The organism is Streptomyces viridosporus T7A (genome assembly GCF_008704515.1).
Classification (GTDB): domain Bacteria; phylum Actinomycetota; class Actinomycetes; order Streptomycetales; family Streptomycetaceae; genus Streptomyces; species Streptomyces viridosporus.
Genome location: NZ_CP023700.1, coordinates 4,674,307 through 5,594,488 on the forward strand (window position 1 = coordinate 4,674,307; position 920,182 = coordinate 5,594,488).

The window sequence follows — 920,182 nt, forward strand, 5'->3', positions numbered from 1 at the left end:
AGTCCCTCTCCGTCTGGGACGACCCGCACAACGCGGACCCGGCCTACACCCGCTCCCGGCTGCGCCACGAGGGCCTGCCCGCCCTGGAGAAGGCCCTCGGCAAGGGCGTCGTCGGGGCCCTCGCCCGCACGGCCCAGCTCTCCCGCGACGACGCCGACGCCCTCGACGCCTGGGCCGGCCGGGCCGCGGCCGGCGTCCGCGACGCCGACGGCAACCTGGAGTGCGCCGGGCTCCGCGCCCTGCCGCCCGCCGTACGCCGCCGCGTGCTGCGCCGCGCCGCCATCGAGGCGGGCGCCCCGGCCGGTTCGCTGTTCGCCCGCCACATCGAGGAAGTGGACCGGCTGATCACCGGCTGGCGCGGGCAGGGGGCCATCAACCTCCCCGGCAGGGTCGTCGCCCGGCGGCAGGGTGGCAGACTGGTGATTCGGCAAGGCTGAATCCTTACCTCCGGCAGCGCCGCGGGCGGTACGGAGCAGCCGGTGGGACGACCGAAAGTGATGCGGGTGGACGCGAAAGACATGGGTGCCGACCTCGAGAAGGTGCTCATCACCAAGGAAGAGATCGACGCCAAGCTGGTGGAGCTGGCCGCGAAGATCGACGCGGAGTACGCGGGCAAGGACCTGCTGCTCGTCGGCGTCCTGAAGGGCGCGGTGATGGTCATGGCCGACCTCGCCCGGGCGCTGTCCACCCCCGTCACCATGGACTGGATGGCCGTATCCTCGTACGGGGCGGGCACCCAGTCCTCCGGTGTGGTGCGGATCCTCAAGGACCTCGACACCGACATCAAGGGCAAGCACGTCCTCATCGTCGAGGACATCATCGACTCCGGCCTGACCCTGTCCTGGCTGATCTCCAACCTCGGCTCGCGCGAGCCCGCCTCCCTCAAGGTGTGCACGCTGCTGCGCAAGCCCGAGGCCGCCAAGGTCGCCATCGACGTGGAATGGGCCGGATTCGACATCCCCAACGAATTCGTCGTCGGCTACGGCCTCGACTACGCCGAGAAGTACCGCAACCTCCCGTTCGTCGGTACGCTCGCGCCCCACGTCTACGGCGGTTGAGTCCTTAAGGGCCCGTCCGCCGTACGGTGATCGGGAACCCCGGCGGACCCGGCGGCGTTGGAGCATCCGTAGACGCGTTTGCCGGCCGTCCCTCGCAGCTTCGGGGGACAATGCTGGGGTACCGTCCGAAGAACAGCCTTTATCAAACTCACTATGGCAGGAGGGACGGGGCGGCACCGCTCCGTATGGATGGACGTGAAGCGATACTTCCGTGGGCCGGTCATGTGGATCGTGCTGGCCGTCCTTGCCGTGGTCGTGTTGATGCAGGTCGTCGGCTCGTCCGGCGGCTACAAGACGGTGGACACGGGCCAGGTCGTCCAGGCGATCAATGAGAACAAGGTCGAGTCGGCCAAGCTGACCACCGGCGACGAGCAGACCATCAAGGTCGAGCTCAAGGACGGCGTCAAGATCAAGGACAGCTCGAAGATCCAGGCGAGCTACATCGGCGATCAGGGCGTCACCATCGCCAACACGCTGCAGGACAAGTTCCAGAACAAGCAGATCCCGGACGGCTACACGGTCTCACCGTCCAAGCAGAACCCGTTCGTGAGCATTCTGCTGTCCCTGCTGCCCTTCGTCCTCATCGTGGTCGTCTTCCTGTTCCTGATGAATCAGATGCAGGGCGGCGGCTCCCGCGTCATGAACTTCGGCAAGTCCAAGGCGAAGCTCATCACCAAGGACACCCCGAAGACGACGTTCGCCGACGTGGCGGGCTCGGAAGAGGCCGTCGAGGAACTCCACGAGATCAAGGAGTTCCTGCAGGAACCGGCGAAGTTCCAGGCCGTCGGCGCCAAGATCCCCAAGGGCGTGCTGCTCTACGGCCCGCCCGGCACCGGAAAGACCCTGCTCGCGCGTGCCGTCGCGGGCGAGGCCGGTGTCCCGTTCTACTCGATCTCCGGTTCCGACTTCGTCGAGATGTTCGTCGGTGTCGGTGCCTCCCGGGTCCGCGACCTGTTCGAGCAGGCCAAGGCCAACGCGCCCGCGATCGTCTTCGTCGACGAGATCGACGCGGTCGGCCGCCACCGCGGCGCCGGCCTCGGCGGCGGTCACGACGAGCGCGAGCAGACCCTGAACCAGCTCCTCGTCGAGATGGACGGTTTCGACGTCAAGGGCGGTGTGATCCTCATCGCCGCCACGAACCGCCCGGACATCCTCGACCCGGCCCTCCTGCGCCCCGGCCGCTTCGACCGCCAGATCGCGGTCGACCGCCCGGACATGCAGGGCCGGCTGGAGATCCTCAAGGTCCACCAGAAGGGCAAGCCGGTCGCCCCGGACGTCGACCTCGGCGCCGTCGCCCGCCGCACCCCCGGCATGACCGGTGCCGATCTCGCCAACGTGCTGAACGAGGCCGCGCTGCTCACGGCCCGCAGCGACCAGAAGCTGATCGACAACAAGATGCTGGACGAGGCGATCGACCGCGTGGTCGCGGGCCCGCAGAAGCGGACCCGGATCATGTCGGACAAGGAGAAGAAGATCACCGCGTACCACGAGGGCGGTCACGCCCTGGTCGCGGCGGCCTCCCCGAACTCCGACCCCGTCCACAAGATCACCATCCTGTCCAGGGGCCGCGCCCTCGGCTACACGATGGTGCTGCCGGACGAGGACAAGTACTCCACGACCCGCAACGAGATGCTGGACCAGCTGGCCTACATGCTGGGCGGCCGCGCGGCCGAGGAGCTCGTCTTCCACGACCCGACCACCGGCGCCGCCAACGACATCGAGAAGGCCACCGGTCTGGCCCGCGCGATGGTCACGCAGTACGGCATGACCGAGCGGCTCGGCGCGATCAAGTTCGGCGGCGACAACACCGAGCCGTTCCTCGGCCGTGAGATGGCTCACCAGCGCGACTACTCGGAAGAGGTCGCCGCGCTGGTCGACGAAGAGGTCAAGAAGCTCATCGAGACCGCGCACAACGAGGCGTGGGAGATCCTCGTCGAGAACCGCGACGTCCTCGACAACCTGGTCCTCGCCCTCCTGGAGAAGGAGACGCTGGGCAAGGAGGAGATCGCCGAGATCTTCGCGCCGATCGTCAAGCGCCCGCCCAGGCCCGCCTGGACCGGTTCCTCCCGCCGTACGCCGTCCACCCGCCCGCCGGTCCTCTCCCCCAAGGAGCTGGCCCTGACCAACGGGTCGAACGGCGCGACACCGGCGATCAGCACCGCCAAGAGCACCGCGGCGGACCCCGCCCCGGCGCCCGAGCGGACCCCGGAGGAACGCCCCGAGAGCTGACCCGAGCTCCCGCCGGCCCCCTCCCGGGCCCGGAATGATTGCCGCGCCCCCCAGGTTCTAGCCTGGGGGGCGCGGGCATGTGCGCGCCCGCAGCTCAGAGGGCGTGCCCCTCATCCACGCAGGCACAGGAACGAGGCACCAGATGACCAACCCGGTGACGCTGGACGACGGGACCGTCCCGATCGGCGAGTTCGACGAGAAGCGGGCCGAGAACGCCGTGCGCGAACTCCTGATCGCCATCGGCGAGGACCCCGACCGCGAGGGCCTGCTGGAGACGCCGGCACGGGTGGCGCGGGCGTACCGGGAACTCCTGGCGGGGCTCCGGCAGGAGCCCGAGGACGTGCTGACGACGACGTTCGACCTGGGGCACGACGAGATGGTCCTGGTGAAGGACATCGAGATCGTGTCCCTGTGCGAGCACCACATGCTGCCGTTCCACGGGGTGGCCCACGTCGGGTACATCCCGGCGGAGACCGGCAAGATCACGGGTCTGTCGAAGCTGGCCCGGCTGGTCGAGGTCTTCGCCCGCCGCCTGCAGGTGCAGGAACGACTCACCACGCAGGTCGCCGACTCCCTCATGCGGATCCTCGAGGCCCGGGGCGTGATCGTCGTCATCGAGGCCGAGCACATGTGCATGTCCGTGCGCGGTGTCCGCAAGCCCGGTGCCAAGACCACGACGTCGGCGGTGCGGGGCCAGCTGCGGGACGCCACGACCCGGGCCGAGGCGATGAGCCTGATACTGGCGCGCTGACCGCGCCCGGCCGTCTCAGGCCGCCGGGGTGGCACCCGCCCCGTTGTTCTCGTCGTCCTCCGGGAGCTTGCAGACCCGCTCCAGGAAGATGGCCGCCGCTATCACGCCGATGCCCGCCAGGACCGAGAAGCCGGCGTAGATGGCCTGATCGCGGCGGGCGGGGATGTCCAGGGACTCCAGCAGGAAGACGCCCGTGCCGCCGTACATGCCGCAGACGAGGGCGGCGACCAGGGCACTGGCCTGACCGAAGACGACCGCGCGAGCCGCCATCAGGGGGTCGACGCCCTTGGCCTCGGGCCGGCGCTCGCGCTGGGCCTTGAGACGGGCGCGCAGCGAGAGTGCCGTGGCCGCGAGAACCACGGCGATCAGGGCGAGGACGACGGGCGCGGCCACGGGCACGCTCGGCAGGGTCCCGAAGGAGCTCCAGAGGCGGGCGCCGGCCCAGGACAGGACCCCGGCGACGACGAAGACGCCCGCCAGCACCCTGATGCGCAGCTCTTTCACGGTGTCCCCTCGGATTCCCCCGGTGCCCCGGAATGTGATCGTGTCGACCTTAACGGCTACTCGGGCGGCCGGAGTTCCAGGTCCTCGCGGAGCACGACGCCCTCGCGGGTGACCGCGTCGAGGAGCTCGCCGACCGGCCCGCGGCCGGGGAGTTCCGCCCCGGGGTCGATGTCGTGCCAGGGCGCGAGCACGAAGGCGCGTTCGTGGGCGCGGGGGTGGGGGAGCGTGAGGTGCGGGTCGTCGGAGCGGACGTCCGCGTAGGAGACGATGTCCACGTCCAGGGTGCGCGGGCCCCAGCGCTCGTCCCGGACCCGGCGGAAGGCCTCCTCGACGGCGTGGGCCCGCTCCAGCAGGGAGGACGGGGGCAGGGTGGTCCTCAGGACCACGACCGCGTTGAAGTACGAGGGCTGGCTGCCGGGCTCGACGCCCCACGGCTCCGTCTCGTACACCGGCGAGACGGCCTTGACCCGGACGCCGGGGGTGTCCGCCAGGGCGTCGACGGCCCCCTGGAGGGTCTCCAGGCGGTTGCCGAGGTTGGCGCCGAGGGAGAGCACGGCGCGTTTCGGGTTGTGCAGGGTGGTGTCGGCGGCGTCGACCCGCTCGACCACCGAGGCGGGGACGGGCTGGACGGTCGGGTCGGTGGGGCCCTGGGCGGACGGCCTGGTCATACGCGGCTCCGGGTGATGGTGACGGTCACGTCGTCGAAGGGCACGGTGATCGGTGCGTCCGGCTTGTGGACGCAGACCTCGACCTCCCGCACCACCTCGTGCTTCAGACAGACCCGGGCGATCTGCTCGGCCAGGGTCTCGACGAGGTTGACGGGCTCGCCCTCGACGACCGCCACGACCTCCTCCGCCACGATGCCGTAGTGCACGGTCCTGGTCAGGTCGTCGTCGGCCGCGGCCGGCCTGGTGTCCAGGCCGAGGACGAGGTCCACGATGAAGGTCTGGCCCTCCTCGCGTTCCTTGGGGAACACACCGTGGTACCCGCGGGCCTTCAGGCCGCGCAGCGCGACACGATCCACACGAATCACTCCTGCAGTCGTCGGTCCGGCCGGTCGGCGCCGTGTGCGGACGGCACACCGGCCCGGGGTCGAATCTACCCGCGGGCACCGGCGGGGCCGGACCGCCGGGTGCGCCTTGTCCTGGTGGTGTCTCGTGCTCCCCCTACCCGTTCAGGCGGGGGTGTCGTCGTCCTCCGCCTCCTCGGTCTCGGCGAGGACCGGGGAGGCGTGGTGGGACCAGAGCTTCCAGCCGCCGGGGGTGCGCCGGAACACGTTGGTGGCGACGACGAGCTGGCCGACCAGGGGGCCCAGCTCCTCGCCGGCCTCGGGGGCGGGACCGCCGCTGAGGATGTTCTCGGTGCAGGTGACCAGGGCGGTGTCGCCGGTGACCGAGACGTGCACGTCGGTGAGGAAGAACTGGATGTAGTCGGTGTTCGCCATGATCAGGGCGTACGACCTCAGGACCTCGCCGCGTCCGGTGAGCACGGGCCAGCCGGGGTGCACGCAGGAGACCACACCGGCGTCCGCCGGGTCGTGGTACGTCTCGTCGACGCCGAGGTCGGCCGGGGTGAGCCAGAGTGACGCCACCTCCTCGAAGTCGCCCCGCTCGAGCGCCTCGTAGAAGGCGGTGTTGGCGGCCTCGACCTGCTCGACATCGGTGTGGGGTGCGGTCACCGGGCTCCTTCTGCGCCGGACGCGTCGGATTCGGGGGACACGCCGTCCGGTGTGCGCGCCTGCTCGACGGCGCGCACGACGCGCACGGCGTCGGCGGTCGCGCGGACCTCGTGCACGCGGACCGCCCACGCGCCGGCCTGCGCGGAGAGGGCGGAGACCGCGGCGGTGGCGGCGTCGCGTTCGCGGGCGGGCGGGAGCGAGCCGTCCGGGCCGGCCAGGACGCGGCCGAGGAACCGCTTGCGGGAGGCGGCGACGAGCAGCGGGTGGCCGAGGTCCAGGAGCCGGTCGAGGCGGGCCAGGAGGGCGAGGTCGTGGTCGGCGTCCTTGGAGAACCCCAGGCCGGGGTCGACGATCACGCGGTCGGCGGCGATGCCGCCCTCCAGGACGGCCGCCACCCGTGCGCGCAACTCGTCCACGACCTCGGTGACGACGTCCTCGTAGACGCCCCGGACGTTGCCGCCCTCCAGGAAGCCGCGCCAGTGCATCACGACGAAGGGGGCGCCGGCGGCGGCCACCACGCCGATCATGGCGGGGTCGGAGAGGCCGCCGCTGACGTCGTTGACGAGGGCGGCACCGGCCGCGAGGGACTGTTCGGCGACGGAGGCGCGCATGGTGTCGACGGAGACGGTGACGCCCTCGGCGGCGAGGCCGCGGACCACGGGGATGACGCGCCTGAGTTCCTCGGCCTCGTCGACGCGGGTGGCGCCGGGGCGGGTGGACTCGCCGCCGACGTCGATCAGGTCCGCGCCCTGGGCGACCAGGTCGAGGCCGTGCTTGACGGCGGTCGTCGTGTCGAACCAGCGGCCGCCGTCGGAGAAGGAGTCGGGGGTCACGTTCACGACCCCCATGACCGCGCAGCGGTCCCAGTGGGGGAGGCCCGCGACCTGGGGGCGTCCGCTGTGGTTGCTCATACGTTCAGCGTAGGCCCAGGGGGGCGCGCGGGTGTGCTCAGGCCGCGCGGACGGCGGTGCCGTCCGCCGTGGCGCGGGGAGGCGGAGCCGCCCCGTGACCGGTCCGCGGGCCGTGGGCCCCGGCCCGGCATTTCCCCGTCCGCCCCGACGGACACCGCATCCCGTGGTTCCGTGAAAGACCTCGAAGTCGGTGTCGGTTCGGGCATCCGGCGTCATCACGTCCTTGAGGACGGTTTCTTCGGGGAAGAGGTTGACTGCGTGCGTCCCGCAGTGCGCCGGGCACTTCCCGCACTTCCCTTCCGCCGCCGGCAACAGGTCGGGCGATTCCCGCTGCGCGGACACGGTGAAGTCCGTCACGGGGACGAAGGGAAGTCGCGGGACGAAGGGAACCGGAGGCGCGCGGATCCCGTCGGTCGTCCCGGAAAGTGGCGGATACGCCTTCGGCGCCCCGCGGCGGGGGGGGGCACAGCAGCGCGGGAGGGGGCCGCCGGGCGCCCGGCGGCGGGGCGGGACCGCCCCGGACCACCCCGGAACGCCGCGGAACGCCGCGGGGGAGACTCCGCCGGTGAAGAAAATGATCTTGGCAATTCCGGCGGTGTGTCCATTCACGCTCGGCGCGCGTTCGCTGATGCCCTGTGAAACACCCGGCGTCGCTTTGTTTTTACGGGGTGGGGCACCATCATTCGCCTACGCGCGGTAAGTTTCTGGCCATGCCACGTGGACGTCATCGTCATTCCCCGCCCCTGCACAGGATGTTGCCCCCGTCGGCGATCGCCGGCGTTTCCGTCGTCTGCGCCCTGGGGCCCTGGGTGTTCACACAACCGATGGTGCTTCGTTTGCTGGCTGCGGCCGCCGCGGTCACGGCGATCGCCGGCGCGGTCGTCATGCGGCACTGGGACGTCCAGGCGGGCAAACGCGTCGCCGACCTGACGCGCGCGCGTGCGGGCGACGAGTGGCGCTTCGAGGAGCGGGTCGCGGAACTGGAGTCCGACCTCGAGGAGTCGCGCGAGCTGCGCGTGAAGCTGGAGCAGCGGCTGCGCGCCAAGCGCGCGGAACTCGCCGGTCTGCGCAACGAGCACGCGGCGCTGCTGCGGCGGTACGCCGCGGCGGAGGTCGAGCGGGCGAGCGTCCTGGAGGACCGCCGGGTGCTCGAGATCGAGGCCGCGGTTCCGGCCCGTGCGCTGCCGGCGGGGACGTCGGAGACCGGGGCCGGCGCGGAGTCCGTGGGACCGGCCGGGCAGGAGCGGCCGCGGGAGACGCCCGCGGAGGCGGCGTCCGCGCGTGGGGACGCCGACGCGGAGCCGACGGCTCCGGCGGTCTTCTCGTCGGAGGGGTCCCAGCTGTTCCTGCGGGCCGAGGCGGCACTGGCGCGGTTCGACACGGACGGCGGCGAAGCCGCTGACGAGGCCGCCGGGACCGGCGGGAGTGCCGGGACCGGCGGGACCACCGAGGCCGCCCGGGCGGCCGGTGACGCCGGAACCTTCGAGTCCGCCGAGAACGCCGAGAACACCGAGTCCGCCGAGAACATCGAGAACGCCGGGTCCGCCGAAACCCCGGAGCCCTCCGGAGGCACCGGTTCCGCCGGTGCCGCCTTCCGGGCCGCCGGTGCGCCGGAGGCCGGCGACGCCCCGCAGCGGGGCGGTTCCCCGCAGGGGACCCGGGCCCCCGAGGACGACGGTCCCGAGCCCCCGCGGAAGCGGAAGCCGGCGCAGGAGGACGAGGCCCGGGAGCAGCCCGGGGCGGTCGGCGAGCACGGGCACGAGGCTGCCGCCCCCGGTCCGGCCACCCCCGGGGACCGGTCCGCGCGGCAGCCCTCCGGGCACTTCACCGTGCCGACCGCGGTGGCGGTCGCACCGCCGACGGCGCCCGTGCGGCGTCCGGTGTCCGAGGGCGGGTTCGACTTCTTCGGCACGAAGAAGGGCGCCGAAGGGTCCGCCATGGAGGCCGTGCAGAACGAGGACCTGGCCGATGTCGTCGGGCAGGAGGCGCTCGCGCTGCACAAGGCCGAGACCGAGGCGCGGTTCAAGCCCGCCGACGAGGACGCGCGGGGCGTCGGGCAGGTCATCGACCTGACGGCGCACGACGAGACGGAGCGGATCGACGTCCAGGGGCTGCGCAGCGCGGCCTCCTGAGGCACCGGTCACACCGACGGGCCCCGCACGGACGACGTGCGGGGCCCGTCGCCGTACCGCGCCGCCCCGCACGCTTTCCCCGCCCCGCCCCGCCCCGCCCCGCCCGCGCGGGCCGGGGCGGCAGTCGGCCTTACGCCATCCAGCGGTCCGGGCGGGCGTCCCTGCGGCCCGTGCGGGACCTCTCCGCCTGGGCCCGCAGCAGGTCCGCCGCCTCGTCGGCGTCCCTCAGGCGGGCCGTCACCGACTTGTTCGCCCCGGTGTCCACATGGACGTCGGCGACGCCCCGCGCCCGCTGCCAGGGCCCCTGGGTCAGCCGCACGCTCTGCACCTTGGCGTGCGGCACCAGGGCCAGGCTCCGTCGCAGCAGCCCGTGGCGTGAGGCGAACACCGCGTCGGTGACGGCGAGCCCGTAACCGCGCCACCAGACCGGCCTGCACCACCGCGCGCGCCTCGGCGGCCGGACGAGCGCCTCGTCCGGCGGCACGCTCACCCCGGGCAGCACCCGCGCGACGACCGCCTCGGCGATCTCGCGCGGGGCGACCGGCAGCAGCAGGGAGTTGGACGAACCCGCCACGTCCAGTTCCACGCGCACCCACCCCCGGCGCCGCCACAGCAGCGGTTCGACGATGCGCACGGTCTGCACGCGCCCCGGCGGCACCGTCTCGTGCGCCCGGTCCAGCAGCCCGTGGTCGATGCGCAGCCCGTCGGGCGACTCGCCCACGGTCCAGTCGTACTCGGTGACGAACCGGCCCACGCTGCTCGCGCCCGCCGCGCCGAGCAGCGGCACGGCGGTGGCGAGCAGCGTCCACGGGCTGTGGGTGGCCATCCACAGCGGCGGCAGCGCGACGGCGGCGGCGACCAGCCAGCCCCAGGTCGCGCCGGTCAGCACGAGGGAGACGGCCAGCACGCCCGGCGGCACCCGCAGCATCTGCCGGGACGGCGCCTCGCCGACCTCGTGCGCGGTCTCGGGCGCGAAACCGGCCGCCCGGGCGAGCAGCTCGGCGCGCAGCGCACGCGCCTCGTCGGCGCCCAGGAAGGCGAGTTCGTCCTTCTTGTCGGTGCCTATGACGTCGAGTTTGAGTTTCGCCACGCCCGCGACCCGCGCGAGCAGCGGCTGGGTGACGTCAATGGCCTGGATCCGCTCCAGCCGGATGTGCGCGGTGCGCCGGAACAGCAGCCCGGTACGGATGCGCAGTTCGCTGTCGGTCACCGCGAAGTGGGTGAACCACCACGTCAGGAAGCCGTAGAGGGCGGCGGCCGGGAGGAGCACGGCGAGACCGATCAACAGGGTGGTGGGCGTCAGCCGGGTCAGCTGGCGCTGTGCCCCGTCGGGGTCGTGCAGCGCCCACCCGATCAGCACCGCGACGGGCGCCCACGCCCGTCTGAGCGGCGTGACGGGGTGCAGCCGCCGCTCGATCACGGGGCGCCGCTCCCGTACGCCCTCGTGGACGCCGGGGGTCGTCACAGCCCCGCCGATCGGGCCTCGCCCAGCTCGGTGAGCCGGTCGCGCAGCCGTTCCGCCTCGGCCGGGTCGAGGCCGGGGATGGTCGCGTCGGTCGCCGCGGCGGCCGTGTGCAGTTGCACGCTGGCCAGGCCGAAGTACCGTTCGACGGGCCCGGAGGTGACCTCGACCAGTTGCATCCGCCCGTACGGCACGACCGTCTCCCGGCGCCACAGGACACCCCGGCTGATCAGCAGGTCGTCGGCGCGCTCGGCGTACCGCCAGGAGCGCCAGTTGCGCTCCAGCAGCGTCCAGCCCCAGACCGCCAGGGCCGGCGGCAGCGCCGCGAAGGCGGCCCAGCCGGGCCCGGCCAGCAGCCCCGGGACCAGGGCGGTGGCCAGGGTCAGCAACCCCAGCCACACCACCAGCATCAGCCTCCGCATCCGCAGCAGCCCCGGGGGCAGCGCGATCCACACCGGCTCGTCCTCCCCGGCCACCGGCCCCGCGACTTCCGCCGGATCCGCCACTTCCACCGGCCTCTTCGCTTCCGCCGGGCGGCTTCCGCCGGCCGCGGCTTCCGCCGGGCCCGCGGCTTCCGCCGGGCCCGCGGCTTCCGCCGGGCCCGCGGCTTCCGCCGGGCCCGCGGCTTCCGCCGGGCCCGCGGCTTCCGCCGGGCCCGCGGCTTCCGCCGGGCCCGCGGCTTCCGCCGGCCCCGCGGCTTCCGCCGGCCCCGCGGCGCTCCCCGCCGGATCCGTCGGCCCCACCTGCGCCGGCCCGCCCGTTCCCACGGTCCCGGCGTCGTGCCCGCTCCCCGTCTCCATGGGGCCAGCGTACGTAGGGGAGACTGTGTCCATGACTCCTACGACGGAGACCGTGGTCGGTATCGGCGGCGCCGCGGAGAGCACCGACATGGTGCTCAACATCGGACCCCAGCACCCGTCCACGCACGGAGTGCTGCGCCTGAAGCTCGTCCTGGACGGCGAGCGCATCGTCCGCGCGGAGCCGGTGATCGGCTACATGCACCGGGGCGCGGAGAAGCTGTTCGAGGCACGCGACTACCGGCAGATCATCATGCTGGCCAACCGCCACGACTGGCTGTCGGCCTTCTCCAACGAGCTGGGCGTGGTCCTCGCCGTGGAGCGGATGCTCGGCATGGAGGTCCCCGAGCGCGCGGTGTGGCTGCGCACGCTGCTCGCGGAGCTGAACCGGGTGCTCAACCACCTGATGTTCCTCGGCTCCTATCCGCTGGAGCTCGGCGGCATCACCCCGATGTTCTACGCCTTCCACGAGCGCGAGGAGCTCCAGCACGTCATGGAGGAGGTCTCCGGCGGGCGCATGCACTACATGTTCAACCGCGTGGGCGGCCTCAAGGAGGACATCCCGGCGGGGTGGACGGCACGCGCGCGTGCCGCCGTCGCCGACGTGCGCTCCCGCATGGACCGCTTCGACGACCTGGTGCTCGGCAACGAGATCTTCCGGGGCCGCACGCGCGGCGTCGGCGTCCTGTCCCCGCGGGCGGTGCACGCGTACGGGGTGAGCGGGCCGCTCGGCCGGGCCTCGGGCGTCGACTTCGACCTGCGCCGCGACGAGCCGTACCTCGCCTACGGCGAGCTGGCGGACGTCCTGAAGGTGGTGACCCGCCGGGAGGGCGACTGCCTCGCCCGCTTCGAGTGCCTGCTGGAGCAGACGTACAACTCCCTCGACCTCGCCGACGCCTGCCTCGACCGGCTCGCCGAGCTGCCCCCGGGGCCGGTCAACCAGCGGCTCCCGAAGGTCCTCAGGGCGCCCGAGGGGCACACGTACGCGTGGACCGAGAACCCGCTCGGCATCAACGGCTACTACCTGGTCAGCAAGGGCGAGAAGACGCCGTACCGGCTGAAGCTGCGCTCGGCGTCCTACAACAACATCCAGGCGCTCACCGAGCTGCTGCCGGGGACGCTGGTCGCCGACATGGTGGCGATCCTGGGGTCGATGTTCTTCGTGGTGGGCGACATCGACAAGTAGACCCGCGCAGGTAGACCCGTGCAGGTGGGTCCGTGCAGGTCGGCCCGGGCGAGGAGGCCCGGGCCCGTCCCCGGGCCCGGCGGGGCGTCAGCCGGTGAGCACGTCCCCGATCCCCACGGGCTGCACCAGCCACCCGAAGTCGCCGAACCCGCCCGGCGCGGTGAGCTCGGCGGCCTGGGAGGCGGTCGCGAGGGCGCGGACGTACCCGGCGGGGTCGGTGGACGCCCGCGCGAGCGGCGGGCGGTCACCGGTGAGGCCCAGGGAGCGCAGGGCGTCCCGCTGGGACAGCAGGCGGGCGCCGGGGAGCGCGCAGGCGGCGGCACAGGCGTCCAGGGCGACGTGCGCGGTGATGTCGCACGACCCGTCCGGCACGGGCGACGTCTCCCGCCCCTCCCGGAAGCCGGTGAGCGTCCCGAACGGCGGCCGCGCGCCGGCCGTGTGCGCGTAGTCGACGGCGACGGCGAGCCCCCGCGCGAGCGTCCCGGCCACGGCGGCCCAGGCCCGGTCGCGGGGCAGCCCGATCTCCGCCCGCAGCCCTTCCTCGCCCCCCAGCGGCCACCACCGGGCCAGCCACCGCGCCTCGGCGCCCGCGACCGGCTCCCCGAGCCGTTCCGTCCCGTCCGCCCGGACCAGGACCAGCCGGGGCACACCCGCCGGGTCCACCTCCACGACCTCCACGGGGACGTTGTCCAGCCACTCGTTGGCGAAGAGCAGCCCCGTGACGCGCTCCGGGGGGTCGGCCCGCCACTCGATCCGGTGATCGAGCCCGGCGGGACGGTCGGCCAGCTCGACGGCGTACGCCCGCACGCGTGCCGCCACGTCGGCGGGCAGCGCGGTGAGCACACCGGTGACCAGTTCCCCCCGCCCGGCGGCCATGTCCACGAAGTCGAGCACCGCCGGCCGCCCCAGCGCCTCGTCGACCCGGCACAGCAGACGCGCCACGGCCCCGGCGAACAGCGGCGAGGCGTGCACGGACGTACGGAAGTGCCCGGCCGGGCCCTCGGGTCTGCGGTAGAAGCCGCCGGGCCCGTACAGCGCGGCCCCGGCCGCCGCACGCCAACCGCGCCAGCCGTCCCGCTCGCCCCGCCCGTCCTGTTCGTCCCGGTCACTCCGGTCACCCCGGCCGTCCTGCTCGCCCCGGTGGTCCCACCCGTCCCGGTCACCGTCCGCGGCCCCTGCCGTCACCGGTGCCACCCGCCTTCCGTCGCCGCCGTCACCGGTGTCCCTCACCTGTCGTGCCGTTGTCACCGGCCCACATTAGGGGCACGTGTGTACCGGGCCTCCACCTTGCGGAGTACACGTACCGACCGGGGATCGGCCCTCCGGTTGACCCCTGCACGCATTTCGCTTCCCTACGCTGGGTTACGTGCAGCGCCTCTATGACTTCCTCCGCAGGCACCCGGCATGGGTCGACGGCTCCTGGGCCGCGGTCCTGTTCGGGATCTCGGTGCTGAGCGCGGCGCCCGCGGAGGCGTCCCGGGGAGCCGAACTGCCGGCCCTGACCGTGCCGGTCACCCTGCTGCTCTGCCTGGTCGTCGCGCTGCGCCGCCGGATGCCGGAACACATGCTGGTCCTCGCCCTCGTCACGGGCTTGGCGCAGCTGGTCCTGGACGTGTCGACGGTGCCCGCCGACTTCGCCCTGCTGGTGATCGTCTACACGGTCGCGGTGATCGGCGCCCGCTGGGCCTCCCGCCTCGCGCTGTCCGCCGGCCTGTGCGCCGCCCCGCTGGCGCAGATGCGCTGGCCGAACGAGGGCGTGGGCACGGCGGGCAACCTCGCCGTGGTGATCTTCCTGACCGTGCCCTTCGCCCTCGCCTGGGTGCTCGGCGACTCCATCCGCACCCGCCGCGCCTACTTCGCGCAGCTGGAGGAGCGCGCCGCCCGGCTGGAGAAGGAGCGCGAGGCACAGGCCAAGGTGGCGGTCGCCGCCGAACGCGCCCGGATAGCGCGTGAGCTGCACGACGTCGTCGCGCACAACGTGTCGGTGATGGTGGTGCAGGCCGACGGCGCCGCCTACGTCCTGGACGCGGCGCCCGACCAGGCGAAGAAGGCCCTGGAGACCATCTCCTCCACCGGCCGGCAGGCCCTCGCCGAGATGCGCCGCCTGCTCGGCGTGCTGCGCACCGGCGAGCACCAGGAGGCCGGGGAGTACGTGCCGCAGCCCGACGTGCGGCAGATCGAGGACCTCGTCGAGCAGTGCCGGGAGGCCGGACTGCCCGTGGACTTCAGGATCGAGGGCACCCCGCGCCCGCTGCCCAGCGGCGTCGAGCTCACCGCGTACCGCATCGTGCAGGAGGCGCTCACCAACACCCGCAAGCACGGCGGACCCAACGCGGGCGCCAGCGTGCGCCTGGTGTACTTCGACGACGGGCTGGGCCTGCTCGTCGAGGACGACGGCAAGGGCGCCCCGCACGAGCTGTACGAGGAGGGCGGCTTCGACGGCCAGGGCCACGGCCTGATCGGCATGCGCGAGCGGGTCGGCATGGTCGGCGGCACCCTGGACGCGGGCCCGCGCCCCGGCGGAGGATTCCGCATCAGCGCCCTGCTGCCGCTCAAACCCGCGCATTGACGCCCGCGCATGCCCTGTGTTGACACCTGTAACGACGGAAGAGGACTTGATGACGATCCGCGTGATGCTCGTCGACGACCAGGTGCTGCTGCGCACCGGGTTCCGGATGGTGCTCGCCGCCCAGCCGGACATGGAGGTCGTGGCCGAGGCGGGCGACGGTGTCGAGGCCCTCGAGGTGCTGCGGTCCACCGCCGTCGACGTGGTGCTGATGGACGTCCGCATGCCGAAGCTCGACGGGGTGGAGACGACCCGCCGGATCTGCGCGGACACCGACCCGCCGAAGGTGCTGATCCTGACCACCTTCGACCTCGACGAGTACGCCTTCTCCGGGCTCAAGGCGGGCGCTTCCGGCTTCATGCTCAAGGACGTGCCGCCGGGCGAGCTGCTCGCCGCGATCCGCGCGGTGCACAGCGGCGACGCCGTGGTCGCCCCGTCCACCACCCGCCGGCTCCTGGACCGCTTCGCGCCGATGCTGCCGGGCACCGGCAAGCAGCCCGCGCACAAGGAACTGGAGCGGCTCACCGAGCGCGAGCGGGAGGTCATGGTGCTGGTCGCGCAGGGCCTGTCCAACGGTGAGATCGCGGCCCGGCTGGTGCTGTCCGAGGCGACGGTGAAGACGCACGTGGGCCGCATCCTGACCAAGCTGGGCCTGCGGGACCGGGTGCAGGTGGTGGTCCTCGCCTACGAGACGGGACTGGTGCGGGCGGGCGGCGGACACGGCTGAACGGCTGACCGCCCGCCCCCGCGTCGGTAGGGTCCTCTGCCATGCTCCTGTGGATCAACGGCCCCTTCGGGGGCGGCAAGACACAGACCGCACACGAGATACGGCGTCGGCTGCCCGGCAGCGTCGTCTGCGATCCCGAGCACGTCGGCTTCGGCCTGCACCGCACGCTCCCGCCGGAACTCCGGGAAGACTTCCGGGACCTGGCCTCCTGGCGGCAGGGGGTCGTCGAGGTCCTCGACCTCGCCCTGAGCGAGCACGACGGCGTGGTGATCGTGCCCATGACCGTCACCGACTCCGGCCACTTCGCGGAGACCGTCGGCCGCCTGCGCGAACTCGGTCACGACGTACGCCACTTCACCCTCCTCGCCGAACGCGCAACGGTGCTGCGGCGGCTGCGCGAACGCGGCTTCGGACGCCTCCTGGGACACGTCGGGGGGAAGAACGCGGGCCTGCGGCGGGAGAGCTGGGCCGTGCGGCAGCTCGACCACTGCCTGGAGCGGCTCGCCGAGCCGGAGTTCGCCGAGCACCTGTGGACCGACCGCACGAGCGTCCCGAAGACGGCAGACCGCATCGCCGTCCTGGCCGGACTGACCCTGCGCCCCAACGACGAGGGTCCGCTGCGGACCCGGCTGCGGCAGGCGGGCGTCGGCATCCGCCACATCCGCTTCGACTGAGGACCGCGTGCGGGCGCGGACGCCCCTCAGCGCAGGATCCCCTCCAGGAAGTCGCTGCCGAGCCGGGCCACGACCGTCACGTCCAACTGGTGCAGCACGTACCGCCCGCGGCGGCGCGTGGTGATCAGGCCGGCCCTCTTGAGCACCCCCAGGTGCCGGGATATCTCCGGCGCCGTCATGCCGTGCACCTGCGCCAGCTCACCGGTGGTGTACGCGCTGCGGGCCAGATGGCGGCACAGGCGCATGCGCACCGGATGGGACAGCGCCGTCATCCTCAGGGCCAGCTGCTCGACCGTCGGCGGGGCGGCGAGCTCGGGGGAGCCGACCGGGTAGTGCAGCACCGGCTGCCAGCCGTACCGGTGCAGGACCATCAGGTGCGGCCAGCCCAGGCTGGTGGGGATCAGCAGCAGTCCGCCGTCGGCCGTGGCCGTCCGGCCGTCGCCCAGCTTGTCGACGGTGATCCGGCCGGCCGCCTCGTCGAACGTCACCGCCGGGGACACCGCGGCCAGCGCCTCGGCCAGCCCCTTGCGCCGCAGCAGTTCGGTCTTGTGGCGGGTGTCCGCGGCGAGCTGGTGGCGCAGCCGGGACCAGGTCTCGGCGAAGAACGCCTCGTCGCAGTCCTGGAGGAACTGCCGCAGCCAGGCACGGATCCGCGGCGGGTCGGCCAGCAGCCGCTCGGTGAACCGGACCTGGCGCGGCCCCCGCGCGGCGGCCAGTTCCAGCGAACGCCGGCGCAGCCCCCCGTCGGTCAGTGGCCCCGGGCCCGGCGTGCCGTAGGGGAGCGCGCAGGTGAACTCCAGGGCGGCGTCCACGAACTGCTCGTCCGACAGCTTGTCCAGCAGGTCCAGCTCCTCGGCCAGGTCGGCGCCCGGGAGCGTCCGGCCGCCCGGGACGCCCGCACACGGCAGGAACAGGTCCGAGAACGTCGTGCGCCACAGGAAGTCCGCCTCGCACATCCGGTCCGCCAGGTGCGGGTCCAGCCGCGCGGTCACTCCGGTCACCCAGCCCTGCAGGCCCGGATGGTGCCCCGGTTCGGACAGGGCGTGCAGCGCCATGCCGAGCTCGGCCAGGGGGGAGGGCACGGCGACGGCCCCCTCCGGCCGCAGCCCCGCGATGTCGATGCGCACGCTCATGCCCACATGGTGCACCCCGCCACCGACAACGCCGGCCACGATTGACGGCCGCCGTCAATCGACGGGACTTCCCGGCGGGGACGGCGCGCGGAAGGGCACGGGCCGCCCACCGGTCCGACGCGCGGCGGTCTAGCGCGCGTCGGTCTCGCGCACCAGCCGCCGCGCGAACTCCGCCGCCGCCGTCCGCACGTCGTCGGCCGTCCACTCCAGGCCCGCGGCCCGCACATACACCTCCGTGAAGGCCAGACCCGGCCCCTTCGGCTCCCAGTGGTTGGCGAACAGCACGCTGCCCGTCTCCTCGGCCGACCGGATCGCCGCCTCCACGACGGCCTCGGCGTCGTACGGGAGCCACACCTGGAAGTCGTGCGTGTGCGGCACTTCGGGCTGGACGCGGAACCAGGGCAGTCCGGCCGCCGCGAGGCCCTCGCGCAGCGCGGCGGCCACCACGCGCGCGTGCGCGACGTACTCCGGCAGCCGGGGCAGCTCCCGCTCCAGGCCGATGAGGGCCGACAGAACGGTGGGGAACTGCTGGAAGACGTTGCCGCCGTACCGGTGCCGCCAGGCCTTCGCCTCCTCCACCAGGGTCGCCGGACCGGCGAGGGCCGCGCCGCCGAAGGCGCCGAGGGACTTGTAGAACGACACGTAGACGCTGTCCGCGAGCCCCGCCACCTCCCCCAGGGACCGGCCGAAGTGCGCGGTGCACTCCCACAGGCGGGCCCCGTCGAAGTGCACGACCGCCTCGCGCTCCCGCGCCGCCTCCACCACCTCGGTCAGCTCCTCCCAGGTGGGCAGCACGAAACCGGCGTCCCTGAGCGGCAGCTCCAACATCAGCGCCCCGAAGGGTTCCTCGAAGTCGCGCACCTCCGCGGCCGTGGGCAGCCGCGGCTCGCCCGTCACCCGCACCGGCCGCAACCCGCTGACCTGACTGAGCGCGTTCCGCTCGTGCACCTCGGGATGGCTCAGCGCGTGCAGGGCGACGACCGGGTTCCCGGTGCGGCCCGCCCAGCAGCGCAGGGCCACCTGCTGGGCCATGGTGCCGGTCGGGAAGAACGCGGCGGCCTCGGTGCCGAGCAGCCCGGCGACCCGCCCCTCCAGGGCCTCGACGACGCCGTTGCCGTAGATGTCGGACATCTCGTCGAGGTCGTACACGCTCCCCGCCGCATCCAACAGGGCCAGCCGCTCCCTGAGCGGGGCGACGAAGCCCAGGCGCGCGAGCACGCGCGGGGCGCTGCGCCAGGCGGCGATCCTCCGTTCGCGCGGCGTCGGGTGCGCCGCGTCGCCGGTCTCCGGCCCGAGTGGCCGCTCGTCCCGTACCGTCGTGTCGCCCGTGCCCTCCGCCGTATCACTCATGCCCGCGATCATCCCCCGTCCCCGTCCGCACGGGCACCCGCATTTCCGCACCGGCGCACGGCGCACCGGCGTACGGAAACCCACAGCCTGTGGACGACCGGCCGTTCCCCGGAACCGATCGCGTTAACATGACGAGAAATCGTCCGGTACCCCGAGCGGACTGGAACGGGAAGGCCGCCGTCGCGTGAACACAACCCCACAGCCAGATCCCAGGGACCGCCCCGCGCGGCTCGCCGTCGGCGTCGTCGGCGCCGGACGCGTGGGTCCCGTGCTGGCCGCGTCCCTCCAGCTCGCCGGGCACCGCCCGGTGGCCGTCTCCGCGGTCTCCGACGCCTCCCGCAGGCGCGCGGAGCAGATGCTCCCCGACGTGCCGGTGGTGCCGCCCGCCGAGGTCCTGGAGCGGTCCGAGCTGGTCCTGCTGACCGTCCCGGACGACGCCCTGCCCGGCCTCGTCTCCGGCCTCGCCGACACCGGCGCGGTGCGGCCGGGGCAGCTGCTCGTGCACACCTCCGGGCGGTACGGAGCGAAGGTGCTCGACCCCGCCCTGCGGGCCGGTGCGCTGCCGCTGGCCCTGCATCCCGCGATGACCTTCACCGGCACCCCCGTCGACGTGCAGCGCCTCGCCGGGTGCTCCTTCGGCGTCACCGCGCCCGAGGAACTGAGGCTGGCCGCCGAGGCCCTGGTGATCGAGATGGGCGGCGAGCCGGAGTGGATCGCCGAGGAGAACCGCCCGCTGTACCACGCGGCCCTCGCGCTGGGCGCCAACCACCTGGTCACCCTCGTCGCCCAGTCCCTGGAGCTGCTGCGCACCGCCGGCGTCGGGGCCCCCGACCGGATGCTCGGCCCGCTGCTCGGCGCCGCCCTGGACAACGCCCTGCGCTCCGGCGACGCGGCCCTCACCGGCCCGGTCGCGCGCGGCGACGCGGGCACGGTCCGCGCGCACGTCGCCGAGTTGCGCAGGCACGCCCCGCAGACCGTCGCCGGCTACCTGGCGATGGCCCGCGCGACCGCCGACCGGGCGCTCGCCCACGGACTGCTGAAGCCGGAGCTCGCCGAGGACCTCCTCGGGGTACTCGCCGACGGAGCCACCGGCACCGACGGCACCACCGGCACCGGCGGCCCGGGGGAGACCCGATGAGCAGCACCGGCCGCCCCGCCCCCCACACCAGCCGCACCACGACGCGCGCGTCCCGGAACGGAGCCGCCCGATGACCACCACCCTGCTGCGCACCGCCGGCGAACTGCACGCCCGCACGCGTACGGGCCGCCGCGCCGTCGTGATGACCATGGGCGCCCTGCACGAGGGCCACGCCACGCTGATCCGCACCGCGCGCCGGATCGCGGGCCCCGAGGGCGAGGTCGTGGTCACCGTCTTCGTCAACCCGCTCCAGTTCGGCGCGGGCGAGGACCTCGACCGCTACCCGCGCACCCTGGACGCCGACCTCGGGCTCGCCGGGCGGGCGGGCGCCGACGTCGTCCTCGCCCCCGCCGTCGACGAGGTCTACCCGGGCGGCGAACCCCAGGTCCGGATCAGCGCCGGGCCCATGGGCGAGCGCCTGGAGGGCGCCGCACGCCCCGGGCACTTCGACGGCATGCTCACCGTCGTCGCCAAGCTGCTGCACCTCACCCGGCCCGACGTCGCCCTCTACGGCCAGAAGGACGCCCAGCAGCTCGCCCTGATCCGGCGCATGGTGCGGGACCTGAACTTCGGCGTCGAGATCGTCGGCGTGCCCACCGTCCGCGAGGAGGACGGGCTCGCCCTGTCCAGCCGCAACCGCTACCTCTCGCCCCTGGAGCGGCACACCGCGCTCGCCCTGTCCCGGGCGCTGTTCGCGGGCCGCGACCGGCACGCCGCCCAGGAGGCGCTGCGCGCGCGTGCCCGCGAGGTGCCCGCCTCGCACGGACGGGCGGAGGCGCTCAGCGCCATGGGGGAGTCCCGCGCGGCGGCCGACGCGCACGCCGTCGCCACGACCACCGGCGGCCCGGCGGCCGTCCTCGCCGCCACCCGCCTGGTCCTCGACGAGGCCGCCCGCCTCGACCCGCCCCTCGTCCTGGACTACCTGGCCCTGGTCGACCCGTCCGACTTCACCGAGATCGGCGAGGACTTCACCGGGGAGGCCGTCCTGGCCGTGGCCGCCCGGGTGGGCGGCACCCGCCTGATCGACAACATCCCGCTGACCTTCGGAACCCTCGGAGCCGCCGCGTGACCAGCACAGGCATACGACTGCACGCGCCCGCGCCCGGGTGGTCCATCGCCGCGGACGTGGTGGTCGTCGGCTCCGGCGTCGCCGGCCTCACCGCGGCCCTGCGCTGCGAGGCCGCCGGTCTGGCCACCGTCGTCGTCACCAAGGCCCGGCTCGACGACGGCTCCACCCGCTGGGCCCAGGGCGGCATCGCCGCGGCCCTCGGCGAGGGCGACACCCCCGAGCAGCACCGGGACGACACCCTGGTCGCGGGCGCGGGCCTGTGCGACGAGGAGGCGGTCCGCCTCCTGGTCACCGAGGGCCCCGACGCCGTGCGCCGGCTGATCGCCACCGGCGCGCGGTTCGACGAGTCCGCCGAGGGCGGGCTGGAACTCACCCGCGAGGGCGGCCACCACCGCCGCCGCATCGCCCACGCGGGCGGCGACGCCACCGGCGCGGAGATCTCCCGCGCCCTGGTCGAGGCGGTCCGCGCACGCGGAGTGCGCACCGTCGAGAACGCGCTCGTCCTGGACCTCCTCACGGACGCCGACGGCCGCACCGCCGGGGTCACCCTGCACGTCATGGGCGAGGGCCAGCACGACGGCGTGGGCGCCGTCCACGCCCCCGCGGTGGTCCTGGCCACCGGAGGGATGGGCCAGGTCTTCTCCGCCACCACCAACCCCGCCGTCTCCACGGGCGACGGCGTGGCCCTCGCCCTGCGCGCGGGCGCCGAGGTGAGCGACCTGGAGTTCGTCCAGTTCCACCCCACGGTCCTCTTCCTCGGACCCGAGGCGGAGGGCCAGCAGCCCCTGGTCTCCGAGGCGGTCCGCGGCGAGGGCGCCCACCTGGTGGACGCCGACGGCGTGCGCTTCATGGTCGGGCAGCACGAGCTGGCCGAACTCGCGCCCCGGGACATCGTCGCCAAGGGCATCATGCGCCGCATGCGGGAGCAGGACGCCGAGCACATGTACCTGGACGCCCGCCACTTCGGCGCCGAGATGTGGGAGCGCCGCTTCCCCACGATCCTCGCCGCCTGCCGCGCCCACGGCATCGACCCGGTCACCGAGCCCGTCCCGGTCGCCCCGGCCGCCCACTACGCCTCCGGCGGCGTCCGCACCGACTCCCACGGCCGCACCACCGTCCCCGGCCTGTACGCGTGCGGCGAGGTCGCCTGCACCGGCGTGCACGGCGCCAACCGCCTGGCCTCCAACTCCCTCCTGGAGGGCCTGGTCTACGCCGAGCGCATCGCCGCCGACATCGCGCGCGGCGACCTGCCCGCGCGGGTGCCGCAGCCCCTGCCGCACTCCGACCGCCCCACGCACCCCCTCCTCCCCCCGGAGGCCCGCTTCACCATCCAGCGGATCATGACCCGGGGGGCCGGCGTGCTGCGGTCCGCCGCCTCCCTCTCCCGGGCCGCCGACGGGCTCCACCGCCTGCACGCCGACGCGCGCGAGGCCCTCGACGAGAACGGCAAGACCGCCGAGCCCGGCGTCGACACCTGGGAGGCCACCAACCTCTTGTGCGTGGCCCGCGTCCTGGTCGCCGCCGCGCGGCGGCGCGAGGAGACCCGCGGCTGCCACTGGCGCGAGGACCGCCCCGAGCGCGACGACACGGCCTGGCGCCGCCACATCGTCGTACGGCTGAATCCGGACCGCTCGCTGGCGGTGCGCACCACCGACACCACAGACTTCCCCCCGACCCTCCCTCCCCAGGCCCAGGAGCAGTGACAGCAGTGACCACCCCCGACCTTCCCCTCGTCCCGTCCGGTGGCTGCGGCGACGGCTGCGCCTGCGGCGCGGACGACGAGACGTACCTGGAGTGCGGCCTCGACCCCGCGCTCGCCCAGCTCCTGGCCGACGCGGGCCTCGACCCGGTCGAGGTCGAGGACATCGCCCACGTGGCCCTCCAGGAGGACCTGGCCCACGGCGTGGACGTGACCACGGTCGCCACCATCCCGGAGGACGCCACCGCCACCGCCGACTTCACCGCCCGGGAGGCGGGCACCGTGGCGGGCCTCAGGATCGCCGAGGCGGTCATGTCGGTCGTCTGCACGGAGGAGTTCGAGGTCGAACGCCACGTGGAGGACGGCGACCGCGTCGGGGCGGGCCAGAAGCTCCTCTCCGTCACCGCCCGCACCCGCGACCTGCTCACCGCCGAGCGCAGCGCCCTCAACCTCCTGTGCCGCCTGTCGGGCATCGCGACGGCCACGCGCGCGTGGGCGGACGCCCTCGACGGCACCGGGGCCAAGGTCCGCGACACCCGCAAGACCACTCCCGGCCTGCGCAGCCTCGAGAAGTTCGCGGTGCGCTGCGGCGGCGGCGTCAACCACCGCATGTCCCTCTCGGACGCGGCCCTGGTCAAGGACAACCACGTGGTGGCCGCCGGCGGCGTCGCCCAGGCCTTCCGCGCGGTCCGCGAACGCTTCCCCGACGTCCCGATCGAGGTCGAGGTGGACACCCTCCACCAGCTCCGCGAGGTCGTGGACGCCGGCGCCGACCTGATCCTGCTGGACAACTTCACGCCCGGCGAGTGCGAGGAGGCCGTGGCGATCGTCGGGGGCCGCGCCGCCCTGGAGGCCTCCGGCCGCCTCACCCTCGACAACGCCGAGGCGTACGCCGGCACGGGCGTCGACTACCTCGCCGTGGGAGCCCTCACCCATTCCTCGCCGATCCTCGACATCGGCCTCGACCTGCGTGCCGCGGAGTAGGGCCATGCTGCTGACGATCGACGTGGGCAACACCCAGACCGTCCTGGGCCTCTTCGACGGCGACGACATCGTCGAGCACTGGCGCATCTCCACGGACCCGCGCCGCACCGCCGACGAGCTCGCGGTCCTCTTCCAGGGCCTGATGGGCACGCACCCGCTGCTCGGCGAGGAACTGGGCGACGGCATCGACGGCATCGCCATCTGCGCCACCGTCCCCTCCGTCCTGCACGAGCTGCGCGAGGTGACCCGCCGCTACTACGGCGACGTCCCCGCGATCCTGGTCGAACCGGGCGTCAAGACCGGGGTGCCCATCCTCACCGACAACCCCAAGGAGGTCGGCGCCGACCGCATCATCAACGCGGTCGCCGCGGTCGACCTCTACGGCGGCCCGGCGATCGTCGTCGACTTCGGCACGGCGACGACGTTCGACGCGGTCAGCGCCCGCGGGGAGTACATCGGCGGCGTCATCGCCCCCGGCATCGAGATCTCCGTGGAGGCGCTCGGCGTCCGCGGCGCCCAGCTGCGCAAGATCGAGGTGGCGCGGCCCCGCAGTGTGATCGGCAAGAACACGGTCGAGGCGATGCAGTCCGGCATCGTCTACGGCTTCGCCGGCCAGGTCGACGGCGTCGTCCACCGCATGGCCCGGGAACTCGCCGCCGACCCCGACGACGTGACGGTGATCGCCACGGGCGGTCTGGCCCCGATGGTCCTGGGCGAGTCCTCGGTCATCGACGAGCACGAGCCCTGGCTGACCCTGATCGGCCTGCGCCTGGTGTACGAGCGGAACGTGTCGCGGATGTAGCGGGCGCCCGGCGCGTGCCCGCAGCCGCGTGCGGCGGCGGGCCGGGGACGACGGCGGGCGCCCGCCCACCCGGGTGGTGCCTTCACGCCACACCCATCCCTTATGCGCTGTTTGTCTGATTAGCGCGTATCGTCGCCGCATGCCCACGCCCTACGGATCCCGCGGCGGCATGGCGTTCGGCGTGGAGGAGCTGCGCGTGCTCCGCCGCGCCCTCGCCCTCGCCCTCCACCCCGCCACCGCCTCGGCCGACGACGTCCAGGACTGCCGCCGCCTCGCCGACTCCCTCGACGAGGCGACGCGGGAGAGCGCCCGCCTGCGCGCCTTCCTCGTGGCCGACCTCGGCCGCTACCGCGCCGCCCTCCCCGGTACCGCCGCCGGCTACCTCACCCTCCTGGAGGAGGTGCTGGGCGCCGGGTACCGCCCCCGGCCGGACGACCTCGCGGCCCTCCGCGCCCTGCGCGGCAATCCCACCGCCGCCGCCCTCCTGCACCGCTGCCGGCTCCTGGCCGAACAGGACGTGCGCGCCCGCCTCGCCCGCCGCACGGCGACCGTTCCCGCCGACTTCGCCGCTCCCGCCCCCCTGCCCACCGTCCCCGCCTCCCGCACCCGCCTCCTCGCCCTCCCCGGCGGCCTGGCCGCCGCCACCGAGGGCCCCCGGAAGGAGCCCGCGCAGCGGCCGGCCGCGCCCCGGCCCCGCCCCGCGCCCGCCCCCGACGCGCCGAAGCCCACCCGGCCCATTCCCACCCCGGGCGAGGTCTTCCCCCGGCGCAAGCCTTCCCCGCCCCCGTCCGGCCGCCGGCTGGCCGCGGGCTGACGCGGGGGCCGCCCCCACGCCCCCCGCGCCCCCGTCTCGCCCTCGCGCCGTCGCGCCGCCCGCCCCACCCCCGCCCGTCCGCCTCCCCCTGGCTACTCTGGATCCATGGACTACGTCTCCGCGCTTGTGCCCCCGGTCGTCATGGCCGCTCTCTTCATCGGCGTGATCCGGGTGATCGTGAAGACCCAGGGCGGCGCCAACAAGACCAAGGAGGACGCGGCCGTCGACGCGGCCTACGCGCGCGTGGAGGGCACCCAGCCCTCCCCCAGGACCGACGGCTGACCCCACCCCACGGCACCGGCGGCCGACGGCACCGACCGCGCCGCCACCCCGGCGTACGACTCCGGCGCACCCCGCCGCACGCGAGTCGTACGCCCTTTTTGTGCCCGTTCGTGGGTGCTGGTGACCGTCCGGCACGCCATTGCCGGGATCTCCCACTATTGTTCTGAGATGTGCCTCGCCCCTTGGGAGAACTCGAAGACGCGGTCATGACGCGGGTGTGGAAGTGGAACCGCCCGGTGACCGTTCGGGAAGTCCTGGAAGATCTTCAGAGGGAACGGTCCATCGCGTACACCACGGTGATGACCGTTTTGGACAATCTCCATCAGAAGGGCTGGGTGCGCCGAGAGGCGGAAGGCCGGGCCTATCGATATGAGGCGGTCTCCACGCGCGCCGCATACGCCGCCGCGCTGATGAACGAAGCGTGGTCGCGGAGTGACAACGCCGCCGCCGCTCTCGTCGCCTTCTTCGGCATGATGAGCGAGGAACAGCGCCGGGCCCTGACGGATGCAGTGCGCATCGTCGGACTTCCGGAAACCGCGCGACAACCGCAACCGCTGGCCGAACCCCCCCGAGAAGCACAACCCGCCGAACCCCCGGAAGCCCGCGACGAGAACCCCGGCTCCACAGAGGGCCGGGACGGGCGATAGCGTCCGTTCATGTCAGCAGACAGCTCAGCAGACGGCCCCGAAGTCACCGCTAAAGCCCTCACGGTCCGACGGGCCCGCACCAGCGACGTCCCGGCCGTACGCCGCCTCCTCGACGCCTACGTGCGCGACGGCATCCTGCTCGACAAAGCGATGGTGACCCTTTACGAGGACATCCAGGAGTTCTGGGTGGCGGAACGGGACGACAACGCCGAGGTCGTCGGCTGCGGCGCCCTGCACGTGATGTGGGAAGATCTCGCGGAAGTCCGCACGCTGGCGGTGAAGCCCGGTCTGAAGGGCGCCGGTGTCGGACACCAGTTGCTGGAGAAGTTGCTGCAGACCGCCCGCTGGCTCGGTGTTCGCCGTGTTTTCTGCCTGACCTTCGAAGTCGACTTCTTCTGCAAGCACGGCTTCGTGGAGATCGGCGAGACGCCCGTCGACACCGATGTGTACGCGGAGCTGCTGCGTTCCTATGACGAGGGCGTCGCGGAGTTCCTCGGGCTCGAACGAGTGAAACCGAACACCCTGGGCAACAGCCGGATGCTTCTGCATCTGTGATCGTCGGCGATTCCCCGTCGCGCCCTTGACCGGGTTCCCTATGTCCGAAACGCGCACGTTTCCGGGCCGGAGCGGGCAGCGGGCCTCCGCCAGGGGTTTGTGTTTTTCCGGCAAAAGCGGTTTGCTTTCCGACGTACTGCAGTAGTGCATATAACAGGGGACGGCGATACGGCGGACGCCGGCACACCCCGGCCCTGAAGTTATCGATGAAAGGAAATCCGGTGGCACAGAAGGTTCAGGTCCTTCTTGTCGACGACCTCGACGGCGGCGAGGCGGACGAGACGGTGACGTTCGCGTTGGACGGCAAGACGTACGAGATCGATCTCACCACCGCCAATGCGGACAAGCTCCGCGGCCTTCTCGAGCCTTACGTGAAGGGCGGTCGCCGCACCGGAGGCCGCGCTGCGGGCGGGCGTGGAAAGGCGCGTGCTTCTTCCGGCGGCAGCCAGGACACCGCGGCCATCCGCGCCTGGGCGAAGGAGAACGGTTACGAGGTCAACGACCGCGGCCGTGTTCCCGCGTCCATCCGCGAGGCCTATGAGAAGGCCAACGGCTGACGGCGGGTCCGGCCGGCCCCACGAGGGCGGACGGAGGACGGTGGACATCGTGCACGTACCGTCGCGGAGCCCGTGGCGCAGCCGGCGGCTACGCGCACGAGCGCCGCAGCCGGATCCGGTGGACCTGCGTCACCACCGTGTTCACCAGCCGTACGAGATCGGGGGCGTCACCACGCCCCCCCATCGCCGACAGCGTCGGCAGCGAGGCCTCGACCTCGCACCCCGGCTCGGGGGGCCGCAGCCACACGGCGGCCCCCTGCGTACCGCCGTGGCCGCGCCCCGGGGGAAGCGGCGGGGCGGGGACGGCGTGGCCGGGGGGCCGGGGAGCGTCCATGAGACCGCCCGCGCCGATCGCGGCCAGGTCCAGCTCCAGCGAGCCCCACTCGAGCCAGTCCAGCAGCCCCGGCAGCTCCTCCGCGCTGCCCGCGGCCACCAGCAGCCGCATCCGGCCGCCCTGCGCCGCCACCGGGAACCCCCGGCCGGCGCGCCCCAGGCGCTCCAGCGCCGCGTGCCCCGCCTCGGCCGGCAGGTCCAGGACGTCGAAGCGTTCCCCCACCGCCAGGCGCACCGGGCGACCGGGCACCGTCGGCCAGCCCAGTGCGTTCTCGTACCAGAGCCGGACCTCGTCGCCCGGCTCGAGCGGCGGGCGGGCGGCCGGACGGCGGACGGGCGGGGGCGGGTCGGGGACGGTGCCAACCATGTCCGACGCAACCGCCGGGAGACGCCCCGGGTTACGCTGAGTGGCGCTACGTGTCCGCAGAGTGTCGAACAGGGGGGCGTGCGGGGGTTGTGCGGAGGCGCAAGGTTGTTCGCCCGTAGCGGAGGGAACCCGTGCACTCGGCATGGACCGTCCGTAGCAGCGGGTAAGACATCCCTAGTGGGAGGGGTCGACACGCAGGACGGCGGGCTTTCCGTTCGCCATGGGCGTACTGGCGAAGGGGCTAACTGCCTGGCCTGCGGGAACATCGTCTCGCACCATCGGGTTGGAGCAGATGTCGGCGTTCGGGGTCAGGAGGCCATCGAGGGTGTCGGCAGTTGGAATGAGCGGTCCCCGCTTGCGGGACTAAGCTGCGGAAGGACAGGGAGGGGAAGTTCCCCTTACTGCCTGACCGCTCTGAGGAGCGATTAACGATGTTCGAGAGGTTCACCGACCGCGCGCGGCGGGTTGTCGTCCTGGCTCAGGAAGAAGCCCGGATGCTCAACCACAACTACATCGGCACCGAGCACATCCTCCTGGGCCTGATCCACGAGGGTGAGGGTGTCGCCGCCAAGGCCCTTGAGAGCCTCGGGATTTCGCTCGAGGCGGTCCGCCAGCAGGTGGAGGAGATCATCGGCCAGGGGCAGCAGGCGCCGTCCGGCCACATCCCCTTCACCCCCCGTGCCAAGAAGGTCCTGGAGCTGTCGCTCCGCGAGGCCCTTCAGCTGGGTCACAACTACATCGGCACGGAGCACATCCTGCTCGGCCTGATCCGCGAGGGCGAGGGTGTCGCCGCCCAGGTCCTGGTCAAGCTGGGCGCAGATCTGAACCGCGTGCGGCAGCAGGTGATCCAGCTGCTCTCCGGTTACCAGGGCAAGGAGACCGCCACCGCCGGCGGTCCTGCCGAGGGCACCCCCTCCACGTCCCTGGTCCTCGACCAGTTCGGCCGGAACCTCACCCAGGCCGCCCGTGAATCCAAGCTCGACCCGGTCATCGGGCGCGAGAAGGAGATCGAGCGGGTCATGCAGGTGCTGTCCCGCCGCACCAAGAACAACCCGGTGCTGATCGGTGAGCCCGGCGTCGGCAAGACCGCCGTCGTCGAGGGCCTCGCCCAGGCCATCGTCAAGGGCGAGGTGCCCGAGACCCTCAAGGACAAGCACCTCTACACCCTGGACCTCGGTGCCCTGGTGGCCGGCTCCCGCTACCGCGGTGACTTCGAGGAGCGCCTGAAGAAGGTGCTCAAGGAGATCCGCACCCGCGGCGACATCATCCTGTTCATCGACGAGCTGCACACGCTGGTCGGTGCGGGTGCCGCCGAGGGCGCCATCGACGCGGCGAGCATCCTCAAGCCGATGCTGGCCCGCGGTGAGCTGCAGACCATCGGTGCCACCACGCTGGACGAGTACCGCAAGCACCTGGAGAAGGACGCGGCCCTGGAGCGCCGCTTCCAGCCGATCCAGGTCGCGGAGCCGTCCCTGCCGCACACCATCGAGATCCTCAAGGGCCTGCGCGACCGGTACGAGGCGCACCACCGCGTCTCCATCACCGACGAGGCCCTCGTCCAGGCCGCCACCCTGGCCGACCGGTACATCTCGGACCGCTTCCTGCCGGACAAGGCGATCGACCTGATCGACGAGGCCGGCTCCCGGATGCGCATCCGCCGGATGACCGCGCCGCCGGACCTGCGCGAGTTCGACGAGAAGATCGCCGGCGTCCGCCGGGACAAGGAGTCCGCGATCGACTCGCAGGACTTCGAGAAGGCCGCCTCCCTGCGCGACAAGGAGAAGCAGCTCCTGGCCGCCAAGGCGAAGCGGGAGAAGGAGTGGAAGGCCGGCGACATGGACGTCGTCGCCGAGGTCGACGGCGAGCTGATCGCCGAGGTCCTCGCCACGGCGACGGGCATCCCGGTCTTCAAGCTCACGGAGGAGGAGTCCAGCCGTCTGCTCCGCATGGAGGACGAGCTGCACAAGCGGGTCATCGGCCAGGACGACGCCGTCAAGGCGCTGTCCAAGGCGATCCGCCGTACCCGTGCGGGTCTGAAGGACCCGAAGCGTCCGGGTGGCTCGTTCATCTTCGCCGGCCCGTCCGGTGTCGGTAAGACCGAGCTGTCCAAGGCGCTCGCGGAGTTCCTCTTCGGTGACGAGGACGCGCTGATCTCCCTCGACATGTCGGAGTTCAGCGAGAAGCACACGGTCTCCCGTCTCTTCGGTTCGCCCCCCGGCTACGTGGGCTACGAGGAGGGCGGTCAGCTGACGGAGAAGGTGCGCCGCAAGCCGTTCTCGGTCGTCCTCTTCGACGAGGTCGAGAAGGCCCACCCGGACATCTTCAACTCGCTGCTGCAGATCCTGGAGGACGGTCGCCTGACCGACTCCCAGGGCCGGGTCGTGGACTTCAAGAACACGGTCATCATCATGACGACCAACCTCGGCACCCGGGACATCTCCAAGGGCTTCAACCTGGGCTTCGCCGCCGCGGGTGACACGAAGACCAACTACGAGCGCATGAAGAACAAGGTCTCGGACGAGCTCAAGCAGCACTTCCGGCCCGAGTTCCTCAACCGCGTCGACGACGTGGTGGTCTTCCCGCAGCTCACGCAGAACGACATCCTGCGGATCGTCGACCTGATGATCGACAAGGTGGACGAGCGCCTGAAGGACCGGGACATGGGTATCGAGCTCTCCCAGTCCGCCAAGGAGCTGCTGTCCCGGAAGGGCTACGACCCCGTGCTGGGCGCCCGGCCGCTGCGCCGGACCATCCAGCGCGAGATCGAGGACTCGCTGTCGGAGAAGATCCTCTTCGGCGAGCTGCGTCCCGGTCACATCGTGGTCGTGGACACCGAGGGCGAGGGCGAGTCCCAGACCTTCACCTTCCGCGGCGAGGAGAAGTCGGCCCTGCCCGACGTCCCGCCGATCGAGCAGGCGGCCGGCGGAACCGGCCCGAACCTGAGCAAGGACGTGTAAGCGCCACGGCAACCGCGAGGGGGCCGGTGCCCGAGAGGCACCGGCCCCCTCGGCGTGTTCAGGACAGGGCGTAGGGGCGGCTGTGGAAGACGGTGATCTCGGCGCCGGTGAAATCGCGTGCGTACCGGGCCGCGTCCACCGGGGCGGAGAACGGGGCGGGGATCAGCCGCACGGTGCGCAGTCCCGGGCACATCCGACCCAGCGGTGACAGGTCCATGCCTTCCTTGAGGTCGAACACGTAGAGCTCCTCCGGCAGGGGGAGCTCCGGGGCTCCGAGGGCCGAGGCCGCGATCCGGGCGTCGACGGACAGCCGGGCGAGCGCGGGCAGCGCGGCCAGTTCGCGCCAGTCCTCGACGGCGAGGGGGAGGTCGCCGGTGAGGTTGACGTCGGTCAGCGTCCGCCAGTGGCTCAGGCCGCTCAGGCCCGTGGCCCGTGCCGTCGCGCCCAGGTGGAGGCGGGTCAGCGGCGCGCTGCGGGGCAGTGCCGCCAGGCCGTCCGGCAGGGAGGTCGCCAGGGCGAGGCGGCGCAGGGAGGGGAGGCGGTCGAGTCCGGACACCTCTCCCAGATCGCCCAGCACCAGGCTCTCCGGCTCCAGCTCCGCCAGCGGGGCCAGATCGCGGACCGCGGGGCAGTTCCCGAGGGTCAGCTGGTGCAGCGAGCCCAGGTCCCGCAGCGGGCGCAGGTCGTCGAGCAGGGAGTTGTTCGTCAGGCCCAGCTCCTCCACGCCGTCGGGAAGGGCGCGCAGGACGTCCCGGAGCGCGTGGTCGCCCTCCACGGACACCCGGGTGCGACGGCCGAGCAGGCGCAGGGCCCGCAGGGCCTCGGGCGAGGAGGCGCGCACGAAGAAGTCGTCGGAGCCGACGCGGGAGAGCACCTCGTCGGCGTACAGCTCCGCGTCGAAACGGTTCCAGGCGAGCATGAGGCTGATCCGGACCCGGTCCGCGGGATGCTCCGCGTACCGGGCGAGCACCGCGACCGCCGCGTCGGAGCCGGCCAGGGCGGCGGTCGCCGTCACCGCCTCGGCCTCCTCGTCCGACAGGCCGTCCGGGCCGGGCAGCAGTTCCAGCACCAGCGGGCCCACCTCGGCCAGTTCCCGGGCCTCCTCGGAGGTGCGGGGCGGCAGGAGCGAGGACGCCAGGTCCTCGACGCGGCGGCGCACCGCCGGGTCGAGTTCCGTGGCGTGCTCCAGGCAGGCCATGGCCAGCAGCCGGGCCCGTTTGCCGGGACGGGAGGTCAGCAGGTCGAGCAGCTCGGCCCGCTCCCGGGGCCTGGCCTGGGCCACCGCCATGCGGATCACGTCCGACCACTGGTCGTCGTCGGCGTGCTCGGCGAGCAGGCCCAGGTCTCCCGCCTCCACGGCGGCCCGGGCGCCGAGGAAGTCCTGGAAGGTGCGGTGGACGAAGTGCAGGGTGTCCGCGGTGGGCGCGAGCAGCAGGCCGGTGCGGATCAGGAAGTGGTCGAGCACCGCGGCCGCGTCGCCGAGGAGGGCGGCCGCGGGGACCGCCGGGAGGATCTCCGCGACGATGCGCTCCGCACGGGAGCGGTCCATCTCGGTGCGGCCGTTGCGGATGAGCCAGTACGCCAGCCGCTGGAGGAGCTGCAGCTGGGGCTCCTCGCTCAGCTCGGGACCGGCCATGTCGCGCTCGCGGTCGCGCCGGACGAGCAGCATCGACAGGGCGGCCTCGTACAGCTCCTTGCGCCCGTGCGGGAGGTAGCCGCGCCGATCGCGGTGCAGGGCGCAGATCAGCCCGCACATCAGCGGGTTGGTGGCCAGTCTGCCGAGGTCCGGCTTGGTGCGCAGGGCCTGGAGCAGCTGTGTCCCGTACGACGCGAGCCGCGCGTCCTCCTGAGGGTTCCCGGTCGCGGCGGCGCGGTGCCACCGCCGGACGAAGGAGGTGACGTCCGCCGTGCTCATCGCGGTGAGGGTCAGCTCGGTGAACCCGTCGGCGGCCAGCCAGTCGTCCCGGACGGCCGAGGGCCGGGAGGTGACGAGCCAGCCGTTGCCGGGGTACGCCGTCACGAGGTCGGTCAGCCAGCTCCGTGCGCGCTCGCGCTCGGCCTCCGGCACCTCGTCGAGGCCGTCCACCAGTACCAGTCCCCGTCCGGCGGCCAGCACGCGGTCCTCCCAGCCCTCCGGCTGCGCGCCGGCCAGCGGGCTGCCGGTCGCGGAGAGGAAGGACGCGGGGGCCGGGAGCCGTTCGCCGTGCCGGGTGAGGGTGCGCAGCGGCAGGACGAAGGGCACCTTGCCGGTGAGGTGGGCCATCGTCTCCGTGGCACCGGTCGCGGCCGAGACGGCGAGCCACTGGATCAGGGTCGTCTTGCCCGACCCGGCGACTCCCCGCAGCAGCACCCGTTCGTGGTCGGCCAGCGCCCGGTCGGCGGGCCGGGAGGCCCGGGCGGAGGGGGCCATGCCGAAGAGGAGGGGGTCCCGGTCGCCTCCGTGTCCGGTCGCCTCCAGGCTCAGGTAGGCGGCGTCGAGCGGCCACCGGCGGGGGGAGTCGGCGAGGTCGATGCCGTAGATGGTGAGGGTGCCGTGCTTCTGCGCGAGGTGGGCGAGGTAGCGGCGTTCGAAGGCCGCGTCCCTGGCGTCGGGTCGGGGGACGCGCGCGAGCAGTTCGTTGACCTGGGTGATCAGTTGGGCCTGGGTGCGGGTCTGCTGCACCAGGGTGCGGGCCACGAAGGTGGAGCGGCGGGTGAAGAACTCCAGGATGTGCAGGCAGGCCCACTGCGTCGCCGAGTCGAGGAAGACACAGGCGTCCGCGGTCAGGCCGTCCGGCGGCGGGGCCCGGTGGTGCAGCCGACGGGCGAGTTCGTGACTGCCCAGCCGTACGGCCTGGGCGTCGTCCATGTCCAGGTCGCCGAGGGCGAGCAGCCGACGGGCCAGGGCGTCGGTCACGGCGATCTCCTCGTCGGGCGGGAACGGCCGCTCGCCCGGGGAGGCCACGGCCTCCGCCACCAGCCGGCCGGCGAGCCGGTGGACCTCCTTCTCGCCCAGCGTGCGCTTCTCGCCCCGGAAGGACACCAGGTCCGTCAAGCGGACGGGCCTGTCCACGAGCCCCGCGCCGGGGCCGTCCGGCACGAACAGCCTGCGCACCAGCGGGCGGACCAGGCCGGACGCCAGCCTGCCGCCCAGGACCGCGGGTTCCAACCGCCTCACCCCCGTGAACGCGTGTGAGCGTGAACGGGGGTGAGACTACCGGGGGTTGATCGTTCCGGTCAGGACAGCCGTCCGTCGTAGTCCGGCAGCTTGAAGGTCTTCTCGGCGTGGCCGCCCGACAGGTCGGTGGGGCTGTTGCCGATGTTGGCGATGATCGTGTAGCCCTTCGCCTCGATGGCGACGCGCTGGGCCGTCTTGTAGTCGGCCACGTTCTTGAAGAGGTCGAGGAACCCGCGCACGTGGAGCCCGGAGGACTCGTAGCCGGCGTGGTCGAGGTTGTACGCGGTGGGCGCGTGGATGATGCCCGGGCGGGCGGTCACGAAGAACAGGGCGACGCCGCGCTCCTGGGCGTACTCGGCGGCCTCCAGGACGGGCGCGTTGGCGGGCTGCGGGAAGCGGAAGCCGAAGTCCGTCTCCAGCGCGGTGTTGTCGATGTCGAGGACGATCGCCTGCTTCTCGCCCGGCCTCGGGTTCGCGATCCGCTGCTTCAGATAGGGCAGTGCCTGGTCCATGACCGCCCGGCAGTCCTTCTGCCAGGTGTCGTAGTCGACGTCTGCGGCGACGGCCGCGGCCGCCGTGGCCGCGGGGGCGGTCGCGGGGGCGCCGGAGGGGGCGGTGGCCTCTGCGGGAGCGGCCAGGGCCACCAGGGCCGCGGCCGTGACGGCGGTCACCGATGCGCGGCGCGACCAGGGGCGTCGGCTTCTCATGTGGGGGGTCCTCTCACGTCCGGAACGCGATCAACATGTCGTGTGCATGCTCGTCTGCGAGGGTGACGTGAGGTGAACCGTAGGGTTACCGGGCGGTAGGCGCCTAGAGGCCTGCGCCACATTTCTGAAACGGCCGAACCCGGTTCCCAGTGACATGGTGCACAGGCGGTGCGACCGGTACTACCCGGAATAGTGGCCGAACCCTCGAATGAAAACGGACATTTAACCCATAGATCTGATCGATCAGCTCTAAATGGCGGGTTTTGTCTGATAAGGGGCCTCTGTCAAGAGACGTGCATCTCACTCCCGGAGTACGGCCTTCCTTCGTAGGTCACACCTTTGCGGCTTTTCGGGCGAAAGGGTTACCACTGAATGGCCACCGCGGCACGGACCCGTTCCGCCGGTGGTTTTCCTCTGCTCCCTCCCCCATGAGGTTTCGATGTCCCAGCGCGTCACGTCCCGTTCCTCCCGCACGTCCCTGATCCGCACCCGCGCGGCCGTGCTGGCCGCCGGCCTGGGCGCCTCGGCCGTGCTGGGAGCCGGGATCGCGGCCGCCGCCGACACCACGGCGGCGTCCGGTGCCGCCGGTGCCGTCCAGGCACAGGCCGCCGCCCAGGCCCAGGCCGCGAAGGCCCAGGCCGCCCAGGTCGAGAAGGCCGCCGAGGCGAAGAAGGCGGCTCAGGCCGCGAAGGCCGCCCAGGCCGAGAAGGCCGCTCAGGCCGCGGCCAAGAAGCAGGCCTCCTGGGTCGACCCGGTGAAGAACTACCAGCTCACCGCGAGCTTCGCCCAGAACGGCGGCATGTGGGCCTCCAAGCACAGCGGCCAGGACTACGCCGTGCCCACCGGCACCCCGGTCCACGCCACCCACGGCGGCACCGTCGTCAAGGCCGGCCCCAACGGCGCCGGCGACGGCCCCGCCTACGGCAACGCCGTCGTGATCAACCACGGCAACGGCGTGTACTCCCAGTACGCCCACCTGTCGCAGGTCAACGTCAAGGTCGGCCAGATCGTCAAGACCGACCAGAAGATCGCCCTGTCCGGCAACACCGGCAACTCCAGCGGCCCGCACCTGCACTTCGAGATCCGCACCACCCCGAACTACGGCTCGGCGATCAACCCGATGCAGTTCCTGAACTCCCACCGCTGACACACCTGGGACCACGGAGGTCCGGGACACGCGTCCCCGACCCCCCTCCGACACCCCGGTGCGCCCGGGTGACCGGAACGACGGCGACCCCGGGGACGGCCCCGCGCCCGTCCCCGGGGTCGCCGTCGTTCCGGAGGGACCACGGTCCGTCGGCCGCTTCCCCTACTGCGGCGGCAGCGGGTAGCTCCCGGTGTTCGTCGGCGCGTGCTCCGGCAGCCAGAGCACGGCGGCCGCGCCCTCGGCCGGTGCGTCCCGCGGCGCCCCCGCCGGCCGGACGTTGCGGAAGGTCAGCCGGGCGCCCAGCACCCGTGCCTGTCCCGCCGCGATGGTCAGGCCCAGGCCGTGGCCGCGGCCGGCCCGGTCCCTGCTGCCGGTGCGGAAGCGGCTCGGCCCTTCGGCGAGCAGGTCCGCGGGGAAGCCGGGCCCGTGGTCGCGGACCCGGATCACCCGGCCCTCGACGGTGACCTCGATGGGCGGCCTGCCGTGCCGGGCGGCGTTGGCGAGCAGGTTGAACAGCACGCGTTCCAGCCGCCGGGGGTCGGTGGTGACCTCCGACTCGTGCACCACCAGGACCGTGACGTCCGGGTCCTTCGCCGCCACCCGCCGGGAGACGAACTCGCCCAGCAGGATGTCCTGCAGTTCGGCGCGCTCGGAGGCGCCGTCCAGCCGGGCCACCTCCAGGACGTCCTCGACGAGGGTGCGCATGGCCTTGGCCCGGTCCAGCACCAGTTCCGTCGGCCGGCCCGGCGGCAGCAGCTCGGCGGCGGTCAGCAGCCCGGTCACCGGGGTGCGCAGCTCGTGCGCGATGTCGGCGGTGACCCGGCGCTCGGCCTCCAGCCGCTGCCGCAGCGCGTCCGCCATGGCGTCCACCGCGCTGGCCAGGTCGTCGGTCTCGTCCCGGACCACCCCGCCGATGGCCTCCCGCACCCGGACGTCCGTCTCGCCCCCCGCGACCCGGTTGGCGGCGGCGGCCGCCTTGCGCAGCCGGCGCGACAGATGGCCGCCGATGAGCACCCCGAGCGCGCTGCCGCCCAGGACGGCCGCGATCGAGCCGATCACCAGGGCCCGGTCGAGATCCTTGAGGATGTCCGAGCTGCGGTCGGTGAAACCGGAGTGCAGCGACATCACCTGCCCGTTCTTCAGCGGCACCGCCGCCCAGATGTCCGGCGACCCGCCCGGCCGGTCGGCCACGTAGGTCGCCCGGCGGCCCTCCCCGACCTTCTCCCGGAGCTCTTCGGGCAGCTCCGGGTCGTTGATCTTGGTGTTGGGGAAGTTCAGCCGCCCGGACAGCTCGTAGTTGCGCTGGGCGATCATGAGGCGCTCGTCGGCGAGGCTGCGCGCGTTGTCCAGCATCGACACCCGGGCCGCGTTGTGCACCACCAGGCTCAGCGCGACCGCCACCAGCGCGCCGACCAGCGCGATGGCCGCGCTCAGCTTCCAGCGCAGCCCCGTGCCGATGCCCACCCGGTCGACGCAGGCCGCCACCAGGCGCCGGAAGTACCCCCGCATCCGTTCGCTCAGGCCTTCAGCTTGTAGCCGAAGCCGCGGACCGTCTCGATCCGGTCCTGGCCTATCTTCGTCCGCAGCCGCTGCACATGGACGTCCACGACCCGGGTGTCACCGCCCCAGCCGTACTCCCACACGCGTTCGAGCAGCTTGTCGCGGGAGAGGACGGTGCCCGGCGCGGAGGAGAACTCCAGCAGCAGCCGCATCTCGGTCGGCGTCAGCGCCACCGGCTCCCCCGCCCTGCGCACCTCCATGCCCCCGGTGTCGATCTCCAGTTCGCCGAAGGCCAGCACCCCTGCGCCGGCCGCGTCGGCCGACTCGTCCCGGCCGCCGTTCGCCCGCCCGAAGCGGCGCAGCACCGCGCGGATCCGGGCGACCAGGACCGCACCGTCGAACGGCTTGGTCACATAGTCGTCGGCGCCCGCCTCCAGACCCAGCACGACGTCGATGGAGTCGGCGCGCGCCGACAGCATGATCACCGGGACCGTCGACTCGTCGCGGATGCGGCGGCACAGGCTGACCCCGTCGAGGCCGGGGACCATGACGTCGAGGAGCGCGATGTCCGGCCGGTCGGAGCGGAACGCCTCCAGGCCGGACAGGCCGTCGGGCATCGCGGTGACCGCGAAGCCGTCCCGCTCCAGGGCGAGCTGGGTGGCCTCGCGGATGACGTCGTCGTCCTCGACGAACAGGACGTGGGTCTGGTCTGCCATCCCGGTGCTCTCAGTTCTCGTTTCGGTCTCGGGCCGGTGCGGGCGCTTCCTCCCCGCCCACCCGAAGGACGCGGGGGCCGTGCGGAGGGTTCACCCGTTCATCGGTCCGGGCGGCCCCGGCGGTTCACGGCGTGGGCCGGCTCTCAGCCGTCGGGCACCGGCATCGGCTCGGTGCCGCCCACCTTGCCGTAGTCGTTGTGCGTGCGGTACTCCTCGGTGAACCGGCCCGCGGTCCAGCGGTAGGTGATCACGTCCTCGCCGGACGGACTCGACACCGGGTCGCCCCGGTCGTACACCTGCTTGGTCACCACCAGGTCCCCGCGGTCGATCTCCGCGTACACCGGGGGCTCCTCGGCCGCGAACACGTTGGTGTACGCACCGCCCTCGTCGCGGTACACGTACGAGCCGATCCCCACGGCGTCCCCGCAGGTCAGCACGTTGACGACGACGTCGTCGGCGGTCCCTCCGGTGAGGTTGCCGTAGCTCACGTCGACGGGGTACTCATCGGCGACGCACGGCTCGAGCCCCCGCTTGACCTCGGCCGAGACCGCCGGGTCGGCCTTGACCAGCCGGACCGCGTTCACCCGGGCGGGGTCCGTGGCCGGCACGGGCGAGGGGGCGGAGCTCGCCACCGCCTGCGCGTGCGCCGGGCCCTCGTCCCGCGCGCCGGTGCCGCCCGTGCCGCAGCCGGCGACGAAGAGGCCCGCGGCGCCGAGCACGGCCGTCGCCGTGGTCGCCGCCCGGGCCATGGTGCCCCTCGCGCCGGTCAGGCCGCGCAACGCTCCCGCTCCTCACGCTCCAGCGCGCGTGCGTCCAGATCGCGCGCCTGAAGCTCCTCGCGGAGCCGGGTCAGCGCCCGGTGCAGCGTGCTCTTGACCGTTCCGGTCGACATGCCGAGGGCGGCGGCGGTCTCCTCCGTGGACATCTGCTCCCAGTGTCGCAGCACCACGACACCGCGCTGTTTCGGGGCGAGCACCTTCAGGACGTCCATCAGCAGGGCGCGGTCCGCGTGCTGCTCGGTGGCGTCGTCCACGCAGGCCTCCGGGAGCTGCTCGGTCGGCACCTCCTCCAGCTTGCGGGCGCGCCACCACTCGGTCCGTGTGTTGATCATGACGCGGCGCAGATAGGCGTCGGCCAGCCGCTTGTCCTCGATGGTCTCCCAGCGGCCGTACGTCCGGGCCAGCGCGGTCTGCAGCAGGTCCTGCGCCTCGACGGGGTCCGGGACCAGACGGCGGGCGCTGCGCAGCAGCGCGTCCTGCCGGGTACGGACGTACTCCTCGAACTCGAGCACCTCGCCCTGCGCCATCGTGAACCGCCTTCCGCTCCCCGTTCCGGCCCGCCCGCGCGGGCCGGCCGCACTGCCTGTGATCCGTGGCCGTCGTGCCGTTGCCGGGCACGCGAACGAAGGTACGGAGGCCTTGTCACGGCGCTGTGCGAAGAAGCCTGCGGGCAGCCTGCGGCTGTCCGGCGGTTGTGTAACAGAAGGAGGAACGAGGGGGAACGGTGCGAAACCAGAGGAAACGCTGCGGAACGCGGCGAAGCGGTGCGGCGGCGGACGAGGTCGTGGGGCGGCCCGGCCGGTCGGCGCCGTGACCGCGGACGCGCGTACCCGGACGCGCCGGCCGCGCGTCAGCTCAGCGGCAGCCGGTACAGGCCGCCCGGCAACGGCTCCACCAGGCCGTCGGCGACGAGACCGTCCAGGGCGCGGGCGCGCTGCACCGGCTCGTGCCACACCCGGTCCAACGCGGCCTGCGGCACCGGTCCGTGCGTCTCCCGCAGGACGGCCAGCAGCCGTCCGCGGACCTGGCGGTCCGTGCCCGCGTACGTCTGGCCCCGACGCGGCGGCCCCTCGTGGGCCGGCTTGCCCGCCAGGCGCCAGGCGCACTGCGCGGCGATCGGGCAGCGGTGGCACTCCTCGTTCTTCGCCGTGCACACCAGCGCCCCGAGCTCCATGGAGGCGGCGGCCCACCGCGCGGCGGTCGACGCCTCCTCGGGCAGCAGCGCGCGGGCGAGCCTGCGCTCGGCGGCGGTGGTGGCGTTCGGCGGGTACTGCACCCCGGTGACGGCGCGGGCGAACACCCGGCGGACGTTGGTGTCCAGCACCGCGTGCCGCTGCCCGTACGCGAACGAGGCCACGGCCGCGGCCGTGTACTCGCCGATGCCGGGCAGCGCCAGCAACTGGGCGTGATCGGTCGGCACGTCGCCGCCGTGCCGTTCCGTTATGGCGACGGCGGCGCCGTGCAGGCGCAGGGCGCGGCGCGGGTAGCCGAGCCGGCCCCAGGCGCGGACGGCCTCACCGGGCGCCTCGGCGGCGAGGTCGGCGGGGCGCGGCCAGCGGGCCAGCCACTGTTCGTAGACGGGCAGGACCCGGTTGACCGGGGTCTGCTGGAGCATGAACTCGCTGACCATCACCCCCCACGCACCGGCCTCCGGGCGCCGCCAGGGCAGGTCCCGGGCGTGCTCGTCGAACCATTCGATGACGGGGGAGTGCAGCGGCTCACCGAGAGCACGCTCGGACGCGGAATCGGCGGTGCCGCCGTACGGGGGCTTCGTAGGAGCAGTCATGTCCACTCAATCCTGCCATGCCGGGCCACCCCTGCGGGGGGACCGCCACGGTGCGGGGAGGGGAACGGGGTCCCGGAGGGTGACGGGCACCTGACGATCGGCAGCAGTGGCGGTCCCACGGCCGCTTGTAGCGTCGGCGGCATGGAACGTGCCCGTTTCGCCGCGCTCGGCAGGGGCTGCCTGCTCTGGGCGGCCCTCGCCGCCCCGGTGCTCACCGCGGACCGGCTCGGGCTGAACGAGCCGCGCCCCCTCGGGCAGCGGGCGGCCGACCTGGTCCTGCTCGCCGCCGCCACCGCCGTGTCCCGGCGCCGTCCCCCGGTCGCCTTCGGCCTGGTGGCCGCCCTGAGCCTGGCCCGGGCGCCCGCGCTGTTCAGCCTCTCCTACGGTCCGGCGCTCGGCGTGTTCGCGCTGCTGCTCGGACTGCGGGCGGGTCGCGCCGCCCCCGCGGCGCTGTGCTTCGCCGCCGTCGGCTGTGCCGGCACCGTGCGGATCGCGCTCGCCGGGACCGATCCGGTCTCCGAGTGGCTGGTCCTGACCGGCACCCTCCTGTTCGGCTGCGTCTTCCCCTGGCTCGGCGGGCGCTACGGGCGGCAGAGCCGCCGGCTGGCCGAGGAGGGCTGGCTGCGGGCGGCCCGCCTCGAGGAGGAGCAGCGCCTGACCGAGGAGCGCGCCCGGTTGCGGGAGCGGGCCCGGATCGCCCAGGACATGCACGACTGCCTGGGGCACGAGCTGAGTCTGATCGCCCTGCGCGCGGGCGCCCTCCAGGTCGCCCCCGACCTCGCCGGCCACCACCGGGCCGCCGCGGCCGACCTGCGCGCGGCGGCCGCCGACGCCACCGACCGGCTGCACCGCATCATCGGGGTCCTGCGGGAGGACGACGACGAGCCCGCGCCCCTGGCCCCCGCCGGCGAGAGTGTCGAGCAACTCGTCGCCCGCGCCGCCGAGTCCGGGCTGCCGGTGCGCTGGGAACCCGGCGGGCGGAACACCGCCGTACGGCTCGGTGGGCTCGCCGAGCGGCTGCTGCACCGGGTGACCAGGGAGGCGCTGACCAACGCGGCACGGCACGCACCGGGCGCGCCCGTCGTCGTGGCGGTGACGGGGGACGACGTGCGGGGAGCGACGGTCACCGTCACCAACGGGCGTTCTCCGCAGGGCAGTTCCCCGTCCCCGGGGAGCGGCTCGGGCCTGACCGGGCTGCGCGCCGCCGTGACCGCGGTCGGCGGCGCCTTCGAGGCGGGCCCGTACGCCGACGGCTACCGGGTCCGGGCCCACGTCCCCGCGCAGCCGTCCGCGCCGTCCCCGCGCCCGCCCTCCGCCCCCTTCGCCCGGGCCCGGCGGCGCACCACGGCCGGTCTCGGCGCCGCCGCCGGCGCGGGCGTCGTCCTGGTCGGTTCGGCCTTCGGCTGGTACGCGTACACCGAGACGCACTCGGTCCTGGAGCCCGCCGCGTACGCGGGGCTGCGTCCGGGCGCCCCGGCCGACGAGGTGGCGCGGGTGCTGCCGGAACGGGACGTCCGGGACCCGCCCGCGGAACGCGCGCCCGCGCCGCCCGGGGGCGCGGACTGCCGCTACTACCGGGCGAGCGGCGAACTCTTCGTCTCCGTCGACCACTTCCGGCTCTGCTTCGACGAAGGGCGGCTGGTCGCCAAGGACGTGATCCCGCGCGTCGGCCTGTCCGGCGGGGAGCGGGGAGGCCGTGGGGGAGACGAGGGACGTGAACGGCACGGGGAACACGAACGACACGAGGAGTCCGCACGGTGATCCGGGTCCTGCTGGCCGACGACGAGGCGATGGTGCGCGCCGGGGTGCGCGCCATCCTGGGGAGCAGCGGCGAGACGGAGGTCGTCGCCGAGGCGGGGGACGGGCGCGAGGCCGTCGAACTGGCCCGGGCGCACCGCCCCGACGTGGCCCTGCTCGACATCCGCATGCCCCGCCTGGACGGGCTCGCGGCGGCCGAGGAGATCGTCCGCGCCGTCCCCGGCACGGCCGTCGCGATGCTCACCACCTTCTCCGAACGCACTTACGTGGCCCGTGCGCTGGGCGGCGGCGCCACCGGCTTCCTGCTCAAGTCCGGTGACCCGTACGAACTCATCGCCGGGGTGCGGGCGGTGGCAGGGGGCGCGGCCTTCCTGTCGCCCACGGTGGCCCGGTACGTCATCGAGGGCCTCGGCGGCGCCCACGGCACCGGCCGGCTGACCCGGGAGGCGGAGGCACGCGCGCGGGTGGCGGTGCTCAGTCCGCGCGAGCGCGAGGTGCTCGGCCTGGTCGGGGCCGGGCTGTCCAACCCGGAGATCGCCGCCCGGCTGCACCTCGTCGAGGGCACGGTGAAGGCGTACGTCAGCGCGGTCCTGGACCGGCTCGGGGTACGCAATCGCGTCCAGGCGGCGATCGTCGCCCACGAGGCGGGGCTGGTCACGGCATGAACCCGCTCAGCGGCGCCGGTGCGTCGCGTACGGCGGCACGCGGTGGGCGGCCGTTCCCGGTCCCGGCCCGGTGAACCACCGCACGGCGGGCGACGACGAGGCGCGCAGCGCTCCCGCGAGCCGGACCGCCGGGCGCGCGGCCAGGCGTACGGCCGCGAGGGCGACGACCGTGCCGAGGAGCAGCCCCGCCACCACGTCGTGCGGGTAGTGCACCCCGACGAACACCCGGGAGAAGGCCGTGAGCAGGGCCAACGGGGCGGTCAGCCACACGAGTGCGCGCCGGACCAGGACCAGGGCGAGGGCCGAAGCACCCGCGATCGTGGCGTGGTTGCTGGGGAACGACCAGTCGCCGTGCGGCGGGCACGCGGCCAGGGAGGGGGCGGCGCCGGTGACCGCCCGGCACGGGCGTTCCTCCGTGACGACGGACTTCAGCGCTTCGCTGCACCCGTACGCCACAGCCGTGGCCAGAGGTGCAAGGGCCGCGATCGCGAACGCTCGTGGGTCGGCGTGCCGGGCCCGCCACCAGCCGAGGACGAACAGCGCGACGAAGACCAGGAGTCCGGCCTCGGTCCCGATCTCGGCGGTGTGCCGTACCCACGGCGGGGTGTCGTGTGCGAAGCCGGTGATGTCGCGGTAGAGCCCGCTGTCCACGAAGTCCATGGTCACGGACCGTAGGCGGAAGACCGGAACGGTCACACCCCGCGATCGTCATGTGCCGTACCCGACGAACGGCAGGGGCAGCAGGGCGGTTTCCGGAATGATGATCCGGAAAAGATGTGGTCTTGGCGGCGGGTGGGACGGGCGAACGCGCCGATCTCTCGTACAGTTTGCGCCGTGGGATCTCTGCGCAATCCGGTCGGGCCGCTTCCCTCCTCCATCTACTGGCGAAGGAGGGTCGTACTGCTGTCCGTACTGGCCTTGTTGGCATTGGTGATCACCTGGGTGGTCACCGCGGGCGGCGGGGGCGGCGACGGCCGGGACAACGGGGCCAACGGCAAGAATCCCGCGCCGTCCATCACTCCGGGACCGTCGGGTTCGGGACCGGCGATCAGCCAGGCGCCGGGTGGACGTGACGAGCCGGGGTCCGGCGGATCCGGTGGGTCCGGCGGCGCGTCGTCCGGGAGCGGGGACGACGGGGCGGACGGCGACCCCGCGGACTCCGGTGGCGCCGACGGCGCGGACGGTGCGGACGACGGTGCGGGGGGCAGCGCGGGCGGCGGCTCCGAGGGCGGTACGTCGTCCGGGGTCGGCGCGGGTGACGCGCTGCCGTCCGGATCCGGTTCCGGACTGCCCAACTGCACGGCGGTCGCGGTCAAGTTGAACCTGCGCAGCGCCCGCAACGCCTACGAACCCGATCGGACGCCCACGTTCCTGCTGACCGCGCGGAACGTCTCCGACAGTGACTGCAAGATCGATCTCGGGCCGGAGAACACGGTGTTGACGATCGCCCAGGCGAGCGCCGACGACACGTACTGGGCGTCGGACCACTGCCCCGAGGGCGCTCGGAGCCTGGTGTTCCGGGTGCCGGCCGGCGAGAGCATCACCTACACCGTGAAGTGGGACCGCAAGCCGAGCGCCGCCGAGCGGTGCGCGACCCCGCCGGCGGGATCGGCCGGTGCGGGGACGTACCTGGTGGAGGCCAAGGCGCCGGGGTTCGCGAAGCTGCAGACGTCGTTCGTGCTGGAGAAGGACTGAGGCACCCCGCCGCTCCCGGCGCCGGGAGCGGCGGAACGCGCGCGGCGGTGATCCGCGCGAGGGGACTCAGACGTACCGCTCGAGGATCGAGCTCTCCGCCAGCCTCGACAGGCCCTCGCGGACGCTGCGCGCCCGGGCCTCGCCGACGCCGTCCACCGTCTGGAGGTCGTCCACGCTCGCGGCGAGCAGCTTCTGCAGTCCGCCGAAGTGCTCCACCAGGCGGTCGATGATCGCGCCGGGCAGCCGCGGCACCTTCGCCAGCAGCCGGAAGCCGCGCGGCGACACCGCCGAGTCCAGGGTCTCGGGGGAACCGGTGTAGCCCAGGGCGCGGGCCACGGTCGAGAGCTCCAGCAGCTCCGCGTGGGTGAGCACGTTCAGCTCGTGCAGGGCCTCGTCGACCGTGCGGGAGCGCTTGGCGGTGGGCTCGGGGACGTAGTCCCGCACGACGAGCTCGCGCTCCGGCTCCACACCCGCGATCAACTCGTCCAGCTGGAGGGCGAGAAGACGGCCGTCGGTGCCCAGTTCGACCACGTACTCGGCGATCTCGGTGGCGATGCGGCGCACCATCTCCAGCCGCTGCGCGACCGCCGAGACGTCCCGGACGGTCACCAGGTCCTCGATCTCCAGCGCCGACAGCGTGCCCGCGACCTCGTCGAGGCGGAGCTTGTAGCGCTCCAGGGTGGCGAGCGCCTGGTTGGCGCGGGACAGGATCGCCGCCGAGTCCTCCAGGACCCGGCGGTGGCCGTCGACGTAGAGCGCGATCAGGCGCATCGACTGGGAGACCGAGACGACCGGGAAGCCGACCTGCTTGGAGACCCGGTCGGCGGTGCGGTGCCGGGTGCCGGTCTCCTCGGTCGGGATCGTCGGGTCCGGCACCAGCTGGACGCCCGCCCGCAGGATCTTGGACAGGTCGGACGACAGGACGATGCCGCCGTCCAGCTTGCACAGCTCGCGCAGCCGGGTCGCGGTGAACTCGACGTCCAGGACGAAGCCGCCGCTGCACAGGGCTTCGACGGTCTTGTCGGAACCGAGCACGATCAGCCCGCCGGTGTTGCCGCGGAGCACGCGCTCCAGGCCGTCACGCAGGGCGGTGCCGGGCGCCACGGCGCTCAGCGAGGCGCGCATCAGGCCATCGGAACCGGCACTCCCACCGGACTTTCCGGGAGCTGCTGCCCGGTCGTTGGCTGCCACTGCACTCCTCCGGTCGCAGGTTCTGGGGCGCCCCCGTTCAGGGTCTCTCGCTCGGGTCGTGCCGGGCTCGCGCGCCCTGGCACACACCTCTGCGGCGTTGTCGCAGCTCGCCGACTCCCCCGAGCTCTCGACGAGCTCGAGCAGGGGGGAACCCCCATCGCGTCGACTCCCTCCTCCGCCGTGCAGCAGCGCGCACCAGGCCCCGCTCCCCGATCCGGCCTGTTCCGAACGAGAGGCCCTCACCGCACTCGGTTCGTACGGACGGGCGAGACCTGGGCAAAGTCTACCGGCGGTCCTCCTCCTCCCGTGGGGCCTCTCGGCGACGGGAGCGCGGAAGGACGCGCAGCGCGTCCCCTATGTCCGCGACTTCCAGGACCTTCATGCCCGGGGGGACCTTGCCCGGGTCACCCGGCACCAGGGCGTGCGTGAAGCCCAGGCGGTGCGCCTCGGAGAGCCTGCGCTGGACGCCCGTGACGCGTCTCACCTCACCGGCCAGACCGACCTCGCCGATCGCGACCAGGTTCTTCGGCAACGGGGTGTCGCTCGCCGCCGAGGCGAGGGCGAGCGCGACGGCCAGGTCCGCGGCGGGCTCCGAGAGCTTCACCCCGCCGACCGTCGCGGAGTAGATGTCCCGCTTGCCCAGGGCGCTGATGCGGCCGCGCTGCTCCAGCACCGCCAGCATCATCGACACGCGCGAGGTCTCCAGGCCGGACGTGGTGCGCCGGGGGGAGGGGATCTGCGAGTCGACCGTGAGCGCCTGGACCTCGGCGACCAGGGGGCGGCGGCCCTCCAGGGTGACCGTCAGGCAGGTGCCGGGGACCGGCTCGTCACGACGGGTCAGGAAGAGCCCGCTCGGGTCCGCGAGGCCCGTGATGCCCTCGTCGTGCAGCTCGAAGCAGCCGACCTCGTCGGTGGTGCCGTAGCGGTTCTTCACGCCCCGGACCAGGCGCAGACGGGCGTGCCGGTCGCCCTCGAAGTGCAGGACGACGTCCACCAGGTGCTCCAGCAGGCGCGGACCGGCGATCGCGCCGTCCTTGGTGACGTGTCCCACGAGGAGCGTGGACATGCCGCGCTCCTTGGAGGCCCGGATCAGCGCGCCGGCCACCTCGCGGACCTGGGCCATGCCGCCCGGGGCGCCGTCGATCTCCGGGGACGCCACCGTCTGCACCGAGTCCATGATCAGCAGGGACGGCTTGACCGCGTCCAGGTGGCCGAGGACGGCGGCCAGGTCCGTCTCGGCGGCGAGGTACAGGTGGTCGTCGATGGCGTGGATGCGGTCGGCCCGCAGCCGGACCTGGCTCGCCGACTCCTCGCCGGTGACGTAGAGCGTGCGGTGCTCGTCGCTCGCCGACTTGGCCGCCACGTCGAGCAGCAGGGTGGACTTGCCGACGCCGGGCTCGCCCGCGACGAGCACCACGGCCCCGGGGACCAGTCCGCCGCCGAGCACCCGGTCCAGCTCGGGCACGCCGGTGGAGCGGGCGGTGGCCTGGCGGCCGTCGACCTGGCCGATGGGCAGCGCGGAGGTGGTGACCCGCCCCGGGGCCGTCGTACGGACCGCGGGCGCGCCGTACTCCTCGACCGTCCCCCAGGCCTGGCACTCGGGGCAGCGGCCGAGCCACTTGGCCGTCTGCCAGCCGCACTCGGTGCAGCGGTAGGACGGGCGGTCCTTGGTGGTCTTGGTACGGGCAGCCATGCGAAAAAGGTAGCGGTCGGGACTGACAACGCGGCCGGGAGCACCCCCGCCCCCCGGTCGCCCCGCCCCCGCGCCCCCGGTCGCCCCGTCCCCGCGCCCCGCGGTTCCGGCGCCCGCCGGGGCCCGGACGGCCGCGTCCGGGCGTCCGGACCGGGCGGTTTCCGCGCCCGGCCCGACGGGCGGGAGGCACGTGTCCCCGATTTGAGGGATCGTTTCACCCGTACGGATTAAAACTGCGCAGGGCTCCGGAAGGGGCCGCCCCGGGCCGCCTACGGTCGCCGGATGACGAGCAGCGGCCCCGAGACCCCGACCCGCACGACCGGAACGCACCGGGCGCACCGGGAGGTGCGTGACCGCGGGGCCGCGCGCACGCTGGCGCAGCGACCGCCCACGCGCTACGAGCCGTACCTGGACGGCCTGTTCACCTACTGCCTGTCCGTGCTGTGCGACCACGACGCGGCGACCGCCGCACTGGCCGACGTCCTCGTGCTCGCGGAGCGCCGCGGCCGGCACGTCCCGGACGCGTCCGGGGACCGCCGGGCCTGGCTGTACGCGCTGGCCCGCTGGGCGTGTCTGCGCAAGCTGGCGGAGGCCGGGCGGGAACGCCGGGCCGCCCACGCCGGGGACCGCGCCGACCGGCGGCGCAAGGCCCGGACCGCCACCGTCCCGGCCGTCTCCGAGGAGGTCCGGGAGCAGCGCCGGAGCGAACTGGCCCTGCTGGCCTGGCCGGAGGCCGCCGGCACCGCCCCGGAGCAGCGCGAGGCGCTGGAGCTCGCCGTCCGCCACCGTCTTGCCGCCCACGAGGTCGCCGCCGTGCTCGGCATGGAGCCGGCCGCCGCCCGCGAGCTGCTCGCCTCCGCGGCCTGCGAGGTCGAACGCACCCGCGCGGCGCTCGCCGTCGTCGAGACCGGCGCCTGCTCCGGCGTGGCGCACCTCACCGGCGACCGCCTGCTCGTGCTCAGCGCCGCCCTGCGCCGGGAACTCGTCCGGCACGTCGACGACTGCCCGCGCTGCCGCCGCACCGCCGAACGGGCCGTCCCCGGCCGCTGGCCCGGCACCAGCGTCACGCCGGACGCGCTGCCCGTCCTGCCGGCGCCGGGCGCGGCCCTGCACGCCGCCCTGGCCCACCATCCGCGCGGGCGCGCCGCCGCGCCCCGCTTCGACCGGCGCGGCTTCCCGATGGACCCCAAGCACCGCATCGCCCGCAGGGACCGCCTGCGCGCGCGTGCCGTCACGACGACGGTCGTCGCCACCGTGGTCGCCGCGCCCGTGTTCGCGCTGTGGGCCGCCTACCGCGGCACCCCCGTGGGTGAGGCCCAGGACGGCCGCTCGGCCTCCGCGCGGGAGGACGGCGGTCCCGTCGACCTCGACGGCGAGGGAGCGGGCGTGGGCTACGAGAACACCGGCAACGCCAGCACCCGGCCGGGCCCCCGGTTCGGCAAGGACGGCAAGGCGGACGTGTCCGTGGAGGTCGCCGGTGTCCCCGGTGCCGGACGCGCGGGCGCCGCCGCGCTGGGCGTCACGGCCGGCCACAGCGGCGACACCACGCTGATCACCCTCACCGCGACGGGCTCCGAGCCGGTCCGCTGGTCCGTGTCCACGGGGGCCTCCTGGCTCTACCCGAGCCGGACCTCGGGAACGCTCGCCCCCGGCGAGTCGGTGACGGTCAAGGTGTACGTCGACCAGCTCCGCGAGCCGTCGGGGCCCTGGAGCGCGGCCGTGGCGGTCTCACCCGCCGGCGCGGTCGTCACCATCGACGGCTACGGCACCGCCCCCGGCCCGCGCCCCGGTCACCCCGGCGGCCCGGGCACCGCGCACCCCGGCACCCCGGGCGACCCTCCCCCGTCGACCCACCCGGACCCGGCGCCCCCGGAGCCCACGCCGAGCGATCCTCCCCCGGGCCCGGGCGAGCAGGAGTCCCCCTCGCCCGACCCGGAGCCCACGCCCGGCGGGACCGCTCCGGCCGACCCGCCGGGGTCGACGCCGGTGTCCGCGGACGGCGGCCCGGCCCCCTCGTAGACCGCGGCCGGGATCAGGCGGGGTCCGCCGGATGCGGTGCCAGCAGGGGCAGCTGCGCGGCCAGCCGTTCCTCGCACAGCTCGACCAGGCGGTCGTAGCCGGCCTTGCCCATCAGCTCGGTCAGCTCCGCCCGGTAGGAGACGTACACCGGCTCCCCGGCGCCGTGCGCCGAGGTCGCCGAGGTGCACCACCAGTGCAGGTCGTGCCCGCCCGGGCCCCAGCCGCGACGGTCGTACTCACCGATCGACACCTGCAGCACGCGCGTGTCGTCGGGCCGGTCGATCCAGTCGTAGGTCCGCCGGATCGGCAGCTGCCAGCACACGTCCGGCTTGGTCTCCAGCGGCTCGCGGCCCTCCTTGAGGGCGAGGATGTGCAGCGAGCAGCCCATGCCGCCCGGGAAGCCCGGACGGTTCTGGAAGATGCACGAGCCCTGGAACGGGCGGGTCTGGCGGTCGCCGTCCTCGTCCTCCACGACCCAGCCGTCGCGGGTGCCCTCCTCGTGGTGCTGCCAGATGTCCGGTGTGAGCCTCGCCACATGCTCGGCGACCCGCTTCTCGTCGTCCTCGTCCGAGAAGTGGGCACCCAGGGTGCAGCACCCGTCGTCCGCGCGGCCCGCCTGGATGCCCTGGCAGCCGCTGCCGAAAATGCAGTTCCAGCGAGAGGTCAGCCATGTCAGATCGCAGCGGAAGACCTGCTCGTCGTCCGCCGGATCAGGAAACTCCACCCACGCACGGGCGAAGTCGAGGCCCTTCTCGTCGTCCGCCGGCGGCTTCGGGGCGGTCACCCGCGAAGGACCCGCGTCCGGTTCGACCATCTTGGTCTTCTTGCCCGGCTTCTCGGCCTTCGCCTTTTTCGTCTTTGGCACCCGTCCAGGGTAAGACGCCCGTGTCCCCGTCCGGGAGCGGCCCGGGTGTCGCACGGGATGTGCCGGGGACGGCCACGCGCCGTGGGAGGGGCAGTAGCGTTCCGTACATGAGACTCGGTGTCCTCGACGTGGGTTCGAACACGGTGCACCTGCTGGTGGTCGACGCCCACCCCGGCGCGTGCCCGCTGCCCGCGCACTCGCACAAGGTCGACCTGCGCCTCGCCCAGCTCCTGGGCGACGGCGGGGCCATCGGCCCGGAGGGGGTCGACCGGCTGGTCGCGGTCGTCCACGAGGCGCTGCGGGCCGCCGAGGACAAAGGGGTCGAGGAGCTGCTGCCGTTCGCGACCTCCGCGGTGCGCGACGCGGACAACGCCGACGACGTCCTCGCACGGGTGCGCGAGGAGACCGGGGTCGAGCTGCAGGTCCTCAGCGGCGCGGAGGAGGCCCGGCTCACCTTCCTCGCCGCCCGCCGCTGGTTCGGCTGGTCGGCCGGGAGACTGCTCGTCATCGACATCGGCGGCGGCTCCCTGGAGATCGCCTACGGCATGGACGAGGAGCCCGACGCCGCCGTGTCGCTGCCACTGGGCGCCGGCCGCCTCACCGCCGCCCGGCTGCCCGGCGACCCGCCCGAGTCGGACGACGTCCGCGCGCTGCGCCGCCATGTGCGCACCGAGATCGCCCGCACGGTCGGCGAGTTCAGCCGCCTCGGCGCCCCCGATCACGTGGTGGCCACCTCCAAGACCTTCAAGCAGCTCGCCCGCATCGCCGGCGCCCCCGGCTCCGCCGAGGGCCCGTACGTCCAGCGCGAGCTGAAGCGGGAGTCCCTGGAGAGCTGGGTGCCCCGGCTCGCCGGCATGACCGTCGCCGAGCGCGCCGAACTGCCCGGCGTCTCCGAGGGCCGCGCGGGCCAGCTCCTCGCCGGGGCCCTGGTCGCGGAGGGCGCGATGGACCTGTTCGGCGTGGAGCGGCTGGAGATCTGCCCGTGGGCGCTCCGTGAGGGCGTCATCCTGCGCCGCCTGGACCACATGGGTCCGGCGTAGCCGTACGCGCGGCACGCGCCGCCGGGTGCCGCGCGCGGGGCGCCGGCGGGGACGGCCGGACGGTTGCCTCGATCACACCCCGGCCGGGCGGGCGGACCGCCCCGGAGGCGGACGAGCGGGCCCTGCCCTGCGGACATGCGGTTCCGGCGGCGGTGAGGAGCCCTGGCCGAAGCCGATCGTCCGGTACCCGGCCGCCCCCCGTCCGCCGATCGCACCCCGTACCCTGTCCCTCGTGGCAGAACCAGCGGTGCGCATCCCGGATGCGAAGGTCGCCCTGTCGACGGCCTCCGTCTACCCGGAGTCGACGGCGACGGCCTTCGAGATCGCCGCGCGCCTCGGATACGACGGCGTCGAGGTCATGGTGTGGACCGACCCGGTCAGCCAGGACGTCGAGGCGCTGCGCAGACTCAGCGACTACCACCGCATCCCCGTCCTGGCCGTGCACGCCCCCTGCCTGCTCATCACGCAGCGCGTGTGGTCCACCGACCCCTGGACCAAGCTCCAGCGGGCCCGCGCCGCCGCCGAGAAGCTCGGCGCCGGCACCGTCGTCGTCCACCCGCCCTTCCGCTGGCAGCGGCAGTACGCCCGCGACTTCGTGGACGGGGTCTGGCGGATGGCGGACGAGACGGATGTGCGGTTCGCCGTCGAGAACATGTACCCCTGGCGCTACCGCGACCGCGAGATGCTGGCGTACGCCCCCGACTGGGACGTCACCAAGGAGGACTACCGCCACTTCACGATCGACCTCAGCCACGCCTCGACCGCCCGCACCGACGCCCTGCAGATGATCGACCGCATGGGCGAGCGCCTGGGCCACGTCCACCTCGCCGACGGCCGGGGCTCGGCCAAGGACGAGCACCTCGTGCCCGGCCGCGGTGATCAGCCCTGCGCCGAGGTGCTGGAGCGCCTCGCGCTCGGCGGTTTCGACGGCCACGTCGTCATCGAGGTCAACACCCGCCGCGCCCTGTCCGGCGCGGAGCGCGAGGCCGACCTGGCCGAGGCGCTGGCGTTCGCCCGCCGGCACCTGGCAGTCGCCTCCTCCGCCTCGTCCGCGGGCCGGGTGCCGCGGCGATGACCGGCGTCACCGCGAGCGACGGACCGGACGCGTCCGCGCGGCCGAACGGCGCCTCCCGGCGCCGCGGCCGCCCCCCGCGCACGGAGTCGGCCGACACCCGCGACCGCATCCTCACCGCGGCCCGCGAGGAGTTCTCCGAGCGCGGGTACGAGAAGACGTCGGTACGGGGCATCGCCAAGGCGGCCGGGGTCGACTCCGCGCTGGTGCACCACTACTTCGGCACCAAGGAGCAGGTGTTCGAGGCGGCCGTCGAGGTCGCCTTCGCGCCCGCGCTCCAGGGCCGGGACACGGTCCTGGAGGGCCCCCTCGACGAGGTGGGCGAACGGATGACCCGGATGATCATCGGCCTCTGGGAGAACCCGGTGACCCGGACCCCGCTGCTCGCGATCGTCCGCTCCGCGGTGAACAACGAGACCGCGGCGGCCGTCTTCCGCCGGCTGGTCGTCACCCAGCTGCTGCGCCGCATCGCGGGGCAGCTCGACTTGCCGGACGCGGAGCTGCGCGCGGAGCTCGCCGCCGCGCAGCTGGTCGGGATCGCGATGGTCCGGTACGTCATCCGGGTGGAGCCGCTGGCCTCCGCGGACCCGGAGCAGATCATCCGGCGCGTGGCGCCCGTGGTGCAGGGACACCTCACGGGCCACTGAGACATTCATCCCGTATTTCGGACACCTCGTCCCGCTCCCTGGATGACCGGCGTACGCTCGATGCAGTCAGAACTCTCTGACCGGCACTCTTCGAAGAAGGTCTGAAGGAGCGAGCGACGATGCCCGAGCTGAGGTCCCGCACAGTCACCCACGGCCGCAACATGGCGGGCGCCCGCGCCCTGATGCGCGCCTCCGGTGTACCGGGTGCGGACATCGGCCGCAAGCCGATCATCGCCGTCGCCAACAGCTTCACGGAGTTCGTCCCCGGCCACACCCACCTCGCGCCGGTCGGCCGGATCGTCAGCGAGGCGGTCGTCGAGGCCGGCGGCATCCCGCGCGAGTTCAACACGATCGCCGTCGACGACGGCATCGCGATGGGCCACGGCGGCATGCTCTACTCCCTCCCCTCCCGCGACCTGATCGCGGACAGCGTGGAGTACATGGTCGAGGCGCACCGGGCGGACGCCCTGATCTGCATCTCCAACTGCGACAAGATCACCCCGGGCATGCTGAACGCGGCCCTGCGCCTGAACATCCCCACGGTCTTCGTCTCCGGCGGCCCGATGGAGGCCGGCCGGGCCACCCTGGTCGACGGCACGGTCCGCACGCTGGACCTGATCGACGCGATGGTGGAGGCGGCCAACGACAAGGTCTCCGACGCGGACGTCCTGCGCATCGAGGAGAACGCCTGTCCGACCTGCGGCTCCTGCTCCGGCATGTTCACCGCCAACTCGATGAACTGCCTCACCGAGGCGATCGGCCTGTCCCTCCCCGGCAACGGCTCGGTGCTGGCCACCCACACGGCCCGCAAGCGGCTCTACGTCGACGCGGCCCGCACGGTCATGGACATCACCCGCCGCTACTACGAGCAGGACGACGACTCGGTCCTGCCGCGCTCCGTCGCCACCTTCCAGGCCTTCGAGAACGCGATGGCGCTGGACATCGCCATGGGCGGCTCCACCAACACGATCCTCCACCTGCTGGCCGCCGCCCAGGAGGCCGAGGTCCCCTTCGGCCTGACCGAGATCGACGCCCTGTCGCGCCGCGTGCCCTGCCTGGCCAAGGTGGCGCCCAACGTCGCCAAGGACCGCACGTACTACATGGAGGACGTGCACCGCGCGGGCGGCATCCCGGCCCTCCTCGGCGAACTGCACCGCGCGGGCCTGCTCAACGAGGACGTCCACGCGGTCCACAGCCCGTCCCTGACCGACTGGCTGAAGACCTGGGACATCCGCGCCGGCTCCCCGTCGAAGGAGGCGGTGGAGCTGTGGCACGCGGCCCCGGGCTGCAAGCGCTCCGCCGAGGCCTTCTCCCAGTCCGAGCGCTGGGAGACCCTGGACGAGGACGCCGAGGGCGGCTGCATCCGCTCCGCCGAGCACGCCTACTCCAAGGACGGCGGCCTGGCGGTGCTGCGGGGCAACCTCGCGGTCGACGGCTGCGTGGTCAAGACGGCCGGCGTCGACGAGTCCATCTGGACCTTCGAGGGCCCGGCGGTGGTCTGCGAGTCGCAGGACGAGGCCGTCGAGAAGATCCTCACCAAGCAGGTCACGGAGGGCGACGTCGTCGTCATCCGCTACGAGGGCCCCAAGGGCGGCCCCGGCATGCAGGAGATGCTCTACCCGACGTCGTACCTGAAGAGCCGCGGCCTCGGAAAGGCCTGCGCCCTGATCACCGACGGCCGCTTCTCCGGCGGCACGTCCGGCCTGTCCATCGGCCACGCCTCCCCGGAGGCGGCCTCCGGCGGCACCATCGCCCTGGTCGAGGACGGCGACCGCATCCGCATCGACATCCCGAACCGCTCGGTCGAGCTCCTGGTCGACGAGGCGGAACTGGCCCGCCGCGAACAGGCGCTGAACGGCCGGTACGCCCCGAAGAACCGCGACCGCAAGGTCTCCGCGGCCCTGAAGGCCTACGCGGCGATGGCGACCAGCGCGGACAAGGGCGCGGTGCGGGACGTGACCAAGCTGGGCTGAGGCCCCGCGGTGCCCACGGCCCGGTCCCGGGGCCGCTCCCGCTCGCGGGGGCGGCCCTTCGCCGGTCCGGTGCCCCGCTACCAGCCGGCCGGGTCCCGCGCGTCCACGGCGAACACGGTCCCGTCGGGCGCGGACGCGTGGACGCGCCCGTCCGCGACCACCGGCTCGGGCAGCGCGGCGGCGACCCGGTCGGCGTCCCCGAGCCGGGGCGCGGTCTGCCCGACCAGCCGCCCCGCGCGCGCGTCCACGGCGAGCAGCCGCCCGTCGGACGCGGTGACGTACACGTGCCGCCCGTCGGCGACCGGCGAGGAACTCCGGGCGGCGCCGGTCTCCAGGCTCCACCGCCGGCGCAGCGCGCCCATGTCGACGGCCACCAGCCGGCCGCCGGACCCCACCAGGTAGGCGACGCCCCCGTGCACCGTCCCGTGACTTTGCTCCAGGGGGACGGACAGCGCCACCCGTCGCACCTCCCGGGTGCCCGGCGTGTAGCGGACCAGGGCCTCGGTGTCGCGGTAGACCGCGTCCAGCGAGGCGAGGACGGCCGACCCGCCCGTCGTGCCGACCGGCTTCAGCGTTCCGGCCAGCCGCGCGTCCCAGCGCACCTCGCCGGTCCGCGGGTCGACCGCCGTGATCCGCGTGCTCGCACCGTCCTCGGACGTGCTCGTCGCGTACGCCAGCGGATCCCCCGGGAACGAGTCGAAGGACGGCACGGCGTGTCCCGGTATCCGGCGGCTCCACACCGTGCCGCCCGAGGCGCCGTCCACGCCGGTGACCGTGCCGTCGTCCCGGACGAGCAGGAGCGTGTCCCCGGCCCTGTCCAGGCGGCTGTACTCGACCGTCTCCTGCTGCCACACCGACTTCCCCGAGGCGGGGTCGAGGGCCTCCAGACCGCGGCTCCGGTTCAGCCAGGGCTGCACGAGGCCGCCCGACACGACCGGCGGCCCGCTCCGCGCCGTCCGCGCGACGGCGCGCTGCCACACCAGGTCGCCGTCGTCCGCGTCGAGGGCGAAGACCCGCCCGGTCAGGGCGCAGAGCAGCCGGCCGGCTCCGAACGAGCACTGCGGGGTGCCCGCCTCCTCGAACGGAGCCGCCTCCCACGCCCCGGCCCCGGCCGACGAGGGCCGCGCGGCGGAGCCGCCCGGTGCCGGCGTCCCGTCGCCGGGCGGGCGGACCCAGAGGAGCGTGCCGAGGACGGCGAGCCCGAGGGCTCCGGCTCCGAGCAGCGTCCGTCCGCTCCGACGGCGCGCGGCCGGCCGCCCGGCCCCCTCGGCACCGCGCTCGGGCTCCGGCCCCGGCGGGGAGTCGTGGCCGCGGTCCGGGCCGGGGCCGGACCGCGGGCCGGACCCGGAGTCCGGTCCGGTGCCGGAGTCCGCCGGGCCAGGTCCGGTGCCGGGGTGCGCGTGGGGTGAGCCGTCCGTCCCCGTCCGCTGCGCCGGTATGAACGCCCGGGTGTCGTACGAGGCCGCCACGGACCGCAGCTCCCGCATCAACTCGTCGGGGGAGGGCCGGTCGTCCGGCTCCTTGGCCAGACAGCGCCGCACCAACGGAGCGAGGTCGTCCGGCACGCCGGTCAGGTCCGGCTCGTCGTGCACCACCTGGTAGGCGACGACGTACGGGCTCTCGGAGTCGAACGGCCCGCGTCCGGTCGCGGCGTGCACCAGGACGGACCCGAGCGCGAAGATGTCGGCGGAGGGCCCCACCTCGCGCGGGCGCCGGAACTGCTCGGGCGCCATGAAGGGCGGGGTACCGATCAACTTCCCGGTCTCGGTGCGCAGTTCACTGTCCTTCGGCCGGGAGATGCCGAAGTCGATGACCTTCGGTCCGTCCTCGGCGAGCAGCACGTTGCTGGGTTTCAGGTCACGGTGCACGACCCCGACCCGGTGGATGTCCCGCAGCGCCTCCGCCAGTCCGGCCGTCAGCCTGCGCAACTGGACCGAATCCATGGGCCCGTTCCGCTTCACGTGCTCGGCGAGCGTCGGGCCCGGAATGAACAGCGTGGCCATCCAGGGCCGTTCGGCCTCCGGGTCGGCGTCGACCACCGGCGCGGTGAAGGCGCCGCTCACCTTCCGCGCCGCCCGCACCTCCTGCCGGAACCGGCCCCTGAACTCGGGATCCCGGGCGAACTCGGCGTGCACGACCTTCACCGCGAGCCTCAGCCCGGAGGTGCTGCGGGCCAGATGCACCACCCCCATGCCGCCGGAGCCGAGTGGCGACTCGAGCCGGTAGTGACCGGCGTACTCAGGAAGTTCCGCTTCCGCGTTCGCTCCGGCGTTCCGCTGTGGCGCCATGGGACCCCCCGTGCTGTCCGTCGCTGTTCGTCCGCGCGCGCGACGCCCGGAGCCTAGTCGATGACACGTACGAGACCGAGGCGGCTTGCTAGCGTCTGTGTTCCGCGAACGCACGGGTGTGCAAGGTGCGTTCACGGGGAATCAACGGGGCCCCACGACAGACGTGGGGCGAACAACGGGGGAGGTTCCACATGTCGATCGACCACGTCGGACAGGCAGAGGACGGCAACGAGGCGGAAACCGTCGGCACCGCGGCCCTGCGCTACTACTCGGTCGCGCCGGGCGTCCGGCTGAACGTCCGCAGCGGTCCGGGCACCGGCTACACCGTCGTCCGCGTCCTGCCCGAGGGGGCCAAGGTCCCCGTCTTCTGCCAGACCCAGGGGACCACGGTCACCGGCCCGTACGGCACGTCGAAGGTCTGGGACAACATCGACAACGGCGAGTACGTCTCGGACGCCTACGTGTACACCGGCAGCGACGGCTACATCGCCCCGCGCTGCTCCTGATCCCGTCCGGAGCCCGCGGCGCGTCCGGCGTGATAATCGATGCGTGAGCGCAGAGAACGACACCCCGGACAGCACCGCGGGCTCCCCGGGCGCCCCCGGCGGGCCCCGCCCCGAACCCCTCCGCTTCTTCGGCACCACCTGGGTCGACCACGGCAACGGCTACACCGCCCGCCGCGTCGGCGTCGCCGTCGGCTCCCTCGCCGCCGCGGCCGCTTCCTGCCTCGTCCTGCGCGTCGCCTACCAGGGCCTCCAGATCGCCGCCGTGGGCGGCTTCGTCACGCTCCTCCTGATCGTGATGTTCGCGGTCTGCAGCGCCCTCGCCTTCGGCCACACCTGGGAGGGCTTCACCCGGCGCCCCGACCCGGACCGCCAGGCCTCCCTCCGCGGCCTGCTGGCCGTCGGCTTCGTCGGCTCCCTCCTCGCCTACTTCTTCCGCTCCCTGACCGAGGCCCCCGGGGAGAAACTGCACCGCGAGGAGTACGAAACGGCCCGCGCGCAGCACGAGAAGCGGACCTCCCGCCGTTCGGGCAACCCCAGGAAGCGCCGCGGCGCCTAGGCCCGGCGCGGGGGAGCGCCCCGCCCGCCCGGGAGAAGTCCCCTCCTCGGCCTCCTCCACCTCCTCCGCTTCCTTCCTCCCCCTCCTCGGGCTCCTCGGGCACGGTCGTCGCGGCCTCCATGGCCGTATGACGTCCGAAGCGTTCGAGCCGTCCGCCGCCGCGGCCCCCGCCCCGCCCGGCCGCTCCGCCCGGGCCCGCTCCTTCGACTCCGCCGCGGCCCGGTACGCCGCTCACCGCCCCTCCTACCCGCCCGCCCTCTTCGACGCCCTCGAGGAACTCGCCGGCCGCCCCCTCGCCGGCTCCCGCGTCGCGGACATCGGGGCCGGGACCGGTATCGCGACCGCGCTGCTGCACGCCCGCGGCGCCGCCGTGCTCGCCGTGGAGCCCGGCGACGGCATGGCGGCGCAGTTCCGCCGCCTCCACCCCGGCCTCCCGGTCGTCCGCGGCGACGGCAACGCCCTGCCCCTCGCCGACCACTGCGCCGACCTCCTCACCTACGCCCAGGCCTGGCACTGGACCGACCCCGCCCGGGCCGTGCCGGAAGCGCTCCGCGTCCTGCGCCCGGGCGGCGCGCTCGCCCTGTGGTGGAACATCAACGCGCTCGACGTGCCCTGGATCGCCGAGGAGTCCGCGCGCGTCGCGCGTCACTTCGGCGTGGACACCGCCGCCGAGCGGCGCGACGTCGATGCCCTCGGCGCCGATCCCGGCGGCCTCCCGCGCCTCACCCGCCGCGAGGTCCGCTGGTCCCGCCGCGTCCCGATCGACACCCACCTGGCCAACCTCGCCAGCCGCTCGGTCTTCCTGGTCAGCGACGAGGAACGCACCGCCGCCTTCCTCACCGAGCAGCGCGACCATCTGAGGAACGCCTTCCCGGACGGCACCGTCGAGGAGACCTACGACGTCGTCCTGCTCGTCGCCACCGCCCCTTCGTAGCCCGCGAGCAGCCCACGGCCCGCGCCCCGCCACCGCTTGACGGGACCTGCCCCGGAGAGGATTATTCATCACATGATGAATTACTCCTCCGAGCCGCCACGCCCGGACACCCCGCACGGCGACGAAGGGCGGGCCGACGGCACCCCGGCCGTCCGTGCCCGGGACCTCACCGTCGTCCGCGGCCCCCGCACGGTCCTGCGCGGCCTCGACTTCACCGTCCCGCGCGGCCAGGTCACCGGCCTCCTCGGCCCGTCCGGCTGCGGCAAGTCGACCCTGATGCGCGCCGTCGTCGGCACCCAGGCCAAGGTCACCGGCACCCTGGACGTTCTCGGCCTCCCCGCCGGCCACCCCACCCTGCGCACCCGCATCGGCTACGTCACCCAGGCGCCCTCGATCTACGACGACCTGACCGCCCGCCAGAACCTCGACTACTTCGCCGCGATCCTCCACCCCGGCCGCGCGAGCGCCGACCGCCGCCAGGACGTGGAGCGCGTCCTCGCCGAGGTCGACCTCACCACCCACGCCGACGCCCTCGCCGGCAACCTCTCCGGCGGCCAGCGCAGCCGCGTCTCCCTGGCCGTGGCCCTCCTCGGCACCCCCGAACTCCTGGTCCTCGACGAACCCACGGTCGGCCTCGACCCGGTCCTGCGCCGCGACCTCTGGCAGCTCTTCCACACCCTCGCCGCCGAACGCGGCACCACCCTGCTGATCTCCTCCCACGTCATGGACGAGGCCGAGCGCTGCCACCGCCTCCTGCTCATGCGCGCGGGCGAGATCCTCGCCGACGACACCCCCGACGCCCTCCGCACCCGCACCGGCTCCGAGACCGTCGAGGCGGCCTTCCTGCACCTGGTGGACGCGGCGACCGCGGCGGGCCGCACGAAGGAGACCACCCGATGAGCACCACCCACCCGGCGACGACCACGCCGACCCCCACCGGCGCCCTGAACCTCTCCCGCACCACCGCCACCGCGGCCCGGGTCCTGCGCCAACTGCGCCACGACCCCCGCACCATCGCGCTGATGCTGCTCATCCCCTGCCTGATGCTGCTGCTGCTCCGCTACGTCTTCGACGGCAGCCCGCGCACCTTCGACAACATCGGCGCCTCACTGCTCGGGATTTTCCCCCTGATCACGATGTTCCTGGTCACCTCGATCGCCACCCTGCGCGAACGCACCTCGGGCACCCTCGAACGCCTCCTCGCCATGCCCCTCGGCAAGGGCGACCTCATCGCCGGCTACGCCCTCGCCTTCGGCGCCCTCGCGATCGTCCAGTCCGCCCTGGCCACGGGCCTCGCCGTCTGGTTCCTGGGCCTCGACGTCACCGGCAGCCCCTGGCTGCTCCTCCTCGTGGCCCTGCTCGACGCCCTCCTCGGCACGGCCCTCGGCCTGTTCGTCTCGGCCTTCGCGGCCTCGGAGTTCCAGGCGGTCCAGTTCATGCCGGCCGTGATCTTCCCCCAGCTCCTCCTCTGCGGTCTGTTCACCGCGCGCGAGAACATGCACCCCGTCCTGGAGGCCGTCTCCGACGCCCTCCCCATGTCCTACGCCGTCGACGGCATGAACGAGGTCCTCCGGCACACCGACATGACCGCTGCCTTCGTCCGAGACGCCCTGATCGTCGCCGGCTGCGCCCTGCTGGTGCTCGGCCTCGGCGCGGCGACCCTGCGACGCAGGACGGCGTGACGGCCGAGGCGGCCGAGGGACACCACCATTCCGCCCACCGGACAATCACCCCGCCCCCGCGGCCCCGAGTGCGAGGATGAACAAGGACGACGCACCCCCCGGAGGGCACCCCAGCCATGACGCAGAAAGTCGCGGTCCTCGGCACCGGCAAGATCGGCGAAGCCCTGCTCAGCGGAATGATCCGCGGGGGCTGGGCTCCCGCCGATCTCCTGGTCACCGCCCGCCGCCAGGAACGAGCCGAAGAACTCCGCACCCGCTACGGAGTCACCCCGGTCTCCAACCAGGAGGCCGCCAAGACCGCCGACACCCTGATCCTCACGGTCAAACCGCAGGACATGGGCGTCCTCCTCGACGAACTCGCCCCGCACGTCCCCGCCGACCGCCTGGTCATCAGTGGCGCCGCCGGCATCCCGATTGCCTTCTTCGAGGACCGCCTCGCCGCCGGCACCCCCGTGGTCCGCGTCATGACCAACACCCCCGCCCTCGTCGACGAGGCCATGTCGGTCATCTCCGCCGGCAGCCACGCCACCGCCGACCACCTCGCCCACGCCGAGGAGATCTTCGGCGCCGTCGGCAAGACCCTCCGCGTCCCCGAGTCCCAGCAGGACGCCTGCACCGCCCTCTCCGGCTCCGGCCCGGCGTACTTCTTCTACCTGGTCGAAGCCATGACCGACGCCGGCATCCTCCTCGGCCTGCCCCGCGACAAGGCCCACGACCTGATCGTCCAGTCCGCGATCGGCGCCGCCACCATGCTCCGCGACAGCGGCGAGCACCCGGTGAGGCTCCGCGAGAACGTCACCTCCCCCGCCGGTACCACCATCAACGCCATCCGCGAACTCGAGAACCACGGTGTACGAGCGGCCCTCATCGCCGCCCTGGAAGCCGCCCGCGACCGCAGCCGCGAACTGGCCTCCGGCACCAAGGACTGACCGCGCCGACCCGTCCGGGGGCGGATCACCCCGCCGCGTCCACCACCTCCTCCGTGGTCACCACACGCGCGAAACCGCCCCCGTGCAGGGACACCGCCGACGCCCGCGCCACCTCGTCCGCACCGCATCGCCAGCCGAACGGCCCCTCCAGGTCGAAGGTGTACGTCGCGTCGAACGCCACCACCACGTCGTACCCCAGGTTCCCGCCCATCCGGGCCGTCGTCTCCACGCACATGTTGGTCTGGATCCCGGCCAGCACGACCTGCGAAATGCCGGCCCCCTTCAACCAGGCGTCGAGATCGGGCGAGCCGTAGAACGCCGAGTTCACGTCCTTCGTCACCAGCAGCTCCGCGCCTCCCTTCCCACGCCGCTCCTCCACGTACCCCTTGAAGCCGTTCCCCTCGTGACCCGCCCGCAGCGGCGACCCCGGCTGCGTCGAGTCGTGCCGTACGAAGACGACCGGCCGGCCCGACGCCTGCCACACGTCGATCAGCGACGCGATGTTGTCGTCCGCTCCCGGGTTGTTCCGCGGCCCCCAGAAGTCCAGTTCCTCGAAGCCCTGCTGCACATCCACGACGACCAGCGCCGCGTTCTCCGCGATCTCCATGCCCACGATCCTGCCGCCGGGCCCCTCCCGCCCCCAGGGGTCCGAAAGACATCGATCGATGGATTACCGCCGATGGTTTACTGCCGACGTGGAGCAGCCCTACCGCGTCGCCCTGATCGCCTTCCCCGGCATCCGCGCCTTCGACGTCTCCGTCATCACCGAGGTCTACGGCGCCGACCGCACCGACCGCGGCGTCCCCGCCTTCGACCTGCGCCGCGTCGCCACCGGCACCACCCCCATCCCCATGCGCGGCGGCCTCTCCCTCCACCCCGACCGCACCCTCGACTGGCTGGCCGAAGCCGACCTCGTCGTCGTCCCGGGCCTCGACGACCACCTCACCCCCGCACCACCACCCGTCCTCGACGCCCTCCGCCACGCCCACGCCCGCGGCACCACCCTCGCCGCGCTCTGCGGCGGAGCCTTCACCCTCGCCCAGGCCGGCCTCCTCGACGGCCGCCGCGCCATCACCCACTGGAACCTCGTCGAGCTGTTCCGCACGCACCACCCCCACGTCACCGTCGTCCCCGACGCCCTGTTCATCGAGGACGACCACATCTGGACCGCGGCCGGCACCGCCGCCGGCATCGACCTCTGCCTCCACCTGGTCCGCACCGCCCACGGCGCCGAAGCCGCCGCCACCATCGCCCGCTCCATGGTCACGGCCCCCTTCCGCACCGGAACCCAGGCACAGTTCATCGAGCACCCCGCCCCCCGCGCCGACCGCGACGCCGACGCCCTTGCCGCCGTACGCGAGCACGCCCTGCGCCACCTCCACGAATCACTCACGGTCGCCGACCTGGCCGCCCACGCCGGCATGTCCCCGCGCACCTTCGCCCGCCACTTCACCGCGGCGACCGGCACCACCCCACTGCGCTGGCTCCTCGACCAGCGCGTCGCCGCAGCCCAGCGGCTCCTGGAACGCACCGACCTCCCCATGCCCGAGGTCGCCCGCAGAGCCGGCTTCGGCAGCGAGGTCACGATGCGCCAGCACTTCGCATCGCGCCTCGCCACCAGCCCCCGCGCCTACCGAGCGGCGTTCAGCGCGGCCGCCCCGGTATCCGAGCCCGCAGGCAGCAGCCCGATCGCCCGGTAAGCGGCATCCACGGTCGGCCGGGACATGGCCCGCGCCCGCTCCGCACCATCCCGCAGCACCCCCTCCACATGGCCCGGATCCGCGCACAACTCCTTGTGCCTCTCCTGCACGGGCCTCAGGACCTCGACCACAGCCTCCGCGGTGTCCTTCTTCAAAGCGCCGTACGACTCATATACACCGGCCAACGCCTCCGGGTTCCCACCCGAGCACGCCGCGAGGATCTCCAGCAGATTGGTCACCCCCGGCCGCGCCTCCCGGTCGTACACGACGTCCCGCCCGCTGTCGGTCACCGCCCGCATGACCTTCTTCCGCACCACGTCCGGCTCGTCCAGCAGATAGACGATCCCCGGCCCCGTGTCGTCGCTCTTGCCCATCTTCGCCGTCGGGTCCTGCAGGTTCATCACCCGCGCCGCCACCTTCGGGTGCGTGGCCCTCGGCACCACGAAGGTGTGCCCGTACCGCTGGTTGAACCGCACCGCGAGATCGCGCGTCAGCTCCACGTGCTGCGCCTGGTCGTCCCCGACCGGCACCTCGTCGGCCCCGTACGCCAGGATGTCCGCCGCCATCAGCACCGGATAGGTCAGCAGCGAGAGCCGCACGCTCCCGCCCCGCCGCTGCTCCCGCGCGGCCTTCTCCTTGTACTGGATCATCCGCCGCATCTCGCCGTCCGTCGCCACGCACTCGAGCAGGTACGACAGCCGCGCGTGCTCGTCCACCTGACTCTGCACGAACACCGTGCACACCTGTGGGTCCAGCCCGGAGGCCAGCAACAGCGTCGCCGCCTGCCGACTCAGCCTGCGCACCCGAGCGGGGTCGTGGTCCACGGTCAGCGCGTGCAGGTCGACGATGCAGAACAGCGCTTCCGCCCGGTGCTGGTCGACGGCGGCCCACCGCCGCATGGCCCCCAGGTAGTTCCCCAGCGTCAGGTGCCCGGTCGGCTTGATCCCGCTGAAGACCCGTGTCATCTCTTCTCCGTCTCCTGGTCGAGGCCGCCGTCCCGGCCGACCGCCCCTCGGAGCTCCGGAGGAGAAACAAGAACGGCCGCCGGGTCGGCGGCCGCTCGGGTGCGTACGTGAGCAGGGCCGCCGTCAGGCGGCCCACCAGAACTGGCGGTACGTACGCGTGGTCACAGGGGTCAGCGTAGCTCTCCGGGGTGACTCGAGGGCGAGGGTTGACACGGCCCGGTCGGATCCGTAGTGTTCTCCGGGTTGCCCGACGTGAGCGCCGACTCCGGTCGGTCCCCGGACAACCATTCCGCAATACCACTCCTTCCCGACAGCGGGCATCTGTCTGCGCGTCGTGTCATTGGCGTGCGTATTCGCGAAATGAGGAATCCGCGTTCGAAAGGACGCAGGCCCCCGATTAGCTCGGGAGCCGGGAATCCGCTAAGGTCTCACTCGTCGGAACGGCCCAACGGCCGGGAAGACACCCCCTCCTGGCGGGGAGTCAGGCCCGAAAGGGTCTGCTAGAGTCGGAAACGCCGGAAAGGGAAACGCGGACGCGGGACCCCGGAAAGCACCGAGGAAATCGGATCGGAAAGATCTGATAGAGTCGGAAACGCAAGACCGAAGGGAAGCGCCCGGAGGAAAGCCCGGAGGGGTGAGTACGAAGGAAGCGTCCGTTCCTTGAGAACTCAACAGCGTGCCAAAAGTCAACGCCAGATATGTTGATACCCCGTCCATCGGGTACACCGATGGTCGAGGTTCCTTTGAAGAAACACAGCGAGGACGCTGTGTGCGAGGGGACTATTCCTCCCCTCGCACCGCTCTCGTGGTGTTGCACCGGATCACCGGTAAACATTCACGGAGAGTTTGATCCTGGCTCAGGACGAACGCTGGCGGCGTGCTTAACACATGCAAGTCGAACGATGAACCATCTTCGGGTGGGGATTAGTGGCGAACGGGTGAGTAACACGTGGGCAATCTGCCCTGCACTTCGGGACAAGCCCTGGAAACGGGGTCTAATACCGGATACGACACCGGGAGGCATCTCCTCGGTGTGGAAAGCTCCGGCGGTGCAGGATGGGCCCGCGGCCTATCAGCTGGTTGGTGAGGTAACGGCTCACCAAGGCGACGACGGGTAGCCGGCCTGAGAGGGCGACCGGCCACACTGGGACTGAGACACGGCCCAGACTCCTACGGGAGGCAGCAGTGGGGAATATTGCACAATGGGCGCAAGCCTGATGCAGCGACGCCGCGTGAGGGATGACGGCCTTCGGGTTGTAAACCTCTTTCAGCAGGGAAGAAGCGCAAGTGACGGTACCTGCAGAAGAAGCGCCGGCTAACTACGTGCCAGCAGCCGCGGTAATACGTAGGGCGCGAGCGTTGTCCGGAATTATTGGGCGTAAAGAGCTCGTAGGCGGCCTGTCGCGTCGGTTGTGAAAGCCCGGGGCTCAACCCCGGGTCTGCAGTCGATACGGGCAGGCTAGAGTTCGGTAGGGGAGATCGGAATTCCTGGTGTAGCGGTGAAATGCGCAGATATCAGGAGGAACACCGGTGGCGAAGGCGGATCTCTGGGCCGACACTGACGCTGAGGAGCGAAAGCGTGGGGAGCGAACAGGATTAGATACCCTGGTAGTCCACGCCGTAAACGGTGGGCACTAGGTGTGGGCGACATTCCACGTCGTCCGTGCCGCAGCTAACGCATTAAGTGCCCCGCCTGGGGAGTACGGCCGCAAGGCTAAAACTCAAAGGAATTGACGGGGGCCCGCACAAGCGGCGGAGCATGTGGCTTAATTCGACGCAACGCGAAGAACCTTACCAAGGCTTGACATACGCCGGAAAACCGTGGAGACACGGTCCCCCTTGTGGCCGGTGTACAGGTGGTGCATGGCTGTCGTCAGCTCGTGTCGTGAGATGTTGGGTTAAGTCCCGCAACGAGCGCAACCCTTGTCCCGTGTTGCCAGCAGGCCCCTTCGGGGGTGCTGGGGACTCACGGGAGACCGCCGGGGTCAACTCGGAGGAAGGTGGGGACGACGTCAAGTCATCATGCCCCTTATGTCTTGGGCTGCACACGTGCTACAATGGCCGGTACAATGAGCTGCGATACCGCGAGGTGGAGCGAATCTCAAAAAGCCGGTCTCAGTTCGGATTGGGGTCTGCAACTCGACCCCATGAAGTCGGAGTCGCTAGTAATCGCAGATCAGCACTGCTGCGGTGAATACGTTCCCGGGCCTTGTACACACCGCCCGTCACGTCACGAAAGTCGGTAACACCCGAAGCCGGTGGCCCAACCCCCCTGGGGAGGGAGCCGTCGAAGGTGGGACTGGCGATTGGGACGAAGTCGTAACAAGGTAGCCGTACCGGAAGGTGCGGCTGGATCACCTCCTTTCTAAGGAGCACTTCTCACCGCGTCCCTTAGGGATCGCGGTCAGAGGCCAGTCCATCGGCGCACGTCCGATGCTGGTGGCTCATGGGTGGAACGTTGACTACTCGGTCGGACCTCGGGTCGGAGACTGCCAGTACTGCTCGCAAGGGCGTGGAACGCATGATCTTCGGACGGGTCCGGTCCGGGCACGCTGTTGGGTGTCTGAGGGCACGGCCGCCAGGCCGGGTCTTCGGTCGCCGGCCCCGGTGCAGCACCGCGTGAGCGGTGTGTGACGGGTGGCTGGTCGTTGTTTGAGAACTGCACAGTGGACGCGAGCATCTGTGGCCAAGTTTTTAAGGGCGCACGGTGGATGCCTTGGCACCAGGAACCGATGAAGGACGTGGGAGGCCACGATAGGCCCCGGGGAGCCGTCAACCAGGCTGTGATCCGGGGGTGTCCGAATGGGGAAACCCGGCAGTCGTCATGGGCTGTCACCCGCTGCTGAACACATAGGCAGTGCGGAGGGAACGCGGGGAAGTGAAACATCTCAGTACCCGCAGGAAGAGAAAACAACCGTGATTCCGGGAGTAGTGGCGAGCGAAACCGGATGAGGCCAAACCGCAGGCGTGTGAGACCCGGCAGGGGTTGCGCATGCGGGGTTGTGGGATCTCTCTTCCACGGTCTGCCGGCCGTGGGACGAGTCAGAAACCGTTGGCGTAGGCGAAGGACATGCGAAAGGTCCGGCGCAGAGGGTAAGACCCCCGTAGCCGAAACGTCAGCGGCTCGTTGGAGAGACACCCAAGTAGCACGGGGCCCGAGAAATCCCGTGTGAATCCGGCGGGACCACCCGCCAAGCCTAAATATTCCCTGGTGACCGATAGCGGAGAGTACCGTGAGGGAATGGTGAAAAGTACCCCGGGAGGGGAGTGAAATAGTACCTGAAACCGTGTGCCTACAAGCCGTGGGAGCGTCGCGTTGAGTGCTTGCGCTCAACGTCGTGACTGCGTGCCTTTTGAAGAATGAGCCTGCGAGTTTGCGGTGTGTTGCGAGGTTAACCCGGGTGGGGAAGCCGTAGCGAAAGCGAGTCCGAACAGGGCGGTTTCAGTAGCACGCTCAAGACCCGAAGCGGAGTGATCTAGCCATGGGCAGGTTGAAGCGGAGGTAAGACTTCGTGGAGGACCGAACCCACCAGGGTTGAAAACCTGGGGGATGACCTGTGGTTAGGGGTGAAAGGCCAATCAAACTCCGTGATAGCTGGTTCTCCCCGAAATGCATTTAGGTGCAGCGTCGTGTGTTTCTTGCCGGAGGTAGAGCACTGGATAGGCGATGGGCCCTACCGGGTTACTGACCTTAGCCAAACTCCGAATGCCGGCAAGTGAGAGCGCGGCAGTGAGACCGTGGGGGATAAGCTCCATGGTCGAGAGGGAAACAGCCCAGAGCATCGACTAAGGCCCCCAAGCGTACGCTAAGTGGGAAAGGATGTGGAGTCGCAGAGACAACCAGGAGGTTGGCTTAGAAGCAGCCACCCTTGAAAGAGTGCGTAATAGCTCACTGGTCTAGTGATTCCGCGCCGACAATGTAGCGGGGCTCAAGCGTACCGCCGAAGTCGTGTCATTGCGATATGTACCCCCAACGGGGATCGTGATGGGTAGGGGAGCGTCGTGTGCCGGGTGAAGCAGCCGCGGAAGCGAGTTGTGGACGGTTCACGAGTGAGAATGCAGGCATGAGTAGCGATTCACACGTGAGAAACGTGTGCGCCGATTGACTAAGGGTTCCTGGGTCAAGCTGATCTGCCCAGGGTAAGTCGGGACCTAAGGCGAGGCCGACAGGCGTAGTCGATGGATAACCGGTTGATATTCCGGTACCCGCGGTGCAGCGCCAGACACCGAATCCAGTGATGCTAAGCCCGTGAAGCCGCCGGCCGAGTCTTCGGACGAGGCCGGAGTGGTGGAGCCGGTGACCCGAGCTGGTAGTAGGTGAGTGATGGGGTGACGCAGGAAGGCAGTCCAGCCCGGGCGGTGGTTGTCCCGGGGTAAGGGTGTAGGACGTCAGGTAGGCAAATCCGCCTGGCACATCGTCTGAGACCCGATGCCGAGCCGATTGCGGCGAAGTGGATGATCCTATGCTGTCGAGAAAAGCCTCTAGCGAGTTGCACGGCGGCCCGTACCCGAAACCGACTCAGGTGGTCAGGTAGAGAATACCGAGGCGTTCGGGTGAACTATGGTTAAGGAACTCGGCAAAATGCCCCCGTAACTTCGGGAGAAGGGGGGCCATCACTGGTGATCCGGCTTTGCCCGGTGAGCTGGGGGTGGCCGCAGAGACCAGCGAGAAGCGACTGTTTACTAAAAACACAGGTCCGTGCGAAGCCGTAAGGCGAGGTATACGGACTGACGCCTGCCCGGTGCTGGAACGTTAAGGGGACCGGTCAGCTCCACTTCGGTGGGGCGAAGCTGAGAACTTAAGCGCCAGTAAACGGCGGTGGTAACTATAACCATCCTAAGGTAGCGAAATTCCTTGTCGGGTAAGTTCCGACCTGCACGAATGGCGTAACGACTTCTCGACTGTCTCAACCATAGGCCCGGTGAAATTGCACTACGAGTAAAGATGCTCGTTTCGCGCAGCAGGACGGAAAGACCCCGGGACCTTTACTACAGTTTGATATTGGTGTTCGGTTCGGCTTGTGTAGGATAGCTGGGAGACTGTGAAGCGGCCACGCCAGTGGTCGTGGAGTCGTCGTTGAAATACCAGTCTGGTCGTGCTGGATGTCTAACCTGGGTCCGTGATCCGGATCAGGGACAGTGTCTGATGGGTAGTTTAACTGGGGCGGTTGCCTCCTAAAGGGTAACGGAGGCGCCCAAAGGTTCCCTCAGCCTGGTTGGCAATCAGGTGGTGAGTGTAAGTGCACAAGGGAGCTTGACTGTGAGACCGACGGGTCGAGCAGGGACGAAAGTCGGGACTAGTGATCCGGCGGTGGCTTGTGGAAGCGCCGTCGCTCAACGGATAAAAGGTACCCCGGGGATAACAGGCTGATCTTCCCCAAGAGTCCATATCGACGGGATGGTTTGGCACCTCGATGTCGGCTCGTCGCATCCTGGGGCTGGAGTCGGTCCCAAGGGTTGGGCTGTTCGCCCATTAAAGCGGTACGCGAGCTGGGTTTAGAACGTCGTGAGACAGTTCGGTCCCTATCCGCTGTGCGCGCAGGAGTCTTGAGAAGGGCTGTCCCTAGTACGAGAGGACCGGGACGGACGAACCTCTGGTGTGCCAGTTGTCCTGCCAAGGGCATGGCTGGTTGGCTACGTTCGGGAGGGATAACCGCTGAAAGCATCTAAGCGGGAAGCCTGCTTCGAGATGAGGACTCCCACCCACTTGATGGGGTAAGGCTCCCAGCAGACGACTGGGTTGATAGGCCGGATCTGGAAGCACGGTAACGTGTGGAGGTGACCGGTACTAATAGGCCGAGGGCTTGTCCTCAGCTGCTCGCGTCCACTGTGTTGGTTCTGAAACCACGAACAGCCAACGGTTGTTGATTGTTTCATAGTGTTTCGGTGGTCATAGCGTAGGGGAAACGCCCGGTTACATTCCGAACCCGGAAGCTAAGCCCTACCGCGCCGATGGTACTGCAGGGGGACCCTGTGGGAGAGTAGGACGCCGCCGAACAATTCTTATGGAAATCCCCCGTGCCATTCGGCACGGGGGATTTCTGCGTTTAGGGTCGGGTCATGCGCTATGATCTCGTCATCTTCGACAACGACGGTGTTCTCGTCGACAGCGAACCCCTTTCCAACCGGCTTCTCGCCGCTTATCTCACCGAGCTCGGGCACCCCACGTCGTACGAGGACTCCATCCGCGACTACATGGGTTCCGCCATGCATCGTGTGCACGACCTCGTCGCGGAGCGGACCGGGCGGCGGTTGCCGGCGGACTTCGACGACGTGTTCCACGCTCGGGTCTTCGCGGCCTTCGAGCGGGAGTTGAAGCCGGTGACGGGTGCCGTGGACGTGCTCGAGAGGCTGACCGAGGACGCGGTGCCGTACTGCGTGGCCTCGTCCGGGAGTCATGAGCGGATCCGGGTGGGGCACCGGGCGACGGGGCTCGACCGGTGGTTCGACGATGCGCGGATCTTCAGTTCGCAGGACGTGGGACGCGGGAAGCCGGCGCCGGATCTGTTCCTGTACGCGGCCGAGCGGATGGGGGTCGCACCCGACCGGTGCGTGGTCGTCGAGGACAGTCCACTGGGCGTCCGGGCGGCGGTCGCGGCCGGGATGGACGTGTACGGGTTCACCGCGATGACGCCCGCGGAGAAGCTCGTCGGGACCACTCGACTCTTCGGGAGCATGCGGGAGTTGGCCGAGCTGCTCGACGGAGACCGGAGCGGGCACCGGGGCAGGGACCGACGCGGAAACTGAACCCGATTCACCTTTGGCCGGATCTACCCACGGGTACGCCGGAGCCCTACGCTCGCCGCCATGACTGATGTGCTGCGGCGCGGCAGGCTCTCGCTGGCGTTCGGCTTCCTCGTCCAGGGCGTCGCCTTCGCTCTGCTCGTGACGCGGATTCCGGCCGTCCAGGACCGGTACGGGGTCTCCGACGCGCTGCTGCCCGCCTTCCTCGCCGCCGTGCCGATCCTGGCCGGCATCGGGAGCGTCGCGACGGAGCGGCTGGTGAGGCGGGTGCCGCCGAGCCGGGTGCTGCGGTGGTCGCAGCCGGTGGTGCTGCTGGCGCTGCTGGGAGTCGGGGCGGGGGAGCACCTGGCCGGACTGGGCGTGGCGCTGGCCGCCTTCGGACTGGCCGTGGGGGCGCTGGACGCCTCGATGAACATGCTCGGGGTGGGTCTGCAGCGGGCGTACGGACGCAGCATCATGCTCGGGTTCCACGCCGCGTACAGCCTGGGCGGGATCGCAGGGGCGTCGCTCGCCTGGGTGGGGGCGCACGAGGGGCTGGCGCTGTGGGTGTCGTACCTGCCGGTGGTGCTGGTGCTGCTGCCGGCCGCGCTGGTCGGGAGCCGGTGGTACGTCGACGGGGGCGGCGAACCCGGGGCGGAGGGCGCGGCGCCCGGAGGCGGGGCGGGGAAGGGTGCGGCCGTCGGGCTCGGATGGCTGGTGCCGTTGTGCCTGGTGATGACGGTGGCGTACATCGGGGACTCGACGGTGTCCAACTGGAGCGCGAAGTACCTCCAGGACGTGCTGGGCGGCTCGGAGCAGCTGGCGACCGTTCCGTACAACGTCTACATGGTCACCACGCTGCTGGGGCGGACGGTCGGGGACGTCGGGGTGCGGCGGTTCGGGGCGGTGGCGGTCGTGCGGGCCGGGGCGCTGGTGGCGGCGGTGGGGTTCGCCGTGGTGGCCGGGGCGCCCGGGGCGTGGGTGGGGATGCTGGGGTTCACACTGCTGGGGCTGGGGCTCTGCGTGCTGGTGCCGCAGACGTTCGCGGCGGCGGGGCGGCGCGCCTTCGAACTGCACGGCCCGGGGGCTTCGGACGCGGCCGTGGCGCGTCTCAACGTCTTCAATTACGTGGGTTTCCTGATCGGTTCGCCGCTGGTCGGAGTGCTCGGCGACGTCTGGAGCTACCGCGGGGCGATGCTCGTTCCGATGGTGCTGGTCCTGGTGACACTCGTGTACGCCAAGTCGTTCGCGCCTCAACCGGACCGATACGGTGGCGGGCATGAGCGGCCGCGCACAGCTGATGTGGGACGAGGCAGTAACGGGCTATGACTTCGGCCGGGACCATCCGATGGACCCGGTCCGGCTCGCCCTGACCCGGAGTCTGGTCGGGGCCCTCGGGCTCGACCGCGAGGTGGAGGTGGTCGCGGCGAAGGCGGCCGGGGAGTCGACGCTGCGGCTCGTCCACCGGGAGGACTACATCGACGCGGTGAAGGCCGCGTCGGCGGACCCGGCGACCGCGGACCAGGCGTACGGGCTGGGCACGCTCGACGATCCCGCGTTCGCCGGGATGCACGAGGTGTCGGCGCTGATCGCCGGGCAGTCGGTGGGGGCGGCGGAGGCCGTGTGGCGGGGGGACGCGCTGCACGCGGTGAACTTCGCGGGCGGGCTGCACCACGCGATGCCGGGGGCCGCCTCCGGCTTCTGCGTGTACAACGACGCCTCGCTGGCCATCGCCCGGCTGCTGGAGCTGGGGGCCGAGCGGGTCGCGTACATCGATGTCGACGTGCACCACGGGGACGGGGTGCAGGCGGCGTTCTGGGAGGACCCGCGGGTGCTGACGATCTCGCTGCACGAGCATCCGCGGACGTTGTTCCCGCAGACCGGGTGGCCGGAGGAGACGGGGGCGGAGAACGCGGAGGGCAGCGCGGTCAACGTGGCCCTGCCGGCCGGGACCGGGGACGCCGGATGGCTGCGGGCGTTCCACGCCGTGGTGCCGGAGCTGCTGGCCCAGTTCCGGCCGCAGGTGTTGGTGACGCAGCACGGCGCCGACACGCACTTCGAGGATCCGCTGGCGCACCTGGCGGTGTCGCTGGACGCCCAGCGCGCGGTGCAGATGGCCTGCCACGAGCTGGCGCACACCCACGCCGACGGGCGGTGGGTGGCGCTGGGCGGCGGCGGGTACGCGGTGGTGGAGGTCGTGCCGCGGTCCTGGACCCATCTGGTGGGCATCGCGGCCGGACGGCCCGTGGATCCCACGACGATGATCCCCGAGGCCTGGCGGCAGGAGGTCTATGCCCGGACCCGGCAGCCGGCGCCGCGGCGGATGACCGACGGGCGGTGGCCGGTCTCCTGGTCCGCGTGGGACGAGGGGTACGACCCGGCGGACCGCCTGGACCAGGCGATCCTGGCGGTGCGGCGCGCGGTGTTCCCGCTGCGCGGGCTGCTGGCGTAGGCCCGGCACGGGTCCCGGGGACCCCGGGACCGTTACGCCGACCGTGCGGTGTTCGCCGGTTCCGGGCGCGGCCGGCCCCCGTGTCCCGCACCATCGTGTCCGTGCCGTCCTCCGCCGACCTCCGCGCCCATCTCCTGGCGGCCCGGCTCGCCGGTGTCGTGGGTACCACGCGGGAGGAGAGCCTGCGGAGCTATCGGCTGTTCGCCGCCCGGGACCCCCGGATGCTGATCGGTCTGGATCCCGAAGGGGCGTGGGAGGAGCGGGAACTGCTCGCGTTGATGGCGGACAGGTGCGGGGTTTCGGCCGATCCCGGTCGCACCTCCGGCCACGAGGTGATCGACCCCGAGCGGACCCTGGCCGCCCTGGACGCCTGTGCGGGACGGTTGGCGGTGGCCGCCCGTCGTGGTGCGCCCGTGCTGCTCGGCACCGGTCACCCGCACCGGCTGCTCGGCTTCTACGCCGCTCTGGCAGACGCGCTGTCGGCGGCGGGATGTGCCGTCCTCACTCCGGCGAAGGGTCGCTCTGTCGACATAACGACCCGGTTCGGCCTACGCACGTACAACCTCGACTACGTACGGGGAGTCGGACTCGTCCGCCAAGCCGCCCCGCGACGCCCCGGTCGTGAGCCCGGCGCGCACACGCACTCCCCCCTCCCGGTTCGGACCGCGCTCGACGCGGCCGCGGCGGCCGGCGGGCCGCTTCCGGAGCTGGTGATCGGGGACCACGGCTGGGCCTGCGGGGCAGGTCAGCTGGGGTTCGAGGCCGTCGCGCTGGCCGATGTGAACGACCCGGCCCCGTTCGTCGGGGAGGCCGAGGGCGCGGTGTCCGTCGTCGTTCCACTTGATGACGGCGTGCGGTCCGGTTACTACCTGCCGCTGACCCGCTACATACTCAAACGGGCGTGTCTGTCGCAGTAGGCCGCTGATGGGTGCACCTCTTCCCCACTCGCATCACCCGCCCCTACATTGGGGAGTGAGCACGCAGCGACGAAGAGTCACCGGAAGGGGAAGCCGGTGGCCGTCGAGTGCGGAAGGTTCAGGTGTGTCATGGCTGCAGCTGGCGAGAGGCCTCTGAACGAGGTTCAGTTCCTTACCGTGGCGGAAGTCGCCTCGGTGATGCGAGTGTCGAAGATGACCGTGTACCGGCTGGTGCACAGCGGTCATCTGCCCGCGATTCGGGTGGGGCGGTCCTTCCGCGTCCCCGAGCAAGCGGTTCACGAGTACCTCCGCGAGAGCTACGTGGGGGTGGAAACCGCCTGACGGCGCGTCGGGGAGTCCTGTTCCGAGCACTCACGGGACTCCCCGGCCTCCTCGATTACGACCTCAGCGCTCGGGCGGGTAGGCTAGCCCCTCGTAGGTCGTGTGGGCCCATGGCGCCCAAACACCGAGTGATGAGAAGTGAGCGAGGGTAGTCGTGGGCTCTGTTATCAAGAAGCGGCGCAAGCGGATGGCCAAGAAGAAGCACCGCAAGCTGCTCAAGCGCACGCGCGTTCAGCGTCGCAACAAGAAGTAAGCGACGACGCGGAAGCGTGTCCAGTGGCCCTCCACCGCACTCCGGTGGGGGGCCGCTGTCGTCTCGCGGGCGTTCCCCGTGTTTCCCGGACGTCTCCGTGTTTTCCCGGACGTCCCCTGGGTTCCCGGGCGGTGGGGAGTCCGGCCGGGTTCGTTCGTACGTCCGGGGCTGTCGTCACTTCGTGCATCGGGTGGGCACCACAGAGCGACGGCGACCCGCTAAGTTGACCGTCGGGGGCAGGGCGAGAGAAAGGCGCTGATCTTGGGAAAGGTCGTGCTCGTGACCGGAGTGGCCCGTCAGCTGGGAGGCCGCTTCGTCCGGCGGATCCAGCGTGACCCCGAGGTGGAACGGGTCGTCGCGGTGGACGCGGTCGCGCCCGAGCACCACCTGGGCGGCGCCGACTTCGTCCAGGCCGACATCCGCCAGCCCACCATCGCGCGGGTGCTCGCCGAGACGGGGGCCGACACGGTCGTCCACCTCGACGTCACGGGCACGCCGCTCGGCAGCGGCGGCCGGGCCGCGCTCAAGGAGACCAACGTCATCGGCACCATGCAACTGCTCGGTGCCTGCCAGAAGTCCCCGCACGTCAAACGGCTGGTCGTGAAGTCCAGTACGAACGTCTACGGTTCCGCGCCCCGCGACCCGGCGGTCTTCACCGAGACGACCCCGCCCAAGTCCCTGCCCAGCGGCGGTTTCGCGAAGGACACGGTCGAGGTGGAGGGCTACGTGCGCGGGTTCGCGCGCCGCCGCCCGGACGTCGCGGTGTGCGTGCTGAGGTTCGCCAACATCCTGGGCCCCACCGCGGACAGCCCGCTCGCCGCGTACTTCTCGCTGCCGGTCCTGCCGACCGTGCTCGGATACGACCCGCGGCTGCAGTTCGTGCACGAGGACGACGTGATCGAGGTGCTGCGGATCGGCTCGCACGAACCGAGGCGCTCCACGCTCAACAGCGGCACCTTCAACATCGCCGGCGACGGCGTCCTGCTGCTCTCCCAGTGCTCCCGGCGGCTCGGGCGGCCCACCGTGCCCCTGCTGCTTCCCGCGGTCACCTGGGCGGGTTCGCTGGTGCGTACGCTGGGAATGACGGATTTCTCGCCCGAGCAGATCCGGCTGCTCACGCACGGGCGGGTGGTGGCGACGGACCAGATGCGCGAGACGTTGGGCTTCACCCCGAAGTACACGACTGCGGAAACGTTTGGGGACTTCGTGCGCAGCCGCGGCCCCGGTCTGCTTCCGCCCGAGGCCCTCGCGAGGGCCGTCGACCGGATCGCCGCGCTGCCCCTGCCGGGCAGCGGTCACTCCCCGACGCAGAGCGCCAACTGAGGAGCGCAGCAACGATGGCGGACGCCAAGGTCATTCCGTTCGACGACGACCGCTCCCGTGGGGGCGCCGCGCAGCGCCCGCCGCGCCGCCGGGGTGGTGCGGGGAGCCGGCGCCCGGGCGCGCAGCCCGCGGCGGTGGGGGAGGTGCAGCCCCTGCCGGGTGTGGAGTCCGCGCGGGAGGACGCTCCCGTGCCCCGGGGAGAGGAATCGTCCCCGCAGTCGGCCGAAGAATCGTCCCCGCAGCCGTCCGGTGACGGCGTCGGCGAACTGGAACGGCGGGTCGCGAGCGGTCTGGCCTTCCTGCGCCGCCGCCTCACCGGGGACTACGAGGTCGACGACTTCGGCTACGACGAGGAGCTCACCTCCCAGGTCCTGATGTCCCTGCTGCGCCCGGTGTACGAGAAGTACTTCCGGGTGGAGGTGAAGGGCATCGAGAACATCCCGTCGAAGGGCGGCGCCCTGATCGTCGCCAACCACTCCGGGACGCTGCCGCTGGACGGCCTGATGATGCAGGTCGCCGTGCACGACCACCATCCGGCCGACCGCCACCTGCGGCTGCTCGCGGCCGACCTGGTGTTCGTGCTGCCGGTGGTGAACGAACTGGCCCGCAAGCTCGGTCACACCCTGGCCTGCGCGGAGGACGCCGAACGCCTCCTCGGCCAGGGCGAGCTGGTGGGGGTGATGCCGGAGGGCTTCAAGGGCATCGGCAAGCCCTTCGGGGAGCGGTACAAGCTCCAGCGGTTCGGCCGGGGCGGGTTCGTGTCCACCGCGCTGCGCCAGGGCGTCCCGATCGTCCCGTGCTCGATCGTCGGGGCGGAGGAGATCTACCCGATGATCGGCAACGCGAAGACGCTCGCGAGGCTGCTGGGTTTCCCGTACTTCCCGCTGACGCCGACCTTCCCGTGGCTGGGGCCGCTCGGGGCGATCCCGCTGCCCACGAAGTGGACCATCCAGTTCGGGGAGGCGATCCCGACGGACGGGTACCCGCCGGAGGCGGCGGAGGACCCGATGCTGATGTTCAACCTGACCGACCAGGTGCGGGAGCAGATCCAGCACACGCTGTACAAGCTGCTGGTCCAGCGGCGGTCGGTGTTCTTCTGAGGCGGTTTCAGTGGGGGTGTTCTCCCGAGGCGGGTCCCGCAGGACACGCGTACGGGGCCGGGGGCGCTCCTCGAAGGGAACGCCCCCGGCCCCCGTACGGCGGGGTCCCGCTGCCGTGCGGTCCCTACTCCGCGTCCTGGCCGTTGATGCCCAGTCCCGGGAGCAGACCGGGCAGGAGCGGCGGGAGGGTGACGTCGGGCGGGGAGGGCGGGGTGACGCCTCCCGGGGCCTGCGGTGGCGTGTCGGTGCCGCTCTCCCGGGGCGGGTCGAGCAGGTCGCCGGTGTTGCCGCCGAGCAGGCCGTCGTTCTCGGCGTCGGTGCCGGCGGAGCTGCTGGGCCCCTGGTTGCCGGTGCCGCTCCCGTCGGAGGCGCCGCTGTCGCTGCCGGTGCTGGGCGCCGGTGAGGGGCCCGTGGCGGACGGGGTGCCGGGCGTCGGGTCGGAGCCGCGCTGCCGCTCGCTGTCGCCGTCCTTCCGGGACGGGGGCGCGGGGAGCAGGGACTGCAGCGGGGCGACGTCCTGCTCTATGGCGTCGAACACCGACGACACCTGCTCACTGACGTCCCCCAACTGCACCGGCAGTTGGTCGCGCAGGGTGCCCCAGGTCTCGCGGTGCGCGTGGGAGAAGGAGGAGAGCGTCCGCATGGGGTCCAGGGAGTCCGGGTCGCGCTCGTAGGCCTCGCGCAGCAGCCGGTGGCCCTCGGAGGCGTCGTGCCGCATGCCGGACAGGGTGCGGCGGATCTCGCCGAGGGATTCGTGGTCGAGCGGGCCGCTGCGTCCGCGCTCCATCAGCCGACGGGCCTCGCTGAGGCGGGTGGAGGCGTGGTCGAGGTGGATCCGGCCGCGCTCGGTGTTGTCGTCGGCGAGGCCGAGCCTGACGTCCTCGATGCCGCGCTTGAGGCCGTAGAGGGATTCGCCGGGCAGGGCGTCGGAACTGGCGGCGGCGGCTCCGCCGAGGGCGCCGGCGGCGACACCGACGCTGAGTCCGCCCGCGGTGAGCCCTTTGGCCAGCCGTGAGCGCGGTCGCAGTCTGCCCAGGGGGGTCGCCCGGTGGGTGCCCCGGGCCCGGCGCGAGCGCTGTTCGGGCACGGACCGGTCCGTCGCCTCGCCCGCCGCGGTGCCCTCTTGGAGCATGGCCTCGAACGCGGCCACCAACTGGGCCCGCTGGACGACCTTGACCTCGGGGTCCAGCTCCGGCTTGGGCAGTGCGCCGAGACCGGAGGCGAGCGTGAGCAGCCGTGCCCGCTCGCTCTCCCCGGTGGCCGGGGCCGGTCCTTCGGACTGCTCGGCCGCCGGGTCCCGGTCGGACTGCTCCTCCAGGGCCTGGGCGAAGGCGTTCGCCCGCCGGTGCGCCGATACGTTCGCGATCACTGGCGGCACCTCCTCTCGTCATGACGGTCGACTCCCCGGGGGGCCTGAGGGTTCCACACCCCGGCCGTGTCCACACGATCGGGTGATCGGAGCCGGTCAGGGGTGGCCGCAGGGAGCCTGTATCCCGCACAACGAGCGGCGCGGCACTTGGGTTACGGACACCGGACGACCGAATGGGGAAGCCAACTGGGTTTCACGGAGCGTGAGTTGGCTGTTCCGGAGAGTGCTCCGGCCGCTCCGGTCAGCGCGCGTCGTCCGGGAGGAGCCGGGCGAGGGTGCGGACGGCCCGGTACTGGAGGGTCTTGATGGCGCCCTCGTTCTTGCCCATCACGCGGGCGGTCTCGGCGACGGAGAGGCCCTGGAGGAATCGGAGCGTGACGCACTCCTGCTGTTGGGGGTTGAGTCGTCGTACGGCATCGAGGAGGGCGGCGTTGGACAGCGATTCGAGGACGGAGTCCTCGGGGGAGCGCTCGACCTCGTTGGCGTCGAGCATCTCCCCGGTGGTGACCTCGAGCCGGAAGCGGCTGGACTTGAAGTGGTCGGCGACCAGGTTGCGGGCGATGGTCACGAGCCAGGCGCCGAAGTCGCGCCCCTGCCAGGTGAAGGTGCCGATGCGGCGCAGCGCCCGCAGAAAGGTCTCGCTGGTGAGGTCCTCGGCGGTCGCCTTGCCGCCCACCCGGTAGTAGATGTACCGGTACACGGTGTCGCTGTACTGGTCGTAGAGCCGTCCGAAGGCCTCGGCCTCGCCGGCCTGGGCGCGCTCCACGAGGTCCATCATCCGGGCGCTGTCGCTGTCGGCGGCGGGACGGCGCGCGGCGGCCGGGCCGGAGGGGCGTCCCCGCCGGCCGACCGTCCGTCCGTCACCCGACCGCCGCCCCTCGACGACGGCGCTGCGCGCCGGCACCTGCTCGAGGCCGTCGGCGAGGGCGTAGCACGGACCGACGGGGGCGATGGCGAAAGCGGGGACGGTGTACGCGGTGGGGACGATGCCGCGCAACGTGTCCCGGGCCCTCACGACTGTCGCGCGCAGCGCAGCCAGGCCCGAGGCGTCAACCCCGACGTGTGGATACACGGGACTCCCAGAGGCAGAGCTTCCATCACGTGCAGTACGGAACCTTTCACCCGTCGTGGCGACGGAGGGGTACCGGTTTGCGTCTGAGGAGAATAACGCTTCGTACAGGTGCTGCTACGCCCAGTTGCTCAAATCGTCGATTACGTCGCTTCCGTAACCGGTTGACGTCCTTTCGCCCATCGGAGGGTGACCGATTGGTGACCGGAATTCTTCGTGTTCCGGTGCGGTACGGGACGAGTTGTGGCCGTGTGCAGCCAACAGGACTGGGCAGAGGGGTTGCGGGGTAGAGCGGTCGGATTGGCCGGGTTCCCCGGCGGGGCGGTGCTCCTGCCCCCGGACGATCGGGACGATCGTTTCAGCGGCGCTTGCGGTGCAGGGCGATGGCCGCCGCTGTGCCGCCCGCCACCGCACCCACGCCCGCCGCCGCGGGGATGCCGACCTTCGCCGCCTTGCGGCCGGTGCGGTAGTCGCGCAGCCGCCAGTCCATCCGGCGCGCGTGCTTGCGGAGCTTGGCGTCCGGGTTGATCGCGTACGGGTGGCCCACCAGCGACAGCATCGGGATGTCGTTGTGCGAATCGCTGTACGCCGCGCAGCGGCTCAGGTCCAGTTCCTCCGCGAGCGCCAGCGCGCGCACCGCCTCCGCCTTGGCCGGCCCGTGCAGCGGCTCGCCCACCAGCTTGCCCGTGTACACGCCGTCGATCGACTCCGCCACCGTGCCCAGCGCCCCGGTCAGCCCCAGTCGGCGCGCGATCACCTGGGCGATCTCCACCGGAGCCGCCGTGACCAGCCACACCCGCTGTCCGGCGTCCAGGTGCGCCTGGGCGAGCGCCCGCGTCCCCGGCCAGATCCGCTCGGCCATGTACTCGTCGTAGATCTCCTCGCCGATGGACTGCAGCTCGGAGACGCGGTGGCCCTGGACGATCGACAGGGCCGAGTCGCGGGCCTCCTGCATGTGCTCGGGGTCCTCGACGCCCGCCAGCCGGAACCACGCCTGCTGCCAGGCGAACCGCATCAGCTCGCGCGTCTCGAAGAACTTCCGCTTGTACAGGCCCCGCCCGAAGTGGAACAGGGCCGCGCCCTGCATCACCGTGTTGTCCAGGTCGAAGAACGCGGCGGCCCGGTCGTCGCCGTGAACCGGGAACTCCGGTTCGCGGTCGGAAACGTCCTGGGTGGATTTGCGTGCTGCCTCCGCAGAGGCCTCGCCTGCCAACACGCTCCGCGCCGTGGCGGGGCGCCTACGGGGAGTGAGCCATCCTAGAGCGGCCATGGCGTGAGCATAGCCAGTCCGGACGGTGGTTCCGGACCCGAGACGTTCGCACGTCGTGAACTCTTCGCGTCCGTGTCGTTAAGGCCGCGCGCGACAATGGCCGGTATGAGCCCTCTTTTCCGCCGCAACACCCCGGCCGCCCCGCGGGACCGGCTCGTCACCCTCGTCCGCAAGCCCGGCTGCCATCTGTGCGACGAAGCGCAGGTGGTGGTGGAGAAGGTGTGCGGTGAGCTCGGCGTCCGCTGGGAGCAGAAGGACATCACCCGGGACCCGGAGCTGCACGAGCAGTACTGGGAGCAGATCCCCGTCGTGCTCGTCGACGGCCGGCAGCACACCTTCTGGCGCGTGAACGAGGACCGCCTGCGCGGCGCCCTCACCGGTCCCTGAGGCGTTCGGGCCCCCGGACGATCAACTGACCGATCAGTCCAAACGGACCGGAAAGTCGCTTAGGATCGATGGTGACTTGGTCTCGGGGGCGGGATTCACAGAGGAAGGTGTGCGGTTTTGCCCCCAGAAGTCAAGGAGCGGCGGTGCGGGTGCGCCGGTTCCACGCAACGGCCCCGGGGTTTCGTGACCCCGGTCACGTTGGCCGGGCAAATCGGACACCATCTTTGTGCACGCGTTCACAAAGACATAGCCTGCATTCGACGGGGCGGTCCGGGGACGTATGACCGCCCGAAGCCCCGCTCTACCCGCAGGAGCACCGTGGCAACTGGCCGAACTCACCGACCGGCGACCCGTAGCCGAGGGATTCCCGAGGCCACCGTCGCCAGGCTTCCGCTGTACCTCCGCGCCCTCACCGCGCTCTCCGAGCGCTCGGTGCCCACGGTCTCCTCGGAGGAGCTGGCGGCCGCCGCGGGCGTCAACTCCGCGAAGCTGCGCAAAGACTTCTCCTACCTCGGTTCCTACGGGACCAGGGGCGTCGGCTACGACGTCGAGTATCTCGTGTACCAGATCTCCCGTGAACTCGGCCTGACCCAGGACTGGCCGGTTGTGATCGTAGGAATCGGCAACCTCGGTGCCGCGCTCGCCAACTACGGCGGGTTCGCCTCCCGTGGTTTCCGGGTCGCCGCGCTCATCGACGCCGACCCCGGGATGGCCGGAAAGCCCGTCGCCGGGATCCCGGTGCAGCACACCGACGAGCTGGAATCGATCATTCGGGACAACGGCGTCTCGATCGGCGTGATCGCGACCCCCGCGGGCGCCGCCCAGCAGGTCTGCGACCGGCTCGTGGCCGCCGGCGTCACCTCCATCCTGAACTTCGCGCCGACCGTGCTGTCCGTCCCGGACGGCGTCGACGTGCGCAAGGTGGACCTCTCCATCGAGCTGCAGATCCTCGCCTTCCACGAGCAGCGCAAGGCCGGCGAGGAGGCCACGACCGGAGTCGCCGCCGAGACCGCCGTCCCGGCCGCCGCCCGCGAGGAGTCCGGCACCGACCAGGGACCCGACGGGGACGTGCCCGCCGTGATGCCGGCATGAGTCTCCTCGTCGTCGGACTGAGCCACCGCAGCGCCCCGGTCAGCGTGCTGGAGCGGGCCTCGCTGCACCCGGACGCGCGGGCCAAGCTCGCGCAGGACACGGTCGCCGCCGAACCGGCCGCCGAGGCCGCGGTGCTCGCCACCTGCAACCGCATCGAGCTCTACGCCGACGTGGACAAGTTCCACGCCGGTGTCGCCGAGCTGTCCACGCTGCTGGCCCAGCACAGCGGGGTCGGCCTGGAGGAGCTCACTCCTTATCTTTATGTGCACTACGAGGACCGGGCCGTCCACCACCTGTTCTCGGTGGCCTGCGGACTGGACTCGATGGTCGTGGGCGAGGGCCAGATCCTCGGCCAGATCAAGGACTCGCTCGCCCGGTCCCAGGAGCTGCACACCGCCGGCCGGCTGCTGAACGACCTGTTCCAGCAGGCGCTCAGGGTCGGCAAGCGCGCCCACTCCGAGACCGGCATCGACCGCGCCGGGCAGTCCCTGGTCACCTTCGGCCTGGAGCAGCTCGCCGCCGGCACGGACGTCGGGAGCTGGGCCCGGGGCAAGAAGGCCCTGGTCATCGGCGCCGGTTCGATGTCCTCGCTGGCCGCGGCCACCCTCGCGCGGGCCGGTGTCGCCGAGATAGTCGTCGCCAACCGCACGCACGAGCGCGCCGAGCGCCTCACACAGATATTGACCGAGGACGACGACACGGACGTCCTGGCCCGCGCGGTACCGATGGGATCGGTGCCGGACGAGTTGACACGTGCCGACGTCGTCGTCTCCTGCACCGGCGCGACCGGGCTCGTCCTGACGGCCGACGCCGTCGCCGCCGCGGTGCGGGGCCGTACCGGCGAGCAGCCGGCCGTCGCCCCCGACGAGCGTTCCCCGGACGCACCGGCCCCGTCGGCGTCTCCCTCCGTCGGCGCCGAGGAAGGCTGCCCGCTGGACCTGTCCGCCGTGCAGCCCGGCTTCTCCGTGATGGGCGAGGCGGCCGTCGCCGGCATGGACGCGGCGACGCTGGAGCAGCACGCCGCATGGGTCGCCGGCGGCACGGTCGACCGCAGGGAGGCCGGGAAGCGCGGCCCCGAGGCCGACGCCGAGCTGATCGGCGCGCTGGCCGCCACCGCGACGAGCGCCGGCCGGATCCCCGAGCTGCGCCGCCCGGAGCCGGTGGCCGAGCCGCCGCGTCCGGAGCCCGTGCTGTTCCTGCTCGACCTCGCGATGCCGCGCGACGTCGACGCGGCCGTGCACCGCCTCGCCGGGGTGCGGCTGGTCGACATCGAATCGCTCGCGGAGGCCTCCGCGGACGCTCCGATGGCTGCCGATGTGGACCAGGTCAGGCGTATCGTCTCCGATGAGGTCGCGGCCTTCGGGGCGGCGCAGCGGGCGGCGCACATCACGCCGACCGTGGTCGCCCTGCGCACCATGGCCGCGGACGTGGTCGCCGGTGAGATCGCCCGCCTGGAGGGGCGACTGCCCGGCCTCGACGACAAGCACCGCGCGGAGATCACACAGACCGTACGGCGGGTGGTCGACAAGCTGTTGCACGCGCCGACCGTACGGGTCAAGCAGCTCGCCGCCGAGCCCGGCGGCGCCGGGTACGCCGACGCACTGCGCACCCTGTTCAACCTCGACCCCGAGACGGTGGCAGCCGTCTCCCGGGCCGGGGAAAGCACCGAGAAGAACCCAGAGAACCGAGGGCCGGCATGACTGAGAAGGCACTGAGGCTGGGGACCAGGCGCAGCAAGCTCGCCATGGCCCAGTCCGGCCAGGTGGCGGAAGCCGTGCGCCAGGTGACCGGACGGCCCGTCGAACTCGTCCCCATCACCACGTACGGCGACACCTCGCGCGAGCACCTCGCGCAGATCGGCGGCACGGGCGTGTTCGTGGCCGCGCTGAGGGAGGCGCTGGCACGCGGCGAGGTGGACTTCGCGGTGCACTCCCTGAAGGACATTCCGACCACGCAGCCCGACGAGCTGGTCGTGGCCGCCATTCCGGTGCGCGAGGACCCGCGGGACGTGATGGTGGGGCGCGACGTGCCCAAGTTCACCGACCTGCCGCGCGGCGCCCGCATCGGCACCGGTTCGCCGCGCCGCATGGCGCAGCTGAACGCGTACGCCCGCGCCCACGGCATGGAGATCGAGACGGTGCCGATCCGCGGGAACGTCGACACCCGGATCGGATACGTGCGCAGCGGTGAACTGGACGCCGTCGTGCTGGCCGCCGCCGGCATGAACCGGGTCGGCCGCAGCGAGGAGGTGACCGACTTCCTGTCGGTCGACACGGTTCTGCCCGCCCCCGGCCAGGGGGCCCTGGCGGTCGAGTGCACCGCGGACAACGCGCCACTGATCGCCGCGCTCGCCGAGCTCGACGACCCGCTCACCCGGGCCGCCGTGACGGCCGAGAGGTCACTGCTCGCCGCCCTGGAGGCCGGTTGCAGCGCCCCCGTGGGCGCGCTCGCCGACCTTTTGGGCGACGGGCAGACTGTCAAGGAAATGCGCCTGCGCGGCGTCGTCGGTACGACCGACGGCACCAAGCTGGTGCAGCTGTCCACCACCGGTCCCGTGCCCGAGACGCACGAGGCGGCGATGGCGCTCGGTAGCGAACTCGCCACCGAGATGCTGGCGCAGGGCGCGGCCGGTCTGATGGGGGAGCGAGCACATTGAGCCCCACCACCCTTCCCGCCCCTCCGGAACACGGGCACGTCACCTTCCTCGGTGCCGGACCCGGGGATCCGGGACTGCTGACTCTGCGCGCCGTGGAGGCGCTGGCGAACGCGGACGTCCTCGTCGCCGAGCACGAGGTGCTCGACGTCGTGCGTCCGCACGCCAAGCAGGGCGTCGCCGAGGTGCACACGGACACGGACGCGGCGGGTTCCTCCGCGTCGTCCGCTCCGGGCACGGGCACGCCCCAGTTGACGGTTATTGATGGTGCATCAACAACCGTCGCCGTCCCCGCGGCGAGGGATGCCGCACATCTTGTCATGGAGGCCGCGCGGGGCGGCAGGCGGGTCGTGCGTGCGGTGACCGGTGACCCCGGGCTCGACGTGTACGCCGCCGAGGAGATGCTGGCGTGCGCCGCGGCCGGGGTGCCCTTCGAGGTCGTCCCCGGCATCGCGACGGCGGTCGGCGTGCCCGCGTACGCCGGTGTGCCGCTGCGGGACGCCGAGGGCGCGGACGTGCGGTTCGTGGACGCGCGCACGGCGTCCGACCGCTGCTGGACGGAGGTCGGGGCGTCGGACGCCACGGTGGTCGTCTCCAGCACGCTCGACTCGGTCGCCGCCACGGCGGGCGAACTGGTGTCCGCCGGGCGCAAGCCCGACACCCCGATGACGGTGACCGTCGCCGGTACGACGACCCGGCAGCGCACCTGGACGGCGACGCTCGGCACGATCGCGCAGACGCTGAAGCAGGCGAAGGTGCTGCCGTCCCCGGACGGCGGCCGACCGGTGATAGCCGTGGTCGGTGAGCGCAGTGCCGCCGCCCAGCGCGACCGGCTGTCGTGGTTCGAGTCCAAGCCGCTGTTCGGCTGGAAGGTCCTCGTCCCGCGCACCAAGGAGCAGGCGGCGTCGCTCTCCGACCAGCTGCGGTCGTACGGGGCCGTGCCGCACGAGGTGCCGACCATCGCGGTCGAGCCGCCGCGCACGCCCCAGCAGATGGAGCGGGCGGTCAAGGGCCTGGTGACGGGCCGCTACGAGTGGATCGCGTTCACGTCCGTCAACGCGGTCAAGGCGGTCCGCGAGAAGTTCGAGGAGTACGGCCTCGACGCCCGTGCCTTCGCCGGGATCAAGGTCGCGGCGGTGGGCGACCAGACGGCCAAGGCCCTGATCGACTTCGGGGTGCGGCCGGACCTGGTGCCGAGCGGCGAGCAGTCGGCCCGCGGGCTCGTGGAGGACTGGCCTCCCTACGACCCGGTCTTCGACCCGATCGACCGGGTGTTCCTGCCGCGGGCCGACATCGCCACGGAGACGCTGGTCGCCGGTCTCATCGAGCTGGGCTGGGAGGTCGACGACGTCACGGCCTACCGGACCGTGCGCGCCTCGCCGCCGCCGGCGGAGACCCGTGAGGCGATCAAGGGCGGCGGCTTCGACGCGGTGATGTTCACGTCGTCGTCGACGGTGCGGAACCTGGTGGGCATCGCGGGCAAGCCGCACAACGTGACGGTCATCGCGTGCATCGGCCCGGCCACGGCCAAGACGGCCGAGGAGCACGGGCTGAGGGTCGACGTCATGGCCCCCGAGCCGTCGGTGCACAAGCTGGCGGAGGCGCTGGCGGACTTCGGCGCCCGGCGCCGCGCCGCCGCGATCGAGGCCGGCGACCCGGTGACCCGGCCGAGCGAGCGGCGGCCGGGGTCGCGCAGGCGGCGGTCGACGACCACCTGAGGCCGTCCGGCGGTGTGAACGACGCGGCGGAGCGCCCCCTCGCGGGGCGCTCCGCCGCGTTCGCGTCCGTTCCGCGTCAGTGGCCGGAGGCGTACGGGAGGAAAGCCGTCCAGGTGGCGGGGGCGAGGGCGAGGCGGGGGCCGTCCGGGTTCTTGGAGTCGCGGACGAGGATGCGGTCGGAGGCGGGGGCCATCTCGACGCAGTCGGGGCCCTCGTCCGTGCTGTAACTGCTCTTCGTCCACACAGTGTCGGGATCGGCTCCGGCGTAGGGCTCGAGGGTCATGTCTCTCCAAGCACTGTCTCGATGAGGGCCATCGACTCTCGTGGGCTGAGAGCCTGCGCCCGGATGGTCCCATAACGCATGTCGAGGAGCTGCACTTCCTTCGGATCGGCGATCACGCGGCTGATGTGCTGCACTTCGACGTGCCCGACCGTGCTGCCGTCCTTGAGCCTGAGCAGTCTGAAGGACCCGGCGAGACCCGAGTTCTCCTCGCGGCCCAGTGGAAGTACCTGAAGGTCGACATGCGGGAACTCGGCCACCTCCAACAGCCGTTCGAGTTGCCCACGCATGACCATCCTGCCCCCGATGGGCCGACGGAGCGTCGACTCGCACTGGACGAAACTGAAGAGGGGGCGGGCCGTCGTATCGCTGATGATCTCTTGACGTGCCACGCGGGCTGACAGCCGCTGTTCGAGTTCGTCCGTCGTGAAGGGAGGCCGACGAACGCTGAACACCGCCCGCGCGTACTCCGTGGTCTGCAACAGCCCATGGACGACGGAGTTGTTGTAGGCCCCCAGCTCGACGGCCTCCGCCTCCAGCTTCTTCAAGTCCCGCACCTTCTTCGGGTACCGAACCTCCGCCACGTCCTTCTTCATCGCGGCGATCTTGCCGCCCGCGCCCAGGACCTCGTCCGCCGCGTCCAAGTACTCAGGACGGGGAATCCGTCGTCCCCGCTCCACCGAGGAGACCAGCTCCTCCCCGTACTTGATCGCCGCCCCGAGCTCCGCCTGGGTGAGACCGGCCGCCTCGCGCCACAGCTTCAACTGCCGTGTGACCGTGCGCATCACGGCCCCGGCCTCTTCGTCGTCCAGCCCCGCTTCCCACCCGCTCATGCTCGCCGCCCTCCCGTCACGCGCCCTTCTCCGGCCCAACCCCGACCGTCCGTACCCGGTCACGCCGGGCAGCCCGTACAGAAACGGACGCCTCACGGACAGCCGCCGGACGTACGAGCCGCCCGCCTTAACGTGGTACGCACGCGTGAACACACTGGGTGACGCGAATCGGGAGAACACCGCATCGCAGAGAGAAGGGACAACCGCATGACGACGCTCACCCCCGAGGCCCCCTGGGCGCTGCGCCTGGTCACCGACCGGCTGCCGGTCGGGTCGCCGCCGTACGCGACGGTGACGCTCGACCCCGTCACGCAGACCGCCCGTTACACCGACGCGGCCGGGCGGCCGGTGGAGATGGGCAAGCACGGCACGTCGAGGACGACGAGCACCGCGTCGGTGTCCGGGGGCGGTGACGGGAGCGGCCCGCAGTCCCAGACGCAGGACGACAGCACCACCGACTACGAGTCGGACTGACCGGGTGGCCTCCACCGTCCTGGTCGTCACCGCGCTGGAGGACGTCACCGCGGACCGGGTCGTCGCCGCGCTGAACGCGCGCGGGGTGCCCGTCGTCCGCGTCGACCCCGCCGACATCGGGCCCGGCCTGACGTTCGGCTTCCGCATCGACGGGGACCGACCGGTGTGGGGTGGGCGGCTGCGTACGGCGAGCCGGGAGGTGGAGCCGGGGGAGGTGGCGGCGGTGTACTACCGTCGCCCCACTCCGTACGGCGCCCGGTTCGCGCATCTTCCCCGACAGCAGAGGGATTTCGCCGCCGCCGAGGCGAGGCACGGGCTCGGCGGCGTCCTGAACGACCTGCCCGGCGCCCGGTACGTCAACCACCCGGCCGCGGTGGCCCGTGCGGAGTTCAAGCCCGCCCAGCTCCGGAGGTTCGCCCGGCTCGGGCTGAGGATCCCCCCGACGCTGATCACCAACGACGTGAAGGCCGCGGAGGAGTTCGCCGCCGGGCACGGGCCCGTCGTCTGCAAGACGTTTCGCGGCCTGCCCGCTGGCGACGACGGATGCGCCGGAGCGATCTGGACCCAGCGGGTCGATCCGAAAGACTTCGACGACGCACTCGCCGTGACCGCGCACCTGTTCCAGGCCGAGATCCCGAAGACCGGGGACGTGCGGGTGACCGTGGTCGGCCGCCGGGTCTTCGCCCAGCAGGTCACCGCGCCGGACGGCGCGCTGGACTGGCGCCGGGGCGACTGGAACGCCCTGCTCCACGCGCCCCTCACCGTGCCGCCGCCCGTCGAGGCGGCGCTGCACGCCTACCTGGCCTCGTCCGGTCTGGTCTTCGGCTGCTTCGACTTCGCGCTCACCGGTGACGGGGACGCCCCGGACCACTGGACGGCGATCGAGTGCAACCCGAACGGCCAGTGGGGCTGGCTTCCCGACGCCGCCGACATCACCGAGGCGTTCGCCGACCTCCTCACCGTGGAAAGGAAGGGCTGTTCATGACGATGCCCGTCGACCTCGAGACCGATGCCGCGCGGCTGCGCGCGGTCATGGCGGAAGACCTCGCCGCACGCGGGTACCTCGACGATCCGGGCTGGCGGGCGGCGGTGGAGGCGGTGCCCCGGCACCGGTTCGTGCCCGGTTTCTACCTGCCCACCGACGAGCGCGACGGACGGGGGCTGACCCGGTGGCAGCCCGTCACCGCCGACCTCGACCACGGGCGCTGGCTGGCCGCCGCGTACTCCGACACCACGCTCATCACCCAGTTCGACGGCGACGAACCCGACTGGAAGCACCCGGCCGCGCGGTACGGAGGGGCCCCGACCTCGTCCTCCACCCTGCCGTCGCTCGTGCTGCGGATGTGGGCCGACGCCGAGGTGCGGGAGGGGCACACGGTGCTGGAGATCGGCACGGGGACGGGCTACTCGACCGCGCTCGCCTGCGAACGCCTCGGTTCCGCCGGTGTCACGAGCATCGAGGTGGACGCGCGCCGGCTGGAGCGGGCCGCGAGCGCGCTGCACGACTGCGGTCACACGCCGACCCTCGCGGTCGCGGACGGACAGTACGGGTACTGGCCCGAGGCACCGTTCGACCGGATCGTGGCGGCCTGCTCCTTCCGGGCCGTGCCCCCGGCCCTGGTCGCCCAGACCCGGCCGGGCGGGAAGATCCTGCTGACACTCTCGGGCTGGCTCTACGGATACGCCCGCGTCCTGCTCACGGTCGCCGGGGACGGCACCGCCGAGGGCCGTCTGCTGGGCGGCACGGTTTCCTTCATGCCGGCCCGTGCGCACGCGGCGCCCGCCTTCGGCAACCCCGCCCACTGGGCTGCCGGGCCGCCGGGGAAGGCGCGGGTCGCCCGGCACGGTCCCGAGCGGATCACCGCCGCGACCGAGGAGAGCTTCCACCTGCGTTTCCTCGTGCAGAGCACGGTGCCCGACACACAACTGGCCACCGTCGGCGAGGTCGTGCACCTGGTCGACGTGGTGAGTGGGTCGACCGCCACGCTGACCCCGGGCGGCGGTGTCGGCGGTGGCTGGCAGGTCCGGGAGGGAGGACCGGTGCGCCTGTGGGAGTGCGTCGAGCGTGTCCTCGACGCCTACGACGCGGCCGGGCGGCCGGGGCCGGAGACCTTCACCTTGTGCGTCCACGAGGACGGGCAGCACCTGCGGCACCCGCAGCTCCCTTGTCTGCCGCTGCCGTCACCCTGACGGGGGCCTGCCGTCCGCCGCGCCCGGGATGCTGCGGATCGAGGTCACCGACGCCTGGGGTGAGAGCCTGCCGGTGTGCCGGAGCATCTCCTCGGAGCCCACCGAGTCCGGCTACGGCCTTTGCCGGTCGATGAGTTGGCCGACCGCTGGGGTGTCAGCAGTGGGCCGGCGCCGGTCAAGACCGTATGGGCCGAGGTGGAGCTCCGCCCCCGCCGGTGCCCTCGGTACCGGCGGAGGCTCAGCGGCAGAGTCCGTCGATGTCCTCGGCGAAGGTCGGGAACTCGGCCCGGGCCTCGGCGATGATGTCGCGGGCCGGTCGGCGGGGGGTGGTGGCGTGGCGTTCGGCGAGGGCGGTGAGGGCCGCGTCGGGGCGCGGCTCGCGGTCCTCGTACAGCACGGCCTCCAGGGGGCCGCATCCGTCGGCCAGCACCCACAGGAAGTCGAACAGGTTCCCGGCCACCACGCCGCACTCGCCCTCCGATCCCATGAAGACCACGGGCTGTTCGACGAGGGGCCGACCTGGCCGCCCGTACCAGAAGGCCGCGAGACCGCCGGTTCCGTCCTGCCCGAACACTCGGTAGGCGTCGCCGTCGAGTTCGGGGTTTCCCGTCCACTGACGCAGCCAGTCGGTGGTTTCCTCGGCCGAGTCGAAGGCGTCGTAGGGCTCGAAGTCGATCCCCTCGCCGTCGGCGTAGTCGAACTCCGCGCGGGCCACGTCGGCGAGGGCGGGCGGAAGGCTGCGGTCATCAGCGGCTGTCTGGTTCACCCGGGCACCGTAATCGCTGCCGCCGACAAAGGGGCCCGGAGGCGGGTGCTGCGGCTCACCCTGTTCGCGCCGGAGCTCTGACTGCTTCCGCGCTCCGCCGGTTCCGGACCGGGGCGAGGGTCCGTGCGGGACTCGCCGCGAGGCGGCCCGCTCCGACGTGCGGGCGGGCCGGGGTGCGGCGATCCTGGGGGCACGGGGCGATGGCGACCGGTCGGACGGAGGGTGGTTGCGGGGCATGGCCGAGCTGACCCTGCGGGCCGTCGGCCGCGCGCATCCGGACACGGTGTGGTTCCGCTACACCTCCTTCCGGCAGTGGCCCGCCTGGTCGCCGCAGATCGTCCGGGTGGAGACGCGCGACGAGCGCATCGAGCCCGGGGCGCGGGGGACGATCCGTTCCTTCCTCGGGGTCCGCGCCGCGTTCCTCGTGGAGTCCGTGGACGACGAACGACGCACCTGGACCTGGCGGGTGCGGCTCGGGCCGCTGCGGATGCGTCTGACGCACGAGGTCCGGCCCCACCGGGACGGGACCGAGACCCGGCTCGGCATGCAGGGGCCGGCGCCCGTCCTGGCCGCCTACGCCCCGCTGGCACGTCTGGCGCTGCGCCGGCTCCTCACTCCCTGACCGTTTTCCTCGGGCCCTGACCGTTCCCCCGGGACGGCGGTGCACCGGAGCCGGGAGGCGCGGGACGCGGAGGTGCGAGGGGCGGGGCTGCGGGCGGTAAAAGACCCAAGAACCAAGGGTAAAAACCAACCAACCTCACCAAACCTCGCGTTGATCACTCGAGCGGGTGAAACGCGTCGAACGGGCTGGCGCGGCGGTGGTGCGGGCGGGCAGTCTCGGCACGAGAGCGGCCGAAGCAACTCGGCCTCCCCACAAGCCCCTACATGCATCGGCCCCCGCCGGGACTGCCATCCCAGGGCGAGGGCCTGACCAACGAGGAAGCAGGACCTTCCCCATGGCTGAGACGAAGCCTAGCCCTGCCCCGCGCCCGAATCAGGGCGTTCGGCGATCCGCCACCCCCTCCGGGGTCACGCACGTACGCACGTACCAGTCCGGCCAGTACGTGGTGGTGGGCAACCACCTCGCCCAGCACCGCGAGTTGTCGCTGACCGCGATCGGACTGGCCACCCACATGCTGTCGGTGCCCGAGGGCACCCCGGTCGACATCCGCAGCCTCGCGGAGCGCTTCCCCGAGGGACGCGACCGGATCGCCTTCGCCTTGCGGGAGTTGGAGGCGCACGGGTACCTGGAGCGGGTCCGTGAGCACACGGAGGCGGGGCGGCTGGTGACGCGTACCTACCTCCACCACACGCCGTCGCCGGGCCGGGCGGCCGCGTCGTCCGTGCCCGCCCCCGTCCGGGCGGCCGGCCGGGCGGCGGTGAACCGCGCCCGCTCGCGGACCCGTGACTCCGCTGCGGGCACGGGCACGGGCGCGCGGGAGACGCTCCAGGAGGACGACCAAGCCCCCGGTGAGCCGGTGGTTCCCGTCCTTCCGGTCGCCCCGGTCCTCCCGTCCGCTTCGGTCGCCCCTGTCACCCCGTCCGCTTCGGTCGCCCCGGCCTTCCCGGTCGCCCCGGACATGCCGGTGGACGTCTCCGACACCCCCGTGCCCGTGGTCCCGTCGCGCGACTCCGTCCGTTCCGGCCGGTGGCACGAGGAGGCGGTCACCCTCCTCGCGGGACTGCGCCGTACCGACGAGCGCCTCACCCTGTCCCTGAGGGACGTGAACAGACTGGCCCCGAGCGTCGTCGAATGGCTCGAACGAGGGGTCACCTCCGCCGCCGTCCACCGCACGCTGACCGCCGACCTCCCCGTCGTCATGAAGCACCCGGCAGGCGTGATCGCCTACCGCCTCCGCGCGCTGCTGCCCCCGCCCCTCCCCGCGGCCCCGGCGCCTTCGCCGAGCACGGCGGCGCACACGGGCGGGACGGCCCACCGGCCGCACCGCCACCCCTTCCAGGACTGCGACGGCTGCGAACGGGTCTTCCGCGCACCGGAACCGGGCCGCTGCCGCGACTGCCGGACCGATCCGACGGCGGCGGGAGAGGGCGGCGCATGCGCGGCCTGAGCCCTTGCCCGCACATACCCCCTGCCCGCACATCCCCCTGCACCGCGTCAGGTGCCGGTCTTCCCGAGGCGGACGGTACGGGTGCGGGCCACGAACGGCCGGGAGAGGACCGTGAGGGTGAGGGAGACCGCGGCCAGGACGGTGATCGTCGTGCCGGGGGTGAGGTACTGGGCGATGCCGCCGGCGAGCGCGGCCCCGATGCCCTGCCAGGTCATGCGCCCGGCGGACTCGACGCCCTGGACCTGGCCGCGGATCGGGTCGGGGGTCAGTGCCAGGAGCCGCTCCTGCAGGGGCAGGGTGGCGGCGAACCCGGCACCGGAGACGAACACGGCGGCCGTCGCCACCGGCAGGGAAGGGTGGAGGGCGAACAGCAGGTAGGGGGCGGCGAGCAGCAGGCGCAGGGCGAACGCGCAGCGGCGTCGCCACTCGGCGGTGAGCAGCCGTCCGACGGTCAGGTCCCCGAGGAGCATGCCCGCCGACCCGGCCGCCAGGAGGACGCCGGCGTGGTCCGGGGCGTAGGAGATGAACAGGGCCTCGCAGCCGACGATCAGACCGTTGGGGACCCACAGGTTCAGCAGCAGCGCGCGGGGGCCGGAGCGGGAGAGGAGCGCGGTGTTCGCCGTCCAGGTCTCGCGCAGTCCGGGGCGGCGGGGCGGGCGGACCGAGTGTTCCCGGACGGTCGTCGCCACCGCGACCAGCCCGGCCGCGGTCAGGACCGCCGCCGTGACGAAGAGGCCCTGCGGACTCAGGTACCGCAGCAGTACGGCGCCGAGCGCGAAGCCGAGGATGGCCGTGCCGCCCGCGGTGATGTTCATCAGTGAGCGCGCCGGGACGTACGCGGAGGCCGGCACCACCTCGGCGAGCAGTCCCATCCGCGTGCCGGTCGCCAGGGACTGGAAGAAGCCCAGCACCAGCAGGAGACCGAACCGGGCGGCCAGCGGCAGCCCCGGGACCGCCTGCGCGGCGACACCCGCCAGGGAGACGCACTGGAGCGTGACCAGGGTGCGGCGGGGGCGGTCGCCGTCCGCGACCGACATCAGCGTCAGGGCGCCGAGCACGGTCGCGAAGGTGGCGCCGTACATGCTCACGGCCGTCAGGAACGGGGACCCGGTCCGGCGGTCGACCAGCGTGCCGAGCGCGAAGCCCGAGAGGGTGCTCGCGGCCACCGTCAGCGTGAAGCCGGCGTACAGGCCGGCGAACTCGCGGTTGCGGAGCAGGGCGCGGTAGCCGATGGGGGAGGGCGCGGTGGGTGAGGGAGTGTCGGAAGGCATGAAAAAAGCCTCCGGACGCTCCCGTGGGGGCGCCGAAGGCCGACCTGCAGATCATAGCAATCGGTCCGGCCCGCCCGCCTGAGCTTCGGGCTTCTCCTGGGTCACCGTGCGCACGATTGTCAGCGAGGTCCCGGTGGGAACGGGCCACAGGACGAAGCGCGGGGGAAGCTACTCCTGGTCGGGAAGACCTCGGGTTCCCACAGGACGGGGACGGTGGCGATCGCTGTGAATTTCAGATTGCGCTTCACTTTGTCCGCGCCGGTGAAAGAGTCGAGTCGACCGCGGCTCTCCTAAGTCGTGGCGGATCGGCTGTGGTGCCGACCCGCCACTTTCCGATTACCCGGAGATTGCGTCGGAAACGATTTTCCCCGTGTAGAAGCCCACACCGGCGCATACCGCCGGCGCAGCCGCTGCCAGGACCGCGGTGCCCGCCGTAGCGGCTGCGCACCCGGTTCCGGTGGCCGGAGGCGTAGGTGTGGGTGCGCCTGCCGGTGGCGTCGGTGATGGTGGTAGGCGGGTTCGTGCAGCAACGCGGCACGAACCCGCCCGAGGAACCTCGGCTATGTCAGGAGGATCCCTGCGATGCCGAGCACGATGAAAGGCGCGATGATGAGCACGGCTTTTCGTGCCGATCGGTGACGCGCCGATTCCGCGTCACTGGTGACCATCGCGCCGGTGGCGACAGCCATCGCGATCAGCGATACCGCAAGCAGGCCGTAAGCGGCGATCTTCATTTCTAACACCCGTCCGAGAACATGCAGGCCACCCCACCGACACCGCCTGCTATACCGGTGGTGAGGCTGATACCGCCAAGCACCTGCGCCGTGACGGCTCCTGCGGCCAAGGCTCCGCCCACCCCCGTCGCCATGCTGACGACGCCCAGGGTCACCACGGTGATTTCTCCAGCAGAGGGAGCCAGTCCAGTGGGGTCGGTGTTGTTGACGGGGTCACCGCCCGCGTAGAGGTAGGGGTTGGTTTCCTGTCCCGACGGGTCGGGTTGGGTGAAGCGGCCGAGGGCGGGGTCGTAGTGGCGGGCGCCCATCTTGTACAGGCCGGTCGGGTCGAGGTAGGTGCCGGCGTAGCGGTACGGCTGGGGGACGGCCTCGGTCGGCGTGGTGCGGGGCAGGCCGGTGGGGCCGTAGGCGTAGGTGTGGGTGCGCCTGCCGGTGGCGTCGACGAGGCCGAGGACGTTGCCGGTGGCGTCGGTGAGGTAGTAGTAGGACTTCCCCCCGGTCGTCATGGAGTTCAGGGTGCCCGCCGGTTCGCGGATGAATCCGGTGTCGACGCCGTTCGTGGTGGTGGACGCCAGGCCGAGCGCGGTGTGGTGGAACCAGGTCGAACCCAGCTTGGTGCGCTCGGAGTTGTCGGTGCCGGCGTGGACCAGGTCGTACGTCGTGCCACCCGTGGTGATGCCGGAGAGCTGGCTGTGGTCGGTCCAGGTCTCGCCGGTGCGGGGGGTGTTGCCGGCTGCGGCGGTTTCGTTGCCGAGCTTGTCGTAGGACCAGCCGGTGGTGGAGCCGTTCTTGCCGGTGAGCTGGGAGGCGTCGTTGTAGGTGTACGTCGTGGAGCCGGGGCAGGTGTTCTTGCCGCCGTCCTGGGAGGTGAGGTTGCCGGCCTGATCCCAGCAGTACAGCCAGGAGGCCTTCCGCGCACCTGCGGAGTCGGCCTCCAGGGCGTAGGACAGCCGGTCCTGGGTGTCGTAGGTGTAGGTGGTCGTGAGCTGGGTGAGGTTGTCGGTGCGGGTGCGGATCTTCGATGTGTCCTTGCCCGCGTCGGTGTAGGAGTAGGTGAGGTCGACCAGGGTGGTCGTGCCCGCGGTGGTCCTGACGGCCTTCGGGCGGCCGTTGTCGTCGAGGGTGACCGACTGGGTGGTGCCGCCGGGGTAGACGGTCTCGGTCCGCCGGTCGTTGGCGTCGTAGTCGAAGTCGGTCTTCTTGCCGTCCGGGGCGATCAGGTAGTCCAGGCGGCCGGCGGCGTCCCAGGTGTAGTCGGTCCTGCCGGTCGAGTCGGTGTAGTGGTCGACCTCGCCGCCCGGGGTGTAGGCCAGGGCGGTCTGCGCGCCGTTCTGCAGGGTGCGGACCTTCTCGCGGTTGAGCTCGTCGTAGTCCCAGCCGGTGGTGCCGGAGGCGTCTGTGCGGGACTTGAGGTTGCCGTCACCGTCGTAGTCGAACGTGACGGTCGCGTTCGTCGAGGAGACCTTCTTGACCCGGTCGCGGGTGTCGTAGGTGTAGACGGTCCTGATGCCGCGGCCGTCGGTGACGGTCTCCACGCGACCGAGCGCGTCGTGGGTGTACTCCGTCCTGCCCAGCGGAGCGGGCGGGGTCACCGTCTTCAGGTTGCCCTCGCCGTCGTAGGTGAAGGACGTGGTCGACGACTTGGTGCCGGACATCTTCACCGTGGCCGTACAGCGCTGGCCCTCGAACCCGCCGCAGGTAGGGGTGGCCTTGTTGTAGGTGTAGGTGCGCTCGCCGCCGGCGGTGCCCGAGGTGGTCACCGACAGGGTGTTGCCGTTGGCGTCGTAGGTGAAGGAGTCCTCGCGGCCGTCGGCGGAGGTGAAGTCGTTGGGCAGGTCGGTGCCCGCGATCGTCCGGTACGCCGTCACCGATGCCGTCGCGCCCATCGGCAGTTCCACCGAGGTGGCGTTGTTGCGGTCGTCCCAGCCGTAGGTGGTGGTGTTGCCGCCGGTGCCGTCCGCGCCCGTGCCCATCGCGTCGGTCGCCGTCCGGAGGAGGTGGTTGGTGTACTTGGCGTGCCGGGAGTGGTTCAGCGGGTCGGTGACCTTGGTGACCTCGCCGTCGGCGTTGTGGACGTACGCGGTCTCGTCGCCGTCCGGGTCGGTGACCGTCGTCGTCCCCGCGTCGGAGGGGGTGGCGGCGGTGTAGTCGTAGCGCCAGGTCGGCCCGGTGTGGCCGCTGCCGGAGGAGGCGGTGGCGCGCTGCATCGAGGTGACGCGGTTGTGGCCGTCGTAGGTGAACAGGGTGACCGTGCCCTCGGGGGTGGTCACCTTCGTCAGGCGGCGCGAGGAGTCGTACGCGTACCCCGTCGCCCTGCCCGCGGTGTCGGTGACCTTGGCCAGGTTGCCGGCCGGGTCCAGATCGAGGACGGCGGTGCGGCCGGTGTGGTCCTTGGCCTGCCACTGGTCGCCGTACGTCTTGACCAGGTCGATCCAGCGGCCGGAGCGGGTCTCGGTCAGCTTGAAGCCCTGGTGCTCGCCGGTCTCGTCGTGCTGGTCGACGGTGATCGTGCCGTGGTTCTTGTCCGTGACCTTCGTCAGCGTGCCGTGCTCGTCGTAGGTGTCGCGGGTGCCGGACTTGCGGTCGGTCAGGGTGTAGGTGCCGTCCGTGTTCCTCCTCAGGTCCTTGGAGTAGCCGGCCGGGGTGGTGTAGCCGCCCGTGCTCGTCTCCTCGAAGCGCAGGGCGTCGCCGGTGGCGTCGAGGACGACGACCTCGCCGTCGTTCACCTGGAGGTAGCGCTCGTAGGCCTGCCACCAGCGCTGCGAGACCTTCCCCCAGGGGGCTTCGAGGGAGTTGTAGGTGCGCGTGAGCTGGAGTTTCCGCCCGACGCCGGCGATGTCGAAGTCGGTGGCCGCCAGCATGAGGTTGCCGTTGGAGAGGTTCACCCGGGCCACGAGGGCGTCGTTCAGGCGGGTGTCGAGGATGCGGTGCCAGGGCACCTCGCCCTGCCCCTCGGGCAGGTACGGCGTCTCGGCGGCTTCAGTGGCAGCGGCCGAGCGGGCGGCGGAGCCCTTTCCGGTCGCACGGGTCTTCTGCGCCGCCCGCCAGGCGGCGACCTCCGCGGACGGCTCCGCCTCCGCCTCGGATGCCGGTGGCTTCGTGGAGCCCGCCGGCGTGGCCGGGGCCTCGACCTTGGTCGGCTTGGTCCACGGGCTCTCCGGCTCCGGCAGCTCCGGCTTTCCAGTCGCGGCCAGGCCGGGCGCCGCGGCCATCACGACGGCGGCGGTGGTGACCGCCGCGACGAGAGCGGTTCCGTGTGTTCTCCGGGCACGCCACAAGGACGTACGCGCAGCACGCGAGTGCATCGGCTTCCCCCGCAGGATGTCAGGAGTACGACAGACAGTCGGAACCGGTGACCTCCTCGGTCACCGGTGTTGCACAAGTTGTCACGAGTCGCACACAAAGTGACGTGCCGTGCCCTCGAACGCCCTCCGCATGCGGGCCGGAACAAGCCCCACCACTTGTCGGGGGCGAAAGGGAGGATTATGGAGCGAGTCGGTCCGTGCGGCGTGTGAAGTGGTCCGATTCCCGGCCGTTCTTCGTGGCGGCATTGACCGAAAACCTTCGGAGCGGGCTCGATTCGTGATGCCCGCCGTCCTCAGCGGTGTTTTTTCGGCCAAGTTCGGTCCCTGGCGGCATGTGCGCAGACAGCGCTTACCGAGGTCTCGCGGGTGCGGACGCGGGAAACGGCCTGGTGGGAACTTGTCTCAGAGGGCGTGTCCGTCCCGTGGGACTCCTGTGGGTGCTGCTTCATGGCATGCACACTGAGCGCGTTCGGCCGGTTCCGTGCCGCATCCACGCCTGCTGCCGTGAAGGACCCTCCCACCATGAGCGAACCGGGCAGAGCCCTGCCCTCCTGCCGTTCCCGCGCTCGTCACCGCACCGGTCCGCACCGGCTGACCCGCGCCGTCCGGCACGCCGGCCGCCTGCTGTGCGGGAGCCTCGCCGCCGGCATGGCCACGGCCGCCACCGACCTCCTCCTGGAACCGTCCGCCCGCTGGTGGCCCGTCCTCTGGCCGCTGCCCTGGTGGCTCACCTGCGCGTCCCTCCTCGCCTGGGCCGTCCTGCGGGCCCGTGAGAAGGCCGCGCGGCGGCCGCCGGACGAGGAGGAGGACCTGCGCGGCACATGGGACACGGCGGCCTGAGCGGAAGCGGCTCCGCGCCGGTGGCGTCCGCGGCGCGCAGGGGCGGGGCCGTGCCGTTCACCCGTACGGCCGAACCGTGCCCACGGCCGAACCGCGTCCGCGGCCGGGGCGCGCGACGCGGAGGATCCCGGGCGGGGCCAGGGCCCGCCCGGGGCCGACTCCGCGTCGGCAAAGGCACGGGAGCGGCGGGCGTAGCGTAGGTGGTATGACGACGTACGGATCTTTTCCCGGCACGCGGCCGCGGCGTCTGCGGACCACCCCCGCCATGCGTCGGATGGTCGCCGAGACCCGGCTGCACCCCGCCGACTTCATCCTTCCGGCCTTCGTGCGCGAGGGCGTGAGCGAACCGGTGCCGATCGCGGCGATGCCGGGCGTCGTGCAGCACACGCGGGACAGCCTGAAGAAGGCGGCGGCGGAGGCCGTGGCGGCCGGGATCTCCGGGATCATGCTGTTCGGGGTGCCGGAGGAGTCGAAGAAGGACGCCGTGGGCACGCCGGGGACCGACCCGGACGGGATCCTCCAGGTGGCCCTGAGGGACGTGCGGGCCGAGGTCGGGGACGAGCTGCTCGTCATGTCCGACCTGTGCCTCGACGAGACGACGGACCACGGGCACTGCGGGGTGCTGGACGAGCAGGGGCGGGTCGACAACGACGCGACGCTCGAGCGGTACGCCGAGATGGCGCAGGTGCAGGCCGACGCGGGCGCCCACGTGGTCGGCCCCAGCGGAATGATGGACGGGCAGATCGGCGTCATCCGCGACGCCCTCGACCAGATCGGGCGGGAGGACGTCGCGATCCTCGCCTACACCGCCAAGTACGCCTCCGCCTTCTACGGGCCGTTCCGGGAGGCCGTCGGCTCCTCGCTGCAGGGCGACCGCAAGACGTACCAGCAGGACCCGGCGAACCTCCGCGAGTCGATGCGCGAGCTGGCGCTCGACCTGGAGGAGGGCGCCGACATGGTGATGGTGAAGCCGGCGGGCCCCTACCTGGACGTCCTGGCGCGGGTCGCGGACGCGGTGGACGTGCCGGTGGCCGCGTACCAGATCTCCGGTGAGTACTCGATGATCGAGGCCGCCGCCGAGAAGGGCTGGATCGACCGGGACCGGGCGATCCTGGAGGCGCTGACCGGCATCAAGCGGGCCGGTGCGCAGAACATCCTCACCTACTGGGCCGTCGAGGTGGCCCGCACCCTGCGCTGACCGGTACCGATACCCCTCTCTCCCGCTCCGCCCGCCCCTCGAGGGGCGGGCGGAGCGTTTCGTGTCGGCCGCCGTGCCGGGGCCGGGGGGCCGGGCGGCGCGGTGTGCCGCTCCCCTGCCGCTTCACGCCGCTCCCCCTGCCGCTGCACGCCGCCTGTGCGCCGGGCGGCCGAGTGCCGTGATCACTCCGGGGCCCGCATGGTGTGGAGATGCATATCGCCGATAAGGCGCATATCTTCACTCTAGGTGGCGTTCGGTCACCGATCCCGTACGGGTGACGGACGCCTCCGCCCCTGTTCGGCCCGCGCACCGGCGGTCTCTTCCCGGACGGCCGTGACGGGCGCCGCGCGGCGCTCCGTGGAGAAGGATCCCGCGACTCCGCGGACCCATCGGATCGCCCCTTCCCGCACCTTCACATTTCTCTTCGGCCATGTACTCGGGTGAATACCGGATGGTTCAGCTCTTTCCGGCATAGGAGGACCGATGGCACAAAGCGCTGTTCGTCGACGAGGCTATCGAGAAGGCCTCGGCGGCGAGATGATCGCCGAGTTCCTGGGAACGTTCGTCCTGCTCCTGCTGGGTGTCGGGTCGGTGGCCGTCGCGGTGGTCGGTCTGCCCGGGTCGGGCCGACAGGTCGTGGAGTTCGGGCCCGCCAACTGGCTCATCATCGGGTGGGGCTGGGGCCTCGCCGTCGTGTTCGGCGTGTACGTCGCCGGCGGTGTCAGCGGCGCCCACATCAACCCCGCGGTGACCCTCGCCTTCGCGGTCCGGCGGGATTTCCCCTGGCGGAAGGTCCTGCCCTACTGGCTGGCGCAGCTCGCGGGCGCCTTCGTCGGCGCCGCACTCGTCTACGCGTGCTACCGGTGGGCGATCGACGCGGCCAACGCGCAGGCGGGGGTACCGCGGGACCAGTCGCTGGCGACGTACTCGATCTTCGCCACGTTCCCCGCCGAGTACTTCGGGAATTCGTGGTGGGGCCCCCTGCTCGACCAGATCGTGGGCACCGGGATCCTGCTCCTGCTGATCTGCGCGCTCATCGACACCCGCAACACGGCTCCGATGTCCAACCTCGGCCCGTTCCTCATCGGCCTGGTGGTCGTCGCGATCGGCTTCACGTTCGGCACCAACGCCGGGTACGCGATCAATCCCGCACGCGACTTCGGCCCCCGATTGTTCACCTTCTTCGAAGGCTGGGGCCCCATCGCCCTCCCCGGCACGTTCGGGTGGTTCAGCGGTTACTGGTGGATCCCCATCGTGGGCCCGCTCATCGGCGCAGTCGCCGGTGTCCTCGTGTACGACCTGCTCATCACCCCGGTGCTCAAGGCCAGGCGCAAGGAGGCCGAGGAGGCCGAGGAAGGCCCCGCCACCCAGGAGCCCTAGGGCGCTCCACGCCTCCCCCGATGCTTCGGAGCAGCGAGGACACCACCCGGTCAGGACCGTCGCCCCCGGAGCGCAACGACACCAGGAACACGAGAAGAGGCGGCAACGATGCCCGAATTCGTCGGCGCGGTGGATCAGGGAACCACCAGTACGCGCTTCATGATTTTCGACCACTCAGGCAACGAGGTGGCCAAGCACCAGCTCGAGCACCAGCAGATCCTGCCGCGGTCCGGCTGGGTCGAGCACGATCCGGTGGAGATCTGGGAGCGCACCAACACGGTGATCCAGAACGGCCTGCGCGAAGGCGGACTGACCGCCGCCGACCTGAAGGCGATCGGCATCACCAACCAGCGGGAGACGACCGTGGTGTGGGACCCCCGCACCGGCCGTCCCTACTACAACGCCATCGTCTGGCAGGACACCCGCACCGACAGCATCGCCGCCGCCCTCGAACGCGACGGTCACGGCGACACCATCCGCCACCGGGCGGGCCTGCCGCCGGCCACCTACTTCTCCGCCGGCAAGATCAAGTGGCTGCTGGAGAACGTGGACGGGCTGCGCGAGGCCGCCGAGGCGGGCCACGCCCTCTTCGGCAACACGGACGCCTGGGTGCTGTGGAACCTCACCGGCGGCCCCAACGGCGGTGTGCACGCCACCGACGTCACCAACGCCAGCCGCACCATGCTGATGAACCTGGAGACCCTGGACTGGGACGACGAACTGCTGGGGATCTTCGGCATTCCGCGCGCCATGCTGCCGGTCATCAACCCCTCGTCCGATCCCGAGGCCTTCGGCCAGGCCCGCAAGTCCCGGCCGCTGGGCGCCGCGGTCCCGATCACCGGCGTCCTCGGCGACCAGCACGCGGCGACCGTCGGCCAGGTCTGCTTCGCCCCCGGCGAGGCCAAGAACACCTACGGCACCGGCAACTTCCTGGTCCTCAACACCGGTACGGAGCTGGTGCGCTCGCAGCACGGCCTGCTGACCACCGTGGCGTACCAGTTCGCGGGCAGCCCCGCCGTCTACGCGCTGGAGGGGTCCATCGCCGTCACCGGCGCCGCCGTGCAGTGGCTGCGCGACCAGCTGAAGATCATCAGGACCGCGGCGGAGAGCGAGCACCTGGCCCGCCTGGTGGAGGACAACGGCGGCATGTACTTCGTCCCGGCCTTCTCCGGCCTGTTCGCCCCGTACTGGCGCTCGGACGCCCGCGGCGCGATGGTCGGCCTCGCCCGTTACAACACCAACGCGCACGTGGCCCGCGCCACGCTGGAGGCCATCTGCTACCAGAGCCGCGACGTGGTCGACGCCATGGAGCAGGATTCGGGCGTCCACCTGGACGTGCTCAAGGTCGACGGCGGGGTGACCGCGAACGACCTGTGCATGCAGATCCAGGCGGACGTGCTGGGCGTGCCCGTCAGCCGGCCGGTGGTCGCCGAGACCACCGCGCTGGGCGCCGCCTACGCGGCCGGACTCGCCACCGGCTTCTGGAGCGACACCGACGAGCTGCGCTCCCACTGGCAGGAGTCGAAGCGCTGGAGCCCCCAGTGGAGCGAGGAGCAGCGGCAGGAGGGCTACGCGGGCTGGAAGCTCGCCGTGGAGCGCACCCTGGACTGGGTCAAGGTCACCTGACGGCCGGGACGCCCGCTCTTCGGGGCGGGGTCTCCCGGTCGGCCACGGACCGCGCGGGGGCCTCAGCGGTCGGCGATGTCCTCGCGCAGGCCGTCGGAGAACTCCCACCACGCCAGGGGGAGCCAGTCGCCGTCGACGAAGGCGTCGACGGTAGCGCCCCGGCCACGGACGGTCACGGTCGTCCCCGGCGGATAGGTGGTGCCGGACAGACCCGGCACGGGGACCAGCAGGGTCCCCAGGCGTTGTGCTGGCACTTCTCTCTCACCTTCATGAGGTGCCGGTGCGGCATGGAGCGTTCCTTTCATCGCGAGATTACCGACTTGCCCGATTGTGTGGCCCGGAGAATCATGAGAGATGGGTCACGCGGAGAAAGCGGAGACGGACGCGTGACCGGACGCCTGCACTGCCGAGCGGAGGTCACGAGCATGAAGGCCGTCGTTTACAAGGAGCCGTTCACCGTTGCGGTCGAAGAGGTCGACAAGCCCCGGATCCAGCACCCGAACGATGTGGTCGTACGGGTCACCTCCACCGCGATCTGTGGTTCCGACCTGCACATGTACGAGGGCCGTACCGGCGCCGAGCCCGGCATCGTCTTCGGACACGAGAACATGGGAATCATCGAGGAGGTCGGCGAGGGCGTCACCCTGCTCAAGGAGGGCGACCGCGTGGTCATGCCCTTCAACGTCGCCTGCGGATTCTGTCCCAACTGCGCCGCGGGATTCACCGGGTACTGCACGACCGTCAATCCCGGATTCGCCGGCGGTGCCTACGGCTATGTCGCCATGGGTCCCTGGCAGGGCGGGCAGGCCGAATACCTGCGCGTCCCCTACGCCGACTTCAACTGCCTGAAACTTCCCGAGGGGAAGGAACACGAGACCGATTTCATCCTGCTCGCCGACATCTTCCCCACCGGCTACCACGGCTGCGAACTCGCCGACGTCCGTCCCGGCGAGAGCGTCGCGGTGTACGGGGCGGGACCGGTCGGGCTCATGGCCGCCTACTCGGCCCTGCTGCGCGGCGCGAAGAAGGTGTTCTCCGTGGACCGGGTCCCCGAGCGCCTGCAGAAGGCCGAGGAGATCGGCGCGGTCCCGATCAACTTCGCCGAGGGAGACCCGGTCGAGCAGATCAAGGAGCAGACCGAGGGCGTCGGCACCGACAAGGGCGTGGACGCCGTCGGTTACCAGGCGATGGCGCAGGGGGCCGGCCACGAGGAACCGGCGGTCGTGCTGAACTCGCTCGTCGGCACGGTCAGGCCCACCGGAGCGCTCGGCGTGCCCGGCCTCTACGTCCCGTCCGACCCGGGAGGCCCGGACGAGCAGGCCAAGCAGGGCATGCTCCTCGTCGCGATCGGCAAGCTCTTCGAGAAGGGCCTGCGGATGGGGACGGGCCAGTGCAACGTGAAGCGCTACAACCGGCAACTGCGCGACATGATCATCGAGGGCAGGGCGAAGCCCAGCTTCGTCGTCTCCCACGAACTGGGCCTGGACCAGGCGCCGTCGGCCTACGACAAGTTCGACAAGCGGATCGAGGGCTACACGAAGGTCGTGCTGCACCCCTGACCGACCGCGCCGACCCCGGACCCGCCTGATCGGGCCGGGGGCCGGCGCCCGGTCGTCCGGAACGCGCCGCGGCCCGTCTTCTCCCCGAAGGGAGGACGGGCCGCGGCGCGTGCGTGCGGGGGCCGGGAGCGGCGGCCGCTCAGAGCCGCTCGGGCGTCCGGATGCCCAGCAGCGCCATGCCCCGGTGCAGCGTGGCGGCCGTGACGTCGCACAGGAACAGGCGGTTGGCCACCTGCTCGGGCGACTCGGCCTTCAGCACCGGGCACTTGTCGTAGAACGACGTGTACAGGGACGCCAGTTGGTAGAGGTACGCCGCCAGCTTGTGCGGGGCGTACTCCCGCGCCGCCTCCGCCACCGTCTCCGCGAACGCGTCCACGTGCAGGCCCAGCGCCCGCTCCGCCTCGTGCAGGGACAGCTCCGGGTGCGCCGCCGGGCAGACACCCTCGGGGGCCTTGCGCAGGATCGAGCGGATACGGGCGTAGGCGTACTGGAGGTAGACGGACGTGTCGCCGTTCAGCGAGACCATCTGGTCCAGGTCGAACTTGTAGTCCCGGTTCGCCGACGTCGACAGGTCCGCGTACTTCACCGCGCCGATGCCCACCTGGGTGCCCCGCTCGGCGATCTCCTCCTCGGACAGGTCCTGCGCCTTCTCCCGGACGACGGCGGACGCACGCTCGATCGCCTCGTCCAGCAGGTCGACCAGGCGGACCGTCTCGCCCGCACGGGTCTTGAACGGCTTGCCGTCCTTGCCGAGGACCGTGCCGAAGGCGAGCTGGACCGCCTTCACGTCGTCGTTCAGCCAGCCGGCCCGGCGCGCGGTCTCGAAGACCATCCTGAAGTGCAGCGCCTGGCGGGCGTCCACCACGTACAGCAGCGTGTCCGCCTTCAGGTGGAAGACGCGGTCGCGGATCGCCGACAGGTCGGTCGCCGCGTAGCCGAAGCCGCCGTCCGACTTCTGCACGATCAACGGGACCGGCTTGCCGTCCGGGCCCTTGATGTCGTCGAAGAACACGCACAGCGCGCCCTCGGAGCGGACCGCGACACCCGACTCCTCCAGCAGGCGGCAGGTCTCGGCGAGCATGTCGTTGTAGCCGGACTCGCCGACGATGTCGGGGTCGCGGATCTCCATGTCCAGCTTCTCGAAGACGGAGAAGAAGTAGATCTTCGACTCGTCGACGAACCTCTGCCACATGGCGAGCGTGGCCGGGTCGCCCGCCTGCAGGTCGACCACCCGGCGCCGGGCGCGCGTCTTGAACTCCTCGTCGGAGTCGAAGAGCTTCCGGGCCGCCTTGTAGAGGCGGTCGAGGTTCGACATCGCCTCCTCGCCGGAGACCGCGCCGTCCTCGGCGGACTTGTGGTCCAGCTCGTGCGGGTGCTCGTCCAGGTACTGGATGAGCATGCCGAACTGGGTGCCCCAGTCGCCGATGTGGTGGCGGCGGATCACGTTCTCGCCGGTGAACTCCAGGAGCTGGACCACCGAGTCGCCGATCACCGCGGACCGCAGGTGCCCGACGTGCATCTCCTTCGCCACGTTCGGCTGGGCGTAGTCGATCACCGTGGTGCCGGGCCGCTCGGCGAACGGTACGCCGAGGCGGCCGGTGTCGTCCGCGTACCGCGCGGCCAGGTTCTCGATGATCGCCCGGTCCGTGATCGTGATGTTGAGGAAGCCCGGTCCGGACACCTCGACGTCCTTGATCACGTCACCGGTGACCACGTGCGCGACGACCTCGGCGGCCAGCTCCCGCGGGTTCGCCTTCGCCTTCTTGGCCAGCGCGAGGATGCCGTTGGCCTGGAAGTCCGCCCGGTCGCTTCGTCGCAGCAGCGGGTCCGCGCCGGCTGCCTCCGGCCGGGTGGCCGAAAGGGCGGACGCGAGCTGCTGCTGGACGGAGTCGTTGAGGGACGTGACCGAGGCCATGGAGTGGCTGCCGTTCTCTCGGGTTCGTGGACTGCTACGGAAACCGAGTATCCCACGCGGTGAAAAGCGGTTTTCGCGGATGCGGCCCAGCCTGGGAGAATGGAGCGGTCAGCCGTGCGACCGTAGTGGCTGCCCCAGCAGAAAGAAGGACGTGCCGATCGTGGCTCAGAGCACCGAGACCACCGACTGGGTCTCCCGTTTCGCGGATGAGGTCATCGAGGAGTCGGAGCGTCGGGCCCCGGGCAAACCGGTCGTCGTCGCGTCCGGGCTGTCGCCGTCCGGCCCGATCCACCTGGGCAACCTCCGCGAGGTCATGACCCCGCACCTCGTCGCCGACGAGATCCGGCGCCGCGGCCACCGGGTCCGGCACCTGATCTCCTGGGACGACTACGACCGGTACCGCAAGGTCCCGGCCGGCATCGCCGGCGTCGACGAGTCCTGGTCCGAGCACATCGGCAAGCCGCTGACCTCCGTCCCGGCGCCCGAAGGTTCCCCGCACCCGAACTGGGCGGAGCACTTCAAGGCCGCGATGACCGAGTCGCTGGCCGAGCTGGGCGTGGAGTTCGACGGGATCAGCCAGACCGAGCAGTACACCTCCGGCGCCTACCGCGAGCAGATCCTGCACGCCATGAAGCACCGGCACGACATCGACGCGGTCCTCGCCCAGTACCGGACCAAGCCGAAGCCGGCCGACGCCGCCCGCAAGAAGCAGCAGCAGAAGCCGGTCGACGAGGCCGAGCTGGAGGCCGCCGAGGGCTCGGGCGCCGCCGCCGAGGACGACGGCAGCTCCGGCTCCGCCGGGTACTTCCCGTACAAGCCGTACTGCGGCAACTGCGAGAAGGACCTCACCACCGTCACCTCCTACGACGACGACTCCACCGAGCTGACGTACGCCTGCACCTCGTGCGGCTTCTCCGAGACCGTCCGGCTCAGCGAGTTCAACCGCGGCAAGCTGGTCTGGAAGGTCGACTGGCCCATGCGGTGGGCCTACGAGGGCGTGGTCTTCGAGCCGAGCGGCGTGGACCACTCCTCGCCCGGGTCGTCGTTCCAGGTCGGCGGGCAGATCGTCGGGATCTTCGGCGGCAAGCAGCCCATCGGCCCCATGTACGCCTTCGTCGGCATCAGCGGCATGGCCAAGATGTCGTCCTCGCGCGGCGGCGTGCCCACGCCCGCCGACGCGCTGAGGATCATGGAGCCCCAGCTGCTGCGCTGGCTGTACGCCCGCCGCAAGCCCAACCAGTCCTTCAAGATCGCCTTCGACCAGGAGATCCAGCGCCTCTACGACGAGTGGGACCGGCTCGACGCCAAGGTCGCCGACGGCTCCGCGCTGCCCGCCGACGTCGCCGCGCACTCCCGCGCGGTGCGCACGGCGAGCGGCGAGCTGCCGCGGACGCCCCGGCCGCTGCCGTACCGCACCCTCGCCTCGGTGGCCGACATCACCGCCGGCCACGAGGACCAGGCGCTGCGCATCCTCAGCGAGCTCGACCCGGCCGACCCGCTCGCCTCGCTCGACGAGGCCCGGCCGCGCTACGACAAGGCCGAGGCGTGGATCAACACCCACGTCCCCGCCGACCAGCGCACCATCGTCCGCACCGAGCCCGACGCCGAGCTGCTGAAGTCGCTCGACGAGGAGGACCGCAAGGCCCTGCGGCTGCTGCTCGACGGGCTCGCCGACCACTGGTCGCTGGACGGGCTCACCCACCTCGTCTACGGCGTGCCCAAGGTCCGGGCCGGCTTCTCCGCCGACGCCACGCCCAAGGAGCTGCCGCCGGAGATCAAGACCGCCCAGCGGTCGTTCTTCGCGCTGCTCTACCACCTGCTGGTCGGGCGGGACACCGGCCCGCGCCTGCCCACGCTGCTGCTCGCGGTGGGGCAGGACCGGGTGCGGACGCTGCTCGGGGAGTAGGCGGCCCGCGGTCCGACGTCGAGAAGGACGACGACGAGGCCGACGAGGCCGACGAGGGTGACGAAAAAGGGGGCGCCCGGTGAAATCACCGGGCGCCCCCTTTTCGGCTTTCGTCCCGTCCTTCGTTCCGTCCCGCGTCGCGGCTAGGCGATGTGGTCCTCCTCCAGCTCCGCCGAGTGGCGCTTCTGGAAGCGTTCCGCGAGGACCTTCAGGGCGCTGGGGCTCAGCGTCGTGCCGTAGGTCGCCTGGATGTTGTCGCCGAGGACCCGGGGCGTGGGGTAGCTGCCGTCTATCGACTGGCGGAACACCTGGTAGTACGCCTCCTCGTCCGGCTCGGCGACCGGGGTGCCGCCGCCCTCGCCGAGCTCGCGCGTGCGGCCCGGGCTCACCGGGATCGGAAAGCTGCCGGTCTCCTCCGGAGAGGGCTCCTGGACGGGGGGCTCCTCCTGGTACTGGTCCTGGTACTGCTCGGCCTGCTGCTGCTCCGCGTACCACTGGGCGTACGCGGCGTCCGGGTCGTACGTGGGGTCGTAGCCCCCGTGGTACTCGACGGACTGCGGGTTCCGGGCGTGCAGCCAGGGGTTCTGCTGGTCGGGGGCGGGCTCGTCCCGCGCGGGCTCCGCGTCCGGCTCCGGCTCGGCGTTTTGCACCGGCTCCGGTTCGGCGTCCCGTAGCGGCTCCGGCTCCGGGCTCCGGTCGGCGACCAGCTCGGGGCGCTGCTCGGCGGGCGGTGCCGCCTTCCGCAGGACGGGCGCCGTCCGGTCGTCCCGCGTGACCTCGGCCCGGTCGGGCTGCGGCGCCGGCGGGATCAGCGCCGGTTCTATGCCCGCCGCCGCCAGGCCCGCCGGGGCGGTCTCGGCGAGGGGGACGCCGTACTTGGCCAGGCGCAGCGGCATCAGGGCCTCCACCGGGGCCTTGCGGCGCCAGGCGCGGCCGAAGCGGGAACGCAGCCGGGCCTGGTAGACCAGACGCTCCTGCTCCAGCTTGATCACCTGCTCGTAGGAGCGCAGCTCCCACAGCTTCATCCGCCGCCAGAGCAGGAACGTGGGGACCGGAGAGAGCAGCCACCGGGTGAGGCGGACGCCCTCCATGTGCTTGTCGGCGGTGATGTCGGCGATCCGGCCGATCGCGTGCCGGGCCGCCTCCACCGAGACCACGAACAGCACCGGGATCACCCCGTGCATGCCCACGCCGAGCGGATCCGGCCACGCCGCCGCACCGTTGAAGGCGATCGTCGCCGCCGTCAGCAGCCACGCCGTCTGCCGCAGCAGCGGGAAGGGGATGCGGATCCACGTCAGCAGCAGGTCCAGGGCCAGCAGGACGCAGATACCGGCGTCGATGCCGATCGGGAAGACGTAGCTGAAGTCCCCGAAGCCCTTCTTCAGGGCCAGTTCCCGGACGGCCGCGTACGAACCCGCGAAGCCGATTCCGGCGATGATCACGGCACCGGTGACGACCACGCCGATGAGAACCCGGTGCATCCGTGTCAGCTGCAGTGGCGCGGCCACCCGTACTCCCCTCCGGTTGCGTGTTGTTGCGCGCAACAGAGTGGCACATGTGTGCGGAGGACGGGTGGCCGGTTCTGGTTCAACGCCCGGTCAGCCCTTGGCCGACGCCTTGGAGGCGGACTCCGTCTCCGAGTCCGCGCCCGACGCCGACGGCGAGCCCGCTTCCGACGGCGAGCCGCTCGACTCACCGGCCCCGGTGCCCTCGTCGTTCGCCTTGGTCACCGCGGCCACCGCCTCCTTGGCCGCCTTCTGCGCGTCCTTCATCAGGTCGTCGGCGCTGGGGGTCTTGTCACCGGCGAGACCGGCACCGTTGTAGTCGAGGGTGACGACCACGTTCTCCACGCGCACCACCACCGTCTGCTGCTTGAAGGTGCCTTCCTTCTTCTTCAGGTCGTACCGCACGGCCGTCGCCTCGTCGCCGGTCTCGGCGAGCGGCTCCGCCTCGGTCTTCTGGGCGCCCTCGACCGCCTGCGCGTCCCGCACCTGCTTGTCGTAGTACTCCTTGGCCAGCTCGTCCCCCGGGCCCCGCGTCACGTCCGACTCGAAGCGCAGCAGCGACACGTTCAGCCAGCGGAACTGCGAGCCCTTCACGCCGTTGTTGTCGAGGCTGCTCCAGGAGCAACTGGCGCGCGTCGCCACGTCGTCCGACGCGCCCTCCTTGCCGGACTTCGCCTTCGGGACGAGGTCCTCCAAGGTCTTCTTCGGCAGGACCTTGCACGACTCCGGGAGCGTCCCGTACGCGGCCGCCCGCACCGTCGGGGACGGACTCGCCGAGGCCGACGCCGACGCCTTTGCCGCCTTGTCCTTGCCGTCGTCGGAGCCGGAGTCCGAGGAGCAGCCGGCGGCGACCAGCATCACGGGGACGACAGCCGCGCAGACAAGGACGCGGGCAAGGCGCTTCACTCGCTGGTCTTCACGCTGGTCTCGCTGTGCTCGTCGCTGCATGGTTCCTTCACTCATGACGCTCGTGTTCCCTGCGGTCAGAACGGGGTCCGAGGGGTCACGGTACGCGGTGAGTCGTCCGTGCGGTCCTCCTTCGCGCGCTGTGCGCACGGGCGCGGAGCAGCCGTGAAGGGTGCTCAGCCGCTCAGCGAATCGGCCAGCCGGGAGGCCAGTTTCCGTGCCCTGTCCTGCATTTCCTTGCTGTCCGGGGCGACGCCGACGACCGCCGGCTGCTCCGCGTACTCGACGGTCACGATGACGTTGGACGTGCGGAACGCCACAGTCACCGTGCGCTGCTGGGCGGTCGAACCGGAGCTGTCCAGCGCGTCGTCGAGGAAGGCCTCGTCGCCGAGACCCTCCAGGAGCCGGGGCTGGAGGTCGGCGGGCGAATCGGACGCCGAGGAGGAACCGGACGAGGGGGGAGGAGAGGAGGAACCGGACGGGGAGTCGGACGAGGACGGCGACGAACTCGGGTCCGCGGAAGGGCTGCTGTCGGTGCCGGTCGAACCGGAGCGCGTGGCCTGCGGCTCCGGGAGGTGCGCCGCGGCCCGCTTCCTCGCGAAGAGCTGCTCGGCCTGGCTGTCGTCGCTGACGGCGTTGTCGTAGGAGACGATCCGCTCGAAGTCGACCAGCAGGTGGTCGGTCGCCTCCGCGGACTCCACCTTCCAACGGCAGCCCACCTTGCGGTCGGTGTCGTAGGTGAGGGTCGCCTCGCCCGCGTACGCCTTCTCGCGCTGCGTCTCGTCGGTCAACTCCCGGAGGCCGGGCAGGAGTTCCTCGAGCGTCCGGTCGCCGACCACGCCGCAGGGCTCGGGGAGCGTGGCGTACCTGCCGGGCTGGGCCGCCTGCGTCGCGGTGCCGGCGCTCCCCGGGTTGGAGTTGTCCGCCGTGCCGCCGTCGCCCGAGCCACCGGTGCAGCCGGCCAGCACGGCCGCCAGAAGTGCGGCGACGCCGGGTACGTACACCCTCCGCTGCACGGCCGGGCTCCTCTCGACGGTGTGGGTGCGGGCCGGCGGGCCCGCGGGGTTCCCAGCGTCCTCACTGGTGTTCCCCCAGTGTCCCCGCTGGTTATTCGCTTGCCGCAGGGGGGCGCCCCCCGCAGACAATGTGTATCGCACGCACTGCCGTGGACGCCGGTCCGTCATCCCTTTTCACCGACCTCGGCGCCGGTTTTGCGATTCTGGATCTTTCGATACTTCTGTTCGTGTGCCGGGGGAAAGAAGGCGTTATGTCGTACGTGGAACTGCCGGGTGCGAAGGTGCCGATCCGTCTGTGGACGGACCCGGCGACGGTCGAGGAGGGCGCCCTCCAGCAGCTGCGGAACGTGGCGACCCTGCCGTGGATCAAGGGCCTGGCCGTGATGCCGGACGTGCACTACGGAAAGGGCGCGACGGTCGGGTCGGTCATCGCGATGCAGGGTGCGGTGTGCCCGGCGGCGGTGGGCGTCGACATCGGCTGCGGCATGTCGGCGGTGCGGACGTCCCTGACGGCGAACGACCTTCCCGGTGATCTCTCCCGGCTGCGGTCGAGGATCGAGCAGGTGATCCCGGTGGGGCGGGGGATGCACGACGACCCGGTCGACCCGGGCCGGCTGCACGGTTTCGCGGCCGGCGGCTGGGACGACTTCTGGGGGCGGTTCGGCGGGGTGGCGGACGCGGTGAGGTTCCGCGAGGAGCGGGCCGCGAAGCAGATGGGGACGCTGGGCGGCGGAAACCACTTCGTGGAGGTCTGCGTGGACACCTCCGGTGCGGTCTGGCTGATGCTGCACTCCGGTTCCCGCAACATCGGCAAGGAACTCGCCGAGCACCACATCGGTGTCGCCCGGCAACTCCCGCACAACCAGGGCCTGGTCGACCGCGACCTCGCCGTCTTCGTCGCGGACACCCCGCAGATGGCGGCGTACCGCAACGACCTGTTCTGGGCGCAGGAGTACGCGAAGTACAACCGCTCGATCATGATGGCGCTCCTGAAGGACGTGATCCGCAAGGAGTTCAAGAAGGCGAAGCCGGCCTTCGAACCGGAGATCAGCGCGCACCACAACTACGTGGCCGAGGAGCGCTACGACGGCATGGACCTGCTGGTGACCCGCAAGGGCGCGATCCGCGCGGGCTCCGGCGAGTACGGGATCATCCCGGGTTCCATGGGCACGGGCTCGTACATCGTCAAGGGCCTCGGAAACCCCGCCTCCTTCAACTCGGCCTCGCACGGCGCCGGTCGGCGCATGAGCCGCAACGCGGCGAAGCGGCGCTTCTCGACGAAGGACCTGGAGGAGCAGACGCGGGGCGTGGAGTGCCGCAAGGACTCCGGCGTCGTGGACGAGATCCCGGGTGCCTACAAGCCGATCGAGCAGGTCATCGACCAGCAGCGGGACCTCGTGGAGGTCGTGGCGAAGCTGAAGCAGGTCGTCTGCGTGAAGGGCTGACGACCCGCTTCCCCTCCGGGCCCCGGGCGCCGCTTCCCGGGGCCCGTCACCGCGGCTCCCGGTGGACCTTGGTGTTCGACGCCTGGGCGCGCGGGCGGACGACGAGCAGGTCGATGTTGACGTGGCTCGGGCGGGTCACCGCCCAGGTGATGGTGTCGGCGACGTCGTCGGCCGTCAGGGGCTCGGCGACGCCCTCGTAGACCTTGGCTGCCTTCTCCGCGTCGCCGCCGAAGCGGGTGAGCGCGAACTCCTCCGTCCTGACCATGCCGGGCGCGATCTCGACGACGCGCACCGGCCGGCCGACGATCTCCAGGCGCAGGGTCTCGGCGAGGACGTGTTCGGCGTGCTTGGCGGCGACGTAGCCCGCGCCGCCCTCGTAGGTGGCGTGGCCGGCGGTGGAGGACACGACGACGACCGTGCCGTCGCCGCTCGCCTCCAGCTTGGGCAGCAGGGCCTGGGTGAGGTTGAGGGTGCCGATGACGTTCGTCTCGTACATCGTGCGCCAGTCGTCCGGGTCGCCGGTCGCGACGGGGTCGGCGCCGAGCGCGCCGCCGGCGTTGTTGACGAGGACGCCGACGGTCCTGAAGGCGGTGGCGAACTCGTCGACGGCCGCCCGGTCGGTGACGTCGAGCGGGTACGCCGTCGCGGAGTGGCCGGCCGCGGTGAGTTCCTCGGCGAGTGCTTCGATGCGGTCCTTGCGGCGGGCGGTGAGGACGACGCGGTAGCCGGCCTCGGCGAGCCGGCGTGCCGTGGCGGCGCCGATCCCGCTGCTCGCACCGGTGACGACGGCGATACGGGACGCGGCGGGCGGGACGGCGGTGGCCATGGGCTGCTCCTCGGACGGCGCGGGCGCGCGGCTGCGGTGTGCGGTGCGGTGGTCTGCCGTGGTGCGGCGGGCCCGGCCAGCATAAGGCGGGCGGGAGGGCCTTTGGCGGGGCGGTGTTCCGGCACGGGGATGTCCCCCGGTACCGAGGTGCCCCGGCGGGCCGGGGTGCCCGTCCGTCAGCCGTTGCGCGGTGCCCACATGATCAGGGCCATGCCGGCGAGGCACACCAGCGCGCCGGCGATGTCCCAGCGGTCCGGGCGGTAGCCGTCCGCGACCACGCCCCACAGGATCGAGCCGGCGACGAAGATGCCGCCGTAGGCGGCGAGGACGCGGCCGAAGTGGGCGTCGGGCTGGAAGGTGGCGACGAAGCCGTAGGCGCCGAGGGCGAGGACGCCGCCGGCCGCCCACATCCAGCCGCGGTGCTCGCGCACGCCCTGCCAGACCAGCCAGGCACCGCCGATCTCGAACAGGGCGGCGAGGACGAACAGGGCGGCGGAGCGGAGGATCAGCATGCGGGCAGCTTCGCACGCCCGTTCCGGTCACCGGCGCGTCACCTGATGGACGGCGCCTGGTGCGGACCGCGCGGGGGATACATCCGCTGGACGGGCACAGAAGGAGTAGAGGGCGCGGAAGCCGCAGAGGGTGCAGAGGGTGAGGAGCGGGAGATGCCGGAGAGCAGGCGGTCGGGCCTGATGGCGGAGCTGACCGTGGTCTCCCGGCGCTCCATGGCGTCCCAGGCCCTGTTCAACCAGGCCCTCGCCGACCATCTGGGCCTGCACCCCACCGATCTGCAGTGCCTGAACCTGCTCACGCTGGAGGGCGGCCCGGTGACGACCGGCCGGATCGCGGAGCTGACCGGGCTGACGACCGGGTCGGCGACGCGGCTGGTGGACCGGCTGGAGCGGGCGGGCTACGTGGTCCGGGAGCGGGACGAGGGCGACCGGCGGCGGGTGCTGGTGGCGACGGTGCCGGAGCGGGCCGCCGAGTTCGGGCGGGTGTGGGAGCGCCTCGGCGGCGACTGGGCCGCGCTCTTCGAGGACCTGGACGACTCCGAGCTGGCCCTGTTCATCGACCGGATGAGGCGGACGACGGACTTCGGCGCGCGGCAGGCCGCGCGTCTGCGGGCGGGGGAGGGCCGGGAGGTCTCGCCCGCCCCGGCGCCGTAGCGCTCCCGGGTGCGGTGCACCGCGTCGGCGCGGGGTTCCGACCGGTCCTGCACGGCGGTCGGGAGCGGGTCCGGGCCGTGGTCGGGCGGGGTGCTGCGGCGTCCGGTGCCGGTGCCGTGGCCGCGGCGTCCGGAGGGAGGGGGCCGGGGTGGGAATAGGGGGCGAGGGGGAGCCGTTCACGGGTATAGTTGAAGCGTAAACAACCTGGAGGATGAGCGGCCATGCAGTTCGGGATCTTCACCGTCGGGGACGTCACCCCCGACCCGACCACGGGGCGTACGCCGACCGAGCGCGAGCGCATCAAGGCCATGGTCGCCATCGCCCTGAAGGCCGAAGAGGTGGGCCTGGACGTCTTCGCGACCGGGGAGCACCACAACCCGCCGTTCGTGCCGTCCTCGCCGACCACCATGCTCGGCTACATCGCGGCCCGCACCGAGCGGCTGATCCTCTCCACCTCCACCACCCTGATCACCACCAACGACCCGGTGAAGATCGCCGAGGACTACGCGATGCTCCAGCACCTGGCCGACGGCCGGGTCGACCTGATGATGGGACGCGGCAACACCGGACCGGTGTACCCCTGGTTCGGGCAGGACATCCGGCAGGGCATCAACCTCGCCGTCGAGAACTACGCCCTGCTGCACCGGCTGTGGCGCGAGGACGTCGTCGACTGGGAGGGGAAGTTCCGCACCCCGCTGCAGGGCTTCACCTCCACGCCCCGCCCGCTGGACGGCGTACCGCCGTTCGTCTGGCACGGCTCGATCCGCTCGCCGCAGATCGCCGAGCAGGCCGCGTACTACGGCGACGGCTTCTTCCACAACAACATCTTCTGGCCGGCCCACCACACCAAGCAGATGGTCGAGCTGTACCGGAACCGGTACGCCCACTACGGGCACGGCACGCCCGAGCAGGCCATCGTCGGTCTCGGCGGTCAGGTGTTCATGCGGAAGAACTCGCAGGACGCCGTGCGCGAGTTCCGGCCGTACTTCGACGTCGCGCCGGTCTACGGCCACGGGCCCTCGCTGGAGGAGTTCACCGAGCAGACCCCGCTGACCGTGGGGTCCCCGCAGCAGGTGATCGAGAAGACGCTGTCCTTCCGCGAGTACGCCGGCGACTACCAGCGCCAGCTGTTCCTGATGGACCACGCCGGTCTGCCGCTGAAGACCGTGCTGGAGCAGCTCGACCTGCTGGGCGAGGAGGTCGTGCCGGTGCTGCGTGAGGAGTTCGCCAAGGGCCGGCCGGCCGAGGTGCCGGACGCGCCCACCCACGGTTCGCTGCTGGCCGGCGCGAAGGAAGCCGCCGCCCAGAAGAAGGACCAGAAGAAGGAAGAGGAAGGGGCCCGGGCATGAAGCTCGTCGTCGTATCGGCGGGACTGAGCGTGCCGTCGTCCACCCGGCTGCTCGGCGACCGGCTGGCCGCCGCGGCCGCCGGACCGACCTCGGCCGAGGTGCGGGTGATCGAGCTGCGCGACCTCGCCGTGGCGATCGCGCACAACTTCACCAGCGGTTTCCCGGAGCGGGCGCTGGCCGACGCGTTCGACGCGGTGGCGGCGGCCGACGGGCTGGTCGTGGTCACTCCGGTGTTCTCGGCGTCGTACAGCGGACTGTTCAAGTCGTTCTTCGACACGCTGAGCGTCCACGACGAGGAGGCCCTCGCCGGGAAGCCGGTGCTGATCGCCGCCACCGGCGGCACCGCCCGGCACTCGCTCGTCCTGGACCACGCGCTGCGTCCGCTCTTCGCCCACCTCAAGGCCGTCGTCGTCCCGACCGGCGTGTACGCCGCCTCCGAGGACTGGGGCGCCGAGGGCCTGGACGGGCGCATCACGCGGGCGGCCGGCGAGCTGGCCGCGCTGATGGGAGCCCCCTCCGCCGCCCGGCCGACGGGCGGGGACACGGCCGGGGAGGACACGGCCGGGGGACTGACGGTGGTGCCGTTCGAGGAGCAGCTGGCCGCGCTGCGGCCCACCGGGTGAGACCCGGGTAAGAAGCGGGCCCCGGCGGAGGACGCCGGGGCCGGGGGACGGGAACGGTTGGCACACTGGGCCCGTGCCGCACACCGTTCTGCTCGCCGAAGACGACCGCGCCATCCGCAACGCCCTGGAACGCGCCCTGACCCTGGAGGGCTACCGGGTCACGGCGGTCGCCGACGGCGTCGAGGCCCTGGCGCAGGTCCACCGCAGCCGGCCCGACGTGCTGGTGCTGGACGTGATGATGCCCGGCATCGACGGACTCCAGGTGTGCCGGGTGCTGCGCGCCGAGGGCGACCGCACGCCCGTGCTGATGCTGACGGCGCTGGTGGAGACCGCCGACCGGATCGCGGGACTGGACGCGGGCGCCGACGACTACGTCGTCAAGCCGTTCGACGTGGAGGAGGTCTTCGCCCGGCTGCGCGCCCTGCTGCGCCGGGCCCGGCCCGACCCGGAGAACGGCGGCAGGGCCCCCGCCGCCGGGCCCCCGGAGCCGGCGGCCCCCGGGCGCGTCGTCGAGGCGGCCGGGGTGCGCCTGGACCCGCAGGCCCGCCGGGCCTGGCGGGGCGGGCGGGAGCTGGAGCTGACCCGCACCGAGTTCGAGCTGCTGGAACTGCTGATCCGCAACGCGGGCGTGGTCCTGGACCACTCCACCATCTACGACCGCATCTGGGGCTACGACTTCGGCCCCGGATCCAAGAACCTCGCCGTCTACGTCGGCTACCTGCGCCGCAAGCTCGACGAGCCGCAGCTGATCCACACGGTGCGCGGGGTGGGTTACGTGCTGCGGGAGGACTGACGTGCCCGCGGGCGCGGGAGGCACCCCGGGCGCTGTGGGCACGGTGGGCGCCCCGGGCCGTGCGCGCCGGCCGGCGGCCGCCCGGCGGGGGCTGCTGTCGCTGGGCACCACCTTCGCGGTGGCGTTCGCGGTGATCACCGCCACGGTGACCGTCCTGGTCGGCATCCTCTCCTACAACGCGGCCGCCCGGCTGGTGCGGGTGGACCAGCAGTCCGTGTTCGACGAGGTCGTGCAGGACCTGCGCGGCGAGGTGCGGGAGAACCGGATGACACCGGTCGACTTCTCCTCCACCGCCCCCGGCCACGACCTGGTGCGGCCCGCCCGGACCGACGTGCAGGTGCTCGGACCGGACGGCAGCGTCTTCGACCCGGGCAGCCCGGGGCTGCCGGTGGTCGCCGCCGACCGCCGGATCGCGGGTGCCGCCCCGGCCGGCGAGGTGGTGGTGCACGCGGAGGTCGACGTCGGGAACGACATCTACCGGGTCGCGACCGTCTCCCTGGGCGGCGGCCGGGGCGCGGTGCAGGTCGCGCAGGAGTTCAGCGACACGGAGGACCTGCTGCGGACCCTCCAGCGGCGCACCCTGGTCCTGATGGCGGCGGTGGTGGTCGCCGCCGGGCTGTTCGGCTGGTGGCTGGCCCGGCGCATCACCCGCCGGCTCGTCGTCCTCACCCAGGCCGCCGAGGTCGTCGCCCGCACCCGCCGGCTCGGCATCCAGGTGCCCGTCGCCGGCCACGACGAGGTGGGCCGCCTCGGCCGCGCCTTCGACCGGATGCTGGGCCGGCTCGCCCAGTCCGAGGAGGACCAGCGCCGGCTGGTCCAGGACGCCGGGCACGAACTGCGCACCCCGCTCACCTCGCTGCGCACCAACATCTCCCTGCTGCGCCGCATCGACGAACTGCCGCCCGGCACCCGGGAGGAACTCGTCGCCGACCTCACCCAGGAGGCCCGCGAGCTGACCGACCTGGTCAACGAGCTCGTCGACCTCGCGGCCGGGCAGTCCGACACCGAGCCGCCGCAGCGGGTCGACCTCGCCGACATCGCCGAGGACGTGGCGGGACTGGCCCGGCGCCGCAGCGGGCGGAAGGTCGTGGTCCGGGCGAGCGGCGACACCACCACCGACGGGCGGCCCGGGATGCTCACGCGGGCGCTGTCCAACCTGGTCGAGAACGCCGTCAAGTTCGACCGGGACGGCAGGTCGCCCGTGGAGATCCACGTCGCCGGCCCCGCCCGGCCGGGCACGGTGCGGGTGGAGGTGCGCGACCGGGGGCCCGGGATCGCCGACGACGACCTGATCCGGGTCTTCGACCGCTTCTACCGCGCCGCCGACGCCCGCTCCCTCCCCGGGTCGGGCCTCGGCCTGTCCATCGTCCGCGAGGTGTCCCTCGCGCACGGAGGGGCACCGTACGCCTTCCGCCGGGAGGGCGGCGGGACGGTGATCGGGTTCACGGTGGGCGGCGGCGCGCCGGACCGGACGGACGCCCCGCGCTGACGGACGCCCCGCGCTGAGAGCGGGCGGCCCCGCCCCGGGGTGGGGCCGTCACCGCATGGGGGCGGACCGGGGTGAGCATGTATGCGTTCGGGGCCGCGTACGTCGCCGCCCCGCGGGACGAGGGGAGGGACGGCGGCATGCCGACGGACGAGGAGGCCGCCGCGCTGGCGGCGATCGACGAAGCGGCTCTGGGGCGGACCCTGCTGGAGCTGATCGCGGTGCCGAGCGTGACCGGGAGCGCCGCCGAGTCGGAGCTCCAGCACCTGCTGGCCGGACGGCTGGAGCGGCTCGGCCTGGAGACCGACCTGTGGTCGATGGACCTGCCCGCGCTGCGCGCGCACCCGGACTTCCCGGGCACGGAGGCGCCCCGCGAGGAGGCCTGGGGCCTGGTCGGCACCACCCCCGACGGCGGCGACGGGCCGACCCTGATCCTCCAGGGCCACGTCGACGTCGTACCGCCCGGGGATCCCGCGGCCTGGGACGGCGACCCGTTCGTGCCCCGGGTGACCGGGGACCTCGTGCACGGGCGCGGGGCCTGCGACATGAAGGCCGGCCTCGCGGCGCAGCTCGCCGCGCTCGCCGCGATACGGGCGGCCGGGATACGGCTGCGCGGCCGGGTGGCCGTGCACTGCGTCGTCGGCGAGGAGGACGGCGGCCTCGGCGCGTTCGGCACCCTGCGGCGCGGCCACCGCGGCGACGCCTGCGTCATCGCCGAGCCCACCGCCGCCACGCTGATCACCGCCAACGCGGGCGCGCTGACGTTCCGCATCACCGTGCCCGGCAAGGCGGCGCACGGCAGTTCACGGGAGCTGGGGGTGAGCGCCGTCGATGCCTACCTGCCCCTGCACCGGGCGCTGGCCGCCCTGGAGGCCGAGCGCAACCGCGACCCGTCCGCGCTGCTGGCCGAGTACCCGATCCCGTACGGCCTGTCGGTGGGCACGGTGCGCGCCGGGGACTGGGCGAGCAGCGTGCCCGACCTGCTGGTCGCCGAGGGCCGGCTCGGCGTGCGGCTCGGCGAGGATCCGGCCGACGCGCGCGCCGAGCTGGAGCGGTGCGTGGCCGAGACCTGTGCCGCCGACCCCTGGCTGCGGGACCATCCGGCCACCGTGAGCTGGCCGGGCGGGCAGTTCGCGAGCGGCCGGCTGCCCGAGGGGCACCCCCTCGCGGACGTGGTCGGGGCCGCGCACGCCGACGCGACGGGCGGCCCGCGACCGCGGGAGCGCGGGGCGACGTACGGCAGTGACCTGCGCCTCTACACCGGCGCCGGCGTCCCGACGCTGCAGTACGGCCCGGGGGACATCGCGGTGGCGCACAGCGAGCGGGAACACGTGTCGCTGCGCGAGACGACGACGGTGGCACGGACGCTGGTGCTCACGGTGCTGCGGACGGTGGGGACGAAGTGAGGCGAGCGGCGGGCGGGGAGGGGAGGCGGCCGACGGGAGGGGAGTAACGCGGGGAGCGGTGGGCGGGGAGCGAGGGGGAGCGGCGGGCGGGGAGCGAGGGGAGCGGTGCACCGCTCACCCGTCGCCCGGCCCCTGTGCGAAACTCGACCGGTGATCATCGAACGCGCGTACGCACACGGGGGTCCGTACGACGCGGGGGAGTGGCCCTGGTCGCTTCCCTGTGTCCGTGAACTCCTGCGTGACGGACTGCGGTTCACCGCGCCGGTGACCTTCGTCGTCGGCGAGAACGGCTCGGGGAAGTCGACCCTCGTCGAGGCCCTGGCGGAGGGGTTCGGACTGGACCCCTGGGGCGGCTCGCACGAGTGGCGCTACGCGAGCCACCGGGCCAAGTCCCTTCTGGGCGAACGCATCCGCTTCGACGCGGCTCCGCACGGCCGCCGCATGCTCGGCTCCTGGTCCGCCCGCCAGGGCTTCTTCCTGCGCGCCGAGACGGCACTGGACGCGCTCGACCGGGAGGGGCTCGCACCCGACGCCCGCAGTCACGGCGAGGGCTTCCTCGCCGCGTTCCGGGACAAGTTCCTGCGCCCCGGCCTCTACGTCCTGGACGAGCCGGAGGCGGCCCTCTCCTTCTCCTCCTGCCTCGAACTGATCGGCCACCTCGACCGGTTGACCCGCGAGGGCGCGCAGGTCGTCTGCGCCACCCACTCCCCGCTGCTGACCGCGCTGCCCGGCGCGGACATCGTCGAGGTCGGCGACCACGGCATGCGCAGGACCACCTGGCAGGACCTGGCCCTGGTCGACCACTGGCGCCGCTACCTCGCCGACCCGCGGGCGTATCTGCGGCACGTACTGGAATGACTCCCGCGCTTTTCGTTATCCGGCCCCGGGCGGCGGCTCTCCTGCTGTGACGGGACAGAACGGTCCGGGACCGAGAAGGAGCGTGGACGAGCGTGGCAGCGAGCAGCGAACCCGGCAGGGAGACGGTCGAGGCGGCACGGCGTGGGGACATGCGGGCCCAGGACGAACTCGTCTCCGCCTACCTCCCGTTGGTCTACAACATCGTGGGCCGGGCCCTGAACGGCCACCCCGACGTGGACGACGTGGTGCAGGAGACCATGCTCCGCGCCCTCGGCGCGCTCGGCTCGCTGAACGACCCCGCCCGCTTCCGGTCCTGGCTGGTCGCCATCACCATGAACCAGCTCCGCCACCACTGGCGCAGTGAGCGGGGCGACCGGTTGGTGCCGGTCCCCTCGGGCCTGCACGACGCGTACGACGTCGCCGACCCGGGCGCCGACTTCGTGGACCTGACGATCGTGCGGCTCGGGCTGGAGGGCCAGCGGCGCGAGGCCGCCGAGGCCACCCGCTGGCTGGACCCCGACGACCAGGCGCTGCTGTCGCTGTGGTGGCTGGAGGCGGCGGGCGAGCTGACGCGGGCGGAGGTGGCGACCGCGCTGGAGCTGTCGCCGCAGCACACGGCGGTGCGCGTGCAGCGGATGAAGGCGCAACTGGAGACGGCCCGGCTGGTGGTGCGGGCGCTGTCCGCGCAGCCGCGCTGCGTGCTGCTGGACGACGTGGTCGCGGCCTGGGACGGCGCCCCCTCGGCCCTGTGGCGCAAGCGCATCGCACGTCACGCCCGGGACTGCACGGTCTGCGCGGGTTTCCAGTCGGGGCTGGTGCCGGCGGAGGGCCTGCTGGTCGGACTGGGGCTGGTGCCGGTGGGGGCCGGCCTGCTCGGCGCGGCCGGCTTGTTCAGCGGCCTCGGCGCCGGGACGGCGGACGCGACGCCGCTGTCCTCCGCCGGGACCTTCGCCGAGAGCACGGCGGCCCCGGGGGACCTGCCGACGGAGCCGGGAACGGCGACGGCGTACGGGGAGTCGGGCCCGGCGCCCGTCGACCCCCCGACCGAGGCCCTCGGGACGGTGGCGGTGGACGGGGCCCGTACGAGCCGCGCGAGCCGTCGCGGCCAGAGCCGTGCGCAGAAGCGGCGGGGCAGGAACATCGCGGCTGTGGCCGCGGCGCTGCTGGTCACCGGCGGCACGATATCCGGGATAACCCTCCTGACGCCGGACGACGGAGGGGGCAGGACCCGGGCGGCCGCCACGGTCCGCCCCGAGCCCACCGCCTCCACGCCCTCGTCGCCGACCCCCTCCGACGCGGCCTCCGCCTCTGCCTCGGCCTCCTCCTCACCCTCGGCCTCCGCCTCCACCTCCACCTCCGCCGAGCCGTCGCGGGAGCCGAGCGCCTCGGCCACACCGAGCCCCGGCAGGACCCGCACGACCTCCGCCGCCGCACGCCCCGCCCAGCCCGGGAAGACGCCGGCGCGCCCGGCGGCGCCGCCCACCGCGCCCGCGGCCGCTCCGGGCGGCACCCCGGCCGCCCAGGTCCTGGCCCTCACCAACACCGAGCGGGCCGAGGCGGGTTGCGGACCCGTGACGTTCGACGACCGCCTGGCCAGAGCGGCCCAGCTGCACAGCGAGGACATGTCCGCCAACGACTACTTCTCCCACACCGGGCAGAACGGCAGCAGCTTCGTCGACCGGGCCAAGGCCCAGGGACACCCGAGCCCGGGCGCCGAGAACATAGCCCGCGGCCAGAGCTCCGCCGCGAGCGTCATGGAGGCCTGGATGAACTCCCCGGGCCACCGCGCGAACATCCTCAACTGCTCGCTCAGGACCCTGGGCGTCGGCGTGGTCACCAGTGACTGGACGTGGATCCAGGTGTTCGGCTACTGAGACGACCGCGGGCCGGGCGGCTGAACACCCTCCCGGGGCGCGGTGCCGGGACCTTCGACCGTCCCGTTCGGTCCGGTTCGGCAGCGGCCCCGCGGGGCCGGGAAGAACCGACGATGCCGTGCCGAGCGGGCCGCCGAGGGGCTTCCACGGCCGGGCGAAGCCCCCGCCCCGACACGGCCCCCGGCCGTACGACCCGACCGGGGACCGTTCTCGCTGCTCCCCGCGCGGAGGCGGTTCGCCGCCACCGCGTCGGCGCGCGTCACATGCGGGCGAGGATCTCCGCCTTCTTGGCCGTGAACTCCTCCTCCGAGAGGATGCCCGCGTCCCGCAGTTCCGCCAGCTGCCGCAACTGCTCGACCGGCGTGCTCGCCTGCGGCGCGGGGGCCGCGGCCCGCGCGGGGGGAGCGGCGGGAGGGGCCTGGTCGGGGGCGGGGACCTTGCCGAGCACCAGGTCGGTGAGCAGCGCCTTGATGCCCGGGGCCGAGTCGTGCGGCACCCGGAAGTCGATCGTGTTGCCCGAGGCCACCACCACCACCTTGGTGTACATCAGGCCGTCCCGCTTGGTCACCACGCTGGAGATGTTCTTGACCGGGATCATCTCGGTGCCCGCGTCGGAGCTGCGGACCCCCGTGGCCAGGAGCGACGCGCCGCCGGTCAGGAAGCCCGCCGTGAGCTTCTTGGCGCTCATGCCACGGCCCCGGGACCACTCGACCCGGTCGTGGTAGATGGCCACGTCGGCGTTCTTGCCCTCGATGTGGCTCTTGAAGGTCATCAGCGCGTTGCTGGACATAAGGGTGCTCCTGACTTCCATGCGGCGTGGTACGTGCCGCCCGCAAGAGGACACACACCGGGACACAAAGGTTGTACGGACGCCGGCGGCCCCGTTCAGCCCTCCTTCCCCGTCGCGGCGAAGAGCCGGGCGGGGCCGGGGCCGAGGGGGACGCGGAGGGCGAGGACGGCCATGTCGTCGTGGCCGTCGCCCGGGTGGTGGTCGGCCAGTGCCTGCACGAATTCCTGCAGGGGCCGTGCGACATGGGCGGCGGCGAGGCCGGCGAGCGCGGTCAGGCCCTCGTCGAGGGAGCGGGCGGGGTGCTCGACGAGCCCGTCGGTGAAGAAGACCAGGGTGGATCCCGCGGGCAGGGGGCGGCGGTGGTCGGGCCGTCGCTCGCCGGTGTTCACCCCGAGCGGCAGGCCCGGCTCGGCGTCCAGGTACCTCGTCTCCGGTCCGGGGCCGACCAGCAGGGGCGGGAAGTGCCCGGCGGTGCTCCAGTGCAGCGCCCACCCGGACTCCCCGGGTTCGATGCGCGCCAGGCAGGCCGTGGTGACCGGGATGCCCGCGGTGACGTGCAGGGTGCGGTCCAGCTGGGTGAGGACCTCGCTGGGCGGGGTGCGGCGGTCGTAGAGCAGCGCGCGGAGCATGCTGTGGGTCCGGGCCATGGCGGCGGCCGCGTGCAGGTCGTGGCCGCCGACGTCGCCGATCACGACGCCGACCGCGTCGTCGGGCAGCACGAGGGCGTCGTACCAGTCCCCGCCGAGCCGGTTGGGCTCGGCGGCGGGCCGGTAGACGGCGGCGGCGGTGAAGGGGCGCAGGTCGGGCAGCGTGGGCAGCAGCAGCCGCTGGAAGGTCTCGGCACTGTCGCGGACCCGACCGAACAGGCGGGCGTTCTCGATCGCGATACCGGCGGCGCCGGCGAGGGCGACGAGGATGTCCTCGTCGTCCCGGTCGAAGGGCTGCCCGTCGCGGCGTTCGGACAGGTAGAGGTCCCCGTAGATCTTGCCGCGGACGCTGATGGCGACTCCCAGCAGGGTGCGCATGTGCGGATGGCCGGGCGGGAACCCGACCGAGGCGGGATGGGAGGGGATGTCGTCGACGCGCAGCGGCTCGGGGTCGCGGATCAGGAGTCCGAGCACGCCGCGGCCGTGGGGGAACGCCACCCCGGCCAGGTCGGCGCGTTCGTCCTCGCTCAGCCCCGCCGTGATGAGGTCCTCGAGGTGCTCACCGGACTCGTGCAGCACGCCCAGGGCTCCATAGCGGGCGCCGACCAGTTCCGTGGCGGTGCTGACGACGCGCCGCAGCACCGCCGGCAGATCCAGTTCACTGCTGATGGCCAGCACCGCGCCCAGCAGACCCCGCAGCCGGTCCCTGGCATCGGTCAGGGCCCGCAACCGCGCGCCGATCCGGTCCAGCTCGGTGTTCAGGCGCAGCCCGGCGCCGGGAGGCTCCGGCTGCTCGGGCCGGCCCTCGCCGCTCACCGCGCACACCCCTGACGCCGGGGTGCGGCGGAGGCCGTGTCCCGTGCGCCGCACCGGGCGCCGGGGACCACGGCGGCGGCCGTCGCCCGCGCCGGGACCGCCGGACCCACCCGGCGGTCACGACGGATCCGCTCATCCAGCCACTCACACGGTCGGTACACCCGGCCTCCCGACACGACCGTGATCGAACAGGATCACAGCGTGACACGGCGAACAGTTCCCTCCGGTCATCACTTCGAATTATCACTCGGAAAGGGGCATATCCGGCTTGAACAGAAGCGAGCGGCTCTTTCCGGCCCGGTGGGGCGTGGCCGCGGGGGCCGCCGGTGTGGGCGAGGGCGGCGGGGTCCGGCAGCCGACGGTCGCCGGGGCCTCCCGGGGGACGACCAGGATCACCATGACGCCGACGGGCATGCGGGTGCTGAGATACCGCACGGTGGCGCCGGTCCGCCTCGGACCGTCGCGGCCGGCTGTCCCGGCTCGAGTGAGAACGGCGGCCGGTGCCGGCCGGGCGGGGCCCGGGGCGCATCGACGCCCCCGAGCCCCCGACCAAACCCAAGCGTCCTCACTGTGCCCCGGCGGCCTGACGGCCCTTTCCGGCACATGACGAGGGCCGGGGCCCGAAAGTCCCCGCCCGAACGCCGCGAAAACCCGGCTCAGGGCCACACCAGCCGCCCGCGCCGCGATGGCCCGGGCGGTCCGGGCGGACAACACCAGCCAGGCGGAACAGATCCTCGTCGAGACCGGGAGCGGGCGCGGTTCGTCGGACTGACGGGCCGTCGCTGGGCGGGTCCGGCGGAACGGTGCCGGACGACAGGGGGGGAGGTCAGCCGCGCCACTCCACCATGAGCAGCGTCGCGTCATCGCTGGTCTGTCCGCCCCGCGCCCGCTTGAGCGTGTGGGACAGGGAACGCGTCACCGCCCGGATGCCGCGGCCGGTCCTCTCCAGATGGTTCACACAGTCGATCAGCTGGTCCTCCCCGAACTCCTCCCCACCGCTCTTGTGCTCCTCGACCAGTCCGTCGGTGAAGCAGAGGACGCGGTCCCCGCGCACCAGCCCCAGCTCGCTGATCCGAGGCACCGAACCCCCCAGGCCGACGGGGAGGGTCGTCGGGGCGACCAGGCGCTGCGCGACGCGGTGGTCGCGGACGAGGATCGGTGACGGGTGCCCGGCGTTGACCCACTGCAACCGCCCCGTCGTCGTGTCCAGCTGCATCATCTGCGCGGTGACGAAGTGCTCGGGACCGAACTGCTCGGCCACGGCGCGGTCCATGAAGTCGTAGATCTCCGACAGCCCGATGCCGGAGCGGCGGGCGTGACGGTAGGCGCCGATGGCCACGGTGGCCATCGTGGCCGCGTCCAGTCCGTGGCCCATCGCGTCGATCATGACCACATGGAGGACGTCGCCGTTGAGCGCGTAGTCGAAGCTGTCGCCGGCCACGTCGTAGGCGGGTTCCAGGACACCGGCCACGGCCACCCGCGGCATGATCATCGCCAAGGGCGGCAGCAGGGACCACTGGATCTCCGCGGCGACGCTCATCGACTCACCACGTCGGACGCCGAAGAACAGGTCGGAGTAGCCGTGCTTGGTCACCAGCAGGTCGGCCACCAGGCCGGAGATCCTGTGCAGCAGGCGACGGTCGTCGTCGTCGACGTTGTCCAGCGTCACCGCCATGACCCCCACCTGGTCACCGCCGTCCAGCAGGGGCAGATGGACCCGGACGCCGTTCTCCTGGGGCAGCTCGACGGGGACGGCGTCGAGAAAGCAGCGGCCCGCCTCGGAATCGTCGATCACCTGTGGTTCCCCGCCCGTGAGGCCCTCACCGGGCAGGGGCACGAGCAGCAGCTGCCCGTAGTCCTGCAGCAGCACCTGCGGCCGGCGGCCCCCCAACCGCTCCACCACATCGGCGACCAACGGCCCGATCAAATGGGGCGGCAGCTCATGCGCGCGATCGAGAACCGCGCCCAGCAGCGCCTCCCCGAGGCTTTCGGAACGGTCCGCGCGCCGTCCGTGCGTCACCGCCTCACCCGCCGTACTCCGCACGGAGCGGTTGCGGTGGGAGGGGACGACGAAGAGACAGCTCGTGCCATGGGCTCCACCGGGAACGTCGACGACCGGAGCGGCCGGCCGGTCACCTGGGCCCGACGGACGTCGGGCCCTCACCTGGGTCCGGGACCTCCCTCCGACTCCCCTGCGGCCTCTGCGCCGAGCTCGTTCTCGGCGAGTGCCAGGATGCGTGGAGCCGACAACGGGTTCTCGGGGTCGGCGGCGGCGGTCAGCAGCCGGGCGGCCGCTCCGGCCGGCTCGTCGGGTGGGATCACCAGCAGCTCCCAGCGACCCACCGTGCCGCAGTCCACGGTGATGGCGTGCGCCTCGGCGGCGAGGTCGGTCCGGACCACCTCGATCACGTGGTCGGGCGCCATCACCGTCCGCGGGACATCGGGCCAGGACGCGGTGTCCACGGTGACCCGGGTGACCGTGCCGACGGCCGGATCCAATGAGCCGATCAGTGCGGGCAACTCCAGTTCCAGCGCGTTGCAGCGAGGCCACCAGGCTCCGTCCAACGGGCCGTGGCTGACGCCCGGCGTGAGGCGCAACCGGGGCAGGGGCATCCGATAGGTGCCGGCGTCACCGGATGACGCGGCTTCGTCGGGCCTTGTGATGGCATCCGTCATGCGATCCCCTCCCGGACGGCCTGCGGCTGTCCGCGTCTGTCACTCGCCGGGGCGGTACCGCCGGGGGACGGGGGCCCGAAATGCTCCCGGTACGTGCCAGGCTACTCCCGGCCCTGACGGACGGCGCGGCGCGCAGTCGCCGCGCGGACACAGGTTCGTACGGCGGACGACAGGCCGCGACGTGACCGCCTCGAAGCGGCAGGGCCGCCGGCTCGTCGCCCCCCACTGCTTGATCACCGGGCTGTCGGGGACGGCGCTCCCGTGCTCAGGACGAACAGACAGGGGGCGACACGTCCGGGCAATCCGATGACCTCGCCCATGTTCTCCCAGCCCCAGCACGAAAACGCGGCCTGTCCCGCCCGGTCGGCCGGATGGAGGAGGGTGACTCCGAGGGAGGAGTGCCGGTCGGTAAGCAGATGCTGCTGCAGGCGGCGGGCGATGTCGCGGTGTTGAGGGTGCGGATGGGCCACGACCTGGGTGAGGACGACGAACCGCGCGCGGGAGGTCAGCCGTTGGACGGTTTCCTGGAGCGTTCCGGCGATCCCCTGGCGGCCGGAGCCGTCAGGGCCCACGGGAAAGCCGAAGACACAGCCGACCAACACCGTCGTTTCGGCGACCAGCAGCGCGAAGCCGGGACGCCGGGCACTGACCGCCAAGCGGCGCAGGAAGTCCGCACGGTCGTGGTACGCCTCACCGGAGGTACCTGCGACAGACTCCCCGGCGAGGTCCGCGATGTCTTCCCGCACCCCTTCGGCCTGCCACCGGGTCAGTCGGCGGACGCGGATCCCTTCCTCGGGGATCGGCTGATCCGATCGGTGTCCCGGGCTCTCGCTCCCCATGAGGTTGCCGGACGCCGTGGGCGACACGGGACTCACGGGGGCCTCAGGGAGCAGCGACGTCGATCCGGTGACCGTGAGGAGCTGAGCGATCTGCGCGCACGGGTGGTGCAACCGCAGTGAGGCGTGTACGAGGTCGGCACGCCGTGACGCCGACAGGAGGACGTCCAAGCCCTTCACGTCGCAGCATCCGACCGCCGCCAGATCGACGTCGATGAGGGTGACGCCGTCGCGCAGGCACTGCTCCAGTGCGGCCCGCAGCAGGGGCGTGGTTGCCGGTCCGATGTCACCGGCGAGCGTGACGAGGGTCTGTTCCCCCCGGTTCCGCCGGTGGACGTCCAGCCGGGAAAGGGCCGTCACGCCTCCGCTCGGCCGGGCCCGGGGCCCGGTACGAGGCGCTGCCACAGCCGTGGAGAGGTCGGGCGGTGTTGCTTCGACCGCGGTGGACATGATGCCGACCCGTCTCCGCACCGGCCACAGGGACGGCCCGGGGTTCGTTCCTCGCCGAGGACGACCCGGCGTGGTGGCCGGAGTACGTGATGCCCTCGGTATCTCAACAGTACGTCGCCCGCAACCGGCGGAGACCGTGACGAGTCCCAGGAGTACCGTGGGAGACGTCGAGGGTACTTCGTACACCGGTGACAGGGCCGGTCTCGTCCTCGGCGCGTGGCACGGTCCGAGCCGCGCGACACCACACGAGCCGCTTTCCACGGCCCGGGGCAGGTTCCGCCCCATGACCACCGAGTTCCCGCACCGACCCGCGGACGTTCCGAACGGTGCCCCCGCCGAGGGCAGGGGCGGGGTACGCATCGTTTCCACGGACGTCGAGGTGGCCCGGCACGTCGCGGATGCTCTCCGGCCGCTGTGCGCAGGGGGCGAGCAGCGCAGCTGTCCGGCCTTCCCGTCGGGGCGGGGGACGCGTCCTCACCTCACGCTCGACCCCGCCCCGGGCGCCGGCCCGCTCCTTCCCCGGCCGGAGGCCGGCAGACCACCGGCCGACCGGACACGTGCAGGCGGGACCGCGCCCCAGCGGCGGACGCCGGGCCGGCCGACGCCTGCCGGACTCCCGACCGCGCCGAGCCCGCCGTCCCTACGGCTCCAGGAGCTCTCATGACTTCGCCCTTCCTCCCTCCGTCCTCCGCCCGGCTGCGGCTGGGAGAGCACTCCGGCCCGCGTGGCTCGGCCCGGCACATCGACGGGGCCTGGTGGCCGAGGTCGTACGACCTGACCACCGAACTCCCCGGACTCCTCGCCGCGTTGCCGCACCGCTGGGGACACATCACCAGCGTCCTCGTGAACGGGGCCGTGTGGTCGCTGTCCGGGGACGGCATGCTCATCGAGGACCAGTGGGTGCACGCGCGCGGGACGGACTCGCCGCGAGCCGGACACACCGCCTGCCTCCTCGCTCCTGGACAGGGCCGCTGGGACCTGCTCGTCGTGCCACCCGCCGCGACGGAGGCGGAAGCCGAACGGCTCATGGAGACGGCCGCGGCTGACGACCCGTTCGTGGGGTGGACTGCCTGACCCCGGCGGCCCGGGCTGGGCCGGTGCGCCGACGGGCCGCCCGGCGGCCCCTCCTGGCACATGACGGGGGCGGGGCCCGAAAGCCCCGCCCGAACGCCGCGAAAACCCCGGTCAGGGCCACACCAGGCAGTACGGCTGGTGCCCCGCCTCGTGCAGCCGGTGGCTGAAGTCCTGCCACTCGTGCAGCAGTCGGTACACGTTGAAGGCGTCCCGCGGTCCGCCCCGGTCCGGGACCGTCGACCAGATGAACGCCGCCGCGCCCACCGCCTCCTCGCCTATGTCCCGCAGGGGGTCGACGACCGTCATGGGGAGTTTCACGACCGCGTAGTCGGGGTGCAGGACGACCAGTTCCAGGGGCGGGACCTTGTGCAGGGGGACGCCCTCGATGCCGGTGAGGACCATGGCGGCCATGGTCTCCGGCTTGATCTTGGTGAACATGCCGTTCATGCCGAGCTCGTCGCCGCCGAGTTCCTCGGGACGCATCGAGATCGGGACGCGGGCCGCGGTGGCGCCGTCCGGGGCGCCGAAGTACTTGTACGTCACCCCCACCCGACCACCATTCCTGCTCCCCGCCCTCAGCGGGTCGACCCGTCCGTCGATCCGCCCGAGCTCGCTCGGTACACCGTGTGCCTGACGCGTTTCGTCCGTGCTCTCCGCGTTCTCCGCGTGCTCCGCCTCGCGTCGGTGCCTTCCCCGCCGGGCACGTCGAGGACCCAGGCCGTCGGTCCCCTCGCCCAGTCCGCCACCGCGATGCATATCTCCACCCGACTGCTTTTCTAAGGCGCGCGGCCCCCGGCGCGCAACCCGATCATCGTGTCAGTGACCTCCCCCACGGCCGCCCGCCGAAACGTGCGGTGAGACATCTGTCCGCGGGGACCTCGCAGCCTTCGGCCGTCACGGGCTGTGTGAGCTGCGTGTATCGGACGCCAGTTTCGCAGATCACGGCGGATCGGGGGGCCGGAAGCCGCAGGGTGTGGCCTGATGTGCCGGGGAGGCCGCCCCGGGTCCCGGCCCCCGGCCGCCCCGTCCGCCCCTGGCCTACCCTGAACAGGTCACGCGCTCCCGGAGCCCGGGAAGCCCGAGAAGTCGGAGAAGGTCGGAGAAGTCGCAGGCCATGAGCGAACTGCCATACCCGTACGAAGCCCAAGCCTCGCAGGCGCTGTTCGATCGTGCCGCGGCCGTCACACCCGGTGGCGTGAACTCGCCGGTGCGTGCCTTCCGCGCCGTCGGCGGCACTCCCCGGTTCATGGTGTCCGGCAGCGGGCCGTACCTGACCGACGCCGACGGGCGGGAGTACGTCGACCTCGTGTGCTCCTGGGGACCGATGATCCTCGGGCACGCGCACCCTGAGGTGATCGCCGCCGTGCAGGAGGCCGTCGCACGCGGTACGTCCTTCGGCACGCCCGGTGAGGGCGAGGTCGCGCTCGCCGAGGAGATGGTCGCCCGGATCGAGCCCCTGGAGCAGGTGCGGCTCGTCTCCAGCGGGACCGAGGCCACCATGTCGGCGATCCGGCTCGCCCGCGGTTTCACGCGGCGCTCCAAGGTGGTCAAGTTCGCCGGCTGCTACCACGGCCACGTCGACTCGCTGCTCGCCTCCGCCGGGTCGGGGGTGGCCACGTTCGCGCTGCCGGACACCCCGGGCGTCACCGGTGCCCAGGCCGGCGACACCATCGTGCTGCCGTACAACGACCTCGACGCCGTGCACGCCGCCTTCGCCGCGCACCCCGGCGAGATCGCCTGTGTGATCACCGAGGCGTCGCCGGGCAACATGGGCGTCGTACCGCCGCTGCCCGGGTTCAACCAGGGGCTGAAGGACGCGTGCGCCGCGAACGGCGCGCTGTACATCTCCGACGAGGTGATGACCGGGTTCCGGACCAGCCGTGCCGGGTGGTTCGGCGTGGACGGGGTCCGGCCGGACCTGATGACCTTCGGCAAGGTGATGGGCGGCGGCTTCCCGGCCGCGGCCTTCGGCGGGCGGGCCGACGTCATGGCGCACCTCGCCCCCGCCGGGCCCGTCTACCAGGCCGGCACCCTCTCCGGGAACCCGGTCGCCACCGCCGCGGGCCTCGCCCAGCTGCGGCTGCTCGACGACGCCGCCTACGAGAAGGTGGACGCAGTCTCCGCGCAGATCCAGTCCCTGGTCACCGAGGCGCTGACCAAGGAGGGCGTGGCGCACACGCTGCAGAACGCCTCCAACATGTTCTCCGTGTTCTTCACCGACCGCCCGGTGCGGAACTACGAGGACGCCAAGGCGCAGGAGTCGTTCCGCTTCACCGCCTTCTTCCACTCCCTCCTCGGACACGGCGTCTACCTGCCGCCGTCCTCCTTCGAGTCCTGGTTCGTGTCCACCGCGCACGACGAGCGGGCCGTGCAGCGGATCGCCGACGCCCTGCCGGCGGCGGCCCGGGCGGCGGCGGAGGCGACGGCGTGAGCACCCCGAAGAAGGACGACGACGTCACCGTCGTCCACCTCATGCGGCACGGCGAGGTAGAGAACCCCGAGGGCGTCCTCTACGGCCGCCTGCCCGGCTACCACCTCTCCGGGCTGGGCCGGCGCATGGCCGACCGGGTCGGGGAGCACCTCGCCTCCCGCGACATCACCCACGTCGTCGCCTCCCCGCTGGAGCGGGCGCAGGAGACGGCCGAGCCCATCGCCAAGGCGCACGGCCTGGACATCGTCACCGACGAGCGGCTGATCGAGGCCGAGAACGTCTTCCAGGGCAAGACCTTCGGCATCGGTGACGGCGCGCTGCGCCGCCCGGCCAACTGGAAGCACGTCGTCAACCCGTTCAAGCCGTCCTGGGGCGAGCCGTACCTCGACCAGGTCGTCCGCATGATGGGTGCGCTGAACGCGGCCAAGGACGCGGCGCGCGGCCACGAGGCGGTGCTCGTCAGCCACCAGCTGCCGATCTGGATCGTGCGGTCCTACGTCGAGAAGCGGCGGCTGTGGCACGACCCGCGCAGGCGGCAGTGCACGCTCGCCTCGCTGACCACCTTCACCTACCAGGGCGACCGGATCGTCTCCGTCGGCTACAGCGAGCCGGCCCGCGATCTCGTCCCGGCCCACCTGCTCGCCGGCGCCAAGCCGGTGAAGGGGAAGGGGAAGGCCTACGGGGCCTGAGCCCCGGCAGGGACGGGCGCGCCGCGCCGTCCGGGCACCGTCGCCGCGTTCGTTGCGAAACCTCCGCATATGGCGGGAACCTCCGCCTCCGTCACGTCCTCTGACTGAGTGACCACCTTCAGGACGTGACGATCGGGGAGGCCATGCGCACTCTCACTCGCAGGGGAATGCTCGGGCTCGGCGCGGGCGCCGCGGCCGCCGTCCCGCTGGCCGGCTGCGGCGGCCACACAGGGTCGGACGGCGCCGCCCCCGCCGGCGGTTCCCGTTCCGGCGGGGGCGGCGACCGGTCCGGGACGCCGGAGCCGGAGCCGACGCAGACGGTCCGCCCGATCGGCGACGGCTCCACCGCCTACACCGGCAGGCAGCCCCACCAGCCCGCCCGGCCCGTGCCGCTGGAGCCGGGTCAGACCCCGCCGCAGTTCGTCGTCTTCTCCTGGGACGGGGCCGGCGAGGTCGGCAACGGGCTCTTCCCGCGCTTCCTGGACCTCGCCCAGGAGCACGGCGCGCACATGACCTTCTTCCTCTCGGGCCTGTATCTGCTCCCCGAGTCGAAGAAGCGGCTCTACGACCCGCCGAACAACCCGCGCGGCGCCTCCGACATCGGCTACCTCACCGACGAGCACATCAGGGACACCCTGCGGAACCTGCGCCGGGCCTGGCTCGAGGGGCACGAGATCGGCACCCACTTCAACGGCCACTTCTGCGCCGGCTCCGGCAGCGTCGGCACCTGGACGCCGCGGCAGTGGCGCAGCGAGATCGAGCAGGCCAAGTCGTTCGTGAAGGAGTGGCGGACCAACTCCGGCTGGACCGACCTGGAGCCGCTGCCCTTCGACTACGACAAGGAACTCGTCGGCGGCCGTACGCCCTGTCTGCTCGGCCAGGACAACCTGCTGCCCACCGCCCGCGCGCTCGGCTGGCGCTACGACGCCTCCTCGCCGGGCGGGCGCCAGGTCTGGCCGGCGAAGAAGAAGGGCATATGGGACCTTCCGCTCCAGCAGATACCTTTCCCCGGACGTTCCTTCGAGGTCCTGTCGATGGACTACAACATGCTCGCCAACCAGTCGCTCCACTCGACCAACGCGCCCGCCCGCCACCACCCGGGCTGGCGGGAGCAGGCGGCCCAGGCGTACATATCGGGCTTCAAGCGGGCGTACGAGACGAACCGGGCACCCTTCTTCGTCGGCAACCACTTCGAGCAGTGGAACGGCGGCATCTACATGGACGCCGTGGAGGAGGCGCTCCGGCACATCGCGCGCGAGAAGGAGAAGGGCGGCGATGTGCGCCTGGTCTCCTTCCGGCAGTTCGTCGACTGGCTGGACGTGCAGAAGCCGGAGGTGCTCGACCGGCTCCGCACCCTGGACGTCGGCCAGGAGCCGGCCGGCGGCTGGAAGGGCTTCCTGCGGGAGACGGGTGGCTCCGGTACGGGCAGCTCCGGTACGGGGACGGGTGGCTCCGGTACGGGGACGGGTGGCTCCGGTACGGGTACGGGTGGCTCCGATGCGGGTACGGGTGGCGCCGACGCCGGAACGGGTGACCGGAACGCCGCCTGATACGCGGGTTCCTCCCCCGTACGGGGGGTGCGCAAGATCCCCAGAACGGGCATGCGAAACTTTTCACATGAGTGCCGCCAGCCGTGCCCCCCAGCGCGCGAACCGCGCCACCCGCGTCCGCCGCCGCGCCGTCCTGACCGTCGGTGCCGCCGCGGCCGCGCTGCTCGTCTCCGCCTGCAGCTCCGGCGGGACGTCCGGTGGGGGCGGCAACACCAACTTCGTCACCGGCACCGACGGCATCGCCACGGTCGCCAAGGGCGAGCGCGCCACCGCGCCCGACCTGTCCGGCAAGACCCTCGAGGGCGAGCAGCTCGACGTCGCCGACTACCGGGGCAAGGTCGTCGTCCTCAACGTCTGGGGCTCCTGGTGCAACCCGTGCCGCGCGGAGGCCAAGCACTTCGCCAAGGTGTCCGAGGACTACGCCGACCGGGGCGTGCAGTTCGTCGGCATCAACACCCGGGACACCAACACCCGCTCCGCCCTCGCGTTCGAGGAGGAGTTCGGCATCGCCTACCCGAGCCTGTACGACCCGGCGGGCAAGCTGATGCTCCGTTTCGAGAAGGGCACGCTCAACCCGCAGGCGATCCCCTCCACCCTGATCCTGGACCGGGACGGGAAGGTCGCGGCCCGCTCCCTGTCCGCGCTCAGCGAGGAACGGCTGCTGAAGATGCTCGAGCCGGTCGTCGCGGAGAAGTGACGTGACGGTCCTGCACACGCTCGCCGCCGACCCCGGCTACAACGGCACGGTGCTCAACGGCGCCCTGCTGGTGGCCCTGCCCATCGCCCTGCTCGCCGGGCTCGTCTCCTTCTTCTCGCCCTGCGTGCTGCCGCTGGTCCCCGGCTACCTCTCCTACGTCACCGGCGTCTCCGGCACCGACCTGGCCGAGGCCCGGCGCGGCCGGATGATCGCCGGCGCCTCCCTGTTCGTGCTCGGCTTCACCGTGGTCTTCGTCTCCGGCGGCGCCTTCTTCGGCTACTTCGGGCAGACGCTGCAGGAACAGTCCGGCGTCCTGTCCAAGGTGCTCGGCGTCTTCATGATCCTCATGGGCGCCTTCTTCATGGGCCTGATGCCCCGGCTCACCCAGCGCGAGTTCCGCTTCCACCGGCGTCCGGCGACCGGGCTGGTCGGCGCCCCCGTCCTCGGCGCCCTGTTCGGCATCGGCTGGACCCCCTGCATCGGCCCCACCCTCGCCTCCGTCCTGACCCTCTCCGCCCAGCAGGAGAGCGCCGGACGCGGCGCCGTCCTGACCGTCGCGTACTGTCTGGGACTGGGCGTGCCCTTCGTGCTCGCCGCCGTCGCCTTCCGCAAGGCGCTCGGTGCCTTCGGCTGGGTCAAGCGGCACTACGCCTGGGTGATGCGCATCGGCGGCACGATGATGATCGTGACCGGTGTGCTGCTGCTGACCGGTGCGTGGGACAGCATCGTGACGCAGATGCAGACCTGGTCCAACGGCTTCACTGTGGGGATCTGACGCGATGAGCACGACTTCGAAGACCGGCTCCGGGAAGACCGGGACCGCCCCCGGGACCCCCGAACAGGAACAGGGCCTGGAGGCCGCCGGTTCCCGGCTCTCCACCGCTCCCACGGAGGAACCGGCGAACCTGCCCTCCCTGGGCGTCATCGGCTGGGCCCGCTGGTTCTGGCGGCAGCTCACCTCCATGCGGGTCGCCCTGCTGCTGCTCCTGCTGCTGTCGCTCGCCGCGATCCCCGGCTCGCTCATCCCGCAGACCGGCATCGACCAGACGAAGGTCGCCGACTTCCGCGAGCGGCACGAGACCCTCGCGCCGATCTACGACAAGCTCGGCCTGTTCAACGTCTACAGCTCGGTGTGGTTCTCGGCCATCTACCTCCTGCTGTTCATCTCCCTCATCGGCTGCATCGTGCCCCGCACCTGGCAGTTCGTGGGACAGCTGCGCGGCCGTCCGCCGGGCGCGCCCCGGCGGCTGACCCGGCTGCCCGCCCACACCACCTGGCGCACCGGGGCCGAGCCCGAGCAGATCCACCGGGCCGCGCTCGCCCTGCTGAAGAAGCGCCGGTTCCGCGTCCACCTCGTCGGGGACGCCGTCGCCGCCGAGAAGGGCTATCTGCGCGAGGCCGGCAACCTGGTCTTCCACCTCGCGCTGATCGTGATGCTGATCGCCTTCGGCTGGGGCCAGCTGTTCAAGTCCGAGGGCAACAAGCTGATCGTCGAGGGCAGCGGCTTCTCCAACACGCTCCCGCAGTACGACGACTTCAAGTCCGGCAACCTCTTCTCCGCCGACGACCTCGAACCCTTCAGCTTCCACCTGGAGGACTTCCGGGGCACCTACGAGCGCAGCGGCCCCAACAAGGGGACGCCGCGCACCTACGAGGCCGACCTCACCTACAGCCAGGGCGCCTACGGCGAGGAGGAGAAGACCACCGTCAAGGTCAACGAGCCGCTGGAGCTCGGTGACGCCAAGGTCTACCTCACCAGCCACGGCTACGCGCCCGTGGTCACCGTCCGCGACGGCGGGGGAGAGATCGTCTTCCAGGACGCGGTGGCGCTGCTGCCGCTCGACGGCAACGTGACCTCCTCCGGCGTGGTCAAGGTCCTCGACGGCTACCGCAACCCCGAGGGCAAGAGGGAGCAGCTCGGCTTCCAGGCGTTCTTCGTGCCCACCTTCGGCGGCTCGGCCAGCGGCACGATGATCTCCCAGTTCCCCGCGCTGGACTACCCGGTGCTCGCGCTGAACGCCTACCACGGCGACCTGAAGGCCGACTCCGGCATTCCGCAGAGCGTGTACCAGATGGACAAGACCAAGATGAAGGAGTTCAAGGACGCCGACGGCGAGCTGTTCAAGAAGCTGCTCATGCCCGGCGAGACCATGGAACTCCCGAACGGCGCCGGCTCGGTCACCTTCGAGAAGGAGATCAAGGAGTGGGCCCAGTTCCAGGTCGTCCAGGAGCCGGGTGCCGGCTGGGCCCTGGGCGGTTCCGTCGCCGCGATCGGCGGCCTCGCCGCCTCCCTGTTCATCCAGCGCCGCCGCGTCTGGGTGCGCGCGACCGAGGGCGCCGACGGCGTCACCGTCGTGGAGATGGCGGGCCTCGGCCGCAGCGAGTCCGCCAAGGTGCCCGAGGAACTCGGCGACCTCGCCGCGATCCTCTACGAGCAGGCACCCGGCGCGCCCGACCCGGAGCCCGGCCCCGATCCCGGCCCGGACGACGGCCCGGACGACGGCCCGGACGACGGCCCGGACAACGACCCGGACGACGGCCCGGACAACGACCCGGACGACGGCCCGGAGGCATCCTCCGGGCCCACCGACACCGACTCCCGTGTCACACCCGCTGAAGGGGCTGAGAAGCAGTGACTCCCGCCGCCGTGACCGAGCTGGCCGCCTCGACGAGCCTGGCCGCCGCGTCCAACGAGAGCCTCGCGGAGATGAGCAACGTGCTCATCTACTCCGCGATGGCCGTCTACACCCTGGCGTTCTTCGCGTACATCGCCGAGTGGATCTTCGGCAGCCGCAGCAAGGTCGCCCGCACCGCCGCCGCGCTCACCCCCCGCACCCAGGTGAAGAAGGCCCCCGCCGTCACCGTGCGGCAGGAGGGCGGCACCGCCGTACTGGAGCGGCCGAAGGTCGTCGTGCGGGCCGCGTCCGGCACGCGGGACGTGCCCGACGGGCCCGGGGCGCACGGCGGGGACGAGCAGGGCGACCTCTTCGGGCGGGTCGCCGTCTCCCTCACCGTGCTCGCGTTCCTGCTCGCGTTCGGCGGGGTGCTCACCCGCGCGCTCTCCGTGGAGCGGGCGCCGTGGGGCAACATGTACGAGTTCAACATCACCATCTCCACCACCGTGGTCGGTGTGTACCTCCTGCTGCTGGCGCTGAAGAAGAACGTGCGCTGGCTCGGACTGTTCCTGACCACGACGGTCCTCCTCGACCTCGGCCTCGCCGTCACCGTCCTGTACACCGAGAGCGACCAGCTGGTCCCCGCGCTCCACTCGTACTGGCTGTACATCCACGTCTCCACGGCGATCCTGTGCGGCGCGGTGTTCTACGTCGGCGCGTTCGGCGTGATCATGTACCTCTTCAAGGACTCCTACGAGAACAAGCTGGCGAACGGCGGCAAGCCCAGCGCCTTCGCGTCCTCGGTCCTGGAGCGGCTGCCCGCCGCCGCCTCGCTGGACAAGTTCGCCTACCGGATCAACGCGGCCGTCTTCCCGCTGTGGACGTTCACGATCATCGCGGGCGCCATCTGGGCCGGTGACGCCTGGGGCCGCTACTGGGGCTGGGACCCCAAGGAGACCTGGTCCTTCATCACCTGGGTCGCCTACGCCGGCTACCTGCACGCCCGCGCCACCGCCGGCTGGAAGGGCCGCAAGGCCGCCTACCTGGCGCTGGCCGCCTTCGGCTGCTGGCTGTTCAACTACTACGGCGTGAACATCTTCGTCTCCGGCAAGCACTCCTACGCCGACGTCGGCCTGGGCGTGCTGCAGGCCGCCGGTTTCTGATCCGCGTACCGCCGAGGCCGGTTCCCGTGACCCAGGTCGCGGGAACCGGCCTTCGTCGTCCGGACGGGCGAGGGGCGTGGCCACGAATCCGCGCAGGCGCGTCCGCGCGGGGGTGACGAGAAGGGCGAGTGCCCCCGGGGGCGGCCGAACGGGGCGCCGGTGGGCGCCTCCCGGGCGGCGGATAGCCTGTGCCGATCATCGCCGCACGGACGGCGGTCGGGCCCCGGGTGGGAGGAAGTCATGGGTGCCGCACCGGTACTTGAGGAGCTGCGGGAGGTCTGCCAGCCGCAGGCCAAGCTGGCGAGCCGCAACGGCGAGCACTGGGCCGGCCGCCTCTACATGCGCAAGATATCCCTGCGTACGACCCGGCAGCTGGTGCGCACCCTGGTCACCCCGGACCAGCTGACCTGGACCATGGTCGTCTGCGGGGTCGCCGCCGGTGCCGCGCTGATGATCCCCGGCCTGACCGGCGCGGTCCTCGCCGTGCTCCTCATGCAGTTGTTCCTGCTCTTCGACTGCGTGGACGGCGAGGTCGCCCGCTGGAAGGGCCAGAACAGCGCGACCGGCATCTACGTCGACCGGCTCGGCGCGTACCTCGCCGACGCCGCGCTGCTGGCGGGCGCCGGCTACCGGGCGGCCGAGTCGGGCGTCGGCGGCTGGCTGTCGGTCGGCATCGCGACCGCCCTCGGCGTCGTCCTGCTCAAGGCGTCCACCGACCTGGTGGACGTGGCCCGCGCCCGGCGCGGCCTGGCCGTCGCCGACGACGAGTCGACCCGCCCGCGCTCGCAGGGCGTGGCCACCGTGCGCCGGATCGCCGCCGCGTTCAAGATCCACCGGGTGACCAACGGCATCGAGGCCTCCCTCGTCCTGCTGGTCGCGGCCGTCGCCGACGCGGTGACCGGCGGCATCGAGCCGACCCGCTGGGCGCTGGGCGCGCTGGCCGTCATCACCTGGGTGATGGTCCCGGCCCACCTGCTGTCGATCCTGTCGTCGTCCCGGCTGCGCTGAGGCGCTCCCGGTCCCCCAGGTAGGCGTGCAGGGCGCCCGCGCCCTCCAGCATGGCCCGGGTGCGGGCGGTGAGCGCCTCGTCCCGCGCGTCGAGCGCCGCCCGCAGGGCTTCGCCGCTGCCCTCCCGGCGCAGACCGTCCAGCACCGGGCGGATCCGGTCGAAGAGGTGGTGGCCGCGGCGCAGGGTGTGGACGAGGCGGGCGTCGCGCACGTCGGCGGGGCCGAACACGCGGTACCCGGTGCCGCGTTCCCGCCGCGGGGTCAGCAGCCCGGCCGCCTCCCACACCCGCAGCGCCGACGTCCGCACGCCCAGCAGCGCGGCCACCTCGCCGATCCGCAGGTCCGGAGAAGCGGGCGGGGGCGCGGGGTCCTCCCCGGCCAGGGAATCCAGCGCCTCCCGCGCGGCCCGCAGCGCGTTCCGCTCCTCGTGCAGCGCCGCGTGCGCGGCGTCCACCAGCGCGAGCGCGCCCGGTACGTCCCCGTCGTGCACGCACCGCATCACCGGGGTCGCCGTCACCGGCCCGTACCCCTTCAGCAGGGCCCGGTACGCCAGCAGCGCCCGCCGGTGCACCTCCCCGAAGACCCGGTAGCCGGACGCGGTCCGCGCGGCCGGCGGCAGCACACCGGCGTCCTCGTAGTTGCGGATCTGCTGCGTCGAGAGCCCGGCCAGCCGGGCCAGATCGACGGAGCGGAGCCGGCGGTCGTCCCTCACCGGTCGGAGTGTACGGCCGCCACCCCGCGTGGTGCGGCGCCCGCGGGCACCGCGGGCGGGGCCGTGCGGAGGGAGCGGGGCGGCCCGGGACCCAGCAGCCACTCGTCTCGGCGCGCGAGTCCGGGGACGGCGAGCGCGACGGTTCCTGACGGGCCCTCATCCGGACCGGCGGTCGACGGCCTTCGGCGCATTCACCCCGGCTCTGCGCTGACCGACCGCCAGATGCGGTCCGGCAGGAGGCGTGCCGCCTCGTCGAGGTCGATGTCTCCGACGGTCAGCCAGCGGCGGCTGGCCCCGACGACGGGGCCGAGGACGAGGGACTCCAGCAGGGACGGCGGGAGCGGGGCCAGTTCGCCGGCGGCGATGCGGGGCTCGAGCCACAGCGCGAACGCCGACACCCTGGCCTCCTGGGTGTCGCGCAGTTCCCCGGCCCGTTCCATGCCGACCCGGTCCGCGCGGGAGGAGTGCAGGAGCAGCGCGGCGTCCCGGTGCTCCCGGACGAAGGCCAGGTACGCCCGGACCAGGGCCCCGATGCCCTCCCGGGCGGTGTCCGCCCCCCGCAGGGCCGCGGCCGTCTCGTCCAGCAGCCGTTCCAGCCAGCGCATCAGCAGGGCGTCGACGAGCCCGTCGATGCTGCCGAAGTGGTGGTAGAGGCTGCCCAGGCTGACCCCGCTGGCCCGGGTGACCGCGTTGACGGTGAGCCCCTGCTCGCCCGACTCACCGTAGACGCGCAGGGCCGCGTCCAGCAGGATTCCGGCGGTGACCTGGCCACGGTGCTGCTTGGGGCTCATCGCAGGGCCGCCGTACCTTTCTGGAGTGAATTTCTAGAATTCTCTTCCGATCCCAGTCCGCGCTGGTTCAGACTGGCCCCTGTCGGCGTGCGCGTCCGCCCGTCTGCAGCGGGGGAACGGGCGGGCCGTCGTCGGCCGGACGACGCGGCCCGGGCTCCGGCCCGGGCGGCTCCGTCCCGAAGTGCCTCCCCGACGGCAGCGGCACGGCCGTCTCCCGGCCGTGCGACGGCTCGGCGCCCGGCGCCGGGCCGGGACCCGATCGCCTCCGGACCCGGCCGGTGCGGGTGAGGGTCCGTCAGGACCCGTCGCGCCCGCCGTCACCGGGCTTGTCCCCGGGCTTGTCGTCGTCCTTGCGCTCGTCGTCCAGCGACTTCAGGAAGTCGGGGTTGTCGTCCGGCGCGACCCACTGACGGTTCGGGCGCCCGTTGCGCACACCGGACCAGCCGTCGGCGGCCGGGCTGCGCCGCTTGCCGGCGATGATCCAGGAGATCGAGCCGACCAGCGGGAACAGCAGCACGAGGATCGCCCACAGCGGCTTGGGCATGTGGCGGATGTCCTCGTCCTTCGTGCTGATGCAGTCGATGAACGCGTAGATGCTCAGCGCCAGCGGCACGAGGAACATCAGCACCCGGAGCATGGGGCCTCTCCAGACTGTCGGGGGGCGTCGGGGCCGTCGGCACAGCCCCCAGGTACAGGGTCAGGGTAGCCGCTCGGGGATACTTGACCCCATGGCTTACGACGATCTTCGCTCCCTGCTCAGGGCGCTGGAGCGCGAGGGTGACCTCAAGCGCATCAAGGCCGAGGTCGACCCGCACCTGGAGGTCGGTGAGATCGTCGACCGGGTGCAGAAGGCCGGCGGTCCCGCCCTGCTCTTCGAGAACGTGCGCGGCTCGAGCATGCCCCTCGCGATGAACGTGTACGGCACCGACCGCCGCCTGCTGAAGGCGCTCGGCCTGAAGTCGTACGCGGAGATCGGCGAGAAGATCGGCGGCCTGCTCAAACCCGAGCTGCCGCACGGCTTCGTCGGTGTGCGCGAGGCGTTCGGGAAGCTCGGCTCGATGACCCACGTCCCGCCGAAGAAGGTGAAGGACGGCCCCGTGCAGGAGGTCGTCCTGCAGGGCGACGACGTGGACCTCGACCTGCTCCCCGCCCTGTTCACCTGGCCCAAGGACGGCGGCTCCTTCTTCAACCTGGGCCTGACCCACACCAAGGACCCCGAGTCGGGCGTCCGCAACCTCGGCCTGTACCGCCTCCAGCGGCACGACAAGCGCACCATCGGCATGCACTGGCAGATCCACAAGGACAGCCGCAACCACTACCAGGTGGCCGCCCGGCGCGGCGAGCGGCTGCCGGTCGCCATCGCCTTCGGCTGCCCGCCGGCCGTGACGTACGCCTCCACCGCCCCGCTCCCCGGCGACATCGACGAGTACCTCTTCGCCGGGTTCCTCCAGGGCAAGCGGATCGAGATGGTCGACTGCAAGACGGTCCCGCTCCAGGTCCCGGCCCAGGCGGAGGTGGTCCTGGAGGGCTGGCTGGAGCCGGGCGAGATGCTGCCCGAGGGCCCCTTCGGCGACCACACCGGTTTCTACACCCCGCAGGAGCCGTTCCCGGCGCTGACGATCGACTGCGTGACGATGCGCAGGCGCCCGCTGCTCCAGTCGATCGTGGTCGGCCGGCCGCCGACGGAGGACGGCCCCCTGGGCCGCGCGACGGAACGCTTCTTCCTGCCCCTCCTGAAGATCATCGTCCCGGACATCGTGGACTACCACCTCCCCGAGGCCGGCGGCTTCCACAACTGCGCGATCGTCTCGATCGACAAGAAGTACCCCAAGCACGCGCAGAAGGTCATGCACGCCATCTGGGGCGCCCACATGATGTCGCTGACCAAGCTGATCGTGGTCGTCGACTCCGACTGCGACGTGCACGACCTGCACGAGGTCGCCTGGCGGGCCCTCGGCAACACCGACTACGCCCGCGACCTCAGCGTGGTCGAGGGCCCCGTCGACCACCTCGACCACTCCTCCTACCAGCAGTTCTGGGGCGGCAAGGCGGGCATCGACGCGACGAAGAAGTGGCCCGAGGAGGGATACACGCGCGACGGCGGCTGGCCCGACATGGTCGAGTCCGACCCGGAGACGGCCGCGAAGGTGGACCGCCGCTGGAAGGAGTACGGACTGTGACGTCGGCCTCCGCCGCGCTACCGCGGCAACCGGGGCGCACGAAGGCCTTCCTGCGCCTGGTGATGATCGAGCACTCGGTCTTCGCGCTGCCCTTCGCCTACATCGCCGCGCTCACCGCGATGTACGAGTGGGACGGGAACATCCACTGGGGCCGGCTGCTCCTGGTCACCCTCGCCATGGTCGGCCTGCGCACCTTCGCGATGGCGGCCAACCGGATCATCGACCGCGAGATCGACGCCCGCAACCCGCGCACCGCCCACCGCGAGCTGGTCACCGGCGCGGTGTCGGTGAAGCACGCCTGGACCGGCGCGCTGATCGCGCTCGCGGTGTTCCTCGGCGCGGCGGCCCTGCTCAACCCCCTCTGCCTGATCCTCGCCCCCGTCGCGGTGGTCCCGATGGTGGTCTACCCCTACGGCAAGCGGTTCACGGACTTCCCGCAGGCCATCCTGGGTCTCGCCCAGGCCATGGGACCGATCGGCGGCTGGCTGGCGATCACCGGCGCGTGGTCCTGGGACGCGGTCGTGCTCGGCCTGGCGGTGGGCATCTGGATCGGCGGCTTCGACCTGATCTACGCCTGCCAGGACGTCGACGCGGACCGCGAGATCGGCGTGCGGTCGGTCCCCGCCCGCTTCGGCGTCCCGGCCGCCATCTGGGGCGCCCGTGCCTGCCACACCGTGACGACGGCGCTGTTCGTCTGGTACGCGGTCCTCACCGACGCCGGCGCGTTCTTCTGGCTGGGCCTGCTGATCGTCGCCGCGGCCTTCGTCTACGAGCACACCATCGTCCGCCCGCACGACCTGTCCCGTCTGAACCGGGCGTTCTTCTCGACGAACGGCTTCATCGGCATCAGCCTCTTCGTCTGCGCCCTGATCGACCTCCTGGTGCGCGGGCTCACCCTGTAGCCCTGCGCCCGTCCCCGCACCCGCGGGGACGGCCCTTCGGGGCCGCCGGCCCGGGCAGGCACACGCACCGGGGACCGGCCTCACCCCGCGGGCACGCCCCGGCGGTCGGGGCGGCGGAACAGGAAGGCCGCGGCCACGCCCGCCAGCAGGCCGATGAGGTGGCCCTGCCAGCTGACACCGGCCTGGCCGGGGGCGATGCCCGCGAGGATCGAGCCGCCCCACACGGCGCCGACCAGCACACCGACGACCACGCCCATCGGCCGGCGCTCCACGAAGCCGCTGCACAGCAGGAAGCCGAAGAGGCCGAAGATCAGGCCGGAGGCGCCCGCGGTGTTGGTGTGCGCCGGGGCGATGAGCCACACCCCCAGACCGTCGCAGACGATGATCAGCGCGCACACGGCGGCGAACCGGCGCAGACCGCCGAGGGCCGCCAGGAAACCGAGCACCAGCAGCGGCACGCTGTTCGCCGCGACGTGGGCGAAGCCGAAGTGGACGAAGGCGGAGGGGACGACGTCGACCAGCTCACCGGCCGTGCGCGGCTGGACGCCGAAGCCGTCCAGGGCGTGGCCGGAGACCACGTCGACCACTTCCAGCAGCCACAGCAGGGCCACCCAGAGCGCCATCACCACGGCCGCGGTCCTCGCCCGCTCACGCCCCGACCACTGCGGACCGGTGTCGGACATGGCAACCCCCTACGGCGTGCTCGCTCGCTTGAGGAACGGAACAACCCCCTGAACCGGTTCCCGCCCCACGATTCCGGATAGGCTCGGTGTCGTGAACCATCTCAAGCCAGGAGAGACGACGCGAACACCTTGGATCCTAGGGGTGTCCGGCGCTTCCGGCACGCCCTATGCGGCAGCCGTGCTGCGCGCGCTCCTCCAAGCGGGGGAGAGCGTCGACCTGGTGGTCAGCCGGGCCTCGCGGCTCACCCTGCTCGACGAGACCGGCATCTCCTTCCGGGACGCCCACTGGCGGGACGACCTGCGCCAATGGCTGTCCCGGGGTGCGGACGGCAAGCCGGACACCTTCACCGTGGACCTCGACGGCGTACGGCACTGGACCGCCGGTGACCTCGCGGCCGGACCGTCCTCGGGGTCGTATCCGAGCAAGGGCATGCTGATCGTGCCCGCCTCCACGGCCTGTGTGGCCGGAGTGGCGCTCGGACTGTCCAAGGACCTGCTGCAGCGGGCGGCGAGCGTGACCCTGAAGGAGGGGCGCAGGCTGGTCGTGGCCGTGCGGGAGACCCCGCTGAACGGCCAGACCCTGCGGCACATGGTCGCCCTCGACGACGCGGGCGCGATCGTGGTGCCCGCCTCACCGGCCTTCTACGCGGGGGCGACGCACATCCAGGACCTGGTGGACTTCGTCGCCGGACGGGTGCTCGACGCGGCGGGTGTCGAGCACCGGCTCTACCACCGCTGGGAGGGCGAACTCGGCGGCGCGCGGACGGACTGAGCGCGACGGCGCCCCCACCGGTCACCCTCCCTCCGGGAACCTCCCGACCCGATTTCCCCGATTTCCAGGACCCCTGGAACCTTCAGCACCTCCGGAACTCTCAGACCTCTTCAGCGGAAGGCTTCGAATCGATGGACGCGGTGGACAGGCAGCTCATCCAGGCCCTGAGGGAGAACGGCCGGGCCTCCTACGCGGAGCTGGGGCGCCTCGTCGGCCTGTCGGGACCCAGCGTCACCGACCGCATCAACCGGCTGGAGGCGGCCGGGGTCATCACCGGTTACCGCGCCACGGTGGACTCCGCCTCGCTCGGCCTCGGGGTGACCGCCCTGATCGGCGTCTCGCTCTCGGACGCCGCCGACCACGAGGACGTGGCGCGGCGGTTGAAGGACCTGAAGGAGATCGAGGACTGCTGGTTCATCGCCGGCGAGGACTCCTTCATGCTCAAGGTGCGGGCGAGCGACGTGGACGGGCTGGAGAAGACCATCCGCCGGCTGACCGGGACCAAGGGCGTCTCCCGGACCCGTACCACCATCGTGCTCTCCACGAAGTGGGAGAACCGCGTCGGCGAACTGCCCGAAGAAGAGGTGCGGGAAGGACGGTAGGGGCGGCAGGGGCGCGGTGGGGGCGGCCCCCGGCCGGGGCGTACGGTGGACGGAGTCTGCCTGGAGAAAAGAGGGATCGGCATGGACGTCGGGCTCAAGCGCGAGCTGGAGGAGAAGGTCAGGGCGGGTGTCCGCCTGACCCGTGAGGACGGCATCGCGCTGTACGAGTCGGACGACCTGGCCTGGCTGGGCGGGTTGGCGCACGAGGTGCGCACGCGGCTGAACGGTGACGTCGTGCACTTCAACGTCAACCGCCACCTCAACATGACGAACGTGTGCACCGCCTCCTGCGCGTACTGCTCCTTCCAGCGCAAGCCCGGGGAGAAGGACGCGTACACGATGCGCATCGAGGAGGCGGTGAAGCTCGCCCGGGAGATGGAGAAGGAGAACCTGACCGAGCTGCACATCGTCAACGGGCTCCACCCCAACCTGCCGTGGCGCTACTACCCGCGCTCCCTGCGCGAGTTGAAGGCCGCCCTGCCGGACGTCTCCCTGAAGGCGTTCACCGCCACCGAGATCCACCACTTCGAGACGATCTCCGGCCTGTCCGCCTCCGAGATCCTCGACGAGCTGATCGACGCCGGCCTGGAGTCCCTCACCGGCGGCGGTGCGGAGATCTTCGACTGGGAGGTGCGGCAGCACATCGTCGACCACCGCACCCACTGGGAGGACTGGTCCCGGATCCACCGCCTGGCGCACGAGAAGGGGCTGAAGACCCCGTGCACCATGCTCTACGGCCACATCGAGGAGCCCCGCCACCGCGTGGACCACGTGCTGCGGCTGCGTGAGCTGCAGGACGAGACCGGCGGCTTCCAGGTCTTCATCCCGCTGCGCTACCAGCACGACTTCGTGGACATGAAGGACGGCAAGATCCGCAACCGGCTCCAGGCCCGGACGCAGATGGCCACCGGCGCGGAGGCGCTGAAGACCTTCGCCGTCTCCCGGCTGCTCTTCGACAACGTCCCGCACGTCAAGGTCTTCTGGGTGATGCACGGCGTCCAGACCGCGCAACTGGCGCTCCAGCACGGCGCGGACGACATGGACGGCTCGGTCGTCGAGTACAAGATCACGCACGACGCCGACAACTACGGCACCCCGAACAAGCTGACCCGCGAGGACCTCCTCGACCTGATCCGCGACGCCGGCTTCCGCCCGGTGGAGCGCAACACCCGGTACGAGGTCATCCGCGAGTACGACGGCCCGGACCCGGCGCGCCGGGAGTCCCCGCAGCCGATGCGGGTGTGAGTCCTTCCGGGCCCGGGGACGCGGCGGGGGCCGGTCGCGGGCGATCGCGACCGGTCACGGGACCGAAAATCACGGCGCAAGCGCTTCGGTAATGGTTACGATCGCTTCATGCCCCTTACCTTCACCCTCGACCCCGCCGTCACCCCCGATCTCCGCGACGGCGTCCTCGACCTGTGGGCCGACGTCTCCAACGCGGGAGGAGCCGTCGGCTTCGTGCCGCCGGTGACGCGTGAGGAGATCCGCCCGGAACTGGTGCGGCAGTTCGCGTCGATGGCGGAGGGCCGCTCCCGGCTGCTCGTGGGCCACGACGAGGAGGGGCGGGTGGCCGCCACCGCGTTCCTCACCTTCAACACCCACCGCCTGATGACCCACTGGATCTGGCTGTACACGGTGATGGTCCACCCGCGCCACCAGGGCCGGGGGTACGGCCGCGACCTGCTGGCCGCCGCCGAGCGCGCCGCCCGCGGCTTCGAGGGCATCGAGGCGATACGCCTCACCTGCCGCGGCGGCCTCGGCCTGGAGCGCTTCTACGCCTCCTGCGGCTACAAGGAGGTCGGCCGGATCCCCGACGCGATCCGGGTGGCCCCCGGCGACGAGCGGGACGACGTCGTGCTGCTGCTGACGCTGACCTGAGGCCGGCACCCCCCTGGAGGGCCGTCGGCCCGGGCGTGCTTCACTGGGAGTGCCCCTTTGTCCCTTTGGGACGCTCTGGGGGATGTTCCGACCGGACGTAGGAAGAGTGGATGAGATGCTCCGCTACACGCTGATGCGCCTCGGGATCTTCGTGGGCTGCCTCGTGGCCGTCTGGGGTCTCGTCTACTCCGGTCTCGCCCCGCGCGGCCTCGGCGACTCCAACGGCCTGTGGATCGTGCTGCTCGCGCTGCTGCTGTCGGCCCCGATCAGCTTCGTCGTGCTGCGCAAGGAGCGGGACCGCGCCTCCGAGCGGATCGTGCAGCGGGTGGACCGGGTCAAGGCGAACCTGGAGGCCAACCGCAACCAGGAGGACGTCGCCGACGACGCCGCCCGTGCGCAGGGTCAGGCGCAGGGCCAGACCTCGTAAGCTCCGTCACACCCGCGCGGCACCCGCGCAGCGCCCCGGTCTCCGAAACCCCCGGATACCAGGGCGCTTTGTGTTGTACGGGTGCTTATTCCCCCACGCCTGTCAAAGCAAGGCTTTGAGGATCTCAAAGTTCAGGTGTTACGGTCTTCGGGTGAAGTCAGCAGCCGTGTTCCCCACGCCCCGGAGAGTTCCGCTCGTGGCGCGCCTGCACGTGGACCTCTGCCGGGTCGCCTCCGCGAACTGTCCTCTCTGAGGTTCCCGTGAACCGTCGTCCCTGACGCCTCGCGACCCGAGCACCACGTCACCTTCCTCACGCGTCCCCTTCATCGGAGCATGTCCGTGTCCACGAACACGAAGTCGTTCAAGCTGCCCTTCCGGGCACCCTTCTGGGCCCAGATACTCGCCGGCCTCGTCCTGGGCGTCCTGCTCGGCTGGCTCGCCCGCAGCCAGGACGTCTCCTGGCTGGTCACCACCCTGGAGAAGGTCGGCGGCACCTTCGTCGGCCTGCTGAAGCTGGCCGTCGCCCCGCTCGTCTTCTTCGCGATCCTGGTCTCCATCACCAACCTGCGGAAGGTCAACAACGCGGCCCGCCTGGCCTCGCGGACCCTCCTCTGGTTCATGATCACCTCGCTGATCGCGGTGGCCATCGGCCTCGTCATCGGCCTGGTCACCAACCCCGGCGCGGGCACCGGCCTCACCCCGGCGGACGGGGCCGCGCCCGAGCGGACCGGCTCCTGGATCGACTTCCTCACCGGCATCGTGCCGACCGACGTGATCACACCGTTCACCGAGCTGAACGTGCTGCAGATCGTCTTCATGGCCGCCGTCGCCGGTATCGCCGCCCTCCAGCTCGGCGAGAAGGCCCAGCCGATCCTCACCCTGAGCGAGTCCGTCCTCACGCTCCTCCAGAAGGCCCTGTGGTGGGTCATCCGCCTCGCCCCGCTCGGCACCGTCGGCCTCATCGGCAACGCGATCGCCACCTACGGCTGGGACCTCATCGGCCAGTACGCCACCTTCACCGCCGACGTCTACATCGGCTGCCTGATCGTCCTCTTCGGCGTCTACCCGGCGCTGCTCGCGACCGTCGCCAAGGTCAACCCGCTGCAGTTCTTCAAGGGCGCCTGGCCCGCGATCCAGCTGGCCTTCGTCTCCCGCTCCTCCGTCGGCACCATGCCGCTGACCCAGAAGGTCACCGAGCGCCTGGGCGTGCCCAGGGAGTACGCGTCCTTCGCCGTGCCGTTCGGCGCGACCACGAAGATGGACGGCTGCGCCGCGATCTACCCCGCCATCGCCGCGATCTTCGTCGCCCAGATCTTCGGCATCCAGCTCGGCGTCGGCGACTACCTGCTGATCGCGTTCGTCTCGGTGGTGGGCTCCGCCGCCACGGCCGGACTCACCGGCGCGACGGTCATGCTGACCCTCACCCTCTCCACGCTCGGCCTGCCCATGGAGGGCGTCGGCCTGCTGCTCGCCATCGACCCGATCGTGGACATGATCCGCACCGCCACCAACGTCGCCGGACAGGCCCTGGTCCCGGTCGTCGTCTCCGCCCGCGAGGGCCTGCTGGACCGCGACGCCTACGACAAGGTCCACTCCTCCCCGGTGGACGAGACCCCGGCCGACGAGGTCCCGGCCGACGATCCCCGACGGGTCCCCGCGGCGGCCTGACCGCCCCGGTCCCACCCCACGGCCACCCCCCTCGTGCGGCGCCCCGGCGCCCGCCCGCGGCAGCCCGGCGCACGGCTGCCGCGGGCGGGCGCCGACCCGTGCGGCGGCCCCGCGAGCGGCGGGCGCGGCACTCCCGCGGGTGTCCGACGAGCGCCGCCACCGGCCGAACCGGCCGCCGCGGGCCCGTACGCTACTTCGCATGGGTGCCGTGAAGACCAAGCGGATGCCGCGTGCGGTCCGCGAACAGCAGATGCTGGACGCCGCCGTACGGACCTTCGGCCAGCGGGGGTACACGACCGCGTCGATGGACGAGATCGCCGAACTGGCGGGTGTGTCCAAGCCGTTGGTCTACCTGTACCTGAACTCCAAGGAAGACCTGTTCACCGCCTGCATCCGCCGTGAGGCGAAGGCCCTCACCGAGGCGGTGCGCGCCGGCGCCCGGCCGGGCCTGCCCGCGGACCGCCAGCTCTGGTCCGGTCTGACGGCGTTCTTCACGCACACCGCGCGGCACCCCGACGGCTGGGCGGTGCTGCACCTCCAGGCCCGCACGCACGGCGAGGTCTTCGCCGCCGAGGTCGCCGCGATGCGCGCGGAGATCGTGGCGTTCGTGACGCAGCTCATCCTCGCCGCCGCCCGCGAGGCCCTCCCCCGCACTCTCGGCTGCGCTCGGGCAGGGGGCACCCCCGCCGACCCCGACCTCCCCGAACACGAGGTCTCCGGGCTCGCGGAGGCCCTGGTGGGCGCCGCCGAGTCGCTCGCCGACTGGGCCAACGCCACCCCCGGTGTCACGGCCCGGCAGTCCGCGGCCACGCTGATGAACTTCGCCTGGACGGGGCTGGGCGACCTGATGGCGGGACGCCGCTGGTCACCGCCCGACGACGACCCGGGCGGCGGGGCGGGCGACGACTTGGACGACGGCGGGAACGACGGCACGGGCGGCAGGCAGGACACGGACGACGGCGGCACGGGCGGGGCCCGGGCCCCCGCGGCTCACGCCGGGCGGACCTCCCCCGTCAGGTGAACCCGGTCACCATCGCCCCGTAGCGCGAAGCGCCCGTCCCGCGCCGCGTACGTCACCGTCCCCGGCAGCAGGACCGGCGCCCTGAAGTCCGCCCGCACCACGGCCGCGTCCGGGACGCCGTGCGCGGCGAGGCAGCGGGCCACGGTCCACATGCCGTGCGCGATGGCGCGGGGGAAGCCGAAGAGGCGGGCGGTGAGCGGGTGCAGGTGGATCGGGTTGCGGTCGCCGGACGCGGCGCCGTACCGCCGTCCGAGGTCCCCGGCCAGTCGCCACTCCGCCACGGCGGGCGGCGGCGCGGGCTCCTCCCGCGCCGGGTGGGCGGCGTCCTGCCCGGAGGTCCGGTGCCGGGCCAGGTACGTGCTCCGGGACTCCCAGACGACGTCCCCGCCGGCCCGCACCTCGGTGACCACGGCGGCCTCGGTGCCGCGCCGGTGCGGCACCAGGCCCTCGACGCGCACCGCCAGGTCGTACGTCCCCGCGGCCGGCAGCGGCCGGTGACGGGTGATCCCGATCGACGTGTGGACCAGCCCGAGCAGCGGCAGCGGGAAGTCAGGGCCGCTCATCAGCCGCATGGCCAGGGGGAAGCCCAGCACGTGCGGATAGGTCGGCGGCAGCGCGTCCGCCCCGGCCGGGAAGCCGCACACCTCCTCGTACGCGGCCAGGCGCGCGCGGTCGATCCGCAGCCCGGGCAGCACCAGCCGGGTGCGCGGGAAGGCGGCGCCCGGGCGGGGCCGCCTGAAGGGGGACGCCAGGGCGCCCCGGGCGAGCAGCGGGGCCAGGGCGGGGGGTGCGGTGAGCACCACGGAGGACGCGGAAGGGGCGGAGGGGGTGGGGTCCGCGGGTGTCGTCACGGTCACGCCCCCAGCAGGCTCTGGCCGCAGACCCGCACGACCTGCCCGTTCACCGCGCCCGAGGCCGGGTGGGCGAGCCAGGCGGTGGTCTCGGCGACGTCGACCGGCAGACCGCCCTGCGCGAGGGAGTTCATCCGGCGGCCCGCCTCCCGGATGAGCAGCGGGACGGCGGCCGTCATCCTCGTCTCGATGAACCCGGGCGCGACCGCGTTCACCGTCACCCCGTGCTCGGCGAGCGCGCGCGGCGCGAGGGACCGGACCAGGCCGACGACGCCCGCCTTGCTCGCCCCGTAGTTGGTCTGCCCGGCGTTCCCGGCGATCCCCGCGATGGACGCCGTGGCGACGATCCGGCCGCCGCGCCTCAGCGCCCCGGCGGCGAGCAGCGCGTCGGTGGTGCGCAGCACGCTCGCCAGGTTCACCTCCAGCACCGGACCCCAGCGCTCGGCGGGCATGTTGACCAGGCGCCGGTCACGGGTGATGCCCGCGTTGTGGACGAGCACGTCGAGGCCGTCGGGGAGGGCGTCGGCGATCCGGGCGCCCGCGTCGGCGGCGGTGATGTCGAGCGGGAGCGCGGTGCCGCCGAGCCGTTCGGCGACGCGCCGTGCGTCCTGTTCGGCCCGCGGCACGTCGAGGACGACCACCCGGGCGCCGTCCCGGGCCAGCGTCTCGGCGACCGCCTCGCCGATGCCGCGCGCGGCACCGGTGACCAGGGCGGTGCGGCCGGCGAGCGGGCGGTCCCCGTCCTCGGGGGCGACGGGCTGGTGCGCGCCGACCTCGATCACCTGGCCGCTGACGTAGGCCGATCTGGGCGAGAGCAGGAAACGGAGGGTGGACTCGGCGGCGGGGGCGTCGGTGAGGCGGACCAGGTTCACGGTCCTGCCCCGGCCGATCTCCTTGCCGAGGGAGCGGACGAAGCCCTCCAACGCCTGCTGGGCGGCGGCCTGGTGGTGGTCGGCGGGGTCGAGCGGGGCGCCCAGCACCACGATCCGGCCGCTCGCGGCGACCGACCGGACGACCGGGTGCAGGGCCGCGTGCACCTCGGCGAGTCCCTCCACGTCCCGTATCCCGGCGGCGTCCAGGACGACGGCGGCGGGCCGGCCCGTGGCGTCGTCCGTGCCGAGCCCGGTACGGGCGAGGACGGGGGCGAGGTCGAGATCAGGCGTGCCCGCGGTGAGGTGGAGCAGGCCGCCGTCCAGGCCCGGCGCCCCGGGCGACCAGCGCCGCAGCGCCGCGGGCTGGGGGAGGCCGAGGCGGCGCGTCAGGAAGCGGCCGGACGCGGTGCCGGTGAAGCTCAGATAGCGGTCGGCCATGAAGGGACTCCCAGCGGGTGTGAGGAGGCTCGCCCCGGACGCACCACGGTGCTTACCCTGTTGCTTACTCCGGAGTAAGGTTACCGGAGGTAATCCTATGTCACCGGTGAGGAGCAGGTCGAGATGAGCCCCCTGGAGCCGCCCACCGCGCGGCGCGTCGCGGTCATCGGCGGCAGCCGTGTCCCGTTCGCCCGCTCCGACGGCCCGTACGCCACCGCCTCCAACCGGGAGATGCTCACCGCGGCCCTGGACGGCCTCGTCGAGCGGTACGACCTGCAGGCCCCGGGCGCCGTCGGCGAGTTCGTCGCCGGCGCGGTCCTCAAGCACAGCCGCGACTTCAACCTCGCCCGGGAGACGGTCCTCGGCTCGCGCCTGGACGCCCGCACCCCCGCGTACGACGTCCAACAGGCCTGCGGCACCGGCCTCCAGGCCGTCGTCGCCGCCGCCAACAAGATCGCCCTGGGCCAGACGGAGTCCGCCGTCGCGGGCGGCGCGGACACCGCGAGCGACGCGCCCCTCGGCGTCAACGACGCCCTGCGCAAGGTGCTGTTGGAGGCGCGGCGCGCGAAGTCGCCCGGCGCCCGCCTCAGGGCCCTGGCGAAGGTGCGCCCCGGCCACCTCGTCCCCGACGTCCCGCGCAACGCCGAACCGCGCACCCACCTCTCCATGGGCGAGCACGCCGCCGCCACCGCCCGCGCCTGGAGCTCCGCCCGGCTCTCCACCTCGGTCACGCCGGGGGCGCCCCTGTCCCGCGAGGCCCAGGACGACCTCGCGGCGACCAGCCACCGGCGGCTGGCCGCGGCGTACGAACGCGGCCTGTTCCAGGACCTGGTGGTGCCCTTCCGCGGCCTGGTCCGCGACCAGAACCTGCGCCCGGACTCGACGGTGGAGAAACTCGCCGCGCTGAAGCCGGTGTTCGGCCTCGACCACCCCGACCCGACCATGACGGCGGGCAATTCGACACCGCTCACGGACGGCGCCGCGGTGGTGCTGCTGGCGAGCGAGGAGTGGGCGGCGGCACGCGGCCTGGAGCCCCTGGCGTACCTGGCCGCCTCGGAGACGGCCGCCGTGGACTTCGTGCACGGCGACGTGGCGGGCGGCGAGGACGGCCTGCTGATGGCCCCGGCGTACGCGGTCCCGCGCATGCTGGAGCGCGCCGGGCTGGGCGTGGAGGACTTCGACCTGATCGAGATCCACGAGGCGTTCGCCTCCCAGGTGCTGGCCACGCTGGCGGCCTGGGAGAAGCGCGGACTGGCCCCCGTCGACCGCGCCCGCCTGAACGTGGCGGGCTCGTCCCTGGCGACCGGCCACCCCTTCGCCGCCACCGGCGCCCGCATCGTGGCGACCCTGGCGAAGCTCCTCGCCGAACGGGACGCCCCCGGCCGGGGGTTGATCTCGATCTGCGCGGCGGGCGGGCAGGGCGTGACGGCGATCCTCGAACGCCCGTGACCGCCCCGGGCGGACCCGGCGCGGGGGCGAACGCGAGCCGCCCCCACACGATCCCCGACACTGCACACGCCCGGTTCCGGACCCTCCCCGTATCCGCACGAACCCCTCACGCGAGAGCCGTACGATCCCGAGTCCGACCCGCGGTGACCCCTCCGTCCGGGCGCCGCAGGTGAGCGCCTCGGCGTGCGAGGCCCGTACGTCATGGCAGTAAGCAGTTCCACTGCACGCCCCAGGAGCCGCCCGTGTCCACCGCGCATTCCTCCGCCGCGCATCCCTCCGTCGCGTATTCCTCCGCCCTCGACGACGACTACGGGGCGCCCGTCCTGGTCGAACCCGAGATCCGGAGGCTGGACGGAGTCGTCCGGGAAGCGTCCGTCCCGCCGTTCGCCAAGCCGGTGCGGCACGGGTCGCTCGCCGACCTGCCGTTCGACAACGCGAGCGCGGCTCCGGACGCGGTGGTCCTCAGCCGGAAGACGCCGGACGGCGGCTGGCAGGACGTGACGGCCGCCGACTTCGCCGCGGAGGTCATGGCCGTGGCGAAGGGACTGATCGCCGAGGGCCTGATGCCGGGCGACCGGATCGCCGTCATGGCCCGCACGATCTACGAGTGGACCGTCCTCGACTTCGCCGCGTGGGCGGCCGGACTGGTCACGGTCCCCCTCTACCCCACCTCCTCCGTCTTCCAGGCGCGCTGGATCCTGCACGACTCGGGCGCGGTCGCCCTGATCACGGAGACCACGGCCCAGGCCGCCGCCCTCGGCCCGGAGTTCCCCCACCTGCCCGACCTGCGGCACGTGTGGATCGTCGAGAAGGGCCACGTCGAGCGGCTCGCGGAGGCCGGCGCGCACCTCCCGGACCAGGAGGTGGACGTACGCCGCGGCGTCCTGGGCCCCGAGACCCTCGCCACCCTCGTCCACACCTCGGGCACGACGGGCCGCCCCAAGGGCTGCGCGCTCACCCACGGCAACTTCTTCGCCGGGGTGGACAACGCCATCGAGCTGCTCTACCCCGTCTTCCGGGCGCGGACGAGCGAAGAGGCCTCCGTCCTCCTCTTCCTGCCGATGTCCCACATCTTCGGCCGCATGGTCGCCGTCGCCTGCGTACGCGCCCGGGTGCGTCTCGGGCACGCGCCGAGCCTGAAGACCGAGGACCTGCTGCCGGACCTGGCGAGTTTCCGGCCCACCTGCCTGCTGACCATCCCCTACATGCTGGAGAAGGTCTTCAACGCCGCCCGGGCCAAGGCGGAGGCGGGCGGACGGGTGTCCACCTTCGACCGCGCGGCGGCGGTCGCCCGCCGCTACGGCGAGGCCCTGGAGGCCCGGCAGGCCGACACGGGCCCCGGCCCGTCCCGCTCCCTGAGAACGGCCCGCGCCTTCTACGACCTCCTGGTCCACCGCCGCCTCCGCAACGCCATGGGCGGCAGGGTCCGCTACGCCATCTGCGGCGGCTCCCCGCTCGGCCGCCCCCTCGCCGCGTTCTACGCCGGTGCCGGCATCGAGGTCTTCGAGGGCTACGGCCTGACGGAGACGACCGGCGCCACGACGGTGACGCCCCCGCTCCAACCCCGCCTGGGCACGGTGGGCTGGCCGCTGCCCGGCACGCGGATCCGCATCGCGGCGGACGGCGAGATCCTGGTCGGGGGCGAGCACGTGCTCCGCGGCTACTGGGACCCCCAGGCGGGCGGCGTGGTCCCCGCGGCGCCCGACGGCTGGCTGCCCACGGGGGACCTCGGCGAACTGGACGACGAGGGCCACCTGACGATCACGGGCCGCAAGAAGGAGCTGATCCTCACCGCGGGCGGCAAGAGCATCGCCCCGGCCCCGCTGGAGAACTGGCTCCGCTCCCACCCCCTGATCTCCCAGGTCATGGTGCTCGGCGAGAACCGCCCCTACGTCTGTGCCCTGATCACCCTGGACCCCGACGGCATCACCCACTGGCGCCGGATGAACGGCAGGCACCCGGTCCCGCCGGAACTCGCCGCCGACGACGAGGAACTGCGCGCCGTCCTCCAGCGCGCGATCGACGAGGCCAACAAGACCCTCTCCCGCCCGGAGTCGATCCGCCGCTTCGCGGTCCTCCCGGTGGACTTCACGGAGGAGGCGGGCCACCTGACCCCCTCGATGAAACTACGACGCGAGGCGATCCTGCGGGACTTCGCGCAGGAGGTGGAGGGGCTGTACCGGGGATAGGGGGACGGGGGAGCGGGTTGCGCCGGACCCGGCCGGGCCCGGCAGCGGCGCGGTGCCCCGGCCGGCCACGCCCGCGCCGAAGGGGAGGCGGACCCCGGACGCCGCGCGGGCGGCGTCCGGGCGGGCGGCCCGGGCCGGGCGGGGCCGCCCCGGGACTATGCGGAGGTCTGCGGCGGCCTGCGGGCGATCAGGATCGCCTGCGGGGTGAGCTCGCCGAGTTCCTCGTCCGCCGCCCGTACGGAGTGCAGCACGATCGTGAACCCGGCCTCCTCCAGGAGCTCGGCGATCCGTTCCGGTCGGCGGCGCTGGAAGTCGACGGGGACCGGGTGGCCGAAGGGCCGCTCGTGGCGCCGGGGCGCGTCGCCGACCTGGAAGGCGATCAGCAGATGGCCCCCGGGGGCCAGCACCCGGCGGAACTCGGTGAAGAGGGCGGGGAACTCCTCGTGCGGGGTGTGGACGGTCGAGTACCAGGAGACGGCGCCGGCCAGGCTGCCGTCGGGGAGGTCCAGGTCCAGCATCGAGCCCTGCTCGAAGCGCAGGTCCGGGTTCTCGCGGCGGGCGATCCCGACCATCGCCGCGGACAGGTCGAGGCCGAAGACGGAGAGGCCGAGGGAGGCGAGATGCGCGGTCACCCCGCCCGGACCGCACCCCAGGTCGGCCACCCGGCCGCCCTTCCCGACCAGCTCGGCGAAGCCGGCCAGGACCCCCCGGTCCAGGGGCTGGGCCGCGTGCACGTCACGGAAGTGGGCGGCGTACTGCTCGGCGACGGCGTCGTAGAAGGCGCGGGTGGCGGCCACGTGGCCGGCGTCGGTGTCGGTGTCGGTCATGGTGGGGCACCCTATCCGCGTTCACCGACATCCACGGGCGGTCGCCGACATCGCCTGCCCCCACCCCTTTCTCCCGGGCCCCGATCGGCAGCCCTCGAGGGCGGTGATCGGCTCGGAGGACGCCCCGGCACCCCGACGCCCCGGCACCCCGACAATGCCGACGACCGGGCGGGCGGACCCCGGCGCGGCACATACGGGAAGGGCGGGAACCGGGGGCCGTGTTCCCTTCGGAGGGGGCATTCCCGGAACGCGGGAGTACGGCGTGACGAGGGCCGGGCGGGTGACGGCGGGACCCGGTGGGGAGGGGGGCCGCGGAGGAGAATTCACGCCGATCGCGGGGCCCGTACGAGAGGAATTCCCCGGGAATTCATCACGGCTCGCGGGGCTTCCCGCCGACCGTCCCGGGAGAAAGGCAGGAGCCCCGTCGCCGGACGGCGTGGGGCTCCTTGGGTACTGCTAGTCGTTCCCGGATCGGAGGATCAGACCGGGGTGACGTTCTCCGCCTGCGGGCCCTTCGGACCCTGCGTGACGTCGAAGGACACCTGCTGGTTCTCCTCGAGGGACCGGAAGCCGGTCGCGTTGATCGCGGAGTAGTGGACGAAGACGTCGGGGCCGCCGCCTTCCTGGGCGATGAAACCAAAGCCCTTTTCGGCGTTGAACCACTTCACGGTTCCGGTAGCCATAAGCCCTCCTTGGGCCCAAAGGGTTGCCCTGCTCCAGAACCAGCAAGTGTGAAGACGAGTTCCGCACAATCGCTTATGTCTGAGAACGACGAGAGCCCGCGGTCACATGCTCCGCAGGCTCTGTACTGCAAGGGAAACCAAACTGCAACTTGCGACGAGCCTAGCACGCGAAGGCCTCAATGCAATAGAGGTCAAGATCACTTCACCCGAATGTTTGAACGTCCCGTCCGTCACGGTCCTCCGGTCGAACGCAAGAGCGAATGCAGGGGTGGGCGTTCGTGTAGCCCGGACGGGGGCTAGCCTCGCGATGTGGACATTCCTCGCACCCGGCCGCGCGTCGGCCACATCCAGTTCCTGAACTGCATGCCCCTGTACTGGGGGCTCGCGAGAACGGGCACGCTCCTCGACTTCGAGCTGACCAAGGACACCCCGGAGAAGCTCAGCGAGATGCTGGTGCAGGGAGAACTCGACATCGGGCCGATCACCCTCGTCGAGTTCCTCAAGCACGCGGACCGGCTGGTCGCCTTTCCCGACATCGCCGTCGGCTGCGACGGCGATGTCATGTCCTGCGTGATCGTCTCGCAGGTCCCGCTGGACCGGCTGGACGGTGCCCGCGTCGCCCTCGGCTCGACCTCGCGCACCTCCGTACGCCTCGCCCAGCTCCTCCTCGCCGAGCGGTACGGCGTGCAGCCCGACTACTACACCTGCCCGCCCGACCTGAGCCTGATGATGCAGGAGGCCGAGGCGGCCGTCCTCATCGGGGACGCGGCCCTGCGCGCGAACATGCTCGACGCGCCGCGCTACGGCCTGGACGTGCACGACCTGGGTGCCCTGTGGAAGGAGTGGACGGGGCTGCCCTTCGTGTTCGCGGTGTGGGCGGCGCGCCGGGACTACCTGGAGCGGGAGCCGGTCATCACCCGCCAGGTGCACGAGGCCTTCCTCGCCTCCCGCAACCTGTCCCTGGAGGAGGTCGACAAGGTCGCCGAGCAGGCGGCCCGCTGGGAGGCGTTCGACGAGGCGACCCTGGCGCAGTACTTCACCACCCTCGACTTCAGCTTCGGGCCCCCGCAGCTGGAGGCGGTCGCGGAGTTCGCCCGCCGGGTCGGACCGACGACGGGGTTCGCGGCGGACGTGACGGTGGACCTGCTGCACCCCTGAGGGCGACGGGCCCGGCCACCACCCTGCTGGAAGGTTCCGGCACTACGGGGGAGGGGCGGACGGATGCGGCCGCTCGAAGGGGACGAGCCCACGGCCGTGGGGCCCCACCGGCTGCTCGGCCGGCCCGTCCCTGGCGGCGGCCGTCGCGGACACCGGCCCGCTGCCCGCCGCCACCGTGCGAGGACTGGGCGCGGGCCCGGCCGAGGCGCCGGCGGCGGTGCACGAACGGGGACGGGTGCACCGGGACGTGAAGCCCTCGAACGTCCTCCTCACCCTCGACGGCCCGCTGCTCATCGACTTCGGCATCGCCCGCGCCCCGGACGGCACGGCGTCCCTGACGACGACGGGCGTGTCGATCGGCTCCCCCGGCTGCATGCCCCCGAGCAGGTCCTCGGCGAGGGCGTCACGGGCGCGGCGGACGTCTTCTCCCCGGGCGCGGTGCCGGCGTACGCGGCGACGGGCCGGCCACCCTTCTCCGGCGACACCTCGGCGGCGCTGCTGTACAAGGTCGTCCACGAGGAGCCGGAACCGGAGGGGCTGGACGGCGAGGTGCGCGCTGGCGGAGGCGTGCCTGAACAAGGACCCGGCCGCACGGCCGACCCCGGCCGAGGTGTCCCGGCGGCTTGCCCCCGAGGGCGCCGCCCGGATGATGGCCGGCGGGTGGCTGCCGGGGGCGCTGGCGGAGCGGGTGAGCCGGGCCGCGGTGCAACTGCTGAACCTGGAGGCGGGGGAGGGCTCACCGGGGCCGGCGTCCGGGCCGGTGGACTTCAGCCGTCGGTCGGGGAGGCCCCGACGGCGGATGCGGCGACCGGCGCGGCGGCCGAAGGCGCGGCTGTCGAAGGTCGGCCGAGGGCTCCACCGCCCCCGGTCGCCCGTGCCGCCGCCCGCCGGGCGGACGCGTACCGCCCTGCCCGGCGACGGTGTTCGCGGAGTCCGCCCCCGCGGGCGTCCGGACGAGGGGCCGGTCGCGAACGGGCCGGGGCCGCCGGTGGTTTCGGAAGATCCCGGGAACCTGCACACCGTTCACGGTGAGACCCCGGGGGAGGGCGGAAACCCGCTCCGGCGGCCCCGCGTCCGTCCCCCCCGGACGTCGGCGGGGCGGTCGTGGGGCGGCCGCGGGGCGGCCGCGGGGCGGTTCGGGTGAAGAAGCCCGGGGTGCCGACGCCCTCCGTCTCCACACTCGTGAACTCCCCGGTCCGCCGAAGCGGCACCGCGTCCTCGCGCAGGTGGCCGCCTTGTCCCCCGTGTGCTCTGATCGGGTGGCGCGGACCGCCGGCCGATCGTCCCGGCCTCCGCGCCTCAGGCGAACTCCGCCGTTCCGCACCGTTCTCACGAAGGGAAACGCGCGCCATGAACACCACTCCCCAGGTCGACACCACCGAGCTGTCCGACGCCGATCTGGAGCTCGTCTCCGGCGGCCAGGCGGGCGGCCCGGCCGCGGGCCTCGACCTCGGCGTCCACGCCGGAGCGGGCGCCCTGGGCGTGCACGGGGAGGCCGGGAACCTCGCCGTCACCGCCGGCGGGGGCGCGTCCCTCTCCGCCGAGGGCCTCGCCGTGAACGGCCACCTGCACGCCGCCCTGTACTGAGGGGACCCGGCTCGTCGCGGGCCCCGGATCCGACCCGGATCCGGGGCCCGCGGCACGTTCGTGTGGGGTGACCTTCTCCCGGCGTGACGCGTTGAGCACGTCGCTCAGGAAGGAGACGGTCACGCCCCGCGCGGTCCCGGACGTGCCGAGCGGGAGGGGGCCGAGCGCGAAGGGGTGACCGCGTCCCCTCGACGGTCCCCGCCCGAGTCAATAAGGTCTCCCCGCAGGCCCCGTACTCCCTCCGTCGGTCCCCCCGCCCCGCCCCGGCCCCTCCCGCCCACGACCCAGGACACCCGCCATGCCGCGACGCTGCACCTCCGGCTCGTCCAGCGCGTCGGGGAACCCGCCCGGGGGCCCGGTCACCGCCCCGGCGGCGGGATGAGCGACCCCCTGTACGCCTCGCTGGTCGTCGTCGCCGCGCTGTGGGGCGCGGCGGCGGGCGCGGTGCTGCCGCGCGCGGCCTACCGGTTCTCCGTCCCGTCGGGGGAGGAGTGGCGGAGGGCGTGCCCGGCGGGGCATCCGGTGGCGGGCTGGCTCGGACGGGCCCGGTGCGGGCGGTGCGCGGGGCCGTCGTACGGGCCGGGCACGGCTTCCGCCGTCGTCACCGCCCTCGTCTGCGCCGCCCTCGCCGCCGCCACCGGGACCCGGCCCGAACTGGCGGTGTGGCTGCTGCTCGCGCCGGTGGGCGTGCTGCTCGCGGTCGTCGACTTCCGGGTGCAGCGGCTGCCCGACCCGCTCACCCTCCCCTTCGCCGGGGCCGCCCTCGTCCTGCTGGGTCCGGTCGCCCTCACCCCCGGGCACGCGGGGGAGTGGACGACGGCCCTGCTGGGCGCGCTCGCGCTCGGCGCCGGCTACCTCGTCCTGTTCCTGCTCAACCCCGCCGGCATGGGCTTCGGCGACGTGAAGCTCGCCCTGGGCGCGGGCGCCGTCCTCGGCTGGTACGGCTGGCCGACCGTGATGCTCGGCACCTTCGCCGGGTTCCTGTTCGGGGCCCTGTACGGCGGTGCCCTCGTCGTCGCGCGGCGGGCGGGGCGCAGGACGACCATCCCGTTCGGCCCGTTCCTGATCGCCGGTGCCCTCGCCGGACTGTTGATCGGAGCCCACGCGGCCTGACGTCGGCCCCGTGAAGGCCCTGACGTACGCTGGATCGGTCCGTCCACAACCCTTACGAAAGGGACGCCCGGTGACCGAGAAGGCCGACCTTCAGCCCATCCTCGACCGTGCCGCCGCCGGTGGGCGGATCACCTCCGAAGAGGCCGTCGTCCTCTACCGCGACGCCCCGCTGCACGCCCTGGGCGCCGCCGCCGACGCCGTGCGCAGGCGGAAGTACGCCGGGACCGAGCACATCGCGACGTACATCATCGAGCGGAACATCAACTACACCAACGTGTGCGTCACGGCGTGCAGGTTCTGCGCCTTCTACGCCGCGCCCAAGGACACGGCCAAGGGCTGGACCCGCGACCTCGACGACATCCTGCGGCGCTGCGCCGAGACCGTCGAACTCGGCGGCACCCAGATCATGTTCCAGGGCGGACACCACCCGGACTACGGCGTCGAGTACTACGAGAGGCACTTCGCCGCCATCAAGAAGGAGTTCCCGCAGCTCGTCATCCACAGCCTGGGGGCGAGCGAGGTCGAGCACATGGCGCGGATCTCGGGGGTGAGCGTCGAGGAGGCGATCACCCGGATCCACGCGGCCGGGCTCGACTCCTTCGCCGGCGCCGGCGCCGAACTGCTCCCGGAGCGGCCGCGCAAGGCCATCGCCCCGCTGAAGGAGTCCGGCGAGCGCTGGCTGGAGATCATGGAGATCGCGCACCGGCTCGGCGTCGAGTCCACCTCCACCATGCTCATGGGCACCGGCGAGACCAACGCCGAGCGGATCGAGCACCTGCGGATGATCCGGGACGTGCAGGACCGCACCGGCGGCTTCCGCGCCTTCATCCCGTACACCTACCAGCCCGAGAACAACCACCTGAAGGGCCGCACCCAGGCCACGATCTTCGAGTACCTGCGGATGATCGCCATCGCCCGGCTGTTCCTCGACAACGTGGCCCACATCCAGGGCTCCTGGCTGACCACCGGCAAGGAGGTCGGCCAGCTCTCCCTGCACTACGGCGCGGACGACCTCGGCTCGATCATGCTCGAGGAGAACGTCGTGTCGTCGGCCGGCGCCAAGCACCGCTCCAACCGGCTGGAGATCATCGACCTGATCCGGAAGGCGGGACGGGTGCCGGCCCAGCGGTCGACGACGTACGAGCACCTCGTGGTGCACGACGACCCGGCGAACGACCCCGTCGACGACCGGGTGGTCTCCCACATCTCCTCCACGGCCATCGAGGGCGGCACGGCCCACCCGGAGCTGAAGCTCCTGGCCTCCAACTGACCCGTCCGTGCTGACGATCCACGCGGCGGACCTGCTGGTCCCCGGAGACCTGCGGCCCGCCCTGCCGGACGGCGCCGTGCTCGTGAACGGCCGGGAGCTGGCCGCCGTCGGCCCGTACGGGAAACTGGCGGCCGCCCACCCGGCCGCGCGCACCCGGCGCTGGCCGGGGGTGCTCACGCCGGGGCTGCTCAACCCGTACGGCCCCGAACTGCTGGAGCACGCCTACCACCCGGACCCGCGCGAGGCCGACGACCTGGGCACCGAGCCGCTCACCGGCGAAGCCCTCGCGGGGCTCGCCATGACCGGGACCCGCTGGGGCGCGAGCGCGCGGCGCGGCGTGCAGCGGCTGCTGGCGCACGGGGTCGTCGCCGTGGCGGGCGACCTGGGGCGGCCCGCCGTCGTGGACGCCGTGCACCGGGCGGGGATGGGCGTGGAGCGGCGCTTCACGGACCCCGCCGGCCCGGCGACGCTCGACCCCCTCGCGGGGCGGAGCCTGCGGGAGGCGATCCGGCTGCCCCTGCCGCCGGACGGCGCGGACGGCACGCCGGCGACGTTCGCCGTCTTCGACGTCCCCGACGAGGCCGCGCTCGCCGCACGCGGGGCCGGGACCTGCGTGGCGACGGTCGTCGCCGGACGCCTGGTGCACCGCCGGCGCTGACCGGCCCGCGCACGCCCCGCCCGCGGACGAGGCCGGGACGCCGCTGGGGGCGGGCCGGCGGGGGCTGCAAGAATGGGCCCGTGACCCGCGCATCCCTGGACAAGCAGCCGCACGAAGTCGCCTCGATGTTCGACGGCGTGGCGGAACGGTACGACCTGACCAACGACGTGTTGTCCCTCGGCCAGGACCGGCGATGGCGCAAGGAGGTCGCGAAGGCGGTCGACGCCCGGCCGGCCCAGAAGGTCCTGGACCTGGCGGCCGGCACGGGCACGTCGTCGATGCCGTTCGCCCGCACCGGCGCGTACGTCGTCCCCTGCGACTTCTCCCTCGGCATGCTCCGGGTCGGCAAGCGGCGGAACGCCTGGCTGCCGTTCACGGCCGGCGACGCGACGCGGCTGCCGTTCAAGGACGACACGTTCGACGCCGTCACCATCTCCTTCGGGCTGCGCAACGTGCAGGACTTCGACGCCGCGCTGCGCGAGATGCACCGGGTGACCCGGCCCGGCGGGCGGATCGTCATCTGCGAGTTCTCCCACCCGACGTGGGCGCCGTTCCGCACCGTCTACACCGAGTACCTGATGCGCGCCCTGCCGCCGACCGCCCGCGCGGTCTCCTCCAACCCGGACGCGTACGTCTACCTCGCCGAGTCCATCCGGGCCTGGCCCGACCAGCCCGCCCTCGCCGCCCGGCTGCAGAAGGCAGGCTGGACCCGGGTGGCCTGGCGCAACCTCAGCGGCGGCATCGTCGCCGTGCACCGGGGCTTCAAGAAGGGCTGAGGACCGCCGTGCGGGGACCGCGCGGCTCCTCCAGTTCCCGCCGGAGGCCGCCGGCGGGCGGCACGGGCCCGCGCGGCTCGCGCACCCCTCCGCCGCCCTCCCCGTCGGTGAAGTCGAACCACACGTGGACCGGGGAGTCCCGCGGCACCTCGGTACCGGGCTGCGGGTACTGGCGCACGACGTGGTCGACGACGGTGCGCGGGAAGTCCGGCCGGTCCGGCGCGACGAGGAACAGGCCCCGCGCCCGGGCCGCCTCGCGGGCGTCCACGGCCATCAGACCGACCAGGCGCGGCACGCGCACTTCGGGTGTCCTGGGTGTCATACGCACGGACGTCACCCCCCAGCGGTACCGGCAGGGTAGACCCGCGCGGTCGGCCGCCGGAAGCATCCTGTGGCGTTCCGTGACAATCGACTACCCGGCGTGACGGCCGGTCTCCGGGGCGGACCGGGCGGAGGCCGAGCCGGTGGCGGTCGCGCTTCAGAGGCCGAGCCGGTGGCGGTCGCGCTTCAGAGGCCGAGCCGGTGGCGGTCGCGCTTCAGAGGCCGAGCCGGTAGCAGTGGCACTCCCGCCGCGAGTCCGGCGTCGTGAACGTCCCGGCCAGGCGCATCCCCAGCCACCGGGCGACCGCTGTCGAGCGGGTGTTGCGGGCGTCCACCATCGCCACCACGCTCCGCGTGCCCGCCGCGCGCACGCGCTCCAGCGTCTGCAGCGCCGCCGCGGTGACGTACCCCTTGCCCCAGTGCTCCCGCGCGAGCCGCCAGCCGATCTCGATCTCGCCCGTGGGGCCCCACTCCCGCTCCCACGGCTGGGCGCCCGTGAAGCCGACGGCCTCGCCGGACGCGTCGAGCACGGTCCACAGGCAGAAGCCGAGCTCGGCGTCGTGCCGGCGCTGGCGGGCGGTGAGCTCCTCGTAGACCGACAGCTCCGCCGACGTGCCTCCGTGGAACTCCATGACCTCCGGGTCGTCGAAGATCCGGTGCCAGGCGACGGCGTCCTCGTGGGTGGGGACACGGAGCCGTACGGCGGGGAGCGTTCGGTTCACGGGGGCAGCCCTTCAGCCGGGTGATCGATGCCGCTGCATAGACTGCCCGTGTCCAGTGCCGGTCGGCACGCAGATTTCGAACCCTGGGGAGAACCCGCCGTGACCGAGCCCCTCTCCGACAACACCGCCGACGTGATCGTCGTGGGCGCGGGGCCAGCCGGCTCCACCACCGCGTACCACCTGGCCAGGGCCGGACTCGACGTGCTCCTGCTGGAGAAGACCGAGTTCCCGCGGGAGAAGGTCTGCGGCGACGGTCTCACCCCGCGCGCGGTGAAGCAGCTGGTGTCGATGGGCATCGACATCTCCGAGGAGGCCGGCTGGCTGCGCAACAAGGGCCTGCGCATCATCGGCGGCGGTGTCCGCCTCCAGCTGGACTGGCCGGATCTCGCCTCCTTCCCCGACTACGGCCTGGTCCGCAAGCGCGACGACTTCGACGAGCAGCTCGCCCGGCAGGCCCAGAAGGCGGGCGCGCGGCTGTACGAGCGCTGCAACGTGGGCGCGCCGATCATCGACGACCGCACCGGCCGCATCACCGGCGTGAAGGCCAAGCTCGGCGAGGAGAAGCGCGAAGTCACCTTCCGCGCCCCGCTGGTGGTGGCCGCCGACGGCAACTCCACCCGGCTGTCCCTGGCGATGGGCCTGCACCGCCGCGAGGACCGACCGATGGGCGTCGCGGTGCGCACGTACTTCACCTCGCCGCGCCACGACGACGACTACCTGGAGTCCTGGCTGGAGCTGTGGGACCGCCGCGGCCCGCAGGACCGCCTGCTGCCCGGCTACGGCTGGATCTTCGGCATGGGCGACGGGACGAGCAACGTCGGCCTCGGCGTCCTCAACACCTCGGAGTCCTTCAAGGAGCTGGACTGGCGCGAGGTCCTCAAGGCCTGGTGCGCCTCAATGCCGGAGGACTGGGGCTACACGCCGGACAACATGACCGGCCCGATCCGCGGTGCCGCGCTCCCCATGGCCTTCAACCGCCAGCCGCACTACACGCGCGGGCTGCTGCTCGTCGGCGACGCGGGCGGCCTGGTGAACCCGTTCAACGGCGAGGGCATCGCCTACGCCATGGAGTCCGGGCAGATCGCCGCCGACGTCATCGTGCAGGCGCACGCGCGGACCACGCCGGCCCAGCGGGAGGTCGCCCTCCAGCGCTACCCGCGCGTCCTGAAGGACACCTACGGCGGCTACTACACCCTCGGCCGCGCCTTCGTGAAGCTCATCGGCAACCCGAAGATCATGCAGATCGCCGCCCAGCGCGGTCTGACGCACCCGCTGCTGATGAAGTTCACCCTCAAGCTGCTCGCCAACCTGACGGACCCGACGGGCGGCGACGCGATGGACCGCATCATCAACGGTCTGAGCAAGGTGGCGCCGAAGGCGTGACGCGCGCCCCGCGCGGGCGGGGCCGTGAGCGGTGCCGTGGGCGGCCGGAGCCGGAGGAGCGGCTTTCCCGGCCGCCCACGTCCGTACGGGCGCCGGGAGGGGCCGTCACGGCGTCCTGCGCCGTGCCGTCGGGGCGCACTCGGCCCGTCAACACGCGCCGAGTGCGGGACGATTCGGGCAATCGGGCGATCTTGCCCGGGGTGTGCGGATGCCGGCGCGGGGGAGTGCGAGGCGCGGGGCGTCGCGGACGGGACCCGAGGGGAGCGGAACGCCCCGAGTGTGCCGGAGATGCCCGAAGTGCCCCAAAGGGACCCGGACATGGACCGGGGAGGCCCGGAGGCGGGTCGGGGAGGCCCGGACACGGGCCGCGAGCCCCGGACACGGGCCGCGATCGGGCCGTGAACCGGGGAGGGCCGCTGCCCCCGAGCGGCAGCGGCCCTTCGGTCCGTGTGGACGCGGCTCAGAGCACGCGCACGGCACCCGACGCGGGGTAGCCGGAGAGGTCCTGGATGACGACGCCCTTGGAGGGGTTGGCGGCGTCCAGGTACTGGCCGTTACCGATGTAGACACCCGTGTGGTACGCGGAGCCCTTGCCGCCCCAGTACAGGATGTCGCCGACCTGGATCTGGGACAGCGGGATGTCGGTGCCGACCGTCGACTGGTCCTGCGAGACGCGCGGCAGGTCCACGCCGACCTGCTTGAACGCGGCCTGCACCAGGCTCGAGCAGTCCCAGGCGTTGGGGCCCGTGGCGCCCATGACGTAGGCGTCGCCCACCTGCGCCTTGAGGAAGGCGATGACCGTCGCGACGCTGCCGCCGGTCGGCGCGGAGGCCGTCGTCGTGGTGGAGGCGGAGGCGGAGGCGGAGAGGACGCCGCGGTCGGCGTTGCGCTCGGCGCGCTCGGCGGCGGCCTTGCGGGCCTCCTCCGCGGCCTTCTTCTTCGCCTCGGCCTTCTTCTTGGCCTCGGCGAGGTCCGCCTTGGCCTCCTTGGCGGCCTGGGCGGCGGCCGCGTCGCGCTCGGCCTGCAGCTGGTAGTTCGCGGCGGCCTGCTGGGTGGCCTCCGCGGACTGGGCGACCTGGGCGGCCAGGTCGGCCGTCAGGGTGGGCAGTTCGAGGGTCTGCGTCACCGGTTCGGCGGCGTTCGCCGAACCCGACGCCCCGGCCACTGCCAGGGTGCTGAGGACGCCACCGGCAACTCCGGCCCGCACGGCGAGCGCGGACTGCGCGGTACGGCGGGGTTTCCGGTGGCTGCGTATGTGAGCGGTGTGGGACATGGGAACAACCGGTACCAGGGGCTCCTTCATGTCTTCAAGGAACGTGTGCTGCGCCACAGTTGTTCAATCGGGCCCCGAAACCCGGGCGTGTCGCCCCTCATTGGCGCCGTAACGGACATTGCGGGCGGTCCGTGACCGGCCTGTGATCACGGTCTTTCATCATTACGCCCGAATTGCCCTTCACCTACCATCGGTTGGACCGATTGGCCAAGCCCTCTTCTCCTCGACCTCCCGCCCACGTGACGGAGGTCACGGAACGGTCGGCCCCGTCGCCGCGTCGGGCGGGGTCGATCACGGCCGGATCACGACGCCGGGACTTCGTGAACGCGTGCACGTGTCCACCTCGCGCACCGCGCTTCCCTCGAAGGGGGAGCGAGCCCCCTATCAAGGGATCGGGTCCGGCGCCAATTTGCATGCAAGGGAAGACTCTTGATATGGAGACGACCCTTCTGACCTGCGTGAACGAAACAAATTGTCACGTTTGGTGACCGCGCGAACGCTTCGCGTATGAAGATCGACGCTCATCCGACTTCATGATCGTTCGTCAGGTGGTGGAGATCACAAAGGTTGTGCGATACCCCGTGTCGCAGATCACAGACCCACGGGCATAAGATGCGGAGCGGTTGGGCTTGTGACCTGCTTCACATGTTCTCGATCTTCGCCGGGGCGGGCGTGGTTCGCGGGACCGGTGAGGCGGTGGTGAGCCCCCGTACAACCGCCAGCAGTCAGTGCCGACTGAGAGGAGCGAGGAGCGGTGAACGCGTATGCGCCCATCCTCGTACTGGGAGCCCTCGGGGCAGGCTTTGCGATCTTCTCCGTGGTCATGGCCACGCTGATCGGTCCGAAGCGGTACAACCGCGCCAAACTCGAAGCCTACGAGTGCGGCATCGAGCCGACCCCCACGCCGGCCGGCGGCGGGCGCTTCCCCATCAAGTACTACCTGACGGCGATGCTCTTCATCATCTTCGATATCGAGATCGTCTTCCTCTACCCCTGGGCCGTCACCTTCGACGCCCTGGGGATCTTCGGGCTCGTGGAGATGCTGCTCTTCGTGCTCACCGTCTTCGTCGCGTACGCGTACGTATGGCGGCGCGGCGGCCTGGAATGGGACTGAGGGGTCTTTAAGCCATGGGACTCGAGGAAAAGCTGCCGAGCGGCTTCCTGCTGACCACCGTCGAGCAGGCCGCGGGCTGGGTGCGCAAGTCGTCCGTCTTCCCCGCCACGTTCGGCCTCGCCTGCTGTGCCATCGAGATGATGACCACCGGCGCCGGCCGCTACGACCTGGCGCGCTTCGGCATGGAGGTCTTCCGGGGCTCACCGCGGCAGGCGGACCTGATGATCGTCGCCGGCCGGGTCAGCCAGAAGATGGCGCCGGTGCTGCGGCAGGTCTACGACCAGATGCCGAACCCCAAGTGGGTGATCTCCATGGGGGTCTGCGCCTCCTCGGGCGGCATGTTCAACAACTACGCGATCGTCCAGGGCGTGGACCACGTCGTGCCGGTCGACATCTACCTGCCCGGCTGCCCGCCCCGGCCCGAGATGCTGCTGGACGCCATTCTCAAGCTCCACCAGAAGATCCAGAACTCCAAGCTCGGCGTGAACGCCGAGGAGGCGGCCCGCGAGGCGGAGGAGGCGGCGCTCAAGGCCCTGCCCACGATCGAGATGAAGGGGCTGCTGCGATGAGCGACGCGAACGGCAACGGGGTCAACCCGGAGAAGGACCTCTCCGCCCAGAACCTCCCCGGCCAGCGCGGTCAGGGCGGTGAGGAGGTCCGCGTCCAGCGCGGCATGTTCGGCGCCGACAACGGCGGCGACACCTCCGGCTACGGCGGCCTGGTCCGCTCGGTCCGGCTCCCGGGACCGGCGAGCCGCCCCTACGGCGGCTGGTTCGACGAGGTCGCCGACGAGCTCGAGGGCGCGCTGGAGGAGCAGGGACTGCTCCCCGGCAACGCCATCGAGAAGACGGTCGTCGACCGCGGCGAACTCACCTTCCACATCGAACGCGAGCACCTGGTCCGGGTCGCCCGCACCCTGCGCGACGACCCGGCGCTGCGCTTCGAGCTGTGCACCGGCGTCAGCGGCGTGCACTACCCGAACGACAAGGGCCGCGAGCTGCACGCCGTCTACCACCTGCGCTCGATCACCCACAACCGGCTGATCCGCCTCGAGGTCAGCGCGCCCGACAGCGACCCGCACATCCCGTCGCTGTTCCCGGTCTATCCGACGAACGACTGGCACGAACGCGAGACGTACGACTTCTTCGGCATCGTCTTCGACGGTCACCCGGCCCTGACGCGGATCATGATGCCGGACGACTGGCAGGGCCACCCGCAGCGCAAGGACTACCCCCTCGGCGGCATCCCCGTCGAGTACAAGGGCGCCCAGATCCCGGCTCCGGACCAGCGGAGGTCGTACTCGTGAGCACTCCCCACCCGTCGCCCGGCCCCCACTCCTCGTCGAGTCCCTCCGGGACCGCCTCCTCGGTGGCACCTCCTCGCGAAACGACCGAGGGCACCGTCTACACCGTCACCGGCGGCGACTGGGACGAGGTCGTCCAGTCCGCGGCCCGGACCGACGACGAGCGCATCGTCGTCAACATGGGCCCGCAGCACCCGTCCACCCACGGCGTGCTCCGCCTGATCCTGGAGATCGACGGCGAGACCGTCACCGAGGCCCGCTGCGGCATCGGCTACCTCCACACCGGCATCGAGAAGAACCTCGAGTACCGGACGTGGACGCAGGGCACCACGTTCGTGACGCGCATGGACTACCTGACGTCCTTCTTCAACGAGACGGCGTACTGCCTCTCGGTCGAGAAGCTCCTCGGCATCGAGGACCAGGTACCCGACCGCGCCTCGATCATCCGTGTGCTCCTGATGGAGCTCAACCGCCTCTCCTCCCACCTGGTGTGCATCGCCACCGGCGGCATGGAGCTCGGCGCCACCACGATCATGATCTACGGCTTCCGCGACCGCGAGCTCATCCTCGACATCTACGAGCTCATCACCGGCCTGCGGATGAACCACGCGTACATCCGCCCCGGCGGACTCGCCCAGGACCTGCCGCCCGGCGCGGTGGACCAGATCCGCGCGTTCGTGAAGACGATGAAGAAGAACCTCCCGGAGTACGACAAGCTCGCCACCGGGAACCCCATCTTCAAGGCCCGCATGCAGGACGTCGGCTACCTGGACCTGGCCGGCTGCATGGCCCTCGGCGCCACCGGCCCGATCCTGCGCTCCACCGGTCTGCCGCACGACCTGCGCAAGGCCCAGCCGTACTGCGGGTACGAGACCTACGACTTCGAGATCCCGACCGCCGACACCTGCGACGCCTACGGCCGCTTCCTGATCCGGCTCGAGGAGATGCGCCAGTCGCTGCACATCGTCGAGCAGTGCCTGGACCGGCTCCAGCCCGGACCGGTCATGGTCGCCGACAAGAAGATCGCCTGGCCCGCCCAGCTCGCCCTGGGACCGGACGGACTGGGCAACTCCCTCGACCACATCAAGAAGATCATGGGCACCTCCATGGAGGCCCTGATCCACCACTTCAAGCTGGTCACCGAGGGCTTCCGCGTCCCGCCGGGACAGGCGTACACGGCGGTCGAGTCGCCCAAGGGCGAGCTCGGGGCGCACGTCGTCTCCGACGGCGGCACCCGCCCCTACCGGGTCCACTTCCGCGACCCGTCCTTCACCAACCTGCAGGCCATGGCGGCGATGTGCGAGGGCGGCCAGGTGGCCGACGTCATCGTCGCCGTGGCGTCCATCGACCCCGTGATGGGAGGCGTCGACCGGTGACCACCTCTTCTTCGGAGCGGGGCGTCAGCCTGGGCATGCCCGAACTGCCCGCACCCGCCTACCCGGACGACGTCCGGGCCCGGCTGGAGACCGACGCGCGCGAGGTCATCGCCCGCTACCCGGACTCCCGGTCCGCCCTCCTGCCGCTGCTGCACCTCGTGCAGTCGGAGGAGGGCCACGTCACGCGCACCGGGATGCAGTTCTGCGCGGACGTGCTCGGCCTGACCACGGCCGAGGTGACCGCGGTCGCCACCTTCTACACCATGTACCGGCGCAGGCCGAGCGGCGACTACCAGGTCGGGGTGTGCACCAACACCCTGTGCGCCGTCATGGGCGGTGACGCGATCTTCGAGGAGCTCCAGGAGCACCTGGGGGTCGGCAACGGCGAGACCACCGACGACGGCAAGGTCACCCTGGAGCACATCGAGTGCAACGCGGCCTGCGACTACGCGCCCGTGGTGATGGTGAACTGGGAGTTCTTCGACAACCAGACCCCCGAGAGCGCCAAGCGCATGGTCGACGACCTGCGCGCCGGCCGCCCGGTCGCGCCCACCCGCGGGGCGCCCCTGTGCACCTTCAAGGAGACCGCCCGCATCCTGGCCGGCTTCCCCGACGAGCGGGAGGGCGCCACCGAGGCCACGGGCAGCGCGGGACCCGCCTCCCTGGTCGGCCTGAAGCTGGCCAAGGGGGAGGCCGCACCCGCGCGCGTGGTGCACCCGCGCGGTGAACCGCCCCGGGACACCCCACCGCACGAGCCGTCGCCCACCGAGCACCTCAGCTCGCACGACGCGCCGCAGGACACATCGGCCTCCGACCCGTCCCACCCCGCTGGGCCCACCGCCGAGGAGGGGGAGTGATGACCTTGGCAGCCGAACTCAAGGACATGAGCCCGGAGAAGCTGCTCGCACCCGTGCTCTCGGCCTTCTGGGACGAGGACAGGTCCTGGACGCTGGACGTCTACCGCAGGCACGGGGGGTACGAGGGGCTGCGCAAGGCGCTCGCCATGTCGCCCGACGACGTCATCGCGTACGTCAAGGACTCCGGTCTGCGCGGACGCGGCGGCGCCGGCTTCCCGACGGGGATGAAGTGGCAGTTCATCCCCCAGGGGGACGGCAAGCCCCACTACCTCGTGGTCAACGCCGACGAGTCGGAGCCCGGGACCTGCAAGGACATCCCGCTCCTCTTCGCGAACCCGCACAGCCTCATCGAGGGCATCGTGATCGCCTGCTACGCGATCAGGTCGTCGCACGCCTTCATCTACCTGCGGGGCGAGGTCGTCCCCGTCCTGCGGCGGCTGCACGCGGCCGTGCGCGAGGCCTACGCGGCGGGCCTGCTCGGCGAGAACGTCCTGGGCAGCGGACTCGACCTCGAACTCACCGTGCACGCGGGCGCGGGCGCGTACATCTGCGGTGAGGAGACCGCGCTGCTCGACTCGCTCGAAGGTCGCCGCGGCCAGCCGCGGCTGCGTCCCCCCTTCCCCGCCGTCGCGGGCCTCTACGCGTGCCCGACCGTGGTGAACAACGTCGAGTCGATCGCGTCGGTCCCCTCGATCCTGCACCGGGGCAAGGAGTGGTTCCGCTCGATGGGCAGCGAGAAGTCCCCGGGCTTCACGCTCTACTCGCTCAGCGGCCACGTCGCCAACCCCGGCCAGTACGAGGCGCCGCTCGGCATCACGCTGCGCCAGCTGCTCGAGATGAGCGGCGGCATGCGGCCCGGACACCGCCTGAAGTTCTGGACCCCGGGCGGCTCCTCGACGCCGATGTTCACCGACGAGCACCTCGACGTCCCGCTCGACTACGAGGGAGTGGGCGCCGCGGGCTCCATGCTCGGCACCAAGGCCCTGCAGTGCTTCGACGAGACGACCTGCGTCGTCCGCGCCGTCACCCGCTGGACCGAGTTCTACGCCCACGAGTCCTGCGGCAAGTGCACGCCCTGCCGCGAGGGGACGTACTGGCTCGTCCAGCTGCTGCGCGACATCGAGGCCGGCAAGGGCCGGATGTCCGACCTCGACAAGCTGAACGACATCGCCGACAACATCAACGGCAAATCCTTCTGCGCCCTCGGCGACGGTGCCGCCTCGCCGATCTTCTCCTCGCTCAAGTACTTCCGCGAGGAGTACGAGCAGCACATCACGGGCCGCGGCTGCCCCTTCGACCCGGCCAAGTCGACGGCCTGGGCCGACCGTACGGAGGTGCACGCATGACTGTGACCACCAACGCTCCTTCCGGTGGAGGAGAGGCGGCGGTCCCGCCCGAGGACCTCGTCACGCTGACGATCGACGGCATCGAGATCAGCGTGCCCAAGGGCACCCTGGTCATCCGGGCCGCCGAGCAGCTCGGCATCGAGATCCCCCGGTTCTGCGACCACCCCCTCCTCGACCCGGCCGGCGCCTGCCGCCAGTGCATCGTCGAGGTGGAGGGCCAGCGCAAGCCGATGGCCTCCTGCACCATCACCTGCACCGACGGCATGGTGGTGAAGACCCACCTCACCTCGCCGGTCGCCGAGAAGGCCCAGAAGGGTGTGATGGAGCTCCTGCTCATCAACCACCCGCTGGACTGCCCGGTCTGCGACAAGGGCGGCGAGTGCCCGCTGCAGAACCAGGCGATGTCGCACGGCAACGCCGAGTCCCGCTTCGAGGGCACGAAGCGGACCTACGAGAAGCCCGTGCCGATCTCCACGCAGGTGCTGCTCGACCGCGAGCGGTGCGTGCTGTGCGCCCGCTGCACCCGGTTCTCCAACCAGATCGCCGGCGACCCGATGATCGAGCTGGTCGAGCGGGGCGCGCTGCAGCAGGTCGGCACCGGCGAGGGCGACCCCTTCGAGTCGTACTTCTCCGGCAACACCATCCAGATCTGCCCGGTCGGCGCGCTCACCTCGGCGGCCTACCGGTTCCGCTCCCGCCCCTTCGACCTGATCTCCTCGCCGTCGGTGTGCGAGCACTGCTCCGGCGGCTGCGCCACGCGCACCGACCACCGGCGCGGCAAGGTCATGCGGCGGCTCGCCGCCGAGGACCCCGAGGTCAACGAGGAGTGGATCTGCGACAAGGGGCGCTTCGCGTTCCGGTACGCGCAGCTGCGGGACCGGCTCCAGACCCCGCTCGTGCGCAACCCCGAGGGCGAACTGGAGCCGGCCTCCTGGCCCGACGCGCTGCAGATCGCCGCCCAGGGGCTGCTCGCCTCACGGGGCCGCACCGGTGTCCTCACCGGCGGCCGGCTCACCGTCGAGGACGCCTACGCCTACAGCAAGTTCGCGCGCGTGGCGCTCGACAGCAACGACATCGACTTCCGCGCGCGCGTGCACAGCAGCGAGGAGGCCGACTTCCTCGCCGCGCGGGTCGCGGGCCGCGGACACGACCTCGCGGGAGGCGCGCACGTCACGTACACGTCGCTGGAGAAGGCGCCCGCCGTCCTGCTGGTCGGGTTCGAGTCCGAGGAGGAGGCGCCCGGCGTCTTCCTGCGGCTGCGCAAGGCCTGGCGCAAGCACGGGCAGCGGACGTTCGCCCTGGCCACGCACGCCACGCGCGGACTGCGGAAGGCCGGCGGCACACTGCTGCCGGCGGCTCCCGGCACCGAGACCGAATGGCTGGACGCGCTCGCGAGCGGCGTCGGCCTGGAGGGCGACGGGGCCCGGGCCGCCGAGGCGCTGCGCGGCGACGGCGCGGTGATCGTCGTCGGCGAGCGGCTGGCGGGCGTGCGGGGCGGCCTGACCGCGGCGGCCCGGGTCGCCTCCGCGACCGGTGCCCGGCTGGTGTGGATCCCGCGCCGGGCCGGGGAGCGGGGCGCCGTCGAGGTGGGCGCGCTGCCGTCGCTGCTGCCGGGCGGGCGCCCGGCGACCGACCCGCGCGCGCGGGAGGAGGTCGCCGCCGTCTGGGGCGTCGCCGAACTGCCGCACCGCTACGGCCGCGACACCGGCCAGATCGTCGAGGCGGCGGTACGCGGTGAGCTCCAGGCGCTGCTGGTCGCGGGCGTGGAGGTCGCCGACCTGCCCGACCCGGCACGCGCGCGTGCGGCACTCGCCGAGGCCGGGTTCGTGGTCTCGCTGGAGCTGCGGCCCAGCGAGGTCACCGAGCTCGCCGACGTCGTCCTGCCCGTCGCCGCGGTCGCCGAGAAGGCCGGCACCTTCCTCAACTGGGAAGGCAGGGTCCGCATGTTCGAGGCGGCGCTCAAGCCCGACCAGATGACCCGGCGTCTCGCGCCCACCGACGCGCGCGTGCTGCAGATGCTGGCCGACGCCATGGACGTCCACCTGGGGCTGCCGGACCTGCGCACGATCCGCGCGGAGCTCGACCGGCTCGGCGCCTGGGACGGGCCGCGGGCCACCGAACCGCTGGAGACCGCGGGCGCCCTGCCCCGGCCGGCCGTCGGGGAGGCGGTGCTCGCCGGGCACCGGCTGCTGCTCGACCGGGGCGTCCTGCAGCAGGGCGACGAGGCGCTCGCCGGCACCCGGCACGCCGCCCACGCGCGCATGTCGGCCGCCACGGCCGCCGAGGTCGGCGTCAAGGACGGCGACCTGCTGGCGGTGACCGGCACCGCCGGAACGACCGAACTGCCCCTGGCGGTCACCGAGATGCCCGACCGCGTGGTGTGGCTCCCGCTGAACTCCGCCGGCGGCGGCGTCGCCTCCGACACCGGGGAACAGCCCGGCGCCCTCGTCCGCATCGGCCCGGCGACGCTCGTCGACGAGGCCCCCAAGGAGGTGGAGGGATGAGCCCGTACCTCGCTGCTGAAGACCTCTCGATGTTCGGCCGCGACCCCTGGTGGCTGGTCGTCATCAAGGCGGTGTTCTGCTTCGCCTTCCTCATGGTGACCGTGCTCGTCGCGATCGTGATGGAGCGCAAGGTCGTCGCCTGGATGCAGCGGCGCATCGGCCCCAACCGGCACGGCCCCTGGGGCATGCTCCAGTCGCTCGCCGACGGCGTGAAGCTGATGCTCAAGGAGGACGTCGTCGTCAAGCGCGCGGACAAGGTGGTCTACGTCCTCGCGCCGATCGTCGCGGCCGTCCCGGCCTTCATGGCGATCGCGGTGATCCCCTTCGGCCCGGCCGGCAACGAGATCTCGATCTTCGGCCAGCGCACCACGATGCAGCTCACCGACCTGCCGATCGCGCTCCTCTACATCCTGGCGGTCGCCTCGATCGGCATCTACGGCATCGTCCTGGCGGGCTGGAGCTCCGGGTCCACCTATCCGCTGCTGGGGGGCCTGCGCTCCTGCGCGCAGATGATCTCCTACGAGATCGCCATGGGCGCCGCGTTCGCCTCGGTCTTCCTCTACTCGGGGTCGATGTCGACGTCGGAGATCGTCGCGCAGCAGACCGACCGCTGGTACGTCCTGCTGCTGCCGGTCTCCTTCCTCCTCTACATCGTGACGATGGTCGGCGAGGTCAACCGCGCCCCCTTCGACATGCCGGAGTCCGAGGGCGACCTGGTCGGCGGCTTCAACACCGAGTACTCGTCGATCAAGTTCGCGATGTTCATGCTCGCCGAGTACATCAACATGGTCACCGTCTCGGCCGTCGCGGTGACCCTCTTCCTGGGCGGCTGGCGGGCCCCGTGGCCGGTCAGCACCTTCTGGGAGGGCGCGAACCACGGCTGGTGGCCGCTGCTCTGGTTCGTCCTCAAGGTCCAGCTGCTGCTGTTCATGTTCGTCTGGCTGCGCGGCACGCTCCCGCGGGTCCGCTACGACCAGCTGATGAAGCTCGGCTGGAAGGTCCTCATCCCGGTCTCGCTGGTGTGGCTGATGCTCGTCGCCACCGTGCGGGCCCTGCGGAACGAGGGCTACGACTTCGCCGACATCGCGCTCTACGTCGCCGCCGCCGTGCTCGCCCTGCTGTTGCTGTCCTTCGTCGCCGACCTGTTCCGCGACAAGGCGAAGCGGGCCGAGCAGCCCGCCGAGGCCCCGGCCGCCTTCGACCCGATGGCGGGCGGGTTCCCCGTACCGCCGCTGCCGGGGCAGGAGCTGCCGCCGGTGCCGCGCCGCCGGTCGCGCGGGGGAGAACAGGAACTCATTGTCAGTGGCGGACCCGATACTCGGAGTGACGGACCTCTGGGCGGATCCACGGATGGAAAGGAGACGTCCGATGGCTGAGGAGCCCAAGGAGACCAAGCCCGGTTTCCTGAACCCCGTGGCCGGCTTCGGCGTGACCTTCAAGGCCATGTTCAAGAAGCGGCTGACCGAGCAGTACCCGGAGCAGCCGAAGACCACCGCCCCGCGCTTCCACGGACGGCACCAGCTCAACCGCCATCCGGACGGCCTGGAGAAGTGCGTCGGCTGCGAACTGTGCGCCTGGGCCTGCCCCGCCGACGCCATCTACGTCGAGGGCGCGGACAACACCGACGAGGAGCGCTACTCGCCCGGCGAGCGCTACGGCCGCGTCTACCAGATCAACTACGCCCGCTGCATCCTGTGCGGACTGTGCATCGAGGCGTGCCCCACGCGCGCGCTCACGATGACCAACGAGTTCGAGCTGGCCGACTCCAGCCGCGCGAACCTCATCTACACCAAGGAACAGCTCCTCGCCGGGCTGGAGGAGGGCATGGTCGACAGCCCGCACGCCATGTACCCCGGCACCGACGAGCAGGACTACTACCGGGGCCTGGTGACCGAGGCCGCGCCCGGCACGGAGCGGCAGGCCGTCCGCTCCGAGGGCGAGGTCGTGCAGGAGGCCGACTCGACCTTCGGCGCGGAGGAACCGGCGTCCGGGAAGGTGATCGGGCGATGACCGAGCAGCTCGCCGCCTACTCCACCTCCACCGGAGAGGCCGTCCAGTTCTGGGTCCTCGGCACGATCGCGGTGATCGGCGCCCTGTGCACCGTCTTCATGCGGCGGGCCGTGCACAGCGCGCTCTGCCTCGCCGGGACCATGATCGTCCTCGCGGTGTTCTACCTGGCCAACGGCGCCTACTTCCTGGGGATCGTGCAGATCGTCGTCTACACCGGCGCGATCATGATGCTGTTCCTGTTCGTGGTGATGCTGGTCGGCGTCACCGCGGCGGACTCCCTGAAGGAGACCATCAAGGGCCAGCGCTGGCTGGCCCTGCTGTGCGGGCTCGGCTTCGGCACCCTGCTGATCACGGGCATCGGCCACGCCTCGCTCGGCGAGTTCAACGGCATCGGCCAGGCGAACGCGAACGGCAACGTGGAGGGCATCGCGTCCCTCATCTTCACCCGGTACGTCTTCGCCTTCGAGATCACCGGCATCCTGCTCATCACGGCCGCCGTCGGCGCCATGGTGCTCACCCACCGCGAGCGCACCGAGCGCGCCCGGACCCAGCGCGAGCTGGCCGAGCAGCGCGTCCGCGAGGGGAAGTACCTGCCGCCGCTGCCGGCGCCCGGTGTGTACGCGCGGCACAACGCCGTCGACATCGCGGGCCTGCTGCCCGACGGCACCCCGTCCGAACTCACCGTCAGCAAGACGCTGCGGGAGCGCGGCCAGATCCGTGACGTGTCGCAGGAGGCGCTCAACGACCTGCGGGCGCTGGAGCAGCGCGCCGAGGAGCGGCTGGAGCGCACGGCGGTCGAGCCGACGTTCAAGTCGGCGTACGAGCGGTCCGAGGAGGCGTCGAAGTGAATCCGGTCAACTACCTCTACCTCGCCGCCCTGTTGTTCACCATCGGCGCCACCGGCGTGCTGATCAGGCGCAACGCGATCGTCGTCTTCATGTGCATCGAGCTCATGCTCAACGCCTGCAACCTCGCGTTCGTCGCCTTCTCCCGGATGCACGGCAACCTCGACGGCCAGATCATCGCCTTCTTCACGATGGTCGTCGCCGCCGCGGAGGTCGTGGTGGGGCTGGCGATCATCGTCTCCCTGTTCCGTTCCCGCCACTCGGCCTCGGTCGACGACGCCAGCCTGATGAAGCTGTGAGGGGTCGCTAGAACCGTGACTAACGCAGAGAACCTGATTGCGCTGCTGGTGGCGGCGCCCCTGCTCGGAGCGGTGGTCCTGTTGTGCGGCGGACGCCGGCTGGACGCCGTCGGCCACTGGATCGGCACGGCCCTCGCCGCCGTCTCCTTCGCGCTCGGCCTGGTGCTCTTCACCGACCTGCTGGGCAGGGGCGCCGAGGACCGCATCCTCACGCAGCACCTGTTCAGCTGGATCCCGGTGGAGGGGTTCCAGGCCGACGTCGCCTTCCGGCTCGACCAGCTGTCGATGACGTTCGTCCTGCTGATCACCGGCGTCGGCTCGCTGATCCACCTGTACTCCGTCGGGTACATGGAGCACGACGAGCGGCGCCGCCGCTTCTTCGGCTACCTCAACCTGTTCCTCGCGGCGATGCTGCTGCTCGTCCTCGCCGACAACTACCTGCTGCTGTACTTCGGCTGGGAGGGCGTCGGTCTCGCCTCCTACCTGCTGATCGGCTTCTGGCAGCACAAGCCCAGCGCCGCGACGGCCGCGAAGAAGGCCTTCCTGGTCAACCGGGTCGGCGACATGGGCCTGTCGATCGCGATCATGCTGATGTTCCTGTGGTTCGGCACCTTCGCCTTCGGGCCGGTGCTCGGCACCCAGGGAGAGGCGGGCCTCGCCGGCGCCGCCGGTGAGGACAAGCTCACCGCGATCGCCCTGCTGCTGCTCCTCGCCGCCTGCGGCAAGTCCGCCCAGGTGCCGCTGCAGTCCTGGCTCGGGGACGCGATGGAGGGCCCGACCCCCGTCTCGGCCCTGATCCACGCGGCCACCATGGTGACGGCGGGCGTGTACCTCATCGTCCGCTCCGGGGCCGTCTTCAACGGCGCGCCCGACGCCCAGCTCGTGGTCACCATCGTCGGCGCGGTCACGCTGCTGTTCGGTGCGATCGTCGGTTGCGCGAAGGACGACATCAAGAAGGCGCTGGCCGGCTCGACCATGTCGCAGATCGGCTACATGGTGCTGGCCGCGGGCCTGGGCCCCATCGGCTACGTCTTCGCGATCATGCACCTGGTGACGCACGGCTTCTTCAAGGCCGGGCTGTTCCTCGGCGCCGGTTCGGTGATGCACGGCATGAACGACGAGGTCGACATGCGGCGCTACGGCGGACTGCGCAAGTACATGCCGATCACGTTCGTCACCTTCGGCCTCGGCTACCTCGCCATCATCGGATTCCCGGGCCTGTCCGGCTTCTTCTCCAAGGACAAGATCATCGAGTCGGCGTTCGCCAAGGGCGGCACCGAGGGCTGGATCCTCGGCGCCTGCGCCCTGCTGGGCGCGGCCCTCACCGCGTACTACATGACGCGCGTGATGCTGATGACGTTCTTCGGCGAGGAGCGGTGGCGCAACGCCCCGACGCCGTCCCCGGCCGCGCCCGACGTGGAGCCCGCCGCCGAGACGCGCGGCGCGCACACCCCGCCGCACCCGCACGAGTCGCCGAAGATCATGACGGTCCCGATGATCGTGCTGGCCGTCGGTTCGGTGTTCGGCGGCGCGTTCTTCAGCATCGGCGACCGCTTCGTGCACTGGCTGGAGCCGATCACCGGGTACGACCACGGGAACCCGCCGATCAGCGCCCTGGCGGTGACGCTCTCCACGGTCGCGGTGATGGTCGTCGGCGTGGCGGTCGCCTGGGCCCAGTACGGGCGCCGCCCGGTTCCGGCCGTCGCCCCGCGCGGGTCGCTGCTCACCCGGGCCGCCCGGCGCGACCTGCTCCAGGACGACTTCAACCACGTGGTCCTGGTGCGCGGCGGCGAGCACCTCACGCGCTCGCTGGTCTACGTCGACCACACCCTGGTCGACGGGGTCGTCAACGGCACGGCGGCCTCGTTCGGCGGCCTGTCCGGGCGGATGCGCAAGCTGCAGAACGGCTTCGCGCGGTCCTACGCGGTCTCGATGTTCGGCGGCGCGGCGGTCCTGGTCGCCGCGACCCTGCTGATGAGGGCGGTCTGATACCGATGTCCTTTCCTCTGCTGACAGCCACGGCGGCGCTCCCGGCCATCGGGGCGATCGCCACGGCCGCCGTACCGGCCGCCCGGCGCACGGCCGCCAAGTGGCTGGCCCTGCTCTTCTCGCTCGCCACGCTGGTGCTCGCGATCGTCGTCCTGGTGCGGTTCGACCCGGGCGGCGACCGCTACCAGCTCACCGAGTCCCACGCCTGGATCGCGGACTTCGGGGTGCGCTACGAACTGGGCGTGGACGGCATCGCGGTGGCGCTGATCGCGCTGACCGCCCTGCTGATCCCGTTCATCGTCCTCGCGGGCTGGCACGACGCCGACCCCGTGGAGACGGGCAGCAGGCGGTGGCGGCCGACGCAGGGCTTCTTCGCCCTGATCCTGGCCGTCGAGGCGATGGTGATCCTCTCCTTCGAGGCCACCGACGTCTTCCTCTTCTACATCTTCTTCGAAGCCATGCTGATCCCGATGTACTTCCTCATCGGGGGCTTCGGGGACCGGGCCCACGAGCACGGCGAGAAGGTGGCGGCCACCCAGCGGTCGTACGCGGCCGTGAAGTTCCTGCTCTACAACCTGGCCGGCGGTCTGGTGATGCTGGCCGCGGTGATCGGACTGTACGTGGTCGCCGGCAACTTCTCGCTCACCGAGATCGCCGAGGCGCGGGCCAACGGCTCGCTGGAGATGGCGACCGGCACCGAGCGCTGGCTGTTCCTCGGCTTCTTCTTCGCCTTCGCGGTGAAGGCGCCGCTGTGGCCGCTGCACACCTGGCTGCCCAACGCGATGCAGGAGTCCACCGCCCCGGTCGCCGTGCTCATCACGGCGGTCGTCGACAAGGTGGGCACCTTCGCGATGCTGCGCTTCTGCCTCCAGCTGTTCCCGGAGGCGAGCAAGTGGGCGACCCCCGTCGTCCTCGTCCTGGCGGTCATCAGCATCATCTACGGCGCGCTGCTCGCGGTCGGCCAGCGCGACATCAAGCGGCTGATCGCGTACGCGTCGATCTCGCACTTCGGCTTCATCGTCATGGGCATCTTCGCGATGACCAGCCAGGGCCAGTCCGGCGCGACGCTCTACATGGTCAACCACGGGATCTCGACCGCCGTGCTGATGCTGATCGCCGGCTTCCTGATCTCGCGGCGCGGCTCGCGGCTCATCGCCGACTACGGCGGGGTGCAGAAGGTGGCCCCGGTGCTCGCCGGCACCTTCCTGATCGGCGGCCTGGCGACCCTCTCCCTGCCGGGGCTCGCGCCCTTCGTCAGTGAGTTCCTGGTCCTGGTCGGCACGTTCACGCGCTACCCGGTGATCGGCATCATCGCCACCTTCGGCATCGTCCTCGCCGCGCTCTACGTCCTCGTCCTCTACCAGCGGACGATGACGGGCCCGGTGAAGCCCGAGGTCGCCGCGATGCCCGATCTGCGGGTGCGGGAGATCGCGGTGGTGGCACCGCTGGTCGTGCTGCTGGTCTTCCTGGGCGTCTACCCGAAGCCCGTCACGGACGTCGTGAACCCGGCGGTGAAGCAGACCATGTCCGACGTACAGAAGAAGGACCCCCAGCCCGAGGTGGAGGCGGCCAAGTGAGTGCAACAGCCGTCCACAACCTGTGGACAACGGCGGCCGACCCGATCTCGAAGATCGACGCGCCGAAGATCGAGTACGGGCAGCTCGCCCCCGTCCTGATCGTCGTCGGCGCGGCGATCGTCGGCATGCTGATCGAGGCGTTCGTCCCGCGCAGGTCCCGCTACTACGCGCAGATGTTCGTCTCCGTGGTCGCCCTCGCCGCCGCCTTCGCCGCGATCGTGGCGCTCGCGGTCGGTGATCACGGCACCACCAAGGCGGGCATCGCGGCGATGGGAGCCATCGCCGTCGACGGACCGGCCCTGTTCCTGCAGGGCACGATCCTGCTGACGGCCCTGGTCGGCCTCTTCACCTTCGCCGAGCGCCGGCTCGACCCGGCGGCGCACGGCAACCGGGTCGACTCCTTCGCCGCGCAGGCCGCCGCCGTACCGGGCAGCGACAGCGAGAAGAAGGCGGTCAAGGCCGGGTTCACCACCACCGAGGTGTTCCCGCTGCTGCTCTTCGCGGTCGCCGGCATGCTGGTCTTCCCGGCGGCCAACGACCTGCTGACGCTCTTCGTGGCGCTCGAGGTCTTCTCGCTCCCGCTGTACCTGCTGTGCGCGCTGGCCCGCCGCAAGCGGCTGATGTCGCAGGAGGCGGCGGTCAAGTACTTCCTGCTCGGCGCGTTCGCCTCCGCGTTCATGCTGTTCGGCATCGCGCTGCTGTACGGCTACGCGGGCTCGATGTCGTACGCGACGATCGCCCAGGTCGTCGACGGCACGGTCCAGGACGTCAACCCGGCGCTCGCCGACACCATGGGCAACGACGCGCTGCTGCTGGTGGGTGCCGCGCTGCTGGTGATGGGCCTGCTGTTCAAGGTCGGCGCCGTGCCCTTCCACATGTGGACGCCGGACGTGTACCAGGGCGCGCCCACGCCGGTGACCGGTTTCATGGCGGCGGCGACCAAGGTGGCGGCCTTCGGCGCGCTGCTGCGGGTGCTGTACGTCCTGCTGCCGGGCCTGCGCTGGGACTGGCGGCCGGTGATGTGGGCGGTCGCGATCGTCACCATGGTGGGCGGCGCGATCGTCGCGATCACGCAGACCGACGTCAAGCGGCTGCTGGCGTACTCGTCGATCGCGCACGCGGGCTTCATCCTCGCCGGTGTCATCGCCGCCACGCCGAGCGGTGTGTCGTCCGTCCTGTTCTACCTGGCGGCGTACTCGTTCGTGACGATCGGCGCGTTCGCGGTGGTCACCCTGGTGCGGGACGCCGGCGGTGAGGCGACGCACCTGTCCAAGTGGGCGGGGCTGGGCCGCCGGTCCCCGCTGGTGGCGGCGGTGTTCGCGGTGTTCCTGCTGGCCTTCGCGGGCATTCCGCTGACCTCCGGCTTCGCCGGGAAGTTCGCCGTGTTCAAGGCGGCGGCGGAGGGCGGAGCGGTCCCGCTGGTCGTGGTCGGCGTGATCTCGTCGGCCATCGCGGCGTTCTTCTACATCCGCGTCATCGTCCTGATGTTCTTCAGCGAGCCGCGCCCCGAGGGCCCGACCGTCGCGGTGCCGTCACCGCTGACGATGACGGCGATCGGGGTGGGCGTGGTGGTCACGGTGGTGCTCGGTGTGGCACCGCAGTACTTCCTGGAGCTGGCGGGCGACGCGGGGGTGTTCGTGCGCTGACTCCGCGCCCGCCGACGGACCGCGGCGGCCCGGCGCTCCTGGGGGGTGCCGGGCCGCCGTCGTCCGCGTGCGGGGCCCTTCCGCGCCGGTGGCGGGCCGCGCCTGTGGACAACTCCTGGGGCTGTCGGTGCGGCCCCCTATCGTGGGGGCAGTGGTCGAGGGACGGCTCACGGGTGCACGGTGACGGGCGGTAGTGGCGGGATGACAGTGATGCGGGGAGAGGCGCTGGCCGCGCTGCACCGGGTGTTCGGGTACGAGGCCTTCCGCGGTGAGCAGGAAGCGGTCATCGAGCACGTGATCGCGGGCGGCGACGCGGTCGTGCTCATGCCGACCGGGGGCGGCAAGTCGCTGTGCTACCAGATCCCGGCCCTGGTCAGACCGGGGACGGGCGTGGTCGTCTCCCCGCTCATCGCGCTGATGCAGGACCAGGTGGACGCGCTGCGGGCGCTGGGCGTGCGGGCCGGGTTCGTGAACTCCACGCAGGACTTCGACGAGCGGCGGGTCGTCGAGGCGGAGTTCCTCGCCGGCGAGCTGGACCTGCTGTACCTCGCGCCGGAGCGGCTGCGGCTGGAGGGCACCCTGGACCTGCTCTCGCGCGGCAAGATCTCCGTCTTCGCGATCGACGAGGCGCACTGCGTCTCCCAGTGGGGGCACGACTTCCGGCCCGACTACCTCGCGCTGTCGCTGCTCGGCGAGCGCTGGCCGGAGGTGCCCCGGATCGCGCTCACGGCGACGGCCACGCACGCCACGCACCGGGAGATCACCGAGCGGCTGCACATGCCGCAGGCCCGCCACTTCGTGGCGAGCTTCGACCGCCCCAACATCCAGTACCGGATCGTGCCGAAGGCGGACCCGAAGAAGCAGTTGCTGGCCTTCCTGCGCGAGGAGCACGCCGGGGACGCGGGCATCGTGTACTGCCTGTCGCGCAACTCCGTGGAGAAGACCGCCGAGTTCCTCACCCGCAACGGCATCGAGGCGGTGCCGTACCACGCGGGCCTCGACGCGGGGACGCGTGCCGCGCACCAGGCGCGGTTCCTGCGGGAGGACGGCCTGGTCGTGGTGGCGACCATCGCGTTCGGGATGGGGATCGACAAGCCGGACGTCCGGTTCGTCGCCCACCTGGACCTGCCCAAGTCGGTCGAGGGCTACTACCAGGAGACGGGCCGCGCCGGCCGCGACGGGCTGCCGTCCACGGCGTGGATGGCCTACGGGCTGGGCGACGTCATCCAGCAGCGCAAGCTGATCCAGTCCGGCGAGGGCGACGAGTCCTTCCGGCGGCGGGCCCACCAGCACCTGGACGCGATGCTCGCCCTGTGCGAGACCGTCCGGTGCCGGCGCGGTCAGCTCCTCGCCTACTTCGGCCAGGACCCCGACCCGGCGGGCTGCGGCAACTGCGACACCTGCCTCACCCCGCCGGAGACCTGGGACGGGACCGTCGCGGCGCAGAAGGTGCTGTCCACGGTGGTGCGGCTGCAGCGGGAACGCGGGCAGAAGTTCGGCGCGGTGCAGATCGTGGACATCCTGCTGGGGCGGCGCACGGCCAAGGTCATCCAGTTCGACCACGACCAGCTCTCCGTGTTCGGGATCGGCGAGGAGCTGACCGAGGTCGAATGGCGCGGTGTCGTCCGGCAGTTGCTCGCCCAGGGGCTGCTCGCGGTCGAGGGCGAGTACGGCACGCTGGTGCTCACCGAGGCCAGCGGGGCGGTGCTGCGGCGGGAGCGGGAGGTGCCCCTGCGCAAGGAGCCGAAGAAGCCGGTGACCTCCCGGTCGGGCGGGTCGGGGGCGTCGGGTTCGGGGCGGGGCGAGCGCAAGGCCGCCGTCGCCGAGCTGCCCGAAGCCCTGCTGCCGGCCTTCGAGGCCCTGCGCGCCTGGCGTGCCGAGCAGGCCCGCGAACAGGGCGTCCCGGCGTACGTCATCTTCCACGACGCCACGCTCAGGGAGATCGTCACGGTCTGGCCCACCTCGGTGGCCGAACTCGGCGGGATCAGCGGAGTGGGGGAGAAGAAGCTGGCCACGTACGGGGAGGGCGTGGTGGCGGTGCTGGGGTCGCTGGGCGGCCCGTCCGGCGCGGCGGGGGGAGACGGAGCCGAGCCGGATCCGGGCCCCGAGGAGGAGCCCGGGTTCGAGCCCGAACCCGAACCGGACTGGGCGTAGGCGTTCCGTCCCCGGGCCTCGCGGCAAGATCCGAACGTCACCCCTAGGGCAGGGCCGTCAGCCCCGGTGCGAAGGTGATCAGCAGGGGGAGCAGCGGCACCAGCGCCGCCACGGTCGTCGTCAGGGCGCGGTGGCGGCGGTCGAGGCGGGGCGGGGGTGCCAGGAGCCGGTCGACGCGCTCGCCGAGCAGGCGGCGGCCGGAACCGCAGGACAGGACCCCGCGGTGCTGGTTGAGCTCGATCAGCGCCAGGGCCGTGGTCAGGTGGCCGCAGCGGCGGGAGGCCGTGTCGTCGGCGGCCAGTTCGACCAGGCGGTGGGTCTGGTCGCAGAAGTGGGCGAACAGCGGAACGCGGGGGAAACCGGTGGCCAGGGCCGTGGAGAGGTGCAGCAGCCAGTCGTGACGGGCGCGGGCGTGGCCCCGCTCGTGGGTGAGGACGGCGTCGAGCTGGTGGTCGGTGAGGCGGTGCAGGGCGCCGGTGGTGACGATCAGTTGGGGCGGGCTGCCCGGCATCCACCAGGCGTCCGGGTACTCGTCCTCCAGGACCAGCAGGGGGCCACGGGCCGAGGGGAGGCCGGCGGGCAGATCGGGGGCGCGCTCGCGCAGATGGGCCCGGGCCCGGGCGCGTCGCCGGCGGGCCTCGACCAGCTCGCGCCCGAGCATGGCCGTCGTCCAGGCGGCCCCGCAGGCCAGCAGCGCGGTGAGGACGGCGGCCCAGGGCGGCGCGGCGGACAGGTCGTAGGCCGCGGTCACCGCGGGCGGGGCCGGGGCGAAGAGCTGGGCGCGGACGGTGCCGAAGACGGCCGCGGCGCCCAGGGCGAGGGCCGTCACACAGCACAGCAGGACGGTGGCGACCAGGCACTGCCACACCCACAGGGCGACCACCGGTTCCCGTTCCGGCCACTTCGCCCGGGTCAGCGCCCGGGGGACGGGCACGGCGGCCGTCACGGCGACGACGCTCAGCAGGAGCAGGCAGACGGTCATGCCACGGACTCCGGGTCCTGTCGGAAGAGGGCGGCTTCGGGTCGTGCGGGGTCGTGCGGGGGGGGCGTACATGAGAGGGGACGGCGGAGCGCGCGTGCGTACCCGCGCACCGCCCGACGCCCAGTATGACGGCGAGGGGCGGTGCGAGTCAGCGGCCGGCCGGGATCCGGGTGCCGACCGGGGCCGGGGTACCGGCCGGGCCGTGGCCCCCGCGGGGGTCGGTCAGGCCGTGGGGACCACCCGTCCCGTGACCTCGCCGAGGCCCACACGGGCGCCGTCCGGGCCCGGTGCCCAGGCCGACAGGGTCACGGTGTCGCCGTCCTCCAGGAACGTCCGCTTGCCGTCGGGGAGTTCGAGGGGGTCGCGGCCGTTCCAGGTCAGTTCGAGGAGCGAGCCGCGCTCCCGCTCGGTGGGACCGCTCACCGTGCCGGAGCCGTACAGGTCGCCGGTGCGCAGGGAGGCGCCGTTGACGGTCATGTGGGCGAGTTGCTGGGCGGCCGTCCAGTACATGGTGGAGAAGGGGGGCTCGGAGACGACGTGGCCGTTGACGGCCACGGAGATCCGCAGGTCGTAGCCGCCGGGCTCCTCGTCCGCGTCGTCCAGGTACGGCAGCAGCGCGTGGGTGCGCTCCGGCGGCGCGGTGCGGGCCTGCTCCAGGGCGTCCAGCGGGGTGATCCAGGCCGACACCGAGGTGGCGAAGGACTTCCCGAGGAACGGGCCGAGCGGGACGTACTCCCAGGCCTGGATGTCGCGTGCGGACCAGTCGTTGAGCAGGCAGAGGCCGAAGACGTGGTCGCGGAAGTCGCCGAGCGGCACCGGCCGGCCGTGCTCGGACGGCACGCCGACCACGAAGCCGACCTCGGCCTCGATGTCCAGCCGGACGGACGGGCCGAAGACCGGGGCGGGGTCCGCGGGCGCCTTGCGCTGGCCCGAGGGACGCACGACGTCGGTGCCGGACACCACGACCGTGCCGGAGCGGCCGTGGTAACCGATCGGCAGGTGCTTCCAGTTGGGGGTCAGGGAGTCGGCGGCGTCGGGGCGGAAGATCCGGCCGACGTTCCGGGCGTGGTTCTCGGAGGCGTAGAAGTCGACGTAGTCCGCGACCTCGAAGGGGAGGTGCAGGGTCACCTCGGACAGCGGGTGGAACAGGGGCTCGACGGCCTCCCGGTGCGCCGGGACGGTCACCCACGCGGTGAGCGCCCGCCGTACGTCCGACCAGGCCGTACGGCCCGCCGCCAGCAGCGGGTTCAGGGTCGGGCGGGCGAGCAGGGAGGCGTAGGGGGAGCCGAGGGCGTGGGCCGCCGCACCGGCGTCGAGGACGTGGTCGCCGAGCCGGACGCCCACGGTCCGCTCCGACGAGCCGGGGGGCGAGAACACGCCGTACGGCAGGTTGTGCGGGCCGAAGGGGTCGCCCTCGGGGACATCGAAGGGGGGCATCGAGTGCTGCCTCTCTTTCGTGTGCGCAGGTGCTCGCAGGTATTCCACGTGTTCGTGGCCGTGCCACACGTTACGGGTGAGACGGCGGTCTTGGGCAGAGCCCGCACGGTGGTGCGGGGGCCGAAGGGGCAGGTGGGGCCGGTACGCGCGCTCCGAAGGGCTCGGACACCGGTTCCCCTTGCGTACCGGAAGTCATCCACGAAACGGGACGCAATCTTGACGGAGCGGTGCGAACGGGGCGACTCTGGGCGGGTGCCGGAAGGCCTCGGGGAGGGGGTTTTCCGACGGCACATAGGGGGGCGGATGGCCATTGGGGAGGCCGGCCCGGGTTCGGCGCGCTCCGGCTCGCAGTCGAAACGGCTGGAAGAGACCATGCGCGGCCGGCTCGGTCGGGAATGCGTGTACGTGCCGTCGTGCAGGCTGGGGCTGTACGTGGCGCTGCGCCACTGGTGCCCGCCGGGCGGCCGGGTGCTGATGTCGCCGGTCAACGACGACGTCATCTTCTTCGTCGTGCTGGCGGCCGGACTGCGGCCGGTGCAGGCGCCGTTGAACCCGTTCGACGCGTCCATCGACACCGATGCCGTGCCGGAGGAGGTCTGGGGTTCGCTCTCCGCCGTGCTCACCACCAACCTGTACGGCAACCCCGACCCGGCGCCGGAACTGCGGGCGCGCTGCGACGCGTTGGGCATCCCGCTGTTCGAGGACGGGGCGCACGCCATCGGCAGCGAGGTCGGCGGACGGCCGGTCGGGGCGTGGGGGGACGCATCCGTTTTCAGCCTTTCCAAGCATGTCGGGGCCCAGGCGGGAGGCATGCTCTCCCTCGCCGACCCGAGCCTGCGCGAGGTGCTGCGCGAGGCCGGTGACGAACTGCTCGCCCCGCCCCGGACGTCGTCCGAACTCGCCTACTGGGCGAGGCCGTACGCGGAGGCCGCCGTGCGGGGCCTCGGACTGCGGCGGGCCGCCTGGGCCGTGCTCCGGTTGCTGGGCCTGACGGAGCGCGACGGGATCAGGATGCCCCTGCGCCCGGACGCGCTGGCCCGCGCCGCGGGCTCGGCCCCGGACCTGGACGCGCACGATCCGTGGGTGCGCGTCGACATGCACGACTACCGCCTGCGGTCCGGCCCGCTGCGCCTGCGGCGCGTCCGCCGCGGGCTCGAGCGGCTGGACGAGGTGCTGGCGGCCTCCAGGGCGGGCACGGAGCTGCTGCTGTCGACGCGGTGGGCCCGGCCGCGCGAGGGGAGCGCGGTGCAGCCGCTGTTCCGGGTGCCGCTGCTGGTGGCGGACCGGGACGCGGCGGCGGCGGCGCTGGCACGGCGCGGCATCGTCGTCGGCTACCTCTACGATCCGCCGCTGGACGACTACGCGGGCGCGGAGTTCACTGACCCGTCGCCCGCGCCCGGGGCGGCCCGCTGGTTCGCGCGGCACGCGCTGCCCGTGGACCCGCTGCGGGCACGGGAGGCCGTCGAGGTGCTGGAACGGTCCGGTGTGCGGCCCGCGGAGCCGCCGCGGGCACCGGCGCGGCGGGGAGCGGCGAGAGGGCTGGGGCCGTCCCGTGGCTGACACCCGGGTGCAGGAGCCCGCCGCGGTGCGCGGCTCCGGGGGCGGGCCCGAGCCCGCCGGGAGCGGGTCCGCCTCCGACTCCCTGTTCAAGAACGCCTACTTCCTGATGCTCAGCACCGGCGTGTCCGCCGTTCTGGGACTGGGCTTCTGGCTCGTGGCGGCGCGCTACTACTCCGAGGACGCCGTCGGCCAGGGGTCCGCCGCGATCGCCGCCATGCGCCTGCTCGCCAGCATCACCGCGACCACGATGATCGGCGCCGTGGTCCGCTTCGTCCCGCGGGCCGGCCGCGAGACCGGACGTCTGGTGTGGGGCGTGTACGGGGCGAGTTCGCTGGTCGTCGCCCTGGCGGCCGGCGTCTTCCTGCTCACGCTCGACCAGTGGGGCGCGTCCTACGCGCCCCTCGGCACCCCGGTGGCAGGGGCGCTGTTCGTCGCCGCGTGCGTGGCCTGGGCGCTGCTCACGCTGCAGGACGGGGTGCTGACGGGGCTGCGCAAGGCCGCGTGGGTGCCGGCCGGGAACGCCGTGTTCTCCGTCGGGAAACTGGTCCTGCTGGTCGTCTTCGCGAGCGCGCTGCCCGTGCTCGGCATCTTCGTGTCCTGGGCCGTGGCCATCGCGTTCTCCACCCTGCCGCTCGGCTGGCTCGTCTTCCGCCGGCTCATCCCGCGCCAGGCCGCCGCCGACCGGGACGTGGAACCGCCGCGGCTGCGGGTCATGGGCCGCTTCCTGGCCGGGGACTCGCTCGGCGCGCTGTTCAGCCTGGCGATGATCAACCTGCTGCCGGTGATGGTCGCGGTCCGCTTCAGCGCCGCGGAGAACGGCTACTTCTACGTGGCGTACACCGTCGGCGGCACGATGGAGTTCATGGCCATCAACATGGCCTCCTCGCTCACCGCCCACGCCTCGCACGACCCGCGTCAGCTCGCGGACGGGGTGCGCGGGGCGCTGCGCCGGATGACGCTGCTGCTGGTGCCGGTGGTGCTGGTGCTGGTGGCCTTCGCACCGCAGATCCTCACCCCGTTCAGCCCGGACTACGCCGAGCACGGTTCGACCGTGCTCAGGCTGCTCGCGCTCGGGGCGCTGCCCCGGGTGGTCGTGGAGCTGTACATCGGGGTGCTGCGGGTGCAGGGGCGCACCGGCGTGCTCGCCGCGCTCCAGGGGGCCATGTGCGTCCTGGTCCTGGGCAGCGCGGCCGCGTTGTTCACCCCGGCGGGGATCGCGGGCGCCGGGTGGGCGGTGCTGATCGGCATGACGCTGATCGCGGCCGTCTCGGTGTTCGGGCTGCGCTCGGCGCTGCGCGGCCACGGCGCCCCGCCCGCCGCCCGGACCCCCGCCCCGGCCTACGGCACCCGCTGGGCGCGGCTGAACGCCACCGCCGGGTACGGCACGACCTGGGCGCGCCGGGCGGCGTACGAGGACGGGGACGCCGACGGGTCCGGTGAGGACACGGTCACGTTGTTCATCGGCAGCCCCGGGTACGAACGGGAGGCTTTCCAGGCGGACACGCTGGCGCTCATCGTGCGGCCGCACCCTCCGGAGCCGCCGCGCCCCACGGAGGCCGGGACCGGCGCGCCGGGGGCGGCCCGGCGGGCGGGAGGGAGCGGCGGGGACGGCGCCGGCGAGGCGGTCGAGGACGGTGCGGGACGCGGGGAGGCGGCCGGGCGGGACGCACCCGAGCGGGACGAACGGCCGCTGCGGGACCGGGCGGAGGAGACGCACCGGGAGCACCGGGCGTACCGGGAGCACCGGGGATCACGGGAGCGGGAGTCGGCCGCGCAGGACGGGCCGCGGGACCGGGAGGAACCGTGCGACCGGGAGGAGCTGCGGGCCCGGGACGAGCCGCGGGACCGGGGCGAGGCGGACCGGCCCGCGGGTGCGGTCGGCCCTCGCGCGCCCCGGGACGCGACACCGCGCCCCGGCCGGCCCGCCTGGTCCGCCGACGCGCCGCCGGACGGGCTCTCGGGGGAGGGCCGCTCGTGGGAAGGCCGCTCGTGGGAGGGGCGGGAGCCGGGGGAGGCGAGCAGCACGCCCTGGGCGCGCCGGGCGCACGCCCCCGCGGACGGGCAGCCGGACTCCCGCACGGACTCCCGCACGGCACCGCGGACCGGCGAGCCGGACCCCGCCCCCGCAGCGTCGTCCGACGACGTGGTGGAGCGGCGTCTGCGAGGCGGCCTCTGGGCCCTGCTCGGTCTTACCGGCCTCGTCTTCTGGGCGTCGGTCCGCGCACTGCCCCGGCCCGGCGCAGCCCGCGGCGACGAGCTCACCGGCCGTCAACTGCTGGAGGGGCTGCCGCTCACGGCGCTCGCGGCGGGGGGCACGCTCCTCCTCGTCTTCGTCGCCGCGGTGACGCTGTGCACCCGGCCCGACCCCTGGCTGCCCGGTGCCGCGCTGGGATCCGTCCTGGCCGCCCTGCACGCCGCGCCGGCCGTCCTCGGCCGGGAACCGAGGGCGGCCGGCGGGGCGTGGTACGCGGAGACGGCCGGTCTCCTCGCGGACGCGGTCGGCCTCGACGGGCCCGGTCCGCTGCTGCGCTGGGGGCCGCCGGTCTGCCAGGTGCTGTGCCTCGTCCCCCTGTGGCTGCTGCTCGCGCACGCGGGTGGACGGCTGTCGTGGCCGGGGCGCTGGGGGGTCCTGTACCTCGTCGCGGTGGGCGGCTGGGTGGGGCGGGACGCGCTCGCGTCGGTCGCCCCCCTGCTGCTCGTCGCCCTCGCCGCAGCCGTCCCGCTCGTGCCGCTCGTCCTGCTTCCACCGCTCCGCCGTGCCGCGTCGGCGGTGGCGTCGTACCGCCGTGGACGGCCGGACGGCCGCACCAAGGACTGATCAAGCTTCGGAGCCGAATCGCCAGGGGGAACCACCGTGCGTCCGCCAACCACTCCACGGGAGAGATCCGCGCCCGAGCCCGCGCCGGGGAGCACACCGGCGCCGACCGTTCCCGACGAAGCCCCGCCGAAGGCGCCGGGTCCTTCCCACGAGCGCCACGAGTCCCACGAGCCCATGACGGATCTCTCCGACCTCCCGCCCGTCCGGCTCGGGCGCCGTGGCCGCGCCGTCCGGCCCGCCGTTCCGCTGCTCGCCGCGCTCGCCCTGTGGGGGTACGCGGTGCGGCACACCGATGTGTCGCGGCTCGACGACTTCGGGCTCGTCACCGCGCTCCACCCGGCCTTCTGGGCCGGTCTCGCCGTCCTCACCGCCGGTTTCTGGTGGACGGTCCGCGATCCGCGGCGGCCCGGCGGCTGGCCGGCGGCGTACGTGCTCGGCCTGCTGCTGATGGAGCGGGCCACGCAGGCGCTGCTCTACCCGACCCCGCTGTACGCCTGGGCGTGGAAGCACGACGGCGTCGTCGAGCACCTGCTGACGGCCGGCGGGCTCCAGACCGCCGACCAGGTCGGCGACATGGCGGTGTACGACCAGTGGCCCGGCTTCTTCGCCGCCCAGGCCGCGCTGGTGCGGCTGCTGGGCGTGGAGTCGGCGGCGATGTACATGGCCTGGTGGCCGCTGGTCTCCAGCCTGATGCTGCTGCTCCCGCTGCTGCTGATCTACCGCACCTTCACCGAGGACCGCCGGCTGATCTGGACCGCGGTCTGGCTCTTCTACGCCGCCAACTGGGTGGGCCAGGACTACTTCTCGCCCCAGTCCGTGGCCTTCGCGCTGCACCTCGGGGTGCTGGCCGTCGTCCTGCGCCGGTACGGCCGGGCCGGCGAGGCCCCGGGGCGGCAGGGGCAGGCCGTCTGGACGGCGGTGGCCGGCGCGCTGGTGGTGGCGATCGTCATCTCGCACCAGCTCACCCCCGGCATGCTGGTCGTCTCGCTGCTCGCCCTGTGCCTGGTCCGCCGCCACCGGGACTGGGTCCCGGCCCTCACCACGGTCGTGATCTTCCTGGCCTGGTGTCTGACGGCCGCGCTGCCCTTCCTGTCCGCCGCGCTGCCGGACATGATCCGCTCCGTCGGCGACATCGGCGGCAACGTCGCCACCGGGTACGGCACCACCCCGACCGGTACGGGCGCGGTGGCGACCTCGTGGGCGGCCCGGCTGCTGTCGGGCTCGGTCCTGCTGCTGGCGGTGGCCGGGATCGTGCGGCAGCGGGTGCTGCGGCACCGGGCGATGCCCCTGCTGCTGGTCGCGGCGGCCCCGCTGCCGATGCTCGTGGCGAGCAGCTACGGCAGCGAGATGATCTTCCGGGTGCTGATGTTCCTGCTGCCCGGCGCCGCCTTCTTCGCCGCCGCCGCGCTGCTGCCCGAGGTGCGCACGCTCACCGCCGAGGCCCGGGCCGTCGAGGCGCGCGGGGCGGGCGGGGCGGGCGCGGATTCCGCGGCGGCCGCCCGGCGGCGCCCGGCGCGCGCCGCCGTCCGCGGGGGCCTGCGCGCCGAGGGCCCGCTGCTCGTGCTCCTCGCCGGGACGCTGGCCTTCGTGCCGAGCTACTCGGGCAAGGACCGGATCAACTACTTCCCGCCGGAGGAGGTCGCCCTGGTGCGGCAGCTCTTCGACCGGGCCGCCGAGGGGTCGACGATCGTCGCGGCCAACCGCAACTACCCGCTCGCCTACGCCTCGTACGGGACCATCGACCACTACTGGTTCCTCGAGGACGACCGGCGCCACATCGACGAGATCGTGAAGGACCCGGCCGCCACCCTCGCCCGCGACATGGCCGGGGTGGAGCGTCCGGGCCGGGCCTACTTCCTGCTGACCCGGGGCCAGCGGGCCGACTCCGAGATGAACGGACAGCTCACCGGGGCCCAACTGGACCGCATCCAGGAGTCCGTCGCGCGCTCCGAGCTCTTCCGGCCGGTGGCGGAGAACAGCGCCGGAGTGGTCTACGAACTGAGGACCGAAGGGGGAGCGGGGCGATGACACCGCAGGAACTCGTGGTGCGGATGCTTCCGCCGTTCGGCGGCTGGCTGGCGCTCGCCGCGCTCGCCCTGCCCGGCGGATCACCGGTGCGCGGCGCGGCGGTCGCCGTGTTCCTGGCGGCGGGCCCCGGCGCGGCGCTGGTCGGCCTCTGCGGTCCGGCGCTGCGCGCCAGACCCGCGCGGGGACCGGTCGAGCGGCGCGACCCCGACTTCGCCCGCCGGTCCGACCTGCTGGAACGCCTGATGCTGGCCGTCCTGCTCAGCATCTGCGCGGTGATGACCGTCGCGACGGTGCTGATCGCCACCCGCACCTTCAGCGCACAGCGCGTGCTGCTGGCCCTGACGCTGCTGACCACGCTCGCCGCGTTCTGCCCGCGGCTGCGGGGCGCCTCTTTGCCGACACCGAGGACACAGAAGGGTTCTGCTCCGTGAGGTTCACCCGTCCCTTTCGCCGTGACACCGGCACGCGCACCGACACCGGACGGCACCGCGGGCCGGGGCAGCAGCCGGCGCCGAAGCGGCGCCGGCTGCTGGTCACGTCCGCCACGGTCGCCGGCGCCGTCCTGGTCGCCGCGCTCGCCCTGCGGGACGCGTCCGGCCCGCAGCCCTCCGCGATGGGCGAGAAGTGCCGGCCCACCGCCCTGCTCGAACCGCCCTGCGGCGCCTGGTTCGGCGCGTTCGTCCCGCACGAGCGGGCCGACCTGGAGGAGAAGGTGGAGGCTTACGAGAAGCGCGTGGGCCGCAGGCTCGACATCGTCTACACGTACCACGACATGTCCGTGCCCGAAGGCGCCCGCAGGGAGGGGCAGTTGCTCACCCCGGAGGAGCAGCGCGTCGGCGAGGACCGCATGCTGCTGCTGTCCTGGGAGAGCAAGTGGTGGGGCGGCAGGAAGGAGCAGCAGCCGACGTGGAAGGAGATCGCGGCCGGTGAGCTGGACGCGTCCGTCATCGACGTCCAGGCACGGCGCATCAAGGACTACGGGGAGCGCACCGGGAAGAAGGTCTTCCTCTCCTTCGACCTGGAGATGGACACGCGCACCCCGGACAACGGCACACCGGCGGAGTACGTGAAGGCGTACCGGCACATCCACGACCGGTTCCGGGAGCTGGGCGTCGACAACGTGGTGTGGACCTGGATCATCACCGGGTACCTGAACCACGCCGACCTGTTCGAGCGGATGTACCCGGGGGACGCGTACGTCGACTGGATCGGCTACAACCAGTACAACTACTACCGGTGCCACGACACGGACTGGCTCACCTTCGCGCAGACCCAGAGGGCGACGCACGACTGGATCCGGAAGAACCTCTCCGACGACAAGCCGCTGATGCTCTCCGAGTTCGGGACGGCGGCCGACGCGAGGCGTCCGGAGCGGCAGGCCGAGTGGTACGCGCAGGTGCCGGGGGTGCTGAAGGACCTGGAGGGGGTCGGGGCCGCGCTCCAGTGGAACCACCGCGACCCCGGACCGCACTGCGACCTCGCCCTGGCGAACGAGGCGGCGTGGGCGAGCCTGCGCGAGGCGGTGTCCGACCCGTATCTGAACCAGCCGCTGAAGTGAGCGACCGGGCGGTGCGCCGCGGCACCCCCGCCCGGGCCCGCCACGCCACGGGTCTCCGTTCCGCCATGGACCTGCGTCCCGCCACGGGTCTCCGCACCGTCACGGGCTTCCGTCCCGTCACGAGCCTCCGCACCGCCATGGGCTTCCGTCCCGCCACGGGCCCCGTCATGTCGGGGACCCGGCCCCCTCACCCCGCGAACTCCGGCCCGTTGACGGCCGCCCGGACCCGGCGGTACCAGCGCCAGGCGATCGTCTTCGGGCCGTCGCGGTAGGGGGCGACCCGCGCGCCGCTGCCCGCCAGCCAGTTCCGCACGTCCGCGACGGTGTGGCCGCGGCGGACGATGAGGCGGGCGATGCGGTAGCGCTCGTCCCGGTCCGAGCTGAGCGCGTGCCGGACGGCGGTCGCCGTCTCGTACCCGGCGCGGGCGGCCATGGCCCGTACCCGGGGGCTGTTGTAGCCGTGCGGATAGGCGAGGTGGGGGACGGGGTGGCCGAGGGCGTCCTCCAGCACGGCCTTGGAGTCGCGCAGTTCGGTGCGCAGCCGCTCGGCGGTCAGCGTGTCCAGTTGGGCGTGGGTGACGGTGTGGCTGCCGATCTCCATGCCGGAACGTTCCAGCTCGGCCACCCGGTCCAGGGTCATCATCGGGGCGGGCGGCAGCAGGCTGCGGCCGCCCGGGGCGATGGCGCCGGTGGTGAGGTACGCGGTGGCCGGCAGCGCGCGCTCGGCCAGCGCCTCGGCGGTGGGGCCGGGCAGGTCGGCGAAGCCGTCGTCGAAGGTGAGCAGCACCGGCCGGGGCGGCAGGGGCGCGCGCCCGGCGAGGTGGTCGGCGAGGGCGCCGATGGTGACGGGTGTGCGCCCGCTGTCCACGACGGCGTCGAGATGGGCCGCGAACTGACCGGGCGTGACGGTGAACTCGGCGATCCAGTCGGGCGGTTCCTCCATCACGGCGTGGTAGAGGAACACCGGGACGACCGTGTCCCCGGTTCCCTCCGCGGGCCGCGCTCCGCCCGGCACCGGTCCCTGCGACGACGTGGTCATCCCGTCCCCCTGCCCGGAACGTCCCGCAGCGCCCGCCGTGCCCGCAGATAGCCGACCGGTCCGTACACCATCCCCCTGCGCTGCAGCCGGGACAGCCGGCGCGGCCACGGATGGGTGCGGGTGCCGTGGTCGCCCGGAGCGCCGCCCCCGTCCGTCTCGCGCACGGCCGTCAGGGCGCGGGCACGGGACAGCCCGCGCGGCAGCCGGGCGAGGAGGGCCGGCAGCAGGGCGGGGCGGTTGACCAGGACGGCGGTGAGGTAGGCGGTGAGGCCGGCGCCGTAGCCGTAGGCCTGGGTCTCCAGGTCGGCCCAGGTCTCCCGGTGGTGGTGCCAGACCAGCGCGTGCGGGGTGTAGTGCAGCCGGTGCCCCTGCGCGAGGACGCGCACGAACCCGTAGAGGTCGTCGCCGCCCCGGGCGGGCGTTCCCGCGCCGGTGGCCGGGTCGAAGCCGCCGACGGAGCGCAGCACGCCGGTGCGGAAGGCCATGTTCGCGCCGGAGCCGAACCGGCCCGCGGTGAAGGGGAACAGCGGCTCGTCGCGGGGCGGGTCCTGCGGGTCGTACGTCGTCGGCGCGAAGCCCTTGGCGAAGCCGCCGTGGCTCTCCAGCAGGACCTGGGCCGGGGTGCGCAGCCGGGCGGGCAGGATGAGGCCGGTGGCGCAGCCGAGCCGGGGGTCGGCGGCGAAGGGCGCGGTCAGCTCGGTGAGCCAGCGGGGGTCGGCGACCACGTCGTCGTCGGTGAACGCGACCACCTCGCCCCGGACCGCGGCGAGCCCCGTGTTGTGCGCGACGGCCAGCCCGGGGACCGGCTCGCGCACGTACCGCACGCGCTCCGCGTACTTCCGCTCCACCAGCTCGCGCGTCGCGTCCGTGACGGGCGCGTTGTCGACGACGACGATCTCGAAGTCCGGGTGGTCCTGGGCGAGGAGCGAGTCCAGCGCGCGGGCGAGCTGCCCGGACCGCTCCCGGGTGGCCACGACGACACCGGTGGACGGCGGCGCTCCGGCGGGCAGGTCCCGCCCGGGCGCCTCGTCCGCCGTGCTCCGGGCCGCCTCCGTCAGCACCGTCTGCGGGTCCGCCCCCTCCGGCACCCGGGCCAGCAGCGTGCCCACCGGCCGGCCTTCCCGTCTGACCAGGAGGAACACCTCGCCGTGGGTCACCGGGGGACTGCCCGGCCCGGGTCTCAGGACGGCCTCGTCACCGGCCAGGTCCAGCTCGGCGACCTGCACCGCGCCGATGGCCAGGAACCGTCGTATCTCCTCCTGCGTACGCGCCTGCGCACCTGCTCCTCGGGACACGCGTCCTCCCCCTCCTCACGACCGGCGCAGCCGTGCCGCGCCCTTCAGGGTCCGCGACGCCAGCGACGCGAGGCGCGGGCGGTCGCGGACGAAGCTGTGCGCGCGGCGCGCGGGCTCGCGGCTCAGCCAGTGCAGTGCGGCACCCGTCCCCGGACGCGTGGCCGCTCCTTCGTAGACGGCGAGTTCGCCGGTCTTCAGCGAGTCCTTGTACTCGGCCGGGCCGCGCCCCATGTCGAGCAGGCCGATGCCCTCGGCCGCCGCCGCCTCGGCCATCCGCAGGTGCAGCACCAGGCCGGGCGAGTACTTCGCGAACCGCGGGTCGTACGCCGGGAACCAGCAGGCCAGGACGGAGGCCGAGCGCAGGCCGAAGTGCGCGGCGACGGGGCGGCCGCCGGCGTACAGGACCGACAGCGTGCCCGCGCACTGCGGGGCCCGGGTCTCGGCGAGGCGGCCCACGAGCCGGGCGATCCACTCCCGCGCGAACCGGTCCCGCCGCCCGGTCCTGCGGTACTGCGCCGACTTCCAGTCCATCAGCGTGCGCAGCGCGGCCGGGTCGCGCTCGTCGAAGACGAACCGCAGGGGCCCGACCTGGCGGCCGAGCCGGCGCTCCTTGGCGAGGGTGGTCTTCAGGAACTTCGGCGACCGGGCGCGCAGCACCGACGCGTAGGTCTCGTAGCCCTTCTCCACGTCGATGACGTAGGTGGCGTGCTCCTCGGCCGCGTACGGCACGAACAGGGCCTGGCCGGCCTCCAGGTTGTCGAAGACGAAGCTCGACACCGAGCAGGCCCGCAGCAGTTCGCCCGTCTCCAGGCCGTGGCCGGGGCCGAGGACCGCGCCCTGGCAGTCCGACACCCCGAACCCGATGGCCCGGCCCTGCCCCCACGCGCCCCGCTCGTACGGCAGGAAGCCCGCCGGTTCCGCTCCGTCGTACAGCACCGCGACCCCGGCCCGCGGCCGCAACCGGCCCACGGCGACGGTGAACTCCGGTTCCATGAAAGGGCTGCGCGGTGCGTCCGTCGCGGCGCGCAGTTCCCGCCAGCGCTCCCGCTCCCCCTCGCCGAGCTCCTCGGGCCTCAGCACGCGCACGCGTCCACTGCTCACCTGACCCCCCGATCAAGTCCCCCCGGACACTTGGAAGGTACCGCCCGGGACCACGCGGACGGTAGAGAGCGGAGCATGTTGTCGCCAAACGGTGCAGAGGCCTTCAACCGGACGCCACCCGGCACCGGCGGGGCGGGGGCGGCCGCGGGCGTGGTGAATCGAGTAGGCGCGCGGTCCGTATTCTCTGATCATGGCCGCACCCACCGCATTCTCACTCGTCGCCACCGACCTGGACGGGACGCTGCTGCGCAGTGACGACACCCTCTCCGACCGGTCCCTCGCCGCGCTCGCGCGGGTGGCGCAGGCCGGCGCCCGGCACCTCGTGGTGACGGGGCGCCCGGCCCCCCGGGTGCGGTCGCTCCTGGAGGACCTCGGCGGCACGGGGCTCGCGGTGTGCGGACAGGGCGCACAGGTGTACGACGCCGACGCGGACCGGCTGCTGTGGTCCGTCACGCTGGACCGGGAGCTGGCGGAGACCGCGCTCGGCAAGATCGAGGCCGAGCTGGGCGAGGTGTACGCCGCGGTCGACCAGGACGGCGTCGACGGGCTGACCCTGATCGAGCCCGGCTACGTGATGCCGCACCCCACGCTCCCCGCCGTGCGGGTCGAGCGGCGCAGCGAGCTGTGGGACCGGCCGATCAGCAAGGTGCTGCTGCGCCACCCCGACCTGTCCGACGACGCGCTGGCGGCGGCGGCGCGCGCGGTGGTCGGTTCCCTGGCCACCGTCACCATGTCGGGGCCGGGGACCGTGGAGCTCCAGCCGTGCGGGGTCACCAAGGCGACCGGGCTGGCGCTGGCCGCCGACCACCTGGGGCTGGGTCCGGAGCGGACCGTCGCGTTCGGCGACATGCCGAACGACGTCCCCATGTTCGGCTGGGCGGCCCACGGCGTCGCCATGGCCAACGCCCATCCCGAGCTGAAGGCGGTGGCCGACGAGGTCACCACGTCGAACGAGGACGACGGCGTGGCCGTCGTCCTCGAGCGACTGTTCGGTGGGGCGGCCGTGCTCGGCCGTCAGCGGACGGCTCAGTACGCGCCGAAGACGTTGTCGATCGAGCCGTAGCGGTCGGCGGCGTAGTTGCAGGCCGCCGTGATGTTCGCGACCGGGTCGTACGGGTCGAAGGTGGTGCCGGGCACGTGGTACGCCCGGAAGGTCGGGTCGATGACCTGCAGCAGGCCCTTCGACGGGGTGCCCTTGGCCGCGTTGGAGTCCCAGAGGTTGACGGCGTTGGGGTTGCCGGAGGACTCGCGCATGACGTTGCGGTGGATGCCCTCGTAGGAGCCCGGGATGCCGTGCTGCGCCATGATCGACAGCGACTCGCGGATCCAGCCGTCGAGGTTGTTCGCGTACGTCGTCGTGGAGGCGGCGGTCGTGGCTGCGGCGGGCGCGGCGGACGGCGTGGTGGCCGCGGAGGCGTTGGTCGCGCCGAACAGCGGGAGGGCGATCGCGGCGATGCCGGTGACGGCGAGGGAGCGGGCGAGGCGGCGGCTGCCGAAGCGGCGGAGCTGACCGGATGCAGGCATGTCTGGGTTCCTCTCCTACGCCTGCGAGGTGAGCTGTCGGGTTCGGGCGGGAGAGTGCCCGGCCGTGCCCCTGCGGGCATGGCTTCACCCCTAGCCGTTCCGGCGTGTGGCCGGCCCGGCGACTTACCTGGGTCCCCCGCTCCTGCCGTGCGTGAGTGAGTTCGTCGTCGGTGGGTGCGGGCGGTGGCAGGATTCGGCGTCCGCCCGACAGGCCGGGAACGTATGCGAGAGCACATGCCGGGAACAAGTGCGGACGCCACAGAACGAGCCGTTTGATCTTGTGTGGGGCGTTTTGGTGCGGTTGATCCTTTGCGGGCGCCAAGGCTCAACTCGGTTGCGGGCAAAGGGAGGACGCCGGTGCCGCCGGAGGGGCGGACGGGTGCGCGGCGCGTGACCGACCTCACGGGCCGGACGGCCGAGCCGCATTTCGCGCAAAGGGGAATTCGCTTGCCGATTACGGCAAATCGGGCACCGGGGGCGGCAGGATGGGGGAGTGGCGGACAGGACGGGGCGCGGCCCGGAATGCGGCCCGGAATGTGGCCCGGAGCACGGTCCGGGGCGTGGACGACTCTGCCCGGGAAAGACGATGAATGTCCGTGGTGATCAAACGATCAAAAATCCGTCGGTTTCGATCTCGTACCGCCCGTCCTGTAACGCCGGGCGCTGGCGGTGATCGAAACATGACCGGATACGCTGACTCGAGTGAGGGCAGCGACCTATCGACAAACCGTGTAACCGCCACCAGACACCAGCAGACAGGAGACCCCTCGTGACCGTCGTCGGGCCGTTCGGGCTGAGCGTGCGGGACCAGGCTCTGGAAGCCGATGTCCAGGCCGGATTGACGGCTGTCGAGGAGGGGCTGCTCGAGGCCACCAAGAGTGAGGTGCCCTTCATCACGGAGGCCGCCCAGCACCTGGTGCGGGCCGGTGGCAAGCGCTTCCGCCCGCTGCTCGTGATGCTCTCCGCCCAGTTCGGCGACCCCTACGCGCCCGGCGTCGTGCCGTCGGCCGTGGTCGTGGAGCTGACCCACCTGGCCACGCTGTACCACGACGACGTCATGGACGAGGCCGAGGTGCGGCGCGGCGTGGCCAGCGCGAACGCCCGCTGGGACAACTCCGTCGCGGTCCTCACCGGCGACTTCCTCTTCTCGCGGGCCTCGCACATCCTGGCCGACCTCGGCCCGGAGGCGGTGCGGGTGCAGGCCGAGGCGTTCGAGCGGCTGGTCACCGGGCAGATCCTGGAGACCGCGGGACCGCAGGACGGCCGGGACCCGGTCGACCACTACCTGGACGTGCTCGGCGGCAAGACCGGCTCGCTGGTCGCGGTCTCCTGCCGGTTCGGCGCGATGATGTCCGGCACCGACGAGACGGTCGTGGACGTGCTCACCCAGTACGGTGAGCGGCTCGGCGTCGCCTTCCAGCTCGCCGACGACGTCCTGGACATCGCCTCCGACTCCCACGAGTCCGGCAAGACCCCCGGCACGGACCTGCGCGAGGGCATCGCCACGCTGCCCGTGCTGCGGCTGCGCGAGCGGGCGGCCCGGCTGGGGCTGGCCGAGGACGTCGCCCTGTGCGAGCTGCTCGACTCCGACCTCACCGACGACGCCCGGCACGCCGAGGCGCTGCGGCTGCTGCGCGCCCACCCGGCCCTGGAGCAGGCCCGCCGGGACACCGTGCGCTACGCCGAGGAGGCCCGCGCGGCGCTGGCCCCGCTGCCGGAGTGCGACGCGAAGGCGGCGCTGGTGGAGCTGTGCGACGCGGTGGTGCACCGGGCGGGCTGAGCCGCCGGCGACGGCACGACCGGGCCCGGTCCGCCGTCGCTCCCGGGGTCGCCCCCTACTGGTCGGGGGAGGGGACCGCCCGCCGTGTCATACCGCAGCAGTACACGGAGTTGAGCCCGCGGTCTGACGCATCCGCCCGCCGGATTTGGTCGGATGGACCACGACGGACATCACCACTCCTCACCGATTCGGGTGAGAATGGCGGCTCAGGGGGAGACTGGTGCGAGGACACGAGACGGAAGCCGCCGCCGACCACGGAGGTAGGGCACACATGGCACCGTACGCATCCGACGACATGACGACCGCGGGGGAGGCCGGCGAACCGCGCACGGGGCGGCGCAGGGCCGCGCGGTACGCCGTTCCGGTCACGGTGATGGGCGTGGCGGCCGCGACCATCGGGCTCGTCCCCGCGCTCGCCGACTCCGGCGACCCCGACCTGCCGGAGATCACCGCCGCACAGCTCATCGAGAAGATCGCGCAGTCGGACGTCGAGCGGCTCTCCGGCACCGTGAAGATCACCACGGACCTCGGCCTGCCGGACCTCGGCGGCCTGCAGGACGGCTTCGCCCCCGGCGCCCCGGAGCGGGGCGAGGGCGGCTCCTCGGCCGACCCGTCCACCCGGCTCACCGAACTGGCCACCGGCACGCACACCCTGCGCGTCGCCGCCGACGGCCCGGACCGGCAGAAGGTGTCGCTGCTGGAGGACGCCGCCGAGTACAGCCTGATCCACAACGGCAAGGACGTCTGGGGCTACGACAGCAGGTCCAACGAGGTCTACCACGCCACCGTCGACGACTCCGGCGAGGACCGCGGGCAGCGGCCCCCGGCCACCCCGAAGGACTTCGCCGAGGAGGCTCTGAAGGCGGTCGACGACACCACGTCCGTGACCGTCGACGGCACCGCCCAGGTGGCCGGCCGGGACGCCTACCGGCTGGTCGTCAAGCCCAGGCAGTCCGACTCCACGGTCGGCGCGATCAGCATCGCGGTCGACCACAGGACGGGGATGCCGCTGAAGTTCACGCTGACCCCGGCGAGCGGCGGCGCCGCCGTCGTGGACGTCGGCTTCACCCGGGTCAGCTTCGACCGGCCGGCCGCGTCGACCTTCGACTTCACCCCGCCCCGGGGCGCCAAGGTGACCGAGGACGGCGAACTCGACCGGGACCGGGGGCACTCCGGGAAGCCCGGGAACCCCCCGAAGTCCGAGGAGGACCTGGCCAAGGGCCTCGACGGGCTGACGGTGCTCGGCGAGGGCTGGAACTCCGTCGCCGTCCTCGACACCGGCGGCCCGGGCCTGCCGGCCGCCGGCGCCGGGGGCGACCTCGGCGGCTTCCTCGGCTCGTTCGGCGACCGGGTCGAGGGCGGCTTCGGCACGGGTACGGTGTTCAGCACCCGCCTGGTCAACGCCCTGGTCACCGAGGACGGCAAGGTCTACGTGGGCGCCGTCACCGAGGAAGCGCTCGTGAAGGCGGCCGACCGGGGGAAGTAGGGCCTCGGGACCTTACGGCACAGCGGGAGACGGGGGAACCGATGGGCGAGGCGTCCGCCACCGGGCCGGACACGGCGGGCGCGCGTCCGGATCCGGTGGACGCGGGGGACGGCGTCGTCGTCACCCGGGCGCTCACCAAGCGCTACCGCGGCGGACAGCTCGCCGTCGACGGCCTCGACCTGACCGTCCCGGCGGGCAGCGTCTTCGGTTTCCTCGGCCCCAACGGCTCCGGCAAGACCACCACCATCCGCATGCTGATGGGGCTGATCGAGCCGACCTCGGGCACGGCGCACGTCCTGGGGCGCCCCATGCCGCGCTCCGCACGCGCCGTGCTGCCCCGGGTCGGCGCCCTCATCGAGGGCCCGGCCCCGTACGGCTTCCTCTCCGGCCGCGACAACCTGCTCCGCTACGACGCCGCCGACCCGACCGCCGATCCGCGCACCCGGCGCGCCCGCGTCGCCGCCGCCCTGGACCGGGTGGGCCTCACGGCCGCCGCCGGCAAGAAGGCCAAGGCGTACTCCCTGGGCATGAAGCAGCGCCTCGGCCTCGCGGCCGCCCTGCTCCGGCCCCGCCGGCTGCTCGTCCTGGACGAGCCGACCAACGGCCTCGACCCGCAGGGCATGCGGGAGATCCGCACCCTCGTCCGGGAGCTGGCCTCCGACGGCACCACCGTCTTCCTCTCCTCCCACCTGCTCGACGAGATCGAGCAGGTGTGCACCCATGCCGCCGTGATGGCCCGGGGCCGGCTGATCACCCAGGGCGCGGTGGCCGACCTGGCCGCGGGCGCGCGCGGCCGGCTGGTGGTGACCACGCCGGACACCGGGGACGCGGCCCGGGTGCTGAAGGAGCAGGGGGTCGCCGATGTCGTCGTGGCGGAGGACCGGGTGACCGGCGAGGTGCCCGGACGGGACCTCGCGGAGGTGAACGCGGCGCTGGTGACGGCCGGGGTCCGGGTGCGCGGCCTCGGGGTCGAACGGGCTTCGCTGGAGGACGCGTTCGTGGCGCTGACCGGGGAGGGGTTCGATGTCGCGGGCTGAGACGTCGTCACGGGCCGAGGATTCCTCACGAACTGAGGAAGCGTCACGGATCGAGGAGGCGCGGAGGGCGAACCCGCTGTGGACCCTCGGCCTGTTCCGCAGCGAACTGCTCACCACCTTCCGGCGCTGGCGCACCCTCGCCCTGCTCGGGGTGCTGGCCGCCGTACCGGTCCTGGTCGGGATCGCCGTGAAGATCGAGACCGGCGACGGCTCCACGGCCGGCGGCCCGGGCGGCGGAGGACCGGCGTTCATCTCGCAGATCACCAACAACGGCCTGTTCCTCGTCTTCACGGCGCTGGCCGCCACGCTGCCGTTCTTCCTGCCCATGGCGGTCGGAGTGGTCGCGGGCGACGCCCTCGCCGGCGAGGCGAACGCCGGCACCCTGCGCTACCTCCTGGTCGCCCCCGCCGGGCGAAGCCGGCTGCTGCTCACCAAGTACGCGACCGTCCTCGCCTTCTGCCTGGCCGCCACCCTGGTGGTCGCCGTCTCGGCCCTGGCCGTCGGCGCGCTGCTGTTCCCGCTCGGCGACCTCACGACCATCTCCGGCACCCGGATCGGCTTCGGCGAGGGCCTGGTCCGAGCCCTGCTGATCGCCTTCGTCGTCGCCGCGTCACTGATCGGGGTGGCGGCGCTCGGCCTGTTCGTCTCGACGCTGACCAACAGCGGCATCGCGGCGATGGCGACGACGGTGGGACTGCTGACCACCGTTCAGATCCTGGACCAGATCCCCCAGCTGAGCGCCCTGCACCCCTACTTCTTCTCCCACTACTGGCTCTCCTTCGCCGACCTCATGCGCGAACCCGTCCACTGGGAGGACCTGACGAGGAACCTCGGCCTGCAGGCCCTGTACGCGGCCGTGTTCGGCTCGGCGGCCTGGGCGAGGTTCACGGCGAAGGACATCACCGCCTAGGAGACGCGGTGGCGCGGTGCGGCCCCGCGCCGCTCCGCCTCCCGGGCCGCGGCGAGCAGCAGCGCCTCCCGGCCGTGCGGTGCCACCCACTGGAGCCCGGCCGGGCAGCCGTCGGTGCCGAACCCGGCCGGAAGGCTCAGCGCGGGGTGCCCGCTCACGTTGAACGCCCAGGTGAGGGCGGTGGAGTAGACGTCACCGGGGCCTTCGTGCCCGTGCGGTGCGGTGGGGGCCGTGGGGGTGAGCAGCAGGTCGGCGCCGCCGAAGAGGCGGGTCAGGCGCCGGTCGTTCTCCGCCCGGACGCGGTGGGCGTCGGCGAGGTCGGCCCCGGGGGTGCGCAGGGCGAGCCAGGCCGGCGCGGGGTCGAGGAGCCGCACGGGCTCCGGCGGCCGTACGAGCCGTACGACACCGGCGTCGACGAGCCGGCCCACGGCCGCGCGGGCGAGCGCGACGGGCTCCGGGTCCGGGGCCGCGAAGCCCAGGTCGGGGGACCAGAGGGCGGGGAGGGGGAACGACGCGGGAGTCCCGGAGGGAGCGGGCGGCCGGGCCACCGTCCGCCACCAGAGCGCCGCGTCCGCCGCCGTGCGGGCGAGGACCCCGGGGGCGGCGAGACCCGTGCGATCGGAGGACGGGAGACGGCCGCCCGTGGCCTTCAGGCCGACCACCCCGCACCACGCCGCCGGGATCCGCACCGACCCCGCGCCGTCGCCGCCCGTCGCCAGCGGGACCAGCCCGGCCGCCACCGCGACCGCCGCCCCCGCCGAGGAGCCGCCCGGCGTGCGGTCGGCCCGCCAGGGGTTGACGGTACGGCCGTGCGCCCCGAGCCCCCAGGTCTGCCAGGGCGTCCCGGGCCCGGGCACCGAGGTGGCGCCCACGGCGACACCACCGGCCGCGAGCAGCGGGCCCGCCGCACGCAGCCCGTGCCGCCCCTTCACCGCGATCGGCACCCCGGCCAGCGGCAGCCGTGCCCCGGCGGCGAGCCGCGCGTCCACCGCACGCGCCCGCCGCAGCGCCTCCTCGCCCCACACCTCGGTGAACGCGCACAGCACCGGGTCGGCCCGTTCGATCCGCTCCAGTGCCTCGGCGACCACGTCCACGGCCCGCAGCGCCCCCGCGCGCACGGCGGAGGCGATCCGCTCCACCGGGGCGCACGCACGGGGTCCGGACTCCTGGCCGTTCAGCGCACCGCTCCCCTCGTACGGGCCCCCTCGACCCAGGGGCGCGGGACGGGCCGGTCCGCCCGGGCCACCACGCTACGCGGTGGGGCGGCGGTCACCCGGTGCGGCCGATACGCTTGGCCCGCGATGCGTAAGGACGACGAGACCGAGGCCGCCGCCGACGGCGACAGCGTGGACGAGATGCTGGCCGAGTGGCGGAGCGAGTGGACCGAACTGGACGTGTCGTCCAGCGCGGTGATCGCCCGTCTGCTGCGGACGGCCCAGCTGCTGGAGGAACTGTTCGCGACGCATCTGCGCCGCTCGGGCGGCATGACCGTCGCCAACGTCGGGGACTTCGACGTGCTGCACGCGCTGCGCCGCAGCGGCCCTCCCTACGCGCTGACGCCGGGCCAGCTGCGCCGGGCGCTGGTCGTCTCCTCCGCCGGCCTCACGGGGAGGTTCAACCGGCTGGAACGCGAGGGCTGGATCACGCGCGGCCCTTCCCCCGTCGACGGCAGAAGCACTCTGGTCAGCCTGACGGAGGAGGGCCGGGCGAGCCTGGACCGCGTGCTGGAACAGCACTACGACCTGGAACGGAAGGTGCTCTCCGTCCTGGAGCCGGAGGAACGCGCGACGGTCGCGGACGCGCTGCGCAAGCTCCTGGCGTCCCTGGAGGGGGACGCCCGCTGAGCGGCCGTCCGGCCTCAGGCCGCGCCCTCGGGCGTTCCGGGGGTCACCGTGCCGCGGAGCCCGCCGACATCCCGAGGATCACCGCGATGCAGAGCCCGATCAGCCCCAGGGTGACCACGCCCATGGCGATGGCCATCTCCCGCGTGCGGCGGCGGTGGCGGGCCGCGTACTGGGCCTCGACCTGCTGGATGCGTTCCGCGATCCGGCGGGTGACCTGGCGGGCGTTCTCCTCCTGCTCGTGGGCGTACGCCTGCTCGATCACCAGGCGCTGGTCCGTGGTCAGGCCGGGCAGCTCCCAGGCGAAGTCCCGCGCCTTGCGGTGCGCCTCCAGGCGGCTGGCCTCCTGGTAGAGGTAGCCCTCGAGCTGGTGCAGGCCGAGGGCGGCTTCATGGCTGGCGTCCATGGACGGCTCCTGACTGTTCGGGAGAAGGGTGGGCGGTCCGCTCAGCGCCGATCGGCGGCGGTCGTCCGCTCCGCCTCGTGGTCCTCGGCGGCGACCTCCGGGTGGTTCAGGTCGAAGGCGGGCGAGTCGCTCCGGACCCGCGGCAGGGTCTCGAAGTTGTGCCGCGGCGGCGGGCACGAGGTCGCCCACTCCAGCGAACGGCCCCAGCCCCAGGGGTCGTCGACCTCGACCTTCTTGCCGTACTTGGCCGTCTTCCAGACGTTGTAGAAGAACGGCAGGAGCGACAGGCCGAGCAGGAACGAGGCGATCGTGGAGACCGTGTTCAGGGCGGTGAAGCCGTCGGCGGCCAGGTAGTCCGAGTACCGGCGCGGCATGCCCTCGGCACCCAGCCAGTGCTGGACCAGGAACGTGCCGTGGAAGCCGACGAACAGCGTCCAGAAGGTGATCTTGCCCAGGCGCTCGTCGAGCATCTTGCCGGTGAACTTCGGCCACCAGAAGTGGAAGCCGGCGAACATCGCGAAGACGACGGTGCCGAACACCACGTAGTGGAAGTGCGCCACCACGAAGTACGAGTCGGTCACGTGGAAGTCCAGCGGCGGCGAGGCCAGGATCACGCCGGTCAGCCCGCCGAACAGGAAGGTGACCATGAAGCCCATGGCCCACAGCATCGGCGTCTCGAAGCTCAGCGAGCCCTTCCACATGGTGCCGATCCAGTTGAAGAACTTCACCCCGGTCGGGATCGCGATGAGGAAGGTCATGAAGGAGAAGAACGGCAGCAGCACGCCGCCGGTGGCGTACATGTGGTGCGCCCACACCGTGACCGACAGACCCGCGATCGCGATGGTCGCGCCGATCAGTCCCATGTAGCCGAAGATCGGCTTGCGGGAGAAGACCGGGACCACCTCGCTGATGATGCCGAAGAACGGCAGGGCCAGGATGTAGACCTCGGGGTGACCGAAGAACCAGAACAGGTGCTGCCACAGCAGCGCCCCGCCGTTGGTGGGGTCGAAGATGTGGCCCCCGAACTTGCGGTCGTACTCGAGCGCGAAGAGCGCCGCGGCCAGCACCGGGAAGGCCAGCAGGATCAGCACGCTGGTGAGCAGCACGTTCCAGGTGAAGATCCCCATCCGGAACATCGTCATACCGGGTGCCCGCATGCAGATGATCGTGGTGATGAAGTTGACCGCGCCCAGGATCGAGCCGAAGCCCTGCAGGATCAGACCCATGATCCACAGGTCCGCGCCGGACCCCGGTGAGCGGACGGTGTCCGACAGCGGGGTGTAGGCGGTCCAGCCGAAGCTGGCCGTGCCGTCCGGGGTGAGGAACCCGGCGAGCGCGATCAGCGAGCCGAAGAGGTACAGCCAGTAGGCGAACATGTTCAGCCGCGGGAACGCCACGTCGGGCGCGCCGATCTGCAGCGGCATGATCCAGTTCGCGAAGCCGGAGAAGAGCGGCGTCGCGAACATGAACAGCATGACCGTGCCGTGCATGGTGAACGCCTGGTTGAACTGCTCGTTCGACATGATCTGCAGGCCCGGACGGGCCAGCTCGGCGCGCATGACCAGCGCCATCAGACCGCCGATGCAGAAGAACGCGAACGACGTGACCAGGTAGAGGGAGCCGATCCGTTTGTGGTCGGTCGTGGTCAGGTAGCCGATGACGGCTCCGCCCGGCCTGCGGCGTCGCGCCGGATCGGTCGCCCGGGGTGAGGCGGCGGGCGGTGACGGTGCGGGCAGGGTCACGGCGATCCTCCATGCGTGCGAGACCTCCGGGCTTACGGATGCCTGTGCACCTGGGCCCGGCCTCCACCACGGTATCTCGCTCGCGAGAGAAATAAATATCGGGGTGTCGATCCCGGGCGCCGACCCTTCGGCGCGCCGGTCCCGCCGGGCGGGACCGGAGGCTCCGGTTCGTGGGGCCGCGCCGCACCGGAATGACCTCCCGGCCGCCGTCGTTCCCGCGCCCGCCGCTCCGGCCTTCATGCCGTCCGGCGGGCGGCGAACCGCGGGGGCGTCCCTTGGGACGAGCCTGTGACAGCGCGGTGACGTGAGAGAAGCGGCCGGGCGGACAGACTGGTCGGTAGGTGTACGACCCGAATGAGGGAACGATGGCTCGACTCAGCCGCGAGAAGAAGCGGGAACAGGAACAGGCCGCACACGCGGCGGACCGTGCGGCGGTGCCGATCGACGTCCGTGTCCCCGCCGCCGGGGCGGGTCAGGGCGGGGCGTCGGTCGGCGGGGTGCCGGTGGCCGCCGCGCCCGGCGAGGAGATCCAGCAGGCGGTGCTGAACCACCTCCACCGGGTCGCCCGCGCCTCCGGTCGCGCCGTTCTCGCCACCGTCCACGACGAACGCATCGGCTACGTCCTCCCGCTCCGGGTCGACCCCGACGGCTCCAGCCACTTCACGGCACAGCCCGTGCCGACGCCGCGGGAGCAGCGGGACGGTGCTCCCGCGCGGGAACCCGCTCCCGTGCGGGACGCCGTTCCCGTGCGGGACGCCGCTCCCACCTTCCCGCTGCTCCCGCTGCGGGGCGTGCCCGAGTCGGCGGGGGCCGTGCCGCCCGGCACGGTGGCGCCGCCGACGGGTGTGTTCGGCCCGCCCCCCGTCATGGGCGCGCGGCCCGAGCCCGCCCCGGACGCCGGGCGCCCCGAGGTGCCGGCGTCCCGTCCCGGGCCCACCGGCAGGATCGCCGTCACCGACCCGGTCCCGGTCCCCGGTTCCGCTTCGGACGCCGGGCGCCCCGAGGTGCCGGCGTCCCGTCCCGGACCCACCGGCCGGGCCGCCGGTGCCGACCCGGTCCCCGGTCCCACTCCGCCCCGCGGCTTCGACGCCGTGGCGGAGGCGGTGCTCGGGGACGAGCCGCTGACCGCCCCCGGTGACGCCACGACCCCCGCCCTGCTGGCGGAGCCGATGGCCCGCGTCAACGACGCCGTCCGGACGGGCCGGATCGACACGGCCGCGCGACTGGCCCGGCGGACCGTGGCGGAGGCCTCGGAAACGCTGGGACCGGAGCACCCGGAGGTGCTCCGGCTGCGCGAGCTCACCGCGTACATCGCCTACCTGGCCGGAGAACCGCTGAACGCCTTCCGGCTCTCCCTCGACCTCGCCGTGATCCACCGCCGCGCCGGGGACGCGGAGGCCGCCTACGGCAACGTCCGCAGCGCGGCCACCGCGTGGCGCGCGGTGCGCGACGCCGAGCTCGGGCTGGAACTCGGGCACGAACTGATCGGGCTGTGGACCGAGCTCACCGCCGAGGGCGGCCCGGCCGCCGACGAGATCGAGGAACTGGAGTCCGCCCGCGCCCGCATGGGTCGGCTGACCGCCCGCGCCCGGCAGGGCTGAGGGGGCGCCCCCGCACTCGGGGCCGCCCCGGCCGAGTCGGCGGACGCCGTGCCCGTCTCAGTGGACGCAGTACTCGTTGCCCTCCGGATCCGCCATCACGACCCACGCCCCGGAGGGCTCGTCCACCCGCCGCAGCACCTTCGCGCCGAGCCGCTCCAGCCGCGCGACCTCCTCCTCGCGGCGCCCCTGACCGGGGTGCAGGTCGAGGTGGAGCCTGTTCTTGGCCGTCTTCGCCTCGGGCACGCGCTGGAACAGCAGCCGCCGCCCGAGTCCGGTCCCGCTCTCCTCCTCGTAGGGGTCGTCGGGGTGCCGTACCGCGGTCAGGTCGCGCCAGGCGCGGCGGCCGTGGGCCTCGGTGGTGAGGCCGTCCGGTACGGCGCCCGCGCCGAGCAGCCGCTCGATGAGCGCGCCGTGGTCCTCCCGCGTGTACCCGAGGGCGGCGGCCCAGAAGTCGGCCTGCGCGTGCGGGTCCGCGGCGTCGACGACGAGCTTCCAGTGCACGGGGGTGGGGGATGCCGGTGTCTGCGTCATGTAACCAGTTATATTGGTTACATGAGTGGGAGTGCAACGGAGACACCGGACGACCGGCCCGGTCTGACCCTGTTCTCGCACGAGGGGAAGCCCTACCGCTTCGACCCCGGTGCCCTGTGCCTGGAGCTGCTGCCGACCGGCGGTCCCGGCGCCTTCGCGCGGTACGAGGTGCTGCACGAACCCGCGGACCTCGTGGTCTGGGCCGGGCGCAGCCGCCTCGCGGACGGACTGCGCCTCACCGTCGACGCGGCCGAGCTGGAGCGGGCGCGCACCCTGCGGAACGCCCTCTTCCTGCTCACCGCCGACCGCGCCCACGGCCGCCCGCCCCGGCCGGAGCACCTCGACGCGGTCAACGCGGCCGCCGCCGAACCCCCGCTGGTCTCCCGCCTCGAGCCGGACGGCACCCGGTCCTGGGCACCCGGCGCCACGGGCACCCACCTGCTGTCGACCGTCGCCCGCGACGCGATCGACCTGTTCACCGGTCCGTACGCCCACCGCATCCGCGAGTGCGGCGCCCACGACTGCCGGCTGCTCTTCGTCGACACCTCGCGCCCGGGACGCCGCCGCTGGTGCGCGATGGAGCACTGCGGGAACCTGGCGAAGGTGCGGGCGCACCGGGCGCGCCGGGCCCCGGACGGCGGGTGAGTCAGCGGCCCGCGGGCTCCGCCTCCGCCACGTCCGCCTGCCGCCCCGCGGCGGTCCCGGCCCCGGCCGTCGTGCCGGCGAGCGCGCGGGCGGCCCGGCGGGCGGTGCGCAGCGCGTCCCAGGTGAGCAGCGCGAGCGCCAGCCAGACCAGCGCGAAACCGGCCCAGCGCTCGGGCGGCATGGCCTCCTTGAAGTAGAGGACGCCCAGCAGGAACTGGAAGACCGGGGTCATGTACTGGAGCAGCCCCAGGGTGGACAGGGGCACGCGGATCGCGGCGGTGCCGAAGCAGACCAGGGGGAGCGCGGTGACGATGCCGGTGGAGGCGAGCAGGGCCACGTGCCCGGCGCCCTCGGTGGTGAAGGTGGAGCCGCCCCGCGCGCCCAGCCACAGCAGGTAACCGAGCGCGGGCAGGAACTGGACGGCGGTCTCGGCGGCCAGCGACTCGACGCCGCCGAGGTCGACCTTCTTCTTGACCAGCCCGTAGGTCGCGAAGGAGAGGGCGAGGCAGAGGGAGATCCACGGCGGGTGGCCGTAGCCGACGGTGAGGACGAGCACCGCCGAGGCGCCGACCCCGACCGCGGCCCACTGGGCGGGCCGCAGCCGTTCCTTCAGCAGCAGCACGCCCATCGCGATGGTGACCAGCGGGTTGATGAAGTAGCCGAGGGAGGCCTCGACGACGTGCCCGGAGTTCACGGCCCAGATGTAGACGCCCCAGTTGACGGTGATGACCGTCGCGGCGACCGCGATCAGGGCGAGCCGGCGCGGCTGTCGCAGCAGCTCGCCGAGCCAGGCCCAGCGGCGCACGACGAGCAGGGCGGCGCCCACGAAGAACAGGGACCAGACCATCCGGTGGGCGAGGATCTCCACGGCGCCCGCGGGCTCGAGGAGCGGCCAGAACAGCGGGACGAGCCCCCACATCCCGTACGCCGCGAAGCCGTTCAGCAGTCCTATGCGCCGCTCGGCGGCCGACTTCTCGGTCACGGGTCCTCCTTCGTCCCTGCGCGTGCCCTGTTGTCGCGCGGCGCTGAGCCGTGGACGCGCGATGCCCGTCGACGACGGTAACGCCGGACACCCCCGCATGTCATACCCGTACCGGAATACGGTCATGACGGACGGGGGTGTCCGGCCGAGGGCGATCGGCCGGGGTCAGCCCTTGAGCGCGGCGGAGACGGCCTCGGCGAGCGGGGTGGTGGGGCGCCCGATCAGGCGGGACAGATCGCCGCTGTCGACGACCAGTTCGCCCTTCTCGATGGAGGCGTCCACGCCCGCGAACACCGCGGCCACCGGTCCGGGCAGACCGGCGCCGGTCAGGATGCCGGTGAGCGCCTCGACCGTGACCTGCCGGTAGGAGATCTCCTCGCCGGTCTGCCGGCTCAGCTCGGCCGCGTACTCGGTGAGGCTCCACGCCTCGTCGCCGCCCAGCTCGTACGTCGCGTTCTCGTGCCCCTCGCCGGTCAGTACGGCGACGGCGGCGGCCGCGTAGTCGGCGCGCGAGGCGGAGGAGATCCGGCCCTCGCCGGCGGCGCCGACGACCGCGTGGTGCTCCAGCACCGGAGCGAGGTTCTCGGTGTAGTTCTCGTGGTACCAGCCGTTGCGCAGCAGGACGTACGGCACGCCCGAGGCCAGCAGGGCCTCCTCGGTGCCGCGGTGGTCGTCGGCGAGGGCGGCGGTCAGGGTGCCGGGGGCGCTGGTGTAGGCGAGCAGGGCGACACCGGCGGCCTTCGCGGCGTCGATGACGGCCCTGTGCTGCCCCACCCGGTCTCCCCCGACCTCGTTGCCGGAGATCAGCAGCACCCGGTCGCCGGCCGCGAACACGCCTTGGAGGCTCCCGGGGGCGCTGTAGTCGGCGACCGCGACGCGCACACCGCGGGCCGCGAGACCGGCCGCCTTCTCCGCGCTGCGGACCACGGCGGTGACCTGCTCGGCCGGGACCTTCTCCAGCAACTGCTCCACGACGTGACGGCCGAGCTTTCCGGTGGCTCCGGTGACGACGATGCTCATGATGCGAGAACTCCTTGGGGGGTGCGTATGTACTAACCCTAGGTTCTGCGCTAACCAGAGGAAAGTACCCACTTTGAAGTAAGGTACTGGCATGGCGGTAAGTGAGTGTGGCCGGGGGAGCGGCGGCGAGGCGATGTGTCCGCACCGGCTGGTCCTGGAGCACGTGACCAGTCGTTGGGGCGTGCTGGTGCTGATCCGGCTCCTCGAGCGGTCGTACCGCTTCAGCGAGCTGCGCCGGGCGGTCGGCGGGGTCAGCGAGAAGATGCTCGCCCAGACCCTCCAGACCCTGGAGCGCGACGGCCTGGTGCACCGCGACGCCAAGCCGGTCATCCCGCCCCGCGTCGACTACTCCCTCACCGGCCTGGGCCGTGAGGCGGCCGAGCAGGTGCGCGATCTGGCCCGGTGGACCGAGAAGCGGATGGACGACGTGCAACGGGCGCGGGCGGCATATGACACCGCACGCAGGCGGGCTGAGCAGGGCTGACGGCGGCGCGGGGGGCGCGGACGGCGCTCGCCGGGCACACGTGCGCCAGGGCGCCGGCCGCCAGTACGGCGCGATCCTGCTGGGCCGCCGCGTCGGCGGCTACGACTGGGACGTGCTGATCGGGCATCTGCGGGTGCTGTGCCGGAACCAAGTGTTCAAGGAGTACTGGGAGATGACCGTGGAGCACCGGCTGAGCCTGCCCTCCCGGTCGCTCGAAGCCAGGGTGGGGAAGGCCGTCGACGCGATCATGGACGACCTCGCGGACGACCCCGACGAGTGGTGGGTCGTCGGTCCACCGCCCGACGGGGACGGGGGCCGGCGTCCGGCCGGCACATACGGAAGCGAGCCCGCGTGCACGGCGAACTCCCTGCCGTCAGCATCGTCCGGCGCCTCGGCGACTCCCCGCGTCAGCGGGGGAGCGTGACGGGCGAGACCTGCCCCGACCTCTTCGAACTGAGTGACGGCGATTTCGCGGTCATCGGAACCGACCGGACCGAAGAATTGGATGCGCTGCTTCCGGAAAGTGCCGCGAGAGCGGACTGCGAGCGCATTGTCGTGATTACCCGTGACACGCTTCTCCGTGCCGAGCGGGATATTCCTGACGCCTGACGCGGCAGACGTCCGACGCGCCGTTCGGAGAGGGCCCCGGCGTCCCTGGACGCCGGGGCCCTCTCCGTCCGTTCCCGTGCGCTCAGCCGACGACGGTCCAGGTGTCGTTGCCGGCCAGGAGGGCGGCGAGGTCGCCCTTGCCGTGCTGTTCGACGGCGGTGTCGAGCTGGTCGCCCATCAAGGTGTCGTAGACCGGCCGGTCGACGGAGCGGAACACGCCGATGGGGGTGTGGTGCAGGGTGTCCGGGTCGGCGAGGCGGGACAGCGCGAAGGCGGTGGTCGGGGACGCGGAGCGGGCGTCGTGGACCAGGATGTCGGCCTCGTTCTCCGGCGTCACCGCGACCACCTTCAGATCACCGGTGGCCCGGTCCCGTACGACGCCCTTGGACTGCTCGTGGCCGAAGCGGATCGGCTCGCCGTGCTCCAGGCGGATCACCGCCTCCTCGGCCTGCTGCCGGTCCTTGAGGACCTCGAAGGCGCCGTCGTTGAAGATGTTGCAGTTCTGGTAGATCTCGACCAGGGCCGTGCCCGGGTGGGCGGAGGCCTGCCGCAGCACCTCGGTGAGGTGCTTGCGGTCGGAGTCGACCGTGCGGGCCACGAAGGACGCCTCCGCGCCGATCGCCAGCGACACCGGGTTGAAGGGGGCGTCCAGCGAGCCCATCGGGGTCGACTTGGTGATCTTCCCGACCTCGGAGGTCGGGCTGTACTGGCCCTTGGTCAGACCGTAGATCCGGTTGTTGAACAGCAGGATCTTGAGGTTGACGTTGCGGCGCAGGGCGTGGATCAGGTGGTTGCCGCCGATGGACAGCGCGTCGCCGTCGCCGGTGACGACCCAGACGGACAGGTCGCGGCGGGAGGCCGCCAGGCCGGTGGCGATGGCGGGGGCGCGGCCGTGGATGGAGTGCATCCCGTAGGTGTTCATGTAGTACGGGAAGCGGGAGGAGCAGCCGATGCCGGAGACGAAGACGATGTTCTCCTTCGCCAGCCCGAGTTCGGGCATGAAGCCCTGGACGGCGGCGAGGATGGCGTAGTCACCGCAGCCGGGGCACCAGCGCACTTCCTGGTCGGACTTGAAGTCCTTCATGGACTGCTTGCCCTCGGCCCTGGGGACCAGCTTCAGTGCCTCAGTCATCGATGGCCTCCTTCAGCGCCGTCGCGAGCTGTTCCGCCTTGAACGGCATTCCGTTGACCTGGTTGTACGACGTGGCGTCGACCAGGTACTTCGCCCGGATGAGGGTGGCGAGCTGGCCGAGGTTCATCTCGGGGACCACCACCTTGTCGTACCCCCGCAGCACCTCGCCGAGGTTGTGCGGGAAGGGGTTGAGGTGCCGCAGGTGCGCCTGCGCCACCGACTCCCCGGCCGCGCGCAGCCGCCGCACGGCCGCCGTGATCGGCCCGTACGTCGAGCCCCAGCCCAGCACCAGCGTCCTCGCGCCGTGGGGGTCGTCGACCTCGACGTCCGGGACCTCGATGCCGTCGACCTTGGCCTGGCGGGTGCGGACCATGAAGTCGTGGTTGGCCGGGTCGTAGGAGATGTTGCCGGTGCCGTCCTGCTTCTCGATGCCGCCGATCCGGTGCTCCAGACCCGGCGTGCCCGGGATCGCCCACGGCCGCGCCAGCGTCCGCGGGTCGCGCTTGTACGGCCAGAACACCTCGGTGCCGTCGTCCAGGGTGTGGTTGGGGCCCTGGGCGAACCGCACGCGCAGGTCGGGCAGCTCCTCCAGGTCCGGGACGCGCCAGGGCTCGGAGCCGTTGGCGAGGTAGCCGTCGGAGAGCAGGAAGACCGGGGTGCGGTAGGCCAGCGCGATCCGCGCCGCCTCCAGGGCCGCGTCGAAGCAGTCGGCCGGGGTGCGCGGGGCGACCACCGGCACCGGCGCCTCGCCGTTGCGCCCGTACATCGCCTGCAGCAGGTCCGCCTGCTCGGTCTTGGTCGGCAGGCCGGTGGAGGGGCCGCCGCGCTGGATGTCCACGATCAGCAGCGGCAGCTCCAGGGAGACGGCCAGACCGATCGTCTCGCTCTTGAGGGCCACACCGGGGCCGGAGGTGGTGGTGACGGCCAGCGAGCCGCCGAAGGCCGCGCCGAGTGCGGCCCCGATCCCGGCGATCTCGTCCTCGGCCTGGAAGGTCCGCACGCCGAAGTTCTTGTGCCGGCTCAGTTCGTGCAGGATGTCCGAGGCCGGGGTGATCGGGTAGGAGCCGAGGAACAGCGGCAGGTCGGCCTGGCGGGAGGCGGCGACCAGGCCGTAGGCCAGGGCCAGGTTGCCGGAGATGTTGCGGTAGGTGCCGGGCGGGAACGCCTTCACCGCCGGGGCGACCTCGTAGGAGACGGCGAAGTCCTCGGTCGTCTCGCCGAAGTTCCAGCCCGCGCGGAACGCGGCGATGTTGGCCGCCGCGATGTCCGGCTTCTTGGCGAACTTCGAGGTCAGGAACTTCTCGGTGCCCTCGGTCGGCCGGTGGTACATCCACGACAGCAGGCCCAGCGCGAACATGTTCTTGCTGCGCTCGGCCTCCTTGCGGGTGAGGTCGAACTCCTTCAGCGCCTCGACCGTCAGGGTCGTCAGCGGCACCGGGTGCAGGTGGTAGCCGTCCAGCGAGCCGTCCTCCAACGGGTTGCTGCCGTAACCGACCTTCTGCAGCGCCCGCTTGGTGAACTCGTCCGTGTTCACGATGATCTCCGCCCCGCGCGGCATGTCGGCGATGTTCGCCTTCAGCGCCGCCGGGTTCATCGCGACCAGCACGTTCGGCGCGTCACCGGGGGTGAGGATGTCGTGGTCGGCGAAGTGCAGCTGGAAGGACGAGACCCCGGGCAGGGTGCCGGCGGGCGCGCGGATCTCGGCCGGGAAGTTCGGCAGCGTGGAGAGGTCGTTGCCGAAGGACGCGGTCTCCGAGGTGAAACGGTCACCGGTGAGCTGCATGCCGTCACCGGAGTCCCCCGCGAACCTGATGATCACCCGGTCCAGGCGGCGGACGTCCTTCGCTCCCGCCGCTTTGCGCTGCTCTCCCACGACTGCTTCGTCGGCCTGCTCCGCTGGGCTGCTGACCTGGCTGGTCACTGAACTGGACCTCCCTCGAGGCGGCTGTCCGGGACGGCCTTCCCGTGGGCCTTCCCTGGATCAACCCTACGTCCGCAGGGGGCGCTCACCTTGGGTCATTCGCATATTGGACAGTAAGCCGAGACGCCCGGGCGCCCGGACATGTCCCACCTTCTCCTTCGATTACCACTGGTAACGACTCCTCGGTCCTTGCCTTCGAAGACGCCGGCCGGGCCCCTTCCGGTGCGGAGGCGCCACCACCGGACCCTCCGTACGGCGCGGCGAGGGCGCACGCGCGGTGGACGGTCCCGGTCTCAGGAGTTGAGATACGTGAGCACGGCCAGCACCCGCCGGTGGTCGCCGTCGCTCGGGGACAGCCCCAGCTTCAGGAAGATGTTGCTGACGTGCTTCTCGACGGCGCCGTCGCTCACCACCAGCTGCCGGGCGATCGCCGAGTTCGTCCGCCCCTCGGCCATCAGCCCCAGGACCTCCCGTTCGCGCGGAGTGAGTCCCGCGAGCACGTGCTGCTTGCGGCTGCGCCCCAGCAGCTGCGCGACCACCTCCGGGTCCAGGGCCGTACCGCCCCGGGCCACGCGCACCACCGCGTCCACGAACTCACGCACGTCGGCCACCCGGTCCTTGAGCAGATAGCCGACGCCGCGGCTGGAACCGGCGAGCAGCTCCGTGGCGTAGCGCTCCTCCACGTACTGCGACAGCACCAGCACCCCGATGCCCGGGTGGTCCTTGCGCAGCCGCACCGCGGCCCGCACGCCCTCGTCGGTGTGCGTCGGCGGCATCCGCACGTCGGCCACCACCACGTCCGGAAGCAGGTCCTGCCCGTCCAGCTCGGCGATGGTCTTGATCAGCGCGTCGCCGTCACCGACACCGGCCACGACCTCGTGCCCCCGGTCGGTCAGCAGCCGGGTCAGGCCCTCCCGCAGCAGCACCGAATCCTCGGCGATGACCACCCGCACCCTGTCCTCCACGATCCTCGGCCCCCCACAGCCCCGCGCCGCATCCGCCCCCGTGGCGGTCCGGCTGTCGGGTCCAGCATCTCAGCATCCGGTGAGGGGTGCTGCGGGGCAATGCGATTGGCGGGTGTGCGGTGGGGAGGGCTGCGGGGCGACGCGATCGGGAGCGCCGTCGTGGCGCGCCGGCCGGCCCGCGGTCGCCGCACACGGGACCGGTGCGCAGGGAGCGGGTGCGGGCCCGCCGCCCGCACCCGTCGCCCGCACCCGTCGCCTTGCCGACCGCCGGTCTCAGCCCGCGCTCACCGCGTCCGCTCCGCCCGCCACGGCAGCTCCGCCGTCACCCGGGTCGGCCCGCCGACCGGGGAGTCCACCACCAGGATCCCGTCCACCGCGTCCAGCCGCTCCGCCAGACCGGCCAGTCCGGAGCCCCGGGACACGTCGGCACCGCCCACGCCGTTGTCCACGACCTGCAGCATCAGCCGGTTCTCCGTCCGCCACACCTCCACGGCCGCCCATGTCGCCCGTGCGTGCTTGCTGATGTTCTGCAGCAGCTCCGAGACGGTGAAGTAGGCGATGCCCTCGATGGCCGGCGCGGGCCGCTCCGCCAGATCCACCTCCACCTGCACCGGGACCGTGCAGCGTGAGGCGACCGAGGACAGGGCCGCGTCCAGGCCCCGGTCGGTCAGCACCGCCGGGTGGATGCCGCGCGCCAGGTCCCGCAGCTCCTGCAGGGCCGTCTTCACCTCGCCGTGCGCCTCGTCCACCATCTGCGCCGCGACCTGCGGGTCCTCCCGCAGCTTCTCCTTCGCCAGCCCCAGATCCATGGCGAGGTTCACCAGCCGGGCCTGCGCCCCGTCGTGCAGGTCGCGCTCGATGCGCCGCAGGTCGGCGGCGGCCGTGTCCACCACGACCCCCCGGTCCGACTCCAGCTCCACCACCCGCGTGGCCAGCCGGGACGGCCCGAGCAGCCCGTGCACCATCACCCGGTCCACCGTCGTCAGCGCCCGGACGATCCACGGCGTGGCGATGGTGAACAGCAGGCCCACCAGCGCCGTCACCGTGATCTCGAACGGGTTGTCCAGGTAGATCCGGTGCTGCTCGTCGCCGTACAGCTGTATCCCGCCCTGACCGGTGTACACCGGGAAGACCCAGAACCACAGCGGGTACGTCAGCAGCGACCAGCCGACCGACCAGACGGTCACCACGACGGCGAAGGAGAACACCGCCCACGGCAGCTGCAGCACCGCGTACAGCAGGGACCGCCACGAGCTGCCGCTCTTGAGCACGGCACCGATCCACGCCATGAACCCCTGCCGCTTCATCCGCAGCGGCTCCGGCTCGTCCACCTCCAGGCCCAGCAGCCCCCGGGCCCGCGCCCGCTCCACCGCGCCGAACCCCCGGCAGCCGGCGAGCGCCGCCGCCAGCACCGGGACGCCGAGGAACGTCACCAGCAGACCGGCCCCCAGCGACACCATCGTGACCGCGTACGTGAACAGCAGCACGCTGATCGGCAGGCTCAGCAGCACATGGCCCAGTTCCCGCCAGGTGCGCCCCTCGACCGGCGCCCGCAGCGCGGCCGGCAGCCGGTGACGCCGTTCCCCGGGACGCCCGGGCCCCGTGTCGAGCCCGTAGCCCTGTCCGTCATAGGTGGCCATCGACGTGGTCCTCCTCCTCGTCCCGCGGCTGTGCTGTCGTACCTCCAGCCTGCTGTGCCGCAGGTCGGCGGACCATGGAGTCCGTCGCAGTCCTGGACCGGGGGTTATCCCCACCTCCGGCCGCGGACGGGCGCCCCTGCGGGTGCGTCGCGGCCGCGTCCGCGGTCGCCCTTCCGCCCCCTCCCGGGTCCCTTTCGGCCCCCTTCCGGGCCTCCTGCCCGGTTCCCTCCAGGGGCGGCCCTTCGGCCGTCCTCCGGTCCGTCCGCGCGTCCTAGGCGGGGACGCCGGAACGGTCCCGCCAGGGCAGCTCCGCCGTGACGGTCGTCGGGCCGCCCTCGGGCGACTCCACGACGAACAGACCGTCCACCGCGCCCAGCCGGTCGGCGAGGCCCCGCATCCCCGTACCGCCGTCCAGGCTCGCGCCCCCGCGTCCGTCGTCCCACACCTGTATGAGCAGCCGGTCCTCCGACCGCCACACGTCGACCGCCGCCGCCCGGGCCCCGCTGTGCTTGCTGACGTTCTGCAGCAGCTCCGAGACGGTGAAGTAGGCGATGCCCTCGATGGCGGCGGCCGGCCGTTCGGCGAGGTCGACCGTCACCTTCACCGGGACCGTGCAGCGCGAGGCGACCGAGGACAGGGCCGCGTCCAGGCCCCGGTCGGTCAGCACCGCCGGATGGATGCCGCGCGCCAGGTCCCGCAGCTCCTGCAGGGCCAGCTTCACCTCGCCGTGCGCCTCCTCGACCATCGCCGCCGCCGAGTCGGGGTCCTCCAGCAGCTTCTCCTTGGCCAGTCCCAGCCCCATGGCGAGGTTCACCAGCCGGGCCTGCGCCCCGTCGTGCAGATCCCGTTCGATGCGCCGCAGGTCCGCCGCCGCCGTGTCGAACACCACGCCCCGGTCGGACTCCAGCTCGGCGATGCGCCGCTCCAGTTCGTCGGAGGGCGACAGCAGGCCGCGCACCATCATCCGGTCCACGTCGGCCAGGCCCCGCACGACGAACGGCAGCACCGGCCACAGCACGAACAGGCCGACCAGCGTGACGGTGAAGGTCAGAACGCCCCAGGGCAGGCGTATGAACTCGTACAGCACCGTGCGCCAGCCGACCGGGTCCTTCACCGCCATCCACAACTGCGGCCAGAACCCCCGGGCGCCGCGCCACGGCAGCCGGCTCGGCTCCTCCACCCGCACCCCGAGCAGCTTCCTCGCCCGCGCCCGCTCCATCCTGCCCAGCAGCCGCGCACCCATCAGCCCGGCCGCGAGCACCGGGAACCCGATCACCGTGACGGTCAGCCCGACACCCGTGAAGAGCGCGGTCGCCACGTAGACGAAGCCGATCAGCGACACCGGCAGGTTCGCCAGGAGGTGGGCGATCTCCTTCCAGGTGTGCGCGCCGTAGGCGAAACGGGGCGGTGGCGGGCGGTCGCCGTGCCCGGCCGTGTCCGGGACCGCCGTCACCGGGGTACCCAGGGAAGGGTGTCGTTCGGTCATGCGCATCAGCGTGCCCGGAGCCGGGGATCCGCGCCATGAGGTGGACCGCCACGTCGCCCTGAGGAAAACCCCACCCCCCGCATGCCGAGGCACGACGGGCTGCTTACCGTGCCTTTATCAGGGCCTAGACTCCCCTGCGTACAGATCGTCGAACCGCGACGTTCACAGGTACGGACCCAAGGCGCGGACCGAGGCGCGGTTCACAGCACGGATCAGGCACGGATCAGGGCACGGACCAGGGACACCAGCCAGGGAGTGAGGGGCGGACGTGCGGGAACCGACCGTCGTCGAGACGACCGTCGTCGCGGCGGACTACTTCCAGTCCTACTCGGTCGTCGGACTGCTGGCCGTCGTCGGCCTGCTGTTCGTCGCGGTCGCCTTCGGGGCCGGACGCCTGCTGCGCCCCGTGGTGCCCACCCCCGAGAAGCTCCTGACGTACGAGTGCGGGGTCGACCCCGTCGGTGAGGGCTGGGCCCACACCCAGGTCCGCTACTACGTCTACGCCTTCCTCTACGTGATCTTCGCGGTCGACTCGATCTTCCTCTTCCCCTGGGCGACCGTCTTCGCCGCCGACGGCTACGGCGCGACCACCCTCGTGGAGATGTTCATCTTCCTCGGCTTCCTCGCCGTGGGCCTGCTGTACGCATACAAGAAGGGCGTCCTGACATGGACGTGACCCCCTCGACCTCCTCGAACCCTTCGGCCCCCTCCGCCTCGTCGGCCCCGTCGGCCGCCGAGCCGGTCCTGCTGCCGGAACCGAAGCGGCTCGGCGCGCTCGCCCGCCTGGCGCCCGAGCCGATGAAGGTGGTCCTCAACTGGGGCCGTCGCTACTCGCTGTGGGTCTTCAACTTCGGCCTCGCCTGTTGCGCGATCGAGTTCATCGCCGCGTCGATGGCCCGCCACGACTTCATCCGCCTCGGCGTCATCCCCTTCGCGCCGGGACCGCGCCAGGCCGACCTGATGGTCGTCTCCGGGACGGTCACGGACAAGATGGCGCCCGCGGTGAAACGCCTGTACGAGCAGATGCCCGAGCCGAAGTACGTCATCTCCTTCGGCGCGTGCAGCAACTGCGGCGGCCCGTACTGGGACTCCTACTCCGTCACCAAGGGCGTGGACCAGATCATCCCGGTCGACGTCTACGTCCCGGGCTGCCCGCCCCGGCCCGAGGCACTGCTCCAGGGGATCCTCAAGCTCCAGGAGAAGATCGCACGGGAGTCGCTGGGGGAGCGGTACGGAACCGGCCCCGGGACCGCTCCCGGCGCGGGACGCCCGTCGGCGGCGGCGCTGCAGAGCGGGTTGGTCGCACCGCCGGCGGCCGGTGAGCCCGGTGGCGGGACGCCGGACACGGGGGAGGAGCGATGACCGCGGTCGGCTGGCTCCCCGCCGGCGCCGAGGAGCTGTTCGGCACGGACGCCACGGCGGAGGAGTCGTACGGCGTCCTGACCGTCGACGTGCCCCCCGCCTCCTGGATCTCCGCCCTGGAGACCGCGCGCGACCGCGTCGGCTGCACCTTCTTCGACTGGCTGAGCGCGGTCGACGAACCCGGCACCGGATTCCGCGTCACGGCGCACGTCGTGGCCCTGTCGCCGGTGCGGCGCCTGCTGCTGCGCACCACGGTCCCGCACGAGGCGCCGACGCTGCCCTCCGCCGTGGACGTCTACGCGGGCGCGGCCTGGCACGAACGCGAGACGCACGAGATGTTCGGCATCGACTTCACGGGCCACCCCGCCCTGGAGCACCTCCTCCTGCCGGACGGTTTCGAGGGCCACCCCCTGCGCAAGGACTTCGTCCTCGCGGCCCGCGTCGCCAAGGCCTGGCCCGGCGCCAAGGAACCCGGGGAGCCCGCGGCGGGTGCGGAGCACGGCGGCCCGAGGCGCCGCCAGATGCTGCCGCCCGGTGTCCCCGACCCCAACGAATGGGGCCCGCTGAAGGGCCAGCTCCCGCCTGCCCCGACCCGTTCGGCCCGCGGCGCCGGCCGGGCGGCCGCAGGGGCGGGGCGAGCGGCCGGGGAACGCCCCGCCCCTGCGGCCCGGGCGGCGGGCGACCGCCCCGTGCGCCGCACCCGCACGGCGGCGGAGGGCTCGGCGAGCCAGGTCGCCGGGGGAGCGGCGGGCCGGGCCGCGCAGGCGCGTCCCGGTGAACCGGGCACGGACAGCGGTGCCTCCACGGAACCGACCCGTCCGTCAGAGCCCGCCGCGCCCCCCGCGCGACGTGCCCGGAGTGCGAGCGAGGGGTCGGCGTCCCAGCGTGCCGGGGCCCGTGGCGCCGGCGGTCCCCGGCGGGCGCGCAGCGCGTCCGAGGGGTCCGCGAGCCAGCGCGCCGCGTCGGACCGGGCGGCGTCGCCGGGCGGAACCGGACCGGCGGACGGTGCCCCCGCGCCCGGACCCGCCGGAGGCCGGCCGGAACGGGAGCCCTCCGGCGCACCGCGCAGCCCGGACGCCCCCTGGCACCACGCCCGCCCGGCCTTCGACCGGCCCGAAGCCGAGGACGGCACCGGGGCCGGGCCCGAAACGGCATCCGAGGCCGCACGGGAAACCGCGGGCCCGGACGTGTCCCCGGGCACCGCCCCCGACACCACCCCGGAGACCGCGGGCGGCTCCGAGGACCCGGCCCGCGAGCCGAAACCGGCCTCGAAGGGGCGCGGCACCCCCGACCGTCCGAGCCCCGACAGCCCCGACAGCCCGAGCGACGGCGGTCCGAGCGACGGCGGTCCGAGCGACGACAGCCCGAGGGCTCCCGGTGGGCCCGCCACCCCCGGTGATCCCGACGCCCCCGCCCCCGACGACCCCTCAGGAGGCCCGCGGTGAACGACGCGCTCGACGTCGCCCTGCGACTCCTGGTCGTCTTCGTCGTCTTCCTCACCTTCCCCCTGATCGTGGGTCAGACCGAGCACAAGGTGATGGCCCACATGCAGGGCCGCCTCGGCCCCATGTACGCCGGTGGTTTCCACGGCTGGGCCCAGCTCATCGCCGACGGAGTGAAGTTCGCGCAGAAGGAGGACGTGGTCCCGGCCGGCGCGGACCGCCGTATCTTCCAGCTCGCCCCGGCCGTCTCCCTGCTGCCGTACCTCCTCGTCCTGCTCGCCATCCCGATCGGCCCGGGCGAGGGCGCGGTCGGGCAAGTACTGGACGCGGGCGTGTTCTTCGTCCTGGCGGTCATGGGCGTGGGAGTCCTCGGCTCGCTCATGGCCGGCTGGTCCTCCGCCAACAAGTTCTCCCTCCTCGGCGGCCTGCGCACCGCCGCGCAGCTCCTCGCCTACGAACTGCCGATGCTGCTCACCGCCGCCTCGGTGGCGATGGCGGCCGGCACCGTCTCGCTCGTCGGCATCCTCGACGCCTTCGAGTGGTGGTGGCTGCCCTGGCAGATCACCGGCGCGCTCGTCTTCTTCGTCGCCGGCCTCGCCGAGCTCCAGCGCCCGCCGTTCGACATGCCCGTCGCCGACTCGGAGATCATCTTCGGCGCGTACACCGAGTACACCGGTCTGCGCTTCGCCCTCTTCCTCCTCGCCGAGTACGCCGGGATCGTCGTCCTGTGCGGCCTGACCACCGTCCTCTTCCTGGGCGGCTGGCACGGTCCCTGGGGCGCCGACGGACTCGGCTGGGTCTGGACCCTGCTGAAGACCGCGGTCCTCGCCTTCGTGGTCATCTGGCTGCGCGTCACCTATCCCCGCCTGCGCGAGGACCAGTTGCAGAAGCTCTCCTGGACCCTCCTCGTCCCCCTCTCCCTCGCTCAGATCGCCTTCACCGGCGTCGTCAAGGTGGTGTTCCTCTGATGGCCCCGATCCCCGGCTCCGGCCTGGCCAAGGGCCTGGCCGTCACCCTGCGGACGATGACGAAGAAGCCCGTCACCGACCAGTACCCGGACACCCAGCCCGCACTGCCGCCCCGCACCCGCGGGGTGATCGGCCTGTTCGAGGAGAACTGCACGGTCTGCATGCTGTGCGCCCGCGAGTGCCCGGACTGGTGCATCTACATCGACTCCCACAAGGAGACGATCCCGGCGACGACCCCCGGCGGACGCGAACGCAGCCGCAACGTCCTCGACCGCTTCGCCATCGACTTCTCCCTGTGCATGTACTGCGGTATCTGCATCGAGGTGTGTCCGTTCGACGCACTGTTCTGGTCCCCCGAGTTCGAGTACGCCGAGACCGACATCCGCGACCTCACCCACGAGCGGGACAAGCTGCGCGAGTGGATGTGGACGGTCCCGGCCCCGCCCGCCCTCGACCCCGGTGCCGAGGAGCCCAAGGAACTCGCCGCCGCCCGCAAGACCGCCGAGAAGCTGGCCGCCGCCCAGGCCGCGGAGGCGGCCCCGCCTCCGGCGCCCCCGGCCGGCACCGAGTCGCACGCCGACGAACAGGCCCGCGCCGCCGAGTCTCCCGCGCGCCCGGCGGGCGAATCGCAGCAGCAGACGGACCGGCCACGGCAGGAGGGCGGGGAATGACCCTCGCAGCGACCCTCGCCGGCCTCGCGGCCGGCACCACGGACCTGGCGGCCGAGTCCCGGGGTTTCCTCTCCCCGACCGGAGTGGAGATCGCCTTCCTCCTCGTCGGCCTGGTCACCTTCGGCGCCGCCGTCGTCACCGTCACCACGAAACAGCTGGTGCACGCCGCCCTGTGGCTGGTGGTGACCCTCGGGGGCCTCGCCGTCGAATACCTCCTGCTCACAGCCGAGTTCATCGCCTGGGTACAGGTGCTCATCTACGTCGGTTCCGTGATCGTGCTCCTCCTGTTCGGTCTGATGCTCACCCGGGCCCCCATCGGCCGCTCCCCGGACGCCGACTCCGGCAACCGCTGGGTCGCCCTCGCCGTGGCGGTCGCCGCCGCGGCGGCCCTGGTCTGGGTCGTCGTCGACGCCTTCCGCACCACCTGGATCGACCTGGACGGCGCGCCCGCCGGCTCCACCGACGTGACCGGCGCGAGCCTCTTCCAGCACTGGGTCCTCCCCTTCGAGGCCCTCTCCGTCCTCCTCCTCGCCGCCCTCGTCGGCGCGATCGTCCTGTCCCGCAAGGCGACGGCCGACGCCGCGGCCGCAGCAGCGACAGGCACCCCGCCGGCCGGGTCCCCGCCGGCCGTCGCTCCGCCGGCCACCGGTCCGGCCACCGCCCCGGTCACCGATCCGGCCTCCGGTCCGGCCACCGCCCCGGTCACCGATCCGGCCTCCGCCCCGGTCACCGACCCGAGCGCGTCCGGAGCGACCGACGCCGGGCGCGACACGGAAGGGAGCCGCTGATGCACCTCGCCTATCCCGCCGTGCTGTCCGCCCTCCTGTTCTGCACCGGGCTGTACGGCGTCCTCGCCCGCCGCAACGCGATCCTGGTCCTGATGTCGGTCGAGCTGATGCTCAACGCCGTCAACCTGAACCTGGTCGCCTTCGACGTCTGGCTCAGCCGGGCCGCCGAGGAGACGCTGCACTCCGGCCAGGCCCTGACCCTGTTCACCATCGCCATCGCCGCCGCCGAGATCGGCATCGGCCTGGCGATCGTCCTCGCCGTGTACCGCAACCGCGGCACCTCGGACATCGACCGGCTCCGCGACACCGCCGAGGGCCACGAACCCGACGGCCCGGACGCCCCCGACCACGACGCCTCCGCGCCCAGGGCGGCAGCCGAGAATGCCGAGGCCACCGCGTGACCACCACCACTCTCGCCGTCCTCGTCCCCCTCCTTCCGTTCCTCGGCGCTCTCGCCGGGCTGCTCCTGGGCCGCACGGCCCCCGGCTTCGTCCGCCCGCTCGCCGTCCTGCCGACGCTCGCCTCCCTGGTGCTGGCCGCCGTGGTCGCCGCGCGCCAGGGCGGCGGCCGGGCCGTCGACGCCGCCACCGAGCTCACCCCCACCGGCTCGGTCCCCATCGAACTCGCCCTGTACATCGACGGCTTCGCCGCCCTCACCGCCGTCCTGGTCACCGTCGTCGCCGCCTGCGTGCAGATCTACTCGACGGGCTACCTGCGCGACGACCCGCGCTACCCCTCCTACGCCGCCCTCGTCTCGCTGTTCACCTCCGCGATGCTCCTGGTCGTCTACTCCGGCGACCTGATGGTGCTGCTGGTCGGCTGGGAAGTCATGGGCATCTGCTCCTACTTCCTCGTCGGCCACTACTGGGAGACCCCTCAGGCCCGCGCCGCCTCCCTCAAGGCCTTCCTGGTCACCAAGCTCGGCGACGTCCCCTTCCTCATCGGCCTGTTCGCCCTCGCCACCGAAGCCGGGTCCTTCCGCATCACCCGGATCCTCGACGCCGTCGCGGGCGGCGGCATCGAGCACCCCACGCTGATCGCCCTGCTGCTCCTGGCGGGCGTGGCCGGCAAGTCGGCGCAGTTCCCGCTGCACACCTGGCTCCCCGACGCGATGGCCGGCCCGACGCCCGTCTCCGCGCTGATCCACGCCGCGACGATGGTCGCCGCCGGTGTCTACTTCGTCGCCCGTCTCCTCCCGCTCTTCGAGGCCTCCCGGGCCGCGATGACCGTCCTCGCCGTCATGGCCGCCGTGACCATGGCCGGCTCCGCGCTCGCCGCGCTCGCCCAGGACGACATCAAGCGCGTCCTCGCCTACTCGACGATCGGCCAGCTCGGCTACATGACCGGTGCCCTCGCCGTCGCCGACCGCGGGGCCGCCGTCTTCCACCTCCTGTCCCACGGCGCCTTCAAGGCGCTGCTGTTCCTCGCCGCCGGCGTGATCATCCACGCCGCCGGCACCAACTCGCTGGCCGCCATGTCCCGCACGAGCCACCTGCGCGACCGCGTTCCCGACGCCTACTGGACGATGACCGTGGCGCTGCTCGCGCTCGCCGCGATCCCGCCGTTCAGCGGCTTCTTCTCCAAGGAGGCCGTCCTCGGGGTCGCCGAACACGTCGTCACCGGCCACACCGAGCACGCTCCCGCCGCGGCGGGCTGGATCGTCCTCCTCGCCGGCCTGCTCACGGCCCTGCTCACCGCGGCGTACGCGACGCGCCTGTGGCTGCTGGCCTTCCGCGGCCACGGCCCCGAGGCCCCCGACCACGGCAGGCAGCCGCTGGCGATGACCGCGGTGCTGTGGGTGCTCGCCGTCCCGTCCCTGGCCTTCGGCGGATTCGCGTTCCGCGTCCTGCCCGACTGGTTCGACGGCCACGACCTGACCCCGACGCTCACCACCTCCGTGCTCGGCACGGGCGTGGCCCTGGTCGGCGGCATCGTCACCTACGCCACCTGGCGGCACACCACCGCGTACGCCGCGCGCACCCCCCTCGGCGCCGTCGCCGCCCACCCCGAGGGCGGTGCCGGGCGGGTCGAGGCGGAGGCCATCGCCGGCCACGAACCCGCCTACGGAGACATCGCGTACGCGCCCGACCCGTCGGACCCGGGGCGGCTGCTGCTCGGCCCCCTGCACCGCCACGCGGCCGCCGGCTTCCACCTCGACGCCGTGTACACGGCCCTCTTCGTCCGCCCGGTCCGGGCCGGCGCGCGTCTCGTCCGGTTCCTCGACCGCGAGGTCGTCGACACCTACGTACGCGGCGCGGGAACGCTGCCCCGCTGGCTGGGCGCCGCCGTCCGACGGGCCCAGACCGGCAATCTGCAGACCTATGTGAGCGTGCTGCTCGCCGGCACCGTCGTCCTCGCGGTCGCCGCCGTCCTCGTCGCCACGGGAGCGTGAGCAGGCGTGATCGATATCAACGAGTCCGTGATGCAGTTCCTTCTGGCGTTCCTCGTCGTCGGCCCGCTCCTCGGCGCCGCCACCGCCCTCCTGCCGGCCCCGCCCGGACTGAAGGGGAAGTCACCCGAGCAGGCCGTGCTCCGGCACGGCGTGACCGTCACCGGCGCGGTCCTCCTCGCGGCGCTCGTCCTCGTGCTCGGCTTCGACCACGACCAGCCGTCGAAGATGCAGGCCACGACCGACATCAGCTGGATCCCCGCACTCGACGTGCGGATCCACCTCGGCACCGACGGCATCTCCCTCCCCCTTCTGGTCCTGACCGCACTGCTGACCTTCCTCAGCGCGCTCCACTCGTACTTCAAGCCGCCCGCGGGCCCCTCCCCGAAGGCCTTCGTGGCCCTGCTGCTCGTCCTCGAGTCCGGCACCCTCGCGACCTTCGCCGTCCTCGACCTGGTCCTGTTCTTCCTCGCCTTCGAGACGGTCCTCATCCCGATGTACTTCCTCATCGCCCGCTGGGGCGGCGAGGGCCGGGCCGAGGCCGCCTGGAAGTTCATCCTCTACACGCTGCTCGGCTCCGTGGTCATGCTGCTCGGCCTGCTCCTGATCGGTCTCGGGGCGGGCACGTTCGACATGGTGGCACTCGCCACTGACAACGGCCGGGCGCTGACCACAACCGTGCAGGTCACCGCCGTTCTGGCGATCGGGCTCGGGCTCGCGGTCAAGACCCCGATGTGGCCGCTGCACAGCTGGCTGCCCGACGCCCACACCGCCGCGCCGACCGTCGGCTCGGTGCTGCTGGCCGGCGTCCTGCTGAAGATGGGCACCTACGGGTTCGTCCGCATCCTGCTCCCCGCCGCACCGGACGGGTTCCGCACCTTCGCGCCCTACCTCGCCGCCTTCGCCGTCGTCGGCATCATCTACGGCTCCCTCGCCTGCCTGGCCCTCGCCAGGCGGGGCGCGAAGGGCGACCTCAAGCGCCTCATCGCCTACTCCTCCGTCGGCCACATGGGCTTCGTCCTCCTCGGCGTGGCGACCATGACCCCGACCGGCGTCAACGGCGCCCTGTTCGCCAACATCGCCCACGGCCTCATCACCGGCCTGCTGTTCTTCCTGGTCGGAGCCCTCAAGGACCGCACCGGCAGCACCGACCTCGACACCCTGGCCCAGGAGACGGGCGCCGCCCTGTACGGGAAGGCCCCGCGCCTCGGCGGACTGCTCGCCTTCGGCGCCGTCGCCTCCCTGGGCCTGCCCGGCCTGGCCGGGTTCTGGGGCGAGATGCTCGCGCTGTTCGGCGCCTTCGACCCCGCCGAGGGCCTCAGCCGCCCCGCCTTCCTCACCTTCATGGCGATCGGCGCCTTCGGCACCCTGCTGACCGCCGCCTACCTGCTGATCGTGGTCCGCCGGGTCTGCATGGGCGCCGCCCCGCGGGAAGCCCCGGAACTCACCGACGTACGCGGTCACGAGTTCGCGGCCTGGACCCCGCTCGTCGTCCTCACCGTCGTCGCCGGGCTGTGGCCCAGGACCCTCCTCGGACTCACCGACCCGGCCGTGCAGCAGCTCCTCGCAGGAGGCACCCGATGAGCTCCCTCGTGCAGTCCGTCGACTGGCTGGCCATCGCGCCGCCCACCATCGCGGCGGTCGTCGGAGTCGTCGTCCTCGTCGCCGACCTGTTCGTCGGTGAGACCAGGAAACCCCTGCTGGGCTGGTTCTCGGTGGCCGGACTCGCCGTCGCCGCGCTCATGCTGCTGCCCCTCCTCGACGCCGACCGCAGCACCTTCTGCCTGGTCGGCGACACCGGCGTGTGCAGCTACACCGCCGACCGCTTCACCCTCGTCATCCAGTTCCTGGTGCTCGGCGGGGCCCTCCTGGCCGCCCTGCTGTCCGTCACCGCCCTGAAGGACGCCGGCAAGCGGCTCCCCGAGGGGGAGTACTGGTTCCTGTTCCTCTCCTCCACGGCCGGCGCCGCCCTCCTGCCCGCCTCCCGCGACCTCGCGACCCTCGTCGTCGCCCTGGAGGTCGCCTCCCTGCCCGCCTTCGCCCTGGTCGGCCTCCGCCGGGGCGACCGCAGGTCCTCCGAAGCGGCCCTGAAGTTCTTCCTGTCCTCGGTCACCGCCACCGCGGTCAGCCTGCTGGGCATCAGCTTCGTCTACGCCGCCACCGGCACCCTCCACCTCACCCGGGTCGCCGAGCGCATCCAGAACGTCGACGGACAGCTCCACATCCTCGCCCAGACCGGAGTCGTCCTCACCCTCGTCGGCTTCGCCTTCAAGACGGCCGCCGTCCCCTTCCACTTCTGGGTGCCCGACACCTACGTGGGCGCCCCCCTGCCGATCGCCGCCTACCTGTCCGTCATCGGCAAGGCGGTCGGCTTCTCCGGCCTGATCCTCGTCACGGTCGTCGCCCTCCCGTCGTACGCCGACGTCTGGGGCCCCGCACTCGCCGTGCTGGCCGCCCTCACCATGACCGTCGGCAACGTCGGCGCCCTCAGGCAGCAGGCCGCGCGCGCGTACAGCGCGGTACGCCTGCTCGCCTGGTCCTCCGTCGGCCAGGCCGGCTACCTCCTCGTCCCGATCGCCGCCGCCGCGTACACCGACGACGCCGAGAAGGCGATCGGCTCCACCCTGGCCTACGCGCTCATGTACGCCGCCGTGAACCTGGGCGCCTTCGCCGTGGCCGCCCTCGTGGGCCGCACCCACCGCCTCAACCGCGTCGCCGACTACCGGGGCCTGTACGCCGCCAGTCCGCTCACCGCGCTCCTCCTGGGCTTCTTCCTGCTCTGCCTCGCCGGACTCCCGCCGGGCATCATCGGCCTCTTCGCCAAGGTCACCGTCTTCTCCGCGGCAGTCGACGCCGGACTCGGCTGGCTCGCCGTCGTCATGGCCGTCAACGTCGTCATCGCGCTGGTCTACTACCTCCAGTGGACGGCCCTGCTGTTCCGCGCCCCCGAGGGCGAACCGGTGAAGCACCGTCTCCCCGCCCCCCTCACCGCCGCGATCGCCCTGACCGGCGTCCTGGGCGTCGTCCTGTCCGGCGCGCCGCAGCTGGTCCTCCGCTTCACCGACACCGGACTGTTCTGAGCGCCGGGCCGCATCCGCACGTGCGCACGGGGCACCCGGGCCCCCGTGCGCGTGCCGCCCGGGGCCGCCGTCACCCGGACGGTTGACACGCGCCACCGCACGCACAAGGGAACTAGCACCTCTCGCCTGGCGTTGACCGGTACGGGAGGGTCCACTGGACGTGACACCACGACGCCAGTGGCAACGCAGGTCAGAAGGAAGATCAGCAAGCAAGGGTTCCCCTGCCGCACGACTTGGAGGGCGTACCGTGCACCGCCGGCACAACGGGCTCAGGACCGCAATCCTCCTCGGGGGGCTGTCCGCACTCATCATCGTCATCGGCAGCTTCTTCGGCCGCACGGGGCTCGTCATCGCCGTCCTGGTCGCCCTCGGCACCAACGCGTACGCGTACTGGAACAGCGACAAGCTGGCCCTGCGCGCGATGCGTGCCCGCCCGGTGAGCGAGTTCGAGGCCCCGGGGCTGTACCGCATGGTCCGGGAGCTCTCCAACCAGGCCCGCCAGCCCATGCCCCGCCTGTACATCTCCCCGACGGAGGCACCCAACGCCTTCGCCACCGGCCGCAACCCGCGCAACGCCGCCGTGTGCTGCACCGAGGGCATCCTGCGCCTGCTGGACGAGCGCGAGCTGCGCGGCGTCATCGGCCACGAGCTCAGCCACGTCTACAACCGCGACATCCTGATCTCCTCGGTCGCCGGCGCCCTCGCCTCCGTGATCATGTTCCTGGTCAACTTCGCCTGGCTGATCCCGATCGGCCGCTCCGACGACGACGACGGCCCCGGCCTCCTCGGCATGCTGATGATCATGATCCTCGGCCCGATCGCCGCGTCCCTCATCCAGCTGGCCATCAGCCGCTCCCGGGAGTACGAGGCGGACGCCTCCGGCGCCCAGCTCACCGGCGACCCGCTCGCCCTCGCGAGCGCCCTGCACAAGTTGGAACGGGGGACCAAGCAGCTCCCGCTGCCCCCCGAGCCCCGCCTCGAAACGGCCAGCCACATGATGATCGCCAACCCCTTTCGGCCCGGACAGGGGTTCTCGAAGATGTTCTCCACACACCCGCCGATGGCGGAACGCATTGCCCGACTCGAGAAGATGGCAGGTCGCCTTCCGTGAAGACCATCCTGAACGTCATATGGCTCGTCCTCAGCGGCTTCTGGCTGTTCCTCGGCTACCTGCTCGCGGGTGTGCTGCTGTGCGTCACGATCATCGGCATCCCCTTCGGCATCGCCGCCTTCCGCATCGGCGTCTACGCCCTGTGGCCCTTCGGGTACACCGCGGTCGAGCGCCGCGACGCGGGTGCCGCCTCCTTCATCGGCAACGTGCTGTGGCTGATCCTCGCGGGCTGGTGGCTGGCGATCGGCCACATCGTCACCGGCCTCGCCCTGTGCGTGACCATCATCGGAATCCCGCTCGGCATCGCGAACTTCAAGCTGATCCCGGTCTCCCTGCTCCCGATGGGCCGCGAGATCGTACGGACGGACCAGCAGTTCGCGGCGCGCTGGTGAGAACCGGGGCGCGACCCCGTCGAGAGCGCGCCGCGCCCCGCACGTTGTCCACAGTCCAGGGGTTGTCCACAGGCCCGCCCGATTGTCGGTGGTGGCCCGCATGCTGAATCCATGACCGAACACGAGCAGTTGCTGGCACGGGTGGCGGACAAGGCCCGCACCGTCCGCCCCTGGGGACGGCCGTCCCTGCCCGAGCCCGTCGACGCGGCCGCACCGGCCCGCGCCGAAGACGCCCTGGGTTTCGGGTTGCCGCCGCTGCTCGCCGAGCTCTACCTGCGGATAGCGGACGGCGGCTTCGGCCCCGAGTACGGTCTGCTGCCCCTCCTGGACAGCCCGTCCTCGGGTGAACCCGCCGCCGTGGCCCAGTACCTCGCCCGCCGCGAGAGCGGCCGCGAGGACCCCGACCGGCCGTGGCCCGAGGGCGTCCTCCCGATATCCGGCTGGGGCTGCGGGATGTACGCCTGTGTGGACTGCCACTCCCCCCGGGCCACCGTCGTCCTCTTCGAACCCAACCCGGGCGACCCGGCCCTCGCGTGGTACGTCGACGCGCCGAGCCTCGAGGACTGGCTGCGCTCCTGGGTCGAGGGCACGGGCTGGTACGAGGAGGGCAACGAGGACGTGGACCTGGTCCCGTGGACCGACGCCCGCGTACGGGTGAAGCCGTCGCGGGCGTCCTGAGCGGAACCGGCCGCCGTCGGGCGGGACGCACCGCGACGGCCCCGAGCGGATTCCGGTACGGTCCGCCGGCGCGGGGCCGGAGGACAGGGCCGCCGGGCGTCCGGCACGGCTAGCGGCCGGCCCTCGACCGGCGCACCCCGTAGGCCAGCACGCCCACCGCCAGCACGCCCGCGCCCATCGCCACCGAGAGCCCCGGCAGCGAGAACGCCAGCACCAGGCACCCGGCGAGTCCCAGCGCCGGCACCACCCGCGCCGCCGGCCCCGAACGGAGGGTCCAGGCCGACGCGTTGGCCACCGCGTAATACGTCAGCACCCCGAAGGAGGAGAAGCCGATCGCGCCCCGTACGTCCACCGTGGCGGCCAGCACGGCGACCACTGCGCCCACGACCAGCTCCGCCCGGTGCGGCACCTGGAACCGCGGGTGCACGGCGGCCAGACCACCCGGAAGATGCCGGTCCCGGGCCATGGCCAGCGTCGTCCGGGAGACCCCCAGGATCAGGGCGAGCAGCGAGCCCAGCGCGGCGACGGCCGCACCCACCCGCACCACGGGCGCCAGCCCGGGAACCCCGGCGGCCCGCACCGCATCGGCGAGCGGCGCGGTGGCGTCGCCCAGCCCCTGCGCCCCCAATACCGAAAGGACAGCCACGACGACAGCCGCGTACACGACCAGTGCGATGCCCAGGGCCAGCGGGATCGCGCGGGGAATGGTGCGCGCCGGATCCCGGACCTCCTCGCCGAGGGTCGCGATCCGGGCGTACCCGGCGAAGGCGAAGAACAGCAGACCGGCTGCCTGCAGCACCCCGCCGGCCCCGTTCGGCACCTCGATGCCCAGGCGCCCGGGATCGGCCTCCCCGGAAGCCAGGGACACGACCACCACGGAAGCGAGGACGGCCAGGACCACGGCCACGATCACCCGCGTCAGCCACGCGGACTTCCGGACACCGCCGTAGTTCACCGCGGTCAGCGCCACGACGGCGGCGACCGCCACGGCGTGCGCCTGTTCCGGCCAGACGTACGCGCCCACGGTGAGGGCCATCGCCGCGCAGGAGGCCGTCTTCCCGACCACGAACGCCCAGCCCGCGAGATACCCCCAGAACTCCCCGAGCCGCTCACGCCCGTAGACGTACGTGCCGCCCGAGGCCGGGTACCGGGCGGCGAGACGGGCCGACGACATGGCGTTGCAGTAGGCGACCACGGCGGCGACCGCGAGCCCGAGGAGCAGCCCGGAACCGGCTGTCTGCGCGGCGGGAGCCGGCGCGGCGAAGACGCCGGCTCCCACCATCGAGCCGAGACCGATGACCACGGCGTCGCCGACACCGAGCGTGCGGCGGAGTTCAGAACCGGAGGGCGTTGCCACGAGCCGCACCTTACTGAGCGGTGAAACCGCCGTCCGTGTTCCGGGTGTCCTCCACACCAAGACAGGGAGAACAACAGGGTCCGGCGGCGAAGGACCGGACGACGGACGACAGCGCGGCGAACGACAGCGCGGCGAACGGCCGGGCGACGGGCGGCCGGGGCGGCGAAGCACGGGAAAGTCGCATCCCACGGCGCGCGGCGCCGGAACGGTCCGCCGGGCCGGGCCCGGAGCGATGTGCACCGCATCGTGGACGGTGCGGGGGCGGTACGAAGGGGCAGGGTCAGAGCATGACGATCATCAGCTGGATCATCCTGGGACTGTTGGCCGGAGCGATCGCGAAGTTCCTGCTGCCGGGCCGCGATCCGGGCGGGCTCATCGGCACGACCCTGATCGGTATCACCGGCGCGTTCATCGGGGGCTGGATATCGGCCCGTTGGCTCGACCATCCGGTCACCAAGGACTTCTACGACGGCACCACCTGGATCGCCGCGATCGGCGGCTCGCTGGTCCTGCTGATCGCCTACCGCCTCCTGTTCGGCCACTCGCGCGACTGACCGCGCCCCGCGACCGCAGCCGACGGGCGGGAAGGGTGGGCGCCCCGGGGCGCCCACCCTTCCCGCCCTTCCCGTGTCCGTGAGGTTCGCGGACGTCACCGGCCCTCGGCCGTGCGGGTCCTACCGGTAGTTCACGAACTGCAGGGCGAAGTCGAAGTCCTTGCCCTTCAACAGGGCGATGACGGCCTGCAGGTCGTCACGGCTCTTGGAGCTGACCCGCAGCTCCTCGCCCTGCACCTGGGCCTTCACGCCCTTCGGGCCCTCATCCCGGATGATCTTCGCCACCTTCTTCGCGTTCTCCTGGGAGATGCCCTCCTGGATCGACGCGAAGATCTTGTACTCCTTGCCCGAGAGCTGAGGTTCGCCCGCGTCCAGGGCCTTCAGGGAGATACCGCGCTTGATCAGCTTGGACTGGAAGACATCGAGGACGGCCTTCACCCGGTCCTCGGAGTTCGCCTCCATGAGGATCTTCTCCCCGGACCACGAGATCGAGGCGCCCACGCCCTTGAAGTCGTAGCGCTGCGAAATCTCCTTGGCGGCCTGGTTGAGGGCGTTGTCGACCTCCTGCCGCTCGACCTTCGAGACGATGTCGAAACTGGAGTCGGCCATGTCCTGTGGCTCCTTGTATCGGGGGCACGTATCGGGCTGCGAACCGGATGCGTACCGGCGTACGTGGGGCGGCCACCGAGCCCGGCATCGGTCCCGGGCCGCATCCGGACAAGCCTAGCCACCCCCCGGAGTCCGGGCGGCGATCAATATGGGTGGCGAAGCATCCCTGTCCATCGGGTATTGTTTACGTCGTTGCCAGGGAGCGCAGCCGAGAAGGCGGCTCCGGGCAGCTACCCCGGCGGTGTGCCCGAGCGGCCAAAGGGAGCAGACTGTAAATCTGCCGGCTCAGCCTTCCCAGGTTCGAATCCTGGCGCCGCCACACTGGGGAAAGCCCCCTCCCTCCTGCGGAAACGCAGGGCGGAGGGGGCTTCTTCGTGCGTGCCCTCTCCTCGTGGCCGTTTGGTGGCCGCCCGGTGGCCGCTTCGTGTCCGCGGGCACGGCCCCGGGGCACACTGGCCCCATGTCGCCCCGCCGCAGACCCTGCCCCGAGTGCCGCCGCGAGATCGCCGTCGTCGCCGGGCGGTACGCGCGCCACGACCCGCCCGGCGCGCGGGGGAGCGGCGAGCTGACCTCGTGCCCGGGGTCACGACGGCGGGCCCTGCCGGGTGCGGAGCAGCCCTCGCTGGACGGCTACGCGGTACCGGAGTTCCCGGGGCAGATGCCCCTCTTCTGACGCCGTTGCGGCCGGCCCGCCGAAGTCCCCCTCAGTTGCCCGCCACCGACTTCACCGCCACCGACACCGGCGCGGGTCCGCTGATCAGTTCCAGGGTCAGGCCGGCCGTCGCGGGGGTGTCCACCAGCTCCGCCAGGACGGCGGCCACGTCGTCGCGCGGGATCGGACCGCGGCCCGTGTGGGCCTCCAGACGGACCAGGCCGGTGCCGGCGTCGTCGGTGAGCCGGCCGGGGCGCAGGATCGTCCAGTCCAGCGCGTCCAGGCCGCGGACGTACGCGTCCGCCTCGCCCTTGGCGCGCAGGTAGACGTCGAAGACCTCGTCCCCCTCGTGCGCCGGGTCCGCGCCCATGGAGGACACGACCACGAAGCGCCGTACGCCCGCGCGGACCGCCGCGTCGGCGAAGAGGATCGCCGCCGCCTTGTCCACCGTCTCCTTGCGTTCCGCCCCGCTGCCCGGACCCGCTCCCGCGGCGAACACCGCCGCGTCCGCGCCCGCCAGCCGCTCCGCTACCTCCTCCACCGAGGCCGACTCCAGATCGAGCACGATCGGTTCGGCGCCCAGCTGCCGCAGCTCGTCGGCCTGTTCGGGCTTGCGGATGATCCCCGCCACCTCGTCCCCGCGCGCCGCGAGCAGCCGTTCGAGGCGCAGCGCGATCTGACCATGACCACCAGCGATGACAATGCGCATGCCTTCGACCGTACGCCGGGACGGCCGCATCCGCCGCACGACTCCCATGACTCCCACGACCCCGGCGGTTCGCCCGACGCCCTTCCCCGGTTCCGCACGCTCCCCGCACACCGGCGCCCCCGCCCCGGCCGACCGGCCGGCGGCCGCCTCAGGGTGCCTCGCTCCGCCCCTGCCGCGGCAACCCCAGCTCCTCCGCCGCCAGACCGCAGTACTCCCGCACCGCACTCGTCCGCGCCACCACACGCCCCCGATGCACCACGACACGGCTGTACGCCAGCGACAGCGCCGCGGAGAGCCGATCGCCGCGCACGGCCAGCAGTTCGGCCGGGAAACCCGCCTCCACGCGCACCTCGGGCAGTCCCAGGACGGCCCGCGCGGACGCGCTCACCGCGTCGTAGGCGTCCTCGGCGGGCAGCCCGTGGAGTGAGGCCAGCAGGTACGCCGCCTCCAGCGGATCGCCGCGGCCCACGGGGTTCGACACGTCCCGCAGGGCACCGCTCCCGGCGGCCACCCGCACGCCCGCCGAGCGCAGCAGCCGCACCGGAGGCGTGCCCCGGCGATCGGCGTCGCCGCAGCCGCCCTGCGGAAGGCACACCACCGTCACCCCGTTCGCCGCGAGCCGGTCCGCGGTCCGTGCGGCGACCTCGGCGGGAAACCGGGCGAGACCGCCGCACGGACCCAGGGCCACTCCCGGCCGCAGCCCGCCGGCCATCGCCGCGAACCGGGCCAGGCGGGCGGGGTCGGTGGCGTCCGTGTGCAGGTCGACGGGGCAGCCGTGCTCGGAGGCGACCTCCAGGACCGCCTCCACGTACCCCGTGGGGTCGGGGTCGAGATCCGGACAGCCGCCCACCACGGAGGCGCCCATCTTCATCGCGTCCCGCAGCACCGCCAGGTCGTCCGCCCCGGCCACCCCGGTCAGCACCCGGGGCATGGCCACCGTCGTCAGTTCGGCCAGTCCGCGCAGCGAACGCCGCGCCCGCAGTACGGCGTTCAGCGCGCCGAGCCCGGCCACGCCGCCCACCCGCACGTGGGCCCGCAGCACCGTCGCCCCGTGCCCGAGCTGGAGCAGCGCGGCCTCCGCCGTCCGGCGCTGGACGTCCTGGGGGTCGTAGGAGACGGGACCGCCGGCGTCGGCGGACAGGGCCGTGTCGGCGTGGGCGTGGGGCTCGGCCGGGGCCGGCAGGAGCAGGTAACCGGTGAGGTCGACCCGGGTGCCGTCCGCGCCCGTGCCGTCCGACGCCAGGCTGCCGGCCGTACCGACCGCCTCGATGCGCCCGCCGCCCAGCCGTACGTCCACGGTCCGCCCGTCGGTGAGCCGCGCGCCGCACAGCAGGAGCGGAGCCGGGTCGGCCGAATCCGGGAACGGCGCCGAGGACGGCGGGCGGGGCGGCGGCTGCGGACGGCTGTCGGGCATTGCGCTCCTGGGGCTCGGACTGCGCGCAGGGGGCGCACATCACGCTGAGACAAGATCACGCAGAGTGATTCGAGCCTAGGACGGTGGCCTGTCCCCCGCCGGGAGGAGCGCAATAGTCGTACCGGTGTGGTCCGCCGTGTGCGCGGTGTGTGCCGGGCGCGGGCCGTGCGGCCGGTGGGTGGGGCGGGGAAGGGACGGTAGAGGCAGGGGGAAGGGGCGGGGAAGGGATGAAAGAGGCAGGGGGCAGCGCGCGACAAGGGGCCGAAACGGATTTGGGTGAACGGCCGCGGACCGTGTAATGTCTTCATCGCTCGCCCCAATAGCTCAGTCGGCAGAGCGTCTCCATGGTAAGGAGAAGGTCAACGGTTCGATTCCGTTTTGGGGCTCTGGTGCGAGAGGTACCCGCTGCGAGGCGGGGCCCGATCGCATCGCAGCGGTGTAGCTCAGTCGGTAGAGCAAGCGGCTCATAATCGCTGTGTCACCGGTTCAAGTCCGGTCACCGCTACAGTCAGTAGCCGATTGCGGGGTCGGTCCTTCGATCGGCTACTCTTTCTGCGTTAAACAGTCCATCCGTTCGTCAAGGAGCACTCACGTGGCTGCCACCGACGTCCGCCCGAAGATCACGCTGGCCTGCGTGGAGTGCAAGGAGCGGAACTACATCACCAAGAAGAACCGGCGCAACAACCCGGATCGTCTTGAAATGAAGAAGCACTGCCCGCGTTGCAACGCGCACACCGCGCACCGCGAAACGCGATAAAACAGGCTCGCACACGAGGCCGTCCCCGCAGTCGGGGGGCGGCCTCGTGTCGTTTCCCTCACCGGTCGACCCGCGGCCGTCGTGTTCGCCGTAGGGTCATGACACCAGACACAGGAGGTGCCGCGCGCATGGCGCTCGACCAGTCCTTCGTGGGGCGGACCTACCCGCCCACCGAGCCCTACGAGGTGGGCCGGGAGAAGATCCGTGAGTTCGCCGAGGCAGTGGGGGACGCCAACCCGGCGTACACGGACGCGGAGGCCGCCAAGGCGCTCGGCCACCCCGATGTGATCGCCCCGCCGACCTTCGTGTTCGCGATCACCTTCAAGGCGGCCGGTCAGGTCATCGCCGACCCCGGGCTCGGCCTGGACTACAGCCGTGTGGTGCACGGCGACCAGAAGTTCGCCTACGTCCGTCCGGTGCGGGCCGGGGACCGGCTCACGGTCACCTCGACCATCGAGTCGGTCAAGTCGATGGCCGGCAACGACATACTGGACATCCGCGGCGAGGTGCGCGACGAGGCCGGCGAGCACGTCGTGACCGCCTGGACCAAGCTGGTGGCCCGCGCGGCCGAGGAGGCGTGAGCAACACCATGACGGCGAAGATCTCCTACGCCGACGTCGAAGTCGGCACCGAGCTGCCCGCGCAGACGTTCCCCGTGACCCGGGCGACCCTCGTCCGGTACGCGGGCGCCTCCGGCGACTTCAACCCCATCCACTGGAACGAGAAGTTCGCCAGGGAGGTCGGTCTGCCCGACGTCATCGCGCACGGCATGTTCACCATGGCCGAGGCGATCCGCGTGGTGACCGACTGGACCGGGGACCCGGGCGCGGTCGTGGAGTACGGCGTCCGCTTCACCAGGCCGGTCGTCGTCCCGAACGACGAGCAGGGCGCCGTCATCGAGGTCAGCGGCAAGGTCGCGGCCAAGCTCGACGACAACACGGTCCGCGTGGACCTCACGGCGACCAGCGCCGGGCAGAAGGTGCTGGGGATGTCGCGGGCGGTCGTACGACTGGCCTGACGCGGGGCCGGAAGAAACGCGAGAAGACGACGTGAGGGGTGTCCTCCGCCACCAGGGCGGAGGACACCCCTCACGCCTTTCGGCCGGGCCTCGCTTCTCCCGTCGAGAGGGGAGGCGGGATTCCCCTTGACGTGGTTAGTGATTGAGCACTAACTTGCTGGCATGGTCAGGATGAGCGCAGAGGAGAGGCGCGAGAGCGTCGTCCGCGCGGCGACCGCCGAGTTCGCGCGCGGCGGCTATCACGGCACGTCGACCGAGGCGATCGCGAAGCGGGTCGGCGTCTCGCAGCCGTACCTCTTCCGGCTCTTCCCGGGCAAGAAGGCCATCTTCCTGGCGGCGGCGGAGCGCTGCTCGCAGGACATCATCCGCATGTTCACGGAGGCCGCCGAAGGGCTGGAGGGCGAAGAGGCCCTGCACGCGATGGCGAACGCCTACACCAGGACCATCGCGGAGCGGCCCGAACTGCTGATGATGCAGATGCAGATGTACCTCGCCGTGGCGGCCGCGGAGCAGGAGGGCGACCACGAGTTCGGCGCGTCGGTGCGCGCCGGCTGGCTGCGGCTGTGGGACACCGTCCACCTCGCGCTGGGGGCCGACGTCGGCGAGACGACGACCTTCATGGCGTACGGGATGCTCATCAACTGCGTGGCGGCCATGGGGTTCCCGCCGGAGCACCGCATCTGGGAGGGGCTCTCCCCGTCGGCGCGGTCCGAGTGCCCGTCGAGGGAGTGACGGAAGGGGGCGGGGCGAGGCCGCCTTTTTTCGGCGCAGAGAAGTTAGTCATCAATAACTAACCAAAGGGACCATCTCCTGGGGGAGCGATGTCACAGCAGACCACCGGCCGCGGATCGGCCGCCTGGGCACTCGTCATCACCAGCGTCGCCGGATTCATGGCGGCCCTCGACAACCTCGTCGTCACCACCGCCCTGCCCTCCATCCGCGAGGACCTGGGCGGGGCGCTGCACGACCTCGAATGGACCGTGAGCGCCTACACGCTCACCTTCGCCGTCCTGCTGATGTTCGGCGCGGCCCTCGGCGACCGCTTCGGCCGCCGCCGGCTCTTCGTCGCCGGTCTGGCCGTCTTCACCGGGGCGTCCGCCGCCGCGGCCATGGCGCCCGGCATCGACTCCCTCATCGCCGCCCGCGCGGTCCAGGGCGCCGGAGCCGCGGTCATGATGCCCCTCACCCTCACCCTGCTGACGGCCGCCGTGCCCGAGGCGCGGCGCGGGACGGCCTACGGCATCTGGGGCGCCGTCAACGGACTCGCCGTGGCCTCCGGACCACTCGTCGGCGGCAGTCTCACCGAACACATCTCCTGGCAGTGGATCTTCTGGCTGAACGTCCCGCTGGGCCTGCTCCTCATCCCGCTCGCGCGCCTGCGCCTCGCCGAGTCCCACGGCACCGGAGCCCCGCTCGACCTGCCCGGCACCCTGCTCGCCAGCGGCGGCCTGTTCGGCATCGTCTACGGCCTGGTCCGCGGCCCCGTCGACGGCTGGACCGGAGCCGTCGTCCTCACCGGCCTGTTCGCCGGGACGGCACTGCTCGTCGGCTTCGTCCACTACAGCATCCGCGCCAGGAACCCCATGCTGCCGATGCGGCTGTTCCGCTCCCGGGCCTTCTCCGGCATCAACGCGGCGAGCCTGCTGATGTTCCTCGGCATGTTCGGCTCGATCTTCCTGCTCAGCCAGTACCTGCAGGGCGTGCTCGGCTACTCGCCCACCGAGGCCGGCCTGCGGATGCTGCCCTGGACCGGGATGCCGATGCTCGTCGCCCCGATCGCCGGCCTCCTCTCCGACCGCGTCGGCGGCCGTCCGGTCGTCGCCACCGGGCTCTTCCTGCAGGCCCTCGGCCTCGGCCACCTGGCCTGGGTGGCGACCGCCGAAGCCTCCTACACCGCCCAGCTGCCCGCCCTGGTCGTCAGCGGCGTCGGCATGGCCCTGTTCTTCGCCCCGGCCTCCAACCTGGTGATGTCCAGCGTCCGGCCGAAGGAGCAGGGCATCGCCTCCGGAGCCAACAACGCCCTGCGCGAGGTGGGCGGCGCCCTCGGCATCGCGATCATGGCGTCGATCTTCTCGGCCCGGGGCGGCTACGCGTCCGCCCAGTCGTTCGTCGACGGACTGCGGCCGGCCCTGGTCACGGGGGCCGCGGCGGTCGCCCTCGCGGGATTCGCCGTCCTGCTCGTACCGGCCCGCGGGCCCGCCCGCCCCGAGGGGCCGCCGGCCGCCCGGCCGGCCGAGCCGGTTCTGGAAAGCGCCTCCTGAACGTCTCCCGGACATCCCGGTCAGCCCGCCCGAAAGGAAGGAGCCCGGTCGTGCCGATCCTCCCCTGGACCGTTCCGAACACCCCGCCGCCCCACGCCGAGGTGCACGTCTTCGCCTCCCGCTTCGAGACCCGCACCCTCTGGGGAGCCCTGCGGTTCTTCTTCAAGACGCCCGGAGTGTGGTGGCAGGTGAGCAGGGCCCCCGGCGCGTACGGGGCGACCCTGAAGGCAGAGCCGCTGCGGCGGACCTTCTGGACCCTCTCCGCCTGGGAGTCCCCGCAGGCCCTCGGCGCCTTCGCCCGCTCCGGCCCGCACGCACCGACGGCCCGGCGCCTCGCCCGGCAGATGCGGGACGCGAAGTTCGCCCGCTGGACGGCGACGAGCGACGACCTCCCCGTCGACTGGTCCGAGGTCGCACGGCGCCTCACCTGAGCGCACGCGCGCGTACGAGCCCCACCGCCCCCGCCGGCCGCAGCCGGCGGGGGCCTTAGTCTTGAGCGCGTGCAGGAACTCCACGACGCCCCCCTCGCCCCGCTGACCACCTTCCGGCTGGGCGGCCCCGCCACCCGGCTGGTCACCGCGACGACCGACGACGAGGTGATCGCCGTCGTCCGCGAGGCCGACGACAGCGGCACGCCCCTGCTGATCATCGGCGGCGGCTCCAACCTGGTCATCGGCGACAAGGGCTTCGACGGCACGGCACTCGTCATCGCCACCCGGGGGTTCGCCCTGGACGGCACGCGTCTGGAACTCGCGGCCGGAGAGGTGTGGACCGACGCCGTCGCCCGCACCGTGGAGGCGGGACTGGCCGGCATCGAGTGCCTGGCCGGCATCCCCGGCTCGGCGGGCGCGACCCCCATCCAGAACGTCGGCGCGTACGGGCAGGAGGTCTCCGCCACCCTCACCGAGGTCGTCGCCTACGACCGCCGGGCCCGCGAGACGGTCACCCTCACCAACGAGGAGTGCGCCTTCTCCTACCGCCACAGCCGCTTCAAGTCCGACCCCGAGCGCTACGTCGTCCTGCGCGTCCGCTTCGCGCTGGAGGACGCCGACGGCCTCTCCGGCCCCCTCCGGTACGCCGAGACGGCCCGCGCCCTCGGCGTCGAGCCGGGCGATCGGGTCCCCCTGTCCACGGCCCGCGAGACGGTCCTGAAGCTCCGCGCCGGAAAGGGCATGGTCCTGGACCCCGAGGACCACGACACCTGGTCGGCCGGCTCCTTCTTCACCAACCCGATCCTCACCGACGAGGAGTTCGCGGCCTTCCGCGCCCGCGTGGAGCAGCGCCTGGGCGCCGGCGCCGAGCCTCCCGCGTACCCGGCGGGGGAGGGCCGCACCAAGACCTCCGCGGCCTGGCTGATCGACAAGGCGGGCTTCACCAAGGGGTACGGCGACGGTCCGGCCCGCATCTCCACCAAGCACACCCTCGCCCTCACCAACCGCGGTGACGCGACCACCGAGGACCTGCTGGCGCTCGCCCGCGAGGTCGTCGCCGGCGTGCGCGAGGCCTTCGGCGTCACGCTGGTCAACGAGCCGGTGACGGTGGGCGTGAGCCTCTGAGCGGGCTCACCCCGCCGGCGCCGCCAACCACTCGTCCACACCCGCCAGCAGCTTCGCCTTCACGTCCTGCGGCGCCGCCGACCCCCGCACCGACTGCCGGGCCAGCTCCGCCAGCTCGGCGTCCGTGAAGCCGTGGTGGAGCCGCGCGATCTCGTACTGCGCCGCCAGCCGCGAGCCGAACAGCAGCGGGTCGTCCGCGCCCAGCGCCAACGGCACACCCGCCTCGAACAGCGTCCGCAGCGGCACGTCCTCCGGCTTGTCGTACACGCCCAGCGCCACGTTCGACGCCGGGCACACCTCGCACGTCACCTGGCGGTCCGCGAGCCGCTGCAGCAGCCACGGATCCTCCGCCGCCCGCACCCCGTGCCCGATCCGGTCCGCCTCCAGGTCGTCCAGGCAGTCCCGCACCGAAGCCGGCCCCGTCAGCTCCCCGCCGTGCGGCGCCGACAGCAGACCGCCCTCGCGCGCGATCGCGAACGCCCGGTCGAAGTCACGGGCCATCCCGCGCCGCTCGTCGTTGGACAGCCCGAACCCGACGACCCCCCGGTCCGCGTACCGCACCGCCAGCCGGGCCAGCGTGCGCGCGTCCAGCGGGTGCTTCACCCGGTTGGCGGCCACCAGCACCCGCATCCCGATCCCGGTGTCCCGCACCGCCGCGTCCACCGAGTCCAGGATGATCTCCAGCGCCGGGATCAGCCCGCCCAGCCGGGGCGCGTACGACGTCGGGTCCACCTGGATCTCCAGCCAGCGCGAACCGTCCCGCACCTCCTCCTCCGCGGCCTCCCGCACCAGCCGCCGGATGTCCTCCGGCTCCCGCAGGCACGAGCGCGCCGCGTCGTACAGCCGCTGGAAACGGAACCAGCCCCGCTCGTCCGTGGCCCGCAGTCTCGGCGGCTCCCCGCCGGTCAGCGCGTCGGTCAGCGCCTCGGGCAGGCGCACCCCGTACTTGTCGGCCAGTTCCAGCAGGGTGGCGGGCCGCATCGACCCGGTGAAGTGCAGGTGCAGATGGGCCTTCGGCAGCTCAGAGACATCACGTACACGCTCCATTCCTGGATCCTGCCGTACATCCCGGCCACCCCGGTAGCGGGTTCCCCTTTCGTGGTCTTGCTCGCACATATGAACAGGGGTGCCCGGGAGGAACCCGGGCACCCCTGTCGCGGACGAGTGGGCGGAACGTCAGTCCCGCGCCTCCGCCAGCAGCTTCTGGATCCGGCTCACGCCCTCCACCAGGTCCTCGTCACCCAGCGCGTACGACAGCCGCAGGTACCCCGGCGTGCCGAACGCCTCACCGGGCACCACCGCGACCTCGGCCTCCTCCAGGATGAGCGCGGCCAGCTCCACGGAGTTCTGCGGCCGCTTGCCCCGGATCTCCTTGCCGATCAGCGCCTTCACGGACGGGTAGGCGTAGAAGGCGCCCTCGGGCTCCGGGCAGAGGACGCCGTCGATCTCGTTCAGCATCCGCACGATGGTCTTCCGGCGCCGGTCGAAGGCCTCCCGCATCTTCGCCACCGCGTCCAGGTCGCCGGAGACCGCGGCCAGCGCCGCCGCCTGCGCGACGTTCGACACGTTGGACGTGGCGTGCGACTGGAGGTTGGTCGCGGCCTTGACCACGTCCTTCGGGCCGATGAGCCACCCCACGCGCCAGCCGGTCATCGCGTACGTCTTCGCCACCCCGTTGACCACGATGCACTTGTCGCGCAGCTCGGGCAGGAGCGCCGGGAGCGAGGTGAACTCCGCGTCGCCGTAGACCAGGTGCTCGTAGATCTCGTCGGTCAGCACCCACAGCCCGTGCTCGACGGCCCAGCGGCCGATCGCCTCGGCGTCCTCGGCGCCGTAGACCGCGCCGGTCGGGTTGGAGGGCGAGACGAAGAGGACCACCTTCGTCCGCTCCGTGCGGGCGGCCTCGAGCTGCTCCACGCTCACGCGGTAGCCGGTCGTCTCGTCGGCGACGACCTCGACCGGGACACCGCCGGCCAGCCGGATCGACTCCGGGTACGTCGTCCAGTACGGCGCGGGCACGATGACCTCGTCGCCCGGGTCGAGGATCGCGGCGAAGGCCTCGTAGATGGCCTGCTTGCCGCCGTTGGTGACCAGGATCTGGGAGGGGTCCACCTCGTAGCCGGAGTCGCGCAGCGTCTTCGCGGCGATCGCGGCCTTCAGCTCGGGCAGGCCGCCGGCCGGCGTGTATCGGTGGAACTTGGGGTTCTTGCAGGCCTCGATCGCGGCTTCGACGATGTAGTCCGGCGTCGGGAAGTCGGGCTCACCGGCGCCGAAGCCGATCACCGGTCGCCCGGCGGCCTTGAGGGCCTTGGCCTTGGCGTCCACGGCGAGGGTGGCGGACTCGGAGATCGCGCCGACTCGGGCGGAGACCCGGCGGTCGGTGGGAGGGGTTGCAGCGCTCATGGACCCATCGTTCCAGACCGGAAACACATGTGACACGGGGGTTTCACCGACTGAACAGGATCGGGCCCACCCCTGAACACCAGTCCGGATCGACCCGCGGGGGAGCCACCGGGCAGGGCGATCACCCGCCGATCTCCCGCCGATCTTCCGGTGGCGGGACCCTCCGCGGCCACTTTCTGTTCGACGCCCGGCCCAGGACCACGTACACTCTCACCTCGTTGGCCTTCAACGGCCCGTGTTCATCCGGTGCACACCGAGCACTCGGCGGGATGCGGTACGTTGGTGGCGCACAAAGGGTCGTAGCTCAATTGGTAGAGCACTGGTCTCCAAAACCAGCGGTTGGGGGTTCGAGTCCCTCCGGCCCTGCTACACACACCTTCGCCAGGATGTGTGCGCATGTACGTACAGCAATGCACCGCCGTGCGGCTCAGACCGGGCGCGGCACGGCCACGACCCGGAATCAGGTGAGGACGAGTGACGGACGCCGTGGGCTCCATCGACATGCCTGATGCCCAGGACGAGGCGCCGGACTCCAAGAAGAGGAACCGCAAAGGCGGCAAGCGCGCCAAGAAGGGCCCGCTGAAGCGCCTCGCGCTCTTCTACCGCCAGATCGTGGCGGAGCTCCGCAAGGTCGTCTGGCCCACCCGCAACCAACTGACGTCGTACACGACGGCCGTGATCATCTTCGTGGTCATCATGATCGGTCTGGTCACCTTGTTCGACTATGGTCTCGGTCACGCCGCCAAGTACGTCTTCGGCTGAGCCGGGAGCGAAGAGCGCCGAGGTACCCGGCGCTCCTTTCGCATGTTCCACCCCTATGTATCCAGGAAGAAGCAGCCACCGTGTCTGACCCGAACGTGAACGACGCCGTTGAGCCTCGCGGCGAGGGGGCCGAGTCCGTCGAGGACGCGCTCGACGCCGTCGCGGGCGCGGACATCGAGGACACCGAGGCCTCCGCCGAGGCCGAGGCTGCCGACACCGCGGACGAGTCCGCCGAGGCCGAGGACGTCGCCGAGGGCGAGGAGACGGCCGAGGAGGACGACCGCGACCCGGTCGAGAAGCTCCGCGAGGAACTGCGGACGCTGCCCGGCGAGTGGTACGTCATCCACACGTACGCCGGATACGAGAACCGGGTGAAGACCAACCTGGAGCAGCGCGCCGTCTCGCTGAACGTCGAGGAGTACATCTTCCAGGCCGAGGTGCCGCAGGAAGAGGTCGTCCAGATCAAGAACGGCGACCGCAAGACGATCAAGCAGAACAAGCTCCCGGGCTACGTCCTGGTCCGCATGGACCTGACGAACGAGTCCTGGGGCGTCGTCCGCAACACCCCCGGTGTCACCGGCTTCGTGGGCAACGCCTACGACCCGTACCCGCTGACGCTGGACGAGATCGTCAAGATGCTCGCCCCGGAGGCCGAGGAGAAGGCCGCCCGCGAGGCCGCCGAGGCCGAGGGCAAGCCGGCTCCGCAGCGCAAGGTCGAGGTCCAGGTGCTGGACTTCGAGGTCGGCGACTCGGTCACCGTCACCGACGGCCCGTTCGCCACGCTCCAGGCGACCATCAACGAGATCAACCCCGACTCCAAGAAGGTCAAGGGCCTGGTGGAGATCTTCGGCCGCGAGACGCCGGTCGAGCTCTCCTTCGACCAGATCCAGAAGAACTGACCCCTCGGGCCGGATCCTCTGGACCCACGCTTCCGCGCAGGTCAGGCGAGCGCTCGCGCGTCCGTCTGACCTGCTCGGTTTTTGGCCGCACATTCATACCCGCTATCGTTGTGCGGTATGCCTGCGTCCGGGTTGTCCCCATGACGCGGGCAGGACCCGAATCGAAAGGACCCGGAGAGCCATGCCTCCCAAGAAGAAGAAGGTCACGGGGCTCATCAAGCTCCAGATCCAGGCCGGTGCCGCCAACCCGGCTCCGCCGGTCGGCCCCGCGCTGGGCCAGCACGGCGTCAACATCATGGAGTTCTGCAAGGCCTACAACGCCGCGACCGAGTCGCAGCGCGGTTGGGTCATCCCGGTGGAGATCACGGTCTACGAGGACCGTTCCTTCACCTTCATCACCAAGACCCCCCCGGCCGCCAAGATGATCCTCAAGGCCGCGGGCGTGGAGAAGGGCTCCGGCGAGCCGCACAAGACCAAGGTCGCGAAGATCACCCGCGACCAGGTCCGCGAGATCGCCACCACCAAGCTGCCCGACCTCAACGCCAACGACCTGGACGCCGCCGAGAAGATCATCGCCGGCACCGCCCGTTCCATGGGCGTCACGGTCGAGGGCTGACCCCCACCCGCAAGCCAAGCAGAAGTGGAAGGGCCTGCTCGGCCCGGACCACGACTCCTCGACAATCCACAGGAGCTTTTAGTGAGCAAGCGCAGCAAGTCTCTCCGCGCTGCGGACGCCAAGATCGACCGGGAGAAGCTGTACGCCCCGCTCGAGGCCGTCCGTCTGGCCAAGGAGACCTCCACGACCAAGTTCGACGGCACCGTCGAGGTCGCCTTCCGCCTGGGTGTCGACCCGCGCAAGGCCGACCAGATGGTCCGTGGCACCGTGAACCTCCCGCACGGCACCGGCAAGACCGCCCGGGTCCTGGTCTTCGCGACCGGTGACCGTGCCGAGGCCGCGCGTGCCGCGGGCGCCGACATCGTCGGCGCCGACGAGCTGATCGACGAGGTGTCGAAGGGCCGTCTGGACTTCGACGCCGTCGTCGCCACCCCGGACCTCATGGGCAAGGTCGGCCGCCTCGGCCGCGTGCTCGGTCCCCGTGGTCTGATGCCGAACCCCAAGACCGGCACCGTGACCCCGGACGTCGCCAAGGCCGTCAACGACATCAAGGGCGGCAAGATCGAGTTCCGCGTCGACAAGCACTCGAACCTGCACTTCATCATCGGCAAGACGTCGTTCGACGACACCAAGCTGGTGGAGAACTACGGCGCCGCGCTGGAGGAGATCCTCCGTCTGAAGCCGTCCGCCGCCAAGGGCCGCTACATCAAGAAGGCCGCCATCACCACCACGATGGGCCCCGGCATCCCGCTCGACCCGAACCGCACCCGCAACCTCCTCGTCGAGGAGGACCCGGCCGCGGTCTGAGCCGGTCGGGCCGGTCCGACCGGCCCGTGACGCAGTGAACCCGTCCCCGCGCCTCCCGAAGGCGCGGGGACGGGTTTTTTCGTACCCCAGTGTCAGTGAGGTGCGTTACGGTTCGCTTGATTCACAGGTGAAGCAACAGCGAAACAACCAGGGGTGGGATTCATGGGCATGGCCGCATGGAAGCGCGCGGGTGTCTCTCTGACGGCCGTGGCCGTCGTCGTGGGTGTCGCGGGCTGTCAGGACGGTGACGGGGGCGGGAAGAAGGCCGCCGGCGCGACGGAGTCCCAGACCCAGAACGAGATGACCAAGGTCCTCCAGGCCGCCTTCGAGAAGACCTCGGAGGCCAAGTCCTCCAAGGTCCGGATGACCATGTCGATGCCGGCCGGCGCGGGGGGCGGCGGCACCGTGGAGCTCTCCGGGGTCCAGGGCTGGGACCCCGCCGTCATGGACGTGACCATGACGGGTTCCGCGCTCACGGAGGGCGGCCCCGACGCCCCCGACGAGGTTCGCATGATCATGCTGAACAACGTCATGTACATGGACATGGGGGAGAAGCAGGCCGCCGAGATGGACGGCAAGCGCTGGATGAAGATGGACTTCGCCGCCATCGCCGAGGCGTCCGGCGACGCGGAAGTGCAGCAGCAGATGACCAGCGGCCTGGAGAACATGAACCAGGACCCGTCGAAGCAGCTCGCCATGCTGCTGGAGTCGCCGAACCTGAAGCACGTCGGCCCGGAGAAGGTCGACGGCGTCCAGGCGCAGCACTACAAGGGCACGCTGAGCTTCGAGGAGATGGTCGACGCCAACGAGTCCTTCGACATGCTCTCCGCCGAGCAGCGCGAGGACCTGCTCGCCAACGTCGAGAAGACGGGCCTGAAGGGCTACGACACCCAGATCTGGGTCAACGAGGACAACTACCCGGTCAAGATGGTCGTCGGGATGAAGATGGCCCAGGGCACGATGAACATGACGGCCCACTACTCCGACTACGGCGCCGAGGCCGAGGTCCAGGCGCCGCCGGCGAAGGACACCTTCGACCTCATGGGGATGATGCAGGAGCTGGAGGGCCTGGAGGAGGACCCCGAGGCCGGTCTCGACTCCTGACGCTCCCGGGGCACCCGCTCGGCCGATTTGCCTGACGCCGATCCGTTCCCGTACTCTTCCACGGAAGCCAAAGACCGCTGGTCGTTGCCGTGCGCTCGCAAGAGGGCGCGGTGGCCGAAGGATCCGCTGAACTGCGGGCGACCCGCGCAGGTGACTGTGGAAGAGCTCCCGGAATTCGCCGCCGAGCGCGTGCGAGAAACCGGTCGAGCCTCGCCCCGTGCGCCTGCGCCCGGGGCGTTTCGTTTTCCCCAGTCCTCCTTCGGGTCCGCGCGGTCCGAATCACCCGGAAGGAGGCCGAGGCTCTATGGCGAGGCCCGACAAGGCTGCCGCGGTTGCCGAGCTGACGGACAAGTTCCGCAGCTCCAACGCCGCCGTGCTGACCGAGTACCGCGGTCTCACCGTGGCGCAGCTCAAGACGCTGCGTCGTTCGCTCGGTGAGAACGCCCAGTACGCCGTGGTGAAGAACACGCTGACCAAGATTGCGGCCAACGAGGCCGGGATCACGCTGGACGACCAGCTCTTCGCTGGTCCGACGGCGGTCGCCTTCGTCACCGGTGACCCGGTGGAGTCGGCGAAGGGTCTTCGTGACTTCGCCAAGGAGAACCCGAATCTCGTCATCAAGGGCGGTGTCCTTGACGGCAAGGCGCTCTCCGCCGACGAGATCAAGAAGCTCGCGGACCTCGAGTCCCGCGAGGTTCTGCTGTCCAAGCTGGCCGGTGCCTTCAAGGGGAAGCAGTCCCAGGCTGCCTCCGTCTTCCAGGCGCTGCCGTCGAAGCTCGTCCGCACCGTGGACGCGCTCCGCGCCAAGCAGGACGAGCAGGGCGGTGCCGAGTAATTCGGCTCGCTTCCTGACCCCGGCCGCCTAGCGGCAAGGGTCGCAGCGGGCCCGACGTACGCCCGCCTCACCCAGTACATCCGGCACCTGCCGATTTAGTGGAAGGACCGCCATCATGGCGAAGCTCACCCAGGACGAGCTGCTGGCCCAGTTCGAGGAGATGACCCTCATCGAGCTCTCCGAGTTCGTGAAGGCCTTCGAGGAGAAGTTCGACGTCACCGCCGCCGCGGCCGCCCCGGTCGTCGTCGCCGGTGGTGCCGCCGGTGGCGCCGCCGCCGAGGCCGAGCCGGAGAAGGACGAGTTCGACGTCATCCTCGCCGGCGCCGGCGACAAGAAGATCCAGGTCATCAAGGTCGTGCGCGAGCTCACCTCCCTGGGCCTCAAGGAGGCCAAGGACCTGGTCGACGGCGCCCCGAAGCCGGTTCTCGAGAAGGTCAACAAGGAGGCCGCGGACAAGGCCAAGGAGGCCCTCGAGGGCGCCGGCGCCTCCGTCGAGGTCAAGTAAGACCTTCCGGGTCCGTCAGGATCCTCACACGGCCCTCCGGGCGTGTAACGCGTAAGCGCCGAGGAGCGATCATCCATCCGGGTGGTCGCTCTTCGGTGTATCCGGGGGCCCGGTGGCGGCTGCCTTGCGCCCGGGACGGCGGGGGGTATGGTGATCTTCGTTGTGCCTCCACGGGCCGTGAGAATCCGCCTGGTGGCGGACGGTCCGGGCAAGGGGGGCCTTGACGAACCGCACGCGGCGCGCGATTCTCGGGACGCGTCGTCACAAGGATCCGAATCCGAGGCATGGATCGACGGCAAAGAGGGCAGTATCACCGTGCGTTGAGGGCAGCGCCTTGTCGCAGGAGTTGAGAGCAACGAGGGCCTACACCGGTCTCGTACAACCGCACTGGACATCAGTGTGCCAAGTGGCTACACTGACCCTTTGCGCTGCCTGTTAGCTGTCCCCTGCCCGTCACCAGGGGCATGCCCTCGCTCGAGCACCGACGACCAGATCATCTCCGACCTGGGATGTCTGTCTCTGTGCACGGTGGGGGGCCGGTACGCGCGTAGTGAGTCCGAGCCCTCGGAAGGACCCCCTCTTGGCCGCCTCGCGCAACGCCTCGACCGCGAATACGAACAACGGCGCCAGCACCGCCCCGCTGCGCATCTCCTTTGCAAAGATCAAGGAGCCCCTCGAGGTTCCGAACCTTCTCGCGCTGCAAACCGAGAGCTTCGACTGGCTGCTCGGCAACGACGCGTGGAAGGCTCGCGTCGAGGAGGCTCTGGAGAACGGTCAGGACGTCCCCACCAAGTCCGGTCTGGAGGAGATCTTCGAGGAGATCTCCCCGATCGAGGACTTTTCCGGGTCGATGTCGCTGACCTTCCGTGACCACCGCTTCGAGCCGCCGAAGAACTCCATCGACGAGTGCAAGGAGCGCGACTTCACGTACGCCGCCCCGCTCTTCGTCACCGCCGAGTTCACCAACAACGAGACCGGCGAGATCAAGTCCCAGACCGTCTTCATGGGCGACTTCCCGCTCATGACGAACAAGGGCACCTTCGTCATCAACGGCACCGAGCGTGTCGTGGTGTCGCAGCTGGTCCGTTCGCCGGGTGTCTACTTCGACTCCAGCATCGACAAGACGTCCGACAAGGACATCTTCTCCGCCAAGATCATCCCGTCCCGGGGTGCCTGGCTGGAGATGGAGATCGACAAGCGCGACATGGTCGGCGTCCGCATCGACCGCAAGCGCAAGCAGTCCGTCACCGTCCTCCTGAAGGCGCTCGGCTGGACCACCGAGCAGATCCTCGAGGAGTTCGGCGAGTACGAGTCCATGCGCGCCACCCTGGAGAAGGACCACACCCAGGGCCAGGACGACGCGCTGCTCGACATCTACCGCAAGCTGCGCCCGGGCGAGCCCCCCACGCGTGAGGCCGCGCAGACGCTGCTCGAGAACCTCTACTTCAACCCCAAGCGCTACGACCTGGCCAAGGTCGGCCGCTACAAGGTCAACAAGAAGCTGGGTGCGGACGCTCCGCTGGACGCGGGTGTCCTGACCGTCGAGGACGTCATCTCGACGATCAAGTACCTGGTGAAGCTGCACGCGGGCGAGATCGAGACGGTCGGCGACAGCGGTCAGACGATCGTCGTCGAGACCGACGACATCGACCACTTCGGCAACCGCCGTCTGCGCAGCGTCGGCGAGCTCATCCAGAACCAGGTCCGCACGGGTCTGGCGCGGATGGAGCGCGTCGTGCGCGAGCGCATGACCACGCAGGACGTCGAGGCGATCACGCCGCAGACCCTGATCAACATCCGGCCGGTCGTCGCCTCCATCAAGGAGTTCTTCGGCACCAGCCAGCTGTCCCAGTTCATGGACCAGAACAACCCGCTGTCCGGGCTGACGCACAAGCGTCGTCTGTCCGCGCTCGGCCCGGGTGGTCTCTCCCGTGAGCGGGCCGGCTTCGAGGTCCGTGACGTGCACCCCTCGCACTACGGCCGCATGTGCCCGATCGAGACGCCGGAAGGCCCGAACATCGGTCTGATCGGCTCGCTCGCCACCTACGGCCGGGTCAACGCGTTCGGTTTCGTCGAGACCCCGTACCGCAAGGTCAACGACGGCCAGGTCACCGACACCGTCGACTACCTGACCGCCGACGAGGAGGACCGCTTCGTCATCGCGCAGGCCAACGCGCCGCTGACGGACGACCTCCGCTTCGCCGAGGCCCGCGTGCTGGTCCGCCGCAAGGGCGGCGAGGTCGACTACGTCGGCCCCGAGGACGTGGACTACATGGACGTCTCGCCGCGCCAGATGGTGTCGGTCGCGACCGCCATGATCCCCTTCCTCGAGCACGACGACGCCAACCGTGCCCTCATGGGCGCGAACATGATGCGCCAGGCCGTGCCGCTGATTAAGTCCGAGGCCCCGCTCGTCGGCACCGGCATGGAGTACCGCTCCGCCGTCGACGCCGGCGACGTCGTCAAGGCCGAGAAGGCCGGTGTGGTCCAGGAGGTCTCCGCGGACTACATCACCACCGCCAACGACGACGGCACGTACATCACGTACCGCCTGCACAAGTTCGCCCGTTCCAACCAGGGCACCTCGGTCAACCAGAAGGTCATCGTCAACGAGGGCGACCGGATCATCGAGGGCCAGGTCCTGGCCGACGGTCCGGCCACCGAGAACGGCGAGATGGCGCTCGGCAAGAACCTGCTGGTCGCGTTCATGCCGTGGGAGGGTCACAACTACGAGGACGCGATCATCCTGTCGCAGCGCCTCGTGCAGGACGACGTCCTCTCCTCGATCCACATCGAGGAGCACGAGGTCGACGCCCGTGACACCAAGCTCGGCCCCGAGGAGATCACCCGGGACATCCCGAACGTCTCCGAGGAGGTCCTCGCCGACCTCGACGAGCGCGGCATCATCCGCATCGGTGCCGAGGTCATCGCCGGTGACATCCTCGTCGGCAAGGTCACCCCGAAGGGTGAGACCGAGCTGACGCCCGAGGAGCGCCTGCTGCGCGCGATCTTCGGTGAGAAGGCCCGTGAGGTCCGTGACACCTCGCTGAAGGTGCCGCACGGCGAGACCGGCAAGGTCATCGGCGTCCGCGTCTTCGACCGCGAGGAGGGCGACGAGCTTCCCCCCGGTGTGAACCAGCTGGTGCGCGTCTACGTCGCGCAGAAGCGCAAGATCACCGACGGTGACAAGCTCGCCGGCCGGCACGGCAACAAGGGTGTCATCTCCAAGATCCTGCCCATCGAGGACATGCCGTTCCTCGAGGACGGGACCCCGGTCGACATCATCCTCAACCCGCTGGGCGTGCCGTCCCGAATGAACCCGGGACAGGTCCTGGAGATCCACCTCGGCTGGCTCGCCAGCCAGGGCTGGGACGTCTCCGGCCTCGCGGACGAGTGGGCCCAGCGCCTCCAGGACATCAGCGCCGACCGGGTCGAGCCGCGCACCAACGTGGCCACCCCGGTCTTCGACGGTGCCCGCGAGGACGAGCTCACCGGTCTGCTGGAGCACACCATCCCGAACCGCGACGGCGACCGCATGGTCCTCCCGTCCGGCAAGGCGCGGCTGTTCGACGGCCGTTCGGGTGAGCCGTTCCCGGACCCGATCTCGGTCGGCTACATGTACATCCTGAAGCTGCACCACCTGGTCGACGACAAGCTGCACGCCCGCTCGACCGGCCCGTACTCCATGATCACCCAGCAGCCGCTGGGTGGTAAGGCTCAGTTCGGTGGCCAGCGGTTCGGCGAGATGGAGGTGTGGGCACTCGAGGCGTACGGCGCCGCCTACGCGCTCCAGGAGCTGCTGACCATCAAGTCCGACGACGTCACCGGCCGCGTGAAGGTCTACGAGGCCATCGTCAAGGGCGAGAACATCCCCGAGCCCGGCATCCCCGAGTCCTTCAAGGTGCTCATCAAGGAGATGCAGTCCCTGTGCCTGAACGTGGAGGTGCTGTCCAGCGACGGTATGTCCATCGAGATGCGTGACACCGACGAGGACGTCTTCCGCGCTGCGGAGGAGCTCGGCATCGACCTGTCCCGGCGCGAGCCGAGCAGCGTCGAAGAGGTCTGACGGGAGTGCGGCGGGCCTCCTGTCCCAGGAGGCCCGCCGGCCCCAGGACCCCCGTTTCAGACCCCAAGACTCACGACCCTGAGAGGGATTGACGCATAGTGCTCGACGTCAACTTCTTCGACGAGCTCCGGATCGGCCTGGCCACCGCTGACGACATCCGTCAGTGGAGCCACGGCGAGGTCAAGAAGCCCGAGACCATCAACTACCGCACCCTCAAGCCCGAGAAGGACGGACTCTTCTGCGAGAAGATCTTCGGTCCGACCCGGGACTGGGAGTGCTACTGCGGCAAGTACAAGCGCGTCCGCTTCAAGGGCATCATCTGCGAGCGCTGTGGCGTCGAGGTCACGCGCGCCAAGGTGCGCCGTGAGCGGATGGGCCACATCGAGCTCGCCGCGCCCGTCACGCACATCTGGTACTTCAAGGGCGTCCCGTCGCGCCTCGGTTACCTGCTCGACCTCGCCCCGAAGGACCTGGAGAAGGTCATCTACTTCGCGGCGTACATGATCACGTACGTCGACGAGGAGCGCCGCACCCGCGACCTGCCCTCGCTGGAGGCCCACGTCTCCGTCGAGCGCCAGCAGATCGAGAACCGCCGCGACGCCGACCTCGAGGCCCGCGCCAAGAAGCTCGAGACCGACCTGGCCGAGCTCGAGGCCGAGGGCGCCAAGGCCGACGTGCGCCGCAAGGTGCGCGAGGGCGCCGAGCGCGAGATGAAGCAGCTGCGCGACCGCGCGCAGCGCGAGATCGACCGCCTCGACGAGGTGTGGAACCGGTTCAAGAACCTCAAGGTCCAGGACCTCGAGGGCGACGAGCTGCTCTACCGCGAGCTGCGCGACCGCTTCGGCACGTACTTCGACGGCTCGATGGGTGCCGCGGCGCTGCAGAAGCGCCTGGAGTCCTTCGACCTCGAGGAGGAGGCCGAGAAGCTCCGCGAGATCATCCGTACCGGCAAGGGCCAGAAGAAGACCCGTGCGCTCAAGCGCCTGAAGGTCGTCTCCGCCTTCCTGCAGACGTCCAACAGCCCCAAGGGCATGGTGCTCGACTGCGTGCCGGTCATCCCGCCGGACCTGCGTCCGATGGTGCAGCTGGACGGTGGCCGCTTCGCGACCTCCGACCTGAACGACCTGTACCGCCGCGTGATCAACCGCAACAACCGCCTGAAGCGGCTTCTCGACCTCGGCGCGCCCGAGATCATCGTGAACAACGAGAAGCGCATGCTCCAGGAGGCCGTCGACGCGCTCTTCGACAACGGCCGTCGCGGACGCCCGGTGACGGGCCCCGGCAACCGTCCGCTGAAGTCGCTGTCCGACATGCTCAAGGGCAAGCAGGGCCGCTTCCGCCAGAACCTGCTCGGCAAGCGCGTGGACTACTCCGCGCGTTCCGTGATCGTCGTCGGTCCGCAGCTGAAGCTGCACCAGTGCGGTCTGCCGAAGGCGATGGCGCTGGAGCTGTTCAAGCCGTTCGTGATGAAGCGCCTGGTCGACCTGAACCACGCGCAGAACATCAAGTCGGCCAAGCGCATGGTCGAGCGCGGCCGCACGGTCGTGTACGACGTGCTGGAAGAGGTCATCGCGGAGCACCCGGTCCTGCTGAACCGTGCGCCCACGCTGCACCGCCTCGGCATCCAGGCCTTCGAGCCGCAGCTGGTCGAGGGCAAGGCCATCCAGATCCACCCGCTCGTCTGCACCGCGTTCAACGCGGACTTCGACGGTGACCAGATGGCCGTGCACCTGCCGCTGTCCGCGGAGGCGCAGGCCGAGGCCCGCATCCTGATGCTGTCCTCGAACAACATCCTCAAGCCGGCCGACGGCCGTCCGGTGACGATGCCGACCCAGGACATGGTCCTCGGTCTGTTCTTCCTCACCACCGACGGCGAGATGCGCGACCTCAAGGGCGAGGGCCGTTCCTTCGCCTCGGTCGCCGAGGCGATCATGGCCTTCGACGCGGGCGAGCTGTCGCTCCAGTCGAGGATCGACGTCCGCTTCCCGGTCGGCACCATCCCGCCGCGCGGCTGGACCCCGCCGGCGCGCGAGGAGGGCGAGCCCGAGTGGCAGCAGGGTGACAGCTTCCGGCTGAACACCACCCTGGGCCGCGCGCTCTTCAACGAGCTGCTGCCCGAGGACTACCCGTTCGTCGACTACGAGGTCGGCAAGAAGCAGCTCTCCGAGATCGTCAACGACCTCGCCGAGCGCTACCCGAAGGTCATCGTGGCGGCGACGCTCGACAACCTGAAGGCGGCCGGCTTCTACTGGGCCACCCGTTCCGGCGTCACCGTCGCCATCTCCGACGTCGTCGTCCCCGAGGCGAAGAAGGAGATCGTCCACGGCTACGAGGCGCAGGACGAGAAGGTCCAGAAGCAGTACGAGCGCGGTCTGATCACCAAGGACGAGCGCACGCAGGAGCTCATCGCGATCTGGACCAAGGCGACCAACGAGGTCGCCGAGGCGATGAACGACAACTTCCCGAAGACCAACCCGATCTTCATGATGGTGAACTCGGGTGCACGAGGCAACATGATGCAGATGCGTCAGATTGCCGGTATGCGCGGTCTGGTGTCGAACGCGAAGAACGAGACGATCCCGCGGCCCATCAAGGCCTCGTTCCGTGAGGGTCTGTCCGTGCTGGAGTACTTCATCTCCACGCACGGTGCCCGTAAGGGTCTGGCGGACACCGCCCTGCGGACCGCCGACTCGGGTTACCTCACCCGTCGTCTGGTCGACGTCTCCCAGGACGTCATCATCCGCGAGGAGGACTGCGGCACCGACCGCGGTCTGCGCCTCAAGATCGCCGACCGTGGCGCCGACGGCGTGCTGCGCAAGGCGAACGACGTCGAGACGTCCGTGTACGCGCGCTGCCTCGCCGAGGACATCGTGGTCGACGGCCAGGTGCTGGCCCCGGCCGGCACCGACCTGGGCGACGTGCTCATCGAGGAGCTCGTGTCCCGCGGCGTCGAGGAGGTCAAGACCCGCTCGGTCCTGACCTGCGAGTCCGCCGTCGGCACCTGCGCGATGTGCTACGGCCGCTCGCTGGCCACCGGCAAGCTGGTCGACATCGGTGAGGCGGTCGGCATCATCGCCGCCCAGTCCATCGGTGAGCCCGGCACCCAGCTGACGATGCGTACCTTCCACACCGGTGGTGTGGCCGGTGACGACATCACCCAGGGTCTGCCGCGTGTCGTCGAGCTCTTCGAGGCCCGTACCCCGAAGGGTGTCGCCCCGATCTCCGAGGCCTCCGGCCGCGTGCGCATCGAGGAGACCGAGAAGACCAAGAAGATCGTCATCACCCCGGACGACGGCAGCGACGAGACGGCCTACCCGATCTCGAAGCGCGCCCGGCTCCTGGTCAGCGAGGGCGAGCACGTCGAGGTGGGCCAGAAGCTCACCGTGGGTGCCACCAACCCGCACGACGTGCTGCGCATCCTGGGCCAGCGCGCCGTCCAGGTCCACCTGGTCGGCGAGGTCCAGAAGGTGTACAACTCGCAGGGTGTGTCGATCCACGACAAGCACATCGAGATCATCATCCGGCAGATGCTCCGCCGTGTGACGATCATCGAGTCCGGCGACGCCGAGCTGCTGCCCGGTGAGCTGGTCGAGCGCTCGAAGTTCGAGACCGAGAACCGTCGTGTGGTCCAGGAGGGCGGTCACCCGGCCTCCGGTCGTCCGCAGCTCATGGGCATCACCAAGGCCTCGCTGGCGACCGAGTCCTGGCTGTCGGCGGCGTCCTTCCAGGAGACGACCAGGGTCCTCACGGACGCGGCGATCAACGCCAAGTCCGACTCCCTGATCGGCCTCAAGGAGAACGTCATCATCGGTAAGCTCATCCCGGCCGGTACGGGTCTGTCCCGCTACCGCAACATCCGGGTCGAGCCGACCGAGGAGGCCAAGGCCGCGATGTACTCGGCCGTCGGCTACGACGACATCGACTACTCGCCGTTCGGCACGGGCTCCGGCCAGGCCGTTCCGCTGGAGGACTACGACTACGGTCCGTACAACCAGTAAGCGAGCCGCTTGATCCGAGGGGCGGTCACTCCGTACGGGGTGGCCGCCCCTCGGCGTTCCCCGGGAACCGGCACGAGGGCCGTTCTCGTCTGTAGCGGTGCCGGAACGTCCGCTCCGGCGCATCATGGAGGGACCCGGCGTGACGGGGGAGGTGGTGTTCGGTGTCGCATTCGCCGTATCCGCAGTGGCAGCCCTGGCAGCAGGGGCACGGTGTACCCCAGCCGTGGAGCGGGCAGACCGCTCCCTCGATGCTGGCCTCGCACGCCGACCGGGAGCGGGCCGTGGACGTCCTCAGAGCCGGGTACGGCGAGGGGCGGCTGGAGCGGCCCGAGTTCGACCGGCGGGTCGCACGGGCGTACGCGGCGCGCACGGTGGGGGAGCTGGCGCTGCTGGTGGCGGACCTGCCCCAGGGGCCCGCCCCGCATCCCGGGCCCGTGACGGCCGTACCGCCGGTGTTCCTGGCGGCGCCCCGGCCGCGGACGAACGGGAAGGCGGTGGGTGCCGCCGTCTGCGGCGGGCTCTGCCTGGTCACCGCCGGCCTCACCGGCATCCCGGCGGTCGTCCTGGGTCACGCGGCGCGTGCCGAGATCGCGCGCACCGGCGAGGACGGGGACGCACTGGCGATGGTCGGACTGGTGCTCGGCTGGCTGTCGGTCGCCGGATGGGCGACACTGCTGGCTTTGTCGTTCTTCCTGGCGCTCGCGTACGGTTGACGGCCGGTACGCGCCCCATTTGTTTTGACCGCAGCGAATGCGATAGGTACGCTCAGACCTTGTGCCTGGGGTGTGCCCTGGCCTTCGTGCGTGCCTTTTACACCGCACTGAGGGCTGAGAACGGCCACCGCAATCTGCGCTTCTTTCTGCCTTGCGGCGGGAGTCCGCGTGATTCGACACACCCGACCGCGTGGGTCGGTGACGTTCCAGGTTAGCTGTACCCATCGGCACACAGAAACCGGAGAAGTAGTGCCTACGATCCAGCAGCTGGTCCGCAAGGGCCGGCAGGACAAGGTCGAAAAGAACAAGACGCCCGCACTCGAGGGCTCTCCTCAGCGCCGCGGCGTCTGCACGCGTGTGTTCACGACTACCCCGAAGAAGCCGAACTCGGCCCTGCGTAAGGTCGCGCGTGTGCGTCTGACCAGTGGTATCGAGGTCACCGCTTACATCCCGGGTGAGGGACACAACCTGCAGGAGCACTCCATCGTGCTCGTGCGAGGCGGCCGTGTGAAGGACCTGCCGGGTGTTCGCTACAAGATCATCCGCGGTTCGCTCGACACCCAGGGTGTCAAGAACCGCAAGCAGGCTCGCAGCCGTTACGGCGCCAAGAAGGAGAAGTAAGAATGCCTCGTAAGGGCCCCGCCCCGAAGCGCCCGGTCATCATCGACCCGGTTTACGGCTCCCCTCTGGTGACCTCCCTGATCAACAAGGTGCTGCTGAACGGCAAGCGCTCCACCGCCGAGCGCATCGTCTACGGCGCCATGGAGGGTCTGCGCGAGAAGACCGGCAACGACCCGGTCATCACGCTCAAGCGCGCTCTCGAGAACATCAAGCCGACCCTCGAGGTCAAGTCCCGCCGTGTCGGTGGCGCCACCTACCAGGTTCCGGTCGAGGTCAAGCCCGGCCGTGCCAACACGCTGGCGCTGCGCTGGCTGGTCGGTTACTCGCGTGCCCGTCGCGAGAAGACCATGACCGAGCGTCTGCTCAACGAGCTCCTCGACGCCAGCAACGGCCTCGGTGCCGCTGTGAAGAAGCGCGAGGACACGCACAAGATGGCCGAGTCCAACAAGGCCTTCGCGCACTACCGCTGGTAGTCGCAGACCCCATCGAGACCGAGAGAAGACTGAAGCCTTATGGCTACCACTTCGCTTGACCTGGCCAGGGTCCGCAACATCGGGATCATGGCCCACATCGACGCGGGCAAGACGACCACCACCGAGCGGATTCTGTTCTACACGGGCGTCTCCTACAAGATCGGTGAGACGCACGAGGGCTCCGCGACCATGGACTGGATGGAGCAGGAGCAGGAGCGTGGCATCACGATCACCTCTGCTGCGACCACCTGTCACTGGCCGCTCGAGAACATCGACCACACCATCAACATCATCGACACCCCGGGGCACGTCGACTTCACCGTCGAGGTGGAGCGCTCGCTGCGCGTACTCGACGGTGCCGTGACGGTGTTCGACGGCGTCGCCGGTGTCGAGCCGCAGTCCGAGACGGTGTGGCGTCAGGCGGACCGCTACGGCGTTCCGCGCATCTGCTTCGTGAACAAGCTCGACCGCACCGGTGCCGAGTTCCACCGCTGCGTCGACATGATCTCCGACCGTCTGGGCGCGCAGCCGCTGGTCATGCAGCTGCCGATCGGTGCCGAGGCCGACTTCCGGGGCGTCATCGACCTCGTGAAGATGAAGGCCCTGGTCTGGTCCGCCGAGGCGACCAAGGGCGAGATGTACGACACCGTCGACATCCCGGACACCCACGCCGAGGCCGCCGAGGAGTACCGCGGCAAGCTGCTCGAGGCCGTCGCGGAGAACGACGAGGAGCTGATGGAGCTGTACCTCGAGGGCACCGAGCCCTCCGAGGAGCAGCTGTACGCGGCGATCCGCCGCATCACCATCGCGTCCGGCAAGAGCGAGAACACCACCATCACCCCGGTGTTCTGCGGCACCGCGTTCAAGAACAAGGGCGTGCAGCCCCTGCTCGACGCGGTCGTGCGCTACCTGCCCTCCCCGCTGGACGTCGAGGCCATCGAGGGCCACGACGTCAAGGACGCGGAGAAGGTCATCGAGCGCAAGCCGTCGGACGAGGAGCCCCTCGCCGCGCTCGCGTTCAAGATCATGAGCGACCCGCACCTCGGCAAGCTCACCTTCGTCCGCGTGTACTCCGGCCGTCTGGAGTCCGGCACCCAGGTGCTGAACTCCGTGAAGGGCAAGAAGGAGCGCATCGGCAAGATCTACCGCATGCACGCCAACAAGCGTGAGGAGATCGAGTCGGTGGGCGCCGGCGACATCGTCGCCGTCATGGGCCTGAAGCAGACCACCACCGGTGAGACGCTGTCCGACGACAAGAACCCGGTCATCCTGGAGTCCATGGACTTCCCGGCGCCGGTCATCCAGGTCGCCATCGAGCCCAAGTCGAAGGGCGACCAGGAGAAGCTGGGCGTCGCGATCCAGCGCCTGGCCGAGGAGGACCCGTCCTTCCAGGTCCACTCGGACGAGGAGACCGGCCAGACCATCATCGGCGGCATGGGCGAGCTGCACCTCGAGGTGCTGGTCGACCGCATGCGCCGTGAGTTCAAGGTCGAGGCCAACGTCGGCAAGCCGCAGGTCGCGTACCGCGAGACCATCCGCAAGTCGGTCGAGAAGGTCGAGTTCACCCACAAGAAGCAGACGGGTGGTACCGGCCAGTTCGCCCGCGTCATCATCGCGATCGAGCCGATCGAGAGCGGCGACGCCTCGTACGAGTTCGTCAACAAGGTGACCGGTGGCCGCGTCCCGAAGGAGTACATCCCTTCGGTCGACGCCGGTGCGCAGGAGGCCATGCAGTTCGGCATCCTCGCCGGCTACGAGATGACCGGCGTCCGCGTGACGCTGCTCGACGGTGCCTACCACGAGGTGGACTCCTCCGAGCTCGCGTTCAAGATCGCCGGCTCGCAGGCCTTCAAGGAGGCCGCGCGCAAGGCTTCGCCCGTGCTCCTCGAGCCGATGATGGCCGTCGAGGTCACCACGCCCGAGGACTACATGGGTGAAGTCATCGGCGACATCAACTCTCGCCGTGGCCAGATCCAGGCCATGGAGGAGCGGGCGGGTGCCCGCGTCGTGAAGGGCCTCGTGCCTCTGTCGGAGATGTTCGGCTACGTCGGAGACCTCCGCAGCAAGACGTCGGGTCGCGCAAGCTACTCGATGCAGTTCGACTCCTACGCCGAGGTTCCGCGGAACGTCGCCGAGGAGATCATCGCGAAGGCCAAGGGCGAGTAAGGGACTCCGTTCAACGGACTCCGTTCACACGCTTTAGGCTTGACTCCGGAGCCTGCAACGGGCATTCCGCCACCACCGTGGTGGAATGCCCCGGGCCCGGGTTTCCCAGCAAAGATCACCTGGCGCCGATGAGTAAGGCGTACAGAACCACTCCACAGGAGGACCCCAGTGGCGAAGGCGAAGTTCGAGCGGACTAAGCCGCACGTCAACATCGGCACCATCGGTCACATCGACCACGGTAAGACGACCCTCACGGCCGCCATTACCAAGGTGCTGCACGACGCGTACCCGGACCTGAACGAGGCCTCGGCGTTCGACCAGATCGACAAGGCTCCCGAAGAGCGCCAGCGCGGTATCACCATCTCGATCTCGCACGTCGAGTACCAGACCGAGCAGCGTCACTACGCCCACGTCGACTGCCCCGGTCACGCGGACTACATCAAGAACATGATCACCGGTGCCGCCCAGATGGACGGCGCGATCCTGGTGGTCGCCGCCACGGACGGCCCGATGCCGCAGACCAAGGAGCACGTGCTCCTGGCCCGCCAGGTCGGCGTCCCGTACATCGTCGTCGCCCTGAACAAGGCCGACATGGTGGACGACGAGGAGATCCTGGAGCTCGTCGAGCTCGAGGTCCGTGAGCTCCTCTCCGAGTACGAGTTCCCGGGCGACGAGGTTCCGGTCGTCAAGGTCTCGGCTCTGAAGGCCCTCGAGGGCGACAAGGAGTGGGGCAACTCCGTCCTCGAGCTGATGAAGGCCGTGGACGAGTCGATCCCGTCGCCCGAGCGTGACGTCGACAAGCCGTTCCTGATGCCGATCGAGGACGTCTTCACCATCACCGGTCGCGGTACGGTCGTCACCGGCCGCATCGAGCGTGGTGTCCTCAAGGTCAACGAGACCGTCGACATCATCGGCATCAAGCCGGAGAAGACCACCACCACGGTCACCGGCATCGAGATGTTCCGGAAGCTCCTCGACGAGGGCCAGGCCGGTGAGAACGTCGGTCTGCTGCTCCGCGGCATCAAGCGCGAGGACGTCGAGCGCGGCCAGGTCATCATCAAGCCGGGCTCGGTCACCCCGCACACCGAGTTCGAGGCCCAGGCCTACATCCTGTCGAAGGACGAGGGTGGCCGCCACACCCCGTTCTTCAACAACTACCGCCCGCAGTTCTACTTCCGTACGACGGACGTGACCGGCGTCGTGACCCTCCCCGAGGGCACCGAGATGGTCATGCCGGGTGACAACACCGAGATGAAGGTGGAGCTCATCCAGCCCGTCGCCATGGAGGAGGGCCTGAAGTTCGCCATCCGCGAGGGTGGTCGGACCGTGGGCGCCGGCCAGGTCACCAAGATCAACAAGTGAGCTTGCTGATCTGACCCGGTAGCTCCACCGCGAGCACCTGAAGGGGCCCGCACGACTTCGGTCGTGCGGGCCCTTTCGCCGTCCGGATCCTGCCGGCCTCGCGTCCTCCCGGTCGTTCTCCCGGCCCCGGACGGCTCCGAGGACTCCGGGCGGAGGCCGTTCTCCGGTCGTCGGACGGGCGACGGGCCCGGGGCGCGGTGTCCGGCGTCGCACAAGGCCCTGCCCCGGGCGCGCACAGCTGCGCGCCCGGGGCAGGGCCGTTCCCCCCCGTCGGGGTGGTCAGTGGCGGCTCACACGCGCTGCCACAGCGCCGGGACGTTCGGCGGCTCCCAGCCGGCCTGGGCCTGGTGGCTCTGGAGGCAGCGGTAGGTGGCGCCGCCGTAGGTCACCGTGTCGCCCGGCTGGTAGACGGTGCCGGCCGACCAGGTGCCGCCACCGGGCGGGGGCTCCTCGCCGCCGCCGTCGCCGTTCGTCTTCAGGGTGAGGCCGTAGGTCTGGAGCAGCGGGTTGATCGGCTGGAAGTACGTCGTGCCGCCGCTGCTGCAGTTGCCCGAGCCGCCCGAGGTCACGCCCTGGGCCTGGCTGCCGGAGATGTAGGAGCCGCCCGAGTCGCCGGGTTCGGCGCACACCGAGGTGCGGGTGACGCCGGTGATGGTGCCCTCGGGGTAGGTCACGCTGGTGTTCAGCTGCTGGATGACCCCGCAGTGCCAGCCGGTGGTGGAGCCGGAGCGGCAGACGGAGGAGCCGACCGGAGCCTGCGTCGACCCGGTCACCTGGACGTTCTGGCCGCCCGCGCCCTTGACGTACGGCGTCGCCGTCCAGTTGGTGTTGGTGGCCACCCAGGCCATGTCGCGGCCCGGGAAGGTGGAGCCCTGGAAGGTGCCCTGGGCGACCCGGTTGTGGCCGCTGGTGCTCGCCCCGGCCCGGCCGCAGTGGCCGGCGGTGGCGTAGCCCTGCTGGGTGCCCTTGGTGACGGGGAAGCCGATCGAACAGCGGCCGCTGTTGTTGATGTAGTAGGCCTCGCCGCCGCGCAGGTCGTAGAACGGGCGGGGGCGCTCGGCCGACTTCTCGATGCGCAGGAGGGACGCGTCGACCCCGGCGGCCGAGACGAGGGCGCGGGCCGCGGACGTCCGTACCGCCTGCACGACGACCTTGTTCGTGCGGACGTCGACGTACCGGACGGGGGCGTCGGTGGTGCCGGTACGGGCCGCCGCCCGGTCCAGGCGGGCCCTGGCGGCGTCCAGGTCGGCCAGGGAGTGGCGGACGACGTCGGCCTCGGCGCCCTGCGCCTCGATGGTCCGCACGTCGCGGGCGTCCGTCGTGGCCACGGTCAGCGTGCCGGACTCGGCCCCGCGCACCCAGGCGCCCGCGAAGTCGGAGCCCAGGGCGGCGCGCAGGCGGCCCGCCGTGGCACCTGCCTCCGCCTCGTTCGCCAGGCGGCGCTCCGCCTGCTGCCGGTCCAGACCCAGGTCGCGCTCCATGGACTTGAGCAGGGCGGGCGGGACGGCGTCGGTGCGCAGCGTCTCGGCGGCCGAGGCAGGGGTGGGGGACGTGGCGGCGGCCGGCCCGGCGCTCGCGGAGCCGCTGAGCCCGGCCACGAGCAGGCCGGCCGTCGCCACGAGCGCGGCGCCCGCGGCTCTGGCCCTGGTGTGTCGTCGGAGCATGGGGGACATGCGGGATCTCCTCGGTTTCGGTGGGGAGGTGCCGAAACCGTAGGAAGGGCCGACCGACAGCCGTAAGACGTCGGCCGGCCCCCTGCCCGGCGTTATGGAACGTGCGGAGCCACCGGTGGGTGCGGGGCCGGGGAGCGGTGGGCCGAGAGCCACAGCGTGTAGCTTTCGCTGCCCGCCGCCACGCCCGCGTGCGCCAGCCGGGCCTGGGCCAGCACGGTGGCGGCGGCCTCCTCGCGCTGTGTCGTCGCGTGCCAGCCCAGCAGGTGCCGCCAGGTCAGCGGGGTGCCCGTGAGCGGCAGGGTGGTGATCCCGGGCGTGGTCGGGAAGGTCGCCCGGCACGTCCCGACCGCCCGGCCCACCTGCACCAGATGGACCAGGGACGCGGTGTCGGTCTCGTACATGCGGCGCGGGGTGAAGCCGGCGCGGGTGCAGGCGGCGGTGAAGCAGTCGCCGAAGCAGCCGTCGCCGGGCACGCAGGCCCACTCCTCGTCGGCCAGTTCGGCCAGGTCCAGTTCCGTCCGGTGGGCCAGTGGATGCGCGTCCGGCACCATGACGAAGACCGGGTCCACCGCGACCTCCCGCCAGACCAGTGTCCCGGCGCCGGGAGGGGGAGCGGAGCCGCAGGTGCCGGCGAGCGCGAAGTCCAGCCGCCCCTCGGTCAGCAGGTCCGCCAGCTCCCGCTCGGACCAGGACGTGCACGTCGTCACCCGCGCGTCGGGCACCGCGTCCGCCAGCCGGTCCACCAGCGCGCCCAGCAGCGGACCGTGGGTGCCGCCCAGCCGGAGGGCGGAGGTCGCGTGCGGGGTGCGGGCGAACCGCGTGGCCTCCCGCTGCAGCTCGGTGACCGCGGGCAGCACGATCCGGGTGCGTTCCAGTACGAGTTCACCGAGCGCCGTGACCCGTACGCCGTGCCGGCCGCGCTCGAACAGCTCACCGCCCAGGGCGCGTTCGATCCGCTTGAGCTGTGCGCTCAGCGCGGGCTGCGCCAGGCCCAGGTCGGTCGCCGCCCTGGTGAGGCTGCCCGCGTCCGCGATCGCCCGGATCGTTTTCAGATGCCGCAACTCCAGCTCCATGAGGGGAGCTTGCGGCGTGGAGGGGGCGGGGGCAAGGGGTTGGTACGGACCTGATGAGGGGAGGGCCGGCCGGACGGACCGCAGCCACGACCGCCGGGCCGGGCGGACCGCAGCCACGACCACCCGGCCGGGGAGGATCACCCCTTGCGCGCCACCGCCGCGTAGGCCCCGCTGAGGACGCCCTCCTGGCCGGGGACCGGCTCCCCGAGTTCCGGGTGCCAGTCCTCGGCCGCCACGATGCCGGGGGCCACGGGCCCCAGGCCGTCGAAGAAGCGGGCGAACCGGTCCCGGCTGCGCATGTCCATGGTGAGCCCGCCCGCCCGGTACAGGTCGACGACCTTTTGCGAGGCCTCCTCCGGGTGGAAGTCGGGGGTGAGGTGGGACATGATCAGGAAACTGCCGGGAGCCAGTTCCCTCTTGAGGCCTTCCACCAGTTCGTAGGCCCCGTCCTCGTCGCCGATGAAGTGCAGCAGTGCGATCAGGGAGAGCGCGACCGGCCGGTCGAAGTCCAGTGTCCCGCGGGCGCGTTCGAGGATGGCGGCGGTGTCGCGGGCGTCCGCCTGCACATAGTCGACGGCCCCTTCGGGGGTGCCCCGCAGCAGCGCTCCCGCGTGGGCCAGCACGATCGGGTCGTTGTCGCAGTACACGACCCGTGCCTCGGGGGCGACCTCCTGGGCCACTTGGTGCAGGTTCGGCTCCGTCGGGATGCCGGTCCCGATGTCGAGGAACTGGCGCACCCCCCGGCCGGCCACCCAGCGGGTGGCGCGGTGCATGAAGGCCCGGTTCATCCGGGCCATGACCGGGATGACCGGCGCGAAGGACACGAGCTGCCGGCCCAGTTCCTCGTCCACCGGGTAGTTGTCCTTGCCGCCGAGGAACCAGTCGTACATCCGCGCGGGATGCGGCTTGCCGGTGTCGATCCGTAGGGGGGCGTCCACGCCCGCGTCCTGCTGATCCATCGTGATTCCCCTTGTCGCGCTCGGGAGTTGGCCGGTGATCGCGCTCGTCACGATAGCCAGCCCCGGGTCGGCGCGGTGCGCCGGACGCCCTTCGCGCGGGCGGAACTCCGCACGGGTATTGACGCGCCGCTCGGTCGGACCTTAGCGTCCGCCCCATCCCTAATGTTTCGTCTCCGTATTCGAAACATTCGAGAACGGATGGAGTGAGACTCCCCGCATGAGATCCCTTCGCCTCGCCACCGTGACACTCGCCACCGCCGCCCTGTGCCTGCCGCTCGCGACGGGCGCGGCCACGGCCGCCCCGCCGGCCGACCGGAAGGCTCCGCCGCACTCCCACGCCGCGCCCGACCGGCTGCGCTCGGCCGCTCCCGAGGGCTTCTTCGTGGGCACCGCCGTGGCGGGCGGCGGCCACCACCTCTCGCAGGACTACCCGGACCCGTTCACGCACGACAAGGAGTACCGGAAGATCCTGGCGCGCCAGTTCGGCTCGGTCTCCCCCGAGAACCAGATGAAGTGGGACTTCATCCACCCCGAGCGGGACCGCTACGACTTCGGGCAGGCCGACGCCATCGTCAGGTTCGCCGAGCGCAACCGCCAGGTCGTGCGCGGCCACACCCTGCTGTGGCACAGCCAGAACCCGGAGTGGCTGGAGAAGGGCGACTTCTCCGCGGAGGAACTGCGCGCCCTCCTGCGCGAGCACATCACCACCGTCGTCGGCCGCTACGCCGGCCGGATCCAGCAGTGGGACGTCGCGAACGAAATTTTCGACGACCAGGGCAGGCTGCGCACCCAGGACAACATCTGGATCCGCGAACTGGGCCCGGGCATCGTCGCCGACGCCTTCCGGTGGGCCCACGAGGCCGACCCTGAGGCGAAGTTGTTCTTCAACGACTACAACGTCGAGAGCGTCAACGCGAAGAGCGACGCCTACCACGCCCTCGTCCAGGACCTGCTCGCGCAGGGCGTGCCCGTGCACGGCTTCTCCGTCCAGGCCCACCTGAGCACGCGTTACGGCTTCCCGGGCGACCTGGAGGACAACCTGCGCCGGTTCGACGCGCTCGGCCTGGAGACGGCCGTCACCGAGCTGGACGTCCGCATGGACCTGCCGGAGAGCGGCGTGCCCACCAAGGCGCAGGAGCGCAAGCAGGCCGACTACTACCGGCGCGTGCTCCAGGCGTGCCTGGCCGTCGACGGCTGCAACTCGTTCACCATCTGGGGCTTCACCGACAAGTACTCGTGGGTGCCGGTGTTCTTCGAGGGCGAGGGCTTCGCGAACGTCATGACCGAGGACTTCGTCCGCAAGCCCGCCTTCTACGCCCTGCGGGACACCCTGAAGGAGGCGGCGCGGAAGGACCGCGGGCACCGGCGGGGGTGAGGCGCGCCGGTTGCGCCCGGCCGCTCCCCGTCTCCTCCCCGACGGGGGGGTGCCCCGTACCGGTCCGAGCCGGGCCGGTACGGGGGCACGCGGGGCGATCGACTCCTCCTGGCCGACGCCGGCCTTCGACGCGAAGTGCACGTCGTCCGGGAGGCCGACCCCGCTGAGGAGGTCCGCCGTGCGGACGTCGAGGCGGTTGCCCGGGGCCGGTCGCCCCGGTGGCGATCTGCTCGCGGCCCGCGTCGTCGAGGTACTCGAAGGCGGCGGAGAACGGGAAGTGGAGGGTGTGGCGCACGTCGTCGAGCACCCGGGGCCACCAGTTCTCCCGCTCCGCGAACGCCGCCGCGTCGTTCCTGTGCAGTTCCTCGTCCGGTTCCCGGAACGCGGCGGCGGCCTCCGACGGATCCGAGGACGCGGCGATGACCGGAAACATGTGGTCGAGGGCGGCCAGGCCGGCGCTCAGCGCGGCGAGGCTCCTGTTCGCGAACGTGTCGTGCTCGTCGGTCCCCGGGAGCACCGCCTGCACCGCACCATCCGGCCGCGCGCACAGATGCGCCGGACCGTCGTCCCCGAGCCGTACCCCGTACGCGCCGGCCCTGCCGAACCGGCGCAGGTCGTCCCGGCTGACGTGTGCAAGAGCCTTGTCCGGAACGGGAGTTGGCACGGAAGTGCCGCACAGGGCTGACAGGCGGACGACGCCTATGACGAGACGATGGGCCGCGGGGGCCTCGGACCGACGGGAACCGGACCGGACGGGCGGCGGGGCACCGGGGTGCGGCCGTCGCCCGCGGTGCCGTCCCCGGCCGTCCCGTCGTACCGGGGACCCGCCCGTCGTCGTACCGGGGACCCGCCCGTCGTCGTACCGGGGACCCGCCTGCCGTCGTGCCCCGCCCCGCCCCGATCGGCGCCCGACCGCACCCCGGAGCCTCGGCGCCCCGGAGCCCCGGCAGCACCGTCGGGGAAGCGGAAGGGACGATGTGTGGATATGGTCGGGTATGGCGGGTCAGGGTCGGACCTGGTCCCGTCGTCCCGCGTTCCGTACAGTAGGTCTCAGATAGCGGACCGTCGTGCGGCCTCTTGCCGTTCCGGTTTACACAGGGGTAACACTGGAAAGCCGGCCGTCCCTCGTGCAGTCACTCCGAGCGGCCGCTGTCCTGCGCGCGGCAATGGCGCCGAGCGCCCATCACCGGACCCATTGCCCGGTGTCAGCCGCGCCAGAAAGGGACCCTGTGGCCACACGACCCGACCCCAAAAACTCGCTCGACCAACTGCGCGCCGAGATCGAGCGCCGCAATCCGGCGGAGCCCGAGTTCCACCAGGCCGCGCGCGAGGTGCTGGACACGCTCGCCCCGGTGCTCACGGCCCGTCCCGAGTACGCCGAGCCCGGCCTGGTGGAGCGGCTCGTCGAGCCGGAGCGGCAGATCATCTTCCGGGTGCCGTGGCAGGACGACAACGGCCGGGTCCACGTCAACCGCGGCTTCCGGATCGAGTTCAACAGCGCCCTCGGCCCGTACAAGGGCGGCCTGCGCTTCCACCCCTCCGTGAACCTCGGGATCATCAAGTTCCTCGGCTTCGAGCAGATCTTCAAGAACGCGCTGACCGGTCTCGGCATCGGCGGCGGCAAGGGCGGCAGCGACTTCGACCCGCAGGGGCGCAGCGACGCGGAGGTCATGCGCTTCTGCCAGTCCTTCATGACCGAGCTGTACCGGCACATCGGTGAGTACACCGACATCCCGGCCGGTGACATCGGCGTGGGCGCCCGTGAGATCGGCTACCTGTTCGGCCAGTACCGGCGGATCACCAACCGCTGGGAGGGCGGCGTGCTGACCGGCAAGAGCGCCGGCTGGGGCGGCTCGCTGATCCGCCCGGAGGCGACCGGGTACGGCAACGTGCTGTTCGCGGAGGCGATGCTGCGCGGGCGCGGCGAGGACCTGGAGGGCCAGACGGCGGTCGTCTCCGGCTCCGGGAACGTCGCGATCTACACCATCCAGAAGCTGGCGGCCCTCGGCGCCCACCCGGTGACCTGCTCCGACTCCAGCGGCTACGTCGTCGACGAGAAGGGCATCGACCTGGACCTGCTGCGCCAGGTCAAGGAGGTCGAGCGCGGCCGGGTGAGCGACTACGCGGAGCGCCGGGGCGCCTCCGCCCGGTTCGTGCCCGGCGGGCGGGTCTGGGAGGTCCCGGCCGACGTCGCCCTGCCGTCCGCGACCCAGAACGAGCTGAACGCCGCCGACGCCGCCCTCCTCATCCGCAACGGCGTGAAGGCGGTCTCCGAGGGCGCGAACATGCCCACGACGCCGGAGGCCGTGCAGCTGCTCCAGCAGGCCGGCGTCGCCTTCGGCCCCGGCAAGGCGGCCAACGCGGGCGGGGTCGCGGTCAGCGCCCTGGAGATGACGCAGAACGCCTCGCGCACCTCGTGGAAGGCCGACCAGGTCGAGAACGAGCTGGCCTGCATCATGACCGACATCCACACCACCTGTGCCGAGACCGCCGAGCGCTACGGCTCCCCCGGCGACTACGTGACCGGCGCGAACATCGCCGGTTTCGAGCGGGTGGCGGACGCGATGCTGGCGCAGGGCGTCATCTGACGAGAGCCGGTGGGGGAGGCCGGGAGGGACCCGCGGGGCAGGGTCCCTCCCGGCCTCCCGTCGGGTCAGGGGGTGCGCGGGCCGCCCGGGCGGGCCGGGAGGCCGAAGCGGGCGGGAACGCCCGGCGAGTACAGCACGCTCACCGGCTCCCCGGCGGGCTCGGGCAGCCCCGCCGCCGCCACCAGGTCCTCCTCGCACTCGACCAGCTCGGCGCGGTGCAGGGGCCACCGCGGATGGGCGTTGGGCAGGTACGTCGACCGGCCGAGGAAGGTGCCGTGCATGCCCCAGCGGGCGGTCAGGAAGTGCTCCAGCCCGGTGGGCTGCGTGATCCGCTCGCCCTTCCGCACGGTGAGGCGGCTCCGGGCGCCGCGCGGACCGGGCCAACGCCGGGAACCGGTGTACGTCACGGTGTCGCCGTCGTGACGGATGTCCATGCGGGACCAGAGGTACGGCATCCGGAACCCGAGGCGGCCGACCGCGACGGGAACCAGCCGGGAGGCGTCGAGGGACAGGAAGACGACGCCGCGCCTCCCGTGCGCGTCCACGGAGTAGAGGCGGACATTGGTCTCGGGAAAGGTGCCGAGGTAGGGCACGCCCGGGAGGCGGAGCCATCCCGCACGGTGCATCCGGAACGCGACGAGCCCGACGTACGTGACGCCGTCCAGCGTGTCGGGCACGGTGCCCGACGGCAGCAGCCCGGCCACGTCGGCCGGGTCCGCCGCCCAGTGGACGAAGGTCAGGTCGAGCCAGGACTGGGTGAGCAGCGGGCGCGCGATGGCCTCGGGCGCGTCGGCGGTGACGGGGGCCGGGGGCCGCGAGGGCCACGGCTGCGGTGTCGGCGGCACGACGCCAGTATCCCGCGGGCGGGGACCGCGGTGCGGCCCCGCGGGTGGACGTGGTGGACGCCGCGGCGTACCCCGTACGGCCCTGTGACCGCGCGGCGCCGGCGGCGAGACTGACGCCATGCAGAAGCTCTCCCTCGACGCCCTCGCCCGCGAACACCTCGAACGGGCCGCCGCCGCGTCCAGCGGCCGCAGCGCCGCCACGGTCCACGGCGGCCACGAACACGTCCTGCGCCAGACCCTGCTCGCGCTGACCACCGGCACCTCCCTCGCCGAACACGAGAACCCCGGCGAGGCGACCCTCCAGGTGCTGCGCGGCCGCGTCCGGCTCACCAGCGGCGACACCTCCTGGGAGGGCCGCACCGGCGACCTGATCGCGATCCCCCCGGCCCGCCACGCCCTGGAGGCGCTGGAGGACTCGGCGGTGCTCCTCACGGTCGCCGGGCGCGGGTAGCCGCCCGCCGGGGCGGTGCGGCGGAGGGGTGCGCCGGACGGAGGGGGGCGTACCGGCGGGACGCGCACGGCGTCTGCGCGGGCCCGGCCGGGTGGACCCGGGCGCCGGCGCGGCGAACCGCCGCTTCGGCGTCGTGCGCGAGCAGTTCCGACACGCCCGGACCGGGCGGGCCGCCGTTCCACGCCGTGCGTGCCGCTGGAGGGGGGATTCCGGCCCGTGACACCCGCCGGACCACTCGAGGACTTCCCGCGCGCCCGCTTCGCCGCCACCGCGAAGACGCTGAACTGCCGCGGAACCTTCCGGACCGGTCGGCGGGTGGGTTTGACCCGCGCCACCTCCGGGGTAATCTTTTCCGCTCGATTGGCCAGCCCCCCGCCCGCTGTGGCAGACTGTCCGAGTTGCTCGGTCGAGTGTTGATGCTGCGCGCCTCCCGCCGGGAGGACCGGAAGCGAGTCCCACAGTACTCGTCGTCCCTGATCAGGGGCGGACGTACGGGAATCTTCCGGGAAGCGTGAGTGCGGCGCCGACCAGGCGCCCGGTGGGCCTTTCGCCCCCGGCCCGCGGTTCTGGTAGGACCGTGTCCAATCCCGCAGGGGTGTTCGAACAAGGGACATTCATGTCAGCGGGACCGCGACACGCCCGACCGCGTGGGTCGGAGAACGAGGGGAGCCGCTCCGGGTTCCAGAGCGTTATGAGAGACAGGACTACGAAGTAGCCATGGCGGGACAGAAGATCCGCATCCGGCTCAAGGCCTACGACCACGAGGTCATCGACTCCTCGGCGAAGAAGATCGTCGAGACGGTGACCCGCACTGGTGCGTCGGTCGCGGGCCCGGTGCCGCTGCCCACTGAGAAGAACGTGTACTGCGTCATCAAGTCGCCGCACAAGTACAAGGACTCGCGCGAGCACTTCGAGATGCGCACGCACAAGCGCCTGATCGACATCCTCGACCCGACCCCCAAGACCGTTGACTCTCTGATGCGACTCGACCTCCCGGCCGGTGTCGACATCGAGATCAAGCTCTGAGGCCGGTGATCTGAAGAGATGGCTAAGCAGATCAAGGGCATCCTGGGCGAGAAGCTCGGTATGACGCAGGTGTGGGACGAGAACAACCGTGTCGTCCCGGTCACCGTCGTCAAGGCCGGGCCGAACGTCGTCACCCAGGTCCGCACGAACGACGTCGACGGCTACGAGTCCGTCCAGATCGCCTTCGGCGAGATCGACCCGCGCAAGGTGAACAAGCCCCTCAAGGGCCACTTCGCCAAGGCCGACGTCACCCCCCGTCGTCACCTCGTCGAGATCCGCACGTCGGACGCCTCCGAGTACACGCTCGGCCAGGAAGTCACTGCCGAGGTGTTCGAGGCCGGCGTGAAGGTCGACGTGACCGGCAAGAGCAAGGGCAAGGGCTTCGCCGGTGTCATGAAGCGCCACAACTTCGGTGGCCTCGGCGCCGGGCACGGTACCCAGCGCAAGCACCGCTCTCCCGGCTCCATCGGTGGCTGCGCCACCCCGGGCCGTGTGTTCAAGGGCCTGCGCATGGCGGGTCGCATGGGCAACGAGCGGGTCACCACCCAGAACCTGACCGTCCACGCCGTTGACGCGGAGAAGGGTCTGCTGCTCATCAAGGGCGCGGTTCCCGGTCCGAACGGCGGCCTCGTCCTGGTCCGCACCGCGGCCAAGGGGGCCTGAGGTAACCGATGAGCACTGTTGACATCCTTTCGCCGGCGGGCGACAAGGCCGGTACCGTCGAGCTCCCCGCGGAGATCTTCGGCGTTGAGAAGGTCAGCGTTCCGCTGATCCACCAGGTCGTCGTCGCGCAGCTGGCCGCCGCCCGCCAGGGCACCCACAAGACCAAGACGCGCGGTGAAGTCCGTGGTGGCGGCAAGAAGCCGTACCGCCAGAAGGGCACCGGTCGCGCCCGCCAGGGTTCGACCCGCGCGCCGCAGTTCGCCGGCGGTGGCATCGTCCACGGCCCCCAGCCGCGCGACTACTCGCAGCGGACCCCGAAGAAGATGAAGGCCGCGGCCCTGCGCCACGCCCTCACCGACCGGGCCCGCCACAACCGCATCCACGTCGTCACCGGCGTGGTCGAGGGCGAGACCCCCTCCACGAAGGCCGCCAAGAGCCTGTTCGGCAAGATCAGCGAGCGCAAGAACCTGCTCCTGGTCGTCGACCGCGCCGACGAGGCCGCGTGGCTGTCCGCCCGCAACCTGCCCCAGGTCCACATCCTGGAGCCGGGCCAGCTGAACACGTACGACGTTCTCGTCTCGGACGACGTGGTCTTCACCAAGGCCGCTTTCGAGTCCTTCGTCGCCGGCCCGAACAAGGCCAACGACAACGAAGGGAGCGAGGCCTGATGGCTGCCCGTCACCCCTCCATCGCCTCCAAGGCGGCCAAGAAGGCGAAGGAGGCGCGCGTAGCCAAGGCGCGCCGCCACGCCACCGAGGGCAAGAACACCGTCGTCACCCCGGCGAGCAAGGCGTACACGGACCCCCGTGACGTGCTGCTCAAGCCGGTCGTGTCCGAGAAGAGCTACGCGCTCATCGACGAGAACAAGTACACGTTCCTCGTCGACCCGCGTGCCAACAAGACCCAGATCAAGGAGGCCGTGCAGTCGGTCTTCTCGGTCAAGGTCACCGGGGTCAACACGATCAACCGCATCGGCAAGCGCAAGCGGACCCGCACCGGCTTCGGCCAGCGCGCGGCCACCAAGCGCGCGATCGTGACCCTCGCCGAGGGCGACCGTATCGACATCTTCGGCGGTCCGACCGCGTAAGCGGTCAGGATCGTTCGATATCGGACGAGGACTGAGAAATGGGTATCCGCAAGTACAAGCCGACGACTCCGGGCCGTCGTGGCTCCAGCGTCGCCGACTTCGTCGAGGTCACGCGGTCCACGCCGGAGAAGTCGCTGGTCCGTCCCCTGCACAGCAAGGGCGGCCGTAACAATTCCGGTCGTGTGACCGTCCGCCACCAGGGCGGTGGCCACAAGCGCGCCTACCGCGTGATCGACTTCCGTCGTCACGACAAGGACGGCGTGCCGGCGAAGGTCGCGCACATCGAGTACGACCCCAACCGCACCGCGCGCATCGCGCTCCTGCACTACGCGGACGGCGAGAAGCGCTACATCCTCGCGCCGCGCGACCTGAAGCAGGGCGACCGCGTCGAGAACGGCCCCGGGGCCGACATCAAGCCGGGCAACAACCTCGCCCTGCGCAACATCCCGGTCGGTACGACGCTGCACGCCATCGAGCTGCGTCCCGGCGGCGGCGCCAAGTTCGCCCGCTCCGCCGGCGCCTCGGTGCAGCTGCTCGCGAAGGAGGGCACCATGGCTCACCTCCGCATGCCGTCCGGTGAGATCCGCCTGGTCGACGTCCGCTGCCGCGCCACCGTCGGCGAGGTCGGCAACGCCGAGCAGAGCAACATCAACTGGGGCAAGGCCGGCCGCAAGCGCTGGCTGGGTGTCCGCCCGAGCGTGCGTGGTGTGGTCATGAACCCGGTGGACCACCCGCACGGTGGTGGTGAGGGCCGTACCTCCGGTGGTCGCCACCCGGTGTCCCCGTGGGGCCAGAAGGAAGGCCGTACTCGTTCGCCCAAGAAGGCGTCGAACAAGTACATCGTCCGCCGCCGCAAGACGAACAAGAAGCGCTAAGGACGGGTTGAGATGCCTCGTAGCTTGAAGAAGGGACCCTTCGTCGACGACCACCTGATCAAGAAGGTGGACGCCCAGAACGAAGCCGGTACCAAGAACGTCATCAAGACCTGGTCCCGCCGCTCGATGATCGTCCCGGCCATGCTCGGCCACACGATCGCGGTGCACAACGGCAAGACCCACATCCCGGTGTTTGTCACCGAGTCGATGGTCGGCCACAAGCTCGGCGAGTTCTCGCCGACCCGCACCTTCCGGGGCCACGTCAAGGAAGACCGGAAGTCGAAGCGCCGCTGACAGGCGGGGTGCAAACGACCAATGACAAACACTGAAGGGACAACCATGGAAGCCAGGGCCCAGGCGCGGTACATCCGCGTCACGCCCATGAAGGCCCGCCGTGTGGTGGACCTCATCCGTGGCATGGACGCCACGGAGGCTCAGGCGGTCCTGCGTTTCGCCCCGCAGGCCGCGAGCGTGCCGGTCGGCAAGGTGCTGGACAGCGCCATCGCCAACGCCGCGCACAACTACGACCACACCGATGTCGACAGCCTCTTCATCTCCGAGGCCTACGTCGACGAGGGCCCGACCCTGAAGCGGTTCCGTCCGCGCGCCCAGGGCCGTGCCTACCGGATCCGCAAGCGGACCAGCCACATCACCGTGGTCGTCAGCAGCAAGGAAGGAACCCGGTAATGGGCCAGAAGGTAAACCCGCACGGGTTCCGGCTCGGTGTCACGACCGACTTCAAGTCGCGTTGGTACGCCGACAAGCTGTACAAGGACTACGTCAAGGAAGACGTCGCCATCCGTCGGATGATGACGTCCGGCATGGAGCGCGCCGGCATCTCCAAGGTCGAGATCGAGCGCACCCGTGACCGTGTGCGGGTGGACATCCACACCGCGCGTCCGGGCATCGTCATCGGCCGCCGCGGCGCCGAGGCCGACCGCATCCGCGGCGACCTCGAGAAGCTCACCGGCAAGCAGGTCCAGCTGAACATCCTCGAGGTCAAGAACCCCGAGACCGACGCTCAGCTCGTGGCCCAGGCCGTCGCCGAGCAGCTCTCCTCCCGCGTCTCCTTCCGCCGCGCCATGCGCAAGAGCATGCAGTCGGCGATGAAGGCGGGCGCCAAGGGCATCAAGATCCAGTGCGGTGGCCGCCTCGGCGGCGCCGAGATGTCCCGCTCGGAGTTCTACCGCGAGGGCCGTGTGCCCCTGCACACGCTCCGCGCGAACGTGGACTACGGCTTCTTCGAGGCCAAGACGACCTTCGGCCGCATCGGTGTGAAGGTCTGGATCTACAAGGGCGACGTCAAGAACATCGCCGAGGTCCGCGCCGAGAACGCCGCCGCCCGTGCGGGCAACCGCCCGGCCCGCGGTGGCGCCGACCGCCCGGCCCGTGGTGGCCGCGGTGGCGAGCGGCGCGGTCGCAAGCCGCAGCAGCAGGCTCCGGCTGCCGAGGCCCCCAAGGCCGACGCGCCCGCCGCCGCTCCGGCTGAGAGCACCGGAACGGAGGCCTGACCACCATGCTGATCCCCCGTAGGGTCAAGCACCGCAAGCAGCACCACCCCAAGCGCAACGGCATGTCCAAGGGTGGCACGCAGGTTGCGTTCGGCGAGTACGGCATCCAGGCGCTGACCCCGGCGTACGTGACGAACCGCCAGATCGAGGCGGCTCGTATCGCCATGACCCGCCACATCAAGCGTGGTGGCAAGGTCTGGATCAACATCTACCCGGACCGCCCGCTGACGAAGAAGCCGGCCGAGACCCGCATGGGTTCCGGTAAGGGTTCTCCGGAGTGGTGGGTGGCCAACGTCAAGCCCGGACGCGTGATGTTCGAGCTGTCGTACCCCAACGAGAAGATCGCGCGCGAGGCCCTGACCCGTGCGGCCCACAAGCTGCCGATGAAGTGCAAGATCGTCAAGCGCGAGGCAGGTGAAGCGTGATGTCGGCCGGTACCAAGGCGTCCGAGCTGCGCGAGCTGGGCAACGAGGAGCTTCTGACGAAGCTTCGCGAGGCCAAGGAAGAGCTGTTCAACCTCCGCTTCCAGGCGGCCACGGGACAGCTCGAGAACCACGGCCGTCTCAAGGCGGTCCGCAAGGACATCGCGCGGATCTACACCCTGATGCGCGAGCGTGAGCTGGGCATCGAAACGGTGGAGAACGCCTGATGAGCGAGAACAACGTGACTGAGAACACCGAAGCGCGCGGCTTCCGCAAGACCCGTGAGGGCCTTGTCGTCAGCGACAAGATGGACAAGACCGTCGTCGTCGCCGTCGAGGACCGCGTCAAGCACGCTCTGTACGGCAAGGTCATCCGCCGTACGAACAAGCTCAAGGCCCACGACGAGCAGAACGCCGCGGGTGTCGGCGACCGCGTCCTCCTGATGGAGACCCGGCCGCTGTCCGCGACGAAGCGCTGGCGCGTCGTCGAGATCCTCGAGAAGGCCAAGTAATTCTCCTGCGGGGCAGACCCCGCAGGGTAGTTCCGCCAGGCTCCAACGGGGCTGATCCATCAGCCCCGTTGGGGAACCGGCAGACGATCAGGAGATAGACGTGATCCAGCAGGAGTCGCGACTGCGCGTCGCCGACAACACGGGAGCGAAGGAGATCCTTTGCATCCGTGTACTCGGTGGCTCCGGTCGCCGCTACGCGGGCATCGGTGACGTCATCGTCGCCACCGTCAAGGACGCGATCCCCGGTGGCAACGTGAAGAAGGGTGACGTCGTCAAGGCGGTCATCGTTCGCACCGTCAAGGAGCGCCGCCGTCCGGACGGCTCGTACATCCGCTTCGACGAGAACGCCGCCGTCATTCTCAAGAACGACGGCGACCCTCGTGGCACCCGTATCTTCGGCCCGGTCGGCCGTGAGCTGCGCGAGAAGAAGTTCATGAAGATCATCTCCCTCGCGCCGGAGGTGCTGTGAGCATGAAGATCAAGAAGGGCGACCTGGTCCAGGTCATCACCGGCAAGGACAAGGGCAAGCAGGGCAAGGTCATCGCCGCTTACCCGCGCGAGGAGCGTGTCCTGGTCGAGGGTGTCAACCGGGTCAAGAAGCACACCAAGGCCGGTCCGACCGCTCGCGGTTCGCAGGCCGGCGGGATCGTGACCACCGAGGCCCCGATCCACGTCAGCAACGTTCAGCTGGTCGTGGAGAAGGACGGCAAGAAGGTCGTGACCCGCGTCGGCTACCGCTTCGACGACGAGGGCAACAAGATCCGCGTTGCCAAGCGGACGGGTGAGGACATCTGATGGCTACCACCACCACTCCGCGTCTCAAGACGAAGTACCGCGAGGAGATCGCGGGCAAGCTGCGTGAGGAGTTCTCGTACGAGAACGTCATGCAGGTTCCCGGCCTCGTCAAGATCGTGGTCAACATGGGTGTGGGCGACGCCGCCCGCGACTCCAAGCTGATCGAGGGCGCCATCCGCGACCTCACCACGATCACCGGTCAGAAGCCGGCCGTCACCAAGGCCCGCAAGTCCATCGCGCAGTTCAAGCTGCGCGAGGGGCAGCCGATCGGTGCCCACGTCACGCTCCGCGGCGACCGCATGTGGGAGTTCCTGGACCGCACCCTGTCGCTCGCGCTGCCGCGCATCCGCGACTTCCGCGGCCTGTCCCCCAAGCAGTTCGACGGCCGTGGCAACTACACCTTCGGTCTCACGGAGCAGGTCATGTTCCACGAGATCGACCAGGACAAGATCGACCGTGTCCGGGGTATGGACATCACCGTGGTCACCACGGCGACCAACGACGAAGAGGGCCGCGCCCTTCTCCGTCACCTCGGCTTCCCGTTCAAGGAGGCGTGAGCGAGATGGCGAAGAAGGCTCTCATCGCGAAGGCTGCTCGCAAGCCCAAGTTCGGTGTGCGTGGCTACACCCGCTGCCAGCGCTGCGGCCGTCCGCACTCCGTGTACCGCAAGTTCGGCCTCTGCCGCGTGTGCCTTCGTGAGATGGCTCACCGTGGCGAGCTGCCGGGCGTGACCAAGAGCTCCTGGTAGTCCCCTTAATCAGGGATTCACAGGGCTCTCGGTAAGCAACTGGGTCGGCAGGGGCCCGGCCCCCCATGCCTTAGGCTTGTGGGGTTGGGCGCCTGCCGCGCCCGCACGACTTACTACGCCGCAGGTCCACCGCGCCGCACCCGTCCCGTCTCGGATCGGGGAGAGGGATGGCGCACCAGGAAACCCCGGCGAGAGAGGCCGAAGGCCAATTCATGACCATGACTGATCCGATCGCAGACATGCTTACGCGTCTGCGGAACGCGAACTCGGCGTACCACGACTCCGTGGCGATGCCGCACTCGAAGATCAAGTCGCACATCGCGGAGATCCTCCAGCAGGAGGGCTTCATCACGGGCTGGAAGGTCGAGGACGCCGAGGTCGGCAAGAACCTCGTCCTGGAGCTGAAGTTCGGCCCCAACCGTGAGCGCTCCATCGCGGGCATCAAGCGGATCTCCAAGCCCGGTCTCCGGGTGTACGCGAAGTCCACCAACCTGCCGAAGGTGCTCGGCGGCCTCGGCGTGGCGATCATCTCCACGTCGCACGGGCTCCTCACCGACAAGCAGGCCGGCAAGAAGGGCGTGGGTGGGGAAGTCCTCGCCTACGTCTGGTAGCGGAAGGGAACGGAGGAAACAGCTATGTCGCGCATCGGCAAGCTCCCCATCGCGGTTCCCGCCGGCGTGGACGTCACCATCGACGGCCGTACGGTCTCGGTCAAGGGTCCCAAGGGCTCGCTGACCCACACCGTCGTGGCGCCGATCGAGATCGCCAAGGGTGAGGACGGCGTGCTGAACGTCACCCGCCCCAACGACGAGCGTCAGAACAAGGCCCTGCACGGCCTGTCCCGCACGCTGGTGGCGAACATGATCACCGGCGTGACCCAGGGTTACGTGAAGAAGCTCGAGATCAGCGGTGTCGGTTACCGCGTTGTCGCCAAGGGTTCGAACCTGGAGTTCTCCCTCGGCTACAGCCACCCGATCACGGTCGAGGCCCCCGAGGGCATCACCTTCAAGGTGGAGACCCCGACCCGTTTCTCGGTCGAGGGCATCGACAAGCAGAAGGTCGGCGAGGTTGCGGCCAACATCCGCAAGCTGCGCAAGCCCGACCCGTACAAGGCCAAGGGCGTCAAGTACGAGGGCGAAGTCATCCGCCGCAAGGTCGGAAAGGCGGGTAAGTAAGCCATGGCATACGGGCAGAAGATCCTCAAGGGCGACGCCTACAAGCGTGCCGCTATCAAGCGTCGCCACATCCGGATCCGCAAGAAGGTCGCCGGCACCGCCGAGCGTCCTCGCCTGGTCGTGACTCGTTCCAACCGCCACATCGTGGCGCAGGTGATCGACGACCTGAAGGGCCACACCCTGGCGTCGGCGTCCACCCTGGACGCGTCGATCCGCGGTGGCGAGGGCGACAAGTCCGCGCAGGCCAAGCAGGTCGGTGCCCTGGTCGCCGAGCGCGCCAAGGCCGCCGGTGTCGAGGCCGTCGTGTTCGACCGTGGTGGCAACCAGTACGCCGGGCGCATCGCCGCCCTGGCGGACGCCGCCCGCGAAGCCGGACTGAAGTTCTGAGCCGGTTCCGTAGCTAGCGGAAACAGAGAGAGGTAATTCCAATGGCTGGACCCCAGCGCCGCGGTGGCGGTGCCGGTGGCGGCGAGCGGCGGGACCGGAAGGGCCGTGACGGCGGCGCAGCTGCCGCCGAGAAGACCGCATACGTTGAGCGCGTCGTCGCGATCAACCGTGTCGCCAAGGTTGTGAAGGGTGGTCGTCGCTTCAGCTTCACCGCGCTGGTCGTGGTGGGCGACGGTGACGGCACCGTGGGTGTCGGGTACGGCAAGGCCAAGGAGGTGCCGGCCGCCATCGCCAAGGGCGTTGAGGAGGCCAAGAAGCACTTCTTCAAGGTCCCCCGGATCCAGGGCACCATCCCGCACCCGATCCAGGGTGAGAAGGCTGCCGGCGTCGTGCTGCTCAAGCCCGCGTCGCCCGGTACCGGTGTGATCGCCGGTGGTCCGGTGCGTGCCGTGCTCGAGTGCGCCGGTATCCACGACGTGCTGTCGAAGTCGCTCGGCTCCGACAACGCCATCAACATCGTGCACGCGACCGTGGAGGCCCTGAAGGGCCTGCAGCGTCCCGAGGAGATCGCGGCCCGCCGCGGTCTGCCGCTCGAGGACGTCGCCCCCGCGGCCCTGCTGCGTGCGCGTGCCGGGGCGGGTGTGTGATCATGGCGCAGCTCAAGATCACGCAGGTCAAGTCCTACATCGGCAGCAAGCAGAACCACCGTGACACCCTGCGTTCGCTTGGCCTGAAGAAGGTCAACGACGTGGTCGTCAAGGAGGACCGTCCCGAGTTCCGCGGCATGGTGCACACCGTCCGCCACCTCGTGACGGTCGAGGAGGTCGACTGATCATGGCGGAGCAGAACCCGCTCAAGATCCACAACCTCCGTCCCGCCCCGGGCGCCAAGACCGCCAAGACCCGTGTCGGTCGTGGTGAGGCGTCCAAGGGTAAGACGGCCGGTCGTGGTACGAAGGGCACCAAGGCCCGTTACCAGGTTCCGGAGAGCTTCGAGGGGGGCCAGATGCCGCTCCACATGCGTCTCCCGAAGCTGAAGGGCTTCAAGAACCCGTTCAAGACCGAGTACCAGGTCGTGAACCTCGACAAGCTGGCCGCGCTCTACCCCGAGGGTGGCGAGGTCACGGTCGAGGGCCTCGTGGCCAAGGGTGCCGTGCGCAAGAACAGCCTCGTCAAGGTCCTCGGCCAGGGCGAGATCTCCGTGGCGCTGCAGGTGACGGTCGACGCCGTCTCCGGCTCCGCCAAGGAGAAGATCACCGCCGCCGGCGGTACCGTCACCGAGCTCGTCTGAACCCTTCAGGCGTCTTGATGACTTGAGCGAACCCGACCGGGGGTGCCCCACAAAATGGGGCATCCCCGGTTGGTCGTTCCTAGGGCGGCAGTCTCGCCGGTAAGGTGACCTGCGCTGCCCATTTCTCCCGGGAGTCCCGTGCGGGCACTCGGGGCGGCAGTTGACCGTTACGTATTCGTCCTTTATCGGAATCTCAGACCGTCACCCTTGACGCACTGGCGCGGGGGTCGCAGGAGGCACCGTGCTCACCGCGTTCGCCCGGGCGTTCAAGACGCCCGACCTGCGCAAGAAGCTGCTCTTCACGCTCGGCATCATCGTCGTGTACCGGATCGGTACGAACATTCCGATTCCGGGTGTCGACTACCGGAACGTCCAGGCGTGCATCGACAACGCCGAGGCGAACCAGGGCCTGTTCGGTCTCGTCAACATGTTCAGCGGCGGCGCGCTGCTCCAGATCACGATCTTCGCGCTGGGCATCATGCCGTACATCACGGCGAGCATCATCCTGCAACTGCTGACCGTGGTGATCCCGCGTCTGGAAGCCCTGAAGAAGGAGGGGCAGGCCGGCACGGCGAAGATCACGCAGTACACCCGTTACCTGACGGTCGCGCTCGCCGTCCTCCAGGGCACCGGCCTGGTGGCCACCGCCCGCAGCGGCGCCCTCTTCCAGGGCTGCCCGGTCGCCAGCCAGATCGTCCCGGACCAGTCGATCTTCGTGACCGTCACCATGGTCATCACCATGACCGCCGGCACGGCCGTCGTGATGTGGCTCGGCGAGCTCATCACCGACCGCGGCATCGGCAACGGCATGTCGATCCTGATGTTCATCTCGATCGCCGCGACCTTCCCCTCCGCCCTGTGGGCCATCAAGGAGCAGGGCAGCCTGGCGGACGGCTGGATCGAGTTCGGCACCGTCATGCTCGTCGGGTTCGTCATGGTCGCCCTGGTCGTCTTCGTCGAGCAGGCCCAGCGCCGGATCCCGGTGCAGTACGCCAAGCGCATGATCGGCCGCCGCTCCTACGGCGGCACGTCCACCTACATCCCGCTCAAGGTGAACCAGGCGGGCGTGATCCCCGTCATCTTCGCCTCGTCGCTGCTCTACATCCCCGCCCTGATCGTCCAGTTCTCCAACTCCAACGCGGGCTGGGCGACCTGGATCACGAAGAACCTGGCGGACACGGGCGCCACGCCGCACATCATCCTGTACTTCCTGCTGATCGTGTTCTTCGCGTTCTTCTACGTGGCCATCACGTTCAACCCCGAGGAAGTCGCGGACAACATGAAGAAGTATGGTGGCTTCATCCCGGGCATCCGGGCTGGCCGACCGACCGCTGAGTACCTCAGCTACGTACTCAACCGGATCACCTGGCCGGGCTCGCTGTATCTGGGTCTGATCTCTCTCGTGCCGACAATGGCGTTGGCTGGTTTCGGGGCGAACCAGAACTTCCCGTTCGGCGGGACCAGCATCCTGATCATCGTGGGTGTCGGTCTCGAGACCGTGAAGCAGATCGAGAGCCAGCTCCAGCAGCGCAATTACGAAGGGTTCCTCCGCTGATGCGAATCGTCCTCGTCGGGCCGCCGGGTGCTGGGAAAGGGACACAGGCCACCCGCCTTGCCGAGAAGCTACGCATCCCGCACATCTCCACGGGCGATCTGTTCCGCGCCAACATCAGCCGGCAGACCGAACTAGGGAAGCTCGCGAAGTCCTACATGGACGCGGGCAACCTCGTGCCGGACGAGGTCACCATCGCCATGGCCAAGGACCGCATGGAGCAGCCCGACGCCGAGGGCGGCTTCCTGCTGGACGGCTTCCCGCGCAACGTCTCCCAGGCCCAGGCGCTGGACGAGCTGCTCGAGACCGAGGGCATCGAGCTGGACGCGGTCCTCGACCTGGAGGCCCCCGAGGACGAGGTGGTCAAGCGGATCGCCGGTCGGCGCATCTGCCGCAAAGACTCCAGCCACGTCTTCCACCTGACGTACAGCCCGCCGGCCAAAGAGGGCGTCTGCGACGTCTGCGGCGGCGAGCTGTACCAGCGCGACGACGACTCCGAGGAGACCGTCCGCAAGCGCCTGGAGGTCTACCACACGCAGACCGAGCCGATCATCGACTACTACAAGGCCCAGGGCCTCGTGGTGACGATCACGGCGACGGGGCGGGTCGAAGAGGTCACCGGGCGCGCGCTGGAAGCGCTCAAGCGCGACAAGTAGCGCGTCCGCCCGGCCGCGGTTCCCTGCGGGGGCCGCGGCCGTCGCGTGCGCCGGGGGAGGCGGGAGCCGGCCCCCGTATCGTTGGTGGTGTCCGTTCTTCCCCGGTCCAGAAAGGCCGTCGTCCCCATGGTGCAGATCAAGACCCCCGAGCAGATCGCCAAGATGCGTGAGGCGGGGCTGGTCGTCGCCGCCATCCACGCGGCCACCCGGGAGGCCGCCGTGCCCGGGGCCACGACGAAGGACCTGGACCAGGTCGCCCGCAAGGTGCTCGCCGAGCACAACGCCAAGCCGAACTTCCTCGGCTACGGCGGTTTCCCCGCGACGATCTGCACCTCGGTGAACGAGGTCGTCGTCCACGGCATCCCCTCCGACGACGTCGTCCTCAAGGACGGGGACGTCATCTCCATCGACTGCGGCGCGATCATCGACGGCTGGCACGGCGACGCGGCCTACACCGCCTTCGTGGGGTCCGGTCACTCCCCGGAGCTGATCGAGCTGTCCCGGGTGACCGAGGAGTCGATGTGGGCCGGCATCGCGGCCATGAAGCAGGGCAACCGGCTCGTCGACGTCTCCCGCGCCATCGAGACGTACATCCGCCGCCAGCCGAAGCCGGGCGGCGGCCGGTACGGGATCATCGAGGACTACGGCGGCCACGGCATCGGCACCGAGATGCACATGGACCCGCACCTGCTGAACTACGTCGACCGCCGCCGCGGCAAGGGCCCCAAGCTGGTCCCGGGCTTCTGCCTCGCCATCGAGCCGATGGTCTCCCTGGGCACCCCGAAGACCCGGGTGCTCGAGGACGACTGGACGGTCGTCACCACCGACGGCACCTGGTCCTCCCACTGGGAGCACTCGGTCGCCCTCACCGAGCAGGGCCCCCTGGTCCTGACCGCCCCCGACGGCGGCCGGGCGAAGCTGGCGGAGCACGGCATCACGGCCGCTCCCGACCCGCTCGCCTGACGACGGCCCCGCCCCGGCCGCCGGCCGGGACCGGTGCCGGGAACCCGCTCGGTTAAAGATGTCGTCCCCTGGGCAGACTTCTGCGATTCGTTTTTCCGGGTGTGCTGACGTAGACTGACTCGTCGGCTCTTGTGCACCCGCATGTCCGCATGCACATCGAAACCCTCGATACGGTGCACGCCGGAGTCGATCAAGGTAGTCGATTCGAAGGGCGAAGCGTGGCCAAGAAGCAAGGTGCCATCGAGATCGAGGGCACTGTCGTCGAGTCTCTGCCGAACGCCATGTTCAAGGTCGAGCTCCAGAACGGCCACCAGGTCCTGGCACACATCAGCGGCAAGATGCGCATGCACTACATCCGCATCCTCCCTGACGACCGGGTCGTGGTGGAGCTGTCTCCGTACGACCTGACGCGTGGCCGGATCGTTTACCGCTACAAGTAGATCTTGCCCGCGCCCCGGCTCGCCGGGGTGGTGGCACTGACCCGGAGAACCTCACATCCCATGAAGGTCAAGCCGAGCGTCAAGAAGATCTGCGACAAGTGCAGGGTGATCCGCCGTCACGGCCGGGTCATGATCATTTGCGAGAACCCGCGCCACAAGCAGCGCCAGGGCTGACCGCAGCACGATCGACCCTCTGCGACTTCCGCAGAACTTCGCGCGACGCGAGCAACACACGTTCATACGCAGGGCCCGAGCCGCACGGCTCGACACCCCCGGTTCGGAGGCCGGGGACCCAGTTCGTACCTGGTACGGCGGCTGGGATCCGGTCCTGTGGAAGACCTCCGAGAATCAAACTGGAGCCATTGAATGGCACGCGTTTCCGGTGTTGACATCCCGCGCGAAAAGCGCGTGGAGATCGCCCTCACCTACGTGTTCGGCATCGGCCGGACCCTTTCGCAGCAGACGCTGGCCGCCACCGGCGTCGACCCGAACACCCGCGTTCGCGACCTCTCCGAGGAGCAGCTCGTCGCGATCCGCGAGTACGTCGACAACAACATCAAGACCGAGGGTGACCTCCGTCGCGAGATCCAGGCCGACATCCGCCGCAAGGTCGAGATCGGCACCTACCAGGGTCTGCGTCACCGTCGTGGTCTGCCCGTCCGCGGCCAGCGCACCAGCACCAACGCGCGTACCCGCAAGGGCCCGCGTCGCGCCATCGCCGGCAAGAAGAAGCCGGGCAAGAAGTAGTCCGCAGCGGACCTCAGTCCACGGTCTTCGCTGTAGGACCGACCACCTCCCGTAGGAGTTAAGAGATGCCCCCCAAGGGACGTCAGGGCGCTGCCAAGAAGGTGCGCCGCAAGGAAAAGAAGAACGTCGCTCACGGCCACGCCCACATCAAGAGCACGTTCAACAACACGATCGTCTCGATCACGGACCCGTCCGGCAACGTGATCTCCTGGGCCTCCGCCGGCCACGTCGGCTTCAAGGGCTCCAGGAAGTCCACGCCGTTCGCCGCGCAGATGGCCGCCGAGTCGGCCGCCCGCCGCGCCCAGGAGCACGGCATGCGCAAGGTCGACGTGTTCGTCAAGGGCCCGGGTTCCGGTCGTGAGACCGCGATCCGCTCCCTGCAGGCCACGGGCCTCGAGGTCGGCTCCATCCAGGACGTCACCCCGACCCCGCACAACGGCTGCCGTCCGCCGAAGCGCCGTCGCGTCTGATCGTTCCGGCCGGGCCGGTCGGCCTCCTGCCGGGGTGCGGGGGTCGCCCCCCGCACCGTCGCAGCACGGCTGCCGTCCGCCGAAGCGCCGTCGCGTCCGACGCACGTCTCACGGACACGGGTCCTCGGGCGGTACGTTCCCCTGCGGGTCGTACCGCCCGTACCCTTGCAGTACCCGCACCGGTCACCGGGTGCGGTTCCCGTCGGGCGTCATATAGCGGGCGTCCACGACTGAAGGATCTGATCCACACATGCTGATCGCTCAGCGTCCCTCGTTGACCGAAGAGGTCGTCGACGAATTCCGCTCCCGGTTCGTGATCGAGCCGCTGGAGCCGGGCTTCGGCTACACCCTCGGCAACTCCCTCCGCCGCACCCTCCTGTCGTCGATCCCCGGTGCCGCCGTCACCAGCATCCGCATCGACGGCGTCCTGCACGAGTTCACCACCGTGCCGGGCGTCAAGGAGGACGTCACCGACCTGATCCTCAACATCAAGCAGCTGGTCGTCTCCTCGGAGCACGACGAGCCGGTCGTGATGTACCTGCGCAAGCAGGGCCCGGGTCTGGTCACCGCCGCCGACATCGCGCCGCCGGCCGGTGTCGAGGTGCACAACCCCGACCTCGTCCTCGCCACGCTCAACGGCAAGGGCAAGCTGGAGATGGAGCTGACCGTGGAGCGCGGTCGCGGCTACGTCTCCGCCGTGCAGAACAAGCAGGTGGGTCAGGAGATCGGCCGGATCCCGGTCGACTCGATCTACTCGCCGGTTCTCAAGGTCACCTACAAGGTCGAGGCGACCCGTGTCGAGCAGCGCACCGACTTCGACAAGCTGATCGTCGACGTCGAGACCAAGCAGGCCATGCGTCCGCGCGACGCCATGGCGTCGGCCGGCAAGACGCTGGTCGAGCTGTTCGGTCTGGCCCGCGAGCTCAACATCGACGCCGAGGGCATCGACATGGGCCCGTCCCCGACGGACGCCGCCCTCGCCGCCGACCTGGCGCTGCCGATCGAGGAGCTGGAGCTCACCGTTCGGTCGTACAACTGCCTCAAGCGCGAGGGCATCCACTCCGTGGGTGAGCTCGTCGCCCGCTCCGAGGCCGACCTCCTCGACATCCGCAACTTCGGTGCGAAGTCGATCGACGAGGTCAAGGCGAAGCTGGCCGGCATGGGCCTCGCCCTCAAAGACAGCCCGCCCGGTTTCGACCCGACGGCCGCCGCGGACGCCTTCGGCGCCGACGACGACGCGGACGCCGGGTTCGTCGAGACCGAGCAGTACTGACAGCTCGGGACCGACGATCGGATCCTAGGAAGCGGGCGCGCCGTGCGCGCCCGCTCCCCTTCCGGGAGCTCCCCCACGGGGTGGCTCCCGGATCTCCGACAGACAACCGTCTGCTCGGATACTGACTCCGGTACCTGATACGGCCGGGGCAGACACACAGGAGAAGAACCATGCCGAAGCCCACCAAGGGTGCCCGTATGGGCGGCAGCGCCGCGCACGAGAAGCTGATGCTCGCGAACCTCGCGAAGTCGCTCTTCGAGCACGGCCGCATCACCACCACCGAGGCGAAGGCGCGCAAGCTGCGCCCGTACGCCGAGCGTCTGATCACCAAGGCGAAGAAGGGCGACCTTCACAACCGCCGTCAGGTGCTCCAGGTCATCACGGACAAGGGCATCGTCCACACGCTCTTCACCGAGATCGGCCCGCGGTACGAGAACCGTCCGGGCGGCTACACCCGCATCACCAAGATCGGTAACCGCCGTGGCGACAACGCGCCCATGGCCGTCATCGAGCTGGTCGAGGCGCTGACGGTGCAGCAGACGGCGGTCGGCGAGGCCGAGGCCGCGACCAAGCGCGCGGTCAAGGAGGACGCCCTCAAGAAGGACGAGGCCGCCGAGGCCCCGGCCGAGGACGCCAAGGCCGACCTGACCAAGGACGAGGCCGCCGAGGCCCCGGCCGAGGACGCCAAGGCCGACCTGACCAAGGACGAGGCCGCCGAGGCCCCGGCCGAGGACGCCAAGGACGCCTGAGGCACCACTGCCTCGCGCCGAGCGGGTCCGCCCTTCGCGGGGCGGGCCCGCTTTCGCGTACCTGAGAGGATCCGTACGTGAGTGACGAAGTACAACCAGGGTCCGTACGTGTCCGCCTCGACCTGTCCTACGACGGCGCCGGCTTCCACGGCTGGGCCAAGCAGGCCGGGGGCAGGCGGACCGTGCAGGAGGAGGTCGAGGACGCCCTGCGGACCGTGACGCGGTCCGGGACGACGTACGAGCTGACCGTGGCCGGCCGCACCGACGCCGGGGTGCACGCGCGGGGCCAGGTGGCCCACGTGGACCTGCCCGCCGGGGTGTGGGCGGAGCACAAGGGGAAGCTGCTGAAGCGGCTCGCCGGGCGGCTGCCGAAGGACGTGCGGGTGTGGGCCCTGCGGGAGGCGCCGGCCGGTTTCGACGCCCGGTTCTCGGCGGTCTGGCGGCGCTACGCCTACCGCGTCACCGACAACCCGGGCGGGGTGGACCCGCTGCTGCGCGGGCACGTGCTGTGGCACGACTGGCCGCTCGACGTCGACGCGATGAACGAGGCCGCGCGGGGGCTGCTGGGGGAGCACGACTTCGCCGCGTACTGCAAGCGGCGGGAGGGCGCGACCACGATCCGCACGCTCCAGGAGCTGAGCCTGGTGCGCGACGAGGACGGGATCGTCACGGCGACCGTCCGGGCCGACGCCTTCTGCCACAACATGGTGCGCTCGCTGATCGGCGCGCTGCTGTTCGTCGGCGACGGCCACCGCCCGCCCGACTGGCCGGGGAAGGTGCTGGCGGCGGGGGTGCGGGACTCGGCCGTGCACGTCGTGCGCCCGCACGGGCTGACCCTGGAGGAGGTCGGCTACCCGGCGGACGAACTGCTGGCGGCCCGCAGCAAGGAGGCCCGCAACAGGCGGTCGCTGCCCGCGGCGAGGTGCTGCTGAGCCGGGCCGTCGTGCCCGTCAGTCCTCCGCCCAGGTGGTGAGCAGGCCCGACAGGCCCCGGGCCGCCTCGTCCGCGTCGGGTCCGTCGCCCCGGGCGTCCGACGTGAGCTCGACGTGGACGAAGGTCGCGTGCCGGCGCTGTGCGGCCTTGCCCTGGACGTTGGTCGTGCCTTCCAGCCGGCAGCGGGCGGACCAGCCCCGGCAGACCCGCAGGCCGTCCGCCTCCAGGCGGTCGGCCAGGGCGGCCACCTCGCCGGGAGCGCTCTGCGCGGCGCCGGTGGACAGCACGGCGTCGTAGCGCTCCTCGGTGGACTCGGCGAATCCGTGCAGCTGGACGCCGGGCACGCCGCGCTTGTGCAGTTCCAGGACGGTGACGTGGAACGCGCTGTCCTCGCGGTGGGCGACGTCGGCGGCATCCGTGCGGCCGGCCCGGCGGTGGGCGCCGGCCAGCACGAGCGCGCCGCCCGGGGTGTCCTCCAGCAGGCGCACGCCGAGCTCCTCGGTGTTCCGGTCGGAGACGGGGTGGGGGACCTGCACGTTCCAGCGGATCCTGGAGTCGGCGTTCAGGTAGAGCCTGCCCCAGTGGGCGCTCGCACCGTCGCCGGTGGCCGCGATCTCGTCGTAGCGGCGACCGGAGGACGTGTCGGTGAGCCGGGTGACGCCGAGGCCGATCGGGGCGAGGGACCGCTCCGCCGCCCGCGCGTCTCCGTCCAGCAGGTGCCCGACGCCCCGGGCCAGCCGGTCGCGCTCCTCGTCGTCGGGGGGCGTGTAGGGGCCCTCGGGCCGGAACTCCGCCGTGTACGACAGGATGCGGCTGTCCAGGTCCACCAGCTCCCGGGCCGCCGGATCGCTGCGCTCCAACGGAGGATCCGATTCCGATTGGCATGCGGAGAGCGGCACGATCAGTCCGAACAAACCGATCAGCGTCAACATGCGAGGAAAACGTGACTGTCTTGTAATGGCTGCACCTCTGTGGCGTGTGTGCTCCGTGTGAGTATGACCCGGTGACATTTCGTAAACCTCTCCGCATGGGTCGGGTGGTCTCCATTCTGGTGGCGGCCGGGCTGACCGCCTCGTGTGCCTCCGGGAGCGAGGAGCCGCAGGCGAAGCCGGGTGGCCGTTCGTTCACCGTGGCGGCCGCGGGTGACGTGCTCATCCACCCGGAGCTGGTCGAGCAGGCGGCCAAGGACGCCGAGGAGACCGGCGAGGGGGAGGCCGGGCTCGACTTCGGGCCCATGTTTGCCGGGGTGAAGCCGGTCATCAGCAAGGCCGACCTGGCGATCTGTCACATGGAGACACCGGTCGGGGAGCCCGAGGGTCCCTTCGAGGGGTATCCGGAGTTCCTGGTCCCGCCGCAGGTCCTGACGGCCCTGAAGGACGTGGGGTACGACACCTGCTCGACGGCCTCGAACCACACGTACGACCACGGGATGAAGGGCGTCCGGCGCACCCTGGACGCCATGGACGAGCTGGAGCTCGGGCACACCGGGTCCTCGCGCTCGGCCGAGGAGGCGGAGCGGATCAACATCCGCGAGGTCAACGGCGTCAAGGTCGCACATCTCGCCTACTCCTGGGAGTCCTTCCTCAACCCGACGCCCGAGAAGCAGAAGTGGGCGTTCAACCGGCTCAGCACCGACGAGATCAAGAAGGCCGAGACCCGGGCCCGGGACAAGGGCGCCGAGGTGGTCATCCTCTCGGTCCACTGGGGGCTGGAGCACTACAACGAGCCGAGCGTGCCGCAGTTGCAGCTGGCGCAGCGGCTCACCGAGGAGACCGGTGTCGACCTCGTGATCGGCCACCACGCCCACGTGGTGCAGCCGATCCAGAAGGTGAACGGCACCTGGATCGCCTACAGCCTCGGCAACCAGATCGCCCGGCACTCCTCGCCCAAGGGGACCACCGAGGAGGGGGCCATCGGCTGGTTCGAGTTCCGGGAGACGGCCGAGGGCTGGGACGTCACCGCCCGCTACCGCACCACCCTGGTGGACATCCCGCCCGAGGTGGAGACCGGGGAGAAGGTCCCGGACGGGGCGGTCGTGGACCACCGGCTCGTGGACGTGCAGCAGGTGATCGACGAGCCGGGCGACCTGTCCGAGGAGCGGCTCGCCCGCTACCGCCTCGCGGAGGACCGCACGCGCGGCTTCCTCTACAACCGGGGGACGCCCGGCGGCGACGGCCTGAAGCAGCTCTCGTTGGATGAGTGACGAGACCTAAAGCACATTCTCTGCCAGGAGTACAACCTTGGCAGCATTTACCAGTCCTTTGAGTGACGGCGTCGCACGGCCGCGGCAGCGGTGTGTCCGGCAGGCGCTGGACACCTCCGTAGCGACCAAGGATGAACCCCGTGACAACGAGCCACGTCCCGCCTCCCGCGCAGGGGCGGCGGCGCAGCCGCAGACGGGCGGACATGCCGCTCCTGGGCGGCATCCGACCCCCGATCGCGGTGCTGTGCGTGCTGATCCTCGCCCTGGCCGGGCTCACCGCCAAGGTGCTCGGCCCCAGCGGCGAGCCGGTCGTGCCGAAGGCGGTGCTGTCCTCGCAGAAGCACTTCGCCGAGGACGGCGCCATCGCGCTGCGCGCCTCGATCGACGAGCGGATCACGGACCTGCGTCGCACCGTCGCCGCGCTGAACGCGGGCAAGCCGGCCGAGCCCGAGCAGGTGCTGTCCGACCTGGGCAGGACCTACCAGAAGTGGACCGGCACCACGATCCTGGACCTCAAGAGCGGGGATGTGCTCGCCGCCCGGGGAGAAAGGATTCCTCTCGCCTGGCTGGACAAGGAGGTCCTCACCGGGAAGCATGCGCTGGCCCCACGCATGGTCCGGCTGGAGACCGGTGACGTCCGGCTGATGACGATGGCCGTCCTCGACTTCGAGGACCGGCCGCAGCAACTGCTGATCGCTTCCAACAGCCTGTCCGTGCCCGCGATCAACCTGGGCCCGTTCCGCACCATGGCGGTCGTGGCCCAGGACGGAGAGGTCCTCGCCACGGCGGGCTTCGAACAGAACGAAGCGCTCAACTCCGACCAGGAGCGCAAGGAACTGACCTTCCTGCAGAAGCAGATGTCCCGGATGGCCGAGCAGGCGGCCGAGCACACCGCCGAGCACCCCGTCAGCGCCAAGGAGCCCGGCTCCCGCGGCTACCCCGGCGTCAGCGGCACCCTGCTCGGCGACGACTACAACGGCCGTGTCGCCACCGCCGGGTACGCCTCCCTCGCCTCCTCCGACCCGGAGGAGAAGAAGAGCGTCGCGGCCGGTCTCGGGCTCACGGTCGTGGCCATGCTGCCCGTGGTCCAGCAGCAGGGCGGCGTGGGACCGGACCGGGAGCTGTTCGGGCTGATCGCGGCCGGCGCCCTGGTGGTGCTCGGCCTGCTGGCGGCCGCCGTGCTGTGGATGAGCGTCCAGCGCCCGCTGCTGCGGCTGTTCCTGGAGTCCCGCCGGCTGGCCCGGGGCGACCTGACCCGTCCCGTCTCCGTGCCCCGCTGGGGTGAGGCCGCCCGGGTCGGCACGGCCCTGGAACGCCTGCGCGGGCAGCTCGGCGGCCCGGGCGGGACCGACGGCGCGCCCGGCGGCAAGGTCCGGCTGGGTCTGCGGGTGCCGCTCGCGGTGACCGCCGTCCTGCTCCTGCTGTGGTGCGTGCCCGTCGGCCTGCTGCTGAACCGCACCGACGGCTCGGTCAGCGTGCCCGCCACCATGGTCAACGACCAGCGCGACCGCACCGACCTGGTCGCCGACCGGGTCCGCCGGGCGCTGAACGAGGCCCAGGCCGACCTGGTCTCCACCTCCCGCCTGATCGACGTCGGCGACCCCGACGCCACCGCCGCCCGGCTGAAGGACGCCCTGCGCGAGCACACCCGCTACCAGGCGCTGTACGTCGTGGACCACACCGGCGAGGTCGTCGCCCGGGCCGGCGGCGACCCGCACGACTGGAGCGACGGCAAGGACCTGCCCCTGATCCGCGTGTCCGGCAAGGGTGAGAAGAAGCCCGTGATCCAGGCCGCCGCGCCGGTGCCCGAGCACAAGGGCACCACGCTCGTCGGCGAGGTGCGCGTGGAGTTCCTGAACTCGCTGCTGAAGCGGCCCGGCCTCGGCGAGGTCCGGGTGGTGAACGCCGACGCCGAGACGCTCGCCGCCAGCGGCGGCTTCCTCGCCTTCGAGGACCTGCCGAACAACGCCCTGCCCGACCTGGTGCGCGCGGGCAACGTGCCGGTCGGCGCCGGGCCGGTCGAGAACGGCCTGCTGCTGCGCGACGGCGGCGTCACCGTCGCCGCCGCGGCCCCCTTCTCCGGCGGCGGCGTCGCCTCCGACATCGGCTGGACCGTCGTCAGCTGGCAGGACGCCGAGCACTTCCAGATCACCCCCTACGAGCGCGAGGACCGCAGCGTGCTCGCCGGCCTGCTCGGTCTCGCCGCGATCGTCGTCTGCCTGGGCTGGGTGTACCTGGTGGTCGCCCGGCCGCTGCGGGCGCTGGCCGCCGGCGCCGAGAAGCTGGCCGACGGCGACCTGAAGACCGTGCACTACCCCCGCTACCAGGACGAGGTGGGTGCGATCGTGCGCAGCCTCGAACTGATCCGCCAGCAGTTGCAGGCCCGCCGTCAGAACCAGGCCCGCCGGGCCGCCGAGCCCCGGCTCGGCGCCGGAGGAAGGTGACCCGCCGTGCTCTACCTCTACTTCGTCCTGCTGGCCGGCAGCGCGTTCCTGCTCGTCGCGGGCATCGTGGAGCAGCGCCGGCACTACGCCGCCCTGCACTCCATCCCCTCCCGGGTACTGGTCAACGGCATCCGCGGCAAGTCCTCCATCACCCGGCTGTGCGCCGGGGCGCTGCGCGGCGGTGACCTGGTCACCGTGGCCAAGACGACCGGTACGGCGGCGCGCTTCATCCACCCGGACGCCACCGAGGAGCCGGTCTACCGCAAGTTCGGCATCGCCAACGTCGTCGAGCAGATCGGCATCGTCCGCCGGGCCGCCACCTACCGCCCCGACGCCCTCGTCATCGAGTGCATGGCGGTCATGCCGGCCCTGCAGGAGGTCAACCAGAGCAAGCTGATCCGCTCCACGATCGGCGTGCTGTGCAACGTCCGCGAGGACCACCTCGCCGAGATGGGCCCCACCCTCGACGACGTGGCCCGCTCGCTGTGCCGCTCGATGCCCGAGGGCGGCATCTGCGTCACCGCCGAGAAGGAGCGCTTCCACATCCTCCAGGAGGAGGCGGACGCCCGTAACTGCAAGCTGGTCTACGCGGACCCCGAGATGGTCACCGACGAGGAGCTGCGCGGCTTCAGCTGGTTCACCTTCAAGGAGAACGTGGCGATCGCCCTGGTCGTCGCCGAGCTGCTCGGCGTGGAGCGCGAGGTCGCCCTCCAGGGCATGTACGACGCCCCGCCGGACCCGGGTGTGCTCTCCGTGGAGCGCTACGTGGCCCCCGACGGCAAGCGGCTCGCCTTCGCCAACGTCTTCGCGGCCAACGACCCCGAGTCGACGCTGATGAACATCAACCAGCTGCTCGACCTCGGCGCCATCCGCCGCCCGCTGAACGTCGTGATCAACTGCCGCCCGGACCGCGTCGAGCGCAACGGGCAGATGGGCGAGATCATCCCCGACCTCCAGCCGGACAACGTCTTCGTCATCGGCCACCCCGCCAAGAGCGCCATCGACGCCATCCCCGCGCAGTGGCGGGACCGGGCGGTCGACCTGGGCGGGGACCGCCGCGCCGCCGACGAGTTCATGCCGACCCTGCTCGGCCGCATGGCCGACGGCTCCTCGCTGGTCGCCATCGGCAACATCCACGGCCAGGGCGAGGAGCTCCTGGAGTACCTGGCCGAGCTCCCGGCGGACGACAGCGACGCCGCCCCCGCGGCCCCGACGCCGGCCGCCGCCCCGGCGGCCCAGCCGCCGCGCCTGGACCCGTTCGCCTCGTACCCGACGGCGTACGAGGAGCGCTACCAGGCCTCCCGGACCCAGGAGATCCCGGTCGTCCGCCTCCCTGCCCAGCCTGCGGGGCCGTACCAGCAGCAGTACGGGCAGCAGCACGAGCGGCAGCAGTACGAGCAGCAGTACGAGCAGCAGTACGCCCCCGGCCGGCAGGCCGCCCGGCAGGCCTGGCCGAACGGCGACGAGTCGTACGACGACCCGTACGGCCCCCACGGCGGGCACCGGTACCCGACCACCGAGGGCGGCGGACCGCCCGCCCGCCACTGACCCGCGGGCCGACCGCCTCGCCCACCCCCGCCCACCTGCCCGGAGACCCCGTTGACCACCGCCGCCCTGACCCCCGAGATGGCCGCCCTGGGCATCGCCATAGGCCTGTTCTTCTCGCTGCTGTGCTACCTCACCACCAACCTGTCGCCCGGCGGCATGATCACGCCCGGCTGGATCGCCCTGACCCTCATCGAGGACCTCCAGCGCGCGGCCATGATGGTCGGCGTCACCGCCCTGACCTACGCGGGCACCAAGCTCATGCAGCGGCTGGTGATCCTCTACGGCAAGCGGCTGTTCGCCGCGGTGGTGCTGCTGGGCGTGCTGCTCCAGTCCACGGTGATGATCGTGCTCTCGCTGGAGTTCCCGCTGCTGTACGGCAACCAGACCCTCGGGTTCATCGTGCCCGGTCTGATCGCCTACCAGCTGGTGCGCCAGCCCAAGGGCGCCACCCTGCTGGCCACCGGCACGGTCTCGCTGATGGCCTACATCGTCGTCGCCGCCGGCCTGCTGCTCGGCGTCATGCCCACCGTCTGATCCGCCGTACCGGAACAATCGAGGAGTAACCGATGGCAGGGAAGAAGAAGGCGCGGCCCGTCGTCTCGGGCCTCGCGGTGCTGGCACTCGTCGGGACCTCCGGCTACCTCACCGTGGAGCTGCGCAAGCAGGAGGTCCCCGGTGTCACGGAGGTCCGCGACATCGGCGTCCTGGAGGGCGGCCGAGGCTCCGGCGGCGGCTCCGGCGACAAGGGCGAGGCGACCTGGTCCCGGCTGGAGAACCCCGCGCGCTCGGTGCTGCGCGGCGCCGACGGCCAGATCCAGGCCGTCTTCACGGACGGCGCGCGCACCGCGACGCTGACCGGTCCGGCCCGCACCTTCGAGGAGCCGACGTCCACCTCCTCCAAGGTCTCCACCACGGACTGGGTCCGCCTCATGCCCGAGACCTGGGAGAAGGGCGCCGAGAAGGAGAAGTGGTTCAAGGAGTGGTACGCCGAGTACCGGGACAGCAAGGAGGACGACCTGTTCGCCATCGCCTTCCAGTACGTGGCGGGTGCTCCGCAGAAGAAGGACGAACAGGGCACCGTCTACGCCGGTGACGCGCACTTCGGCCCGCTGAACACCACCGGCGCCGAGGGCGGCGACCTGCGCCTGGAGCAGTCCGACTTCTACGACTACCTCGGCGTTCCGTACCCGTTCCGGGACGGCGTGACCGGGACCCCGGAGGCCATGCGCGCCAACTCCCTGGACTGCTCGGGCTTCATCCGCATGGTGCTCGGCTACCGGGCCCGCTACCCGTTGATGTCCTCGGACGCCTCCGGCGACGGCCTGCCCCGCACCGCCAACGGCATGGCCCGCTCCGACGAGGGCGCCGACATCCTCCCGCTGACCGGGGTGTCGGCGGACGACCGGCCGTCCGCCATCGACCAGCTCCAGCCCGGCGACCTGGTCTTCTTCAAGCTCGACGCGCGCACCAAGGAGCGGCTGGACCACGTGGGCATGGTGCTCGGCTACGACACCGAGGGGCACCTGATCTTCGTGTCCAGCCGGGAGGAGGTCAACGGCCCCACCATCGGCGACATCGGCGGCGTCTCCCGACTGGACGGCAACGGCTACTACGCCAAGACGCTGCGCAGCGCCAAGCGGCTGTGAGGCGCCGGCGCCGCGCTTCCCCGGCGGCGGCCGGCTACTGGTTCGCCGCCGCCGAGGCCTGGGCCTCGCCCCTGCGGCGGATCTGACGGAACGTGAACTCCTGGAGGTCGTCGCCCGTGGCGAAGACGGCCGTGTCCTTCTCCGTCACGTCCTTGCCGTCGGTGAAGCCGGCCAGGGTGAAGTAGGCGTAGCGGCCGTAGGCGTTGGTGGTCGAGCGGCAGACCGCGCCGTCGCAGAACTCCTTGACACCGCCGCCCGCCAGGGACTTGACGATGCTCTTGTTGTCGGCCTGCTGCTTGGCCCTGGTCGCCTGGGCCTCGGTGTCGAAGACGGCCACGCCGACCGTCACCGCCATGCCGTCCTTGGTGTAGGTGACGCGGATCAGGCGGGTGCAGTCGTTGTCGTTCAGGACCTTGGGGAGCGTGGCCTTCGCCGCCGAGGCGCAGTCCCGGGTGTCGGCCGTCGGGCCCTTCCGGTACACCGTCTCGCCCATGGTCAGCTGCGTGCCCGGGAAGAGGATGTCCGGGCTCAGCGGCGCCTTGTCCTTCTGCGCGCTGGCGACGAACTCCTTCGGGTCCAGCGGGGGCGGCGCGCTCGTCGGGGCGAACGAGGGCGCCGTGGCCGTGGCGCTCGGGATGTCGGCGGTCCCGGGCAGCTGGGAGGACGGGCCGCCCGCGGCCCGGTCGTCGCCGTTCGCCGAGACGACGGCCACCGCGACGGCCGTGCCTATCGCGACGGTGGCGAGTGCGCCGCCGCCTATGAGCAGCAGCCGGCGCCGCTTGTGGCGGGCCTCGGAGGCCTCGGCGAGCGCGGCCCAGTCCGGGGACTGGCCGGCGCCGCCACCGCCGCCGTTCCAGGGCTGCTGGGAATGCGGTTTCCAGGGATCCCACTGCTGCGGAGGTCCCCCCTGCCCAAAACTCATGGGGCGCATCTTAGACGGGCCGCGGGGCGTGCTGGTCCGCCTCAACGCGCCCCGCAGGCCCTAGCGTTGCGGCCATGGTTACGGGCAAAGGCGACATCTCCGGGTGGTTGGTGCGACCCGCGGGCAGACATCTGTGGGCGGCACTCGTCCTGCTGCTGGGGGCGCTGACGGCGCACACGGTGCGGGTGACCTCGGACGGAGGCATGGACAACGCGATCGTCGTGGACGCCGCGCGGACCTGGCTGGCCGGTGGTTCGCCGTATGACGATCCGCACTTCCTCTATCTGCCGAGCGCGGTCCTGGCCGCCGCCCCGCAGGCGCTGCTGCCGCGGTCCGTGCTCGACGTGCTGGTGCCGGTGGCGGTGACCACCGCCCTCGCACTGGGCTGGGTCTGCGCCCTGCGGCTGCACCGCGTACCGCTGCACAGCAGGCTCGCCGCCCTCGGGCTGCTGGGCCTCGCGGCCGGCTTCGCGCCGTTCGGGCAGCTGGTGCGGCTGGGCAACTGGACGGCGACGGCCGCGCTCGCGCTGCCGCTGTGCCTGCTGCTGGCGAGCCGCGGCCGGTGGGTCGCGGCGGGCGCGGTCGTCGGGGCGGCCGTGGCGCTGAAGCCGCTGCTCGCGCCGATGGTCCTGCTGTTCCTGTTCGCGCGCCGGTGGCGGGCGCTGGCCGTGCTGCTGCTGGTGCCGTCGGCGGCCTCGGTCGCGGCGGGGCTGCTGCTGCCCGACCCGACGGGCTTCTTCACCCGCACCCTGCCCTTCCTGCTGCACGGCGACGACGCCTTCCTGAGGCTCTACGAGGCGTCGCCGGCGGCGGTGCTGCCCCGGCTGGGCGTGCCCGGGGCGGTGGCCGGGGCGCTGGCGCTGCTCGCGGCCGCGGTGGGGGTGGGGTGCGCGTACCGGCGCTGGTGCGGCCCCGGGCCGGTGCCGCTGCGGCTGGCGGAGACGTCCGCGGGGCTGATGCTCTCGGCGTTCCTCGTCTCGCGGCCCTCCTACAACCACTACCTCCTGGTCGTCCTGCCGCTGCTGCTCGCCGGCCTGCCGTACGCCGGCGCGGTGGCCCGGCGGCCCTGGTTCTGGCTCGCCCTGGTGCCGCAGCTGCCGGGGGTGACCTGGCCGTGGCTGGAGTCGGGGCGGCGCCGGGCCTTCCGGGACGCGTTCACGCTGTGCGCGCTGGCGGTGACGGTCGGACGCCACTGCGTACGGGGGACGGGTGAGGCGGACGGGCCGCGTGAGGCGTCCGTGGAGCGGCGTACGGCTTTAGGGTCGGCGTAGCCCACCGACGGCGGTCCCGTTTTGACCCGTCCGGCCGAGCATGGGTATCCTGCCTGTTCGTTATGTGTATTGGCTTGCTCATTCTCACGTGAGGGGCCCTTACACCGGTCCACCGGGCCGATGACCAGCGACCAGCACGCGGTTTGCGTCACCGCGGTGCGGTCAGGGCTGTCGTGATCGTCTTCGGTGACCTTGTCAGGACCTATTCACTGAAGAAGCGAAGGCTACGAACCGTGCGTACGTACAGCCCCAAGCCCGGCGATGTGACGCGCCAGTGGCACGTCATCGACGCTCAGGACGTCGTCCTGGGTCGTCTGGCCTCCACTGCGGCCTCCATCCTGCGCGGCAAGCACAAGCCCATCTACGCCCCGCATGTCGACACCGGTGACTTCGTCATCATCATCAACGCCGACAAGGTGCACCTCTCCGGCAACAAGCGGACCCAGAAGATGGCGTACCGCCACTCGGGTTACCCGGGTGGTCTCCGCTCCGTCCGGTACGACGAGCTGCTCGAGAAGAGCCCCGAGAAGGCCATCGAGAAGGCCGTCAAGGGCATGCTCCCCAAGAACACCCTGGGCCGTCAGATGCTCTCGAAGCTGAAGGTCTACTCGGGCGACCAGCACCCGCACGCCGCCCAGCAGCCGGTGCCGTTCGAGATCACCCAGGTCGCGCAGTAAGTCCGGCCACCCCCTAAGCGAAGAGAACTGAGGAGAATCGTGGCCGAGACCACTGCCGAGCAGCCGCTCGAAGAGCTTGACATCGACAGCTACACCACCGAGTCCGAGGTCCCCGTCGAGGGCGAGTACACCTCGGAGTCCCTGGCCTCCCGCTTCGGCGAGCCGCAGCCGGCCGCCGGCCTGGGCCGCCGCAAGAACGCCATCGCCCGCGTCCGGATCGTCCCGGGCACCGGCAAGTGGAAGATCAACGGTCGCACCCTCGAGGACTACTTCCCGAACAAGGTGCACCAGCAGGAAGTCAACGAGCCCTTCAAGGTGCTCGAGCTCGAGGACCGTTACGACGTCATCGCCCGCATCGCGGGTGGCGGTGTCTCCGGTCAGGCCGGTGCGCTCCGTCTCGGTGTCGCCCGTGCGCTGAACGAGGCCGACGTCGACAACAACCGCGGCCCGCTGAAGAAGGCCGGCTTCCTGCGCCGCGACGACCGCGCGGTCGAGCGGAAGAAGGCCGGTCTGAAGAAGGCCCGCAAGGCCCCGCAGTACAGCAAGCGCTGATCACAGGGCGCTCGCGCGTACTCCGAACGCCCCGGCGGCACGCCACTGTGCCGCCGGGGCGTTCGTTTATTCAGGGTCCTGGGCGTATAACGGCACAAGGCGCTCGAAGGCTAATGTGATCGGGTGGTCGTGCTCTCCCGCGCGGAGACGCGGAGCCGCTCCCGCGTCGCGACCCTCGAACACATCACACGTTTCGTCAGCGGTACAACCGTCGACCGCGCGGACGGGCCCGACGCCTCGGCACGGTCTCGCCACGGCTCTCGACACTGACGTTTCCTCAGGAGGACAAGTGGGACGACTCTTCGGCACGGACGGCGTGCGCGGTGTCGCCAACGCGGACCTGACGGCGGAGATGGCGCTCGGCCTGTCCGTCGCCGCCGCGCACGTACTGGCCGAGGCGGGCACGTTCGAAGGGCACCGGCCCACCGCCGTGGTCGGGCGTGATCCCCGTGCGTCCGGGGAGTTCCTGGAGGCCGCCGTGGTCGCGGGCCTGGCGAGCGCGGGCGTGGACGTCCTGCGGGTCGGGGTCCTGCCGACGCCCGCGGTGGCGTACCTCACCGGAGCACTCGGCGCCGACCTCGGCGTGATGCTCTCCGCCAGCCACAACGCCATGCCGGACAACGGCATCAAGTTCTTCGCCCGCGGCGGCCACAAGCTCGCCGACGAGCTGGAGGACCGGATCGAGTCCGTGTACGAGGAGCACCGCACCGGTGCCCCCTGGGACCGCCCGACCGGTGCCGGCGTCGGCCGGGTGCGGGACCACGAGGAGGGGCTCGACCAGTACGTCGCCCACCTCGTCGGCGTCCTCCCGAACCGGCTGGACGGCCTGCGGATCGTCCTCGACGAGGCGCACGGCGCCGCCGCCAAAGTATCGCCGGAGGCGTTCGCGCGGGCCGGGGCCGAGGTCGTCACCATCGGCGCCGAACCCGACGGGCTCAACATCAACGACGGCTGCGGCTCGACCCACCTGGACCGTCTGAAGGCCGCCGTCGTCGAGCACGGGGCCGACTTCGGCATCGCGCACGACGGCGACGCCGACCGGTGCCTGGCCGTGGACCACACCGGCGAGGAGGTCGACGGGGACCAGATCCTCGCCGTGCTCGCGCTGGCCATGCGGGAGCGTTCCGCGCTGCGCTCGGACACCGTCGTCGCGACCGTGATGTCCAATCTGGGCTTCAAGCTCGCCATGGAGCGCGAGGGCATCCGGCTCGTGCAGACCGCGGTCGGCGACCGGTACGTGCTGGAGGAGATGAAGCAGAAGGACTACGCCCTCGGCGGCGAGCAGTCCGGCCACGTCATCGTCCTCGACCACGCCACGACGGGCGACGGCACGCTGACCGGCCTGCTGCTCGCGGCGCGGGTCGCCGAGACCGGGCGTCCGCTGCGGGAGCTGGCGTCGGTGATGGAGCGGCTGCCGCAGGTGCTCGTCAACGTGCCGGACGTGGACAAGTCCCGGGTGAAGACCTCCGCCGACCTCGCGACGGCCGTCACCGAGGCCGAGCGGGAACTGGGGGAGACCGGACGCGTCCTGCTCCGCCCCTCGGGCACGGAACCGCTGGTGCGGGTGATGGTGGAGGCCGCGGACCTCGACCAGGCCCGCACGGTGGCGGGGCGGCTGGCGGACGTGGTGAAGTCGGCGCTGGGATAACCGCCGAGGGCTCTGTACGACGAAGGGCCCGCACCTCTGTGGACAGGGGGCACGGGCCGTGCGGAATCCGGTGGGCCCTGTCCTCGGCGGCCCGGGCCGGCCGGACTCGACCGTGCGGCCCGGCCGGACTCGACCGTGCGGGCCGGTGGGGCGGCGGCCCCGGCGCGGCGAGGGACTGCGCGACGGCGGCCTGTGCCTGCGTGTGCCCGGCGTGCGCGGCGGCGACGGCCGTCCGCTGCTCGGCGGTCGGCTTCGACGCCTGCCCGGTCAGCACGACCGGGGGAGGCCGCCGAGCCGGTGCCGACGTACGGCGCGCCGGTCCGGACGGCGTCGTCGCCGGCTCGGCGACCCGAGCGGCGACAGGCCGGAGGGACCCGCGCCTGCCGGGCGCCGGCTCCGCTCAGCCCCCGGAGCGTTCGTGCAGACGCTCGTGCTGTCCGGCCCAGAAGTGTTTCTGGGCCAGCAGCGTGAGGGTGCCCGCGAGGGTGATGCCGAGCAGGTTGAGCAGCAGCTGACGGGTGGAGCCCCAGGTCTGGACGGCGTCCCCGTAGCTCAGCGCCACGGCGGCGTTCGCGGCCGCCGGGATCGTCGTCACCGAGATGGCGACGCCGACCAGGGCGCCGGACTTGGCGGAGGTCAGCGAGAGCGTGCCGGCCGCGCCCGCCAGGACCGCCACCACGAAGGAGAGCCAGTCGGGGGCGTAGACGAACCCGGTCTGCGGGCGGTCGGCCTCCAGCCGCCCCTCGGAGAACAGCCCGACCGCGTCCATGAAGAAGCTGAAGCCCACCGTCACCGCCATCGCCACCGCGAAGCCGGTGAGCAGGGCGACCACCGAACGCAGCGCGAGGCGGGGCCGTCGCCGCACGACCGCGGTGGAGACGCCGGCCAGCGGGCCGAACTCCGGACCCACCGCCATCGCGCCCACGATGAGGACCGCGTTGTCCAGCACCACGCCGCAGGCCGCGATCATGGTGGCCAGTGTGATGAACGCCAGGTAGGTGACGGACAGCGTCGACTCCTCGTGGGTCGCCTCGATCAGGCGCTCCCACAGCACCGCGTCCGCGCTCTCGCCCGGCGCCCGGGCCTCCGCCTCGTCGGCCCGCCGGGACAGCGACAGGTCGACGTTCTCCACGGCGATGGAGCCGGACGCGTCCAGCCCGATCCCCTTCAGCTCACCGAGGAGTTCGTCGCCCGCCTCCCGGGCCACGTCGCACAGCACGACGTCCCCGGCGGGATCGCGCGCGGCGCCCGGGAACACGCACAGGTGCGCGGTGCCGATCGTCCCCTCGATCAGCCGGACCACGTCGTCCGTCTTCTCGGCCGGCGTGATCAGGCGCAGGTGCAGCATGGCGGCAGCGTAGCCGTGCGGGGCCGGGCGGCGGCGGCCGCGGCGCGGCAGGCGGCCGGGCGGGGACCGGCGCTCAGAGCTTGCGCAGGCTGAGGCGCTGCACCTTGTGGTCCGGGCCCTTGCGCACGACGAGGGTGGCCCGGCCCCGGGTGGGGGCGATGTTCTCCACCAGGTTGGGCCGGTTGATGGTGCGCCACATCGTGCGGGCGTAGTCGAGGGCCTCCTCCTCGGAGACCTGGGTGTACCTGCGGAAGTACGAGGACGGGTCCTGGAAGGCGGTCTCGCGCAGCCGCTTGAAGCGGTTGAGGTACCAGCGCTCGATGTCCTCGGTGCGGGCGTCGACGTACACGCTGAAGTCGAAGTAGTCGGCGAGTCCCACGCGGGTGCGGCCGTCCTTGCCGGGCAGGGCGGGCTGGAGGACGTTGAGCCCCTCGACGATCAGGATGTCCGGCCGGCGCACGGTGAGCTTCTCGCCGGGGACGATGTCGTAGATGAGGTGGGAGTAGACGGGGGCGGTGACCTCGTCCTTGCCGGCCTTGATGTCGGCGACGAAACGGGTGAGCGCGCGGCGGTCGTACGACTCGGGGAAACCTTTCCGCGACATCAGGCCGCGGGCCTGGAGCTCTTCGGTGGGCAGCAGGAAGCCGTCCGTGGTCACCAGCTCCACGCGCGGGTGCTCCGGCCAGCGGGACAGCAGGGCGCGGAGCAGCCGGGCGACCGTGGACTTGCCGACGGCGACGCTGCCGGCGACCCCTATGACGAAGGGGGTGCCGGACTGGGAGCCCTGCTCGCCGAGGAAGGTGTTCAGCGCGCTCCGGAGCCCGTCGGTGGCGCCGACGTAGAGGTTGAGCAGCCGCGACAGCGGGAGGTAGATGTCCCGCACCTCGTCGAGGTCGATGACGTCGCCGAGACCGCGCAGCCGCTCCACCTCGTCGGCCGTGAGCGGCTGCGGCGTCTTGTCGCGCAGCGCGCTCCACTCGGCACGGGTGAGGTCGACGTAGGGAGTCGCCTCCGGCCGCTGCCGGTGGGCGCTCTGGGACATCGAGGAGACCGGTGAGATCACAGTCCATTGTTAACGGAGTTCGAACGGGATGGCGGGTGGGGTGGGTCACGCCCGTCCCGCGGCGGGGCCGGGTGCGCGAAGGGCCCGGCCGGCGCGGCCACCGGGCGAGATCACACAGGCGTCACGGTCGTATACCGGCTGATCACCTGATGATCACTTGTGTACGGGCTGTGCGTACAGTGCGCGCATAGCGTCGCGGAGTCCTCCGCGAAAGCGTCGCGGAGTCCTCCGCAGAACTGAAGAGAGAGCCCATCGTGAAGTCCACCGCCGTCCGCCGTACCGCGCTCGCCGCCTCCGCCGCCGCACTCGCCCTTCTCGCCACCGCCTGCGGCGGTTCCGGTGACGGGGACAAGAAGGACGAGGGCAAGGGCAAGGCCGACGCCTCCGCCTCGGCAGCGCCGGCGGCCGAGGCGCTCACCGCCGCCGAGCTGGAGAAGGCGGCGCTGGCCCAGGCGGACGTCAAGAGCGGCAAGGTCGCCACCAAGCTCGAGGCGACGGAAGACCTCACCAAGGACCAGGTGAAGCCGGACGACGAGGCCTGCCTCCCGCTGGTCCGCGCCCAGGCCGCGGTGGCGCAGGGCGAGCCCGCGGCGACCGTGAAGCGGTCGTGGACGGACGAGCCGAAGAAGCCCGCCGAGGACCTGCCCGTCGAGGAGGCCATGATGGCCTCCCTCGACGTGGACAAGATGCTGATCAACCTCGCCTCCTACGAGGACGGCGGGGCCGAGGAGGCGATGAAGGGCCTGACCACCGCCGCCGAGAAGTGCGCCGGCGGCTTCACGGCCACCGTGGCCGGCGAGAAGCTGGAGTTCGTCAAGGCCGCCACGACCGCCGCGCCCGAGGGGGGCGACGAGGGGAGCGCCGTCACCCTGACCATGGCCGTGGAGGAGGACGTGGAGGCGCCGAGCAAGATCGTCGTCGTCCGCAAGGGCGCCACCCTGGTGTCCTTCAGCGCCGTCAACCTCGCCTCCGTGGCCACCGGCGAGGACTTCGAGGTCCCCGCGGAGGTCGTCGACGCGCAGGTCGCCAAGCTCGGCTGACCCGGCCACCGGTCCGCGCCCGGCCGTCGGTACCGGCCGGCGGGGCGCGCGGTGGGCGGGTGCGGAGGGGCCCGGGTTTCCGCCCGGGCCCCTCCGCCGTTGCCGGGACCGGGGCCGCGGGACGCGTGCGGACGGGTTCGTACGACGGTGGGAATTTCCGATTTCGGGCAGGCGGAGGCCGTTTTCGGCGGCTGACGGACCGTAGGCTGCCGCACATGTGCGGAATCGTGGGATACGTGGGGTCGCAGTCGGCGCTGGACGTCGTGACGGCGGGCCTGAAGCGACTGGAGTACCGGGGATACGACTCGGCGGGTGTCGCCGTGCTGGCGGACGGCGGCCTGGCCACGGCCAAGCGGGCCGGGAAACTCGTCAACCTGGACAAGGAGTTGGCCGAACGCCCCCTGCCGACCGGTACGGTCGGCATCGGCCACACCCGCTGGGCCACCCACGGCGGCCCGACGGACGCCAACGCCCACCCGCACCTCGACAACGCGGGCCGGGTCGCCGTCGTCCACAACGGCATCATCGAGAACTTCGCCGCCCTGCGCGCCGAGTTGGCCGAGCGCGGACACGACCTCGTCTCCGAGACGGACACCGAGGTCGTCGCCCACCTGCTCGCCGAGGAGTTCTCCTCCTGCGCCGACCTCGCCGAGGCGATGCGGCTGGTGTGCCGGCGGCTGGAGGGCGCCTTCACCCTGGTCGCCGTGCACGCCGACGCGCCGGACGTCGTCGTCGGCGCGCGGCGCAACTCGCCGCTGGTGGTGGGGGTGGGGGAGGGCGAGGCCTTCCTCGCCTCGGACGTCGCCGCGTTCATCGCGCACACGCGGTCCGCGGTCGAACTGGGCCAGGACCAGGTGGTCGAACTGCGCCGGGACACGGTGACGGTGACCGGTTTCGACGGCAGTCCGGCCGACGTCCGCTCCTACCACGTCGACTGGGACGCCTCCGCCGCGGAGAAGGGCGGCTACGCCTCCTTCATGCTCAAGGAGATCGCCGAGCAGCCGAAGGCGGTCACGGACACCCTGCTCGGGCGCGTCGACGAGGCGGGTTCGCTGACGCTGGACGAGGTGCGGATCCCGGCGGGCGTCCTGCGCGAGGTCGACAAGATCGTCGTCGTCGCCTGCGGTACGGCCTTCCACGCCGGCCTGATCGCCAAGTACGCCATCGAGCACTGGACGCGGATCCCGTGCGAGGTGGAACTGGCGAGCGAGTTCCGCTACCGGGACCCGATCCTCGACCAGCAGACCCTGGTCATCGCCATCTCCCAGTCCGGCGAGACCATGGACACGCTGATGGCCCTGCGGCACGCCCGCGAGCAGGGCGCCAAGGTCCTCGCGATCTGCAACACCAACGGCTCGACGATCCCGCGCGAGTCCGACGCGGTGCTGTACACGCACGCCGGTCCGGAGGTCGCGGTCGCCTCGACCAAGGCGTTCCTGACGCAACTCGTCGCCTGCTACCTGGTCGCGCTGTACCTGGGGCAGGTGCGGGGCACCAAGTGGGGCGACGAGATCCGCGCGGTGGTGCGGGACCTGGCGTCGATCCCCGGGGCGGTGGAACGCGTCCTGGGGACGATGGAGCCGGTACGGGAGCTGGCACGCTCCCTCGCGGACAAGGACACGGTGCTGTTCCTCGGGCGGCACGTGGGCTACCCGGTGGCCCTCGAGGGCGCGCTCAAGCTCAAGGAACTCGCCTACATGCACGCGGAGGGCTTCGCCGCGGGCGAGCTGAAGCACGGGCCGATCGCCCTGATCGAGGACGACGTGCCGGTCGTCGTGGTCGCCCCGTCGCCCCGGGGGCGGTCCGTCCTCCACGACAAGATCGTCTCCAACATCCAGGAGATCCGGGCGCGCGGTGCCCGGACGATCGTCGTCGCGGAGGAGGGCGACGAGGCGGTCGCCCCGTACGCCGACCACCTGATCCGCGTCCCGGCCACGCCCACGCTGCTGCAGCCGTTGGTGACGACGGTGCCGTTGCAGGTGTTCGCCTGCGAGCTGGCGACGGCGCGGGGCAACGAGGTCGACCAGCCGCGCAACCTCGCCAAGTCGGTGACGGTGGAGTAGGTCCCCGGGACGCCGGCCGCCCTGTGGCGCCGGTCACTCGGGAGGGTCCGCGGAGGGGGCGTGCACGGGCCCGGGCCGGGGTGGTGAAGGATTGGGGTGCGCGAAGTCCGCGTCGTCCCGGTCCGTACCGGGCGCCCCTCACGGTCACGGTAGTCATGGATCACGATGAAGAAGTCGAAGAACCGCGTCGGCGGACCCTGCGCGGGGTTCTCACCCCGGCGCGGGTGGTGGTCGCCGTCGTCGCCGTCGCGGTGATCGCGACCGCCCTGCTGGTGGTCGACTCCCGCACGGTCGACTCCGCCCCTCGCGGTGGGGACGCGCGGTGCTCCGAAGTCGTCGACCGGCTTCCCGACGAGGTCGGCGCGCAGTCGCGCGACTGGGTCATCGGGGACGGTGTCGCCGCGTGGGGCGACCGTTCCCTGGTGCTCCGCTGCGGGGTCGGCGAACCGGAGCCCACCACCAGCCTCTGCCTCACGGCCGAGGGGGTCGACTGGGTCCTGGACGAACGGACCCTGAAGGCCGAGGGGGTGAGCGTGCTCACCACCTACGGGCGTTCCCCGGCGGTGGAGATCACCTATGACGGCCCGCGCGAGGACGTCGGCGGAATCCTCGTGGAGCTCAAGGAGGCCGTCGCCCGGATTCCCCAGGGGGCGAAGTGCATCGGGGCCGGCGACACCCTGTAGCGCACCGCTCTCCGGGGCTCCCGGCCACCGGGCGAACATGTGCGGATTCCCTCAAAAATGTGAAACGAACGTGGAGTTGAGGGGCGTGTGCGGAGGACACCGGGGCACTCGCAGGGCCGGAGGTTGATACAGATGGTTCCCCTTCTTCTGGTTCTGCTGCTGGCGCTGGTCCTGTTCGGCGCGGGTTTCGCGATGAAGGCCCTGTGGTGGGTCGCGGTCATCGTGCTCGCGGTGTGGCTGCTGGGCTTCCTCGTCCGTCCGGCGGGCACGGGCGGCCGACGGGGCCGCTGGTACCGCTGGTAGGACGGCGGAATGCGGGCGGAGGGCTCCGGCGGAACGGCCGGGGCCCTTCGCGCGTCGGCGGGAAGGACGCCCCGGGCACGGGTGGGAGGGCGGAGGACACCCCTCCCCCTGTCGGGTGCCGGTGCGCGGGGAACCGGCACCTCCCCCGGGCGCCCGACGCCTCACCGGGGCACGGGCTCGTAAGGTGCTGCGCATGAGCATCATCGGAGTCGGGATCGACGTGGCCGAGATCGAGCGGTTCGCGGCGTCGCTGGAGCGGACGCCCGGGCTGGCCCGGCGGCTCTTCGTGGAGGGCGAGCTGCTGCTGCCCAGCGGGGAGCGGCGGGGTGTCGCCTCGCTGGCCGCGCGGTTCGCCGCCAAGGAGGCGCTGGCCAAGGCGCTCGGGGCGCCCAGCGGCCTGTACTGGACCGACGCCGAGGTGTGGTGCGAGGACAGCGGGCAGCCGCGGTTGCGGGTCAAGGGGACGGTCGCGGCCCGGGCCGCCGAGCTGGGCGTGCGGTCCTGGCACGTGTCGCTCAGCCACGACGCCGGGGTGGCGTCGGCGGTCGTCATCGCGGAAGGGTGAGAAGCGAGGCGCCGGACACGGAACGGAAGTGGGTGAGGTGATGGTGTCCTTCCCGGGAGTGGGGATCGACCTGCCGGTCTGGGGCGAGGCGTTCCTCGTCGTCGCCGCCGTGCTCACCGTGGTCTTCGCCTTCGTACGGCTGCTGCGCAACCGGCGCCGATGACGGCACTCGGACAAGTCGGCGGACCGGTGGGCGTGCTTTGCTCCGACCGGGGTAAGCGGGGGAAACCGGTGCCCGAGCGGGGCCGACCGAACAGGAGGCGAACAGTGACGTCGACGATGGCGGGGACCGACCGAGCTCAGACCGTGGGCGAGCTGCCGGAGGTCGTGGATCCCGGCCAGGTCGCCCCGAAGGACGCCCGTGAGCTGTCCCGGCTGTTCTTCCGGCAGCTGGCGGTGCTGGAGGAGGGCACGCCCGAGTACCAGTACGCGCGCAACACGCTGATCGAGATGAACATGTCCCTGGTCCGCTTCGCGGCCGGCCGGTTCCGCAGCCGCGGGCCGGAGGAGATGGAGGACATCGTCCAGGTCGGCATGATCGGGCTGATCAAGGCCATCGACCGGTTCGAGCTGTCCCGCGAGGTGGAGTTCACCTCCTTCGCGATCCCCTACATCGTCGGCGAGATGAAGCGGTTCTTCCGCGACACCTCCTGGTCGGTGCACGTGCCGCGCCGGCTGCAGGAGGCCCGGGTGCAGCTGGCCCGGGCCACCGAGGAGCTGCGCACCCGGCTGGGCCGCACCCCCACCACCCGGGAGCTCGCCCAGCTGATGAGCCTGACCGAGGAGGAGGTCAACGAGGCGCGGATCGCCGCCAACGGCTACAACTCCGCCTCGCTGGACGCCGCCATCGGCAGTGAGCCGGACGGCGAGAGCGTGCTGGCGGACTTCATCGGCTCCGAGGACGCCGCCCTGGAGCTGGTCGAGGACTTCCACGCCCTGGCCCCGATGATCGCCGAGCTCGACGAGCGCGAACGCAAGATCATCCACTGGCGGTTCGTCGAGGAACTGACGCAGGCGGAGATCGGCGAACGCCTGGGCTGCTCCCAGATGCACGTCTCGCGCCTGATCTCCCGCATCCTGAAGCGGCTGCGCGCCGGCCTGCTCACCACGGGCTGAGACGACGGACGTCCCCGCGCGGGGTGCGGCACCTGGTGCCGCACCCCGCGCGGCGTCGTGCTAGCAGATCGACTGACTGCTGTTCACCAGGCGGTTGTTGCGGAACGTCGTGTTCTCGCCGCAGGGGCTCTCCCGGATCGACGAGTTCGTCACCGTGAGGTTCTGGACGGTGATGTCCCGGTTGTTCGGGAACTCCGAGCGGGCCGCCAGGCGGATCTCGCCGCCGCCCGTGACCGTGCCGCTCTGGGCGGCGAGGTTCACGTTGTAGCAGTTCTCGATCAGGACCGCGTTGTTGCCGGTGTTCGAGAGCGTCACCCGGTCGATCGTCGCGCCGCCGCTCTCGGAGACGCAGAACACGCCGCGTCCGCCGCCGCGCGCGACGACCTCGCCGACGCGGATGTTGGTGGCGTAGGAACTGCCGATCCGCCCGTTGCGGTTGGCCATGCGGAAGGCGGCGTAACCGGTGCCGGTGCCCGCGTTCTCCGCGTCGACCCTGGAGACCGTGGCGTTGACGGTCTGGTTCAGCAGCAGTCCCGACTCGCCCACGTTGCGGGCGGTCACCGTGCCGACGGTGAGGCCGTCGACGCCGTACGTCTCCACGGCGTGGCTGGAGGCGCCGGAGACGTAGACGTCGTCGATGCGGACGTTGCGCGTCCACTGGCTGGTGTCGCCGCGGTTGTCGATGCGGACCCCGAGGCCGGAGGACAGGCGCATGTCGATCCGGCCGAGGACCACGTTCTGCACGTTGCGCAGGAAGACGCCGTACAGCGGGGTGCCGGTGACGTTCAGGTTCTGGACCTCGATGTCCCGGGTGCCGCGGGAGTAGACCGGGGCCTGGTCGCCGGAGCCGCTGCCGGTGACGTCGATGGTGCCGCAGACGTCGAGCACGGTGTAGCTGGGCAGCGAGATGCGCGAACCGGCGGAGATCGAGCCCGAGCCGCGGACCACCACCCGCTCCTTGCCGGTGCGGCCGGAGGTCAGGCTGTTGATCGCCGCCTGGACGGCCGCGCGCATGTCGGTGCCGGTGTACACGGTGCTGCCACCGCGCCGGGCGGTCCAGGTGCTGCCGCTCTGCACGGCTTCGGCCTGGTAGGAGCCGTCACCGCAGGCGGCGGCCCGGGCGGGGGCCGGGGCGGCGGTGTCCGCGCCGGTGGCGGCGGTGGCGGGGGCCGTCATGGTGCCGGCCGCGGTGAGGAGCGCGGTGGCGCCGGCTGCGGCGAGGAGTGCGGCTCTGCGTCCCATGGGTCCTCTGCTTCCGTCGTCGAACCGATTCGACTGAATCGATTCATCCTGTGGGGGGCGGAGAGTTTGGCAAGGGCGTGCCAGGGGCGTCAATGGCCGCGACGGCTCGCGACCGGCCGCCTGCCCGACCGCGAGCCCGGCCGCGAGCCCGGCCGCAAGACCGGCCGCAAGCCTGACCGGTCGGCTCGCGGTCGGCTCCGGCGTACGGGAGACGACCGGCTTCGGCGGTACGGGAGTTGAGCGGCCGTCTGCGGGAGACTCGGACGCATGCGGACTGCGTACGGCGTGAAGACGGTCAGGGCGGCGGAACGGGAACTGATGGCACGGCTGCCGGAGGGGGCGCTGATGCAACGCGCCGCCGCCGGGCTCGCCGCGGCCTGTGCGGAACTGCTCGGGCGGGTGTACGGCAGCCGGGTCGTCCTGCTCGTCGGCAGCGGGGACAACGGCGGTGACGCCCTGTACGCCGGCGCCCGGCTGGCCCGGCGCGGCGCGGGGGTGAGCGCGGTGCTGCTCGCACCGGAGCGCGCCCACGCCGCCGGGCTCGCGGCGCTGCGCCGGGCAGGCGGACGGGCGGTGGACACGGGGGCGGCCGAGGAGCTGATCGAGCGGGCCGATCTCGTCGTCGACGGCATCGTCGGGATCGGCGGCACGGGCGGGCTGCGGCCGGAGGCGGCACCGCTGGCCGAGGCCGCCGCACGGGCGCGGGCCGCGGTGGTCGCGGTGGACCTGCCGAGCGGGGTCGACGCCGACACCGGAGAGGTGCGGGGGGCGGCGGTCCGGGCCGATCTCACGGTGACGTTCGGGACGCACAAGCCGGGCCTGCTGGTCGATCCGGCGCGGGAGCACGCGGGGTCGGTGCGGCTGGTCGGCCTCGGCCTCGACCTGCCGGCGGAGCCCGAGCTGGAGGCGTTGCAGCACGCGGACGTGGCCCGGCTGCTGCCGGTGCCGGCCGCCGAGAGCGACAAGTACCGGCGGGGCGTCGTCGGCATCGCGGCCGGGTCCGACCGCTATCCGGGGGCCGCGGTGCTCGCGGTGGCGGGGGCGCTGCGCGGCGGCGCGGGGGCCGTGCGGTACGTCGGTCCCGCCGGGCGGGCCGTGATCGCCCGCTTCCCCGAGACGCTGGTGTCGGACCGGGGACCGAAGCACGCGGGGCGGGTGCAGGCCTGGGTGGTGGGGCCGGGGGCCGGGGACGACGCGGCGACCGTCGCGGAGGTGCTGGCGGCGGACGTGCCGGTGCTGATCGACGCGGACGGGCTGCGGCTGGCCGAGCGGTCGGCGGTACGGGCACGCCGGGCGCCGACCCTGATGACCCCGCACGCCGGGGAGGCCGCCGCGCTGCTCGGCGTCGAACGGGGCGAGGTGGAGGGCGGCCGGCTGTCCGCGGTGCGGGAGCTGGCGGCGCGGTACGGGGCGACCGTGCTGCTCAAGGGCTCGACGACCCTGGTCGCCGACGCGGGCGGCGGGCCCGTACGGGTGAACCCGACCGGGACGTCCTGGCTGGCCACGGCGGGGAGCGGGGACGTGCTGTCGGGCCTCGCGGGGTCGCTGCTGGCGGCGGGCCTGTCGGCGGTGGACGCGGGGAGCGCGGCGGCGTACCTGCACGGCCTGGCGGGCCGCTTCGCGGCGGACGGGGCGCCGGTGGGGGCGCACGACGTGGCGGAGGAGATCGCGGCGGCCTGGCGGGACGTCGTGCGGGGGTGAGGAGGGGGCCCGGCGGAAGGGGCCCCGAGGCGCCGTGAGGGCCGGGGGAGTGCGCCGTGGTCCTCGGCCGGTGTTCCGGTGGGCGGGACGCGCCGGCCCGTTGTGGTGCGTTGTCCGAGGTCGGGGCGGTGCGGGGGGCCTGGGGCCCGGTCCCGGTCCGGCGCGTGCCGCTCCGTGTCCCCGCCCCGCCGGGCGCACGGGACGCGGCCGCCGGAGCGCCCCCCCGGTGGGCCGGGGGCGTCGCACCGCTCTGCGACACTGGGCGGAATGAACGAGACAGTTGCCCAGCGGACCGCTCCCCTGCGGGCCCGTGCCGAGATCGACCTGGCCGCCGTCCGGGCCAATGTGCGCACCCTGCGCAAGCGCGCGCCCGGCGCCGCTCTCATGGCCGTGGTCAAGGCCGACGGATACGGGCACGGCGCGGTCGCGTGCGCACGGGCGGCTGTCGAGGCCGGGGCGACCTGGCTGGGCACGGCCACGCCGCAGGAGGCGCTCGCGCTGCGCGCGCCCGGCGCCGGGGTGCCCGCCGACGTGCGGATCATGTGCTGGCTGTGGACGCCCGGCGGACCGTGGCGGGAGGCGATCGAGGCCGACCTCGACGTGTCCGTCGGCGGGATGTGGGCGCTGGAGGAGGTCCGGCAGGCCGCCCGCCTCGCGGGACGGGCCGCGCGGGTGCAGCTCAAGGCCGACACCGGGCTCGGGCGCGGCGGCTGCCAGCCCGGCGACTGGGCGGAGCTGGTCGCCGGGGCACTGCGCGCCGAGGCCGAGGGGCTGCTGCGCGTCACCGGCCTGTGGTCCCACTTCGCCTGCGCCGACGAGCCGGGGCACCCCTCCATCGCCGCCCAGCTCGCCCGCTTCCGGGAGATGGTGGCGTACGCCGAGGGGCAGGGGGTGCGCCCCGAGGTGCGGCACATCGCCAACTCGCCCGCCACCCTCACCCTCCCCGAGACCCACTTCGACCTCGTCCGCCCCGGCATCGCGCTGTACGGCGTCTCGCCCAGCCCCGAGATCGGCACCCCGGCCGACCTCGGACTGCGCCCGGCGATGACCCTGTCGGCCTCCCTGGCCCTGGTGAAGCACGTCCCGGGCGGCCACGGCATCAGCTACGGCCACCACTACGTCACCCCGGGGGCGACCACCCTGGGCCTCGTCCCCCTCGGCTACGCGGACGGCGTCCCGCGCCACGCCTCCTCCACCGGCCCCGTCCTGGTCGAGGGCAAGTGGCGCACGGTCGCGGGGCGGGTCGCGATGGACCAGTTCGTCGTCGACCTGGGCGGGGACGAGCCGGAACCGGGCGCCGAGGTGGTCCTCTTCGGACCCGGCGATCGCGGCGAGCCCACCGCCGAGGACTGGGCGCAGGCCGCGGGCACCATCGCGTACGAGATCGTCACCCGGATCGGGGGCCGCGTGCCGCGCGTCCATGTGAATGCGGCGACGTGAGCCCGCCGGCGTGGACCGGTCACCCGTCGGCACCGGCGGGAACCGGTCGGCGTGAGCCCGCCGGCGCGCACGCGCCCACGGGAAAGCCCAGGTGAGAACCCGGGTGAGAATCCGGGTGAAAGCCTGGGTGAAAGAGGAACAGGTCGGGTGACCCGCGCAGGGGCGCGGGCGTGCGCCCCGGCCGGCGGCCCGGCGAGGAGGAGCGGTACGTGAGCGAGAGCAGTACGGAGGTCGTCACGACCGCGGCCACGACGGCCGCCGCCTCCGCCGGGGCGTTCGGGGGCTGGCGCCGGGCGACCGGCATCGCCGGTGCGGCGATAGGCGTGATCGCCACCGGAGCGGCCGCCGGCGTGGCGATAGAGCGGATGACGGTCGGCCGGGGCATGCGCCGCAAGGCCCGGCTCGTCCTCGACTCCGCGGGACCGTACGGCGCGCTGCGCGGCACGCCCGGCAAGGCGTACGCCGACGACGGCACCGAGCTGTACTACGAGGTCGACGACCCCGACCCGGACCCCGACGCCACCACGCCCGCGCGTCGCCGCCGGCTGTTCGGCCGCAGGCCCCCGGCGCCGGTCACCGTCGTCTTCAGCCACGGCTACTGCCTCAACCAGGACTCCTGGCACTTCCAGCGGGCCGCGCTGCGGGGCGTGGTGCGGACCGTGCACTGGGACCAGCGCAGCCACGGCCGCTCGGGGCGGGGCGCGGCCCAGACGGAGCGGGGCGAGCCGGTCACCATCGAGCAGCTGGGGCGGGACCTGAAGGCCGTCCTCGACGCGGCGGCGCCCGAGGGGCCGATCGTGCTGGTCGGGCACTCCATGGGCGGGATGACCGTGATGGCCTTCGCCGACCTGTACCCCGAGCTGGTCCGCGAGCGGGTCGTCGCCGTGGCCCTGGTGGGCACGTCGTCGGGGCGGCTCGGCGAGGTCAACTTCGGACTGCCGGTGGCCGGGGTCAACGCGGTGCGGCGGGTGCTGCCGGGGGTGCTGAAGGCGCTCGGGCAGCGGGCCGAGCTGGTGGAGAGGGGGCGCCGGGCCACCGCGGACCTGTTCGCCGGGATCATCAAGCGGTACTCGTTCGCCTCCCGGGACGTGGACCCGGCCGTCGCCCGGTTCGCCGAGCGGATGATCGAGAGCACCCCGATCGACGTGGTCGCCGAGTACTACCCGGCGTTCAACGACCACGACAAGACCGAGGCCCTCGCCCACTTCGCCGGCCTGCCGGTGCTGGTGCTGGCCGGGGTGCAGGACCTGGTGACGCCCAGCGAGCACAGCGAGGCGATCGCCGATCTGCTGCCGGACGCGGAGCTGGTGCTGGTGCCGGACGCCGGGCACCTGGTGATCCTGGAACACCCGGAAGCGGTCACCGACCGCCTGGCCGACCTGCTCGTCCGCGCGGGCGCGGTGCCGGCAGGCACTACCGTGAACGGTTATGGAAGCACCAGCGACACCGCACGGCCCGGCTGAGCCGCAGCCGTCCCGGCAGCCCGTGAACGCCGTCGAGCTGACCGTCACCTCGCCCGAGCAGATGCGCGAGCTCGGCCGCCGGCTCGCCGAGCTGCTGCGCGCGGGCGACCTCGTGATGCTCTCGGGCGAGCTCGGCGCGGGCAAGACGACCCTGACCCGGGGGCTCGGCGAGGGGCTCGGCGTCCGGGGGGCGGTCACCTCCCCGACGTTCGTGATCGCCCGGGTGCACCCGTCCCTGGGCGACGGCCCGCCGCTGGTCCACGTCGACGCCTACCGGCTGTCCGGCGGGCTCGACGAGATGGAGGACCTCGACCTCGACGTCTCGCTGCCCGAGTCGGTGATCGTCGTGGAGTGGGGCGAGGGCAAGGTGGAGGAGCTGACCGAGGACCGCCTCCAGCTCGTCATCCACCGTGCGGTCGGCGACACCACGGACGAGGTGCGGCACGTCACGCTCACCGGACTGGGCGAGCGCTGGAAGGGCACCGACCTGGGCGTGCTGTCGTTCTGACGCGTACGCCGAGGCACACACGCGCGTCCGGGACCGCTCCCGGACCGCTCGGGGGCCCGGCACGGGTGAACATTCCGACAAGACGTCGGCAAAATGTTGCATTCGGTGTCCCGGGCGTGGTCACATGGTATCCAGCTCGTAGTTAGGTGTACCTAACTACGCCCGCCCCCGATCCCCAGGAGGCGCCCATGTCGGCCGACCGGAGCACCCGCCGGCCCGCGGGGCAGGAGCAGCCGCAGTCGCTTTCCGGGGTGCCGGTGCGCGATCTGCTGGCCGCCTGCGCCGCGGCCGCCGCGATCTCCACCCCGCCCCGTGCCCCCGAGCCCCGGTACGCCGAGCCGGCGGAGGGCCGCGACCACCACGACCACCGCGAGGCCGCGTAGTCGGCCCGGGTCGCCCGGGCCGACCCCGGCGGTCACGGCGGTCACGACGGTCGCGGCGGTCAGGGGATGACGACGATCTTGCGGCCGATCGTCGCGAACCCCCACATCGCCGCGCCGTCGGCACGGCTCTGGCGGACGCCGCCCGTCCGCTTCTTCGGGTCGAGGACCGGGGGCGAGCCGTCGACCGCCGCGCTGAAGCCGATCGTCGTGCCGTCGACGGAGGCGAAGCGGACGACGTGTTCGACCGGGACGCCGTCCGACCCGGTGACGCGCTTGGAGCGGGACGTGACCCGGTAGGCGCCCGGCGCGGGGTCCACCGTGCCGGGGCTGACCCGGAAGGTGCGCCTGACCCCGCCGTCGCCCCCGACCAGCCACACCCGGTCGTCGTCGAGGGAGTACACGACCCGGGTGCCCTCGCCGGACCGGCCGGGCAGGGCCGTGGGGTGGTCCTTGTCCCGCGGCGCCTTGAGGGCGGCAGGCGCGTCGCCGGCGCTCGGGCGGTGCAGCTCGGCCGGGACGTTCGCCGCCGCCCGGTGGCCGAGGAAGCCGACCGTCGCGAGGGCCGCCGCGGTCAGCCCCGCCACGATCGCCGAGCTGGTGCCTGTCACCGTCGCCACCTCTGTCCTGATCTGTCCCGTCCTGTGCGCATGTGGACGCGACCGTAGCAGCAAGCGACCGGTCGGCCGGCACGGCCGTGGCCGGGGCGCGGGAGCCGTAGGCTGTTTGCGTGCTCTTGCTCGCTCTGGATACCGCCACCCCCGCCGTCACCGTCGCGCTGCACGACGGCCGCGACGTCATCGCCTCGTCGAGCCAGGTGGACGCCCGCCGCCACGGCGAGCTGCTGCTGCCGGCGATCGACCGGGTGCTCGCCGAGGCCGGTCTGAAGCTGGACGCCGTCACCGGGATCGTCGTCGGCACCGGTCCGGGCCCGTACACCGGGCTGCGCGTCGGCCTGATGACCGCGGACACCTTCGGGCTCGCGCTCGGCGTCCCCGTGCACGGCGTGTGCACGCTGGACGGTCTCGCCTACGCGGCCGACCTGGCGGACCCCTTCGTCGTGGCGACCGACGCCCGCCGCAAGGAGGTCTACTGGGCGCGTTACGCCGACTCCCGCACCCGCCTCACCGACCCGGCCGTCGACCGGCCCGCCGACATCGCGGCGCAGGTCGAGGGCCTGCCCGCGGTCGGCGCGGGCGCGCTGCTGTACCCCGGCACCTTCCCCCGGGCGCACGAGCCCGAGCACGTGTCGGCCGCCGCCCTGGCCCGGCTGGCCGCTGAGAGGCTCGCGGCGGGCGAGGAACTGCCCGCGCCCCGGCCGCTGTACCTGCGCCGGCCCGACGCCCAGGTCCCCAAGAACTACAAGGTGGTCACCCCCAAGTGACCGGACCCGAGACTGCCGTGCTGCGCGAGATGCGCTGGTGGGACATCGAAGCCGTGCTGGCGCTGGAACGGGAGCTGTTCCCCGACGACGCCTGGTCGCGCGGGATGTTCTGGTCCGAGCTGGCCCATGCGCGCGGGCCCGGGGCGACCCGGCACTACGTCGTCGCCCGGGAGGACGACCGGATCGTCGGGTACGCGGGCCTCGCCGTCTCCGGGACGGCGTCCGACGACGGCTCCGACGCCCCGGTGGCCGACGTCCAGACCATCGCCGTCGCCCGCGACCACTGGGGCACCGGCCTCGGCTCGCGGCTGCTGACCGACCTGCTGCGGGCGGCGACCTCCTTCGAGTGCGGCGAGGTCCTGCTGGAGTGCCGGATCGACAACGTCCGCGCCCAGAAGCTCTACGAGCGCTTCGGCTTCGAGACCATCGGGGTCAGGCGCGGCTACTACCAGCCGGGGAACGTGGACGCCCTGGTGATGCGGCTGACCGACCCGTCCGCCCCCACGACCCCGTGAACCCCCCGAATCCCGTGAACGGCGTACAAGGAACCGAGACCCATGGCTGACGAACCCCTGGTGCTGGGGATCGAGACCTCCTGCGACGAGACCGGCGTCGGCATCGTCCGCGGCACCACCCTGCTGGCGGACGCCGTCGCCTCCAGCGTCGACGAGCACGCCCGCTTCGGCGGCGTCGTCCCGGAGGTCGCCTCCCGGGCGCACCTGGAGGCGATGGTGCCGACGATCGACCGTGCGCTGCGGGAGGCGGGGGTGAGCGCGCGCGACCTGGACGGCATCGCCGTCACCGCCGGTCCCGGCCTCGCCGGCGCGCTGCTGGTCGGCGTCTCGGCGGCCAAGGCGTACGCCTACGCCCTCGGCAAGCCCCTGTACGGCGTCAACCACCTCGCCTCGCACATCTGCGTCGACCAGCTGGAGCACGGGGCGCTTCCGGAGCCGACGATGGCGCTGCTGGTGTCCGGCGGGCACTCCTCGCTGCTGCTGTCCTCGGACATCACCTCCGACGTCCGCCCGATGGGCGCCACCATCGACGACGCGGCCGGCGAGGCCTTCGACAAGATCGCCCGCGTGCTGAACCTCGGCTTCCCCGGCGGCCCGGTCATCGACCGGTACGCGAAGGAGGGCGACCCGGCCGCGATCGCCTTCCCGCGCGGTCTGACCGGGCCGCGCGACCCGGCGTACGACTTCTCCTTCTCCGGTCTGAAGACGGCCGTGGCCCGCTGGATCGAGGCGAAGCGGGCGGCGGGGGAGGAGGTGCCGGTGCGCGACGTGGCGGCCTCCTTCCAGGAGGCGGTCGTCGACGTGCTCACCCGCAAGGCCGTGCGCGCCTGCCGGGACGAGGGCGTCGACCACCTGATGATCGGCGGCGGTGTGGCCGCCAACTCCCGGCTGCGGTTCCTCGCCCAGGAGCGCTGCGAGGCGGCCGGCATCCGGCTGCGCGTGCCGCGGCCCAAGCTGTGCACGGACAACGGCGCGATGGTGGCGGCGCTGGGCGCGGAGATGGTCGCCCGGAACCGCCCGGCCTCCGGCTGGGACCTGTCGGCGGACTCCTCGCTGCCGGTGACGGACCCGCACGTGCCCGGCGGCGCCCCCGCGCACGACCACGTGCACGAGGTGAGCGGGGAGAACCTGTACCCGTGACGGTCGCGCTGATGTGGGAGGCCCGGGCCGCGGAAGGCCGGGGCGAGGAGCTGCTGGCCTGGGCGCGGGCGCAGGAACTCGCCGGTGAGCCGCTGCGCCGGGAGACCTTCCGCGCCCCGGGGGACCGGGTCCTGGTCATCACCTGGTGGGACGCCCCGTACGACGCGGAGCTCCCCGAACTGCCGGAGCCGGCCGGGGAGCTGGTCACCCGGGCGGTGCACCGGTGGCGGTTCGAGTCGGTGGCGGCGGAACAGGGCCCCATGCGGAACGCGGAACAGGGCCCCAGGCGGAGCAAGGCCCCGTAAGGCCCACCGCGGGGCGGGTCCGGTCGCCCTGCCGCGCGGGCCCCGGAGGGGAGGGCGCGGGCGTCCACCGTCCGGACGGCGGACGCCCACCTCCGCCGCGGCGGTCGTGCCGCGGGCGGGGTCGAGCGGTGTTCCGCCGGGGCGGAGAAGGCGCACCCGCGGTGCCGCTCGACCGCCTTCCGCACCGACGGCGGTGCGGACCCTCGCGCCGGATCGGGAGCAGGAGGAGGCGGCTCCGGTGGCCGAGGGGGGCCCGATCTCCCGCCGGGTCGCCGCACCGGAGCGGGCGGGCCGGAAGGGACGGCACCGCCCGTCGTTCCGCACCGGCCGCACGGGCCGGACGGCCGCATGTTTCGACGTACTCGCCGAATGTTCCGGGAATTCATGGCGCCCGGAACTCTTCGTCGAGGGGGTTCGCAGAGATACGATCGCCGCCATGACTTCCCCGCAGCCCGCTGAAACCAGGACGCGAGGGCGCGGCACGCAGACCGCCACCCTCGCCGAAATCGCCCGCGAGGCCGGCGTCTCCGCGCCGACTGTTTCGAAGGTGCTGAACGGGCGTGCCGACGTCGCCCCCGCCACCCGCAGCCGGGTGGAGGAACTGCTGCGCTCCCACGGCTACCGGCGCCGCCGCGCCGAGGCGTCCCGCTCGCCCCTGATCGACCTGGTCTTCCACGAGCTGGAGAGCGCCTGGGCGATGGAGGTCATCCGGGGTGTGGAGAACGTGGCCCGGGACGCGGGCCTCAGCGTCGTGCTCTCCGAGAGCGCGGGGCGGCTCACGCCGGGGCGCACCTGGGCCGACCAGGTCGCCGCGCGCCGCCCGCACGGCGTCATCCTCGTCCTGTCCGGCCTCGACGAGTCCGGGCGGGCGCTGCTGACCAGCCGCTCCATCCCGTTCGTGGTGATGGACCCGGCCGGGGACCCGGGCACCGACGTGCCCTCCATCGGCGCGACCAACTGGCAGGGCGGGCTCGCCGCCACCCGGCACCTGATCGATCTGGGCCACACCAGGATCGGGGCGATCAGCGGGCCCTCGCGGATGATGTGCAGCCGTGCCCGCATCGACGGCTACCGCGCCGCCCTGGAGACCGCCGGACTCCCGGTGGACCCCGGTCTGATCGTGACGGGCGACTTCCACCACGAGGCCGGCTACCGGCAGGGCCTCGCCCTGCTGCGCCGGGAGGACCGGCCCACCGCCGTCTTCGCCGGCAACGACCTCCAGGCCCTCGGGCTGTACGAGGCCGCGCGCGAGCTGGGGCTGCGGATCCCCGAGGACCTGAGCGTGGTCGGGTTCGACGACCTGCCGGTGGCCCGCTGGGTGGGGCCGCCGCTGACGACCGTGCGGCAGCCGCTGACGGAGATGGCGGAGGCGGCGGCCAAGCTGGTCCTCGACCTCGGCCGGGGCGAGGACCCGGTGGCGGCGACCCGGGTGGAGCTGGCGACGAGCCTGGTGGTGCGCAGCAGCACGGGAGCGCCGGCGGGGACGTGAGCCCGCCCGGCGGGGCCGGTCACGGAGAGCCGAAACTTTCGGGGAAGCCCGGGGAGGGGCGCGCCCGGGGCTCCCCGAAGTCTGAGAATTTCCCGAGAAAACCGCTCCGGGGGTCGTTGCCCGCAATAATTCGGACTTATGTTCCTGCTCGTGACGGGACATCAGGGGAGCGGCGGAACCGGTGACGACGGGGCCGGTGACGGGGACGGATCGGAAAGCGCGTCCGGGGACATCCTCGAGGACGCGTCCGGGGGCGCGGACATACCGGCGGACGTATCGACGCACGCGCGGGCGGCCCGGCGGGTGCGGGGGCGGGTGCTGAAGGCCACCGGACTCGTGCTGGCGGGCGCACTCGTCCTGGGGGCCGGAGCGGCGGGCTGGGCGTACTGGCGGCTGAACGACAACATACGGAGCGTCGACATCAACAGCGCCCTGGGCGACGACCGCCCCGCCAAGGCCCCGGACACCCCGTCCTCGGACGCCTCCGCCCCGGCCCCGACCCTGCCGGCCGGGCCCCTGAACATCCTGGTCCTCGGCTCGGACTCGCGCGGTGGCGCGGAGAACCGGGAACTCGGTGGCGGCGACGGCACCGGCGCCCGCGCCGACACCGCCATGGTCGTCCACCTCGACGCCGGCCGGACCGGTGCGACGGTGGTCAGCATCCCCCGCGACACCCTCGTCGACCGGCCCGCGTGCCCGCTGCCGGACGGGGGAGCGACCCGGCCGGTGCGGGGCGCGATGTTCAACAGCGCGTACGCGGTGGGTGGGCCGGTGTGCGCGGTGAAGACCGTGGAGTCGCTCACGGAGGTCCGCATGGACCACTACGTCGAGATCGACTTCGCCGGCTTCCGGGACCTGGTCGACGCGCTCGGCGGGGTCACCGTCACCACGGACGAGGACATCGACGACGAGCGGAGCCGTCTGCGGCTGGAGGCGGGCACCCACCACCTCGACGGCACGGACGCCCTGGCACTGGCCCGCACCCGGTACGGCGTCGGCGACGGCAGCGACTTGGGCCGCATAGGGCTCCAGCACCGGCTGGTGAAGGCCCTGCTGGAGCGGATCGCGGAGCAGGACCTGCTGACCGACCCGGTGAAGCTGTACGAGGCGGCCGACGCGCTCACCGGCGGCCTCACGACCGACACGGGGCTGGACTCGCTGAGCGAACTGGTGGGATTCGGCCGGAGCCTGAAGGACCTGACGCCGGCCGGCGTCAGGACGCTCACCCTGCCGGTGCGGCCGGCGCCGTGGGACGGCAACCGGGTGGTGCCGGACGAGCCGGAGGCGGGGGAGCTGTGGGCGTCGCTGAGGTGATCCCCCGAAGGGCGCCCCGACCCGCGTGAGGGCGCGGTCCGGAAGGGCCTGCGAGGAAGACCCGAGGAAGCCCGAGGAAAACCCGAGGAAACCGGAGGAGGGCGTCGGTTCCGCGGGCCGTTCACCGGGTCCGAGGAGGTCATCGGCGGCTACGCCCCGGGGAGGGCTGGGCGGAGCCCCCGGCAGGTGCTCCCCCGTCCGGCCGACCGGCACCGGCCGCGGCGGGTTGCGCGCCGCCGTTCCGCCTCCGCGGGCCTCACCGCACCGGATGCCCGAGCAGCATCGTCGGGGCGCCGTCGACGCGGGTCAGGAACACCGTGACCGACCCGGTGCCGTGCGGCTTGGGCAGGACCTTGCGCCGCAGCTCCTCCGGTTCCACCGCCGAGCCGCGCTTCTTGACGGTCAGGGTGCCGACCTGCCGCTCCCGCAGCAGCGCCTTCAGCTTCTTGACGTTGAAGGGGAGACGGTCGGTGATCTCGTAGGCGGTGGCGTACGGCGTCGGACGGTGCTCGTCCGCGGTGACGTACGCGATGGTCGCGTCGATCAGCCCGCCGCCGAGGTCCTGCGCGACCTCGGCGACGAGGTGCGCGCGGATGACGGCGCCGTCGGGCTCGTACAGGTACCGGCCGGGCGGCCGGACCGCGGGGTCGGGCAGGCCGCGGGAGAGCAGGGTGCGGGGGCCGGGCAGCAGGGTCGCCCGGACCGCTCCCGGACCGGTCGCCTCCCCGGTGCCGAACCACAGCACCGCCTCCTTCACGTCCCCGCCGTCCGAGATCCACTCGGCCTCCGCGTCCTCGGGCACGGCCTCGTGCGGGATGCCGGGCGCGACCTTGAGCGCGGCGGCGCGGGAGGCCGCGCGGGCCGCCCCGACCGCCCAGGACAGCGGGGGCGAGTACGCCTCGGGGTCGAAGATGCGGCCCCGGCCGCCGCGCCGGGCCGGGTCGACGAAGACGGCGTCGCAGGCGGCCGTGTCCACCTCCGTCACGTCCGCCTCCCGCACCTCGATCAGGTCCGCGAGCCCCAGCGCTTCGGCGTTGGCCCGGGCCACCGCCGCGGTGAGCGGATCCCGGTCCACCGCCAGCACCCGGATGCCGGCGCGGGCCAGGGCGATCGCGTCCCCGCCGATCCCGCAGCACAGGTCGGCCACGGACGTCACGCCCCGTTCCCCGAACCGCCGCGCCCGGTACGCGGCCACGCTCGCCCGGGTCGACTGCTCCACCCCGTTCGGCGTGAAGAACATCCGCCGGGCGTCCTCGGCCCCGAACTTCGCCACCGCCCGCTGCCGCAGCCGCGCCTGGCCGAGCGCCGCCGACACCAGCTCGGCGGGGTGCTCGCGGCGCAGCCGGGTGGCGACGGCGAGTTCGTGCGCGGGATCGGTGTCGCGCACCTCGTCGAGGAGGGCGCGGCCTTCGGGGGTGAGGAGCGGGGCGAGGTCGTTCACCGGCTCATTGTGAGCCAGTCGGTGGACCGTGCGCCTCCGGCCGCGGTGTCGGACCGGATCCCGGTGGGTGGACTGCGAGGATCCGGCCCCATGCGAGTAGTAGGACAAAATGACAAAAAGAGGACCGGTGGCCGGTCGTCGGGCGGTGCGCGGATCGGCCTCGTCGTGCTCGCGCTCGCCGTCCTCGCCTCGGGCTGCGGGCGGGACGAGGACGGCACCGGGGTCCCGCCGGCGGGCGGTCGGCAGCGCCTCGAGGCGCCCCCGGCCCGCGCCCTCGACTCCTACGCCGCCAAGCTGCGCGCGGCGCACGCCGCGCGGGTCGCCGCCGCGAAGCGCTGGGGACTGAAGAAGGTGCCCCTGATTGCCCCTCCAGCTCCGAAGAAGAAGCCGCGGATCACCACCCGCGAGGGCTTCGAGGTCGACGGCCACCGCCGACTGGGCCTCCCCCCGGTCTTCACCACCGTCCCCACCGAGGAGAAGGTCGTCTTCCTCACCATCGACGACGGCGCCGAGAAGGACCCCGAGTTCCTGCGGATGATGAGCGAGCTGAGGATCCCGTACAGCGCCTTCCTCAGCGACTACCTCGTCAGGGAGGACTACGGCTACTTCGGGAGGATGCGGGACCGGGGCGTCGCCCTGCACAACCACACCCTGCGCCACCCCGCCCTGCGCGGCCTGCCCTACGCCCGCCAGAAGCGCGAGATCTGCGGGATGCAGGACGTCATCGAGGAGCGCTACGGCGTCCGCCCGGTCCTCTTCCGCCCGCCCTTCGGCACCTACGACAAGGCCACCCTGCACGCCGCGAAGGCCTGCGGCATCACCCACGTCCCCCTCTGGAACCAGGAGGTCTTCGTCGACCGCTGGGAGTACCGCGAGTGGGACCGCGCCCTGCGCCCCGGCGACATCGTCCTCAGTCACTTCCGGGGCCGCGGGGAGTGGAAGGGCACGATGCCGGACATGATCCGCCGCTTCCTGGACAAGGTCACGGCCGAGGGGTACGCGGTGGGGCGGCTGGAGGACTACCTGTGAGGCGCCGGGGGGCACCGGCCGCCCTCCTCACGGCCGCCGTCCTGCTGGCCGCGCCCGCCGGGTGCGGCCCGTCGGCGGGGCAGGGGGACGGGACGGCCGTGCACCGGGCCGGGGAGAGGGCCGGGGAGAGGAGCGCGCAGGACGGCGCGAACCAGTCGCCCGGCGACGGTCCCGCACCGGGCGGCGGCGGACCGCCCGTCGTCGACCACGTCCCGACCGACGACGGGGTCGTCTTCCTCACCTACGACGACGGCGCCGAACGCGACCCCCGCTTCGTCGAGCTGGTGCGCGAACGCCGCCTCCCCGTCAGCATGTTCCTCACGGACAGTGTGGTGGGCCCCGGATACGCCCACTTCGCCCGCCTGCGCGCGGTCGGCGCGAGCCTGCAGAACCACACCCTCGACCACCCCGCCCTGCGCGGCCTGCCCTACGCCGGCCAGCGCGCCGAGATCTGCGGGCAGCAGCGCAAGCTCGAGTCCCGCTTCGGCGTCCGCCCGCACCTCTTCCGCCCGCCCTACGGCACGTACGACGCCACGACCCTGCGCGCCGCCGCCGACTGCGGCATCGCGGCGGTCGTGCTCTGGCGGGTGACGCTGGACGGCGACGGCGACCTCGCGTACACCCGCGGCGCGCACCGCCTGACCCGCGGCGACATCGTCTCCGTGCCGTCGGTCGACACCCCGTCCCTGTCCCTGGCGGACCGGACGGCACGGCTGCTGCGCGAGCTGGAGGAGCGGGGGCTGCGGGTGGGGAGGCTGGAGGACCACCTCCGGCGGACCGGCCCGTCCGCCGTTCGAGGACGGGGCCGTTCGGGTCGAAGCGGGGCCCGGAGCGGCAGTCCCCGGGACGGTCGCCGCAGCGCCGGCGGGCCGCACACACCCGTGCGAACGTCACCCCCGTACCGCCGACGCGCCGCGGGCCATTGGCACTCCGCTTGACCGAGTGCTAATCGCGGTCATAGTCTCGGGTCTGGCACTCCCCCCTGGAGAGTGCCAACTACGCGACGGGCAGGTCCGGCACCCGCGACGACGGATCGACCTGGTCGCCACCTCAGACAGTTAACCCCGTGAGATCTCCGAAGGGGGAGGTCGGATCGTGACGACCGCCAGCTCCAAGGTTGCCATCAAGCCGCTCGAGGACCGCATCGTGGTCCAGCCGCTCGACGCCGAGCAGACCACGGCTTCGGGCCTGGTCATTCCGGACACCGCCAAGGAGAAGCCCCAGGAGGGCGTCGTCCTGGCCATCGGCCCGGGCCGCGTCGAGGACGGCAAGCGCGTCGAGCTCGACGTGAAGGTCGGCGATGTCGTGCTGTACAGCAAGTACGGCGGCACCGAGGTGAAGTACAACGGCGAGGAGTACCTCGTCCTCTCGGCCCGCGACGTCCTCGCGATCATCGAGAAGTAAGTCACCTCGAAGCACTTTTGCTCGAACTGCGCCCCTGGCCCCCGCATCCGATAAGGAGCCGGGCGCCCGGGGCGCAGTGATGTCACCCAGATTTCCGAGAGGGCTCCCGCTGCCATGGCGAAGATCCTGAAGTTCGACGAGGACGCCCGTCGCGCCCTCGAGCGCGGCGTCAACAAGCTTGCCGACACGGTCAAGGTGACGATCGGCCCGAAGGGCCGCAACGTCGTCATCGACAAGAAGTTCGGCGCCCCCACCATCACCAACGACGGTGTCACGATCGCCCGCGAGGTCGAGATCGAGGACCCGTACGAGAACCTCGGCGCCCAGCTGGTGAAGGAGGTGGCGACCAAGACCAACGACATCGCGGGTGACGGCACCACCACCGCCACCGTGCTGGCCCAGGCGCTGGTCCGCGAGGGCCTGAAGAACGTCGCCGCCGGTGCCTCCCCGGCCGCCCTGAAGAAGGGCATCGACGCCGCCGTCGCCGCGGTCTCCGAGGACCTGCTCGCCTCGGCCCGCCCGATCGACGAGAAGTCCGACATCGCCGCCGTCGCCGCGCTGTCCGCCCAGGACCAGCAGGTCGGCGAGCTCATCGCCGAGGCGATGGACAAGGTCGGCAAGGACGGTGTCATCACCGTCGAGGAGTCCAACACCTTCGGTCTGGAGCTGGACTTCACCGAGGGCATGGCCTTCGACAAGGGCTACCTGTCGCCGTACTTCGTGACGGACCAGGAGCGCATGGAGGCCGTCCTCGACGACCCCTACATCCTCATCACGCAGGGCAAGGTCTCCGCCATCGCGGACCTGCTGCCGCTGCTGGAGAAGGTCATCCAGGCCAACTCCTCCAAGCCGCTGCTGATCATCGCCGAGGACGTCGAGGGCGAGGCCCTGTCGACCCTGGTCGTCAACAAGATCCGAGGCACCTTCAACGCCGTCGCCGTCAAGGCCCCCGGCTTCGGCGACCGCCGCAAGGCGATGCTGCAGGACATGGCCGTCCTCACCGGCGCCACGGTCGTCTCCGAGGAGGTCGGCCTCAAGCTCGACCAGGTCGGCCTGGACGTGCTCGGCTCCGCCCGCCGCGTCACCGTCACCAAGGACGACACCACGATCGTCGACGGCGCCGGCAAGAAGGAGGACGTCGAGGGTCGCGTCGGCCAGATCAAGGCCGAGATCGAGACCACCGACTCCGACTGGGACCGCGAGAAGCTCCAGGAGCGCCTCGCGAAGCTGGCCGGCGGCGTGTGCGTGATCAAGGTCGGCGCCGCCACCGAGGTGGAGCTGAAGGAGAAGAAGCACCGGCTGGAGGACGCCATCTCCGCGACCCGCGCCGCGGTCGAGGAGGGCATCGTCTCCGGTGGTGGCTCCTCGCTGGTCCACGCCTCCAAGGTCCTCGAGGGCAACCTCGACAAGTCCGGCGACGAGGCCACCGGTGTCGCGGTCGTCCGCAACGCCGTCGTCGAGCCGCTGCGCTGGATCGCGGAGAACGCGGGCGTCGAGGGCTACGTCATCGTCTCCAAGGTCAAGGAGCTCGAGAAGGGCAGCGGCTACAACGCCGCCACCGGCGAGTACGGCGACCTGGTCAAGGCCGGCGTCATCGACCCGGTCAAGGTGACCCGCTCCGCCCTGGAGAACGCCGCCTCCATCGCCTCCCTCCTGCTGACGACCGAGACCCTGGTCGTCGAGAAGAAGGAAGAGGAAGAGCCGGCCGCCGCGGGCCACGGCCACGGCCACGCCCACTGAGCGACACGCTCGTAGCCGGAGGCCCGGCACCCCTGACGGGGGTGCCGGGCCTCCGCCGTTGTGTGCCCGCCGCGTGCCCGCCGCGCGGGGAACCGCGCCCGCTCCGCCGGGACCGCGGGCTCCCTCCTCGTCACCCTGCCGGCCCTCCTCCTCGCCCTGCAGGGCCGGTGCCGGACACCGGCAGGAGCGGGAGGAACGGGAGGCGGAAGGGCGAGGGGCGGTTGACGCGTCCGGGCCCCCGCCAGGAAAGGCGGGGGCCCGGACGCGGAGTGCGCGAGCGCCGGTCAGCCGCGGGCCAGCCGGACCGCCGTGGTCTCCGTGACCGTCACCGGCTTGCCGTAGTCCGGGTCCGTGGCCGTCGCACGTGCCTCGACCTCCACGTCGCCCTGCTGGAACGGGACGGATCCGGTGGGCGTGGCCGTCGCGGTCCAGTCGACCGGTGCGCCCGGAACACAGGACACCGACGTGGAGTACGAGCCGCGGATGAGGTCCCGCCTCTTCACCTGGGTGATGTCACCGGACACGTCCACCCGGACGGGCTTGTTGCAGCTCACCGTGCCGTGCACGGTGGCCTTGCCGTTGAGGGCGCTCGCGGTGCCCTTCAGTGCGACGGCGAGGCCGAGGTCGAGCTCGGCCGGCGGGGGCGGGTTGTCGATGTGCACCTCACCGCGGGCGGCGGAGGAGCCTCCCTCACAGTGCTGCACGAAGGTGGCGTCGAGTTTCCTCACGTATCCCTGCGGACCGAACTCCACCGCGGTGATGGTGAATTCACCGGTGAGGGTGTTGCAACCGCGGCCGTTGCCGCTGAGGGAGAGACCGGGCTCGGTCGGCTCGTTGAAGGGGTGGCGGGTGGCTCCGGTGTACGTGCCCGGCGCGAGAGCCGTGCCGGAGGGGGCGGCGAGGTCGAGGTACCACCAGTCGCCGTTGGCTCCGTCCACGGAGAGGGAGACGACGTTGTTCCCGGTGTCGGCCGAAACGTTCAGGCGGTCCCGGGACGAGGTCGAGTAGGCGTAGGACTGGCCGCCACTGACCCAGTCGTCCGCGTCGCCGCTGAAGCCGAAGGAGCCCTCGGCGACCGGCTGCGCGTGCGCCTCGGTCCCGGGCAGCAGTCCGGTGGAGCCGGTGGCGAGGCCCAGGGCCAGTGCGAGGACCACGGCGGCGCGGCCGAGGACGCGTCTGGGAGCGGTGAGTTTCACGGACGTACCCCCTGCAGAGATGGAGTTTCCTCGTGCCGACATGAACCGTTCATCGGCGGGGCGAGTCTGCCAAGCGCGCGGGAGCGCTACAACTGGGTTTCCTGAGGCTTTAGTTGTGTTCAGGCCGCACTCGGACGCCCCGGCGGCCAGTCGAGCGTGTGCTGGGTCAGGGCCTGTTCGCCGAGAACCTCGTTGCACAGGCAGACCCCGTACGCCTCGTCGCCGTCGTCCCCCGATGCCGTGGCGCGCATCCTGCCCGGCGTCACCGACTTCGGTATCGGTCCAGGACGTCCTGGCGGAGCAGGTGACCGAAGCCGGCGGACTCCAGCCGCAGGCCCAACTGGGCCTCGGTGACGCCGAGGCCGGCCGCGGTGTCCGCCAGGTGCCAGTCGTGGGCGGCGAGCCGGTCGAGGAGGTGACCGCGGCGGACCTGGCTCTCCGACAGCCGGAACGTCTTGAGGTAGACGATCCGGCCCCTCTCGTCGGTGATGGCCTCGCCGATGTGGTTCTCCTCCTTGGGGCGGAACACCGGCAGGAAGCGGGAGAGGGTGAAGCGTCCCGTCCGGTGGACCGTCCGCCAGGTGTACGCGTGGTCCAGCAGGCCGCCGGCCATGGTCGTGTCGTGGAAACGCGCCCAGGCGTCCTCCTGGTCGGCGACCGCCGTGCGCAGCTCGGCCAGGGAGCGGATCCGCGCGTCGTCGACGCGGGCCCGGAAGTCCGGCACCGGCGGCATCAGCGTGGCGTAGTGGTGGATCAGCTCGCCGAACAGGTCCTGCAGGAGGGTCGGGTGGAGGGCGCGGTAGTCGTCGGGGTGCGGGACCGCGAACACGGCGGCGAGCGCGTCGGCGACGTAGAGCAGCACGCCGCACTGACCGGGGTGGATCTCGAAGACCCGCAGCGCGTCGGCGAGCCCGCGCACCTCGGTACCCAGGTACGCCTCCTCCGTGCGCGGGGAGAGCCCCCGGCGGACCGCGTGCTGCGACCACTCCTCCCAGGCGATCGAGGGACCGCCGAAGTGCAGTGCCAGGTAGCCCTCCAGCGCCAGGTGCAGGGGGAGGAACCGCAACCGGTGCTTGGCCTCGCGGCGGGCCGTCCTGCGGTGGAAACGCAGGCCCGTCGTGGCGATGGGGGCCGAGTCGCCGTCGGTGGGCATCTGGGTGCCGTAGGCGGCTGCCGGCGTGCCGTCGCCGGTCCAGGTGGCGACGAATCCGTGCGGGACGTAGGAGACGTAGGCGCGGCGCGGGCGGACCTCGACCGGAATCGTCGCGTCGCCGTACAGCCGCGCGTGCAGACGGAGGTCCTCGACGGGTTCGTCGCGCACGAGCGGCACCAAGCGGACGGCTCCCCAGACCTGGGAGGGACGGGCCTCCAGCCCGACCAGGTCCAGTCGGGCCGGATCCGGTCGGGTCGGGTCCGGTCGGGTCATCGCGCACGCTCCCGGTCGTGGTCGCTCAGCATCCGGGCCGCGCGGGCGTCCAGATAGGCGGTCAGTTCGGCCAGGCCGGTCCGGCCCTCCGCGAACTGGGCCAGTTCCACCAGCGCGGGAAGGTCCTCGGCGTCGCGGATGCCCACGGTGGGCACCGTCGGGGACAGCCGGCGCACGTCGAGGCCGGCCGCGTCGTAGACGGGGTTGACGTGCACGACGCCGGTGCGGCGCCCGGGGTCGAGCCGGGTCCGCCAGACCCGCAGCACCTCGGCGGCCAGGCCGGGGGGCGCGTTGTCCCAGCCGTCGGAGACGATCACCAGCCGGGACGGGGCGGTGTCCAGCGCGTCGAGGATCCGCCGGCCCAGCGGCGTCGGCCCGTACGGGCGGGCGAGCAGCGCGTCGGTCCGCCCGGACGTCCACAGCCCGGTGTAGCGGCCGGCGAGGGCCGCGAGCAGGTAGTGGCAGGCCAGCGCCACGGCCAGCGGCCGGCGGCGCTTGTGCGCCGAGCCGGAGGCGGAGAAGCTGTCGTCCAGGACGGCGGTGACCTCGCCCCAGCTCCCCCGGTGGGGGCCTGCCACCCGCCCGGCGGCCGACTCCAGGGCACGGGTCAGCTCGGCGCGCCGGCGCAGGCGGTCCTCGACCGGCAGCGAGAGCACGTAGGCCGCCAGCCGGGTCAGCGGCATCCCGGCCAGGTCCGCCCGTACCCGCGCGGCCCCGTGCCGGTGCGCGGAGTCCTGCAGCCGCAGGGTCTCCAGGCGGGTCATCCGCGGGGCGATGCGTTCCAGGAACACCTCCCGGGGGATGCCGTGCCGGGCGGCGAAGCCCTCGGCGACCGTGTAGGGCAGCTCGTACAGGGCGGCCTGCTCGTGGTGCGCCCGGCGCCACGTCTCCAGGAGGGGCGTCGCGTAGCGCTTGCGGGTCGCCGGCGCGAACAGGAACGCCCCCAGCTCCTCGTCGGCGGGGGCCAGGTGCGCGTGGCGCAGGGCCCGCTTGAGGCCGCTGCGGTACTTCACGGCGTCGAACGCCGGGTCCGGCCGGGCGGACAGCCAGTCGCGCATGATCGCGCGGCAGCGGCGGTTGTTCACCCCGGCCCGGCGCAGGGCGTCGAACAGCCCGTACACGCGGTGCGGCGGCAGCGTCGCCAGACGGCACGCGATCAGACGGCCTTCGCCGCGGCGCTGCTCGGCGGTGGCCTCACCGGCGGTCTCCAGCAGCCGCCGGATGACGAGGACCGCGTTGTGGTCGTTGATGTCGAGCGCGAGGACCCCGGCGTACAGGTCGCGGTAGTTCCCCAGCACGTACGCGTGGAGGAAGTCCAGGGAGAGCCGCTGCTCGTCCGCGTCGCCGTGGAATTCGCGCTGTCCGGTCGAGGTGATCGCCGCGTTGACGAAGAGCAGGACGTCCTCGGCCGCGACGAGGTCCCCGTACGCATCCATGCGGTTCTTCCCCCTGGGTGTGGACGCCGGCCGGGGAATGGGGGCGCGAGCTGCGAATCATTGCTTCATAGGCAGGTTCCGGAAGTCGCACCGGAGTCCCGCGGCCGGCCACCGGACCGTAACAGGGCGGGCCGCGGATCCTCCACCGCTTTCCGCTGCCCCGCCGCCCGGGCCCCGCGGCCGGGGCCCGGGCACGGTGTGTGAAGGTGGGGCCCGCAGTACGGACGGCAGGAAGCAGGAGGGGGCGGCGATGAGTCGGGTGCTCTACGCGGAGAAGTCGTGGAACCCGCTGGCGCGGACCGTGGAACTCACCGAGGAGCGGTTGCGCAGGGGCGGCCGGACGACACCGCTGGACGAGCTGAACCTCGCCGCCATGGCCGAGGCGTTCCTGCGGGGGCGCTGGCTCGGCGGCGGCGGCACGGAACGCCCCCTGGAATGGCTGGCGGAGGGCCGCGGGGCCGTCCCGGTCACCCGGGTGACCGGGACCACCACGCCCCTGAAGGTGCACCGGGCCGCCGAGTTCGCCCGCGCCCTGGGCGAGTTGGCGGTCCGCGGGTGCGGTGGCCCGGACGCGGTGGCCGCCCTCGTCGAGCGGGCCCGGGCGGAGGGCGTGCCGCTGTGGATCGCGCGCCGGTACGCGCCGGGCCCCGCCGGACCGGTCGCCGTCGCCGTGGACCGGCACCTGGTCCGCGTGGACGTCTGGGGACCGCACGCCCCCGCCGTACGGCTCAGGGCGCCGCACGGCTTCGACGACGACGCGGACGACCCGAGCGGCGGTCTGCTCCTGACCGTCGGCGACGCCCCCGCGCGGCTCGTCCTGAAGAGGAAACGCCGCAAGTCCAAGAGCCGCGTCGAGATCCACCTGCCCGACCGGCGGTGGACGCTGCGGCGCGAGGACGCGAGGAGTTCGTGGCTGCTGCGCGACGACCGGCGCGTCGCGCTGCTGACCCGCCCCTCACGCTGGCCGGACCCCGCACCCGGCACGGTGCTGCTGCCGCTGGCCACCGTGCACCACGAGAGCCCCGACCCCCTGGACGCCGTCATGGCCCACGCGGTCGCCGTGTCCTTCGGCCTCGGGGACACCACGGGCCTGGCCCGGTTCCGCACCGTGCACCGCTCCCGCGAGGAGGGCGAGGACGTGGGCGACGAGGCGTGGGACCGCCCCTGGTTCAGCAACCTCGGCAAGGGCCGGGACGACAACGAACCCGGCGGCGGCGACGGCTGGGGCAGCGACGGGGGAGACGGCGGCGACGGCGGAGGCAGCGGCGGTGACGGCGGCGGTGACGGCGGAGGGGGAGGCGATTAGGCGGGCGGCGGACGGGTCCCGGGAGGCGGGTCCGGGGCCTCGACGGACACGGCCCCGCCGACCCGACGGAGTGTCAGCCCGCCCGGACCTCGGCCTCGTCGGCCGGGAGGGTGGTGACCGGACCCAGTTCCGTACGGACGGCGACCGACTCGGCGGAGGCCCGCACCTCATCGGGGCGCCTCCGACTCACGACGGGCCGCGAAGGTCGTGGGCGGTGGACCGCTCCGGGCACCGGCCGCGTACCGAGGGGCGCGAACGACGGCGGAGCCCACGGAGATGCCCCGGTCGTCCCCACCTGCCGCGTCGGCCGCGACCCGGACCTGCCGGAGCGGACGCTCCCGGGTGCGCGGGTGCCGGTGAGTCGAGGCCGTGGCGGCACAGTGTCTCCTCACCGACCGGCCGGAAGAGCGTCACGTCACCTGGACGTGGTCGCCCTCGCATTCACGGAGGGCGGTGAGTCGGCTGGACAGGCGGAGGGGGCCGGAGCGGCCGGAGGGGGCCGGAAGGTTCGGAGACGGAGCGCGAGGCCGTGGTTCCGGGCATGCTGCCGGGGTCGGGCGCCGACGGGACGTCGCGGAGCAGGTAGCGCAGGAGACCGCCGGGGCGGTGGACCGGGGCGCCGTCGTCGGGCAGGCCGCGCAGGACGTGCAGGTGGACGGCGGCGGGGGTGTGGTCCGCCGCCGGCCAGGCGGAGACGAGGCGGGCGAGTTCGTCCTGCATGCCGCGGGGGACGCGGTGGAGCTCGGGGGAGAGGCGGGGGAGGGCGGCGACGAGGGCACGGGCCGCTCCGGGAACCCCGGCCGCCTCCGGGGCGGGAGCGGGAGCGTCCGGCTCGGCGGCCGGACGGTGGGAGGTGTTCTCCCGGGGTCTTTCCTTGGACGGCCGCCGGTGGGTGAAGGGGGCGGGTCACCGACCGCCGGAACCCGGGGACGCGGAGCGACCTGCGGCGACACGGGCGTGGAGGGCGCTCCCACGGACGTCCGGGCGAGGAGCTCGGCGGCCTCGGCGGCGCTCAACGGGGTGTTGCACACGAACTGTCGGGTCACCCAGTGACCGCCGGGTCCCTGGACCCGCCGCTCGTGCACGAACCCCTCCTCCTTGAGCTGCCGCTTGGCCCGCGTGAAGGCGCACGCCCCGGTGCGGGCGCGCTCGGCGGTGCGCGACAACGACTCGCGCGCTCCCTCCGGGAGCGAGAGCTGCCAGGTCAGCGACCGCACGGTGTCGGAGGGCAGGCGGGGATGCCGGATGAGGTCGTGGGAGAACTGCGTGAAGGCGCGCGGGGGCGCGATGAAGTGCCGGTACATCGCGGTGGGAGCCCTTACTTCCACTGGTGGTTCAGGCTCTCGCCGACGGCTGCAACCGTCGCGGGGGCCGCCTTCGTTCGTGCCCGGCGCGGCACACGGAAGACGTGTTGACGAGAGCGACGGTACTGCGCGGAACGTGCACGTGTGGACGCGTTGAGTGAAGAAAGCTTTCGCGAAGGGCGCTCACGCGTACGTCGCAATGTGGTCCGGTTCCGGGGTGGTCGAGCGCCTGCTCGTCCTGCCGTGGGAGCACGGGTGGCGAGGGCTGGACGTACCGAGGGGGTGAGCGGGACGGGGCCGGGCGCGGAGGGCGCGGGCTCGAACGGGGAGTTCCCGCGTTCCTTCTGCCGACGGATGAAGCTGTCGCGGGAGAGCGCGGGACTGACCCGGGCGAGGCCCGAGGGGCGCACGAGCTCGACAGCTCGTGCGCCCCTCGCGTTCGGACTGCGGGGCCCGCAGGGCTCGATCCCCGGTCCCCGGTGCTGCTCCGACGGCCCTCGGCCGGAACGTCAGAAGACGACGACCGGCTTGATCGCCACCCCACTGGCCGAGTCGGCGAACGCCTCGTTGATCTCCTTGAACTCGTAGGTCCGGACGAGTTCGTCGAGGGGGAAGCGGCCCTGCTGCCACAGCTCGACGAGGCGGGGGATGAAGACCTGCGGGACCGAGCTGCCCTCGATGACGGTCTTGAACGTCCAGCCCTTCAGGAGGGACTCGCCGATCTCGAAGGGAACCGTCGTACCGGCCGCCGCGGCTCCGACGAGAACGATGGTTCCCCGGATCGCCAGTGCGTCCAGCGCCTGGGTCAACAGGGCCGGTACGGCAGTGGTGTCCACGGCGTAGTCCACGCCCTTGCCGCCGGTGATCTTCTTCAGCTCGGACACGACATCGGCGCTGCCGGAGTTGATGGTGTGGGTGGCGCCGATCCGCAGGGCCAGCTCCAGCCGGGAGTCGTGCAGGTCCACGGCGACGATCGTGGTGCAGCCGGCGACCTTGGCCGCCATGATGGCCGCCGAACCCACCGCGCCGGCCCCGAAGACCACCAGGGACGTGCCCGCGGCGGGCTGCAGCTCGTTGAGCACCGCTCCGGCGCCGGTCTGCAGGCCGCAGCCCAGCGGGCCGAGCTTCTCCAGCGGTACGTCGGCCGGGACCTTGACCACGCTGCGTTCCACGACGTTGGCGTGGGTCGCGAAGGAGGACTGGCCGAAGAAGTGGGAGGACACCTGTTCCCCGTTCGAGGACAGGGAGGTGGTGCCGTCCGTGCGCCGGCCGCCGAAGCACTGTTCGTAGGCGTTCTCGCAGTAGGTCGGGCTCCCGCTCATGCACTGCGAGCAGACCCCGCAGGAGGCAGCCGACAGGACCACGTGATCCCCGGGCACCACGCTGGTGACCCCGCTGCCGACCGCTTCCACGACGCCGGATCCCTCGTGGCCGAGGACGGCGGGCAGCGGGGTCGGGTACACCTGGTCCCGCACGATCGCGTCCGTGTGGCACACGCCGGTGGCGACCATGCGGACCCGGACCTCGTCCGGCCGGAGGTCGTCCAGTTCGAGTTCCTCGATCGTCAGCGGTTCCGACTTGCTCCGGGCGACAGCGGCGGTGATGTTCATGGCGCAAATCATCCTTTCGCTTCTGCAATGTGGCGGTAGTTGAACCGTAAACCACTTTATGGATGAAAGCCAGCCCGGATTCGGGGATGTTCGGGGGGAGGTGACCGCTATGGTGTTCGGTTCCCTGGGCGGGTGAGGTGATGCCGGAGGGGCGGGAGGTTGCTGTTGCCACGATCGTTGCTATGGCCGTGACCATGGCCGTGGCCGTGGCCGTGGCCGTGGCCGGTCAGTCGGGCCGGCTCCTCGCGCACCCTCGTTCCCCTTGCGCCTCGGGCAGGCCCGCTCCCTGCCTCGACTGCGACACCGGGTCCGTCGCCCGACCCCCGCCCATGACGCTGCGGAGGCGTTCCCGTAGGGGGTGGTTGATCTCGCCGTGGCTCGGCGAATCGGCTGTGCGACGGGTGTTCCCTCGTACGTCGCAACTCGTGGTGATTCCGGTGTGGTTGATACCTGCCCGTCCTGCCGTGCGAGCACGGGTGACAAGGGCTGGACGTGCCGAGGGGCGAGCGGAATGGTGCAAGGGCGCTGATTCGGCCTCGGTCGGGCGTCGGAGCAGGAGATGAACCGCTCCTTGGGCACGTCGAGCTTGCCGCAGTTCGCGACCAGTAAGAGTGTTTGAGAAGTCGGCACTGCTGCTCCCAGACCTGCTCCCACTGGGGCCGCTTGCGCAGCCAGGAGTTCTTGTGACGGAGAGCGGCGAGGTACGGCACATGCTCGGCCTCGATGACGGCGGCGAGCACGGTGGCGAGGGAGGCATCCCGCTTGCCGAGGTGATCGGTGGCATAGAGCCGGGCGACGGCCTGCACGTCCTGGTCGTGCCGCAGTGCGGCGGTCTCATGCTTCCCCAGGACCCGGTGGAGCAGCGATGCTTGTACTCGGGCCGTTCGATGAGCCGGATGTCCTTGTTGGCCTCGATGAGATCTCCCATGAACCTGCCCGTGGACAAGATGAAGGCGGACGTTCCCGCCTTCAAGTCGTACGTCGACGACATCGTCCGGCTGAACCAAGACGACTGGCGCAAGCAGGCCCTCGAGGAGTTCAGGAAGAACGGCAGGAAGCCGGTTGCCTTCCCGGTCGAGGCCAAGCAGCCCGAGGGCTCCTACTTCACCCAGCAGGCCGATCCCAACTGGTTCTACGCGGATTGAGCATTCCGTCGGCGACCACAGCACATGCCGTCGGCTCGCCACCGACGGCACCGGGTTCCGCGGGGAGCCGAACGACGCTTCCCAGGACAGGACGCGGGCCGGAAAGGAACTGCGGGAAGCCAACCAGCGGCAACCGTCCCTTCGGCCCGGAGAACCTGAGCTGTCTTCCCTGGCGAGCCGCGCCCCTGACGACGGATCGATGAGCGATCACCAGAGCGGACGCGTCCGCGCGGACGTCAGTTCCGCAGATGAGCCGGGACGATCTCCCGGACTAGTCGCCACATCCCGGTCGACGGGTTCTTCTTTGTGCTCCTCACCCGGCCTCGCCAGCGCCCGTGCCCGTTCCACGGCCTGCGGCCACGTCTCCCGGTAGAGGTCGAAGGTGAATCTGTCCGCAGCCTTGCTGTAACCGCGGTGATGGGGGAGAAGATGCCGCTCGGCCTGCCGGAAGCCGTCGACGGGGGCGCTGTGGGTGCGGAAGTGGAGCAGGAGCCACAGTTCGAAACACGGGTTCGACAGGGCGATGTCGATGCGCTCGGCACGGGCCAGCCGCAGTGCCTCGTCCAGGTGTGCGAAATCGTCCACGTCGAGGACGCACCACGTGCGGTCGTAGTGATCGCGGGCCCGTGTGCGCTCACCGGCCGCGTGCCGGACCACGGAGACCGGGTCCTGCGGACAGACCTTGACCCGTACATCGACGGCGCGGTTGTCCACCACCCTCAACAGACCCCTGATGTACGCCGGTTCGGTGTTCCTCGCCCCGCACACCACCAGGATCGTCGGTAACGCGTCCCGGTACGCCGGCCTGCGGCGCAGCGTGGACTCACGCCGTGGATTCCTCCGGCCGTCTTGCTTCGGATCCCTCGCCACCCGTCTCCCCCCGCCTGGCGATCGCCAGCGTGAACGTGTCATCGACCATGGGCACCGCGCCGTAGCTCCCGCTCAGGTAGCGCCGCTCTCGGTTCTCGTCCTGGCGCGGCCGGAAGTCGGACAGCGGATACAGCGAGCTCTCCCCGAACTCGTTCTTCGTCACGAACCAGACCTGGTCCCGCTTCAGGATGTCCTCGCCGGCCCTGCGGCCCAGCAGGCTCACGTCATGGCTGGTGAACAGCAACTGGGCGCCGTGCGGATTGCGCTCGGGGTCCTGGAAGAGACCGACGAGGAAGGCACTGAGCCGCGGGTGCAGGCTGCTGCCCAACTCGTCCACGACCAGGGTGCCGCCGCGACGGGCCACCCCCTCCAGCGTGAACGCGTACTCCACCAGCGCCTGCGTACCGGCGGACTCCGCGTTCAGCGGCACCTCGAACGGGCCGTTCCTGCCGGTGTGCCTCAGGAGCAGTTCGTGGCGTGTCCGCCGGTATGTCCTCGGCATGTCGAAGAGCGCCTCCGTCTCGGAACCCCGGGAGGCGGACCGCGGAGAGTAGAGCTCCTCCTCGACCGTCTCCACACGGAAGTCCTCGATCCCGAGGTCCGCGACGCGCAGCAGGTCCCGCAGATGGGTCGGCTCTCCCCGCTGGTCCAGACGGCGTGCGAGATTCCTGAGCATCAGCGCGCGGTGCGTCGGGCCGTTCGTCAGGGGGCCGCCGAACACCAGGTCACTCCGGAACCACCGGTATACCGGGTGAACCACGTCCGTGGCCGTCTTCGACCGGGCGGCCATGGACAGGAACAGTGCGTTGGGAGCCGTCACATCGGCGACCGTGTGTAATTCCCTGGGGCGGTCCTGCGAACTGCCGACGCGGAAGTCGTCTCCGTTCCGCTCGAACACCACCCGCTTGCGACCCTCCGGGTAGGCGTACAGCCACTCGCCGACGACGTGCTCGTCGTCCACCTCGAAGCCGTAGACGTACCTGACCCCGCGCACGAGGAGGTCGGCGACGTACCAGGAGGAGTCCGTCTCCCGGACGTCCGAGAGGAAGGGCTGCCTGCTCACGCCCTCGCCGTCCTCCGCCAGGAGGTGCGACCGGGTCACCATCTCCGCCATGTAGCGCAGCGCGTCGACGACGTTGGACTTGCCGGCCGCGTTCGAGCCGAAGATCCCCGCGACCGGTACCGCCTCCCACGCGGTACCCGGCGGCCGGTCCCCTTCGTACACCGGCTGAAGCTGCCACTCCAGCTCGTCGCGGATCGAGCGATGATTGGCCACCCTGAAGTTCAAGAGCATGTGTACCCCCTCCCGCAGGCTAGCTTCACCCGGTTTTGTGCAAGTGAATCGCCGGTGATGGGGTCTGGCAAGCAGAATCGGGAAGTCGGGCGCCAGATCGAGCCCTACGGGTGTACGCCGACGCCGTCAGGGCCGTGCCGGCGCGGACCGGAGGACCTTGAGGAACGGCCCGCCCAGCACCTCCCACTCGCTGGCCCGGTTCACCACCTCCACCGTCCGCCCGTCCGGCGTGGGCGTGGCGCGCGGGTCCTCCGCCGGCAGCAGCCACAGGCCGTGCGGGACGTCGGCCGGGTGCCGCGCCGCCTGCTGGAGGCCCGCCCGCAGCTCCCGGCCGCCCGCCTCCCCGTAGCGGGTGACCAGCCCGGCCTCGTGCAGCAGCACGACCGAGCGGGGACCCGCGACCTCGGCGACGTCCACCACCCGCTGCCGGACCCGCTCCGCCGCCAGCCGCGTGTACGAGGCGAGCACCGCGTCCAGCGTGCCCGTCGCCGTGAACCTGACACCCGCCTTCAGCAGCGCCTGCCGGCGCACCGACTGCTCCTCGGCCAGCTCCCGCAGGGCGTCCAGGAACACGGAATTCAGCGACACCGACGCCGGCTCCACCAGCCAGGTGTCGGCGAGTGGCGCCATGCCGTCCGGAGCCGGGACGGCGCGCAGCTCGCGCGGCGCCGTCGTCCGGCCGGGCAGCGGCTCCCGGTGGGGTCGTGTCCGACAGGGGGACGCGCCGTTGTCCTGCCTGTGGGACCGGGGCCGCTGCCGAGCGCGCCTCAGAGATCCGTCGGCTCCACCACTCCCAGCTGTGTCATCAGCCCGAGCCGGTCGTACTGCCACCAGCCCTCGACGATCTTTCCGTTCCCGCCGAAGCGGAAGATCGTCGTGCCCGTCATGGACACCTTCTTCCCGGTGGCCGGGATCCCGAGGAAGTCGCCCCGGTGGGTCCCCTCCCAGCTCCACCGCGTGCACACCCGGTCCTCCTGGGCGATCTGGTCCTCGATCCGGAACGAGAAGTCGAAGCCGCCGCGCCACACGTCCATCTCGCGCCGGAAGTGGTCGAGGCCGATGATGTCCTGCTCGTTCGCCGGATCGTGGTCGTGGTAGTGCTCCTCGACCAGGCCCGTCACCGGTGACAGATCGCTCCCGGTGGCCACCACCTCGAAGAACCGCCGCGCGGAGTCCGTGTTCAGCTGCGCGTCCCGCACCACGTCCAGGTCCGTGAACGTGGGCGTCCCGTCGCAGAGCGCCACCATCTCCCGGAAGATCCGGTCGGTCTCCGGGAGCTGCGAGTTCCGCACCGCCTCCTCGTACGATGGGAACTCCACGATCTCGACGACGTGCTCCGCGTCCGAGCGGTCCTTGCCGACCACCGTGTGCGTCGCCGTCCGCCTTCCCCTGGTCTGCTCGACCCACTGGTCCATGAGCCGGTCCATCTCCTCGAACCGGTTCGTCCTGCAGTCGATGAGCTGTACGAAGGTCATCCCGCTCGCCTCCGGCGCCCCCCTGGTCCGGGTCCTGTCAGCCCCATTTTCCTCCCGGGCACGGGCTCCGGCCCGCCGTGGCCGCGGTACGACCCCTACCGGGGCCCGTACTTCCGTCCCGTCCGCGAGGAGATCCCGCCCAGCACGCTCCGCGGGACCAGCTTCGCCGCTCCCATCAGCGCCTTGTACCGGGGATCGGGGATCGACAGTGTCTTGCCGCGGGCCAGGTCCGCGAGGGCCTCCGCGGCGACCTTGTCCGCGTCCAGCCACATCCAGTTCGGGATGTTGTCCGTCCCCATCCCGGCCCGCTCGTGGAACTCGGTGCGCACGAACCCCGGGCACAGCGCCATCAGGCGTACGCCGTTGCCCGCCAGGTCCAGCGCCGCGCCCTGGGTGAACTGCACGACCCACGCCTTGGACGCCCCATAGGTCCCGCGCGGCAGGAACGCCGCGGTCGAGGCGACGTTCACGACACCCCCGCGCCCGCGCTCCCGCATCACCTCCGTCGCCGCCGAGGTCAGCCGGAGCACCGCCTCGCAGTGCACCTTGAGCATCCTCAGCTCGTCGGCCATGGGGACGTCGAGGTACCGGCCCTTGTTGCCGAAGCCGGCGTTGTTGACCAGCAGGTCCACGGGGTTCTTGCGGTCGCCGAGCCGGGCCGCCACCGCCTCGATGCCCCGGTCCTCCGCCAGGTCGGCCGTCAGCACCTCCGCCTCGATGCCGTGGCGGTCGTGCAGTTCGGTCGCCTGTTCCCGCAGTCGGCCGGTGTTCCGGGCCACCAGCACCAGGTCGTGTCCGTCGGCCGCCAGCCGCCGCGCGAACGCGGCACCGATCCCCGCCGTCGATCCCGTAATCAGAGCCGTTGTCATGCCGCAAGAGTAGTTACCCGGAGCGGAGGCGTCCGCTCTGCGGCTCCGCCGTACGGGGAGGCGCCGTGGACCGGCCGGTTCAGTCGCCCCCGTGTCCGCGTCCCTGACCACCATGACCCCCATGGCCTCCCTGGGCCGCACGGTCCGTATGACCCGAGTGTCCCGGCGGTTTCCCGGCCGGCTGTCCCTTCTCGACCACCACGAACTGGCCCATCATCCCCTCGTCTTCGTGATACAGCAGATGGCAGTGGTACATGTACGGAGTGTCCGGATCGGCCGGTCCCGTGAAGCGCAGCGCCAGCTTCATCGTCGTACCGTGCGGCACGAACACCGTGTCCTTCGGCCCCCGCAGGGCCGGCGGCGGAGCCGCACCGTTCACCTCCACCACGCGGAACTGCACGTCGTGCACATGGAAGTTGTGCGGCATGCCGTTCGTGTTGCGTATCGTCCACACCTCCGTCGTGCCGCGTGTGACCGTCTCGTCGATGCGTCCCATGTCCATCGCCCGGCCGTTGATCCCGGACCGTTTCAGGTCGAAGTGCCGGCCGCGCACGGCCTCCTCCTCGCGCGGCACCTCCGGCTCGACGAGCTCGGCGGGAAGCCCGGGGGAGGGTCGCAGCCGCTCGGCCGCACGCAACTCCAGTACGTCGAACGAGTCGTCGCCCCCGCCGAACCGCCGCTGCCAGGCGTCCCCGTAGTTGTCCTGCGGGAAGCTGCGGAGCATCACCCGCTCACCCGCCTCCACCCGCACGACGATCTCGGCGCGCTCTCCCGGTGACAGCTGCACCCGGTCCATGACCGCGGGCCGTGCCGACAGACCGCCGTCCGTGCCCACCAGGGAGAAGCCGCGGTCGTCGGGGAAACCGAAGGCATAGGTGCGCGCGGTGGAGGCGTTGAGCAGCCGCAGCCGTATCAGCTCGTCGTGCACCTGCCGATAGGGGCGCAGGGTGCCGTTGACCATCGTCCGGTCGCCCAGGAAGCCCACGTTCTGCATCAGCCCGCGGTCGCCGGCCAGCTGCGAGCCGTCGAAACGGACGTCCTGTACGACGACGGGCAGGTCGTCGACGCCGTACCGCTTCGGCAGGGGGAGGCGCGCGGACTTCTCGTCGTCGAGGAGGAACAGGCCCGCCAGGCCGCGCCGGACGTGCGCCTCGGTCCTGCCGTGCGGATGCGGGTGGTACCAGAGCGTCGCCGCGGGCTGGTCCACCGTCCAGTGCGGTGTCCAGGTGGCCCCCGGGGCGATCATCTGGTGCGGGCCGCCGTCCATGCGCGCCGGCAGGTGCATGCCGTGCCAGTGCACGGAGGACGCCTCCTCCAGGCCGTTGGCGACCCGTACGCGCACCTTCTCACCGCGCTGTGCCCGCAGCGTCGGGCCGAGGTAGGAGCCGTTGAACCCCCAGGTGGGGGTCTTCACCCCGTCCCGGAACTCCGTCTCGCCCGCCTGCATGCGCAGCTCGAAGACCCGGGTGCCGTCCTTCTCGACGGTCGACTCGGCCACCGGCGGTATCACCAGCGGGTTGTCGAACGGCGCCTCGCCCACCGTGCTGACCTTCGCGTCGGTCCACAGCCGGGCGAACAGGCCGCCGACGGCCAGGGCGGCCGCGACGACCAGCGAACCGAGCACGAGGACGAGCCGCTTCCGGCGGAAGGCGCGACGGGGGCCGTCGGACGGGTCTCCCCCGCCCGGCGCCGCGTTTCGAGACGTGTGACGGGACATGCCTCGAGCGTCCTCGCCCACGACGCACCGGACATCGGGGAACCGCCCCGACCCGCCCCTGAGCCGACCCCGGCCCGCAGTCCGGGGTTTCCCCCCAGGAGCCGCTCGGCGCCCGGCGTGCGAGCGCCCGCAGCGGCGGCCGGGCACGCCGTGTCACCACGGCGGACCGGACGGGCCGTCAGGCCTGCGCACCCGCCCCGTACTTCTCCACGTACGTCCGCGCCGCCGCCCGGGCCTCCGGATGCAGCGCCTCGCCCGCCGCCAGCAGCCGGGGAAGCAGCGCGCGGTCGGTCGTGACCGCCCGGAACTGCAGCGCGACCGTCACCTCGTGGTCCGGCCGGTGCACGATCCGCACCGCGTCGCCCGCCCGTATCTCACCGGGGCGGACCACCCGCAGATACGCGCCCGGGGCGCCCCGCCGGGTGAACCGCTTCACCCAGCCCTTCTCACCCAGATGGCCCTGGAAGGTCCGGCAGGGAATGCGCCCGGAGGTGATCTCCAGCACCGCCTCGGCCCCGACGGCCCAGCGCTCACCGATCAGGGCGCCGGACACGTCGATGCCCTCGGTGGTGAGGTTCTCGCCGAAGGAGCCGTTCCGCAGCGTGCGCCCCAGCGTGCGCTCCCACTCGTCGAGGTCCTCGCGGGCCATGGCGTACACGGCCTGGTCGTCTCCGCCGTGGTGCCGCCTCTCGCACACGGCGTCCCCGGCCAGCCCGCTCGCGCCGACCCCCTTCGGCCCCGGCGCCGCCACCCGCACCGGCCCGTCCACGGGCCGCTTGTCGATGCCGGTCAGGCCCTCGGGCTGGTCCGTGTACGGCACGCTCCGGGGGTGTCCCAGGTTCACAGACAGAAGCTTCATGGACGCACGGTAGGCGACGACGATCAAAGCGTCGACGCAGTATTCGCCGTCCTGTCAAAGGGCGGCTTATCCTTGAGGGGTGATCGAAGCCCGTCACCTGCGTGTGCTGCGCGCCGTGGCCACCACCGGTTCCTTCTCCGCCGCGGCCCGGGAACTGGGCTGCACCCAGCCCGCCGTCAGTCAGCAGATGAAGGCACTGGAGGCGTCCGTCGGCACGCCCCTGCTCGTCCGCAACGGCCGTGAGATGCGCCTGACCCAGGCCGGCGAGGCGCTGGTGCGGCACGCGGCAGGGATCCTCGCCGGGCTCACCGCCGCCGAGGAGGAGGTCGCCGCCATCGCCGGGCTGCGCGCGGGCCGGGTCCGGCTGGTCTCCTTCCCCAGCGGCAGCTCCACGCTCGTCCCGACGGCCCTCGCCGCCCTGCGCGACGCCCACCCCGGCACCCGGGTCTCCCTGGAGGAGGCCGAGCCGCCCCGCTCCGTCGAGATGCTGCGCGAGGGGGACTGCGACGTGGCGCTCGCCTTCCGCTACGCGGGGGCGGCGGGCGCGGAGGAGTGGGACGACCTCGTCGTGCGGCCGCTGCTGACGGACCGGCTCGTGGGGCTCGTGCCCGAGCGGCACCGGCTCGCGCACGCGGAGTCCGTCGCCATCGGCGAACTCGCCGAGGAGCCGTGGATCGCCGGCTGTCCCCGCTGCCGGGGACAGTTGGTCGAGGTGTGCGAGGCGGCCGGATTCACCCCGCGCATCGACTTCGCGACCGACGACTATCCGGCGGTCGCCGGCCTGGTCGGCGCCGGGCTCGGGGTCGCGGTCCTGCCCCAGCTGGCCGTCGAGTCCGTACGGCCCAGGAGGGTGCGCACCGTCGTGCTGGAGCCCGCCGTGCGGCGGGAGATCGTCGCGCTCACCCTTCCCGACCTCGCGCAGGTGCCGGCGGTCGCCGCGACGCTGGACCAGTTGGCGCGGGCGGCGACCCGGTAGCCCGGGCCGGACCGCGGACCGCGGCGGGTCCGCTCCCGGGTGACGGTCGGTGACCGCGCCGGAAAAGATCAGGGGCACGCGTACGTGCCCCGGGTTCTACGGATCAGTCTTTACAGAAACGTTCCTTCAGGTGCTCGAAGCGGCGTGCCCGCCGGCCGCCGACGCCGACACCAGCCTGTTGCGCGCCCGTCCCATCAGTTCCTCGCGCTCGTCCTCGGTCAGTCCGCCCCATACGCCGTACGGTTCGCGTACCGCCAGCGCGTGGGCGGCGCACTCGGCGCGCACCGGGCACCTCATGCAGACTTCTTTGGCCGAGTTCTCACGAGCGCTTCGAGCAGCGCCCCGCTCGCCCTCCGGGTGGAAGAAGAGCGAGCTGTCCACCCCGCGGCACGCAGCCAGGAGCTGCCAGTCCCACAGGTCCGCGTTCGGTCCGGGAAGGCGGGAGAAATCTGCCATTGCGTGACCCCTTGTAGCCGTTCTGGGCGGATCCGGTGTCCACGACCGTACAACTACGATCCAAGGAGATGAAAATATGACTCATTGCGAATCTAGCCTCAGACACCAATGAAAGGGAAGAAAAGGGGCTGAATGGGGCACGGTTGTGGTGAAAGTTCGAGGGTCCGTGGTGCATGTCCGCTTCGTGTCCGACTCCTCACGTAGAGTGCCGAAGATGGCAGACGGCCCCGTAACTCTTTCGAGTGACCGTCGTTGAGAGTGCGAGGCGGTTGAAGGAACAAGCGCTCGGGCAGGCGTCCGAGACGGTCGACCGCACAGGTGACGATTTCGTACCAGCCTGGAGGCTCAAGGTGACGCGCATCAGCTGCGGAGGGCGGCCATGACTTCCGTCCTCGTCTGCGACGACTCCCCGCTCGCCCGAGAGGCGCTCCGCCGCGCGGTCGCGACCGTGCCCGGCGTCGAGCGTGTGACGACGGCCGCCAACGGCGAGGAAGTCCTCCGCCGCTGGGGGGCCGATCGCTCGGATCTGATTCTGATGGATGTGCGCATGCCCGGTCTGGGCGGCGTGGAGACCGTCCGGCGGCTGCTGTCCGCCGACCCCGGAGCGCGCATCATCATGCTCACCGTCGCCGAGGACCTCGACGGTGTGGCGCTCGCGGTGGCCGCCGGTGCCCGCGGCTACCTGCACAAGGACGCGTCCCGCGCGGAACTGCGCGCCACGGTCACGCAGGCGCTCGCCGACCCGACCTGGCGGCTCGCCCCGCGCCGGCTGCGCTCCGCCGAGATGGGCGCCGCGCCCACGCTCACCGCGCGTGAGATCCAGGTCCTCGAAGGCATGAGCCACGGCCGCTCCAACGCCGAGATCGGCCGGGAACTGTTCCTCTCCGAGGACACCGTCAAGACGCACGCGCGGCGGCTCTTCAAGAAGCTCGGCGCCTCGGACCGGGCCCACGCGGTGGCGCTCGGCTTCCGGTGGGGCCTCGTGCGCTAGGGCCTGTCCTCCGGATCGGACCGGCTTCGGCGTGCGGCGCCGGGCGGCGGCCGACGAGCGGGGGCACGCGGATGCCCCCGCCCGGGCCGGACACGCGCAGGACGGTGCCCCCGGCCGGGGCGCCCACGCGTGGGACGACGCCGACCGGCGAGGACCGCTCCCCGTCCGGACGGGAGCCGCGGCTCGGCGGGGCGGGCCCCCGGCGGCGCGGCCCCGGACCGATCCGGACGACAGGCCCCGGGGCCGGCCGCGCACGCCGCGGAAAGGGCGCCGGGAACCCGGTTCACCAGGGCATCGGCGGCGGCCGAAGGGTGCCCTCTGCTTGTTTCGCCGCGGATGACGCATCCTTGAGGTGTGGAGTTCCTCGGGGACGAGTCGGTCGAGCGGAAGGGGAGGGCGCAGGGGATGAGTTCCGCCGCACCTGCTCATAACGCTTCGGTGCACAACAAGGGACGCGGTGCCGCGGACCCGGGGCCCGCAGGGCACCATGGACCGATGCGCGACGACGAGGCGGGCACTGCCCAGGGGGCGATCGGTGCGCTCGTCCACCGCGCCGTCGACGGGGACGAGCAGGCCACGCACGATCTGTTGGCCCGTGTCCACCCCTTGGCGCTGCGCTACTGCCGCACCCGGCTGTCCCGGCTTCCGGGCGACGCCCGGCACTTCGTCGAGGACCTCGCCCAGGAGGTCTGCGTCGCGGTGCTCCTCGCGCTGCCCCGTTACAAGGACACCGGGCGGCCCTTCGAGGCGTTCGTCTTCGCCATCGCCGCGCACAAGGTCGCCGACCTGCAGCGCGCGGCGATGCGGCACCCCGGCTCGACGGCGGTGCCCTCCGACGAGATGCCCGAGCGCCCCGACGACTCGCTCGGCCCGGAGGAGCGCGCCCTGCTCAGCAGCGATGCCGAGTGGGCCAAGAAACTGCTGGCCAACCTGCCCGAGAACCAGCGGGAGCTGCTGCTGCTGCGCATCGCCGTGGGCCTCACGGCGGAGGAGACCGGACAGATGTTGGGAATGTCACCCGGCGCGGTCCGGGTGGCCCAGCACCGTGCGCTGAGCCGGCTGCGCGCGCTGGCGGAGCAGTAACCGCCGTCGGCGCTTCGCCCCTTCGGCGCGTGAACGGGCCCGCAGCGGTGCCCGTACGAACATACGAAGCCCGGAGCCGTGCATGATCGTGGAATGGGACACCATCGCTTCCCGTTAGCATGGACATCCGCACCGATCAAGGCCATTTGGGGAAGGTGTCATGACTGCCAACGTCGACGGAGTGCCCGGTAAATTCGCGACACTCGGGCTGACCTACGACGACGTGCTGCTGCTGCCGGGCGCATCGGAAGTGCTCCCCAACGCGGTCGACACCTCGTCCCGCATCTCCCGCAACGTGCGGGTCAACATCCCGCTGCTGTCCGCCGCCATGGACAAGGTCACCGAGTCGCGCATGGCGATCGCGATGGCCCGCCAGGGCGGCGTCGGCGTCCTGCACCGCAACCTCTCGATCGAGGACCAGGTCAACCAGGTCGATCTGGTGAAGCGGTCCGAGTCCGGGATGGTCACGGACCCGATCACGGTGCACCCGGACGCGACGCTCGCCGAGGCCGACGCGCTGTGCGCCAAGTTCCGCATCAGCGGTGTCCCCGTCACCGACGGCAACGGCAAGCTGCTCGGCATCGTCACCAACCGCGACATGGCCTTCGAGACCGACCGCTCCCGTCAGGTGCGCGAGGTCATGACCCCCATGCCGTTGGTGACCGGCACGGTCGGCATCTCCGGTACCGACGCCATGGGACTGCTGCGCCGCCACAAGATCGAGAAGCTTCCGCTGGTCGACGACGAGGGCGTCCTCAAGGGCCTGATCACCGTCAAGGACTTCGTGAAGGCGGAGCAGTACCCGAACGCCGCCAAGGACGCCGAGGGCCGTCTGCTCGTCGGTGCCGCGGTGGGCGCCAGCCCGGAGGCCCTGGAGCGGGCCCAGGCACTGGCCGAGGCCGGTGTGGACTTCCTGGTCGTCGACACCTCGCACGGCCACAACCGCAACGCCCTCAACTGGATGTCCAAGATCAAGTCGAGCGTGGGCGTCGACGTGATCGGCGGCAACGTCGCCACCCGCGACGGGGCGCAGGCGCTGATCGACGCCGGTGTGGACGGCATCAAGGTGGGTGTCGGCCCGGGTTCCATCTGCACCACGCGCGTGGTCGCCGGCATCGGCGTCCCGCAGGTCACGGCCATCTACGAGGCGTCCCTCGCGGCCCGTCCGGCCGGCATCCCGCTGATCGGCGACGGCGGTCTGCAGTACTCCGGCGACATCGGCAAGGCCCTCGCCGCCGGCGCCGACACGGTGATGCTGGGCAGCCTGCTGGCGGGCTGCGAGGAGTCGCCGGGCGAGCTGCTGTTCATCAACGGCAAGCAGTTCAAGTCGTACCGCGGCATGGGCTCCCTGGGCGCCATGCAGTCGCGCGGCCAGGGCAGGTCGTACTCGAAGGACCGCTACTTCCAGGCGGACGTGGCGTCCGACGACAAGCTCGTCCCCGAGGGCGTCGAGGGCCAGGTGCCCTACCGCGGCCCGCTGTCCAACGTGCTGCACCAGCTCGTCGGCGGTCTGCGGCAGACCATGGGCTACGTGGGGGCCGCCACCATCGACGAGATGGAGTCCAAGGGCCGCTTCGTGCGGATCACCTCGGCGGGTCTGAAGGAGAGCCACCCCCACGACATCCAGATGACGGTCGAGGCGCCGAACTACAGCAAGCAGTAGCGGGCAGTGGCGCACGCGCGCGGGGAGCACGTCTGAGCGTGCCGAGCCCCGCCGAGGGCGGTCCCGGGCGTTTTGGGGCCGCCCTCGCCGTCCGTCCGGGGCGGTGACCGCCGCGGCCGTCGGGGATACTGGAAGGTGCTGCAACGCATCAGGGAAAGGCCACAGACGTGACTGAGATCGAGATCGGGCGCGGCAAGCGCGGCCGCCGGGCGTACGCCTTCGACGACATCGCGGTCGTCCCCAGCCGCCGTACGCGGGACCCGAAGGAGGTCTCGATCGCCTGGCAGATCGACGCCTACCGGTTCGAGCTGCCGTTCCTGGCCGCTCCCATGGACTCGGTGGTCTCGCCGGCCACGGCGATCCGCATCGGCGAACTCGGCGGCCTCGGCGTGCTGAACCTCGAGGGCCTGTGGACGCGCTACGAGGACCCGCAGCCGCTGCTGGACGAGATCGTCGCACTGCCCGCCGAGGCGGCCACCCGCCGCCTCCAGGAGATCTACACCGCCCCCATCAAGGAGGAGCTGATCGGGCAGCGGATCAAGGAGGTGCGCGACTCGGGGGTGGTCACCGCCGCCGCGCTCTCCCCGCAGCGCACCGCCCAGTTCTCCAAGGCCGTCGTCGACGCGGGCGTGGACATCTTCGTCATCCGCGGTACGACGGTCTCGGCGGAGCACGTCTCGTCCTCGCACGAGCCGCTGAACCTGAAGCAGTTCATCTACGAACTCGACGTCCCGGTGATCGTCGGCGGCTGCGCCACCTACACGGCGGCCCTGCACCTGATGCGCACCGGCGCGGCCGGCGTGCTGGTCGGCTTCGGCGGCGGCGCCGCGCACACCACGCGCAACGTGCTCGGCATCCAGGTCCCGATGGCCACCGCGGTCGCCGACGTGGCCGCCGCCCGCCGCGACTACATGGACGAGTCCGGCGGCCGGTACGTGCACGTGATCGCGGACGGCGGCGTCGGCTGGTCCGGCGACCTGCCCAAGGCGATCGCCTGCGGCGCCGACGCGGTGATGATGGGCTCCCCGCTCGCCCGCGCGACCGACGGCCCGGGGCGGGGCAACCACTGGGGCATGGAAGCCGTCAACGAGGAACTGCCGCGCGGCAAGAAGGTCGACCTCGGCACGGTCGGCACCCTGGAGGAGATCCTCACCGGCCCGTCCCACACGCCCGACGGCTCGATGAACCTCTTCGGCGCCCTGCGCCGCGCGATGGCCACCACGGGCTACAGCGAGCTGAAGGAGTTCCAGCGCGTCGAGGTGACGGTGGCGGACTCGCAGCACCGGCGGTGATCCTTCCCGCGCCACGCCGAGGGGCCGGCCACCCGGACGGGGTGACCGGCCCCTTCGCATGGGGGGAAGAGGAGCGCCCATGGGACGCCGCCGCACGCGCGCCCGCCGGGACCGGATCCGTCCTCGGGCGGTGGGGTGCCGGAGGAGGCGGCTCCTGCGAAGCCCCGGAAGGGGGCGCTCGCCCCTCTCACAACCGGTGCGCCGCCCCCGTGGGAGTCGCCCCCCGCGTGTCCAGCAGCAGCTGGGCCTTCACCGACAGGCCCTGCAGGTCGTAGGTGCGGTGCTGCTGGAGCAGGATCGTCAGGTCGGCGTCGGCGGCGGCCTCGTAGAGGGAGTCGGCGCGGGGGAGCGGGCGGTCGAGGACGCTCCAGGACGGCACGTGCGGATCGTGGTAGCTGACGGACGCGCCGAGCTCCATCAGCCGGATCGCGATCTCCTGGGCGGGGGAGCCCTGCAGGTCGGCGAGGTCGGCCTTGTAGGTAACGCCGAGGAGGAGCACGCGGGCGCCCCGCGCGGACTTGCCGTGCTCGTTGAGGAGCGCGGCGGCGCGCTGGACGACGTAGTGCGGCATCCGGCCGTTGACCTGCTGGGCGAGTTCCGCCATGCGCAGGGTGCGGCCCGCGTGGGCGGTCAGGTCCTGGGGCACGGTGTGGCCGCCGACGCCGGGACCGGGGCGGAAGGGGAGGAAGCCGAAGGGCTTGGTCTCCGCGCAGCGGATGACGTCCCACAGGTCGACGCCCAGGTCGTGGCAGAGCACGGCCATCTCGTTGACCAGGGCGATGTTGACGTGCCGGAAATTGGTCTCCAGCAGCTGCACGGTCTCCGCCTCGCGGGGGCCGCGCGCGCGGACCACCTTGTCGGTGAGCCGTCCGTAGAAGGCGGCGGCCGACTCGGTGCAGGCCGGGGTGAGGCCGCCGATGACCTTGGGGGTGTTGGCGGGGGTGAAGTCGCGGTTGCCGGGGTCGACGCGGCTGGGGGAGTAGGCGAGGTGGAAGTCGCGGCCGGCGCGGAGCCCCGATCCCGACTCGAGCAGGCGCAGGAGGGGGCCCTCCGTCGTCCCGGGGAGCGCGGGGGACTCGAGGATCACCGTGGTGTGCGGGCGCAGCCGGGCGGCGAGCGTGCGGGCGGCCGTCTCGACCTGGCTCAGGTCCGGCCCGCCGTCCGTGCCGCGCGGGGTCGGCGCGCAGATGACCGCGGTGCGCACCCGGCCGAGCTCGGCGGCGTTGGTCGTCGTGCGGAAGCCCTGGGCGAGCATGCGGCGCTGTTCGGCGGGGGTGAGGGAGCCCGCCTCGGGGCCGGTCCGGTAACCGATGGTGGGGATGCCGGCGGCGACGGCGGCCTGGGCCAGGGGCAGGCCGTACGGTCCGAGTCCGATGACGGCGAGATCTGCGGGCATGGCGTGGCCCGTCCTTCCCAGTAGCCGAAGCGGGACAGGTGCGCAAGCCCTGTGGACAGGACGGGCGAGCGCAATGTCAGACTAGGAGTAAATATGACCGATATGTGGGATTGGTCGGCCGAGTTTCGGTGAGTCGTCCCGCGGGGCTGTCCACAGGCCGCGGGTGCGTGGTGGCTGAAGCGGGGCAAGACGGTCAGAATTTGGGCATGAGGGAGGGGGACCGGGCTTCGCCCGACGGGTGCGGCCTACGCGATCGAAGAGCGGGAGGCAGCGGTGAGGACAGCGATACTGGGGCCGACGCAGCGTGCCGAGTCACTCGCATCCATGGCCGAGCGCGAGCTGGACGTGCTGGTGGTGGGCGGCGGCGTGGTCGGCGCGGGCACCGCGCTCGACGCCGCGACCCGCGGCCTGTCCACGGGCCTGGTCGAGGCGCGTGACTGGGCGTCGGGCACCTCCAGCCGGTCCAGCAAGCTGATCCACGGCGGCCTGCGGTATCTGGAGATGCTCGACTTCGCGCTGGTGCGGGAGGCGTTGAAGGAGCGCGGTCTGCTGCTGGAGCGGCTCGCCCCGCACCTGGTGAGGCCGGTGCCGTTCCTGTACCCGTTGCAGCACAAGGGCTGGGAGCGGCTGTACGCCGGGGCGGGCGTCGCGCTCTACGACGCCATGTCGATGGCCCGCGGCTACGGACGGGGCCTGCCCCTGCACCGCCACCTGAGCCGACGTCACGCACTGCGGGTCGCCCCCTGTTTGAAGAAGGAGGCGCTGGTCGGGGCGTTGCAGTACTACGACGCCCAGATGGACGACGCCCGGTTCGTGGCGACGCTCGTCCGCACGGCCGCGGCGTACGGCGCGAAGGTCGCCAACCGGGCGCGGGTGACCGGTTTCCTGCGTGAGGGCGAACGGGTCGTCGGCGCCCGGGTGCGGGACGTCGAGGGCGGCGGCGAGTACGAGGTCCGCGCCCAGCAGGTCGTCAACGCCACCGGGGTGTGGACCGACGACACCCAGGCGATGGTCGGGGAGCGGGGGCAGTTCCACGTCCGGGCCTCCAAGGGCATCCACCTGGTCGTCCCCAAGGACCGCATCCACTCCACGACCGGGCTCATCCTGCGCACCGAGAAGTCCGTGCTGTTCGTCATCCCCTGGGGCCGGCACTGGATCGTCGGGACCACGGACACCGACTGGGACCTCGACAAGGCGCACCCGGCCGCGTCCAGCGCGGACATCGACTACCTGCTGGAACACGTCAACTCGGTGCTCGCGGTCCCGCTCACGCGGGACGACGTCGAGGGCGTGTACGCCGGCCTGAGGCCGCTGCTCGCGGGGGAGTCGGACGCCACCAGCAAACTGTCGCGCGAGCACACCGTGGCCCACCCCGTGCCGGGGCTCGTCGTGGTGGCGGGCGGCAAGTACACGACGTACCGGGTCATGGCCAAGGACGCGGTGGACGAGGCGGTGCACGGACTCGACCTGCGCGTCGCCGACTGCGTCACCGAGGACACGCCGCTGGTGGGCGCCGAGGGGTACCGGGCGCTGTGGAACGCGCGGGCGCGGATCGCCGCGCGCACCGGACTGCACACGGTGCGGGTGGAGCACCTGCTGCACCGGTACGGATCGATGGCGGAGGAGGTCCTGGAGCTCATCGCCTCGGACCCCTCGCTGGGCGAGCCGCTGCAGGCGGCCGACGACTACCTGCGCGCCGAGATCACCTATGCCGCCTCGCACGAGGGGGCGCGGCACCTGGACGACGTGCTGACGCGGCGCACCCGCATCTCGATCGAGACGTTCGACCGGGGGACGCGCAGCGCACGTGAGGCCGCCGAACTGATGGCCCCGGTGCTGGGCTGGGACGAGGACCGGATCGAGCGCGAGGTGGAGCACTACGAGAAGCGGGTGGAGGCCGAACGGGAGTCGCAGCGGCAGCCCGACGACCTGACGGCGGACGCGGCACGGCTGGGGGCCCCGGACATCGTGCCGTTGTAGGGAGCCGGCCCGAACCGCTCCTCGTATCACTCGAACGAGTGGCGCAAACCGGGATCCTCGTTCGGAACCCGGTCGTTCTACGAGGTGCGGGGGCAGAACTCGGCCGCGAGCACCGCGGGTTCGAGACCGGGGTCCGTCATCGTGTCCGTGTTGACCCGGAAGGTCAGGACGTGTCGGCCGTCGACGGTGGCCGCGGTGCGCACATAGCTGCCGGAGATGCGTCCGTTGTGCCCCCACACGGTGGTGCCGCACGGGAGCTCCACGGGGAACAGGCCCAAGCCGTACGAGCCGTGTGTGGCACGGGTGTCGAGCATCTCGCGCAGTCGGAGAGGGGGCAGCAACTCACCGCCGAGCAGGGCCGCGTAGAAGCGGTCCAGGTCGGCCAGCGTGGTCACCAACTCGCCCGCGGCGCCGGCCACCCGCGGGTCGAGCAGGGTGACGTCGGTTCCGTCGGCGGCGTAGGCGCGGCCGTACGGCCGGGGCAGTGACCTGCGGGAACCCGGGAAGGAGGTGCCCGTCAGACGCAGGGGAGTGATGATGCGGCGCTCGGCCTCGACGGCGTAGGAGCGGCCGGTGACCTGTTCGACGACCAGGCCGAGCAGGACGTAGTTGGTGTTCGAGTAGGAGAAGCGGCCGCGGCCGGCCGGGGAGTGGGTGAGCGCGATGCGTACGGCCTGAAGGGGCGTGACCGGGACGGCGCCCGCCGTGTCCGCGGAGAAGTCGTGCAGGCCGCTGGTGTGGTTGAGCAGGGAACGCAGGGTCAGCGCGCGGCCGTTGTTGCCCGCTCCCCGTACCAGGCCGGGCAGATGCTCCTCCACGGTGTCGGACAGCGACAGCCTCCGCTCGTCGGCCAGTTGCAGCACGACGGTCGCGATGAACGTCTTCGTGACGCTTCCGCCGCGGAAGTGGTCGGCCCGCGCTATGCCCTCTCCGGCGTGGGCGTAGCGGGAGCCGCTCCCGTCCAGGGACAGCAGGGCCGCGGCCGGGGCCCCGCCCGGTGCGACCCAGGACGGAAGGAGCGCGTCCGCGGGCGAGGCCGCCGGGGCCGACGAAGCGGTCGGGGCCAGAGCGAGCAGAGCGAGGGCCACGGGAACGGCCAGGAGTGTCCGAAACGGCGGCATCCCGGCTCCTCCCTCGTCGGAGGTTCATCATGCAAGGTGGCGGAACGAGGCCTTCAGCCGGGCTCCGCACACCCGGCCCCGGCACACCGCCAGAGGCACCCTGGGCGTCGGCCACTTGTCGGGTGAGGGACAATGAAGGCTCTGTCAGGGCGGGTTGCATGAGGGGACGCATGTCGGAGGCGGAGCGGGCGGGGACATCTCGTCAGAACAAGGACGCACGTCTCCTCGCCGGGCGGTACCGGCTGGGAGACGTGCTCGGCCGCGGCGGCATGGGGACGGTGTGGCGGGCCGAGGACGAGACCCTGGGACGTACCGTCGCCGTCAAGGAACTCCGCTTCCCGTCGAACATCGACGAGGAGGAGAAGCGGCGGCTGATCACGCGGACGCTGCGCGAGGCCAAGGCGATCGCACGGATCCGCAACAACAGCGCCGTGACCGTCTTCGACGTGGTCCAGGAGGACGACCGGCCCTGGATCGTGATGGAACTCGTCGAGGGCAAGTCGCTCGCCGAGGCCATCCGGGAGGACGGCCTGCTGGAGCCGAAGCGCGCCGCCGAGGTCGGGCTGGCCGTGCTCGACGTGCTGCGCTCCGCGCACCGCGAGGGCATCCTGCACCGTGACGTGAAGCCGTCGAACGTACTGATCGCCGATGACGGCCGGGTGGTGCTCACCGACTTCGGCATCGCCCAGGTCGAGGGCGACCCGTCCATCACCTCGACCGGCATGCTGGTCGGCGCGCCCTCCTACATCTCCCCGGAGCGGGCCCGCGGGCACAAGCCCGGGCCGGCGGCCGACCTGTGGTCGCTCGGCGGGCTGCTGTACGCGGCGGTGGAGGGTTCGCCGCCGTACGACAAGGGGTCCGCGATCGCGACGCTCACGGCGGTGATGACCGAGCCGCTCGAGGAGCCGAAGAACGCGGGACCGCTTCGGGACGTCATCCACGGGCTGCTCACCAAGGACCCCGCCCAGCGACTCGACGACGCCGGCGCCCGGGCGATGCTGAACGCGGTCATCCACGCGCCGGAGACCAGGACGGCCGGGTCGGAGCCCGCGGACGCGACCAAGGTCGTGCCGCTGCCCGGGCAGTCCGGCGGGCGGAACGACTCCGGGAGCGGGCAGGGCGAGGAGTCCGGGGAGAAGCTGCGGGGCGCGTTGCGTTCCGTGCGGAAGGCGGCGGCGGTCGCCGGTTCGGCCGGAGCGGCGGCCGCGGCACGCGCCAAGTCCGGCGGCCCGGAGGCGTCTTCGAGGGCCGGCGGAGCCGCCGGGACCCGGGCGGCGGGGGCGCCCGGAGCACGGACGGGTGCGGCGCCGTCCGCTTCCGCCCCGGCCGCGGGACAGGCGACCGCGCAGGACACGCCGGCCTCGGGCGGGCGGAGTTCGGGCTGGCCGGTGATGACGCCGCCGGACCTGCCGGCGAGGCCCGCGCCGAAGGCGTCGCTCACCGACGTCGTGCCGCGGCGGACCCTGGTGATCATCGCGGTGGCCGTGGTGCTCGCCGTCCTCGGCGCCGTGCTGCTCTTCGCGCTCGACGGCGACGACGGGAACGGCCAGGGGGCGAAGGGAAGCGGCGTCGGCGAGGTCCTCGACGACGGGACGCCGAGCGCGGACACCAGGAGCGACGAGGGCGACGGCACCCGCACCGACGGCACGGCGACCGGACCGGCGGACGGGGAAACCGGTGCGTCGGCGGACACCCCGGGGGCCGGCGGCGACGGAGCGGGCAATTCCGACGACTCCGACGACTCCGAGGAATCGAACGGCTCCGACGACCCGGACGACTCCGCCGAGGACGGCGGCGGTGCCCCGGTGAAGGAGACGTACGAGGGGAAGCAGGGGTACTCGATCGGGCTGCCCGCGGGCTGGAAGTACCGGTCGACGGGGAGCGCCGGGGACCGGTTCACCGGACCCGACGGGCAGAAGCTGCTCATCGCCTGGACGTCCACGCCGAAGGGCGACCCCGTGGCGGACTGGAAGAACCAGGAACGCTACATGGTGCGTTCGCAGTACCAGAGGATCCGCATCGAGGGGGTGGACTACCGGGGGTGGAACACGGCCGACTGGGAGTTCACCTACGTGGAGAGCGGGACGAAGTACCGCACCATCGACCGGGGGTTCGTCGTCGAGGACCGGGTCGGCTACGCGCTGATGTACACGGCCAGGGCCGACCGGTGGGACGGCGAGCAGCGCAAGGACACCTGGAAGACGCTGACGAAGTCGTTCGAACCCAAGTCCTGAGCATGAGCGGGCCCCGGAACGGGAAATGAGATGTGGCATCCCCTCTCTGCGGGTTGCCTCCGGCACGTATCGTGAATGCTTGCGGACCGTACGAAGCCGGAACGGCCCGCTGGGCGAGCGGAACTGACCGACCGTACGGCCGGGGGAGGCAACGTGGAGGACTACGCGGGACGGGTGCTCGCCGACCGCTACCGCCTGCCGCTGCCGCCCTCCGACGAGTACGAACTCACCGAGACCCGCGCCTTCGACACCTACAGCGGTCAGGAAGTCCTGGTCCGGCAGATCCCGTTGCCGGAGGTCGTCGAGGCCGAGGTGCTCGACGCGGAGGGACTGCCCGACGGCTTCACGGCCCGTGACGGGGGCGCGCGACGCGGCCCCGGGCCCGCGTCCGCGGGTGTGCGGCGGCCCACCGATCCGGTCGTGCGGCGCGCCGTCGAGGCCGCGCAGGCGGCGGCCGCCCTCCCCGACCATCCGCGGCTGGACCAGGTCTTCGACGTGTTCGCGGAGGGCGGTTCGCTGTGGATCGTCAGTGAGCTGGTGGCCGCGCGTCCGCTGGCGGCCCTGCTCGCCGAGAAGCCGCTGTCCCCGTACCGGGCCGCGGAGGTCGCCTCCGACGTCCTGATGGCCCTGCGGGTGCTGCACTCCCACGGCTGGGTGCACCGCAACATCACCGTCCGCACCGTGCTCGTCTGCGACGACGGCCGGGTGGTGCTGACCGGTCTCGCGGTCGGCGCGGCGGAGGAGGCGCTGTGCGGCTACGACCCGGTACCGGCTCCGGACGAGGAACCGGAAGGAGGGGCCGGAGAGCGGGCGGGGGCGGTCGAGGCCCTGACTCCGGTGGCGCCCGCGGGGACACCGGACCCGGGACGCGGCCCGTCCTGGCCCTCCGGGTTCGCCGCCCCGGCTCCCGCCCCGCCCCACGACCCCGACGCCGCGCGACGGGCCGCCATCGAGGCCCGGGCCGGCCGGCTGCCCTCGGGCGGGGCGGACACGGTGGGCGGCGTCCCCGCCGCGACGGCCCCGCAGGCCCTGGACAGCGCGGGGGACGTGCGGGCGGCACGTGCGGGCGCGATCGCCGCGTACCGGGCGGGCGCCCGCGCCGCCGCCCGGGTGCAGGAGGCCCGGCAGAGCGGCCGCGCCGCCCTGCCCGGAGCCCGACCCGCCCCCGAGGACGGCGCACCGGTCCCCGCCCCGCACGACGCCGCGCAGCCGCCGTACGTCCCGGAGCAGGGCGGCGGCACGGACACGGCGGCCGGGGCGGTTCCGCCGGGACGGATAGCCGACCCCTACGGCGTGGGTGCCGCCGGCCGGTACGGCGCCGCACCCCGCACCGGCGGCGCACCGGCGGTCGGCGACGAGCGGCACGGGCAGCCGCCTACGTCCCTTCCGGCCGGCGGCGCCCCCGCCGCGGGGGACGGCCGCGCCCTCGGCCCGGCGGCCGACGCGCCGGGACCCGGCGGAGCCGCCCCGCCCGCCCGGTGGGACGACCTGGTGGCACGCACGCCCGCGCGCCGCGGCCCGACCACCGCGCTGGCCGCCGAGCGGGCGCGGCAGACCCGGATGGCCGTCGTCGGACCCGTGACGGAGCGGTGGGCGCCGGAGCAGGCCGGTCCGGTGCACGAGAACTGGCAGCTGGCCGCACCGATCGGGCCCGCGACCGACCTGTGGGCGCTGGGCGCGCTGCTGTTCCGGGCCGTCCAGGGGCACGCGCCGTACCCGGAGGAGTCGACGGCCGAGCTGGTGCAGATGGTGTGCGCCGAGCCGCCCGCGTTCGCCGAGGAGTGCGGGCCGCTGAGGCCGGTCGTGGAGTCGCTGCTGCGTCAGGACCCCACCGAGCGGCCCGACTTCGAGGAGCTGCGCGGCTGGCTGCGTTCGCTGGTGCGGTCGGCGCCCGAGCCGGAGGCCGGCGTGCACGTCATCACGGCGCCGCCCGTCGACGCGAGCCGGCTGCCGGTCGTACGGCGGCGAGGCGAGCTGGTGCGCAGGCGGCGCGCCGCACTGCCCGCGCACCACGGACGGCACAAACGGGCCAAGCAGCGGAACCGTTCGCCGCGCCGGCTGGGCCGCACCCTGCTCCTGCTGGTGCTGCTCGCCATGGCCGCGGCGATCGCGTACGCCGTGCTGTTCATGCCGAAGGCCGGTGAGGGGACCTCGGGTGCGGGCACGGCCGATCGCACCGGAGCGACCGGCGAGGCGCCGCGCTCCCCGGACGCGGGGGGCGGCCGGACCTCGCCGGAGCCGGAGGACGGCTCCGGGGACGGCTCGGCGGAGCCCCCCGGGGCGGACCCCGGGAAGTCGGCCGCCTCCACCGGGGCGCAGACCACCGGCCCCGAGGTCGCCGACGGCTTCACCCTGCGCAAGGACCCCGAGGGTTTCCGGGTCGCCGTCGCCGAGGGCTGGGCGCGCACCGCGAAGAACGGCAGCGGCCAGGTCGTCTACTCCCGGGGCGACTTCGAGCTCATCGTCGTACCCGGCCGGGACAGCGCGGCGACGTACGGCAGCGACCCCATGGCCTACCAGCGGGACGACGAGCGCGAACTCCAGCCGTACCGCGACTCCAGCTGGGCCACCTCCACCGGTCTGAAGACCATCGAGGTGGGCGGACGGACCATGGCCGAGGGGCAGTTCACCTGGACCGGCGGCGACGGGAGCGAGCTGTACGTCCGCAACCTCGCGGCGCTGATCGACGGCCGCTACCACGTGGTGCAGGTGCGCGGGCCCGAGGCCGAACGGGACGAGGTGACCCGGCTGTTCGACCAGGCGGCGGCGACCTACCGGTTCACCGGCTGACGGGTCCGTACCGCAGGTCCCCGCGGGTTCCCGCAGGTCCCCGGGGGGTTCCGCAGGCCTCCGCGCACGCTCCGGCCGCCTTCCGTCCCCACGGCGGCGACCATCACAGTGCGGTCTCCATGGCACCCCTTCGGTTCCCCGGAGGGAACCGGGTCCTTACCCTGGCCCTTGTCAAGAACATTGCGGGGCAACGTGAATCAGATGCAGGGCCTGCTCGTCGCGGGCCGCTACCGGCTCGGTGACGCCATCGGCACCGGTGGCATGGGGCGGGTGTGGCGTGCGCACGACGAGGTGCTGCACCGGGCCGTCGCGGTCAAGGAACTGACCGCCGCGCTCTACGTCTCCGACAGCGAGCGGGCCGTGCTGCTGGCGCGCACCCGCGCGGAGGCGCGGGCGGCCGCGCGGATCAACCACTCCGCCGTCGTCACGGTGCACGACGTGCTGGAGCACGACGGCCGGCCGTGGATCGTGATGGAGCTGGTCGAGGGCCGTTCGCTGGCCGACGCGGTGGAGGAGCGGGAACGCGTCGAGCCCCGCGAGGCCGCGCGCATCGGCCTGTGGGTGCTGCGCGCGCTGCGCGCCGCGCACACCGCCGGCGTCCTGCACCGCGACGTCAAGCCCGGCAACGTCCTCCTCGGCCGGGACGGCCGCGTACTGCTCACCGACTTCGGCATCGCGCAGATCGACGGCGACACGGCCATCACCCGCACCGGGGAGGTCGTCGGATCGGTCGACTACCTCGCACCCGAGAGGGTGCGCGGCCAGGACCCCGGCCCCTCCTCCGACCTGTGGGCGCTCGGCGCGACGCTGTACACGGCGGTGGAGGGCCGGTCGCCGTTCCGCCGCACCTCGCCGCTGACCACCATGCAGGCGGTCGTCGAGGAGGAGGCCTCCGAGCCGCTCCACGCCGGCCCGCTCGCGCCCGTCATCAGCGCACTCCTGCGCAAGGATCCGGCCATCCGGCCCGACGCGGCCGAGGCCGAGCGGATGCTCGCCGAGGCGGCGGAAGGGCGCCGTCCGGACGCGCCGACGCGGGTCGTCACCGCCCATGTGCCGGCGCCGCACGGGACCCGGCCGAACACCGTCCTGCCCCCACAGGTCCCGTCGGCGGCCGACTTCGCGGCCGTGCGTCCGCCGCACGCGCCCGCCGCCGCGCCCCGCCGCCGAGGGCGCCTGGTCGCGCTGGTCGTCGCCCTGGCCGCGATCGTCGGCGGGGGGACCGCGGTGGTGCTGCAGCAGGGAGACGAGGACCCGGGCACGGGCGGTGCCGCGACCGCTTCCGGCACCGCGGGGACCGGGTCCCCGGGCGGCCTCCCGGCGGGCTGGGTGCGCCGCACCGACCCCTACGGCTTCGGCATCGTCCTGCCCGGCGAGGACTGGGAACGCGTCGTCTTCGACGAGGAGACCCGGCAGGTCGACTACACGCCCGACGGCGGAAAGCACTTCATCCGCATCGCCGCCGACGACTCGCCCGACTTCGACGACCCGTACGAGCACCTGAGCGACCTGGACCAGCAGATAGGGCGGCGCCTGGTCGACTACCGGCGGGTGGGTCTGGAACGCCGCGTCTACCGGGACCGCGAGAGCGCCCGGCTGGAGTACACCTGGACCGCGCTGGCCAAGGACACCGACTTCCCGGGGCCGTACCGGGCGGTGGACCAGATGTACCTCTCGCGGGACGGGGTCGAGTACGCGATCTACATGGCGGGGCCGGCCGAGGACTGGGACACGACCGGCCGGCAGTTCGAGACGGTGCTGCGGGGCTGGCGCGAGCCCTGAGCCCTCCGGCGTGCGCGAGCCCTGGACCCCCGGCGCGCGAGCCCTGAGCCCCCGACGCGCGCGCACGCGCGCCGCTTGGCCGAATCACCGACCGGAGGGGACACATCCGGTGGGGCATGATGGGCCCATGGGGACCGAGGGGGACACCGAGAACGGGACCGCGCGGCCCAACGCCCGTGTCATCGCGGGCCGTTACCGTTTGGAGGAAAGGCTCGGACGCGGCGGCATGGGGGTGGTCTGGCGGGCCACCGACCAACTGCTCGGCCGCGGCGTCGCCGTCAAGGAACTGCCCCTGGACGAGACGCTCTCCGCGGCGGAGTCGCGGCGGCAGCGGGAGCGCACCCTGCGCGAGGCGCGGGCCCTCGCCCAGTTGAGCCACCCGCACATCATCGTCGTCCACGACGTGGTGGAGGACGACGAACGTCCTTACATCGTCCTGGAGCTGATCGACGGCGGTTCGCTCGCCGACCGGATCGCCGCACACGGCCCGGTCGACGCCGCAGAGGCCGCACGGATCGGCGTCGACCTGCTCGGCGCGCTGCGGGCGGCCCACGCGGCCGGTGTCCTGCACCGCGACCTCAAGCCCGCCAACGTCCTGCTGGAGAACGGCACCGGCCGGGTCGTCCTCACCGACTTCGGCATCGCCCGGGTCACGGGCTCCACGACGCTCACCGAGACCGGCTCCTTCGTCGGCTCGCCCGAGTACACCGCCCCCGAGCGGATGTCCGGCGCCAGGACGGGACCGGAGTCCGACCTGTGGTCGCTGGGCGCGCTGCTGTGCACGGCGCTCAGCGGCGAGTCGCCGTTCCGGCGCGACTCGCTCGGCGGTGTGCTCCACGCGGTCGTGGTCGACGAGATACGGCCACCCGCCCAGGCCGGGCCGATCCTTCCCGTCGTCCGCGGCCTGCTGGAGCGCGATCCCGACCGGCGGCTGGACGCGGACCGGGCCGAACGGATGCTGCGGGCCTTCCGCGAGACCGGCCGCACGCCCGAGTCCGCCCCGTCCGGACTGCTGCCGTCCGAGCGGGGCCCGTCCCTCCGGCGGTCCCCGGCGCGACGGGCGGAAGGGGACGGGCGGTCACCGGCCCTCCCCGCGGAGCACGCCGTACGGCGGCCGCCCACCCGGAGCGCGCTCGTGGCCGCGATGGCGGTCGCCGCGATGGCGGGAGCGGGCATCTCCGCGGCGGCGCTGCTCGTGCAGGACCGGGGCGGCGACGGAGGCGGCACACCCGCCAGCACGGCACCCGGGACCCCCGCGAGCCCGTCGCCCTCCGTGTCCCCGACCCCGTCGTCGCCCCCCTCGCCCACCCCCACGGCGACCGGTTCTCCGCCCCCGGCCGCGTAGTCCCGCGACCGCATAGCACCGTAAAAGGGAGATAAGTCCCGGTGCGCGTCACGGGTCTGTGACCGGTGCGGACCCTGGGTGGATACGCGACGGCATGGCGCGATAGGGATGGGTCATGAGCAACGATGGGGGAGCCCGCCACGGGGCCGACGAGCCCACCAGTTTTGGTCTGCAACCGCCGAACCCGAACCCGCCCGTCGCCGTGCCGCACCCCGGCAACCCGTACGCGGCGCCCACGCAGGTGGTTCCGCAGCAGGGGCAGAACCAGGGGTCCGCGCCGGACCGGGGCGAGTCCCGGCCCGACGCTCCGGCACAGCCGCCCCGGCCTCCGTCCCAGGCCCAGCCCTCGTCCCGGCCGTCCCCCGAACCCGGCACCGGGCGGATCATCGCCGGCCGCTACCGGCTGCTCGCCAAGCTCGGGCACGGCGGCATGGGCACGGTGTGGCGGGCCAAGGACGAGACGGTGGACCGCGAGGTCGCCGTCAAGGAGCCCCGCGTCCCGGACCACCTTCCTGAACGTGAACGGTCCAACGCCTTCGAGCGGATGCGCCGCGAGGCCCGTGCCGCCGCCCGGCTCGACCACCCGGCGGTGGTCAACGTGCACGACGTCGCGGTCGTGGACGGCCGGCCGTGGATCGTGATGGAACTGGTCCAGGGCCGTTCGCTGGGCGCCGTCCTGCAGGAGGAGGGCACCCTCTCCGCGCGCGAGGCCGCCCGGGTCGGCCTCGAGGTGCTCGGCGCGCTGGAGGCCGCGCACGCGGCGGGCGTCCTGCACCGTGACGTGAAGCCGGACAACGTGCTGCTCGGCCGGTACGACCGGGTCGTCCTCACCGACTTCGGCATCGCCCAGATCGAGGGCGAGACCAACCTGACCGACACCGGCGGCTTCGTCGGCTCCCCCGAGTACATCGCGCCCGAGCGGGTGCTGGGCCAGCGTCCCGGCCCCGCCTCCGACCTGTGGTCGCTCGGAGTGGTGCTGTACGCGGCCACGGAGGGCGTCTCGCCGTTCCGCCGCAGCAACACCCCCGCCACGCTCCAGTCGGTCCTCAACGCCACGCCCGCGCCGCCCGCCTCCGCTCAGGGACCGCTGGCCGAGGTCATCAACGGCCTGCTGCAGAAGGACCCGGCGCACCGTCCGAACGCCGCCCGGGTCCGTGCCCTGCTGGAGGCGGCCGCGAACCCGCCCGAGCCGCGGCCCACGCAGGTCGTCCGGGCCCCCGCCCCCGGCGGCAAGGGCGTCCGGATCGGCCGCGGAACGCTGATCGGGCTCGGCGCGGCGCTCGTGGCCGGCGCGGTGGCCGCGTACCTGGTGGTCGCCGACCCCTTCGCGGGCCCGCTGCCGGAGGGCTGGAAGACCCACAAGGAGAAGGACGTCGCGGCGACCGTCGCGGTGCCGCAGGACTACCAGCGGTCCGTGCCCGACCGGGAGTCGGACCGGGGGCACTGGGTCCGCTACACCGACTGGAGCGGCAGCATCTGGATCGGCCTGACGCTCGACAAGAAGGGCGAGGACACCGGCAACACCATCGCGGGTTCCGCCGACGCCGAGATGTACGACGACGACGCCGAGTTCAAGGAGAGGGGCAACTACACCCTCGACATGCCGGCGGACCCGAAGACCGAGCCGAGACCGAACCTGACCTACCGGGGGGAGAAGGCCGCCGAGAACACCGTCGTCTACACCACCGACGACAGCCAGAACCCCCGCCCCCGCGAGATGCGGATCTTCTACTACAGGACCGGTGAGGGCGACATGTACAAACTCACCGTCAGCTACCCGGGCAAGGGCGACTTCACGGAGCGCGGGCGCGAGGTGGCCAGGACGGTGATCGGGAACCTGGACGTCGACAAGCTCTGAACCGGCCGGCCCGGACCCGGGTCCCGCTCGACACCGACCACGTCACGGAGGCGCTCCGCGCGCACTGCCGGGACAAGACGCCGGTCCTCGTCGCCCACCGGCTGCCCACCACGGCCCCAGGCGACCGCGTCGCGGTCCTGGACCAGGGCCGGGTCGAGGAGACCGGCTCCCACCTGGAACTCGCCACGGCGCATGTCGTAGTGGGGGTGGGGTCGGGGCCTTGAAGGCGGAGAGGGCGGAGAGGGGCACGGCCCGTCCGAGCTGCCGGTTTCCGGTCCGCGGGGCGCGTCCGCCGTGCACCGAGGTCCCCGAGGGCCTCGTGACCGGCTCGAGATCGGAAAGTAGTAATCCGGGAGCCCGCTCACCGTCAACGCCCTGATCAGGGGGTTTGTTGCCAGCGTTCACTGGCGGGGTGTGAGCGGTCGGTGAATCTGTTACCGACGGGTACACAAAGTGTGCGCCCGGGCATACCCTGCGGCTCATGACGGACGCGCAGACCCGGGAAACGACCGGCACCAATCCCCTCGCCCCCGCCCCGGAGGGCGCCCGCACCGCCGCCGACGTGGTGACCCCCGAGCTGGTGGCCCGGCTCACCAAGGGAGTGATCGGTTCCGGACGCACCGCCAACCACACGCCGTTCACTGGCGAGAAGCTGGCCGATCTGCCCGAGTCCACGCCCGAGGACGTGGAGAAGGCGTTCGAGGCGGCCCGCGCCGCCCAGGCCGTGTGGGCGCGGATCCCGGTGCGCCGGCGCGCGGCCGTCCTCCTGCGTTTCCACGACCTCCTGCTCGAGCGCCAGGCCGAGGTGCTCGACCTGATCCAGCTGGAGACCGGCAAGGCCCGCCTGCACGCCCACGAGGAGGTGCAGGCCGTCGCCGTCGCCGCCCGCCACTACGGCCGCCGGGCCGCCGCGTACCTGGGGCCCCGGCGGCACGCGGGTGCCGTACCGGTGCTGACCAGGACCGTCGAACTGCGCCACCCCCGCGGGGTGATCGGGCAGATCGTCCCCTGGAACTACCCCCTCGAACTGTCCGTCGGCGACGCGCTGCCCGCCCTGGTCGCCGGCAACGCGGTCGTCATGAAGCCCGACACCGAGTCCTGCCTGACCGCCCTGTGGGCCCGTGACCTGCTGATCGAGGCCGGACTGCCCGCCGACGTCCTGCAGGCCGTCATCGGCCTCGGCCCCGTCGTCGGCCCCGAGGTCGTCAAGCGCGGCGACTACGTCTCCTTCACCGGCTCCACGCGCACCGGCCGCGAGGTCGCCACGGTCGCCGCCGACCGCCTGGTCGGCGTCTCCCTCGAACTGGGCGGCAAGAACGCCATGGTGGTCCTGGAGGACGCCGACCTCGAGAAGGCGGCGGCCGGTGCCGTGCGCGCCTGCTTCTCCTCCGCCGGTCAGCTGTGCATCTCCATCGAGCGGCTGTACGTCCACGAGTCGATCGCCGACGCCTTCCTGGACCGCTTCGCGGCCCGCACGCGCGCGATGCGGCTGGGCGGCTCACTGACCTACGGCGCGGACATGGGATCGCTGGTCAGCGGGCACCAGCTGGAGACCGTGAAGCGGCACGTGGAGGACGCCGTCGCCAAGGGCGCGCGCATCGTCGCCGGCGGCGTGGCCCGCCCGGACATCGGCCCGTTCTTCTACGAGCCGACCATCCTCGAGGGCGTCACGGACACCATGACCCTGTGCTGCGAGGAGACCTTCGGCCCGGTCGTCTCCGTCTACCGCTTCACCACCGACGACGAAGCGGTCGAGCGCGTCAACTCCACCTCGTACGGCCTGAACTCCTCGGTCTGGACGAAGAACGCCCGGCGCGGTCACGAGGTCGCCGCCCGGCTGCGCACCGGCACCGTGAACATCAACGAGGGGTACGCCTCCGCGTACGGCAGCGTCCAGTCGCCCATGGGCGGCATGAAGGAATCCGGACTGGGCCGCCGGCACGGCGCCGAGGGCATCCTCAAGTACACCGAGGCCCAGACCGTCGCCCACCAGCGGCTGCTGCCGATGGCCCCCTCGCTCGGCATGGACGACGAGAGGTACGCGGCGTTCATGAGCCGGAGCCTGCGCCTGATGAAGGCATTCCGTTTCCGCTAGGCCACCGGACCGCCCGGCCGCCCCCGCACCGAGGCTTCGACGAGGAGAGCACGTGTCACAGGAGAACCCCGTCCACGAACCGGACGACGACGCCGCGTACGACTACGACGTCATCGTCGTCGGCTCCGGCTTCGGCGGCTCGGTCTCGGCACTCCGTCTGACCGAGAAGGGCTACCGTGTCGGCGTCCTGGAGGCGGGCCGCCGCTTCACCCGCGAGTCCCTGCCGAAGAACTCCTGGGACCTGAAGAACTACCTGTGGGCCCCCGGGCTCGGCATGTACGGCATCCAGCGCATCCATCTGCTGGGCAACGTCATGGTCCTGGCCGGCGCGGGTGTCGGCGGCGGCTCCCTCAACTACGCCAACACCCTGTACGTACCGCCCAAGCCCTTCTTCGACGACCCGCAGTGGCGGGACATCACCGACTGGCAGGAGGAGCTGAAGCCGTACTACGACCAGGCGCGGCGGATGCTCGGCGTCCGGCTCAACCCGACGACGACCCCGTCGGACGTGCACCTGAGGGCGGCGGCCGAGCGGATGGGCGTGGGCGACACCTTCCACATGGCCCCGGTCGGCGTCTTCTTCGGCGACGGCGAGGACGCGGACGGGAAGGTGAGGGCCGAGCCCGGGCAGGAGGTGCCCGACCCCTACTTCGGCGGGGCGGGGCCGTCGCGGCGGGCCTGCGCCGAGTGCGGCGAGTGCATGACCGGCTGCCGGCACGGTGCGAAGAACACCCTCAACGAGAACTACCTCCACCTCGCCGAGAAGGCGGGCGCGGTCGTCCACCCGATGACGACGGCCGTGTCGGTGACCGAGGACCCGCGGGGCGGCTACGCCGTCGTCACGCTCCCGACCGACGACCGCCGCAAGGGGAAGGACCGCACCTTCCGGGCCCGCCGGGTCGTCCTGGCCGCCGGCACGTACGGCACCCAGACGCTGCTGCACCGCATGAAGGCGGCCGGCCGGCTGCCCCACCTGTCGGACAGGCTGGGCGAGCTGACCCGCACCAACTCCGAAGCGCTCGTCGGCGCCCAGACCGACGACCGCCGCTACCGCAGGGCGACCGGCGCGCCGAAGGTGGACTTCACCCGCGGGGTGGCCATCACGTCCTCGATCCACCCGGACGAGAACACCCACATCGAGCCGGTCCGCTACGGCCGCGGCTCCAACTCGATGGGCAGTCTGTCCATCCTCCAGGTCCCGTACGCGGGCAGCGGTTCGGGCGCGGCCAGGGTGCTCGGCTGGCTGGGCAACGCGGCCAGGCACCCCTGGCTGATGCTCCGGTCCCTCTCCAACCGGCGCTGGTCGGAGCGGACCATCATCGGTCTGGTGATGCAGTCGCTGGACAACTCCCTGACGACGTACCTGAAGCCGTCCGGGATCGGCCGCGGCCTGCTCACCGCCCGGCAGGGCCACGGCGCGCCCAACCCCAAGCAGATCAAGGCGGCCACGGACGGCGCGTCCGCGCTGGCGGCCGAGATCAACGGCTTCGCGGGCTCCAACATCGGGGAGCTGACGGGGATGCCGCTGACCGCCCACTTCCTGGGCGGCTGCCCGATCGGCGCCTCCCGCGAGACCGGCGTGATCGACCCGTACCACCGCCTCTACGGCCACCCCGGGATCTCGGTCGTGGACGGGGCCGCGGTCTCGGCGAACCTGGGGGTGAACCCGTCCCTGACCATCACGGCGCAGGCCGAGCGGGCGATGTCGTACTGGCCCAACAAGGGCGAGGCCGATCCGCGTCCGGAGCAGGGCGCCGCCTACCGGCGCCTCCAGCCGGTCGAGCCGAAGTCCCCGGCGGTCCCGGCGGACGCGTTCGGCGCGCTGAAGCTGCCGTTCCTGGGCATGCCGACGGTGCCGCCGAAGAAGTAGCCGGAAGCGGGGGAGGACGGAAGAAGAAGGAAGAACGCGGGAGAAGGGGAAAGGGGGGAAGGACCTGGGCTCCCCTCCGAGCCCAGGTCCTTCCCCCTCGTCCTGCGCGACACCTCGCGCGGCACGCGGTCAGGCGTCGTTACGCCTCCACACCGGCCTTGCGCCGGCGCACCACGAACACCGCCCCGGCACCGGCCACGACGGCGGCACCGCCGACCAGGCCGATCATCGGCAGGGCGGAGCTGGAACCGGTCTCGGCGAGGCTGCCGGTGACCTTCGGCGTGTCGGCGCTCGGCTTCTTGTCCGTGACGGGCGCCTTGCCGCCTTCCTGCGGCTTGGTGCCGTCGGTGTTCGTGCCGGAGGACACGATCTGGAACCGGTAGGACACGCCGCCGAAGCCGGTGCACTCTCCGTCGGCGTCGCCGTAGACGGTCATGCCGATCGTGAAGCCGGCGCCGACCGGGGCGGAGGCCTTCACGTTGAGGCGCATCGGGATGTTGACCTGGTAGTCCGGCTCGAGCTCGTCGGTGTAGCCGATGTAGCCCACCGCGTAGCCCTCCTCGTCGAGGTTCTCCCAGACCTTGGCGTCGGGGTTCCAGGCCTGGAGCTGGACCTGCTTGCTCCTGAACAGGTCCATGCCGTCCGCGTCGGAGGAGGCACCGGCGAGGAAGTCCAGGTCCTGGAGGGTGGAGTCGGAGTTGTTCACCACGTTCAGCGAGAACTTGTGCCAGCCGCTGCCCGCAGCGATCTTGCCGGGCAGGCCGGTGATGCTGACGTCGACCTTGGTGTCCTCGCAGATGGACGGCTCGGGCTCCGGGGACTCCGACTCCTCCGGCGCGGAGGTGCTGGGCGCGGGGCTGGTCGGCGACGGGGAGGTGCCCGTCTCCGGGGCCGACTCGGTCGCGGAGGCGGTGGGCGTGGCCTCGCCGGCCGGCTCGGTCGGCTCAGCCGGCTCGGTCGACTCGGTCGCGGTCGGCGAGGGGGACGTCTCGTCCTGCTCCCCCTCCTCGCCGGCCGGGGACTCGGTCGCGGAGAGGCTCGGAGCGGGCTCGGAGTCGCTCGCGTACGCGGCCGGGGCCGCGAGGAGGGCGACCGGGGCTATCACTGCCGTCGCGGCCGCTACGGCCATGGCGCGGCGAAGCTTCATGAAGACCTCGGGAAGTCCGGTGTGCCGCAGGGTGCGGCACGAGGTGGGCGGCGCCTCCGTGTGGGGCGCACTTGTGTGGTCCGTGAGGATTCGGTGAGTTCGATCAACGGCGCGTTCGAATGGTTGTCCTGTACCTCACAGAATTCTTATGTGAGGTGGATCACTGCTGAGGGGTGATCACCGCCGGCGTACGCTCGGCCGCCGACAACCGCCGAGAGAAAGTCCGCGACCCCGTGGCCGAGCAGCCGTCCGAAGAGCCCAGACCGGAATCCTCCTCCCTGCCCGACGACGTGTGGGAGAAGTTCGTCCGGGACAGCGAGCGCGACATCCGTTCCTCCGCCCCCAAGGAACCCTCCGCCCGGGCCCGCATGGTGACCGAGCGGCTGCGGGCCATGGACGAGGCGCAGGCCGGAGCGAACGGCGGTGGCGGCAGGCGCAGTTGGGGCAGGAAGAAGGGCGCCCCCGCGCCCGCCCGGCCCGAGGGCTGGCGCACCGGCCCCGCCTGGCGGGAGGGGGACGGCAGGGCCTCGCGCCGTCGCAAGGGCTGGAGCGTCGTGGGCGTGCTGGCCGCCGCCGCACTGGCCGTCGTCGCCGTCGACCCGTCCGCCGCGCTGTCCTGGCTGCCCGGTGGACCCGGCGACGACCCCGGCGGTACGGACGCGACCGGCACGGCGTCCCCGGCACCGCTCGCCCCCGAGACCGCCCGCCCCGACGGCGCGCCCTCCGCAGCCCCCGCCGGCACACCCACCCGTGAGCGGCCCTTCGCCGGATCCCCGGCCGACCGCTGGGAGTCGGGAGCGGACGCCATCCGGCCGCCGGAGGCGAAGGCGGTCAACGGGGTTCCCGCCGACCGGGTCGAGGGGGCCCTGCGGCGGACGAAGGAGTTCCTGGTCGCCTCCAACCTCGACCCCGAGGTGCTGAAGGGCGGTGCACCGGGGAAGGCGCTGGCCCTCGTGGACCCCTTGGAGGAGGAGTACCTCTCCGACCTGCGCGCCGCGCTGCGCGGGCCCACCGAGGAGAACGACCCGGTGTGGACGTTCACCCGCTTCGATCCCGAGGAGGTCGACCTCGTCGGTGACGCGCGGGTCCGCGGCCGCATGACGGTGAAGCCCGAGCGGGGAGCCGCGGGGAAGGCCGTGATCGAGGCCGACTACACCTTCGTGTACGCGGTGGCCCGCGCCGACGGCGGTGACGAGGTGACCCGGGCCGTCGTGCGCCGGGTGGTCGAGGTGAGCGTCGCGGACCTCACCAGGTACCGGGGCACCGAGGGGCACCTCTGGATCACCGCCGTCGACGGCGAGATATCCAACGACGACTGCCGGGACGGCGACGGCGTGATCCGTCCGCAGTTCCTCGCCGACCTGCAGTCCGGCCCCGAGCCGACCGGAGAGGCGCTCGACCCGTACGACCGCAGCAGGGAGGTGGTCGGGGACGACGGGGGGTGCGGCGTCGTCACCCGCACCTGAGGCCGACGGCCGCGGGACGGGCGAAGGGCCCCGCGGGGTGGAGCCGCGGGGCCCTTCCTTCTCGTCAGCACCGACGTCGGGGGCGGCGTCGGTGCCCGGGAGCGGCGCCCGGGGGGCGACGCCGCTGGTCTCGTGTGCGGGCGCAGGGCGACGCGGTGGCCCGCGGGGGGCCGGACCGCTGCGGGGTCCTGCGGGTGCGTCGTGCTCGGCGGGCGCGTCCTCCGCGGCCGCCGGGGCCGGACGTGCACGGTTCCCGCCGGCCGGCCCCGGGCGTCCCCGGAGCCGGCCGTTCTCTCGGTGACCGGGCTGCTGTCCCCTGCCGTCCGGTCACTCCTCCGGAGCGAGGTCCCACGACGTACGGCAGATCCGTACGTCTCATCGCTCCGGCGAGCCACGCGTGGTTCTCTTCGGGCCCGCCCCTGGCTGGCACGGACACCGGTACCAACGAAGCGGTTCCGGCACCGGTCACGCACCGTACGGGTGAGAGGCGATGCGTACGTCTGTGCCGGGAACGGGGGTGCGGCCGCGGGCCGTCCGCCGGCTCAGACCTTGCCCCGGCACAGCTCCAGCAGGGTCATCGCGAGCGTGGTGCCCGGCTTGCCCAGCGCGTCCCGGTAGCGGGCGAGGATCTCCATCTCGCGGGAGAGGTTCACGCGCCGGCCGCCGGAGGCGATCCGTTCCTGCTGGATGACGGCCGACACGGCCATCCGTTCCTGCACGAGACCGATGATCCGGTCGTCGAGCGCGTCGATCCGCTCGCGGGCGCCGGTGATCGTCTCGGCGGCCTCGGCGGTGCGGGCGCCGGTCTTCTCGGTGGGCTGGGTCGCGGTGGTCATTTCGGGGCTCCTCGACGGTGGGTGCGGAGTGCCTCGGAACGACAGGATCCGGAAAACGCCAGGCGCCCCGGACCTTGTCGGCCCGGGGCGCCTGGGAAGTCGCTTGTCAGTTGCTCAAGCAGCACGACCACGGCAGCCGGCGGGCCGGTTGCCATAGGTAAAGAGGAAGGTCGAGTGGGTGAGCATGGAGCCAGTATGCCGTGCTTCCCCGGGGCGTCCAACACGGGCCGCATGGTGAGACGGGCCTTCCCGCACATCCGTACGGAGCGAGGGCGGGGCTCCGCGCCCGCCCCGGTAGAATCGGGAGGCACAAGACCCCCGCCCCACCGCCGGAAGGCACCTCGTGTCATCAGCGACTCCCGCTGCCAACGCGCCCGACACCGTCCTGGTCGTCGACTTCGGCGCGCAGTACGCCCAGCTCATCGCCCGTCGCGTCCGCGAGGCGCGGGTCTACAGCGAGATCGTGCCGAGCACCATGCCGGTCGAGGAGATCCTCGCCAAGAACCCCGCGGCGATCATCCTGTCCGGCGGCCCCTCGTCTGTGTACGAGGCGGGCGCCCCCACCCTCGACCGCACGCTCTTCGAGGCCGGCGTCCCCGTCTTCGGCATGTGCTACGGCTTCCAGCTCATGGCCCAGGTCCTGGGCGGCCAGGTGGACAACACCGGGGCCCGCGAGTACGGCCGCACGGACCTGCACGTCTCCAGGACGTCCTCCACCCTCTTCGAGGGCACCCCGGACGAGCAGGACGTCTGGATGTCGCACGGCGACGCCTGCTCGGCCGCTCCCGAGGGCTTCACCGTCACCGCCTCCACGGACGTCGTGCCCGTGGCCGCGTTCGAGAACGACGAGAAGAAGCTCTACGGCGTCCAGTACCACCCCGAGGTGATGCACTCCACGCACGGGCAGCAGGTGCTGGAGCACTTCCTGTACCGGGGCGCGGGCCTGAAGCCGGACTGGACCACCGGCAACGTCATCGACGAGCAGGTCACCGCCATCCGTGAACTGGTCGGCGACAAGCGCGCCATCTGCGGCCTGTCCGGCGGTGTGGACTCCGCCGTCGCCGCGGCCCTCGTCCAGAAGGCCATCGGCTCCCAGCTGACCTGCGTGTACGTCGACCACGGGCTGATGCGCAAGGGCGAGACCGAGCAGGTCGAGAAGGACTTCGTGGCCGCGACCGGCGTTCAGCTGAAGGTCGTGGACGCGTCGGAGCGGTTCCTGGCCGCGCTCAAGGGTGTCTCGGACCCCGAGGAGAAGCGGAAGATCATCGGCCGGGAGTTCATCCGGGTCTTCGAGCAGGCCCAGGCCGAGATCGTCGCGGACGAGGGCCCGGCGGTGGAGTTCCTGGTCCAGGGCACGCTCTACCCGGACGTCGTCGAGTCCGGCGGTGGTACCGGCACCGCCAACATCAAGTCCCACCACAACGTCGGCGGTCTCCCCGAGGACCTCGAGTTCAAGCTGATCGAGCCGCTGCGCCAGCTGTTCAAGGACGAGGTCCGGATGGTCGGCCAGGAGCTCGGCCTGCCCGACGAGATCGTCCACCGCCAGCCGTTCCCCGGCCCGGGCCTCGGCATCCGGATCGTCGGCGAGGTCACCAAGGAGCGGCTCGACCTGCTCCGGGAGGCCGACGCCATCGCCCGTGAGGAGCTGACCGCGGCCGGTCTCGACCGGGACATCTGGCAGTGCCCGGTGGTCCTGCTCGCGGACGTGCGGTCCGTCGGCGTCCAGGGCGACGGCCGGACCTACGGCCACCCGATCGTCCTGCGCCCGGTCTCCAGCGAGGACGCCATGACCGCCGACTGGTCCCGGCTGCCGTACGACGTCCTCGCGAAGATCTCGACCCGCATCACCAACGAGGTGCGGGACGTCAACCGCGTCGTCCTCGACGTGACCTCCAAGCCGCCGGGGACCATCGAGTGGGAGTAGTCCCGACGGTCAGGTCCGTTTGAGCGTGCGCACCGGCTCTCCGGGCTTCCAGACCTGGACGACCAGGTACGTGTCGTCCTCGACGTAGGTCCGTACGACCTCCGTCAACTCGGTGCGGAAGAGGTGGAACGGCTCCGGCGGTTCCACCTCTTCGGCGTACCTGCCCCTGGTCTCCGCGTCCTCGACCTCGACCGCCCGGCCGCAGATCCGGACGTCGCCGCCGCCCATGCCCGTGCCCTCCCCGGGGTTCGCCTGGAGCGCGAAGCGCGGATCGCGGCGCAGGTCCAGGGCCTTGAGCGAGTCCGGCATCATGCCGAACCAGAGCTCTCCGTCCAGGAAGCGGACCTCCAGGCCGGTGGTACGCGGTGAGCCGTCCCTGCGCAGGGTGGCGAGGACGTGGTGGGTGTACGCGCCGAAGCGGGCCTCGACGGTCTTCGCGAGAGCGGGCTCGGCCGCGGCGAAGGCCTCCCAGTTCGTGTTCATGGGGCGAGTGTGGCGCGGATACCGGACATCTTGTGTCGGGTATCCACGACCGGGTCGGCACGGCGTGCCGAAGTTCACCCGTCCGGTGGGACCTGCCGAACGGGGGAGGCCTGGTGTGCGGCACAATTCGCTCTCGTCGCGGGGGAGTTGTCGGTGTGCGGGTGTGCGTCCTGCGGGCGTGCACCGGGTTGTGGTCCTGGTCGGGTGCGCGGGGAAGGCGGGCTTCGGACGTGGCGGTGCAGGAGACGGGACGGGGCGGCGCGGACGCGGCCCCGCACGAGGGTGGCTGCACCTGCGGGGACTGCCCGCACGGGGCACGGGAGGGGCATCGGCGCGCGGTCGCCGCGTTCCTGCTGAAGCGGGACGAGTTCGCGGCCGGACAGGGGCTTCCGGCCGCGGTGGCCCACTCGGCCTCCGCCTCCCGGCAGTGGGTCTCGGAGGAGTTGGCGCAGGCCGCGGGGGCCGTCGCCGAACGCGGGCGGGCCGAGGGCGCGGCCCGGCTGGCCCGCCTGTGGTACCGGACCGCGGTGGTCGTGTGGGCCGGGGTCGTGCTGCTGCTCCTGGGGCAGGCGCTCACGGCGGTCGGTACGGGATGGACCGCCGCGCGCACCGCGGGACTGGTGGCCGCGCTGGTCGTCGCGGGCGCGCTGACCGCGGCGTCGTGGTTCCACCGGGCGCGCGGCGGGGTGCTCGCGCCGGTGATCGGGGAGGACAACCGCCTCTCCACGTCCCGTGCGGTGGCCGCCGCCTGGGTGCTGTTCCTGGCGTACGCCGTGCTGGTGCTGGCGGGGCGGCTGGCGGCGGCCTCCGGGCCCCGTGAGCGTGACGCGCTGATCGCCGGGCTCGAACTCGCCCGTGGCGCGGGCGTGGTGACCGTCCTCGCCGTGGTGTGCGGGATCGCCGTGCTGGTGCGACGGGTGGTCGGACTGCGGGTGCTGGGGCAGCGGCTGCAGAAGGTGCGCGCGGACCGGCCGCGGGCGGCGGACCTGCTGACCGACGACGCCGGACGGGGGACCTTCGCCGACATCCAGTACGTCGTGATCTGCGCCGTCGCCCTGGCGTTCGCGGCGGTGCGGCTGGCCCGGCGACCGGACCAGTTGCCGGATCTGCCGTGGGGACTCGCGGTGGTGGTGCTCGTGTCGGCGGCGACGTACCTCGCGGGGAAGTACGCGGAGGGCGGGCGGCCGGTGATCCTGTCGGTGGTGCGGTCGCGGGAGGCCGGCGATCTGGACGCGCCGATCCGGACCGGCGACGACATCGAGATCCGCGGGGCGGGGTTCGTCCCGGCGGGCGCGCAGGAGGCCGACCGGCTGGCGCGGATGGTCGTCCGGGTGGGGGCGGTGAACGTGCACGTGCCGCTGGTGCCGGTGACGGGTGGGTTCGACAACCCGACGGACACGTTGCTGACGGTTCCGGTACCGGCGGAGGTGGAGCCGGGCCGGGTGGAGGTGCAGGTCGTGACGGCCGCGGGGGTGGAGACGAACCGGTACGCGATCGACGTGACGGAGTAGGCGGGCCGCGGGCGTCCACCGTTCCACGGGGGCTTTCCTCCGTGCGCGAGGGCCGCAGGATCCGGGGAAAAACCGTTCGTCAGGGTTGATCCGGGACCGAATGCCGTACGTATGGTCTGGTGAGGCGGTCTCGGTACGGCGGTGAGGAGCGGCAGGCGACGATGACTCAGAGCATGCGGACGGGTACGTACGGCCGCCACGTCGACGGCGACGGCGACGGGGACTGGCGGGACGCCGCGACCCGCTACGCCCTGGTGCCCCTGCGGATCTTCCTCGGGATCACCTTCGTCTACGCCGGCCTGGACAAACTCACCGACAGCGCGTTCATGAAGGAGGCCGGGAGCGGATCCATCGGCGACATGATGCGGGCCGTCCGGGATTCCTCCGCCGTCCCCGCGCTGGTGGACCTGGCGTTGGAGAGCCCCGTCGCGTTCGGTTACGCCATTGCCTTCGGGGAACTGGCGGTCGGGATCGGGACCCTGCTCGGACTGCTCACCCGCCTGGCCGCCCTGGGCGGTGCGCTGATCTCCCTCAGCCTGTGGCTGACGGTGAGCTGGGCCGCCGATCCCTATTACTACGGGAACGACCTTCCGTACCTCATGGCCTGGACCCCGCTCGTGCTGGCGGGCGCCCCCCTGCTGTCCGTGGACGCGGCCCTTCGGGCGCGGCGTCGGCGGACGGGGGAGTACGGGTAGGGGGTCAGGCCGGCGTGTCCGGGCCGGGAGCACTCGATACGCGGCGTCGGCGTATGCGGCCGGCCAGGGAGGCCACCGCACCGGCCAGGCACAGACCGCCCGTGACGACGGGGATCATGACGAACCACGGGGTCTCCCAGGCGCCGCCCGCGTCGCCGGCGTAGAGCACGGCGGCGAGGGTGAGGACGGCACCCGCGACCAGCCTGCCCGGCTGGAACTCATGACGCAGCACGGCTCACCTCCACCTGTCCCATGCCGACCTGGAGGTCCAGGTCGAGCGTGCCCGCCTTCTCGACGCCCGCGGGCGGATCCAGGGTCAGTTCCTTGTGCTTGCCCGGTGCCACGTCCACGTCCTTCTCGTCGTCGCCGGGCAACCGGAAGTCGCCGACTCCCACCTCGATGCTCAGCTTCACGGTCACGCCCTCGGGGACGATCACATGGATCCGGCCCAGGCCGACGTCCGCGCGGGTGGACACGGTCTCTCCCGCGGGCACCCGTATGCCGGACAGATCCAGGGTGCCGGTACCGGTGCCCAGGTCGTAGGCCGGACGCACCTGCGCCACCGAGGCGGGCTCCCAGGTCGTGCGTATCCACTCGGTGCCGATGTCCTTGGGGATCGCCGCCGAGCCGGCCAGCAGGCCCGCCGTGATGACCGCCAGGACGAGGGATCCGGCCCCGGTGCGGCCCAGGAACGAGCTGACCGCCACGCCGACGCCGAACACGGCGAGCGCACAGGCCAGGCCGATCTGCAGGCTGGTGCCGAGGGGATGTCCGTCCCAGGCCAGGCGGGTGCCGAGGCCGGCGGCGAGGAGGGCGAACAGGAAGATCCAGCTGCCGATCCAGCGGGGGCCGCGCGGCTTGGGCGGCCGGCGGTACGGAACGTGCGTGTCGTCGCGGGCGCGGGCGCCCAGCCCGATGGTGACGGCGGCCGCCACGTCCCGCTCGTAGGAGTCCCGGGGACCCCACAGGTACCCCGTGCCGCCGACGTGGGTGCCGTCCTTGACGATGGGGTCGCGCCACCAGGAGGGGAAGGCGGTGGGCGCCGGTGGGGCCTGGGGCTCCGGCGGTGCGTCCGCGGCGGCCTGGGCGGCGATGGGGTCGGGGTCGGGGGCGCCGCGCCGCCGGGACCAGTAGCCCGCGCCGGCGAGCAGCAGGGAGAGTATGACGGCGAAGCTCAGCACGCCGCTGTTGTTCAGCATCGTGAGGAAGACACCGCAGCCGACCAGCGCGAACAGCACGGCCGCCAGCGTGTGGCCGTCGACCCGGCCGGTCAGCAGCCTGCGGATCTCGTTCTCCTCCTCCTCGTCGTCGTAGGGGACGAGGAGCCAGGCGAAGCCGTAGAAGATGAGGCCGATGCCGCCGGTGGCGGAGAGCACCGCGAGGGTGATCCGGAAGATCACCGGGTCCATGTCGCACTGCCGGCCGAGTCCGGCGCAGACCCCGCCGAGCAGCTTGTGCCGGCGGTCGCGCCGGAAGCGGTGGACGGGCTCGGCCGCGGGCTCCTGGGCCGGGGACTCCCCGGTCGCGGCCCCCTCGGCGGGGTCCCGCGGTGCGGTTCCCCCCTCTTCCTCGCGCGCGCCCGCGTGCTCGTGCGCACGCGCGTGGGGCGCGGCGCCGCGTGCCGGATCCGCGGCCGGCGCGGCGTCCTCCGGCCCGGCGCCCGGAGCCGGGCGCGGGCCGGAGCCGGGCCCCGGACCCGTCGCGGCGTGCTGGTGATCTGTCATGTGTCCATGGTGACGGGCGGGCCGCCGCGGCGGCAGTCGGGACGACCCTGGCCGGACCCTGATATCGCCCCTGAGGTCTGACCGGGACCGGGGCCGGGACCGGGTCGGGACCGGTGCCGGGAGGGGGAGCGAGGCCGGGAACGGGAGACGGGTGCCGGGGCCGGCCCTTGGAGATCAGGGGAGAGCAGGGGAGATCAGGGGAGTCTCCGGGGCCGACCCTGATGTTCCGGCGGTCCCGGGCGTGTGACCATCGTTGACATGTCGGAAGCCGCAACAGCGCCCCTCGCCGAGCCGCGGCCTCCGCGCAAGCTCTACCGCAGCAGTGACGGACGCTGGCTCGGTGGTGTGGCGCGGGGGCTCGCCGGACACCTCGGGCTGCCCGTGATCTGGGTACGGCTCGTCTTCGTCGGTCTGTTCATGGCCGACGGCCTGGGCGCGCTGCTGTACGCCGCGTTCTGGTTCTTCGTGCCGCTCGGCGTCGGCGGCGTGGACGCGCAGCGGCCGCCCTCGCTGGTCACCACCGAGACCTCGCCGGACGGCCGGCGCAGACTCGTCACCCGCAGACCGGACAAGGGGCAGATCGTCGCCCTGCTGCTCATGGTCGTCGTGGCCATGATCTTCGTGGGCAGTGTGGACATCAGCAACGGCACCCGGGCCTACCTCTGGCCGACCGTGCTGGTCGGCGCGGGCGTGGCCCTGGTCTGGCGGCAGGCGGACAACGCCCGGCGGGCCCGCTGGGTCGAGGTCGGCCGGCGCCGACGCACGGTCACCCTGCTGCGGGCCGGTGCCGGCGTGCTGCTGGTGACCGCGGGCGTCTCGGGCATCTTCGTCCTGCAGGGCTCCGGAGCCCACCTCGGCTCCGTGCTGCAGGCGGCCCTGGCGGTCCTCGTCGGTGTCACGCTCCTCGCCGGTCCCTACCTCGTGCGCATGACCCAGGACCTGTCCGAGGAGCGCCTGATGCGCATCCGCGCCCAGGAGCGGGCGGAGGTCGCCGCCCACGTCCACGACTCGGTGCTGCACACCCTCACCCTGATCCAGCGCAACGCGGACAACGCGGGCGAGGTGCGCCGCCTCGCCCGCGCCCAGGAGCGCGACCTGCGCGCCTGGCTCTACAAGCCCGAGGGCACCGGCAAGGACGAGGACGACGAGCCCACCACCCTCGCCGACGCCGTGCGGCGCAACGCCGCCGAGGTGGAGGACAAGCACGGTGTCCCCCTCGAGGTCGTCGTCGTCGGGGACTGCCCGCTCGACGAGCGGATCGCCGCGCAGATGCAGGCCGCGCGTGAGGCGATGGTCAACGCCGCCAAGTACGGTGGCGAGGGGGGTGCCGTTCAGGTCTACGCCGAGGTCGAGGGGAAGACGGTCTTCGTGTCCGTCCGGGACCGCGGCCCGGGCTTCGACCTCGACTCGATACCCGCCGACCGTATGGGCGTCAGAGAATCGATCATCGGCCGCATGGAGCGCAACGGCGGCACGGCGCGGCTGCGCGCGGTGCCGGACGGCGGTACGGAGGTCGAGCTGGAGATGGAGAGGGCGGAGAAGACGTCATGAGCGAGCCGACCGAGGCGAACGGAGCGGCACAGGCCGCGGAGGCGGCCGGTGGCACCGGCGGACGTCGGGTGCGCGTCGTCCTCGTCGACGACCACCGCATGTTCCGCACGGGGGTCCAGGCCGAGATCGGACGGACCGAGGAGACGGGCGTCGAGGTGGTCGGCGAGGCGGCGGACGTCGACCAGGCGGTCACCGTCATCACCGCGACCCGGCCCGAGGTCGTCCTCCTCGACGTGCACCTGCCCGGTGGCGGCGGCGTCGAAGTGCTGCGCCGGTGTGCGCCGTTGATGGGCGACGCCGAGCGGCCGGTGCGTTTCCTGGCCCTGTCGGTGTCGGACGCGGCGGAGGACGTGATCGGGGTGATCCGGGGCGGTGCCCGCGGGTACGTGACCAAGACGATCACCGGGGCCGATCTGATCGACTCGGTCTTCCGGGTCCAGGAGGGGGACGCCGTCTTCTCCCCGCGCCTGGCCGGCTTCGTCCTCGACGCCTTCGCCTCGACCGACGCCCCTCCGGTCGACGAGGACCTGGACCGCCTCACCCAGCGCGAGCGCGAGGTACTGCGGCTGATCGCCCGGGGATACGCCTACAAGGAGATCGCCAAGCAGTTGTTCATCTCCGTGAAGACGGTCGAGTCCCACGTCTCGGCGGTGCTGCGCAAGCTCCAGCTCTCCAACCGGCACGAACTCACCCGCTGGGCGACGGCGCGCCGGCTGGTGTGACGGCCGGCATGACGGGCGGACCGCCTCAGGCCACCCGCGTCGCCCCCGCGAACGGCATGTGGTCGACGGGGGCCAGGCGTACCGGGGCCGACGGGTTCGGGGCGTGGATCATGCGGCCGTCGCCGACGTAGAGGCCGACATGGCTGATGCCGGAGTAGAAGAACACCAGGTCACCGGGGAGGAGTTCGGCACGGGAGACGCGGCGGCCCGCGCCGATCTGCGCGTAGGTCGTGCGCGGCAGGGAGACGCCGGCGGAGCGGTAGGCGGCCTGGACGAGGCCCGAGCAGTCGAAGGCGTTCGGACCGGCCGCGCCCCAGACGTAAGGGCTGCCGATCTTCCGGTAGGCGTAGGAGACGGCCTTCGCCGCGCGGGGACCGGGTGCCCGGGAGGTGAGGGAGCCGGGAGCCGCCAGGCCGTTCCCGGGGTCCGCCGGAGCGTGTGCGGCGCGGTCCGTCCCGTCGGCGAGCGCCGCGCGTTGTCCGGGCGTCAGCCGGGACAGCAGAGCGCGTGCGGCATCCAGCTTTCCGGTGATCGTCCTCCTGTGCCGTTTCAGTTCGGCCTGCCGGGAGGCCAGGGACGCCAGCTCGACGCGTGCGGCCCCGCGCAGCCGCTCGATCTCCCGGAGCTGGGCGCGGACGCGCCCCACCGCCGCCTTCTGACGGCTGCCCGCGCGCTCGGCGAGCGCGGCGCGGTCCAGGTGACCGTCGGGGGCCGGGGAGAGGACGAGTTGCAGGACCGGGTCGAGGCCGCCGCCGCGGTACTGCGCCGCCGCGGCCGACCCCAGCGCTTCGCGGGCCGCGTTGAGCCGGGCCTGCCTGCGGGCCGCCTCGTCCTGCAGAGCGCGCAGCCGCCGCCCGGCCGACCGGGCCTCCTCCCGCGCGCCGTTGTACTGCTCGGTGGCGACCTCCGCCTCCCGGTACAGCTCGGCCACCTCGGCCCGGACCCGGTCCGGCGCCGGCCGCGGCTCGGCGTGTGCCGGCCCCTCGAAGCCGGCCGCGGCGGCCGCGCCGGCCAGAACGAGGGCGGCGGCCGTCCGGGCCGCGGTGCCGCCCGCCGGGCGCGGTCTTTCCATGCGGTGCGCTGCCACCCGGGGTCCCGTCCTCTCCGACGACCGCCTGGTCCGTGCGTACGGCCACCGTGCGCGGGACGGGGCCGGCCCGGCGGGTCCGGCGGCGGGGCGGCGCGCTGGGGGAGCAGCCCGCCGCCGGACCCTTTCGGCGCGGGTGTCCGGCCGCCGTCCCTGGTCCGGACGGCGTGGGAGCCGGTCACCTGGTCGAGGACGCTAGACCCGCCCGCGCGGCCCCGGTGACGGGTTGTGCGGAAGTGGCGCGAGCGGACCGGCAGGTGACCGTAAGTGACCGCGTTCCCCTCCCGGCGCCGTCCTCTTCACGCAGAGCGATGACCGATGTGCCGAATGCGGGAAGGGGAGGAGGACCGTGGTGCTATGCGGTGCGTGCGTGGGGCGGGCCACCGTCCTGACCTGGCACGCCGCGTCGTGCCGGTGCCGGTCGGGCCGGTGTCGGACGGTGCCGCGGGCCTGACTAGGCTCCGGACTCATGGACGTACTCATCCACCTCTTCGTCGGTCTGCACATCATCGGCATCGCGTCGCTGCTCGGCGGCTTCCTCACCCAGATGAAGGCGATGGGCGAGGGCACCGCCCGCTTCACTCCGGCAATGCTGCACGGCGCGCTGACGATGCTGGTCACCGGTGTCGCCCTGGTCGGCCTCAACGAGGCCCAGGACCACTCGGTGAACCACATGAAGATCGGGGTGAAGCTGGCCCTGCTGATCGTGATCCTCGGCCTGGTCTACGTGAAGCGGGACGAGGAGAAGGTGGACAAGGGCATGTTCGGCCTCGTCGGGCTGCTGACCACGGCGAACATCTTCATCGCCGTGCTGTGGACCTGACGCCGTCCCGTACGGGCGCGGACGTGATCGCGGACCGCGCGGCGGCGACCGCTCCGACGCCGACCGCCAGCCAGGCGGCGACCGCGACCCACACCAGCACGTGCCCCAGGCCCTCGAGCCACGGCAGGCCGACCGCGGTGGCCGCCGACAGCGTCGCCGCCGCGGTCATGCCCAGGGGGAACACGGTCGCCCAGCGCCGCGTGTCGTAGCGCGGCCGCGGCCACACGATCTCGGCGATCAGCAGCACGGCGTACCAGGCCAGGTCGAGCAGGACCAGGGCCACGGTCGTGAAGCGCAGGACGCCGCTGTCGTCCTCGTTCCACAGGTACAGCCGCGCGCTGTCGGCCGCGAGCAGCTTCGCGCCGGCGAGCGCCGAGATGGCGAGCGCCCCGCCCGCGACCCAGTGGTCGCCCGCTCCCCCGGCCACCTGCCACGGGTCGAAGAGGAACAGGGCGAGGACGTAGAGCACCAGCCCGAACCAGAACAGCACCAGCGCCACGCGCGCGAGCCAGGCCGCCGACTCGGCCGCGGCGAGCGCCGCGCCCAGCACGGCGAGCCCCTGGGTGGCCACGCAGCCCAGGAACACCGATCCCGGCATACGGGGCCGCCGGCGCCGTGCGACCAGGACGAGCAGCACCGGCCAGAGCACCGCCGCCAGGACCAGCAGCGCCCCGGCGAGGGCGAGCCGGCCCAGCGCGGCGAAGCCGGTGCCCAGCACGGCCGTGGCCGCGACGGCGGTCAGCGCACCGGGTGTCCCCGCCTCCGACACCCACCGCGCCCGGTCCCGCAGCAGTCGCAGGACGAACTCCGCGGCCAGTCCGAGCCAGGCGGCGCAGGCGAGCACCAGGACGATCCGGGAGAGGAGCCCGCGCCCCGCCAGGTGCAGGGCCACCGACACGGTGCCGGTCGCCATCACGGCGGCACCGGCCGCCGGCGGACGCTGCGCCCACCAGGCGCGGAGGGAGGAGAGACCGGGCATGCGCAGATGCTAGAAGCCCACCGGGCGGCCACCGCACCGCCATGCGCGTGGAGCGGCGCGGAAGAACACCGCGCGGCGCCGCCGGTCAGGCCGGGCGCACGACGCTGTGGATCGAGGACTCGCCGTCGTAGTAGATCGACTCCTCCCGGACGTACGTGCCGGGCTTGGGGGCGTGGATCATCTTGCCGTTGCCGACGTAGAGGCCCACGTGGGTGACGTCGTCGTAGAAGAAGACGAGGTCACCGGGGCGCGCCTGGGACACGGGGACCCTCGTGCCGGCGTTCACCTGGTCGTAGGTGGTGCGGGGGAGGGTGACGCCGGCGGCCTTCCAGGCGGCCTGGGTGAGGCCGGAGCAGTCGTAGGAGCCCGGGCCGGTGGCGCCCCAGACGTACGGCTTGCCGATCTGCGCGCGGGCGAAGGAGAGGGCCTTCTCTGCCTCGGCGGTGTACGAGGAGCCGGCCGACGACGAGGGCGAGGCGGTCGAACCGGAGGACCCGGACGCGTCCGGGGTGCCGCTCTCCCGCTGAGCCGCCGCCTCCCGGGCCTCCTCCTGGGCCCTCTGCTGCTCCGCCTGCTGCCGGGCCAGCTCGGCGGCCTTGCGGGTGGCCTCCTCCTGCTTCCTCCTCTCGATCTCCGCGAGCCGCGCCTTCTCCTCGGCGGTCAGCTTCGACAGCAGTTCGCGCGCGTCCGCGAGCTTCTTCTGGACGGTCGCCTTGGCCGTCTTCAGCTCGTTCTGCGACTCGGTGAGCGTCTCGAGGCTCTCGGCGGCCTCCCGGCGCTTCTTCATCGTCTCGGACTGCTGCGTGACGTAGGCGTCGACCGCTTCCTTCTGGCGGCCGGTCATCCGGTCCATCAGCTGGTTCTGGTCGAAGAAGTCCTGCGGCGAGTCCGCGAGCAGGAAGGTCGCGGTGTCGGGGACGCCGGCGCCGGTCCGGTACTGGGCGGCGGCGTAGGACCCCAGCTCCTCCCGCGCCTCGTTGAGCTTCTGGGCGCGCTGGGCCACGTCGTCGAGGAGGGTGTCGACGCGCTTGCGCTGCTTCGCGGTCTTCTCCTTGGCCGCGTTGTACTTCTCGGTCGCCGACTCCGCCTGGCGGTAGAGGGCGTCGACCTTCTTCTCGACCTCCTCCAGACTCGGCTTCCCGTCGTCCGAGGGGGCGGCGTTCGCCGTCTGGGACAACAGGGCCACGGAGGTCAGGGCCGCCGTGGCGAGGGCGGGGGTCCGTATGCCTGCCACGCGCGTGCCGGGGGTGCGCGACTTGCGGTGCGACGCCAAGGGAGGCGACTCCTTCCAGTGCTCCGCCTACCGGGTTAGCTGTCGGGTTCGGGCGGGTGCTTCGGAAGGGTTGCCCTACGGCCGCTCCGCGAGGGAGTGGGCCGATTCACCCCAAGGTCTCGGTTGGGTCCCCGGCTCCGGCCGCCGCGGGGGCGGTGCCGGACTCGGCGGAGGCCGCGCGGCCCGGCGAGGTTCGCCGGTGGGGGTCGAGCGGCCTGCCCGCACCGTAGCCAACTCGTGTGGCGCCTGTGAAGGTTGACGGGTGATATGCCCGATACGTTTTCGTGACCTTGCGCGCCGTGTGACCCAGGGTGAGACGGCGGTTCTGAAGCGTGCGCGGGGCGCGGCGGCCGGGACGGCGTGCCGGCGGTCCCGGGAACCTCGGGGATGTTCCCCGGGTGGCCGCGGGCTACCGGTGAGGCGGCCTAGACTCGGAGAGCGATGAGCAGCCTCTTTGACGAAAGCTTCCTGGCCGACCTCCAGGCCCAGCAGGGCCCCGAGGACGAGCCCCCGCCGCCGCCCGAGGACGAGCACGTACCGGAGCCCGTTCCGGACGACCTGTTCGGCGGGAGGTTCGACGTGCCTCCGGAGCGGGAGGCGTACTACCGCGACGGCGCCCCGCGCCCGGCGCTGGACTCCGCCGCCCTCCTGGAGGGGCTGAACGACAACCAGCGCGCCGCCGTCGTGCACTCCGGCTCGCCGCTGCTCATCGTGGCCGGCGCCGGCTCCGGCAAGACCCGTGTGCTCACGCACCGCATCGCGTACCTGCTCGCCGAGCGGGGCGTCCATCCCGGCCAGATCCTCGCGATCACCTTCACCAACAAGGCCGCCGGCGAGATGAAGGAGCGCGTCGAGCAGCTCGTCGGGCCGCGCGCGAACGCGATGTGGGTGATGACCTTCCACAGCGCGTGCGTGCGCATCCTGCGCCGCGAGAGCAAGAAGCTCGGCTTCACCTCGTCGTTCTCGATCTACGACGCCGCCGACTCCAAGCGCCTGATGGCCCTGGTCTGCCGCGACCTGGACCTCGACCCCAAGCGCTTCCCGCCCAAGTCCTTCAGCGCCAAGATCAGCAACCTGAAGAACGAGCTGGTCGACGAGGAGGACTTCGCCGCCCGGGCCGCGGACGGCTTCGAGAAGACCCTCGCCCAGGCCTACGCCCTGTACCAGTCGCGGCTGCGCGAGGCGAACGCCCTGGACTTCGACGACCTGATCATGACGACGGTCAACCTGCTCCGCGCCTTCCCGGACGTCGCCGAGCACTACCGCCGCCGCTTCCGTCATGTTCTCGTCGACGAGTACCAGGACACCAACCACGCCCAGTACGCCCTGGTCAGGGAACTCGTCGGGTCCTCCGAGCAGCCCGTCGACGCACCGGGGAACGCGGGCGAGACGGCGCCCGCCGAGCTGTGCGTGGTGGGCGACGCCGACCAGTCGATCTACGCCTTCCGCGGCGCGACGATCCGCAACATCCTCCAGTTCGAGGAGGACTACCCGGACGCGACGACGATCCTGCTCGAGCAGAACTACCGCTCCACGCAGACCATCCTGGGCGCGGCCAACGCCGTCATCGAGCGCAACGAGTCCCGCCGCCCCAAGAACCTGTGGACCAACGCCGGCGCCGGCGCGCGGATCACCGGATACGTGGCCGACACCGAGCACGACGAGGCCCAGTTCGTCGCCGACGAGATAGACCGCCTCACGGACGCGGGGCAGGCCAAGGCGGGCGACGTCGCCGTCTTCTACCGCACCAACGCCCAGTCCCGTGTCTTCGAGGAGGTCTTCATCCGCGTCGGCCTCCCCTACAAGGTCGTCGGCGGCGTCCGCTTCTACGAGCGCAAGGAGGTCCGGGACGTCCTGGCCTACCTGCGGGTGCTCGCCAACCCCGAGGACTCGGTGCCGCTGCGACGCATCCTCAACGTCCCCAAGCGGGGCATCGGCGACCGGGCGGAAGCCATGATCGACGCCCTCGCCCAGCGCGAGCGGATCAGCTTCCCGCAGGCCCTCGGCCGCGTCGACGAGGCGTACGGCATGGCCGCGCGGTCGGTGAACGCGGTGAAGCGGTTCAACACGCTGATGGAGGACCTCCGGACGATCGCCGAGTCCGGCGCGGGCCCGGCCACCGTCCTGGAGGCGGTCCTCGAACGCACCGGCTACCTCGCCGAGTTGCAGGCCTCCACCGACCCGCAGGACGAGACCCGGATCGAGAACCTCCAGGAACTCGCGGCCGTCGCCCTGGAGTTCGAGCAGGGGCGCGGCGAGGGCGCGGTGCCGCCCGGGGCCACCGCTCCGGGGGGCACCCTGGCCGACTTCCTGGAGCAGGTCGCGCTGGTCGCCGACTCCGACCAGATCCCCGACGAGGACGAGGACGGCTCCGGCGTCATCACGCTGATGACCCTGCACACCGCCAAGGGCCTGGAGTTCCCGGTCGTCTTCCTGACCGGCATGGAGGACGGCGTCTTCCCGCACCTGCGTGCCCTCGGCCAGACCAAGGAGCTGGAGGAGGAGCGGCGCCTGGCGTACGTCGGCATCACCCGCGCGCGGGAGCGGCTGTACCTCACCCGGTCGACGATGCGCAGCGCGTGGGGGCAGCCGTCGTACAACCCGCCCTCGCGCTTCCTGGAGGAGATCCCGGCGACGCACCTGGAGTGGAAGCGGACGGGGGGCGGCTCACCCGCGGCCTCCGGGCCGGTCTCCGGGGTGGCGGCCTCGCTGTCGTCGTCCCGCTCCCGCTCGTCGGCGGCGGGCGCCTCCGGTTTCGCCACCCGCCGGGCCGCGGAGCAGCCCGCCGCGTCGCTGGCGGTCGGGGACCGGGTCACGCACGACCAGTTCGGCCTCGGCACCGTGGTCGCGGTGAAGGGCACGGGCGCGAGCGCGGAGGCGACCATCGACTTCGGGGACGCCAAGCCGAAGCGGCTGCTGCTGCGGTACGCGCCGGTGGAGAAGCTGTGACCGGACGGGTCTGACGCCGCACGGGAGGGCCCCGCGCGGCGGGGTCCTCCCAGTCGGATTCAGTCCGTCACGTCGGGTCCAGTCCGTGGCTGCGCAGCCAGGCGAGCGGGTCGATCGCCGAGCCGCCGCTCGGGCGGACCTCGAAGTGCAGGTGCGGGCCGGTCGAGTTGCCCGAGTTGCCGGAGAGCGCGATCCGGTCGCCGGCCTTCACGGTCGTACCGGAGGGGACCTGGTAGCTGGAGAGGTGGCAGTACCACGTCTCCGTGCCGTCCATCGCGGTCAGGATCACCATGTTGCCGTACGCGCTGTTGTACTGCGTACGGACCGTGCCGTCGGTCGCGGCCAGCACCGGTGTGCCGTAGGACACGGGGAAGTCGATGCCGCTGTGCACCGACATCCAGTTGATGCCGGACTGGCCGTAGTAGGCGCTGAGACCGGGCTGGAGGACCGGGAGCGCGAACTTCGGGCGCAGCCGCTCCTTGCGGGCCGCCTCCTCCGCCGCCTGCTTCCGCTCGGCCTCCTGCTGGGCCCTGAGGTCGATGCGTTCCTGGGTGCGGCTGACCCGGTCGGCGAAGTCGTCCGCTCCGGCGGCGACGCCCTCGAGCTGGGTGTTCAGCTTGACGTTGACGACGGACGGCTTCACCGGCTGCGCGTCCGCCGCGGTCGTCGTCGTCTCCTGCCCGCCCTCGTCGGTCAGATCGCTGACGGAGGCGGCGGCGATCCCGGCGACGCCCATCACGCACGCGGAGGGCACGGCCACCGTCAGCAGCGCGGAGCGCTTGGGGGGCGTACGGCGGCGGGAACGGGATCCGCCGCGCGAGGCCGCGCGCGGCGACGGGACGGGAAGGGCTTCCTGCTGCTCGTCGAGCAGGTGCACCACCGGCAGTTCACCCGTGTCGCCCGAGCCGTCGTGGGCGGGGCCGTCGTAGGGGTCCTGCTCCTCCGGGGCCGGGGAGTCGGAGTCCTGGGCGCGCGGGGGCGCGGGCGCCTGCGGGTCCTCGAACCGCTCGAACGTGGCGGTGGCCTGCTGGTCGAAGGAGTCGGCCCGCGGCTCGTAGGCGTCGGACGCCGACGCGGCGGCGTCACCGTCGGGGTTCCACTGCGTGGCGTCGTAGGCGCCGGTGTCGAAGGCCTGGGTGCCCCAGTCCCACTGCTGGGTCTGATCGGCGGGGTTCCCGGACTGGTCGGGCTGGAGCCAGGCGCCCGCGTCCCACTGGCCGCCGGCGTCGGGCGCGGCGCCCTGCGCCGGGATCAGCGGCACGTGCTGCTGACCGGTGGTCCAGGCCGTCGCGTCGTAGGCGTCGGTGTCGTAGCCGGCGTACTGCTGGGCCTGCGGGGTTCGTTGGGCCGCGTACGCGTCGTACTGCCCGGTGTCGTGGCCGCCCGTGGACCAGGGGGTGCCGCTGTCGTACGCGCCCGTGTCGTGGCCGCCGTCCTGGAGACCGCCGAAGAGGGGGTCGGAGGCGAAGTCCGCGAGGGTCTGACTGCCGGTGCCGAAACCGGTGGGGGCGAAACCGGCGGTGTCGTGTCCGCCGTACGGGGTGAAGTCGCCGTACGGGGCTTCCTGGGTGCCGTACGACGCGTAGGGCGCCGAGGCGGCGTCGGAAGCCGGGGCCGGGGCCATGGTCCCCGACGGGTGACGGTCGTTCACCAACTTCTCTTTCGCCTCGACGACAGGGGCTGGCAGAGCAGTGCGGCGACTGTACCCGGCGGTATGCGGGCGCGACAATCTTCGGCAGGTTTCACGCGCGCAGGAAACGGGCAATCGGTTGCGTTTTGGCGGCCTGCACACGTGTCCTTGGCTCTGTGTTCGATGCCTGTTCGAGGCGATGTGCGGGGTGACGGCTCAAGGGGGCCGTGCCGCAAGGCCGTTGTTCGGGTGAGGGGACCGGCTCTCCCCGGTCGTGGGCGTGTCGCCGGCTCCCGGGTGTGTCGCCCGCCGCCCGCCGCCGGACGGCCAGCCGGGGCCGTCACCTCCGACCCGGACCGCCGCCGGGCCGCCGTCAGGCGACCGTCAGTCCCTCCGCGCGGCCCGTGGCGGGCTCTCCGGGGTGCGCCGTGTCCAGGGCCTGGCGTATGCGGGTCGCCACGGCGGGGTGCACGGGCAGGGCGAGGTGGCCGACGCCGCTCACCCGTACGTTCTGCACGGTCAGGTCCGGGTGCTCGATGCAGGCGGTCTCCAGTGGCTCCATGATGTGGTCGAGGTCGCTCCAGAAGGAGACGAAGTGCGTACGGCAGCCGGGCGCGGGCAGGGCGAGCTCCTCGAGCACCGGTGACCCGGGGCGCATCTGGCGGACGATGGGGTGCGCGTTGGCCAGCGGCGCGACGCGGGTGCCCGAGTGCGGGGTGCCGAGCGTGACGAGCGTCCGCACACGGGCGTCACCGCCCAGCCGCTGCACGTAGTACCGCGCGATCAGCCCTCCGAGGCTGTGTCCGACCACGTCGACCCGCTCGCTGCCCGTGCGCTCGCACACCTGCTCTATGTGCCGGCCGAGCAGTTCGGCCGCGATGCGGATGTCACAGGTCAGCGGCGAGTAGTTGAGCGACTCGATCTGCTGTCTGCCGTGCTGGACGAGGCTGCGGCGCAGCAGGAGGAAGACGGAGCGGTTGTCGATGAAGCCGTGCAGCAGCACGACCGGGGGTTTGGCCTCGGCCGGCAGGCGCGCGGCGCCCGGTGCGAGCGGCACGGTGGCCGGGCCCCGCCGCTCCTGGACGATGCCGGCGGGATAGAGCAGGAGGTGGCCCGCCAGGATCGCGAGCTCCAGGGCGGTGGCCTTCAGCAAGGTCAGGGAGAGATCCGCCAACCGGTCCGGCAGAAGACGCCGGCAGAGCGGCAGAAGGGGAAGAGCTGCCTGGGTGACCTTCATGGCCGACCTCCTGTCGGCACGCGGAGGGACGGCCCTGTCCCCCGTGCGCCCTCCTGGGGAATCGCGACGAGAGCGGTCGACGGTGCGCGCGTGCGAGGCGCGGAGGTGGTGCGGTGGTGCGGAGGCCTCGTAGCGGATTCCCTGTACGCATGGTCCCACCGTTGCCCGTGTGTCGCACGGGCAAGCGGTACGGGGGCCGCGGGGCCCCGGGACGCTGCGTGGCGAACGTGTCCCACCGTGTGATTTCCCCCTCGCTCCGCACCGTGAAACTGCCGGTTGCGGGATGCTGGGGATAACGTTCGTTCACTTCCCCGGCCGATCCGGGCCGGGGTGTCCGCGCCGCGGTGGCACACCCGGGGCGGTGGGTGGCGGAACGTGCGGTACACGCGGTGTGCGCGACGTGTGCGGCACGGTGGATGTGTGCGGTACTTGTCGGTACGGATGGATGTAGTCGCTTCATGGAGGCAGTGATGGGTGTGGCAGCCGGTCCGATCCGCGTGGTGGTGGCCAAGCCGGGGCTCGACGGCCACGATCGCGGGGCCAAGGTGATCGCGCGGGCGCTGCGCGACGCCGGTATGGAGGTCATCTACACCGGGCTCCACCAGACCCCCGAGCAGATCGTCGACACCGCGATCCAGGAGGACGCCGACGCGATCGGCCTGTCCATCCTCTCCGGCGCGCACAACACGCTCTTCGCGGCGGTGATCGACCTGCTCCGGGAGCGGGACGCGGCGGACATCCTGGTCTTCGGCGGCGGGATCATCCCCGAGGCGGACATCGCCCCGCTGAAGGAGAAGGGCGTCGCGGAGATCTTCACCCCGGGCGCGACCACGGCGTCCATCGTGGACTGGGTGCGCGCCAACGTGCGCCAGCCCGCGCAGGCGTAGGCGGCGGTTTCCGGCGGCGGGACCGGGGAGGGCGGCGGTGCCTCCCGGTGAGGGAGGACCGGGGGCGCGGCGGACCCGGCCCGTCGGGGCCTCTGGTTCCCGGCCCGCGCTCCGCGCAACCTCGGTGCCGGGGCCCGCGGTGTCCGGGGCCGCGGTGTTCAGGCTCCCGCCGGGGTCAGCTCCTCCAGCATGACCGCGCGCAGGCGCAGCGTCGTGACCAGGCGCTGGAATGCCTCCGACCAGTAGCTCCCGGCTCCCGGTGACGCGTTCTCCGGCTCGTCCGGTACCGCCAGGAGCGCGTCGAGGCGGCCTGCTTCGCAGGGGTCGAGGCAGCGTTCGGCCAGGCCCATGACTCCGCTGAAACTCCATGGATAACTCCCTGCGTCCCGCGCGATGTTGAGCGCGTCGACCACGGCCCGTCCGAGCGGCGCGGCCCACGGCACCGCGCACACTCCGAGCAGCTGGAAGGCCTCGGACAGGCCGTGTGTCTCGATGAACCCCGCCACCCATGCGGCCCGTTCGGCGGCGCCCAGCGTGCCGAGCAGCTTGGCGCGCTCGGCCAGGGACACCGCCCCCGGGCCGCCGGCCTCCGGCGCGGAGGGCTCACCGAGCAGCGCCCGGGACCACGGGGCGTTCCGCTGCCGCACCGCCGCCCGGCACCATGCCGCGTGCAGTTCGCTCCGCCAGCCGTCCGCCACCGGCAGGGCCATGATCTCCCGGGGCGTGCGCCCGCCGAGCCGCCGCGGCCAGCCGTCGAGCGGTGCCGCCTCCACCAACTGGCCCAGCCACCAGGCCCGCTCCCCCCGGCCCGCCGGGGCCTTGGCCACCACGCCGTCGCGCTCCATGCCCGCGTCGCACTCGTGCGGCGCCTCGACGGTGATCGTCGGCACGTCCCCCGTGTGGTCCACGGCCACACACGTCCCGGCCCTGACCGCCATCCGTGCCGCGAGCGCCGAACCGGGCAGCGCCGACAGCAGCTCCGCGGCCGTCGCCCGCACATTGCGGCTGCGGTCGGCCAGGGCCTGCTCCAGGAAGGGCTCGTCGGCCGGACCGAGACCGCTGCGCAGGGAGTCCAGGAACAGGAGCCGGTCCTGCGCGCGCTCCGTCGCCCAGGTCGCCGCGAGGAGGTCGCGCGCGGCGCCCGGGTCGCGGGAACGCAGGGCGGTGAGGAGCGCGACCCGTTCCGCGAAGAGGCCCTCCTGCCAGAGCCGCTCGACTCCCTCGGGGTCGCCGGCACCGGGCACGGAGGTGCCCCCGCCCGGTGTCGAGCGCAGGGCGAACCGCCAGTCCGGATTGAGCCGGGCCAGCCACAGGGCGCGCGGCCCCGCGAACCGCAGGGTCGCCGGGCGCAGGTCCGTACGCCCCCGCGCGGCGTCGAGCAGGGCGGGCAACGCGGCGGGGGGCGCGGCGAACCCGCGGGCGTTCGCCGCCGCCAGCCACTGGGGCAGCAGCTCCATGAGATCCGGTGCGGAGCCCCGGCGGCCACCGCCGGAGGTGCCGGGACGGTCGGAGAGCAGCAGCGCGAGCCGGCGGGCGGCGGCGGGCGGCAGCGGTGGACGCGGATCCTGCGGGGCGGGCCGCGGACGCCGGGCCGCCCGGGCCGGCCGCAGTCCGGCGCGTCGCCGCACGGTCGCCGCGGCCGCCGCGTCCAGCAGCGCCACCGGTGCCCCGGGGCCGGGCGTGCAGCCCGCCGGTGTGCGCCGGTCGGTGCCCAGCAGGGCCGTGGTGACCAGGTCCTCCCAGGCGTCCGGGAGGGACGGGCCCGCGGCGGCGGTGGTCCTGCTCATGAGCTTCCTTTCCGTCGGGCGTCCCGGAGCGGTCGAAGACTCACGTGCACCGAGTGTCCAGTGATGCCCGAAAAATTCATGAGGCCGGTGGGGACGGGGGCCGAGGCCCTGCTCAGCACAGCGACACCACCTCATCGGCCCCCTCCGGCCATGCCGCCAAAGGGGTGAATCCCCGGTGGCCGCACTCGCCGAAGACCGTGACCGGGGCGCCGCCCGACAGGGCGACCAGGCGCCACAGGCCGGGGCGGGACCGCGCGGCCGGGGCGACCGGCAGGGCCGTGTCCCCGTCGGCGTCCGCCAACTGCCAGCCGTCACCGTCCGGGACCGGTACCACCCGGTCCAGGGTCACCGGGACCGAGTCCAGCCAGGGGTCGTCGCACAGCGCCTCGCCGTAGCGGGCGACCGCCCGGGCCGTCGTCGTCCCCGGTGGCCGCGCCGCCGTGGGCGCGGGCGGCGCGAACCGCTCGCCCAGGGCCGCCCGCGGCTGCCCCGCGCCCGGATACGCGGACAGCTCCGCGTCCAGGGCCAGCCCGACCGGCAGGGCGATCTCGGGGGCGCGGCCCGCGGCGCCGTAGGAGAGGAGCAGTGCCGTGCGCCGCGAGTCCGTGCCGTACAGCCAGATGCGGCGGGTGGTCAGGCGGGCGTCCGCCGTGTCGTACTGGGCGAGGACCAGCCAGCGGTCCCGTACCGGCGGGCCGTCCGCCGAGGCGGGCAGGCCGATGCGGGAGCGGACCGTCGCGGCGAGGCCCTCCGGCAGCCGCTCGCGGTGCAGCCAGCCCCGGCCGAGGAGGTGGAGCAGCGCGCACTCCTCCAGCAGCCGCACCGGCCAGTCCGGCCCGGTGCCCGGCAGCGCCCCCAACTCCCGCACCCGGGCGGCCAGCCCCGGTGCCTGGGCGTCGACCATGCGGGCCGCCGTCTCCTCCCACAGGCCGTCCCCGGATCGCTCCGCCGCCGCCAGTCCGCCGCGGAGCAGATCCGCCAGGCGCTGCTCCAGTTCCGCCGCGCCCGCGGTGACCCGCTCGGCCCGGCGCTCCGCCCTGCGCCGCGCCGCCTCCGGGTCGGCGGACCCGGACGGGGGCCCCGGGGAGTCCGCGGTCCGTTCCCGCTCCGCGCTCCCGCGCCGGCCCGCGAGCCACCGCTCCGCCCACTCCGGAGCCTCCGCCCGCGGCACCGCCCCGTCTCCGCCCGCCCAGAGCAGCAGCAGGCCGAGCGCGTGCTTGCACGGGGACCTACGACTCGGGCAACTGCACCGGTACGCGGGCCCGGAGGGGTCCGCGACGTCGACGACCGTCCGGTACGGCTCGCTGCCGCTGCCCCCGCACAGCCCCCACACCGCCCCCTCGTCGGACCGGCCGGCCCCGGACCACGGGCCGGCCGCACCGAGTCTGCCTCCCGCTTCGCGCGACGCGGTGTCGGGTGCCAGTGCCAGCACCCGGTCCGCGGTCCAGCGCACCCCCTGCTGAGTCATGCCGCCGACGTTATGTCCCGCCACTGACAATCGCTCCGGTGAGCGGATCTTCGCAGGTCAGCGCGATTGTCAGTGGCGTGGTGCACGGTGGGTGGCAGATCCGAACCGGCCGAGCTGGAGGGGGACTCAGCCATGCCTGCGCCCGTTGAACAGACGTCCGTCGACCCGAGCCGGAACGGCTCCGCGCCCGCGAACCCGGGCACGGACGCCACCCGTCCCGCCCCGGGGCCACAGGCGCTGCGGCCGCACGCGGAGGACGCCTTCGCCGCCGAACTCGCCGCGCTGGCGGCCCAGGACGACCGCCCGCGCCCGGTCCGCTGGCGGCTCTCGCCGTGGGCCGTCGCGACCTACCTGCTCGGCGGCACCCTGCCGGACGGCACGGTGATCACACCGAAGTACGTCGGCCCGCGCCGCATCGTCGAGGTCGCCGTGTCCACGCTCGCCACCGACCGCGCCCTGCTGCTGCTCGGTGTGCCCGGCACCGCGAAGACATGGGTGTCCGAGCACCTGGCCGCGGCGGTCAGCGGCGACTCGACCCTGCTGGTGCAGGGCACGGCGGGCACACCGGAGGAGGCCGTCCGCTACGGCTGGAACTACGCCCGGCTGCTCGCCCAGGGCCCCAGCCGCGACGCCCTGGTGCCCAGCCCGGTGATGCGGGCCATGGCGGAGGGGACGACGGCCCGCGTCGAGGAGCTGACCCGCATGCCGGCCGACGTCCAGGACACGCTCATCACCATCCTGTCGGAGAAGACCCTGCCCATACCGGAGCTGGGCGAGGAGGTGCAGGCGGTCCGCGGCTTCAACCTGATCGCCACGGCCAACGACCGCGACCGCGGGGTCAACGACCTGTCCAGCGCCCTGCGCCGCCGCTTCAACACCGTGGTGCTGCCGCTGCCGGAGACACCCGAGGCGGAGGTCGACATCGTCTCGCGCCGGGTGGACCAGATCGGCCGCTCCCTCGACCTGCCGGCCGTGCCCGACGGCATCGACGAGATCCGCCGTGTCGTCACCGTCTTCCGCGAGCTGCGCGACGGGATCACCACCGACGGCCGGACGAAGCTGAAGTCGCCCAGCGGCACGCTGTCGACCGCCGAGGCGATCTCCGTCGTCACCCACGGACTGGCCCTCGCCGCCCACTTCGGCGACGGCGTACTGCGGGCCGGGGACGTCGCCGCGGGCATCCTCGGCGCGGTCGTCCGCGACCCGGCGGCGGACCGCGTCGTCTGGCAGGAGTACCTGGAGACCGTCGTCCGTGAGCGCGACGGCTGGAAGGACTTCTACCGGGCCTGCCGGGAGGCCGGCGCGTGAGCGAGGGGGCGAGGGGCACGGACCGGGGGCCGGCCGGGCCGCTGCTGCTCGGGGTGCGGCACCACGGGCCGGGGTCGGCGCGGGCGGTGCGTGCGGCGCTGGACGAGGCCCGGCCGGGGATCGTGCTGATCGAGGGGCCGCCCGAGGCCGATCCGCTGATCCCGCTCGCCGCGGAGGAGGACATGCGGCCGCCGGTCGCCCTGCTCGCCCACGCCGTGGACGAGCCCGGCCGCTCGGCCTTCTGGCCGCTGGCCGAGTTCTCCCCGGAGTGGGTCGCGATCCGCTGGGCGCTGGAGCACGCGGTCCCGGCCCGCTTCATCGACCTGCCGGCCGCCCACACGCTGGCGTGGGGGAAGGACACGGGGGCGGACGGGACGGACGGACCGGGACCCGGCTCCGGCCCCGGTGACGAGCCCGGCGCCGCGGAGGAGCCCGGCACCGGGGACGGCGCCGGGCCGGGTGCCGAGGCGCGGGTCGATCCGCTGGGGGCGCTCGCCGGTGCCGCCGGGTACGACGACCCCGAGCGGTGGTGGGAGGACGTCGTCGAGCACCGGGGCGTGGGAAAGGGCGACGCGCTCGCGCCGTTCACCGCGCTGGAGGAGGCCATGACGGCCCTGCGGGAGACGTACGGCGGCGGGGGACACGACCGGGACCCGGTGCGCGAGGCGTACATGCGCCTCCAGGTCCGGGCCGCGCGGCGGGAGTTCGAGGACGGCGTGGCCGTGGTGTGCGGGGCCTGGCACGTGCCCGCGTTGCGGCGGCGCACCACCGTCGCCGCCGACCGGGCCGTGCTGAAGGGACTGCCCAAGGTCAGGACGGACATGACCTGGGTGCCCTGGACCCACCGCAGGCTGTCCCGGGCGAGCGGATACGGCGCGGGCATCGACTCCCCGGGCTGGTACGGGCACCTGTTCGAGGCCCCGGACCGGCCGGTCGAGCGGTGGATGACCAAGGTGGCGGGACTGCTGCGGGACGAGGACCGGATCGTGTCGTCCGCGCACGTCATCGAGGCCGTACGACTGGCGGGGACACTGGCCGCGGTGCGGGGCCGGCCGCTGCCCGGGCTGGGCGAGACGACCGACGCGGTGCGGGCGGTGATGTGCGAGGGCTCCGACGTTCCGCTGGCGCTGGTGCACGACCGGCTGGTCGTCGGGGACGTCCTGGGGGAGGTGCCGGCGACGGCGCCCGCCGTGCCGTTGCAGCGGGACCTCGCGCGGGCCCGGCGCAGGCTGCGGCTGAAGCCGGAGGCCGCGGAGCGGGAGCTGGAGCTCGACCTGCGCAAGGAGATCGACGCCGGACGCAGCAGGCTGCTGCACCGGCTGCGGCTGCTCGGCATCGCATGGGGCGAGCCGGCCGCCTCGCGCGGGAGCACGGGCACCTTCCGGGAGGCGTGGCGGCTGCGCTGGGAGCCGGAGCTGTCCGTGCGGGTCGCCGAGGCCGGGGTGTGGGGGACGACCGTGCTCGCCGCCGCGACGGCCAGGACCGAGGCGGACGCCGCCGCCGCGCAGGGCCTCGCCGAGGTCACCGGGCTCGCCGAGCGCTGCCTGCTGGCCGACCTGCCCGACGCGCTGCCCACGGTGATGCGGATCCTCGCCGACCGGGCCGCCCTGGACACCGACGTCGGTCACCTCGCCCGGGCCCTGCCCGCCCTGGTGCGCTCGCTGCGGTACGGCGATGTGCGCGGCACGGACACCGCGGCGCTGGCCGAGGTCGCCGCCGGGCTCGCCGAGCGGATCTTCGTCGGGCTGCCCCCGGCCTGTGCCGGACTGGACGCGGACGCCGCCGAGGAGATGCGGCACCGTCTCGACGCGGTGCACGGGGCGGTGGGCCTCCTCGGCGACACCCCCGCGCCCGGCCACGGGGACCTGCGCGCCCGCTGGCGGTCGGTGCTGCGGAGGCTCACCGCACGGGACACCGTGCCCGGCGTCATCCGGGGGCGGTCCGTGCGGCTGCTGCTGGACGACGGGGAGCTGGCGCAGGACGAGGCGGCGCGGCTGATGGGCCTGGTGCTGTCGCCGGGCACGCCGCCGGCGGACGCGGCCGCGTGGATCGAGGGCTTCGTCGTCGGCGGCGGCTCCGGGGGCGGGATGCTCCTGGTCCACGACGAACGGCTGCTCGGGCTGGTCGACGCGTGGCTGACGGGGGTGCCGGCGGAGGCGTTCACGGACGTACTGCCGTTGCTGCGGCGGACGTTCTCGGCGTACGAGCCGGGGGTGCGGCGCACCCTCGGCGAACTGGTCCGGCGCGGACCGGGGGCCCGGGGGAGCACGGTGACCGCCGGTTCCGGCGCACCCGGCTTCGCGCCCGACCTCGACACCGCGCGCGCGGACGCCGTACTGCCGGTCGTGCGGCTGCTGCTGGGGCAGGGCGGGGACGAGGGAGGCGACGGGGGCGAGGGGGAAGCGCGTGCCGGCCCGGCGGGGGCGGTGCGATGAGGGCCCCACGACCACAGCGACACCACGACACCGGCGGCCACAGGGGGAGAGGCGCATGACGACCACGACGACGGATCCGGCACCGGAGCGGCTGCGGCGGTGGCGGCTGGTGCTCGGCGGGGACGGGGCCGACGGGACCGGGTGCGCGCTGTCCGGGCGGGACGCCGCGATGGACGGCGCCCTCTCCGCGCTCTACGGCAAGGGGGGCGAGCCGCAGACGGGACGGGAGCGTGCGGCGGGCCTCGGGGCGTCGGCGCCCTCGGTGGCGCGCTGGCTCAGGGACATCCGGACCTACTTCCCCTCCTCCGTCGTCCGGGTCATGCAGCGCGACGCCATCGACCGGCTCGGACTGGCCACCCTGCTGCTGGAACCGGAGATGCTCGAGGCGGTCGAGGCCGACGTCCACCTCGTCGGCACGCTGCTGTCGCTCGGCAAGGCGATGCCGGAGACGACGAAGGAGACGGCACGGGCGGTCGTGCGCAAGGTCGTCGAGGACCTGGAGGAGCGGCTCGCCACCCGCACCCGGGCCGCCCTCACCGGCGCCCTCGACCGCAGTGCCCGCACCGACCGGCCGCGCCACCACGACATCGACTGGAACCGCACGATCGCGGCCAACCTCAAGCACTACCTCCCGGAGTACCGGACGGTCGTGCCGGAGCGGCTCGTCGGCCACGGGCGTGCCGCGCGGTCGGTGAAGAAGGAGATCGTCCTCTGCATCGACCAGTCCGGGTCGATGGCGGCGTCCGTCGTCCACGCGTCGGTGTTCGGGGCGGTGCTCGCGTCCATGCGGTCGATCAGCACGCGGCTCGTCGTCTTCGACACGGCGGTCGTCGACCTCACCGACCGGCTCGACGACCCCGTCGACGTGCTCTTCGGCGTCCGGCTCGGCGGCGGTACGGACATCAACCGGGCGCTGGCGTACTGCCAGTCGCGGATCACCCGGCCCGCGGAGACGGTGGTCGTGCTGATCAGCGACCTCTACGAAGGGGGGATCCGCGACGAGATGCTCAAACGGGTCGCGGCGATGAAGGCGTCGGGGGTGCAGTTCGTGGCGCTGCTCGCGCTCTCCGACGAGGGGGCGCCCGCGTACGACCGCGAGCACGCGGCGGCGCTGGCCGGGCTGGGCGCGCCGGCGTTCGCCTGTACGCCCGACCTGTTCCCGGAGGTGATGGCGGCGGCGATCGAGAAGCGGCCGTTGCCGATACCGGATACGGCGTGAGCCGGGGCGGCGGGACGGGCCGGAGGGGCGGGTCGGAGGGACGGGGCGGTGGCGCTCTGCCACCCGTCGTCGTCCGTCGCGCACCGGCCGAAACGGACATGACCGGCCATCGGTGACGGAGGGCTTGCGTTCCCTCGGGAGGCGCGTGCGAAGATCGGCGCCGTTCGATTCCGAATGCGTGAGGCGTCCCCCTCACCGTTCGACCACTCGACGTCTCACGCGACGCGCGACGCGTCTCTCCCCGCCCCGCCGCTCGGGAGGAACCGCCCCTCTTGTCCTGGTCAGCAGCGTTGTTCGGTGCCGCTTCGCGCGTGCTGCGCGCCGCGGCCGGGCGGCGCGCGCTCGAAGCGGTGCTGCTGGTGGGCGCGGTGTTCGTGTTCGGGGTGTTGTGCGGGGAGCGGGCGCAGGCGGCGGACGGCGTGCCGAGGGAGCCCTCGTCGCCCTCCCTTTCCGCCGACACCGTCGAGGCCGTGGTGTCCCCTCCGGTGAACGGCGTCCGGGCGGCGCGACTGAGCGGTGAGGCCCGGCGGGCCGTCACATCGGTCACCTTGACCACACCCGCCACTCTGACCGCGCCGGACACCCCCGACACCCCGGACACCCCGGACACCCCGGATGTCCCGGCCGCACCGGCCGACTCCCGGAAGCGCGGGGCGGCCGACCCGGCCCGTCCGCTGGCCGGGCCCCTGACCGGAGCCGTGGGTGAGCGGGCCGTGCGGCCGGTCGGGGAACTGGTGGGCGCGGTGACGGGCCGGCTGGCCACGTCCCCGGGGAAATCGACCCTGCTGCCCGTGCTGCCTGAGCTGCCTGAGCTGCCCGTGCTGCCTGAGCTGCCCGTGCTGCCTGAGCCGCCCGAGCTGACGCGGCCCGCTCCGCTGCCGGGCCTTCCGGAGGCGCCCACGGTTCCTGGGCACACCCTCCCCGCGCCGCTCACGCCCGACCCGGAGCCGGGGGCGCCCGCTCCGCGGCCGGAAAGCCCGACCACCTCGACGCCACCGACACCGCCGACACCACCGGCACCTCCGTCGGCCGGCCCGTCCGTCCCGGACGGACGGGCCGGAACCGCGGTGCCCGTCGCGTCCGTCCCGGAAGCCGCCGACGCAGGCGGTGCGACGCGCGGCGGCGACGGACACGGGCACGGGCACGGCACCCTACGGGACGCCGTGCACACCGACCCGGCACCGGAACCCCATGCCCCCGGCGTTCCCGGCGACCGGCCGGACGGGACGGTGGGCAACGGCACGCCGCGGCACGGCGACACACCCGCCGTGACCCCGTGCCCCCACCCGTCGCCCCGGCTCGTCCCCGGAGCCGTCGAGCGCACCGAGGTGACCGGGACACAGGACCGGTACCGGGACGTCCCCGTCTCACCCGCTTAGGGGCGACCGCTTCTCCCGCCGTGCGCGCGTCCGTGCGAGGACATGACGGACCAGTCCGTCCGGACGCCCGCCCGTGGCCGGCCGAACGTCCTCCGTGTCCGACTCCGTGCCCCGACGGCCGGACCCCGCGGTCCCCGGCCTCCGGGCGCGTCCGGGCCGACGAGGGCGTACCCGCCGGTCACGCGATCACGCGGTCACACGATCAGGTCACGCGGTCACACGATCACGCGGTCGCCGGAGCCGAGGGCCTCGCCGAGTCGGCCACCCCGCGTGCGACCCGTACCTGACTCACGAGTAATAAATGACTCCGCGGGGCATCAGACCTCGGACGACCGAAAGCCGACGGCGCGTCCGGTCGAAACCCCGCGGACGGGGTGATCGGCCTCCATTGGGGTGGAGGCGGAGCGCCCGCACCCCGGGAGAGTGTGGCGTTCGCCGCTCCTCCGGGCTGTTCCACGGGCCTCACCGGGTCAACCCCAGCCCGGTGAGGCCCTTTACCGTCGGCACGCCGTGCCAGGGAGGACGGCATCATGTGACAGGTATCACCGCTCACGTGTGACCCGCGATTTAGAGAGGCCCGCCGTGCGGCGATAACCTGCGAGATGGACATGCCGCGCGCTCGGACACCGTGTGCGCCTCCCTTGTGACAACAGCGGACGTCACGTTGCCCTTCGCGGCACGCCCACGCATCCAACGAACCGCGAGATCACTGATAGGGACGGAAGCGCGTGGACCTGTTCGAGTACCAGGCGAGGGACCTCTTCGCCAAGCACGGTGTACCGGTGCTGGCCGGTGAAGTCATCGACACGCCTGAGGCGGCGCGCGAGATCACCGAGCGCCTGGGCGGCAAGTCGGTCGTCAAGGCCCAGGTGAAGGTCGGTGGTCGCGGCAAGGCCGGTGGTGTCAAGCTGGCCGCCACCCCGGACGAGGCCGTCGCCCGCGCGACGGACATCCTCGGCATGGACATCAAGGGCCACACGGTCCACAAGGTGATGATCGCCGAGACCGCTCCGGAGATCGTCGAGGAGTACTACGTCTCCTTCCTCCTCGACCGCGCCAACCGCACCTTCCTCTCCATCGCCTCCGTCGAGGGCGGCATGGACATCGAGGAGGTCGCGGCCACCCGCCCCGAGGCCGTCGCCAAGATCGCGATCGACGCCATCGACGGCGTGGACAAGGCCAAGGCCCAGGAGATCGCGGCCGCCGCGAAGTTCCCGGCCGAGGTCGCCGACCAGGTCGCCGACGTCCTCGTCAAGCTGTGGGAGGTCTTCGTCAAGGAGGACGCCCTCCTGGTCGAGGTCAACCCGCTCGCCAAGGTCGCCTCCGGTGACGTCCTCGCCCTCGACGGCAAGGTGTCCCTGGACGACAACGCCGAGTTCCGTCACCCCGAGTTCGAGGAGCTCCAGGACAAGGCCGCGGCGAACCCGCTCGAGGCCGCCGCCAAGGAGAAGAACCTCAACTATGTCAAGCTCGACGGCGAGGTCGGCATCATCGGCAACGGCGCCGGTCTCGTCATGAGCACCCTGGACGTCGTCGCCTACGCCGGCGAGGCCCACAAGGGCGTCAAGCCCGCCAACTTCCTGGACATCGGCGGCGGCGCCTCCGCCGAGGTCATGGCGAACGGCCTCGAGATCATCCTCGGCGACCCGGACGTCAAGTCCGTCTTCGTCAACGTCTTCGGCGGCATCACCGCCTGCGACGCCGTCGCCAACGGCATCGTGCAGGCCCTGGAGCTGCTCAAGAGCAAGGGCGAAGAGGTCGACAAGCCGCTGGTCGTGCGCCTCGACGGCAACAACGCCGAGCTGGGCCGCAAGATCCTCACCGACGCCAACCACCCGCTCGTTCAGCAGGTGGACACCATGGACGGCGCGGCCGACAAGGCCGCCGAGCTGGCTGCTGCCGCGAAGTAAGGGACGAGGTCACACAACACCATGGCTATCTTCCTCACCAAGGAATCCAAGGTCATCGTCCAGGGCATGACCGGCTCCGAGGGCCAGAAGCACACCCGGCGCATGCTGGCCTCCGGCACCAACATCGTCGGTGGCGTGAACCCGCGCAAGGCGGGCACCAGCGTCGACTTCGACGGCACCGAGGTACCGGTCTTCGGCACCGTCAAGGAGGCCATCGAGAAGACCGGCGCCGACGTCACGGTCATCTTCGTCCCGGAGAAGTTCACCAAGGACGCGGTCATCGAGGCCATCGACGCCGAGATCCCGCTCGCGGTCGTCATCACCGAGGGCATCGCGGTGCACGACACCGCCTCCTTCTGGGCGTACGCCGGCAAGAAGGGCAACAAGACCCGCATCATCGGCCCGAACTGCCCCGGTCTGATCACCCCGGGTCAGTCGAACGCCGGCATCATCCCGGCCGACATCACCAAGCCTGGCCGCATCGGCCTGGTCTCCAAGTCCGGCACGCTGACGTACCAGATGATGTACGAGCTGCGCGACATCGGCTTCTCCACCTGCATCGGCATCGGCGGTGACCCGATCATCGGCACCACCCACATCGACGCCCTGAAGGCCTTCCAGGACGACCCCGACACCGACCTGATCGTCATGATCGGCGAGATCGGCGGCGACGCCGAGGAGCGGGCCGCGGCCTTCATCAAGGAGAACGTGACCAAGCCGGTCGTCGGCTACGTCGCGGGCTTCACCGCGCCCGAGGGCAAGACCATGGGCCACGCCGGCGCCATCGTCTCCGGCTCCTCCGGCACGGCCCAGGCGAAGAAGGAGGCCCTCGAGGCCGCCGGCGTCAAGGTCGGCAAGACGCCGACCGAGACGGCGAAGCTGGCGCGCGCCGTCCTCGGAGGCTGAGCACGGCCGCGCGGGCCGGGACCCGCACGGCGCGGACGGGCCCGTTCCCCCAGGGGGACGGGCCCGTCCGCGTTCCCCGGTCCGGCGCGGAGCCTCACCGCGGCTGCGGCGCCAGCCGCTCCGGTCCGTGCAGCAGTTCCTCCCGGAGCTTGGCGCGCAGCTTCCGCTGCTTTTCCGACAGCGGGCCGGGAGCCACCCTCGGCGGTACGTCCCGGACCGTCTCTCCGGGCGGCACCGACGGCTCGTGGCCGGCCGGAGGGGTGCGCAGGGAGAGCGCCGTGGTGCCGAGCAGGACGGCCACGAAGGCGAGGGCGAACCGGGTCCAGAAGCGGGCCCGGCGCTCGCAGCCGTCGCGCGCCGCCGGCGGTCCGGCCGTCCGCAGCGGCTCGGTGGAGGCCAGCTCGGCCAGCCGCCGGTGCAGCACCCGCGGCTCCGACAGTTCCGGCAGCCGGGCGGCGATGGCCCGGCGTGCGTGCAGCAGCCGGCCGGCGGTCGCCGGGGTGCTGGCCTCCGTCTCCGCGGCCGTGTCGGGCAGACCGAGGCCGACCCCGTCGTGCAGCAGGAGCGCGCGGCGGTACGACGGCGGGAGCCGCAGCACGACCTTCAGCAGGGCGCGGTCGGACGCGTCGGAGAGCGGCGGTTCGGGACGCCGGTGGCGGGGACGGAACCGGTGCCAGGGGGAGAGCGCCCACTCGTGCGCCGCCGCGCGCACCCAGCCGGCCGGGTCCGGGTCGCGGGCCACCTCGGGCCAGCGCTCCCAGGCCAGCTGGAAGGCCCGCTCCACGGACTCGCGCGCCAGGCCGCGACGGCCGGTCAGCAGATACGCCTGCCGGACGAGGGAGGGGGCGCAGAACGAGTACAGCGCGTCGAAGGCCTGAACGGGTGTCAGATCGGACACCGGCCCGAGGGGGTCCTCCTCCTCGGGCGGAGCCCACGAGGGAACCCTCGGCGAGAACGGCGAGAACGGCGAGAACGGCGGGGGCGTCTGGGTGAACGCCGAGGGCTTCGCCGCGGCCCGGCCGCGGCGTCCGCCGGAGACGGTCTTCGCCGGGCCCACCGCCACCACGGCCGCGTCCGGCTCCTCCGGGCCACCGGCCGGGGCGGACCCCGGGGCCCCCGTACGCGTCGGGGACTCCGCCAAGGCGGCCAGCAGCTTCGCGTACGCCTCCCGGTTCCGGCCGCGCGGCGTGGTGCGGCCGGACTCCCACGCGCGCACCGTCCCGATGGCGACGCCCAGGCGCGCGGCGAGCTGATCGGGTGTCAGCGAGCCCGCCTCCCGCAGGCGCCGGCGTTCCTCGAGCGGGGGAAGGGGGGTGGCAGGCCTCCGTGTCACCGGTCACCCCTCCGGGCAAGAAAGTACATAAACGTATATTGAGCGACACAGCGGGGCTTGGCCCGTTACACGGAGAAGGCGCGTGTCGTTGGGAGCATGGCGGACGTGATCCAGACGACCGTTCGCCGATCGACACCGGCCCTCCTGCTCACCCGGGTGCGCGGCCGCTCGCCCGGACTGGCCGCCGGCCTCCTCGGCGGCGTCCTCGCGGCCGGGCTGGGGCTCGCGGCGTTCGCCGTGCTCGTGATCCTGCTGTGGATCAGCTCGCCCTACCCCGACAGCGGAGCGGACGGCGCGCTGCGCATCGCGGCGGCGCTGTGGCTGCTGGCGCACGGCGCCGAACTCGTCCGCGCCGACACGCTCTCCGGCCTCCCCGCACCCGTGGGCGTCCCGCCGTTGCTGCTGCTCGCGCTGCCGGTGTGGCTGCTGCACCGGGCGGCCCGCGACGCCGCGGACGGGGACGCGACGGGCGGTGCCCCGCTCACCCCCGGCCGGACGGTGTGGGCGGGCGTCGTCCTCGGCTACCTCGCCGTCGGCGCGTCCGCCGCGCTCTACGCCGCGGGCGGGGTGCTGCGGCCCGCGTGGGCGTCGGCCGGGGTGTGGGTGCCGCTGGTCGCCGCGGTGGCCGCCGGGGCCGGGGTGCGGACGGCGTACGGCGGTCCGAACGGACCGCTGGAGCGGGCGCTGGGCAGGGTGCTGCCGAGGGAGGCGCGCCACCTGGTCCTCGGCCCGGACGGCCGCCCCGGCGTCGCGGCCAGGGCGGCGGTGGCCGGCACGGCGGTCCTGGTCGGGGGCGGGGCGCTGCTGCTGGCGGTGTCGCTGGGCTGGCACGGCGGGGAGGCCCAGAGGACCTTCCTGCAGCTCACCGAGGACTGGTCGGGGCGGCTGGCGGTGCTGCTGCTCGGCATCGCGCTGGTGCCGAACGCCGCGGTGTGGGCGGCGGCGTACGCCCTCGGACCCGGTTTCCTCCTCGGCACCGGCACCCTCGTGACCCCGCTCTCCTCCGCCCCCACCCCGCTGTTGCCGCCGTTCCCGCTGCTCGCGGCGGTACCGGACGCGGGGGCGGGCACACCGGTGAACTGGGCGGCCGGGGCGGTGCCGGTGCTGGCCGGGGCGGTCACGGGATGGTGCGTGGGACGGGGCGCGACGAGGAGCGGGGACGGCAGGGGACCGGAGGGGAGGGGGCCGGACGGGAGGGAACCGCGGGGCGAGCGGTCCGGGCGGTCGCCCGGCGCGTCCTGGTCGCGCGGCCGGACCGCCCGTGCGGCGGTCCTGGCGGCCGTGCTGTGCGCGGTCCTGCTGGCGGTGCTCGCGGCGCTCGCGGGCGGGCCGCTGGGCGTGGCCGCGCTCTCCCGGTTCGGGCCGGTGTGGTGGCAGGTGGGGGGCGCGACGCTGGTCTGGGTCGCACTGGTGGCGGTCGTGACGGCGCTGGTGGTGCGGGCCTGGCGGTGCCGCACCACCAGCGACGGGCGGGCGGAACGGGCGGAACGGACGCCGGGGATCGTCGGGCCGCGCGGAGAGCCGCACGGGGGCGGACCGAAGGGCGGCGGTCCCGCGGCCGGCCGACGGCCCCGGGTGTCGTGGCGCCGGGCTCGGGCCGCAGGGGCCCGCGCCGCAGAGGCCCCGGAGGACGACCGGGCGGTCACGGACGAGCGGGGGCCGCGGGCGGCATGGCGCTCGCTACGGACCGGGGGCGCCCGTTTCACGCGGGCCCCGAAGGCCCCACCGGCCACGGACAGGGGTGCGGACGGGGGCGGCGGTGACTGCGGCCCCTACGACTTCCTGCACGACGATTTCCCGCACGACGACTTCCCGCCCGCCGGCCCCCCTCCCGCCCCGCCCGGACCGGTCCGCGAACCGTGACCCGGCGGCCCGTCCAGAGCCCCGGGCCGCCCGTCCCCGGGCCGCCCGCCGGGCGGCCCCGACCTGACGACCGGGCGCTCGCGGCGTCACCGCGAGCGTCAGTCGGCCGGCCCCAGGAAGTCGCGCAGCTCCTTCGGCAGGAGGGTGCTGCAGGAGTCTCGCGCCTCCTGGGTGAGCGCGTCGTTCGTGCAGGTGTAGTAGTCGCGGTAGACCAGCTGGGCCGCGAAGGACGCGGCGACCAGGGCGAGCGCCAGGGAGGCCGTCACCAGGCCGCTCACCGCGGCCGTGGTCTGCGGGCGGCCCGCCGGCCGGGGCGCCGGGGAGTCCGGGTCGGGCGTGCGCGGCTTGGTCCGCAGGGCGCTGATGCCCCAGTACAGGGCGAACGCGCCCAGCGGCAGCGCGACGTAGGGCCAGCCGAAGAGGGCGAAGAAGAAGGCCCACATGCCGCCCAGCAGGGCGTAGCGCGCCCGGCGCTGAGCGGGGTCCGTGGGGTCCCAGCGCGGGCCGGGGACCGGGCCGCCGCCCGGGCCCTCGGGGCCGCGCGGGCGCTCGCCGAAGCCGCCGGGGGAGCGGCCGGGCTGCCGGTCGCTCCAGTTGCGGCCCCAGGGGGAGCGGTCGCCGTTCCCCCGGGAGTCGTCGCCGCCCTCGTCGCCGGACGGGTGCCTCGGCTGCCAGGGCCGGTCGGGCGTGCCCTCCGGCGGCGGTGCGAACGGATTGTCGTCCTGGGAGTCGCGGCGCCGGTCGTCGCCGCCCTCGCCCCGGGACGCGTCGGGCGGCGAGGTGGGGCGCTCCCGCAGCAGCACGGCGCCCCGCTCCCCTCCCCGGGCCGACTGCTGGGGGAACGTGAGGAATCGCAGGCTGCGGTCCGACATCAAGTGAGCGTCTTCCCCTTTTAATGAAGCACGGCGTGGTCCGGCGCTGCCGCCTCGCACGACGTATCGACTACGACTGGGCTGGTGAGCCGGCGCGTTCCCGTCGGCTCTGGGGCCCGGGTCCGTCCTCGTGTGAACGTCTGGCGCGCGGGTGACGTTCCCCCGTACCCCGAACGATCCCGAACCGGCTCTTCCCAGACGCTACCTTCCGGCCACGCCCCCGTCCCGTGGGGGCCGCCCGGTGTGCCGGTATCGTTGCTGACGGTCGGCCGCTTCGTAGGCTTCCCCGTATCCGGGGACGCGAAGCATTCGGACGAAGACACAAAGCGCTGTGCCGCCGACCGCACGGACGCTCCCCGAGAAAGGGCCCCACCGTGGCCGCCAAGCCCGTGGCCGAGCGCGCCAGGCGTCTCGTCGTGCTGGTCTCCGGATCCGGCACCAATCTGCAGGCGCTCCTCGACGAGATCGCCGCCACCGGCGCCGAGGCGTACGGGGCCGAGGTCGTCGCCGTCGGTGCCGACCGCGAGGGCATCGAGGGGCTGGCCCGTGCCGAGCGCGCGGGGCTGGCGACCTTCGTCTGCAAGGTCGGGGACCACGCGACCCGGGAGGAGTGGGACGCCGCGCTCACCGACGCCGTGGCCGCCCACGAGCCGGACCTCGTGGTGTCCGCCGGGTTCATGAAGATCGTGGGGGAGAGGTTCCTCGCGCGCTTCGGCGGGCGGTTCGTCAACACCCACCCCGCCCTGCTGCCCAGTTTCCCCGGAGCCCACGGTGTGCGGGACGCGCTCGCGTACGGCGCCAAGGTCACCGGCTGCACCGTCCACTTCGTCGACGACGGCGTCGACACCGGGCCGATCATCGCGCAGGGCGTGGTGGAGGTCCGGGACGAGGACGACGAGAGCGCTCTGCACGAGCGCATCAAGGAAGTCGAGCGAAGGCTGCTCGTCGAGGTCGTGGGGCGGCTCGCCCGCAACGGCTATCGCATCGAGGGACGAAAGGTAGTTATCCAGTGACCGCCGAGAGCAACAAGCGGGCCATCCGACGGGCGCTCGTCAGCGTCTACGACAAGACCGGCCTCGAGGACCTCGCGCGGGGCCTGCACGAGGCCGGCGTGGAACTCGTCTCCACCGGGTCCACCGCCGCCAGGATCGCCGCCGCCGGCGTCCCGGTCACCGGGGTCGAGGAGCTCACCGGCTTCCCCGAGTGCCTGGACGGCCGGGTCAAGACCCTGCACCCGAAGGTCCACGCCGGCATCCTCGCCGACCTGCGCCTGGAGGACCACCGGCGGCAGCTCGCCGAGCTGGGCGTCGAGCCGTTCGACCTCGTCGTCGTGAACCTCTACCCGTTCCGCGAGACCGTCGCCTCCGGCGCGACGCCCGACGAGTGCGTGGAGCAGATCGACATCGGCGGCCCGTCCATGGTGCGCGCCGCCGCCAAGAACCACCCCTCGGTCGCCGTGGTCACCAGCCCCGGCCGCTACGCCGACGTCCTCGACGCCGCGAAGAACGGCGGCTTCGACCTCGCCGCCCGCAAGCGGCTCGCCGCCGAGGCCTTCCGGCACACGGCGGCCTACGACGTGGCCGTCGCCTCCTGGTTCGCCTCCGCGTACGCCCCCGTCGACGACTCGCAGTTCCCCGACTTCCTGGGCGCCACCTGGGAGCGCGCGCACACCCTGCGCTACGGCGAGAACCCGCACCAGCCCGCCGCCCTCTACGTCGACGGCACCGGCGGCCTCGCCGAGGCGGAGCAGTTGCACGGCAAGGAGATGTCGTACAACAACTACACGGACACGGACGCCGCGCTGCGCGCCGCCTACGACCACGACGCGCCCGCCGTCGCGATCATCAAGCACGCCAACCCGTGCGGCATCGCCGTCGGCGCGGACGTCGCCGAGGCGCACCGCAAGGCGCACGCCTGCGACCCGCTGTCCGCGTTCGGCGGTGTGATCGCGGTCAACCGCCCGGTCTCCCGGGAGATGGCCGAGCAGGTCGCCGAGATCTTCACCGAGGTCGTCGTCGCGCCCGGCTACGAGGACGGCGCGCTCGAAGCCCTCACCAAGAAGAAGAACATCCGCGTCCTGCGCTGCCCGGACCGCCCGTCCCGCCCGGTCGAGGTCAAGCCCGTCGACGGCGGCGCGCTGCTCCAGGTCACCGACCGGCTCCAGGCCGAGGGCGACGACCCGGCGCACTGGACGCTCGCGACCGGCGAGGCGCTCGACGCGCAGGAGCTGGAGCAGCTCGCCTTCGCGTGGCGGGCCTGCCGCGCGGTGAAGTCCAACGCGATCCTGCTCGCCAAGGACGGCGCCTCCGTCGGCGTCGGCATGGGCCAGGTCAACCGCGTCGACTCCGCGAAGCTGGCGGTCGAGCGGGCCGGCGCCGAGCGCGCGGCCGGTTCCTACGCCGCCTCCGACGCCTTCTTCCCCTTCCCCGACGGCCTGGAGATCCTCGTCGAGGCCGGGGTGAAGGCCGTGGTCCAGCCCGGCGGTTCGGTCCGCGACGAGCAGGTCGTCGAGGCGGCGCGGAAGGCCGGCGTCACGATGTACTTCACGGGGACGCGGCACTTCTTCCACTGAGCGAGGACGCCGGAACGTGCGGCCCCCGCCCCCGTGCGAGGGGGCCGGGGGCCGCACGTCCGTGCCGCGCCGGTCAGCAGGCGGGCAGGCCCGGGATGGGCTGGTAGTTGCCGCCGCCGGACACCTTCGTGGCGGGGAACCAGCCCCAGCCGCCGTTCGCGTAGGCCTTGTCGCCCTGCGTCCACAGCCACCAGTTGTTGCGGGCGCTGCCGACCGGCGGGTTCTCGTTGGCGAACTTCTGCTGGCAGACGAACCAGTTGTCGCCGGCGTAGAGGTGACCCGTCCTGGTGTCACCCACGCCGATGTCGGACGCCTGGTAGTTGTGACAGTAACGCGCCGTGTACGTCGCGCCGTTCGGGCCCTTCTTCGGTCCGGCGTTCCCCCAGCAGCCGTCCGCGGCCGACGCGCTCGCCGGTGTGAGGGCGACGGCGCCCGCCGCGAGGAGCGCCGCGGCGCCGAGCGAGGCGAGTGTGCGCTTCATGGTGTGTGTCCCTCCGGTCGTGCCACCCCCGTTGGTGGACACCCCCACGGTGGCCCGGACGCCCGCCGGCCGGTACCTCGCACGTCCCAGGGTCAGGAGGCGCCCGGCGGGGTGTACTCCTGGAGGTAGTGGGCGACGCGGTCGGCGTAGGGGCGGTACTTCGGGGGGACACCGCCCGCGTCGTTCACTTTCCGGTACGACGTCCGGTAGGCGGCGGCGAGCAGCACCCGGCGGTCGTCCGGGAGACCGGATTCCAGGCGGGGCGCGATCCAGCAGAGGTAGCGGCCCATGGCGGGGACGGACTCCGCGGGCGGGAAGGGCGGTTCGGGGACGGTCTCGCCGGGCGTGCCGTCCTCGTTCATCCACCAGCGCAGCACCTTCGGCGTCCAGCGGGCGATGCCGTACTCGTCCTTGGCCGGGTCGGCGAGGTCGGGGTCGAAGTCGCTCTCCACCTTCAGCATGGCGGCGATCAGCGCCGGGGTGACGCCCGCGCGCCCGCAGTCGTGCGCCGTCTCCACGATCAGCAGCCGGTAGGCGGGCGGCACGCCCCGGTCGGTGCGGAGTTCGTCCGCGCCGTAGGAGGCGGCGTCGGCGCCGGCGGTCCCTGCCGCGCCCCTGCCGCCGCCGTCGGAGGTGTCCCCGGTCCAGGCGGCGATGCCGTACCCGAGGACGGCCACGGCGGCGGTGGCGGCGGCCGAGGCGACGACCGTCCGCCGCGGGCGGCGGCGCGCGGGCCGCGGGCGGGGCAGCCGGAACGGACGCCCCGCACCGGCCGCCGTCCGCACCCGCCGCAGCAGCTCCTCGCCGTCGATGCGGTCCTCGTGGGTCCGGGTCAGACAGGCCCGCACGACGTCCCGCCAGGCGTCCGGCAGCGCGGGGGAGAGCCGCAGCTCGTCGGTGCCGCGCGCGTAGGCCGCGGCCGCGTCGCGACGGACCGTCGGGGTGGCGCCGGGCAGCGGGAGGGAGCCGGTGAGGACGAGGTGGGCGAGCACGCCGAAGGCCCACACGTCGGCGGACGGGCGGATCCGGCGGCCCCGTTCACCGATCTCGGACCACAGCAGCTCGGGTGGGGTGTAGTCCGGGGTGGAGAAGGCGGGCGTGTAGGCGTGGGTGCCCTCGAGCTCGGCGGCCATGTTGAAGTCGGCGAGGCGGATCGAACCGTCCGCCATCAGCAGTACGTTGGCCGGTTTCAGGTCCCCGTGCACCCAGCCCGCCCGGTGCAGCTGGGCCAGCCCCTCGCAGATCTGGGCGAGCAGTCCGGGGCCCGCCGCGGGCCGGGGCGAGGCGGTGAGCAGGGCGGACAGGGAGCCCTCCGCCTTCTCCAGGACGAGGACCGTGGCGCCGTCCAGCTCCGGGCGGCCGGGGTCGTCGACGGTGAGCGTCTCGTACATCCGGATCAGCCGCGGCTGCCGCAGCCGGCGCAGCACGTCGACCTCCCGCTCGACCAGTTCGCGCAGGTGGCTCAGCCGTCGGGGCGTACTCGTGCCGGTGGGCAGGAACTTCAGGGCGACCACCCGCGGCCGGCCGTCCCCGCCCCCGGCGCGCCGGCCGGCGTACACGCTGCCGAAGGCGCCGGTCGCGATCGGCTCGCGCACCTCCCACTCGCCCACCCGGTACCCCTTGGGGACCGGCACGGCGTAGGCCTCGGTCACCGGACCCCCTGGCGGGACGGCGCCGCCAGGACCACCAGGTCGTCCTCGCGGACCAGGTCGAAGCGGAGCGCCAGGGAGACCAGCGACTCCTTCTTGCCGTTCAGCCGCGGCCCCGGATCCGCGGTCTCGGGGCCCGGTTTGAGGCGCAGTTTCACGGCGAGGTAGTCGATGTTCCACTGCACCGAGGCGCGGGACGCGGCGGGCCAGGCCGGCCGCAGCCGCTCCACGACCTGCTCGACCGTGGGCAGCGGGGCGTGCGGGGCGCCGCGCAGCCGGGGTTCGCACAGGGCGGCCAGCACCGCGAAGTAGCGCTTGGTGCGGTCCAGGGAGAAGGCGGGCACGGTGGCGGTGCCGTCGGGGTCGTCGGCGAAGCGCACGTGGTCGTGGCGCGGCGCCCAGACCTCCAGCGGCAGCAGCTCGCCGGAGGCCGGCAGCACGATCCGCGAGAACTCGAACGGCACCGGCGCGTCCAGCCGCCCCGGCCCGACCTTGATGTGCTCTCCCGCGCCCTCCGGGTTCTCCACGACGTACGTCTGCTCCCGGCTGAGATTGCTCAGCAGCCAGAAGGCGCCCTGGGCGGTGATCTCACCGGCCCTCCGGGAGACGCCGTCGTGCGCGATGCGCAGGCCGTTGCCGTGCGCCGAGCGGCCGAAGGCGAGGCGTTCGCCGGGGGCGAGGTGGATACGGGTGCGGTGTTCCGCGTCCTGAGTGGTCGGCGGAGGTACGACGATGAGGCTGTACAAGGTGCGTCTCCCCGTGCCTGACGGCTGTTCGGCCAGAGTAGGGCGACGCACCGGGGCCGTGTCCTCCCTCGTTCGGGTGAGACACGGCCCCGTGACGTGTTTGGCGAGAAAGCTGCGCGAGCGGGAACGGGCTCAGTACTGCGGCCGGTTGAACCAGTATCCGCCGTTCTTGTTGGCGCAGAACACGATGATCAGGATGCCGAGCACCAGGCTGAGCAACGCGAACACGTTGGCGCCGACCAGGCTGATCAGGCTGAACAGCACGACCAGCGAGGCGTAGACGATCGCGGAGACGCGCACGCCGCCGCGGCCCGTGGCGAACTTGGCGGCCGTGAAGATCGCCCAGAAAGCGAACGCCAGCACGATCAGCCCGAAGAAGATCATGACGCCCGCGCCGATGCTCGCGGCGGCGTCCGCGTCCTCCACGGAGATGCTCGGGTCGGAGGAGACGGCGTCCTCGAAGTACTCCGCGAACCAGGCGCTGGCGACCATCATCAGCACGCCGCCGAGCACCTGGAAGCCGCCGAGCACGAACAGCATCACGCGCGCGGCCTTGACGCTGCCGGGCATGACGGCCGGAGCCCCGGGGTGACCGTAGGGCTGGAGCGGCGGGGCCGAGGGGTAGCCGTAGCCGGGCTGACCGGGCTGGCCGGGCTGCTGCGGGTAGCCGTAGCCGGGCGGCTGGCCCTGCGGGGCGCCGTAGGGGTTGTTCGGGTCGCCGAAACTCATGGCGGTTCTTCCTCCGTTGTCATTCAACGCGTGCGGGGACGACGCGAGGCACGGCGCGGAGGAAGTTCTACAGATGCGGTCCGTCCCCCCGGTTCTGCCCGCGGCACTGTACGACTCATCGTTCTTGACCGGTCTCTTCCCTGTCCAGACGCATCCCGTATGTGTTGTGCAAGTGCAACATCGCTGATCTTGACCGGAAACGGACGATCCGCGGTCGGGGACGTCGCGCCCGCCCGTCATGCGGGCGGATTGGAACCCGGGGCCGGTCATCCGCGAGGATGGGTCCATGACCGCCCAGATTCTCGATGGCAAGGCCACCGCAGCCGAGATCAAGTCCGATCTGACCGCCCGCGTGGCGGCGCTGAAGGAGAAGGGCGTCACGCCCGGCCTCGGCACGATCCTCGTCGGGGAGGATCCCGGCAGCCAGAAGTACGTCGCCGGAAAGCACCGGGACTGCGCCCAGGTCGGCATCGCCTCCATCCAGCGCGAGCTGCCGGGCACGGCCACGCAGGAGGAGATCGAGGCGGTCGTCCGCGAGCTGAACGAGGACCCCGCCTGCACCGGCTACATCGTCCAGCTGCCCCTCCCCAAGGGCATCGACGAGAACCGCATCCTCGAACTGATGGACCCGGGCAAGGACGCCGACGGTCTGCACCCGATGAACCTCGGCCGCCTCGTCCTCAACGAGCCGGCCCCCCTGCCCTGCACCCCCAACGGCATCCTGACCCTGCTGCGCCGCTTCGGCGTGGAGATCAAGGGCGCCGAGGTCGTGGTCGTCGGCCGCGGCGTGACCATCGGCCGTCCGATGCCGCTGCTGCTGACCCGGCGCAGCGAGAACGCCACCGTGACCCAGTGCCACACCGGCACCCGTGACCTGTCGGCCCACCTCAGGCGCGCGGACATCATCGTGGCCGCCGCCGGTTCGGCCCACCTGATCCGCCCGGAGGACGTCAAGCCCGGCGCGGCCGTCCTCGACGTCGGCGTCTCCCGCAGCGCCGAGGGCAAGATCGTGGGCGACGTCCACCCGGGCGTGGCCGAGGTGGCCGGCTGGGTCGCCCCCAACCCCGGCGGTGTCGGCCCGATGACCCGGGCCCAGCTGCTGGTCAACGTGGTCGAGGCGGCGGAGCGCAGTGTCGGCTGAGCGCAACGAGGAGGCCGGCGAGGAGATCACCGTCCGCGACCCGGTCAGCGCCCCGGACGCCTCGGGCCGGCCGCGCCGCGCCACCCGCCGGTTCCCGCTGTTCACCCGGGACACCGCGCGCCCCGAGGGCGGCGGCCGGGCCGCCCCCGGCGACGCCCCCGCGCCCGCCCGCCAGTGGCCGATCCTCGCCGTGCTGTTCACGGTCGGACTGGGGCTGCTGCTGACCGCGTTCGACCTGTTCCGGCTCGGCACGCTGCTGATCGGCGCGGCGCTGCTGGCCGGGGCCGCGCTGCGGTGGCTGGTGCCGGACGTCGGCATGCTCGCGGTGCGCTCCCGCTTCACGGACATCGTCACGTACGGCGTGCTGGGCCTGGTGATCGCGCTGCTGGCGCTGATGGTGCAGCCGAAGCCGTGGCTGGAGATCCCGTTCCTGAAGGACACGCTGCACTTCACGGTCAGCGGGTAGCGCCCGGCGGAGCGGAGGGCCGCGTACGGCGGCCCGTCCTCACCCCCGTGAGAGGACGGGCCGCCGCCGGAAACCACCTTCCTGCACGGCGAAGTGCCTGTTCAACGGCTGTCCTGCCGCTGTGGCACGGAAGTGACCATTCCGCTACGTGCTCCGGAATCCCCCGACCGTTCCGGAACCTCCCTCCGGCGGGCGAAGGGCCCGACGAAGGGGACCGGCGGGGCCCGTGGGTCGTCCTCGTGGGTGCGGTGTGTCGATGTATTGACAAGTTCGCGCAACTGCGGACAAGTGGGGGACGGCGGGGCCGGCATGGGCGATCGTGGTGACCCGGGACGTTGCCGGGGCCGGGGCGGGGGTGCGAGGGGCTCGGCCGGGCTTGTGCGGGGTTCCGTTCGGTCGAGGGGGTGGCCGGTGGGACACTGGAGCGCAAGCGAGTACGAGCGGGCGTGCGACGGCGTGCGCCCGGAGCCCGACGCTCCCGTGCGCCCCCACCCCGGGAACTGAGACCCTGGCTGGCGGCATCCCTGTGGGTAGCCAGAACGGGACTCGGCAGAGGGCACCATGCGCGAGGGAAACACCAGCACGGACGCGGGGGAAGAGGGGGGAAGCAATGCCTCGTTGGAAGGCCTTGCCGGATGAGCTCGATCCGCAGATCAGGGAATTCACGAGCCAGCTCAGGCGGGTGGTGGACCGCAGCGGTCTGAGTGTCGCGTCGGTCGCCGACCGCACGGGCTACAGCAAGACGTCCTGGGAGCGGTACCTGAACGGCCGGCTGCTCGCGCCCAAGCGCGCGATCGTGGCCCTGGCCGAGGTCACCGGGACCAACCCGGTGCACCTGACCACCATGTGGGAGCTCGCCGAGCGCGCCTGGAGCCGCTCGGAGATGCGCCACGACATGACGATGGAGGCGATCCGGATCTCGCAGGCGCGCGCCGCGCTCAGCGAGCTCGCCGGTCCGCCGGCGGGTGCGGACGGCAGGAGCCGCAAGGGCGGCACCGCGGTCCGTCCGGGGGTCGCGGGACCGGCCGGGGTCTCCCCGAGCGTGCCGCCGCAGCCGACCGCCACCGACGTCCGCGACGCCTCCGGGACGGACGCGTGGGGCGTCGGCGGACGTGCCGGGGCACCGCAGCCGGACCGCCGCGACGCCGTGGCCGCGCCGCCCGCCGGGTACGGACGGACGCCGGGAGTGCACGGCGCACCGCCCCGGGGCACGGCCGACCGCGGCCGCTCCGGCGGCCCCGGGGGCAAGCGGCGCACGTCGACGTTCGTCGTCGGTGCCGTGGGGGCGCTGGTGGTGGTCGCCGCCGCGTTCTACGTCACCGGGATGGAGAACGACAAGAAGGAGAACGCGGCCGCCAAGTCCCCCTCGCCCACCGCCACCGCCGACGCGAACCTGCCCGCCGGCGTGAAGTGCAGCGGTGACGGCTGCACGGGCAAGGACGCGGAGAGCATGGGGTGCAGCGGTGATCTCGTGATCACCGCCGGGACCGCGACCGTCGGCACCACCACCGTGGAGGTCCGCTACAGCGAGACCTGCGGCGCCGCGTGGGGACGCATCACCCAGGCCGCGCAGGGCGACAAGGTGGAGATCGCCGCGGGCGGGTCGAAGCAGAGCGACACCGTCACCGAGACCGGTGACACGGTCGCCTACACCGCGATGGTGGCGGTCGAGAGCGCGGCCCGGGCCAAGGCCTGCGCGGTGCTCGCCTCCGGCGAGGAAGGCTGCACGGAGTAAAAGGCTGCAGAAAGTAAACCGGACGAGCTGGGTATTCACCCGGTCAGGGGAGGCTCCCCGCCTCCTTGCGGGGCTCTCCGGGGGAATGTGTGCGGAATATGTGACGAACCGGCATGACTCGGCGAAAGACGGGCAGGCGGAACCTACCCCCACGGGAGTCCGGCACGGTCGGTCCCCGACGGCGGCCGCTTCAGTCCTCCACCTCTCCCGGACGGGCGGCCGCCCCTTTCCCGTCCGCCCGGGTGCCGGAGGGGGCGCTCTGTGGGACGGGCCACAGGGAGCCCTGCCCTCCGCGACCGGGGATGCCGCGATAGCCTGACCGCTGGATCTCTCTTGACGCCAAGAGATCGATCATTCGTATCCGTGATCGATCATCGCGGCGGACGGCGCCGGGCCACCCGCTCCGGCGACCGGTCACCGCGAACCGGCCGCGGGGATCCCGCACCCCGGGGCAGGGACCGCCCCACCGCCAGCTGTCATACGGAGAACGCCATGACCCGCACTCCCGTGAACGTCACCGTCACCGGCGCGGCCGGCCAGATCGGTTACGCCCTGCTCTTCCGCATCGCCTCCGGCCAGCTGCTCGGCGCGGACGTGCCGGTCAGGCTGCGCCTGCTGGAGATCACCCCGGCGCTCAAGGCCGCCGAGGGCACGGCCATGGAGCTGGACGACTGCGCGTTCCCGCTCCTGCAGGGCATCGACATCACGGACGACCCGAACGTGGCCTTCGACGGCGCCAACGTCGCCCTCCTCGTCGGCGCCCGCCCGCGCACCAAGGGCATGGAGCGCGGTGACCTGCTGGAGGCCAACGGCGGCATCTTCAAGCCGCAGGGCCAGGCCATCAACGCCCACGCCGCGGACGACATCCGCGTCCTGGTCGTCGGCAACCCGGCCAACACCAACGCGCTGATCGCCCAGGCCGCCGCGCCGGACGTCCCCGCCGAGCGGTTCACCGCCATGACCCGCCTGGACCACAACCGCGCGCTGACCCAGCTCTCGAAGAAGACCGGCGTCCCGGTCTCCGAGATCAAGAAGCTGACGATCTGGGGCAACCACTCCGCCACCCAGTACCCGGACATCTTCCACGCCACCGTCGCCGGCAAGAACGCCGCCGAGGTCGTGAACGACGAGAAGTGGCTGGCCGAGGACTTCATCCCGACCGTCGCCAAGCGCGGTGCCGCGATCATCGAGGCCCGCGGCGCCTCGTCGGCCGCCTCCGCCGCCAACGCCGCCGTCGACCACGTCTACTCCTGGGTCAACGGCACCCCGGAGGGCGACTGGGTCTCCATGGGCATCCCGTCGGACGGCTCCTACGGCGTCCCCGAGGGCCTGATCTCCTCCTTCCCGGTCACCGTCAAGGACGGCGCGTACGAGATCGTCCAGGGCCTGGAGATCAACGACTTCTCCCGCGCCCGCATCGACGCCTCCGTCAAGGAGCTCGAGGAGGAGCGCGAGGCGGTCCGCGGCCTCGGCCTCATCTGACGCACCCCGCTCCACCGGTGATCCCCGGGCCGCGCGCGCGGCCCGGGGATCACCGCGTTCCGGCGCCGGCGGCGGCCCCGGCGGGACCCGTGCACGCGTGCGGCCGGACGCCCTCCGGGGCGGTCGGCCGAAGCCGGAGGAGCGGGGTGCCCACGCCCGCCCGGCCCGGCCTTCCGCCCCGGATTTTCATCCCGAAGCCAAGGCCAAAGCTTGGCGCACATCACGCGGTCGAGCCCTTGACAATCCGGTTTCCCTCGCTCTGACGCATCCCTTATGCTGACGGCCCTTCAACTCGACGGTCACCACTGACCCATCCGCACGGGGGATCGGCATGAGCACCGCACACGTGCCGCGGCAACAGCACCACGCGAACGCCCCGGCGCCCCCGGCGCTCCCGGAGCCACCGCCCGTCCCGCCGTACGCCAGCGAGGCCACCCGGCTGCTGTGCGCGGGGACCTACCAGGACGCGGAGTACCGGGACCGCGTGATCGAGCAGCTGTACCTCAACGAACAGCGGATCGTCGCCCCGTCGTCCGGCTTCGACGCGGCCCGCGTCCTCGCGCACGCGCTGCGGGCCCGGCGGCAGGAACTGCTGTGGTCCGCGGCCGTCCTCGGGCTCTGGGCGGTGGGCCTGGCGGTCGGCGGCCTGCTGCTGGGCCTGCCGCTCCTGGCCGGTCTGCTGCTCGCCCTCGCCCCTCGGCTCCGGGGCAGTGCCGAACAGCCGCCCGCGTACCGCCTGTTCGCCGCCTTCGTCGTGCGCTGGTACGGGCGCCTCCTCTTCGCGGCCGGCCTGGCCCTCATGGTCACCGCCGCGTTCGGCGCCGGCTCCGACGGCGGCTCCGGATCCGGCTCGTCGTACGACTCCTACGACTCCTACGACCCGTGGTACGGCTCGGCCTCCGGGAATTCGGGGGGCTCGGGCTCCTTCGACGGGACGCCGCTGGAGTCGACCGAACCGTGGCAGGCCTGGTTCGGGATCGCCGTGCTCGTGCTCATCGCGCTGTGCGCCGCCGCCCGGCGCGACCGGTTCGCCCGGGTGTTCGCCGCGGAGCTGTCCGCGAAGCGCTTCCCGGGCCTCGCGAACGACCCCGCCGAGCAGGCCGAGGGGGAGCGCTTCTCCCGCCTGGTGCGGCGCATCCGGCGGGAACAGCACGCCCCGCTGGTCATGTACGACGAGGCCCGCCCGTTCTGCGGCGCCGGCACGGCGTACGACACCTGGGTGCTCGCCGTCGAACTCCGGCCGGACGAGGACGCCGCGCCGCAGCCGCTCAGCAACCGGGCGATCCTCGAGAGGATCCGCCCCCTGCTCGAACAGCTGCGGACGCCCGCCGAGTACGCGGGGACCGCGGTGCGCGACCGGCTGCGCCGGCTCGAGATCGACGAGTGCGTGTTCCTTCCCGTCGAGGGGCTGACCGACCGCGACCAGGCCCCCTACTCGGCGGAGGAGTTCGAGCGGCACCGGGTGCGGGCCGTCGAGGAGGGCGGCGAGAAGCGGCGGCACTTCCTGCGCATCCGCGTCGGCGGCTGGGACGAGGAACTGGTCGTCACGGTCTTCGTGCGCGTCCACACCCAGGGCCGCATGCTCATGCTGGAGGTCGCCCCGCACGTCCTGAACCCGGTGCGGGCCGAGTTCAAGGAGGGCGACCGCGTCTCCCACCGGCTGCTCCACGGCAACGTGGTCGGCAGGGCCGCCGGGGCCCTCGCCCTGGTGCCCGGCTCGGCGGGCCGTTCCCTGGCCGCCCTCGCCCACGGCGCCGTCTTCGCGTGGCGGCTGCTGACCGGCGGTCACGCGGTCGCGCTGCCCGACGGGCCCGCCCTCTCCGTGCGGGAACTGGCCGCGGTGGACGTCGGATCCACGTTCCAGCGGATGGATGTGGACCGCTACCTGCGGAGCATCCAGGACCGCATCGGGCGCGGGGTCCGGCAGGCCCTGGCCGACGCCGGTTACGAGACCGGCGAGTTCGTGCAGAAGATCGTGAACATCAGCAACGGCGCCGTGCACATCGACCGGGTCGAGGGCTCGACCTTCGCCATCGGCGAGCACGCGAGCGCCTCCGGCGGTGCCGCACCGCAGAAGGGATGAACCCCGCCATGACGCACGAGGAACCGAACGTCCGGATCGGTGACGTCTCGCACAGCACCTTCGCGATCGGCCGCCACGCGCGGGCCGAGGCCCACCACGGGGTCCCGGCGCAGCGCGACGCGGCCGCCGAGGAACTGCTGGAGGCGGTCCGCGCACTGCGGGCGGACCTGTCCCGGGTGCGGCAGAGCGAACAGACGGCCCGGCTGGACGAGGCGCTCGCGGACACCGAGGACGAGATCGGCCGGACCGGCGCGGCCGGTGAGAGCCGCCTCGGGCGGGTGCGGGAACTGCTCGCGGACGCCCAGGCCCTCACCTCGGTGCTCGCCTCGGCCGGGACGGTGGCGGGGCTGCTCGGCGTGTGAGGCCGGCGGTGGCCGACGACGGCCGGGACGGACCGGGAGCAAGCCCGGAAGCTGGGAAGCCGGGAGGACAGGGGGATGCGATGACCGGAGGACCGCGCTACTGGAACGAGGAGCTCCAGCGCTGGGAGGAGGGCGAGGAGGACACGGCCGACGCGGTCGCCGCGCTTCCGGCCCCCGCCGCCTGGGGGCCGCCGGGCGGCACCGTTCCGGCGCAGGCGGACACCGTTCCGGACCCGGCGGACGCCGCTCCGGCTCCGGCCGGGACCGCTGCGGACGTTTCGGCCGGGACCGCTGCGGACGCTCCGGCCGGGACCGCTGCGGTCGCTCCGCCGGCCGCGGAAGGGGGCGGTCCGGCAGCCTCACCGGCGGCGACCGGACCGGGTGGCCCTCCGGCCGCGGGCGGGGACCCGGCGGCCGGCGGACCCGGCCCGGGGACCCCCTCGCCCGTCGACGGGGCCCTCCCGGCCGCCCCCGTGCACCCGGCGCACCCCGGTGTCTCGCCCTCCGCGCCGACCCTCACGGGAATGCGCCCGCCGAGAGCCGGGCCGGCGCCCGCGCAGCCGCCCTCGGCCGTGCCCTGGTCCGTCCCCCCGCCCCTCCCCGAGCCGCTCCCCGGCGCCCCCGCGCCCCGAGGGGACGACCCGCGCGGGGCGGGCCGCCGGCGTGTCTGGGCCGTGGTGGGCGGGGCCACCGCCGTGGGAGCGGTCGCGGGGCTCGTCCTGACCCTGGTGCCGGGGGGCGGTGAGGGGCCGGACGGCCGTGCGGACGGCAAGGCGGCCTCGGCGGACGTGTCGCGGACGTCCGGGCCGTCGGCCCCCGGCCCGCGGGAACCCTCCGGCGGGGGGAGCCCCGCCGGGAAGTCCCCGGCCGAGGGGACCGGTCCGGCGGAGGACCTCCCCGCCGGCTACGAGCCGTACACCGACCCCGAGGGCTTCACCCTCGCCCGCCCCGCGGGGTGGACGCGCACCACGGTGCCCTCCACGTACGGCATCGACGTGGTCCACTACCGCAGCCCGGACGGGGAGCGCCGGCTGCAGGTCTTCGAGGTGTCGGAGACGTCCCCCGGCGAGTCGCACGGGCTGTTCCTCTCCGACGCCGTCGCGAAGCCCCCGGGGTTCACGGAGCTCTCCCTGGAGAGCCTGGACGACGGCGACTTCACCGGCTCCCGGCTGGAGTACCTCGTCGACTCCATCAAGGGGGAACCGGACGTCGGCACCTGGCACGTCGTCGACCAGCGGTTCGCGGCCGCCGACGGCAGGCTCTACGCGATCGCCGCCTACGGAGCCGAGGCGGACGGCCGCGAGGACGAGCGCGCACTGCTGCGGACGGCCCTCGGCCACTTCTGCCCGCCCCGCACGACCTGCGGCACGGGCCCCGGCGCGGGGACCGACTGAGTCCGCGGTCCGGTGACGCCGACCGCGCTCCCCCTGTGACGGACCGCTCACAGGGGGAGCGAATTGTCCCTTTTCACCCCCGCGTTCAGTGGTATGGCGCACTTCCGGCCGTGGATCGCGCATGCATTCGGGGCGCGGGGGCAGGTGCACCCGGTCTCCTGGGTGACGCCTGTGTGACCCGGGGACGTGGCACAGGAACGGAAGGTCGGTAACCGATCATGGCGGACAGTACGGAACTACGGGCGCGCGACACCATCCACGCGGGGGGAGCATGGCGGGCGGCCGTCTCGGGGGCCACACGCGAGATCCTCGACCCCGCGGACGCCCTGCCGTTCGCCGTGGTCGCCGAGGGTGACGAGAAGGACGTCGACCTGGCGGTGGCCGCCGCCCGGCAGGCTTTTGACGAGGGCCCGTGGCCGCGCACCTCCGCCGCCGAGCGGGCCGCGCTGCTGCGCCGCGTCGCCGAACTGCTCGTGCGGGACCGGGAGGAGCTCGGTCTGCTGGAGAGCCGGGACGCGGGCAAGACCCTCGAGGAGGGGCGCGTCGACATCGACTGCGTCGCCGACGCCTTCCGCTACTTCGCCGACCTGGTCGCCGCCGAGGCGCCCGGCCGGGTCGTCGACGCGGGCTCGCCCGACGTCCACAGCGTCGTCGTGCACGAGCCGGTCGGCGTGTGCGCGATGATCACTCCCTGGAACTACCCGCTGCTCCAGGCCAGTTGGAAGATCGCCCCGGCTCTGGCGGCCGGCAACACCTTCGTCGTCAAGCCCAGCGAGATCACCCCGATGACCACCGTCGCGCTCATCGAGCTGCTCGTCGAGGCGGGGCTGCCGACCGGGGTCGCCAACGTTGTCACCGGGCCGGGCCACACCGTCGGCGCCCGGCTCGCCGAGCACCCCGACGTCGATCTGGTCTCCTTCACCGGCGGGCTGGCCAGCGGCACCAAGGTCGCCCAGGCCGCCGCCCCGGGCGTGAAGAAGGTCGCCCTCGAACTCGGCGGCAAGAACCCCAACGTCGTCTTCGCCGACGCCTGCGCCACCGCGGAGGGTTTCGACACCGCCGTCGACCAGGCCCTCAACGCGGCCTTCATCCACAGCGGTCAGGTCTGCTCGGCCGGTGCCCGGCTCATCGTCGAGGAGTCGGTCCGGGACCGCTTCGTCGCCGAACTCGCCCGCCGCGCCGAGAGGATCAGGCTCGGCCGGGGCACCGAGGAGGGCGTCGAGTGCGGGCCGCTGGTCTCCGAGCAGCAGCGCGCGAAGGTCGAGGCGTACGTCGAGTCCGCGCTCGCCGAGGGCGCGGTGCTGCGCTGCGGCGGCAAGCGGCCCGAGCCGTCCGCCGAGCGTCCCGAGGCCGGTTACTTCTACGAGCCCACCGTCCTCGACCGCTGCCACCGCGAGATGCGGGTCGTGCGCGAGGAGGTCTTCGGCCCGGTCCTCACCGTCGAGACCTTCCGCACCGAGGACGAGGCCGTCGCCCTCGCCAACGACACCGAGTACGGGCTGGCCGGCGCCGTCTGGACCGCCGACGCCGGCCGCGCCCGCCGCGTGGCCGGGCGGCTGCGCCACGGCACCGTGTGGATCAACGACTTCCACCCCTACCTCCCGCAGGCGGAGTGGGGCGGCTTCGGCAAGAGCGGAGTGGGCCGCGAACTCGGCCCGGCCGGCCTCGCCGAGTACCGCGAGACCAAGCACGTCTACCAGAACCTGGCACCGAAGCCGGTGCGCTGGTTCGCGGGCTGAGCCGCAACCACCGGACCGGCGCCGCGGCCCCCACGGGCGCGAGGACGCCCCCGTGACTTCCCGGGCGGCGCGCAGGACGAACGCAAGGGCGCGACCGGGCACCTCCCGTGCCCGCGCCCCGCATCGTCCTGCGCCGCCCCTGCCCGCGTCATCCGGAACGCCACCCGAAGCGCACCCGCAGCCACTCTTCGCACACTTGTCCCGAGTCCCGGAGGAGTACCCCTTCCATGTCCGACCACACCCGCGCACAGGAATACGACTACGTCGTCATCGGCGGTGGAACCGCCGGCTCCGTCATCGCCTCCCGGCTGACCGAGAACCCGGACGTCACCGTCGCCGTCATCGAGGGCGGTCCCACCGACGTCGGCCGCGACGACGTGCTGACCCTGCGCCGCTGGATGGGCCTGCTCGGCGGCGAACTGGACTACGACTACCCCACCACCGAGCAGCCGCGCGGCAATTCGCACATCCGGCACAGCCGCGCCCGCGTCCTGGGCGGCTGCTCCTCGCACAACACGCTCATCGCGTTCAAGCCGCTGCCGTCCGACTGGGACGAGTGGGAGGCGGCCGGCGCCGAGGGCTGGGGCGCGGTGCAGATGGAGGCGTACTACGCCCGGCTCAAGAACAACATCGTCCCGGTCGACGAGAAGGACCGGAACGCCATCGCCCGTGACTTCGTCGACGCCGCCCGGGCCGCGCTCGGCGTACCGCGCGTGGAGGGCTTCAACAAGAAGCCGTTCGCCGAGGGCGTCGGCTTCTTCGACCTGGCCTACCACCCGGAGGACAACAAGCGTTCCTCGGCGTCGGTGGCGTATCTGCACCCGGTGATGGACGAACGCCCCAACCTCACGATCCTGCTGGAGACCTGGGCGTACCGGCTGGAGCTGAACGGCACCCGCGCCGAGGGCGTCCACGTCCGCACCAAGGACGGCGAGGAGATCCTGGTCAAGGCCCGCAGCGAGGTCGTCCTCTGCGCCGGGGCCGTCGACTCGCCCCGGCTGCTGCTGCACTCCGGCATCGGCCCGAAGGCCGACCTGGAGGCGCTCGGCATACCCGTGGCGCACGACCTGCCCGGCGTCGGCGAGAACCTGCTCGACCACCCCGAGTCGGTGATCGTCTGGGAGACGAACGGACCCATCCCGGACAACTCCGCGATGGACTCCGACGCCGGCCTGTTCGTGCGCCGCGACCCCGAACACGCGGGCCCCGACCTGATGTTCCACTTCTACCAGATCCCGTTCACCGACAACCCGGAGCGACTGGGCTACGAGCGGCCGGAGTTCGGCGTCTCCATGACCCCGAACATCCCCAAGCCCAGGTCCCGCGGCCGGCTCTACCTCACCAGCGCCGACCCGGAGGTCAAGCCCGCCCTCGACTTCCGCTACTTCACCGACGAGGACGACTACGACGGCCGCACCCTCGTCGACGGGATCAGGATCGCCCGGGAGATCGCGAAGACCGAGCCGCTGGCCGGCTGGCTCAAGCGCGAGGTGTGCCCCGGCCCGGACGTCACCGGCGACGAGGAGCTGAGCGAGTACGCCCGCAAGGTCGCCCACACCGTCTACCACCCGGCGGGCACCTGCCGGATGGGCGCCGCGGACGACGAGAACGCCGTGGTCGACCCCGAGCTGCGGATCAGGGGCCTGGAGGGCATCCGGATCGCCGACGCCTCCGTCTTCCCGACCATGACCGCCGTGAACCCGATGATCGGGGTGCTGATGGTCGGTGAGCGGGCCGTCGACCTGATCGGGGGTGGTGCGTGATGAGCACCACCGCCGACACCGCGGACCATACCCCCGTCTTCTCCGTCGACGGCCTGTGGAAGGTCTTCGGACCGAAGGCCGACCGCATCCCCGGCGACCCGGAGCTCGCCGCCCTCGGCCCGGCCGAGCTGCGCGCCCGCACCGGCTGCACGGCCGCCGTCCGGGACGTGGGCTTCGACGTCCGCAAGGGCGAGGTCTTCGTCGTCATGGGCCTGTCCGGCTCCGGCAAGTCCACCCTGGTGCGCTGCCTGACCCGGCTGATCGAGCCGACCGCGGGCAGCATCGCCATCGACGGCGAGGACGTCCGCGCCATGGACAAGGCACGGCTGCGCGCCCTGCGCCGCCACCGCGCCGCCATGGTCTTCCAGCACTTCGGCCTGCTGCCGCACCGCAGCGTCCTCGACAACGTGGCCTACGGCCTTCAGATCCAGGGCGTCGGCAGGGACGAACGCCGTGAGCGGGCCGCCGAGGTGGTCGCCAAGGTCGGCCTGGCGGGCCTGGAGCAGCGCAGACCCGCGCAGCTCTCCGGCGGCCAGCGGCAGCGCGTGGGGCTGGCCCGCGCGCTCGTCGTCGACCCCGAAGTGCTGCTGTTCGACGAGCCGTTCAGCGCGCTCGACCCGCTCATCCGGCGCGACATGCAGGAGGAGGTGGTCCGGCTGCACCGCGAGGAGGGCCGTACGATGGTCTTCATCACCCACGACCTCGGCGAGGCGCTCAAGCTGGGCGACCGCATCGCCCTGATGCGCGACGGCCGCGTGGTCCAGCTCGGCACCCCCGAGGAGATCGTGGGCTCGCCCGCCGACGACTACGTCCGCGCGTTCGTCCGGGACGTCCCGCGCGAGCAGGTCATGACCGTCCGCACGGCCATGCGCCCCGCCGCCTCCGCCGAGGAGGCCGGCAGCGGCCCGGCGGTGCGGCCCGACGCCACGGTGTCGGAGGCCATCGAGGCCGTCGCCCGCGCGGGCGGCCCGGCCCGTGTCCTGGACGGGGGCCGCTGCCTGGGCGTGGTCGACTCGGAGGCGCTGCTGGACGTGGTGGCCGGTGTGACCGGCGCGCCCGCGGGCGGTCGTGCCGCCGGAGGCGCCCCCGGCTCGAAGGACCCGGGGGCGGCACCGGCCGGGCTCCGTGCGCCGGCCGCCCTCGCCACCACCGGTGAGGAGCCGGTGTGATGGCGGCGATCACGGCAACGGCCCGGAAGGCCTCGGCGCCGGGCGTCCTGACCCGCCCGGCCGTGCGCAAGCTCCTCGCGCTGGCGCTCGTCGCCGCGGTCCTCGTCCCGCTCGCCACCGCACGCTGGGCGAGCGGGAGCTGGCCCGAGGCACTGACCGTGGACGCCTCCGGACCGCTGGCCGGAGCCAGCGACTGGATCATCGACAACCGGGACTCCCACCCCCTCTTCCTGTACTTCTTCGGCCACGTCAGCAACGTCGTCGTCGTCACCGTACGGGCCGTCTACCTCGCCCTCCTCGCGGTCGGATGGGCGGGGGTGACCGCTCTCGCCGGACTCGTCGCCTGGCGGGTCGCGGGCATCCGCCTCGCACTCGGCACCGCCGTCGCGTTCCTCGCCTGCGGACTGCTCGGCATGTGGGTGCCCACCATGCAGACGCTCGCCCTGATGGTGGTCGCGGTCACCGCGTCCGTCGTCGTCGGCGCGCTGCTCGGGCTCGCCGCCGGGCTCTCCGACCGGATGGACCGCGTCCTGCGCCCGGTCCTGGACACCATGCAGGTGCTCCCCGCCTTCGCCTACCTCCTGCCGGTCGTGCTGATCTTCGGCATCGGCGTCCCGGCCGCCGTCCTCGCCACGGTCGTCTACGCCGCGCCGCCCATGGCCCGGCTGACCGCGCTCGGTCTGCGCGGCGCCGACAAGGAGGTGCTGGAGGCGGTCGAGTCGCTCGGCACCACCGCCCGCCAGCGCCTGCTGACCGCCCGCATCCCGCTGGCCCGCAGGGAACTCCTCCTGGGGCTCAACCAGACGATCATGATGGCGCTGTCCATGGCCGTCATCGCCTCGGTGATCGGCGCGGGCGGTCTCGGCGACCGCGTCTACCAGGCGCTGGCCTCCGTCGACGTGGGCGCGGCCCTCGCCGCCGGCATCCCGATCGTGCTGCTCGCCGTCGTCCTCGACCGGGTGACCGGCGCGGCCGGGGCGAACCTCGGCCAGGCGCCCAGGCCCCGCACGCACTGGCTGTACGTCGTGGCCGGCGCCGCGGTCGTGGCCGTCGCCGGACGGCTGACGGCACGCCTGGAGTGGCCCGACGGATGGGTCGTGTCCCTCGTCGAGCCGGTCAACCGGGCCGTCGGCTGGATGACCGACCACCTGTACTCGGGCGTCCCCGTCATCGGCGGCACCGCCGACTGGGCCGCACGCTTCACCACCTGGGTCCTCGATCCGATCCGCGACGGACTGCAGTGGCTGCCCTGGTGGTCGGTGCTGCTCCTCGTCGCCACCCTGGCCTGGCTGATCGGCACCTGGCGCACCGCGCTCACCGCCGTCCTCGCCATGGCCGCCATCGGGGTGCTCGGCGTGTGGAACCCGTCCCTCGACACGCTCTCCCAGGTCCTCGCGGCCGTCGCCGTCACCCTGGTCGTCGGCTTCGCGACGGGCATCGCCGCGGCACGCAGCGACCGCGTCGACCGCCTGCTGCGGCCCGTGCTGGACGTGTTCCAGACGATGCCGCAGTTCGTGTACCTGATCCCGGTCGTCGCCCTGTTCGGCGTCGGCCGCGCCCCCGCCGTCGCCGCGGCCGTCGTCTACGCGCTGCCGGCCGTCGTCCGCATCACCGCGCAGGGGCTGCGCCAGGTCGACCCGGCGGCCCTGGAGTCGGCCCGCTCGCTCGGCGCGACCGGTGCCCAGCAGCTGCGCCAGGTCCAGCTCCCGCTGGCCCGCCCGGCGCTGCTCCTCGCCGTCAACCAGGGCGTGGTCCTGGTGCTCGCCGTCGTCATCATCGGCGGCATGGTCGGCGGTGGCGCACTCGGCTACGACGTCGTCTTCGGCCTCGCCCAGGGCGACCTGGCGACCGGCCTGGTCGCCGGTGCCGCGATCGTCTGCCTGGGCCTGATGCTCGACCGGGTGACCCAGCCCACCGAACGCCGCGCGAAGAAGGGAGCCTGACGTGCGACGCCGTACGACCTCCGCGGTGGCCGGAGCCTTCGCGCTCGCGCTGCTCACCGGCTGCGGTGCCGCCGACATGACCAAGCAGGCCTCGCCGTACGCCAACGCCCAGGGCGCCCGGACGGTGACCCTGGCGGTGCAGTCCTGGGTGGGGTCCCTGGCCAACGTGGCCGTCGCCCAGCACCTGCTGGAGCACGAGCTCGGCTACCGCGTCGACATCGTCCAGGTCGACGAGGTGCCCGCCTGGGACGCGCTCAGCCAGGGCCGGGTCGACGCGATCCTGGAGGACTGGGGCCACCCCGAGCAGGAACAGCTGTACGTCGAGGACAAGAAGACGATCGCGCGCGGCGGCGACCTCGGGGTCACCGGGCACATCGGCTGGTTCATCCCGACCTACTTCGCCGAGCAGCATCCCGACCTGAAGAGCTGGAAGGACCTCAACCGGTACGCCGACCGGTTCCGCACCGCGGAGAGCGGCGGCAAGGGCCAGCTGATGGACGGCTCACCGGCCTACCTCACCCACGACAAGGCGCTGGTGAAGAACCTGAAGCTGGACTTCAAGGTGGTGTTCGCCGGCTCCGAGGCCGCGCTGCTCACCCAGATCAAGCAGTTCGCCAAGGAGAAGAAGCCCTTCCTCACCTACTGGAACACCCCCCACTGGCTGTTCGAGAAGGTGCCGATGACCGAGGTGGAGCTGCCCCCGTACGAGGAGGGCTGCGACGCCGACCCGGCGAAGGTCGCCTGCGCCTACCCGCACACCCCGCTGCAGAAGTACCTCAACGCGGACTTCGCGAGGGACGGGGGAGAAGCGGCGGACTTCCTGAAGAAGTTCGCATGGTCGACGGAGGACCAGAACGAGGTCTCCCTGATGATCGCCGACCAGAAGCTGTCCCCCGCGGAGGCGGCGGAGAAGTGGGTGGACGGCCACGAGTCCACCTGGAAGAAGTGGCTGTCCTGACGTTCGTGCGACGCGGGCGGCTCCGGGTCCACCGGTCACGGCGGACCCGGAGCCGCCCGCGCTCACGCGCGGGCCCCGCTCACCACTCGGCGCTCCCCCGGGGGATCCGCCGGGCGACCATCAGCCGGTTCCAGCCGTTGATGACGGTGATCAGCCTGATCAGACGGGCGAGCCGGACGTCGTCGAAGTGCTTCGCGGCCCGTGCGTGGACCTCGTCGGGCACGAAGCCTCCCCCGGAGCCGAAGACCTGGGGGGTGCCCCCCGTGAGGACCGTGACCGCCTCGGCCAGCGCCGGCGCGGCCCGCTCCCGCTCGTCGAAGGCGTCCCCGGTCTCCTCCCGGGCGTCCAGCAGACCGAGCTGCCGCTCGCTCACCCCCTGCTCGCGGGCGATCGCGAGATGCCTGTCCAGCGCGAGCTGCCTGTCCAGGCAGAACGCGCACCGGTTGAGCTACGAGGCGCGGATCTGGACCGGCTCGGCGAGCGCGGGATCGCCCGGCCCCTTCTTGGCGGTGGCGCTCAACGCCAGGAGGGCGGCACGGACCCCGGCGTCGAGGTGCGTCGTCCGTGCCGTCACGTGTACTGCCCCGGCCGGTAGTGGCCCGGCACCCGGCGCGTGGCCACGCCGAACCGGTTCCACGCGTTGATCACCGAGATCGCGGCGATCAACTGGGCCAGCTCCGCCTCCTCGAAGTGCCCGGCCGCCTTCTCGTACACCTCGTCCGGCACGAAGCCGTCGGTCAGGACGGTCACGGCGTCCGTCAGCTCCAGCGCCGCCAGCTCCTTCTCCGTGTAGAAGTGCCGGGACTCCTCCCAGGCGCTCAGCTGGACGATCCGCTCGACGCTCTCGCCCGCCGCGAGCGCGTCCTTGGTGTGCATGTCCAGGCAGAAGGCACAGTGGTTGAGCTGGGAGGCGCGGATCTTCACCAGCTCGCGCAGCTTGGCGTCGAGCCCGCGCCCGGCCGCCGCGTCGAGCCGGAGCATCGCCTTGAAGACGTCGGGGGCCAGCGCGGCCCAGTCCATCCGGGGTGCGGGTTCGGCGGCGTACACGGTGGCCGCCGTGGTGTCGTCGGTCGTCATGCCTCGACCCTAGGGACGAAGCAGCCCGGTTGTATGGTCCATTTCCATGGCGGAACACCGGGCCACTTTGGGCATCGACCTGCACCTCGCACCGACCGGCCCGGGCCTGCGCCGCGGCCTGACCGACGCCCTGCGCGAGGCCGTCCGCACCGGCCGGCTCACCCCGGGCACCCGGCTGCCCTCCTCCCGCTCCCTCGCCGCCGACCTGGGCATCGCCCGCAACACCGTCGCCGACGCCTACGCCGACCTGGTCGCCGAGGGGTGGCTCACCGCACGGCAGGGCTCCGGCACCCGGGTCGCCGACCGCGCGGTGCCCCGGCCGCCGGCCCGTCCCGCCGCCCCGCGCCGCGTCCCCGGCCGACCCCGGTACGACCTCCTCCCGGGCACCCCCGACCTCGCCTCCTTCCCCCGCGCCGCCTGGCTCAAGGCCACCCGCCGCGCCCTGGCCGCCGCCCCCAACGACGCCTTCGGCTACGGCGACCCGCGCGGCCGGCCCGAGCTGCGCACGGCGCTCGCGGACTACCTGGCGCGGGTACGGGGCGTGCGCGCCGACCCCGAACGCCTCGTCGTCTGCTCCGGGTTCGCCCACGGCCTCCACCTGGTCTGCGCGGCCCTGCACGCCCGCGGCGCCCGCACGCTGGCCGTGGAGTCCTACGGTCTGGACATCCACTGGGACCTGGTCGAACGCACCGGACTGCGTACCGTCCCCCTCCCCTTCGACGACCTCGGTACGCGCGCGCAGTCCCCCGGTGACGCCGACGCGGTGCTGCTCAACCCGGCGCACCAGTTCCCGCTGGGCGGCGCCCTGGTCCCCGAGCGCCGCGCCGCGGCGGTCGACTGGGCGCGCCGCACCGGCGGGCTGGTCCTGGAGGACGACTACGACGGCGAGTTCCGCTACGACCGCCAGGCCGTCGGCGCGCTCCAGGACCTCGACCCGGACCACGTGGTGTACCTCGGCACGGCCAGCAAGTCCCTCGCCCCCGGGCTGCGCCTCGGCTGGATGGTCCTCCCGCCGTCGCTGGTGCCGGAGGTCGTCGCGCACGGCGGCGGCCGGTCCGTCGGCGTCCTCGATCAGCTCACCCTCGCCGAGTTCCTCACCTCCGGCGCCTACGACCGTCATGTCCGCGCCGCCCGCCTGCGCTACCGGCGCCGCCGCGACACCCTGGTCGAGGCGCTCGCCACCCGGGCCCCCGACGTACGGGTCACCGGGATCGCGGCGGGACTGCACGCGGTGCTCCGGCTCCCGCCGGGCACCGAGCCGTCGGTGGTCCGTGCGGCCGCCTGGCACGGCCTCGCCGTGCACGGCCTCGCGCGCTACCGCCACCCCGCCGCCGGGGGCGCCCGCGAGGACGCCCTGGTCGTCGGCTACGCGACCCCACCGGACCACGCCTGGGCGAGCACGCTGGAGGCGCTGTGCCGGGCACTGCCCTGACCGGTGTCCGGACCAAAGGTGCACGCGGTGCCAAACGCCGCCGAACGGCGGCACGGGCGGACCCGGGGACAGGGGGCTCCTGCACGCGCCGTCCGGCCGGTCCCTAGGCTGTCCGCCGCAAGCCGGGGAACGGAGGCCCGGCGGCGGACACCGGCGGCACACGGGGGAGTGAAGGGCATGGCGGAGACACGGCGACGGCTGAGGTCCAGCACGGTGGTGCTGGGCGGCATGGGCGTCCTCGCGACGGCCCTGTCCGCGTGCGGGTCGGACCCGGACCGGCGCTGCGTGGACCGGAACAGCTACGACTACCTCAACGGCTACCGGGTCGTCGCCGACAAGAACTGCAAGACCTCCGGATCTTCCGGGTCCTCCGGGTCCACCGGGTCCATCGGCAAGGGCCGCAAGAGCGGCACCGTCGACGCCGACTGGTACTACGACGCCGAGGTCGACCGCGGCTACGCCGACCACGGCACCTTCAGCCGCAGCGAGGCCGTCGACCGGGGAGGCTTCGGCTGCTCCGGGAGCGGCAGCGGCGGCGGCTGAGCGCCCCGCCGACCGAAGGACAGGCCCGTGGAACGCCGCACCGTCGAGCCCCGCCCCGGCTGGCAGCAGACCGTCGAGGAACAGGGGCTCATCTACCCCCTCACCCGCCACCCGGACGGCTCCCTGCACCCCTACTGGGACGAGAGCGCCCACTACGTCTTCACCCTGGAGGAGGTCGAGGCGCTGGAGGAGGTCGTCGAGGAACTGCACCGCATGTGCCTCGAGGCCGCCGACCACATCGTCGCCGCCGACCGCTTCGCCGACCTGGGCATCACCGACCCGCGCATCGCCCGCGCGGTCGCCGAGGCCTGGCACCGCCGCGCCGAACTCCCCTCCCTCTACGGCCGTTTCGACCTCCACTACGACGGCACCGGACCCGCGAAGCTCCTGGAGTACAACGCCGACACCCCGACCTCCCTGGTGGAGGCCGCCTCGCCCCAGTGGTTCTGGATGGAGGAACGCTTCCCCGGCGCCGACCAGTGGAACTCCCTGCACGAACGCCTCGTCGACGCCTGGCGCGAGCAGGCCGCCCTCCTCCCGCCGGGCAGCCCCCTGTACTTCGCCCACTCCTCCGCCGACGAACTCGGCGAGGACCTCATGACCGTCGCCTACCTCAAGGAGACCGCCGAGCAGGCCGGCCTCGACACCGACTGGATCTCCATGGAGGAGATCGGCTGGGACCGCCTCTCCGGCCGCTTCGTCGACAACAAACTGCGCTTCATCCGCAGCATCTTCAAGCTCTACCCCTGGGAATGGCTCACCACCGACCGCTTCGCCGGCCACGTCCTCGACACCCTCGACAACGGCGGCGGCACCGGAAGCACCCTGTGGATCGAACCCGCATGGAAGATGCTGCTCAGCAACAAGGCCCTGCTGGCGATCCTCTGGGAGCTCCACCCCGGCCACCCCAACCTCCTCCCCGCCCACCTCGACGGCCCCCGCGACCTGGCCGGCACCACCGGCTACGTCGCCAAGCCCCTGCTGGGCCGCGAGGGAGCCGGCGTGACCCTCCACGAGCCCGGCGCCGCCCCCGTCGTCCGCGACGAACCCTGCTGCTACCAGCAACTCGCCCCCCTGCCCGCCTTCGACGGCAACCACGTCGTCCTGGGCGCCTGGGTCGTCGGGAACGAGGCCGCCGGCCTCGGCATCCGCGAGTCCTCCGGCCTGGTGACCGACGAGTACGCCCGCTTCCTGCCCCATGTGATCCTGTGAATCCGTGACCCCGCGAACCCCGGCCCCGGAGCCGGGGCCCGGCCGGGCGACCCGCATGGTGGACGCGCGGAACCTCCTGCCGGCCGCTCCCGGTAGGCTGACCCGCGGGCCGTGACTGGCGCGCTGGGATGGGACCGACCATCGGGGAGCGGCCCCTGGGCACCGCCCAGCACCGAGTGCCGTGCGCCTGGGCCGTACCGTGAACGCCGACGCCACGTCCGGAGGTCCCTCATGTCAGCCGAGCCCCTCTCCACCGCTTCCACCGCCTTCCGCTCCGCCCTCGACGTGATCCGCGCCGTCGAGCCGCGCGTCGCCGACGCCATCGGCCAGGAGGTCGCCGACCAGCGCGAGATGCTCAAGCTGATCGCCTCCGAGAACTACGCCTCCCCGGCCACCCTCCTGGCGATGGGCAACTGGTTCAGCGACAAGTACGCCGAGGGCACCGTCGGCCGCCGCTTCTACGCCGGCTGCCGCAACGTCGACACCGTCGAGTCGCTCGCCGCCGAACACGCCAAGGAGCTGTTCGGCGCCCGCCACGCCTACGTCCAGCCGCACTCCGGCATCGACGCCAACCTCGTCGCCTTCTGGGCCGTGCTCGCCGACCGAGTGGAGGCCCCCTTCCTCGAGAAGACCGGCGTCCGCCAGATCAACGACCTCTCCGACGCCGACTGGGCCGAACTGCGGCAGGCCTTCGGCAACCAGCGCATGCTCGGCATGTCCCTGGACGCCGGCGGCCACCTCACCCACGGCTTCCGCCCGAACATCTCCGGCAAGATGTTCGACCAGCGCTCCTACGGCACCGACCCGGCCACCGGACTCATCGACTACGACGCCCTGCGCACCCAGGCCCGCGAGTTCAAGCCGCTGATCATCGTCGCCGGCTACTCCGCCTACCCCCGTCTGGTGAACTTCCGGATCATGCGCGAGATCGCCGACGAGGTCGGCGCCACGCTCATGGTCGACATGGCCCACTTCGCGGGCCTGGTCGCCGGCAAGGTCCTCACCGGAGACTTCGACCCGGTCCCGCACGCCCAGATCGTCACCACCACCACCCACAAGTCGCTGCGCGGCCCGCGCGGCGGCATGGTGCTGTGCGACGACTCCCTCAAGGACCAGGTCGACCGCGGCTGCCCGATGGTCCTCGGCGGACCGCTCCCGCACGTCATGGCCGCCAAGGCGGTCGCCCTGGCCGAGGCCCGCCAGGAGTCCTTCCGCGACTACGCCCGGCGCATCGTCGACAACTCCCGCGCCCTCGCCGAGGGCCTGATGAGCCGCGGCGCCACCCTGGTCACCGGCGGCACCGACAACCACCTCAACCTGATCGACGTCACCACCTCCTACGGCCTCACCGGCCGCCAGGCCGAGGTCGCCCTGCTCGAGTCGGGCATCGTCACCAACCGCAACGCCATCCCGGCCGACCCCAACGGCGCCTGGTACACCTCCGGCATCCGCGTCGGCACCCCCGCGCTGACCACGCGCGGCCTGGGCACCGCGGAGATGGACGAGGTCGCCGGCCTCATCGACCGCGTCCTCACCACCACGGAGCCCGGCACCACGAGCAAGGGCGCCCCGTCCAAGGCCCAGCACATCCTCGACCCGAAGATCGCGGACGAGATCTCCCGCCGCGCCACCGACCTCGTGGCCGGCTTCCCGCTCTACCCGGAGATCGACCTCGGCTGACGCCCCCGGCGACCGACCTCGCCCCGGCCCCTCCTACCCCTGGCGGCCCGGCAGCACGCCGGCCGTCGTGGGCGGGTCCGGGGGAGGGGGAGCCGAACCCCCTCCCGTCCCCCTCACACGTCCAGCAGCTCCTGCCGCGGCCCCGGCTCCCCGCGCCGGCGTATCAGCGGCAGCCGCAGGGCGTAGGGGCGCAGCACCAGGGCCAGCACCGCCCCGGCCGCCGCGCCCGGCACCGCCCACCACCAGTCGGCACCGCCGCCGTCGCCCGCTGCCGGTGCGGCCTTCCGCGCCGTGCCCGCGGCCGTACCCGCATCCGGACCCGGCCCCCGACCCGACCCGGTGGAACCGGCGGATCCGGCGGCCTCCGTCTCCCGGGGCGCCGGGTGGGTCCCGGACGGCGCGCCCCGGTCCGGCGCCTCACCCATCACGCCCAGCCTTCCCAGCAGCGCGCGCAGCTCGGACGGGTGCTCGGCGCGGTGCCAACGGCCGTCCGACGCGTCCGTCAGGCGCTCCGCCGTGTGGATCCACACGGCCCCGCCGTCATGCGCCGGGTAGACCTGGTCGACCCGCCAGGGCTGCACATCGTGCACCATCCACGTCATGGTGATCAGTCGGGCCGAGATCAGGTCGGCCTCCGGCGGCTTCCCACGGGTGCCGGCGCCGAGAGGACCGAGCAGCCGCTCCAGCTCCCCATACTCCTCGTCCTCGTAGTGGAGCGACGCCGTCTCCCCGCTCCCCGGCGAGACCACCAGCACACTCGTCGGTCCGCCCGCCGAGGCGGGCGACGCCCCCCACACCGTCAGGGCCGCTGCCGCCGCCCACGCTCCCAGGCCCGCCGCGATACGCCGCACCCTGCCCGTCCATCCGTGCATCCGAACCCCCACTCGGCCGACCGATCCCTGTGCGGCCCGCCCGGCGAGCCGCCCGTCACTTCTGGTACACCGCCCGGCCCGCCGGGGTTCCCACCCGGCTCCGCCCTCTTCCGCGGCCCCGCCGCAGCCCCGGCCGGCTACCCGCCCGCCTCCGCGACCGCCCTCGCGATCTCCAGCGCCCGCGCCTTCGACGCCACGCCCTCCAGCCGCAGCGTCACCTCGTCCACGCCCTGCTCGCCGACCGGGACCCGCTCCGTCCACAGCAGCGTCGGCCCGGCCGTGCGCTCCTCCCGGGTGAACCGGTGGCCGTCCGCGTCCACCAGCCAGAAGCCCAGGAGGTGCGGCCGCGCGAACCACAGCGCCGGCCCCGGCGCACCGTCCGCACCGCCGCCCCCGCCCGGCGACAGCCACTCCGGCTGCTCGCGCACGGCCTTGGCGAAGGAGGGGTCCAGCCGGGCCGGGAACTGGTCCAGCCGTATCGTCCGCCCCCCGTCCCGCCAGCACAGGCTCACCAGGAACCGGCCCCGCGGCAGCCCGCTCACCGCCACCGCGTCCGGAGAGCCCAGCGCCCTCGGCACCAGCGGCGCGAACCCGGCCCGCCGCTCCGCCTCGCCGAGCGGCACCGACCGCCCGCAGTCCGGCACCCTCGCGCCCGGCGAGGGCACCGCCGACGGGTCGTACCGCACCTCGACCCCGCCGAAGCCGAACCAGTCGGACACCGTCGCCCGCACCGGGGGCGTCAGCACCAGCACCGTCAGCAGGCCGCACACCGCGGCGGTCAGCGCCCGCCACCGCGCCCGCGTCCAGCGCCGCACCGCCCGCCACCGCGCCCCGGCCGCGGGAACCGGTGCCTCCTCCCGCTGCCCCGAGGGCACGGGCGTCGCCTGCGCGGCCAGTATCTGCTCCAGCACCCGCTCGACCATCGACTCGGACCCCGCCGGGTCCGCCGCCCCGCCCGGCCCGTCCAGGGACCGTCCCAGCGCCCGCAGCTCCTCCCGCAGCCGGGCGGCCCTCGCGCGCCGGTGCTCCGCGCCGCCGGGGCGGTCGCCGTCGTACGCCCCGCTCACGCCCTCTTCCCTTCTTCCCGGGGTTCCCGGGGTTCCCGGGGCCGGAAGTCCGGCAGCAGGCGCTCCAGCTTGCGCAGGGCGCGGTTCAGCCGCGACTTCACCGTGCCCCGGGGCCAGCCCAGGGCCTGGGCGGTCTCCCGCTCGTCCATCTCCAGCAGATAGCGGTAGGTGACGACCAGGCGGTGCTCCTCGCCCAGCTTCTCCAGGGCGGCCACCAGCGCTCCGCGCCGCTCCGCGTCGAGCGTCGCGACCGCCGGATCCGCCGACTCCGGTATCACCGGCTCCGCCTGGGCGAACGCCGCCTCGCGGCCGGCGAGGGTGTGCCGGCGGGCCGCCGCACGCACGGTGTTCCTCGTCTCGTTGGCCACGATCGACAGCAGCCACGGCCGGAACGCCGTGCCGTCCCGGAACCGGCCCAGCGCGCAGTACGCCTTGACGAAGGCCTGCTGCACCACGTCCTCCGCGTCCGCCCCCGCCCCGAGCGCGGCGGCCGCCCTGAGCGCGATGCCCGTATGGGCCCGCACCAGCTCCGCGTACGCCTCCGCCTCCCCGGCGCGTACGCGTGCGATCACCGCGGCCTCATCGACGATGCGGCCCCCCTCCCGCGTCCTCACACTCTTGTTACACCGCCGGGTCCGGTTCGGTTCCCCCCTGTTTCCGGTCCGCTCCCGACCGCCCCGCGGGACCTGAGAGAATGAGGGCATGGCCTCCGAACGTCCCCGCGTGCTCTCCGGTATCCAGCCGACCTCCGGCTCGTTCCACCTCGGCAACTACCTCGGCGCCGTCCGCCAGTGGGTCGACATGCAGAACACCCACGACGCGTTCTACATGGTCGTCGACCTGCACGCGGTCACGGTCCCGCAGGACCCGAAGGAACTCCGCGAGAACACCCGCGTCGCCGCCGCCCAGCTGCTCGCGGCCGGCCTCGACCCGGACCGCTGCACGCTGTTCGTCCAGAGCCACGTCCCCGAGCACGCCCAGCTCGGCTGGCTGATGAACTGCATCACCGGCTTCGGCGAGGCCTCGCGCATGACGCAGTTCAAGGACAAGTCCGCCAGGCAGGGCAGCGACCGCACGACCGTCGGCCTGTTCACGTACCCGATGCTGATGGTCGCCGACATCCTGCTGTACCAGGCCGACCAGGTTCCCGTCGGCGAGGACCAGCGCCAGCACCTGGAGCTGACCCGGGACCTCGCGGACCGCTTCAACCAGACCTACGGCGACACCTTCACCGTCCCGAGCGCGTACATCCTCAAGGAGACGGCGAAGATCTACGACCTGCAGGACCCGACGATCAAGATGAGCAAGTCGGCGTCCACGCCGAAGGGCCTCATCAACCTCCTGGACGAGCCGAAGACCACGGCGAAGAAGGTCAAGAGCGCGGTCACCGACACCGACACCGTGATCCGCTACGACGCCGAGAACAAGCCGGGGGTGAGCAACCTCCTCACGATCTACTCGACCCTCACCGGGACGGGCGTCACCGAACTGGAGGAGAGGTACGCCGGCAAGGGCTACGGCGCGCTCAAGACGGACCTCGCCGAGGTCATGGTCGAGTTCGTGACCCCGTTCAAGGAGCGCACCCAGCAGTACCTGGACGACCCCGAGACGCTGGACTCGCTCCTGGCCAAGGGCGCGGAGAAGGCGCGCGCCGTCGCCGCGGAGACCCTCGCCCGGGCGTACGACCGGATGGGCTTCCTGCCCGCCAAGCACTGAGCCGGCGCACCGAACCGGCCCACGGCGCGGATCCGTACCACCGCACAGCGCTGCACATCACTCCGGTTGCGCCTGCCCGCATCCGGGCCGTGGTCGTACAGTCGATAACCGGGTGACCGTTTGGGCGGTCACCCGGCGCGTACCGGAGCCACCGCACCGCGCTCCACCACCGCGCTTCACCACCACAACGACAGGAGACGACGTGGGGACCGTAACGATCGGTGTGTCGATCGCGGTCCCGGAGCCCCACGGCAGCCGGCTTCAGCAGCTGCGCGCGGGCTTCGGCGACGCCGCGGCGCACGGCATCCCCACCCACGTCACCCTGCTGCCGCCGACGGAGGTCGACGACGCCGACCTGCCGGCCATCGAGGCGCACCTGAGCGAGGTCGCCGCGGCCGGGCGGCCCTTCCCCATGCGGCTGTCGGGCACCGGCACCTTCCGGCCGCTGTCGCCGGTGGTGTTCGTCCGGGTCGTCGAGGGCGCCGAGGCCTGCACCTGGCTGCAGAAGCAGGTCCGCGACGCCTCCGGCCCCGTCGCCCGCGAGCTGCAGTTCCCGTACCACCCGCACGTCACCGTGGCGCACGGCATCGAGGAAGCGGCCATGGACCGCGCCTTCGAGGAACTCGCCGACTACGAGGCCGAGTGGCCCTGCACCGGCTTCGCGCTCTACGAGCAGGGCGCCGACGGGGTGTGGCGCAAGCTGCGGGAGTTCCCCTTCGGCACCGCCGTGGTGCCGCCGCAGGCCGGGCCGGTGGACCGGGGATCGGTCTCCGCCCACTGAACCCCGCACCCGTGCGGACCCCCGCCGTGTCCCGCCGGGCCTCAGAACGGCAGCCGCCGGAACACCCCCCGCGGCAGATGCCGCAGCACCGACATCACCACGCGCAGCGCGCCCGGCACCCACACCGTCTCCGAGCGGCGCCGCAGCCCCAGCTCCACGGCCGCCGCGACCGCCTCGGGAACGGTGGCGAGCGGCGCCTCGGGCAGACCGGCGGTCATCCGCGTGCGGACGAAGCCGGGGCGTACGACCATGACGTGCACGCCGGTGCCGTGGAGCGCGTCGCCCAGGCCCTGCGCGAAGGCGTCCAGGCCGGCCTTGCTGGAGCCGTAGATGAAGTTCGCGCGGCGGGCCCGCTCGCCCGCGACGGAGGACAGCACCACCAGGGAGCCGTGGCCCTGCGACTGGAGCGCCCTCGCGCACACCAGGCCCGCCGAGACCGCACCGGTGTAGTTGGTCTGCGCGACCCGCACCGCGGCCCGCGGGTCCCGCTCGTCGCGGGCCTGGTCGCCGAGGGTGCCGAAGGCGAGCAGCACCATGTCGACGTCGCCCTCGGCGAAGACCTTGCCGAGCGCGTCCTCGTGGCCGGCGGGGTCGAGCGCGTCGAAGGCGACGGTGCGCACCTCGGCGCCGAGGGCGCGCAGGTGCGCGGCGGCCTCGTCCAGACCGGGGGAGGGACGGCCGGCCAGCCACACCGTGCGGGTGCGGCGGGCGATCAGCCGGCGGGCGGTGGCCAGCGCGATCTCGGACGTACCGCCGAGGACGAGCAGGGTCTGGGGGAGGCCGAAGGCGTCCTTCACGACAGCTCCTAGGTCTTTCGTTCGGATCGGGCCGGATCGAGGAGCGGTGCCGGGGCCCGCGGGCCCCGGCACGGTCCGCACGACGGGCCCCGGCGGTGGGGCGGTGGTCTCAGAGGCGGAGCCGGCGGGCCAGGTCGGAGGTGAACACCCCGCGCGGGTCCAACTCCGCGCGCAGCGCGCGGAAGTCGTCCAGGCGCGGGTACATGGCCGCGAGCAGCTCCGGGCGCAGCCGGGAGTCCTTGGCGAGGTAGACGCGCCCGCCGGCCGCGGCGACCTCCTCGTCGAGCCCGTCGAGGAAGGCGCCGAGGCCGGGCAGGGACGCCGGGACGTCCAGGGCCAGGGTCCAGCCCGGCACGGGGAAGGACAGCCAGCCGGGGTCGGCCTCGCCGAAGCGCTTGAGGACGGCCAGGAAGGACGGGCAGCGGCGCTCGGAGATGCGGCGCACGATCCGGCGCAGGACGTCCTCCCGGCCGTGACCGACGACGAACTGGTACTGCACGAAGCCGCTCCGGCCGTAGACCCGGTTCCAGTGGGGCACGCCGTCCAGGGGGTGGAAGAAGGTGGGGATCCGCTGGAGCTGCCCCGTCCGCGCGCGGGGCGCCCTGCGGTACCACAGCGCGTTGAACACCCCCACGGTGGTGCGGTTGAGCAGGCCCTCGGGGACGAAGGACGGGGCGGCCGGGAGCCGGGAGGTGCGGAAGGCCAGCGGCTGCCGACGCGCCCGCGTGCCCCCGGGCAGCGCGTCCAGGGGAGCGTGGTCGCCGCGGGTGAGCACCGCGCGGCCGGTGGCCGCGCCGCGGGCCAGCAGGTCGATCCAGGCGACCGAGTAGCGGTAGCGGTGGTCGTCGGCGGACAGGCGGGCCATCAGGTCGTCGAGGTCGCCCGCGCGCTCGGTGTCGACCGACATCAGCGAGGTCTCGACCGGCTGGAGCCGGAGCGTCGCCTTCAGGACCACCCCGGTCAGGCCCATGCCGCCCGCGGTCGCGTCGAACAGCGGCGTGCCCGGCGCGACGGTACGGACCTGTCCGTCGGCGGTGAGCAGGTCCAGGGACAGCACATGGCGGGAGAAGGAGCCCGACACGTGGTGGTTCTTGCCGTGGATGTCGGCGCCGATCGCCCCGCCGACGGTCACGTAGCGCGTGCCCGGCGTGACCGGCACGAACCAGCCGAGCGGCAGCAGCACCTCCATCAGCCGGTGCAGGGAGACGCCCGCGTCGCACAGCACGGTGCCGCCGTCGGCGTCGATCGCGTGGACGCGGTCCAGGCCCGTCATGTCGAGCACGGCACCGCCCGCGTTCTGCGCCGCGTCCCCGTACGCCCGTCCCAGCCCCCGCGCGATGCCCCCGCGGGCCCCGCAGGCCCGGACGGCCCGGGCGGCCTCCTCGTACGTCCGCGGGCGGATCAGCCGGGCGGCGGTGGGAGCGGTGCGCCCCCATCCCGTGACGGGAACGGTGTCGGCAGGCATGAGGGCGACCGTATCGCCCCCGGGTGAGCGATTGGTTGTGAAACGTCAATTCCATCCCTGAAACGGGTGATTAATGGTATGTCGCTCCTTCAGGGGGGAATTCCGGCCCGACGGGAGTGAACAGTAAGTCCCCATGGACGACCTCCACGACCTCCACCGCCCCGCCCCCCACCCCCTCGGCCTCCACGGCGCGGACCGCCGGATCGGCGCGGCCCTCAGAGCGTGCGGTGCGGATCCGCGCGTGGCCGACGCCGTGCGCGTCCTGTCCTGGGCGGGGGAGCACGGGGCGCTGTGGCTCGTGGCGGGGCTGGCCGGAGCCGCCGCGGACCGCCCGCGGCGCGGCGCCTGGCTGCGCGGCACCGTGCTCACCGCGGGCGCCCACGCCGTCAGCATGGGCGTGAAACGGGTCGTGCGCCGCCCGCGCCCGGCGCACGTCGAACCCCTGGTCGGCACGGTCGGCCGGCACTCCTTCCCCAGCTCGCACGCCACCTCCGCCGCGGCCGCCGCCGTCGCCTTCGGAGCGCTGGGGTCGCACGCGGTGCCCCCGCTCGCCGCCGCCGTCTGCCTCTCCCGCCTGGTGGCCGGTGTGCACCACCCCTCGGACGTGGCGGCCGGCGCCGCCCTGGGCGCGCTCACGGCCCGGCTCGGCGCCCGCTGGATGCGGGGAGGCGCGGCGTGACCGACACCGCCCTCCTGCACCGGGACCGGCGGCAGGCGCCGTCCCCTTCCGGGGGCGGCCTCCTCAGGGGCCTGCTGCGCACCGCGCGGCCCAAGCAGTGGGTCAAGAACGTCCTGGTGATCGCCGCTCCCGCCGCCGCCGGCGAACTCTTCTCCCGGTCCGCGCTGGTCCGGCTCGCGCTGGTGTTCGTCCTGTTCACCCTCTGCGCCGCCGCCGTCTACCTGGTCAACGACGCCCGCGACGCCGAGGCCGACCGGGCCCACCCCACCAAGTGCCACCGTCCGGTCGCCGCCGGCCAGGTGCCGGTCCCGGTCGCCTACGCCGTCGGCGTCGCCCTCGGCGTCCTCGCGCCCGTCGCCGCGGCCCGGCTGTGCCCGCCGCAGGTCGCCGTGCTGCTGACCGCGTACCTCGGCATGCAACTGGCGTACTGCGTCAGCCTCAAGCACGTCCTCGTCGTCGACCTCGTCGTCGTCACCACCGGCTTCCTGATGCGGGCGGTGGTCGGCGGGCTCGCGCTCGGCCTCCCGCTGTCGCGCTGGTTCCTGATCACCACCGGGTTCGGCGCGCTGTTCATGGTCGCGGCCAAGCGCTACTCCGAGGCCGTGCAGATGGCCGGCACGGCGGGCGCCACGCGCGCGCTGCTCACCGAGTACACCACCGGGTACCTCCGCTTCGTCTGGCAGCTCGCGGCCGGCGTCGCCGTCCTCGGCTACTGCCTGTGGGCCCTGGAGGAGGGCGGGGCGCCGCACACCGGCGTGCTGCCCTGGCGGGAGCTGTCCGTGGTCGCCTTCGTCCTCGCCGTCCTCAGGTACGCCGTCTTCGCCGACCGCGGCACCGCCGGCGAACCCGAGGAGGTGGTCCTGCGCGACCGCGCGCTCGCCCTCATCGGCCTGGTGTGGGCGGCGATGTACGCCCTGGCGGTGGCGGACTGGTGAGGCACCCCCGGCCCGGGAGCGGGGCCGGGGGTACCGCCCCGTACGGGTGCGCGCCGCGCACCCGCACGCCGTGTCCCCTGCGGCGCCCCGCCGGCGGTGCCGCGCGGTTCCGGGGGCCGGGACATGGGGCTTCCGCGGCGGGGGCAGAGTCGGGTCATGGACTGGCTGAAGAGGCTCCCGGGCGTGGGGCCGTGGATGGCGCGGCTGATGCTCACGCACGCGTGGCGGTCGTACGAGCGCCTGGACCGCGTGCACTGGACGCGGCTGGCCGCCGCGATGACGTTCACCAGCTTCGTCGCGCTGTTCCCGCTGCTCACCGTGGCCGCCGCGATCGGCGCCGCCACGCTCGGCCAGGACCGGCAGGAAACCCTCCAGGACGCGATCACCGACCAGGTGCCCGGCATCTCCGACGAGCTGAACGTCGGCGACCTGGTGCAGAACGCCGGCACCGTCGGCCTCATCGCCGGCACCGTCCTGCTGTTCACCGGCATCCGGTGGGCCGGTTCCACGCGCGAGTGCCTGCGCGCGGTGTGGGAGCTGCCCGACGAGGAGGAGAACCCCTTCCTGCGCAGGGGCAAGGACGCGGGCGTCCTCGTCGGGCTCGGCGGCGCGCTCCTGGTCACCCTGGCCGCCTCCACCGTCGCCTCCGCGCTGGTCGGCCGGATCAGCGACGCCATCGGGCTGGAGAAGGGCGGCTGGGGCGGGGTCGTCCTGCGGATCGCGGCGTTCGCCGTCGCCGTGGGCGCCGACTTCCTGCTCCTGCTGTACGTCCTGACCCTGCTGCCCGGCGTCGAGCCCACCCGGCACCGCCTGTTGGTCGCCGCGATCACCGGCGCGGTCGGCTTCGAACTGCTGAAGCTGCTGCTGAGCGGTTACATGCAGGGCGTCGCCGCGAAGAGCATGTACGGCGCCTTCGGCGTGCCGGTCGCCCTGCTGCTGTGGATCAACTTCACCGCGAAACTGGTCCTGTTCTGCGCCGCCTGGACGGCGACGCCGAGCAAGGGGGCCGGGCTCACGGACGGGAGTGGCGACGCACCAGGTCCGGCAGCGGCCAGCGGCGGTTGACCAGGAACGCGCCGCCCGCGAGCAGCACCAGCACCCCGCCGGTGATGCCCAGGGCCACCCCGATGCCGCTGGAGCCGTTCCCGGTCGTGGCACTCGCCACCGGCTTCGCCCCCGCCACGACCGTGCCGTCCCCGGCGCCCCCGGCCTCACCGGGGGAGGCGGTCGCACCCGGCCGGGCGCCCGTCCGCGCGGCGCTCCTCGGCGGTACCAGCTCGCCCACCGGTTCGACCTTGCCGGCCGCCGCGAAACCCCAGTCGAGGAGCTTCGCGGTCTCCTTGTAGACCGCGTTGCCCTTGTCCTTCTCCGGGTTCATCACGGTGACCAGCAGCACCTTGCCGTCGCGCTCGGCGACCCCGGTGAAGGTGGCGCCCGCGTTGGTGGTGTTGCCGTTCTTCACGCCCGCTATGCCCTCGTAGACGGGCACGTCGTAGGCCCCGACCAGCAGCCGGTTGGTGTTCTGGATCTCGAAGGACCCGCGGACCTCCTTGCCCTTCTTGTTCTTCTTCGTCTCGCCGGGGAACTTCACGGAGACCGTCGAGCAGTACTCCCGGAAGTCCTTCTTCTGCAGCCCGGACCGGGCGATCAGCGTCAGGTCGTACGCGGAGGACACCTGGCCCTCGGCGTCGTAGCCGTCGGGGCTGACCACGTGCGTGTCGAGGGCCTGGAGCTCCTCGGCGTGCTCGTTCATCTCCTCGACGGTCTTCTCGACGCCGCCGTTCATCGCCGACAGCACGTGCACGGCGTCGTTGCCGGACCGCAGGAAGACCCCGAGCCACAGGTCGTGGACGGTGTAGGTCTCCTCCTCCTTGATCCCGACCATGCTGGAGCCGGGGCCGACGCCGGCCATGTCGGAGACCTCCACCCGGTGCTCCGTCGACTTGGGCCACTTCGGCAGCAGCGTGTCGGCGAACAGCATCTTCAGCGTGCTCGCCGGGGCCAGCCGCCAGTGCGCGTTGTGCGCGGCCAGCACCTCGCCGGACTCGGCGTCGGCGACGATCCAGGAGCGGGCGGACAGGTCCTTCGGCAGCACCGGTGCCCCGCCCGCGAGGTCGACCTGGGTCCCCGGCAGGCCGAGCCGGGCGCCGCCCACGGTCGACATCTTCGCCGGGGGCGTGGCCGAGGGGGTGGTCGACGGCTTCGGGGCCGCGAGGGCGGCGGGCGCGGTCAGCGCGGTGGACAACAGGACGGCGGAGGCGACCAGAAGGGATCGCCGGACGGTGTTCTCGGGTGCGGGCACGGTCGGAAAGGTACATGCCACACCCGGGGGCGTCCCCTCCCGGTGCCCACCCCGGGCAAGGAACCGGACAGGTCCCGGTGATACTGGACCCATGCCGTGCTCCTCCGGGGGACATCCTCCGGACACCCGGCCGGCCGAGGGGGACCGGCGCCGCGATGAAAGGTCTGTTCTGGTGAAACTCAGCCGCCCCGTCTCCTGGTTCCTGCTCGCCTTCGGGGTGTGGAGCTGGGTCATCTGGATCACTTTCGTCAAGAACCTGGTCAAGGACGGCAGCGGGCTCGCGTTCGAGAACGGGGACCCGACGGCGTACTTCTGGGTGCACCTGCTGCTCGCCGTCGTCTCCTTCGTATTGGGGACGGTCATCGGGGGCATCGGGTTGCGCGGTCTGCGCGCACTGAGCCGGACGTCACGGACGTCCTGACCGGAAACAGGGGAACTCCGCACCGTGGCCATCGTTTTCGTACTCGTCGCGCTGCTCGTCCTGGCCGTCCTGGTGACGGGCAACTGGTACGTGTGGCGCCGACTGTTCCGGGACACCACCCGGGGTCCGGGCCCGGTGCGCCGCGCGGGCGCGGCGGTGATCGCCGGCGGCTGGGCGCTGACGGTGGCCGCCTTCGTCGTCGGGCGCAGCGACGCCCCCTTCCGGCTCCAGCAGATCCTGGCCTGGCCCGGTTACCTGTGGCTGGCCGTCTCCCTCTACCTGCTGCTGGCCGTGCTCGCGGGCGAGCTCGTACGGCCCGTGCTGCGGCGGGTCCTCGAACGGCGGGCGGGGGCGGCGCGGACGGCGGCCGAAGAGCCGGAACCGGTGCCGATACCGGCGGGAGCGGCGGCCGCCGCACCGGGTGCGCACCCGGCCGCCGCGGACCCCGCCGCCCCGGCCGGCCCCGCGACCGGGTCACCGGAGCCCGGCCGCCCCGAGGACGGGACCGGAACGCCGGACGCCGGCGTCCCGGGCGCCGAGACCTCTTCCGAGATCCCTTCCGGGCCCTCCCGCCGCCTGTTCGTCTCCCGGGTCGTCGGCGGGGCCGCCGCCGCGGCGGCCCTGGGGACCGTCGGGTACGGGACGTACGGCGTGCTGCGCGGACCGCGGGTGAAGCGGGTCACCGTGCCGCTCGCCAAGCTGCCCCGGGCCGCGCACGGTTACCGCATCGCGGTGGTCAGCGACATCCACCTGGGACCGGTCCTCGGCCGCGGCTTCGCGCAGAAGGTCGTCGACACGATCAACTCCACCCAGCCCGACCTGATCGCGGTCGTCGGCGACCTGGTGGACGGCAGCGTGAAGGACCTCGGCCCGGCCGCGGCCCCGCTGGCACAGCTGACGGCGCGTCACGGCTCCTTCTTCGTCACCGGCAACCACGAGTACTTCTCCGGTGCCGAGGAGTGGGTCGAGGAGGTGCGCCGCCTCGGCCTGCGCCCGCTGGAGAACGCCCGCACGGAACTCCCGCACTTCGACCTGGCGGGGGTGAACGACGTGGCCGGCGAGAACGAGGGACAGGGACCGGACTTCGCGCGGGCGCTCGGCGACCGGGACCGGGCCCGCGCGTGCGTGCTGCTCGCCCACCAGCCGGTGCAGATCCACGAGGCCGTCGACCACGGCGTCGACCTCCAGCTCTCCGGCCACACCCACGGCGGCCAGCTCTGGCCCGCCAACCTCCTGGCCGGCGCCGCCAACCCCACCCTCGACGGCCTGGACCGCTACGGCGACACCCAGCTCTACGTCTCCCGCGGCGCCGGCGCCTGGGGCCCGCCCACCCGGGTCGGCGCGCCGTCGGACATCACGGTGATCGAGCTGGCGTCGGCCCGGACCTGAGGGCCCGCAGGGGCGCCGCGCCCGGGACGCCCCGCCCGGTTCCGGCCCGGCGCCCCGCGCGGTCCCGGCCCGGCGGGGGCCGCGGTCAGCCGGGGTCCCCGGGGCGCTCGTCGTCGGCGGGCGCCCCCTTCTTCGCGGGGCCCTTCGCCGGGTCCGGCAGCGCCCGCGTCATCCCCGGCAGGAACTCCGTGAACAGCTCGTGGACCTCGCGCACCAGCGGCCGCAGGACCCGGAAGCGGGCCAGGGCGACGCCGCGCGCGGTGAGCCGGGCGCCCCGCTCGGCGAGCCGGTAGCTGCGTTCGCGGCCCTCGGTGCGGTCGAAGATCCAGTACAGGACGAGTCCCATCTGGGACAGCCACATCAACTCGGGCAGGACGTCCCGCAGTTCCTCGGGCACCTTGGTCTTCGTGCCGGCCAGCACCGCCCGGTGCACGCTGATCGCCTCCACCCGCGCGTGCTCCGACTCGGGGGAGAACGGGCTGAGCGGGCTGTCCGGGTCGGCGGCGTTCTTGAAGAACTGCACCGCGAACTCGTGGTACGGCGTGGCGATGTCCAGCCACGCCTTCAGCACGCCGGCCAGCCGGGCCTCCAGGTCGGTCTCCCGCTCCAGGACCTCCCGGACCGCCACCTGGTGCTCGGCGGCGATCCGGTCGTAGAAGCCCTGGATCAGGTGCTCCTTGCCCTCGAAGTAGTAGTACGCGTTGCCGACGGAGACCCCGGCCTCCTGGGCGATGGCCCGCATGGTCGTCCTGTCGTACCCGCGCTCCTGGAACAACCGCATGGCCGTCTCGAGGATCAGGGCGCGGGTCTGCTCGGACTTGCTGCGTGCGGCGCCGTCGTCGGGGCCGTCGTTCTTCACGGGCACGGAAAGAGAGCCTAACGCCAGGCGGGAGGCGTCCTACCGGGTGGCGCAGGAACCGTCCGCGCAGCCCGGCGGGGTGCGGCTCCAGCCGTGCCGCGGGTCGTAGGCCCAGCCGTCGACCCGGTGGTACGCCCGTCCGCCCCAGTCCGGCCCCCGCGCGCCGCCCTGCCGCGCCCCGCGCCACTTGGCGGCGGCCAGGACCGCGCCCCGGGCGAGCCGGGCGCCGGACGGGGTGGCCAGCCGGTGGGCCAGCGGCCGGTGCTCGCGCAGCGCCCACAGGACGGCGATCCAGGCGGCGGCGCCCCGGTAGACCTGCCCGGCGTCACCGACCACGGTGATCTCCTCCAGGGTGGCGCCGTGGTCGAGGCCGGGGAAGCGGGCCCGTGCCGCCGGTGAGCCCGCCGGGACCGGCTCCAGGGGCACCAGTTGCGGCCGGCGGACCAGCCAGTCCCGGACGAAGGTGCACAGGGAGCACTCGGCGTCGTAGAGCACGGTGAGCCGGCGGACCGGGACGCGTCGGGCGTCCCGGTCCGCGCGCGGGGCCGTCACGCCGCTCACGCCCCGGCCGAGGGGGCCACCCAGCCCTGCGGCGCGACCGGCGGCACCTGCTCCCGCTCCATCACCCCGCGCCGCCGGATCCGGTTGAGCACGTACACGTTGCCCAGGTGCATGACACCCAGCACCAGCAGGACCACGCCGAGCTTGGTCGACAGCGCCTCGAAGACGCCACGGGTGTCGGCGATCGTGTCGTCGTCGCTCAGGTACAGCGCGACGAACCCGAGGTTGACCAGGTAGAAGCCGACCACCAGCAGGCGGTTGACGGCGTCGGCGAGCTTCTCGTCGCCGCGCAGCACGTCGGCGAGGAAGACCCGCCCGTTGCTGCTGAGCGTGCGGGCCACCCAGATGGTCAGCGCGATGCTGACCAGCAGGTAGATGACGTAGGCGATGACCGTGCGGTCCATGTCCCCCAGCCTTTCTTGAACGCGTTCAAAACGCTGACAGGAAGACTGTAGGGCTTTCTTTTGAACATGTTCAACTCCATGGCGAGTGGGCCGCGTCACGGTCGGCGCCCCGACCCGGCCGAGCGCCGTCGGTGCCGTCCCGCACCGTCCTCGCCACGGGAACCGTGACCGGCGTCGACCGGTTCGTCGGTGGGGCGAGCGTCGGCGACGACCCCACCCGGCAGGACGGCGGCCCCGCAGGCCGGTCACCTGCCCCACGAGGGCGACCGGGCGCCGGCGGTGATCCCGATCCGGCCGGAGGAGCCCGCGCCCCTCAGCCGCCCGTCCGGGGCTGCCCGGCCCGGAGGACCTCGGTCACGTCCAGGGTGACCTTGGCGCCGATGGAGTCGGGGAGGGTGACGAACTGGCCGGGGGAGTGGAAACGGTGGGTGACGTACTCGTCCCCGACCGGGTCGGTCAGGACGTGGACACGCTGCTGCTTGCGGTCGACGACGACGTGGACGGGGACCTTCGCCGCGGCGTAGGCGGCGACCTTGGTCTTCAGGTCGTTCTTCCAGTTGCTGGAGGTGACCTCCGGGACGAGGCGGAAGCAGACCGGGTCGTAGCAGTTGTTCTCGACGAGGTGGTCGTCGACGTCGGAGTCCACGACCACCGGATCGGGGATCGCGTAGTCCTCGGGGTCGGTGGGCAGCCGGAGGCCGACGCCCTGGAGCACCTCGGTTCCCCCGCCGTGCGGTCCGGCCGTGACGAAGGGGAGCATCAGTGTCGTCAGGGCGCGGGCGTGGGGGCCGTCCGGTGGCGGGGACGCGAGGATCCGGCCTCCGATGATCTCGACGCGATAGCCCGGAAGGCGGTCCATGAGACGGTTCGCCTCCGCGATCAGCGGACGCTCGTCGTGGGGCCGCTCGACGGACGCTGCGGACATCGCGTGCCTCCCGGGGGCTGATGTCGAGACCATCGTCGTAGGGCGGAGGGCGCCCTCACGTCCGTCTCGGGCGCGGTCACCCGAGGGTGTGGCACACGCCAGAGGGCCCCGTCTCCGGCGGAGACGGGGCCCTCACGGACGTACGGCGACGTGCCTCAGTAGCGGCGCGTGATCAGCGCGCGCTTCACTTCCGCGATCGCCTTGGTGACCTCGATGCCGCGCGGGCAGGCGTCCGTGCAGTTGAAGGTCGTGCGGCAGCGCCACACGCCGTCACGGTCGTTGAGGATCTCCAGGCGCTGCTCGCCGGCCTCGTCACGCGAGTCGAAGATGAAGCGGTGCGCGTTGACGATCGCGGCCGGGCCGAAGTACTGGCCGTCGTTCCAGAACACCGGGCACGAGGTCGTGCAGGCGGCGCACAGGATGCACTTGGTCGTGTCGTCGAAGCGCTCGCGGTCCTCGGCGGACTGCAGCCGCTCGCGCGTCGGCTCGTTGGTGTCCTTCGTGATCAGGAAGGGCATCACGTCCCGGTACGCCTGGAAGAACGGCTCCATGTCCACGACCAGGTCCTTCAGGACCGTCAGGCCCTTTATGGCCTCGATCGTGATCGGCTTCTCGGGGTTGATGTCCTTGATCAGCGTCTTGCACGCCAGGCGGTTCTTGCCGTTGATCCGCATGGCGTCGGAGCCGCAGATGCCGTGGGCGCAGGAGCGGCGGAAGGTCAGCGTGCCGTCCAGCTCCCACTTGATCTTGTGCAGACCGTCGAGGACGCGCTCCTTGGGGTCGATCTCCAGCTGGAAGTCTTCCCAGGTCGCCTCCGCCGAGACCTCCGGGTTGAACCGGCGGATCCGGAAGGTGACGGTGATGTAGGGGGAGTCGGCGAAGCCGGGCTCGGGCGATCCGGCCGCGTCCGCCTTGTCCAGAACAGGGGTAGCCATCAGTACTTACGCTCCATCGGCTGGTAGCGGGTCTGGACGACCGGCTTGTAGTCCAGACGGACGGTCTCGGAGCCGTCGGCGCCGACCTCGCGGTACGCCATGGTGTGGCGCATGAAGTTGACGTCGTCGCGGTTCGGGTAGTCCTCGCGGTAGTGACCGCCGCGGGACTCCTTGCGGGCCAGCGCGGAGACGGCCATGACCTCGGCCAGGTCGAGCAGGTTGCCCAGCTCGATGGCCTCCAGCAGGTCGGTGTTGAACCGCTTGCCCTTGTCCTGGATGGCGACGTTCTTGTAGCGCTCGCGCAGCTCGGCGATCTTCTCGACCGCCGTCTTGATCGTCTGCTCGGTGCGGAACACCATGACGTTGGCGTCCATGGTGTCCTGCAGCTCCTTGCGGAGCTGGGCCACCCGCTCGCCGCCGGTGGAGGTGCGCAGCCGCTCGATCTGCTCGACGACGAAGGACTCCGGGGCCTCCGGCAGCTCGACGAAGTCGGCGGTCTGCGAGTACTCCGCCGCCGCGATGCCCGCGCGCTTGCCGAAGACGTTGATGTCCAGCAGCGAGTTGGTGCCCAGGCGGTTGGCGCCGTGCACGGACACGCAGGCGACCTCGCCGGCCGCGTACAGGCCCGGCACGACGGTGGTGTTGTCCGCCAGGACCTCGCCCATCACGTTGGTCGGGATGCCGCCCATGGCGTAGTGCGCGGTCGGCTGGATCGGGATCGGGTCCGTGTAGGGCTCGATGCCGAGGTAGGTCCGCGCGAACTCCGTGATGTCGGGCAGCTTGGCGTCCAGCTGCTCCGGCGGGAGGTGGGTCAGGTCCAGGTAGACGTGGTCGCCCTCGGGGCCGCAGCCGCGGCCCTCGCGGATCTCCGTGTAGATGGAGCGCGAGACGACGTCGCGGGAGGCGAGGTCCTTCATGACCGGCGCGTACTTCTCCATGAAGCGCTCGCCGTCCTTGTTGCGCAGGATGCCGCCCTCACCGCGGGCACCCTCGGTGAGCAGGATGCCCATGCGCCAGATGCCGGTCGGGTGGAACTGGAAGAACTCCATGTCCTCCAGCGGCAGGCCCCGGCGGTACACGGCGGCCTGGCCGTCACCGGTCAGGGTGTGCGCGTTGGACGTCACCTTGAAGAACTTGCCGCAGCCGCCGGAGGCGTAGATCACGGCCTTCGCCTGGAAGACGTGGATCTCGCCGGTGGCCAGCTCGTAGGCCACCACACCGGCCGACTTCTTGACGCCGTCGACCTCGGTGATGAGCTGGTCCAGGACGTAGAACTCGTTGAAGAACTCCACGCCCTCCTTGACGCAGTTCTGGTACAGCGTCTGGAGGATCATGTGACCGGTGCGGTCGGCCGCGTAGCAGGAGCGGCGGACCGGGGCCTCGCCGTGGTTGCGGCTGTGGCCGCCGAAGCGGCGCTGGTCGATGGTGCCGTCCGGGGTCCGGTTGAACGGCAGGCCCATCTTCTCCAGGTCGAGGACGGAGTCGATGGCCTCCTTCGCCAGGATCTCGGCGGCGTCCTGGTCGACCAGGTAGTCACCGCCCTTGACCGTGTCGAAGGTGTGCCACTCCCAGTTGTCCTCCTCCACGTTGGCCAGCGCGGCGGCCATGCCGCCCTGCGCGGCGCCCGTGTGGGAGCGGGTGGGGTAGAGCTTGGTCAGGACGGCGGTGCGGCTGCGCTTCGTCGACTCGATGGCCGCGCGCATGCCCGCGCCGCCGGCGCCGACGATGACGGTGTCGTACTTGTGGATCTTCATGATTCTCGCAGCCCCGTGCCTAGCGGATGTTCGGGTCGAAGGTGAAGATCACCAGCGTGCCCAGCAGGATGGTGAACACCGTGGCGGTGTAGAGCAGGCCCTTGAGCCACAGCCGGGTGTTCGGCCGTTCCGCGTAGTCGTTGATGACGGTACGCAGGCCGTTCGCGCCGTGCAGCATCGCGAGCCACAGCATCAGCAGGTCCCAGACCTGCCAGAACGGCGAGGCCCAGCGGCCCGCCACGAAGGCGAAGCCGATCTTGGAGACACCGCCGTCCAGGACGAGCTGGATCAGCAGGTGGCCGATGACCAGCACGACCAGCACGACGCCGGACAGGCGCATGAACAGCCAGGCGGCCAGCTCGAAGTTGCCCCGGGTGGTCTTCGGGGTCTTCTTGGTGCGCTTGCGCGGGGGCTCGATGACCGGCGCCGGGTTGTCCACGGAGTGGAGGGAGGCGCCCTCGACGGGGCCGATGCCCGAGGCGGAGGTTTCAGTGGTGGACATGGGCGTCAGCTCCCGAACACTTCACGAGCGGCGTGACCGAGGACGGGGTAGATCGCCCCGAGCATCAGCACGACCCATACGGCGACGACGGTCCAGAGCATCTGCTTCTGGTAACGCGCGCCCTTGATCCAGAAGTCGACGGCGATGACACGCAGGCCGTTGAGCGCATGGAAGAGGATGGCGGCGACGAGGCCGTACTCCAGCAGCGCGACGATCGGCGTCTTGTACGTGGCCACGACCTGGTCGTAGGCCTCCGGGGACACCCGCACGAGGGCGGTGTCCAGCACGTGAACGAACAGGAAGAAGAAAATGAGGACGCCGGTGACTCGGTGAGCCACCCAGGACCACATTCCTTCCCGGCCGCGGTACAGCGTTCCAGCCGGCACGGAAGTTTCCTCCGGGAGCGGTGATTGGGGCCGCGCCGGCTTTCCTTGTCGGCCGGGCCCGGCCGGGTACGGTCCACCGGCCCCCAGCATCGTAGCCAGGTGCGTCTGCGGCGCTCACAGCGGGGCTACCGGTGCGAGCGAACTTGCACTCGAAGGGGTGCGGACACGGCTCTTCCCGCGGTTCTCACGGGGAGGGGCGCGGGTATTCGCCCTGGTTGTCGGGTTCGTCGGGTGGGGAGAGCCGGTGATCGGCCGCCCCGTCCGACAGGAGGGCGGTCAGCCGGCCCCTCGCCAGGCGCCGGAGTTCCTCCGCCGCCACCGGGCGCTCCTCCTCCGGATCGTTGGCCAATCGTGACCGGATGCCTTCGAGTACGTGGTCCAGGACGGCGTCCGGCTTCAGGCCGTCGAGGCAGATGACGAACACATGTCCGAACTTGGCCTCGTAGGCGGCGTACGCCGCGTTCAGGGCCGTGTGGGCGGCCGCGTACGTGTCCGCCGGCAGGGCGGGCAGGGCTTCCGCCGTCAGGGCCCGGGCCAGTTCCGCCGCGGTCAGGTCGTACGCCGCCTCGTCGGAGGCGGCCAGCAGGGACGTCAGGTCGGGATAGGGGCGGTGGCCGGCCATGAGCAGGGCCCAGTGGGGGCTGTCCAGGCAGGTCAGCAGGGTGCGCCGGGCCTCCTCGGCGGGGGCGGCGTTGAAGTGCTCCAGCGGGGACGGGGGGCCGGGTCTACCGCGGGACTGTCCGGGTATGACGAATCGGCCGGGGAGGTCGGGGAGGCGGTGCGCAGGCAGCGTGAGTCCTCAGTGGGCGTCGCGTGTGTGTTCGGTGGCAGAAGGTGTGAGAGATGTGACGACACGTTACCGAGTGAGTCCATGACATGTCCGGGCGATGCCCCCGATTCACTCGGACGGCAGAGTTTCGGAACGGCCTGTCGACGCCCCTCACTCGTTCGGGTCGTAGGTTGGCGGGGTGAGTCGGCACAGGCAGCACAGGCAGTACGGGAGTCGGGCAGCGGCGCGGGCGGCGAGGCGGCGGCGGAACGCGCTGGTCGCGGCGGTCGCCGCGGGCACGCTGGTGACCGGGGCCGGGGTGGGCCTCGGGCTCTGGGCGGCCTCGGACGGCGACGGCCCGGCGGACTCGACGACGGCACCGGAGGCGAGCCCGAGCCCCAGCCGGTCCTACCCCCTGTCCCGGGCGCCGCGCACCATCCCCGCCGTCCGCGAGCACACCGCCGAGCGCGGCCCCGGCTGGCGCCCCGAGCGGACCCACCGGGTGGTCGTGAGCGACGGCGCGCTGGCCGACGAGGGGCGCCTGATAGCCGGCGAGCTGGGGCTGGCGTACGCCGGTGAGAAGGACGACGAGCGGGACGGGGACCTGCGGCTGGTGCTGAACCGCGACGCGGGCGCGAACCCCGAGTCGTACACGATGACCGTGCGGGGCGGACGGGTGACCGTCAGCGGCCCCGGCGAGGCGGGCGTGTTCTACGGCACCCGCACGCTCAAGCAGGAGATACGCGGCGCCGGGGCCGCCCCCGAGGGCGTGGTGCGCGACGAGCCCGCCAAGCAGCGGCGCGGGCTGATGCTGGACACCGCGCGCAAGCACTTCACCGCCGACTGGATCGAGGACCGGATCCGCGAACTCGGCGACCTGAAGTTCAACGAGCTCGGCCTGCACTTCTCCGACGACCAGGGCTTCCGCATCGAGTCCGACTCGCACCCGGAGATCGTGTCGCGGGAGCACCTGACCAAGGCCCAGGTCAAGAAGATCGTCGACCTGGCGGCGAGCCGGCACATCACCGTCGTCCCCGAGATCGACTCGCCCGGACACCTCGGCGCGGTCATCGCCGCCCACCCGGACCTCCAGCTGCGCGACGTGAACGGCCGCGTCGTGCGCGGCGCGATCGACATCTCCAAGGCCGAGTCCGCCGAGATCGTGGACGACCTGCTGAACGAGTACGCCGGTCTCTTCCCCGGCGGACGGTGGCACCTCGGCGGCGACGAGTACCAGGCGCTGGTGGTGTCCGACCCCGAGGCGTCGTTCCCGGGCCTCGCCGCCGCCGCGCGGAAGAAGCACGGCCCCGGCGCGACCGTGGCGGACCTGGCCACCGGCTGGCTCAACGACCGGGCCGTCACCGTCCGCGCCCACGACCGCACGCCCCGCGCCTGGAACGACGGCTTCTTCCGGGACACGTCGGTGCGGGTCGCGAAGGACGTCGAGGTCGCCTACTGGACCGGCAAGGAGATCGGGGCCCGGCAGCCCGTCGAGTACCTGGAGGAGGGCCGCGAGGTCGTCAACTACAACGACGAGTTCCTCTACTACGTGCTCGGGGAGCCGCAGACCTTCGTCTATCCGACGGGGGAGCGGATCTACGAGCAGTGGACGCCGCGGGTGCTGCGCGGCACCACCGCCGTCCCGTCCCGGTACGACGACCGGATCCTCGGCGGCTCCTTCGCCGTCTGGTGCGACCTGGCCGGCTCCCAGACCGCGGAGCAGGTCGCGTCCGGGATCCGGCTGCCGCTGCGGGCGACCGTCCAGAAGCTGTGGGACCCGAGGGAGCCGGAACTGACCTGGGAGGAGTTCCGGAACCTGGCGGACGAGCTGGACTGACCCGCGGGTCCCCCGCCGGGGCACGGGGGCGGATTGCCGCATACGCCTGCGCACCGCCGTGCCGCTGTGGTGGTGTTCCGGTGGGACGGGCCGGGACACCGGCGAGCAGCGGAACCGGGGGAGCAGCGGCACATGGGCTACTGGGGCTATTTCGTCGTGGGCCGTGGGGAGCGGCCGCTCGCCGGGCTGGACGCGCTGGCCGGGGCCGCCCCGGGCATGACCCCGCGCACCTCGGCACCGGGCGGATGGCAGGTCTGGGAGTACCCGGGCGGCGAGGGCGACGTCGGGAACATGAACGACCTCGCCCGGGAGACCGGCGCGCCCGCGCTGTTCGGATACGTCATGGGCAGCGACTGCGCGGTGGTGGAGGCGGCCGCGCCGGAGAGCGGGGCGTGGACGACCTGCCTGGCCCGGACCGCGATGGCCGGGTACCTCGGTGGGCAGCAGGAGGGGCTCACCCTGGAGGACTACTTCCTGGAGCCCGCTGACGCCGCCGACCGCGCCGTCCTCTGGGCCGGGGAGGCCGGGCACACCGTGTCCGCCGAGGAGCTGCTCGAGGTGCTGACCGCCGACCCCGACCCCTTGGCCGAAAACCTCTTCTTCCGCTTGCTGGACCGGCTCGGCGTGGTGCCCCTGTGACATTCCCGGGCCGTCGCACGCAGTAAGGGGAAATGCGGGTTCCGTGAGGGAAGTGGCCGGTGAAGGGCCTCTTCGGGGCCTGCGGGACCCGCCGAGGGAGGCGTGGATGAGCCTGGTGGAACTGATCGCACAGGCCGACGAGCGCGGTCTGGCCGTGAGCGGGTTGGCTTGTTTGGATCGGTGCGTGCCCTTGCTGGGCGGTGACGACGAGGTGCTGCGGCCCCTGTGGGCGAGCCTCGCGGAGGGCGCCGGCCCCGATGACTGGGCCGGGCGGCTGGAGGAGGTGCGCGGCAAGCTGGGCGCGGCGGCGGACGGAGACGGGGACGGGGACGAGGCCGTGGCGCTCGCGCGCCGGATGCTCACCACCGCGCCCGCCCGGCGGTCCGCCGCCGAGCTGCGGCCGTGGGCCGACGCCTGCTCCGTCGCCGCGCTGCGCATCCACCGGCTCCTGGACGGCGCCGCGGCCCGGGACGACGACGCGGACCAGGTCGGGGGCCTTCCCCGGGCCCTCCACGCGGCCCGGGCGGGGGAGAGCCCGGCCGGGGGCCGTACGGAGGGCGTGTCGCCGCTCGTCGCGGCGGAACTGCGCCGCCAGGTCGCGGTCCTGGAGCGGCTGTCCGCCCACGGCCCGACGGGCCTGCGCGGGGCGCTGGAGGTGGCGACGGAGGGGCGGCGGGTGCTGCGCGCCGCGGTGTCCCGGCGCAGCCGCAGGAAGGACTGAGGCCGTCCCGCCCCGCGGCGGCGCCCCGTCGCACGGCGGCGCCCCGCCGCTGTGACGGTCCCGGGGTGGAGCCGGGGCGGAGTCGGGGCGGTTCTGCACCGGTTGCGGGAAGCCGCGGGAACCGGGTGACGAAACGCTTCACCGGCACGCTCTTGAAGGTGTGACGACTGCGACGACTGTGACGACACAGCAGGGAACCAGGCCCTCGGCCGCGGCGAAGCCGGTGCGGTGGGCGGCGGACGCGGTGGCGGCGATGCGCGAAGGGGCACGGCTGCGCCTCGACTACTCGGCGCGCAGTCTGTGGAGCGTCGACCGCATGATCGAGGAGATACGCCGGGAGGGGGCCCCGTACGCCGCCGTGAAAGTGGTGCTGCGCGGATTCGGCGCCTACACCGGTGAGGTGATCGTCCGCCAGACCGGCGGCGAGTGGTGGACCACGGGCGGCGACCACTGGATCCGCACCCCCGACGGCCGCCTCTGGGACCCGATCGAGGAAGCGGTCCGCTGCTACACGGGCGACGGGTCCCTGCGGCTGCTGTGCCGGGACGCGTCGGGCGGAGGGCCGTACCCCCGGGACGGTGCCTGACGGCGCGTCACGGCGCCGGTGCCCCGCCCCGCGCGCGTCGCACGGGCCGCTGACGAGCTGTGACATTTTCGTGGGGCCCGACGCTGATGACCGTGGGAGGCGTGGGCATCACCGGACGCGCTCACGCCGAGCGGAGGCGCTACGCGCTCGGTACGGACGAGGACGGTTCTTGGGCCACGGAGGGGAACCCCGCCGCGCACAGGCGTACGACGGGGAACTGGGCGCGGCCGTCGCGCGGGCCCAGGAAGGGGACGAGGCCGCCTTCGCCGTGGCCTACCGGCTGGTGCACCCCGCACTGCTCGCCTACGTGCGCGGGCTGGTCGGGGACGACGCCGAGGACGTGATGTCCGACGCCTGGCTGGAGATAGCCCGTGACCTGGGTCGGTTCAAGGGCGAGGGAGCCGGGTTCCGGGGCTGGACGGCGACCATCGCCCGGCACCGGGCACTGGACCACCTGCGCCGGCAGCGGGTACGGCCCCGGCCGTCGGCCCTGGAGCAGGACGTGCTGGAGCTGCCCGGTCCGCAGAGCACCCACGACCAGGCCATGGAGGCCCTGTCCACCGAACACGCCCTGGCGCTGGTCGGCGAGCTGCCGCGGGACCAGGCCGAGGCCGTGCTGCTGCGGGTGGTCGTCGGCCTCGACGGCCCCGCCGCCGCCCGTGTCCTCGGCAAGCGGCCCGGGGCGGTCCGGACGGCCGCGTACCGGGGGCTGAAACGCCTGGCCGAACGGCTGAGCGCCGAGAGTGTGACGGAAGAGGCGCCGCGGACGCTGGGTGAGTCGACATGAACGGCGGCCGGGACGGCGGACACGGCGCGCGGGGCGACGACGCCCCGCGCGGGCGGGCCGGCCCGGTGGCCCGCGCCGGACCGTCCGGACCGGCGGACTGAACGGGCCGGCGGACTGAACGGGCCAGCGGACTGAACGGGCCGGACGCGCGGCACGTATGCCTCGGTCCGGGCAGGACCGCCCGCCCGGGTGGACCGCACGGGCCCGGTGGGCCGGCGGGGTGGAGCGAGCAGGGACGGGAACGGACATGGGTGAACGGCAGAGCGACGGCGGGCCGGCCGGCCGCCGGCGTGGGCACCCTGGGGGCGCGCCGCCCGGACACAGGACGGCCGGGCGGCGTGACCCCGCCACCGGCCGGAGCCCCGTCGTGGACGCCCCCGCCCTCGAGTCGCTGCTCGCCGCCGCGCTGGTCCGGGACTCCGTCGACGCCGGCGCCGAGCAACGGGCCGTCGCCGCGTTCCGGGCCGCCCGGGAGGCGGGCGGGCACGGTGCGCGCACCCGGCGCCGGGACGACTGGCGGCCCCGCCGCCGGGGTCTCGGGAGCCGCCCCGTGAAGGCCGTGCTCTCCGTCCTGCTCGGCGGCCTCGCCCTCGGCGGGGTCGCGGTCGCCGGGATCGGCGTGCCGGGACCGGTCACGGACCGCCCCGCGCAGGACCACGGGCGCACCTCCGCCCCGCCCGCCACGCCCCGTCCGTCCACCGGGGGACCCATCGGGGAACCTGCCGGGGGGTCCCCCGGTCCGGGGTCCGCCTCCGTCTCCGCCTCCGCCGTCCCGGACCGCCCTGCCGCGGCCGGGGACACCGAGGCGCACTGCCGCGCCTACGAGCGGGTCGCGGGGCGCGGCGCGGCGCTGGACGCGACGGCCTGGAAGCGGCTCACGGCGGCCGCGGGCGGCGAGGCGAAGGTCGACGCGTACTGCGCCGGGCAGCGGGAACGAGCCACGGCCGGGACACGGCCCGGCGGCTCCCCGGCACCGGGGAAGGGCACCGGTGGGGCCGGCCGGGCCGGGAACGGCTCCTCCGGCGACGCGCGCGACGGCACCCCGGGCGGCGCCCGGGGCGACGGCACCTCCGGTGCGGGTGGGTCCGCCGGCGCCCCCGGCGGCTCCGGTGCGGCGGAGAGCGGCTCGGGCAGCCGTCGGGGCGAGCCCGCCCAGCCGGGCGCCGACCGTTCGTGACGTTCTGACGTGCCCCTGTGAACAGGGGGAACACGGGATTCCGCGCCGACCGGCGCCCTCGTGCCGCAAAGGTCCGCGGGGACGGCCTCGCGACGCTGCCGCCAAGGCAACGGCCGGGGCCGCCACCCCCCACAGGAGAGGCCCCGGCCGTCGCGCGGCACGGGCCGCGCGGCGACCCGTACTCCCTACAGCGCCGAGCGGGCTTTTTCTGTCACACCTTGCTGTGTCACGGGTTAGTTGCATCTTGGACGGACGTGGACGGAGACAGGTTTCAGGTCGTAACGTGCCTTTCGCGCCAGGCCGTGGAGGACAAACGACCACAACAACCACCGGCGGCCTAGAGACGGCAACGACCAACCGAGGAACCACGACGGCGAGGGCCCGGTCCGCGAGAGCGGCGCCGGCCGAGGCCGCAGAAGGGCGCACGCGGTGCTGGGGGACGACGCGGAGCTGACCGCCGCGGTGCGTGCGGCACAGGACGGGGACGAGACCGCGTTCCGGACTGTGTACCGCGCCGTGCACCCGCGGCTGCTGGGATACGTACGGACACTCGTCGGCGAGCCCGACGCCGAGGACGTGACGTCCGAGGCGTGGCTGCAGATCGCCCGTGACCTGGGGCGGTTCACCGGTGACGCGGACCGGTTCCGCGGCTGGGCCGCCCGGATCGCCCGCAACCGCGCGCTGGACCACATACGCATGCGGGGGCGCCGCCCCGCGATCGGCGGCGACGAGACCGAGCTCACCGGGCGGGCCGCCGAGTCCGACACCGCGGGCGAGGCCATCGAGGCACTGGCCACCGACGGCGCCTTCTCCCTCATCGGCCGGCTGCCGCAGGACCAGGCCGAGGCCGTCGTGCTGCGCGTGGTCGTGGGGCTCGACGCGAAGACCGCCGCCGAGACGCTGGGCAAACGCCCGGGCGCCGTGCGGACGGCCGCGCACCGCGGCCTGAAACGGCTGGCCGAGCTGCTCGGTGACGATCCGGAGGGTCATCCGGAATCCGCCGGGGTGCTCGACGCTCTTCCGCCCCAGAGAGAACCACGCCGTCGTACGGTGACGTCCGCGAGTGTGACGCAGATGCGAGCGAGGACGCAGAAGGACATGTGATGGCCGACGAGCAGGACAGGTGGCTGGACCGCGAGACGGCGGAGCGTCTGCTGAGCGGAGAACCACCCGGAACTGCCGATCCCGCCGCTCGCGCACGGGCCGAACGGCTCGCCAGGACGCTCGGCGCGCTTTCCGCCCCCCTCCCGTCGACCGGCGGGGAACTCCCCGGCGAGGCCGCCGCCCTGGCCGCCTTCCGGGCCGCGCGCGAAGGACGCGCAGAGGGGGCCGCTCCGGACGCGGACACCGGCCGCCCCACCGGAAGCCGGCCCTCCGACGTCGGGCTGATCCGGCTCGGCTCCCCGCACGGCGATCGTTCCGGAACCACCGGCGGGTCCCGCTGGACGCGCCCCCTGCGCTTCGGGCTGGCCGCCGCGCTGGCGGCCGGCGTGGTCGGCGGCGCCGCGACCCTGGCCGGAACCGGAGTCCTGCCGACCTCGTCCGGCGGCTCCGGGGCCGATCCGGACGCCTCCGTCACCGCCGCCGACCTGCCTTCCGGACACCCCCTGCCGTCACCCCCGCCGAAGACGGCCACGTCCGGTGGGACCGTGCCCGAGAGCGGCACGGGCCGGGGCTCCCGGGGTGCCGCTCAGGACGGGCCGGGCGCGCGGGAGGACGAGGACGCGTCCGGGTCGGGGAAGCCGGGCCCGGACGCCGGTGACTTCGCGGCCCGCTCCGGGCGCGGCTGGAAGCAGATCGCCTCGGCCTGCCGGGACCTCCGGGACGGCAAAGGGCTGGGCGGCGACCGCAAGCGCCTCGTCGAGGGCGCGGCGGGCGGCTCCTCCCGCGTCGACACGTACTGCGCGGACGTCCTGGCCGCCATCGGCACCGGTCCCACGGCCGGGAAGCGCGCCGACGGCGAGGCCCACCGGGGCAAGGGCGACGGCAACGGTGGCGGCAAGGGCAACGGCGACAGTGGTGGGGACAAGGGCAAGGGCAAGGGCAACGGCAGCACCGGCGGCCACGGCGAAACGAAGGGCGAGGCCGGCGGGAGCGGCGGGCAGACCGGGAAGAGCGACAAGAGCGACAAGAACGACAAGGGCGACAAGGGCGGGGAGAAAGGCCGGAAGGGCAAGGGCGGCGCGGGCGGAGGCAACGGAAAAGCCGCGGAGGGCGGCGGGAACGGCAAGGACCGCGAGGGGTGAGGACGGCGGTGACGGTGGTGACGGCGGTCGTGCCGCCACCCCGGGACACCGGCCGGATCCGCTCTCCGAGCGCCCCTGACCTGCGATGTTGTCGTCCCGTGGATTTTCCTCGCCGCCGGGTGTGACGTTTTCGGCCCTCGTGACGCAGTAATGAGTGAGCCGACTGGTCATCGGCTGTCGCACGGAGCCGGGGTTCCCCCCGTACCCACGGCTCGTGCACTCCGGCGCGGGCGGGACACGTTCCCCCGGTCCCGCCCGCGCCCCCACACCCCTCCCCGTGCCGGGACCCCGTCCCGTCCCCGCGCGTCTCACCAGTGCACGACGACCTTGTCGCCGTCGCGCACCTGCGCGTACAGCCGGGCGATCGCCGCCTCGTCCCGCACGTTGACGCAGCCGTGCGAGGAACCGGCGTAACCGCGTGCGGCGAAGTCGGCCGAGAAGTGCACGGCCTGTCCGCCGCTGAAGAACATGGCGTACGGCATGGGCGAGTCGTAGAGCGTGGACACGTGGTGCCGGGACTTCCAGTAGATGCGGAAGACACCCTCCCGGGTCGGGGTGTACTCCGAGCCGAAGCGGACGGGCATCGTCGACACCGTCCGCCCGTCCACCATCCAGCGGAGGGTGCGGCTCGACTTGCTGATGCACAGCACGCGCCCGGTCCTGCAGCGCGCGTCCGGGGCGTCGGCCGGCTGGCCGCCCATCAGGTAGAGCTCCCACCGGCCCGGTTCGCGGGTCATCCCGAGCAGCCGCTGCCAGGTGACGGTGTCGGTCCTGCCGGTCCGCGGCAGCCCGCGCTTGCCCTGGAAGCCCTTCACCGCCTCCTCCGTCGGCCCGTCGTACGTCCCGGTGGGCCCGTGGAAGAGCCAGGCGGCCTGGCGCAGCCGCGCCTGGAGTTCGCGGACGTCGCGGCCGGAGTCGCCGGGGGACCACAGCACGCGCGGCGGTTGCCGCGCCGGGGCGGTGCCGGGCCGGTCGTCACCGGCACCGGGTGAACCCCTGCCGTCGCCGTCCGGGGCACGGGACGCCGTCGGCGTCCCGCCCGGCAGCTCGATGCGCACCGGCGGCCCGCCGCTGCCGTCCCCGTCGGCGGGCTGCACCGTGCAGCCCGCCGCACAGCCCGCCAGGACGGTCAGTGCCGCCAGGGCGACGCGTGACCTCCCCCCGCCCGCCCCGCGCCCGCAAGCCCTCATGCCCCTGCTCCGCACGCGAACCCCCCTCGTCCCACCGGACGCCGCCCCCGGTCGCCCACCGGAATGTTCCCCGGACGTGACCGCGGCCGAACCACGGGGCATGGTGGTGAGTGACCGGAAGACGACCGCCGGTGCGGACGCTGTGAGCGGGGTCCCACCGCGGTTGTGAGGAAGGTCCCAGCGTGCGCCCCTCCACCGGGCCGTACGCGCACCGCTACCCTCCGTCGGAGGGTCGGTCTGTACTGGCGGGTAACCGGCGAACAACGGCGAGCAGGCCGAGCAGCACTGCTCAGCGGGAGGCATCACACATGGCGCGCGAGTCGGAGTCGGGACTGCCCATCGAACCGGTCTACGGGCCGGAGGCCCTCGAGGGCTGGGACCCGGCGGAGAAGCTGGGCGCGCCCGGGTCGTACCCCTTCACCCGGGGCGTGTACCCGACGATGTACACCGGTCGTCCCTGGACGATGCGGCAGTACGCCGGTTTCGGCACCGCGACGGAGTCCAACGCCCGCTACCAGCAGCTCATCGCCAACGGCACGATGGGCCTGTCGGTCGCCTTCGACCTGCCCACCCAGATGGGCCACGACTCCGACGCCCCGATCGCGCACGGCGAGGTCGGCAAGGTGGGCGTGGCCATCGACTCGATCGACGACATGCGGGTGCTGTTCGACGGGATCCCGCTGGACAAGGTCTCCACGTCGATGACGATCAACGCCCCGGCCGCGCTGCTGCTCCTGCTCTACCAACTGGTCGCCGAGGAGCAGGGCGTGCGCGCCGACCAGCTCACCGGCACGATCCAGAACGACGTGCTGAAGGAGTACATCGCGCGCGGGACGTACATCTTCCCGCCCAAGCCCTCCCTCCGGCTGATCGCCGACATCTTCAAGTACTGCCGGGCCGAGATCCCCAAGTGGAACACGATCTCGATCTCCGGCTACCACATGGCCGAGGCCGGGGCCTCCCCGGCGCAGGAGATCGCGTTCACCCTCGCGGACGGCATCGAGTACGTGCGCACCGCGGTCGCGGCCGGCATGGACGTGGACGACTTCGCGCCCCGGCTGTCGTTCTTCTTCGTCGCCCGCACCACCCTCCTGGAGGAGGTCGCCAAGTTCCGCGCCGCGCGCCGGATCTGGGCGCGGGTGATGAAGGAGGAGTTCGGGGCCAGGAACCCCAAGTCGCTGATGCTGCGCTTCCACACCCAGACCGCGGGCGTGCAGCTGACCGCGCAGCAGCCGGAGGTGAACCTGGTGCGCGTCGCCGTCCAGGGCCTGGCGGCGGTCCTCGGCGGCACCCAGTCGCTGCACACCAACTCCTTCGACGAGGCCATCGCCCTGCCGACCGACAAGAGCGCGCGGCTCGCCCTGCGCACCCAGCAGGTCCTCGCCCACGAGACGGACGTGACCGCGACCGTCGACCCCTTCGCCGGCTCCTACGTCATCGAGCGGATGACCGACGAGGTCGAGGCCGCGGCGCTGGAGCTGATGGAGAAGGTCGAGGAGCTCGGCGGCGCGGTCAACGCCATCGAGCGCGGCTTCCAGAAGAGCGAGATCGAGCGCTCCGCGTACCGCATCGCCCAGGAGACCGACTCCGGCGAGCGGGTCGTGGTCGGCGTCAACCGCTTCCAGCTCGACGAGGAGGAGCCCTACGAGCCCCTCCGGGTCGACCCCGCCATCGAGGCCCAGCAGGCCGAACGCCTCGCCAAGCTGCGCGCGGAGCGCGACCAGCGGGCGGTGGACACCGCGCTGGCGGCCCTGAAGAAGGCCGCCGAGGGCGAGGACAACGTCCTGTACCCGATGAAGGACGCCCTCAGGGCGCGGGCGACGGTGGGCGAGGTCTGCAACGCGCTGCGGGAGGTGTGGGGGACCCACGTGCCGAGCGACGCGTTCTGAGCACCTCCGCGGGTGCCCCTCCCGGCAGCCGGACCACCGGAGCGGAGTGCCGCGCCCCCGTGCGACACTCCCGTCATGCTCGGCGTCACTGACCTGCCCGCCTACCTGGCGGGCCTCATCCTCATCGTGCTGCTCCCCGGCCCCAACTCCCTGTACGTCCTCTCCGTCGCCGCCCGGCGCGGCGTGCGTGCCGGGTACACGGCCGCGGCCGGCGTCTGGTGCGGGGACGCCGTGCTGATGACGCTGTCGGCCGCCGGAGCCGCCTCGCTGCTCCAGGCGAACGCCTTCCTGTTCGGGATCGTGAAGTTCCTGGGCGCCGGGTACCTGGCCTGGCTCGCCGTCGGCATGCTCCGGACCGCCTGGGGGATGTGGCGGACGCGCCGGGAGGACGACGCGGCCGGCGCCCCCGCGGCCGCCTCCACGGAGCAGCCCTTCCGCCAGGCCCTGGTCATCAGCCTCTTCAACCCGAAGGCGATCCTGTTCTGCGTCGCCTTCCTCGTGCAGTTCGTCGACCCGGCCTACGCCCACCCCGCGCTGTCCTTCGTGTTCCTCGGCGCCCTCCTCCAGCTCGCCAGCGCCCTCTACCTCAGCGCGCTGATCTTCGGCGGCACCCGGCTCGCCGCCGCGTTCCGCCGCCGGCGGCGGCTGTCGGCGACGGCCACCTCGGCGGCGGGCGCGCTGTTCCTGGGGTTCGCGGTGAAGCTGTCGCTGGCGAGCGCGTAGCGCCCTTTGGGGCCGCGGCGGCCGCGCGGGGCCGACGGCTGCCTCCGCCGCCCGTGTGCCTCCGCGCCGCCGGGGGAGACGGCGCGTCCGGACGTCAGGAGGCCCGCAGGAACGCCGAGAGCGCCGCCTTGCCGAGGTAGGAGAAACGGGTGTCGCCCGTGAGGTGCTTGTCCAGGGCCTCCTCGATGCCCGGCCACTTGGGGTCGCCGAAGTCGTCGAGGACGACGATCGCGCCCGGGGCGGCGATCTCCTCCGCCCACCGGAGGTCCTCGGCGACGCCCTCGGCCGAGTGGTCGCCGTCGACGACGATCACGCCGTAGCGGCGGTCGGAGACGGCCGCGCGGGTGCCGGGGTCCTCGGAGAAGCCCCGCTGGATCCGGGCGGCCGTGCCGGCCGGACCGGCCAGGGCGAGGTTGGTGCGGACGGCGCGCTCGTCGACCGGGGTGCCGGAGGGGTCGGCGCGCCGCGGGTTGCCGGGCTGGAGCTGCACGCCGGCGAACGGGTCGACGATCGTCACGCTCGGGTTGCGGCCGTCGCGCTCCATCATCCGGATCAGCCCGGCGGAGAACATGCCGTAGAGCGTGCCGATCTCCAGGATCTCGTCGTTCGGCGGGTCGAGCAGGGGGATCGTGCCGAGCTTGCCGCAGATGTTCATGGTCCCGCCGGCGATCCGGCCGACCCCGAGCGACTCCAGCGCGACCAGCAGCCGGTACGCGGCGGCGACGTTGCGGACGGCGGCGTCCCGGTCCCCGGCCAGCTCCGCCACCTCGGAGTGCAGGCGGTTCAGCGGGCCGGGGCTCACGCTCCGGGAAAGACCGCGACCGGAGGGGCCGAGCAGCAGGTCGAGGGTGAGCTGCTGGTGCTTCAGCACCTCGACGGCGTCCCCGAGGCGCTCCCTGTCCGCCGCGTCCGCGGCGGCCGCCGAGCGGAGGCGCCGCTCGATGCGCTGGTCGATGAGGTCGGCGACCGGACGCAGCAGACGCCGGGCCGCCGAACTGGTGAGCAGGGAGCGGCTGTTCATGAACCGGAGACCTCGATCCGTCGGAAGCTCGGGGGGAGTGGTGCGGCTCGCGGGACGAAGCCAGGCTAGGCGGGCGCCGGCGGCGGGAAGGGAGGTCGGGTCGAGCGGAGGGCGAACAGGTGGCGAACTCCGCGTGACGCCGGGTCAGCCGAGCAGACGCCGCAGGTTCAGCCTGCCCCACAGCAGGCTGCAGGCGAACGACAGGGCCATGACCGTGATCAGCAGACCGACCAGGAGCAGCCCCGCCACCGGTCCGCTCAGGTCCGGCGACACCAGCGGGGCGACGATCTCCTCGACGAACAGCACGTGCACCAGGTACGCGCCGAGCGCGGCACCGGCCAGCTTCCGCAGGCGCGGCCGCCACGCCCCGGGGACCCGGACCCTGCTGACCAGGAGCAGCACGCAGATGCTCATGGCGGCGACGAACAGGTGCGCGTTGGGCATCACGTAGTGGATCTGCGTGTTGTACCAGAGGGCGCCGGCCATGGTGAGCGGCAGCAGCACGAACAGCGGCCACCGCCGGCGCACGGCCCCGGCCGGGAGGGCGAACAGCAGCGCGCCGCCGACCGCGTACACCAGCGAATAGGTGCCGAAGCCCCAGGCCACGGGCGGCATGTCGCGCCCCGTGACCTCGGCGGCCGTGGTCAGCGCGCTCGGCAGGACCGCGATGCCGAGCAGCGCGGCGCCCAGCCCCCAGGGCCGCTTCCCGGCCCTGAGCAGCACCGCGAAGGCGAGCAGCGCGATGAGCGGGATGTAGGTGTACATGAACCACAGGTGGTAGGCGGGCTGCACGGAGCCGAACAGGGAGTGGGCCGCCAGCTCGGTCACGGGCCGCTCGTTGCGGTCCCGCAGCCAGGCCCAGACCAGGTAGATCGCCGTCCACACGAAGAGCGGAACGACGTTGCGGACGATCCTCTGCCACATCCGGGCGCCGTCCCGCGGCGGTGCGCCGACCAGCACGGCCCAGCCGGCCATGGCGAAGTACAGGGGAACGGCGTACGGGTTGACCGCCTCGGCCACGTGTCCCGCCCAGTACGCCCCGGAGCCGCCCGCCGGGTCGTTCCCGGTGGAGTGGATGAACTGGGCACCCACGTGCCCCAGCATGATGGTGGCGGAACAGATCAGCCGCATCAGGTCGATGTCGGGGCGGTGCTCCCGCGGTGCGGCGGTCTGCTCGGAGGGAGAGCTGCTCTGCTGCTGCGGCAGGCGTACGGCGATGTCGTTCGGCACCGCGCAACTCTCGGGGCGTCCGGTGTACGGGAGTTGAAGAGCGGATGGCCCCGCCGTGGCGGGTGGGACTCGGTTGGCCGCCCGTGGCGGGTGGGGCGCCGCCGCCCGCTCCGGCCCCCGCCCGTGTCACTCCTTCCGGACGCCGCGCCGTACCGCCCTGCGCACCACGCGCTTCGCACGGCTCGCCCGGAGCTTCGCGCGCGACCGCGGGCGGCTGCCGGGCAGGCCGAGCTCGGCCAGCCGCAGTTCGGGGAAGTAGTGGCCGGGGCTGTCGGCCAGGTGCTCGCGCAGCCAGTTCTCCGTCGGCTCCCGCAGCTCCGGGTACGTCTTGGGCTGCATGCAGAAACCGATCGCCCGGACCAGTGGGGACAGCGTCCCGGGGGCCGGGCCGACGAGAGCCGGGGCCTGCCCGCGCTCCAGGTCGGGCACCAGGTGGTCGACCACGGCCAGCGGCACGCGGTTGCTGTTCGGGTAGGGCTTCAGACGCCGCATCACCAGCGCGGTCCCGACCCGGGCGACGGGCACGTCGTAGTAGGCGGAGGCGGTCACCATCGCCGTCGAGAAGCAGCCGACCACGAGTGCGGGGCGGCAGTGGTGGTACAGCGTCTCGGCCAGCAGCGGCGCGTCCAGCACGGTGAGGCGGACGCCCGCCTCCGCCGCCGCCTTGCCCAGCGCCGCCGAGTAGCCGGCGGGGGCCGTCGGATGGGGCTTGAAGACCACGGACCGGTGCCCGGCGCGCACGGCCCCGGTGAGCATGCGGACGTGGAGTTCCTCCTCCTCCTGCGCGCTCAGGATGTTGATCGCCGCCAGGTACTGGCCGAGCAGCACGGCCGTCGGCGCCTCCCGCAGGACGGGCGCGAGCCGCGGGTCGTCCGCCGCGTCCCGGGAGATCTCGTCGAGCACGCCGCGGAACGCCCCGTCCGGGACGATCTCGGGCCCGACGCCGTACTCGGACAGCAGCAGCGGCTTCAGACCGGGGATCAGGTCCAGGTGGAGCAGCCGCCGGATGCGGCGCGCGACGGTCAGCGGCAGCTTCTCCCGGGTCGGGCCGTAGCTCATCAGGCCGTCGGCGTACACGTGGACGACGGCCTCGGAGAAGATCGCCGCCAGCGCGCGGGCCGGATTGACCTGGATCGACTCGACGGCGAGCTCGACCGGGTCCCGCTCGTCGATGCCCCACAGGAGGCGGAACGCCCGCTGCCACAGCGTCGTGTCGTTCCCGCGCGGACCCCAGGTGCTGGGGTGGTACGGGCTGATCGCCTCGTTCCAGCTGACCACCGAGTCGAACCGGCCGGATATCGGCTCGTAGCCGTGCATCTCGTCCAGGCGCAGGGCGGTCTCCGGCACGGCGGCGTTGTTGGAGACCAGCAGGATGCGCCGGGCCGCGTCGCGCGGTCCGAACAGGCCCGCGTCCAGCGCCGCGGCGAGGGTGGCCGCTCCGTAGAGGGTCGAGACCTGGAAGATCTGGGTCGTGTGGGGCATGGATCAGGCAGCCTTCCGCCCGTTGCGCAGGCGGCCGAGCAACCTGCTCCGAGTGCTGTCGATGGTCTTAAGGGTCTCCTCGAGCGCGTGCTCGGGCATGCGCTGGAGCGCGGCCCTCGCCTCACGCCGCAGCCGCTGGGCCGCCGAGGGCTCGTACTCGTTCACCTTGCCGAGGTGGAAGGCGATCATGGCGCAGTAGGTGCGCACGGCCTTGAGGAGGAAACGGTCGCTCTCCGGGTCCTGCTGCACGTCCCGCAGCAGCGCGTCGTACGCCGGGATGAAGTCCAGCTGGCGGGAGTCCTTGACCTGGGTGAGCGAGGTCGCCACGCCCCGCCGGTAGAACACACCGTGCAGCCCCAGGGACGCGTACGTCCTGGCCCTCAGGTGCAGGCGCCAGATCCACAACCGGTCCTCGGCCGTGCGGAGTTCCGTCGCGAAGCGCATGCCGCCGTCGTCGAAGAGGTGCCGGCGGTAGATCCCCGCCCAGACGAAGGGGTAGTCGACCATCGTCTCCGTGTCGACCGGGGTGATCCCGTCGCGCGGATCCATCACGGCGTTGCGCACCGGAGCCGGGGGGCGCCGGACGATCCGCTCGGTGCCGGTGGCCTGGACGTGGTCGGTGCGGGCGAAGTCGCAGCCCAGCTCCTCCATGGCGGACACCAGTGCGGCGAGGTGGCCCGGTCCGTACCAGTCGTCGCCGTCGAGGAACGTGAGGAACTCGCCGCCGGCCGCGTCGATACCGCTGTTGCGCGCCTGGGCGATGCCCAGGTTCCTCTCGTGCCGGATCACCTTGGCGCCCGGGAGCTTCTCCGCCCAGCGGTCGATCACCCAGGGGGTGGAGTCCGTGGAGCAGTCGTCGACGAGCAGGAACTCGACGTCGGGGCCCGCGTTGTTGGCGAGGCTTCGCAGCGCGCTCTCGGCGAACGCTCCCACGTTGTGCATGGGGACGACGACGGACAGTTTCGGCACGTGGGCCTCTCACACTCGAGAACGGGGGTCGGAACAGGCTGGCGATGTTCCCGGACGGGGCGGTGTCGACCGGAGCGCGCAGAAGTGAACTCCCTCCGAAGGGGCGGTGAATTCCGGTGTCCCACGCCGGACGGAAGGTGTCCCGGAGCGCGTCGGGGTTCGACCGGGTGGTCTCCCACAGGGGTCTCCCGCAGGAGTTTCTGTGCGCCGTGCGCGTCCGCCACGGCGGCCGCGTGGTCGTCGAGGACGGCGCCCGGCCCGCTTTGCGAGCCGGGCGCCCGGCTCCCGGTCGTGCACGGACTTCTCGTCGGCGGGCATGCGGGCCGCGTCAGCCCCGTGCGGCCCTCTTCAGCGCCCGCGCCCGCCGCACCACCCGGCGCGCGGTGGGGTTGCGGGACAGGAGCGCGAGCCGCGCCGGGACGCCGCCGGGCAGTCCCAGCGAGGCGAGCCGCCCGCGCCTGAAGTAGCGCCGGGTGCGCGGGCCGAGGTGCCGGGAGAGGTAACGCTCCGCGGCCGGGCGCAGGGACGGGTGGATCTGCGGCTGCAGGGTGAAGCCGAGCGCGGTGACCAGGTCGCCCAGCTCGTCGGCGGGAACGGCGTCCTCGCCCTCCTCCCGCTCCAGGTCCGGCAGCACCGCGTCGGCCAGGACGACCGGGACCCGGTTGCCGTTCTGGTACGGCGTCAGCCGCTCCAGGATCCGCTCGGTGCCGACCCGTGCGGCCGGCAGGCCGTACAACGCGGACGCGGTGAACAGCGCGGTCGAGAAGCAGCCGACGACCAGCGCGGTCCGGGTCCGCTCGAAGAGCACCTCGGCGGGGACGGGCGTGTCCAGGACGGTGAGGTCCACGCCGAGCCTGCCGGCCTCGGTCTCCAGGACACGGCCGTGCTGGGGCGGCGCGGCCGGGTGCGGCTTGAAGGCGATCGTGCGGTGGCCGCGCCGGACCGCCCCGCGCACCATCCGCACGTGCAGGTCGTCCTCCTCCTCGGGGGAGAGGACGCCGAGCGCGGACAGGTGCTGGCCGAGCAGCAGCGCCGCGCCGTCCGGCAGCGCGGGCGGCGCGCCGGCGGACCCGGACACCTCGCTCACCGCCTTCCGGAAGGCGCGCGTCGGCACCGTGCGCACCGGCACGCCGAACTCGGTCAGCAGCATCGGCGTGAGGCCCGGCACCAGGTCCAGGTGCAACAGCTGCCGCACGCGCGTGCCCACCAGCGGGTCGATCTTGTGGGGTGTGGGGCCGTAGCTCACGGGGCCGCCGGCGTAGACGTGGATCGGGGCCCCGGTGAACAGCCGGGCCACCGTGAGGGCCGGGGGCACCTGGAGGGACTCCAGGACCAGCTCCACGCGGTCGTCGCCGAGCCCCCACAACAGCCGCAGATGGCGCTCCAGGAGCGGGACGTCGTCGGAGCGCGGCGTCCAGGCCCCGGGGTGGAAGGGGCGGATGGCCTCGTTCCAGGACAGCACGTCGTCGAAGTGCTCGCGCAGCGGCGCGAAACCCGGCAGCTCGTCCAGGGAGGGCGTGGTCTCCGGGATCGCGGAGTCGTCGAGGACCAGCAGCGTCCGCCGCTCCGCCTCCGTGAAGCAGCCGGACTCGATCGCGGCCGCCAGCGTGACGGCGCCGTGCGGCGTCGAGGCGCAGAAGATCTGGGCGGTACGGGACATCAGCCGGCCGCCTTCGCCGTGGTGATCCGGCGCCGCAGCCGCCGCAGTGCGGAGGAACGTCGCATGTCCATGCTCTCCAGTACGTCGTCGAGCGCGTCCTGCGGCATGCGCCTGAGTGCCGCCGCGCTCATCGCCCGCAGCCGCTTGGCCACGGCCGGTTCGAACTTGTCCTCGTCGAAGAGGTGGTGGGCGATGATCGCGCAGTACGTCCGCACCGCCTTGGGCAGCAGCCGGTCGGCGTCGCGGTCCGCCGCCGTCTCCTCGATCACCTGGTCGAAGGCGCGGATGAAGTCGAGTTGGCGGACGTCCCCGATCTGGGTGAGGGAGGAGGCGACCCCGCGCCGGTAGAACACCCCCAGCAGGCCGACCACGGCGAACGACTCCGCCTCGCGGTGCAGCTTCCAGATCCACGGCCTGTCCTCGGCCGTGCGCAGCCCGTCGGTGAAGTGCAGCAACCCCCGCTCCAGCAGCCGGCGGTGATAGGCACCGGCCCAGGCGTACGCGTAGTCCACCGAGGTCGTCCGGTCGGCGGGCAGGATCGCCTCCCGCGGGTTCAGCACCTCGTCGCGCAACCCGACCGGCACCCGGTGCACGGACCGGGCGCGGGCGGTGACCCGCACATGGTCGGTGCGGACGAAGTCGCAGCCCAACCGCTCGACGGCCGCGACCAGTTCGGACAGGTAGCCGGGAGCGAACCAGTCGTCGCCGTCCAGGAAGGTCACGTAGTCGCCCCGGGCCGCGTCCAGTCCGGTGTTGCGCGCGGTGGCGAGCCCGCCGTTCCTGTCGTGGCGGATGTGGCGCACCCGGGCGACGTCCGCGAGGGACTCGGCCGCACGCTCGAGAATCGCCGGGGTTCCGTCCTCGGAATGGTCGTCGACCAGAACGAACTCGAAGTCCGGCCGGGCGTTCGTGCGCAGACTGGTGAGGGCGTCCTGGGCGTATTGCTGAACGTTGTAGAACGGGACAATCACGGAGAGCTTCGGCACCCGAAAAACCCTAGGAGGCCGCCCGGATCGGTGAATTTCCGGTGGCCGTACGGCGGGTGAACTCGATGTGTCGGTACGGTGCACCCCACGTATTTCCCCGGTTTCCGCAGGCCGGTTCGGCTCTCGGTGGGGTGTTGTTAACGCTTCGTTGATTCACGGTTGGGCCATACCTAGAATTCGCTTCCTAGCGTCTTCGGCGTGCCAGCAAGTGCAACGAAGCCCCTCAGAGTGGCGGTCCTCGCGGATTCCGACACCCGGTGGAAATGGGGCGCTCTCACCGCGAACCGCGTCGCGCCGACGGGACCCGGACATCCGGGGGACCCGGCCGACGCCGGCCTCCGCCTGGACGGATACCTGCTGCGGGGCCGCGCCACCCCCACCGCCCGCCAGCTCGGCGAGGTCGGCGTCCGCGCCGACTCGCTGCGCGAGGTGACCGCCGCCGAGTTCCTGCGCGCGATGCGCGAGGAGCCGTACGACGTCCTCGTGCTCGCCCTGGTCGGCGGCGGTGTGCAGGCGATGCTGCACGGACTGCGGCGGGTGTGGGAGGACCGGCCGCGGCGGCCCGTCGTCGTCACCGGGTACGTCGGCGTCGTCTACGAGAAGCTCGCCGACGGCCTGCTGCTGCGCCACGGCGCCGACCTCGTGCTGGCCAACTCCCGCCAGGACGCGGACCGCTTCCGCGCCGTGTACGAGGGCGTGGGCGCCGACGCCTCCTCGGTGACCGAGGTCGCGCTGCCCTTCCTCGGCGGGGCCCCCCACGCCGGCGCACACGAGCTCCGCACGGTCGTCTTCGCCGCCCAGCCCTCCGTCCCGGAGAGCCGCCGAGACCGCGCGTACCTGCTGGACCGGCTGGTGCGGCACGCCCGCCGGCACCCTGGGCGCGAGGTGCTGCTGAAGCTGCGCTCCAAGCCCGGCGAACACACCACGCACCTCGAGGAACTGCCCTACCAGAAACTCGCCCAGCGGCTGGACCTGCCGTCCAACCTCCGCCTGGTCTACGGGCACATGGGCGAGGTCCTCGACCGGACCGACCTGCTGGTCACCGTCAGCTCCACCGCCGCCCTGGAGTCGCTGCACCGCCGCATCCCGACCGCGGTCCTCACCGACCTCGGGGTGCGCGAGGCGCTCGGCAACCACCACTTCATCGGCTCCGGCTGCCTCGCCTCCTGGGACCAGCTCGACGCCGGACACCGCCCGGTGCCCGACGCGGAGTGGGTGGCCCGGCAGGGCGTCGCCGCCGAAGGGGACTCCTACGCCACGGCCTTCGACGCCGCCCGCGCACGCATCGCCGAGCTGCTCGGCCGCCCCGGCGGACTGCCGCCGCTGACCCCCTACTACACGCCCGTCACCGCGCCCGGCTACCTGCCCGGCGTCCTCGCCCGCCACCACCTCGGCCCGGACGGCACCCCGCTGCCCGGCGCGCCCACCGCCGACCGGGAGCCCGGACCGGTCCGGCAGATCGTGCGCCGGGCGGCGCGCGGCGCCTACCGGCACGGCGTGCAGCGCGTGGCCCCGGTGATCCGCCGGATGGGCGAGCTGTGACCGCCCCGTTCTCCGCCCCGACACCCGCCCGAGGAGCTGATCCCATGTCCCACCCGCCGACGGGCCAGGACGCCGGTGGGGACACCCCCCGCCCGAGCGCGGCCGAGAGCCCAAAGGAGCGCCGGGTGCTCGCGGTGATCCCCGCACGCGGCGGCTCCAAGGGCGTGCCCGCGAAGAACCTCGCCCCCGTCGGCGGCGTGCCCCTGGTGGCGCGGGCCGTGCGCGCGTGCCGCGCCGCCCGGTACGTCACCGACGTGGTGGTCTCCACCGACGACCAGGCCATCGCCGCCGTCGCCCGGCAGGCCGGCGCCGAGGTCGTGCTGCGGCCCGCCGCCATCGCCGGCGACACCGCCACCTCCGAGGCCGCCGTCCTGCACGCCCTGGAGGCCCACGAGGCCCTGCACGGCGCCCCGGTGGACGTCGTCCTGCTCGTGCAGTGCACCAGCCCCTTCCTGCTGGGCGAGGACGTCGACGGCGTGGCCGGCGCGGTCGTCGACCGGGGCGCGGACACCGCGGTCACCGTCGCCCCCTTCCACGGCTTCCTCTGGCGGGACGCCTCCGCGGAGGCCGCCGACGCCGGACCGGACGCCCCCGGCGGCGGTCACGGCGTCAACCACGACAAGTCCTTCCGCCCCCGCCGCCAGGACCGCCCCCAGGACCTGCTGGAGACCGGCGCCGCCTACGCCATGGACGCGGCCGGCTTCCGCGAGCACCGGCACCGCTTCTTCGGCCGCACCGAACTCGTGCGCACCGACCCCGCCCGCGTGCTGGAGGTCGACGACCCGCACGACCTCGCCCGGGCCCGCGCCCTCGCCCCGCTCCTCGACGCGGCGCGGCCCGGCACCCTCCCCGCCGATCCCCCCGCCCGCCTCGCCGCCGATTCCCCCGCCCGCCTCCCCGCGGCCGAGGACATCGACGCGGTCGTCCTCGACTTCGACGGCACCCAGACCGACGACCGGGTGCTGATCGACTCCACCGGACAGGAGTTCGTCGCCGTGCACCGCGGCGACGGCCTCGGCATCGCCGCCCTGCGCAGGAGCGGCCTGAAGCTGCTGATCCTGTCCACGGAGCAGAACCCGGTCGTCGCCGCCCGCGCACGCAAGCTGAAGCTCCCCGTGCTGCACGGCGTCGACCGCAAGGACCTCGCCCTCAAGCAGTGGTGCGAGGAGCAGGGCATCGCGCCGGAGCGCGTGCTCTACGTCGGCAACGACGTCAACGACCTCCCGTGCTTCGCCCTCGTCGGCTGGCCCGTGGCGGTCGCGAGCGCCCACGACGTCGTACGCGGCGCCGCACGCGCGGTCACCGCCCTCCCCGGCGGCGACGGCGCGATCCGGGAGATCGCCGGCTGGATCCTCGGTCCCTCTCTCGATTCCCTCCCCAAGTAAGGAAACCCCTGTCATGAGCAACTCCCGCATCCGCACCCTCGGTCCCCGCGAGGCCGGCCCCGGCCGTCCCGTCTACGTGACCGGCGAGATCGGCATCAACCACAACGGCGACATCGAGAACGCCTTCAAGCTGATCGACGCCGCCGCCGAGGCCGGCTGCGACGCGGTCAAGTTCCAGAAGCGCACGCCCGAGATCTGCACCCCGCGCGACCAGTGGGACATCGAGCGCGACACCCCCTGGGGCCGGATGACGTACATCGACTACCGCCACCGCGTGGAGTTCGGCGAGGAGGAGTACCGCCAGATCGACGCCTACTGCAAGAAGAAGGGCATCGACTGGTTCGCCTCCCCGTGGGACACCGAGGCCGTCGCCTTCCTGGAGAAGTTCGACGTCCCGGCCCACAAGGTCGCCTCGGCCTCGCTCACCGACGACGAGCTGCTGCGCGCCCTGCGCGCCACCGGCCGCACGGTCATCCTCTCCACCGGCATGTCCACCCCGAAGCAGATCCGCCACGCGGTCGAGGTCCTGGGCAGCGAGAACATCCTGCTCTGCCACGCCACCTCCACCTACCCGGCGAAGGCCGAGGAGCTGAACCTGCGGGTCATCAACACCCTCCAGCAGGAGTACCCGAACGTCCCGATCGGCTACTCCGGCCACGAGACCGGCCTGCAGACCACCCTGGCCGCCGTCGCCCTCGGCGCCGTCTTCGTCGAGCGCCACATCACCCTGGACCGCGCCATGTGGGGCTCCGACCAGGCCGCCTCCGTCGAGCCGCAGGGCCTGACGCGCCTCGTCCGCGACATCCGCACCATCGAGGCGTCCCTCGGCGACGGCGTGAAGAAGGTCTACGAGTCCGAGCTGGGCCCGATGAAGAAGCTGCGCCGCGTCCCCGGTGCGGTCGCCGAGGCGGAGATCGCGGCGGCGGCGGGCGAACCGCTGACGGTCTGAGCACACCGAATCCTCCACTCCCCTCGAGACGGGAACGGCGTACGTCGATGAGCCCCCGTGCCGGGAAGGCCGGCCCCCACACCCTCGCCTTCGTCGAGAGTCCGGTACAGCTGCTGAACGTGCTGGAGTGGGCGCACGCGCACGCTCCCGGCGCGGGGCTCGCCCTCGTGGTGCTGTCCCCCGTCGACCCGATGACGCGCGGCCAGTTGCGCCGCATGTCCGAACTGGCCCGCGAGGAGGGCCACGAGGTCCGCTGGGAGGAGGCCCGGGGCGGCCCGGCCGCGCCGCTGCAGACGATCGGCGGCCTGGCCGGCCCGCTCCGCCGGGCTTCCCGGATCGTCCTCGGCGACCCCTTCTCGCGGTACGTCCAGCTCCTGCTGACGATCACCCGGGCCCGTGACCTCGTCGTCGTCGACGACGGCACGGCGACCATGGAGTTCGTCGGCCAGCTGGCCCGGGGCGAACGCCTGGTCCGCTGGCACCGCAAGGGCGGCCGCCCCGGCCCCCGCGACCTGCTCCTCGCCCCGGTGTCGGCCGTCGCCCGGCACCGGCTCACCCCGGGCGAGAAGCGCCGGGTGGAGGTCTTCTCCTCGATGCCGATGGAGGACACCCCGCCCGGCGTCACGCTCACCGCCCACACCTTCGCCTGGACCCGGGACCGCTTCGGGCCGCCCCGCATCACCCGGGGCGCCGACCTGGTGGGCACGTCCCTGGTGGAGACCGGCGTGGTGGACGCCGACGCCTATCTGGAGGCCGTCCGGTCCCTGGCCGAGACCCACGGGGCGACCCGCTACTTCGCCCACCGCCGCGAGAGCACGGAGAAACTCCACCGGCTGGCCGTCGGCACGGGCCTGGAGATCGTCCGCCCCGAACTCCCCCTGGAACTGATCGCCCGCCGCGGCCCCATCGGCCGCACCGTCGTCAGCTTCCCGTCCACGGTCGTGCACACCCTCCCGCTCGCCCTGGCCGGCACGGAGGTCACCGTCGCGGTCTGCGACATCGACCCCGCCTGGCTGACCCGGAACGCCTCCCCCCGGGCCCGGGGCTTCCTGGCGAACGTCACGGACACGGCGCGGGACGCCCACCACCTGCCGGCGGTGCCGGCGGTCTGACCACGCGGCTCCGGGCGTCGCGGGGCCCGTGGGCATCGCGGGGTCCGCGGGCCCCGCGCGGCGCCGCCGACACGCGCCCTCGGCCACGCGCCCTCGGGCACGGAGCCGAGCCGGGCCCGCCCCGCCGCGGGCCGTCCCCGGCCCTCCCGGACCTCGCCGCGCACCCGTCACGGGCCCTCCCGGACCTCGCCGCGCACCCGTCACGGGCCCGCTCGGGCCCTCGCCGCGCACCCGTCACCGGTCCGCCCGGACGGCCGATCCGGTGTCCGCCGGATGAACCGGTCCGCGTGGGCTGGGCCGAGCGTGGTAATCGTGGAGGAGTGGATGGGTGCCGGAAACGTGGTGCGACTGTGATCGACATCACGGGTCGGCAGGTCACGGGGCCCTCGCCCCGTGAAAGAGCGGGCAGTTTACCCATCTCGATTGACAGCTATGCGTAGGGCGGCCGCGTTTTCTTCCCCTAACGGACTGATTTTTCTTGATCGAGGGTCAGCCGACAGCCCCGGAGCCCTACCCTTCAAAGGGTGAAACCACTGATGTCACTGGAGACCGAGGTCGACCTACCCGGAGGAGCGGTGCTTCCCGGCGCGCTGCCCGAAGCCCTGCGCGCCGAGCTCGTGGCCTTCCGCCGCGACCTGCACATGCACCCGGAACTCGGCAACCAGGAGTTCCGCACGACCGCCGCGATCAAGGAACGGCTGGAGCGGGCCGGCCTGAAACCGCGGGTGCTCTCCAGCGGGACCGGTGTGATCTGTGACATCGGGACGGACGACGAGGCCGGCACCGACGCGGCGGTGCTGGCCCTGCGCGCCGACATCGACGGCCTGCCCATCCCCGACATGAAGACCGAGTGCCCGTACCGCTCCACCGTGCCCGACCGCGCGCACGCCTGCGGCCACGACGTGCACACCACCGTGGTGCTCGGCGCCGGTCTGGTCCTCGCCGAACTGCACCGCCAGGGCCTGCTGCCCCGGCCCGTGCGGCTGATCTTCCAGCCCGCCGAGGAGGTGCTGCCCGGCGGTGCCGCCGACGCCGTCGCGGACGGCGCGCTCGACGACGTCGGACGGATCCTCGCCGTGCACTGCGACCCCCGGGTCGACGCCGGGAGGATCGGGCTGCGCGAGGGGCCCATCACCTCGGCCTGCGACCGGCTGGAGATCGCCCTGGACGGTCCCGGCGGCCACACCGCCCGCCCGCACCTGACCACCGATCTGGTCACCGCCGCCGCCCGCGTGGTCACCGACGTGCCCGCCCTGGTCGGCCGGCGCGTCGACAGCCGCAGCGGACTCGCCGTGACCTGGGGCCGGATCGAGTCGGGCCACGCGCCCAACGTCATCCCGCAGCACGCCGAACTGTCCGGCACCGTCCGCTGCCTCGACCTGAACACCTGGCGGCAGGCCCCCGACATCGTGGTCGCGGCCATCGACGAGGTGGCCAACCTGCACGGCGCCAAATCGGAGATCACCTACGTGCGCGGCGTCCCGCCGGTCGTCAACGAGGCCGGGGCCGCCGCGCTGCTGCGCGACGCCATGGTCGCCCGGCGCGGAGTGGAGTCCGTCGAGGGCACCGAGCAGAGCCTGGGCGGCGAGGACTTCTCCTGGTACCTGGAGCACGTCCCCGGCGCCATGGCCCGCCTCGGCGTCCGCCCTCCCGGTGAGCGCACCGTGCGCGACCTGCACCAGGGCGACTTCGACGTGGACGAGCACGCCATCACCGTGGGCGTGGAGCTCTTCACCGCCGCCGCCTTCCTCGACGCCCTGCGCTGAACCCGCCCCCTCCCGGCGGCCCCGACACGCCTCCTCCGCCCGCTTTGACGACCGCTCACCGCGCGGGTGGGGGAGGGACGGCGCGGGCACGCGTCGCGCCGATCGCCCCTCCGCGGCCCTCTGGTTCACCCGGGCGCGACCGGCCATCGGCACGAATGGATAACGGCCCCGCGGAACCCCGTTCCCAGGAGTTTCTACGCGCGTTAATGTGCGCCGAACCGAGCGCCCGCTGCGGGGCTTTGGAGAATGGGGAACTTCAGATGCGTCGGACATCCAGACTGGCCCGCGTCGCGGTGGGGGTCGCGTCACTCGCACTCGCCGCCACGGCCTGCGGCGGCACCAGCGGTGACAAGGTAGACGGCGGCGGTGACTCCAAGAAGAAGGAGGACCTCGGCCTCGCCATCGCCTACGACATCGGCGGCAAGGGCGACCAGTCCTTCAACGACGCGGCCTTCGCCGGTCTCAGCAAGGCCAAGGACGAGTTCGGCTACAAGACCGCCGACGTCGAGCCCACCGAGGGCGAGACGGACGCGGACAAGGAGCAGCGCCTGGCCTCGCTGGCCCGCCAGGGCTACAACCCCGTCATCGGCGTCGGCTTCGCCTACGGCCCCGCGATGGAGGCCGTGGCCGCGAAGTACCCGAAGACCACCTTCGGCATCGTCGACTCCGTGGTCGAGGGCGAGAACGTCGCCTCCCTCGTCTTCGCCGAGGAGCAGGCCTCGTACCTGGCCGGCGTCGCCGCCGCCAAGGCCACCAAGACCAAGACCGTCGGTTTCGTGGGCGGGGTGGACATTCCGCTGATCCACAAGTTCCGGGCGGGCTTCGAGCAGGGCGTCAAGGACACCGACCCCAAGGTCAAGGTGATCTCGCAGTTCCTGACGCAGACGGCGGAGGAGGGCGGCTTCTCCAGCCCCGACAAGGGCAAGGCCGCCGCCGAGGGCCAGATCGAGAAGAAGGCCGACGTCGTCTACCAGGCGGCCGGTCTGTCCGGGCAGGGCGTGATCGAGGCCGCCGCCAAGGCGGAGGTCTGGGCGATCGGCGTCGACTCCGACCAGTACAAGCAGGAAGCCCTCGCCGGCCACAAGGACTTCATCCTCACCTCCGCCACCAAGGAGGTCGGCGGTTCGGTGTACGCCCTCGCCAAGTCCGTCGAGGAGGGCAAGCCGCGCACCGGCACCCAGGTGTTCGACCTCAAGGTGAACGGCGTCGGCCTGTCCGAGAGCAACCCGAAGATGGCCGAGGTCCCCGGCCTGACGGACGCCGTGGCCAAGGCCAAGGAAGGCATCATCGACGGCTCCATCAAGGTGAAGACGGAGTAGGTGCCCCGGCCGCGGCCGCCCGGTGGGCCGGCCGCGGCGGATCCGCGCGAGGCGGGCGGGCGCCCCCGGGGGCACCCGCCCGCCTCGCGCGTCCGTGCCCGCCCGCGCACGTCACCCACCGCCACCCCGCCTGCGCTGTCGGCGATACCGTGACCAGAGCTCCACGACAGCTTGGGCACGGCCGCATAACAAGGTGGACAGAAGGGGTTTTCAGGCAGGTCTACGCGCGTTAATGTGCGGCGAAGCCAGCGCCGCAGCTGAACCGTCCGGCGCTTGTACGACAGGAGCACCACACCATGCGCCGGATTTCCCGGATCACGGTCGCAGGCGCAGCGACCGCCTCCCTGGCCCTCGCCCTCTCCGCCTGCGGCGGCACCTCGACCTCCTCGAGCTCGTCGTCCGAGTCGAAGGGCGACAAGGGCCTGGCCATCGCCTACGACGTCGGCGGCAGGGGCGACCAGTCCTTCAACGACGCCGCCTTCGCGGGCCTGCAGCAGGCCAAGGAGGAGTTCAAGTACGAGACCGCCGACGTCGAGCCCACCGACGGCGAGACGGACGCGGACAAGGAACAGCGCCTGGTCTCGCTGGCGAAGCAGGGCTACAACCCGGTCATCGGCGTCGGCTACGCCTACGCCGCCGCCGTGAAGGGCGCCGCGGAGAAGTACCCGGACACCACCTTCGGCATCGTCGACGACGCCACGGTGGAGGCGGAGAACGTCGCCGACCTGGTCTTCTCCGAGGAGGAGGCCTCGTACCTGGCCGGCGTCGCCGCCGCCGAGACCACCAAGACCAACGTCGTCGGTTTCGTGGGCGGTGTGGACATTCCGCTGATCCACAAGTTCCGGGCGGGCTTCGAGCAGGGCGTCAAGGACACCGACCCCAAGGTCAAGGTGATCTCGCAGTTCCTGACGCAGACGGCGGAGGAGGGCGGCTTCTCCAGCCCCGACAAGGGCAAGAGCGCCGCCGAGGGCCAGATCGAGAAGAAGGCCGACGTCGTCTACGCGGCCGCCGGCCTGTCCGGCCAGGGCGTGATCGAGGCCGCCGCCGCCAACAAGGTGTGGGCGATCGGCGTCGACTCCGACCAGTACAAGCAGGAAGCCCTCGCCAAGTACAAGGACTCGATCCTGACCTCGGCGATGAAGGACGTCGCCAAGGCGGTGTACAACCTGGCTAAGTCGGTCGAGGACGGCAAGCCCGCGACCGGTATCGTCAAGGGCGATCTGAAGACGGGTGAGGTGAGCCTGTCGAACTCCAACCCGAAGTTCGCGGACGACGCCGAGCTCCAGGAAGCCATCGAGACGGCCAAGGAGAAGATCGTCAGCGGCGAGATCAAGGTCAAGTCGAGCTGAGAGTCCCCTGAACGACCCTGAGCAGCAGGTAACCGCGGGGTTGCGTCCGCTCGACGGGGTACGGGGAGCCCGGCTCCCCGTACCCCGTCGGTGTGCGGTGCCGCCCTTTTGTATGCCGTAGGGGCGCTACGCGCGTAGAAGGCCCCCGTCCCCAGGAGAGTGCGCCATCAACGCGTCCAGCAGCCCTCCGGCCGGAGCGGCGGTCAACGAACCGGTGACCGCCGTCGAACTCGCCGGGATCACGAAGCGTTTCCCGGGCGTCGTGGCCAACCACGACATCCACCTCACCGTCCGCAAGGGCACCGTCCACGCCCTCGTCGGCGAGAACGGCGCCGGCAAGTCGACGCTGATGAAGATCCTCTACGGCATGCAGAAGCCGGACGAGGGCACCATCGCGATCGACGGCGAGCAGGTCGCCTTCTCGTCGCCGGCCGACGCCATCGCCCGCGGCATCGGCATGGTGCACCAGCACTTCATGCTCGCCGACAACCTCACCGTCCTCGAGAACGTGGTGCTCGGCAGCGAGAAGCTGTACGGCATCGGCGCCAGGGCCCGGCGCAAGATCAAGGAGATCTCCGACCGCTACGGCCTCGGCGTCCGCCCCGACGTCCTGGTCGAGGAGCTCGGTGTCGCCGCCCGCCAACGCGTGGAGATCCTCAAGGTCCTCTACCGCGGTGCCACCACCCTGATCCTCGACGAGCCCACCGCCGTGCTGGTCCCGCAGGAGGTGGACGCCCTCTTCGAGAACCTCCGCGGGCTCAAGTCCGAGGGCCTGTCGGTCATCTTCATCTCCCACAAGCTGGGCGAGGTCCTCTCCGTCGCCGACGAGATCACCGTCATCCGCCGCGGCACCACGGTCGGCACCGCCGTCCCCGCCGAGACCACCCCCCGCCAGCTCGCGGAGATGATGGTCGGCAGCGAACTGCCCACCCCGGAGACGGCCGAGTCCACGGTCACCGACCGCCCGGTCGTCACCGTCGACAAGCTGCGCCTGGCGGCCCCCGGGGGCAAGGCCCTGCTCGACGACATCACCTTCACCATCCACGAGGGCGAGGTCCTGGGCATCGCCGGCGTCGAGGGCAACGGCCAGACCGAACTGGTCGACGCGCTCATCGGGCTCCGGCACGCCGACTCCGGCACCATCCGCTTCCTGGGCGAGGACATCACCGCGCTGCCCACCCGCAAGCGCCGCGAGCAGGGCATCGGCTACATCCCCGAGGACCGCCACCGCCACGGCCTGCTCCTGGAGGCCCCCCTCTGGGAGAACCGCATCCTCGGCCACGTCACCGAGAGGCCCAACGCCAAGGGCGTCTGGCTGGACCCGAAGGCCGCCCAGGAGGACACCCGCCGGATCGTGACGACGTACGACGTCCGCACCCCGGGCATCGACGTCACCGCGGCCTCCCTGTCCGGCGGCAACCAGCAGAAGCTGATCGTCGGCCGCGAGATGAGCCACGGGCCGCGCTTCCTGATCGCCGCCCACCCCACCCGCGGCGTGGACGTCGGCGCCCAGGCCGCCATCTGGGACCACATCCGCGAGGCCCGCCGCGAGGGCCTCGCCGTGCTGCTGATCTCCGCCGACCTGGACGAGCTGATCGGCCTGTCCGACACCCTCCGCGTGATCTACGACGGCAAGCTCGTCGCGGACGCCGACCCGGCCACCATCACCCCGGAGCAGCTCGGCACCGCCATGACCGGTGCGGCCTCCGGACACCTCGAACACGAAGAGACCCCCGAGACCTCGGCCGGCCCCTCCCGGTCCTCCGAGTCTCCGGAAGACGAGGCCCGCTGATGAAGAAGTTCGACAGGGAGCGCGTGCTCCTCGCAGTGGCCGGACCGGTCATCGCGCTCGCCGTGGCCTTCGTGCTGAGCGCGATCGTGCTGATCGCCTCCGGCAAGAACCCGGTCGAGCCGTTCGCCCTGATGTTCGAGCAGGCGACGTTCTCCGACATCCAGGTCCTGATCATCAACCAGGCCTCGATGTACTACATCGCGGCCCTCGCGGTGGCCATCGGCTTCCGGATGAACCTGTTCAACATCGGCGTCGACGGCCAGTACCAGCTCGCCGCCATGGCGGCCGCCATCGTCGGCGCCCACGCCGCCCTGCCGGCCGTCCTGCAGATCCCGCTGCTGCTGCTCACCGCCGTGCTCACCGGCGCCTTCTGGTCCGGCATCGCCGGTGTCCTCAAGGTCACCCGCGGCGTCAGCGAGGTCGTCGCGACGATCATGCTCAACGCGATCGCGACCTCCGTCATCGGCTACCTGTGGCTGCCGACCGTCTTCGGCGTCAAGGTCGGCAACAACAACACCACCGGCGAGATGAACGAGTCCGGCTGGGTCCCCGGCATCGACATGGGCGAGGCCGGCGAGATCTACGGCCTGGTGATCCTCGCCGTGCTGCTCGGCATCGGCTACTGGGTCGTCCTCAACCGCACCCGCTTCGGCTTCGACCTGCGCGCCTCCGGCGCCTCGGAGTCCGCCGCCGCGGCCAGCGGCGTCAGCCCCAAGCGCATGGTGCTCACCGCCATGCTGCTCTCGGGCGGCATCGCCGGACTCGCGGGCCTGCCGATCCTGCTCGGCGACACCCACACCTACAGCCTGAACTTCCCCACCGGCATCGGCTTCCTCGGCATCGGCATCGCCCTGCTCGGCCGCAACAGCCCGGTCGGCATCGCCTTCGCCGCCCTGCTGTGGGCCTGGCTCGACAAGGCCTCGCCCGAGCTGGACTTCCACGGCTACGACAAGGAGATCGCGGTCATCATGCAGGGCCTGATCGTCCTCTCCGTCGTCGTCTCCTACGAGGCCGTCCGCGAGTGGGGCCTGCGCCGCCAGCAGCGCCGGGTCGGCGCGGAACTCGCCGCGGGCCACGTCCTCGGCGGCGCCGGTGCCGGCACCGCCCACACCACCACGAAGGAGGTGGCCGGCCGATGACCGCTCCGACCACAGCGACCGACGTCAACCAGCCCTCGCTGCAGCCCGCGGCGCCGACCGGCCGCCGCATGTCGTGGCCCGTGCTGCTCCTGGTCATCGCCGGAGCCCTGGCCCTGACCTCGATCGTCCGCCTGATCACCGGCGCGGACGGCATCACCAACGTCAGCCAGATGTCCACCGCGCTCCAGCTCGCCGTCCCGATCGGCCTCGCCGGCCTCGGCGGCCTGTGGGCCGAGCGCGCCGGTGTCGTCAACATCGGCCTCGAGGGCATGATGATCCTCGGCACCTGGTTCGGCGCCTGGGCCGGCTTCCAGTGGGGCCCGTGGACCGGCGTCCTCGTCGGCCTCGCCGGCGGCGCGCTCGGCGGCCTGCTGCACGCCCTGGTCACCGTCACCTTCAACGTCAACCACATCGTCTCCGGTGTGGCGATCAACATCCTCGCCCTCGGCGCCACCCGCTACCTGGCCCCGCTGGCCTTCGAGGGCCACCAGGGCGGCTCCGCCAAGCAGTCCCCGGCGGTCGAGTCCCTCGGCAGCTTCACCGTGCCCGGCCTCTCCGACGCGCTGCGGGACCTCAACGACAAGGGCTGGTTCTTCGTCTCCGACATCGCGGGCCTGCTCGGCGGACTGGTCACCAACGTCTCCTGGCTGACCCTGATCGCCGTCGCGCTCATCCCCGCGACCTGGTGGATCCTGTGGCGCACCGCCTTCGGCCTGCGGCTGCGCTCCTGCGGCGAGAACCCGGTGGCCGCCGAGTCCCTCGGCGTCAACGTCTACAAGTACAAGTACCTCGCCGTGATCATCTCCGGCGCCCTGGCCGGCCTCGGCGGCGTCTTCCTGTCCATCGTGGCCAACCCCTTCTACCTGGAGGGCCAGACCAGCGGACGCGGCTACATCGGCCTCGCCGCGATGATCTTCGGCAACTGGATGCCGGGCGGCCTCGCCATCGGCGCCGGCCTCTTCGGCTACACCGACAGCCTCAACCTGCGCGGCGGCTCCGCCAACGTGCACGCCCTGCTGCTGCTCGGCGCGCTGCTGCTGGTCATCGGCGCGATCTGGCTGGCGGTCCGCAAGAAGTACGTCCACGCGGTGATCACCCTGGTCGTCGGCGCCCTCGTCTTCGCCTGGTACGCCGGCACCAACGAGGTCCCCAACCAGGTCGTCTCCGCCACGCCGTACGTCATCACCCTCGTCGTCCTCGCCCTGTCCGCCCAGCGGCTGAGGATGCCGAAGGCGGACGGCATGCCGTACCGGAAGGGACAGGGCAAGTGACCCCGCCCGCGACGGACGTCGACTGGGACGCGCTGCGCGCACTCGCCCGGGAGGCCATGACCCACGCCTACGCCCCCTACTCGGGCTACGCGGTCGGCGTCGCCGCCCTGGTCGACGACGGGCGCACGGTCTCCGGCTGCAACGTGGAGAACGCCAGCTACGGGATCGGCCTGTGCGCCGAGTGCGGACTGGTCTCCGAGCTGCAGCGCACCGGAGGCGGCCGGCTCACGCACTTCACCTGCGTGGACGGCAACGGTGAGATCCTCGTCCCGTGCGGCCGCTGCCGCCAGCTGCTGTACGAGTTCGGCGGCCCCGGACTGCTGCTGGAGACCCCGGCGGGCATCCTGCCGCTGTCGGAGATGCTGCCCCAGGCCTTCGGCCCGCAGCACCTCACCAAGTAACTCCCGAAACGGCCCCTCCGAGCGACCGCCACACCGTCGGCCGGAGGGGCCGTCCCCTTCTCACCCCGGAAGGAACGCCACCCATGGCCATGGACGCCATCTCCGTCATCCGCACCAAGCGGGACCGCGGCGAACTCAGCGACGAGCAGATCGACTGGGTCATCGACGCGTACACCCGTGGGGAGGTGGCCGACGAGCAGATGTCGGCCCTCGCGATGGCGATCCTCCTCAACGGCATGAACCGGAGCGAGATCGCCCGCTGGACGGCCGCGATGATCGCCTCCGGCGAGCGCATGGACTTCTCGTCCCTGTCCCGCCCCACCACCGACAAGCACTCCACGGGCGGCGTCGGTGACAAGATCACCCTCCCGCTGGCCCCGCTGGTCGCCGCCTGCGGCGCGGCCGTCCCCCAGCTGTCCGGCCGCGGCCTCGGCCACACCGGCGGCACGCTGGACAAGCTGGAGTCGATCCCCGGCTGGCGCGCCCTGCTCTCCAACGAGGAGATGCTGTCCGTGCTGGACGACGCCGGCGCGGTGATCTGCGCGGCGGGCGACGGCCTGGCCCCGGCCGACAAGAAGCTGTACGCCCTGCGCGACGTGACCGGCACGGTGGAGGCGATCCCGCTGATCGCCTCCTCGATCATGTCGAAGAAGATCGCCGAGGGCACGGGCGCGCTGGTCCTGGACGTGAAGGTCGGCTCGGGCGCCTTCATGAAGACGATCGAGGACGCGCGGGAGCTGGCGCGGACGATGGTCGGCCTGGGCACCGACCACGGTGTGCGGACCGTGGCCCTGCTCACCGACATGGCGACCCCGCTCGGCCTGACCGCCGGCAACGCGCTGGAGGTCCGCGAGTCGGTGGAGGTGCTGGCGGGCGGCGGCCCGGCGGACGTCGTCGAGCTGACCCTCGCCCTGGCCCGCGAGATGCTCGACGCCGCCGGACTGAAGGACGCCGACCCGGCGAAGGCCCTGGCCGACGGCTCCGCGATGGACGTCTGGCGCCGCATGATCACGGCCCAGGGCGGCGACCCGGACGCGCCCCTGCCGACGGCCCGCGAGCAGCACGTGGTGAAGGCGCCGGCCTCGGGCGTCCTCACCCGCCTGGACGCCTACGACGTCGGCGTCGCCGCCTGGCGCCTCGGCGCGGGCCGCGCCCGCAAGGAGGACCCGGTGCAGGCGGGCGCGGGCGTCGAGCTCCACGCCAAGCCCGGCGACCCGGTCACCGAGGGCCAGCCCCTGCTGACCCTGCACACGGACACCCCGGACCGCTTCGCGTACGCCCTGCAGGCGATCGAGGGCTCCTACGACATCGCCGCCCCCGGCACGGACTTCACGCCGTCGCCGGTGGTGCTGGAACGCATCGCCTGACCCGGGGTTTCCCCGATCGGGTGGACGGGACCGGTGGACCCCCACCGGTCCCGTTCGGCATGCTGGGACCGGTGACGCACCGATTGGAGAACCGCCGTGAGCGCATGCTCCCGCGTACCGTCACCATTTGATTGCTGAACGAATTCGGCGTCGCCTCCACTCCGTGATTCCCGATGACTGGGGATCTTCCAGACGCCGGCGATCTCGGTGCCTTCGCGCCTGGGCACGCTCATCCCGGATCTCGTGGTGGTTCCGAGGCGGGAGGACGCGGAGTCCGACCCCCACATCCCCGCCGCCCTCGCCGAACTCGTCGTCGAGGTGACCTGCAAGTCCAACGCGCGCCACGACCGCGTCGGCAAGCCCGCCGCCTGCGCCACCGCGGGCATCCCGTTCCACCTCCTCGTCGACCGCTGGGCCCCCGGACGGCCCGGTCGCGGTTCTCCACGGTGAGCCGAAGGGCGACGTCTACCGCCCCTTGAGCACCGCGAAGTTCGGCGAACCGATCAAGCTGCCCGCCCCCTTCGACCTCGTCATCGACACCGGCGAGTTCCCCGCGCCCTGAGACCCGGGTCACCCCAGCAACGCCGCCACCACCACCAGCACCGGCACCGACAGCACCGTCGACACCAGGATCGCCTCCCGGGCCAGCGTCCGGCCGACCCGGTAACTGCTCGCGTAGGTGAAGAGGTTCTGCGCGGCCGGCAGGGCCGACGTCACCACCACGTCCAGCAGGTGCGCCCCGCGCAGCCCGAAGACCCCCGCCGCCAGCGCCCAGGCCACCGCGGGCTGGACGAACGCCTTCAGCGCCACGGCGAGCAGCACCGGGCCCCGCTCACCGCCCCGCAGGGGCAGCGCGCTGCCGCGCAGCGAGATGCCGAAGGCGAGGAGGACCGCCGGAACCGCCATGTTGCCGATCAGCGTGACCGGGTCCATCACCGGACCGGGGAGCTCCACCCCGGCCGCCGCCACCGCCACCCCCGCCAGCGACCCCACCGCGATCGGATTGCGCAACGGCGTGAGCAGCCGCCGCCACAGCGGGCCCTTCGCGCCCGCGGTGGTCAGGTCGAGGACCGTCAGGGCCACCGGCGTGACCCCGACGAGCTGGAACAGCAGCACCGGCGCCACGAGGGAGGCGTCCCCCAGGACGTACACGGCGATCGGGATGCCGAGGTTGCCGGCGTTGACGTAGCCGGAGCACAGGGCGCCGATCGTGGTGCGGCCCGCGCCCCAGCGGCGTACGACACCCACCGCCACGAAGACGCCCGCCACCGCCGCCGTGCTCAGCGCCGTGACCAGGAGCCGGCCGGAGAAGACCACCGACAGGTCGGCCCTGGCGAGCGTGGTGAACAGCAGGGCCGGGGACGCCACGTGGAACGCGAGCGTGGTCAGGACCTCGCCGCCCTGCCCCCCGAGACGCCCCCGGCGGCCGAGGACGTAGCCGACGCCGATGACGACCGCGATCACGGCGAACCCGCTCAGGACCCCCTGCACGGCGGCTCCTCGCGGCAGCGAGCCGGACCGGACACCGCGGGTGGAGACGATCTTTGGCGCATACGGCCCACCCTCCGGGGAGGGCCGCGCCCGGTCAATGTGATCCTCGCGGCGCCCGCCGTGCCCCGCCCCCGCGGATCCCCGCGATGAGTTCCGCGCCCGCCCCCGGTCTACCGGTCGTGAATGCCATGACACCGCCCGTACTCGTGCTGCGCGGACCCGTCACCCGGGACGAGGTGAGCGGGCCCTGTGACGCGCTGCGGGCGCTGCTGGACGGGAGCGGTGCCGGCCCGGTCGTCGTGTGCGACGTGGGCGGGCTCGGGCCGCCCGGACTCGCCGCCGTGAACCTGCTCGCCCGGCTCCAGCTCACGGCACGGCGGGCCGGGGGCCGGATCCGGCTGCGCGATCCCTCGCCGGCCCTATGCGTCCTGCTCGACCTGGTCGGGCTCCGCTTCGAGGCGGAGGGGCAGCCCGAACAGCGGGAACCACCGCTCGGTGTCGAGGAAGCAGTGGAAACCGGTGATCCGGTCGCCTGAGACCTCCAGAGCCTGGACCGCCCACGGGACAAAGCCGCCGGCCTCCGGATCGGGCTTGTACTGCGCGAACCCGGGCAGGCCGTTGACCTGGACCGGCACCAGCCGCGAACCCGCGCAGGCGGCCCCCAGCGTGATCATGAAGCCCGTGATGTCCTCGGTGCCGGTCAGCCACAGGTCGAACGGCGGCATCGTCATGATGGCGTCCTCGTGCAGCAGCGCGGTCAGCGCCGACATGTCGTACCCCTCGAACGCCGCCACATAGCGCTCGAGCAGCTTCTGCTGCTCCTCGTCCAGCGGGTCGGAGACCGAGGCCTCGGCGCCCGGCTGCCGGCGCTCGGCGAGCGTCGCCCGGGCCCGCTGGAGCGCGCTGTTGACCGAGGCGACCGAGGTGTCGAGCAGTTCGGCGACCTCGCTCGCCCTCCAGGCCAGCACCTCGCGCAGGACCAGCACCGCCCGCTGCTTGGGCGGCAGCTGCTGCAGTGCGGCCATGAAGGCGAGCCGCACCGACTCCTTGGCGACCGCCGCCTCCGCCGGGTCGTCCGTCGTGGGCAGCACGCGCGCGTCGGGCACCGGCTCGAGCCAGGTGTGGTCCGGACGCGGCGAGAGGGCCGCCCGGGAGAGCGGCGTGGACTCCGTCAGGTCCATCGGCCGGGCGCGCTTCTTGCCGGCCGCCAGCATGTCCAGGCAGACGTTGGTCGCGATGCGGTACAGCCAGGAGCGCAGACTGGAGCGGCCCTCGAACCGGTCGAAGCTGCGCCAGGCGCGGATCATCGTGTCCTGCACCGCGTCCTCCGCCTCGAAGGAGGAGCCGAGCATCCGGTAGCAGTACCCGGTCAGTTCCACCCGGTGCGCCTCCAGCCGGGCGTCCAGGTCCGTCGTCGCCGTGCTGTTCGTCATCGTCCACCCACCCCTGTGGCTTCTTCCGTGGCGCACCATCGCACCCAGCACTTCGGAAGCTATCGCAGCCCACTGACAACGACCCCCCGAGCGCGCGGAAGCGCAGCTCAGGGGGAGTGTTCGGGGATCGGAACGACGACGTCCGCGTCATCGCGTCACCCGCGACGCCTCACGCGAGCGCGGGACGGCGTTCCGTGCGTTCCGCCCGCGCCGCCCGCGTGCCCAGCAGCGTGATGCCGGCGACCCCGGCCACCGCCACCAGGCCGACGCCCACCGTCCCGGCCCAGCCGCTCGAGTGGAAGGCGAGCGCGCCGACCGTGCTGCCCGCGCTGGAGCCGACGTAGTAGGCGGACTGGTACAGGGCGGAGGCCTGGGCGCGTCCCTCGGTGGCCGTCCTGCCGACCGCCGAGGACGCCACCGCGTGCCCCGCGAAGAAGCCCGCCGTGATCAGCACCAGCCCCAGCAGGACCAGGGGCAGGGAGCCGGCGAGGGAGAGCAGCAGGCCGGCCGCGGTGGTCCCGCCCGCCGCGTACAGCGCGCCCCGGCGGCCCAGGCGGCCCACCAGCCGCCCCGCCGCCGACGCCGAGACCGTGCCCACCAGGTAGACCAGGAAGATCGAACCGACGACGCCCTGGGGGAGCGAGAACGGGGCCTCGGTCAGGCGGTAGCCGATGACCGTGTAGACACCGCCGAACACCGTCATGAACAGCGCGCCGATCGCGTACAGGCGCCGCAGCAGCGGGTTGCCGAGGTGGCCGCGGACCGTGCGGACCAGCACGCGCGGGCGCAGCGAGCCCGGCCGGAAGTGCCGCGGCGCCGGCAGCAGCAGCCGGAAGGCCACCGCGCACGCCACCGCCACCGCGCCGATCACGCCGACGGCGACCCGCCAGCCCCACTCCTGCGCCACCCAGCCGGTGATGACCCGGCCGCTCATCCCGCCGACGCTGTTGCCCGCCACGAACAGCCCGATCGCGGTCACCAGCGCCTTGGGCGTGACCTCCTCCGCGAGGTACGCCGTCGCCGACGCGGGCAGCCCGGCCAGGGCCGCGCCCTGCAGCGCCCGCAGCGCCACCAGGACGCCCAGCGACGGCGCGAAGGGGACCAGCAGCCCGAGGGTCACCGCGACGGCCAGGGAGGCCGTCATGACCGTACGCCGTCCGTAGCGCTCCGACAGCGCGCTCATCGGCAGCACGAACAGCGCCAGGCCGCCGGTGGCCGCCGCCACCGTCCAGCTCGCGTCGCCCGCGCTCACGGCGAGGTCCCCGGAGATCAGCGGCAGCAGGGCCTGGGTGGAGTACAGCAGCGCGAAGGTCGCGACGCCCGCGAGGAACAGGGCGAGACTCATCCGGCGGTAGCCGGGGCCACCCGGGGACATCCGGGTCTCGGGAACGCCCTCGGAGCCGCCCGCGCAGGCGGAGGCGTCCGGGGAGGCGCCCGTGGGGACGGGCCGGGAACCGGTCGGGGAGACGGTCGGGGACGGGGGAGCGGATGCGAGGGCGCCCACGCCGGTGGGCGCCCCGGTACTGACGGGAGTCATGCCTCGAAGCTACGGACGCCCGTGCTCATCCGTCCAATGCACGGATTCGGCATAATCGTTCCCATGGTGCATCAGCGGAGTTCAGGGGAGTACCTGTCACCGTCCGGTGACACACAAGACATGGTGATGTTGCTGGCGCCGCGGCTCGCCCACTTCGCCGGCGTGGCCCGCACCGAGCACGTCACGCGCGCCGCCCGGGAGATGCAGGTGCCGCAGTCCACCCTCTCCCGCGCCCTGGTCCGCCTCGAAGAGGACCTGGGCGTCGACCTGTTCGCCCGCCACGGCCGCACCGTCTCCCTCACCCCGGCCGGCCACACCTTCCTCGTCTCCGTCGAGCGCGCCCTCGCCGAGATCGGGCGCGCCGCCGAGGAGGTCCGCGCCGACGCCGACCCCGCCACCGGCAAGGTCGCCTTCGGGTTCCTGCACACCATGGGCGCGGAGACCGTGCCGGGCCTGCTGCACGCCTTCCGCGCCGACCATCCGCGCATCCGCTTCAGCCTCGTGCAGAACTACGGCGAGGCCATGCTGGAGCGTCTGCGCGCGGGCGAACTCGACCTGTGCCTGACCTCCCCGGTCCCGGACGCCCCCGACCTCGTCGCCCGCCGCCTCGACGAGCAGAAGCTGCGCCTGGTCGTCCCCGCCGACCACCGCCTCGCCGGCCGCCGCCGCATCCGCCTCGCGGAGGCCGCCGACGACACCTTCGTGACCCTGGAACCCGGTTACGGCCTGCGTCGCATCACCGACGACCTCTGCGCCCGGGCCGGGTTCAGGCCCCGCATCGCCTTCGAGGGCGAGGAGGCCGAGACCCTGCGCGGTCTGGTGGCCGCGGGCCTGGGCGTCGCCCTCCTGCCGCCGCCGGCCGTCCCCCGGCCCGGGGTCGTGGAACTGAGCGTCACGGCGCCGAAGGCGGTCCGGGAGATCGGCGTGGCCTGGCTGGCGGGCCGCCCGGACACCCCGCCGGTGGCGGCCTTCAAGAAGTTCCTGCTCTCCAAGAGGGGCAACCTGCTCCCGGACTGACCGGCCCCCTACCGCCGCAGCGACTTCCCGAACCCCGCGGCCAGCGGCATCCGCAGCCCCAACGGCGGGGGCGCCGCCAGGGCGTCCTGCACCGGCCGCGAGAACGCCCGCCCGAACAGCGAGCCCATCACGAAGTCCTCGGACAGCGCCAGCACTTCGTCCCGGTACTGGGACAACCCGTGGCCGTCGGCGTGCACTTCGAACCGGCACACGTCCCGGTTCGCCTTCTTCGCCCGCGCCGCCAGCCGGAACGACAACTCCGGGTCGGTCCGGGCGTCGTGGGTGCCGTGCACGATCAGCACCCGCCGCCCGGCGAGCTGTTTCACCGGTTCGGGTGATGCCGCCACGTCCTCCTCGGGCAGCCAGGGGGCCAGCGCCAGCACGGAGGTGACGGCCTCGTGGCCGCCCGCGCGCAGCGCGGCCCGGCCGCCCATGCCGAGACCGGCCAGGCACACGGGGACGTCCCCGTAGCGCCGTACGACCTCGTCGGCGGCCCAGGCGGCGTCGCGCGCCAGATGCGCCTCGCTGCCGTTCCAGCCCCGGTAGCGGTAGTGGACGACATGGGTGGCGAGGCCCTCGTCCCGGCCCGCGCGGGTGAGGCGGCGCCCCAGGGCGCGGACGGACGCGGTCGCCATCACGGGGGACGGGCGGCGGCTGGAGACCTCGTCACCGCCGGGGAGCAGCAGCACCACGCCGCTCACCGCCGTCGGCTCCTGGCCGAGCGCCCTCCCCAGCCGGGCCCTGCGAACCGGCGTCGCTTGCTGTGCCATGACAGAACAGTGTCAGAAACACCGGTGTACGCCACCCGTTCGGGCGGTCACCGTTGCGTATCGACGGACGCGCGCACCGGGTGATCTACGCGCGTAGGAGTTAGAGTGCGGAGATGACGAGCCAGACCATCGCGAACACCCCGACCACGGACCAGATCCGCCGGGCGCCCAAGGTCCTGCTGCACGACCACCTCGACGGCGGACTGCGCCCCGGCACCGTCGTGGACCTGGCCCGGGAGACCGGCTACACCGGCCTGCCCGAGTCCGACCCCGACAAGCTCGCCCTCTGGTTCCACCAGGCCGCCGACTCCGGTTCCCTGGAGCGGTACCTGGAGACGTTCTCGCACACCGTCGGCGTCATGCAGACCCGCGAGGCCCTCGTCCGGGTCGCCGCCGAGTGCGCCGAGGACCTCGCCGAGGACGGTGTCGTCTACGCCGAGGTGCGCTACGCCCCCGAGCAGCACCTCGAGGGCGGGCTGACCCTCGAAGAGGTCGTCGAGGCGGTCAACGAGGGCTTCCGGCAGGGGGAGCGGCGCGCGAGGGAGAACGGCCACCGCATCCGGGTCGGCGCCCTGCTCACCGCGATGCGGCACGCCGCCCGCTCCCTGGAGATCGCCGAACTCGCCAACCGCTACCGGGACTCGGGCGTCGTCGGCTTCGACATCGCGGGCGCCGAGGCCGGTCACCCGCCCACCCGGCACCTCGACGCCTTCGAGTACCTCAAGCGCGAGAACAACCACTTCACCATCCACGCCGGAGAGGCGTTCGGGCTGCCGTCCATCTGGCAGGCGCTGCAGTGGTGCGGTGCCGACCGGCTCGGGCACGGGGTGCGCATCATCGACGACATCCACGTCCGCGACGACGGAACGGTGGAACTCGGCCGGCTCGCCTCCTACGTCCGGGACAAGCGCATCCCGCTGGAGCTGTGCCCCAGCTCCAACCTCCAGACCGGCGCGGCGGCCTCCTACGCCGAGCACCCCATCGGCCTGCTGCGCCGGCTGCACTTCCGGGTCACGGTGAACACCGACAACCGCCTCATGTCCCACACCGGCATGAGCCGGGAATTCGAGCACCTGGTCGACGCATTCGGTTACACGCTCGACGACATGCAGTGGTTCTCCGTCAATGCCATGAAATCAGCTTTCATTCCTTTCGATGAACGACTGGCCATGATCAATGACGTCATCAAGCCCGGATATGCCGAGCTGAAATCCGAATGGCTGTTCCGGCAGACTGCCTCCACCAGCGGATCTGTGGAATCGGGAGACTGACCGGGGGCGTTTTCGGGTGATGGTGGTGAGGGCGGTGTTCGCATTCCGTCCGCATTTCCATGTTTGCGGTGGGAGGTCCCGCGTGTTTACGGTCGCGGGACCGCTCACATCCCCTCACCCCATTTCGAGGAAGCGTTTCATGAAGCAGTCTGCTGCCAAGACCCTCGGTGTCGCCGCCCTCGGTGCCGCCTTCGCCGTGGCCGGCGCCGGCGCCGCCAACGCGGCCCCGGCCGTCCCGGACACCGCTTCGGCGCTGGACACCGCCACCCGGGCCGTCCCGACGGAGAAGCTCTCCGGCGCGACGGCCGCCCAGCGGCCGGCTTCCGGGGAGCCGGCCGGCGGTCTGCTCGGCGGTCTGCCGCTGGAAAAGCTGCCCACGCAGGGCCTCAACCTCAACGGGCTCCCGCTCGGCTGACCCGGCCGGCCAGGCACACCGCCGATGGGGCGCCCCGGACCCGGGGCGCCCCATCGGCGTCCTCGGGGGAGGGGGTGCGGGTCCTACCAGGCGGTGCGTGTCCTGCTCTCCGAGGGCAGCAGGATCCACAGCGCGAGGTACAGCAGGAACTGCGGGCCCGGGAGCAGGCACGACGCCAGGAAGAGCACCCGCACCGTGGTCGCGGAGGTGCCGAAGCGCCGGGCCAGCGCGGCGCACACTCCGCCGATCACGCGGTTGTCGATGGGGCGGACGGGGCGGCTCATGGCGTCTCCTCGGTGGGCGGTGCGAGGCCTCCCTGTCGGCTGCCTCATCTGCCCTCCACGTTACGGAGACGAAGGGGGCAAAGCGTCACTCCACGGGGCGATCCCGACCCTGGGAATCGTCGGGGTGCGGCCCTGAGCCGGTTCCTCCTCGCGCACGGCCGTGAGGGACCGCCGCTCCGCCCGGCGGCGCAGCCGGGCGCGGCCCGCGGGCACCACGACGGCGTGCGCGAGCGCCGCGCCCGCGGTGTTCAGCAGCAGCGAGTCGACGTCCACCACCTGACCGGGCACCGAGGTCTGCAGCATCTCGACGGTCAGCGACAGCAGGGCGGTCGCGGCCGCGGTGCGCAGCAGCGAACCCAGCGGCGACACGGCCAGCCGGCCCCCGGCCACCGGCAGCAGTACGCCCAGCGGCGCGAGCAGCGCCAGCCCCTCGCCGACCCGGCGGACCCCCACCGTCCAGCCCAGCGCGAAGTCGGCCCGGAGGCCGTCGAAGGGACGCAGGTTGGTGGGCATCACCCAGGGAACGTCCAGGGGGCGCAGCGTGAACCAGGCGACGAACGCGAGGTACGCGGCCAGGAGGGCACCTCCCGCCACACGGATGCGGATCGCGGCGGTGCCGCCGACGGAGCCTTGACGCTGCACTCCCCCCTAGACGCGGCGTTCGGCGGGATCGGTTCCGGGACGTCCCCCGTCCGCCGGGTGAGGCGTGCGCCACAGTCCGGCACACCGGCGCGGCTCCCCCTAGGGGACGCCCACCGACGGGGGCTCCGCGCTGCCCGGACGGGTCCGGACCTCGTCCGTGCACTTGTAGCGGCGCGGTGGGGCCTCGTCGGGGCCGCCCAGGACGACCGAGCCGTCGCCCTCGGCCGCCGTCGAGTCGGAGAAGGTGCACACGATCTGCCCGAGCGCGGAGGAGGAGAGGCCGCCGGGCGCGGTGCTCAGCCGCAGCGTGTCCTCGGGGTCGTCGGGCCGGGGACCGCTCACGGTCGTCCCGCCGGGCACGCTCGTCGTGTAGCCGGTCGCCTTCTCGGCGGCCGACGGCCGCGCCGAGAGCTCGTCCAGCAGCCCCTGCGCCACCACCACGCGCCGTTTGGAGTCGGCCGCCCCGTCCGGCACCCGCACGGTCCGGTCGACGGCCACCAGCGACGAGCGGCACAGCAGGAACACCTGCACCTGCAGGCCCCGCTCCCCCTGCTGCGAGGCGTCCGGCCCGGCCGGCGAGCAACCCATCCGCGAGGGCGCCGGACCGAAGTCGGTCGGCACCTCGGTGGCCCGTATCCCGCACCCGGCGAGCAGGGCGCCGAGCGCCGTGACGGCGAACAGCCCCGGCAGGCGGCGCACGGCCGCCCGTCGCGCGGTGGTCCGTCGTATGTTCATCGGGCGCCCTCCTCGGCGCCCTCGCTCCGGGCTCCGCCGGTCTTCCCGGAGGGGTTCTCCCGGTCCTCCCGCACGTCCTGCGCCTCCGTGTCCCGTTCCGTCTCCGCGGACACGTCCCGGGGCAGGCGCAGGGTGAACACCGCGCCGCCCTCGGGAGAGTTGACCGCGGTGATCTCACCGCCGTGGATGTGGGCGTTCTCCAGCGCGATGGACAGGCCCAGACCGCTGCCCTCGGAACGCGGCCGGGACGCGCTGGCCTTGTAGAAGCGGTCGAAGACGTGCGGCAGGACCTCCTCGGGGATGCCGGGCCCGTGGTCCCGCACCTCGATGACCACCGCGTCCGGGCCCTCGTGGCCCTCCGCGCCGTCCACGCCCTTCGCGCACTCCCGCACCGACACCCGCACCGGCGAGCCGCCGTGCTTGAGCGCGTTGCCGATGAGGTTGGCCAGGATCACGTCCAGCCGGCGCGGGTCGATCCGGGCGTGGATGCCGCGCTCGGCGTCCAGCTCGACCGCGTCCAGCCAGGCGCGCGCGTCGATGCAGGCGGTGATCTGGTCGGCGACGTCGACGTCGTCGAGGACCAGGCGGGCGGTGCCCGCGTCGAAGCGGGTGACCTCCATCAGGTTCTCGACCAGGTCGTTCAGCCGCCGCGTCTCGCTGATCACGAGCCGTACGGCCGGCTCGATCATCGGGTCGATGCCGCCGCCCTCGAACTCCAGCTCCTCCTCCAGGACTTCGGTCACGGCCGTGATCGCGGTGAGCGGAGTGCGCAGCTCATGGCTCATGTCCGCCACGAACCGGCGGGACGCCTCGTCCCGCTCGGCCATGTCGGCCACCCGTTTCTCCAGCGCCTCCGCGGCCTTGTTGAACGTCCGCGACAGATCGGCCAGTTCGTCCGTCCCCGACACCCTGAGCCGGGTGTCCAGCTTGCCCTCGCCGAGCCGCCGGGCGGCCGTCCCGAGCCGCTGCACCGGCTTCAGCACGGTCGTGGCCAGGGCCTGGGCGAGCAGCGCGGAGCCGATCAGCGCGAGGCCGGTGGCGATCCCCAGCGACCAGGCCAGCGAGTTGAGGTCCTTGGCCTCCGGCTCCAGCGACTTCAGCATGTAGCCGGTCGGCCCGCCGCCGATCAGCCGCGTCCCCGCCACCAGGTACGGGGTGTCGCCGTCGACGATCCGCTGCCAGTACAGGCGGTACGGGTACTTGTTGCCCGCGGTGATCTTCTGCTGCTCGGTGACCGCCTCGCGCAGCGACACCGGGACGTCCCGCAGCGAGAAGCCGTTCAGCCCGCCGGAGCTGCCGTACACGGTCCGGCCCTCGGGGTTCTCGGCGACGAGCAGCACGGTGAAGCGCTGGCTGCTGTTCGCCATCTGACCCGCGGTGTGCTGCAGTTCGTCCTGCGTCGGGTGCTCGGGCAGCGCGCCCGCCCGGTTCTGCATCTCCTGCTCGAAGCCGCGCAGCACCGCGTCCTGGGCGCGGGTGAGCACGGCCTCGCGGTTGAGCCAGTACGCGATCCCGGACGCGGACACCGCGGCGGTGAGCGCCACCAGTGCGAAGACGACGACCAGCCGCAGGCGCAGGCTGGTGAACCGCAGCCGCGACCAGACTCCCCCGCGCGCCGCGGACCAGCCGCGGGACGTGCTTCGGTGTTCCTGTGTCACTGAGGCGGATCCAGCCGGTAGCCGACACCGCGCACGGTACGGATCAGCGTCGGGGACGACGGCACGTCCTCGACCTTGGCGCGCAGCCGCTGGACACAGGCGTCCACCAGGCGCGAGTCGCCCAGGTAGTCGTGCTCCCACACCAGCCGCAGCAACTGCTGCCGGGACAGCGCCTGGCCCGGCCGCCGGCTCAGCTCCAGCAGCAGCCGCAGCTCGGTCGGCGTCAGCTGGAGGTCCTCGCCGTTCTTCGTCACCGTCATCGCCGCGCGGTCGATGACCAGGCTGCCGAAGGACGCCGAGTCACTGGACTCGCGCTCGCCGCGCCGCAGCACGGCCCGGATCCGGGCGTCGAGGACCCGGCCCTGCACCGGTTTGACGACGTAGTCGTCGGCGCCGGACTCCAGCCCGACCACGACGTCGATGTCGTCGCTGCGCGCGGTCAGCAGGATGATCGGCAGCTGGTCCGTGCGCCGGATGCGCCGGCACACCTCGAACCCGTCGATGCCGGGCAGCATCACGTCCAGCACGATCAGATCCGGCCGTTGCTCGCGCAGCAGTTTCAGACCGTCCTCTCCGCTGGCAGCGGTCGCCACCCGGTGTCCCTGGCGCGTCAGGGAGAGCTCCAGGGCCGTACGGATGGCGTCGTCGTCCTCGATCAGCAACAGGGAAGGCACGGGCTCATTCTGGCCCATGGAGGCCTCCCGGTTCGACCCGTGGACGCAGATGCCCCTCGGGCCCGCATACGGGGCCTACGTGCACCGACGCCCGTGAAGGATCCGTGCCCGTGCCGTGGACGACCTCTGTGACACGTCTGTGACAGTCGGCGGACACGGCCATGAAGTCCCCCGGGCAGGATTTTCGGCACAAGGCAGGACCGCAAGGAAGTCACCGGAAGTCCACGACGGGGGGCGCGAGATGAACACGCTGCACGGCACCAGCACCAGCGCAGTGGTCACGCGTCTGCACGACGTGCACCGGGGGTCCGAGAGGTCCGGTGCCGCGAGCATGCGGGGGTGCGCTCGCGGCACCGGGCGTCAGCACGCCGGCTTCATGTCGGTGGTTGACGCGTCCCAGGGGGAGACGCACGGGGGAAGCGCGTACGGGGAGGCCCCGGGGGAGCGCCGTTCGCTGTCGGAGGCGGAGTTCACCGCCTACGTCCAGGAGCGCCGCGCCTCCCTGTACGCCACCGCCTACCACCTGACCGGCGACCGCTTCGAGGCCGAGGACCTGCTGCAGAGCGCGCTGTTCTCGACCTACCGGGCGTGGGACCGGATCAGCGACAAGGCGGCGGTCGGCGGGTACCTCCGCCGCACCATGACCAACCTGCACATCAGCGCGTGGCGCCGCCGCAAGCTGAACGAGTACCCGACCGAGGAACTGCCGGAGACGGCCGGCGACACGGACGCGATGCGCGGCACCGAGCTGCGCACGGTCCTGTGGCAGGCACTGGCCCGGCTGCCCGAGCTCCAGCGCACCATGCTGGTCCTGCGCTACTACGAGGGCCGCACGGACCCGGAGATCGCGGAGATCCTCGGCATCAGCGTCGGCACGGTGAAGTCCAGCATCTGGCGGTCGCTCCGCCGGCTGCGCGAGGACGAGGTCCTCAGCTTCGGCCGTGACCGGGAGGACGCCTTCGGCGAACTGGTCGCCTGAAGGTTCGGGGGGACCCGGGGGAACCGGTGACGGGGGAGCACGGGGGAACCGCGGGGGCGCCGGGGGGCGTCACCGCACGAACGGGGACCCGAGGGGGAGCAACAAGGGGGACACGGGGGACACGGGGGACCTCGGGGGGATCACGGGGGATCCACGGGGGACAGCGGGGGGCGTGAAGAAGCGGGACCGGAGGGCCGGGGGGCCCGTCCGGTCCCGCTTTCGCGTGGGCGCACCGCCGCCGGGTCGGGGCTAAGCGGGCGCGGTGGTGCCCGTCGCGGCGCGTCCGTCGACCGCGGCGGCCGCCAGGCGCTCCAGTGCCTCGTCCCGGTCGCAGGCGTACGCGCCCAGTGCCGTCTGACGGGCGATGATCGACCGCTCCTGCCGCATCAGCCGCCAGCCGCGGCGCAGCAGGAACGGCACCGACTTGCGGCCCTCCTTCAGGTCCCGCAGGAAGCGCCGGCGGAACGTCGTCGCCGGGCCGCGGCTCAGGCACAGCGCGTCGGCCAGCACGCCCAGTTCACGGCAGCGGGTGACGATCTCCGCGGCGAAGATGCCCTCCGCGATGAACAGCGGGGCGGTGCCGATGTCGACGCTCCCCTCGCCCGTGCGGGCGCTGAGCGAGATGTCGTAGAGGGGGACCGGGGTGCGGCCCGTGCGGCACAGCCGGTCGATCGCGGCGAGCGCGGCGAGCGCGTCCCAGGAGCCGGGATGGTCCCAGTCGATGTCGGAGCTGCCCGCGACGAGCGGGAGCGTCGGGTCGTCGCCCTCCTTGTAGAAGTCGTCGAGGCGCAGCACGGGAAGACCGGAGCGGGCCGCGAGGAGGGACTTGCCGGAGCCGGAGGGGCCGCAGAGCAGCACGACTCGCGCGGATATGGGCGACTGGGAACTCACGGGACACCAGTGTGGGGCATCGACCGGGCGGCGTACGACCCCGTGGTCCGGCTTTGAAGCGCGCGTCACATCTCGGCTACTCTGCGCGTTCGTTCAGTGACTCGGTGAAGGCAAGAGGTGGTAGAGCGATGGGCCGACACAGCGCACCCGGGGCGTCGACCGTCCGACGCACCCTGGCCGTCCTCGCGACCGCGGGCGCGGCGCTCGGGGCGGGCGCGGCGACGGCGGCAGCGGCGGATTCCGGGCCGCTCCCGGGCGCGGTGGACGCGGACCGCTCCTCGCTCGGCGCACTCGACCCGCAGGCCGGCCTGCGGTCCGCGACCGGCTCGACCGCTCATGTCACGGGCCCGGTCGCGGACCTGAAGCCCAACCCGCTCGCCGGCACGGGCGTGGACCCGCTCGACAACGGCGTCGGCACCCAGGTCGCCGACTTCCGGCCGGTGGACTCGCGCGCGGTGACCGGTCCGGTCGCCCAGGCGCCGTCGGTCGGCAGCGTGCCGGTGGTCGGCCCGGCGGTCGGCGGGCCGACCGGGTGAGGGAGGACCGCACGGAAACGGCGGAGCGCCGCACCCGTCCGCCGTCCGGGCGGGGTGCGGCGCTCCGGCCGTACGGGGCCGGTCAGTAGGCGGAGCCCGAGGCGCCCAGCGAACCCGTCGGGTGCCAGACCGTCTTGGTCTCCAGGAACGCCGTCAGGCGGTCCGTGCCCGGTGTCGCCGACCAGTCGTCCACAGGCTGTGGACGCAGGACGCGCTTGAGGTTGTCCGCGGCCGCGATCTCCAGCTCCTTCGCCAACGCCTCGTCGGCGCCCGCGAGGTCGATCGCGTTGACGTCCTGGTGCGCGGCGAGCGGGGCGGCGATCTCCGCCGTACGGCCCGACAGGACGTTGACGACGCCGCCGGGCAGGTCGGAGGTGGCCAGGACCTCGCCGAGGGAGAGGGCCGGGAGCGGCGACTTCTCGCTCGCGACCACGACCGCCGTGTTGCCGGTCGCGATCACCGGGGCGACCACCGAGACCAGGCCCAGGAACGACGACTCCTGGGGGGCGAGGACCGCGACCACGCCGGTCGGCTCGGGCGAGGAGAGGTTGAAGTACGGTCCGGCGACCGGGTTCGAACCGCCGACCACCTGGGCGATCTTGTCGGTCCAGCCCGCGTACCAGACCCAGCGGTCGATCGCCGCGTCCACCTGGGCGGCGGCCCTGGACTTCGACAGGCCCTCGGCGTCGGCGACCTCGCGGACGTACTGGTCGCGGCGGCCCTCCAGCATCTCCGCGATGCGGTAGAGGATCTGGCCGCGGTTGTACGCCGTCGCCCCGGACCAGGCGCCGAACGCCTTGCGGGCGGCGACCACCGCGTCCCGGGCGTCCTTGCGGGAGGCGAGCGGTGCGTTGGCCAGCCAGTCGTCCTTCGAGTCCGTCACCTCGTACACCCGGCCGCTCTCGGAACGCGGGAACTTCCCGCCGACGTACAGCTTGTAGGTCTTGAAGACGGAGAGCCGCTCGAACTTCTCGGCCTTCTCGGTCTTCGCAGGCTTGTCGGCCTTCTCGACCTTTTCCACCTTCTCGGACTTGTCAGACATCGAGGTACGCCTCCAGGCCGTGGCGGCCGCCCTCGCGGCCGAAGCCCGACTCCTTGTAGCCGCCGAACGGCGAGGTCGGGTCGAACTTGTTGAACGTGTTGGACCAGACGACCCCCGCACGGAGCTTGTTCGCCACGGCCAGGATCCGCGAGCCCTTCTCCGTCCAGACGCCCGCCGACAGGCCGTACGGCGTGTTGTTGGCCTTGGCGACGGCCTCGTCCGGGGTGCGGAAGGTGAGCACCGACAGCACCGGGCCGAAGATCTCGTCGCGGGCGACGGTGTGCGCCTGGGTGACGCCCGTGAACAGGGTCGGCGCGAACCAGTAGCCGCTCTCGGGGAGTTCGCAGGCCGGGGACCAGCGCTCGGCGCCCTCCGCCTCGCCCTGCTCGACGAGCGAGGTGATGCGGGAGAGCTGCTCCGCGGAGTTGATCGCGCCGATGTCGGTGTTCTTGTCGAGCGGGTCGCCCAGGCGCAGCGTGGAGAGCCGGCGCTTGAGGGAGTCCAGCAGCTCGTCCTGGATCGACTCCTGGACCAGCAGGCGGGAGCCCGCGCAGCAGACCTGGCCCTGGTTGAAGAAGATGCCGTTGACGATGCCCTCGACGGCCTGGTCGATCGGGGCGTCGTCGAAGACGATGTTGGCGCCCTTGCCGCCCAGTTCCAGGGTGAGCTTCTTGCGCGTGCCGGCGACGGTCCGGGCGATCTGCTTGCCGACGGCCGTGGAGCCGGTGAAGGCGACCTTGTCCACGTCCGGGTGCGCGACCAGCGCGGCGCCGGCGTCGCCGTAGCCGGGAAGGATGTTGACGACGCCCTTGGGGAGACCGGCCTGGCGGCAGACGTCCGCGAAGAAGAGCGCGGAGAGCGGGGTCGTCTCGGCGGGCTTGAGCACCACCGTGTTGCCGGTCGCGAGCGCCGGGGCGATCTTCCAGGCGAGCATCAGCAGCGGGAAGTTCCAGGGGATGACCTGACCCGCGACGCCGAGCGGCCGGGGGGCGGCGCCGAACCCGGCGTGCTCCAGCTTGTCGGCCCAGCCCGCGTGGTAGAAGAAGTGCGCGGCGACCAGGGGCAGGTCGGCGTCGCGCGTCTCCCTGATCGGCTTGCCGTTGTCCAGCGTCTCCAGGACGGCCAGCTCGCGGCTGCGCTCCTGGATGATCCGGGCGATCCGGAACAGGTACTTGGCGCGCTCGGAGCCGGGCAGCGCGGACCACTTCCCGAACGCCTTGCGGGCGGCCCGCACCGCGCGGTCCACGTCCGCCTCGCCGGCCCGGGCGACCTCGGAGAGGACCTCCTCGGTGGCGGGGCTGACGGTCTTGAAGACCTTGCCGTCGGCCGCGTCGGCGAACTCGCCGTCGATGAACAGGCCGTAGGACGGCGCGATGTCGACGACCGAGCGGGACTCGGGCGCCGGGGCGTACTCGAATGCGGATGCCATGGTGATCAGTCCACCGTCACGTAGTCGGGGCCGGAGTAACGGCCGGTGGCCAGCTTCTGGCGCTGCATCAGCAGGTCGTTCAGCAGCGAGGAGGCGCCGAAGCGGAACCAGTGGTTGTCCAGCCAGTCCTCGCCCGCGGTCTCGTTGACCAGCACGAGGAACTTGACCGCGTCCTTGCTGGTGCGGATGCCGCCGGCCGGCTTCACGCCGACCTGGACGCCGGTCTGGGCGCGGAAGTCGCGGACCGCCTCCAGCATCAGGAGCGTGTTCGCGGGCGTGGCGTTCACCGCCACCTTGCCGGTCGAGGTCTTGATGAAGTCCGCGCCCGCCAGCATGCCGAGCCAGCTCGCCCGCCGGATGTTGTCGTACGTCGACAGCTCGCCCGTCTCGAAGATGACCTTCAGCCGCGCGCTCGCGCCGCAGGCCTCCTTCACGGCGACGATCTCGTCGTACACCTTCCGGTAGTTCCCGGCGAGGAACGCCCCGCGGTCGATGACCATGTCGATCTCGTCCGCGCCGGCGGCGACCGCCTCGCGGACGTCCGCCAGCTTGACGGCGAGCGGGGCGCGGCCGGCCGGGAAGGCGGTGGCGACGGAGGCGACCTTGACGCCGGAACCGGCGACCGCCTCCTTGGCCGTGGCCACCATGTCGGGATAGACGCAGACCGCGGCCGTGGCGGGGGTCGTGCGGTCGGTCGGGTCGGGGCGGACCGCCTTCGCGCCGAGCGCCCGGACCTTGCCCGGGGTGTCCGCGCCTTCCAGCGTCGTCAGGTCGACCATCGAGATGGCGAGGTCGATGGCGTACGCCTTCGCGGTCGTCTTGATCGAGCGGGTGCCGAGGGAGGCGGCCCGGGCCTCCAGGCCGACCGCGTCGACGCCGGGCAGCCCGTGGAGGAAGCGGCGCAGCGTGCTGTCGGACGCGGTGACGTCGCTCAGGGCGTGTGCGGGGGGAGCAGTGGTGGACATGGTCACAAGCCGAGCATATCTACGCGCGTAGCGGCTGTACAGCCCCCGGAACCGTCCCGCACGGCCCCCGGCTCCGTCGCGTACGGCCGCCCGCGGCGCCGGCCGGGCTCCACCGCGTACGAGTGCTTCCGGGGCCGTCGTGCAGAATCGGGGGCATGACGACCCCTGAGCCCCCGTCGCCTGCGCCGGAGCCTTCGAAACCCACGAAGACCTCGAAGGCCCCGCAGTCCCCGGCGTCTGCGGCGCCCCAGTACAAGGACCGGATCTACCGCTCGCCCGCGGCCCTCGCCGGCGGTGTGCTGCTGCTCGCCCTCATCGGGTGGCTCGGCATCGACGCGCTGGTCGCCGGGGAGGGCCGCACGCCGTGGCTGGCCCTCGCCGTGATGCTCTTCCTCGTGCCCCTGGTCGTCGCCTACACCCTGCGCCCCGCCGTCTTCGCCAACGACGACCGGCTGCGCGTCCGCAACCCCTTCCGCGTCGTCGTGCTGCCCTGGGGGCAGGTCGCCTCCCTGCGCTCCGGTTTCACCAACGAGGTCGTCGACGACTCCGGCACCAAGTACCAGCTGTGGGCCATCCCCGTCTCGCTGCGCGCCCGCAAGAGGGCGTCGCGGGCCCAGGACCGGCTGGACGCGCGGGCCGCCCGCGCCGCCGGCCGGGGCGAGGGGCGCGCCCCCGGTGCCGGCCCCGGGGGCGTCACCGAGGCGCCGAGGCGGGCGGAGGGCGACCAGATCATGGACGAGCTGCGCAGGACGCACGAGATCCGCCAGGAGGAGCCGGCGGCCCAGGGCGAGGTGACCGTGCGGTGGGCCTACGAGATCGCCGGGCCGGCGGTCGCGGGTGCCGTGCTGCTGGCGGTCCTGCTCGCCGTGGGCTGAGCGCGCGGCGGGTCCGGCCGGGGCCCGTGGTCCGCGGTGCCCGGCGGGGCGTTGCGGACCACGGGCCCCGCCGGGGCCCTCAGATGCCGGCCGCGCGCGCCAGGTCCCGCTTGAGCGCGGTCAGCAGTTCCGCCGCCGTCGCGCGGGCCGCGGGGAGGTCGGCCCGCGCGGGAACCGGGACCACCACCTCCAGGTAGCACTTCAGCTTCGGTTCCGTGCCGCTGGGGCGGACGATCACCCGGGCGCCGTCCAGGGTGTAGCGCAGGCCGTCGGTGGGCGGGAGCCGGTCCGTGCCCCGGGTCAGGTCCTCGGCGTCGGTGACCCGCAGCCCCGCCAGCACGGTCGGGGGCTGCTCGCGCAGGCGGCGCATCGCGGCCGCGATGAGGGAGAGGTCCTGGACGCGGACCGAGAGCTGGTCGGTGGCGTGCAGGCCGTGCTCCACGGCGAGGTCGTCGAGGAGGTCCAGGAGGGTGCGGCCCTCGGCCTTCAGCACGGAGGCCAGCTCCGTGAGGAGCAGCGCCGCCGTGATGCCGTCCTTGTCGCGGACGCCCTCCGGGTCGACGCAGTAGCCGAGCGCCTCCTCGTAGCCGTAGCGCAGGCCCTCGACCCGGGCGATCCACTTGAAGCCGGTCAGGGTCTCCTCGTGGGGGAGGCCGGCCCGCTCGGCGATCCGGCCGAGGAGCGAGGACGACACGATCGACTCGGCGAACGTGCCGGTCGCGCCGCGGCGGACCAGGTGGGCGGCGAGCAGGGCGCCGACCTCGTCGCCGCGCAGCATGCGCCAGTCGTCCCCGTCCCGGACGGCCGCGGCGCAGCGGTCGGCGTCCGGGTCGTTGGCGATGACCAGGTCGGGCCCGGTCTCCCGGGCCTTCGCGAAGGCGAGGTCCATCGCGCCGGGCTCCTCCGGGTTGGGGAACGCGACGGTCGGGAACTCCGGGTCGGGGTCGGCCTGCTCGGCGACCAGGTCGGGGGCGGGGAAGCCGGCACGGGCGAAGGCGGCGAGGAGGACGTCCCGGCCGACGCCGTGCATCGCGGTGTAGACCGTGCGGGCGGTGCGCGGGGAGTCCCCGGCCAGGACGGCGTCCGTGCGGGCGAGGTAGGCGTCCAGGACGGCGTCGTCGAGGATCTCCCAGCCCTCCGCGGGGCGGGGGACCGCGGCGAGGGAGGGGACGGCGGCGATCTCCGCGGCGATCTCCGCGTCGGCCGGGGGGACGATCTGGGAGCCGTCGCCCAGGTACACCTTGTAGCCGTTGTCGCGGGGCGGGTTGTGGCTGGCGGTGACCTCCACGCCGGCGACCGCGCCGAGGTGCCTGATGGCGAAGGCGAGGACGGGGGTGGGGAGGGGGCGGGGCAGGACGGCCGCCCTGAGGCCGGCGCCGGTCATGACGGCGGCGGTGTCGCGGGCGAAGTCGGCCGACTTGTGGCGGGCGTCGTAGCCGATGACGACGAGGCCGGCCGTTCCGTCGGACCCGGCGGGGCCCTGCTTCTTCAGGTACGCGGCGAGGCCGGCGGCGGCGCGGATGACGACGGAGCGGTTCATGCGCATCGGGCCGGCGCCGAGTTCGCCGCGGAGGCCGGCGGTGCCGAACTGGAGGGTGCCGCCGAAGCGCGCGGCGAGCTCGGCGTGGTCCTCGGCGGCGAGGAGGCGGGCGAGTTCCTCGCGGGTGTCCGTGTCGGGGTCCTCGGCCAGCCACGCCTCGGCGCGTGCGATGAGGTCGTCTTGCACGTTCGGTCAGCCTCTCGTTGCGGGTGGGTGGGAGCACGGGTTCGGGTGCGGGCGCCCGCGGCGGGCCGGGCGGGTGCCCCGCGGGCGCGCGGGGATGCGCGTCTCGACGCCCGCGGCGCGGCTCTCGGTCCGGTGGGGGCCGGTGCGGCGCCCGCGGTGCGTCGGGACCGGGGCGGCGCCGGGGGTCCGTCCCCGGTCCGGCGCGGAACCGGTGGCCCACCGAGGGGCCCGCGTCGACGCGCCGGCCGCCGCGGGCGGACGGCCCGCCCAGGCCCTCGCCGTACGCGGCCCTCGCCGTACGCGGCTGCCCGCGGACGCCGTGGCGTCCTACAGGCGGCCCAGCACCTGGGCCAGCAGGGAGCCCATGCGGGTGGCGGAGTCGCGGCCCGCCTGGAGGACCTCCTCGTGGTTGAGGGGTTCGCCCGTCATGCCGGCGGCCAGGTTGGTGACCAGGGAGATGCCCAGGACCTCGGCGCCCGCCTCACGGGCGGCGATGGCCTCCAGGACCGTGGACATGCCGACCAGGTCCGCGCCGATCACACGGGCCATGCGGATCTCGGCCGGGGTCTCGTAGTGCGGCCCGGGGAACTGGGCGTAGACGCCCTCCTCCAGGGTGGGGTCGACCTCCTTGCAGAGGGCGCGCAGGCGGGGGGAGTAGAGGTCCGTGAGGTCGACGAAGTTGGCGCCGACGATGGGGGAGGTGGCCGTCAGGTTGATGTGGTCGCTGATCAGGACCGGCTGGCCGGGGCGCATGCCCGCGCGCAGGCCGCCGCAGCCGTTGGTCAGGACGACGGTCTTGGCGCCGGCGGCCACGGCGGTGCGGACGCCGTGGGCGACGGCGGCGACTCCGCGGCCCTCGTAGTAATGGGTGCGGCCCAGGAAGACCAGGGCGCGCTTGGCACCGATGCGGTACGAGCGGATCTTGCCTCCGTGGCCCTCGACCGCCGGCGGCGGGAAGCCGGGCAGTTCGGTGACCGGGAACTCGGCCTCGGGGGTGCCGAGCGCGTCCACGGCCGGTGCCCAGCCGGAGCCCATCACGAGGGCGACGTCGTGGGTCTCGGCGCCGGTGAGTTCGCGCAGGCGCGCGGCGGCGGCGTCGGCTGCGGCGTAGGGGTCGCCCTGGATGTCGTCCGGAAGAAGAGAAGCGTTCACGTCGACGAGGGTAGCCGGTCTGCGCCTACGCGCGTAGATGCTGGGGCTCGCGGGGTGGCGATCGTTGTCTTGTCGTTTCCGACGGGGGAGCCGCCGGCGCGCTCAGCAGGGGCGCTTGCGCAGCTCCATGACGTAGTCGTGCGGCGCGCCCGCGGACTCCGCCGCGTCGGCGATCTCGCCCAGGTAGCGGGCCGAGGGCAGGCCCCCCTCGTAGGCGTTGAGGACGTAGGTCCAGGCCGGCTCCTCGCCGTCCAGGGTGTGCGCGCGGACCCGGATGCGGCGGTAGATGTCCAGCCCGGCGCCCTCCCAGCGGTCCAGGGACTCCTCGTCCATGGGGGCGATGTCGTACAGCGCGACGAAGACCTGGGCCAGCGGGTCCTCGACGAGGGTCGCCAGCGCCCCCTCCCAGCCCTCGCCCCCGAACGTCAGCCGCCACCCGTTCAGCCAGCCGGTGGCACGCAGCGGCGAGTGCGGAGCACGGCGGGACATCAGCCGCGCGTCGAGGTTGCCGGCGTACGCGGCGTAGAGCGACATGGGGGAAGGGTACGGCAGCCGGGACGGGGGTCACGCCGGTGACGGCGGCGCCACGGGTGGGCCCCCGGACGGTCGCACGGTGAGGTGTGCGGGACAATGGAGTACGTGACTCGGATCGTGATCATCGGTGGCGGACCCGGCGGATACGAAGCGGCGCTGGTCGCCGCGCAGCTCGGCGCGGAGGTGACCGTCGTCGACTGCGACGGCCTGGGCGGGGCGTCGGTGCTGACCGACTGCGTGCCGTCGAAGACCCTGATCGCCACGGCCGAGGTGATGACCACCTTCGACTCCTCCTACGAGGAGCTGGGCATCATCGTCGCCGACGACACCCCGCCCATGGAGCAGGCCGCCCGGGTGGTGGGCGTGGACCTGGGCAAGGTCAACCGGCGGGTGAAGCGGCTCGCCCTGGCCCAGTCGCACGACATCACCGCGTCCGTGACCCGGGCCGGCGCGCGCGTGCTGCGCGGGCGCGGGCGCCTGGAGGGCATGCAGGCGCTCGACGGGTCGCGCAAGGTCGTGGTGCGCGCCGCCGACGGGACCGAGGAGACGCTGGTCGCCGACGCGGTGCTCATCGCCACCGGCGGACACCCGCGGGAGCTGCCCGACGCCCGGCCCGACGGCGAACGGATCCTGAACTGGACCCAGGTGTACGACCTGAACGAGCTCCCCGAGGAACTCATCGTGGTCGGCTCCGGTGTCACGGGCGCCGAGTTCGCCGGCGCCTACCAGGCGCTCGGTTCCAAGGTGACGCTCGTGTCGTCGCGCGACCGGGTGCTGCCGGGCGAGGACCCGGACGCCGCCGCGGTGCTGGAGGACGTCTTCCGCCGGCGCGGCATGAACGTCATGGCGCGTTCGCGCGCGCAGTCCGCGAAGCGGGTCGGGGACCGGGTGGAGGTGACCCTCGCCGACGGGCGGGTGATCACCGGCTCGCACTGTCTGATGGCGGTCGGCGCCATCCCCAACACCGAGGGCATGGGCCTGGAGGAGGCCGGGGTCCGGCTGCGGGACTCCGGGCACATCTGGACCGACAAGGTGTCCCGGACCACGGCCCCGGGCGTGTACGCCGCCGGTGACGTGACCGGTGTGTTCGCGCTGGCCTCGGTGGCCGCCATGCAGGGGCGCATCGCCGTGTACCACTTCCTCGGCGACGCGGTCGCCCCGCTGAACCTGAAGACCGTCTCGTCGAACGTCTTCACCGACCCCGAGATCGCCACCGTCGGGTACACCCAGGCCGACGTGGACGCCGGCAAGATCGACGCCCGGGCCGTGAAGCTGCCGCTGCTGCGCAACCCCCGCGCGAAGATGCAGGGCATCCGCGACGGCTTCGTCAAGATCTTCTGCCGGCCGGGCACCGGCATCGTGGTGGGCGGCGTCGTCGTCGCACCGCGCGCCTCGGAACTCATCCACCCCATCTCGATCGCGGTCGACAACAATCTGACGGTGGAACAGATCGCGAACGCCTTCACGGTCTACCCCTCCCTGTCGGGCTCGATCGCCGAAGTGGCACGCCAGTTGCACACCCGGAAGACGGGCAGCGAGGCCTGACCGGCCGGAAACGGCCCCCACCGCTCGTCGCGAGGTGCCGGCCGCGTGGCCGGCACGGGCGACGGGACCAGGCTCTATACCACTTGGCGTGGTTCCGTGCGAACAACTTCTGCTATTCAGCGCAAACTGCTGAAAGCAGACGGTCGTCGGCGTTACTGTCAGTTTCGTGTTCGCTGCAGAACGTCGCCAATTGATCCTCGAAATGGTGCGAGCGAACGGGGCCGTGTCGCTCCGTGAACTCGCCCGCGTCGTCCAGACCTCCGAAGTGACCGTACGGCGGGACGTGCGCGCGCTGGAGGCAGAAGGACTCCTCGACCGCCGGCACGGCGGTGCGGTACTGCCGGGCGGGTTCACGCGAGAGTCCGGTTTTCCGCAGAAGTCACATCTCGCGACCGCGGAGAAGACCGTCATCGCCGACCTCGCCGCGAACTTCGTGGAGGAGGGCGAGGCCATCGTGGTCGGCGCGGGCACCACCACGCAGGAGCTGGCGCGCCGGCTGGCCCGGGTGCCCGGGCTGACCGTCGTCACCAACTCCCTGCTGGTCGCCCAGGCCCTGGCCCACGCCAACCGGGTGGAAGTCGTGATGACCGGAGGCACGCTCCGCGGCTCGAACTACGCCCTCGTCGGCAGCGGTGCGGAGCAGTCCCTCCAGGGGCTGCGGGTGTCCCGGGCCTTCCTGTCCGGGAGCGGTCTGACCGCCGAGCGGGGGCTCTCCACGTCCAACATGCTGTCGGCGTCGGTCGACCGGGCGCTGGTGCAGGCGGCGTCGGAGGTGGTGGTCCTCGCCGACCACACCAAGCTCGGCACGGACACCATGTTCCAGACCGTGCCCACGGACCTCATCACCCGCCTCGTGACGGACGAGCCGCCCGCCCACGACGACCGCGCGGCCACCGAGCTCCAGGCGCTCGCCGACCAGGGCGTGCAGATCGCCGTCGCCGGGGCGCCGGGGGGACCGGCGGGCTCGGGGGGTGACGGCACTCCGACGGGCCGGAAGCGCCGTGACGTGCCCCTCCCCGGGCCCCGCCGCCAGGGCCCGGGTCTCCGTCCGGCCGTGGGCCTGGGAGCCGAACAGCCGACGGCTGCCGAGCGGGCCCGGGTGGCGGATCTGCGCAGGCGGTGAGGGCACGGCGTCGCCCCCGCCACCGGATCGTACGGAGGTCCGACGGGCCCGCGCACGAGAGGCGCCCGGCGGGTCCTCGGTCGGTCCGCCGGGCGTCCTGTCGCGTGGTGCGGGTCAGTCCTTGATCTCGCAGATGGCGGCGCCGGACGTGACCGACGCGCCGACCTCGGCGGTCAGCCCCTTGACGGTGCCGGACCGGTGGGCGTTGAGGGGCTGCTCCATCTTCATCGCCTCCAGCACCACGATCAGGTCGCCCTCCCGCACCTCCTGGCCCTCCTCCACGGCGACCTTGACGATGGTGCCCTGCATCGGGGAGGCCAGGGTGTCGCCGGAGGCGGCCGGCCCGGACCGCTTCGCCGCGCGGCGCTTGGGCTTGGCGCCGGCGGCCAGGCCGGTGCGGGCCAGGGACATGCCCAGCGAGGCGGGCAGGGAGACCTCCAGGCGCTTGCCGCCGACCTCGACCACCACCGTCTCGCGGTCCGCCTCCTCCTCCGCCTCCGCGGCGCCGCCGGCCGGGACGAAGGGCTCCAGGTCGTTGACGAACTCGGTCTCGATCCACCGGGTGTGCACCGTGAACGGCCCGGCCGCGCCGTGCAGCTCGGGGGCGAAGGCGGGGTCGGCGACCACCCTGCGGTGGAAGGGCAGGGCGGTGGCCATGCCCTCGATGCGGAACTCCGCCAGCGCCCGGGCGGCGCGCTGCAGCGCCTCGGCGCGGGTGCGGCCGGTGACGATCAGCTTGGCCAGCAGCGAGTCCCAGGCCGGGCCGATCACGCTGCCCGCCTCCACCCCGGCGTCCAGCCGCACCCCGGGCCCGGCGGGCGGGTCGAAGGCGGTGACGGTGCCGGGGGCGGGCAGGAAGCCGCGGCCGGGGTCCTCGCCGTTGATGCGGAACTCCAGCGAGTGGCCGCGCAGCACCGGGTCGTCGTAGCCCAGCGGCTCGCCGTCGGCGATGCGGAACATCTCGCGCACCAGGTCCAGGCCGGCGACCTCCTCGGTGACCGGGTGCTCGACCTGCAGGCGGGTGTTGACCTCCAGGAAGGAGACGGTGCCGTCGGCGCCGACCAGGAACTCCACGGTGCCGGCGCCGACGTAGCCGGCCTCCCGCAGGATGGCCTTGGAGGCGCGGTACAGCTCGGCGGTCTGCGCCTCGGTCAAGAACGGGGCGGGGGCCTCCTCGACCAGTTTCTGGTGGCGGCGCTGCAGCGAGCAGTCCCGGGTGGAGACGACCACCACGTTGCCGTGGGTGTCGGCCAGGCACTGGGTCTCCACGTGCCGGGGCCGGTCCAGGTAGCGCTCCACGAAGCACTCGCCGCGGCCGAAGGCGGCCACCGCCTCGCGGACCGCGGAGTCGTACAGCTCGGGGATCTCCTCCCGGGTGCGGGCCACCTTCAGGCCGCGGCCGCCGCCGCCGAAGGCGGCCTTGATGGCGATCGGCAGCCCGTGCTGCTCGGCGAAGGCCAGCACCTCCTCGGCGCCGGAGACCGGGTCGGGGGTGCCGGCCACCAGCGGGGCGCCGGCGCGCTGGGCGATGTGCCGGGCGGCGACCTTGTCGCCCAGGTCGCGGATGGCGGCCGGCGGCGGGCCGATCCAGATCAGCCCGGCGTCCAGCACCGCCTGGGCGAACGCGGCGTTCTCCGAGAGGAAGCCGTAGCCGGGGTGGACGGCGTCCGCGCCCGACTCCCGCGCCGCCGTCAGCACCTTGTCCATGTCCAGGTAGCTGGTGGCCGGGGTGTCACCGCCCAGGGCGAACGCCTCGTCCGCGGCGCGGACGTGCAGGGCGTTGCGGTCCGGATCGGCGTAGACCGCCACGCTCGCGATCCCGGCGTCCCGGCAGGCCCGGGCCACCCGGACAGCGATTTCGCCACGATTGGCGATGAGCACCTTGCGCACGATTGAGGCTCCCTCCTTGAAACAAGCCGAGTTTAGGGACTGCCGACACGGCACTACGACCCGTCCCCAATGGTGAGCTTGCCCACACGGAGCGTGATGCGAGGATCGCTCGAGCCGCGAAATCCCTTGTCGCGCCGCGAGGTGCAGGACTCCTCCGGAAAACCCTAGCCGTCCCGTGTGGTCAAGGTCTCTGTGAGAGCGTGCCGCGCCCCACTCTGTTTCTTTGTGGAATCCCTACGAATGGCCCAATGATTCTTTGCCCCCCACCGGACCCTTGCCCCCAGGTTTACCGGTGAGTAGCCTTCGCGTCGGCTCGGGCGTACCCGGGGTAACAGCAGTCGTGTTCGAAAGTGGGTGGGGCCGGTGGTGCGCAGGCCGTTGGCGTGGGTCCTGGCGCTCGTGCTGTTCGCCGAGGCGCTCGGTGTGGCGGCGCTGAACTGGATCCTGGGCATCCTCGTCGACCGGCAGGAGATGTCGCTGGCCGGTCTCGATCCGCACCTGATGGCGGTGTCCTCGAAGATCGGCGGAATCGTCTTCGGGCTCTACTTCGCGCTGTGCGGCCTGGTGGCCCTGCTGGTCGCCCTGCGCGACCGGGCGCCGGCCGGCTTCGGCCGGGTGCTGCTGATCAGCGCCGCGGTGGTGCACGCCCTGCTGGGCGCGTTCGCGTGGGGGCTGGTCGGCCCGACCGCGTTCCTGGCCATGGTGGTGGTGCTGGGCCTCGTCGTGCTGCTGCTGATGACGTACGACGGCCGCCCGGGGGAGCCCGCCGGTCCCGCGGACGCCGGTCCCGCGGACGGTCCCGGCGGCGGCTCCCCGGTCACGCCTCCGACGGCGCCCACAGCTCCGTGATGCTCACGCCCAGCTCGGCCAGCAGGCGGCGCACCAGGGGCAGGCTGATGCCGATGACGTTGCCGTGGTCGCCGTCGATGCCGTCGATGAACGGGCCCGAACGGCCGTCCAGGGTGAACGCCCCGGCGACGTGGAGGGGTTCGCCGGAGGCCACGTAGGCGGCGATCTCCTCGTCGGTGGGATCGCCGAAGCGCACGACGGTGGAGGCGGTGGCGGAGACGTAACGGCCGCCGAGGGTGTCGTAGACGCAGTGGCCGGTCTGGAGCGTGCCCGCGCGGCCCCGCATGGCCTTCCAGCGGGCGGTGGCCTCCTCGGCGTCCGAGGGCTTGCCGAGGGCCTGGCCGTCCAGTTCCAGGACGGAGTCGCAGCCGATCACCAGCGCGCCCTTGACCTCGGGCTTCGCGGCGACGACGGACGCCTTGGCCTCGGCCAGGGCGAGCGCCAGTTCGGCGGGGGTGGGGGCGGTGACGGCGTCCTCGTCGACCCCGCTGACGATCACCTCGGGGTCCAGTCCGGCCTGGCGGAGCAGTCCGAGCCGGGCGGGGGACTGGGAGGCGAGCACGAGTCGGCGACGCGGCTGATCTGTCATGCGATCAGCGTATCGGCGTCCCCCGGCCGCCTCACCTCACGCCGATCACGAGCATCGCGAGGACCATGGCCAGCGCCATGAGAACGCCCAGTCGCCGCAGCATCGCCTGCGTGTCGCGCAGTTCTTCCGGCGGCTCGTTCTCGGGGTCGGACCACAGCATGCCTTCCATCGTCCGACCCCGGACCGAGCGGGCGCCTGAGTACGCGTACTCAACTCTCCGCTTCCCGTACGTGCTCCGTACGACTTTCCCTACGTGTTGTGTGCTACGAGCCCGGCCAGTAGGTCCGGGTCCAGGCGGCCGGCCCCGGCGCGGGCAGCCGGCGGGCGGCCAGGCGGGCCGGATCGGACCAGGCATCCCGGGCGGCGGGCGCGCCGGGCGGCCCGGCCGCCGCCGCGGCGCGGGCCCGGACCACCGCCAGGGCGGCGGCCAGCTCCTCCGGGGTCGGATTGCCCCGCACGATCCTGATGGTCACGTCGGCTCCTCACAGCGGGATGTTGCCGTGCTTCTTCGGCGGCAGCGCGGCCCGCTTGGTGCGCAGCTGGCGCAGCCCGCGCACCAGGTGGCGGCGGGTCTCGCGGGGCGCGACCACCGCGTCCACGTAGCCGCGCTCGGCGGCGGTGTAGGGGTTGAGCAGGGCGTCCTCGTACTCCCGGATCAGCCGGGCGCGGGCGGCCTCCGGATCGGCGGCGGCCGCGATGGTGCGCCGGTGCAGGATGTTGACCGCGCCCTGCGCGCCCATCACCGCGATCTGCGCGGTGGGCCAGGCCAGGTTCAGGTCGGCGCCCAGGTGCTTGGAGCCCATCACGTCGTAGGCGCCGCCGAAGGCCTTGCGGGTGATCACGGTGATCAGCGGCACGGTGGCCTCGGCGTAGGCGTAGATCAGCTTGGCGCCGCGGCGGATGATGCCGTCGTGCTCCTGGCCCACCCCGGGCAGAAAGCCGGGCACGTCCACGAAGGTGAGCACCGGCAGGTTGAAGGCGTCGCAGGTGCGCACGAACCGGGCCGCCTTCTCCGAGGCGGCGATGTCCAGGCAGCCGGCGAACTGCAGCGGCTGGTTGGCCACCACGCCCACCGGGCGGCCCTCGATGCGGCCGAAGCCGGTGAGGATGTTCGGCGCGAACAGCGGCTGCGTCTCGCAGAACTCGCCGTCGTCCAGCACCCGCTCGAGCACCGCGCGCATGTCGTAGGGCTGGTGCGCGCTGTCCGGCACCAGCGCGTCCAGCTCCCGGTCCGCCGCGCCGACCGCCAGGTCCGCCTCCTCCGGGAACGCCGGCGGCTCGGCGAGGTTGTTGGACGGCAGGTACGACAGCAGCTGCTTGACGTACTCGATCGCGTCCTTCTCGTCGCCGGCCAGGTGGTGGGCCACCCCGGAGGCGGTGTTGTGGGTGCGGGCCCCGCCCAGCTCCTCGAAGCCCACCTCCTCGCCGGTCACCGTCTTGATCACGTCCGGGCCGGTGATGAACATGTGGCTGGTTTGGTCCACCATGACGGTGAAGTCGGTGATCGCCGGCGAGTACACCGCGCCGCCCGCGCACGGCCCCACCACCAGGCTGATCTGCGGGATCACCCCGGAGGCGTGGGTGTTGCGGCGGAAGATCTCCCCGTAGGCGCCCAGCGCGGCCACCCCCTCCTGGATCCGCGCGCCGCCGGAGTCGTTGATGCCGATCACCGGGCAGCCGGTCTTCAGCGCGAAGTCCATCACCTTGACGATCTTCTGCCCGTACACCTCGCCCAGCGCCCCGCCGAAGACCGTGAAGTCCTGCGAGAACACCGCCACCGGCCGGCCGTCCACGGTGCCGTACCCGGTCACCACCCCGTCGCCGTAGGGCCGGTCGGCCTCCAGCCCGAAGCCGGTGGAGCGGTGCCGGGCGAACTCGTCCAGCTCCACGAAGGAGTCCTCGTCCAGCAGCAGGGCGATCCGCTCCCGGGCGGTCAGCTTGCCCTTGGCGTGCTGCTTGGCCACCGCCCGCGCGGAACCGGCGTGCGTCGCCTCCTCCACCCGGCGCCGGAGGTCCGCGAGCTTCCCCGCGGTCGTATGGATGTCGGGCTGCTGCTCTTCCGGCTCGGACATCGGGATGCGGCTCCCTGCCTGCTCAAAAGGGGGGTCGGTTACTCATCCGTAGCGTAGTGGGGGGTCCCGTGGTCGGCAGTGCGGCGTTTACCACACCTAGTGTGTGTTGCATGACTCCGCGAGATGCGTCAGAGCCGTTCGGAAACCGTTGGTCGGACCTGGACCGGCCGCCCCTCAACGTGAGCGCCTTGCGTCGGGGGTTGGTGCGGGAGGGGACGCTGTGGTCCCGGGTGGAGGTGGTGCAGCGGACCGGGTCGACCAACTCCGACCTGGTGGCGTGGGCGGCCGAGGGGCGGGCGGGGGAGGGGACCGTGCTCGTCGCCGAGGAGCAGACGGCCGCGCGGGGGCGGCTGGACCGGCAGTGGACGGCGCCGGCCCGGTCGGGGCTGTTCTTCTCCGTGCTGCTGACGCCTCGTGAGGTGCCGGTGGCGCGGTGGGGGTGGCTGCCGCTGCTGACGGGGGTCGCGGTGGCGACGGGACTGTCGCGGGCGGCGGGCGTGGACACGGCGCTGAAGTGGCCCAACGACGTGCTGGTGACGGTGGACGGAGAGGAACGGAAGACCGGGGGGATCCTGGCGGAGGGCGCCGGGGAGGGCGGTGTGGTCGTCGGCGTCGGGATCAATGTGAGCCTGCGCGCCGACGAGCTGCCGGTGCCGACGGCGGGGTCGCTGGCGCTGGCGGGGGCGGTGAACACGGACCGGGACCCGCTGCTGCGGGGGATGCTGCGGGCGCTGGAGGAGTGGTACGGGCGGTGGCGGGCGGCCGGAGGCGATGCCTCGGCGTGCGGTCTGCAGGAGACGTACGCGGCGGGGTGCGCGACGCTCGGGCGGATGGTGCGGGCGGAGCTGCCGGGGGAGCGGTCGATGGTGGGGGAGGCGGTCGCCGTGGACGGGGACGGGCGGCTGGTGATCGCCACGAAGGAAGGGGTGCAGGAGCCCGTGGGGGCGGGGGACATCGTGCACCTGCGTTCCGTGTGAGCGGGTGCCCGCGGCGCACGGACGGGCGCGGTCGCCACCGCGCCGGCCGCCGCGGGCGGACACCTCGGCCCCGTCCCCTTCCCACCACCGTCCCGGCCCACCACCGTCCCGGCCCGCCGCCGTACGCGGCTGCGGCCGTCTCACCGCCGGCCCAACCGAACGGAGTGAGCTGGCGCACACCTGCCGTAGAGTTGAGGCCGGTCGAACATGGCCGTGGCAGATCGGAAGGGCAGCAACGCGTGACCGTCGACGACTCGGGTTCCGGTACGGACGCGCAGGGCGGGGTGGAACCTCCCCCACTCCCGGCTTCGCACGAACGGGGGGACCCCCCTCCCGCCGACACCGGCGAGGATCCGCTCGCTCTGCGCGTCGAACAGCTCATCCTGGGCGCCGAGCGCCGTTACACGCCCTTTCAGGCGGCCCGCAGCGCCGGCGTCACCATGGAGCTGGCCACGCGGTTCTGGCGGGCCATGGGCTTCGCCGACGTGGGGCAGGCCAAGGCGCTCACGGAGGCGGACGTACTGGCGCTGCGCCGGCTGGCCGGTCTGGTGGAGGCGGGGCTGCTGAGCGAGGCCATGGCGGTGCAGGTGGCGCGGTCCACCGGGCAGACCACCGCACGGCTGGCCGAATGGCAGATGGACTCGTTCCTGGAGGGGCTGACCGAGCCGCCCGAGCCGGGGATGACCCGCACCGAGGTGACGTACCCGATCGTCGAGCTGCTCCTGCCCGAGCTGCAGGAGTTCCTGGTGTACGTCTGGCGGCGCCAGCTCGCCGCCTCGGCCGGGCGGGTGGTGCAGGGGGCCGACGACGAGGAGATGGTGGACCGGCGGCTCGCCGTCGCGTTCGCCGACCTCGTGGGGTTCACACGGCTCACCCGGCGGATGGAGGAGGAGGAACTCGGTGAGCTCGTCGAGGCCTTCGAGACCACCGCCGCCGATCTCGTCGCGGCCCGGGGCGGACGGCTGATCAAGACGCTGGGCGACGAGGTGCTGTACGTCGCCGACGACGCGGGGACCGCCGCGGAGATCGCCCTCATGCTGATCGAGACCCTGGCGAACGACGAGACGATGCCGGAGCTGCGGGTCGGCATGGCGCTCGGCACCGTGACCACCCGGATGGGCGATGTCTTCGGCACCACGGTCAATCTGGCCTCCCGGCTCACGTCCATAGCCCCGCGGGACGCCGTGCTCGTCGACACCGCCTTCGCCGAGGAACTGATCCGCGCCGGTGACGCTCCCGCCTCCGAGGCGGCGGCGGCCGAGGCGGCGGCCGCGGCGGAGAAGGAGGGCGAGGAGCCGCCGACGTACCGGTTCGCCCTGCAGCCGATGTGGCAGCGGCCGGTGCGCGGTCTCGGCGTGGTGGAGCCCTGGCTGCTCACCCGCCGGAACGGGACGTCCTAGCGCACGCCGACGCACAGGTCGATGACCGGTACGCACACGACGGGGCCGGGCTCGCCCGGTCGGGCCGGTGGGGGTTCCACGGGCGGGGGCGTCCGGGTGCGGGACGGTGCCGGTGGTGGGGGAGTGACCGGGCCCGGTACCCGGGTCGTCGGGTCCGGGGGCGGGGCGGTCGACGGGACGGCCGGGGTGGTGGCCGTGGCGGCCGTGGTGGCCGTGGAGCGTGCCGGGGCGGGGGGTGCGGACGTGCCCGGGGTGAGCGTGACCGGGGCCTGGCCGCCCAGGGCGGTGGGGGAGGAAGGGCCGGCCCCGGGGGTGCGGGACGGTGGGCCCGGGGTGCCGCTCGTGGCGGTGGCGGGCGTACGGGTGGAGGCGCTCGGCCGGGGGACGGCCTCCACGCCGATGTCTTCGCCGCCCGGGCCGGAGACGAGGCGGACGAGGCCCAGGGCGCCCGCGGCCAGGGCCAGGCCGCCGAGGGCCGGCAGGACCTTGCGGGGGCGGGGCCTGCGGTGACGACCCCGGAGGCGCGAACCGGCGCGTCCCGGTGGTGTGCCGGGGTGTGGTGCGGGCGTGTTCGGTGTCATCGCGATCCCTCCCCTGCGGACGCGCCCCCGATGCGCCGCGGTGGAGCGCACGTTATGCGCTCCCCCGGGGAGGAGCCGCCGGAGTCGGCCGGATGTCACTCGAACGGGTGGGCGGGGGAAGCGGGCGCGTGCCCTTTTCCGGGCGGGCGTCGGGCTGCGATGATCGGGGCGAGCGATGTTAACCCGCGTTAACCGGAGGATGTCATGAGTGAGGAACGGTTCGGGGAGTTCGTGCTGGTGCGCCGGCACGAGCAGGGGCATGTCGCGGAGCTCGTCCTCGACCGGCCGGGGGCCATGAACGCCGTGTCGACCGGGATGGCCCGCTCCCTCGCCGGGGCCTGTGCGGCGCTGGCGGAGGACCGGGACGTCCGGGTGGTGGTGCTGACCTCGTCGCACGAGCGGGCGTTCTGCGTGGGGGCCGACCTGAAGGAGCGCAACTCCTTCAGCGACGCCGACCTGGTGCGCCAGCGCCCGGTGGCGCGCGGGGCGTACACCGGGGTGCTCGAACTGCCGGTGCCCACGGTCGCGGCGGTGCACGGGTTCGCCCTGGGCGGCGGTTTCGAGCTGGCCCTGTCGTGCGACGTGATCGTGGCCGACCGCACGGCCGTGGTGGGGCTGCCCGAGGTGTCCGTCGGGGTGATCCCGGGCGGCGGCGGTACGCAGCTGCTGCCCCGGCGGGTGGGCGCGGCGCGCGCCGCCGAGCTGATCTTCACGGCGCGGCGGGTGGAGGCCGCCGAGGCCCGGGAGCTGGGGCTCGTCGACGAGCTGGTGGAGGAGGGGCGGGACCGGGAGGCGGCCCTGGCCCTGGCGTCCCGGATCGCCGCGAACTCCCCGGTGGGGCTGCGGGCGGCCAAGCGGGCGCTGCGCCTCGGGCACGGGCTGGACCTGTCCGCCGGTCTCGAGGTCGAGGACGCGGCCTGGCGGTCGGTGGCGTTCTCGGGCGACCGGGCGGAGGGGGTCGCCGCCTTCAACGAGAAGCGCAGGCCGAACTGGCCGGGAGAGTAGCGGAGGCTCGTCGCGGTCCCGGGACCGCCCCGTCGCGGGCGGTCCCCGTTCGCACGGTTAATGTACCCGTTCGCCCGGAATCTCCCTAGCCTGGAGGGATGGGTGAGGACAGCCGGCTGGCGGCCGTGGTGGCGCTGGCCCAGGGCATGGCCGCCGCGCAGAGCTCGCGGGAGGCCTGGCGGGCCGCGGCGGGCGGGGCCTGCCGGGCGCTGGGCGGGAGCTTCGCCGCGCTGTCGATGTGGGAGCGGGAGCTCGGGCGGCTGAGGGTCCTGGTGAACGTCGGGGAACTGGCCGAGGGGGAGGAGGGGTTCCCCGACGACGAGTCCTACCCGGTGCACCAGTTCGCCGAGATCACCGAGTTCCTGCACGAGCGGTGGGCCGGCGGCGGTGAGCCCGACGCCTGGGTGGAGGTGGCCGAGGGGCCGGCGGAGGGACGGCCGGGCTACTGCCACCAGCGGGTGGCGGCGCTGCGGCGGCGCGGACGGGGGTGCTGCGTGGTCGCTCCGATCGTGCTGCACGGGCGGGCGTGGGGGGAGCTGTACGTGGCCCGGCCGGTGGGCGCGCCCGTCTTCGGGCGGGGCGACGCCGACTTCGCCACCGTCCTGGCCGCCGTCGTCGCCGCCGGGATCGCGCAGACCGAGCGGCTGGAGGAGGCCCGCCGGCTGGCGTTCACGGACGCGTTGACCGGGCTGGCCAACCGCCGGGCCGTGGACGCGCGGCTCGACGAGGCGATCGAGCGGCACCGCCGGGACGGGGCCGTCGTCAGTCTCGTGGTGTGCGACGTCAACGGGCTGAAGAAGGTCAACGACACCCTCGGGCACGCGGTCGGGGACCGGCTGCTGGAGCGGTTCGGGAGCGTGCTGTCGCTGTGCGGGGCGATGCTGCCGGGGGCCCTGGCGGCGCGGCTCGGCGGCGACGAGTTCTGCCTGCTGTCCGTGGGGCCGTCCGCCGACGAGGTGGTCAAGGCGGCCGACGAGGTGTGCCGCCGGGCCGTCGACCTCGGGATCGGCGACGGCGTCGCCTGCGGGGTGGCGTCCACCGAGGCCCCCGTCGGGCCGGTGCACTCCGCCCGGCGGCTGTTCCGGTTGGCCGACGCGGCGCAGTACCGGGCCAAGGCCGACCGGTCCGACCGTCCCGTCGTCGCCGGGCGGGAGGGCCTCGACGATCCCGTCGTGCGGCTCGCGGACGAGCCGCCGCGGGGGGCGGACGGGGAGCGGCGCCGGTTCCGGGGGCGGCACTCGCCGTGACCGCACGCCCCGCCGCGGCTCCGGCGGGTGTGACGCGCCGGTAAGGGGCGGACCGGGTTCCCGGTGGTGACATCGTTGAATTCACTGCGTACGCTCCTGAATATGGATATGCACACTGTGGTGGTGGGGACGTCCGGGGTGACCGCGTCCGACGTGCTCGCCGTGGCGCGCGGCGGTGCCCGCGTCGAACTGTCCGCCCAGGCGGTGGCCGCCCTCGCCGCGTCCCGCGGGATCGTGGACGCCCTGGCCGCCAAGCCGGACCCCGTGTACGGCGTGAGCACCGGTTTCGGCGCCCTCGCCACCCGGCACATCAGCCCCGAGCTGCGCGGCCGGCTGCAGCGCAACATCGTCCGCTCGCACGCCGCCGGGATGGGGCCGCGCGTGGAGCGGGAGGTCGTCCGCGCCCTGATGTTCCTGCGGTTGAAGACCGTCTGCTCCGGGCGCACCGGGGTCAGGCCCGAGGTCGCGCGGACCATGGCCGAGGTGCTGAACGCCGGGATCACCCCGGTCGTGCACGAGTACGGCTCCCTCGGCTGCTCGGGCGACCTGGCCCCGCTGTCCCACTGCGCCCTCGCGTTGATGGGCGAGGGGGAGGCCGAAGGGCCCGACGGGAGCGTGCGGCCCGCCGGCGACCTGCTCGCCGAGCACGGCATCCGGCCCGTCGAGCTGCGCGAGAAGGAGGGGCTCGCCCTCCTCAACGGCACCGACGGCATGCTCGGCATGCTCGTCATGGCCCTCGCCGACCTGGAGACCCTCTACCGGTCCGCCGACGTCACGGCCGCCCTCAGCCTGGAGGCGCTGCTCGGCACCGACAAGGTGCTCGTCCCCGAGCTGCACGCCATCCGCCCGCACCCGGGGCAGGCCGCCAGCGCCGCCAACATGCTGGCCGTGCTGAAGGGTTCGGGGATGACGGGCCATCACCAGGACGACGCGCCCCGGGTCCAGGACGCCTACTCGGTGCGCTGCGCCCCGCAGGTCGCGGGCGCCGGGCGGGACACCCTGGCCCACGCCCGGCTGGTCGCCGAGCGCGAACTCGCCTCCGCGGTCGACAATCCGGTGGTGCTGCCGGACGGGCGGGTCGAGTCCAACGGCAACTTCCACGGGGCACCGATCGCCTACGTCCTGGACTTCCTCGCCATCGCCGCCGCCGACCTCGGCTCCATCGCCGAGCGCCGCACCGACCGGCTGCTGGACAAGAACCGCAGCCACGGGCTGCCGCCGTTCCTCGCCGACGACGCCGGTGTCGACTCCGGGCTGATGATCGCTCAGTACACCCAGGCCGCACTGGTGAGCGAGCTGAAGCGGCTCGCCGTACCGGCGTCGGCGGACTCGATCCCGTCCTCCGCGATGCAGGAGGACCACGTCTCCATGGGCTGGTCGGCGGCGCGCAAGCTGCGCACGGCCGTGGACGGCCTCACCCGGGTCATCGCCGTCGAACTGTACGCCGCCACGCGCGCGGTGGAGCTGCGCGAGGGGCTGACGCCCGCGCCCGCGACGCGGGCCGTGATCGAGGCCGTGCGGGAGGCGGGGGTGGAGGGCCCGGGACCGGACCGGTACCTCGCGCCCGACCTCGCCGCGGCGGAGGCGTTCGTCCGCGACGGGCGGCTGGTCGCGGCCGCGGAGACGGTCACCGGACCGCTGCGCTGAACCGGCCGGGGTTTTGGGGAGGTGCCGCGGGGCCCCGGAGGGCCGACCCGGAAGTGACCGGGGCACCGCGGGACTGACGGGACGCCACCCCCTGCGGGCCGGCGGCCCGCGGCCCGTGCCGGGGAGGGCGGTTCAGTGGCCGAAGCGCTCGCGGCGCACCGAGTAGACGACGAACCCGGCGCCCAGGGCCAGGCAGGCCGTGCCGCCGACGAGGTAGGGAGTGCTGTCGAAGCTGCCGGTGTCGGCGAGCCGGACCTCCTGGCCGGTGCCGTGCAGGGACGCCTGCGTGGTGCCGGACACGATTCTTGCCTGTTCCGTGACCTGCGGAGACGGGCTCGCCGAGGTCGACTCTCCCGCCGGAGCGTCCGAGGTCGCGTTCGCGGACGGAACGAACCACAGGGCGCACAGCAGGGTGCCCGCGGTGGTGGCGGTCAGCAACGGACGGAGCGCGGATGACACGGAATATCGATCCCCTTGTGGCGCTGGCGAATTGGCCGTGTGGGCCGATGGTAGTGAAAGGCGCGGGTCACAGGAAAGTCACGGCCTCCCGGGGCCGTACGCTCCGGACATGAGCACTCCAGAGGCGTCACGTTTTGTCAGGATTCGAGTGGACCTCGTCCTCGAGGTGGACGACGAGGAAGCGGTGACCGGGGCCGCGCTGCGCAGGATCGCGGCCGACGACGGCATGCCGGCCGCGGAACGGGCGCACGCCGAAAGCGCTGTGACGGAGGACACAGCCGAGGCCCTCGCCCATCTCGTCGACCCGTTCGGCCTGGTCGGCGAGGTGCCGGGGGTCGAACTCCAGCAGGCCTCGTGGAGCAGCGAGCGGATCGACTACGACCCCGACGCACCGGAGTGGGACCTCGACGAGGACGACGACGAGGAGCCGTACGGCAGCGGACACGGGGGAGTTGACGAGTACGACGGGGGGAACGAGGAGGGCGGGAACGGGTACGAGGAAGAGGGCCGCGGCGGCGGTGACGCGCGCGGGGCGGGCGGGGGCCGCTGAGGCCGCCCGGCAGTCGTACCCCGGGCGGCGACCGCGGTCCGGGGCCACGGCGTCCCGGTCGGCGCGCCGGTCGGCGCGCCGCCGCGGCGGACGTGGCGAGCCCCACACCCATGGGCCGTGGGGAACCGGATCACCCGGTCGTAGCGTTGATGGTTAGGACGAGGTCCCGGCTTCGGGCCGGGGCTCGTGGGGTTGGGATTCGGCGACGATGGAGAAGCGTGTGATGACGGACGGTAAGCGGCGCAGGGGTCTGGCGACCGCGTCCGCTCTGCTCGGCGGTGTGCTGGTGCTCTCGGCCTGTTCCGGGGGTGGCGACGACGCCGGAAACGACAGCGGCAAGGGCGGGGGTGCCTCGCAGGCCCAGGTCGACGAGGCGGCGGCCAAGAAGACCTCCGAAGCCCAGATCAAGATCACGCCGAAGGACGGCACCACCAACGCCTCCATCAACAACTCCGCCGCCGTGACCGTGGCCAAGGGCACGCTCACCGAGGTGAAGATGACGACCGCGGACGGCACGGCCGTCTCCGGGCAGATATCCGCCGACAAGAAGAGCTGGAAGCCCGACGCCCAACTGGAGCGCGCCACCACCTACAAGGTGACGGTCGCCGCCGAGGACTCCGAGGGCCGCGCCGCCCACGAGAACGCCTCCTTCACCACGGTTTCGCCCAGCAACAGCTTCATCGGCAACTTCACTCCGGACGACGGCACCACCGTGGGCGTCGGCATGCCGGTGTCGATCAACTTCGACAAGGCGATCACCAACAAGGCCGCGGTCCAGAAGGGCATCACCGTCTCCACCACCAGTGGCCAGGAGGTCGCCTGCCACTGGTTCAACCCCAACCGCATGGACTGCCGTCCCGACGACTACTGGCAGGAGGGCTCCACCGTCACCCTCAAGCTGGCGCTCGACGGGGTCGAGGGCGCCGAGGGCGTCTACGGCGTCCAGCAGAAGACGGTCACCTTCAAGATCGGCCGCAACCAGGTCTCCTACGTCGACGCCAAGACCAAGCAGATGAAGGTCACTCAGGACGGCAAGACCATCCGGACCATCCCGATCTCCGCCGGGTCGCCCGAGAACAAGACGTGGGAGGGCCAGATGGTCATCTCCGAGAAGTTCAAGGAGACCCGGATGAACGGCGCGACCGTCGGCTTCACCGACGACGACGGCAAGGGCGAGTACGACATCAAGGACGTCCCGCACGCCATGCGCCTGAGCACCTCCGGCACCTTCATCCACGGCAACTACTGGGCCGCCAAGTCCATCTTCGGCAGCGCCAACACCAGCCACGGCTGCGTGGGCCTGTCCGACACCAAGGGCGCGGGCGACCCGAACACGCCCGGCGCCTGGTTCTACAACAACTCGATGATCGGTGACGTGGTCGTCGTCCAGAACACCGGCGACAAGACGATCGCCCCGGACAACGGCTTCAGCGGCTGGAACATGGACTGGGAGCAGTGGAAGGCCGGCTCGGCCCTCTGATCCCACCCGCTCACGGAGCCTCACCCCGTCCGACCGGTGCCGCCGTCCGCCCTGCCGAGGGCGGGCGGCGGCACCGGTCTTCCCCCGGCCCCGCTCCCCGTTCCACCTGCGCGGCCTTCTCATGGGGCTCTCATCCCGGGCTCAACACTTCATCAGGCACCGTTCCTAACGTGCCGCCATGTTCTTCACCTACCTGAGGCGCGAGCTGCGCCGCCGCAGAAGGGCGGCCCTCGTCGTCGCCTCCGGCCTCGCGCTCGGCATCGCGCTGGTCATCGTGGTCACCTCCGTGTCCTCCGGCACGGGCAAGGCACAGGACAAGGTCCTGGAGTCGCTGTACGGCCTGGGCACCGACATGACGGTCACCAAGGCCGCGGAGCCGCCCTCGGACTCCGGCTCGGACCGGCCCCGGCGCCCGCGCTTCGAGTTCGACGCGCAGGACGAGGGCTCCGACGAGGAGCAGTCCAGCGACCGCGTCATGGTGCAGGGCTTCCAGACCCTGGCGAGCTCCACCGTGGACGAGGTCGGCGAACTGAGCGGTGTGGCCGACGCGGTGGGCGGACTGAGCCTGCAGGTCGTCAAGGTCAGCGGCCAGTTCAGGCGGGGACAGGTGCAGCAGGACGGCCGGAGCGGGCAGGGCGGCCCGGACGGTGGTCCGGGCGGTGGCGGTTCCTCCCCGCAGGGGCGGGTGCAGGGCGGCGGCGCCGAGTTCGACGTCAACAGCTACACCGTCTACGGCACCGACGTCACCGAGTCCGCCCTCGGCCCGCTGACGTCCTCCGAGATCACCACCGGCCGCACCTTCGAGGCGACCGAGACCGATGCGGAGGTGGCCGTCGTCGACTCCGCCTACGCCGAGGAGAAGGAGCTCGAGGCCGGTGACACCGTCACCGTCAAGGGCACCGAGTACAAGGTCATCGGTATCGCGACCGCCACCAGCGGGGACGCCGCGGCCAACCTCTACATCCCGCTGAAGCAGGCCCAGACGCTCGCCGACGCCGAGGACGAGGTCACCACCGTCTACGTCAAGGCGACCGACTCCCAGCGGATCGACGACGTCAAGTCCGCGATCCGGAAGAACGTCCCGGGCACGACCGTCACCACCTCCGCCGACCTCGCGGACACCGTCTCCGGTTCCCTGTCCACCGCCTCCTCGCTCGCCACCGGCGTCGGCAGGTGGCTGTCCGTCACGGTGCTCGTGGCCGCGTTCCTCGTCGCCGGTCTGCTCACCTCCTCGGCGGTCTCCCGCCGGGTGCGCGAGTTCGGCACGCTCAAGGCGCTGGGCTGGTCCTCGGGCCGGGTGACCCGGCAGGTGGCCGGCGAGGCCGTGGTCACCGGCCTGGTCGGCGGCGTCCTCGGCATCGCGCTCGGCCTGGCGGGCGCGTACGCCGTCACCTCGGCCAGTCCCACCCTGCAGGCCCAACTCGGCGGCGGCACGGGCGGCCCCGGCGGCGGTGGTCCCGGCGGCCCCGGGCGGCAGGCCGCCCGGACCCTCGACGTCGCGCTCAGCGCGCCCGTCGACCTCACCACCCTCGCCCTCGCGGTCGGCCTCGCGCTGGCCGGCGGTCTGGTCGCCGGCGCCTTCGGCGGCCTGCGCGCCTCGCGGCTGCGGCCGGCCGACGCGCTGCGCCGCGTGGAGTGACGCCCGCCCGGCACCGCGTCCGGGGGCCGCACGGCAGCGGCCGGGCCCCCACTTCCCGTACACGATCCAGGAGTTGACCCATGTACGAACTCAGAGGCGTCACCCGGCGCTACCCGCGCGGCAAGGAGACCGTCCAGGCCCTCGACGGCATCGACCTGACCATCGCCGACGGAGACCGGCTCGTCATCCAGGGGCCCACGGGCGGCGGCAAGTCCACACTGCTGCAGATGCTCGGCGGGCTCGACCGGCCCAGCTCCGGCGAGATCCTCCTCGACGGGACCGACCTGGCCAAGCTGCCCGAGGCCCGGCTCACCCGGGTGCGCAGCGAGAACATCGGCTTCGTCTTCCAGTCCTTCAACCTGATCCCCACGCTCACCGCGCAGGAGAACGTCGAGACCGCGCTCGTCCCGCTCGGGGTGAGGGCGAAGGAGCGCCGGGAGAAGGCCGCCGAGGCGCTCGCCTCGGTGGGGCTCGGCGAGCGGCTCGGGCATCTGCCCGGCGAGATGTCCGGCGGTCAGCAGCAGCGGGTGGCCATCGCGCGGGCCCTGGTGAAGGAGCCGAAGGTGCTGCTCGCCGACGAACCGACCGGAAACCTCGACGAGTCGATGCGCGACGAGATCATGGACGTGCTCATCCGGATGTGGAAGGAGCTCGGGCTCACCTTCGTCATGGTCACCCACGACTCGGCGATCGCGCGGGAGGCCCCGCGCCTGGCGACGATCCGCGAGGGACGGATCACCGTGCGGGAGAACACCGGGGCCTGAGCCGACGAGGCCTCACCACGCGGTTCTGTAACGGAGTTCCGGCGGTGACGTTACAGTCGCCCGGCGACTTGCCCACCTTTTCCACAGCCCTTGAGGCGCTTGATCACCCCTCGGCATACTGCGTGCTCCGGGGGGTGCGCGCATGCGTACGAGACCACCCCCGACCGGGTGACGGGGAGTTCACCCGGCAACTCCGCTAGGGGGAACCTTGCGCAGACAAGTGAAAAGAGCATGCGCGGCCACGGTCGCCACGGCCGCCGCCGTGGCCCTCGCGGCCGGCATGACCGGACCGGCGGCGGCGAGCGGGGAGCGCACGGCCGCCGCCGGACAGCCGTCGGCGAAGGCGTCGGCGAAGACGTCCTCGCTCAAGGCCACGCAGCACATCACACTGATCACCGGCGACCGGGTCGCCGTGGACGCCACGGGCCGCGTCGTCGGCCTCGAGCGGGCCGAGGGGCGGGAACACATACCCGTCCAGATCCGCAAGGTCGACGGCCACACCCTCGTGCTGCCGGCGGACGCCGCCCGGCTGGTCGCGAGCGGCAAGCTCGACCGGCGGCTCTTCGACATCACCGAACTCGGCAAGGCCGCGACCCGCAACTCCCAGAAACAGGGACTGAAGGTCATCGTCGGCTACCAGGGCGCCGCACGGACCGCCAAGGCCGAGGTCCGCGAAGCGGGCGAGCTCCGCCGGGCCCTGACGTCCCTGAACGCGGACGCGGTGCGGACCCCGCACGAGGACGCGTCCGAGCTGTGGAACGCCGTCACCAACGGCGACCGGACCGCCTCCGGCATCGCCCACGTCTGGCTGGACGGGGTCCGCAGGGCCGCCCTCGACACGTCCGTCGGGCAGATCGGCGCCCCCAAGGCGTGGTCCGCCGGCTACGACGGCAAGGGCGTGAAGATCGCCGTCCTGGACACCGGTGTCGACACGGCCCATCCGGACCTGAAGGGCCGGGTGAGCGCGTCCAAGAACTTCACCGCCGCGCCGGGCACCGGCGACAAGGTGGGCCACGGCACCCACGTCGCCTCGATCGCGGCGGGCACGGGCGCCCAGTCCAAGGGCAAGTACAAGGGCGTCGCACCCGGCGCCGAGATCCTCAACGGCAAGGTCCTCGACGACTCCGGTTTCGGCGACGACTCCGGCATCCTCGCCGGCATGGAGTGGGCGGCCGCGCAGGGCGCCGACGTCGTCAACATGAGCCTGGGCGGCATGGACACACCGGAGACCGACCCGCTGGAGGCGGCGGTCGACAAGCTGTCCGCCGAGAAGGGCGTCCTGTTCGCCATCGCGGCCGGCAACGAGGGCCCGGAGTCGATCGGTTCGCCCGGCAGCGCGGACGCCGCCCTCACCGTCGGCGCCGTCGACGACAAGGACAAGCTCGCCGACTTCTCCTCCACCGGCCCCCGCCTCGGCGACGGCGCCATCAAGCCGGACGTCACCGCTCCCGGCGTGGACATCACGGCCGCCTCGGGGAAGGGCAACGACATCGCCCAGGAGGTCGGTGAGGGGCCGGCCGGCTACATGACCATCTCCGGCACGTCGATGGCGACCCCGCACGTCGCGGGCGCGGCGGCCCTCCTGAAGCAGCAGCACCCCGACTGGACCCCCGCCGAGCTGAAGGGCGCGCTCACCGGCTCCACCAAGGGCGGCAAGTACACCCCGTTCGAGCAGGGTTCGGGCCGGATCCAGGCCGACAAGGCGCTCCAGCAGACCGTGATCGCCGACCCGGTCTCGGTGAGCTTCGGCGTCCAGCAGTGGCCGCACACCGACGACGAGCCGGTCACCAAGCAGCTGACCTACCGCAACCTCGGCACCCAGGACGTCACGCTGAAGCTGACGTCGACCGCCACCGACCCCAAGGGCAAGGCGGCCCCGGCCGGCTTCTTCACGCTGGGCGCCACCACGGTGACCGTCCCGGCGGGCGGCAGCGCCTCCGTCGACATGACCGCCGACACCCGGCTCGGCGGCACGGTCGACGGCGCGTACTCCGCGTACGTGGTCGCCACGGGCGGCGGGCAGACGGTCCGCACGGCCGCCGCGGTGCAGCGCGAGGTCGAGTCGTACGACGTGACCGTCCGGCACATCGGCCGGGACGGCAAGCCCACGACCGAGCACCTCACCGACCTGATCGGCTACGCGGGCCTGGGCTCCGGCCGCGGCTACGGCGCCCCGGCCACCGACACCGCCACCCTGCGCGTGCCCAAGGGCACCTACCTGGTGGACTCCTGGATCGCCAAGGACTTCGCGGCGCTCGAGGGCGGCATCGACTGGCTGGTCCAGCCGAAGCTGAGCGTCACCAAGGACACCACGCTGACACTCGACGCACGCACCACCCGGGCGGCGGACATCACCGTGCCGGACCCCAAGGCCAAGCCGCTCTCCGCGACCATCGGCTACACCTACGACACGGCGATGGTCGGCATCGGCGCCTCCGTCGAGTCCTTCGCCGACCTGCGGATGGCCCACCTCGGCCCGGAGGCCCCCGGCGGGATCCAGCAGACCTGGAACGGCCAGTGGACCAAGGGCGCGAGCACCCAGTACGACGTGGCCACCAGCGCCAAGGTGAAGAAGATCCAGGGCAAGAAGGTCCGGCACTTCAAGGCGGGCGAACTCGCCACGGCGAAGCTCGAACTGGGCGCCGCGGCCCCCGGCAAGACCGGCGGTGTCTACACCTTCGGCATGCTGCCCGACGACTTCGTGTTCGGCGCCCCGGCCGAGCAGAAGCTCCCCGGCACGCGCACCCTGTACCTGTCGACGGCGGAGAAGATCCGGTGGTCGTTCGACCTCGAGCAGCGCGCGGGCAAGGACGCGGACGGCCGTCCCCTGACCGACGCCTTCTACACGCTGGGCGAGCCGCAGACCTTCAAGGCCGGCAAGAAGTACACCAAGAGGTTCAACACGGCGGTCTTCGGCCCGCGTCTGAGCGCGGACTACGGTCTCTTCCGGGACGGGAACACCATCGTCGGCCTCCTGCCGCTGTTCGCCGACGGCAAGGGCCACGCCGGCTCCTCGGACTTCACCTCGGCCACCACCAGCCTCTACCGCAACGGCAAGAAGATCGGCTCCCACAGCGATCCGCTGCTCGGCGAGGACGCGTTCACGGTCCCGGCCGGTGACGCCTCCTACAAGCTGACCACCTCGGTCAAGCGCAGCGCCCGGGTCGCCGCCGCCTCCACCCGCATCGACGCGAGCTGGACCTTCCGCTCCAAGAAGACCACCGCCTTCACGCAGCTGCCCGCCTCCACGGTCCGCTTCCAGGCGGTCACCGGGCTGGACAGCAAGGTCCCGGCCGGCAAGAAGGCCACCTTCCCGGTCACCGTCGAGGGCGCGGCCAAGGGCAAGAACCTCAAGTCGCTCTCGGTGTACGTCTCCTACGACTCCGGCAAGACCTGGAAGAAGACCACCGTCACGAAGGGGAAGATCACCGTCAAGAACCCGGCGAAGGGGAAGGCGATCTCCTTCCGCGCCAAGATCGCCGACAAGAAGGGCAACACGTCGACGCTCTCGATCTACAACGCGTACCACGGCAAGTGAGCCGCCGGTCCACCGACCGGGTGCGCTGAACGAGGGCCCGCCGGAAGCACGACGTCCGGCGGGCCCTCCGCCCGTTCGCGCCCGGTGGCCGCCCGTCCTCAGACGGACGGCGCCGAGGCCGGGCCCGACGCCCTCGCGTCCGCGCCCCAGCTGCCCGGCAGCCGCAGCGCCTGTGCCGACGGCGAGCCCGGCTCGGCGTGGTACGTGACCAGTGACTGCTCCGTGTCGCCGAACGGCCGGAGCGACTCGAAGAACAGGGTCGGCTCCCGACGAGCGGATGCCGCAGGCGCTTGACGCCGTGGTTCTTCTCCTTGACGTCGTGCGCGGTCCGGAGCCGGCGGAACTCCTCGCTCTTCACGGACAACTCCCCGACCAGGGAGGACAGCCGGGGTCGTCCGGGTGGCGGCCCGCGTCCATGCGGAGGTAGGCGACCGTGTCGTACGCCTTCTGGTCCCACTCCACGAACAGCTCCCGGTACTCGGGGTTCAGGAACACCAGCCGCGCCCGGTTCCGCTCCTGTGCCGGAAGCCTCCCCCAGTCCCCGAAGAGCGCCGCGGCCATCCGGTTCCAGGCGAGGATGTCCGAGCGCCGGCCCGAGAGGCACGCCGGGACCGCGTCCAGCGAGTCCAGCGGACGACCATCGAGCGGCGCGAGGTCGGCGCGCACGACGTCCTGATCGACATCGAGTTCGCCGGCATCTGCCACTCCGACATCCACCAGGCCCGCGAGGGCTGGGGCGAGGCGATCTTCCCGATGGTCCCGGGCCACGAGATCGCGGGCGTGGTGTCCGAGGTCGGCTCCGGCGTCACCCGGTTCCGGGTCGGCGACCGCGTGGGGGTCGGCTGCATGGTCGACTCCTGCCGCACCTGCGACAACTGCGAGGCCGGTCTGGAGCAGTACTGCCTGAACGGCGCCACGATGACCTACAACGGCATCGGCCGGGACGGCCGGCCGGCCTACGGCGGCTACGCGCAGAAGATCGTCGACGAGAACTACGTCGTCCGCGTCCCCGACGGCCTGGCCCTCGCGACGAAGCCGCGCCGCTGCTGTGCGCCGTCTTCCCGCCGCTGCGGGCGGCACCGCCACCGTGCGCCACGACGCCGTCCCGGGCCACGGTCCGGGGCGGCGGGTCCGCCGGCCTCGGTCGTCGCGGTACTCCCCGGACAGCGGGCCGGCCGCGACCAGCCCCCCACCGGAATCCCCCACCGGAGGTCCGGCTCGCCCTCGCCGGAGTCAGGACATGGGGCACACCGGGGCGGTGTCCGGACGGACGCGAGGCTTCGGGCGCGCGTCGGCGCTCAGTGCGGCAGGGTCGCCGGGCTGCCGCCGTTCGCCTCGTAACCCGCGACCGCCAGGGCGCGGTAGACCGCGAACTCCGCGGCGGGGTCGGCGGACAGGGTCCAGGGGAGCGCACCGACGTGGCCGTCGACGTGCACCAACTGGCTCATGGCCTCGGCCCAGCGCTCGGCACGGACCAGGAAGAAGATCAGCAGGTGCCGGACGTGCGCCAGCATCGGGTCGTCGGGGCGGGCCGAGTGCACCGCGTGCAGCGCGCCGTGGATCGCCCGGGAGACGACCTCGCTCTGGTAGAAGCTGCTGACCAGGGTCACCTCGGGCAGGTGCTCGAACACCGCGAAGAGCGGCATCGCGGCGAGGAGGGAGCCCTCGGGCGCCCGGGCCGCCGCGGCCTCCGCGAACGCGTACGCCTCCTGCCGCGAGCCGTGCCACTTCTCGCACCAGTAGTGCAGCGCGGCCAGATGCGCCCCCATGTGGTTCGGCGCGCGGTCCAGGATCTTCAGCCAGATCTGCTCGAAGTCCCCCCGGGCGTAGCCGAGTCCACGGGCCACCGAGAGTTCCACGAGGTACGGGATCGGGTCGCCGGGGGCCAGCAGCGCCGCCTCGCCGCAGGCCGCCTTCGCCTCCTCCATGATGATCCGGAACTCGTCCGTCCCGGGCGCGGCCGTACGCCAGGCCTGCTGCACCAGGAATTCGGCGTGCACCGCCGCTCCCCCCGCGTCCTTGGGGGCCTCGGTCCGCCACACCCGCAGCCACTGCCCGCCCGGCGCCTCGCCCACCCCGCCGGGCCGCTGCTGCAGCTCCAGCGAGGCGGCGCCCGCGAAGGCCTGGACGCGCTGCCAGCGCAGCTCGCTCTCCTTGTCCGTGCCGGCCAGCAGCTGCTGCGCCGCGCGGTAGTCCTGGGTGCGCTGCACCAGGTCCAGGACGTCCAGCAGGTCCTGATCGGGGCCGGGCATGCGGATGTCCAGCTCCTCCTCGCGGGCGAAGCCGTAGTTCGCCGGGTCCGCCGCGTCCGGGTGGCCGGGCGGGACCAGCCCGACCGCACCGCGCCGGCGTCTGAGGAACGACGACATCACGACGCCCAGCATGACGAGCGCGATCAGGACCCAGAGAATCTCCATGCCACCAGCGAACCAGACCGCGGCGACAATTGGCCAACCCGTTGCCCGACCTGTGGAAAAACCCGGCTCACGGACCCCCGAGGAGGGCCAGGGCGCTCGTGCCCGCTCCTGGTCCGTCGTCCACGCCGCCCGCGCACTACCCTCGGTGCTCATGAGCGACAGGCACATCAGTCAGCACTTCGAGACGCTCGCGATCCACGCGGGCAACACCGCCGACCCCCTGACGGGCGCGGTCGTCCCGCCGATCTACCAGGTGTCCACCTACAAGCAGGACGGCGTCGGCGGCCTGCGCGGCGGCTACGAGTACAGCCGCAGCGCCAACCCGACCAGGACCGCGCTGGAGGAGAACCTCGCCGCCCTGGAGGGCGGCCGCCGCGGCCTCGCGTTCGCGTCCGGACTGGCGGCCGAGGACTGCCTGCTGCGCACGCTGCTCGCCCCCGGCGACCACGTGGTGATCCCGAACGACGCGTACGGCGGCACGTTCCGCCTCTTCGCCAAGGTCGTCGCCCGCTGGGGCGTGGAGTGGTCGGTGGCCGACACCTCCGACCCGGCCGCGGTGCGGGCCGCCCTCACCCCGAAGACCAAGGCGGTCTGGGTGGAGACCCCCTCCAACCCGCTGCTCGGCATCACCGACATCGCCGCCGTGGCCCAGGTCGCCCGGGACGCGGGCGCCCGCCTCGTCGTCGACAACACCTTCGCCACGCCGTACCTCCAGCAGCCGCTGCTGCTCGGCGCGGACGTCGTCGTGCACTCCCTGACCAAGTACATGGGCGGCCACTCGGACGTCGTCGGCGGCGCCCTGATCACCGCCGACGCGGAGCTGGGCGAGGAGCTCGCCTTCCACCAGAACGCGATGGGCGCGGTCGCCGGCCCCTTCGACTCCTGGCTGGTGCTGCGCGGCACCAAGACGCTCCCGGTCCGCATGGACCGGCACAGCGAGAACGCGACCAGGGTCGCCGACATGCTCACCCGGCACCCGCGGGTGACGAGCGTGCTGTACCCGGGACTGCCGGACCACCCCGGTCACGAGGTCGCCGCCAAGCAGATGCGGGCGTTCGGCGGCATGGTCTCCTTCCGCGTCAAGGGCGGCGAGGAGGCGGCCGTCGAGGTCTGCAACCGGACCGGGGTCTTCACGCTCGGCGAGTCCCTCGGCGGCGTGGAGTCGCTGATCGAGCACCCCGGCCGCATGACGCACGCGTCGGTGGCGGGCTCCGCCCTCGAGGTCCCCGGCGACCTGGTGCGGCTCTCCGTCGGCATCGAGAACGTCGACGACCTGCTCGACGACCTCCAGCAGGCGCTCGGGAAGTAAGGTCCGCGAGCCGGTCCGCGCCGGGCCGGCTCACCAGCCCGTCAGGGGTGGGGTCGTCTCCGACGGCGGCTCCACCCAGGGACGGGCCGTCAGCGCCCACACCGTGACGGCCACGGCCGCCGCGAGCACCAGCAGCCACAGCACGCGGCGGGCCCGCGCCCTGCGCCGCAGGATGCGGGCCCCCCGGCGCGCGGCCCGCGCGGACAGCTCGGGCGGCACCGGGGGAGGCGACTGCCCCAGCAGCCGCCGTACGGCCTCCTCGCGGTTCATCCGGGCCATTCCCGCCCCCCGCCGTGGCCGTCGTCGCCGGGACCCGTCCGTACGGGCGGCCTCATGACGGCGCCACCCCGGCGCCTCCCACCGCCGGAGCCGGCTCCCGGGGCGGGTCCAGGAGGGCCGCCGTCGCGCGGTGGCAGATCGTCCGCACACGGTCCGCGGGCAGACCGAGCAGGGCCGCCGTCCGTTCCTCGGCGACGCCCTCGTGGAACCGCAGGACCAGGACCAGGCGCTCCCGCGGGGAGAGCCGGGCCAGGGGGCTCTGCGGGAGGGGCCGGGAGCGGAGCAGGCCGCGGTGCCGGTGCCGGACACCGTGCGCGAAGCGGATCGCCAGGTACCGACGGGTGACCTCGTAGGGATCGTCGCCGCGCAGCCGGTCCCAGGAGGCGTACGTGTGGGCCAGCGCACGGATCAGCAGGCGCCGCGCGTGCGGGTTGTCGCCCGGCGCCTCCGCGGTGAGCAGCGTCGCGGTGTGCAGCAGCCGGCCGCCCGCGCCCGCGACGTACGCCTCGAACTCGCGGGCCCGGCACAGATCCCGGGACGCATGCCGTGGTCGCAACCGCGCCTCCCGCCCTCCCCGAACGGACCGGTCCCGGCCGCGTACGGCCTGCCGCGGGCGCGTACGACGGGGACCCGGTCTTCATATGAGGCCAGGGCGCGCCCCGCGGTCAAGGGCCGCGCACACCCGGAACCGGGCCGTCCCCGCGGGCGGCGGACGCCCGGGACGGTCAGGAGGCCGACTGCCCCTCCGAGTCCGCCGGCATCCCCTGCGTCGACATCCGCGTGGACAGCGCGTTGTTGAAGCGCGTCAGGAGCGTGCAGAACGCCTCGCGCTCCTCCGGCGCCCAGTCGTCCGTCAGCTCGGCCATCAACGCACGCCGCGAGACGCGCACTTCCTCCAGCCGGGCCTGTCCGCGCGGGGACAGCTGGAGCACGACCGCGCGCCCGTCCTCGGGGTGCGAGGTCCGCTTGACCAGGCCGGTGTCCACGAGCGGGGCCACCTGCCGGGTGACCGTCGAGGAGTCGATGCCCATGCTCGCGGCGAGCGCCTTGACGCCCATCGGGCCTTCTTTGTCGAGGCGGTTGAGCAGCAGGTAGGCGGCGCGGTCCATGGAGTTGCGCACCTGGCCGACCCCGCCGAGCCGTGTCTGTTCCGCGCGGCGGGCGAACAGCGCCACCTCGTGCTGCAGCGTGTCGAGAAGACCGGTGTCACCGACGGCCGTTGCGTCCGTCGTCATGTCCATCGACATTTCAGGTGTTGTGGGCATGGCCGGGGGCTCACTTCGTGGAGGGCTTTTGTGTGGGGGACAAGGGTACGCGGCCGGAGGGCGGGCCGCGCGGTGCTGCGCGAAGCGGAGTCCGCGGATCGGTCACGGCGTTCACGGGCGTGTGGGGACTGCGATGCTGGAGGCATGAGCTACAGCACGGCCGGCTCCTTGCGGGCCGTCACCCTCGACGATGTGCGCGGCGCCCAGAAGATGCTCTCGGGGGTGGCGCGGGTGACCGCGCTGGAGGGCAGCAGGCACCTGTCCCGGCAGGTGGGCGCACCGGTGTACCTCAAGTGCGAGAACCTGCAGCGGACGGGCTCGTTCAAGTTGCGCGGCGCGTACGTCCGGATCTCCGGGCTGCTGCCCGAGGAGCGTGCCGCCGGTGTCGTCGCGGCGAGCGCCGGCAACCACGCCCAGGGGGTCGCGCTGGCCTCGTCGCTGCTGGGGGTGCGCGCGACGGTGTTCATGCCGAAGGGCGCCCCGCTGCCGAAGGTCGGCGCGACCCGGGAGTACGGCGCCGAGGTGCGGCTGCGGGGCCAGGTGGTGGACGAGTCGCTGGCCGCCGCGCAGGAGTACGCGTACGACACGGGGGCGGTGCTCATCCACCCCTTCGACCACCCGGACGTCATCGCGGGCCAGGGCACGGTGGGCCTGGAGATCCTGGAGCAGTGCCCCGAGGTGCGGACGGTCGTCGTGGGCATGGGCGGGGGCGGGCTGGCCGCCGGCATCGCGGTCGCGGTGAAGTCGCTGCGGCCGGACGTGCGGATCGTCGGTGTGCAGGCGGCGGGCGCGGCGGCGTATCCGCCCTCGCTGGCGGCCGGGCGCCCGGTGTCGGTGCGGAACCCGATGACGATGGCCGACGGCATCAGGGTGGGGCGGCCCGGGGACGTGCCGTTCGGGATCGTCGACGAGCTGGTGGACGAGGTGCGCACCGTCACCGAGGACGAGCTGTCCACGGCGCTGCTGCTGTGCCTGGAGCGGGCCAAGCTGGTCGTCGAGCCGGCTGGGGCGAGCCCGGTCGCGGCGCTGCTGAGCCGGCCCGACACCTTCGACGGGCCGGTCGTGGCGGTGCTGTCCGGGGGCAACGTCGACCCGGTGCTGATGGAGCGCGTGCTGCGGCACGGCATGGCCGCGCAGGGCCGCTACCTGGCCGTTCGACTGCGCCTGACGGACCGGCCGGGCGCCCTCGCGTCGCTTCTCGGGACGTTGTCGGCGGTCGACGCCAACGTCCTCGACGTGAGCCACGTGCGGACCGACCCACGGCTCGGGCTCACGGAGGCGGAGGTCGAACTGCACCTGGAGACCAAGGGACCGGCGCACTGCGCCGAGGTCGGCCGGGCCCTGCACGACGCGGGTCACACGGTGCTGGACTGACGCGGGCGGCCCGGCGTGGGCGGCCCGGCTGGGACGCCCCGGCGCGGACGGCCCGGCACCGGCGGGGGCCACGGCTCCCCGTCACCCGTTCGGGAAAACCCGTTGAGGGACGCGATACATCGCGTTACGGTGTGTGTCACCTCACTGCCCGGCACCGCCCGCCCGGAGGGAAAGGGGCCGGACGGGGCACACCGTACGAACCCGGTCTTTCCGAAGAATTCCCCGATGACTCCGATGACTCCGATGACCCCGATGACGTGGAGACTCATATGCCAGGCGCCATCTATGCCGAAGGTCTGGTGAAGACCTTCGGGGACGTCAGGGCACTGGACGGCGTCGACCTCGACGTCCCGGAGGGCACCGTCCTGGGCCTGCTCGGGCCGAACGGCGCGGGCAAGACCACCGCCGTCCGCTGCCTGACCACCTTGCTGCGCCCCGACAGCGGCAGGGCGGTCGTCGCCGGCCTCGACGTGCTGAGGCAGCCCGACGCGGTGCGCCGCTCCATCGGCCTGTCCGGCCAGTTCGCGGCCGTCGACGAATACCTGACCGGTCGCGAGAACCTGCAGATGGTCGGCCGGCTCTACCAGATGAGGGGGAAGGCGGCGAAGGCCCGCGCGGACGAGCTGCTGGAGCAGTTCCACCTCGCGGACGCGGCCGACCGCCCCGCCAAGACCTACTCCGGGGGCATGCGCCGCCGACTCGACCTCGCGGCGGCCCTGGTCGTCTCGCCGCCCGTGATGTTCATGGACGAGCCGACGACCGGCCTCGACCCGCGCAACCGGCAGCAGCTGTGGGAGGTGATCAAGCAGCTCGTCTCCGGGGGCACGACCCTGCTGCTCACCACCCAGTACCTGGAGGAGGCCGACCACCTCGCGCACGACATCGCCGTCGTCGACCGGGGCCGGGTCATCGCCCAGGGCACCTCCGACCAGCTCAAGGCCCGCACCGGCGGCGAGCGCGTCGAGGTCGTGGTGCACGAACGGGAGAAGGTCCGGGCCGCCTCCGCCCTCCTGGACAAGTACGGCCTGCGCGGCCCCGGCAAGGGCGACACCACGGTCGAGGAGCACATGCGCAAGATCACCACGCCGGTCTCCGGCGGGGCGAAGCTCCTGGCCGAGGTCATCCGCGAGCTCGACGCCCACGGCATCGAGATCGACGACATCGGTCTGCGCCGACCGACCCTCGACGACGTCTTCCTCTCCCTCACCGGACACGTCGCGGAGGCCGCCGACACGGACAGGGACGGGGACGCGGACGACGCCGGGCGCACCGCGCGCGACGCCGAGGGACAGGGACACCACCACAGCGAGGAGGCCGCGACATGAGCGCCGTCACCGACGCCGTGCGGATCACGCCGCCCGGCAACCCCGTCGTCCGGTCGGTCCGGGACTCCCTGGTCGTCGCCCACAGGAACCTGATCCGGATGAGCCGGATCCCCGAGATGCTCGTCTTCGGGCTGCTCCAGCCGATCATGTTCGTGGTGCTGTTCACCTATGTGTTCGGCGGCTCGATCCAGGTGGGCTCCTCCAGTTCCACCCAGGCCTACCGCGAGTTCCTGATGGCGGGCATCTTCGCGCAGACCGTCACGTTCGCCACCGCCGGAGCCGGCGCGGGCATCGCCGACGACATGCACAAGGGCCTCATCGACCGCTTCCGCTCCCTGCCCATGGCACGCGGCGCGGTCCTGACCGGGCGCACCCTCGCCGACCTGGTCCAGACGGCGCTCACCCTGTTCGTCCTCGCGGGCGTCGCCGTGCTGGTCGGCTGGCGCACGCACGAGAACTTCGGCAAGGTGCTCGCCGGATTCGGGCTGCTCCTGCTGCTCGGGTACGCGTTCTCGTGGATCGGCGCGCTCATCGGCCTGTCCGTGCGCACCCCGGAAGCGGCGACCTCGGGCGGTCTGATCTGGCTGTTTCCGCTGACGTTCATCTCGAACGCGTTCGTGGACGCGAACCAGATGCCGACCTTCCTGCGGCACATCGCGGAGTGGAACCCGTTCAGCGCCACCGTGCAGGCGTGCCGTGAGCTGTTCGGCAACCTTCCCCCGGGCTTCCAGGCACCCGACGCCTGGCCCATGCAGCACCCCGTGTGGGCCTCGCTGATCTGGTCGGTCCTGATCATCGCGCTGTTCAGGACCCTCGCCGTGCGCAAGTACCGCTCGGCCGCGACATGACAAAGCCCCCGGCGCCGCAGGGGGCGCCGGGGGCGGGTCGAAGACCTGCGGAGCGGGTCAGCCCTTGTACGGCTCGGCCTTGAGGATCTTCACCGAGGCCGTCTTGCCGTTCGGCAGCTCGTACTCCGCGTTCTCGCCGACCTTGCGGCCGATCACGCCGGTGCCCAGCGGGGACTGCGGCGAGTAGGTCTCGATCTCCGAGCTCGCGTACTCGCGCGAGGCGAGGAGGAAGGTCAGCGTGTCGTCCTCGTCACCGTCGAAGGCGATCGTCACGACCATGCCGGGCGCCACCGTGCCGTCGGCCGCCGGCGCCTCGCCGACCTTGGCGTTCTCGAGGAGCTGGGTGAGCTGGCGCACACGGAGTTCCTGCTTGCCCTGCTCCTCCTTGGCCGCGTGGTACCCGCCGTTCTCACGCAGGTCGCCCTCCTCGCGCGCGGCGGCGATCTTCGCGGCGATCTCCGTGCGCGCGGGACCAGTAAGGTACTCAAGCTCGTCCTTGAGCTTGTTGTACGCCTCCTGGGTCAGCCAGGTGACGTTCTCGCTGGTCTGGGTCACAGGTGCTCCTCGTAGGTACTGGGAATACAAAGCATCGCCCTCCTCGAAGGATGTTCCTCCACGGATGGGCGAAACCACGAGCCTAACAATTTCGTGCCCAAAGGGGGAGGACATAAGCCGCCGGACTCGCATCGGCGCAGGTCAGGCGCTGTGTATTCCCGGCGGCGTCAGCGCGCGTAGCAGCCGACGAGCTCGGCCGTCGACCCGGGGGAGGTCGTGCGGAGGGTGACGACCCTGTCGATGCGCGTCTCGTCCCCGTCGAAGCGGAAGTCGGCGCGGCCCACCTCGGCGCCGTTCGCGGCCTGGGAGCGCACCGTGCAGTAGCCGTCGGTCCCCGCGTCCTTGTGCACCTCCAGGTGCACCTTCACCGCGTCCTTCGCGAGGTCGAAACTGATCACCTCGGCGCTGATCTCGTTCTTGACGACGTGGTGGTAGCCGAACCAGCCGAGCAGTCCGATCATCACCACGGCCAGCACGGCGCCGACGGCCTTGAGCGTGCGGTCGGCGCGCTCGTCCGAGGAGCGGCCGTAACGGCCCTCGGGCAGCCGCGTGCTCGCCGTACTCATGATCGTCTCCTCGGCAGGAAGGGGACCCGGGCCCCGTCGTGGACGCGGACCCGGAACCCGGAATTATTCGCCCCCCGATTCGGTCACTATAGAAGCCTGCGACTGCGCCGCCGCACACAGGGCGCCTACCGACTTGAGGATTGAGTCTTGACTGACCAGCTGCGACTGATGGCCGTCCACGCCCACCCCGACGACGAGTCGAGCAAGGGCGCGGCCACCATGGCGAAGTACGTGTCCGAGGGGGTGGACGTGCTGGTGGTGACCTGCACGGGCGGGGAGCGCGGCTCCGTCCTCAACCCGAAACTCCAGGGTGACCCGTACATCGAGGAGAACATCCACGAGGTGCGCAGGAAGGAGATGGACGAGGCCCGCGAGATCCTCGGCGTCGAGCAGGACTGGCTCGGCTTCGTCGACTCCGGCCTGCCCGAGGGCGACCCGCTGCCGCCGCTGCCGGAGGGCTGCTTCGCCCTGGAGGACGTCGACAAGGCCGCCGGCGAGCTGGTGCGCAGGATCCGCGCCTTCCGCCCCCAGGTGATCACCACCTACGACGAGAACGGCGGCTACCCGCACCCCGACCACATCATGACCCACAAGATCACGATGGTGGCGTTCGAGGGCGCGGCGGACACCGCGAAGTACCCGGAGAGCGAGTACGGCCCGGCGTACCAGCCGCTGAAGCTGTACTACAACCAGGGCTTCAACCGCCCCCGCACCGAGGCGCTGCACCGGGCCATGCTGGACCGCGGCCTGGAGTCGCCCTACGGGGACTGGCTCAAGCGCTGGAACGAGTCCGAGCGCACGGAGCGCACGATCACCACGCACGTCCCGTGCGCCGACTTCTTCGAGATCCGCGACAAGGCGCTGATCGCGCACGCCACGCAGATCGACCCCGACGGCGGCTGGTTCCGGGTGCCGATGGAGCTCCAGAAGGAGGTCTGGCCCACGGAGGAGTACGAGCTCGCCAAGTCCCTCGTCGACACCTCCCTCCCCGAGGACGACCTCTTCGCGGGCATCCGGGACAATGCCTGACATGAGCGCAAGCCTGGCAATCACCCACCTCGTCCCCCTCGCCGAGGAATTCGACAAGAACAAGGTCACCCCCGGTGTCCTCGGCTTCATCGTCTTCGCGGTGATGGCCCTGGCGGTCTGGGCCCTGATGAAGTCGATGAACCGCCACATGGGCCGGGTCGACTTCCCCGAGGCGGAGGACCCGCAGAACCGGTCCGGGGACGGCACCGAGGCCTCCGCCGCCCCCGGCGGGGGCAAGAAGAAGAACGGCTGAGCCGCGGGGCGTGCCACGGGGCCGGGCGCGACGCCCGTGCCCACGGCACGCCCTGCCCGGCGTCCCGCCCCGGTCCACGGCGCCCTACGCCGTGGACCCGACGGCGACCCCCATCACCTCCCGGGCCTGGCGGCCCGGGACCATGCCCAGGCGCCAGGCCTGCCAGCCCGCCTCCAGGCTGACGCCCCGCTCCAGCAGCAGCTGGTAGGCCTCCACGCAGTCGTCCAGCTTCCCGTCGCGGGAGGCGTGGGCGGCCCGGCCCAGCCGGGACAGCTCCTCCTGGGCCACCGCCGTGCCGACCTCCGTGCCGCCCGGGGCCGCGTACGGCAGGAGGGTGCAGCGCAGGAAACGGGCCCAGTCCTCGCCGCGGCGGTCGCCGTAGGACGTGAACAGGGTCACCGCCTCGTCGCACAGGGCCAGCGCCTGCTGGGTGCGGGCGTTGCCCGCGTCGACCACGGCCAGCTCCAGGCAGGTCCACGCCTCGCCGTGCGCCACACCGATGCGCTGGAAGTCGGCGCGGGCGTCGACCAGCAGCTGACGGGCGAAGCCCGAGTTGCGCAGCGAACCGGTCCGGGCCGCCCGCTGGTCGCGGGTCACCCGCGCCGAGTGGTGCCGGGCGCAGGCCAGACCGTAGACGTCCCGCATCCGGGAGAACATCGTGCGGGCGCGTTCCAGCTCGCGCACCGACCGGTCCAGGTCCCCGGTCTCCTCCAGCGCCTGGCCCAGGTAGTACAGCGTCCAGGCCTCGCCCCGCGCGTCCTCGTTGTCCCGGTGCCGGGCGGCGGCCCGCCGCAGGTCCTCCACCGCCTCGGAGGCGTCGCCGTCCACCAGCCGGGCCCGGGCGAGCTGGGTCAGCGCCCAGGCCTCGCCGCGGCCGTCACGGGTGCGGCCGTACAGCTCGAGGGCCGCGCGCAGCTCGCCCTCGGCGCGCGGCACGTCACCGGTGCGCAGAAAGAGCTGGCCGAGCTGGTAGTGCGCCCAGGCCTGGCCGTGCACGGATTCGCCAGCCCGGTGCAGCACCAGGGACTCGGTCAGCAGGTCCAGCGCTTCGGACAGCCGGGCCCGGTCCCGCTCGACCGCCGCCAGCGCGTGCATCGTCCAGGCGCGGTCCGTGGCCAGCTCGGGAACGGACTGCAGGTCGAGGGCCTCGCGCAGCTTCGCCGCCGCCTCGGTCAGGTTGCCCTGGTGGTGCAGGGTGATGCCGAGCGAGGTCAGCGCACGGGCCGCACCCGCCTCGTGGTGCGCCTCCCGGTACAGGTCCACCACCGACGCCAGGGTCGTGCGCGCCTTGTCCAGCTCGCCCAGCTGACGTGCCGCGATGCCGGTGCGCCACTGCACCGAGCGCACCAGCAGGCCCTCGTCCACCGCCTGCGCCAGCTCACTGATCTCACCGAGGCGGTACAGGTCGCCGCGCAGCAGGCAGTAGTCGCACAGCGCGCCCAGGAGGTTCAGCACCGCCGCCCGGTCCACGCCCTCCGCGTGCCGCAGCGCCGCCGTGATGAAGCTCGACTCGTCGTCCAGCCAGCGCAGCGCCTCGTCCAGCGAGGTGAAGCCGTACGGGCCGAAGCGGTCCGAGCGGGTCGACATGGGGCCGTCGACCAGCCGCAGCACCGAGTCGGCCAGCTCGGCGTAGTTCACGATCAGCCGCTCCTGCGCCGCCGTGCGCTCGGCCGGGTCCTCCTCGTCGAGCAGCCGGGCCAGCGCGAAGGCGCGCACCAGGTCGTGCAGCCGGTAGCGGCTGTGCCGCACCCGGTCGAGCAGGCCCGCGCGGGACAGCGCCTCCAGGTGCCGGACCGCCTCCGCCTCGTCGGTGGCGAGCAGGGCCGCCGCCGCGGCGGCACCCAGCGAGACCCGGCCGGCCAGCGCCAGCCGGCGCAGCAGCCGCCGTTCCGTCTCCGACTGGTCGGTGTAGCGCAGCCACAGGGCGCGCTCCACCGGTTCGACCGGACCGTACGCGCCCAGGTCCGTGGCCAGCGCGCGCGGGGACCGCGGCCCCAGGGACGAACCGGCGAGCCGCAGCGCCAGCGGCAGGCCCCCGCACAGCTCCCGCACCCGCTCGGCGGACTCGGCGTCGTACGGCCCGGAGGAGTCCCGGGCGGCGGCCGCCAGCAGTTCCTCCGCGCCCGCCGCGTCCAGCGGCTCCACCGGTAACTGGTACACCCGGGCCGGAAGGTCGTCGGGCAGGCCGAGGGGCGCGCGGGAGGTGACCAGGACCAGGCTGTCGGACCGCTCGGGGACCAGCGTGCGGACCTGCTGCGGATCGGAGGCGTCGTCGAGGACGACGGTGACCGGCAGGCCCGTCAGATGCTGGTGGTACAGCTCGCTCAGCCGTCTGACCTGCTGGTCGGGGGAGGACCGCTCACGGAACAGCAGCTGTTCGCGGGGCGCCCCGAGCCGGTTCAGCAGGTGCAGCAGCGCGTCCCGGGTGGACAGCGGCGGCTCACCGGAGCCCTCGCCGCGCAGATCGACGACGCAGGCGCCGCGGAAGTGGTCCTTCAGCTCGTGCGCGGCACGTACCGCGAGCGTCGTGCGGCCGCTGCCGGATGCCCCGTGCAGCACCACCACCGTCGGCCGCGTCTCCGTGCTCGCGCGGGCCGCTTGCACCCACTGCCGGATCCGCGCCATCTCCTGCCGCCGGCCCGCGAACGGGCCCAGCGGCTCCGGCAGCTGCCCGAACGACTGCTCCAGCACGCTTCGCCCGCGGGCCGCCGCGCTCTTGTCCGCGCCGCGCAGCCGCGGCCCCGCCTCCTTCCGGCCCGTGGACGCGGCCAGCATCCGCTGCTGGTCCAGGAACGGGCGTATCCCCCGCACCTCCAGCGCCGTCAGCCACTGCAGCCGCAACTGCTCCGGCCCGCCCGGCTGGTGCGCCGCGCCGGCCCGGCGGTGGGCGGCGGGCACGTGCGAGCCGGCCACCTTCACCACGGTCGCCGCCGCCCCGACCGCCCCGGCGGCCACCCCCGCGCCCAGTGCCGTCCCGGCACCCGTCCCCAGGGCCATGTCGGCGACCACGGCCGCGACCCCGGCCACCCCGGCCACCAGCAGCGGCGTCCCGGCGCCCTCGCGGGCGTAGCGCTGGCGGAAGGTGAGCCGGCCGGCCTCCGCCTCGTCCAGGGCGCGGGTGTACGCCGCGTACTCCTCGGCCGCCGTGCGCGCCATCGCGTCCAGCGCCCCGCGCGCCCGCGTCAGCAGCACCTTCCCGTCCGCGCGCCCGCCCGTACGGCGCACCTCCTCCTCCACGGCCCGCGCCAACAACCGCTCGGCGTCCGCCCGATGACCGTCCCGCATGCCACGTCCCCCTCCGGCGGCGACTTCGTCGCCTACGAGTGTGCTGCGGACGGGGCGCCGGCGCGAGAGGGCGGCGATCACGGGACGAAGGCCGGTGACGTACGGACCGGCCGCTCGCCCCCACGGGAGCCGGAGGGGGACCGGGGAGGACCGGGGAGGACCGGAGGGAGACCCGAGGGAGACCAGAGGAGGAGGGCCGCGCGTGGCGGCCGGGTCGTCCCGTGGTGATTCCCGGTGGGTCGGGCAGGATGGGGGTATGGCGAACCGACTGGCCAACGAAACGTCCCCGTACCTGCTCCAGCACGCCGACAACCCCGTCGACTGGTGGCCGTGGTCGGACGGGGCCTTCGCGGAGGCACGCGAGCGGAACGTGCCCGTCCTGCTGAGCGTCGGCTACTCGAGCTGCCACTGGTGCCACGTCATGGCGCACGAGTCCTTCGAGGACCGGACGACCGCCGACTACCTGAACGGGCACTTCGTGAGCGTCAAGGTGGACCGCGAGGAGCGCCCCGACGTGGACGCCGTCTACATGGAGGCCGTGCAGGCGGCGACCGGGCACGGCGGGTGGCCCATGACCGTGTTCCTCACGCCGGACGCCGAGCCGTTCTACTTCGGCACCTACTTCCCGCCCGAGCCCCGGCACGGCATGCCGTCCTTCCTGCAGGTGCTCCAGGGGATCCACCAGGCGTGGGAGGAGCGCCGGGACGAGGTCACCGACGTGGCCGGGAAGATCACGCGGGACCTGGCCGGCCGGGAGATCTCCTACGGGGACGCGAAGGTCCCGGGCGAGCAGGAGCTGGCGCAGGCGCTGCTCGGGCTGACCAGGGAGTACGACCCGCAGCGCGGCGGATTCGGCGGGGCGCCGAAGTTCCCGCCGTCCATGGTGCTCGAGTTCCTGCTGCGGCACCACGCCCGCACCGGCGCCGAGGGCGCGCTGCAGATGGCGCAGGACACCTGCGAGCGGATGGCGCGCGGGGGGATCTACGACCAGCTCGGCGGCGGCTTCGCGCGGTACTCGGTCGACCGGGACTGGGTGGTGCCGCACTTCGAGAAGATGCTCTACGACAACGCGCTGCTGTGCCGGGTCTACGCCCACCTGTGGCGCGCCACCGGCTCCGAGCTCGCGCGCCGGGTGGCGCTGGAGACCGCCGACTTCATGGTCCGCGAACTGCGCACGCCCGAGGGCGGCTTCGCCTCCGCGCTGGACGCCGACAGCGACGACGGGACGGGCCGGCACGTCGAGGGCGCGTACTACGTGTGGACCCCCGCGCAGCTGCGCGAGGTGCTCGGGGAGGAGGACGCCGACCTCGCCGCACGGTACTTCGGGGTGACCGAGGAGGGCACCTTCGAGGAGGGCGCCTCGGTACTGCAACTGCCGCAGCGGGACGAGGTGTTCGACGCCGCACGGATCGACGGCGTCAGGGAGCGGCTGCTCGCGGCGCGGGCCGCCCGACCCGCGCCCGGCCGGGACGACAAGGTCGTCGCCGCCTGGAACGGACTGGCCGTCGCCGCGCTGGCCGAGACCGGGGCCTACTTCGACCGGCCGGACCTGGTCGAGGCCGCCGTCGCCGCCGGTGACCTGCTGGTGCGGCTGCACTTCGACGAGCACGCCCGGATCGCCCGCACCAGCAAGGACGGCCACGTCGGCGCCAACGCCGGAGTGCTGGAGGACTACGCCGACGTCGCCGAGGGCTTCCTGGCGCTGGCGTCGGTGACCGGGGAGGGGGTGTGGCTGGAGTTCGCGGGGCTGCTGCTCGATCATGTGCTCGCCCGTTTCACCGACCCCGATTCGGGCGCCCTGTACGACACCGCGGCCGACGCCGAGCGGCTCATCCGGCGTCCGCAGGACCCGACCGACAACGCCGTCCCGTCCGGCTGGAGCGCCGCCGCGGGCGCCCTGCTGAGCTATGCCGCCCACACCGGCTCCGAGCCCCACCGCACCGCCGCCGAGCGGGCGCTGGGCGCGGTGAAGGCGCTCGGGCCGCGGGTCCCGCGGTTCATCGGGTGGGGGCTCGCGGTCGCCGAGGCGGTGCTGGACGGGCCGCGGGAGATCGCGGTGGTCGGCCCGGCGCCGGACGATCCGGCCACCAGGACCCTGCACCGCACGGCCCTGCTGGGCACGGCCCCGGGGGCGGTGGTCGCCGTCGGGACCCCGGGCAGCGACGAGTTCCCGCTGCTCGCCGACCGGCCGCTCGTCCGGGACGAACCGGCCGCGTACGTCTGCCGTGACTTCACCTGCGACGCGCCGACGACCGATCCGGACCGGCTGCGCGCGGCACTGGGCGGCTGAGAAGGCGGGCGCCGCCCGGCGTCCCGGCCGCCGCGCCACCCGCGGGCCCGCGCCGACCGGCGCCGCCCTTCCCGACCGGCGCCTTCCCGACCGGTCCGCGACGGCCGGTCCGCGACGGCCGGACGGCAACCGCGACGGCGGCGCCTGCGGCGACGGGGACGCCGGGCACCGCCGGGACGACGCCGGCCGGGGCGCTCAGTCCTCCTGGGCGCTGCGGCTCAGGGCGCGTTCCACGATCGCCTCGAGCTGTTCGTGGTGCGCGCCCTTCCAGTAGGCGCGCTCGCACTCGGTGCACTGCGCGAACACGTCGTACGTGCGGTGGGTGCCGCCCTTCAACTGGTCGGCGACCTCCTCCTTGGAGGCCTTGCGCAGCAGGCCGTTGCAGGCGGTGCAGCGGGTCCAGGGCCGCAGCTCGGGCCGGAACCGGTCCAGCACGTACTGGAGTTGCTCGTCGGGACGGGTGCTGTAGACGAACGCGCCGGCCCACAGCTCGCGGCGGCGCAGCAGTCCGCGGTCGCGGCTGAGCATGACCCGCTTCTCGGCCGCCGACCGGGCGGCCAGCGCCGGGTCGCCGATGTCCGTCGCCTCGTACGCGGTGTCCACGCCCAGCAGCCGCAGCCGGCGGGCGAGGGTGCCCAGGTGCACGTCGAGCAGGAAGCGCAGCGGCGCCCCCGGCACCCGCTGGGGGCGGTCGACGGTGCGCACGGTCACCGCCTCGCCGGCGGCCGGGACGTGCGACACCGGCACCTCGTGGCCGTCCACGAGCAGCGCGCCGACCTCGGTCAGCGGGACACCGAGGGACTCGATGACGTGACCGAGGCTGGAGACGCCGTCGGTGGCGGTCTTCGTGGCGCCCGTGGGCCGTGCCTGGGGGACGAAGAGAAGCAGCTCGGGGGCGAACTCGACGTGGATCTGGGGACCGTTCACCCGGTCAAGGATGGCATGGGGCCGCGCACCCGGCCCGTGCTGTACGGTGCCGGCGCCCGCGACCCCGGGAGAGCGCCCGCGGCCTCAGCGGCGGGGCAGGTCCTTGAAGGTGGACAGGGTGCGGTCGATCAGCGTCGGCAGGTCCTCCCGGCAGTCGTCCTCGGCCCAGTAGACCATCGTCTCCAGCAGGGCGCCCATCAACCCCATGGCGTAGACCCGCACCTCGAGGTCGTCCTCGTGGCGCCCGGTGCGCTCGGCGAGGGCCCGGCACAGCAGGCGGCCCGTGACGGACATGCTCTCCATCAGCCGCGAGCGCACCTGGGGCACCTGCACCATCACCCGGGCCCGCAGGATCGTCTCCTCCCGCTCGTGGGCGGGGTTGTCGGTGAGCGCCGTCGTCATCGCCTCGCGGAACGCCCAGCGCAGCGACTCCAGCACCGGTTCGTCGGCCGGGCGCTGCCGCAGCAGCTCCTCCAGGAGGGGGTCGTACTCGTCCGTCAGGACGATGTCCTCCTTGGCGGGGAAGTAGCGGAAGACGGTGCTCGGCGAGACCTCGGCGCGGTCCGCGATCTGCTCGACGGTGGTGGCCTCGTACCCCTGCTCCCTGATCAGCGAGTAGGTGGCCTCCCTGATCGCCCTGCGGGTCTTGAGCTTCTTCCGTTCGCGCAGACCCAGGTGGCGGGCCGCCTCGGGAACAGGGGTTCGTGCCGTGGTCATGCCGTCAATTGTCCGCCATCCCCCTTCGCCCGGGCCATGGCCGGGGAGGATTCCGCTTCCGGTCCGGGGCGGTCCGGGGCGGTGGTGTCCGGTACGTCCGCGGTCCGTCCGGCCGGCGGTGCGGCGGGGCGCGGGTTCGGCAGGAACAGCGCGACCAGGGCCGCGGTCACCAGCGCGGCGATCCCGCAGACCACCAGGACGAGGGCCATCCCGTCCAGGTACGCCGCGTCGGCGGAGCGGGCGAGGGCGGGCAGACCCAGCCGCTCGGCGACGGCGTGCGCCCCGCTCAGCGACTCCCGGGCGGCCTCGGCGGCGGGGGCGGGCAGCCCGGTGGTGTCGAGCCGGGCGGCGTAGGTGTCGGCGACGAGGCTGCCGAGCAGGGCGATGCCGACGGCTCCGCCCACCTGGCGCAACGTCATCAGCAGGGCGGATCCGCTGCCCGCCGCGTCGGCGGGGATGCCGCCGAGCGCCGCGTCCATCGCGGGCACCATCGCCAGGCCGAAGCCCAGCCCCGCGACGGTCAGCCACACGGCGGTGAACCCGTAGCCGCTGCCCGGGTCGGTCCGGGCGCCGAGCAGCGCGGCGAAGCACAGCACGACCAGCCCCGCGCCGACCACCGGCCGGGGCCCGAGCCGCCGCACCAGCGGTGTGCTCACCCGCGCGGAGACCAGCAGACCGCCCATCAGCGGCAGCAGCCGCAGCCCGGTGCCGAAGGCGTCGCTGCCGCCGATCTCCTGCAGGTACGTCGGCAGCACGAACAGCAGCCCGGCGAGGACGAAGGTGCCGAGGGCCGCGGCCAGGACGTTGAACAGGAAGACCCGCCGCCCGAGCAGCGCGAGGTCGAGCATGGGCCGAGCGGCGCGCCGCTCCCGCGCCACGAGGCCGGTCAGCAGCAGCGCGGACAGCGCGAACGAGCCGAGCACCCAGGGGCCGGTCCAGCCGCGTGTCGGCCCCTCGATGATGCCGAAGACCAGCGCGCCGAGCCCGAGCGCGCTGAGCGCCGTGGACAGCGCGTCGACCCTGGGGGAGGAGGGGTCGCGGGATTCGGGGAGCAGGAACAGGCAGGCGGCGATGCCGGCGGCGGCCATCGGCAGGTTGATCAGGAAGATCGAGCCCCACCAGTAGTGGTCGAGCAGCAGCCCGCCGACCAGCGGCCCGAGCGGCATCCCCGCGGCCATGGAGGCGGTGACGGCGGCGACCGCCTTGCCGCGCTCCTCCTCGCCGAACATCGACGGCAGCACGGACAGCCCGAGCGGAATCACCAGCGCGGCCCCGAGCCCCATCGCCGAGCGGGCCGCGACGACGAGCCCGGGCGCGTCGGTCAGGGCCCCGGCCAGGGACCCGGCGAGGAACACGCAGAGCCCCACGACGAGCATGCGGCGCCGGCCGAAGCGGTCGCCGAGCAGACCGGCGGGCAGCATCAGCGCCGCGAACACCACGATGTACGAGTCCACGATCCACTGGAGCTCACCGGTGCTCGCCCCCAGCTGCGCGGCCATGGTCGGCAGTGCCACGTTGAGGATCGTCAGGTCGAAGCCGAGTGTGAGCATGCTCGCGACCAGGGCCCCGAGGGCCCACCAGCGGCGAGGGTCGGTATGTGCGTCGTTCTGTTGAATGACAGCGGCCATGAAATGAAAGTAGCTCTCAAAAGCTGGTCCATGTCAATCATCGGGGCCGTGCGGGGCCGTGCGTGTCGCGGACCGATGGCCGTGCACCCGGCGGTCGCGGACCGATGGCCGTGCACCCGGCGGTCGCGGACCGGTGGCCGTGCACCCGGCGGTCGCGGACCGGTGGCCGCGCCCCGGCGGTCGCGGACCGGTGACCGCGCCCCGGTGACCGCGCCCCGGGCACGAAAAAGGCCGCGGCGTCGATGCCGCGGCCCGGATCCGAGGGGTGGGTGTCTACGGGTGCTGGTACGCCACCAGGGAGATGCCGACGTAGTGCGCGATGAAGGCGGCCAGGGTGAAGGAGTGGAAGACCTCGTGGAAGCCGAACCAGCGCGGTGAGGGATTGGGCTTCTTGATGCCGTAGACGACCCCGCCCGCGCTGTAGAGCACGCCGCCCACGACCACCAGGACGAGCACGGCGATGCCGCCGGTGCGCAGGAAGTCCGGGAGGAAGAAGACGGCCGCCCAGCCCATCGCGATGTAGCAGGGCGTGTAGAGCCAGCGCGGGGCGCCGACCCAGAAGACCCGGAAGACGATCCCGGCCGCGGCCGCGGCCCAGATGCCCCAGAGCAGCCACCGCCCTTTGGAGTCCGGCAGCAGCAGGATGGTCAGCGGGGTGTAGGTGCCCGCGATGATCAGGAAGATGTTGGCGTGGTCGAGCCGGCGCAGCACCCCGTCCATGCGGGGGCTCCAGTCGCCCCGGTGGTACAGCGCACTCACGCCGAACAGCAGGCAGGCGGTCAGGGCGTAGACCGCACAGGCGAGGCGGCCCCGGGGGGAGTCGGCGAAGGCGGTCAGCACCAGTCCCGCCACCAGGGCGGCGGGGAACATGCCGAGGTGCAGCCAGCCGCGGAGCTTGGGTTTGACCGGATGGGGCAGGGCGGTCACCACCGGACCGCGGCCTTCGGCCGGCGGGTCCGTGGGCGCGTCGGGGGTGAACGCAGTCATGGCCGCATCGTATCTACGGAGCCGTAAGTTGCGGGTCGGGGTGATGCGTTGGGGGGACGAAGTGGTCATCGTCTCACGGCCGCTCCACGGAATCGTCACGCAAAGAAACGTTCAGATCCACCCAACGTGCAGGTAAAGCGGCGGAAGAAACCGTGGTCAGCGTCACGTTGCTCACTTGTGCGCTCCTCTGGACAGATGGGCGTCGACATCGGATGATCAAATGAGTGCGGTCGGCACCGGATGAGCGCCGAAGGTTCCACCGTGAAGCATCCGGGTCGCAGCCCCCACGGGGCCTCCCAACAAAAAACCCTCACTTAGGAGCAATCGTGGCGCGCGACATCGCGGCTCCCAGCGTCCCCACCACCCACCAGGGACTGATTTCCTGGGTCAACGAGATCGCAGACCTGACGCAGCCGGACAACGTGGTCTGGTGCGACGGCTCAGAGGCCGAGTACGAGCGCCTGTGCGAGGAACTCGTCGCCAAGGGCACCTTCCGCAAGCTCGACCCGGTCAAGCGCCCCCACTCCTACTACGCGGCCTCCGACCCGACCGACGTCGCCCGCGTCGAGGACCGGACCTTCATCTGCTCCGAGAAGGAGGAGGACGCCGGTCCCACCAACCACTGGAAGGCCCCCGCCGAGATGCGGGAGATCTTCACCGGTGACAAGGGCCTGTTCCGCGGCTCCATGCGCGGCCGCACCATGTACGTCGTGCCCTTCTGCATGGGCCCCCTCGGCTCGCCGCTGTCCGCCCTCGGCGTCGAGATCACCGACTCCGCGTACGTCGCCGTCTCCATGCGCACCATGACCCGCATGGGACAGCCGGTCCTCGACGAGCTCGGCTCCGACGGCTTCTTCGTCAAGGCCGTGCACTCCCTCGGCGCCCCGCTGGAGCCCGGCCAGGAGGACGTCCCCTGGCCCTGCAACAGCACCAAGTACATCTCGCACTTCCCCGAGGACCGCGAGATCTGGTCCTACGGCTCCGGCTACGGCGGCAACGCCCTGCTCGGCAAGAAGTGCTACGCCCTGCGCATCGCGTCCGTCATGGCCCGCGACGAGGGCTGGCTCGCCGAGCACATGCTGATCCTCAAGCTCACCCCGCCGCGCGGCGAGTCCAAGTACGTCGCCGCCGCGTTCCCGAGCGCCTGCGGCAAGACCAACCTCGCCATGCTGGAGCCGACCATCCCCGGCTGGACGGTCGAGACCATCGGTGACGACATCGCCTGGATGCGCTTCGGCGAGGACGGCCGCCTCTACGCGATCAACCCCGAGGCCGGCTTCTTCGGCGTCGCGCCCGGCACCGGCGAGCACACCAACGCCAACGCCATGAAGACCCTGTGGGGCAACTCCGTCTTCACCAACGTCGCCCTCACCGACGACGGCGACGTGTGGTGGGAGGGCATGACCGAGGAGCCCCCGGCCCACCTCACCGACTGGAAGGGCAACGACTGGACGCCCGCCTCGGAGACCCCGGCCGCGCACCCCAACGCCCGCTTCACCGTCCCGGCCTCGCAGTGCCCGATCATCGCGCCCGAGTGGGAGGACCCCAAGGGCGTGCCGATCTCCGCGATCCTCTTCGGTGGGCGCCGCGCCAGCGCCGTACCGCTGGTGACGGAGTCCTTCGACTGGAACCACGGTGTCTTCCTCGGCGCCAACGTGGCCTCCGAGAAGACCGCCGCCGCCGAGGGCAAGGTCGGCGAGCTGCGCCGCGACCCGTTCGCCATGCTGCCGTTCTGCGGCTACAACATGGGCGACTACATGGCGCACTGGGTCGACGTGGCCAAGGACAAGGACCAGTCCAAGCTGCCGAAGATCTACTACGTCAACTGGTTCCGCAAGAACGACGACGGCAAGTTCGTCTGGCCCGGCTTCGGCGAGAACAGCCGCGTCCTGAAGTGGATCGTGGAGCGCCTGGAGGGCGAGGCGGAAGGCGTCGAGACCCCGATCGGCGTCCTGCCGACCAAGGAGGCGCTGGACACCGAGGGCCTCGACCTGTCCGACGCCGACCTGGACTTCCTGCTCACCGTCGACAAGGACGTGTGGCGCGAGGAGGCCGCGCTGGTCCCCGACCACCTCAACACCTTCGGCGACCACACGCCCAAGGAGCTGTGGGACCAGTACCACGCGCTGGTGAAGCGCCTGGGCTGAACGCCCGTACAGACTCCGCGGCCGGTTCGAGGATGCCCTGACCAGCGATCGTCACAGCCGGCCGCGGAACACACCGGCGGGGCCCCGCACAACGGCGTGCGGGGTACCGGGCCTGCCACCGCCCTCCGTCCGCCCCGACGGGGGAACGCGGTGGCAGGCCCGGACCGCCTTCCTTCTCCGGTCCGGGCCGCCGTACGGACCGCGCGGGCGCGCCGACCGGCCGCCCGTTCAGGGCTCCAGGCCGCGCACGTGGACGGTCAGCCCCTCCGGACTGCTCAACCGCACCACGGGCCGACCGCCCTCCTCGGAGCGGAGCACGGCCCCCGGGCCGAGACCGCCTGCGCGTGCGACGACGCCGTCCGGGTCGTCGACGCCGACGGCGAGTTCCCACCGCGGGGCGGAAGCAGCGGGCCCGGGTGCGGTGACGAAGTCGGCGCGGGCCGGACGGACGTCCAGCGCCTTCCGGTAGAAGTCCCGGGCCCGTTCCGGCCGGTCGCAGGCCAGGACCATGCGCTGCGGGACGCCCGCGGAGCGGGGCGGGAACCCCCACCCGGTGAACCGGCGCGGCTGCCACAGGGAGAAGGCGGCGCCCACCGGATCGACCAGCGTCGCCGTACGGCCCTGATCGCCCGCGTCGAAGGGGGCGACGACCAGGCGCGCACCGTCCGCCGTCGCCGCTTCGACGCGGCGGTCGACGTCGTCGACCGCCAGGTAGTAGGCGATGTGGGCGGGGGTCCCCGGCGGATAGACCGGATGCGCGAGATCACTCACGCCGCCGACCCGGTGACCGCCGGCGGATATCTTCGTGGCCCGGCGCCAGTCCTCCTCGTCCACCGCGAAGCGCCAGCCCAGGGCCTTCGAGAAGAAGGCGGCGGTGCCGGGCAGATCGCGGGTCTTGACGTCCATCCAGCAGAACTCGCCGACTCCACCCGGAGGGGCGCTCATCCTGTGCTCCTTGTCGTCGCCGTCCGGATGCCGGACACCGGGCGCCCGGAAGACCGCGCAAGCGGATTTCAGGGGCGACCGCATCATGCGATCCCGTTGCGGAGGTCGGGGCGTCGGCCATCCACACCTCAGCGGCAAACCGCAGATTCCTCCACTGCCCGGGTGTATTCAGTGATCAGCTCCCGCATCGCTGCCGAATCGTCCACGCCGTCGGCGTAGACCTGGGCAGTGGTGAACAGGATGTGGCCGGGACGCTCTGAGTCGGCGCAATGGGCTCTCTGCACACCCCCCGTGCCGGTGAGCAGGGAGTCGCTGTCATCCGTCAACTCGGCGGACTTCACCTGCGGAACCCCCTTGGCCACGTCGACGACGGTGTCACCCTCCTCCCACCATTCCTGGCTCACCCTGAATGCTAATTTTTTGTCGATGTTGACTTGGCAGCGCTTCAGGCCGGGTACCGGGTTCTTTTCCTGGACGTTGATGCTTTTCCCTGATGGAAGTAGTTCAGCAATGATGCTTGGGTCCAAGGGGGTGCCGCAGAGTGATTCCGGAACATCATATTTCTTTTCCTTGTCGGATCCGGAGCATCCAGTGAGCGCGCCGACTGCTGCGAGCGCCAGCATGGATGCCGTGAGTCGTCGAGTGAACAATTGAAAGCAATTCCTTCGCTTGGAGCCCAGTAAGGATGGAGGAATGAGTAAGCTTTCAGGTGTCGTTGATCAGATGTCTGTCACGAGCTCTGGTGCGACGCGTTCCATGTAGTCACCGGCAGACAGGAAACCCTTACGGGACTCTTCCTGAGCCCAGCTGGCGACATCATCCGGGTTGGCGTGGTTATGTGCTCTGGCAGCTTCCGAAGCCGCCTGACGGGTGTACTTCATGTTATTTTCCTGGCCGTTCTCCCAGTTCTCGCCCATCGTGGGTCCGGCATTGCCCTGGGCGTCACCTTCCAGATCCTTGAAAAATTGTTCCATGACTACGCTGGTGACGGTTCCGGTGGTGCCTCCGACCACTGCTCCGGCCACCGGCGAGGCAATGAACGATGTACCAATACCGACACCGAGGCCGATGGTCCCTGAAACGGTATTTTTCCACTGAGTCATTGAGTGGCCGTACTGTTCATCCAACTCGACACCTCTGGCCGCCACCGCTTCGTTTCTTCCCATCGCCAACGTTCCGGAGACTTCCCCTGAATTCCATGCAATGGAGCGGACGGTGAGTTCCTTGTCGTGATGGGGGTGCTGACGTTCCGGCAAACCTGGATTCAGGTGATAATCCATCAAGTTGGTCATATAGTTCTTCTGGCCTACTTCAACCGCAGCATAACCTTCCGGGTTCTGGGCAACAGCAAAGAGGAATCGAGAGGCGTCCCGGTGGTTCATCTCTGCGGCAGAACCAGCGATTGGGTAAAGATTTTTGGTCTGTTCCCATGCCCGTTGGGCGTCCAGATTGCCTTCATCAGGGTGCGGGTCCACGCCAGTTGCTGCACGATTGATGTCAGGGAGATACTCGGAAGCAATCTGGCCGATGCTGTCGGACATGTAACTGCTTTTGGTAAGTCGCTCTGGGTCCTCCGAGATGGAGGCGACGATGCTTTCGAAGAGCTTTGTCTGCCCCGCATTGTGTGCGGGTGTGTCCGGCGTGGGCAGCTCACCCGCCGGATGCCCTGTCGTCGCGGCTTCCAGGGCCAGTGCCAGATTGTTCTGACCCGTATGCAGGTCCTCCCCCTTGGAGTCCGACTCCTGGGGCCAGTCCCGCTCCTCGAACAGGTACTGGAAGTTGGACAGCGAGACTTTTCCTTTCCTGCCGTTGCCGTCAGTGTCCCGTTCGAAGGGGTTGTCCGGGTCGTCCTTCGAGATGAACCGCTGGTTGAAGAAGTCGGTCGCCGCGTCCGGGCTGTTGGACAGTCCTTTCAGGTATCCCGTCAGCGGGTCGGTCCCACTGTCCTCCCCGATCCGGTTGAGCCACGGAGTCGCGGGACCTTGGCGCCAGGCGAAGTTCGGGTGCTCGCCGTTGCCGGTGAGCTTGCGTTCGGTGGCCATGAGCTTCGTGCCGTAGTCCTTGAGGAAGCGGTCGTCGTAGTCGCCGGTCCGCATGAGGTTGCTCATGACCTGGAAACCCATCGGGCCGCCCTGGTTGCCGTAAACCGGCTTGTCGCCGATGTCGATCATCGTGCGTTTCCAGTCGGCCATGGCCGCCGAATCGCTCTGCGTGGCGTTCGCCAAGGTCAGCCCCAGACTCCGCTGCAGGTCGTCGAACTGGTCCAGACGGTCACGTCCCAGTTCCCAGTTGCCTCTGTTCGGGTCGCTGATCCCGGCCCAGAACTCCAACGTCTTCTTGGGCCCGAGCGTCGTGGCGAACCGCTCGGCGAACAGCTCGTCACCGGCGTACTTCTTGAGCCCGGCGTTGATCCTGTCGAAGTCCTTGACCGTCAGGTCGTCGGGATCCTTCTTGGCGAGTGCGGCCAACTGGTCGGCCCGCCTGAGTGCTTCGGCGGCGGAGTCCCGGTCCGCATAACTCGCGTCGGAGAAGCCCAGCTCGCTCTGGTCGGCGAGGGCCTGCAGAACGGTCCTGGCCGAGTTGTCGCTCTCGGTGGCCTTGTCGAGGATCCCCTGGATCTCGTCGCGAAGGGCCGTAATGTCGCCCTCGTTGTCCTGGTCCATCGTGCCCCGCGCTTCGGGGGGAGCGTTCGTGGTGACCGTGAAGCCGCCTTCGTGGCCGATGACCGTGAGGTTCTTCTTCCGGCCGACCTCGATGGCGTCCACGAGCTGCCGGCGGTAGCGCTTCAGCTCACCCACCGTGTCACTGAGGATCTGGTAGGTGCTCTTCGCCTGGGTGTGGGCGTCCGCGAACTCACCGGCCGTCTTTCCGATGAACTCCTTGGACACCTTGGCGTTCACGCCGGCCCAGTCGGCCTTGTTGGCCCCCTTGTGCAGGTTGTCCTCGGCGTCCTTCTTCAGTTCCTCAAGGCTCTTGACGAGTGTCGACCAGTCCGTGACGGCCTCGTCGAGCAGCGAGAAGTCGGCGTCGCGGAGGGTGTCGAGTTCCATGGGCGTACATCCTGGGAGTGAAGAGAGGGGCGAACGGGACGGGCGGCACAGCAGCGGCGGGCGCGGAAGGCGACGGAACGACGCCCTCGGTGCTCCGCCGTTCCGCTACTCCTCTTTCTTCTTGCTCGGCTCCCCGTAGATGCTGTTCTTCCGGCCCGGCGCTCCGACCCGCTCGTCGAACCCGGCGTCCAGGACGGCGATGCTGCTCATCTGACGCTGGATGTAGTCCTCGTCGTCGCCGTGCAGCTTCTTGGTCACCCGCATGTGGTTCGAGATGTGGGCGCACGCGTCCATCAGGGACGCGAGCTGTTCCTCCCAGCGGTTCGACACGTGCTTGAGCCCCGCACCGAGCGCGAAGCCCTGCTTCGACAGGTCGGCGGCGGCCGAGTCGCTGCTGGGTACGGAGACCCGGGCCTTGTCCCACAATTGGTTGTAGAGCTCGAAAGCAGCTTTGCCGATCTTGGTGAGCCCGCCGTTGGAGACCTTCAGGTCGCCGTACGAGCCCGGCCTGCCGGGACCGCCGAAACCGCCGCCCCCGTCCGCCTGGTTCACCTGCATGCGCGTGGAGTTCTGCTGCCGTTGTAACGCATCGGCTTTGAGTTGCTCCCACTCGTCCCATGCCATGGGCGGTTACCTTCCCCGTGTACAAGACGGTCAGCGGCATCGCCGGCCGGACGGAGTCCAGCGGTGCCCGGACTCCGGCACAAGTTAGCAATTTCGTCCGGGGAGACCGAGGCGCTTTCATACCAACGGGTCAGTCGTTGGCTTGAAGTTTCCGGGGCGGATCCGCGAGGTCCGGTCAAGACGACGGGCGCACGCACTTCGGTACCGACAACGAGCCCGTCTGCACGGTGCGATGAGGAAACCAGCCGGGTGTCGGCCGAGAAGCCCCTTACCGAACTCCCGCCGTTCCAAGCCGGATCACTGTCGGATTCTCCGCAACTTCCCTGCTCCTGCGGGGCGAGGACCGCGCATCACAGCAGAGACGGTGAGACCAGCAGCAGGAACAGAACGACGGGGGAGAGGAGCATCACGGCCAGGTGGGCCAGCAGGGTCCGGGGCATGCCCAGCACGGAGAAGAGCGCCAGTCCGCCGACGAGCCAGTAACCGTAGACCTGGCCCGCGAGACCGAATGCGGCGCTTTCCTCCTCCCTGGTGGTGGGCTCGTGGAACAACACCCCGGTCGCCGTCAGCAGGAGCACACCGCACAGCAGCAGGTCCCCCGTCCCGACGACGGTCGAGACCGGCCTGTCCAGCCGACGTACCCGTCTCCGGAGCCGTAGCGCGTTCATGAGCACGGGAGCCTATCCGGCGGAGGCCAGGGGGACGTGGTGCTCGTGGATCCGGAACGGCTGTACGGCGGCTCGTGACCGACGGCGGTGGCGACGGCGGCGGTGTCCGGGAGTTCGCACCACACCGTCTTGCGGTCCGGTTCCCGCTCCACGCCCCAGCGCAGCGCCAGCGCGTCGAGCAGCGCGATCCCCCGGCCCGACTCGTCGTCGACGTCCACCGCCTCGTGCAGGACGGGCAGGGCACGCGGGTCGGGATCGGTGACCTTCAGCCGCGTACGGCCGCCGTCGCAGGACACCCGGACGGTGACGGGGACGCCCTCGCCGAGGTGCCGGATCACGTTGGTGACGAGTTCGCTCGCGCAGAGCTGGACGTCGGCGCCGTGGTCGCGCAGGGCCCGGCGCACACCGGACACGGCAGCCGGGGCGGCCAGCAGTTCCAGCGTCAGGGGCGGGCACATCACGCGGCCCCCTTGCGGAGGGCGGCGGTCAGGGCGCGGGCGGTGAGGAGGTTGCAGGTGACGAGCGCGATCAGCGGCCGGGTCGGGTAGGGGGAGGCGAAGGTCGGGACGTCGAGGCCGAGGGACGGCAGGGTGATGCCGTGCGCGGCGAGGGCGGCCCGCAGTTCCTCGACGCAGGCGTCGGCCGCCGCGGGGTGGTGGTCGTGCATGGGGTTCACACCTTCCAGTGCGCTGTGTGACGAACCGCTCACACTCTGCCGCCGGGCTGCGTAGCGTGACAGGGGTTCGGGATCCCGGCCCTGAACTGCACGTATGCCGGTCAGGAGTCGGTACGGGGCGGGGAACGCCGGGAAGCGGGCGGTAACGGCACACCAAGGACGGTGAACGATGGGGCAGCGCAAGGACATCGACGGCTCGACGGGCGTCCCGACCTTCTACGGCAGCGAATTGCGCTGGAAACGGGAGGAGGCCGGGCTGACGCTCCAGCAGTTGGTCGAGGGCAGCTTTCTACGGGCCGAGCCACCTCAGCGAGATCGAGCGGGGGACGCGCCGGATGCCGGCGGAACTCGCCGAGCACGTCGACAAGGTGCTCGGCACGGACGGCTTCTTCCGGCGTCGCTGTGAGGACGTGCGCCGGGCGAAGCGGCGGGGGCACGCGAGCTACTTCGAGCGGGTGCTGGAGGCGGAGAAGCATGCCAAAGTCATTGAGGAGTGGTGCCCAACCCTGGTCCCGGGACTGCTGCAGACGGACGTGTATGCAAGGGCGTTGGTGAGAGCGGCGATGCCGCTCGCGCTTGACGACGAGGTGGAGGAGAAGGTCAGTGCTCGGCTGGCACGGGCCCGCCTTTTCGAGGAAAACCACAAGACGCCGGTGTACTGGGCGATTCTGTCCGAAGTGCTGTTGCGTCAGCCAGTCCTGCCACCGGAGCAGTCTGCCGAACAATTGGAGCACATCGCAGCGCTGGCGCGTCGTCGCCGGATCGTTCCGCAGATCCTCCCGTGGAACTGTGGGCCGCACCCTCTCATGATGGGCATGGCCAAGATCATGAGCTTTCCTGACGCCCCTCCGCTCGTCTACTTGGAATCACAGCACAGCGGCGACACCATCGACGATCCAGCCCTCGTGAAGGAGTACCGCAGGTCGTACGATCTGCTCAGGGCCGCCGCACTGCCTCCGGAGGCGTCCCTCGCCCTGATCGAGCAAGCGGCAGAGGATGACCGAAATGGCAAACCGCGCGATTGATTTGAGCACGGCCGTCTGGCGCAAGAGCACCTACAGCAACGGCACAGGTGGGGATTGCGTAGAAGTCGCCGAGGCCTTCCCCGGCGCTGCCCGCTGGCGCAAGAGCACCTACAGCAACGGCAGCGGCGGCGACTGCCTCGAGGTGTGCGACGCGCACACCGGCGTCGTCCCCGTCCGTGACTCCAAGGTCCCGCACGGCCCGGTGCTCACCGTCACGGCCCCGGCCTGGACGTCGTTCGTCATGTCCCTCAAGCAGGATCCCACCGCGTGACGCAGCCGTCCGGCGTCGACCTCTTCGACGCCGACCGGCTCCGTCTGGTCGAAGCCCCGTTGCCCCTGCTGTCCCCCGAGGAGCGTCGGGTCCTGGACGACGCCTGGGACGCGGCGGCGCGGGCCAATCCGGCCCTGTTCGACGGGCCCGTGGCCGGGTGCACGGGACTGGAGCAGGAGGGGCCGGGGCGCCTCGTCCTGACCTGGGTCCGGGCGACCTACCGGTTCTACGTCCTGCGCCGGGTGCCGGGCGCGACCGTGCGTCTGCCGTCCCTCTTCGCGGCCGTCGCGCAGCCGGCGGACGACGGGCGTCTGCTGGTGGGGCGGATGGCGCTCTGGACGACCGCGCCCGGCCGCTGGCAGTTCCCGGGCGGTTCGGTGGAACCGCCGCCGGACGGTGAACCCCTCGACCTGGCCGCCCTCCGCCGTCACGCGGCCCGGGAGCTGGCCGAGGAGACCGGTATCGACACACCTGCCGACGACCTCGCCCTCCGGCAGGTGGTCCGGGGCGCGAACGGCAGTGTCGGCGTCCTGTTCCGGGCTCCGCCCCGCCCGGTGTCCTGGCTGCACGAGCGCTTCGCGGCCCTCACGTCGTCCGAACACGCCCTCGGGCGCGTTCCGGAGCTGGACCGGATCGCCCTCGTCCGCTCCCCCGCGGACCTGGTCGGCCTGGCAGGCCCGAAGGTGTCCTACCTGGAACCGGTCCTGCGGCTTGCACGCTGAGGCGGAGCGGTGACGCCGCATCAGCGGTACGCGTGTTCCGTTTCCTGGCCGCCGGGATGCCGTCGGGATGTATGGCGAGCATGGTCCGGTCGTGGTGCCGGTCACCCTTCAGCCCGTGGCCGGTGCGCATGCGCATTTCAGGCGCGGCAGGCACGCGGGCCAGGCGCGGCAGGCACGCGGGCCAGGCGCGGCAGGCACGCGGGCGGCGAGTTGATCCGCCGCCATATGAGGTCGAGAACGTCGAGACCGCGCTGGAGATCGCCGCCCGCGGACACGCCGACACGATCGCGGCACGCGGCGTCGTCCACCGCCTCGCCGGTCGGCTGCCCCACCGGCTCCACTCCACTCCGCTGCGGCCGAGGCTCCACGACCACTTCGTCATCGTGCACCGCCGTCACACCACCCTCAGCCGGGCCACCCGCACCCTCGTCGACCTCGCCACCACCCGCCTCCGGCAGGCGGCGGCCCGAGGCAGGCAGGCCGATCCCTGAGGCGCCCTGCCATACCTTCACCCGGTCAAGACGGAGAATTAGATTACGGATTCGTTTCCTTCTGCGTCTCGGAGGAATGAGATTGCGCAGACCGGGAAGGAGCTGTGATCCGGCACATTTTCGCCAGGGCGCCCTCCACCCTTTCCGTCGCGTTGCCGATGTGAAGTTCAAAGGGTGAAAACATGCAGGGCGGCGACCTTCACGGCCAGCCCGGCGGGCGACCTCGTCGCGCCCGGCGAGGTGACAAAGCTGCAGCTCATTCGCAGGGAGTGGGGCTCGATGTCGGCCTGCAGCCGCACGGCCGGGCCGGCTGTCGCGGCCCGCACCTCCGACGGGTCGGCGCCGCTGATTGCGGCAGCAAATTAGCGCAACTGGGCCAATCCTGCTACGGTCGAAAGAAATCCGCCTCTCTGGACCGGTCGATACGTGCGGATCCTGGCGACCGGATGCCTCCGTCCTGCCCGTGGGGGTGGGTGCGGGGCCGCGTGGCGAAAATAAAGGGACATACGTGACGAACAGAAAAAGAGTAGCGATTGTCGGTGCCGGCCCTTCGGGCATGGCTCAGCTGCGGGCCTTTGAGACCGCAGCGCGTGCGGGGGTGGACATCCCCGAGATCGTCTGTTTTGAGAAACAGGCTGACTGGGGTGGCCAGTGGAACTTCACCTGGCGCACCGGACTCGACGAGTACGGCGAGCCCGTGCACTCGAGCATGTACCGCAACCTGTGGTCGAATGGGCCGAAGGAAGCGCTGGAGTTCGCTGACTACACCTTCGACGAGCACTTCGGTCGCGCCGTCTCCTCATACCCGCCGCGCTCGGTTCTGTGGGACTACATCGCCGCCCGGCTGAAGAAGACGAACGTGCGCGATTTCATCCGTTTCCGGACCGTCGTGCGCTGGACGGAATACGACGCCGAGCGTGAGGTCTTCACGCTCACGGTCGAGAATCTCCCCACCGGAGAGACGACGACCGAGGAGTTCGACCATGTGGTCGTTGCCAGCGGCCACTTCGCTTTCCCCAACGTGCCGCATTTCCCTGGCATCGAGACCTTCCCCGGGTACGTCGCCCACGCGCACGACTTCCGCGGCGCGGAAGCCTTCAAGGGGCAGGACGTACTCGTCGTCGGCTCCAGTTACTCGGCCGAGGACATCGGCAGCCAGGCGTTCAAGATGGGCGCACGCTCGGTGACGGCGAGCTACCGTTCCGCGCCGATGGGCTACGACTGGCCCGAGGGCTTCGAGGAACGCCCCGCCATCAAGCGCATCGAGGGCAACACGGTCCACTTCGTCGACGGCACCTCGAAGCACATCGACGCCGTCATCCTGTGCACCGGCTACCTGCACAAGTACCCGTTCCTGCCCGACGAGCTCGCGCTGGCCTCGCCGAACAACGTGTACCCGGACGGCCTTTACCGCGGTGTCGTGTGGCAGGACAACCCGCGTCTGGCCTACCTCGGCGCGCAGGACCAGTGGTTCACCTTCAACATGTTCGACGCGCAGGCCTGGTACGTACGCGACCTCATCCTGGGCCGCGCCGAGCTGCCGTCGAAGACCGAACGCTCCGCGTCCATCGCCGAGTGGCGGGAACGTTTCGAGAAGCTTTCCTCGGACGCCGAAGAGGTCCGCTTCCAGGCCGACTACGTGCGTGATCTGCTGCGGCAGACGGACTACCCCGAGTTCGACCTCGACCGGGTCGTCGAGATCTTCCTCGCGTGGAAGCGCGACAAGAAGGCCGACATCATGGGCTACCGCGACCGTGTCTACCGCTCGGTCATGACGGGAACCCTGGCCGCCGAGCACCACACACCGTGGCTCGAGGAACTCGACGACTCCATCGAGCGCTACCTCGCCGAGGACCCCGCCAAGACCCCGCAGAAGGCTGAGCTCAGGGCAGCGGCGTAACTCCCCGAGGTCGGGGGCGGACCCCATTACGGTTCAGGGGCCCAGCAGTTCTCACTGCGGGCCCCTGACCCGTGTCCGTGGGGTGGGCACAACGGGGGGATGTCGATTGCCGGTCGCCGGGGCCAGGGGGAGTGCGCCGTGGGCCATGGGACCGTGCCGGACGGCTTGTGTGTGAGGGGCGGGATCGAGCCGCAGCCCTGCGAAGACCCTCTGGAGCCGGGCCTGGGCAACCGCTGGACTCTCGCGAGGCACCGGGCCCCCGCGGACCTGGTCGGCCCGGTCGGCCCGAAGGAGTCCTGCCTGGGGCCGGTCCTCCGGCGCCACGCGGCGCAGTGAGACCGCCGGCGGGCCGTTCCCGGCGCCGCCGGATCGCGCAGGGGAACGCTTGCCGAGTGATCGTCCCCCGGGCCGTTCCCGAACGCCTCATCACTCCCTCCCCGCACTCTGATTCGCCCGCGTCCTGATTTCCCCGCTCGGGGACGGACGGGCGAACGGCGAAGAGCCGAACGGTTCCGGAATCCGTCCCGCTCCGACAGCGAAGGATGATCTAGGCCGAAAATAGTTCAAGGAGCACGAAGGCCGGAATGTGCCGTAGACGCTGTGGGTAACCTTGCGCGGTGTCACCTTCGCATTCGTACCGAATGCCGGACGTGGGGAGGTGACCGGGGGACAGAGCCGGACTGCTGCCCCGTGCCGACAGGGAAGTGGTGACATCCGTCGCCCGGGGTGGGAACGGACCTCGCGCCACTCGAACAACCACGGTCGCCTCACGCACGGGACATCCGTCCGGCACGGGGAACCGAGCGGGCGGGAGACGACTTCTGATGGCGGCACCTGTCGATGAGCGGGCCGCGGGAACCCTCCATGTGGTCTTCGTGCATGGATTGTTCTCTTCGGTGTCCGTGTGGGACCAGTTCCGGAAACTCCTCGCGGCGGACGACGATCTGCGCGGAGTGGTGGCGCACTGCTTTCCCTACAGCAGCAAGAAGGCGCGCATTCGCCCGGATCGCGCCCTGGCGGAGTACGACGACATCGCCGACTCCCTCGCCACCTTCCTGCGCGTGCAGATCCCCCGCACGGGGCGCGTGGTGCTGGTCACCCACAGCCAGGGCGGCCTCATCGTGCAGCGCTACCTGGTGCGGACGCTGCACGAGGACCGCGGCCACACCCTGGCGCGCATCGCCGACATCATCATGTTCGGCTGCCCCAACAACGGCTCCGACTTCCTGCTCCCCCTGCGCCGCCTGCTGTTCTTCCTGCGCAACCCGCAGGAACGACAACTGCGGCCCTACCAGCGAGAGGTCCTGGAGACGCAGCGGGCGGTCCTCCGTTCGGTGGTCCAGGCCGAGCGGGACGACCGGAGCCAGTGGCGCATCCCCATCCAGGCCTACGGCGGCACCGACGACAACGTGGTGCCGGCACGTGAGGCCAGGGGCGTCTTCCCGGACGGCGCCACGGTGCCCGGGGACCACTTCCAGATCATTCAGCCCGAGCACCGCGACGAGGCCCCCTACCGAGTGGTCGCGGACGTCCTGAGCCGCCTCCTCGCCGACGGCGAGAGCACGTCCGGCGGTGAGGGCCCGTCCGGCGGCGCCGGTGACACGGCGACCTCGGCCGGGCGGCCCGCCCCGTCCGCCCCGCCCGAGCCGCCCGGTCGGCCGAAGGGCGAGGCGAGCAGACCGAGAGTTCCGAAACAGCAGGGCGGCGTGTCGGTGAGCCTCCCGTACGGGCGGCGCAAGGCGCGCCTGCACGGACGTGAACCGCGCAGCATCGTCGCCCGCATCCTGGACCCGCCCGCACCGGGCGATCCCCGGATCCACGTGCTCACCGGCCTCGGCGGATCGGGCAAGAGCCGTATCGCCCTGGAAGCGGCGTACCAGGCCGAGCGCGGGCGGCGGGTGTGGTGGGTCACCGTGCCGCGGATCAACGCCTGCATGCGCGAGGTGGCCAACCGGCTCGGTACGCCCAGTGGCGAGGTCGAGCAGGCCTTCCGGGGCGACGGCAGCCCCATGGACCTCGTGTGGCGCTACCTCGAGGCCAGCCCCGACCCCTGGCTGCTGGTCATCGACAACGCCGACACCCCCCACCGGCTGGCACCGGAGGCCGACCAGGTCGCCGACGGAACCGGCTGGGTGCGCCAGCCGATGCAGGCCGACGGCATCGTCGTCGTCACCACCCGCGACCGCGCGGCAGCGTCCTGGCTGCCGCCCTGCCGGGTCCATTCCGTGCCCCTGCTCGGCGAGGACGACGGCGCGGACCTGCTCCTCGAGTCCGTCCCGGACGGGGGGACGAGGGAAGAGGCCCGGCGTCTGTCGGCGGCCCTGGGAGGGCTGCCCCTGGCCCTGCACGGCGCCGCCTCCTACCTCAGCTCCGTCCACGACGCCGCGCTCTCCCTCGACGACCCCGTGATCCACGACTTCGCCGGCTACCGGGCCGAGTTCGAGGCCAGGAGCGCCTCGCCCCCCGGGACCACGGCGAGCGGCCTGGACGAGATGCTCGGCCTCTCGACGATGGCCGAGGTGTGCGGCATCGCGCTGGACCTGCTCTCGTCCCAGGGCCTGGTACAGGCCGGCCCGCTGCTGCGCATGTTCGCCTGCCTCGGCATAGCCCCCATCCCGTACCGGTCGCTGCTGGACAGCAGTGCCATCACCGAGTCGCCCCTGCTGCCCGGCTTCACCCGGGCCCAGCGCAACGCCGTCCTCAAGGGGCTGGACGACCTGGGACTGGTCGAGCGGATCAGCCGGCCCGAGGCGGAGGGCGGTCAGCCGGCGCACAGCCTCACCCTGCACCCCGTCGTCCACGCGCTGCTGCGCGGAGACGCCGAGGTGCAGGAACGCCGTGCGGAGTACTACGGCCTCATCGTCGACCTCCTCCTGGAGGCCACCCGGACGTCACCGCCGGACGATCCGGTGAGCTGGGGCATCTGGACCGCGATCGCCCCGCACATGATGGAAGTGGTCCGCGCCTGCCTGGCCGGCGACAGCCACGTGGACAGCAACCCGGTCCTGCGCGGGGCGCTCGAACTCGCCCGGCTGACCATCCGCTACCTGATCTCCGTGGGCCTGCTGAGACCGGCGCAGGAACTCGCCACCACCGTCCTGGACAACTGCGAGGCCATCGGCTTCCAGAGGGACAGCCGCGAGATCCTCGGTGTGCGCCACGAACAGGGACGCATCGCGCTGGAAAGCGGGGACCACGAGCGGGCGGAGACCGAGCTGCGCGAGGTCGCGGCCGTCCGCGAAAGGCTCCTGGGCGCCAAGGACCCCTACACGCTGGCCAGCCGCCACAAGCTCGCGCGCAGCATCATCGAACAGGGGCGCTTCGGCGAGGCCGAACCCCTCCTGCGCTCCATCGTGCAGGCCGAGCTCGTCGTCCACGGGCCGGACCACTCCGACACCGTCACGGTGCGCCACAGCCTGGCCAGGGCCATGTTCGCGCTCGGACAGACGGTGGAGGCGGAGAAGGAACTGCGGGACATCCTCCAGATCAGCCTCGGCAAGTGGTCCCCGTCGACCATGGAGACCCTGCACATCCGCCAGACCCTCGCCCGCTGCCTGATGGTGACCAAACGCTCCGACGAGGCCGGGGAGTTGATCCGCCAGGCCCTCTCGGACACCACGCACGAGCCGGACTCGGCCCTGGCCATGACGCTGCGCTTCACCCAGTGCCAGGTCCTGATCGACCAGGGCCGCTTCCTCGCCGCCCACACGCAGATCGCACAGCTGCTCGCGGACCGAAAGCGGGTTCTGGGCAAGGGGCACCCCGAAACCCTTCGTACCCAGAGGCTTCTCGACGCGGTCGAGGATCTGCGCAATTCCTCTCCGGAGAAGTCCGATGACTGATCGACATCCCCGAAAGGCGTACCTGATCGAGGGCTTGCGCATACCATCTCAGTCCATCACTCTCTGAGTGAGCCCACGAGCACGCCGTGTAATCGTGCTTCGCAAAGGAGCAAGCCGTATGAACTCATTCCACTCCGATCACCAGGACCGTGACTTAATCCCGCGGGACGCCGAACGGGAATCCGACCCGGAGCAGATGGAGGCGGCGCGGCGAATCGTGCTGGAATCCATTGAAGAGGACCACAGGGCGCTGGAACGTGACGCAAAGCTGACTTTCAGTCCGGCCGCACTCATGTGACGGTGGTCCGATGGGTCGGTGGGCCCGGTCAGCAGACGATGGTATCCGCCGTGTGAGCAGGGGGCCGCTCGTGAGCTCTGCACACTTGCACGACCCGTTCTTCCGCACCGTCACCGCGGCGGAGTTCAGCCGCGAGCACATCGCCGGCCTGGCGGCCGGGCGCTGGACCGCCGTGCGCGTACCCGGCCTCCGGTCCGAGGCGGACTGCGGGCGGGTCGTCGAGGCCCTGCAGTCCGCCACGTTCGAAAGCTACGGCAGGCAACGGGTCCAGCCGACCGTGCTGCGGTTCGGCGTCGGAGTGAGCGACCACCGCAGCGGCGGTCGCGTCGCGGACAGCTACTGGCCCGCCCTCGACGCCGCTCGCGAGGCGTGGCGCGACCTGCGCCTTCCCTTCGACCCGCTGGCGGAGGCGCGGCAGGCCATCGGGGCGGACTGGCCGGGCGCGGTGGGCGTCGGCCGGCACAAGGGGCGGGAGATGGGCGCCGGAGTGGTGCGGGAGGCCCCGCAGGGCTTCCTGGTGCACTACGACGACGCCGAACGGGAATTCACCGAAGACCTGCTCGGTGCGCCGCTGGTGGCGCAGCTCGCCTTCAACCTCTACCTGAGCGTCCCCGAGACCGGCGGAGAGACGGTCGTCTGGCGCCGGCGCTGGCACCCGCGGGACGAGTCGTTCCGTCCTCCCGGGTCCTACGGGTACACGGACGGAGTCGTACAGGACGCGGAATGCATCGAACTCAAACCGACGGTCGGTGAAGGGCTTCTGTTCGACTCACGGAATTATCACGCGGTGCGGCCGAGTGTCGGCGATCGACGCATAGCGCTGGGTTTCTCGATCGGGCTCACCGCCGACGGTAATCTGCTCGCGTGGGGGTGAGGTCTCGCTCGTGTGTGCAGATTTCCCTCCCCGGTGCGGCAGGACGCTTGATGTGGGGAAAGAGAAATGAAAGTTCTGCGCTATGCGGCGTTCACGACGGACTCGCTCGGCGGTAACCCGGCAGGAGTGGTGCTCGACGCCACCGGCATGAACGACGCCGACATGGCGAGCACCGCGAAGGACGTGGGCTACTCGGAAACGGCCTTCGTCGTCCCGGGGGACGACGGCCGCATGACCGTCCGCTACTTCAGTCCGGCCGTCGAGGTGCCCTTCTGCGGCCACGCCACCATCGCCACCGCGGTCGCCCACGCCCATCTGCACGGGGTGGGCGAGCTGACCCTGCACACCCGGGCCGGCGTCATCCCCGTCCACACCGGCAGGGACGACGCGGGCCGTGTCACGGCGACCCTGACGAGCGTGCCGCCCCGCACGGAGCCCCTGCCGGACGACCAGGTCGCCGCGCTGCTGCGGGTGCTGGGCTGGAAGGCGGAGGAACTCGACCGGACGATGCCGCCCAGGGTCGCCTACGCGGGCGCCTGGCACCCGGTGCTGGCCGCCGCGGACCGTGCCCGCCTGGCCGCCCTCGACTACGACATGCGCGAGCTGGCCGCACTCATGGACCGGCACGGATGGGTGACCGTCAACCTGGTCTGGAGGGAGTCCCCGGTGGTCTTCCACTCGCGCAACCCCTTCCCGACCGGGGGCGTGTTCGAGGACCCGGCGACGGGCGCCGCCGCCGCCGCGTTCGGCGGATACCTGAGGGCGGAGAACCTCGTTCCGCTGCCCGCCAGGATCACCATCCGGCAGGGGGAGGACATGGGGCGTCCCAGCACCATCACCGCCACCGTCCCGAAGGACCCGGGCGCGGGCATCGCCATCACGGGAACGGCGGTCGAGATCGAGCACCCGGTCGCGCCGGCGCCCACCCGCTGATCACCGGCCGATTTCGAAAAGGGTCTCGATCTCCACCGGCGATCCCAGGGGAAGGTCCGCGACACCGACGACGCTCCGTACGGGCCGGCCCGCGGCACCGAACACCTCGGCGAAGAGTTCTCCGGCTCCCTCCACCACTTTCTCCTGGTCGAGGAATCCCGGCGCCGAAGACACATATCCGGTCATCTTCAGGACGCGGGTCACCCGGTCCAGGCCCGCCACCGAATCGACCGCGGCCAGGGCGGCCAGGGCGCACTGCCGGCTCAACTCCCGGCCCCGCTCGATCGACACCTCGTCGCCCAACCGCCCGGTCGTCGTCAGTTCGCCGCCGGTCATGGGTACTTGGCCGGCCACGAAGACCAGATGCCCGCTCAGGACCGCCGGAACGTACTCCCCTTTGGGAGGGCTGACCGCCGGAAGAACCAGGCCCAGCGAGGCGAGCCTCGCCGTGGGGGAGGGCGTCTCTTCGGAATCGGAGTGCGGCACGGGAGAACTCTACTGACCCGCAGCGCGGGATGCGGGGGCACGAGGAAACGAGCCGCTGCCGGCAGCGGCGGGGGCGTGTGGCGCCCGGTCCGCGCGCCGCCGCGCCGCCTTCCAGCCTGTCGACGCCGGTGAACCCGGTGCCGTCGGCAGGGCGCGGCGCCCGTGCGCACGCGCACCGTCCGGCTCACCCGGCTGACGGAAGTGCCGTGCCCCCGAGCGCCGGTGCCGGCTAGGAGGCGGGCAGGGGGAGGCCCAACAGGTCGCGTATGCGGCGGATGTGCTGCTCCCCGTTGTGCTCGTCCACGGACCGCAACCGGCTGAGGAAGACGTCCGCGTCGGGAGCCTCGGCCGCCTGCTGCCAGAAGGGCAGTCCCGCCTCGAGCTCTGCCACGAGCCGGCCGGTCGGCACCTCCGCGCCGGGCAGGTCGGCGTCCTTCAGCAGCCGGACGGTCTCGGCCTGTGCCTGCGCCATCCGGTGGGCCCAGGCGGTGGCGGTGGTGAGGTTCTGCTGATCCTCCACCGGACGGAGTGCGGCAGCGGTGTACAGCGGCTTCAGGGCCGAGAGGAACTCCCGTTGGGCAGGGTCCAGATCGGCGGCGTTCCCCCGCACCGAGACGTCGAGTTCGGCGTCGCCCGGCCGGGCCACCCAGCACACCACGGTGCGGTTCCCGGACTCCCATCCGCGCTCGTCGGGGTGGAAGTAGTAGGTCTGCAGCCGCCCGAAGGCCATCGGGTCCAGTGCGTAGTCCATGAAGAGCTCCCCGCACCGCGGCCTCGCGATCGCCGTGATCCGGTCCCGCCCCGGGAAGTCCCCCTGCTCGGTGAGGGGGAAGGAGCCGTACACCTCTCCGTGATGCGGCGTGGTGCAGGGAACCAGCTCCACGCGTCCGTCGCCCAGGGACGACGGGTCCCCCACGGACGGCCGGGCCTGCGGGTCGAAGCAGTCGCCGGTGCCGATCGACGCGATCGTGGTCCGCCCCGGCCTCGTGGCACCGCCGTCGTCACCGGGAGCGGGCAGCGTCCAGACCCTGATGTCGGCGAAGGCGACGACGGCGGCGGCCAGCAGGAGAACCGCTCCCGAGACGGAGACACCGGCGATCGCCAGGCCCCGGCCCCGCTGCCGTCCTCCGGCGGTCTGCCCCAGCGCGACGCAGCCGAAGACCAGTCCCAGGGGAGCGAGGCAGAGCAACGACGTCACCAGGGAGGCGACCGCCAGGCCGTTCAGCGGCGGAGGCACGGGGGCGGGCACCGGGTACCACGGCGAGCCGGGACCGGCCCCCGGCGCGGCCGGTCCGTGAGGATGCGGTGGAGGAGGGACCGACATGTGAATGCCCAGCCTTTCTCGGACTGCGGGACCAGCCCTTCGGGGCTTCGGCCGTACGGACGGCCACGCAGCGTGCGCCACCGGCAGCGGTGCGGGCCCTGCGGGGCCGCCAGGCTACCCCTGCCGCCGGGCCGGGGAGACGCGGGTCAGCGGCTCGAAGACCCCTCCGGGCCGAGGACCGCGGTCCCGGCCGACCGCGTCGTGCTCGGGCGCGCGGGAAACGCCGACGGGGCGCTCCGGGCGTGCTGCCCGGAGCGCCCCGTCGGTGGTGGGGTGCGTGGCGCCCGGTCCGCGCGTCGCTGCGGGTTGCACGCGGACCGGGGCCGTCAGGGGGAGCCCCCGGTGGGGCTCAGCGGGACGCGAGTTCGCGCGGCTGCAGGGCCGCGGCGTGCGCGTCCATCCGTTCGGCGGCGAGGATCGCCACCGCGGTGTCGGCGCGCGAGGCGGCGACGACCAGGACGCGGCCCGCGAGGGCGTGCGCACGCCGGTGCAGAGCCGTCGCGTCCGGCTCACGGCTGGCCGTGGTCGCCGACGCACGGGCCGGCACCCGTCCTCCCCGCAGGCGGGTGACCTGCTCGGCGAGCCGTTCGGCCGCGGCGTCCAGGTCGGCCGAGGGCGCCACCACGCGCAGCTCGTCGGTGACGGCGAGCAGCGTGGCGAGGTGTCCCGCGAGCTGGATGTCCAGCTCCTCCTCGCGGGAACGGTGGGGGAAGTCGTGGGGGGTGCCGGCCATCGTGCGGTGGACCGACTTGTTGCGGATCGGTTCGTACATGGATGGCCTCCTGGGTACTGACAGGAAGCCATCCTAGCTTAGATTTCGTCTAAAGTTGAGTCGTTCACAAAGCCGGACGGCCGGTCCACACAGGGTGAGCGCGGGTCCGGTCAGGGCTGGCTGTAGCCGTCGAGGAAGCGGCCGATCCTCCCCACCGCGTCCCGCAGATCGGTGACCGACGGCAGTGTCACCACCCGGAAGTGGTCCGGCTCCGGCCAGTTGAAGCCGGTGCCCTGCACGACCATGATCTTCTCCCGGCGCAGCAGGTCCAGGACCATCTGCCGGTCGTCCCTGACCTTGAAGACGTCGGGGTCCAGCCGCGGGAAGAGGTACAGCGCCCCCTTCGGCTTCACACAGCTCACGCCCGGGATCTGGGTCAGCAACTCGTACGCCGTGTCCCGCTGCTCGCGCAGCCGGCCGCCCGGCAGCACCAGCTCGTTGATCGTCTGGCGTCCGCTGAGCGCCGCGACCACGCCGTGCTGGCCCGGCATGTTCGCGCACAGGCGCATGTTCGCCAGGACCGTCAGGCCCTCGATGTAGGAGTCGGCGTGCGCGCGCGGCCCGGAGATCGACATCCAGCCCACCCGGTAGCCGGCCACCCGGTACGCCTTCGACATGCCGTTGAAGGTGAGGGTGAGCAGGTCGGGGGCGACGGAGGCGGTCGGGATGTGCCGGGCGTCGTCGTAGAGGATCTTGTCGTAGATCTCGTCCGAGCAGACCAGCAGGTTGTGGCGGCGGGCGATGTCGGTCAGGCCCTTGAGTACCGCCTCGTCGTAGACCGCGCCGGTCGGGTTGTTCGGGTTGATGACGACGATCGCCTTGGTGCGGTCGGTGACCTTGCGCTCCACGTCGGCGAGGTCCGGCATCCAGTCGGACTGCTCGTCGCAGCGGTAGTGCACCGCCGTGCCGCCGGAGAGCGAGACGGCGGCCGTCCACAGGGGGTAGTCGGGCGCGGGCACGAGCACCTCGTCGCCGTCGTCCAGCAGTCCCTGCATCGCCATCACGATCAGCTCGGAGACGCCGTTGCCGATGAAGACGTGCTCCACGTCGGTCTCGATGCCGAGGGTCTGGTTGTGCATGACGACCGCCCGGCGCGCGGCCAGCAGGCCCTTCGCGTCGCCGTAGCCGTGCGCCGACGACACGTTGCGGAGGATGTCCTCCAGGATCTCGGGCGGGCACTCGAAGCCGAAGGCGGCCGGATTGCCGGTGTTCAGCTTGAGGATGCGGTGACCGGCCGCTTCCAGCCGCATCGCCTCCTCGAGCACCGGGCCCCGGATCTCGTAACAGACGTTGGCGAGCTTGGTCGACTGGATCACCTGCATGGGGGGAGCTTACGGCCAGATAGTGCCGTTCGGACCGTGTTCTCCACCACGTGAGACGTGTCGGTTCGGGTGACTATGTCCGCCGGTCGCCCGCGTCGGCCACCCGTGTGGTCGCTCGCGTCGGTCGCCCGCGTCGGCCGTCTCCGCCGCTCCGCCGCCGGGGGGCCGGCCGCCGTCTCCACGACCTTCGCACCGACCCTCCCCGCGTCGGGCCCCCCGCCTCCATCGGCGCGGGCCATCCTGGTCCGGGCGCCGCCCCGGGAGGGTGGCCGGCCGGAAAGGCGTTCTTGCCCCCTCGTCGTCCCCGTGATGAGAATGCGCATGACAATTCTGTGGGCGGCCGAAGGATTCCCGGACTACCCGGTTCCCGGATGTCCGGATCCCGGCCGCCCGACGTCGCAAGAGGGGACCCCCACATGAGACAACCTCTCGTCGTCGCGCTGTGCGCCCTGGCACTGGCCGGGGCCGGCGCGGCTCCCGCGGTCGCCGCCGGGCCTTCCCCCACGGGCGCGGACACGACCACGGGCCCGGGCCCGACCACGGTGGCGGACGTCGTCGACGGCGTGGTCGGGCCCGCGGCGCGGACGCTGTCCGGTCTCACCGCGCCGAAGGCCGCCGCGGTGAGCTTCGCCGGCACCGTCTCGCTCAGCAACTGCTCCGGCTCCGTCGTCCGCATGCCCGGCTCGCAGGCCGACGACCCGGCGCTGGTGCTCACCAACGGCCACTGCCTGGAGAGCGGCTTCCCCGCGCCCGGCCAGGTCCTCGTGGACCGGGCGTCCAGTCGCAGCTTCGGGCTGCTCAACTCCTCCGGCTCCCGGGTCGCCACCCTGCGCGCCAACCGGCTCGTGTACGCGACCATGACCGACACGGACGCGGCGGTCTACCGGCTCGGCACCACGTACGCGCAGATCAAGAGCGCGTACGGCATCGACGCGCTGACGCTGTCCGACACGCGCCCGGCGGCCGGCACCGCCATCAGCGTGGTCTCCGGCTACTGGAAGCGGATCTACAACTGCTCCGTCGACGGGTTCGTGTACCGGATGAAGGAGGGCGACTGGACCTGGAAGGACTCGGTCCGTTACACCCCCGCGTGCGACACCATCGGCGGCACCTCCGGCTCCCCGGTCGTCGACGGCGCCACCGGCAAGGTGGTCGCCGTCAACAACACCGGCAACGAGGACGGCGGGCGCTGCACGCTCAACAACCCGTGCGAGGTGGACCAGAACGGCACCGTGACGGTCCGCCGAGGCATCAACTACGCCCAGCAGACCTACTGGTTCCCGGCCTGCTTCGGCGCGGACAACAGGCTCGACCTGAACGCGAGCGGCTGCGTCCTGCCCAGGCCGTAGGACGCCCGGCGCGGGCGGCGGCGGGCGGTCACCGGGGAGTCCGGCGGACCGCCCGCCCCGCCAGCTCGTCCGTGCGCCGTCCGTCCTCGATCACGAACCGCCCGTCGACCAGCACGTACGGGATGCCCGTCGGGAGCGTGCGGGGGCTGTCGAAGGTGGAGCCCGCGGCCACCGTCCGGGGGTCGAAGAGGACCAGGTCGGCCTTGTACCCCTCGCGGACCAGCCCCCGGTCCGGCAGCCGCAGCCGGGCGGCCGGGCGCGAGGTCAGGTGCGCCACGCACTCCTCCAGCGACAGCACCCCCGCCTCCCGGACGAAGTGCCCGAGGTAGTGCGGGAACGTGCCGTACGCGCGCGGGTGCGGCTTGGCGCCCTGCAGGATGCCGTCCGAGCCGCCGGTGTGCGTGCGGTGCCGCATGATCGCCCGCACGTTCTCCTCGTGGCCGACGTGCTGGAGGATCGTCGGCGCCAGCCGGTCCTTCAGCAGCAGCTCACGGGCGACCGTCCAGGGGCTCTCGCCGCGCGCCCGCGCCGACTCGAGGACCGTGCGGCCCACGTGCGCGCCCAGCGCCGGGTCGCCGACCCCCGAGATCTCGATGGTCTCCCACTCCACGGGCACGCCGTGGCAGCCGTCCGAGCCGGTGACCTCCAGGTGGTGGCGGATCCGCTCGGCGGTCTCCTCGTCCGCGAGCCGCCGCAGGGTCTCCTCCGGGCCGCCCTCGCTCGCCCAGCTCGGCAGCAGCGCCACGAGCGTGGTGCAGCCGGGCGTGTACGGGTAGGTGTCGAGGCTGATGTCGGCGCCGGCGTCCAGTGCCTCGTCCAGCAGCGCCAGCAGCTCGGGCGCCCTGCCCTTGTTCACCCCGAAGTTCATCGTCGCGTGCGCCAGGTGCAGCGCGCAGCCCGCCTCCCGGGTGAGCGCCACCACCTCCTCGTACGCCTGGAGCGCGCCCGCGCCGTAGGAGCGGTGGTGCGGGCAGTAGTAGCCGCCGTACTCGGCCACCACCCGGCACAGCTCGGTGAGTTCGGCCCGCCGGGCGTACATGCCGGGCGTGTACGTCAGCCCCGACGACATGCCGACCGCGCCCTGCTCCATGCCCTCCGCGACCACCTGCCGCATCCGGTCCAGCTCCCGGGGCGTCGGCTCCCGGTCCTCCCAGCCGACCACGAGCGCGCGGACCGTGCCCTGCGGGATCAGGTACGCGGCGTTGACGGCGATGCCCCCGTCCAGCCGGTCCAGGTACTCGCCGACCGACCGCCAGTCGAAGTCGACGTCGTCGCCCGACCCGTTCCAGCCGGCGATCGCCCGGCGCACCTCGCCGAGCGTGCGGTCGTCGACCGGCGCGTACGACAGGCCGTCCTGGCCCAGGACCTCGAGCGTGACGCCCTGCGCGGCCTTGGCGCTGTGGTCGGGGTCGCGCAGCAGCGCCAGGTCGCTGTGGGCGTGCATGTCGATGAAGCCGGGGGAGAGGACCAGCCCCTCGGCGTCCAGCTCACGGCGGGCCTTCGGGCGCTGGCAGCCCGCGGCCGCCGCCTCCTTCACGATTCCGACGATCCGGCCGCCGTCCACGACCACGTCCGCGCGGTACGCGTCGTCGCCGGAGCCGTCCACGACGTCCGCGTCCCGGATGACGAGCTCTTCCATGTGCCGCCTCCTAGAAGAACGTACGGATGTAGTCGACCACCGTGCCGTCCGCCTCCGCCACGGGGATGAGCGTCCATTTGTCGAAGGACGTGCACGGGTGGGACAGCCCCAGCCCCACCCAGTCGCCGACCTCCAGGTCGGCCTCCCCGGTGGTGCGCAGCCAGGCGTGCTGGTCGGACAGGGCGGTCACCGAGATCCCGGTGGCCGGGCGCTCGGCGCCGTCCCGGCGGACCACCTGGGCGAACGGCAGATCGAGGTCGTAGGCCGCGTCCCGCTTGCCCGCGTTGACGAAGGCCTGGTCGGGGGAGGGGCGGGACACCACCTGGGCCCACAGGCGGAACGCCGGTTCCAGCGCGCCCTCCTCGGGCACCCGGTTGAAGGGCGTCAGCTCGCGGTAGTGGCCGTCGTCGTGCGAGACGTACGCGCCCGAGCGCAGCAACTTCAGCACCGGCGCCGACAGTTCGGGAATCTCCGCGAAGACGTCGGCCACCGCGTCGAACCAGGCGCTGCCGCCCGCGCTCACCACGATCCCGTCCAGTCCCGCGAACCGCCCCGCCTTGTCGAAGTCCACCGCCAGCGCCACCAGGCGCCGCAGCCACGCGCGCACCCGCTCCGGATCCGCCCGCGGCACCTCGCCCTCGTACCCGGCGACCCCGGCCAGCCGCAGCCCGCGCGCGTCCGCCACGGCGTCGGCGACGGCGGCGCACTCCGCCTCCGTGCGCACCCCCGTGCGGGCACCCTCCCCGGCGGCGAGCTCCACGACCACGTCCACCGGGCGGGAGGCGTTGCTCGCGGTCAGCGCCGCGTCCATCAGCTCCACCCCGCGCACGGAGTCGACGTAGCAGACGAACCGGAACTCCGGGTCGGCGTCCAGCTGCGCGGCGACCCAGCGCAGGGCCGCCGCGTCCACCAGCTCGTTGGCGAGGAAGATCCGCCGGATGCCGAACGCCCGCGCCACCCGCACCTGGTGCGGGACGGCGAGGGTGATGCCCCACGCCCCGCGCTCGATCTGGCGGTGGAAGAGCTGCGGGGCCATGGAGGTCTTGCCGTGCGGGGCGAAGGCCAGGCCGTGCCGGGCCGTGTAGGTCTCCATCAGCCTCAGGTTGTGCTCCAGGCGCTCGGCGCAGAGCGCGAGCACGGGGGTGGTGAAGCCGTCGGTGAAGAGGTTGCGGCGCTGGGCGGCCAGCTCGCCGACGGTCAGCCCCTCGGCGTCCGGCGGGAGGCCCTTGAAGCGGTGGTCGACGCGTTCCGCGGTGAGCTGCGCGCGTGCCTCGGATCCGGGGTCGAGGACCATCAGAGCCTCCCTGATCAGGTGCGTTGCACTTATCGCAACGGCCATTGCGTATATCGCTTACCGCTGTCTAACATCTCGGCCACGCGGGGTCAACGGACACCGCCTCCCCCGCAGCCGACGAGGAGCCGCGCCATCGTGATCGCCACCGGACCCTGCAACGCCCCCGGCGTCGTGGACGTCGTCGCGCTCGGCGAGTCCATGGTGACGTTCCTGCCCTCCCGGCCGGGCCGCCTCGCCGACGTCCCCTCCTTCGACCGCGGCATCGGCGGCGCGGAGTCCAACACCGCGTGCGTGCTCGCCGCCGCCGGCCACTCGGCGCGTTGGGTCAGCAGGGTCGGCGCCGACGGCTTCGGCGACCACCTCCTCGAGGCGATCGGCGGATACGGCGTCGACGTGTCGTACGTCCGCCGCGACCCGGACCGCCCCACCGGCGTCTACTTCCGCACGGCCGGCGACCGGGCCACCGACGCCCACGAGGTCGCCTACTACCGGGCGGGCTCCGCGGCCTCCGCGATGACCGCCGCCGACGTCGACCTGGAGGCGGTGCGCGCCGGACGCGTCCTGCACCTGTCCGGCATCACGGCCGCGCTCTCCCCCGGCTGCCTGGACCTGATGCGGGAGCTCACCGCCCCCCGCCCCGGCCGCCCGCTCGTCTCCTTCGACGTCAACCACCGGCCGGGCCTGTGGCGCGACGCCCGCGGCCCCGAGGTGCTGCTGGAACTGGCCCGGGGGGCCGACCTCGTCTTCGTCGGCGACGACGAGGCCCGCGAGGCCTGGGGGCTGCACGACGCCCGCGCCGTACGGGAGGCGCTGCCCGAACCGGGGATCGTGGTCGTCAAGCAGGGCAAGGGCGGAGCGGTCGCCTTCGCCAAGGACACCGACGGCCTCCCGCGCGAGGACACGGGCGGCACCGCGACCTTCGTCCCCGCCCTGGACGTCGAGGTCGTCGCCGCGGTCGGCGCCGGGGACGCCTTCGCCGCCGGGTTCCTCTCCGCCACCCTGCGCGGGCTGCCCGTACGCGACCGGCTGCGCCACGGCCACCTCGTGGCCGCCGCCGCGCTCACCGTCCCCGGCGACCTCGCCGCACCCCCCGCCCGCGACCGGATCGACCGGCTGGCCGCCCTGGACGACACCGCGTGGGGGAGACTGCGTCTCGGCCCCGGTTGGACCCAGACCGACACCGCGGACGCGCCCGGGGACGGGAACGGCGACGCGGACCGGGCCGAGGAGGAGGTACGCACCCCATGAGCCAGACCGTCGACCGCGCGCTGAGCATCCTGCCGCTGCTCGCCGAGGGCCCCGCCGACCTCGGACAGGTCGCCGACCGCCTCGGCGTGCACAAGTCCACGGCCCTGCGCCTGCTGCGCACCCTGCACGAGCACGGCCTGGTCTACCGCCAGTCCGACCAGCGCTACCGGCTCGGCGCCCGCCTCTTCGCCCTCGCCCAGGAGGCGATGGAGAACCTCGACGTCCGCGAGATCGCCCACCCCCACCTCGTCCGCCTCAACGAGAGCTGCGGCCACACCGTCCACCTCGCCGTGTACGAGGAGAACGAGGTCCTCTACATCGACAAGGTGGAGAGCCGCTACCCGGTGCGCATGTACTCGCGGATCGGCAAGCCCGTCGCCATCACCGTCGCGGCCGTGGCCAAGCTGCTCCTGGCGGACCTGCCCGAGCACGAGCGCCGCGCCCTCGCGGAGAAGCTCGACTACCCCATGTACACGTCCCGTTCGACCCCCCATCCGGCTGCGTTCCTGCGCGAGTTGGAGAAGGTCCGCGAACAGGGCTGGGCCACCGACCTCGGCGGCCACGAGGAGTCCATCAACTGCGTCGCGGCACCCGTCCGCGGCGCCGACGGCCGGGTGGTCGCCGCGATGTCGGTCTCCGCGCCGAACGTCGTCGTCACCGCCGACGAACTCCTCACGCTGCTCCCGCTGGTGCGCCGTACGGCGGACGCGATCAGCAGCGAGTACTCCGGCAGAACTCCAGTGAAGGACACCCCCGCATGACCGAGAAGATCGCGCTCACCCCGAAGACCCACACCACCCCGCCCGCGAAGTTCTCGCACGGGGTGCGCAAGGGCAACATCCTCCAGGTCGCCGGTCAGGTCGGCTTCCTGCCCGCACAGGAGGGCGAGCCCCCGACGCCCGCCGGTCCCACCCTGCGCGAGCAGACCCTCCAGACCCTCGCCAACGTCAAGGCGATCCTCGAGGAGGGCGGCGCGAGCTGGGACGACGTGATGATGATCCGCGTCTACCTCACCGACGTGGACCACTTCGCCGAGATGAACGAGATCTACAACGCCTACTTCGAGGAGCAGGGCCTCACCCAGCCGCCCGCCGCGCGCACCACCGTCTACGTCGGTCTCCCCGCCGGCCTCCTCATCGAGATCGACGCGCTGGCCGTCCTCGGCTGACACCCCCGCCGGCCGCCTCCCCTCCCCTTCCCTCCTCTCCGCTCCTCCCCCCACGCTTCCCCCCTTCCCCCTTCCCCCTTCCCCGCACGCCGTGCCGCGATCCCCCCTGCCCGAAAGCGCCGTGCCCTCACGCAGAGGACCCCCGACATGCTCCACCCGTCCCTTCCCCTCGCCGCCTCCGCGTCCGCGGAGGCACCACCGCACACCGGCGGTCTGCTCCTCCTCGTCGACGGCACGGCGGGCCTGCTGACCGTCGCCGCGCTCGGTATCGCGCTCCTCCTCTTCCTGATCATCAAGGTCCGGCTCCAGCCGTTCGTCGCCCTCCTCGGCGTCTCCATAGCCGTCGGCCTGCTCGCGGGCCTGTCGGTCACCGAACTCTTCGGCACGGTCCAGCGCTCGGACGCCGTGTCCACCATCGAGTCGGGCATGGGCGGCATCCTCGGCCATGTCGCGATCATCATCGGCCTGGGCACCATGCTCGGCGCGATCCTCGAGGTGAGCGGCGGCGCACAGGTGCTGGCGGGCCGGCTGCTCGGCCTGTTCGGCGAGCAGCGCGCCCCGCTCGCCATGGGCCTGACCGGCCTCATCTTCGGCATCCCGGTCTTCTTCGACGTCGGCATCTTCGTCCTCGCGCCGATCGTGTACGCCGCCGCCAAGCGCTCCGGCAAGTCGATCCTGCTCTACTGCCTGCCGCTGCTCGCCGGCCTCTCGGTCACCCACGCCTTCCTGCCCCCGCACCCCGGCCCGGTGGCCGCCGCCGGACTGCTGCGCGTCGACCTCGGCTGGGTCATCCTCATGGGCGTCGTCTGCGGCATCCCGGCCGTCGTGGCCGCGTGGGCCTACTCCGCCTGGATCGGCAAGCGGATCTTCGTCGCCGTACCGCAGGACATGGTCGAGGCGGCCGAGGAGGCCAAGCAGGCCGTCGTCGCCGAGCAGCGGGCGTCCGGGGTCGAGCCGCGCGAGACGCCGGTCCCGCTCGGCACGGTCCTCGGCATCATCGGCACGCCGCTGGTCCTGATCCTCGCCGCGACCTTCTCCTCGATCGCCCTGGACCCGTCCACCCTCCGCTCGGTGATCGAGTTCTTCGGCCACCCCTTCGTGGCCCTCACCCTCGCCCTGTTCCTCGCGTACTACCTGCTGGGCATCCGGCGCGGCTGGTCCCGCAAGTCCCTGGAGACCGTCTCGACGTCCTCGCTGAAGCCGGTCGGCAACATCCTGCTGGTGGTCGGCGCGGGCGGGGTCTTCGGCGCGGTCCTCAAGGCCAGCGGAGTCGCCCAGGCGCTCTCGGACACCTTCAACGACGTCGGCCTGCCGGTGATCGTCCTCTCCTACCTGATCTCCGTGGTGCTGCGGGTCGCGCAGGGCTCGGCGACGGTGGCGATCGTGACCACGGCGGGCATCGTGGCCCCGCTGCTCGCCGGGGGCGACCACTCGCAGGCGTTCGTCGCGCTCGTCATCATGGCCATCTCGGCCGGCTCCATCTTCGCCTCGCACGTCAACGACGGCGGGTTCTGGATGGTCGCCAAGTACTTCGGCATCAGCGAGCGGGACACGCTGAAGACCTGGACGGTGCTGGAGAGCGTGCTGTCGGTGGCCGGATTCGTGGTCGCGGCGGTGCTCAGCCTCTTCGTGTGAGCTTCGGCTGAGCCGGGGTGCCCGTGTAGGCGTCTGATAACGAAGTTGAGGGCCGACTGGGTCCGGCACAGGTTTGTCGACCATACTGCCCGCTGTGGAGCAGCAGCGCATAGGTTCGAGCAGCCAGCCCCTGGAAGGCGCCGGGTTCGACCCGGCCTTCATCCCCGGGCTCACCGCACCCGCGTCCGGCCCGTCCGACCGGGAGGAGGACGCGAAACCGAAGGCGGAGGAGCCGGCGGGCGCCGCCCCGGAACCGGAGGACGCGGTGCCCGGGACGGAGGCCGGGGAGGAGACCGCTCCCGAGGAGGGGGCGGCCCCCGACGGCCCCGTCTTCGAGGCGTCCGACCGGCGTGCCCGGATCGTCGCCGACCACCGCGGTGTGCGCCTGCGCCTGGACGACCAGGAGTGCGACTTCCGCTGGGACGAGATCGGCGCGGTGGAGACGGAGACCGCCCGCTTCGGCAAGCGCTGGACGGTCACCGTCCACACCCCCGACCGCCGTTGGTACTTCCTCGAGGTCGAGGCGCCGTCCAGGAGCCGGTTCGAGGAGTGGGACACCGAGTTGGACGCGGTCCTGGACGCGTACTTCGACGACGGCGGTGACGGCGGCGGCGACGAGCCCGCGGAGGAGACGGAGGCCGCCGACGGCACGAAGGCCGACGGCGCCACCGGAGCCGACGGCGACGCTGGCAAGACCGCCGAGGCCGTCAAGGCCGCCGAGGCCGCCGGGGACGACGCCAAGTAGCGTGCCCCGGCGGCCCCGGCCGCCGGCCGGGTGCCGGCTAACGGCAGTACTGCGCCTCCTTGCCGATGGAGCGGTACATGCAGTCCGCGTTCTCCAGCAGTTGGAGCACCGCGTCCCGGTTGCGGGAGGTCTCCCGCTCGATGACCTCGTCGGGCGGGTAGAAACCGCCGCCCGAGGACGACCTCGGGTACATCTCGAAGGTGTAGCCGAAGATCTTGTGGGTGCCCCACAGGTAGTCGTCGATCGACCCGTCGGTGATGTACAGGTCGCTGGACTGCTGGGGCGTGTAGCCGTTGCTCGCGGCCATCTTCCGGCCGACCGCCTGGAACGCGGCGTTGTCGTCGGCCGTCATCCCGGTCGTGGTGTCGGAGTAGGTGTAGCCGAACGGCCACAGCACCAGCTCGCTGTAGGTGTGGAAGTCGATGCCGGCCTTGATCTGCTGCACCCCGCCGACGACCCGGCTGCGCACGAAGTCGGCGACGACCTTCACCTCGGGCGCGGACTCCGGGGCGGAACCCCGGTAGGTCTCGGAGGACGTGGAGCCCGAGGAGCCGCCGCAGCAGCCCCAGCGGTAGTTCCAGTTGCGGTTCAGGTCGGTCCCGACGTACGACGAACCGGAGTTGGGCTGGCGGTTCTTGCGCCACGAGCGGTAGGAGCCGGTGGCGATGTCGTACTCGCCGCCGTCCGGGTTGAGGTCCGGGACGATCCAGATCTCCCGGTTGTTGACCAGGTTGGTGATCCGGGAGTCGCTGCCGTACCCCGCGCCGAGCTCGCGCAGCAGGTACAGCGCCATCTCCACGGTCAGGTGCTCGCGGGCGTGCTGGTGGTGGGTGAACAGGACCTCCGGCTCGTTCTCGTCCGTGGCCACGTTGTCGCTGACCTTGATGGCGACGATGTCCCGGCCCTGGTAGGACTTCCCGATCACCCGCTTGCTCATGATGCCCGGGTACGCCGCCAGCCGCTGGTCGATCTCCGCGTTCATCTCGGCGTAGTTGTGGTAGCGGGAGTCGGCCGAGGGGAAGTCGAACAGGCGCAGTCCGTCGGCGGCGGACGAGCGGTCGGGAGCGGCGCCCAACGGCGTGACGTCGTAGCCCTGTTGCCGCAGCGTACGGATCTGGTCCGCGCGTCCGGAGACGACGACGGTCTCCTCGTCGGCCTCGTCCACGGTGACCCCGGACCGCTGGATCGCCGTGCGGGTGACGGGAGTCGTGTGCCGGTGGATCTCGTACTGGCGGATGTCGTCGGCCGAGGGGGCCGGCGGGGCCGCGCTGTCTGCGGTGGCGTCGGTCGCCGTCGCGGACAGGGGTGCGGCGAGGGCGAGGGCGAGGAGGGCGGCGAGCGCGGCGTACCGTCTGCCGCGTGTGCGGAGTCGCATGAAGTCTCCTTGTAGGAGGTGGGGTTGTTCAGGCGACGTGCGTGGTGCGGTGCCGTCATGGTCAGTGCATGACATGATCAGGTCAAGAAGGCGTCCCGATGGGGCGCCCGGGCACGCCCCCGCATCCTCCTCGATCCGGTGCATCCCGTGAAGATCCCCGCACGCCTCCTTGTCCGGCCGGTGCCCGTCCGCTTTCTTGACCCCATGACGGACACCACGGGCAACACCCAGGACACCGGAGCACCCCTCGCACCCGGCTCCCGACCCCGCAAGTCCAGTTGGAAGTACATCGGCCCCGGCATCGTCGTCGCCGCGACCGGCGTGGGCGCCGGCGACCTGGTCGCCACCCTCATCGCGGGCAGCAACTTCGGCTACACCCTCCTGTGGGCGGCGATCGTCGGCTGCCTGGTGAAGATCTCCCTCGCCGAGGCGGCCGGCCGCTGGCACCTGGCCACCGGCCGCACGCTGTTCGACGGCTGGGCGAGCCTCGGCCGCTGGACGACGTACTTCTTCGGCGTCTACGTCGTCGTCTGGGGCTTCGTCTACGGCGCGGCGGCGATGTCGTCCAGCGCCCTGCCGCTCCAGGCGCTCTTCCCGGGCGTGATGGACCTCGAATGGTGGGGCATCGCCTGCGCCCTGGTGGGCCTGGTCTTCGTCTGGTTCAACCAGTACGCGGTCTTCGAGAAGGTCATGACGGTCCTGGTGGGCGTCATGTTCGTGGTCACCGTCTACCTGGCGGTCCGCGTCGTCCCGAACCTCGGCGACGCCTTCGCCGGACTGCTCCCCGTGCTGCCCGACGAGAAGGACTCGATCCTCAACACCCTCGGCCTGATCGGCGGCGTGGGCGGCACCATCACGCTCGCCGCCTACGGCTACTGGGTCAACGCCAAGGGCTGGACGAACACCGGGTGGATGAAGGTCATGCGGCTGGACAACCGCGTCGCCTACCTCACCACCGGCGTCTTCGTGATCGCCATGCTCGTCGTCGGCGCCGAACTCCTCCACTCCGCGAACATCGCCCTCGCCGGCGGCGACCGGGGCCTGGTGCAGCTCGGCGACATCCTGGAGGAGGAGTACGGCACGGCGACGGCCACGTTCTTCCTGATCGGCTTCTTCGCCACCTCCTTCACCTCGCTGATCGGCGTCTGGCACGGCGTCAGCCTGATGTTCACCGACTTCGTGACGCGGGGACGGAAGCGGGCGGCCCCCTCCAGGGGCGAGGAGATCGCCTCCGGCGCGCGGGAGAAGTCCTGGCCGTTCCGCGCCTACCTGCTGTGGCTGACCTTCCCGCCCATGATCCTGCTCTTCGCGGGCCAGCCCTTCCGCCTGGTCATCGTCTACGGCGTCCTGGGCGCCGCCTTCATGCCCTTCCTCGCCCTCACCCTGATCCGGCTCCTCAACTCCGACCGCACCCCCCGCGACTGGCGCAACGGCATCCTCAGCAACGTCATGCTGGCCCTGGCGGGCCTGCTGTTCCTGGTCCTGTGCGTCAAGCAGATCTGGGACCAGCCGTGGTCGGAGTTCTTCTGACGTCCCGGTGATCGTGATGCACCGGAGCGGGACGACGTTCCCCCGGCTCCCGTCGCACGGGACGACGCGGCCGGAGCCCTGGCGGACCTTCCCCGGGCCGCGGGCCGGCCCTCGTCGCATGACGCCGGTCACCGCGGCCGTCCTCCTGCGCGAGAGGCGTGCCGGAAGCGCCCGGTGACGACGCCACCGCCCCTGCCCACGGCGTCGTGGACAGGGGCGGTGCCGGGTGGTCCGGGGGCTACGGCAGCGCGTGGACGTGCGGGCCCACCGCGTTGGACCAGGCGTTGCCCGCCGTCGCGTCCCAGTTGGTGGACCAGGTCATCGCGCCCCGCAGGTCCGGGTACGTCTTCGACGGCTTGAAGGTGCCGCAGTGGGTGCCCCGCGTCAGGCAGTCCAGGGCGTTGTTCACCACGGTCGGGGAGACGTAGCCGCTGCCCGCGCCGCGGGTCGAGGCCGGCAGGCCCAGGCCGACCTGGGACGGGTCGAGACCGCCCTCCAGCTGGATGCAGGCCAGCGCGGTCAGGAAGTCCACCGAGCCCTGGCTGTAGACCTTGCCGTCGCAGCCCAGCATGGAACCACTGTTGTAGTACTGCATGTTGACGACCGTGAGGATGTCCTTCACGTTCAGCGCGGTCCGGAAGTAGGAGTTGGACGTCGACTGCATGTCGATGGTCTGCGGGGCCATGGTCAGGATCATCGAGGGGCCCGCCTTCGCGGACAGCGCCCGCAGCGCCTGCGTCATGTAGGTCGCGTTGAGGCCGTTCTCCAGGTCGATGTCGACGCCGTCGAAGCCGTACTCCTGCATCAGCGCGTACACGGAGTTCGCGAAGGCCGTCGCCGAGGCGGAGTCGTTCACCGACACGGTGCCCTTCTCGCCGCCGACCGAGATGATGACCTTCTTCCCGGCCGCCTGCTTGGCCCGGACGTCCGCCTTGAACTGGTCGACGGTGTAGCCGTTCAGCCCGGCGGTGTCCAGGTTGAAGGTGACCGCTCCGGGCGTGCCGGTCGCGTCCGCGAAGGAGACCGCGATGATGTCGTACTGGGCGGAGACGTCGGAGATCCGCTGCACCGCCGCGCCGTTGTTGAAGTTCTGCCAGTAACCGGTCACCGCGTGCCGGGGCAGGCCGTCGCCCCCGCCGCTGTTCTCCTTCGTCCGGGCCGTCACCGCCGCCGACTTCGGCGACTCTCCCGCCGCGTTGGTCGCGGCGACCTGGAAGGAGTACGAGGTGGAGGCCGCCAGTCCGGTCACCGTGGCCGACGTGCCCGACACGGCCGTCACCTTCGTGCCGTCGCGGTAGACGGTGTACCCCGTCGCCCCGGACACCGGGTTCCACGCCAGGGAGACCGACGAGGACGTCGTGCCGGAGACGCCGAGACCGCCCGGCGTGCCCGGGACCGTGGGCTCCTGGTCACCGCCGCCGCCCCCGTCGGGACCGAACACCGACAGGTCGTCCGCGTAGTAGGCGGCCTGGCCGTACCAGCCGTGGGTGTAGACCGTCACGGAGGTGGTGGAGGAGCCGGTGGTGAAGCTCGTGGAGAGCTGCTTCCAGCCGGTGGAGTCCGGGGTCCAGGTGGAGACGTCCGTCGTGCCGGTGCCGGTCACGCCCAGGTAGGCGTAGCCGCCCTGCACCCAGGCGCTCAGCCGGTACGTGGAGCCGGGCTTCACCTTGACGGTCTGGCTGCAGCGGGCGTTGTCCTGCCCGGACGGCGTCGCCTTGAGCGCGGCCGTACCGCCGTGCACGGGGGAGGAGACGGTCGTCCCGCTGTTCGCCGAACAGGTCCAGTCGCTCAGGCCCGCCTCGAAACCGGCGTTCCTGGCGTTGTTGACGTCCGCGGCGGACGCCTGGCCCGCGCCGGCGAAGGTGAGGGCGAGGGCGGAGACGAGGGCTCCGGCCCAGATGCGTCTGCTGCGTCGGGGCGTACCCGGTACGCGGTCCACTGGGGCCTCCGGTGGGGGAGATGGGGAGGAGAAAGGGAGGAGAAGCAGAGGGGAAGCGACGGTGGCCACCGTTGGACGTACAAGGTGGTCCAGACCAATCCTCTTGTCAATGGTCCGGACCGACACCGGTCCGATATCGATCGCCGCCGACTCCCGCTCCCCGGCTTCCACTTGCCGGTTCCGGCTCCCTGCCCTCGCTTCCCGTCGCCCGCTTCCCGGTCTCCTTCACCCGGTGGCGCCGCGGGGCGGGGTCGAGCGTCAAGGCGATGCGCGGGACTCACACCTCCGGGCCCGGATCGAGACCGACGAGATGCTCAACCTGTCCCGTTATGGAGCGTCTTGTGCCACAGGAGTTCCCGTTCGGCTGCCCAAACGCTGTTCTCCGGTCACAGACCCGTGGATACAGTGCTGAGGTAGTCACGCAGTGAAGTCACCTGGGTGCACCGGGGTAACGCCCGATGGGCCGACGGGGCATGGGGAGAACGGGGAGCTGCGCTGTGCCAACCGCCATTGCCGTGACCAGCGCCGACATGGCGCTGCCGCCACAGGACGAACGGACCCTGCCCGCCGTGGTGCTGCGGGACGTCGACACCCGCCCGCTCGGGCAGGTGCTGGCCGACCTCCAGATGCTGATCGAGCAGTACGGCCACGTCATCGTGGTCTGCTCGCAGGCCACCCCCACCGCCGTCCGGCGGCGGCTGCACACCCTGCGCTCCCTGCTGGAGAGTGACCGGATCGCGCTCTTCCGCCCCGACCTCCCCCCGCTCGGCATCGCCGTCCTGGCCCGCCAGTTGCGGCAGCTGGCCTCCTGCGACCTCACCCCCGGCGTCCTCGCCTCGGCCGGACGCCTGCTGGTCCACTACCTCCACGCCGGGGCGCTGCTGGGCTCGGTCGCCCGCCTCGACCGCGTCCCGGTGAACCTCAAGCAGCACGCCAAGTCCTGGATGCCCGGGAGCCAGTTCGCCGTCCTCGCCCACCCGCAGCCCCAACTCGTCCGCCTCGGCCCCGACACCGCGCTCGACGGACCGGAGTTCGGCACCTGGATGCTGGTCGCCAAGGGCCAGCTCCAGTCCGACTGGGTCACCGGCACCCTGGCGCCGTCCTGGAAGGTCCAGGGGCTGCGCGAGGCACCGCTTCCGGCCGAATCCCCGGGCTGGTGGGGGACCGGCAGACTGATCGAGTTCTGCACCTACCTGCCCGACCTCTCCGTCCTCTACCAGCTGGTCACGTCCGTACGCCGCACCACCTGCCACTGGTGCGGCATCGACGTCATCGGCGACCGGTGCGTGTTCTGTTCGGCCACGCCGCCCGGCCAGGAGAACCCGCACCGGCCGCGGCCCGAGAACCGCGCGGCCGTCGGGTGAGTCCTGACCCACGGGGCGCTCCGGGGGACTCCGGCCGCCCCGGGCTCCCCGTCCCGGCCCGCCCGCGCCGCCCGGCCCGCGCGTCCCGCTCGACCCGTTCGGCCCACCGCTCACCGCCCCTGGCCCCGCCCGCCCGATCCCGCTCGACCGATCCCCCGATGAGGTTGCACGGTTCATGAACTCCCGTCAGCGCCGCGGCGTGATACTCCTGCTCCTGTCGGTCCTGTGCGCCCTCGGCGCGTTCGCCGGCGTGCTGTCCGTCATCAACGACGTGAAGTCCAAGGTGGGCCCCGAGGTCACCGCGTACCGGCTGAAAACGAACGTGGCGCCCTACAGCGCCCTCAGCGCGGGCCAGTTCGAGAAGATCAAGATGCCCGAGCGGTGGCTGTCCGAGAACGCGGTCACCGATCTGCGCGAGATCCGGGGCAAGATCGCCGTGACCACCCTGCGCGAGGGCTCCCTGCTGCAGAGCGACATGGTCGTGGACCAGCCCGCCCTGCAGCCGGGACAGCAGGAGGTCGCCATCATGATCGACGCGGCGACCGGCGTCGCCGGCAAGATCACGCCGGGCTCGACGGTCAACGTCTACGCCACCTTCGAGGGAGAGCGCGAGGGCGCCGCCGCCCAGTCCAAGATCATCGTGACGAACGCCAAGGTCCTGGACGTGGGCCGGCTCACCGCCCTCGAACCCGACGAGGAGGACCGCGGCCGCCGGCCCACCGACGCCGTCCCGATCACCTTCGCGCTGTCCACCATCGACGCGCAGCGCATCACCTACGCCGAGTCGTTCGCCCAGCGGGTCCGCCTCGCGCTGGTGGCGCCCGGCGGCGACACCAGCGTCCCCGACTCGCAGCGGACGTACGAACTCGCGAAGGACAAGTGAGAGGCCCGCATGCCCACGAGGATCCTCCCGGCAGTCGGCGACGCGGACGCGGTCCGGTCCCTCACCACACTGCTCAGCCAGCTCCCGGACGCCGAGCCGGTGGCCCCGGTGGCCGACTCCACCCAGCTCGTGGACACCCTCACGCGCCTGGCCGCCGAGTCCGTCGACGAGCTGCCCGAGGTCGTGGTCGTGCACGAGCGGATCGGCCCCGTCCCCGCCCTGGAGCTGATCCGCGAGGTCGCCCTGCGCTTCCCGGCCGTCGGCGTCATCCTCGTCACCTCCGACGCGAGCCCCGGCCTCTTCCAGGCCGCCATGGACTACGGCGCCCGCGGACTGGTCGCCCTGCCGCTGAGCTACGAGGAGCTCGCCAGCCGCGTCCAGGCCGTCGCCCAGTGGTCGGCCGGGGTGCGCCGCCACCTCGGTGCGGGCAGCGACGTCTTCACCGGTGCCGGCGGCACGGTCGTCACGGTCAGCGGGGCCAAGGGCGGGGTGGGCGCCACCCTGACGGCCGTGCAACTCGCCCTCGCCGCCCAGGCGTCCGGACGCGCCACCGCCCTCGTCGACATGGACCTCCAGACCGGTGACATCGCCTCCTACCTGGACGTCCAGTTCCGCCGGTCCGTCGTCGACCTCGCCGCGATCACCGACATCTCCCCGCGCGTCCTGGCCGACGCGGTCTTCCGGCACGACACCGGCCTCGCGCTGCTGCTCGCTCCCGCCGAGGGCGAACGCGGCGAGGACGTCACCGACCGCGCCGCCCGCCAGATCGTCAGCACCCTGCGCTCCCGCTACGAGGTCGTCGTCATCGACTGCGGCGCCCAGCTCTCCGGGGCCGGCGCGGCGGCGGTCGAGATGGCCGACACGGCCCTGCTGGTCACCACCCCGGACGTGATCGCCGTACGGGGCGCCAAGCGGACGGTGCGGATGTGGGACCGGCTGCAGATCCGCAAGGCGGAGGAGACCACGGTGGTGGTCAACCGCCACACCCGGGCCACGGAGATCCAGCCCCCGCTCATCCAGCGGATCACCGGCACGGCGGTCGCGGCGACCGCGGTACCGGCCGGTTTCAAGGAACTGCAGGGAGTCGTGGACGCGGGCCGCGTCCACGAACTGGAGAGCAAGAGCGCGGTCAAGCAGGCCCTGTGGGGCCTGGCCGGCGAACTCGGCCTGGTCAAGGCCGCCGAGGGCGCCCACAAGGCGGGCCGGCTGCGCGGTGACTGGGGATCGGTGAGCTTCCGACGGCGCAGGGACGGAGGGGGATGAGGATGCGGGCCGCATTGTCTGCACGCGACCGTGACCGGGGCCAGGTCACCATCGAGTTCCTCGGCATGACACCGACGATCCTCGTGACGCTGGTGGTGCTGTGGCAACTCGTGCTGGTGGGATACACGTTCACGCTCGCGGGGAATGCTGCGGACGAGGCGGTGCGGGCGGGCACGGCGGCGACGCCGGGGGCCCGCCAGGGCGCCTGCCGGGAGGCCGGGCTGGACAAGCTGCCCGACGCGTGGGAGGGGGCCGCGACGGTGAACTGCTCGACGGCGGGCGGCTACGTCACGGCCGAGGTGCGGCTGAACGTGCCCGTCCTCTTCCCGGGCACGGCGAACTTCCCCTTCGAGGTGAAGGGCAGGGCCGGCGCGGTGGAGGAGGTGGACTGACATGTTTCATGACCATGAGCCCCGTGACCATGAGCCCCGTGACCGTGAGTCCCATGGCCGTGAACCCCGCGACCGTGGACCCCATGACCGTGGGCCTCGTGACCGTGGGTCCCACGTCCAGGAACGCCGGGACCGCGGGTGCCGGGACCGTGGGTGCCGGGACCGCGGGCAGGCCGCCCTCGAGTACCTGGGCTTCATCCCGGTCCTGATCATCGTCGCCATGGCGGCCGTCCAGCTCGGGCTGATCGCCTACACCGCCCAGCAGGCCGGCACCGCGGCCCGCGCCGGGGCGCGCAGCGCCTCGCTCGACCGGGGAGTCGGACCGGCCTGCGCCGCCGCCGTCAGCGACTGGCTGGCCGGAGGCACCTCCTGCGGAGCGGCGGAAGGAGGCGACGAGGTCACCGTCACCGCCACGGTCGACATCCCCTCGATCGTGCCGGGCTGGGACTTCGGCCCCGCCCGGAAGACCGCCACGATGCCGCTCGACCACTGACCGAGGAACGAGGAGCACCGGACCCATGAGCCTGCGGGCACGCATCAACTCCCCCGAGGAGACGGGTGGCCGGGGCGAGGACGGCCACCTGGTCGCCTCCTACCGCGCCAAGCTCCTCGAGGAGATCGACCTCGCGGAGATGAGCTCGCTGGCCGCCGCCGAGCGCCGGGCCAGGCTGGAACGCGTCCTCGGCCACATCATCAGCCGCGAGGGCCCGGTCCTGTCGACCGTGGAGCGCTCCCAGCTGATCCGCCGGGTCGTCGACGAGGCACTGGGCCTCGGCATCCTGGAACCGTTGCTGGAGGACGCCTCCATCACCGAGATCATGGTGAACGGCCCCGACGCGATCTTCGTGGAGCGCGGCGGCCGGGTGGAGCAGCTTCCGATGCGGTTCGCCTCCCACGACCAGCTCATGCAGACGATCGAGCGCATCGTCTCCACCGTCAACCGCCGCGTGGACGAGTCCAACCCGATGGTCGACGCCCGCCTGCCCTCCGGCGAGCGCGTCAACGTCATCATCCCGCCGCTGTCCCTGACCGGCGCCACCCTCACCATCCGCCGCTTCCCCCGCTCCTTCACCCTCCACGAACTCATCGGCCTCGGCTCGCTCGACGAGCCCATGCTGTACCTGCTGGCCGGGCTGGTGCAGGCGCGGTTCAACGTCATCGTCTCGGGCGCGACGGGCACCGGGAAGACGACCCTGCTCAACGCCCTCTCCGGCCTGATCCCCGAGGGCGAACGCATCATCACCATCGAGGACTCCGCCGAACTCCAGCTCCAGCAGCCGCACGTCGTCCGCCTGGAGTCCCGCCCGCCGAACGTCGAGGGCAAGGGCCGGGTCACCATCCGCGACCTGGTGCGCAACTCCCTGCGCATGCGCCCCGACCGCATCGTCGTCGGTGAGGTCCGCGGCGGCGAGTCGCTGGACATGCTCCAGGCGATGTCGACCGGCCACGACGGCTCCCTCGCCACCGTCCACGCCAACAGCGCCGAGGACGCGCTGATGCGCCTGCAGACCCTCGCCTCCATGTCCGACGTCGAGATCCCCTTCGCCGCGCTGCACGACCAGATCAACAGCGCCGTCGACGTGATCGTCCAGCTCACCCGCTTCGCCGACGGCGCCCGCCGCATCACCGAGATCGCCCTGCTGGAGAGCCACGGCGGCGAGCCGTACCGGCTGGCCACGGTCGCCCGCTTCCAGGCACAGCCGATGGCCGCCGACGGCCGCGTCCACGGCGCCTTCGCGTACCACCCGCTCCCGCGCCGCACCGCCGACCGCCTCTACATGGCGAGCCAGCCCATTCCCCAGGCCTTCGGCATCGCCCAGTCCGCCGACCAGCTCGCCACCCGAGAAGCCAGGTAGGAACCGTCCCCATGGATCTGCAGAACCTGATCACGCTGACCACCGGCATCGCACTGCTGACCTGCGTCCTCGCGGTCGTCGGCGTGCACTCCTACGCCACCGGCAGGGCACAGCGGCAGGCGCTGGTGGACCGGCTGACGGCCACCGGGCAGATCCCGATCGTCGGGCGCCGGCGCCACTTCCCCACCCTGGACCGCCGACTGCGCCGCACCACGTTCGGCAGGAAACTGGAGCTGCGCCTGGCGGCCACCGGCCTGGACGTCACCCCGGGGGAGTTCTTCGCCGCCATGCTCGCCGCGGTCGCCGGTCTCTGGCTCGTCGGCCAGGCGACCCTCGCCCCCTTCTTCGGCCCGATCGCCGGACTGCTCGGCATCTGGGCGGCCCTGCAGTTCCTCAACTGGCAGCGCCAGAAACGCATCGAGAAGTTCATCAACCAACTCCCCGAACTGGCCCGCATCCTGGCCAACGCCACCCAGGCCGGGCTGGCGCTCCGCACGGCCATCGGCATGGCCGCGGAGGAACTGGAGGCCCCGGCGGGCGAGGAACTGTCCAAGGTGGCCAACCAACTGGCGGTGGGCGCCTCGATGGACGACGCGCTGGGCGAACTCGCCGACCGCCTCCCCTCCCGGGAACTGGTCGTCCTGGTCACCACGCTGGTCCTGTCCAACCGTGCGGGCGGCCAGGTGGTGAGCGCCCTGCGCAACCTGACGGAGACCCTGGAGGAGCGCAAGGAGACCCGGCGTGAGGTCCGCACCCAGCTCTCCCAGGTGAGCATGACCTCGTACGCCGTCCCCGTCCTGGGCGTCGGCTCGCTCTTCCTGATGAACGGGGTGAAGGACGGCGCCCTGGAGCGCATGACCGGCTCCCCGGTCGGCCAGGCCGCGGTGATCATCGCCTTCGGCCTCTACGCCGTCGGCTTCGTCCTCATCCGCCGCCTGTCCCGCATCGACGTCTGAGCAGCCGGAACGGCAGAGGAGGAAGGGACCATGGGACTTCTGCTCGCCCTGCTGACGGGCCTCGGCGTCTGGGGCTTCTTCGCCGGCATCCGCATGTACCGGGCCGAGGCCAAGCTCCCCGGCGACCTCGCCCTCGCCCTGGAGGTCGGCGCCACCCGCACCGGCGCGGTCGACTCCCTGGTCGACCGCCTCGGCATGCGCTACGCCCCCGCCGTGCTGCGCCTCATGGGCCCCAAGCAGGTCGCCAAGTACCGCCGCAAGATCGACCTGGCGGGCAACCCCGGCGGCCTCACCCTCGACCGCTACGCCGCCCGCCGCGCGGTCTACGGCGCCCTCGGCGGCGTCGGCTTCCTGGTCTTCCTCCTGCGCGGCCAGCTCTTCGTGGCGCTGCTGCTGCTCGCCTTCGGGGCGTTCTGGACGGAGGTCGGCATCTGGTCGGCGATCCGCATCCGCAAGGACGTGATCGAGCGGACGCTGCCGGACTTCCTGGACGTGCTGGCGGTCGTGGTGAGCGCGGGACTCGGCTTCCGCCAGGCCCTGGACCGCGTGGCGTCGAAGTACGAGGGCCCGTGGGCGGACGAGCTGCGCATCACCCTGCGCCAGATGGACCTGGGCATGAGCCGCCGCCAGGCCTTCGCGGAACTCCGGCGCAGGAACGACTCGGAGCAGGTCGCCATGTTCGTCACGGCGCTCCAGCAGGGCGAGGAGCTCGGCGCCCCGATCGTCGACACCCTGGTGTCCCTGGCCAAGGACATGCGCCGCACGGACGCCCAGAACGCCCGCCGCAAGGCCGCCCGCGCGGTCCCCAAGGCCACCATGATGATCACCACGTTCATGGTCCCGGCCACGATGATCCTCCTCGGCGCCAGCCTGATCCTCGGCTCCGGCACCGACTTCGGCTCGATCACGGGCGAGTAGGACGGGGGCAGGGCGCCATGACGACGACCGGGGAACGCACGGGGGACCGCGCGGGGCTGCTCCGCCGACGCCCCAGGACGCCCGAGATCACCACCCCACCGGCGGGCACGGTCCTCCCCGCCCACGTCCGGACGGGCGCGACGGACATCCCGGTGACGTCGGCGACGCCGGTGCTGCCGCCGGGCTGGGAGGCGGCCGGCGGCGCCCGGCCCCCGCAGGGGCCGCCCGCCCCCGACGGCGAGAGCCGCACGGGTGGTGCGGCAGGGGACGGCACCCCGGCCGAAGGCCGGAACACCCCCCACGCACCCGCACCGGACGTCGACATCCAGATCAACGCCCTGCAGGCGCTGTGCCGGCAGGCGTTCGGCTTCCGGCTGGCGATGATCGCGATCGCCGCCCCCGCGGCGCTCCTCAACGCGAGCCCGGGCTGGGGCACCCGCCTGGTCGGCAGCGCGGTCGTGGTCACCTTCATGGCGTCCTACGTCCTCTTCCGGGACTGGGAACGCTTCGGCCCCCTCCTCCTGCGCCATCCCACGCTCCTCGCCGTGGACACCCTCTTCGGCGCCCTGCTCCTGGTCTCCGCGGGCCCGGACACCACCCTCGCCTACGTCAGCGTCTGCACCCCGCTCCTGGCGGGCCTGGTCTACGGCTGGCGGGGCGCGGCCGTCTTCGCCTCCCTCCAGGGCCTGATCCTGCTGCTGGTCTACGCGACCCTGGAGGACCCGCACGAGGGACTGGCCCAGACGCTGCTCCTGCCCGGCCTCTGCGTGGTCGCGGGCGCGGTCGGCTCCAGCCTGCGCAACCTGATGCTCCGCTTCGGCGCGGCGACCCAGGTCCTGACGGCGGTCCAGGCCCGCCTGGCCGTCACCGAGGCGGTCAGCGCGGAACGCGCCCGTCTGGCCCGGGAGATGCACGACTCGGTGGCGAAGACCCTGCACGGAGTCGCCCTGGCGGCGGACGGCCTGGCGGGCACGGCGGGCGCCCCGCACCTGGACCCCGCCCTGGTGAAGCAACAGGCGGAACTCGTCGCCCGCTCGGCCCGCCGCGCGGCGGCGGAATCCCGCGAACTCCTCGCCGACCTGCGCCGCGCATCGGACCCGGCGCAGGGCACGGACGTCCTGGTCGAGCTGGCGGCCCGCACCCGCGACTTCAGCGCCCGCACCGGCCTGCCGGCGGCCTACCGCCCGACCGGCGACCACGCGGTCCCTCCCGTCCCCCCGGCGGTGGCCCGCCAGCTCCTCACCATCGCCTCGGAAGCCATGGAGAACGCCCACCGGCACGCCGGGCCGACCCGGGTCGACGTGTGCGCGGGCGTCCACGGCGGCCTGCTCCGCATCAGCGTCCACGACGACGGCCGCGGCCTCCCGCCCGGCACGAACCTCGAACAACTCCGCCGCGCCGGCCACTTCGGCCTGCTCGGCATGGTCGAACGGGCGGCCTCCGTCGGCGCCCGCATCCGCATCGGCCGCGGCTCGCACACCCGGGGCACGGAGGTCCGGCTGGAACTCCCCCTGGCGGCCGTCACGGCACCCGGTCCCCCGGAGGCGACCCCATGAGCAAGCCGTACGCGTCCCCCCGTCCCCGGAGAGGAGGCAGCCCCATGCAGAGCCCCACGCAGCCGCCGCCGAACCCCTTCCAGAACGTCCCCCCGCCCGCCGCGCTCCGGGTCGTGGTCGCCGACGACAACCCGGTGGTCCGCGCCGGCCTGACCGCCCTGCTCTCCGGACGCGAGGACATCACGGTCGTGGCGGAGGCGGCGGACGGCAGGGAGGCCTACGAGGCGGCCCGCGCCCACCGCCCCGACGTCATCCTCCTCGACGTCCGCATGCCGGGCGTGGACGGCATCTCGGCGCTGCCCTACCTGGTGCAGATCGCCCCGGTCGTGATGCTGACGTACAGCAGGGAGTCGGAGATCGTCCAGGAGGCGCTGCGCAGGGGAGCGGGCGGCTATCTGGTCCACGGCGAGTTCGCGGCGGACCAGTTGGTGGCGGCGGTGCGGGACGTCAAGGAGGGCAGGGCCCACTTCACGTCGACGGCGGCGGGAGCATTGCTGGAGCAACTTCGCCAAGGGTCCGGGACGGGGCAGGCGCTCCCGGAGGGGCTGGGTGGCGCCCGCCCAACTCACCGCAACCCGGCGGGTTTCGGCCTTCCTCGCACCTCGCCCCCAGCTACTTCTGCGGAAAACCTTTCGCAACTGCAACCAGGTGTGGCACAGTCGTCGTCCGGGTGGACAGGTGGCCGTCCGGCCGCTCCCGACCGGTCGAGGTTCCAACTGAGCACGAGAGAGGCGGAGATCATGGACCTCATCGCGTCCGGCATGAACAACCAGCAGATCGCCGCCGCGTGCTTCATCAGCGAGAAGACGGTCAAGAACCACATCAACCGCATCTTCGCCAAGCTTCACAGCACCAGCCGCTCCGAGGCCGCCGCGAAGTGGCTCGGCACGGCACCGGGCTCCGGCCGGGGAGTGGGGTGACCTGCGATGACGGTAGGGGGGAAGAGGAGCTGGGTCCGTGATTGGGCCCGGGTTTGGGCCCTGGGGCCCTCCGACGGAGGGGGCTCGCGCCCCTACGTTGCTCATGTCGACGGCGGCACCGCGAAGGAAGCCGCCACCGCGTCAGCCGGAGGGGAACACCATGAGCAACTGGATCAACACGACGGTCGCGTACCTCCAGTCCCGCGCCGCCCGCAACGACAAGGGCCAGACGGCGGTGGAGTACCTGGGCATCATCGCGGTGGTCGTGGCGATCGTCCTGGCGATCACGGGGACGGACATCGGGCAGTCGATCTACGACGCGATCGTGGAACAGATCGACGAGGTCACAGGCGGCTGATGCGGCCATGTAAGTACGGCGACGCAGGGCAGGCCTTCCCCATCTACATCACGGTGGTGGGGGGCCTGCTCTTCCTTGCGTTCGCATACTTCGCGGTTGGCCAGGCCGCAGCGAATCGGAACGATGCTCAAACCGCTGCCGACGCGGCCGCACTCGCTGCGGCGCAGAACAGGCGGGATCAGCTTGCTGATGCATGGGTGCAGAATCTCCTCGATCCGACCGAGTGGCAGAACATCTTTGACGGCAAGGCGGACGGGCTCGGCCAGTCATGCTGGCGGGCGGATCAACTTGCGGCACAGAATGACGCCAGCGTTCTGAGCTGTGTTCCTGTGGGTCTCCTCGGCTACGAGGTCGCGGTGGAAACGAACGACACAGTGGGAGATTCCATCGTTCCCGGTACCGAGGGAAAGAAGTCCCAGGAGACTGCCACTGCCGTGATTGAGTCTCGTTGCACGTTCGAACTCCCCGGCGTGGATGCGGGGGAAAGTTCCCTGCCGCTGCTTACCTGTAAGGGCAGGGAGTGGGAGCTGGACCCGAAAGGGCCCGAGGAACTACTCCCGAAACCTGAGGAGCTCTTCGACGTCCATTTGGCCGACTAACAAGCGAACGACGAGATGCTAAGGAAACAGAGGCATGAGCATTCGGTTCACTAAGCAGACCCGTAGGGGGATGGTCTTGCTGACCGTTGCGGCCGGGTTGGCCCTAGGCGTGGGCGGCTGCAGTGGCGGGGGCGGCGACGAAAAACAGCCGAAGGCTTCGGCCTCTGCGACCAAGGGTGACGGTTCTGACCCAAGTACCCAAGAGGGAACCGATGAGGTCCTGGCGGAACTCAAGGGCGAAGACGGACTCATGCTCAAGATCACGTCTGCGGCAAGGGATGCCGGTGGCTTCGTGACCGTGAGTGGAGAGCTGAAGAATGACGGCTCCGAATCCGTCCGTGTCTCGGTGCGAACTTCTGGCGACGAGACAGAGATCATCAGGCACGGGTCATCGCTTGGTGGGGCAACACTGGTCGACTCGAAGAGCAAGAAACGCTACTACGTGCTGCGGGACACGGACGGCCGCCCGTTGACTACGACAAATATGCCTAGGATCAAGGCAGGCGCGTCCATCCCCGTGTTCATGCAGTTCCCGGCGCCACCATCTGAGACCGCCGAGGTCGCTTTTCAGCTGCCGACGTTCTCCAGTGCCACAATCACGATCTCCGGGTGAGGCACTTCAATGACCAAAACTCCCACGCCGACCGGAGCGGGAACTCCCCATGCGTCCCGAGTGCTTACCGCGGCGACGATGCTGGTGGTCACTAGCCTCATTGGCGCCACCACAGCCTATGCAGACGAGAGCCCCAGCGTCCCCCCAGGCACCGAAGCCACCGCCTCGGCCCCCGTCGAACTCGACCCCAACGACCCGGACCTCAAGCTCCCGGACGGCGCCACTCTTGCCGAACCCAAGGTCCTGGACATCAAGCAGGTCGTCGAGGACCAGAGCGGCGACGAACGCCGTGAGGACACCAACTCCGACGTGAAGTTCGCGCTCCAGGCCGAGGTGCTGTTCGGCAAGGACAGTGCCAAGCTCGGCGCGCAGGCGAAGGCTCGTATCGCCACCATCGCGGAGGAGATCAAGACCCAGAACGCGACGAAGATCCGTGTCTTCGGCTTCACGGACAACCTCGGCTCCTCGGCGCACGGCGACGTCCTGTCCCGCCAACGCGCCAACGCCGTGCACGGCGTTCTGGAGCAGGAGCTGAACGACTCCGACGTCACCTACGAGGTGCGCGGCTACGGCGAGCAGTACCCGATCGCCGACAACTCCACGGAAGCCGGCCGCAAGAAGAACCGCCGGGTGGAGATCTCCTTCCCCCGCGCGGAGAGCCGATGACACCAGGCGATCAACCCCGCCCGCCCTGATCCCCGGGATGAGGGCGGGCGGGGCGGGCGTGTCACGGCCCTTCCCGCACCACCTCGACCCGCGCTCCCGCCCGCAGTCCCCACCCCTCCATCACCCCGGCCTCCGCCTCGATCACGTGCCGGGCCCGTACCCGCGGCAGCCCGAGCCGCCCCGGCGGCATGGTGCGCACGGCGAGGACGGTGAGACGGCGGTCCAGGTAGGCGACGTCGATGGGCATCCGCATGCGGAAGGTGTGCACGCTGCCGGCGGGGGAGAGCAGCAGCGCCCCGTCGAGGGAGTCCCGCCCCAGCAAGCCCCTGGTGCGTGCCCGGTAGGAGGAGGCGATCTCCAGCGGGACGCGTACGGGCGGCCCTCCACCGTCTCCCCGCACGACCAGCTCCCCGTGCCCGTCACGCCAGCGCGCCACAGTCGACCCCCTTCACCGCCGAACGCCCGCATCACGGGCGATGCCGAGACGGTAGCGGCGGCAGGCCGGGACACGCTCGTCGAGACCCACCGGGAACCGCACGCCACGGGAACGGGCTTGGGTGCCGATTTGGGCCCACGGACCCATGCCCCCACCGTCGCCCCTTCCTACCCTCGGGCCGTGCTGTGCACCAAGTGCGGCGCGCGTCGGGGGAGTTGAGGAGGGGGCATGGCCTCGATCGGGGGAGGGGCGGAGTTCGGGGGCGTGCGGCCTGCCGGGTCCGGTGGAGGGCGGGGCATGCCCCGGCCGTTGTCGTGGGCGCTCCTGCTCGTCCACGCGCTGTTCGTGTTCACCGTGCTCGGCGGCCTGGGCCTGCTCCTCACGGCGGCGTCCCTCGACGCGGTGGACGGCACGTTGCTCGCCCAGGTGGCGTACGCGGCCGCTCCCGGTGTGCTCGGCTGGTGGCTGGCCCGCCGCACCTGGCAGGGCGGAGCACGGATCTGGGGCGGGCTGATCGCCGTACAGGCATGGCTGGTCCTCGGCTCGGTGGCGAACATCGCCGACGGATCGGCACGCGGTCTCACCCAGCTCCTCCTCCCCCTCCCGGTCCTGTTCCTCCTGACCCGCCCGGAGAGCCGCGCCTGGTACCGCCGCACCGCACCGGACCGGCCGGAACGCCGCCCCTTCTCCCCGGCCCGGCTGATCCGCCGGCGCCGGGACGAGGGCCAGACGGCGGTGGAGTACGCCGGCCTGATCGCGGTCGTCGCGGCGATCATCACCGCGCTCGTCGTCAGTGGTCTCGGCACGCAGCTCCTCGCCGGAATCCAGTCCCAGGTGTGCCGTGTCACCGGCACGGCATGCCCCGCGCCCGGGGGCGGCGACGGCCAGGTCACGGCGGAGGGCGGCGACGAGGGGCAGGGCGGCGACGACACCGGGGGCGCGACGACCGGCGGCAACGGGAACCCCGGAGGCGATCCCGGCGGCGACCGCGACGACACGCCGGGCCCGGACGGCACGGACCAGGACGGCACGGACGCCGGAAAGGACTCCGACACGTCCCCCGGCACGGACGGCCCGTCCTCCGACGACCCTTCCCGCGTCGACCCCGTGGCCGCCGAGGACGAGATCGACGAGCCGCCGTACGAAGACCCGACCACCACCGGAGACGGCGAAGGCGGCGGAGACGGCGGCGGGGACGACGAGGGCTGCTTCTCCGGCTTCGGAGCCTTCTTCGGCTGCGCCGGCGACCAGCTCAAGCAAGTGGGCGAGGGCCTCTTCGTCGACGGGATATGGGGCGACCTCACCGGCATCTGGAACACGGTCACCAGTCCCGTCGACACCTGGAACGGCCTGATGGACTACGGCCGTTCGCTGGGCGACGCGTGGTGGAACGGCACCGCGGACGCCCGCGACAAGTGGGACGACGGCGACTACCTCGGCGCGCTCCTGGACTGGGGCGGCGCCTCACTGGGGACGGGCGGCACGGTCCTGTTCGACTCGTTCGTCGGCGACGACGTCGTGGACCAGTGGAACAGCGGCAACGGGACCCGGGCCGTCACGACCGTCATCTGGAACGTCGGCTCGCTGTTCATCCCCGGCTACGGCGAAGTGAAGATCGTCGAGAAGGTCGGCTCACTCGGCAGGCTGAGCAAAGTCGTCGACAACGCCGCCGAGGCGGCGCAGGACGCGCAGCGAGCGGCCAGGGCGGGCGACCTGGACGCGCTGGAGGACGCCGCGCGGCGCGCCGACGAGGCGGCTGACGAGGCGGAGGAAGCGGCCCGCAGGACGGGCTGCACCCTCTCCGCGCCGCCCCGCGGGATCCCGTACGGCGACGGCGGCGGCACGTCCCCCGCCCTCACCGGGGGGTTCGGCACCGGAACCACGGTGCTCGCCGCCGCCCCCGTCCGCCTCCCCCACACCGTCCTGGCGGAGGGCGACGGCTGCGACACGGAAGCCGCGGAACAGGCACGTCAGGCCCGCGCACACGAGCGCCAGGCCTATCTGGAGCGCAAGCGCGCCGAGGAAGCGGAGCGCGCCCGCCAGGCACTGGAGAACAAGAAGCAGTGGCCGGACCCCGAGCGCAACAACACCGGCGACCCGCGCAACTACAACCCGCCGGACTGGGCCGGGGACCTGCGGAGCCGCACGTACGGCGACGCCGACGACGGCGACGGCTTCTGGGCGAGCCGCGACCGCAACCCCAAGCCCATGTGGAAGAACGAGTCGTGGCTGCGCTACCAGGAGCAGGTCACCGGCACCCAGCGCGGCTACGAGTACGTCGTCCCGCACACGGACCCGGACGTACCGGACGTCGAGTTCGACGGCTGGGACTCCTCGCGCCAGACGTACCTCGAGGCCAAGAACGGCTACGACAGCTTCCTGACCGCGGACCGCACGGAACTCACCCCGTCCGGCAGGGAACGGCTGCTGGCCGAGGCCCGCAGGCAGGTCGAGGCCGCGCGGGGCAAGGACGTCGAGTGGCACTTCTCCAACGAGGAGGTCGCCGACGCGGCCAGGGACGCGTTCGAGGACGCGGGCCTGGACATCGAGGTCGTCCACACCGCGCCCGAGCCGATCGCCGGCGACCGGCGGCCCGAGGCGTTCGACTGACGGGACCGCGGGCCGGGGCGGCCCTAAGGTGGGAACGGCCGGACGTGGGACGAGAGGCGCGGGCGAGGAACGGAGAAGGGAAGAGGACGGGACATGCGACGAGTGGTGCGGGGCTTCTGGGGCCCGCGGCAGGAACCGGTGGAGGCACTCGCCGAACGGTGGAGCGCGACCCTGGACCGGTTCGCCCGGCTCCTCCCCACCACGGGGGGACCGGGGGCGGACACACCGTGGACGTGGCGGACCGCCCCGGCGTCCGGCCCCTCCCAGCCGCTCCGGCCGGACGGGGCGTCCCTGCTCGAGGCGTTGCGCACGGCCCGGGCGGCCGACGACTGGTCGGCGGGGAACGGCACGTCGCTGCGCCTGGTCGCCGACGGCATGCCGCCCGGCTGGAAGGTGGAGGTCGCCGGACTGGCGGGCGGCGCCCCGGAGTTCCTGCTCCAGTCGCTGGTGGCCACGATCGTGTCCCCCGACGACGTGCGGCTCCCCGACGCCGACCTCCTCGCCGCCGTCGCCGAGATCTGGCACCCGGACCACGGGGACGTGAGCGACCGGGCGGTGACGGCGGCCCTGAAGAAGGAGGCCGGTTTCAGGATCGGCACCCCGTCGGTCGGCCGGGTCGGTTTCCTCTCCCCGGGCCGCGCGGACCGGATCCCGCCCGATGCGGCGGTCCCGCGCAAGGAGCTCCCCGGCGTCGGCGTGCTCCTGGACATCGCGGCGCCCGGCGACACCGCCGAGGTGGTCCGCGTCCACGAGGCACTCAGGAAGGCCGGGGCCCTGGACCCGCTGCCCCATCCCATGACCAGGCCCACGCTGTGACGGCCCGCGCCGGCGAACCCTTCGACACGAACCGGGCGGCGTCCGGCATCGAAGCCGCCCTCTCCGCCCCCGTACCGACGGCCGGCCCCACGGCCGACGAGGGCGAACCGGCCACGGGGGAGTGGACCGTGACCCGCGGCGAAGGGTTCCTGCTCCTCCCCCTCTGGGAGAGCGAGGCCCTCACGGGCGTGTACGGCGCCCGGTGGAACGACGCCGAGGCGGCGGCCGAAGCGAACCTGGCCGCGCTCGTCGCGGAACTGGACCGCCGCTGGGGCCCCCACCGCACGCTGAGCATGCGCGTCCCCCTGCACCGCGGCCGAACGGGTGAACCCCTCCCCGAGCCCTTCCGCACCCTGGCCGCCAAGGACTGCTACGGCGACCTGGCGGTGTGGGGCCCCGTACGGCCCGGCGGCCCGCCCGCCGCCCCCCGTTGGCTCGCCCTCTCCCTCAACCAGTCCGACGGCGACGCCCCCATGATCATGACCGCCCTGATCAGCGACCGTCCGCTCACGGAACCCGCCGACCGGGACTGAAGCCGGTACCGCGCGCAGCGCGACGGCGCCAGGACACCGCTCCGGCCGGTCCGAGCGGTCGCCCGGTACCGACCGTGCCGCACCGGCCCGAGCGGTCGCCCCGGTGTGGTTACCGGCCCGCCCCCTGCCGGGTAGGACCTCCACCATGACCACACTCGGCGCAGTCTTCCGTCCCCAGCTCGCCCCCGAGCGTCTCCGTTCCGTCGCCCGGCTCGCGGACGAAGCGGGGCTCGACGAGCTCTGGTTGTGGGAGGACTGCTTCCGGGAGGGCGGGATCTCGACCGCCGCCGCCGCGCTCGCGTGGACCGAACGGGTGCGGATCGGGGTCGGACTGCTGCCCGTGCCCCTGCGGAACGTCGCCGTCACCGCGATGGAGGCCGCCACCTTGCACCGCATGTTCCCCGGGCGCGCGCTCCTCGGCGTCGGGCACGGGGTGCAGGACTGGATGGGGCAGGTGGGGGCGAGGGTCGAGTCGCCGGTCACCCTGCTGCGGGAGCATCTCGTCGCGCTGCGGGGCCTGTTGCGGGGAGAGCGCATCACCACCCACGGTCGGTACGTCGAGCTCGACGACGTCGCCCTCGACTGGCCGCCGGAGCACGAGGTGGAGGTGCTCGCGGGGGCCACCGGGCCGCGGACCGTGCGGCTCACCGGTGAGGCCGCCGACGGGACCATCCTCACCGCCACCACCTCACCGGAGGGCGTCCGGCGCGCACGCCGGCTCGTCGACGAGGGGCGCGCCGCGGCCGGTCGCGGCACCGGGCCGCACAGGGTCGTCGTCTATCTGCTCGCCGCCACGGGACCCGGCGCCGGGGAGCGGCTGCGTGCCGAGCTGATCGCCGAGGGCGTCGGCGGGGAGCCGGACCTCGGGGTCGCCGGGGACGCGGGCGCCGTCGCCAAGGCGGTCCAGCGGCTGGCCGAGGCCGGGGCCGACTCGGTCGTCCTCCAGCCGACCGGTGACGAGCCGGACCCCGAGGGCTTCGTGCGGTTCGTGGCGGAGGACGTACGGCCGTTGGTCCCGTAAATCGGCCGACAAGGGCGTCCCGGTCCTGCATGATCGGGGCATGACGGACAAGCGGACCCGTTCTTTCGAGGATCTCGTCGCGGAAGGCGCCTCCGTCCCCACCGAGGGATGGGACTTCTCCTGGTTCGAGGGCCGGGCCACCGAGGCCAGGCCCTCCTGGGGGTACGCCGTGTCGATGGCCGGGCGGCTGGGCCGGGCCGGTGCCGCGCTCGACCTCCAGACCGGGGGAGGCGAGGTGCTCGGCTTCGCCCTGGCCAGGGCCCCTCGGCGGCCTCCGCTCACCGTCGCCACCGAGGGGTGGCCGCCCAACGCAGCCAAGGCCACCGCCCTGCTCCGGCCCCACGGCGTCGCCGTCGTCGCCTCGTCCGAGGACGCGCCGCTGCCCTTCGCCGACGGGACCTTCGACCTCGTCGTCAGCAGGCATCCCGTCCGGGCGCGCTGGGACGAGATCGCCCGGGTGCTGGAGACCGGAGGCACCTACTTCGCCCAGCACGTCGGGCCCGGCAGCGTCCGCGAACTCACCGAGCACTTCCTCGGGCCGCAGCCGGAGGAGCGGCGCGATGCCCGGCATCCCGACCGTGAGCGGCGGGACGCCGAGGACGCCGGGCTGGAGATCGTCGACCTGCGGGCCGAGCGGCTCCGCATGGAGTTCCACGACATCGCCGCCGTCGTCCACTTCCTGCGCAAGGTGGTCTGGATCGTCCCGGGCTTCGGTGTCGAGGCGCACCTGCCGCGGCTGCGCACCCTGCACGAGCGAATCGAGAGGGAGGGGGCGTTCGTGGCGCACAGCACCCGTCACCTCCTCGAGGCCCGCAAGCCCGGCCCCGGTCGGCCGGGGCGGTGACGCGGGCGAGGCCCGCCCGCTCGCCTTCCCGTTCGTTTTCTCGCTCGTCCTGGCTGCTTCCGCCTGCTCCCCGCGGGCGGAGCCGAAGTTTCCGCATCGTTGTCGGGGGTGGCTCGCCTCCGGGGCGCGGCATCGGGTAAGTTCAGACCAAGGTAATTCGCGTAAGCAAAGCTGCGCGGGTGGCACCGTGCAGTGGAGGGGGCTGCGCGGTGCCCGCGCCTCCCCCCCTCCCCCGCGCTGCCTGCCGCGCGCCGGGTCAAGCGGACGCTTGTCGCCGGATCACCCGTCGGGGGGACCGTCGAAAGGGTTGTCGTGATGCGGGCCCTGCGGCGTCACATCCTGCACAGCAGCCCCTCACCCTTCGCTTTTCGGCGGAATATCGCCGCGTTTCGGCCATGTGAACGGCCTGAATGACGGCTTCCGCGGGCATCGAGGCGTTGTCGGACGGTTTCGGAGAGTAGTTGTGGCACGCCGATGCACGCAGCATCACTTACGAAGGGTTATGGTGGAAACCCCCCCTCGGGCCGGTCCGTCTCCCCCCCCACGGACCGGCCCGTTTTTCTTTCTCGTCCCGACCCCCCGTGGTGAGGGCCCGGGGCATGTCGAACGAGCATCCGCACCCCCGGCCCGCAGCCCGGCCCCCACGGCGCTCCGGAGCGCCCCGCTCACCCTCCGCCCCAGCCCCTGTCCGCCCTCCGTGGCGATGGCGCAGGGCCTTTTGTGGGGCTTCCGTGGGGCACCCCGCCGCTCGGCGGCGCGATCGCCGTCGTCGTCCTGCACGCTCGCAGCGGCGCGGGCGGCCGACCCCGGCGGCCTCACGCGAACGGTGTACCGCCCCCGTACTTCTGACCAACGGACCACCCGGGGCTTTGGAAAGACCCCCGCCCCGGCAGGGGTAGGCTTCGCCTCCGGGGACTGCCATACGGACAGGGTTCGCCCGCGGCCGAAGCCGGGCCGTGTGCCGCGGACCGCGGCGGGTGCCGCCCCTGTCCGATCCGTACGGAGGGGCTGACGATCACGTGAACCTGCGCGACAAGCTGCGCGGCCTGCTGGTCAGGCTGTACGCGCGCCGGGTGGAAGGCCACCTGGACACCGCTCAGGTGCCCAAGCACATCGGCGTCATCATGGACGGCAACCGCCGTTGGGCGAAGGCCGCGGGTTCCAGTACCGTCCACGGCCACCGGGCCGGCGCGGACAAGATCGGGGAGTTCCTCGGCTGGTGCACCGAGACGGACGTCGAGGTCGTCACCCTCTGGCTGCTGTCGACGGACAACTTCGACCGGCCGAAGGAGGAACTCGTCCCGCTGCTCGGCATCATCGAGGACGTGGTCCGCACCCTCGCCGCCGACGGTCGCTGGCGGGTGCACCACGTCGGGACGCTCGACCTGCTGCCCTCCGGGATGCAGACCACCCTGAAGGAGGCCGAGGAGAGCACCGCGCACGTCGACGGGATAGTGGTCAACGTCGCCATCGGATACGGCGGCCGCCAGGAGATCGCCGACGCGGTGCGGTCCATGCTGCTCGACGCCCACGAGAAGGGCACCTCGATGGAGGAGCTCGCCGAGGCCGTCGACGTCGACATGATCGGACGTCACCTCTACACCCGCGCCCAGCCCGACCCCGACCTCGTCATCCGCACCAGCGGTGAGCAGCGGCTGTCCGGATTCATGCTCTGGCAGACCGCCCATTCGGAGTACTACTTCTGCGAGGTTTTCTGGCCGGCCTTCCGCAAGGTCGACTTCCTGCGCGCACTGCGCGACTACGCCGCCCGTCACCGGCGCTACGGCGGCTGAACGGCGCCGCGGAGCGGCATCCGGGCAGGCCCGGACACCCCGGCGCGGGCCACAGGCCGCACGGAGTTCACCAGGCTGCCGCCCTGTGGTGTGGCATGGCGGTGCTCGTTCGAGGGCATAACACCAGACAGGTCGACACCCGAACCACGGGTGTCGGATCTCAGCGGGCGGCACGGGAGTCGCCCGCCCGGGAGGCCCTTTGCACCAGCCCGACCGTGCGGTCACGGCACGGAAGAAGCAGCGGAGGGCCGGTCCCCGGCCCGCAGTGCATGGGGGCCGTGGACCGGCCCAGCTCCGCCTCGTCGCTCCCCGACCTCATCCGAGGGGGTACGTCCTTCCGTGGTGACCAGCGCAAAGCGCCCCAAGCCAGACCGGCGCACCTATGTTCTCGACACCAGCGTCCTGCTGGCCGACCCGAACGCCCTGAACCGCTTCGACGAGCACGAGGTCGTGCTCCCCGTCGTCGTGGTGACGGAACTGGAGGCCAAGCGGAACCATCCCGAACTCGGCTACTTCGCCCGTCAGGCGCTGCGCCTGCTGGACGACTACCGGGTGCGGTACGGCCGCCTGGATGCCCCCATTCCGACCGGGGACCTCGGCGGAACCGTGCGGGTCGAGCTCAACCACTCGGACCCCAGCGTGCTGCCCAGTGGCTACCGCCTGGGGGACAACGACTCCCGCATCCTCGCGGTCGCCCGCAACCTGCAGGCCGAGGGGTTCGACGTCACCGTCGTGTCGAAGGACCTGCCGCTCAGGATCAAGGCGTCCTCCGTCGGCCTCCTGGCCGAGGAGTACCGTGCGGAACTCGCCATCACGGACGCCTCCGGCTGGACCGGGATGTCCGAACTGACCCTGCCCGGCGAGCAGGTGGACGTCCTCTTCGAGGAGGGGCGCGTGTACGTGCCCGAGGCCTCCCACCTGCCCGTGCACACCGGGCTGACCGTCCAGTCGGAACGCGGCAAGGCGCTGGGGCGGGTCACCGCCGAGGGCGACGTCCGCCTGGTGCGCGGCGACCGGGAGGCGTTCGGCGTCAAGGGCCGCAGTGCCGAGCAGCGGATCGCGCTCGACCTGCTGCTCGACCCGGACATCGGGATCGTGTCCCTGGGCGGCCGGGCCGGCACCGGCAAGTCGGCGCTGGCGCTGTGCGCGGGCCTCGAGGCGGTGCTGGAGCGCCGGCAGCACGAGAAGATCATGGTCTTCCGGCCGCTGTACGCGGTGGGCGGGCAGGAGCTCGGCTACCTGCCCGGGACCGAGGCGGAGAAGATGGGCCCGTGGGCGCAGGCCGTCTTCGACACGCTGTCGGCGGTGACCAGTCGCGAGGTCATCGAGGAGGTCACCGCGCGCGGCATGCTGGAGGTCCTGCCGCTGACGCACATCCGGGGCCGCTCGCTGCACGACGCGTTCGTGATCGTGGACGAGGCGCAGTCGCTGGAACGGAACGTCCTGCTGACCGTTCTGTCCCGGATCGGGGCCAATTCGCGGGTCGTCCTGACCCATGATGTCGCCCAGCGGGACAATCTGAGGGTCGGTCGGTACGACGGTGTGGTCGCCGTCGTCGAGAAGCTGAAGGGTCACCCGCTCTTCGCGCACGTCACCCTGACGCGGTCCGAGAGGTCCCGGATCGCCGCCCTTGTGACCGAAATGCTCGAAGACGGGCAGATCTGACCCGAGCGTTCCAACAAGAGCGAATTGCACGGTAGTTGGCGCCGTCCGGAAAAGCCGTAGAGCTTATCCGGACGGCGTCGGCGTGTGCGGGGCTTTCCTGGAAGCCCCGGAGCCAAACGAGGTGTGAGCTTTCACACGCAACGGGGAATTGCCTCGCACCGCCGTATTACGGCAGAGTCTCACTCCTGTCAGGCCCCGCATACGACACAGTCGTGCCCCCAGCGGTACGGCGCCACAGAAGCACCGCTTCCAACTCCATAGCGTCGTCGTATGCCGCCCGAGCACCACGCGGCACTCCCCTCGTGGGAGTTGCCCACCGGGCCCGTGCCTCCCGTGGCCCTTAGTTGGGGAGGCCAGTGCCAGGGGCACGATTGCGTCCGCGAGGGTCACCGAAGCGGGCGATGCTGGAAGGAAACCGTGTGAGCCGGATCTCGGTCCGGGGATTCGCAGTGGCCTCGGCCACCGCGGTCACCGCTGTCGGAAGCGTCGTCGGCGTTGCCTCGGGCAGCACCGCGCAGAACAACGACGTCGAAGCGACGGCAAGCGGCACCACGCTGCTCGCGGACATCCCCGCGGGCCAGCAGGCCCAGGTGCAGACCGCGTCCCTGACGCAGCAGGCCGAAACGATGGCCATCGCCGCGGACACGAGCGCCAAGAAGGACGCGGAGGAGGCCGCCCGCAAGGCCGCCGCCGAAACGGCCATCGCCAAGAAGGCCGCCGCCGAGAAGCAGGCGAAGGCGGAGAAGGAGGCGAAGGAGCGCGAGGAGGCCGAGGCCAAGGCCGCCGCCGCCAGCCGTTCCGCGACCCGCGACGCCTCCGAGATCGCCGTCAAGAGCTCGTACACGGTCGCCGAGGTGCAGTCGATCGCGCGTCAGATGATCCCTGGCGACCAGTTCCAGTGCTTCAGCAACATCGTGCAGCGCGAGTCCACCTGGAACTACCTCGCGGTCAACCCCTCCTCCGGCGCCTACGGCCTGGTCCAGGCGCTCCCCGGCTCCAAGATGGCCTCCGCCGGCGCCGACTGGCAGACCAACCCGGCCACCCAGATCAAGTGGGGCCTCGGCTACATGAACGAGCGCTACGGCAGCCCGTGCGGCGCCTGGTCGTTCTGGCAGGCCAACCACTGGTACTAGAGCCCGGGCAGCCCCGGCCCACGGCCTCCCGGCCGCCGCACGACCCCGACGAGAGCCCCGCACCGTTCCACGGCGCGGGGCTCTCGCCCTGTACCGTCTGACCGACGACTCCAGGGGGAGTGGTGGGGAGCAACGGGGGAAGAGGACGGAGCATGTCGCGAGTGTCAGGGTGGCTCGACCGGGTGGGAGCCCGACTGACCGAGGCCGGGAAGCGGTTGGAGCAGCGCCGCGCCGAGGCGCAGCGGGGCGTCCGGGAGGACGAGGTGGCCGAACGGGAGGGCGCCCCCGAGTTCGTGCCGTCGCTCGACCACACCCCCCTCGTCCAGCCCCGGCCCGACCCGGCGCAGGCCGTGCCGTGGGGGGTGCGGGTCGCGGCCGAGGTCGGCTGGCGGCTGCTGGTGCTGGCCGGCACCGTCTGGGTGCTCATGCGGGTCATCAGCGCCGTCCAGTTGGTGGTGCTGGCGTTCGCGGCCTCGCTGCTGATCACGGCGCTGCTGCAGCCGACGGTGGCGCGGCTGTGCCGGATCGGGGTGCCGCGCGGGCCGGCCACCGCGCTGACCGCCCTGTTCGGGTTCGTCGTGATCGGCCTCATCGGCTGGTTCGTGACCTGGCAGGTCATGGAGAACATCGACCACCTCTCCGACCAGATCCAGGACGGCATCGACGAGCTGCGCAACTGGCTGCTCAACAGCCCCTTCCACGTCACCGACAAGCAGATCAACGAGATCGCCAAGAACCTGCGGGAGGCGGTCGGCGCCAACACCGAGCAGATCACCTCGGCGGGCATCGAGGGCGTGACGGTCGTCGTCGAGGCGCTCACCGGCATCCTGCTGGCGGTCTTCTCGACCCTGTTCCTGCTCTACGACGGCAGGCGCATCTGGGAGTGGTCGCTCAAGCTCGTCCCGGCCGCGGCCCGTCCGGGCGTCGCCGGCGCGGGCCCGGCCGCGTGGCGGACGCTCACGGCGTACGTGCGCGGCACGGTGGTGGTGGCCCTGATCGACGCGATCTTCATCGGCCTGGGCATCTACTTCCTCGACGTGCCGATGGCGGTGCCGCTCGCCGTCTTCATCTTCCTGTTCTCCTTCATCCCGCTCGTCGGTGCGGTGGTGTCCGGAGCGCTGGCGGTGGTCGTCGCGCTCGTCACCCAGGGCGTGTTCACGGGCGTCATGACGCTGGTGGTGGTGCTGGCGGTGCAGCAGATCGAGGGGCACATCCTCCAGCCGTTCATCCTGGGCCGCGCGGTGCGGGTCCATCCGCTCGCGGTGGTGCTGGCGGTCACCACGGGCGGCATGGTGGCCGGCATCGGCGGCGCGGTGGTCGCGGTGCCGCTGGTCGCGGTCATCAACACCGTCGCCGTCTACCTGCGCGCGTACTCCCGGGAGGCGGCCGCACGACAGGCCGTCAGGCCCCGGGGCGTGACGGCGCTGTCCTCGGCGCAGGCCGGGACGCCGGTCTCCACCAATACGGAACCGCCGGTTCCGGTGGAGGAGCGGCAGCCGGGGGACACGCGCGACCCGTAGCGGGAGCCCGCCGCGCCGCCCGCACCGGGTCCCCGTACGACAGCGGGCCCGCCCACCGCGAACGGTGGACGGGCCCGGTGCGCGGGCGGGCGCGGTGTCACTCCGCGAGGACCGCCTCCGCGTCCAGCGTGGCGGCGACCGCCTGGATCACCGCGGCGATCTTGAACGCCTCCTGGATGACCTCGCGCTCCACGCCGGCCTTGCGCAGCACCTGCTCGTGGGAGTCGAGGCACATGCCGCAGCCGTTGATCGCGGAGACCGCGAAGGACCAGAACTCGAAGTCGACCTTGTCGACGCCCGGGTTGCCGATGACGTTCATCCGCAGACCGGCGCGCAGGTTGCCGTACTCGTGGTCCGACAGCAGGTGACGGGTGCGGTAGAAGACGTTGTTCATCGCCATCACCGCGGCGGCGGCCTTGGCGGCCGTGTACGCCTCCGGCGACAGGTTCGCCTTCGCCTCCGGCTCCAGCTCGCGCAGCACGATGGCCGAGCGCGAGGCGATCGCCGTCGACAGCACCGTGCCCCACAGCTGCTGGGCCGGGAGGCCGGAGTTGCCGATGACCGAGCCCAGGTTGAGCTTCAGGTCCTTGGCGTAGTCCGGTATGCGGGACTTCAGGGAGTCGAGCGACATGTCAGGTCACTCCCCGGCCAGCAGCGCGACCGGGTCCAGGGTCTCGTCGCCCTTGGTCCAGTTGCACGGGCAGAGCTCGTCGGTCTGCAGGGCGTCCAGGACCCGCAGGACCTCCTTCGGGTTACGGCCGACGGAGCCGGCGGTCACCATCGTGAACTGGATCTCGTTGTTCTGGTCGACGATGAACACCGCGCGCTTGGCGAAGCCGTCCTCGCCCTCGATGCCGAGGGCGCGCATCAGCTCGTGCTTGGAGTCCGCCATCATCGGGAACGGCAGGTCACGCAGGTCGTCGTGGTCCTTGCGCCAGGCGTGGTGGACGAACTCGGAGTCACCGGAGAAGCCGAGGATCTGGGCGTCGCGGTCGGCGAACTCGTCGTTCAGCTTGCCGAAGGCCGCGATCTCGGTCGGGCACACGAAGGTGAAGTCCTTGGGCCAGGCGAAGACGATCTTCCACTTGCCCTCGTAGGTCTTGTGGTTGATGGTCTCGAACTCCTTGCCCTTCTCCAGCGAGACGCAGGCGGTCAGTTCGAACTCGGGGAACTTGTCACCGACAGTGAGCACAGGCTCTCCTTGCAGCGAAGAAGCACCCATTTTACGGGTGATTCCCATGGGTTGGACCTTATTGATGTTGGCACAGAGTGCACTGATGAGTGAAATAGCTACACTCGGTCGTGTTGATCGGAGGTAGCTATCAGTGACTGTGCGTAAAAGGCGCAGGCAGCCCAGCCTCGCGCAATTGCGTGCTTTCGCCGCCGTGGCCGAGCATCTCCACTTCCGTGACGCCGCCGCGGCGATCGGGATGAGCCAGCCGGCCCTGTCGGGAGCCGTGTCGGCGCTGGAGGAGTCACTCGGTGTCACCCTCCTGGAGCGTACGACGCGCAAGGTGCTGCTCTCACCGGCCGGCGAGCGGCTCGCCGCCCGCGCCAAGTCGGTGCTGGCGGAGGTCGGGGCGCTGGTCGAGGAGGCGGACGCGCTGCAGGCGCCGTTCACCGGGGTGCTGCGGCTCGGGGTGATCCCGACGGTGGCTCCCTACCTGCTGCCCACGGTCCTGCGGCTGGTCCACGACCGCTATCCGCGGCTCGACCTCCAGGTGCACGAGGAGCAGACCGCCAGCCTGCTGGACGGGCTGACCGGCGGCCGGCTCGACCTGCTGCTGCTCGCGGTGCCGCTCGGGGTCCCGGGCGTGGTCGAACTGCCGCTCTTCGACGAGGACTTCGTGCTGGTCACACCGCTCGAGCACGGGCTCGGCGGCCGCGAGGGCATCCCCCGCAAGGCGCTGCGCGAGCTCAACCTGCTCCTCCTGGACGAGGGCCACTGCCTGCGCGACCAGGCCCTCGACATCTGCCGGGAGGCCGGGAGCGCGGGAGTTGCGGCCACCACGACGGCGGCGGGACTGTCCACGCTCGTGCAGCTGGTCGCGGGCGGCCTCGGGGTGACGCTGCTGCCGCACACCGCCGTCCAGGTCGAGACCACCCGTTCCGGCCGGCTCCTCACCGGCCGCTTCGCCGACCCGGCGCCCGGCCGCCGCATCGCCCTCGCCATGCGCACGGGCGCGGCGAGGGCGGCGGAGTACGAGGAACTGGCGGCGGCACTGCGCGAGGCGATGCGGGACCTGCCGGTGCGGATCGTGCGGGACTGACCCGCGGCCCGTCCGGCGCCCCGCACGCCTCCCGCCCCCTTCGCCCCGGCGGGGCCGGGCTACTCCGTGCGCAGGCCGTCCGGGCGCATCATGCGCAGCAGGGGCGGCAGGCTCAGCAGGGTCACCACCACGACCACCGCCGCGCCGATCCCGGTCATCTGCAGCACGCTCGGCCAGTCCACGCGGACCGACGTCCCGGTCATCCGCAGCAGCACCGCGCCCAGCGTCATGCCCACCGCCGACGCCAGCAGCAGCCCCAGCCCGATCGGGATCGCCGTCTGCCACAGCACCGACAGGCTCAGCGTGCGCCGCCGGGTGCCGAAGGCGACCAGGGACGACAGCAGCTTGCGGCGTTCGCGCAACTGCTCCAGCTGGGAGACCAGCAGGCTGGCCCCGATCAGCGCGAGCACGGCCGTGGCGCCGACGAACAGGCCGGTGCGGATGGAGTCGAAGCGCCCGGTGCGCTCGGTGGTGTACCACGTCGCCGGACTGATCAGCGGGTCGATCCCGGCCGCCGCGTTGCGCACGTGCTCGCGGGCGTACGGCACCGAGTCGTCGACCGCCAGGTACAGCTCCCCGCGGAGCTCCTTCGCCAGGGCCTCGGGCAGCGCGCCGGGGGTCGCCATGAAGCCGTTGCGCAGGGTGCCGGTCGGGTCCTCGATCGAGCGGGCCTGCTTCATGTCCTCGGGAAGCGTCCAGGAGACGGCCCCGTCCCGGTCGGGGCCCTCGGGCGTCTCCGCGTACAGCTTCCGGCCGGGCCGGTTCAGCACCGCGCTCTCGTCGTCGTACCCACTGCCGCTGAGCACGAACACGTCGCCGTCCCGGCAGTCCGGCAGCTTCGCGAGCTCCCGCAGGGTGGCGCAGTCGCCGACGGTCAGGAACGCGCCGTGCTCCGGCTCCTCCCCCGGCGGCGCGTCGGTGAGGTAGCCCTCGGACAGGGCGTAGACCTTCCGCACGCCCTCGGTCCCCTCCAGCTCCGCCGCGACCGCGGGGAGTTCCCTGCCCGCGGGCACCCGCATCTGCATCTGGGCCCGGGACACGTCGTAGCCGGTGGCCTCGGTGTAGTCGTCCTCCACCCCGGCGAACAGCATCTGCAGCGCGATCGCCCCGGCCACCGCGACCGCGATGCCGTTGACCATGCGGGCCGCCGCACCGCTGCTCAGCTGCAGGCGCCGCACCGCCAGTTGCCAGGACAGGCTGCCGGCGCCGAGCCGGGAGACGACCGTCTCGACCACCCAGGGGAGCAGCGCGGTCACCCCGACGAGCAGGCAGACGACGCCGCCGACGACCAGGTACTGGTTGAAGTTCCCGCCCTCCCGGCCCTGGCCGATCATGGGCGCGAGCAGGCCGACGCCGGCCAGCGGCAGCAGCAGCCGCCACCACAGCCGGCGCCGCGCGGGACGCGCCGTGCGCACCACGCCCAGCGGTTCGATGACCACTCCGCGCAGCGCGAGCAGCGTCACCAGCACCGCCGCCGCCGGGACCGCCACCGCGACCAGCAGGGCCAGCAGCGGCGAGGGGTTCAGGTAACTGGGGAACACGCTGACGCCGAACACCTCGAAGGAGGCGACGACCTCACGCCCGATCAGGAAGAAGCCGGTGCCGAGGACCAGCCCGAGCAGTGCCCCGGCGAGTGCCTCGCCCGCGGCGATCCGCCGGGTCGCCCGGCTGTCGGAGCCGACCAGCCGCAGCGCCGCCAGCCGGCGGTCGCGCCGCTCGCCGCCGAACCGCACGGCCGCGGCGATGAACACGGTGACCGGCATCAGCAGCACCACGAAGACGACCAGGACCAGCAGGACCAGGACCGGGTCCGTCTCGGTGTCCGTCGGCTCGGGGTCCCCGAACTCGTCGATGCGGGCCACCGTGGAGCCGTCGATCCGCTCCGCGAGCCCCGTGGCGCCGGCGTAGTAGGCGAGCTCCTGCGAGCCGATGAGCCCCTGCTCGCCGATCGTGCCCACGACCTCGTACGGCAGCCGTTCGCGCAGCAGTTCGCCGCGGTCGGAGTCCAGCAGCTCCTTCAGCGCGGGGGAGACGGCCATCTCGCCGGCCGCCGGGAACTCCTCCAGGCCCGGCGGCAGCGGCGCCTCGGGACCTTCCGGCTCCAGCAGCCGGCCGCGGACCTCCCGGTCCAGGTAGGTGGTGTCGATGTCCGCGGTGACCAGGGTGTCGTCCGCCTTGGCGAGGCGCTCCGAGGAGTAGGTGTAGTTGAGGCGCGCCTCCTCGCGGCGGCCGCGCTCCTCCAGGGCGTTCGGCAGGGCGGTGGTGAGCAGCAGCAGGGCCACCCCCAGTCCGACGCCGACGGCGGTGAGCACCGCCCTGATCCACCCCTCGCGTCCGCCGGCGAAGGCGAACCGGGTGCCCATCATCAGATCCCGGGCCCACTGCCCGGCACTCATACGGCGCGCTCCATGTCCCGGGACTTCCCGTCGCGCACGACGATCTCGCGGTCGGAGTACGCGGCCACCCGCGCCTCGTGGGTGACGAGGACGACGGCGGCGTGGGTGGACCGGGCGGCCTCGGTGAGCAGTTCCATCACGCGCTCGCCGTTGAACGAGTCCAGCGCGCCGGTCGGCTCGTCGGCGAACACCACTCGCGGGTTCGTGACCAGGGCCCTGGCCACGGCGACCCGCTGCCCCTGGCCGCCGGAGACCTCGCCGGGCCGCTTCCTGCGGACGTCGTCGACCTCCAGGCGCTCCAGCCAGGTCAGCGCCGCCCGCTCGGCCTCCTTGCGGGGGGCGCCGTTCAGCCGCAGCGGCAGGGCGACGTTCTCCACACAGGTCAGCTCCGGCACGAGCTGCCCGAACTGGAAGACGAAGCCGAACTCCGAGCGCCTGAGCGCACTGCGCCCGGCGTCGTTCATCGCGGTCAGCTCGCGCCCGTTGTACAGGATCGACCCGGAGTCGGGCATGACGATGCCGGCGAGGCAGTGCAGCAGCGTCGACTTGCCCGACCCGGAGGGGCCCATCACGGCGACGACCTCGCCGGGGTGGATGGAGAACGCGGCGCCGTCGAGCGCGGTCGTCGGGCCGTAGGCCTTGCGCAGGTCCTGGGCGGCGAGCAGGGTGCCGGCGGGGGCGGAGGTCATCGGGTCACCGCCTCGCGGAGCCGGTCGAGGCGCGCCGCGGTCAGCTCCAGCCAGCGCAGGTCGGCCTCCAGGTGGAACAGGGCGTGGTCGCAGATGAGCTGGTCGGCCAGGTCGCCCTTGCGCTTGCGGTCGGTGAGGATCCGCATGCTGCGCAGGTGCTCCGAGCGCTGGGTGTCGAGGATGTCGGCGGCGTCGCGGCTGGTGAGCAGCGCGAGGACGACCTTGGTGTAGAGGGTCGACTGCAGGTACGGCTCCGGCTTCTCCGGCGTGGCGAGCCAGCGCTCGACGTCGGTGACGCCGGCCTCGGTGATCGCGTACCGCTTGCGCTCGGGGCCGCCGCCGGACTCGATGCCGTCGACCTCGACGAGCCCGTTCTTCAGCAGGCGGGACATCGTCGAATAGACCTGGCCGTAGTGCAGCGGCCGGTCGTGACCGAACTTCTCGTCGAAGGCCCGCTTCAGGTCGTAGCCGTGGCGCGGGCCGGACTCCAGGAGCCCCAGAAGGGTGTGACCGATGGACATGTCGAGCACTCTACACACGGTGTATACGTCCCGTGTATACGTCGCGTGCACAGATCGGGGCGGGAGGCGCGGACCCCCAGGTGGGGGCCGATTGTCACGGTTCCGTCACCGGGGGCCGGAGGAGTCGCCGGAGGGTCCGCGGGGTGCGCCGCCCGACGGCGGCGCGGGGGGACGGCCCCGGCGGGGGAGGGGGCCCGCCCCGCCGGGCAGGCGGCCCGCCTCGGCGAGCGCCCGGCGCAGCAGGAACTCGATCTGGGCGTTGGCCGAGCGCAGCTCGTCGCCCGCCCAGCGGGCCAGCGCCTCGTACACCAGGGGGTCCAGCCGCAGCAGCACCTGCTTGCGCTGCTGCGGCCTGCGCCGAGGAGCCGCCCCCTCGGTGGGGTCCGAGGGGCCGGTCACTGGTAGAGGGTCCCGGTGTTGAGGACCGGCTGCGCGGAGCGGTCCCCGCACAGCACCACCATCAGGTTGGACACCATCGCCGCCTTGCGCTCGGGGTCCAGCTCCACGATGTCCTGCTCGGCGATCCGGGCCAGCGCCGACTCGACCATGCCGACGGCGCCCTCCACGATCTTCTGCCGCGCCGCCACGACCGCGCCCGCCTGCTGCCGCTGGAGCATCGCCGAGGCGATCTCGGGGGCGTAGGCGAGGTGCGTGAAGCGGGACTCGATGATCTGCACACCGGCCGCCTCCACGCGCGCGTGCAGTTCGACGGCGAGCTTCTCGGTGATCTCCTCGGCGTTGCCGCGCAGCGAGAGGCCGTCCTCGTCGTGGGCGTCGTAGGGGTACTCGATGGCGATGTGCCGGACGGCCGCCTCGGTCTGGGTGGAGACGAACTCGACGTAGTCGTCCACCTCGAAGGTGGCCTGGGCGGTGTCCTCCACCCGCCACACCACGACCGCGGCGAGCTCGATCGGGTTGCCGTAGGCGTCGTTGACCTTGAGGACGGCGGTCTCGTGGTTGCGCACACGGGTGGAGATCTTGGTGCGCGAGGTGAAGGGGTTCACCCAGCGCAGGCCGTCCTGCCGGATCGTGCCCCGGTACCGGCCGAAGAGCTGGACCACCCGCGCCTCGCCCGGCGCCACCATGTTCAGCCCGCTCATCGCGAGGGAGGCGGCGAGCGCGACGAGGATGCCGCCGATGATCAGCGCGGCCTTGGCGCCGGTCGCGGCGACCGCCGTGGCGGAGACGATCAGCCCCGCGCCGACCAGCAGCCCGACCAGGCCGAGCAGCAGCGCCAGCCCGCCTCCGATGCTGTGCGCGGCGAACTCCCGCACGCGCGGAGCCGGCATCTCGGGCACGTCGGCCGTGACCGGTGCGTCGTGTGTGGACATGAGTAGTGGTCCCCCGTTCCTTCGGGCGCCCCGTGCGCGGTGTGCACGGCTAGCGTCTGCTTATCCAAGTGATATCACTTTAACGCATCACGGCAACCCCGTGCCCCTCTCGTACGTCGGTTCCATGGGGACGGGTGCTGATTGTCACGTCCGTAAAGACCGGATCAGCCGCTCTTTGTCATAGCTCCCGGTGTTAGCTTTCTGAGCTGACCTGAGCGGCGAACCTGTGTGGCAGTGGCGCACACATGAGCGAAGCGGAGCGGAACGGACGCATGGGACGAGCGGAAGAAAGACGCGCACGGCAGCGCGGTGGGCGCCGGGCGGCTCCCGGGGGTCGCCGTTCGTCCCAGGAGGGCGGGCGCGGCGGCATACGCCGCCTCTTCACCTGGAAGAAGATCGTCGGCACGTTCTTCTCGCTCTGCCTGCTCGGCATGGGCGCCTTCATCGTGCTGTACATGATGATCGACATCCCCGAGGGGAACGCCGACGCGACCCGGCAGAGCAACGTCTACAAGTACAGCGACGGCTCGATCATGGCCCGCACCGGCGAGGTCAACCGTGAGGTCGTCGACCTGGCGCAGATCCCCCGGCCGGTCCAGCGGGCCTTCGTCGCCGCCGAGAACAAGACCTTCTACAGCGACGCCGGCGTCGACCTGAAGGGCACCGCGCGCGGACTGCTCAACACGGTCTCCGGCAAGGGCGCGCAGGGCGGTTCGACGATCACCCAGCAGTACGTCAAGAACTACTACCTGACGCAGGAACAGACCGTCTCGCGCAAGCTGAAGGAACTGGTCATCTCGCTGAAGCTGGACCGGGAGAAGTCCAAGGACTACATCCTCGCCGGCTACATCAACACCAGTTACTACGGCCGGGGCGCCCACGGCGTCCAGGCCGCCGCCCAGGCCTACTACCGCGTCGACGCCGAGGACCTGACGGTCGAGCAGGGCGCGTACCTCGCCGCACTGCTCCAGGCGCCGAGCCAGTACGACTGGGCGGTCGCCTCCGAGACCGGCAAGAAGCTGGTCAAGAACCGCTGGAACTACGTCCTGGACAACATGGTCGAGGAGGGCTGGCTCGAGCGGTCCGAGCGCTCGGGCATGGAGTTCCCGGTACCGAAGGAGCCCAAGGGCGACCCGGGCATGGCGGGCCAGACCGGCTACCTGGTGAACGAGGCCAACAACGCGCTGAAGAAGCAACTGGTCGCCGACGGCAGCGCCGAGGACGCCAAGCAGGCCGACGCGCTCGTCGACGCCGGCGGCTGGACCATCACGCTCAACATCGACAAGAAGAAGCAGGCGGCGCTGGAGAAGGCCGTCAAGGACCAGCTCACCGGCAAGCTGGACCCGAAGGAGCGCGAGGTCGACGCGGACGTCCAGGCCGGCGCCGTGTCCGTGGACCCCAAGACGGGCGCGGTCGTGGCGATGTACGGCGGCGTGGACTACCTGAAGCACTACTTCAACAACGCCACCCGTGACGACTACCAGCCCGCCTCCACCTTCAAGCCGGTCATCCTGGCCGCCGCCGTGGAGGAGGGGGCCGAGACGCAGGACGGCCGGCCGATCACGGCCGGCACCGTCTACGACGGCACCAGCGAGCGTCCGGTCGTGGACGGCGGCCGGAAGGTCGGCTTCGCCCCCGAGAACGAGGACGACGGGAACTACGGCGACATCACCGTCCAGACGGCGATGAACAAGTCGGTCAACTCCGTCTTCGCGCAGATGGGCGTCGACGTCGGCATGGAGCGGGTGATGGAGACCGCGGGCAAGCTCGGCATGGACGTCGAGGGCCTCCCGGCGGTGCCCGCGCAGACCCTGGGCTCCATGGGCGCCAGCCCGCTGGAGATGGCCGGCGTCTACGCCACGCTCGACAACCACGGCAGGAAGACCACTCCGGCGATCGTCAAGTCCGCGGAGCACCGCAGCCGGACCGTCACCCTGCCCGACGCGGTCGGTGAGCAGGCCATCAGCCGCGAGGCCGCCGACACGGTCACCTCGGTGCTGACCGGCGTGGTCGACGACGGTACGGCGCGCCGGGCCGTCCGCGACAACCCGCTGCGCGACGGCCAGCAGGTCGCCGGCAAGACCGGGACCTCGGACAACAACAAGTCGGCCTGGTTCGTCGGCTTCACCCCCGACCTGGTGACCGCGGTCGGCCTGTTCGGCGAGGACGACGAACCCCCGCACAAGCAGGTGGAGATGTACGGCGCGGGCGGCGAGCCCCGGGTCAACGGCGGTGGCTTCCCGGCGCAGATCTGGGCGGCGTACACCTTCGGCGTGACGGAGGGGACCAGCACGTTCGACCTGGAGACGAAGCAGGGCGCGGCCGTGGAGCCGTCCTCGGAGCCGTCGGTGTCGCAGACGCCGACCGAGGAGCCGAGCACCGAGGAGTCGGCCACCGAGGAGCCGTCGCAGAGCCCGACGACCGAGGCACCGTCGCAGAGCCCGACGACCCAGGCACCGACCCAGAGTCCGACGACCCAGACGCCGACCCAGAGCCCGACGACCCAGCCGCCGACGGCCGGTGACCCGGAGGAGCCGGGCGACCCGGGCCAGGAGCGGCAAGGACTGGGCGAGTAGGCGGAGAACGGACGGGGGAAGGCGCCGAGGGGCGCCCGGTGAACTCACCGGGCGCCCCTCGGCGCCTTCGTACGGTCCGGCCGCGGCCCGTCCTCAGCCGTGGTTCAGCTCGAACCACACCACCTTGCCCGTGCTCAGCCGGGTCGCGCCCCACCGCCGGGCCAGCCGGTTCACCAGGTACAGCCCGCGCCCGCCCTCGTCCGTGGCGCGCGCCTGCCGCAGCCGCGGCAGCTGCGGCACGTCGTCGCCGACCTCGCAGCGCAGCACGTCGGTGCGCAGCAGCCGCAGGGTGACCGGCCGGGTGGCGTACCGCACGGCGTTGGTCACCACCTCGCTGACCAGCAGCTCCACCGAGTCGGTCAGCTCCTCCAGGCCCCAGCGGGACAGCGCCCGCCGGGCGAGGCGGCGGGCCCGGCCGGGGGCGGCGTCCTCCGGCTCCAGGAACCAGTACGCCACGTCGCTCGGCGCGATCCCGTCGAAGCGGGCGGCGAGCAGCGCGATGTCGTCGTCCCGGTCGCCCGGACCGAGCATGTCCAGCACCTCGTCGCACAGCGCCTCCAGCGGCGGTGGATGGTCCGGGCCGGTCAGCTGCGCGGTCGCGGCGAGCTTCTCGCGCAGCTGCTCGATACCGGTCCACACGTCCCGCAGCCGGGACTCCACCAGCCCGTCGGTGTACAGCAGCAGGGTCGCCCCGGCGGGCGCCTCCAGCTCCACGGCCTCGAAGTCCACCCCGCCGACGCCGATCGGGGCGCCCGCGGGCACCCGCAGCACCTCCGCCCGGCCGCCCAGGTGCAGCAGGACGGGCGGCGGATGGCCGGCGTTGGCGATGGTGATGCGGTGCGAGACCGGGTCGTAGACCGCGTACAGGCAGGTCGCCATGCGGTCCACACCGAGCCGCTGGGCCTGCTCGTCGAGGTGGTGCAGCACCTCCTGCGGGGGCAGGTCCAGCCCGGCCAGGGTCTGCGCGGTGGTGCGCAGCTGGCCCATGATCGCGGCCGACGTCATGGAGTGCCCCATGACGTCCCCGACGACCAGCGCGACCCGGCTGCCCGGCAGCGGAATGGCGTCGTACCAGTCGCCGCCGACCCGCGCGGTCTCCGCGGCCGGCAGGTAGCGGGACGCCAGCCGCACACCGGTGCAGCGGGGCAGGTGCTCCGGCAGCATGGTGCGCTGCAGCTCGTCCGCGATGTACGCCTCGCGCCCGTACAGCACCGCCTTGTCGATGCCGAGGGCGCTGTGCGTGGCGAGCTGCGCGGCGACCAGCAGGTCGTCGGCCTCGAACGGGATGCGCTCCGGACGGCGCAGGAACAGCGCGGCGCCGATGACCCGGCGCCGGCCGCGCAGCGGCGCGAGGATCGCCCGCTGCCCGTCCGGCACGGCCGTCGCGCCCTGCTCACCGAGGAGTTCGGGCAGCGCGGCGCGGGCGGCCGGCGCGTCCGTGAACACCGGCCGGACGCCGCGCAGCACCTCGGCGAGCGCGCTGCCGGGCCGCACCGTGCACAGCTCCTCGCCGACCGAGTCCAGCTCGTTCGGCTCCGGCGGCGCGATCGGGGCGAACCCGCCCTCGGTGTCGCGGTCGGCGGGGATCCGGTCGCTGCGCCGCAGCCGCAGCACCAGCGGACCGGTGGGCCGCTCGTCGCCGACCGGCAGCGGTTCGCGCAGGTAGACCAGGATCGCGTCGGAGAAGGTGGGCACGGTGGCCCGGCACAGCCCCATCACGATCTCGTCCAGGTCGATGCCGCGGGCGATCCGCCGGGTCGCCGCGCCGACGAACCGCAGCCGGTCCCCGTCCCGCCGCATCGGCGTGGGCCGTCCGGGCGGCGTGACCTGCCCGGTGCGGCGCTCCCGGCCGTCCGGGCCCTGCACCGGGCGGCCCTCCTGGCCCGCGGCCGGCTGGACCGGGATGCCCTCGGACGTGGGCCGCGGCCGGTGCGCGTCCGGCCCGGCACCGTGCTCGGCGCCCGGCTGGGAGTGCTCGGAGGCGGGGCCGGTGACCGTGTCCTGCCCGCTGCCGCCGGGGGCGGCCGTCTCCGGCGCGGCCCCCGACGGCGCGGGGGAGGCGGCCTGGGACGCGGCGGACTCACCGCCGGAGCGGGCCTGTGCCGCTAAGGCGGCTCCCGTGCCCGGCGCACGGGCCGGTTCCTGGGCGTGCACGAGCGCCCCGCGGGGATCCCCGGGGTCCGCGCCCGGCTGCGGGCGGTCGAAGGAGGTCGGCTGCTCCGTCACGCGCGTGAAGTCCATCCGTCCGGGGCTGCGCGCCGTGCGCGCGGTTCGTCCCGCCGAAACTCCGATACCCGGAATACGCGCCTCGGGAACGGGGTCCCCGCGTGGTCGGAGGTTGTGCCTGTGCCGCCGGACGACCGTCCCCGGCCCGTACCGGTGTTGCCGTACCCCTCGCTCACGTCTTGCCGCCCCTCGGTGACGATCGGTCAAGCTCAGCGTGTGTTCCGTCGGTTGATGCCCTGTTCCTTGCGGAGGACGATCCTACGTTTCTTGCCCGGGGGCGTATCAAGGGTCTCATGGGGACACGTGCACGGACGTGCGGTCCCAGTCCTGTGGCAGTGACGGTACCGCCCAGGACGGATCCGGACGCCAGTTCTGCCAGCCCTCCGAGAAGGGCGGCGCCCAGGCCTCGATCGCCGCCACCGCGGCCCGGCCGGCCTCCCGTATCCTCCCGGCCAGTTCCTCGTCCACCAGACCGTCGTGCTGCGCCTGCGCGAACTCGTCCTCGTCCCGCCAGTGCCAGCTGCGGTCCGGGTGCACCGAGATGTCCAGGAAGTGGTCCTCGGAGTCCACCCCGCCCGCCCAACGGGCCAGCGGTTCCTCCAGGTTCACGTACCAGTTCTTGAACTGCCAGCCCGGGTCCCAGAACAGCCACACCGACCAGGGCTCACCGGGCCGGGCCAGCTTCAGCACACCGGTGCCGAACCAGCGGTCGCGCTGCACGGTGCGCGGCTTGGTGTACCGGGTGGCCAGCGGCTCCCGGTGCACGGGGGTGCCGTCGGCGAGCACCGGCTTCACGCACTCGGTGCCGGGCGCCATCCACACGGCGAGCAGCTCCGGGTCGTCGCGGACGACCGTGACGGGGCGCGCGATGTGGAAGTGCGCGCCGCCGTTCTCCCGGTACCGCCACAGGATCTGCGCCCCGGGTGCCCAGAAGCCCGCCGCACCGCCCGCTTCCCCGTGTCCGGCGCCTCTCACCGTTCCGCCCTCTGTCATGCGCAGATATTAGGTGTCCCGGACACACGACGCTGCGGTACCCGCCGTGGTTCACCCCGGGGCGCGATGTTTCACGGGCGTGTCATCCGCAGGACGTCCAGCGCCTCGTCGAGCTGCTCCACGGTGAGGTCGCCGCGCTCGACGTAGCCGCTCTCCAGCACCACCTGCCGGATGGTCTTCCGCTCGGCCAGCGCCTTCTTGGCGACCTTGGCGGCCTCCTCGTAGCCGATGTACCTGTTGAGCGGGGTGACGACGGAGGGCGAGGACTCGGCGTACTCCCGGGCGCGGTCGCGGTGCGCGACGATCCCGTCGACCGTGCGGTCGGCGAGCAGCCGGGAGGCGTTCGCGAGCAGCCGGATCGACTCCAGCACGTTCCTGGCGATGACCGGCAGCATGACGTTGAGCTCGAAGTTGCCCGAGGCGCCGGCGGTGGCCACGGTCGCGTCGTTGCCGACGACCTGCGCGCAGACCATGAGCACGGCCTCCGGGACGACCGGGTTGACCTTGCCGGGCATGATCGAGGAGCCGGGCTGGAGGTCGGGGAGACTGATCTCGGCCAGTCCGGTGCGGGGTCCGGACGCCATCCACCGCAGATCGTTGGTGATCTTCGTCAGACCGACGGCGATGGTCCGCAGCTGGCCGCTGGTCTCCACGATCCCGTCCCGGGCGCCCTGCGCCTCGAAGTGGTCGCGCGCCTCGGTCAGCGGCAGCCCGGTGGCCCGGGCGACCTCCTCGATGACGGCGGCGGAGAAGCCCGGCGGGGTGTTGATGCCGGTGCCGACGGCGGTCCCGCCGAGGGGCAGTTCGGCGAGGCGGGGCAGGGAGGCGTTCAGCCGCTCGACCCCGTACCGCACCTGGGCCGCGTATCCGCCGAACTCCTGGCCGAGGGTCACGGGCGTGGCGTCCATCAGGTGCGTGCGCCCGGACTTCACCACGTCGGCGAACTCCTCGGCCTTGCGCTCCAGGGAGGCCGCCAGGTGCTCCAGGGCCGGGACCAGGTCGCGGGTGACGGCGGCGGTGGCGGCGATGTGGATCGAGGACGGGAAGACGTCGTTGGACGACTGCGAGGCGTTGACGTGGTCGTTGGGGTGCACGTCCCGGCCGAGCCGTTCGCCGGCGAGGGTGGCGAGGACCTCGTTGGTGTTCATGTTGGACGAGGTGCCGGAGCCGGTCTGGAACACGTCGACCGGGAAGTGCTCGTCCCACCGGCCCTCGGCGACCTCGGCGGCCGCCTCCTGGATCGCCTCGGCGACGTCCTGGTCCAGCACCCCCAGCCGGGCGTTCACCTTCGCCGCGGCGCCCTTGATGCGGGCGAGGGCCTCGATGTGGGCGCGTTCGAGGCGCTGCCCGGAGATCGGGAAGTTCTCCACGGCGCGCTGGGTCTGGGCGCGCCACTTGGCGTCGGCCGGGACTTTCACCTCCCCCATGGAATCGTGCTCGATGCGGTGGTTCCGGGCGTCGTCCGTGGTCGTCATCGTCGTACCTCCGAAGATTCACAGCAGCGGTCCGGGCCGGGTGTATTCCGGACGGCCCCCTTGCCAGCATCCCGCGCGGGTACCCGGAACGGACTCCGCCCCGCCGCGAGGGGGCGGCGGGGCGGAGCACCGGGTGGGGGCGGGCGCCGGTCAGGTGCCCCGGGGGGACGCGTCGTCGGCCAGGAGGCCCGTCTGCACGGCTTGCTGCCAGAGGGTGTGGGCGATGCCGTCGGCGGCGCGGTCCAGGCCGGTGGTGTTGATGTTGGAGAGGGTGTCGCAGGCGCGGTGGTAGCAGGGGTCGTAGGACGCGCCGGCGGTGCCGCCCCACTTGGCGGCCTGCGCGGACGTCTTGCGGGCACCGGCGCCCATCGCGTAGCCGGAGGTCGGGATGCCGTACCGCTGGAAGGAGTAGTCGTCGCTGCGTCCGGCGCCCTCGGTGTTCTCCTCGGGCCGCAGGCCCAGCGAGTCCCAGTACGCCTTCATCGGCGCGGCGGCCGAGGAGGTGATGTGGTTGATGAAGTAGCCGCCGTTGGTGGAGGCGACCATGTCGAAGTTGTAGTACGCCCGGATCCTGGCGCGTTCGGCCGAGGAGAGCGAACGGACGTAGAAGGCGGAGCCGTTGAGGCCCTGTTCCTCGTCGGTCCACCAGGCGAAGCGGACCCGGTTGCGCATCGTGGGGTTCTGCTGCGCCAGCGCCAGGGCGTTCTCGAGGAGCGCGGCCGAGCCGGAGCCGTTGTCGTTCATGCCGGGACCCGCCGCGACGCCGTCGAGGTGGGCCCCGAACATGTACACGTTGTTCGCGTCGCCGCGCGGCCACTCGGCGATCAGGTTGGGACCGGCCCCGCTGGTGCAGCCGGAGGTGCAGGGCTGTTCGGTGACGGTGTAGCCGGCCGCCTGCAGCTTGCCCTTCACATAGGCGACGGAGTCGCGGTAGCCCTGGGTGGTGGAGCGGCGGTTGCCGCCGTTGCGGCCGGCGATGGCGCTCAGTTCGCTCAGGTGCGCTCGCACCTTGGCCACGTCGACGTCGGGCGCGGCGCTCACGTTCGCGGTGGTGGTGGAGGCGGTCGCCGGGCCTGCGGCGGCGGGGAGTGCCGCGGCGCCCAGTACGACGGCGAGGGAGAGGCTCGCCCCTGCAAGTCTTCGTATCACCAGGTCTCCTCGGAGAGGTGGCGGTGGGGTGTCCGCAGGCGCTCCCGTGATGGCATGCACATGACGGACTGGTGGGAAGAGTCGCAGCAGCGGTTGAAGGTGGCAACGGAATCGGGGCCCGTGCGGGCAGGTTGTCCGAAAAAAGCAAGCCGGGTCCGTTATCCGGACGGCCGGTGGCGGGCGCCCGCCCGAAGAGGTGACGGTCCGGGCCGACCCGGACCTACGGCGACGGGATGCCGGGGGACCGGCACGGCGTGACGGTGGCCGGCGGGTGCGCCGGGCCCGGTGGCCATCCGGCGTCGGCGGCCGGACCGGGGCGGCGGCCGCGGGGAGCGCCGCGGGGCCAGGTTCCTGGTCGGGACCGACGGCGCGGCCCGCACCACCCCGGGGTGGGGTGGTCCGGGCCGCGCCGTCTACGAGCCGTCTACGAGTGGTGCGGGCCGCGCCGCCTGTGAGGGGTTCGAGTCCGGCGGTCCGGCCGGCCCGAGGGGAGCCGGGCGCCCGGCGGGTTCCTTGCTCAGGGCCTGACCGCGTCGGCCCCCGCCGGGGTCAGCCCAGACCCGGCCCCCGCACCGGAATGCTCGTGAACGTCGGCTGCGGCGCCGGGTCCTGGAAGAAGTCGTTGCCCTTGTCGTCGACGACGACGAACGCCGGGAAGTCCTCGACCTCGATCTTCCAGACGGCCTCCATGCCCAGCTCCTCGTACTCGAGGACCTCGACCTTCTTGATGCAGTCCTGGGCCAGGCGCGCCGCCGGGCCGCCGATGGAGCCGAGGTAGAAGCCGCCGTGCGCCTTGCACGCGTCGGTGACCTGCTTGCTGCGGTTGCCCTTGGCGAGCATCACCTTGGAGCCGCCCGCCGCCTGGAACTGCTCGACGTAGGAGTCCATCCGGCCGGCCGTGGTCGGGCCGAAGGAGCCGGAGGCGTAGCCCTCGGGGGTCTTGGCCGGGCCGGCGTAGTACACCGGGTGGTCCTTGAGGTACTGCGGCATCTCCTCGCCCGCGTCCAGCCGCTCCTTGATCTTGGCGTGCGCGATGTCGCGGGCCACGACCAGCGGGCCGGTGAGCGAGAGCCGGGTCTTCACCGGGTACTTGGTGAGCTCGGCCAGGATGTCGTCCATCGGCTGGTTGAGGTCGATGCGCACGACCTCGCCCTCGTCGGCCAGCTGCTCGTCCGTGGTCTCCGGCAGGAAGCGCGCCGGGTCCTTCTCCAGCTGCTCCAGGAAGACGCCCTCGGCGGTGATCTTCGCGACGGCCTGGCGGTCGGCGGAGCAGGAGACGGCGAGGGCGACCGGGCAGGACGCGCCGTGGCGGGGCAGGCGGATCACGCGGACGTCGTGGCAGAAGTACTTGCCGCCGAACTGGGCACCGATGCCGATCCGCTGCGTCAGCTCGAAGACCTTCTCCTCCAGCTCCTTGTCCCGGAAGCCGTGGCCGAGCGGGGAGCCCTCGGTCGGCATGTCGTCCAGGTAGTGGGCGGAGGCGTACTTGGCGGTCTTCAGCGCGTACTCGGCCGAGGTGCCGCCGACGACGATCGCCAGGTGGTACGGCGGGCAGGCGGCCGTACCGAGCGAACGGATCTTCTCCTCCAGGAACTTCATCATGGAGGTCTCGTTCAGGACGGCCTTGGTCTCCTGGTACAGGAAGCTCTTGTTGGCCGAGCCGCCGCCCTTGGCCATGAACAGGAACTTGTAGGCGTCGCCGTCGGTCGCGTACAGCTCGATCTGGGCGGGGAGGTTGGAGCCGGTGTTCTTCTCCTCCCACATGGTGAGCGGGGCCATCTGCGAGTAGCGCAGGTTGAGGTTCCGGTACGCGTCGTAGATGCCCCGGGACAGGGCCTCCTCGTCGCGGCCCCCGGTCAGCACGTTCTGGCCGCGCTTGCCCATGACGATCGCGGTGCCGGTGTCCTGGCACATGGGGAGCACGCCGGCCGCCGCGATGTTCGCGTTCTTCAGCAGGTCCAGGGCGACGAACTTGTCGTTGGCGCTGGCCTCCGGGTCGTCGATGATGCGGCGCAGCTGGGCGAGGTGCGCGGGGCGCAGGTAGTGCTGGATGTCCTTGATGGCCTCCTCGGCGAGCTTGCGCAGCGCCTCCGGCTCCACCTTGAGGAAGGTCCGCCCGTCGGCCTCGAAGGTGGAGACACCTTCGGAGGTCACCAGCCGGTAGGGGGTGGTGTCCTCTCCCGTGGGGAGCAGATCGGCGTACTCGAACTCAGGCATCTCGCCCATTCCTCACTCGACAGACGACGGCCCGCCTCCGTCGGCGGGCGCTCCCAGCGTAGGACCTGCCCCCGATGGCGGGCTTGTGAGGTTGTCCTCAGTTGTTCCCGACGGGGGGTAGTCGCGATCTATCGCGTTTGGGTACGCTGTGTCCGTGGACCTTCAGAAACACGCCCAACAGCCGGACACGGCCCCGCGCCCCGCCGACCTGCGCGCCTCGGACGCCGACCGCGACCGCATCGCCGACCTCCTGCGCGAGGCCCTCGCGGAGGGCCGGCTGACCGCGGACGAGCACGCCGAGCGCGTCGAGGGTGTGCTGGCCGCCAAGACGGTCGGGGAGCTCGAGGTGTTCATCCGGGACCTCCCGGCCGCCCACCGGCGCAGCACGGTCCACGCCTTCGCGCCCAGCCGCCCCACCGCCGGCGCGGTCCCGGCGGACCCCGACGACAACGTGGTCGCGGTCTTCAGCTCCGCCGTCCGCAAGGGCCGCTGGCGGGCCGGCCGCCGCATCCACGCGTACGCGGTCTTCGGCAACGTCGAGATCGACCTCAGCGAGGCGCTCTTCGACCACCAGCAGGTGGTGATCAAGGCGTTCTCGGTCTTCGGCAACGTCGAGGTCCGCGTCCCGGAGAACGTGTCGCTGCGCGGCATGGGCGGCGGCGTCCTCGGCAACTTCGAGGTGCACACGCTGGACGCGGCCGACCCCGAGGCCCCCGTGGTCTACGTGGACGGCTGGGCGGTGCTGGGCAACGTCGAGGCGCGGCCCAAGCGCGGCAAGCTCGTGGCGGACATCCTCGACAAGGTGCAGCGCTCGGTCGACCGGGGTCTGCGCAAGCACCTGGACCGTTGACGCCGGTGAGCCGGCCGGGAGCGGAGGCGCTCCGTCCGTGAGCGGCGGGGCGGGTCGGCGGTGAAATCCGGTGCCGGACGCGGCGGTTCGGAACTCAGTGCATAGGCACGCGCACAACGGGTAAGCCTTGCTGCATCGTCTCTCGCTCGCGAAGCCGTCGTCAGGAGTAGACCGTGCTGCAACCGCCGCATTCGTCCCTGCAGGTAGCCGCCGTTCCGGCCCAGCGGGGGACGCCGCGAGACAGGGACCAGGAGGCCCCCTGGCACACCGAGGCGGTGTGCCGGCGCGACGAGGCCGGGCTGTTCTTCGCCCCCTCGAAGGAACCCACCGCCGCCCGCCTCTCCCGCGAGGAGGCCGCCAAGCGGGTCTGCGCACGCTGCCCGGTGATGGTGGAGTGCCGCGAGCACGCCCTGCTCCAGCCCGAGCCCTACGGCGTCTGGGGCGGCCTGACCGCCGCCGAGCGCCGCGTGGTGCTGGCCCGGCGCCGGCGGCGCGAGATGGAACTGAAGAAGACGGCGCGCACGACGGGACGCATAGCCGCGGCCGGTTAGCCGTAGGCACGCGAGAAGGGCGCCCTCTCCGCACAGGGGGCGCCCTTCTTCTTGCCGGCTCATGCCGGCCTCACGCCGGTCCCGTACCGGTTTCGGCCGATCCTGTGCCGGTTTCGTTCGGTCCTGTACCGTTTTCGTCCGGTCTCACGTCGGGGAGTGTCCTGCTCCGGGGCGCGGGGCCGTCACTTGGCGCGGTCGAAATCGATCGCGCTGTACGCCCGCAGCTTGCTCAGCCGGTGCTCGGAGTCGATCCGGCGGACCGTGCCCGACTTGGAGCGCATCACGATCGAGTCGGTCGTGGCGGTCTCGGAGCGGTAGCGCACCCCGCGCAGCAGCTCGCCGTCGGTGATGCCGGTGGCCACGAAGAAGACGTTCTCGCCGGAGACCAGGTCGTCCGTGGTCAGCACCCGGTCCAGGTCGTGCCCGGCGTCGACGGCCCGCTGCCGCTCCTCGTCGTCCTTGGGCCACAGCTTGCCCTGGATGGTGCCGCCCAGGCACTTCACGGCGCAGGCCGAGATGATGCCCTCGGGAGTGCCGCCGACGCCGAGCAGCAGGTCGATGCCGGTGCCCTCGCGCAGGGCGAGGATCGAGCCGGCCACGTCGCCGTCGGTGATCAGCTTGATGCGCGCGCCGGTCTCCCGGATCTCCTTGATGATGCCCTCGTGCCGCGGCCGGTCCAGGATCACCACGGTGACGTCCTCGGGGGTGACCCGCTTGGCCTTGGCGACCCGGCGGATGTTCACGTTCACCGGCGCGTTGATGTCGACGAAGTCGGCGGCCTCGGGCCCGGTGACCAGCTTGTCCATGTAGAACACGGCGGAGGGGTCGAACATCGAGCCGCGCTCGGCGGCGGCCAGCACCGCGATCGCGTTCGACATGCCCTTGGCGGTCAGCGTGGTGCCGTCGATCGGGTCGACGGCGATGTCGCACTCCGGCCCGGTCCCGTCGCCCACGCGCTCTCCGTTGAAGAGCATCGGGGCCTCGTCCTTCTCGCCCTCGCCGATGACGACGACGCCGTTCATCGAGACGGTGGAGACGAGGGTCCGCATGGCGCGCACCGCGGCACCGTCGGCGCCGTTCTTGTCCCCGCGTCCGACCCAGCGGCCGGCGGCCATGGCCGCGGCTTCGGTGACCCGTACGAGCTCCAGGGCGAGGTTGCGGTCGGGGGCCTCGGAGGGCACATCGAGCTCGGACGGCAGGTGATGGTGTTCGGTCATCGGAGCGCACCTTTCTGTACGACGACGGCCGGATGAGGGTGGAGTCACGACTCTATCGCCAGGTGCTCAGAATGAGCAGGGGCCCCCACGGATGAGCGCACCGGGTACCTGCGACGATAGGGGACGTGGCAGGAAAGAGCAGCATGCAGAAAACGGCCCGGGACATGATCCTGTCCCTGGGGCTCATCGGACTCGTGGCGGGCTTCGTCTGGCTGTTCATCCCGCATGACGACAGCGCGCCCGACCTCCAGCGGGTGGACTACCGGGTCGACCTGCTCACCGCCCGTCGCGCCGCCTCCTACCCGGTGGCCGCCCCCGAGGGCCTGTCCGAGGCGTGGAAGCCCACCTCCGTCCGCTTCCGCAAGGACGAGGGTGACGCCTGGCACCTCGGCTACCAGACCCCCGACGGGCAGTACGTGGCGGTCGAGCAGTCCACCCAGAAGCGGTCGCTCTTCATCGAGGACGCGACGCAGGGCGCGGAGAGGACCGAGGTCACCCAGCAGATCGACGGCAGGGCCTGGACCCGGTACGAGGGCGGGCGCTACGACGCCCTGGTGCACGAGGGCGCCGACGGCTCGACCACGGTGGTGGCGGGCACGGCGTCGTTCGGACAGCTGACGAAGATGGCCGCGGCGCTGCGGGCCGAGTGACCGCGCCCGGCACACGACGGTGCCCCGGCGGATCGGCCGATCCGCCGGGGCACCGTCGCGTGTGCGCCCTGCCCGGGCTCAGACGGTGGTGACGACCTGCTCGTAGTCCAGGCGCGGACCGCGCGGGAACCATGCGTCCGGGCCGGGGCGGCCGATGTTGACGACCATCAGCGGGGTGTGGTCGTCGTCCAGGAACTCCTTGCGCAGGCCCTCGAAGTCGAGGCCGGTCATCGGACCGGCCGCCAGGCCGGCGGCGCGCACGCCGATGATGAAGTAGGCGGCCTGGAGGGCGGCGTTCAGCGCGGCGGAGCCCTCGCGCACCGGGCGCTCGGCGAAGAAGAGGTCCTTGGCCTGCGGGAAGTGCGGGAAGAGCTGCGGCAGTTCCTCGTGGAACTCGTTGTCCGCGGAGAGGATGGCGACCAGCGGGGCGGCGGCCGTCTTGGCCTGGTTGCCCTCGGCCATGTGGGCGACCAGGCGCTCGCGGGCCTCGGGGGAGCGGACCAGGGTGACGCGCAGCGGCGACTGGTTCATGGAGGTCGGGCCGTACTTGACCAGGTCGTAGATCGCCCGCACCTGCTCGTCGGTCACCGGCTCGTCGGTGAACGTGTTCGCGGTGCGCGCCTCGCGGAACAGCAGGTCCTGGGCGGCGGGATCAAGAACGAGAGACATGCGTGAACCTTCTCGGGGGAGCGTCGGTTCCGTGCATCCGCGGGGAGACACGGAATGTCCGCGTGCGGAGCATGGAGGGGCTGACACGAGTGACCGTACGCGCGAGAAGTTCAACTTTCAACTTCATCCGGAGTCTGGTGGTCCAGTTCACAGAGGCCGCGGGGAGGGGAACGCCCCACAGCGCCCCCCGTCACCGGCTCACCCGGCCAACCGGGTCCGCTCGGCCCACCCGGCCCGCCCGGTCTATCCGGCCCCCTCGGCGCCCTCCGCTCCGGCCTCCTCCGCCAGCGCCGCGTCCAGCCGCGCCCGCGCACCGTCCAGCCAGCGCCGGCACACCCTGGCCAGCTCCTCGCCCCGCTCCCAGAGCGCCAGGGACTCCTCCAGCGTCGTGCCGCCCGCCTCCAGCCGCCGTACGACCTCGATCAGCTCGTCCCGAGCCTGCTCGTACCCGAGCACCTCGGCCGCCGCCTGCTCCGTCTTGTCCGTCTTGCCGGTCATTCGCTCACCCTACGCATCGACTCGGACCGTGAACTCGCCCTCGGACACCCGCGCCCGCAACGCCTCCCCGGCCTCCACCTCGCCCGGAGCGCGCACCGCCTGCCCGTCGGCCCGCTGGAGGACGGCGTACCCGCGCTTCAGGGTCGCCGCGGGGGACAGCGCCACCACGCGCGCGTGCGTGTGCGACAGCTCGGAGTCGGCCCGGTCCAGCTGGTGCCGCAGCGAGCGCCGCCCCCGCTCGAGCAGCGCCGTGACCTCCTCGGCCCGGGCGTCGACCATCCGGTGCGGATCCTGCAGCGAGGGCCGGGCCAGCGCCTGGGCCAGCCCGCGCTCCTCCCGGTCCACCAGCGCCCGGACGCAGCGCCGCGCGCGGTCGCGCAGCATCCGCACCCGCTCGTGCTCCTCGCCCACGTCCGGGACGACCTTCTTGGCCGCGTCGGTCGGGGTGGACGCGCGCAGGTCGGCGACATGGTCGAGCAACGGGTTGTCCGGCTCGTGGCCGATCGCGGAGACCACCGGCGTCCGGCAGGCGGCCACGGCCCGCACCAGCTGCTCGTCGGAGAACGGCAGCAGGTCCTCCACGCTGCCGCCGCCGCGCGCCACGATGATCACGTCCACGTCGTCGAGCGCGTCCAGCTCCTTCACCGCCTGGACGACCTGCGGCACCGCGTGCACCCCCTGCACGGGGACGTTGCGCACCTCGAAGCGGACGGCGGGCCAGCGGTGCCGGGCGTTCTCCAGCACGTCCCGCTCGGCGGCCGAGGCGCGCCCGCACACCAGCCCGATCAGCTGGGGCAGGAACGGCAGCGGCTTCTTCCGCTCCGGCGCGAACAGCCCCTCCCGCGCCAGGGACTTCTTCAGCTGCTCGAGCCGCGCGAGCAGCTCCCCGACCCCCACCGGCCTGATCTCGGCGGCCCGCAGCGAGAGCTGCCCGCGCGGGGCGTACCACTCGGGCTTGCAGTGCACCACCACCCGCGCGCCCTCGCTCACCACGTCCGCCACGGCGTCGAACACCTGCCGGTAGCAGGTCACGCCCACGGAGATGTCGTGCGACGGGTCCCGCAGCGTCAGGAAGACCACCCCGGCGCCCGGCCGCCGCGACAGCTGGGTGATCTGCCCCTCGACCCACACCGCGCCGAGCCGGTCGATCCACCCCCCGATGAGCCGGGACACCTCACCGACCGGCAGGGGCGCTTCCGCAGACGTGTTGACAGCCATGCCGCGAGGGTAGTGCGCCCCGCCGACAACGCACCGTGATCGGGCCCCGCGCACGGCCCTTACGATGGGACGCATGACCGCTTCGCCTGGCCGCCGTGTCCTGCTCGCCGCCCCCCGGGGCTACTGCGCGGGTGTCGACCGCGCCGTGATCGCCGTCGAGAAGGCCCTGGAGCAGTACGGGGCTCCCGTCTACGTCCGGCACGAGATCGTGCACAACAAGTACGTCGTGCAGACCCTGGAGAAGAAGGGAGCCGTCTTCGTCGAACGCACGGAGGAGGTCCCGCCGGGCAACATCGTGATGTTCTCCGCGCACGGCGTGGCACCCGTCGTCCACGAGGAGGCCGCGCGCGGCCGGCTCGCCACCATCGACGCCACCTGCCCGCTGGTCACCAAGGTGCACAAGGAGGCGGTCCGGTTCGCCCAGGAGGACTACGACATCCTCCTGATCGGGCACGAGGGCCACGAGGAGGTCATCGGCACCTCGGGCGAGGCCCCCGACCACATCCAGCTCGTCGACGGACCCGAGGACGTCGCCAAGGTGGAGGTCCGCGACCCGTCCAAGGTCGTCTGGCTCTCCCAGACCACCCTCTCCGTCGACGAGACCATGGAGACCGTCGACGCCCTGAAGGAAAAGTTCCCCCAGCTGATGTCGCCGCCCAGCGACGACATCTGCTACGCCACCCAGAACCGCCAGCTCGCGGTCAAGCAGATGGGCGCCGAGGCGGACCTGGTGATCGTGGTCGGCTCGCGCAACTCCTCCAACTCCAAGCGGCTGGTGGAGGTCGCCAAGCTCGCGGGCGCCCGCGCGGCGTACCTGGTGGACTTCGCCGACGAGATCGACGAGACCTGGCTGGAGGGCGTGACCACGATCGGCGTCACCTCGGGCGCCTCGGTGCCGGAGGTGCTGGTCGAGCAGGTGCTCGAGTGGCTGGCGCGGCGCGGGTTCGAGGACGTGGAGATCGTCAAGGCGGCCGAGGAGTCCATCACCTTCTCGCTCCCCAAGGAGCTGCGCCGCGACCTGCGCGAGGAGGCGGCGGCCCTGGTGGCCGAGCGCGGCGGTGCCGGGGCGTCCGGCGCGGATTCCGGGAAGTGACGGGGGCGGTCACCGGACCGGGCATCGGACCGGTCACGGGGGCGGTCACACCCGATCGCCCCGTGACCGAATCCGTGAAGGCCCGGTGACCGGCTCCCTGACGGTCCGCCGCACGTCGTAACGTGGGGCCATGGAGATCTTCGGCGTGGACATCGGCGGATCCGGCATCAAGGGTGCCCCGGTCGACCTGGAGGAGGGGGACCTGGCACAGGAGCGCTGCAAGGTCCTCACCCCGCACCCCGCCACGCCGGACGCGGTGGCGGACGGCGTCAAGGAGGTCGTCGACCACTTCGGCTGGACCGGGCCGGTCGGCGTCACCTTCCCCGGAGTGGTCACCGACGGCACCACGATCCGTACGGCGGCCAACGTCGACAAGAGCTGGATCGACACCGACGCGCGCGTGCTGCTCGGCGACCGCCTGGGCGGCCTGCCGGTGACGGTGGTGAACGACGCGGACGCGGCCGGTGTCGCCGAGATGCACTTCGGCGCCGGGCGGCACCGCAGGGGCACCGTCATCCTGCTGACCTTCGGCACCGGCATCGGCAGCGCCCTGTTCGTGGACGGCGTCCTCGTTCCCAACACCGAGCTGGGCCACCTGGAGCTGCACGGTCACGAAGCGGAGAAGCGCGCCTCCAGCAAGGCCAAGGAGGACCACGGCCTGTCGTGGGACGAGTGGGCGCACCGCGTGCAGAAGTACCTGGCCCACGTGGAGATGCTGTTCTCGCCGGAGCTGTTCATCATCGGCGGGGGCGTCAGCCGCAAGTCCCACAAGTTCCTGCCCCGCATCGAGGGCATCAAGGCCGAGATCGTCCCGGCGCAGCTGCAGAACAACGCGGGCATCGTGGGGGCGGCGATGCGGGCGGCCACGGGCGCGTAGCGGAGTGCGGGGGCGTGCGGGCCCCCGCCGTCCGGCGCCTCACCCCTGCGGCCGGCCCTTCGCGGCCCTCCGGTTGACCCCGCGGATCCTGCGGCCGAGCACGATCAGCCCGGCGACGAGCGTCCCCCCGTACAGCCAGCCGACCTGCGTCGCGAGGCCCGTCACCAGCCCCATCAGCCGGTCGCCGACCCCGTCGCCGCCCTCGCCGGCCACCGGGACCAGCCCCACGGCGAAGGCGATCGGCACGATGACGGGCGCGGTGAGCAGGTCGCCCTCGCGCACCCAGACCGCGGTCAGCACGCACACCGGCAGGAAGAGCACGCCGTACACCGTCTGGGACGCCCCGAACACCGCGGCGACCAGGAGCCCGAGCACGAGCATCACCAGGCCGCAGAACAGGCCCCCGCCCAGTCCGGTGAGCCGCGGGTTGGGCAGCCGCCGGGCGGCCGGCGCGGGAGCGGGGCGCCGCACGGGCACCGGCCGGCGCTGCGGCACCCGGGCGGGCCGGTCCGGCCGGGCGGGCCGCGCGACACCGCCGCCCGCTGCCCGCCCCGCCTGCGGAGGCAGCCGGGACCCGGACATCCCGGACGTCCCGGACGTCCCGGACGTCCCGGACGTCCCGGACGTCCCGGACGCATCGCGGGGCCTGGACGGCCGGGGCGGCTTGGACGGCCGGGGCGGCTTGGACGGCCTGGGCGGCGTGTCACGTCGCGGTCCGTACTGCGCTGGTCGCGTCCTGGGGTGCTCCATTGGACCAACTTAGGTCGTTTTATGTGCCGAACGGGCCCTCAGACACGCCGTGGATCGAAGCTCGGCCGGACGTTCGACACATCACCGGGGGCGCGGACGGGCACGCCGTAGACTGGTGGATCGGCCCACGCAGCCCAGTCGGCGGGGCCTCGTCCCCCCTCCTCACGTACGGGAAGTCAACGTGTCGCTCACGATCGGAATCGTCGGTCTGCCGAATGTCGGCAAGTCGACCCTGTTCAACGCCCTGACCAAGAACGACGTGCTGGCGGCCAACTACCCGTTCGCCACGATCGAGCCCAACGTCGGCGTCGTCGGCGTCCCCGACGCCCGGCTGGCGAAGCTGGCCGAGATCTTCGGCTCCCAGCGCATCCTCCCGGCCACGGTCGACTTCGTCGACATCGCCGGCATCGTGCGCGGCGCCAGCGAGGGCGAGGGACTCGGCAACAAGTTCCTGGCGAACATCCGCGAGTCCGACGCGATCTGCCAGGTCATCCGCGCCTTCAAGGACGAGAACGTCGTGCACGTCGACGGCAAGGTCTCGCCGAAGGACGACATCGAGACGATCAACACCGAGCTGATCCTCGCCGACCTGCAGACCATCGAGAAGGTCCTGCCGCGCCTGCAGAAGGAGTCGCGGATCAAGAAGGACGTCGCGCCCAAGGTCAAGGCGGTCGAGGAGGCCAAGGAGATCCTGGAGAAGGGCGACACGCTCTTCGCGCACGGCATCGTCCAGGGCACCGAGCGCAACGAGCTCCTGCACGACCTGCACCTCCTCACCACCAAGCCCTTCCTCTACGTCTTCAACGTCGACGAGGACGAGCTGGTCGACGAGGACTTCAAGAACGAGCAGCGCGCCCTGGTCGCCCCCGCCGAGGCGATCTTCCTCAACGCCAAGCTGGAGGCGGACCTCGCCGAACTGGACGAGGAGGACGCGCTCGAGCTGCTGGAGTCCGTCGGCGCCGAGGAGCCCGGCCTCGCCACCCTCGCCCGCGTCGGCTTCAACACCCTCGGCCTGCAGACGTACCTCACGGCCGGCCCGAAGGAGACCCGCGCCTGGACGATCAAGAGGGGCGCCACCGCCCCCGAGGCCGCCGGTGTCATCCACACCGACTTCCAGAAGGGCTTCATCAAGGCCGAGGTCATCTCCTTCGACGACCTCGTCGAGGCCGGCTCGGTCGCCGAGGCCCGCGCCAAGGGCAAGGCGCGCATGGAGGGCAAGGACTACGTGATGCGGGACGGGGACGTGGTGGAGTTCCGCTTCAACGTGTAGCGGATGGCACCACCACGTCGATGATTTAGCAAGTGTGCCGATCAGGAGGGGCCTGATCTTTCGAGGTCAGCCCTTTCCGGCCCGCACTGTCTCGGGACGGGAAAGGGGTTCCGCTGCCGCGGTGTGCGGCGGAGGGGGAGCCTCGGAGAGCCGCTCGTCTACCGGATCCCTTTCCGTCCTCGTCCCGTGTGCGGGGTTCGGCGGGCCGGTGCGGGCTGTGCGAGGGGTTTCAGAGGTACGGAGACGTCATGTCGTCCTCGCCCGTCTCCCACTGGTCTCTGTTCCTTTCGTTTGCGCTGCTCTCCGCGGCCCAGGGGGTGAACGTGTCCGCGCCCGCGTCGACGTCCGGGCCCGCGGCCGTGTCGGTGAACGGTGGGCCCTCGGGGGCTGGGGAGCGGGGCGGCCGAGGCCCCATGGTGTCCCCCTCGTCCGAAGGCTCGCCCTCTGGCCCCTCGTCGGGGGCCAGGCCAAAGGTCCGCCTGATCTCGTCGGCGGCCTCGTCCAGTCCTTCCGCTTCCAGGAACCGCATCACACGGTGTACGAGCACCGTGTACCCGTCCATGTCCGGCTTGAGGCCCGCAGCCGTCAGCAACAGGCGCAGCCGATCCGAGACCCCCACTTCTTCCTCGCGGTCGAACATCTCCCTTCCAAGGCCACCCTCGTCCCACAGCGGTCCTCCGACGGTCGCCTCGCTCCGCGCGCCCACGGGTGGAACGAGCAGGTGGCGGAAGAGTTCGGGCACCTCCTCGTCATTGGCCGCCGCCGCGATCTGGGCGAGCGGGCCGATCATGTGGACCGCCTTCTCGATCTCGTTCTCGTGCCGGGCCAACCACCACACCACCGCGCTGCCCGCACTCTTGAGTACGTCGTCGCCGAGGTAGCGCCGCTTGTTGCGCTCGTGCTGGCGCTCGTGCTCCCAGAGCTCCTCATCCTTGCGAAGGTCATTCAGCTTCCGCAGGCGCTCGCGGTCAGCGGGAGCGAGGGTCAGCGTCACGTCGACCGCCAGGGCCTTCACCCGTTCGTTCCGGTCCGGGAGCAGGATGCCCAACTCCCCGTCCAGGAGATACTGCGCGAAGCCCGCCCGGCCGGGTTCCTCATGGCGAACGACCTCCCGGGCCCGGCTGACGACCGAGGCGGCGGCGAGCGCCGGGGAGGCGTCGTCGGACCGGCCGGTGTGGTCGGGAACAGGCTTCCACCGCACGGTGGCGGAGAAGAGGAAGTCGTAGCCGTCCATCGCGCTCGGCAGCGCCGCGTCGATCACCCGTGTCTCCTGGTACGGCTGCTCCACCGGCGCCGCGGGCGGCTCGGGTTCCCCGGGCTCGTACGGGTCGGCCGGCGCGCGGCCACCGCTGAGGACTGTCATCACGAGCAGCAGGGAGCCCGAGGCCGTAACCATGGACATGAAGCCCCATAACCACGCTGACCAGTTCAGGAGGTTTCCGAGCACAGCCGGTGCGAGGCCGCAGAGAGCGACGAACAACAAGCTGGAAAAACGGTGTCTCACAGTGCCTCTTCCGTGGTCCGTGGTCCGGCGTCCGCACGCTCCGTACGGCGGTACTGCACGTGGTCGATGTACTGCCAGAAGAGGGCGGCGACCGCTGGCCGGGACGGGTGGCGCGCGGACCCAGCCCAGTCGCAGGCGATGGTGTAGAGGCGGTGGAGGGCGGCCGCGCGGCCGCGCGTCGCCCCGACCATCGTGTCCAGTGCCATCTTCTGGGTGCTGTCGCCTGCCACGGCGTTCAGCCAGCTGCTCACCAGCAGGTTCCAAAGCTCCGTCGGTGGCTGGGAGAACACCGCCTCCCAGCCCAGGAACAGGTCCGGCCACGGCGGCGGGTCCGGTGCCCGGTCGCTCCTCAGCAGCTCTGTGAGCAACTGGATATGGGGCTCCGCCGCGTGCGGCTCCCGATGCGTCCGGTCCCGTAAGCGATCGATCAACAGCCGGTAGAGCCGGCGGTCGCGGCCGGCGAGGTCGAGAAGCGCCTTCCGGGCCTCGCGCGCCGCCTCTCCCTTCCTCAAGGCGAGGTAGTGGAGCCGTACCACCGCCTGATCCGGGTGCGTCGCGCTGAGGCTCTGGACGCAGGCTGTGGTCAGGACACGGGCGAGACCGTCCGACAAGGAGCCGGATCTCACGACGCACTCGTACATCCGCTTGCGGAACCATCCCCCGAACCTCTCGTGGCCGAGACCGAGTTCGAGGGCCGCCACGGCTCGCGGATCGCAGGGTGTTCCGGTCGCGTGATCCGCCCAGCGTGCCACGAGGTCGAAGAGGTGGTCGGGTCGCCCGACGGCCATGGCTCGCTCGCCGAAGCGGACGACGACGTTCATCCGGTCGTCGGTGGTCAGGCCGCGCAGCCCGGCGGCGCGGCCGATCCAGTCTCTGAGGTCGTCGCGTACCCCAGGGAAGTTCGCCCAGAAGTACGTCCGTACCGCGTCGGCGTACGCCAACCGCTCGAAACGGAGCCGTCCGTTCAGATCCCGCTCGATCCCGAGCCCCGCCAACCGCTCTCCGAAATCCGTCCGCGCGAACTCAGTCGTCGCTTCCTCCTCGTGCCTCACCGTCTTCATCAGACCGTGCCACGCCTCGTAGACGGTGTCGGCGCGGGCCTCCTCGAACATCGCCGTCGCGAGCAGCAGGGCCCGCTCGGGCACGGTGCGGACCGCGGCCACCTGCCGGCCCACCTCGTCAGCACGGTCGGTCATCGCGTGCATCGCCTGGTCGAGCCATCCCGCGAAGTCGGTGCCGAACCGGCCGCTGTCACGAGCGGCCCTCACCAGTCCCGCAAGCCGTGCCAGTTCCCGCATGGGGGAGCGGTCGCACAGGTGCTGGAGGTCAGCGTTCCCCAGGTCCGCGGGGCGAAAGGGCATCCGGTCCATACGGAGGTACCGGGTGACGACGGCAACGCCCCTGGGGCGCCTCAGCTTCACCGTGTGCGGTTCAAGGTCCGGCGGGTGGGCGTGCTTCATGCCCGACGGCAGGACGACGACCATGTGGGCCCCCGCCTCCTGGATCTGTGACCGGCGCATGGCCAGGCGACGCTGGACCTTGTCGTACGTCTCCTCGTCGGCGATTTTGGAGAGGTCGAGGAGGAAGCGGTCCCCCATATCGGGAACGAGTGGGTTCTCGTCCTTGCCCGTGATGGGAAGCTCCTCGAACCGGACCCCCTCCTCGTCGGCGCCCCCGTCCTCACCGAACCTGTGTAGCAGCATGATCGCCGCGGCGCGGCGGCCGCTGCCGGGCGGCCCTTCCAGCAGCACCACCGATCCGGGCTTCTCCAGACGGTCGGAGGCAACGCGGTAGCCCACCGGCGGAACGAATCGGTCGGCCAGGTGCACCCGGTCCTCGCGGGTGATCCGGAGGGACTCGACCCCTTTGCGGATCATCCAGTCCGCGCCGACGCCGTAGAAGACGTACTGGTGCCCCTCGCCGTTGTTCACCGGGCCGCGCGGATCGTTGACGGTGACGCGGTCCTGCTCAGTCATCGTCCGTCGTCCGAGTGCCGGCGCTCGCGCTCGAAGTGCTGGTGGGCCGTACCACTATTGTCGCCCGCCGTGAACTGGACCCCGGTGTTGTCGCCCTCGAAGTGAGGTGCGTTGTACTGATGGCCCCGACCGGTGTTCACAGGCCCCTGTGGCTCGTTGACAAAGGTGCCGGACAGGTCTCCGTTGAGGTTGGCGATGCCTCCGCGGACGTCGCGCGTCCGCATCCTGGTGTGCTCGGTGCCCCGGGCCGATTTCTCGCGGGACTTCGCCTCTGCCCGCTCCCGGACCGCACGGGCGTCCCGGTCCACCGCACCCAGCTCGGGCAGGAGCCGGGCGAGGGTGTCGCCGAGCGCCGTCAGGTCCGATTCGGCGTTGCGGTGGTCGAACCGCCTGTACTGGCAGTCCGCCAGCTCCAGCAGATCATCCGGAAGGACGGTGCGGTCGATCCTCGTGGCCTTTCCGACGAGCACGGGCATCACCAGGATTCCGCGGTCGAGCGCGGTCCGGATCTCGCGACGGGTCCAGTCCTGCTCGGCTTCGAGGGCGGGGCGGCCGTCGACCCCCCGCACCTCCACCCAGCGTGGGCCGATCACGGCGAGGAGAGCCCCGCACTCCTCCACCGCCCTGACTAGTTCCATCGGGAAACGGCGTCCGGGCTCGATCGAGTTGCTGGCGAAGAAGATCCGCTCGCCGCCGAACCGACGGGCGAGTTCCCGAGCGATCATGGTCGCTGCGGACTCCTCGTCGCCTGTGCGGTAGTTGACGAAGACGTCGGGCATGAAGGTTCCCTTCGTGAGAGAAAGAGGGGTGAACGGGCACGGGGCTGTGGACCGGTGCTCCGGTCCGCCCGGGCCATGAGGTCCCGACCGTGTGACGGCATGGCGCATCCACGACATGGCGCCGCCTGGTGCGCACTGGTCGTGGGCAGTCCGAAGAGCCGGGTACGCGATGCGACACGTCGAGCTGTAATCGGGGGCCCGCCGACAATCGTGGGATCCGGAGGGACCGGGTAGTCCGGTGAGCCGGGCGGCTCGAGTCTGCGTCGGTCGTGGAGCGGCTGTCAGTCGTGCGCAGGGGCGAGTACGCGTGCTAGCGCGGGCTGCAGATCACGTACGGCGCGGCTGCTCCGGAACCGGGAGAGTTCCCGTGCGAGACGCCGGACGTCGCTGTTCACCGTCGCCGAGGGCACGGCTGGCAACACTCCCAGGAGATCCCCGGCGATTGTGCACGCGTGCTCAACCTCCCCGGAGGCGGCATGGGCCAAGGACCGGCGGAAGCCGTACCGGGCGCGGGTACGCAGCGCGTGCGGCGGGAGGCGGCTGTACTCCCGGTCGAGTACCTCGGCGGCGGCTTTGGGGCGGCCGAGGTCGTGCAGGCACCAGCCGCTCGACATCGCCGCCGGATCGCTCACGTGGGAGGTGCCGATCACGGGTTCAGCGCCATGGTGGGCGTCATCGCTGGCGAGCAGCTCCCGCGCCCTGTCGAGGCTGCGGAGGCAGTCGGCTTCGTTGCCGGCGAGCGCGTGCCCTTGGGCCTCCCGTTGGGCCGCGAGTCCCCGGATACGCGGCGGGAGTTCGCTGCTCTGGGCGCGGCGGGCCAGGGCGACGGTGCCAGCGGCGTCCCCGCCGTACATTGTGACCAGGGCGCGTCGCACCAACGCGTAGGAACCGAGGTACGGGTCACCCCCGGCGCGCGCCAGTTCGGCGGCCTCGCCCGTCCAGCCGAGCGCCGCGTCGCTGTCCCCGGCCTCCTGGGCCATCCAGCCGGTGAACTCAGCGAACCGCGAGGCCAGTAGGAGCGCAGGGGTCCGAGAAACCGACCGGGCGTCGGCGGCCACCCCGGCGATCATGCGGGTCTGCGTCTCCAGTAGGGGCAGCAGGACCTTGGGTGCGGTGGACTGACCGAGATTCCGCAGCTGGTCGAACTGCATGCGGAAGGAGGGCAGGAGGGGGGCGTCGGTAGAGGACAGCGCTTGACCACCGAGTTTCAGACCGAGGTCGATCAGCGCTCCCGTACCCGCCGAGAGGACCGCCCGGCGCCCGACGAGCCAGCGGCTCGGACCGGCGGGGGATCCGGCAGTGCCCGAGTCCGAGTCCGTCTCCGGACGGGTGACCAGGCGCTGCAGCTCGCCGTCCGCGCCGAGGAAGGAGTCGCATCGCCGGGCTAGTTCGGAGGACGCGGAACGCTCCCCGCGCTCGACCTTGCTGAGGTGTCCCTTGTCGTAGTTGAGCGCCACGGAGAGTTCAGTCAGAGTCAGCCCCGCTTCCACTCGTAAACGGCGAAGTTCCGGGCCAAAACATAAAGTCGTGCTCATCATCAACCTCCCCTTGAACAGTGATCGCGAAAGCCGTCCGCCCTTGCGGGGGCCGTCATCTGACGATCACCGGCCGACACGAACCCCGACGGCGAACACTCACTGTAATGACGAAGTTTCGCTTCGCATCCGAAAGTGAGTCTGGCACGACGCGCGCCTGGAGAATCGGGGTTCGGTGGTGTTGCCCGTTGCCTCTTTCGCTCTCCGCTGTTCCTCGTCCGCCCCTTGGGGTGACCGGGGTCGACCACAATCGGGATAAAGGCGTCGAGAATGGCAGGATCACGAGCGGGGTCCAGTCGTTCACGGAGTCGCAGCGCTCGTCGATCCAGCGCGTGGGTCGGTCGAGGTGGAGGTGGAGCACTGGTCCCGGAGGCGGTCGGGCCGGGTGAAGCGGGCGGTGTGGGCGGTGCCGAGGTGGCATCGAAGTGGAAGAGGGCACCGAGGGAATGGGTCTGGTCGCACGCAGGCAGCGCGGGGATGTGGCGGTCGAGGTGGGAGATGAGGATCTCGGCGTCCGTGTGCGTGCCGAACCGGGAATTTCTCTGCCTCGGGACCCCCGACCCGTCCGCAGTCAGTCCGCAGGGCACCCATAAACGGCTGTCGGGAGCCAACGCATGCCGACGAGGAAATCCCGGGTCAGGGTCCTGGACGAGGCTCCGTCGCGAGTCAGGGTCAGTCCGCAGGCATTCCACTTCAATTTCTGACATCTCATCGCATCTGCTGCCGGCCCGCTTGTCGGCGGGCCGGGTGCAGACGTCCGTCCGCGGGAAGTCCTTGCCTGTGGCGCGTTGTGGTTGATGGTCGACCTGATCGGAGTGGCTGTGGCCGACGCTTCAGACCTTGACGACCTCTACGGAGGGGCCGCACAGGAGTGTCAGGTCCTCGGGGTCGGAAGTAAGGACCGTGGCCGGCTGAGGCGCGTTACGGGCGATGACGGCGAAGGTGGCGTCGATGGCGTACTTGTGGCCGTGGAGGCGGTGGGCGCGAAGGAGGGTGGCGGCTTCGTCGGTGACCTCTCTGGTGACGTCGTGAATGTCGATGCGGGAGAGGACCCACTTGATGCGGGCCGGGTGGATCCGCTCGTAATCGGCCTCCAGAGTGGTCATGGCGCTGGTGACCACGCGAATGCCCTCCTCCGATGCCGCCTGGACCAGAGCCACGACGGTGCGGTCCTTGCGGTAGAGCTTGGAGAGTCCTTCGCTGTCGAGCAGCAGGGTGCCGGGCATCAGGCGGCTGCACCGCCTGGCTGTCGGTGGTCATGGCGCAGCAGCGCGCGGGCGGCCTCGACCTCCTCGCGGGTGAGCTCGTCATTGTCGGTCCCGAAGTCGGCGACGATCTCCCGCAGCTTGTCCATGGCAACCCGTTGTTCCAGGGCTTCGGCGACGTAGGCGGAGAAGCCGCCGGGCCCGACATGGGCGCGAACGGCCTCGGCGAGGTCCTCGGGCAGGCTGACGGAGTACTTTCTGCTACTGCTCATACTGTCGATCCTACCGGCGGTCGTAACTCTGTGGGCGTGCAGGGTCATGGCGGCGCCGGAGGCGGCTCGGCGCGTCCGGCGCCGCCATGCGGCAGGCTGCCCGGTCCGCAGACGATCACGCCGGGGTGCGACGCGATGCGGGCCATGAGACGGAGGAAGACCGTGCCACTGAACGGAATATCCGCACCCATTTCGCCTTCGCCCGCCCCAGGGCGACTGTGGAGCTCGGCGCGCCACAGCCGAGTACCTGGAGAGGGTTTGGCGGGAGACGTCGATCCCGGAACCGGCGGGCACCGTGAACGGCGCGGGGGCGGTGGGAGGATGCCGGGACGGCGAGAGGGAGGCGGGCGCGTGGGGCGGGGTGAGCGGGACGCGGTCGCGCGGGGGGCGCGGCTGTACGAGGCGGCGCAGGCCGTGGCCGGTGATCACGGCAGGGCGGTCGAGGCCGTACGGGCGGCGCTGAGGCCGCTCCACGACGCGGAGGTGAAGCGGGAGCTCGACGCCATCCCCGTCGCCCGGCTGCAGGACGTCACCGAAGGGCGGCTGCGGCTGGGGAGCGTCGAGAAGAGCGGACTGCGCACGGTGGGCGGTGTGCTCGAAGCGGGCCCCTACCGGTTGCGGCAGATCCCCGGCGTCGGGCAGCGCACCGTCGACCAGGTGCTCGCCGCCGCCCGCCGGCTCTCCGAGGCCGCGTACGAGACCGTGGCCGTCCACATCGACGTGGACCGGCCGGAACCGGGCACCACCGCGCTCGTCGTGGCCCTGCACGTCCTGGTGGAGGCCGGTCCGGACGCCCGGCGCGCGGTCGACCGGGCCGCCGCCCTGTCGGAACGGCTCGGTCCGTTGCTGGCCGACGCCGGGCCCGCCACCGGGCGGATCCGGATGCTCCTGGCGGGCCGGGACAAGAGGGCCCGCGCGCTGGCGGCGGTCGCCGGGATCCGGTCGTTGGTGGACGAGGCGGAGCAGGCGGACCTGCCCGGGCTGTTCGCGCAGGCTTCGGTGGACCTGCTGCGGGGACCCGCGTCCGACGTCGAGGCCTGGGTGGACTTCGAACTCCGCTCCGCCGAGTACTACAGCCTGCTCGCCGAGATCTCCGGGCGGCCGCCCGACGCGGCCGCCGTCGAGGGCTTCCTGCCGGACGGGATCGCCGAGCGGGTACGGGCCCAGCACCTCGACGACTCCCACCGGCGGGTCTCCCTGCGCGGTTACCAGGCGTTCGGCGCGCGGTTCGCCCTCGCGCAGCGCAAGGTGATGCTCGGTGACGAGATGGGCCTGGGCAAGACCGTCCAGGCGATCGCCGTGCTGGCCCACCTGGCCGCCGAGGGACAGAGCCACTTCCTGGTCGTCTGTCCGGCGAGCGTCCTCGTGAACTGGACGAGGGAGATCGAGGCCCGCAGCGCCCTGCGCGTCACGGTGCTGCACGGCCCCGACCGGCACGACGCGTTCGCCGACTGGAAGGGGCGGGGCGGGGTCGGGGTGACCACGTTCGACGCGCTGCGCGGTTTCCCCGCGCCGGGCGGAGGAGAGGTCGGACTGCTCGTCGTCGACGAGGCGCACTTCGTGAAGAATCCGCAGGCCCGGCGGTCCCAGGCGGTCGCGCGGTGGGCGGAGCGCTGCGAGCGCGTCCTCTTCATGACCGGGACCCCGATGGAGAACAGGGTCGCGGAGTTCCGCGACCTGGTCCGGATGCTCGATCCCGGCGTCGCGGAATTCCTGGGCGAACGGGACACGTTGGCCGGATCGGTCGCCTTCCGCAAGGCCGTCGCCCCGGTCTACCTGCGGCGCAACCAGGAGGACGTGCTGACGGAACTGCCGAGCCTCCAGCAGACCGACGAGTGGGAGGAGCTGAGCGCCTCGGACGAGGAGGCCTACCGCGAGGCCGTGCGCGCCGGCAACTTCATGGCGATGCGCAGGGCCGCGTACCTGCGCCCCGGGAAGTCGGCCAAGCTGGGCCGGCTCCGGGAGATCGTCCAGGAGGCCGGGGAGAACGGGCGGAAGACAGTGGTCTTCTCCCACTTCAGGGACGTCCTGGGGGTGGTGGAGGAGGCACTCGCCGCCGACGCCCGGGTGTTCGGTCCGCTCACCGGGAGCGTCCCGGCCGGGCGGCGGCAGCGGCTCGTCGACGACTTCGCCGGTGCCCCGGGGCCCGCGGTGCTCCTGGCGCAGATCCAGGCGGCGGGCGTCGGCCTCAACCTGCAGGCCGCCTCGGTCGTCGTCCTCTGCGAACCGCAGATCAAGCCGACCCTCGAGCACCAGGCGGTGGCCCGGGCCCACCGCATGGGCCAGGTCAGGCCGGTCCGCGTGCACCGCCTCCTCGCCACCGGGGGAGTCGACGAACGCCTGGTGAGGATGCTGGAGGACAAGACCCGGCTGTTCGACGCCTACGCCCGCCGCAGTGCCGTGGCCGAGGCCACCCCGGACGCGGTCGACGTCTCGGACGCCGAGCTGGCGCGCCGGATCGTCGAGGAGGAGCAGGCACGCCTGGGCGTGACGGGCGGGAGGGACGCGGCACCCGGATGAGCCGGGCCGCGCCGACGGAGGGAAGCGGAGGGCCGGGCGGAGCTCCGGCGCGTCGGTGGCCGGGGCGTCGGCGGCCGGAGCGGAAACCGCGAGCCGGGCCGGCCCCATGGCGCGTCGCGCCCGTCCGGGACGCCGCGCGTCCGCAGGAAGGCGGTCGCCGCAGGTGCGCGGCTGTCGGAGGCGCAGAACGAGACGACGTACTCGACGCGGACCGGCGCGTCGACCTGCCCCGGGGACGTGCGAGGTCCGGACCGAGCCGCCCGTCGCCCCGGTGCCCCGCGCTTCCCCGTCCGGGCAGGGGCGGCCGAGTCACCGGAAGCGGGGGTGCCGTCCGCGGAGCGGGGCTTCTCCCGGTGCCGCGGGACACGGTGCGCCGTACAGTGGAGGGCACGACCTCTGCCGGGCCTGCGGTACCCCCTTGCCGCAGCCACCCGCCGGCCCAGCCGGCACGACGCGGAGGATCGACGTGCTCACTCGTTCCGTTCCCTTCAGCCTCTTCGGCACCGAGCCGCCCGCCGCCCGTGCGTGGATCCGTGAGGCCGCTTGCATCGGTGAGGATCCCGAGCTGTTCTTCCCCCTGAGCGAGCAGGAGGACGACCCGCAGGTCGCCGCCGCCCGTGCGGTCTGCCGCCGTTGCCGCGTCCTGCTCGCCTGCCGTTCCTGGGCCCTCGAGCAGGGGGAGGACGCCGGCGTCTGGGGCGGGACCACCGCCGGGCAGCGCCGCGCCATCAGTCGTGCGCTGCTCGACGACCCGGCGGGCGAGCGGATCCGCAGGCGGCGGCGGGAGCCGGAGAGCGACGACGACCCGAGCCCGTGAGCGCCGCCGGGACCGGCGGGCGGGCCGCATCGGTCGGGCCGCATCGGTCAGGAATGGAGAAGCGCGGGTCACGGGGCCGTACCTAGCCTGAACGCCATGGACATCACCATTCACACGACCTTCCTCCCGCACGACGACCCGGACGCGTCCCTGGCCTTCTACCGCGACGTCCTCGGCTTCGAGGTCCGCAACGACGTCGGACAGGGCAAGATGCGCTGGATCACGGTCGGCCCCGCCGGCCAGCCCGGTACGTCCATCCTCCTGGCGCCGCCGACCGCCGACCCCGGGCTCACCGAGGACGAGCGCCGCACCATCACCGAGATGATGGCCAAGGGCACCTACGGCTGGATCCTGCTGGCCACCCCGGACCTCGACGGCACGTTCGAGAAGGTGCAGGCCCGTGACGCCGAGGTCGTCCAGGAACCGACCGAGCAGCCGTACGGCATCCGCGACTGCGCCTTCCGCGACCCCGCGGGCAACCTGGTCCGCATCCAGGAAGTCCGCTGAACCCTCCGGCCGCGTCACCGCCGGGCACCTCACCGGTCACACCGGTGTGCGCCCGGCCGTGCGCCCGCCGGTCCCGGCGAGAAGCCCCGATGGGAAGCCTCGGCGAGAAACCCCGGTGAGAAGGAGCCCTTCATGTGTCACCCCTCGTGGGGGCGCGCCCGCGCCGCGGCGCAGCGCCTGAGCGACTTCGCCCGCCTGCGCCGCGTCCGCGACCGGATCGACCGGGAGTACGCGCGGCCGCTCGACGTCGAGGCGCTCGCCCGCGGCGCGGGCATGGCCCCCGGGCACCTCGGCCGCCGGTTCCGGCTGGCCTACGGCAGGTCGCCGTACGCGTACCTGACGGCACGTCGCGTCGAGCGCGCGACCGTGCTGCTGCTCCACGGCGACCTCGGCGTCGCCGAGGTCTGCGCCGCGGTCGGCTGTCCGTCGCCGGCCGTCTTCGACGCCCGCTTCACCGAGCTGGTCGGCGTGCCGCCCGGCGCCTACCGGTCCGCGCACCGGGTGCCGGGGCTCCCACGCGACCGGTGAGCGACGGCACCCGCCCCCGGGGGCCCCTCCCCGAACCGGCCGGAGGGCACAGGGCGGACGCGCCGCCGCGGGGAGGTGGGGAGAGGCCGCGGGGCACCCGCGAGGGCTCGACGGGCCCCACCGGTACTTGACGGGCCCCACCGGTACCCCCTGGCCCGGTACCTCCTGACCCGGTATTTCCTGATCCGGCCGCGGTGCCTCCGGGCCCGGCACGGGGTGAATGAGCCGGAGGGACGCGGCCTCATGCGCGCCGGCCGCCGCTTCGGCCGACCGCCCCCCGCCCCCTCCGCCGCCCCGCCGTCCCGCCACCCCCTCCGCCGCCGACGGACGTTCGGCACGTGGCCGGAAGAACGTGACGGGAGCGGGGCGGCGTCCTCGCGTTTCTGCAGGGCCCTTGTGCAATTCCTGTGGACCCCTCAATCTTTCGGCTGGAGCACGGACCCGGTCACCCCGGTATTGACATGATCCTGTCATTAAAGGGGGCGCTTCGTCACGCCCGCGGCCCGTGCGTCACCGATCGACCGCACCGCCCCCCACATCAGCGCACCACCGATCGAGGAGGACCCCTCAGATGGCAGTGATGCGTCACACCCGGCGGAGCACCACCCGAAGACTCACCCTTCTCGGCGCGGCGACCACCGCCACCCTCGTCGCCGGTCTCGTCTCCGCCCTCCCCGCGGGCGCGGCCCCGGCCGCGCCCGAAGGCCGCATCCAGTACGAGGGCGCCGCGAACGCCGTCGCCGGCAGCTACATCGTGACCCTCAAGGCGGACGAGGCCCGTTCCGGTTCCGCCGAGGGCCGTGCCCTGGCGAAGAAGTACGGCGCCGACATCGAGCGGACCTACACCAAGGCCCTGAACGGCTACGAGGTCCGGGCGTCCGAGGCCGAGGCCGAGCGCTTCGCCGCCGACCCGGCCGTCGCCTCGGTGATCCAGAACCGCACCTTCAGCATCACCGGCACCCAGCCCGGCCCGCCCTCCTGGGGCCTGGACCGGATCGACCAGCGGAACCTCCCGCTGAACAGCTCCTACACCTACCCGGACTCGGCCGGGGAGGGCGTGACGGCGTACGTCATCGACACCGGCGTCCGCATCACCCACAGCGACTTCGGCGGTCGCGCCTTTGACGGCTACGACGCGATCGACAACGACAACATCGCCCAGGACGGCCACGGCCACGGCACCCATGTCGCCGGCACGGTCGCGGGCAGCGCCCACGGCGTCGCCAAGAAGGCGAAGGTCGTCGGCGTCCGGGTGCTGAACAACTCCGGCTCCGGCACCACCGCCCAGGTCGTCGCCGGCATCGACTGGGTGGCGCGGAACGCGGTCAAGCCCGCCGTCGCCAACATGTCCCTCGGCGGCGGTGCCGACAGCGCCCTGGACGCGGCCGTCCGGGGCGCCATCGCCTCCGGCGTCACCTTCGTCGTCGCGGCCGGCAACGAGTCCACCAACGCCTCCACCAAGTCCCCGGCCCGTGTCACCGAGGCGATCACCGTCGGCGCCACCACCTCCGGTGACGCCCGCGCCAGCTACTCCAACTACGGTTCCGTCGTGGACCTGTTCGCGCCGGGCTCCTCCATCACCTCCGCCTGGCGCACCAGCGACACGGCCACCAGCACCATCTCCGGTACGTCCATGGCGAGTCCGCACGTCGCCGGGGCCGCCGCGCTCCACCTGGCCGACAACCCCTCGGCCACCCCCGCCCAGGTCTCCTCCGCGCTGACCTCCGCCGCCACCACCGGCGTCGTCGGCAACCCGGGCAGCGGTTCGCCCAACCGCCTGCTGTACGTGGGCGACGGGGGCACGACCCCGCCCCCGACCGGCGACCGCTTCGAGAGCACCACCGGCTACGCCATCCCCGACAACTCCACCGTCGAGTCCCCGGTGACCGTCTCCGGCGTCTCCGGCAACGCGCCCTCGAACCTGGCCGTCGACGTCGACATCACCCACACCTACATCGGTGACCTCCAGGTCCAGTTGATCGCCCCCGACGGCACGGCGTACACGCTGAAGTCGTACGGCACCGGCGGCAGCGCGGACGACATCCGGACCACGTACACCGTCGACGCCTCCTCGGAGACGGCGAACGGCACCTGGAAGCTGCGGGTCAGCGACAACGCGTGGTGGGACTCCGGGCGCCTCAACGGCTGGGCCCTGCAGTTCTGACGCCGCGGTGAGGCGTTCCTGAGGCCGTGTCGGCTCCCGGAGCCGCTCGGCACACGGGCGCCCCCGTCCTCGGTGGGGGTACCGGGTCGGTGACCCGGTCCGCCGCCGGGACGGGGGCGCTCCGCCCGAACAGGGGGCCCGTGCCCCGCACCCGCGTTCGCGCCTACGATGCGCCCAGCCGACCGTCGGCCCCTCTCCACGCATCGCAGCCGAACCAGGAGCACGGTACCCGTGTCCATACCCCGCCCTCCGGGCCCCCGTACCCCCAGGACGCGCAGGGCGGCCCCCAGGGCCCGTACCCCGCTCCTCCCCAGCCGCACGGGCCGTACGGGCCGTACGCGCCGCCGCAGTTCCCCCACGGCGGTGGTCCGGGCCCCGCGCCCTACGGCCTGTACGGGCCCTACGGCCCCCGCCCTCCGGCCGCCGTCAACGGGGTGGCCATCGCGGCCCTCGTCTTCGGTGTGCTGTGTTTCCTGCCGGCCGTCGGTCTCGTGCTGGGGCTGGTCGCGCTGCGGCAGATCCGGCGCCGGGGGGAACGCGGCCGGGGCATGGCGATCGCCGGGTCGGTGCTGTCGTCCCTCGGTCTGGCGCTGTGGGTGCTCTCGCTCGCCACGGGCGCCGCGGCCGAGTTCTGGGAGGGCTTCAAGGAGGGGGCGCGCGGCAACACGGTCCTCGTGCTGGAGAAGGGGGACTGCTTCGACGCACCCGACGGCCTGGAGGGCCTGGCCTACGAGGCCTACCCGGTGCCCTGCGAGGAGGAGCACGACGGCGAGGTGTTCGCCCTGGTCGCCCTGGACGACGGCGCGTACCCCGGCGACGACCGGCTCGCCGACACCGCCGACGAGCGGTGCTACGACCTCCAGGACGTCTACACCATGGACGGCTGGGCGCTGCCCGGCCACGTGGACGTGTACCACCTCGTCCCCTCGCGGGAGGGCTGGCGGTACGGCGACCGCGAGATCACCTGTGTGTTCGGCCACCGGGACGCGCGGACCGCCCTCACCGGATCGCTGCGCCGGGATGAGACCACGCTCGACCCGCACCAGGTGGCCTACCTCGAGGCGGCCCGCGTCCTCGACACGGCCCTGGACGAGGCGCCCGAGGCCGAGTCCGCCGAGGACGACCTGTCCGGCCACCAGGAATGGGCGGGCCGGATCTCCGAGGCGCTCGCCGAGCAGACCGGGATGCTGCGCGGGCACGCGTGGCCCGCCGGCGCGCAGCGGCCGGTGACGGACCTGGCCGACGAGCTGGAGAAGGCCGGGGCCCAGTGGGCGAAGGCCGCGCAGGCCGGTGACGTGGGCGCGTACCACGACCACTCCGACAAGGGCTGGGAACTCATCGACCCCCGCAGGTCGGTCACCGCGCGCAAGGCCCTGGGCCTGGCCACCTCGCCGCCCGAGTACGACGAGGAGATCGAGCGCGACACCGGGAGCGGCGGCATGGAGGTGTGACGGCCGTTATAGCGGGGAGAAAGTGCCTGGTAAAGCCCTTGCGCGGGGCATACATCACTTCGAGTGATTCTCTGGCCTTTGCTTGCCCGGGCGAACCCACGGTTGCCACGCTGTTGCTGTCTGTACAACCTGATGGGAGCGGCCAGTGACATTCGGTGAGCAGCCGGCGTATCTGCGCGTCGCGAGTGATCTGCGCAGGAAGATCGTCGACGGTCGGCTGCCCCCACACACCCGCCTCCCCTCGCAGGCGCGGATCCGCGAGGAGTACGGCGTCTCGGACACGGTCGCGCTGGAGGCGCGCAAGGTGCTCATGGCGGAGGGCCTCGTCGAGGGCCGCTCCGGCTCGGGGACGTATGTGCGCGAACGGCCGGTGCCCCGGCGGGTCGCCCGCTCCGGCTTCCGCCCGGAGCGGGGGGCCACGCCCTTCCGCCAGGAGCAGGCCGACGCGGGCGTCCACGGCACCTGGGAGTCCAGCAGCGAGCAGACCGAGGCCCGCGCCGCCGTCGCCGAGCGGCTCGGCATCGAGCCGGGCGACCGCGTGATGCGCACCAAGTACCTCTTCCGCGAGGCCGGCGAGCCGGTGATGCTCTCCACCTCCTGGGAGCCGTTGGCCCTGACCGGCCGGACGCCCGTGATGCTGCCCGAGGAGGGGCCGCTCGGCGGCATGGGGGTCGTCGAGCGCATGCGCGCCATCGACGTGATCGTGGACAACGTCACCGAGGAGGTCGGCGCCCGTCCCGGCCTCGCCGAGGAACTGGCCCTGCTGGGCGGCGTCCCCGGGCACGTCGTCCTCGTCATCCAGCGCACGTACTTCGCCTCGGGGCGCCCGGTGGAGACGGCCGACGTGGTCATCCCGGCCGACCGCTACCGGGCCGCCTACCACCTTCCGGTGAAGTAGCACCGTCCGCCCGGGGGCTCGCCCGGTGACAGGACCGGGCGCTCCGTCAAGTGAGCCGTCGCACACCCTCCCGTGCTCCGGCACCGCTTCGCTCCGGCGCGCCGCCCGGGACGCGGCTGCCCCGCCGCCGTGGCGATCCGGCCGTTCTCGCAGGCCGCCCGGGGGTGGCGCGCCCGAGAGGGCGTGCCGCCGACCGGACCCGTCGGCCACCGCGCACGGCGCGTCCGCGCCCCGTGCGCCCTCCGCGTCCTGGCTGGTTGCCTGCCTCTTTGTGAAAAGGCGTATTCGCTGCGTGAAGGTAAGGCGTAGGCTCGGGCATATGCGGAGTGCGGTTTCCTTATCGGGCGGGGCGCGGCACAGGGCGCGGACGGGCGACGGAGGGGCGAGATGAACGACAGCACGGTCACTCTTCCCTGGCTCGTCGTGCGGGAGGACGACAACGGCAACCGGTACCGCGTGGGCCGGTACGCGACCCGCGCCGAGGCGCAGAAGATCGCGGACAGCCTCGACGACCGCGGACACAAACAGCTCTACTGGGTCGAGCGGATCGGCCAGAACGGGACATCCGTCGGCTGACACCGGCGGCCGGCGCCGGCCGCCGGTCCGGGCGCCCCGGCCGGCCTCCCGTAGGCTCCGGCCCATGAGCGAGCGGATCGTGGTGGTCGGCGCGGCCCTGTGGCACGAGGGGCGGCTGCTCGCCGCCCGCCGGAGCGCCCCCGCCGAGCTGGCCGGGCGCTGGGAGCTGCCCGGGGGCAAGGTCGAACCGGGGGAGAGCCCGGGTGCGGCGGTCGTGCGCGAGTTGCGCGAGGAGCTCGGCGTCGACGCCGAGGCCGGTGAGCGCGTCCCGGGGGAGTGGCCGTTGCGGACGCCGTACGTGATGCAGGTGTGGACCGCCCGCCTGCGTCCCGGCTCCGCCGCTCCCCGGCCCCTCGAGGACCACGACGCACTGCGCTGGCTCGCCCCCGCCCGGATCTGGGACGTCGACTGGCTCGAGCACGACGTGCCCGCCGTCCGGGACACCCTCACCCACCTCGGTCTCACCGCACGGCGGCCGTAGACGGCGTGCGCGTCGCACGCGTCGCACGCGCCGTGTCCGCCCCGCGGCCCCGCACCTGTGCCCCGCGCCGGTCGTGCCACAATGCGCCGCCGTGCACGGTACGCGGTCCGGGATATCGGGTATGTGCCGATTAACCCCATGAAACCGGGCATGGGTGGGCTCATTGGGCGGGGGAGTGATCCGTGTGATCGACACCGAAGGCGAGTGTGCCGAGTGGACGTTCCCCGCGCACCCGGGGGCCGTGCGCGCTGCCCGCGCGGCCGTCCGCGACCGACTGCGCGACTGGGGCCTCGACGCCGTCGGTGACCTCACGACCCTGCTGGTCAGCGAGCTGGTCACCAACGCCCTGCGGTACGCCACCGGTCCCATAGGCGTCCGTCTGGTGCGTCCCGCGGGCCCCGGCGGTGTCCTCCGGGTGGAGGTCTCCGACCCCCTCCCCGACTTCCCCCACGAGCGTGTCGCCCGGCCCGACGACGAGGGCGGCCGCGGGCTGCAGCTCCTGGACTCCGCCTCCCGCCGCTGGGGTGCCCGGCCCGGTGACACGGGCAAGACCGTGTGGTTCGAACTCGCGGTGCCGCGGTGAGCGCGGCACCGCCGCTCACGGGCGTGCGCCCCCCTGGCTTCCGTCCACCGGCCGGTACCGGCCGGTGGAGGTTGCCGAAGAGGGGGTTCGACCACGTGTCCCCTGGTTAGAAGACTGGGAGTGTTCTCACAGAGGGGACCGAAAACCATCGGGATCGTGCTGTGATCGTGAACACCGTGTCGCACGGCGCCGTAGTGCTGGATACTGCGGGCAGCCGTCTCCGGTGACCGGTGCCGGACGCGGTGAGCTGGAGGGGACGGTTCGCGTGAGCGAGATACCAGCGAAGGCCACGGAGTCCGAGGACTCGTCGGGCGGCCCGAGGACGGAGGCCGCGGACGGCCTCTTCTCCGGCGATGCCCCGTCCGCCGGCGCGATGTGGCAGAGCAGTCCGCCCGGCTCCATGTACGACTACATCAAGGTCGCCTCCTTCTCCATCGGCCCCGACGGGCTGATCGACCAGTGGAGCCTGCGCGCCGAGCAGCTCTTCGGCATCCCCGCCGCCCGCGCCGTCGGCATGGACCCCATCGCCGCCTTCGTCGACCCCGACCGGCGTGAGCAGGGCCAGCGCAAGATGGCCGAGATCCTCGACGGCCGGGAGTGGACCGGAGTGGTGCCCTTCCGGCTGCCGGACACGATGGTGCGGGACGAGCGCGACCGGGAGGGCCTGGCCGAGGTCTACGTCATGCCGACGCGGACCGAGGAGGGGGAGAAGGCCGCCGTCTGCATCGTCGTCGACGTCCGCACCCTGCGCCGCATCGAGACCGACCTCGCCGCCTCACAGGCCATATTCGGCCAATCCCCGTTCGGTTTCCTGCTGATCGACCCCGACCTGCGGGTACGCCGCGCCAACCAGCGGTTCGCGTCCATCTTCGGCGGCTCCGTGGACGACCACCGCGGCAAGGGCGTCCACGACTACCTGCCGCGCGGTGAGGCCGAGCGGGTCGCCGCGACCCTGCGCCGGGTGCTGGAGACCGGCGACTCCATCACGGACATGCACGTCACGGGCTTCGTGCCGGGCTCCGAGGAGCGCCGCCACTGGTCCGTCAACCTCTACCGCGTGCACAGCGGCAGCGGCCGGTCCATCGGCGTCGCCTGGCTGGGAACCGACATCACCGCCCGCCGCGCCGCCGCCCGCGAGGCCGCCGCCGCACGGCGCAATCTCGCCCTGCTCAACGAGGCCGGTGCCCGGATCGGCAACTCCCTCGACCTGGAGACCACCGCCCGCGAACTCCTCGACGTCGTCGTCCCCGGCTTCTGCGACCTGGCCACCGTCGACCTCTACCAGGGCCTGCTGGCCGGTGACGAGACCCCGCCGGGGCTGGCCGACGGCAGCGCGGAGGTGCGCCGCGTCGCCTTCGCCAGCGCGGTGTCCGAAGCGCCCTTCGACGGCACCGGAGAGCGGGTGAAGCTGGGCGCCGTCCACCACTACGCGTTCAACTCGCCCTGCGCGGCCGCCCTGCGCACCGCCCGCCCGCAGACCGTCCCCGGCGAGGAGGGCGGACTGGTGCAGTCCACGCTCGCCGTGCCGATGGTCGCCCACGACACGGTGGTGGGGCTCGCGCAGTTCGCCCGGACCAAGGGCAGCGAGCCGTTCGGCGACCGCGACCGCGACCTCGCGGTGGAGCTGGCCGCACGCGCCGCCGTCTGCATCGACAACGCCCGCCTGTACCGGCGCGAGCACGAACGCGCGCTGATACTGCAGCGGTCCCTGCTCCCGCCCGGCGACCCGGAGGCCTCCGGTCTGGACATCGCCTGCCGCTACCTGCCCGGCAACGCGGCCACCGGCCGGCCCAGCGAGGTCGGCGGCGACTGGTTCGACGTCATCGAACTGCCCGGCCACCGCACCGCACTGGTCGTCGGCGACGTCATGGGCCGGGGCCTGCGCGCCGCGGTGGCCATGGGCGAACTGCGCACCGCGGTACGGACTCTGGCCCAGCTCGACCTGGAACCCGCCGAGGTCCTCTCCCAGTTGGACGAGATCGCCCGGGGCCTGGGCGCCCCCGGCGGGGTCCGGCAGGCCACCCGGGCGGCCCGCCGCCCCCGCGAGGCCGACCTCTCCGAGGTCTACCTGGCGACCTGCGTCTACGCCGTCTACGACTCGGTGACCAGGCGCTGCACCTTCGCCAACGCGGGCCACCTGCCGCCCGTCCTGGTCGAACCCGGCGAGCCCGCGCTGATGCTGGACGTCCCGCCCGGCATGCCGCTCGGCGTCGGCGGCGAGCCCTTCGAGGAGGTCGAGGTCGAACTGCCCGAAGGCGCCCTGCTCGCGCTCTACACGGATGGACTGGTCGAAAGCCGCGACCACCCCCTCGACGAGGGCCTCCAGGCCTTCGTGGGCGCCCTCACGGGCCCCTCCCCCATGGCGTCCGGCCACCCTCCCTCGGCGACGGCGCCGCGCGCCGACACCCACCCGAACCTGGAGGACGTCTGCGACCACGTCCTCAACACCCTCGACACCCACCACGGCGAGGACGACATCGCCCTGCTGATGGCCCGCGTCCAGGGACTGCCCGCCGAGTCCGTCGGTGACTGGACCCTGCCGCGCGAGCCCCGCAGCGTGGGCCGGGCCCGCGAGCACGCCCGCGCCCAGCTGCTCGGCTGGGACTTGGAACCCCTCGTCGACACCACGGAGCTGCTGGTCAGCGAACTGGTCACCAACGCCCTGCGCTACGGCGAGGGCGAGATCAGACTCCGCCTCCTGCTCGACCGCACCCTGGTGTGCGAGGTCTGGGACGCCGGCCTGGTCCAGCCGCGCCGCCGCCGGGCCCGCGACACCGACGAGGGAGGCCGCGGCCTCCAGCTCGTCGGCCTGCTCAGCGCGGCCTGGGGCTCCCGCCGCACCCCCCGCGGCAAGACCGTCTGGTTCGAACTCCCCCTCCCCGGCACCGACACCGTCCTCACCGACCCGGCGGAGGCGCTGCTGAGCCTGTTCTGACGGCCCCTCGGCACCACGTACGCTCGGTCGCCTGTTCTACGGCCCGTCGGCACCGCGTACGCCCGGCCGCCCGTTCTGACGGTCCGTCGGCACCGCGTACGCCCGCTCCATGAGCGCCGGCACCCGAGTCCTTCCGACACGCCTGACGGCGGGCCCCCTCACCCTGCGCCCCTGGGCCCCCGAGGACGCGCCCGCCCTGGCCGAGCTGTACCGGGACGAGGCCCTGCGCCGCTGGGCCGCCGCGCCCGTGCACGACGAGGCGAGCGCGGCACGGTGGGTGGCCGAGCAGCGGCGCGGCTGGGAGACCGGTGACCGCCTCGCCTTCGCCGTGGAGGAGACGCGGGCCCCCGGGGCCGACGCCCGGCCGTCGGGCCACGTCGTCCTCAAGCGCCCTGCCGCGGACCCCGCCTCGGCCGAGGTGGGCTACTGGACCGCGGCCCACGCGCGGGGCCGGTCGGTGGCCCCGCGCGCACTGGAGGCCCTGGCCGACTGGGCCTTCGCCGCCTTCGCCCACGAGGGACTGGTCCGCCTGGAGCTGCTGCACCAGGTCGACAACACCGCCTCCTGCCGCGTCGCCGAGAAGTGCGGGTTCGCGCTCGCCGGTCCGCTCCCCGCCGCCCCGCCGGCCTTCCCCCTGGACGGCCACCGGCGCATCCGGCGGACGGCCCCGGCCGGATGACCGCAACCGGAACACCCGTTCCCCTCGTCCTCCCCGGCAACATCGGCCACGAGGTCGCCGGCGGGAGCCGACGGGGGTGGGAGGGGATCCGGGATGGAACGCACGGAGCCGCAGGAACCGGTGACCGCGGCGGACGGGGCGGCCCCGCAGGACCCGCCCGGCGGCGACCCGCCCGGGACCCCCGAAGCCCCCGACGCCTCCGAACCCCCTGACGGACCCGGAGCCCCCGAAGCGCCCGCCGCACCCGAACCCCCCGAAGCCCCGGACGCGACCGACGGAAAACGCCGCAGGCCCTGGGTCCGCCGGACCGGACGGGTCGCTCTCGGTCTCGTCCTCGCCGTCCTCCTCCCCCTCCTCGCCGCCGAGACCGCCCTGCGCGTCAACTACCGGGGCGATCCGGCGGACGGCACGTACACCCGCGGCCGCGACGCCCTCTGGCTCGGTCACGCCTGGGTCGACGGGCGGAAGGAGGACGCCGACGTCGACGCGCTCGCCCGCCGGCTGAAGGGCACCGGCATCAAGGACCTCTACGTGCACTCCGGGCCGCTGGAGCACGACGGCACCCTGCCGAAGTCGGCCTACCCGCGCGCCCGGTGGCTGATCGAGGCCGTGCACCGGGAACTGCCCGGCGTCCGCGTCCAGGCCTGGCTCGGCGACATCCTCGCCCCCGAGCACCCCGAGGCCCTGCACCTGGAACGGGCCGAGTCCCGCGCCGCGATCCTCCGCTCCACCCGCGAGGTCCTGGACACCGGCTACGACGGCGTCCACTTCGACCTCGAGCCCCTGCACTCCGGCGACGGGAACTACCTGAAGCTCCTCGACGCCCTGCACGAGGAGACGGAGTCCCGCGACGTCCCCCTGTCCGTCGCCGCCCACCAGATCGACCCGCTCCCGGGCCTCCACTCCTTCTGGGGCGCCCTCACCGGCCACCCCAAGTGGTGGTCCCAGGAGTTCTTCGGGCAGGTCGCCCGCCGCGTCGACCAGATCGCCGTGATGTCGTACGACACTATGCAGCCGCTGGAGGGCACCTACGGCGGCTACGTCGCCCAGCAGACCGCCCTCGCCCTGGAGGTCACCCCGCCCTCCACCGACCTGCTGATGGGCCTGCCCTTCTTCAAGGAGAACCGGTTCGGCCACTGGGCCCACGCCGAGACCGTCCCCGCCGCCGTCCGCGGGGTCCGCCTCGGCCTGTCCCGCACCGACGCCGACCGCACCGCCTTCGGCGTGGCCCTGTACGTCGACTTCGCGGCGACGGAGGCGGACTGGAGGGCGTACCGGGACGGCTGGGTGGACGAGCCGTGACCCGGCCGGCGCTCAGCCCGCCGAGGAACGCCTGCGGATCTTCGAGCCCAGCCACACCAGCGGGTCGTACTTGCGGTCGACCGCCCGCTCCTTCAGCGGGATCAGCGCGTTGTCCGTGATCCTGATCCCCTCGGGGCAGACCTCCGTGCAGCACTTGGTGATGTTGCAGTAGCCGAGGCCGTGCTCGTCCTGGGCCGTGCGCCTGCGGTCCAGGCCGTTCTCCTCGGCCGCGTCCAGCGGATGCATGTCCAGCTCCGCCACCCGCATCAGGAACCGCGGTCCGGCGAACGCCGCTTTGTTCTCCTCGTGGTCGCGGACCACGTGGCAGGTGTCCTGGCACAGGAAGCACTCGATGCACTTGCGGAACTCCTGCGGGCGCTCCACGTCCTCCTGCATCATCCGGTACTCGCCCGGACCGAGCCCCTCCGGCGGCACGAAGGCCGGGACCTGGCGGGCCTTGGTGTAGTTGAAGCCGACGTCGGTCACCAGGTCGCGGATCACCGGGAAGGCCCGCAGCGGGGTCACGGTGATCGTCTCGTCCCGGTCGAAGACCGACATGCGGGTCATGCACAGCAGCCGGGGACGGCCGTTGATCTCCGCCGAGCACGAACCGCACTTGCCGGCCTTGCAGTTCCAGCGCACGGCGAGGTCGGGGACCTGGGTGGCCTGGAGGCGGTGGATGATGTCGAGGACCACCTCGCCGTCGTTCACCTCGACCGCGAAGTCCTCCAGACCGCCTCCCCCGACGTCCCCGCGCCACACCTTGAAGCGGGCCTCGTAGCTGCTCACGCGTCCAGCTCCTCTTCGGTGAGGTACTTGACCAGCTCCTCCTTCTCGAAGAGGGCGAGCAGGTCCGGGCGGATGGGTTCGGTTCTCTCGCGGGTGAGGGTGATCTGGCCGCGCACCGGATCGGTGGCCGCGAGGCCGCCCGTGGGGTCGGTCAGCTCGCACAGCAGGTTGACGTTGCGCCACGCGCGGTCCATCACCGAGTGGTCCTCGCGGGTGTGCCCGCCGCGCGACTCGGTGCGCTCCAGCGCGGACCGCGCCACGCACTCGCTGACCAGCAGCATGTTCCTGAGGTCGAGGGCGAGGTGCCAGCCCGGGTTGAACTGCCGGTGCCCCTCGACCCCGGCCCGGCGCGCCCGCAGGCGCAGCTCGGCCAGCTTCTCCAGCGCCTGCTTCATCTCGGGCTCGCGCCGGATGATGCCGACCAGGTCGTTCATCGCCTGCTGGAGTTCCTGGTGCAGGGTGTACGGGTTCTCCGGCGGTCCCTCGGCCGGTGCCTCGCTCTCCGCGGAGAACGGCCGCAGCGCCTCCGCGGCGGCGGCGTCGACCTGGGCGTCGTCCGCCCGGGGCCGCGCGGCCGTCCGGCCGGCCGCGTACTCGGCCGCGTACAGGCCCGCCCGGCGTCCGAACACCAGCAGGTCGGACAGGGAGTTCCCGCCGAGCCGGTTGGAGCCGTGCATGCCGCCGGCCACCTCGCCGGCCGCGAACAGCCCCGGCACCCCGCGCGCCGCCGCCGAGTCGGAGTCGACGGCGATGCCGCCCATCACGTAGTGGCAGGTCGGCCCGACCTCCATCGGCTCCGCCGTGATGTCGACGTCCGCCAGCTCCTTGAACTGGTGGTACATCGACGGCAGCCGCCGCCTGATCACCTCGGCCGGCATCCGCGTGGACACGTCCAGGAAGACCCCGCCGTGCGGGGAGCCGCGGCCCGCCTTCACCTCGGCGTTGATCGCGCGGGCCACCTCGTCGCGGGGGAGCAGCTCGGGCGGACGGCGGTTGTGGTCCGGGTCGTCGTACCAGCGGTCGCCCTCCTCCGCGGACTCGGCGTACTTGTCCTTGAAGACGTCCGGGACGTAGTCGAACATGAACCGCTTGCCCTCGGAGTTGCGCAGCACCCCGCCGTCGCCGCGCACCGACTCGGTGACCAGGATCCCCTTCACCGACGGCGGCCAGACCATCCCCGTCGGATGGAACTGCACGAACTCCATGTTCAGCAGCGGGGCCCCGGCCAGCAGCGCCAGCGCGTGGCCGTCGCCGGTGTACTCCCACGAGTTCGACGTCACCTTGAACGACTTGCCGATGCCGCCGGTCGCGAGCACCACCGCCGGTGCCTCGAGCACGAAGAAACGGCCGGTCTCGCGCTCGTACCCGAACACCCCGGCCACCTGGTCGCCCTCCTTGAGGACGCGCGTGACCGTGCACTCCTGGAAGACCTTCAGCCGCGCCTCGTAGTCGCCGGTCTCGCGGAAGTCCTCCTGCTGGAGCGCGACGATCTTCTGCTGGAGCGTGCGGATGAGCTCGAGCCCCGTGCGGTCGCCGACGTGCGCGAGGCGCGGGTACTCGTGGCCGCCGAAGTTGCGCTGCGAGATCCGGCCGTCCTTGGTCCGGTCGAACAGGGCGCCCCAGGTCTCCAGCTCCCACACCCGCTGCGGCGCCTCCTGGGCGTGCAGCTCGGCCATCCGCCACTGGTTGAGGAACTTCCCGCCGCGCAGGGTGTCGCGGAAGTGGACCCGCCAGTCGTCCCCGGCGTTGACGTTGCCCATCGCCGCCGCGATGCCGCCCTCGGCCATCACCGTGTGCGCCTTGCCGAACAGCGACTTGCAGATCACGGCCGTACGGGCGCCCCGCTCGCGTGCCTCGATGGCGGCGCGCAGTCCGGCGCCGCCCGCACCGACCACGACGACGTCCCATTCCTGCCGGTCGACCACGGTCATCTCACAAGGCCCCAGTCATCGAAAGATCGTCAGAAGAAGCGCGGATCGTCGAAGGCGCCGGTCGCGACGAGGTACACGTAGAGGTCGGCGAGCGCCACGCTCAGCAGCGACGCCCAGGCGAGCTGCATGTGCCGGGCGTTCAGCCGGCCCACCCACTGCCACATCCGGTAGCGCACCGGATGCCGGGAGAAGTGCTTGAGCTTCCCGCCGACGATGTGCCGGCAGGAGTGGCAGGAGATCGTGTACGCCCAGATCAGCACGATGTTGACCAGGAACACCAGGGTGCCCAGACCCATGTGGCCCCAGTCGTAGTGCTCGTCGCGGAAGGCGAGCACGGTGTCGTACGTCAGGATCCCGGCGACCACGATCGCCGCGTAGAAGAAGTACCGGTGGACGTTCTGCAGGATCAGCGGGAAGCGGGTCTCCCCGGTGTACGTCCGGTGCGGCTCGGCCACCGCGCAGGCCGGCGGGGACGCCCAGAATCCCCGGTAGTAGGCCTTGCGGTAGTAGTAGCAGGTCAGACGGAAGCCGAGCGGGAAGATCAGGATGATGACCGCCGGTGAGACGACCCACCAGCTTCCGAACAGCTCCCAGTTCGGCCCGGCGCGCATCGGCACGCAGTTCTCCGCCAGGCAGGGCGAGTAGAACGGCGAGACGTACGGTGCCGCGTAGTAGTCGGCGTTCGACAGGGCCCGCCAGGTCGAGTAGACGACGAAGGCGAGCAGACCGGCCGCGGTGGCGGCCGGGGCCAGCCACCAGCGGTCGGTCCGCAGGTGCGGGGCGTCGATCGCGGCGCGCGTGCCCGCTGTGACGCCGCCGCCTCGGCGGCGGGGCTCGGTGGTGGGGGGTTCCGTACCTGTGGCCACGGGTCCACTCCGGTCGGGGGTCGGGGTCAGGGGGCGCGACGATCGCGGGCACCGAGCCCTTCGTCGTCCGTGTCCACCCACAGCGAGGGGTCGTACGGGGTGTCGGGGATGGAGACGAGGTCGGGCCGCTTCGGCGCGGTGGCCGACGAGGCGGCCGTCTCCCGCAGCAGCGCGACGCTCTCGCGCAGGTGATGGGCGTCGGTGCGGACGCGGCGCATCTCCAGGCCACCGCTGCCGAGCTGCTTCTCCAGGCGTCCCACCGACCGGATCAGATCGTCGAGACAGCGCTGGACCGTCGTCAGTTCGTCGTGCACGGACATGACTTGCCCTCACTTCCACGGGCCCTTCAGGCCCAAGGCGGCAACATTCATGCGCCTGCGAGTGTTGCGCGTCACACCTTGCGCTGTGAAGGGATGTGCATCGATTGGCCGAGGCGTGGGGGTGCACCGTCCGGTGCCTTGCGCCGCACGGGTGGCTTCCCGCCCGTGGCCGCCGTGTCGCCCCTGTTTGCGGAACCCTTTCCTCTTCAGTGGCGGCATACATCAGATGAACTCCAAATACCACCAAAAGGGATCGTAACGCCCGTGGCTTCCGGAGGTAACCAGAGATGTCCCACGACGGCATCGGCCCGCGCGCGGTGATGCGCTCGGTCGCCTTCCTCACGGCGGGCGTGCTCGCGGTGCCCGCGCTGGCCGGATGCGGCTCCGAGGACCCGGCGGGCAAGCCCCTGGCCGGACCGGACATCGGGTCCGCCGACCGGGCGAAGATCGCCGACGGGGGCACCCTGCGCTGGGCCGTGGACGCCGTCCCGGACACCCTGAACACCTTCCAGTCGGACGCCGACGCCACCACCACCCGGGTCGCGCAGGCCGTCCTGCCGTCGATGTTCCGGATGGACGAGCGGGGGCGGGCGGTGCGCAACCCCGACTACCTGGAGTCCGCCGAGGTCGTGAAGACCGAGCCCAAGCAGGTCGTCCTCTACCGGATCAACCAGCAGGCCGTCTGGAGCGACGGCCGCGAGATCGGCGCCGCCGACTTCGCCGCCCAGTGGCGGGCCCTGTCGGGGAAGGACACCGCCTACTGGACCGCCCGCAACGCGGGCTACGACCGCATCGAGAAGGTCGAGCGGGGCAAGGGGAACCTGGAGGTCAAGGTCACTTTCAGTCGCCCCTACGCCGACTGGCGGTCGCTGTTCACGCCGCTGTACCCGAAGGAGGTCATGGGCACCCCGGACTCCTTCAACGACGGGGCCCGCAAGAAGCTGAAGGTGACCGCCGGCCCCTTCACGGTGAAGAAGGTCGACAGCAAGGAGGACGAGGTCACCCTCGCCCGCAACACGCGCTGGTGGGGCAGTCCCGCCCGGCTCTCGGAGATCGTGCTGCGGGCGGTGCCCCGTGACGAGCGGGTCTCCGCGCTCGCCGCCGGCACCCTCGACCTGGCCGAGATCGACCCGGCCGCCGTCCGCCACATCACCGCCGCCGGGCCGCAGGGCACGGGCACCCCCCTCATGGGCCCCGGCGCGGACGGATCCGCCGCGGACGAGCCGCACTCCCGGGCGGTCGCCCGCGGCTCCGACGAGGAGGTCTCCGCCCGCGGGAAGCGGAGCGAGAAGGCCGCGGAACGGGTACGCCGACAGAAGGCCCTCAGCGGCTTCGAGGTGCGCAAATCACTGGAGCCGGCCTACACCCAGCTCGCCCTCAACGGCGCCGACGGCCCCCTCGCCGACGAGCGGGTCCGTCGTGCCGTGGCCCGCGCCCTGGACCGGAAGGAGCTGGCCGAGGCGGTGCTGAAGCCGCTCGGCCTGCCCGCCGAGCCCGTCGGCAGCCACCTGGCGCTGTCCGGTCAGGCCGCCTACGCCGACAACAGCGGCGCCCTGGGCCGCCAGGACACCAAGGAGGCGCAGGCGCTGCTGGCGGACGCCGGGTGGGTGCCGGGCGGGCCGGTCGAGGAGAAGAAGGAAGAGAAGGAAGAGAAGGAGAAGGAGGGGGCGAAGGAGAAGGCGGGGGATAAGGCGAAGGAAGGGGAGAAGGCGAAGGAGGGGCAGAAGGAGAAGGCGGGGGAGAAGGCGGCCGGCGCGGAGGGGAAGGAGGGGAAGAAGGACGGCGGGTCCGGCAAGGACGCCGGGAAGAAGTCTGAGGGCGGGGACGGCGACGGCACCTACATCGTCGGGGAGGACGAGGACCACGGCGGGAGGGGCGACGACAAGGCGCCGCGCGACTCCGGCACCGACGGCCACCTCGCCCAGGAGGGCGCCGGGCGGCTGAAGCAGGGCGGTGCCCCCGGCGCCTACGCCCCCCAGGGCACCGCCGCCCCCGCCAAGGCGGGGACCGCCCCGGTCGCCAAGAACGGCAAGGCACTCGTCCTGCGCTTCGTGCTGCCCTCGGGACCCGGCTCGGGCACCCTGCGCTCGGTGGCCGACCGGATCTCGAGGATGCTGGAGCGGATCGGCATCCGCTCGGACATCTCCCAGGTCGACGACGCGAGCTACTTCAAGGACCACATCGCCTCCGGCAAGTACGACCTCGCCCTGTACTCGTGGCCCGCGACCGCCTTCCCCGCCACCGACGCCCGCCCCATCCACGCCAAGCCCGTCCCGGCCGCCGACGGCTCGCTGAACGTGGAGCAGAACTACACCCGCGTCGGCACCGACCAGGTCGACCAGCTCTTCGACCAGGCCATCGCCACGCTCGACGACTCCGAGCACCGGGAGCTGATCCGCAAGGCCGACTCCCGCATCTGGGCGGTGGCCGGCTCCATCCCCCTCTACCAGCGCCCCCAGCTCACCGCCGCCCGCAAGGACCTGGCCAACGCCGGCGCCTTCGGCCTGCGCACGCCGGTCTACGAGGACATGGGCTTCCTGAAGAAGGCCGCGCGGGGCCCGGCGGGGACGCCGGGCGCGAGGAGCGCCGGGCCGTCGTCCGGGAGCTGACCCGCGGGGTGCGCCCGACCGGGCCCACGACGCGGCACGGCACACCCGCACCCGGGGTGTGCCGTGCCGCGTCGTGTCCTCGCTCAGCCGTGCTTGGCGCGGCTCGCGGCGCGGGCGCGCTCGCGGGCGTCCAGGTTCACCTTGCGGATGCGGACGGCCTCCGGGGTCACCTCGACGCACTCGTCGTCGCGGCAGAACTCCAGGGACTGCTCCAGCGACAGCTTGCGCGGCGGCACGATCGACTCGGTCACGTCGGCCGTGGACGACCGCATGTTGGTGAGCTTCTTCTCCTTGGTGATGTTGACGTCCATGTCGTCGGAGCGGGAGTTCTCGCCGACGATCATGCCCTCGTACACCTCGGTGCCCGGCTCGACGAACAGCACGCCGCGCTCCTGGAGGTTGGTCATCGCGAACGCGGTGACGGCACCGGCGCGGTCGGCGACCAGGGAGCCGTTGCTGCGGGTCGTGAGCGTCCCGAACCAGGGCTCGTGCCCCTCGTGGATGGAGTGGGCGATGCCCGTGCCGCGGGTCTGGGTCAGGAACTCCGTGCGGAAGCCGATCAGACCGCGGGAGGGCACCACGAACTCCATGCGCACCCAGCCCGAGCCGTGGTTGGACATGTTGTCCATGCGGCCCTTGCGGACGCCCATGAGCTGGGTGACCGCGCCCATGTGCTCCTCGGGGACGTCGATGGTCATGCGCTCGACCGGCTCGTGGACCTTGCCGTCGATCTCCTTGGTGACCACCTGCGGCTTGCCGATGGTGAGCTCGAAGCCCTCGCGGCGCATCTGCTCCACCAGGATGGCCAGCGCCAGCTCGCCGCGGCCCTGCACCTCCCAGGCGTCGGGGCGCTCGGTCTCCAGGACGCGCAGCGAGACGTTGCCGATCAGCTCGCGGTCCAGGCGGTCCTTGACCTGGCGGGCGGTGACCTTGCGGTCCTTCACGGCCGCCTTGTTGTCGGCGCCCTTGCCGGAGCCGCCGCGGCCGACCAGCGGGGAGGTGTTGGTGCCGATGGTCATGGAGATCGCGGGCTCGTCGACCGTGATCAGCGGCAGCGGGACCGGGTTCTCCGGGTCGGCCAGGGTCTCGCCGATCATGATGTCCGGGATGCCGGCGACGGCGCAGATGTCACCGGGGCCGGCCTTCTCGGCGGGCTTGCGGGTGAGCGCCTCGGTCATCATCAGCTCGGAGATGCGCACGTTCTGCACGGAGCCGTCGCGCTTCATCCAGGCGACCGTCTGGCCCTTCTTCAGCTCGCCCTGGTGGACGCGGAGCAGGGCGATCCGGCCGAGGAAGTTGTCCGCGTCGAGGTTGGTGACGTGGGCCTGGAGCGGGGCCTCCTCGTCGTAGGTGGGGGCCGGGATGTGCTGCAGGATGGTGGAGAAGAACGGCTCCAGGCTGGTGGAGTCCGCCGGGACCGTGCCGTCGGCCGGCTTGGTCAGCGAGGCGATGCCGTCGCGGCCGCAGGCGTAGACGATCGGGAACTCGATCTGCTCCTCGTCGGCGTCCAGGTCGAGGAAGAGGTCGTAGGCCTCGTTGACGACCTCGTCGATGCGGGCGTCCGGCCGGTCCGTCTTGTTGATGCACAGGATGATCGGCAGCCGGGCCTGCAGCGCCTTGCGCAGCACGAAGCGGGTCTGCGGCAGCGGGCCCTCGGAGGAGTCCACCAGCAGCACCACCCCGTCGACCATCGACAGGGCGCGCTCGACCTCGCCGCCGAAGTCGGCGTGGCCGGGGGTGTCGATGATGTTGATGGTGACCGGGTCCCCGCCGTCCTTGGGGTGGTACTTCACCGCCGTGTTCTTGGCGAGGATCGTGATGCCCTTCTCACGCTCCAGGTCGTTCGAGTCCATCATGCGTTCGTCGACCTGGTCGAGCTGGTGGGCGGCGAAGGCGCCGGCCTGCTTGAGCATGCCGTCGACGATGGTGGTCTTGCCGTGATCGACGTGGGCGACGATGGCGACGTTGCGGATGTCGTGACGCGTAACAGACGGAGCCATATAAGGCGTACTCCCGGAGGTGGTGAAGGATGCCCTGCGCAGACGTCTTCGGTGCGCGGACGCTGCCGGGCTGAACACGCCACGGCCTCACCCCATGGTACGGGGCCGTCACCGCCGTCGCTTTCGCACGCCGACGGGCCGGATCGTCCCGCCGGCCCTCCGGGGGTGGCGGCCGGTGCTTCCGTGCTGTCCGTGAGGCTTCTGGGAAACGCCATGTCCCGTTCGGATATCGGTGATCGCTCGAACGGGTTTCGGACATGTAAACCAAAAAAACGAGACATATGCCCGAATTGTCGAATTCGGTCCAGAGGTGTCAAGCGCGCGCAGATGTCAATCTTTGCAATTTTTGCTCAAAAAATCGATGGTAGGGAGATCCCTATGTCTTACGCCCTTGACGCGCGTTGATGCTCTTGGCGAAAGTTCCCCCAAACCACAGAACCTGCCGGTATCTGTGCTGCGCTCAACTCTCCAACCCCCCGGGGGACGAACACGATGACCAGTCCAACTAAGGCCGAGGACTCCGGGTCCGCGGCTGTCTTGGACCCCGAGCTCGCGGTGGCTGCCGAAGCCGCCAAGGGTGAGAAGCAGCCCGAGGGCCGCTCCCCCGGCCAGTTGATGTGGCAGCGCTTCAAGCGCGACCGTACCGGAGTCGTCTCCGCGTGCGTGGTGATTTTCTTCTTCGTGGTGTCCGCGTTTGCACCCGTCATCGCCAAGCTGTACGGCAAGGACCCCTACACGCTGTACGCCCAGGAGCCGGACTACCCGTTCCTCCTGGACGACTTCGCCATGCCGACCGGTTCCTTCGGCGGCATGTCGGGCGACTTCTGGTTCGGCGTCGAGCCCAAGCTCGGCCGTGACGTGTTCACCATGCTGCTGTACGGCATGCGGACCTCGCTGTACATGGCCGTGGTCGTCACGTTGCTCAGCGTGATCACGGGTGTGATCATCGGTATGATCGGCGGCTACTTCGGCGGCCGGGTCGACTACTGGCTCGGCCGGGTGACGGACTTCTTCCTGGGCTTCCCCCAGCAGCTGTTCTTCATCGCCTTCATGCCCGTGGTGACCGCGATGTTCGTCGACCCGCAGGACGAGACCCCCACCTACCTGCGGGCCGTGGCGATCATCCTGGTGATGTGGTTCCTCGGCTGGATGGGCCTGTCCCGTCTGGTGCGCAGCTCCGTGCTGTCGCTGAGGGACAGGGAGTTCGTGGAGGCGGCCAAGGTGTCCGGCGCCTCTCCCACGCGCATCGTGCGCAAGGAGATCCTGCCGAACATCGTCACCCCGATCCTGGTGCAGGCCACCTACATCCTCCCGAGCACGATCCTCACCATCGCCTTCCTCTCGTTCATCGGCGTCGGCTTCGTGGAGCCGACCCCGGACTGGGGCCGCATGTTCAAGATCGGCACCGAGGTGTACGAGCAGGACCCGATGTTCCTGCTCTTCCCGGGCGCGGCGCTGGTGATCTTCGTTCTCGCCTTCAACCTTCTCGGAGACTCCGTCCGGGACGCATTCGACCCCAAGACCGGACGCTAATCGTCCATTGGTGGGTGGGGGAGCTGCCGCCCCCGTGCCGGGCTACCGGACCGTCAGGCAGCACTCGTGGACAACTAACGACAGGTAGGTGCATCGGCATCATGAAGCCCATCAGAACGCGTACCGCGCGCGCCATCGCCGTGGCCATCGTGGCCGGCTCGCTGGCTCTGACCGGCTGCTCCAGCGACAACGGCGGCGGCAACAAGGGCAAGGACGAGTCCAAGTCCCAGAAGGACGCCGCCGAGCAGCAGGATCCTGTCGCCTACGGTGACGCCGCCGCCTCCAGCGGCCCGGCGAAGGAGGTCACCGGGGCCAAGTCCGGCGGTTTCATCAACGTCTACATGCAGTCGGACCTGACCCACATGGACCCGGGTCAGATCTACGTCAGCGACGCCGGCCAGTTCTCCAACCTGATCCACCGGGGTCTGACGAACTTCCAGGAGGACAAGGACGGCAACCTGACGGTCGTCGGTGACATCGCCACCGACTCCGGCCAGTCCTCCGAGGGCGGCAAGGTCTGGACGTACAAGCTCAAGGACGGCATCAAGGACGAGGACGGCAACGAGATCACCTCGGCCGACGTCCGCCACACCATCGAGCGCCTGTACTCCAAGGTCATCTTCGACGGTCCGACCTTCGTCCAGTCCTGGCTCTCGGGCAACGACTACCGCAAGGCGCTGCCGGACGGCCCCTACAAGGGCAAGCACCTGCCGGACTCCGTCCTGGAGACCCCGGACGACAAGACGGTCGTCTTCAAGTTCAACCAGCCGCGCCCGGACCTCCCGCAGGCCCTGGCCATGGCCGGCTACTCCATCGTGCCCGAGAAGCAGGACACGAAGGAGAAGTACGACAAGGCGCCCAAGGCCCTCGGCCCGTACAAGATCGCCGAGTACAAGCCGGGCAAGTCCATGAAGCTGGTCAAGAACGACCAGTGGGACCCGAAGACGGACGCCGTGCGCCACCAGTACGTGGACGGCTTCAACTTCACCAACACCGTCTCCCAGGCCAGCCAGACCAAGCGCCTGGTCGCCGACCAGGGCGAGGCCAAGAACGCCATCCAGTTCACGGACTCGGTCGACCCGGCGCAGATGTCGGACGTCATCAGCAACCCGGAGACCAAGAAGCGCACCATCCAGGGCTACCAGCCCTACGTGTGGCAGCTCACCTTCAACCTCGACCGGGTGAAGGACAAGAAGGTCCGCGACGCGATCACCTACGCGATCCCGAACCAGTCCATGGTCCAGGCGGACGGCGGCCGCTACGGCGGTGAGGTCGCCGGCGGTCTGCTCGCCCCGACCCTGCCGGGCTTCGACGGGACCTACGACCCGTTCGGCAAGCTGAAGAAGCCCAACGGCGACCCGGAGAAGGCCAAGGCGCTGCTGAAGGAGGCGGGTGTCAAGGAGGGCACGAAGCTCACCTACGCCTACTCCAACACGCCGCGCGGCCAGGCCCAGCAGGTCATCATCAAGGACGCGCTGGAGAAGGTCGGCTTCGACGTCCAGGCCAAGGAGATCGACCGGGCCAGCTTCTACGAGCAGGTCGGCAAGCTGGACAACCCGTACGACATCTACATGACCGGCTGGGGCCAGGACTGGCCGTCCCCGTCCACGGTCATCACCCCGGTCTACGACGGTGAGCTGGTCGCCGACGGTGCGTCCAACTACTCGCACATCAACGACAAGCAGGTCAACGACCTGATCAAGAAGGCCCTGACGCAGGAGCCGGAGGAGGCCGCCAAGACCTGGGAGCAGGCCCACCACCGCATCGTGGAGGAGATCAACCCGGCCGCCCCGGTCTACTACTCGAAGCAGATCCAGCTCTACGGATCGAACATCGGTGGTGCCAGGTACAGCAACGAGTCGAGCTACATCAACATCACCGACCTGTACCTGAAGCAGCCGTAACCCGTCAGCTCGGCTGACCGCGGGGGTGTGCGCCAGGCGGAGCACACCCCCGCGGACGGTACCCCCTACCTGCCGCCGCGTTTCGAAGAGAGCATCCACCCGCCATGCTTCAGTTCCTCATCCGCAGGCTGACCGGCGCCGTCGTCATCATGTTCCTGATCGGCGCCTTCACGTTCTTCCTGTTCTACACGGTTCCTCAGGACTTCGCTGCGCTGTCCTGCGGCAAGAACTGCTCGCCCGAGAACCTCGCGGTGATCCGCGAGAACCTGGGCCTGGACAAGCCCATCACCACCCAGTTCTGGGAGTTCATGACGGGCATCGTGGCCGGCCGCGACTTCCCGCAGGGGCACTGCTCCGCGCCGTGCCTGGGTGTCTCCTTCGGCAGCGGCGAGTTCGTCTGGGACTCCATCATCGACCGCTTCCCGCTGACGCTGTCGCTGACCGTCGGCGGTCTGGTGATCTTCCTGATCCTGGGCCTCGGCTCGGGTCTGCTCGCCGCCTGGAAGCGCGGCACGGCGACCGACAAGATCGTCTCCGGTGCCTCGATCGTGCTCAGCTCGTTCCAGATCTACCTGCTCGGCCCGATCTTCCTCGGCCTGCTGGTGTACAGCTCGGGCATCATGGAGTTCCCGAAGTACCACAACTTCACCGACAACCCGGGCACCTGGGCCCTGGGCCTGCTCATCCCCTGGGTGGTCATGGCCACCATCTTCACCGCCCAGTACACCCGTATGTCCCGCTCGACCATGATCGAGCAACTGCAGGAGGAGCACGTCCGCACCGCGCGCGCCAAGGGCATGAGGCAGCGGTACGTCTTCTTCCGCTACGCCTGGCGCGGCTCGCTGATCCCGATCGTCACGATCCTCGGCATGGACCTCAGCTCCCTGCTGTCCGGCGCGGTGGTCACCGAGTTCACCTTCGACCTGGCCGGCATCGGCCGTCTCGCGGTCGACTCGTCGCTGACGAAGGACCTGCCGGTCACCATGGGCGTCATGCTGTTCGGGGCGTTCTTCATCCTGCTCCTGAACATCCTCGTGGACCTCGTCTACGCGTACATCGACCCGCGCGTGCGGCTCAGCTAGGAGAAACACCGTGACCACACTGACCAAGACCGAAGGCGAGAAGGCCCCGACCGGGCCGGACTCCTTCCTCTCGGTCCGCGACCTGCGGGTGCGGTTCTCCACCGAGGACGGCATCGTCAAGGCGGTCGACGGGCTGTCCTTCGACGTCGAACGCGGCAGGACCCTCGGCATCGTGGGCGAGTCGGGCTCCGGCAAGTCCGTCACCAACCTGACCATTCTCGGGCTGCACAACCCCAAGACCAGCACCGTGGAGGGCGAGATCCTCCTCGAGGGCAAGGACCTGGTCACCGCGTCCGAGAAGGAGATGGAGAAGCTCCGCGGCAACAAGGTCGCGATGATCTTCCAGGACCCGCTGACGGCCCTCTCGCCGTACTACACGGTGGGCCGGCAGATCGCCGAGCCGTTCATGAAGCACACCGGCGCCTCCAAGAAGGAGGCGCGGGAGCGGGCGATCGAGATGCTGACCAAGGTCGGCATCCCGCAGCCCAAGACCCGGGTGGACGACTACCCGCACCAGTTCTCCGGCGGTATGCGCCAGCGCGCCATGATCGCCATGGCGCTGGTCTGCGACCCCGATCTGCTGATCGCCGACGAGCCGACCACCGCCCTCGACGTGACCGTCCAGGCCCAGATCCTCGACCTGCTCAAGGACCTCCAGCAGGAGTTCGGCTCGGCGATCATCTTCATCACCCACGACCTCGGCGTCATCTCCGACATGGCCGACGACCTGCTGGTGATGTACTCGGGCCGGGCCGTGGAGCGCGGCGGCGTCCGCGAGGTGCTGCGCGAGCCCAGGCACCCCTACACCTGGGGCCTGCTCAGCTCGATGCCGCGCCTGGGCGGCAGCACCTCGCAGCCGCTCACCCCGATCCCCGGATCGCCGCCCAGTCTGCTGAACCCGCCCTCCGGCTGCCCCTTCCACCCCCGCTGCACCTTCACGGGCGAGGTGCCGGGCGACCGCTGCAGCACCGAGCGGCCGCCGCTGGGCGCAGGCCGCGCCGCCGCCTGCCACCTGACGGCGGAGCAGAAGCAGACCATCTTCATCGACAAGATCCAGCCCCGGCTGCGCTAGGGAGATCCGAGACATGAGCGACAACCTCACCCTCCCCGCACAGCAGGGCTCCACCGGCACGTCGACCGAGGCGCTGCTGAAGGTGGAGGGCCTGACCAAGCACTTCCCGATCTACGGCGGCTTTCCGATCAAGCGGAAGGTCGGCGCCGTGCAGGCCGTCGACAACGTCGACCTGACGGTCGGCGTCGGCGAGAGCGTCGGACTGGTGGGTGAGTCGGGCTGCGGCAAGTCGACCACGGGCCGGCTCGTCACCCGGCTCCTGGAGCCGACCGGCGGCAGGATCGAGTACGCGGGTCACGACATCACGCACGCCAAGCGCAAGCAGCTGGCGCCGATCCGGTCCGAGATCCAGATGATCTTCCAGGACCCGTACTCCTCCCTGAACCCGCGGCAGACCGTCGGCACCATCATCAAGTCGCCGATGGAGGTCAACGGGATCAACCCGGCGGGCGGCCGGGAGAAGAAGGTCCGCGAGCTGCTCGAGCTCGTCGGCCTCAACCCCGAGCACTACAACCGCTTCCCGCACGAGTTCTCCGGCGGTCAGCGCCAGCGCATCGGCGTCGCCCGGGCGCTCGCGCTCAACCCGAAGCTGATCGTGGCGGACGAGCCGGTCTCCGCGCTCGACGTGTCGATCCAGGCGCAGGTCGTCAACCTGCTGCAGAAGGTCCAGGAAGAGATGGGCATCGCCTTCCTCTTCATCGCCCACGACCTGGCGGTGGTCCGGCACTTCTCGCAGCGCGTGGCCGTGATGTACCTCGGCAAGGTGGTCGAGGTCGGCGACCGGGACTCCATCTACAACCGGCCCCGGCACCCCTACACCCACGCCCTGCTGTCGGCCGTGCCCGAAGTGGCCATGGACGACGAGGCGGAGAACCGGGAGCGCATCCGGCTCGCCGGTGACGTGCCCTCACCGATCTCCCCGCCGTCCGGCTGCCGCTTCCGCACCCGCTGCTGGAAGGCGCAGGACAAGTGCGCCACCGAGGAGCCGCCGCTCGTCCAGATCTCCGGCAACCGCGACGGCCACCTGACGGCCTGCCACTTCCCGGAGGAGCCGACCACCGAGGCCCGTGACGAGGACGTCGTCCTCGACCCGGCGCTGAAGGCCCTGGAGGACTCCGCCGAGAAGGAGTGACCCCGGAGCCACCCGCGGCTGCCGCCGGCCCCCGAGCGGGGCGGACGGCAGCCGCTGCTCGTCCGGAGCCCTCGGGGACCGTCCGGGAGGACTTCCGGGGGCTCCCGAGGGCCGCGTCCGGGAGGGCTCCCGGGGGGCTCCCGAGGGCCGTCCGGGAGGGCTCCCCGGGGCTCCCGAGGACCCCCGGGGACTCCCGGGGGATTCATGCGTACAGACGGCTGGAGTCGTCCCCGTACAGACGTCGTGCATGTGCGTGATGCACCCCTTGTGCCGATAGTGGCGTAAAGGTCACGCGCCACGGCGCACGGACGAGGAGGCACTCCATGCGCGGAGCCACGCACGCCGGACGGGCCGTCTGCGCGGTGGCCCTCGCCCTCGCCGCGACGGCCTGCGGGGGCGGGGGCGGGAGCGGGGACGCCGGAGCCGTGCTGAGCGCCTCCTGGGGCGACCCGCAGAACCCGCTGGAGCCGGCCAACACCAACGAGGTGCAGGGCGGCAAGGTCCTCGACATGATCTTCCGGGGCCTGAAGCGCTACCACCCGAGGACCGGCGAGGCCCAGGACATGCTCGCCGAGAGCATCGAGACCTCCGACTCGCAGAACTTCACCATCACCGTCAAGGACGGCTGGACCTTCAGCAACGGCGAGAAGGTCACCGCCCGGTCCTTCGTGGACGCCTGGAACTACGGTGCGAGCCTCAGGAACAACCAGCGCAACGCCTACTTCTTCGGCTACATCGAGGGCTACGACCGGGTCCACCCGGAGAGCGGCGAGCAGAGCGCCGACACCCTCTCCGGCCTGAAGGTCGTCGACGACCGCACCTTCACCGTCAAGCTCACCCAGAAGTTCTCGACCTTCCCCGACACCCTCGGCTACAACGCCTTCGCCCCGCTGCCCCGGGCCTTCTTCGACGACCACGACGCCTGGGTCAGGAAGCCGATCGGCAACGGCCCGTACCTGGTCGACTCGTACGCGCGCGGCTCGCAGATGTCGCTGCGCACGTGGAAGGACTACCCCGGCCCCGACAAGGCGCGCAACGGCGGGGTCGACCTCAAGGTCTACACCGACAGCAACACCGCCTACACCGACCTCATGGCCGGCAACCTCGACCTGGTCGACGACGTCCCCGCGGCCCAGCTGAAGAACGTGAGGAACGACCTCGGCGACCGCTACCTCAACACCCCCGCCGGCATCCTCCAGACCCTCGCCTTCCCCTACTACGACGACGCCTGGAACAAGCCCGGCTCGGAGAAGGTCCGCAAGGGCCTGTCCATGGCCATCGACCGCGAGCAGATCACCGACACCATCTTCCGGAAGACCCGCACCCCCGCCACCGACTGGACCTCCCCGGTGCTCGGGAAGGACGGCGGCTTCCAGGCGGGCCTGTGCGGCGAGGCCTGCGAGTACCGGCCCGACGAGGCCAAGAGACTGATCCAGGAGGGCGGCGGCCTGCCCGGCGGCCGGGTGACCATCACCTACAACGCGGACACCGGCTCCCACCGCGCATGGGTCGACGCCGTCTGCAACTCCATCAACAACGCGCTGGACGACGAGCGCGCCTGCACCGGCAACCCGGTCGGCACCTTCGCCGACTTCCGCGGCCGGATCACCGAGCAGAAGATGTCCGGTCCGTTCCGCGCCGGCTGGCAGATGGACTACCCGCTCATCCAGAACTTCCTCCAGCCGCTCTACTACACCGACGCCTCCTCCAACGACGGCAAGTGGTCGAACCAGGACTTCGACGACCGCGTCGACCGGGCCAACCGGGAGACCGACGACGCCCGGGCCGTCGACCTGTTCCAGCAGGCCGAGGAGGTCGTCCGCGACCACATGGCCGCCATCCCGCTCTGGTACCAGAACGGCAGCGCGGGCTGGTCCGACCGGCTGTCCGACGTCGCGCTCAACCCGTTCAGCGTCCCCGTGTACGACCAGATCAAGGTGAGCTGATCCGCCATGGGGAGCTACGTCGTCCGGCGTCTGCTCCAGATGATCCCGGTGTTCGTCGGGGCCACGCTGCTGATCTTCCTCATGGTGAACGTGATGGGCGACCCCATCGCGGGCCTGTGCGGCGAACGCCGCTGCGATCCGGCGACCGCCGCCCGGCTGCGGGCGGAGTTCGGCCTCGACGAGCCGGTCTGGCGGCAGTACCTGACCTACATGGGGAACGTCTTCACCGGCGACTTCGGTACGGCGTTCAACGGCCAGGAGGTCACCGAGCTGATGGCGACGGCGTTCCCCGTCACCGTCCGGCTGACCCTGATCGCGATCCTCTTCGAGGTCGTCGTCGGCGTCACCCTCGGCGTGGTCACCGGGCTGCGCCGGGGCCGGCCCGTCGACACCGGCGTCCTGCTGTTCACCCTGGTCGTCATCTCCGTGCCCACCTTCGTCACCGGCCTGCTGCTGCAACTGCTGCTCGGGGTGAAGTGGGGCTGGATCCGGCCCTCGGTCTCCTCCGCGGCGCCCCTCGGCGAGCTGATCCTGCCCGGCCTGGTGCTGGCCTCCGTCTCCCTCGCCTACGTCACCCGGCTGACCCGCACCTCCCTCGCCGAGAACCGCCGCTCCGACTACGTCCGCACCGCCGTCGCCAAGGGCCTGCCCCGGCGCCGGGTCATCACCCGGCACCTGCTGCGCAACTCCCTCATCCCCGTGGTCACCTTCATCGGCGCCGACATCGGCTTCCTCATGGGCGGCGCGATCGTCACCGAGCGGATCTTCAACATCCACGGCGTCGGCTACCAGCTCTACCAGGGCATCCTGCGGCAGAACACCCAGACCGTCGTCGGCTTCGTGACCGTGCTGGTGCTGGTGTTCCTGGTCGCCAACCTCGTCGTCGACCTCCTCTACGCCGTACTCGACCCGAGGATCCGCTATGTCTGACCAGCAGTACGAACCCGAGCACGCCCTCGCGGGCACCGGCGGCGGCACCATGGACCTGGGCGTCGGCGAGGCGGAGGCCCTCGAGCGGGTGCCGGACGGCACGGCCGGCACCGAACCGCGGGGCAAGCCCCGCTCCCTGTGGTCCGACGCCTGGCACGACCTGCGCCGCAACCCCGTCTTCCTCGTCTCCGCCCTGGTGATCTGCTTCCTGGTCCTCATCTCCCTGTGGCCCTCGGCGATCGCCTCCGGCAGCCCCCTCCAGTGCAACCTGGCCAAGGCCCAGGAGGGCCCCCAGCCCGGCCATCCCTTCGGCTTCGACGGCCAGGGCTGCGACGTCTACACCCGCACCGTCCACGGCGCCCGCACGTCCGTCGCGGTCGGCGTCCTGGCCACGCTCGGCGTCGCGGTCCTCGGCAGCGTCCTCGGCGCGCTCGCCGGCTTCTTCGGCGGGGTGTGGGACTCGGTCCTGTCCCGCGTCACCGACGTCTTCTTCGCCATCCCGGTCGTCCTCGGCGGGCTGGTGCTGCTGTCCGTCATCACCAGCAACACCGTCTGGCCGGTCATCGGGTTCATCGTGCTGCTCGGCTGGCCGCAGATCTCCCGCATCGCCCGCGGCTCCGTCATCACCGTCCGGCAGAACGACTACGTCCAGGCCGCACGGGCGCTGGGCGCCTCCCCCTCCCGGCTGCTGCTGCGGCACATCGCGCCCAACGCCGTCGCCCCGGTCATCGTCGTCGCCACCATCGCGCTCGGCACGTACATCGCGCTGGAGGCGACCCTGTCCTACCTCGGCGTCGGGCTGAAGCCGCCCAGCGTCTCCTGGGGGATCGACATCTCCGCCGCCTCCCCGTACGTCCGCAACGCCCCGCACGCGCTGCTGTGGCCCTCCGGGGCCCTCGCGATCACCGTCCTGGCGTTCATCATGCTCGGCGACGCGGTCCGCGACGCCCTCGACCCGAAGCTGAGGTGAGCCGCCGTGCTGCTCGAAGTGCGCGACCTGCACGTGGAGTTCCGCACCCGGGACGGGGTCGCGAAGGCCGTCGACGGGGTCGACTGCGCCGTGGACGCGGGCGAGACGCTGGCCGTGCTCGGCGAGTCCGGCTCCGGCAAGTCGGTGACCGCGCAGGCGGTCATGGGGATCCTCGACACACCGCCCGGCCGGATCACCGGCGGCGAGGTCCTCTTCCGGGGCAGGGACCTGCTGAAGCTCAAGGAGGAGGAGCGCCGCAGGGTCCGGGGCGCCGAGATGGCGATGATCTTCCAGGACGCCCTGTCGTCGCTCAACCCCGTGCTCCCCGTTGGCGACCAGCTCGGCGAGATGTTCGTCGTGCACCGGGGCATGTCGAGGAAGGCCGCCCGGGCCAAGGCCGTCGAACTGATGGACCGGGTGCGCATCCCCGCCGCCCGGGAGCGGGTCGGGCAGTACCCGCACCAGTTCTCCGGCGGCATGCGCCAGCGCATCATGATCGCGATGGCGCTGGCCCTGGAACCGGCCCTGATCATCGCCGACGAGCCCACCACCGCCCTCGACGTCACCGTCCAGGCCCAGGTCATGGAACTGCTCGCGGAACTGCGGCGCGAGTACCGGATGGGCCTGGTCCTCATCACCCACGACCTGGGCGTGGTCGCCGACGTCGCCGACCGCATCGCCGTGATGTACGCGGGCCGGATCGTGGAGACGGCGCCGGTGCACGACCTCTACAAGGCACCCGCCCACCCCTACACCCGCGGCCTGCTGGACTCCGTCCCCCGCCTGGACCTCAAGGGCCGGGAGCTCCGTGCCATCAAGGGCCTGCCGCCCAACCTCACCGCCGTCCCGCCCGGCTGCGCCTTCCACCCCCGCTGCCCGCTGGCCCGCGACGTGTGCCGCACCGACGTGCCGCCGCTGTACGAGGTCACCGGGACGGACGCCGCCCGGGGGAGCGCCTGCCACTTCTGGAGGGAGTGCCTGGATGGCTGAGCCGATCCTCCAGGTCGAGAACCTGGTCAAGCACTACCCGCTGACCCGGGGCGTGCTGTTCCGCAAGCAGGTCGGCGCCGTACGGGCGGTCGACGGCGTCGACTTCACGCTCGGGCGGGGGGAGACCCTGGGCATCGTCGGCGAGTCCGGCTGCGGCAAGTCCACGGTCGCGAAGATGCTGGTCAACCTGGAGCGGCCGACGGCCGGTGCGATCCGGTACAAGGGCGAGGACATCACCCGGCTGTCCGGCCGGGCGCTGAAGGCCGTCCGCCGCAACATCCAGATGGTCTTCCAGGACCCCTACACCTCGCTCAACCCCCGCATGACGGTGGGCGACATCATCGGGGAGCCCTTCGAGATCCACCCCGAGGCGGCGCCCAGGGGCGACCGGCGCAGGAGGGTCCAGGACCTGCTGGACGTCGTCGGCCTCGACCCCGAGTACGTCAACCGCTACCCGCACCAGTTCTCCGGCGGCCAGCGCCAGCGCATCGGCATCGCCCGCGGGCTGGCGCTGCGCCCCGAGATCATCGTCGCCGACGAACCGGTCTCCGCGCTGGACGTCTCCATCCAGGCCCAGGTCGTCAACCTGATGGACCGGCTGCAGTCCGAGTTCGAGCTCGCCTACGTCTTCATCGCGCACGACCTGTCGATCGTGCGGCACATCTCGGACCGGGTCGGGGTGATGTACCTCGGGCGGATCGTGGAGACCGGCACGGACACCGAGATCTACGACCACCCCACGCACCCCTACACCCAGGCGCTGCTCTCCGCCGTCCCCGTGCCGGACCCCGCCGCCCGGGAACGCCGCGAGCGGATCCTCCTCAGCGGCGACGTCCCGTCCCCGACGGACATCCCCTCCGGCTGCCGCTTCCGCACCCGCTGCTTCAAGGCCCGGGAACGCTGCGCCGTGGAGGTCCCGCTCCTCGCGGTCCCCGAGGAGTTCCGGGCGACCGGCGGCCCGGCCGCCCACGCCTCGGCCTGCCACTTCGCGGAGGAGCGGAAGGTGGTGCCGCAGGAACGCCGCGGGGGACCGGCGTAACCGTACGGACCGGGCCGACCGCGTTGACGGACACGCAACGTCACGGAAGTCGCCCCGACACACGGGCGGGTGAAGCTGGACGGCGTACGGCCGTGCGGGTGCCGTGAACGGGCCGGGGCGCGCCATGTCGCCCCGGCCCGTCGCCGTGCTCAGCCCGCGTCGAGCCCCAGGGAGCGCCTGAGGAAGTCGAGCTGGAGACGGAGCAGGTTCTCGGCGACCTCCTCCTGCGGGGTCATGTGCGTGACGCCGGACAGGGGCAGCACCTCGTGGGGCCGGCCGGCCGCCAGCAGGGCCGAGGACAGGCGCAGCGAGTGGGCGACCACCACGTTGTCGTCCGCCAGCCCGTGGATGATCATCATGGGGCGGTGCGGTGCGACAGCGTCGACCAGGCCCGCGTCGTCGATCACCGAGTTGCGGCGGTAGACCTCCGGCTGCTCGCCCGGGTGGCCGAGGTAGCGCTCCTGGTAGTGGGTGTCGTACAGGCGCAGGTCGGTGACCGGGGCGCCCACCACCGCCGCGTGGAAGACGTCCGGGCGGCGCAGCACCGCGAGGGCCGCCAGGTAGCCGCCGAAGGACCAGCCCCGGACGGCGACGCGGTCCAGGTCGAGCGGGAAGTCGGCGGCGAGCGCGTGGAGCGCGTCGACCTGGTCCTGGAGCACGGTCGCGGCCACGTCGTCCTTGACGGCCTTCTCCCAGGCGGGGGAGCGGCCGGGGGTGCCGCGGCCGTCGGCGACCACCACCGCGAAGCCCTGGTCGGCGAACCACTGCGAGGTCAGGTGCGGGTTGTGGGCGGCGAGCACCCGCTGCCCGTGCGGACCACCGTAGGGGTCCATGAGGACCGGCAGTGGGGTGTCACCGGCGTAGTCCCGGGGCATAAGCACGGCGCACGGAATTCGGCGTGCGCCCCCCTGTGTCAGGGTCACCCGAGGGGACATACCGGGGTCTTCGGCGTACGAGGGGACAGCCGCCGTCGCTTTTCCGTCACGCAGGATCCGCACCCGGGAACCTGGCCGGTCCAGGGTCGCGGAGACCAGCACGGTCACCCCGCCGGCGCGGACCGCCGAGTGGACGCCGGGTTCCTCCGAGAGGCGCTCCACGCCCAGTTCGTTCACCCGGTGGACGTGCACCTCGCCGGTCCCCGGATCGGCCGCCTCCTCGCCCGCGGACGCGGAGACCAGCACGTCGTCGGCGGAGACGTCCAGCACCGCGCGGATGTGCAACTGCGGTCCGGTCAACGGCCGTTCCCCGACCACCAGCCGCCGCGCGCCCCCCTCGTCGGCGATCCGCACCAGCTGCCCGGAGGGGCTCCAGCACGGCACCCCGGGGAAAAGTTCCAGCCAATTTCGATCTTCGTCGGCGTGCACCATCCGGGTCGCCCCGGAGTCCGGGTCCACAGCCAGGATCAACTGGCTGCGCTGGTCGCGCGCCTGGACGAGCAACAGCGGGGCACCCGCCGCTGACCAGTGCACTCGTGCCAGATACGGGTAGCGCGCCCGGTCCCAGGAGACCTCCGTGCGCGCCCCGTCCAGCCCGATCACGAACAGCCTCACGTCCGCGTTCGCGGTGCCCGCCGCGGGGTAGGGGACGCGGCTCGGTTCACGCCCCGGGTGGGCGGGATCGGCGATCCACCACCGTTCGACCGGCGTGTCGTCCACCCGCGCCACCAGCAGCCGGTCCGACTCCGGAGCCCACCAGAAGCCCCGTGAACGCCCCATCTCCTCGGCCGCGACGAACTCGGCCAGACCGTAGGTGACGTCCTCCGCCTCGGGGGTCGCGAGCGCGCGATCGCCCGTCCCCTCGGCCGCCACGACCCGTAGCGCCCCCCGGGCGACATAGGCGACGTGACGCCCGTCGGGCGACGGCCGCGGGTCGATCACCGGCCCCGGCACGGGCAGTTCACGCGCCGTCCCGGCCCGCAGTTCGGCCGTGAAAAGCCGCCCTGACAAGGCGAAAGACGCCCATTCCACGGCCGCGTCGGTGGCGTAGCCGACGATGCCGGCGCCGCCCTCGCGGCTCCGCTCGCGCCGTGCCCGCTCCTCGGCGGAGAGGTGTTCGGCGGCCCCGCCCAGGAGGGCGCGCGGGTCGGCCGCCACGCGCTCCCCGCCCCCTTCCGTGTCGAGGACCCAGAGGGAATGCGCCCGGTCCGTACCGGAACCGGAGCGCAGGAACACGACACGCGAGCCGTCGGGCGCCACGGTGAACGAACGCGGCGCGCCGAGCGTGAAGCGCTGGGTGCGGGCGTGCCGTCGGGGGAAGGAGTCAGCCTCGGTCGTCATGCCCTGACCATATTGGCCATGCGCCCCCTTGTGCGGCTGTGCGCCGACCGATGCGCACGTACGGATAGTTATGATCGTTAGCGCATAGTGGGTATGAACCTGCTGGCTCATGCGTGAACTGCAACTGCCCCCATATTCCTACCCCCCGCGCCTTGGGATCCTTGGAGGTGAGCCGCCGTGGCACTCTCGATTTCGGCGGTGGTGCTGCTGGCGATCGTCGTCTTCCTGCTGATCAAGAAGTCGGGTCTGAAAGCCGGGCACGCAGTCGTCTGCATGCTGCTCGGCTTCTACCTGGCCTCGTCGACGGTGGCACCCACCATCAGCGAGCTCACCTCGAACATCGCGGGGATGATCGGCAGCATCAAGTTCTGACGCGCCGCGCCTTCCGGCCGGAGCCCGAGGGAAGTCCCGGGCCCCGGCCGGAGTCCACCATCCCGTCCGTCCCGTCGTCCGGGTGCCCCGGATCGGGGCCCGCATGCCCGACGGATCCGGCGGGGTGAGCGGAATCGGCGGATCCGGTGAGGGCGGGGACCGAGGGGCGGAACGCGGCGCCCCCGACGCGGTGGGCGCGCGTCCGCTCCGTGCCGGGCGAGACCCGGGGCCCGCTCACCGCGCTGCCCGCGGTCCGGTCTACAGCAGAAGCAGCACCGCCACGCCCCACAGCACCGACAGGGCCACCAGCGGCGGCCCGACCGGCATGCCCTGCTGCCCCGCCGACGCCTCCTCCAGTGGCCGCAACTCCGGGCGGAGCAGCAGCGCCCGCACCTCCTCGACGACGCGCTCCGCACGCGGCTCACGGCCCAGGCGGCGCTCCAGCCACGCCCAGCCGGTGGGGGAGAGATCCACGGAGGAGTCCTTGGCCCGGCCGACGCGGATGCCGTCGTCGGAGTGCCGCACGGACGTGATCACGTCCCACGGGACCCGCCGCACGCGCCACGCCCCGGTCACCCACAGCCCGTCACGGTCGGCGGTGATCCGCCAGGTGAGCGCCGTCGCCACGGCCGTCACCAGCCACGGCAGACCCACGACCAGCCACAGCCAGCTCCACGACGGCCCCTCGTCGAGCGCGGCCCAGATGCCGCCGCCCTGCACCAGCAGCAGACCGAGGCCCACCGCACGCGAGAAACCGTGCGCCGTCCACACCCGCGGGTCCGTCGTGGGCGTCATGCCGACGGCGATCTCGTCGACGGACCGCCGCGGGCTCTTCCGCTTGCGGCGCTGCGGCCCGCGCTCCACCAGCCCCGGGACGGCCGGCTTCACCGCGGTGACACTGCACTCCACCGACACCTCGGGGTCGTCCGCGTCGTCGCGCGAGACGAAGGCGACTTCGGCGCCGGCGTAGGGGACGCCGTACAGGACGGCCTCCCGCAGCGGCGGGGCGGGGTCCTCGCCCCGGAGGATCTCCGCGATCCTGCCGAGTTCGACGACGGCCTCGGAGTCGTCGCCCGCGTCGCTGCCGTCCTCGTCGTCGTCTTCTTCGTCCCCGTCGTCGTCCTCTTCGTCCTCGTCGTCGAAGGCGTACAGCGAGTGGAAGTGCAGGATCGGCCGGAGGCCCTCCGGGTCGTCGGCCGCGAACACCCAGGTGCGGCCGTCGTCGTGACCCTCGCGCACCAGCACGCGCAGCACCGGCAGCGGGCCGCGCCGCAGCCGCTTCGCACGCGTCAGCCCGTCCACGCCGTTCACCAGGGACGCCAGCCCCGCGACGGAGCCGCCCAGCACCAGCAGCTCCCAGCCGAAGGCGTCGTACGGCTCCGCGACCAGCGCCGCCCAGTCGCCGTCCACGACGATGTCGACCCGGCTGTCCACGGGGAAGTCCTCGGGGAAGGCCGTCTCGAAGCGGTGGGTACGCCCGTCGGCCTCCACCTTGAGGATGTCGACGCCGTCGTCCTGCTCCAGGGCCGTGACCCGTCCTGACAGGTGGGTGGCGCCAGCGGCCCGCTCCTCGTACGCGTCGGCGACCTGCTGGGCCTGCCAGTAGCCGAACCCGGCGACGGCCAGCAGCAGCGCGGCCAGGACGAAGGAGAGCCGGCCCCGGCGGAACGTCCGCGCGGCGGCGGGCAGCGGGTGTGCGGCCGGCCCGGCCGCCTCCAGGGCCAGCGACCGCTGCCGCCCGGCGACGGCCAGCCGGTGGACGAGCCCGGCGGCGGTGAGCGCGGCGGCCACGAGGAACAGGAGCGCGGACGGTTCACCGAACGCCGCCGCGAAGCCGCCCTCCACGGCGAACCCCACCAGCCCGGCCGCGAGCCCCGCGAGCGCGAACCGCGGCTGCCGCCACACCCAGTACAGGGTCAGCACCAGCACGACGGCTATTCCGAGGCCCAGCCAGTCGGTGCCGCACGGGTCGGTGGACGTGCAGGGGGCGGCGGGAACCGCGACCACGTCCCACACCAGCGAGGCGACCAACGCCATTAGGCCCCACAGAGGGTGGGCCCACCGTGCGGGCACGGCGGTGAGCCAGCGCTGGGCGTCGGGAGTCCGCCAGTCGGCGGTGCCGGGCGGTATGTGTTCGGCGGACAACGGCACAGGAGGTCTGGACACCCGCGCATTATGGCCACACGCGGGGTCCGGACGACTCACACCGGTTCAGTGCCCACACGGTTCTCCGAGGGAGGGCGGCCGGGGAGGCCGGATCAGCCCCCGACCGCGTACGGCACGAAGTCGGCCCAGGCGGCGGGGGCGAAGGTCAACCGGGGACCCTGAATGTTCTTCGAGTCACGGACATGGACGGTGCTGGGCTCAGTGGCGATCTCCACGCACGAGTCGCCCTCGCTGCTGCTGCTGTAGCTGCTCTTGAACCACGCCAGGTCGGAGGTGTCCCCGGAAGAGGTCGTGCGGCTCATGTCTCCCCCAGCAGTTGCTCGATGAATGAGGCGGACTCACGTGGCGTGAGGGCCTGCGCCCGGATGATGCCATACCGGAGTTCCAGGATACGGAGCTGTCTGGGCTCGGAAACCGGTCGACCGTTGGCAACTGCCGGGGAACGCCCTACCGTCGAGCCGTCCTCGAACTTCAGCACCTCGATGCCACCTGCCAGGCCGGCGTGCTCCTCGCGGTCCATCGGCATCACTTGCAGCTCGACGTTCCTCAACTGTCCGACCTCAAGCAGGTGTTCCAGTTGCTGACGCAGCCTTGTCCTCCCACCCAGTGGCCGCCGAAGCGTCCACTCCTCCAGGACGAAACTGAGTTCAGGCGCAGGGTCCCGCTCGAAGACGGCCTTGCGGGCCACACGCGCGGAGATGAACCGCTCCACCTCCTCCGCTGAGTAGGCGGGGCGCCTCATGAGAAGCAGCCCACGCGCATAATCAGGCGTCTGCAACAGCCCGTGGATGTTCAAGGGATCGTAGAGCTGAAGCTCGACCGCCCGCGCCTCCATCTGCGCCAGGTCCCGCACCTTCTTCGGGTACCGGACCTTCTTCACGTCCTCCTTCATCGCGGCGACGAGCCCCCCGGCGCCCAGCACCTCGTCCGCCGTGTCCAGGTACTCGGGCCGGGGGATCCGCTTGCCGGTCTCGATCTTGTAGACGAGGTCCTCGCCGTACCCGACCGCCGCCGCGAACTCGCCGACCCGCATCCCCGCCGCCTCCCGACGGAGCCTCAACTGCCGTCCCACGGTGGCCACCACCGCGAGCGCCCAGTCGTCGTCCGGGTCCACCTCCCAGCCCGGCTCGTCCGCCTGGTCCGCCTCGGTCCTGACCCGCACCGCCTCACCGTTCACCGACATGCGCGCCCCTCCGTAGTGCCGCCTCGTACCGTTCGGCCCCGCCGACGGGAGCCGCGTCGACAGTCCGGACAGCACCGGACAAGCCTCGGACCGTTGCTCTACGTAGCGGGGCGATCACGCGTCACGGTACGTCCGGTCGGCCACCCTGAGTGACGTGAATCAGGAAATTCAGGAAATCGCCGACCCCGGGGCCCGCCCCGAACCCAGCGGCGAGGTCCGCAACTTCACCGTGCTGCTGTCGTCCACTGCGCGCGGTGCCCGCCTCGCCCGCCTGCTCGCGGTGGACGCGCTCCGGAGCTGGGGGCTTCCGCACGAGAGGGCGAGCCACGTCGTCGCCGAACTGGCGGCCAACGCGGCCACCCACGGCCGCGTCCCGGGCCGCAGCTTCCGCCTCACGCTCTACGTGGTCGGCGCCACGCTGCGCATCGAGGTCACCGACACGCGCGGTGACCGGCTGCCCGTGCCGCAGGTGCCCGACGCCGTGGCCGAGTCGGGCCGGGGCCTGCTGCTCGTCGAGGCGCTGGCCGACCGCTGGGGAGTGACCGAGGAGCGGTTCCCGCGCAAGACCGTCTGGGCCGAACTCGGCTTCACGCCACCGGAACCCGACCCCTCGCGTTCCGGTGCCGTCTGCGACTGAAGGACAAAGAACGCCGGGGGAAAGCACCCCACCGAGCCCCACCCCTCCCGCCCGTGGTCGCACTCACTCGGGCGGGTGAACATCCCCGAACCGGCTGGATTTCGCAGCCCTTGAAGCCCGACGCTCAGCGCAACGAACACACCACAACCACAGACATGAGACGGCCCCCGCCGGGACGGCAATCCCAGTGCGAGGGCCTGACCACCGAGGAAGGTAAAGGCTTCCCGATGGGTATCCAGAACCCTAGCGTGCCCCCGCACGCCCGGGCCCGCGTTGCGGGCGACAAGCACCCGAACCGGCGGCCCGGCACGGCCCGCCGCACCGGCGGGCTCCAGCACGACAACACCCGCCACACCACCCGCTTCACGGTCGTCGGCAACCACCTGGCCCAGCACGGGGAACTCTCGCTCCTCGCCATCGGGCTCGGCGTGCACCTCCAGTCGCTGCCGAAGGGCGCCCCCGCCGACATCAAGACCCTTGCCGCCCGGTTCCCCGAGGGCGCCACCCGGATCGCCGCCGCCCTGCGCGAACTGGAGGCCCACGGCTACCTGCGCCGCGAACGTGTCCGCACCCCCACCGGCCGGATCGTCACCCGCACGATCTCCTGCAACCAGCCGGCGGCGGCCCGCCACCGCGCCCCCGCAGTCGGGGAGGAACCACCGCGACCGGCGGCCCGCGAGGAGAGCACCCCGCACCGGCCGCCGCGCGAGAAGCGAGCACCCCGCAAGCCCCTTCCCGCCGTGCCGAGCCCCGCGTACCCCGCCCCCGCGCTCCTGGAGGCCGCCACCGGCCTCCTCGCGGGCCTCCACCGCCGCGACCCCCGCCTCCTCCTCTCAGCCTGCGACACGGCCCATCTGGTCCCCGGTGTCGCCGCCTGGCTGGAACGGGATGTCGCCCCCGCCGCCGTACGCCGTGCCCTGACCGCCGACCTGCCCCCCGAGGGCGTACGCCGCCCCGCGGCCCTCCTGGCCCACCGCCTCGCCGCCCAGCTGCCGCCCCCGCCCCCGTTCCGCGCGTCGGCCGCCGCCCCGCCACCCGTACGGCACCCCTGGCAGGACTGCGACGGCTGCGACCGTGCCTTCCGCGCACCCCGCCCCGGCCGCTGCCGCGACTGCCGACCCGACTCCCAGGAGGCCGCCTAGCATGAACGTGACGATCCTTGCCCCTGGGCACAGACGACGAGGAGCGAGCGCCATGACCACCGCACCCGACGACGCACGGCGGGGCGCCTCCCACCTGTACCGGGCCATGAGGGATGTCGTGCGGTCGATGGACGACACCCTCCCCGGGAAGTTCGAAGTCACCAAGGAAGGGATCGTGCACGACATGATGTCGCCGGGAGGCCCGCACGAGGTCACGGCCGCGCGCGTCAGCCGCCGTCTGGAGAAGGTCATGCCGGACGAACTGCTGGCCCACAACGGCACGCCCGACGTGGAGGACGTGCCCGAGGGCATCATGCGGCATCCGGACGTGGTGGTGATCGCCTGGAGCGACCTCGACGTCGAAGGCTCCGTGGACCCCCGCACGGTCGTCGCCGCCATCGAGATCGTCTCCCGGTCCAACCCGGAGAACGACTGGGTGGGCAAGAGGCGCGACTACCCGCTGCTCGGCATCCCCGTCTACGCGATCTTCGATCCCCGCACCGGCAGCGGTGCCGTCTTCACCGACATCCACTCCACCCCGGACGGCCCCCGCTACGCGGTGCGCAAGGACTTCGTCTACGGCGAGGACGTCACCATCGGGGAGTGGACCATCTCCACGAGCGGTCTGCCGCGCTACCAGGACGACGGTGCGGAGGAGGGCGGCTCCCGAGAGGCTTGATCCGGAAGGTGACGGACGCCATCGACCGGATCGAGCGGATCGCCCCGGCCCTCGCCCACGTGCTCGACGGCGAGGGGCGACGGGGCCGGACGCGGCGAACACCGGCCGGACGCCTCATAGGGTGGGGACCATGACGGAACTGCCCGCCCCCGATCCCTCCGGACCGGAGGGATCCCCGGACCGCCCCGCCCGGCGGCTGCTGCTGGTGCACGCCCACCCGGACGACGAGTCGATCAACAACGGCGCGACCATGGCCCGGTACGCCGCCGAAGGCGCCCACGTGACGCTGGTCACCTGCACCCTCGGCGAGCGCGGCGAGGTCATCCCGCCCGAGCTGGCCCACCTGAGCGGAGCGGCCCTCGGCCGGCACCGGCTCGGCGAGCTGAGGGACGCGATGCGCGCGCTCGGGGTCGAGGACGTCCGGCTGCTCGGCGGCGCCGGGCGGTACGCCGACTCCGGGATGATGGGGCTGCCCGACAACGACGACCCCGGCTGCTTCTGGCAGGCCGACGTCGATCAGGCCGCCGGGCTGCTCGCCGAGGTGATCCTCGAGGTCCGGCCCCAGGTGCTCGTCACGTACGACGAGAACGGCGGCTACGGCCACCCCGACCACATCCAGGCCCACCGCGTCGCCATGCGCGCCGTCGAACTCGCCGCCGCCGAGGGCTGGGACGTCCCCAAGGTCTACTGGAACCGCGTCCCCCGCTCCGTCGCCGAGCAGTCCTTCGCACGCCTTTGCGACGACCTGCCCGGCCTGCCCTTCGACAAGGCGGCCGGCGTCGACGACGTACCGGGCGTCGTCGCCGACGAGCGCGTCACCACCGCGGTCGACGGGAGCGCCCACGCCGCCGCCAAGGCCGCCGCGATGCGCGCCCACGCCACCCAGATCACGGTGGCCGAGCCGTACTTCGTGCTCTCCAACGAGCTGGCGCAGCCCCTGTTCACGACCGAGTACTACGAGTTGGTGAGCGGAGAACGCCCCCGCGCACGGGAGGACGACCTGTTCGCCGGAATCGGTGAGGCGTCATGAGCGACCGGCCCCCGTCCCTGCTCACCCAGCCGATCCGCCCGCCCTCCGCCGCACGGGTCGCCGCCTGCCTGGGGCTGTTCCTGCTCGGTGCCGCGGTCGGCGCGGCCGGGGCGCTGGTGCAGCCCGCGTGGTTCCCGGGCGGACTGCTGCTCGCCCTCGCGGGCGAGGCGGGGGTGTGCCTGGGCGCGGCGCGCGCCCTGCGCAGCCGGGCCGGAGCCGTCGCGGCGGCCGCCGGCTGGACGGTCGTCGTCCTCCTGCTCACCGTCAGCCGTCCGGAAGGTGACTTCCTGTTCGCCGCGGGCGGCGGTTCCTATCTCTTCCTGCTCGGCGGCATCGCCGTGGCTGTGATCTGCGCCACGCTCGCCCCCGGGCGGCAACCGGACGGCGGCCCCGTCCGACTTGGCAAGTGACGTACCACTTCGCCGTGTCACCGGCGTGCGGGTCCGGTGCGGGTTTCCCCGGCGGTCCTGGGATGCGCGCCGGACGCGGCCAGTAAGGTGGTGCGCGCCGCCGAGCCTCCCCCGCCCTCTCGGCTTCGCCCGAGCCGGGGGACCCCCACCGTGAGGTCGTGACGGGCGGCGGAGCCAACCGGGAGAACCTGCCTTGAGTCGTGAAACTGACACTCCGTCCTCCGGGCCCGACGGGCGCGGCGGAGCCGCCTACCCGTCGGGCACCCCGCCCTACGGGATTCCGGCGATTCCGGACGAGGGTACGGGCGCGGGCCGTTCGGCCGCGCGACCGGAGGACCGCAAGACCGAGACCACGCTGACGACCCGGATCCGGATCAACATCCCCGGATCACGGCCGATTCCGCCGGTCGTCGTGCGCAAGCCCGTCGCGGACACGGAGAGCAAGAAAACCGCCGACGCCGAGGCACCGGCGCCCTCCTCCGCCCCGTCCACGGGCGCGGCCGAGCCTCCCGCCGGGACCGTTCGGCCCGCTCCCGAGCGGCAGCCGGCCGAGGAGAAGCCGGCCAGCGACTGGTTCGCGCCGCGCAAGTCGGCGCCGGGCAAGGGCGGTCCGGGCGGTGGCTCCGCCAACGGGGCGGGTGCGCCGAGCGGTTCGGGCACCACCGCGGCTCCCGGCTCCGCGCCCGCGAGCATCCCCGGCCCCGGTGCGCCCGGTGGCGCGCGGCCGGGCGGCACGAACGGTTCCGCACCCGGGGCCGGCCCCCGCCCCGGCGGCACCAACGGCTCCGGGCTCCCCGGCGCGACCGGCGGCCCCGTGGCCCCCGGACACGGGGGCGGCACCGGCTCGTTCGACGTGACCGAGGCACTGGCCGGCGGATCCGCGGGCAGCGGTACGCGTCCGGGCCCGGGCGGCGGTGGCGCACCGCGCCCCGACGACCTGGCGCGCTTCCCGGAGGACGGGCCCGGCGGTCAGGGCGGCCGTCCCGGACGGCTCGACCGCGCGGGCCAGCGGCCCCCGGGCGGTCCGAAGCAGGGCCCGGCGGGCCCCACGACCGGTCCGGTCACCGGCGACGGCCCGATGGCCCCGCCGGCCGGCGGACGGTCCCACCCGGGCGCGGCCTTCGGCGAGCAGGGCAGGCCCGGCGCCCCGGGCGGCGGCCTGAGCGACGACACCGCGATCCTCACCCCGCAGCAGCAGGTCCCCGGGCCGGGCGCCCCGGGCTACGGCGCCCGCCACGACAACGTCTCCGGGAACACCGTCACCAGCGGCATCCCGTTCGTGCCGCCGAGCGCGGACTTCACCGCCGGCGCTCCGACGGGGCACACGCCCCCGAAGCGGCCCGAGACGGCCTCCCCGCCCGCGGGGGGTTCCTCGAAGCCGCCGAAGAAGAAGGGGCGCAACAAGCTCGTCCTGCTCGGCGGTGCCGTGGTCTTCCTCGCCGGTGTCGCCTACGGCGCCGGTCTGCTGATGAACCACTCCGACGTGCCCAAGGGCACCACCGTGCTCGGCGTCGACATCGGCGGCAGCACCCGCGACGAGGCCGTGAAGAAGCTCGACCGGGCCCTCGACGACCGGCTGAACAAGCCGCTGAAGCTGTCGGTCGACGGCAAGACCGTCGAGCTGGAGCCGGACAACGCGGGGCTCCAGTTCGACACCGACGCCACCGTCGGCAAGGCCGCCCGGAGCGACTACAACCCGGTCTCCGTGATCGGCTCGCTCTTCGGCAACCAGCGTGTCGTCGAGCCGGTCGTGCCGGTGGACGAGGAGAAGCTGCACGCCGCCCTCGAGGACGTGGCCGGCGGGTCCGGCTCGGTGGTCGAGGGCTCGATCGAGTTCAAGTCCGGCAAGGCCGTCCCCGTCTACCCCAAGGCGGGCCGGGGCGTCGACGTCGACAAGGCGACCGAGGCGGTGCAGAAGGCGTACCGCACCCAGGTGGAGACCGGCGCCTCCACCCCGGTGAACGTCCCGACGACCACCCGGCAGCCCACGGTCTCCAAGGCCGAGGTCGACCGGATGATGAAGGAGTTCGCCCAGCCGGCGATGTCGGCCAACGTGGTCGTGCAGACCGACGCGGAGCACTCGGTCCCGATGAGCCCGCAGAACTCGCTGTGGAAGTTCCTCGGGGTGGACGCCGTGGGCGGCAAGCTGGTCGACAAGCCCGACCTGGCCGCCCTGGAGAAGCTCTACGGCCAGGCGTTCGACGGGGTGCTCATCACCCGGGGCAACGGCGAGAAGACGCCGGTCACCCCGCAGGACGTCTACGGCGCCCTGCGCCAGGCGCTGACGAGCACGGACAACCGGGTCGCGGTCATCGAGACCGACCCGAGCTGACGCGGCCCGCGCACACGGGAGCGGCGCCGCCCGGGTCCGATGCGACCCGGGCGGCGCCGCTCTTCCGTGTGGGCCACGTGTGCCTCACGCGCGCGCCGTCGCTCAGTGAGCGGCGACGACCACCGGTGCCTCCGCGCCGGCCTCCGCCTCCTGGGCGCGGCTCCTGATGCCGAGGACGGCGGCGACGGCACCGAGCAGGCACAGGATCCCGGTGACGGTGACGGCGGAGTGCAGGCCGTTGACGAACGCCTGCCCGCTGCCCTCGACGACCGCGGCCTTGAGCTGCGCCGGCATGTCGGAGGAGACCGGGGCGATGCCCATCGCGACGGCGTCCTCGGCCTCCTCCAGACCGCGGGCCACGGAAGCCGGGACGCCCGCCCCGGTGAGCTCGCCGAACAGCGAGGAGCCGACCCTGCCGGCGATCACGGTGACCAGCACGGAGGTGCCGAGCGCACCACCGATCTGCAGCATGGTGGACTGCAGGCCGGATGCCACACCGCCGTCCTCGACCGGGGCGTTGCCGATGATCGCGGCGGCGGTGGCGGGCAGCACGATGCCGACGCCGAGGCCCATCGCGATGTACGGCGGCCACATCGTCGCGTAGGACGAGTCGACGGTCCAGGTGAGCATGGAGAACATGGCGGCGGCCGAGAGGACCAGGCCCAGCGGGATCGTGACGCGCGGTCCGAAGCGGGCGGTCAGCTGGGAGCCGAGCGGCGAGGCGACCAGCGAGGCGAGCGACATCGGCAGCGTGCTGACACCGGCCTCGACGGGCGTGTAGCCGCGCACGTTCTGCAGGTACAGCATGATGAAGAAGATGCCGCCGAGCATGACGAAGAAGTTCAGCAGCGTCATGACGGCACCGGTGGTCAGCGACCGGTTGCGGAACAGGCGCATCGGCAGCAGCGGGCTCTCCTGCCGGGTCTCGTACCGGCAGAAGACGGTCAGGAGCACCAGGCCGAGGGCGATGGAGCCGAGGGTCCCGGCGGAGGTCCAGCCCCAGGTCTCGCCCTTGACGATGCCGAAGACGAGCGCGAGCAGACCCGCGGCCAGCAGCACCACGCCGGCGATGTCGAAGCGCCGGCGGTCGCCGGAGTTCCTGGACTCGGTGAGGACCGCCATGCTGAACAGCAGGGCGACGACGCCGATCGGCGCGTTCAGGTAGAAGACCCACGTCCAGTCGACGTGCTCGACGAGCAGGCCGCCGACGATCGGGCCCAGCGACGTGGAGACGGCCGAGACCATGCCCCAGATGCCCACCGCGAGCCCGAACCTCCCCGGGGGGAACACGGCGCGCAGGATGCCCAGGGTGTTGGGCATCAGGATGCCGCCGCACAGGCCCTGCAGGGCGCGGAAGAGGATGACGCCCTCGACACTGCCGGCCAGGCCGATGGCGACCGAGGTGACGACGAACCCGCCGACGCCGACGAGGTAGTACAGGCGCCGGCCGAACCGGTCGCCGAGCTTGCCGCCGAGGATCATCGAGGCGGCGAGCGCGAGCAGGTAGGAGTTGGTGACCCACTGCAGCTCCGCGGTGCTGGCCCCGAGGTCCTTGCCGATCGCCGGGTTGGCGATGGCGACGACGGAGCCGTCGAGCTGCACCATGAGCAGGCCGAACGACACGGCGATCAGCGCGAGCCAGGGGTTGCCCCGGAAGCGTGTCGACCCCGGCTGCGCGGAGGCAGCCGTGGCCGGGGCGGAATGATCCACGGGAGTGGACGCCATGGAGGAAGCCGTTTCTTTCTCAAAGGGGGACGAGGGAACTGCACGGAGGCAGGCCGCGGTTCCCCGACGGGTCCGGGGCGCTCACCCGGCCGGAGGAAGCGGGCAGGGGGGCGCGCGGGAGCGTGGAGGAGGGCCTGCCCGGGCAGGGACCGCCGGGGGCGCGTGGCGCTCGGGGCGGGAGGGCGGGGCAGCCCGCGGCGGGAGGCGGAACGCCTCCCCGGGAACGTGCGCGGGCCGGCGGCCCCGCCGTCAGCGGGCCGCGGAGTGGAGGTGGTGCGTCAGTGCTTTCAGCGCGCCGAGCGCGGAACCGAGCGCGTCCATCTCCCCGTCGGTGATGGACCGCAGCGCCTGGCCGAGGTGGCGTTCCTCGAGGGCACGCACCTCGGCGATCCGCCGGCGCGAGGACGCGGTGAGGTGGAGGTGGGCGATCCGCTTGTCGGCGCCGTCCTGGCGACGCTCCAGCTCTCCCCGCTCCGTGAGCTGGGAGACCAGTGCGCTGACGTTGTTGGGCTTCATCAGCAGCGCCGTGGCCGCCTCACCCACCGTGGCACCCTCGTGCTGCGCGACGAACCGCAGCAGCGCGAGCTGCCCCTCGGGCGGCTTCGGGTGGGGGTACTCGCTCCCGACCCGCCGATCCAGTGCCCGGTGCAGCGCCGGCAGGCACGCCGCGAGCTCGGAGGCCACGCGTGCGACGCACTGATCGGAGGGACTGCTTTCGGGCATGTCCCAGACCATAGGTATTTGGTCATACCTATGTCAAACGGGAAGCCTAGTTGAGCAGGGCCCGCGCCGCCCGGGCCTGGGCGCGGACGTGCTCCGCCGCCGGCTCGTCCACCGCGGCCACCACCTCGGCGTACGCCTCCAGTTCGGCCGCGCCGTCCAGGAAGTCACCGCGCCGGACCAGCACCTGGGCCCGCTCGTAGCGCAGCCGTGCCGGGTGCGAGGGGAGCAGCAGGGACAGCTCCACCGCCCACAGGGCCACGTCGGACCGCTCCGGACGGGCGGCCGCCCACGCCCGGATGTTGTTCAGCACGCGCAGCACGACGTCCAGGGGATCGGCGGGCGTCAGCATCGACGCCTCCAGCGGCGCCCCCGTGGCCCCGGCGACCAGCAGGTCCGCGTCGGCGCCGGTCAGCACCCGGCCCCCGTCGAAGGGGTCGGCGAGCACCTGCCCCCGAACGTCCCCGAAGCCGACGACGAAGTGCCCGGGCAGCGCCACCCCGTACACCGGCGCGCCCGCCCGCCGGGCCACCTCCAGCCACACCACCGACAGCAGGATCGGCAGCCCGCGCCGCCGCCGCAGCACCTCGTGCAGCAGCGAGGACTCCAGCCGCCGGTAGTCGCCCGGGGTGCCGTGGAAGCCGTACCGCCCACCCAGCAGGTCGCGCAGGGCGAGCGCCCAGGCCCGGGGCGAGCCGGGCCGGTGGGGGAGTTCCCCGGCCAGGCGGTCCAGCTCCACCTGCGCGGTGTCCAGGCCCGTCTCGTCCAGGGTGCCGTCCGCCTCCGCGCCGATCAGCAGGCACAGCGTGGACAGGTCGGGCCGCTCGCAGCGGGCCTCCTCGGCGAACCGGCGGCGCAGCTCGGCGGAGCGCTCGGGAGACGGGGGGCAAGGGGGACGCATAACCGGTTCGTGCCCGCTCACGGCGCTCCGTCACCGTCCGGAGCCGATGATTCCGGCGCGTGGGGAGCGCGGTGGTGGTGGTAGGCGTGGTGCACGGCGAAGCCCATCCGGCGGTACAGCGCCCGGGCCCCCTCGTTGTCGTCCTCGACCTGGAGCCAGGCCGCCGAGGCGCCCTCGGCCAGCGCCCGCCGGGCCAGCGCGGCCATCACGGCGGTCGCGAGCCCCTGCCGCCGCCGCGCCGGATCCACCTCGACCGCCGCGAACCCGGCCCACCGCCCGTCCACGACGCACCGCCCGATGGCGGCCGGGGCGCCGTCACCGGGCACCGTCGCGAACCACACCGAGGGGCCGCTCTCCAGCACCCGCAGGGCGACCTCGCCCACCCCCTTGCGCCGGTACCGCGCCAGCCACGCCGCGTCGGCCTCCCGCGACAGCGCGACCCCGGACGGCTCCGCGCCCAGGTCGGCGACCGGCGCCAGCCCGCCGGTCCACAGCTCGGCGGTCACCTCCCGCACCCAGCCCCGCCGCTCCAGCTCCGCGCACAGCGGCTCCTGCGCGCCCTCGGCGCCGGTCGCGGTCTGGACGTAAGGAGGCAGCCCCCGTTCGGCGTACCAGCGGCGCACGGCCACCAGCGCCTCGTCGAGCGGCACGCCCGGGTCGCCGAGCGGCAGCACCGAGTTGGCGCGCCGCGTGAATCCGCCGGCGGCGCGCAGTTCCCAGTCGCCCAGCCGCTCGCTCTCCAGGGGCCGCCAGGCCCGCGCGGCGACCCGCGCCAGCTCCTCGTACGAGGCGGCCGGGCCCCGGCGGCGTGCCGGAGCGGACGGCACCACCTTGCCCGCGACCAGTGCGGCCTCCGCGATCCGCACGCTTTCCCCGCCCCTGCGTGTGAGACACAGCACACCGTTGTCCCATGATGTGAGAACACCGACCGTGTCGGTGAACCTCTCACCCGAGGGACCATATTCGATCAAGCTGCGTACCGAGACCCGTTTCCCCACGTCAGCAGGGGTGATGCGGACCTCGAGACGCCCGGCTGCAGAGATTTCCACGGGTCGGTTCACCCCTCCTGTTCGGATCATGCCCAAGAACGGAGATACTAGGGGCGGGCATCGACGACGCCGCGCTCCCGCGCGCCAGGCGGCGGAGCCTGAGGAGGCCCGCCAGCGCCCTATCGAGGAGGAACGACAGCGTGACCTACGTCATCGCGCAGCCTTGTGTCGACGTGAAGGACAAGGCGTGCATCGAGGAGTGCCCGGTCGACTGCATCTACGAGGGCCAGCGGTCCTTGTACATCCACCCGGACGAATGCGTCGACTGCGGGGCCTGTGAGCCGGTCTGCCCGGTCGAGGCCATTTTCTACGAGGACGACACTCCCGAGGAGTGGAAGGACTACTACAAGGCGAACGTCGAGTTCTTCGACGAGCTCGGCTCTCCCGGCGGCGCCAGCAAGCTGGGGCTGATCGAGCGCGACCACCCCTTCATCGCCGCGCTCCCGCCGCAGGCCTGAGCGGCCGGCGCACTCCGCGCCGCCTCGGTCCCGTACGGCCCGATCAGCCCGATCGCCGCACGGGACCGAGGCGTTTGCCGTTCCCGTGCCGCGCCGGCGCCGCACCCGCGCCGCACCAGAAAGTGAGCCCGTACCCGTGTCCGCAGTCTCCGACCGGCTGCCCGCCTTCCCCTGGGACAAGCTGGCGCCCTACAAGAAGACGGCCGCCGCGCACCCCGGCGGCATCGTCGACCTCTCGGTCGGCACCCCCGTCGACCCGGTCCCCGAGCCGATCCAGAAGGCCCTGATCGCCGCGGCGGACTCCCCGGGCTACCCCACGGTCTGGGGCACCCCGGAGCTGCGGGACGCGCTCACCCGCTGGGTGGAGCGCCGCCTGGGCGCCCGCGGGATCACCCACCACCACGTCCTGCCGGTCGTCGGTTCCAAGGAACTGGTCGCCTGGCTCCCCACCCAGCTGGGCCTCGGCCCCGGCGACAGGGTCGCCTTCCCCCGGCTGGCCTACCCGACGTACGAGGTCGGCGCCCGCCTGGCCCGCGCGGACCACGTGGCGTACGACGACCCGACCGAGCTGGACCCGGCGGGCCTGAAGCTGCTCTGGCTGAACTCCCCGTCCAACCCCACCGGCCGGGTGCTGTTCCAGGAGGAGCTGACCCGGACCGTCGCCTGGGCCCGCGAGCACGGCGTCCTGGTCCTCTCCGACGAGTGCTACGTCGAGCTGGGCTGGGAGGCCGACCCGGTCTCGGTGCTGCACCCGGACGTCAACGGCGGCTCCCACGACGGCATCGTCTCCGTGCACTCCCTGTCCAAGCGGTCCAACCTGGCCGGCTACCGCGCCGCCTTCCTGGCCGGCGACCCGGCGGTGCTCGGTCCGCTGCTGGAGATCCGCAAGCACGGCGGCATGATGACCTCCGCGCCGACGCAGGCCGCCGTGGTGGCGGCCCTGGGCGACGACGAGCACGTCCGCGTCCAGCGCGAGCGCTACGCGGCCCGGCGCACCGCCCTGCGCGGGGCGCTGCTCGGCCACGGCTTCCGCATCGAGCACAGCGAGGCCGGCCTCTACCTGTGGGCGACCCGCGACGAGTCCTGCTGGGACACGGTCGCGCACCTCGCCGAACGCGGCGTCCTGGTCGCACCGGGCGACTTCTACGGACCGGCCGGCGAGCGCTTCGTGCGCGTCGCCCTGACCGCCACGGACGAACGGGTGCGGGCGGCGGTCGAGCGCCTGTCGGCGTGACGCGCCCGCCCACGGCACACGACGGCCGACGGGGCCCCGGGGTGAACCCGGGGCCCCGTCGGCGTTTCGGGCCGGCCCGGTCAGCCGAGCCGCAGGTCCTGGGCCGGCAGGGTCCTGGCCGCCGGCACGCCGCCCTGGGTGAGGGGCTTGGTCGGCAGCTCCTTCACCACCGGGGCGGTCTTCTTGACGGTCTTGTCGGCGCTCGGCACCACCTTGCCGGTGCCGCCCGCGGTCTCGGTGACGCCCTGCGCCACGTTGCCCACGGCGTCGCCGGTCAGCCCGTCCGCGGCGGTCAGCCCGCCGAGGTTCGGGCTGGCCGGCAGCTGGGGAGCCGCGCCGGCGGAACCGGCCGCACCGACCCCGGCGGCCGCTCCCGCAGCGACGATCAGCGCGGCACGGGCGATCCGACGGGTCAGGGGGAGGGACATGGTGCTCCTTCGACGGGGAGAGGACGGTGACGTGTCGGCGGGCCCGGAGCCGGTCGGTCGGCCGACGGCCTTCGGGCCCGTGCCGTGACTACCGTCCGACGGCCGGGAAGGTTGCGGCGGGACGACGTAAAGAGTCGGCAATGCGCCGGGTGGCCGGCCGCGGACAAAAGGCCCCGAACAGGACCCGGCCGGGCGGTCCGCCGCGGGCTCGTGACAGCACCACAGCCCTTTGCCCCCAAGGGATCCCGCCGATGCGGGGCGGTCGCGCGGAACCCCCGCACGGCGTCAATGGCACGCCTCGCACAGAACGCGCGAGGGTGACCTCCCGCACTACTGCGCGGTCGTGATCCGGACCGCGGCCACGCCGTCCTCCGCGTCCGCGGAGCCCTTGCCGTCGACCGGCCGCCACCGGCTGCCGGTGTTCCCGGCGGTCCATTCGCGTCCGCCGTACGACACCTGCCGTATGTGCAGCGCGGAGGCGTTGGCCACGGCCCAGTGCGCCAGCTGCCAGCCGCGGGCCTCGGTGTCCTGCGAGGCGTCGTCGGGCCCGGCGGGCACCGGCAGCGTCACGGTGCCGTCGCCGGAGGCGGTCCGGTCGTCCGGGGCGGACGAGGGCGTCGCGTCACCCGCCTCCGCGCCGGCCGGCTCCAGCACGTCCCGCCCGAAGTCCCGGACCAGCGCGGCACGCACCGCGTCCGCGCCCGCCGCCCGGGTCGCGGCCGGACGGCCGTCGCAGGTCAGCGTGGCCGCCGAGCGCCCGGTGAGGGCGGCGGCCAGCAGCGTGGCGTCCGGCTCGTGCTTGGCGTACGCCTGCGGGAAACCGCTGCGCTGCACCCGCTGGGCGGCGACGGTGAGCGGCAGCCGGGTGTAGCCCGGCACCTCCACCAGGTGCTCGTAGAACTTCTCCGCCGCGTACGCCGGGTCCATGATCTGCTCCGGCGTGCCCCAGCCCTGCGAGGGCCGCTGCTGGAACAGGCCCACCGAGTCACGGTCGCCGTAGTCGATGTTGCGCAGCGCGGACTCCTGGAGCGCGGTCGCCAGGGCGATCGTCACGGCCCGTTCGGGCAGGTCGCGCGCGGTGCCCACGGCGGTGATCGTCGCCGCGTTCACCGCCTGCTCGGGCGTGAACTCGTAGGTCGCCCCGTCGCCCTTGGCGGACACGACCCTGCAGCCCGGCGCGCCCGGCCCCCCGGTGACGTACCGCACCGCGAGGTACCCGGCGACCGTGAGCAGCACCACGAAGGCCGCCCCGAAGCGGAAGAGGCGGCCGCGACGCTTGGAAGGGAGGGACGGCTCTGGCACGCGTACAAGGTACTGGAGAGTACGGAGGTCCGTGAGCCAGGTGTGGACCGTGGGTCCGGCCCCGGCGCGTTAGGGTCGAGGCCATGGCCGACACCCCGCTTGACCTCACGCTGGACGCCGCGCGCCTGACCGCGCAGCTCGTCGACTTCCCCTCCGAGAGCGGCACCGAGAAGCCGCTCGCGGACGCCATCGAGACCGCGCTGCGCGCACTGCCGCACCTCACGGTCGACCGGCACGGCAACAACGTCGTGGCCCGTACGCGTCTGGGGCGGCCGGAGCGCGTGATCCTCGCCGGCCACATCGACACGGTCCCGATCGCGGACAACCTCCCCTCCCGGCTCGACGACGACGGCGTGCTGTGGGGCTGCGGCACCTGTGACATGAAGGCCGGTGTGGCCGTCCAACTGCGCCTCGCCGCCACGGTCCCCGCCCCCAACCGCGATCTGACCTTCGTCTTCTACGACAACGAGGAGGTCTCCGCCGACCTCAACGGCCTGGGGCACGTGGCCGAGGCCCACCCGGACTGGCTCGAGGGCGACTTCGCGGTGCTGCTGGAGCCCTCCGACGGACAGGTGGAGGGCGGCTGCCAGGGCACGCTGCGGGTGCTGCTGAGGACCACCGGCGAGCGCGCCCACTCCGCGCGGAGCTGGATGGGCTCCAACGCGATCCACGCGGCGGCCCCGATCCTCGCCCGCCTGGCCGCCTACGAGCCCCGCAACCCGGTCATCGACGGCCTCCAGTACCGCGAGGGCCTCAACGCGGTCGGCATCTCCGGCGGCGTGGCCGGCAACGTCATCCCCGACGCGTGCGTGGTCACCGTCAACTTCCGCTACGCCCCCGACCGGAGCGAGGAGGAGGCGCTGGCCCACGTCCGCGAGGTCTTCGCGGACTGCGGCGTGGCCGAGTTCACCGTCGACGACCACAGCGGCGCGGCGCTGCCCGGCCTGTCCCACCCGGCCGCGGCGGCCTTCATCGAGGCGGTGGGCGGCACGCCCCAGCCGAAGTACGGCTGGACGGACGTCTCCCGCTTCTCGGCGCTGGGCGTCCCGGCGGTCAACTACGGCCCCGGCAACCCCCACCTGGCGCACAAGCGGGACGAGCGCGTGGACACCGCGAAGATCCTGGCGGGGGAGGAGCGCCTGCGGTCCTGGCTGACGGCCTGACCCGGCATCACCCGGCTGTGGTTTACACCGGTGCGTGACGGACAGGCTGAGGTCCCCTGCACGTAACCCGCGTAGATCTACGCTGAGGCGGAACAACCTGGCACATGGGAGGAGCGCGCATGGCAACCGGCAACCCCGAGGGCAAGAAGCAGCCACCGGAGGAGCGGCGGCTGGGCCCCGTCCTCCGCAGGCGGGACCAGGTGCAGACGAGCACCACCGACCAGCGGCTGCTGGACGAGCGCGCCCCCAGCGACTGGGTCCACACCGACCCCTGGCGGGTGCTGCGCATCCAGTCGGAGTTCATCGAGGGCTTCGGCGCGCTCGCCGAACTCCCGCCCGCCATCAGCGTCTTCGGCTCGGCGCGCACACCGGTGGACTCCTGGGAGTACGAGACCGGCGTCCGCCTGGGCCGGGGCCTGGTCGAGGCGGGCTTCGCGGTGATCACCGGAGGCGGCCCCGGGGCCATGGAGGCGGCCAACAAGGGCGCGCTCGAGGCGGAGGGCGTGTCGGTCGGCCTGGGCATCGAGCTGCCCTTCGAACAGGGGCTCAACCCCTACGTCGACATCGGCCTGAACTTCCGTTACTTCTTCGTCCGCAAGATGATGTTCGTCAAGTACGCCCAGGGCTTCGTGGTCCTGCCCGGCGGCCTCGGCACCCTCGACGAACTCTTCGAGGCGCTGACCCTCGTCCAGACCCAGAAGGTCACCCGCTTCCCCATCGTGCTGTTCGGCACGGAGTACTGGGGCGGCCTGGTCGACTGGCTGCACCACACGGTCATCGCCCAGGGCAAGGCGGCGGAGAAGGACCTCCTCCTCTTCCACGTCACGGACGACGTGGAGGAGGCGGTGGCCCTGGTGTCGAAGGAGGCGGGCCGCTGACCGGCCCCCGCCCGACCGGCCGGCGCCGTGGGCGCCGGACGCCCCTTCGCCCACCGGGCCGGGCGGTGGGCGGGCCCGGGCCGGGGCCGTGGGGGCGACGGCGCCCCTACGCCAGCCCCCGCCGGGCCACGGCCGGCTCCCGGTGCCCGGCGATGGACGCGACCATGTCCAGCACCTGCCGCGTCTCCGCGACCTCGTGCACCCGGTACACCCGCGCCCCCAGCCACGCCGACACGGCCGTCGTCGCCAGCGTCCCCAGCACCCGCTCCTTCACCGGCCTGTCCAGCGTCTCCCCGACGAAGTCCTTGTTGGACAGCGACACCAGCACCGGCCACCCGGTGGCGACCATCTCGCCCAGCCGCCGCGTCGCCTCGAGGCTGTGCCGCGTGTTCTTCCCGAAGTCGTGCCCGGGGTCGATCATCACCGACTCCCGCGGCACCCCCAGGGCCACCGCCCGCTCCGCCAGCCCCACGGTCACGTCGAGGATGTCGGCCATGACGTCCTCGTACGTCACCCGGTGCGGCCGGGTCCGCGGCTGCGCGCCCCCGGCGTGGGTGCACACCAGCCCGGCGCCGTACCGCGCGGCGACCTCCGCGAGCCGCGGATCGACCCCGCCCCAGGCGTCGTTCAGCACATCCGCCCCCGCCTCGCACACGGCCTCGCCGACCTCGTGCCGCCAGGTGTCCACGCTGATCACCACGTCCGGGAAGCGCCGCCGGACCTCGGCGACGAAGCCGACCGTCCGCCGGGCCTCCTCCTCGGCCGTGACCTCCTCGCCCGGCCCGGCCTTGACCCCGCCGATGTCGACGATCGCGGCGCCCTCCGCCACGGCCTGCTCCACACGGGCGAGGGCGGGTTCGTCGAGGAACGTCGCGCCCCGGTCGTAGAAGGAGTCCGGGGTCCGGTTCACGATCGCCATGATCACCGGCTCGTGCGGTCCGAATTCCCGCCTGCCCAGCCTGAGCATCCCCTGTGACCTCTTCCCGTGCGTCCCGTCCGCGGCCGCCCGTCGGCGATCCACCGACCGCCCGCGACCCTGACTGCCAGACTCGCATGGCACGATCGGAGCCACACATCCGACTCCGACTCATCCGACCGTGGGGGCCCCGGCGATGGTTATGTTCCTGTTCCTGATCGTCGCGCTCGCCGTGGTGGTCGCCGCGGTGACCCTCGCCGTGGTGGGCGGCGGCGAGAACGGCCCGCTGCCCGAGGCGGCCCCCGAACGGCTCCTGGACTCCCTGCCGCCGGACCGCCCGGTCCACCGCGCGGACGTGGACGACCTGCGCTTCCCGCTCGCCGCGCGCGGCTACCGGATGGCGGAGGTGGACGACGCCCTCGGCCGTCTCGGCGCCGAGCTCGCCGAGCGCGACGCCCGCATCGCCGACCTGGAGACCGAGCTGGCCGGCGCCCGCGCCGCCGCGGCCCGCGTCTGCACGGACAAGCCCGCCCCGCGCGAGGAGGGCGAGCAGCCGTGAGCGCGGGCGCCGCGCTCATCGGCCCGGACGGCGCCCCGCGCTGCCCCTGGGCCCTGTCCACGCCGGACTACGTCACCTACCACGACGAGGAGTGGGGCCGCCCGGTCCACGGCGACGACGCCCTCTTCGAGCGCCTCAGCCTGGAGGCGTTCCAGTCCGGCCTGTCCTGGATCACCATCCTGCGCCGCCGCCCCGGCTTCCGCGCCGCCTTCGCCGGCTTCGAGATCGCCGCGGTCGCGGAGTTCACCGACGCGGACCGCGAGCGCCTGCTGGCCGACACCGGCATCATCCGCAATCGCGCCAAGATCGACGCGACCCTGGCTAACGCGCGCGTGCTGGCCGGGTGGGCGCCCGGCGACCTGGACGCCCTGATCTGGTCCCACGCCCCCGACCCGGCCGGCCGCCCGGCCCCGAAGACCCTCGCCGACGTGCCCGCGGTGACCCCGGAGTCGACGGCCCTGTCCAAGGCGCTGAAGAAGCGCGGCCTGCGCTTCGTCGGCCCGACCACGGCGTACGCGCTGATGCAGGCCTGCGGACTGGTCGACGACCACCTGGAGAGCTGCGTGGCGAGACGGGGCTGAGCGGGACCCGCGGCCCGCGCGTCCGTCCCGCCCCCCCCCGCCCGCGCTCAGCGGCCCAGGTACTTCGGCTTCTCCTTGTTCACGAACGCCTGCACCGCGATCGCGTGGTCCTCGGAGAGGCCCGCCCGGGTCTGGAGCTCGTCCTCCTTCTCCAGCGCCTCCTCCAGGGAGTGGCCGAGCCCGAACGCCACGGACTCCTTCAGCGCCGCGTACGCCACCGTCGGCCCCTCGGCCAGGGCCCGCGCCACCTTCTCCGCCTCCGCGCGCAGCTCCGCCGCCGGGACCAGCCGGTTCGCGATCCCCAGCTCGTACGCCTCCTGGGCCGAGATGCTGCGCGGGAAGAGCAGCAGGTCGGTGGCGCGCCCGGGGCCGATCACCCGCGGCAGCGTCCAGGAGATCCCGGAGTCGGCGGTCAGCGCGACCCCGGCGAAGGAGGTGTTGAAGGCCGCCGTGTCCGCGACGATCCGGTAGTCCGCCGCCAGCGCGAAGCCGAAGCCCGCGCCCGCCGCGACCCCGTTCACCGCCGCGACCACCGGCTTCGGGGCCCCGGCCAGCGCCTTCACGATCGGGTTGTAGTGCTCGCGCACCGTGCTCATCGTCTGCCCCGAACCGCTCTCCCGGTCCTCGACCAGCAGCCCGATGTGCTCCTTGAGGTCCTGCCCCACGCAGAACGCCCGGTCACCGGCCGCGGTCAGCAGCACGGCCCGTACGGCGCCGTCGTCCGCGGCGGAACGGACCGCGTCGCGGAGGGCGACCTTCGTCGCGACGTTCAACGCGTTCATCGCCTCCGGGCGGTTCAGCGTGATCGTCGCGAGTCCGTCGCTCACCTCGTAGAGCACGGTGTCGGCCATGGTGTTTCCCCTCCGTGTGGCGGAATCGGAGCCTACCGGCGAGTAGGCCCCTGTCTGCAGGACAGCATGACGGAGATCACCGGCGGTGGTGCGCGGGCGACGTGTGACCTCCGTCAAAGAATTCCCCTCCGTTTTCGTTCGACGGAACTCCGTGCGAGGGCGCAGTATCGCAGTCACATCGCCGAATTGGGTGGTTTTGCTCGCGTGCGTTGTCCAAGCGATGCCGACCGATGTTGGTCATCGGGTCCTGAGATGCGGGATAATGGCCTGGAAGCAATGTGTTCGATGCCGGTGGCGTGTGTCCTGCTTCAGGAACCGCAGTGCCCTTCAACGGGACGTCGGCTGGACGATTGAGCTGGGTTTCAGGAAGGGGAACGAGCATGGCGGCCATGAAGCCGCGGACGGGTGATGGCCCGCTCGAGGTGACCAAGGAGGGGCGGGGCATCGTCATGCGCGTTCCGCTCGAAGGCGGCGGTCGACTCGTCGTCGAGCTGACCCCGGACGAGGCCGACGCGCTCGGCGACGCCCTCAAGAAGGTCGTCGGCTGACGCGCAAGCGACCATACCCTTTCAGCCGCCCCGGTGCCGCACATGGTGCCGGGGTGGCTGCTTGTGCGGGGACGCCGGCGCGCTCCCGCCCTGCCGCCGGGCACTGCCTCTCCACCGCGTCACCGCTTCACCGCGCAGAGGAGCCCGTCCCCCACGGGGAGCAGCGACGACACCAGCTCCTGACTCTCGCGGACGGCCCGCACCAGTTCCCGTAGCCGCAGCACCTCCGTCGGCTGCGGTCCGGAGTCCACCGTGCGTCCGTTCGCGAAGAGGCCCTCGAAGGCGACCAGGCCTCCGGGGCGCAGCAGGCGCAACGATTCAGCGAGGTAGTCCTGGTACTCCAGCCGGTCGCCGTCGCAGAAGACCAGGTCGTAGCCGGCGTCCGCGAGACGGGGCAGGACGTCCAGGGCGCGGCCCGGGATGAAACGGGCCCGGTTGCCGGCGAAACCGGCGGTGCGGAAGGCCTGGCGGGCGGACTGCTGGTGCTCCGGCTCCTGGTCGACCGTGGTCAGCACCCCGTCCGGACGCATCCCGTGCAGCAGGTGGATCCCGGAGACGCCGCAGCCGGTGCCGATCTCCGCGACCGCCTTGGCGTCCACGCTGGCGGCGAGCAACCGCAGGGCCGCGCCCGTGCCGGGCGACACCGAACGCAGTCCTGCCTCGCGGGCCCGGTCCCGGGCCCAGTGCAGCGCTTCGTCCTCGGCGACATAGGCGTCGGCGAACGCCCAGCTCGTCTGCCGGTTGGCGGTAATGACCCTCTCCTGTCCCCATGGTTGCCTGCTGCGTGACTGTATCCGTTGGCGCCGGGAACCCGCAGATGGGACCGGTCGTTTGAAGGGGTGAGCACGTGGCGTGCGCCATGACGGGGGGTGAGCGGTGAGCGGGAGGGCGGAGCAAGTGCCGACGCAGTCGTACGACCCGTGGCAGCCCCGATCAAATTCTCGTAAAACCGCTTATCCGGAGCTAACGGGCGAGGTGGCTATGGTAGGGGCTCCGCTTGACACCACCAGAGCCGACAGAGGAGGTGCGGCTGCACCCGTGGATCGCGGAGGAGCGCTGCGGCGCCTCCTCGGGTCGGCGGGCAGGCCGAAATCCGTGAACGACACCGCTGCTGACCACAGCCACGCCGCCGGTTCCGCCACCGGCCCCGCCCAGACCGCGACCTTCTCCACCGACGCGGACGGGCAGACGTGGACTCCGCCCACCTGGGAGGAGATCGTCAGCATGCACAGCGGACGCGTCTACCGGCTCGCCTACCGCCTCACCGGCAACCAGCACGACGCCGAGGACCTCACCCAGGAGGTCTTCGTGCGCGTCTTCCGCTCCCTGTCGACCTACACGCCGGGCACCTTCGAGGGCTGGCTGCACCGCATCACCACCAACCTCTTCCTGGACATGGTCCGCCGCAAGCAGCGCATCCGCTTCGACGCGCTCGGCGACGACGCGGCCGAGCGGCTGGCCAGCAAGGAGCCCACGCCCCAGCAGGTCTTCAACGACGCCCACTTCGACGCGGACGTCCAGCAGGCCCTCGACACCCTGGCCCCCGAGTTCCGCGCCGCGGTCGTCCTGTGCGACATCGAGGGACTGTCGTACGAGGAGATCGCCGCGACCCTCGGCGTCAAGCTCGGCACGGTCCGGTCCCGGATCCACCGCGGCCGCTCCCAGCTGCGCAAGGCCCTCGCGCACCGCTCGCCCCAGGCGCGCGCGGAGCGCCGCTCCTTCGTGTCGCGTGTTCCCGCACTGGGGGGAGGAGGCGCGAGCGCGTGAGCGGTTCACGGCCGAAGCCTGCCGAGGGACACCTCGCAGAACAGCACCTGGGAGACCGACTCTCCGCCCTGGTGGACGGAGAGCTCGGTCATGACGCGCGCGAGCGCGTACTGGCGCACGTGGCCACCTGCGCGAAGTGCAAGACGGAGGTGGACGCGCAGCGCCGGCTGAAGGACGTCTTCGCTCAGGCGGCTCCGCCGCCCCCTTCCGAGAGCTTCCTGGCCCGCCTCCAGGGACTTCCGGCCGGAGGCGACCTCGGCGGCGGTCCGTCGGCCGGGGGAGGACTGCCGGGCGTGCCGCCCGGACGGTCCGACGCGGCCTCCGGGGTCTTCGGGGTCAGGCGGAGCGAGCGCTTCGAGTTCGCCTACGCGCCGGCGCGGCGGCACACCCCGGCGCCGGCGGACCGTGGCTTCCGCATCCACGAGGTCGGCCGCCACGAGACGACCGACCGGCCGTCCTCGCGCGGGCTGCGGTTCGCGTTCGTCGCCGCCGGGGCGGTCTCCCTGGCCGCGATCGCGCTCGGCGGGGTCACCATGAGCACGCCCCCCGACACGGAGGCCCGCGGCTCGGGGAAAGGCAGCAACGTGACGCCGATGCGCACCCAGGGCGCGGGCGTGCCCACGGCGCCCGAGCAGCGCCGCCGCGGCACCGGACCGCTGCTCGGCCAGTTGCAGGGCCAGAGCGTCCTCGGTGACGCCCCGGTCGCCCCGACCGGGGTCTCCGCGCCGCTGCTGCCCGGTGTCGTCCCGCCCCCCACCGGCCGCCAGGACCTCCCGCACACACCGATGACGGCCGGCGCCGCCACGCTGTCCCCGCTGATACGGCCGCTCGAATCGGCCCCGCCGCTCACCCTGACCGCCTGGGCCGACTTCTCCGGGCTCGTGAACCCCGGTCTCCTCACCGCCGGCCCCGCCGTCGGCACGCCGCCGGTCCCGTCGCCCACCGCCTCCTCCCGCACGGCCCGCTGACCCGTTCCCTGCGCACGGGTGCGCGAACCTGATTGAATCCAGGTGGCACGCCCAGGCCCACGCAGCCGGGTGCCGAGCCAGGTTCCGGCGCGGAGGCGGACGGAGCCACGGAGCCGACGATCCGCGGTCACCGCCGATGAGCCGTGCCGCGTCCAGCTGTGGGGAGAGCATGAACGAGGGGAAGCCGGGCCCACCGGGGGAAGGGCCGACCGCGCGTCCGGAAGGACCCGACGGGGACTTCGAGCTGGCGCGGCCCGACCGGGCCGACACCGGGGACGCGCACGAGGGCGACTACGAGCTGGACCGGCCGCTGCGGGCCGAGGCCGCTCCCGCCGACGCGCCGCCCGCCCCGGACCCGTCCCGGACGCCCGGTGCGCCGGAGGCGCCCGCCGCGCGCCCGGCACCGGCCGACCCCGCAGGGACCGGGCAGGCCCAGCCCCTGCACGACCCCGACCCGTACAGCACCCCGCCGTACGGCGAGCCGGGCCCCTGGGCGCCCGCGCCGCCGGTGCAGCACCCGGCGGCCACCCCCGCGCACGGCATGGCGGTCACGGCACCGCCGCCCGCCGGGAGCACGGCGCCGCACGGCACGGCGCCCGCACCGGCACCCGCGGCCCCGCCCATCCCCGCCCAGGCGCATCCAGAGGCCCCGGCGGCCCCGTACGCGGACAGCCCGGCAGCCCCGTACGCGGACACCACGGCCCCCGACCCGTGGCGCCGCTACGACCCCTGGGCGGTCGCCGCGTCGGCCGCGCCGCTGCAGCAGAGCGGCCACGAGAAGCAGCGGCGCGGGCGGACCAGGAGGGCGCTCCTCGGCGCCGTGCTGGTGTTCGGGCTGGTGTGCGGGGGTCTCGGCGGGATCGTCGGCGCGTATCTGGAGCGCAACGGCGGGGTCGGCGCCATCGAGCTGCCGCAGGCCGGCCGGGAGTCCTCCGACCGGGATCCGGACAGTGTCGCCGGCATCGCCGCGCAGGCGCTGCCCAGCGTCGTCACCCTGCACGTCAACGGCTCCGGCGAGGGCGGCACCGGCACCGGATTCGTGCTCGACACGCGCGGACACATCCTCACCAACGACCACGTGGTGGCGCCCGCCGGAGACGGCGGCGAGATCACGGTGACCTTCCACAGCGGCGACACCGCCGAGGCGACCCTCGTCGGCCGGGACAGCGGCTACGACCTCGCCGTCGTGAAGGTGAAGGGCGTCCGGGGGCTCACCCCTCTGCCCCTCGGCAACTCCGACAACGTGCAGGTCGGCGACCCCGTCGTGGCCATCGGCGCCCCCTTCGACCTGGCCGGCACCGTGACCTCCGGCATCATCAGCGCCAAGGAGCGGCCCATCACCGCGGGCGGCGAGAAGGGCGACGGCAGCGACGTGTCGTACGTGGACGCCCTGCAGACCGACGCGCCGATCAACCCCGGCAACTCCGGCGGACCCCTGCTCGACTCCCGGGCCCGCGCGGTCGGCATCAACTCCGCCATCCGCTCCGCCGGCAGCGGGGCCGACCGGGACGGCGGTCAGGCCGGCTCCATAGGACTCGGCTTCGCCATCCCCATCAACCAGGGCAAGCGCGTCGCCGAGGAACTGATCGACACCGGCAGGGCGACCCACCCGGTGATCGGCATCACCCTCGACATGAACTACGGCGGCGACGGCGCCCGCGTCGGCACCGAGGGCAGTGACGGCGGACCCCCGGTCACCACCGGCGGCCCCGGCGACAAGGCCGGGATCAGGGCCGGCGACGTCATCACGGAGGTCGACGGCCAGCGCGTCCACTCCGGTGAGGAACTCATCGTCAAGACCCGGGCCCACCGCCCCGGCGACCGGCTGGAGCTCACTCTGGAGCGGGACGGCGAGGAGCGGAGGATCTCACTGGTGCTCGGCTCCTCGGAGGGCGGCTGAGGCGTACGGCACGGTACGGGAAGGCGAACAACCCGGAGGACCGCACGCGCGGACGCACCGGTGGCCCTCGGGACGGTACCGGTCCTACGGGCGGCCGGGTACCGTGGACCCGGCCCGGACCACGGAAGACCGCAGACCACCACCGAAGGCCGAGGACCGAAGGCATCGCGAGGAGCTTCAGGTGTTCAATGACATAGGACCGCTCGAGCTGGTGACGCTCATCGTCCTCGCCGTGCTCGTCTTCGGTCCGGACAAGCTCCCCAAGGTCATCCAGGACGTGACACGCACGATCCGGAAGATCCGGGACTTCTCGGAGAGTGCCAAGCAGGACATCCGGCAGGAACTGGGACCGGAGTTCAAGGACTTCGAGTTCGAGGACCTCAACCCCAAGACGTTCATCCGCAAGCAGCTGGACAACGACGACCTGGGGCTCAAGGAGATCCGCAACGGGTTCGACCTGAAGAAGGAGATGAACGAGGTCGCGGACGCCGTCCACGGCCGCGACTCCGACTCCTCCTCGGCCCCGTCCCTGTCCTCCTCGTCCTCCTCGTCCTCCTCCCCGGGCTCCTCCGGCGGCCGCGTGGACATGGTGAAGAAGCCCGAGGGCCGGGTGGCCGACGACCGCCCGCCCTTCGACATGGACGCCACCTGATCCGTGCCCGCGAACGCCGCCCGGGCCGGTGCCCGGGAGCGTACGCCCCTGCGCACGTGACGCGTTTCATACTCCACCCGGGCTGCGCACGGCCCGATCCGGACGTCCGCGCGCCCCACGCGCCGGGCGCTTTCCCGGCCCGTGGCGACAAGGTGGTTATGCTGCCGAGTTGTTGTGCGGACCGGACGAGTACGCCCGAAGGGGGGCGGGCCACTCGGTCCGACGAGAGCGAGGAGGCGTCCGGGCACATGGAGACGACGAGTCGGACAGTCGCGCAGGCGACGGCCGCGGAGGACGGACCACAGGTCCTCTCCGTCCGGCGTGCGGTCGACGGCTACCTGCGGGCGCCCTTCCCCTGGTACGGCCTCGACGAGGCCTTCACCGGCCCCCGCTGGCTGATGCAGGTCGGCACGGCGGCCGACGGTGCCGTCGAGCACGGATCGATCGGGCACGGCGACGAGCCCTCGGTGCGCAGCGAGTACACGGCCGGGACCGACCAGGACGCCAGGGAGAAGTTCGCGGTCGTCGTGACCGTGGCCGCCAACCCGGTCCGCCGCAGCGCCGACGGCACCGGCCTGCTGGAGGCCACCTCGGTCTCCTCCGCCGCCTGGCTCGCCGGGGTGGGGCTGCTGTCCTTCACGTGGCCCGGCCAGATGGACCACTCCCTGCGCGACGACTGGCTGGAGCAGCAGACGGAGACCGCGTGGGTCCTCGCGGACGACCTCGGCGGGGCCGACTGGTCGACGCTGTCCCTGCCCGTGGACGGGACCCCGACGCAGTTCCACTACCGGGAGTCGGAGTTCGGCTGGGTGCTCGCCGGGACCACGCAGGCGGGCGTGCACGTGGGCGCGTACGGCAGGGGCATGAGCGCGTACGGCCTCGGCTTCGCCGTGGTCCAGGACATCGGCGCGTACGCGGCCTGAGCACGGGCCGCTCGGCCATGACGCAGGGCGCCGCCCCCGCGGGGGCGGCGCCCTGCGCCGTCACCTCGTCACGCCGTCACGGCGGCCCCTCGGGACCGCACGGCTAGAACTTGTTCTTCGGCGTGATCCCCAGGGACAGTCCCGCAAGACCCCGCTGCCGCCCGCCCAGCTTCCCGGCGATCGAGCGGAGCGCCGAGCCCGCCGGGGAGTCCGGGTCGGTCAGGACGACCGGCTTGCCCTCGTCGCCGCCCTCCCGCAGGCGCACGTCGATCGGGATGGAGCCGAGCACCGGGACGTTGGCGCCCGTGGTCCGGGTGAGACCGTCGGCCACCGCCTGGCCGCCGCCGGTGCCGAAGACGTCGACCATCTCGCCGCAGTGCGGGCAGGGCAGCCCGGACATGTTCTCGACCACACCGACGATCTTCTGGTGGGTCTGCACGGCGATCGAGCCCGCCCGCTCGGCCACCTCGGCCGCCGCCTGCTGGGGCGTGGTGACGACCAGGATCTCGGCGTTCGGGACCAGCTGGGCGACGGAGATGGCGATGTCGCCCGTGCCGGGCGGCAGGTCGAGCAGCAGCACGTCCAGGTCGCCCCAGTACACGTCCGCCAGGAACTGCTGGAGCGCGCGGTGCAGCATCGGGCCGCGCCAGACGACCGGTGCGTTGCCCGGGGTGAACATGCCGATGGAGATGACCTTCACGCCGTTCGCCGACGGCGGCATGATCATGTTCTCGACCTGGGTCGGACGTCCGTCGGCGCCCAGCATGCGCGGGACCGAGTGGCCGTAGATGTCGGCGTCCACCACACCGACCTTCAGACCGTCGGCCGCCATCGCCGCCGCCAGGTTCACCGTCACCGACGACTTGCCGACGCCGCCCTTGCCGGAGGCGACCGCGTACACCCGGGTCAGACTGCCCGGCTTGGCGAACGGCACCTCGCGCTCGGCCTGGCCGCCGCGCAGGGCGTTCGCCAGCTCCTTGCGCTGCTCGTCGCTCATGACGTCCAGCGTGACGTCGACCCGGGTGACGCCCTCGACCCGGGAGACCGCGTCCGTCACGCGCTGCGTGATGGTCTCCCGCATGGGGCAGCCGGAAACCGTCAGGTACACGGTGACCGCGACCGCCCCGTCCGCACCGATCTCCACCGATTTGACCATGCCGAGTTCGGTGATGGGTCGGTTGATCTCGGGGTCGTTCACCGTCGCCAGTGCCTCGCGCACCGCGTCTTCCGTAGCCATAACCACGATGGTACGGCGCCGGGTACACCCACCGGTAAGTTCCTCAGTGGTCGTCTGTGTCACGTCCCGGCGGCCGCTGCGCCCGCATCGCCGGGAACGCCCCCGGGTGGTCCCGGTGCCCGTCCTGCCGCTCCTCCAGCTCCTTCAGCAGATCCTGCAGCTCCGAGCGGATCCAGTCCCGCGTCGCCACCTCCCCGAGCCCGATCCGCAGGGCGGCGACCTCCCGGGTCAGGTACTCGGTGTCCGCGATCGACCGCTCGTTCTGCTTGCGGTCCTGCTCCAGGTTGACCCGGTCGCGGTCGTCCTGCCGGTTCTGCGCGAGCAGGATCAGCGGGGCCGCGTAGGAGGCCTGGAGGGAGAGCGCCAGGGTCAGGAAGATGAACGGGTACTCGTCGAAGCGCAGCTCGGACGGGACGGAGACGTTCCACACCACCCACAGGATGATGACGACGGTCATCCAGACGATGAACCGCCCGGTGCCCAGGAACCGCGCGATGCGCTCCGACAGCCGTCCGAAGGCGTCCGGATCCCACTCGGGCAGCAGCCGGCGCCGGGGCGGGCGCGGCTGGTCCAGCCGCGGCGCCCGCGGCCGGCCGGCGGCCGTGGCGCCCACCGGCGTCCGCTCGCGCACCCCCTCGCGCTCAGGAGCCATCGGCCGCCACCCCCTCGTCGAGGTGGAACTCGGTCTCCCGCCAGTCCTCGGGCAGCATGTGGTCCAGCACGTCGTCCACCGTCACCGCGCCCAGCAGCGCACCCGCCTCGTCGACCACGGGCGCCGCCACCATGTCGTACGTGGCGAAGAAACCGGCGACCACGGGCAGCGCCGCGTCCGGCTCCAGGGGTTGCAGGTCGTCGTCCAGGATGGAGCCGACCAGGGTGTACGGGGGATCGCGCAGCAGGCGCTGGAAGTGGACCGTGCCCAGGTACTTTCCGGTGGGGGTCTCCTCGGGCGGACGGCAGACGTAGATCTGCGCGGCGTGCGCCGGGGAGAGGTCGGGGTTGCGGATGCGGGCGAGCGCGTCCGCGACGGTCGCGTCGGGGCGCAGCACGATCGGCTCGGTCGTCATCAGACCGCCCGCCGTGTTCTCCTCGTACGACATCAGGCGCCGCATGTCGGCCGCGTCGCCGGGCTGCATCAGGCTCAGCAGCCGCTCCTTGAACGTCTCGGGCAGTTCGCCGAGCAGGTCGGCCGCGTCGTCGGGGTCCATGGCCTCCAGGACGTCGGCGGCGCGCTCCTCCTTCAGCTTGCCGAGGATCTCGATCTGATCGTCCTCGGGCAGCTCCTCCAGCACGTCGGCCAGCCGGTCGTCGTCGAGGGCGGCGGCGACCTCGGCGCGCCGCTTGGGGGAGAGGTGGTGCAGCGTGTTGGCGAGGTCGGCGGGGCGCAGCTGCTCGAAGGTGGCGAGCAGGTTCTCGGCGCCCTGTCCCTCCTCCTCCAGGGAGAAACCGGTGACCGCGGTCCACTCGACGGTCAGCGTCTCGCCCTTGCTGCGCCGGAACGCGCCGCCCTTCCTCCCCTTGCGCACGAAGACGCGGTCGATCTCCCACCCGCGGCGGGCCGGCAGCTGATGCACCGACAGGTCCAGGACGGTGACCTCCTCGCCGCTCTCCACGAGGATCACCCGCCGGTCGAGGAGCTCGCCGAAGACCAGCCGTTCGGTGGGCCGCTGCTCGAAGCGCCGGACGTTGAGCACGCCGGTGGTGATGACCTGGCCGGACTGCACGGCGGTCACCCGGTTCATGGGCAGGAAGATGCGGCGGCGGGTGGGGAGTTCGACCACCAGGCCGAGCAGTCGCGGTGGACGCCGGCCGACCCGCAGGACGACGACCAGGTCGCGCACGCGGCCCACCTGGTCGCCGTTCGGGTCGAAGACGGCGACACCGGAGAGGTGCGAGACGAAGAACCGGGGGGCGCCCGCTGCCATGGCGGCGGCTCCTTTGCGTGCGGGGTGTTTCGTCGGGTGGTACTGCCTGCTGCGTCTGTTTTCCGAATTGCCCGCTCGGGTGGGCTTCAGGCTAGCCCGTCCCGATCGGCCGTGCGCCGACGGCCGCTCCGGACGGACTGGCTCCGTTCGGATCACCCGTCCCCGGTACCCTGCGGTACGCCGTTCAGCTCCCCTCGCAGAGAGGCAGCCCCACCTGTGACTCAGATCTCCCAGGACCGTTCCCGCAGGGCCGCGCTGGCGGGCGCCGTGTGCGCGCTGCTGGTGACGGGGACGGCGCTCACGGGATGCTCCGAGGATCCGAACGAGGGCACCAACGGTGTCGGCAGACTGTCCGCCGACGAGATCCAGGACCGGACCCGCAAGGCCGCGGAGTCGGTCGACACGGTCCGGCTGCACGGGACCGTGGTCACCAACGGACGCAGCTACACGCTCGACATGAGGCTGAAGTCCGAGGGCGGCATCGGGTCGGTCACCACCAAGGGGGAGACGTTTCGCCTGCTGCGGATCGGCGACGAGCTCTTCCTGAAGGCCGGTGCGGATTTCTGGGGTCATACGGGCGGCGGGGACGCGGGCGAGGGGGCGACGGACGCGGCGGCCGGCAAGCTCGCCGAGAAGTACGTGAAGGTGCCGCAGGGCGACCCCTCGTACAAGAAGTTCAGCGGTTTCACGGACAAGGACGTCCTCCTCGGCGGTCTGCTGACCCTGCACGGCAAGCTGGCCACGGACGGCCACCGCGAGCAGGCCGGCGTCCGCACCATCCGCATCACCGGTGACAAGGGCTCCGGCGGCACCCTGGACGTCTCGCTCGAGGGCAAGCCGTATCCGCTGCGCCTGGTGCGGGCCGGCGAGGCGGGCACCCTCACGTTCTCGGCCTGGGGCACCGACTTCCCCCTGGAGAAGCCGGCCGGGAGCGAGACCCTGGACTACGGCAAGCAGCTCCCCACCTCGTAGCCGGACGGGTCCTTAGCCCTGGCGGCGCCGCTTCTTCCGCAGCAGCCGGTGCAGCCCCGCGGGGATCGGCCTCCTGGTCGTCACCGGCGTCGGCAGCGGCGGCTCGGCCAGTGAGCCGTCGGGCAGCGGTGCCGTCTCCCCGGTCGGTTCCAGGCGCAGGACCCGGCACTCGCGGGCCCAGCGCTGCGCCATCGCCTCGCCGTCGGGCGCGTTGAGCCGCTTGCCCTTGAGGCCGTCGACGGCGGCCGTCCACTCCTCGGAGCCGGACGGCAGCTCCACGACCCGCGCGGTCCAGGAGACCAGTCTGCCGCCCTTGTCCTTGCTGCGGACCGTCACCCGGGCCGGCACGCCGTCGGCCAGCCCCGGCAGCGGCTGCTCCCCGGGTCCGTCGCCGACCACGCAGGCGGCACCCTCGTGCCACACGTGCCACAGCGCACGGGCCGGGGTGCCGGGCCCCTCGACCCAGATGAGGCCGGACTTCTTCGTGGCCTCCTCGATGAGGGCCCGGTCGAGCAGCTCGCTTGTCATGGGCCCAGCCTATCCAGGCCCGTCCGGGGTGCCGGGGCCTCAGAGCCAGCCGTTGCGCTTGAGCGTGCGGTGGATGCCCAGGCAGATGGCCACCGTGATCCCCAGGACCAGGGGGTAGCCGTACTTCCAGTCGGTCTCCGGCATGTACGTGAAGTTCATCCCGTACACCCCGCAGACCATGGTCGGGACGGCGATGATGGCGGCCCACGAGGTGATCTTGCGCATGTCCTCGTTCTGCGCCACGGAGGCCTGGGCGAGGTTGGCCTGGAGGATGGAGTTCAGCAGTTCGTCGAAGCCGATGACCTGCTCCTGTACCCGTGCCACGTGGTCGGCCACGTCCCGGAAGTACTTCTGGATCTCCGGGTCGATCAGCCGCATCGGCCGCTCGCTCAGCAGCTGCATCGGCCGCAGCAGCGGCGCCACGGCCCGCTTGAACTCCAGTACCTCGCGCTTGAGCTGGTAGATCCGCCCGGCGTCCGTACCGCGCGGCGTGCCCTTGCGGCCCGGCGAGAACACCTCCGTCTCGACCTCGTCGATGTCGTCCTGCACCGCGTCGGCGACCGCGAGGTAGCCGTCGACGACGTGGTCGGCGATGGCGTGCAGCACGGCCGAGGGGCCCTTGGACAGCAGCTCGGGGTCGTCCTGCAGGCGGTGCCGCAGGGCGCGCAGGGAGCCCTGCCCGCCGTGCCGGACGGTGATGAAGAAGTCCCGGCCGGTGAAGCACATCACCTCGCCGGTCTCGATGACCTCGCTGCTGGAGCCGCTCCGGTCGTGGTCGAGGTAGTGGATGGTCTTGAAGACCGTGAACAGCGAGTCGTCGTAGCGCTCCAGCTTGGGCCGCTGGTGGGCCTGGACGGCGTCCTCCACGGCCAGCGGGTGCAGTCCGAACTCGCGGGCAATACCGGCGAATTCGGCTTCGGTCGGCTCGTGCAGGCCGATCCACACGAAGCCCCCGTCGCGGCGCACCAGCCGCATCGCCTCCTGGGGGCCCAGCGGGCCCTCGGTCTCCAGGCGGCGGCCGTCGCGGTAGACGGCGCAGTCCACGACGGCGGTGGTCGTGGCGGGGTCGCGGGGGATGTCGTACGGACCGTTCTCCTTGCGCAGCGAGACACGGGAGGAGGGGCGGACCACGGCACGCAGGTCGCGGATCATCGACATGGCGGGCTCCTTCGCGGACGGGCAACGAAAGGCGCCGGTACGACGGGTGGAACAACCCGGAATGAGGACGTCCTGAACTGCGGATGTTTGACACGTCCACAAAGCGGGGAGCACCGCACCGTCGCGGTGGCGAGCTTCGTCGCTGATACAGCTACCGAGGCGGATCAGACAGAACGAAACGACGTGCTCTTCCGATGAAGACGCGTGTGAGAGAGGTGGCAGCCAGAGAAGAAGCGGCTACATCAGCGGGCGGAAGAGCGGGTGATACTGCACGGTCGACTTCGGTCCATGCCAGCCCCACCTCCTCCGGCCGGTCCCTCGTGAGGGACGATCCACGATCCCCTGAGGGGATTCCCCGGTAGACGGGGAGTGTCACATCGGCGTCGGGACTCGACCGCGACGCTTCTGCGTGCTGTCCCGAACCACCGGCCAAGCGTATCAGTCGACCGGCGTGTCAAGGCGCCGCTTTGCCCTGTGCTGACGAGTTCTATGCTCGCCGCATGGCTGATGTTCTTCCTCTGGTCGAGGCCCGGTTGCGCACGGCGCTGGGCGAACCGGACGCGCGGGCGGCGGTCACCTTCCTGGGCACGGACCGCGTCGAGGTGCTGCGCTTCCACGAGGGCGACATCGTGCGCTACGCCACCCTCGGCATGTCCGCGCAGCCCATGGCCGACCCCACGGCCGTGGTCGCGGACCCGGTCGCGGGACCGCGCGCGGAGCTGGTGCTGTCGGTCCGGGCCGGGCTCGCCGACACCGACAAGGTGCTCCGCCCGCTCGCCGTGCTGGCCGCGTCCCCGCAGGTCGAGGGCGTGGTCGTGGCTCCCGGCGCCTCCCTGGACGTCGGTGAGCCGCTGTGGCCCGGCGCTCCGTTCACCTCGGTGCTGGTCGCCGAGCCGGGCGGTCTGGTGGAGGACCTGGAGCTCGACGCGCCCCTGGACCCCGTACGGTTCCTGCCGCTGCTGCCCATGACCCCGAACGAGGCCGCCTGGAAGCGGGTGCACGGCGCCCAGGCCCTCCAGGAGCGCTGGCTGACCCAGGGCACGGACCTGCGGGACCCCACCCGCACCTCCGTCCCGCTGGAGTGATCGACCTCACCAACGCCTCCTCGGGGCCGGTCAGTTGGTGAGGGCGGTGGCGCCGTCCCCGGCCGCGTGGCGCGTCTGCGGGTGCTCGGCGTCGGGGGTTCCCCCGCCCGAGTGGGGCCGGGGATGGGGGAGGGCGAGCGCCCTTCGCCGTACGGCCACCACCAGTGCGCCCAGCACCGCCGTGACCGCCGCGACCACGAACGGGACGTGCGCGTCGGTCCACTCCTCGATCTTCGGTGCGAACCAGGGCGCGGCCGCCGCCGCGAACCAGCGCACGAAGTTGTACCCGGCGCTCGCCACCGGGCGCGGCGCGTCCGACACCCCGAGCGCCAGTTCGGTGTACACGGTGTTGTTCACGCCGATGAAGGCGCCGGACAGGACGGTGCAGACGACGGCGGTGGTGTGGTCGCCGTACCCGAGGACGAGCACGTCGGCCGCGAGCAGCACCAGCGAGCCGCCCAGCACCCTCAGCGAGCCGAAGCGCCGCTGCAGCCGCGGTGCCGCGATCACCGAGAAGACGGCGAGCAGCACGCCCCAGGCGAAGAACACCGCCCCGGACCGGTACGGGGACATGTCCAGCACGAACGGCGTGAAGGCCAGCACCGTGAAGAACGTGTAGTTGTAGAAGAACGCCGAGACCGCCGTCGAGGCCAGTCCGCCGTGGCCCAGCGCCCTGAGCGGGTCGAGCGGCGAGGTCCTGCGGGCCGGCTTCGGCTGTTCCTTCAGGAACGCCGCGATGCACAGGAAGCCGACCGCCATCAGGAAGGCCGTGCCGAAGAAGGGGTAGCGCCAGCTCGCGTCACCGAGCAGCGCGCCCAGCAGCGGCCCGCAGGCCATGCCGAGGCCGAGGGCGGACTCGTAGAGCAGGATCGCCGCCGCGCCGCCCCCGGCCGCCGCGCCGACGATGACCGCGAGGGCCGTGGAGACGAACAGGGCGTTGCCGAGCCCCCAGCCGGCCCGGAAGCCGACCAGTTCCCCGACCGATCCCGAGGTGCCGGAGAGCCCCGCGAAGACCACGACGAGGGCCAGGCCGAGCAGCAGGGTCTTCCGGCCGCCGATGCGGCTGGAGACGAAGCCGGTCACCAGCATCGCGAACGCGGTGATGAGGAAGTACGAGGTGAACAGCAGGGAGACCTGGCCGGCGGTGGCGTCGAGGCCCTCCGCGATGGAGGGCAGGATCGGGTCGACGAGCCCGATCCCCATGAAGGCGACGACGGACGCGCCGGCCGTCGCCCACACGGCCTTCGGCTGCCTGAGGATGCCGCCCGTTCCCGCGTCGAAGGGGGCCATGAGGGGTGCTCCAATCCCGGACGTGACGGGGGTGCCGGATGCCCGGCAGATAGTTGGCAATTACACACGATAAGTTAGCCGGGCTAATTGATGCAAACTACACCTATTTTGGTGCCGTCCCGGGAGGTTCCCTCCGGACGGGTGATCGTCCTTGACGTGGCGCGGCCGGGGTAGGACCGTGGGGCTCTATGAGGGGCGAACCCAGTTGCCCGAAGTGCGGTGGCCGGGTCAGGGCTCCCGGCCTCTTCTCCGATGCCTGGGAGTGTGCTGTGCACGGTGCCGTGCACCCGATGCAGCCCGTGATACCGCCCAGCGTCGAGGCGCTCGAGGTGGTCGTGCGCCGCACGAAGGTGCCGGTGTGGATGCCGTGGCCGCTACCGGTGGGCTGGCTGTTCACGGGCGTGGCCTGCGCGGGGGACGACCGCAGCGGGGGCCGTGCGACCGCCGTCGCGTGCACCGGGCCCGGACCGCTCGGCGGCATGGGCGAGCTCATCCTGGTGGCCGAGGAGCTCGGCGTCGGCCTCGGCGCGCGGTACGCGGGCATCGACGGCCCGGACCCGGGGCCGTACATGGACGTCGAGAAGCCCGCCCAGACCAAGGTCCTGGCCGCCGGCCGCCCGACACCGCTCTGGCACGTCTCCAAGACCCCGGACGACCGTGCCGTGTTCGCGGGCGAGGCGCTCGGGATGTGGCTGTGGGCGGTGGTGTGGCCGGAGCAGTCCGGGCTGCTGATGTACGACGAGCTGGTGCTCGCCGACCTGCGGGACGCCGGGGCCGAGGTGGAGCTGGTGCCCTGCGGGGCGCTGTCGCCGCGCCTGCTGGAGACGTAGGGCCCGCTGTGCGGGGTGCTCCGGGGGCGCGGGGGCCGGTCTCGTCCGGTCCGGGGGCGTGGGGCCCGGTCCGGGGTTGCGGGGTCCGGTCCGGGGTCGCGGGGCTCGGTTCGGGGCCCGGTCCGGTTCAGGGTTGCGGAGCCGCTTCGGGGTCGCGGGGTCCGGTCCGGGCGGTGGGGTCCGGTCCGGACGGCGGGAGCAGGCGGCTCGCCGCGGGTGCGTAGGGGGCGCAGTGCTGGTTCGGGTGTGACAGGGGACGGTGAAAATCCGGTTATCCTGAAGCGTCCCCGTCCGTCCCGTCACCGCTTTGGAGTAACGCGTCGTGCGTATCGACCTGCACACCCACTCCACCGCGTCCGACGGTACGGACACGCCGGCCGACCTGGTCCGCAAGGCCGGCGCCGCCGGTCTCGACGTCATCGCGCTGACCGACCACGACACCACCCGCGGGCACGCCGAGGCCCTCGCCGCGCTGCCCGCGGGGCTCACCCTGGTCACCGGCGCCGAACTCTCCTGCCGGCTCGACGGTGTCAGCATGCACCTGCTGGCCTACCTCTTCGACCCCGAGGAGCCCGCGCTGCTCGCCGAGCGCGAGCTGGTCCGGGACGACCGGGTGCCGCGGGCCCAGGGCATGATCGCCAAACTGAACGCGCTGGGCGTGCCCGTCACCTGGGAGCAGGTCGCGCGGATCGCCGGCGACGGATCGGTGGGCCGTCCGCACGTCGCCGCCGCGCTCGTCGAACTGGGCGTCGTGCCGACCGTGGGCGACGCGTTCACCCAGGAGTGGCTGGCCGACGGCGGCCGGGCCCACGTGGAGAAGCACGAGACCGACCCCTTCGAGGCGCTGCGGCTGGTCAAGGGCGCGGGCGGGGTCGCGGTGTTCGCGCACCCGGCCGCGAGCAAGCGGGGCCGGACCGTGCCGGAGTCCGCGATCGCCGAACTGGCCGAGGCCGGCCTCGACGGCATCGAGGTCGACCACATGGACCACGACCCCGGGACGCGGGCGCGGCTGCGGGGCCTCGCGCAGGAGCTGGGGCTCCTGGTGACCGGGTCCAGCGACTACCACGGCAGCCGGAAGACCTGCGTCCTCGGCGAGTTCACGACGGACCCCGAGGTGTACGGCGAGATCACGCGGCGCGCGACCGGGGCGTTCCCGGTGCCGGGGGCCGGCGGAGTCTGAGGCCCCGTCCTCCCGCCCACCTTCCGTTCGTCCCTCAGCGCGAGGCAGTCATGCCTGGCGTTCGTTCTTCAGCAAGGCAGTCATGTTCGACGTCGCCGTCTTCGGCTCTCTCTTCCTGACCCTTTTTGTCATCATGGATCCCCCCGGGATCACCCCGATCTTCCTCGCGCTGACCGCCGGCCGGCCCGCCAAGGCGCAGAAGCGGATGGCCTTCCAGGCCGTGTGCGTGGCCGGTGGCGTGATCGCCGTCTTCGGTCTGCTCGGCCATCAGATCCTCGACTACCTGCACGTGTCGGTGCCCGCGTTGATGATCGCGGGCGGGCTGCTGCTCCTGCTGATCGCGCTCGACCTGCTCACCGGAAAGACCGACGAACCCCAGCAGACCAAGGACGTCAACGTCGCCCTGGTCCCGCTGGGCATGCCGCTGCTGGCCGGTCCCGGCGCCATCGTGTCGGTCATCCTCGCCGTGCAGAAGGCCGACGGCGCCGCCGGGCAGGTCTCGGTGTGGTCGGCGATCCTCGCCATCCACGTCGTGCTGTGGCTGGCGATGCGGTACTCGCTGCTGATCATCCGGGTCATCAAGGACGGCGGCGTGGTCCTGGTGACGCGCCTCGCGGGCATGATGCTCTCCGCGATCGCCGTGCAGCAGATCATCAACGGTGTCACCCAGGTGGTCCGGGGCGGCTGACCCGGCCGTGGGACGCGCGGAGCCCCCGTACCGATCGGTACGGGGGCTCCGAAGCATGCGAAGCGGGATCCGGCGTCCTGCGTTACGGGGTCGGCGTGTCGGCCGGGCGGATCCACAGGCGCTGTCCGATGGCGGCGGCCTGCTGAACGATGCGGTTGACGGAGGCGGCGTCCACGACGGTCGTGTCCACGGGCGTACCGTCGACGTCGTCGAGTCGCATGATTTCGAAGCGCACGGGCTTCTCCCTTCGTCTGGTCATCCTCCTGAAGGAGAACTACTTCGGTGGACGGCCCGCGAGCGGATCGGCTCGCGTTCCGTCAGGGTCAACGGTCTGCGCGGTGCACACATTCCCTAGCTAAGGAAATTTTTCGATCGACTAAATACTGGTCGTTAAGTGTTTCGAAGGAGACCGACCGGGACCGGTTGTGTTCGTAGCGTGACCGCCGGGACAATGGAAGCGATGAACGAAGACCTCACGGCCCTGAACGCCCGCATCGACCGCACGAACGAGTTGCTCCAGCGCATGCTCGCCGAGGTGGCGAAGACACCCTCGACCCATGCGATCTTCGTCGACGCGGGCTATCTGTACGCGGCCGCGGGGCGGCTGGTGGCCGGGACCGAGGACCGTCGGGCCTTCGACCTGGACGCCGAGGGGCTCATCGACGCGCTCATCGACCGCGCCCGCACCGTCTTCGCGGACAGCAGGCTGCTGCGGGTCTACTGGTACGACGGCGCCAGACGCCGCATCCACACCGCCGAACAGCAGTCCATCGCCGAACTCCCGGACGTCAAGGTCCGCCTCGGCAACCTCAACGCCAACAACCAGCAGAAGGGCGTCGACTCCCTGATCCGCACCGACCTGGAGTCACTGGCCCGGCACCGCGCCATCAGCGACGCCGCCCTGCTCGGCGGCGACGAGGACCTCGTCTCGGCGGTCGAGGCGGCGCAGGGGTACGGCGCCCGGGTCCACCTGTGGGGCATCGAGGCGCCCGAGGGCCGCAACCAGGCCGAGCCGCTGCTCTGGGAGGTCGACAGCCAGCGCACCCTCGACCTCGACTTCTTCAAGCCCTACGTCTCCCGGCGCACGGCCCCGGCCTACGAGCCCGCGACGGGCCGGCCCACCCGTGAGGACGTCCGCTTCGTCGGCGCGCAGATCGCCGCGAAGTGGCTCGCCGCGCGCGGCCGGGACACCCTGGTGGAACTGCTCCCGGGCCATCCCTACCTGCCCGGTTCGGTCGACCAGGACCTGCTGGTGGAGTCGGAGGCCCTCCTCCAGTACTCCCTGCGGGGCCAGGCGGACCTGCGGCGCGCTCTGCGCGACGGCTTCTGGGGCCACCTGCAGTCGCAGTACTGACCGCGCTGACCACGCTGGCGTCCTGGCAGCACGGGCGCCGCCGACGTCCTAACGGCCGCCGGGGCGGAGCCCGTCCCAGAAGTCGGCGAGGGCGCGGGCGGTCGGCTCCGGCGCGTCGATGTTGGGCGAGTGCTCGGCCCCGTCCACGACGGTGCGGTGCGCCTCCAGCCGTACGGCCATCTCGTCGAGGTCCGTCACCGGCCAGGTGTCGTCGTGCGTGCCGGACAGGACGTGGAACGGCAGCGGCACGGCGGCGAGTTCGGCCACCCGATCGGGCTCGGCGCACAACTGCCGCCCGGTGGCGAGCAGTTGTGCGGGTTCGGTGCCCAGCCAGCGGCGGCGCAACCACTCCCGGTCACCGATACCGCGTGCCGGGCCGCCGACCTCCTCGGGCGGTCCCATGGCCAGGATCGCCTCCCAGCACTCGGCCATCGACATCACCGCGAGCGCGTCCCGCAGCAGTTTCACGCGCTGCTCCTGGGAGACGGAGATCCGTCCGGGGCCGGAGGAGACCAGGGTGAGCGAGCGGAAGGGAGTGTGGTCCAGGAGGACGGCGGCACGGGCGATCTGGCCGCCGAGCGAGTGCCCGACGAGATGCACGGCCCCGCCGAGCGCCTCGGCCTGCGCGAGCACGTCCCGCGCCAACTCGTCCTGCGCATAGGCCGATTCGTCGTCGGCGGGTCCGTCGGACTCGTACTGCCCCCGCCCGTCCACGGCGACGCTGCGGTACCCGCGCGCGGCGAGCGGTCCGTGGACCAGCGTGAAGTCCTCCTTGCTGCCGGTGAACCCGGGCAGCAGCAGCGCGACCCCCTGCTCCTCGACTCCGGCGGCCGGCGGCACGTCCACGACGGCGAACTCCCCGCGCGGGGTGCGCAGCCGGCGGGTCCGGGCGCCGTGGGGCGGGGCGGGGGACGGGCCGGGGGAGGGGTGGCTGGTCACGGAGCGAGGGTAGCGGGCGAGGCGGGCCGCGGACACACCGACGGCCCGCCCCCACGCAGAGGTGGGGACGGGCCGTCGGGTGGTGTGTCAGCCCTCCACGGACTTCGCGGCGGCCGCGGTCTTGCGGGTGCGGCGGACCTTCGGCTTCTCCTCCGCCGGGGCCTCCGGCTCCTGCGCGGCCGTGGTGGCCTTGCGGGTCCGGCGCGGCTTGGCGGCCTCGGTGGCCTCCGGCTCCTGGGCGGCCTGCGCCGGGATCTCGGCGACGGCCGTGGCGGCCTCGGTGGCCTCCGCGGCATCGGCGGCCTTGCGGGTGCGGCGGCGCGGCTTGGCCTCGGCGGCCTCCGCCGTGTCGACGGCCTCGGCGGCGGCCGCGGTCTTGCGGGTGCGGCGGACCTTCGGCTTCTCCTCCGCCGGGGCCTCCGCCTCCTGCACGGCGGTCTCGGCGGTCTCCGCGGCCTTGCGGGTGCGGCGGCGCGGCTTGGTCTCCGCGGCCTCCGCCGTGTCGACCGCTGCCCCGGCCTTCTCGGCCGTGGACTTCCGCGTGCGGCGCGGCTTGGCGGCTTCGGCGGCCTCCGGCTCCTGGGCGGCCTGCGCCGGGATCTCGGCGACGGCCGTGTCGGCCTCGGCGAGGGTCGTGGCGGCCTCGGTGGCCTCCGCGGCCTTGCGGGTGCGGCGGCGCGGCTTGGTCTCCGCGGTCTCCGTCGGCTCGGTGGTTCCCTCGACCGCGTCGACCACCGGCTCAGCGGCCGCGGTCTTGCGGGTGCGGCGGCGACGCGGCTTCGCGGGCCCCTCGAGGGCTTCGGGGGCCTCCGCCGGCTCGGTGGTTCCCTCCGCCGTCGCGACGGCGGACTGCGCCGGCGCCACGGGCTCGACCGCGGTCGCCGCGGCGGGTGCCGTCTCGGCCGGGGCCCCGCCGCGCGTCCGGCGGCGGCGGCGCGGGGTGCGGGTGGCCGCGGCGGCCTCCGTCTCGTCGGCGCCCTCGGCGGCCGGGGCGGCGGACTGCCCGTCCGTCCCGTCCAGCGGCACACCGTTCCGCGTCCGGCGACGGCGACGCGGCGTACGGCTCGAGGTCTCCCGCTCGGCGGAACGGGAGTCGCCCTGCCCGCCCCGGCCAGCGCGCCCGCGCGGTCCACGGCCGCCCGGCTCGCCCAGGTCCTCCAGCTCCTCCGCGTCCAGCCCGGCACGCGTGCGCTCCGAGCGCGGCAGGATGCCCTTGGTGCCCTCGGGGATGCCGAGGTCCGTGAACAGGTGCGGGGAGGTGGAGTACGTCTCCTGCGGGTCGCCGAAGTCCAGCTCCAGCGCCTTGTTGATCAGCTGCCAGCGCGGGATGTCGTCCCAGTCGACCAGGGTGATCGCCGTACCCTTCGCGCCCGCGCGGCCCGTCCGGCCGATGCGGTGCAGGTAGGTCTTCTCCTCCTCGGGGGACTGGTAGTTGATGACGTGCGTCACGCCCTCGACGTCGATGCCGCGGGCGGCGACGTCGGTGCAGACCAGCACGTCCACCTTGCCGTTGCGGAACGCGCGCAGCGCCTGCTCGCGCGCGCCCTGGCCGAGGTCGCCGTGGACCGCGCCGGAGGCGAAGCCGCGCTGCTTGAGCTGGTCGGCGAGGTCGGCGGCGGTGCGCTTGGTGCGGCAGAAGACCATGGCCAGTCCCCGGCCCTCGGCCTGCAGGATCCGCGCGACCATCTCGGGCTTGTCCATGTTGTGCGCGCGGTAGACGAACTGCTTGGTGTTCGCGACCGTCGCGCCCTCGTCGTCCGGCGCGGTGGCGCGGATGTGCGTGGGCTGCGACATGTAGCGGCGGGCGAGACCGATGACCGCGCCCGGCATGGTGGCCGAGAACAGCATGGTCTGGCGCCTGACCGGAAGCAGGTTGATGATCTTCTCGACGTCGGGCAGGAAGCCCAGGTCGAGCATCTCGTCGGCCTCGTCGAGGACGAGCGCCTTCACGTGCGCCAGGTTCAGCTTCTTCTGCCCGGCGAGGTCGAGCAGCCGGCCCGGGGTGCCGACGACCACGTCGACGCCTTTCTTCAGGGCCTCGACCTGGGGCTCGTAGGCCCGGCCGCCGTAGATCGCGGTGACGCGCACGTTGCGCACCTTGCCGGCGGTCAGCAGGTCGTTGGTCACCTGGGTGCACAGCTCGCGCGTGGGGACGACGACGAGGGCCTGCGGGGCGTCGGTGAGGTCCTCGGGCTTCGCGCGGCCCGCCTCCACGTCCACCGGGACGGTGACGCGCTCGAGGAGCGGAAGGCCGAAGCCGAGCGTCTTGCCGGTGCCGGTCTTGGCCTGGCCGATGACGTCCGTGCCCGACAGGGCCACGGGAAGCGTCATCTCCTGGATGGGGAAGGGAGTGATGATGCCGACGGCTTCCAGGGCCTCGGCGGTCTCGGGGAGGATCCCGAGCTCTCGGAACGTCGTAGTCAGGGTGCTGCCTCTTCTGTGTGCGCGGTGCGAGGCGAGCGCGGGGGTCGTGTAGGGACCGTGCCGGGGACGTCGGCCGCCTTACGGCGATGCCGTAGGACACGGGACCACTGCCGACGCTCTAGCGCTCGTACCGCTGAGGGTTCCCTCCGATCGTCGTACGCGAGGTGCCGTACGGTCAGGGAGGGCTGTCGGGTCGGAGCCGATCGGGCCACCGACCGGGCATCCTCATACGGGTGGCCTGTCGAGCACGTCGGAGTGCTCAGCAGGCGCATTACCACCATACCCCGGATTCGCGCACACGCCATGGCTGATTTGGTCACGTAGCCGTCGTCACACTGATCGTCCAAGGCCTTCCGGCGCCCGGCAAGCGGGTTATTGTGCGCTTCATGACGAGCTCTGACAAGCCTGACAACGCCGCGGACGCCCCCGAGACCCCTGCCGGGCACACCGGCGTCGCCGCCATGGACTGGACGGCCGCCTCCGCCGATCCGCAGTACCGTGCCGCTGTCGTGGACCTGCTCGGTGCGCTCGCGTACGGGGAGCTGGCGGCGTTCGAGCGGCTCGCGGAGGACGCCAAGCTGGCGCCCACGCTGGCGGACAAGGCGGAGCTGGCGAAGATGGCGTCGGCCGAGTTCCACCACTTCGAGCGGTTGCGCGACCGGCTCGCCGGGATCGGTGAGGAGCCGACCCGCGCGATGGAGCCGTTCGTCGCCGCGTACGAGGGCTTCCACAAGCAGACGGCGCCCTCCGACTGGCTGGAGGGCCTGGTCAAGGCCTACGTCGGCGATTCCATCGCCAGCGACTTCTACCGGGAGGTCGCGGTCCGTCTGGATTCCGACACCCGTGCCCTGGTGCTGACCGTGCTCGACGACACGGGGCACGGCGGCTTCGCCGTGGAGAAGGTGCGCGCGGCGATCGACGCGGACCCGCGCGTGGGCGGGCGGCTCGCGCTGTGGGCGCGGCGGCTGATGGGGGAGGCGCTGTCGCAGTCCCAGCGGGTGGTCGCCGACCGGGACGCGCTGTCGACGATGCTCGTGGGCGGTGTCGCGGACGGCTTCGACCTCGCCGAGGTCGGCAGGATGTTCTCCCGGATCACCGAGGCGCACACCAAGCGGATGGCGGCGCTGGGGCTGGCGGCCTGACGCCGGACCGGCCGGTCAGGGCCCGTGTCGCCCCCGGCGGCCGGTCAGACGGTCGCCGAGCGGCTTCGGAGCCTTCCCGCGGGGCGCAGCAGCAGCGAGAGGGAGGCCACGGAGACGGTCACCGCGCCGAGCAGGACCGTCAGCAGGTTCCCGGCGTCCAGCGCGGTGTGCGTGACGAAGGCGCCGAAGAGGGCTCCGGCCGCGCCGGTCGGCAGGACCAGGGTGCGGGCGGGGAAGCGGTGCGGCAGGCGGCGTGTGGCCGCCCACGCCAGAGCGAGGCCGAGGATCGCGGAGCTGAGCGCTTCCAAGAGCATGTCGCGGTTCCTCCCACATGGCCGGCCTGCTCATATCGGTCGTAGCCGGTCTTACCCCTGAGCTGCGAAACCCAATCCTCTCCGTAAGGGAGTCGTGTGCACCGCGTGAACGCCGTGGGGGCGCGGCACGCGGAAGGGCCCGGTGGTACCGCACGCGGTACCACCGGGCCCTTCCGCTCGCCGGTCGTCGCCTACAGTGCGCCGAAGCCCACCTTGCGCGGGGCCGGCTCGCCGATCTCGATGTACGCGAGGCGGTCGGCCGGGACCAGGACCTTGCGGCCGTGCTCGTCCACCAGGCTCAGCAGCTGCGACTTCCCGGCCAGCGCATCGGCCACCACGCGCTCGACCTCCTCGGCGCTCTGACCGCTCTCCAGAACGATCTCGCGGGGCGCGTGCTGCACGCCGATCTTGACCTCCACGGCTATGTCCCTCCGACGGTCAGTGAAGTGCGCGACCTTCCGCGCCGTACCAGCACACATTAGCCCGGTGAGGGGACGTGCACGCTCCGCCCGGCCACGCCAGGAGCGAACAGCCCACGGGAACAAACGAGCGCCGGTGTCCGCGCGTGCGGTCAGTGCTGCTGGTCGTTGCCGTGCAGCGGGAACCCGGCGATGCCCCGCCAGGCGAGCGAGGTCAGCAGCTGCACCGCCTGGTCGCGCGGCACGCTGCGGTCGCTGTGCAGCCAGGACCGGGCCACCACCTGGGCGAGCCCGCCCAGTCCCGAGGCGAGCAGCATCGACTCGGCCCGCGAGAGCCCGGTGTCCTCGGCGATGACGTCGCAGATCGCCTCCGCGCAGTCGTTGGTGACCTTGTCGACGCGCTCGCGCACGGCGGGCTCGTTCGTCAGGTCCGACTCGAAGACCAGGCGGAAGGCGCCGCCGTCGTCCTCGACGTACGCGAAGTAGGCGTCCATGGTCGCCCGGACGCGCTGCTTGTTGTCGGTCGTCGACGCGAGCGCGTGGCGCACCGACCGGATCAGCGACTCGCAGTGCTGGTCCAGCAGTGCGAGGTAGAGATCGAGCTTGCCCGGGAAGTGCTGGTACAGCACCGGCTTGCTGACGCCGGCGCGCTCGGCGATGTCGTCCATCGCGGCCGCGTGGTAGCCCTGCGCGACGAAGACCTCCTGGGCGGCTCCCAGCAGCTGGTTCCGTCGGGCCCGGCGCGGCAGGCGGGTCCCCCTCGGGCGCGCCGCCTCTGTCTGCTCGATGGCTGTCACGCCGCCTCCCATTGTCGTCCACGTGCGGTGTGAACCGCGCCGCCATCGTACTTTTCGGTAACCGTGGTGTGCGCGGTGAGGGCGCAGAATTCCGCGGACCGGACAGCAGCGAAGGCCGTACGGAAGGTTTCAAAAGGTGTCAGAGTGGGCAAAATGCGGCCTCTTTCCTGCTCGATGAGGCCCTTCTCGGCGCTCTCCTCACCGGTAGTCGTCCTCGTCGAGGGAGACGATCCTGGCCTGTTCCACCAGATCCGCCTCGTTGGCGCGATCGGGGTCGAGCTCGGTCAGCGGGTCGTCGCGGTCCGGCGCGACGTCCGCCTGCTGCTCGGCCGCGTCGGCCACGGGTGCCTCGACGTCGAACTCCTGGTCCTCACGGATGTCCTCGTCCTCCTCGAAGGTCTCGGGGTCGGTCGGATCTACCGTCATGCCGGGCTCCCTTCCTACGAACGTCCCTGGAGAATGCAGGGGGCCACATGCGGGTGCCCTCTTTATGAGACTAGGAGACACCCGATCCGGACGCTATGCGATCCGCGACCGGGGCGTGACGCGCTGCGCAGGTGCCCCTGTGACGGCGAACACGTGAACCGCTGTGTGATCGTCTCGTAACATTGCCGCATGTCTTCGTCCGAGCCGCCGTTCGTGCCGCCCGCGAGCGTGCTTCCCGAAGTGGCCGCCGTCAGGATCGCGGAGGGGGAGCGGCTCAGGTCGGTGGAGCTGCCCGGGATCACGTTGTCGGTCCGGTCGAGGCCGTCCGCGCGCGAAGGGCTGCCGCCCGCCCTCTACGTCCACGGACTGGGCGGCTCCTCGCTGAACTGGTCGGCGCTGATGCCCCTGCTGGAGGACGTCGTCGACGGCGAGGCGGTGGACCTGCCGGGCTTCGGCGACTCCCCGCCCCCGGACGACGGCGACTACTCCCTCACCGCGCACGCACGCGCGGTGATCCGTTATCTCGACGCCGCCGGGCGCGGTCCGGTGCACCTCTTCGGCAACTCGCTCGGCGGCGCGGTCGTGACGCGCGTCGCCGCCGTGCGCCCCGACCTCGTCCGCACGCTCACCCTCGTCTCACCGGCCCTGCCGGAGCTGCGCGTGCAGCGCACCGCCGTCCCGACGGGACTGCTGGCGGTGCCCGGGGTCGCACCGCTGTTCACCCGGATCACCCGGGAGTGGACGGCGGAGCAGCGGGTCCGCGGTGTGATGGCGCTCTGCTACGGGGACCCCGCGCGGGTGTCGCCGGAGGGGTTCCGCAACGCCGTGCAGGAGATGGAACGGCGGCTGCGGCTGCCGTACTTCTGGGACGCGATGGCGCGTTCCGCGCGGGGCCTGGTCAACGCGTACACGCTGGGCGGCCAGCACGGACTGTGGCGTCAGGCCGAGCGGGTGCTCGCGCCGACCCTGCTCGTCTACGGCGGCCGGGACCGGCTCGTCGGCTTCCGCATGGCCCGGCGGGCGGCCCGCGCGTTCCGGCACTCGAGGCTGGTGACGCTCCCGGACGCGGGGCACGTGGCGATGATGGAGTACCCCGGGGCCGTGGCCCTCGCCTTCCGTGAACTCCTCGCGGATGCAACGGATTCGGGGAACGAGGGGGATACTGGGGAGCCGGGCGCGAAGGGCGCCCCCGGTCCGGTCGCCGACACCGGCACGGACGAGGCCGGCGACGGCGGGGCCACCGCCGAGAACGTGAGGGGCTGAGGCGCGACGTGGGACGCCACAGCCGCCGTGGACCCGCCCCGAAGGGCGACACCGCGAACACGACCGCAGGACGGGGCGGCCGGGACGGCCGCGAAGCCCGCGAGCAGGCCGGCGGGGTCCAGGGGCACGGGGCCCCGTACGGGACGCCGCAGGGAAATCCGGCACACGGGCCCCCGGTGCACGGAACGCCGCAGGGACCCCCGGCCCACGGAGGGCCGCAGGGGACCCCGGCGTACGGAGCGCCGGGACACGGCGCGCCCGGTGGCGGGGGTGCCCCCCGCTTCGCCGACGGCACGCCCGCTCACGGCGTGCCCCACCTCCCGGACGGATGGCTTCCGGACGGAACGCCCGCGCACGGCGTCCCGCGGTTCCCCGGCGGCGCCCCGGCGCACGGCGTTCCCCGCCTGCCGGACGGCACTCCCGCGCACGGCGTTCCCCGGCCCCCCGGTACCGCCCCCGCCCACGGAACCCCCCGAGCCCGCGGTGGCCATCCCGAGCAGCGGGAACCCGGCGGCGGCTGGGGGGAACCGACGGGGTGGACGGCGGCCGGGCACGGCGCGCAGGCCGGGGCCGGCCTGCCCCTGCCGCGGCAGCGGCAGGCGCCCCCCGACGGACCGCGGCAGGACTACCTCGACGCCTTCGCCGAGGACGACGACCTCTTCACGTTCCGCCGGTCCGCCTCCGCGCGCCCCCCGGATCCGTACGCCGCCGTCACCGACTGGAACACCGCTCCGGCCCCCGCCGTCCCGTCCGGTCCCGGCGACGGCGCGCCGCCCTCCGGCGGGCCCGCGCAGACCGGGGGCGGCAGGGGGCGGACCTTCACCGGGATCGCGGCCGCCGCCGTCACCACGGTGCTGGCCGTGGTCGTGGCCGGCCAGGTCGCCGACGGACCGGGCGGTGCCGACGCACAGGCGCAGTCCGCCACCGACCAGGTGCGTGAGGTCCGGGACCCCGCCTCGCGCGGGGACGACCGGGAGACGCCCGCCGAGGCGTCCGGCGCCGAACAGCCGACGTACGAGCAGAAGATGGAGCGGAAGTACGCGCTCGGCGCCACGTTCGCGGGCTCGGGGAAGTTCGACGCGATCCCCGGCATCGACAAGGCACCGGGCAGGGGACAGAAGATCACCTACCGGGTGGACGTGGAGCAGGGCCTCGGCCTCGACGGCGAACTCTTCGCCGAGGCCGTGCAGAAGACGCTCAACGACAACCGCAGCTGGGCGCACAACGGCGCCCGCACCTTCGAGCGCGTCCACTCCGGCCGGGTCGACTTCGTGATCACCCTCGCCAGCCCCGGCACCACCGCCGACTGGTGCGCCAGATCCGGCCTGGACACCACCGTGGACAACGTCTCCTGCGACTCGGCGGCCACCGAACGCGTGATGATCAACGCATACCGGTGGGCACAGGGGGCGGAGACCTACGGCGACCGGATCCACGCCTACCGCCAGATGCTGATCAACCACGAGATCGGCCACCGCCTGGGCCACGGCCACGTCACCTGCGACAAGGACGGCGACCTCGCCCCGGTCATGCAGCAGCAGACCAAGTTCGTGGATCACGACGGCATCGACTGCCGGCCGAACCCGTGGCCCTACCCGAAGGGCTGATCCCCTAGCGGGGCGGAACGCGCCCCGCGCGGGAAAGTTACGCCTGTTCACCCCTTTTGGTGGTGCGACGGACAACCGTCCGTCGCACCACCGCCTTGTCCGCATACGTTCGTCCCGCTGCGAGTCGCCGGACCAACGGCGGCTCCGCATACGGGAGATCGGGGGTGCACACGTGCGCATCGGACTGCTTACGGAGAGTGGCTATCCGTATGTGAGCGGTGACGCCGGGCTCTGGTGCGACCGCCTCGTGCGCGGACTCGACCAACACGAGTTCGATGTCTACGCGTTCAGCCGCAGCGAAGCCCAGGAGGACGCGGGCTGGGTCCCGCTGCCGCCGCAGGTCGGCAGGGTGCGCACCGCACCGCTGTGGACGGCCGAGGACGACGGGGTGGTGCACGGCCGCCGCGCGCGCCGGCGCTTCACGGAGCACTACGGCGAACTGGCCGCCGTGCTCTGCACGGCGGAGGCCCCCGCCGCACCCGGAGCCGCCCAGGACGCCGCCCCCGAGGCGGACCGTTTCGCCACCGCTCTGCACGGCCTCGCCGAACTCGCCCGCGACGAAGGCGGCCTGGTGGCCGCGCTCCGCTCCGAGACCGCCGTGCGCCTCCTGGAGCGCGCCTGTCGCGCGCCCCGCGCCCGGCGCGCCGCGCGCGAGGCCCGTGTGCCGGATCTGCTGACCGTCGCCGCGCACCTGGAACAGGCTCTGCGCCCCCTCTCGCTCGACTGGTACGAGGAGGACGGGCTCGGCGCGGTCGACCTCTGCCACGCCACGGCCGGCGGCGCGACCGCCCTGCCGGGCCTGCTCGCCCACCACTTCTTCGGCATCCCGTTGCTGGTGACCGAGTACGGCGTGCGCCTGCGGGCGCACTACCTGAGCCGCCCGGACTCCTCGCCCGCGGTCCGCTCCCTGCTCGCCGCCTTCCACGGCCGGCTCGCCGCCGAGACCTACCGCCAAGCTGCGTTCATCACCCCGGGCAACGCCCACGCCCGCCGCTGGCAGGAACGCTGCGGTGCCGACCGGGCGAAGCTCCGCACGGTCCACCCCGGCATGGACGCCACGCCCTTCGACGAGGTCGGTGAGTCCCCGGAGAGCGCGGACCCGCGCACCCTCGTCTGGGTCGGCCGCGTGGAGCCCGCCAAGGACCTGGTCTCGCTGCTGCACGCCTTCGCGCAGATCCACAAGGAGGAGCCCGGGACCCGCCTGCGGGTCATGGGCGGCCCGTCCGGTGCGGAGGGGGCCGACTACCTCGGCCACTGCAAGGCGCTGGCCGCGCAGCTCTTCCCGGACGAGGCCGAGGGCCCGCACGCCGTCGGCGACAACCCGGTGTCCTTCGAGGAGATCGGCGGCCCGGACCTGCCCACCGTCGCCGACGCGTACGCCTCGGGCGCGGTGACCGTCCTCTCCAGCGTCGTCGAGGGCTTCCCGGCCGGACTGGTCGAGGCGATGTTCTGCGGACGCGCCACGGTCTCCACGGACGTCGGCGCCGTCGTGGAGGTCATCGGCGGCACGGGCCTCGTCGTCCCGCCGCGCAACCCGCGGGCGCTCGCCGAGGCGTGCGTGTCCCTGCTGCGCGACCCCGCGCGCCGTGAGCGCCTCGGAGCCGCCGCACGGGCCCGCGCACTGGAGCTGTTCACCGTCGAGCAGAACGTCGCGGCGTTCCACGGCCTCTATCTGGAGATCGTCGCGCGGACCCCGGTCCACCGCCTCCTGCTGGACGACAGCGGCGACCCCCTGCCCTTCGCCGCCCCTGCCGAGGCCCATGTCCCGGGCCACTGGACCGACCTGACCCCGCGTGCCATCCCCACCTGGGCGAGGAACGCACCCGTGCGCGCCACCGCGCCGGCCCCCGTGACGGAGGCAGTCCGATGACCGACCTCGGCGCACTGCACCGCGAGACGGCGGAACCCGGCGGACCGCGGCCCCCCGGGTCCGCCCCCCGCCGCGGCGCGGCCGACCCGGTCAAGGCGCTGCTGCACCGCCACCGCGAACTGTGCGAACGGGCCGTGGACCCCCTGGAGATCGCGGCCGGCCTGGAGGCCCACGGCGTCACCGACCGGACCGCCGCGCGCTTCCGCCACCGGGACGTCTTCTCCCTCGCGGAGGAGCTGTACGCCCGCGTCCCGCGCGACGGCGGCAACCGGCCCTCCACGGCCGCGGTGGCCCCCGGGGCACGCGCCGACTGGGCCGTCCTCACCCTGCTCCCCGGGGCGCTGTGCTTCGCGTCGCTGACCGCCCTGCGCCTCACCCACGGCCAGACCCGCCTCCTTGCGGCAGCCGCCGGCGTCCTCGCCACCGCCCTCGCCCTGCGCGCGGCCCTGCGCCGGGGCCCACTGAGCACCGGCGACCACCCCTCGACCGCCCCGCGCCGTTCCACCGCGGCGTTCTGGACCTGCTGGCTCGTCGGCTACGCACTCCTGGGCGACGGCCTGCTCGACGCCGCGATCACCGGCGGCCCCGACGGCCTGCCCACCGGCGCCGCGGGGGGCGACTGGCCGCTCACCGCCGCCCCGGTCCTGGCCCTCGCCCTGGCCTGCACGCCCGCGGCCTGGGCCGCCCACCTCTTCTCCGCCCGTGCCCGCCGCAGGCTCGTCTCGAGCCGGGGCCTGGAGGACTTCGCCGCCTCCGTCCGGCCCGTGCTGCTCGGCACGTTCGCCCTGTTCCTGTGCGCTCTGGCCGCCCTCCTCGCCCTCTCCGCCGCACTCCTCGACGAACCCTTCGCCCCTTCCCGGACCCTCGCCCTGGGCGCCCTCCTCTTCCTGGCCCGCCTCCTCACGGTCCACGGCTTCACCCACGCCCCGAAGGTGATCCTCACGGCCACGGTCACCGCCCAGGCGGCGGCCCTGGCCACGGTCTTCGCGGCCCGCCTCCCCGGCTGCGACCCGCTGGCCGCACCCGTGGACACACTGGCCACCGCCTGGGGCCCCGGCGCCGTCCCCACCCTCATCTGCGGGGCAGCGGCCCTGACCCTCCTGATCCACGCCTCCCGCACCCTCACCCGGGCCTCGGCCCACACCCGCCCGGAGCGACCGCGGTGACCGCCCGAGCGCCTTCCGCGGGCCGGGTGAGCCGAGCAGGAGGCGGCCGCCGCCCGGGCACGGCGCGAAGGCGAACCCCACCCCCGCCGGAGCCGCACATGCGCCGCAGGCACACGACACGCGCCCCTCACGCATCCGCACCCGAAGGAGAACCCCACATGATCACCCGTCCAGCAGCTCCGGACGCCGAAGGAGTCGCCCGATGAGAGTCCTGCTGATCGGATCCAACGGTTACCTCGGCCGCTTCGTCGCCGACCGCCTGCTCGCCGACCCGGCCGTCCAGCTCACGGCCCTCGGCCGCGGCGACGACGCCGACGTCCGCTTCGACCTCGCCACCGGCAGCCCCGGCGCCCTCACCCGCTTCCTCGACGCCGTCCACCCCGGTGTCGTGGTCAACTGCGCGGGTGCCACCCGGGGCGGCGCCCGCGAACTCACCCGGCACAACACCGTCGCCGTCGCCACCGTCTGCGAGGCCCTGCGCCGCAGCGGCTGCGGCGCACGCCTCGTGCAGATCGGCTGCAGTGCGGAGTACGGCCCGAGCCAGCCCGGTTCCTCCACCGCGGAGGACGCCGTCCCGCGCCCCGGCGGCCCGTACGGCGTCAGCAAGCTCGCCGCCACCGAGCTGGTCCTCGGGTCCGGCCTGGACGCCGTCGTCCTGCGGGTCTTCTCACCCGTCGGTCCCGGCACGCCCGCCGGCTCCCCGCTCGGCCGGCTCGCCGAGGCCATGCGCCGCGCCATGCAGTCCGGCGACGGCGAGCTGAGGCTCGGCGGGCTCGGCGCGCAGCGGGACTTCGTCGACGTCCGCGACGTGGCCCGCGCCGTGCACGCCGCCTCGCTCTCCGCCGCGCAGGGCGTCATCAACATCGGGTCGGGCCGTGCCGTCCGCCTGCGCGACGCCGCCGGGATCCTCGCCCGGGTGGCCGGATACGGCGGCGCCCTCACCGAACCGGACGGCCCTCCCGGCGCCCACGCGTCACCGAGCCCCCACGCCTCGCACGCCGCCCATCCCGCCCACCTCAGGGCCACCATCGGCCACCCCCGCACCGACTCCGACCACCACGCGCCTCCGGTCGCGTACCCGTACCCGGACGGCTGCGGCAGCTGGCAGCAGGCCGATGTGCGCACCGCACGCGACCGGCTCGGCTGGCGCCCCCGGATCAACCTCGAGGAGTCCCTGGCCGACATCTGGATGGAGGCGGCGTGCCGCATCTGACCCGTGTCGAACCGGCCACCGCGAGCACCGGCGTCCGCACCGGCTTCGGTGTCCCGGGCCTCGCGCACCCCCTCGTGGCCCCGACCGAGTGGAAGGAACTCACCCGCCCCGGCACCCCCCTGCACTGGGTCGTCCTGAACGTGGCCGACGGGCCCGGTGTCCGGCCCGACCCGCACTGCCTGGAGGCGGCCGGCCGCCTGCGCGACGCCGGCGTCCGCGTCCTCGGCCACGTCGACGCCGCGTACGGTCGGCGCGGCTTCGGCGAGGTGGTCTCGGACGCCCACCGGTTCCTCGACTGGTACCGGGTCGACGGCTTCCTCCTGGACCGCTGTCCCGCCGACCGCGCCGGGCTCCCCGGCGTCCGGCGCGCCGTCACCACGCTCCGGGTGATCCGTGACGACGCCCACGTCGTCCTCGGCCACGGCACCCACCCGCACCCCGGATACGCCGAGAGCGCCGACCAACTGGTCACCTTCTCCGGTGCCTGGAGCGACTACCGCTGGTCGCAGGCGGCGGAGTGGACCGCCGACCATCCGCCCGAGCGCTTCTGCCACTTCGTGCGCGCAGTGCCCGGACCACACCTGGAGGAGGCCCTGCGCATCGCCCGCTGGCAGGGTGCCGCGACGATCTACTTCACCGACCACACGGGCCGCGGCGGCCGCACCGACCCCTGGGAACCGCTGCCCGGCTACTGGGACGACATCGTCTCGCGCATCGGGACGGGTGTCTCGGAATGAAAAAGGCCGTGGCAGTGTTGATCGGAGAACAACCGTAGTGATTGACCGACCAACGGAGTCCCCGTGTCGTTGCCACCCCTGGTCGAGCCGGCCCCCGAACTCACCGTAGACGAGGTCCGCAGGTACTCCCGCCACCTGATCATCCCCGATGTGGGGATGGACGGGCAGAAGCGGCTGAAGAACGCCAAGGTGCTCTTTGTGGGCGCCGGTGGCCTGGGTTCGCCGGGGCTGATGTACATGGCCGCCGCGGGCGTGGGCACCCTCGGCATCGTGGAGTTCGACGAGGTCGACGAGTCGAACCTGCAGCGTCAGGTCATCCACAGCCAGTCCGACATCGGCCGCCCCAAGGCGGAGTCCGCGCGTGACACGATCAAGGGCATCAACCCGTACGTGAACGTGGTCCTGCACGAGGAGCGGCTCGAGGCCGACAACGTGAAGGACATCTTCAGCCAGTACGACCTGATCGTCGACGGCACGGACAACTTCGCGACCCGCTACCTGGTCAACGACGCCTGCGTACTGCTGAACAAGCCGTACGTGTGGGGCTCGATCTACCGCTTCGACGGCCAGGCCTCGGTCTTCTGGTCCGAGCACGGCCCCTGCTACCGCTGCCTGTACCCGGAACCCCCGCCCCCCGGCATGGTCCCGTCCTGCGCCGAGGGCGGTGTCCTGGGCGTGCTGTGCGCGTCCATCGGTTCCATCCAGGCCAACGAGGCCATCAAGCTCCTCGCGGGCATCGGCGAGCCCCTCGTCGGCCGCCTGATGATCTACGACGCCCTGGAGATGCAGTACCGCCAGGTCAAGGTCCGCAAGGACCCCGACTGCGCGATCTGCGGCGAGAACCCGACCGTCACCGAGCTCATCGACTACGAGGCCTTCTGCGGCGTCGTGTCCGAGGAGGCCCAGGCGGCGGCCGTCGACTCCACGATCACTCCCAAGCAGCTCAAGGAGTGGATCGACGAGGGCGAGAACCTCGAGCTCATCGACGTCCGTGAGCCGAACGAGTTCGAGATCGTGTCCATCCCGGGCGCCCGCCTGATCCCCAAGAACGAGTTCCTCATGGGCAACGCCCTGGAGAGCCTGCCGCAGGACAAGAAGATCGTCCTGAACTGCAAGACGGGTGTCCGCAGTGCGGAAGTCCTCGCGGTCCTCAAGTCCGCGGGCTTCTCCGACGCCGTCCACGTCGGCGGCGGCGTGATCGGCTGGGTCAACCAGATCGAGCCGGAGAAGCCGGTCTACTGAGCCGGAGCCGCAGCAGGAACCGAAGCGGGGGCTCCGGGCGCCACGGGTGCCCGGAGCCCCCGCCCGTGTCATGAGCAGACCTTGCCGTCCTCGGGCACGGTGCCGTCCAGGAGGTACGCGTTCACCGCGGAGTCGACGCAGTCGCTCCCACTGCCGTACGCGCCGTGGCCCTCGCCCTTCCAGGTGAGCACCACACCGACGTCCTCGCCCAGCTCGTCCGCCATCCTCCGGGCGCCCTCGTACGGGGTGGCCGGGTCGCCGGTGTTGCCGATCACCAGGATCGGGGCCGCGCCCGGCGCGCTCACCTCCGGGGTGTCGTGCTGCCCGGGCACCGGCCAGTCGTGGCACCAGCCGGCCGTGTCCCAGCCGAGAAAGGCCCCGAAGACGGGCGAGATCTCCTCGAACTCCGGCAGCAGCTTCTTCGCCTGTGCCGCGGTCGGCCGCTGCCTGTCGTCCAGGCACGATATGACCCGCTGCGAGTGGGTCGTCGCGCCGTAGCGACCCGAGGCGTCGCGGTCGTTGTAGCCGTCGGCCAGCGCCAGCAGCTTCGAGCCGTCCCCCTCCTCCGCCGCCCGCAGCGCGCTGGTCAGCGCCGGCCAGCTCGCCTGGCTGTACAGCGGCAGGACGATGCCGGTCAGGGCCAGTGTCTGCGTCAGCTTCCGCCCGGACGAGGACGTCGGCAGTGGTTCCGCGTCGATCCGTTCCAGCAGGTCCGCGATCTCGCGCGTTCCCTGCTCGGGGTCCCGGCCGGTGGACTTCAGGTAGTTGTCGAGCGCCAGTTGGAAGCCGCGCGTCTGGTTCTTGGCGTGGCCCACCGTGTCGGCGCTCGGGTCGACCACCGCGTCGAGCGTCATCCGGCCCACCTTCTTCGGGAACAGGTGGGCGTAGACGCCGCCGAGTTCGGTGCCGTAGGAGATGCCGAAGTAGTTCAGCCTGTCGTCGCCGAGGACCTGCCGGATGCGGTCCATGTCGCGGGCGGTGTCGGTGGTCGACACATGGGCCATCAGCTTCCCGGCGGCCTTCTGGCAGTCCTTGCCGAAATCGGCGGCGTCCTCGAAGTACGTCCGCTCCTCGGCCGGTGTGTCCGGGGTGCCGTCCACCGACGATTCGGCCGCCTGGATCTCCCGGTCGCTGCGGCAGCGGACGCCCTCGCTGGCGGCCACCCCGCGCGGATCCCAGCTCACCAGGTCGTACCGCTCGCGCAGCTCGGCGACGGTGCCGGCGTAGGACGGCATCATGGACACGCCCGATCCGCCCGGGCCGCCGAAGTTGAACAGCAGCGAGCCGAGGCGGTCGTCCCCCGTGGCCTTCGCCCGGATCAGCGCCAGCCCGATCGTGGCACCGTCGGGCTCCGACCAGTCCAGCGGCACCCGGAGCGTGGCGCACTGCCAGTCGCCACCCGGGGCGGGGGCGCCCCCCGAGGCCTTGCAGCGTCCCCAGTCGAGCGCCGTCCCGTCGCCCTTGCTGCCGCTCCTGCCGTCGTTCTCGCCGTCGTCACCGGACGGGCCGCCGCTGCAGCCCGCCGTCAGCAGTGCGGCGGCGACCGTCAGAGCCGCCCACCGTGTGATGCGCGTCATGTGACGCTTCCCCCCTCGCCTGGCCGTCCGCACCGTGCCGCGGATGGCGGTCAAGCCATGGTAGGCAGACCCGCCTCCTGCCGGGGTGCCCTGTGGATAACGCTCTGACCTGTGGTTCTGCAGTCCGGTGCCTGCTCAGGAGCGGTCCGGTGCCTGCTCGGAGCAGACGGTGCCGGCCCTCGGCACCTCTCCGTCCAGGAGATAGCCGTGCACCGCGTCCTGCACGCACCGGTTCCTGCTGTTGTAGGCCCCGTGTCCCTGCCCCTCGTACGTCAGCTCGACACCGACCCCCTCACCCAGCGCCTGCGCCATCCTGCGCGCCCCCTCGTACGGCGTGGCGGGGTCGCCGGTGTTGCCGATCACCAGGATCGGGGCCGCGCCGGGGGCGCTCACCTCGGGATGGTCGGCGGCCCCCGGAACCGCCCAGTCGGTGCAGCCGATCAGCCCCCACGCCAGGTACTCGCCGAACAGCTCGGACGCGGCCCGGAACTCGGGCAGACTGCGCTCCACGTCCTCGGTGCGGTAACGGGGTTTGTCGTCGGCGCAGTTGATGGAGACGTTGGCGGGGACGAGGTTGCTGTACTCGCCGTCCTGGTTGCGTCCGTTCAACGAGTCGGACAGCACCATCAGAATCGTCCCGTCGCCGTTGTAGGCCTCTTCGAGACCGTCGGTGAGGAACCCCCAGAGGTCCTGCGAGTACAGGGCCTGGGCGATGCCGCCGGTCGCCGCGGTCTGGGTCAGCTCGCGCGGGGCGATACCGGGGATCGGCTCGGCGTCGAGGTCCCTCAGGAACTTGGCGATACGGTCCTTCACGTCCTGCGCGCTGTCGCCGACGGGACAGTCCTCGACCTGGGAGACGCAGTGCTCGGCGTAGTTGTCGAGCGCGAGCTGGAAGCCCCGTGCCTGCCCGAGCGAGCTCTGCTCCGGGTTCTGCGTGGGGTCGACGACCGCGTCGAACACCGCCCGGCCCACCTTCTTCGGGAACAGGTGGGCGTAGACGCCGCCGAGTTCGGTGCCGTAGGAGATGCCGAAGTAGTGCAGCTCGTCGTCGCCGAGGACCTGGCGCATCAGGTCGAGGTCGCGGGCGGTCTCGGTGGTGCGCACGTGCGGCAGGACCCGCGCGGAGTTCTTCTCGCAGGCCGCGTTGAATCCCTTGGTGTTGTCCAGGAGCTCGGCCCGCTCGGCGCCGTCGTCGGGGGTCGCGTCCTGCTGGAAGTACGCGTCGAGCTGCCGGTTGTTCTCGCAGATCACGGGCGCGCTGCGGCCGACTCCGCGGGGATCGAAGCTCACCAGGTCGTAGCGGGTGCGCAGGGTCGCGTAGTCCTCGCCGAACGCGGGGAGCGCGGTGACGCCGGAGCCGCCCGGGCCGCCGAAGTTGAAGATCAGGGAGCCGATGCGCTCGCTCGCCCTCCCGCTCGTCCTCGCCCGGATCAGCGCGAGGCCGATGGTGTCGCCCTCGGGCTCGTCCCAGTCCAGGGGCACCTTCATGGTGGCGCACTGCCACGCGGTCCCGCCCGGCAGGGGCGAGGGGGCGGGGCCCCCGCCCTGTGCCTCGGAGGGGGCCGGGCAGGCCTGCCAGTCGAGTTCCTGCTGCGTCAGGTCCGCGCTCCCGTCCTCGGCGTCCGCACCGCAGCCCGCCAGCAGCGCGGGCAGCAGGACGGCGCAGGCGGTCAGGGCGGCGGCACGCAGGCGGAAAGGAGGGGACATGCCTCCATCCTGCGGCGGCCCGGGGCGGGACGCGCGGGACACGGGCCGTACGAGGGAGGGGCCGGGACCGGCCCCGGGGGCGTTCCCCCCGCTGCCCGTGCGCTCCCGCGACCGCCCTACAGCGCTTCCTTGCGCGTGAGGTGGTTGAAGGCCAGCCACCCCGGCAGGACCGGCAGCCACAGCGTCAGGAGCCGGAACAGCAGTACCGCCGGCGCGGCGACCTCCTTGGGGAGCCCGACGGCGATCAGGCCGACCGTCAGGGTCGCCTCGACCGCGCCCACCCCGCCCGGCGTCGGCGCCGCCGAGCCCAGCGCGTTGCCCGCGAGGAAGACGACGGCGACACTGGCGATGCTGATCGAGACCGTGTCGTCGCCGAACGCCCGGATCGAGGCGTCCAGGCACATCACGAAGCAGGCGGTGAGCAGCAGCATGCCGCCGATGCCGGTGGCCAGCTTCTGCGGCCGCTGCAGGACGTCGAGCATGCGCGGCACGACTCCGGCGAAGAGCGACCGCACACGCGTGACGAGGAACTTCCGCAGGAACGGCACCGAGGTCACCACGAGCACCAGCACCGCCACCGTCAGCAGACCCGCGATGACGGTGCGGGACGGCGACAGGGAGGGCGTCTTCTCGGTGCCGGTCAGATAGCCGAAGGACAGCAGCATCAGGATGTGACAGCCCAGCCCGAACAGCTGGGACGCGCCGACACTCGCCACCGCGAGCCCCGGCCGTACCCCCGCGCGCTGGAGGAAGCGCGTGTTCAGGGCCACGCCGCCCACCGCCGCCGGGGCGACGATCTTCACGAACGACCCGGCGACCTGTGCCGCCACCGTCCGCAGGAACGGCACCCGCTCCGGCACGAACCCCAGCAGCGCCAGGGCGGCCGCGAAGTAGCTGCCCGCCGAGAACAGCACGGCCGCGGCCACCCATCCCCACTCGGCGCCTGCGATCAACGGCCCGAACTCGATGTGGGCGAGCTGGGTCAGCAGGAAGTACGCGCCGATCGCGCCGGCGATGAAACTGATCAGCGTGCGCGGCCGCACCCGCTCCAGGCGGGCCGGTTCGACCGGGGCCTGCGGCCTGATCCGCAGCACCTCGTGCCGGATCTGGGTGAGGAGGTCCTCCTCGCGTGCCTCCTCCATGGCCTCGTCGATGGCCCGCTTCTCGGCCCGCTGCTCCGCGCGCACGGCTTTCTTGTCGGGCTTCTCGAGCACGGGCCGGTCGGTCTCGCCGGCGGCGGCCTGCTCCGCGCGGAGCAGGCGGGACTGCCGGGAGGCCTCCAGGACCGCCTCGCGCTCGCGCTCCGCGCGTTCCCGGGCGAGCCTGCGCAGGGTCGCGCGCGTGGAGCGGCTCAGCGCGATGGGCTGGAGCATCGGCAGGCAGTCCGCCACGGCGTCGGGGCCGAGGACGCTCAGCGCGGAGGCCACCGCCCGTTCGGCGCCCACCCTGAGGCCCAGCGTCACGAGCAGTTGGGAGACGTCCATGCGCAGCAGCAGATCGCCGGCCGCGATCTCGCCGGCGCGCAGGTCGGTGAGGATCACCGTGCCGGAGCGGTCCACCAGGATCGCGTCGCCCACCAGCCTGCGGTGCGCGATGCGGCGGGACTGCAGCGCCCGTACCTGGTGCCAGGCGTCGTGCAGCAGTTCGTCGGTGATCTCCTCGTCCGCCAGTGAGTCGAGGGTGCGCCCGCCGCTGTGCTCGTAGACGAGCATGACCGCGTCGGGGCCGAGCTCGGAGGTCGCGATCAGCTTGGGCGCGTTGGCGCCGGCCGCGATGGCCGCGTACGCCAGCAGCGCCTCCTGCTCCAGGGCCTGGCGCAGCGACTGGAGGCTGCTGCGGGTGGCGAAGCCGCGCAGGGTCAGGTTGCGCCACGCGCGGTAGAAGAAGCCCTGTGCCTGCTGCTCGCGGTCGACCACCGTCACGTCCAGCGGCGGGCCGTCCTCCAGGGTGACGAAGTACCGGCGTCCCCGGTCCCCGGTCTCGGGGGCGTCGCCAGACTCCACGCGGGACGCGCTCACCGGATGGAACCCAACGGTCCGCAGGCCCGCCATCAGGGTCCGGCCGGTGGGGCGCACATTGGGCGAGCCGACCGCGTAGAGGGTGCCGTAGGCGACGGTCCAGCCGATCAGCACCGTCAGGATGATCGAGAACGGGGTGGTGTACCCGGTGACGAGCATGGAGAAGGCGTCGAGGAGCAGGACCACCCACAGCACCGCGCGCCATTTGGGTCTGCGGGACATGCCGACGGCCGTCATGTACGCGATGACCGGGGCCAGATAGCCGTGCACCGGATCGGTCAGGGCGTGGATGTCGCCGGGGGAGGGCTGGGTGAGCGCCTCCTGGATCGAGTCGGGGGCGGCCCGCGCGACCCACAGGTCCGTGGCGAGTGTCACGCCGTGCGCGAGCACGGCGGCGAGCACGCCGTCGGCGATCCGCAGTCCGTCCCGTTTGATCAGGCGTTCGATGGCGAAGGCGACCGGCACCAGGAGGATCGCGATGCTGGAGGCCAGACCCGCGATCTTGATGAGCAGGTCGGGCGCCTGCCCGGTGCCCTTGGTGATGTCCTGTTCCAGGCCCGAGGTGGTGCCGTGGGCGAACGCGGCGATCGCCAGCAGCACCACGACGGCGAGGACGCCCACGAGGAGCCGCATGAGGTCGGACGGGCGGTGCACCCGCGCGGGGAGCAGGGGCTCGTCGCCCTCGACCTCGTCGATGTACGCCGTGTCGGCGTCGTCGGTGTCCAGAGCGGCCTTCTTCCCGGCCGCCCCGGTGCCGGCGCCCTTCGTCTCGACGTCCTTCGTGTCGGCGTTCGCGGTGTCCGGGTGCGACGAGGCGTCAGGGGTGCCCCCCGTGTTCCCGGGGTGTGCGCCCTGCTGCTTCATCGTCTCTTCTTGGTCTCGTATCACCAGTCACCGCCCGCACGATGGTGGCATGCCGTACCGGCACAAGGGGGCATCAGGGTCCATATGCGGGCCGCACAGTCTGCCCGAAGCGGTGCCCCGGGGCGGGACGGGCGCACGCGCGCGGGCGCGGGGCGTTGTCGGTGGGGTGGTGCAGGATGGACCGGGTGAGTCAGGAGAGCCTTCCGTCCGATGCCGTCCCGGAGCACCCGCACGCCCTGCCCGAGTACGCCGAGCGGGTCCTGGAGGTGGCCGAGCTGATCCCGCCGGGCCGCGTCATGACGTACGGCGACGTGGCGGAGTGGCTGGACGAGGGCGGCCCCCGGCAGGTCGGGCGCGTGATGGCCCTCTACGGAGGAGCCGTCCCGTGGTGGCGCGTCGTCCGTGCGGACGGGGTCCTGCTGCCGGGTCACGAACAAAGGGCGCTCGGCCACTACCGCGCGGAGGGCACGCCCCTGAAGGAGGCGGGCCGGGCCGCGGCGGACCACGTGCCGCGCCTCGACATGAGACGTGCGCGGTGGGACGGCGGTGGGCGCACCGAGGGTCACACCTGACAGCTTCCGCCATCGCGCGCGTCGCCGTGTGACCCGTGATCCGTGAAGGGGAAAGGGGGCACGCCCCTGACATGACGTACGTTCGTGGGCGGAGGGGCGGATGTGCCGTGCGTGCCGCGAGAGAAGAAGCGGAAGTCCTGCTTCCGCGCTTTTCGGCGGCGTAGCGTCGGCCGCACGCGTCCCCTTCACCCCCGGGTCCACCGCCCTCCACGCGCGGCGGACCGCCCCACCGCACACCCACCAGGACCGGCGAACCACGTGAGCTCCTCTTCCTCCACCAGCGGCCTGTCGCACCCCCAGGTGCGGCGGGGGAGCCGTGGCGCTCATCGACTGGTCCGTACCCCGCCGACCCGCGTGAATCCCCCTCGACTGGACGCCGCGCAGCGCTCCGTGGTTGACCACGAGACCGGACCGCTGCTCGTCCTCGCAGGTCCGGGCACCGGCAAGACCACCACGCTCGTCGAGTCCGTGGCCGCGCGGATCGCCCGCGGCGGGGACCCCGAGCGCGTCCTGGTGCTGACGTTCAGCCGCAGGGCGGCCGTCGAGCTGCGCGACCGCATGGCCCTGCGCATGGGCGCCGCGCGGGCCCCGCGGGCGACCACGTTCCACTCGTTCTGCTACGCCCTGATCCGCGCCCACCAGGACAGCGACCTCTTCGTGGAACCGCTGCGGCTGCTGTCGGGCCCCGAGCAGGACGTCACCGTCCGGGAACTGCTCGCCGGCCAGGCCGACCTGGAACGGCTCGGCCTCGCCCACGTGCGCTGGCCGGACGAACTGCGCGCCTGCCTGACCACCCGCGGTTTCGCCGACGAGGTCCGCGCGGTGCTCGCCCGCAGCCGCGAACTCGGTCTCGACCCCGAGGCCCTCAACGCCTTCGCCCGCCGCATCGGACGCCCCGACTGGCGCGCCGCCTCCGCCTTCCTCGCCGAGTACCTCGACGTCCTCGACCTCCAGGGCGTGCTCGACTACGCCGAACTGGTCCACCGCGCGGTGCTCCTCGCCCGCCGCCCCGAGACCGCCCGGCAGCTCACCGCGCGGTACGACGCCGTCTACGTCGACGAGTACCAGGACACCGACCCGGCCCAGGTGCGGCTGCTGCACGCCCTGGCCGGCGGCGGGCGCACGCTCGTCGCCTTCGGCGACCCCGACCAGTCGATCTACGCCTTCCGCGGCGCGGACGTCAACGGCATCCTGGAGTTCCCGTACGCGTTCCGCCGCGCGGACGGCCGCCCGGCCCCGGTCGGGGTGCTGCGCACCTCGCGCCGCTCCGGCGCCGCCCTGCTGGCCGCCACCCGGCTGGTGACCCAGCGCATGCCGCTGCCCCGCCTGCCCGCCGAGAAGGTCCGCGCCCACCGGGAGCTGACGGCCGCGCGGGAGGGCGGCCGGGTCGAGGTGTACACCTACCCGACGCCCGGCACCGAGCTGGACAACATCGCCGACATCCTGCGCCGGGCCCACCTGGAGGACGGCCTCCCCTGGAGGGACATGGCCGTCCTGGTGCGCGCCGGCTCCCGCACCCTCCCGGCGGTCCGCCGCGCGCTCACGTCGGCGGGCGTCCCCGTGGACGTCGACGGCGACGACCTGCCCCTGCGTCACGAACCGGCGGTGGCCCCGCTGCTGACGGCCCTGCGGGCGGTGGCGACGGCGGCGGCCGAGGGCCGCGGCCGGGGCGCCGGGACCGTACCCGGGGCCGCCCGGACGGCGGCGGACGAGGCGACCGGCGAAGCCGCGGCGGACGAGGACCGCCCCGGCCCCGGAGCGGAGGAGGACCGTCCCGGTGCCGGAGCAGCCGAGGAGCGCCCCGGCGCCGGCCCCGGCGAAGAGCCGGAGCCGTGCTGGCTCGACACCGAGACCGCTCGCACCCTGCTCACCTCCCCTCTCGCCGGCATGGACGCCGCCGACCTGCGCCGCCTCGGCCGGGCCCTGCGCGAGGAGGAGCGGGCCGCGGGCAACCCGCTGCCGCCGCCCTCGGACGAACTGCTCGCGCGGGCGCTGGCCGAGCCCGAGCGGCTGACCGTGCACGACCCCGCGTACGCGCGGGGCGCCCAGCGCCTCGGCGCGCTGCTGCGCAAGGCCCGGGAGCGTCTGGCCGGCGGCGGCACGGCCGAGGAGGCCCTGTGGGACCTGTGGGACGGCACGCCGTGGCCCCAGCGCCTGGAGCGCGCCGCCCGGCGCGGCGGCGCGGCCGGACGCAACGCCGACCGGGACCTCGACGCCGTGTGCGCGCTGTTCGCGACCGCGGCCCGTGCGGAGGAACGCACCGGAGGCCGCGGCGCCCTGAACTTCCTGGAGGAGATCGAGGCCGAGGACATCGCCGCCGACACCCTCACGCGGCGCGCCGTGCGCCCCGACGCGGTGCGCCTGATGACCGCGCACCGCTCCAAGGGCCTGGAGTGGAGCCTGGTCGTCGTGGCCGGCGTCCAGGAGGGCCTGTGGCCGGACCTGCGCCGGCGCGGCTCCCTGCTGGAGGCCGACCGCATCGGCCGCGACGGACTCGCCGAACCCCTCACCCCGGGCGCCCTGCTCGCCGAGGAGCGCCGCCTGTTCTACGTGGCCGCCACGCGCGCACGGGAACGCCTGGTCGTGACGGCCGTGAAGGCGCCCGCGGACGACGGCGACCAGCCCTCCCGGTTCCTGACCGAGCTCGGCGTCGAACCCCGGGACGTCACCGGGCGCCCGCGCCGCCCCCTGTCCGTGGCCGCGCTCGTCGCCGAACTGCGCGCCACCACGGTCGACCCGCGCGCCTCGGACGCCCTGCGCCGGGCCGCGGCCCACCGGCTGGCCCGGCTCGCGGCCCTCGCCGACGACGACGGCCGCCCGCTCGTCCCGGCCGCGCACCCCTACCGCTGGTGGGGCATGTTCGAGCCGACCGAGTCCAGGGTGCCGCTGCGGAACCGCGACCAGCCCGTCGTGCTCTCCGGCAGCGCCCTCGAGCAGCTCGCCCACACCTGCGCCCTGCAGTGGTTCCTGGGCCGCGAAGTGAAGGCCGACGCCCCCGCGACCGCCGCCCAGGGCTTCGGCAACGTGGTGCACGCCCTGGCCGACGAGGTGGCCTCCGGACACACCCCGGCCGACCTCGACGTCCTCATGGAACGCCTCGACTCCGTGTGGAACGCGCTGGCCTTCGACGCGCCGTGGAAGTCGGCGCAGGAGAAGGAGAACGCGCGCGTCGCGCTCGAACGCTTCCTGAAGTGGCACGTCATGGACCGCGCCGGACGCACCCCGGTGGCCGGCGAGCACGACTTCGACGTCACCCTGGAAGCGGGCGACTACCAGGTCCGCATCCGCGGCCAGATGGACCGCGTCGAGACCGACGGCGACGGCCGCGCCTACGTCGTCGACTTCAAGACCGGCAAGCAGGCGCCCAGCTCCGCCGAGGTGGCCCGCCACCCCCAGCTCGCCGTCTACCAGCTCGCCGTGCGCGAGGGGGCCGTCGACGAGGTCTTCGGCGGGACGCGCCCCGAACCCGGCGGCGCCGAACTCGTCCAGCTGCGCCAGGGGGCCGCCGTGCGGGACGGCGGCGAGACCCTGCCCAAGGTGCAGGCCCAGCAGCCGCTGGAGGGGGAGTGGGTCGGCGACCTGCTGGCCACGGCCGCCGGCAAGGTCCTCGACGAACGGTTCACCCCGACCACCGGCCAGCACTGCGCCCACTGCGCCTTCCGCGCCTCCTGCAGCGCCCGGCCCGAGGGCCGGCACGTGGTCGAGTGACCGGCGTGACGCATCGCACCCCCCGTGCCGAGCTGCGGTTTCCCCGCCCCGGGGCGTGCTTCGGCATCCGGTGTCGGTACCCGCGGCTAGCCTCTGCGTGTGCCCGCTCGTATCACCGACCCCGATCAGCTCAAGGAACTCCTCGGCATCCCGTTCACCCCGGAGCAGACGGCCTGCATCACCGCGCCGCCCGCCCCGCAGGTGATCGTGGCCGGAGCCGGATCGGGCAAGACCACGGTGATGGCGGCCCGCGTGGTGTGGCTGGTCGGCACCGGCCGGGTCGCCCCCGAACAGGTGCTCGGCCTCACCTTCACCAACAAGGCCGCCGGTGAACTCGCCGAACGCGTCCGCAAGGCGCTGATCAAGGCCGGCGTCACCGATCCGGACGTCATCGACCCGGACAACCCCCCGGGCGAACCGGTGATCTCCACCTACCACGCCTTCGCGGGCCGCCTCCTGACCGACCACGGCCTGCGCATCGGCCTGGAGCCGTCCTCCCGCCTGCTCGCCGACGCCACCCGCTACCAGCTCGCCGCGCGGGTGCTGCGCGAGGCCCCCGGCCCCTATCCGGCCCTCACCCGCTCCTTCCCCGACCTGGTCGGAGACCTCCTCGCCCTCGACGCCGAACTCGCCGAGCACCTCGTGCGCCCCGAGGACCTGCGCGCCCACGACGCCGAACTGCTGCGCACCCTGGAGAACACCAGACTCACCAACGCCGAGCTGCGCAAGGTCCCCGAAGCGGCCGCCGCACGGCGCGAACTCGCCGACCTCGTGCTGCGCTACCGGGCCGCCAAACGCGAACGCGACCTGCTCGACTTCGGCGACCAGATCGCCCTCTCGGCCCGGCTCGCCGCGGTCCCCGAGGTGGGCCGCGCCCTGCGCGACGAGTTCCACGTCGTCCTCCTCGACGAGTACCAGGACACCTCGGTCGCCCAGCGCGTCCTGCTGGCCGGCCTCTTCGGCCACGGCACCGGCCACCCGGTGACCGCCGTCGGCGACCCCTGCCAGGCGATCTACGGCTGGCGCGGCGCCTCCGTCGCCAACCTCGACGACTTCCCCGAGCACTTCGCCCACGCCGACGGCCGCCCCGCCACCCGCCAGTCGCTCAGCGAGAACCGCCGCAGCGGCGGCCGTCTGCTGGACCTCGCCAACGGCCTCGCCGAACCCCTGCGCGCCCGGCACGAGGGCGTGGAGGCCCTCCGCCCGGCCCCCGGCGCCGAACGCGACGGCATCGTGCGCTGCGCCCTGCTGCGCACCCACGCCGAGGAGATCGACTGGGTCGCCGACTCCGTCGCCCACCTGGTGCGCACCGGGAAGGCGCCCGGCGAGATCGCCGTGCTCTGCCGCACGGCGACCGACTTCGCCGAGATCCAGGGCGCGCTGGTGGCCCGGGACGTCCCCGTCGAGGTGGTCGGCCTGTCCGGGCTGCTGCACCTGCCCGAGATCGCCGACCTCGTCGCCGTCTGCGAGGTCCTCCAGGACCCCGGCGCCAACGCCTCCCTCGTGCGGCTGCTGACCGGCCCGCGCTGGCGCATCGGCCCGCGCGACCTCGCCCTGCTGGGGCGCCGCGCACGGCTGCTGGTGTCCTCCGCACGCGTGCGGGACGACGACGACCCCGACCGGCGGCTCGCCGAGGCCGTCGAGGGCGTCGACCCGTCCGAGGTGACCTCGCTCGCCGACGCCCTCGACACGTTCCTGGAGACACCCCTGGAGGACCGGGGGGACGACGGGCTGCCCTTCTCGCCCGACGCGCGCGTGCGCTTCGCCCGCCTGGCCGCCGAACTGCGCGACCTGCGCCGCTGCCTGGCCGACCCCCTCATGGACGTCCTGCACCGCGTGCTCGCCGTCACCGGCCTGGAGGTCGAGCTGTCGGCGTCCCCGCACGCCCTGGCCGCCCGCCGGCGGGAGACCCTGTCCAACTTCCTCGACGTCGCCGCCTCCTTCGCCGGCGGCGACAACGAGGCCACCCTGCTCGCCTTCCTCGGCTTCCTGCGCACCGCCGCCCAGTACGAGAAGGGCCTCGACAACGCCCTGCCCGGCGGCGAGAACACCGTCAAGGTGCTCACCGCGCACAAGTCCAAGGGCCTGGAGTGGGACGTCGTGGCCGTCCCCGGACTGGTCACGGGCACCTTCCCCAGCGGCCAGGGCCGCGAGAAGTGGACCGCCCAGGGCAAGGTGCTGCCGCACGCGCTGCGCGGCGACGCCGACACCCTGCCCGACATCACCTCCTGGGACTCCCGGGGCCTGAAGGCCTTCCACGAGGCGATGAAGGAGCACCAGCACACCGAGGAACTCCGCCTCGGCTACGTCACCTTCACCCGTCCCCGCTCCCTCCTGCTCGGCTCCGGCCACTGGTGGGGACCCAGCCAGAAGAAACCGCGCGGCCCCTCCGCGTTCCTCCAGGCCCTCCACGAGCACTGCGCCGCCGGGTACGGCGAGATCGAGGCGTGGGCCGACGAGCCCGCCGAGGACGAGGAGAACCCCGCCCTGCACCGGGCCACCGACGACCGGGTGTGGCCCCTGCCCCTGGACGACGACGCCCTCGCCCGCCGCCGCGCGGCCGCCGAGACCGTCCTCGCCCACCTCGACCACCTCGCCGCCCACCCCGACGACCACCCCACGGCCGTACACGACCCGGACACCTACGACGACCCCGACTGGCCGCCGCCACCGGACGACGAGGACGCCTTCCCCGCGGATTTCCCCGCGGACTTCCCCGCGGAGGACGACCCCTTCCCGGCCGACGATCCGGACGACTGGGACTCCTGGACCACCGACCGCCCCACCATCCCGCACCAGGCGACGGCCCCCGAAGCCGCCGAGGGACCCCTCGCGGGCCCCGGCGCACCGGAGGGCACCCGACCCGCCGGCGCCCCGCGCCCGGCCCCCGCGGAGGAGGCGGGACGGCCCGGCGGCACCCCGCGGCCCCGCTCCGCCGAGGAGACCGGAGCGCCCCGGCTCACCCCGGAGGAGGCCCGCACCGTCGCCTCCTGGGACCGCGACCTCGACGCCCTCGCCGGAGAACTGCTGCACACCCGCGCGAGCGTCACCGAGGTCCCGCTGCCCGCCTCGCTCACCGCCTCCGAGCTGATGCGCCTGGCCGCCGACCCGGACGGCTTCGCGCGGGAACTGGCCCGCCCCATGCCCCGCCCGCCGCAGCCCGCCGCGCGCCGCGGCACCCGCTTCCACGCCTGGGTCGAGGCCCGTTTCGAGGAACTCACCCTGCCCATGCTGGAGCCGGACGAGCTGCCCGGCAGCACGGCCGAGATCGCCGACGAGCGCGACCTCCAGGCCCTCAAGGACGCCTTCGAACGCACCGAGTACGCCCACCGGACCCCCTACCGCGTGGAGGCCCCCTTCCAGCTGTCGATCGCCGGACGCGTCGTCCGGGGCCGCATCGACGCCGTCTACAAGGAGGGCGACGGGGACGGGGCGACGTACGAGATCGTCGACTGGAAGACCGGCCGCGCCCGTACCGCCGACCCGCTCCAGCTCGCCGTGTACCGGCTCGCCTGGGCCGAACAGCAGGGCGTCCCCCCGGAATCCGTCGGCGCCGCTTTCCTGTACGTGCGCACCGGAGAGGTCGAACGCCCCGACCCCCTGCCCGACCGGGCCGCACTGGAGCGGCTGCTGCTCCCGGATCCGTCCGACGAGGTGCCCGGTGAGATACCGCACTCCGAGGACACCGGCGCGGGCCGATAGGCTCGTGAGTATGAGCCAGCCCGTTGACAGTGCCGTCAGCGCCGTCCGCACGTACATCGAACAGCACCGCTCCGCCTTCCTCGACGACCTCACCGCATGGCTGCGCATCCCCTCCGTGTCGGCCCGGCCCGACCACGCGCCCGACGTGCGACGCAGCGCCGACTGGCTCGCCGCCGAACTCCGCAGGACCGGCTTCCCGACCGCCGAGGTCTGGCAGACCCCGGGTGCCCCGGCCGTCTACGCCGAGTGGCCCAGCGACGACCCCGACGCGCCCACGGTCCTGGTCTACGGCCACCACGACGTCCAGCCGGCCGCCCGTGAGGACGGCTGGGACAGCGAGCCCTTCGAGCCCGTCGTGCGGGGGAACCGCCTGTACGCGCGCGGAGCGGCCGACGACAAGGGCCAGGTGTTCTTCCACACACTCGGTGTCCGGGCCCACCTCGCCACCACCGGCCGCACCACCCCGGCCGTCCACCTGAAGCTCCTGATCGAGGGCGAGGAGGAGTCCGGGTCCCCCCACTTCCGGGCGCTCGTCGAACAGCACGCCGACCGGCTCGCCGCCGACGCCGTGATCGTCTCCGACACCGGCATGTGGTCCGAGGACACCCCCACCGTGTGCACCGGCATGCGCGGCCTCGCCGAGTGCGAGATCCGGCTGTACGGCCCCGACCAGGACATCCACTCCGGCTCCTTCGGCGGCGCGGTCCCCAACCCGGCCACCGCCGCCGCCCGCCTGGTCGCCGCCCTGCACGACGAGCACGCGCGCGTGGCGATCCCCGGCTTCTACGACGGCGTCGTCGAGCTCACCGACCGCGAGCGCGAACTCTTCGCCGAGCTGCCCTTCGACGAACAACGGTGGCTGCGCACCGCCAAGTCCCACGGCACCCTGGGCGAGACCGGATACAGCACGCTGGAACGCATCTGGGCCCGTCCCACCGCGGAGGTCAACGGCATCGGCGGCGGCTACCAGGGCCCCGGCAGCAAGACGATCATCCCGTCCTCCGCCATGGTGAAGCTGTCCTTCCGACTGGTCGCCGGCCAGGACCCGGAGCACGTGCAGAAGGCCGTCCTCGCCTGGGCGCCCGGACAGCTGCCCGAGGGCATCCGCTGCGAGATCTCCTTCAGCCCCGCCACACGCCCGTGCCTGACGCCGCTGGACCACCCGGCCCTGCGGTCCGTGGCCCGGGCGATGGGCCGCGCCTTCGAGAAACCCGTCCGCTTCACCCGCGAGGGCGGCTCCGGCCCGGCCGCCGACCTGCAGGACGTCCTCGGCGCACCCGTGCTCTTCCTCGGCATCTCCGTCCCGTCCGACGGCTGGCACGCCCCCAACGAGAAGGTCGAGCTCGACCTGCTCCTCAAGGGCGCCGAAACGAGCGCGTACCTGTGGAACGACCTCGCCGAGCACTGGCGGCACGCACCCTGACCACCGCACGCCGTCCGGGCCGGCCGCCCGCGCGGGGCACACTGGAAGGGCCTCCGCCGCGCGCCGGGCCCGGCCGCCCCCGCCGCCCGTCCCGCCGAACCGCCCGCCGACCCGATCCGTTCCCCCGGGGGAGTTGGAAGCACCCGTGACCACCTGGACCGACCACACCGCCGACCGCCCCATCTCGCTCACCGCCCCGAGCGGCATCGACCGCGCCGCCCACCACCGGCTCGACGAGGCATGGCTCGCGGCGGCGTGGAGCCACCCCTCGACCCGCTGCTTCGTGGTCTCCGGCGGCCAGGTCCTCATCGACGAGACGGCGGACGGGCGCACCGAACTCGTCATGACCCCGTCCTTCGAGGCCCCGCTCACCGAGGCACACCGCTACTTCCTGGGCACCGACGAGGAGGGCGTCAGCTACTTCGCCCTCCAGAAGGACTCCCTGCCCGGCCGCATGGACGAGTCCGCCCGCCCGGCGGGCCTGCGCGAGGCGGGGCTGCTCCTGTCGCCGCGGGACGCCGGTCTGATGGTGCACGCCGTCGCCCTCGAGAACTGGCAGCGACTGCACCGTTTCTGCTCCCGCTGCGGCGAGCGCACCGTCATCGCCGCGGCCGGCCACATCCGCCGCTGCCCCGCCTGCGGCGCCGAGCACTACCCGCGCACCGACCCCGCCGTGATCATGGCCGTGATCGACGAGCAGGACCGCATCCTGCTCGGCCGCCAGGTCCACTGGCCCGAAGGCCGCTTCTCGACCCTCGCCGGATTCGTCGAGCCCGGCGAGTCCATCGAGCAGTCGGTGCGCCGCGAGGTCCACGAGGAGGTCGGCATCGACGTCGGCGAGGTCGAGTACGTTGCCAGTCAGCCCTGGCCGTTCCCGTCCAGCCTCATGCTGGGCTTCGTCGCCCGCGCCACCTCGACCCGGATCGACGTCGACGGCGACGAGATCCACGAGGCCCGCTGGTTCTCCCGCGACGAGCTCGATGCCGCCTTCGCGTCGGGCGAGGTGCTCCCGCCCTACGGCATCTCGATCGCGGCCCGCCTGATCGAGCGCTGGTACGGCAAGGACCTGCCGACCCGCAGCGTCTTCTGACCGGACGCGCCTTCCGGCGGGACGCGCCTTCCGGCGGGACAGAGGCGCCTTCCGGCGGGACATACGCAGAAGCGGTGGTGTCCGCCCCCGGTCCGGGGAAGGACGCCACCGCTCCTCTGCGCGCCGCTCAGGCGCCGATCTTCTGCTTCACCTGCGCCAGTGACGGGTTGGTGAGCGTCGAGCCGTCGGGGAAGAGGACCGTGGGAACCGTCTGGTTCCCGCCGTTGGCCTTCTCCACGAACGCCGCGGACTCCGGGTCCTGCTCGATGTTGATCTCGGTGTACGCGATGCCCTCGCGGTCCATCTGGCTCTTCAGCCGACGGCAGTAGCCGCACCACGTGGTGCTGTACATCGTCACAGTGCCCGGCATGTCTCTCGTGCTCCTTCGGTGGCCCGGGGAAGTCCTTGCACTCGGGGAACGTACTTGAAAGCGCCACCATTCCCGCCCCGCCTCCGCGGGCGCCGTCCTGACGCGTTCCCGACGTGACGTCCGCCGCACCGGTACGACTGCGCGGCCCTCCCTGTGGACAACCGGCTCACCCGTCCCAGGCGACCTGGCAGCATGGCGGTGTGACAGCAGCAACGCACTCCACCTTCTTCCCGCAGGTACCGGACTCGGCCGACGCGGTGCTCGACGGGCTCGACCCCGAGCAGCGCGCGGTGGCCACCGCCCTGCACGGCCCGGTGTGCGTGCTGGCGGGCGCCGGTACCGGCAAGACCCGGGCGATCACCCACCGGATCGCCTACGGGGTGCGCGCCGGCATCCTCCAGCCCTCCAGCGTGCTCGCCGTCACCTTCACCAACCGCGCCGCCGGGGAGATGCGCGGCCGACTGCGCCAGCTCGGCGCCGTCGGCGTCCAGGCGCGCACCTTCCACTCGGCGGCGCTGCGCCAGCTCCAGTACTTCTGGCCGAAAGCGATCGGGGGTGCCATGCCCCGGCTCGTCGACCGCAAGATCCAGCTCGTCGCCGACGCGGCCGCCGCCTGCCGCATCCGGCTCGACCGGGGTGAGCTGAGGGACGTCACCGCCGAGATCGAGTGGTCGAAGGTCACCCAGACCGTCCCGGCCGACTACGCGGCGGCGGCCGTCAAGGCCGGCCGGGAGGCGCCCCGCGATCCCGCCGAGATCGCCCAGTTGTACTCCGCCTACGAGGACCTCAAGCGCGAGCGCGCCGTCATCGACTTCGAGGACGTGCTGCTGCTGACCGTCGCCGTCCTGCAGGACCGGCCCGATGTCGCGGAGCAGGTCCGCGCCCAGTACCAGCACTTCGTGGTCGACGAGTACCAGGACGTCAGCCCGCTCCAGCAGCGCCTGCTGGAACTGTGGCTCGGCGACCGGGAGAACCTGTGCGTGGTCGGCGACGCAAGCCAGACCATCTACTCGTTCACGGGCGCAACCCCCGACCACCTGCTCGACTTCCGCACCCGCCACCCCGGGGCCACCGTGGTCAAGCTGGTGCGCGACTACCGCTCGACCCCCCAGGTCGTCCGTCTGGCCAACGGCCTGCTCGCGCAGGCCCGCGGCCGCGCCGCCGACCACCGGCTGGAGCTCGTCTCCCAGCGCGCGGCGGGGCCCGAGCCGGTGTTCACCGAGTACACCGACGAACCCGCGGAGGCCGAGGGCGCGGCGCGCCGCATCCGTGAGCTGATCGACTCCGGGGTCCCGGCGAGCGAGATCGCCGTCCTGTTCCGCACGAACTCCCAGTCCGAGACCTACGAGCAGGCCCTCGCCGACGCCGGGGTGCCCTACCAGCTGCGCGGCGCCGAGCGGTTCTTCGACCGCCCCGAGGTGCGCAAGGCGGGCATCGCCCTGCGGGGGGCGGCCCGCTTCGGCGGCAACGACGCCCTTCTCGACGACGCCCCCGACCTGCCCTCCCAGGTGCGCGCCGTGCTGTCGGGCGAGGGCTGGACGCCGCAGCCGCCGGCCGGCTCGGGCGCGGTCCGGGAGCGCTGGGAGTCGCTCGCCGCCCTGGTGAACCTGGCCCAGGACTTCGCCGCCGCCAGGCCGGGCGCGACCCTCGCCGACCTCGTCGCCGAACTCGACGAGCGGGCCGGCGCCCAGCACGCCCCCACCGTGCAGGGCGTCACCCTCGCCTCCCTGCACTCGGCCAAGGGCCTGGAGTGGGACGTCGTCTTCCTGGTCGGTGTGGCCGAGGGCATGATGCCGATCACCTACGCAAAGACCGACGAGCAGGTGGAGGAGGAGCGCCGCCTCCTCTATGTCGGTGTCACCCGGGCCCGCGAGCGTCTCCACCTCTCCTGGGCGCTCTCCCGTTCGCCCGGCGGTCGGCCGAACCGTCGTGCCAGCCGTTTCCTCGACGGGCTGCGCCCCGGCTCGGGCACCGCCGCCGGTCGCGGTGGCGCGGCCGGTACGGGCGGTGTGGAGCGCGGTTCCTCCGGGGCGGGGTCCGTCCCGGCCGCGCCGGGCAGGGGGCGCAGGCAGCGCAGCCCCGCCCGCTGCCGGGTCTGCGGCCGCACGCTGACCGACGCGGGTGAGATGAAGCTGATGCGCTGTGAGGACTGCCCCTCCGACATGGACGAGGGCCTCTACGAGCGGCTGCACGCGTGGCGCGCCGGTCAGGCGCGGCGCAGTGGGCAGCCCGCCTTCTGCGTCTTCACCGACAAGACGCTGGTGGCCATCGCCGAGGCGGTGCCCGAGGACGAGCACGAACTCGCCCGCATCCCCGGGGTGGGGATGCGCAAGCTGGGCCGCTACGGGGCGGATGTTCTGGCCATCTGCGCAGGCCGGGACACCGCCGAGGACCAAGAACAGGACTGATGCGAACTCGTCGCGAAAATAGTTTGCGTATGCCCCAGCGATCCCCCTAGGTTCTTAGGCACGGGAACAGCGGCCTTCTCAGAGGCCCTGATTCCGTGTTGTACTTGCACGTCCACCGGACCGGTTCATGCCGGTCCCCGAAGCGCCGATAGGAGGCGAGTCCAGTGATCAGCATCAACACCAGCTCCATCGTCAAAATGACCGATCGCTCGGCTGTCTCCCCGTGCATGCTCGGCGCCTCGAACCAGGGCACCGGTCTGTCCGGCATTCGTGCCGCACGCCCGGCGTCCTCCGTTGCTCCCGCGGCTCTTGCCGTCCGTGAGCGCGATGAGCGACCGACCGAGGCACTGGAAGCAGTAGTGGCACAGGCGCAGGCCTATGCCTTTGCGGCGGCCGGTGCCGGATTCCGGAAGCAGACGACGCAGCACCACCTGATGTGGGCCTTCCGTGGGCCAGAACCCTGGAGTGATCCAGCCTGACGCGATCAGGCCGGCGCCTTCAGGGCCGCGGAACCCCATCCGGGATCCGCGGCCCTTCTGTTTTCCCCGAACGGGGACGACGGACCGAAGGCGCCTCGGGACAAGAAAAGAACCCGGTACCAGCCGCCACCCCGGCCAACCGGCCGGACACGACCAGACGAGGAAGACGAACCGTGCAACTCGAAGCGCACGCCCCGTCCGTACCGCCTTCCGACACGATCCCCAAGCCTGGCTCCACGGAGGACCCGACCTTGACTCCGCTCACCGCGCTCACCGCGCTCACCGCGCTCGACGACGCCATCGAGAACCTCGGCGTACCTGTTCCGTGCCGCTCGTACGACCCGGAGGTCTTCTTCGCCGAGTCGCCGGCGGACGTCGAGTACGCCAAGTCCCTCTGCCGCACCTGCCCGCTGGTCGAGGCCTGCCTCGCCGGTGCCAAGGAGCGGCGTGAGCCCTGGGGCGTCTGGGGCGGCGAGCTGTTCGTCCAGGGAGTCGTCGTCGCCCGGAAGCGGCCGCGTGGTCGCCCGCGCAAGAACCCGGTCACGGCATGAACGCCCCAGGAACGATCGACCGCCCCCTCACGCACGACCCCCAGAAGCAGGCCCCGATGACGCCGTCCGCCCACGAGCCCGCAGGCTCCGCGACCGAAGACTTCACCACCAGCGGTGCGAACGACTCGCGCCAGAACAGGACCCGAGAGATGCAACTCATCCCAGAAGCCATGGCCCGTGCGCATATGCACGAGCGATTGCAGGAGGCGCAGCGGGAGCGCCGGGCGGTACGCCTGGTGACCGCTCGCCGGATGCAGCGCCGGGCGGAGCGCGCCTCCCGGCGCGCCCGCCGTGCGCTCGCCATGGCGGTCATGCAGTAACCGATCCCACCAGGAGCGGTGGCCTCCCCGTCCGGGGGCCGAACCCTTCCCGCGGGGGCCGGGCCGTTCGCACGGCCCGGCCCCCGCGGTGCGTTGGGGAAGAGGCAGCCGCCGCCGCTACCGCGCGACGTGCCCCTGCGGTCCTCTGTGCGCGCTCGAGGGCCGCCCGGATCCGCAGGGCCGCCCGGGCTCGCAGGGGTGGCAGCGGCGGCCGGGGGCGGCGCGTGTCATGCCCGGGCCGCCGGTTCCTCCGGGACGAAGCCCGGCAGCCACTCCTCGAGTTCGTCCCGCAGCCGCACCGTCGCGCCCAGCTGGCACAGCACCCCGATGGTGCTCAGGGTCACCCGGTGGATCAGCAGGTACGCCGGGGGCAGGTTGAGCTGCTTGCCCAACTGGTAGGCGGGCGAGCGGATGTCGGCGATGCGGGCCGCCTGGCTGCGCATCCAGCCGCGGGTGAAGGTGAACTCGTCGACCTGCGCCGGTTCGATGATCGGCAGCAGGTAGTCGAGGACCGCGTCGGGGTCCAGCTCTATGGTCTCCTTGACGAAGCCCTCCGCGCACAGCATGTCGTAGACGGCCTCGGCCTCGCCGTCCAGGGTCATCCGCAGGGCCTCGCCTATGGGGGCGGGCAGTCCGCCCGGGAGTCGGTCGACCGTGCCGAAGTCCAGTACGCCGAGGCGCCAGTCGTCCTCGCCGTCCGGACCGCCGGGAAGCAGACGGAAGTTGCCGGGATGCGGGTCGGCGTGCAGCAGGCCGGTGCGCGCGGGGCCGGAGAACAGGAAGCGGGCCAGGAGCTGACCGGCCCGGTCGCGCTGGGCCTCGGTGCCGTCCGAGATGATCTCCGCCAGCGGTATGCCGTCCATCCACTCGGTGACCAGCACCTGTTCGCCCTGGTGGACCACGTCCGGCACGACGACGTCGGGGTCGTCCGCGAACTCCTCGGCGTGGGACCGCTGGGCCTGGGCCTCCAGGCCGTAGTCCAGCTCCTCCGAGACGCGGTCCTTGAGCTCCGTGATGAGCGGCTTGACGTCCATCCCGGGGACCAGCGGGCCCAGCAGCCGGGCGAAGCGGCTCAGCTGGTTGAGGTCGGACAGCAGGGCCTCGCCGGCGCCGGGGTACTGCACCTTGACCGCCACCTCGCGGCCGTCGTGCCACACGCCGCGGTGCACCTGACCGATCGAGGCCGCCGCGGACGGCTTGTCCTCGAACTCCAGGAACAGCTCCCGCCAGTCCTCGCCGAGCCGCTCCCGAAGCACCGTGTGGATGGTGCGGGTCGGCATGGGCGGGGCCGCTTCCTGGAGCTTGGTCAACGCGGCGCGATAGGGCCCGGCGACCTCCTCCGGGAGGGCGGACTCGAAGACCGACAGGGCCTGGCCGAACTTCATCGCGCCGCCCTTGAGCTCGCCGAGCACCTTGAAGAGCTGATCGGCGGTGCGCTGTTGCAGTTCGCGGCCGACGATCTCCGCGGACTCACCCACGATCCGCTTGCCGAGTCCCCAGGTAGCCCGCCCGGCGAAGCCGAGCGGGAGCGCGGCCAGCTTGGCGGTCCGGGTGACCGCCTTCCGGGGAAGATCAGACATGCGCCCTCCAAGTCCCTGCCGGCCGCTTCGTGCCCGCCTTGCGGCGCGACCCCTCCGACGGCCCGTGCGCGGCCATTGTCTCGTGCGATCCCTCGTCCGCGGAGATGTGTTCTTCCTTACCTCCGTCCGCGGCTCCGCAGGGGCACGCGGGGTGGGCCCGGACCGGCCGGGCGTGCCAGTGCAGACCGGGGGCGGAGACCTCCCAGCGGGCACCCGCGCTGGAGGGAACCCCGCCGTCGAGGAAGGCGAGCGCGTGGGCGGCCGCCAGGGAGGCCACCGTCGTGGCGAGCGTCAGCTCACATGCTCCCACTCGGCGCTGCCGCCCGGAACGCCACTGGGCGGCCAGGCGCGGCCAGGTCGGGTCCCGGTCGGTGCGGTCCTCCTGGAGGCAGCCCGCACAACTCGTCTCGCCGGGCAGGACGAGCGGACCGACCACACCGGTTCCCTCCACGACACCCGCGTGGAGGTGGGGCGTGCCCGAGGCCAGGAGGGGTTCGGCGGCCGACGGATCGGGGGCGTGCACGGCGACGTCGTCCCGTGGGGCGAGGACGACCAGACCGAAACCGGGGGCGGCCTCCCCGAGCGGCGACCGGACGGTCCGGGGCGGCGGCCGGTCCGGTGCGGCCCGGCGTGCGACGCGGCGGGCCGTCTCGTCCCTGCGGTCGCCGACGGCCTCGGCGGGCAGTCCGCCCGGTGCGACGTCCCACGGTTCGACCCGTCCGACGTCGCGCACGTCGACCTCGCCCACCCCGGCCCCCGACAGCAGCGCCGCCAGTACCGCGCCGACCCGGCCCGCGCCCCTCACCTGCACCCGCATGCTGCCGCGCGCCGCCAGCCGTCCGAGCGCCTCGCCCGGTTCGGAGGTGGTCAGGGTCAGGGCGGCCAGGTCCGGGCGCAGCCGGTCGAGGACCTCCCGTTTCTCGCGCAGGGCGTCGGCGTCCGGTCCGCCGCCCCGGGAGTCGTCCAGGAGCCCGGCCCGCGACAGCCGGCGTACGAGTCGGTCGACGTGGCCGTCGGGCAGGTCCATACGCCGCCCCTCCTCGCGCAGGAGCTCGAGGCCGCGGGTGCCGTCGAGCAGGTCGAGGAAGCTGCCCGTCGCCGTGTCCACCGGTCCCAGCGTCAAGGCGTGTGCCGGTGTCATCCCGAACTGCATCGTGTGGAGATCGCGCCATCCCCGCCTGAGCGCCGGCTTGACCATCGGATGCATCACAGACCCCCGTACGTCCTGGATCGTTCCCGTATGTGCGGTCCGGGACGGCTCGTGCCCGGCCGGCACGTGCCAAGCATGTCCGTACGAGCGGGTCGGCCGCCGAGAGTTGTCCACAGACAAGGGAATTAATCGTACAAATCAGGCGCCCGGTGGGAGGATCATCATCGAACCGTCCCGGAGCCGGGACTTCCCCGGGGGCAGCGGGTACCGTCGGGGCGTGCCCGTCGACCCACTGCACCGCGCCGGAAAGCCACAGCGCAGCACGACGAGTCAGCCGACGAACGGCTCACGGGCGAGCGCGATCGAGGTCCGCAGGAGCACCCGCCGCCGCAGGACGGTCTCCGCGTACCGCGAGGGCGATCGCACCGTCGTGCTCATCCCCGCCCGGATGTCCGAGGCGGAGGAGCAGCGCTGGGTGACCGTCATGCTCGACAAGCTGGCCGCCCAGGAGAGCCGGCGGGCGCTCGGCGACACCGAGCTGGCCGAGCGTGCCCAGCGGCTGTCCGCCCAGTACTTCGACGGGCGGGCCCGCCCCGCATCGGTGCGCTGGGTGACCAACCAGAACACGCGCTGGGGCTCGTGCACCCCGTCCGAGGGGAGCATCCGCCTGTCGCACCGGCTGCAGGGCATGCCCGAGTACGTCGTCGACTACGTCCTGTGCCACGAACTGGCGCACCTGCTGGTGCCCGGGCACGGGCCCCGCTTCTGGCGGCTGCTGGAGGCGTACCCGAGGACCGAGCGGGCCAGGGGCTACCTCGAAGGGGTGGTCGCGGCCCAGCGGCTGCCCCGCGTGCCGGCCGTCCACGACGGCTGAGCCCCGTCCGGGACGAACGCGCCGCGGGGCCGCGTACGCGTTGTGTACCGGGTCTGTACCGACTGCCCGTACCGGCTTCGTCCGGTGTCGCAGGTTGCCGTTAGCCTGGCGCGACGCACTCGCATTCGGGATGGGGGACGGTCGTACGCATGGCCAGGGAATTCCAACGCGGCCACAAGGCCAGGATCAGTGACCTCACCGCGGGCACGGATCTGTACGTAGGCGTGCAGATCTCCGGGCCCGGGCTGACCTTCGACATCAGCTGCTTCGGTCTCGACGCCGACGAGCGGCTCTCGGACGACCGGTACTTCGTCTTCTACAACCAGCCGAAGTCCCCCGAGGAGTCCATCCAGCTCCTGGGTGCGCAGGCCGGCGACACGGAGTCCTTCCGGGTGACGCTGGACCGGATCCCGCAGCAGATCAGGAAGCTGTCCTTCACGGCGACCATCGACGGCGCCGGTCAGATGTCGCAGATCGGTCCCGGATACATCCGCATCGTCGCGGGCGGCGAGGAGGTGGCCCGCTACCCCTTCGACGGCGCGGAGTTCTCCACCGAGCGGGCCGTGATGCTCGGCGACTTCTACCTCAAGGACGTGTGGCGGTTCGCCGCCGTCGGACAGGGCTTCGACGGCGGGCTCGACGCGCTGCTGAGGAACTTCGGCGGAGAGGTGGCCGAGGACGAGCCGGCCGCCCCGCAGCAGCCGCAGGCGGGCGCGGCCGTGCCCGGTTTCGCGCCGCCCGCCCAGGCCGCCGCGCCGCCCGCGTTCGGAGTGCCCGGCGCCGGCTCCACACCCGCCCCGGCCCCCGCGCCCACCCCGACGGCCCCCGCCCCGCCCCCCGCGCCCGAGCCCGCACCGGCTCCCGCGCCCCAGCCCGCCGCGCAGGGCTTCGCGCCCCCGTCGCCGGCCCCCGCACCGCCGGTGCACACCGCGCCGACCATCGTCGCGCCCCTGCACACCCCGCCCGGCGGCTCCCCGGTGCCGCCCCCGGCCCCGGCCCCTGCCCCCGCGCCCTACGGCCGGCCGGGACAGCAGCCGCCGTACGGACAGCCCGCCCCGGGGCAGACCGCCCCGCCGCCCCCGGGCTACGCCGCCTCGCCGCCTCCGGGCTACGCCGTCCCGCCGCAGGCGCCCCAGGCCCCCGCTCCGCCCCCCGGCTACGGTCAGCCGACACCTCCTCCGGGCTACGGTCAGCCGACGCCACCCGGACACTTCCCGGGACAGCCGGGACAGCCGGCCCCCTACGGGGCGCCGCAGGGTGCTCCCCAGGGGGCGGCCCCGCAGGGCGCGGGCGTGCTCGGCGCGCTCCAGCAGTTCAAGGAGACGCCCACCGGTCAGCGCTGGACCCTGCAGAACAAGAAGCTCGTCCGTGCCGACCTCGGCATCGGCGGGCAGGCCGTCCTGGCCCGGCAGGGCAGCATGGTGCTCTACCAGGGCAAGGTCGACTTCAGCTACAAGGGCGCCGGCTTCACCGGCCGCATCGTGGGCAACGCCACCGGCCAGGAGATGCAGCTGATGCGCTGCACCGGCCAGGGCCAGGTGTTCTTCGCCGAGGACGCCACGATGCTGCACCCGATCGAGCTCCAGGGCGACGCCGTGTGCGTCTCCGCCGAGAACGTCCTCGCCTTCGACGAGAGCCTGCAGCACGAGGTCCGCCGCATCGAGGGGCACGGCATCCCCGGCGGCGCGCTGTTCACGATGCAGTTCCAGGGGACCGGCACCATCGTCGTGAAGACGCACGGCGTGCCCGTGGTGCTGCCGGTCACGCCCACCACGTTCGCCGACTGCAACGCGGTGGTCGCCTGGTCGGCCGCCTCCCAGGTGGTCGTCTCCAGCCAGGTGCGGATGCGCCGCAACTCCTACCCCGGCGACACGGGGGAGAGCGTCAACCTCCAGTTCCGGGGGGCGCCCGGCAACTTCATCGTCGTCCAGCCGTACGAGATCTAAAGGGAGCCCGTCATGAACCAGCCGCTCGCGGGCTTCGCCCCCGCCCCCGTCACCGCCCGCATGGAGAACCACGGCAACCACATGCTGAAGGTCGCCATGCAGACCGGGAACGACCTCTTCGCGCGCGTGGGATCGATGGTCGCCTACGAAGGGTTCGTCCAGTACGAGCCCAACCCGCCGGCCGTGCGCCAGATCGCCAAGGACTGGCTGACCGGCGAGGGCGCACCCCTGATGAAGTGCTCCGGCGACGGCCTGCTCTACCTGGCCGACTACGGTGCCGACGTCGTCGTGATCAACCTCGACGGCGACGGCCTCTCCGTCAACGCCACCAACCTGCTCGCCTTCGACGCGCACCTGACATGGGGCGTGGAGCGGGTCAAGGGCCTGGCGAAGTTCGCCGGACAGGGCCTGTGGAACACCAGGATCTCCGGACAGGGCTGGGTCGCGCTGACCTCCCGGGGCAAGCCGATCGTCGTCGACTGCGGCGGGGGCGAGGACGAGACGTACGTCGACCCGGACGCCCTGGTCGCCTGGTCCCCGAACCTCAAGGTGAAGGGCAAGCGCAGCTTCCGCGCCCAGTCGCTGATCGGCCGCGGCAGCGGCGAGGCCTTCCAGATGGCCTTCTCCGGTCAGGGCATCGTCGTCGTCCAGCCCAGTGAGGACAGCACCGACCGTCTCCGGGTCCGGGGCTGAGGGGGAGCAACCACACCATGCAGAGCCCGCTTTTCGCCTACCACGACCAGCAGACCCAGGAGCGCTGGAGCCTGCAGAACAAGCAGATGCTCCGGATCGCTCTGGAGGGCCACGACGACATCCTGGCCCGCAAGGGGTCCATGGTCGCCTACCAGGGCATGGTCGAGTTCGACGCCGAGTTCCAGAGCAACGGCCAGTCGCGCACGCGTGCGTACACCGGCGAGGGCCTCGACCTCATGCGCTGCCACGGGCAGGGCACGGTCTACCTCGCCAACCTCGCCCAGCACATCCACCTCATGGAGGTGGACCAGGAAGGGCTGACGGTCGACAGCGACTACGTGCTCGCGATGGACTCCTCGCTGCACCACGAGGTCCTCGCCGTCGACAGCCTGTACGGCATCTCCGGCTCCGGGAAGTACCAGCTCAACATCACCGGCCGGGGCAGGGTCGCCCTGATGACCTCCGGCATGCCGCTGCTGATGCAGGTGACGCCGGACAAGTACGTCAACTGCGACGCCGACGCGATCGTCGCCTGGTCCACCGCGCTGCGCGTGCAGATGCAGGCCCAGACGCACTCCTCCGGGGTGTGGCGGCGCCGCGGCAGCACCGGTGAGGGCTGGGAGCTCAGCTTCATGGGCAGCGGCTTCGTGCTGGTCCAGCCCAGCGAGCTGCTGCCGCCGCAGAACGCCCAGCTCGGCTCGGGTCTCGCCGCGCAGTACGGCATGGGACAGCAGGGGGCCCGCGGCCAGAACCAGGGCAACGTCTGGAGCTGACCGGCCGGGGACGACACGGGTGAGGGGGCGACCGCCCGGGCGGTCGCCCCCTCACCCGTGCGTCAGGCGGCCAGTCGTCTCCGGGTCGCCTCGACCAGACGGAGGACCGAGGCGTCGGCCACCTCCGGGACCTCGTCGTACGGGAACCAGCGCAGGTCGAGCGACTCGTCGCTGATCGCGTGCGCGGCGTCCGGCGCGGCCAGGGCCGCGTACTGGACGTCGAAGTGCCAGTGGCAGGGCGGCGGGATCGGATGCCGGTCCAGGCGCACCGGCCCGCCCGGGAGGAGCGTCAGGCCCGCGATGCCGGACTCCTCCGTGGCCTCCCGCAGGGCCGCCGCCGCGAGCGAGGCGTCACCCGGCTCGCAGTGCCCGCCCATCTGCAGCCACATGCGCAGCTTCCGGTGCAGGGTGAGCAGGACACGGCCGCGCTCGGGGTCGATCACCAGGGCGCTCGCCGTGACGTGGCCCGCGTGGCAGGCCTTCCACATGCCGTCCGGATGCGCCGCGAGGTGGTCCAGGTAGGCCTGGCGCAGTTCGGGCTGGTCCTCGTACCCCTTGAGCACGAGGACCGCGTCGTCGTACAGGCTCACTCGGTGCCGTCGCCCCCGCCCTCGCCGCCGTCCCGGCCCCGGTCCTCGCCCTCGTCCTTCTTCCTGAGGTCGGGCTTGCCGGCCGCCTCGCCGAGCATCTTGTCCAGCTCGGAGAAGTCGATCTGCTCGCGGTGCACGAAGCCGTCCGGGTCGTCCAGGTCGGTGGCCGTGGGCAGCATGTCGGGGTGGGCCCACAGGGCGTCCCGGCCGTCGACCCCGCGCGCGTCGGTGAGCGAGGCCCACAGGCGCGAGGCGTCGCGCAGCCGGCGCGGACGCAGCTCCAGACCGATCAGCGTGGCGAACGTCTGCTCCGCCGGGCCGCCCGAGGCGCGGCGGCGGCGCAGCGTCTCGCGCAGCGCGTCGGCCGACGACAGCCGGGGCTTCGCCGCCGTGTGCACCACCGCGTCCACCCAGCCCTCGACGAGCGCCAGCGCCGTCTCCAGACGGGCCAGGGCGGCCTTCTGCTCCGGCGTGTCCTCCGGCTGGAACATGCCCTGCTGGAGGGCCTCCTGCAGCTGCTCGGGGTTCTGCGGGTCGAACTGGCCGACCACGTCCTCCAGCTTGGCCGTGTCGACCTTGATCCCGCGCGCGTAGCCGTCGACCGCGCCGAACAGGTGCGAGCGCAGCCACGGGACGTGTGCGAACAGGCGCTGGTGGGCGGCCTCGCGCAGGGCGAGGTACAGCCGCACCTCCTCCTGGGAGATGCCCAGGTCCTTGCCGAACGTCTCGATGTTCAGCGGGAGCAGCGCCGCCCGCCCGGCCGGCCCGAGGGGCAGGCCGATGTCGGACGATCCGACGACCTCACCGGCCAGCACGCCGACGGCCTGCCCGATCTGCGTGCCGAACATGGCGCCGCCCATGGAGCGCATCATGCCGATCAGCGGGCCGGCCATGGCCTGCATCTCCTCGGGCAGGACGTCGCCCATGGCGTTCCCGACGCGCTCGGCGACCGGGTCGACCAGCTCCTGCCAGGCCGGGAGGGTCGCCTCGACCCACTCCGCGCGGCTCCAGGCCACGGCGGTGTGCGCGCCCGACGGCAGGGAGGTGGCGTCGTCCAGCCACAGGTCGGCCAGGCGGACGGCGTCCTCGACGGCCTTGCGGTCGGCGGGACCCACGCTCGCGTCCTTCGAACCTCCCGGGGTGCCCTGGGAGACGGTCTGGCGTGCGATCTGCTTGGCCATGTCCCAGTTCACCGGGCCGCCCTCGTAGGAGAGCATCTGACCGAGCTGCTGGAACGCGGCGCCCAGGTCGGTGGGGTTCAGCGACCCGAACATCGCGGCGAACGGATTGTCCGCGCCCGGGACGCCAAAGCCTCCGGCTCCGGGCACGCCGAAACCGAACGGGTTGGCCGGGCCCTGACCACCGCCGCTCTGCGGGTCCTTCTTCTTGCCCTCGTCGCCGTCGTCCGGCTCCTCCGGCGGAAGGCCGAATCCGAATGGGGTGTCACTCACGGGATTCCTCGGCTGATAGGGCCGCCGGTTCTTTCCGGCGGCGCGGCTGCCCGACAACACCACCCAGCGTAGACACCTGAAGCCGTTCGAGCCTCGGTGCTTCGCCGACAGAGGGCCTGCGGCAGGATGGATGCCACCTGGTACGCACGCGTGACTTGCGCTCGTACTGAAGACAACCGCTGGAGACGCCCGGTGAGTTCCCCAGATCCACAGGTTCGCGCAGCGCGAAACAAGTCAGACCGTCCGTCGCCCGACCACCATCCCTCGACGACGGCGCTCCGCGCAGGCCGGACGCCTGCCGCGCGCGGACCCGTCGTAGCGGTCACCGGTGCCGCGTCCGGCGTCGGCGCGCTGCTCACCGGGCGGCTCGCCGCCTCGGAGGAGGTCAAGCGGGTCGTCGCCATCGACGAGCGGCGCGGTGAGTGCACCGAGGCCCAGTGGCACATCCTGGACGTACGGGACCCGGCCATCGCGGACAAGCTCCGCGGCGCCGATGCGGTGGTGCACCTGGCGCTCGACCTCGACCTGGAGACCGACGCCGCCGCCCGTACGGCCTACAACGTACGGGGGACGCAGACCGTCCTGACGGCCGCGGCGGCGGCCGGGGTGCACCGCGTGGTGCTGTGCACCTCGACGATGGTCTACGGAGCGCTGCCCGACAACGAGCTGCCGCTGTCCGAGGACGCGGAACTGCGGGCCACGGCGGAGGCCACGGGCGTCGGCGACCTCCTCGAGATCGAGCGGCTCGCGCGCCGGGCGCCGCGGGCGCACCCCGGGCTCAACGTCACCGTCGTCCGCCCCGCCGTGCTGGTGGGAGGCACCGACACCGCGCTGACCAGGTACTTCGAGTCGCCCCGGCTGCTCGTGGTGGCCGGATCGCGGCCCGCGTGGCAGTTCTGCCACGTCGATGACCTGTGCAGCGCCCTGGAGTACGCCGTGCTGGAGAAGGTCGACGGGGAGCTGGCCGTCGGCTGCGACGGATGGCTGGAACAGGAGGAGGTCGAGGAGCTCAGCGGGATCCGCCGCATGGAGCTGCCGTCGGCGGTGGCGCTGGGCGCCGCGGCCCGGCTGCACCGGATCGGGCTCACCCCGTCCCCGGCCGGGGACCTGGCGTACACGATGTACCCCTGGGTGGTGAGCGGGAGCCGGCTGCACGACGCCGGGTGGCGGCCCGCGTACACCAACGAGGAGGTGCTCGCGGAGCTGCTGGAGGAGGTCTCCGGCCGGCACACGGTCGCCGGCCGGCGGCTGGGGCGCAAGGACGCGACGGCGGCGGGTGCCGCGGGCGCGACGGTGGCCCTGCTGGGCGCGGCGGCGGTGGTGCGGCGGGCGCGGAAGACCCGGCGGCGGATCTGAGCACCGGCGGGCCGGGGGCCCGGCCGGGGCTTCGCCGAGCCTCCCGGAGGAGCGCCCGGACCGGCCCGCGCGGGTACCGGGCGACGGTGCTGTTCCGCGCCGTCGCCGGTGTGCGGCACGATGGGGGCATGGCATCCACGCACGATCATCCGGGCGAGCAGGCGGCGCAGGACCCGATCAAGCTGATCGGCATCCGTGACACACCGCTGTCGGTGGACGAGGTCTTCCGGGCGGTCGGGGACGACGCGGCCGGCGGGACGGCGCTGTTCGTGGGGACCGTGCGCAACCACGACGGCGGCACCGACGTCGACCGGCTCGGCTATTCGTGTCACCCCAGTGCCGAGGACGCGATGCGGCGGATCGCCGAGAAGGTGGCCGCCGAGTTCCCCGTGCGGGCGCTGGCCGCCGTGCACCGGGTGGGGGACCTCGAGGTCGGGGACCTGGCCGTCGTCGTCGGCGTGTCGTGCCCACACCGGGGCGAGGCCTTCGAGGCCTGCCGGAAGCTGATCGACGACCTCAAGCACGAAGTGCCCATCTGGAAGCACCAGAGGTTCTCGGACGGGACCGAGGAGTGGGTCGGCGCGTAGCGCCGTCGTCGGGGGGTGGTGGTCGGGTGACGGGTGGGGGCGAGTGAGGTCCGCCGGACCGGGTATCCGCTGTCGGGATCTTCCGGTTGCGCAACCGCCCCCCGGGCGTGAGCGTTGTCACTACGAATGGTTAATCTGCTGATCATTCAGTCGCGGACGCTCATGGGGTTGGGAGGTCGGCATGGCGGCGCTTGCCTGGTTGCTGATTCCGCTTGTGGCTGCGATAGGTGCGGGGCTGTGGGGCAGCTGGGCCAACCGGACCCGCAAGGTGCGGGGCGATGGACCGGAGCTCATCGGTTACGCCCGTTTCTGCGAGGCCATGGAAAGACCGCGGTCGGGTAGCTGACGGCCGGAAACAGCAGGTCACCGTAGACAGTGCGAGCAGGGCCGCCCGGACGGGCGGCCCTGACGGTGTGCTGACAGGCGTGTCCCGTACTGTCGAGGCATGCCACGCCGCACCGCGACGATGCTCGCCTCCACCCTGATGCTGATCGCGCTCCTGTGCGCGGGAGTGTTCATCCCCGTGCCGTATGCGGAGATGTCCCCGGGGCCGACGGTGAACACGCTGGGCGAACACGACGGCGAGCCGGTGCTGCAGATCTCCGGGCGCAAGACGTACCCGACGGACGGCCACCTGAACATGACCACGGTGCGGGTCACCAGCGCCGACTACCGGATGAACCTCGTCGAGGCCGTCTACGGGTGGCTCGCGCACGACAACAAGGTCGTGCCGCACGACACCCTCTACCCCGACGGCAAGACGGAGGAGGAGTCGACCCAGGAGAACGCCGAGGAGTTCAGCCAGTCCCAGGAGAGCGCCAAGGTCGCGGCCCTGAAGGAACTCGGCGTTCCGGTGAAGTCCTGGGTGATCGTCTCGACGGTCGTCAAGGACTCCCCGGCCGAGGGCAAGCTGCACGCGGGCGACGTGATCAAGGCCGTGGACGGCAAGGCGGTGAAGGAGCCGGCCGACGTCGCCGAGCTGGTGACCGAGCACAAGCCCGGTCAGGACGTCGTCTTCACGATCGTGCCCGCCAAGGAGCAGGCCGCCGCCGAGAAGGAGAAGCGGACGCCGACGAAGACCGAGGAGGTCACGATCACCACCAGGGCCTCCGACGACGCCGGTGAGAAGCGGGCCGTCGTCGGGATCTCCGCGGGGACCGACCACACCTTCCCGTTCACCGTCGACATCAAGCTCGCCGACGTCGGCGGGCCGAGCGCGGGCCTGATGTTCGCGCTCGGCATCTACGACAAGCTCACCCCCGGCAGCCTGACCGGCGGCAACTTCGTCGCCGGCACCGGCACGATCGACGACAACGGCGAGGTCGGGCCGATCGGCGGGATCCAGATGAAGACGGTCGGCGCGCGCAGCAAGGGCGCCCAGTACTTCCTCACGCCCGCCGACAACTGCGCGGCGGCCGCCAAGGACACCCCCGAGGGCCTCACCCTCGTGAAGGTGAGGACCCTGGACGACGCCCTGGGCGCGCTGGCCGACATCCGCTCCGGCGACACCGCGGGCCTGCCGAAGTGCACGGCGTCCTGACCGGCCCGCCGACCGGGGCGGCTACTCCTCGAAGGTCGCCGCCAGGGCCTCGGCCAGGCCCGGGACCAGTGCGGAGCCGGTGAGGACCTCGGTGGGGGAGTCCTTCTCACGCAGCCGGAGCGCCGACTCGCGGGCCCCGTCGCGCAGCACCGCGACCGTCATGCGGACCTCCTGACGCTCCGGGTGCGCGGCCACCCACCGCGTCAGCGCGGCCTCGTCCAGATCCTCCGGGACCTCGGCCTCCGCGGACGGCGGCAGCATCAGCCGCTCCACGGTCAGGGCGCAGCCGGCCACCGCGTCGGGCCAGGCGATGGTGCCCAGGAACTCGTCCAGCGGCTTGCCCGTTGGAATCTCGTCCTGCTCGATCGGGGTGAGAGCGGTTGTCTCCTGCTCGCTGCCCAGACCGAGCCGGTCCGCGAGAGAGGGCTGTTCGGCCCGCAGCCGGGCGGTGTCTACGAGGGCGAAGAGACGGGCGGGCTGGTCCCAGCCGAGGCCGGAGACGTACTCGTCGATCTCGAGCACGGCCCGGGTGAGCGGGCTCGCCGCCATGGGTGTGTTGGACATGGTCACAATCCTCTCTCGTTCCTGGCCGGAATCGGGAACCGAGTAAAGGGTGAGTAAGTTGCATAGGTAGGGACCCCCGACCACGGGGGCCCCACCCGGTCCACGGAAAACGCGGGCCTGACGAATCAACAGCGAACTTCGAGGTGCCTACCTTGGCTTTCCAGATGCCGGACCGCGGCGGAGGCCCGACAGGGCCACGGATCAGAGTGGGCCGCCCGTCCCGGCGGGTCCGGACCCTGCTCATGACACTGGGCGTCCTGGCCGTCCTCGGCATGGTGTTCACCATGTTCGCGGGCTTCTGGACCGACTGGCTGTGGTATCGATCGGTCGACTACTCGTCGGTGTTCACGACGACCCTGTGGACCAAGATCGGACTCTTCTTCGTCTTCGGTCTGCTGATGGCCTTCGCGGTCGGCTTCAACATCTGGCTGGCGCACCGCATGCGGCCGCCGCTGAGCGCCATGTCGATGGAGCAGCAGAACCTCGACCGGTACCGGATGGGCATCGCCCCGTACAAGAAGTGGCTGCTGCTCGGCATCACCGCTCTGGTGGGCCTGATCGCCGGCGCCTCGGCGTCGAGCCAGTGGCGGACCTGGCTGATGTGGGTCAACGGCGTGCCCTTCGGGCAGAAGGACCCGCAGTTCAAGCTCGACGTCTCCTTCTACGCCTTCGACCTGCCCTGGTACCGGTTCATGCTGGGCTTCGGCTTCGCCGCCGCGATCCTGGCACTGATCGCCGCCGCGCTCACCCACTACCTGTACGGCGGGCTGCGCGTCACCAGCCCGGGGGCGCGCGCCACCGCCGCGGCCACCGGGCACCTGTCGGTGCTCCTCGGCATCTTCGTCGCGCTGAAGGCGGTCGCGTACTGGCTCGACCGGTACGGACTCGCGGTCAAGTCCAGCGACTTCAAGGCCACCGACAACTGGACGGGCCTCAGGTACGTGGACGCCAACGCCTACCTGCCGGCCAAGACGATCCTGTTCTGCATCGCCGTGATCTGCGCACTGCTGTTCTTCGCCACCCTGTGGCGGCGCACCTGGCAGCTGCCCGTGATCGGCTTCGGCCTGATGGTGCTGTCGGCCATCCTGATCGGCGGCCTGTACCCGGCGATCGTGCAGAAGTTCCAGGTCCAGCCGAACGAGCAGGCCAAGGAGGCGCCGTACGTCGAGAAGAACCTCAAGGCCACGCGTGAGGCCTACGGGATCGGCGACTCCAAGGTCACCGACTACCCGGGCACGGTCCAGACCGAGGACAAGACCAAGCTGCGCAAGGACGTCGCCGACGCGGCGAGCATCCGCATCATGGACCCGAACATCGTCTCGCCGACGTTCCAGCAGCTCCAGCAGATCAGGAACTACTACGCGTTCCCGACCAACCTGGACGTCGACCGGTACAGCAAGGACGGCAAGGAGCAGGACACGGTCATCGGCCTGCGCGAGCTGAACTACAACGGCATCCCCAAGCGGAACTGGATCAACGACCACTTCCGGTACACGCACGGATACGGTGTCGTCGCCGCCGAGGGCACCAGCGCCGACTCCGGCGGCCGTCCGGTGTTCACCGAGTCCGACCTGCCCTCGAAGGGCGACCTCGGCACGTACGAGCAGCGCGTCTACTACGGCGAGCGGACGACCACGTACTCGATCGTCGGCGGTCCCCAGAAGGAGATCGACTACTCCGACGACAGCGGCGAGAAGACCTACAGCTACCAGGGCGACAGCGGTGTCAACCTGGCCAACCCGATCAACCGGGCCGCCTACGCGGTCGCCTTCAGCGAGCCGCAGATCCTGTACTCCGGCGCGATCGGCGACGGTTCGCGGATCCTGTACAACCGCACGCCCAAGGAGCGCGTCGAGGCGGTCGCCCCGTGGCTGACCATCGACGGCGACGCCTACCCGGCGGTCGTGGACGGCCGGATCCAGTGGATCGTCGACGCCTACACGACCACCAACGGCTACCCGTACGCGTCGCGGACGATCCTCGGCGACACGACGGCCGACTCGCTGACCGCCACCAACGACCAGCGGGCGGTGGTGGCCCAGCAGAACCAGGTCAACTACATCCGCAACTCGGTGAAGGCGACCGTCGACGCGTACAGCGGCGAGGTCAAGCTCTACCAGTGGGACACCAAGGACCCCGTCCTGAAGACGTGGATGAAGGCGTTCCCGGACACGGTGGAGCCGAGGAGCGAGATCTCCGAGAACCTGATGGCCCACCTGCGCTACCCGCAGGACCTGTTCAAGGTGCAGCGCGAACTGCTCACCCGCTACCACGTGAAGGACGCCACCACGTTCCTCAGCGGCAGCGAGGTGTGGCAGGTGCCGGACGACCCGACCAACAAGACGGGCGACGCGGTGCCTCCGTACTACCTGAGCATGAAGATGCCCGACCAGCAGGAGCAGACCTTCTCGCTCACCACGACGTTCACGCCGAACGGCCGTGACAACCTCAGCGCCTTCATGGCGGTGAACGCCGATCCGGGCACTGAGGACTACGGCAAGATCAGAATCCTGAAACTGCCGACGAGCACCACGGTCGCCGGACCGAAGCAGGTCCAGAGCCAGTTCAACTCCCAGCAGGACATCGCCGAGACGATCCGGCTGCTGAGGGGCGGCGACTCCGAGGTGGAGTACGGCAACCTGCTGACCGTCCCCCTCGACGGAGGACTGCTGTACGTGGAGCCGGTCTACGTACGCGGTGGTGGACTCAAGTACCCGCTGCTGCGGAAGGTCCTGGTGACCTACGGGGGCCAGACCGCCTTCGAGGACACCCTCGAGCAGGCCCTGGACAAGGTCTTCGGAGGGGAGGGCACGCCCACCGAGCCGCCGTCGGGCGAGGACGAGGGCACCGGCGAGAACGAGGGCACGACGCCACCGCCGACGTCGGAGAACCCCACGGTCCAGGAGGCGCTGAACGACGCCCAGAAGGCCTTCGAGGCCGGCCAGGAAGCCCTGAAGAAGAACGACTGGGAGGCCTACGGCCAGGCGCAGAAGGACCTGGAGGAGGCGTTGCGCAGGGCTGAGGAGGCCCAGTCGGCCGAAGGGGCGGGCACGGGCGGCGGGGGCGGCGGCCCCAGCCCGGAGGCGAGCCCGAGCAGTTAGCGGGCAGACCGGTCGAACACTCCGTCCCGCGCCGTGCTACGGTTGCAACACAACGGCGCGGGGTGGAGCAGCTCGGTAGCTCGCTGGGCTCATAACCCAGAGGTCGCAGGTTCAAATCCTGTCCCCGCTACTGAAGTCGCGCAGTCGGCGACGGCAAAGGCCCGGATTCCGCAAGGAATCCGGGCCTTTGTGGTGTGCGAACGCATGTACCCCGGGCAGACGACGGCCGTGGCGCCGACGGGAGTTGGGGGTTCTGTGTTTGACTTGTCTCTCTGTGGGCATGTCGACAAAACGCTGAAGTGACCTCACTGGCTGCGGTATACCAGGTGTACCCAGGTTGCAGGTGGTGCGACGATGGACGTTATGGGGGACAAGGCAACTCTGTACGGGACAGGGCGTTTTGTGCAGGCCTCCGTTCGGGAGGAACCCCGCGACGAGACGGGGGAAGCCGCCGACGAGGCTGCCGAGGAGCTGCGTCAGAGACTCGCCGCCGAGACCGGCGACGTCGAGGCGATGAGCGTCCTCGGCGCCATGCTGCTGCGCCGCGGTGATCTCGACGGGGCCGAACCCCATCTGCGTGCCGCCACCGCTGCGGGCGACCGCGCCGCCGCCAACAACCTGGGCGTCCTCCTGCACCAGCGGGGCTACGCCGACGACGCCGCCGGATGGTGGCGGATCGCCGCCGTCGCCGGCTCCGCCGCCGCGGCGCACGCGCTCGGCCGCCACCACCGCGAGCGCGGTGACGAGCCCGCCGCCGAGTACTGGCTGCGCCAGTCCGCCGAGCAGGGCCACACCCTCGGCGCGTACGCCCTCGCCGACCTGCTGGAACACCGCGGGGACGCGGACGGCACCGAGCGCTGGATGCGGGCCGCCGCCGAGCGCGGGCACCGGGAGGCCGCGTACCGGCTGGCACGGGCACTGGACCGCAGGGCCGCGCGGCAGACCGACGCCGGCGGTGTCCCGCCGGCGGACGAGGCCGAGCAGTGGTACCGGCAGGCCGCCGCGCGCGGGCACCGCAGGGCCGCGCTGCACCTCGGGGCGATCCTGGAGAGGCGCGGCGAGCTCAGGGAGGCCGGCCGCTGGTACCTGACCTCCGCCAAGGACGGCGAGCCGCGGGCCGCCTGCGCGCTCGGCTTCCTGCTGCGCGACGCGGGAGACTCCGAGAACGCCGCCGTGTGGTGGCTGCGGGCCGCGCAGGACGGAGACGGCAACGCCGCCAACGCGCTGGGCGCGCTGCACGCCGAGCGCGGCGAGACCCAGACCGCCGAGCGCTGGTACCGGGCGGCGATGGACGCCGGTGACGTGAACGGCGCGTACAACCTCGGGCTGCTCTGCGCCGAGCAGGGCCGGACCCAGCAGGCCGAGCAGTGGTACCGCCGGGCCGCCTACGCCGGCCACCGCGAGGCGGCCAACGCCCTGGCGATCCTGCTGCTGCGGGCCGGCGACGAGACGGGCGCGGAGCCGTGGTTCTCCAAGGCCGCGGAGGCGGGCAGCGTGGACGCCGCCTTCAACCTGGGCATCCTGCACGCCGGCCGGGGCGAGGAGCAGGCCGCGCTGCGCTGGTACGAGCGGGCGGCGGCCGCCGGGCACACCGAGGCGGCGCTCCAGGCCGGCATGGCGCGGCTGCGGGACGGCGACGAGGGCGAGGCGGAGCGGTTCCTGCGGTGCGCGGCGGGCGGCGGGAGCGCGGAGGCCGCGTACCGCCTGGCGACGGTGCTGGACGCCCGCAGGCCCCCCGAGCCCGCGCACGAACTGGGGGAGCCGGTGCACCGGCGGAGCGAGTGCGAGGAGTGGTACGAGCGCGCGGCCTCCCAGGGCCACCGCCGGGCACAGGTGCGCGTCGGCATGCTCGCCGCGGCCCGCGGCGACGTGGTCGACGCGGCCCGCTGGTACCGAGAGGCGGCCGAGGCCGGCTCCCGCAACGGCGCCTTCAACCTGGGCCTGCTGCTGGCCCGGGAGGGCAGCGAGCCGGAAGCGGTCGTCTGGTGGACCCGCGCGGCCGACGCCGGGCACGGCCGGGCGGCGCTGCGCCTCGCGCTGGTCTACGCACGGCGGGGCGAGCTCGCCGAGGGCCAGCGCTGGGCCGATCGCGCGGTGGCCCTGGGCCCCGAGGCGGTCGCGGAGCGCGCCAAGCGCCTCCGTGACGCCCTGCGCCAGGAACTGTCGGCCTGACCGCGCCACCGCCCGCCCGGCGGGTGACGGCGCGGTCCGGGACCGCCCCGCCGGTGCGGCCCGGGGTGGGGAGACCCCGGCCGCGGTGGCCCGTGGAAAGCGATTTGCTTCCGTCCGGCTCCTTCACGTAACGTTGCATTCATCGACGCGGGGTGGAGCAGCTCGGTAGCTCGCTGGGCTCATAACCCAGAGGTCGCAGGTTCAAATCCTGTCCCCGCTACTGAAGGCCGAGGGCCGGAACCCGAAAAGGGTTCCGGCCCTCGGTTTTTTCCCGTGCGTGGACCCGCCCGTCACGGCGCGCATCCCCGGGGCGGCGCGTCGGGAGGCCGCCCGACACGACGAGCCGACACGACGAAGGGCCCCGGCACTCATCGGTGCCGGGGCTTTCGCTCGCGCAGGGGACGCCTACGCCGCCGCGCAGTTCGGGCAGACGCCGCGGTACGTCACTTCCACGTCGGAGACCGTGAAGCCGAAGCGCTCCGTGTCGGGGAGGTCGGCCAGCGGGTTGCCGGTCGGGTGGACGTCGCGGATCGCGCCGCACTGCGCACAGACCAGGTGGTGATGCGGACGGTGGGCGTTGGGGTCGTAGCGCTTGGCCCGCTTGTCCGTGGCGACCTCCAGCACCTCACCGAGCGAGACCAGCTCGCCCAGGGTGTTGTAGACGGTCGCCCGGGAGATCTCGGGCAGCTTGGCGACGGCCCTGGCGTGCACCTCGTCGGCCGTCAGGTGGACGTGTTCGCCGTCGAGGACCTCGGCCACGACACGGCGCTGCGCGGTCATCCGCCATCCACGTCCGCGGAGCCGTTCCAGAAGGTCACTCATAGGCACCAGCCTAGCAGCAGGGGGACCAGGTCCCGAATGGGTGTGACTTTGGAGTCTCACTTGACTTAGACATTGTCCATTGTAGGATCGAGATTGGCTTTGGCCAAGGGACAGAAGGTCCAGTGATGACGCAGGACCGCTTACTACGGAGGCCGGTGCTCCGGTAGCCGACGACCAGAACAGCGAGACCGCGGGCGTCGGCGGCCCGGTGCTCGTTCAGGACCAGCTCCTTCCGGAGAAGCTGGCCCACTTCAACCGTGAGCGCATCCCGGAGCGTGTCGTGCACGCCCGTGGTGCCGGTGCCTACGGCACCTTCAAGGTCACCGCCGATGTCACGAAGTACACCCGTGCCAAGTTCCTCTCCGAGGTCGGCAAGGAGACCGAGGTCTTCCTGCGCTTCTCGACGGTGGCCGGCAACCTGGGCGCCCCGGACGCCGTGCGCGACCCGCGCGGTTTCGCGGTGAAGTTCTACACCGAGGAGGGCAACTACGACCTCGTCGGCAACAACACCCCGGTCTTCTTCATCCGGGACGCCATCAAGTTCCCCGACTTCGTCCACACCCAGAAGCGCGACCCGTACACCGGTTCGCAGGAGGCGGACAACGTCTTCGACTTCCGGGGTCTGTCGCCCGAGTCGACGCACCAGGTGACCTGGCTCTTCGGTGACCGCGGCATCCCGGCGTCCTACCGCCACATGGACGGCTTCGGCTCCCGCACCTACCAGTGGAACAACGAGGCCGGCGAGGTCTTCTGGGTCAAGTACCACTTCAAGACCGACCAGGGCATCAAGAACCTGACCGCCGAGGAGGCCGAGGTCCTCGCGGGCAAAGACCCCGACTCGCACCAGCGGGACCTGCGCGAGGCCATCGAGCGCGGCGACTTCCCGTCCTGGACCGTCTACGTCCAGGTGATGCCGGCGGCCGAGGCGGCGACGTACCGCTTCAACCCGTTCGACCTGACCAAGGTCTGGGCGCACGCGGACTACCCGCTGATCGAGTTCGGCAAGCTGGAGCTCAACCGCAACCCGGAGAACATCTTCGCCGAGGTCGAGCAGTCCGTCTTCAGCCCCGGCCACTTCGTCCCGGGCATCGGTCCCTCGCCGGACAAGATGCTCCAGGGCCGGATCTTCTCCTACAGCGACGCCCACCGCTACCGCGTCGGCATCAACGCCGACCAGCTGCCGGTGAACCGTCCGCACGCCACCGAGGCGCGCACCCACTCCCGTGACGGCCACCTCTACGACGGCCGCCACAAGGGCGCGAAGAACTACGAGCCGAACAGCTTCGGCGGGCCGATCCAGACGAACCGCCCGCTGTGGCAGCCCCTCCCGGTGTCCGGTGTCACCGGCGAGACGGTCACGCCCGTCCACGCCGAGGACAACGACTTCGTGCAGGCGGGCAACCTCTACCGGCTGATGTCGGAGGACGAGAAGGAGCGCCTGGTCAAGAACCTGGCGAACGCCGTCTCCGGGGTATCGCGCGACGACATCGCCGAGCGCGCGATCAACAACTTCCGTCAGGCGGACGAGGACTTCGGCAAGCGGCTGGAGGCCGCGGTCCAGGCCCTGCGCGGCTGATTCCAGCGCTGGACCGCTCGTCGAGAACGCGGGCCGGACCCCCCACGGGGGTCCGGCCCGTTCCGCATGTCCCGCGACGACGTCCCCGCGACGGTGCCCGCGGGGCGCCTACGCCGGTACCTGCGCCGGTATGCTCCGGCCCGGCTGCCGCCGCGGTGCCCAGCAGCGGATGATGTCGCGGACCGAGACCACGCCGACGGGCTCGTCGCGGTCGAGGACGATCAGGTGGCGGAAGCCGCCGTGGGCCATGGCGGCGGCCGCCTCCTCCAGGGTCCAGGAGGGCGCGGCGAAGACGACGTCGGTGGTGGTGTGGGCGTGGGCGCGCTCGGAGTCCGGGTCCTGCCCGAGCCCCACGGAGTCGAGGACGTCCCGTTCGGTGAGGATGCCGATGCCGGTGCCGTCGGGGTCGAGGACCACGGCCGCGCCCACCCGGCGGGCGGACATCAGGGTGGCGGCCTGGCGGAGGGTGTGGGCGGGGCCGATGGTGAGGACCACGGTGCTCATGGCGTCACGGACGAGCATGGATGGAGCCACCTCCTTCCGGAAACCGGACGCTCGCGGGTGCCGCGCCCACGGACGCGGCACCCGCTAGTTCGCGGTTTCACAAATTCACAAGTGGGGGGACCCTCAGAGTGGCAGGCAAAGCGGGGGGCAACAAGGGGGCGCGTGCGGCCCGGCCGAGGGCGCGCACGCGGACCCCTGTACCACTCAGTAGCGCTGGTTGAGATACCCCAGCAACTCGTCGTGCAGCAGACCGTTCGACGCGGCGGCGTTGCCGCCGTGCGGTCCGGGGCGGCCGTCGAGCCCGGTGAAACTGCCGCCGGCCTCGGTGACGATGATGGCGTTGGCGGCCATGTCCCACAGCGAGAGTTCGGGTTCGGCGCACAGGTCGACCGACCCCTCGGCGACCATCATGTACGGCCAGAAGTCGCCGTACGCGCGGGTGCGCCACACCGCACGGGTGAGGTCGAGGAAGCCGTCCAGCCGCCCCTGCTCCTCCCAGCCGCTGAGCGAGGAGTACGCGAAGGAGGCGTCGGAGAGCGTGGAGACGCGGGAGACCTGCAGCCGGGAGGCCGAGGACAGGCTGCGTCCGCTGAAGGCGCCGCCGCCCTTGGCCGCCCACCAGCGGCGGCCGAGGGCGGGGGCGGAGACGACGCCGACGACGGGCTGGTAGCCGCCCTCGCCGGCTTCCATCAGAGCGATGAGGGTGGCCCAGACGGGGACGCCGCGCACGTAGTTCTTCGTCCCGTCGATCGGGTCGATCACCCAGCGGCGCGGACCCGTGCCCTCCACCCCGTACTCCTCGCCGAGCACCGCGTCCCGGGGGCGGGCGCGCTGGAGGTGGCCGCGGATGAGCTCCTCGGCGGCCTTGTCCGCTTCACTCACCGGCGTCATGTCCGGTTTGGTCTCGACCTTGAGGTCGAGGGCCTTGAAGCGGTCCGTCGTCGCGGCGTCGGCGGCGTCCGCGAGGACGTGGGCGAGACGCAGGTCGTCGAGGTAGTCGGGCATGCAACGAACGGTATCCGCCGAGGCGGGGGCGGGGCCACAGGGGGCCCGCGAACCCTTGACAGCCCCCGGGGGCCCGTCAAACCTGAACCGCAGGACCGGCCGCTCGCCCCGAGGGAGGCGATGATGCCTGCAGCGCGGGAATCTCTGCTGGACGCCGCTTGCGCGGCGCTGGCACGCCGGCCGTGGTCCGCGGTGCGGATGGTGGACGTGGCCGCCGCGGCCGGAGTCTCCCGCCAGACGCTGTACAACGAGTTCGGCAGCAAGGACGGCCTCGCGCGGGCCCTCGTCCGCAGGGAGGCCGACGGCTACCTGGCCGGCGTCGACCGCGCCCTCACCGGCTCCGCCGACGCGCGCGAGCGGCTGACCGCGACCGCCGAGTGGACGATCTCCGCCGCCCGCGGGAACGCCCTGGTCCGCGCCGTGCTCACCGGCTGCTGGAGCGAACGCCTGCCCGCCCCGGCCCTCACGCCCGTGCGGTCCGGCTCCGCCGTCCCCGCCCAGCGCCGCGCCGACGGCCCGCTGCCCTCGCCCACCGACTTCGTCGCCCTGGTCCGCGACCGTGCCGTCGCCGTCCTGGCCGGCTCCGATGCACCCCAGACCGACGCCCTCGACCTGGCCCGCTCCTGCGAACTCGTGGTCCGCCTCGCCCTGTCCTGCGTCGCCGCGCCACCGGTCGAGGGCGGCGTGGCCGACCTGGTCCGCAGCGTCCTGCACCGGCAGCCGGTGCCGTAGGACCGGCGCGGGGAACCGTGCCGCGGGACGCGGACGCTCAGTGCGCCGACCCCGACAGCTGCAGACCGACCACCCCGATGATCACCAGCGTGATCGACACGATCTTCAGCGTCGACACCAGGTCGCCGAGGAACACCATCCCGTAGATGGCCGTCCCCGCCGCGCCGATCCCCGTCCACACCGCGTACGCCGGGCCCACGTCCAGCTTCTTCAGTGCCAGGGTCAGCAGCCCGAAGCTCCCCAGCGCGAACACGCAGAAGGCGATCGTCGGCCACAGTCGCGTGAAGCCGTGCGACAGCTTCAGACACACGGCGAAACCGGTCTCGAGCAACCCGGCCACTACGACCAGCAGCCACGCCATGTGTCGTCCTCCCGTGTTCTCGCCACGCACGGTGACCGCTTCGCCGGGTTCGGCGGGTTCGGGTCCGGCTCGGTGCGATTATGCACTTACCGCCCGCATGCCCGGACAAACAACGCGGAGGCCGATTCCTCGGCGCGCTCTCCGGCCGTGTGCCTCAGTCGTCCTCCGTGCGCTCCCGCGTCGCCAGCAGCCGCCGCAGCGAGTACAGCCGCGCCGGGTCCGCGTTACCCTCGGCCACCCACGCGTCCAGCGCGCAGTCCGGCTCGTCGTGACTGCACGCGCGGGGACAGTGCTCCGTACCCGGTTCCAGGTCGGGGAAGGCGTGGATGACCCGGGACGGATCGACGTGGGCGAGCCCGAAGGACCGCACGCCCGGGGTGTCGATCACCCACCCGTCCGCGCCCGACAGCGGCAGCGCCAGCGCGGAGGTCGTCGTGTGCCGGCCCCGTCCCGTCACCGCGTTCACATGTCCCGTCGTACGCCGCCGCTCCTCCGGCACCAACGCGTTGACCAGCGTCGTCTTGCCGACCCCGGAGTGCCCCACGAACGCCGTGACACGGCCGTCGAGCTGTTCGCGCACCCGGTCCGCCGCCGCGCCGCTCTCCAGTTCGGCGCGGCTGGTGACGACGTAGGGGATGTCGAGGTCGCCGTACAGCTCCAGCAGCTCGTCGGGCGGGGCGAGGTCCGACTTGGTCAGCACCAGCAGCGGCGTCAGCCCTCCGTCGTACGCCGCGACCAGGCAGCGGTCGATCAGGCGCGGGCGGGGCTCGGGATCGGCGAGGGCGGTGACGACGGCCAGCTGGTCGGCGTTGGCGACGACGACCCGCTCGTAGGGGTCGTCGTCGTCGGCGGTGCGGCGCAGCACCGACGTGCGCTTCTCGATGCGCACGATCCGCGCGAGCGTGTCCTTCCTCCCGGACAGGTCGCCGACGATCGCCACCCGGTCACCGACCACCGCCGCCTTGCGGCCCAGTTCGCGGGCCTTCATCGCCAGCACGGTCCGGTCCTCGACGAGGCAGGTCAGCCGGCCCCGGTCGACGGTGAGGACCATGCCCTCGGCCGCGTCCTCGTGCTTGGGGCGTATGTGGGTGCGCGGCCGGTTGCCCCTGCGGTTGGGGCGGGAGCGGATGTCGTCCTCGTCGGTGTGCTTGCCGTAGCGGCGCATGGTCGTGAACCCCTATGCCCCGAGCATCCCGGTCCACAGCTCGGGGAAGTCCGGCAGGGTCTTCGCCGTGGTCGCCACGTTCTCGATCTGCACCCCCTCGACCGCCAGGCCGATGACCGCACCGGCGGTGGCCATGCGGTGGTCCTCGTAGGTGTGGAAGACCCCGCCGTGCAGCCGGCGCGGGCGGATGTGCAGACCGTCGGCGGTCTCGGTGACGTCGCCGCCGAGCTCGTTGATCTCCTTGGTGAGCGCGGCCAGGCGGTCCGTCTCGTGCAGCCGCAGGTGGGCCACGCCGCGCAGGGTGGACGGCGAGTCCGCGAGCGCCGCGACGGCCGCGATGCCCGGCGTCAGCTCGCCGACCTCGCCGAGGTCCACGTCGATGCCGTGGATCGACCCGGAGCCGGTGAACACGAGCCCGTACTCGGTCAGCTCGCAGGAGCCGCCCATCTCGGTGAAGATCTCCCGCAGGCGGTCACCGGGCTGGGTGGTCCGGGCCGGCCAGTCCGGGACGACGACCTTGCCGCCGGTCACCAGCGCCGCCGCCAGGAACGGCTGGGCGTTGGACAGGTCCGGCTCGATGGTCAGGTCCCGGCCGAGCAGGGCGCCCGGGGTGACCCGCCAGACGTTGGGCTCGCCGCCCGACTCCGGGGTGTCGACCTGGGCGCCGACCGCGCGGAGCATGTCGACGGTCATGCGGATGTGCGGCAGGGAGGGCAGCGTCGAGCCGGTGTGCCGGACCTCGACGCCCTGGTTGAAGCGCGGCGCGGACAGCAGCAGGGCGCTGACGAACTGGGAGGACGAGGACGCGTCGACCGAGACCGTGCCGCCGTCCAGGGCACCGCCGCCGTGCACGGTCATCGGCAGCGCGCCGCGGTCGTCGTCGTCGATCCGAGCCCCCAGCCGGCGCAGCGCGTCGATGACGCCGTTCAGGGGGCGCTCGTAGGAGCGGGGGTCACCGTCGAAGCGGACGGGGCCGTCGGCCAGCGTGGCGACCGGAGGCAGGAACCGCATCACCGTGCCGGCGTTGCCGACGTCGACCGTGGCCGGACCGTGCAGGCCGGTGGGGAGCACCCGCCAGGCCTCCCCGGTGCCGTCCGGGCCCACGCCCTCCTCGATCTCGACCCCCAGGGCCCGCAGCCCGCCCGCCATCAGCAGGGTGTCGCGGGAGCGCAGCGGGCGGCGCAGCCAGCCCGGCTCGGAGGCGAGGGCGGCGAGCACGAGGGCACGGTTGGTGACCGACTTGGACCCGGGCACGTGGACGGTCGCGTCGACGGCTCCGCTCGCGTGCGGGGCGGGCCAGAGGGCGGTGTGTGCGGGGTTAACGGTCATGGGCCCCACTTTAGTGGGCGGCGCTGGTTCGGGTGCGGCAGCGTTGTGGCTGGTCGTGCCCCGGGGCGGGGCCGCGCGCCGGCACCGTCCGCGCCCGGTCGGCCGTCACACCTCCAGCAGCCAGCGCCCCCCGCCGATCAGCGAGCACAGCGACACCGCGTGGAACAGGAAGAACCACAGTCCCGCCGGTGTGTGCGTGAGCCGGGACAGCTGGTCCGCGTCCGAGTCGCCCGCGCCCCCGCGCGCCCGCTTGGCCTGCAGCTCGAAGGCCGGGCGGACCCCGCCCAGCAGCAGGAACCACACCACGGCGTACGCGAACGCCGCCTGCACCTGGGGGCCGGTAAGCCAGGACACGGCCACGAACGTGGCGCCGGTGAGCAGCACGGTCAGCGCCCCGTACGCGTTGCGGATCATCACCAGCATCGCGATCAGCAGCGCCGTCGCCAGCCACAGCAGCAGAGTGATGCGTCCGGAGCCGAGCAGCGCGGCGCCGCCCAGGCCCAGCAGCGGGGGAGCGGTGTAGCCGGCCACCGCGGTCAGGATCATGCCGATGCCGTGCGGTTTGCCGCGGCTGACGGTCAGGCCGCTGGTGTCCGAGTGCAGGCGTATCCCGGTCAGGGTGCGGCCGGTGAGCAGGGCCACGAGCCCGTGGCCGCCCTCGTGGGCGATGGTGATGGCGTTGCGCGAGAGCCGCCACAGCCGGTGCGGTACGACGACGGCCAGCGCGGCGGCCAGGGTGGCGGCGACCACCCACAGGTCCGGATCGGGCTGGGTGCCGGAGATCTCGTCCCAGAGGGAGGTGAGCGAGGCGGACGCGGTGCTGACCATGCTGGCGGTGCTCTCCATGTGTTCCCGTCGGTTCCCTCTGCCTGCGCGTGCGGAGTCTGGCAGTGTTGCACGTATGTGCGGACGGTATGCAGCGAGTCGCAGTCCCGAGGAGCTCGCGGGGATCTTTGGGATTGAGGTGGGGGTCCCCTCTGCTCGAGCGGAGTCGAGCGATCGGGAGAGGGAGCCGGAGGAGGCCCTGGGGCCCGACTACAACGTGGCCCCCACCAAAGAGGTCTACGCCGTGCTCGACCGCCCCCTGAAGGGCGTGGACGACCCGCGGCCGGTCCGGCAGCTGCGCAGGCTGAGGTGGGGCCTGGTCCCCTCGTGGTCGAAGACGCCCGAGGGCGCCGCCCGGATGATCAACGCACGCGCGGAGACCGTCCACGAGAAGCCCTCCTACCGGCGCGCCTTCGCCACCCGGCGCTGCATCCTGCCCGCCGACGGCTACTACGAGTGGGTCACCGGCAAGCAGGAGCGGGACCTGGAGGTCGAGGGGAAGAAGAAGCGCCCCCGCAAGCAGCCGTACTTCGTGACGCCGGCGGACGGCTCGGTCTTCGCGATGGCCGGGCTGTACGAGTTCTGGCGGGACCGGACGCTGCCGGACGACCACCCGCAGGCCTGGTGGGCGACGTGCACCGTCATCACCACCGAGGCGGAGAGCAGCCCGCTCGCGGTCCCGCCGGAGGACGGCCCGCACACCCTGGCCGACATCCACCCGCGGATGCCGCTCATGCTCACACCGGACCGCTGGGACGGCTGGCTGGACCCCTCCCGCACGGACGTGGAGGACGTGCGCGGACTGCTCGCCCCGCCGCCTCCCGGCCTGATGCGCGCCTACCCGGTCCCCACGGCGGTCAGCAACGTCCGCAACAACGGCCCGGAGCTGCTGACGGAGCTGGCCGCACCGGAGGAGGGCACACTCTTCTGACGTGATCCCCGAAACCCCCGACGCGGCCACCGGGCCCGCCGAGTCCGCCAAGCCCACCGAGCCCGTCGAAACCAACGAAACCGTCGAAACCGTCGAGACGGACGCCGGCCCCGCCCGCATCACCTGGCACCGTGCCGGGCGCGACGCACGCCTCGTGCTGGCGGTGGGCCACGGCGCCGGCGGCGGCATCGAGGCCCGGGACCTGAGGGCCCTCGCCGCCGCCCTGCCCGCCCACGGCGTGACCGTGGCCCTCGTCGAGCAGCCCTGGCGCGTGGCCGGCCGGAAGGTGGCGCCGGCGCCGAAGACCCTCGACGTCGGCTGGCGCGGCGTCTGGCCCGCGCTGACCGGGCCCGGTCTGCCGGTGATCGCGGGCGGGCGCAGCGCGGGGGCCCGGGTGGCCTGCCGCACGGCCGGTGAACTGGGCGCCCGCGCCGTGCTCGCCCTGAGCTTCCCCCTGCACCCGCCGGGCCGGCCCGAGAGGTCCCGCGCCGACGAGCTGCTCGGCGCCGGGGTGCCCACCCTCGTCGTCCAGGGCGGCAACGACCCGTTCGGCAGGCCCGGGGAGTTTCCCGAGGGGGCGTACGAGCTGGTGGAGGTGCCGCACGGCGACCACGGCCTCGCCGTGCCCGGGCGGGCGGGCATCACGCAGGCGGAGGCCCTGGCGGTCGTCACGGACGCGGTCGTGCGGTGGACCGGCCCACTCGGGTAGGGGCCCGGGAATGCCCGGACCGCCCGCGCTGTTGAGGCGGACGTACGTGCCGGTCAACGGCACCGCCGCCGTAGGAGAGGAAGTCCACCGCATGGGTTCCACCTTCTGCCCGCGCCGCAGCAGCCGCACCGACCTCGACTGGACGGTGCTGCACGCGGCCAAGACCGCCCCTGTTCGGGCGGCGGGCGGACCGGATCGTCGTCTATCCTCCGATTCGGGTGAGACCGCTCTCGGTCTCACGACAACTCTGGAGGAGGTGGGTCCGGTTCCCGGTACCGGCGCAGGGACCGAACACGGCCAGGCGGAGCAGCCCGAGGGCCAGGGCGGCGGCACGGGCGCGGAGTCGACCGCGGAGCGCAGCGCGCGCTTCGAGCGGGACGCGCTCGAGTTCCTCGACCAGATGTACTCGGCCGCGCTGCGCATGACGCGCAACCCGGCCGACGCGGAGGACCTGGTGCAGGAGACGTACGCCAAGGCGTACGCGTCCTTCCACCAGTTCCGCGAAGGAACCAACCTCAAGGCGTGGCTGTACCGGATCCTCACCAACACCTTCATCAACTCGTACCGCAAGAAGCAGCGCGAACCCCAGCGCAGCGCGGCCGAGGACATCGAGGACTGGCAGCTCGCGCGGGCCGAGTCGCACATGTCCACGGGACTGCGCTCCGCGGAGTCGCAGGCGCTGGACCACCTGCCCGACTCGGACGTGAAGGAAGCGCTGCAGGCGATCCCCGAGGAGTTCCGCATCGCCGTGTATCTCGCGGACGTCGAGGGCTTTGCCTACAAGGAGATCGCCGACATCATGGGGACACCCATCGGTACGGTGATGTCCCGGCTGCACCGGGGCCGTCGTCAACTGCGCGGCATGCTCGAGGACTACGCCCGTGAGCGCGGACTGGTCCCGGCCGGCGCCGGAGAGTCGAACGAAGCGAAAGGCTCGGGGTCATGAGCTGCGGAGAGCCGCACGAGACGGATTGCAGCGAGGTCCTTGATCACCTCTACGAGTTCCTCGACCGCGAGATGCCGGACGCCGACTGCGCGAAGTTCGAGCACCACTTCGAGGAATGCTCGCCCTGCCTGGAGAAGTACGGGCTCGAGCAGGCGGTGAAGAAGCTGGTCAAGCGGTGTTGCGGGCATGATGACGTGCCGGGCGACCTGCGTTCCAAGGTCATGGGGCGGATCGAGCTGATCCGCTCCGGCCAGGCCGTGCCCGAGCAGGACGTCACCGCCGCGCCGACGTCGCCGCAGGAGTCCTGACCTCCCGGCCTGCGGCCTCCCCGGCAGGCCCGTGACCGCCCCGTACGGGGCCCGTCGTCACTCGTACGTGCTAATCCGCGGGTTATCGGCCCGTGGAGGCGCCCTTCGCCGTCCTAGGCTCCAGAGCCTGACAGGGGTGGCAGGTCGAGCACGGCGGGCACGGTCGGGGAGGGGCTCATGGAGGCGTTACCGGGACGGGCCCGCGCGCTGGTCGCCGGTGTCGCCCTGTCCGGCCTGCTCTGTCTGCTGCCCCTCCCGGGCGCCCCCGTCCCCTGGTGGGCGGTCGCCCTGCTCGCCGCGCTGTACGGCGGCTGCGAGCTCCTCGCCCGGTCGCGCCTCGTCGGCACTCCGCACCCGGGCGGAACCTTCTACCCCGTCCTACTCGCCGGGGCCTTCCTGCTGCCGCCGTCCGCCGCGGCGCTGGCCGTCCTGCCCGGGGCGCTGCTCGTGCCCGTGGCGTGGCGGCCGTACCCGGCCCGGCGGCTCTGGCGGGCCGGCCGGCTGGTGCTCGCGGTGTGGGCCGCGAGCCGGGTCCACCGGGCGGCCGGCGGCCGGGAGGCGGTGGCGGACTGCGACGTTCCGCTCGCGCTCGGGACGGCCGGGGCCGCGGTGCTGGTGTTCTGCCTGGTGCTCACCCTGCTGGACGGCGCCGTCCTGGCGCTGACGGCGGGCGTACCGCTGCGGCGCGGGGAACGGACGGCGGGGCCGGCGGTCGCCTGGGGGCGGCTGTTCCTGCGGTCCCTGGCACCGATCACCGTGCACGGCCTCGCCGGGCTCATGATGGCCCTGCTGTGGCGCAGCCCCTACGGTCCCGTGGCCGCGCTGCTCGTGCTGCTGCCGATGGGCGTCTCGTGGTGGGCGTTCGCCCAGTACCACCGGGAGCGGGCCGCGCACCAGGCGACGATCCGCGCGCTCGTCCAGGCCGTCGACATCAAGGACGGGTACACCCGCGGGCACAGTGAGCGCGTCGGACAGGCCTCCATGATGATCGCCCGTGAACTGGGCATGGACGACGAGCGGGTCGAGGTGCTGCGGTTCGCGGGGATCCTGCACGACGTCGGCAAGCTCGGCGTGCCCACCCGGCTGCTCACCAAGGACGGTCCGCTCACCCCCGAGGAGCGCCGGGTGATCGAACTGCACCCCGAGTACGGGCACGAGATGGTGCGGGGGATCTCCTTCCTGGGCGAGGCCCGGGAGGCGGTGCTGCACCACCACGAACGGCTGGACGGCACCGGCTACCCCTACGGGCTGGCGGGCAGTCAGATCCCGGAGTCCGCACGGGTGGTCGCCGTCGCCGACGCCTTCGACGCGATGACCTCCACCCGCTCCTACAGCCGGGCCCGGCCCGTGCCCGTGGCCCTGAAGGAACTCCAGCGGTGCGCGGGATCCCACTTCGACCCGCGGATGGTGGCCGCTCTGGTGCACGTGATCGGCCGGGCCGGGTGGCACCCCGCGGTGACCGCCGACGACGCCCGCGCCGTGCCCGCGCCCGCCGCACCGGTCACCGACCGGCCCGGGGCGCACCGGTGAGGCCCGGGCTCCACACCCTCGTCCACACCTGCGCGGCCGTCCTGGCCGCCGGATCCCTGGGCGCCACCCTCCACCACGGCGTCGAGGAACGCGGTACCGCCCTCGCCTTCGGCCTGCTCGTCACCGTCGGCGAACTCACCCGGCGCAACGGGACCCGGATCAGACAGGCCGCGCCGCTCGCCGCCGCCGGGTCGCTCTCGTACGCGCTGCTCGGCGAGGCCGGCGGCCGGCCCACCCACCACGGCGCCGCCCAGGTCGTCACCGTGGTGCTCGCCGCCTCCCTGCTCGGCAGCGTGCCGCACGTCGGGCGCGGCCACGGTCCCACCCTCGACCCGCTGGCCCGCCGGGTGCTGACCGTCGGCTTCGTCGCCGTGTGCTTCCAGCCCCTGTACAGCCAGGGCGCGTTCGACGACTGGAGCGGGCCGGCCCACGCGCTGCTGCTGCTCGCCCTGCTGTCCCTCACCGCGCTGTGCGACGCCGTGCTCGCCGCCGCGCTGGCCCGCTCCCGCACCGGGTGGCCCTTCCTGCCGACGCTGCGCGACGAACTGCGGGCCGTGCCCGGCATCGGGGCCGCCGTCGTGGCCACGGGCGCGGTGATGGCGCTCGGGGTCGCGGTCGTGGGGCTGTGGGCGCTGCCCGTCTTCTCCGTACCGCTGCTGCTCGCACAGTTGTCCTACCGGCGGTACGCCGCCGTGCGCGCCACCTACCGGCAGACCATCGCCTCCCTCGCGCGGGCCACCGAGATCGCCGGGTACACCCCGGCCGGGCACGCCCACCGGGTCGCGGCGCTCAGCCGGGCGGTGGGCCGGGACCTCGGGCTGACCGGACCCGAACTGACCGTGCTCGAGTACGCGGCCCTCATGCACGACATCGGCCAGCTCAGCCTCGTCGACCCGGTCCCCGCGGGCGCCACCGCCGACCTGCCGGCCGCCGAGCAGCGGCGGATCGCCCTGCTCGGCGGCGCGGTCGTACGCCAGACCGGGGTGGACCCCCGAGTGGCCCGGATCGTCGAACAACAGGCCGATCCGCACCGGGAGCAGCCGCTCGCCGCGCGCATCGTCCGGGTGGTGAACGCGTACGAGGAGAAGTCCCGGGAAGGAGGGCCCGGCGGGCCGCTGACCGCACTGGAGGAACTGCGGCTGGCGACCGCCGGGGAGTACGCCCCGGAGGTGGTGGAGGCACTGGCCCGGGTGCTGTCGCGGAACACGGAGGTGGTGCGTGCGGACCGGAACTGAACACCGGGTGCGTCCGGCGGCCGAGCGGGGCCGGGGCCGCGAACGGGACTGTCTGACCCCGCCCGGGGCTGGGTAACCCATGGGTAATGAGCGCCTCTCCGGCCGTACGTGGTTGGATGCGAAGAAGAGGGTGTCCGGGGGCGCGGAAAGACACAGCCAGCCCACCGCACGGAACTGGCAGGCGGGAATCGTGAGGATCTTCGGCAAGGGACGGCACCGGCCCTCCGCCTCCTGGCGGCAGGCCACGGACCGCGCGTTCACGCTCATCGGCGACGGTCGGTACGAGGACGCGGGCGCGCTGCTGACACGGGCCGCCGATCTGGAACCCTGGCTGTCGGAGTCGTGGTTCAACCTGGCGCTGCTGCACAAGTTCCGGCACGACTGGGAACAGGCGCGCGCGGCCGGCCTGCGGGCCGTCGCGCTGCTCGACCGCGACACCGGGGCTCCCGACTGGTGGAACGTCGGCATCGCCGCCACCGCCCTGCAGGACTGGCCGCTGGCCCGGCGGGCCTGGCAGGCCTACGGGCTCAGGATCCCCGGCCCGGCCACCGACTCCGGCGAGCCCCTCGGCATGGACCTGGGCAGCGCGGCCGTGCGGCTCTCCCCGGAAGGAGAGGCCGAGGTCGTGTGGGGGCGGCGGCTGGACCCCGCCCGGATCGAGGTGCTGTCCATCCCGCTGCCGTCCTCCGGGCGCCGCTGGGGCGAGGTCGTGCTGCACGACGGCGTGCCCCACGGGGAGCGGAGCACGGCCGCCGGACACACCTACCCGGTCTTCGACGAGATCGAGTTGTGGGCGCCCTCCCCGGTGCCGACCTGGGTGGTGCTGCTGGAGGCCGCGTCCGAGGCCGACCGGGACGCCCTGGAGCAACTGGCCTCCGACGCCGGTTTCGCCGCCGAGGACTGGTCGTCCTCCGTACGGCTGCTGTGCCGGATGTGCTCGGAGTCCCGGATGCCGTCCGACGAGGGCGAGGGCGAGCACCTCGACCCGCACGACCACAGCGAGCCGGGGCACCCGGGGCCGCTCGGCCACCGCACCGACGGGCAGCTGTGGGTGCCGGAGCGGGAGTGCGGCGTGGCCGCGCCGGCGTCGCTGGTCCGGGGTCTGCTGGACGGATGGGTGGCGGACAGCCCGGACTCACGGGACTGGCGGGACCTGGAAGAGGTCTGCTAGCGCGCGGGCCCGCGCACCGGTCGCCGTACCCTGTATCAGCACCACACCCCATGTTTTCCAGGAAGGCATACGTCGGTCATGGCTCAGCAGGACACCGATCAGCAGCACGCGGGCGTGCTCCCCGTCGACGACGAGGGGTACGTCATCGACACGGAGGACTGCGAGGAGCGCGAGGCCGCCTACCGCGAACGCGGCACCTCCCGTCCGATCACGGTCGTCGGGAACCCGGTGCTGCACAAGGAGTGCAGGGACGTCACGGAGTTCGACGACGAGCTGCGCAAGCTGGTCGACGACATGTTCGCCAGCCAGCGCACCGCCGAGGGCGTGGGCCTGGCCGCCAACCAGATCGGCGTCGACCTGAAGGTCTTCGTCTACGACTGCCCGGACGACGAGGGCGTGCGCCACGTCGGCGTGGTCTGCAACCCCGAGCTGGTCGAACTGCCCGCCGAGAAGCGCCGGCTGGACGACAGCAACGAGGGCTGTCTGTCGGTGCCCACCGCGTACGCTCCGCTGGCCCGCCCCGACTACGCCGAGGTGACCGGTCAGGACGAGTGGGGCAACCCCGTCAAGGTACGCGGCACCGGCTACTTCGCACGGTGTCTGCAGCACGAGACCGACCACCTCTACGGCTACCTCTACATCGACCGGCTGTCCAAGCGGGAACGCAAGGAGGCGCTGCGGCAGATGGCCGAGAACGAGCCGCGCTACCCCGTGGTCGCCAACGACTGACGTCCGGCCACCGGGGCGGGAACCCCTTCACACACGGCGTCCGACCGGGCTTGCCCCCGGATCGGGCGCCGTTCGTCTGTCCGTCATGTGTTCGATGCCTTGTCGGCCCGCCCTGAACCGGAATCGGACACACCAGGGGAAACCCCGGCATCCAGGAGCGGTGGAAGAGGCAAATCCATTCCCAGAGCGGTCAGTTGTGGTGCTGAATAGAGGTACGGGGATGCGCACCGGCGCACGCGCGGCACGGGGGGACGGGCGCGCGGCGCAACCGGCGGCTGAGAGGGGATTGTTCGTGCATGCTTTGTCACACGGCACCACATCGACACCGACCACCATCGCAGTTCCACCGGCGCTGTCCCTCCCGGTGATCGAGGCGGCGTTTCCCCGACAACTCCACCCGTATTGGCCAAAGCTCCAGGAGACGACCCGCACGTGGCTGCTCGAAAAGCGGCTCATGTCGGCCGACAAGGTGGAGGAACACGCCGACGGGCTGTGCTACACCGACCTCATGGCGGGCTACTACCTGGGAGCCCCCGACGAGGTCCTGCAGGCGATAGCGGACTACAGCGCGTGGTTCTTCGTCTGGGACGACCGGCACGACCGCGACATCGTGCACGGCCGCCCCGCCGCCTGGCGGAGGCTGAAGGAGCGGCTGCACTCGGCCCTCGACAACCCCGCCGGCCACCTGGGTCACGAGGATCCGGTGGTGGCGGGGCTCGCGGACAGCGTGCGGCGGCTGTACGCGTTCCTGCCCGGCACCTGGAACGCCCGGTTCGCGCGGCATTTCCACGCGGTGATCGAGGCCTACGACCGGGAGTTCCACAACCGCACGGAGGGAATCGTCCCCACCGTCGAGGAATACCTGGAACTTCGCCGGCTGACCTTCGCGCACTGGATCTGGACCGACCTCCTGGAGCCCAGCGCGGGATGTGAACTGCCGGATCCGGTGCGGAAGAACCCGGCCTATCGGAAAGCGGCGCTGCTCAGTCAGGAATTCGCCGCCTGGTACAACGACCTGTGCTCGCTGCCGAAGGAAATGGCGGGCAGCGAGGTGCACAATCTGGGAATCAGTCTCATCACGCACGAGGGGCTGACACTCGAAGAAGCGATCGCGGAAGTGAGGCGTCGCGTCGAGGAATGCATCAGTGAATTCCTGGACGCGGAACAGGAGGCCTCACGGTTCGCCGACGGACTCGACGACGGCACGGTGCGAGGAAAGGAGACGAGCGCCGCCGTGCGCTCCTGCCTCGGCAACATGCGGAACTGGTTCAGTTCCGTCTATTGGTTCCACCACGAGTCCGGTCGGTACAGGGTCGACAGCTGGGAAGACCGGTCCACGCCCCCGTACGTCAACAACGAAGCGGCAGGTGGGAAATGACCGTCGAGTCGGTGAAACCCGGAGCGTCCCCGACGGCCGGACCGCGCGTTCCGCCGGTGGCCGGCGGAGGCGTCCCCCTCCTCGGCCACGGCTGGAAGCTGGTCCGCGACCCGCTCGCCTTCATGACCCGGCTGCGCGACCACGGTGACGTCGTGCGCCTGAGACTGGGGCCGAAGACGGTGTACGCCGTCACCACCCCCGCCCTCACCGGGGCGCTGGCGCTGAGCCCCGACTACATCATCGCCGGACCGCTGTGGGAGTCCCTGGAGGACCTGCTCGGCAAGGAGGGCGTGGCCACCGCCAACGGCCCGCTGCACCGGCGCCAGCGACGCACCATCCAGCCCGCCTTCAGGCTCGACGCCATCCCCGGCTACGGCCCGATCATGGAGGAGGAGGCGCACGCCCTGACCGAACGGTGGGCCTCCGGGCAGATCGTCGACTGCACCTCCGAGTCCTTCCGGGTCGCCGTGCGCGTCGCGGCCCGCTGCCTGCTGCGCAGCCGGCTCATGGACGAGCGGGCGGAGCGGCTGTGCGCCGCCCTCTCCACCGTCTTCCGCGGCATGTACCGGCGGATGGTGGTACCGCTCGGACCGCTCTACAAACTGCCGTTCCCGGCCAACCGCGAATTCAACCGGGCATTGGCCGATTTACACCTCCTCGTCGACGAGATCGTGGCCGAGCGCCGCGCATCCGGTCAAAAGCCGGACGATTTGCTGACGGCATTGCTGGAGGCGAAGGACGACAACGGCGACCCCATCGGGGAACAGGAGATCCACGATCAGGTGGTCGCGATACTCACCCCCGGCAGCGAGACGATCGCATCCGCGATCATGTCGCTGCTCCAGGTGCTCGCCGCGCACCCGGAACACGGGGACAAGGTGTGCGACGAAGTGGAAGCCGTGACCGGTGGGCGCCCCGTGGCATTCCAGGACATCCACCGGCTCTCGCACACCTGCAATGTCGTCGTCGAGACAATGCGGCTGCATCCCTCCGTCTGGATTCTGACCCGCCGGGCGGTGACCGACACGGAACTCGGTGGCTACCGCATTCCGGCCGGGACGGACATCATCTACAGTCCGTACGCGATCCAGCGCGATCCGAAGTCGTACGAGCGCCACCTGGAGTTCGACCCCGACCGATGGCGTCCGGAACGCTCCAAGGACATTCCGAAATACGCCATGCGCCCCTTCAGCGTGGGCAACCGCAAGTGCCCGGGCGACCACTTCTCGATGGCCATGCTGACGCTGATCACGGCGACCCTGGCCGCCCGGTACCGCTTCGAGCGGGTGGCCGGCTCGGACGACGCCGTGCGCATCGGCATCACCCTGCACCCGAACCGGCTGCTGCTGAGGTCGATCACCCGCTGACCCCGCGTCCGTCGGCGGGCGTTCAGGCGGCCTCGGGCCCGCGGAACGTCCGCCGGTAGGCGTGCGGCGTGGTCCCCACGGTGCGGACGAAGTGGTGGCGCAGGGCGGCGGCGTCGCCGAAACCGGTGCGGCCCGCGATCGCGTCCACCGTCTCGTCCGTCGCCTCCAGCAGGCGCTGGGCCAGCAGGACGCGCTGGCGCAGGATCCAGCGGTAGGGCGTGGTGCCGGTCTCCTGCCGGAAGCGGCGGGCGAAGGTGCGCGGGGACATGTGGGCGCGGGCGGCCAGCTGTTCGACGGTGACCTCCTCGTCGAGGTGCCGCTCCATCCACACCAGTACCTCGGAGACGGTGTCGCCCCCGGACTGCGGCAGCGGGCGTTCGATGTACTGGGCCTGGCCGCCGTCGCGGTGCGGGGGCACCACCATCCGCCGGGCGATCCTGTTGGCGACCTCCGGGCCCTGCTCCTTGCGCACCAGATGCAGACAGGCGTCGATGCCGGCGGCGGTGCCGGCGGAGGTGATCACCGGGTCCTCGTCGACGTAGAGCACATCCGGTTCGACGCTCAGATGGGGGTACCGCCTGGTCAGGGCCTGGGCATGACGCCAGTGGGCGGCGGCGCGCCGGCCGTCGAGGAGCCCGGCGGCGGCGAGCACGAACACCCCGGAGCAGACGCTGAGCACCCGGGCGCCCCGGTCCACGCCCCGGCGCAGGGCGTCCAGCAGCTCGGGCGGGAAGTCCCGCGACTCATAGCGGGAGCCGGCCGGTACGGCGATGAGGTCCGCCGTCTCCAGGCGCTCCGGGCCGTGCTCCACCTGGAGGGTGAAGCCCGTGTTGCTGCGCAGCGTGCGGCCCTCGGCCGAGGCGACGGCGAAGTCGTAGGCCGGCAGGCCGTCGTCGCTGCGGTCGACGCCGAAGACCTCGCAGACGACGCCGAGTTCGAAGGGGTTCACACCGTCGAGGAGGACGGCGGCCACGTTCCGGAGCATGGTTCCAGTGTGCCTCGCCGTTGGCAGTAAATCGAGGGTGTGCGGCAGTCCTGCCACTGCCGGTAAGGAGTGTGCGGCGCGACAGTGGTGTCCATGGATACGACACGCATGGAAGCACTGCTCGGCGCGCTGGCCGTCCTCGGCCTGCTGGTCCTGATGGTCCTCCCCGCCGTGATCGGCATCGTGCACGACCGGCGGATCGACCGGCAGCTCAGGCAGGCGGAGGCCGGCCGCACCACCGCGCCGGGCGGACGCGACGTCCCCGCCGCGCCCGCCCGCACGACGCGGGACGCCACGCCGTCCCGCGCCCCGCGGGACATCACTTCGTCTCGCACCCCGCGGGACGCCACCTCGCACCGCACCACGCGGGCGGCGTGAGGCGAGGTGGCGCCCGGTCGGCGCCCCCGGTGGATCCCTAGAAGTCCTCGTCCAGGTCGACCGTGCCCTCCACGGCGACCTGGTACGCGGACGGGCGCCGCTCGAAGAAGTTCGTCAGCTCCTGGACGCCCTGGAGCTCCATGAAGGAGAACGGGTTCTGGGAGCCGTACACCGGGGCGAAGCCCAGCCGGGTCAGGCGCTGGTCGGCGACGCACTCCAGGTACTGCCGCATCGACTCGGTGTTCATGCCCGGCAGCCCGTCACCGCACAGGTCGCGCGCGAACTGCAGCTCCGCCTCGACCGCCTCGCGCAGCATGTCCGTGACCTGCTGCCCCAGCCGCTCGTCGAACAGCTCCGGCTCCTCCTTGCGGACGGTGTCGACCACGTCGAAGGCGAACGACATGTGCATCGTCTCGTCGCGGAAGACCCAGTTGGTGCCGGTCGCGAGGCCGTGCAGCAGGCCCCGGCTGCGGAACCAGTAGACGTAGGCGAACGCCCCGTAGAAGAACAGCCCCTCGATGCAGGCGGCGAAGCAGATCAGGTTGAGCAGGAAACGGCGGCGGTCCGCCTGCGTCTGAAGCCGGTCGAGCTTCTCCACCGAGTCCATCCACGTGAAGCAGAACTCGGCCTTCTCCCGGATGGAGGGGATGTTCTCCACCGCCGCGAAGGCGGCCGCCCGGTCGTCCGGGTCGGGCAGATAGGTGTCCAGCAGGGTCAGGTAGAACTGGACGTGGACCGCTTCCTCGAAGAGCTGACGGCTCAGGTAGAGCCGTGCCTCGGGGGAGTTGATGTGCTTGTACAGCGTCAGCACGAGGTTGTTCGCCACGATCGAGTCACCGGTGGCGAAGAAGGCCACGAGCCGGCCGATCAGGTGCTGCTCGGCGGGGCTCAGCTTCGCGAGGTCGGCCACGTCGGAGTGGAGGTCGACCTCCTCCACGGTCCAGGTGTTCTTGATGGCGTCCCGGTAGCGCTCGTAGAAGTCGGGGTAGCGCATGGGGCGCAGCGTGAGCTCGAAGCCCGGGTCGAGCAGGTTCTGGGTACGGGTGGTGCGGGTCATCACTGGCAGGCCTCGCAGGACTCGGGGTTCTCAAGGGAGCAGGCGACGGCCTCGTCGGGGGTCGGCTGCTGGACGGGGACGGTGGTCTGGGTCTGGGTCTGGGCCTGGGGCTGGGCCTGCGCGGCGCGGGCGATGCGGGTCGCCGGGCGCGAACGCAGGTAGTACGTCGTCTTCAGGCCCTGCTTCCAGGCGTACGCGTACATCGAGGAGAGCTTGCCGATGGTCGGCGTCTCCATGAACAGGTTCAGTGACTGCGCCTGGTCCAGGAACGGGGTGCGGGCGGCGGCCGTGTCGATCAGCGAGCGCTGCGGGATCTCCCACGCCGTGCGGTACAGCCGGCGCACGTCGTCGGGGATCCAGGCGAAGCCCTGCACCGAGCCGCCCGCCTCGCGCAGCGCCTCCCGGGTGCGCTCGTCCCACACGCCCAGCCGCTTCAGGTCGCTCACCAGGTACGAGTTGACCTGGAGGAACTCGCCGGACAGCGTCTCGCGCTTGAACAGGTTGGACACCTGCGGCTCGATGCACTCGTACACGCCCGCGATCGAGGCGATGGTGGCGGTGGGCGCGATGGCCAGCAGCAGGGAGTTGCGCAGACCGGTGGACGCGATCCGTCCGCGCAGCGCGGCCCAGCGCTCCGGCCACGTCAGGTCCACGTCGTAGTGGTCGGGGTGCAGCACGCCCCGGGCGGTGCGGGTCTTCTCCCAGGCCGGCAGCGGTCCCTTGTCCTCGGCCAGGTCGGCGGAGGCCTCGTACGCGGCGAGCATGATCCGCTCGGCGATCCGGGTGGACAGGGTCCGCGCCTCGGGCGAGTCGAAGGGCAGGCGCAGCTTGAAGAAGACGTCCTGCAGGCCCATCGCGCCGAGGCCCACCGGACGCCAGCGGGCGTTGGAGCGGCCCGCCTGCTCGGTCGGGTAGAAGTTGATGTCCACGACCCGGTCGAGGAACGTGACGGCCGTGCGGACGGTCCGGTCCAGCCGCTCCCAGTCGATGTCGCCGGCCGCCGTGTCGACGAACGCGCCGAGGTTGACCGATCCCAGGTTGCAGACCGCCGTCTCCCCGTCGTCGGTGACCTCCAGGATCTCCGTGCAGAGGTTGGAGGAGTGGATGACGTGGCCCGGGGTCGCCGTCTGGTTCGCCGTGCGGTTGGCGGCGTCCTTGAAGGTCATCCAGCCGTTGCCGGTCTGCGCGAGGGTGCGCATCATCCGGCCGTACAGCTCGCGCGCGGGGAGGGTCTTCCTGGCCAGCCCCTTCTCCTCGGCGGCCCGGTACGCCGCGTCGAACTCCTCGCCCCACAGGTCGACCAGCTCCGGCACGTCCGCCGGGGAGAACAGCGACCACGGGCCGTCGGCGTCCACCCGGCGCATGAACTCGTCCGGCACCCAGTGCGCGAGGTTCAGGTTGTGCGTGCGGCGGGCGTCCTCACCGGTGTTGTCGCGCAGCTCCAGGAACTCCTCGATGTCCGAGTGCCAGGTCTCCAGGTAGACCGCCGCCGCGCCCTTGCGCCGCCCGCCCTGGTTCACGGCGGCGACCGAGGCGTCCAGCGTCTTCAGGAACGGGACGATGCCGTTGGAGTGCCCGTTGGTGCCGCGGATCAGCGAACCGCGCGAGCGGATGCGGGAGTAGGACAGGCCGATGCCGCCGGCGTGCTTCGAGAGGCGGGCCACCTGGTGGTAGCGGTCGTAGATGGAGTCCAGCTCGTCCTTGGGGGAGTCCAGGAGGTAGCAGGACGACATCTGGGGGTGCCGCGTACCGGAGTTGAACAGGGTGGGGGAGGAGGGCAGGTAGTCCAGGCGGCTCATCAGCCCGTACAGCGCGGCGACCTCGTCCACCGACCGGACGCTGTCGTCCTCGGCGAGACCGGCGGCGACGCGCAGCAGGAAGTGCTGCGGCGTCTCGACGACCTTGCGGGTGATCGGGTGCCGCAGCAGGTACCGGCTGTGGAGGGTGCGCAGGCCGAAGTAGCCGAAGCGGTCGTCGGCCCCGGTGTCGATCAGCGCGTCGAGCCGGTCCGCGTGCAGCCGGACGAACGCGGCGGTGCGGTCGGCGATCAGGCCCTCGCGGTGCCCGGTCGCGACGGACCCGGTGAACGACGTGACGCCCTGCGAGGCGGCCTCGGCTCGGATGCCGATGGTCAGCAGCCGGGCGGCGAGCCGGGAGTAGGCGGGGTCCTCGGAGATGAGCCCGGCCGCGGCCTCGGTGGCCAGCTCCCGCAGCTCCGTCTCGTCGGCGCGGGCGGACCGGCCGCGCAGCGCGGCGGCGGCGACCCGGCCGGGGTCCGCGTCGGGCAGGTCGGCGGTCAGCTCGGTCAGGGTCCGCAGCAGCGCGGCACCGGGGCCGTCGCTCCGCTCTGTCACGTCGACCGCTGAAGCCGGATCGGCTGGCGCGATGGTCACGTGGGGCTCTCCCTCGCTCGGCACGGAGGCCTCGTCGAGGGCAGGGGGCAGCACACGAGCGCACGCGGCGTCGCGTCCACCGGCCCATTCCACGAGGCCCGGACGTCAGGGCACCCGGACCGGACGGCCGGGCGCACTGTCGGCAGGTCCTCGGACTGAAGCCCGTGCGCGTCCGCGGGATGACGCGGGCACGCACAAGTACACCGTTGCGGGACAGTTCCGGATTCGCACCGGATTCCCCTGCGGCGACAGCGAGCATGAGCATACATCTTGTGCCGGGTGCTGTCGGCAGGCCCATATCTTGTGTCTCGGTGGTGTCGGAGTGTCAACGCATAGGCGAGAAGCGTGAGGTCGTCCGGATACGGGAGGGGGTTCCGGCGGACACGGAAGGGGGTTCCGGCCGCGCTCGGGTGCGAGGGGGAGGCCCGGCCGCTCGTGGACGCGGTGGGCGGGGCGCGTGGTGCGCCGGCTCGACAGCACGCCCCGGGCACGGCCCTCGGCCGCCACCCGCTTCGCCCCGTCCCCCGGCTCGCCAGGGCGGGCACCGCTCCTCCCGGAGCCGCGCGGCCCGTCCCGGAGGCAGGCCCGCGCGGTGCTCCCACCGAGTTCGCCGTGCCCGCCCGGCTCCACCGGCCGGACGACGGCGTCCACGGGGGCGGGTGCGCCCGACGGGTACGACAACGGGCCGCCGGATCCCCCCGGCGGCCCGTGGCCCTGAGCGCGGCGTCAGTGCGCGCTGCCCGCCGTGGCCGGCGGAAGCTCCACCTGGACGCCCGGGTCGCCCGCGTCCGCCGTGTAGTCCTCCGGCTTCGTCCGGTCGATGCCCTCGGGGGCCTTGACGGCCTTCAGGACGAAGGTCAGCACGACCGTCACCAGGACGTTGATCACGAAGGCGGTGAGACCGATGTAGCCGATCTCGCCGATGCCCGGGATCTCCTTCGCCGAGCCGCCGAAGTGCTTCTGCGTCGGCGAGGCCACCCCGTAGGCGGCGACCGTGCCGTAGACCATGCCGACCGCCCAGCCCGCGAGCAGCGCCCAGCGGTGGAACCAGCGGGTGAACAGGCCGCCCACCAGCGCCGGGAAGGTCTGCAGGATCCAGATGCCGCCCAGCAGCTGGAAGTTGATGGCGACCGTCTTGTCCATGGTCAGGACGAAGGCCAGCGCGCCCACCTTCACCAGCAGGGAGACGATCTTGGAGACCTTGGTCTCCTGGGCCGGTGTCGCGTCCGGCTTGAGGAAGTCCTTGTAGATGTTGCGGGTGAAGAGGTTCGCCGCCGCGATCGACATGATCGCCGCCGGCACCAGCGCGCCGATGCCGATCGCCGCGAAGGCCACGCCCGCGAACCAGTCCGGGAACATGTCCTCGAACAGCTGGGGGATCGCCAGCTGGCCGTTCTGCACCTCCACGCCCGCCGCGATCGCCATGAAGCCCAGCAGCGCCAGCAGCCCCAGCATCAGCGAGTACAGCGGCAGGATGGTGGTGTTGCGGCGGATCACCTCACGGCTGCGCGAGGACAGCGTCGCGGTGATCGAGTGCGGGTACATGAACAGCGCGAGCGCCGAGCCCAACGCCAGCGTGGCGTAAGTCCATTGGCCCGCCTCGCCCGGCACCAGCGCACCGCGCGGCGCGCCCGTGGCCGGGTTGGTCTCGTTGTACGCCTCGCTCGCCTTGGCGAAGATGTCGTCGAAGCCGCCCAGCTTGATCGGGATGTAGATGATCGCCACCGCGATCACGAGGTAGATCAGCGTGTCCTTCACGAACGCGATCAGTGCGGGGGCCCGCAGACCCGACGAGTACGTGTACGCCGCCAGCACGCCGAAGGCGATCAGCAGCGGCAGGTCCTTGACGAACCAGTGGGTGCTCTCACCGCCGCCGACGCCCATCACGTCCAGCACGGCCTGGATGCCGACCAGTTGGAGCGCGATGTACGGCATCGTCGCCAGGATGCCGGTGAGCGCGACCGCCAGCGACAGCCCCTTCGAGCCGAACCGGCCGCGCACGAAGTCGGACGTGGTCACATAGCCGTGCTTGTGCGACACCGACCACAGCCGGGGCAGGAAGGTGAAGATCAGCGGGTACACGAGGATCGTGTACGGCACGGCGAAGAAGCCCGCCGCGCCCGCCGCGTAGATCGCCGCCGGCACGGCCACGAAGGTGTACGCGGTGTACAGGTCGCCGCCGAGCAGGAACCAGGTCACCCAGGTGCCGAACGACCGTCCGCCCAGGCCCCATTCGTCGAGGCTGTGCTCGTTCGCCGCCTTGCGCCAGCGCGCGGCCAGGAATCCCATGACCGTGACGAGCGCGAAGAAGAAGACGAAGACGGCGAGTGCCACGCCGTTGACACCGTCGTTCACCGCCCCGCACCGCCCTTCGAGGCCCTGCGGGCGCGCTGGTCACGCTGCCACAGCTTGTACGCGACCATCGTCAGCGCGGTCGAGAGGACCACCCATAACATCTGGTACCAGTAGAAGAACGGGATGCCGATGACGACGGGGTCGGTCTTCGCGTACGACCCGACCCACAGCATGGCCACGAAGGGTGCGACGAGACAGAGGGCGATGACGACGCGCACGGGCGTCACCACCGGCTCCCTGCCGGTTCCTGGGGCTTGCGACATCAGACGGTTCCGTCCCCTCACTGATCACCGGCGATCGTGCGCAGGAAATCTAGAGGAGGGGGTGGTGCGGTCGTAACCCCTCGTCGACATCGGGGTGCGGCGAATGCCGCGCGGCCGGGCGGCAGCAGCAGCGAAATCCCCGCCGACCGCCTGCCGCGCAGGAGGCCCGGCCTCAGTCCTGCGGTCGCTTCAGCCGCGCGACGAACTTGTACCGGTCGCCCCGGTACACCGACCGCACCCACTCCACCGGCTGCCCGTCCCGGTCCAGCGAGTGCCGGGAGAGCATCAGCATCGGCAGACCGACGTCCGTGCCGAGCAGACCGGCCTCGCGCGGGGTGGCCAGCGAGGTCTCGATGGTCTCCTCGGCCTCCGCCAGATGGACGTCGTACACCTCCGCGAGGGCGGTGTAGAGGGACGTGTACTTCACCAGACTGCGGCGCAGCGCGGGGAAGCGCTTCGCGCTCAGGTGGGTGATCTCGATGGCCATCGGCTCGCCGTTGGCCATGCGCAGCCGCTCGATGCGCAGCACCCGTCCGCCCGGCGTGATGTCGAGCAGTCCGGCGAGCCGGTCGTCGGCGGTGATGTAGCCGATGTCCAGCAGTTGCGAGGTGGGCTCCAGCCCCTGGGCGCGCATGTCCTCGGTGTACGAGGTGAGCTGCAGGGCCTGCGAGACCTTGGGCTTGGCGACGAAGGTGCCCTTGCCCTGGATGCGCTCCAGGCGTCCTTCGACCACCAGCTCCTGGAGGGCCTGGCGCACGGTGGTGCGCGAGGTGTCGAACTCCGCCGCCAGGGTGCGCTCGGGCGGGACCGAGGTACCGGGGGGCGCCGTCTCGGTCATGTCGAGCAGATGCTTCTTCAGCCGGTAGTACTTGGGCACGCGCGCCGTACGGACCGCAGTTCCACCCTCGTTCTCCGCACTGCTGACGTCGGTGCTCATGCTCTGCCTTCCCGGCTCCGCGTGCCGAAGCGGCCGACACCCCATCGACCACGGCTCACATCGTGGCACGGTCCGGGGCGTGGTGTGCCCCGTACCCTCCGTGATCCCCTCTGTATACCCCCGGGACCGGGGCTGGTCTAGTCCACGACCGGCCCCGGCTCGTGCGGCCGGGGCTCAGAGCCCCTGCCACTCCGGCTTGCTGGCGTAGGTGCGCCGGAAGTAGTCGGCGAACTTCAGCTTGGAGGCGGCCGCCTCGTCGACGACCACCGTGGCGTGCGGGTGCAGCTGCAGCGCGGACGCCGGGCACACCGCGGCCACGGGTCCTTCGACGGTCGCGGCGATGGCGTCCGCCTTGTTCTCCCCGGTGGCGAGCAGCACCAGGTGGCGGGCCTCCAGGATGGTCCCGATGCCCTGGGTGATGACGTGGTGCGGGACCTGGTCGACGTCGCCGTCGAAGAAGCGCGCGTTGTCGGCCCGGGTCTGTTCGGTCAGCGTCTTGATCCGGGTGCGCGAGACGAGCGAGGAGCACGGTTCGTTGAACCCGATGTGCCCGTCCGTCCCGATCCCCAGCAACTGGAGGTCCACACCGCCGGCCTCGGCCAGCTCCCTGTCGTACGCCTCGCACGCGCCCTGCACGTCCTCGGCCGCGCCGTCGGGGCCCAGGAAGGCGTCCATCCCGATCCCGAGCGGCTCCAGCACCTCGCGCCGGAGCACCGAGTGATAGGACTCGGGGTGGTCGGCGGGCAGTCCCACGTACTCGTCGAGTTGGGCGATGCGTGCGCGCGAGACGTCCACGGCGCCGTTGCGCACCTTGGCCGCCAGCGCCTGGTAGATGGGCAGTGGTGTGGAGCCGGTGGCCACGCCGAGCAGGGCGTCGGGCTTGCGTCGCAGGAGTTGCGCCATGGCCTCGGCGATGAGTTCGCCGCCGGCCTTGGCGTCCGCAACGATGACAACTTCCACGCTGGACCTGCCGATCTGAGAGGAGGGCTCGACTGGAACTGGCCCCGGAAGGGACCATGTGGTTTAGACCAATCAATCTAGCAGAGCGGATACCGCCTTCCCAGGTGAGTGGCGGTGCGGGCCCCTTGTGGGCCCCCTTCAGCATCCCAGGGCCCGGCCCGTGCCGCGGACCCGGGTCCGCGCTCCCCGGCGGGGTCTCCGCCCGCCCTCGCCGCGTGTGCCGTCCCGCCCGCAAGTGCCTTCACGCCGACGCCCCCTTTTGATTTCCCTAGTGGCCGCTACAGAAAAAACCGTACGACGGGCCCACCGGCTTTTTCTAGTGCTCGCTATAAAATGCACTCCGCGGAGGGACGGCGAACGGGCCGTCGACGAACGGGGCGGACGTGTCCGGTGGGTGAGGAGGGGCGGATGAGGAGTGACGAAGGCGCCGGACGGAGCGGGGCCGCCCGTGCCGGAGCCGGGCCCGCGCGCAGGCCCCGCGGCCGCCCCCGCTCCTTCGACCGGGAGACCGCACTGGAAAAGGCGCTCCTCGCCTTCTGGGAGCACGGCTACGAGGCCACCTCGGTCTCCGACCTCACCCGCGTCATGGACATCGGCGTCCCGAGCCTCTACGCGGCCTTCGGGGACAAGCGCTCCCTGTTCGACGAGGTCGTCCGGGTCTACGGCGCGCGGTACGGCTCCTTCACCGACCGCGCCCTCGCCGAGGAGCCCACCGCCCGGGCCGCCGTCGAGCGGGCGCTGCGGGAGGCCGCCGCCGTGTACACCGCACCCGGCCGTCCGCACGGCTGCCTCGTCCTCCACGCCGCCGCGAACTGCTCGAACCCCGAGGTCCGGCAGTCCCTGCGGGAGCGCCGCAGGGCCGACATCGCCGCGCTCGAGCACCGGATCCGGGACGACGTCGCCACCGGAGCGCTGCCCGCGGACACCGACGCCGGCGCGCTCGCCCGGTACACCGGGGCGGTGATCCAGGGCATGTCGCAGCAGGCGCGGGACGGAGCGAGCCGGGAGGAACTGGAGTCGCTCGCCGAAATCGCCGTGTCCGTCTGGCCCCGCGCGGGAACCCCCACGGGTTAGGCTGCGTGGTGGACGCCCGTGCCGTCCGGCCGGACGGCACGACGGCCGAGGACGTGCCGTCGATATGCAGCGTTCCACCCATGGACACCAGTAGTGGTCTAGTCCACAATGCGTAGCAAGACACACAGGCCTGCCTTCCCCGCACAGGAAGGCGGATCGAGGACCCGGAGCTCTCTGCCCTGACTGCCCCGGTTCCTCACCGCTCGGCCGACCGGGACCGCACACCCCACGGCCGACGTTGCTCCGGGCTGCGGTGCCGGGAGGGTTGAGGGTCCCTCCCAGGCGCCGCGGCCCGCGGGTGCCCTTCGGGGTGCCGCGACCCCGGGTACGCTCGCTGACGTGCCCTCCATGAACGAACTCGTACGCCAGCACACCGCTCTCGACGACACCGACCTCGAGTGGCTCCACCTGCTGGTCTCGGAGTGGCAGCTGCTCTCCGACCTCTCCTTCGCCGACCTGGTCCTGTGGGTGCCCACCCGCGACGGGACCCGCTACGTCTCCGTCGCCCAGATGCGGCCGAACACCGGCCCCACCTCGTACCAGGACGACATGGTCGGCCACCTCGTCCCGCGCGGCCGCCGGCCCATGCTGGACGCGGCCCTGGACGAGGGCCGGATCGTGCGCGAGGGGGATCCGGAGTGGCGCGAGGAGGTCCCGGTCCGTGTCGAGTCCATCCCCGTCCGGCGTGAAGGCCGCGTCCTCGGCGTGATCGCGCGCAACACCAACCTCCTCACCGTGCGCACCCCGAGCCGGCTGGAGCTCACCTACCTCCAGAGCGCCTCCGACCTCGCGCAGATGATCGCGGCCGGTGCCTTCCCGTTCGCGAACCAGCAGCTCGACATGGACGCCCTGCCCCGTGTCGGTGACGGGCTGATCCGGCTCGACGCCGACGGCATCGTCCAGTACGCCTCCCCGAACGCCCTGTCCGCCTACCACCGGCTGGGCCTGGCCGCCGACCTGGTCGGCCACCACCTCGGCCGAACCACCGCCGAGCTGGCCCCTTCCCGCGGACCGGTGGACGAGGCGCTGGCCAAGGTCGCCAGCGGCTGGGCGCCGCGCGAGTTCGAGATCGAGGCCAACGGGGTCATCCAGTTCCGGGCGATCCCGCTCAAGCCGAAGGGCACGCGCATCGGGTCCCTGGTCCTCCTCCGCGACGTGACCGAACTCCGCCGTCGTGAGCGCGAGTTGATCACCAAGGACGCGACCATCCGGGAGATCCACCACCGGGTGAAGAACAACCTCCAGACGGTGGCGGCACTGCTGCGTCTGCAGGCCCGGCGGATCGAGTCCGAGCGCGGCCGTGAGGCACTGGAGGAGGCGGTGCGCCGGGTCGGGTCCATCGCGATCGTGCACGAGACGCTCTCCCAGAACCTCGACGAGCGCGTGGAGTTCGACGAGATCGCCGACCGCGTCCTGGCGATGGTCGCGGAGATCTCCCCGGGCAAGGTCACCGGCCGGCGCACGGGCCGCTTCGGCATACTCGACGCGGAGGTCGCCACTCCGCTGTCGATGGTGCTGACCGAGGTCCTGCAGAACGCCCTGGAGCACGGCTTCCGCGAGGGCGAGACCGGCACCGTCGAGGTGTCCGCGGTCCGCGGCGGCACCACGAAGGAGGCCCGTCTGCTGGTCACCGTGCAGGACGACGGGGTGGGGCTGCCCGAGGACTTCGACCCGCACACGGCCGGCAACCTGGGCCTGCAGATCGTACGAACCCTGGTGGAGGGCGAGTTGGGCGGCACCTTCGACATGGTTCCGGCCCCGGACCGGGGGACCCGGGTGATCCTCGACATCCCGGTGCGGTCGGGCAAGTAACCGAGCACCCGCGGACCGAGGGCGCCTGGCGACCCGTCAGGCGCCGAAACCGGCGCGGCGCACCGGACGCACGCGGACAGCGAAGAGCCCCGGACCGGTGGAACGGCCGGGGCTCACGCTCATGCGATGGGGTCACCCCCTGCTCGAGCGAAGTCGAGAGCTCGGGGGGAACTGCGCGCTGCGGCTCGGGGCGGGAGATGCGTGCGCGCTGCACGCGCCGCCAAGCTCAGGCTGTCAGCAGGGGCAGGGGTGTCAGGCGGAGGCCTGACGGGCCCGGTTGCGGGCGGCGCGGCGCTTCATCGCGCGACGCTCGTCCTCGCTGAGACCACCCCAGACGCCGGAGTCCTGACCGGACTCGAGCGCCCACTGCAGGCACTGCTCGATCACCGGGCAGCGACGGCAGACGGCCTTGGCTTCCTCGATCTGCAGCAGCGCGGGACCGGTGTTGCCGATGGGGAAGAAGAGCTCGGGGTCTTCCTCGCGGCAAACGGCGTTGTGACGCCAGTCCATGGCTGCTACCTCTCCTTGGTATTACTGCGGGGTTGCTTGTGAATGTGAACGCTTTCACGAATCCCTCAACAAGTGAAGGGCCGACTGCCAGGGTTCCTGGCGTGGTCCTTGGGTGTGAAGAGGGGTTCCGGTGATCTGTGGAGGCCGATGTAGTGGGCCGTCCCGATCGCCATGTAGAGACTCGCAAACCTCGGCGGCGGATACAACCCCTTCCGGAAAGTTTTTTTTGATTCTTCGGTGTCGACTAGGTCACAGCCGTACTTCCATGGGGTGGATCCTGGCCTAAACGTTCGAGTGAAAGGACTTTGGCCCTTTCTGCTCACACAATCACACGCAGTGCACGGCGTACGCCTGTGAACGTCACGCTGGTACGCAGCCCCAGGTGGTCACCGTCCATCTGAAGAGGCAGTGGCACCTTCGAATGCAAGGTGAACTGCGTCAGATCGTGCCGGGAGACGGCGTGCCTGCCGTGCGGGCCGCGCTCCGGGGACGAAGCGAGCAACTGGGTGCCATACCGGGCAACCGCGGCGGTGGAGAGCCGGCTCAGGCCGAAGATGTCCAGGCCCGTGTCGAACGAGGCCTCGGGCGACGCGTAGATCGGGCGATTGCCGAGGAACGTCCACGGCGAGGTGTTCGAGACGATGGAGAGCACCAGATCGGTGACCGGGTCCTCGCCCGGCTGCTCCAGGGTGATCATCCCCTGCCGGCGGTGCGGTTCGCCGAACAGCTGGCGCACCACCTGGCGCACGTACAGCGCGTGGGTGGACTTCTTGCCGCGCTCGCGGTGCTGCTCCACCCGGCCGACCACACCGGCGTCGAAGCCCAGCCCCGCGTTGAAGGTGAACCAGCGGGCCGGCACCGCCTCGTCCTCCGAACCCGGGGTTCCCGAGGTCAGGCCCAGGCCCACGGTGCGTTCGCGGCCCTCGCGCAGCGCGTCCAGCAGGGCGCCGGTGGCCTCCACGGGATGGTTGGGCAGCCCCAGGGCGCGGGCGAAGACGTTGGTGGAGCCGCCGGGGACCACGGCGAGTCCGGGCAGGTGCTCCGGGTCGGGTCCGGCGTGCAGGAGTCCGTTGACGACCTCGTTGACCGTGCCGTCACCGCCGAGGGCCACGACCAGGTCGACGTCGTCGCTCTCCGCCGCCTGCCGGCCCAGGTCGCGTCCGTGGCCGCGGTACTCGGTGGTGACCGCCTCCAGCTTCATCTCGCTGGCGAGCGCGTGGATCAGTACGTCGCGCGTGCGCGCACTCGTGGTGGTTGCCGCCGGATTGACCACGAGAAGTGCACGCATGACGTGCAGGGTACCTACTGGGCGGTACCGGGCACAGGCCGAGGTGCGGGATCGGCCGGGGACAGGGGGCGTGAACCTCGGCACGGGGGGCGGGTGCGGCGAGGGCTACCCTTCAGGGGTGAGCAGTGAGCAGACCTCCACCAGTCCGGACACCACCGGCCCCCGCCCGCGCCGTCTGACGTACGCCGCGGCGCTGGTCGCCCTGGAGGGGCTCACGCTGGTGGTCGGCGGCGTCTGGATGCTGGTCCTCGGCATCACGGGCGAGCCGGACGACCGCCAACAGGCCGTCACCGGCGGGGTGACGCTGATCGTCCTCGCGCTGCTGCCGCTCATCGCCGCGCGGGGACTGCTCGGCCGACGCGGCTGGAGCCGCGGCCCCGCCGTCATCACGCAGCTCATGGCGCTGCCGGTGGCCTACACCCTGCTGAAGGCCGACAGCGTGGCCATCCCGGCCGGCATCGCGCTCGCCGTGGTGGCCGTCACCGCGCTGGTCCTGCTGCTCAACCCCGAGACGACCCGGGCCCTCGGCATCCGGGGGCCCGGGAACGCCGGGAAGTAGCGCCTGCTCACTCCTCCACGAGCAGTTTCTCCCGCAGCTGGGCCAGGGTGCGGGCCAGCAGCCGGGAGACGTGCATCTGCGAGATGCCGACCTCCTGCGCGATCTGCGACTGGGTCATGTTGCCGAAGAAGCGCAGCAGCAGGATCCGCTTCTCGCGCGGCGGCAGATCCTCCAGCAGAGGCTTGAGCGACTCCCGGTACTCCACGCCCTCCAGCGCCTCGTCCTCGGCGCCGAGGGTGTCGGCGACCGCCGGGGACTCGTCGTCGGTGTCGGGGACGTCCAGGGACAGCGTGGAGTACGCGTTGGCGGACTCCAGGCCCTCCAGGACCTCCTCCTCCGAGATGGCCAGCTTCTCGGCCAGCTCGTGGACCGTGGGGGAGCGGCCGTGCAGCTGCGAGAGCTCGGCCGTGGCCGTCGTCAGCGCCAGGCGCAGCTCCTGCAGCCGGCGCGGTACGCGCACCGCCCAGCCCTTGTCGCGGAAGTGCCGCTTGATCTCGCCGACGACCGTCGGGGTCGCGTACGTCGAGAACTCCACGCCGCGGTCCGGGTCGAAGCGGTCGACCGACTTGATCAGCCCGATGGTGGCGACCTGGGTCAGGTCGTCCAGCGGTTCGCCGCGGTTGCGGAAGCGGCGCGCGAGGTGCTCGACGAGCGGCAGATGCATGCGGACCAGCTGGTTGCGCAGTTCCGCGTACTCGGGGCTGCCGTCCTGCAGCGAGCGCAGCTCGAGGAACATGGCGCGCGCCCCGCTGCGGTCCTGCGCGTCGTGTGCGTTCCGGGGGCCCGGTGTGCTTCCGGCGCCCCGGGCGCTCGGCGCCCGCGGCGCCTCGTCCTCGGCGTGTCGCTCGTGCTCGCTCATCGTCCCGCCCGTCGTCGCCCTTCCCCGAGCGCTCGCCTCGTCCCCCGCCGCCGGCTTCGCTCGGGCGGGGGCGTCCCCGTGGCCGGGAGCGACCCCGGCCGATCCGCCCGGAGGCGTGCCCCGTGCGGCACCGCCGGGCTGCCCGCCGCCCGTGGAGCCGGCCTCCACGGCGTCGTCCTCCGGGTGTGGCCGGGCCTGCTCGGGGATGCCGTCGATGCCGTCCGGCACGCGCTCGGCCGGCAGCTCCCTTGTGCCGCGTTCTTCGTCCCGCACCGGCCCGTCCTCGTTCCTCACGCCGGCCCGGGTCCCGCGCCGCGCTGTTTGTAGAGGCTGATCGAAACGGTCTTGTCCTCGTCCACGGCCGAGGAGACCTTGCCCGCGAGCGCGGACAGGACGGTCCAGGCGAAGGTGTCCCGCGAGGGGGCGTGACCGTCCGTGGTCGGCGCCGAGACGGTGACCTCGAGCGAGTCGTCGACGAGCCGGAAGACGCAACTGAGCACCGACCCCGGCACGGCCTGCTGGAGCAGGATCGCGCAGGCCTCGTCGACCGCGATGCGCAGGTCCTCGATCTCGTCGAGGGTGAAGTCCAAACGGGCGGCAAGCCCGGCCGTGGCCGTGCGCAGCACCGACAGGTAGGCCCCCGCGGCCGGCAGCCGGACTTCCACGAAGTCCTGGGTCGCGGGCTCGCCTGCGAACTGGGACACCCTCACCTCCAAGGTGGTACAAGCGTTTCAGGGCCGGGGGCACCCCCCGGGCAACGCGCTACGTGGTTCAGCGGTGACGCTATCGCGCTCTCGGCGATCCTGTCCCGGGACCCCGGCCACTGGTGTAACTCATAGTAAAACTATGAATACGCTCCGTGGCTAGGGGTCTGCGGGCCCAAATGGGAAGAGCGCGCGCCGCATTGACGTACCCAGGCGTCAGACGGTCGAACCGTCCGGCACCGGAGTCCCGTCGGGTCACACGAGTACATGATCGACGAAGCACCAGCGCCAGTCCTCGCCCGGTTCGTGGCTCCGCATCACGGGGTGGCCGGATTCCCTGTGGTGCCCCGTCGCATGCCGTCCCGGCGAGGAGTCGCAGCAGCCGACGTGGCCGCAGCTCAGGCACAGGCGCAGTTGCACCGGATCCGTGCCGTCCCGCAGGCACTCCGGACACGTCTTGCTGAGCGGGGCGGGCTCCGGGTGCGGCAGCGCGTCGGCATGCGTGCACTGTTTCATGATGGCCAGATTACGACGGGCACGCGGAAGACCGCGCGGAAAACCGAGGGCGGGCCGGACATGGATGTGATTCCCCTGCTGTTGTTGGTCGCGGGCAGCACCGCGGTCGCCGCTGCCGCCCGGCGCACCCCGGTGCCGGCACCGCTGCTGCTGGTCGCGGCCGGCCTGGCGGTCAGCTACCTCCCCGGGGTGCCCGACTACACGCTGGACCCGCACGTCGTCCTGCCGCTCCTGCTGCCCCCGCTGCTGTACACGGCGGCCGCCGACAGCTCCTACCTGGACCTGCGGGCACAGCTGCGGCCGGTGGCGCTGCTCTCGGTGGGGTACGTGCTGTTCGCGACCTTCGTCGTCGGCTGGGCCCTGTACGCGATGGTGCCGGGCCTGTCCCTGACCGCGGCCATGGTGTTCGGTGCCGTGGTGGCCCCGCCGGACGCGGTCGCGGCGACGGCGGTGGCGCGCCGGGTCGGACTGCCGTCCCGGGTCACCACCATCCTCCAGGGCGAGTCCCTGCTGAACGACGCCACCGCGATCACTGTGTTCCGGGTGGCCGTGGCGGCGGCGGTCGGCGAGGGGGCGTCCTGGGTCGGGGGGATCGGGGAGTTCCTGCTCGCCGCGGTCGGCGGGGTGGTGTTCGGGTTGGTGCTGATGGCCCCCCTGCACTGGCTGCGCACGCACGTGAAGGAGGCGCTGCTGCAGAACACGCTCTCCCTGCTGATCCCGTTCGTCGCCTATGCCGCCGCGGAGCAGGTGGGCGCCTCCGGCGTCATCGCCGTCGTGGTCGTCGCCCTCTACCTGGGGCACCGTGCGTGGGAGGTCGACTTCGCCACCCGCCTCCAGGAGGAGGCGGTGCGGAAGATGGTCGCGTTCGTGCTGGAGTCCGCGGTGTTCGCGCTCATCGGGCTGCAACTGCCGATCGTCCTCAAGGGCCTCGGGGAGGAACACGAGGGCGTCAACGCCGCCTGGTACGCGCTCGCCGTCTTCGCGGTGGTCGTCGTCACGCGGTTCGTCTGGGTCTACCCGGCGACCTGGCTGCCGCCGATGCTGTCGGCGCGGATCCGGGGACGCGAGGGGAGACCCGGCTGGAAGAAGCCGTTCGTCATCGCGTGGGCCGGGATGAGGGGCGTGGTCTCGCTGGCCATCGCCTCCTCGATCCCGCTCACCGCCGACGGCGAGCACTTCCCGCACCGCAACCTGCTGCTCTTCCTGACCTTCACCACCGTCATCGGCACCCTGGTCGTGCAGGGGCTGACGCTGCCCCCGCTGATCCGCGTGCTGAAGTTCCCCGGGCGCGACGCACAGGCCGAGACCCTGGCGGAGGCCAACGCCCAGGCGCAGGCCTCCCGGGTCGCCGAGCAGAGGCTGGACGAGTTGCTGGCCGACGAGCGCAACGCCCTGCCCGCACCGCTCGCCGACCGGCTGCGCACCGTCCTGGAGCGCCGCCGCAACGCCGTCTGGGAACGACTCGGCCAGGTCAATCCGGTCACCGGGGAGACGGTGGACGACACCTACCGGCGGCTGTCGCGGGAGATGATCGGCGCGGAGCGCGAGGTGTTCGTCAGGTTGCGCGACGGCCGGTACATCGACGACGAGATGCTGCGGACGCTGCTGCGCCGACTGGACCTGGAGGAGGCGGCGGCGTACCGGGAGACGGCTCCGGACCGGTGAGGGGGGAAAGCGGGAGGAAGGGGGAAGGGGGGAGAGGCGGTCAGGGGAAGGGACGGCCGGTGATCACGGCGGCGACCGTGCTCCCGCGCGGGAAGGCGCCTTCCTCCGCCAGGGCGACGAGGGCGTGAAGCAACTTGGCGACATAGAGACGTTCGACGGGTATGCCGTGCCGGTGCTCGAAGTCCTCGGCGAAGGCGTCGAGTTCCTCGGGGACACGGGCGTAACCGCCGAAGTGGAAGCGGTCGTCGAGGCTCCAGTCGCCGCGGGGGCCGCCGAACGCCTCGTCCTGCAGGGCGCGTGTCACGTCGGCCAGGAAGCCGCCCTTCAGCACCGGAACGCCCAGTGCGCGCCCGCCGGTGCCGAGTCCGGCGGCCAGACCGGCGAGGGTGCCGCCGGTGCCGCAGGCCACCGCGACCACGTCGGCCCGGCCGGCCAGCTCCGCACCGAGCGTGCGGCAGCCACGCACCGCGAGGGAGTTGCTGCCGCCCTCGGGCACGACGTACGCGGTCTCGGCGTCCGCCGCGCGCAGGACGGCCGCGAGGGTCTCCGGCTCGGTCTTGCGGCGGTACGTCGACCGGTCGACGAAGTGCAGTCGCATGCCGTCGGACACGCACCGGGCCAGCGAGGGGTTGAGCGGGCGGCCGGCGAGTTCCTGGCCGCGCACCACGCCGACCGTGCGCAGGCCGAGCAGCCGGCCGGCGGCGGCCGTGGCCCGCAGATGGTTGGAGTAGGCGCCGCCGAAGGTGAGCACCGTCCGCCCGCCCGCCGCCGCGAGGTTCGGGGCCAGCTTGCGCCACTTGTTCCCGACCAGCTCGGGGTGGATCAGATCGTCCCGCTTCAGCAGCAACCGGACCCCGCGCCGCGCGAACCGCTCGTCCGTCACCTCCTGCAGCGGTGAGGGCAGCCGCGGGCGCAGACCGGTGAGGGCGGTGGAGCCGGGGTCGTCGGAGCTGGTCACGGGGCCATTGTCGCCCGGAGGGGGGGACCCGGGCTCGGGCGGTATCCGGGGCGGCAGTCGGCCGGTCCCGCGGGCGCGGAAGGCACCCGCGGGACCGGCCCTCCCCGCGGGCACCCCAGGGCGATCACCGGGGCGCGGATCGCGCGGCCCGGGGACGGGGCGGGAGGAATGGAAGGACGGGGCCGCCCCCGAGACGGCGGACGACGTCCCGCGCGCGGTGCGGCGACCGGGCGCCGCCGATGGACGTCCACGGCTGTGGACCGCGGAACGCGAGGTGAGCGACCACCGCGGATCCCCGCGGCCGTCGCCACCGGTCGCGTACGCCGTGGCGCCGCCGGGTCACCTCAGCCGGCTGCGGATCCGCTCCCGCATCGAGCTCATCGTGAACCCGCGCGGATCCACCTTTCCCGGCTGCCACTCCTTGTGCCCGATCACCGACCGTTCGTTCCAGCCGTGGTGGCGGCACACCGCGGCCGCGGCTCTCTCGACGGCCTCCAGCTGCGCGGCCGGCCAGGGGTCCTTGCCGTCGCCCAGGTTCTCGCATTCGAAGCCGTAGAAGTGGCGGTTGCCGTCGGTGTTCTGTTCGTTGTCCGCCGGCAGGGCCCTCTCGGCGATCACCGCGCGCAGCACGTCGTCGTCGCCCAGTCCCGCGTGGTTGGCCCGGCCGTAGCCGACGAGGTGGACCCGGCCGTCCTTGGTGATGACGCCGTGGCACAGGGGACCCGGCAGGCCCGTGTAGCCCTTGCGGCAGAGCTCCACGGTCCGGGCGCTGCCCTTGGTCACCGTGTGGTGGATCATCACGCCGTGGACCGGGCCCCACGGGCCCTTGTGGTTGCGGTTGTGGGTCCGCCAGTCGCCGACCTCGACGACCGTGAGCCCCTCCGCCTTCAGAGCGCGCAGGAACGCGTTCGCGGACATGGGTGGGGCCATGACCGCCCTCCTTCGTGCCGGGCGGCGGCCGCCCGTCGCAACCGCCTGCTACCGGCCTCTTACCTAAAAGGAACGCGTTCAACTACTCGTTCGGATTCCGTACGAGTCGATCCGGACAATTTCCTTCCGGCAAGGCTCCGCCGAACGGCCCCCCATTGTGCCCAGACCACCCAAGATCCATTCCCGCTCATTCGGGTAATGGTGCGAGCGCGTTGCGTGAGGAACGCTTGATCGTGCAGTCCGGAGTCCGGAATGGACGGACACGGGTCACCACAGGGGAGGACAATTCTCTATGTCGGTAGGCGAAGAGGTCGGCGCGGAGCAGACCAGGCAGCAGCAGAGCCTCGGTACGGCAGCCGCGCGGAACCTGGCCACCACGACCAAATCCGTGCCGCAGATGCAGGAGATCAGCTCGCGCTGGCTGCTGCGCATGCTGCCCTGGGTCGATGTGCAGGGCGGTACCTACCGCGTCAACCGGCGGCTGACGTACGCCGTGGGCGACGGCCGGATGACGTTCGTGAAGACCGGCGACCGAGTCGAGATCATCCCCGCGGAACTGGGCGAACTGCCGGCCCTGCGGTCGTACGACGACGATGAGGTGCTGTCCGAACTGGCCTCCCGCTGCCGGCAGCGGGAGATCGAGGCGGGCCAGGTGATCGCCTCGTTCGGCAGCCCGGCCGACGAGGTGTACCTGCTGGCGCACGGCAGGGTGGAGAAGATCGGCACCGGCCCCTACGGCGAGGACGAGTCCCTCGGTGTCCTCGCCGACGGCGCCTACTTCGGCGAGCAGGCACTGCTGGACGAGAACGCCATCTGGGAGTACACGGCGCGCACGCTCACCGCCTGCACCGTGCTCGCCCTGCCCCGCGAGGCCGTCACCCAGGTCGCCGAGCGGTCCGAAACCCTGCGCGAGCACCTGCGGGGGATCCGCACGATCCCGGGGCAGCGCACGAACAAGTACGGGGAGAAGGAGATCGACCTCGCGGCCGGTCACAGCGGGGAGCCGGACATCCCGCACACCTTCGTCGACTACGAGGCCCAGCCGCGCGAGTACGAACTCAGCGTCGCCCAGACCGTACTGCGCATCCACACGCGCGTGGCCGACCTCTACAACCAGCCCATGAACCAGACGGAACAGCAGATCCGGCTGACCGTGGAGGCGCTGAAGGAGCGCCAGGAGCACGAACTCGTCAACAACCGCGACTTCGGCCTGCTCCACAACTGCGAGTACGACCAGCGGATCCAGCCGCACGACGGCGTGCCGAGCCCCGACGACATGGACGAGCTGCTCAGCAGGCGGCGCGGGACGCGGCTGCTCCTCGCCCACCCGCGCGCGATCGCGGCGTTCGGCCGTGAACTCAACAAGCGGGGACTCGTCCCGGAGACCATCGACATGGGCGGCAACCGCATCCCCACCTGGCGGGGCGTGCCGATCTTCCCGTGCAACAAGATCCCGGTGACCGAGGCCCGGACGACCTCCATCATCGCCCTGCGCACCGGCGAGGAGGAGCAGGGCGTCATCGGGCTGCGGGCCGTGGGCATCCCCGACGAGATCGAGCCGAGCCTGTCCGTGCGGTTCATGGGCATCAACGAACAGGCCATCATCAAGTACCTGGTCACGGCCTACTACTCGGCCGCGGTCCTGGTGCCGGACGCGCTCGGTGTCCTGGAGAACGTCGAGATCGGCCGCTGGCGGTGACCGTCCGCGAGATTCCGGTGCACTCGCCGTGTCCCCGCCCGTCCGGGCGGGTACATCTCGGGGGTACGTGCTCGACGGCGGCGCAGGCGCCGCCCCTGCGTTCCACGAGCCGGCCCCGGGGGTGAAGTCGATGACGGAGTCCATGACGGAGCCGAAAACGGGGCCCGCGACGGAGTGCCCGACCCCACGCGTGCCATCGCGGACGACCGAGCCGGAACAGTACCCCGGCGAGGGACAGGAGGCGGCGATCCTGCTGGAGCGGGCGCGGGCCGAGGTCGACCCCGCGCTGCGGGCCGCCCTCGGTTCGCTGCCGGGCCCGTTGCGCCGGATCGCGCTCTACCACTTCGGCTGGGAACACGCGGACGGCACCCCGGCCGAGGAGGGTTCGGGCAAGGCGATCCGCCCCGCGCTGGTGCTCGCCGCGGCCTCCGCCCTGGGCGGGTCCGAAGCCCGGAGGGCGGCCGTGCGGGCGGCGGCCGCGGTGGAACTGGTCCACAACTTCACGCTGCTGCACGACGACGTGATGGACCGGGACACCACCCGACGCCACCGGCCCACGGCGTGGACGGTGTTCGGCGACGCCGACGCGATCCTCGCCGGGGACGCCCTCCAGGCGCTCGCCCTGGGGCTGCTCGCCGAGGACCCGCATCCGGCGGCCCCGGCCGCGGCGGCCCGGCTCGCGCACTGTGTCGTCGAGCTGTGCGCGGGGCAGCACACGGACACGGCCATGGAGCGGCGCGGCCCCGGCGAGGTCACCCTCGCCGAGACGCTCACCATGGCCGAGGCCAAGACCGGGGCACTGCTCGGATGCGCCTGCGCGATCGGGGCGCTGTACGCGGACGCCGAGGACGCGGACGTGGCGGCCCTGGACGCGTTCGGCCGCGAGGCCGGGCTGGCCTTCCAGCTCATCGACGACGTGATCGGCATATGGGGGGACCCCCGCCGCACCGGCAAGCCGGCCGGAGCGGATCTGGCCGCCCGCAAGAAGTCACTGCCGGTGGTCGCCGCGCTCACCTCGGGGACCCCGGCCGCCGCCGAACTCGCCGCGCTCTACGCGACCGCGCACCGGGAGGAGGACCTGGAGCGGATCACCCTGGCCGTGGAGCGGGCGGGCGGCCGCGACTGGGCGCAGGCCCAGGCGGCCGACCGGATGGCCCGCGCGATGCAGGAAGTGGCCCGCGCGGTGCCCGACCCGGAGGCTGCGGGCGGGCTGCTGGCCCTGGCCGAGTTCGTGACCCGGCGCAGCACCTGACGGCTCGCCGGGGCGGCCGAGGGACACCGGAGCGCGTGTCCCCGTCCGTCCCGCGCGGCCGTCGCCCCGTCCCCGGGCCCACCGGGACCGTGCGGCTCCTGACCCCGTACGGCCACCGTGGCTCCGGCCCGGCGGGTCCCGCACTTCCCCACGGTGTGCGGGACCCGTCCACCCCACACCTCCGGGGCGCCCCGCTAGGCTCAACCCCCGTACGGTCAAAGGTGGTTGAGACGAAGGGGCGGACATGGGCGTGGCGATCCGGACGGCTGGGGACGAGGACCGGGAGCTGATCGTCCGGCTCCTGGACGAGGCGTTCCAGGACGATCCGGTGAGCGGCTGGGTCTTCCCCGGTGAGGAGTACCGCCGTACGACGCACCACAGGCTCATGGCCGCGTTCACCGAGATCGTGCTCGCCGAGGGGCGCATCGACGTCACCGAGGACGGATCGGCGTGCGCACTGTGGATGTCCGTACCCGCGGACGACCACGACGACGACCAAGGCGGCGGCGACGGGGGGACGGACGACGACGGTCCGGCACAGGTGCGCCGGGCCGTCGACCCGGGGAACGAGCGCGTGGAGCTGATCGGCCGGCTGACGGCGGACATCCACCCCTCGGGGCGGGCCCACGAGTACCTGTGGATGATCGGCGTCACCCCCGGCCGGCAGGGCGAGGGACTCGGCACCGCGCTGATCGGATCGGTCCTCGACCGTTGCGACCGGGAGGGGCTGCCGGCCTATCTCGAGGCGAGCAGCGAACGGAGCCGCCTGCTGTACGAGCGCCTCGGCTTCGCACCGGCCGGGGACCCCCTGCTCCTCCCGGACGGCCCGTACATGTGGCCGATGTGGCGCGAACCCCGTACCACCGGCCCGCGGGACGGCCTGGACGGGTGACTCCCCGTACCTCCCGTCCGTGCCCGACAGGGACGTTCGGCCCTAGTCGCCGACGCGCGTCCGGACTTCACTGGCCTCGCGAAGAGCACCCGCCGACGCCCCCCGGGGTCCGGCGGGACGTCGGACGACGAGGGCGGCCAGGGGCGGGATGAGTGCAGCGGCGGGGGACGACGGGACGACGAGCGGGGACATCGCGGTGGTCGGGCACGCCGATCTGACCCCGGACGCGCTCGCACTGGTGGAGTCCGCGCTGCGGGCGCGGCTGGCACGGCGTCCCGTCCGGACCATGGCCATGGTGCGTTCCGGCGCGGGGGCACCACTGGCCTCCGGCCGGGCCGCGCGGGCGTCGGGGTGCCCGCTGGCCGTGGTGATCCCGACGCGGAACGGGGTGCCGGCCATGCCGCCCCCGCGCGACCGGATGGCGACCGGCGAGCTGCTGACCCTCGCCGACCAGGTGCGTCTGCTGTCGTACGACCCGCTGGACCGTGACTCCTGCGTCGGCGCGGACGAGCGGCTCGTCGTCTCCAGCGGCCTCCTCCTGGCCGTCTGGGACGGTTCTCCCTCCAACGGCCGTGACGCCACCGCCCACTTGGTGACGTACGCCCGCGCACACGGCGTCCCCGTGGAGGTCGTGTGGCCCGAGGGGGCCGCCCGCCGGGCGGTGCCCGCGACCGGGTGAGAACAGGGACCATCGGCCCCTACCCGAAGGCCCGCACGGGGACTGTTCGACCCATGTGGACCACCTTCCCCGGCGCCGATCATGGGCGCGCGAAACAGGATGGGGAGGAAGGCGTCCGGTGGACGAGACACGCATGGAGAAGGTCGGGACTGCGGAGGAGGGGCCGGCGCGCCCCGTGCCGCGGGCGGGGGCCGTGGCCCGCGAGGGGACCGTCGCGGCGGCACCCGCGGTGCGCCGGGCCGCGTGGGTGGACTGGCTGACGACCACCGACCACAAGAAGATCGGAACGCTGTACCTGGTCAGCGCGTTCGTGTTCTTCGTGATCGGCGGGGTGCTGGCGCTGATGATGCGCGCCGAGCTGGCCCGTCCGGGCCTGCAGATCATGTCGAACGAGCAGTTCAACCAGGCGTTCACGATGCACGGCTCGATCATGCTGCTGATGTTCGCGATGCCGCTCTTCACCGGCTTCGCGAACTGGCTCATGCCGCTGCAGATCGGCGCGCCCGACGTGGCGTTCCCCCGGCTGAACATGCTGGCCTTCTGGCTGTTCCTGTTCGGTTCCGCGATCGCGGCCGCCGGGTTCCTCACCCCGGGCGGCGCGGCCAGCTTCGGCTGGTTCCTGTACGCCCCGCTGTCCAACGAGGTCTACTCGCCGGGCATCGGCGCCGATCTGTGGATCATGGGCGTGGCCCTGTCCGGCTTCGGCTCGATCCTGGGCTCGGTCAACTTCATCACCACGATCATCTGCATGCGCGCTCCCGGCATGACGATGTTCCGGATGCCCATCTTCACCTGGAACGTGCTGCTGACGGCGCTGCTGGTGCTGATGGTGTTCCCGGTGCTGGCGGCGGCGCTGTTCGCGCTGGAGTGCGACCGCAGGTTCGGCAGCCACATCTTCGACGCGTCCAACGGCGGCGCGCTGCTGTGGCAGCACCTGTTCTGGTTCTTCGGCCATCCCGAGGTGTACGTCCTGGCGCTGCCGTTCTTCGGCATCGTCTCCGAGGTGGTCCCGGTCTTCTCCCGCAAGCCGATGTTCGGCTACATGGGACTGATCGGCGCGACCATCGCGATCGCCGGCCTCTCGGTGACGGTGTGGGCGCACCACATGTACGCCACCGGCGGCGTGCTGCTGCCCTTCTTCTCCTTCATGACCTTCCTGATCGCGGTCCCGACCGGGGTGAAGTTCTTCAACTGGATCGGCACCATGTGGAAGGGCTCGTTGTCCTTCGAGACGCCGATGCTGTGGACGCTGGGCTTCCTGATCACGTTCGTCTTCGGCGGGCTGACCGGCGTGATCCTGGCCTCGCCGCCGCTGGACTTCCACGTCACCGACACGTACTTCGTCGTCGCGCACTTCCACTACACCGTCTTCGGGACGGTCGTGTACGCGATGTTCGCCGGCTTCCACTTCTGGTGGCCGAAGTTCACCGGCAAGATGCTCGACGAGCGCCTGGGCAAGATCACCTTCTGGACGCTGACGGCCGGCTTCCAACTGACCTTCCTGGTCCAGCACTGGCTGGGCGCCGAGGGCATGCCGCGCCGGTACTCGGACTACCTGGCCGCCGACGGCTTCACCGCCCTGAACACCCTTTCCTCGATGGGGTCGTTCCTGCTGGGACTGTCGCTCCTGCCGTTCTTCTACAACGTCTGGAAGACGGCCAAGTACGGCAAGAAGGTCGAGGTCGACGACCCCTGGGGCTGGGGCCGTTCGCTGGAGTGGGCGACCTCCTGCCCGCCGCCGCGGCACAACTTCCTCAGCCTGCCGAAGATCCGCAGCGAGTCCCCGGCGTTCGACCTGCATCACCCCGAGATCGCCGCGCTCGACATCGAAACGGTGAGGTGAGCGGTGTCGCAGCCCGTTCTGGCCCTGGGGTGCGCGGTGGTGACGGCCGCCGGTTGCGTCTGGTACCTGCCCGCCCTCGCCGACCTGCGGGCCGGCGCCGACCGGCCGTTGTCCCGCCGCACCGCGGCGCTCGCCTGCCTGACCGGCTGGGGCACGCTCGCGGCGGTCGCCCTGGTGCTGCTCGTGACCACGGGGTGGGGCGCGCCGGGCGCCGTGGTGGCCGCGGGCGGGTCGGCCACCGCCGCCCTGTGGACCGGTGCCGCCGTGCGGCGCGCCGGTGAGCAGCGGGAGGCGGCCCGGCAGTGGGCGCAGTTGCCGCACGGACCGCTGCCCGTCGCCGCTCACCGCTCCCGCGGAGCGGTCACGGCCCTGGTCGTCGCCGGGCCGGCCGCGGGCGTGGCGGCCGTGACCGCCCTGCTGCCGGCCCTGGGACACGGGGGCGGGCACGGACCGGCGACCGCCGTCGTCCCCGCGGCGGTGGTCGTCGTCCCCGCGGCGGCCGTGTGCCTCTGCCTCGCGGTCGCCGCCCGCCCCACCCGAGCGGCCCGCCACACCGCGGCGGACCGCGGACGGCATCCGGGGTAGCGGCTCGGCGGCGGCCGGAGCCGCACGGTGATCGGGGCCGGCGGAACGCGGAACCCTCTTCCCCCTTGCCCGGGACGCCGGTGTCCGACTCGGGCTTCTCGGCGGCGCGGGTCGGCCCGGAGTCGGTGCGCAGTCTCGGCAACGGCGCGGTGGGCCGGGACGTACGGCGGGGAGCGTCGGACCGTCGCCGGGTCTACCCTGAGGACATGGGCAGCAAGGAACCCGTCTGTCCCCTCTGCGGACAGCCAGTGGAGACGGTCGTCCGGCGCCACAAGACGTTGGGCATGTGGGTACCGGTGTGGGTGCCCGGCCCGTGTCGCAATCCCGAGTGCGGGGACCGCCTCGTCCGGGGACCCGGCGAGACCGGCCGGACGAGGGACGCCCGGAGCGCGGCGCCGGTCGAGAAGCCGGGACGGGTCACCGCGGAGGACGTCTGACGGGCGGACCGGCCCTGCGGCTGCAGGACGCCGCGGTCCACCCCTCCCGCTCGGCGACCCCTTCCGCGCCCGGCCGCGGCGCCGACGCGTCGGACTCCGCCACGCCCTCCCCGCAGAGGTCGCCGAAGGGGCCGGGCCGACCGCGGTCGGCCCGGCCCCTTCGGGATGCCCGCTGACCCGCGCGGGTGCGCGGATCGTCGGTCGCGATGAAAAAATCCGGCCGGTCAGGCCTTCTTGGTCTCCCAGAAGATCTTGTCGATCTGGGCGATGTAGTCCAGCGCCTTCTGGCCGGTCGCCGGGTCGGTCGACGCCTTGGCGGCCGAGAGGGCCTTCAGGGTGTCGTTGACCAGCTGGTGCAGTTCCGGGTACTTCTCGAAGTGCGGGGGCTTGAAGTAGTCGCTCCAGAGTACGGAGACGTGGTGCTTCGCGAGCTCCGCACGCTGCTCCTTGATGACCGTGGCACGCGCCTGGAAGTGCGGGTCGTCGTTGCCGGCCATCTTCTCCTGGACGGCCTTCACCGACTCCGCCTCGATGCGGGCCTGGGCAGGGTCGTACACACCGCAGGGCAGGTCGCAGTGCGCGCTGACCTTTACCTTGGGGGCAAACAGGCGGGAAAGCATGGAGCATTCCTTCCTCGTGATCGTCTTCTCAGAGGGGACATTACTCCGTGGCGGAGTGCTTTTCTCGGGTGCCCCCGTGGGCTTAGGACAAAAGTCCCGGGTGAGACTGAGACTGGTGGAGGAAAGACCGGGGAGGTGCCGGGTGATGCCGGAGCTGCCGCAGGACGCCGAGCGGGTGAGGGCGCCGCTGCCCTTCGGGGTCGCCGAGGTGACCGGGCCGTCCATGGTGCCCACGCTGCACCACGGGGACCGGCTCCTGGTGCACTACGGGGCCCGGATCAAACGCGGTGACGTGGTCGTGCTGAGACACCCCTTCCAGCAGGACCTGCTCGTGGTGAAGCGGGCCGCGGAGCGGCGCGAGGGCGGCTGGTGGGTGCTCGGTGACAACGCGTACGCCGGGGGCGACAGCACCGACTACGGGGTCGTCCCCGACGAGCTGGTGCTCGGCAGGGTCCGCTTCCGCTACCGGCCGCGCGGGTCGGACCGGCGTTCGGTGCCGGCCGTGGTGGGCTGGGCGCTGTCGGCGGCCCGGCCGGTGCTCTCCGCCCGGTCGGCCTCCAGGCGCTTGCGGGCGCGGTAGGCCGCCACGTTGGCCCGGGTGGCGCAGCGGTCGGAGCAGTAGCGCCGGGAGCGGTTGGTCGAGGTGTCCAGATAGGCGTTGCGGCAGGGCGGCGCCTCGCACAGGCCGAGGCGGTCCACGCCGTACTCGGTGAGGTGGAAGGCCAGGCCCATCGCCGCGATGGCGGCGAATCCGGCGGTCGCGTTGGACGGGTGGTCGGCCAGGTGCATGTGCCACAGCGGACGGCCGTCGTCGTCGCGGAAGTCGTGGCCGGAGATCTGCGGGCTCACCGGGAACTCCAGCAGCAGCGAGTTCAGCAGGTCGACGGCGAGCGTCTCGTCGCCGCCGTCCGCCGCCTCGAAGACCGCGCGCAGCCGGGCCCGCACGGAACGGAACCGGGTCACGTCCGCCTCGGTCGCGCGGCGCGCCGCCGACTGGTTGGCGCCGAACAGGGCGCGCACGGCCTCGATCGAGGTCAGGACGTCCTTGCCCCGCGCCGGTTCCTCGGTGTTGACGAGACGGACGGCGTAATCCGAGTAATAGGCCAGTTCCACTTGTAGTCCTTACGCAGGGGCTCTATGGTCGTGCGTGCGGTCGGGTAACAGACGATCGTGCTTTCAGGGTATTACGTGACGTGTGCGAGGGAGGGGCTCGATGACGGACGCGGACACCACCACGGCCGCCGCCGACTGGCAGGCCTGGCAGGAGAGCTGGGACCGGCAGCAGGAGTGGTACATGCCCGACCGCGAGGAGCGGTTCCGGGTCATGCTCGACATGGTGGAGGCCCTCGTCGGCACCTCTGCGCGCGTGCTGGACCTCGCGTGCGGCACGGGAAGCATCACGGCCCGGCTGCTCGCCCGGTTCCCGGACGCCACCAGCACCGGCGTCGACCTGGACCCGGCGCTGCTCGCCATCGCCGAGGGCACCTTCGCGGGCGACGGGCGGGTCGCCTTCGTCACCGCCGACCTCACGGACCCCGACTGGACGGCGGCGCTGCCGCACGACTCCTACGACGCCGTGCTGACCGCGACCGCTCTGCACTGGCTGCACCGGGAACCTCTCGCGGACCTCTACGGGCACGTCGCGGGCCTGGTCCGCGACGGCGGTGTCTTCATGAACGCGGACCACATGATCGACGAGACCACGCCCCGGATCAACGCGGCCGAGCGCGCCCTGCGCCACGCCCGCATGGACCGGGCCAGGGAGGGCGGCGCCCTCGACTGGGCCGGATGGTGGCGGCTCGCCGCCGAGGACCCCGCCCTCGCCGAGCCCACCGCCCGCCGTTTCGAGATCTACGGCGACCACGCCGACGGCGACACGCCGTCCGCGGCCTGGCACGCGCGCGTGCTGCGCGAGCAGGGGTTCGCCGAGGCCCGCCCGGTGTGGTGCTCGCCGTCGGACACGCTGCTGCTGGCGCTGAAGTAGGCCGGGCCACGGGCGAGGGGCGGTACGGAAGTCCGTACCGCCCCTCGCTGCGCGTGCCCGCGGGAGGTGTCAGAGCACCTTGGACAGGAACGACTTGGTCCGCTCGTGCTGCGGATCGGTCAGCACCTGGCGCGGGTTGCCCGACTCGACCACCACGCCGCCGTCCATGAAGACCAGGCTGTCGCCCACCTCGCGGGCGAAGCCCATCTCGTGGGTGACGACGATCATCGTCATGCCCGACTCGGCCAGGTCCCGCATGACGTCGAGGACGTCACCGACCAGCTCCGGGTCGAGGGCCGAGGTCGGCTCGTCGAACAGCATCAGCTTGGGATCCATGGCGAGCGCCCTCGCGATCGCCACGCGCTGCTGCTGGCCGCCGGAGAGCTGCGAGGGGTAGTTCCCGGCCTTGTCGCCGAGGCCCACGCGCTCCAGGAGCTGCATCGCGCGCTCCCTGGCCTGTGCCTTGCTCACGCCCTTGACCTGCACGGGCGCCTCCATGACGTTCTCGACGGCCGTCATGTGCGGGAACAGGTTGAAGCGCTGGAAGACCATGCCGATGTCCCGGCGCTTCAGGGCGACCTCGCTGTCCTTGAGCTCGTACAGCTTGTCGCCCTTCTGGCGGTAGCCGACCAGCTCGCCGTCCACGTACAGACGGCCGGCGTTGATCTTCTCCAGGTGGTTGATGCACCTCAGGAAGGTCGACTTGCCGGAGCCGGAGGGGCCGATGAGGCAGAACACCTCGCCGGTCCTCACCTCCAGGTCGATGCCCTTGAGGACCTCGACGGGACCGAAGGACTTGTGGACGCCCTCCGCCTTGACCATGGGAACGGTGGACCCCTTCACGGGGGCGTCCGACTCGACGAGCTTCTCGCTCATGCCATGCCTCCCTTCGGGCGGCCGAGGGACAGCATGTTGGCCTTCACCTTCTGCCACGGCGTCGGCGGCAGCTGACGCGTGGAGCCCTTCGCGTAGTAGCGCTCCAGGTAGTACTGGCCGACGCTGAAGACCGACGTCAGCAGCAGGTACCAGGCGGCGGCCAGGAAGAGCATCTCGGCCGGTGCGCCGGAGGTCTGGCCGATGTCCTGGGCGGCGCGGAGCAACTCGGGGTACTGGACGACCGACACCAGCGAGGTCGTCTTCAGCATGTTGATGACCTCGTTGCCCGTCGGCGGCACGATCACGCGCATCGCCTGCGGGACGACGATCCGGCGCAGCGTCTTCGCGTGACTCATGCCCAGCGCGTGCGACGCCTCGGTCTGGCCCTCGTCGACCGAGAGCAGACCGGCCCGGCAGATCTCCGCCATGTAAGCGGCCTCGTTGAGACCGAGCCCCAGCAGCGCCGTCAGGAACGGGGTCATGAAGTCCGACCACTCGTCCTTGTAGAACGGCCCGAGGTTGATGTACTCGAAGACCAGGCCCAGGTTGAACCAGACGATCAGCTGCACCAGGACCGGGGTGCCGCGGAAGAACCAGATGTAGAACCACGCGATCGACGAGGTCACCGGGTTCTTCGACAGGCGCATCACGGCCAGCAGGATGCCGCCGACGATGCCGATCGCCATGGCCAGCACGGTGAGCAGCAGCGTCTTGCCGACACCGCTGAGGATGCGGTCGTCGAAGAAGTAGTCCGGGATCGTGCCCCAGTTGATCTTGCCCTGGGAGAACGCGTAGACGACCCCGCCCAGCAGGGCGAGGGCGACGACGGCGGAGACGTACCGCCCGTAGTGCCGGACCGGGATGGCCTTGATGGCCTCCGGTCCGGCCGGGGGTGTGTCGGCCGGCCCCGTCGTCTTGTCGATGTCAACAGTCACGGGCGTTGCCTTTCAGTGCCGCCGGCGCGCGGTCACTTGCCGCCGTTGATGGTGGCTTCCTCGACGGCGCCCTCCGTGACGCCCCACTTCTCCAGGATCTTCTGGTACTCGCCGTTCTCGATGATCGCGTCCAGCGCGGCCTTGATGGCGTCGCGCAGCTGGGTGTTGTCCTTGGCGATCGCGATGCCGTACGGAGCGGCCTCGACCTGCTCGCCGACCAGCTGGAAGTCGTTGCCGCCGCCGGAGGTCTTCACAGCGTACGCGGCGACCGGGAAGTCGGAGGAGCCCGCGTTGGCGCCGCCCGCGCGCAGCCGGGTCTGGGCCTGCTGGTCGTTGTCGAAGGCCTCGATGGCGATCTTCTTGCCCGTCGGGCACTTCTCGTTCTCGGCCTTGGCGAGGTCCTCGGAGACCGTGCCGCGCTGCACCACGATCTTCTTGCCGCACAGGTCGGACCAGGTCTTGATGCCCTGGTCGTCGCCCTTCTTGGTGTAGATCGAGACACCGGCGGTGAAGTAGTCGACGAAGTCGACGCCCTCGCCGACCTTCTTGCCGGTCTCGGAGTCGATGCCCTCCTGGCGGTCCTTGGTGTCGGTCATCGCGGACATGGCTATGTCGTACCGCTTGGAGCGCAGACCGGTGATGAGGGTGTCGAAGGTGCCGTTCTCGAACTCGAACTTCACCCCGAGCTGCTTGCCCAGGGCGGCGGCGACGTCGGGGTCGATGCCGACCGTCTTGCCGGAGTCGTCCTTGAACTCGACCGGGGCGTACGCGATGTCCGAACCGACCTTGACGACGCCCTTGTCGCGGATCGCCTGGGGGAGCTTGTCGGCGAGCGGGGCGGCGCTCGTCGACGCGGTGTCGCTGGTGCCCGAGCCGTTCTCCTCGGTCTGGTCACCGCAGCCGGTGAGAAGCAGCGCGCCTGCGACCGCGATCGCACCGACCGCTGCTAGCCGGGAGTGCGCGGCGGTGGTACGACGGGTGGTGCTTGCGGTCATGGTGGGTTCCTCCGGCGGATGGGTGGAGTTGCCGATGGGGTCGGCGACTGCCTGCGCGGCGTCGCCGCAGGTCGACGAGAGCACGCGCCTTCGAGTGTCGCGACCTCGTGTGATTACCGCATCTTGCCATTCGGATTGAGCCATTCAGTGGGGCCGCCATGTCAAAATCGGGTAACGGGCGACACCCGAACCGCACCACTCCGGTACATCACGACCGGAGACTCTCCGGGAATCGATCATTCCGACCGGAAGATCTTCTGTGTGTCCCAGGATGCGGACGTGTCCGCCGCGCCTTTTGCTGCGCTTGTGGGCTTGCTGAGAGTTCGTCCAGGTCTTGTCCTGATATCAGATGATGATTCGGGGTGTCGTCATGTGACCTTCGCGTTATGGACTCGTCGCCGGTGGCGTCCGTCCGGTAAGAAGGTTCTTCACACCCCTCATCCGGGGCTCAGGGCGCGTGTGCGGCGCGCCCGTCGTGTTCGGCTCGTGCCTATCCACCCTTCGGGCCTTGCGCGGTCCCGCCCGTTCCTCACCCGGAGCGGCAACCCTCAAACCGAAACACTTAAGGGGTAAAACCAAGTGGCAGCGGAGATTGTCAATCCTCGCAGCGACAGCGAAAGCCTGCAGGGTCATACGGATCAGGAGAACGGGGCGGAGCCCCTCGATTCCTTCGACCCGGCGTTCGCGCTGCACCGCGGCGGCAAGATGGCCGTGCAGGCCACCGTGCCGGTCCGTGACAAGGACGATCTGTCCCTGGCTTACACGCCCGGCGTCGCGAAGGTGTGCAGCGCGATCGCCGAGCAGCCGGACCTCGTCCACGACTACACGTGGAAGTCGTCGGTCGTCGCCGTCGTGACGGACGGTACGGCCGTGCTCGGGCTCGGGGACATCGGACCCGAGGCCTCCCTCCCGGTGATGGAGGGCAAGGCGATCCTCTTCAAGCAGTTCGGCGGCGTGGACGCCGTTCCGCTCGCCCTGAACTGCACCGACGTCGACGAGATCGTCGAGACCGTGGTGCGGCTCGCCCCGTCCTTCGGCGGGGTGAACCTGGAGGACATCTCGGCGCCCCGGTGCTTCGAGATCGAGCGGCGCCTGCAGGAGCGGCTGGACATCCCGGTCTTCCACGACGACCAGCACGGCACGGCGGTCGTGACGCTGGCGGCGCTGCGCAACGCCGCGCGGCTGAGCGGGCGGGCGCTGGGTGATCTGCGGGCCGTGATCTCGGGCGCGGGCGCGGCCGGTGTCGCGATCGCCAAGATGCTGATCGAGGCCGGGATCGGGGACGTCGCGGTGGCCGACCGCAAGGGCGTGGTGTCGCGGGACCGCGAGGACCTCACGCCGATCAAGCGGGAACTGGCGTCCTTCACGAACAAGGCCGGGCTCTCCGGCCCGCTGGAGGCGGCGCTGGCCGGGGCCGACGTCTTCATCGGCGTCTCGGGCGGCACGGTGCCGGAGCCGGCGGTGGCGTCGATGGCCGAGGGCGCGTTCGTCTTCGCCATGGCCAACCCCGAGCCGGAGGTGCACCCGGAGATCGCGCACAAGTACGCGGCGGTCGTGGCCACCGGGCGGTCGGACTTCCCGAACCAGATCAACAACGTCCTGGCGTTCCCGGGGATCTTCGCGGGGGCGCTGCAGGTGAGGGCCTCCCGGATCACCGAGGGGATGAAGCTGGCGGCGGCCGAGGCGCTGGCGGCGGTGGTGGGCGACGACCTCGCCGCCGACTACGTCATCCCGTCCCCGTTCGACGAGCGGGTCGCCCCCGCGGTGACGGCGGCGGTGGCCGCGGCCGCCCGGGCGGAGGGCGTCGCCCGCCGCTGAGGCGCGCGGTACCCCGTCGGCCCCGTCCCTCCGAGGGACGGGGCCGATTCGCTGTCGGGAGGGCCGGCCGGGACGCCCCGGCCTCCTGTGCCTCCTGGCAAGAGGGTGTGTCTCACAGTGGGCCGTGGTTCCTTCCGCGCGGCGGGGAACCTATCGTCAAGGTCATGTTCGCTGTCTACGCCGCCCGAATCGACCGCGACCAGCCGCTTGCCGGACTGGAGTCGGGAGAGCGCCCGGCTCCCGAGGCCCGTCCCGGCTGGAGCACCGTCACGGTCAAGGCCGCCTCCCTCAACCACCACGACCTCTGGTCCCTGCGCGGCGTAGGCCTCGCGGAGGACAAACTGCCGATGATCCTCGGCTGCGACGCCGCCGGGGTCGACGAGGACGGCAACGAGGTCGTCCTGCACTCGGTGATCGGACAGAGCGGTCACGGGGTGGGGCCCGAGGAGCCCCGCTCCATCCTGACCGAGCGTTACCAGGGGACCTTCGCCGAGCAGGTCGCCGTGCCCACCTGGAACGTCCTGCCCAAGCCGAAGGAGCTGTCCTTCGAGGAGGCGGCCTGCCTGCCCACCGCCTGGCTGACCGCCTACCGGATGCTGTTCACCAACGCCGGGGTCCGCCCGGGGGACTCGGTGCTGGTGCAGGGGGCCGGCGGGGGAGTCGCCACCGCCGCGATCGCGCTGGGGAAGGCCGCGGGACTGCGGGTCTTCGCCACCAGCCGGGACGAGGCCAAGCGCAAGCGGGCGCTGGAGCTGGGGGCCGTGGAGGCGCTGGAGCCCGGTGCGCGGCTGCCGCAGCGGGTCGACGCGGTCATCGAGACCGTGGGGGCCGCCACCTGGTCCCACTCGGTGAAGTCGCTGCGGCCCGGCGGCACGCTGGTCATCTCCGGGGCCACGAGCGGGGACCGACCCTCGCACGCCGAGCTGACCCGGATCTTCTTCCTGGAGCTCAAGGTCGTCGGATCGACGATGGGCACCAAGGACGAGCTGGAGGACCTGCTCTCCTTCTGTGCCGCCACCGGTGTGCGCCCCGTCATCGACGAGGTACTGCCCATGGACCGGGCCCGGGAGGGCTTCGAACGGATGGAGAGCGGCGGGCAGTTCGGCAAGATCGTGCTCACGAATCCCTGACGGCGGGGTACCGCCCACCTCACGACGGCCGGTCCGGATATCCGGGCCGGCCGTCGCTCTGTCAACCGGGGTTGACGTCGCCAGAGTGTCAACGTAAGTTGACGGCATGACTGAGGCAACCGACCTCGCCGAGCGTGCGGGCGACCGCGACCCGCGGGTCGGCCTGCGGGCCGTCGCCGCGCTGCGCAGGCTGCTGGAGCAACTGGAGACCGTGCAGGTGCGCAACGCGCGCCACCAGGGCTGGTCGTGGCAGGAGATCGCCACCGAACTCGGGGTCAGCAGGCAGGCCGTGCACAAGAAGTACGGGAGGCAGTGATGTTCGAGCGGTTCACGAAGGACGCCCGTGCGGTGGTGAAGGGGGCGGTCGAGCGCGCCGAAGGGACGCGGGCGCGGACCGTCGGCGCCGAGCACCTGTTGCTCGCCCTGCTGGACCGCGAGGGCAGCCGTGCCTCCTTCGCGCTGGCGGCGCTCGGGGTCGGCGAGCGCAAGGAGTCGGTGCGGCGGGCCCTGGAGGAGGCGCGGCGCCGTGCCGGTCTGTCCCGGGCCGAGACCGACGCCCTCGCCGCGTTGGGGATCGACGTCCGGGAGATCGTCGCCCGGGTGGAGGAAACCCACGGGGTCGGGGCGATGTCCGGGGACCGGAAGGACGGGCAGGGGCGGCCGGGACGCCCCGGCTTCGGCAAGGGTGCCAAGGAGGTGCTGGAGAAGGCCCTGCGCGTCGCCCTCGCCCGGCGCGAGCGGCACATCGGGGACGAGCACATCCTCCTCGCCCTGACCGTCCGCCCCGGCGTCCCGGCCGAGGTGCTCGCCGACCACGGGGTGACCCACGCGTCGCTGACCAGGGTGCTCGGCGGCACGGGGGAGGCGTGCGCCTGAGGAGGGCGCGGCTCGTCCGGCGGCACGGCGGGACCCCTCGGCCGCACGGGCCGGGACCCCGCCGCACCGCCGGGTCCCGGCCCGCCGTGGGGTCCCGGTCCGCCGTCGGGCTCAGGGCTTCGGCGTGCGCAGCAGCGCCCCGATCCGGGTCGCCGCCGTGGACAGGTGGCGGCGGGCGTCGTGGAGTTGCTCCTGGGTGATGCCGTGGTCGCGGGCCGCGTCGCGGATGTCGTCCCGGAAGCGGTCCAGCAGCCGGTCCAGGTCGCGGGCCGGGTCACCGGTGGAGTCCGCGGCGCCCTCGTGCGCCCAGGCCGGGGTGCAGTCGGCGGGGAAGTCCTCGGGGGTGTGGGAGTACGACGGCCGGGAGGACCGGTCGGCGGTTCCCGCGCCGGTACGGCCGAAGGCGAAGTCCTTGCCGAACTCGCCCATCTCCTTGGCCAGTTCGCTCAGGCCCTCGCGCAGCCCCGTCGGCCAGTCACCCCGGGCGAAGTGGTCCTGCACCTGCTCCTGGACCCGTCGCGCGATGCGCTGCACCTCCTCCTGCGCCTGGTCCTGGGCCTCCTCGGCCTGGCGGCGGGCGCGCTGGGCCTCCTCGCGGGCGCGACGGCTCTCGTCCTTGGCGCGCCGGGCCTGCTCCTTCCACTCCTGCTTGGCGCGGCGCATCTCCTCCTTGGCGGCGCGCCAGGCGTCCTTGTCGCCGAGGACCGTGAAGTCGCCGAGGCCGACGCCCTCCTCCTCGCCGGACGTCCCGTTCCGCCGGCTCTGGCGGGCCTTGCTCGCCGCGGCCCGCATCTCGCGGCGCAGGTCGCCGGCCGCGCCGCTGACGTCGGCCCGGATCTCGGCGGCGAGCTCGGCGACCGATTCCCGGATCTCCAGCTCCAGGTCGGCCAGCTCGCCCCTGCGGTCGGCCAGCTCGGCGCGTCCGGCCTCGGTGATCGAGTAGACCTTGCGGCCGCCTTCGGAGGTGTGGGTGACCAGGCCCTCCGCCTCCAGCTTGGCCAGGCGCGGGTAGACCGTGCCGGCGGACGGCGCGTAGAGCCCCTGGAAGCGCTCCTCGAGGAGGCGGATCACTTCGTAGCCGTGGCGCGGCGCCTCGTCCAGCAGCTTCAGCAGATACAGGCGGAGGCGTCCGTGGGCGAAGACGGGGGGCATGTCAGAGCACCTTCTTGTCGGTCGTGCCGTCGGCCGGGGAGGCGGGGGAGCCCTCGCTCCGGCCGGTAGGGGAATGGTCCCCCGAGCCGCCCCGCGGTCCGCCGTCCCGGCCGTGCGGGGAGGCGTCCGCTGTGCTTCCGGCGCGGGGTGGTGCGTCCGCCGGTCCGGGCTCGTCCTCCCCGGGCGGGCGGCGCAGCAGGGCGATGGAACCGGAGACGGTGGTGGCCCGCAGCTTGCCGCTGCCCGCGCCCAGACGACCGGTGATCTTGTGGGCGCCCCACTGGCCGTGCACCCGCAGGTCGTCGAAGGCGTTGGAGACGGCGCCGCTCGCGGTGTTGGCCTCCACCTCGGCGTCCGCCGGATCCGGCAGCCGGATCGCGATCTCGCCGGAGACACTGGTCAACCGGACGTCGGTGGGGCCGTCGGGGTCGAGGTCCACGATCATGGAGCCGCTGACCGAGTCCGCCCGCACGGAGGAGCCCGAGCCCTCGACGACCGTGAGGTCGCCGGAGACGGAGGCGAAGCGCAGGTCGCCGGTGACCGCCTGGGCCTCCAGGTTTCCGGAGACGGTCTCCGCCCGGACCGGGCCGGAGAGGGCGACCAGGGTGGTGTCACCCGCGACCCCTTTCACCGCCGCCGGGCCCTGGATCCCGGAGACGACGGCGCCGGCGCCGACCACGCCGACCTCGACCCGGGTCCGTGCCGGAACGGCCAGGGAGACCACCGCGCTGCGGCGCCAGCCCTTCCGGTCCAGCCACTTGAGGAAGCCCTTCCACGGCAGGTCGTCGTAGGCCACCGTGAGCGTGCCGTCCTTCTGGGTGACCACCAGGGGTGGTCCCTCGAGGTCGGACACCTGCAGGCGGGCGGAGTCCTCGTCGGTCCCCACGACGTTCACCGTGCCGTTGACGATGCGGACGTGGAGTTCGCTCACAGGAGCGTCGAAGGTGAGCTTCGTGGGCTCCGCGACGGACCACTCGGACATGGGGAGACCTCCTGGGGCGAACCCGACGACGCGCCATATCGCGTCTTCCGTGATTCACGATATATCGCGCCTCGGGAAAGTCAAGACACTCGTTCCAGTGATCAGTCGGCGCCCGGAACGGGCGAAGGGGTCCGGCGCACGGTCGTGCCGCCGGACTGCCGCACGTATGTCCGCTGCTGTCGGAGCCGGAGCCGGAGCCGGAGCCGGAGCCGGAGTCGGAGCCAGAGCCAGAGCCGGTGGGGGTGGGACGGGCCCGGGCCGGGAAGAAGGAGGCGATGCGCGCTTTCGTCGGCCGGACCGGACTCGGCCCCGTTTTGACCTGCGGGTCCTCGACCGGCTGACCGGCAGATGCTTGACCGGCCCCGCCGCCGACGCGGGCTTCCGTCGAGGCAGTGTCTTGGTGGTGTCCTGGCAGTCCTCACGCGCGCGAGGCCTGCTACCCCGGGACTCGTCCCCGGCGAGCCCGCCGCCCGTCTGATCGAGATCGCCCTTCGCCGGCCCGGCGCCCGGTTCCCCGGGAGCGGGGAGAGCGAGGGGTGCCGGAGGAACCCCGGCGCCGTCCCCGGTCGGCGGCCGGACCGCGGCGGGAACGCCCCCGCCGGTTCACGGGACACCGGGCCCCGCCCTCCGGTACCGCAGGGCCGTGCCGGGCACGGACGCCGGGGGGCGGGGCCCAGGGCCGGGGCCCGAGAGCATTGTTCCGAGGTCGCCGCCCCGGCACCGGCATGTACGGGGCGCCGGCGGCGGCCGAAAACGCACTGCCGGGCCCGGCGGGTCCACACCCCGCCGGGCCCGACGGCCGACGTCCCGGCCCCCCGGGGGACCCGTCACCGGCCGCCCCGGGGCCGCACGGCTGATTCCTCAGGGGTCGCACGGCCGATCCCTCAGGGGCCGCACGGGGGTCCCGCGACCGACCCCGAGGGGAATCAATCCCCGAAGGGCGTCCTACCTACTCGTCGTCCTCGTCGTCCAGCCGCGCCAGCCACGTCGCCAGGCGCTCCACCGGCACCTCGAAGTCGGGGTTGAGATCGACGAACGTCCGCAGCTGTTCGGCGAGCCACTCGAAGGTGACCTCCTCCTCGCCGCGCCGCTTCTCCAGTTCCTCGATGCCACGGTCCGTGAAGTACATGAGGACAAGGATAGGTGCCGGAAAACGGCCGGGCCGCACCCCCGGAGCGGGGATGCGGCCCGGCCGTGCACGGCTCGTGAGGGCGTCGGGACTACGCCTCGAACACCTCACGCACCAGCTGCTCCTGCTCGGCCTGGTGGCGCTTCGCGGAGCCGACCGCGGGGGACGAGCCGTGCGGCCGCGAGATGCGCCGCAGACGCTCGTCGTGCGGGAGGTCGGCGCCGACCGCCAGGTCGAGGTGGTCGATCAGGTTGAGCGCGATGAACGGCCAGGCACCCTGGTTCGCCGGCTCCTCCTGGGCCCACAGGTACTTCTCGGCGTTCGGGTACTTCTTGATCTCCGCCTGGAGCTCGGCACCCGGCAGCGGGTACAGGCGCTCGATGCGGATGAGCGCGGTGTCCATCGCGTCGCGCTTCCTGCGCTCGGCGTCCAGGTCGTAGTAGACCTTGCCGGAGCAGAAGACGACCTTCTTCACCGCGGCCGGGTCGACCGTGGTGTCGCCGATGACCGGGCGGAACTGGCCCGTGGTGAACTCCTCCGCCGTGGAGGCCGCGGCCTTCAGGCGCAGCATCGACTTCGGGGTGAAGACGACCAGCGGCTTGTGGTGCGGGTTGTGCACCTGCCACCGCAGGAGGTGGAAGTAGTTCGACGGCGAGGTGGGCATCGCGACCGTCATGTTGTTCTGGGCGCAGAGCTGCAGGAACCGCTCCGGGCGGGCCGAGGAGTGGTCCGGGCCCTGGCCCTCGTAGCCGTGCGGGAGGAGGAGGACCACACCGGAGGTCTGGTTCCACTTCTGCTCCGCCGACGAGATGAACTCGTCCACGACCGTCTGGGCGCCGTTGACGAAGTCGCCGAACTGCGCCTCCCACAGCACGAGCGCGTCGGGGCGGGCCAGCGAGTAGCCGTACTCGAAGCCCATCGCCGCGTACTCGGAGAGCAGCGAGTTGTAGACGTTCAGCCGCGCCTGGTCCTCGGAGAGGTACTGCAGCGGCGTGTACTCCTCGCCGGTGCTGCGGTCGATGATGACCGCGTGGCGCTGGCCGAAGGTGCCGCGCTGGGAGTCCTGGCCCGCCAGGCGGACCGGGACGCCCTCCAGGAGCAGCGAGCCGAAGGCGAGGGTCTCGCCCATGCCCCAGTCGATGGTGCCGTCCTCGACCATCGCCGCCCGGCGCTGCAGCTGGGGCAGCAGCCGCGGGTGGACGGTGATGTGGTCGGGGATGTTGACCTGGGACTCGGCGATCCGCTTGACGACCTCCGTGGTCACCGCGGTGTTCACGGCGACCGGGAACTCGGCCTGCGGGTCGGAGGTCTCCACGGAGCCGGGCTGGCTGGTGGCCTCGCGGACCTCCGTGAAGACCTTCTCCAGCTGGCCCTGGTAGTCCTGCAGCGCCTGCTCGGCCTCTTCCAGGGTGATGTCGCCGCGACCGATCAGGGACTCGGTGTAGAGCTTGCGCACCGAGCGCTTCTTGTCGATCAGGTCGTACATCAGCGGCTGGGTGAAGGCCGGGTTGTCCGACTCGTTGTGACCGCGGCGGCGGTAGCAGATGAGGTCGATCACCACGTCCTTGTTGAACGCCTGGCGGAACTCGAAGGCCAGGCGCGCGACGCGCACGACCGCCTCCGGGTCGTCGCCGTTCACGTGGAAGATCGGGGCCTCGATCATGCGGGCCACGTCCGTCGCGTACATGGAGGAGCGCGAGGACTCGGGGGCCGCGGTGAAGCCGACCTGGTTGTTGATGACGATGTGGACCGTGCCGCCGGTGCGGTAGCCGCGCAGCTGCGACATGTTCAGGGTCTCGGCCACCACGCCCTGGCCCGCGAAGGCCGCGTCGCCGTGGATGGCCACCGGCAGGACGGTGAAGTCCGTGCCGCCCTTGCCGATGATGTCCTGCTTGGCGCGGGCGACGCCCTCCAGGACCGGGTCCACCGCCTCCAGGTGCGAGGGGTTGGCGACCAGGGAGACCTTGATCTGCTCGCCGTCCAGGCCGGTGAAGGTGCCCTCGGCGCCCAGGTGGTACTTCACGTCGCCGGAGCCGTGCATCGACTTCGGGTCGAGGTTGCCCTCGAACTCGCGGAAGATCTGCGCGTACGACTTGCCGACGATGTTGGCGAGCACGTTCAGCCGGCCGCGGTGGGCCATGCCGATGACGACCTCGTCCAGGCGGGACTCGGCGGCCGAGTCCAGCACCGCGTCCAGCAGCGGGATGACGGACTCGCCGCCCTCCAGGGAGAAGCGCTTCTGGCCGACGTACTTGGTCTGCAGGAAGGTCTCGAAGGCCTCCGCGGCGTTCAGCCGGCGCAGGATGCGCAGCTGCTCCTCGCGCTCCGGCTTGGAGTGCGAGCGCTCCACGCGGTCCTGGATCCACTTGCGCTGCTTGGGGTCCTGGATGTGCATGAACTCGATGCCGGTGGTGCGGCAGTACGAGTCGCGCAGCACGCCGAGGATGTCGCGCAGCTTCATCATCGACTTGCCGGCGAAGCCGCCGACGGCGAACTCGCGCTCCAGGTCCCACAGGGTGAGACCGTGCTCGACGATGTCCAGGTCGGGGTGCTTGCGCTGCTTGTACTCCAGCGGGTCGGTGTCGGCCATGACGTGGCCGCGGACCCGGTAGGAGTGGATCAGGTCGAAGACGCGGGCGGCCTTGGTGACGTCGTCGTCGTGCGAGGCGTCGATGTCCTTGAGCCAGCGGACCGGCTCGTAGGGGATGCGCAGCGCCTCGAAGATGTCGTCGTAGAAGTCGTTCTCGCCGAGCAGCAGGTTCGCCACGGCGCGCAGGAACTCGCCGGAGGCGGCGCCCTGGATCACCCGGTGGTCGTAGGTCGACGTGAGCGTCATGACCTTCGAGATGCCGAGCTTGTTGAGGGTGGCCTGGCTGGTGCCCTGGAACTCCGCCGGGTAGTCCATGGAGCCGACGCCCAGGATCACCGACTGGCCGGGCATCAGGCGCGGCACGGAGTGGACGGTGCCGAGGCCGCCGGGGTTGGTCAGGGAGACCGTGACGCCGGTGAAGTCGTCCATCGTCAGCTTGTTGTCGCGAGCACGACGGACGATGTCCTCGTAGGCCTGCCAGAACTCGAAGAAGTTCAGCGTCTCGGCCTTCTTGATCGCCGCGACGACCAGCTGGCGGTCGCCGTTGGGCTTGACCAGGTCGATGGCGAGGCCGAGGTTGACGTGCTCCGGCTTGACCAGGGTCGGCTTGCCGTCCACCTTCGCGTAGGACCAGTTCATCGACGGCATCGCCTTGATGGCCTGGACCATGGCGTAGCCGATGATGTGCGTGAAGGAGATCTTCCCGCCGCGGGCCCGCTTGAGGTGGTTGTTGATGACGATGCGGTTGTCGAACAGCAGCTTCACCGGGACCGCGCGCACGGACGTGGCCGTGGGCAGCTCCAGCGAGGCGTCCATGTTCTTGGCGACGGCGGCGGACGGGCCGCGCAGGGTCACCTTCTCGGGGCCGACCTTGGCCCCGTCGGCGGACTCGGCCTTGGCCTTGGCGGCGGCCGGCTTCGCGGGGGCCGGCTTCGCGGCGGCGGGCTGAGCGGCGGGGGCGGCGGCCTTCGCCGGAGCCGGGGCCGGAGCCTGGGCCGGCGCAGCAGGAGCCTGGGCGGCCGGCTGGGCCGGAGCGGCGGGCGCGGGCTGCGCGGCGGCCCGGGCGGGCGCGGGCGCGGCAGGCTGGGCCGGAGCGGTCGGCTGGGCCGTGGTGGTGGTCCCCGCGGCCCCCGCGGCCGCGGTACCCGCCGGAGCCGAGGTCGCAGGCGCGCCCGGCTTGTAGTCGGCGAAGAAGTCCCACCAGGCTCGGTCCACCGAGTTCGGGTCCTGGAGGTACTGCTGGTAGATCTCGTCGACGAGCCATTCGTTGGCACCGAAGGCCGCAGCGGGGTTCTTCCCCGCTTGGTCGGTGTCGGTCGAGATGCTCGAGTTACTGGGGGACTGTGGCGACACGGCGTCAACCGCCCTCTTCCGCTTCGCAAGATGATGGACAGCGGGAATCAAGGCTACGCCTCCAAGAGCGAGAAGGTCAGACCGGGCCCGTTCAACGTCGCGTAAGTCACATCTCAGAGGGTGTTTCGACGCTGGAAATGGCGGGAAACAAGCGTGGTTCCGCTTCTCCGGCCCCCTTCAGGGATCACTCGGGCGTGGTCCGGCGCGCGCGAGCGCGGGACCTGTGCCTGATCACACGTGTCCATCAGCATGGACATGGATGGATCTTGTGGCTCCGCTTCGAACTGTACGTCAACCTGATACGGAAGACGCCCCTGGAAGAGTGACAAGGATTCGGCAACCCCGCTCGGATTCGGCCACTCCGATCCGTCCGCCGTGCAGGTCGACGGCCCAGCGGGCGATCGCCAGGCCGAGACCGGTGCCGCCGTCGCTGCCGGGACCGTGCGGCCGGTCGGCGCTGCCGCGGTTGAAGCGCTCGAAGACGCGGTGCCACTCGGTCCGCGGGATGCCGGGTCCCTCGTCCAGGACCTCCAGCTCCAGCGACCCCGGCTGCGATCCGCGCCGCGCCCTGACCGTCACGCGGCCGTGCGGCGGGCTGTGCTTGACCGCGTTGTCGATGAGGTTGGCGACGACCTGGTGGATGCGCTCCGGGTCGGCGTGCGCGACCAGCTCGGGCGGCGTCACGTCGAGGTGCAGGTGGACGTCCGTACGCGTGTGGCTGCCGGAGCCGGTGGCCATGCCCGCGCGGGCGGAGGCGACCATGCCGGCCTCCTTGAGGACGCCGGACAGGTACGGCCACACCTCGAACCGCCGCTTCCTCAGCGGGACGACGCCGTTGTCCAGGCGGGACAGGTCGAGGAGGGTCTCCACCAGGCGCCCCAGGCGCTCGGTCTGCTTCAGGGCCGTGCGCATCGTCTCGGGATCGGCCTCGGTGACCCCGTCGACGATGTTCTCCAGCACCGCGCGCAGGCCCGCGATGGGGGTGCGCAGCTCGTGCGAGACGTTGGCCACCAGCTCCTTGCGCTGACGGTCCTGGGCCTCCAGCTCGTCGGCCATGGCGTTGATCGTCTGGGCCAGGTCGCCCAGCTCGTCGCGGCGGTTCTCGCGCACCCGGCGGGTGTAGTCGCCGTGCGAGATGGACCGGGCCACCGCGTTCATGTCGTCCAGCGGGGCGGTGAGCGAGTGCGCCACGAACTGGGTGATGAGCAGCGTGGCGATCATCGAGAAGACCGTGATGAAGCGCAGCTCCGTCTCGGTGCGCACCGCGATCATCGACAGCCCGGTGGTGATCAACACCGAGATGACGACCAGCGCGCCCAGCTTGGTCTTGATCGAGAACGGGCGTGCACCGCCCCAGGGCGACTTCCCCGGGTTCCTGCGCCGGGCCGGCCCGTCGCTCATGGCGTGGGCGTCTCCAGGGCGTAGCCCACGCCGTGCACGGTGCGGATGCGCTCGGCGCCGATCTTGCGGCGCAGCGCCTTGATGTGGCTGTCGACGGTGCGGGTGCCGGAGGCGTCGGCCCAGTCCCAGACCTCGGCCAGCAGCTGCTCGCGGGAGAGCACCGCGCGGGGGGTGTTCGCCAGGCAGACCAGGAGGTCGAACTCGGTGGGCGTCAGGTGGACGTCCTCGCTGCGCACCCGCACCCGGCGCTGCGCGTGGTCGATCTCCAGCTCACCGAGGCGCAGTATGCCGTTGCGCGGCGTCGTGGCCGCGAGGGCCGCCCGCTCCATGCGGCGCAGCAGCACGTGCACGCGGGCCGCCAGCTCCCGCATGGAGAAAGGCTTCGTCATGTAGTCGTCGGCGCCGACGCCCAGCCCGACCAGCATGTCGGTCTCGTCGTCGCGCGCGGTGAGCATCAGGACCGGCACGGGGCGCTGGGCCTGCACCCGGCGGCAGACCTCCAGCCCGTCGAAGCCCGGCAGCATGACGTCGAGGATCAGCAGGTCGGGCTGCCAGGCCTCGGCCGTGTCGACCGCGGACGGGCCGTCGCCCGCCGTTTGCACGAGGAACCCCTCGGCACGGAGGCGGGTCGCGATGGCGTCCACGATCGTCGCGTCGTCCTCGACCACCAGGACCCGCCGCTGTGCGCCGGGGGTGGCCGTCGCCGTGCCGTTGTGGGAGGTGTGTGTCTGCTCCATCGCCCGCCCCTGAAGTGTGCTTATCCGGAATCCGTGGGGTGATCCGTCGTCTGCGCATGACTGCGATTGACGCTTGAATGATCGGCGTCAGGGCAGCAGCGTACGGGGAGTTACCGCGTGTTTGCTATCCAGGGCGGATGCCGAGGTGCACGACGTCCGGAACGCCCCGGGCAACGGGTACCTCTTCGGTACGCACGTGCCGGAACCCGGCATTCCGCAAGGTTCCCTCGAATTCCGGGGAGGGCTTGGCCGACCACACGGCGAGCACTCCGTGGGGTCTCAACACCCTTGCGCAGTCGGCCAGTCCGGGCGGCGAGTAGAGCCCGTCGTTGCCCTCGGTGACGGTCCAGTCGGGCCCGTTGTCGATGTCGAGGCACAGCGCGTCGAACGTGTCGGACGTCTCATTGACGTACGCGACGAGATCCGTCTCGACGATCCTCGCGCGCGGGTCGGCGAGGGCCTCGGCGGAGAACTCGGCCAGCGGGCCCTCGCGGTGCCAGTCGATGACGGCCGGTTCGCGCTCCACCACGGTGATCCGCCCCCAGCGGGACTGCGCGGCGGCGTGTGCGAGCGAGAAGCCGACGCCGAGCCCGCCGATGAGGACGTGCGGGCCGGGGCGCGGGCCGCGGCCCTCGGCCGCGTCGGCGGCGTCGAGCGCGGCCAGGGCGGCGTCGACGAGCCGGCGCTCCGAGCGGCCGTCGGAGGTGTCCATCAGGAAGCAGCCGTTCGCGATGATCTGCAGCAGGTCGCCGTGCCGGCGCAGCACGACCTCGCCGAACGGGCCCTCGCGGCGGTCGAGGACTTCGGGGGCTTCGGGAATGCCGTACGGGGTGGCCATCCGTTCATCTTGGCAGGGCCCCCTTCGCCGGGGCGCCGGGGTGTCGGGACCCCGACCCGAAGGAGGGTTTCCGTCCGTCTCCGGGTGATCGCTCAGAGCGAACACCCCTTGGGGAACATTCGGAGGCTCATGAGCATTGAGTCGGCATAACTCAACTTGACTGCCGAAGGGGAGATCATGGCTGCTGAGTCCACACCGCTCGCCCTGCCTGTGCTGCCGCTCGACGACGAGGTCGTGCTGCCCGGGATGGTGGTCCCGCTGGACCTGAACGACGCGGAGGTGCGCGCCGCGGTGGAGGCCGCCCAGGCCGCCGCGAAGAACACGCCGGGCAAGCCCAGGGTGCTCCTGGTGCCGCGCGTCGACGGGACCTACGCCGGAACCGGCGTCCTCGGCACGGTCGAGCAGGTCGGCAGGCTGGCCGACGGCGACCCGGGCGCCCTGATCCGCGGCCGGAGCCGGGTGCGGATCGGCGCCGGGACCACCGGGCCGGGCGCGGCGCTGTGGGTGGAGGGGACCCGGATCGAGGAGAGCGTGCCCGACCCGCTGCCGGGACAGACGACCGAACTGGTCAAGGAGTACAAGGCGCTCGCCACCGCCTGGCTGCGCAAGCGCGGCGCCTGGCAGGTCGTCGACCGCGTCCAGGCCATCGACGACGTCGCCGCGCTCGCCGACAACTCCGGCTACTCGCCGTTCCTCACCACCGAGCAGAAGGTGGCCCTGCTGGAGACCACCGACCCGGTGGCCCGGCTGAAGCTCGCGACCCAGCAGCTGCGCGACCACCTCGCCGAGCAGGACGTCGCCGAGTCCATCGCCAAGGACGTCCAGGAGGGCGTCGACAAGCAGCAGCGCGAGTTCCTGCTGCGCCGCCAGCTGGAGGCCGTCCGCAAGGAGCTGCGCGAGCTCAACGGTGAGAAGGAGGGCGAGGAGTCCGACGACTACCGCGCCCGCGTCGAGGCCGCCGACCTGCCGGAGAAGGTCCGCGAGGCCGCGCTCAAGGAGGTCGACAAGCTGGAGCGCGCCTCCGACCAGTCGCCCGAGGGCTCCTGGATCCGCACCTGGCTCGACACGGTCCTGGAGATGCCGTGGAACGAGCGCACCGAGGACGCCTACGACATCCGGGGCGCCCAGGCCGTGCTCGACGCCGAGCACGCCGGCCTCGAGGACGTGAAGGAGCGCATCACCGAGTACCTGGCGGTGCGCAAGCGGCGCACGGAGCGCGGGCTGGGCGTGGTCGGGGGCCGCCGCGGCGGCGCCGTGCTCGCCCTGGTCGGCCCGCCCGGCGTCGGCAAGACCAGCCTGGGCGAGTCCGTCGCCCACGCCATGGGCCGGAAGTTCGTCCGGGTCGCCCTCGGCGGCGTCCGCGACGAGGCCGAGATCCGCGGCCACCGGCGCACCTACGTCGGCGCGCTGCCCGGCCGGATCGTCCGCGCCGTCAAGGAGGCCGGGTCGATGAACCCGGTCGTGCTGCTCGACGAGATCGACAAGGTGGGCTCGGACTTCCGGGGCGACCCGGCCGCGGCCCTGCTGGAGGTGCTCGACCCGGCGCAGAACCACACCTTCCGGGACCACTACCTGGAGGTCGAGCTGGACCTGTCCGACGTGGTCTTCCTCGCCACCGCCAACGTCCTGGAGGCCATCCCGGAGGCGCTGGCGGACCGGATGGAGATCGTCCGCCTGGACGGCTACACCGAGGACGAGAAGGTCGTCATCGCCCGGGACCACCTGCTCCCGCGTCAGCTGGAGCGCGCCGGCCTCGGCGCCGACGAGGTGACCATCGAGGAGGGCGCGCTGCGCAGGCTCGCCGGCGAGTACACGCGCGAGGCGGGCGTGCGCACCCTGGAGCGGTCCGTCGCCCGGCTGCTGCGCAAGATCGCGGCCCAGCACGAGCTGGGCGAGCGGGAACTGCCGTGCACCGTGACCGAGGACGACCTGCGGGGCCTGATCGGCCGGCCGCACCACGTGCCCGAGTCCGCCCAGGACCCGGCCGAGCGCCGCACCTCCGTCCCCGGTGTCGCCACCGGGCTCGCGGTGACCGGGGCCGGCGGCGACGTCCTCTACGTGGAGGCGTCCCTCGCCGACCCGGAGACGGGCGCGGCGGGTCTGACGCTGACCGGCCAGCTGGGCGACGTGATGAAGGAGTCGGCGCAGATCGCGCTGAGCTTCCTGCGCAGCCACGGCGCCGAACTGGAGCTGCCGGTGGCCGACCTGAAGGACCGGGGCGTGCACATCCACTTCCCGGCGGGCGCGGTGCCCAAGGACGGCCCGAGCGCCGGCATCACGATGACCACCGCACTGGCCTCGCTGCTCTCCGGCCGGCTGGTCCGCACCGATGTGGCGATGACCGGGGAGGTCTCGCTGACCGGGCGGGTGCTGCCGATCGGCGGGGTGAAGCAGAAGCTGCTCGCGGCGCACCGGGCGGGCGTCACCACCGTGATCATCCCCAAGCGCAACGAGCCCGACCTGGACGACGTCCCGGCCCAGGTGCTGGACAAGCTCGACGTCCACACCGTCACCGACGTCCGCCAGGTGCTCGAGCTGGCGCTGTCGCCGGCCACCGACGGCGCGGCGCCGGAGGTTCCGGTCGCCGTGTGACGGTGGTGACCGGATGAGGGAAGGCCCGGGTCCCGTGAGGGAGGCCCGGGCCTTCACCGTGCCGCCTCACCCTGCGGCGTTGCGCAGGACCGCCGTTCAGCCCAGCGCGAGGTCCCGGAGCCGGTCGAGCGTGCCGTTGAAGCGGTTGTGGTCCCCGACGGTCGGCCCGCTCGAGGTGTACTGCCACATCGTGTAGGTCCCCCAGCCGGCGGGGAGCTCCCCCACGGTGGAGGCGTACCGGGCGACCCACAGCGGATGGGCGGAGGCGAAGCCGGCGTAGTCGCCGGTGCACAGCTTCCACCAACTGGCCGACGTGTAGATGACGGCGTCCCGGCCGGTGCGCGCCCGGTACTGGTCCAGGAAGTCGCCGATCCAGTGCACCATCGCGCTCTGCGACTTGCCGTAGCAGTCGTCCCCGTAGGGGTTCCACTCCATGTCCACCGCGCCCGGCAGGGTCCTGCCGTCCGCGGACCAGGCGCCGCCGCGGTCGACGAAGTAGTCGGCCTGGGCGGCGCCGCTCGATGTGTCCGGGGTCGCGAAGTGGTAGGAGCCGCGGATCATGCCGACGTCGTACGAGCCGTTGTACTGCTGGGGGTGGTAGGGGTTGGTGTAGTACGTCCCCTCCGTGGCCTTCACGTAGGCCCATTTCACCCCGCTGGACCACAAGGTCCCCCAGGCGACGTCCCCCTGATGGCTGGAAACGTCCACCCCCTCCGTCTGGGTGGAGCGCCGGGTGGGGACGCCGTCCTGGCCGTCGTGGGCGATGACGCCCATGCCCATGTGGGCGGAGCCGCGCGGGGGAGTGCCGGGGGAGGGCTCGTCCGCCGCGGCCGCACCGGGCAGGGAGAAGAGGCCGAACAGGACCGCCGCGACGGCGGTGTACACGTGTAAACGGGTGACGCCGGATCTGTGCACGGGCATGACGTGTTCTCCGAAGGATGATTGACGGGGTGTCCGCAGGGGTGACCCGCATCGCATGCGGTGGGCATGCCACGCGATCGCCTGGTGGGGGAACTGCGCGCGTGGACCGCGACGCGGGGGAGCGTTTCGTCCGGAAGCCGCCGTTGATCCACGCCTGCGAAATACTGGCGGAGCTGCGGCGACGCCGCCACTTGGCGAGAACCTTCAGGACCGGGAAGACCGAGGCAGGGCTCACGTGCACGAAGACCGAAACGGCGGCGGGGAACGCGCCGCCACCCCAGGGCCCGGAAGCGTTCCGGAGCAGCCCGGACTCCTCGCGCTGGAACGGGAGCTGACGGTGCTGCTGCGACGCGCCCGGGCCAACCAGGGGGAGATGGCCCGCGAGGTCCACCCCGACCTGGAGCCGTCCGCCTACGGGCTGCTCGTCCGTCTGGACGAGTGCGGCGCACAGCGGGCCACCGAACTCGCCGCCTACATCGGCGTCGGCAAGGCGACGATGTCGCGTCAGTTGCGCGCGCTGGAGGAACTCGGGCTCGTCGCCCGCGAGCCGGACCCCGCCGACGGCCGCGCCTGGCTGGTCGCCCTCACCGGGGAGGGACGCGAACGGGTGAGCAGGGTCCGCGAGGCCCGCCGCGCGCGCTACGCCGGCCGCCTCGCCGACTGGGACCCCGACGAGGTCGCGGAACTCGCCCGGCTGCTGCACCAGCTGAACCGCGGAATGGAGAAGTGATCGGGGCGGGACCGGGCGCGCACCGCCCTCGGGGCCGCGGTGACCGTTGGGGCCACCGGGACCGGCAGGGTCATTGGGGCCGTCGGGGCCACAGCTCCGCGTAGACCACCGTCGCGTCGTCGTGGGTCTTGCCCCGCCGCGGCGCCGGCCGGTCCGCGTCCGCCCGCTCCAGCGTCCGCACGCGGTCCACCAGGGAGCGCGCCCCCTCTTTGCGGACGAGGGTGAGGCAGTCCGCCCAGTCACCCTCGTGGAACCGCTCCACCCAGCGCGCCGCCCCGTCCGTCAGGGCGGCCAGGGCGCGCACCCGGTCGCGCGGCAGGGTGCCGGTGACCGCGCGGGCCGCCACCGAGGGATCCGCCGCCGCGGTGAAGAAACCGCCCTCCCGGTTACGCACCGTGGCGTCCACCAGGGCGTCCGTCGCCAGGGCCGAGCGGGGCAGCCGGGCCAGCCGGTCGTCCAGCAGCGCGGTCACCGTGCCGTCGTCCGACTCGACCAGCAGGGCCGAGTCGCACAGGACCAGGTACTCGACCGACTCCGGTGACCAGCGGGCCAGCGCCACCGTGGCCTGGGGTGTGCGGGGGTGAGAAAGGTCACAGGTTGCCGCGTGGCCGTCGGCGGTACGCGTGAGGGCGCGGGACAGCAGCTCGGTCAGGGGAACATCCGGGAGCGAAACGGTCAGTTCGGCCAGCGCTCCGCCGAGGCGCGCGGTGAACCAGGGAACGGAATGCAGACAGCCGCCCCCGTCCTGCGGAGGCGTGACCCCGTCCAGCACGACGAGCGAACCGCCCTGTCCGGAGGCCGGAAGCCCGACGCTCGCGAAGTCCTCGTTGGGGCGGCCCGGATCGCCGGGCTCCGAAACCAGTTCCATACGCATCCGGCCAGTCTGCACGAGCCCTTCACACGGACCGCAAAAGACCGGTTCCGTTCGTCGGAACGCGGCGGTCGCGCAGGTCAGACGCCGGTTTTGGGTGGGAATGCAGAGCTCCGGGAACGCGTGGCGGCGAATCCTGCCACCGCCCGCCGCAGACGTCCAACCGGCGTCCCGCGCGGAGCCGTCACACGGGGCGCCGGGACTTGCTCCCCAACTCGCGTCCGATGTTCACTCCTTTGAGTGGCGGGTCAGGTGATGCGCATCCACTGCCCACGGGCGCTGGGAGGGTCGGGGAGCGATACGGGCGCCCTGCTGCCCGAGTACGGTCCAGGGCTCGGGGCGAGCGTCCACGCCCGTTGACGGAGCGTCACCCGGATCCAGGGGTACACGAGTCAGGAATGCGAGCACCGGTGCAGAAGTCGCGGCCTCGTCGCACAGCCAAGCAGACGGCCCCCACGGGGGAGGCGGAGCAGACGCCCACCGTCGGCAGGGGCCGCCCCACCCATGTGCGCAATCGGCTCATCGTGGCCGTGGCGGTGGTGGCCGCCGCGATCGCCGGCGCCGGGACGCCGTCCGTCCTGGCCGCCTCCGGCGAACTCAAGGACTCCCAGGACCTGGTGACGCTGGCCGAGCAGACCCGGGACGCCCTCGCCCTGGCCCACTCCCTCGCCGACGAGCGCGACGACGTCACCTCCTACATCGCGGCCGGCCGCCCCAAGGCCAAGGCCCCCTCGGAGGAGCACAGCGCCCGCGTCGACCGGCAGGTCGAGGAGCTGCGCGCCGACACCGGCACCTCGGACGTCCTGCGTGACGACCTCGACGCCATCGCGGCCGTCCGCCGCGCCGCGCTCACCGGCAAGAGCAGCGCGCTCGAGGCGCACCAGGCGTACTCCGCCGCCATCACCCAGTTGCACCGGCTCGCCGAGCAGCTCGCCCAGCAGACCCCGCCCCGCGCGGGCTCCGGCGCCTACGCGCTCGCCGAGCTGGACTCCGCCGTCCAGCAGGCCGCCGCCGCCCGCGGTCTGCTGCTCGCCGCGCTGAACGTGCCGAGCGCCACGCAGACCGTCATCGACCCGATCACCGGCCTGCCGTCCACGTCCGCCGTCTCCTCGGACGCCGACACCGAGCGGCGCGACGCGCTGACCGCCGCCGCGCTCCAGGCCCGGCTGCGCTCCGACGCCGCCCTCGCCGACTTCCGCGACACCGCGCCCAAGGCCGCCCGCGCCTCCTACGACGCCACGGTCACCGGACCCGAGGTCAACTCCGCCGACAAGTACCTCGCGAGGCTCACCGACGAGCCGACGCTCTCCGACGACGAACTCGGCACCGACACCAAGAAGCTCCGGGCCGCCCTCACCGCGCGCGTCGAGATGATGCGCGGGGCGGAGTCGGCGCTGTTCGACCAGCGTGTCAAGGACCTCGCCCAGCTGCGCGACGACGACGTCACCGCACTGGAGATCCGCGTCGCCGTCCTCGGCGCCCTGATGCTGCTCGCCATCGGCATCACCACCGGACTGGCCCGCTCCCTCACCCGTCCGCTCTCCGTGCTGCGCCGCGGTTCCGCCCGGCTCGCCGGGGCGGAGGACCCCGGGGCCGAGGAGCCGATCACCTTCACCGGACGCAACGACGAGTTCGCCCAGGTCGTCCGCTCCGTCAACGCCCTGCACGCGCACGCGGTCGGCCTCGCCGGGCGGATCGCCACCCTGGAGGCCGACCGCAAGCACCTCGTCGGCCAGCGCCAGAAGATGGCCGACGCCCGCGAGGAACTGCGTGCCGAACTCGACGGGGCCGCCGCGCAACTGGAGCGGCTGCGCACCGGCATCGGCGGCACCTTCGTCAACCTGGCGCTGCGCACCCTCGGCCTGGTCGAGCGGCAGCTCGGCGTGATCGAGAGCCTGGAGGAGCGCGAGGACGACCCGGACCGCCTGGCCACCCTGTTCAAGCTCGACCACTTCGCCACGGTCATGCGCCGGCACAGCGAGAACCTCCTCGTCCTCGCCGGCACCGAGCACGTCCAGCACACGGCCGGACCCGTCCCGCTCGTCGACGTCGTACGGGCCGCGGTCAGCGAGATCGAGCGGTACGAGCGGGTCCGGATCGCCGCGCTGCCGCCGCACGCCCACATCGCCGGGTTCGCCGCGGACGACCTGTCCCACCTGCTGGCCGAACTCATGGAGAACGCCACCTCCTTCTCCCCGCCCGACCTGCCCGTCGAGGCCTCCGGCTGGCTGCTGGAGAACGGCGAGGTCATGCTCTCCGTGCAGGACGAGGGCATCGGCATGACCGAGGAGCGGCTGGAGCGGCTCAACTCCCGCCTGTCCGAGTTCGACCCGGAGGCCGGCTACGACCAGGAGGTCGAGGACGGTCTCGGCCTCGGCCTGTACGTCGTGGCCCGGCTCGCCCACCGGCACGGGGTGCGGGTCCGGCTGCGCAAGCAGAAGCAGGGCGGCATCGCCGCGGTCGTGGTCCTGCCCAAGTCCCTGCTCGCCTCCGCCGAGCCCTCCGCGGTCCCCACCTCCGGCCCCGTCCCCGGCGGCACCCACGCCGTCTCCCTCCCGGGCGCCGACGCCGAGGCCAACTCCAACGTGCTGCACGGCCGCAGGGAGAGCGACGACCCGCTGGTCGCCCTCGCGGAGAAGGCCGTGCGCCACCAGGAGTCCACGCGGGCGGACGCCTCCCGGGCGGACTCCTCGACGGACTCCTCGGGCTCCTCGACGGAGACCGGTGCGGAGCCCGAGGGCGGCGACGCCGCGGACACCGAGGACACCGCGGGAGACCGTGCGCGGGGCCACGACGCGAACCCCGCGGCGGACCGCGACGGGGAGCCCGCCGAGGACCCCGCGGCGGAGCCGGCCGCGGACGCGGACGCGGAGGGCGCGCGGATGCCGTCCCAGCGCCTCGCCGAGACCACGATGGAGCTGCTGATCCCGTCCCCGTCGGCCGCGGCCGACGACGCGACGGCACCGCCGGCCATGCCGGGAGCCGCACCGTCGGAGGGCGCCGGGGACACCGGGACCGCGCCCGACGAGGTCGGGCACACGGCCGTCACCGAGCCGTCGGCCGCCGGAGCCGGCGACGACCGCGGCACCGAGGCCGGTGCCGCTCCTGGTGCCGGGGCGCGGCCGTCCGGCGAGCACACGGCCGCCGACGCCACCGACGACGCCCGGACCGCGTCCGACGTCCCCGCGACCGCGGGGACCCCCCGGCAGTCCGGGCTGCCGACCCGGCCGGTGACACCCGACCGGCCGGCACCCGCGGCCCCGTCCGCGTCCGACTCCGCCCGCGACGCCGGAGACGCCGGCGACGAGCACGCACGCGTGCCCGACGGGCCGGTGGAGGACGACCCGGTCACCGCCAAGGGACTGCCCAAGCGCACACCGAAGATCACCACGCCCGCCCAGGCCCCACGGCCGCGCACCGGTTCCGTGGACGCCGAGGCACTGCGCCGCCGTCTCGGCGGCTTCCGCCGGGGGGCGGAAGCCGGTCGCCGGGACGTCGCGGTGGAGATCGCCGAGCAGACGGGCCCGCACGACGCCCCGTCCGCCGCGACCGCCACAACCGAAGAGGCCACGGGGGGCACAGTCGAGGAGGCAAGCAGTTGACCGCGCCCAGTACCTTCGGACTGAGCAGTGAGGCCCGCAACCTGCACTGGCTGCTGAACAACCTCGTCGAGGAGGTGCCCGGCATCCTCTCGGTCGCGGTGGTCTCCTCCGACGGCCTGCTGCTCCTCTCCTCCGATCACGCCCGCAACCTCGAGGCCCGCGAGGCGAAGGCGGAGCCCCGTACCGGCCCGCGCGGCTCCGCCGCCGACCTGGCCACCGTCGTCTCCGGCATCGGCAGCCTCACCGTCGGCGCCTCGAAGCTGATGGACTTCGGCCCGGTCAAGCACACCATGGTCGCGATGGACGAGGGCAGCCTGTTCGTGATGTCGATCAGCGACGGCTCGCTGCTCGGCGTGCACGGCTCCGCGGAGTGCGACATGAGCGTGGTGGCGTACCACATGGCCCTGTTCGTCGGCCGGGCCGGCCACGTCCTCACCCCCGAACTCCGCAGCGAGCTGCGCAAGTCCCTGGAGTCCGAGTCCGCCGGGAGCGCCCGATGAGCAGTGCGCCCAGGAAACGGCTTCCGGTCCGCGGCGGTGACCGCAAACCCTCCCGGGTCCGTCCCTACTCGCTCACCGGAGGCCGCACCCGCTTCGGGCACGTCCTGCTCGTGGAGACGTTCGTCGGCAGCACGGCGGGCACGGCCGCGCTGGAGGCCGCCGAGGAGCGCAAGGAACTGACGAGCGGCGGGCTGTCGGCGATCATGCCGGAGGCCCGGGCCATCGTCGAACTGTGCCGCCGGATGCGTACGGTGGCCGAGATCGCCGCGCTGCTGCAGATGCCGCTCGGTGTGGTCCGCGTGCTCCTGAGCGACCTCGCGGACCAGGGAAAGATCCGTGTCTACGGAACGGGGACCGGCCACGGCACGGGTCGCCCGGACCGCGCGTTGCTGGAAAGGGTGCTGAGTGGACTCCGTCGTCTCTGACGCCGCTCGAGGCGTCTCCCCGCTCGTCGAGGACGACGAGCCGTTGCTGCCCTGGCAGACGGACCGCACCCGTGCACCGATCGCCACGAAGGTGGTCGTGGCGGGCGGGTTCGCCGTCGGCAAGACCACGCTGGTCACCTCCGTCTCGGAGATCACGCCCCTGCAGACCGAGGCGCTGATGACCGAGGCGAGCGAGGAGACCGACGACCTCACCGCCACGCCGGGCAAGCTCACCACCACCGTGGCCATGGACTTCGGCCGCATCACGCTCGACGACGACCTCGTGCTCTACCTCTTCGGCACACCCGGCCAGCAGCGGTTCTGGTTCATGTGGGACGACCTGGTGCGCGGCGCGATCGGCGCGGTCGTCATGGCCGACACCCGGCGGCTGAAGGACTGCTGGCCGGCGCTGGACTACTTCGAGAGCTGCGGGCTGCCGTACGTCGTCGCGGTCAACCACTTCGACGGCAGCGAGCTGTTCGAGCCGGAGGACGTGCGGGAGGCGCTGACCATCCCGCAGCACGTACCTGTCATGATCATGGACGCGCGCCGCCGGATCTCCGTGATCGAGACCCTCCTGGCCCTGGTGGGCCACGCGCTCGACGAAACCCCCGAGTAGGAGAGACACCCCCGTATGCGGAAGATACTCGTCGTCGGAGCCGGCCAGTCCGGTCTCCAGCTCGCCCTCGGTCTCCAGTCGCACGGGTACGAGGTCACCCTGATGTCCAACCGGACGGCGGACGAGATCCGCACCGGACGGGTGATGTCGACGCAGTGCATGTTCCACACCGCCCTGCAGCACGAGCGCGATCTCCAGCTGAACTTCTGGGAGTCCCAGGCCCCGAAGATCCGGGGGCTGGGAATCTCGGTCGCGGCCCCCGGCTCCTACGACCCGGGCCCGTCGCAGCGGGCGATCGACTGGCTGGGCAGGCTCGACGGGTTCGCGCAGTCGGTCGACCAGCGGGTGAAGATGGCCGGCTGGATGGAGACCTTCGCCCAGCGCGGCGGCCAGTTGGTCATCCACGGCGCGGCGGTCGGCGACCTCGACTACTTCTCGCGTGCGTACGACCTCGTGCTCGTCTCGGCGGGCAAGGGCGAGCTCGTGCAGATGTTCGGTCGCGACGCGTCCCGCTCCCCGTACAGCGCGCCGCAGCGCGCCCTCGCGGTGGCCTACGTCCACGGGATGGAGCCGCGTCCGGAGCACCCGGACACGGAGGCGGTCCGCTGCAACCTGGTGCCCGGGGTCGGCGAGATGTTCATCATGCCGACGGTCACCCTCTCGGGCCGCGCCGACATCCTGTTCTGGGAAGGCATACCCGGTGGTCCGCTGGACGTCTTCAAGGACGTCAGGGACCCGGCGGAGCACCTCTCCCTGACCCTGGAACTCATGGAGAAGTTCCTCCCCTGGGAGTACGCGCGGGCCACGAAGGTCGAACTGACCGACGCCGGCGGCACCCTGGCCGGCCGCTACGCCCCCACCGTCCGCCACCCCATCGGCCGGCTGCCCGGCGGCGGGGCGGTCCTCGGCGTCGCCGACGTGGTCGTCGCCAACGACCCGATCACCGGCCAGGGCTCCAACTCCGCCTCCAAGTGCGCCGCCTCCTACCTCGCCTCGATCGTCGAGCACGGCGACAAGCCGTTCGACGAGGAGTGGATGCAGCAGACCTTCGACCGCTACTGGGAGACGGCCCGGCACGTCACCAAGTGGACGAACGCCATGCTCGCCCCGCCCCCCGAGCACGTCCTGAACCTCCTCGGCGCCGCCGGCCAGGTCCAGTCGGTCGCCGACCGCTTCGCCAACGCCTTCGACAACCCGGCCGACCTCGAGAACTTCTTCTTCGACCCGCAGAAGACCGAGGCCTACCTGATGGAGGCCTCGGGCGCCACGGGCGCGTAGCCCCCCGGGCGGCGACCCGCGCGCCGGCCCGGCGCGCGGTCGACCGGTCGGGCCTACGGAGCGGTGGGCCCGGTGGGTCGCCCGACGGGATCCGCCGCGGGCGCGGCGGTCCCCGCGTACCCCGCGTCGGATCCTTCCGTCGTCCCCTCGGGGAGCTCGGTCGGTACGTACAGCCGCAGCGGCTCCCCGTCCGGGTCGGGGCGCACGGCGCCCAGGACCGGGTTGGCCGCGACGGGGGAGACCTTGATCCTCGCGCCGGGCCGGGGCACCTGCACCCTCGGCGCGCTGCTTCTCCAGCCGCTGCTCGGTGGCGTTGTGGGCCTCGGTGTCTTCTCGGCCTCCCGGTAAAGGGTCTGAAGACACGTCAGCAATCCGGCGACGGAGCGGTCGCCGGGGCCGCCCGGTTCGGGAACGGCCGTCGCGAGCACGGGGGCGAGAACGGCCCCGGCCGCCACCGCCGCCGTACACACCGGACGCAGAAGGACTCCTGACACGCCATCGCCTCCGACGCGGGGCGGCTCGTCCGCTCCGCGTCGCGCGCATCCGGCGCGTTCCGCGGGTCCGCTCGCCGGGTGTGCGCGGTCCGGCGCAACGGGGTCACCCGTGCGCGTCGCCCGGCTTGCCCCCCGGTGTGGCGTCCGGATCGGATCCGGACTTCGACCACGGCCACCTCGGGCGGCCGCCCGCCCGTCCCGTGGGGTCGTAGAGGTACTTCCAGCCCCGCGTCAGCCCGGTCCGTCCGCTCCGCTCCCGGGGCACGCGCCGGTAGACCAGCACCGTGGGCGGCCCGCCGTCCGCGGCCGGGACGGGGATGCGGTACGTCTTGGGCGGGTGCCCGGTGATGCCCAGCAGCACGGGCAGCACGCGCCCGTCCATCGGCCCGCCCTCGAACGGGGTGTCTTCGCTCTTCACCCCCTCAGTGTCGGCCATGCGCCGGGGCCGGCCGCCCACCGCCGCCCGTCGCGGTCAGAGGTCCGCCGCCAGCTCCCGGACCAGTTCCTCGGTCTGCGCGTCGCGCCGCGCGGTCACCTCCAGCCCCGCCACGAACTGCTCCACGAGCCAGTCCCGCAGTTCGTCCACCGGCGGCTGCTCGTCCTCGTCGAGCCAGATCAACGAGGCCGCCTCGACGGCCGTGATCCACATCCGGACGGTCATCCGCAGCCGGGGCCCGGGCCCGGCCACCCCGAGATGGCTGAGGATGTGCTCGGCGGCGGCCCGCCGCACCCCGTCGACGATCGCGGTCGTGCGGGAGGTCTCCACGACGCTCCCGCCCTGCAGCAGCGCGCTGAACCCGGCGCCGTGCTGGTCGACGAAGGCGAGGTAGCGGTCGAGGGCCCGGGACAGCCGGGGCAGCCGCGGGCCCTCGTGCGGCTCGTCGAAGCAGTGCCGCAGTTCGTCGGCGGCCGACCTCAGGGCGGCCTCGTACAACTGCTGCTTGCCGCCCGGGAAGTACCGGTACACCAGGGGCCGTGACACCCCGGCCGCCTCCGCCACGTCGTCCAGGGAGACCTCTTCCGGGGCGCGGTGGGCGAAGAGGGACAGCGCGGCGTCGAGCAGCTGGCTGCGGCGTTCCTCGACGCTGAGCCGCCGGTAGGCGGGGGTGGAGGCCTGCGGGGTCATGCCCGCAGCGTAACCGTCCGCCCCCGGTACGTGCCTACGCCAGCAGTCCCGACGACTTCCACAGCTTCCGGCCCACCCCGCGCAGCACCCCGATGTCGTCCAGGAAGTCGGTCAGCCGCTTGGAGCCCTGCTGCATCACGTCCCGCCGGTGCCCGCTCGCCTTGACCTGGGCCAGGGCCTCGCGCCTGTCCAGGCCGACGTTCGTGTAGACGTCGGGGTTCACGAACGCCACGGAGAAGACGCGGGCGAACTCGCCGGAGGTGATCCGGGTGAACTCCTGCGACCACTTCGGCGCGGTCACCATCTGGCGCCGCAGCTCCTCGCGGGCGTAGCGCACGTGCCGCGCCTCCTCGACGACGTGGATGCGCGTGACGCCCCGGATCAGCGGCTGGACCCGCTCGTCCGGGAAGGTCAGCCGCTGCATCCAGTCCAGGACCTCCTCGCCGAGCAGGGTCGCGGTGAAGGAGCCGGGGGTGGTGGAGATCGTCTTGAACAGCCGGCCGAGGTGCTGGTGGACCCGGCTCACCGGGTACCAGGGGGTGCCGCCGTGGGTGATCAGCCGGGCGAACATCTTGGAGTGCCGGCACTCGTCCTCGATCTCGGTGAGCGCGTAGCGGACGTGCGCGCTCGTGGCGGACTTGTCGTAGATGTGCCGCACCAGCAGCTGCATGAGGATGATCTCGAACCAGATGCCGAGCGAGGCGAGCGCGGCGGCCTCGTGCCGGGAGAGCAGGATGCGCTGCTCCTCGCTCATCCGCTTCCACATCGGGGTGTCGTACAGCGACACCAGCTCGGGCGGCCAGAACCACTTGCCCTCCTCGAAGGGGGCGTCCCAGTCCAGCTCCTTGTCCGGGTCGAAGGAGTGCTTGGCGGAAGATTCGAGCAGCCGCTGGGCCACCTGCTCGCGGTCCTTGAGCAGGCCGAGCGCGTCACGCAGGCCGTCGAGCGCGTCGGCTTCCGTCAGGGTCGTCATGGCGGTTCCACCTCATGGTGCGGGGGACGTGTCCGGGAAGGTCTGGGGTTACCGGCGGTTCACTCCCTTATGAGACTGCCTGTCAGCAAGGGCGTCAATCCCCTGTGCGGGACTTGTTGACGAATGATCTACCCGACGGGGACGTCAACGGCGCGTTCCCCGTGTCATCTCAAGGAGTGCCGTACGGGGGGTGCGCCCCGGAGGCGCCGGACGGAGCCGCCGCCGGCGTCGGAGCCGGCCTCCGCGCCCACCCGGGCGGGTCCGTGCGACGCGGCGGACGCGGCCACGGACCGCACGGCGGGCCGGGGCCGGGGCGCCGGTGATCCCGTCCCGGTGACCGGGCGCCCCTGGGGGACGCCGGCCCTACGAGTCCAGCACCGCCTCCATCACCGCCCGGGCGATCGGCGCCGCGGTCCCGCCCCCGCTGATCTCCCCCCGGTTCGCCGCCGCGTCCTCGACCACCACCGCGACCGCCACCTTCGCCTCCATGTCCTCGTGACCCTGCGCCCAGGAGACGAACCAGGCGTACGGCGTCCCGGAGTTGCCCAGACCGTGCTGGGCGGTACCGGTCTTGCCGCCGACCACGGCACCGGGGATCGCGGCGTTCGTGCCGGTGCCCTTCTCCACCACGCCCCGCATCAGCTCCCGCATCCGCAGCGCCGTCGACGGATGCATGGCCCGCCGCACCGAACGGGGACCGGCCGTCGACACCGTGCCGCCGCCCGCCCGCGTCGTCCGCTCCACCAGGTACGGCTCCCGCACCTGCCCCCCGCTCGCGACGGCCGCCGCCACCATCGCCATCTGCAGCGGCGTGGCGCGGGTGTTGTACTGCCCGATCGACGCCAGCGCGAGCTGCGCCCGGTCCACCGTGGTGTCGAAGGTGCTCCGGGCCACCAGGAACGGCACCCGCACGTCCGCGTCGTTGAAGCCGAAGGCCTGCGCCATGGCCGTCATGTCCGCCACGCCCGTCTCCACGCCCAGCTTGGCGAACACCGTGTTGCAGGAGTGGGTGAACGCCTCCCGCACCGAGGCGTCCGCGCAGCCCCGGGACCCGTTGGTCAGCCGCGTCGTCGTGCCCGGCAGGCGGTACGGGTCGGGCGAGTCGGTCGGCTCGTCCAGGTCGGTCACCACGCCCGCGTCCAGCGCCGCCGCCGCCGTCACCACCTTGAACGTCGAGCCCGGCGGATACGTCCGCTGCACCGCCCGGTTCAGCATCGGCCGGTCCGGGTCGGCGTTCAGCCGCGCCCAGGCCTCCCGGGCCGTCCTGCCGTTCCCCGACAGCAGCCCGGGGTCGTACGAGGGGACCGACACCAGCGCCAGGATCCTGCCGGTCGACGGATCCACCGCCGCCACCGCCCCCTTGCGCGAGCGCAGCCCCTCGTACGCCGCGCGCTGCGCCGCCGGATCGATCGTGGTCACGACGTCGCCGCCCGCGTTGCGGGAGCGCGTGAAGTCGTTCCACAGCGGCAGCGGCGCGAGTGCCGGGTCGGCACCGGACAGCAGCGCGTCCTCCGAGTGCTCCAGCAGCGTCGACCCGTACTCCTGCGAGGCGAAGCCGGTCACCGGGGCGTACAACGGCCCGTCGTCGTACGTCCGTTCGTAGCGCAGGTGCTCCCCGGTGTCCCGCGAGCCGGTGATCGGCCGGCCGGCGACCAGGATGTCGCCGCGCGGCTGCTGGTAGCGGGTGATGGCCGCGCGGCGGTTGGCCGGGTTGCCCTCGTAGGCGTCGGCCCGCAGGACCTGGACGCGGGCCGCGTTCACCAGCAGGGCCACCAGCAGCAGGGCGCAGAAGAGGCCGGCGCGCCGGATGTGCCGGGTCACCGGACGGCACCCCCGTCGCCCCGGCGGCGCGCCGAGTCGCTCAGCCGGACCAGCAGCGCCACGATCGTCCAGTTGGTCACCACCGACGAGCCGCCCTGCGCCAGGAACGGCATCGCCATCCCGGTCAGGGGAATCAACCCGGTCACCCCGCCCGCGATCACGAACACCTGGAGCGCCAGGAGGGAGGCGAGGCCCACGGCGAGCAGCCGGCCGAACGGGTCGCGCAGGGAGAGCCCCGCCCGGTAGCCGCGCTCCACCAGCAGCCCGTAGAGCAGGAAGATCGCGGACAGCCCGGCCAGGCCCAGCTCCTCGCCGGCCGTCGCCAGGATGAAGTCGGACTTGACCGCGAAGCCGATGAGCACGGAGTGCCCGAGTCCGAGCCCGGTGCCGAGGACCCCGCCCTCCGCGAAGGCGAACAGGGACTGGGCGATCTGGTTCGGACCCTCACCCGCCTCGATGGAGGCGAACGGGTGCAGCCAGGTCTCGATCCGGTGGTGCACGTGCGGCTCCAGCCGGCCCACGGCCACCGCCCCCAGCGAGGCCAGCAGCAGGCCGACGGCGATCCAGCCGGTGCGGCCGGTGGCGACGTACAGCAGCACCACGAACAGGCCGAAGAACAGCAGCGAGGTGCCGAGGTCCCGCTCCAGCACCAGCACGCCCACGCTGACCAGCCAGACGGCGACGATCGGGCCGAGCACCCGCCCGGTGGGCAGCTGCATCCCCCAGACACGGCGGCCGGAGTAGGTGAGGGCGCTCCGGTTCGCGGCGAGATACGCGGCGAAGAAGACCGCCAGCAGCACCTTCGCGAACTCACCGGGCTGGATGGAGAACCCGGCGACCCGGATCCAGATCCGGGCCCCGTTCACCGCCGGGAAGAAGATCGGGGCCGTCAGCAGGGCCAGCGCGGCGGCGGCGCAGACGAGGGTGTGGCGCTGGAGGGCCCGGTGGTCGCGCAGCACCAGCACCACCACGGTGAACAGCGCCACGCCCAGGGTCGACCAGATCAACTGGGTGGGCGCCGCCGGGTCGCCCGGCGTCTCCAGGTCGAGCCGGTAGATCAGCACCAGGCCGAGCCCGTTGAGCAGGACGCCGATGGGGAGCGGCAGCGGGTCGGCGTGCGGCGCCCGCCAGCGCACCGCCAGGTGGGCGACCAGGGCGAGCACGCCGAGCCCGGCGCCGTAACCGGCGGCGCCGGGCGGGAGGGAGCCGTTCCTGGCCAGGCCGACGGCGCAGTATCCGTACACCGACAGCAGGACGGCCAGGACGATCAGGGTGAGCTCGATGCCCCGGCGCCCGGGGAGGCGGACGGCGGGCGTGGGCGGATCCGCCGTCGCCAGGGTGATTCCGGCCTTGCTCATGCCCGGAACTTACCTAAATGTGCCTCTTTGTGTGTTTTGTTCGTCAGCACCAGCGTGGCGCGGAACCGAGGGTGTCGATGTGACGGGCCGGGCCCCAGGCCCAGGTGCCGTCCGTGAGGAGGTACCAGAGCGGACTGCCGTCCACCTTCTCGCCGCGGACCTTGCAGAAGATCGAGACGACCTCGCCCTTGTGGGCGTACCGGATGATCTGCGAACCCCGGTACGGGGCGCTGCGCAGGGCCAGCGAGTGCGTCGTGACGACACCCTTGTACTGACCGCGGTCGCCGTGGTTGCCGCCGGCCTGCTGGTTCGAGCCGCCGTTGTGGTTGCCGCCTTGCTGGTTGCCGCCGTTGTTGTGGTTGCCGTTGCTCTGCTGGTTGCCGCCTTGCTGGTTGCCACTGCCGTTGTGGTTGCCGCCGCCTTGCTGGTTGCCGCCGCCGTTGTGGTTGCCCTGCTGGTTGCCGTTGCCGCCCTGCTGCTTCCAGTTCCCGTTACCGCTGCCCTGCTGGTTCCCGTTGCCGTGGCCGTTGCCTTGCTGGTTGCCGTTGTTGTGGTTGCTGTTCCCGTTGCCTTTGCCGCCCTGCTGGTTCCAGTTCCCGCCGCCCTGCTGGTTCCCGTTGCCGTTGCCGCCCTGCTGGTTCGAGCCGCCGTTGTGGTTGCCGCCCTGCTGGTTGCCACCGCCGTTGTGGTTGCCGTGGTCGCCGCCTTGCTGGCTCGAGTTCCCGTTGCCGTTGCCCTGGCCCCCGTCGTCGTTCGCGACGGCGGGGGTGACGGCGGCCGCGACGGCGAGGGCGCCGGCGGCGAGGGCTATGGGCAGACGGCGGTGAAGAGGGGAACGCAGGGACATTGCAGTGCCTCCATATGAGGTCGAACGGGTTGAAGGTGATTAATCGACACACTAGGAGTGACCCCCCGGTACCCGCCCGTGTTGGTGCGCCATCGGGGACGGTGCCCCGCCCAGCTCCGCGTCGTCCCTGGTGACGAGGCCTCGGTGAGGGTGCGCGGCGCCGCCACCCGGCCCCGCACCGGGCTCGGCCGGGCGGCCCGCCGGCAGCGGCTCGGCCCCGGGGAAGTGCGAGCCTCACCGCGCGTCCGCCGACGGGACCGGCCGACGACCGCCGCGTGGGCCCGGCGGCCGGTGTGGGCCCCGGACACTGGGGAGCCCTCCTCGCGTACCGGGTGCTCCCGCAAGAGCGGTCGGCACCGCCCGCCGGGACCGCCCGCCCTGCCCACCGGGACCGCCCGCCCCGCCTACTCCGCCAGCTCCTCCAGCAGCCGGGCCGTGGCGAGCCCCGTCCGCAGGTAGTCGACGAACAGCTCGTTGTGCAGGGCCCAGGACGAGCGCCGGGCCCGGATCAGCCGGATCGCCGCCTCGGCGGTGCTGCCCCGGCGCATCAGCGCGTGCGCGACGACCAGGCCGGAGCGGTTGTACCCGTGGTAACAGCGGACGAGGACCGTGCGGCCGCCGTCCAGCGCCTCGCACGCCGCCTCGGCCAGTCGGATGACGCCCGCGAGCTGCGTCCCGTCGAGGGGCCCGTCGGGGATCGGCCACACCTGGTGCTCCACTCCCGGCCCGGGCCCGTGCCCGGGCAGCCGCAGCAGCGTCTGCACGAGGTCGAACTCCTGGCCGACCACCGCGAGCTCCAGACCCCCGGAAGAGCCCCGGAACTCGTGTCCGCCCATCCACAGGCCGGGCACGACCTCGTTCCACGGGCTGTCCGGGGCCGGCACGTCGGGTTGCTTCCTGCGGGTACGCAACGGCGCCTCCCCACCATCCCGCCCGTGGGCATGCCCAACTCATCTCCACGGTAACCGGGTTTTTCGGGTTCTTGCCCTGGAGCATCACGCCTGTTCCCATGGTCGTGGGGTGATGGTGCATGGACGGACTGCGCGTCATACCGACCTGGCGAAGCGGCCGGGAACGGCTGTACGTCTGCCTCCCGGACGGCAGGAACATCGCCTGGTACGACCGTGAGGCGGCCCGGGTCAACCTGCTCGGCGCGGACCGCGAGGAGGACGTCCTCGAAGCGCTGGGGCCCTTCCTGACCGGCCCGGTCACGGTCGGCCCGCCCCCGGTCCCCACCCCCGCCGAGCTGGCGCGCCTCTGTCTGCACCCCGACGACGACCTCGCGCCGAACCGGCCCGGCGAGGCGCTGCTGATCGCCCTCGACCGCGACCCCGGCCCCGTGCGCCCCTTCCGCCCCGACCCGCGCCGCAGGGCGCTCACGGCGGAGCAGGCGGTCGGCGAGGCCCTGGACCGCATGGACGGCGCGGGTGTGCACGTCCTGCACTCGGTCCCGCTCCCCGGCGGCGACCGCATCCACCACCTGCTCCTCGGCCCCGGCGGCCTGTGCGCCGTGCACGCCCTGTACGCCCGCAAGCAGCGGGTGACGGTCGCCGACCCCCTGGTCGGACTGGGCCGTCACGCGCCGCAGCCGCTCCTGCACCGCCTGCGGTCCGACGCCGACCGCGCCTCCTACGCCCTGACGGCCGAGGTCCGCCCGGTGCTGGTCCTGGTCGGCGCGTCGCGGGTGTCGGTCTCCGGCCCGCCGCGCGAGGTGCGCGTCCTGACGGACGAGGAAGTGGCGGGTCTGGCCGGCCTCGGCGGCGTGCTGAAACCGGCCGACGTGGAGGCCCTGTACGCGATGGCCCGGGACCGGAGCACCTGGGCCCGGGTGTGAGCCGTCGCCCCTCCCGCCCGACAATGAGCGTCATACGATGATAATTCGTGCGGAATGGGACAAAATGGCGGCAGTGACCGGCGGGCGACCGGAAAGGTGCTGCACGTGAGATCCATCTGGAACGGCGTGATCTCGTTCGGCCTGGTCAGAATTCCGATCAAGCTCGTGAACGCCACCGAGAGCCGCGCGGTTCCCTTCCGCGAGATCCACACGGAGGACGGCGGCCGGATCCGCCACCGCAAGTTCTGCGAGCTGGAGGACCGCGAGGTCACCGCTCGGGAGATCAGCAGGGGCTACGAGGAATCGGACGGCACGATCATCCCGATCACCGACGAGGACCTGTCCCGCCTGCCGATCCCCACCGCCAAGACCATCGAGATCGTCACCTTCGTCCCCGAGGAGCAGATCGACCCGCTCCAGATGGGCGCCGCGTACTACCTGGCGGCGGGCCGGGCGCCGGCCGCCCGGCCGTACGCGCTCCTGCGGGAGGCGCTGAGGCGCAGCAACAAGGTGGCCGTCGCGAAGTTCGCGCTGCGGGGCCGTGAACGCCTGGGCATGCTCCGCGTGGTCGGCGACACGATCGCCCTGCACGGCCTGCTCTGGCCCGACGAGGTCCGCGCTCCCGACGGGCTCGCCCCCGGCGCGGACGTCGCCGTCCACGACAGGGAGCTGGACCTCGCGGGCGCCCTGATGGACGCCCTCGGCGAGGTCGGCCTGGAGGGCCTGCGCGACGAGTACCGCGAGGCGGTGGAGGAGGTCGTCGCCGCCAAGATCTCCGGCGAGGCCCTGCCCGAACCGCCCGAGCCGGAGCGCACCGGCAGGATCCTGGACCTGGTGACGGCCCTGGAGAGGAGCGTCCAGGCGGTCCGGGAGTCCCGCGGCGGGGAGGCGGGCGGACCGGCCCGGGCCGGGGGCGGGCGGTTGCCGTCGCGCGGGACGCCCCGCGCGGCTCCCGAGGAGACCGGTGGCGGAAAGTCGACGTCCGCGGCGAAGAAGAAGGCGGCGTCGAAGACGGCCGCCGGGGCGGGGAAGGACGCGAAGAGGGCGACGGCGAAGAGGGCGGCCAAGAAGGCCCACGCGCAGAAGACCCAGGAGAAGAGGGCGGCCTCCCGCAGGCCCTCCGTCTGATCCACCGCGGGCCTCGACCGGGCACCGGGGCGCCCCGCGGCATTCCCGCGCGCTCTCCCGCAAGGGCCTTGCGGATCCCTTTAATTGTCTGGATCCGGCGCCTCCGCCCAATTCCCTGTGGGGACTTTGCGAAGGCTTCTAGTAATTTTAGAGTACTGCGATGCCTGTGAGGCGGGGGGAAGTCGGGGTTGCGGCCACCGATGCGGCCATCACCCTCTACTCTCGTACGTTTGTGTGAGCAACGCGGAGGGAGACACGGGCGTGACCCGATCGGGGCGGGGGGGACGTGATCAGGGTGGCGACGAGGTGCCTCTTGAGCCGGATGCCACCATGCAGTTGCAGGTTCCGCCGCCACCCGTGGCGGCGGACGAGACCATGCAACTGCGCGTACCCGAAGGGGGGATACCCGACGGGGGAATACCCGACGGGTCCGGCATGTCCGCCGCCTCGGCGGAACCGGCGGCGTCCGACACCCCGTCCGCCGCGTCCGGCGCCCCCTCACGCCGCCGCCGCAAGGCACCTCGCCCTTCCCCGGCCGCCCGCCTCGCCGCGGCCTTCCGCTCCCGACTGGCCCCCGTCCTCGGCCCCGTCGTCGCCTGGCTCGGCCCCCACGCCCGCCGGCTGCGCCCGCACTACCCCCGGCCGGGCCGCACCGGATGGCGCCGCTGGATCCCCTCCTGGCGGCAGACGCTCGGCGGCTTCCTCGCCTCCTTCGGCCTGAGCACGCTCTTCCTGGTGGTCGCCTACGCCGCCACGGACATCCCGGACAACCTCAACACCTACGCCACCCAGCAGGACAACGTGTACTTCTGGGCCGACGGCACCCCGATGGCCCGCACCGGCTGGGTGCAGCGGCAGGCGATGCCGCTCGAGGACATCCCCAAGCACGTCCGCTCGGCCGTGCTCGCCGCCGAGAACGCGAGCTTCTACAGCGACCCCGGCATCTCCTTCGAGGGCCTCACCCGCGCCCTGTTCCGCACCCTCGGCCAGGGCGAGACCCAGGGCGGCTCGACCATCACCCAGCAGTACGTCAAGAACGTCTACCTCAACCAGGATCAGACGCTCAGCCGCAAGTTCGAGGAGGCGATGATCGCCCTCAAGCTCGACAACGAGATGAGCAAGGACGAGATCCTGGAGGGCTACCTCAACACCAGCTGGTACGGCCGCGGCACCTACGGGATCCAGCGCGCCGCGCAGGCCTACTACGGCAAGGACGTCAGCAAGCTCAACGCCAGCGAATCCGCCTTCCTGGCCTCCCTGTTGAAGGGCGCCGGCCTGTTCGACCCCACGCTCGGCGCGGCCAACCGCGAGCGGGCCGTGGAGCGCTGGTCGTGGACCCTCGACCGCATGGTGGAGATCGGCGAGCTGTCCCCGCAGGAGCGCGCCAAGTACCGGACCTTCCCCGAGCCGCTGAAGAGCAACCCGCTGTACAACACCGGTGAACAGAGCGACTACCTGGTGGAACTCGTCGCCCAGTACGCCAAGAAGAACGCTGGCATCTCCGACCGGGAGTTCGACCTCGGCGGCTACGAGATCCACACCACGTTCGACAAGAAGCGCATGGCCCGGCTCACCGACGCCGTCACCAAGGCCCGCAAGAAGGCGCAGAAGGACCACCCGAAGGCCGCCAGGACCGCCCACTACGGCGCCGCCTCCATCGCCGCCGACGGCCGGATCCTCGCCGTCTACGGCGGCCCCGACCACCGCAAGCAGGGCTACAACGAGTCCAACGCGACCACCGTGCCCGCGGGTTCGGCGTTCATGCCGTTCGTGTACGCGGCCGGACTGGAGCACGGCGTGCGCAAGACGCGCGACGGCGAACGCACCCCGGTGACCGGGGAGACCGTCTACAACGGCGACGACGAGGTGCCCGTCACCACGCCCGAAGGCCCGTACTGGGACCGCGGCGGCCGCAAGGTCTCCGCACGCAACGACGGCGGCAAGTCCTACGGGCAGATCTCCCTGCGCCGAGCACTCGCCCTGTCCGTCAACACCCCGTTCATGCAGCTCGGCATGGACACCGGGCTGGACAAGGTGCGCGCCACCGCCGTGGCCGCCGGACTGCTGCCCTCCAGCATCGGCGCCCGGGTGCCCGCCCTGTCCACCGGCAGTTCCACGCCCAGCGCCATCCGCATGGCCGGCGGCTACGCCACCTTCGCCGCCGACGGACTGCACACCGAGCCCTACTCGGTGCGGCGGATCACCCACAACGGCCACAAGGTCGCCCTCGCCGAGCCGCGCACCCGTCGCGCGATGGGCGCCGACACCGCCCGCGAGGTCCAGGCCGCCCTCGCCGACGCCTTCCGCGAGGCCCACCCGGAGGACGCGCCCGCCACCGCGGAGGTCGCCGGGAAGGCCGGCACGACCGAGGACTCCGTCGCCGCCTGGTACGTCGGCACGGCGAAGAAGGTGTCCACCGCGGTCGTCGTCTACCGCATCGACCTGGGCGAGAGCCTCGAACCCCTGCCGCTGGAAGGGCTGGACGGCACGGCCGCCGACAGCGTCCCGTACGGCATCTGGTCACGTGCCATGAGTCCGCTCGGCTGATCACCGACGTGGCCGGCACTGCCCGATCCCCTGTCCCCGAGAGATTGAGCCGCAGATGAAACAGCCGTCGGGCCGCCGCCGCAAGGCCCGCGAACCCCGCCGTCGTCCCACCACCCGTCTGGGGTTCCTCACCCTGGCGGCGTTCCTCGTCGTCAGCTCCCTCGTCGCCGGTTACCTGGTGATCTCCCGCACCGACAGCACCGCCGCGACCGCGACCACGAAGGACGGGGTGCGGCGACCGGTCTCACGCGCGAGCGAGGAGCCGGAGTGGGACGGGAAGACCAAGGTGCTCGGCGACGGCTCGACCTCCTACACCGGCCCCCAGAAGAACCAGTTGAAGCCGAAGCCGCTCAAACCCGGTGAGAAGCCGCCCCAGTTCGTGGTCTTCTCCTGGGACGGCGCCCTCCAGGGCGACGACAACCTCTTCGCCCACTACCGGGAGATGGCCAAGACATACGACGCCCACATGACCTTCTTCCTGACGGGCATCTACCTGGTGCCCAAGGGCAAGAAGGAGCTCTACTCCCCGCCGCAGCACCCCCAGGGCAGCGCGGCGATCAGCTTCCCCACCGACGAGCACATCCGCACCACCCTGGAGCAGCTCGGCGGCGCCTGGAAGGACGGCCACGAGATCGGCACCCACTTCAACGGCCACTTCTGCGGTGAGAAGGGCGGCGGCGACTGGAGCGTCGAGGAGTGGAAGAGCGAGATCGACCAGTTCTACGGGTTCGTGGAGAAGTGGAAGACCCACACCGGTTACACCGACCTCGACCCGCTGCCCTTCGACATCAGGAAGGAGGTCACCGGCGGCCGCGCCCCCTGCCTGGAGGGACAGGCCAACCTGCTGAAGGCGGCCAAGGACTACGGCTGGCGCTACGACGCCAGCTCCGCCGGCGACTTCCAGATCTGGCCGAAGAAGAAGGACGGCATCTGGGACTTCCCGCTCCAGATGCTCCCGTACGAGGGCGGCAAGTACCAGGGCCTGTCCATGGACTTCAACTTCCTCTACAACCAGTCCGACGGCGAGACCGACGGCGATCCGGCCATGTACCCCCAGTGGCAGCAGCAGACCGTGAACACCTACATGAACGGCTTCGACCGCGTCTACTACGGCAGCCGCGCCCCGCTGTTCATCGGCAACCACTTCGAGCAGTGGAACGGCGGCATCTACATGAAGGCCGTCGACGAGGTCATCAAGAGCGTGTGCCCCCGCAAGGACGTCCAGTGCGTCTCCTTCAGAGAGCTCGCCGACTGGATGGACGCCCAGAAGCCGGCCACGCTGGAGCGGCTGCGCATCCTGGACCCCGCGCAGTCCCCGGACTGGTCCACGGTCGTGAAGTGACCGCTCCGGCACGGCGGGGAGATGACGGTCCTGTAACTCCCGCCCGGCCGGAAGCACAACCCCCTTCACAGCAGCCACACATGGCATGCGAGACTCCGCTTACCTCGGCACCCAGCCGCTGAGGAAAGAGGGGAAACACCAGTGAAATCAAGGAAATTGAGCCGTAAGCGGCGTCGCGCGACGATACTCACGGCGGCTTCCGCCTCGGTCGTCGCGGGTGTGGCGCTGCTGCCCAACTGGAGCGCGGGTGCGTCCACCACGGCGACGCCCGAGGTGGACGCCAAGACCAAGGCCACGTTCCAACGGCTGGCCGACGCGGTCTTCACCGACCGCACCAACGCGCTGGTCGACAAGGGGCGCAAGGGGAAGCAGCCGCTGACCAACGGTTTCTCCGGCAGGGTCGCGCTCTCCTCCGACAGCGCCCGCACCGAGGGCAAGGCCCTGGACCGGCTCGGTGACCGCAGGGACCGGCTCGCGAAGCACGGCGAGAAGTACAGCGCGGCCGACACCACCGTCACCCTGAACCGCACCCGCGTCAACGGCCGCAGGGCCGTCGTCGCGGTCACCGAGACCACGACGCTGACGTACAAGAAGGTCCGCGGCGACGAGCCGAAGACGACCGGGTTCCAGGCCAACCACGAGCTGACCTTCCGGGCCGACCAGCGCGGCAACTGGCGTCTGACCGGCATCCGCGAGACCGGCGACGACCAGCTCGCGGTCAACCAGCCCGCCCCGCCGACGGTCGACCCCGCGCCCACGCCCACCCCCACGCCCACCGCCTCCGCTTCCACCACCGCCGCCACCAACACCATGCCGTCGTCACCGCGGGCGGCCATCACCCAGCCCGCGCCGGCCGCCCCGAAGAACCTCACGGGCGGCGAGTACGACTACAAGGCGATGGCCGCCTACGCGGAGAAGCACTGGCGCGACTACAACCCGGACTACCCGAGCTTCGACGGACGGGGCGCCGGCGGCGACTGCACCAACTTCGTCAGCCAGTCCCTGAAGGCGGGCGGCTGGAAGCACGTGCCCGGCTACGTGTACGACTACACCAGGTGGTTCGGCAACGCCGACATCCAGTCGCACTCGTTCATCGGCGTGAACGAATGGTCCTGGTTCGGGCTGAACTCCCAGCGCGTCACCAGCCTCGCCAACGTCTACCAGATGGACGTCGGCGACGTGCTCCAGGTGGACTTCGACCGGGACGGGTCCAAGGACCACACGATGATCGTCACGTACCGCAGTCCGCAGGGCGTGCCGTACCTGACGTACCACTCCACCAACACCTACCGCCGGTCGGTGGCGAGCATCATCGCGTCGTACCCGAACGCCGCGTACTACGCCTACCGCACCTGACCCGCCTCATCGAGGCCGGTCCCGCCTCCCCCGCCCGGTTCCGCCGGGCGGGGGAGGCGGAACCCACGAACCGGGTCCGGCCTCCCGCGAAGGCCTTGCCGGCGCCCTCGTCACGACCGGCCTGCGTACCGCGTCGAGCGGATCGGGAGCACGCGGACACCGGCCGGAGGCCGGAGCCGGCCCGGACATCGTGACCTCACGTCTCCGGCCACGGCACCGCCTGCACGAAGAACCGACCCGGTCCGACACGCACCTCCTCCTCCTTGCCCCCGTACGCCCGCAGCGCGGGCCGCTCGCCCACCGCGGCGGGCCCGGCCGCCCTCATGGAGATGTCTCGCATGCTGCTCGCCGTCGCCGCCTTCGGGATCGCCTTCTTCTGCTTCGCCCTGTGGTGCTCCGTCACCGTCGCCCGGATGCGGGACCTGCCCCGGTGGCGCAGGTTCCTGCCGCTCTCCCTCCTCCTGGTCGCCACCGGAGCGAGCCTGCTGCGCTCCGTCGACATCCCCCAGGTGGCCGACGCGGTCGCCTTCCCCCTGAACCTGACCGCCGTCCTCCTGTCGCTCAAGGAGATCCGCGGCCGGCGCCACCGGCGCGAGGCCGTCCGTCCCGCACCGTAGAGAACCGTCGGCCGACGAGGGGCACGCCATACTGTTCGGCGGGGCGCAACCGGCGGCGGTGCCCCACCTGTCCGTCCGCGGGCAACGGGCGAGTGGCTTCCGAAACCCCGACCGGCGCCCGGCGCCGTCCTCGGGGGAAGCCCGGACCGTGCGGTGAGGGACACCTCCCGTCCCGTCATGTCCCGTCCCGCACGGCGCGCTGCAGACGCCGTGCCGGGGGCCACCCGGCTCGACCACGAGTCGGACCGGACCGGCGGTCATGGCACGAAAGCCGTCGAACGGAAACGGAACCGGGATGCGGAGAGCTGCGTGGACGGCCTGACGGAGACGAACCTCAGGGCACTGGCCGGTGCGCGTTCCTTCGAGCGCGGGCTCGGCTACCTCGACGCGGTGACCGGGGTCCAGATCGGTGACGGCTGGATCAGCGCGACCGTGCACGGCACGGAGCGGTACGGGGCGGAGCTGTCCCAGGACGGCCCCGAGGGCATGACCGGCACATGCGACTGCCCCTACGGCCAGGAGGGGAACTTCTGCAAGCACCTGGTCGCACTCGGACTGACCGTGCTCGCCCGGGGGGACGACCTGCCGCGGCGGCGGAGGACGGCCCGGAAGCGGGCACGGAGCCTCGACGCCTGGCTCTCCGGACTGTCCAGGGACGAACTGCTCGCCCTGGTACGGGACCAGGTGGCCGAGGACCGACACCTGCGCCGCCGTCTGGAACTGCGGGCCGCGAGCGCCACGGGGGAGCCGGCGGAGGTCCGGGCCCTGGTCCGTGAACTGCTCGACATCGGCCCGTTCGCCCGGTACGGATACGTCGAGTACGCCGATGCCCGCGCCTACGCCGACCAGGCCGGACAGGCGGTCTCCATGATCAGGCAACTGACCGGCTCGGACCGGGCGGCCGACGCGATCGACCTGGCCTGGGAGGCCATGAACCTGCTGGTCCGGGCGGCGGACCGCGTCGACGACTCCGACGGGCGGCTCGGAGACATCGGAGCCGACCTCGCCGACGCGCACCGTGCAGCGTGCCGCGCGGCACCGCCCGACCCCGAGGCGCTCGCACACTGGCTGGCCGACCGGGCCCTCGACGACGCGGCCGACCTGATCGACATCGACCCGTTCGACTACGAGGACCTGCTCGGCGCACCGGGAATGAGGATCCTGCGGGAACGCGCGGTCGAGGCGTGGCGGGCCAACCGGACCGGTTGGGCCGAGAAGGACCTGATGCGACGCCTCGCGAAGGCGGGGCGGGACACGGACACGGTGATCGCCGTGCACGCCGCGGACCTCGCGCCGAACGGCCACACCCACCTGGTCATCGCCCGGGAACTGGAGGCCGCCGGCCGCCCTGGTGAGGCCCTGGAGTGGGCCGAGCGCGGCATCCGGGACGTCCGGGAGCAGGAGCAGAGCCTCGCCGCGGTCGACACGGCTCTCGTCGACCACCTCTGCGACCGCTACACGGAAGCGGACCGGCTCACCGACGCCGTAGCCCTGCGCCGCGACCACTTCGCCGCCCGCCGCAGCCTGCTCACGTACCGCCAACTGCGCACGGTGGCCCGGACCGCCGGCCGCTGGCCGACCGAGCGCGAGGACGCGCTCGCCCTGTTGCGGGCCGACGCCGGGCGGAGCGGGCGCCGGGGCGGTTCCGTCCTGGTCGACGTCCTCCTCGACGACCAGGACGTCGACGCTGCCTGGCAGGCCGCCGCCGAGACCGGCGCCCACGACGACCAGTGGCTCGCCCTCGCCGACCGGTCCCGCACCGCGCGCCCCGCCGACGCGCTGACCGTCTACCGGCGCCTCGCCGAACCGCTCACCGGGCAGACCGGCAACGCCGTCTACGAAAGGCTGGTCGGCCTGCTGCTGAGCATGCGGGACTGCCACCACCGCCTGGGCACACCGGACGCCTTCACCGCGTACGCCGCCGATCTGCGCGCCGCCCACACACGCAAGCGGAACCTGATGCGCCTGATGGACGAGCACGGGCTGTGAGAGATGCGCCGGGGCGGCGAGGGAGGGGCGGGAGGAAACCCCGGCCGGCCGCTCGGCGCGCGGAGCCACTGCCCGTGCTTCCTCGACCGGGCGGCGGGCGATGCCGCAGCCCTTCACCGACCGCTGACGCAGGTAGGGCTCATAGGGCTTGCAGAACTCGTGGAGCTTACAGTGACCTAGAATGCTGATCCGACCGACCGACCCACCGCCCGACCAGGAGCTCGTCCGCGCCGGTCGCACCCGCGAGCCGTCGGACGATGTCACGCGCCGGGCCTGCTCGGCGGACTGTGTGCCGCAGCCCGAGCCACGGCCCCTCCGGTCCAGAGGCTCGACGACGCGGACCGGGGCGCTTTCCGGCGGCTCGCGCAGTAGGGCACGGTGCCGCATGACCGACACGCCGCAGCGCCCTCGAGGCGGTCACACGCCTCCACCCGTCGGATGCCGAAAATCTTGTCCAGAGCCTCTTGACTCAGCGCATACCCTGCCTAACCTGATTACTAGGTCATAACACCGAAAGAGTTACAAAGTCGACGAGGACGTCTAGTCGGCGGAGTGACTCGGACAGGATGTGGCTCAGGCCCCCGGCAAGCCGGCGCGATACCGGAGCGACAGTGACGACTGAAGCTCCAGGACACGTGCAGCACTACCGGGGACTGTTTTGCCTCGGAGCCTTCGCACCGCCGAGTCGCGGTGCGAAGGCGGCGTCATGCCCACGAAGCCGCCCGCCCAGCCCCCCGGCGCAGGCGGCTCGTGCCGTAGATGCGCGGAGATCGAGATCGGCGGCGACACACCGCAGGCGCCCTGGACCACTGGACGACACCGACCGGGTCCGGCGGCGGGACGCGCACCCGCGCCACCGGCCCGAGAGGCGAAACAGCCCCACCCCATGGCGCACACCCAGGCCGGTAACGCGGGCGGCCGCACCAGACCCCTGCACTTCCTGGACCGACCACCACGCCACCCCACGCGCGCCCCTTTGAAAGCCCCGAGCGTCCGTCCCCTGCAACTGCCCAGGCGCCTTCCCGTTTCCCAGGGCTCACCTGTGACGATGCCCCAAGATCCCCTCCACGGCCATCCGCGGACTCCGACCCGGGCCTGCTTCCGGCGGTGCACGGCTGTACATACGCGAAGACCCCGTTCCCAGCGTTTCCGCTGATGACGGGGTCTTCGGGCACCTCATGCAGGGTGCCCCCGGCAGGATTCGAACCTGCGCACACGGCTCCGGAGGCCGTTGCTCTATCCCCTGAGCTACGGGGGCGTGTCGGTCGCGGTGATCGCGGCGACGAGTAGAACACTACCAGCTTCGGTGGGGTGGTCAGGAACCCGTTTTGCGGAGCCGGGCGGGGACGGCCGGGGCCGCGGTCGGTGGTCGGGTCGGTCCGGAGTGCGGGGGGTCGCCCGTGCGGGGTGGAAGTGGGGAAACGCCGGACGCGGTGGCCGGTGTCGACCTACTCTCGAGTGGTGCCAGGCGCTTCTGGCCGGGTTCTTGTTGTGGACGACAACAAGGTCATCCGGCAGTTGATCAGGGTCAACCTCGAGCTGGAGGGCATCGAGGTCGTGACCGCGGCCGACGGTGCCGAATGTCTGGAAGTCGTCCATCAGGTGCGGCCCGACCTCGTCACCCTCGATGTCGTCATGCCCCGCCTCGACGGGCTCCGTACGGCTGCCCGGCTGCGTGCCGATCCCCGGACCCGGGACCTTCCGCTCGCCATCGTCAGTGCCTGTACGCAGCACGAGGTGGAGAGCGGTGTGGACGCCGGTGTCGACGCCTTCCTCGCCAAGCCCTTCGAGCCCGCCGAGCTGGTCCGGCTGGTGCGGCGGTTGATCCAGGGGCGGGTGGTCGAAGGACGGGGGAGCGAGGGCGAGGACGCCGGGCCGGCCTCGCCGGCCGGGCGTGCCGGTGGGGCCGGGCACGCCGGTGGGTGAGGGCAGGGCTTCGGCCGAGTGAGTGCCGAGTGAGTTCCGTTCACGTGAGTTTCGTCCACATCCCGGAATCACACCCAAACCTGTTCGCTTACCCGCCCCCCTCCTCGCCTACGCTTGACCCGTGACTCCCGTCGAGCTCTCCCGCACCGTGCTGCACGCGGTGCGCCGTGCCGTCGACGAGGGGGAACTGAGGGTGACCGTGCCCGAGCGGGTCGTGGTCGCGCCTCCCCGGCCCGGGGGGTGCGGGGACTACGCCACCAACGTCGCCCTCCGACTCGCCCGCCCGGCCGGAGAGCCGGCCCGGCACGTCGCCGAGATCCTCCGGCCCCATCTGCTGCGCGACGGCCGTATCGCCGAGGTCGTCGTCACCGGGCCCGGGTTCCTCAACATCAGCCTGCGGAGCGCGGCGCCCGTCGCCCTCGTCCAGGAGATCCTGCGGTGCGGTCCGCGGTACGGGCACGGCGACTCCCTGGGTGGGCGGCTCGTCCGGCTGCGGGCTCCCCACGAGGTCCGTGCCGTCGTGCACGCCGACGCCCTGGGCCGCATCCTCCGTTCCCAGGGCGCCGTCGTCCGCACGGGGCACGACCGTCCGCCCGAGGAGGCGTGGAGCACCGTCCTGGGCGTGGACATCCACCTCGACGGCCCCGGGGACGGCCACCCCGACGCCTCTGACGCCACTGACGCCACCGACGTCACTGATGGCACCGACGCCACCGACGTCCGCGTCCGCCCCGTCCCCGCCCCCGCCGATCCGCTCCCCCTCGGCCGGGACGCCGCCCGCTGGGCGCTGCTGCACCCCGCCCCGCACGACCGGCCCCGGATCGGGGCCGAGCACCTGGTCCAGCGGGAGGACAACCCCCTCTTCCGCGTCCGTTACGCCCACGCCCGCACCCGGGCCCTCCTGCGCAACGCCGCCGACCTCGGGTTCGCACCCGAGCCCGGCCCCGTGACCGGCGCCGACGTCCAGCCGCTGCTCCAGGCCCTCGCCGACCACCCCCGCGTCCTCGCGGCGGCCGCCGCCCACCGCGCGCCCGACCGGCTCGCCCGGCACCTCGTCGCCGTCGCCGATGCCACGCCGCCCCTGCTGCCCGCCGTCCTGCCCGTCGGCGAGGAGAAACCCTCGGCCGCCCACCGGGCCCGGCTCGCGCTCGCCGACGCCGCCGGGACGGTGCTGGCCGGCGGCCTGTCCCTGCTCGGCATCGACGCACCCGACCATCTCTGAAGAGCCAGCGAAGAGAGCCACCGAAGACATGAGCCGTTCCGCACACCCCGCCGGGCCCCGTCACGCCGACGTCCTCCCCGAGGGGCACTACTCCGCGCCCCCCGCCGACCTCAACGCCCTCGACCCGAAGGTGTGGGCCCGGACCGTCGGGCGCGACGAGCACGGCGTGCTCACCGTCGGCGGGATCGACGTCAAGCAGCTCGCCGAGGAGTTCGGCACCCCCGCGTACATCCTGGACGAGGCCGACTTCCGGGCCCGGGCGCGCGCCTGGCGCACCGCCTTCGGCAGCGACGCCGACGTGTTCTACGCCGGCAAGGCGTTCCTGTCCCGGGCCGTCGTGCGGTGGCTGCACGAGGAGGGGCTGAACCTCGACGTCTGCTCCGGCGGCGAGCTCGCCACCGCGCTGTCCGCCGGGATGCCCGCCGACCGCATCGCCTTCCACGGCAACAACAAGTCCCCGGCCGAGATCGAGCGCGCCGTCCGCGCCGGTGTCGGGCGGATCGTGCTCGACTCGTTCCAGGAGATCGTGCGCGTCGCCCACATCGCGCAGTCCCTCGGCAAGCGGCAGCGGGTGCAGATCCGCATCACCGTCGGCGTCGAGGCGCACACGCACGAGTTCATCGCCACCGCCCACGAGGACCAGAAGTTCGGCATCCCGCTCGCCGGCGGACAGGCCGCCGAGGCCGTGCGGCGGGCGCTGCAGCTCGACGGCCTCGAGGTCATCGGCATCCACAGCCACATCGGGTCGCAGATCTTCGACATGTCCGGGTTCGAGGTCGCCGCGCACCGGGTCGTGGGACTGCTCCGGGAGATCCGCGACGAGCACGGGATCGAGCTGCCCGAGATCGACCTCGGCGGCGGGCTCGGCATCGCGTACACCAGCGACGACGACCCCCGTGAGCCGCACGAGATCGCCAAGGCGCTGACCGAGATCGTCACCCGGGAGTGCGAGGCCGCCCGGCTCTCCACGCCGCGCATCTCCGTGGAGCCGGGGCGGGCCATCGTCGGCCCGACCGCCTTCACCCTGTACGAGGTGGGGACCGTCAAGCCGCTCGAGGGGCTGCGGACGTACGTGTCCGTCGACGGCGGCATGTCGGACAACATCCGCACCGCGCTGTACGACGCCGAGTACAGCGTCGCCCTCGCCTCCCGCGGCTCCGACGCCGAGCCGATGCTGTGCCGGGTCGTCGGCAAGCACTGCGAGAGCGGTGACATCGTGGTGCGGGACGCCTTCCTGCCGGGGGACCTGGCGCCGGGCGACCTCATCGCCGTACCGGCCACCGGGGCGTACTGCCGGTCGATGGCCAGCAACTACAACCACGTCCTGCGCCCGCCAGTCGTCGCCGTCGACGGCGGTGGGGCGCGGGTGATCGTCCGCCGGGAGACGGAGGAGGACCTGCTCCGTCTCGACGTCGGATGACGGGCTCGCCCGTGGCCGGCCCGCCGGGAGTGCGGGCCGGGGTCCGGGAGGAAGATCTCCTGTCCTCCCGGGCATGGAAATGAAATAGATGTCTCACGATCCGGACAAAGGGCAGAAATTTCCGTCCGGTGAGTGAGACTGGTGCAACCGAGACGGTCATGAGGAAACGAGGTCGGATGATGCGTACGCGTCCGCTGAAGGTGGCGCTGCTGGGCTGTGGAGTGGTCGGCTCAGAGGTGGCGCGCATCATGACGACGCACGCCGACGACCTCGCCGCGCGCATCGGGGCCCCGGTGGAGCTCGCCGGGGTCGCCGTGCGGCGGCCCGACAAGGTGCGCGAGGGCGTTCCCGCGGAGCTCGTCACCACCGACGCCACCGCCCTCGTCAAACGCGGCGACCTCGACATCGTCGTCGAGGTCATCGGCGGGATCGAGCCCGCCCGGACGCTGATCACCACCGCCTTCGAGCACGGCGCCTCCGTCGTCTCCGCGAACAAGGCGCTGCTCGCCCAGGACGGGGCCGCGCTGCACGCCGCCGCCGAGGCGCACGGCAAGGACCTCTACTACGAGGCCGCCGTCGCCGGCGCCATCCCGCTGATCCGGCCGCTGCGCGAGTCGCTCGCCGGTGACAAGGTCAACCGGGTGCTCGGCATCGTCAACGGCACCACCAACTTCATCCTCGACAAGATGGACACCACGGGCGCCGGCTACCAGGAGGCGCTCGACGAGGCCACCGCCCTGGGGTACGCGGAGGCCGACCCGACCGCCGACGTCGAGGGGTTCGACGCCGCCGCCAAGGCCGCCATCCTCGCCGGGATCGCCTTCCACACGCGGGTGCGGCTCGACGACGTCCACCGCGAGGGCATGACCGAGGTCACCGCGGCCGACTTCGCCTCCGCCAAGGAGATGGGCTGCACCATCAAGCTGCTCGCCATCTGCGAGCGGGCCGAGGACGGGGCGTCGGTCACCGCGCGGGTGCATCCGGCGATGATCCCGCTCAGCCATCCGCTGGCCTCGGTGCGCGGGGCGTACAACGCCGTGTTCGTCGAGTCGGACGCCGCCGGCCAGCTGATGTTCTACGGGCCGGGCGCGGGCGGCGCGCCGACCGCCTCCGCCGTGCTCGGCGACCTGGTCGCCGTGGGCCGCAACCGGATCGGCGGGACGACCGGACCGGGCGAGTCCGCGTATGCCGCGCTGCCCGTCTCGCCGATGGGCGAGGTCGTCACGCGCTACCACATCAGCCTCGACGTGGCCGACAAACCGGGTGTTCTCGCCCAGGTCGCGACCGTGTTCGCGGAGCACGGCGTATCGATCGACACGGTGCGCCAGCAGGGCAAGGACGGGGAGGCATCCCTCGTCGTCGTCACCCACCGTGCGTCCGACGCGGCCCTCGGCGGGACCGTCGAGGCGCTGCGCAAGCTCGACACCGTGCGCGGTGTCGCCAGCATCATGCGGGTTGAAGGAGAGTAACCAGCAATGACCCACCAGTGGCGCGGAATCATCGAGGAGTACCGGGACCGGCTGCCGGTATCGGACACCACGCCGGTCGTGACGCTCCGCGAGGGCGGTACGCCGCTCGTGCCCGCGCAGGTGCTCTCCGAGCGCACGGGCTGCGAGGTCCACCTCAAGGTCGAGGGCGCGAACCCGACCGGGTCCTTCAAGGACCGGGGCATGACCATGGCCATCTCCAAGGCCAAGGAGGAGGGGGCGAAGGCCGTCATCTGCGCCTCCACCGGCAACACCTCCGCCTCCGCCGCCGCGTACGGGGTGCGCGCCGGGATGGTGTCCGCCGTGCTCGTGCCGCAGGGCAAGATCGCGCTCGGCAAGATGGGCCAGGCGCTGGTCCACGGGGCGAAGATCCTCCAGGTCGACGGCAACTTCGACGACTGCCTCACGCTCGCCCGCGCCCTGAGCGACAACTACCCCGTGGCGCTGGTCAATTCGGTCAATCCGGTGCGCATCGAGGGGCAGAAGACCGCCGCCTTCGAGATCGTGGACATGCTGGGCGACGCGCCCGACATCCATGTGCTGCCGGTGGGCAACGCGGGCAACATCACGGCCTATTGGAAGGGCTACCGCGAGTACGCCGCCGACGGCGTCTCCACCAAGGCCCCCCGCATGTGGGGCTTCCAGGCCTCCGGCAGCGCCCCGATCGTGCGCGGCGAGGTGGTCAAGGACCCGTCGACCATCGCCACCGCCATCCGCATCGGCAACCCCGCCTCCTGGCAGCACGCGCTGGCCGCGCGGGACGAATCCGGCGGTCTCATCGACGAGGTGACGGACCGTGAGATCCTGCGCGCCTACCGGCTGTTGGCCTCGCAGGAGGGCGTCTTCGTCGAGCCCGCGTCCGCCGCGTCGGTCGCCGGTCTGCTGAAGGCCGCCGAGCAGGGCAAGGTCGTCCCGGGGCAGCGGATCGTGTGCACCGTCACGGGCAACGGCCTGAAGGACCCGGACTGGGCCGTCGCCGGCGCCCCGCAGCCGGTCACCGTCCCCGTCGACGCCGCGACCGCCGCGGAGCGCCTCGGCCTCGTCTGATCCGGCCGTCCGGGCCGCCGCCGGGATCCCCGCCCCGGCCCGGACGCCGCCGAGCGGCCCGGACCGGGTCGAACGGCGCGCTCCGGTGGCACCGGGGCGGCACGGGACGACACGGTCCGGCAGGACGGGCGTAAGAAGGCGCTCACCTGGGGAAGTTCCTGGGAGGGGGTGCACAGGGGGCTTACGACACGCATCGTGCGCCTCCTGTGCGCCCTATGTCGCCACAGAACCTACCTTCGATAGGCTGTACTGAACCCGCCCGCCGCATATGCCGCGGTCTCGCGTCGTCCCGTGGTCCGGACAGTGGCCCGGAACGGCCCGGAAAGCGGCCGACCAGCCCGGTCGGCGGCGGGCCCAGGGGTTGACCCAGGGGTTTTCGTACGCCGTCGAAGGTCCCGCCCTCGAATGTCCATCGAACGTCATTCGACAGTCACGTAGCTCAAGGAGAGTCTTCGAGCGATGGCCGGTCCCGCGTTCCGCGCCGCCGCCGTCCGGGTGCGCGTCCCCGCCACCAGCGCCAACCTCGGCCCGGGCTTCGACGCCCTCGGCCTCGCGCTGGGCCTGTACGACGACGTGGTCGTCCGGGTGGCCGACTCCGGGCTGCACATCGACATCGCCGGCGAGGGCAGCGAGACCCTCCCGCGCGACGAGAGGCATCTGCTCGTACGCTCCCTGCGCACCGCCTTCGACCTGCTCGGCGGGCAGCCGCGCGGCCTGGAGATCGTCTGCGCCAACCGCATCCCGCACGGCCGGGGCCTGGGTTCCTCCTCGGCCGCCATCTGCGCCGGGATCGTCGCCGCCCGCGCCGTGACGATAGGCGCCGAGGCCAAGCTCGACGACACCGCGCTGCTGGAGCTCGCCACCGAGATCGAGGGTCACCCCGACAACGTCGCGGCCTGCCTGCTAGGCGGTTTCACCCTGTCCTGGATGGAGGGCGGCGCCGCCCGGGCGATCAGGATGGACCCCGCCGATTCCATCGTTCCGGTGGTTTTCGTCCCCGGTAAGCCGGTCCTCACCGAGACCGCGCGCGGCCTGCTGCCGCGCACCGTGCCGCACGTCGACGCCGCCGCCAACGCGGGCCGTGCCGCCCTGCTCGTCGAGGCCCTCACCCGGCGCCCCGAGCTGCTGCTGCCCGCCACCGAGGACCGCCTGCACCAGGAGTACCGCGCCCCGGCCATGCCCGAGAGCGCGGCCCTCGTGGAGCGGCTGCGCGGGGACGGCATCCCCGCGGTGATCTCCGGCGCCGGACCCACGGTCATGGCGCTGGCCGACGCGGACACCGCCGACAAGGTCGAAGCGCTGGCCGGCACCGACTGGGCCGCCAACCGGCTCGCTCTCGACGTGCGGGGCGCGAGCGTGCTTCCGCTCGCCACCTGACACCCGGTTGCCGGATTTGGAGAGGGGGAATGTTTGTTGGATCCGGTAGTGTTAACCTCAAGTCTGCACCCGACCCCACCATGGCGAGGTGCCTCGTGTCCCCGTCCGGGACAGACATTCTTCCGGGAGCTCCCCAAGTCGCACTGTGTTCTCTGCCTCGTACACGAGCGGTACGTCGTACGCGGACACTGAGCGGCCCGTGGGGCACGCTCCGGAACCGGTGCGACCACGCCACGTGACACTGGGTGCCACGGCTCGAGGAAGCGCCATCACCAGATATCTCTTCCGCCGCTCAGGCGGACAACCGCCCCGGCACGGTCCACACAGCAAGGACCGAAGCCGGACAGCACAACCGGTCGCCGAGCCAGACAGGCCGACGTCCGCTCCAGGGAAGGACCCTTCGTGAGCGACACCACCGATCTGATGGGCGCACGTGTCGAGGAGACCGCTGCCGCGCCCGCCACGGACGCTTCCGCGCCTGCCACCGGTGCCGGCTCCCGGCGGCGCCGCGGTACCGGCCTCGAGGGCATGGTGCTGGCCGAGCTGCAACAGGTCGCGTCCGGCCTCGGTATCAGGGGCACCGCGCGCATGCGCAAGAGCCAGCTGATCGAGGTCATCAAGGAGGCGCAGGCCGCCTCGGGCGCCGCCGCCCCGGCCCAGGCCGAGCCCGCCCCCGAGACCAAGCCCAAGCGCCGCGCCACCTCCCGGACCCGTACGGGCGAGGCCGCCGAGAAGAAGGCGGACGCCAAGGACGAGCAGGCTCCCGCCGAGAAGGCCGCGGCCCAGCAGCAGATCGAGATCCCGGGCCAGCCCTCCCCGAAGGCCTCCGCCCCGGCCGAGCAGGCCCCCGCCGAGGAGGCCGCCCCCGCCGAGCGCCGCCGCCGTCGCGCCACCGCCGAGGCCGGTGCCCCGGCCGCCGCGTCCGAGACGGTCACCGCCGAGGCGAAGGCCGAGCCCCAGGCCGAGACCCCGGCCCAGGCGCAGCAGCAGCCGCAGCAGGGCGATGCCAGGTCCGACCACGAGGGCGGCGAGGGCCGCCGCCGGGACCGCCGTGAGCGCGGCCGCGAGCGTGACCGCGGCGACCGCGGTGACCGTGGCGGGGACCGTCGCGGCAAGGGCGACGACCAGCAGCAGAACCAGGGCGGCCAGAGCCGTCAGCAGAACCAGCAGCAGGGCGGCGGCCGCCAGGACGACGGCTACGACGACGACGGCAGCGGCCGGCGCGGCCGGCGCGGGCGCTACCGCGACCGCCGTGGCCGCCGTGGCCGCGACGACGTGCAGGAGCCGCAGATCACCGAGGACGACGTCCTGATCCCGGTCGCGGGCATCCTGGACATCCTCGACAACTACGCCTTCATCCGCACCTCCGGCTACCTGCCGGGCCCGAACGACGTGTACGTCTCCCTCGCCCAGGTCCGCAAGAACGGCCTGCGCAAGGGCGACCACATCACCGGCGCGGTCCGCCAGCCCAAGGAGGGCGAGCGGCGCGAGAAGTTCAACGCGCTCGTCCGGCTCGACTCCGTCAACGGCATGGCGCCCGAACACGGCCGCGGCCGCCCGGAGTTCAACAAGCTCACCCCGCTGTACCCGCAGGACCGCCTCCGTCTGGAGACGGACCCGGGCGTGCTGACCACCCGGATCATCGACCTCGTGTCGCCGATCGGCAAGGGCCAGCGCGGTCTGATCGTGGCCCCGCCGAAGACCGGCAAGACCATGATCATGCAGGCGATCGCCAACGCGATCACCCACAACAACCCCGAGTGCCACCTGATGGTCGTCCTCGTCGACGAGCGTCCAGAAGAGGTCACCGACATGCAGCGGTCGGTCAAGGGCGAGGTCATCTCCTCGACCTTCGACCGTCCGGCCGAGGACCACACCACGGTCGCCGAGCTCGCCATCGAGCGCGCCAAGCGCCTGGTGGAGCTGGGTCACGACGTCGTCGTGCTGCTCGACTCGATCACGCGTCTGGGGCGTGCGTACAACCTCGCCGCCCCGGCCTCCGGCCGCATCCTGTCCGGTGGTGTCGACTCGACCGCCCTGTACCCGCCGAAGCGCTTCTTCGGTGCGGCCCGCAACATCGAGGACGGCGGCTCGCTGACCATCCTCGCCACCGCCCTGGTGGACACCGGGTCCCGCATGGACGAGGTGATCTTCGAGGAGTTCAAGGGCACCGGCAACATGGAGCTCAAGCTCGACCGGAAGCTCGCCGACAAGCGGATCTTCCCCGCGGTGGACGTCGACGCGTCCGGCACGCGCAAGGAGGAGATCCTGCTCGGTGCCGAGGAGCTGGGCATCGTCTGGAAGCTGCGCCGGGTGCTGCACGCGCTCGACCAGCAGCAGGCGATCGAGCTGCTCCTCGACAAGATGAAGCAGACCAAGTCGAACGTCGAGTTCCTGATGCAGATCCAGAAGACGACGCCGACGCCGGGCAACGGCGACTGACGTCCCCCTTCCGCAAGGGCCGCCCGAAGGCGGCCCGAGGGCCGCTTCCGTCACGGAAGCGGCCCTTCGCGCGTTCTCCGGCACCCCGGCGGGACCCTCGCCCCACGGATCCCGCCGGCGCCGCTTCCGGGCCGTGCGGCCGATGAGGCCGGGCCCGGGGCACCGTGCGGTCCCGTGCCGCGTTTTCCCGTCCCGCCGGACGGCGGGACGATGGAGCCGTACGGGAAGCGAACCGGCCGGGTCCGGCACCGGCGCAGCGGGGCCGGCGGCCGGACGGGAGCTGGGGGAGCTGGGGGTCACATGGCTGCCGAGAGCACACCGGACCCCGGTGCACCGGGAGGACCCGGCGCGGCGGGTCCGCGGCACCGGACCGAGGGGCGCCGCCGCAGGCGGCGCGGGAAGCGGCGCACGGGCACGAGGATCGCGGCCTGGGCCGCCGCGGGCCTCCTCGTCCTGGGCGGCGCCGGCGCCGGGTACCTGTACCTCAGGCTCGACGGCAACATCGACAGCGTCGACATCGACCGGGCCCTCGGCACCGACCGGCCCGAGAAGACCGGCAACGGCTCCGAGAACATCCTGGTCCTCGGCTCCGACACCCGCTCCGGCGGCAACGGGGAGCTCGGCGGCGGCACCGACGACGGCACCGCCCGCTCCGACACCGCGATGATCGTGCACGTCCACGGGGGCCGCGAGGCGGCCAGTGTGGTCTCCCTCCCGCGCGACACCCTCGTCGACCGCCCCGAGTGCACCGACACCGAGGGCGGCACCCACCCCGCCGCGACCGGTGTGATGCTCAACTCCGCCTACTCCACGGGCGGGGCCGCCTGCGCGGTGAAGACCGTCGAGTCGATCACCGGCCTGCGCATGGACCACTACCTGGAGATCGACTTCGCCGGCTTCCGGAAGCTCGTCGACGAACTCGGCGGCGTCGAGATCACCACCACCGAGGACATCGAGGACCCCGAGAGCCACCTCGACCTGAAGGCCGGCACCCACCGGCTGGACGGCGAGCAGGCCCTCGGCCTGGTGCGCACCCGGCACGGCGTCGGCGACGGCTCCGACCTCGGCCGCATCCGGCTCCAGCAGGCCTTCCTCAAGGCGCTGGTGCGGCAGGCCGAGGAGACCGGCGTCCTCACCGGCCCCAAGAAGCTGTACGACCTCGCCGAGACCGCCACCAAGGCCGTCACCACCGACTCCGGCCTCGGCTCGGTGAACTCCCTGATGTCCTTCCTGAACGGCCTGAAGGGCATCAGCCCCGCACGGATGCGGATGGTGACCATGCCGGTGCGGTACGACCCGGCCGCCCCCGGCCGGGTCCTGCTCGACGAGGACAGGGCCCGGCTGGTCCGGGACGCGCTGAGGAACGACGAGCCGATCCCCGAGGCCGCCGGCGGGGGTGCCGGCGCCGAGGGGACCGGGGACGCGCCGGGCACCTCGCGGACCGGCGCCCCACCGACGGGAATAGATCGCCCCCACCCCCGGTTTGGGGGGAAGGCGCCAGTCCTGGCAGACTGGTACGTCGGCTCCGGTTCACGCCTGTCGCATCCCGCGGCGGCGACCCGGCGCCCTCCCGGAATCTAGGAGACACCTTGAAGCGCGACATCCACCCCGAGTACGTCGAGACGCAGGTCAGCTGCACCTGTGGCGCGTCGTTCACCACCCGCAGCACGATCCCCGCCGGCACCATCCGCGCCGAGGTCTGCTCCGAGTGCCACCCGTTCTACACGGGCAAGCAGAAGATCCTCGACACCGGTGGCCGTGTGGCCCGCTTCGAGGCCCGCTTCGGCAAGGCCGCCGGCTCCAAGAAGTAGCGCGCCCCCATTCGCCGGTCCGCGGCAGTGCCCCCACCGAGGGGGCGCGCCGGGACCGGCGTTTTTGGTCGCCCGCCCTTCACCCCCGTACCAGCAGGAGCCCAAGATGTTCGAGGCCGTCGAGGAACTCGTCGCCGAACACGCCGACCTGGAGAAGAAGCTCGCCGACCCGTCGGTCCACTCCGACCAGGCAAACGCGCGCAGGCTGAACAAGCGTTACGCCGAGCTCACCCCGATCGTCGCCACGTACCGCTCCTGGAGGCAGACGGGCGACGACATCGAGACCGCGCGCGAACTGGCCGCCGACGACCCGGACTTCGCCGCCGAGGTCAGGGAGCTGGAGCAGCAGCGGGAGGAACTCACCGAGAAGCTGCGCCTGCTGCTGGTCCCGCGCGACCCCAGCGACGACAAGGACGTCATCCTCGAGATCAAGGCGGGCGCGGGCGGCGACGAGTCCGCCCTGTTCGCCGGCGACCTGCTGCGCATGTACCTGCGCTACGCCGAGCGCGTCGGCTGGAAGACCGAGATCATCGACGCCACCGAGTCCGAGCTGGGCGGCTACAAGGACGTCCAGGTCGCCGTGAAGGCCCGCGGCCAGGTCGAGCCCGGCCAGGGCGTGTGGGCGCGGCTGAAGTACGAGGGCGGCGTGCACCGCGTGCAGCGGGTGCCGGCCACCGAGTCCCAGGGCCGCATCCACACCTCCGCGGCGGGCGTCCTGGTGACCCCCGAGGCGGAGGAGGTCGACGTCGAGATCAACCCCAACGACCTGCGCATCGACGTCTACCGGTCCTCCGGACCCGGCGGCCAGTCCGTCAACACCACCGACTCCGCCGTGCGCATCACGCACCTGCCGACCGGAGTCGTCGCCTCCTGCCAGAACGAGAAGAGCCAGCTGCAGAACAAGGAGCAGGCACTGCGTATCCTGCGCTCCAGGCTGCTCGCCATGGCGCAGGAGGAGGCGGAGAGGGAGGCCGCCGACGCCCGCCGCAGCCAGGTCCGCACCGTCGACCGCTCCGAGAAGATCCGCACCTACAACTTCCCGGAGAACCGCATCTCGGACCACCGCGTCGGCTTCAAGGCGTACAACCTGGACCAGGTCCTGGACGGCGACCTCGGCGCGGTGATCCAGGCCTGCGTCGACGCGGACTCGGCCGCCAAGCTCGCCGCCGCGTAAGGCACGAGGCACGTAGTACGAGTACTTCCGGAGGCATCGCGTGAACCTGCTGCTCGCCGAGGTGGCCCAGGCCACCCAGCGGCTCGCCGACGCCGGCGTGCCCTCGCCGCGCACCGACGCGGAGGAGCTCGCCGCGTTCGTGCACGGCGTCAAGCGCGGCGAGCTGCACACCGTGAAGGACTCCGACTTCGACGCCCGGTACTGGGAGGTCATCGCCCGCCGCGAGGCCCGCGAGCCGCTCCAGCACATCACCGGGCGCGCCTACTTCCGCTACCTGGAACTCCAGGTCGGCCCCGGGGTGTTCGTCCCGCGCCCCGAGACCGAGTCGGTGGTCGAGTGGGCCATAGACGCGGTCCGCGCCATGGACGTCGTCGAGCCCCGCATCGTCGACCTGTGCACCGGCTCCGGCGCGATCGCCCTCGCCCTCGCCCAGGAGGTGCCGCGGTCCCGCGTACACGCCGTGGAGCTGTCCGAGGACGCCCTCGTGTGGACCCGCAGGAACATGGACGGCTCCCGCGTCGAACTGCGCCAGGGGAACGCCCTGACGGCCTTCCCGGACCTCGACGGCCAGGTCGACCTGGTCATCTCCAACCCGCCGTACATCCCGCTCACCGAGTGGGAGTACGTCGCCCCGGAGGCCCGGGACTACGACCCGCAGCTGGCCCTGTTCTCCGGCGAGGACGGCCTCGACCTCATCCGCGGCCTGGAGCGCACCGCGCACCGGCTGCTGCGCCCCGGCGGGGTGGTCGTCGTCGAGCACGCCGACACCCAGGGCGGCCAGGTGCCGTGGATCTTCGCCGAGGACCGCGGCTGGACCGACGCCGCCGACCACCCCGACCTGAACAACCGCCCCCGGTTCGCCACCGCCCGCAAGGCACTGCCGTGAGCGTCCGGCACACCCCATCCCCCCAGCAGCACGTACGAGGAGGCCCGCCAGATGGCTCGGCGATACGACACCAACGACGCCACCGACCGCACGACCGGGCTGCGTGAGGCCGCGTCCGCCGTCCGCCGCGGCGAGCTCGTGGTGCTGCCGACGGACACGGTGTACGGCATCGGCGCCGACGCGTTCACCCCGGACGCCGTCGCCGACCTGCTGGCGGCCAAGGGCCGGGGCCGCACCATGCCCACGCCCGTCCTCATCGGCTCCCCGAACACCCTGCACGGCCTGGTCACGGACTTCTCCGAGATGGCCTGGGAACTGGTCGACGCGTTCTGGCCGGGCGCGCTGACCCTGGTCGCCAGGCACCAGCCGTCCCTCCAGTGGGACCTCGGCGACACCCGCGGCACGGTGGCCGTGCGGATGCCGCTGCACCCGGTCGCCATCGAACTGCTCACCGATGTCGGCCCCATGGCCGTCTCCTCCGCCAACCTCACCGGCCACCCGGCGCCGGAGAACTGCGACGCCGCGCAGGAGATGCTCGGCGACTCCGTCTCCGTGTACCTCGACGGCGGTCCGACGCCCGGCAACGTCCCCTCCTCGATCGTCGACGTCACACGGCCGGTGCCGGTGCTGCTGCGCGAGGGTGCGATCTCGCCGGAGGAGCTGCGCAAGGTGGTACCCGACCTCGAGGTGGCGAATTGACGGCCCCCGAGTCGGGGCGTGGCATAGGCGGCGGGGAAACCGCCGCGGAAGTGACGACGACCTTCGGATTCCCGCGCGACACCTTCCGCATCCTCCACGTCAGTACCGGAAACGTGTGCCGTTCGCCCATCACCGAGCGGCTGACCCGGCATTTCGTGAGCCAGCGGCTGGGCGTCCTGGGCGGCGGACTGATCGTGGAGAGCGCGGGCACCTGGGGGCACGAGGGCGCGCCGATGGAGACGCACGCGGAGACCGTGCTGGCCGAGTTCGGCGCGGACGCCTCCGGCTTCACGGGCCGCGAACTCCTGGACGAGCACGTGATCCGCGCCGACCTGGTGCTGACCGCCACCCGGGACCACCGCGCCCAGGTCATCTCCATGGGCCACTCGGCGGGCCTGCGCACCTTCACGCTGAAGGAGTTCACCCGCCTGGTGAACGCGATCGACCCGGCGACCCTGCCCCCGCTGGACGACGGCCTGGTCATGCGCGCCCGCGCCCTGGTCCGTGCGGCCGCCGCGCTGCGCGGATGGCTCCTGGCCCCGACGGTCGACGCGGACGAGGTCCACGACCCGTACGGGGCGCCGCTGACCTTCTTCCGCTCCATCGGCGACGAGATACACCAGGCCCTGGACCCGGTGGTCACGGCCCTGACGGGCGTACCGACACGGGCGTGAGGCCGGGCGCGCCCGCGGGGGGCCGGCGCGCGGCCACGACAGGACGAGGCAACCGCGCGCTCCTCGGGCGCCCGGCCTACATTGGTCGTACGTCAGCGTCGACGTCCGGGAGCCTCCCATGACGGTCACCCATGCCCTCGAGACCGATGTCCTGCGCCGCCAGGACCCCGAGCTCGCCGACGTCCTGCTCGCCGAGCGCGAGCGGCAGGCGACCACGCTCCAGCTGATCGCCGCGGAGAACTTCACCTCGCCCGCCGTGCTGGCCGCCCTCGGCTCGACGCTGGCCAACAAGTACGCCGAGGGGTACCCGGGCGCCCGGCACCACGGGGGCTGCGAGATCGCCGACGTCGCCGAACGCCTCGCCGTGGAGCGCGCCAAGGAGCTGTTCGGCGCCGAGCACGCCAACGTCCAGGCGCACTCCGGTTCCTCGGCCGTGCTGGCCGCCTACGCCGCCCTGCTGCGCCCCGGCGACACCGTCCTCGCCCTCGCCCTGCCCCACGGCGGCCACCTCACCCACGGTTCGCCCGTGAACTTCTCCGGCCGCTGGTTCGACTTCGTCGGCTACGGCGTGGACGCGGAGAGCGGGCTCCTCGACCACGACCAGGTGCGCGCCCTCGCCCGCGCGCACCGCCCCAAGGCGATCGTCTGCGGCTCCATCGCCTACCCCCGCCACTTCGACTACGCGTTCTTCCGCGAGGTCGCCGACGAGGTGGGCGCGTATCTGATCGCCGACGCCGCGCACCCCATCGGACTCGTCGCCGGGGGAGCGGCGCCCAGCCCGGTGCCGTACGCCGACATCGTCTGCGCCACCACGCACAAGGTGCTGCGCGGACCGCGCGGCGGAATGATCCTGTGCGGCGCGGAGCTGGCCGGACGGGTGGACCGGGCCGTCTTCCCCTTCACGCAGGGCGGGGCCCAGATGCACACCATCGCCGCCAAGGCGGTCGCGTTCGGGGAGGCGGCGACGGAGGCGTTCGCCGCGTACGCGCACCGGGTGGTCGCCAACGCGCGGGCACTGGCCGCCGCGCTGGCCGCCGAGGGGCTGGCCGTCGTCACCGGCGGCACGGACACCCACCTGATCACCGCCGACCCGGCCCCCCTCGGCGTGGACGGACGCACCGCGCGCGGCCGGCTCGCGGCGGCCGGGATGGTCCTGGACTGCTGCGCCCTGCCGCACACCGACGCCCGCGGCCTGCGCCTGGGCACGGCGGCGGTGACCACGCAGGGCATGGGGGAGCGGGAGATGCCGGTCGTTGCCGGGCTGATGGCGGGCGTCCTCAGGGGCCGGGCCGAGCCCGCGCGGGTCCGGGAGGACGTACGGGAACTGACCGCGGCCTTCCCGCCGTACCCGCGCTGAGCGCCGCCGGCGCGGGTAGGCGCACACGGGTGCACGGCCACGCGTGCAACCATCGTCGCTACCCGGAAGTCCTCACCCGTATGCGTGCCTCGCTAGGGTGTGGGGCTGTGATGGCCAGCGAGACCTGTGGGGAAGCCCGTGCGTGAATACCTGCTGACGCTCTGCATCACGGCCGCGGTGACGTACCTGCTGACCGGGCCGGTACGCAAGTTCGCGATCGTGGCCGGGGCGATGCCGGAGATCCGGGCGCGCGACGTGCACCGGGAACCCACTCCGCGGCTCGGCGGGATCGCGATGTTCTTCGGGCTGTGCGCGGGTCTGCTGGTCGCCGACCACCTCACCAACCTCGGCCAGCTCTTCGAGAAGTCCAACGAGCCCCGGGCGCTGCTCTCCGGGGCCGCGCTGATCTGGCTGATCGGCGTCCTGGACGACAAGTTCGAGATCGACGCCCTGATCAAGCTGGGCGGCCAGATGATCGCGGCCGGTGTGATGGTCATGCAGGGTCTGACGATCCTGTGGCTGCCGATCCCGGGGGTCGGCTCGGTCGCCCTCACCCAGTGGCAGGGCACGCTGCTCACGGTCGCGCTGGTCGTCATCACCATCAACGCGGTCAACTTCGTCGACGGCCTGGACGGTCTCGCGGCCGGCATGGTGTGCATCGCGGCGATGGCGTTCTTCCTGTACGCCTACCGCATCTGGTACTCGTACGGCATCGAGGCGGCCGCCCCGGCGACGTTGTTCTCGGCGATCCTGATGGGCATGTGCCTGGGTTTCCTGCCGCACAACATGCACCCGGCGCGGATCTTCATGGGGGACTCCGGCTCGATGCTCATCGGCCTGGTCCTGGCCGCCGGTGCGATCTCCATCACGGGACAGGTCGACCCGGACGCCCTGAACCTGTACGTGGGTTCGGAGAAGGAGGCCGTGCACCAGACGGTGCCGGTCTACATCCCGCTGATCCTGCCGCTCACCATCATCGCGGTGCCGGCCGCCGACCTGATCCTGGCGATCGTGCGGCGCACCTGGCGCGGCCAGTCGCCGTTCGCGGCGGACCGGGGCCATCTGCACCACCGGCTGCTGGAGATCGGCCACTCGCACAGCCGCGCGGTGCTGATCATGTACTTCTGGTCGGCGCTGATCGCCTTCGGCGCGCTCGCCTACTCCGTCAACTCGGCGTCGATGTGGATCGTCCTGAGCGTGGTCTTCCTCAGCGCGATCGGCCTGGTCCTGCTCCTGCTGCCGCGCTTCACCCCGCGGGCCCCGCGCTGGGCGGAGGCCTTCGTCCCGCCGCGTTACCGCCGTCGCCGGGCGCCCGCGCCCGCCCCGGCGCCGGCCGCGGCGGATTCGCGGGCGGCACAGGACGCCGTGGGGGCCGTGGGGGCGGAGGACCGCTCCCCGGTCGCCGCGGGCGTCTCCGGCGTCAACGGCGCGACCGCCCTCGGCGCCCGTGCACACCTGGCCGACGGCCGGCGGGCCGACGGCTCGCACTGACGTCCCGCCGGTTCGGGCCGGACAGCGGCCAAGGTAAGAATCCGACTAGAGCATTGCCAAGTCGTGGGAGTCCGATGGGGCTGTGTTGGGGGTGCAAAGTGCTCCAATACCAGACAAGGGGGCTTCCTTCTCGCTCAGACGCGCAGATTGGTCCTCATGTGTGACACCGGGCACACCGCTCAGGTAAAGACTGCATCAAATAGTTTGTGATACCGTTCACGAGTCCCCGGACAGAGCCGCCGGGCCGTAGTGCGACGGTCCGCCCGGTGCGAGGAAAATCCACCCCGTCCGGGGGACTACGCTCGTCCATGACGACACCCCCTTGCCCCCTTGAAAGCGGAGCTGCCGCCATGCCGTCCAACGACGTCCGGATCCTGATCCAGGCTGCCGTGCCCACCGCTGCCGTCGGTGCGGTCGCAGTCGCGATCGGCGGTGCCGTCGAGGGCGGCAAGGGGGTGATCGGCGGGGTCGTCGCGGCGGTGCTCGTGATCCTCCTCATGGGGGTGGGTCTGTACGTCCTGCAGTGGACCGCCAAATCACTGCCTCATCTGTTCCAGGCGATGGGGCTGATGATGTACATGGCGCAGATCCTGCTGATGTTCGTCTTCATCGCGCTCTTCAAGAACACGACGCTGTTCCACCCGAAGGTCTTCGCCCTCACCTTGCTCGTCTGCACCCTCGCCTGGGTCGCCGCGCAGGCACGGGCCCACATGAAGGCCAAGATTCCCTATGTGGAACCCGAATCGACGACGCGTGAGAAGAAGGAAACCCCGGGGCGTCCGTCGTGAGACGTAGGGCCGGGATAAAGGCGCATGGGAGACCCTGCTATCGTCCGGTGCCAACTGCGGCATCGCGGGCGCGGGCATCCGAGATGACGCCTGCCACATCGCGAGGCGAGATGCCCCACTGCCGCCCCCACATCCGTAACACCAGTCCCGTGCCGATCCGCGGCCCCGTGCCGCGCCGACACCACGAGGTTGCCGAATCCATGCGCCACGCCGAAGGAGCCCGCGGTGAGTGCTGACCCGACGCAGGTGCTCGCCTTCGAGACCGACTGCCACATCTTCGACGGCTGTGGCTTCCCGTCTCCCGGGCTGCACTCGTTCCTGTTCGACCCCCTCTGGGGTAACGGCGACAGCAACGTGTACTTCAACAAGACGATGCTGCTGGCGCTGCTCGGCTCGGTCGTCGTCATCGGCTTCTTCTGGGCGGCCTTCCGTCGGCCCCAGGTCGTCCCCGGCAAGCTGCAGATGGTCGCCGAGACCGGCTACGACTTCGTCCGCCGGGGCATCGTCTACGAGACGATGGGCAAGCGCCAGGGCGAGAAGTACGTCCCGCTCATCGTCTCGCTGTTCTTCTTCGTCTGGATGATGAACCTCTGGTCGATCATCCCGCTCGCGCAGTTCCCGGTGACGTCGGTCTTCGCCTACCCGCTGGTGCTCGCGCTGCTCGTCTACGTCGTGTGGGTCTCGCTGACCTTCAAGAAGCACGGCTTCGTCGGCGCCCTGAAGAACTTCACCGGCTACGACAAGTCGCTCGGCGCGGCGCTGCCGGTCGTGATGCTGATCGAGGCCTTCTCGAACCTGCTCGTGCGGCCCTTCACCCACGCCGTGCGACTCTTCGCGAACATGTTCGCGGGCCACATCCTGATCGTGCTCTTCACCATCGCGAGCTGGTACCTGCTGAACGGCATCGGCATCGCCTACGCCGGCGTCTCGTTCCTGATGGTCCTCGTGATGACGGTCTTCGAGCTCTTCATCCAAGCCCTGCAGGCGTACGTCTTCGTCCTGCTGGCCTGCACCTACATCCAGGGCGCGCTCGCCGAGCACCACTGAGCGTCCCGCACCCGCCCCCAGTCGTCCGGTGGCGCACCCCCACCGGCCCGTGAAGAAAAGGAAGAACTGGCATGTCCCAGACCCTTGCCGCCGTCAGCGGTTCGATCGCTTCCATCGGCTACGGCATCGCCGCTTTCGGCCCCGGCATCGGCGTCGGCATCATCTTCGGTAAGGGCACCGAAGCCATCGCCCGTCAGCCCGAGGCCGCCGGCCTGATCCGTGCCAACCAGATCCTCGGCTTCGCCTTCTGTGAGGCGCTCGCCCTCATCGGCCTGGTCATGCCGTTCGTCTACGGCACGTGATCATCTGATCCACGACCGCCCCCCTAGACGAAAGGCACTCTGATATGAGCCCACTGCTTCATATCGCGGCTGAGGAGTTGCAGAACCCCCTCGTCCCGCCGATTCCCGAGCTCGTCATCGGCCTGCTCGCCTTCGTCATCGTCTTCGGCTTCCTCGCCAAGAAGCTCCTCCCGAACATCAACAAGGTTCTGGAGGAGCGCCGCGAGGCGATCGAGGGCGGGATCGAGAAGGCCGAGGCCGCCCAGACCGAGGCCCAGAGCGTGCTCGAGCAGTACAAGGCTCAGCTCGCCGAGGCCCGGCACGAGGCCGCGCGCCTGCGCCAGGAGGCACAGGAGCAGGGCGCCGCGCTCATCGCCGAGATGCGCGCGGAGGGCCAGCGGCAGCGTGAGGAGATCATCGCCGCCGGTCACACGCAGGTCGAGGCCGACCGCAAGGCCGCGTCCGCGGCACTGCGCCAGGACATCGGCAAGCTCGCCACCGACCTGGCCGGCAAGCTCGTCGGTGAGTCCCTCGAGGACCACGCCCGGCAGAGCCGTGTGATCGACCGCTTCCTCGACCAGCTCGAGGAGAAGGCCGAGGCCGCACGATGAACGGAGCGAGCCGCGAGGCCCTGGCCGCCGCACGTGAGCGGCTCGACGCGCTGACGGACTCCACGTCCGTGGACGCGGCGCAGCTCGCCGACGAGCTGGCCGCCGTCACCGCGCTGCTCGACCGCGAGGTCAGCTTGCGCCGGGTCCTCACCGACCCGGCGCAGGCCGCTGACGCCAAGGCCGGACTGGCCGGACGCATCCTCGCCGGCCAGGTCAGCGGCCCGACCGCCGACCTGGTGGCCGGTACGGTGCGCTCCCGCTGGTCGCAGTCGCGCGACCTGGTGGACGCGCTGGAGGAGCTGGCCAACACGGCCGACTTCACCGCGGCCCAGCGGGCGGGCACGCTCGACGAGGTCGAGGACGAGCTGTTCCGGTTCGGCCGGATCGTCTCGTCCGACACGCAGCTGCGGGCCGCGCTGACCAACCGCGCCGCGAGCGCCTCGGCCAAGGGCGAGCTGCTGCGCAGCCTGCTCGGCGGCCGGACCAAGCCCACGACCGAGCGTCTGGTGACGCGCCTTGTCACCGCGCCGCGGGGACGTAGCCTGGAAGCGGGACTCGAGTCCCTGTCCAAGCTCGCCGCCGATCGTCGCAACCGCGCGGTCGCCGTCGTCACCTCGGCGGTCCCGCTGAGCGACACGCAGAAGCGGCGTCTCGGTGCCGCGCTGGCGAAGCTCTACGGCCGTGAGATGCACCTCAACCTCGACGTGGACCCCGCGGTCCTGGGCGGGATCCGGGTGCGGGTCGGCGACGAGATCATCAACGGCTCGCTCGCGGACCGGCTCGAGGACGCCGCCCGCCGCATGGCGAGCTAGCAGCAGCAACTCCATAAGCATGACTACGGCCCGGGTTGGGCCGTGCAGAGGATTCACCTCTTATTGGGGGGAGTCCCCGACTCGTGGAATACCCCCCAAGTGAAACTTCGGGCCCAACAAGGAGAGCAGGGAACTCAGATGGCGGAGCTCACGATCCGGCCGGAGGAGATCCGGGACGCGCTGGAGAACTTCGTCCAGTCGTACAAGCCGGACGCGGCCTCGCGCGAGGAGGTCGGTACGGTCACCCTTGCCGGTGACGGCATTGCAAAGGTCGAGGGTCTGCCGTCGGCCATGGCCAACGAGCTGCTGAAGTTCGAGGACGGCACCCTCGGCCTCGCCCTCAACCTCGAGGAGCGCGAGATCGGTGCCATCGTCCTCGGTGAGTTCAGCGGCATCGAGGAGGGCCAGCCGGTCACCCGCACCGGCGAGGTCCTGTCCGTCGCCGTGGGCGAGGGCTACCTCGGCCGTGTGGTCGACCCGCTCGGCAACCCGATCGACGGCCTCGGCGAGATCGAGACCGAGGGCCGCCGCGCCCTCGAACTGCAGGCCCCCACGGTCATGCAGCGCAAGTCGGTGCACGAGCCGATGGAGACGGGTTACAAGGCCGTCGACGCCATGACCCCGATCGGCCGTGGTCAGCGCCAGCTGATCATCGGCGACCGCCAGACCGGCAAGACCGCCCTGGCCGTCGACACGATCATCAACCAGCGGGACAACTGGCGCACCGGCGACCCGAAGAAGCAGGTCCGCTGCATCTACGTCGCCATCGGCCAGAAGGGCTCCACCATCGCGTCGGTCCGCCGCGCGCTGGAGGAGAACGGCGCGCTGGAGTACACGACCATCGTCGCCGCCCCGGCGTCCGACCCGGCCGGCTTCAAGTACCTGGCGCCGTACACCGGCTCCGCCATCGGTCAGCAGTGGATGTACGAGGGCAAGCACGTCCTGATCATCTTCGACGACCTGTCGAAGCAGGCCGACGCCTACCGCGCCGTGTCGCTGCTGCTGCGCCGCCCGCCGGGCCGCGAGGCCTACCCGGGTGACGTCTTCTACCTGCACTCCCGGCTGCTGGAGCGCTGCGCCAAGCTCTCCGACGACATGGGTGCCGGCTCGATGACCGGTCTGCCGATCGTCGAGACCAAGGCCAACGACGTCTCGGCGTTCATCCCGACCAACGTCATCTCCATCACCGACGGCCAGTGCTTCCTGGAGTCCGACCTGTTCAACGCCGGCCAGCGTCCGGCCCTGAACGTCGGTATCTCGGTCTCCCGCGTCGGTGGCTCCGCCCAGCACAAGGCGATGCGCCAGGTCTCCGGCCGTCTGCGCGTGGACCTCGCCCAGTTCCGTGAGCTGGAGGCGTTCGCCGCCTTCGGTTCCGACCTGGACGCCGCGTCGAAGGCGCAGCTGGAGCGCGGTCAGCGCATGGTCGAGCTGCTGAAGCAGAACCAGTACGAGCCGATGGCCACCGAGGACCAGGTCGTCTCCATCTGGGCCGGTACCACGGGCCGCATGGACGAGGTCCCGGTCGCG

At 72.3% G+C, this 920,182-nt stretch carries 824 protein-coding genes, 7 tRNA genes, 3 rRNA genes, 10 pseudogenes and 4 riboswitches (2 of these 848 running past the window's edge); of the genes and pseudogenes, 532 read left to right on the forward strand and 312 right to left on the reverse strand.

Translation table 11 applies throughout. From position 1 onward, the window contains the following. The 4 genes from tilS to folE all read left to right on the forward strand — a co-directional run. Positions 1-437: the end of a tRNA lysidine(34) synthetase TilS gene (gene tilS / locus CP969_RS21745; RefSeq protein ID WP_016825216.1), read on the forward strand. The gene continues 589 nt to the left of window position 1, outside the view; only the last 437 of its 1,026 coding nucleotides appear in the window; its start codon lies beyond the left edge, outside the window; it ends in the stop codon at positions 435-437. 60 nt (positions 438-497) lie between these two features. Further along, positions 498-1,058, forward strand: a complete 561-nt coding sequence (hpt, locus tag CP969_RS21750) for a hypoxanthine phosphoribosyltransferase (protein WP_016825215.1) — start codon at positions 498-500, stop codon at positions 1,056-1,058. 189 nt (positions 1,059-1,247) lie between these two features. Further along, complete coding sequence (gene ftsH / locus CP969_RS21755) at positions 1,248-3,287, forward strand: ATP-dependent zinc metalloprotease FtsH (RefSeq protein ID WP_016825214.1); 2,040 nt, start codon at positions 1,248-1,250, stop codon at positions 3,285-3,287. Positions 3,288-3,429: 142 nt separating this feature from the next. Then, positions 3,430-4,038: a GTP cyclohydrolase I FolE gene (gene folE / locus CP969_RS21760; protein WP_004985039.1), complete on the forward strand. Its 609-nt coding sequence runs from the start codon at positions 3,430-3,432 to the stop codon at positions 4,036-4,038. Between the two features lie 15 nt (positions 4,039-4,053). Here the strand turns inward: folE and CP969_RS21765 are convergent, their stop codons facing one another. The 5 genes from CP969_RS21765 to folP (CP969_RS21785) form a co-directional block, all read right to left on the reverse strand. Beyond that, a complete protein-coding gene (locus tag CP969_RS21765) occupies positions 4,054-4,542 on the reverse strand; it encodes a DUF3180 domain-containing protein (RefSeq protein WP_004985037.1) in 489 nt (162 codons plus the stop codon). A 56-nt stretch (positions 4,543-4,598) separates the two neighbouring features. After that, on the reverse strand, positions 4,599-5,210 hold the full coding sequence (folK, locus tag CP969_RS21770; protein WP_004985036.1) for a 2-amino-4-hydroxy-6-hydroxymethyldihydropteridine diphosphokinase: 612 nt from the start codon (positions 5,208-5,210) through the stop codon (positions 4,599-4,601). Then, positions 5,207-5,566, reverse strand: coding sequence for a dihydroneopterin aldolase (folB, locus tag CP969_RS21775; protein ID WP_004985035.1), 360 nt, complete (start codon positions 5,564-5,566; stop codon positions 5,207-5,209). The genes folK and folB overlap by 4 nt, the downstream gene beginning before the upstream one ends. Positions 5,567-5,716: 150 nt before the next feature. Next, on the reverse strand, positions 5,717-6,220 hold the full coding sequence (locus CP969_RS21780; RefSeq protein WP_004985034.1) for a nuclear transport factor 2 family protein: 504 nt from the start codon (positions 6,218-6,220) through the stop codon (positions 5,717-5,719). Continuing rightward, on the reverse strand, positions 6,217-7,131 hold the full coding sequence (gene folP / locus CP969_RS21785; RefSeq protein ID WP_004985032.1) for a dihydropteroate synthase: 915 nt from the start codon (positions 7,129-7,131) through the stop codon (positions 6,217-6,219). The genes CP969_RS21780 and folP (CP969_RS21785) overlap by 4 nt, the downstream gene beginning before the upstream one ends. A gap of 710 nt (positions 7,132-7,841) precedes the next feature. Between folP (CP969_RS21785) and CP969_RS21790 the strand changes: the two genes are divergently transcribed. Beyond that, the gene (locus CP969_RS21790) at positions 7,842-9,263 is read left to right on the forward strand and encodes a hypothetical protein (protein WP_171817480.1); all 1,422 of its coding nucleotides are present in this window, start codon (positions 7,842-7,844) and stop codon (positions 9,261-9,263) included. 130 nt (positions 9,264-9,393) lie between these two features. Here the strand turns inward: CP969_RS21790 and CP969_RS21795 are convergent, their stop codons facing one another. Together CP969_RS21795 and CP969_RS21800 are read right to left on the reverse strand one after the other, a co-directional pair. Next, on the reverse strand, positions 9,394-10,728 hold the full coding sequence (locus CP969_RS21795; RefSeq protein ID WP_016825212.1) for a PH domain-containing protein: 1,335 nt from the start codon (positions 10,726-10,728) through the stop codon (positions 9,394-9,396). Next, positions 10,725-11,231 (reverse strand): PH domain-containing protein, encoded by a 507-nt coding sequence (locus CP969_RS21800; RefSeq protein ID WP_039831553.1) that lies wholly within the window; start codon positions 11,229-11,231, stop codon positions 10,725-10,727. Before CP969_RS21800 ends, CP969_RS21795 begins: the two co-directional genes overlap by 4 nt. Positions 11,232-11,556: 325 nt before the next feature. Here CP969_RS21800 and CP969_RS21805 point away from each other — a divergent pair, with 325 nt between their 5' ends. Further along, a complete protein-coding gene (locus tag CP969_RS21805) occupies positions 11,557-12,708 on the forward strand; it encodes an NADH-quinone oxidoreductase subunit D (RefSeq protein WP_004985029.1) in 1,152 nt (383 codons plus the stop codon). 87 nt (positions 12,709-12,795) lie between these two features. On the opposite strand, the gene CP969_RS21810 is transcribed toward CP969_RS21805, so the two are convergent. Beyond that, entirely contained in the window at positions 12,796-13,902 is a 1,107-nt protein-coding gene (locus CP969_RS21810) for an SAM-dependent methyltransferase (RefSeq protein ID WP_016825209.1), read from the reverse strand. A 172-nt stretch (positions 13,903-14,074) separates the two neighbouring features. Between CP969_RS21810 and CP969_RS21820 the strand changes: the two genes are divergently transcribed. The 3 genes from CP969_RS21820 to CP969_RS21830 are packed head-to-tail and all read left to right on the forward strand — an operon-like array spanning position 14,075 to position 16,675. Further along, on the forward strand, positions 14,075-15,277 hold the full coding sequence (locus CP969_RS21820; protein ID WP_016825208.1) for a sensor histidine kinase: 1,203 nt from the start codon (positions 14,075-14,077) through the stop codon (positions 15,275-15,277). 49 nt (positions 15,278-15,326) lie between these two features. After that, a complete protein-coding gene (locus CP969_RS21825) occupies positions 15,327-16,001 on the forward strand; it encodes a response regulator (protein WP_016825207.1) in 675 nt (224 codons plus the stop codon). Between the two features lie 41 nt (positions 16,002-16,042). Continuing rightward, the gene (locus CP969_RS21830) at positions 16,043-16,675 is read left to right on the forward strand and encodes an AAA family ATPase (RefSeq protein WP_016825206.1); all 633 of its coding nucleotides are present in this window, start codon (positions 16,043-16,045) and stop codon (positions 16,673-16,675) included. 26 nt (positions 16,676-16,701) lie between these two features. Here the strand turns inward: CP969_RS21830 and CP969_RS21835 are convergent, their stop codons facing one another. Together CP969_RS21835 and CP969_RS21840 are read right to left on the reverse strand one after the other, a co-directional pair. Then, entirely contained in the window at positions 16,702-17,808 is a 1,107-nt protein-coding gene (locus CP969_RS21835; protein ID WP_016825205.1) for a DUF5937 family protein, read from the reverse strand. 129 nt (positions 17,809-17,937) lie between these two features. Continuing rightward, on the reverse strand, positions 17,938-19,170 hold the full coding sequence (locus tag CP969_RS21840; protein WP_016825204.1) for a threonine aldolase family protein: 1,233 nt from the start codon (positions 19,168-19,170) through the stop codon (positions 17,938-17,940). Positions 19,171-19,342: 172 nt separating this feature from the next. On the opposite strand from CP969_RS21840, the gene CP969_RS21845 reads away from it, so the two are divergent. The 10 genes from CP969_RS21845 (at position 19,343) to CP969_RS21885 (ending at position 27,705) form a co-directional block, all read left to right on the forward strand. Continuing rightward, positions 19,343-20,296: a Rossmann-like and DUF2520 domain-containing protein gene (locus tag CP969_RS21845; protein ID WP_026084985.1), complete on the forward strand. Its 954-nt coding sequence runs from the start codon at positions 19,343-19,345 to the stop codon at positions 20,294-20,296. Positions 20,297-20,366: 70 nt separating this feature from the next. Beyond that, a complete protein-coding gene (gene panC, locus CP969_RS21850) occupies positions 20,367-21,365 on the forward strand; it encodes a pantoate--beta-alanine ligase (RefSeq protein ID WP_016825202.1) in 999 nt (332 codons plus the stop codon). Beyond that, a complete protein-coding gene (locus CP969_RS21855) occupies positions 21,362-23,068 on the forward strand; it encodes an L-aspartate oxidase (RefSeq protein WP_004985020.1) in 1,707 nt (568 codons plus the stop codon). Before panC ends, CP969_RS21855 begins: the two co-directional genes overlap by 4 nt. Before the next feature lie 5 nt (positions 23,069-23,073). Continuing rightward, positions 23,074-24,048 (forward strand): carboxylating nicotinate-nucleotide diphosphorylase, encoded by a 975-nt coding sequence (gene nadC, locus CP969_RS21860; protein WP_016825201.1) that lies wholly within the window; start codon positions 23,074-23,076, stop codon positions 24,046-24,048. A gap of 4 nt (positions 24,049-24,052) precedes the next feature. Further along, positions 24,053-24,850 (forward strand): type III pantothenate kinase, encoded by a 798-nt coding sequence (locus CP969_RS21865; RefSeq protein WP_004985017.1) that lies wholly within the window; start codon positions 24,053-24,055, stop codon positions 24,848-24,850. A 169-nt stretch (positions 24,851-25,019) separates the two neighbouring features. Continuing rightward, positions 25,020-25,664 (forward strand): hypothetical protein, encoded by a 645-nt coding sequence (locus tag CP969_RS21870; protein ID WP_150475021.1) that lies wholly within the window; start codon positions 25,020-25,022, stop codon positions 25,662-25,664. A 105-nt stretch (positions 25,665-25,769) separates the two neighbouring features. After that, positions 25,770-25,946 (forward strand): hypothetical protein, encoded by a 177-nt coding sequence (locus CP969_RS33290; RefSeq protein ID WP_004985016.1) that lies wholly within the window; start codon positions 25,770-25,772, stop codon positions 25,944-25,946. A 206-nt stretch (positions 25,947-26,152) separates the two neighbouring features. Further along, positions 26,153-26,593, forward strand: coding sequence for a BlaI/MecI/CopY family transcriptional regulator (locus CP969_RS21875; RefSeq protein ID WP_026084984.1), 441 nt, complete (start codon positions 26,153-26,155; stop codon positions 26,591-26,593). A 9-nt stretch (positions 26,594-26,602) separates the two neighbouring features. Beyond that, positions 26,603-27,148 (forward strand): amino-acid N-acetyltransferase, encoded by a 546-nt coding sequence (locus CP969_RS21880; RefSeq protein WP_004985013.1) that lies wholly within the window; start codon positions 26,603-26,605, stop codon positions 27,146-27,148. Between the two features lie 221 nt (positions 27,149-27,369). Then, positions 27,370-27,705, forward strand: a complete 336-nt coding sequence (locus CP969_RS21885; protein WP_004985012.1) for a histone-like nucleoid-structuring protein Lsr2 — start codon at positions 27,370-27,372, stop codon at positions 27,703-27,705. 88 nt (positions 27,706-27,793) lie between these two features. Here CP969_RS21885 and CP969_RS21890 read toward each other — a convergent pair whose 3' ends face one another. After that, a complete protein-coding gene (locus CP969_RS21890) occupies positions 27,794-28,405 on the reverse strand; it encodes an SCO3374 family protein (protein WP_016825197.1) in 612 nt (203 codons plus the stop codon). Positions 28,406-28,836: 431 nt separating this feature from the next. On the opposite strand from CP969_RS21890, the gene CP969_RS21900 reads away from it, so the two are divergent. Continuing rightward, complete coding sequence (locus tag CP969_RS21900) at positions 28,837-31,362, forward strand: ATP-dependent Clp protease ATP-binding subunit (protein WP_004985008.1); 2,526 nt, start codon at positions 28,837-28,839, stop codon at positions 31,360-31,362. A gap of 58 nt (positions 31,363-31,420) precedes the next feature. Here the strand turns inward: CP969_RS21900 and CP969_RS21905 are convergent, their stop codons facing one another. Beyond that, complete coding sequence (locus CP969_RS21905) at positions 31,421-34,510, reverse strand: NACHT domain-containing protein (protein ID WP_016825196.1); 3,090 nt, start codon at positions 34,508-34,510, stop codon at positions 31,421-31,423. Between the two features lie 68 nt (positions 34,511-34,578). Next, entirely contained in the window at positions 34,579-35,226 is a 648-nt protein-coding gene (locus CP969_RS21910) for an HAD family acid phosphatase (RefSeq protein WP_039830995.1), read from the reverse strand. A gap of 439 nt (positions 35,227-35,665) precedes the next feature. On the opposite strand from CP969_RS21910, the gene CP969_RS21915 reads away from it, so the two are divergent. Continuing rightward, positions 35,666-36,373 carry a M23 family metallopeptidase gene (locus CP969_RS21915; protein WP_016825194.1) on the forward strand — a complete coding sequence of 236 codons (708 nt, stop codon included), beginning with the start codon at positions 35,666-35,668 and terminating at the stop codon, positions 36,371-36,373. Positions 36,374-36,535: 162 nt separating this feature from the next. Here CP969_RS21915 and cseC read toward each other — a convergent pair whose 3' ends face one another. The 5 genes from cseC to CP969_RS21940 form a co-directional block, all read right to left on the reverse strand. Beyond that, positions 36,536-37,882, reverse strand: coding sequence for a two-component system sensor histidine kinase CseC (cseC, locus tag CP969_RS21920; RefSeq protein ID WP_004984993.1), 1,347 nt, complete (start codon positions 37,880-37,882; stop codon positions 36,536-36,538). An 8-nt stretch (positions 37,883-37,890) separates the two neighbouring features. Beyond that, positions 37,891-38,589: a two-component system response regulator CseB gene (cseB, locus tag CP969_RS21925; protein ID WP_016825193.1), complete on the reverse strand. Its 699-nt coding sequence runs from the start codon at positions 38,587-38,589 to the stop codon at positions 37,891-37,893. A 143-nt stretch (positions 38,590-38,732) separates the two neighbouring features. Then, the gene (locus CP969_RS21930) at positions 38,733-39,368 is read right to left on the reverse strand and encodes a hypothetical protein (RefSeq protein ID WP_016825192.1); all 636 of its coding nucleotides are present in this window, start codon (positions 39,366-39,368) and stop codon (positions 38,733-38,735) included. Next, complete coding sequence (locus CP969_RS21935) at positions 39,356-39,895, reverse strand: SigE family RNA polymerase sigma factor (RefSeq protein ID WP_016825191.1); 540 nt, start codon at positions 39,893-39,895, stop codon at positions 39,356-39,358. Before CP969_RS21935 ends, CP969_RS21930 begins: the two co-directional genes overlap by 13 nt. 323 nt (positions 39,896-40,218) lie before the next feature. After that, entirely contained in the window at positions 40,219-41,154 is a 936-nt protein-coding gene (locus CP969_RS21940; RefSeq protein ID WP_004984965.1) for an HhH-GPD family protein, read from the reverse strand. A 141-nt stretch (positions 41,155-41,295) separates the two neighbouring features. Between CP969_RS21940 and CP969_RS21945 the strand changes: the two genes are divergently transcribed. Further along, positions 41,296-42,915 carry a sensor histidine kinase gene (locus tag CP969_RS21945; protein ID WP_016825190.1) on the forward strand — a complete coding sequence of 540 codons (1,620 nt, stop codon included), beginning with the start codon at positions 41,296-41,298 and terminating at the stop codon, positions 42,913-42,915. After that, entirely contained in the window at positions 42,912-43,577 is a 666-nt protein-coding gene (locus tag CP969_RS21950; protein WP_004984961.1) for a response regulator, read from the forward strand. Before CP969_RS21945 ends, CP969_RS21950 begins: the two co-directional genes overlap by 4 nt. 6 nt (positions 43,578-43,583) lie before the next feature. On the opposite strand, the gene CP969_RS21955 is transcribed toward CP969_RS21950, so the two are convergent. Further along, positions 43,584-44,237 carry a phosphatase PAP2 family protein gene (locus tag CP969_RS21955; protein WP_171817479.1) on the reverse strand — a complete coding sequence of 218 codons (654 nt, stop codon included), beginning with the start codon at positions 44,235-44,237 and terminating at the stop codon, positions 43,584-43,586. Between the two features lie 174 nt (positions 44,238-44,411). Here CP969_RS21955 and CP969_RS21960 point away from each other — a divergent pair, with 174 nt between their 5' ends. Beyond that, the gene (locus CP969_RS21960) at positions 44,412-45,272 is read left to right on the forward strand and encodes a hypothetical protein (protein WP_026084982.1); all 861 of its coding nucleotides are present in this window, start codon (positions 44,412-44,414) and stop codon (positions 45,270-45,272) included. A 66-nt stretch (positions 45,273-45,338) separates the two neighbouring features. Here CP969_RS21960 and disA read toward each other — a convergent pair whose 3' ends face one another. Further along, entirely contained in the window at positions 45,339-46,463 is a 1,125-nt protein-coding gene (gene disA / locus CP969_RS21965) for a DNA integrity scanning diadenylate cyclase DisA (RefSeq protein WP_004984951.1), read from the reverse strand. Between the two features lie 283 nt (positions 46,464-46,746). Next, the gene (gene radA / locus CP969_RS21970) at positions 46,747-48,156 is read right to left on the reverse strand and encodes a DNA repair protein RadA (protein ID WP_004984950.1); all 1,410 of its coding nucleotides are present in this window, start codon (positions 48,154-48,156) and stop codon (positions 46,747-46,749) included. Positions 48,157-48,438: 282 nt separating this feature from the next. Between radA and CP969_RS21975 the strand changes: the two genes are divergently transcribed. Beyond that, positions 48,439-50,175, forward strand: a complete 1,737-nt coding sequence (locus tag CP969_RS21975) for a BACON domain-containing protein (RefSeq protein ID WP_016825186.1) — start codon at positions 48,439-48,441, stop codon at positions 50,173-50,175. A 13-nt stretch (positions 50,176-50,188) separates the two neighbouring features. Here CP969_RS21975 and CP969_RS21980 read toward each other — a convergent pair whose 3' ends face one another. After that, positions 50,189-51,040: a DUF3109 family protein gene (locus CP969_RS21980; RefSeq protein WP_004984946.1), complete on the reverse strand. Its 852-nt coding sequence runs from the start codon at positions 51,038-51,040 to the stop codon at positions 50,189-50,191. A gap of 107 nt (positions 51,041-51,147) precedes the next feature. Between CP969_RS21980 and CP969_RS21985 the strand changes: the two genes are divergently transcribed. The 4 genes from CP969_RS21985 to ilvD all read left to right on the forward strand — a co-directional run bounded on the left by CP969_RS21985 (position 51,148) and on the right by ilvD (position 55,772). Continuing rightward, positions 51,148-52,080 (forward strand): Ppx/GppA family phosphatase, encoded by a 933-nt coding sequence (locus CP969_RS21985; RefSeq protein ID WP_016825185.1) that lies wholly within the window; start codon positions 51,148-51,150, stop codon positions 52,078-52,080. A gap of 232 nt (positions 52,081-52,312) precedes the next feature. Continuing rightward, on the forward strand, positions 52,313-53,155 hold the full coding sequence (locus CP969_RS21990; RefSeq protein WP_026084981.1) for a sugar phosphate isomerase/epimerase family protein: 843 nt from the start codon (positions 52,313-52,315) through the stop codon (positions 53,153-53,155). Continuing rightward, positions 53,152-53,799, forward strand: a complete 648-nt coding sequence (locus CP969_RS21995; RefSeq protein ID WP_016825183.1) for a TetR/AcrR family transcriptional regulator — start codon at positions 53,152-53,154, stop codon at positions 53,797-53,799. The genes CP969_RS21990 and CP969_RS21995 overlap by 4 nt, the downstream gene beginning before the upstream one ends. 119 nt (positions 53,800-53,918) lie before the next feature. Continuing rightward, entirely contained in the window at positions 53,919-55,772 is a 1,854-nt protein-coding gene (gene ilvD, locus CP969_RS22000; RefSeq protein ID WP_016825182.1) for a dihydroxy-acid dehydratase, read from the forward strand. Positions 55,773-55,849: 77 nt separating this feature from the next. Here ilvD and CP969_RS22005 read toward each other — a convergent pair whose 3' ends face one another. Then, a complete protein-coding gene (locus CP969_RS22005) occupies positions 55,850-58,060 on the reverse strand; it encodes a serine/threonine-protein kinase (protein WP_150474956.1) in 2,211 nt (736 codons plus the stop codon). Positions 58,061-58,251: 191 nt separating this feature from the next. Here CP969_RS22005 and CP969_RS22010 point away from each other — a divergent pair, with 191 nt between their 5' ends. From CP969_RS22010 to proC, 6 genes are all read left to right on the forward strand, one after another. Then, entirely contained in the window at positions 58,252-58,566 is a 315-nt protein-coding gene (locus tag CP969_RS22010) for an SH3 domain-containing protein (protein ID WP_016825179.1), read from the forward strand. 43 nt (positions 58,567-58,609) lie between these two features. Then, positions 58,610-59,122 carry a hypothetical protein gene (locus tag CP969_RS22015; protein WP_004984931.1) on the forward strand — a complete coding sequence of 171 codons (513 nt, stop codon included), beginning with the start codon at positions 58,610-58,612 and terminating at the stop codon, positions 59,120-59,122. A 127-nt stretch (positions 59,123-59,249) separates the two neighbouring features. After that, complete coding sequence (locus CP969_RS22020; RefSeq protein ID WP_016825178.1) at positions 59,250-60,056, forward strand: class I SAM-dependent methyltransferase; 807 nt, start codon at positions 59,250-59,252, stop codon at positions 60,054-60,056. A 72-nt stretch (positions 60,057-60,128) separates the two neighbouring features. Next, entirely contained in the window at positions 60,129-60,956 is an 828-nt protein-coding gene (locus CP969_RS22025; RefSeq protein ID WP_016825177.1) for an ABC transporter ATP-binding protein, read from the forward strand. Then, complete coding sequence (locus CP969_RS22030; RefSeq protein ID WP_016825176.1) at positions 60,953-61,738, forward strand: ABC transporter permease; 786 nt, start codon at positions 60,953-60,955, stop codon at positions 61,736-61,738. The genes CP969_RS22025 and CP969_RS22030 overlap by 4 nt, the downstream gene beginning before the upstream one ends. Positions 61,739-61,854: 116 nt before the next feature. Then, positions 61,855-62,667, forward strand: coding sequence for a pyrroline-5-carboxylate reductase (gene proC, locus CP969_RS22035; RefSeq protein WP_004984925.1), 813 nt, complete (start codon positions 61,855-61,857; stop codon positions 62,665-62,667). A 25-nt stretch (positions 62,668-62,692) separates the two neighbouring features. On the opposite strand, the gene CP969_RS22040 is transcribed toward proC, so the two are convergent. Next, positions 62,693-63,274: a cysteine hydrolase family protein gene (locus CP969_RS22040; protein WP_016825175.1), complete on the reverse strand. Its 582-nt coding sequence runs from the start codon at positions 63,272-63,274 to the stop codon at positions 62,693-62,695. 58 nt (positions 63,275-63,332) lie between these two features. Between CP969_RS22040 and CP969_RS22045 the strand changes: the two genes are divergently transcribed. Further along, positions 63,333-64,367: a GlxA family transcriptional regulator gene (locus CP969_RS22045; protein WP_051044409.1), complete on the forward strand. Its 1,035-nt coding sequence runs from the start codon at positions 63,333-63,335 to the stop codon at positions 64,365-64,367. Here CP969_RS22045 and trpS (CP969_RS22050) read toward each other — a convergent pair. Then, positions 64,298-65,332, reverse strand: a complete 1,035-nt coding sequence (trpS, locus tag CP969_RS22050; protein WP_016825173.1) for a tryptophan--tRNA ligase — start codon at positions 65,330-65,332, stop codon at positions 64,298-64,300. The two genes, CP969_RS22045 and trpS (CP969_RS22050), sit on opposite strands and share 70 nt — an antisense overlap. Positions 65,333-66,166: 834 nt before the next feature. Between trpS (CP969_RS22050) and CP969_RS22060 the strand changes: the two genes are divergently transcribed. The 11 genes from CP969_RS22060 (at position 66,167) to CP969_RS22110 (ending at position 78,442) form a co-directional block, all read left to right on the forward strand. Next, positions 66,167-67,697, forward strand: a 16S ribosomal RNA gene (locus CP969_RS22060). Positions 67,698-68,016: 319 nt separating this feature from the next. Further along, positions 68,017-71,144: ribosomal RNA gene (locus CP969_RS22065) — 23S ribosomal RNA — on the forward strand. 70 nt (positions 71,145-71,214) lie between these two features. After that, positions 71,215-71,330: ribosomal RNA gene (rrf, locus tag CP969_RS22070) — 5S ribosomal RNA — on the forward strand. The 16S, 23S and 5S rRNA genes sit together here, the layout of an rRNA operon. Before the next feature lie 62 nt (positions 71,331-71,392). Beyond that, a complete protein-coding gene (locus tag CP969_RS22075; RefSeq protein WP_004984907.1) occupies positions 71,393-72,079 on the forward strand; it encodes an HAD family hydrolase in 687 nt (228 codons plus the stop codon). Positions 72,080-72,139: 60 nt separating this feature from the next. Next, positions 72,140-73,384 (forward strand): MFS transporter, encoded by a 1,245-nt coding sequence (locus tag CP969_RS22080; RefSeq protein WP_086019010.1) that lies wholly within the window; start codon positions 72,140-72,142, stop codon positions 73,382-73,384. Then, a complete protein-coding gene (locus CP969_RS22085; protein ID WP_078495513.1) occupies positions 73,335-74,507 on the forward strand; it encodes an acetoin utilization protein AcuC in 1,173 nt (390 codons plus the stop codon). Before CP969_RS22080 ends, CP969_RS22085 begins: the two co-directional genes overlap by 50 nt. Positions 74,508-74,608: 101 nt before the next feature. After that, complete coding sequence (locus CP969_RS22090) at positions 74,609-75,424, forward strand: phosphatase (RefSeq protein WP_026084980.1); 816 nt, start codon at positions 74,609-74,611, stop codon at positions 75,422-75,424. A 129-nt stretch (positions 75,425-75,553) separates the two neighbouring features. Beyond that, positions 75,554-75,766 carry a helix-turn-helix domain-containing protein gene (locus CP969_RS22095; protein ID WP_004984898.1) on the forward strand — a complete coding sequence of 71 codons (213 nt, stop codon included), beginning with the start codon at positions 75,554-75,556 and terminating at the stop codon, positions 75,764-75,766. 154 nt (positions 75,767-75,920) lie between these two features. Next, positions 75,921-76,019, forward strand: coding sequence for a 30S ribosomal protein bS22 (locus CP969_RS22100; RefSeq protein WP_003948845.1), 99 nt, complete (start codon positions 75,921-75,923; stop codon positions 76,017-76,019). Between the two features lie 261 nt (positions 76,020-76,280). Further along, positions 76,281-77,342 carry an NAD-dependent epimerase/dehydratase family protein gene (locus CP969_RS22105; protein ID WP_026084979.1) on the forward strand — a complete coding sequence of 354 codons (1,062 nt, stop codon included), beginning with the start codon at positions 76,281-76,283 and terminating at the stop codon, positions 77,340-77,342. A 14-nt stretch (positions 77,343-77,356) separates the two neighbouring features. After that, positions 77,357-78,442 (forward strand): lysophospholipid acyltransferase family protein, encoded by a 1,086-nt coding sequence (locus CP969_RS22110; RefSeq protein ID WP_016825169.1) that lies wholly within the window; start codon positions 77,357-77,359, stop codon positions 78,440-78,442. 124 nt (positions 78,443-78,566) lie between these two features. On the opposite strand, the gene CP969_RS22115 is transcribed toward CP969_RS22110, so the two are convergent. The 3 genes from CP969_RS22115 to CP969_RS22125 form a co-directional block, all read right to left on the reverse strand. Beyond that, the gene (locus CP969_RS22115; protein ID WP_016825168.1) at positions 78,567-79,811 is read right to left on the reverse strand and encodes a DUF5667 domain-containing protein; all 1,245 of its coding nucleotides are present in this window, start codon (positions 79,809-79,811) and stop codon (positions 78,567-78,569) included. Positions 79,812-80,052: 241 nt separating this feature from the next. After that, positions 80,053-80,883 carry an ECF subfamily RNA polymerase sigma factor, BldN family gene (locus tag CP969_RS22120; protein WP_078495373.1) on the reverse strand — a complete coding sequence of 277 codons (831 nt, stop codon included), beginning with the start codon at positions 80,881-80,883 and terminating at the stop codon, positions 80,053-80,055. A 355-nt stretch (positions 80,884-81,238) separates the two neighbouring features. Next, positions 81,239-82,150, reverse strand: coding sequence for an HAD family hydrolase (locus tag CP969_RS22125; protein WP_004984874.1), 912 nt, complete (start codon positions 82,148-82,150; stop codon positions 81,239-81,241). Positions 82,151-82,255: 105 nt separating this feature from the next. On the opposite strand from CP969_RS22125, the gene CP969_RS22130 reads away from it, so the two are divergent. From CP969_RS22130 to CP969_RS22150, 5 genes are all read left to right on the forward strand, one after another. Beyond that, positions 82,256-82,537 (forward strand): glutaredoxin family protein, encoded by a 282-nt coding sequence (locus CP969_RS22130; protein ID WP_016825166.1) that lies wholly within the window; start codon positions 82,256-82,258, stop codon positions 82,535-82,537. A 318-nt stretch (positions 82,538-82,855) separates the two neighbouring features. Then, positions 82,856-83,629, forward strand: coding sequence for a redox-sensing transcriptional repressor Rex (locus CP969_RS22135; protein ID WP_004984868.1), 774 nt, complete (start codon positions 82,856-82,858; stop codon positions 83,627-83,629). Then, positions 83,626-85,329, forward strand: a complete 1,704-nt coding sequence (locus CP969_RS22140; protein ID WP_016825164.1) for a glutamyl-tRNA reductase — start codon at positions 83,626-83,628, stop codon at positions 85,327-85,329. Before CP969_RS22135 ends, CP969_RS22140 begins: the two co-directional genes overlap by 4 nt. Beyond that, positions 85,326-86,285 (forward strand): hydroxymethylbilane synthase, encoded by a 960-nt coding sequence (gene hemC / locus CP969_RS22145; RefSeq protein WP_004984864.1) that lies wholly within the window; start codon positions 85,326-85,328, stop codon positions 86,283-86,285. Before CP969_RS22140 ends, hemC begins: the two co-directional genes overlap by 4 nt. Beyond that, a complete protein-coding gene (locus tag CP969_RS22150) occupies positions 86,282-88,000 on the forward strand; it encodes a bifunctional uroporphyrinogen-III C-methyltransferase/uroporphyrinogen-III synthase (protein ID WP_016825163.1) in 1,719 nt (572 codons plus the stop codon). Before hemC ends, CP969_RS22150 begins: the two co-directional genes overlap by 4 nt. A gap of 76 nt (positions 88,001-88,076) precedes the next feature. On the opposite strand, the gene CP969_RS22155 is transcribed toward CP969_RS22150, so the two are convergent. Beyond that, entirely contained in the window at positions 88,077-88,283 is a 207-nt protein-coding gene (locus CP969_RS22155) for a DUF397 domain-containing protein (protein WP_016825161.1), read from the reverse strand. Beyond that, entirely contained in the window at positions 88,280-89,113 is an 834-nt protein-coding gene (locus CP969_RS22160; RefSeq protein WP_026084978.1) for a helix-turn-helix domain-containing protein, read from the reverse strand. Before CP969_RS22160 ends, CP969_RS22155 begins: the two co-directional genes overlap by 4 nt. 207 nt (positions 89,114-89,320) lie before the next feature. On the opposite strand from CP969_RS22160, the gene CP969_RS22165 reads away from it, so the two are divergent. The 3 genes from CP969_RS22165 to tgmC are packed head-to-tail and all read left to right on the forward strand — an operon-like array spanning position 89,321 to position 91,777. Next, complete coding sequence (locus tag CP969_RS22165) at positions 89,321-89,587, forward strand: putative ATP-grasp-modified RiPP (protein WP_016825158.1); 267 nt, start codon at positions 89,321-89,323, stop codon at positions 89,585-89,587. A 4-nt stretch (positions 89,588-89,591) separates the two neighbouring features. Then, positions 89,592-90,572: an ATP-grasp ribosomal peptide maturase gene (gene tgmB, locus CP969_RS22170; RefSeq protein ID WP_016825156.1), complete on the forward strand. Its 981-nt coding sequence runs from the start codon at positions 89,592-89,594 to the stop codon at positions 90,570-90,572. Beyond that, positions 90,569-91,777, forward strand: coding sequence for an ATP-grasp peptide maturase system methyltransferase (gene tgmC / locus CP969_RS22175; RefSeq protein WP_016825154.1), 1,209 nt, complete (start codon positions 90,569-90,571; stop codon positions 91,775-91,777). Before tgmB ends, tgmC begins: the two co-directional genes overlap by 4 nt. Positions 91,778-92,015: 238 nt before the next feature. Here tgmC and CP969_RS22185 read toward each other — a convergent pair whose 3' ends face one another. Continuing rightward, on the reverse strand, positions 92,016-92,543 hold the full coding sequence (locus tag CP969_RS22185) for a hypothetical protein (protein WP_004984844.1): 528 nt from the start codon (positions 92,541-92,543) through the stop codon (positions 92,016-92,018). A gap of 235 nt (positions 92,544-92,778) precedes the next feature. On the opposite strand from CP969_RS22185, the gene CP969_RS22190 reads away from it, so the two are divergent. Both CP969_RS22190 and CP969_RS22195 read left to right on the forward strand, forming a co-directional pair. Beyond that, positions 92,779-93,165 (forward strand): SRPBCC family protein, encoded by a 387-nt coding sequence (locus CP969_RS22190; RefSeq protein ID WP_016825152.1) that lies wholly within the window; start codon positions 92,779-92,781, stop codon positions 93,163-93,165. A gap of 334 nt (positions 93,166-93,499) precedes the next feature. Then, entirely contained in the window at positions 93,500-94,612 is a 1,113-nt protein-coding gene (locus CP969_RS22195; protein WP_039830991.1) for a helix-turn-helix domain-containing protein, read from the forward strand. 47 nt (positions 94,613-94,659) lie between these two features. On the opposite strand, the gene CP969_RS22200 is transcribed toward CP969_RS22195, so the two are convergent. The 3 genes from CP969_RS22200 to CP969_RS22205 all read right to left on the reverse strand — a co-directional run bounded on the left by CP969_RS22200 (position 94,660) and on the right by CP969_RS22205 (position 99,829). Next, positions 94,660-95,883: an MFS transporter gene (locus tag CP969_RS22200; RefSeq protein WP_016825150.1), complete on the reverse strand. Its 1,224-nt coding sequence runs from the start codon at positions 95,881-95,883 to the stop codon at positions 94,660-94,662. Between the two features lie 560 nt (positions 95,884-96,443). Beyond that, positions 96,444-96,617 carry a hypothetical protein gene (locus CP969_RS33295; protein ID WP_016825149.1) on the reverse strand — a complete coding sequence of 58 codons (174 nt, stop codon included), beginning with the start codon at positions 96,615-96,617 and terminating at the stop codon, positions 96,444-96,446. Between the two features lie 2 nt (positions 96,618-96,619). Next, a complete protein-coding gene (locus CP969_RS22205; protein ID WP_039831545.1) occupies positions 96,620-99,829 on the reverse strand; it encodes an RHS repeat-associated core domain-containing protein in 3,210 nt (1,069 codons plus the stop codon). A 615-nt stretch (positions 99,830-100,444) separates the two neighbouring features. Between CP969_RS22205 and CP969_RS22210 the strand changes: the two genes are divergently transcribed. The 4 genes from CP969_RS22210 to glpK all read left to right on the forward strand — a co-directional run bounded on the left by CP969_RS22210 (position 100,445) and on the right by glpK (position 104,966). After that, entirely contained in the window at positions 100,445-100,762 is a 318-nt protein-coding gene (locus tag CP969_RS22210; protein ID WP_016825147.1) for a hypothetical protein, read from the forward strand. A gap of 205 nt (positions 100,763-100,967) precedes the next feature. Next, positions 100,968-101,960 carry a porphobilinogen synthase gene (gene hemB, locus CP969_RS22215; RefSeq protein WP_004984831.1) on the forward strand — a complete coding sequence of 331 codons (993 nt, stop codon included), beginning with the start codon at positions 100,968-100,970 and terminating at the stop codon, positions 101,958-101,960. A gap of 537 nt (positions 101,961-102,497) precedes the next feature. Next, the gene (locus tag CP969_RS22225; RefSeq protein ID WP_016825145.1) at positions 102,498-103,340 is read left to right on the forward strand and encodes an MIP/aquaporin family protein; all 843 of its coding nucleotides are present in this window, start codon (positions 102,498-102,500) and stop codon (positions 103,338-103,340) included. Between the two features lie 108 nt (positions 103,341-103,448). Beyond that, positions 103,449-104,966, forward strand: a complete 1,518-nt coding sequence (gene glpK, locus CP969_RS22230; RefSeq protein WP_004984827.1) for a glycerol kinase GlpK — start codon at positions 103,449-103,451, stop codon at positions 104,964-104,966. A gap of 62 nt (positions 104,967-105,028) precedes the next feature. On the opposite strand, the gene CP969_RS22235 is transcribed toward glpK, so the two are convergent. Next, the gene (locus tag CP969_RS22235; RefSeq protein WP_004984826.1) at positions 105,029-105,220 is read right to left on the reverse strand and encodes a hypothetical protein; all 192 of its coding nucleotides are present in this window, start codon (positions 105,218-105,220) and stop codon (positions 105,029-105,031) included. 171 nt (positions 105,221-105,391) lie between these two features. Here CP969_RS22235 and CP969_RS22240 point away from each other — a divergent pair, with 171 nt between their 5' ends. Next, a complete protein-coding gene (locus CP969_RS22240; protein ID WP_026084976.1) occupies positions 105,392-106,525 on the forward strand; it encodes a glutathione-independent formaldehyde dehydrogenase in 1,134 nt (377 codons plus the stop codon). Between the two features lie 139 nt (positions 106,526-106,664). Here CP969_RS22240 and argS read toward each other — a convergent pair whose 3' ends face one another. Beyond that, positions 106,665-108,440: an arginine--tRNA ligase gene (argS, locus tag CP969_RS22245; protein ID WP_016825143.1), complete on the reverse strand. Its 1,776-nt coding sequence runs from the start codon at positions 108,438-108,440 to the stop codon at positions 106,665-106,667. A gap of 151 nt (positions 108,441-108,591) precedes the next feature. On the opposite strand from argS, the gene lysS reads away from it, so the two are divergent. Continuing rightward, positions 108,592-110,346, forward strand: coding sequence for a lysine--tRNA ligase (gene lysS / locus CP969_RS22250; protein WP_016825142.1), 1,755 nt, complete (start codon positions 108,592-108,594; stop codon positions 110,344-110,346). 143 nt (positions 110,347-110,489) lie between these two features. On the opposite strand, the gene CP969_RS22255 is transcribed toward lysS, so the two are convergent. From CP969_RS22255 to CP969_RS22265, 3 genes are all read right to left on the reverse strand, one after another. Beyond that, positions 110,490-111,854: a DUF2637 domain-containing protein gene (locus CP969_RS22255; RefSeq protein WP_016825141.1), complete on the reverse strand. Its 1,365-nt coding sequence runs from the start codon at positions 111,852-111,854 to the stop codon at positions 110,490-110,492. A 90-nt stretch (positions 111,855-111,944) separates the two neighbouring features. Continuing rightward, complete coding sequence (locus tag CP969_RS22260; RefSeq protein WP_026084975.1) at positions 111,945-112,814, reverse strand: DUF3558 family protein; 870 nt, start codon at positions 112,812-112,814, stop codon at positions 111,945-111,947. A 119-nt stretch (positions 112,815-112,933) separates the two neighbouring features. Further along, a complete protein-coding gene (locus CP969_RS22265; RefSeq protein WP_016825139.1) occupies positions 112,934-113,773 on the reverse strand; it encodes a hypothetical protein in 840 nt (279 codons plus the stop codon). Between the two features lie 251 nt (positions 113,774-114,024). Here CP969_RS22265 and CP969_RS22270 point away from each other — a divergent pair, with 251 nt between their 5' ends. Continuing rightward, positions 114,025-115,218 carry an RtcB family protein gene (locus CP969_RS22270; protein ID WP_016825138.1) on the forward strand — a complete coding sequence of 398 codons (1,194 nt, stop codon included), beginning with the start codon at positions 114,025-114,027 and terminating at the stop codon, positions 115,216-115,218. A 46-nt stretch (positions 115,219-115,264) separates the two neighbouring features. Here the strand turns inward: CP969_RS22270 and CP969_RS22275 are convergent, their stop codons facing one another. Together CP969_RS22275 and CP969_RS22280 are read right to left on the reverse strand one after the other, a co-directional pair. Continuing rightward, positions 115,265-116,044 carry an SDR family NAD(P)-dependent oxidoreductase gene (locus CP969_RS22275; RefSeq protein WP_004984816.1) on the reverse strand — a complete coding sequence of 260 codons (780 nt, stop codon included), beginning with the start codon at positions 116,042-116,044 and terminating at the stop codon, positions 115,265-115,267. A gap of 176 nt (positions 116,045-116,220) precedes the next feature. Further along, positions 116,221-116,556 (reverse strand): YnfA family protein, encoded by a 336-nt coding sequence (locus tag CP969_RS22280; protein ID WP_004984815.1) that lies wholly within the window; start codon positions 116,554-116,556, stop codon positions 116,221-116,223. A gap of 153 nt (positions 116,557-116,709) precedes the next feature. On the opposite strand from CP969_RS22280, the gene CP969_RS22285 reads away from it, so the two are divergent. The 8 genes from CP969_RS22285 to CP969_RS22320 all read left to right on the forward strand — a co-directional run bounded on the left by CP969_RS22285 (position 116,710) and on the right by CP969_RS22320 (position 125,599). Next, positions 116,710-117,210 (forward strand): MarR family winged helix-turn-helix transcriptional regulator, encoded by a 501-nt coding sequence (locus CP969_RS22285; protein WP_016825137.1) that lies wholly within the window; start codon positions 116,710-116,712, stop codon positions 117,208-117,210. Positions 117,211-117,431: 221 nt separating this feature from the next. Beyond that, positions 117,432-118,559, forward strand: coding sequence for an LLM class flavin-dependent oxidoreductase (locus CP969_RS22290; RefSeq protein WP_004984810.1), 1,128 nt, complete (start codon positions 117,432-117,434; stop codon positions 118,557-118,559). Continuing rightward, positions 118,556-119,182 carry a CE1759 family FMN reductase gene (locus tag CP969_RS22295; RefSeq protein WP_004984808.1) on the forward strand — a complete coding sequence of 209 codons (627 nt, stop codon included), beginning with the start codon at positions 118,556-118,558 and terminating at the stop codon, positions 119,180-119,182. The genes CP969_RS22290 and CP969_RS22295 overlap by 4 nt, the downstream gene beginning before the upstream one ends. A 73-nt stretch (positions 119,183-119,255) precedes the next feature. After that, a complete protein-coding gene (locus CP969_RS22300; RefSeq protein ID WP_016825136.1) occupies positions 119,256-119,975 on the forward strand; it encodes a response regulator transcription factor in 720 nt (239 codons plus the stop codon). A gap of 34 nt (positions 119,976-120,009) precedes the next feature. Further along, complete coding sequence (locus CP969_RS22305; RefSeq protein WP_016825135.1) at positions 120,010-121,464, forward strand: sensor histidine kinase; 1,455 nt, start codon at positions 120,010-120,012, stop codon at positions 121,462-121,464. Between the two features lie 137 nt (positions 121,465-121,601). Beyond that, positions 121,602-122,867, forward strand: coding sequence for an ArgE/DapE family deacylase (locus CP969_RS22310; RefSeq protein WP_026084974.1), 1,266 nt, complete (start codon positions 121,602-121,604; stop codon positions 122,865-122,867). 150 nt (positions 122,868-123,017) lie between these two features. Next, the gene (locus tag CP969_RS22315; RefSeq protein ID WP_016825133.1) at positions 123,018-123,725 is read left to right on the forward strand and encodes an AAA family ATPase; all 708 of its coding nucleotides are present in this window, start codon (positions 123,018-123,020) and stop codon (positions 123,723-123,725) included. Between the two features lie 149 nt (positions 123,726-123,874). Further along, positions 123,875-125,599: a sigma-70 family RNA polymerase sigma factor gene (locus tag CP969_RS22320; protein WP_150475022.1), complete on the forward strand. Its 1,725-nt coding sequence runs from the start codon at positions 123,875-123,877 to the stop codon at positions 125,597-125,599. 259 nt (positions 125,600-125,858) lie between these two features. Here the strand turns inward: CP969_RS22320 and CP969_RS22325 are convergent, their stop codons facing one another. The 5 genes from CP969_RS22325 to CP969_RS22345 all read right to left on the reverse strand — a co-directional run bounded on the left by CP969_RS22325 (position 125,859) and on the right by CP969_RS22345 (position 131,724). Next, entirely contained in the window at positions 125,859-126,389 is a 531-nt protein-coding gene (locus CP969_RS22325) for an SHOCT domain-containing protein (protein WP_016825131.1), read from the reverse strand. Between the two features lie 95 nt (positions 126,390-126,484). Next, positions 126,485-127,852: a PP2C family protein-serine/threonine phosphatase gene (locus CP969_RS22330; RefSeq protein ID WP_016825130.1), complete on the reverse strand. Its 1,368-nt coding sequence runs from the start codon at positions 127,850-127,852 to the stop codon at positions 126,485-126,487. 826 nt (positions 127,853-128,678) lie between these two features. Then, a complete protein-coding gene (locus tag CP969_RS22335; protein ID WP_026084972.1) occupies positions 128,679-129,872 on the reverse strand; it encodes a PP2C family protein-serine/threonine phosphatase in 1,194 nt (397 codons plus the stop codon). A gap of 140 nt (positions 129,873-130,012) precedes the next feature. Next, on the reverse strand, positions 130,013-130,528 hold the full coding sequence (locus CP969_RS22340) for a DUF5994 family protein (protein ID WP_223887001.1): 516 nt from the start codon (positions 130,526-130,528) through the stop codon (positions 130,013-130,015). Positions 130,529-130,761: 233 nt separating this feature from the next. Next, positions 130,762-131,724: an STAS domain-containing protein gene (locus CP969_RS22345; protein ID WP_016825102.1), complete on the reverse strand. Its 963-nt coding sequence runs from the start codon at positions 131,722-131,724 to the stop codon at positions 130,762-130,764. A gap of 750 nt (positions 131,725-132,474) precedes the next feature. Here CP969_RS22345 and CP969_RS22350 point away from each other — a divergent pair. Further along, on the forward strand, positions 132,475-132,888 hold the full coding sequence (locus CP969_RS22350) for a DUF5994 family protein (protein WP_016825101.1): 414 nt from the start codon (positions 132,475-132,477) through the stop codon (positions 132,886-132,888). 111 nt (positions 132,889-132,999) lie between these two features. Here CP969_RS22350 and CP969_RS22355 read toward each other — a convergent pair whose 3' ends face one another. Further along, positions 133,000-133,644: a hypothetical protein gene (locus CP969_RS22355; RefSeq protein ID WP_171817478.1), complete on the reverse strand. Its 645-nt coding sequence runs from the start codon at positions 133,642-133,644 to the stop codon at positions 133,000-133,002. A gap of 358 nt (positions 133,645-134,002) precedes the next feature. Between CP969_RS22355 and hemL the strand changes: the two genes are divergently transcribed. The 8 genes from hemL (at position 134,003) to CP969_RS22400 (ending at position 143,041) form a co-directional block, all read left to right on the forward strand. Beyond that, positions 134,003-135,319 (forward strand): glutamate-1-semialdehyde 2,1-aminomutase, encoded by a 1,317-nt coding sequence (gene hemL / locus CP969_RS22365; RefSeq protein ID WP_004984781.1) that lies wholly within the window; start codon positions 134,003-134,005, stop codon positions 135,317-135,319. 41 nt (positions 135,320-135,360) lie between these two features. Then, on the forward strand, positions 135,361-136,008 hold the full coding sequence (locus tag CP969_RS22370; protein ID WP_050793884.1) for a histidine phosphatase family protein: 648 nt from the start codon (positions 135,361-135,363) through the stop codon (positions 136,006-136,008). A 143-nt stretch (positions 136,009-136,151) separates the two neighbouring features. Continuing rightward, positions 136,152-137,558: a polysaccharide deacetylase family protein gene (locus tag CP969_RS22375; RefSeq protein ID WP_078495512.1), complete on the forward strand. Its 1,407-nt coding sequence runs from the start codon at positions 136,152-136,154 to the stop codon at positions 137,556-137,558. Between the two features lie 67 nt (positions 137,559-137,625). Beyond that, positions 137,626-138,255: a TlpA family protein disulfide reductase gene (locus tag CP969_RS22380; RefSeq protein WP_016825099.1), complete on the forward strand. Its 630-nt coding sequence runs from the start codon at positions 137,626-137,628 to the stop codon at positions 138,253-138,255. Position 138,256: 1 nt separating this feature from the next. Then, the gene (locus CP969_RS22385; RefSeq protein ID WP_016825098.1) at positions 138,257-139,030 is read left to right on the forward strand and encodes a cytochrome c biogenesis CcdA family protein; all 774 of its coding nucleotides are present in this window, start codon (positions 138,257-138,259) and stop codon (positions 139,028-139,030) included. Positions 139,031-139,034: 4 nt separating this feature from the next. Further along, positions 139,035-140,891 (forward strand): cytochrome c biogenesis protein ResB, encoded by a 1,857-nt coding sequence (gene resB / locus CP969_RS22390; RefSeq protein ID WP_016825097.1) that lies wholly within the window; start codon positions 139,035-139,037, stop codon positions 140,889-140,891. 71 nt (positions 140,892-140,962) lie between these two features. Beyond that, entirely contained in the window at positions 140,963-142,033 is a 1,071-nt protein-coding gene (gene ccsB, locus CP969_RS22395) for a c-type cytochrome biogenesis protein CcsB (protein WP_086015607.1), read from the forward strand. A gap of 240 nt (positions 142,034-142,273) precedes the next feature. Further along, positions 142,274-143,041: a CDP-alcohol phosphatidyltransferase family protein gene (locus CP969_RS22400; RefSeq protein WP_016825096.1), complete on the forward strand. Its 768-nt coding sequence runs from the start codon at positions 142,274-142,276 to the stop codon at positions 143,039-143,041. Here CP969_RS22400 and CP969_RS22405 read toward each other — a convergent pair. From CP969_RS22405 to CP969_RS22415, 3 genes are all read right to left on the reverse strand, one after another. Next, positions 142,980-143,753 (reverse strand): MerR family transcriptional regulator, encoded by a 774-nt coding sequence (locus CP969_RS22405; protein WP_016825095.1) that lies wholly within the window; start codon positions 143,751-143,753, stop codon positions 142,980-142,982. The genes CP969_RS22400 and CP969_RS22405 overlap by 62 nt on opposite strands. Positions 143,754-143,944: 191 nt before the next feature. Next, on the reverse strand, positions 143,945-144,544 hold the full coding sequence (locus CP969_RS22410; RefSeq protein WP_016825094.1) for a TetR/AcrR family transcriptional regulator: 600 nt from the start codon (positions 144,542-144,544) through the stop codon (positions 143,945-143,947). Positions 144,545-144,839: 295 nt separating this feature from the next. Continuing rightward, the gene (locus tag CP969_RS22415; protein WP_004984757.1) at positions 144,840-145,181 is read right to left on the reverse strand and encodes a PLD nuclease N-terminal domain-containing protein; all 342 of its coding nucleotides are present in this window, start codon (positions 145,179-145,181) and stop codon (positions 144,840-144,842) included. A gap of 91 nt (positions 145,182-145,272) precedes the next feature. On the opposite strand from CP969_RS22415, the gene CP969_RS22420 reads away from it, so the two are divergent. Together CP969_RS22420 and mqnP are read left to right on the forward strand one after the other, a co-directional pair. Continuing rightward, the gene (locus tag CP969_RS22420; RefSeq protein ID WP_004984754.1) at positions 145,273-146,724 is read left to right on the forward strand and encodes a menaquinone biosynthesis decarboxylase; all 1,452 of its coding nucleotides are present in this window, start codon (positions 145,273-145,275) and stop codon (positions 146,722-146,724) included. Beyond that, entirely contained in the window at positions 146,721-147,626 is a 906-nt protein-coding gene (gene mqnP, locus CP969_RS22425) for a menaquinone biosynthesis prenyltransferase MqnP (protein WP_004984749.1), read from the forward strand. Before CP969_RS22420 ends, mqnP begins: the two co-directional genes overlap by 4 nt. Before the next feature lie 80 nt (positions 147,627-147,706). Here mqnP and CP969_RS22430 read toward each other — a convergent pair whose 3' ends face one another. Beyond that, on the reverse strand, positions 147,707-148,309 hold the full coding sequence (locus CP969_RS22430) for a rhomboid family intramembrane serine protease (protein WP_004984747.1): 603 nt from the start codon (positions 148,307-148,309) through the stop codon (positions 147,707-147,709). 91 nt (positions 148,310-148,400) lie between these two features. Here CP969_RS22430 and CP969_RS22435 point away from each other — a divergent pair, with 91 nt between their 5' ends. The 8 genes from CP969_RS22435 to CP969_RS22465 all read left to right on the forward strand — a co-directional run bounded on the left by CP969_RS22435 (position 148,401) and on the right by CP969_RS22465 (position 154,677). Next, entirely contained in the window at positions 148,401-149,081 is a 681-nt protein-coding gene (locus CP969_RS22435) for a UbiX family flavin prenyltransferase (protein ID WP_171817477.1), read from the forward strand. Between the two features lie 131 nt (positions 149,082-149,212). Continuing rightward, positions 149,213-149,683, forward strand: coding sequence for an Lrp/AsnC family transcriptional regulator (locus tag CP969_RS22440; protein WP_004984744.1), 471 nt, complete (start codon positions 149,213-149,215; stop codon positions 149,681-149,683). 81 nt (positions 149,684-149,764) lie between these two features. Continuing rightward, positions 149,765-150,928 (forward strand): aminofutalosine synthase MqnE, encoded by a 1,164-nt coding sequence (gene mqnE, locus CP969_RS22445; RefSeq protein WP_016825089.1) that lies wholly within the window; start codon positions 149,765-149,767, stop codon positions 150,926-150,928. Positions 150,929-151,036: 108 nt separating this feature from the next. After that, on the forward strand, positions 151,037-151,561 hold the full coding sequence (locus CP969_RS22450; RefSeq protein ID WP_004984740.1) for a GNAT family N-acetyltransferase: 525 nt from the start codon (positions 151,037-151,039) through the stop codon (positions 151,559-151,561). A 115-nt stretch (positions 151,562-151,676) separates the two neighbouring features. Next, the gene (locus CP969_RS22455) at positions 151,677-151,988 is read left to right on the forward strand and encodes a DUF4229 domain-containing protein (protein ID WP_004984738.1); all 312 of its coding nucleotides are present in this window, start codon (positions 151,677-151,679) and stop codon (positions 151,986-151,988) included. A 166-nt stretch (positions 151,989-152,154) separates the two neighbouring features. Next, on the forward strand, positions 152,155-152,241 hold the full coding sequence (locus CP969_RS34465; RefSeq protein WP_317984071.1) for a putative leader peptide: 87 nt from the start codon (positions 152,155-152,157) through the stop codon (positions 152,239-152,241). An 80-nt stretch (positions 152,242-152,321) separates the two neighbouring features. Then, positions 152,322-153,656: a dicarboxylate/amino acid:cation symporter gene (locus tag CP969_RS22460; protein WP_016825088.1), complete on the forward strand. Its 1,335-nt coding sequence runs from the start codon at positions 152,322-152,324 to the stop codon at positions 153,654-153,656. A gap of 199 nt (positions 153,657-153,855) precedes the next feature. Further along, a complete protein-coding gene (locus CP969_RS22465; RefSeq protein ID WP_016825087.1) occupies positions 153,856-154,677 on the forward strand; it encodes a TetR/AcrR family transcriptional regulator in 822 nt (273 codons plus the stop codon). On the opposite strand, the gene CP969_RS22470 is transcribed toward CP969_RS22465, so the two are convergent. Both CP969_RS22470 and CP969_RS22475 read right to left on the reverse strand, forming a co-directional pair. Then, positions 154,647-155,534, reverse strand: a complete 888-nt coding sequence (locus CP969_RS22470) for a MaoC family dehydratase (RefSeq protein WP_016825086.1) — start codon at positions 155,532-155,534, stop codon at positions 154,647-154,649. The two genes, CP969_RS22465 and CP969_RS22470, sit on opposite strands and share 31 nt — an antisense overlap. After that, the gene (locus CP969_RS22475) at positions 155,531-156,838 is read right to left on the reverse strand and encodes a 3-oxoacyl-ACP reductase (protein WP_016825085.1); all 1,308 of its coding nucleotides are present in this window, start codon (positions 156,836-156,838) and stop codon (positions 155,531-155,533) included. The genes CP969_RS22470 and CP969_RS22475 overlap by 4 nt, the downstream gene beginning before the upstream one ends. 123 nt (positions 156,839-156,961) lie before the next feature. Between CP969_RS22475 and CP969_RS22480 the strand changes: the two genes are divergently transcribed. Both CP969_RS22480 and CP969_RS22485 read left to right on the forward strand, forming a co-directional pair. Further along, on the forward strand, positions 156,962-158,287 hold the full coding sequence (locus CP969_RS22480) for an acetyl-CoA C-acetyltransferase (RefSeq protein WP_016825084.1): 1,326 nt from the start codon (positions 156,962-156,964) through the stop codon (positions 158,285-158,287). Positions 158,288-158,529: 242 nt separating this feature from the next. Further along, complete coding sequence (locus CP969_RS22485) at positions 158,530-160,476, forward strand: AMP-dependent synthetase/ligase (RefSeq protein ID WP_016825083.1); 1,947 nt, start codon at positions 158,530-158,532, stop codon at positions 160,474-160,476. Between the two features lie 155 nt (positions 160,477-160,631). Here the strand turns inward: CP969_RS22485 and CP969_RS22490 are convergent, their stop codons facing one another. Both CP969_RS22490 and CP969_RS22495 read right to left on the reverse strand, forming a co-directional pair. Further along, entirely contained in the window at positions 160,632-161,303 is a 672-nt protein-coding gene (locus tag CP969_RS22490; protein ID WP_004984724.1) for a class I SAM-dependent methyltransferase, read from the reverse strand. A gap of 479 nt (positions 161,304-161,782) precedes the next feature. After that, a complete protein-coding gene (locus CP969_RS22495; protein ID WP_004984723.1) occupies positions 161,783-161,986 on the reverse strand; it encodes a cold-shock protein in 204 nt (67 codons plus the stop codon). A gap of 309 nt (positions 161,987-162,295) precedes the next feature. Between CP969_RS22495 and CP969_RS22500 the strand changes: the two genes are divergently transcribed. The 6 genes from CP969_RS22500 (at position 162,296) to CP969_RS22530 (ending at position 168,548) form a co-directional block, all read left to right on the forward strand. After that, a complete protein-coding gene (locus CP969_RS22500) occupies positions 162,296-163,144 on the forward strand; it encodes a menaquinone biosynthetic enzyme MqnA/MqnD family protein (RefSeq protein WP_016825082.1) in 849 nt (282 codons plus the stop codon). Positions 163,145-164,494: 1,350 nt separating this feature from the next. Continuing rightward, on the forward strand, positions 164,495-164,731 hold the full coding sequence (locus CP969_RS22510) for a hypothetical protein (protein ID WP_016825080.1): 237 nt from the start codon (positions 164,495-164,497) through the stop codon (positions 164,729-164,731). Between the two features lie 378 nt (positions 164,732-165,109). Beyond that, positions 165,110-165,844: a prepilin peptidase gene (locus CP969_RS22515; RefSeq protein WP_016825079.1), complete on the forward strand. Its 735-nt coding sequence runs from the start codon at positions 165,110-165,112 to the stop codon at positions 165,842-165,844. A 70-nt stretch (positions 165,845-165,914) separates the two neighbouring features. After that, positions 165,915-167,114 (forward strand): cyclic dehypoxanthinyl futalosine synthase, encoded by a 1,200-nt coding sequence (mqnC, locus tag CP969_RS22520; RefSeq protein WP_016825078.1) that lies wholly within the window; start codon positions 165,915-165,917, stop codon positions 167,112-167,114. Positions 167,115-167,121: 7 nt separating this feature from the next. Beyond that, entirely contained in the window at positions 167,122-167,772 is a 651-nt protein-coding gene (locus CP969_RS22525) for an amidohydrolase family protein (protein WP_016825077.1), read from the forward strand. A gap of 80 nt (positions 167,773-167,852) precedes the next feature. Further along, positions 167,853-168,548, forward strand: coding sequence for a demethylmenaquinone methyltransferase (locus tag CP969_RS22530; RefSeq protein WP_004984707.1), 696 nt, complete (start codon positions 167,853-167,855; stop codon positions 168,546-168,548). Here the strand turns inward: CP969_RS22530 and CP969_RS22535 are convergent. Beyond that, complete coding sequence (locus CP969_RS22535; protein ID WP_078495369.1) at positions 168,535-168,870, reverse strand: PASTA domain-containing protein; 336 nt, start codon at positions 168,868-168,870, stop codon at positions 168,535-168,537. The genes CP969_RS22530 and CP969_RS22535 overlap by 14 nt on opposite strands. 214 nt (positions 168,871-169,084) lie before the next feature. Further along, positions 169,085-169,591, reverse strand: coding sequence for a GNAT family N-acetyltransferase (locus CP969_RS22540; RefSeq protein WP_016825075.1), 507 nt, complete (start codon positions 169,589-169,591; stop codon positions 169,085-169,087). Between the two features lie 99 nt (positions 169,592-169,690). On the opposite strand from CP969_RS22540, the gene CP969_RS22545 reads away from it, so the two are divergent. Then, entirely contained in the window at positions 169,691-170,974 is a 1,284-nt protein-coding gene (locus CP969_RS22545) for a geranylgeranyl reductase family protein (protein WP_004984698.1), read from the forward strand. Positions 170,975-171,434: 460 nt separating this feature from the next. Here the strand turns inward: CP969_RS22545 and CP969_RS22550 are convergent, their stop codons facing one another. Further along, a complete protein-coding gene (locus CP969_RS22550; protein WP_026084968.1) occupies positions 171,435-172,277 on the reverse strand; it encodes a C40 family peptidase in 843 nt (280 codons plus the stop codon). Positions 172,278-173,001: 724 nt separating this feature from the next. Here CP969_RS22550 and CP969_RS22555 point away from each other — a divergent pair. From CP969_RS22555 to recQ, 15 genes are all read left to right on the forward strand, one after another. Further along, positions 173,002-173,361 (forward strand): NADH-quinone oxidoreductase subunit A, encoded by a 360-nt coding sequence (locus CP969_RS22555; protein WP_003974383.1) that lies wholly within the window; start codon positions 173,002-173,004, stop codon positions 173,359-173,361. Between the two features lie 14 nt (positions 173,362-173,375). Beyond that, positions 173,376-173,930 carry a NuoB/complex I 20 kDa subunit family protein gene (locus tag CP969_RS22560; protein ID WP_004984689.1) on the forward strand — a complete coding sequence of 185 codons (555 nt, stop codon included), beginning with the start codon at positions 173,376-173,378 and terminating at the stop codon, positions 173,928-173,930. Then, positions 173,927-174,667: an NADH-quinone oxidoreductase subunit C gene (locus CP969_RS22565; protein ID WP_004984686.1), complete on the forward strand. Its 741-nt coding sequence runs from the start codon at positions 173,927-173,929 to the stop codon at positions 174,665-174,667. The genes CP969_RS22560 and CP969_RS22565 overlap by 4 nt, the downstream gene beginning before the upstream one ends. Further along, the gene (locus tag CP969_RS22570; RefSeq protein WP_078495368.1) at positions 174,664-176,040 is read left to right on the forward strand and encodes an NADH-quinone oxidoreductase subunit D; all 1,377 of its coding nucleotides are present in this window, start codon (positions 174,664-174,666) and stop codon (positions 176,038-176,040) included. Before CP969_RS22565 ends, CP969_RS22570 begins: the two co-directional genes overlap by 4 nt. Further along, positions 176,037-176,897, forward strand: coding sequence for an NADH-quinone oxidoreductase subunit NuoE (gene nuoE / locus CP969_RS22575; protein ID WP_004984683.1), 861 nt, complete (start codon positions 176,037-176,039; stop codon positions 176,895-176,897). The genes CP969_RS22570 and nuoE overlap by 4 nt, the downstream gene beginning before the upstream one ends. Continuing rightward, positions 176,894-178,243: an NADH-quinone oxidoreductase subunit NuoF gene (gene nuoF, locus CP969_RS22580; protein WP_171817476.1), complete on the forward strand. Its 1,350-nt coding sequence runs from the start codon at positions 176,894-176,896 to the stop codon at positions 178,241-178,243. Before nuoE ends, nuoF begins: the two co-directional genes overlap by 4 nt. Beyond that, positions 178,240-180,747 carry an NADH-quinone oxidoreductase subunit G gene (locus tag CP969_RS22585; protein WP_016825072.1) on the forward strand — a complete coding sequence of 836 codons (2,508 nt, stop codon included), beginning with the start codon at positions 178,240-178,242 and terminating at the stop codon, positions 180,745-180,747. The genes nuoF and CP969_RS22585 overlap by 4 nt, the downstream gene beginning before the upstream one ends. Next, entirely contained in the window at positions 180,744-182,123 is a 1,380-nt protein-coding gene (nuoH, locus tag CP969_RS22590; RefSeq protein ID WP_026084967.1) for an NADH-quinone oxidoreductase subunit NuoH, read from the forward strand. Before CP969_RS22585 ends, nuoH begins: the two co-directional genes overlap by 4 nt. Then, a complete protein-coding gene (gene nuoI, locus CP969_RS22595) occupies positions 182,116-182,757 on the forward strand; it encodes an NADH-quinone oxidoreductase subunit NuoI (RefSeq protein WP_004984669.1) in 642 nt (213 codons plus the stop codon). Before nuoH ends, nuoI begins: the two co-directional genes overlap by 8 nt. Next, a complete protein-coding gene (locus CP969_RS22600; protein ID WP_004984668.1) occupies positions 182,754-183,605 on the forward strand; it encodes an NADH-quinone oxidoreductase subunit J in 852 nt (283 codons plus the stop codon). The genes nuoI and CP969_RS22600 overlap by 4 nt, the downstream gene beginning before the upstream one ends. Beyond that, positions 183,602-183,901, forward strand: a complete 300-nt coding sequence (gene nuoK / locus CP969_RS22605; RefSeq protein ID WP_003974374.1) for an NADH-quinone oxidoreductase subunit NuoK — start codon at positions 183,602-183,604, stop codon at positions 183,899-183,901. The genes CP969_RS22600 and nuoK (CP969_RS22605) overlap by 4 nt, the downstream gene beginning before the upstream one ends. A 15-nt stretch (positions 183,902-183,916) precedes the next feature. Continuing rightward, on the forward strand, positions 183,917-185,890 hold the full coding sequence (gene nuoL, locus CP969_RS22610; RefSeq protein WP_039830979.1) for an NADH-quinone oxidoreductase subunit L: 1,974 nt from the start codon (positions 183,917-183,919) through the stop codon (positions 185,888-185,890). Positions 185,891-185,895: 5 nt separating this feature from the next. Continuing rightward, on the forward strand, positions 185,896-187,467 hold the full coding sequence (locus CP969_RS22615; protein ID WP_016825069.1) for an NADH-quinone oxidoreductase subunit M: 1,572 nt from the start codon (positions 185,896-185,898) through the stop codon (positions 187,465-187,467). Beyond that, positions 187,464-189,113: an NADH-quinone oxidoreductase subunit NuoN gene (nuoN, locus tag CP969_RS22620; RefSeq protein WP_004984665.1), complete on the forward strand. Its 1,650-nt coding sequence runs from the start codon at positions 187,464-187,466 to the stop codon at positions 189,111-189,113. Before CP969_RS22615 ends, nuoN begins: the two co-directional genes overlap by 4 nt. 201 nt (positions 189,114-189,314) lie before the next feature. Continuing rightward, positions 189,315-191,267, forward strand: a complete 1,953-nt coding sequence (gene recQ, locus CP969_RS22625) for a DNA helicase RecQ (RefSeq protein ID WP_039830977.1) — start codon at positions 189,315-189,317, stop codon at positions 191,265-191,267. 43 nt (positions 191,268-191,310) lie between these two features. Here the strand turns inward: recQ and CP969_RS22630 are convergent, their stop codons facing one another. Both CP969_RS22630 and fahA read right to left on the reverse strand, forming a co-directional pair. After that, positions 191,311-192,249, reverse strand: coding sequence for a M56 family metallopeptidase (locus CP969_RS22630; protein ID WP_004984662.1), 939 nt, complete (start codon positions 192,247-192,249; stop codon positions 191,311-191,313). 222 nt (positions 192,250-192,471) lie between these two features. Beyond that, positions 192,472-193,686, reverse strand: a complete 1,215-nt coding sequence (gene fahA, locus CP969_RS22635) for a fumarylacetoacetase (protein ID WP_016825067.1) — start codon at positions 193,684-193,686, stop codon at positions 192,472-192,474. 303 nt (positions 193,687-193,989) lie between these two features. On the opposite strand from fahA, the gene CP969_RS22640 reads away from it, so the two are divergent. The 5 genes from CP969_RS22640 to CP969_RS22660 all read left to right on the forward strand — a co-directional run bounded on the left by CP969_RS22640 (position 193,990) and on the right by CP969_RS22660 (position 201,650). Further along, positions 193,990-195,246, forward strand: a complete 1,257-nt coding sequence (locus CP969_RS22640; RefSeq protein ID WP_026084965.1) for a DegT/DnrJ/EryC1/StrS family aminotransferase — start codon at positions 193,990-193,992, stop codon at positions 195,244-195,246. Beyond that, positions 195,170-198,064: a hypothetical protein gene (locus CP969_RS22645; RefSeq protein ID WP_016825065.1), complete on the forward strand. Its 2,895-nt coding sequence runs from the start codon at positions 195,170-195,172 to the stop codon at positions 198,062-198,064. The genes CP969_RS22640 and CP969_RS22645 overlap by 77 nt, the downstream gene beginning before the upstream one ends. 174 nt (positions 198,065-198,238) lie before the next feature. After that, on the forward strand, positions 198,239-200,092 hold the full coding sequence (locus tag CP969_RS22650) for a hypothetical protein (RefSeq protein ID WP_016825064.1): 1,854 nt from the start codon (positions 198,239-198,241) through the stop codon (positions 200,090-200,092). Then, on the forward strand, positions 200,089-200,523 hold the full coding sequence (locus CP969_RS22655; protein ID WP_016825063.1) for a hypothetical protein: 435 nt from the start codon (positions 200,089-200,091) through the stop codon (positions 200,521-200,523). Before CP969_RS22650 ends, CP969_RS22655 begins: the two co-directional genes overlap by 4 nt. Next, the gene (locus tag CP969_RS22660) at positions 200,520-201,650 is read left to right on the forward strand and encodes a glycosyl hydrolase (RefSeq protein WP_026084963.1); all 1,131 of its coding nucleotides are present in this window, start codon (positions 200,520-200,522) and stop codon (positions 201,648-201,650) included. Before CP969_RS22655 ends, CP969_RS22660 begins: the two co-directional genes overlap by 4 nt. A 187-nt stretch (positions 201,651-201,837) precedes the next feature. On the opposite strand, the gene CP969_RS22665 is transcribed toward CP969_RS22660, so the two are convergent. From CP969_RS22665 to CP969_RS22675, 3 genes are all read right to left on the reverse strand, one after another. Then, complete coding sequence (locus tag CP969_RS22665; protein WP_171817522.1) at positions 201,838-202,593, reverse strand: polysaccharide deacetylase family protein; 756 nt, start codon at positions 202,591-202,593, stop codon at positions 201,838-201,840. 92 nt (positions 202,594-202,685) lie between these two features. Next, entirely contained in the window at positions 202,686-203,915 is a 1,230-nt protein-coding gene (locus CP969_RS22670; protein WP_016825061.1) for a glycosyltransferase family 2 protein, read from the reverse strand. Between the two features lie 84 nt (positions 203,916-203,999). Then, positions 204,000-205,085: a GNAT family N-acetyltransferase gene (locus CP969_RS22675; protein ID WP_004984642.1), complete on the reverse strand. Its 1,086-nt coding sequence runs from the start codon at positions 205,083-205,085 to the stop codon at positions 204,000-204,002. Positions 205,086-205,275: 190 nt separating this feature from the next. On the opposite strand from CP969_RS22675, the gene CP969_RS22680 reads away from it, so the two are divergent. Beyond that, the gene (locus CP969_RS22680) at positions 205,276-206,148 is read left to right on the forward strand and encodes an HAD family hydrolase (RefSeq protein WP_004984641.1); all 873 of its coding nucleotides are present in this window, start codon (positions 205,276-205,278) and stop codon (positions 206,146-206,148) included. On the opposite strand, the gene CP969_RS22685 is transcribed toward CP969_RS22680, so the two are convergent. Next, the gene (locus CP969_RS22685; protein WP_004984638.1) at positions 206,112-206,609 is read right to left on the reverse strand and encodes a transglycosylase SLT domain-containing protein; all 498 of its coding nucleotides are present in this window, start codon (positions 206,607-206,609) and stop codon (positions 206,112-206,114) included. The two genes, CP969_RS22680 and CP969_RS22685, sit on opposite strands and share 37 nt — an antisense overlap. A 3-nt stretch (positions 206,610-206,612) precedes the next feature. Continuing rightward, positions 206,613-206,777: riboswitch (cyclic di-AMP (ydaO/yuaA leader) on the reverse strand. Between the two features lie 601 nt (positions 206,778-207,378). Here CP969_RS22685 and CP969_RS22690 point away from each other — a divergent pair. From CP969_RS22690 to CP969_RS22705, 4 genes are all read left to right on the forward strand, one after another. Beyond that, on the forward strand, positions 207,379-208,389 hold the full coding sequence (locus CP969_RS22690; RefSeq protein WP_004984636.1) for a polyprenyl synthetase family protein: 1,011 nt from the start codon (positions 207,379-207,381) through the stop codon (positions 208,387-208,389). A gap of 271 nt (positions 208,390-208,660) precedes the next feature. Then, a complete protein-coding gene (locus CP969_RS22695; protein WP_016825059.1) occupies positions 208,661-209,875 on the forward strand; it encodes a LolA family protein in 1,215 nt (404 codons plus the stop codon). A gap of 41 nt (positions 209,876-209,916) precedes the next feature. After that, positions 209,917-210,912 (forward strand): ABC transporter ATP-binding protein, encoded by a 996-nt coding sequence (locus CP969_RS22700; RefSeq protein ID WP_004984632.1) that lies wholly within the window; start codon positions 209,917-209,919, stop codon positions 210,910-210,912. After that, positions 210,899-211,822: an ABC transporter permease gene (locus CP969_RS22705; RefSeq protein WP_016825058.1), complete on the forward strand. Its 924-nt coding sequence runs from the start codon at positions 210,899-210,901 to the stop codon at positions 211,820-211,822. Before CP969_RS22700 ends, CP969_RS22705 begins: the two co-directional genes overlap by 14 nt. Here CP969_RS22705 and CP969_RS22710 read toward each other — a convergent pair. Beyond that, positions 211,819-212,961, reverse strand: coding sequence for an amidase (locus CP969_RS22710; RefSeq protein ID WP_016825057.1), 1,143 nt, complete (start codon positions 212,959-212,961; stop codon positions 211,819-211,821). The two genes, CP969_RS22705 and CP969_RS22710, sit on opposite strands and share 4 nt — an antisense overlap. Before the next feature lie 162 nt (positions 212,962-213,123). Between CP969_RS22710 and CP969_RS22715 the strand changes: the two genes are divergently transcribed. Next, entirely contained in the window at positions 213,124-213,666 is a 543-nt protein-coding gene (locus CP969_RS22715; RefSeq protein WP_004984627.1) for a MarR family winged helix-turn-helix transcriptional regulator, read from the forward strand. Positions 213,667-213,709: 43 nt separating this feature from the next. Here the strand turns inward: CP969_RS22715 and CP969_RS34275 are convergent, their stop codons facing one another. Further along, positions 213,710-214,069: a hypothetical protein gene (locus CP969_RS34275; RefSeq protein WP_016825056.1), complete on the reverse strand. Its 360-nt coding sequence runs from the start codon at positions 214,067-214,069 to the stop codon at positions 213,710-213,712. Between the two features lie 41 nt (positions 214,070-214,110). Continuing rightward, positions 214,111-215,811, reverse strand: a complete 1,701-nt coding sequence (ctaD, locus tag CP969_RS22725; RefSeq protein WP_016825055.1) for an aa3-type cytochrome oxidase subunit I — start codon at positions 215,809-215,811, stop codon at positions 214,111-214,113. A gap of 365 nt (positions 215,812-216,176) precedes the next feature. Between ctaD (CP969_RS22725) and CP969_RS22730 the strand changes: the two genes are divergently transcribed. After that, positions 216,177-217,412, forward strand: a complete 1,236-nt coding sequence (locus CP969_RS22730) for a hypothetical protein (RefSeq protein ID WP_016825054.1) — start codon at positions 216,177-216,179, stop codon at positions 217,410-217,412. Between the two features lie 57 nt (positions 217,413-217,469). Here CP969_RS22730 and CP969_RS22735 read toward each other — a convergent pair whose 3' ends face one another. Continuing rightward, positions 217,470-217,943 carry a VOC family protein gene (locus CP969_RS22735; protein WP_026084960.1) on the reverse strand — a complete coding sequence of 158 codons (474 nt, stop codon included), beginning with the start codon at positions 217,941-217,943 and terminating at the stop codon, positions 217,470-217,472. Positions 217,944-217,964: 21 nt separating this feature from the next. On the opposite strand from CP969_RS22735, the gene CP969_RS22740 reads away from it, so the two are divergent. Beyond that, on the forward strand, positions 217,965-218,588 hold the full coding sequence (locus CP969_RS22740) for a CGNR zinc finger domain-containing protein (protein ID WP_016825052.1): 624 nt from the start codon (positions 217,965-217,967) through the stop codon (positions 218,586-218,588). Between the two features lies 1 nt (position 218,589). On the opposite strand, the gene rarD is transcribed toward CP969_RS22740, so the two are convergent. Beyond that, positions 218,590-219,507 carry an EamA family transporter RarD gene (gene rarD / locus CP969_RS22745; RefSeq protein ID WP_375137817.1) on the reverse strand — a complete coding sequence of 306 codons (918 nt, stop codon included), beginning with the start codon at positions 219,505-219,507 and terminating at the stop codon, positions 218,590-218,592. A gap of 228 nt (positions 219,508-219,735) precedes the next feature. Then, the gene (locus CP969_RS22750; protein ID WP_016825050.1) at positions 219,736-220,590 is read right to left on the reverse strand and encodes an SDR family oxidoreductase; all 855 of its coding nucleotides are present in this window, start codon (positions 220,588-220,590) and stop codon (positions 219,736-219,738) included. Positions 220,591-220,681: 91 nt separating this feature from the next. Here CP969_RS22750 and CP969_RS22755 point away from each other — a divergent pair, with 91 nt between their 5' ends. From CP969_RS22755 to CP969_RS22765, 3 genes are read left to right on the forward strand one after another with little or no spacing between them, the layout of a single operon-like run. Continuing rightward, a complete protein-coding gene (locus CP969_RS22755) occupies positions 220,682-221,074 on the forward strand; it encodes a winged helix-turn-helix transcriptional regulator (RefSeq protein WP_026084958.1) in 393 nt (130 codons plus the stop codon). A 40-nt stretch (positions 221,075-221,114) separates the two neighbouring features. Beyond that, positions 221,115-221,498, forward strand: coding sequence for a DUF6082 family protein (locus tag CP969_RS22760; RefSeq protein ID WP_016825048.1), 384 nt, complete (start codon positions 221,115-221,117; stop codon positions 221,496-221,498). After that, complete coding sequence (locus CP969_RS22765; protein ID WP_026084956.1) at positions 221,426-221,683, forward strand: hypothetical protein; 258 nt, start codon at positions 221,426-221,428, stop codon at positions 221,681-221,683. The genes CP969_RS22760 and CP969_RS22765 overlap by 73 nt, the downstream gene beginning before the upstream one ends. Positions 221,684-221,765: 82 nt before the next feature. Here CP969_RS22765 and CP969_RS22770 read toward each other — a convergent pair whose 3' ends face one another. The 5 genes from CP969_RS22770 to CP969_RS22790 all read right to left on the reverse strand — a co-directional run bounded on the left by CP969_RS22770 (position 221,766) and on the right by CP969_RS22790 (position 228,827). Beyond that, on the reverse strand, positions 221,766-222,815 hold the full coding sequence (locus tag CP969_RS22770) for a 2-oxoacid:ferredoxin oxidoreductase subunit beta (RefSeq protein WP_004984610.1): 1,050 nt from the start codon (positions 222,813-222,815) through the stop codon (positions 221,766-221,768). Beyond that, positions 222,808-224,736, reverse strand: a complete 1,929-nt coding sequence (locus tag CP969_RS22775; protein WP_026084955.1) for a 2-oxoacid:acceptor oxidoreductase subunit alpha — start codon at positions 224,734-224,736, stop codon at positions 222,808-222,810. Before CP969_RS22775 ends, CP969_RS22770 begins: the two co-directional genes overlap by 8 nt. 293 nt (positions 224,737-225,029) lie before the next feature. Beyond that, complete coding sequence (locus CP969_RS22780) at positions 225,030-225,689, reverse strand: response regulator transcription factor (RefSeq protein ID WP_004984608.1); 660 nt, start codon at positions 225,687-225,689, stop codon at positions 225,030-225,032. A gap of 296 nt (positions 225,690-225,985) precedes the next feature. Further along, a complete protein-coding gene (locus CP969_RS22785; RefSeq protein ID WP_016825044.1) occupies positions 225,986-227,341 on the reverse strand; it encodes a sensor histidine kinase in 1,356 nt (451 codons plus the stop codon). 271 nt (positions 227,342-227,612) lie between these two features. Continuing rightward, positions 227,613-228,827 (reverse strand): sensor histidine kinase, encoded by a 1,215-nt coding sequence (locus CP969_RS22790; RefSeq protein WP_171817475.1) that lies wholly within the window; start codon positions 228,825-228,827, stop codon positions 227,613-227,615. A 268-nt stretch (positions 228,828-229,095) separates the two neighbouring features. Between CP969_RS22790 and CP969_RS22795 the strand changes: the two genes are divergently transcribed. From CP969_RS22795 to CP969_RS22855, 13 genes are all read left to right on the forward strand, one after another. Then, positions 229,096-229,503, forward strand: a complete 408-nt coding sequence (locus CP969_RS22795) for an NADH-quinone oxidoreductase subunit A (protein WP_004984601.1) — start codon at positions 229,096-229,098, stop codon at positions 229,501-229,503. Then, positions 229,494-230,189, forward strand: a complete 696-nt coding sequence (locus tag CP969_RS22800; protein ID WP_016825042.1) for an NADH-quinone oxidoreductase subunit B — start codon at positions 229,494-229,496, stop codon at positions 230,187-230,189. Before CP969_RS22795 ends, CP969_RS22800 begins: the two co-directional genes overlap by 10 nt. Next, on the forward strand, positions 230,186-231,634 hold the full coding sequence (locus CP969_RS22805; protein ID WP_150474957.1) for an NADH-quinone oxidoreductase subunit C: 1,449 nt from the start codon (positions 230,186-230,188) through the stop codon (positions 231,632-231,634). The genes CP969_RS22800 and CP969_RS22805 overlap by 4 nt, the downstream gene beginning before the upstream one ends. Then, positions 231,631-232,599, forward strand: a complete 969-nt coding sequence (locus CP969_RS22810) for a complex I subunit 1/NuoH family protein (RefSeq protein ID WP_004984593.1) — start codon at positions 231,631-231,633, stop codon at positions 232,597-232,599. Before CP969_RS22805 ends, CP969_RS22810 begins: the two co-directional genes overlap by 4 nt. Next, positions 232,599-233,270, forward strand: a complete 672-nt coding sequence (locus CP969_RS22815) for a NuoI/complex I 23 kDa subunit family protein (protein ID WP_004984592.1) — start codon at positions 232,599-232,601, stop codon at positions 233,268-233,270. Before CP969_RS22810 ends, CP969_RS22815 begins: the two co-directional genes overlap by 1 nt. Continuing rightward, positions 233,267-234,058 (forward strand): NADH-quinone oxidoreductase subunit J family protein, encoded by a 792-nt coding sequence (locus CP969_RS22820; RefSeq protein WP_016825040.1) that lies wholly within the window; start codon positions 233,267-233,269, stop codon positions 234,056-234,058. The genes CP969_RS22815 and CP969_RS22820 overlap by 4 nt, the downstream gene beginning before the upstream one ends. Continuing rightward, the gene (gene nuoK, locus CP969_RS22825) at positions 234,058-234,459 is read left to right on the forward strand and encodes an NADH-quinone oxidoreductase subunit NuoK (RefSeq protein ID WP_004984589.1); all 402 of its coding nucleotides are present in this window, start codon (positions 234,058-234,060) and stop codon (positions 234,457-234,459) included. Before CP969_RS22820 ends, nuoK (CP969_RS22825) begins: the two co-directional genes overlap by 1 nt. Next, on the forward strand, positions 234,456-236,450 hold the full coding sequence (locus CP969_RS22830; protein WP_016825039.1) for an NADH-quinone oxidoreductase subunit 5 family protein: 1,995 nt from the start codon (positions 234,456-234,458) through the stop codon (positions 236,448-236,450). Before nuoK (CP969_RS22825) ends, CP969_RS22830 begins: the two co-directional genes overlap by 4 nt. Positions 236,451-236,456: 6 nt before the next feature. Beyond that, the gene (locus tag CP969_RS22835) at positions 236,457-238,031 is read left to right on the forward strand and encodes a complex I subunit 4 family protein (protein WP_016825038.1); all 1,575 of its coding nucleotides are present in this window, start codon (positions 236,457-236,459) and stop codon (positions 238,029-238,031) included. Then, positions 238,028-239,527 (forward strand): NADH-quinone oxidoreductase subunit N, encoded by a 1,500-nt coding sequence (locus tag CP969_RS22840; RefSeq protein WP_016825037.1) that lies wholly within the window; start codon positions 238,028-238,030, stop codon positions 239,525-239,527. The genes CP969_RS22835 and CP969_RS22840 overlap by 4 nt, the downstream gene beginning before the upstream one ends. A gap of 247 nt (positions 239,528-239,774) precedes the next feature. Continuing rightward, positions 239,775-240,638 (forward strand): zinc metalloprotease HtpX, encoded by an 864-nt coding sequence (htpX, locus tag CP969_RS22845; RefSeq protein ID WP_004984583.1) that lies wholly within the window; start codon positions 239,775-239,777, stop codon positions 240,636-240,638. Next, positions 240,635-241,030, forward strand: a complete 396-nt coding sequence (locus CP969_RS22850; RefSeq protein WP_004984581.1) for a YccF domain-containing protein — start codon at positions 240,635-240,637, stop codon at positions 241,028-241,030. The genes htpX and CP969_RS22850 overlap by 4 nt, the downstream gene beginning before the upstream one ends. Before the next feature lie 111 nt (positions 241,031-241,141). Then, on the forward strand, positions 241,142-241,708 hold the full coding sequence (locus tag CP969_RS22855; protein ID WP_016825036.1) for an SMI1/KNR4 family protein: 567 nt from the start codon (positions 241,142-241,144) through the stop codon (positions 241,706-241,708). A 109-nt stretch (positions 241,709-241,817) separates the two neighbouring features. Here CP969_RS22855 and CP969_RS22860 read toward each other — a convergent pair whose 3' ends face one another. Beyond that, positions 241,818-243,065, reverse strand: a complete 1,248-nt coding sequence (locus CP969_RS22860; RefSeq protein ID WP_016825035.1) for an APC family permease — start codon at positions 243,063-243,065, stop codon at positions 241,818-241,820. 287 nt (positions 243,066-243,352) lie between these two features. On the opposite strand from CP969_RS22860, the gene CP969_RS22865 reads away from it, so the two are divergent. Then, the gene (locus CP969_RS22865) at positions 243,353-243,619 is read left to right on the forward strand and encodes a GlsB/YeaQ/YmgE family stress response membrane protein (RefSeq protein ID WP_004984577.1); all 267 of its coding nucleotides are present in this window, start codon (positions 243,353-243,355) and stop codon (positions 243,617-243,619) included. 120 nt (positions 243,620-243,739) lie between these two features. Here the strand turns inward: CP969_RS22865 and CP969_RS22870 are convergent, their stop codons facing one another. Then, positions 243,740-244,228, reverse strand: a complete 489-nt coding sequence (locus CP969_RS22870; protein WP_016825034.1) for a YajQ family cyclic di-GMP-binding protein — start codon at positions 244,226-244,228, stop codon at positions 243,740-243,742. Between the two features lie 237 nt (positions 244,229-244,465). Between CP969_RS22870 and CP969_RS22875 the strand changes: the two genes are divergently transcribed. Both CP969_RS22875 and CP969_RS22880 read left to right on the forward strand, forming a co-directional pair. Continuing rightward, positions 244,466-244,547 (forward strand) — tRNA-Tyr (locus CP969_RS22875). Positions 244,548-244,688: 141 nt separating this feature from the next. After that, entirely contained in the window at positions 244,689-244,901 is a 213-nt protein-coding gene (locus CP969_RS22880; protein ID WP_004984575.1) for a hypothetical protein, read from the forward strand. A gap of 31 nt (positions 244,902-244,932) precedes the next feature. Here CP969_RS22880 and CP969_RS22885 read toward each other — a convergent pair whose 3' ends face one another. Together CP969_RS22885 and CP969_RS22890 are read right to left on the reverse strand one after the other, a co-directional pair. Continuing rightward, a complete protein-coding gene (locus tag CP969_RS22885) occupies positions 244,933-245,589 on the reverse strand; it encodes an SDR family oxidoreductase (protein ID WP_004984574.1) in 657 nt (218 codons plus the stop codon). Between the two features lie 148 nt (positions 245,590-245,737). After that, a complete protein-coding gene (locus CP969_RS22890) occupies positions 245,738-247,003 on the reverse strand; it encodes an amidohydrolase family protein (RefSeq protein ID WP_016825031.1) in 1,266 nt (421 codons plus the stop codon). A gap of 313 nt (positions 247,004-247,316) precedes the next feature. Here CP969_RS22890 and CP969_RS22895 point away from each other — a divergent pair. From CP969_RS22895 to CP969_RS22935, 9 genes are all read left to right on the forward strand, one after another. Further along, positions 247,317-247,389: transfer RNA gene (locus tag CP969_RS22895), tRNA-Thr, on the forward strand. A gap of 46 nt (positions 247,390-247,435) precedes the next feature. After that, a tRNA-Met gene (locus CP969_RS22900) sits at positions 247,436-247,508 on the forward strand. Positions 247,509-247,595: 87 nt separating this feature from the next. Continuing rightward, positions 247,596-247,760, forward strand: coding sequence for a 50S ribosomal protein L33 (gene rpmG / locus CP969_RS22905; RefSeq protein ID WP_003948671.1), 165 nt, complete (start codon positions 247,596-247,598; stop codon positions 247,758-247,760). A gap of 128 nt (positions 247,761-247,888) precedes the next feature. Continuing rightward, complete coding sequence (locus tag CP969_RS22910; protein WP_004984570.1) at positions 247,889-248,341, forward strand: MaoC family dehydratase N-terminal domain-containing protein; 453 nt, start codon at positions 247,889-247,891, stop codon at positions 248,339-248,341. An 8-nt stretch (positions 248,342-248,349) separates the two neighbouring features. Further along, positions 248,350-248,778: a MaoC family dehydratase gene (locus CP969_RS22915; protein ID WP_004984569.1), complete on the forward strand. Its 429-nt coding sequence runs from the start codon at positions 248,350-248,352 to the stop codon at positions 248,776-248,778. Positions 248,779-248,940: 162 nt separating this feature from the next. After that, positions 248,941-249,510, forward strand: a complete 570-nt coding sequence (locus CP969_RS22920; protein ID WP_004984567.1) for a TetR/AcrR family transcriptional regulator — start codon at positions 248,941-248,943, stop codon at positions 249,508-249,510. Between the two features lie 89 nt (positions 249,511-249,599). Further along, positions 249,600-251,039, forward strand: a complete 1,440-nt coding sequence (locus tag CP969_RS22925; protein ID WP_004984566.1) for an MFS transporter — start codon at positions 249,600-249,602, stop codon at positions 251,037-251,039. A 50-nt stretch (positions 251,040-251,089) separates the two neighbouring features. Further along, positions 251,090-251,470 carry a hypothetical protein gene (locus tag CP969_RS22930; RefSeq protein ID WP_004984564.1) on the forward strand — a complete coding sequence of 127 codons (381 nt, stop codon included), beginning with the start codon at positions 251,090-251,092 and terminating at the stop codon, positions 251,468-251,470. Between the two features lie 69 nt (positions 251,471-251,539). Continuing rightward, complete coding sequence (locus CP969_RS22935) at positions 251,540-252,595, forward strand: UDP-N-acetylmuramate dehydrogenase (RefSeq protein WP_016825029.1); 1,056 nt, start codon at positions 251,540-251,542, stop codon at positions 252,593-252,595. 6 nt (positions 252,596-252,601) lie between these two features. Here the strand turns inward: CP969_RS22935 and CP969_RS22940 are convergent, their stop codons facing one another. Beyond that, on the reverse strand, positions 252,602-253,642 hold the full coding sequence (locus tag CP969_RS22940) for an adenosine deaminase (protein ID WP_004984562.1): 1,041 nt from the start codon (positions 253,640-253,642) through the stop codon (positions 252,602-252,604). Between the two features lie 129 nt (positions 253,643-253,771). Next, on the reverse strand, positions 253,772-254,998 hold the full coding sequence (locus tag CP969_RS22945) for a pyridoxal phosphate-dependent aminotransferase (RefSeq protein WP_016825028.1): 1,227 nt from the start codon (positions 254,996-254,998) through the stop codon (positions 253,772-253,774). Positions 254,999-255,291: 293 nt separating this feature from the next. On the opposite strand from CP969_RS22945, the gene CP969_RS22950 reads away from it, so the two are divergent. The 15 genes from CP969_RS22950 to tuf all read left to right on the forward strand — a co-directional run bounded on the left by CP969_RS22950 (position 255,292) and on the right by tuf (position 273,925). Beyond that, a tRNA-Trp gene (locus CP969_RS22950) sits at positions 255,292-255,364 on the forward strand. Between the two features lie 108 nt (positions 255,365-255,472). Then, positions 255,473-255,760: a preprotein translocase subunit SecE gene (gene secE, locus CP969_RS22955; RefSeq protein WP_016825027.1), complete on the forward strand. Its 288-nt coding sequence runs from the start codon at positions 255,473-255,475 to the stop codon at positions 255,758-255,760. A gap of 80 nt (positions 255,761-255,840) precedes the next feature. Then, positions 255,841-256,659, forward strand: a complete 819-nt coding sequence (gene nusG, locus CP969_RS22960; protein WP_026084953.1) for a transcription termination/antitermination protein NusG — start codon at positions 255,841-255,843, stop codon at positions 256,657-256,659. 181 nt (positions 256,660-256,840) lie between these two features. Next, entirely contained in the window at positions 256,841-257,275 is a 435-nt protein-coding gene (rplK, locus tag CP969_RS22965; protein WP_004984556.1) for a 50S ribosomal protein L11, read from the forward strand. An 81-nt stretch (positions 257,276-257,356) separates the two neighbouring features. Continuing rightward, complete coding sequence (gene rplA, locus CP969_RS22970; protein WP_004984555.1) at positions 257,357-258,082, forward strand: 50S ribosomal protein L1; 726 nt, start codon at positions 257,357-257,359, stop codon at positions 258,080-258,082. 162 nt (positions 258,083-258,244) lie between these two features. Further along, positions 258,245-259,186, forward strand: a complete 942-nt coding sequence (locus CP969_RS22975; RefSeq protein ID WP_016825025.1) for an SCO4651 family lipoprotein — start codon at positions 258,245-258,247, stop codon at positions 259,184-259,186. 304 nt (positions 259,187-259,490) lie between these two features. Beyond that, positions 259,491-260,021: a 50S ribosomal protein L10 gene (gene rplJ / locus CP969_RS22980; RefSeq protein ID WP_004984553.1), complete on the forward strand. Its 531-nt coding sequence runs from the start codon at positions 259,491-259,493 to the stop codon at positions 260,019-260,021. Between the two features lie 115 nt (positions 260,022-260,136). Continuing rightward, positions 260,137-260,526 carry a 50S ribosomal protein L7/L12 gene (gene rplL, locus CP969_RS22985; RefSeq protein WP_004984552.1) on the forward strand — a complete coding sequence of 130 codons (390 nt, stop codon included), beginning with the start codon at positions 260,137-260,139 and terminating at the stop codon, positions 260,524-260,526. 580 nt (positions 260,527-261,106) lie between these two features. Beyond that, positions 261,107-264,592 (forward strand): DNA-directed RNA polymerase subunit beta, encoded by a 3,486-nt coding sequence (gene rpoB, locus CP969_RS22995; RefSeq protein ID WP_016825024.1) that lies wholly within the window; start codon positions 261,107-261,109, stop codon positions 264,590-264,592. A gap of 98 nt (positions 264,593-264,690) precedes the next feature. Then, positions 264,691-268,590: a DNA-directed RNA polymerase subunit beta' gene (locus CP969_RS23000; protein WP_004984550.1), complete on the forward strand. Its 3,900-nt coding sequence runs from the start codon at positions 264,691-264,693 to the stop codon at positions 268,588-268,590. A 161-nt stretch (positions 268,591-268,751) separates the two neighbouring features. Continuing rightward, a complete protein-coding gene (locus CP969_RS23005; protein ID WP_004984549.1) occupies positions 268,752-269,303 on the forward strand; it encodes a DUF1707 and DUF4190 domain-containing protein in 552 nt (183 codons plus the stop codon). Positions 269,304-269,552: 249 nt separating this feature from the next. Next, entirely contained in the window at positions 269,553-269,924 is a 372-nt protein-coding gene (gene rpsL / locus CP969_RS23010) for a 30S ribosomal protein S12 (protein WP_003948652.1), read from the forward strand. A gap of 2 nt (positions 269,925-269,926) precedes the next feature. Beyond that, complete coding sequence (gene rpsG / locus CP969_RS23015; RefSeq protein WP_003998848.1) at positions 269,927-270,397, forward strand: 30S ribosomal protein S7; 471 nt, start codon at positions 269,927-269,929, stop codon at positions 270,395-270,397. A 39-nt stretch (positions 270,398-270,436) separates the two neighbouring features. Beyond that, positions 270,437-272,563, forward strand: a complete 2,127-nt coding sequence (gene fusA / locus CP969_RS23020; RefSeq protein ID WP_016825022.1) for an elongation factor G — start codon at positions 270,437-270,439, stop codon at positions 272,561-272,563. 168 nt (positions 272,564-272,731) lie between these two features. Then, a complete protein-coding gene (tuf, locus tag CP969_RS23025) occupies positions 272,732-273,925 on the forward strand; it encodes an elongation factor Tu (RefSeq protein WP_004984544.1) in 1,194 nt (397 codons plus the stop codon). Between the two features lie 290 nt (positions 273,926-274,215). On the opposite strand, the gene CP969_RS23030 is transcribed toward tuf, so the two are convergent. The 3 genes from CP969_RS23030 to CP969_RS23040 form a co-directional block, all read right to left on the reverse strand. After that, complete coding sequence (locus CP969_RS23030; RefSeq protein WP_026084952.1) at positions 274,216-275,589, reverse strand: carbohydrate-binding protein; 1,374 nt, start codon at positions 275,587-275,589, stop codon at positions 274,216-274,218. A gap of 101 nt (positions 275,590-275,690) precedes the next feature. Next, the gene (locus CP969_RS23035) at positions 275,691-276,671 is read right to left on the reverse strand and encodes a LysR family transcriptional regulator (RefSeq protein ID WP_039830971.1); all 981 of its coding nucleotides are present in this window, start codon (positions 276,669-276,671) and stop codon (positions 275,691-275,693) included. A gap of 137 nt (positions 276,672-276,808) precedes the next feature. Beyond that, complete coding sequence (locus CP969_RS23040) at positions 276,809-277,630, reverse strand: SAM-dependent methyltransferase (protein ID WP_016825019.1); 822 nt, start codon at positions 277,628-277,630, stop codon at positions 276,809-276,811. Between the two features lie 217 nt (positions 277,631-277,847). Between CP969_RS23040 and CP969_RS23045 the strand changes: the two genes are divergently transcribed. Next, positions 277,848-279,005 carry an endo-1,4-beta-xylanase gene (locus CP969_RS23045; RefSeq protein ID WP_004984539.1) on the forward strand — a complete coding sequence of 386 codons (1,158 nt, stop codon included), beginning with the start codon at positions 277,848-277,850 and terminating at the stop codon, positions 279,003-279,005. Here CP969_RS23045 and CP969_RS34645 read toward each other — a convergent pair. After that, positions 278,908-279,669, reverse strand: a complete 762-nt coding sequence (locus CP969_RS34645) for an SUKH-4 family immunity protein (RefSeq protein WP_078495367.1) — start codon at positions 279,667-279,669, stop codon at positions 278,908-278,910. The genes CP969_RS23045 and CP969_RS34645 overlap by 98 nt on opposite strands. 565 nt (positions 279,670-280,234) lie before the next feature. On the opposite strand from CP969_RS34645, the gene gdhA reads away from it, so the two are divergent. After that, complete coding sequence (gdhA, locus tag CP969_RS23055; RefSeq protein WP_004984538.1) at positions 280,235-281,593, forward strand: NADP-specific glutamate dehydrogenase; 1,359 nt, start codon at positions 280,235-280,237, stop codon at positions 281,591-281,593. A 65-nt stretch (positions 281,594-281,658) separates the two neighbouring features. On the opposite strand, the gene CP969_RS23060 is transcribed toward gdhA, so the two are convergent. Further along, positions 281,659-282,438: a YqjF family protein gene (locus tag CP969_RS23060; protein WP_016825017.1), complete on the reverse strand. Its 780-nt coding sequence runs from the start codon at positions 282,436-282,438 to the stop codon at positions 281,659-281,661. Positions 282,439-282,556: 118 nt separating this feature from the next. Here CP969_RS23060 and CP969_RS23065 point away from each other — a divergent pair, with 118 nt between their 5' ends. The 32 genes from CP969_RS23065 to truA all read left to right on the forward strand — a co-directional run bounded on the left by CP969_RS23065 (position 282,557) and on the right by truA (position 301,161). After that, positions 282,557-282,889, forward strand: a complete 333-nt coding sequence (locus CP969_RS23065; RefSeq protein WP_004984536.1) for a cupin domain-containing protein — start codon at positions 282,557-282,559, stop codon at positions 282,887-282,889. Positions 282,890-283,606: 717 nt separating this feature from the next. Next, positions 283,607-283,915: a 30S ribosomal protein S10 gene (gene rpsJ, locus CP969_RS23070; RefSeq protein WP_003948644.1), complete on the forward strand. Its 309-nt coding sequence runs from the start codon at positions 283,607-283,609 to the stop codon at positions 283,913-283,915. A gap of 18 nt (positions 283,916-283,933) precedes the next feature. Next, positions 283,934-284,578, forward strand: coding sequence for a 50S ribosomal protein L3 (rplC, locus tag CP969_RS23075; RefSeq protein WP_004984533.1), 645 nt, complete (start codon positions 283,934-283,936; stop codon positions 284,576-284,578). Between the two features lie 8 nt (positions 284,579-284,586). Beyond that, on the forward strand, positions 284,587-285,246 hold the full coding sequence (gene rplD / locus CP969_RS23080; protein ID WP_004984532.1) for a 50S ribosomal protein L4: 660 nt from the start codon (positions 284,587-284,589) through the stop codon (positions 285,244-285,246). Next, positions 285,246-285,665 (forward strand): 50S ribosomal protein L23, encoded by a 420-nt coding sequence (gene rplW / locus CP969_RS23085; RefSeq protein WP_004984531.1) that lies wholly within the window; start codon positions 285,246-285,248, stop codon positions 285,663-285,665. The genes rplD and rplW overlap by 1 nt, the downstream gene beginning before the upstream one ends. A gap of 38 nt (positions 285,666-285,703) precedes the next feature. Beyond that, on the forward strand, positions 285,704-286,540 hold the full coding sequence (rplB, locus tag CP969_RS23090) for a 50S ribosomal protein L2 (protein ID WP_004984530.1): 837 nt from the start codon (positions 285,704-285,706) through the stop codon (positions 286,538-286,540). 12 nt (positions 286,541-286,552) lie between these two features. Continuing rightward, on the forward strand, positions 286,553-286,834 hold the full coding sequence (gene rpsS, locus CP969_RS23095; protein WP_004984529.1) for a 30S ribosomal protein S19: 282 nt from the start codon (positions 286,553-286,555) through the stop codon (positions 286,832-286,834). Between the two features lie 45 nt (positions 286,835-286,879). Next, entirely contained in the window at positions 286,880-287,227 is a 348-nt protein-coding gene (gene rplV, locus CP969_RS23100; RefSeq protein WP_006130776.1) for a 50S ribosomal protein L22, read from the forward strand. Then, entirely contained in the window at positions 287,227-288,051 is an 825-nt protein-coding gene (gene rpsC, locus CP969_RS23105) for a 30S ribosomal protein S3 (protein WP_004984527.1), read from the forward strand. Before rplV ends, rpsC begins: the two co-directional genes overlap by 1 nt. Before the next feature lie 5 nt (positions 288,052-288,056). Further along, positions 288,057-288,476: a 50S ribosomal protein L16 gene (gene rplP / locus CP969_RS23110; protein ID WP_004984526.1), complete on the forward strand. Its 420-nt coding sequence runs from the start codon at positions 288,057-288,059 to the stop codon at positions 288,474-288,476. Next, the gene (rpmC, locus tag CP969_RS23115) at positions 288,476-288,700 is read left to right on the forward strand and encodes a 50S ribosomal protein L29 (protein ID WP_004984525.1); all 225 of its coding nucleotides are present in this window, start codon (positions 288,476-288,478) and stop codon (positions 288,698-288,700) included. The genes rplP and rpmC overlap by 1 nt, the downstream gene beginning before the upstream one ends. Continuing rightward, complete coding sequence (rpsQ, locus tag CP969_RS23120; protein ID WP_004984524.1) at positions 288,700-288,984, forward strand: 30S ribosomal protein S17; 285 nt, start codon at positions 288,700-288,702, stop codon at positions 288,982-288,984. The genes rpmC and rpsQ overlap by 1 nt, the downstream gene beginning before the upstream one ends. A gap of 100 nt (positions 288,985-289,084) precedes the next feature. Next, the gene (gene rplN, locus CP969_RS23125; RefSeq protein ID WP_003998823.1) at positions 289,085-289,453 is read left to right on the forward strand and encodes a 50S ribosomal protein L14; all 369 of its coding nucleotides are present in this window, start codon (positions 289,085-289,087) and stop codon (positions 289,451-289,453) included. Positions 289,454-289,455: 2 nt separating this feature from the next. Further along, on the forward strand, positions 289,456-289,779 hold the full coding sequence (gene rplX / locus CP969_RS23130; protein WP_004984523.1) for a 50S ribosomal protein L24: 324 nt from the start codon (positions 289,456-289,458) through the stop codon (positions 289,777-289,779). Next, a complete protein-coding gene (rplE, locus tag CP969_RS23135; protein WP_004984522.1) occupies positions 289,779-290,336 on the forward strand; it encodes a 50S ribosomal protein L5 in 558 nt (185 codons plus the stop codon). Before rplX ends, rplE begins: the two co-directional genes overlap by 1 nt. Before the next feature lie 5 nt (positions 290,337-290,341). Beyond that, positions 290,342-290,527, forward strand: a complete 186-nt coding sequence (locus CP969_RS23140; protein ID WP_003948630.1) for a type Z 30S ribosomal protein S14 — start codon at positions 290,342-290,344, stop codon at positions 290,525-290,527. A 212-nt stretch (positions 290,528-290,739) separates the two neighbouring features. Continuing rightward, positions 290,740-291,138 (forward strand): 30S ribosomal protein S8, encoded by a 399-nt coding sequence (rpsH, locus tag CP969_RS23150; protein ID WP_004984520.1) that lies wholly within the window; start codon positions 290,740-290,742, stop codon positions 291,136-291,138. Between the two features lie 24 nt (positions 291,139-291,162). Continuing rightward, positions 291,163-291,702, forward strand: a complete 540-nt coding sequence (gene rplF, locus CP969_RS23155) for a 50S ribosomal protein L6 (RefSeq protein WP_004984519.1) — start codon at positions 291,163-291,165, stop codon at positions 291,700-291,702. 3 nt (positions 291,703-291,705) lie between these two features. Further along, positions 291,706-292,089: a 50S ribosomal protein L18 gene (gene rplR / locus CP969_RS23160; protein ID WP_004984518.1), complete on the forward strand. Its 384-nt coding sequence runs from the start codon at positions 291,706-291,708 to the stop codon at positions 292,087-292,089. A 41-nt stretch (positions 292,090-292,130) separates the two neighbouring features. Continuing rightward, positions 292,131-292,736 (forward strand): 30S ribosomal protein S5, encoded by a 606-nt coding sequence (gene rpsE, locus CP969_RS23165; protein ID WP_004984517.1) that lies wholly within the window; start codon positions 292,131-292,133, stop codon positions 292,734-292,736. A 2-nt stretch (positions 292,737-292,738) separates the two neighbouring features. After that, a complete protein-coding gene (gene rpmD, locus CP969_RS23170; protein ID WP_004984515.1) occupies positions 292,739-292,921 on the forward strand; it encodes a 50S ribosomal protein L30 in 183 nt (60 codons plus the stop codon). 2 nt (positions 292,922-292,923) lie between these two features. After that, positions 292,924-293,379 carry a 50S ribosomal protein L15 gene (gene rplO / locus CP969_RS23175; RefSeq protein WP_004984514.1) on the forward strand — a complete coding sequence of 152 codons (456 nt, stop codon included), beginning with the start codon at positions 292,924-292,926 and terminating at the stop codon, positions 293,377-293,379. Positions 293,380-293,620: 241 nt separating this feature from the next. Continuing rightward, positions 293,621-294,934, forward strand: a complete 1,314-nt coding sequence (gene secY, locus CP969_RS23180; RefSeq protein ID WP_004984513.1) for a preprotein translocase subunit SecY — start codon at positions 293,621-293,623, stop codon at positions 294,932-294,934. Next, the gene (locus tag CP969_RS23185; RefSeq protein WP_004984512.1) at positions 294,934-295,587 is read left to right on the forward strand and encodes an adenylate kinase; all 654 of its coding nucleotides are present in this window, start codon (positions 294,934-294,936) and stop codon (positions 295,585-295,587) included. The genes secY and CP969_RS23185 overlap by 1 nt, the downstream gene beginning before the upstream one ends. A gap of 126 nt (positions 295,588-295,713) precedes the next feature. Beyond that, positions 295,714-296,550: a type I methionyl aminopeptidase gene (gene map, locus CP969_RS23190; RefSeq protein WP_016825011.1), complete on the forward strand. Its 837-nt coding sequence runs from the start codon at positions 295,714-295,716 to the stop codon at positions 296,548-296,550. A gap of 218 nt (positions 296,551-296,768) precedes the next feature. Beyond that, complete coding sequence (gene infA / locus CP969_RS23195; RefSeq protein WP_003948620.1) at positions 296,769-296,990, forward strand: translation initiation factor IF-1; 222 nt, start codon at positions 296,769-296,771, stop codon at positions 296,988-296,990. Positions 296,991-297,050: 60 nt separating this feature from the next. Beyond that, positions 297,051-297,164, forward strand: coding sequence for a 50S ribosomal protein L36 (gene rpmJ / locus CP969_RS23200; protein WP_004984509.1), 114 nt, complete (start codon positions 297,051-297,053; stop codon positions 297,162-297,164). A 192-nt stretch (positions 297,165-297,356) separates the two neighbouring features. Further along, positions 297,357-297,737: a 30S ribosomal protein S13 gene (rpsM, locus tag CP969_RS23205; RefSeq protein WP_004984507.1), complete on the forward strand. Its 381-nt coding sequence runs from the start codon at positions 297,357-297,359 to the stop codon at positions 297,735-297,737. Between the two features lie 65 nt (positions 297,738-297,802). Beyond that, the gene (gene rpsK, locus CP969_RS23210) at positions 297,803-298,207 is read left to right on the forward strand and encodes a 30S ribosomal protein S11 (protein ID WP_003956432.1); all 405 of its coding nucleotides are present in this window, start codon (positions 297,803-297,805) and stop codon (positions 298,205-298,207) included. A gap of 250 nt (positions 298,208-298,457) precedes the next feature. After that, the gene (locus tag CP969_RS23215) at positions 298,458-299,480 is read left to right on the forward strand and encodes a DNA-directed RNA polymerase subunit alpha (protein WP_003966937.1); all 1,023 of its coding nucleotides are present in this window, start codon (positions 298,458-298,460) and stop codon (positions 299,478-299,480) included. Positions 299,481-299,650: 170 nt separating this feature from the next. Continuing rightward, complete coding sequence (rplQ, locus tag CP969_RS23220; RefSeq protein WP_026084951.1) at positions 299,651-300,229, forward strand: 50S ribosomal protein L17; 579 nt, start codon at positions 299,651-299,653, stop codon at positions 300,227-300,229. Between the two features lie 77 nt (positions 300,230-300,306). After that, the gene (gene truA, locus CP969_RS23225; protein ID WP_016825009.1) at positions 300,307-301,161 is read left to right on the forward strand and encodes a tRNA pseudouridine(38-40) synthase TruA; all 855 of its coding nucleotides are present in this window, start codon (positions 300,307-300,309) and stop codon (positions 301,159-301,161) included. A gap of 18 nt (positions 301,162-301,179) precedes the next feature. Here the strand turns inward: truA and CP969_RS23230 are convergent, their stop codons facing one another. Further along, positions 301,180-302,022, reverse strand: a complete 843-nt coding sequence (locus tag CP969_RS23230) for a hypothetical protein (protein WP_016825008.1) — start codon at positions 302,020-302,022, stop codon at positions 301,180-301,182. 167 nt (positions 302,023-302,189) lie between these two features. Between CP969_RS23230 and CP969_RS23235 the strand changes: the two genes are divergently transcribed. The 5 genes from CP969_RS23235 to CP969_RS23255 all read left to right on the forward strand — a co-directional run bounded on the left by CP969_RS23235 (position 302,190) and on the right by CP969_RS23255 (position 309,003). Further along, complete coding sequence (locus CP969_RS23235) at positions 302,190-303,365, forward strand: CapA family protein (protein WP_016825007.1); 1,176 nt, start codon at positions 302,190-302,192, stop codon at positions 303,363-303,365. Positions 303,366-303,568: 203 nt separating this feature from the next. After that, the gene (locus CP969_RS23240) at positions 303,569-305,809 is read left to right on the forward strand and encodes a HAMP domain-containing protein (protein WP_016825006.1); all 2,241 of its coding nucleotides are present in this window, start codon (positions 303,569-303,571) and stop codon (positions 305,807-305,809) included. Between the two features lie 6 nt (positions 305,810-305,815). Next, positions 305,816-307,357 (forward strand): poly-gamma-glutamate synthase PgsB, encoded by a 1,542-nt coding sequence (gene pgsB / locus CP969_RS23245; protein ID WP_016825005.1) that lies wholly within the window; start codon positions 305,816-305,818, stop codon positions 307,355-307,357. A gap of 51 nt (positions 307,358-307,408) precedes the next feature. Further along, positions 307,409-307,891: a poly-gamma-glutamate biosynthesis protein PgsC/CapC gene (locus tag CP969_RS23250; protein ID WP_004984495.1), complete on the forward strand. Its 483-nt coding sequence runs from the start codon at positions 307,409-307,411 to the stop codon at positions 307,889-307,891. Between the two features lie 32 nt (positions 307,892-307,923). Further along, positions 307,924-309,003, forward strand: a complete 1,080-nt coding sequence (locus CP969_RS23255; RefSeq protein ID WP_004984491.1) for a C40 family peptidase — start codon at positions 307,924-307,926, stop codon at positions 309,001-309,003. 34 nt (positions 309,004-309,037) lie between these two features. Here the strand turns inward: CP969_RS23255 and CP969_RS23260 are convergent, their stop codons facing one another. Further along, on the reverse strand, positions 309,038-309,925 hold the full coding sequence (locus CP969_RS23260) for a hypothetical protein (protein ID WP_004984489.1): 888 nt from the start codon (positions 309,923-309,925) through the stop codon (positions 309,038-309,040). Between the two features lie 74 nt (positions 309,926-309,999). Between CP969_RS23260 and CP969_RS23265 the strand changes: the two genes are divergently transcribed. The 4 genes from CP969_RS23265 (at position 310,000) to glmM (ending at position 314,073) form a co-directional block, all read left to right on the forward strand. Further along, on the forward strand, positions 310,000-311,196 hold the full coding sequence (locus tag CP969_RS23265) for a glycosyltransferase 87 family protein (protein WP_051044408.1): 1,197 nt from the start codon (positions 310,000-310,002) through the stop codon (positions 311,194-311,196). A 233-nt stretch (positions 311,197-311,429) separates the two neighbouring features. Then, positions 311,430-311,873: a 50S ribosomal protein L13 gene (rplM, locus tag CP969_RS23270; RefSeq protein ID WP_004984483.1), complete on the forward strand. Its 444-nt coding sequence runs from the start codon at positions 311,430-311,432 to the stop codon at positions 311,871-311,873. Between the two features lie 39 nt (positions 311,874-311,912). Further along, complete coding sequence (gene rpsI, locus CP969_RS23275) at positions 311,913-312,425, forward strand: 30S ribosomal protein S9 (RefSeq protein ID WP_004984481.1); 513 nt, start codon at positions 311,913-311,915, stop codon at positions 312,423-312,425. Positions 312,426-312,714: 289 nt separating this feature from the next. After that, positions 312,715-314,073, forward strand: a complete 1,359-nt coding sequence (gene glmM / locus CP969_RS23280; RefSeq protein ID WP_004984478.1) for a phosphoglucosamine mutase — start codon at positions 312,715-312,717, stop codon at positions 314,071-314,073. Between the two features lie 400 nt (positions 314,074-314,473). Here the strand turns inward: glmM and CP969_RS23285 are convergent, their stop codons facing one another. Beyond that, positions 314,474-315,421 (reverse strand): DUF389 domain-containing protein, encoded by a 948-nt coding sequence (locus CP969_RS23285; protein ID WP_004984475.1) that lies wholly within the window; start codon positions 315,419-315,421, stop codon positions 314,474-314,476. A 73-nt stretch (positions 315,422-315,494) separates the two neighbouring features. After that, a complete protein-coding gene (gene coaA, locus CP969_RS23290) occupies positions 315,495-316,463 on the reverse strand; it encodes a type I pantothenate kinase (RefSeq protein WP_039831520.1) in 969 nt (322 codons plus the stop codon). A gap of 275 nt (positions 316,464-316,738) precedes the next feature. Here coaA and CP969_RS23295 point away from each other — a divergent pair, with 275 nt between their 5' ends. The 7 genes from CP969_RS23295 to CP969_RS23320 all read left to right on the forward strand — a co-directional run bounded on the left by CP969_RS23295 (position 316,739) and on the right by CP969_RS23320 (position 322,254). Continuing rightward, positions 316,739-317,524 (forward strand): hypothetical protein, encoded by a 786-nt coding sequence (locus CP969_RS23295; protein ID WP_016825003.1) that lies wholly within the window; start codon positions 316,739-316,741, stop codon positions 317,522-317,524. Between the two features lie 215 nt (positions 317,525-317,739). Beyond that, the gene (gene glmS / locus CP969_RS23300; RefSeq protein ID WP_026084949.1) at positions 317,740-319,587 is read left to right on the forward strand and encodes a glutamine--fructose-6-phosphate transaminase (isomerizing); all 1,848 of its coding nucleotides are present in this window, start codon (positions 317,740-317,742) and stop codon (positions 319,585-319,587) included. A gap of 155 nt (positions 319,588-319,742) precedes the next feature. Then, on the forward strand, positions 319,743-320,270 hold the full coding sequence (locus CP969_RS23305; protein ID WP_223887096.1) for a DUF3515 family protein: 528 nt from the start codon (positions 319,743-319,745) through the stop codon (positions 320,268-320,270). Positions 320,271-320,402: 132 nt separating this feature from the next. Further along, positions 320,403-320,573: a hypothetical protein gene (locus CP969_RS23310; RefSeq protein WP_016825000.1), complete on the forward strand. Its 171-nt coding sequence runs from the start codon at positions 320,403-320,405 to the stop codon at positions 320,571-320,573. Between the two features lie 193 nt (positions 320,574-320,766). After that, entirely contained in the window at positions 320,767-321,138 is a 372-nt protein-coding gene (locus CP969_RS23315; RefSeq protein ID WP_004984460.1) for a holo-ACP synthase, read from the forward strand. A gap of 28 nt (positions 321,139-321,166) precedes the next feature. Further along, positions 321,167-321,301: a hypothetical protein gene (locus tag CP969_RS34280; RefSeq protein ID WP_004984456.1), complete on the forward strand. Its 135-nt coding sequence runs from the start codon at positions 321,167-321,169 to the stop codon at positions 321,299-321,301. Positions 321,302-321,417: 116 nt separating this feature from the next. Next, entirely contained in the window at positions 321,418-322,254 is an 837-nt protein-coding gene (locus CP969_RS23320) for an RNA polymerase sigma factor SigF (RefSeq protein ID WP_016824999.1), read from the forward strand. Between the two features lie 60 nt (positions 322,255-322,314). On the opposite strand, the gene CP969_RS23325 is transcribed toward CP969_RS23320, so the two are convergent. Continuing rightward, complete coding sequence (locus CP969_RS23325) at positions 322,315-323,496, reverse strand: hypothetical protein (protein WP_016824998.1); 1,182 nt, start codon at positions 323,494-323,496, stop codon at positions 322,315-322,317. Between the two features lie 267 nt (positions 323,497-323,763). Between CP969_RS23325 and CP969_RS23330 the strand changes: the two genes are divergently transcribed. From CP969_RS23330 to CP969_RS23350, 5 genes are all read left to right on the forward strand, one after another. Beyond that, complete coding sequence (locus tag CP969_RS23330; protein WP_016824997.1) at positions 323,764-325,197, forward strand: bifunctional ADP-dependent NAD(P)H-hydrate dehydratase/NAD(P)H-hydrate epimerase; 1,434 nt, start codon at positions 323,764-323,766, stop codon at positions 325,195-325,197. A 267-nt stretch (positions 325,198-325,464) separates the two neighbouring features. Further along, on the forward strand, positions 325,465-326,637 hold the full coding sequence (gene alr / locus CP969_RS23335; protein ID WP_016824996.1) for an alanine racemase: 1,173 nt from the start codon (positions 325,465-325,467) through the stop codon (positions 326,635-326,637). A 209-nt stretch (positions 326,638-326,846) separates the two neighbouring features. Further along, positions 326,847-328,100 (forward strand): alpha/beta fold hydrolase, encoded by a 1,254-nt coding sequence (locus CP969_RS23340; RefSeq protein WP_004984439.1) that lies wholly within the window; start codon positions 326,847-326,849, stop codon positions 328,098-328,100. After that, positions 328,066-328,608 carry a tRNA (adenosine(37)-N6)-threonylcarbamoyltransferase complex ATPase subunit type 1 TsaE gene (gene tsaE / locus CP969_RS23345; RefSeq protein WP_026084948.1) on the forward strand — a complete coding sequence of 181 codons (543 nt, stop codon included), beginning with the start codon at positions 328,066-328,068 and terminating at the stop codon, positions 328,606-328,608. The genes CP969_RS23340 and tsaE overlap by 35 nt, the downstream gene beginning before the upstream one ends. Positions 328,609-328,796: 188 nt before the next feature. Next, positions 328,797-328,991 (forward strand): hypothetical protein, encoded by a 195-nt coding sequence (locus CP969_RS23350; protein WP_016824994.1) that lies wholly within the window; start codon positions 328,797-328,799, stop codon positions 328,989-328,991. Between the two features lie 59 nt (positions 328,992-329,050). On the opposite strand, the gene CP969_RS23355 is transcribed toward CP969_RS23350, so the two are convergent. Continuing rightward, positions 329,051-329,608: a L,D-transpeptidase gene (locus tag CP969_RS23355; RefSeq protein ID WP_016824993.1), complete on the reverse strand. Its 558-nt coding sequence runs from the start codon at positions 329,606-329,608 to the stop codon at positions 329,051-329,053. Positions 329,609-329,718: 110 nt separating this feature from the next. Between CP969_RS23355 and tsaB the strand changes: the two genes are divergently transcribed. The 6 genes from tsaB (at position 329,719) to CP969_RS23385 (ending at position 335,135) form a co-directional block, all read left to right on the forward strand. Beyond that, on the forward strand, positions 329,719-330,372 hold the full coding sequence (gene tsaB, locus CP969_RS23360; RefSeq protein WP_004984431.1) for a tRNA (adenosine(37)-N6)-threonylcarbamoyltransferase complex dimerization subunit type 1 TsaB: 654 nt from the start codon (positions 329,719-329,721) through the stop codon (positions 330,370-330,372). Further along, positions 330,369-330,887, forward strand: a complete 519-nt coding sequence (gene rimI / locus CP969_RS23365; RefSeq protein ID WP_016824992.1) for a ribosomal protein S18-alanine N-acetyltransferase — start codon at positions 330,369-330,371, stop codon at positions 330,885-330,887. Before tsaB ends, rimI begins: the two co-directional genes overlap by 4 nt. A gap of 42 nt (positions 330,888-330,929) precedes the next feature. Then, entirely contained in the window at positions 330,930-332,027 is a 1,098-nt protein-coding gene (gene tsaD / locus CP969_RS23370; RefSeq protein WP_016824991.1) for a tRNA (adenosine(37)-N6)-threonylcarbamoyltransferase complex transferase subunit TsaD, read from the forward strand. After that, complete coding sequence (locus tag CP969_RS23375) at positions 332,024-332,332, forward strand: hypothetical protein (RefSeq protein WP_016824990.1); 309 nt, start codon at positions 332,024-332,026, stop codon at positions 332,330-332,332. The genes tsaD and CP969_RS23375 overlap by 4 nt, the downstream gene beginning before the upstream one ends. Positions 332,333-332,768: 436 nt before the next feature. Next, a complete protein-coding gene (locus tag CP969_RS23380) occupies positions 332,769-333,821 on the forward strand; it encodes a LacI family DNA-binding transcriptional regulator (RefSeq protein WP_004984422.1) in 1,053 nt (350 codons plus the stop codon). A gap of 138 nt (positions 333,822-333,959) precedes the next feature. Then, on the forward strand, positions 333,960-335,135 hold the full coding sequence (locus CP969_RS23385) for an LCP family protein (RefSeq protein ID WP_016824988.1): 1,176 nt from the start codon (positions 333,960-333,962) through the stop codon (positions 335,133-335,135). Positions 335,136-335,391: 256 nt separating this feature from the next. On the opposite strand, the gene CP969_RS23390 is transcribed toward CP969_RS23385, so the two are convergent. After that, positions 335,392-336,576 (reverse strand): THUMP-like domain-containing protein, encoded by a 1,185-nt coding sequence (locus CP969_RS23390; protein WP_016824987.1) that lies wholly within the window; start codon positions 336,574-336,576, stop codon positions 335,392-335,394. A gap of 90 nt (positions 336,577-336,666) precedes the next feature. Between CP969_RS23390 and CP969_RS23395 the strand changes: the two genes are divergently transcribed. The 4 genes and pseudogenes from CP969_RS23395 (at position 336,667) to groL (ending at position 340,749) form a co-directional block, all read left to right on the forward strand. Next, entirely contained in the window at positions 336,667-337,605 is a 939-nt protein-coding gene (locus CP969_RS23395; RefSeq protein ID WP_171817473.1) for a polysaccharide deacetylase family protein, read from the forward strand. Continuing rightward, a pseudogene (locus CP969_RS23400) lies at positions 337,602-338,375 on the forward strand (polysaccharide deacetylase family protein); the annotation flags it as partial. The gene CP969_RS23395 and the pseudogene CP969_RS23400, both read left to right, overlap by 4 nt. Before the next feature lie 325 nt (positions 338,376-338,700). Next, positions 338,701-339,009, forward strand: a complete 309-nt coding sequence (gene groES, locus CP969_RS23405; RefSeq protein WP_004984412.1) for a co-chaperone GroES — start codon at positions 338,701-338,703, stop codon at positions 339,007-339,009. A gap of 114 nt (positions 339,010-339,123) precedes the next feature. Then, complete coding sequence (gene groL / locus CP969_RS23410) at positions 339,124-340,749, forward strand: chaperonin GroEL (protein ID WP_004984411.1); 1,626 nt, start codon at positions 339,124-339,126, stop codon at positions 340,747-340,749. A 284-nt stretch (positions 340,750-341,033) separates the two neighbouring features. On the opposite strand, the gene CP969_RS23415 is transcribed toward groL, so the two are convergent. The 4 genes from CP969_RS23415 to CP969_RS23425 all read right to left on the reverse strand — a co-directional run bounded on the left by CP969_RS23415 (position 341,034) and on the right by CP969_RS23425 (position 344,807). Further along, positions 341,034-341,945, reverse strand: a complete 912-nt coding sequence (locus CP969_RS23415) for a hypothetical protein (RefSeq protein WP_016824984.1) — start codon at positions 341,943-341,945, stop codon at positions 341,034-341,036. Between the two features lie 119 nt (positions 341,946-342,064). Next, positions 342,065-342,196, reverse strand: a complete 132-nt coding sequence (locus CP969_RS34285) for a hypothetical protein (protein ID WP_263407160.1) — start codon at positions 342,194-342,196, stop codon at positions 342,065-342,067. 11 nt (positions 342,197-342,207) lie between these two features. After that, entirely contained in the window at positions 342,208-343,371 is a 1,164-nt protein-coding gene (locus tag CP969_RS23420; RefSeq protein WP_016824982.1) for an ARPP-2 domain-containing protein, read from the reverse strand. After that, a complete protein-coding gene (locus tag CP969_RS23425) occupies positions 343,368-344,807 on the reverse strand; it encodes a hypothetical protein (protein WP_016824981.1) in 1,440 nt (479 codons plus the stop codon). The genes CP969_RS23420 and CP969_RS23425 overlap by 4 nt, the downstream gene beginning before the upstream one ends. Before the next feature lie 250 nt (positions 344,808-345,057). Between CP969_RS23425 and CP969_RS23430 the strand changes: the two genes are divergently transcribed. Then, positions 345,058-346,113 carry a hypothetical protein gene (locus CP969_RS23430; protein ID WP_026084946.1) on the forward strand — a complete coding sequence of 352 codons (1,056 nt, stop codon included), beginning with the start codon at positions 345,058-345,060 and terminating at the stop codon, positions 346,111-346,113. Positions 346,114-346,554: 441 nt separating this feature from the next. Here CP969_RS23430 and CP969_RS33945 read toward each other — a convergent pair whose 3' ends face one another. From CP969_RS33945 to CP969_RS23485, 10 genes are all read right to left on the reverse strand, one after another. Continuing rightward, positions 346,555-346,833, reverse strand: a complete 279-nt coding sequence (locus CP969_RS33945) for a hypothetical protein (protein ID WP_016824979.1) — start codon at positions 346,831-346,833, stop codon at positions 346,555-346,557. A gap of 1,093 nt (positions 346,834-347,926) precedes the next feature. After that, positions 347,927-349,027, reverse strand: a complete 1,101-nt coding sequence (locus tag CP969_RS23440; protein WP_004984398.1) for an NAD(P)-dependent alcohol dehydrogenase — start codon at positions 349,025-349,027, stop codon at positions 347,927-347,929. A 107-nt stretch (positions 349,028-349,134) separates the two neighbouring features. After that, positions 349,135-350,223, reverse strand: coding sequence for a DUF7008 domain-containing protein (locus tag CP969_RS34650; protein ID WP_399474640.1), 1,089 nt, complete (start codon positions 350,221-350,223; stop codon positions 349,135-349,137). 156 nt (positions 350,224-350,379) lie between these two features. Further along, positions 350,380-351,084, reverse strand: a complete 705-nt coding sequence (locus CP969_RS23455) for an RloB family protein (RefSeq protein ID WP_078495366.1) — start codon at positions 351,082-351,084, stop codon at positions 350,380-350,382. Continuing rightward, positions 350,996-352,336 carry an AAA family ATPase gene (locus CP969_RS23460; RefSeq protein WP_016824977.1) on the reverse strand — a complete coding sequence of 447 codons (1,341 nt, stop codon included), beginning with the start codon at positions 352,334-352,336 and terminating at the stop codon, positions 350,996-350,998. Before CP969_RS23460 ends, CP969_RS23455 begins: the two co-directional genes overlap by 89 nt. 126 nt (positions 352,337-352,462) lie before the next feature. Next, positions 352,463-352,966, reverse strand: a complete 504-nt coding sequence (locus CP969_RS23465) for a hypothetical protein (RefSeq protein WP_016824976.1) — start codon at positions 352,964-352,966, stop codon at positions 352,463-352,465. A gap of 137 nt (positions 352,967-353,103) precedes the next feature. Then, on the reverse strand, positions 353,104-353,811 hold the full coding sequence (locus CP969_RS23470; protein WP_004984396.1) for an ester cyclase: 708 nt from the start codon (positions 353,809-353,811) through the stop codon (positions 353,104-353,106). A gap of 95 nt (positions 353,812-353,906) precedes the next feature. Further along, positions 353,907-354,680 (reverse strand): SDR family NAD(P)-dependent oxidoreductase, encoded by a 774-nt coding sequence (locus tag CP969_RS23475; RefSeq protein WP_004984394.1) that lies wholly within the window; start codon positions 354,678-354,680, stop codon positions 353,907-353,909. Between the two features lie 79 nt (positions 354,681-354,759). Then, a complete protein-coding gene (locus tag CP969_RS23480; protein ID WP_144055256.1) occupies positions 354,760-356,397 on the reverse strand; it encodes a multicopper oxidase family protein in 1,638 nt (545 codons plus the stop codon). A gap of 178 nt (positions 356,398-356,575) precedes the next feature. Beyond that, positions 356,576-357,256 (reverse strand): MOSC domain-containing protein, encoded by a 681-nt coding sequence (locus CP969_RS23485; protein ID WP_026084945.1) that lies wholly within the window; start codon positions 357,254-357,256, stop codon positions 356,576-356,578. Between the two features lie 79 nt (positions 357,257-357,335). On the opposite strand from CP969_RS23485, the gene CP969_RS23490 reads away from it, so the two are divergent. Then, positions 357,336-358,232, forward strand: a complete 897-nt coding sequence (locus CP969_RS23490; protein WP_004984387.1) for a LysR family transcriptional regulator — start codon at positions 357,336-357,338, stop codon at positions 358,230-358,232. Between the two features lie 126 nt (positions 358,233-358,358). Here the strand turns inward: CP969_RS23490 and CP969_RS23495 are convergent, their stop codons facing one another. Then, on the reverse strand, positions 358,359-358,688 hold the full coding sequence (locus tag CP969_RS23495) for a WhiB family transcriptional regulator (protein WP_004984385.1): 330 nt from the start codon (positions 358,686-358,688) through the stop codon (positions 358,359-358,361). A 379-nt stretch (positions 358,689-359,067) separates the two neighbouring features. On the opposite strand from CP969_RS23495, the gene CP969_RS23500 reads away from it, so the two are divergent. From CP969_RS23500 to CP969_RS23515, 4 genes are all read left to right on the forward strand, one after another. Beyond that, positions 359,068-359,679 (forward strand): response regulator transcription factor, encoded by a 612-nt coding sequence (locus tag CP969_RS23500; protein WP_003948568.1) that lies wholly within the window; start codon positions 359,068-359,070, stop codon positions 359,677-359,679. Positions 359,680-360,174: 495 nt separating this feature from the next. Beyond that, the gene (locus tag CP969_RS23505) at positions 360,175-360,762 is read left to right on the forward strand and encodes a sigma-70 family RNA polymerase sigma factor (RefSeq protein ID WP_004984380.1); all 588 of its coding nucleotides are present in this window, start codon (positions 360,175-360,177) and stop codon (positions 360,760-360,762) included. Between the two features lie 160 nt (positions 360,763-360,922). After that, positions 360,923-362,425 (forward strand): IMP dehydrogenase, encoded by a 1,503-nt coding sequence (gene guaB / locus CP969_RS23510; RefSeq protein ID WP_016824973.1) that lies wholly within the window; start codon positions 360,923-360,925, stop codon positions 362,423-362,425. A gap of 167 nt (positions 362,426-362,592) precedes the next feature. Then, positions 362,593-363,717, forward strand: a complete 1,125-nt coding sequence (locus CP969_RS23515; protein WP_004984376.1) for a GuaB3 family IMP dehydrogenase-related protein — start codon at positions 362,593-362,595, stop codon at positions 363,715-363,717. A gap of 187 nt (positions 363,718-363,904) precedes the next feature. Here the strand turns inward: CP969_RS23515 and CP969_RS23520 are convergent, their stop codons facing one another. Then, on the reverse strand, positions 363,905-365,113 hold the full coding sequence (locus CP969_RS23520) for a nucleotide sugar dehydrogenase (protein ID WP_016824972.1): 1,209 nt from the start codon (positions 365,111-365,113) through the stop codon (positions 363,905-363,907). Between the two features lie 273 nt (positions 365,114-365,386). On the opposite strand from CP969_RS23520, the gene CP969_RS23525 reads away from it, so the two are divergent. Next, positions 365,387-367,093, forward strand: coding sequence for a glycerol-3-phosphate dehydrogenase/oxidase (locus CP969_RS23525; RefSeq protein WP_026084944.1), 1,707 nt, complete (start codon positions 365,387-365,389; stop codon positions 367,091-367,093). A 77-nt stretch (positions 367,094-367,170) separates the two neighbouring features. On the opposite strand, the gene CP969_RS23530 is transcribed toward CP969_RS23525, so the two are convergent. Further along, on the reverse strand, positions 367,171-368,214 hold the full coding sequence (locus CP969_RS23530; RefSeq protein WP_016824970.1) for a serine hydrolase domain-containing protein: 1,044 nt from the start codon (positions 368,212-368,214) through the stop codon (positions 367,171-367,173). Between the two features lie 170 nt (positions 368,215-368,384). Here CP969_RS23530 and CP969_RS23535 point away from each other — a divergent pair, with 170 nt between their 5' ends. The 5 genes from CP969_RS23535 (at position 368,385) to CP969_RS23555 (ending at position 378,220) form a co-directional block, all read left to right on the forward strand. Further along, on the forward strand, positions 368,385-370,448 hold the full coding sequence (locus tag CP969_RS23535) for a serine/threonine-protein kinase (protein ID WP_016824969.1): 2,064 nt from the start codon (positions 368,385-368,387) through the stop codon (positions 370,446-370,448). Between the two features lie 153 nt (positions 370,449-370,601). After that, positions 370,602-373,238: a protein kinase gene (locus tag CP969_RS23540; RefSeq protein ID WP_150474958.1), complete on the forward strand. Its 2,637-nt coding sequence runs from the start codon at positions 370,602-370,604 to the stop codon at positions 373,236-373,238. 201 nt (positions 373,239-373,439) lie between these two features. Beyond that, entirely contained in the window at positions 373,440-375,017 is a 1,578-nt protein-coding gene (locus CP969_RS23545) for a protein kinase domain-containing protein (protein ID WP_016824967.1), read from the forward strand. Between the two features lie 127 nt (positions 375,018-375,144). Next, positions 375,145-376,362 carry a serine/threonine-protein kinase gene (locus CP969_RS23550; RefSeq protein WP_016824966.1) on the forward strand — a complete coding sequence of 406 codons (1,218 nt, stop codon included), beginning with the start codon at positions 375,145-375,147 and terminating at the stop codon, positions 376,360-376,362. A gap of 115 nt (positions 376,363-376,477) precedes the next feature. After that, positions 376,478-378,220: a serine/threonine-protein kinase gene (locus CP969_RS23555; protein ID WP_171817472.1), complete on the forward strand. Its 1,743-nt coding sequence runs from the start codon at positions 376,478-376,480 to the stop codon at positions 378,218-378,220. Positions 378,221-378,433: 213 nt separating this feature from the next. Here CP969_RS23555 and CP969_RS34655 read toward each other — a convergent pair. Next, a pseudogene (locus tag CP969_RS34655) lies at positions 378,434-378,553 on the reverse strand (IS110 family transposase); the annotation flags it as partial. 148 nt (positions 378,554-378,701) lie between these two features. On the opposite strand from CP969_RS34655, the gene CP969_RS23560 reads away from it, so the two are divergent. Both CP969_RS23560 and CP969_RS23565 read left to right on the forward strand, forming a co-directional pair. Beyond that, positions 378,702-380,315 carry a succinic semialdehyde dehydrogenase gene (locus CP969_RS23560; RefSeq protein WP_004984337.1) on the forward strand — a complete coding sequence of 538 codons (1,614 nt, stop codon included), beginning with the start codon at positions 378,702-378,704 and terminating at the stop codon, positions 380,313-380,315. 52 nt (positions 380,316-380,367) lie between these two features. Continuing rightward, a complete protein-coding gene (locus CP969_RS23565) occupies positions 380,368-382,185 on the forward strand; it encodes a GMC family oxidoreductase N-terminal domain-containing protein (protein ID WP_016824964.1) in 1,818 nt (605 codons plus the stop codon). 139 nt (positions 382,186-382,324) lie between these two features. Here the strand turns inward: CP969_RS23565 and CP969_RS23570 are convergent, their stop codons facing one another. Beyond that, on the reverse strand, positions 382,325-383,332 hold the full coding sequence (locus tag CP969_RS23570) for an LAETG motif-containing sortase-dependent surface protein (protein ID WP_026084943.1): 1,008 nt from the start codon (positions 383,330-383,332) through the stop codon (positions 382,325-382,327). A 233-nt stretch (positions 383,333-383,565) separates the two neighbouring features. Between CP969_RS23570 and CP969_RS23580 the strand changes: the two genes are divergently transcribed. Next, complete coding sequence (locus CP969_RS23580; protein ID WP_026084942.1) at positions 383,566-384,798, forward strand: hypothetical protein; 1,233 nt, start codon at positions 383,566-383,568, stop codon at positions 384,796-384,798. A 542-nt stretch (positions 384,799-385,340) separates the two neighbouring features. On the opposite strand, the gene CP969_RS23585 is transcribed toward CP969_RS23580, so the two are convergent. After that, positions 385,341-385,634 carry a chorismate mutase gene (locus CP969_RS23585; protein ID WP_004984328.1) on the reverse strand — a complete coding sequence of 98 codons (294 nt, stop codon included), beginning with the start codon at positions 385,632-385,634 and terminating at the stop codon, positions 385,341-385,343. Between the two features lie 343 nt (positions 385,635-385,977). Between CP969_RS23585 and guaA the strand changes: the two genes are divergently transcribed. Continuing rightward, the gene (gene guaA / locus CP969_RS23590; RefSeq protein ID WP_004984326.1) at positions 385,978-387,558 is read left to right on the forward strand and encodes a glutamine-hydrolyzing GMP synthase; all 1,581 of its coding nucleotides are present in this window, start codon (positions 385,978-385,980) and stop codon (positions 387,556-387,558) included. 9 nt (positions 387,559-387,567) lie between these two features. On the opposite strand, the gene CP969_RS23595 is transcribed toward guaA, so the two are convergent. Next, positions 387,568-388,041 carry a pyridoxamine 5'-phosphate oxidase family protein gene (locus CP969_RS23595; protein WP_016824961.1) on the reverse strand — a complete coding sequence of 158 codons (474 nt, stop codon included), beginning with the start codon at positions 388,039-388,041 and terminating at the stop codon, positions 387,568-387,570. Positions 388,042-388,271: 230 nt separating this feature from the next. On the opposite strand from CP969_RS23595, the gene CP969_RS23600 reads away from it, so the two are divergent. Together CP969_RS23600 and CP969_RS23605 are read left to right on the forward strand one after the other, a co-directional pair. After that, complete coding sequence (locus CP969_RS23600) at positions 388,272-389,552, forward strand: hypothetical protein (RefSeq protein ID WP_016824960.1); 1,281 nt, start codon at positions 388,272-388,274, stop codon at positions 389,550-389,552. Between the two features lie 161 nt (positions 389,553-389,713). Then, the gene (locus CP969_RS23605; protein ID WP_399474552.1) at positions 389,714-390,247 is read left to right on the forward strand and encodes a DoxX family membrane protein; all 534 of its coding nucleotides are present in this window, start codon (positions 389,714-389,716) and stop codon (positions 390,245-390,247) included. 4 nt (positions 390,248-390,251) lie between these two features. Here the strand turns inward: CP969_RS23605 and CP969_RS23610 are convergent, their stop codons facing one another. Both CP969_RS23610 and CP969_RS23615 read right to left on the reverse strand, forming a co-directional pair. After that, positions 390,252-390,479, reverse strand: a complete 228-nt coding sequence (locus CP969_RS23610) for a hypothetical protein (protein ID WP_004984319.1) — start codon at positions 390,477-390,479, stop codon at positions 390,252-390,254. Next, the gene (locus CP969_RS23615) at positions 390,466-391,971 is read right to left on the reverse strand and encodes a PspC domain-containing protein (RefSeq protein ID WP_016824958.1); all 1,506 of its coding nucleotides are present in this window, start codon (positions 391,969-391,971) and stop codon (positions 390,466-390,468) included. Before CP969_RS23615 ends, CP969_RS23610 begins: the two co-directional genes overlap by 14 nt. A 258-nt stretch (positions 391,972-392,229) precedes the next feature. Between CP969_RS23615 and CP969_RS23620 the strand changes: the two genes are divergently transcribed. After that, positions 392,230-393,522 carry an ATP-binding protein gene (locus CP969_RS23620; RefSeq protein WP_004984316.1) on the forward strand — a complete coding sequence of 431 codons (1,293 nt, stop codon included), beginning with the start codon at positions 392,230-392,232 and terminating at the stop codon, positions 393,520-393,522. Then, the gene (locus CP969_RS23625; protein WP_004984314.1) at positions 393,519-394,244 is read left to right on the forward strand and encodes a LuxR C-terminal-related transcriptional regulator; all 726 of its coding nucleotides are present in this window, start codon (positions 393,519-393,521) and stop codon (positions 394,242-394,244) included. Before CP969_RS23620 ends, CP969_RS23625 begins: the two co-directional genes overlap by 4 nt. A gap of 25 nt (positions 394,245-394,269) precedes the next feature. On the opposite strand, the gene CP969_RS23630 is transcribed toward CP969_RS23625, so the two are convergent. Then, the gene (locus CP969_RS23630) at positions 394,270-395,331 is read right to left on the reverse strand and encodes a C40 family peptidase (RefSeq protein WP_026084941.1); all 1,062 of its coding nucleotides are present in this window, start codon (positions 395,329-395,331) and stop codon (positions 394,270-394,272) included. 469 nt (positions 395,332-395,800) lie between these two features. On the opposite strand from CP969_RS23630, the gene CP969_RS23635 reads away from it, so the two are divergent. Then, the gene (locus CP969_RS23635) at positions 395,801-396,154 is read left to right on the forward strand and encodes a hypothetical protein (RefSeq protein ID WP_016824955.1); all 354 of its coding nucleotides are present in this window, start codon (positions 395,801-395,803) and stop codon (positions 396,152-396,154) included. Here CP969_RS23635 and CP969_RS23640 read toward each other — a convergent pair. Together CP969_RS23640 and CP969_RS23645 are read right to left on the reverse strand one after the other, a co-directional pair. Then, positions 396,132-397,133, reverse strand: a complete 1,002-nt coding sequence (locus tag CP969_RS23640; protein ID WP_016824954.1) for a tellurite resistance/C4-dicarboxylate transporter family protein — start codon at positions 397,131-397,133, stop codon at positions 396,132-396,134. The two genes, CP969_RS23635 and CP969_RS23640, sit on opposite strands and share 23 nt — an antisense overlap. Before the next feature lie 85 nt (positions 397,134-397,218). Beyond that, entirely contained in the window at positions 397,219-398,406 is a 1,188-nt protein-coding gene (locus CP969_RS23645; protein WP_004984307.1) for a C40 family peptidase, read from the reverse strand. A 7-nt stretch (positions 398,407-398,413) separates the two neighbouring features. Next, positions 398,414-398,571, reverse strand: a riboswitch (cyclic di-AMP (ydaO/yuaA leader). 276 nt (positions 398,572-398,847) lie between these two features. On the opposite strand from CP969_RS23645, the gene pcrA reads away from it, so the two are divergent. Then, the gene (pcrA, locus tag CP969_RS23650; RefSeq protein WP_016824953.1) at positions 398,848-401,355 is read left to right on the forward strand and encodes a DNA helicase PcrA; all 2,508 of its coding nucleotides are present in this window, start codon (positions 398,848-398,850) and stop codon (positions 401,353-401,355) included. Positions 401,356-401,422: 67 nt separating this feature from the next. Here pcrA and CP969_RS23655 read toward each other — a convergent pair whose 3' ends face one another. Both CP969_RS23655 and CP969_RS23660 read right to left on the reverse strand, forming a co-directional pair. Continuing rightward, positions 401,423-403,006, reverse strand: coding sequence for a M23 family metallopeptidase (locus tag CP969_RS23655; RefSeq protein ID WP_026084940.1), 1,584 nt, complete (start codon positions 403,004-403,006; stop codon positions 401,423-401,425). A 352-nt stretch (positions 403,007-403,358) separates the two neighbouring features. Continuing rightward, positions 403,359-404,222: an esterase/lipase family protein gene (locus tag CP969_RS23660; RefSeq protein ID WP_016824951.1), complete on the reverse strand. Its 864-nt coding sequence runs from the start codon at positions 404,220-404,222 to the stop codon at positions 403,359-403,361. Between the two features lie 470 nt (positions 404,223-404,692). Between CP969_RS23660 and CP969_RS23665 the strand changes: the two genes are divergently transcribed. Further along, positions 404,693-405,109: a cobalamin B12-binding domain-containing protein gene (locus tag CP969_RS23665; protein ID WP_004984302.1), complete on the forward strand. Its 417-nt coding sequence runs from the start codon at positions 404,693-404,695 to the stop codon at positions 405,107-405,109. Between the two features lie 158 nt (positions 405,110-405,267). Here CP969_RS23665 and CP969_RS23670 read toward each other — a convergent pair whose 3' ends face one another. Beyond that, positions 405,268-406,896, reverse strand: a complete 1,629-nt coding sequence (locus tag CP969_RS23670; RefSeq protein ID WP_016824949.1) for a DUF5691 domain-containing protein — start codon at positions 406,894-406,896, stop codon at positions 405,268-405,270. Positions 406,897-407,008: 112 nt separating this feature from the next. Next, entirely contained in the window at positions 407,009-408,364 is a 1,356-nt protein-coding gene (locus tag CP969_RS23675) for an SWIM zinc finger family protein (RefSeq protein ID WP_039830947.1), read from the reverse strand. A 132-nt stretch (positions 408,365-408,496) separates the two neighbouring features. Between CP969_RS23675 and CP969_RS23680 the strand changes: the two genes are divergently transcribed. The 6 genes from CP969_RS23680 (at position 408,497) to sucD (ending at position 417,521) form a co-directional block, all read left to right on the forward strand. Continuing rightward, complete coding sequence (locus CP969_RS23680) at positions 408,497-409,672, forward strand: ATP-binding protein (protein ID WP_016824947.1); 1,176 nt, start codon at positions 408,497-408,499, stop codon at positions 409,670-409,672. Then, entirely contained in the window at positions 409,669-412,107 is a 2,439-nt protein-coding gene (locus CP969_RS23685; RefSeq protein ID WP_016824946.1) for a DUF5682 family protein, read from the forward strand. The genes CP969_RS23680 and CP969_RS23685 overlap by 4 nt, the downstream gene beginning before the upstream one ends. 55 nt (positions 412,108-412,162) lie before the next feature. Next, a complete protein-coding gene (locus CP969_RS23690) occupies positions 412,163-413,326 on the forward strand; it encodes a VWA domain-containing protein (protein WP_016824945.1) in 1,164 nt (387 codons plus the stop codon). Positions 413,327-413,598: 272 nt separating this feature from the next. After that, the gene (locus CP969_RS23695; RefSeq protein WP_144055255.1) at positions 413,599-414,705 is read left to right on the forward strand and encodes a hypothetical protein; all 1,107 of its coding nucleotides are present in this window, start codon (positions 413,599-413,601) and stop codon (positions 414,703-414,705) included. Between the two features lie 728 nt (positions 414,706-415,433). After that, positions 415,434-416,615 carry an ADP-forming succinate--CoA ligase subunit beta gene (sucC, locus tag CP969_RS23700; protein ID WP_004984282.1) on the forward strand — a complete coding sequence of 394 codons (1,182 nt, stop codon included), beginning with the start codon at positions 415,434-415,436 and terminating at the stop codon, positions 416,613-416,615. Positions 416,616-416,636: 21 nt separating this feature from the next. Further along, complete coding sequence (sucD, locus tag CP969_RS23705) at positions 416,637-417,521, forward strand: succinate--CoA ligase subunit alpha (RefSeq protein WP_016824944.1); 885 nt, start codon at positions 416,637-416,639, stop codon at positions 417,519-417,521. 94 nt (positions 417,522-417,615) lie between these two features. On the opposite strand, the gene CP969_RS23710 is transcribed toward sucD, so the two are convergent. After that, a complete protein-coding gene (locus CP969_RS23710) occupies positions 417,616-418,854 on the reverse strand; it encodes a helix-turn-helix domain-containing protein (RefSeq protein WP_016824943.1) in 1,239 nt (412 codons plus the stop codon). 96 nt (positions 418,855-418,950) lie between these two features. Here CP969_RS23710 and CP969_RS23715 point away from each other — a divergent pair, with 96 nt between their 5' ends. Continuing rightward, entirely contained in the window at positions 418,951-420,717 is a 1,767-nt protein-coding gene (locus CP969_RS23715; protein WP_191093699.1) for a cell division protein PerM, read from the forward strand. A 98-nt stretch (positions 420,718-420,815) separates the two neighbouring features. Here the strand turns inward: CP969_RS23715 and CP969_RS23720 are convergent, their stop codons facing one another. After that, positions 420,816-421,589, reverse strand: a complete 774-nt coding sequence (locus CP969_RS23720; RefSeq protein WP_016824942.1) for a hypothetical protein — start codon at positions 421,587-421,589, stop codon at positions 420,816-420,818. A gap of 374 nt (positions 421,590-421,963) precedes the next feature. Here CP969_RS23720 and purN point away from each other — a divergent pair, with 374 nt between their 5' ends. Both purN and purH read left to right on the forward strand, forming a co-directional pair. After that, positions 421,964-422,602 carry a phosphoribosylglycinamide formyltransferase gene (gene purN, locus CP969_RS23725; RefSeq protein WP_016824941.1) on the forward strand — a complete coding sequence of 213 codons (639 nt, stop codon included), beginning with the start codon at positions 421,964-421,966 and terminating at the stop codon, positions 422,600-422,602. Beyond that, a complete protein-coding gene (gene purH / locus CP969_RS23730) occupies positions 422,599-424,161 on the forward strand; it encodes a bifunctional phosphoribosylaminoimidazolecarboxamide formyltransferase/IMP cyclohydrolase (RefSeq protein WP_016824940.1) in 1,563 nt (520 codons plus the stop codon). The genes purN and purH overlap by 4 nt, the downstream gene beginning before the upstream one ends. 73 nt (positions 424,162-424,234) lie before the next feature. Here the strand turns inward: purH and CP969_RS23735 are convergent, their stop codons facing one another. The 4 genes from CP969_RS23735 to CP969_RS23750 all read right to left on the reverse strand — a co-directional run bounded on the left by CP969_RS23735 (position 424,235) and on the right by CP969_RS23750 (position 427,766). Then, the gene (locus CP969_RS23735) at positions 424,235-424,642 is read right to left on the reverse strand and encodes a hypothetical protein (RefSeq protein WP_016824939.1); all 408 of its coding nucleotides are present in this window, start codon (positions 424,640-424,642) and stop codon (positions 424,235-424,237) included. Between the two features lie 92 nt (positions 424,643-424,734). After that, a complete protein-coding gene (locus CP969_RS23740; protein WP_016824938.1) occupies positions 424,735-426,294 on the reverse strand; it encodes a protein kinase domain-containing protein in 1,560 nt (519 codons plus the stop codon). After that, complete coding sequence (locus tag CP969_RS23745) at positions 426,291-427,037, reverse strand: FHA domain-containing protein (RefSeq protein WP_016824937.1); 747 nt, start codon at positions 427,035-427,037, stop codon at positions 426,291-426,293. The genes CP969_RS23740 and CP969_RS23745 overlap by 4 nt, the downstream gene beginning before the upstream one ends. Before the next feature lie 132 nt (positions 427,038-427,169). Beyond that, positions 427,170-427,766, reverse strand: a complete 597-nt coding sequence (locus CP969_RS23750) for a hypothetical protein (RefSeq protein ID WP_016824936.1) — start codon at positions 427,764-427,766, stop codon at positions 427,170-427,172. A gap of 286 nt (positions 427,767-428,052) precedes the next feature. Here CP969_RS23750 and CP969_RS23755 point away from each other — a divergent pair, with 286 nt between their 5' ends. From CP969_RS23755 to CP969_RS23810, 12 genes are all read left to right on the forward strand, one after another. Beyond that, positions 428,053-428,907 carry a bifunctional methylenetetrahydrofolate dehydrogenase/methenyltetrahydrofolate cyclohydrolase gene (locus tag CP969_RS23755; protein ID WP_004984258.1) on the forward strand — a complete coding sequence of 285 codons (855 nt, stop codon included), beginning with the start codon at positions 428,053-428,055 and terminating at the stop codon, positions 428,905-428,907. Next, a complete protein-coding gene (locus tag CP969_RS23760; RefSeq protein WP_004984255.1) occupies positions 428,897-429,373 on the forward strand; it encodes a DUF3017 domain-containing protein in 477 nt (158 codons plus the stop codon). The genes CP969_RS23755 and CP969_RS23760 overlap by 11 nt, the downstream gene beginning before the upstream one ends. 610 nt (positions 429,374-429,983) lie before the next feature. Then, entirely contained in the window at positions 429,984-431,108 is a 1,125-nt protein-coding gene (locus tag CP969_RS23765) for a helix-turn-helix domain-containing protein (RefSeq protein ID WP_171817470.1), read from the forward strand. A 492-nt stretch (positions 431,109-431,600) separates the two neighbouring features. Further along, positions 431,601-432,590: a malate dehydrogenase gene (locus CP969_RS23770; protein ID WP_004984252.1), complete on the forward strand. Its 990-nt coding sequence runs from the start codon at positions 431,601-431,603 to the stop codon at positions 432,588-432,590. A 331-nt stretch (positions 432,591-432,921) separates the two neighbouring features. Then, entirely contained in the window at positions 432,922-434,673 is a 1,752-nt protein-coding gene (locus tag CP969_RS23775) for a hypothetical protein (protein ID WP_016824934.1), read from the forward strand. Positions 434,674-434,681: 8 nt separating this feature from the next. Continuing rightward, positions 434,682-435,035, forward strand: a complete 354-nt coding sequence (locus CP969_RS23780; RefSeq protein ID WP_016824933.1) for a hypothetical protein — start codon at positions 434,682-434,684, stop codon at positions 435,033-435,035. A gap of 524 nt (positions 435,036-435,559) precedes the next feature. After that, positions 435,560-436,429, forward strand: coding sequence for a DcrB/PsbP domain-containing protein (locus tag CP969_RS23785; protein ID WP_223887097.1), 870 nt, complete (start codon positions 435,560-435,562; stop codon positions 436,427-436,429). A gap of 218 nt (positions 436,430-436,647) precedes the next feature. Further along, complete coding sequence (locus CP969_RS23790) at positions 436,648-438,168, forward strand: aldehyde dehydrogenase family protein (protein ID WP_016824931.1); 1,521 nt, start codon at positions 436,648-436,650, stop codon at positions 438,166-438,168. 227 nt (positions 438,169-438,395) lie between these two features. Beyond that, the gene (locus CP969_RS23795) at positions 438,396-439,931 is read left to right on the forward strand and encodes a GMC family oxidoreductase (protein WP_004984237.1); all 1,536 of its coding nucleotides are present in this window, start codon (positions 438,396-438,398) and stop codon (positions 439,929-439,931) included. Continuing rightward, positions 439,931-441,100, forward strand: coding sequence for a quaternary amine ABC transporter ATP-binding protein (locus tag CP969_RS23800; RefSeq protein WP_016824930.1), 1,170 nt, complete (start codon positions 439,931-439,933; stop codon positions 441,098-441,100). The genes CP969_RS23795 and CP969_RS23800 overlap by 1 nt, the downstream gene beginning before the upstream one ends. Then, the gene (locus CP969_RS23805) at positions 441,100-443,043 is read left to right on the forward strand and encodes an ABC transporter permease (protein WP_016824929.1); all 1,944 of its coding nucleotides are present in this window, start codon (positions 441,100-441,102) and stop codon (positions 443,041-443,043) included. The genes CP969_RS23800 and CP969_RS23805 overlap by 1 nt, the downstream gene beginning before the upstream one ends. A 1-nt stretch (position 443,044) precedes the next feature. After that, positions 443,045-444,001, forward strand: a complete 957-nt coding sequence (locus CP969_RS23810) for an ABC transporter substrate-binding protein (RefSeq protein WP_026084936.1) — start codon at positions 443,045-443,047, stop codon at positions 443,999-444,001. A gap of 79 nt (positions 444,002-444,080) precedes the next feature. On the opposite strand, the pseudogene CP969_RS23815 reads toward CP969_RS23810, so the two are convergent. Continuing rightward, positions 444,081-444,575, reverse strand: a pseudogene (locus CP969_RS23815) (carboxymuconolactone decarboxylase family protein). Continuing rightward, on the reverse strand, positions 444,572-445,078 hold the full coding sequence (locus tag CP969_RS23820) for a carboxymuconolactone decarboxylase family protein (RefSeq protein ID WP_016824925.1): 507 nt from the start codon (positions 445,076-445,078) through the stop codon (positions 444,572-444,574). Before CP969_RS23820 ends, CP969_RS23815 begins: the two are co-directional and overlap by 4 nt. 46 nt (positions 445,079-445,124) lie before the next feature. Between CP969_RS23820 and pdxR the strand changes: the two genes are divergently transcribed. The 4 genes from pdxR (at position 445,125) to CP969_RS23840 (ending at position 449,945) form a co-directional block, all read left to right on the forward strand. Then, on the forward strand, positions 445,125-446,510 hold the full coding sequence (pdxR, locus tag CP969_RS23825) for a MocR-like pyridoxine biosynthesis transcription factor PdxR (protein WP_026084935.1): 1,386 nt from the start codon (positions 445,125-445,127) through the stop codon (positions 446,508-446,510). Positions 446,511-446,687: 177 nt separating this feature from the next. Next, positions 446,688-447,053: a hypothetical protein gene (locus CP969_RS23830; RefSeq protein WP_026084934.1), complete on the forward strand. Its 366-nt coding sequence runs from the start codon at positions 446,688-446,690 to the stop codon at positions 447,051-447,053. Positions 447,054-447,080: 27 nt separating this feature from the next. Then, positions 447,081-448,265: a glutathionylspermidine synthase family protein gene (locus CP969_RS23835; protein ID WP_016824922.1), complete on the forward strand. Its 1,185-nt coding sequence runs from the start codon at positions 447,081-447,083 to the stop codon at positions 448,263-448,265. Positions 448,266-448,366: 101 nt separating this feature from the next. Continuing rightward, a riboswitch (ZMP/ZTP riboswitch) is annotated at positions 448,367-448,465 on the forward strand. Between the two features lie 31 nt (positions 448,466-448,496). After that, positions 448,497-449,945 (forward strand): glycine hydroxymethyltransferase, encoded by a 1,449-nt coding sequence (locus CP969_RS23840; RefSeq protein WP_016824921.1) that lies wholly within the window; start codon positions 448,497-448,499, stop codon positions 449,943-449,945. 113 nt (positions 449,946-450,058) lie between these two features. On the opposite strand, the gene CP969_RS23845 is transcribed toward CP969_RS23840, so the two are convergent. The 3 genes from CP969_RS23845 to CP969_RS23855 all read right to left on the reverse strand — a co-directional run bounded on the left by CP969_RS23845 (position 450,059) and on the right by CP969_RS23855 (position 452,456). Then, positions 450,059-450,817, reverse strand: a complete 759-nt coding sequence (locus CP969_RS23845) for a hypothetical protein (RefSeq protein ID WP_026084933.1) — start codon at positions 450,815-450,817, stop codon at positions 450,059-450,061. A 137-nt stretch (positions 450,818-450,954) separates the two neighbouring features. Further along, entirely contained in the window at positions 450,955-451,884 is a 930-nt protein-coding gene (locus CP969_RS23850; RefSeq protein ID WP_016824920.1) for a hypothetical protein, read from the reverse strand. Then, positions 451,881-452,456 (reverse strand): RNA polymerase sigma factor, encoded by a 576-nt coding sequence (locus CP969_RS23855; protein ID WP_016824919.1) that lies wholly within the window; start codon positions 452,454-452,456, stop codon positions 451,881-451,883. Before CP969_RS23855 ends, CP969_RS23850 begins: the two co-directional genes overlap by 4 nt. 130 nt (positions 452,457-452,586) lie before the next feature. On the opposite strand from CP969_RS23855, the gene trpS (CP969_RS23860) reads away from it, so the two are divergent. Both trpS (CP969_RS23860) and CP969_RS23865 read left to right on the forward strand, forming a co-directional pair. Then, positions 452,587-453,600 (forward strand): tryptophan--tRNA ligase, encoded by a 1,014-nt coding sequence (trpS, locus tag CP969_RS23860; RefSeq protein ID WP_004984203.1) that lies wholly within the window; start codon positions 452,587-452,589, stop codon positions 453,598-453,600. A 202-nt stretch (positions 453,601-453,802) separates the two neighbouring features. Next, the gene (locus CP969_RS23865; RefSeq protein WP_004984201.1) at positions 453,803-454,381 is read left to right on the forward strand and encodes a 2'-5' RNA ligase family protein; all 579 of its coding nucleotides are present in this window, start codon (positions 453,803-453,805) and stop codon (positions 454,379-454,381) included. Positions 454,382-454,422: 41 nt separating this feature from the next. Here CP969_RS23865 and CP969_RS23870 read toward each other — a convergent pair whose 3' ends face one another. Further along, positions 454,423-455,178: a decaprenylphospho-beta-D-erythro-pentofuranosid-2-ulose 2-reductase gene (locus tag CP969_RS23870; protein WP_016824917.1), complete on the reverse strand. Its 756-nt coding sequence runs from the start codon at positions 455,176-455,178 to the stop codon at positions 454,423-454,425. Between the two features lie 109 nt (positions 455,179-455,287). Beyond that, positions 455,288-456,643 (reverse strand): FAD-binding oxidoreductase, encoded by a 1,356-nt coding sequence (locus tag CP969_RS23875; RefSeq protein WP_016824916.1) that lies wholly within the window; start codon positions 456,641-456,643, stop codon positions 455,288-455,290. 133 nt (positions 456,644-456,776) lie between these two features. Between CP969_RS23875 and CP969_RS23880 the strand changes: the two genes are divergently transcribed. The 3 genes from CP969_RS23880 to CP969_RS23890 all read left to right on the forward strand — a co-directional run bounded on the left by CP969_RS23880 (position 456,777) and on the right by CP969_RS23890 (position 459,322). Then, positions 456,777-457,322: a phosphatase PAP2 family protein gene (locus CP969_RS23880; RefSeq protein ID WP_004984197.1), complete on the forward strand. Its 546-nt coding sequence runs from the start codon at positions 456,777-456,779 to the stop codon at positions 457,320-457,322. Further along, on the forward strand, positions 457,319-458,257 hold the full coding sequence (locus CP969_RS23885; RefSeq protein WP_016824915.1) for a decaprenyl-phosphate phosphoribosyltransferase: 939 nt from the start codon (positions 457,319-457,321) through the stop codon (positions 458,255-458,257). The genes CP969_RS23880 and CP969_RS23885 overlap by 4 nt, the downstream gene beginning before the upstream one ends. A gap of 156 nt (positions 458,258-458,413) precedes the next feature. Beyond that, positions 458,414-459,322, forward strand: coding sequence for a YihY/virulence factor BrkB family protein (locus CP969_RS23890; RefSeq protein ID WP_016824914.1), 909 nt, complete (start codon positions 458,414-458,416; stop codon positions 459,320-459,322). On the opposite strand, the gene CP969_RS23895 is transcribed toward CP969_RS23890, so the two are convergent. Further along, positions 459,270-460,559 (reverse strand): D-alanyl-D-alanine carboxypeptidase family protein, encoded by a 1,290-nt coding sequence (locus CP969_RS23895; RefSeq protein WP_004984190.1) that lies wholly within the window; start codon positions 460,557-460,559, stop codon positions 459,270-459,272. The two genes, CP969_RS23890 and CP969_RS23895, sit on opposite strands and share 53 nt — an antisense overlap. A 172-nt stretch (positions 460,560-460,731) precedes the next feature. Between CP969_RS23895 and CP969_RS33950 the strand changes: the two genes are divergently transcribed. Beyond that, positions 460,732-460,980: an SCO4848 family membrane protein gene (locus CP969_RS33950; RefSeq protein ID WP_004984189.1), complete on the forward strand. Its 249-nt coding sequence runs from the start codon at positions 460,732-460,734 to the stop codon at positions 460,978-460,980. Between the two features lie 24 nt (positions 460,981-461,004). Next, on the forward strand, positions 461,005-462,369 hold the full coding sequence (locus tag CP969_RS23900; protein ID WP_016824913.1) for a metallophosphoesterase: 1,365 nt from the start codon (positions 461,005-461,007) through the stop codon (positions 462,367-462,369). 85 nt (positions 462,370-462,454) lie between these two features. On the opposite strand, the gene CP969_RS23905 is transcribed toward CP969_RS23900, so the two are convergent. The 9 genes from CP969_RS23905 to CP969_RS23945 form a co-directional block, all read right to left on the reverse strand. Beyond that, the gene (locus CP969_RS23905) at positions 462,455-463,234 is read right to left on the reverse strand and encodes a TetR/AcrR family transcriptional regulator (RefSeq protein WP_016824912.1); all 780 of its coding nucleotides are present in this window, start codon (positions 463,232-463,234) and stop codon (positions 462,455-462,457) included. Between the two features lie 33 nt (positions 463,235-463,267). Beyond that, on the reverse strand, positions 463,268-463,789 hold the full coding sequence (locus CP969_RS23910; protein WP_026084932.1) for a thiol-disulfide oxidoreductase DCC family protein: 522 nt from the start codon (positions 463,787-463,789) through the stop codon (positions 463,268-463,270). Beyond that, positions 463,786-464,193 (reverse strand): hypothetical protein, encoded by a 408-nt coding sequence (locus CP969_RS23915; protein ID WP_016824910.1) that lies wholly within the window; start codon positions 464,191-464,193, stop codon positions 463,786-463,788. The genes CP969_RS23910 and CP969_RS23915 overlap by 4 nt, the downstream gene beginning before the upstream one ends. 313 nt (positions 464,194-464,506) lie before the next feature. Further along, on the reverse strand, positions 464,507-465,118 hold the full coding sequence (locus CP969_RS23920; RefSeq protein ID WP_016824909.1) for a Uma2 family endonuclease: 612 nt from the start codon (positions 465,116-465,118) through the stop codon (positions 464,507-464,509). Between the two features lie 155 nt (positions 465,119-465,273). Then, positions 465,274-466,053 carry a succinate dehydrogenase iron-sulfur subunit gene (locus CP969_RS23925; protein WP_004984178.1) on the reverse strand — a complete coding sequence of 260 codons (780 nt, stop codon included), beginning with the start codon at positions 466,051-466,053 and terminating at the stop codon, positions 465,274-465,276. After that, the gene (gene sdhA, locus CP969_RS23930) at positions 466,053-467,807 is read right to left on the reverse strand and encodes a succinate dehydrogenase flavoprotein subunit (RefSeq protein WP_004984176.1); all 1,755 of its coding nucleotides are present in this window, start codon (positions 467,805-467,807) and stop codon (positions 466,053-466,055) included. The genes CP969_RS23925 and sdhA overlap by 1 nt, the downstream gene beginning before the upstream one ends. A gap of 19 nt (positions 467,808-467,826) precedes the next feature. After that, positions 467,827-468,309, reverse strand: a complete 483-nt coding sequence (locus CP969_RS23935) for a succinate dehydrogenase hydrophobic membrane anchor subunit (RefSeq protein ID WP_004984173.1) — start codon at positions 468,307-468,309, stop codon at positions 467,827-467,829. A 5-nt stretch (positions 468,310-468,314) separates the two neighbouring features. Further along, positions 468,315-468,695, reverse strand: a complete 381-nt coding sequence (sdhC, locus tag CP969_RS23940) for a succinate dehydrogenase, cytochrome b556 subunit (protein ID WP_004984170.1) — start codon at positions 468,693-468,695, stop codon at positions 468,315-468,317. 184 nt (positions 468,696-468,879) lie between these two features. Beyond that, a complete protein-coding gene (locus tag CP969_RS23945; protein WP_399474641.1) occupies positions 468,880-469,485 on the reverse strand; it encodes a 2-oxo-4-hydroxy-4-carboxy-5-ureidoimidazoline decarboxylase in 606 nt (201 codons plus the stop codon). Between the two features lie 253 nt (positions 469,486-469,738). Between CP969_RS23945 and CP969_RS23950 the strand changes: the two genes are divergently transcribed. From CP969_RS23950 to CP969_RS23985, 8 genes are all read left to right on the forward strand, one after another. Beyond that, positions 469,739-471,301, forward strand: a complete 1,563-nt coding sequence (locus tag CP969_RS23950) for a beta-N-acetylhexosaminidase (protein WP_026084931.1) — start codon at positions 469,739-469,741, stop codon at positions 471,299-471,301. Positions 471,302-471,433: 132 nt separating this feature from the next. Then, positions 471,434-471,940, forward strand: a complete 507-nt coding sequence (locus CP969_RS23955; protein WP_016824905.1) for a hypothetical protein — start codon at positions 471,434-471,436, stop codon at positions 471,938-471,940. A gap of 106 nt (positions 471,941-472,046) precedes the next feature. Beyond that, the gene (locus CP969_RS23960) at positions 472,047-472,661 is read left to right on the forward strand and encodes a hypothetical protein (protein WP_016824904.1); all 615 of its coding nucleotides are present in this window, start codon (positions 472,047-472,049) and stop codon (positions 472,659-472,661) included. 178 nt (positions 472,662-472,839) lie between these two features. After that, positions 472,840-473,247 carry a hypothetical protein gene (locus tag CP969_RS23965; RefSeq protein WP_039830936.1) on the forward strand — a complete coding sequence of 136 codons (408 nt, stop codon included), beginning with the start codon at positions 472,840-472,842 and terminating at the stop codon, positions 473,245-473,247. 169 nt (positions 473,248-473,416) lie between these two features. Further along, positions 473,417-474,034 (forward strand): RNA polymerase sigma factor, encoded by a 618-nt coding sequence (locus tag CP969_RS23970; RefSeq protein WP_016824902.1) that lies wholly within the window; start codon positions 473,417-473,419, stop codon positions 474,032-474,034. Positions 474,035-474,401: 367 nt separating this feature from the next. Further along, positions 474,402-475,211 (forward strand): hypothetical protein, encoded by an 810-nt coding sequence (locus CP969_RS23975; RefSeq protein WP_016824900.1) that lies wholly within the window; start codon positions 474,402-474,404, stop codon positions 475,209-475,211. Positions 475,212-475,640: 429 nt separating this feature from the next. After that, positions 475,641-476,315 carry an RNA polymerase sigma factor gene (locus CP969_RS23980; protein WP_016824899.1) on the forward strand — a complete coding sequence of 225 codons (675 nt, stop codon included), beginning with the start codon at positions 475,641-475,643 and terminating at the stop codon, positions 476,313-476,315. After that, the gene (locus CP969_RS23985; protein WP_016824898.1) at positions 476,315-477,457 is read left to right on the forward strand and encodes a hypothetical protein; all 1,143 of its coding nucleotides are present in this window, start codon (positions 476,315-476,317) and stop codon (positions 477,455-477,457) included. Before CP969_RS23980 ends, CP969_RS23985 begins: the two co-directional genes overlap by 1 nt. 308 nt (positions 477,458-477,765) lie before the next feature. On the opposite strand, the gene CP969_RS23990 is transcribed toward CP969_RS23985, so the two are convergent. Further along, positions 477,766-478,647 (reverse strand): L,D-transpeptidase family protein, encoded by an 882-nt coding sequence (locus tag CP969_RS23990; RefSeq protein WP_050793768.1) that lies wholly within the window; start codon positions 478,645-478,647, stop codon positions 477,766-477,768. Positions 478,648-478,955: 308 nt separating this feature from the next. On the opposite strand from CP969_RS23990, the gene CP969_RS23995 reads away from it, so the two are divergent. Both CP969_RS23995 and leuE read left to right on the forward strand, forming a co-directional pair. After that, positions 478,956-480,536 (forward strand): acyl-CoA mutase large subunit family protein, encoded by a 1,581-nt coding sequence (locus CP969_RS23995; protein WP_016824896.1) that lies wholly within the window; start codon positions 478,956-478,958, stop codon positions 480,534-480,536. 75 nt (positions 480,537-480,611) lie between these two features. Further along, positions 480,612-481,259 (forward strand): leucine efflux protein LeuE, encoded by a 648-nt coding sequence (leuE, locus tag CP969_RS24000; protein WP_016824895.1) that lies wholly within the window; start codon positions 480,612-480,614, stop codon positions 481,257-481,259. Positions 481,260-481,353: 94 nt separating this feature from the next. Here leuE and CP969_RS24005 read toward each other — a convergent pair whose 3' ends face one another. The 6 genes from CP969_RS24005 to CP969_RS24030 form a co-directional block, all read right to left on the reverse strand. Beyond that, complete coding sequence (locus tag CP969_RS24005) at positions 481,354-482,280, reverse strand: class I SAM-dependent methyltransferase (protein WP_016824894.1); 927 nt, start codon at positions 482,278-482,280, stop codon at positions 481,354-481,356. A gap of 144 nt (positions 482,281-482,424) precedes the next feature. Then, the gene (locus CP969_RS24010; protein ID WP_016824893.1) at positions 482,425-483,510 is read right to left on the reverse strand and encodes an acyltransferase; all 1,086 of its coding nucleotides are present in this window, start codon (positions 483,508-483,510) and stop codon (positions 482,425-482,427) included. A gap of 126 nt (positions 483,511-483,636) precedes the next feature. Beyond that, positions 483,637-484,992: a polysialyltransferase family glycosyltransferase gene (locus CP969_RS24015; RefSeq protein WP_016824892.1), complete on the reverse strand. Its 1,356-nt coding sequence runs from the start codon at positions 484,990-484,992 to the stop codon at positions 483,637-483,639. A 3-nt stretch (positions 484,993-484,995) separates the two neighbouring features. Continuing rightward, the gene (locus tag CP969_RS24020) at positions 484,996-485,961 is read right to left on the reverse strand and encodes a glycosyltransferase family 2 protein (RefSeq protein WP_004984140.1); all 966 of its coding nucleotides are present in this window, start codon (positions 485,959-485,961) and stop codon (positions 484,996-484,998) included. Positions 485,962-486,289: 328 nt separating this feature from the next. Beyond that, complete coding sequence (locus CP969_RS24025; protein ID WP_016824891.1) at positions 486,290-487,621, reverse strand: polysialyltransferase family glycosyltransferase; 1,332 nt, start codon at positions 487,619-487,621, stop codon at positions 486,290-486,292. Further along, positions 487,621-488,607 carry a glycosyltransferase family 2 protein gene (locus tag CP969_RS24030; RefSeq protein ID WP_016824890.1) on the reverse strand — a complete coding sequence of 329 codons (987 nt, stop codon included), beginning with the start codon at positions 488,605-488,607 and terminating at the stop codon, positions 487,621-487,623. The genes CP969_RS24025 and CP969_RS24030 overlap by 1 nt, the downstream gene beginning before the upstream one ends. Before the next feature lie 198 nt (positions 488,608-488,805). Here CP969_RS24030 and CP969_RS24035 point away from each other — a divergent pair, with 198 nt between their 5' ends. The 13 genes and pseudogenes from CP969_RS24035 to CP969_RS24095 all read left to right on the forward strand — a co-directional run. After that, on the forward strand, positions 488,806-490,149 hold the full coding sequence (locus tag CP969_RS24035; RefSeq protein ID WP_026084928.1) for a DUF6716 putative glycosyltransferase: 1,344 nt from the start codon (positions 488,806-488,808) through the stop codon (positions 490,147-490,149). A 125-nt stretch (positions 490,150-490,274) separates the two neighbouring features. Then, positions 490,275-491,534, forward strand: coding sequence for an N-acylneuraminate cytidylyltransferase (locus CP969_RS24040; RefSeq protein WP_016824889.1), 1,260 nt, complete (start codon positions 490,275-490,277; stop codon positions 491,532-491,534). Positions 491,535-491,547: 13 nt separating this feature from the next. After that, a complete protein-coding gene (locus tag CP969_RS24045; RefSeq protein WP_004984135.1) occupies positions 491,548-492,483 on the forward strand; it encodes an N-acetylneuraminate synthase family protein in 936 nt (311 codons plus the stop codon). Between the two features lie 47 nt (positions 492,484-492,530). Continuing rightward, positions 492,531-493,595: a hypothetical protein gene (locus tag CP969_RS24050; RefSeq protein ID WP_004984134.1), complete on the forward strand. Its 1,065-nt coding sequence runs from the start codon at positions 492,531-492,533 to the stop codon at positions 493,593-493,595. Positions 493,596-494,131: 536 nt separating this feature from the next. After that, positions 494,132-495,361 carry an amidohydrolase gene (locus CP969_RS24055; RefSeq protein ID WP_016824888.1) on the forward strand — a complete coding sequence of 410 codons (1,230 nt, stop codon included), beginning with the start codon at positions 494,132-494,134 and terminating at the stop codon, positions 495,359-495,361. 260 nt (positions 495,362-495,621) lie between these two features. Then, positions 495,622-496,680, forward strand: coding sequence for a BMP family lipoprotein (locus CP969_RS24060; RefSeq protein WP_016824887.1), 1,059 nt, complete (start codon positions 495,622-495,624; stop codon positions 496,678-496,680). 296 nt (positions 496,681-496,976) lie between these two features. After that, positions 496,977-498,029 carry a BMP family lipoprotein gene (locus CP969_RS24065; protein ID WP_004984131.1) on the forward strand — a complete coding sequence of 351 codons (1,053 nt, stop codon included), beginning with the start codon at positions 496,977-496,979 and terminating at the stop codon, positions 498,027-498,029. A 214-nt stretch (positions 498,030-498,243) separates the two neighbouring features. Further along, a complete protein-coding gene (locus CP969_RS24070) occupies positions 498,244-499,821 on the forward strand; it encodes an ABC transporter ATP-binding protein (protein ID WP_004984130.1) in 1,578 nt (525 codons plus the stop codon). Further along, a complete protein-coding gene (locus CP969_RS24075; protein ID WP_016824886.1) occupies positions 499,821-500,960 on the forward strand; it encodes an ABC transporter permease in 1,140 nt (379 codons plus the stop codon). Before CP969_RS24070 ends, CP969_RS24075 begins: the two co-directional genes overlap by 1 nt. Continuing rightward, on the forward strand, positions 500,957-502,231 hold the full coding sequence (locus CP969_RS24080; protein WP_004984126.1) for an ABC transporter permease: 1,275 nt from the start codon (positions 500,957-500,959) through the stop codon (positions 502,229-502,231). The genes CP969_RS24075 and CP969_RS24080 overlap by 4 nt, the downstream gene beginning before the upstream one ends. Continuing rightward, a complete protein-coding gene (locus tag CP969_RS24085) occupies positions 502,228-502,632 on the forward strand; it encodes a cytidine deaminase (RefSeq protein ID WP_016824885.1) in 405 nt (134 codons plus the stop codon). The genes CP969_RS24080 and CP969_RS24085 overlap by 4 nt, the downstream gene beginning before the upstream one ends. Positions 502,633-502,721: 89 nt before the next feature. Next, positions 502,722-503,999, forward strand: coding sequence for a thymidine phosphorylase (locus CP969_RS24090; protein ID WP_026084927.1), 1,278 nt, complete (start codon positions 502,722-502,724; stop codon positions 503,997-503,999). Positions 504,000-504,105: 106 nt separating this feature from the next. Then, positions 504,106-504,561, forward strand: a pseudogene (locus CP969_RS24095) (Uma2 family endonuclease); the annotation flags it as partial. 8 nt (positions 504,562-504,569) lie between these two features. Here CP969_RS24095 and CP969_RS24100 read toward each other — a convergent pair. After that, on the reverse strand, positions 504,570-505,490 hold the full coding sequence (locus CP969_RS24100) for an AEC family transporter (protein WP_004984123.1): 921 nt from the start codon (positions 505,488-505,490) through the stop codon (positions 504,570-504,572). 146 nt (positions 505,491-505,636) lie between these two features. On the opposite strand from CP969_RS24100, the gene CP969_RS24105 reads away from it, so the two are divergent. Further along, positions 505,637-506,026, forward strand: coding sequence for an STAS domain-containing protein (locus CP969_RS24105; RefSeq protein WP_144055253.1), 390 nt, complete (start codon positions 505,637-505,639; stop codon positions 506,024-506,026). Here the strand turns inward: CP969_RS24105 and CP969_RS24110 are convergent. Beyond that, on the reverse strand, positions 505,910-506,923 hold the full coding sequence (locus CP969_RS24110) for a sigma-70 family RNA polymerase sigma factor (RefSeq protein ID WP_016824882.1): 1,014 nt from the start codon (positions 506,921-506,923) through the stop codon (positions 505,910-505,912). The two genes, CP969_RS24105 and CP969_RS24110, sit on opposite strands and share 117 nt — an antisense overlap. A gap of 169 nt (positions 506,924-507,092) precedes the next feature. After that, entirely contained in the window at positions 507,093-508,460 is a 1,368-nt protein-coding gene (locus CP969_RS24115; protein WP_016824881.1) for an MFS transporter, read from the reverse strand. 63 nt (positions 508,461-508,523) lie between these two features. Between CP969_RS24115 and CP969_RS24120 the strand changes: the two genes are divergently transcribed. Next, positions 508,524-509,477 (forward strand): LysR family transcriptional regulator, encoded by a 954-nt coding sequence (locus CP969_RS24120; RefSeq protein ID WP_039830932.1) that lies wholly within the window; start codon positions 508,524-508,526, stop codon positions 509,475-509,477. Positions 509,478-509,485: 8 nt separating this feature from the next. On the opposite strand, the gene CP969_RS24125 is transcribed toward CP969_RS24120, so the two are convergent. Further along, a complete protein-coding gene (locus tag CP969_RS24125) occupies positions 509,486-510,247 on the reverse strand; it encodes an alpha/beta hydrolase (RefSeq protein WP_004984118.1) in 762 nt (253 codons plus the stop codon). A gap of 113 nt (positions 510,248-510,360) precedes the next feature. On the opposite strand from CP969_RS24125, the gene CP969_RS24130 reads away from it, so the two are divergent. Further along, entirely contained in the window at positions 510,361-511,518 is a 1,158-nt protein-coding gene (locus CP969_RS24130) for an adenosine deaminase (protein WP_016824878.1), read from the forward strand. A 139-nt stretch (positions 511,519-511,657) separates the two neighbouring features. Beyond that, positions 511,658-511,933, forward strand: coding sequence for a hypothetical protein (locus CP969_RS24135; RefSeq protein WP_016824877.1), 276 nt, complete (start codon positions 511,658-511,660; stop codon positions 511,931-511,933). A gap of 83 nt (positions 511,934-512,016) precedes the next feature. Here CP969_RS24135 and CP969_RS24140 read toward each other — a convergent pair whose 3' ends face one another. From CP969_RS24140 to afsQ1, 5 genes are all read right to left on the reverse strand, one after another. Beyond that, the gene (locus tag CP969_RS24140) at positions 512,017-512,217 is read right to left on the reverse strand and encodes a PspC domain-containing protein (RefSeq protein ID WP_004984114.1); all 201 of its coding nucleotides are present in this window, start codon (positions 512,215-512,217) and stop codon (positions 512,017-512,019) included. A gap of 60 nt (positions 512,218-512,277) precedes the next feature. Next, on the reverse strand, positions 512,278-512,859 hold the full coding sequence (locus CP969_RS24145; RefSeq protein WP_016824876.1) for a VanZ family protein: 582 nt from the start codon (positions 512,857-512,859) through the stop codon (positions 512,278-512,280). Positions 512,860-512,958: 99 nt separating this feature from the next. Then, entirely contained in the window at positions 512,959-513,594 is a 636-nt protein-coding gene (locus CP969_RS24150) for a hypothetical protein (RefSeq protein WP_016824875.1), read from the reverse strand. Beyond that, on the reverse strand, positions 513,591-515,252 hold the full coding sequence (locus CP969_RS24155; protein WP_004984111.1) for a sensor histidine kinase: 1,662 nt from the start codon (positions 515,250-515,252) through the stop codon (positions 513,591-513,593). The genes CP969_RS24150 and CP969_RS24155 overlap by 4 nt, the downstream gene beginning before the upstream one ends. Next, a complete protein-coding gene (gene afsQ1, locus CP969_RS24160) occupies positions 515,249-515,926 on the reverse strand; it encodes a two-component system response regulator AfsQ1 (RefSeq protein ID WP_004984110.1) in 678 nt (225 codons plus the stop codon). Before afsQ1 ends, CP969_RS24155 begins: the two co-directional genes overlap by 4 nt. 241 nt (positions 515,927-516,167) lie before the next feature. On the opposite strand from afsQ1, the gene CP969_RS24165 reads away from it, so the two are divergent. After that, a complete protein-coding gene (locus tag CP969_RS24165; protein WP_016824873.1) occupies positions 516,168-516,905 on the forward strand; it encodes a SigE family RNA polymerase sigma factor in 738 nt (245 codons plus the stop codon). 249 nt (positions 516,906-517,154) lie between these two features. Here the strand turns inward: CP969_RS24165 and CP969_RS24170 are convergent, their stop codons facing one another. Then, the gene (locus CP969_RS24170) at positions 517,155-517,865 is read right to left on the reverse strand and encodes a uridine kinase family protein (RefSeq protein WP_004984108.1); all 711 of its coding nucleotides are present in this window, start codon (positions 517,863-517,865) and stop codon (positions 517,155-517,157) included. Between the two features lie 59 nt (positions 517,866-517,924). Here CP969_RS24170 and CP969_RS24175 point away from each other — a divergent pair, with 59 nt between their 5' ends. Continuing rightward, the gene (locus CP969_RS24175) at positions 517,925-518,332 is read left to right on the forward strand and encodes a hypothetical protein (RefSeq protein WP_016824871.1); all 408 of its coding nucleotides are present in this window, start codon (positions 517,925-517,927) and stop codon (positions 518,330-518,332) included. An 82-nt stretch (positions 518,333-518,414) separates the two neighbouring features. Here CP969_RS24175 and CP969_RS24180 read toward each other — a convergent pair whose 3' ends face one another. From CP969_RS24180 to deoC, 3 genes are read right to left on the reverse strand one after another with little or no spacing between them, the layout of a single operon-like run. Beyond that, entirely contained in the window at positions 518,415-519,374 is a 960-nt protein-coding gene (locus CP969_RS24180; protein WP_016824870.1) for an aldehyde dehydrogenase family protein, read from the reverse strand. Beyond that, positions 519,367-520,803 (reverse strand): aldehyde dehydrogenase family protein, encoded by a 1,437-nt coding sequence (locus CP969_RS24185; protein WP_004984106.1) that lies wholly within the window; start codon positions 520,801-520,803, stop codon positions 519,367-519,369. The genes CP969_RS24180 and CP969_RS24185 overlap by 8 nt, the downstream gene beginning before the upstream one ends. A 5-nt stretch (positions 520,804-520,808) precedes the next feature. Next, on the reverse strand, positions 520,809-521,768 hold the full coding sequence (gene deoC / locus CP969_RS24190) for a deoxyribose-phosphate aldolase (protein ID WP_039831511.1): 960 nt from the start codon (positions 521,766-521,768) through the stop codon (positions 520,809-520,811). Between the two features lie 155 nt (positions 521,769-521,923). Between deoC and CP969_RS24195 the strand changes: the two genes are divergently transcribed. After that, positions 521,924-522,643 (forward strand): PH domain-containing protein, encoded by a 720-nt coding sequence (locus CP969_RS24195; RefSeq protein ID WP_026084925.1) that lies wholly within the window; start codon positions 521,924-521,926, stop codon positions 522,641-522,643. A gap of 79 nt (positions 522,644-522,722) precedes the next feature. On the opposite strand, the gene CP969_RS24200 is transcribed toward CP969_RS24195, so the two are convergent. The 3 genes from CP969_RS24200 to CP969_RS24210 form a co-directional block, all read right to left on the reverse strand. Further along, the gene (locus CP969_RS24200; RefSeq protein ID WP_016824867.1) at positions 522,723-524,369 is read right to left on the reverse strand and encodes a phospho-sugar mutase; all 1,647 of its coding nucleotides are present in this window, start codon (positions 524,367-524,369) and stop codon (positions 522,723-522,725) included. Between the two features lie 327 nt (positions 524,370-524,696). Then, positions 524,697-525,521, reverse strand: a complete 825-nt coding sequence (locus CP969_RS24205; protein WP_004984100.1) for a purine-nucleoside phosphorylase — start codon at positions 525,519-525,521, stop codon at positions 524,697-524,699. A gap of 102 nt (positions 525,522-525,623) precedes the next feature. Then, complete coding sequence (locus tag CP969_RS24210) at positions 525,624-526,055, reverse strand: gamma-glutamylcyclotransferase family protein (RefSeq protein ID WP_004984099.1); 432 nt, start codon at positions 526,053-526,055, stop codon at positions 525,624-525,626. Positions 526,056-526,151: 96 nt separating this feature from the next. Here CP969_RS24210 and CP969_RS24215 point away from each other — a divergent pair, with 96 nt between their 5' ends. Continuing rightward, the gene (locus CP969_RS24215; RefSeq protein ID WP_016824866.1) at positions 526,152-527,600 is read left to right on the forward strand and encodes an NAD(P)H-quinone dehydrogenase; all 1,449 of its coding nucleotides are present in this window, start codon (positions 526,152-526,154) and stop codon (positions 527,598-527,600) included. 166 nt (positions 527,601-527,766) lie between these two features. Continuing rightward, positions 527,767-528,723: a DeoR/GlpR family DNA-binding transcription regulator gene (locus CP969_RS24220; protein ID WP_078495363.1), complete on the forward strand. Its 957-nt coding sequence runs from the start codon at positions 527,767-527,769 to the stop codon at positions 528,721-528,723. A gap of 114 nt (positions 528,724-528,837) precedes the next feature. On the opposite strand, the gene CP969_RS24225 is transcribed toward CP969_RS24220, so the two are convergent. After that, the gene (locus CP969_RS24225; protein WP_150474959.1) at positions 528,838-530,613 is read right to left on the reverse strand and encodes an acetyl/propionyl/methylcrotonyl-CoA carboxylase subunit alpha; all 1,776 of its coding nucleotides are present in this window, start codon (positions 530,611-530,613) and stop codon (positions 528,838-528,840) included. A gap of 378 nt (positions 530,614-530,991) precedes the next feature. Between CP969_RS24225 and CP969_RS24230 the strand changes: the two genes are divergently transcribed. Next, entirely contained in the window at positions 530,992-531,462 is a 471-nt protein-coding gene (locus CP969_RS24230) for a hypothetical protein (protein WP_016824865.1), read from the forward strand. On the opposite strand, the gene CP969_RS24235 is transcribed toward CP969_RS24230, so the two are convergent. The 4 genes from CP969_RS24235 to CP969_RS24245 form a co-directional block, all read right to left on the reverse strand. Next, positions 531,431-532,051 carry a Maf family protein gene (locus CP969_RS24235; protein WP_004984093.1) on the reverse strand — a complete coding sequence of 207 codons (621 nt, stop codon included), beginning with the start codon at positions 532,049-532,051 and terminating at the stop codon, positions 531,431-531,433. The two genes, CP969_RS24230 and CP969_RS24235, sit on opposite strands and share 32 nt — an antisense overlap. Before the next feature lie 31 nt (positions 532,052-532,082). After that, a complete protein-coding gene (gene mmpB / locus CP969_RS34290) occupies positions 532,083-532,211 on the reverse strand; it encodes a morphogenic membrane protein MmpB (protein ID WP_016824863.1) in 129 nt (42 codons plus the stop codon). A gap of 103 nt (positions 532,212-532,314) precedes the next feature. After that, a complete protein-coding gene (locus tag CP969_RS24240) occupies positions 532,315-532,524 on the reverse strand; it encodes an acyl-CoA carboxylase epsilon subunit (protein WP_150474960.1) in 210 nt (69 codons plus the stop codon). 9 nt (positions 532,525-532,533) lie between these two features. Next, positions 532,534-534,123 (reverse strand): acyl-CoA carboxylase subunit beta, encoded by a 1,590-nt coding sequence (locus CP969_RS24245; protein WP_150474961.1) that lies wholly within the window; start codon positions 534,121-534,123, stop codon positions 532,534-532,536. Positions 534,124-534,233: 110 nt separating this feature from the next. On the opposite strand from CP969_RS24245, the gene CP969_RS24250 reads away from it, so the two are divergent. Further along, positions 534,234-535,100, forward strand: a complete 867-nt coding sequence (locus CP969_RS24250) for a biotin--[acetyl-CoA-carboxylase] ligase (RefSeq protein ID WP_026084923.1) — start codon at positions 534,234-534,236, stop codon at positions 535,098-535,100. Between the two features lie 239 nt (positions 535,101-535,339). After that, positions 535,340-536,500: an adenylate/guanylate cyclase domain-containing protein gene (locus tag CP969_RS24255; RefSeq protein ID WP_016824860.1), complete on the forward strand. Its 1,161-nt coding sequence runs from the start codon at positions 535,340-535,342 to the stop codon at positions 536,498-536,500. On the opposite strand, the gene CP969_RS24260 is transcribed toward CP969_RS24255, so the two are convergent. Continuing rightward, entirely contained in the window at positions 536,497-537,081 is a 585-nt protein-coding gene (locus CP969_RS24260) for a hypothetical protein (protein WP_051044403.1), read from the reverse strand. The two genes, CP969_RS24255 and CP969_RS24260, sit on opposite strands and share 4 nt — an antisense overlap. Before the next feature lie 204 nt (positions 537,082-537,285). Between CP969_RS24260 and CP969_RS24265 the strand changes: the two genes are divergently transcribed. The 3 genes from CP969_RS24265 (at position 537,286) to hutH (ending at position 540,980) form a co-directional block, all read left to right on the forward strand. Next, positions 537,286-538,086: an enoyl-CoA hydratase/isomerase family protein gene (locus tag CP969_RS24265; RefSeq protein ID WP_016824859.1), complete on the forward strand. Its 801-nt coding sequence runs from the start codon at positions 537,286-537,288 to the stop codon at positions 538,084-538,086. A 98-nt stretch (positions 538,087-538,184) separates the two neighbouring features. Continuing rightward, a complete protein-coding gene (locus CP969_RS24270) occupies positions 538,185-539,333 on the forward strand; it encodes a GGDEF domain-containing protein (RefSeq protein WP_016824858.1) in 1,149 nt (382 codons plus the stop codon). 108 nt (positions 539,334-539,441) lie between these two features. Beyond that, positions 539,442-540,980: a histidine ammonia-lyase gene (gene hutH, locus CP969_RS24275; protein WP_026084922.1), complete on the forward strand. Its 1,539-nt coding sequence runs from the start codon at positions 539,442-539,444 to the stop codon at positions 540,978-540,980. A gap of 132 nt (positions 540,981-541,112) precedes the next feature. Here the strand turns inward: hutH and CP969_RS24280 are convergent, their stop codons facing one another. Continuing rightward, positions 541,113-541,439: a hypothetical protein gene (locus CP969_RS24280; protein WP_171817469.1), complete on the reverse strand. Its 327-nt coding sequence runs from the start codon at positions 541,437-541,439 to the stop codon at positions 541,113-541,115. A 148-nt stretch (positions 541,440-541,587) separates the two neighbouring features. On the opposite strand from CP969_RS24280, the gene CP969_RS24285 reads away from it, so the two are divergent. The 5 genes from CP969_RS24285 to CP969_RS24305 all read left to right on the forward strand — a co-directional run bounded on the left by CP969_RS24285 (position 541,588) and on the right by CP969_RS24305 (position 549,410). After that, positions 541,588-541,989, forward strand: coding sequence for a hypothetical protein (locus tag CP969_RS24285; RefSeq protein WP_004984083.1), 402 nt, complete (start codon positions 541,588-541,590; stop codon positions 541,987-541,989). Positions 541,990-542,212: 223 nt separating this feature from the next. After that, complete coding sequence (locus tag CP969_RS24290) at positions 542,213-543,469, forward strand: L,D-transpeptidase (protein WP_004984082.1); 1,257 nt, start codon at positions 542,213-542,215, stop codon at positions 543,467-543,469. 178 nt (positions 543,470-543,647) lie between these two features. Continuing rightward, positions 543,648-545,108, forward strand: a complete 1,461-nt coding sequence (locus CP969_RS24295) for an ABC transporter permease (RefSeq protein ID WP_016824856.1) — start codon at positions 543,648-543,650, stop codon at positions 545,106-545,108. Between the two features lie 80 nt (positions 545,109-545,188). Beyond that, complete coding sequence (locus tag CP969_RS24300; RefSeq protein WP_004984080.1) at positions 545,189-545,872, forward strand: ABC transporter ATP-binding protein; 684 nt, start codon at positions 545,189-545,191, stop codon at positions 545,870-545,872. A gap of 220 nt (positions 545,873-546,092) precedes the next feature. Beyond that, complete coding sequence (locus tag CP969_RS24305) at positions 546,093-549,410, forward strand: S8 family peptidase (RefSeq protein WP_171817468.1); 3,318 nt, start codon at positions 546,093-546,095, stop codon at positions 549,408-549,410. Between the two features lie 98 nt (positions 549,411-549,508). On the opposite strand, the pseudogene CP969_RS24310 reads toward CP969_RS24305, so the two are convergent. Next, positions 549,509-550,040 (reverse strand): annotated as a pseudogene (locus CP969_RS24310) (MmyB family transcriptional regulator); the annotation flags it as partial. Positions 550,041-550,049: 9 nt separating this feature from the next. Here CP969_RS24310 and CP969_RS24315 point away from each other — a divergent pair. After that, positions 550,050-550,483: pseudogene (locus CP969_RS24315) on the forward strand (alcohol dehydrogenase catalytic domain-containing protein); the annotation flags it as partial. A gap of 225 nt (positions 550,484-550,708) precedes the next feature. Here CP969_RS24315 and CP969_RS24320 read toward each other — a convergent pair. Further along, positions 550,709-551,827, reverse strand: a complete 1,119-nt coding sequence (locus tag CP969_RS24320; protein WP_016824854.1) for a hypothetical protein — start codon at positions 551,825-551,827, stop codon at positions 550,709-550,711. Between the two features lie 151 nt (positions 551,828-551,978). Between CP969_RS24320 and CP969_RS24325 the strand changes: the two genes are divergently transcribed. Next, positions 551,979-553,136: a cystathionine gamma-synthase gene (locus tag CP969_RS24325; protein ID WP_016824853.1), complete on the forward strand. Its 1,158-nt coding sequence runs from the start codon at positions 551,979-551,981 to the stop codon at positions 553,134-553,136. Positions 553,137-553,166: 30 nt separating this feature from the next. On the opposite strand, the gene CP969_RS24330 is transcribed toward CP969_RS24325, so the two are convergent. The 3 genes from CP969_RS24330 to CP969_RS24340 form a co-directional block, all read right to left on the reverse strand. After that, positions 553,167-553,415, reverse strand: a complete 249-nt coding sequence (locus tag CP969_RS24330) for a hypothetical protein (RefSeq protein ID WP_004984071.1) — start codon at positions 553,413-553,415, stop codon at positions 553,167-553,169. Between the two features lie 52 nt (positions 553,416-553,467). Beyond that, complete coding sequence (locus CP969_RS24335; protein ID WP_004984070.1) at positions 553,468-553,971, reverse strand: sigma factor-like helix-turn-helix DNA-binding protein; 504 nt, start codon at positions 553,969-553,971, stop codon at positions 553,468-553,470. 169 nt (positions 553,972-554,140) lie between these two features. After that, positions 554,141-554,662 carry a MarR family winged helix-turn-helix transcriptional regulator gene (locus CP969_RS24340; protein ID WP_016824851.1) on the reverse strand — a complete coding sequence of 174 codons (522 nt, stop codon included), beginning with the start codon at positions 554,660-554,662 and terminating at the stop codon, positions 554,141-554,143. Positions 554,663-554,824: 162 nt separating this feature from the next. Here CP969_RS24340 and ilvA point away from each other — a divergent pair, with 162 nt between their 5' ends. The 3 genes from ilvA (at position 554,825) to CP969_RS24355 (ending at position 558,227) form a co-directional block, all read left to right on the forward strand. Next, positions 554,825-556,054, forward strand: coding sequence for a threonine ammonia-lyase (gene ilvA, locus CP969_RS24345; protein ID WP_016824850.1), 1,230 nt, complete (start codon positions 554,825-554,827; stop codon positions 556,052-556,054). A 269-nt stretch (positions 556,055-556,323) separates the two neighbouring features. Beyond that, positions 556,324-557,379: a daunorubicin resistance protein DrrA family ABC transporter ATP-binding protein gene (locus CP969_RS24350; RefSeq protein WP_016824849.1), complete on the forward strand. Its 1,056-nt coding sequence runs from the start codon at positions 556,324-556,326 to the stop codon at positions 557,377-557,379. Then, on the forward strand, positions 557,376-558,227 hold the full coding sequence (locus tag CP969_RS24355) for an ABC transporter permease (RefSeq protein WP_004984063.1): 852 nt from the start codon (positions 557,376-557,378) through the stop codon (positions 558,225-558,227). Before CP969_RS24350 ends, CP969_RS24355 begins: the two co-directional genes overlap by 4 nt. Before the next feature lie 57 nt (positions 558,228-558,284). Here the strand turns inward: CP969_RS24355 and greA are convergent, their stop codons facing one another. After that, positions 558,285-558,782 carry a transcription elongation factor GreA gene (gene greA, locus CP969_RS24360; RefSeq protein ID WP_004984062.1) on the reverse strand — a complete coding sequence of 166 codons (498 nt, stop codon included), beginning with the start codon at positions 558,780-558,782 and terminating at the stop codon, positions 558,285-558,287. Between the two features lie 167 nt (positions 558,783-558,949). Then, a complete protein-coding gene (locus tag CP969_RS24365) occupies positions 558,950-559,348 on the reverse strand; it encodes a DUF4307 domain-containing protein (protein ID WP_004984060.1) in 399 nt (132 codons plus the stop codon). Between the two features lie 147 nt (positions 559,349-559,495). On the opposite strand from CP969_RS24365, the gene mca reads away from it, so the two are divergent. Next, positions 559,496-560,377 carry a mycothiol conjugate amidase Mca gene (gene mca / locus CP969_RS24370; RefSeq protein ID WP_004984058.1) on the forward strand — a complete coding sequence of 294 codons (882 nt, stop codon included), beginning with the start codon at positions 559,496-559,498 and terminating at the stop codon, positions 560,375-560,377. Further along, positions 560,370-560,630 (forward strand): hypothetical protein, encoded by a 261-nt coding sequence (locus CP969_RS24375; RefSeq protein WP_167540227.1) that lies wholly within the window; start codon positions 560,370-560,372, stop codon positions 560,628-560,630. Before mca ends, CP969_RS24375 begins: the two co-directional genes overlap by 8 nt. An 84-nt stretch (positions 560,631-560,714) precedes the next feature. Here the strand turns inward: CP969_RS24375 and CP969_RS24380 are convergent, their stop codons facing one another. Then, entirely contained in the window at positions 560,715-563,915 is a 3,201-nt protein-coding gene (locus CP969_RS24380) for a tetratricopeptide repeat protein (protein ID WP_016824847.1), read from the reverse strand. Positions 563,916-564,171: 256 nt separating this feature from the next. On the opposite strand from CP969_RS24380, the gene CP969_RS24385 reads away from it, so the two are divergent. Beyond that, on the forward strand, positions 564,172-566,205 hold the full coding sequence (locus CP969_RS24385) for a thioredoxin domain-containing protein (protein ID WP_016824846.1): 2,034 nt from the start codon (positions 564,172-564,174) through the stop codon (positions 566,203-566,205). Positions 566,206-566,400: 195 nt separating this feature from the next. On the opposite strand, the gene CP969_RS24390 is transcribed toward CP969_RS24385, so the two are convergent. From CP969_RS24390 to trhA, 4 genes are all read right to left on the reverse strand, one after another. Continuing rightward, the gene (locus tag CP969_RS24390; protein ID WP_004984052.1) at positions 566,401-567,132 is read right to left on the reverse strand and encodes a Mut7-C RNAse domain-containing protein; all 732 of its coding nucleotides are present in this window, start codon (positions 567,130-567,132) and stop codon (positions 566,401-566,403) included. 84 nt (positions 567,133-567,216) lie between these two features. Further along, the gene (locus CP969_RS24395; RefSeq protein WP_016824845.1) at positions 567,217-567,849 is read right to left on the reverse strand and encodes a TetR/AcrR family transcriptional regulator; all 633 of its coding nucleotides are present in this window, start codon (positions 567,847-567,849) and stop codon (positions 567,217-567,219) included. Further along, on the reverse strand, positions 567,846-569,477 hold the full coding sequence (locus tag CP969_RS24400; protein WP_026084918.1) for a DHA2 family efflux MFS transporter permease subunit: 1,632 nt from the start codon (positions 569,475-569,477) through the stop codon (positions 567,846-567,848). The genes CP969_RS24395 and CP969_RS24400 overlap by 4 nt, the downstream gene beginning before the upstream one ends. A gap of 273 nt (positions 569,478-569,750) precedes the next feature. Further along, positions 569,751-570,464, reverse strand: a complete 714-nt coding sequence (gene trhA, locus CP969_RS24405) for a PAQR family membrane homeostasis protein TrhA (RefSeq protein WP_004984040.1) — start codon at positions 570,462-570,464, stop codon at positions 569,751-569,753. A 326-nt stretch (positions 570,465-570,790) separates the two neighbouring features. Here trhA and CP969_RS24410 point away from each other — a divergent pair, with 326 nt between their 5' ends. Continuing rightward, positions 570,791-572,611, forward strand: a complete 1,821-nt coding sequence (locus tag CP969_RS24410; RefSeq protein ID WP_004984039.1) for a phosphoenolpyruvate carboxykinase (GTP) — start codon at positions 570,791-570,793, stop codon at positions 572,609-572,611. Positions 572,612-572,839: 228 nt separating this feature from the next. On the opposite strand, the gene CP969_RS24415 is transcribed toward CP969_RS24410, so the two are convergent. From CP969_RS24415 to CP969_RS24445, 7 genes are all read right to left on the reverse strand, one after another. Next, positions 572,840-573,556 (reverse strand): VOC family protein, encoded by a 717-nt coding sequence (locus CP969_RS24415; RefSeq protein ID WP_016824842.1) that lies wholly within the window; start codon positions 573,554-573,556, stop codon positions 572,840-572,842. A 128-nt stretch (positions 573,557-573,684) separates the two neighbouring features. Next, complete coding sequence (locus tag CP969_RS24420) at positions 573,685-574,179, reverse strand: hypothetical protein (RefSeq protein WP_144055252.1); 495 nt, start codon at positions 574,177-574,179, stop codon at positions 573,685-573,687. Positions 574,180-574,275: 96 nt separating this feature from the next. Continuing rightward, a complete protein-coding gene (locus CP969_RS24425) occupies positions 574,276-576,606 on the reverse strand; it encodes a hypothetical protein (protein ID WP_016824840.1) in 2,331 nt (776 codons plus the stop codon). Positions 576,607-576,711: 105 nt separating this feature from the next. Beyond that, positions 576,712-577,230 carry a hypothetical protein gene (locus CP969_RS24430; protein ID WP_026084917.1) on the reverse strand — a complete coding sequence of 173 codons (519 nt, stop codon included), beginning with the start codon at positions 577,228-577,230 and terminating at the stop codon, positions 576,712-576,714. Between the two features lie 350 nt (positions 577,231-577,580). Beyond that, the gene (locus CP969_RS24435; protein WP_399474560.1) at positions 577,581-577,898 is read right to left on the reverse strand and encodes a hypothetical protein; all 318 of its coding nucleotides are present in this window, start codon (positions 577,896-577,898) and stop codon (positions 577,581-577,583) included. Then, the gene (locus CP969_RS24440; RefSeq protein WP_016824837.1) at positions 577,895-578,356 is read right to left on the reverse strand and encodes an ATP-binding protein; all 462 of its coding nucleotides are present in this window, start codon (positions 578,354-578,356) and stop codon (positions 577,895-577,897) included. Before CP969_RS24440 ends, CP969_RS24435 begins: the two co-directional genes overlap by 4 nt. Next, positions 578,356-578,565 (reverse strand): hypothetical protein, encoded by a 210-nt coding sequence (locus CP969_RS24445; RefSeq protein WP_016824836.1) that lies wholly within the window; start codon positions 578,563-578,565, stop codon positions 578,356-578,358. Before CP969_RS24445 ends, CP969_RS24440 begins: the two co-directional genes overlap by 1 nt. Before the next feature lie 178 nt (positions 578,566-578,743). Here CP969_RS24445 and CP969_RS24450 point away from each other — a divergent pair. The 9 genes and pseudogenes from CP969_RS24450 (at position 578,744) to CP969_RS24490 (ending at position 588,930) form a co-directional block, all read left to right on the forward strand. Beyond that, positions 578,744-579,599 (forward strand): annotated as a pseudogene (locus CP969_RS24450) (helix-turn-helix domain-containing protein). Continuing rightward, positions 579,580-579,870 (forward strand): DUF397 domain-containing protein, encoded by a 291-nt coding sequence (locus CP969_RS24455; RefSeq protein WP_026084916.1) that lies wholly within the window; start codon positions 579,580-579,582, stop codon positions 579,868-579,870. The pseudogene CP969_RS24450 and the gene CP969_RS24455 overlap by 20 nt, the downstream one beginning before the upstream one ends. Continuing rightward, positions 579,867-580,592: an NUDIX hydrolase gene (locus CP969_RS24460; RefSeq protein WP_016824833.1), complete on the forward strand. Its 726-nt coding sequence runs from the start codon at positions 579,867-579,869 to the stop codon at positions 580,590-580,592. Before CP969_RS24455 ends, CP969_RS24460 begins: the two co-directional genes overlap by 4 nt. 128 nt (positions 580,593-580,720) lie before the next feature. Then, on the forward strand, positions 580,721-581,083 hold the full coding sequence (locus tag CP969_RS24465) for a type 2 periplasmic-binding domain-containing protein (protein ID WP_216087556.1): 363 nt from the start codon (positions 580,721-580,723) through the stop codon (positions 581,081-581,083). A 508-nt stretch (positions 581,084-581,591) separates the two neighbouring features. Then, positions 581,592-582,983, forward strand: a complete 1,392-nt coding sequence (locus CP969_RS24470; RefSeq protein WP_039830924.1) for an NAD(P)-binding domain-containing protein — start codon at positions 581,592-581,594, stop codon at positions 582,981-582,983. An 824-nt stretch (positions 582,984-583,807) separates the two neighbouring features. Next, positions 583,808-586,825 carry an alpha/beta hydrolase gene (locus CP969_RS24475; protein ID WP_171817467.1) on the forward strand — a complete coding sequence of 1,006 codons (3,018 nt, stop codon included), beginning with the start codon at positions 583,808-583,810 and terminating at the stop codon, positions 586,823-586,825. 118 nt (positions 586,826-586,943) lie between these two features. Continuing rightward, positions 586,944-587,123, forward strand: coding sequence for a hypothetical protein (locus CP969_RS24480; RefSeq protein WP_004983991.1), 180 nt, complete (start codon positions 586,944-586,946; stop codon positions 587,121-587,123). A 70-nt stretch (positions 587,124-587,193) separates the two neighbouring features. Beyond that, a complete protein-coding gene (locus tag CP969_RS24485; RefSeq protein ID WP_026084914.1) occupies positions 587,194-587,997 on the forward strand; it encodes a 2OG-Fe(II) oxygenase family protein in 804 nt (267 codons plus the stop codon). 66 nt (positions 587,998-588,063) lie between these two features. Further along, entirely contained in the window at positions 588,064-588,930 is an 867-nt protein-coding gene (locus CP969_RS24490; RefSeq protein ID WP_026084913.1) for a PhzF family phenazine biosynthesis protein, read from the forward strand. Here CP969_RS24490 and CP969_RS24495 read toward each other — a convergent pair whose 3' ends face one another. The 4 genes from CP969_RS24495 to CP969_RS24510 form a co-directional block, all read right to left on the reverse strand. Then, positions 588,931-589,416: a RidA family protein gene (locus CP969_RS24495; RefSeq protein ID WP_016824816.1), complete on the reverse strand. Its 486-nt coding sequence runs from the start codon at positions 589,414-589,416 to the stop codon at positions 588,931-588,933. It abuts the gene before it with no gap. Positions 589,417-589,645: 229 nt separating this feature from the next. Continuing rightward, positions 589,646-590,653, reverse strand: a complete 1,008-nt coding sequence (locus tag CP969_RS24500; RefSeq protein WP_016824815.1) for a DUF4190 domain-containing protein — start codon at positions 590,651-590,653, stop codon at positions 589,646-589,648. Between the two features lie 436 nt (positions 590,654-591,089). Next, positions 591,090-591,512, reverse strand: coding sequence for an SCO4983 family protein (locus CP969_RS24505; RefSeq protein ID WP_004983980.1), 423 nt, complete (start codon positions 591,510-591,512; stop codon positions 591,090-591,092). 110 nt (positions 591,513-591,622) lie between these two features. Continuing rightward, positions 591,623-592,834 carry a pyridoxal phosphate-dependent aminotransferase gene (locus CP969_RS24510; protein WP_004983977.1) on the reverse strand — a complete coding sequence of 404 codons (1,212 nt, stop codon included), beginning with the start codon at positions 592,832-592,834 and terminating at the stop codon, positions 591,623-591,625. Between the two features lie 416 nt (positions 592,835-593,250). Between CP969_RS24510 and CP969_RS24515 the strand changes: the two genes are divergently transcribed. After that, the gene (locus tag CP969_RS24515; RefSeq protein ID WP_016824814.1) at positions 593,251-594,183 is read left to right on the forward strand and encodes a S1 family peptidase; all 933 of its coding nucleotides are present in this window, start codon (positions 593,251-593,253) and stop codon (positions 594,181-594,183) included. Between the two features lie 28 nt (positions 594,184-594,211). Here the strand turns inward: CP969_RS24515 and CP969_RS24520 are convergent, their stop codons facing one another. Together CP969_RS24520 and CP969_RS24525 are read right to left on the reverse strand one after the other, a co-directional pair. Beyond that, positions 594,212-595,822, reverse strand: coding sequence for an N-acyl-D-amino-acid deacylase family protein (locus CP969_RS24520; RefSeq protein WP_016824813.1), 1,611 nt, complete (start codon positions 595,820-595,822; stop codon positions 594,212-594,214). Positions 595,823-595,832: 10 nt separating this feature from the next. Beyond that, complete coding sequence (locus CP969_RS24525) at positions 595,833-597,116, reverse strand: amino acid deaminase (protein WP_016824812.1); 1,284 nt, start codon at positions 597,114-597,116, stop codon at positions 595,833-595,835. A gap of 135 nt (positions 597,117-597,251) precedes the next feature. On the opposite strand from CP969_RS24525, the gene CP969_RS24530 reads away from it, so the two are divergent. The 5 genes from CP969_RS24530 (at position 597,252) to CP969_RS24550 (ending at position 601,912) form a co-directional block, all read left to right on the forward strand. After that, entirely contained in the window at positions 597,252-598,364 is a 1,113-nt protein-coding gene (locus CP969_RS24530; protein WP_016824811.1) for a sugar kinase, read from the forward strand. Further along, positions 598,361-599,125, forward strand: a complete 765-nt coding sequence (locus CP969_RS24535; RefSeq protein ID WP_004983963.1) for an IclR family transcriptional regulator — start codon at positions 598,361-598,363, stop codon at positions 599,123-599,125. The genes CP969_RS24530 and CP969_RS24535 overlap by 4 nt, the downstream gene beginning before the upstream one ends. Then, entirely contained in the window at positions 599,122-599,532 is a 411-nt protein-coding gene (locus CP969_RS24540) for a RidA family protein (protein WP_004983961.1), read from the forward strand. Before CP969_RS24535 ends, CP969_RS24540 begins: the two co-directional genes overlap by 4 nt. A gap of 147 nt (positions 599,533-599,679) precedes the next feature. Beyond that, entirely contained in the window at positions 599,680-601,167 is a 1,488-nt protein-coding gene (locus CP969_RS24545) for a GntP family permease (protein ID WP_016824810.1), read from the forward strand. A 94-nt stretch (positions 601,168-601,261) separates the two neighbouring features. Further along, the gene (locus CP969_RS24550) at positions 601,262-601,912 is read left to right on the forward strand and encodes a hypothetical protein (RefSeq protein ID WP_016824809.1); all 651 of its coding nucleotides are present in this window, start codon (positions 601,262-601,264) and stop codon (positions 601,910-601,912) included. A gap of 37 nt (positions 601,913-601,949) precedes the next feature. Here the strand turns inward: CP969_RS24550 and CP969_RS24555 are convergent, their stop codons facing one another. Beyond that, positions 601,950-603,287, reverse strand: a complete 1,338-nt coding sequence (locus tag CP969_RS24555; RefSeq protein WP_004983953.1) for a M14 family metallopeptidase — start codon at positions 603,285-603,287, stop codon at positions 601,950-601,952. 204 nt (positions 603,288-603,491) lie between these two features. Between CP969_RS24555 and CP969_RS24560 the strand changes: the two genes are divergently transcribed. After that, the gene (locus CP969_RS24560; RefSeq protein WP_016824808.1) at positions 603,492-604,817 is read left to right on the forward strand and encodes an Nramp family divalent metal transporter; all 1,326 of its coding nucleotides are present in this window, start codon (positions 603,492-603,494) and stop codon (positions 604,815-604,817) included. Between the two features lie 238 nt (positions 604,818-605,055). On the opposite strand, the gene CP969_RS24565 is transcribed toward CP969_RS24560, so the two are convergent. Continuing rightward, a complete protein-coding gene (locus CP969_RS24565) occupies positions 605,056-606,756 on the reverse strand; it encodes a chitinase (protein ID WP_016824807.1) in 1,701 nt (566 codons plus the stop codon). A 458-nt stretch (positions 606,757-607,214) separates the two neighbouring features. On the opposite strand from CP969_RS24565, the gene CP969_RS24570 reads away from it, so the two are divergent. The 14 genes and pseudogenes from CP969_RS24570 (at position 607,215) to CP969_RS24635 (ending at position 619,100) form a co-directional block, all read left to right on the forward strand. After that, entirely contained in the window at positions 607,215-608,120 is a 906-nt protein-coding gene (locus CP969_RS24570; protein ID WP_004983946.1) for a hypothetical protein, read from the forward strand. A gap of 175 nt (positions 608,121-608,295) precedes the next feature. Then, on the forward strand, positions 608,296-609,003 hold the full coding sequence (gene cpaB / locus CP969_RS24575) for a Flp pilus assembly protein CpaB (protein ID WP_016824805.1): 708 nt from the start codon (positions 608,296-608,298) through the stop codon (positions 609,001-609,003). A 9-nt stretch (positions 609,004-609,012) separates the two neighbouring features. Then, entirely contained in the window at positions 609,013-610,266 is a 1,254-nt protein-coding gene (locus tag CP969_RS24580; RefSeq protein ID WP_016824804.1) for a CpaE/TadZ family protein, read from the forward strand. Continuing rightward, on the forward strand, positions 610,263-610,658 hold the full coding sequence (locus tag CP969_RS24585) for a hypothetical protein (RefSeq protein WP_004983940.1): 396 nt from the start codon (positions 610,263-610,265) through the stop codon (positions 610,656-610,658). Before CP969_RS24580 ends, CP969_RS24585 begins: the two co-directional genes overlap by 4 nt. Positions 610,659-610,806: 148 nt before the next feature. Continuing rightward, positions 610,807-611,151: pseudogene (locus CP969_RS33955) on the forward strand (TadE/TadG family type IV pilus assembly protein); the annotation flags it as partial. A 25-nt stretch (positions 611,152-611,176) separates the two neighbouring features. Further along, positions 611,177-612,514, forward strand: coding sequence for a CpaF family protein (locus tag CP969_RS24595; protein WP_004983934.1), 1,338 nt, complete (start codon positions 611,177-611,179; stop codon positions 612,512-612,514). An 11-nt stretch (positions 612,515-612,525) separates the two neighbouring features. After that, positions 612,526-613,470, forward strand: a complete 945-nt coding sequence (locus tag CP969_RS24600) for a type II secretion system F family protein (RefSeq protein ID WP_016824800.1) — start codon at positions 612,526-612,528, stop codon at positions 613,468-613,470. Between the two features lie 30 nt (positions 613,471-613,500). Beyond that, positions 613,501-614,388, forward strand: coding sequence for a DUF5936 domain-containing protein (locus tag CP969_RS24605; protein WP_016824799.1), 888 nt, complete (start codon positions 613,501-613,503; stop codon positions 614,386-614,388). 17 nt (positions 614,389-614,405) lie between these two features. Further along, on the forward strand, positions 614,406-615,944 hold the full coding sequence (locus CP969_RS24610; RefSeq protein WP_016824798.1) for a sensor histidine kinase: 1,539 nt from the start codon (positions 614,406-614,408) through the stop codon (positions 615,942-615,944). A gap of 44 nt (positions 615,945-615,988) precedes the next feature. After that, positions 615,989-616,864 carry a response regulator transcription factor gene (locus CP969_RS24615; protein ID WP_016824797.1) on the forward strand — a complete coding sequence of 292 codons (876 nt, stop codon included), beginning with the start codon at positions 615,989-615,991 and terminating at the stop codon, positions 616,862-616,864. A 160-nt stretch (positions 616,865-617,024) separates the two neighbouring features. Continuing rightward, on the forward strand, positions 617,025-617,222 hold the full coding sequence (locus CP969_RS24620) for a Flp family type IVb pilin (protein WP_016824796.1): 198 nt from the start codon (positions 617,025-617,027) through the stop codon (positions 617,220-617,222). Further along, a complete protein-coding gene (locus CP969_RS24625; RefSeq protein ID WP_004983921.1) occupies positions 617,222-617,821 on the forward strand; it encodes a pilus assembly protein TadG-related protein in 600 nt (199 codons plus the stop codon). The genes CP969_RS24620 and CP969_RS24625 overlap by 1 nt, the downstream gene beginning before the upstream one ends. A 34-nt stretch (positions 617,822-617,855) precedes the next feature. Then, positions 617,856-618,434, forward strand: a complete 579-nt coding sequence (locus CP969_RS24630) for a hypothetical protein (RefSeq protein WP_004983918.1) — start codon at positions 617,856-617,858, stop codon at positions 618,432-618,434. A gap of 78 nt (positions 618,435-618,512) precedes the next feature. Continuing rightward, on the forward strand, positions 618,513-619,100 hold the full coding sequence (locus CP969_RS24635) for an OmpA family protein (protein ID WP_016824795.1): 588 nt from the start codon (positions 618,513-618,515) through the stop codon (positions 619,098-619,100). 61 nt (positions 619,101-619,161) lie between these two features. On the opposite strand, the gene CP969_RS24640 is transcribed toward CP969_RS24635, so the two are convergent. Beyond that, a complete protein-coding gene (locus CP969_RS24640; RefSeq protein WP_016824794.1) occupies positions 619,162-619,536 on the reverse strand; it encodes a DUF192 domain-containing protein in 375 nt (124 codons plus the stop codon). A 297-nt stretch (positions 619,537-619,833) separates the two neighbouring features. Between CP969_RS24640 and CP969_RS24645 the strand changes: the two genes are divergently transcribed. From CP969_RS24645 to CP969_RS24685, 9 genes are all read left to right on the forward strand, one after another. After that, on the forward strand, positions 619,834-622,146 hold the full coding sequence (locus CP969_RS24645) for a Tox-REase-5 domain-containing protein (RefSeq protein WP_039830921.1): 2,313 nt from the start codon (positions 619,834-619,836) through the stop codon (positions 622,144-622,146). A 93-nt stretch (positions 622,147-622,239) separates the two neighbouring features. Continuing rightward, a complete protein-coding gene (locus tag CP969_RS24650; protein ID WP_039830920.1) occupies positions 622,240-622,962 on the forward strand; it encodes a hypothetical protein in 723 nt (240 codons plus the stop codon). Beyond that, entirely contained in the window at positions 622,959-623,495 is a 537-nt protein-coding gene (locus CP969_RS24655) for a hypothetical protein (protein WP_016824792.1), read from the forward strand. The genes CP969_RS24650 and CP969_RS24655 overlap by 4 nt, the downstream gene beginning before the upstream one ends. 145 nt (positions 623,496-623,640) lie before the next feature. Beyond that, positions 623,641-624,516 carry an LLM class flavin-dependent oxidoreductase gene (locus tag CP969_RS24660; RefSeq protein WP_004983904.1) on the forward strand — a complete coding sequence of 292 codons (876 nt, stop codon included), beginning with the start codon at positions 623,641-623,643 and terminating at the stop codon, positions 624,514-624,516. A 40-nt stretch (positions 624,517-624,556) separates the two neighbouring features. Continuing rightward, positions 624,557-625,360 carry a methyltransferase domain-containing protein gene (locus CP969_RS24665; RefSeq protein ID WP_016824791.1) on the forward strand — a complete coding sequence of 268 codons (804 nt, stop codon included), beginning with the start codon at positions 624,557-624,559 and terminating at the stop codon, positions 625,358-625,360. 1,019 nt (positions 625,361-626,379) lie between these two features. Beyond that, complete coding sequence (locus CP969_RS24670; protein ID WP_004983899.1) at positions 626,380-627,153, forward strand: isoprenyl transferase; 774 nt, start codon at positions 626,380-626,382, stop codon at positions 627,151-627,153. Positions 627,154-627,492: 339 nt separating this feature from the next. Continuing rightward, a complete protein-coding gene (locus CP969_RS24675; RefSeq protein WP_004983895.1) occupies positions 627,493-628,818 on the forward strand; it encodes a PhoH family protein in 1,326 nt (441 codons plus the stop codon). Positions 628,819-629,237: 419 nt separating this feature from the next. Further along, complete coding sequence (locus tag CP969_RS24680) at positions 629,238-629,951, forward strand: aggregation-promoting factor C-terminal-like domain-containing protein (RefSeq protein ID WP_016824789.1); 714 nt, start codon at positions 629,238-629,240, stop codon at positions 629,949-629,951. A gap of 152 nt (positions 629,952-630,103) precedes the next feature. Continuing rightward, the gene (locus CP969_RS24685; protein ID WP_026084908.1) at positions 630,104-631,471 is read left to right on the forward strand and encodes an AI-2E family transporter; all 1,368 of its coding nucleotides are present in this window, start codon (positions 630,104-630,106) and stop codon (positions 631,469-631,471) included. A 97-nt stretch (positions 631,472-631,568) separates the two neighbouring features. Here the strand turns inward: CP969_RS24685 and CP969_RS24690 are convergent, their stop codons facing one another. Further along, positions 631,569-632,102, reverse strand: a complete 534-nt coding sequence (locus CP969_RS24690; RefSeq protein WP_004983887.1) for an alkyl hydroperoxide reductase — start codon at positions 632,100-632,102, stop codon at positions 631,569-631,571. A gap of 6 nt (positions 632,103-632,108) precedes the next feature. Beyond that, on the reverse strand, positions 632,109-632,663 hold the full coding sequence (locus tag CP969_RS24695; protein ID WP_004983885.1) for a peroxiredoxin: 555 nt from the start codon (positions 632,661-632,663) through the stop codon (positions 632,109-632,111). Positions 632,664-632,796: 133 nt separating this feature from the next. On the opposite strand from CP969_RS24695, the gene CP969_RS24700 reads away from it, so the two are divergent. Then, the gene (locus CP969_RS24700) at positions 632,797-633,741 is read left to right on the forward strand and encodes a LysR substrate-binding domain-containing protein (protein ID WP_004983883.1); all 945 of its coding nucleotides are present in this window, start codon (positions 632,797-632,799) and stop codon (positions 633,739-633,741) included. A gap of 59 nt (positions 633,742-633,800) precedes the next feature. Here CP969_RS24700 and CP969_RS24705 read toward each other — a convergent pair whose 3' ends face one another. The 5 genes from CP969_RS24705 to CP969_RS24725 all read right to left on the reverse strand — a co-directional run bounded on the left by CP969_RS24705 (position 633,801) and on the right by CP969_RS24725 (position 638,678). After that, positions 633,801-636,137 (reverse strand): ABC transporter permease, encoded by a 2,337-nt coding sequence (locus CP969_RS24705; protein WP_016824786.1) that lies wholly within the window; start codon positions 636,135-636,137, stop codon positions 633,801-633,803. Next, positions 636,134-636,826, reverse strand: coding sequence for an ABC transporter ATP-binding protein (locus tag CP969_RS24710; RefSeq protein ID WP_004983877.1), 693 nt, complete (start codon positions 636,824-636,826; stop codon positions 636,134-636,136). Before CP969_RS24710 ends, CP969_RS24705 begins: the two co-directional genes overlap by 4 nt. Next, a complete protein-coding gene (locus tag CP969_RS24715) occupies positions 636,823-637,347 on the reverse strand; it encodes a PadR family transcriptional regulator (protein WP_004983875.1) in 525 nt (174 codons plus the stop codon). The genes CP969_RS24710 and CP969_RS24715 overlap by 4 nt, the downstream gene beginning before the upstream one ends. A 105-nt stretch (positions 637,348-637,452) precedes the next feature. Then, the gene (locus tag CP969_RS24720) at positions 637,453-637,746 is read right to left on the reverse strand and encodes a type II toxin-antitoxin system antitoxin (protein WP_016824784.1); all 294 of its coding nucleotides are present in this window, start codon (positions 637,744-637,746) and stop codon (positions 637,453-637,455) included. Next, entirely contained in the window at positions 637,743-638,678 is a 936-nt protein-coding gene (locus CP969_RS24725; RefSeq protein WP_016824783.1) for an SPFH domain-containing protein, read from the reverse strand. Before CP969_RS24725 ends, CP969_RS24720 begins: the two co-directional genes overlap by 4 nt. A 272-nt stretch (positions 638,679-638,950) precedes the next feature. Here CP969_RS24725 and CP969_RS24730 point away from each other — a divergent pair, with 272 nt between their 5' ends. Next, positions 638,951-641,254 carry a transglycosylase domain-containing protein gene (locus CP969_RS24730; protein WP_016824782.1) on the forward strand — a complete coding sequence of 768 codons (2,304 nt, stop codon included), beginning with the start codon at positions 638,951-638,953 and terminating at the stop codon, positions 641,252-641,254. 93 nt (positions 641,255-641,347) lie between these two features. Here the strand turns inward: CP969_RS24730 and CP969_RS24735 are convergent, their stop codons facing one another. From CP969_RS24735 to CP969_RS24755, 5 genes are all read right to left on the reverse strand, one after another. Then, positions 641,348-643,495 (reverse strand): SpoIIE family protein phosphatase, encoded by a 2,148-nt coding sequence (locus CP969_RS24735; RefSeq protein ID WP_191093700.1) that lies wholly within the window; start codon positions 643,493-643,495, stop codon positions 641,348-641,350. A 276-nt stretch (positions 643,496-643,771) separates the two neighbouring features. Then, positions 643,772-644,473, reverse strand: coding sequence for a cytidylyl-2-hydroxypropylphosphonate hydrolase (gene fomD / locus CP969_RS24740; protein WP_039830916.1), 702 nt, complete (start codon positions 644,471-644,473; stop codon positions 643,772-643,774). A gap of 71 nt (positions 644,474-644,544) precedes the next feature. Continuing rightward, positions 644,545-645,948: a class II fumarate hydratase gene (locus CP969_RS24745; RefSeq protein WP_004983862.1), complete on the reverse strand. Its 1,404-nt coding sequence runs from the start codon at positions 645,946-645,948 to the stop codon at positions 644,545-644,547. A 150-nt stretch (positions 645,949-646,098) separates the two neighbouring features. Next, a complete protein-coding gene (locus CP969_RS24750; protein WP_016824779.1) occupies positions 646,099-647,097 on the reverse strand; it encodes a M28 family metallopeptidase in 999 nt (332 codons plus the stop codon). 549 nt (positions 647,098-647,646) lie between these two features. Next, a complete protein-coding gene (locus CP969_RS24755) occupies positions 647,647-649,323 on the reverse strand; it encodes a fumarate hydratase (RefSeq protein ID WP_004983858.1) in 1,677 nt (558 codons plus the stop codon). A gap of 145 nt (positions 649,324-649,468) precedes the next feature. On the opposite strand from CP969_RS24755, the gene CP969_RS24760 reads away from it, so the two are divergent. Then, entirely contained in the window at positions 649,469-650,164 is a 696-nt protein-coding gene (locus tag CP969_RS24760) for a DUF1707 SHOCT-like domain-containing protein (RefSeq protein ID WP_004983855.1), read from the forward strand. A 173-nt stretch (positions 650,165-650,337) separates the two neighbouring features. Continuing rightward, positions 650,338-650,715 (forward strand): WhiB family transcriptional regulator, encoded by a 378-nt coding sequence (locus CP969_RS24765; RefSeq protein ID WP_004983853.1) that lies wholly within the window; start codon positions 650,338-650,340, stop codon positions 650,713-650,715. A 182-nt stretch (positions 650,716-650,897) separates the two neighbouring features. On the opposite strand, the gene glpX is transcribed toward CP969_RS24765, so the two are convergent. Then, positions 650,898-651,932 carry a class II fructose-bisphosphatase gene (gene glpX, locus CP969_RS24770; RefSeq protein ID WP_004983849.1) on the reverse strand — a complete coding sequence of 345 codons (1,035 nt, stop codon included), beginning with the start codon at positions 651,930-651,932 and terminating at the stop codon, positions 650,898-650,900. 143 nt (positions 651,933-652,075) lie between these two features. On the opposite strand from glpX, the gene CP969_RS24775 reads away from it, so the two are divergent. Continuing rightward, the gene (locus tag CP969_RS24775; protein WP_016824777.1) at positions 652,076-652,582 is read left to right on the forward strand and encodes a DUF4245 domain-containing protein; all 507 of its coding nucleotides are present in this window, start codon (positions 652,076-652,078) and stop codon (positions 652,580-652,582) included. A 78-nt stretch (positions 652,583-652,660) separates the two neighbouring features. Here CP969_RS24775 and CP969_RS24780 read toward each other — a convergent pair whose 3' ends face one another. The 3 genes from CP969_RS24780 to xseA form a co-directional block, all read right to left on the reverse strand. Further along, positions 652,661-653,251, reverse strand: a complete 591-nt coding sequence (locus CP969_RS24780) for a malonic semialdehyde reductase (RefSeq protein WP_004983846.1) — start codon at positions 653,249-653,251, stop codon at positions 652,661-652,663. 243 nt (positions 653,252-653,494) lie between these two features. Then, the gene (locus CP969_RS24785) at positions 653,495-653,749 is read right to left on the reverse strand and encodes an exodeoxyribonuclease VII small subunit (RefSeq protein WP_016824776.1); all 255 of its coding nucleotides are present in this window, start codon (positions 653,747-653,749) and stop codon (positions 653,495-653,497) included. 9 nt (positions 653,750-653,758) lie between these two features. Then, a complete protein-coding gene (gene xseA / locus CP969_RS24790; protein WP_004983841.1) occupies positions 653,759-654,967 on the reverse strand; it encodes an exodeoxyribonuclease VII large subunit in 1,209 nt (402 codons plus the stop codon). Positions 654,968-655,031: 64 nt separating this feature from the next. Between xseA and CP969_RS24795 the strand changes: the two genes are divergently transcribed. After that, positions 655,032-656,060, forward strand: a complete 1,029-nt coding sequence (locus CP969_RS24795; protein WP_026084905.1) for a 4-hydroxy-3-methylbut-2-enyl diphosphate reductase — start codon at positions 655,032-655,034, stop codon at positions 656,058-656,060. Between the two features lie 130 nt (positions 656,061-656,190). After that, on the forward strand, positions 656,191-656,937 hold the full coding sequence (gene ppgK / locus CP969_RS24800) for a polyphosphate--glucose phosphotransferase (protein ID WP_004983839.1): 747 nt from the start codon (positions 656,191-656,193) through the stop codon (positions 656,935-656,937). A gap of 39 nt (positions 656,938-656,976) precedes the next feature. On the opposite strand, the gene CP969_RS33960 is transcribed toward ppgK, so the two are convergent. After that, complete coding sequence (locus tag CP969_RS33960) at positions 656,977-657,519, reverse strand: DUF6542 domain-containing protein (RefSeq protein ID WP_016824774.1); 543 nt, start codon at positions 657,517-657,519, stop codon at positions 656,977-656,979. A gap of 349 nt (positions 657,520-657,868) precedes the next feature. On the opposite strand from CP969_RS33960, the gene ychF reads away from it, so the two are divergent. After that, complete coding sequence (ychF, locus tag CP969_RS24810; protein WP_004983834.1) at positions 657,869-658,957, forward strand: redox-regulated ATPase YchF; 1,089 nt, start codon at positions 657,869-657,871, stop codon at positions 658,955-658,957. Between the two features lie 229 nt (positions 658,958-659,186). Here the strand turns inward: ychF and CP969_RS24815 are convergent, their stop codons facing one another. The 6 genes from CP969_RS24815 to CP969_RS24840 form a co-directional block, all read right to left on the reverse strand. Continuing rightward, a complete protein-coding gene (locus tag CP969_RS24815) occupies positions 659,187-660,359 on the reverse strand; it encodes a hypothetical protein (RefSeq protein WP_223887101.1) in 1,173 nt (390 codons plus the stop codon). 98 nt (positions 660,360-660,457) lie between these two features. Further along, positions 660,458-662,437, reverse strand: a complete 1,980-nt coding sequence (locus tag CP969_RS24820) for a hypothetical protein (protein WP_016824772.1) — start codon at positions 662,435-662,437, stop codon at positions 660,458-660,460. After that, positions 662,434-663,216, reverse strand: a complete 783-nt coding sequence (locus CP969_RS24825) for a toll/interleukin-1 receptor domain-containing protein (RefSeq protein ID WP_016824771.1) — start codon at positions 663,214-663,216, stop codon at positions 662,434-662,436. Before CP969_RS24825 ends, CP969_RS24820 begins: the two co-directional genes overlap by 4 nt. Positions 663,217-663,497: 281 nt before the next feature. Then, positions 663,498-664,751, reverse strand: coding sequence for a helix-turn-helix domain-containing protein (locus CP969_RS24830; protein WP_026084903.1), 1,254 nt, complete (start codon positions 664,749-664,751; stop codon positions 663,498-663,500). Positions 664,752-665,584: 833 nt separating this feature from the next. Continuing rightward, a complete protein-coding gene (locus tag CP969_RS24835; RefSeq protein ID WP_016824769.1) occupies positions 665,585-665,977 on the reverse strand; it encodes a hypothetical protein in 393 nt (130 codons plus the stop codon). Continuing rightward, positions 665,977-666,228: a hypothetical protein gene (locus CP969_RS24840; RefSeq protein ID WP_026084902.1), complete on the reverse strand. Its 252-nt coding sequence runs from the start codon at positions 666,226-666,228 to the stop codon at positions 665,977-665,979. The genes CP969_RS24835 and CP969_RS24840 overlap by 1 nt, the downstream gene beginning before the upstream one ends. A 351-nt stretch (positions 666,229-666,579) precedes the next feature. Between CP969_RS24840 and CP969_RS24845 the strand changes: the two genes are divergently transcribed. The 13 genes from CP969_RS24845 to CP969_RS24910 all read left to right on the forward strand — a co-directional run bounded on the left by CP969_RS24845 (position 666,580) and on the right by CP969_RS24910 (position 681,669). Next, entirely contained in the window at positions 666,580-668,748 is a 2,169-nt protein-coding gene (locus CP969_RS24845) for a DEAD/DEAH box helicase (protein WP_016824767.1), read from the forward strand. Positions 668,749-669,214: 466 nt separating this feature from the next. Beyond that, positions 669,215-669,565, forward strand: a complete 351-nt coding sequence (locus CP969_RS24855; protein WP_004983830.1) for a WhiB family transcriptional regulator — start codon at positions 669,215-669,217, stop codon at positions 669,563-669,565. A gap of 96 nt (positions 669,566-669,661) precedes the next feature. Then, a complete protein-coding gene (locus tag CP969_RS24860; RefSeq protein WP_016824766.1) occupies positions 669,662-670,072 on the forward strand; it encodes a VOC family protein in 411 nt (136 codons plus the stop codon). Between the two features lie 132 nt (positions 670,073-670,204). Next, entirely contained in the window at positions 670,205-670,600 is a 396-nt protein-coding gene (locus CP969_RS24865; RefSeq protein ID WP_016824765.1) for a helix-turn-helix transcriptional regulator, read from the forward strand. A gap of 571 nt (positions 670,601-671,171) precedes the next feature. After that, a complete protein-coding gene (locus CP969_RS24870; protein WP_004983824.1) occupies positions 671,172-672,764 on the forward strand; it encodes a S8 family peptidase in 1,593 nt (530 codons plus the stop codon). Positions 672,765-673,198: 434 nt separating this feature from the next. Further along, on the forward strand, positions 673,199-674,215 hold the full coding sequence (locus tag CP969_RS24875) for a DUF4190 domain-containing protein (RefSeq protein ID WP_016824764.1): 1,017 nt from the start codon (positions 673,199-673,201) through the stop codon (positions 674,213-674,215). Between the two features lie 145 nt (positions 674,216-674,360). Further along, on the forward strand, positions 674,361-675,113 hold the full coding sequence (locus CP969_RS24880; RefSeq protein WP_004983821.1) for a GntR family transcriptional regulator: 753 nt from the start codon (positions 674,361-674,363) through the stop codon (positions 675,111-675,113). 387 nt (positions 675,114-675,500) lie between these two features. Further along, the gene (locus tag CP969_RS24885) at positions 675,501-675,689 is read left to right on the forward strand and encodes an SPOR domain-containing protein (RefSeq protein WP_004983818.1); all 189 of its coding nucleotides are present in this window, start codon (positions 675,501-675,503) and stop codon (positions 675,687-675,689) included. Between the two features lie 64 nt (positions 675,690-675,753). Then, complete coding sequence (locus CP969_RS24890) at positions 675,754-676,170, forward strand: (deoxy)nucleoside triphosphate pyrophosphohydrolase (RefSeq protein ID WP_004983814.1); 417 nt, start codon at positions 675,754-675,756, stop codon at positions 676,168-676,170. 154 nt (positions 676,171-676,324) lie between these two features. Further along, complete coding sequence (locus CP969_RS24895; RefSeq protein WP_039830914.1) at positions 676,325-676,753, forward strand: ATP-binding protein; 429 nt, start codon at positions 676,325-676,327, stop codon at positions 676,751-676,753. 265 nt (positions 676,754-677,018) lie between these two features. Beyond that, on the forward strand, positions 677,019-679,688 hold the full coding sequence (locus CP969_RS24900; protein ID WP_016824762.1) for a SpoIIE family protein phosphatase: 2,670 nt from the start codon (positions 677,019-677,021) through the stop codon (positions 679,686-679,688). A gap of 109 nt (positions 679,689-679,797) precedes the next feature. Further along, a complete protein-coding gene (locus CP969_RS24905; protein ID WP_016824761.1) occupies positions 679,798-680,367 on the forward strand; it encodes a GNAT family N-acetyltransferase in 570 nt (189 codons plus the stop codon). A 93-nt stretch (positions 680,368-680,460) separates the two neighbouring features. Beyond that, complete coding sequence (locus CP969_RS24910; protein WP_016824760.1) at positions 680,461-681,669, forward strand: glycoside hydrolase family 18 protein; 1,209 nt, start codon at positions 680,461-680,463, stop codon at positions 681,667-681,669. A 12-nt stretch (positions 681,670-681,681) separates the two neighbouring features. Here CP969_RS24910 and CP969_RS24915 read toward each other — a convergent pair whose 3' ends face one another. Genes CP969_RS24915 through CP969_RS24930 form a run of 4 tightly spaced genes read right to left on the reverse strand, consistent with a single transcriptional unit; the run spans position 681,682 to position 685,575 of the window. Further along, positions 681,682-682,458 (reverse strand): succinate dehydrogenase/fumarate reductase iron-sulfur subunit, encoded by a 777-nt coding sequence (locus CP969_RS24915; protein ID WP_004983802.1) that lies wholly within the window; start codon positions 682,456-682,458, stop codon positions 681,682-681,684. Beyond that, positions 682,455-684,389 (reverse strand): fumarate reductase/succinate dehydrogenase flavoprotein subunit, encoded by a 1,935-nt coding sequence (locus tag CP969_RS24920; RefSeq protein WP_016824759.1) that lies wholly within the window; start codon positions 684,387-684,389, stop codon positions 682,455-682,457. Before CP969_RS24920 ends, CP969_RS24915 begins: the two co-directional genes overlap by 4 nt. 29 nt (positions 684,390-684,418) lie before the next feature. Beyond that, complete coding sequence (locus tag CP969_RS24925; RefSeq protein WP_004983797.1) at positions 684,419-685,255, reverse strand: hypothetical protein; 837 nt, start codon at positions 685,253-685,255, stop codon at positions 684,419-684,421. A 26-nt stretch (positions 685,256-685,281) separates the two neighbouring features. Beyond that, positions 685,282-685,575, reverse strand: coding sequence for a hypothetical protein (locus CP969_RS24930; protein WP_016824758.1), 294 nt, complete (start codon positions 685,573-685,575; stop codon positions 685,282-685,284). A gap of 287 nt (positions 685,576-685,862) precedes the next feature. Between CP969_RS24930 and CP969_RS24935 the strand changes: the two genes are divergently transcribed. Then, positions 685,863-688,184, forward strand: coding sequence for an ABC transporter family substrate-binding protein (locus CP969_RS24935; RefSeq protein WP_016824757.1), 2,322 nt, complete (start codon positions 685,863-685,865; stop codon positions 688,182-688,184). An 83-nt stretch (positions 688,185-688,267) separates the two neighbouring features. Here the strand turns inward: CP969_RS24935 and typA are convergent, their stop codons facing one another. Then, complete coding sequence (typA, locus tag CP969_RS24940) at positions 688,268-690,184, reverse strand: translational GTPase TypA (RefSeq protein WP_016824756.1); 1,917 nt, start codon at positions 690,182-690,184, stop codon at positions 688,268-688,270. Between the two features lie 492 nt (positions 690,185-690,676). Between typA and CP969_RS24945 the strand changes: the two genes are divergently transcribed. The 10 genes from CP969_RS24945 to CP969_RS24990 all read left to right on the forward strand — a co-directional run bounded on the left by CP969_RS24945 (position 690,677) and on the right by CP969_RS24990 (position 702,782). Then, positions 690,677-691,717: an ABC transporter permease gene (locus CP969_RS24945; RefSeq protein WP_026084900.1), complete on the forward strand. Its 1,041-nt coding sequence runs from the start codon at positions 690,677-690,679 to the stop codon at positions 691,715-691,717. Positions 691,718-691,818: 101 nt separating this feature from the next. Continuing rightward, positions 691,819-693,621 (forward strand): ABC transporter substrate-binding protein, encoded by a 1,803-nt coding sequence (locus CP969_RS24950; protein ID WP_004983779.1) that lies wholly within the window; start codon positions 691,819-691,821, stop codon positions 693,619-693,621. Between the two features lie 104 nt (positions 693,622-693,725). Continuing rightward, positions 693,726-694,703, forward strand: a complete 978-nt coding sequence (locus CP969_RS24955; RefSeq protein WP_016824754.1) for an ABC transporter permease — start codon at positions 693,726-693,728, stop codon at positions 694,701-694,703. Between the two features lie 10 nt (positions 694,704-694,713). Continuing rightward, positions 694,714-695,775, forward strand: coding sequence for an ABC transporter ATP-binding protein (locus tag CP969_RS24960; RefSeq protein ID WP_004983776.1), 1,062 nt, complete (start codon positions 694,714-694,716; stop codon positions 695,773-695,775). 13 nt (positions 695,776-695,788) lie between these two features. Then, positions 695,789-696,907, forward strand: a complete 1,119-nt coding sequence (locus tag CP969_RS24965; RefSeq protein WP_004983774.1) for an ABC transporter ATP-binding protein — start codon at positions 695,789-695,791, stop codon at positions 696,905-696,907. 323 nt (positions 696,908-697,230) lie between these two features. Continuing rightward, a complete protein-coding gene (locus tag CP969_RS24970; RefSeq protein ID WP_016824753.1) occupies positions 697,231-698,853 on the forward strand; it encodes a peptide ABC transporter substrate-binding protein in 1,623 nt (540 codons plus the stop codon). A 6-nt stretch (positions 698,854-698,859) separates the two neighbouring features. After that, positions 698,860-699,783 (forward strand): ABC transporter permease, encoded by a 924-nt coding sequence (locus CP969_RS24975; protein ID WP_004983771.1) that lies wholly within the window; start codon positions 698,860-698,862, stop codon positions 699,781-699,783. Continuing rightward, positions 699,776-700,753 (forward strand): ABC transporter permease, encoded by a 978-nt coding sequence (locus CP969_RS24980; protein ID WP_016824752.1) that lies wholly within the window; start codon positions 699,776-699,778, stop codon positions 700,751-700,753. Before CP969_RS24975 ends, CP969_RS24980 begins: the two co-directional genes overlap by 8 nt. Positions 700,754-700,759: 6 nt before the next feature. After that, positions 700,760-701,743, forward strand: a complete 984-nt coding sequence (locus CP969_RS24985; RefSeq protein WP_004983769.1) for an ABC transporter ATP-binding protein — start codon at positions 700,760-700,762, stop codon at positions 701,741-701,743. Then, the gene (locus tag CP969_RS24990; RefSeq protein ID WP_004983768.1) at positions 701,736-702,782 is read left to right on the forward strand and encodes an ABC transporter ATP-binding protein; all 1,047 of its coding nucleotides are present in this window, start codon (positions 701,736-701,738) and stop codon (positions 702,780-702,782) included. Before CP969_RS24985 ends, CP969_RS24990 begins: the two co-directional genes overlap by 8 nt. 149 nt (positions 702,783-702,931) lie before the next feature. Here CP969_RS24990 and CP969_RS24995 read toward each other — a convergent pair whose 3' ends face one another. Further along, on the reverse strand, positions 702,932-705,058 hold the full coding sequence (locus tag CP969_RS24995; RefSeq protein WP_016824751.1) for a S9 family peptidase: 2,127 nt from the start codon (positions 705,056-705,058) through the stop codon (positions 702,932-702,934). A 177-nt stretch (positions 705,059-705,235) separates the two neighbouring features. On the opposite strand from CP969_RS24995, the gene CP969_RS25000 reads away from it, so the two are divergent. Beyond that, positions 705,236-705,430, forward strand: a complete 195-nt coding sequence (locus CP969_RS25000) for a hypothetical protein (RefSeq protein ID WP_004983765.1) — start codon at positions 705,236-705,238, stop codon at positions 705,428-705,430. Between the two features lie 258 nt (positions 705,431-705,688). Here the strand turns inward: CP969_RS25000 and CP969_RS25005 are convergent, their stop codons facing one another. From CP969_RS25005 to CP969_RS25015, 3 genes are all read right to left on the reverse strand, one after another. Beyond that, complete coding sequence (locus tag CP969_RS25005; RefSeq protein WP_016824750.1) at positions 705,689-707,467, reverse strand: hypothetical protein; 1,779 nt, start codon at positions 707,465-707,467, stop codon at positions 705,689-705,691. Between the two features lie 221 nt (positions 707,468-707,688). Further along, positions 707,689-707,898, reverse strand: a complete 210-nt coding sequence (locus CP969_RS25010; protein WP_016824749.1) for a DUF397 domain-containing protein — start codon at positions 707,896-707,898, stop codon at positions 707,689-707,691. Beyond that, the gene (locus CP969_RS25015) at positions 707,895-708,779 is read right to left on the reverse strand and encodes a helix-turn-helix domain-containing protein (RefSeq protein WP_016824748.1); all 885 of its coding nucleotides are present in this window, start codon (positions 708,777-708,779) and stop codon (positions 707,895-707,897) included. The genes CP969_RS25010 and CP969_RS25015 overlap by 4 nt, the downstream gene beginning before the upstream one ends. 154 nt (positions 708,780-708,933) lie before the next feature. On the opposite strand from CP969_RS25015, the gene CP969_RS25020 reads away from it, so the two are divergent. From CP969_RS25020 to CP969_RS25045, 6 genes are all read left to right on the forward strand, one after another. Beyond that, positions 708,934-709,416, forward strand: coding sequence for an ATP-binding protein (locus tag CP969_RS25020; RefSeq protein ID WP_016824747.1), 483 nt, complete (start codon positions 708,934-708,936; stop codon positions 709,414-709,416). Positions 709,417-709,643: 227 nt separating this feature from the next. Next, the gene (locus CP969_RS25025) at positions 709,644-710,558 is read left to right on the forward strand and encodes a helix-turn-helix domain-containing protein (protein WP_171817465.1); all 915 of its coding nucleotides are present in this window, start codon (positions 709,644-709,646) and stop codon (positions 710,556-710,558) included. Positions 710,559-710,610: 52 nt separating this feature from the next. Further along, entirely contained in the window at positions 710,611-711,237 is a 627-nt protein-coding gene (locus tag CP969_RS25030) for a Uma2 family endonuclease (RefSeq protein WP_016824746.1), read from the forward strand. Between the two features lie 130 nt (positions 711,238-711,367). Then, the gene (gene mshB, locus CP969_RS25035; RefSeq protein ID WP_016824745.1) at positions 711,368-712,267 is read left to right on the forward strand and encodes an N-acetyl-1-D-myo-inositol-2-amino-2-deoxy-alpha-D-glucopyranoside deacetylase; all 900 of its coding nucleotides are present in this window, start codon (positions 711,368-711,370) and stop codon (positions 712,265-712,267) included. Beyond that, positions 712,264-712,677: a DUF6113 family protein gene (locus CP969_RS25040; RefSeq protein WP_004983754.1), complete on the forward strand. Its 414-nt coding sequence runs from the start codon at positions 712,264-712,266 to the stop codon at positions 712,675-712,677. The genes mshB and CP969_RS25040 overlap by 4 nt, the downstream gene beginning before the upstream one ends. A gap of 193 nt (positions 712,678-712,870) precedes the next feature. After that, positions 712,871-715,009 (forward strand): hypothetical protein, encoded by a 2,139-nt coding sequence (locus tag CP969_RS25045; RefSeq protein WP_109539037.1) that lies wholly within the window; start codon positions 712,871-712,873, stop codon positions 715,007-715,009. Between the two features lie 102 nt (positions 715,010-715,111). On the opposite strand, the gene CP969_RS25050 is transcribed toward CP969_RS25045, so the two are convergent. From CP969_RS25050 to CP969_RS25065, 4 genes are all read right to left on the reverse strand, one after another. Then, positions 715,112-716,734 carry an MFS transporter gene (locus tag CP969_RS25050; RefSeq protein WP_004983753.1) on the reverse strand — a complete coding sequence of 541 codons (1,623 nt, stop codon included), beginning with the start codon at positions 716,732-716,734 and terminating at the stop codon, positions 715,112-715,114. 249 nt (positions 716,735-716,983) lie between these two features. Then, positions 716,984-717,457, reverse strand: coding sequence for a MarR family winged helix-turn-helix transcriptional regulator (locus tag CP969_RS25055; protein WP_004983751.1), 474 nt, complete (start codon positions 717,455-717,457; stop codon positions 716,984-716,986). Between the two features lie 46 nt (positions 717,458-717,503). Continuing rightward, positions 717,504-718,355, reverse strand: coding sequence for a transglutaminase family protein (locus tag CP969_RS25060; protein WP_016824741.1), 852 nt, complete (start codon positions 718,353-718,355; stop codon positions 717,504-717,506). A 17-nt stretch (positions 718,356-718,372) separates the two neighbouring features. After that, positions 718,373-719,404 carry a GNAT family N-acetyltransferase gene (locus CP969_RS25065; protein ID WP_078495360.1) on the reverse strand — a complete coding sequence of 344 codons (1,032 nt, stop codon included), beginning with the start codon at positions 719,402-719,404 and terminating at the stop codon, positions 718,373-718,375. Between the two features lie 140 nt (positions 719,405-719,544). Between CP969_RS25065 and fdxA the strand changes: the two genes are divergently transcribed. Then, positions 719,545-719,862, forward strand: a complete 318-nt coding sequence (fdxA, locus tag CP969_RS25070) for a ferredoxin (protein ID WP_004926152.1) — start codon at positions 719,545-719,547, stop codon at positions 719,860-719,862. 136 nt (positions 719,863-719,998) lie between these two features. After that, positions 719,999-721,096, forward strand: coding sequence for a bifunctional succinyldiaminopimelate transaminase/glutamate-prephenate aminotransferase (locus tag CP969_RS25075; RefSeq protein WP_016824739.1), 1,098 nt, complete (start codon positions 719,999-720,001; stop codon positions 721,094-721,096). 80 nt (positions 721,097-721,176) lie between these two features. Here CP969_RS25075 and CP969_RS25080 read toward each other — a convergent pair whose 3' ends face one another. Next, entirely contained in the window at positions 721,177-721,524 is a 348-nt protein-coding gene (locus CP969_RS25080) for a hypothetical protein (RefSeq protein WP_004983744.1), read from the reverse strand. Positions 721,525-721,854: 330 nt separating this feature from the next. Beyond that, positions 721,855-722,826: a VldE C-terminal domain-containing protein gene (locus CP969_RS25085; protein ID WP_016824738.1), complete on the reverse strand. Its 972-nt coding sequence runs from the start codon at positions 722,824-722,826 to the stop codon at positions 721,855-721,857. A gap of 83 nt (positions 722,827-722,909) precedes the next feature. Between CP969_RS25085 and dapE the strand changes: the two genes are divergently transcribed. Together dapE and CP969_RS25095 are read left to right on the forward strand one after the other, a co-directional pair. Next, the gene (gene dapE / locus CP969_RS25090) at positions 722,910-723,989 is read left to right on the forward strand and encodes a succinyl-diaminopimelate desuccinylase (protein WP_016824737.1); all 1,080 of its coding nucleotides are present in this window, start codon (positions 722,910-722,912) and stop codon (positions 723,987-723,989) included. A 119-nt stretch (positions 723,990-724,108) separates the two neighbouring features. Further along, positions 724,109-724,867 (forward strand): LOG family protein, encoded by a 759-nt coding sequence (locus CP969_RS25095; protein ID WP_016824736.1) that lies wholly within the window; start codon positions 724,109-724,111, stop codon positions 724,865-724,867. Positions 724,868-724,973: 106 nt separating this feature from the next. Here CP969_RS25095 and folP (CP969_RS25100) read toward each other — a convergent pair whose 3' ends face one another. Then, complete coding sequence (gene folP / locus CP969_RS25100; RefSeq protein ID WP_004983740.1) at positions 724,974-725,834, reverse strand: dihydropteroate synthase; 861 nt, start codon at positions 725,832-725,834, stop codon at positions 724,974-724,976. Between the two features lie 145 nt (positions 725,835-725,979). Between folP (CP969_RS25100) and CP969_RS25105 the strand changes: the two genes are divergently transcribed. Both CP969_RS25105 and CP969_RS25110 read left to right on the forward strand, forming a co-directional pair. Continuing rightward, complete coding sequence (locus CP969_RS25105; RefSeq protein ID WP_026084896.1) at positions 725,980-726,342, forward strand: DivIVA domain-containing protein; 363 nt, start codon at positions 725,980-725,982, stop codon at positions 726,340-726,342. After that, positions 726,339-726,923 (forward strand): DNA-3-methyladenine glycosylase I, encoded by a 585-nt coding sequence (locus CP969_RS25110; protein ID WP_004983738.1) that lies wholly within the window; start codon positions 726,339-726,341, stop codon positions 726,921-726,923. Before CP969_RS25105 ends, CP969_RS25110 begins: the two co-directional genes overlap by 4 nt. A 47-nt stretch (positions 726,924-726,970) precedes the next feature. Here the strand turns inward: CP969_RS25110 and chcB are convergent, their stop codons facing one another. Further along, complete coding sequence (chcB, locus tag CP969_RS25115) at positions 726,971-727,774, reverse strand: 2-cyclohexenylcarbonyl CoA isomerase (RefSeq protein ID WP_004983737.1); 804 nt, start codon at positions 727,772-727,774, stop codon at positions 726,971-726,973. A 380-nt stretch (positions 727,775-728,154) separates the two neighbouring features. On the opposite strand from chcB, the gene CP969_RS25120 reads away from it, so the two are divergent. Then, a complete protein-coding gene (locus CP969_RS25120; RefSeq protein WP_003966491.1) occupies positions 728,155-728,322 on the forward strand; it encodes a DUF3117 domain-containing protein in 168 nt (55 codons plus the stop codon). 119 nt (positions 728,323-728,441) lie between these two features. On the opposite strand, the gene CP969_RS25125 is transcribed toward CP969_RS25120, so the two are convergent. Next, entirely contained in the window at positions 728,442-729,116 is a 675-nt protein-coding gene (locus CP969_RS25125; RefSeq protein ID WP_078495359.1) for an O-methyltransferase, read from the reverse strand. A 187-nt stretch (positions 729,117-729,303) separates the two neighbouring features. Between CP969_RS25125 and sigE the strand changes: the two genes are divergently transcribed. The 5 genes from sigE to CP969_RS25150 all read left to right on the forward strand — a co-directional run bounded on the left by sigE (position 729,304) and on the right by CP969_RS25150 (position 734,532). After that, a complete protein-coding gene (gene sigE, locus CP969_RS25130) occupies positions 729,304-730,089 on the forward strand; it encodes an RNA polymerase sigma factor SigE (RefSeq protein ID WP_171817464.1) in 786 nt (261 codons plus the stop codon). Further along, a complete protein-coding gene (locus CP969_RS25135) occupies positions 730,086-731,057 on the forward strand; it encodes an anti-sigma factor family protein (protein WP_026084895.1) in 972 nt (323 codons plus the stop codon). The genes sigE and CP969_RS25135 overlap by 4 nt, the downstream gene beginning before the upstream one ends. Positions 731,058-731,226: 169 nt before the next feature. Further along, complete coding sequence (locus CP969_RS25140; protein ID WP_016824733.1) at positions 731,227-732,957, forward strand: S1C family serine protease; 1,731 nt, start codon at positions 731,227-731,229, stop codon at positions 732,955-732,957. A gap of 181 nt (positions 732,958-733,138) precedes the next feature. Continuing rightward, the gene (locus CP969_RS25145; RefSeq protein ID WP_016824732.1) at positions 733,139-733,609 is read left to right on the forward strand and encodes a sec-independent translocase; all 471 of its coding nucleotides are present in this window, start codon (positions 733,139-733,141) and stop codon (positions 733,607-733,609) included. 248 nt (positions 733,610-733,857) lie between these two features. Continuing rightward, a complete protein-coding gene (locus tag CP969_RS25150; protein WP_016824731.1) occupies positions 733,858-734,532 on the forward strand; it encodes a hypothetical protein in 675 nt (224 codons plus the stop codon). A 103-nt stretch (positions 734,533-734,635) separates the two neighbouring features. Here CP969_RS25150 and CP969_RS25155 read toward each other — a convergent pair whose 3' ends face one another. From CP969_RS25155 to CP969_RS25165, 3 genes are read right to left on the reverse strand one after another with little or no spacing between them, the layout of a single operon-like run. Continuing rightward, positions 734,636-735,769, reverse strand: a complete 1,134-nt coding sequence (locus CP969_RS25155) for an Mrp/NBP35 family ATP-binding protein (RefSeq protein ID WP_004983725.1) — start codon at positions 735,767-735,769, stop codon at positions 734,636-734,638. A gap of 43 nt (positions 735,770-735,812) precedes the next feature. Then, entirely contained in the window at positions 735,813-736,421 is a 609-nt protein-coding gene (locus tag CP969_RS25160) for a DUF1003 domain-containing protein (protein ID WP_004983722.1), read from the reverse strand. Then, positions 736,411-737,694, reverse strand: coding sequence for a magnesium transporter MgtE N-terminal domain-containing protein (locus CP969_RS25165; RefSeq protein WP_004983721.1), 1,284 nt, complete (start codon positions 737,692-737,694; stop codon positions 736,411-736,413). The genes CP969_RS25160 and CP969_RS25165 overlap by 11 nt, the downstream gene beginning before the upstream one ends. A gap of 216 nt (positions 737,695-737,910) precedes the next feature. Between CP969_RS25165 and CP969_RS25170 the strand changes: the two genes are divergently transcribed. Beyond that, positions 737,911-738,666 (forward strand): hypothetical protein, encoded by a 756-nt coding sequence (locus CP969_RS25170; protein ID WP_004983719.1) that lies wholly within the window; start codon positions 737,911-737,913, stop codon positions 738,664-738,666. A 12-nt stretch (positions 738,667-738,678) separates the two neighbouring features. Here CP969_RS25170 and CP969_RS25175 read toward each other — a convergent pair whose 3' ends face one another. Both CP969_RS25175 and CP969_RS25180 read right to left on the reverse strand, forming a co-directional pair. Further along, positions 738,679-739,194, reverse strand: coding sequence for a hypothetical protein (locus tag CP969_RS25175; protein WP_016824728.1), 516 nt, complete (start codon positions 739,192-739,194; stop codon positions 738,679-738,681). A gap of 39 nt (positions 739,195-739,233) precedes the next feature. Continuing rightward, positions 739,234-740,352, reverse strand: coding sequence for a magnesium and cobalt transport protein CorA (locus tag CP969_RS25180; RefSeq protein ID WP_016824727.1), 1,119 nt, complete (start codon positions 740,350-740,352; stop codon positions 739,234-739,236). A 500-nt stretch (positions 740,353-740,852) separates the two neighbouring features. On the opposite strand from CP969_RS25180, the gene CP969_RS25185 reads away from it, so the two are divergent. Then, entirely contained in the window at positions 740,853-741,437 is a 585-nt protein-coding gene (locus CP969_RS25185) for a suppressor of fused domain protein (RefSeq protein WP_026084894.1), read from the forward strand. 30 nt (positions 741,438-741,467) lie between these two features. On the opposite strand, the gene CP969_RS25190 is transcribed toward CP969_RS25185, so the two are convergent. Beyond that, complete coding sequence (locus CP969_RS25190; protein ID WP_016824725.1) at positions 741,468-742,727, reverse strand: MFS transporter; 1,260 nt, start codon at positions 742,725-742,727, stop codon at positions 741,468-741,470. A gap of 188 nt (positions 742,728-742,915) precedes the next feature. Between CP969_RS25190 and CP969_RS25195 the strand changes: the two genes are divergently transcribed. From CP969_RS25195 to CP969_RS25205, 3 genes are all read left to right on the forward strand, one after another. Continuing rightward, the gene (locus CP969_RS25195) at positions 742,916-743,557 is read left to right on the forward strand and encodes a DUF6758 family protein (protein WP_004983713.1); all 642 of its coding nucleotides are present in this window, start codon (positions 742,916-742,918) and stop codon (positions 743,555-743,557) included. 322 nt (positions 743,558-743,879) lie between these two features. Then, complete coding sequence (locus CP969_RS25200) at positions 743,880-744,737, forward strand: PHP domain-containing protein (protein ID WP_004983711.1); 858 nt, start codon at positions 743,880-743,882, stop codon at positions 744,735-744,737. Between the two features lie 82 nt (positions 744,738-744,819). Beyond that, on the forward strand, positions 744,820-745,425 hold the full coding sequence (locus tag CP969_RS25205; protein ID WP_004983710.1) for a MarC family protein: 606 nt from the start codon (positions 744,820-744,822) through the stop codon (positions 745,423-745,425). A gap of 82 nt (positions 745,426-745,507) precedes the next feature. On the opposite strand, the gene CP969_RS25210 is transcribed toward CP969_RS25205, so the two are convergent. Further along, complete coding sequence (locus tag CP969_RS25210) at positions 745,508-745,660, reverse strand: hypothetical protein (RefSeq protein ID WP_016824723.1); 153 nt, start codon at positions 745,658-745,660, stop codon at positions 745,508-745,510. 216 nt (positions 745,661-745,876) lie between these two features. On the opposite strand from CP969_RS25210, the gene CP969_RS25215 reads away from it, so the two are divergent. Then, positions 745,877-746,779, forward strand: coding sequence for an NYN domain-containing protein (locus CP969_RS25215; RefSeq protein ID WP_039830911.1), 903 nt, complete (start codon positions 745,877-745,879; stop codon positions 746,777-746,779). 48 nt (positions 746,780-746,827) lie between these two features. Here CP969_RS25215 and CP969_RS25220 read toward each other — a convergent pair whose 3' ends face one another. Together CP969_RS25220 and CP969_RS25225 are read right to left on the reverse strand one after the other, a co-directional pair. Further along, positions 746,828-747,718 (reverse strand): alpha/beta fold hydrolase, encoded by an 891-nt coding sequence (locus tag CP969_RS25220; protein WP_039831496.1) that lies wholly within the window; start codon positions 747,716-747,718, stop codon positions 746,828-746,830. An 87-nt stretch (positions 747,719-747,805) separates the two neighbouring features. Next, the gene (locus tag CP969_RS25225) at positions 747,806-750,049 is read right to left on the reverse strand and encodes a DEAD/DEAH box helicase (protein ID WP_223887103.1); all 2,244 of its coding nucleotides are present in this window, start codon (positions 750,047-750,049) and stop codon (positions 747,806-747,808) included. Between the two features lie 479 nt (positions 750,050-750,528). On the opposite strand from CP969_RS25225, the gene CP969_RS25230 reads away from it, so the two are divergent. Continuing rightward, positions 750,529-751,284 carry a ferritin-like fold-containing protein gene (locus CP969_RS25230; RefSeq protein WP_016824718.1) on the forward strand — a complete coding sequence of 252 codons (756 nt, stop codon included), beginning with the start codon at positions 750,529-750,531 and terminating at the stop codon, positions 751,282-751,284. Positions 751,285-751,328: 44 nt separating this feature from the next. Here CP969_RS25230 and CP969_RS25235 read toward each other — a convergent pair whose 3' ends face one another. The 4 genes from CP969_RS25235 to CP969_RS25250 form a co-directional block, all read right to left on the reverse strand. Beyond that, positions 751,329-751,598 (reverse strand): hypothetical protein, encoded by a 270-nt coding sequence (locus CP969_RS25235; protein WP_016824717.1) that lies wholly within the window; start codon positions 751,596-751,598, stop codon positions 751,329-751,331. Between the two features lie 191 nt (positions 751,599-751,789). Next, a complete protein-coding gene (locus CP969_RS25240; RefSeq protein ID WP_016824716.1) occupies positions 751,790-752,017 on the reverse strand; it encodes a DUF3107 domain-containing protein in 228 nt (75 codons plus the stop codon). Positions 752,018-752,169: 152 nt separating this feature from the next. After that, the gene (locus CP969_RS25245; RefSeq protein ID WP_004983700.1) at positions 752,170-752,814 is read right to left on the reverse strand and encodes a TetR/AcrR family transcriptional regulator; all 645 of its coding nucleotides are present in this window, start codon (positions 752,812-752,814) and stop codon (positions 752,170-752,172) included. 198 nt (positions 752,815-753,012) lie between these two features. Further along, positions 753,013-753,240, reverse strand: a complete 228-nt coding sequence (locus tag CP969_RS25250; RefSeq protein WP_016824714.1) for a hypothetical protein — start codon at positions 753,238-753,240, stop codon at positions 753,013-753,015. Between the two features lie 189 nt (positions 753,241-753,429). Here CP969_RS25250 and CP969_RS25255 point away from each other — a divergent pair, with 189 nt between their 5' ends. From CP969_RS25255 to moeZ, 7 genes are all read left to right on the forward strand, one after another. Continuing rightward, positions 753,430-754,503, forward strand: a complete 1,074-nt coding sequence (locus CP969_RS25255; protein WP_004983697.1) for an alpha/beta fold hydrolase — start codon at positions 753,430-753,432, stop codon at positions 754,501-754,503. 8 nt (positions 754,504-754,511) lie between these two features. After that, the gene (locus CP969_RS25260; RefSeq protein ID WP_150474964.1) at positions 754,512-756,110 is read left to right on the forward strand and encodes a DUF3152 domain-containing protein; all 1,599 of its coding nucleotides are present in this window, start codon (positions 754,512-754,514) and stop codon (positions 756,108-756,110) included. A 172-nt stretch (positions 756,111-756,282) separates the two neighbouring features. After that, positions 756,283-757,980: a DUF3492 domain-containing protein gene (locus tag CP969_RS25265; protein ID WP_078495358.1), complete on the forward strand. Its 1,698-nt coding sequence runs from the start codon at positions 756,283-756,285 to the stop codon at positions 757,978-757,980. Continuing rightward, positions 757,977-759,146: a hypothetical protein gene (locus CP969_RS25270; protein WP_016824712.1), complete on the forward strand. Its 1,170-nt coding sequence runs from the start codon at positions 757,977-757,979 to the stop codon at positions 759,144-759,146. Before CP969_RS25265 ends, CP969_RS25270 begins: the two co-directional genes overlap by 4 nt. Positions 759,147-759,348: 202 nt before the next feature. After that, positions 759,349-760,359 carry an NAD-dependent epimerase/dehydratase family protein gene (locus CP969_RS25275; RefSeq protein WP_016824711.1) on the forward strand — a complete coding sequence of 337 codons (1,011 nt, stop codon included), beginning with the start codon at positions 759,349-759,351 and terminating at the stop codon, positions 760,357-760,359. Further along, positions 760,347-761,096 (forward strand): spherulation-specific family 4 protein, encoded by a 750-nt coding sequence (locus CP969_RS25280; protein WP_016824710.1) that lies wholly within the window; start codon positions 760,347-760,349, stop codon positions 761,094-761,096. The genes CP969_RS25275 and CP969_RS25280 overlap by 13 nt, the downstream gene beginning before the upstream one ends. 63 nt (positions 761,097-761,159) lie before the next feature. Beyond that, positions 761,160-762,338, forward strand: coding sequence for an adenylyltransferase/sulfurtransferase MoeZ (moeZ, locus tag CP969_RS25285; RefSeq protein ID WP_004983689.1), 1,179 nt, complete (start codon positions 761,160-761,162; stop codon positions 762,336-762,338). A gap of 68 nt (positions 762,339-762,406) precedes the next feature. Here the strand turns inward: moeZ and CP969_RS25290 are convergent, their stop codons facing one another. From CP969_RS25290 to CP969_RS25300, 3 genes are all read right to left on the reverse strand, one after another. Beyond that, on the reverse strand, positions 762,407-763,915 hold the full coding sequence (locus CP969_RS25290) for an alpha/beta hydrolase (RefSeq protein ID WP_016824708.1): 1,509 nt from the start codon (positions 763,913-763,915) through the stop codon (positions 762,407-762,409). Between the two features lie 135 nt (positions 763,916-764,050). Further along, positions 764,051-765,622, reverse strand: coding sequence for an alpha/beta hydrolase (locus CP969_RS25295; protein WP_016824707.1), 1,572 nt, complete (start codon positions 765,620-765,622; stop codon positions 764,051-764,053). Between the two features lie 116 nt (positions 765,623-765,738). Continuing rightward, positions 765,739-768,504, reverse strand: coding sequence for a lysylphosphatidylglycerol synthase transmembrane domain-containing protein (locus CP969_RS25300; RefSeq protein WP_016824706.1), 2,766 nt, complete (start codon positions 768,502-768,504; stop codon positions 765,739-765,741). Positions 768,505-768,689: 185 nt separating this feature from the next. Between CP969_RS25300 and CP969_RS25305 the strand changes: the two genes are divergently transcribed. The 5 genes from CP969_RS25305 to nudC all read left to right on the forward strand — a co-directional run bounded on the left by CP969_RS25305 (position 768,690) and on the right by nudC (position 778,999). After that, on the forward strand, positions 768,690-769,076 hold the full coding sequence (locus CP969_RS25305; protein ID WP_026084889.1) for an MGMT family protein: 387 nt from the start codon (positions 768,690-768,692) through the stop codon (positions 769,074-769,076). 258 nt (positions 769,077-769,334) lie between these two features. Further along, on the forward strand, positions 769,335-772,784 hold the full coding sequence (locus CP969_RS25310) for an ATP-dependent helicase (RefSeq protein WP_078495357.1): 3,450 nt from the start codon (positions 769,335-769,337) through the stop codon (positions 772,782-772,784). A gap of 99 nt (positions 772,785-772,883) precedes the next feature. After that, positions 772,884-776,486, forward strand: coding sequence for an ATP-dependent helicase (locus CP969_RS25315; protein ID WP_016824703.1), 3,603 nt, complete (start codon positions 772,884-772,886; stop codon positions 776,484-776,486). 10 nt (positions 776,487-776,496) lie between these two features. Beyond that, positions 776,497-777,909 carry a dipeptidase gene (locus tag CP969_RS25320; protein WP_016824702.1) on the forward strand — a complete coding sequence of 471 codons (1,413 nt, stop codon included), beginning with the start codon at positions 776,497-776,499 and terminating at the stop codon, positions 777,907-777,909. Positions 777,910-778,054: 145 nt separating this feature from the next. Then, positions 778,055-778,999 carry an NAD(+) diphosphatase gene (nudC, locus tag CP969_RS25325; RefSeq protein WP_016824701.1) on the forward strand — a complete coding sequence of 315 codons (945 nt, stop codon included), beginning with the start codon at positions 778,055-778,057 and terminating at the stop codon, positions 778,997-778,999. Between the two features lie 127 nt (positions 779,000-779,126). Here the strand turns inward: nudC and CP969_RS25330 are convergent, their stop codons facing one another. After that, complete coding sequence (locus CP969_RS25330; RefSeq protein ID WP_004983675.1) at positions 779,127-779,369, reverse strand: mycoredoxin; 243 nt, start codon at positions 779,367-779,369, stop codon at positions 779,127-779,129. Positions 779,370-779,569: 200 nt separating this feature from the next. On the opposite strand from CP969_RS25330, the gene CP969_RS25335 reads away from it, so the two are divergent. From CP969_RS25335 to CP969_RS25350, 4 genes are all read left to right on the forward strand, one after another. After that, positions 779,570-781,777, forward strand: coding sequence for an ATP-dependent DNA helicase UvrD2 (locus tag CP969_RS25335; RefSeq protein ID WP_171817463.1), 2,208 nt, complete (start codon positions 779,570-779,572; stop codon positions 781,775-781,777). Between the two features lie 164 nt (positions 781,778-781,941). Beyond that, entirely contained in the window at positions 781,942-782,256 is a 315-nt protein-coding gene (locus CP969_RS25340) for a hypothetical protein (RefSeq protein ID WP_078495356.1), read from the forward strand. A gap of 173 nt (positions 782,257-782,429) precedes the next feature. Continuing rightward, positions 782,430-782,807: a WhiB family transcriptional regulator gene (locus tag CP969_RS25345; RefSeq protein WP_016824698.1), complete on the forward strand. Its 378-nt coding sequence runs from the start codon at positions 782,430-782,432 to the stop codon at positions 782,805-782,807. Continuing rightward, on the forward strand, positions 782,804-783,127 hold the full coding sequence (locus tag CP969_RS25350) for a hypothetical protein (protein ID WP_004983670.1): 324 nt from the start codon (positions 782,804-782,806) through the stop codon (positions 783,125-783,127). Before CP969_RS25345 ends, CP969_RS25350 begins: the two co-directional genes overlap by 4 nt. Positions 783,128-783,354: 227 nt before the next feature. On the opposite strand, the gene CP969_RS25355 is transcribed toward CP969_RS25350, so the two are convergent. Together CP969_RS25355 and CP969_RS25360 are read right to left on the reverse strand one after the other, a co-directional pair. After that, entirely contained in the window at positions 783,355-784,707 is a 1,353-nt protein-coding gene (locus tag CP969_RS25355) for an ABC1 kinase family protein (RefSeq protein WP_016824697.1), read from the reverse strand. Next, positions 784,700-785,914: a TOMM precursor leader peptide-binding protein gene (locus CP969_RS25360; RefSeq protein WP_016824696.1), complete on the reverse strand. Its 1,215-nt coding sequence runs from the start codon at positions 785,912-785,914 to the stop codon at positions 784,700-784,702. Before CP969_RS25360 ends, CP969_RS25355 begins: the two co-directional genes overlap by 8 nt. Before the next feature lie 220 nt (positions 785,915-786,134). On the opposite strand from CP969_RS25360, the gene CP969_RS25365 reads away from it, so the two are divergent. From CP969_RS25365 to CP969_RS25380, 4 genes are all read left to right on the forward strand, one after another. Further along, the gene (locus tag CP969_RS25365; protein WP_039830900.1) at positions 786,135-786,731 is read left to right on the forward strand and encodes a M48 metallopeptidase family protein; all 597 of its coding nucleotides are present in this window, start codon (positions 786,135-786,137) and stop codon (positions 786,729-786,731) included. A gap of 149 nt (positions 786,732-786,880) precedes the next feature. Continuing rightward, positions 786,881-788,677 carry a TerD family protein gene (locus CP969_RS25370; RefSeq protein ID WP_150474965.1) on the forward strand — a complete coding sequence of 599 codons (1,797 nt, stop codon included), beginning with the start codon at positions 786,881-786,883 and terminating at the stop codon, positions 788,675-788,677. A gap of 12 nt (positions 788,678-788,689) precedes the next feature. After that, positions 788,690-789,370 carry an AIM24 family protein gene (locus tag CP969_RS25375; RefSeq protein WP_004983662.1) on the forward strand — a complete coding sequence of 227 codons (681 nt, stop codon included), beginning with the start codon at positions 788,690-788,692 and terminating at the stop codon, positions 789,368-789,370. Between the two features lie 17 nt (positions 789,371-789,387). Next, on the forward strand, positions 789,388-790,143 hold the full coding sequence (locus CP969_RS25380; RefSeq protein ID WP_016824693.1) for an AIM24 family protein: 756 nt from the start codon (positions 789,388-789,390) through the stop codon (positions 790,141-790,143). A 62-nt stretch (positions 790,144-790,205) separates the two neighbouring features. On the opposite strand, the gene CP969_RS25385 is transcribed toward CP969_RS25380, so the two are convergent. Both CP969_RS25385 and CP969_RS25390 read right to left on the reverse strand, forming a co-directional pair. Next, entirely contained in the window at positions 790,206-790,733 is a 528-nt protein-coding gene (locus CP969_RS25385) for an NUDIX hydrolase (protein WP_016824692.1), read from the reverse strand. Beyond that, the gene (locus CP969_RS25390) at positions 790,730-792,184 is read right to left on the reverse strand and encodes a zinc-dependent metalloprotease (protein WP_016824691.1); all 1,455 of its coding nucleotides are present in this window, start codon (positions 792,182-792,184) and stop codon (positions 790,730-790,732) included. The genes CP969_RS25385 and CP969_RS25390 overlap by 4 nt, the downstream gene beginning before the upstream one ends. 192 nt (positions 792,185-792,376) lie before the next feature. Between CP969_RS25390 and CP969_RS25395 the strand changes: the two genes are divergently transcribed. The 3 genes from CP969_RS25395 (at position 792,377) to CP969_RS25405 (ending at position 795,667) form a co-directional block, all read left to right on the forward strand. After that, on the forward strand, positions 792,377-793,540 hold the full coding sequence (locus CP969_RS25395) for an SDR family oxidoreductase (protein ID WP_016824690.1): 1,164 nt from the start codon (positions 792,377-792,379) through the stop codon (positions 793,538-793,540). 128 nt (positions 793,541-793,668) lie between these two features. Beyond that, complete coding sequence (locus tag CP969_RS25400; RefSeq protein ID WP_026084887.1) at positions 793,669-794,127, forward strand: molybdenum cofactor biosynthesis protein MoaE; 459 nt, start codon at positions 793,669-793,671, stop codon at positions 794,125-794,127. Positions 794,128-794,572: 445 nt separating this feature from the next. Continuing rightward, entirely contained in the window at positions 794,573-795,667 is a 1,095-nt protein-coding gene (locus CP969_RS25405; protein ID WP_016824688.1) for a YlbL family protein, read from the forward strand. A 21-nt stretch (positions 795,668-795,688) separates the two neighbouring features. On the opposite strand, the gene CP969_RS25410 is transcribed toward CP969_RS25405, so the two are convergent. After that, positions 795,689-796,231, reverse strand: coding sequence for a PPA1309 family protein (locus CP969_RS25410; RefSeq protein WP_026084886.1), 543 nt, complete (start codon positions 796,229-796,231; stop codon positions 795,689-795,691). A 164-nt stretch (positions 796,232-796,395) separates the two neighbouring features. On the opposite strand from CP969_RS25410, the gene CP969_RS25415 reads away from it, so the two are divergent. The 4 genes from CP969_RS25415 (at position 796,396) to CP969_RS25430 (ending at position 801,724) form a co-directional block, all read left to right on the forward strand. After that, positions 796,396-799,332: a UPF0182 family membrane protein gene (locus CP969_RS25415; RefSeq protein WP_223887170.1), complete on the forward strand. Its 2,937-nt coding sequence runs from the start codon at positions 796,396-796,398 to the stop codon at positions 799,330-799,332. 56 nt (positions 799,333-799,388) lie between these two features. Beyond that, positions 799,389-799,462, forward strand: a tRNA-Met gene (locus CP969_RS25420). 224 nt (positions 799,463-799,686) lie between these two features. After that, a complete protein-coding gene (locus CP969_RS25425) occupies positions 799,687-801,504 on the forward strand; it encodes a tetratricopeptide repeat protein (RefSeq protein WP_171817461.1) in 1,818 nt (605 codons plus the stop codon). Between the two features lie 146 nt (positions 801,505-801,650). Then, positions 801,651-801,724: transfer RNA gene (locus CP969_RS25430), tRNA-Met, on the forward strand. A gap of 185 nt (positions 801,725-801,909) precedes the next feature. On the opposite strand, the gene CP969_RS25435 is transcribed toward CP969_RS25430, so the two are convergent. Further along, a complete protein-coding gene (locus CP969_RS25435) occupies positions 801,910-802,326 on the reverse strand; it encodes a Fur family transcriptional regulator (RefSeq protein WP_004983642.1) in 417 nt (138 codons plus the stop codon). Between the two features lie 133 nt (positions 802,327-802,459). Between CP969_RS25435 and CP969_RS25440 the strand changes: the two are divergent. After that, positions 802,460-803,902: pseudogene (locus CP969_RS25440) on the forward strand (catalase); the annotation flags it as partial. A gap of 108 nt (positions 803,903-804,010) precedes the next feature. Here CP969_RS25440 and CP969_RS25445 read toward each other — a convergent pair. Both CP969_RS25445 and hisN read right to left on the reverse strand, forming a co-directional pair. Next, complete coding sequence (locus CP969_RS25445; RefSeq protein WP_004983636.1) at positions 804,011-804,424, reverse strand: CBS domain-containing protein; 414 nt, start codon at positions 804,422-804,424, stop codon at positions 804,011-804,013. A 186-nt stretch (positions 804,425-804,610) separates the two neighbouring features. Beyond that, the gene (gene hisN / locus CP969_RS25450; protein WP_016824683.1) at positions 804,611-805,411 is read right to left on the reverse strand and encodes a histidinol-phosphatase; all 801 of its coding nucleotides are present in this window, start codon (positions 805,409-805,411) and stop codon (positions 804,611-804,613) included. Positions 805,412-805,531: 120 nt separating this feature from the next. On the opposite strand from hisN, the gene CP969_RS25455 reads away from it, so the two are divergent. Continuing rightward, the gene (locus tag CP969_RS25455) at positions 805,532-806,143 is read left to right on the forward strand and encodes a TetR/AcrR family transcriptional regulator (RefSeq protein ID WP_026084885.1); all 612 of its coding nucleotides are present in this window, start codon (positions 805,532-805,534) and stop codon (positions 806,141-806,143) included. 37 nt (positions 806,144-806,180) lie between these two features. Here CP969_RS25455 and CP969_RS25460 read toward each other — a convergent pair whose 3' ends face one another. The 4 genes from CP969_RS25460 to CP969_RS25475 form a co-directional block, all read right to left on the reverse strand. Beyond that, entirely contained in the window at positions 806,181-806,504 is a 324-nt protein-coding gene (locus CP969_RS25460) for a DMT family transporter (RefSeq protein ID WP_004983628.1), read from the reverse strand. 154 nt (positions 806,505-806,658) lie between these two features. Beyond that, entirely contained in the window at positions 806,659-807,669 is a 1,011-nt protein-coding gene (gene rsgA, locus CP969_RS25465; RefSeq protein ID WP_004983625.1) for a ribosome small subunit-dependent GTPase A, read from the reverse strand. 12 nt (positions 807,670-807,681) lie between these two features. Continuing rightward, entirely contained in the window at positions 807,682-808,998 is a 1,317-nt protein-coding gene (aroA, locus tag CP969_RS25470) for a 3-phosphoshikimate 1-carboxyvinyltransferase (RefSeq protein ID WP_016824681.1), read from the reverse strand. A 105-nt stretch (positions 808,999-809,103) separates the two neighbouring features. After that, positions 809,104-809,826 carry a M50 family metallopeptidase gene (locus tag CP969_RS25475; RefSeq protein WP_026084884.1) on the reverse strand — a complete coding sequence of 241 codons (723 nt, stop codon included), beginning with the start codon at positions 809,824-809,826 and terminating at the stop codon, positions 809,104-809,106. A 73-nt stretch (positions 809,827-809,899) separates the two neighbouring features. On the opposite strand from CP969_RS25475, the gene CP969_RS25480 reads away from it, so the two are divergent. The 10 genes from CP969_RS25480 to CP969_RS25525 all read left to right on the forward strand — a co-directional run bounded on the left by CP969_RS25480 (position 809,900) and on the right by CP969_RS25525 (position 820,127). Further along, positions 809,900-810,754, forward strand: a complete 855-nt coding sequence (locus tag CP969_RS25480; RefSeq protein ID WP_026084883.1) for an SOS response-associated peptidase — start codon at positions 809,900-809,902, stop codon at positions 810,752-810,754. A 1-nt stretch (position 810,755) separates the two neighbouring features. Continuing rightward, positions 810,756-811,463: an alpha/beta hydrolase family protein gene (locus tag CP969_RS25485; protein ID WP_016824678.1), complete on the forward strand. Its 708-nt coding sequence runs from the start codon at positions 810,756-810,758 to the stop codon at positions 811,461-811,463. Between the two features lie 256 nt (positions 811,464-811,719). Further along, positions 811,720-812,409 carry an RNA polymerase sigma factor SigR gene (sigR, locus tag CP969_RS25490; protein WP_004983614.1) on the forward strand — a complete coding sequence of 230 codons (690 nt, stop codon included), beginning with the start codon at positions 811,720-811,722 and terminating at the stop codon, positions 812,407-812,409. Further along, positions 812,406-812,717, forward strand: coding sequence for a mycothiol system anti-sigma-R factor (gene rsrA / locus CP969_RS25495; protein WP_004983611.1), 312 nt, complete (start codon positions 812,406-812,408; stop codon positions 812,715-812,717). The genes sigR and rsrA overlap by 4 nt, the downstream gene beginning before the upstream one ends. Before the next feature lie 177 nt (positions 812,718-812,894). Beyond that, entirely contained in the window at positions 812,895-814,247 is a 1,353-nt protein-coding gene (locus tag CP969_RS25500; protein WP_016824677.1) for an HD-GYP domain-containing protein, read from the forward strand. Next, the gene (locus CP969_RS25505) at positions 814,244-815,482 is read left to right on the forward strand and encodes an HD-GYP domain-containing protein (RefSeq protein WP_171817460.1); all 1,239 of its coding nucleotides are present in this window, start codon (positions 814,244-814,246) and stop codon (positions 815,480-815,482) included. Before CP969_RS25500 ends, CP969_RS25505 begins: the two co-directional genes overlap by 4 nt. A gap of 190 nt (positions 815,483-815,672) precedes the next feature. After that, positions 815,673-816,653: a tetratricopeptide repeat protein gene (locus tag CP969_RS25510; protein ID WP_004983605.1), complete on the forward strand. Its 981-nt coding sequence runs from the start codon at positions 815,673-815,675 to the stop codon at positions 816,651-816,653. Between the two features lie 78 nt (positions 816,654-816,731). Continuing rightward, a complete protein-coding gene (def, locus tag CP969_RS25515) occupies positions 816,732-817,382 on the forward strand; it encodes a peptide deformylase (protein ID WP_004983603.1) in 651 nt (216 codons plus the stop codon). 292 nt (positions 817,383-817,674) lie between these two features. After that, positions 817,675-818,760: an epi-isozizaene synthase gene (gene cyc1, locus CP969_RS25520; protein WP_004983599.1), complete on the forward strand. Its 1,086-nt coding sequence runs from the start codon at positions 817,675-817,677 to the stop codon at positions 818,758-818,760. Beyond that, positions 818,757-820,127, forward strand: coding sequence for a bifunctional albaflavenone monooxygenase/terpene synthase (locus CP969_RS25525; RefSeq protein WP_016824674.1), 1,371 nt, complete (start codon positions 818,757-818,759; stop codon positions 820,125-820,127). Before cyc1 ends, CP969_RS25525 begins: the two co-directional genes overlap by 4 nt. A gap of 22 nt (positions 820,128-820,149) precedes the next feature. Here the strand turns inward: CP969_RS25525 and CP969_RS25530 are convergent, their stop codons facing one another. Next, positions 820,150-821,112 carry a helix-turn-helix domain-containing protein gene (locus tag CP969_RS25530; RefSeq protein WP_016824673.1) on the reverse strand — a complete coding sequence of 321 codons (963 nt, stop codon included), beginning with the start codon at positions 821,110-821,112 and terminating at the stop codon, positions 820,150-820,152. A gap of 93 nt (positions 821,113-821,205) precedes the next feature. Here CP969_RS25530 and CP969_RS25535 point away from each other — a divergent pair, with 93 nt between their 5' ends. Beyond that, positions 821,206-821,490 carry a hypothetical protein gene (locus tag CP969_RS25535; RefSeq protein ID WP_050793763.1) on the forward strand — a complete coding sequence of 95 codons (285 nt, stop codon included), beginning with the start codon at positions 821,206-821,208 and terminating at the stop codon, positions 821,488-821,490. 37 nt (positions 821,491-821,527) lie between these two features. On the opposite strand, the gene CP969_RS25540 is transcribed toward CP969_RS25535, so the two are convergent. The 6 genes from CP969_RS25540 to nagB form a co-directional block, all read right to left on the reverse strand. Then, entirely contained in the window at positions 821,528-822,547 is a 1,020-nt protein-coding gene (locus CP969_RS25540; protein ID WP_016824671.1) for a ribonucleotide-diphosphate reductase subunit beta, read from the reverse strand. Then, positions 822,547-824,940, reverse strand: coding sequence for a ribonucleoside-diphosphate reductase subunit alpha (locus CP969_RS25545; protein WP_026084882.1), 2,394 nt, complete (start codon positions 824,938-824,940; stop codon positions 822,547-822,549). Before CP969_RS25545 ends, CP969_RS25540 begins: the two co-directional genes overlap by 1 nt. A 124-nt stretch (positions 824,941-825,064) precedes the next feature. After that, positions 825,065-825,205: riboswitch (cobalamin riboswitch) on the reverse strand. A gap of 461 nt (positions 825,206-825,666) precedes the next feature. Beyond that, positions 825,667-827,295 carry a monocarboxylate uptake permease MctP gene (gene mctP, locus CP969_RS25555; protein ID WP_004983587.1) on the reverse strand — a complete coding sequence of 543 codons (1,629 nt, stop codon included), beginning with the start codon at positions 827,293-827,295 and terminating at the stop codon, positions 825,667-825,669. Further along, the gene (locus tag CP969_RS25560; RefSeq protein WP_078495353.1) at positions 827,292-827,558 is read right to left on the reverse strand and encodes a DUF3311 domain-containing protein; all 267 of its coding nucleotides are present in this window, start codon (positions 827,556-827,558) and stop codon (positions 827,292-827,294) included. Before CP969_RS25560 ends, mctP begins: the two co-directional genes overlap by 4 nt. A 172-nt stretch (positions 827,559-827,730) precedes the next feature. Continuing rightward, complete coding sequence (locus tag CP969_RS25565; RefSeq protein WP_004983583.1) at positions 827,731-828,495, reverse strand: GntR family transcriptional regulator; 765 nt, start codon at positions 828,493-828,495, stop codon at positions 827,731-827,733. Positions 828,496-828,669: 174 nt separating this feature from the next. Beyond that, on the reverse strand, positions 828,670-829,455 hold the full coding sequence (gene nagB / locus CP969_RS25570) for a glucosamine-6-phosphate deaminase (protein ID WP_016824668.1): 786 nt from the start codon (positions 829,453-829,455) through the stop codon (positions 828,670-828,672). Positions 829,456-829,863: 408 nt separating this feature from the next. Between nagB and CP969_RS25575 the strand changes: the two genes are divergently transcribed. Both CP969_RS25575 and CP969_RS25580 read left to right on the forward strand, forming a co-directional pair. Next, positions 829,864-830,529, forward strand: coding sequence for a TetR/AcrR family transcriptional regulator (locus tag CP969_RS25575; protein WP_016824667.1), 666 nt, complete (start codon positions 829,864-829,866; stop codon positions 830,527-830,529). Positions 830,530-830,877: 348 nt separating this feature from the next. Beyond that, on the forward strand, positions 830,878-832,341 hold the full coding sequence (locus CP969_RS25580) for a sensor histidine kinase (RefSeq protein ID WP_016824666.1): 1,464 nt from the start codon (positions 830,878-830,880) through the stop codon (positions 832,339-832,341). A gap of 252 nt (positions 832,342-832,593) precedes the next feature. Here CP969_RS25580 and CP969_RS25585 read toward each other — a convergent pair whose 3' ends face one another. Together CP969_RS25585 and CP969_RS25590 are read right to left on the reverse strand one after the other, a co-directional pair. After that, positions 832,594-832,851 (reverse strand): WhiB family transcriptional regulator, encoded by a 258-nt coding sequence (locus tag CP969_RS25585; protein WP_003992873.1) that lies wholly within the window; start codon positions 832,849-832,851, stop codon positions 832,594-832,596. Between the two features lie 319 nt (positions 832,852-833,170). Continuing rightward, positions 833,171-834,139, reverse strand: coding sequence for a diacylglycerol/lipid kinase family protein (locus CP969_RS25590; RefSeq protein ID WP_004983571.1), 969 nt, complete (start codon positions 834,137-834,139; stop codon positions 833,171-833,173). Between the two features lie 118 nt (positions 834,140-834,257). Between CP969_RS25590 and CP969_RS25595 the strand changes: the two genes are divergently transcribed. Next, complete coding sequence (locus CP969_RS25595; RefSeq protein ID WP_004983568.1) at positions 834,258-834,698, forward strand: hypothetical protein; 441 nt, start codon at positions 834,258-834,260, stop codon at positions 834,696-834,698. A 7-nt stretch (positions 834,699-834,705) separates the two neighbouring features. On the opposite strand, the gene CP969_RS25600 is transcribed toward CP969_RS25595, so the two are convergent. The 3 genes from CP969_RS25600 to CP969_RS25610 all read right to left on the reverse strand — a co-directional run bounded on the left by CP969_RS25600 (position 834,706) and on the right by CP969_RS25610 (position 836,777). Further along, complete coding sequence (locus CP969_RS25600; protein WP_004983567.1) at positions 834,706-835,830, reverse strand: RNA polymerase sigma factor SigF; 1,125 nt, start codon at positions 835,828-835,830, stop codon at positions 834,706-834,708. A gap of 17 nt (positions 835,831-835,847) precedes the next feature. Further along, positions 835,848-836,261 carry an ATP-binding protein gene (locus CP969_RS25605; protein ID WP_004983566.1) on the reverse strand — a complete coding sequence of 138 codons (414 nt, stop codon included), beginning with the start codon at positions 836,259-836,261 and terminating at the stop codon, positions 835,848-835,850. A gap of 255 nt (positions 836,262-836,516) precedes the next feature. Next, positions 836,517-836,777, reverse strand: a complete 261-nt coding sequence (locus CP969_RS25610; protein WP_004983554.1) for a UBP-type zinc finger domain-containing protein — start codon at positions 836,775-836,777, stop codon at positions 836,517-836,519. A 60-nt stretch (positions 836,778-836,837) separates the two neighbouring features. Here CP969_RS25610 and CP969_RS25615 point away from each other — a divergent pair, with 60 nt between their 5' ends. Further along, on the forward strand, positions 836,838-838,442 hold the full coding sequence (locus CP969_RS25615; protein ID WP_016824665.1) for a Na+/H+ antiporter: 1,605 nt from the start codon (positions 836,838-836,840) through the stop codon (positions 838,440-838,442). A 40-nt stretch (positions 838,443-838,482) separates the two neighbouring features. Here the strand turns inward: CP969_RS25615 and CP969_RS25620 are convergent, their stop codons facing one another. Together CP969_RS25620 and CP969_RS25625 are read right to left on the reverse strand one after the other, a co-directional pair. Then, entirely contained in the window at positions 838,483-839,400 is a 918-nt protein-coding gene (locus CP969_RS25620; protein ID WP_016824664.1) for a 1-aminocyclopropane-1-carboxylate deaminase/D-cysteine desulfhydrase, read from the reverse strand. A 339-nt stretch (positions 839,401-839,739) separates the two neighbouring features. Further along, positions 839,740-840,318: a peptidoglycan recognition protein family protein gene (locus CP969_RS25625; RefSeq protein WP_016824663.1), complete on the reverse strand. Its 579-nt coding sequence runs from the start codon at positions 840,316-840,318 to the stop codon at positions 839,740-839,742. 304 nt (positions 840,319-840,622) lie between these two features. Here CP969_RS25625 and CP969_RS25630 point away from each other — a divergent pair, with 304 nt between their 5' ends. From CP969_RS25630 to CP969_RS25660, 7 genes are all read left to right on the forward strand, one after another. Next, a complete protein-coding gene (locus CP969_RS25630) occupies positions 840,623-842,029 on the forward strand; it encodes a family 2B encapsulin nanocompartment shell protein (RefSeq protein ID WP_004983544.1) in 1,407 nt (468 codons plus the stop codon). 130 nt (positions 842,030-842,159) lie between these two features. Beyond that, complete coding sequence (locus CP969_RS25635; protein ID WP_026084880.1) at positions 842,160-843,281, forward strand: family 2 encapsulin nanocompartment cargo protein polyprenyl transferase; 1,122 nt, start codon at positions 842,160-842,162, stop codon at positions 843,279-843,281. A 244-nt stretch (positions 843,282-843,525) separates the two neighbouring features. After that, positions 843,526-844,173 carry a GNAT family N-acetyltransferase gene (locus CP969_RS25640; RefSeq protein ID WP_016824661.1) on the forward strand — a complete coding sequence of 216 codons (648 nt, stop codon included), beginning with the start codon at positions 843,526-843,528 and terminating at the stop codon, positions 844,171-844,173. 148 nt (positions 844,174-844,321) lie between these two features. Beyond that, complete coding sequence (locus CP969_RS25645) at positions 844,322-844,852, forward strand: hypothetical protein (RefSeq protein ID WP_004983538.1); 531 nt, start codon at positions 844,322-844,324, stop codon at positions 844,850-844,852. A 118-nt stretch (positions 844,853-844,970) separates the two neighbouring features. Then, a complete protein-coding gene (gene ctaD, locus CP969_RS25650) occupies positions 844,971-846,695 on the forward strand; it encodes an aa3-type cytochrome oxidase subunit I (protein WP_016824660.1) in 1,725 nt (574 codons plus the stop codon). A 3-nt stretch (positions 846,696-846,698) separates the two neighbouring features. After that, positions 846,699-847,280, forward strand: coding sequence for a hypothetical protein (locus CP969_RS25655; RefSeq protein ID WP_016824659.1), 582 nt, complete (start codon positions 846,699-846,701; stop codon positions 847,278-847,280). A 206-nt stretch (positions 847,281-847,486) separates the two neighbouring features. Next, positions 847,487-847,717 carry a hypothetical protein gene (locus CP969_RS25660; protein ID WP_026084878.1) on the forward strand — a complete coding sequence of 77 codons (231 nt, stop codon included), beginning with the start codon at positions 847,487-847,489 and terminating at the stop codon, positions 847,715-847,717. 224 nt (positions 847,718-847,941) lie between these two features. Here CP969_RS25660 and sodN read toward each other — a convergent pair whose 3' ends face one another. Next, entirely contained in the window at positions 847,942-848,337 is a 396-nt protein-coding gene (sodN, locus tag CP969_RS25665; RefSeq protein WP_004983535.1) for a superoxide dismutase, Ni, read from the reverse strand. 145 nt (positions 848,338-848,482) lie between these two features. Between sodN and sodX the strand changes: the two genes are divergently transcribed. After that, positions 848,483-848,917, forward strand: coding sequence for a nickel-type superoxide dismutase maturation protease (gene sodX / locus CP969_RS25670; RefSeq protein WP_144055250.1), 435 nt, complete (start codon positions 848,483-848,485; stop codon positions 848,915-848,917). Here the strand turns inward: sodX and CP969_RS25675 are convergent. Beyond that, entirely contained in the window at positions 848,800-849,450 is a 651-nt protein-coding gene (locus CP969_RS25675; RefSeq protein ID WP_004983530.1) for a CGNR zinc finger domain-containing protein, read from the reverse strand. The genes sodX and CP969_RS25675 overlap by 118 nt on opposite strands. 100 nt (positions 849,451-849,550) lie before the next feature. On the opposite strand from CP969_RS25675, the gene CP969_RS25680 reads away from it, so the two are divergent. Continuing rightward, positions 849,551-850,321, forward strand: a complete 771-nt coding sequence (locus CP969_RS25680) for a class I SAM-dependent methyltransferase (protein WP_016824656.1) — start codon at positions 849,551-849,553, stop codon at positions 850,319-850,321. 69 nt (positions 850,322-850,390) lie between these two features. Here CP969_RS25680 and CP969_RS25685 read toward each other — a convergent pair whose 3' ends face one another. Genes CP969_RS25685 through CP969_RS25695 form a run of 3 tightly spaced genes read right to left on the reverse strand, consistent with a single transcriptional unit; the run spans position 850,391 to position 853,127 of the window. Beyond that, positions 850,391-851,197 carry an amino acid ABC transporter ATP-binding protein gene (locus tag CP969_RS25685; RefSeq protein ID WP_016824655.1) on the reverse strand — a complete coding sequence of 269 codons (807 nt, stop codon included), beginning with the start codon at positions 851,195-851,197 and terminating at the stop codon, positions 850,391-850,393. After that, positions 851,194-852,132, reverse strand: a complete 939-nt coding sequence (locus CP969_RS25690) for an amino acid ABC transporter permease (RefSeq protein ID WP_004983523.1) — start codon at positions 852,130-852,132, stop codon at positions 851,194-851,196. The genes CP969_RS25685 and CP969_RS25690 overlap by 4 nt, the downstream gene beginning before the upstream one ends. A 32-nt stretch (positions 852,133-852,164) precedes the next feature. After that, positions 852,165-853,127: an ABC transporter substrate-binding protein gene (locus tag CP969_RS25695; RefSeq protein WP_026084876.1), complete on the reverse strand. Its 963-nt coding sequence runs from the start codon at positions 853,125-853,127 to the stop codon at positions 852,165-852,167. A gap of 579 nt (positions 853,128-853,706) precedes the next feature. Here CP969_RS25695 and CP969_RS25705 point away from each other — a divergent pair. From CP969_RS25705 to CP969_RS25720, 4 genes are all read left to right on the forward strand, one after another. After that, positions 853,707-854,945, forward strand: a complete 1,239-nt coding sequence (locus tag CP969_RS25705) for an NAD(P)-dependent malic enzyme (protein WP_016824653.1) — start codon at positions 853,707-853,709, stop codon at positions 854,943-854,945. A 164-nt stretch (positions 854,946-855,109) separates the two neighbouring features. Continuing rightward, positions 855,110-856,075: a zinc-binding dehydrogenase gene (locus CP969_RS25710; protein WP_004983509.1), complete on the forward strand. Its 966-nt coding sequence runs from the start codon at positions 855,110-855,112 to the stop codon at positions 856,073-856,075. A gap of 106 nt (positions 856,076-856,181) precedes the next feature. After that, positions 856,182-856,391, forward strand: coding sequence for an HTH domain-containing protein (locus tag CP969_RS25715; RefSeq protein WP_004983506.1), 210 nt, complete (start codon positions 856,182-856,184; stop codon positions 856,389-856,391). Next, complete coding sequence (locus CP969_RS25720) at positions 856,391-856,951, forward strand: Clp protease N-terminal domain-containing protein (RefSeq protein ID WP_016824652.1); 561 nt, start codon at positions 856,391-856,393, stop codon at positions 856,949-856,951. Before CP969_RS25715 ends, CP969_RS25720 begins: the two co-directional genes overlap by 1 nt. Before the next feature lie 111 nt (positions 856,952-857,062). Here CP969_RS25720 and CP969_RS25725 read toward each other — a convergent pair whose 3' ends face one another. The 7 genes from CP969_RS25725 to CP969_RS25755 form a co-directional block, all read right to left on the reverse strand. After that, positions 857,063-858,103 carry a PadR family transcriptional regulator gene (locus CP969_RS25725; protein ID WP_004983500.1) on the reverse strand — a complete coding sequence of 347 codons (1,041 nt, stop codon included), beginning with the start codon at positions 858,101-858,103 and terminating at the stop codon, positions 857,063-857,065. A 1-nt stretch (position 858,104) separates the two neighbouring features. After that, positions 858,105-859,085, reverse strand: a complete 981-nt coding sequence (locus tag CP969_RS25730) for a DUF4097 family beta strand repeat-containing protein (RefSeq protein WP_016824651.1) — start codon at positions 859,083-859,085, stop codon at positions 858,105-858,107. A 949-nt stretch (positions 859,086-860,034) separates the two neighbouring features. Further along, complete coding sequence (locus CP969_RS25735; protein WP_003992906.1) at positions 860,035-860,214, reverse strand: DUF6104 family protein; 180 nt, start codon at positions 860,212-860,214, stop codon at positions 860,035-860,037. A gap of 91 nt (positions 860,215-860,305) precedes the next feature. Beyond that, complete coding sequence (locus CP969_RS25740) at positions 860,306-864,157, reverse strand: multifunctional oxoglutarate decarboxylase/oxoglutarate dehydrogenase thiamine pyrophosphate-binding subunit/dihydrolipoyllysine-residue succinyltransferase subunit (protein WP_016824650.1); 3,852 nt, start codon at positions 864,155-864,157, stop codon at positions 860,306-860,308. Positions 864,158-864,448: 291 nt separating this feature from the next. Next, positions 864,449-865,558: a HAMP domain-containing sensor histidine kinase gene (locus CP969_RS25745; RefSeq protein WP_004983484.1), complete on the reverse strand. Its 1,110-nt coding sequence runs from the start codon at positions 865,556-865,558 to the stop codon at positions 864,449-864,451. Next, the gene (locus CP969_RS25750) at positions 865,555-866,295 is read right to left on the reverse strand and encodes a response regulator transcription factor (RefSeq protein ID WP_004983472.1); all 741 of its coding nucleotides are present in this window, start codon (positions 866,293-866,295) and stop codon (positions 865,555-865,557) included. The genes CP969_RS25745 and CP969_RS25750 overlap by 4 nt, the downstream gene beginning before the upstream one ends. Before the next feature lie 124 nt (positions 866,296-866,419). Further along, complete coding sequence (locus CP969_RS25755) at positions 866,420-867,133, reverse strand: spermine/spermidine synthase domain-containing protein (protein ID WP_016824649.1); 714 nt, start codon at positions 867,131-867,133, stop codon at positions 866,420-866,422. 177 nt (positions 867,134-867,310) lie between these two features. Between CP969_RS25755 and lon the strand changes: the two genes are divergently transcribed. Continuing rightward, the gene (gene lon / locus CP969_RS25760; protein ID WP_026084875.1) at positions 867,311-869,725 is read left to right on the forward strand and encodes an endopeptidase La; all 2,415 of its coding nucleotides are present in this window, start codon (positions 867,311-867,313) and stop codon (positions 869,723-869,725) included. 96 nt (positions 869,726-869,821) lie between these two features. Here lon and CP969_RS25765 read toward each other — a convergent pair whose 3' ends face one another. Beyond that, on the reverse strand, positions 869,822-870,646 hold the full coding sequence (locus CP969_RS25765) for a lysozyme (protein WP_026084874.1): 825 nt from the start codon (positions 870,644-870,646) through the stop codon (positions 869,822-869,824). Positions 870,647-870,881: 235 nt separating this feature from the next. Here CP969_RS25765 and CP969_RS25770 point away from each other — a divergent pair, with 235 nt between their 5' ends. Further along, complete coding sequence (locus CP969_RS25770) at positions 870,882-871,376, forward strand: MarR family winged helix-turn-helix transcriptional regulator (RefSeq protein WP_004983462.1); 495 nt, start codon at positions 870,882-870,884, stop codon at positions 871,374-871,376. A gap of 70 nt (positions 871,377-871,446) precedes the next feature. Here the strand turns inward: CP969_RS25770 and CP969_RS25775 are convergent, their stop codons facing one another. Continuing rightward, positions 871,447-872,250 (reverse strand): protein phosphatase 2C domain-containing protein, encoded by an 804-nt coding sequence (locus CP969_RS25775; RefSeq protein ID WP_026084873.1) that lies wholly within the window; start codon positions 872,248-872,250, stop codon positions 871,447-871,449. 407 nt (positions 872,251-872,657) lie between these two features. Between CP969_RS25775 and CP969_RS25780 the strand changes: the two genes are divergently transcribed. Genes CP969_RS25780 through CP969_RS25800 form a run of 5 tightly spaced genes read left to right on the forward strand, consistent with a single transcriptional unit; the run spans position 872,658 to position 878,671 of the window. Next, the gene (locus CP969_RS25780; RefSeq protein WP_026084872.1) at positions 872,658-875,849 is read left to right on the forward strand and encodes a sensor histidine kinase; all 3,192 of its coding nucleotides are present in this window, start codon (positions 872,658-872,660) and stop codon (positions 875,847-875,849) included. Beyond that, on the forward strand, positions 875,846-876,349 hold the full coding sequence (locus CP969_RS25785) for a roadblock/LC7 domain-containing protein (RefSeq protein WP_016824644.1): 504 nt from the start codon (positions 875,846-875,848) through the stop codon (positions 876,347-876,349). Before CP969_RS25780 ends, CP969_RS25785 begins: the two co-directional genes overlap by 4 nt. After that, a complete protein-coding gene (locus tag CP969_RS25790; RefSeq protein WP_004983456.1) occupies positions 876,346-876,774 on the forward strand; it encodes a DUF742 domain-containing protein in 429 nt (142 codons plus the stop codon). The genes CP969_RS25785 and CP969_RS25790 overlap by 4 nt, the downstream gene beginning before the upstream one ends. Further along, positions 876,755-877,393, forward strand: coding sequence for a GTP-binding protein (locus CP969_RS25795; protein ID WP_016824643.1), 639 nt, complete (start codon positions 876,755-876,757; stop codon positions 877,391-877,393). The genes CP969_RS25790 and CP969_RS25795 overlap by 20 nt, the downstream gene beginning before the upstream one ends. Before the next feature lie 15 nt (positions 877,394-877,408). Beyond that, positions 877,409-878,671, forward strand: coding sequence for a styrene monooxygenase/indole monooxygenase family protein (locus CP969_RS25800; protein ID WP_004983449.1), 1,263 nt, complete (start codon positions 877,409-877,411; stop codon positions 878,669-878,671). 53 nt (positions 878,672-878,724) lie between these two features. Here CP969_RS25800 and CP969_RS25805 read toward each other — a convergent pair. The 8 genes and pseudogenes from CP969_RS25805 to CP969_RS25845 all read right to left on the reverse strand — a co-directional run. After that, positions 878,725-878,946: pseudogene (locus CP969_RS25805) on the reverse strand (hypothetical protein); the annotation flags it as partial. 322 nt (positions 878,947-879,268) lie between these two features. After that, positions 879,269-879,583, reverse strand: a complete 315-nt coding sequence (locus tag CP969_RS25815; protein ID WP_026084871.1) for a hypothetical protein — start codon at positions 879,581-879,583, stop codon at positions 879,269-879,271. A 54-nt stretch (positions 879,584-879,637) separates the two neighbouring features. Then, entirely contained in the window at positions 879,638-880,291 is a 654-nt protein-coding gene (locus tag CP969_RS25820) for a TetR/AcrR family transcriptional regulator (RefSeq protein WP_016824641.1), read from the reverse strand. Positions 880,292-880,325: 34 nt separating this feature from the next. Continuing rightward, the gene (locus CP969_RS25825; RefSeq protein ID WP_004983441.1) at positions 880,326-881,264 is read right to left on the reverse strand and encodes an AurF N-oxygenase family protein; all 939 of its coding nucleotides are present in this window, start codon (positions 881,262-881,264) and stop codon (positions 880,326-880,328) included. A 363-nt stretch (positions 881,265-881,627) separates the two neighbouring features. After that, a complete protein-coding gene (locus CP969_RS25830) occupies positions 881,628-883,085 on the reverse strand; it encodes a penicillin-binding transpeptidase domain-containing protein (RefSeq protein WP_004983439.1) in 1,458 nt (485 codons plus the stop codon). Next, the gene (locus tag CP969_RS25835; RefSeq protein ID WP_016824640.1) at positions 883,082-884,443 is read right to left on the reverse strand and encodes an FtsW/RodA/SpoVE family cell cycle protein; all 1,362 of its coding nucleotides are present in this window, start codon (positions 884,441-884,443) and stop codon (positions 883,082-883,084) included. Before CP969_RS25835 ends, CP969_RS25830 begins: the two co-directional genes overlap by 4 nt. 43 nt (positions 884,444-884,486) lie before the next feature. Continuing rightward, positions 884,487-885,290, reverse strand: coding sequence for an SH3 domain-containing protein (locus tag CP969_RS25840; protein ID WP_016824639.1), 804 nt, complete (start codon positions 885,288-885,290; stop codon positions 884,487-884,489). Between the two features lie 404 nt (positions 885,291-885,694). After that, positions 885,695-886,201, reverse strand: coding sequence for a protein-tyrosine phosphatase family protein (locus CP969_RS25845; RefSeq protein WP_004983431.1), 507 nt, complete (start codon positions 886,199-886,201; stop codon positions 885,695-885,697). A gap of 119 nt (positions 886,202-886,320) precedes the next feature. Between CP969_RS25845 and CP969_RS25850 the strand changes: the two genes are divergently transcribed. From CP969_RS25850 to CP969_RS25870, 5 genes are all read left to right on the forward strand, one after another. Further along, positions 886,321-887,124: a hypothetical protein gene (locus tag CP969_RS25850; protein WP_016824637.1), complete on the forward strand. Its 804-nt coding sequence runs from the start codon at positions 886,321-886,323 to the stop codon at positions 887,122-887,124. Between the two features lie 105 nt (positions 887,125-887,229). Continuing rightward, positions 887,230-888,252, forward strand: coding sequence for a non-homologous end joining protein Ku (gene ku, locus CP969_RS25855; RefSeq protein ID WP_451636894.1), 1,023 nt, complete (start codon positions 887,230-887,232; stop codon positions 888,250-888,252). A gap of 330 nt (positions 888,253-888,582) precedes the next feature. Further along, positions 888,583-890,799: a transglycosylase domain-containing protein gene (locus CP969_RS25860; protein ID WP_026084870.1), complete on the forward strand. Its 2,217-nt coding sequence runs from the start codon at positions 888,583-888,585 to the stop codon at positions 890,797-890,799. Positions 890,800-890,854: 55 nt separating this feature from the next. Beyond that, positions 890,855-892,141, forward strand: coding sequence for a polysaccharide deacetylase family protein (locus tag CP969_RS25865; protein WP_016824634.1), 1,287 nt, complete (start codon positions 890,855-890,857; stop codon positions 892,139-892,141). A 141-nt stretch (positions 892,142-892,282) separates the two neighbouring features. Next, positions 892,283-893,497, forward strand: a complete 1,215-nt coding sequence (locus tag CP969_RS25870) for an amidase domain-containing protein (protein WP_039830869.1) — start codon at positions 892,283-892,285, stop codon at positions 893,495-893,497. Between the two features lie 196 nt (positions 893,498-893,693). On the opposite strand, the gene CP969_RS33305 is transcribed toward CP969_RS25870, so the two are convergent. Beyond that, positions 893,694-893,837, reverse strand: a complete 144-nt coding sequence (locus CP969_RS33305) for a hypothetical protein (RefSeq protein WP_016824632.1) — start codon at positions 893,835-893,837, stop codon at positions 893,694-893,696. Between CP969_RS33305 and CP969_RS25875 the strand changes: the two genes are divergently transcribed. Further along, positions 893,836-894,114 carry a hypothetical protein gene (locus CP969_RS25875; protein ID WP_016824631.1) on the forward strand — a complete coding sequence of 93 codons (279 nt, stop codon included), beginning with the start codon at positions 893,836-893,838 and terminating at the stop codon, positions 894,112-894,114. The genes CP969_RS33305 and CP969_RS25875 overlap by 2 nt on opposite strands. A 309-nt stretch (positions 894,115-894,423) precedes the next feature. After that, on the forward strand, positions 894,424-896,103 hold the full coding sequence (locus CP969_RS25880; protein ID WP_016824630.1) for an SWIM zinc finger family protein: 1,680 nt from the start codon (positions 894,424-894,426) through the stop codon (positions 896,101-896,103). Positions 896,104-897,289: 1,186 nt separating this feature from the next. Here CP969_RS25880 and CP969_RS25885 read toward each other — a convergent pair. Continuing rightward, a tRNA-Arg gene (locus CP969_RS25885) sits at positions 897,290-897,361 on the reverse strand. A gap of 155 nt (positions 897,362-897,516) precedes the next feature. Between CP969_RS25885 and CP969_RS25890 the strand changes: the two genes are divergently transcribed. The 21 genes from CP969_RS25890 to atpA all read left to right on the forward strand — a co-directional run. Beyond that, complete coding sequence (locus CP969_RS25890; RefSeq protein WP_026084869.1) at positions 897,517-898,029, forward strand: response regulator; 513 nt, start codon at positions 897,517-897,519, stop codon at positions 898,027-898,029. 121 nt (positions 898,030-898,150) lie between these two features. After that, the gene (gene nrtL, locus CP969_RS25895; RefSeq protein WP_016824628.1) at positions 898,151-899,251 is read left to right on the forward strand and encodes an ArgS-related anticodon-binding protein NrtL; all 1,101 of its coding nucleotides are present in this window, start codon (positions 898,151-898,153) and stop codon (positions 899,249-899,251) included. A 28-nt stretch (positions 899,252-899,279) separates the two neighbouring features. Further along, the gene (gene lysA / locus CP969_RS25900) at positions 899,280-900,671 is read left to right on the forward strand and encodes a diaminopimelate decarboxylase (protein WP_016824627.1); all 1,392 of its coding nucleotides are present in this window, start codon (positions 899,280-899,282) and stop codon (positions 900,669-900,671) included. Between the two features lie 176 nt (positions 900,672-900,847). Beyond that, the gene (locus CP969_RS25905) at positions 900,848-902,140 is read left to right on the forward strand and encodes a homoserine dehydrogenase (protein WP_016824626.1); all 1,293 of its coding nucleotides are present in this window, start codon (positions 900,848-900,850) and stop codon (positions 902,138-902,140) included. 6 nt (positions 902,141-902,146) lie between these two features. After that, entirely contained in the window at positions 902,147-903,205 is a 1,059-nt protein-coding gene (gene thrC / locus CP969_RS25910; protein ID WP_016824625.1) for a threonine synthase, read from the forward strand. A gap of 459 nt (positions 903,206-903,664) precedes the next feature. Beyond that, the gene (thrB, locus tag CP969_RS25915; protein ID WP_004983345.1) at positions 903,665-904,582 is read left to right on the forward strand and encodes a homoserine kinase; all 918 of its coding nucleotides are present in this window, start codon (positions 903,665-903,667) and stop codon (positions 904,580-904,582) included. Positions 904,583-904,984: 402 nt separating this feature from the next. Then, positions 904,985-907,024, forward strand: a complete 2,040-nt coding sequence (rho, locus tag CP969_RS25920) for a transcription termination factor Rho (protein WP_016824624.1) — start codon at positions 904,985-904,987, stop codon at positions 907,022-907,024. Positions 907,025-907,324: 300 nt separating this feature from the next. After that, positions 907,325-908,605: an LCP family protein gene (locus tag CP969_RS25925; RefSeq protein ID WP_016824623.1), complete on the forward strand. Its 1,281-nt coding sequence runs from the start codon at positions 907,325-907,327 to the stop codon at positions 908,603-908,605. 8 nt (positions 908,606-908,613) lie between these two features. Beyond that, on the forward strand, positions 908,614-908,835 hold the full coding sequence (gene rpmE / locus CP969_RS25930; protein WP_004983342.1) for a 50S ribosomal protein L31: 222 nt from the start codon (positions 908,614-908,616) through the stop codon (positions 908,833-908,835). A gap of 106 nt (positions 908,836-908,941) precedes the next feature. Beyond that, positions 908,942-910,009, forward strand: coding sequence for a peptide chain release factor 1 (prfA, locus tag CP969_RS25935; RefSeq protein WP_004983341.1), 1,068 nt, complete (start codon positions 908,942-908,944; stop codon positions 910,007-910,009). A 40-nt stretch (positions 910,010-910,049) separates the two neighbouring features. After that, entirely contained in the window at positions 910,050-910,895 is an 846-nt protein-coding gene (gene prmC, locus CP969_RS25940; RefSeq protein ID WP_004983340.1) for a peptide chain release factor N(5)-glutamine methyltransferase, read from the forward strand. A 51-nt stretch (positions 910,896-910,946) separates the two neighbouring features. Beyond that, a complete protein-coding gene (locus CP969_RS25945; RefSeq protein ID WP_016824622.1) occupies positions 910,947-911,594 on the forward strand; it encodes an L-threonylcarbamoyladenylate synthase in 648 nt (215 codons plus the stop codon). After that, the gene (locus CP969_RS25950; protein ID WP_026084868.1) at positions 911,591-912,268 is read left to right on the forward strand and encodes an arsenate reductase/protein-tyrosine-phosphatase family protein; all 678 of its coding nucleotides are present in this window, start codon (positions 911,591-911,593) and stop codon (positions 912,266-912,268) included. The genes CP969_RS25945 and CP969_RS25950 overlap by 4 nt, the downstream gene beginning before the upstream one ends. 118 nt (positions 912,269-912,386) lie before the next feature. Beyond that, positions 912,387-913,625, forward strand: coding sequence for a serine hydroxymethyltransferase (locus CP969_RS25955; RefSeq protein WP_016824621.1), 1,239 nt, complete (start codon positions 912,387-912,389; stop codon positions 913,623-913,625). A 138-nt stretch (positions 913,626-913,763) separates the two neighbouring features. After that, positions 913,764-915,116 carry an MraY family glycosyltransferase gene (locus CP969_RS25960; protein ID WP_004983333.1) on the forward strand — a complete coding sequence of 451 codons (1,353 nt, stop codon included), beginning with the start codon at positions 913,764-913,766 and terminating at the stop codon, positions 915,114-915,116. 350 nt (positions 915,117-915,466) lie between these two features. Next, on the forward strand, positions 915,467-915,904 hold the full coding sequence (locus tag CP969_RS25965; protein WP_004983332.1) for a hypothetical protein: 438 nt from the start codon (positions 915,467-915,469) through the stop codon (positions 915,902-915,904). A gap of 225 nt (positions 915,905-916,129) precedes the next feature. After that, the gene (gene atpB, locus CP969_RS25970) at positions 916,130-916,951 is read left to right on the forward strand and encodes a F0F1 ATP synthase subunit A (protein ID WP_004983331.1); all 822 of its coding nucleotides are present in this window, start codon (positions 916,130-916,132) and stop codon (positions 916,949-916,951) included. 71 nt (positions 916,952-917,022) lie between these two features. Next, positions 917,023-917,253: an ATP synthase F0 subunit C gene (gene atpE / locus CP969_RS25975; RefSeq protein ID WP_004983330.1), complete on the forward strand. Its 231-nt coding sequence runs from the start codon at positions 917,023-917,025 to the stop codon at positions 917,251-917,253. 44 nt (positions 917,254-917,297) lie between these two features. Next, positions 917,298-917,843, forward strand: a complete 546-nt coding sequence (locus CP969_RS25980; RefSeq protein WP_004983329.1) for a F0F1 ATP synthase subunit B — start codon at positions 917,298-917,300, stop codon at positions 917,841-917,843. Then, on the forward strand, positions 917,840-918,655 hold the full coding sequence (locus CP969_RS25985) for a F0F1 ATP synthase subunit delta (RefSeq protein ID WP_004983328.1): 816 nt from the start codon (positions 917,840-917,842) through the stop codon (positions 918,653-918,655). The genes CP969_RS25980 and CP969_RS25985 overlap by 4 nt, the downstream gene beginning before the upstream one ends. 138 nt (positions 918,656-918,793) lie before the next feature. Continuing rightward, positions 918,794-920,182: the 5' portion of a F0F1 ATP synthase subunit alpha gene (atpA, locus tag CP969_RS25990; protein WP_004983327.1), read on the forward strand. The gene runs 204 nt beyond the window's last position; only the first 1,389 of its 1,593 coding nucleotides appear in the window; it begins with the start codon at positions 918,794-918,796; its stop codon lies beyond the right edge, outside the window.

Coding starts and splice junctions, on each gene's coding strand:
- hpt (WP_016825215.1), top strand. CDS start 498: ATGCGGGTGGACGCGAAAGACATGGGTGCCGACCTCGAGAAGGTGCTC.
- ftsH (WP_016825214.1), top strand. CDS start 1,248: ATGGACGTGAAGCGATACTTCCGTGGGCCGGTCATGTGGATCGTGCTG.
- folE (WP_004985039.1), top strand. CDS start 3,430: ATGACCAACCCGGTGACGCTGGACGACGGGACCGTCCCGATCGGCGAG.
- folK (WP_004985036.1), bottom strand. CDS start 5,210: ATGACCAGGCCGTCCGCCCAGGGCCCCACCGACCCGACCGTCCAGCCC.
- folP (WP_004985032.1), bottom strand. CDS start 7,131: ATGAGCAACCACAGCGGACGCCCCCAGGTCGCGGGCCTCCCCCACTGG.
- CP969_RS21790 (WP_171817480.1), top strand. CDS start 7,842: ATGCCACGTGGACGTCATCGTCATTCCCCGCCCCTGCACAGGATGTTG.
- CP969_RS21805 (WP_004985029.1), top strand. CDS start 11,557: ATGACTCCTACGACGGAGACCGTGGTCGGTATCGGCGGCGCCGCGGAG.
- CP969_RS21825 (WP_016825207.1), top strand. CDS start 15,327: ATGACGATCCGCGTGATGCTCGTCGACGACCAGGTGCTGCTGCGCACC.
- CP969_RS21830 (WP_016825206.1), top strand. CDS start 16,043: ATGCTCCTGTGGATCAACGGCCCCTTCGGGGGCGGCAAGACACAGACC.
- CP969_RS21835 (WP_016825205.1), bottom strand. CDS start 17,808: ATGAGCGTGCGCATCGACATCGCGGGGCTGCGGCCGGAGGGGGCCGTC.
- CP969_RS21840 (WP_016825204.1), bottom strand. CDS start 19,170: ATGATCGCGGGCATGAGTGATACGGCGGAGGGCACGGGCGACACGACG.
- panC (WP_016825202.1), top strand. CDS start 20,367: ATGACCACCACCCTGCTGCGCACCGCCGGCGAACTGCACGCCCGCACG.
- CP969_RS21865 (WP_004985017.1), top strand. CDS start 24,053: ATGCTGCTGACGATCGACGTGGGCAACACCCAGACCGTCCTGGGCCTC.
- CP969_RS21870 (WP_150475021.1), top strand. CDS start 25,020: ATGGCGTTCGGCGTGGAGGAGCTGCGCGTGCTCCGCCGCGCCCTCGCC.
- CP969_RS33290 (WP_004985016.1), top strand. CDS start 25,770: ATGGACTACGTCTCCGCGCTTGTGCCCCCGGTCGTCATGGCCGCTCTC.
- CP969_RS21875 (WP_026084984.1), top strand. CDS start 26,153: ATGACGCGGGTGTGGAAGTGGAACCGCCCGGTGACCGTTCGGGAAGTC.
- CP969_RS21880 (WP_004985013.1), top strand. CDS start 26,603: ATGTCAGCAGACAGCTCAGCAGACGGCCCCGAAGTCACCGCTAAAGCC.
- CP969_RS21890 (WP_016825197.1), bottom strand. CDS start 28,405: ATGGTTGGCACCGTCCCCGACCCGCCCCCGCCCGTCCGCCGTCCGGCC.
- CP969_RS21900 (WP_004985008.1), top strand. CDS start 28,837: ATGTTCGAGAGGTTCACCGACCGCGCGCGGCGGGTTGTCGTCCTGGCT.
- CP969_RS21910 (WP_039830995.1), bottom strand. CDS start 35,226: ATGAGAAGCCGACGCCCCTGGTCGCGCCGCGCATCGGTGACCGCCGTC.
- CP969_RS21915 (WP_016825194.1), top strand. CDS start 35,666: ATGTCCCAGCGCGTCACGTCCCGTTCCTCCCGCACGTCCCTGATCCGC.
- cseC (WP_004984993.1), bottom strand. CDS start 37,882: ATGCGGGGGTACTTCCGGCGCCTGGTGGCGGCCTGCGTCGACCGGGTG.
- cseB (WP_016825193.1), bottom strand. CDS start 38,589: ATGGCAGACCAGACCCACGTCCTGTTCGTCGAGGACGACGACGTCATC.
- CP969_RS21935 (WP_016825191.1), bottom strand. CDS start 39,895: ATGGCGCAGGGCGAGGTGCTCGAGTTCGAGGAGTACGTCCGTACCCGG.
- CP969_RS21940 (WP_004984965.1), bottom strand. CDS start 41,154: ATGACTGCTCCTACGAAGCCCCCGTACGGCGGCACCGCCGATTCCGCG.
- CP969_RS21945 (WP_016825190.1), top strand. CDS start 41,296: ATGGAACGTGCCCGTTTCGCCGCGCTCGGCAGGGGCTGCCTGCTCTGG.
- CP969_RS21955 (WP_171817479.1), bottom strand. CDS start 44,237: ATGGACTTCGTGGACAGCGGGCTCTACCGCGACATCACCGGCTTCGCA.
- radA (WP_004984950.1), bottom strand. CDS start 48,156: ATGGCTGCCCGTACCAAGACCACCAAGGACCGCCCGTCCTACCGCTGC.
- CP969_RS21975 (WP_016825186.1), top strand. CDS start 48,439: ATGACGAGCAGCGGCCCCGAGACCCCGACCCGCACGACCGGAACGCAC.
- CP969_RS21985 (WP_016825185.1), top strand. CDS start 51,148: ATGAGACTCGGTGTCCTCGACGTGGGTTCGAACACGGTGCACCTGCTG.
- CP969_RS21995 (WP_016825183.1), top strand. CDS start 53,152: ATGACCGGCGTCACCGCGAGCGACGGACCGGACGCGTCCGCGCGGCCG.
- ilvD (WP_016825182.1), top strand. CDS start 53,919: ATGCCCGAGCTGAGGTCCCGCACAGTCACCCACGGCCGCAACATGGCG.
- CP969_RS22005 (WP_150474956.1), bottom strand. CDS start 58,060: ATGGCGCCACAGCGGAACGCCGGAGCGAACGCGGAAGCGGAACTTCCT.
- CP969_RS22010 (WP_016825179.1), top strand. CDS start 58,252: ATGTCGATCGACCACGTCGGACAGGCAGAGGACGGCAACGAGGCGGAA.
- CP969_RS22020 (WP_016825178.1), top strand. CDS start 59,250: ATGACGTCCGAAGCGTTCGAGCCGTCCGCCGCCGCGGCCCCCGCCCCG.
- CP969_RS22025 (WP_016825177.1), top strand. CDS start 60,129: ATGATGAATTACTCCTCCGAGCCGCCACGCCCGGACACCCCGCACGGC.
- CP969_RS22030 (WP_016825176.1), top strand. CDS start 60,953: ATGAGCACCACCCACCCGGCGACGACCACGCCGACCCCCACCGGCGCC.
- proC (WP_004984925.1), top strand. CDS start 61,855: ATGACGCAGAAAGTCGCGGTCCTCGGCACCGGCAAGATCGGCGAAGCC.
- CP969_RS22040 (WP_016825175.1), bottom strand. CDS start 63,274: ATGGAGATCGCGGAGAACGCGGCGCTGGTCGTCGTGGATGTGCAGCAG.
- CP969_RS22045 (WP_051044409.1), top strand. CDS start 63,333: ATGGATTACCGCCGATGGTTTACTGCCGACGTGGAGCAGCCCTACCGC.
- trpS (WP_016825173.1), bottom strand. CDS start 65,332: ATGACACGGGTCTTCAGCGGGATCAAGCCGACCGGGCACCTGACGCTG.
- CP969_RS22075 (WP_004984907.1), top strand. CDS start 71,393: ATGCGCTATGATCTCGTCATCTTCGACAACGACGGTGTTCTCGTCGAC.
- CP969_RS22080 (WP_086019010.1), top strand. CDS start 72,140: ATGACTGATGTGCTGCGGCGCGGCAGGCTCTCGCTGGCGTTCGGCTTC.
- CP969_RS22085 (WP_078495513.1), top strand. CDS start 73,335: ATGAGCGGCCGCGCACAGCTGATGTGGGACGAGGCAGTAACGGGCTAT.
- CP969_RS22095 (WP_004984898.1), top strand. CDS start 75,554: ATGGCTGCAGCTGGCGAGAGGCCTCTGAACGAGGTTCAGTTCCTTACC.
- CP969_RS22110 (WP_016825169.1), top strand. CDS start 77,357: ATGGCGGACGCCAAGGTCATTCCGTTCGACGACGACCGCTCCCGTGGG.
- CP969_RS22125 (WP_004984874.1), bottom strand. CDS start 82,150: ATGGCCGCTCTAGGATGGCTCACTCCCCGTAGGCGCCCCGCCACGGCG.
- CP969_RS22130 (WP_016825166.1), top strand. CDS start 82,256: ATGAGCCCTCTTTTCCGCCGCAACACCCCGGCCGCCCCGCGGGACCGG.
- CP969_RS22140 (WP_016825164.1), top strand. CDS start 83,626: ATGAGTCTCCTCGTCGTCGGACTGAGCCACCGCAGCGCCCCGGTCAGC.
- hemC (WP_004984864.1), top strand. CDS start 85,326: ATGACTGAGAAGGCACTGAGGCTGGGGACCAGGCGCAGCAAGCTCGCC.
- CP969_RS22155 (WP_016825161.1), bottom strand. CDS start 88,283: ATGACCCTCGAGCCCTACGCCGGAGCCGATCCCGACACTGTGTGGACG.
- CP969_RS22160 (WP_026084978.1), bottom strand. CDS start 89,113: ATGAGCGGGTGGGAAGCGGGGCTGGACGACGAAGAGGCCGGGGCCGTG.
- CP969_RS22165 (WP_016825158.1), top strand. CDS start 89,321: ATGACGACGCTCACCCCCGAGGCCCCCTGGGCGCTGCGCCTGGTCACC.
- tgmC (WP_016825154.1), top strand. CDS start 90,569: ATGACGATGCCCGTCGACCTCGAGACCGATGCCGCGCGGCTGCGCGCG.
- CP969_RS22190 (WP_016825152.1), top strand. CDS start 92,779: ATGGCCGAGCTGACCCTGCGGGCCGTCGGCCGCGCGCATCCGGACACG.
- CP969_RS22195 (WP_039830991.1), top strand. CDS start 93,500: ATGGCTGAGACGAAGCCTAGCCCTGCCCCGCGCCCGAATCAGGGCGTT.
- CP969_RS22200 (WP_016825150.1), bottom strand. CDS start 95,883: ATGCCTTCCGACACTCCCTCACCCACCGCGCCCTCCCCCATCGGCTAC.
- CP969_RS33295 (WP_016825149.1), bottom strand. CDS start 96,617: ATGAAGATCGCCGCTTACGGCCTGCTTGCGGTATCGCTGATCGCGATG.
- CP969_RS22205 (WP_039831545.1), bottom strand. CDS start 99,829: ATGGCCGCGGCGCCCGGCCTGGCCGCGACTGGAAAGCCGGAGCTGCCG.
- CP969_RS22210 (WP_016825147.1), top strand. CDS start 100,445: ATGAGCGAACCGGGCAGAGCCCTGCCCTCCTGCCGTTCCCGCGCTCGT.
- hemB (WP_004984831.1), top strand. CDS start 100,968: ATGACGACGTACGGATCTTTTCCCGGCACGCGGCCGCGGCGTCTGCGG.
- CP969_RS22225 (WP_016825145.1), top strand. CDS start 102,498: ATGATCGCCGAGTTCCTGGGAACGTTCGTCCTGCTCCTGCTGGGTGTC.
- glpK (WP_004984827.1), top strand. CDS start 103,449: ATGCCCGAATTCGTCGGCGCGGTGGATCAGGGAACCACCAGTACGCGC.
- CP969_RS22240 (WP_026084976.1), top strand. CDS start 105,392: ATGAAGGCCGTCGTTTACAAGGAGCCGTTCACCGTTGCGGTCGAAGAG.
- argS (WP_016825143.1), bottom strand. CDS start 108,440: ATGGCCTCGGTCACGTCCCTCAACGACTCCGTCCAGCAGCAGCTCGCG.
- CP969_RS22260 (WP_026084975.1), bottom strand. CDS start 112,814: ATGAGTGAAGGAACCATGCAGCGACGAGCACAGCGAGACCAGCGTGAA.
- CP969_RS22270 (WP_016825138.1), top strand. CDS start 114,025: ATGTCGTACGTGGAACTGCCGGGTGCGAAGGTGCCGATCCGTCTGTGG.
- CP969_RS22275 (WP_004984816.1), bottom strand. CDS start 116,044: ATGGCCACCGCCGTCCCGCCCGCCGCGTCCCGTATCGCCGTCGTCACC.
- CP969_RS22280 (WP_004984815.1), bottom strand. CDS start 116,556: ATGCTGATCCTCCGCTCCGCCGCCCTGTTCGTCCTCGCCGCCCTGTTC.
- CP969_RS22285 (WP_016825137.1), top strand. CDS start 116,710: ATGCCGGAGAGCAGGCGGTCGGGCCTGATGGCGGAGCTGACCGTGGTC.
- CP969_RS22290 (WP_004984810.1), top strand. CDS start 117,432: ATGCAGTTCGGGATCTTCACCGTCGGGGACGTCACCCCCGACCCGACC.
- CP969_RS22295 (WP_004984808.1), top strand. CDS start 118,556: ATGAAGCTCGTCGTCGTATCGGCGGGACTGAGCGTGCCGTCGTCCACC.
- CP969_RS22310 (WP_026084974.1), top strand. CDS start 121,602: ATGCCGACGGACGAGGAGGCCGCCGCGCTGGCGGCGATCGACGAAGCG.
- CP969_RS22320 (WP_150475022.1), top strand. CDS start 123,875: ATGCGGGCCCAGGACGAACTCGTCTCCGCCTACCTCCCGTTGGTCTAC.
- CP969_RS22325 (WP_016825131.1), bottom strand. CDS start 126,389: ATGTCCAGCAACGCGCTGATGACCTTCAAGAGCCACATCGAGGGCAAG.
- CP969_RS22340 (WP_223887001.1), bottom strand. CDS start 130,528: ATGACGGATGCCATCACAAGGCCCGACGAAGCCGCGTCATCCGGTGAC.
- CP969_RS22350 (WP_016825101.1), top strand. CDS start 132,475: ATGACTTCGCCCTTCCTCCCTCCGTCCTCCGCCCGGCTGCGGCTGGGA.
- CP969_RS22355 (WP_171817478.1), bottom strand. CDS start 133,644: ATGCATCGCGGTGGCGGACTGGGCGAGGGGACCGACGGCCTGGGTCCT.
- hemL (WP_004984781.1), top strand. CDS start 134,003: ATGAGCGAACTGCCATACCCGTACGAAGCCCAAGCCTCGCAGGCGCTG.
- CP969_RS22370 (WP_050793884.1), top strand. CDS start 135,361: ATGCGGCACGGCGAGGTAGAGAACCCCGAGGGCGTCCTCTACGGCCGC.
- CP969_RS22375 (WP_078495512.1), top strand. CDS start 136,152: ATGCGCACTCTCACTCGCAGGGGAATGCTCGGGCTCGGCGCGGGCGCC.
- CP969_RS22380 (WP_016825099.1), top strand. CDS start 137,626: ATGAGTGCCGCCAGCCGTGCCCCCCAGCGCGCGAACCGCGCCACCCGC.
- resB (WP_016825097.1), top strand. CDS start 139,035: ATGAGCACGACTTCGAAGACCGGCTCCGGGAAGACCGGGACCGCCCCC.
- ccsB (WP_086015607.1), top strand. CDS start 140,963: ATGAGCAACGTGCTCATCTACTCCGCGATGGCCGTCTACACCCTGGCG.
- CP969_RS22400 (WP_016825096.1), top strand. CDS start 142,274: ATGGGTGCCGCACCGGTACTTGAGGAGCTGCGGGAGGTCTGCCAGCCG.
- CP969_RS22410 (WP_016825094.1), bottom strand. CDS start 144,544: ATGAGCCCCAAGCAGCACCGTGGCCAGGTCACCGCCGGAATCCTGCTG.
- CP969_RS22415 (WP_004984757.1), bottom strand. CDS start 145,181: ATGCTCCGGGTGCTGATGTTCCTCGTGCCGCTGGCGCTGAGCATCTAC.
- CP969_RS22420 (WP_004984754.1), top strand. CDS start 145,273: ATGGCTTACGACGATCTTCGCTCCCTGCTCAGGGCGCTGGAGCGCGAG.
- CP969_RS22430 (WP_004984747.1), bottom strand. CDS start 148,309: ATGTCCGACACCGGTCCGCAGTGGTCGGGGCGTGAGCGGGCGAGGACC.
- CP969_RS22440 (WP_004984744.1), top strand. CDS start 149,213: ATGGACGCGGTGGACAGGCAGCTCATCCAGGCCCTGAGGGAGAACGGC.
- mqnE (WP_016825089.1), top strand. CDS start 149,765: ATGGACGTCGGGCTCAAGCGCGAGCTGGAGGAGAAGGTCAGGGCGGGT.
- CP969_RS22450 (WP_004984740.1), top strand. CDS start 151,037: ATGCCCCTTACCTTCACCCTCGACCCCGCCGTCACCCCCGATCTCCGC.
- CP969_RS22455 (WP_004984738.1), top strand. CDS start 151,677: ATGCTCCGCTACACGCTGATGCGCCTCGGGATCTTCGTGGGCTGCCTC.
- CP969_RS22460 (WP_016825088.1), top strand. CDS start 152,322: ATGTCCGTGTCCACGAACACGAAGTCGTTCAAGCTGCCCTTCCGGGCA.
- CP969_RS22465 (WP_016825087.1), top strand. CDS start 153,856: ATGGGTGCCGTGAAGACCAAGCGGATGCCGCGTGCGGTCCGCGAACAG.
- CP969_RS22475 (WP_016825085.1), bottom strand. CDS start 156,838: ATGGCCGACCGCTATCTGAGCTTCACCGGCACCGCGTCCGGCCGCTTC.
- CP969_RS22480 (WP_016825084.1), top strand. CDS start 156,962: ATGAGCCCCCTGGAGCCGCCCACCGCGCGGCGCGTCGCGGTCATCGGC.
- CP969_RS22490 (WP_004984724.1), bottom strand. CDS start 161,303: ATGACCGACACCGACACCGACGCCGGCCACGTGGCCGCCACCCGCGCC.
- CP969_RS22495 (WP_004984723.1), bottom strand. CDS start 161,986: ATGGCTACCGGAACCGTGAAGTGGTTCAACGCCGAAAAGGGCTTTGGT.
- CP969_RS22510 (WP_016825080.1), top strand. CDS start 164,495: ATGAACACCACTCCCCAGGTCGACACCACCGAGCTGTCCGACGCCGAT.
- CP969_RS22515 (WP_016825079.1), top strand. CDS start 165,110: ATGAGCGACCCCCTGTACGCCTCGCTGGTCGTCGTCGCCGCGCTGTGG.
- CP969_RS22535 (WP_078495369.1), bottom strand. CDS start 168,870: ATGACACCCAGGACACCCGAAGTGCGCGTGCCGCGCCTGGTCGGTCTG.
- CP969_RS22550 (WP_026084968.1), bottom strand. CDS start 172,277: ATGAAGGAGCCCCTGGTACCGGTTGTTCCCATGTCCCACACCGCTCAC.
- CP969_RS22560 (WP_004984689.1), top strand. CDS start 173,376: ATGGGACTCGAGGAAAAGCTGCCGAGCGGCTTCCTGCTGACCACCGTC.
- CP969_RS22565 (WP_004984686.1), top strand. CDS start 173,927: ATGAGCGACGCGAACGGCAACGGGGTCAACCCGGAGAAGGACCTCTCC.
- CP969_RS22585 (WP_016825072.1), top strand. CDS start 178,240: ATGACTGTGACCACCAACGCTCCTTCCGGTGGAGGAGAGGCGGCGGTC.
- nuoH (WP_026084967.1), top strand. CDS start 180,744: ATGAGCCCGTACCTCGCTGCTGAAGACCTCTCGATGTTCGGCCGCGAC.
- nuoI (WP_004984669.1), top strand. CDS start 182,116: ATGGCTGAGGAGCCCAAGGAGACCAAGCCCGGTTTCCTGAACCCCGTG.
- CP969_RS22600 (WP_004984668.1), top strand. CDS start 182,754: ATGACCGAGCAGCTCGCCGCCTACTCCACCTCCACCGGAGAGGCCGTC.
- CP969_RS22615 (WP_016825069.1), top strand. CDS start 185,896: ATGTCCTTTCCTCTGCTGACAGCCACGGCGGCGCTCCCGGCCATCGGG.
- recQ (WP_039830977.1), top strand. CDS start 189,315: ATGACAGTGATGCGGGGAGAGGCGCTGGCCGCGCTGCACCGGGTGTTC.
- CP969_RS22630 (WP_004984662.1), bottom strand. CDS start 192,249: ATGACCGTCTGCCTGCTCCTGCTGAGCGTCGTCGCCGTGACGGCCGCC.
- fahA (WP_016825067.1), bottom strand. CDS start 193,686: ATGCCCCCCTTCGATGTCCCCGAGGGCGACCCCTTCGGCCCGCACAAC.
- CP969_RS22640 (WP_026084965.1), top strand. CDS start 193,990: ATGGCCATTGGGGAGGCCGGCCCGGGTTCGGCGCGCTCCGGCTCGCAG.
- CP969_RS22650 (WP_016825064.1), top strand. CDS start 198,239: ATGACGGATCTCTCCGACCTCCCGCCCGTCCGGCTCGGGCGCCGTGGC.
- CP969_RS22655 (WP_016825063.1), top strand. CDS start 200,089: ATGACACCGCAGGAACTCGTGGTGCGGATGCTTCCGCCGTTCGGCGGC.
- CP969_RS22665 (WP_171817522.1), bottom strand. CDS start 202,593: ATGGAGGAACCGCCCGACTGGATCGCCGAGTTCACCGTCACGCCCGGT.
- CP969_RS22680 (WP_004984641.1), top strand. CDS start 205,276: ATGGCCGCACCCACCGCATTCTCACTCGTCGCCACCGACCTGGACGGG.
- CP969_RS22685 (WP_004984638.1), bottom strand. CDS start 206,609: ATGCCTGCATCCGGTCAGCTCCGCCGCTTCGGCAGCCGCCGCCTCGCC.
- CP969_RS22695 (WP_016825059.1), top strand. CDS start 208,661: ATGGCACCGTACGCATCCGACGACATGACGACCGCGGGGGAGGCCGGC.
- CP969_RS22700 (WP_004984632.1), top strand. CDS start 209,917: ATGGGCGAGGCGTCCGCCACCGGGCCGGACACGGCGGGCGCGCGTCCG.
- CP969_RS22705 (WP_016825058.1), top strand. CDS start 210,899: ATGTCGCGGGCTGAGACGTCGTCACGGGCCGAGGATTCCTCACGAACT.
- CP969_RS22715 (WP_004984627.1), top strand. CDS start 213,124: ATGCGTAAGGACGACGAGACCGAGGCCGCCGCCGACGGCGACAGCGTG.
- CP969_RS34275 (WP_016825056.1), bottom strand. CDS start 214,069: ATGGACGCCAGCCATGAAGCCGCCCTCGGCCTGCACCAGCTCGAGGGC.
- CP969_RS22730 (WP_016825054.1), top strand. CDS start 216,177: ATGGCTCGACTCAGCCGCGAGAAGAAGCGGGAACAGGAACAGGCCGCA.
- CP969_RS22735 (WP_026084960.1), bottom strand. CDS start 217,943: ATGACGCAGACACCGGCATCCCCCACCCCCGTGCACTGGAAGCTCGTC.
- CP969_RS22740 (WP_016825052.1), top strand. CDS start 217,965: ATGAGTGGGAGTGCAACGGAGACACCGGACGACCGGCCCGGTCTGACC.
- rarD (WP_375137817.1), bottom strand. CDS start 219,507: ATGTGGGGGCTCGTCCCGCTGTTCTGGCCGCTCCTCGAGCCCGCGGGC.
- CP969_RS22750 (WP_016825050.1), bottom strand. CDS start 220,590: ATGAGCATCGTCGTCACCGGAGCCACCGGAAAGCTCGGCCGTCACGTC.
- CP969_RS22755 (WP_026084958.1), top strand. CDS start 220,682: ATGGCGGTAAGTGAGTGTGGCCGGGGGAGCGGCGGCGAGGCGATGTGT.
- CP969_RS22770 (WP_004984610.1), bottom strand. CDS start 222,815: ATGACTGAGGCACTGAAGCTGGTCCCCAGGGCCGAGGGCAAGCAGTCC.
- CP969_RS22785 (WP_016825044.1), bottom strand. CDS start 227,341: ATGGCCACCTATGACGGACAGGGCTACGGGCTCGACACGGGGCCCGGG.
- CP969_RS22790 (WP_171817475.1), bottom strand. CDS start 228,827: ATGACCGAACGACACCCTTCCCTGGGTACCCCGGTGACGGCGGTCCCG.
- CP969_RS22800 (WP_016825042.1), top strand. CDS start 229,494: ATGGACGTGACCCCCTCGACCTCCTCGAACCCTTCGGCCCCCTCCGCC.
- CP969_RS22805 (WP_150474957.1), top strand. CDS start 230,186: ATGACCGCGGTCGGCTGGCTCCCCGCCGGCGCCGAGGAGCTGTTCGGC.
- CP969_RS22815 (WP_004984592.1), top strand. CDS start 232,599: ATGGCCCCGATCCCCGGCTCCGGCCTGGCCAAGGGCCTGGCCGTCACC.
- CP969_RS22820 (WP_016825040.1), top strand. CDS start 233,267: ATGACCCTCGCAGCGACCCTCGCCGGCCTCGCGGCCGGCACCACGGAC.
- nuoK (WP_004984589.1), top strand. CDS start 234,058: ATGCACCTCGCCTATCCCGCCGTGCTGTCCGCCCTCCTGTTCTGCACC.
- CP969_RS22840 (WP_016825037.1), top strand. CDS start 238,028: ATGAGCTCCCTCGTGCAGTCCGTCGACTGGCTGGCCATCGCGCCGCCC.
- CP969_RS22855 (WP_016825036.1), top strand. CDS start 241,142: ATGACCGAACACGAGCAGTTGCTGGCACGGGTGGCGGACAAGGCCCGC.
- CP969_RS22865 (WP_004984577.1), top strand. CDS start 243,353: ATGACGATCATCAGCTGGATCATCCTGGGACTGTTGGCCGGAGCGATC.
- CP969_RS22870 (WP_016825034.1), bottom strand. CDS start 244,228: ATGGCCGACTCCAGTTTCGACATCGTCTCGAAGGTCGAGCGGCAGGAG.
- CP969_RS22880 (WP_004984575.1), top strand. CDS start 244,689: ATGTCGCCCCGCCGCAGACCCTGCCCCGAGTGCCGCCGCGAGATCGCC.
- CP969_RS22885 (WP_004984574.1), bottom strand. CDS start 245,589: ATGCGCATTGTCATCGCTGGTGGTCATGGTCAGATCGCGCTGCGCCTC.
- CP969_RS22890 (WP_016825031.1), bottom strand. CDS start 247,003: ATGCCCGACAGCCGTCCGCAGCCGCCGCCCCGCCCGCCGTCCTCGGCG.
- CP969_RS22910 (WP_004984570.1), top strand. CDS start 247,889: ATGGCGCTCGACCAGTCCTTCGTGGGGCGGACCTACCCGCCCACCGAG.
- CP969_RS22915 (WP_004984569.1), top strand. CDS start 248,350: ATGACGGCGAAGATCTCCTACGCCGACGTCGAAGTCGGCACCGAGCTG.
- CP969_RS22920 (WP_004984567.1), top strand. CDS start 248,941: ATGGTCAGGATGAGCGCAGAGGAGAGGCGCGAGAGCGTCGTCCGCGCG.
- CP969_RS22925 (WP_004984566.1), top strand. CDS start 249,600: ATGTCACAGCAGACCACCGGCCGCGGATCGGCCGCCTGGGCACTCGTC.
- CP969_RS22940 (WP_004984562.1), bottom strand. CDS start 253,642: ATGGAGCGTGTACGTGATGTCTCTGAGCTGCCGAAGGCCCATCTGCAC.
- CP969_RS22945 (WP_016825028.1), bottom strand. CDS start 254,998: ATGAGCGCTGCAACCCCTCCCACCGACCGCCGGGTCTCCGCCCGAGTC.
- rplK (WP_004984556.1), top strand. CDS start 256,841: ATGCCTCCCAAGAAGAAGAAGGTCACGGGGCTCATCAAGCTCCAGATC.
- CP969_RS22975 (WP_016825025.1), top strand. CDS start 258,245: ATGGGCATGGCCGCATGGAAGCGCGCGGGTGTCTCTCTGACGGCCGTG.
- rplJ (WP_004984553.1), top strand. CDS start 259,491: ATGGCGAGGCCCGACAAGGCTGCCGCGGTTGCCGAGCTGACGGACAAG.
- rplL (WP_004984552.1), top strand. CDS start 260,137: ATGGCGAAGCTCACCCAGGACGAGCTGCTGGCCCAGTTCGAGGAGATG.
- rpsG (WP_003998848.1), top strand. CDS start 269,927: ATGCCTCGTAAGGGCCCCGCCCCGAAGCGCCCGGTCATCATCGACCCG.
- fusA (WP_016825022.1), top strand. CDS start 270,437: ATGGCTACCACTTCGCTTGACCTGGCCAGGGTCCGCAACATCGGGATC.
- CP969_RS23030 (WP_026084952.1), bottom strand. CDS start 275,589: ATGCTCCGACGACACACCAGGGCCAGAGCCGCGGGCGCCGCGCTCGTG.
- CP969_RS23035 (WP_039830971.1), bottom strand. CDS start 276,671: ATGGAGCTGGAGTTGCGGCATCTGAAAACGATCCGGGCGATCGCGGAC.
- CP969_RS23040 (WP_016825019.1), bottom strand. CDS start 277,630: ATGGATCAGCAGGACGCGGGCGTGGACGCCCCCCTACGGATCGACACC.
- CP969_RS23045 (WP_004984539.1), top strand. CDS start 277,848: ATGAGATCCCTTCGCCTCGCCACCGTGACACTCGCCACCGCCGCCCTG.
- CP969_RS23065 (WP_004984536.1), top strand. CDS start 282,557: ATGCAGAAGCTCTCCCTCGACGCCCTCGCCCGCGAACACCTCGAACGG.
- rpsJ (WP_003948644.1), top strand. CDS start 283,607: ATGGCGGGACAGAAGATCCGCATCCGGCTCAAGGCCTACGACCACGAG.
- rplC (WP_004984533.1), top strand. CDS start 283,934: ATGGCTAAGCAGATCAAGGGCATCCTGGGCGAGAAGCTCGGTATGACG.
- rplD (WP_004984532.1), top strand. CDS start 284,587: ATGAGCACTGTTGACATCCTTTCGCCGGCGGGCGACAAGGCCGGTACC.
- rplW (WP_004984531.1), top strand. CDS start 285,246: ATGGCTGCCCGTCACCCCTCCATCGCCTCCAAGGCGGCCAAGAAGGCG.
- rplB (WP_004984530.1), top strand. CDS start 285,704: ATGGGTATCCGCAAGTACAAGCCGACGACTCCGGGCCGTCGTGGCTCC.
- rpsS (WP_004984529.1), top strand. CDS start 286,553: ATGCCTCGTAGCTTGAAGAAGGGACCCTTCGTCGACGACCACCTGATC.
- rplV (WP_006130776.1), top strand. CDS start 286,880: ATGGAAGCCAGGGCCCAGGCGCGGTACATCCGCGTCACGCCCATGAAG.
- rpsC (WP_004984527.1), top strand. CDS start 287,227: ATGGGCCAGAAGGTAAACCCGCACGGGTTCCGGCTCGGTGTCACGACC.
- rplP (WP_004984526.1), top strand. CDS start 288,057: ATGCTGATCCCCCGTAGGGTCAAGCACCGCAAGCAGCACCACCCCAAG.
- rpmC (WP_004984525.1), top strand. CDS start 288,476: ATGTCGGCCGGTACCAAGGCGTCCGAGCTGCGCGAGCTGGGCAACGAG.
- rpsQ (WP_004984524.1), top strand. CDS start 288,700: ATGAGCGAGAACAACGTGACTGAGAACACCGAAGCGCGCGGCTTCCGC.
- rplX (WP_004984523.1), top strand. CDS start 289,456: ATGAAGATCAAGAAGGGCGACCTGGTCCAGGTCATCACCGGCAAGGAC.
- rplE (WP_004984522.1), top strand. CDS start 289,779: ATGGCTACCACCACCACTCCGCGTCTCAAGACGAAGTACCGCGAGGAG.
- CP969_RS23140 (WP_003948630.1), top strand. CDS start 290,342: ATGGCGAAGAAGGCTCTCATCGCGAAGGCTGCTCGCAAGCCCAAGTTC.
- rpsH (WP_004984520.1), top strand. CDS start 290,740: ATGACCATGACTGATCCGATCGCAGACATGCTTACGCGTCTGCGGAAC.
- rplF (WP_004984519.1), top strand. CDS start 291,163: ATGTCGCGCATCGGCAAGCTCCCCATCGCGGTTCCCGCCGGCGTGGAC.
- rplR (WP_004984518.1), top strand. CDS start 291,706: ATGGCATACGGGCAGAAGATCCTCAAGGGCGACGCCTACAAGCGTGCC.
- rpsE (WP_004984517.1), top strand. CDS start 292,131: ATGGCTGGACCCCAGCGCCGCGGTGGCGGTGCCGGTGGCGGCGAGCGG.
- rpmD (WP_004984515.1), top strand. CDS start 292,739: ATGGCGCAGCTCAAGATCACGCAGGTCAAGTCCTACATCGGCAGCAAG.
- rplO (WP_004984514.1), top strand. CDS start 292,924: ATGGCGGAGCAGAACCCGCTCAAGATCCACAACCTCCGTCCCGCCCCG.
- CP969_RS23185 (WP_004984512.1), top strand. CDS start 294,934: ATGCGAATCGTCCTCGTCGGGCCGCCGGGTGCTGGGAAAGGGACACAG.
- map (WP_016825011.1), top strand. CDS start 295,714: ATGGTGCAGATCAAGACCCCCGAGCAGATCGCCAAGATGCGTGAGGCG.
- rpmJ (WP_004984509.1), top strand. CDS start 297,051: ATGAAGGTCAAGCCGAGCGTCAAGAAGATCTGCGACAAGTGCAGGGTG.
- rpsM (WP_004984507.1), top strand. CDS start 297,357: ATGGCACGCGTTTCCGGTGTTGACATCCCGCGCGAAAAGCGCGTGGAG.
- rpsK (WP_003956432.1), top strand. CDS start 297,803: ATGCCCCCCAAGGGACGTCAGGGCGCTGCCAAGAAGGTGCGCCGCAAG.
- CP969_RS23215 (WP_003966937.1), top strand. CDS start 298,458: ATGCTGATCGCTCAGCGTCCCTCGTTGACCGAAGAGGTCGTCGACGAA.
- rplQ (WP_026084951.1), top strand. CDS start 299,651: ATGCCGAAGCCCACCAAGGGTGCCCGTATGGGCGGCAGCGCCGCGCAC.
- CP969_RS23235 (WP_016825007.1), top strand. CDS start 302,190: ATGGGTCGGGTGGTCTCCATTCTGGTGGCGGCCGGGCTGACCGCCTCG.
- CP969_RS23240 (WP_016825006.1), top strand. CDS start 303,569: ATGCCGCTCCTGGGCGGCATCCGACCCCCGATCGCGGTGCTGTGCGTG.
- CP969_RS23255 (WP_004984491.1), top strand. CDS start 307,924: ATGGCAGGGAAGAAGAAGGCGCGGCCCGTCGTCTCGGGCCTCGCGGTG.
- CP969_RS23260 (WP_004984489.1), bottom strand. CDS start 309,925: ATGAGTTTTGGGCAGGGGGGACCTCCGCAGCAGTGGGATCCCTGGAAA.
- CP969_RS23265 (WP_051044408.1), top strand. CDS start 310,000: ATGGTTACGGGCAAAGGCGACATCTCCGGGTGGTTGGTGCGACCCGCG.
- CP969_RS23285 (WP_004984475.1), bottom strand. CDS start 315,421: ATGCTGCACCTGCGCCTGATCACGCCGGCCGAGAAGACGGACGACGTG.
- coaA (WP_039831520.1), bottom strand. CDS start 316,463: ATGTCCCAGAGCGCCCACCGGCAGCGGCCGGAGGCGACTCCCTACGTC.
- glmS (WP_026084949.1), top strand. CDS start 317,740: ATGTGCGGAATCGTGGGATACGTGGGGTCGCAGTCGGCGCTGGACGTC.
- CP969_RS23305 (WP_223887096.1), top strand. CDS start 319,743: ATGGATCACGATGAAGAAGTCGAAGAACCGCGTCGGCGGACCCTGCGC.
- CP969_RS23310 (WP_016825000.1), top strand. CDS start 320,403: ATGGTTCCCCTTCTTCTGGTTCTGCTGCTGGCGCTGGTCCTGTTCGGC.
- CP969_RS23315 (WP_004984460.1), top strand. CDS start 320,767: ATGAGCATCATCGGAGTCGGGATCGACGTGGCCGAGATCGAGCGGTTC.
- CP969_RS23320 (WP_016824999.1), top strand. CDS start 321,418: ATGGCGGGGACCGACCGAGCTCAGACCGTGGGCGAGCTGCCGGAGGTC.
- CP969_RS23325 (WP_016824998.1), bottom strand. CDS start 323,496: ATGGGACGCAGAGCCGCACTCCTCGCCGCAGCCGGCGCCACCGCGCTC.
- CP969_RS23330 (WP_016824997.1), top strand. CDS start 323,764: ATGCGGACTGCGTACGGCGTGAAGACGGTCAGGGCGGCGGAACGGGAA.
- alr (WP_016824996.1), top strand. CDS start 325,465: ATGAACGAGACAGTTGCCCAGCGGACCGCTCCCCTGCGGGCCCGTGCC.
- tsaE (WP_026084948.1), top strand. CDS start 328,066: ATGGAAGCACCAGCGACACCGCACGGCCCGGCTGAGCCGCAGCCGTCC.
- CP969_RS23350 (WP_016824994.1), top strand. CDS start 328,797: ATGTCGGCCGACCGGAGCACCCGCCGGCCCGCGGGGCAGGAGCAGCCG.
- tsaD (WP_016824991.1), top strand. CDS start 330,930: ATGGCTGACGAACCCCTGGTGCTGGGGATCGAGACCTCCTGCGACGAG.
- CP969_RS23380 (WP_004984422.1), top strand. CDS start 332,769: ATGACTTCCCCGCAGCCCGCTGAAACCAGGACGCGAGGGCGCGGCACG.
- CP969_RS23385 (WP_016824988.1), top strand. CDS start 333,960: ATGTTCCTGCTCGTGACGGGACATCAGGGGAGCGGCGGAACCGGTGAC.
- CP969_RS23395 (WP_171817473.1), top strand. CDS start 336,667: ATGCGAGTAGTAGGACAAAATGACAAAAAGAGGACCGGTGGCCGGTCG.
- groL (WP_004984411.1), top strand. CDS start 339,124: ATGGCGAAGATCCTGAAGTTCGACGAGGACGCCCGTCGCGCCCTCGAG.
- CP969_RS34285 (WP_263407160.1), bottom strand. CDS start 342,196: ATGCGCGCCACGGCATCGGGGGACGACGGCGACGAGGCGTACGGGGTC.
- CP969_RS23420 (WP_016824982.1), bottom strand. CDS start 343,371: ATGACCCGACCGGACCCGACCCGACCGGATCCGGCCCGACTGGACCTG.
- CP969_RS23425 (WP_016824981.1), bottom strand. CDS start 344,807: ATGGATGCGTACGGGGACCTCGTCGCGGCCGAGGACGTCCTGCTCTTC.
- CP969_RS23430 (WP_026084946.1), top strand. CDS start 345,058: ATGAGTCGGGTGCTCTACGCGGAGAAGTCGTGGAACCCGCTGGCGCGG.
- CP969_RS33945 (WP_016824979.1), bottom strand. CDS start 346,833: ATGCAGGACGAACTCGCCCGCCTCGTCTCCGCCTGGCCGGCGGCGGAC.
- CP969_RS23440 (WP_004984398.1), bottom strand. CDS start 349,027: ATGAACATCACCGCCGCTGTCGCCCGGAGCAAGTCGGAACCGCTGACG.
- CP969_RS23455 (WP_078495366.1), bottom strand. CDS start 351,084: ATGACACGTTCACGCTGGCGATCGCCAGGCGGGGGGAGACGGGTGGCG.
- CP969_RS23460 (WP_016824977.1), bottom strand. CDS start 352,336: ATGCTCTTGAACTTCAGGGTGGCCAATCATCGCTCGATCCGCGACGAG.
- CP969_RS23465 (WP_016824976.1), bottom strand. CDS start 352,966: ATGGCGCCACTCGCCGACACCTGGCTGGTGGAGCCGGCGTCGGTGTCG.
- CP969_RS23470 (WP_004984396.1), bottom strand. CDS start 353,811: ATGACCTTCGTACAGCTCATCGACTGCAGGACGAACCGGTTCGAGGAG.
- CP969_RS23475 (WP_004984394.1), bottom strand. CDS start 354,680: ATGACAACGGCTCTGATTACGGGATCGACGGCGGGGATCGGTGCCGCG.
- CP969_RS23480 (WP_144055256.1), bottom strand. CDS start 356,397: ATGTCCCGTCACACGTCTCGAAACGCGGCGCCGGGCGGGGGAGACCCG.
- CP969_RS23485 (WP_026084945.1), bottom strand. CDS start 357,256: ATGAAGCTTCTGTCTGTGAACCTGGGACACCCCCGGAGCGTGCCGTAC.
- CP969_RS23495 (WP_004984385.1), bottom strand. CDS start 358,688: ATGGCAGATTTCTCCCGCCTTCCCGGACCGAACGCGGACCTGTGGGAC.
- CP969_RS23500 (WP_003948568.1), top strand. CDS start 359,068: ATGACTTCCGTCCTCGTCTGCGACGACTCCCCGCTCGCCCGAGAGGCG.
- CP969_RS23505 (WP_004984380.1), top strand. CDS start 360,175: ATGCGCGACGACGAGGCGGGCACTGCCCAGGGGGCGATCGGTGCGCTC.
- guaB (WP_016824973.1), top strand. CDS start 360,923: ATGACTGCCAACGTCGACGGAGTGCCCGGTAAATTCGCGACACTCGGG.
- CP969_RS23520 (WP_016824972.1), bottom strand. CDS start 365,113: ATGCCCGCAGATCTCGCCGTCATCGGACTCGGACCGTACGGCCTGCCC.
- CP969_RS23530 (WP_016824970.1), bottom strand. CDS start 368,214: ATGCCGCCGTTTCGGACACTCCTGGCCGTTCCCGTGGCCCTCGCTCTG.
- CP969_RS23535 (WP_016824969.1), top strand. CDS start 368,385: ATGTCGGAGGCGGAGCGGGCGGGGACATCTCGTCAGAACAAGGACGCA.
- CP969_RS23545 (WP_016824967.1), top strand. CDS start 373,440: ATGCAGGGCCTGCTCGTCGCGGGCCGCTACCGGCTCGGTGACGCCATC.
- CP969_RS23550 (WP_016824966.1), top strand. CDS start 375,145: ATGGGGACCGAGGGGGACACCGAGAACGGGACCGCGCGGCCCAACGCC.
- CP969_RS23555 (WP_171817472.1), top strand. CDS start 376,478: ATGAGCAACGATGGGGGAGCCCGCCACGGGGCCGACGAGCCCACCAGT.
- CP969_RS23560 (WP_004984337.1), top strand. CDS start 378,702: ATGACGGACGCGCAGACCCGGGAAACGACCGGCACCAATCCCCTCGCC.
- CP969_RS23570 (WP_026084943.1), bottom strand. CDS start 383,332: ATGAAGCTTCGCCGCGCCATGGCCGTAGCGGCCGCGACGGCAGTGATA.
- CP969_RS23585 (WP_004984328.1), bottom strand. CDS start 385,634: ATGACCACCGCGACCCAGCCCACCGAGAAGACCGGCGCCCGCACCGCC.
- CP969_RS23595 (WP_016824961.1), bottom strand. CDS start 388,041: ATGAACACGAACTGGGAGGCCTTCGCCGCGGCCGAGCCCGCTCTCGCG.
- CP969_RS23605 (WP_399474552.1), top strand. CDS start 389,714: ATGACTCAGAGCATGCGGACGGGTACGTACGGCCGCCACGTCGACGGC.
- CP969_RS23615 (WP_016824958.1), bottom strand. CDS start 391,971: ATGACAGATCACCAGCACGCCGCGACGGGTCCGGGGCCCGGCTCCGGC.
- CP969_RS23620 (WP_004984316.1), top strand. CDS start 392,230: ATGTCGGAAGCCGCAACAGCGCCCCTCGCCGAGCCGCGGCCTCCGCGC.
- CP969_RS23625 (WP_004984314.1), top strand. CDS start 393,519: ATGAGCGAGCCGACCGAGGCGAACGGAGCGGCACAGGCCGCGGAGGCG.
- CP969_RS23635 (WP_016824955.1), top strand. CDS start 395,801: ATGGACGTACTCATCCACCTCTTCGTCGGTCTGCACATCATCGGCATC.
- CP969_RS23640 (WP_016824954.1), bottom strand. CDS start 397,133: ATGCCCGGTCTCTCCTCCCTCCGCGCCTGGTGGGCGCAGCGTCCGCCG.
- pcrA (WP_016824953.1), top strand. CDS start 398,848: ATGAGCAGCCTCTTTGACGAAAGCTTCCTGGCCGACCTCCAGGCCCAG.
- CP969_RS23660 (WP_016824951.1), bottom strand. CDS start 404,222: ATGAAGGTCACCCAGGCAGCTCTTCCCCTTCTGCCGCTCTGCCGGCGT.
- CP969_RS23665 (WP_004984302.1), top strand. CDS start 404,693: ATGGGTGTGGCAGCCGGTCCGATCCGCGTGGTGGTGGCCAAGCCGGGG.
- CP969_RS23670 (WP_016824949.1), bottom strand. CDS start 406,896: ATGAGCAGGACCACCGCCGCCGCGGGCCCGTCCCTCCCGGACGCCTGG.
- CP969_RS23675 (WP_039830947.1), bottom strand. CDS start 408,364: ATGACTCAGCAGGGGGTGCGCTGGACCGCGGACCGGGTGCTGGCACTG.
- CP969_RS23680 (WP_016824947.1), top strand. CDS start 408,497: ATGCCTGCGCCCGTTGAACAGACGTCCGTCGACCCGAGCCGGAACGGC.
- CP969_RS23690 (WP_016824945.1), top strand. CDS start 412,163: ATGACGACCACGACGACGGATCCGGCACCGGAGCGGCTGCGGCGGTGG.
- sucD (WP_016824944.1), top strand. CDS start 416,637: ATGGCTATCTTCCTCACCAAGGAATCCAAGGTCATCGTCCAGGGCATG.
- CP969_RS23715 (WP_191093699.1), top strand. CDS start 418,951: ATGGCGGACGTGATCCAGACGACCGTTCGCCGATCGACACCGGCCCTC.
- CP969_RS23720 (WP_016824942.1), bottom strand. CDS start 421,589: ATGTCGGACCGCAGCCTGCGATTCCTCACGTTCCCCCAGCAGTCGGCC.
- CP969_RS23735 (WP_016824939.1), bottom strand. CDS start 424,642: ATGAAGCGCACACTCGCCTCGCTCGGCGCCGCGGCGCTCCTCGCGGCG.
- CP969_RS23750 (WP_016824936.1), bottom strand. CDS start 427,766: ATGAGTTTCGGCGACCCGAACAACCCCTACGGCGCCCCGCAGGGCCAG.
- CP969_RS23755 (WP_004984258.1), top strand. CDS start 428,053: ATGACCGCCCAGATTCTCGATGGCAAGGCCACCGCAGCCGAGATCAAG.
- CP969_RS23765 (WP_171817470.1), top strand. CDS start 429,984: ATGCCTCGTTGGAAGGCCTTGCCGGATGAGCTCGATCCGCAGATCAGG.
- CP969_RS23770 (WP_004984252.1), top strand. CDS start 431,601: ATGACCCGCACTCCCGTGAACGTCACCGTCACCGGCGCGGCCGGCCAG.
- CP969_RS23775 (WP_016824934.1), top strand. CDS start 432,922: ATGAGCACCGCACACGTGCCGCGGCAACAGCACCACGCGAACGCCCCG.
- CP969_RS23780 (WP_016824933.1), top strand. CDS start 434,682: ATGACGCACGAGGAACCGAACGTCCGGATCGGTGACGTCTCGCACAGC.
- CP969_RS23785 (WP_223887097.1), top strand. CDS start 435,560: ATGCGCCCGCCGAGAGCCGGGCCGGCGCCCGCGCAGCCGCCCTCGGCC.
- CP969_RS23790 (WP_016824931.1), top strand. CDS start 436,648: ATGGCGGACAGTACGGAACTACGGGCGCGCGACACCATCCACGCGGGG.
- CP969_RS23795 (WP_004984237.1), top strand. CDS start 438,396: ATGTCCGACCACACCCGCGCACAGGAATACGACTACGTCGTCATCGGC.
- CP969_RS23800 (WP_016824930.1), top strand. CDS start 439,931: ATGAGCACCACCGCCGACACCGCGGACCATACCCCCGTCTTCTCCGTC.
- CP969_RS23805 (WP_016824929.1), top strand. CDS start 441,100: ATGGCGGCGATCACGGCAACGGCCCGGAAGGCCTCGGCGCCGGGCGTC.
- CP969_RS23820 (WP_016824925.1), bottom strand. CDS start 445,078: ATGACGACCGACGACACCACGGCGGCCACCGTGTACGCCGCCGAACCC.
- pdxR (WP_026084935.1), top strand. CDS start 445,125: ATGGCGGAACACCGGGCCACTTTGGGCATCGACCTGCACCTCGCACCG.
- CP969_RS23830 (WP_026084934.1), top strand. CDS start 446,688: ATGGCGGAGACACGGCGACGGCTGAGGTCCAGCACGGTGGTGCTGGGC.
- CP969_RS23840 (WP_016824921.1), top strand. CDS start 448,497: ATGTCAGCCGAGCCCCTCTCCACCGCTTCCACCGCCTTCCGCTCCGCC.
- CP969_RS23845 (WP_026084933.1), bottom strand. CDS start 450,817: ATGCACGGATGGACGGGCAGGGTGCGGCGTATCGCGGCGGGCCTGGGA.
- trpS (WP_004984203.1), top strand. CDS start 452,587: ATGGCCTCCGAACGTCCCCGCGTGCTCTCCGGTATCCAGCCGACCTCC.
- CP969_RS23875 (WP_016824916.1), bottom strand. CDS start 456,643: ATGCCTGCCGACACCGTTCCCGTCACGGGATGGGGGCGCACCGCTCCC.
- CP969_RS23880 (WP_004984197.1), top strand. CDS start 456,777: ATGGACGACCTCCACGACCTCCACCGCCCCGCCCCCCACCCCCTCGGC.
- CP969_RS23890 (WP_016824914.1), top strand. CDS start 458,414: ATGGACTGGCTGAAGAGGCTCCCGGGCGTGGGGCCGTGGATGGCGCGG.
- CP969_RS23915 (WP_016824910.1), bottom strand. CDS start 464,193: ATGGACCGCACGGTCATCGCCTACGTCATCTACCTGCTGGTCAGCATC.
- CP969_RS23920 (WP_016824909.1), bottom strand. CDS start 465,118: ATGTCCGCAGCGTCCGTCGAGCGGCCCCACGACGAGCGTCCGCTGATC.
- CP969_RS23925 (WP_004984178.1), bottom strand. CDS start 466,053: ATGGCTACCCCTGTTCTGGACAAGGCGGACGCGGCCGGATCGCCCGAG.
- sdhA (WP_004984176.1), bottom strand. CDS start 467,807: ATGAAGATCCACAAGTACGACACCGTCATCGTCGGCGCCGGCGGCGCG.
- CP969_RS23935 (WP_004984173.1), bottom strand. CDS start 468,309: ATGTCCACCACTGAAACCTCCGCCTCGGGCATCGGCCCCGTCGAGGGC.
- CP969_RS23955 (WP_016824905.1), top strand. CDS start 471,434: ATGGGCTACTGGGGCTATTTCGTCGTGGGCCGTGGGGAGCGGCCGCTC.
- CP969_RS23960 (WP_016824904.1), top strand. CDS start 472,047: ATGAGCCTGGTGGAACTGATCGCACAGGCCGACGAGCGCGGTCTGGCC.
- CP969_RS23985 (WP_016824898.1), top strand. CDS start 476,315: ATGGCCGACGAGCAGGACAGGTGGCTGGACCGCGAGACGGCGGAGCGT.
- CP969_RS23990 (WP_050793768.1), bottom strand. CDS start 478,647: ATGAGGGCTTGCGGGCGCGGGGCGGGCGGGGGGAGGTCACGCGTCGCC.
- CP969_RS23995 (WP_016824896.1), top strand. CDS start 478,956: ATGGCGCGCGAGTCGGAGTCGGGACTGCCCATCGAACCGGTCTACGGG.
- leuE (WP_016824895.1), top strand. CDS start 480,612: ATGCTCGGCGTCACTGACCTGCCCGCCTACCTGGCGGGCCTCATCCTC.
- CP969_RS24005 (WP_016824894.1), bottom strand. CDS start 482,280: ATGAACAGCCGCTCCCTGCTCACCAGTTCGGCGGCCCGGCGTCTGCTG.
- CP969_RS24015 (WP_016824892.1), bottom strand. CDS start 484,992: ATGCCCCACACGACCCAGATCTTCCAGGTCTCGACCCTCTACGGAGCG.
- CP969_RS24025 (WP_016824891.1), bottom strand. CDS start 487,621: ATGTCCCGTACCGCCCAGATCTTCTGCGCCTCGACGCCGCACGGCGCC.
- CP969_RS24045 (WP_004984135.1), top strand. CDS start 491,548: ATGAGCAACTCCCGCATCCGCACCCTCGGTCCCCGCGAGGCCGGCCCC.
- CP969_RS24050 (WP_004984134.1), top strand. CDS start 492,531: ATGAGCCCCCGTGCCGGGAAGGCCGGCCCCCACACCCTCGCCTTCGTC.
- CP969_RS24055 (WP_016824888.1), top strand. CDS start 494,132: ATGTCACTGGAGACCGAGGTCGACCTACCCGGAGGAGCGGTGCTTCCC.
- CP969_RS24060 (WP_016824887.1), top strand. CDS start 495,622: ATGCGTCGGACATCCAGACTGGCCCGCGTCGCGGTGGGGGTCGCGTCA.
- CP969_RS24065 (WP_004984131.1), top strand. CDS start 496,977: ATGCGCCGGATTTCCCGGATCACGGTCGCAGGCGCAGCGACCGCCTCC.
- CP969_RS24075 (WP_016824886.1), top strand. CDS start 499,821: ATGAAGAAGTTCGACAGGGAGCGCGTGCTCCTCGCAGTGGCCGGACCG.
- CP969_RS24080 (WP_004984126.1), top strand. CDS start 500,957: ATGACCGCTCCGACCACAGCGACCGACGTCAACCAGCCCTCGCTGCAG.
- CP969_RS24090 (WP_026084927.1), top strand. CDS start 502,722: ATGGACGCCATCTCCGTCATCCGCACCAAGCGGGACCGCGGCGAACTC.
- CP969_RS24105 (WP_144055253.1), top strand. CDS start 505,637: ATGAGTTCCGCGCCCGCCCCCGGTCTACCGGTCGTGAATGCCATGACA.
- CP969_RS24110 (WP_016824882.1), bottom strand. CDS start 506,923: ATGACGAACAGCACGGCGACGACGGACCTGGACGCCCGGCTGGAGGCG.
- CP969_RS24115 (WP_016824881.1), bottom strand. CDS start 508,460: ATGACTCCCGTCAGTACCGGGGCGCCCACCGGCGTGGGCGCCCTCGCA.
- CP969_RS24120 (WP_039830932.1), top strand. CDS start 508,524: ATGGTGCATCAGCGGAGTTCAGGGGAGTACCTGTCACCGTCCGGTGAC.
- CP969_RS24125 (WP_004984118.1), bottom strand. CDS start 510,247: ATGGCACAGCAAGCGACGCCGGTTCGCAGGGCCCGGCTGGGGAGGGCG.
- CP969_RS24130 (WP_016824878.1), top strand. CDS start 510,361: ATGACGAGCCAGACCATCGCGAACACCCCGACCACGGACCAGATCCGC.
- CP969_RS24135 (WP_016824877.1), top strand. CDS start 511,658: ATGAAGCAGTCTGCTGCCAAGACCCTCGGTGTCGCCGCCCTCGGTGCC.
- CP969_RS24140 (WP_004984114.1), bottom strand. CDS start 512,217: ATGAGCCGCCCCGTCCGCCCCATCGACAACCGCGTGATCGGCGGAGTG.
- CP969_RS24150 (WP_016824875.1), bottom strand. CDS start 513,594: ATGAACATACGACGGACCACCGCGCGACGGGCGGCCGTGCGCCGCCTG.
- CP969_RS24165 (WP_016824873.1), top strand. CDS start 516,168: ATGAACACGCTGCACGGCACCAGCACCAGCGCAGTGGTCACGCGTCTG.
- CP969_RS24175 (WP_016824871.1), top strand. CDS start 517,925: ATGGGCCGACACAGCGCACCCGGGGCGTCGACCGTCCGACGCACCCTG.
- CP969_RS24180 (WP_016824870.1), bottom strand. CDS start 519,374: ATGTCTGACAAGTCCGAGAAGGTGGAAAAGGTCGAGAAGGCCGACAAG.
- CP969_RS24185 (WP_004984106.1), bottom strand. CDS start 520,803: ATGGCATCCGCATTCGAGTACGCCCCGGCGCCCGAGTCCCGCTCGGTC.
- deoC (WP_039831511.1), bottom strand. CDS start 521,768: ATGTCCACCACTGCTCCCCCCGCACACGCCCTGAGCGACGTCACCGCG.
- CP969_RS24195 (WP_026084925.1), top strand. CDS start 521,924: ATGACGACCCCTGAGCCCCCGTCGCCTGCGCCGGAGCCTTCGAAACCC.
- CP969_RS24210 (WP_004984099.1), bottom strand. CDS start 526,055: ATGTCGCTCTACGCCGCGTACGCCGGCAACCTCGACGCGCGGCTGATG.
- CP969_RS24215 (WP_016824866.1), top strand. CDS start 526,152: ATGGAGTACGTGACTCGGATCGTGATCATCGGTGGCGGACCCGGCGGA.
- CP969_RS24235 (WP_004984093.1), bottom strand. CDS start 532,051: ATGACAGATCAGCCGCGTCGCCGACTCGTGCTCGCCTCCCAGTCCCCC.
- mmpB (WP_016824863.1), bottom strand. CDS start 532,211: ATGCTGTGGTCCGACCCCGAGAACGAGCCGCCGGAAGAACTGCGCGAC.
- CP969_RS24245 (WP_150474961.1), bottom strand. CDS start 534,123: ATGTCCGAGCCGGAAGAGCAGCAGCCCGACATCCATACGACCGCGGGG.
- CP969_RS24250 (WP_026084923.1), top strand. CDS start 534,234: ATGACTCCGCGAGATGCGTCAGAGCCGTTCGGAAACCGTTGGTCGGAC.
- CP969_RS24260 (WP_051044403.1), bottom strand. CDS start 537,081: ATGACACCGAACACGCCCGCACCACACCCCGGCACACCACCGGGACGC.
- CP969_RS24265 (WP_016824859.1), top strand. CDS start 537,286: ATGAGTGAGGAACGGTTCGGGGAGTTCGTGCTGGTGCGCCGGCACGAG.
- CP969_RS24270 (WP_016824858.1), top strand. CDS start 538,185: ATGGGTGAGGACAGCCGGCTGGCGGCCGTGGTGGCGCTGGCCCAGGGC.
- hutH (WP_026084922.1), top strand. CDS start 539,442: ATGCACACTGTGGTGGTGGGGACGTCCGGGGTGACCGCGTCCGACGTG.
- CP969_RS24290 (WP_004984082.1), top strand. CDS start 542,213: ATGACGGACGGTAAGCGGCGCAGGGGTCTGGCGACCGCGTCCGCTCTG.
- CP969_RS24295 (WP_016824856.1), top strand. CDS start 543,648: ATGTTCTTCACCTACCTGAGGCGCGAGCTGCGCCGCCGCAGAAGGGCG.
- CP969_RS24300 (WP_004984080.1), top strand. CDS start 545,189: ATGTACGAACTCAGAGGCGTCACCCGGCGCTACCCGCGCGGCAAGGAG.
- CP969_RS24320 (WP_016824854.1), bottom strand. CDS start 551,827: ATGGAGATTCTCTGGGTCCTGATCGCGCTCGTCATGCTGGGCGTCGTG.
- CP969_RS24325 (WP_016824853.1), top strand. CDS start 551,979: ATGAGCGACAGGCACATCAGTCAGCACTTCGAGACGCTCGCGATCCAC.
- CP969_RS24330 (WP_004984071.1), bottom strand. CDS start 553,415: ATGGCCCGGATGAACCGCGAGGAGGCCGTACGGCGGCTGCTGGGGCAG.
- CP969_RS24340 (WP_016824851.1), bottom strand. CDS start 554,662: ATGTCGATGGACATGACGACGGACGCAACGGCCGTCGGTGACACCGGT.
- ilvA (WP_016824850.1), top strand. CDS start 554,825: ATGAGCTACAGCACGGCCGGCTCCTTGCGGGCCGTCACCCTCGACGAT.
- CP969_RS24350 (WP_016824849.1), top strand. CDS start 556,324: ATGCCAGGCGCCATCTATGCCGAAGGTCTGGTGAAGACCTTCGGGGAC.
- CP969_RS24355 (WP_004984063.1), top strand. CDS start 557,376: ATGAGCGCCGTCACCGACGCCGTGCGGATCACGCCGCCCGGCAACCCC.
- CP969_RS24365 (WP_004984060.1), bottom strand. CDS start 559,348: ATGAGTACGGCGAGCACGCGGCTGCCCGAGGGCCGTTACGGCCGCTCC.
- CP969_RS24375 (WP_167540227.1), top strand. CDS start 560,370: ATGCCTGACATGAGCGCAAGCCTGGCAATCACCCACCTCGTCCCCCTC.
- CP969_RS24380 (WP_016824847.1), bottom strand. CDS start 563,915: ATGCGGGACGGTCATCGGGCGGACGCCGAGCGGTTGTTGGCGCGGGCC.
- CP969_RS24385 (WP_016824846.1), top strand. CDS start 564,172: ATGGCGAACCGACTGGCCAACGAAACGTCCCCGTACCTGCTCCAGCAC.
- CP969_RS24395 (WP_016824845.1), bottom strand. CDS start 567,849: ATGACCACGGCACGAACCCCTGTTCCCGAGGCGGCCCGCCACCTGGGT.
- CP969_RS24400 (WP_026084918.1), bottom strand. CDS start 569,477: ATGGCCGCTGTCATTCAACAGAACGACGCACATACCGACCCTCGCCGC.
- trhA (WP_004984040.1), bottom strand. CDS start 570,464: ATGACTGCGTTCACCCCCGACGCGCCCACGGACCCGCCGGCCGAAGGC.
- CP969_RS24415 (WP_016824842.1), bottom strand. CDS start 573,556: ATGAGCGCCCCTCCGGGTGGAGTCGGCGAGTTCTGCTGGATGGACGTC.
- CP969_RS24420 (WP_144055252.1), bottom strand. CDS start 574,179: ATGCTGGCGCTCGCAGCAGTCGGCGCGCTCACTGGATGCTCCGGATCC.
- CP969_RS24425 (WP_016824840.1), bottom strand. CDS start 576,606: ATGGAACTCGACACCCTCCGCGACGCCGACTTCTCGCTGCTCGACGAG.
- CP969_RS24430 (WP_026084917.1), bottom strand. CDS start 577,230: ATGGCATGGGACGAGTGGGAGCAACTCAAAGCCGATGCGTTACAACGG.
- CP969_RS24435 (WP_399474560.1), bottom strand. CDS start 577,898: ATGAACGCGCTACGGCTCCGGAGACGGGTACGTCGGCTGGACAGGCCG.
- CP969_RS24440 (WP_016824837.1), bottom strand. CDS start 578,356: ATGTGCCCGCCCCTGACGCTGGAACTGCTGGCCGCCCCGGCTGCCGTG.
- CP969_RS24445 (WP_016824836.1), bottom strand. CDS start 578,565: ATGCACGACCACCACCCCGCGGCGGCCGACGCCTGCGTCGAGGAACTG.
- CP969_RS24455 (WP_026084916.1), top strand. CDS start 579,580: ATGGCAAACCGCGCGATTGATTTGAGCACGGCCGTCTGGCGCAAGAGC.
- CP969_RS24465 (WP_216087556.1), top strand. CDS start 580,721: ATGCGCATTTCAGGCGCGGCAGGCACGCGGGCCAGGCGCGGCAGGCAC.
- CP969_RS24475 (WP_171817467.1), top strand. CDS start 583,808: ATGGCGGCACCTGTCGATGAGCGGGCCGCGGGAACCCTCCATGTGGTC.
- CP969_RS24480 (WP_004983991.1), top strand. CDS start 586,944: ATGAACTCATTCCACTCCGATCACCAGGACCGTGACTTAATCCCGCGG.
- CP969_RS24490 (WP_026084913.1), top strand. CDS start 588,064: ATGAAAGTTCTGCGCTATGCGGCGTTCACGACGGACTCGCTCGGCGGT.
- CP969_RS24505 (WP_004983980.1), bottom strand. CDS start 591,512: ATGTACGAACCGATCCGCAACAAGTCGGTCCACCGCACGATGGCCGGC.
- CP969_RS24510 (WP_004983977.1), bottom strand. CDS start 592,834: ATGCAGGTGATCCAGTCGACCAAGCTCGCCAACGTCTGTTACGAGATC.
- CP969_RS24515 (WP_016824814.1), top strand. CDS start 593,251: ATGAGACAACCTCTCGTCGTCGCGCTGTGCGCCCTGGCACTGGCCGGG.
- CP969_RS24520 (WP_016824813.1), bottom strand. CDS start 595,822: ATGGAAGAGCTCGTCATCCGGGACGCGGACGTCGTGGACGGCTCCGGC.
- CP969_RS24525 (WP_016824812.1), bottom strand. CDS start 597,116: ATGGTCCTCGACCCCGGATCCGAGGCACGCGCGCAGCTCACCGCGGAA.
- CP969_RS24535 (WP_004983963.1), top strand. CDS start 598,361: ATGAGCCAGACCGTCGACCGCGCGCTGAGCATCCTGCCGCTGCTCGCC.
- CP969_RS24540 (WP_004983961.1), top strand. CDS start 599,122: ATGACCGAGAAGATCGCGCTCACCCCGAAGACCCACACCACCCCGCCC.
- CP969_RS24545 (WP_016824810.1), top strand. CDS start 599,680: ATGCTCCACCCGTCCCTTCCCCTCGCCGCCTCCGCGTCCGCGGAGGCA.
- CP969_RS24555 (WP_004983953.1), bottom strand. CDS start 603,287: ATGCGACTCCGCACACGCGGCAGACGGTACGCCGCGCTCGCCGCCCTC.
- CP969_RS24560 (WP_016824808.1), top strand. CDS start 603,492: ATGACGGACACCACGGGCAACACCCAGGACACCGGAGCACCCCTCGCA.
- CP969_RS24570 (WP_004983946.1), top strand. CDS start 607,215: ATGGGCCGACGGGGCATGGGGAGAACGGGGAGCTGCGCTGTGCCAACC.
- cpaB (WP_016824805.1), top strand. CDS start 608,296: ATGAACTCCCGTCAGCGCCGCGGCGTGATACTCCTGCTCCTGTCGGTC.
- CP969_RS24580 (WP_016824804.1), top strand. CDS start 609,013: ATGCCCACGAGGATCCTCCCGGCAGTCGGCGACGCGGACGCGGTCCGG.
- CP969_RS24585 (WP_004983940.1), top strand. CDS start 610,263: ATGAGGATGCGGGCCGCATTGTCTGCACGCGACCGTGACCGGGGCCAG.
- CP969_RS24595 (WP_004983934.1), top strand. CDS start 611,177: ATGAGCCTGCGGGCACGCATCAACTCCCCCGAGGAGACGGGTGGCCGG.
- CP969_RS24600 (WP_016824800.1), top strand. CDS start 612,526: ATGGATCTGCAGAACCTGATCACGCTGACCACCGGCATCGCACTGCTG.
- CP969_RS24605 (WP_016824799.1), top strand. CDS start 613,501: ATGGGACTTCTGCTCGCCCTGCTGACGGGCCTCGGCGTCTGGGGCTTC.
- CP969_RS24610 (WP_016824798.1), top strand. CDS start 614,406: ATGACGACGACCGGGGAACGCACGGGGGACCGCGCGGGGCTGCTCCGC.
- CP969_RS24615 (WP_016824797.1), top strand. CDS start 615,989: ATGCAGAGCCCCACGCAGCCGCCGCCGAACCCCTTCCAGAACGTCCCC.
- CP969_RS24620 (WP_016824796.1), top strand. CDS start 617,025: ATGAGCAACTGGATCAACACGACGGTCGCGTACCTCCAGTCCCGCGCC.
- CP969_RS24625 (WP_004983921.1), top strand. CDS start 617,222: ATGCGGCCATGTAAGTACGGCGACGCAGGGCAGGCCTTCCCCATCTAC.
- CP969_RS24630 (WP_004983918.1), top strand. CDS start 617,856: ATGAGCATTCGGTTCACTAAGCAGACCCGTAGGGGGATGGTCTTGCTG.
- CP969_RS24635 (WP_016824795.1), top strand. CDS start 618,513: ATGCTGGTGGTCACTAGCCTCATTGGCGCCACCACAGCCTATGCAGAC.
- CP969_RS24645 (WP_039830921.1), top strand. CDS start 619,834: ATGCCCCGGCCGTTGTCGTGGGCGCTCCTGCTCGTCCACGCGCTGTTC.
- CP969_RS24650 (WP_039830920.1), top strand. CDS start 622,240: ATGCGACGAGTGGTGCGGGGCTTCTGGGGCCCGCGGCAGGAACCGGTG.
- CP969_RS24660 (WP_004983904.1), top strand. CDS start 623,641: ATGACCACACTCGGCGCAGTCTTCCGTCCCCAGCTCGCCCCCGAGCGT.
- CP969_RS24665 (WP_016824791.1), top strand. CDS start 624,557: ATGACGGACAAGCGGACCCGTTCTTTCGAGGATCTCGTCGCGGAAGGC.
- CP969_RS24685 (WP_026084908.1), top strand. CDS start 630,104: ATGTCGCGAGTGTCAGGGTGGCTCGACCGGGTGGGAGCCCGACTGACC.
- CP969_RS24690 (WP_004983887.1), bottom strand. CDS start 632,102: ATGTCGCTCGACTCCCTGAAGTCCCGCATACCGGACTACGCCAAGGAC.
- CP969_RS24705 (WP_016824786.1), bottom strand. CDS start 636,137: ATGAGTGCCGGGCAGTGGGCCCGGGATCTGATGATGGGCACCCGGTTC.
- CP969_RS24710 (WP_004983877.1), bottom strand. CDS start 636,826: ATGACCTCCGCCCCCGCCGGCACCCTGCTCGCCGCCCAGGACCTGCGC.
- CP969_RS24715 (WP_004983875.1), bottom strand. CDS start 637,347: ATGTCCATCGGTCACACCCTTCTGGGGCTCCTGGAGTCCGGCCCGCGC.
- CP969_RS24725 (WP_016824783.1), bottom strand. CDS start 638,678: ATGTCCACACACGACGCACCGGTCACGGCCGACGTGCCCGAGATGCCG.
- CP969_RS24730 (WP_016824782.1), top strand. CDS start 638,951: ATGGGACGAGCGGAAGAAAGACGCGCACGGCAGCGCGGTGGGCGCCGG.
- CP969_RS24735 (WP_191093700.1), bottom strand. CDS start 643,495: ATGGACTTCACGCGCGTGACGGAGCAGCCGACCTCCTTCGACCGCCCG.
- fomD (WP_039830916.1), bottom strand. CDS start 644,473: ATGACAGAGGGCGGAACGGTGAGAGGCGCCGGACACGGGGAAGCGGGC.
- CP969_RS24745 (WP_004983862.1), bottom strand. CDS start 645,948: ATGACGACCACGGACGACGCCCGGAACCACCGCATCGAGCACGATTCC.
- CP969_RS24755 (WP_004983858.1), bottom strand. CDS start 649,323: ATGGGCGAGATGCCTGAGTTCGAGTACGCCGATCTGCTCCCCACGGGA.
- glpX (WP_004983849.1), bottom strand. CDS start 651,932: ATGACCGAACACCATCACCTGCCGTCCGAGCTCGATGTGCCCTCCGAG.
- CP969_RS24775 (WP_016824777.1), top strand. CDS start 652,076: ATGCAGAAAACGGCCCGGGACATGATCCTGTCCCTGGGGCTCATCGGA.
- CP969_RS24780 (WP_004983846.1), bottom strand. CDS start 653,251: ATGTCTCTCGTTCTTGATCCCGCCGCCCAGGACCTGCTGTTCCGCGAG.
- CP969_RS24785 (WP_016824776.1), bottom strand. CDS start 653,749: ATGACCGGCAAGACGGACAAGACGGAGCAGGCGGCGGCCGAGGTGCTC.
- xseA (WP_004983841.1), bottom strand. CDS start 654,967: ATGGCTGTCAACACGTCTGCGGAAGCGCCCCTGCCGGTCGGTGAGGTG.
- CP969_RS24795 (WP_026084905.1), top strand. CDS start 655,032: ATGGGACGCATGACCGCTTCGCCTGGCCGCCGTGTCCTGCTCGCCGCC.
- ppgK (WP_004983839.1), top strand. CDS start 656,191: ATGGAGATCTTCGGCGTGGACATCGGCGGATCCGGCATCAAGGGTGCC.
- CP969_RS33960 (WP_016824774.1), bottom strand. CDS start 657,519: ATGTCCGGGTCCCGGCTGCCTCCGCAGGCGGGGCGGGCAGCGGGCGGC.
- CP969_RS24815 (WP_223887101.1), bottom strand. CDS start 660,359: ATGTCCATGGTTACGGCCTCGGGCTCCCTGCTGCTCGTGATGACAGTC.
- CP969_RS24820 (WP_016824772.1), bottom strand. CDS start 662,437: ATGACTGAGCAGGACCGCGTCACCGTCAACGATCCGCGCGGCCCGGTG.
- CP969_RS24825 (WP_016824771.1), bottom strand. CDS start 663,216: ATGCCCGACGTCTTCGTCAACTACCGCACAGGCGACGAGGAGTCCGCA.
- CP969_RS24830 (WP_026084903.1), bottom strand. CDS start 664,751: ATGAGCACGACTTTATGTTTTGGCCCGGAACTTCGCCGTTTACGAGTG.
- CP969_RS24835 (WP_016824769.1), bottom strand. CDS start 665,977: ATGCCCGGCACCCTGCTGCTCGACAGCGAAGGACTCTCCAAGCTCTAC.
- CP969_RS24840 (WP_026084902.1), bottom strand. CDS start 666,228: ATGAGCAGTAGCAGAAAGTACTCCGTCAGCCTGCCCGAGGACCTCGCC.
- CP969_RS24860 (WP_016824766.1), top strand. CDS start 669,662: ATGGACATCACCATTCACACGACCTTCCTCCCGCACGACGACCCGGAC.
- CP969_RS24865 (WP_016824765.1), top strand. CDS start 670,205: ATGTGTCACCCCTCGTGGGGGCGCGCCCGCGCCGCGGCGCAGCGCCTG.
- CP969_RS24870 (WP_004983824.1), top strand. CDS start 671,172: ATGGCAGTGATGCGTCACACCCGGCGGAGCACCACCCGAAGACTCACC.
- CP969_RS24885 (WP_004983818.1), top strand. CDS start 675,501: ATGAACGACAGCACGGTCACTCTTCCCTGGCTCGTCGTGCGGGAGGAC.
- CP969_RS24890 (WP_004983814.1), top strand. CDS start 675,754: ATGAGCGAGCGGATCGTGGTGGTCGGCGCGGCCCTGTGGCACGAGGGG.
- CP969_RS24905 (WP_016824761.1), top strand. CDS start 679,798: ATGAGCGCCGGCACCCGAGTCCTTCCGACACGCCTGACGGCGGGCCCC.
- CP969_RS24910 (WP_016824760.1), top strand. CDS start 680,461: ATGGAACGCACGGAGCCGCAGGAACCGGTGACCGCGGCGGACGGGGCG.
- CP969_RS24920 (WP_016824759.1), bottom strand. CDS start 684,389: ATGACCGTGGTCGACCGGCAGGAATGGGACGTCGTCGTGGTCGGTGCG.
- CP969_RS24930 (WP_016824758.1), bottom strand. CDS start 685,575: ATGTCCGTGCACGACGAACTGACGACGGTCCAGCGCTGTCTCGACGAT.
- CP969_RS24935 (WP_016824757.1), top strand. CDS start 685,863: ATGTCCCACGACGGCATCGGCCCGCGCGCGGTGATGCGCTCGGTCGCC.
- typA (WP_016824756.1), bottom strand. CDS start 690,184: ATGGCTCCGTCTGTTACGCGTCACGACATCCGCAACGTCGCCATCGTC.
- CP969_RS24945 (WP_026084900.1), top strand. CDS start 690,677: ATGACCAGTCCAACTAAGGCCGAGGACTCCGGGTCCGCGGCTGTCTTG.
- CP969_RS24950 (WP_004983779.1), top strand. CDS start 691,819: ATGAAGCCCATCAGAACGCGTACCGCGCGCGCCATCGCCGTGGCCATC.
- CP969_RS24955 (WP_016824754.1), top strand. CDS start 693,726: ATGCTTCAGTTCCTCATCCGCAGGCTGACCGGCGCCGTCGTCATCATG.
- CP969_RS24965 (WP_004983774.1), top strand. CDS start 695,789: ATGAGCGACAACCTCACCCTCCCCGCACAGCAGGGCTCCACCGGCACG.
- CP969_RS24970 (WP_016824753.1), top strand. CDS start 697,231: ATGCGCGGAGCCACGCACGCCGGACGGGCCGTCTGCGCGGTGGCCCTC.
- CP969_RS24975 (WP_004983771.1), top strand. CDS start 698,860: ATGGGGAGCTACGTCGTCCGGCGTCTGCTCCAGATGATCCCGGTGTTC.
- CP969_RS24980 (WP_016824752.1), top strand. CDS start 699,776: ATGTCTGACCAGCAGTACGAACCCGAGCACGCCCTCGCGGGCACCGGC.
- CP969_RS24990 (WP_004983768.1), top strand. CDS start 701,736: ATGGCTGAGCCGATCCTCCAGGTCGAGAACCTGGTCAAGCACTACCCG.
- CP969_RS24995 (WP_016824751.1), bottom strand. CDS start 705,058: ATGACGACCGAGGCTGACTCCTTCCCCCGACGGCACGCCCGCACCCAG.
- CP969_RS25005 (WP_016824750.1), bottom strand. CDS start 707,467: ATGGCGTTGGTCGCCTCGCTGGTGTGGGACGTGGTCGCGGTTCCCGCC.
- CP969_RS25010 (WP_016824749.1), bottom strand. CDS start 707,898: ATGAGCCGCACGACCTCTTCCGGGGACACCTCCGACCTGGCGTGGTTC.
- CP969_RS25015 (WP_016824748.1), bottom strand. CDS start 708,779: ATGTCGGTGAACGGTGAGGCGGTGCGGGTCAGGACCGAGGCGGACCAG.
- CP969_RS25025 (WP_171817465.1), top strand. CDS start 709,644: ATGGGTATCCAGAACCCTAGCGTGCCCCCGCACGCCCGGGCCCGCGTT.
- CP969_RS25030 (WP_016824746.1), top strand. CDS start 710,611: ATGACCACCGCACCCGACGACGCACGGCGGGGCGCCTCCCACCTGTAC.
- mshB (WP_016824745.1), top strand. CDS start 711,368: ATGACGGAACTGCCCGCCCCCGATCCCTCCGGACCGGAGGGATCCCCG.
- CP969_RS25040 (WP_004983754.1), top strand. CDS start 712,264: ATGAGCGACCGGCCCCCGTCCCTGCTCACCCAGCCGATCCGCCCGCCC.
- CP969_RS25050 (WP_004983753.1), bottom strand. CDS start 716,734: ATGGCGTCCACTCCCGTGGATCATTCCGCCCCGGCCACGGCTGCCTCC.
- CP969_RS25055 (WP_004983751.1), bottom strand. CDS start 717,457: ATGCCCGAAAGCAGTCCCTCCGATCAGTGCGTCGCACGCGTGGCCTCC.
- CP969_RS25060 (WP_016824741.1), bottom strand. CDS start 718,355: ATGCGTCCCCCTTGCCCCCCGTCTCCCGAGCGCTCCGCCGAGCTGCGC.
- CP969_RS25080 (WP_004983744.1), bottom strand. CDS start 721,524: ATGTCCCTCCCCCTGACCCGTCGGATCGCCCGTGCCGCGCTGATCGTC.
- dapE (WP_016824737.1), top strand. CDS start 722,910: ATGGCCGACACCCCGCTTGACCTCACGCTGGACGCCGCGCGCCTGACC.
- CP969_RS25095 (WP_016824736.1), top strand. CDS start 724,109: ATGGCAACCGGCAACCCCGAGGGCAAGAAGCAGCCACCGGAGGAGCGG.
- folP (WP_004983740.1), bottom strand. CDS start 725,834: ATGCTCAGGCTGGGCAGGCGGGAATTCGGACCGCACGAGCCGGTGATC.
- CP969_RS25105 (WP_026084896.1), top strand. CDS start 725,980: ATGGTTATGTTCCTGTTCCTGATCGTCGCGCTCGCCGTGGTGGTCGCC.
- chcB (WP_004983737.1), bottom strand. CDS start 727,774: ATGGCCGACACCGTGCTCTACGAGGTGAGCGACGGACTCGCGACGATC.
- CP969_RS25120 (WP_003966491.1), top strand. CDS start 728,155: ATGGCGGCCATGAAGCCGCGGACGGGTGATGGCCCGCTCGAGGTGACC.
- sigE (WP_171817464.1), top strand. CDS start 729,304: ATGGTAGGGGCTCCGCTTGACACCACCAGAGCCGACAGAGGAGGTGCG.
- CP969_RS25140 (WP_016824733.1), top strand. CDS start 731,227: ATGAACGAGGGGAAGCCGGGCCCACCGGGGGAAGGGCCGACCGCGCGT.
- CP969_RS25150 (WP_016824731.1), top strand. CDS start 733,858: ATGGAGACGACGAGTCGGACAGTCGCGCAGGCGACGGCCGCGGAGGAC.
- CP969_RS25155 (WP_004983725.1), bottom strand. CDS start 735,769: ATGGCTACGGAAGACGCGGTGCGCGAGGCACTGGCGACGGTGAACGAC.
- CP969_RS25160 (WP_004983722.1), bottom strand. CDS start 736,421: ATGGCTCCTGAGCGCGAGGGGGTGCGCGAGCGGACGCCGGTGGGCGCC.
- CP969_RS25165 (WP_004983721.1), bottom strand. CDS start 737,694: ATGGCAGCGGGCGCCCCCCGGTTCTTCGTCTCGCACCTCTCCGGTGTC.
- CP969_RS25175 (WP_016824728.1), bottom strand. CDS start 739,194: ATGACAAGCGAGCTGCTCGACCGGGCCCTCATCGAGGAGGCCACGAAG.
- CP969_RS25180 (WP_016824727.1), bottom strand. CDS start 740,352: ATGTCGATGATCCGCGACCTGCGTGCCGTGGTCCGCCCCTCCTCCCGT.
- CP969_RS25185 (WP_026084894.1), top strand. CDS start 740,853: ATGGCTGATGTTCTTCCTCTGGTCGAGGCCCGGTTGCGCACGGCGCTG.
- CP969_RS25190 (WP_016824725.1), bottom strand. CDS start 742,727: ATGGCCCCCTTCGACGCGGGAACGGGCGGCATCCTCAGGCAGCCGAAG.
- CP969_RS25195 (WP_004983713.1), top strand. CDS start 742,916: ATGAGGGGCGAACCCAGTTGCCCGAAGTGCGGTGGCCGGGTCAGGGCT.
- CP969_RS25205 (WP_004983710.1), top strand. CDS start 744,820: ATGTTCGACGTCGCCGTCTTCGGCTCTCTCTTCCTGACCCTTTTTGTC.
- CP969_RS25215 (WP_039830911.1), top strand. CDS start 745,877: ATGGAAGCGATGAACGAAGACCTCACGGCCCTGAACGCCCGCATCGAC.
- CP969_RS25225 (WP_223887103.1), bottom strand. CDS start 750,049: ATGACGCTTCCCGTGGCCCTGTCGGGCACGGACGTCATCGGCCAGGCC.
- CP969_RS25230 (WP_016824718.1), top strand. CDS start 750,529: ATGACGAGCTCTGACAAGCCTGACAACGCCGCGGACGCCCCCGAGACC.
- CP969_RS25235 (WP_016824717.1), bottom strand. CDS start 751,598: ATGCTCTTGGAAGCGCTCAGCTCCGCGATCCTCGGCCTCGCTCTGGCG.
- CP969_RS25250 (WP_016824714.1), bottom strand. CDS start 753,240: ATGACGGTAGATCCGACCGACCCCGAGACCTTCGAGGAGGACGAGGAC.
- CP969_RS25255 (WP_004983697.1), top strand. CDS start 753,430: ATGTCTTCGTCCGAGCCGCCGTTCGTGCCGCCCGCGAGCGTGCTTCCC.
- CP969_RS25270 (WP_016824712.1), top strand. CDS start 757,977: ATGACCGACCTCGGCGCACTGCACCGCGAGACGGCGGAACCCGGCGGA.
- CP969_RS25275 (WP_016824711.1), top strand. CDS start 759,349: ATGAGAGTCCTGCTGATCGGATCCAACGGTTACCTCGGCCGCTTCGTC.
- CP969_RS25290 (WP_016824708.1), bottom strand. CDS start 763,915: ATGACGCGCATCACACGGTGGGCGGCTCTGACGGTCGCCGCCGCACTG.
- CP969_RS25295 (WP_016824707.1), bottom strand. CDS start 765,622: ATGTCCCCTCCTTTCCGCCTGCGTGCCGCCGCCCTGACCGCCTGCGCC.
- CP969_RS25300 (WP_016824706.1), bottom strand. CDS start 768,504: ATGAAGCAGCAGGGCGCACACCCCGGGAACACGGGGGGCACCCCTGAC.
- CP969_RS25320 (WP_016824702.1), top strand. CDS start 776,497: ATGAGCCAGCCCGTTGACAGTGCCGTCAGCGCCGTCCGCACGTACATC.
- CP969_RS25330 (WP_004983675.1), bottom strand. CDS start 779,369: ATGCCGGGCACTGTGACGATGTACAGCACCACGTGGTGCGGCTACTGC.
- CP969_RS25350 (WP_004983670.1), top strand. CDS start 782,804: ATGAACGCCCCAGGAACGATCGACCGCCCCCTCACGCACGACCCCCAG.
- CP969_RS25355 (WP_016824697.1), bottom strand. CDS start 784,707: ATGTCTGATCTTCCCCGGAAGGCGGTCACCCGGACCGCCAAGCTGGCC.
- CP969_RS25360 (WP_016824696.1), bottom strand. CDS start 785,914: ATGCATCCGATGGTCAAGCCGGCGCTCAGGCGGGGATGGCGCGATCTC.
- CP969_RS25370 (WP_150474965.1), top strand. CDS start 786,881: ATGGCCAGGGAATTCCAACGCGGCCACAAGGCCAGGATCAGTGACCTC.
- CP969_RS25375 (WP_004983662.1), top strand. CDS start 788,690: ATGAACCAGCCGCTCGCGGGCTTCGCCCCCGCCCCCGTCACCGCCCGC.
- CP969_RS25380 (WP_016824693.1), top strand. CDS start 789,388: ATGCAGAGCCCGCTTTTCGCCTACCACGACCAGCAGACCCAGGAGCGC.
- CP969_RS25400 (WP_026084887.1), top strand. CDS start 793,669: ATGGCATCCACGCACGATCATCCGGGCGAGCAGGCGGCGCAGGACCCG.
- CP969_RS25405 (WP_016824688.1), top strand. CDS start 794,573: ATGCCACGCCGCACCGCGACGATGCTCGCCTCCACCCTGATGCTGATC.
- CP969_RS25410 (WP_026084886.1), bottom strand. CDS start 796,231: ATGTCCAACACACCCATGGCGGCGAGCCCGCTCACCCGGGCCGTGCTC.
- CP969_RS25415 (WP_223887170.1), top strand. CDS start 796,396: ATGCCGGACCGCGGCGGAGGCCCGACAGGGCCACGGATCAGAGTGGGC.
- CP969_RS25425 (WP_171817461.1), top strand. CDS start 799,687: ATGGACGTTATGGGGGACAAGGCAACTCTGTACGGGACAGGGCGTTTT.
- CP969_RS25435 (WP_004983642.1), bottom strand. CDS start 802,326: ATGAGTGACCTTCTGGAACGGCTCCGCGGACGTGGATGGCGGATGACC.
- CP969_RS25445 (WP_004983636.1), bottom strand. CDS start 804,424: ATGCTCGTCCGTGACGCCATGAGCACCGTGGTCCTCACCATCGGCCCC.
- hisN (WP_016824683.1), bottom strand. CDS start 805,411: ATGCCCGACTACCTCGACGACCTGCGTCTCGCCCACGTCCTCGCGGAC.
- CP969_RS25455 (WP_026084885.1), top strand. CDS start 805,532: ATGATGCCTGCAGCGCGGGAATCTCTGCTGGACGCCGCTTGCGCGGCG.
- CP969_RS25460 (WP_004983628.1), bottom strand. CDS start 806,504: ATGGCGTGGCTGCTGGTCGTAGTGGCCGGGTTGCTCGAGACCGGTTTC.
- rsgA (WP_004983625.1), bottom strand. CDS start 807,669: ATGCGCCGCTACGGCAAGCACACCGACGAGGACGACATCCGCTCCCGC.
- aroA (WP_016824681.1), bottom strand. CDS start 808,998: ATGACCGTTAACCCCGCACACACCGCCCTCTGGCCCGCCCCGCACGCG.
- CP969_RS25475 (WP_026084884.1), bottom strand. CDS start 809,826: ATGGTCAGCACCGCGTCCGCCTCGCTCACCTCCCTCTGGGACGAGATC.
- CP969_RS25480 (WP_026084883.1), top strand. CDS start 809,900: ATGTGCGGACGGTATGCAGCGAGTCGCAGTCCCGAGGAGCTCGCGGGG.
- rsrA (WP_004983611.1), top strand. CDS start 812,406: ATGAGCTGCGGAGAGCCGCACGAGACGGATTGCAGCGAGGTCCTTGAT.
- CP969_RS25500 (WP_016824677.1), top strand. CDS start 812,895: ATGGAGGCGTTACCGGGACGGGCCCGCGCGCTGGTCGCCGGTGTCGCC.
- def (WP_004983603.1), top strand. CDS start 816,732: ATGGCTCAGCAGGACACCGATCAGCAGCACGCGGGCGTGCTCCCCGTC.
- CP969_RS25525 (WP_016824674.1), top strand. CDS start 818,757: ATGACCGTCGAGTCGGTGAAACCCGGAGCGTCCCCGACGGCCGGACCG.
- CP969_RS25530 (WP_016824673.1), bottom strand. CDS start 821,112: ATGCTCCGGAACGTGGCCGCCGTCCTCCTCGACGGTGTGAACCCCTTC.
- CP969_RS25535 (WP_050793763.1), top strand. CDS start 821,206: ATGGATACGACACGCATGGAAGCACTGCTCGGCGCGCTGGCCGTCCTC.
- CP969_RS25540 (WP_016824671.1), bottom strand. CDS start 822,547: ATGACCCGCACCACCCGTACCCAGAACCTGCTCGACCCGGGCTTCGAG.
- CP969_RS25560 (WP_078495353.1), bottom strand. CDS start 827,558: ATGTCGCAAGCCCCAGGAACCGGCAGGGAGCCGGTGGTGACGCCCGTG.
- CP969_RS25565 (WP_004983583.1), bottom strand. CDS start 828,495: ATGAGCACCGACGTCAGCAGTGCGGAGAACGAGGGTGGAACTGCGGTC.
- CP969_RS25575 (WP_016824667.1), top strand. CDS start 829,864: ATGAGGAGTGACGAAGGCGCCGGACGGAGCGGGGCCGCCCGTGCCGGA.
- CP969_RS25580 (WP_016824666.1), top strand. CDS start 830,878: ATGAACGAACTCGTACGCCAGCACACCGCTCTCGACGACACCGACCTC.
- CP969_RS25585 (WP_003992873.1), bottom strand. CDS start 832,851: ATGGACTGGCGTCACAACGCCGTTTGCCGCGAGGAAGACCCCGAGCTC.
- CP969_RS25590 (WP_004983571.1), bottom strand. CDS start 834,139: ATGCGTGCACTTCTCGTGGTCAATCCGGCGGCAACCACCACGAGTGCG.
- CP969_RS25610 (WP_004983554.1), bottom strand. CDS start 836,777: ATGAAACAGTGCACGCATGCCGACGCGCTGCCGCACCCGGAGCCCGCC.
- CP969_RS25615 (WP_016824665.1), top strand. CDS start 836,838: ATGGATGTGATTCCCCTGCTGTTGTTGGTCGCGGGCAGCACCGCGGTC.
- CP969_RS25625 (WP_016824663.1), bottom strand. CDS start 840,318: ATGTCCGCGAACGCGTTCCTGCGCGCTCTGAAGGCGGAGGGGCTCACG.
- CP969_RS25630 (WP_004983544.1), top strand. CDS start 840,623: ATGTCGGTAGGCGAAGAGGTCGGCGCGGAGCAGACCAGGCAGCAGCAG.
- CP969_RS25635 (WP_026084880.1), top strand. CDS start 842,160: ATGACGGAGTCCATGACGGAGCCGAAAACGGGGCCCGCGACGGAGTGC.
- CP969_RS25640 (WP_016824661.1), top strand. CDS start 843,526: ATGGGCGTGGCGATCCGGACGGCTGGGGACGAGGACCGGGAGCTGATC.
- CP969_RS25645 (WP_004983538.1), top strand. CDS start 844,322: ATGAGTGCAGCGGCGGGGGACGACGGGACGACGAGCGGGGACATCGCG.
- CP969_RS25660 (WP_026084878.1), top strand. CDS start 847,487: ATGGGCAGCAAGGAACCCGTCTGTCCCCTCTGCGGACAGCCAGTGGAG.
- sodN (WP_004983535.1), bottom strand. CDS start 848,337: ATGCTTTCCCGCCTGTTTGCCCCCAAGGTAAAGGTCAGCGCGCACTGC.
- sodX (WP_144055250.1), top strand. CDS start 848,483: ATGCCGGAGCTGCCGCAGGACGCCGAGCGGGTGAGGGCGCCGCTGCCC.
- CP969_RS25680 (WP_016824656.1), top strand. CDS start 849,551: ATGACGGACGCGGACACCACCACGGCCGCCGCCGACTGGCAGGCCTGG.
- CP969_RS25685 (WP_016824655.1), bottom strand. CDS start 851,197: ATGAGCGAGAAGCTCGTCGAGTCGGACGCCCCCGTGAAGGGGTCCACC.
- CP969_RS25695 (WP_026084876.1), bottom strand. CDS start 853,127: ATGACCGCAAGCACCACCCGTCGTACCACCGCCGCGCACTCCCGGCTA.
- CP969_RS25710 (WP_004983509.1), top strand. CDS start 855,110: ATGTTCGCTGTCTACGCCGCCCGAATCGACCGCGACCAGCCGCTTGCC.
- CP969_RS25715 (WP_004983506.1), top strand. CDS start 856,182: ATGACTGAGGCAACCGACCTCGCCGAGCGTGCGGGCGACCGCGACCCG.
- CP969_RS25720 (WP_016824652.1), top strand. CDS start 856,391: ATGTTCGAGCGGTTCACGAAGGACGCCCGTGCGGTGGTGAAGGGGGCG.
- CP969_RS25725 (WP_004983500.1), bottom strand. CDS start 858,103: ATGCCCCCCGTCTTCGCCCACGGACGCCTCCGCCTGTATCTGCTGAAG.
- CP969_RS25730 (WP_016824651.1), bottom strand. CDS start 859,085: ATGTCCGAGTGGTCCGTCGCGGAGCCCACGAAGCTCACCTTCGACGCT.
- CP969_RS25735 (WP_003992906.1), bottom strand. CDS start 860,214: ATGTACTTCACGGACCGTGGCATCGAGGAACTGGAGAAGCGGCGCGGC.
- CP969_RS25745 (WP_004983484.1), bottom strand. CDS start 865,558: ATGAGCGACGGGCCGGCCCGGCGCAGGAACCCGGGGAAGTCGCCCTGG.
- CP969_RS25750 (WP_004983472.1), bottom strand. CDS start 866,295: ATGGAGCAGACACACACCTCCCACAACGGCACGGCGACGGCCACCCCC.
- CP969_RS25755 (WP_016824649.1), bottom strand. CDS start 867,133: ATGGCCACCCCGTACGGCATTCCCGAAGCCCCCGAAGTCCTCGACCGC.
- lon (WP_026084875.1), top strand. CDS start 867,311: ATGGCTGCTGAGTCCACACCGCTCGCCCTGCCTGTGCTGCCGCTCGAC.
- CP969_RS25765 (WP_026084874.1), bottom strand. CDS start 870,646: ATGCCCGTGCACAGATCCGGCGTCACCCGTTTACACGTGTACACCGCC.
- CP969_RS25775 (WP_026084873.1), bottom strand. CDS start 872,250: ATGCGTATGGAACTGGTTTCGGAGCCCGGCGATCCGGGCCGCCCCAAC.
- CP969_RS25790 (WP_004983456.1), top strand. CDS start 876,346: ATGAGCAGTGCGCCCAGGAAACGGCTTCCGGTCCGCGGCGGTGACCGC.
- CP969_RS25800 (WP_004983449.1), top strand. CDS start 877,409: ATGCGGAAGATACTCGTCGTCGGAGCCGGCCAGTCCGGTCTCCAGCTC.
- CP969_RS25820 (WP_016824641.1), bottom strand. CDS start 880,291: ATGACCCCGCAGGCCTCCACCCCCGCCTACCGGCGGCTCAGCGTCGAG.
- CP969_RS25825 (WP_004983441.1), bottom strand. CDS start 881,264: ATGACGACCCTGACGGAAGCCGACGCGCTCGACGGCCTGCGTGACGCG.
- CP969_RS25835 (WP_016824640.1), bottom strand. CDS start 884,443: ATGAGCAAGGCCGGAATCACCCTGGCGACGGCGGATCCGCCCACGCCC.
- CP969_RS25840 (WP_016824639.1), bottom strand. CDS start 885,290: ATGTCCCTGCGTTCCCCTCTTCACCGCCGTCTGCCCATAGCCCTCGCC.
- CP969_RS25850 (WP_016824637.1), top strand. CDS start 886,321: ATGGACGGACTGCGCGTCATACCGACCTGGCGAAGCGGCCGGGAACGG.
- CP969_RS25860 (WP_026084870.1), top strand. CDS start 888,583: ATGCAGTTGCAGGTTCCGCCGCCACCCGTGGCGGCGGACGAGACCATG.
- CP969_RS25865 (WP_016824634.1), top strand. CDS start 890,855: ATGAAACAGCCGTCGGGCCGCCGCCGCAAGGCCCGCGAACCCCGCCGT.
- CP969_RS25875 (WP_016824631.1), top strand. CDS start 893,836: ATGCTGCTCGCCGTCGCCGCCTTCGGGATCGCCTTCTTCTGCTTCGCC.
- CP969_RS33305 (WP_016824632.1), bottom strand. CDS start 893,837: ATGCGAGACATCTCCATGAGGGCGGCCGGGCCCGCCGCGGTGGGCGAG.
- lysA (WP_016824627.1), top strand. CDS start 899,280: ATGAGCCGTTCCGCACACCCCGCCGGGCCCCGTCACGCCGACGTCCTC.
- CP969_RS25905 (WP_016824626.1), top strand. CDS start 900,848: ATGATGCGTACGCGTCCGCTGAAGGTGGCGCTGCTGGGCTGTGGAGTG.
- thrC (WP_016824625.1), top strand. CDS start 902,147: ATGACCCACCAGTGGCGCGGAATCATCGAGGAGTACCGGGACCGGCTG.
- thrB (WP_004983345.1), top strand. CDS start 903,665: ATGGCCGGTCCCGCGTTCCGCGCCGCCGCCGTCCGGGTGCGCGTCCCC.
- CP969_RS25925 (WP_016824623.1), top strand. CDS start 907,325: ATGGCTGCCGAGAGCACACCGGACCCCGGTGCACCGGGAGGACCCGGC.
- prfA (WP_004983341.1), top strand. CDS start 908,942: ATGTTCGAGGCCGTCGAGGAACTCGTCGCCGAACACGCCGACCTGGAG.
- CP969_RS25945 (WP_016824622.1), top strand. CDS start 910,947: ATGGCTCGGCGATACGACACCAACGACGCCACCGACCGCACGACCGGG.
- CP969_RS25955 (WP_016824621.1), top strand. CDS start 912,387: ATGACGGTCACCCATGCCCTCGAGACCGATGTCCTGCGCCGCCAGGAC.
- CP969_RS25965 (WP_004983332.1), top strand. CDS start 915,467: ATGCCGTCCAACGACGTCCGGATCCTGATCCAGGCTGCCGTGCCCACC.
- atpE (WP_004983330.1), top strand. CDS start 917,023: ATGTCCCAGACCCTTGCCGCCGTCAGCGGTTCGATCGCTTCCATCGGC.
- CP969_RS25980 (WP_004983329.1), top strand. CDS start 917,298: ATGAGCCCACTGCTTCATATCGCGGCTGAGGAGTTGCAGAACCCCCTC.
- CP969_RS25985 (WP_004983328.1), top strand. CDS start 917,840: ATGAACGGAGCGAGCCGCGAGGCCCTGGCCGCCGCACGTGAGCGGCTC.